The organism is Actinomycetospora chiangmaiensis DSM 45062 (assembly GCF_000379625.1).
GTDB classification, from domain to species: Bacteria; Actinomycetota; Actinomycetes; order Mycobacteriales; family Pseudonocardiaceae; genus Actinomycetospora; species Actinomycetospora chiangmaiensis.
On the sequence record NZ_KB903217.1, the window covers coordinates 214,347 to 924,042 of the forward strand.

A 709,696-nucleotide genomic window follows, 5' to 3' on the forward strand; every position below is an offset into this window, starting at 1 on the left:
GTCGCCGCCAAGTCGGCCGGCGAGGGCGGCAAGCTGTTCGGCTCGATCAGCGCCGCCGACATCGTGTCCGCCGTGAAGTCCGCCGGTGGGCCGAACCTCGACAAGCGTCTCGTCGAGATCTCGGGCCACATCAAGTCCACCGGGTCGCACTCGGTGCACGTCCGGCTCCACCCGGACGTGCGCGTCGAGCTCCCGCTGGCCGTGCAGGGCATCTGAGCCCTTCGTAGTCCCACCTCGGGCCCCGGACCGCGTCGTCGGTCCGGGGCCCGACGTGTGTCCGGGGCGTGCACGACGACGGCCCCCGGTCGCCGATCGGCGAGGGGCCTCAAGGTCGTCGTCACGCCCTGTGGATGACTCGGCCACGCTGCGCCGAGAGGTCACGTATCGGTCACCGCGCCGTCCGGCGACGGACGTCGGCCGGTCGTCGCCACGTCGCGTATCCGTGTCGCGACACGCCGGTGATCCCGCGCGACGACATGCCGATCCACTTGTTGTCCCCAGGGTGCACAGCGCGCTGAGCTGGGACGACGCCGAATCTGAGCGGGTTGCCAACAGGTTGTCCCCAGGTGCGCCCACCTGAGGAGCCTGTGCATGCCGGTCGGTCCCCAGTCCATGCACAGGGGCGTGCACACCACCGCCTCGCGGGCTCCGGCAGGGCGGCCCTAGCGTGCGCGTCGGCGGTGGGCGGCGGGTGATTGTCGGACCCTCGTGCGAACGTGCGTTCGACGGGACCTTCCGGTCCGGTCCGGACCACTCCTGGGAGGAGCGAATCGGTGGCGGTGCTCGACGAGCGGGGCGCGGGCGGACGCGACGGCGGGTTCGGGGGCCGCTCCCGGTCCGGTGACGGCGAGGGGCGCCCGGAGTTCGACCGGCAGCCCCCGCAGGACATCGCGGCCGAGCAGTCGGTCCTCGGGGCGATCCTGCTGAGCAAGGACGCCATCGCCGACGTCATCGAGCTGCTGAAGCCGGACGACTTCTACCGGCCCGCGCACCAGACCGTCTACGAGTGCGTGCTGGACCTGTACGGCCGCGGCGAGCCGGCCGACGCCGTCACGGTCTCGGCGGACCTCGAGCGCCGCGGCGAGCTGCTGCGCATCGGCGGCGCGCCGTACCTGCACACCCTCATCGCGAGCGTCCCCACGGCGGCGAACGCGTCCTACTACGCCGAGATCGTGGCCGACCGTGCCGTCCTGCGGCGCCTGGTCGAGGCGGGGACGCGCATCGTCCAGCTCGGCTACACCGGCGGCGACGGGGCCGACACCGACGACATCGTCGACCGCGCCCAGGCCGCCGTCTACGAGGTCACCGACCGGCGGGTCACCGAGGACTACGTGGCCCTCGAGGACGTCCTGCAGCCCACGATGGACGAGATCGACGCGATCGCCTCGCGCGGCGGCGTGTCCTTCGGCGTGCCGACCGGGTTCGCCGACCTCGACGACGTCACCAACGGTCTGCACGCCGGCCAGATGATCATCGTGGCGGCGAGGCCCGGTATCGGGAAGGCGCTCGCGCTCGACACCCCGCTGGCCACGCCCACGGGGTGGACCACGATGGGCGAGGTCGCGGTCGGCGACGAACTCCTCGACGCCGACGGTCGGCCCACCCGCGTCGTCGCCGCCACCGACGTCCTGGCCGACCGACCCTGCTACGAGGTGACCTTCTCCGACGGCACGGTCCTCGTCGCCGACGGGCAGCACCAGTGGCTGACCGATACGCCGGCGTCCCGCCGCTCGGAGCGGGTGCCCGCCGCCGTGCGTACCACCGAGGAGATCGCGGCGACCCTGCACGCCCCGACCGCCGACGCGCGGCCCAACCACTCCGTGGCCACCTGCCGTGCGCTGCAGCTGCCGGAGCAGGACCTGCTCGTGCCGCCCTACGCCGTCGGCATCTGGCTCGGTGACGGCACGCCCGACGGTGCGAGCTTCACGAGCGCGGACCCGGAGGTCGCGGCGCTCATCGAGGCGGACGGCCTGTGCGCACCGGCGCTGGGGACGAGGATGCGATTCGGCCTCCGGCTGCCTCCGGAGTCCGGTCCGGCCGAGCGTGCCTGCGTCGTGCGCGGCGCGAGCTTCGTGCCCGCCACGTCCCAGGAGCGCAGCTGCGGGCAGTCGTGCGGCGGGGCCCGGTCCGTCTCGGCTCCGGTCGCTGCACCGGCGTGTCCGGACTGTGGCGTGCCGACCTCCGGTCTCCTCCGCTGCCAGGCCTGCCATCACGCCCATGGCACGGTGCAGGGTCGGCTCCGCACGCTGGGCGTGCTCGGCGACAAGCACATCCCGGTCCAGTACCTGCGCGCGTCGGAGGAGCAGCGGCGGGCCCTGCTCGCGGGTCTCCTGGACTCCGATGGCACGGTGCTGCCGGACGGCATGGTCCAGGTCGCCGTCACCGATCGTCGGCTCGCCGAGGACACGGCCGAGCTGGTGTCGTCGCTGGGGCTGTGCTGCACGATCACCACGAAGCCGGTCCGCGGGCGCAGCGAGGCCTCCAGCACGTCCTCCCTGGTCACGTTCAGCACCACCGAGCAGGTCTTCCGTCTCGAGCGCAAGCGGCTCGCGCACAAGGAGCGGAGCCGCGCGACCTCCGACGCGCGGACGCGGCGCTACGTCACCGACGTCCGCCGCATCCCCTCGGTGCCGGTGCGGTGCGTCGAGGTCGACAACGCCGCGCACCTCTACGTCGCCGGACGGTCGATGGTGCCGACGCACAACTCGACCCTGGGGCTCGACTTCGCCCGCTCGGCGAGCGTCAAGCACGGCCTCACCAGCGCCGTGTTCTCGCTGGAGATGAGCCGGACCGAGATCGTGATGCGCATGCTGTCGGCCGAAGCCAAGATCCGGTTGGCCGACATGCGCGCGGGCACCATGACCGACGACGACTGGACCCGCCTCGCGCGCCGCATGAGCGAGATCTCCGAGGCGCCGCTGTTCATCGACGACTCGCCCAACATGACCATCATGGAGATCCGGGCGAAGGCACGGCGGCTCAAGCAGCGTCACGACCTGCGGCTGATCATCCTCGACTACATGCAGCTGATGACCTCGGGCAAGAAGGTCGAGAGCCGCCAGCAGGAGGTCTCGGAGTTCTCACGTCAGCTCAAGCTGCTGGCCAAGGAACTGGAGATCCCGCTCGTCGCCATGTCGCAGCTGAACCGTGGACCCGAGCAGCGCACCGACAAGAAGCCGCAGCTCTCCGACCTCCGTGAGTCGGGATCACTGGAGCAGGACGCGGACATGGTCATGCTGATCAACCGCCCCGACGCCTTCGAGCGCGACGACCCGCGCGCGGGCGAGGCCGACATCATCCTGGCCAAGCACCGCAACGGGCCCACCGCGACGATCCCGATCGCCCACCAGCTGCACTACAGCCGCTTCGCCGACCTGGCCCGGGGCTGAGCTGCCGCGTCGTCGCTCGTCGTCGACGGCGATGTCGGCGGCGACGCGGCTACGGCTCGACGCTCAGGGCAGCGTGACGACGACCTTGCCGTTGCCGGCCGCGGCGAGTTCGTGGGCCTTCACGATGTCGTCGAGCGGGAGGACGTGGGCGACCCGGGGCCGGTAGTGGCCCGCCCGCCCGAGCTCGGCGGCGACGGCGAGAACGGCGGAGTCGTTCGCGGCGTCGACGAGGTGGGTCCCGAGGCGGGCGGCGCCGTCGCGGTCGATGACCGTCACCACGCGCGTCGGGTCGCCGACGATCTCGACGAGATCGGGCAGGGCGTCCGACGCGGCAGCGTGCAGAGCGACGTCGACCCCCTGCGGGGCAAGGGCCCGGACCCGGTCGGGCAGGCCCGGTCCGTAGGGGGTCGGGAGGACGCCGGCGGCGCGCATGGACTCGTGGTTGGCCTCCCGCGCCGTGCCGATGACGGTGGCCCCGGCGTGCACGGCGGCGGCCGTGGCGGCGGTGCCGACGGCTCCGGAGGCACCGTCGACGAGCAGCGTGCGTCCCCGGAGGTCGCCGAACGGGGCCAGGGCCCGCAGCGAGGTCACGGCGCCGAGACCGGCCGCTGCCGCCTCCTCGACGCTCCAGGTCGACGGGACCGGGGCCCAGGCCGTCAGCACCGCGAACTCGGCCGTGGTGTCGGCGTGACCACCGAGTCCGAACACGAGATCGCCCGGCGCCACCCCTTCCACGTCCGGCCCGACCTCGTCGACGACGCCGGCAGCGTCACGACCCGGGATGGCGGGCAGGTCGAGGGGCAGGAACTCCGCCAGGGCGCCGGCGCGCAGCAACCAGTCGATCGGGTTCACGCTCGCCGCCCCGACACGGATGCGGATCGAGCCGGATCCCGCGTGTGGTTCGGGAGCGTCCTCGACGGTGAGGACCTCGGGGCCGCCGTAACGGTGGAAGCGCGCTGCGCGCATGGTGTGCTCCTGCTCGTCGCAATACTTGCTGCGGAAACCAAAGCTAGGAGCGGATACTTTCCGTGTCAAACATCGCTGGGTAGGCTCACGGCGGTGGGCGAGGACATGCTGGTCGGACACGAGGCACGGACGTGGTCCCTGCTGCTCGGCGTCATGATGTGGCTGCCCGCCGAGCTGGACGCCTACCTCGAGCGCGTCGCGGGCGTGAGCCACGCCGAGTACCAGGTGCTGCGCTGGCTCTCCGCGGGTGAGGACCGCGAGCTGCACATGACCCGCCTCGCGGCGACCGCCAACGTCACCCCGTCGCACCTGTCGCGGATCGTGGCCCGGCTCGAACGGCGCGGCTGGATCGAACGCGGGCCCGACCCCGACGACGCCCGTCGCACCCTGGCCCGCCTCACCCCGGTCGGGGCCGCGACGGTGGCCGACTGCGAGCCCGGTTACGCCGCCGAGGTCCGGCGCCTCGTCTTCGCCCACCTGCACCGCGACCAGGTCGATCAGCTCGCTCGCATCGCCGAGGCCGTCCTCACCCCGCTGCGCCCGGACTGCATCGCCGCCCTCCCCGGCCCTGAGCGGGCTGTCGGGCAGGCTCAAGCGGCCGGGACGCTGCCTCACGTCACGCTCGCGGAGGGCACCATCACCCCGTGACCCGACCTCGGCGCCTCCGACCCGACGAGCTGGATCCAGCCGCCCGCCGGGTCTACGACGCCATCGCGTCCGGCCCACGGGCCGGGAGCGGATTGGTGAACGACGACGGGTCGCTGCGCGGCCCCTTCGACGCGATGCTGCGCCATCCCGCCGTCGGCGAGCCGCTACAGGCCCTGGGCGCGGCGCTGCGGTACCGCGGGACGCTGTCCGACCGGTCCCGCGAGCTCGTGATCCTGCGGGTCGCCGGGGTGCGGGGCAGTGCGTTCGAGCGCGCCGCCCACGAGCCGATCGCCCGACGGGCCGGCCTGACCGACGACCAGCTCGCCGCGCTCGCCGCCGACGCCGTCGTCGGCTGGGCCGACCCCGTCGAACACACCGCCGACGTCGCCGCCCGGACACTCCTCCACCACGACCCGGTCGACGACGACATCCACCGTGCCTGGGTCGACGTCCTCGGCGAGGCGGGGCTCGTCGAGGTGACGGCGCTCGTCGGCTACTACGGCCTGCTCGCCGACCTGCTGCGCGTGTTCACGCCGGAGGCATGACGGCCCGATCGGACAGGTGACCCAGACCACGCCCGGGGTAGCCGACAGGGTCCACCACCGGAGAGGACCCGCCATGAGCACCGAGAAGCAGACCGACCCGTCGATGGTCGTCCCGCCCGCCGAGCAGCTGACCGGCGAGTCGGCCGAACCCGACCGCCCGGCGGTGTCCGACGTGTTCCCCGCCGGCGAGGCCGCGTCCGAGGAGCACCTGGAGCCGAACGAGGGGCCGTGATCGGTCGCGTCCGCCCCGACGTGAGGGGAGGAACCGAGCGCTCTACGCGCTCGAGGGTTCCCCTCACGCCGGAACACGGGGGCGCGTGGCCCGCAGCGGCACCACCACGACGACCGTCGCGGCGAGGAGCACCAGCAGGAACCCCACGGTCGCCGACCATCCCGCGACGCCGAACACGACGCCGCCCAGCGTGCCCCCGACCGACGAGCCGACGTAGTAGCTGAACAGGTACAGGCCGGACGCGACGGCACGGCCGTGCTCGGCCCGCCGTCCGACCCAGGCCGAGGCGACCGCGTGGCCGGCGAAGAAACCGACCGTCAGCAGGGCGAGCCCGGCGATGACGAGCGCGAGCACCGGGGCAAGCATGGCCGCCGCGCCGAGGGCGGCCACCCCGCAGGCCGCGAGCACGGTCGTCCGGGCGCCGAGCCGGCCCGTCAGCCGGCCGGCGACCGTCGAGGTCACCGTGCCCACCGCGTAGAGCACGAACACGAACCCGACGACCAGGTCGGGCAGCGAGAACGGCGGACCGAGCAGCCGGAAGGCCACGTAGTTGTAGGCGCAGACGAAGGTGCCCATGAGGAGCAGCCCCACCGCGAACAGCCGACGCAGCACCGGGTCCGCCAGGTGGGCCCGGACCTCGCCGAGCAGGTCGGACGCCGCGACGGGCGTCGGGGTGAAGCGGCGCGACGGCGGCAGCACCAGCCAGAAGACGAGCAGGCACGCCCCGGAGACGGCCGCGATGCCGCCGAGCGCGAGGCGCCACGAGCCGGTGAGGTCGTTCAGCGCGGACACCACGATGCGCCCGCCGAACCCGCCGACCGAGTTCCCGGCCACGTAGAGGCCCATCGCCCCGCCGAGGTGCCCGGCGTCGATCTCGTCGGCGAGGTAGGCCATCCCGACGGCGGGCAGGCCGGCCAGCGCGACGCCCTCCAGCCCGCGCAGCACCAGCAGCAGCCACAGCGACGGCGCGACCGCGGCGGCCAGGCCGAGCACCACGGCACCGGCGAGCGACCACAGCATCACCGGTCGTCGTCCCCACCGCTCGGACAGCGCCGAGGCCGGGATGATCGCGAGGGCCAGCCCGCCGGTCGTCACCGAGACCGACAGCGAGGCCGTCCCGGGCGAGACCGCGAACACGTCGACGAGTCGCGGGAGCAGGGGCTGTGTGGCGTAGAGCAGCGCGAACGTCGTGAACCCGGCGAAGAACAGCCCGACCGAGACGCGTCGGAACCCGGGGTCCCCGCGGCGCAGGGCATCGGTCCCGAGGTCGACGGACATCGTTGGTCAGGCTAACCGGACGATTCGTCCGCCAACCACGTCAGATACGTCTCGTGCCCGCCGTCGATCGGCAGGGTGATCACCTCGGGGACGTCGTAGGAGTGGTTCCCGACGATCCACTCGGTCGCCTCCGCCGCCCGCGTCGTCTTGACGACGAGCTGGTACTCCGACTCGACCTGCACCGCCCCGTCCCATCGGAACACGCTGCGGACCGGGCCGACGATCTGCACGCAGGCCGCGAGCCGCGCCTCGACGAGCCCGCGGGCGAGTCGCTGCGCCTCCGCGTCGGAGTCGGTGGTGGTCAGGACCGCGTGAGCAGTAATCCGTGCCATGACACGGATTAGTGCACACGGGCCGAAGGCACCTCGCCGAAGACGGCGCCGCGGGCCTCGGGGCCGAGCAGGAGCACGACCGCGGTGAGGACGAGGACCGGCACGATGACCGCGGCCAGCGCGAACGACCCGCCGTAGGCCGCGGCCAGGGCCGCCTGGATCGGCAGGTTGAACGAGGCGATCGCGTTGCCGAGCTGGTAGGTCACGCCCGGGTAGAAGCCGCGGACCTCGTCGGGCGAGAGCTCGGCGAGGTGCGCCGGCACCACGCCCCACCCGCCCTGCACCAGGACCTGCAGCAGGAAGGCCCCGAGCGTGACGAGCCCGAGCGCCGGCGAGTACGCGAACAGGAACACCACCGGGACCGCGAGGACCGCGCAGCCCGCGGCCGTACGCCGTCGCCCGAAGCGTTCCGAGAGCGCTCCGAAGTAGGCGCCGCCGAGGATCGCCCCGATGTTGTAGATGATCGCGACGACGGTGACGGCACCGGTGGAGGCGGAGAAGTCCTCCTTGAGGAAGGTCGGCACGAAGTCCTGCGTGCCGTGGCTCATGAAGTTGAACAGCGTCATGAGCACGATCAGGTAGAGGAAGCGGCGCAGCACCTTCGGCTGCAGGAAGACCTTGCCGGGCCCGACCTTCGTCAGCTCCACCTTCTCCTGGGTGCGCTCCCAGGCCTCCCACTCCCCCACGCGCGTGCGGATGAGGAAGGCGATCAGCGCCGGGATCGCGCCGAGGACGAACAGCCAGCGCCACCCGAGGTAGGGCGTCACCAGGAAGTTGGCGATCGTCGCGAGCAGGTAGCCCACCGGGTAGCCCTGCTGGAGCAGGCCCGACCAGAAGCCGCGCTTCTCCGGCGGGATCTTCTCCAGGGCCAGCGACGCCCCGAGGCCCCACTCGCCGCCCATCCCCAGGCCGAACAGGAAGCGCAGCACGACCAGGACGGTGAAGGTCGGCGCGAGCCCGGAGAGCACCTCCATCGCCGAGTAGAAGAGGACGTCGACCATCAGCGGGATGCGGCGGCCCTTCTTGTCCGCCCAGATCCCGAAGACCAGCGCGCCGATGGGGCGGGCGATCAGGGTCACCGTGGTGAGGAAGGCCACCTCGGTCGTCGAGCGACCGAATTCCTTGGCGATGTCGGACAGGACGAACACGACGAGGAAGAAGTCGAACGCGTCCATCGCCCAGCCCAGCCAGGCGGCCAGGAACGCGTTGCGCTGCTCGCGGGTGAGGCCCCGCGCCTGCTCGAGAAGTCCCGGACCGGCCATGGCCCAGGAACTTAGGCTCAACAACGGCGGTCCGGACACCCGTCGTCGGGAACGTCCCGGATGTCCACCCCGCGCCGGGGCCTAGGCTCGTGAGCATGGCGAACGATTCCGGCGGCGGCCGGCACCGCTGGCTCGTGCTCGGCATCTGCTGCATGAGCCTGCTCGTGGTCTCGATGGACAACACGATCGTCAACGTCGCCCTGCCGGCGATCCGCGCCGACCTCACTGCGTCGATCACCGAGCTGCAGTGGACCGTCGACGCCTACACGCTCGTGCTGGCCTGCTTCCTCATGCTGGCGGGCGCGACCGGCGACCGCCTCGGCCGCCGACGGACCTTCCAGACCGGCCTCGCCGTCTTCGGTCTCGGCTCGCTGCTCTGCAGCCTGGCGCCGTCGGTCGGCTGGCTGATCGCGGCGCGGGCCGTGCAGGGCATCGGCGGGACGATGCTGAACCCGATCGCGCTGTCCATCGTCACGAACGTCTTCGTCGACCCCCGTGAGCGAGCCCGGGCCATCGGCGTGTGGGGCTCCGTCGTCGGGATCTCGCTCGGGCTCGGGCCGGTGCTCGGCGGGCTGCTCACCGAGTCGATCGGCTGGCGGGCGATCTTCTGGGTCAACGTCCCCATCGTGCTCGCGGCCCTCGCCCTCACCGCGCGCTTCGTGCCCGAGTCGCGGGCCGACCACGCCCGCCGGCCGGACCCGGTCGGCCAGGTCCTGGTGGTGGTCCTGCTCGGGTCGGTCACGACCGCCGTGATCGAGGCGCCGCGGCTGGGCTGGACCTCGGCTGCGGTCCTCGGGCTCGCGGTGGCCGCCCTCGTCGCGCTCGTCGCGCTGCTGGTGTGGGAGCGACGGCGCCGCGAGCCGCTCCTCGAGCTCGGCTTCTTCGCGAGCGTCCCATTCTCCTCCGCGACGCTCATCGCGGTCTGTGCGTTCGCGGCCTTCGCCTCCTTCCTGTTCCTCTCGACGCTCTACCTGCAGGAGATCCGCGGGCTCTCCTCGCTCGCCGCGGGCCTCGCCCTGCTACCGGCCGCGGTCACCTCCACGGTGTGCGCACCGCTGTCGGGCCGGCTGGTCGCCACCCGCGGCTCCCGGCTCTCGCTGGTGGTCGCGGGGGTCGCGATGACAGCGGTCGCGCTCGCCCTCACGCAGGTCGGGCCGACCACCCCGGAGTGGGTCCTGCTCGCGGTCTTCGGCGTCTTCGGCGTCGGCTTCGGGCTGGTCAACCCGCCGATCACGAACACCGCGGTCAGCGGCATGCCGCGGGCGCAGGCCGGGGTCGCCGCGGCGGTCGCGTCGACCAGCCGCCAGGTCGGCTCCACCCTCGGCGTCGCGGTCAGCGGCACCTTCGTCGCCGCGGCGGTCACGCTGGGCTCCGGGCTGACGGCGGGGTGGGTGGCCGCGGCCGTCGCGACCGCCGTCGTCGGCGTGCTCGGCATCGTCGCGACGACGGCGCGGGCCCGGGCCAGCGCGGACCGGGTGGCCGAACGGTTCGCCGAGGAGGCCGCCCCGGCCCGGGTCTGACACGTCCGACGAACGCTGTGACCGCTGAGCGAACCCATCGTGGGACATCGACCACTGTGAAGCGCGCGCCAGGGCTCGTGCGGGCACCCTGGGCCCCCCGCGCGGAGATGTCGCGGGGGGAAGGAGATGCCACGTGACGACGACGCAGTCGCCGGCCGCCGCCGCCGGGACGTTCCAGCTGGGGGGCGAGTTCACCGTCCGCCGCCTCGGCTACGGCGCGATGCGGCTCACCGGGGAGGGCATCTGGGGCCCGCCGAAGGACAGCGACAACGCGCTCGCCGTGCTGCGCCGTGCCGTGGAGCTCGGGGTCGACTTCATCGACACCGCCGACTCCTACGGCCCGTACGTGAGCGAGGAACTGGTCCGCGAGGCGCTCTACCCCTACCGCGACGTCCGCGTCGCGACGAAGGCCGGCCTGTTGCGCACCGGTCCCAACCGGTGGATCCCGTGCGGACGCCCGGACTACCTGCGCCAGGAGTGCGAGATGAGCCTGCGCCGTCTCGGCGTGGAGACCATCGACCTCTTCCAGCTCCACCGCGTCGACCCGCACGTCGCCGCCGACGAGCAGTTCGGCCTGCTGGCCGACCTGCAGCGTGAGGGCAAGGTCCGCCATGTCGGGCTCTCGCAGGTGTCGGTCGAGCAGATCGAGGCCGCCGGGCGGATCGTCGACGTCGCGTCGGTGCAGAACCGGTACAACCTCGTCGACCGGTCCTCCGACGCCGAGCTGCGGCACTGCACCGAGCACGGCATCGCCTTCATCCCGTGGGCCCCGGCGGACGCCGGCAACCTCGCCCAGGAGGGCAACGCCGCCCACGACGCCGCCGTCGAGCTCGGCGCCACCCCGGCCCAGGTCGCCCTCGCGTGGCTGCTGCAGCGCAGCTCGGTGATGCTGCCGATCCCCGGCACCGCGTCGCTGGAGCACCTCGAGGAGAACTGCGCGGCCGCCACGCTGGAGCTGCCCCGCACCGCCGTCGAGCGCCTGGACGCCGCGGCCTCCTGATCCCAGCCGGCCCGCCCGGTACGAGCGGGCCGTTCGTCACCGTCATGCGTGACGAACGGCCCGTTCGTCCGTCCGGAGCGTTCCGCCGACGTCCGGGTTCCCGACGCCGGGTCGGTGCCGGTCAGGCGCCGACGCGGCTGCGGGCCTTCTCCGCGTCCCGCAGGGCCCGGTCGCGCCGACGGCGCCGGAGCGCTGCGAGCGGGCCGTACCCGTCGTCGGGAACGGCGAGGGGACCACTGCCCTCGGTGAGCTCGGCGGCGGCCACGATGCGCCGCTCCATCCCGCCGAAGACCAGGACGTGGAACGGCGCGATCACCCACCAGTAGGCGTGCCCGGCCAGGCCCTTGGGCAGGAAGATCGCGCGCTGACGGTAGACCGACCCGTCGGGCCGGGGCGCGACCCGGAGCTCCAGCCAGGCGAGGCCGGGGGCCTTCATCTCGGCGCGGAGCCGGAGCAGGTACTCCCCGTCCTCGAGGTCGGGGACCGAGCGCGGGCCGGCGTCGGAACCCTCGACGCACTCCTCCACGCGCCACCAGTCGAGCGCGTCCCCGACCTTGAGGGTGTCCTCGTCGCGCCGGCCGCGACGGAGGCCGACCCCGCCCACGAGCCGGTCGATCACGCCCCGGGCCCACCAGCCGATCGGGAACGAGTACCAGCCGCGGTTGCCACCGATCCCGATGACGACGCGCCACAGGTTGTCGGCGCTCGCCGCGGACGTCCGTTCCCGGACGTCGGTGTAGACCGTGCCGCCCGCCCACTCCGGGTCGGAGGGCAGCAGGTCCGAGGGCATCGGGTCGGACGGGGCGTAGCGCGCGTTGGCCCCCGACCACCGTGTCTCCACCTGGCCCTCGCGGATGCGGGTGAGCGCCAGGTCGACGGCGCGCCGGAAGCTGGTGAGCCCCTCGGCGGGCGGCGGGACGAGGTCGTCGATGTCGTGCTCGGAGGCGACGACCTCGTGGATGAGGGAGTCGATGAGGGGCACGGCGGTCGAGCGCGGCACGGGCGTCACGAGGTTCACCCAGTGCGAGGACAGCCGCGGCGTGAGCACCGGGACGGGCAGCATCCGCCGCGGCGGGAGGCCCGCGACCTCGGCGAAGCCCTCCATCATCTGCAGGTAGGTCAGGACGTCGGGGCCGCCGATGTCGAACGCCCGGTTGACGTCCGCGGGCAGGTCGACCGCCCCGACGAGGTAGTGCAGGACGTCGCGGATGGCGATGGGCTGGACGCGGTGGTGCACCCAGCTCGGCGTCAGCATCACCGGGAGCCGCTCGGTGAGGTAGCGCAGCATCTCGAAGCTCGCCGAGCCGGAGCCGAGGATCACCGCGGCCTGCAGCACGGCGGTCGGCACGCCGGAGCGCAGGAAGATCTCGCCGACCTCGGCCCGGGAGGCGAGGTGCTCGGAGAGCCGGACGCCCGAGGGGTGGATGCCGCCGAGGTAGACGATCCGGCGGACGCCGGCCGACCGGGCGGCCTGCGCGGTGATGAGCGCGGCGTGCCGGTCGACCTCGGCGAAACCCGACTCGGAGAGCGAGTGCACGAGGTAGAAGAGGACGTCGGCGCCCTCGCAGGCGGCGCGCATCGAGTCCTCGTCGAGCACGTCCCCCGCGACCACCTCGACGGCGTCCTGCTGCGCCCAGGGGATGTCCTTCATCTTCGCGGGGGTCCGGACCACGCAGCGGACCTCGTGGCCCTCGGCCGCGAGCCGCGGGGCGAGCCGTCCGCCGATGTAGCCGGTCGCGCCGGTCACCACGCACTTCACGGCTTCATCGTCGCGGCTCCGGGGGCGGGCCGCGACTCTGCACCGGCCACGACCTGCCTCGATCAGGGGTTCCACCACCGTGCGCATCCGCTCGATGGGGTGCACGACCGGCTGTGTGCGTCTCACGGAGGCGAGCGATCACCCGGGTGCCCGATCGAGCGGCGGGGTCTGACGCAAGGTGAGCGACGGAGCCATGAACGACACGGATGTGGTTCTGCTCCGATGGAGTGACACACGACCAGGGGGTCTTCGGGCGTGTCGCGATTCTTTCGGCGCGTCGCCCGAAAGGTGCGCCGGACCCCTGCCGTTGCCCCTCATGTCGCGGGCGAACGGAGACCACCGTTCGTCGCAGCGGCAGCAGGACCGTGTGGTTCAACGGCGGAGGTGGGGAACATGTGGGTCTGGCGCGACGAGACCGTCCGCGGCGGATGGCGTCTCGACAACACGGGCTCGTGGACGTACGACGAGCCCGCGCGCCTGGAGAGGGTGGGGGCGCCCCGGCGGGCGGAGCCCGACGCCCGGACGCGGGAGCAGTGGGCGCGCGAGCGCTTCCTGGCCGACCAGCGGGCGCGCGCCGAGCGGGAGCGGCGGCGTCCGGCGCTCGCGGCCACCCCCGGCGACCCGTTCGAGGCGGAGCCGATCTTCCGGTCGGTGGCGCACGAGGTGCGGGAGGAGCGGCACTACGAGGGGGGCCGCTACCGGCACGCCGCGCACGCCCCGGCCGAGCGCCACGGGTACATCCCGGAGCCCCACCCGGGCTCGGGGCCGTTCCCCGCGCAGGACGGCGGCCGTCGTCGGCTCGCTCCGGTGGAGGAGGTCCCGCCGCCCCCGGCCCGGGACGACTTCGGCCCGGTGACCTCGGCCGAGGAGGAACTGCGGCGGCGTGCGGAGCGTCGTCGTCGTCCCCAGGCGGAGCCGGCGGGCGGCCGGCACGTGCTGCGCCGCTGAGGAGACGCTCCGGGCCCGTCGGGGGTGTCCGGAACACCTGGACGAGCCGGCACGGCGTCGTGCCGGTCACGTGACACCGGAGGGCCTCCCGCAGACCGCGGGAGGCCCTCGGTCGTCGTGGCGGAGGTGTGCCCGCGCGCGGGGCGGGGTATCGCCCCGGCCAGCACTCGGTGCCCCAAGATCGCAGGAGGTCCTCCCCATGCTCGTCCGCCGTCTCGCCCGGCCGATGTTGGCCGCGGTGTTCATCAAGGGCGGGATCGACACCCTGCTCAACCCGGAGCCGCGCGTCGGGATGGCGGCGCCGAAGATCCAGCAGGCGGAGAACGTCGTCGGCGACAAGCTGCCGCCGCAGACCCCCACCGAGCCCGACCAGCTCGTGCGCATCGACGCCGGCGTCAAGATCGGCGCGGGCGTGCTGCTCGCCCTCGGCAAGTTCCCGCGCATCGCGTCGCTGGCCCTCGCCGCGAGCGTCATCCCGACGACGGTGGTCGGGCACGCCTTCTGGGAGGTCGACAACCCCGCGGACCGCTCCGCCCAGGAGATCCACTTCCTCAAGAACCTCGGGCTGCTCGGCGGCCTGATCCTGGCCGCGGTCGACACCGAGGGGAAGCCGTCGCTGAGCTGGCGGGCCCGTCGCGCCTCGCGCAAGCTCGCGAAGCAGACCCGGGAGCTGACCGGGTCGGCCTCCGACACCGACTTCTCCGGGATCGCCGAGTCGGCGAAGTCGGCCGCCGGCACCGCCGGGGCCACCGCCCGGGACGCCGTCGACGTCGCGATCGGCCGCTTCGTCGCCTGATCGCGTCCGACCCCCGGGGAGGGCCCGTCCGCCACGGCGGGCGGGCCTTTCCCGCGTTCGGGCCACGGCGCTGCCCCCTAGGGTGGGCCCGGTGTGGACGAACTGGTCGGGCGGGCAGCGCTGCCGGCCCGTCGCCACCGCCCGCCCGCTCGACGAGGCGGGCGTCGCGGGCGTGATCCGGCGCGCCGCCCAGCGCGGCCAGACGGTCCGGCCCGTCGGGGCCGGCCACGGTTTCTCCGACCTCGCCGTCACCGACGGCGTCCACCTCGACTGCTCGGCCTTCGCCGGGATCACCGGGGTGTCCGCGTCCGGCGGCCCCGCCGGGAAGGCCGGCCACGCCGTCGTGCGCGTCCGCGGCGGCACCACGATCGGTGAGCTCCAGGACGGACTGGCCGAACGCGGCCTCGCGCTGCCCGTCCCGCTCGACCTCGGTGCCCCCACCCTCGGCGGCGCCCTCGCCGTCGGGGCCCACGGCAGCGCGGCCTCCCGCGGGTCGCTCGCCGAGCAGGTCCTCGCGCTGCGCCTGGTCGACGGGCGGGGCCGGGTGCGCGACGTCCCCCGCGCCGACCTCGACGCCGCCCGCACCGCGCTCGGCGCCCTCGGGGTGGTCCTCGACGCCGAACTCGCCGTCGTCCCGGCCACGACGATGACGGTCACCCGCGCCCAGCGCCCCGTGGCCGAGGTCCTCGACCCGGCGTTCTGGGAGGCCCACGACCTGGCCGAGGCCGCCCTCTTCCCGTCCTCGCCGACCGCACTCGCCCGCTGGGCGGGCGTCGCCGACGGGACCGACGAGGAGGAGGCCGAGCGCGGGGTGGGCGTCACCAGCGCGGGCGCGACCGGGCGGACCGCCCTCGGCGGCGCCGTCGTCGTCGAGCGGGCCCTGCCCCGCCTCGCGCCCTCGCTCAACCGCGTCGTGTCCCGGCTCGCCCGCACCGTCTCCGCGACCGGCGCGGGCCACCGCGTCCTGTCGAACCCGCCCGCCGTGCGCTACGAGCAGACCGAGTGGGCGGTCCCCCGCGAGGTTCTGGTCGGGAGCCTGCGGACATTGCTCGCCGAACTCGCCGACGGGCTGGAGACCGGGCTGCCGGTCCGGATGCGGGTCGGCCCGGCCGAGCACGGCTGGCTGCACCCGGCCTACGGGCGCGACACCGGCTGGATCGCCGTCCGCGTCCCCCGGGGCACCGACCCAGGGCCGGTCCTCGCCCGCACCGCGACCGTGATGCGCGCCCACGGCGGGCGTCCGCACTGGGGCACGCGGCACGACTTCGACGCCGTCGACGTGGCCGCGGCCTATCCCCGGTTCGCCGACTTCACGCGGGTGCGCGACGCCTACGACCCCGACCGGGTGTTCACCAACCCCGCCCTGGCCCGGCTGCTCGGCGACTGATCGTCGTCGGGGTCGGCGGCGGCCCCGAGGTCGACGGCGAGGGCGACCACGGCCTGGTCGATGCGCCGCAGCAGGCGGGTCACCACGAGGGCGTCGTTGCGACGGCGCGGGTCCTGGGCGTACGCGGCCTGTTCCTCGGCCCGGTCCACGAGCTCCTCGGCGGAGTGCACCAGCACCTGCTCGCCGTCCGAGCGCCGCCGGCCCCGCACCACGACGTCGCGCAGCCCGTCGAGGTTCGCCCGCACGGCGGCGAGGGCGGGCTCCAGCGTGGGCCCCCAGCCCGGCGTCGGGTCCGACGCCAGGTCCGCACCGGTCCGGGCCAGCGAGCGGGCGTAGTGGTCGACGATCGTGAACACCCGCAGTGCCCGGCGGTGGCTGGACCGGCCGCGCCGCTTCGGCGTGTTCACCAGCAGCGGCTTCGTGCGGGCCCGCAGGGTCGCCAGCGACGTGTCCATGTCGCGGGCGTCCTCGAGCGCCGCCGCGCCGCCGCGACCCCGGCCCAGGATCGTGCCGACCGCCGCGTCGAGCACCGTGTCGGCGTGGTCGACGAAGTCCTCGACGGCCTCGCCGAAGGCCTCCCGGGTGCCCTTCGGCAGCACGAGGAAGGCCGCGACGACGCTCGCGAGCACGCCGACCAGCGTCTCCTCGATGCGCAGCACCAGGGTCTGCACGCTGAACTGCCCGATGAGCCCGTAGACCAGCGCGAGCACGGCCGTGATCCAGAACGCCAGCATCCCCGGCGAGACGCGCACCAGGTAGAGCGCGAGGAACGCGCACCCGAACAGCAGCACCAGGGAGAGCACCTGGTTGCCCGCCGTCAGCGCGGCCAGCCCCATCCCCGCCGCGACCCCGCCGACGGTGCCGACGACCCGGCCCCACCCGCGCGAGAGCAGGTCGCCGCGGCTGGCGGTGTTGGCGAAGACCACGAAGGACGCGATGACCGCCCAGTACCACCGCGCCGGGGCGAGCAGCTCCCCGAGCCCGATCGCGATCGTGGTCCCCACGCCCACCTGGATCGCCTGCCGGGTGGTCAGCAGCAGGCCGCGGTCCTCGGTGTCCGGCCGCGTGTCCGACCCCGACCCCGCTCCCGTTCCCGACGACGGGTCGTCGTTGCCGGAGCCCCCGGCCGTCGGCCGGCCCTCGGCGATCCCGTCCGGCGCCGCCTCGGCCGCGACGGCGACGGGCGACGCGCTCGGGGCGCGGGGCACGCCGGGCAGCACGATGCCCTCGGTCATCGCCTGCCCGGGGCGGGCCGGCAGGTCGCGCTGCGCGTACTCGACGGAGTCCGCGGTCCGGCGCACCGCGAACGCCGTGCGCTGCACCCGCTCGTGGCCCCGGCTGGTGTCGGCGACGAGGCCCGCGACCGCCCCGCGGGCGTCCGCGAGCTCGGCGAGGATCTCCCGGTGCGGCACCCGCCGGGCCGTGGCGCGGGCGAGGTGCGTGAGCCCGGTCCGCAGCGCGGTGAGCGCGAGCGCGGACGGCCGCTGGGAGTCGGTGGCCCGCACCAGCCGCCGGGTCGCGACGCCGAGCCGCTCCAGGCCCAGCTCGGTGTCGACGACCCGCAGCGCCAGCAGGTCGTTCTCCAGGCCCGGCCAGACCCGGTCCGCGACGGTGTGCTCGAGCTGGTCCTCCACCATCAACGCGGTCTCGTTGAGGCGGCGCCGGGCCCGGTAGAGCCGCTCGAGCACCGCGTCCCCGACCTGTTCGTGCTCGGCGCCCGGGAGACGTAGCGGAGCGGAGCTCGACCCTCGACCCGGCGCGCGCGTCGAGCCCTGCTGGGCCTCGGCGAGGACGTCGTCGACCCGCATCACCATCTCGTGGGCCCGCGCCCGGAAGGCGTCGACCAGCCGGCGCAGCGTCCGCTCGGGGCGCTCGGCGAACAGGAAACACCGCAGCAGCAGCGTGACCCCGAGGCCGATGACGACCGCGACGCACAGCGCCGGGATCTGAGGGGATTTGGCCTGCAGGAACTGGGTGAAGAAGAACGGCATGAACGCGCCCATGCCGAGGGCGAAGCCGCGCGGGCCGAAGCGGCGGACGTAGACCGCTCCCACCATCACGGCCACGAACACCACGTCGGCGACCAGCCGGTGGGGCGAGAGCAGCGTGCCGACGACGGTCGACGCGAGCGCCGGGAGCACCATGAGCGCGGTGGTCACGCGCTGGCGGGGCACGGTCTTCTCGTTGACCGCCAGGTTGGAGATCATCGCGAGCACGCCCGCGAAGAGCACCACCGTCACCGGCTCGTTGGTCGCGATCGTCGCCCGGCCCCACGCCACCAGCCCGGCCGCGATCGCCATCGACGCCACCGCCACCGAGGCCAGCCGCAGCCGTGCCAGGCCCGGGTCGGCGGTGACCAGCAGCGTGCGCAGCGACTCGATCGCCCTCGTCGTGCCCACGTGCCCCGTCGCTCCCCTCGTCGAGGCCGGAGTGTCCCACGCGGACGCCCGCGGCGGGATCCACTCTCGACAGGGTTACCGAGGGGTAATAGCCTGGGGTTACCGGCCGGTACGACGGCCCGAGCCCGCCGCGTCACCACCAGCGGGCCTTCTCGACGGAGCACGGAGCAGCCACGTCATGAGCCACTACAAGGCCAACGTCCGCGACATCGAGTTCACGCTGTTCGAGCTCCTGCGCGTGCAGGACCGGTTCGGACAGGGTCCGTTCGCGGAGACCGACGAGGAGACCGCCCGCGCGCTCCTGCACGAGGCCGCGGCGCTCGCCGAGGGTCCGCTCGCCGAGTCCTACGAGTCCGGCGACCGCAACCCGGTGCGGTTCGACCCGCAGACGCACACCGCGCACCTCGACGAGGGCATCAAGAAGTCCTACCGCACGATGTGGGACGCCGAGTGGTGGCGGCTCTCGGCCGACAACGCGATCGGCGGCATGGGCGTGCCCCCGTCGATCCAGTGGTCGGCCGCCGAGATGATCCTCGGCGCCAACGCGCCGGTGTTCATGTACATGACCGGCCCGAACTTCGCCTCGGTGATCTACCGCAACGGCACCGAGCAGCAGCGCCACTGGGCGCAGGTGATGGTCGACCGCGGCTGGAGCGCCTCGATGGTGCTCACCGAGCCCGACGCCGGCTCCGACGTGGGCGCCGGGCGCACCAAGGCCCGCGACAACGGCGACGGCACCTGGTCGATCGAGGGCGTCAAGCGCTTCATCACCTCGGCCGACTCCGACGACCTCGTCGAGAACGTCATGCACCTGGTGCTGGCCCGCCCCGAGGGCGCGCGCGCCGGGACGAAGGGCCTCTCCCTCTTCCTCGTGCCGAAGTTCCACTTCGACCCGCAGACCGGCGAGCCGGGCGAGCGCAACGGCGCGTTCGTGACCAACGTCGAGCACAAGATGGGCCTCAACGCCTCGGCGACCTGCGAGCTGACCTTCGGCGCCCACGGCGTGCCCGCCACCGGCTTCCTGCTCGGCGGGGTCCACGACGGCATCGCCCAGATGTTCCAGGTCATCGAGTACGCCCGGATGATGGTCGGCACCAAGGCCATCGGCACCCTCTCGACGGGCTACCTCAACGCCCTCGAGTACGCCAAGGAGCGCATCCAGGGCGCCGACCTCACGCAGCAGACCAACAAGTCCGCCCCGCGTGTCCCGATCACCAACCACCCCGACGTCCGCCGCGCGCTCATGACGCAGAAGGCGTACGCCGAGGGCCTGCGCGCGGTCTACGCGTTCACCGCGACCTACCAGGACACGGTGCGCCTGGGCGAGGCCCCCGACGCCGAGGCCGGCTCGGTCACCGCCGAGGAGGTCGCGCTCGCGGAGAAGGTCAACGACCTGCTGCTGCCGATCGTCAAGGGCGTCGGCTCCGAGCGCGCCTACGAGAAGCTCACCGAGTCGCTGCAGACCCTGGGCGGGTCCGGCTACCTGCAGGACTACCCCATCGAGCAGTACATCCGCGACGCCAAGATCGACTCGCTCTACGAGGGCACCACGGCGATCCAGTCGCAGGACTTCTTCTTCCGCAAGATCGTCAAGGACAACGGCCAGGCGCTCGTGCACGTCGCCGGGCTCGTCCAGACCTTCCTCGAGTCCGAGGCCGGTAACGGCCGGCTCAAGGAGGACCGCGCGCTGCTCGCCACCGCCCTCGGTGACGTGCAGGCCATGCTCGGCACGATGGTCGGCTACCTGACCTCCTCGCAGGAGGACGTCCGGAACCTCTACAAGGTCGGCCAGCACGCGGTCCGTTTCCTGCTCTCGGTCGGCGACATGCTCATCGGCTACCTGCTGCTCCGCGGCGCCGAGGTGGCCATCGGCGCGCTCGACCGCGGCGCCTCCGCCAAGGACACGGCGTTCTACGAGGGCAAGATCGCCGTGGCGCACTTCTTCGCGAAGAACGTGCTGCCCGAGCTGACCGCGCGCCGCGCGATCGTCGAGGGCGCGGACAACTCGATCATGGACCTGGACGTCGCCGCGTTCTGATCGGTCTCCACCCGTCCGGCAGCGAAGCGTCGTTGCTGTCACCCGGTGACAGCAACGACGCTCTACTGTCATGTGGGGCACCGGGTGATCCCCGGGTCACAGCGGCCCGGGAGATAGGTTCTGCGCTGTGTCGAAGGTCCTGACGAATCTGCCGGTCGGCGAGCGTGTCGGCATCGCCTTCTCCGGGGGTCTGGACACCTCCGTCGCGGTGGCCTGGATGCGCCACCACGGCGCCGTGCCGTGCGCCTACTCGGCCGACCTCGGGCAGTACGACGAGGACGACATGGCGACGCTGCCCGACCGCGCGAAGGAGTACGGCGCCGAGATCGCACGGCTGGTCGACTGCCGCGGACCGCTGGTCGAGGAGGGCCTCGTCGCCCTGATGTGCGGCGCCTTCCACATCCGCTCGGGCTCGCGCGTCTACTTCAACACCACGCCCCTGGGCCGCGCCGTCACCGGCACCCTGCTCGTGCGCGCGATGCAGGACGACGGCGTCGCGATCTGGGGCGACGGCTCGACCTACAAGGGCAACGACATCGAGCGGTTCTATCGCTACGGCCTGCTCGCGAACCCGCAGCTGCGCATCTACAAGCCGTGGCTGGACGCGCAGTTCGTCGACGAGCTGGGCGGGCGCGCGGAGATGAGCCAGTGGCTCACCGAGCACGACCTGCCCTACCGCGCGAGCAAGGAGAAGGCGTACTCCACCGACGCCAACATCTGGGGCGCCACCCACGAGGCGAAGACCCTCGAGCACCTCGACGAGTCCCTCGAGGTCGTCGAGCCGATCATGGGCGTGCGGTTCTGGGACCCGGCCGTGAGGATCGAGCCCGAGGACGTGACGATCACGTTCGAGCAGGGCTATCCGGTCGCGATCGACGGGGAGCGGTTCGCGAACAACGTCGACCTCGTGATGGCGGCCAACGGGATCGGTGGGCGGCACGGGCTCGGCATGTCCGACCAGATCGAGAACCGCATCATCGAGGCCAAGAGCCGCGGCATCTACGAGGCGCCCGGTATGGCCCTGCTGTTCATCGCCTACGAGCGGCTGCTCAACGCGATCCACAACGAGGACACGATCGCGAACTACCACAACGAGGGCCGCCGGCTCGGTCGCCTGCTCTACGAAGGCCGGTGGCTGGACCCGCAGTCGATCATGCTGCGTGAGTCGATCACGCGGTGGATCGGCCGCACTGTGACCGGCTCGGTGACGCTGCGCCTGCGCCGCGGCGAGGACTACACGATCGTCCGGACCGACGGCCCGGCGCTCTCCTACCACCCCGACAAGCTGTCGATGGAGCGCACCGAGGACGCCGCGTTCGGCCCGCTGGACCGGATCGGCCAGCTGACCATGCGCAACCTCGACATCGCCGACTCCCGCGCGAAGCTCGAGCAGTACGCCGCGTTCGGCCAGCTCACCGGGCAGGCGGCGTTCGTCGGTGAGCTCGAGCAGGGCCGCGCCGAGCAGATCACCGGCCGTGGTGCCGACCAGGGCACCGACGAGTCGGCCCTCGACCGCGCGGCGATGGAGTCGGGCACCGACTAGAGGTGGCCTGCGGCCTCACGGGCGCGGAGCGCACCTACACCCGCCGCGCCCGGGCCTCCGCGAACAGGTAGAGCCCGAAGGCGATGAAGCCCAGCGCCACGGCGAGCAGCAGGAACATCCCGAACGGCTGACCGGCGAGTGTCTTCAGCGCTGCGTCCAGGCCGCCCGCGCGCCGGGGATCGGCGGTGACGGCGGCGAGGGCGAAGAGCACGGCGATCACGGCGAAGGCGATGGCCCGCAGCGCGTGTCCGGCCACCCCGATCGGGACCACCGCGTCGCGCGCCCACGACGGCAGCCGGGAGCGGTCGAGCTCCTCCAGGAAGTCCCGCCGCACGCCCGTCCACGCCGTCGCACCCGCGGCGATCGCCACGACGAGCGCCACCACCCCGATCAGGATCCGGCCCCCGGGCAGCGCGAGGACGTCCGCGGTTGCCTGCTGCGAGCCGCCCGTGGACGAGCCGGACGACCCGGTCACCAGCAGTCGTACCCCGAGGACCGCCACGCCGAGGACGGCCAGGGCGCGGGCGCCGCTGCCGATGCGCTTCTGGGTGCGGTCCCAGCCGCTCGTCCACCGGTAGCCGGCGATCGCGGCCAGGCCCTGCCAGATCCCGAACGCGAGCAGGCCGAGCACGATCACCACGATGACGACGACGCCGAACGGCTCGCCGGCGATCGTGCTCAGCGCCCCCTGCTGGTCGGCCTGCCCCCCGCCGGACAACGCGATCTGCACCGCGATCGCCCCGACGAGCAGGTGGACCACCCCGTAGGCGACCAGTCCGACGCGGCCGAGGAGCTCCACGCCGCGTGCGGGTGCCTCGCCCTCGCCGCTGCGGCCGAGGCCCTCGAGCGCGCCCCGGACCTCGCGGGCGGCGCGTTCCGCCCCGCCGTGGTCGTCGTCGCGCTCCGAGGTGGTCATCCGGTGGCGCAGGTGATCTCGGGTTCCGGGTTGTAGCGGACGGTCCGCGGCTCGGTCCTCGTCTGACCGGTGCGGACGTCCGTCAGGACCCGGGTGTCGGTCACGGTGAAGCCACCGACGCCCTGCGACGGCTTGCACCTCGGGTTGGCCGAGAGGTCGCGGGTGCCGGGTGCCACCGGGTTGGTGCGCGGGCCGGTCTGCGAGGTCACGTCGTAGCGCTTCTGGCCGTAGATCTGGACCTTGATCGACGACGGGGTCCACAGGGTGCGGATGAGCACCGGGGTGTCGCCGTCATTGCGGAACTTGAGGTCGATGGCGCCCTCGAACACCGTCGCCTCGCGGCCCGCCGGGTAGCGGCTGATGTAGTAGCTGTGCTCCTTGTGCTCGACCTGCTGCAGGCCGGCGAAGTAGGTCGCGTTGTACAGCGTCGTCGCGAACTGCGAGATGCCGCCGCCGATGCCGCGCCCGGGCACGCCGTCGTCGATGATGCCCGCCTCGACGAAGCCCTGGGCGGCGTCGCGAGGTCCGGTGAAGCCGTTGAGGCTGAACGTGTCGCCCGGCTGCACTATGGCGCCGTTGACGATCTCGGCGACCCGCTTGATGTTCTGCCCGGAGTCGGCGGCGAACCCACCGGTCTGGAACTCGCCGATCACGGTGGCCGGGCCGAGGGCCTGGAGCGACTCGGTGGTGACCTTCGGCGGGGTGGTGGTGTACACCGCGTTCACGGCGCGGCCGCTCGCGGGCGGCGGCGCGGCGGGCGTCGCACCCGGCGGCACCGGAGGCGGGGTGAAGGTGGTCGGCGGGGTCGCGTCCGCCGGGCGGCCGAGCGCCGCGACGAGCCCCTGGAAGGTCTTCGGGTAGTCGACGGTCCGGCCGGTGACGGCGGGGACCACGGTGGCGGCGGCCCCGTCGAAGGCGAAGGTGGCGTCCTTCGGCTCGGCCTCGGTCGGCGCCAGGTCCTGGTCGACGATCTTCTGGGCGGCGGGCACGTCGACCCGCGGGGTGAGCCCGCCGGAGCCGTCCGGGTCGAACCTCAGGAACGACCCGATCTCGGTCGGGGACAGCGTCGCGTTCCGGGCGTCGCCGATGACGTAGGCCGGGCCGGCGACGGCGGGCGTGGCCACCTCGCGCAGGGCGCGGTCGAGGCCGTCCTGGGTGACGGTGACGGGCTGCTCGGTGACGGGCAGGCCGACGGGGGCCGCGTCGAGCCAGTGGGCGAGCACGACGTCGGGCGCGGAGCGGCTGTCGACGATCGCTCCCGGTACCGACGGGACCGGCACCGGGCGGTCGCCCTCGAAGCGGATCGTGCCCTCGGTCGAGGCCCGGTCCAGCTGCGGGCGGGCCGCGTCGACGGCCTGGCCGATCGCGACCGGGTTCCCCTTGCTGACCGGCGCGATCTCCCGGGCGGCGAAGAACGACGCCAGGCGGGTGACGGGGTTGAGCGGCTGCTCCCCCGCCTCGTCGAGGGTGGCCGGGACGTCCAGGTCCAGCCCGGCGACGCGCGGGTCGAGCGTCGTGGTGCGGGCCTCCGGCCCGGCCCCGGCGACGAGGGTGACGGGCCGGGACACGCGCGGTCCGAGCACGGTGCGCAGCGTGTCCTGCGCGGCGAGGCGGTTCATGCCCCCGATCTCGACGCCGGCCACGGTCACCCCGCGGGGCACGTTGGTCGCGGAGACGAGGAGGTCGCCGACGTAGAGGGCCGCGAGCAGGCCGACGACCGCGGCCCCCGTGAGCAGGAGCCGGCGCCGGGAGCCGCCCGACCCGGCGTCGGGACCCTCCTCCTCCTGCGACGGCGGACCCGCGACCGGGGGGATCTGCACCGTGGCCTCGGCATCGGGGTCGTACGACGGAGCCGACGGCGATCCGGCGTCGGCGGACATCGCCCGTGTCGCCTCCGCGTCCTGCTCGGTCCGGTCACCGCCGTCCGGCTCGGTGCGGGTGTTCCCGGGGGAGTCCGGCGAAGGCGTCGTCACAGGTAGAGCCCCGTCCCGCTGGTCGGCTCGATGTTCTCGCTGGCCACGGCGTGCACGTCGCGCTCGCGCATCACGACGAACGACCGGCCGTCGACCTCCACCTCGGCGTGGTCGTCCGGCCCGTAGAGGACCCGGTCGCCGACCTTGACGGTGCGCACGTGGTTCCCGGTCCCGTACACGTCCCCCCAGCTCAGCCGCTTCGACACCGACGCGGTGGCGGGGATGACGATCCCCCCGGTGCTGCGGCGCTCGCCCTCGGCGGCCGAGGGCGACACCAGCACACGGTCGTGCAGCATCTGGATTTCCAGCCGGGAGTCCGACACGTGCGAAATCGTACGGGGAGGTCGGTATCGCTCGGGTGGGTGGGAGGTGCAGCCTCCCGGAGCCGTCGGCACCCGGACATGAAGCAGCCCCGTGGCCCTGCCAGGTCGGGGGTCCGGCAGCGCCACGGGGCTCGTGACTGGTGTCGTCCGGGGGCCGTCGTTCGTTACCGACCCCGTCGTCTTCACCCGGACGGTCCAGTCACGGACCTAGTCCCGGCCGAGGAGGAACCGCCCGAAGTGCGGGACGGTGAAGGCGATCCAGCCGCGTTCGGCGGAGAAGACGAGCCCCTTGCGGAGCAGGCTGTCGCGGGCCGGGGAGAGCGAGGAGGCCCGCTTGCCGAGGTGGGCGGCGAGCTTGGCGGTCTGCACCGCCTCGTCGCGACCCTCGGCGAGCTCGGCCATGCCCTGCAGGTACTCCCGTTCGGCGGGGGTCGCGCGCTCGTAGCGGGAGCCGAAGAAGCCGACGGCGAGCTCGGCGCCGGCGTCCGGGGCGGCCACGCGGACGTCGTCGACGTCGATCGGGCTCTGCACCGCGGCGTCCCAGGCCGCCTTCCCGTAGGCCTGCACGAAGTAGGGGTAGCCGCCGGAGACCTCGTAGAGCGCCTCGAGGGCGGCCGGCGTCAGCTCGGCGTCCTCCCGCTTCGCCGGGGCGGTGAGGGCGAAGTCGGCGTCGTCCCGGTCGAGCTGTCCGATCCGCACGTAGCGGAAGAGGCGCTCGGAGTAGGACTTCGAGGCCGAGAGCACGGCCGGCAGGTGGGGCAGACCGGCCCCCACGACGACGAGCGGCGCGCCGGACTGCGAGAGCTCGTGGCAGGCGGCGCAGAGCGCCGAGACGTCGTCGAGCTGGAGGTCCTGCATCTCGTCGATGAGCAGCGCGACCCCGACCCCGACGTCGGCGGCCAGCTCGGCCACCACACCGAACAGCTCGACGAGGTCGATCTCGATGTCGCCGGAGTCCGCGCGCCCGCTGAGGACCGGCGCGTCGATCCCCGGCTGCCACCGGTCCTTCAGCTTGGCGTCCGACGGCGTCGCCTTGAGGGCGAAGGCCTTCAGGACGCCGAGCGTCTCCTCCACCCGGTCCGGGGCGCGGTGGCGGACGGCGAGGTCGCGCACCGCGCGGTGCAGGGCGGCCGAGAGCGGCCGGCGCAGATCGGCGTCCGGCCGCGCCTCGATCTTCCCGGCGCCCCACCCGGCGCGGACGGCCATCGAGCGCAGCTCGCCGAGGAGCACGGTCTTGCCGACGCCGCGGAGCCCGGTCAGCACGAGGCTGCGCTCGGGCCGCCCGCGGGACACCCGTTCGAGGACCACGTCGAAGGCGGTCAGTTCACGGTCGCGTCCGGCGAGCTCGGGCGGGCGCTGCCCGGCTCCGGGGGCGAAGGGGTTGCGCACCGGGTCCATGGCCACCTCCTGCGGATCGATCGCAGCGTATGGCGCTCTCTAGATCAGGTCCGATACATCGCGAGAAAGCGGGATCGGCGTGTCGCGGCTGTGACCGCGACAACAGGCCAGGGTTGCGGGACACCGTGTATCGGTTACCTTTGGTACGGGTAACCACAGGTAACAGTGACCGCCGGTACGGAAGGGTGCGGACATGACCACCGTCGAGCAGGGCCAGGAGACGGAGCGCAGCGGAGCCCGTCCCGTCGAGCAGGGTTCGAGCCGACGCGACGACGTCGCACAGCGGCTGCTCCGCTCGGCCGGGGAGCTCTCCTACGACCCCCTGCAGGAGGTCGACTGGGAGACCCCGCTCGACCCGGCCCACCACGGATGCAGCCCGGAGTGGAGCACGCTCTACGGCACGTCCTACTGGGACGAGATGACCGAGGCCCAGCGGGCGGCGCTGACCCGTCAGGAGGCCGCGTCGGTCGCCAGCACGGGCATCTGGTTCGAGATGATCCTGCAGCAGATGGTCATCCGGGACTTCTACGCGAAGGACCCCACCGACCCGGCGTTCCAGTGGGCGCTGACCGAGATCGCCGACGAGTGCCGGCACTCGATCATGTTCGCCCGCGGCGCGGAGAAGCTCGGGGCGCCGGCCTACCGTCCGCCGCGCCACGTCGTCGAGGGCGGCCGCGTCTTCAAGGCCGTGGCCACCGGCGAGGCGGCCTACGCCTCGATCCTCGTCGCCGAGGAGGTCCTCGACGTCATGCAGCGCGACTGGATGCGCGACGACCGCGTCGCCCCGTTCGCGCGCACGATCAACAACATCCACGTGGTCGAGGAGGCGCGGCACATGCGCTTCGCCCGCGAGGAGACCCGGGAGCGCCTCGAGGGCGTCGGCCCCGTCCGTCGTCGCGTGCAGGCGCTGCTGGTGGCGTTCGCGGCGTTCTTCATCGTCACGAGCATGTGGAGCCGGAAGGTCTACGAGAACGCCGGCCTCGACCCGGAGCGCGCCCTGCGTGAGGCGCGGGCCAACGAGCACCACCGCGCGATGCTGCGCTCGAGCTGCGCGGAGCTCATGGAGTTCCTCGGCTCGGTCGGACTGCTGACCCGTCCGGCCCGGGCGATCTACCGCGCCGCGCACATCCTCTGAGAGCCGGTCGTGTCCTTCGCCATCACGCAGTCGTGCTGCGTCGACGCCTCGTGCGTCGCCGCCTGCCCGGTCAACTGCATCCACCCGGCGCCGGGTGAGCCCGACTTCGGATCGACCGACATGCTCTTCGTGGACCCGCGGGCCTGCATCGACTGCGGGGCCTGCGCGGAGGTCTGCCCGGTCGACGCCGTGTTCCCGGTGGAGAACCTCGTCGGTCCGCTGCGGGAGTACGCGGAGGTCAACGCCGAGTACTACGCCGGGAAGGACGCCCCGGCCGCCCTCGCCGGCTCGCCGTTGTTCCACGCGTGGGACCCGGTGCGCTTCGACCGCGTCCTGCCCGCGGACTTCCCCCGCCTCGACGTCGCGGTGGTGGGGAGCGGGCCGGCCGCGATGTACGCGGTGGAGGACCTGCTCCTCCACACCACCGCCCACGTCACGATCATCGACCGGTTGACCGAGCCGGGCGGCCTGGTGCGCTTCGGCGTCGCGCCCGACCACGCGTCCACCAAGCAGATCGGCGAGCACTTCGCCCGCTACCACGACCACCACCGGGTGCGGATGCGTCTCGGTGTCGAGGTGGGGCGCGACGTCACGGCGCCGGATCTCGCCCGGCAGTACGACGCCGTGATCTACGCCGTCGGGGCCGCCGAGTCCCGCGACCTCGGCGTCCCGGGCGAGGATTTGCCGGGCAACCTCGCCTCCACCACGGTGGTCGGGTGGTACAACGGCCACCCCGACGTCCCGGCCGACACGGTGGACCTGTCCGGGCCGCGCGTGGTGGTCGTCGGCACCGGCAACGTCTCGCTCGACATCGCGCGGGTCCTCGCCGCCGCCCCGGCGAACCTCTCCGGAGTGGCTCCGGGCGCCCTCGCGGCGCTGCGGCGCAGTGCGGTCCGCGAGGTCGTGCTGCTCGGGCGTCGCGGCCCGCGCGACGCCGCCTGGACCCGCGGCGAACTGCTCGGACTCCTGCGCCGCGACGACCTCGAGGTCGTCGTCGACGACCACGACCCGCGCGTCGCGGACGAGATCGCCGCCGCCACGACCACGGAGACGGCGAGCCTGCTCCGCGACGTCCCGCTGCTCTCCGGCGCCGGGGAGCCCTCTTCCCGACGGCGGGTGGTGCTGCGCTTCCACGCCGCTCCCGCCGAGATCGTCGGCTCCGGTCACGTGGGGGGTATGCGCCTCGGGAACGGCGACGTCATCGAGGCGGGCGTGGTGATCCGGGCGATCGGCCACCGTGGCCGGGAGGTGCCCGGGCTGCCGTTCGACCCGTCGTCGGGAACGGTGCCGCACGTCGAGGGCCGGGTGCAGGACCGTCCCGGCACCTACGTCGTCGGGTGGATCAAGCGCGGTGCCTCCGGCGGGATCGGGGCGAACCGGGCCGACGCGGCCGAGACGATCGCGTCGCTCATCGCCGACGGTGCCGCGGGCGTGCTGGGTGCGGGCGCGTCGCGCAACCCCGTCACGCGGGCGCTCGGGCGGTTGGCCCGGCGCTGAGCCGGCGTGAGTGAGCGGCGCTGTCCCCGATCGCGCCGAATCCGGTTCTCTTGCTCCTTCGCTAGACAGCCGTAGACGACGTGATCGACCGGGGATCGCGGCGTATTCGGTTCTCTCGCGTCGGTGCTAGACGGACCGAGAGAGCGCGATCCGAGGGACGAGGGGTCACCATTGTCGGTCCGATCCGGCCGGTCGACGATGTGGCGAACCTGCCACTGGATGACAGCAACGACGCTTCGCTGCCATAGCGGGCGCCATCAGGGGTGTCGGAGCGCGTCCAACCCCGGCCAGACGACGGCCATCAGCATGTCGGCGAGCAGGTCGGCCGGCTCCTGGCCGTGCGTGGGGTGGTCGCCGCCGAGCCACCAGTCGGTGAGGCCCTCGGCGGCCCCGACCAGTGTGTGGGCGACCGGCTCCGCCGCCTCGGCCGACCCGCCCAGCTCGGCCGCGAGCAGCTCGGCGGCCCGGCGCACGATGGCGCGCCGCGCCGCGTCGACCGTGCCGGCGAACTCTCCGGTCGACGCCTGGCGGTAGAGCACGGTCCAGCCCTGCCGGTGGGTGGTCACGGCACCGAAGAAGGCCCGGAACGCGCGCCGGAGCCGGTCCTCGGCCCCCGGGCCGCGCGACCTGTCGTCGGGAAGGGCTGCCGCGGTGAGCGTGGCGACCAGGCGGTCGGCCTCCCGGGCGAGGCAGGCGGCGAACAGTTCGTCCTTGGTGCCGCCGTGGGCGTAGACCAGCGGCTTGGACACGCCGGCGCGCGCGGCGATCGCGTCCATCGAGGCGCCGTGCAGGCCCTCCTCGGAGAACACCGCGACGGCCGCGTCCAGCACCTGGCGGCGGCGCACCTCGGGGGCGAGGCGGCGGCGGGTCCCGGAGGTCACCCTTGCATCTTATCTACTGCTGCGTAAAGTAGCGAGGGTCAGCGGGACCGCTGGTACCTGAAACCTCACACCGGAGTGGAGACCGTGGCCGACAAGATCGACGTCAACGAGCTGGGTCGCAGCGTCGACCTCAAGAAGCTGTCCGACGAGGAGCTCGTCGGGGCGCTGCGCGACGCGCTCGCCGAGCCCGAGGGTGCGAAGACCGTCGACGCCTCGGTGTTCGCGCGGCTCGTGAAGGGCGCGAGCAAGTCCCAGCTCGAGGCGGTGATGAACTCCGACGCCCGCCGTCCCGTCATCGACGCGATCTTCGGGCGGATGAGCGAGTTCTACTCGTCGAAGGGCGCGGGCTCCAAGCGGCAGGTCGTCCACTGGCACGTGACCGGCGCCCCCGGCGGCGGCAGCGACGACTACCAGACCGCGATGCAGCACGGCACCTGCACCGTCTCCACCGGCCTCGACGAGGAGCCCCGCACCGAGCTGTTCATGAACGGCACGGAGTTCCTCAAGGTGGTCACGAACAACGCGAACCCGATCACGCTGTTCATGACCCGCAAGCTCAAGGTCTCGGGCGACGTCGGCTTCGCCACCGCCCTGCAGAAGATGTTCACGATCCCCTCGGCCTGAAGGCGCTGACCATGACTTTCTCGATGGAACTGTCCGAGGAGCACACCGACCTCAAGGACTGGGCGCACGGCTTCGCCGCCGACGTCATCCGTCCGGCGGCCGAGGAGTGGGACGAGCGCGAGGCCACCCCGTGGCCCGTCCTGCAGGAGGCCGCGAAGATCGAGCTCTACAACTTCGAGACCCTCGCGTCCTTCTGGGGCGACGAGACCGGTCTCTCGCTGCCGATCGTCAACGAGGAGCTCTTCTGGGGCGATGGCGGCATCGGCATGGCGATCTTCGGCACCACGCTCGCCGTCGCCGGCATCTTCTCCTCGGGCACGCCCGAGCAGATGGTCGAGTGGATCCCGCAGTGCTACGGCGACGCCGACGACGTCAAGGTCGCCGCGTTCTGCTCCTCCGAGCCCGAGTCGGGCTCCGACGTCGGCGCCATGCGGACCAAGGCCGTCTACGACGAGGCCAAGGACCAGTGGACGATCTCCGGCGCCAAGGCGTGGGCCACCAACGGCGGGATCGCGAACGTCCACGTCGTGCAGGCGGTCGTCGACCCGACGCTCGGCACCCGCGGCCAGGCCGGCTTCGTCATCCCGCCGAACACGCCGGGCCTCGAGTCGACCCGCAAGATCAAGAAGATGGGGCTGCGCGCCTCGCACACCGCCGACGTCTTCCTCGACGACGTCGTCGTGCCCGGCTCCTGCCTGCTCGGCGGCAAGGACAAGCTCGACGAGCGCCTCGCCAAGGCCCGGGAGGGACAGAAGTCCAAGGGCTCGGCCGCGATGCAGACCTTCGAGCTCTCCCGCCCGACGGTCGGCTCGCAGGCCATCGGCATCGCCCGGGCGGCCTACGAGTACGCGCTCGAGTACGCGAAGGGCCGTGAGACGTTCGGGCGGCCGATCATCGACAACCAGTCGATCGCGTTCACCCTCGCCGACATGAAGACCGAGATCGATGCCGCCCGCCTGCTGGTGTGGCGCGCCGCCTGGATGGGACGCAACGGCGTGACCTTCGAGGCGGGCGAGGGCTCGATGTCGAAGCTCAAGGCCGGCCGCGTCGCGGTGTGGGCCACCGAGCGCGCCATCCAGATCCTCGGCGGCGCCGGCTACTCGCGGGAGCACCCGGTCGAGCGCATGCACCGCGACTCGAAGATCTACGACATCTTCGAGGGCACCGAGCAGATCCAGCAGCTCGTCATCGCGCGGTCCATCAGCGGCCGGCACATCGCCTGACGCTCCCCGGCCGTCGGCGCCGGTCACGAGGGTCTGCTCTCGTGACCGGTGCCGTCCGTATGTCGGAGCGGACGTCGTGCTCGGGCCGTGGCCGGCTCAGCTCCAGACGGTGGCTCGATGGACGTCGAGGTTGTGGAACGTGGGCTCCCCGTCGCAGAGCTTGCCGAGGCGCTCGGCGAACTCGGCGGTGGCCGGGTGGTCGGAGTTGGCCATGGCCCCGGCGTAGTCGGGGAACGCGACGACCTGGACGTAGGCGCCGGGGTGGTCGCGGTCCGCGCCGGTGATCGCCCACCGGGCGGTGCGGTCCCGGCCGATGGCCTCGGCCCATCCGTCCTCGGTGGCCTCGAAGTCCTGGATCCGTCGCGTGCGGAACTCGATGAGCTGCACGAACGCGCCCTCGGCGACGAGGCCGTCGTCGGGCACGTCGCGCAGCGCGGCCCGCAGGCCGGCGCGCAGCTCCTCGTCATCGGCGTGGCCGTGGACGTCGACCGCGTGCGCCGCCGCGGCGCGGATCACCTCGTCGGGCTCGCCGGTGAGGGTGAGGGTGCAGCCGCTGTCACTGGGAACCTCTCGACAGTCGATCATCATGCGGGTCATGACGGCTCCTCCGGGGTGGGGGTGGGTGCGGCGGTGCCCCCGGTCACGGCCGGATGGTCACCTCTCGTGATCGCTCATCGGTCGAGGTTGACCCAATCAGGGAATCGAGAGACCGTCGTTACGCACTTTGCGCACCCGGGCGGCCGCACCGCCCGGGGGAGGAACGGTCATGGATGCCGGGTTGGACGACCTGCACCGAGCGGTCACGCTGATAGACGGCCTCGCCGAGCTCGACGACCCGGCCGGGTTCGCCGACTGCGTCCTGCCGGGTCTGGCGGCGCTCATCGGTGCCGACCTGGTGACGTACGACGAGATCGGGCCGATCCCGCAGCAGATCCGCTACGCCGACCACCCCCACGGAGCGCTCGGCACGGCCCCCCGCGCCCGGTTCGTCGCCCATGTCGACGAGCACCCCCTGGTCAACCACTACCGGGCCACCGGGGACCGCCGGGCCCTGCGCATCAGTGACCTGCTGCCCCGTCGTCAGTTCCACCGCCTCGCGCTGTACGACGAGTTCTTCCGCCACGTCCCCACCGAACACCAACTCGCCATCACCGTCGCCACCCCGGGCGCCCGGGTGGTCGGGATCGCGCTCGACCGGGCCCGCGGTGAGTTCACCGACGGCGATCGGGACCTCCTCGGCCTGTTGCGGGCTCCGCTGGCGGCCGGCCTCGTCCGCGCACGGGCCCGCCGCGACGCGCGCCTCGCACTGGACGGCGCCGGGTCCACCCGACGCGCACTTCTCACCGACCGCGAGATCGAGGTGCTCCACCTCGTCGCGCTCGGTGGCACCAACATCGCCATCGCGCGCGCCCTGGGCTGCAGCCCGCGCACGGTCGCCAAACACCTCGAACACATCTACGGCAAGCTCGGCGTCCACAACCGCGCCGCCGCCGTCGCCCGACCTCCTCGTGCGCGCGGCATCTGACGCTCGGCGTGGATCCACTAGGGTCGCAGACGGTCGCGGACCGGCGAGGAGCACCGGGGACGACGTCGGGTCCTGCCGCGGCTCAGTCGCGCCACCGCGCGAGGCCAGGACCGTCGAGCAGGTCGTACGCGGGGGCGCGGCCGCACGCGCCGACCGCGAGGGCGAGGGCCGGCCCCGAGATCGTCGGTCCGGTGCCGTGGACGAAGGTGGTGTCCTCGGCCTCGAGGCGCACCCTGTCGAGTCGCCCGCGCGGCAGGAACACGCCCACCGCCTTCGGCGTCGTGAGGAACGCCAGCGAGGGCTCCACGTGGGCAGGGTCGACGTGGTCGACCGACGCGTGCCCGGCCAGCGCCCACACGATGTCGACGGTGTGCACGAGCACGTCGGTCAGCGGGGCCTCGAGCGGGAGTCCCGGCGGGTGGAAGGTCGATCCGGCGTTCGCCTCCAGGACGTCGACCAGGTCCGCCGCGTCGCGCTCCGCGAGCGACCGCGCCCAGGCATCCATCGCCCCGGACGGGCCGCGGTGACGCACCATCGAGAGCGCCATCCGGGGCAGCGGGACCTCGAACGGCGTGACCAGGTGGGCGAGCACCTCACGGGTCCGCCAGCCCGAGCACAGGCTGGGCCGTGCCCAGTCCTCGTCGTCGAGCGCCCGGAACCGCCGGACCGCCGTGAGACGCGCGGTCCGCAGGATGTCCTTCATCCTCCGGACCGTAAGGTCCTGGATCGCTGTCCCGGAAGGCGACACGGTCGGCGACGACCGGGTTTCCGGGGAGTGACGCCGGGCACATACCTGACACGATCCGTCGTCGGGAAGGACGTGCCATGGCGATCGACACCGGAGCCACCACCGAGGCGACCGCGGGCGCCGACCCGTCGGGCGCGCCCCACCCGCTGACCGAGGCCCGCGGCACCGACTACTTCTCGGTCCGCAGCCGCTTCACCGCGCAGCAGTGGGAGACGTTCATGGCCGTGCGCCGGTTCGTCGACCACGAGGTCTCCCCCGTGGCGGCCGAGGCGTGGGACGCCGCGCAGATGTCGTGGGACGTCATCAACCGGCTGCCGGAGCTCGGCGTCGTCGGCGACGACATCGAGGGCAACGGGTGCCCGGGGCTCGACCCGCTGTCCTGCGGCCTCGTCGCGATGGAGCTGGCGCGCGGCGACGGCAGCCTCGCGACGTTCCACGCGGTGCAGTCGGGGCTCGCCATGAAGGCGATCGACATGCTCGGCTCCGACGAGCAGCGGGCCCGCTTCCTGCCGGGGATGGCCCGCCTGGAGACGATCGGGGCGTTCGGTCTCACCGAGCCCGACCACGGGTCCGACTCGGTGTCGCTGGAGACCACGGCGCGCCGCGACGGCGACTCGTGGGTCATCGACGGGGCGAAGCGCTGGATCGGCAACGGCTCGGTCGCCCACCGCACGGTGGTGTGGGCGCGGAACACGGAGTCCGGCGACGTCCACGGGTTCGTCGTCGACACCTCGACGCCGGGCTACGCCGCCAGCGTCATCCCCCGCAAGGGCTCCATGCGCTCCGTCTGGCAGGCCGACATCCGGCTCGACGGCGTCCGGGTCCCCGAGTCCGACCGATTGCCCGGTGCCCGGACCTTCCGCGACACCGGCCGCGTCCTCGCCACCACCCGCGGCACCTGTGCGTGGATCGCGCTCGGCCACGCGACCGCGGGGTACGACGCCGCGCTGCGCTACGCGCTCGAGCGCACGCAGTTCGGGCAGCCGCTGGCATCGCTGCAGATCGTCCAGCAGCGGCTGGTCAAGATGCTCGCGGAGCTGACGGGGATGCAGCTCTACTGCATGCAGATCGCGCAGCTGGCCGAGGAGGGCGACCTCTCGCCCACCATCGCGGGCCTCGCCAAGATGAACAACACCTCGAAGGCGCGCTGGATCCTCTCCGAGGCCCGTGACCTGCTCGGCGGCAACGGCATCTTGCTCGACAACCACGTCATGCGGCACATGGCCGACATCGAGTCGGTGCACACCTTCGAGGGCACCGAGACGATCCAGACCCTCATCGTCGGGCGGGAGATCACCGGGCTCTCGGCGTTCACGTGACCCTCAGCGCCACCACTTCGGGCCCTTGACCTCGACCGACCCGAAGGCGACCCGGCCGGTGACCACCACGTGGGGGCGGCCGGCGGCCCGCCCGTCGCGCCGCTTGTCCTCGATGCTGCCTGCGGTCGCGCTCACGCCGTCCAGTGAGGCGCTGGCCGTCTCCGGCAGGCGCAGCTCGACCGAGCCGAGGGTCATGTCGACGTCGATCTCGACGACGTCGTGGTCGATGACGGCCTCGGTGAGGTCCAGCTCCGCCGAGCCGAGCCAGCCGTCGATCTCCATCCGCCGCGGCACCGCCCAGGCGCCGGAGCGCTTCACCGACCCGAGGGTGGCGTGCAGCGCGACGGTGCCCGTGGTGTCCCCGCCCGCGTAGGCGTCGCGCGGGGCCGACCGCCGGTCCCGGGACTCGGCCTCGGTGCGGGCCCGCGCCCGGTCGGGGTGGTCGAGCGGCAGGTCGACGACGAGCGTGTTCAGGTCCCGGCGGGTCCGGGCGACGATCGCGAGCCCGGAGCGCCGGTCGAACTCCAGGGTGTCGATCAGGCCCCGGGTGACCGCGTCGTGCAGCAGCCCCACGACGTGCTCCCGGTCGTCGTGATCGACCGGGAGGTCCGCCGGCGAGGGCGGCAGGTCGCCGCCCTCCCGTTCCGGGCCCGGGGTCGCGGGAGGGGTGGGCGCCACGGTCTCGTCGCTGCCCGGGTCACGGTTCGGCTCGCTCATGGCGACCACCCTCCCGCTCCCGGCGGGCCCGCACCTCGGGGTCCGACCCTGAACCGCATCGGGGTGTCTCGGGTCGTCTCGGACGCGCGCTAGACGGCCGGATAGAGCGCGAGTCACACGAACCGGTGACGGTTGCGGGCAATCGACTAACGCCGTCGCGGAGGACGGCGATGACCCGGCATGACCCGTTCGGCCCAGCGATGGTGCGGGCGTCCCGCCGGGTTCCCCCCTCGTCGAGGAGACCGTCGTGACCTCTCCCGTCCCCCGCGGACCCCGTCGTGCCGTCGCCCGGGTGCCGCACCCCACGGCCGTGCCGCCGCCCCCCGTCGCCGCCGTTCCCGAGGCGCGTCAGTCCCCGGAGGACGCCGCGACCCTCACCCCGCGCGACCGCGCCGTCCTCATGGCGGTGGCCGCCGGACGCTGCACCATGAGCCCGGACCAGGGTGAGGGCCTGCTCGTGGACGGGCGGCCGTGCGCCGATCAGTTCGCCGGGCACCGCCTGCTGCGCGCGGGCCTCGCCCGGCTCATCGCCCAGCCGCCGGGCCGGCCGTGCACGGTGACGCTGTCCCCGGCCGGCGTCTCGCTGCTGGGCCTGCCGATCACGCTGTGAGCGGCCGGTCCACGACGCGCCCGGTGGTCACGGGCAGGTGCTCGTAGCCGCGCAGGATGCGGGTCAGGCGCCGCACCGGTTCCCCGGCCGACGCGAGGTCCGGGTACCGCTCGAACAGCGCCCGCAGCGCCACCTCGCCCTCCATCCGGGCGAGCGCGGCGCCGAGGCAGTAGTGCATCCCGCTGGAGAAGGCCACGTGGTCGCGCGCGTTCTCCCGCCCGACGTCGAACACGTCCGGGTCCACGAACACCTCGGGGTCGCGGTTCGCGCCGGCGATCACCGTGACCACCAGCGAGCCGGCCGGCACCTCCGCGCCGGCCACCACGGTGTCGCGCCGTGCCGACCGCGCGGTGCGGGAGACCGGTGACTCCACGCGGAGCACCTCGTCGACCGCGTTCGCCCACAGCGTGGGCTCCGCGGCGAGCCGGTCCCGCTGGTCGGGGTGGTCGAGGAGCAGCCGGGCGCCGCTCCCGATCAGGTTCACCGTCGTCTCGAACCCGGCCGCGAGGACCAGCAGCGCCGTGGCGACCAGCTCGCGCTCACTCAGGTGCGACCCGTCGTCGTCGGCGGTGGTCACCAGGCTGGAGAGCAGGTCGTCGCCCGGCTCCGCCCGCAGCCGGCGCAGGTGCCCGCTCATCCACTCGTGCAGCGCGGCCACGTTGTCCTGCACGCTCGCCCACTGGTTCCGCGGCAGGCCGAGGTCCAGCGAGGCGGCCGCCCCGTCGCCCCAGGTGAGGAACTGTTCGCGCATCGAGGTGGGGATGCCGAGCATCTCCGAGATGACCGTGACCGGGAGCAGGCTCGCGTACCGCGCGACCAGGTCGACCGGGCCCGAGCCGTCGTCGAGGGTGTCGAGCAGCTCGTCCGCGATCTGCTCGGTCCGCCCGCGCAGCGCCGCCACCCGCCTCGCGGTGAACGCGCGGGTGACCAGCCGCCGGTAGCGGGTGTGGTCCGGGGCGTCCACGGCCAGCATCGACGGGGGGTCGATGGGTCCCGGGAGCGGTGGCGGGCCGGCCAGGCGCAGGGCGAGCCGGACCGGGGCGGGCATCGAGCCGTCGCGGTTCGCCACGCCGAAGTCCTCGCTGCGGAGCACCTCGGTGCACACGTCGTGGTGGACGGTGACCCGAGAGAAGGCGCCCTGCGTGAACGGCCGGCCGGCGCGCAGACGCTCGTAGTGCGCGAAGGGGTCGCCCTGCAGCTCGGGGTCGAGGAGGAGGGCGGCGTCCGGATTGCCCCGGCGGGCCTCCCGGCGGACCGCGGCCCGCATCACGCCGTGCGTGGCCGCCCACCGGACCGTGTCGCGGATCATGCCGAGATGGTACGCGACGGTACCGATCCGCCGCGGGTGGGTGATCGCCCTCACGACGGGTACACCCGCCTCCGTGCGCACCACCGTGTCCGCCCGGGGCCCCCTGTCCGCCGACGAGGCGTGGGAGCGTTACGCCGACCTCGACGCCTGGCCGCGGTGGGCCCCGCAGATCACCGGCGTCACCGCGCCCGCCCGCCGGCTGGTGCCCGGTCTCGAGGGCGTCGTCCGCGCCGCCGGCGTGGTGCACGTGCCGTTCACCGTGCTGGCCGTGGACGAGGCGGCGCGGACGTGGTCCTGGCGCGTGCGGGTGGGGCCGGTCCGGCTCGTGCTGCAGCACGGGGTGGAGCACGACGACGGCGCCGACGGCACCGACGACGGCGACGGCGCGGGGTCCCGGACATGGCTGATCACGGAGGGGCCCGCCCTGGTCGTCGCCCCGTACACCCCGGTGGCGCTGGTGGCGCTGCACTCGCTGGTGCGGCCGTGACGGGAGACGCAGCGCAGCGGAGCTCGACCCGGGGGACCGACCTGGTCCTGGTCTCCGACACCCACGCCCGGTGGATCCCCGACGAGGTGTGGGCGGCGGTCGAGGCGGCCGACCTCGTGGTGCACGCGGGCGACTGGACCGACGTCGCCACCCACGACGCCTTCCTCGCCCGGTCCCGCCGGCTGCTCGCCTGCTGGGGCAACAACGACGGCGACGACCTGCGCGCCCGCATGCCCGAGGTCGCGCGCACCACCGTCGGGGGGCTGCGGCTCGCCGTGCTGCACGAGACCGGCGACGCCCGGGGACGGGAACGGCGCTGCGACGCGTGGTTCGGTCCGGACGCCGACGACCCGGCCGACGTCGTGGTGTTCGGCCACAGCCACATCCCCTGGGACTCGACGTCACCCGGTGGGGTGCGGCTGCTCAACCCCGGTTCACCCACGGACCGTCGACGGCAGCCGTTCTGCACCTTCATGTCGGTCTCCCTGCACGACGGGTCCCTGGCGGTCACCTGCCACGACCTGCCGCCCCGCCCCGCTCGGCCGCGCTGACGGTCACGCATCGTCACGGCGAGCGGACGCCGTGTGTGTGTCAGGTCGGCGTGTGACGGCTCCGATGCACCGATTTCCGGTCGCGGGGCAACGTCGGGCCGCCCTGGACCGTCCCCCTTCACGAGCACGGTCAGTGATGCCCGTACCGTTCACCCGACACCGGGCGTGCGGGCTGCGCACAACCGGAACGAACGCGGACGACCAGACGGGAGGACGGCGGCCGGCCGGCGGCTCCGACGCGGAACGCCACGCCGAACGCCACGACGACGAGGACTCCGGGACGCTCCCCCAAGCTCCACCCGCCGCGAGCCCCTGCCTTCGAGACGAAACGGCCGATGACGCTTCTAGCCGAGAGACCTGCCGACGAGGTCGACGAGAGCGAACTCGTCGTCGGACGTCGCATCCAGGAGTTCTCGACGCTCGCCGGACCCGTCCGGGAGCTCGACGGGGACCCCGAGGACTACCGCGTCTCCTACCGGGGCGTGGACGCCGTGCACGGCAAGGGCCGTGTCTGGCGGTCGTTGCTCGTCGCCGGGCTGAACTTCGCGTTCGAGGCCCTGTTCTTCCTCTGGCTGCTCCACCCGTCGCACCGGCCGCCGGTCGACATCAAGGCCCCCGCCTTCGCGACGTACGCGAACTGGGTGGTCATCGGCTCGATCGGGCTGATGGAGCTCCTCCGCCTGATCAACGTCTTCTCGCTGTCCCTCGCGTCGGTGATCTCGCGGGACCCCGTCCCGGTCCCGCCCGTGGCGAACCAGCGCGTCGCGTTCCTCACCACGATCGTCCCCAGCAAGGAACCGATCGACGTCGTCCGCGGCACGCTGCAGGCCGCGCTGAACATCCGCTACCAGGGCATCCTCGACGTCTGGATCCTCGACGAGGGCGACGACCCGGCGGTCCGCGCCATGTGCCGCGAGCTGGGCGTCAACCACTTCACCCGCAAGGGCATCGAGAAGTACAACCGCAAGAAGGGCGCCTTCAAGGCGAGGACCAAGCACGGCAACTACAACGCCTGGGTCGCGGAGCACGGGGACTCCTACGAGATCTTCCTGTCCGTCGACCCGGACCACGTGCCGCTGCCGAACTACGCCGAGCGCATCCTCGGCTACTTCCGCGACCCCGACGTCGCCTTCGTGGTCGGCCCGCAGTGCTACGCGAACGACGAGACGTTCGTGACCCGGGCCGCCGAGTCCCAGCAGTTCCCGTTCCACTCCCTCATCCAGCGCGCGGCGAACCGCTACAACGCCGCGATGCTGGTGGGCACGAACAACGCCATGCGCATCAGCGCCCTCAAGGGGGTCGGCGGGCTCTCCGACTCGGTCACCGAGGACATGGCGACGGGCCTGAAGTTCCACGTCAGCCGCAACCCGCTGACGAAGGCCCGCTGGAAGTCGGTCTACACGCCCGACGTGCTCGCCGTCGGCGAGGGCCCGTCGTCGTGGGGCGACTTCTTCAGCCAGCAGATGCGCTGGTCCCGGGGCACCTTCGAGGTGCTGCTGACCGAGTTCTGGCGCCGCCTGCCGATGCTCTCGCCCGGGCGCGCGATGCACTACATCCTGATCACGACGTTCTACCCGTCGATGGCGATCGGCTGGATCCTCGGCGCCGTCAACGCCGTGCTGTTCCTCGCGCTCGGCGTGCAGGGCGTCGTCGTCCCGGTCCAGCTCTGGCTCGCGCTCTACGTCGACGCCACGGCGTTCCAGCTCTGGGTCTACCTGCGCAACCGGCGCTACAACGTCAGCCCCTACGAGGCCGAGGGCTCCTCCGGCGTCAAGGGCATGCTGATGTCGATCTTCGCATCGCCGATCTTCGCGGCGTCGCTGCTCGCGACGATGCTGCGCCTGCCGGCGAAGTTCGTGGTCACGCCCAAGGGCCTCTCGTCCAGCGCGGACCACATCCTGACGTTCCGCCGCCACCTGCAGTGGGCGGTGCTGCTGCTCGGCGCCATCATCACCTCGATCTTCATGGGGTACGCGACGCCGGCCGTGCTCCTGTGGCCGTTCGTGGCCCTGTGCGCCTGCCTCGCACCGCCCGCGCTCTGGATCGTCGAGCGGGTCGTCGGCCGGCAGCCGGTGATCACCGCCGAGCCGGCCCGGACGTCGAGCGGGCACACGGGCATCACCACCGAGTCGCTCCAGCGCGCCGCGCTCGACGCGATGATCGCCGAGGGGCCGGCCTCCGCGCCGTTCCGCTCGCCGCTCGTCGGCAAGCTGCCCGAGGGCTGGATCCGCACCGGTGACCGGCGCCCCGTGCCCGCCGGCGCGGTCGCCGGTTCTTCTGCCGACGCGGCGCCCCGCACCGAGGCCGTCAACGGCGACCGCTACCGCCCGCTGCCAGCCGGCTGGGTGCGGCAGGGCGAGCCGGGTGCCGAGACCGCGGTCGGACCGGCTCCGGTCTCACCCGCCGTCGGGACGCCGTCCCCCGGGCCGCGCGTGCCTGGACCGGCCCGGAACGGCCGCCCCCGGCCGCGACCGGTCGTCGGTCCGACGGCCGGGCAGCCGGGTCAGAACGGTGGCGGTCCGAACGGGCAGCCGGGTCAGCCCGGGCAGCCGGGTCAGGCCGGGCAGCCGGGTCAGAACGGGCAGCCGGGTCAGAACGGCGTGGGCCAGGGTCCGCGCCCGGGTGGGCCGGCCAAGCGCCCGACGCCCGTCCCCCGCACCCACGGTCCGGGTCCCGCTCCGCAGCCGGGTCGTCCGGCTCCGGCCGAGCGCCCCGCCGCCGAGACGCCGCGGCCGGGTCAGCGCCCCGACCAGCCGCGTCCGGACCAGCGCCCGGAGGCACCCCGCCCGTCGCGTCCCGAGCCGCACCGCCTGCGGCCCGCCGCGGCGACCGCGACCCCCGACGCGTCCGAGGCGGCCGCGACGCCGACCGTCCACCGCAACGGCATCACGCCGCTCGAGCGCCGGTCGCGGACCTCCGCCGACGGCCGTCCCGCGCGGTCCGGCCGCACCGGCACGTCGGTCGAGGCCCCGGCCGCCGGCATCCCGGCGAAGGGGACGGGCGGTCACACGTCGGTCACACCGTCGGGCGGCAAGGATGACGGCCTGACGACGAGCGAGCGCGCACTGCACGCGTCGACCGTCGCGGTGCGGGTGGTCGCCCTGGCGGCCGTCGCGCCGCCGGCGGCGCGCCCCGAGGACGGGCGCCGTCGCGTCCGGCAGCCGGAGCAGACGGAGGCGAGCTGACCCGGTCCGGGTCGATCCGTCCCCCGCGACGGTGATCCGCTCGGGCGCGGCACACGAACACGAGGTGGTGTCCCGGGAGAGACCGGGGCGCGGACGGGTCCCGTCAGCGCGGACGGGATGCGGGGCGGCAGGACCCGATCGGTCCCGTCGTCGGACAGCGACCACGAACGACACCGGGGGTGGCTCGGCAGGATGTCGGCACGACGGAGGCACATCGCCTCGGGCGCGCTCGCGATGATCGTGGCGTTGACGGTGGCCGGATGCTCCGGCGGCGGCACGTCGGAGGACTCGGCGACGCCCGCGACGATCGTCCCGGCGGCGGCGTCGGAGTTCTGGGTGGACCCGTCCTCGACCGCGGCCAAGCAGGTCCAGGAGTGGCGCCAGCAGGGCCGCACCGCGGACGCGACGCAGCTGGAGAAGATCGCCCGGCAGCCGGTGGCCCACTGGCTCGGCAGCGACGGCAACACGTCCGACGAGGTCAAGGGCATCGTCGGGCAGGCGAAGGCGGCGGGGCGCACCCCCGTGCTCGTGGCCTACAACATCCCGAACCGCGACTGCGGGCAGTACTCCCAGGGCGGGGCCTCCGACGACGGGGCCTACCGCGACTGGGTCGGCCAGTTCGCGTCCGGCCTCGGCGGGACGAAGGCCGTCGTCATCCTCGAGCCCGACGCGCTCGCGCAGACGCTCACCAGCTGCGAGGGCCAGGGCGAGCAGGACGGCCGCGAGGCGCTGCTCTCCGACGCGGTGAGGACGCTGTCCCAGGCCGGCGGCGAGGTCTACATCGACGCCGGGAACCCGGGCTTCGTCACCGACACCGGCAAGCTCGCCGACGGGCTGCGCAAGTCCGGCGTGTCACAGGCGGCCGGCTTCGCCCTCAACGTCTCGAACTTCCAGACGACCGACGCCGTCGAGGCCTACGGCAAGAAGGTCTCGGACGCGGTCGGCGGCAAGAAGTTCGTCATCGACACCAGCCGCAACGGCAACGGGGCCTACACCAGCTCGGAGGACAAGAACTGGTGCAACCCGCCCGGTCGTGCGCTTGGCACCCCGCCGACCCGCAACACCGGTGACTCGCGCGTCGCCGCCTTCCTCTGGGTCAAGGAGCCGGGCGACTCCGACGGCGAGTGCCGCGGTGGGCCCAAGGCCGGCGCCTGGATGCCGGAGTACGCGCTCGGCCTCGCGAAGTCCGCGAAGAGTTCCTAGGTGGCCTTCGGCCCCGTGAGCACTTTCCGGCGTCATAGCGACGGAAAGTGCTCACGGGCGCGAAGCGCACCTGCTTCTCAGGTGCCGTAGCCGTACACCACGGCGGCCATGTCCTCGGCGCCGTGCCCCTGGGCGGAGGCGGCGGCCAGCCGGTCGGTCACGGCGTCGGCGAGGGTCGTCGCCGTGCCCGCCTCGGTGAGGGCCTGGCGGATGAGGTCGTAGTCCTTGACGACCCCGTCGAGTTCGAACGAGGGCGTGTAGTCGCCGGTGATCATCGCCTTGCCCTTGAGCTGCACGTAGGGCGAGTCGACGGCCTGGCCGTCGACGGCGTCGAGGAACAGCTGCGGGTCGAGGCCGAGGCCCCGGGTGAGCGCGATCGACTGCGCGGTGCCGTTGACCATCACGCCGATCCACGCGTTGACGGCGAGCTTGAGCTTGCTCGCGTCGCCGAGCGTCTCGCTCACCCACTGGGTGCGCGCCCCCATGGCGTCGAAGGCGGGGGTGACCTTCTCCCGCAGCGCCGACGGACCCGACGTCAGGAAGACGAGCTTGCCGTTCTCGGCGGGCGCCTTCGTCCCGAGGACGGGTGAGTCGAGCACGTCGATCCCGTGCTCCGCGGCGAACTCCGCGACCCGGCGCGTCCCCTCGATCCCGACGGTGCTCGCCTGCACCCACACCGCGTCGTCGCGCAACGAGCCGGCGGCGTCGGCCATGACCGAGAGCACCGGCTCGATGTCGAACAGCATCGTGACGACGACCTCCGCGCCGGCGACGGCGTCGGCGGCGGAGTCCGCCACGGTCGCACCGTCGTCGGCCAGCGGCTTCGCCTTCTCGGCGCTGCGGTTCCAGACGGTGACGTCGTGGCCCTCGCGCAGCAGGCTGCGCGTCATGCCCGCGCCCATGATCCCGGTGCCCAGGACGGCTACTGATGTCATGGGCGCCGGATACCCCTAGCGGCCCATCGTGAAGAACTCCGCATTCGGGCGCAGAGCGGTCAGGTGGGCCAGGCGGTTCGACATCGCGAACAGGGCGGTGATGGCGCCGACGTCCCAGATCTCGTCGTCGGAGAGCCCGGCCTCGCGGGCGGCGTCGACGTCGTCGTCGGTGAAGCTCGCCGAGTCGACGGCGAGGGTGAGGGCCAGGTCGACGATCGCGCGCTGCCGGCCGGTCAGTTCGGCGCCGTACGGGTTGGTCCCGACCGCGTCGGCGAGGTACGGGTCCTTGCTGCGCACCCGCAGGATCGCGCCGTGGGCGACGATGCAGTAGGTGCAGTGGTTCGCCCCGGAGGTCGCGACGACGACGAGCTCGCGCTCGGCCTTCGACAGTCCGTCGTTCGAGTCCATCAGGGCGTCGTGGTAGTCCAGGAACGCCCGCAGCTCGCGCGGCCGGCGCCCGAGCGCGCGGAAGATGTTCGGCACGAACCCGGACTTCTCGGCGATCGCGCCGACCCGCTCGCGCAGGTCGTCGGGCAGGTCGGAGAGCTCCGTGACGCCGAACCGGCTGACCTCGTCCATGCCCGAGACCCTAGGTGCCGGAGGCCTGTGAGTACTTCTCCGTGTCAGGACACGGAGGAGTACTCACGAGGGCGGAGCCCACCTGACGTGGCACCGGGCGGCGGTGACGTCCTTGATGTGCTGGACCGCCGGCTGCGACTGCTGCTCGAGCTGGGCGAGCCGGGTCCGGTCGATGCGGTTGGGGTCGCCCTGCGTGGCGGCGAGCGAGCCGAGGGCCTGGTCGGTGAGGTCGGAGACCGTCCGCCAGTCGGTCGCCAGCTCGGGCGGGGCGGTCGCGACGAGGTCGTCGACCTGTGTGCGGGCGACGGTGCTCGCGGCCACCACCCCGCCCTGCCCGGCCTGCGGCGAGGTCTGCTCGGCCTGCACGCGGACCACCGTGTCGCAGTAGGCCTTGACGGCCGGATCGACCGGGGGCGTCGACGGCGCGGCCCCGTCGTCCGCGACGCAGCCGGCCAGCAGGAGCGTGCCCGCCAGCGCGCACGCTGCCGTCGCCCGCCGTCGCCACATGGCCGCCACCCTTCCGTGTCGTGACCCGGGCGTGATGGTGTCAGTCGGCGGAACGTGCGCCCGGCGGGGGTGACGGAGGAGGAGTGGCCTCCCGTCCGGGCGGGTCGTCGTGTCACAGTGATCCCTCGGAACACGACGCCGCGACGGGAACGGGGTGAGTGCCGTGCAGGTGACCGACGAGCACCGCGCGATCGTCCGCCGGTGGTGCACCCGACGGGTGCCGGACTCCCAGCGCGACTCGATGCAGATCTCCTACTCGGAGCGGGCCGGGCGGATCACGCTGTCCTGCCGCCGTGCGCCGGTGTTCCCGGAGCTCGCCACCGAGTGGTCCACCGCCCCCATCGCACAGCTGCGCTACGACGCGGCCGACGACCGCTGGGTGCTGCTGTGGCCCGACTCCGGCGGCCGCTGGCACCGCTACCCGGACGAGACGAAGGCCTCGTCGCCGGCGCCGCTGCTCGACATCGTCGACGCGGATCCGACCGGCATCTTCTGGGGGTGACCGGGGCCAGCGCAGCGACGGGGAGCCCGGACGCGTCGACCATCGCCGCCCGGGTGCGCGCCTTCTCGCACCGTTCCCGACGCCGGGTCGACCCGGCCGCGCTCCCCGAGGTCCGGTCCCGCGACGGCTCGATGCGCCCGCCACGACGGGCGGCGGTCGCGGTGGTGGTGCTCGACGACCCGCAGCGCGGCCCGGGGGTGCTCCTCACGCGGCGCACCTCGAAGCTCCGGGACCACCCGGGGCAGTTCGCGCTGCCCGGCGGCTCGCTCGACCCCGGCGAGGACGCGGTCACCGCCGGGCTCCGTGAACTCGACGAGGAGCTGGGCCTGCGGCTCGGCCCCGCGGACGTCGTGGGGCTGCTCGACGACTACCCGACCCGCTCGGGCTTCGTCATCACCCCCGTCGTCATGACGACCGCGACGCCGCTGCGGAGCCTGGTGCCCTCGCCGGACGAGGTGGCGCGGCTCTACCACGTGACCCTCGACGAGCTCGACGTCGAGCCGTACTACCTGGAGATCCCCGAGTCCGACCGACCGGTGGTGCAGCTGCCGATCGTCGGGCACCGGGTCCACGCCCCTACCGCGGCGGTGATGCTGCAGTTCACCGAGGTCGCGCTGCGCGACCGGGCCACCCGCGTGGACGGCCTCGAGCAACCGGTCTTCGCGTGGCGCTGACGCCGCGCGCACGGCTCGGGCGTCGAGTACCCGCTCCGTCCGGATCCTCGTCCTGGACCGTTAACGACGCGTGACGAGCGCCCCGAACGCGTGCCGGCCGTGAGGCGTCGTGGTTGTCTGGATCAGGCACCCTGACGAAGGAAGCGTGAGCGCCTGTGTGCGGAATCGTTGCTGCGTACGGTGACATCGACCCGGAGAAGTGCGAGCGGATGCTCGCGAGGATCCACCACCGTGGCCCGGACGACTCCGGCCGGGTCCAGCTGGAGAGCGCGTGGCTCGGCCACCAGCGTCTCTCGATCATGGACGTGACCGGCGGGAAGCAGCCGATCGCCGACGAGACCGACTCGGCCTACGTGGTCGGCAACGGCGAGATCTACAACCACGCCGACATCCGGGACCAGCTCTCGGAGGTCCGCTTCGCCACCGACTCGGACACCGAGTCGGCCTTCCGCCTGGTCCTGCGCGACGGCTCGGCCGCGCTGCACGACCTGCGCGGCATGTTCGCGCTGGCGATGGCGCACACCGACGGTCACGGCGTCGTCGCCCGCGACCCGATCGGCATCAAGCCGCTGTACTGGGCGAAGCTCCCCGGCGTCACGCTCTTCGCCTCCGAGCTGCGGGCCTTCGACGAGGCCGACCAGCCGATGGTCGAGGCGTTCCCGCCCGGGTACGTCTGGAGCCCGGGCCTGCCCGAGTCCGGAGACGTCGCCGGCGGCACGATGGTCCGCTTCGCCGACGCCGTCCCGGTGCAGGTGCGCCCGGCGCGCTACGCCCCGGACAAGCAGTGGGACGACTCGGTGCTCGAGCACATCCGCTCGGTGCTCTCGGACTCGGTGCGCCGCCACATGATGTCCGACGTGCCGGTCGGGGTGTTCCTCTCCGGCGGGCTCGACTCGGCGATCGTGGCCGCCGTCGCCGCCCAGTTCGCCGCGGAGAAGGGCGAGAAGCTGCCCACCTTCGCCGTCGGGACCGAGTCCAGCGCCGACCTGCTCGCGGCGCGGGCCGTCGCCGAGTACCTGGGCACCGACCACCACGAGATCGTGCCGACCCCGGAGGACCTCGAGGAGGCCCTCGACGAGGCGGTGACGGTCATCGAGCACTTCGACCCCGCGCTGGTGCGCTCGGCGGTGCCGAACCTGCTGCTCGCCCGCGAGGCCGTCAAGCACGTCAAGGTGGTGCTCACCGGCGAGGGCGCCGACGAGCTGTTCGCCGGCTACTCCTACGTGCACGACGACCCGGCGTTCGCCACCCCGGACGCCCTGCAGGCCGAGCTCGTCCGCTCGATCGAGACGCTGCACGAGCTCAACCTGCAGCGCTGCGACCGGACCACCATGAACTACGGCCTCGAGGCCCGCGTGCCGTTCCTCGACGCCACGGTCATGGAGGAGATGCTCGCCATCCCCGCCGAGTGGAAGCTCAAGGGCGAGGGCCGCACCGAGAAGCAGCTGCTGCGCGAGGCGTTCCAGGACATGGTCCTCGACGACATCCTGTGGCGCGGCAAGGAGCAGTTCGGCGACGGGTCCGGCGCCGGCGACGTGCTCGCGAAGCTCGTCGAGAAGGAGAAGGAGAAGGAGGGCGCGCAGGGCGCCGAGCCCCCCGTCGTCGAGAACGGGTGGGAGCTGCGCAGCGACGAGGAGGTCGCGTACTACCGCACGTGGCACCGGTCGTTCGCCGGCGTCAAGCCGAACGCGACGCTCGGGGCGTTCGCCACAGCGTGACCCCGGGCCCGGGCCCGTCCGTTCCGACCCGGGCGGGCCTGGGTATCCACCGTCCATGACCAACGTCCCCGGCATCGAGCTGAACAGTGGCGCGACCATCCCGCAGCTCGGGTTCGGCGTGTTCCAGATCGAGCAGTCCCAGACCGCGGAGACGGTCGGGAAGGCGCTCGAGATCGGTTACCGGCACATCGACACCGCGCAGATGTACGGCAACGAGGCCGAGGTCGGCGAGGCCATCCGCGCGTCGGGGATCGGTCGGGACGAACTCTTCGTCACGACGAAGTGCAACAACTCCAACCACGGTCGGCTCGACTCGCAGAAGGCGCTCGACGAGAGCCTGTCCAAGCTCGGCCTCGACTACGTGGACCTGTACCTGATCCACTGGCCGCTGCCGGGCAAGGATCTCTACGTCGACACCTGGCGCGGTCTCGAGGAGGCCGTGAAGGACGGGAAGACGAAGTCGATCGGTGTCTCGAACTTCCAGGACCACCACCTGGAGCGGCTCTTCGCCGAGACCGAGACGGTCCCCGCCGTGAACCAGATCGAGCTGCACCCGCACATGCAGCAGATGGCCATGCGCTCCTTCGACGAGCGCCACGGCATCGCGACCGAGGCGTGGAGCCCCATCGGTCAGGGCAAGGGCGTGATCGACGAGGACACCATCGTCGAGATCGCGCAGAAGCACGACAAGACCGGGGCGCAGGTGACGCTGCGCTGGCACATCCAGCTCGGCAACATCGTCTTCCCGAAGTCGGTGACGCCGGAGCGCATCCAGGAGAACTTCGACATCTTCGACTTCGAGCTCTCCGACGACGAGATGGCCGCGATCGGCGAGCTGGAGCGCGCCGAGCGCATCGGGCCCGACCCCGACGAGTTCGACCGCTGAGACCTCTCCTCCTCGCACTCCCTCGTCGAGGAGGACGCATGAACGGCCCGGACACCGCCGTCGCCCCCACGGCGGTGTCCGGGCCGTTCGCGTCTCCGCCCCCGTCGTGGCAGCGGAGCGTCGTCGCTGTCATCCGGCGGGCGGATCGCCACGTCGTCAGACTCGCCGCGTGACCACCAGCGCCGAGCTCCGCCGTCGTCACGCCGAGGTCTGGGACGCGGCCGTCGGGCACCGGTTCGTCGACGAACTCGGGGCGGGGACCGTGCCCGACGCCGTCCTCGCGCGCTACCTGTCGCAGGACGCGCTCTTCCTCGACGCGTTCGTCGCCCTGCTCGGCGCCGCGGTGGCCGCGGCCGACCGCCCCGGCGCCCGGATGGTCCTCGCCCGCCAGCTCGGCCTGGTGGCCGGCGACGAGGACGACTACTTCACCCGCGCGCTGGCCCGGCTCGGCGTCGACGGGCCGGTCGACCCGGCCCCGCCGACGACGGGGTTCCTCGGCCTGATGGACCGGGCGGGCCGGTCCGCCGACTACCCGACGATCATGACGGTGCTGCTGGTCGCCGAGTGGCTCTACCTCGACTGGGCGCAGCGACTCGGCGCGGCGCCCGACGACTGGCTGTACGCGGAGTGGATCGAGCTGCACCGTGGGCCGGCCTTCGCGGCGTGGGTGACGTTCCTGCGCGGGGAGGTCGACCGGGTCGGCGCGGACGGGACCGTCTTCGCCGTGGCCGTCGAGCTGGAGCTGGCCTTCTTCGACGCGGCGTACGGCTGACGCGCGCCGGGCTCAGGCCGCCGACGGGCTCCGCTTCGCGAGTCGGCGTCGCTGGGCGTCGAGGTGGGGCCGCGCCCGGCGTTGACCGCCGCGCGCCTCGATGGCGGCCGCGAGCTCGTCGAGGACCCGCGTCAGCCGGTCGACGTCGGGGGTCCAGCCGCGGCGCTCGCACTCCTCGAGCCAGTCGACCACCCCGCGGTGCCCGCGCTCGCCGTTGCAGCGCCGGCAGGCCGCGACCTCGTTCTCCAACCACGACGGCCCGCCCTTGACCTTCGGGATGACGTGGTCGGTGGTGGCCGGCACGCGGCCGTCGAGGGGGCGGGCGCACCAGACGCAGCTCGCGCCGTCGCGGACGTGCGCGGCGGCGAGGCGCTGGGACCGACCGGGTTGCATCGATCTCCAGGATGCCCCGCCGCCGCGAAGATCGCCCGTGTTGCGAGTCCGTGACGGCGACGGACGGACGATTGATGATCGAGTGCGCACGTGCTCTCATCTCCTCGACCCGATGCCGGGAGGCGCTCGTGCCGACCTACGTGTTCCGCTGTCCCGCCTGCGGGGACTTCGAGGCGTTCGCGACGATGGCCGCGGTCGGCCCCAGCACGCCCTGCCCCGCCTGTGGTGCGGACGCCCCGCGCGGCGTCACCGCGCCCGGACTCAACGTCGGCGGCCCGACCCACGCGATGACCGCCGCGCACGAGCGCTCGGCGGGCGCACCCGCCGTCGTGACCGCGCCGCCGCCCGCCCCGGGGCGACGCCGGTCCGCGGACCCCCGCCAGGCCCGCCTCCCCCGCCCCTGACCGTAGGAGACCGCCCGTGCCCGACGTGATCTTCGGAGTCGACCAGTCCAAGCCGTTCCGCGAGCAGGAGCTCGTCGGGCACAACCGGTGGCACCCGGACATCCCGGCCGTCGCCACCGTGAAGCCCGGCGACAGCTTCCGGGTGGAGTCCAAGGAGTGGTTCGACGGCACGATCGTCAACACCGACGACGCGAACGACGTCCGGGACTGCGACCTCTCGATGGTCCACCAGCTCTCCGGGCCGTTCGCGGTCGAGGGCGCGGAGCCGGGGGACCTGCTCGTCGTCGACATCCTCGACGTGGGGCCGGTGCCGCAGGAGCAGGGTCCGGTCGCGGGCCAGGGGTGGGGCTACACGGGCCTCTTCGCCCGCTCCAACGGCGGCGGGTTCCTCACCGACTGGTTCCCGGACGCCTACAAGGCGGTCTGGGACTTCTCCGGGCAGAAGGCGACCAGCCGGCACGTGCCCGGCGTCGAGTTCACCGGCATCGTGCACCCGGGGCTGATGGGCACGGCGCCGAGCGCGTCGCTGCTGTCGACGTGGAATGCCCGCGAGGGGGCGCTCATCGCCACCGACCCCGACCGGGTGCCGCCGCTCGCCCTGCCGCCCGAACCGCACAACGCCGTGCTCGGCTCGTTGTCCGGGGACGCCTTCGAGCGCGCCGCCGCCGAGGCCTGCCGCACCGCGCCGCCCCGCGACAACGGCGGCAACCAGGACATCAAGAACCTGGCGAAGGGCAGCCGGATCTTCTACCCGGTCTTCGTCGACGGCGCGAAGCTCTCCCTCGGCGACCTGCACTTCTCCCAGGGCGACGGCGAGATCACCTTCTGCGGCGCGATCGAGATGGGCGGCTTCATCGACCTGCACGTCGACCTCATCAAGGGCGGCATGGAGACCTACGGCGTCTCCACCAACCCGATCTTCATGCCGGGCAACACCGAGCCGCGCTACTCGGAGTTCCTCACCTTCGTCGGCTTCTCGGTCGACCCGCGCACCGGCGAGCAGCACTACCTCGACACGACCCTCGCCTACCAGAACGCCTGCCTGAACGCGATCGAGTACTTCTCGAAGTTCGGGTGGACGAAGGAGCAGGTGTACCTGCTGCTCGGCGCCGCCCCGGTGGAGGGACGGATGTCGGGGGTGGTCGACGTGCCCAACTCCTGCGCCACGCTCTACGTGCCCACCGCGATCTTCGACATCGACGTCCGGCCGAGCGCCTCGGGGCCGACGTGGGTCGACCGCGGGCAGTGTGCGGTGAGTTCCTGATCCGCCGGCCGCCGTGAGGGTGACGGCAGGCAGCGTCGTGGGCGGTGGGACCTGCCTGACGTTCACCTCGGTGTGGAGCCGGTGTCGCCCCTGCTGACAGCGAAGCGTCGTTGCTGTCGTCCAGTGACAGCGACGACGCTCCGCTGCCACCGGGGAAACATCGGGCGCAAGCGCTTGCAGTCTCTCGGGTCCCGGCCCGTACGCTGGATCAGCGTGACGACCGATGCACTGTGGTGGCGCGATGCCGTCATCTACCAGGTCTACATCCGCAGCTTCGCGGACGCCGACGGCGACGGGATCGGGGATCTCGCCGGCCTCCGGGAGCGGCTCCCGTACCTGCGGGACCTCGGCGTCGACGCGCTGTGGATCAATCCCTGGTACGCCTCGCCGCAGGTCGACGCCGGGTACGACGTCGCCGACTACCGGGCGGTCGAGCCCGCGTACGGCACGGTCGCCGACGCCGAGAAGCTGATCGCGGAGGCGCACGAGTACGGGCTGCGGATCATCCCGGACATCGTGCCCAACCACCTGTCCGACCAGCACGCGTGGTTCGTCGAGGCGCTCGCCGCCGGTCCCGGTTCCCGCGCGCGGCAGCGCTTCGTGTTCCGGGACGGCCGCGGACCGGACGGTGCCGAGCCGCCCAACAACTGGCGGTCGCACTTCGGCGGGCCGGCGTGGACGCGGGTCGCCGACGGGCAGTGGTACCTGCACCTGTTCGCGCCGGGCCAGCCGGACGTCAACTGGGACGACCCCGAGGTGCACGCCGAGTTCGAGGCCGTGCTCCGGTTCTGGTTCGACCGGGGGGTGGACGGGTTCCGCATCGACGTGGCGCACGGGCTGGTCAAGGACCCGGCCCTGCCCGACCTCGTCGACGCGGACGACCACATCGGTTCCTCCACCGCGCCCGGTGAGCACCCGTTCGTCGACCGCGACGCCGTCCTGGACATCTACGAGGCGTGGCGTCGGATCGCCGACTCCTACGACGGGGCGCGCATGTTCGTCGCCGAGGCCTGGACGGCGAGCCCGGAGCGCCTCGCCCGCTACGTGGGCTCGGGCCGGCTGCACACCGCCTTCAACTTCGACTACCTCGTGGCGCCGTGGGACCCGGCCGCGTTGCGCGAGACGATCGACACCACGACGGCGTTCCTCGCGGGCGTCGGCGCGCCCGCGACCTGGGTGCTCGAGAACCACGACGTGGTCCGGGCGCCGAGCCGGTACGGCCGCCCCGCCGTGGAGCGCCAGGGCAACGTCACCTTCGACGAGTCCGCCCCGGTCGACGTCGAGCTCGGCGTGCGGCGCGCCCGCGCGGCGTTCCTGCTCTACTCCGCCCTGCCCGGCGGCATGTACGTCTACCAGGGCCAGGAGCTGGGGCTCCCGCAGGTCGACGACATCCCCGAGGCGGCCCTGCAGGACCCGACCTGGGAGCGCTCCGGGCACACCGAACGCGGTCGCGACGGGTGCCGGGTACCGATCCCGTGGACGGCGTCCGGGTCGAGCCTCGGCTTCGGTCCCGACGGCGGGGCGTCCCCCTGGCTGCCCCAGCCCGCCTGGTTCGCCGAGTTCGCGGCGTCGGTCGAGGAAGGGGTCGACGGCTCGTTCCTGGAACTCGCCCGCGCGGCCCTCGCGACCCGTCGTCGGCACCCGGCGCTGGGGGAGGGTGACCTGGACTGGGTGTCGGCCGCCGGCGACGCGGTCCTCGTGTTCCGGCGCTCCCCGGCCTTCCTCGCCGTCGTGAACCTGTCGGCGGAGACGGTCGACCTGCCCGACCACGACGGCGTCCTGCTCGCCAGCGGCCCGCTCGACGGCCGGCGGCTCCCGTCCGACACGGCCGTCTGGCTCGCCGCGCACTAGATGGTGTGGCCTGCGGCCCCGTGAGCACTTTCCGTGGGTATCGTGACGGAAAGTGCTCACGAGGCGCAGCCACCCTCGGCGACCAGGGCGCGGGCGGCGGAGTCGGTGGGCGCCTTCTCGGCGAGCGCCTCGAGGGCGGCGTCGGTCCCGACGTCGTGCCCGGCGGCCTCGGAGAGCAGCCAGCGCACCTCGAGCAGGTCGCACCACGCCTGCACGGCCGTCCCGACGTGGCCGACCGCGGCGTGGGCGCGACGCATCCCCGGTGTCAGGACGTCGTGGCGCCAGCTCGGCGCCGCCTCGTCCTCCGACACGGCCCGGCCCTGCTCCCGGGAGAGCGCACCCCGGTGGGCCTGGAGGTCGGCGAGCAGCTCGCGGGCCTGCCCCTCCCCGACGTCGAGCCCGGTCAGCTCCCGCAGTCGCTGCGCGTGGAACCGGCGGTCGCCGACACCGACCCGCAGGCGCACCGCGTCGCCGTCGGGCACGAGCGAGACCTCGTCGACGACGAACCCGAGCTCCTCCAGCTCGCGCACGGTCGACTCGACGCGGTAGCGGTCGGAGAAGGCGAACCGCGGTTCGGCGTGCAGGGCGTCCCACAGCGCCCGGTAGCGCTCCGGGACGCTCAGGGCCTCCTCGACGAGGCGCGGCTCGATCTCCGGGGGCCGCCCGAGGGAGGCTGCGACGTCGATCAGTCCCGAGGCCACGTTCTCGACGAGGATGTCGAGGTCCAGCTGGCGCTGCCCGTCGGAGAGCGAGGGGTGGATCTCCGCGGTCTCGGCGTCGACGAGGTGGGCCTGCAGCGCCTGGCCGTCGCGGGAGAACAGGGTGTTGGCGAGTGAGCAGTCGCCCCAGAACACGCCGTGGCGGTGCAGCTCGACGAGCAGCCCCGCCATGGCGTCGAGCAGGCGTGCACGGTGGGCGGCGCGGTCCGGGGGCAGGCGGGCGAACAGGCGCCGGTACTGCCAGGAGCCGGTGAGGTAGCGCGTCACGAGCACGGCGGAGTCCTCCGGGACCGACCGGACGACGAGGCCCGCGGCCTTCACCGTGGGCAGCCCCGACGCCTCCATCCGGCGCAGCGCCTCGTACTCCTTGCCGGCCAGCCGGACGGGCAGCTCCTTGAGCGCCCAGAGCACGCCGTCGGCGACCACGAAGCGCACGAGGTGGCGGCTGGGCCCGACGTCGAGCGTCCGCAGCGGCACGGTGGCCGGGTCCCAGGCCTCGAGCGGCACGTCCCACGGGAGGGCGAGCAGCTGCGGCGACGCCGTCCGCAGGTGCAGCTCGGGGGCGCTCACGGCGGCGGTCCCGTGGTGCTGCGCAGCACGAGGTGCGTGGGCAGGACCCGGGAGGCCACCGGCTCCGGCGGACCCGACCCGAGGAGCGCCCGCACCATGCGCCCGGCCACCACGCCCTGCTCGTGGACCGGCTGCGCGACGGTGGTGAGATCGAGCGTCTCGGCGATCGGGTGGTCGTCGATCCCGATCACCGAGACGTCCCCGCCCACCCGCAGTCCGGCGCGGCGCAGCGTGCGCATCGCGCCCGCGGCGATCTCGTCGGCGGAGGCGAACACGGCGGTCGGCGGGCGGCGCAGGCCGAGGAGCCGGCCCATGCCGTCGGCGCCGCCGGACGCACCGAACGGGACGCGGACGACCAGGTCCTCGTCGAGCTCCAGGCCCGCGTCGGCGAGGGCGTCCCGGTAGGCGGCCGACCGGAGGTCCGGGCCCCGGTCGGCGGGATCCTCCGAGGCGAGCAACGCGATCCGGCGGTGCCCGAGGTGCACCAGGTGGTCGACGGCCTGGCGCCCGGCCCGGTGGTCGTCGACGGTGACCGACGGGAAGGGCTCCCGGGGCCCGCCCGCCGAGACGATGTGCACGCCGAGGAGTTCGAGGCGTGCCCGCTCGGCCTCGTCGACCTCGAAGCCGACGACGACGGCGGCGTCCACCCTTCGGCGGGCCGGGAGGTGCTCGAAGAACGCCCGGCGCCCGGCCACGTCGCCGACCAGGAAGAGCAGCACGTCCACCCCCGCGCCGCCGGCCTCGTGCAGTCCCGCCTCCAGCCCCTCGAGCAGCCGCCCGAAGAACCATCGCGACAGGTGGGGCACGACGACCGCCACCCGGGTGCGCGAGATCCCGCCCGCCAGCCGCGACGCGTCCGGGGAGACCACGTAGTCCAGCCCGGCCGCGGCGGTGAGCACCCGTTCCCGCGTGGCCGCGGCGACCTGCGGGTGGTTGTTGAGCGCGCGGGAGGCGGTGGACGCGGACACCCCGGCCAGGCGCGCCACGTCCTCGAGGCTGGCGCCGGGGCCCGTCCGCCGCCCCTCGTCCACCACCCGGTGCCCGGCGGGGACCTCCGGATCGTGAACCACGTCACCAGCCTAGGCCACGCTGCAAGCGCTCCCGGCTCGGCTGGGCCATCCGGTGCAGGGCGTGGCTCCGTACGACCGTTCCGTCCGGGGCGTCCCCTGCTGGCCGGTCCCGTGGGTTGACATCTGAGACGTAGGTCACCACAGTCTGACCGCAAGCGCTTCCATCCGCTTCCCGTCCGCCTCGACGACGTCGACGATCAGGCCCGGAGGACCACGCCCATGCGCTCTCCCACCCGGCGGCGGCGGCCGTCCCTGACGGCCCTGGCCGTGCTGGGCGCCGCCGTGCTCGCCCTGCTCGCGGGCTGCGCGAGCGCGCCGACCGGTCCGCCGACGCTGACCTGGTACATCAACCCCGACGACGGCGGGCAGGCCGAGATCGCGAAGCGGTGCACCGACGCCGCCGGCGGGCAGTACCGCATCGCCACCTCGACGCTGCCCCGCGACTCCGGCGACCAGCGCCAGGAGCTCGTCCGGCGGCTCGCGGCGAACGACTCGTCGATCGACATCATGAGCCTCGACCCGCCCTACATCCCGGAGTTCGCCGCGGCCGGCTTCCTGGCCCCGATGCCGCCGGGGGTGGCCGCCCGGGTCAGCCAGGGCGTGGTGCCGTCGGCCATCGAGGGCGCCTCGTGGCAGGGACAGCTCGTCACGGTGCCGTTCTGGGCCAACACCCAGCTGCTCTGGTACCGCAAGTCGCAGGTCGCCTCGATGGGGCTCGACCTGACCAAGCCGGTCACCTGGGACCAGATCATCGACGCCGCGGTCGCCCGCGGGACGAAGGTCGAGGCGCAGGGCAAGCGCGCCGAGTCGCTCATGGTCTGGACCAACGCCCTCATCCGCTCCGGCGGCGGCCAGATCATCACCAACCCGACGGAGTCGAACCCGAAGCTGGTCCAGCTCGGGCTGACCGACCCGCCCGCCGTCGAGGCGGCCCGCATCATGAGCAAGCTCGCGAACTCGCCCGCCGCGCCCGCGGCCTTCTCGACCGCCGACGAGGACGCGAACTCCGCGGCGCTCCAGAGCGGGACCTCGGCCTTCATGGTCAACTGGCCGTTCGTCTGGTCCAAGGTGACCAAGGCCGCGAGCCAGGGCACCGTCCCGGCGAACACGCCGGCCGACTACGGCTGGGCCCTCTACCCGCAGGTCCGTCCCGACCTGCCCTCGGCGCCTCCCTACGGCGGGATCAACCTCGGCGTCGGCCACTCGAGCCTGCACCCGGACCTCGCCTACGCGGCGAGCGAGTGCATCACCAGCGCGCAGAACACCGCCTACTACTTCGTGTCCAACGGCAACCCGTCGGCGCGCGTCGCGAGCTATTCCGACCCCGCCGTGCTCGCGAAGTACCCCATGGCCCCGGTCATCCTCCAGTCGCTGACCCAGGCCAAGCCCCGTCCGCAGACCGCGTACTACGCCGAGGTCTCCGGGGGGCTCCAGCGCACCTTCCACCCGCCGGCGGCGATCGTCCCCGGCCCCACGAACCAGGCGGCCCAGGACCTCATCCTCGGCGTGTTGCGGAAGGAGCGGCTGCTGTGACGGCCACTGTCGAGAAACAGACCGCGACGGCGCCGTCGCCGAGACACGCGGCCAGCGACCGGAGCCGCTCCGAGGCCCGCCTCGGGTGGTTCCTCGCGGGACCGGCGTTCGCGGTGATGCTGCTGGTCACGGCGTACCCGATCCTGCAGGCGTTCTACGAGTCCCTGTTCGACTACCGGCTCACCGACCCGGCCAACCGGTCGTTCACGGGGCTGTCCAACTACGGCGTCATCCTCACCGACCCCGTGTGGTGGGACGCCTTCGGCGTCACCGTGCTGATCACGGTGGTGACCGTCGCCGTGGAACTCGTCCTCGGATTCGCCCTCGCCCTGGTGATGGTGCAGGCGCTCAGGGCACTGCGGCCGATCCTGCGCGCGGCGATCCTCATCCCCTACGCGGTGATCACGGTGGTCTCCGCGTTCGCCTGGCAGTTCGCGTTCGCGCCGGACTCGGGCTTCGTCAACTCGTGGTTCTCCTTCCTGGGGCTCGCGCCCGACACCGACTGGTTCGGCAGCCAGGGCTCGGCGATCTTCGTGATCTGCCTGGCCGAGATCTGGAAGACCACCCCGTTCATCTCATTGCTGCTGCTCGCGGGCCTCGCCCAGGTGCCCGAGGTGCTGCAGGAGGCCGCGAAGGTCGACGGGGCCACCTGGTGGCAGCGGATGCGCAAGGTGACCATCCCGAACATGCGGGCGGCGATCATGGTCGCGCTGCTCTTCCGCACCCTGGACGCGTTCCGCGTCTTCGACTCGGTCTACGTCATGACGGCGGGGGCGAACGGCACCGAGGTGCTCTCGTTCCTCGCCTACCGGCAGACCATCGCCCGCCTGGAGATCGGACTCGGCTCGGCCGTGTCCGTCCTCCTGTTCATCTCCGTGGTGTTGATCTGCGGCCTGTTCATCAAGGGCTTCAAGGTCGACCTGTCCCAGGCCCGAGGGGAGTAGGGATGTCCACCCGAGAGAAGGTCGGCTGGGGCGTCGGCGGCCTGCTGATCGTCGCCTACTGCCTGTTCCCCATCGCCTGGATCGTCTCGCTGTCGTTCAAGTCGTCCTCGGACATCTCGAACGGCTCGTTCCTGCCGACGGTCGCGACGAACGAGAACTACGCGCAGATCCTCACCGGCGACGCGGCGGAGCTGTTCCTGCCGGCGCTGCGCAACTCGTTCGGCATCTGCCTCATCGCGACCGCCATCGCCTGCCTGCTCGCGATGTTCGCCGCGTACGCGATCGCCCGGCTGGACTTCCCCGGCAAGAAGCTCATCCTCTCGACGGCGCTCGCCGTCGCGATCTTCCCGGTGATCTCGATCGTCACCCCGCTGTTCAACCTGTGGCGCGAGATCGGGCTCTACGACACCTGGCTCGGGCTGATCCTGCCGTACCTCTCGCTCACCCTGCCGATCTCGATCTGGACGTTGTCCGCGTTCTTCCGCGAGATCCCGTGGGAGATGGAGCAGGCCGCCCAGGTCGACGGGGCCACGCCGTGGCAGGCGTTCCGCAAGGTCATCGTGCCGCTGGCCGCCCCCGGGGTGTTCACCACCGCGATCATCGCGTTCTTCCTCGCGTGGAACGACTTCGTCTACGGCATCTCGCTGACCTCGACCAGCGCGTCGCGGCCGGTGCCCGCGGCGCTGGGCCTCTTCACCGGGGCCTCGCAGTTCGAGTCGCCCACCGGGCCGATCGCGGCGGCGGCGGTCCTCGTGACGATCCCCGTCGTCGTGCTCGTGCTGATCTTCCAACGGCGCATCGTCGCCGGTCTGACCAACGGCGCCGTGAAGGGATAGGACCATGGCCGCGATCGAGATGAACCACATCGTCAAGCGGTACGGCGACGGCTACCCCGCCGTGAACGACGTGTCGCTCGACATCGCCGACGGGGAGTTCATGATCCTCGTCGGACCGTCCGGGTGCGGGAAGTCGACGCTGCTGCGGATGATCGTCGGGCTGGAGGACATCACCTCCGGCGACATGGTCATCGGTGGCACGCGCGTCAACGACAAGGCGCCGCGCGAGCGCAACCTGTCGATGGTGTTCCAGAACTACGCGCTCTACCCGCACCTCACGGTCTACGAGAACATCGCGTTCCCGCTGCGCCTGGCGAAGGTCCCCGACGCCGAGGTGCGGGCGAAGGTCGAGCAGTCCGCGTCGATCCTCGAGCTGCACGAGCACCTGCAGCGCAAGCCCGCGAACCTCTCGGGCGGGCAGCGGCAGCGGGTCGCGATGGGCCGCGCCATCGTGCGCGACGCCGACGCGTTCCTGTTCGACGAGCCGCTGTCCAACCTCGACGCGAAGCTGCGCGGCCAGATGCGGGCCGAGATCGCGCGGCTGCAGCGCCGGCTCGGGATCACCACGGTCTACGTCACGCACGACCAGACCGAGGCGATGACGCTCGGCGACCGGGTCTGCGTGCTCCGGAAGGGCGTCGTCCAACAGGTCGCCTCGCCGCGCGAGCTCTACGAACAGCCCGCCAACCTCTTCGTCGCGGGCTTCATCGGCTCGCCCCCGATGAACTTCCTGCCGGCCTCGGCGGCGAACGGGAAGCTGGACACGCCGTTCGGTCCGATCACCCTGGACGAGTCCCGCGCCGCGCGGGTCGGGGACCGGGACCTCGTGCTCGTCGGCGTGCGGCCGGAGATGTTCGAGGACGCCTCGCTGGTCGACGAGGCCCTGCTCGACCGGGGCGCCCGGTTCAGCGCCCAGGTGGACGTGACCGAGTGGCTCGGCGACTCGCAGTACGCCTACCTGCCCTACGAGTCCTCGCCCGAGGCGGCGGCCAAGCTCAAGGAGCTCGCCCGGGAGCTCGACGGCGACCAGCTGCGCACGCAGGCCATCGTCTCGATCGACTCCGCCTCACGGATCCGCGAGGGGAGCGAGGCCGAGTTCTGGTTCGACACCCGCAGGATCCACGTCTTCGACCCGCAGAGCGGGGAGAACCTGACGCGGGACGAGGCCGCGGGCGCCGAGCTGACGCGGCAGGCGGGCGAGGACCGCAGGGCCCAGGTGGAGCGGGCCCGGGCGCGGGCCACGGTCTCGGCCTGACCGACCCGCAGCACGGACGGCCCTCCCGCCGCCTCAGGCGCGCGCGAGGGTCGTCCGCGCGCGGGAGCGCCGCCGGCCGATCGACGACAGGAAGAGCACCCGGGCGAGCAGGAACAGCGCGACCGAGGCCAGGTCGGCGGTGGTGATGCCGTGCGTGGCGTCGATGCCGTAGAGGATCGGACCCTCGATGTCGTGGTTGAGCGGCAGCCACGCGACGGCCGCGACGACGAGGACCACGGCGACCACCCGACGGGTGAGCAGGAATCGCGGTGCGTGGTCGGTCGGGCGGGCGGTCAGGGTCACGATGGCCTCCTCGGGGTGGTGTTCCCTCCCGGGACGGCCGGCGACGACGATGTGTGACGACGTCCGGCGATCGGCTCACCCGATCAGGTGACGGCGGTGCCGTCACATCGTGAGCAGCGGGATCACGCTCGCGGCCACCGCCGCGGCGCCGACCACGACCCCGGTCGCCGCGAGCGTGCGCCGCGGGCGCTGCCGACCGAGCCCGAGCGCGGCGGTGCCGGTGCCGAGCAGGGCGACGGCGAGCACCCCGAGCAGCGTCGTGCGGGATCCGCCCGGAGTGGCCACGGCGGCCGCGACCACGGCGGCCACGAGAGCCACGACGGACACCGTGGCGCCGAGCACGGCCGGCTCCGACCCGGTCCCCGGGCCGTCGGGCAGGGCGCCCCGACCGGGCCGCGCGACCAGATCGGTGACGGCGTCCTCGGTCTCCGGGCGGGTCTGCGGCCGCGCGCCCGGGTGAGCCGTCGGGCGGGCCTCCGGGTGCGTCTCCCGGTGCACCTCCGCGACCTCGCGCACCGGCGTGGTGACAGCGGCACCGGAGCGACCCGTCGTCGGGACGGGAGCCCCCGGACGCGGGCGGGACGCGGCCTCGCGGGCCGCCTCGACGCGGGCGAGCGAGCGCACCGGGAGGCCGCCGGTGCGCGCCGGCTCGGCGTCGTGACCCGGCTCGGGGCGGGCGCGCCGGTGCCGCGGCGCGCCGACCAGCGAGGACGCCGCGAGGACCGGCGCACCTCCCTCGGCGTCGGGACTGCGGTGCCGGCCCCGCGTCGGCGACTCCTCCGGGTCACCGCCGGCGCCACCCGGTCTCGCCACCTGGACGGACACCCGACCGGGGCCGCGACGGTCCGACGGGCGCGACATGACTACGGGATCCCTCCGGCGGTGAGACGAGGTGGTGACCTCGCCGGAAGATCGACGCCGACGGCCGGCGCGTTACCCCGTCGTGACGCGGTCGGGACCCTCCTGCAGCCGGTGCCACGCCATCGCGAGCTGCGTCGCGACGGGCCGCACGACCCGGACGTCGTTCCAGTAGAACGGGTGGACCAGCGGGGTCCAGCCGAGCCACCACGGCGCCACCGCGACGGTGCGGTCGGCGACGACGGCCTTCGCGTACGCGTCGTTCAGGGGGCGGATCGGGGCGGCGATGACGTCGTCGGGGTCCCAGTAGTTGACCCACTCGCCGCCGGCACCGGGGTGCCGGAGGTCCAGCTGCGGGTGGGGCACCGTGATCGGCGTGCCGAAGTCGGGGTGGCGCTGGGCGAACAGCGCGAGCGGCGAGCCCAGCGTGTAGAGCCAGCCGAGGGTCTCGCCGCGCTCGGCCGGCGTGTCGCCCAGCTCCGCGGCGACCTCGGGCGCCACCCCGGCCGACCCGTCGGGGTGCAGCCCGCCCGCGACCTGCAGGTCGTAGAAGAAGTTGCTCGCGACGACGGAGCCCAGGGAGTGCGCCAGCACGCACAGCGGGGCGTCCTCGCCCGCCTCGGTCGCGAGGTCGTGCAGCGACCGCGCGAGCACCCGGTGCACGCCGTCGTAGAGCGCCCGGTCGACCGCGCCGGCCTGGTAGCTGATCGCGTCGCCGAGGTAGTGCACCACCAGCCAGCGCAGCGTCGGGTAGTGGAAGTCGGGGCTGCCAGGCAGGCTGCGGACCAGCCCGGACGCGACGAGGCCCAGCAGGGCGGCCACCGAGCCCCGGTCGGTCGCGCTGCCGAGGGAGTCGAGCAGGTCGAACACGCCCTGCGCGCGGGCGCCGCCCATCCGGCGCAGCAGCGCGTCCTGCCGCCCCTCGTACACCGGCGCCCAGAACGCGGTCCGCAGCACGAGCGCCTCGTCGGCGTCGACGCCGGCGATGCGGGTGAACTCGGTCCGCAGCAGGTCCATCGAGGTGTCCGCGAAGCGGGCGTCGGCGATCTCGACCCCGTGCACCCACATCACCGCGAGACGCGTCACGCGTTCTCCTTCGTCAACTGCGAGTAGGGGGTGCGGAGCCCGTCGCGGACGAGCCCCACCAGCGCCCGGCGCTGCCGGACGAACAGCACGACCGCCAGCACGACGTAGACCGCCGAGAGGATCAGCAGCTCCGCCTCCTGCAGCGGCGCGGGCAGGAAGGCCGCGAGGAGGAACTGCGCGACGAACAGGCCCAGCAGGGCGAGCGCGCCCTTGACCGAGATCGAGAGCGTCGCGAGCAGCGCCACCGCGAACAGTGACTGCGCGGCGGTGAGCAGCAGCTCCTCGCGCTGGTCGACGTCGATCGGCAGGCCGTTCGGTGATCCCGCGGCGAGGGCGAACACCAGGGGCAGCGTCCCGACCAGCAGGGACCACTGGTTGACCTTGGAGGACACCAGCGTGGCGAGCGCGTCGGTGGTCCTGAGCCGCCACGCGTAGAGGCCGGCCACCAGCAGCTCCGGTGCCTCCGAGGCGAGCGGCGCGAGCCACTGGACGAGGAAGAACTGGCTGATGCCGAGTTCCGTGCCGGTCTGGACCAGGGAGTCCGCGAAGTGTTCGGCGCAGGCGATGATGATGGCCGCGGCGAGCACGAACAGGCCGACGTACCAGGCGCGGCGCGGGGTGGCGGACTGTTCCCCGATCCAGGCCGACGGACCGATGAGGTCGGGCTCCTCGGCGGGCGCGCGGGCCACCCGGACGCTGTAGGCCACGAAGATCCCCACCAGCACCACGAGATCGACCAGCGTGATGCTGACCCGCAGCGGCAGGGTCAGCGAGTAGACGGTGGCGAGCAGCAGGAAGACCAGTGGCACCGAGTCGGTGCGCGACAGCGTCACGCGGGTGGAGTGGCCCGCGCGGTGCGCGGTCCCGCCGTCGCCGAGCTCCCCCGAGCGGCCCGCGCGGGTACGGAGCCGGATCGCGGCGAGCAGCACCACGAGGGCCCACCCGACACCCACGAGGATCCGGTTCGCGCCGGTCATGTTGGCCAGGGCGAGGCCGCAGGGCGACTGGTCGGTGGAGCCGGGCGGCAGGCACGTCGGGCCGTACTGCGCGTAGGCGTTGCCGCCCTCGATGGTGAAGACGAAGTCGACGGCGTACTCGGGCAGCACGGCGACGAGGGCCAGCAGCGCGATCGCGAGGCCCGCCGAGATGTCCACCTGCGCCGCCTCGGCCGCCCACGAGAGCAGGAAGGCCGCACCGACGATCGCGAGCCCGAAGAGCAGCGCGTCGACCGGCGGCGAGATCGACAGTCCCCCCAGGCTCATCGCGACGCCGGGGACCGCGACGGCGACGGCGCCCGCGACGAGGAGCGGGGAGCTGGTGCGGGCGCGCATGTCCGAATCCCTACCCGAGTCGGGGATGCGCCACCCGCCGGAACCGCCGGATCACCCCCGGTGCCCGCCGCGGGAGCGTCGTCGGGCACCGAGGCCCGGGCCGGCCCCCGACCGTTCAGAGCAGCCCCATGGTCCCGTTGTCCGATCCGTCACGTTCCACCCCGTCCGTCACACGACGGGAACATCGCGGTGCGCATCATCGGAGCGTGACGCGTGCACGGGTGGGCCGCCGGGCCGACCGGTCCCGACGGCGGGGTCTGCCGCGGCCCGCGCGCACGCCCGGCTTCTCGTGGTCGCGCCGGGCGCTGCTCGGCGCCACACTGCTGGCGGTCCTCGCCGTCGCCGGACCGCTGCTGCCCGGGCTGCTCGACGCGCCGGTCCGGACCGAGCAGGTCGCCCCCGCGCCGACCCCGGTCGCGACGCCCACGCCCGTCCCGCCCCGGACCCCGGTCGTCCCGCCGGAGCCGTCCCCGGTGCAGGCGGCGGTGGCGGCGGCCGATGCCACCGTCACGCGGCGCGGCGCCGACGTCGGCATCGCCGTGCTCGATCGGACCACCGGGGCGCTCGCGCTGAACGACGAGGCCGACGACGCCATGAACTCGGCGTCGCTGTCCAAGCTGCTCACCGCGGTCGACCTGCTCGACCGGGGTGCGGACGGCCGCGTGACGGTGAGCCCCCAGGACCGCCGGCTGATCCGGGCCGCGCTCGGTCCCAGCGACGACCCCGCGATGAACGCCCTGTGGACCCGCTTCGGCGGCCGGTCCGGGATCACCCGGGTCGCCGAACGGCTCGACCTGCAGGACACCGAGGTGCCCGCGGACCCGTCGCAGTGGGGCGAGGTGCAGCTCTCCGCCCGGGACATGACCACCGTCCTGCGCCACGTCCTCGAGACGATGGCCCCCGCCGACCGCGACCTCGTGCTCGGCGCCATGGCCGCGGCGCCCGACACCGCCTCCGACGGGTTCGACCAGGCGTTCGGCCTCCTCGCCCCGGACCGGCGCGGGGTGGCCGTCAAGCAGGGCTGGCTGTGCTGCCTGCAGAGCTCGGTCGACCTCCACAGCGCCGGCGTGCTCGACCCCGAGGGCCGCTTCCTGGTGGCCGTGCTCTCCAACCAGCCGTTCGGCTACGCCGCCGCCCGGACCGTGCTCGACGACGCGGTGGGCGCGCTGCGGGACGTGCTGGTCTGAGGCCCTCCTCCCGGTGGCAGGAAAGCGTCGTTGCTGTCATCCAGTGGCAGGGAAGCCGCATCGACCCGACGTCGGGAACTAGGGTTCGCCGCCGTGGACAGCCTCGCGCGGGTGGACGACTGGCCGGTGGAGACCGTGGCGGCCGCGGTGGTGACGGCGGAGGACACCGCCACCCACGGGCCGACCGACCGCCGCTTCCGGCTGGCCTCGGTGACCAAGCCTCTCGTCGCGATCGCCGCCCTCCTCGCCGTCGAGGAGGAGGCCATCTCGCTGGACGACCCGGCGGGACCGGAGGGATCCACCGTCCGCCACCTGCTGGCGCACACGTCCGGGCTGGCGTTCAACGAGCAGAAGGCGATGGCCGAGCCGGGGACGCGGCGGCTGTACTCGTCGGCCGGCTTCGAGGTGCTCGCCGACCACATCGCGGCGTCGACCGGCATCGACTTCCCCGACTACCTCCGCGAGGCGGTGTGCGAGCCGCTCGGGATGGGGTCCACGTCGTTGGAGGGGTCGGCCGGGCACGGCGCCACCTCCACGGTCGACGACCTCGTCCTGCTGGCCCGCGAGCTCCTCACGCCGTCCCTGCTCGCCCCGGAGACCCTGGCCGAGGCCACGTCCGTGCAGTTCCCGGGCCTGACCGGCGTGCTGCCCGGCCTCGGCTACCAGAAGCCGAACGACTGGGGCCTGGGCTTCGAGCTGCGCGACCACAAGTCGCCGCACTGGACCGGCGCCGACAGCTCGCCCGCCACCTTCGGCCACTTCGGGCAGTCCGGCACGTTCCTGTGGGTCGACCCGGACGCCCGCGCCGCCTGCGTGGTGCTCACCGACCGCGACTTCGGCGACTGGGCCAAGGAGGCCTGGCCGCCCTTCACCGACGCGGTGCTCGCGGAGCTGCGTTCCTGACGGCGGGTCGACGGAGCCGGTTTTCCTGGCACTGGGTGCAAGCAGTGACGCATTGCTTGCACCGGTGCGACTAGCGCGGCACGACCAGCAGCAGCGACGTGTCGTCGGCCTGCTCCACGCGCAGCCCGGCGTCGGCCAGGACCGCGAGGACGCCGCCGGTGTCCTTCGGTCGACGGCGGGTGGAGGCGAGCAGGCGCGCGGCGCGGCCCTTGAACGACTTGTTGGCGTGGCTGACCGTGCTGCGCGACCCGTCGTCGGCCTCCGAGACCACGTCCAGCGTCGTGGCACCCGGGGCGGGGGCGAGCGCCATGTAGCCGCCGGAGCGCAGGTCGACGACGTGGTCGTCGAGGTCGGCGAGGACCGGCCCCAGCACGGGGCGCCACACCGTGCGCAGGCCGCCGTACCCGGGGAGCGTCGAGTCGGCGGAGAGCCGGTAGGCCGGGATCGGGTCGGTGCCCATGACGAGGCCGAACAGGGCCGAGCAGACCGCGATCCGGCCGCGGGCACCCGGCGTCAGTGATCCGGCGTCGAGGGCGTCGTAGAGCACGCCGGTATAGCGGCGGAGGGCGGGCGTGGTCCGGGAGGCGCGCAGCGCGGCGTTGCGCTCGATCTCGTCGTCCTGGCGTTCGCTGACCCCGAGCGCCGTGCGGGAGGCGGGCACGTCGTCGGCCAGCGCGACGACCGCGTCGACGAGCTCGGCGCGCGTGGCGGTCAGCGCCGTGAAGGACAGCGCGTCGAGGTCCAGCGGCGCGCCGCGTCCCCCGGACGCCTTGGTCTCGCTGGGTGGGAGGACGACGAGCACCCCGTCATGATCGCCGCCGCACGTGCGGACCCACGGCGTGGGGGGCGCGTCCGCCGCCGTCGGGACCGCGGTGGGGGTTCCGTACCCTCCTCCGGGTGGTTTCCCCCGCCCGCTGGCAGCCCTCGCGCGCCGGGATCCTGAACGTCTACCAGTACCAGGACGAGGTGCTGGAGTTCGGCGGCGGCCGGTTGCTGCTGCGCGGCGTCAACGGCTCGGGCAAGTCGACGGCGATGAACATGCTGCTGCCGTTCCTGCTCGAGGCCGACGTCCGCAAGATCGACGCGGCCGGCGAGCAGCGGGGGGTGCTGCGCTCCTGGATGCTCTCCGACAACGACGACACGCAGCGCACCGGCTACCTGTGGATCGAGTTCGTCCGCGACGGCGAGTACCGCACCGTCGGCTGCGGGATCCGCGCCAACCGGTCCACCGACCGCGTCACCACCTGGTGGTTCTCCACCGACCGCCGGGCCCGCCTGGACTTCCGGCTCACCGAGGCCGACGTCCCGTTCTCGGTCGACGCGCTGCGCGCCGAGCTCGGGGTGCGGGGCCAGGTGTTCACCTCCACCGCGGAGTACCGCGCCGAGATCGCGCGCCGCTTCTTCGGCGGGACCGACCCGACGGCCTACTTCCGGCTGCTCCACCAGGTGCGGAACCCGCGCGTCGGTGACCGCATCGACACCGATCTGCCCCGCACGCTGCGCGAGGCGCTGCCGCCGGTGCCCGAGGACGCGGTGAACGACGCCGCCCAGCCGCTGGAGGACCTCGAGGACCACCGGCGCAACGTCACCGACCTGGCCGCGACGGCGACGGCGCTCGACGGGGTCGTGGAGGTCTACACCGACTACGCGCGCCGGGTGCTCATGACGGCGGTGGAGGCCGCGGCGTCGGCGGTCGACGCGGCCCGCACCGCGGGGCGGCGCGTGGAGCGCGACCGGGCCGGGGCGCAGCGTGCGGGGACGGTCCGCGACGAGGCCGTGCGCGTGGTCGGCGAGCTGGCCGACGAGCACGCGCGGGCCACGTCCGAGCGGCAGGGCCTGGTGAGCCTGCCGGAGTACTCCGCGCACGCCGACCTCGTGCGGCGCCGCGACGAGCTGGCCCGCGCCGACGAGGCCGCCGGCACGCTCGACGGCGTCCGCACCCGCGCCCTGGCCCGCGTCACCACCGCCACCGCGGGCGCGACGGCGGCGAAGGGCCAGGTGGAGTCCGACCTCGCCGGGATCGCCGAGCACCTCCGAGGCGTGACGACGGCCGCCCGCACCGCCTCCGCCCCCGTCCGCCTCCCCGACCCGCCTGCGCTCGCCACCGAACCGCAGGACGACGCCGCGAGCGGCACCGCCGTGGACGTCCCGGAGGACGACCTCGACCCCGTCGACGACCTGCCGGTGGCCCTGGTCGCCGTCGGCGACGGCCTGCGGGCCCACCGCACCACCGTGCGCGAGCTGCGGGAACGCGCCGCGGCGGCGGACCGGGAGACGGCCGCCGCCGACCGCGCCGACACCGAGGCCGCCGAGGCAGGCGAACGCGCCGCCGAGGCCGCCGAGCAGGCCGACGTCGCCCGCCGCGCCGCCCGGGTGGCCGCCGACGAGCACGCGGCCGCGGTCGGTTCCTGGCACGAGCGGCTCGTCGCGCACGTCGCGGCGGTCCCCGCGGCCGAACCGGACGGTGCCGCCGGGTGGCTGGCCCTCCGGGCCGGCCCCGACGACGCCGAGGCCTCCGACGACCTGCGCGCCCGCGCCGAGAGCCTCGTCGGCGCCGTGCGGCGCGTGGCGGACGAGGCCTCCGGCGCGCTCGCCGCGGCCCGCAGCCGGGCCACGGCCCGCGTCGGCGAGGCCGACGACGAGCTCACCGCCCTGCGCGCCGAGCACGCCCGGGTCGAGGCGGCGGGCGAGCTCCCCCTGCCCCGTGAGCCGTGGCGCACCGACACCGGGGTCGGGGACGCCGCCCTGTTCGCCTCGCTGGTCGACTTCGCCGACGACCTCGACGCCGCGGGACGGGCGGGCCTGGAGGCGGCGCTGGAGGCGTCCGGGCTGCTCGCAGCACGTGTCGACGCCGACGGCCACGTGCTCGGCGCGGACGGCGAGCTGTTCCTGACGACGGGTGTCGCGGCGGCCGGGGCGGGTCCCCGACTGGTGCCGGTGGACACCGGCACGGTGCCGGTCGACGTCGTGGCCGGCGTGCTCGCCGCCCTCGGGACGACGCCGGGCGACGCCCTGTGGGTCGGTGAGGACGGCTCGTTCGGGGCGGGACCGCTGCGCGGGCGGCACACCAAGCCGGCCGCCGAGTACGTCGGAGCCGGGGCACGCGAACAGGCCCGTGCCCGTCGGCTGGCGGAGCTCGCCGCGCTGGTGGCGGACGCCGAGGCGCGCCTGGCCGCCGCGCGGGCCGTCGCGGCCGCCCTCGACGAACACGCCGACGGGTTGCGCCGCCTGGTCCGGGAGCTCCCCGGCACGCGCACCGTCGACGACGCGGTGGTGGCCGCGACCGGCGCCGCCCGGTACGCGCAGGAGGCGCAGGGACGGGCGGCGGAGCGGACCGCGGCAGCCGCCGAGACCCGTCGTCGGGCCGACGACCTCGTCGCCCGTCTGCAGCAGCAGGCGGCCGAGACCGGCCTGTCGACCGACCCCGGGCGGCTCGAGGGCCTGCTGGAGGCGGTCACGGACGCCGAGCGGGCCCTCGCCGCCGTCGACTCCGCGGTGGAGCGCACGCGGCGCAGCGTGCGGTCGTGGCGCGAGGCGATCGCGGGCTGGGACCGCGAGGTGGCCGACCTGGCCGCGGCGGTGGCCGACCATCGGGGCGCCGCCGGGCACGCCGCCGCCGTCCGCACGGAGCTGGAGACCGCCGAGTCGGCGCTGGGCGAGGAGCCGGCGAAGGTCGCCGCCCGGGTCTCGGAGCTGGACACGCACCTCCGGGAGACCGCCGCCCGGCTCGACGCGGCCCGCGAGGAGCAGACCGGGGCGACCGTCGCCGTCCGGGAGGCGGAGCTGCGCGTGGAGGCGGCCCGCGAGACGCTGGTCGAGCGGGAGAAGGCGGCCGTCGGGGGTCGGGCCCGCCTGGTCGACGCGCTCGAGGTGCCCGGTCTGTTGGCCGCGGCGGAGCGGCCGGACGACGAGGCCGCTGCGACCGGACGAACGGGCCGTTCATCACCCTCGATCGTGACCAACGGCCCTGTCGTGTCGGACAGCGAGGCGGAGGACGGCGGCACCGACTGGTCCGAGGAGCCGATCCCGGTCACCCCGGACTCCGTCGAGGGCGCGGCGGAGCTGGTCGACGTGCTGCGCGCCCGGCTCGCGGCGCCCCGCCGTCAGGTCACCGAGGACGCCCTGGAGAAGGCGCTGCGGGAGACCCGGGACCACCTGGCGTCGGGGTGGGACATCGAGTCCCGGCGCGGCGCCGACGGCACCCCGCTCGCCGTGCACGTCACCGGCCCGACCCGCGCGGTGCTGGCGCAGATGGTGCACCGCGTCGCGGTCCAACGGCGGCGCGCGACGAGCCTGCTGTCGGCCCAGCAGGACCAGGCGCTGCGCAACCTGCTGCACGGCCGGATCGCCCGGGAGGTCGCGGACGCGCTGTTCGCGGCCGGCGAGCTCGTGGACCGGATGAACCGGATCCTGCGCGGCGTCACCTCCAGCCAGGGCATCGGCGTGCGGCTGCAGTGGCGCCCGCGCGGGGACCTGGAGAGCGAGACGGCCACCGCCCTGGTGCTGCTCGGCAAGCACCCCGACCTGCGCTCGCCGGAGGAGGACGACCAGGTCCGGGAGGCGGTGAAGAGCCTCGTCGAGCAGGCGCGGACGGCCGACCCGGAGGCGTCGTACCGGTCGGTGATCGGCGACGTCCTGGACTACCGGACGTGGCACGAGATGCGGATCTACCTGCGGCGGCCGGGGCGCAACGACGAGCTCCTCACCCGGCGGACGACGCTCAGCGAGGGCGAGAAGAAGCTGGTCACCGTGCTGCCGATGGCCAGTGCGGCCGCCGCCAGCGCCGCCGCGCACGACCCGCACGGCGTCGGCGCGCCGCGGCTGGTGCTGCTCGACGACGCGTTCGCGAAGGTCTCGGAGGACAACCACGCGAAGCTGTTCGGGCTGCTCGTCGACCTCGACGTGGACTTCGTGGTCACCTCGGAGCGGCTCTGGGGGACGCACCCGAGCGTCCCCGAGCTCGCGATCACCGAGGTGCTGCGGGACCCGGAGCTGCGCGCGATCGCCCTGGTGCACTACCGCTGGAACGGGTCCGAGCTGTCGGTGGGAGACGCGGCGGAGCGGAGCTCGATCCTGGGCAGGGGCGCATGAGTTCGACGATCCGGCCGGTCGTCTTCTCCTACGTCACCGAGTCGCCGGACTACCGCTGGATCCTCGGGGTGTTCGCGGGGGACCTTCTTCGCGGAGCTGACGCCGGGGGAGGTCACCGCGCGGCTCGCGGAGACCGGGCACGAGCTGGACGAGCCCACCGTCAAGATCCGGCTCGACCAGCTGCGGGTGTGGGGCAACCTCGAGGTGTCGGCGTCGGTCGGGCAGGTCGGCACGGTCGAGGACTACTACCGTCGCCGCGACCGCTACCTGATCACCCGCGTCGGGCAGGAGGTGCACGACCTCGTCGAGGGCGTCCTCGCGCAGGTCGACGACGTGCGCGACGTGTCGCTCGGCCGGCTCGACCAGCTGCGCACCGCCCTGGAGGAGCTGGGCAGGCTCGACGCGGCGACCGCCCCGCCGGACCGGCTCGCCGCGGCCGTGCGGGCGGTGTTCGACCCGCACGTGGCGTTCTCCGCCGAGATCACCCAGTTCTTCGCCGCCATCAACCAGTGGCAGTCCCGCTTCGACCTCGACGAGGACGAGTTCGCCTTCTTCTCCGAGGTGCTGGTCGGCTACGTCGGCGAGCGGCTGGAGACCCTGCACCGCGCGGCCCGCCCGATCGCCGTCCTGCTCGGCGAGCTCGCACCCGTCGTCGGGACCCTGGTGGAGCGCGCGGCGGACGGCCTCGCGGCCCGGGTGGCCGCCGCCGGCCTGTCGACCGTCCGGGTGCGCCGCGCGCCCGGAGCGGCCGTCGCCGACTGGGAGAACCTGGCGTCGTGGTTCGTCTCGACGTCGGGCCGCCCGAGCCGCGTCCAGACGCTGGAGCGGGACGCGGTCGACGCCGTCCGGACCCTCACCCAGAACCTCACGCGGCTCTCCCGCACCGGGACGGCGGGGTCGTCGCGGCGGGTGGACTTCCTGCGGCTCGCGGGGTTCTTCGCGCACGCCCCGGCGCCGCGGGCGCACGAGCTCGCCGCGGCGGCGTTCGGGCTCTACGGCGCGCGCCACCTCGGCGGCGCCGGCGGCGACGACACCGACCCGGTGGACGCCGCCGTGTCGTGGTGGGACGCGCCGGTCGCGACGATCCCGGTGTCACTGCGCGAGCGGGGGGACACGACGAGCCGCGGTCGCACCTCGCGGGTGCAGGACCGCACGCAGGAGCGGCGGCACCTGCTCGCCCGGAAGGCGGAGGTCGAGAAGCGGGCCGCGGCGGCCCGGGCGGAGCTGCTCGAGGTGGGCGCCGCCGGGTTCACCGCCCGGCTCTCCGAGCCCGCGCTGCGGGAACTGCAGAAGGTGCTCACCCGCGCCGTCGCGGACCTCGGCCCGGCCTCGGCGTCGGGCAGGGGCGAGCGGAGCGACGGGGAGGTGGGGAGCATCGTCCTGGACGGCGTGCGCTGCGAGGTCCGCCGTGCCCCCGGTACGACGACGAGCGTGCCCACCCATGCGGGCGCGCTCCGCGTCGAGGGGCTGGCCCTGACGGTGGAGGCGGCGCCATGAGGGGCCGCATCCGTACGAACGGGCCGCTCAGCACGGTCGTCCGTGACGCCCGGCCCGTTCGTCCCGGTGGAGGCGGCGCCGTGAGCTCGTCCTCGGTGAACGAACGCAGCAGCTGTGCGCGCGGACGTGCCGCTCCTTCGGAACGGGTGGCCCCGTGAGCGCTCCCACGACCGACCCGCAGCGCGACGGCGAGCTCGTCGCGGCCACGCGGGCCCTGCTCGCCCGGCCGTGGCGCACCACGGAGACGGACCCGGACCTCGTCGCGTCGATCCGCCGTCATGCCGACGCGCTCGACGCGTGGTTCACGCAGGAGCTGAACTACCGGCTGGTGGTCACGGCGGACACCGCCCGGTTGGTGAAGACCGGGCACGTGCCCGCCGACCGGCCGCTGCGGACGGTCTCCGCGTCGCCCCGGCCGTTCACCTCCGCCGAGTACACGGCGTTGGCGCTGGTGCTGGCGGCGACGACGTCGGGTCCGGACCGCACGAGCCTGCGCGACCTGGTCAACGCGGTGCACTCCGCGGCGGCCGAGGCGGGGGTCGTGCTGGACACCGACGCGGCGTCGCGGCGGGCGCTCGTGACGGCGCTGCGCTGGCTGATCGCGCAGGGGATGCTCCGCGAGCTGGACCGCGGCGTGGCCCTGTACGAGCACGACGCGGACGCCGACGCGCTGCTCGAGGTGCGGCAGGACCGGATGGCGCTGCTGCCGACCGGCGCGGTGGTGGGCGCGGAGACACCCGACGAGCTGGTCGAGCGGGCCCGGGAACGCGGGTCGGCGGCCACGGCCGCGCGTCGACGGCTGGTGGAGGACCCGGTGGTGCTCGCGTCCGATCTCGACCCCGCGCGCTTCGCGGAACTGCGTCGCCGGGCCGGCGACGAGGGGCGGCGGATCGAGGCCCGGACCGGGCTCGTGCTCGAGGCGCGGGCCGAGGGGTTCGCGGCCCTCGACGTCGACGGCGGGTGCTCCGACGTCGCCTTCCCGACCGGCGGGACCCTGCCCCATGCGGCGTTGCTGCTGGTCAGCGAGCTGGTCTACCAGTTCCGGCCGGCGGACGACCCGGACGCGATCCCGTGGGCGTCGGTGCGCGAGGTGCTCGACGAGCTGGTCGCGGAGCACGGTCGGTACTGGTCGAAGGCGGCGCTCGCCGACCGCGACCGGTTCGCCGCCGACGTGCTCGCGCTGCTCGTCTCGATGCGCCTCGTCGCCGTGGCGGACGACGGCGCGGTGCGCGTGCTCCCCCCGGCGGCCCGGTACACCCCGGAGGTCACCGTCGTCGAGGGCGAGGACGTCGAGGAACAGCCGACGCTGCTGTAGTCCCTCCGTGGCAGCGAAGCGTCGTTGCTGTCATCCAGTGGCAGGAAAGCCACATCGTCGCCGTGGCTGTCGGGGGGTCGCCCTACCGTGCCGGACATGGACGTGATGGCACGGATCGCGGCAGCGGTCGAGCTCGGCCATGCCGGTGCCGTCGAGGAGGCCCGGCAGCAGTTGGTCGCGCTGTGGGCGGAGCCGGTGGTGCAGGCCGATCCGTTCCACCGGTGCGCGCTCGCCCACCATGCGGCCGATCTCGAGCCGGAGGTGGCCGACGAGCTCCGGTGGGACGTCCGGGCCCTGGCCGCGGCCGACGAGGTCGCGCGGGAGCGGGACACGCCGACCGACGTCGCGGCGTTCTACCCGTCGCTGCACCTCAATCTCGGCGATGCGTACCGGCGTGCCGAGGACCTCCCGGCTGCCCGCGAGCATCTCGCGCGGGCGCGGTCGTGCATCGACGTCCTTCCCGACGACGGGTACGGGCGGCTGATCCGAGGCGGGATCGACCGGCTCGCCGAGCGGCTGGGCGCGTGACGGGCGGCCGCGGTCCAGGTCGCGGGCTTTCGTGAGGGGAGGAATCGAGCGCTCTAGTGGCGCGAGGGTTCCCCTCGGGTGGCGAGCCCCGTCGGCTCGCCCCGCAGCTCCCGGGCCAGCAACGTGGCGGCGGCCGCGCCGACCGGCACCGCCACGATGCCGACCAGCGGGATCAGGCACAGCAGGTAGGTCGGCACCCCGACGGCCCAGGCGAGCAGCCGACGGGAGCGCACCAGCCGGCGTCGGGAGCCGAACCCCAGCCCCCGCCGCTCCAACGCCGGCGCGGTCAGCTCCAGCACCAGCAGCCGGCCGCCCACCAGTGCCGCGACCACCGGCACCGCCGTCTGCCCCACGACCGGCACGAACCCGGCCACGAACAGCGGGATCGCCACCAGCACCGACAGCCCCACGAGCAGCACCCCGTCGCGGACCGAGGCGAACCAGGACCGCCGCGGCCCCGCCGGGACCGACCCGACCGTGTCGTCGACGATCTCGGACAGCTTCTCGTAGAACGGCCCGCCGATCGCGAGCGTCACCGCCACGAACGTCAGCACCGCCACGAGGGCCACGGCGGCCACGAGCGCGATCCCGACGACGACCTCGGCCGCCTCGCGGGCGCCGGGCGACCAGTCGGCGGCGAACGGCGTGAGCAGCCCGACGAGATCGTCCAGGGACCACCCCAGGGCCACGAGGGCGACGAGGTAGAGCAGGGCCGTCACCGCCGCGGGCAGGGCTCCGAGGCGCAGCAGGCGCGGCGAGCGCAGCACCGTCGCCGCGCCGCGCGCGTAGAGCCGGAGACCGAGCAGCAGGTCGGACACGTCCGGATCGTCCCATCCGCCGGGCGCCCGGTGGGCCTAGCCTCGGGCCCATGCGGATCGCCTCGCTGCTGCCCGCCACCACCGAGATCGTGGCCGCCCTCGGGCGGGCCGACGACCTCGTCGCGATCACCTTCGAGTGCGACCACCCGCCCGGCCTCGCCGCACCCGTCGTCGTGCGGTCCGCGCTGGAGCCGGGGATGACCCCCGCCGCGATCGACCGGACGGTGCGCGAGCGGGCGGCGGCCGGTCTACCGATGTACGACCTCGACCGCGAGGCGCTCCGGGCGGCCGCGCCCGACGTCGTCCTCACCCAGGACCTGTGCGGGGTCTGCGCCCTGCCCGGCCACACCGTCGCGGCGGCGCTCGCCGAGATCGGTCTGCCCGACGTCGCCGTCCACTCCTTCGACCCGCTCACCCTCGACGAGGTCCTCGACGGCATCGCCGACCTCGCCGTCGCGATCGGTGCCGACGCCGAGCCCGTGCTCTCCGACCTGCGTCGACGGCTCGCCGTGCTCGACGCCGCGCTCGCCGACGTGGACCGCCCCCGCACCCTCGTCCTGGAGTGGACCGACCCGCCGTTCCTGCCCGGGCACTGGGTCCCCGAGCTCGTCCGTCGCGCGGGGGCCTGCCCGACGGCGGGTGCGGACGGCGGGCGCAGCCGCGCGGTGGCGTGGGAGGAGCTGGAGTCCCCGGACGCGGTCGTCGTCACCCCGTGCGGCTACGACCTCGACGGGGCCGTGGCGCAGGCCGGGCCGATCGTGGAGCGGCTCCCGGACGTGCCGGTCATCGCGATCGACTCGGCGGCGTACGTGGTGCGCGCCGGGCCGCGACTGGTCGACGGCATCGAGGCGCTCGCGCACGCCCTGCACCCGGATGCGGTGCCGGCGCCGGACGAGGTGCGCTGCGCGCACGTGAGCAGAAAGTGGGGCTATAGCCCCACTTAGTGCTCACATGCGGAGCACCCGTGGCCCCGGACCCGCCGCCCCCATCGTGTCGCCCGGGTTCACCAGCTGGCAGCGGTCGAGGGACAGGCAGCCGCACCCGATGCAGCCGGCGAAGTCGTCCCGGAGCTGCTCGAGCCGCCGGATGCGCTCGTCGAGCTCGGCGCGCCACGAGGCGGAGAGCCGCTCCCAGTCGGCGCGGGTCGGGGTCCGCGAGTCGGGCAGCTCGTCGAGCGCGGCCCGGACCTCGGCGAGCGGGACGCCGACGCGCTGCGCGATCCGGATGAACGCGATACGCCGCAGGACGTCGCGGCGGAACCGGCGCTGGTTGCCGGCGGTGCGGCGGCTCGAGATCAGGCCCTCGCGCTCGTAGAAGTGCAGGGCGGAGACGGCGACCCCGCTGCGCTGCGCGACCTCCCCGACGGACAGCTCGCCGTGGCCTGGCGTCATGGTCCCGACGGTGGACCTCGACGAAGGTGGCGGTCAAGGAATCCGGGCGGGGGACCGGACGCACCACACGTCCGGTCCCCCGACCCGCCCCGGCCGGGGATGGCGGACCCCCCGGTCCCGCCCCCGGCCGGATCCGCCGCGTGACGGCGGATGTCCCCCGGGTGGTGGGCAGCGGCTCGCCCTGCGCCCACCGGAGACCCAACGGGCGGGGCGCCACCGGATCACGGTCCGCGACCCGATGTCGCCGGGACGGATGAACCGGACCGTCCGACCAACGTGTCCGCGCGTCGGTCAATCGTGTGCGGCGAGCAGGCGCACCGTGGCCAGCGCGACGTCCTCGGTGGTGGCGCCCGTCGCCGCGGCCCACTCCGACGCGGGCGCCGCCGTGCCGAGGGCGCCCGCGAGACCCGGTCCCGACGACGACGGCAGGTCGGCCAGGACGGCGTCGCACGCCGCGAGGATCTCGGTCCGACGGCGGGCGAGGTGCTCGGCGAGCACGCCCCGCAGCTCGGCGAGCGCCTCCTCCCGGCCGTCGGCGAGGTCGGCCGCGGCCCGGCGGAGCAGGGCCTGCAGGGTCGCCGCGGGGAGACCGCGCCCGGTGTCGGCGCGCTCCTCCGGCGCGGTCACCCCGCGCCTGGCGTCCCGCTTGCGCTGTTTGGCTGCACGGCGCTCGCGGTTCGACAGACCCATGCGCCGATGGTGGCAGCTACTCGTGCAGCGCCTCCCGGCCCACCCGCAGGCTCGCCGCGTCGGCCGCCTCCCGGCCCGCCCGCCAGCCCGCGGCGTTGCCGACCGAGAACCGCTTCGTGGTCAACCGGGGGAAGAGCTCGGCGACGGTGCGCTCCACGACCTCCCCGCGCGCCGCGAGCACCGGCAGCAGGGCGTCCCCGCTCTCCGCGCGGGCGGCCGCCTCCGCCGCCTCGCCCGCCGCCCGCAGGCGCTCGCCGATCCGCGTGGCGTAGGAGAGCAGGAAGGCGTGCCGGAACGAGCGGGTGCGCGATCCGCTCCCCGCCCCCGCCATCGCCCGTCCGGCCTGGACCAGCAGCGAGGTGGTGAGCAGTTCGACGGTGTCGAGGTCGGTCGGGTGGCCGACGACCGTCACGAGGTCCAGCGCGTCCAGGCTGACCGCCCGGCACCGGTTCGCGCCGGCGACCTGGTGGCACAGCGAGGACTTCGCCGAGGTGTAGGGCAGGTCGAGCCAGAGCCGGCGCACACCCGCCGTCGGGACGGCCTCCGCGGCGCCGGTGACCGTCGCAGCCGCGAGGGCGTGGCGGGCCATGAGCTCCTGGGCCTTGGCCGAGAGGGCCTCGGCCTCCTCCGCGAACGTGGTCGACTCCGCCTTGGCCAGCAGGCCGCGCACCCGCGCGAGGACCTTCGGGTCGATCCCGGACGTGTCCGGTTCCACGGCCGGCGCCGCGGGCAGCGGGGGCAGGGACAGCATCGTCCCGACGAGGCGCAGGACCGCCCCGAGACCGTCGACACCGGTCCGCGCGCGCCAGCTCGTCAGCAGGGGGACGTCCCCCGGGACCGTCTCGACGCCCGTGCGCCACGTGGCGGGCCGTCGCACCGCGTCCGTGGCAACGAGCTCGGCGGCCAGCGGCGCGGTGGTGGCACCGATCCGGCGCCGGACGACCTCGACGAGGTCACGCGGGGTCCAGCCCCGGGCCCAGAGCGGGTCGACCGCGTCGAGCATCGCCCGCTCGGCCGCCGGGTCCAGCGCGGCGTCCGGGACCCGGCCGGCGAGGACGGCGCGGGCCCCCGCGAGCGCGTCGGGCGTGAGCGGCCGCCGGGCCAGCTCGGTGATCAGCGCGGCCGCCACGGCGACCTGGTCTCGGGACTCGTACGCGGCCATCGGGCTCCGATCATCGTCGTCACGGGCTCGGACTCCACGACGCACCCCACGGTTCCGGCGGATGATGAACTTGAGCCGAATCGCGGACGGCCCTGCGCCGTTGAGCCCCCGGGAGGTGGGTCGCAGTGACGGCGATGGCGGAACGGAGCCGGACGGGGGACGACGTGTCCGGACCGACGGAGGTCTCCGGGGCGGACCTGGCCGTCCCCACCACCGCGGTGCGCCCGGCGGGGCCGCCGCCCCCGCACCGCACGGTGCTCGCCCGTCTCGACGACGGCCCGCTCGTGGTCACCGGGCTCGACGCCGAGCACCGCACCACCCTCGTCGAGGGCCTGCGCGCGGACGGCCGCCGGGTCCGCGTCGTCGCCCCGACCCCCGCGCTGGCCCGCGCCTGGCGCGCCGCCCTGGGCGAGGAGCCGCTGCGCTCCCACCGGGTCGCGGCCGGGGTCGTGGGCTCGGTCGAGGAGGTCGCCCAACAGCTCGCCGCGGCCCCGCAGGACGCCTGGCTCACCGCGCTGCTCGGGCCGGACGACCCGCTCGACCCGCCCACCGCCACCGGCCCCACCCCGCCCCTCGACGCCGCCGAACTCGCCGACCTGCGCCGGCTGCTCGTCGCCGAGCACGGTGAGCCCGGTCGGTCGGAGCCGCCCACGCTCGACCCGGCCCGCCGCCACCAGGTCCTCCCGCCGCCCGCCGAGCTGCCGCCCGAGCCGCACGTCGAGCAGCTGGCCGCCGAGCTGCTCGACGTCGTCGGGCCTGCCGGCTCTCCCGCGCGCGAGTCCTCCCGCCCCCTCATCGCGGCGCTCGCCTGTCTGCCGCCGGACGCCGCCGTCGCCCTGGGGCCCGCGCTCGTGCGGATCGACGCCGCCGTGGTCGCCCTCGGCCGCGGCGGCGAGGACGCGGCGTGGGCGCGCGCCACGATCGACGCCGTCCTCGACGGTCGCGCGGCCGCGGCCTGGACCCGGGCCACCGCGGCCCTCGCCGCCGTCGACCGCGTCCCCGACCTCGACCGGGGCTGCGGCCCCGCGCAGGTCCGCGTCACCGACGACGCCGTCGCCCCGGAGGCCGCCGCGGCCACCTTCGACGCCCTCGCGGCCTTCCTGACGGCGGGTGGGTCGCTCCGCCGGATGTTCAAGTCCGAGGAGCAGCGCGCCGTGGAGGCCGTGCTCCCGTCGCTCGCGATCAACCGCGTCGACCCGATGACCGCCGAGGGCGCCGCGGCCGTCGCGGACCACCTGCGGCTGCGCCACGTGGAGGCGACCGTCGTGGCGGCCCTCGCGCCTCTCGGCCGGGTGGTGCGCCCCGCCGAGCAGCGGGCCCTCGTGGTGCACCGGCTGCTGTCGCTGCGCGAGATCGGCCGCCGCATCACCGGCGTCCTCGACGCCGTCGGCGTGCTGCGCGGCCTGCTCGTGGGGCTTCCGTCCGACGTCCGGCCCCCGACCGACTCGCTGCCCGCGGTCGGCCGGATCGTCGCGACCGGGCGCCAGCTCACCGCGCGGCCGAGCGTCGACCTCGCCCGCCGCGAGCTCGGCGACGTCGTCGCCCGCCTGCAGGACGGCCGGCTCCCCGCCGAGCAGGCCCCGGAACTGCGCGCGACGCTCGCCGCCCTGCTCCGCCTCGACGTCGACGGCTACGCCGAGGCGGCCGACGACGTGGACGCCGCCCGCGAGGAGCAGCGGGACCTCCGGCGCTCCGACCAGCTCGTGGCCCGGCTCGCCGAGTGGCCCGCGCTGCTCGAGGCGCTCGACGCCGACACCTCCGACGCCACGTGGGTGCCGCGCGAGCAGCGCTGGTCCCAGGCCTGGTCCCACCGGCGCGCGGCCGCCTGGCTCGCCCGTCAGGAGCCGGTGGACTCCGTGGTCACGGTGCCGTCGCTGCTCGGTGACGCCGCGGACGTCGACCTGCTCGTCGTGGGGCCGCTGCGCGACGAGGTGCCGCCGGGCTTCGAGCTCCCGGAACGCGTCGCGGACCTCCCCGGCTTCCCCGACGACGGGTTGCGCCTGCTGGTGCTGCCGGCCTGACCGCGACCTACGAGACCGCGGCCAGCGACCCGTCGTCGGGAAGGGCGTACTTCTCGCGGAGGAACCGCTCGGTGTAGAGGTGCTCCGCGGCCTCGAGGACGTTCCCGACCTGGCGGGCCGAGAGCCACACGCCGAGCCCGATGCCGATGGCGGGCAGCGGCCGGACCACGACGGGCGGGGCAGGGGCGAGGCCCGCGGCGAGGACGGCGAGGGCGAACTCGCGCTCGTCGGGTTCGGCGCAGTCGTAGCCGTAGTGCGCGGCGACGCGGGCGACGGCCCGGGCGCAGGTCGCCGTGGTGAGCACGGTGTCCAGGGCGAGGGCGGCGACCCCCGCGACGAGGCCGGTCGCGGCCCCGGACGCCCCGGCCGCGGCGCCGGCGGCCGCGCCGCCGAGACCGCCCCGCAGGCCCGCGGCGGCCACGTGCACCCGGCCCAGGGAGCCCCGGACGGCGCGGAGGTCGTCGACGTCGAGGTGGCGCAGGTCGGTCAGGGCGGTGACCTCGTGCCCGGCCTCGACGAGCACGGCCAGGACCCGGTCGGCCCGCCCCGCGGTCCACCAGCCGAGGGCCAGTCCGGCCTCGCGCAGGGGCTCGCCCACGACGCCGACCACCGCGGTCTCGACGAGCTGGTCGACGATCCCCGCACCGGGGACGTGCCGCAGCCCGCTCACGACCCACGAGCCGAGGCGGCCCCACCACCCCGGCCCGGCGTCGGCCCGCGACCGCCACCGCTCCACGGCGTCCCAGGCGCGCGCGTCCCCGTCGGACATGCAGCCGACCCCCGCCACGATCACGGACCGGACGGTAGGGAGGTCGGAGGGCGACGCCGTGGAGGACATGTGGCCGGCGGGTGAACCGGCGGTATCGCTCCAGGGGCGGACTATCCGACGGTGACCCAGTCGGGTGGATCCTGGGCGAACGGCACGTCGTACTTCTCGTGCAGGAAGCGCTCGCGGTAGAGGTGCTCGGCGGCGTCGACGACCCGGCCGAGCAGGCGTGCCGAGAGCGCGGCGCCGATGCCGATCCCGACGACGGGGACGAGCTGCGCGAGCTCCCGCTGCCCGATCTGGGAGAGCAGCCGCTGGTGCACCGCGGCCGCGAGCCGGCGGAGCTGACGCTGCCGGCGCTTCTTCTTGACGCCCTCGGCGGCCTGGCTGATGAGACCGGAGACCTCCTCGTAGGCCTCGGGGGCGTCGGCCTCGCTGGACAGCCCGACGGCGAGGATCGCCAGCGCGAGCACCTGCTCGGAGCGCTTGGTGACGTCGTAGCCGTAGTACGCCCCGACGTGCGCGACCGCCCGGGTGCACGTGGCCACCGTGAGCAGCGCGTCGCCGGTCAGCGAGGCCGCGATGACGGCGACCCCCGGCAGCCCGCCGATCCCGAGCAGCGACGCCCCGCCGGTGACCGCGGTGGCCCCGGAGGTGAGCAGCAGCGACGTCGTGCCGCCCTGGATCGCGGCGAAGGCCGGGTAGGCGAGGTCGAGGCGCGGCATCGCGGCCTGGACGTCGGTGACCTCGAGCCGCCGGATGTCCTTGAAGTCGGTGACGTCGTGGCCGAGGTCGCGGTAGCGGGCGAACACGCTGTCGCGGCGGACCGTCGCGGCCCCCGCCCCGGCGCCGGCGGCGGCCAGCTGGTGCAGGACGTCGTGCACCCCGTCGTCGACCTGCTGGATGCCCGGGACCCGGCGCAGGCCCGACTGCACCAGCGCGCGGATCTCCCCGACCGAGTCGCGCAGCGGGGAGAGCAGCGGACTCGCCGAGGTGACGCGTTCCTTCCACTCCTGCACCTCGCGCCACTGGTCGGCGTCGGTGTGGGGAGCGGCTTCCGTGGTCTGGGCCGTCACGTCACGGACGGTACCCATTTCCCGCCGTCGTACGTCACGACGACGTCCACGGCGGCCCGGGTGCCCTCGCTCGCCGCGAGGGCCTGCTCCTGCCGTTCGAAGGCGGCGCGGTGCGGCGCGTAGGTGGCCCAGTCCTCGCGGCCCCGCAGCCGGGCGCCCCGGTCCGCGGCCGGGGCGTCGACCCACACCGACAGCGACGCGGCGTCCCGCAGCGGGCGTGCCGCCGCGCCGACGCCCTCGAGGACCAGCAGCCCGGACACCACCCGCCGTCGGGACGGGGCGACCTCACCGCGGCGCCAGTCCCAGGGCGCGACCTCGGGGACGTCGCCCCGGCGCAGTGGCTCCAGCAGCTGGTCGGCGGCCCGGACGGGGCCGGCCGCGAGCCCGTCCCAGCCGAGGTAGAAGGGCTCGATCGACTGGACGGTCACCTGGCGATCGGCGCGGCGCAGCGCGCGCGCCAGCGTCGTCTTGCCGGCGCCGGAGAAACCGTCGATGACGACGAGGACGGTCGACCCGACCCGCCGTCGGGACGCGCGGGCACGGGCGAGCAGGCCGGCGGGAGAGGTGGGGTCGATGCCGCTCAGGCTAGTGGCGCGGCATGCTGGTCGGCGTGCCGCAGAAAGTACTGGTCGCCGACGACGACCGGGCCATCCGGGAGTCGCTGGCCCGCGCGCTCGAGCTCGAGGGTTACGACGTGGTGCCCGTGGTCGACGGCGTGGAGTCGCTCACCCGGGTGCGCCACGAGAGCTTCGACGCGCTCGTGCTCGACGTGATGATGCCGGGCGTCGACGGGCTCGCGGTGTGTCGCGTGCTGCGCGCCGACGGCGACCGCACGCCGGTGCTCATGCTCACCGCGCGCCAGGAGACCGCCGACCGGGTGGCCGGGCTCGACGCGGGCGCCGACGACTACCTGCCCAAGCCGTTCGAGCTCGACGAGCTGCTGGCCCGGCTCCGGGCGCTGTTGCGGCGGGCCTCGTTCGCGACCGCCGAGGAGGAGCGCGGCGCGCTGCGGGTCGGTGCGCTGCACGTCGATCCGGCGGCCCGGCGGGCCTGGTGGGCCGACGAGGAACTGGCGCTGTCCAAGACCGAGTTCGACCTGCTGGAGCTGCTGGTCCGCAACGAGGGCATCGTGCTCGACCACACCACCGTCTACGAGCGCATCTGGGGCTACGACTTCGGGTCGGAGTCCAAGAACCTCGCGGTCTACGTCGGCTATCTGCGTCGCAAGCTGACCGCGGCGGGCGCGCCGGCGGTGATCCACACCGTGCGCGGTGTCGGCTACACGGTGCGTCGGCCGTGAGTCTGCGGACGCGGTTCGCGTTGGCGTTCGCGCTGGTCAGCGTGGTCGTCGCGGGGCTGGTGGGGGTGTTGAGCTACCACGCGGCGGCGGAGCGGATCACCCAGGCGACCGACACCACCCTGGCCGCCGCCACCACGGCGGTGGCCGACGGGCAGACCGGCGTCCTGGCGCCGATCGCCCCGCCGGTCCCGGACGACGGGCCGCGTCCCCGCCCGCCCCGCGGGGACGACCACGGCCGGTTGCAGGAGCTCGTCGGTCGCCGCATCGCCGCGGACGGCACGGTCACGTTCCTCGGCGGCCGCGACGTCGCGCTCCCGGTCACCGGCGGCGCGCGCGCCCTCGCGGCCACGTCGGTCGCGGGGGTCACCAACACCGTCGAGACGACCGTCGGGGAGGACACCTACCGCGTGCTCACCACCTCCGAGGGCGGCGGGCAGGGCGCCTGGCAGGTGGCCATGGACGTCGACCTGAGCCACCGGGTGCTGCGCGGCATGGCGAACGAGATCGCGCTGGTGAGCCTCGGGGTGCTGGTGGTCGCGGCCGGCGCGGGCTGGCTGGTGGCGCGGCGCATCACCCGCCGGCTGGAGCGGCTGACCGGGCTCGCCGAGCAGGTGACGGCCCGGGGCGGGACGTCGGCGGACCTGCCGGTCGACGGCCGTGACGAGGTCGGGCGGCTCTCCGCCTCCTTCACCACGATGGTCGGTCGCCTCGCGGCCTCGCGGGAGGCGCAGGACCGGCTCGTGCAGGACGCCGCCCACGAGCTGCGCACCCCGCTGACCAGCCTGCGCACCAACACCAGCGTGCTCCGGCGCTTCGCGGAGCTCTCGCCCGAGGCGCGGGAGCGGCTGCTCGCCGACGTCCAGGGCGAGACCCGCGAGCTCTCCCACCTGGTCGACGAGCTGGTCGCGCTCGCGCTCTCCGGCGGCGACACCGAGGACCCCGAGGAGACTGTGGACCTCGACGCCCTGGTGCGGCGGGCGGCGGCGCGGGTCGACCGGCGCACCGGCCGGGAGGTCACCGTGACCTCCGACGGGTCCGTCGTGCGTGGCTTCCCGGCCGCGCTGGAGCGGGCGGTCGGGAACCTCCTGGAGAACGCCGCGAAGTTCGACGCCTCCTCCCGGCCGCTGGAGCTCCGGGTGCGGGCCGGCGGCGTGACGGTCCGCGACCACGGGCCGGGTATCGACGTCGGCGACGTCGAGCGGGTCTTCGACCGCTTCTACCGTGCCCCGGCGGCCCGCGGGCTGCCCGGCTCCGGTCTCGGCCTCGCGATCGTGCGCGACGTCGCCGAGCGGCACGGCGGCGAGGCGTTCGTGACCGCCCCCGCCGGTGGCGGCGCCCAGGTCGGCTTCACCGTCGCGGCCGAGCGCCTCTTACCCGACTCCGAAGCGGGCCACGTCGACGCTTCACCGCAGGACACGACCGTAGGAGGCACCTGATCGACCCGCCGTGGGTCGGTCGCGCCCGACGAGAGGTGCCCGGTGAACGCCGACGAGCAGTCCGACCGCGAGCCGGTCGATCCCCCCACCGAGGACATCGGGTCACGCGGGGGGACGGGTGCGGGGGAGGGCGCCGTGGGTCACGACGGGGGGTCGGTGCCGGTCGGGTCGTCGGGGACCGTGTCCGACGGACACGGGGCGGCTCCCGCGCCCGCCCGGCCCCGTCGTCGTCGGGTGCTCGGCGTGGTCGGCGCGATCCTGATCGCCCTGATCCTGCTCGGCGGTGGCTTCGCCGCCGGGTACGCCGTCGCCGACGGCGGGTCGGGCCACGGTGGCCCGGGGATCGGCGGCCACCGGCACGGGGACGGTGGCGGTCACGGCCGGGGTCACGGCGGCCGGCAGGACCGCGGCGGTCGGGACGGCGACCGTGCGCGCCTGCGGCCCGGGGTGCCCGGTCAGCCGGTCGTCCCCGGTCAGCCGGTCCAGCCCGGTCAGCCGGTCCAGCCCGGTCAGCCGGTCCAGCCCGGTCAGCCGGTCGTTCCCGGTCAGCCCGCGGTGCCGGTCCAGCCCGGTCAGCCGGCCGTTCCCGCCCAGCCCGGTCAGCCCGCGGCTCCCGCCCAGCCCGGCGCGGGGCAGCCCGGGGCCGCCGTCACGGGCGCATGACCGCCCTCGCCGACCGGCCGCGGCACGCGTCCCGCCCGGTCACCGCACCTGCCGTCGTGGACCGTCGCATCCGTGCCGCCGCGGAGGCGGTCCTGTGCGCTTCGCTGGTCCTGGTCGCGTTCTGGTGGGCCACCGGCGGTGGCATCACCGATCTCGCCGGCTGGGCTTCGGGGCTGACCTCGCTGGGCCGGTTGACCGGGTTGTTGGCCTCGGTGCTGCTGCTGGTGCAGGTGCTGCTGATGGCCCGGGTCCCGGTGCTGGAGCGGGCCTTCGGGCAGGACCGGCTCGCCGGGATCCACCGCATCGTCGGGTTCACCTCGTTCACCGCGATGCTCGCCCACATCGGCCTGATCACCTGGGGGTACGCGGCCGGGGACCTCATCGCCACGCCGGGCGAGCTGTGGGACCTCACCGTGTCCTACCCGGGCATGCTGCTGGCCGCGGCCGGGACGCTGTGCCTGGTGCTGGTCGTGGTCACGAGCGTGAAGGCCGCGCGGGCGGCGCTGCGCTACGAGTCGTGGCACCTGCTGCACCTCTACGCCTACCTCGGTGTCGGGCTCGCCCTGCCCCACCAGCTCTGGACCGGGCAGGACTTCACCTCCTCACCGGCCCGCACCGTGTTCTGGTGGGTGCTGTGGGGGCTCGCCGCCGCTGCGGTCCTGCTCTGGCGCGTCGCCCTGCCGTTGCGGCGCAGCCTGCGCCACCGCCTCGTGGTCACCTCCGTGGTCGACGAGGGCGACGGGTGTTCCTCGGTGTACGTGACCGGCCGGCACCTGGCCGAGCTCGGTGCCCGGGCCGGGCAGTTCCTGAACTGGCGGTTCCTGTCCGGCGCCGGATGGACCCGGGCGCACCCGTACTCGCTCTCGGCCGCCCCGGACGGGCGGAGCCTGCGGATCACGGTCAAGGACCTCGGGGACGGCAGCGCCGAGCTGCCCGGGCTGCGGCCCGGGACCCGGGTGCTCGTCGAGGGCCCCTACGGCCGGCTGACCGACCGGGCCCGCACGGCGCCCAAGGTCGCCCTCATCGGTGCCGGGATCGGCATCACCCCGATGCGCGCACTCGCCGAGGAACTCGCCGGTGACGTGGTCGTGCTGCACCGCTTCACCGGCGACCCGGTCTTCGCCCGCGAGTTCGCGGTGCTGGCGGCCGAGCGCGGCTTCGGCCTGGTCCCGCTGCCCGGTCCGCGCCGGGCGCACGACTCCTGGCTCGGTGCGGGCGTCGGCGCCGTCGACGATCTGACCGCGCTGCGCGCCCGCGTCCCCGACATCGCCGAGCGCGAGAGCTACGTCTGCGGCCCCGGGCCGTGGACCCGGCTCGTCGTCAGGACCCTCCGCGCGGCCGGCGTCCCCGCCGAACGCATCCACACCGAGACCTTCGGATGGTGAACGTGCCTCCCCTGCGCTTCGACCGTGGCGCCCGCCGCATCGCCCTGTGGGGCCTGACCACGATCAGCACGGTCGCCCTGCTGTTCTCCTACAAGACCTCCACCTCGTCCTCGACGGCGAGCGAGGCGGCCCCCTCGGCGACGGGCACCACGACGGGCACCACCACGACGACGGGCGCCACCGCGACCCCGGTCGCCCCGGCGTCGAAGGCCAACTCGAGCACCTACACCGGCACCGTGACCGGCACGTCCGCCGACACCCGCTGGGGGCCGGTCCAGGTCCGGGTGAGCGTCGCGAGCGGGAGGATCACCGCCGTCGACGTCGTGGCGGAGCCCGACGGCAACGGCCGCGACCGCGAGATCAACGCCCAGGCCGTCCCCACCCTGGTCAGCGAGACCCTGCAGGCCCAGAGCGCGCAGATCGACATGGTCAGCGGGGCGACCTACACCTCCGAGGGCTACGTGGCGTCCCTGCAGAGCGCCCTCGACCAGGCCGGCCTCGCATGACGATCCCCACGGCCCCCACGCGCCGCGTCGAGCACGTGATGGGCCTGCCGATCAGCCTGGCGCTGCGAGGGAGGAACGCCGAGGGCCCGGCCGCCGACATCGCCTGGCGGGCGGTCCTGTACTCCCTGCGCGCCGCCGACCACGTGTTCAGCACCTACCGGGCCGACTCCGTGGTCAGCCGCCTGAACCGCGGCGAGATCGCCCTCGACGACGCCCCCACCGAGGTCCACGAGGTCCTCGCGATCGCCGAACGGGCCCGACGCGCCACCGACGGTGCGTTCTCGGTGTGGCGCGACGGCACCCTCGACCCCAGCGGCGTGGTCAAGGGCTGGGCGGTGCAGCGCGCCTCGGCGGCGCTGCGCGACCTGCCCGACACCGACGTCTGCCTCGCCGCCGGCGGCGACCTCGTCGCGTGGTCGGCGCACGAGCCGTGGCGCATCGGGATCGAGGACCCCCGCGACCCCACGGGCCTGATCGCGACCGTCCCGGTGACCGACGGCGCCGTCGCCTCCTCGGGCACCGCCCACCGCGGCACCCACCTCGTCGACGCCCGCACCGGCGCCGCGCCCGCGGGCATCGCCGGGGTCACCGTGCTGGCCGCCTCGCTCACCGACGCCGACGTCGACGCCACCGCCGCCTACGCCCTCGGACCCGACGCCCTCACCTGGCTACGACGACGGGTCGGACGCACCGGCCTCGTCGTCTGGGCCGACGGCACCACCGCGACCTTCTGACCGGCTCTGGGACGATCATGTCCATGACCACCGTGACGACGGCGGGTCTGACCGCCGCCGAGGCCGCACGGCGGGCCGGCGAGGGCCGGGCCAACACCCCGGTCCGCGGCTCGAGCCGGACCACCGCGACGATCCTGCGGACCACCGTCTTCTCCCTCTACAACAACATCCTGTTCGTCATCGGCATCGGGCTGCTGGCGCTCGGCCGGTACTCCGATGCGCTCGTCAGCGTCGGTCTCGGCATCATCAACGCCGCGCTCTCGGCGGTGCAGGAGCTGCGCGCGCACCGCGCCCTGGACCGGCTGCAGCTGCTCGCCCGCGAGCCGGTGACGGTGCTGCGCGACGGGTCCGAGACCGACGTCCCGCCGACCGAGGTCGTCGAGGGCGACCTGCTGCGGGTGCGCGGCGGCGCGCAGGTGGTGGTCGACGGGCCGCTGGTCGAGGGCGCCGTGGAGGCCGACGAGTCGCTGCTGACCGGCGAGTCCGACCCGGTCCCCAAGCCGGTCGGCGCGACGCTGCTCTCCGGCAGCGCGATCGCCTCGGGCCAGGGGTGGCAGCAGGCGGAGGCGGTGGGCGCCGCGAGCCACGCCGGCCGACTGACCCTGGCCGCGCGGGCCGACACCACCGACGTGACCCCGCTGCAGTGGCGCATCGACCTCGTCGTGCGGCTGGTCATCCTCCTCGTGGTGCTGATGAGCGGCGCGATCCTCGCCCAGGCCCTGCTGGACGGCTCGACGGTGCTGCGCTTCGTGCAGACCTCGGCCGTGCTCTCCGGGCTGGTGCCCTACGGGCTGTTCTTCCTCATCGCGGTCGCCTACTCGGTCGGCGGCGCCCGGATCGCGGGGCAGGGCGCGCTGGTGCAGCAGACCAACGCGGTGGAGGCCATCAGCCGCGTCGACGTCGTCTGCACCGACAAGACCGGCACGTTGACCAGCGGGGACCTCGCGCTGGTCGAGGTGGTGGAGATCAGCGACTCCCCCGTGCGCGAGCTGCTCGGCACCCTGGCCCGCTCCGTGTGCACCACCAACGCGACGACCGCCGCCCTGGCCGACCTCCCCGGACGGCAGGTGGTCGGTGACGACGAGGTCGAGTTCCGCTCCGCCCTGCGCTGGAGCGGCCTCGTGCTGCCGTATGCCGCCGCCCCGGAGGCGTCCGCGCGCCGGACGCTCGTCCTCGGGGCGCCGTCGGTGATCGTCGGGCAGCTCGCCGACGGCGAGGTGATCGTCGACCTGGTCGAGCGGGAGTCCCGTGCCCGCGCCGAGCGCGGCTTCCGCGTGCTGGTGCTGGCCTCGTCGTCGGGACCGCTGCGCGACGCCGACGGGCGCCCCACGCTGCCACGGCTGCGCGCGGAGGCCCTCGTGGTCCTCGGCGACGAGCTGCGGGCCGGCGTGGCGGACACCCTCGCGGGCCTCGCGGTCGACGGCGTGGCGGTGAAGGTCATCTCCGGGGACGACCCGGTGACGGTCGCCGCGCTGGCGCGCCGGGCCGGACTGGTCGGGACCGCGGTGTCCGGGGCGGAGCTGGCGGCGCTCCCGCAGGACGCGTTCGACGAGATCGTCGACGCGACCACGGTGTTCGGGCGGATCGCGCCGGAGCAGAAGGAGGAGATCGTCGCCGCGCTGCGACGACGGGGCCACCACGTGGCGATGGTCGGGGACGGCGTCAACGACGCGCGGGCCCTCAAGCGGGCGCACGTCGGCGTCGCGATGCGCTCGGGCAGCTCGGTGACTCGGGACGTCGCCGACATCGTGCTGCTCGACGACTCCTTCGCCACGCTCCCGCCCGCCCGGACCGAGGGCCGCCGCATCGTGGCCGGGGTCGGCTCGTCGATGTACCTGTTCCTGGCCCGGGTGATGATCCAGATGCTGGTCATCCTCACGGTGACGCTGCTCGGGCTCGGCTTCCCGTACACCCCGACCCAGGTCGGGCTCACCCTGTTCACCGTCGGGCTGCCGACGTTCTTTCTCACCCTGTGGGCCCGCCCGGCCCCGCCCGCCGAGGACCTGCTGGTCTCGCTGGCTCGCTTCGTGCTGCCGGTCGGCATCCTGACCGCGGGGTTCGCCACCGCCGTCTATGCCTTCCTCTACGAGTTCGTCCGACGCGGCCTGACCGGCACGGGCGCGTCGCGCGTGGCGGGCGTCTTCGAGGACTACACCGGCCTGGCGCGCACCGATCCCACGTTCGTCACCGCCTCGGCCACGCTGGGCGCGCAGAGCGGGCTGTCGGTGTTCGTCTCGACCACGGCGATCGTGCTGATCCTGCTGCTGGAGCCGCCGCACCGGATCTTCAGCGCGTGGCGGCCGGTGTCCGACGACCGGCGCCCGACCTGGCTCGCCCTCGGGCTGTTCGTGGCCTTCGCCGTCGTGCTCGTGGTGCCGGCCACCCGCTCCTACTTCGGCCTGACCGCGCCCGACCCGCCCGTGCTCTACGTCAGCGGGGTCGCGCTCGTGGGGTGGTTCACGGTCCTCACCCTGGCGCTGCGCTACCGGCTGCTCGAGCGGGCCGTCGGCCTGTCACCGCGGGACGGTGAGCGCGCCGGGACGCGCACCCACCACTAGAAGACGGTGACCCCGTCGCCGGGCCGCAGGTGCTCGTAGAACGTCGCCGCGTCGGTGGCGGAGAGGTGGATGCAGCCGTTCGACGACGTCGTCAGGCTGCCCTCGTGGAACGCGATCCCGCCCGTGGCGAAGTAGACCGCGTGGTGCATCGGCTCGTCGAACTCCGAGCTGAACGCGTCGGCGTCCTTCCACAGCACGTGGAACTCACCGGTGGGGGTCGCCGAGGACGTCGGACCCGGCGGCCGGAGGAAGGTGTCCGTGCCCGGCAGCATCGGCACGGGGCCGACAGTGACCTTCCCGTCGCGCTGCAGCCACGCCTTGCGGGCCACGAGGTCGACGCACGCGCTCGTGCCGACCGGGCACCGCGCGAGCTCCGCCGGGGTCACGACGCCGGGTGAGGGCGGGGGAGCGGGCGCAGCGGGGGGCGCGGCCGTCGGTGCGGGGGGCGCGGCGGTCATCGCCGTGGCGACCGGGGCGGGGCTCCGTTGCTCGGCGAAGAGCACCAGCACCGTGCCCATGGCGAGCAGCACCGCGACCGCCGCGAGTGCGACCGGGAAGGTCCGCCACCGCGGGGCCCGCCGGGTCGCCGGAGCCCGTCGGGCCCCGGCCGACGTATGCGACCGCTGCGCCGGGACCGGGCGACCCGACGCGCCCGCCGGACGGCGTGGCGCGGGGGGCCGGCGGACACCGGCGGGCCGGGGCTCGACCGCGAGCGGCCGCGCCGGGGAGCGCAGGGTGCGTTCGCGGGTGCTCCGGGCGGAGTGGCGGGAGGCGATGGTGCGACTCCTTCCTCCACGACGACCGGGCGGGCCCACGGTAGCCACGCCCCACGGCGCCCCACGGCTCGGGTAGGAGGGCTGCCCCTCGATCGGGGGGACGAAAACCCCAGCCCGGGACGATCAGCGACGTTCGAGCAGCACGACCGGGATCGTCCGGCTGGTCTTGGCCTCGTAGTCGGCGAATCCGGGGTAGCGCTGCTTCTGCGTCTCCCACACCGGCTCGCGCTCGTCGGCGGGCAGATCGCGGGCGCGCACCGGCACGGTGTCGATCGTCTCGCCGTCCCCCACCTCGATCGAGACGTCGGGGTGGGCGAGCAGGTTGTGGTACCAGTCCGGGTTGTCCGGGGCCCCGGCCTTGGAGGCGAACACGGCGTACCCGTCGCCCACCTGCTGGTACATCATCGGGCTCAGTCGGTCCGCCCCGCTGCGGCGTCCGACGTGGTGGAGCAGGAGCAGCGGGGCGCCCTCGAACTGCCCACCGACCCGTCCGCCGTGGGAACGGAACTCCTCGATGACCTGCTGGTTCCAGTCGCTCATGGGCCCAGTGTCCCGCCGTGCCTGACGTCGCGGCAGGGTCGGTCGACCCCGTGCTGATCGAGGAGTTCGGACCGCTGGAGCTCTGGACGGCCACCGTGACCCCGGTCCGCGGCGCCCGCCGCGCGGGTCGGGAGCGACTGGGCCGGCTCTCCGGGTCCTTCCGGGCGGCCGAGCGCATCCGGGAACGGGGCGGGAGGCTGCTCGACGTCGCCTACCCGACCTTCGAGCGCCAGACCGGGCTCGACCCGACCGTGCCGCCGACCGCGCTCGAGCGCGACGCGCGCGAGGTGGTGGTGACCGGCGCGCTGATGTCCACCCACCCGGTCGACGACGTCCGGCTGGCGGTGCTCGCCGAGGTCGGGGTGCCGCTGACCGCCCTCGACGCGGCGGCGACGAGCGGGCCCTGGCGCCTCACCACGACCCACGGTGAGCCCTACCGCGACGGGACCCCGACCACGCCGGGCGATCTCGTCGTCATGGACGCCCACGGCCCCGTCGCGCCCGTGATGGGGGACCCGCCCGGACGCCTCGCGGCGGGCCCGCGCAGCCGGGCGGTGGTCCTCTACGCCGTCCGCGTGCCCGGGATGGCGAGCTGGGAGGTCAGCGAGGCGGTCTGGCGGGCGGCGAACTACCTGGCGGAGACGTAGCGCAGCGGAGCTCGACCGTCGGGCCGGAGACGTAGCGCAGCGGAGCTCGACCGTCGGGCCGGAGACGTAGCGCAGCGGAGCTCGACCATCCGGGCCGAGACCTGATCTGGCGTCCGGGCGGTCCGGCGAGCACACTCTCCGGGGTTCTCGTAGTGGCTCGTCGTGGGAGGGGAGCGCCGGTGACATCGACCGAACCGCGCCCGGATCTCGCGCTCGCGATCCTCGACGCGCCGGAGACCGTCGCCTCGCGGCGCGGGCTGCGCGACCAGGTCGCGGCGCTGCAGGAGCGGCTGCGGCTCGCCCTCGAGGCGGACTGGGCGCCGGAGGTGCTCGCCGCGGCCGCCGTCGTGCCGGTCGCCGAACGCCCGCGGCTGCTCGACCTGGGCGAGCTGGAGCGGGTCCGCGACGACCTCGTGGCCTCCCTCGACGCGGTCCGCGAGGCCGTGCTCGTCCGCCGCGAGCGCCACGCCGCGAACCGGGCGCTGCTCGAGCGGATGTTCGAGGACCCCGACGCCCACCGCGGCGTCCGGCTCACCACCGACGACCTCGGGCTGCCCGGGTGCTGCCGCTGGCAGGTCTCGCCGGTGCTCGGCGTGGTAGGGCGGCTCGCCGGCTGGTGGCGCGTGAAGGTGTCTTCCGGCTGCCCTTGACGCTTCGCGCCGTGAGCACTTTCCGTGGCTGCTGCCACGGAAAGTGCTCACGAGGCGCAGCCACCTCCGAGGCTGTCGGGGGGCGCGGCTAGCGTGCCGGGGCATGGCGCTCCACGTCCACCGCGCCGAGCGGGCGGACACCCTCGCGGAGGCGCTGGCGGCCGTCCTGGCCGCGCCGCCGGAGGACCCGTTCGCGCCGGACGTCGTGGCCGTGCCCACGCGCGGCGTCGAGCGGTGGCTCGCGCAGCGCCTCTCCCACCACCTCGGGGCCGCCGCGGGGGACGACGGGGTCTGCGCCAACGTGCGCTTTCCCCCGCCGCGCGAGCTGGTGCGTCGCGCGCGGGGCCTTCCCGACGACGGGTCGTGGCGGCCCGAGCGGCTCGTCTGGCCGCTGCTGGAGACGATCGACGCCTGTGCGGGCGAGACCTGGCTGGCGCCGCTGGACACCTATCTCGGCGTGGTGGGCGACGCGACGGGCACCCGCGCGGGCCGGCGCTTCGCCGCGGCGCGCCACCTCGCGCGCCTGTTCGACACCTACGCCGAGGACCGGCCGGCCATGGTGCGGGCGTGGGCGGAGAAGGACGACGGTGACGCCGCGGACGTCCCGGCCGACCTGCGCTGGCAGCCCGAGCTGTTCCGCCGGCTCCGCGACCGCCTGGGCGAGCCGCACCCGGCGGAGACGCTGCCCGGCGCCGCGGTGGGCGGCGGTGCCGCGGGCGGCGGTGCGGTGGGCGGCGACCTGCCCGCGCGGCTCTCGGTGTTCGGGCCCACCCGGCTGACCACCACCGAGCTCGCGGTCCTCGACGCGCTGGGAGCGGACCGCGAGGTCCACCTGTGGCTGCCCCACCCCTCGCCCGCGCTCTGGGAGGCGGTCCGTGGCGCCGGCCCGGTGGCGCGGCGCCGGGAGGACCCGACGGCGGACGTGGCCGCCCACCCGCTGCTGCGCTCCCTCGCGCGTGACGCCCGTGAGCTGCAGCTCCGGCTGCCGGCCGACGTGCACGAGGTGCACCACCCGGCGTCGGGAAGGACGCCGGCGACGCTGCTCGAGCAGCTGCAGGACGACCTCCGGCACGACCGCGCGCCCGCCGCGGTCGACCTGCCGCCCGACGAGAGCGTGGTGGTCCACTCCTGCCACGGCCCCGACCGGCAGGTCGAGGTGCTGCGGGAGGCGGTCCTCGGGCTGCTCGTCGACGACCCGACCCTCGAGCCGCGGGACATCGTCGTCATGTGTCCCGACGTCGAGACGTTCGCGCCGCTGATCACGGCCGCGTTCGGCGGCGAGGACACGGCCCGCGCGCACCCCGGCCACCGGCTGCAGGTCCGCGTGGCCGACCGCGCGCTCACCCAGGTCAACCCCGTGCTCGGCGTCCTCGGCACGGTGCTCGACCTGGCGGACGCCCGCCTCACCGCGAGCGAGCTGCTCGACCTCGCGGAGAGCGAGCCCGTCCGGCGCCGGTTCCGCTTCGACGCCGACGACCTCGAACGGCTGCGGGTCCTCGTCGCCCGCGCCGGTGTCCGCTGGGGCCTCGACCGGGCCCACCGCGCCGACTACAAGCTCGGCCGCATCGGCGAGAACACCTGGGAGGCCGGGCTGGACCGGCTGCTCGTCGGCGTCGCCATGTCCGGCGACGAGCAGGTGTGGCTCGACTCCGCGCTGCCCCTCGACGAGGTCGACTCCCGCGACGCCGACCTCGTCGGGCGCCTCGCCGAGCTGGTCGACCGGGTGGCCGAGGTGCTCGGCCGGATGCGCGGTCCCGCGGCCGACGGCGGGCAGCCGCTGGGAGCGTGGCTCGACGCACTGACGTGGGCGCTCGACGCCCTCACGGCCACGGTGCCGGCCGACGTCTGGCAGCTCACCCAGGCCCGGGCGGTCCTCGCCGACGTCCGCGACACGGCCTCGGCCGCGGCGCCGCCGGTACTGACGCTGCACGACGTCCGCGCCGTGCTGTCCGACCACCTCGCCGGCCGCCCGACCCGCGCGAACTTCCGCACCGGGACGCTCACGGTCGCCACCCTGCTGCCGATGCGGGGCGTCCCGCACCGGGTCGTGTGCCTGCTCGGCCTCGACGACCAGGTGTTCCCCCGCGAGCGCGCCACCGACGGCGACGACGTGCTCGCGCGCGACCCGCACGTCGGCGAGCGGGACGCCGCCGCGGAGGACCGGCAGCTGTTCCTCGACGCCGTCATGGCGGCCACCGAACGGCTGGTCGTCGTGCACTCCGGCGCCGACGAGCGCACCGGGGCGTCCCGGCCGCCCGCCGTGCCCGTCGGCGAGCTGCTCGACACCCTCGACGCCACCGCCAGGATCGGCGGCCGCCCGGCCCGCGAGCACGTCGTGCGCCGCCACCCGCTGCAGCCCTTCGCCCCGGGGAACTTCCGGACGGCGGGGGCGCGTCCCTTCAGCTTCGACGCGGGCGCGCTCGACGGTGCCCGGTCGCTGGTGTCCGGACGGCGGATCCGGCCGGTGTTCCTGGAGGGTCCGTTGCCCGCCCGCGCGGGGCCGGAGGTCGACCTCGCCGACCTCGTCAAGTTCGTGGAGCACCCGGTCCGGGCGTTCCTGCGCCAACGGCTCTCGCTGATCGCCCGGGGCGAGGAGGAGGAGCCCGACGAGGCGCTGCCCGTCGCGCCGGACTCCCTCGCGACGTGGGCCATCGGGGAGCGGCTGCTCGCCGACCGGTTGGCGGGGCACGACGTCACCGCCTGCATGGAGGCCGAGCGCCGTCGCGGCACCCTGCCGCCGGGGGCGCTGGGGGTGGCCCTGCTCCGGCGGGTCGGGAAGCAGGCCGAGGCCATCAAGGTCGTCGCCGACCCGGTGTGGGCCGAACCGGCGCGCGACCTCACCGTCACGGTGCCGCTCGACGACGCCACCGTGGTCGGCACCGTCCCCGGGGTCCGGGGCACCACACTCGCCGCGGTGAGCTTCTCCCGGCTCGCCCCGAAGCACCGGGCCGTCACCTGGGTGCAGCTCCTCGCCCTCGCCGCCGCGTACCCCACGGGGCGGTGGTCGGCGGTCACCATCGGCAAGGGCGGCCGGGACGAGCCGACCGCCCGGGCCGACGTCACCGGCATCACCGCGGAGCACGCCCGGGCCGTGCTCGCCGACCTGGTGGCGCTGCGGGCCGCGGGGCTGCGGGAGCCGCTGCCGCTGTTCGCGAAGGTCTCCGAACGCTATGTCGCCGACCGTCCCCGGCGGACGACGAAGCAGGCGTTCGACACGGCCCGGCGCGAGTGGTCGTCGAAGTGGGGCGAGGCGAACGACCCGGCCCACGTCATGGTGTGGGGCCGCGACCGGGCGCTCGACGACGTGGCCGGCCCGGCCGGGGCGGTCGAGTCGACCCGGTTCGGGGAGCTCGCCGTGCGGTTCTGGCGGCCGCTGCGCGAGGCCGAGCGCGGGCAGGAGGAGCACTACCGATGACCGCGCTGACCGCCCCTGCTCGTGCCTTCGACGTGCTCGGGGAGCTGCCCGCGGGCACCACGGTGCTCGAGGCGAGCGCCGGGACCGGCAAGACGTACACGATCGCGGCGCTGGCGGCCCGCTACGTCGCGGAGGGCCGCGCGGAGCTCGACCAGCTCATGCTCGTCACGTTCGGCCGCGAGGCCACCCGCGAGCTGCGCGAACGGGTCCGTGAACGGTTCGTCGCGGTGGAGCGGGCCCTCCGGTCCGACGACGTCCCCGCCGACCCGGTGACCGCCCTGATCGTCGGGGTCGACCCCGCGGAACGGGCGCGCCGGCGTCGGCGGCTGGCCCATGCGCTGGCGCACTTCGACACCGCGACGATCGCCACCACGCACCAGTTCTGCCAGGACATGCTGGCCGGCCTCGGGGTCGCCGGGGACACCGATGCGGACGCGGTGTTCGTCGAGTCGATCGACGACGTCGTCGCCGAGGTGGTCGACGACTTCTACGTCCGGGCCTATGCCCCCGAGGGCGCCGGACCACCGGCGTTCGACCACGCCACGGCGCTGGTGCTGGGCCGCGCCGCCATCGGCGACCCCACGGCGGTGCTGGCCCCCGCGCCGGGGGAGGCGAGCGGTCCCGCCGACGCCCGGGCCCGCTTCGCCGCCGCGGTGCGGGCGGAGGTCGAACGCCGCAAGCGCACCCGACGCCTGTTCACCTTCGACGACATGCTGACCCGCCTCCACGCCGCGCTCACCGACCCGGTGCTGGGCGAGGCGGCCCGGGCCCGCCTCCGCGAGCGCTACCGCGTCGTCCTGGTCGACGAGTTCCAGGACACCGACCCGATGCAGTGGGACATCCTGCGGGTCGCGTTCCACGGGCACTGCCTGCTCACCGTGATCGGCGACCCCAAGCAGGCCATCTACGCCTTCCGCGGCGCCGACGTGGTGAGCTACCTCGCCGCCGCCGACTCCGCGGACTCGCGCGCCACCCTCGCCGTCAACCACCGCAGCGACGCCGGCCTGCTCGCCGCGCTCGACCGGGTCTTCGGCGGCGCGGCACTCGGCGACGACCGGATCGTCGTCCGCCCGGTGGGCGCGGCCCACCCCGACCCTCGGCTCGCCGGCGCCCCGGTCGACACACCGTTCCGGCTCCGGGTGCTGCCGCGCGCCGGGCTGCGGGCCAACTGGCGGACCGGCCTGCCCGAGATCGGCCCGGTGCGCGAGGCCGTGGTCGCGGACCTCGTGGCCGACCTCACGGCGCTCCTGGCCGCCGACTCCACCTGGGACGGCCGCTCTCTCGGACCCGGCGACGTCGCGGTGCTCGTGCGGACCAACGTGCAGGCCGACCAGGTCCGCGACGCGCTCGCCGAGGCCGGTGTGCCCGCGGTGCTCGCGGGCGCGGCGAGCGTCTTCTCGACGGCGGCGGCGCGGGAGTGGCTCGCGCTGCTGGAGGCCCTCGAGCAGCCCGGGCGGGCCACGCGCGTGCGGGCCGCCGCCCTGACGTGCTTCGTCGGCACCCGGGCCGCCGACCTCGACACCGACGGCTGGACGGGCGCGAACGCGGCCCTGCTCGCGGAGGTCGGGGAGCACCTGCGGCGGTGGGCGGCCGTGCTGCGCGACCGCGGGGTGGCGGCGCTGCTCGAGGCGGTGTCCACCACCACCGACCTCACCCGGCGGGTGCTGGGCACCGTCGGGGGTGAGCGGCTGCTGACCGACGTGCGGCACGTCGGGCAGGTGCTGCACGCCCAGGCCTCGGCCGGGCGGCTCGGGGTCGTGGCGATCACCGAGTGGCTGCGGCTGCGCATCGTCGAGGCCGAGGGGCGGCGCGCCGACGCCCGGCCGGAGCGGACCCGGCGGCTGGAGTCCGACGCGGACGCCGTGCAGATCCTCACCGTGCACAAGTGCAAGGGCCTCGAGTTCCCCGTGGTGTACGTGCCGTTCGGGTGGGACCGGTGGGTGAAGGACACCCCCGAGGAGGTCCTGCACCACGACGCCGCGGGACGGCGGGTGCGGGCCGTCGGCGGGCCGTCCGAGGGCGCCGCCTGGCACGAGCACTGCCGGGCGCACCGCCACGAGGACGACGGCGAGGACCTGCGGCTGCTCTACGTCGCCCTGACCCGGGCGCGCAGCCAGGTGGTCGCGTGGTGGGCCCCGTCCGTGCACACCGCGGCGTCCGCGCTCAACCGCCTGCTGCGCAGCCCCGGTCGCGGCCCGGGCCGGGAGCCCGACGCGATGGTCACCCTCGCCGAGGACGTCGCGGTGCTCGACGAGCTCACGGCGCTCGCCGGCCCCGACCTCGCCGTCGAGCCGGTCGTGTCGCGGCCGCCCGTGCCCTACGTCCCGGGGGCCGAGGAGCGGGGCACGCTCGCCGTCGCCCGCTTCGACCGGGAGCTCGACCTCGCCTGGCGGCGGTCGTCGTACTCGTCGCTGACCGCCGACGCCCACGCCGCCCACGCGGCGGAGACGGCGACGTCCGAGCCGGAGGAGTCGTCGCTCGACGACGAGGGCGACCTCGAGGTGGCGGCCGCGGCGGAGGAGGGCCTGCCGTCGCCGATGGCCGACCTGCCGGTCGGGCCGGCGTTCGGCGTCCTCGTGCACACCGTGCTGGAGACCGTGGACACCGCTTCCGGCGAGTTCGGCCCGGCCCTGGTCGAGGCGGCGGCCGAGGCCCTCGCGCGGCGACCGGTGGCCGGGGTCGGGGCCGCCGAGCTCGCCGCGGCGTTGGAGCCGGTGCTCCGGACCCCGGTCGGGACCTCGTCGTCGGGGCCCTGGACCTACGGCGACGTCGTCCCGGCCGACCGCCTCGTCGAACTCGACTTCGAGCTACCGCTGGCGGGCGGCGACCACCCGGCCGCGACGACGGTGACGCTCGGCGGCGCAGCCGCCCTGCTGCGCGCCCACCTCCCCGCCGACGACCCGCTCGCCGACTACGCCGACGTGCTCGAGGGGCTCTCGGGTCAGGTCCTGCGGGGCTACCTGACCGGGAGCATCGACGCGGTCCTGCGCGACCCCGACGGACGCTTCGTCATCGTCGACCACAAGACGAACTGGCTCGGCCCCATCGCGACGACGGGGGTCCCGGACCCGTTGACCACCGCGCACTACGGCCCGGAGCAGATGCGCAGCGCGATGATCCGGGCCCACTACCCGCTGCAGGCGATGCTCTACGGGGTCGCACTGCACCGCTTCCTGCGCTGGCGGGTGCGGGGCTACGACCCCGAGCGGCACCTCGGCGGCGTCGCGTACCTGTTCCTGCGCGGCATGTGCGGCCCGGACACCCCGGTCGTCGACGGCACCACGAGCGGGGTGTTCCGGTGGTGGCCGCCCGCGTCGCTGGTGGTCGCGGTGTCGGAGCTGCTGGCGGGAGACGCAGCGCAGCGGAGCTCGACCATCGGGGCGGGAGACGCAGCGCAGCGGAGCTCGACCATCGGGGCGGGAGACGCAGCGCAGCGGAGCTCGACCATCGGGGCGGGAGACGCAGCGCAGCGGAGCTCGACCATCGGGGCGGGAGACGCAGCGCAGCGGAGCTCGACCATGACGGCGGGGAGGACGGCGCCGTGACGGTGGATCTGGCGGCCGAGGAGGGCGTGCGGTTCGCCGTGTGCGCCGTCGGCCTGCTCGCGGCCTTCACCGCGCGGGGCGTGCTCGCCCCGGCCGACGCCGCGGTCGCGCGGCGGCTCGGCCGGCTGGGCCGGGAGGACGACGAGGAGGTCCTGCTCGCCGCGGCCCTCACCGTCCGGGCGCTGCGCGGCGGGTCGGTGTGCCTCGACCTGGGCGACGTGGACCGGGTCGTCCTCACCGACGACGGCACCCTCGACGACACCTCCGACCTGCCCTGGCCCGCCGACCCGCTCGCGTGGGCGGCCCGGCTCGCCGCCAGCCCCCTGACGCGGACGAGCGGTCCGTTGCGGCTCGACGACGGGCTGCTGTGGCTCGACCGGTACCGCCGGCAGGAGGACGAGGTCCACGCGAGCCTCACCGCCCGGGCCACCGCGCCGCCGCCCGCCGTCGACCCGGGCCGGCTGCGCGCCGCGCTCGACCGGCTCTTCCCCGGTGACGATCCCGAGGACCACCAGCGGCTCGCCTGCGCGGTCGCGACCCTGCGGTGGACCGCGGTCATCGCCGGCGGACCGGGCACGGGCAAGACGACGACCGTGTCGCGCCTGCTCGCGGTGCTGCGCGACCAGGACCCGGCCTGCCGCATCGCCCTCGCCGCACCCACCGGGAAGGCGGCCGCCCGGCTCGGCGAGGCGGTCGCGGCCGAGGCGCTCCCGGCGGAGGACCGGGCGCGGGTCGGCGACGTCGAGGCCTCGACGATCCACCGGCTGCTCGGGCCGCGTCCCGACACGTCCTCGCGGTTCCGTCACGACCGGCACCGGCGCCTGCCGCACGACGTGGTGATCGTCGACGAGACCTCGATGGTCTCGCTGACGCTCATGGCGCGGCTGCTCGAGGCGGTGCGCGACGACGCCCGCGTGGTGTTCGTCGGCGACCCCGACCAGCTCGCGCCCGTGGAGGCCGGCGCCGTGCTCGGGGACCTCGTCTCGGCCCCCGAGCTCGGTGAGCACCGACCGGCCGCGGCGGAGCTCGAGGCGGTCGGGTGCGCCGCGCGGCCCGCCGCGAACGGGGTCGTGCGGCTCGATCGGAACTACCGCAACAACGCCGACATCGCCGCGCTCGCGCTCGCGATCCGGCAGGGCGACGCCGACGCGGCCCTGGAGCGCCTGCGCACGGCGGGGTCGCTGGAGTTCGTGGAGTCCGCCGACCTCACCGACCGGGAGCCGGCCGGGCTGGCGGGGCTGCGCGAGGAGGTCGTGCGGGGGGCCCGCGAGGTCGCGGTCGCCGCCCGGGCCGGGGACGCACGGGAGGCCCTCTTCACCGGGGAGGAGCACCGGCTCCTGTGCGCACACCGTCGCGGGCCGTACGGCGTCGCGCGCTGGGCCGCCCAGGTCGAGCAGTGGCTCGACGAGGACGGTGGCGTCGACGCCGACCGCGAGGCCGGGGCCGTGTGGTGGCCTGGCCGGCCGCTGCTGGTCACCGAGAACGACTACGACCTGGGCCTCTACAACGGCGACACCGGGGTGATCGTGGCGCGGGGCGACCGTACGGTCGCGGTGTTCAGCCGCGGGGACGTGCCGCTGGAGCGGGCGCCCGCCCTGCTCGGCGACGTCACGACCGTGAACGCCATGACCGTGCACCGGGCCCAGGGCAGCCAGTACACGAAGGTGACGGTGCTGCTGCCGCCCCCGGAGTCGCCGCTGCTGACGCGCGAGCTGCTCTACACCGCCGTGACGAGGGCGCGGGACCGGGTGCGGGTGGTCGGTTCGGCGGAGTCGGTGCGTGCTGCGGTCGGGCGACCGATCTCACGGGCGTCGGGCTTCGCACGTCACCGGTGACCGCAGCGGACGAGCCGGGTATAAGAGCAGCCATGGACCCCGCCCTGGCCCGCAACCCTGCCGCTGCGCCCGACTCGTCCCCCGAGAAGCAGAGCGAGCTGAAGCTCAACGTCGGGATCGGCATCATCGGCACGTTCCTGTCGCTGTTCAGTGCCGTCATCTTCTTCACGCCGGTCGACGAGCCGATCCTGTCGGCCATCTTCCTCGTCGTGGCGATCGTCGCGGCCGCCGTGACCTTCCGCTTCTACGGGCGCCTGAAGAAGGCGCGGGCCAACTCGTCGGGGTCGTCCCACTAGGGCGTCACGCGACGACGAGGCCGAGGGCGCGGCACACCGCCGCGGCCTGGGCCTCGCTGATGATCGCCCCGCGGAGGGTGCGCGGGGTGTCGTCGGCGAGCCCGCCGAGGTCGGCGCCGCGCAGGTCCGCGCCCACCAGGCGGGTGTGGCCGAGGTCCACGTCGCGCAGCACGCAGTCGGTCAGCACGGCGTCCCGGAGGTCGGCGCCGCGCAGGTCGGCCTCGGAGAGGTCCACGCCGCGCAGGTGCACGCCCCGCCACGCCACGTCCTGCAGGTTGGCGAGCCCGAGGGTGCAGCCGTCGAGGCGGTAGGACGCCGCGAGGCCGCGGATCCCCGACAGGTCGGCGCCGATCATGCGGCAGTCCGTGAAGCGGGTCTCCGTGAGCAGGGCACCGGTCAGGCGGATCCGCGAGAGGTCGACGGCCTGGAACGTCGCGTCGGTGAGGTCGGCGTCGATGAAGATCGCCCCGGCCAGCGACCCGCCGCGCACGACGACGTCGTCCAGCGTCGCCCCGCGCAGGTCGGCGCCGGGCAACCGACAGTTCTCCAGCGTGATCCCCGACAGGTCGAGTCCGTGCAGGTCGGGCTCGTCCGCCACGAGGTCGCGCAGCGTCCCGCCCTCGGCCACCAGGGCACGGACCTCCGCACCGGTCATCTCCGCCACGCGCCCATCGTCCTCCGGGGCCCCGCCCTCCCCGTCACGCCCCGCGTTCCGTCCGGAGTGCGCGCCGTGCTCTCGCGAGGGTGACGTGCGGCAGGTTCCGGCGGCCCTGAACCTGCGTGGTGTGAACCTCGCGGCACCCGACCCGTCGTCGGGAAGGGTCAGCGGTAGCCGCGGTAGCCGGCCCAGGCGAGGCGGCGGCCCCGGCGGGGATCGGCCTCGATGCGGTCGTGGGCGTCGATGATGCGCGTGAGCCGGTCCTCGGCGGTGTACCGCGGCCAGTGCGACGCCGGAGCGCCGGTGCGGGCGAACGTCGTCCAGTCGCGCTGCAGGCTCCGCGCGACGAGGCGCAGCGCGCGGCGGCCGCCGAGCATCGTCAGCACCCGGCCGGTGCGGGAGCGGGCGAGCCCGAACACGGCGTAGAGCTCCATGCCGTGCGTCGCGCGCAGGCCGAGCAGCCGGAGCAGGCGCGGGGCGAGGTCGTAGCGGTAGGCGTAGACGGGGTGGCCGGCCGCGCTGTGACCCTCCATGACCTGCACGGACGGGTACCAGAAGAGGTAGTCCCCGCCGAGGTCCTTGCGGTACGGGGTGCCGCGGTAGGCGGCGAGGACCTGGTCACGCAGCTCGGGCTGGGTCGCGGCGAACACGGCCTCGGCGCGCTCGTCGGACACGAGCAGGTCGAGCCGGAGCCCGGGCAGCTCGAAGAGCCGGCCCTCGGTGTCGTTGGTCCCGATGATCAGCGGCACCGGGTGGGCGCGGCCGGCGGCGAACACGTCGAGCGGGGCCTCGGGCAGCAGGTCGCAGTCGACGGTCGGCGCGGTGAGGAGCACGCCCGGGGTGTCGTCGGCGACGTGCCGGAAACGGCGAGCGGCGTGCAGGAGCTGGTCGGTCGAGGCCGCGTCGAGCAGTTCGACCGGGTCGCCGGAGCGGCCGAGGACGTGCTCGAGCTCGCGGAGGTAGCGCCCGCCCCAGCCGGTGGCCCGGTCGCGGGAGTAGGCGACGCCGGGCGCCGAGCTCTGCGCGATGGCCCGGTGGAAGAGGCCGCGGGCGGTCGGCACCGACATGAGGGTCGTCACCGAGATCGCCCCGGCGGACTCGCCGAAGATCGTCACGTCGTCGGGGTCGCCGCCGAAGGCCGCGATGTTGTCGCGCACCCACTCGAGCGCGGCGATCTGGTCGCGGAGGCCGAGGTTGGACTCGATCGGGCGCTGCGGCGTGCCGAACGAGGAGAAGTCGAGGTACCCGAGCGCGCCGAGCCGGTAGTTCACGCTGACGTAGACGACGTCGCCGCTCGCCACGAGCCCGTAGCCCCGGTAGGTGGGCGCGGACGCGGCGCCGACGACGAAGGCGCCGCCGTAGAACCAGACCATCACCGGGCGGGGGGAGTCCGCCGGGGTCGCGGGGGCGACGACGTTGAGCGTCAGGCAGTCCTCGTCCATCGGGGTGTGCTTCCCGGCGCCGAGGAACTCCCCGGTGCGCTCCTGCGGCGGGACGGGTCCGAACGTGGTCGCGTCGCGGACCCCGTCCCAGGGCGCGGCGGGCTCGGGTGCACGCCACCGACGGGGGCCGACCGGCGGGGCCGCGTAGGGGATCCCCCGCCACGAGACCAGCCCGTCGCGGGCGAGGCCCCGCAGCGCACCCGTCGTCGTGACCACCTCGACATCGGTACGCGTGCGTTCCACCTGGTCCACTCTGCCACTGGTGGACCGGCGCCGACGGTGTTCCCCGCTCGGCCGTACGCGATATCACGAAGAGTGACACCATCAGGTGGGAAGCGCCCGATCAGTGGGGCGTGTTGGCTTGTCAACCCCCAGAATCCGGAATGTGGAAGCGGATGTCGCGGCGGCGCTGTGGCAGGTGGAGGCCGCCTTCGTCGCGCACCCCGCCCGCGACGTGCTGGAGAGCTGCACGCCCCGGCAGGGCCCGGTGGTCCTCGCGGACGCGGACCCGCTGTCCCTCGCGCTCGGCCTCGGCACCACCATCGGCGCCCCCGACGACGTCCGGGCCCTCACCCCGTGGCTGCTGCGGGCGGTCGTCACCGACGACCGGGTGGATCTCCACTCCGTCCTCTCCCGCATCGCGGCGTTCTGGGACGACTGGACGACCGCCGAGCGGACCGCGGTGCGCGACTTCGTCGACACCCTGTGGGTCGTGCTGCTCGACCGGCACCCCGGACCGCACCCCGGGCTGCCCGTCGCCACGGCCACCTCGTTCCTCGACGACGCCTCGGGGCTCGGCGACGGCCCGGCGCGCCTCCTCGGCATCTGGGAGTACAAGGACACCGCGAGCGCCGACCACCACCTCGCCGAGCTCGTCATCGACGCGCACTACGGCGCCCGGGTCGATCCGGCGGTCGTGGCGTGGAGCCGCGCCCGCCCGCAGCGCGAGCGCCTCGAACGGGCGGCGCGACGTGACCGGGGCGAGCGGTGGGCCGGCGATCTCGGGGCGGCGCTCGATCTCCTTGCGAGCAACCCGAACTAGCGACCGGATCTTCACGGGTCGTGACTGCGAACCGTGCCCGGAAGGCCCGGTCGAGTGGCTGGAGCACCCCTCACAGCGGTGGTCGTGACCGGACGGTCCCCTCGCGCGTCGTGACCGCCGGGGGCCGTCCGGGCCCGGGTCGGGGAACTGTTGGCGCCTTATGGTGACGGACGGTCACGAGTGTCCGGCAACGGTCGTTGACTGCCCGACGCCGCCCGAGCGCCCGAGGCGGCAGTGCAGCTCCCCAGACACGACCGTTCAGGAGACCTCCCCCATGATCGCCAAGATCGGTATCGCAGGAGTCGGCGTCGCCGCCGGCCTCGTCGCACTCGCGCCCCTCGCGTCCGCCACCACGTCCCACGGCGCCCCGCACGGCGGTGCCGGCTCGTCGACCTGCTCGGTCCAGGGCGGGAACGCCACCGCCACCAACCGCGCCGGCGGCTCGGGCCTCGTCGGGGCCGTCGTCCAGGCCCCGGTCGGCGGGCTCAACGCGGGCAACATCGTCTGCAACCGCATCCTCAACGACAACCTGAGCCACAACGTGGTCGACCTGTCCGTCCTCGGCGGCGGCCTCGGCGGCGTGCTCGGCATGCTCGGCCTCTGATCCCCCGCGACCACCCTGAACGAGGAGATGACATGACCTACCGCACGCCCGCCCTGCTGACCCTGGGGGTCGCCGCCGGCCTCGTCGCCGTCGCGCCGTTCGCGTCCGCGAACCCGAGCCACCACGACACCCCCCGCCCCTCGGCCCCGAGCTCGACCTGCTCCGCTCAGGGCGGGAACGCCACGGCCGACAACCGCGGGAGCGCAACGGGCGCCGTGGGTGCCGTCGCGCAGGCCCCGGTCGGTGGCGCGAACGCCGCCAACCTGCTCTGCAACCGCATCCTCAACGACAACCTGAGCAAGAACCGGCTCACCGCGGACGTCCTGTAGTACCGCACCACCCCCGACGGCCCGACCACCCCCTGCGGTGGTCGGGCCGTCGTGCGTCCGGGCCGGGGATCCGTGACAGGCTGGCCGGGTGGACCCCGACAGCCCACTCCCGGCGACGTGGACCGGCGACCCGCTCGTCCGCGAGTTGCTCCGGCGCGGCATCGGCGGGGCCGGCCCGTGGTCGCCCGCGCGCCGCGTCGCCGACGACCAGCTCGCCGAGGCCGACGGCGACGTCGAGACCGCGGTCCGGCGCCTGACGTCGGTCCACGTCCGGCTGGCCGCGAGCTCCGGGCTGCTCACCAGCCTCGGCGGCGCCGCCACGATGCTGCTCACCGCGCCGGCCGGGGCCACGGGGCTCTACCTCGTGTGCACCCGCCTCGCGGCGTCGATCGCCCGCGCCCGCGGGCACGACCTCGACGACCCCGTCGTCCGCACCGCCGTGCTGCTGTGCGTGCTCGGCCCGGACGGGTCGGAGCTCGCCGAGCACACCGGGATCGACCTGCAGGAGGTCTCGCTGCTCACCGGCCTGCGCCGGCTCCCGCCCGAGGTCCGCGAGCAGCTCGACCGCCGGATCGGCTACCGCCTCGCGAGCCGTGCGGGTCGGCGCGGCGTGCTCAACCTGACCAAGCTGATCCCGCTCGTCTCCGGGCCCATCGGCGCGGGCGCCGACTCCATCACCGCCCGCTCGGTCGCCACCTACGCCGACGTCGCCTTCTGGACCCGCACGCCCTGAGGATCACCCACGCGGGTGGTGCGTCGCCGCATTCCTGAGGTGCATGTGGGTGACACAGTCTGCTCCGGCGCGGATCGACGGTGGAGCGGAGGACGACGGATGACGTCGCGGTGGTCGGCAACGCAGGGTTCCCGACGGCGGGTGCCACCGTCGGTGCCGCCGCGTCGTCGGCTGCGCCGGGTCCTGCTCGGGCTCGGGGCGTTCACCGCCCTCGCGGTGGCCGCGCCGGCGGCGGTCGCGGTGACCGAGCAGGCGCCGGTCACGGCGACGGCGGTGTCGTCGCTGCCGGCGGCCACGTTGCCGCCGGCGGACGCGACGGACCCGTCGATCACGCCGGTGCCGCTCGCCCCGCAGGGCCGGGACGGCACCGGGGCCCAGGTGGCGCGGTCCGCGGCGCCACTGCAGCTGGTCGCCGTCACCTGGCGGGGACCGGACCCGGACGCGATCTCGCTCCGGTCCACCGACGACAGCGGGGCGTGGGGCGCCTGGCTGCCGTTGGATGCGAACAGCGACGAGCGGGACGCCCAGGACGCGCAGCGGACGTCGACGACGCCGGGCGGGTCGCGGTCGTCGACCGCGGCCCCCGGCGGCACCGACCCGGTGTGGGTGGGCGACCGGAAGGCCGTCGAGGTGCGCGCGACCCGGAACGGCGTGCCGGTGACCGACGGTCTCGCGGTGCAGCGCATCGACCCGGGGATGTCGGCCAACGACGACGCGATCGGGGCCCGCGCGCGGGAACGGCAGACCGCCGCCCGCGACGGCGCCCCCGCCGCCCCGGCCTACGTCACGCGGGCCCAGTGGGGCGCGGACGAGCGCATGATGACGTGGCCGCCGGAGTACACGCCGACCACGAAGGCGGTGACGATCCACCACACCGCCGAGTCCAACGACTACAGCCCGGAGCAGTCGGCGGCCATCGTGCGGGGCATCTACGCCTACCACGCGAAGCAGAACGGCTGGGGCGACATCGGCTACAACGCCCTCGTCGACAAGTACGGCACGATCTACGAGGGCCGGGCCGGCGGGCTCGACCGCCCGGTCGTCGCGGCGCACGCGGGCGGGTTCAACCGCGAGACGTTCGGCATCGCGATGATGGGCAACCTCTCCGACGTCGCGCCGACGCCGGCCGAGCTCACCTCGGTGGAGAAGCTCGCGGCGTGGAAGCTCGGCGGGATGTACCGCGACGTCTCCGCCAAGGTCGCGCTGACCTCCGCCGGCGGGGGCACCTCGAAGTACGCCAAGGGGACCCAGGTGACGGTGGACGCCGTCTTCGCCCACCGCGACGTCGGGAACACCGTCTGTCCGGGCAACGCCGGCTACGCCGCGATGGACGGCATCCGCGCCGAGGTCAACAAGCTCGTCGCCGCGGCCGGGACCGACGTCCGGGCCGCCTGGGCCGACCGTCCCGAGCTCGGCGACCCCGACCGCGTCGAGCAGTCCACCGCCGACGGGCGCGGCCGGTTCACCGACTTCGCCCACGGGTCGGTGTACTGGTCGCCCGACACCGGCGCCCACGAACTCACCGGTCCGATCCTCGACGCCTGGCGGGCCCGCGGGGCGGACCGCTCGGAGCTCGGCCTGCCGACCGGCGAGGAGTTCACCACCGCCGCGGGCCGGGCACAGGCCTTCGAGCACGGTGTCCTGCGGTGGGACCGGACGAGCGGCGCGACCGAGATCACGCCCGCCTGAGCGCGCGGGGCTCCGGCGGGGGAGGATGCGCGCGTGCCCGACCACCCCGAGGAGCGGACGCCGCCGCCGGACCCCGAGGGGTCGGCCGACGCGGTGGCCCGGTTCGCGGCGCTCGTCGAGGCCGGTGACCCGCCGCTGGACCGCGCCGCCCTCGAGATCGCCCGGCTCGCCCGGCCCGATGCCGACCTCGGCGCCGCGCTCGTGGAGCTGGACCGGCTCGCGTCGGGGGTCGGCAGCGTGGACGGGCTGGTCCTGCGGCTGTTCACCGAGGAGGGCTTCGCGGGCAACCGCGAGAACTACTACGACCCGCGGAACTCCTCGCTCGTCGACGTGCTGGAGCGCCGCCTCGGCATCCCCATCACGCTCGCCGTCGTCGTGATCGAGGTGGGGCGGCGCGCGGGTCTGGTGATCGAGCCGATCGGGATGCCCGGGCACTTCCTCGTGCACCCGGCGGGCTCGGCCTGGTACATCGACCCCTTCACCGGGACGCTGCTCGACGAGGCCGACTGCCGGGCGCTGTTCGTCGCCTCGACCGGCGCGAACCCGGCGCTGCCGTTCCACCCGGACCTGCTCGTCCCCGTCACCACCGAGGCGATCCTCGTACGGATGCTGACCAACCTGCGGGTCGTGCACCGCGCGGCCGGCCGGGTCCCCGAGCTGCGCCGCGTCCTCGAGGCGCGGCTGCACCTGCCGGGCGTGACGGCGGAGGAGGTCGTCGAGCTCGCGGCGACGATGGGTCGTCGGGGGGAGTACCTCGACGCGGCCCGGCTGCTGGACTCCTGGGGCGAGCGCCTGCCCCGCCACGCCGCCGAACTCGCGCGGGCGGCGCGCGTCTGGCGGGCCCACCTCAACTAGGCGCGCAGGCCCGCTCCTGACGACGGGTCACGAGTCGAGGCCCTGCTCGATGGCGTAGCGGGTCAGCTCCACCCGGTTGGTCAGCTGCAGCTTGCGCAGCGCGTTCTGCACGTGGTTCTCGACGGTGCGGTGGGAGAGCGTCAGACGCTCGCCGATCTGCCGGGCGCTGAGCCCCTTCGCGACGAGGCGGAGCACCTCGGTCTCGCGTGGGGTCAGCACCGGCTCGCCGGAGGGCTGCGTCTCCCGGCCGGCCTGCCGCGTGCGCGCGTCGCTCGCGCGGCGCCGGAACTCGCCCAGGACGAGGCCCGCGAGCTCCGGGCCGAAGACCGCCTGGCCGTCGGCGGTCCGTCGCACGGCGTCGACCAGCTCCGTGGCCTGCGCCGACTTCAGCAGGTAGCCCGCCGCCCCCGCCCGCACCGCGCCGAGCACGTCGCCCTGCTCGGCGCTCGCCGAGAGCACGAGGATCCGCGTTCCCGGCAGCGCCGCGAGGATCGCCGCGGTGGCGCCGGCCCCGTCCAGGTGCGGCATCTGCAGGTCCATCACCACGACGTCGGGTCGCGCCGCCGGCGCGATCCGGACGGCCGCGGCCCCGTCGCCCGCCGTCGCGACGACGTCGAAGCCGCGCTCGGCGAGGTCGCGCGCCACGCCCTCCCGCCACATCGGGTGGTCGTCCACCACCATCACGCGGGTCGCCGTCGGGTCCGTCACGGTCGAGCTCCGTTCCGCGGCGCCTCCGCCGGCCGGCGGGGGAACACCAACTCCCACTCCGTGCCCTGACCGGGCCCCGTCGTCAGGGTCGCCGAGCCGCCGAGCTCCTCGGTGCGTCCGCGGATGGAGGAGGCGACGCCGAGGTGGCCCTCCGCCCGGGCCGCGTCCAACCGGCCCGCCGCGATCCCGGTGCCGTCGTCGCGGACGCTCACCGTCACCGCCTCCTCGTCGTCCTCCACCAGCACCCACAGTCCGGTCCCCGGCCCGGCGTGGGCGTCCGCGTTCGCCGCGGCCTCCCGGACGACCGCGACCACCGAGCGCGCCAGCCCACCCGGCACCGTCACCGGGTCCGGCGGCACCGCGAGCACGGCCCGCACGGGCAGGGTGGAGCCGATCGCGGCCCCCAGGTCCACCGGCTCGTCGTCGGGACCGTCGAGCCCCGGTGGCCCACGGGTGATCAGCCGCCGCAGCGACACCTCCTGCTCGGCGGCCTCGCGGACCAGCTCCGGGTCGCCCAACGACGGGCCCCGCCGGCGGACCAGGGCCAGGACCTGCAGGACGCCGTCGTGGATGTCGCGGGCCAGCCGGTCGCGCTCCGCGGCCGCGGCCTCCGTCGCGATCGCCTCCTGCAGCCGCTGCGCGGACCGCCGCATGGCCACCGACGCGAAGCCGACGGCGACGCCCGCGACCAGCAGCAACTGGGCGTCGGAGAGCAGGGCGGCGTCGAGGGCGCGGCGGGTGAGGGCCAGCGCCACTACCGAGACGGCGACCGCTCCGACGGCCGGCCGCACCCCGTACGCCACCGCCACGGCGAGCACCGCCCCCGCCGACCACACCGTGGTGATCACCGGCTGGCCCGCCGCGATGCGCGCCGGGTCGTCCACCAGCACCGTGGTCATCGTGGTGAGCACGGTGACCACGAGGTCGACGACGACGAGCCGGGCCGAGCCGCGCAGGTAGGCGACCGACGTGACGAGCGTCCACGCGGCCATGAACACCACCACCGCGACCCCGAGGACGGGCCGGGCGTACAGCTCGGCGAACCGGACGACGTTCGCGACCGCGTAGGCCAGCGCGACCGTCCGGTAGAGCACGAGGCCGCGCCACAGCGGCGCCAGCGTGGCGTGCACATCGACGGTCGCACCCCGCCGCGGCACCCGCACCGCCCCCGTCGTCACCACCGTGACCCCTCCCGTCGACCCGGCGTCGATCGGTGCCCGACGCGGCGTCATCCCTCCGGGACGGCCACGTCCCTCCTCCGGGTGCGGTGACGCTGCGCTCCATGCGCCCGGGACGTCAGCATGCCGCACGGGTGTGACATCGACCATGACCGACGTCCGATTCGTCCCTCCCCGGTGACGGCCCGGTCACCGGAGGTGGGGGGCGGACCGGCCCCCCATTACCGTGGACGGGCACCGCGGCGGGACCCGGGTCCGGCACGGCGCGTCGGGGCCCGATGCGCGGATCGTCGTGGCGAACGAGGAGGAGGACTGCGGTGAGCAGCTGGGTGATGGCGGTCGAGGTGACGCCGTCGGAGCTGGTCGCGGTCGAGGTGGACCGGGCGGCCGGCACGGCCGACGGCCCGACACCGCGGACCGCGCCCCTCGACGCCGGCGGCGACGCCGTGGACCGCCTCGCCGACGCGTTCTCCGCGCTGCTCGAGGGGACCGACCGGCCGGCGCAGCTCGTCGTCGCGACCCCGGCCGACACCGAGCGCCGCCGTTTCGAGGAGATCGCCGAGGCCACCGCGCTCGTCGGGCTCCCGGCGCCGGCCTGGCTGCCGGGGCCGGTCGCCGCGGTCGGGGACCGGCTCGCGGCCGAGATCGCCGTCGGCGGCCGCGCGGTCGTCCTCGACGCCCGGGACGGCGCGCTCACCGCGTGGCCCGTGCTGCGGACCGCGACCGGCGCCGAGGTGGGCGCCCGCGGCCCCGTCGCCACCGGGACCCGCCTCGACCAGCTGCTGCTCGGGGTGGTCCGGGCGCAGCTGATCTCGCTCGACCCGACGGCCGGTGCCGGTGCCGGTGGCGGTCCCCGTCCCGGCGCGCGCGGCGACGGGGACACGCGCGGGGAGGCGGCGCGGCTGCGACGCGAGGTCCGGCGCGCCCGAACCCGGCTCGCCGAGACCGACGCCGTCGAGGCCCGCGTGACGGCGGGCGAGCACACCGTGACCGTGGACCGTGGCGTGTTCGACCAGCTCGTGGCGCACGCGCTGCAGGAGACGGTCACGGAGATCGACCGCTCGGCCGGGCCCGACGGCGCCGCGTCCGGCGACGGCCCCGTCGTCGTCCTCGGTGACCGCCCCACCCCGTTGACCCGTCGCCTCGCCGAGCTCGTCGGCGGCGGCGAGGACGCGCTCGTGGTGCCCCGCACCGGGGCCGACGGCGTGCTCGGTCTCGCTGCGCTGCTGCAGCCGTCCCGCCCCCGCACCACGCGCGCCGCGTCCGGGGCCCAGGCGATCCGGGCCCGGCGCACCGTCGGCAGCCCGTCCGCGCCGGTCGGGGTCGGCGCGGCGGTCGGAGCGTCCGCCGGTCCGGCCCTCGACGAACCGCCCGTTCCCCGCGAGGCTCCGACCCCGCCGCGCGGGACGCCGCGGCCCGCCGTGGGCGACCACGTGGCCGACCAGGAGGGTCCGGAGGAGACGACCGCCGTCGACGCGGCTCCGGTGGTCCACGACCAGGCCGTGGCGGACGGGACCGACGACCAGGTCCCGGGGATCCCCGCCGCCCGGCTGCCGTCCACGCCGGTCCAGGCCCAGCGGGAGTCGCAGGTCTGGCCGCAGGCGTTCGGCACGGGTGTCGGCGGGCCGACCGTCGCCCCCGCCCTCGTCGGGGTCACCGACCACGGACGGTCGGGAAACGGCACCGGCGTTGCCGGACACGCGCCGCTGGCCGCCGCCCGCCCGCACGAGGCGCGGCCCACCTCCGACGCGCCGCCCGGGAGCTCCGGTCCGCTGCGCCGTCCGGAGCCCGACGCCGTCCCGACGCCGGCCACGTCCACCCCGGGCACCGGACCCGTCGTCCGGAGCGGCCGGGGCCCGGACACCGCGCCGCAGCCCCTGCCGGAGCCGGCGGGATCGGCCGGGCCGCCGCGCGCCGCGGTCCCGGTCCTCGTGGTCCTGCTCGTCGTCGCCGTGCTTGCGGCGGTGGGGATCCTGGTGCTCGGGCCCGGCGAGATCAGCGCCGCGTTCGGCGGGCTGGGCGCGGGAGCCGTCAGCTGGTGGTCGTGACCGACTCGACGTAGGCGTCGGGGTCCTTGTCCGCGAAGTCGAGGCCCTTGGCGTGGGCGTGCTCGGACTTGAACTGCTCGAACTTGGCGCCCAGCTCCTGGCGGAAGGCGAGCGTGGTGACCCGGCGGAACGGGGCCAGGTCGTCGCTCTCCTCCTCGGACATGTGGTGGTTGTTGGCCTTGTCGCACTCGTCGATCGCGGCCCACCAGGCCTCGCTGCCCGACTTCTCGTCGAAGGACTTGCGCGCGGCGGCCCGGATGTCGTCGTGGTCGCCGACCGCGTCCTCGGTCGCCGAGGCCTCCTCGTCGTCGGCGCGGCGGGCCATCGACGGGTAGAAGTGCTCCTCCTCCGCCGAGGCGTGCACCTCGAGGTGGCGGGCGAGCTCGTCCCAGACCTTCGCGGCCTCGTCCTGCTGCTCGGGGTGGTCCCGCAGCCCGGCGAGGAGCAGGAACTGCCGACGGAACCAGTCGTGGTCGTCGAGGATCATCTCGGTGATGTCCGCGGACATACGGGCACTCCTTCGCGTGGTGGTCCGCTGGAGCTACCCGGGGCCGCGCGCGGGCAACCCGCTCAGCTGAGCTGGACCTGGCCGGCGGCGTCGACGAACCAGACCTCCGCGCGGGCCTGCGACAACGTCGTCGCCGCGTCCGCGGCGAGGCTGCGGTAGCGCCGGGTGTCGGGCAGCGCGATGACCACGCGGCTGCGCGGGTGCGCCCGGCGACGCTGGACGGCGGCCGCACCCGCGGCGCGGAACCAGTCCGCGGCGAGCGTGCTCGGGTGGGTGCGGGCGCCGTCCGGCGGCCAGCCGGTGACCTCCACGTGGACGTCCTCGCCGTCCAGGGCGGCCACCAGGTCCAGCGCCGGGCCCTGCTCGGTCGCGCGGCGCACGGTGCCGCCGCGGCGGGTCAGCCAGGTGGCCACTGCGGCCGCCACGTTCTGCGTCCGCGACCAGCCCTGCAGCACGTCGCGCTGCGGGATCACGACCTCGGGGGGCCGCGTCGGCACCGCCCGCAGCGCGGCGCGCTGCGCGAGCCGCTCGCGCAGCACGACCGAGGCCGACGGCGAGACGGGCAGGAACCGCAGCGGCGTCTCGTCCGGGTCGTCGCCCGCGCGCTCGGAGCGGCGTCGCCGGGCGAGGTCGTCGCTCGGCGCCTTGGGCCGGGAACGCGGGCGGCGCGACGGCGGCTCCTCGTCCTCGACCTCGTCCCGGGTGTCCGCGGTGAACACGGTGGGGTCGGTGCGCGGTGCCGCGGGCCTCGTGGGCTCGGGCGACACCGTGAGCGTGGGGCGCTCCGTGGCCTCGGGCAGCTGCGGGGAGCCGGGCAGCTCCGGGGCCGGGCGTGTCGCCTCCTCGCGACCCGCCTCGGTGATGCGGGTGCGGATCGGCGCGTCCTTCGAGCGGGCGGAGCGCTCCACGAGGCCGGCCTTCACCAGCTTGCGGCACTGGTAGTTGAACGCCTTGGGGTCGACGTCCGGGTGGGCGGGCGCGAGGACGGCGGCGATCTCGTTGTCGGTCAGCCCCGCGGGCGCGTCGACGAGGGCGGCGAGCACGGCGGCTTGCACGGGCGGCAGACCGGAGATCGTCGGCGCGGGGGACACATCAGGCGCATCGGTCGCCGGCCCCGGCTCCTCGATGGGCCGGTCGGGTGGCGGGGACGCGTCGGGACCGTCGTCGGACCCGTCGTCGGGGACGAACCCGGGGACCAGCCGCGTCCGGACCGGCTTCGTGCCCACCCGCTCCACCGCGCCCGCGGTGACCAGCTTGCGGCACTGGTGGTTGACGGCCTTGTAGTCGATGCCGGGGTGGAGCCCGGTGAGCGCCTCGGCGAGCTCACGGTCCGAGAGGCCCTCGGGATGCTCGACGAGCGTTCGGAGGATGTCCTCCCGCGTCCCGGCGGCCGATTCGGGGACCGGGAGTGCCATGGCCGCTCTCCTCCGTGACCAGGCGCCGGGCCGGTGGACCAACCCGTGTGATGGCGCGCGCGATGACGTGCGTGATTTTTCCGTGATCCGTATGGTAACGGGGCATGCTGGCACTGACGGAGACGGCGGCCGAGGCGATCTCCAACATCCTCGAGACCAACGAGATGCCCGAGGGGTCCGGTCTGCGGATCGCCGCCACGCCGAACATGGCGGAGGAGGGCCTGGAGCTCTCCGTCGCGCCGAACCCGGCGGCGGACGACACCGTGCTCGAGGGCGGCGGCGCCGTCATCTTCCTCGAGCCGATGGCCGCGTCCGCCCTCGACGACAAGGTCCTCGACGTCGAGCGCATCCCGGAGAACGAGTCCGACGGCTCGGGCGACGAGTACCGCTTCGCCATCACCCCGCAGTCCGAGCTGCAGGGCTGAGCAGCACCGGGCCCCTCGGACGGGGCCCGGCACCGCTCTACGCCTGCACCGCCTCCACGGGCCCGCCCACGCGGGTCACCAGGTCGCCGTCCTCGGACGGCACCAGCTCGACGTCGCGCACCCGTCCGGCCGCCTGCACGTCGCCCAGCACGGCGCGCAGCGCGTCCAGCTGCTTCTCGGGGCCCGAGACCGACAGCGACTCGACCTCGGTGCGGATCGAGAGCTTCTGGTCGGACTTGCCCTTGCGGATGCCGGAGATGACGTCGGAGGCGACGTCGAGCACCGCCTCGTCGACGCCCTCGGAGGCCGGGAGCTCGTCGGTGGTCGGCCAGGTGGACCGGTGCACCGAGCCCTCCTGCCACCAGGACCACACCTCCTCGGCGACGAACGGCAGCACCGGCGCGAACAGCCGCTGCAGCACCCGCAGCGCGACGGCCAGCGCGGCGCGGGCGGAGTCCCGTCCCGCCTCGTCGAACTCGCCGTAGGCCCGGGCCTTGACCAGCTCGAGGTAGTCGTCGCAGAAGAACCAGAAGAACTGCTCGGTGACCTCGAGGGCGACCGCGTAGTCGAACCGCTCCAGCGCCTCGGTGGCCCGCTCCACGACCGTCGCGAGCCGCGCGAGCAGCGCGCGGTCGATCGGCGCCGTCACCGACCCGACGTCGGGAAGGCCCGTGCCGACCCCCACCCCGAGGATGAACTTGGAGGCGTTGAGCAGCTTCATGGCCAGCCGGCGGCCGACCTTCATCTGGCCGCGGTCGAAGGCGGTGTCGACACCGGGGCGTCCGCCGGCGGCCCAGTAGCGGACCGCGTCGGAGCCGAACTCCTCGAGCAGCCCCATCGGGGTGACGACGTTGCCCTTGGACTTCGACATCTTCTTGCGGTCCGGGTCGAGGATCCAGCCCGAGAGGGCGGCGTGCGCCCAGGGCAGCTCCCCGAACTCCAGCGAGCTGCGCACGACCGTCGAGAACAGCCAGGTCCGGATGATGTCGTGGCCCTGCGGGCGCAGGTCCATCGGGAAGACCCGCTCGAACAGGTCGTCGTCGACGGTCCACCGCCCGGCGATCTGCGGGGTCAGCGATGAGGTCGCCCACGTGTCGAGGACGTCGGGGTCGCCGGTGAACCCCCCCGGCCGGTCGCGCTGCTCGGCGGAGTAGCCGGGCGGCACGTCGGTGGTCGGGTCGATCGGCAGCACGTCGTCGGCGGGCGTGAGGACCTGCTCGGGCAGGACCTCGCCGTCGGCGTCGAGGGCGTACCAGACCGGGATCGGCACGCCGAAGAAGCGCTGGCGGCTGACCAGCCAGTCGCCGTTGAGGCCGCGCACCCAGTCCGCGTAGCGGTGGCGCATGTAGTCGGGGTGCCAGACCAGCTCGTCGCCGCGGCGCAGCATCGCCTGACGCAGCTCCGCGTCCCGCCCGCCGTTGCGGATGTACCACTGGCGCGAGGAGACGATCTCGAGCGGCTTGTCGCCCTTCTCGAAGAACTTCACCGGGCGCGTGACGGGACGGACCTCGCCCTCCAGCTCGCCGCTCTCGGCGAGCATCGTCACGATCTTCTCCTTGGCGGAGAAGACGGTGGCGCCCGCGATCTCCTCGTAGCGCGCGCGGCCCGCCTCGGAGGTGATCCACTCCGGGGTCTCGCGCAGCAGGCGGCCGTCGCGGGTGATGACGGTGCGGTTGGGCAGATCGAGCTCGCGCCACCACTGGACGTCGGTCAGGTCACCGAAGGTGCAGCACATCGCGATGCCGGCGCCACGGTCCATCTCGGCGGCGGGGTGCGCGAGCACCGGGACCTCGACGTCGAACAGCGGCGAGCGGACCGTGGTGCCGAACAGCGGCTGGTAGCGCTCGTCGTCGGGGTGTGCGATGAGCGCGACGCAGGCCGGGATCAGCTCCGGGCGGGTCGTCTCGATGTACACCGGGGCGTCCGCGCCGTGGTAGGCGATCCGGTGCCACGCACCCGTGTGCTCCCGGTCCTCCAGCTCGGCCTGGGCGACCGCGGTACGGAACGTGACGTCCCACAGTGTCGGCGCCATCGAGACGTAGGCCTCGCCGCGCGCGAGGTTCCGCAGGAACGCCCGCTGGCTGATCGCACGGGCCCGGGCGTCGATGGTCTGGTAGGTGTGCGACCAGTCGACCGACAGTCCGCCGCGGCGCCACAGCGCCTCGAAGGCCTTCTCGTCCTCGGCGGTCAGCGTCTCGCACAACTCGACGAAATTGCGCCGCGAGATCGCGATCTGCTGCTTGCCCGGCTTCTCCGGCGGGGTGAAGTCCGGGTCGTAGGGCAGGCTCGGCTCGCACCGGACGCCGTAGTAGTTCTGCACGCGGCGCTCGGTCGGCAGGCCGTTGTCGTCCCACCCCATGGGGTAGAAGACGGACTTGCCGCGCATGCGCTGGAAGCGCGCCACGACGTCGGTGTGCGTGTAGCTGAAGACGTGCCCGACGTGCAGGGACCCGGAGACCGTGGGCGGCGGCGTGTCGACGGAGAAGACGTCCGCGCGCTGGGCCGTCCGGTCGAACGCGTAGGTGCCCTGCTCCTCCCATACGGCGGCCCAGGTGTCCTCGAGACCGTCGAGCGTCGGCTTCTCGGGAACCCGGGGGGACTGCGTCATGCTCCCAGTTTACGGAGGGTGTCGTCGGCGTTTCCGGGCGCGGGTCCCCCGGTCCGGCACACCTGATGGGCCGGGCGGGTGGCAGCGGTAACGCCGCGGGTGCTCGTGGGGACAGAGTGGCGGGGACCGCGCACGTGGCGGCGCGTGTACGTCTGTTCGGGGGAGTGGTTGTCGATGCACGCGCAGGATTCGCAGCAGGCCCGTCACCGGGCCACCGGAGGGCGGGGCTACGGTCGCGAGGCCGGCGGGTCGGCGTCGTACACCCCGCCGCGCCGGGAGGGCGGCCGACACCGTGCCCCCGAGGCGCCGTCGACCGAGTTCGCCGCCGTGCCGATGCAGCAGCGCGGCTCGGTCGACTCACCCCCCTCGGGCTTCCGCCGGATTCCCCCGCCCTTCCCGACGACGGGTCCGGCCTCCGGTTCGGTCCCGACGCAGGGTGGGTCGCCGGACGTCAGCGGTGGCCCACGGCGGACACCGGGGGTCAGCAGCGCGCCACAGCCGTCGGGCCCGCTGCCGGCGGTGGGGTCGCCGGACGTCAGCGGTGGCCCACGGCGGACACCGGATGTCGGCGGTGGCCCACGGCGGACACCGGGCGTCAGCAGCGCACCACAGCCGTCGGGTCCGCTGCCTGCGGTGGGGTCCGAGGACGAGCCGGTGACCGTCCCGGTCCGTCGGGCCGCGCTGGACGCCACCCGTCGTCGGGACGGGGACCGCGAGGCGGCCGTGCCCCGGCAGCGGCGTGCGGTGGATGTGTCGGAGACGCCCACGCTGCGGCCGTTGGCGGTGCGCGAGCGCGGCACCGCCGTGCGACCCGGCGCGTTCGGTACCGGCAGCTACGGCTCGACCGGCGTCGGCCCGGCCCGGAGTCGCACGCCCGCCGCCGCCCGGCAGTCGCTGCCCTGGGAGCGTCGGGCGGAGGGACGTCTCGGTCTCGTCGGGACGGTCGTCGGGGCGGTGGGTGTCCTCCTGGGCCTCGCACCTAGGTCGGGGCTGCTGCCCCGCGTGATGCCGACCGACACGCTCGGCAGTACGCCCCTGTTCAGCCTCCTCGGCGCGCTGTGCGGGGTGGCCGCGCTCGGGCTCGGCGCCTTCGCGATGTTCCGGGCCGACGGGGTGGGTCGTCCGCTGGTCCTCGGGGTGGGGTCCGCCTGCCTCGGCGCGGCCGCCGTGGTGGTGGGTCTGACGCTCTGACCTCCGGAGGACCCGTGACCGTCGGGGTGCCACGGAGTGGTCAACCCAGCGCCGACACCCGGAACCAGTCCTCCGCGACGGCCGGGTCGCCGAACACCTCGACGCCCTCGAGTCCGCGCCGTCCGGTGACCGCGGCGAGGAGGTCGACGGCCCGCCCGCGCACGGCGACGTCGGCCTTCACGTGCTCGCGGGTGATCGTCACGCCGTCGGCGCCCCGGCGGACCAGCCACTCGCCGTCCGGGGCGTCGGTCACGTGCAGGTGGATCGAGGCGTCCCCGCGCAACCGTCGGGAGCCACTCCGGTAGGCGGCCAGCAGGTCGTACCACTCGGCGATGCCGTCGACGGCGACCTCCGGGGTCACGTCGGCGAGCGGCGCGAATCCCACCGCGAGCTCGGCGTCGAGCCGGTGCACCAGCGTCTCGTGCAGCTGGCGCCGCGCCCAGAACGCGACCGTGACCGGCCCGACGAAGCCGCCGACCTCGCGCTGCGGGTCACCGGCGTCGAGCGTCGTCGCCAGGGCGGACGCCCCCTGCAGCAGCCAGGTCGCCACCTCGTCGCGGGACGCCGGCGGCTCGCCATCGGGAATCTCGGCGTCGCGCGGCACCATGCGCTCCGCCCCGCTCCCGATCGTCATGACGACCCGCCGGTGCACCTGGCCGAGATGGCGGGCCAGGTCCCGGACGGTCCAGCCGGGGCACGTCGGTACGGGCGCGGCGAGGTCGTCGCCCGCGGCCGGCGCGCTCACCGCGTCGGCGAACGCGGCGGCCTGGAGGAGCAGCTGATCGGGCACGACCGTGAGCCTGCCCTACGGCGCGACCAGGCTCACCACGAGTTCCCCGTCGTCGTCCTCCGCGGAGTAGGCGGCGACGTCGTCCACGTCGCCGCCGGAGACGCACGAGCCGGAGGCCAGCTCGAAGCGGTGGTTGTGCAGCGGGCACATCACCACCTCGCCGTCGAGCAGCCCGTCCGCGAGCGGCCCGCCGCGGTGCGGGCAGATCGCCCGCAGCGCGTACAGGCCGCCCGACCGCGGACGGAAGACCGCCACCGGTTCGTCCCCGACGAGGAAGGCCCGGCCCTCCCCGACGGGGATCTGGTCCACCGGCCCGAGCCGGACCGAGACGGCCTCGTCCGACGCCGTCACGCCGGGGCCCCCTCGGAGGACCGCACCGGGACCTGCGGCAGCGGGATCAGGGGCAGCGCGTCGTGGAACTGGCCCGGCGTCGCCTCGTCCTGGTCGGCCGCCCACGGGTCGACGTAGGCGTCGACCGCCGCCTGCATGCGCTCGTCGAGCTCGGCGGCGATGCCCTCGGTGTCGTCGACGATCACGCCGATGAGGTAGTCCAGGCCCATGCGCGGGACGAAGTCGTACGTGCGCTCGAGCCAGTTGGCGTGCTCGCGGTAGTACTGCAGGAACCGCCCGGTGAGCTGCACGGCCGCGTCGTGGGAGTCGACCGTGGCGAGGATGTCGCCCTTGCGGATCGTCGCGCCGGCTGCGCCGCCCACGTAGATCTGCCACTGACCGCCCTCGACGGCCACGATCCCGACGTCCTTGACCATCGACTCCGCGCAGTTGCGGGGGCAGCCGGACACCGCGAGCTTCATCTTCGCGGGGCCCTCGATGCCCTTGAACCGCTCCTCGATGTCGATCCCGAGCCGGGTGGAGTCGCCGAGCCCGAACCGGCAGAAGTCGGTGCCGACGCAGGTCTTCACCGTCCGGAAGCTCTTGCCGTAGGCCCAGCCCGAGGGCATCTCGAGGTCGGCCCAGACCTCCTGCAGCTTCTCCTTCGGCACACCGAGCAGGTCGATCCGCTGGCCACCGGTGAGCTTGACCATCGGGATGTCGTGCTTGTCGGCGACGTCGGCGATGCGGCGCAGCTGGTCCGGCGAGGTCACCCCGCCCGACATCCGCGGGACCACCGAGAACGTCCCGTCGCGCTGGATGTTGGCGTGCACCCGGTCGTTGATGAACCGGCCGTCGCGTTCGTCGACGTAGTCGTCGGGCCACATCATCCGCAGCAGCGCCGTGAGCCCCATCTTGGAGGCGACGTCGTCGCGGCCCTCCGGGGCGAGCGCCGCGAACACCGCGGACACGCTCTTCAGCTCCTGCGCCCGGATCTCCTGCATCAGCGTGGGCTTGTCCAGCGGGATGCCCGGCACGTAGTACGAGTCGGCCGGGTCCTCCGCGCCCGCGCCGCCCAGCGCGGCCTCGACGACCTCACGGACGAGGCCCTTGCACGACCCGCACCCCTTGCCGGCGCGCGTCGCGTCCATGCAGGCCGAGACGGTCTCGGCGCCGTCGTGGACGCAGCCGACCAGGTCGCCCTTCGAGACGCCGTTGCAGTTGCAGATCTGGGTGTCGTCGGGCAGGTCGGCCGCGGACGCCGAGTCGTCGGCGGACCCGAGGTCGAACAGCAGCTTCACCCGCTCCTCGGGCAGCGCCGAGCGCGAGTCGAAGGCCTGGGTCAGGGCGGCGACCTTGGAGACGTCGCCGACCAGGGTCGCCCCGATCAGCGTGCCGTCGCGGATGATCACCGTCTGGTAGACGCCGCGTCCGGTCTCGGAGAACTGCACGAACTCGTCGGACTCCCGCTCCGGGGTCTTCACGCCCATCTGGGCGACGTCGACGCCGGCGACCTTGAGCTTCGTCGTGAGCCGCGAGCCGTGGTAGGCCGCGTCCGGGTCGGCCCCGGTGATGACGTCGGCGAGGACGGCGGCCTGCTCCCAGAGCGGCCCGACCACGCCGTAGACCTCACCGCGGTGCTGGGCGCACTCCCCGACGACGAAGATGTCGTCGTCGTCCACCGAGCGCATCCGGTCGTCGACCACGATCGCCCGCTGCGTCTCCAGGCCGCTGAGCACCGCCAGGCCGATGTTCGGCCGGATGCCCGCGGTGACGACCACCATGTCGCAGTCGAGGTCGGACCCGTCGGTGAAGCGCACGCCGGAGACGGCGCCGTCGGTCACGAGGATCTCCGAGGTCTTGACCCCGAGGTGCATGTGCATGCCCATGTCCTCGAGCTTCGAGCGCAGCACCTTCGACGCCGAGGCCTCGAGCTGCTGGTTCATCAGCACCTCGGTCGGGTGCACGACGTGCACGGCGAGCCCGTGCGCCTGCAGCCCCGCCGCGGCCTCCAGCCCGAGCAGGCCGCCGCCGATCACCACGGCCGTGCGGGCGTCCGCGACGTGCTCGAGCATGCCGTTGGCGTCGTCGAGCGAGCGGAAGCCGAAGACACCCGGCGTCAGGTCGGTCTTCGAGGCCCACATGCCGTCCATCGGCGGGAAGAACGAGCGGCTGCCGGTGGCGAGGACGAGGGTGTCGTACCCGGTGACCGACCCGTCGTCGCCCATGACGACCTTCGCGTGCCGGTCGATCCGCACGATGCGCACCCCGGCGTGCAGCGTGATGCCGTTGTCGGTGTACCAGTCGACGGGGTTGAGGAAGAGCTCGTCGTCGTCGAACCCGTCCGCGTCCTCGTTGTCCACCGCCTCGCCCGCGGCGTTGGCCAGCACCTCGGAGAGCAGGATGCGGTTGTAGTTGCCGTAGGGCTCGTCGCCGAAGACGGTGATGTCGAACAGCTCCGACCCGCCGCGCGCGAGGATCTCCTCGAGGGCGCGCGCCCCGGACATCCCGTTCCCGACGACGACCAGCTTCGCGCGGCTCCCGCCGTCGGTCTGCTGCTCCGGTTCCGCGAGAGCCGTCATCAGACCTCCACCAGGCCGCAGTCGACGACGAGCGTGCCGGACACCCCGGCGGGGGCCGCGAAGTGGATCTCCACGGTGCTGCCCGCGAGCAGGTCCTCGACCACCCGCAGCGAGACGTGCATGTCGCTCTTCGCGCCCACCGGCAGCCACCGCGCGGGAGCGCCGTCGAACGCCAGCACCACCGACGCGAGCTCGTCGGAGGAGTTGCCGGCCCGGACGTAGAGCACCTGGCCGGTGACCCCCTCGGGCACCGTGTAGGTCAGGGAGGGGTGCAGGAGGGCCGGTTTGTCCAGGCCCTGCCCCTCGAAGGCGAACGCGCCCTGCAGGAAGCGCGGCGTCGTCATCATGTGCCGGGGTCCTCTCCGGTGGTGGCTTCGAGGGCGACGGCGCAGACCTTGAACTCCGGCATCCGCGACGCCGGGTCGAGCGCTGGGTTGGTCAGCGCGTTGATGGTCTGCTCGTCGCCCCAGTGGAACGGGGCGAAGACGGTGTCGGTCCGGATCTCGCGGGACAACCGCACGCGCATCCGCGCGGTGCCACGCCGGGTCCGCAGGCGGACGTCGGCGCCGTCGGCGAGCCCGAGGTGGGCGGCCAGGTCGGGGTGGATCTCGACGGCGGGGCCGGGCTCGGCGTCGAGCAGGGCCTTCGTCCGCCGGGTCTGGGTGCCGGACTGGTAGTGGGAGCGGGACCGCCCGGTCGTCAGGCGGTAGGGGTACTCGTCGTCGGGGTCCTCGGCGGCGGCCCGGTGGTGGACCACGTGGAAGCGGGCCCGGCCGTCCGGGGTGGCGAACCGCTCGCGGAACAGACGCGGGGTGCCCTCGTGCTCCGGATCGGGGCACGGCCAGAAGACACCGCGCTCGGCCTCGATGCGCTCGTAGGTGATGCCGGCGTAGTCGGCCTTCCCGCCGGCCGAGGCCCGCCCCAGCTCCTCGAACACCGTCTCCGGGTCGTCGGAGAAGTGCTCGCCCCGGCCGAGACGTCCCGCGAGGTCGTTCAGGACCTCGAGATCCGAACGGACCCCGGACGGCGGCGTCACGGCACGCCGTCGCCGCAGGACCCGGCCCTCGAGGTTGGTCATCGTGCCCTCCTCCTCGGCCCACTGGACACAGGGCAGGACGACGTCGGCGAGCTCGGCGGTCTCCGAGAGGAACATGTCGGAGACCACGAGGAAGTCCAGCGACCGCAGCCGCTCGCGCACGTGTCCGGCGCGGGGGGCGCTGACGACGACGTTCGACGCCATGATCATCAGCGCGCGCACGCCGCCGTCGGTGCCGAGCCGGTCGAGCATCTCGTAGGCCGAGAGCCCGGGCTGCGGCAGCTCGTCGGGGTCGACGCCCCAGACACCCGCCACGTGGGCGCGGGCGGCCGGGTCGGCGAGCATCCGGTAGCCGGGCAACTGGTCGGCCTTCTGGCCGTGCTCCCGCCCGCCCTGCCCGTTGCCCTGCCCGGTGACCGTCGCCCAGCCCGAGTACGGCCGGCCCGGCAGGCCCAGGGCGAGGGCGAGGTTGATCCACGCGAGCGCGGTGTCCGAGCCCTTCGCGTGCTGCTCGGCGCCGCGCGCGGACAGGATCATCGTGGCCCGCGACTCCGCGAGCAGGCGCACCGTGCGCTCCATGACCCGCACCGGCACCCCGGTGATGCGCTCGACCCGGTCGGGCCAGTACTGCCGGGCGGCGCGCTTCACCGCGTCCCAGCCCGTCGTCCGGGCCGCGACGTAGGCGGTGTCGACGAGCCGCAGCTTGATCGCGAGGTGCAGCAGGCCGTTGGCCAGCGCGAGGTCGGTGCCGGGCACGGGCTGCAGGTGGACGTCGGCGGCCGCGGCGGTGGCGGTGTACCGGGGGTCGACGACGATGTGCCGGGCCCCGCGCTCCCGGCCCGCGGCGAACCAGCGCATCGCGGGCGGCATCGTGTCGGCGGGGTTGGAGCCGACGAGCAGCACCGTGTCCGCCCGGGCGACGTCGGCCAGCGGGAACGGCAGGCCGCGGTCGATGCCGAACGCCTTGTTCGACGCGGCGGCGGCGCTCGACATGCAGAACCGGCCGTTGTAGTCGATCGCGGCGCTGCGCAACGCGACCCGCACGAACTTCCCCGCCTGGTAGGCCTTCTCGTTGGTCAGCCCGCCGCCGCCGAACAGTCCGGCGGCGTCGCGGCCGTAGCGCTCCTGGGCGACGGTGAGCCCGTCCACCACCCGCGTGAGCGCCTCGTCCCACGTGGCCTCGCGGAACGGCTCGTCGCGGTGGTCGCGCACCAGCGGGGTGGTCAGCCGGTCGGGGTGGGCGAGCAGCTCGGCCGAGCTGAGCCCCTTCTCGCAGAGCCCGCCGCGGTTCGTCGGGAAGTTCGCGCCCTCGACCTCGTAGCCCCCGCCGTCGCTCTCCGGGCGTGGCGTGAGCGTCATGCCGCACTGCAGCGAGCAGTACGGGCAGTGCGTCAGCACGGGGAGGGACACAACGCTCCACGTTGCGGGCCGGGCGTTTCGCGCCCGTTACGTCGGCGCTACGCCTCCGGAAGCCGGTGTGAGGCGTCGGTGATCGGTGCGACGGTCGTCATCTCGATCGTTCAGCCTGCCTCGATGCGAGACAGGTCACATGCTGGACAACAGCGTCGGTCTAGTGTCCGCCGCACGGCCGTCGGCGCACCCGGCGGTCGGAGCAGGCCCCGGACCGGGGCCCCACGAGAAGGGGCGCGAGCGTGCGCATCGGTGTCCCCCGGGAGACCCGGGAACGCGAGACCCGGGTGGCGGCCACCCCCGCCACCGTGATCGGGCTGCAGAACCTCGGCTGGACGGTGACGGTCGAGCCGGGCGCGGGGGTGCGGGCCGACTTCCCCGACGACGCCTACGTCGCGGCCGGCGCGGAGATCGGCGACCCGTGGTCGGCCGACGTCGTCCTCGCCCTCAACACCCCGGCCCCGGCGGACCTCGCCCGCCTGCAGGAACGCGCGACGCTGATCTGCCGCGTCGCCCCCGCGCAGAACGCCGAGCTGGTCGCCGACCTCGCCGGCCGGGGCATCACGGTGCTGGCCACCGACGCGGTGCCGCGCATCTCGCGCGCCCAGTCCCTCGACGTGCTCAGCTCCATGGCGAACATCGCGGGCTACCGCGCGGTGATCGAGGCCGCCAACCACTTCGGCCGGTTCTTCACCGGTCAGGTCACCGCCGCCGGCAAGGTGCCGCCGGCGAAGGTCCTGGTCGCCGGGGCGGGCGTCGCCGGCCTCGCCGCCATCGGCGCGGCCTCCTCGCTGGGCGCCATCGTGCGCGCCACCGACCCGCGCCCGGAGGTCGCCGAGCAGGTCAGCTCCCTCGGCGGGGACTTCCTGACGGTGGACGTGGAGCAGGAGCGCTCCACCGACGGCTACGCCCGGGCCACCTCCGAGGCCTACGACCGGCGCGCCGCCGAGATCTACTCCGAGCAGGCCGCCGACGTCGACATCATCATCACGACCGCCCTCATCCCCGGGCGCGCCGCGCCGCGGCTGATCACCGCGGCCGACGTCGCCGCGATGCGGCCGGGCTCGGTCGTCGTCGACATGGCGGCCGGGATGGGCGGCAACGTCGAGGGCTCGGTGCCCGACGAGGTCGTGGTCACCCCCAACGGCGTCACGATCATCGGCGACACCGACCTCGCCGCCCGCCTCCCCGCGCAGGCCTCCCAGCTCTACGGCACCAACCTGGTCAACCTGCTCAAGCTGCTGACGCCGGAGTCCGACGGCGAGCTCGTCCTCGACCTCGACGACGTCGTCCAGCGCGGCATGACGGTGGCCCACGACGGCGCCGTCATGTGGCCGCCGCCCCCGGTGTCGGTCTCGGCCGCACCCCCGCCCGCGCCCGCCCCCGAGGTGCCCTCGCCCGCCGTCGAGCCGGCCAGGCCCCGGTCGGCGGCGTGGGGCTACGGCGCGATCGCCGTCGGGCTCGCGCTGCTGTTCGTCGCCACCGCGTTCGCCCCGGCGGAGCTCGCCACCAACCTCACCGTGTTCGTGCTGGCCGTCGTCATCGGCTACTACGTGATCGGCAAGGTGCACCACGCGCTGCACACGCCGCTGATGTCGGTCACCAACGCCATCTCGGGCGTCGTGATCGTCGGGGCGCTCGTGCAGTTCGGGGCGCACGGGACGCTCGTCTCGGTCCTCGCGTTCGTCGCGATCGTGCTCGCCAGCATCAACATCGTCGGGGGCTTCGCGGTGACCCGCCGCATGCTCGCCATGTTCACGAAGGGCCCCGCCGCATGAGCCCCGAAACGGCGGCCACCGCCGCCTACATCGTCGCCGCGCTGCTCACCGTCATGAGCCTCGCCGGCCTGTCGAAGCACGAGACCGCCCGCAACGGCGTCGTCTACGGCATCGCCGGTATGACGGTGGCCCTGGTCGCCACCGTCGTCCTCGCGGCGAACTCGCTCGAGGCCGGCGCGGTCGCGCTCATGATCGCGGGCTTCGTCATCGGCGGTGGGGTCGGCCTGTGGCGGGCCCGCGTCGTCGAGATGACCGGCATGCCCGAGCTCATCGCCCTGCTGCACAGCTTCGTCGGCCTCGCCGCCGTGCTCGTCGGCTGGAACGGCTACCTCGAGGTGGAGGCCGTCGGCGCCGCGCAGACGACGGTGCCGCCGGAGCTGCTCGGCATCCACTCGGTGGAGGTCGGCGTCGGGGTGTTCATCGGCGCCGTGACCTTCACCGGCTCGATCGTCGCCTTCGGCAAGCTGTCCGGGCGCATGAAGTCGCGGCCGCTGGCCCTGCCGGGCAAGAACGCGCTGAACCTCGGGGCGCTCGTCGCCTTCGCCGCGCTCACGGTCGCCTTCGTCCTGGCACCCTCGCTCGGCGTGATGATCGCGATCACCGCGGTCGCCCTCGGGCTCGGCTGGCACCTGGTGGCGTCGATCGGCGGCGGCGACATGCCCGTCGTCGTGTCGATGCTCAACAGCTACTCGGGCTGGGCCGCGGCGGCGTCGGGCTTCCTGCTCAACAACACGCTGCTGATCGTCACCGGCGCGCTCGTCGGCTCCTCCGGTGCGTACCTGTCCTACGTCATGTGCCAGGCGATGAACCGCTCGTTCCTGTCGGTCATCGCCGGCGGGTTCGGCGTGGAGTCCGGGACCGCCGCCGCCGACGTCGAGGGCGAGCACCGCGAGGTCCAGGCCGACGAGGTCGCGGAGATGCTGCGCGAGGCGGCGTCGGTCGTCATCACCCCCGGCTACGGCATGGCCGTGGCGCAGGCGCAGTACCCGGTGGCGGACCTGACGCGGAAGCTGCGGGACAAGGGCGTCGAGGTCCGCTTCGGCATCCACCCCGTCGCGGGCCGCCTGCCGGGGCACATGAACGTGCTCCTCGCCGAGGCCAAGGTCCCCTACGACATCGTCCTGGAGATGGACGAGATCAACGACGACCTCGCCTCCACCTCGGTCGTCCTCGTCATCGGCGCGAACGACACGGTGAACCCCGCGGCGATGGACGACCCGGGCAGCCCGATCGCCGGCATGCCCGTCCTGCGGGTGTGGGAGGCGAAGAACGTCGTCGTGTTCAAGCGCTCCATGGCCGTCGGCTACGCGGGCGTGCAGAACCCGCTGTTCTTCCGCGAGAACACGTCGATGATCTTCGGGGACGCGAAGAAGCGGGTCGAGGACATCCTCGCCGCGCTGTAGGTCCCCGGACCTGACGAACGGGTCGTTCGTGCCGATAGAGGCCACGAACGACCCGTTCGTCAGGTCGCGGAGAGCGCTCAGACGGCCGCGAGCGACACGGCGCCCAGGGCCTCGGCCACGAGGCGGACGGACTGCCGGCGCTCCGCCGGGTCGTGGATCGCCGTCGTGATCATCAGCTCGTCGGCGTCGGCCTCCCGTGCCTTGCGCGCGAGGTCCTCGGCGACCTGCTCGGGGGTGCCGACCGACACCTTCCCGGCCATCGAGCGGGCGATGTGCTCCTCGGCGGCGGACCAGTCGTGGGCCAGCGCCTCCTCCGGGCTCGGCAGCGGGCCGGGGTTGCCGGTGCGCAGCCGGGCCATCGAGAGGGCGTTCGCCCGGCCGAGGGCCCGGGCCCGCTCCGGGTCGGGGTGGGCGATCGCGGCCGCGCCGAGGATGACGTGCGGCTCCTGCGCGCCGGCGGCCGTGCTCGGGCGGAACGACGACCGGTAGATGCGGGTGGCCTCGCCGGCGTCCGCGCCGCCGAAGTGCCCCGCGTACGCGTACCCGGTGCCGAACGCCGCCGCGGCCTGGGCGCCGTAGTAGCTGGACCCGAGGATCCAGACCGGCGGCAGCGGCACGTCGTCGGGGGCGGCGACGATCCCGGCGAAGGGGTGGTCGGCCCCGAAGCCGTCCACGTAGCCGCGGAGCTCGGCGAACTGGTCGGGGAAGTCGTCGGCGGTCAGCGCCTCGTGCGAGCGGCGCAGCGCGATCGCGGTGCGGGGGTCGGTACCAGCGCCCGGCCGAGGCCGAGATCGATGCGGTCGGGGTAGAGCCCCGCGAGCGCGCGGAAGGTCTCGGCCACCTTCAGCGGGCTGTGGTTCGGCAGCATGATCCCGCCGGAGCCGACCCGGATGGTGGTGGTGGCGCTCGCGACGGCGGCGATCATCACCTCGGGCGCGGAGCTCGCGACGCTCGCGATGCCGTGGTGCTCGGCGAGCCAGTAGCGGCGGTATCCGGCGGCCTCCGCGGTGCGGGCGAGCTCGACGGTGTCGTGCAGGGCCTGCGAGGCGGGCGCACCGGAGGGGACCGGGGAGAGGTCGAGAACCGAGATCGGGATGCCCATGTGGGAGTCCAACGCCGGATCGGTGGGCCGGGATTCCCGACCGGCACCGACCCGGCGTCGGGATCGCTCAGCCCTCCGGGAGGTCCGGCATCCGCACCGCGCAGGCGTTGGTCGCCTCCGAGGTGATGCCGTCGAGGTCCGTCCGGACGGTGGCGTGGAACCGGCTCACCAGCTGATCCAGGCCCACGGTGAAGGAGATCTCCATGATCTGCTTCGTGTCGAAGTGCTCCGACAGCTTCTTGTAGATGTCATCGCTGATCGGCTGCATCCAGGTGGACGTCCGCGCGAACACGATGATCGCCTCCTCGGGGGGCGAGAACATGCCCTCCGGGAGCGGGTCGTCGAGGAGGTGGCTCATCTCCTCGTCGGTCAACCCCGATGCTCGACCGAGCACCACGTGGGTCGGCGTTCAATAGAAGCAGTTGTTCGCCATCGCGCTGGTCAGGTACGGGAGCTCCCGCATCCTCGCCGTCGGCAGCGAGTTGTCGAAGTACACGGTGGTGGCGAGGGCCATGAACTGCTCCATGGCCACCGGGTGGTTCGACAGGGCACGGTGCACGTTGAGCAGCCCGACGTCGGGCTGGGCGGCGTGCACGGCCTCGAGCAGTGCCTTCGCGTGCGGGTCGAGGCCGGGGTCGTCGGGATCGTTCAGCGGTACGCGGGCCACGGGGGCCACCTTCCGATCGGGTTCAGCTGGCCCGTCGATGCTGCGAAGGCGACGTTGCGCGCACGTTGACGGCGGATCACATCGGCGGGACCAGGAGTGTCAGCAGGTCCTCGCGGCCGAACATCCGTGCGGTGTCGACGGCGGTCGGGTGGCCGCTCAGCGGGTCCGCCCCGGCGTCGACCAGCGCCCGCACGACGTCGTCCTCGCCCTTGAACACCGCACCTGCCAGCGGGGCCTGGCCGCGGTCGTTCACGCGGTCCACGTCGGCGCCGCGGGCGGTCAGTGCGCGGACCGCGGGCGCGTGCCCGTGGTAGGCGGCGAGCATGAGCAGCGTGTCGCCGGCGTCGTTCGTGAGGTTGACCGGAACCCCGGCGTCGACGTAGGCGGCCAGCGTGTCGGCGTCGCCGTGCCGGGCCATGTCGAACACCCGGCCGGCGAGCTCGGAGACCTCCGTGGGGGGTTCGCTCACCGGACCACCCGCTCAGGTCCGCGAGAGCGGCGCCGCCGTGTCGGGGTCGGGCGTCGGATCCGGGGTCTCCTCGCCGTCGTCGTCGCGCCCCCATCCGCAGTAGGGGCACCAGGGCTCGACGCGGCGGTGCAGCACGGTCAGGGCCATCGTGCCCAGCGGCAGCAGCAGCACGAGGTCGCCCCAGCCGGGCCGGATCAGCAGCCCGGCCACCACGCCCACGGCGGCCGTGACGATGAGCATGACGATGCCGGCCGTGGTGGTGGCGGAGTGGAAGAGGCGCAGCCAGCGTCGCCGGCGCTCGACGACCTGGGCCGGGTCCGCCGGGCTCTCGGCGATGCACCGCAGGCAGAGCCGGTCGTCGTGGGCGAGCGTGAACAGCTGCACGACGATGAACACCAGCACCGCGCCGAGGGACACGAGGCTCGCGTCGCGCAGGTCGGAGAAGCCCGCCACGATCGCCACCACGATCAGCGGGCCGCCGACGAGCAGCGGGTGGTGCGCGATCGTGGCGCGGAAGCGCACGAGGGCCGAGTCGCGCCCCTCGTCGTCGTGGCTGCCCGCCACGGCGTCCCCGTCCCTGTGTCGGTCCACGCAGCGACCCCTTCCCCACCGGTGAAGGCAGCGTATGGGGCGCGGGGCCGACCCGCGACCGCCCATGCCGGATGGATACCGATCGGCGGAACGGCTCACCCCCGGGCGAGCAGGAGCGGCACGCGTTGCTCGGCGGAGGTCAGCGACCCGTGGTGCCCGACGAGCGCGGTCTCGCGGGGCTCGTTGCGGGAGCGCACCAGCGTCCAGTTCCCCCGGGCCGCGGCGACCACGTCACCGATCCGGCCGCGGGCGGTGTCGGTGACGGTCGGGCCGAACCAGCCGCCGTCGACGGCCTCCTCGCGCGAGACCACCCAGGCGGCGTCGGCGAGCTCCGTCCGCCACGCGGCGAGGACGTCGTCGGCGGCGCCGACCCGGGCGTGGACGTGCCGGACCCGGGTCTCCCCGGCCAGGCGGCGCACGCCGCTGAGCAGGGTGGGGGTGTGGTCGAGGTCGACCTGCCACCCCCGGTCGGTGGCGACCATCCCGTGGTCGGCCACGACGAGGAGCACCGCGCCCGGCCGGAGACACTCCGCGATCGCCGCGACGAGCCGGTCGATCACCTGCAGCTGCATCCGCCACGGCAGCGACCCGGGGCCGTGCTTGTGGCCGATCGTGTCCAGGTCGCCGTGGTAGGCGTAGACGAACGCGCGCTCGTCGGCCTCGACGGCGAGCCCGTGCAGGACCTCGGCGGCGAGGTCGCCCAGGGCGGACACGCCGTGGAAGCGCCCACCCCGCAGGGCGGCGCGGGTCAGGCCGGAGCGGCGCTGGACCTCCGGGGCCACCTGGGTCACGGCGACCCCGGCCCGCAGCGCCCGCTGCAGCACGGTGGGCAGCGGTTGCACCTGCTCGGGCGGGAGGTCGGCGATCAGGTCGACCGGGTCGGTCGCGCCGTGCGCGCACCAGCGCAGGGTGTTCAGGACGACGTCCGGTGCGGCGTCCGGCTCGGCCAGCGGCGGCACGGCCATCGAGTAGCCCTCGATGCCGTGGGCGCCCGGCGGGAGCCCGGTGCCGAGCGAGGTGATGCTGACGGCCGTCGTGGCCGGGAAGCAGGCGGTCAGCCCCCGGGAGGACGTGCCTCGCGCGAGGTCGTGCAGCGCCGGGGCGTCGTGCGGGTGGGCGGCGAGGAGGTCGGCGCCCAGCCCGTCCACGAGGAGCACCGCGGCGGCGCTGACGTCGTCGGGGTGGCGGGCGACGCCGAGGGTGTCGGTGAAGCCCGGCACCCCCAGCGCCGCCGCCATCGAGGGCATGACCTCGGCGAGCGTGCCGTGCCCGTACGCAGGGAGGAACGGCCGCTCGGTCATGGCGCGGAATCGTAGGGTGGCTCCGCCCCGTGAGCATTCTCCGTGGCTCCTGCCACGGAACGTGCTCACCCGGTGGAGACCACCTGCTCCGGCGCCGTGCCCTCCGGCACCCGGGTGGCGTGGTAGTCCTCGCCGCGGGTGTGGTCGGCGCCCTCGCGCGTCCCGGCGGCGCGCAGGGCCAGCGTCATTACGACGGCCACCACGAGATTGCCGATCAGCGCCACGGCCCCGACGTAGATCTGCACCTTGGAACCGTCGAACGGGGCCCAGCCGAACAGGTTCAGCTTGCCCAGCGCGAGCGCCGACCCGCCGAAGTGCTGCTTGCCGTTCGCCGGGTTGGGGATGCCGTTGAGCATGATCATCCCCCAGATCAGGCCGACGGCCCACCCGGCGAGCAGGGCCCACCGGTGGAACCAGCGGGTGTAGAGCGCGATCGCCACCGCGGGCAGCGTCTGCAGGATGATCACGCCGCCGATGAGCTGCAGGTCGACCGAGAACTGCGGGTCGACCACCACGATGAACAGCACGGCGCCCACCTTGACCACCAGCGACGCGAGCTTGGCCTGACGGGCCTCGTCGCGCGGCGTCGCGTCGCGGCGCAGGAACTCCTTGTAGATGTTGCGCGTCCACAGGTTGGCCGCGGCGATCGACATGATCGCGGCCGGGACGAGCGCGCCGACGCCGATGGCGGCGAAGGCGACGCCCGCGAACCACGCCGGGAACTGGCCCGCGAACAGCGCCGGGACGATCGTGTTCGAGTCCGGCCGGCCCGTGGAGCCGTTGACGATCGGCTTGGTGCCGGCCGCGATGGCCACGTAGCCGAGCAGGGCGAGCAGGGCCAGCAGGAACGAGTAGGCCGGCAGCGCGGTCATGTTCCGGCGGATCGTCGACCGGCTCGACGACGACAGGACGCCGGTCACCGAGTGCGGGTAGAGGAACAGCGCCAGCGCCGACCCGAGGGCCAGCGTCGCGTACTGCAGCTGGTTGTTCGCGGTCAGCAGCGTCGACCCGGCCGGCTGCCCCGTCGTCGGCGAGGGCTGGGCGAGCTTCGTCGCCCCGGCCTGGAAGATCGCGCCGAACCCGCCGAGCTTCAGCGGCAGGTAGATGATCGCGACGAGGATGACGATGTAGATCAGGACGTCCTTGACCACCGCGATCAGCGCCGGCGCCCGGAGCCCGGACTGGTAGGTGTAGGCCGCGAGCACCACGAACGCGACGAACAGCGGGGCGTGGCCCCAGAACCCGGACCCGTTGAGCCCGATCGTGCGCAGCACGGCCTCGAGCCCGGCGAGCTGCAGGGCGATGTAGGGCATCGTCGCGACGATGCCGGTGATCGCGATCGCGAGCGCCAGCAGCGGCGAGTCGTAGCGGCCGCGGACGAAGTCGGCGGGGGTGACGTAGCCGTGCACCCGGGAGACCGACCACAGCCGCAGCAGCGGCAGCATCACCAGCGGGAACGCGATGATCGTGTACGGCACCGCGTAGAAGCCCAGCGCGCCCGAGGAGAACAGCAGCGCCGGGATCGCGACGAACGTGTAGGCGGTGTAGAGGTCGCCACCGAGCAGGAACCAGGTGACCCAGGACCCGAAGCGACGCCCGCCGAGCCCCCACTCGTCGAGGTGCTCGAGGTCGTCGGCGCGCCGCCAGCGGCTCGCCATGAATCCCATGACCGCGACGGCGACGAACAGCAGCAGGAAGACGACCAGCTGGATGACCTGCGCGCTCGTCACCGGTCCCCCTCCTCGTCGTCGTGCCGGGTCACGAGGTGGACCGCGAGCGTGCAGATGATGCCGATCGGGATCACCGCGATCTGGAACCAGTAGAAGAACGGCAACCCGAGCAGGGTCGGCTCCGTCGCGTTGAACAGCGGCGTGATCAGGCTGATGAGCGGGACGAGCAGGAGCAGGTTCCAGGCCCGGAAGCGGAACGCGGGCCTCGCGGGGGCGGGCTCGGGTGTCTCCGGGTCGGCGACGGATGACGACATCGGCGGTCCTGTCGGGGGCGTACTCGTTCGGTGGACGCGCGGATGTTAGGCGCGTGTACAGGTACGCACCAGAGGTCTCCTACCGCGCGACCTCTTCCGACCCCGATGTCCGGTTCCGCTTCCGACGTCGGGACTCGCGCCAGATGAGAACCGCAGCGACGATCACGACGACGGGGACCGGGCCCCAGGCGAGGTAGCGCGCCACGGTCTGCAGGGAGAGGGCGAAGACGTAGCCGAGCAGCACGCAGCCGCCGCCCCAGAGGATCCCGCCGACGGCGTTCCACGGCAGGAACGTCCGCAGGTAGGGCATGCGGGCCATCCCGGCCATGCCGGGGACGAGCGCGCGCAGCAGGGCGGTACCGCGCCCGAGCAGCACGGCCTTGCCGCCGTGGCGGTGCAGGAAGTCCTCGGTGGCCTGCCAGCGGTGCTCGCCGACGAACCGACCCGCCCGGGAGGCCTGCAGCCGGGGCCCGACGAGCCGACCGACCTCGTAGCCCACCGAGTCGCCGGCGATCGCGCACAGGATCGCGACGACGATCATCGGGACCAGGCCGATGATCCCCTCGTGGGCGGCGAACCCGGCCACCAGCAGGGCGGTCTCGCCCGGGAGCACCACGCCCACCATGACGGCGGCCTCGGCGAACGCGAGGCCGCCCGCGATCACGTAGAGCCAGGGACCGACGCTCTCGCCGATGCCGCGCAGGTACTCGAGCACGTGATCCATCGTGCCGCAGCCGCGCGACCCGGCGTCGGGAAGACCCCCCGGACATGCGTGAGGGGAACCCTCGGGCCACACGAGCGCCCGAGGGTTCCCCTCACGTGCGTCGGATTAGGCGGACAGCCGCTGCTTGAGCGCCTCGAGCTCGTCGCGCATCGAGGTGGGCAGCGAGTCACCGATCTTGTCGAACCACTCCTCGATGAGGGGCAGCTCCTCGCGCCACTCGTCGAGGTCCACGCGCAGCGAGGCCTCGATGTCCTCGCGCGGCTCGGAGAGCCCCTCGAGGTCGAGCTGGTCGGCGGACGGGACGTGGCCGATCGCCGTCTCGGTGGCGGCGGCCTTGCCCTCGAGCCGCTCGATGATCCACTTCAGGACGCGGCTGTTCTCGCCGAATCCGGGCCACAGGAAGCGGTTGTCCTCGCCCCGGCGGAACCAGTTGACGTAGAAGATCGACGGCAGCTTGGTGACGTCGGCGCTCTTGCCCACGTTCACCCAGTGCTGGAAGTAGTCGCCGACGTTGTAGCCGAGGAACGGCAGCATGGCCATCGGGTCGCGGCGGACCTGGCCCTTGCCGCCCTTGGCCGCGGCGGTCATCTCGCTCGACATCGTGGCGCCCATGAAGGTGCCGTGCTGCCAGTCGAAGGACTCGGTGACCAGCGGGATCGTGGTCTTGCGGCGGCCGCCGAACAGGATGGCCGAGATCGGCACGCCCTGTGGGTCCTCCCACTCGTCCGCGACGACGGGGCACTGCGAGATCGGCACGGTGTAGCGCGAGTTCGGGTGCGCGGCGGGCTTCGCCGAGCCCGGCGTCCACTCGTCGCCGGTCCACGAGGTCAGGTGCTGGGGGTCGCCCTCCAGGCCCTCCCACCAGATGTCGCCGTCGTCGGTCAGCGCGACGTTGGTGAACAGCGCGTTCCCGTGCTCGATGGTCCGCATCGCGTTCGGGTTGGTGTTCCAGTTCGTGCCCGGCGCGACGCCGAAGAAGCCGTACTCGGGGTTGACCGCGTACAGCCGGCCGTCCTCGCCGAAGCGCATCCAGGCGATGTCGTCGCCGACGGTCTCGGCGCGCCAGCCCGGGACGGTGGGCTGGAGCATCGCGAGGTTCGTCTTGCCACAGGCCGACGGGAAGGCGGCGGCGACGTAGTACGCCTTGTCCTCGGGGCTGATCAGCTTGAGGATCAGCATGTGCTCGGCGAGCCAGCCCTCGTCGCGCGCCATCACCGAGGCGATGCGCAGCGCGTAGCACTTCTTGCCCAGCAGGGCGTTGCCGCCGTAGCCGGAGCCGAAGCTCCAGATCTCCCGGGTCTCCGGGAAGTGGCTGATGTACTTCGTCTCGTTGCAGGGCCACGCCACGTCGGCCTGGCCCGGCTCGAGCGGCGCGCCGAGGGAGTGCAGCGCCGGCACCCACTCCGAGCCCGGCTCCTCGAGGCGCGCCTGCACCGCGGCGCCCATGCGCGTCATGATGTGCATCGAGACGACGACGTAGGGGCTGTCGGAGATCTCGACGCCCAGCTTCGGCGACTCGGCGTTCGTCGGGCCCATGCAGAACGGGATGACGAACATCGTCCGACCACGCATGCACCCGCGGTACAGCTCGGTCAGGGTGGCCTTCATCTCGGCCGGGTCCATCCAGTTGTTCGTGACCCCGGCGTCCTTGGGGTCGACCGAACAGATGAAGGTGCGCTCCTCGACGCGCGCGACGTCATCGGGGTCGGACGCGGCGTGGAACGAGTTCGGCTTCTTCTCCGGGTCGAGCCGGGTGAAGGTGCCGGCGTCCACGAGCTCGTCGGTGAGGCGAGTCCACTCCTCCGGCGAACCGTCGCACCACACCACCCGGTCGGGCGTGGTGAGCTCGGCGACCTCGGCCACCCACTCCAGCACCTCGCGGCGCTGCAGCGGCGGGTTGTCGAGCCCAGGGATGGTCGGTGCGGCCGTCATGCGTCGTGTCACTCCTCGTTCGCCGGTCAGTGTCGAGCGACGACCAGAGGTCGTCACGCAACGGGGTCACGGCCTGGTGCACCGGCGTGCGGGCAGGGAGGCGGCCGGTACACATCGCCGTGTGGCCCCGTCGGAGTACTTCGACGTTAACGACAGATGTTGCACACGGAACCGCCGTCGGGTGTTCGAGCCACCACTTCCACGATCAAGCTGAACGATTCAGGCCCTCAGGGCCCTGACCAGCGCCGGAAGGACCTCACCGAGAGGTGACGCGAGCCGCAGCGCCGCCAGGTCGTCCGCCCGGCTCGGTCCGGCGGTGACGATCGCGACCGGGGTTCCCGACCGGGTGGCGGCCCGCGCGAACCGGAGACCGGACATCACGGCGAGTGACGACCCGAGGATCACCAGGGACCGCGCCTGGGCCACCAGGTCGAAGCACCGGTCGACCCGCGGGCGGGGCACCGACTCGCCGAAGAACACCACGTCCGGCTTCAGCGGGCCGTCCCCGCACACCGGGCAGGCGATCATGGTGAAGGCGTCCTCGAGCTCCGGCGGGAGCTCCACGTCGCCGTCCGGGTTGACCTGGGTCTCGCGGAGCCCGGAGACCGCCGCGTCGAACTCGGGGTTCCGGACGGCGAGCTCGGCCTGCACCGCGGCCCGGTCCAGCTCCGCGCGGCAGGCCAGGCAGACCACGCGGGCGAGCGCGCCGTGCAGCTCCACGACGTCGCGGGCGCCGCCGGCCTGGTGCAGCCCGTCGACGTTTTGGGTGATCACGCTCTGCACGAGCCCGCAGCGCTGGAGCGCGGCGACGGCCTCGTGGGCGGGGTTGGGGCGGGCGCGCGCGATCTGCGGCCAGCCGACGTGGCTGCGGGCCCAGTACCGGTGGCGGGCGGCCGGATCGTGGACGAACGCCTCGTAGGTCATCGGGGTGTGCCGGCGGGCGGCGCTGGACGGGCCGCGGTAGTCCGGGATGCCCGAGTCGGTCGACATCCCGGCCCCGGACAGCACGCAGACTCCGCCCGCGCCGACGAGCGCGGCGAGGTCGTTCCCGTCGCCCCGGATGGGGACCTCGGCGTCCCAGCTCTCCTGGAGCACCGAGCCCGGGTAACGCATGACGACCTTGCCCACGGGATCCATGGTGCCCCACCGGGCCGCGGGCAGTGGGTCGGGCGAGGGGCGGGCGAGGGGCGGGCGAGGGTCAGGCGAGCCCGGAGCGCGGGCGTGCGAACACGCGCAGGATCGCGACGATCACCGCGCCGATGACGAGCCACGCGATCGCCGGGATGCCGTAGGAGAGCACGAGCTGCACGGTCGCGTTGCCGACCTCGAACAGGTTGGCCAGGCCCAGGGTCAGCGAGTCCGCCGCGTTCGCCACGAACTGCGTCAGACCGTTGTCGGGGTTCGCGCCGAGGATTTCCAGCACGACGTGCACGACGAGGATCGCGGCGAACAGCCCGGTGACGAACCGGACGATGCCGGCCACGAGACCGAGCAGGCCGCGCGCCGCGCCGGTCACCGGGTTCTCGCGGCGGACGGGGCGGTCGGAGATGTCAGCCATGTCACCCGGATGCCCGTTCCGCACCCCGCACGGTCACCGGTCCGGTCACGAGTAGGTCACGGCCAGGTCCCCGTGTGCGGCACGCGGCCCAGCGGCTACTCCTCCGCGTGCCCACCCCGCCTGCACTCCCCGCCCGTCACCGGTCGGTCTGGCTCGACCGCGACCTCCCCTCCCACCCCGCCCTGCGCGGTGACCTCCGCGTCGACGTGGCCGTCGTCGGCGGCGGCATCACCGGCCTCACCACCGCGGTCGCGCTGCAGCGGGCGGGGTGTTCGGTCGCCATCTTGGAGGCCCGCCACCTCGGCGCGGTGGCCAGCGGCAACACGACGGCGAAGGTGTCGGTGCTGCAGGGCACCCGGGCCTCGACCCTCGCGCAGCGCCACCCGCAGGAGGTCGTCGACGCCTACGTCACGGCCCACCGCGCCGGCCTCGACTGGCTCGCCGCCCGGGCCGAGGGCGTCGAGTGCGGCTTCGAGCGTGCTCCCGCCGTCACCTTCTCGACGGCGGGTCGGGACTCGGCGGGCGCCCGCGCGGTCCGGGCCGAGGCGGACGCCCTGCGTGCCGCGGGCCTGCCGGCCCGGCTCGACGCCGAGCTCGACCTGCCGTTCGCGGTCTCCGAGGCCGTCGTGCTGGACGACCAGGCGCAGTTCGACCCGGTGCCCTACCTGCACGACCTCGCGCGCGAACTCGTCGAGGCCGGCGCGGCGGTGTTCGAGCGGACCCGCGTGCGCTCGGTGTCGCTGGGGGCGTCGTTCGGCGCGGCCCCGGAGCTGCGGACCGAGCAGGGACGGGTCGTCGCCGAGCGCGTGGTACTGGCGACCGGCGTCCCCGTGCTCGACCGCGGCCTCTACTTCGCCCGGGTGGAGCCGGCCCGCTCCTACGCCCAGGCGATGCGGGTGCGCGACGCGGACACGCTGCCCCGCGGCATGTACCTCTCGGCGGACTCGCCGACGGTCTCGATCCGCTCCGTCGTCGTCGACGGCGAGCGCCTGCTGCAGACCGGCGGGTTCGGGCACCGCGTCGGGACCGACACGCCGATGGCGCAGCACGAGCGCGACCTCGCGGCGTGGAGCGCGCGGCGCTGGCCCGTCGCGGAGATCACCCACCGGTGGTCCGCCCAGGACTACGAGCCGGAGGACGGGCTGCCGTTCGTGGGGCCGATGCCGCTGCAGCCGCGGGTGCTCGTCGCGACGGGTTTCGCGAAGTGGGGCATGACCGGCGGCACCGCGGCCGGCCTCGCGCTGGCCGACCACGTCGCCGGGCGCGACAACCCCTGGGCGCCGACCTTCGCCGCCGATCGCGCGCCCGAGCTGCGGTCGGTGCCGCAGCTGGCCCGCGCCAACGGGCAGGTCGCCCGCTACCTCGCGACGGGCTGGGCCAGGCCCGACCTGCCGTCGGGCAGGCCTCTCGCCGAGGGGGAGGGGCGCGTCGAGACCACCGCCCGCGGCAAGGTCGGCCGCTGTCGGGTCGGCGGGGTCGAGCACGAGGTCGGCGCGGTGTGCCCGCACCTCGGCGGCATCCTCGCGTGGAACGACGCGGCCGCGAGCTGGGACTGCCCGCTCCACGGGTCGCGCTTCGCCCCCGACGGCGCGGTGCTCGAGGGGCCGGTCACCGAGGGGCTCGGCGACCCACCCGGGCTGATCCGGGTGATCGCGCCCCGCAGCTAGCTCGCCTGCGACACCGACGACATGTTGAAGTCCGGGATCCGCAGCGGCGGCATGGCCACGCGGGTGAACCAGTCCTTCCACTCGCGGGGGAGGGTCAGCGCGGTCGCACCGGCCTCCGTCGTGCGCCGGACGAGGTCGAGGGGCGACTCGTTGAACCGGAAGTTGTTCACCTCGCCCACCACCTCCCCGTCCTCGACGAGGTACACGCCGTCCCGGGTCAGCCCGGTCAGCAGCATCGTCTCCGGGTCGACCTCGCGCATGTACCAGAGGCAGGTCAGCAGCAGGCCGCGGCGCGTGCCCGCCACGAGGTCGGACAGCGACGCGTCCGACCCGCCCGTGAGCAGCAGGTTGTCCGACGGCGGCGCGAACCGGGCGCCGTACTCCGCCGCCGCCGCCCGCGGGTAGGCCAGCTCGCCGACGGCGCCCCCGCGCAGCCACTCCACGCGCCGGGTGCTCGCGCCGTTGTCGAACACGGACACCTCGTCGCCGGAGGACGTCGTGGCGAGCACCGGTTCGTAGCGCAGCGTCGGGAAGCCCGGGGCGTCCGGGTCGCCCGCCAGCGTCAGCGGCAGGTCGGTCAGCCGCTCGCCGACCCGGGTGCCGCCGGCCCGCGACAGCGCGCTGCGGCCCTCCTGCGCGGGCCGCCCACCCATGGACCACGCCAGGTAGATCATGAAGTCGCCGACCGCCGAGGGCGGCAGGATCGTCTCGTAATGCCCGGCGTCGAGGGCGATCCGCCGACGTCCCCAGGCCAGGCGCCCACGCAGGTCGCCGAGGATCGCGGGGAGGTCGACGTCGGCGAAGTCGCGGGTCGACGTCCCGCCCCACACCGAGCTTCCCGACGACGGGTCCTTGAGGTTGACCTCGACCGCTCCCGCGGGCTCGGTCCAGCGCCGCCGCACCCCGGCGGAGGTGGCGAGCCACGTGGTGGTGACGTGGTGGTCGGCGAAGCCGGCGCTGCGGTCGGTCGCGAACGAGTCGCCGAGGGCGGCGGCGAGGTCACCGAACACCCCGATCGAGGTCTCGGCCGCCGGGTCGTCGAAGGCGTCGGCCGGACCGGTCGGCGGCGGCAGTTCCGCGGCGTCCCGGGAGGCGCCGGAGTCCTCCGCCGCCCGGACGGCGGCCCGGACCGCGTCGGCGAGCCGGGCGTCGGCCTCCGCGCCGCCCGCGAGCAGCGAGTCGGGCGCCGACACCCGGACCACGCCCGCGCCGGTGCCGCCGCCCGCGAGGGGGACGAGCAGCACGAGGCCGAGGGTGCGGTCGGTGGTCGCCCCGTTCGTCGTCATGGTGGAGTTCGCCCAGCGCAGCACGACCTCGCTGGTCTCGCGCAGGATCACCGCGACACCCGCGTCGGGACGGATGCGGCCCGCCGTCTCCAGGGCCCGCTCGACCAGGCTCACCGGGCCCCCTCGCTGGACGTGTTCAGCACGTTGACGCCCCGGAACAGCGCCGACGGACAGCCGTGGCTGACCGGCGCGACCTGCCCGGGCTGGGCCTTCCCGCAGGTGAACGCGCCGCCGAGCCGCCAGGTCGACGGGCCGCCGACGGCCTCCAGCGCGCCCCAGAAGTCGGTGGTGGTCGCCTGGTAGGCGACGTCGCGGACCTGCCCGGCCAGGGCGCCGTCCCGGATCCGGTAGAAGCGCTGGCCGGTGAACTGGAAGTTGTAGCGCTGCATGTCGATCGACCAGGACCGGTCGCCCACCACGTAGATCCCGTCGTCCACCCCGGCGATCAGGTCGGCGGTGGTGACGTCGGACGCGGCCGGTGCGATCGACACGTTGGCCATCCGCTGCAACGGGACGTGCTCGGCGGAGTCGGCGTAGGCGCAGCCGTTGGAGCGGTCGAGGCCCAGGCGGGGCGCGAAGGAGCGGTCCACCTGGTAGCCGACGAGGACGCCGTCGCGGACGAGGTCGAACTCGCCCGTCGCCACCCCGTCGTCGTCCCAGCCGACCGACGCGAGCCCGTGCGGCACCGTCCGGTCCCCGGTGACCTGCAGGACCTCGCTGCCGTAGCGCAGCGTGCCGAGCAGGTCGGGCGTGGCGAAGCTGGTCCCGGCGTAGTTGGCCTCGTAGCCGATCGCGCGGTCGTACTCCGTGGCGTGCCCGATCGACTCGTGGACCACGAGCCACAGGTTCGTCGGGTCGATGACGAGGTCGGTGGCCCCGGCCTGCACGCTCGGCGCCCGCAGCTTCTCGGCGAGCAGGCCGGGGAGCTCGGCGAGCTCGGCGTCCCAGTCCCACCCGGTGCCGGTGAGGTACTCCCACCCGCGGCCCACCGGCGGGGCCACGGTGCGCAGCGACTCGAACGCGCCGGCGTCGCGGTCGACCGCGGTGACGCTCACCCCGGGGTCGATCCGGACCCGCTGCTGGGTGGTCACCGTGCCCGCGAGGTCGGCGTAGAACGTCTGTTCCTTGACCTCGAGGCAACTGGCCTCGACGTGGTCGACACCGGGCGCGGCCAGCAGCGTGCCCGAGCGCTGGGCGAGCAGCCCGATCCGGTCGCCCTCCGGGACGTCGAACGGGTCGAGCTCGTACTCCGAGACCCACGTGACGTCGGGGTACACCGGCTCGGGGGCCAGCTCGACGGACTCCCGGGCGACCGTGGCCAGTGTGGTCGCGACCTCCAGGGCCCGGCGGGCCGTCGCGGCGGCGGTGCTCGCGGTGACGTCGACGTGGGCGGCGAACCCCCACACCCCGCGGCGCAGCACCCGCACCGCGAGGCCCACGCGGTCGCTGTCCGACGAGCTCACCACCCGGGCGTCCCGCAGCTCGACCGCGCGGCTGCGCAGGCGGTGCACCCGGACGTCGGCGTGCTCGGCGCCGCCGTCGCGGGCCACCTGCAGCGCGGCGTCGGCGATCGCACGCAGCGGGAGGGCGAGGAAGTCCGGGTCGACGGGGCGCGCGCCGGCGCGCACGAGGGGCTCGGTCGGCACGCCGCGACGGTAGCGGCCCGGTCCGACGTCAGCCGTCCGTCCCCCGTCGCTCCGCTCGCCCTACCCGCGCACCCACGCCCCGGTGCGCGGGTCGATCGACGGCGCGGGCGGGGGCGGCGCACCCCACGCCCGTTCCGCCACCTCCACCCCGCCCTCGCCGTGGCGGCCGGTGACGATCCCGGCGGGCCCCACATGGGTGACCACGTCGGCGTGGCCGTCGTGATCGAGGTCAGTGGCCAGCACCAGCCCGTCCCCCCAGCTCGCGAGCGTGGTGTCGGCGAGCCCGTCCGCGTCGGAGTCGACCGTCGGCGGGCCGAGGACCGGCGCGCCGGGCAGCAGGTCCCCGGTGGCGAGCGCGGGGACGGCCGGCGGGTGGGGGAACACCGCGGGCTCGGGGGCGGCCTCGTCCTCGGTCATGGCCCCGACGGTAGGTCGGCGCCCGCCGCCGTGGTGGTGGTTCGGGGGAACCCGTCCGCGGCGAGCGCCGCCGCGACGCGGTCGAGCACCGCCTCCGCCCGGCGTGCGGCCGCCCGGGCCCGGTCCCGGCGGCCGTGCTCGCCCGGGCCCGCCAGGGCCGCCTCGTCGTCGAGCCGGCGGCCGTGCTCGTCGAGGGCCCGGTCGAGAGCGAGGGTGATCTCACGGTCGGCGACGATCAGCGCCTCGGAGAGGACCCGCTCGAGGTCGACCCGCGCCTGCCCGAGGGCCTCGACGAGCCACGCTCGGGTGTGCGCCCGGTCAGCTGCTCGGCGGCGGACGCGGGCCAGCCAGCCGGCCGCGCCCAGCCCGATCCCCACGGACACCGGGACCAGCGCGGCCCCGACGACGGGCGCGACCGGGACCGCGAGCAGGGGCAGCAGGGCCAGCCGGGACAGGCCCAGCCCACCGGTCGCCCCCGCCACGACGAGCATGCGGTCGGTGGGCCGCGGCGCGGTCGCCGGGAGGTCCGCGCGCGGGCGCGGCGCCGGGATGCGCAGCGCGGCGAGGTCGTCCGGCGGCAGCAGGTCCGCGAGGGTCCCGACGACGAGGCCGCGCAGGCGCTCCCCGAGGGCCGCCACCACCTCGGCCGCGACCGCCTCCAGGTCGCGGGCCACGTCGGCCGCCACGCCGTCGAGCTCCCGGCGGGACGCCCGGTCGATCCGGTCCCGGTGGGTCGTGGCGAGGGCCCGCACCCGGCGCCCCAGGTCGTCGACGACCGCGACCCGCGCCGCGGCGATCTCCGCCCGCCACCGGACGTGGTGCTCCCGGCGCCGGGCCGCCTCCGGGATCGGCGGTCGACGACGGGGCCGATCGGCGGGGCCGGCAAGGAGACGCACCGCGGTCAGCGCGGCCCGCAGCGCGTTGGCCTCGTCCAGCATCCGCCGTCGCCGGGCCACGAGGCGGTACAGGGCCTGCTGGAGCGGGGCGACCCCGGCACGCCGTCGCAGCGCCTCGCCCCCGGTCCCCGTCCCGCGCGCCGCCGCGGCCAGCACCGGGGACACCGGGAACCAGGGGGCGCCGGCCAGCCGGGGCACGTGTTCGGCGACCAGCTCGCGGTCGGCGTCCAGCACGGTGCGCCAGCCGCGGTGCGCCTCGGTGCCGACCAGCGCGAACACCACGGTCTCCACCGCGCCCGCCGCGACGGCGAGCCGGTCGAGCTCGTCGCGGTCGAGCGGCGCGCCCGCCCCCGCGACCACGAGCAGGGCGGAGGCCGGGCCCGGGGACCAGGTGCCGTCCCGGGCGCGGGCGGTCAGGAGCAGGTCGAGCTCCTCGAGCAGCGGGACGGGGACGTGGTCGGCGTCCAGCCGCCCGACCCCGCGGCCGAGCGTGCCGGGCCCGAGGTCGACCAGCGCCGCCGCGAGCGCCCGCCGTCCCCGTCCCGGGGCGCCCACGAGGGCGACCGCGGGCCGGACGCCGGCGGCGGGCGGACCCGGCGTCGGGACGCCGGCGGCGGGCGGACCCGGCGTCGGGGCCCCTGCCGCGGCGAGGACCCCGGCCAGCTCGCGGCGTGCCGCCGAGACCTCCTCGGGCAGCGAGGCCCAGCTCGCGGTCACCGCGTCAGCTCGCCCCAGAGGCGCGCCCAGCCCCGGTGGACGGTCCCGGCGACCTCGGCGCGGACCGGCGGCGTGCCCCAGTTCGCGTAGCCCCGCCAGGCCGCGGCGCGACGGGCGGCGTGCCCGGCGAGCTCGCCCGGACCGCCGAGTCCGAGACGCCGGGCGAGGTCGGGCGCGGGGGCCGCGAGCAGCGCCAGGTCGGCGGCGAGGTCGTCGGGCAGGGGGAGGGCGCCACTGGCGTGCCGGGCGGCCGCCTCCACCAGCGCGACGTCGACGTGGAGGGGCCGGGCCCGCAGGTCCTCCAGCAGGTCGGTGAGACGGACGAGGTCGCGGTCGTCGCTCCCGGCCGTCCCCCGCCGGCGGTCCGCCCGCACGGCCAGGCGCTCGGCCTCGGCGAGGGCCGCGACCCGGCGTTCCGCGGCGACGCTCGCCAACAGGTCGCTCCGGCCGCGCACCTCGGCGCGCAGTCGGTCGACCACCCGGTCCAGGCCCGACGCGGCGAGCAGCGCGGCGCACACCTCGCCGACCCCGGCGTCGGGACACTCCCCCAGCAGGGCGACGGCGAGTCCGGTCCCGCGGCGGTCGAGCAGGTCGAGCAGGCGCGACCGGGTCGCGGGGTCCACCACCGACGGTGCCGAGGTGAACAGGTCCGGGTCGGCGAGCGCGGCATCGGTGCCCGGATCGGCGGCGAGCGCGCGGAGGGCGGCGACGTCGGCGGTCACCAGCGCCCCGGTCAGCGCCGTCTCGGCCAGCAGCCCGACGACGGGTGTCACCGCCCCCACCTGCGCCCCGAGCCGCCGGGACAGCGCGTCGGCCGCCGCGGCCGCCTCCGCCCCGGTGCCCACCGTGTCCGCGCGGCCCAGCACCGCCACGACGCCTGCCGGCCCGTGGCGGGCGGCGTCGGCGAGGCCCGCGACGTCTGCGGGCCGCGCGGCCGCAGGTAGCACCACGAGGGCGGCCTCGGCGGCGTCGGCCGCCCCGCGGGCCGGGCCGCGGGGCCGTCGGGCGGACCCCGCGCCGGGGGTGTCGACCACCGTCAACCCGTCGAGGGCCTCGCTGGTCAACGAGACCAGCAGGTGGTCGACATCGGCCGGGTCGACCCCGAGCCGGTCCCCGACCGCCGCGGGCACCCGGCCGCCCTCGGCCAGCGGCAGCGGGCGTCGCGTGCCGTCGGCGAGCACCACGTCGAGACGGTCGACCGGGCCGCGGACGTAGCGGGCGGTCAGCCGGGTGCACTCGCCCGCCCCGGTGGGCGCCACCCGCCGTCCGACCAGGGCGTTGACCAGCGTCGACTTCCCCGACGACACCGGCCCCGTCACCACGATCGCCGGCGTGGCGACGGCGCGTGCCGCCACCGTGTCCAGCGCGTCGGCGACGGGCAGCGCGACCCCCGGCGCCACCGCCCGGCACCGCCGTGCCGTGTCCTCCGCCCACCGCTCCACACGGCGCAGAGTAGGCAGCCCGACCGGCCCGTGGGGCCGGTTCCGACGACCTCACCAGCCACATCCGTCCCGGGATCACGCGCGCGTCGGGTTTCGCCCGATCGGGATCACGGGGATGCTGGAGCCCGACCCCGGGGGCGTCCCGGGTATCGTGACGGAAGGGCTCCGCCGTGGCCTCCAGCGCCGATACCGGCACCTACCTGCTCGTCGTCGCCGTCGGCACCGTGATGGCCGTCGTCGTCGGCCTGGTCCTGCAGCGTTCGGGGCTCGGGTTCCTGCGCGAGGTGTTCGACGACCGCGACGCGGCCCAGTCGGTGAGCCGGCTGCTCACGGTCGCGTACTACCTGGTCGCGGTCGGCTTCATCGCGCTCATGTCGACGTGGGACCCGTTCGAGGTCGCCGGGACCGTGCAGTACGTCGTCACCAAGATCGGCTCGATGCTGGTCTTCCTCGGCATCCTGCACGTGGCCACGCTCGCGATCCTCGCCCGCATCCGGAACAACAACCGGGTGCAGCAGATGGCGGCCAACCTGCGCGGTGGCGGCGGTCGCCGGCAGCCCCGGGACCCCGGCAAGACCCAGGCCCTCGAGTCCGGCGGTTCCTGACGCTCCTCGTCGCGGGGTGCTCCCGCCGCTCCGTCCGTCCGTGCCCGATGTGAGGATCGACCCCGTGCCAGCAGGAGACGTCACGGGGCTCGATCCACGCCGTGGGATCGTCAGCTTCGCCGACCGCGGCGGCCGGATCACGCCCGGGCAGCAACGGGCGTGGGACCGCGCCTGGCCGCAGTACGGGCGGGAGCTCGCCGATCTCGGCGACGTCCTCGACGCCGCCGGGCACCTCGACGCCGCGCGCTGGTTCGGGCGGTCCGCGCCGCTGCGCCTCGAGATCGGCTCCGGCATGGGGGAGACGACGGCGGCGCTCGCGGCGGCCGAGCCCGACGCGGACCACGTCGCCGTCGAGGTCTACCCGCCCGGGCTCGCCCAGCTGCTCATGCGCATCGAGGCCGCGGAGCTCACGAACCTGCGGCTCCTGCGCGGAGATGCGGTGGTCGTGCTGCGCGACCACGTCGCGCCCGACTCGCTGGACAACCTGCGCGTCTACTACCCCGACCCCTGGCCGAAGCGCCGGCACCACAAGCGCCGCCTGATCCAGCCGGCCACCGTCGCCCTCATGGCCTCCCGGCTGCGCCCCGGCGCCACCCTGCACCTCGCGACCGACGTCGCCGACTACGCCGAGTGGATGCTCGAGGTCACCGACGGCGAGCCCACGCTCGAGAACCCCCACGGCGGGTTCGCCCCGCGACCCGACTGGCGGCCACTGACGAAGTTCGAGACCCGCGCCGAGCGTGAGGGCCGACCCAGCCGTGATCTGCTGCTGGTGCGGTCGGCGGAGACGCAGCGGAGCGGAGCTCGACCGGGGCAGGCGGAGACGCAGCGGAGCGGAGCTCGACCGGGGCAGGCGGAGACGCAGCGGAGCGGAGCTCGACCGGGGCAGGGGGACCCGGCGTGATGCGGTCGCGCACCGAGCGCAGCGACGGGGGAACGCGACGGACGCGTCGGCGGCGGGCCGTTAGAGTCGACAACGTGTCCCCCTCCCCCGCGCCCTCCCCGGCCGATCTCGCGCACGCGCCGGGCCCGGTGACGCTGGCCGGTGGGAGCCACCCGGACGACGTCGAGGCCGACGTCCCCGCCCCGCCCGCCCGGACGCTGCTGGTCTGGGACGCCCCGAACATGGACATGAGCCTCGGTTCGCTGCTGGGTGCGCGCCCGACGTCGGCCTTCCGTCCCCGCTTCGACGCGGTCGGCCGCTGGCTGCTCGGGCTCGCCGGGCCGGAGGGCCTGGCCGAGGCGACGGTGTTCACCAACGTCGTCCCCGGCTCCACCGAGATCGTGCGGCCCTGGGTCGAGGCGCTGCGCAACGTCGGGTTCGCCGTCTTCGCCAAGCCGAAGACGGCCGAGGACTCGGACGTCGACGACGACATGCTCGCCCACATCGCCGCCCGCAACGCCGAGGGCGGCCTCGAGCACGTGGTGGTGGCCTCCGGCGACGGGCGGGCCTTCCGCGAGCCGCTCGAGGCCCTCGTCGAGCAGGGCATCCGCGTCACCGTGATCGGGTTCCGCGAGTACGCCGCGTTCGCGGTGGCCTCCGAGGTCGTCGGCTTCCTCGACCTCGAGGACATCGAGGGCGTGTTCCGCGAGCCCCTGCCGCGCGTCAGCCTCGACACGCTGCCCCCCGGTGGGGCATGGCTGCAGCCGCTCCGGTCGCTGCGGTCGCTGCTCGACCGGTAGCTCCCCGCCGTGGCAGCGAAGCGTCGTTGTTGTCATCCAGTGGCAGGAACGCCGCATCGTCGGCCAGGGAGGACGGTTGCGTGACCTGCCCGAGCACTGGGGGACGACGGCGGCCGAGCGCGCCCGGCGCACGCCCGCCGACGACCTCGTCGCGCACCCCACCGGCCGCTGGACCCGCGGCGCCACGAGCACGGCCGACCCGGCCACGCTGTGGCGCTGGCTGTGCCAGCTCACGGTCGCGCCGTACAGCTACGACCTGGTCGACAACCTCGGGCGCACGAGCCCCCGCACGCTGACTGCGGGCGCGGAGGACCTGCGCGTGGGGCAGCGGCTGCTCATCGTCTTCGTCGTCGACTCGTTCGTCCCCGGGCAGCACCTGACGATCCGCCGCCGGACCACGAGCGGGCCCGTCGGCGAGTTCGCCGTCACCTACGCCGTGCACGACGATCCGGCCGGCTCGCGGCTGACCGCGACCGTCGTGCTCGACGGGACCCACCCCGTCGTCGGGAAGGGGCTGGCCTGGGGCGACCTGGTGATGATGCGCCGGCAGCTGACCCTTCTGTGCACCCTCGCGGCGCGCTGATCAGACTGGTCGCATGACCGCGCGCCGTCTCTCCGCCCCGCTCGTGCTGACCTGCGAGGGGACGCCCGTCCCGCTGCGGGACGCGGTCGTCGACGTCGACGACGACGGGCGCATCACCTTCGTCGGACCGGCGGCGGACGCCCCGGCGACCGACGCGCCGACGACGCACTGCACCGGCCTGCTCATGCCGGGCCTGGTCAACACGCACGCGCACACCCCGCTCGCCCTGCTGCGGGGGATGGGCGGGGACCTGCCGCTGATGCGCTGGCTCACCGAGGTGGTCTGGCCGGCGGAGGCGCGCCTGGACGCCGCGGACGTCCGGACGGGCATGCTGGCGGGCGGCGCGGAGATGCTGCGCCACGGCGTCACCACCTCGACCGAGATGTACTTCTGGGCCGACACGGTCGTCGACGCGGTGCTCGAGCTCGGCTCCCGCGTCGTGATGACGCCGGGCATCATCACCGCGCCCGGGATGGACCGGCTCGGCACGTGGGAGCAGATGCGCGACGGCATCTCGACCTGGATCGACGCCGACGGTCTCCGCTTCGGGCCCGGCGAGCGGGTCGAGCTCGGGTACGGCGCGCACTCGGCCTACACGCTCTCGGCGGAGGCGGTCGCGACGACGGCGGCGGCGGCCCGCGAACGGGGGGCGCTGCTGCACATCCACGTCGCGGAGGCGGTCGGGGAGGACGACGAGGTCCGCGCGGTCTACGGCTCGGTGCCCGTGATGCTGGAGACGACGGGCAGCCTCGGCGGCCGGGTGCTCGCGGCGCACTCCATCCAGATGTCCGACCAGGACCTGGAGATCTTCGCCCGGCACGACGTGGCGGTGGCGCACTGCCCCGGGTCGAACGCGAAGCTCGCCGCGGGGGTGGCGCGGGTCGGGGAGATGCTGACGGCGGGTCTGCGGGTCGGGCTCGGGACCGACTCGCCCGCCTCCAACGACGACCTCGACCTGTGGGAGGAGCAGCGCCTCGCCTCGCTGTTCGCCCGGCAGCGGCACGCGGACGCGACCGCGCTGACCGCCGCAGACGTGCTCATGCTCGCGACGGCGGGTGGTGCCGACGCGCTGGGCCGCGACGACCTCGGCCGGCTGCGCCCGGGCGCGTGGGCCGACGTCGTGCACGTCGACCTCGACGACCCGGCGTTCGTCGACCCCGACGACCCGGCCCAGCTGGTCTCGAACCTCGTGTGGTCGGCCGGGTCGCGCTCGGTGCGCGACGTGTGGGTCGCGGGGGACCCGGTGCTCGCCGACCGGGTGCCGGTCCGCGTCGACCCGGCGGAGATCCTGACGGCCGCCCGCGCGGCGGGGCGTCGCATCAAGGGCTGAGCACGCCCTGTCTGACGGGTGCGCCACGTCACGTCCCGTGGCAATCTCGCGCCCATGAGTGGCGAGTACCGGCAGGCCTACGACCGCAGCATGACCGACCCCGACGGCTTCTGGCGCGAGGCCGCCTCACTCATCGACTGGTACACCGAGCCCACGACGATCATGGACGCGTCGGCGCTGCCGTTCTCGCCGTGGTTCGTCGGCGGCGAGCTGAACACGTGCCACAACGCGCTCGACCGGCACGTCGACGCCGGGCGGGGCGACCAGGTGGCGCTGATCCACGACTCGCCCGTGACCGACAGCCAGGCCCGGTTCACCTACGCCGAGCTGCGCGACCTGGTCGCGCGGTTCGCCGGGGTGCTCCGGTCGGTCGGTGTCGGCAAGGGCGACCGAGTGATCATCTACATGCCGATGGTCCCCGAGGCCGCGATCGCGATGCTGGCCTGCGCGCGGCTCGGCGCGGTGCACAGCGTGGTGTTCGGCGGGTTCGCCGCCCGCGAGCTCGCGGTGCGCATCGACGACGCGAAGCCCTCGGCCATCGTGTCCGCCTCGTGCGGCATCGAGGGCAAGCGGGTCGTCGAGTACAAGCCGCTGCTCGATCGCGCCATCGAGCTCGCCGAGCACGACCCGGGGCGCTCGATCGTGCTCCAGCGCCCGCAGTACGAGGCGCCCATGACCGACCGGGACGTCGACTGGGCCGAGGCGATGGCCGACGCCGAGCCCACCGAGTGCGTGCCGGTCGCCGCGACGGACCCGCTCTACGTCCTCTACACCTCGGGGACCACCGGCAAGCCCAAGGGCGTGCAGCGCGACAACGGCGGGCACGCGGTGGCGCTGCGGTGGTCGTTGCCGGCCATCTACGACGTCGGGCCGGGCGAGGTCATGTTCACCGCCTCCGACGTCGGGTGGGTCGTCGGCCACTCCTACATCGTCTACGCGCCGCTGCTCACCGGGGCGACGACGGTGCTCTACGAGGGCAAGCCGATCGGCACCCCCGACGCGGGGGCGTTCTGGCGCGTGATCCAGGACCACCGGGTCAAGGCGCTGTTCACCGCACCGACGGCGTTCCGCGGGATCAAGAAGGAGGACCCCGACGCCGTCCTCCTGCGCGACTACGACATCTCCTCCCTGCAGACCCTGTTCCTCGCCGGTGAGCGGCTCGACCCGGAGACCTGGACGTGGGCCTCGGAGACGCTGGGCGTCCCTGTCGTCGACCACTGGTGGCAGACCGAGACCGGCTGGCCGATCGCGGCGAACCTGCGCGGGCTCGAGCCGATGGAGCTCAAGGCCGGGTCGCCGTCGGTGCCGTGCCCGGGCTACCAGGTCGACGTGCTCGACGTCGACGGCACGGAGCTGCCGCGCGGGGAGGAGGGCGCGATCGTCCTCAAGCTGCCCATGCCCCCGGGCTGCCTGCAGACGCTCTGGCAGGACGACGAGCGCTTCCGCGAGTCGTACATGTCCCGCTACGAGGGCTACTACCTGACCGGTGACGGCGGGTACGTCGACTCCGACGGCTACGTGTTCGTCATGGGCCGCACCGACGACGTCATCAACGTCGCCGGGCACCGCCTGTCGACGGGCTCCATGGAGGAGGTCCTCGCCGGCCACCCGGACGTCGCCGAGTGCGCGGTCATCGGCGTGCACGACGCGATGAAGGGCCAGGTCCCGCGCGGGTTCGTCGTGCTTAAGGCGGGCGTGACCCGGGGCGAGGACGAGATCGCGCCGGAGCTCGTCGCCCTGGTCCGCAGCGAGGTCGGCGCCGTCGCGTCGTTCAAGAACGTCGCCGTGGTCCCGGCCCTGCCGAAGACCCGCTCCGGCAAGGTGCTGCGCAAGACGATGCGTCAGATCGCCGACGGCCAGGACGCCATGGTGCCCTCGACCATCGACGACGCGACCGTGCTCGACACCCTGCGCCCGGTCCTGCAGAAGGGTCCGCAGGCGGGCGGCTGACCGCCTGCCTCGCTCGGCGCGAGGGGAACCCTCGTGCCACAAGAGCGGCCGGATCCTCCCCTCGCGATCGTGCAGGTCCGACCGTGAGGGGAGGATCCGAGCGTTCTACCGGCGTCAGGGTTCCCCTCACGCCGGCAGGGCCGTCGGGCCTCGCTACTCGCCCTCGGGGAAGTCCGCGCCGCGGGCGACCTGCTCCCATCGGGCCGCCTCGTCGATGCGCTGCTGCCAGAGCTTCGGCGCGAGGTCGGCGGCGGCGTTGCCGAGCAGCAGGCGCAGCGGCGGCTCCTCGGAGGCGACGACCTGCCGCATGGCCTCGGCGGCGCGGCGGGGGTCGCCGGGCTGCGTGAACGCGCCGCGGCCGTCCATCGCCTCGCGACGGGCGCCGAGGGCCTCGTCGTACGCGGACATCGGCTCCGCCCGCACCATCGACCCGCCGTTCCAGTCGGTGCGGAAGGGGCCGGGCTCGATGATCGTGACGTGCACCCCGAAGCCGGCGACCTCCTGCGCCAGCGACTCGCTCAACCCCTCCAGGCCCCACTTGGTCGCGTGGTAGAGCCCGGTGTTGGGGAACGCGCCGACCCCGCCCACGGAGGAGATCGGGAGGATGTGCCCGGAGCCCTGCGCCCGCATCGTCGGCAGCACGGCCTGGATCGACCACAGCGCGCCGAAGAGGTTCACCTCGATCTGGTCGCGCGCCTCGGCCTCGGAGACCTCCTCGACGCCGCCGCCCAGGCCGTAGCCGGCGTTGGCCACCAGCACGTCGATCCGCCCGACCTGCTCGGCGGCCTCACGGACCACACGGAACGTGGCGTCCCGGTCGGTGACGTCCAGGTCCTTCGCCACGAGCCGGTCACCGTGGGCGCCGCGCAGGTCGTCCAACGAGGACGCCTTCCGGGCGGTCGCCACGACGGTGTCACCCGCCTCGAGGCACTCCTCGACCAGCGCGCGCCCGAGTCCGCGGGAAGCACCGGTCACCAGCCACACTCGTTCGCTCATGCAACCGGTCTACCCCCGTGGCCCTCGGCGACACCGCGCCGAAGCTCACGGGACTACCCCGCGCGACCCAGCCCGTCGTCGGGGAGCTTCGCCCCGCCGTAGCCGATGTAACTGCCCGAGGAGCTGCGCAGGCCGCCGCCCACCACCGCGTCGAGACCGTGGTTGGCGATCATCGTGCGCACGCCAGCGGTGATGTTGGCGACCGGGTCGTAGATGCCCTTGTCGGCCAGCGACGGCAGGACCGCGTTGCGGAAGGTCGTGTCGATGAGCTGCATGAGGCCCTTCGACGGGGTCCCGGCCGCGGCGTTCGAGTCCCAGTTGTTGATGGCGCGGGGGTTGCCCGTGGACTCCCGCATGATGATCTGCTTGACGCCCGGGGCCAGCTTCTGCGGCAGCCCCATGAGCCCGAGCGCCTTCGCGATCTGGCCGTTGAGGGTGTCGTCGTTGCCGGCGGCGTAGGGGCGGCCGAACTCCACCGGCCCGTTCTCCCGGGCCACCGTCATCGCCTTCTGCAGGTCGTTCGGGCCGGAGTCGGCGGTCTTCGCGGCGGCGTCGAGGTCGGCGATGGACATCGCCACGGTGGTGACGTCGCTGATCGCCGACGTCGCGGTGGCGGCGGGCCGGGCCGTCGGGCCCTGCTGCGTGGCCAGGGCCATCTGCGCCGCGGAGAGCTGCGCGGTGCCGGGGTCCGCGTCGGCGGTGTGCGAGGTGTCGAACGCCTGGACCGCGGGCACGACGGCGCCGGCGGCGACCGCCGCGACGAGGATCTTGCCGGAGGTCGCGCTCGAGAGGCCGCGAGCCGGGCGCGGGCGGGCGGGTGCCGGCGCGGGGTTCCAGACCGTCACGCGCGAGGCGAGTGGCCGCATCGGCGCCGGAGCGGCGAACGCGGGTGTGTAGCCGAGGCCGGGGCGGGTAGCCCGATGACCGGAGACCGGAGACCCGTGTCTCGCCACGTGTTCACCCTTCGCCGCAGGGATCGACACGACGAGGTCGCTGGGGAGCGGTGGCATCGGCGTGATGCCGTGACCTCGTCGTGATCTGGACCGCCGGAACATAGCGGTGCGGTGGCGGTGCGTGGGGAGCGGGTGGCGTCTGTGACGTCCGGGACGCCTCCCGACGGCGAACGCGTCCGACATACGTGCGCGACCGGCGGTCCCGCGCCCCGGACGGGTCGTGTCCGCGACGCCGACCGGCCGTCGCCACGCGGTCGAGCGGTCCGCACCGTCCGGCGGCGAACGGTCGGACGGCCGAGCGGACGGCGAGCGGTCCGCGGGCGACCTCCCGGCGAGTCGATCGTGCTTCTCGTCGTGGTCGGGCGCGTCCGGGTGCCTGTCCCCGGCGTCCGGCGCAGCGCCCTCAGGATCCCCTCAGCCCAGGAGCTCGAGGAGCGCGTCGAGCGCCCGGTCGCCCTCCCGGCGCGCGGCCGCGGACACGGAGGCCAGCCCGAAGTAGCCGTGCACGAGGCTCTCGCCCCGCAGCAGGCGCACCGGCACACCGGCCGCTGCCATCGCCTCGGCGTGGGCGACCCCCTCGTCGTGCAGCGGGTCGAGCTGCGCCACCGCGACCACGGCGGGCGCGAGATCGGTGAGCTCGCCGAGCCGGGCGGCCTCGCCGAGGTTGACGGAGGGGTCGGAGTGCGTGGCCGGGTCGGGCAGGTAGCGGTCGTAGAACCAGCGCATGTCGTCCGCCGTCAGGAAGGGCCCGTCGGCGTTCTCGACGACGCTGGGGGAGGACAGCGTCGGATCGATCCCGGGGTAGAGGAGCAGCTGGCCGTCGAGGCGCGGGCCCCAGTCCCGGGCGAGCAGCGCGAGCCCGGCGGCGAGGCCGGCGCCGGCGGAGTCCCCGCCGACGACGAGCCGTCCCCCGACGTGGGTGGCCGCCCACCGCAGTGCCGTGTGGGCGTCCTGCAGCGGGATGGGGTGCGGGTGCTCGGGGGCCAGCCGGTAGTCGACGGACACCACGCGGGCCCCGAGGTGCCGGCAGACCCGGCGGGCGGCCGCGTCGGCGGTGTCGAGGTCGCCGAGGACCCATCCGCCGCCGTGCAACCAGACGACGGTGACGTCGGAGGGGGTCTCCGGCGCGTACACCCGGACGACGACGTCGGTCCCGGTCACCGCGTCGGTGACGACGTCGTCGTGGACGGAGGCCACCGGCAGGTCGTCGGCGCCCCGTCGCAACAGGGCGAGCTCGCGGTAGTTCCGACGGGCCTCGTCGGGGGTCTGCCGGGTGATCGGCAGCCATCCGTCGGCCTCGAGCTTCTCGATCCCGACGGCGAGTTCCGGGTCCAGGGCGGTCACCCGCCGACCCTGGCACGGACGACGATGGCCCGCCTCCGGATGCCGGACGACGGGCCGCTGACCTGCGCAGTTCCTCGTGGAGCGAGTGACGGGAATCGAACCCGCATTCTCAGCTTGGGAAGCTGATGTTCTACCACTGAACTACACTCGCCTGCTTCGACGGTGACGATACACCGGGCCGTCGAGCGGCCGATCAGGCACCCTCCGGCCTCCCGAACGGAGCACGCGGTCTGCAACGACACGCGTGTAACTCACTCGGATCACGCTGTGGTCTCCGTGTGATCGCGGCCGAACCGGTGACCGTGCGTGTATCCGATTGCGCCCAAGCGGTATTCCTGCGGCACTCGTCTGTCGGGCTGAGACGATGTGGTGTGTGCTGTTCTCGTGGGTAGCGCGGATCAGAGCGGGGAGGTGCCCATGACTCTCGGTGAGCACCTTGACCCGGATCTCATTCCGGACAGGGCCGAACTGCTGATCATCGTCGCGTCCGAGGAGGACGCCCGGGCGCTCGCGCCGCTGGGCCGTCCGGGGGCCTCCGACGAACCGGTCCGCCCGGTCCTCGTCGCCACCGGTCCCGATCCCCTCGGTGTGGACGCCGCGCTCGACGACCTCGACGCCCCCGCCGGCCGCCTCCTCATCCTGGACGGACCCGCCGAGGGGTGGGCCGAGGAGGCCGCCCGCCTCGTCGTCCGCCTCGACGCGCTCGTCGCGGGCGAGCCGCCCGCGGGCGTCGTCGTCCGGGGCGGGTCGGAGGCGGCGCTCGCCGCCGCCCGCTGTGCGGTCGCCGTCGGCGTGCCGTTGCTCCACCTGCCCGTGCCCGCCGCCGACGGCCGCGCCGCCGCCACCGGCGCTGCGATCGCCGGGCTCGCCGCCTGGCAGAGCTCGCCGGAGGGTGGGCTGCCCTACCCGACCGAGATCGACCTGCTCGTGCACCGCCGACTCACCCCGGCCGGTGCCCGTCCGCGTCACGCGGGCGACCCGAACGTCGTGCGGATGCCGGCGGGCCGGGCCCGCTCCTCGCTCTCGGCCTGATTCTGTTCCACCTTCAACGCTGGGCTACTCGGGCGCATCTGCTGGTCCGTAAGCACGGATCCCCTCGGCCTGCGTCCGGAAAGCTGGGTCCAGTACCCGGAAACGGCTAACGTCATGCCGCCGGTGGGGGATGTCCAGCAGGGGAGCGCGCTCGTCGGCCGCTCCCGGCGTGGCGCCCGGGGGACATCGGGCCGGGAGGGTGTGCTGGTGAGACGAGCACCGAGGTTGACCACCGAGGTCCAGCGTCTCGGCGTCACGGTCTCCGTCGCCGCCCTCGTGATCGTGCTGCTGGTCGTGTTCCGCGTGCTCTACAGCGCCGCGGTGACGTCCCCGACCGAGGACCGGCTCCAGGCCGGCCTGCTCGCGGTGGAGGACTCCCACCAGGCGATGCTGTCGACGGACTCGTCGCTGCGGGGCTACCTCGCGACCGGGGACCGGTTCTTCTCCGACGAGGCCACCAAGGCGAGCCCCGACCTCGCGGCCGCCGACACGCAGATGGTCAACCTCCTCGAGGAGCCCGCGCTGCGGCAGAGCGTGCTGCAGCTCCTGCTCGCCCAGCAGCGCTGGCGGACCGAGTGGGCCGACCGCGCCCGGCAGCTGCCGCCGCCCGGCGGGGTCGAGGCCTTCCTGCTGCAGGGCAAGGCGATCTTCGACAACTACCAGGGCCGCAAGGACGACACCCGCGCCGCGACGCTCGCCGCGATCGAGGACAACCAGCGCATGTCCTCGGTGATGCAGTGGTCGGTCGGTGTGCTGCTGGTCCTCGTCGGGCTCGGCACGCTCGTGGTCGCCCTGCGTGGCCGTCGTCGGCTGGAGCGGCACGTGGTCGCACCCGTCGACGGGCTGCTGGCCTCGGTGCGCGGGATCTCCGAGGGGCGGCTCCATCCGCCGGAGCCCGTGGCGGGCTCCGCGGAACTGGTCGCCCTGCGTGACGGCCTCGCCGACATGACCGTGGCCCTGCGCCACCAGCGCGAGGAGTCGGTCGCCCAGGCCGAGCGCCTTCAGGCCCAGACCGACCGCCTCCGCACCATCCTGATCATGACCCGGGAGATCGCGGGGTCGCTGAACACCCGGTACGTCGTCGACTCCACCGTGCAGGCCGCGGTCGCGGTCACCGACGGCCGGGTGCTGCTCTGGCTGCTCGACGAGGGCGGCTCGGGGCTGGAGCTCGCCTACGACTCCGAGCGTGGCGCGATCCCGCCCCTCGAGCGGCAGTGCAGCCTCGGCGTCGGCGTGGTCGGCCGGTCGGCCCGGTACGGCCAGATCTCCCGCGGGGACCCCGACACCGACGACGAGGCCGCCGTGGCGGTGCCGCTGGTCGTCGGTGCGCGCGTGATCGGCGTCCTGGAGTGCTTCGACGGCAGCGACGGGGAGGTCGACGGCCAGGCGCTGTCGGCGGTCGAGATGCTCGCGACCCTGGCCGGCTCGGCGATCGAGGCCAGCCGCCTGCACGCCGCCACGGAGCGGCTCTCGCAGTTCGACCCGCTGACGCAGCTCGCCAACCGGCGCCGGCTCGGGACCGACCTCGACAACGCCGTCGCCAACGCGAAGCGGCACGGCCGGCCGATGTCGGTGATCATGCTCGACCTCGACCACTTCAAGGAGCTCAACGACCGCTACGGCCACCAGCAGGGGGACGTGGTCCTCCAGGAGGTCGCGAGCACCCTGCGAGCGTCGATGCGCGACGGAGAGACGGCCTACCGCTACGGCGGCGAGGAGTTCGCCATCCTCGTCACCCAGGGCGACACCGAGGACGCCGCGGCCCTCGCCGAGCGGCTCCGCGAGCGGGTCGAGGCCGACTTCAAGCGCGGCGGACGTCAGCTGGTCACGGCGTCGTTCGGGATCGCGACGCTGCCCGAGCACGCGGGTGACGGCGAGGGGCTCGTCTCCGAGGCCGACCGCGCGCTCTACTCCGCGAAGAATTCCGGCCGCAACCGCGTCCACCGGGCGGGCCAGCTCGTCGGCTGACCCCGGCGCGTCCCTCGCGCTACGACAGGCCCTTGCGGAAGTTGACGTAGGACCGCGACGGCGTCGGTCCCCGCTGGTCCTGGTAGCGCGAGCCATAGATCTTCGACCCGTACGGGTGCTCGGAGGGCGAGGAGAGGCGGAACAGACAGAGCTGCCCCACCTTCATCCCGGGCCACAGCCGGATCGGCAGGTTCGCGACGTTCGACAGCTCCAGCGTCACGTGCCCGGAGAAGCCCGGGTCGATGAAGCCGGCCGTGGAGTGGGTGAGCAGCCCGAGGCGGCCGAGACTGCTCTTGCCCTCCAGCCGCCCCGCCACGTCGTCGGGCAGCGAGATGACCTCGTAGGTCGAACCCAGGACGAACTCGCCCGGGTGGAGCACGAACGCCTCGTCCTCCGGCGGCTCGACCATCCGCGTCAGGTCGTCCTGCTGCAGCGCCGGGTCGATGTGCGTGTAGGCGTGGTTGTTGAACGTCCGGAAGTGCCGGTCCAGGCGCAGGTCCACGCTCGAGGGCTGCAGCAGCGTCTCGTCGAACGGCTCGAGCGCCACCCGTCCCGCGGCGATCTCGGCACGGATGTCGCGGTCGGAGAGCAGCACCGCCGCACTCTATCGGCGCAACGCGACACGCCGACCGACCGCACCCGCCGTCGGGAAGCTCGACGGCCACCCCGGAACGAACGGGGCCCTCCGGTCGACCAGGTCGACCGGAGGGCCCCGTCGCTCGATCAGCGAGGACCGTGGCGGGCTACTCCGCCGGGTTCTTCACGTTCGCCGAGGTGGCGGTGGTGGCCGGGTCGGACTCGCCCGGGTGGTCACCGTCGGCCGGCTGCCCGCGCTTGACCGCGGCGAGCAGCATCTGCGAGACGTCCATGACCTCGGTGCCGACCGCCTTCGCCTCGCTCTGTCGCTCGGTGAGGCCGTCGGTGAGCATCACGCGGCAGAAGGGGCAGCCGGAGGCGATCACATCGGGCTCGACGGAGATGGCCTCGTCGACGCGCTCCATGTTGATGCGCTTGCCGATGTTCTCCTCCATCCACATGCGCGCACCGCCGGCACCACAGCAGAGTGCCCGGTCGGCGTGGCGCGGCATCTCCTTGAGCACCGCGCCCGCGGCCTCCACCAGCTCACGCGGCGGGGTGTAGACCTCGTTGTGCCGGCCCAGGTAGCACGGGTCGTGGTAGGTCACCGTCTTCGGCCCGTGCCCGTTCGCCGAGCCGCCGGCGTGCCCGTTGGTCGACCCGTTCGTGGCGACGACCTCCGAGGCGGGGGCCGCCTGGTCGGTCGGGTGGCCGTTCGTGGAGTGACCGTCGGCCTTGGCCAGACCGCGCTCGGTGCCGTCGGCCTGCGGGCCCTTGTACTGCAGGTTGGTCGACGGGTTGATGTCGAGCTTGGCCTGCGGCACCGGCGAGGACTCCGTGGCGACCGGAATCAGCTTCTTCTCCCGGACCAGCTGGTTGAGCAGCTGGGTGTGGTGGACGACCTCGTAGTGGCCGTCGAGCTGCGGGTACTCGCGCCCGAGCGTGTTCATGCAGTGCGGGCAGGTGGTGACGATCTTGCGGGTGCCCGGCTCGCGGCCCTCGAAGACCGAGTCGAGCATCTCCTTGGTCTGCATCGCCATCATCTGGAAGAGGAACTCGTTGCCCGAGCGCCGCGCCGGGTCACCCGTGCAGCTCTCCTCCTTGCCGAGCACCGTGTAGTTCACGCCCGCGATGTGCAGCAGCTCCGCGGTGGCGCGGACCGTCTTCTTGGCGTTGTCGTCGAACGCGCCGGCGCAGCCGATGAAGAACAGGTACTCGGTCTCCGGGGACAGCTCGCCGTCGAACTCGGGCACCTCGAAGGGGAGGTCCTTCGCCCAGTCCATGCGGCTGGAGTTGTTCTGGCCCCAGGGGTTGCCCTTGTTCTCCAGGTTGCGGAACAGGACGCCGAGCTCGCCGGGGAACTCGGACTCGATCATCACCTGGTTGCGGCGCATGTCGACGATGTGGTCGACGTGCTCGATGTCCACCGGGCACTGCTCGACGCAGGCGCCGCAGGTGGTGCAGGACCAGAGAACCTCGGGGTCGATGACGCCGAGCTGCTGGGCGGTGCCCACCAGCGGCCGCGCGGCCTGGATGTCGTCGGTGCCGCGGTGGCGCTCGTAGCCGGACTCGGGGACCCCGTGCCCGCCGTGCTCGTTCTTGCCGAGCCCGGCGTCCCAGTCGATCCCACCCTCGTCGGGCATGTCCTTGCCGCCGACCAGGTACGGCGCCTTCGCGAGCATGTGGTCGCGCAGGTCCATGATCAGGAGCTTCGGCGACAGCGGCTTGCCGGTGTTCCACGCGGGGCACTGCGACTGGCAGCGGCCGCACTCGGTGCACGTCTCGAAGTCGAGCATGCCCTTCCACGTGAAGTCCTCGATCTTGCCGCGACCGAACGAGGCCTCCTCGGGCGGGTCCTCGAAGTCGATCGGCTTGCCGTCGTACTCGATCGGCTGCAGCGGGCCGAGGGCCTTGGGCAGGCGCTTCGCCGCGACGTTGATCGGCGCGATGAAGATGTGGAGGTGCTTGGAGTAGAGCACCTGCACGAGGAACACCAGCGCGACGCCGATGTGCAGCAGCAGGAAGACCGTCTCGAGGACGAACAGCGTCGTCGGGGAGAGCCCGGCGAACAGCTGGCCGACCGCGATCGACACGTAGGCACCCGACTGGTAGGGCAGGTTGCCGGCGGCCGACGAGACGCCGCGGAAGGCGAACAGCGTCCAGACCACGTTGAAGATCAGGAACAGCACGATCCAGGCGCCGGAGGTGTGCGACCCGTAGAAGCGGGACGACCGCTGCCTGCGCTCCGGGTCCTGCTGCACGCGCATGATCCCGAAGGTGATGATCGACAGCAGGACCATCACGGCGATGAAGTCCTGGAGGAAGCCCAGGATCGGCGAGCGTCCGATCAGCGGGATGTGGAAGTCCTCGACGAACAGCGCGCCGTAGGCCTCGATGTAGACCGTCAGCAGGATGACGAAGCCCCACATCGTGAAGAGGTGGGCGACGCCGGGGATCGACCAGCGCAGCAGCTTGCGCTGGCCCGCGACCTCCACGATCTGGGTGCGCAGCCGGGCGCCGAGGCCCTCGGAGCGCTTGGCATCGGGCTGCCCGGACCTGATGAGGGTGTAGAGCCACCACGCGCGGCGGGCGGCGATCACCCCCACGGCCAGGGTCAGGGCGAGACCCAGGATCAATCGGACGAGCACTGTTCGACCTCCCCGCGGGCGCTGCGTCTCACCGCAGGTCCCGTCACGTTCAGGCGGGCCTGGTGCGCGCTGCTGTGGTGGTCGCGCCGTCGGCCCGGATCAGGGGGACTGTAACCGCTGCCACCGACACCCGTCCCCGGGAGCGGGGTGAGTTCCTACTCACCGGTAACCGGACGGTCCCGACATCGTCCGCCGCGACACGCGCGGAACCCGTCGGGGCGATCATCCGACGCTCGGACGCGCGGACACGCCACGATGGCCTACGACGTCCGTGGGCCGCGCCGCCGCTGTCCACCACCGGGGGTACCCACCTGCTCGCCCGGCGTGTTTACTCGACCGGTCGAGACCGGCGAACCCCGACCCAGCACGACACCGTCCGGGAGGACCACCGCATGACCCTCACGACCCTGGGTGCGCACCTCCTCGACACCCAGATCACGGCGCAGGGTCTGGGCACCAACGGGCTGCAGGGCTGGATCCGCGACAACATCGTCCCGCTGCTCCTGCTGGGCATCGCGGTGATCATGCTGTGGATCGGTGGGCGCGGCGACAACGCGGGCGTGGCCCGCCGCGGTGTCGGCCTGCTCGTGGGCCTGGTCGCCCTCGGGATCGCGGTCTCCGGCAACGGCCCGGCGGTCGGGCAGTTCCTGGCCCAGCTGATCACGGGGTAACGGGTGCAGATCCGCACCGACGACGACGTGTACCGGGTCGACGCCGTCTGGCTCGGCCCCCCGCGGGCGACCTTCCCCTGGCGCGCCCGCTACTCCAGCTACGGCGTCGGACTGATCGTCATGATCGTCGTGATGTTCGTGCAGCGGCGCCTGGGCATCCAGATCGGCTTCTTCTCGGTGGCCTGGGCGCTGCTCATCACGGTCGTGGTGGTGCGCTTCGTCAGCAAACGGATCAACGAGGACCGCCCGCTGCTGGAGTGGCTCACGCTGTTCTGGCACGAGGTCCGCGGCCCCCGCCGTCGCACGCGCGGCGCGGGCAGCACGGTGAGTGCCGGGCACGTCGCCATCGGCCCCGCGCGGCCGCGGGCGGCGCTCCCGCCGGGTCGGACCGATCCGCACGCCGCGATGGCGGTCCGCGACGACGAGGCACCCCCCGCTCCCGGCCGCCCGCGCCGGCGTCCGAGGCGCTCCTGGACGACGCGGGCGGGCGCGACGCCCCGCCGCCCGGGCAGGCCCGCCGGCACCGGGGCCGCACCCGGGACCGACCCGGACGGCGTCGTCCGGGTCCCGGCGCGCCGGGCGGACCGGCCGCGCCGCGACCCGTCGTCGGGAACCCCGCGGCGTTACGGTCCCCGCGCGACGGGCAGGCAGGACGAGGAGGGCGACGGTGCGCCGGGGAGTTCCTGACGGCGGGTGGGGGCGGCGGTCGCCGTGGCCCGAGCCCCGCGACTCCTCACCGGCCGACGGTCCCGACGTCGGGTGGGGCGCGTTCCCGGCGGGCCCGGCCGAGGTCGTGCCCGTCGACCGGGACGAGTCGACCGGGGACCGAGCCATCGACCCGGACCGCGTCGAGCCGCCCGCCGAGTCCGGGCCGACCGCACTGCGGCGACCGCGACCCCGGGCGAAGCCGCGTCGCGGCCGGTCCCTGGCCGGCGCGTCGGCAGCCCCCGGCTACCGCTCCGCGATCGCGCTGCGCTCGATCGACGGCAACATCGCCCGCACCGGCTCGACGGTCACGGCCTGGTACCGGCTCGCGGCCCAGCCGTGGAGCTTCCGCTCGGACCCGCAGCGCGAGTCGCTGATCCGGCGGATCGCGACGCAGCTCGGCGAGCTGCAGGGCCGGTGGGTGCACGTGCGGGTGACCAGCCGCCCGTTCCCGGTCGCGCGCTGGGCGGAGGCGTTCGACCGCAACTCCCCGGGTCGGCTGCCCGACGTGCCGGGCGCCCTGTCGTGGGAGGAGTTCGTCACCGGCGAGCAGCACCACCTGATGGGCCTGTCGATGGCCGACAAGGAGGTGTTCCTCGGCGTCGAGGTCTCCGGGCGCTCCGTGGTCGACCGGTGGCTGGAGTCCGCGGCGCCGGTGCTGCACCGGGTGCTCCCGAGCGCGGTGAACGCCGAGCTCACCGCCCTGGAGACCGAGATCGCGCACGTCGACGCCCTCGTCGGCGGGCCGGGTCTCGACGGCGCGCCCTGCACCGCCGAGGACATGGCCTGGCTGATGCACCGCTCGTGCGCGCTCGGGCTGCCCGCGCCGCAGCACGTCGCCGCCGAGCCCGGCGCCGCCTGGGAGGCCGAGGACCTCGCGGCCTTCACCGACGGCGTCGCGATGCACCAGGAGCCCTACGCCCCGACCGTGCAGGTCGAGGGCCGGCAGGGGCTGTACCCGGTGTCGCGGCACGTCGCGGTGCTCTCGGTCGGGCTGATGGACTCGCTGCGGATCCCCGAGGCCGACGACCCGTGGATGCAGCGCAGCGACCGGCTCCCGTTCCCGGTGGAGTGGTCCGCGCGCATCTACGTCCGGCGTCCCGAGGAGGTCTCGGGGGAGCTGCAGCGCCAGATGGGGAAGGTGCGCAGCCAGATTCGGCACTACACCCACGACCACGACCTCGACCCGCCGATGTCGCTCGAGCGCCAGGCCGACCGGGTGCTCCAGATCGAGGACGAGCTCTCCGGCGGGCTGACCCAGCTCAACACCCGCGTCTACGGCTGGTGGCGGGTCGCGGTCGCGGGTCGCGACGAGGCCGAGGCCCTCACCCGCGCCCAGCAGCTGCTCGACCTCTACCGGCCGCGGGTCGCGCTGGAGCACCCGGAGGCGCAGTACGCCTACGCCCGCGAGTTCATCCCGGGCGAGCCGCTCGCGTCGACGGCCTACCGGCGGCGGGGATCGGTGACCTGGGTGGCCGCCGGCGTCCCGGCGGCCTCGGCCAGCGTCGGCGACCGGCGCGGCGTGCTGCTCGGCGAGACCTGCACCGCGACCCGTCGTCCCGTCGCGTGGGACCCGTGGATGGCGCAGGAGGTCCGGCAGGCGTCCGGCCTCACGGCCGTGGTCGGTGGCCTGGGCTCCGGGAAGTCGTTCCTGACGGGTCTGATGGTCTACAAGACGCTCCGGGCCGGGGCGCGGTGGACGGTGCTCGACCCGTCCGGTCCGCTGGCGGCGCTCACCCGGGTGCCGGAGCTCGCGCCGTTCTCCCGGCACATCCACCTGCTCGCGGCCGACCCGGGCATCCTCAACCCGTACCGGGTCGTCGCGGAGCCGCGTCGCGAGCACTTCCTCGACGAGGACGACCCGGAGAAGGCCTGGCGCCGGGAACGGTCCCTGGCGGCGGCGACCCGCCGTCGGCTGGTGCTCGACGTGCTGACCGGGCTCCTGCCCTACGACGTCGCGCGGATGCCGCACACCCGGATCGTGCTGCTGCGCGCGGTCCGGGAGGTCGGCGGCGGCCAGCACCGGGACCCGGGCCAGGTCATCGCCACGCTGCGCCGGCACGCCCGGGAGGGCGAGGAGCACGCCGACGTCGTCGCCGACTTCCTCGAGGAGCGCCGCGAGCTGCCGCAGGCCGCGCTGCTCTTCCCGGAGCGCACGCACGACCCGGAGGACCCGCGCGGCCCGAGCCATGACGCGGGCCGCGCCGACGACCCCGAGATCCTCGACGAGGACTACCGCCTCACCGTCCTGACGATGCAGGGGATGTCGCTCCCGCGTCCCGGCAGCCCGCGCGAGGAGTGGACCGACGGCGAGTCGCTCGCGGTCGAGCTCCTCAACCTGGCCTCCTGGCTGACGCAGCGGACCGTGTACACCGCCGACCGCGACCTGCGGAAGGGCGTCGCGCTCGACGAGACCCACTTCCTGTCGCAGATCCCCACCGGCAAGGTCCTCATCGACCGGCTCGCCCGCGACTCCCGCAAGTTCAACGTTCGCGCGCTGTTCGCCTCGCAGCTCGCGGGCGACCTGCTGCGCGTGCCGGGCTTCGCCTCGCTCGTCGACGCCGTGTTCGTCGGCCGCACCGACGACGCCGAGGCCCAGGCGGAGGCGCTGCGGCTGCTCCGCGTGCCAACCGACGTCGGCTACGAGGAGATGCTCGGCACGCTCTCCCCGCGCCCGACGGCGAGCCAGCAGGACGAGCGCCCCGACGACACCCCGCGCCAGTTCGTCTTCTCCGACGGGCACGGTGGCGTGGAGAAGATCCGCGTCGACCTGGAGGGCGAGCACCTCGGGCACCTCCGCGCGGCCCTCGACACGAACCCGAACGCGCAGCGCGCCCACCTCCCGCCGGCCCCGCTGCCGGCCGCCCCGCAGGCGCGGGTGCCGGTCGACGACGGACCGCGACCGGTCCCGCCCGAGCCGGACGACCCGTCGTCGGGACCCGAGGTGGAGGACGGCGTGCCCGCGGCCCGGTCGTCCGGCTGGGGTGGCGACGGGTGAGCGGTGCCGTTCTCGTCATCGGCATCGTGGCGGCGGCACTGGTGATCGGGTGGCGGCGGGCCGGCGTGCCGCGCGGCCGGGCCGTCCCGACGGCGGGTCGTCCCCGGCGCGGGCGGCTGCGCTCGGTGCTCGTCGTGGGCACGCTCGTGGCCGGGTTCGCGGTGATCGGCGGGACGGCCTCGGCCCAGGCGTTCGACTGCAAGGCGCCGCCCGACCCGGACCGGCCCGGCACCGGGCTCGTCGGCTCGCTCGACCCCGCACCGATCGGCGTCGGCGTGCCCGGGTCGGTGTACGACGAGGTCGGCTACGCGGGGCAGGTCTGGTGGACCTACGACCTGGGCTGCGGACCCGGCGGGGCCCGCGACCCCGCGGCGGCCACCGACACGTGGCTGGGCAACCAGGTCTTCGACGTCGCGAAGCTCGTCGTGGGCGGCGTGAACTGGGCGCACTACCTCATCGCCCGCGGCTCCAGCCTGCTCACCCCGCTCGACCAGGTCATCCAGACCGGCACGCGCGCGATGTACGAGGCGGTCTTCACGACGTGGGTGGGGGTCGCGCTGGCGGCGCTCGCCGCGATCCTGCTCGTGCTCGCCATGCGCGGCGAGCTGTCCCAGCAGGCACGACGGGGCTTCGTCGCGGTCATCGCCCTCGGGCTCGCGGCCGGGGCGTACGCCGCCCCGATCCAGTGGTCGCGGGCCCTCGACGGGGTGCTGCTCGACGGCGTGACGTCCATGCAGCAGGGATTCCTGCGCCAGGTGGGCGTCGGGGACCAGAACACGTTGCCGACGGTGCTCTCGGACCAGATCGTCTACTCGAACTGGCTCCGGGGTGAGTTCGGGTCGGCCGACGTGCCGCAGGCCCGCGACCTCGGCCGCCCGCTGCTGGACGCCCAGACGTTCTCCAAGGTCGAGGTGGCGACGGGCCAGGACGGCCAGGCGCAGGCGAACGCGAAGAAGCAGCAGTTCACCGACGTCGCGAACCGCGTCGGCGACCGCTACTCCTACTTCCAGGGCCGCTCCGGCTCGCGCGTCGGCGCCGGCGTCCTCGCCCTGGTGCAGGCCGCGTGCATCGGCCTGTTCCAGCTCATGAGCAAGGTCCTGATCCTCGTCTCGATGCTCATGATCCGGCTCCTCGTGATGGTGGCGCCCGCCCTCGCCGTGGTCGCCCTGCTGCGCCCCGAGGTGCTGCCCGCGATGCTGCGGGTGGGCGGGGCGGCCCTCGTGAACACGCTGCTCGTCGGCGCCCTGGCGGGCCTGCACTCCCTCCTGGTGATCTCGCTCTTCCGGCCCGGCTCCGGGGTGGACACGTGGCTCGCGCTCCTGGTCACGGGCGTGGTCACGGTGATCCTCTGGGCGGTGTCGCGACCCTTCCGGCGGCTGACCTCGATGGTGTCGCTGACCCGGGAGCAGGTGAGCGGCGCCCTGCCGGCGAGCGGCAGCGGTGTCCTCGGTCGCGCCCTCGGCCGGCTCGGGAGCCCGGACGGCCGCGAGAACTCCTGGTGGGGCGAGCGGGCCGAACGGCACTCGCACGGCATGCGGGTGCGCCCGGAGGAGACCGACCCGGTCACCGAGCGCGCCGCGCGGACCCGGACCGTGCACGTCGAGTCCGAGGTGGTGCGCCCCGAGCGGCCCGCGGCGGCCCGTCGCGAGATCGACGCCGCCCGCCCGGCGCTGCCCGCGGCCGCGCCCCGCGTCGTGGAGGTCGACGGGGCGCCGTCGCAGCGCATCTACCGGCCGTCGTCACGCGGTGGCGCGGGCGGCGGACCCGTCGTCGAGGGCCGGGTCCTGGAGAGTCGCGTGACGCCCGAACCCCGGCGCGACGGGGGGTAGCGGAACGTGCCGATCCGGACCCGGCGCGGCCGCTCGGGCGCGTACCGCGCGCTGTGGGAGTGGCCGCTGCACAGCCCCGCGCGGCTGGCGCTGGTGCTCGCCGTCGCCGCCGTCGTCGTCGTCGGGATCACGACGGTCTCGGGCTGGCTCTCGCCGCGCTCGTCGGGCACGGGGACCGCGCTGGGCCCGGTCCCCGAGGCGCCGACGGTCACCGTCGCGCCGCCCGCCGCCACCCCGCCGCCGGAGCTGACGCCGACCACGCTGCCGCTCTCCGCCGCCCCGCAGGCCGCGCTCGGCGTGGCGCAGCGATGGGCGACCGCGTGGGCGGACCACCCCGCCGGCACCACCGCGGCGCAGTGGAGCGACCGGTTGCGGCCCTACACCACCGACGAGTACCTGCCGACCCTCGCGGGGATCGACCCCGCGAACGTGCCCGGTACCCGCGTCACGGGCCCGCCCCGGGCGGTCGAGGTCCGGCCGGACTCGCTGCGCGTCCAGGTACCCACCGACGCGGTGACCCTGCAGCTGCTCCTCGTGCAGACCGGGCCGGGCGACTGGCGCGTCGCCGGCTACGACCGGGCGAGCTGACGTGGCCACGCTCCTCCGGCCACCGCAGCAGGGCGGACCTCCCCGTCGCGGTCCCCGCGGGTCGAGCCCCGCTCCGCTGCGTCTCCCGCGACTGCCGTCGCGCCTGCGGTTCCTGCGCCTGCTGATCCCGGTCGGCGTGCTCGCGGTGGTGCTCGTCGTCGTGCTGATGATGGGGCTGCTCGTCGTCGGGCAGTTCACCGGCGGCGGCGACCCCGACGCGGCCGGGGCGTGCGACGCCGGGGCGGGCCGCGCGGCCGTCGGGGTCCCGCGCACCGGGGCCGACCTGACCCAGGCGCAGCGGGACACCGCAGGGACGATCATCGGGGTCGCGAAGGGCATGGACGCCCCACCCCGGGCCTGGGTGGTGGCGCTCGCGACCGCGATGCAGGAGTCGCGGATGGGGCTCGCCGGCATCGACGTCGCCGTCGACCACGACTCGCTCGGGGTGTTCCAGCAGCGGCCCAGCCAGGGCTGGGGCAGCCCGGACCAGGTGCGCGACCCGGTGTACGCCACGCGCACCTTCCTGACGCGGCTGCTGGCGGTCCCCGGGTGGGCCGACCTGCCGGTGACGAGGGCCGCGCAGATCGTGCAGCGCTCGGCCTTCCCCGACGCCTACGCCCGGTGGGAGCCGCTGGCCACGTCGCTCGTCGGCGACCTCGCCGGGGTCCAGGGCGCGATCCGGCCCTGCGCGGAGGGCCCGACGGCGGGGGTGGCGACCAGCCTGCCGCCGGGGGTGGCCCGCACGGCCATCGAGTTCGCCGTCCGCGAGACCGGCAAGCCCTACGTGTGGGGCGGCACGGGGCCGGCGAGCTACGACTGCTCCGGGCTCATGCTGCGCGCCTTCCAGGCCGCCGGGATCGTCCTGCCGCGCGTCGCCAGCGACCAGTACCGGGCGGGCGCCCACGTCCCGGTGGCGCAGGCCCAGCCCGGTGACCTGCTGTTCTGGGCCTACGACACGTCGGACGCGGACTCGATCCACCACGTCGCCCTCTACCTCGGCGACGGGAAGATGATGGAGGCCCAGCAGACCGGGGTGCCGCTCGGCGTCCGGTCGGTGAGCTGGTCGGAGAAGGGCCTGGTTCCGCTGGCCACCCGACCGGGTACGGCGCCGGTGGCATGAGTTGAGCCGACCGGGAACAAGTCCCGTGACCGGCTCGTTGTGCCGTTCGAGAGCAAGTTGAGCGCCTCGGGCTCATCCCCGGCTCGCCGCGTGCGGCGGGGATCGGTAGACTTGAGCGCGACGGGCTCACGGACCGAGTGAACAGCTCCTGGAAGGAGTCAATAGACATGGCGCGAGCGGTCGGCATCGACCTCGGCACCACCAACTCCGTGGTCGCGGTCCTGGAGGGCGGCGAGCCCACGGTCATCGCCAACTCCGAGGGCAGCCGGACCACCCCGTCGGTGGTCGCCTTCGCCCGCAACGGCGACGTCCTCGTCGGACAGTCGGCCAAGAACCAGGCCGTGACGAACGTCGACCGCACGATCCGGTCGGTCAAGCGGCACATGGGCACCGACTGGACCACGGAGATCGACGGCAAGAAGTACACCGCGCAGGAGATCAGCGCCCGCACGCTGATGAAGCTCAAGCGCGACGCCGAGTCCTACCTCGGCGAGGAGGTCACCGACGCGGTGATCACCGTCCCCGCCTACTTCGAGGACGCGCAGCGCCAGGCCACCAAGGAGGCCGGCCAGATCGCGGGCCTCAACGTGCTCCGCATCGTCAACGAGCCGACCGCGGCCGCCCTCGCCTACGGGCTCGAGAAGGGCTCGGACGAGCAGACGATCCTGGTCTTCGACCTCGGTGGCGGCACGTTCGACGTCTCGCTGCTCGACATCGGCGACGGTGTGGTCGAGGTGCGCGCCACCAACGGCGACAACAACCTCGGCGGCGACGACTGGGACGAGCGGATCATCAGCTGGCTCGTCGACAAGTTCAAGAGCTCGCAGGGCATTGACCTGTCCAAGGACAAGATGGCGATGCAGCGGCTCCGTGAGGCGGCCGAGAAGGCGAAGATCGAGCTGTCCAGCTCGACCTCGACCAGCATCAACCTGCCCTACATCACGGTCGACGCCGACAAGAACCCGCTCTTCCTCGACGAGACGCTCTCGCGCTCGGAGTTCCAGCGGATCACCTCCGACCTGCTCGACCGGTGCCGTCAGCCGTTCAACCAGGTCGTGAAGGACGCCGGCATCTCGATCGGGCAGATCAGCCACGTCGTCATGGTCGGCGGCTCGACGCGCATGCCCGCGGTGACCGAGCTGGTCAAGGAGCTCACCGGCGGCAAGGACCCCAACAAGGGCGTCAACCCGGACGAGGTCGTCGCCGTCGGGGCCACGCTGCAGGCCGGCGTGCTGCGCGGTGACGTCAAGGACGTCCTGCTGCTCGACGTCACGCCGCTGTCCCTCGGCATCGAGACCAAGGGCGGCGTCATGACCAAGCTCATCGAGAAGAACACGACGATCCCGACCAAGAAGTCGGAGGTCTTCACCACGGCCGAGAACAACCAGCCGTCGGTGCAGATCCAGGTGTTCCAGGGTGAGCGCGAGATCGCGGCCTACAACAAGAAGCTCGGCATGTTCGAGCTCACCGGGCTGCCCCCCGCCCCGCAGGGCGTGCCGCAGATCGAGGTCACCTTCGACATCGACGCGAACGGCATCGTCAACGTCTCGGCGGTCGACAAGGGCACCGGCAAGTCGCAGGCCATGACGATCACCGGCGGCTCGGCCCTCTCCAAGGAGGAGATCGACCGCATGGTCTCCGACGCGGAGGCCCACGCCGACGAGGACCGCAAGCGCCGCGAGGCCGCGGAGACCCGCAACCAGGCGGAGTCGCTGGTCCACCAGACCGAGAAGGTCCTCTCCGAGAACGGCGACAAGGTCCCGGCGGAGACGAAGGACAAGGTCCAGGGCTCGCTCGACGACCTCAAGAAGGCGCTCGAGGGCGACGACACCGAGACCATCAAGTCCGCGGTGGAGAAGCTCGCCACCGACTCCCAGGAGCTTGGCCAGGCGATCTACGCCCAGTCGCAGTCCGACGGGGCCGCGGGTGCGGCCGGCGGAGCCGCCGGTGCCGGTGCCGCGGGCGGTGCGGCCGACGACGACGTCGTCGACGCCGAGATCGTCGACGACGACAAGAAGTAAGCCCCACCAGACAACGACGGGTGCCGCGCCCGGCCCCACGGGGGCCGGGCGCGGTGGACTCCAGGAGGAGGCCATCGTGCAGGACCCGACGGACGTCCGTGAGGACGTGTCGGTGGAGGACCACCAGGAGGAGTTCGGCGCCGGCTCGGACGCGCCCGGGGGCAACCCCGTCGTGCCGGCCGACGGAGTCGACATCCCCGACGCGGCGGTGGGGGGCACCCCCACCTCGGCCGAGGGCGAGGTCGACACGGCGGCGGGCGATCCGCAGCTCACGCGGCTGCGCACCGACCTCGAGGAGCGCACCGAGGATCTCAAGCGGCTCTCGGCGGAGTACGCCAACTACCGGCGCCGGGTCGAGCGGGACCGCGAGGCCACCGTGGCGGGCGCCAAGGCCCAGGTGGCCGGTGAGTTGCTGACGGTGCTCGACGACGTCGAGCGGGCTCGGCAGCACGGCGACCTGACGGGTGCGTTCAAGGTCGTGGCCGACCGGCTCTCCGAGACGCTGCAGCGGGCCGGGCTCGCGGGCTTCGGCGAGGTCGGCGACGCGTTCGACCCGTCGGTGCACGAGGCCGTCGCCAGCGCCTCGTCCGCCGAGGTCGACGGCCCGACCGTCACCACGGTGATGCGCCGCGGCTACCGCTTCGGGGAGAAGGTGCTGCGTCCCGCGATGGTCGAGGTCACCGACCACGACCCGGACGCGGTGACGGCGGACAGCGGGACCGGCGGTTCCGGCTCCGCCGCAGGTGCAGGAGAGTAGGGACGTCCCGGCCGACGCCGGGTTCACGGGAGGAGGGATGGACCGTTGAGCAATCGCGACTGGCTCGAGAAGGACTTCTACCGTGAGCTCGGCGTCGCGAAGGACGCACCGGCCGACGAGATCAAGAAGGCCTACCGCAAGATCGCGCGGGAGAACCACCCCGACGCGAAGCCCGGCGACACGAAGGCCGAGGCGAGGTTCAAGGCCGCGGGCGAGGCGTACGGCGTGCTGTCCGACCCGGCCAAGCGCAAGGAGTACGACGAGGCCCGCACGCTGTTCGCGGGCGGTCGCTTCGGCGGCTTCGGTGGCGGGGGGCGGTCCGCGGGCGGCCAGGGTGGCGGGTTCGAGGACCTGTTCGCCGGGGGCGGTCGGAGCGGCGGCGGCGCCGGCGGGCTGGGTGACCTGCTCGGCGGCATCTTCGGTGGCATGGGCGGGATGGGTGGCGGCACCGCCACCGACCCGACGGGCGGCATGGGCACCGGCGGGATGGGCGGTTTCGGCGGCGTCCCGCGCCAGCGTCGGGGTGCCGACGTCGAGACCGAGGTGCGTATCGACTTCGCCGAGGCGGTCAACGGCGCGACGCTGCCGCTCCGGCTCACCTCGCCGATGACCTGCGGCACCTGTGACGGGTCCGGCGCCAAGCCGGGGACCACGCCGCGCACCTGCACGCGTTGCGGCGGGGCGGGGCTCGTGTCCCGCAGCCAGGGCGCCTTCGCGTTCAGCGAGCCCTGCCCGGACTGCCGCGGCAGCGGACACCTGGTCGACGACCCGTGCCCCGAGTGCGGGGGCGACGGCGTCAGCTCCCGCCCGCGCACCATCACCATCCGGGTGCCCGCGGGCGTCGAGGACGGCCAGCGGATCCGGCTCGCCGGCAAGGGCCAGCCCGGCCCGGCGGGAGGACCGTCCGGCGACCTCTACGTCATCGTCCACGTCAGCACCGACGCCGTGTTCGGCCGGTCGGCCAAGAACCCGGACGACCTCACGCTGGCACTGCCCGTCACCTACCCCGAGCTGGTCCGCGGGGCCACGGTCACGGTGCCGACGCTCGACGGCCGCATCTCACTGAAGGTGCCGCCGGGCAGCTCGGCGGGACGCACGCTGCGCGTGCGCGGGCGTGGCGTGAAGCGCAAGGACCGCACCGGCGACCTGCTGGTCACCCTTGAGCTCGCGGTCCCCGCCCGGCTGTCGTCCGAGGCGAGCGATGCGCTCGACGCGTACGCCCGCGCCACGGCCGACCACGATCCGCGCGCCCATCTCACCGAGCGGGCCGACCGGGCCCACGCGGACAAGGAAGCGGCGTCATGACCGGCGGGGACACGGGTTCCGAGCGTGCCCGTCGTGCCCCGCGCGCCGATTCGGCGATCCCCGGACTGCCGCCGTGGGCCGACGAGGACACCCCCGTCTTCGTCATCTCGATCGCGGCCGAGTTCTCGGGCATGCACGCGCAGACGCTCCGCTCGTACGACCGCATCGGCCTGGTCAGCCCGGGGCGCGCGAGCGGTGGCGGTCGCCGCTACTCGGTGCGCGACATCGCCCTGCTCCGCGAGGTGCAGCGGCTCTCCCAGGAGGAGGGCGTCAACCTCGCGGGCATCAAGCGCATCATCGAACTCGAGCGCGAGGTCGACCAGCTCACCGACAGGCTCGCCGAGGTCACCGACGAGCTCGCCCGCAGCCAGTCCCGGCTGCAGTCGCTGGCGGAGCAGGCCGGGCGGTCGGGCGACCTGCTCCCCGTCCGGCGCACGCAGTCGGTCGTGGTGTGGCAGCCCGCGCAGCACCGGCGGCGCCGGCAGGGCCCGGAGGACCCGGGCGGAGAGTCATGACCCGTCGTCGGTGAAGGGGTCGTAGTGGATGCGGTCCAGCGGCGTGCCGTCGACCAGGAGGGCGGCCGTGGTCGCGCGGATCATGTCCGGCGACCCGGCCACCACCACGTCGTGGTCGAGCCACGGGCCGCAGCGGCTGACCGCCTCCACGACGGTGCCCGGGGCCAGGTCGGTGTCCAACGGGTCGGACTCGCACGCGCCGACCACCGCGAGCCACGGCTCCCCGGCGGCCAGGTCGGCGAAGCGGTCGAGCGAGTGCAGGTCCTCGGGGGTCCGGCCGCCGATCACCACGGTCGTGGGTCGGACGTCGACCCCGGCCGCCGCGAGGCCGACCAGCTCCTCGCACAGGGCCAGCGCCACGGCGGCTCCGGTGCCGCCGCCGACGAGCAGGAGCTCGCGCTCGGCGGCCGGGTCCACCTCCAGCTCGCCCTCGGCCGGTCCGATGCGCCAGCGCTCGCCGATCCGGCTGTGTGCCACGACCGACCGGCTCACCCACCCGCCGTCGACCGCCCGCACGTGGAACTCCAGGCGCCCGTCGGCACGCGGCGCCCCGGCGGGCGTGAGGTGACGCCACAGACGCGGCCGCTGCGGCACCTCGACGGTGACCGACTGCCCCGGCCGGTACGCGACGGGGACGTCGGGCTCGACCTCCACGACCGCCAGGTCCCAGCTCAGCCGCCGGTGCGCCACGACGGTCGCCCCGACGACGCCGGGCAGGGCCGCGACGGCCGCGCGGGCGGGCCGGGTGGCCAGCGAGAAGGCGCGCACCCAGGCCGCGTCGGCGTCGGGCGCCCACTCCGGGCCGGCGAAGCGTCGGACCGCGCCGACGAGGGCGACGCCGAGCGGCTCGTCCGTCGTGGCGTCGAGCCCGAGCGTCCGCAGCTCGCGGGCCAGCGGCGGCACCGCCGTGGCGAGCTCGGCGGGTCGGTCCACGACGGACATGGCGGCGATCATCGTGCGGAGCAGCCGGCGCGCGGCCGGGTCGGCCTGCGCGGGGAACAGCCCGCGCAGGGCCGGGGCGAGGCTGAACAGCAGCGCGCCGAACCAGTGCGCGACCTCGACCTCGGAGTCGACGACCTGGGCCCACGCGACGCGGACGGCCTCGGCGGCGCGGACGACCGTGAGGTCGGTGGCCGGCAGGACCGAGGTCCGTGCGGTGTCGGCCCGTGTGGCGTCGGCTCGTGCGGTGTCGCCTCGTGTGGTGTCGCCTCGTGTGGCGTCGGCTCGTCGGGACCGCTCGGCGGCCGACAGCGGCGCGGTGGGGGGCGGCGCGGCCGACAGCGGCGCGGTGGGGGGTGGCACGGTGACGGGCGCGACGAGCGCGGTCGTCGCGGGAGCGTCGTGCGGGGTGTCGCCGGGGCGGTCCTCGACGGCGTCGTCGTCGGGGGCGGCTGTGGCGGCCGGGGCGGCGGTCCGGGCCACGGCCGGGATGACGGTGGTGGCCACCGCAGAGGCGGGCGGCCGCGCCGCCGTCGGCACCAGGCGCAGCAGGCGGGCGGGTGGGCGGACGGGTGCCTCCGACGGGCGCGCAGCGGCCGGAGCCGCCCCGTCGTCCGGGGTGGCCCCGCGAGCCCCCGTGGGGTCGATCGGCCCGGCCGGATCCGCCGACATGCCGACTCCCTCCTCGCCCCCGGCATGGTCCCGTCCCACACCCGAGTCCCGAGCATCATGACAGAGCGTACGCAGACACGGCTCACTGTCCCCGTGTCGTCACCCTGGGCGACATCGACGGACGGGAACCCGACAACCTCGCGCAGACTTGAGTGGAATACGCTCAAGTTCGCGTAGGTTGGAACCCACGAGAGTCACCACGACCCCCTCCAGCCCGAAAGGCCAGCCCCGATGGACTTCTCGCCGACGACGCGGACCCAGCAGGCGGTGTCCGCCGCGGTCCGCGCCGCCACCGCGTCCGGACACCCCCAGGTGTCGCCGGCGCACCTGCTCGTCGCCCTGCTCGACCAGACCGACGGCATCACGCTGCCGCTGCTGCGCGCCGTGTCGGCCGATCCCGACGCCGTGCGCGCCGAGACCGAGCGGCTGATCGCGTCGATGCCCAGCGCCACGGGCTCGAACGTCGCGGCGCCGCAGTTCGACGGTGACTCCGCGCGGGTGCTCGCCCACGCGCAGCAGCTCGCCGCCGACATCGGCGACGAGTACGTCTCCACCGAGCACCTGCTCGTCGGGCTGGCGGCGGCCGGGGGGCGCACCGCGCAGATCCTCACCCGCCACGGCGCGACGCCGGAGGCGCTGCAGGAGGCGTTCAGCAAGGTCCGCGGCTCGGCCCGCATCACCTCGCCCGACCCCGAGGGCACGTTCCAGGCCCTCGAGAAGTACGGGCAGGACCTCACCGAGCGGGCCCGCTCGGGCAAGCTCGACCCCGTCGTCGGGCGGGACGCCGAGATCCGCCGGGTCGTGCAGGTGCTCTCGCGCCGCACGAAGAACAACCCGGTGCTGATCGGTGAGCCCGGCGTCGGGAAGACCGCGATCGTCGAGGGCCTGGCCCAGCGCATCGTCGCGGGCGACGTGCCCGAGTCGCTGCGCGACAAGCGCGTCGTGGCGCTCGACCTCGGCTCGATGGTCGCCGGCGCCAAGTACCGCGGCGAGTTCGAGGAGCGGCTCAAGGCCGTCCTCGGCGAGATCACCGACTCGGCCGGACAGGTCATCACCTTCATCGACGAGCTGCACACCATCGTCGGCGCCGGGGCCACCGGGGAGTCGGCCATGGACGCCGGCAACATGATCAAGCCCATGCTCGCCCGCGGTGAGCTGCGGATGGTCGGCGCCACCACACTCGACGAGTACCGCAAGCACATCGAGTCGGACCCGGCGCTGGAGCGGCGCTTCCAGCAGGTCCTCGTCGGGGAGCCCTCCGTGGAGGACACGGTCGGCATCCTGCGCGGGCTCAAGGAGCGCTACGAGGTGCACCACGGCGTGCGGATCACCGACGCCGCGCTGGTCGCCGCGGCCGCGCTGTCCGACCGGTACATCACCGCGCGGTTCCTGCCCGACAAGGCGATCGACCTCGTCGACGAGGCCGCCTCGCACCTGCGCATGGAGATCGACTCGCGGCCGGTGGAGATCGACGAGGTGGAGCGCTCCGTGCGTCGCCTCGAGATCGAGGAGATGGCGCTGGCCAAGGAGTCCGACGCCGCGTCGGCCGAGCGGCTGAGCGCGCTGCGCTCCGAGCTCGCCGAGAAGCGCGAGGAGCTGTCGGCCCTCACCGCCCGCTGGCAGGGCGAGAAGGAGTCGATCAACGCGGCGCGCGACCTCAAGGAGCAGCTCGAGGCGCTGCGCGGGGAGTCCGACCGGGCCGAGCGCGACGGCGACTACGCCAAGGTCGCCGAGCTGCGCTACGGCCGCATCCCGGCGCTCGAGAAGGACCTCGCCGCCGCCGACGAGGCGTCTGCGGCCGCCGGCCCGGTCATGCTCAAGGAGGAGGTCGGCCCGGACGACGTCGCCGACGTCGTGTCCGCGTGGACCGGTATCCCCGCCGGCCGGCTGCTGGAGGGCGAGACCCAGAAACTGCTGCGGATGGAGGACGAGCTCGGCCGGCGGGTCGTCGGCCAGACCGAGGCCGTCCGTGCCGTGTCCGACGCGGTCCGCCGCACTCGGGCCGGCATCTCCGACCCCGACCGTCCGACCGGTTCGTTCCTCTTCCTCGGCCCCACGGGCGTCGGCAAGACCGAGCTGGCCAAGGCGCTCGCGGCGTTCCTGTTCGACGACGAGCGGGCGATGATCCGCATCGACATGAGCGAGTACGGCGAGAAGCACTCGGTCGCCCGGCTCGTCGGGGCACCCCCCGGCTACGTCGGCTACGACCAGGGCGGTCAGCTCACCGAGGCCGTCCGGCGCCGGCCGTACGCCGTGGTGCTGCTCGACGAGGTCGAGAAGGCTCACCCCGACGTGTTCGACGTGCTGCTGCAGGTGCTCGACGACGGGCGCCTCACGGACGGCCAGGGCCGCACCGTGGACTTCCGCAACACGATCCTCGTGCTGACCTCGAACCTCGGGTCGGCCGCGCTGATGGACACCTCGCTCGACGACGCCGGGCGGCGGGACCGGGTCATGGACGTCGTCAAGCGGTCGTTCAAGCCGGAGTTCCTCAACCGGCTCGACGACGTCGTGGTGTTCCACGCGCTGTCGACCGAGGAGCTCACCTCGATCGTCGACATCCAGATCGACCGGCTCGCCTCCCGCCTCTCCGGACGCCGGCTCTCGCTCACCGTGTCCGACGCGGCGAAGGAGTGGCTGGCGCTGCAGGGCTTCGACCCGCTGTACGGGGCGCGGCCGCTGCGCCGGCTGGTGCAGTCCTCGATCGGCGACCAGCTCGCCCGGGAACTGCTCGGCGGTGAGGTCCGCGAGGGCGACACCGTCCGCGTCGACCTCGACAAGGACGCCGACCACGGCGCCGGCGCGTTGACGGTGTCGCGCGCCTGAGTCCTGTCCGTTCTCGAGCGAAGGGCCCCTTCGGTCGGTCCACCCGACCGGAGGGGCCCATCGCTCGTTCCGGGCGCGGTGACCGGCCGTCCGCGCGTCAGACCACCTCGCGGACCCGACCGTCCTCGACGTGCCAGCGACGGGTGGTGCGGACGGTGTCGAGCATCCGACGGTCGTGGGTGACCAGCAGGACCGTGCCGGTGAACGACTCGAGCGCCGACTCGAGCTGCTCGATCGCGGGCAGGTCGAGATGGTTGGTCGGCTCGTCGAGGACGAGGAGGTTCACCCCCCGCGCCTGCAGCAGCGCCAGGGCGGCCCGGGTGCGTTCGCCCGGCGACAGCGAGTCGGCGGGTCGGTGCACGTGCTCCGCCCCGAGGCCGAACTTGGCGAGCAGGGTGCGGACCTCCGCGGTGGGCCACCGGTCGACCTCCGGCTCCCGCGAGAACGCGTCCAGCAGCGTCCGCTCCCCGGCGAACAGGCCGCGGGCCTGGTCCACCTCCCCGACCACCACCCCGGAGCCGAGCTCCGCCGACCCGTCGTCGGGAAGGATCCGACCGAGCAGCAGGCCGAGCAGCGTGGTCTTGCCCGCGCCGTTGGCGCCGGTGACGGCGACGCGGTCGGCGTAGTCGAGCTGCAGCGAGACGGGGCCGAGGGTGAAGGCCGGTCGGTCGGGTCGAGCTCCGCTGCGCTGCGTCTCCCCGCGGCGCACCAGCGCGTCGTGCAGGGTCGCGACGACGGTGCCGGAGCGGGGCGCGGTGGCGATCGTCATCCGCAGCTCCCACTCCTTGCGGGGCTCCTCGACGACCTCGAGGCGCTCGATCCGGCGCTGCGACTGCGCGACCTTCGAGGCCTGCTTCTCGGTCGACTCGGCGCGGACCTTGCGGGCGTTCTTGTCGTTGTCGGACTTCCCGGCGCCTTTGCGGCGGGCGTTGCGGACTCCGTGCTCGAGCCAGTTGCGCTGCGTCTGCATGCGGCCCTCGAGCGCGGACCGCTTGTCCGCGTACTCCTCGTAGCTCTCCCGGGCATGACGTCGGGCGACGGCACGCTCGGCGAGGTAGGCCTCGTAGCCGCCGCCGTAGAAGGCGACCTGCTGCTGTGCGAGGTCGAGCTCCAGGACGCCGGTGACGGTGCGGGCGAGGAACTCGCGGTCGTGGCTGACGACGACGGTCGGCGCGCGCAGCTCGCGGACGAAGCGCTCGAGGCGGTCCAGGCCGGCGAGGTCGAGGTCGTTGGTGGGCTCGTCGAGCAGGAAGACGTCGAAGCGCGCGAGGAGCAGGGCGGCGAGGTTGACGCGGGCGGCCTGGCCACCGGAGAGCGCCGTCATCGCCGCGTCGAGGGGGAGACCCAGGCCCAGGTCGGCAGCCACCTCGGGGATGCGGTCGGGCAGGTCGGCGCCCCCGAGGTCGAGCCAGCGCTCGAGGGCCGTGGAGTAGCGCTCGCCGTCGTCGCCGTTCTCGAGCAGGACGGTGGCCGCGTCGAGTTCGGCCTGCGCGTCCGCGACCCCGGTGCGGCGCGCCAGGAAGCCCTCGATCGTCTCGCCCGGCCGGCGGGCCGGTTCCTGCGGGAGGTGCCCGACGGAGGCGGTGGGCGGGGCGAGCTCGACGGTGCCGGTGTCGGGCTTCTCGAGCCCCGCGAGGATGCGCAGGAACGTCGACTTGCCGGCCCCGTTGGCGCCCACCAGCCCGACGACGTCCCCCGCCCCGACGGTGAGGTCGGCGCCGGAGAAGACGGTGCGCGCTCCGTGGACGGCGGAGACGTCGCGGGCGACGAGGGTGGCCTGCACCGACCCGAGCGTAGTGCTCGATCAGAAAGGCGTGGTCACTCCGAGTGTCCTGCTCCACCGGACCGGGGTGCGGGCCTACGCTCGGTGGGTGCCTGCCTGGATCTGGTTCGTCGTGGCGCTGGTCGCCGCAGCCGGCGGTGCGCTGCTGCTCTGGTACGACCGTGCGCGTCCCGCCCGCCGGGGCAACGACCGGCGGGAGTGGGCGGCGTCGAAGGGCTGGGAGTTCACCGACGCGCTCTCCTCACCGCCCCACGCGTGGCGCTACGGCACGCTGCGCGGCGACGGCCCCCGCCAGGCCTACGACGTCGCGACCGGCGCCGTGCCCGGCCCCGGCGGTCGGCGGCTGGGCTGCATCTTCGACCAGGAGCAGGACGGCCGGACCGTCGGGACGATCGCCGCGGTGCGGGGCACCGTCGCGGTGCCGGTGGCCATCGAGCTGCGGCTCCCCGAGTCGCCCCGGCCCGACGACGACGAGCTCGACAACCTCGGGCAGGTCGGCCGGCGCTACGCGTTCGTCTCGAACGCCCTCGAGGGCCGGCGGCTGCTGACCCGGCAGGTCACCGACGCCGCCGACCGTGTCGGCGCGGACGTGCCGCTGGTGTGGGCCGAGGACACGTGGGTGCTCGCCTCGATCGAGCCCGACGCCGACCCCGATCGGGTCGAGGGCCTCATCGAGTCCCTGGTCGACGTGTCCGCGGCAATCAAGGACGCCGTGGAGAACGGGACGGACGGATCGGGCACCGGGGCCCCGGCCGACGACGACGCACCCACTTCCGTCGTCGGGAAGCGGGACCCGGACCGGGTGGTGCCCGCCGTGGGCAGCCCCGCCGACGAGTCCCGGACCGAGTCCGTCGAGCGCGAGGACGACGCCCCGACCACGGTCGTCGGCAAGGCTCCCGCCGCGGCGACGGGGCGCCCGTCGGGTGCCCGCCCGGCCGCGCGCGACGACGAGGACGACTTCGACGACGAGTTCGAGGCCTTCGCGTCCGGCGACGACGAGGCGCCGTACTCCGCCGGGCGGAAGGACGACGGGAGCGGGCGCCCGACGCACCGCGACCGGCCCGCCGACATCCCCTACGACCTCGAGAGCGACGACCCGGATCCGGACGAGCCGCGCCCGGACGGGCCGCGTTCCTCGCAGGGCAGCACGTGGCGCAGCGGGAAGTTCCGGGGCCGGTGAGCCCCACCGCGCTCGTGACCGGCGCGAGTTCCGGGCTCGGCACCGAGTTCGCCGTCCAGCTGGCCGCCGCCGGCTACGACCTGGTGCTCGTGGCCCGGGACGAGGCCCGCCTGCGGGCCCTCGCCGACCGCCTCGGGAACGCCGAGGTCCTGGTCGCCGACCTCGCGGACCCCGAGGCCCGCCGACCGGTCGAGGACCGCCTGACCGACGCCGACCGCCCGGTCGACCTCCTCGTGAACAACGCCGGTTACGGCACCGCGGGCGAGTTCGTCGAGACCGACCTCGACGTGCTGGCCGCGAACCACGAGGTCAACGTGACCACCGTGCTGCGCCTGACGCGGGCCGCGCTGCCGGGCATGATCGCGCGCGGCCGGGGCGGGGTGCTCAACGTGTCGAGCGTCGCGGGCTTCCTAACGGGGCGCGGCTCGGTGTACGGCGCCGGCAAGGCCTACGTGACGATGCTGTCGCAGAACCTCGCGGGTGCGCTCGCCGGCACCGGGGTCCACGTGATGGCGCTGTGCCCCGGGTTCGTGAAGACCGAGTTCCACCAGCGCTTCGGGCAGGCACGCAGCGGACCGTCCTTCGCGTGGATGGACGCGGACGACGTGGTGCGGACCGCGCTGGCCGACTTCGCCCGCGGCCGTCCGGTGTCGGTCCCGCACCCGCTGTACAAGGCGATCGTGCTCGGTGCGCGGCTCGCGCCACCACGGCTCGTGCACGCGCTCGCGCGGCGCAGTGCATCCGGACGCGGCTGAACCGGACGATCCGCCCGTCGGGTCACGGTCTGTCATCGAATTGTTGACCGTCGGACCCACAGCGTTCACGATTGGCCGCATGATCGCCGGACGCGAGATCTCGTGACGCCCCAGGTCTCGGTGGTGATCCCGCTGTACCAGAAGGAGCGGTACATCGGCCGGACGCTCGGGAGCGTGCTCGCGCAGACGTTCGACGACTTCGAGGTCGTCGTCCTCGACAACGCCTGCACCGACGGCTCCGCCGCGGTGGTCCGCTCGTTCGACGACCCGCGGGTGCGTCTCGAGCGGAACCCGGCGACGATCCCGGCGCCCGCCAACTTCCGCCGCGCGGTGGAGCTGGCCCGCGCCCCGCTGGTCAAGGTGCTCAGCGCGGACGACCTGATCTACCCGACCGCTCTCGCCGAGCAGGTCGTGGTGCTCGACGCCGACCCCGGCCTCCCGCTCGTCTCCTGCCGCCACGACCTCGTTGACGACGACGACCGCGTCATCTCCCACGACCGGGCCCTGCGCAGCCGCGACCTGGTCGGCCGGCAGGACACCGCCACGGTGATCCGGCGGATCGTGCGCCACCGCGGCAGCCCTCTCGGGGTGCCGGGCAACATGCTGTTCCGCCGCACCGCCTACGACGCCGCCGGCGGGTTCCCGGACAACGCCTACGCCCTGGACATCGGGCTCGCCGCCCGGCTCGTGGAGCACGGCGGGTTCTACGGGCTGCCGCGCACGCTCTCGGCCTTCCGGCTGGCTACCGGCTCGGTGACCTCGACGGCGTTCCGCCGCAACATCGGCCTGCAGCACCAGTTCCTCCGCGAGCTGCGTGCCCGGCACCGCGACGTCATCCGACGCCGGGACGTGGCCGTCGGCCTGCTGCGGGAACCGCTCACCACCACGCGGCAACGCCTCATGGCGGCGGCGTCGACCGACCCGTCGAGCCGTCGGCACCGGTGGCTGCGCGCCACGGTCGACCCGCGGGCGGGCGTCCGGGGCTGACCCGCGCCGTCGTCACAATGGGGGCATGGCCTCCTCCCACGCCCCCCTGCCCGGAGCTCCCGCGGAGCGCGCCGTCGCCGCCGTCGGCGGCGGGCCCGACGTGGACGGTCCGGCGCGTGACCGGCTGGCCGCCCTCGCCCGCGAGCTCGCCGTGGTGCACGGCCGCGTGACCCTGTCCTCCGGGCGCGAGGCGGACTACTACGTCGACATGCGGCGGATCAGCCTCCACCACGAGGCGGCGCCGCTGATCGGGCGGCTGCTGCGGGAGATGACCGCCGACTGGTCCTATGACGCCGCGGGCGGGCTCACCATGGGCGCCGACCCGGTGGGCGCGGCGATCATGCACGCCGACGGGCGGCCGATCGACGCGTTCGTGGTGCGCAAGGAGGCCAAGGGCCACGGCATGCAGCGCCGGGTGGAGGGCCCCGACGTCGCGGGTCGGCGGGTGCTCGTCGTCGAGGACACCTCGACCACCGGCGGCAGCCCGGTGACCGCTCTCGACGCGCTGCGGGTGGCCGGCGCCGAGGTGGTGGGCGTTGCGACGATCGTGGACCGCTCGACGGGGGCCGCCGAGGTCATCCGGGAGCGGGGCGTGCCCTACCGCGCGCTGCTCGGGCTCGCCGACCTGGGCCTGGGGTGACCGGGCTCCCCGACGACGGGCCGGGCCCGACCGAGTGGACGACGGGCGCCCCCGAGGTGGGCGTCGGGCCGTGGGCCGGGGCGTGGCCGGACGACCCGCGCTACGACCCGGAGCTGCTCGCGGGGGGCGACCGGCGCAACGTCGTCGATCGGTACCGCTACTGGCGCCGGGAGGCGATCGTCGCCGACCTCGACACGCGGCGGCACCCGTTCCACGTCGCCATCGAGAACCTGAACCACGACGCGAACATCGGCACGATCGTCCGCACCGCGAACGCGTTCCTCGCCGCCGGGGTGCACGTGGTGGGGCGGCGGCGGTGGAACCGGCGCGGAGCGATGGTCACCGACCGGTACCAGCACGTCGCCCACCACCCCACGGTCACCGACCTCGTGGCATGGGCCCGGGAGGCCGGCCTCGTCGTCGTCGCCGTGGACAACCGGCCGGGGGCCCGGCCGCTCGAGACGACGGTGCTGCCGCGGGCGTGCGTGCTGCTGTTCGGCCAGGAGGGATCCGGCCTGACGCCCGAGGCGACCGCGGGCGCCGATCTCGTGGTGTCGATCGCCCAGTTCGGTTCCACCCGCTCGATCAACGCGGGTGTCGCCGCGGGCATCGCGATGCACGCCTGGATCCGGACGTACGCCGCGGTCTGACCTCAGCGCTCGGGGCGGCGGCGGATCTGCTGGGTCGGGGCGTCGGCGTTCGCGCCGTCGAGCGTCTCCTCGGCGAGGTCCGAGGCGCCGAGCTTCTTCTCCCGGCGGGCCTGGATCGCCTCGATCGCGATCGGCACCAGCGAGATCACCACGACGAGGATGAGCATCAGCTCGATGTTGTTCTTCACGACGTCGAACTGACCCAGCACGGCACCGAGCAGGGTCACACCCGCGCCCCAGAGGACGGCGCCGATCGCGGAGAAGAGGAAGAACCGCTTGGCCTCCATGCGCCCCACCCCGGCCATGACCGTGATGAACGTCCGCACGATCGGGACGAAGCGGCCCAGCACGATGGCCCGGTTGCCGTACTTGTCGAAGAACTTCTGCGTGCGCTCGACGTTCTCGCGCTTGAACAACCGGGAGTTCGGCTTGTCGAAGATCGCCGGGCCGGCCTTGTAGCCGATGCCGTAGCCGGCGACGTTGCCGGCGAAGGCGGCGACCACGAGGACCACGCAGGCCAGCCACAGCGGGGTCTGGATCAGCCCGGTGGTGGCGGCGAGCCCGGTGATGAACAGCAAGGAGTCACCCGGGAGGAAGAACCCGATCAGCAGCCCGCACTCCGCGAAGAGGATCAGGGCCACGCCCAGCAGGGCCCAGGGCCCCAGGCTCTGGATGATGTACTGCGGGTCCAGCCACTGCGGGCCCAGGGCGACGACCGTGGTCGCGTCGGCGAGCATCACGCCTCGTCACGCTACTGGCCGCACGTTGGAGTTCGATGTGTGCCTCCGCAGATGCGCCCGCAGGTGTCACGGGCGGGCTCCGGGGTGACTCCGGCGCGTCAGGCCGGGAGCAGCAGCGAGAGCACGCCGATCGCCGCCCCGACGGTGCCGCCGGCCAGCAGGGACACCACGCCCCACCAGGCGATCGTGCTCACCGACCAGGTCCCGGGGCCCTCCGTGGGAGCGACCGTCCGCGGGGGGACCGGGCGACCCGCGGTGTACGGACGGTAGGCGGGGAGGGGTCCCGACGACGGGCCGAGCGGCGGCGCGCCGTACGGCGGCCGCGCGGGCGCCGGCCGGGCTCCGGGCGGGGCGGCGGCGCCGCCCGAGCGCGGGGCGGGGACGTCGGCGCGGATCGTGGACCCGCTCGCGGGGGCCGGCGGCGTCGGAGCCGTCTCGGTGCGGCGCCGGCCCAACGGCCGGAACCGCCGCGACCGGCCCGTGGGGGCCTCGGGGGACGCGGCGGTCGGCGGCTCCGGGCGCGGGGGGACCGGACGCGGGGTGGACACGCCACCCGCGGCCTGGGCCCGGAGTGCCTCGGACAGCAGCCGCTCGTCATCCATCGCCGGCGATCGTAACCACGGCGGGGTCGGCTACCCCAGGGGTCGGTGCGGCGCGGTCCCGCCGGCCGGGCGTCGCGGTGCGACGGATGGCGGGTGGCCCACTGCTCCTACGGGGTGCCGCCCACGATCTTCGAGATCGCGTCGAGGCCGCGGCTGGCGGTCGACTTCACGGTGCCGCGGCTGATGCCGGTGGCCTCGGCGATCTCGGCCTCGGACAGCCCGCCGTAGTAGCGCAGCACGAGGACCTCGCGCTGTCGGCGCGGGAGCTGGGAGAGGGCGGAGACCACGGCCTGGTGCTCCGCCGAGAGCATGGCGAGCGACTCGGCCGAGCGGGCGTCGGCGGTGTGCGGCGGGGTGTACTCCCGGGCGGTCCGCCGACGTCGCAGCACCGAGCGGGACCCGTTGACCACCGCGGTGCGCAGGTAGCCGAGGGCCGCGTTCTCGTCCCGCAGGCGCGACCAGTGGCGGTGCAGCCCCGTGAACGCCTCCTGCACCACGTCCTCCGCGGTCGCCGGGTCGTCCACGAGCAGGATCGCGAGGCGCACGAACCGCATGCGGTGCTCGCGGTAGAGGTCCTCGAGGGTGCGCGGACCGTCGGGTGAGGGCTGCGGCGGCGGCGCCGGCGTGGGCAGCGCCCCGGGCGGCGGGGGCGGTGCGGTGGGGCCCGGACGGCCGTTGGTCGGGTACGCCGGGGGGCGGCCGGGCGCGTAGCGGGGCGGCCCGCCGTTGGTACCGCGGGCCGGCGGGGCGGCCGGGTGTACGACCGAGGCCTCCGCACCGGTCATCGCGTCGAGCGCGCGCAGGCTGCCCAGCGTGCGTTCGATCGCGCTCTCGACCGGCTCGACCACGTCCCCGACGATAGACCAGGCCACCGACACCTTTTCCGCGTGGCGGGTGGTGAAACGGGAGAACACGTCCGCTTGTCCGGAGGCACCGCCGAACGGGGGAGATCGGTCACGTCCTCCGACCACCGCGGAGGGCAGCGGGCATCCGTCGGGCACGGGCATACTGCGGCCGCCGGGGACGGCAGCGCAGCCATACACGAGCAGGGAGCCACCTCATGCCGATCGCGACCCCCGAGGTCTACAACGAGATGCTCGACCGGGCGAAGGCGAACCGCTTCGCCTACCCGGCCATCAACTGCACCTCGTCGGAGACGATCAACGCCGCGCTGCGCGGGTTCGCCGACGCCGAGAGCGACGGCATCATCCAGTTCTCCACCGGTGGCTCCGAGTTCGGCTCCGGCCAGGCCGTGAAGGACATGGTGACCGGCGCGACCGCGCTGGCCGAGTTCGCGCACGTCGTCGCGGAGAAGTACTCGATCAACGTCGCGCTGCACACCGACCACTGCCCGAAGGACAAGCTGGACGGCTTCGTGCGCCCGCTGATCGCGATCTCGCAGGAGCGGGTGGACGCCGGGCAGAACCCGCTGTTCCAGTCGCACATGTGGGACGGCTCCGCGGTCGAGCTGCACGAGAACCTCGAGATCGCCCAGGAGCTCCTGGAGAAGGCCGCGAAGGCCCACATCATCCTGGAGATCGAGATCGGCGTGGTCGGCGGCGAGGAGGACGGCGTAGCCAACGACATCAACGACAAGCTCTACACCGCCGCCGGCGACTACGAGCACACCGTCGACGCCCTCGGCGCCGGCGAGAAGGGCCGCTACCTGCTCGCGGCCACCTTCGGCAACGTCCACGGCGTCTACAAGCCGGGCAACGTCAAGCTCCGCCCCTCGGTGCTCAAGGAGGGCCAGGAGGTTGCCGCGCGCAAGCTGGGCCTCCCCGAGGACTCCAAGCCGTTCGACCTCGTCTTCCACGGCGGCTCGGGCTCGCTGCTCGAGGAGATCCACGAGGCGCTCGACTACGGCGTCGTGAAGATGAACGTCGACACCGACACCCAGTACGCCTTCACCCGCCCCGTCGCCGCGCACATGTTCACCAACTACGACGGCGTGCTGAAGGTCGACGGCGAGGTCGGCGACAAGAAGGTCTACGACCCGCGCTCCTGGGGCAAGGCGGCCGAGAAGGGCATGGCCGAGCGCGTCGTCGTGGCGTGCGAGAACCTGCGCTCGACCGGCCAGTCGCTCTCGAAGTAGCTCTCCCCTCCGTGCCAGGGAAGCGTCGTCGCTGTCATCCAGTGGCAGGAACGCCGCTTCCTGACGCCGGGTCGGGACCGGCCGGGCGGGACCGGGGAGAATCGGGGTCATGACGATCCCGACCGGTCCCTCCGCCGGGCACGGCCACAACCTGCTCGGTCCGCGGCCGACCCTCCTGCCCGCCGACCCCGCGGCCACCGACCGGCTCGACGCCGGGGAGTCCCCGGCCGCGGTGGCGGCGGACCACCCGACGTCGAGCGCCGCCTGGGCGACGCTGGCCGAGCAGGCCCTCGACGCCGGCGAGACGATCGCGGCGTACGCCTACGCCCGCACCGGCTACCACCGCGGCCTCGACCAGTTGCGCCGCAACGGCTGGGCCGGCTTCGGGCCGGTGCCGTGGGAGCACGTCCCGAACCGCGGCTTCCTGCGGGCCGTCGCCGTGCTGGCCAAGGCGTCGGCCACGATCGGCGAGCTCGACGAGGCGACCCGCTGCCGGGACCTGCTCGACGACTGCGACCCCGCGGCGGCGCCTGCGCTGGGTGTGGCCTGAGCCTGCCCTGACGGAACGAGCGGGTCGTTCGTGCAGCGAGACGCCACGAAGGGACCGTTCGTTCCGGGCGGAGCACCGCGCCGAGCCGTATCGACGCGATTTTCAGCGCTCGACCACGGCTGCGGTTCGTCGTCGGTGAGTCGACGCGATTCCGGGCGTGACCGCCGTGCACGTGTGCGGGTGGCGCCGTCCTGACGTCAGACGTCAGGAACGGGCCACGCCGGACGTCAGGACGCCTTCGGCAGCGGACGGTCGGTGACCACGGCCGGGACCACGTCGACGACCAGCGGTTCCGGCACCGCCTGCAGGTGACGCTGAGCGACGGGTGCTGCCACCGGGGCCTCGAGCCGCAGCGGCGGGCGGACGGCGCGGCGACGCGTCGGGACGTCGAGCATCCGGGACTCGAAGCGTTCGAGGAGAACGGCCGCGATCAGCAGCAGGATGGGGATGAGGACCGCGACCAGCATGAACTGGAGCTACCCCCGTCGTCGCGGCCCTGAACCTCATCGTTTCCAGGTCGGTCCGAACGTCGTACGGACCGCTACGGCAGGTGTGGCAGCGCTCACGTCCGCCCTCCACCGAGGACGGCGCACGTTTCCCAGCCGTTCACCGAAGTCACGGGCGGACGAGGTGCCAGTCCTCGGTGTGCCGGTACCAGGAGCGTCGTTCCAGCGGCTTCGGGTCCTCCACGCCGTCCCGGCTCGCGGCCGCGACGGAGCCCGGCCGGATGCCCACGGTGGCCGCGCGGCCGAACGTCGTGTGCTCGCGTGCACGCCGGAACCGGCGCCGCTCGAGCAGCGTGACGGCCACGCCCCCGCCGCCCGGCCCGAGTCCGGTGCGGGTGTCGGCGGCCGGGTCGGGACGCGCGGCGAGCCCGGCGGCCTCCCCGCGCACGAGCTCGTGCTCGTCGCAGAACGAGACCCCGGTGAACGGCCCCACCCGGTGCACGCCCGCGATCACGCCGCCCCGGTCGTCGCGGATCAGCGGGGCGGGCGCCGCCGTCCCGCCGTAGGCGAGGTCGAGCGCCGCGCCCGGCTCCGTCGGCAGGCCCCACACGGCCGCGGCCTCCGACGACGACGCGCCCGGCACGAACCCCACGGCCAGGTCCAGTCGCTCCCGGCGCAGCAGCCGCACGGCCACCGCGGCGAGGGCGGCGTCGGAGCCGGCGACGACGAGCCGGGTCGCGTCGTCGAGCAGCGGGTCCACCTCGGCCCGCGTGGGCACCGCGCCGCAGGCGACCACACCCGTCGTCGGGAAGAGCGGGACGAGGGCGCCCCAGTCGGCGTCGCCGCAGGTCAGCACGACCGTCCCCGCCGGGGGTGCGTGACGAGTGGACAACGACGACTACCCTTCGGGTGCACGGGGCGGACTCGTGCGGGAGTTCAGCACGCGACCCGAGGGAGTCTCACATGCCCGCGATCGTCCTCATCGGCGCCCAGTGGGGTGACGAGGGCAAGGGCAAGGCGACGGACATCCTCGGCGGCGAGGTCGACTGGGTCGTCCGCTACCAGGGCGGCAACAACGCCGGCCACACCGTGGTGCTCCCCGACGGGCAGAAGTTCGCGCTGCACCTGATCCCGAGCGGGATCCTCACCCCGGGCGTCACCAACGTCATCGGCAACGGCGTGGTGGTGGACCCGGCCGTGCTGCTCGAGGAGCTCGCGGGCCTCGAGGCCACCGGCGTCGACACCACGAAGCTGCTGATCAGCGCGGATGCGCACCTGATCATGCCGTACCACGTCGCGATGGACAAAGTCACCGAGCGCTTCCTCGGCAAGTCCAAGATCGGGACGACGGGGCGCGGCATCGGCCCTGCCTACCAGGACAAGGTCGCCCGCGTCGGGGTGCGCGTCCAGGACCTGCTGGACGAGAAGATCCTCCGCCAGAAGGTCGAGGCGGCGCTGGACCTGAAGAACCAGGTGCTGGTGAAGGTCTACAACCGGCGCGCGCTCGACGCCGACGAGGTCGCCGACCAGGTGCTCGCCTGGTCCGAGGGCTTCGCGCACCGGATCGCCGACACGCGGCTCGCGCTCAACCAGGCGCTCGAGCGCGGCGAGACGGTGCTGCTGGAGGGCTCGCAGGGCACCCTGCTCGACGTCGACCACGGCACCTATCCCTACGTGACCTCGTCGAACCCGACGGCGGGCGGCGCGTCGGCCGGCTCGGGCATCGGGCCGACGCGCATCGACCGCGTCATCGGGATCCTGAAGGCCTACACCACGCGTGTCGGGTCGGGCCCGTTCCCGACCGAGCTCTTCGACGCCGACGGCGAGTACCTGCGCAAGCAGGGCGGCGAGTTCGGCGTGACGACGGGGCGCTCGCGCCGGTGCGGGTGGTTCGACGCCGTCATCGCCCGGTACGCGACCCGGGTCAACGGCCTCACCGACATCTTCCTGACGAAGCTGGACGTGCTCTCGAGCCTGCCCGAGGTCCCGATCTGCGTCGGGTACGAGATCGACGGCAAGCGCGTCGACGACATGCCGATGACGCAGTCCGACCTGCACCACGCGACGCCGGTCTACGAGCGGATGCCCGGCTGGTTCGAGGACATCTCGGCCTGCCGCGACTTCGCCGACCTCCCGCAGGCGGCGCGGGACTACGTCGAGCGGATCGAGGAGCTCTCGCTCGCGCCCGTGTCGGCGATCGGGGTGGGCCCCGGCCGCGACGAGACCATCACGCGACGCTCGTCGGTGGTGTGACCGCTCACGTAACCTGGTCGGGTGGGCGCGTGTGAACACCTGATCGCATCGAAGGACGTCGACGCACCGGTGCCGCCGGCCGAACGCGGAGCGCCCGGCCTGATCTGCCCGGACTGCCGCGAGGCGGGCTACGAGGTCTGGGCGCACCTGCGCATGTGCCTGACCTGCGGGCACGTCGGCTGCTGCGACTCCAGCCCGCACCGGCACGCGTCGTCGCACTTCACCGACACCGGGCACCCGGTGATGGAGTCCTTCGAGCCGGGCGAGTCGTGGCGCTGGTGCTACCTGGACCGGCGGCTCCTTCCCTAGGTGGCCTGCACCACGTCTTTCGCCCGATCGGCGCAGTCCTTGCCGAAGGACCGAGGGGTAACCCGCGCCTGCTGCGACCCGACCGTGGTCGAGCAGGGGGTGCGGCGTGAGCAGCAGCGGGCTCTACGGCAGTGAGCTGGGCGGCGGGAACACCCGGCGGGCGGCGACCGCCGAACTGATCGGCACCTTCCTGCTCGTGTTCACCGGGACGGCGGTCGCCGTCTCCGCCGCGACGGGCCGCACGATCGCGGGCCAGCCGTCGAACTCGCTCGCGGTGGCCCTCGCCTTCGGTCTCGTGCTCGTCGCCCTCGTGTCGGCCCTCGGGCACGTCAGCGGGGCGCACCTCAACCCGGCCGTGACGGTCGCGCTCGCGCTCACCCGGAAGTTCCCGTGGCGCACCGTCCCCGCCTACGTCGTCGCCCAGCTGGTCGGGGCCGTCCTCGCGTCCCTGCTCGTCTGGGCGGTGTTCGGTGACCAGGCCCGCTCGACGGCCTCCCTCGGCGCGACCACCCCGGCCAACGGAGCCGCCGCCTGGCAGGTCCTGCTCGTCGAGGTCGCGATCACCTTCCTGCTCATGTTCGTGATCATCTCGGTGGCGACCGACGACCGCGTCGCCCCGGCCGCCGTCGGACCGGCCGTCGGATTCGCGCTGGCCGCGGCGGTGCTCATCGGCGGGCCGGTCTCGGGCGGTGCGGTGAACCCCGCCCGCGCGCTCGGCCCGATGCTCGTGTCCGGCAGCCTCGACGCCTGGTGGGCCTACCTCGTCGGCCCGCTGGTGGGCGCCGCCCTGGCCGCGCTGGTCTACGACCGCTTCCTGGCCCAGGCGAGCGCGCCGGAGCCCGAGCCGGAGTCCGCCACGCCGGCGGTCGACCCGCAGTGGGGCCCGACGGAGAAGGTCACCCAGGAGTAGGTCCGCGTCGTCAGGATCAGGCCACTCCGGCAGAGCTGTCCCGACGACGGGTCGCGCCGCCACGGGACGCGGGTGAACACCGGGTGGCCCGGGCCGACCCCGTAGGGTCCAGCGTCGTGCGCGTCCTGGTCATCGGGTCCGGAGCCCGCGAACACGCCCTCCTGCTCGCCCTGGCGGCCGACCCCGCGGTGACGGCGCTCGCCGCGGCGCCCGGCAACGCCGGGACGGCGGCCGTGGCCGAGCACCCGGGTCTCGCCGACCCGTCGTCGGGAACGGCGGTGGTGGACCTCGCGCGGCGGTGGCGGGCCGACCTCGTCGTGGTGGGCCCCGAGGCACCGCTCGTAGCAGGCGTGGGCGATGCCCTGCGCGAGGCCGGCATCCCCTGTTTCGGGCCCTCGGCGCAGGCGGCGCGGATCGAGGGGTCGAAGGCGTTCGCGAAGGACGTCATGGCGGCGGCGCAGGTGCCGACGGCGCGCGCCGAGGTCGTCGACACCCCCGCCCGGCTCGACGCCGCGCTCGCCCGGTTCGAGCCGCCGTGGGTGGTCAAGGACGACGGGCTCGCGGCGGGGAAGGGCGTGCTGGTCACCGTCGACTACGACGACGCCCGCGCGCACGCCATGACCGTGCTCGAGGCGGGCCACCCGGTGCTGCTGGAGTCCTACCTGGACGGCCCCGAGGTGTCGTTGTTCTGCTGCGTCGACGGGACCGACGTGGTGCCGCTCGTCCCGGCGCAGGACTCGAAGCGGCTCGGGGACGGCGACGTCGGGCCGAACACCGGCGGGATGGGCGCCTACGCGCCGCTGCCGTGGGCACCGTCGGGGCTGGTGGACGACGTGGTCGCGACGGTCGTGCGGCCGGTCGCCGAGGAGATGGCGCGGCGCGGGACGCCGTTCTCCGGGCTGCTCTACGCGGGGCTGGCCCTGACGTCGTCGGGCCCGCAGGTCGTGGAGTTCAACTGCCGGTTCGGGGACCCGGAGACCCAGGCGGTGCTCGCGTTGCTGCGCTCGTCGCTGTCGTCGCTGCTGCTCGCGACGGCCACCGGCCGGCTCGGGGCGGAGCCCGCGCCGACGTGGGCGGACGGCTACGCGGTGACGGTCGTGATCGCGGCCGAGGGGTATCCGGGCGCGGTCCGGACCGGCGAGGTGATCACCGGCTCCGACGGCGACGGCGTCCTGCACGCCGGGACGCGCCGCCGCGACGACGGGGCCGTGGTGTCCTCGGGCGGCCGGGTGCTCTCGGTGGTGGGCACCGGCTCGACGCTGGAGGAGGCCCGCTCCGACGCCTACCGGCGCATCGACGGCATCCGGCTCCCGGGCGCGCACTGGCGGACCGACATCGGGCTCGCGGCCGCGGAGGGACGGGTCGGGCTCGCGCTCGGCTGAGTTCCTGACCGGGTTCTCCGAACGGCCACCACGTCGCGCGGCGTCGACCTAATCTGCCGCGCATGCCCGACGTCGTCTACGGCACCGCCGCCCTCGAGCAGGCGCGCGCCGAGGTGGCCGCGCACGCCCGGCGCCTCCCCGCGCTCGCCGACCGGCTGGGGCCGGTGGGGCCGTCGTCGGGGGTCGCGGGACTGGAGTCGGCGGGGCTGCTCGCCGGGGCGCTCGCCGACTGCCGGGCCGCCCTGGAGACCGAGCTGACCGCCGCGGGCGCCCGCCTCGACGAGACCGACCGGGCGCTCGACGCCACGCTGCGGGCGATGCAGTCCGCCGACGCGGACACCGCGGCATCGCTGGGCGCGCGCTCCTTCGCCGCGGGGACGCGGGGCTTCGCCTCGCTCGGGTAGGGCGCGATGGCCGGGTGGGGGTACGACGTGATCGGGGCGCTCGATGCCACGCCCGGTACCGAGGAGCTCCGCACCATCGCGGCCCGGGTCGAGCGCGTCGACACCGGGGCCCTGGCCGACCTCGCCCGGCGCTACGCCTCCCTCGCCGAGGGCCTGGACACCTCGGTGCGGGCGGTCGCGACCCGGGGCGACGGGGTCGGGCGAGCCTGGCAGGGACCCGGCGCCGACGCCTTCGCCCGCTACACCGCCGACTTCGCCCGGGCCGGCTCCGGCACCGGCGAGGCCGCCCGCCACGTCCAGGGCGAGCTCGCGGGCCTCGGCCGGACGCTCGCCGCCGTGCGCGAGGAGGTCGCCGGGCACGTCTCCGACGCCCTCGACCTCGCGCGTGCCCGCCCGGCCGAGGTCCGGGCCGCCGTCGCGACCCCCACCGCCCGCGCCCGGGCCGCCGTGGACCGGGCCGAGCAGGAGGTCGCCGAGTGCGCCCGTCGGCTCCGCGGCATCGCCGACGGGTTCACCGGCTTCTCCCGCCTGCGCTCCCCCGACGCCGGCGTCATGTCGGCGTCCTCCGGCGCGACCTCCCGCTGGACCGACCGCCGGGGCGCGGTCATCGGCGCCGACGACCCGGTCCAGGCAGCCCGCATTCTCGACGGCGGGTCGGGCGGCTCGGGCTCGGGTGGCTCGGGCTCGGACGGTGGCTTGGGCTCGGGCGGGGATGCGGGTAGTGGGACCGGTCACGACGGCGCCGGTCCTGCGGACAGTTCCGACGCGGACCGCGGGTCGTCCGACGGCGACCACTGCTCCCGGGCGGACGCGGCCGATCCCGGCAACGCGGGGCGCTACGACACGGGTTCCGACGGCACGGGCGGCGCGGAGTCGGGGGGTGGCGTGCACTCGGGCGTACAGGGGAGCGGTGGCGCCTCCGACCAGGACCGGAGTGGTGCTGACCCCGGTCAGGACGATGCCGACGAGGACGGCAAGGCCGAGGACGGCAAGGCCGACAGCAACACGGACGAGGGCAAGGCCGACGGGAAGGACGCCGGCCAGCCGACCGGCACCGCCGCGTCGTCGGGAAGGGGTGGAGTGGAGGACTGGATCCGGCAGGCGACCGCGATCCTCGCCGAGAACGGCGTCGACGCCGACACGATGAAGCCCGAGGACATCGCGACGATCATCGAGCACGAGTCCGGCGGCGACCCGGATGCGGTCAACAACTGGGACTCGAACGCCGACAAGGGCACGCCGTCGAAGGGTCTGATGCAGACGATCGGGCCGACGTTCGAGGCGAACAAGCTGCCGGGGCACGACGACATCACCGATCCGGTCGACAACATCATCGCGGCCGTCCGCTACGCCATCCGGCGGTACGGCTCGGTGAGCGAGGTCCCGGGCGTGGAGGCGGTGGCCCGGGGCGAGGACTACGTCGGGTACTGATGAGGCGTGACCACGATGCGCCGCCCCTCGACCCGGGCCCAGGTCCCGCCGTTCCACGTCATGGACGTCTGGGCGGCGGCCGCCACGAGGGCCCGCACCCACGGGGACCTGGTCAACCTCTCCGCCGGGCAGCCGTCGACGCCGGCGCCGGTCGACGTCCGGCAGGCCGCCACCGATGCGCTGGCCACGCAGGTCCTGGGGTACTCGGGCTCGCTCGGGGTGACCGAGCTGCGTGAGGCGATCGCCGACCACCACCGCCGCCGCTACGGCGACGAGGACGTCACGGCAGACGACGTCGTCGTGACCACCGGCGGTTCGGGCGGATTCCTGCTCAGCTTCATGGCGGCGTTCGACGCCGGGGACACCGTGGTGCTCGCCCGGCCCGGCTACCCCTGCTACCGGAACATCCTCGCGAGCCTCGGGTGCGACGTCGTCGAGCTCGCCTGCGGGCCCGAGACCCGGTTCCAGCCGAGCGTCGCGATGCTCGAGGCGCTGCCGGAGCCGCCGGCCGGGCTGATCGTCGCGAGCCCCGCGAACCCGACGGGCAGCGTCATCGAGCCCGAGGAGCTCGCCGCCCTGGCCAGCTGGTGCGACGAGCACGGGACCCAGCTGATCAGCGACGAGATCTACCACGGCATCGAGTACGAGACCGGCCCCGCGACGGCGTCGGCGTGGAGCACCAGCCACGAGGCCGTCGTCGTCACGAGCTTCTCGAAGTACTGGTCGATGACGGGCTGGCGGCTGGGCTGGCTGCTCGTGCCCGAGCGGCTGCGCCGTGCCGTCGACGTCATCTCGGGCAACTTCACGGTGTGCGCCCCGGTCCCTGCGCAGATGGCCGCACTGCACGCCTTCACGGACGCCGCCTACGCCGAGGCCGACGCCCACGTCGGGCGCTACGCGATCAACCGGCAGCTGCTGCTCGAGGGGCTCCCGCAGATCGGGATCACCCGGCTCGCCCCGGCCGACGGCGCGTTCTACGTCTACGCCGACATCGGCCACCTCACCGACGACACCCTCGCCTTCGGGCAGCGCATCCTCGCCGAGACCGGGGTCGCGGTCGCCCCGGGCATCGACTTCGACCCGGTCGACGGCCACACCTGGATCCGCTTCTCCTTCGCGGGCGCCACGGACGACGTCCGCGAGGCCCTCGACCGGCTCGGCCGCTGGATTCCGACGCTGTAGACGGTCGTGATCAACGGACCCTCAGCGGGCTCCCGGTGGCCCCGGGACCCCGCTGACGGTCTGTTGATCATGCTTCGCGTCGGCCACGATGTGGCGTTCCTGCCACTGAATGACAGCAACGACGCTTCGCTGCCACGGCGGATCCGGCACTCAGCGGGGCGGCCGCACCGCCGCGACCGCCAGCCCGATGACGGCGCACGCGACGAACGCGGTGACGGCCCCGAACGTCCCGGTCAGGCTCCCGACGACGGGTGCCCCCACCGCCTGCCCGAGGGCGATGACGAGGAACGCCAGGCCGACGCCGAAGGACGACCGGTCGGGGTAGAGCCGGGTGGCCCAGAGCAGCAGGAAACCGGTCACGCACACGTAGGACGCGCCGAATCCCGCCGCACCCACGACGACGGCCACGGGCGTGCCCGGCGCGAGCGCGAGCAGCAGGGTCGACCCGGCGAGCACGCCCACGACGACCGTCCAGGACCGCGCGGGGCCGAGGCGGTCGGCCAGATCGCCGCCGAGCGCGCCGAGGAAGCCGGCCGCGCCGAGCACGATCCACAGCGTGGTCGAGCCGGCCGCGGACCACCCGCCGACCGTGGTCAGCAGGTCCCGCCCGAAGGTCCACACCGCGATGCTCGCGACCCCCAGGCCGAGTGCGGCGACGACGAGGCGCACGGTCCCCCGGCGCACACCACGGGAGCCCTCGTCGGGCGGCGTCCCCTCGACCGGCACGGTCCGCGCGACCCACACCGTCACGAGCGCGGCGATCACCGCGAACAGCCCCCAGGCCAGACGCCACTGCCCGACGAGCAGCAGCGCGACCGGCCCGGACACGAGCACACCGATCCCGGTGCCGGCGTTGACCACCGTCTGCGCCCGGTCCCGCGCCGAGGACGTGACCCGGCGCGTCACGGCCGCAGCGAGCGGCGGAGAGGCGAGTCCCGTGCTCGACCCGGCGACCAGCACACCGGCGGCCAGGACGGACGTGGTCGGAGCGAGCGCCACGGTTGCCGTCCCCACCGTGGCGACGACCCCCGCCGCGACGGCCATCCGGCGCGGCCCGACGCGGTCGGTGAGAACGAGCGCCACCACGATCGCGACGCAGTACCCGACGTAGCTGCCCGCCCCGATGACGCCGGAGAGGGTCGGCCCGAACGCGAAGGTCCGCTGCAGGTCGGGCGCGAACAGGCCGTAGGCGAACCGGGCGAGCCCGTAGGAGGTCCCGATGAGGGCGGCGCCGGCCCCGACCATCGACCAGGGCACGGCGGGCGGGACGGCGGTGCGGACAGCGGTGTGGACGGCCACGGCGCGGCTCCAGGAATAGAACGATCGCTTCAGTATGCCCAGTCTTCCCCGCCGAGCGCAGACATGAAACGATCGCTCTATGCCAACCCGTGCCCGCCACCGTCTGCTCGCCGCCGCCGACGAGCTCTTCTACGCGCGGGGCATCGCGGCGACGGGCGTGGACGCCGTGATCGGGCGGGCCGGTGTCGCCCTCGGGTCGCTCTACAACAACTTCGGCGGCAAGGACGGGCTGGTCACGGCCTACCTCGACGCCCGGCAGGCCCGCTTCGAGCAGCTCTGGGACGACCTCGTCGCGGCCCGGACGGACCCCGCCGACCGGGTGCTCGCGCTGTTCGACGCCTTCGCGACCTGGGCCGAGGGCGGCAACCGCAACGGCTGCGCCGACGTCGCCGCCGTGACCCAGCTCGAGGAGACGGCGCCCGGGCACGCGGCGGCGCTGCGGCACAAGCGCGCCGTCGCGGACCGGCTCCGCCCCCTCGTCGTCGCGACCGGCGCGCCCGACCCCGACGGGCTGACCGCGGACCTCCTGCTGATCCACGAGGGCGCCCTCAGCGCGCTCGCCCTCGGGCTGGACCCCGACCCGGTCGGCCGCGCGCGCCGCCTCGCCGCGCGGCTGCTGACCTGAGACCCGTCGTCAGGAAGGCACCGGCAGCGCCGCCGTGCGCTCCAGCACGGCCTCGACGTCGTCGCGCGAGACGTCCCGGTGCGTCACGAACCGCACGCCCGGCCCGAACGGCACCGCCGCCACGCCGGCGTCCGCGAGCTTCCCGACGACGGGTCCGGGCTCGGGCGTCGTCACGAGGACGATGTTGGTGTCGGGCGTCGACACCAGCCAGCCCTGCTCGCGCAGACCGTCCGCGAGCCGGGTGGCGTTCGCGTGGTCGTCGCGCAGGGCGTCGCGCTGGTCCAGGGCGACGAGCCCGGCGGCCCCGACCACGCCGCCCTGCCGGATCCCGCCGCCGAGCATCTTGCGCAGCCGCCAGGCCGCGGACACGAACTCCGCGGACCCGCCGACCACGGATCCCATCGGCGCACCGAGCCCCTTCGAGAGGCACACGCTGACGGTGTCGACCCCCGCGACCAGCGTCGACGGGGAGACGTCGAGCGCGACGGCCGCGTGCCAGAGCCGTGCCCCGTCGAGGTGGATCCGCAGGCCCGCCGACCGTGCGGCCTCGACGAGCGCGACGTGCTCCCCGACCGGCGTCACCGCTCCGCCCGCGGCGTTGTGGGTGTTCTCCAGGCACAGCAGTCGGGACCGCAGGCCGAAGTACGGGCCCGCGACGCCCGCCGTCGTGATGACGTCCTTCGGGTCCGGTCGTCCGGGACCGGCCGACCAGGGCAGCGGGGCGGGCAGGCCGCCGGCGAGCCAGGCCGAGGTGCCGAGCTCGGCCTCGAGGACGTGCGCGCCGACGGGCGCGAGGAACCGGTCGCCGCGCTCCAGGTGCCACATCAGCGCGATCGTGTTGGCCATGCAGCCGGTCGGCGTCCACAGCGCCGCCTCGACGCCGAGCAGCTCCGCCACGCGGGACTGCAGGGCGGCGAGGGTGGGGTCGCCGTCGAGGACGTCGTCGCCGACGTCGGCGTGCGCCATCGCCTCCCGCATCGTCGGGGACGGCTTGGTCACGGTGTCGGAGCGCAGGTCGAGCACGTATCTATGGTGGTCCCGTGATCCCGAACGTGCTCGCCGCCCGGTACGCCTCGCCCGCCCTGCGCGACCTGTGGTCGCCCGAGCGCAAGGTCGTCCTCGAGCGGGAGCTGTGGCTGGCGGTGCTCACCGCCCAGCGCGACCTCGGGATCGACGTGCCCGACGGCGTGCTCGAGGACTACCGCCGGGTGCTCGACACGGTCGATCTGGACTCGATCGCCGCCCGCGAGCGGACGACCCGCCACGACGTGAAGGCCCGCATCGAGGAGTTCGACGACCTCGCCGGCCACCAGCACGTGCACAAGGGCATGACGAGCCGCGACCTCACCGAGAACGTCGAGCAGCTGCAGATCCGGGACTCGCTGCGGCTCGTGGCCGACAAGACCGTCGCGGTCCTCGCCCGGCTCGCCCGCCGCGCGACCGAGTACTCCGACCTCGTGATGGCGGGCCGCAGCCACAACGTCGCCGCGCAGGCCACGACGCTGGGCAAGCGGTTCGCCTCCGCCGCGGACGAGACGCTCGTCGCGCACCGGCGGCTAACCGAGCTGATCGACCGGTACCCGCTGCGCGGGATCAAGGGGCCGGTCGGCACCGCGCAGGACATGCTGGGGCTGCTCGACGGTTCCAGCGCCAAGCTGGCGGACCTCGAGCGGCGCGTCGCCCACCACCTGGGCTTCTCCGAGGTGCTCACGAGCGTCGGCCAGGTCTACCCCCGCTCGCTGGACCACGACGTGCTCTCCGGGCTCGTCCAGCTGGCGGCCGGCCCCTCGTCGCTCGCCACGACGATCCGCCTCATGGCCGGGCAGGAGCTGGTCACCGAGGGGTTCCAGGCCGGCCAGGTCGGGTCGAGCGCGATGCCGCACAAGATGAACACCCGCTCCTGCGAGCGCATCAACGGCTTCGCGATCGTCCTGCGCGGCAACGCCTCGATGGTCGCCGAGCTCTCCGGGCACCAGTGGAACGAGGGCGACGTCTCCGACTCGGTGGTCCGCCGCGTCGCGCTGCCCGACGCCTTCTTCGCGATCGACGGCCTGCTCGAGACCATCCTGACGGTGCTCGACGAGTTCGGCGCCTACCCGGCGGTCATCGCCCGCGAGCTCGACCGCTACCTGCCCTTCCTCGCGACGACGGCGGTACTCATGGCCGCGGTCCGCGCGGGGGTGGGCCGCGAGACGGGACACGAGATCGTCGGCGAGCACGCCCGGGCCGTCGCCCTGGACATGCGCGAGCGCGGGATCGAGGGCAACGACCTGCTCGCCCGGCTCGCGGCGGACCCGCGGCTGAGCGTGTCGGAGGCCGACCTGCGGGCCGCCGTCGCCGACCCGGCCGCCTTCGTGGGCGCCGCCGGGGCGCAGGTGGCCGCGATCGCGGAGCAGGTCGAGGGCATCGTCGCGAAGTTCCCCGAGGCGGCGGCGTACGCCCCCGGCAGCATCCTCTAGCGTCGTCGGCCGTGGTGAGCCTCGCGGACTACCCGCACCTCGCGTCCGGGAAGGTCCGTGATCTCTACGAGGTCGACGACGAGACGCTGCTCCTCGTCGCGTCCGACCGGATCTCGGCCTACGACCACGTGCTGTCGTCCCCCATCCCCGACAAGGGGCGGGTGCTCACGGCGCTGTCGGTGTTCTGGTTCGGCCTGCTCGGCGGCGCCGACGCGGCGTCGCCGCCGGTCGCCCACCACCTCCTCGCGGCCCGCGACGAGCGGATTCCCGACGAGGTGCGGGGCCGGGCGCTGCTCGTGCGTCGCCTCGAGATGGTGCCGGTCGAGTGCGTGGCGCGCGGTTACCTCGCCGGGTCGGGCACCGTCGACTACCGCGCCACCGGTGCCGTCTGCGGCGTCGAACTGCCCGACGGGCTGACCGAGGCCTCGATGCTGCCGGAGCCGATCTTCACCCCGGCGACGAAGGCCGAGATGGGCGAGCACGACGAGAACGTGTCGTTCTCCTATGTCGCGGACCTCGTCGGGGCGGAGCTGGCCGGCGCGCTGCGGGACGCGACGCTCGCCGTCTACGCCCGCGGGTCGGCCTACGCGGCGAGCCGCGGGATCATCCTCGCCGACACCAAGCTCGAGTTCGGCCGCGACGCGTCCGGCGCGCTCGTGCTCGGCGACGAGGTGCTCACCCCCGACTCGTCGCGGTTCTGGCCCGCCGACGCCTACGAGCCCGGGCACCCGCAGGCCTCGTTCGACAAGCAGTACGTCCGCGACTGGCTGACCTCCCCCGAGTCCGGCTGGGACCGGCACTCCGGTGATGCGCCGCCGCCGCTGCCGGAGAAGGTGGTCGAGGCCACCCGTGACCGGTACGTCGAGGCGTACACCCGGATCACCGGCCAGCAGTGGCCCCCGGCTCTTTGAGCCGCCTGCACACGGCGTTCACCTGCCCGGCACATTCGTGGGGCTTGATGGTGGCGTGCAGCGTCTCCTGGTGTCCGTCACCGGCCTGACCCCCGGGGCCCCGCTCGGCTCGGCCGTCGCCCTGTGCGACGCGCTCGACGAGCGCCGCGTCCCGCTGACGCTGCTCGTCGGCCCGCGCCCGCACCCCGAGGTCGCCGACTTCGCCGCCGCCCGCCGCCGCGCCGGTGACGCGGTGCTGCTCCACGGCTTCCGCTCGGTGCACGACGACGCCCGCCCCTACCGCCGCCTGCCCGTCCTCGAGGCCCGGCTGCGTCTCGCCGGCGCGTCCCGCTCCGCCGAGGCGCTCGGCCTGCCGGTCGACGGGTTCGCCGCCCCGGGCTGGACCGTCTCACCCGGCACGCGCGTCGCCCTCGCCGAGGCCGGCCTCGACCTGCTCCTCGACGACGCCGGCGTCCGCCGCCTCGGGGGCCCGACGACGGGTCTCGCGGGTCCCGTTGTCGAGCCCGGTCGTCCCGCGCCCGAGGGATGGCGGGGCCGGCTCCGCCGCACCCGTCGTCCGGAACCGGTGGCGGAGCTGCTGCACCTCACCGTCGACCCCTCGGGCCCGGCGCAGCCGCTGCTCGACGCGGTCGACGCCGCGCTCACCGCGGGCGCACTCCCGGTGGCGGCGACCGACGCCGTCGGGCGCCGGCGCACCCGCCGCTCGGCCGACGGGTCGGTGGACCCGGAGTTCTGGTCGACGACGGCGTAGGTGCTTCGCATGTGAGCACTTTCCGTGGCTCCCGCCACGGAAAGTGCTCACATGCGGCCCGCGCACCCGCTGTGGTCCACTCCACGGCGTGACGATCGAGATGGATCCCGAGGTGGCCGCGGCGATGGCCCCGATCGCGGCGGCCGCGGCGAACCAGACCCCGCCACCGGCCGGCGACTGGCAGACCCGCCGGGCCGCGGTCGACGAACTCATCGGCTCCGCCACCAGCGCGTGGGTGCCGCCGGCGGACGTCACCGTCACCGAGCTCGAGGCCCCCGCGGCGGACGGCACCGCGATCGGGATGCGGCTCTACCGGCGCGAGGGCGAGCAGCCCGGGTCGCTCGCGGTGTACGTCCACGGCGGCGGCATGTTCCTGTGCTCGATCGACACGCACGACCCGATCTGCCGCGTGTACACCCACCTCTCCGGGGTACCGCTGCTCTCGGTCGACTTCCGCTTCGCGCCGGAGCACCCGTACCCGACGTCGGTGGAGGACGTGTACACCGCGCTGCTCTGGGCGGCGGAGCACGCCGACGCGCTCGGGGTCGACCCCGAGCGCATCGCGATCATGGGCGACTCGGCGGGCGGCGGGATGGCGGCCGGCGTCGCGCTGATGGCCCGGGACCGGGGCGCACCCGCCCTGGCCGCCCAGATCCTCGTCTACCCGATGCTCGACGACCGGACCACGACGCCGGACGGCGAGATCGAGCCGTTCGCGATGTGGTCGACGGACGACAACATCACCGGGTGGGGCTGCCTGCTCGGCGCGGCCGCCGGCGGGCCGGACGTCCCGGAGTACGCCGCGCCCTCGCGGGCGACCGACCTGAGCGGCCTGCCGCCCACCTTCATCGACGTCGGGCAGCTCGACATCTTCCGCAACGAGGACGTCGACTACGCGGCCCGGCTGGCGCAGGCCGGGGTGGGTGTGGAGCTGCAGCTCTACCCCGGCGTCCCGCACGCCTTCGAGGTGTTCGCCCCGCGGGCCGCGGTGGCGCAGCGGGCGCTGGCCGCGCGGGTGCGCGCGCTGCGGGAGGTGTGAGCTCCGCTCTCAGGCGCAGTAAGTGGGGTCATCACCCCTCTGCTCACGGGGCGGTAGCCACCCCTCGAGGCAGGACCCGCACGTCGGTACCCGACGGCGAGAGCGAGTCGAACAGGCCGTAGTGCAGGTCGGGGTTCGCGAGGACCGCCTCGTGGATCGGCACCGCGACCGGCGGGGCGACCGCGCGCAGGTAGTCCACGGCCTCCGACAGCTTCAGCCACGGCGCGCCCGTCGGCAGCAGCAGCACGTCGACGCCGGCCGGCACCGGGACGTAGGCGTCGCCGGGGTGCATCACGGTGCCACCCTCGGCGCGCAGCACGTAGCCGTTGTTGGGGATCACCGGGATGTCCGGGTGGATCACGGCGTGCTCGCCGCGCTCGGCGCCGACCACCTCGATCGACGTGCCCGCGATGGTGAACGTCTCGCCCGGCTCGCGGCGGGTGTGGTCGATGCCGCGCTCGCGCAGCACGCCCGCGGTGCCGTTGTCCACGATCAGCTCGGCGTCCGGGTTCTGCTCGAGCAGCGCCGGGAGCTTGTCCACGTCGAGGTGGTCGAAGTGCTGGTGGGTGACGAGGATCGCGTCGAGCCCCTGCAGCGTCTGCCAGCCCTCGGAGAAGGCGCCGGGATCGAGCAGGACCCGGGCGGATCCGGTGTCGACGACGACGCAGGCGTGCCCGAGGTGGACGAGTTCGGTGGCGGTCACGACCCCAGCCTTCCCCGGGGGCCGTCCCGGGCAACCCGGTACCCTGGACGGCGTGGCACGAGTGATCGTCGACGTCCTGCCGAAAGCCGAGATCCTCGACCCGCAGGGCCAGGCGGTGGCCCGGGCGATGGGCCGGCTCGGCGTGTCCGGGGTCGCCGACGTCCGCCAGGGCAAGCACTTCGTGCTCGAGGTCGACGACTCGGTGGGCGACGCCGAACTGGAGCGGATCGCCGAGTCGCTGCTCGCGAACCCGGTGATGGAGGAGTGGGTCGTGCGTCGGGAGGGACAGCAGCCGTGAGTGCGCGGATCGGGGTCATCACGTTCCCCGGCACCCTCGACGACGTCGACGCCGCCCGCGCCGTGCGCTACGCCGGCGCCGAGGCGGTGTCCCTCTGGCACCGCGACACCGACCTGCAGGGCGTCGACGCGGTCGTCGTGCCCGGCGGGTTCTCCTACGGGGACTACCTGCGGGCAGGCGCGATCGCGGCCCGCTCGCCCGTGATGGGCCCGGTCGTCGACGCGGCCCGCCGCGGGATGCCGGTGCTCGGGATCTGCAACGGCTTCCAGATCCTGTGCGAGGCCGGCCTGCTCCCGGGCGCGCTCGTGCGCAACACCGGCCTGCGCTTCATCTGCCGCGAGATCCGGCTCCGGGTGGAGGCGGACACGGCCTGGACCTCCGGCTTCGAGGTCGGCACGGCGATCACCGTGCCGCTGAAGTCGGGCGAGGGGCGCTTCGTCGCGGACGGCGAGACGCTCGACCGGTTGGAGGGCGAGGGCCGGGTGGTGTTCCGCTACGCGGAGCCCGCACCGAACGGGGCGCTGCGCGACATCGCCGGCATCTCCTCCGCCGACGGCCGCGTCGTGGGCCTCATGCCCCACCCCGAGCACGCGATCGACCCGCTCACCGGGCCGGGCGCGGACGGCCTCGGGCTGTTCACCTCCGTCCTCGGCCGCCTCACGGCAGCAGCGTGACCCGCAGCTCCCACAGGTCGGCGTAGATCATCAGCATCCGGCCGCCGAGGTGCAGGACCAGTCCCCGCATCTCGTCGGGACGCTCGACGTGGGAGACCACACGGTCGACGTCCTCGAGCGCGTCGCCGACGACCTCGTCGAAGGGGGCGATCCGCCCGACCGGCAGCCCTTCCTCGTCGTCGAACGGCGCGGGCAGGACCGGGACGACGGTGTCGCCCCGCGACCCGGGCGCGATCGCGAGGACGATCGGCTCGTCGTCCGCGCCGGCGAAGACGAACTCGAGCATTCCCCGGGAGGGGTCGACGTAGCGGGCGACGGAGGCGGGGACCCGACCCTCCACGTCCATCCGGTGGCGACGGACCGCGACGAGTTCGCGGTCGAGGACCACCGCCAGGGCGGCGAGCGGGTCGGTGCGCGGGGCGTCCGCCACCTCGGTGGCGAGCACGGGCGCGGCCGGCGCGGCGATGTCGGCGGACATCGGCGCGACCCACTGCGCCCGCACGGCGGCGGCCCGCTGTGCGGAAGCACTCACGGAAGCTGCGGTCATGCGTTCACTATGAACGGGGGGTCCGACAGTCATGGTGATTGCGCGACACGCCACGCGGCAGACTCGCCGAGAAGTCGTAACCGGGCCACGAGCGGCCACCCGAACGACGGACACGGTGGGCAACCGAGTTGTGCGGTCGGTGACGTACGACGAGTGACCGGTCGAACACCGTGTCGATCTTGTTCAGTCGTTCGGGCCGTTTCGATCACCGGTCAAGTGGGCACCGACACGCTCCCGGCGCCCGGCGACGCGCGTCAGTAGGGTTTCCGGTGTGACTGTGCAGGACCAGGCCACCGGTACTCCGTCCCTCGACACGGTCGCGAACGCCGCCGCGACCCCGGAGCACGAACAGCCGTACGCCGCGCTCGGGCTCCGGGACGAGGAGTACGCGCGCATCCGGGAGATCCTCGGTCGTCGTCCCACCGACGCCGAGCTCGCCATGTACTCGGTGATGTGGTCCGAGCACTGCTCCTACAAGTCCTCGAAGGTCCACCTCCGCCGCTTCGGCGAGACCACCACCGAGGAGATGCGCCGCCACCTGCTCGCGGGCATCGGCGAGAACGCCGGGGTCGTCGACGTCGGGGACGGCTGGGCGGTCACCTTCAAGATCGAGTCGCACAACCACCCCTCCTACGTCGAGCCCCACCAGGGCGCGGCGACCGGGGTGGGCGGCATCGTCCGCGACATCATGGCCATGGGCGCCCGCCCGGTCGCCGTCATGGACGGCCTCCGGGTCGGCCCGCTCGACGCCCCCGACACCGCCCGGGTGCTGCCCGGCGTCGTGTCCGGCGTCGGCTTCTACGGCAACTGCCTGGGCCTGCCGAACCTCGGTGGCGAGGTCGTCTTCGACCCCACCTACGCCGGCAACCCGCTGGTCAACGCCCTCTGCGTCGGCGTCCTGCGCACCGAGGACCTCCACCTCGCCTTCGCCTCCGGCGTCGGCAACAAGATCGTGCTGTTCGGCGCCCGGACCGGGCTCGACGGCATCGGCGGCGTCTCCGTCCTCGCCTCCGAGACCTTCGGCGAGGGCGGTGAGGGCGCGGGCCGCAAGAAGCTCCCGAGCGTCCAGGTGGGCGACCCCTTCGCCGAGAAGGTCCTCATCGAGTGCTGCCTCGAGCTCTACCACGCGGGCCTCGTCGTCGGGATCCAGGACCTCGGCGGCGCCGGGCTCTCCTGCGCCACCAGCGAGCTGGCGAGCGCCGGCGACGGCGGCATGGAGATCGACCTCGACCAGGTCCACCTGCGCGCCGAGGGCATGACCCCGGCCGAGATCCTCTCCTCGGAGTCCCAGGAGCGGATGTGCGCCGTCGTCACCCCGGAGAACGTCGACGCCTTCATGGCCGTCTGCGAGCGCTGGGACGTCACCGCTCGGGTGATCGGTGAGGTCACCGACGGCGAGAACCTGCGCATCCACGCCGGCGGTGAGGTCGTCGTCGACGTCCCGCCGCGCACCGTCGCCCACGACGGCCCCGTCTACTCCCGCCCCTACGCCCGTCCGGCCTCGCAGGACGAGCTCCAGGCCCTCACGACGACGGGTCTGGCCCGCCCGGTCGGCCCGGCCGAGCTCGCCGAGCAGATCGTGACGCTCGCGTCCTCCCCGCAGCTCGCCTCCCGCGCCTGGGTCACCGAGCAGTACGACCGCTACGTCCGCGGCAACACCACCGCCGCGACTCCCGCCGACGCCGGCGTCCTGCGCCTCGACGAGTCGAGCGACCGGGGTATCGCCCTCGCGATCGACTGCAACGCCCGTTTCTGCCTGCTCGACCCGCGGGAGGGTGCACGGCTGGCGTTGGCCGAGGCGGTGCGCAACGTCGCGGCCTCCGGGGCCCGCCCGGTCGCGGTCTCCGACTGCCTGAACTTCGGGTCGCCCGAGGACCCGGCCGTGATGTGGCAGTTCGCCGAGGCGGTCGACGGCCTCGCGCTGGCGTGCGCCGAGCTCGGTATCCCGGTCACCGGCGGCAACGTCAGCTTCTACAACCAGACCGCGACGACGGCGATCCTGCCGACCCCCGTCGTCGGGGTCCTCGGGCTGGTCGACGACGTGCACCGCGCGGTGCGGCACGGGTTCGGCGCCCCGGGCGACGCGGTGTGGCTGCTCGGCGAGACCGCCGACGAGCTCGACGGCTCGGCCTGGGCCGGTGTGGTCCACGACCACCTCGGCGGCCGCCCGCCGCGGTGCGACCTCGCCGCCGAGGCGCGGCTCGCGGGCGTCATGGCCGAGGGTGCGGCGCGCGGCCTCTTCTCCGGCGCCCACGACCTCTCCGACGGCGGCCTCGCCCAGACCCTCGTCGAGTGCGCCGTCGACTCCCGGATCGGCGCGGCCGTGACGCTGCCGCCCGGCGAGCTCGACCCCGCCGCCGCCCTGTTCTCGGAGTCCGCCGCCCGGATGCTGGTCTCGGTGCCCGCCGCGGCCGAGGCCGACCTGGCCCGGCTCTGCGTCGAGGTCGGGCAGCCCGCCGCCCGGCTCGGCGAGGTCGGCGGCGACACGCTCGCCATCGACGGGGTCGCCCCGCTCGACGTGGCCGAGCTCGTGATCGCCCACGCCGCGACGCTGCCGTCGGTCCTCGACGCCTGACCTCACCCCCCGGGTGCAAGCAATGCGTCACTGCTTGCACCCAGTGCCAGGAACGCCGCACGGTCGCGGGCGCTGACGACGATGTGGTTCTCCTGGCGTCCAGTGCACGCAGTGACGCATTGCTTGCATGGAGGGCAGGTCAGCCCGGCAGCGCCGCCACGAACGCCGCGCCGTGGCGGGCGTAGCCGAGGCGGTTCGGGTGCGCCAGGTCGGGCCCGAACTGCCACGGCCACATCCGATGCGTGGCGGCCTCGAGGGCGACCGGGCGCAGGTGCGGGAACTCGGCGAGGACCTCGCGGGCCACGGCGGCGAGCTCGACCCCGTTGCGCCGGACGGCGCCGCGCTGCAGGTCGGGCACGTCGGCGACCAGCGAGCCCGCGGGCAGGGCGGCGCACAGCGCACGGAAGGTCTCCCGGTACTGCTCCGGGGTCACGCCCTGGGCGGCGTCGTTGGTCCCGACGCCGAGCGCCACCAGGTCCGCGGGCGGCATCACCGGCAGCTGGTCGCGCAGCACGTCCGCCGCGGTCGCGCCGACCACCCCGAGGACCACCACCCGCACCCGGACCCGGTGTCGAGCTCCGCTCCGCTGCGTCTCCTGCGTCGTGGAACGCTCCTCCCACGCCGCCGCCAACCGCCCCGCCCAGGACGACGACGGGTCGGTCGACCCGAGCCCCTGGGACAGCGAGTCGCCGAGGGCGACCAGGGTCAGGGAACCGGGGGAGCGCCGACGGCGGCGCCAGTAGGCGGCGTGGTCGGCCTCCATCGTCTGCGCCGCGGCGAGGCCCCGGCCCCACGCCAGGAGCACCGCGAGGACGAGGAGACCGAACCCGCGGCGGAGCACCGCGAGGACGAGGGCACCCGACCCGCGGCGGGTCCCCCGCTTCTGCTTCCAGGGTCGGGCTCCGCCGCGCTTCGTCTCCCGGATCACGGCGCCTACATTCACACACACCATGCCGAGCCGCCGTCCCCCCGATCCCGCCGAGGTCCGCGCCGCCCTGCTCACCGTCGCCGCGTGGGTGGACACCCCGGACGCGCCCGCACCGCCCCGACCCGACCGCGCGGCGGCGGTGCGGCTGTCGCTGGCCGCCCTCGAGCAGGTCGCGCCCGGTCGAAGTGTGGAGGTGCGTGTACCGCCATTCGGAGCAGTACACTGCATCCATGGGCCCCGTCACACCCGTGGGACACCACCCAACGTGGTGGAGACCGACCCGCGGACGTGGTGTGCCCTCGCGCTGGGCCGGCTCGACTTCACCACGGCCGTTGCCGCGGGGACCGTCACGGCGTCGGGTCATCGGGCCGGGCAGGTGGCCGACTGGCTCCCGTTGGTGGACGCGTCGTGAGGCCGCCGTCCGGGTGGACGAGCAGGACCGCGAGCGTGCCCCGGTCCGTATGCTCCTGCCGAGGGGGGATGGTGACGGCGTGACGCGACCGGCGTGGGCTCCGCAGGAGGTCGACCTCGACCGTCCCAGTGCTGCGCGCGTCTACGACTACTACCTCGGCGGCAGCCACAACTTCGCGGTCGACCGCGAGATGGCGCGGCGGGCGATCGCGGACTGGCCCGAGCTGCCGCAGATCATGCGGAGCAACCGGGCCTTCCTGCGGCGGGCCGTGCGCTGGTGCGTCGCGCAGGGGGTCGACCAGTTCCTCGACATCGGCTCCGGGATCCCGACCGTCGGCGCCGTCCACGAGGTCGCCCGCACCGACGACCCGGCCGTCCGGGTCGTCTACGTCGACGTCGACCCGGTGGCGGTCGCGCACTCGGTCGCCCTGCTCGACGGCGTCCCCGGCACCGGCGCGGTGCAGGCCGACCTGTGCGACGTCGACGGCGTGCTCGACGACCCGGTGGTCCGCGACGTCCTCGACCTCGACCGGCCCGTCGCGCTGCTCGTCGTCGCCCTGCTGCACTTCGTCGCCGACGACCGGGAGCCCGCGGCGGCCCTCGCCCGCTACCGCGAGCGGCTCGCCCCCGGCAGCCTGCTCGTGCTCAGCCACGCCTCGGCCGACGGGGCGCCGGACCGGGCGGGTGACCACATCGCGCTCTACCGCCGGACCGCGACGCCGATGTCGATGCGCCCCTACGACGCGGTGCTCCGCTTCTTCGACGGGTTCGACCTGGTCGAGCCCGGCCTCGTGCCCCTGTCGACCTGGCGCCCGGACGGGGCCGCCGACGGAGACGCGAGGGTGCCCGGCTACGCCGGCGTGGGTCGCCGTGACTGACATCCGCACCCGCGCCGACGCGATCGTGGTCGACAGCCTCGCCCGGGAGTGGGCGGTGGAGGTCGAGGGCACCAGCTACGTGCCCATGGGCTCCGACGAGCTCGTCGAGTACCTCACCGAGATCAGTGCCGACCTCGTCGCGGCGCTGCGGGCCCGCCCGGTGCGCGCGGCCGTCGGGCACGACGCCGGACGCCGTCTCGTCCAGGCCCACTTCACCGGCCCGTCCACCGTCGAGCGCACCCTGATGCTGCTGGGCCGACGCCTGCCCGAGCTGCTCGGTGACGAGCTGCGCGAGGACGTCCTCGCCCTGGTCGGGGCGCTGGCCGCCGGGTACGCCACCACGCTGCGGGACAGGACGCTCGACGAGCAGGAGGCGATCCGCCGCGCGGTGATCGTCGCCCGCCACCAGACCGAGCAGGCCCTGCACGCGAGCGAGGCCCGGTTCCGCGCGATGTTCTACGAGGCCGCGATCGGGATCGGCCTGGGCGACGTGCACGGCCGGATCGTCGAGGTGAACCCGGCGCTGACGCAGATGTTCGGCTACACCGCCCAGGAGATGCGCCGCCGTACCGTCGGCGAACTCGCCCACCCGGAGGACCTGCCGTCGGTCTGGGTGCTCTACGAGCGGCTGCTCGCGGGCGAGCTCGACAACTTCTGCATCGAGAAGCGGTTCTACCGCAAGGACGGCGAGGAGATCATCTGCAACCTGACGCTCTCGCTGGTCCGCGACGAGCGCGGGCGGCCGTCCTACCAGGTCGCCATGCTCGAGGACGTCACCGAGCGTCACGCGTTGCAGTCCCACCTGGAGTACCAGGCCTTCCACGACACGCTCACCACGCTGCCCAACCGCGCGCTGTTCACGCAGCGCCTCGAGCACATCTTCACGACGACGCCGCCGGGCTCGGCCCGGCGGGTCGGGCTCTGCTTCCTCGACCTCGACGGGTTCAAGGCGGTCAACGACTCCCTGGGCCACGACGTCGGCGACCTCATGCTGGAGGAGGTCGCGCGCCGGCTCGCCGACCAGGCCACCGACGGTGAGCTGGTGGCCCGCATGGGCGGCGACGAGTTCGTGGTGCTGGTGGAGAACTCTCGCGGGGTCGAGCAGCTGATCGCGCTGGCCGAGCGCATCCTCACCGCGCTGGCCGAGCCGTTGGAGCTGGCCGACCAGGAGCTCACCGTCTCCGCGAGCATCGGCATCGTCGAGCGCCCGGTCACCGGGGGCGACTCCTCGGAGCTGATGCGCGCCGCCGACATCACGCTGTACTCGGCGAAGGCCGACGGCCGCGGCCGCTGGGCCCTGCACGACCCCAGCCGCGACGAGGCCGAGATCACCCGCTTCGCGCTCTCGGCGGCGATGCCCGCGGCGATCGAGCGCGAGGAGTTCTTCGTGCTCTACCAGCCGCTGGTCGCGATGGGCGACCACGGCATGCGCGGCGTGGAGGCGCTCGTCCGCTGGCACCACCCGCGGCTCGGCGTGCTCGGGCCGGGCCGCTTCATCGGGCTCGCCGAGGAGACCGGCGCGATAGTCGCGCTCGGGCACTGGGTCCTCGCCAGCGCCTGCCGGGACGCCCGGCGGTGGTACGACGAGTTCGGCGACGCCGCGCCGTTCGTCTCGGTCAACGTCGCCCCGCGCCAGCTGCACGAGCCGTCCCTGCTCGCCGACGTCGAGCAGGTCCTCGCCGACACCGGGCTCCCGTCGCACCTGCTGCAGATCGAGCTCACCGAGCGCGCCCTCACCACCGACGAGGGCGCCCCGCTCAAGGCCCTCGACGGGCTGCGCGAGCTCGGGGTGCGCATCGCGATCGACGACTTCGGCACCGGCTACTCGAACCTGTCCTACCTGCGCAAGCTGCCCGTCGACGTGATCAAGCTCGACGGCTCGTTCGGCGAGCGGCTGCGCGACGAGGAGGTCACCAACACCGTCGACGAGCGCATCGTCGGGACGTTGGTCGACCTCGGGCACGCGCTCGGGATGACGGTGTGCGCCGAGGGCGTGGAGACGGGCGCGCAGGCGAGCCGGCTGCGTCGGCTCGGGTGCGACGAGGGCCAGGGCTGGCACTTCGCGGCCGCGCTGCCCCGCGAGGACATCCAGGAGGTCCTGCGCCATCCCGACGCCAGGTCCTGGCCCGGTCCCGAGGACGCGCTCGCTTCGTCCGTTTCCTGAGGTTCCGTACCGCGACCGGTCGCCAGGTGTTGCCAGCGCGACTCCGCAGGGCCTCTCGACCCACGTACCCTGGGAGCCGCGTCCCGCCCCCGTCTCGAGGAGCCCCTCGGTGGTCGAAGCCGATCCCGTTCCGTCGGCAACTACACCCCAGGACGACGTCCCCCACGAGGAGTGCGGGGTCTTCGGCGTGTGGGCTCCCGGCGAGGAGGTCGCGAAGCTCACCTACTTCGGCCTCTTCGCCCTGCAGCACCGCGGGCAGGAGGCGGCCGGCATCGCCGTGTCCGACGGCCGTCAGATCGTCGTGTTCAAGGATCTCGGGCTGGTCAGCCAGGTCTTCGACGAGCAGACGCTGTCCTCGCTGCGCGGGCACATGGCCGTCGGCCACACCCGCTACTCGACCACCGGGTCGTCGACCTGGGAGAACGCCCAGCCGACCTTCCGGACGACGAGCGCGGGCACCGGCATCGCCCTCGGGCACAACGGCAACCTGGTGAACACCGCGGAGCTCGTCGCGCGGCGGGCCGAGACCTCGCCGGCGCGCGGGCGGGTCACCGCGACGACCGACTCCGACGTCGTCACCGGCCTGCTCGCCGAGTCCGCCGCCGACCTCGGGGTCGAGGAGGCGGCGCTGCGCCTGCTGCCCGACCTCCGGGGCGCGTTCAGCCTCGCGTTCTGCGACGAGACGACGCTCTACGCGGCCCGCGACCGGCACGGCGTGCGCCCGCTGGTCCTCGGCCGGCTCGACCGTGGCTGGGTGGTGGCCTCCGAGACCGCGGCCCTGGACATCGTCGGTGCGTCGTTCGTGCGCGAGGTGGAGCCCGGTGAGCTGATCGCGATCGACGCCGACGGCCTGCGCTCGTCGCGGTTCGCGGCGCCCGAGCCCAAGGGCTGCATCTTCGAGTACGTCTACCTGGCCCGGCCCGACACCTCGATCGCCGGCCGCGGGGTGCACTCCACGCGCGTCGAGATCGGCCGCAAGCTCGCGAAGGAGCACCCGGCCGAGGCCGACCTCGTCATCCCGGTTCCGGAGTCCGGCACGCCGGCCGCCGTCGGGTACGCCGAGGCCTCCGGCATCCCCTACGGCATGGGCCTGGTGAAGAACGCCTACGTCGGGCGCACCTTCATCCAGCCCTCGCAGACGATCCGCCAGCTCGGCATCCGGCTCAAGCTCAACCCGCTGCGCGAGGTCATCCGGGGCAAGCGGCTCGTGGTCGTCGACGACTCGATCGTCCGCGGCAACACGCAGCGCTCCCTGGTCCGCATGCTGCGCGAGGCCGGCGCCGTCGAGGTGCACGTCCGCATCGCCTCGCCGCCCGTGCGCTGGCCCTGCTTCTACGGCATCGACTTCGCCTCGCGGGCGGAGCTGATCGCCAACGGCCTGGACAACGAGGGCATCCGGCGCTCCGTGGGCGCCGACAGCCTCGGCTACATCTCCTCGGAAGGCCTGATCTCGGCCACCGAGCAGCCCCGCTCGCGGCTCTGCACGGCCTGCTTCTCCGGCGAGTACCCGATCCCCCTGCCCGAGGAGGCCATGGTGGGCAAGCACCTGCTCGAGGACGTCGCGGGCACCGCCTGCGGCGACCCGGGCAACGTCGTCCACCAGAACGGCACCCGCGCCGGCGTCCCGATGCCGATCCCGGCCTCGCGCGCCACGCCCGCCTACGGCGCCGAGGACGCCCTGACGCGTCCGTGAGCGGGTCCGGGACGAGCGCGGCGACGGGGGGCGGCAACAGCTACGCCGAGGCGGGGGTCGACGTCGCCGCCGGGGAGCGGGCGGTCGACCTCATCAAGCCGCTGGCCGCCGCGACCCGCCGGTCCGAGGTGCGGGGCGGCATCGGCGGCTTCGCCGGGCTGTTCGCCCTCAAGACCGGCAAGTACACCGAGCCCCTGCTCGCGGCCTCCACCGACGGCGTGGGCACCAAGATCGCCGTCGCGCAGGCCGCCGACAAGCACGACACCGTGGGCCTGGACCTCGTCGCGATGGTCGTCGACGACCTCGTCGTGTGCGGCGCGGAGCCGCTGTTCCTCCAGGACTACCTGGCGATCGGCAAGGTCGACCCGGCGAAGGTCGCGGCCATCGTCTCGGGCATCGCCGAGGGTTGCCGGATCGCCGGCTGCGCCCTGCTCGGCGGGGAGACCGCGGAGCACCCCGGCGTCATGGAGCCGCACCACTACGACCTGTCCGCCACCGGCGTCGGCGTCGTCGAGGCCGACCACGTACTCGGCCCCGAGCGGGTGCGGGCCGGGGACCAGGTCATCGCGATGGCGTCCTCCGGGCTGCACTCCAACGGCTACTCACTGGCCCGCCGGGTCCTGCTCGACATCGGGCGGATGTCCCTCGACGGCCACGTCGAGGAGTTCGGGCACACCCTGGGTGAGGAGCTCCTCGTCCCCACCCGCATCTACGCGCGGGACTGCCTGGCGCTCGCGGCGGAGACCGACGTGCGGACCTTCGCCCACATCACGGGCGGCGGGCTGACCGCGAACCTCGCGCGCGTCATCCCCAAGGGCCTGCACGCCGACCTCGACCGCACCACCTGGAACCCCGCGCCGGTGTTCAAGCTGATCGCCGGTCGGGGCCGTGTGGAGCGCGCCGAGATGGAGGCGACGTTCAACATGGGCGTCGGGATGGTGGCGATCGTGCCGCCCGACGACGTCGACCGCGCCCTCGCCGTCCTCACCGCGAAGCACGTGCCCGCGTGGGTGCTGGGGGAAGTCGTCCGGGGCGAGATCCCGGGCGCAACGCTGTACGGCGACCACCCGCGCTTCTGAGGCGCGGGCGGTCGTCGCCGCGAGCATCAAAAAACGCAGGTCCGAAGACCTGCGTGGTGTGCCCTTCACGCAGGCACCGTCGCCGACGACGGGTCCGGGAGCGGACCCGCCGTCAGGAAAGGGGTCAGGAACCCTTGAGCTCGCTGTGGAGCTTGAGGACCTTCTGACCGTCGTCCTGCTTCAGCACGTAGGCCGGGTTGTCCTTCGTGCCGTTGCGCGTCTGCTTCTTGCCGTCGATCTGGCGCTCGACGCGCTCCGTGTGTACCTCGTCGACCTGGGCCTCACCTTCACCGTTGCCCCAGTTCCACTTGACCTGGTCACCCTTGCTGAAGGCCTTCGTCATCGCACTCTCCCGTCCGGATCGGGACACACGGCATCGCGTCCCGTCGGCGCCCCCGATGTGGGGTGCCCGACGGGGCGGGATGCCCCCGGGTCGGAGGGGTGAAGCGCGAGGCGGAAGACCCGTCCGAGGTATCAGCGCTCGTCGTAGCTGTACTCGGAGTAGCGGGAGTCCACTTGGTCGTCATCATCGACCGGGCGCCGCGAGAACGGGTCCCCGCTGGCCAACTCCCTCTGCAGGGCGTCGAAGTCGGTGCTGGGGGAGCTGTACTTGAGCTCGCGAGCGACCTTCGTCTGCTTCGCCTTGGCTCGTCCGCGTCCCATGGGCAATGACCCCCTCGAACAGGGCGGGGGGCGGCCGGTACCACCGGCGGCCCCCCTCATCTCATAGCAATGCTCGTGACACGAGCATACCGTGTGTCCGAACGCGCGTGCGACGTGACGTGGCACCATCGCGCCCGTGCCCGCCCCGTTCGTCTGCTACCTCCGCGTCTACGAGCCGTTGGGGGCGCTCCCGGGGCCGTTGGCCCAGCGTGTGCGGGCAGGACTCGCACGCGGTGCGATCCCCGTCACCCAGGCCGGAACCCGGGAACGCGACGTATGTCTCAGGGCGCAGCTCGGCGCGCCGGTGCGTCTGCTGCCCGGGGAGCGGGCCGACGGGACCGCGACGGCGGGTCCGGTCGACGTCCTGCTGGCCGACGGCGCCGACGCCCCCGTCACGGCGGAGGGCTCGCCCACGCCGGCGCGGTTCGGGCCCACCACGCTGGTCTGCCCCCTCGACACCCGGCCGCGCGCGGCGGCCGCCCTGGTGGGCTTCCTGTCCACCGAGTCGCCCGTGCTGCGCACGGCGGCGCTGCACCACGAGGAGTCCACGGTGCGCTCCCGGGCGGAGGCGGTGGTGGCCGAGCTCGGCGAGGGCGCCACGCACATCGTCTCGGCCACCTGGACGGTGCCGCTGCCGTGGTTCGTCCTCGTGGAGGCTGCCGACCGGGTCCTGGTGCTCGCGCACGACGACGCCACGACGGCGGACGGACCGGGTCTGCGCCGGCGCTGCTACTGGCGGGTGCCGATGGCCGACGCCCTGGCGCGCGCCGACTCGGCCGCCGAGCTGCTGAGCGCCACGCTGGGCGACGGCGGGCCCGCCGAGGTGCTCCGCGACACCGCGCGGTGGCTGCGGCACTTCGACGCCGGGGCGCTGGTCGAGCTCGACTACGGCGGCCTCGTCCAGCTCGTCGACGACGAGACGCTGGCCTCGGACACCTCCGCCGAGGACGTCACGGCGGCCCTCGCCGCCCTGCGCGAGGGCGACGCGGAGAAGGCGATGGAGAGCTACCGCCGGCTGCGCGACTTCTGGGCGAGCCGGGCGATCCGGGAGCGGAGCAACTAGTGGCGTGGGAGTACGTCTCCGTGTCCTGGCACGGAGGAGTACTCCCGAGCCGTCAGGCCCCTTCGCGCTCCCGGCGCAGCAGCTCGTCGATGCTCGCCGACCCGGTGCGGTAGCGGCGGCCGATCTCGTCGTTGCAGGCGTCCATGACCTGCTGCACCCGAATCCGGTGGTCGGACACCGACGCCTCCTCGGCCGCGTAGGCCTCGGCGGACTCGGTCAGCTCGGCGTCGGAGAGGGTCGCGACGTCGGAGAGCCCGGTGTCGGCGAGGAGCGCCTCGACGTGGCGCCGGTGGGACTCCGCCCGGGACGGCTGCACCGTGTGGTGGCGGCCACGGCCGGCGGCCGGGCCGATCGCGTTGTCGGCGAGGATGCGGGGCAGGGCGTCGACCACGGACGTCTCGTCCGCCGTGCCCGTGCCGGCCCGTCGGTGCTCCTCGAAGCGCACGATGTCGATCCGGGCGTGGAGCAGCCGCCGCAGGTAGGACAGGTCGGTCTCCTCCTGGGCGGCGTCGTCGCGCATCGCCCGGAGCTCGTCGAGCGAGCGGTCACCGATCGCGGCGAGGAACCCGGGGTCGAGCACGCGGTCGAGACGCCGCCGACCACCCTGCCGGAACTCGATCATGTCCTCCATGGTGACCGACCCACCCGTCCGATGTCACCCGTCGGGGCCGCGCGGGCGTCGACCGGGCATCGCGGCGCGGGCGCCGGTCGTCGTCGTGCGGGGATCAGGCCGCGAGCACACGGGCGACCCACGCGGGATCGACGTTCCGGCCACTGACGACCGCCACCGTCCGACCGCCGACGAGCGCGGGGTACGTCAGCGCCCCGGCCGTCGCCACGGCGCCGCTCGCCTCGGCGGGGACCCCGGCGCCGTGCAGCAGCCGGGCGGCCGCCTCGATCGCGTCCTCCTCGACGGTGACCACGTCGTCCACGAGGGCCGCCACGTGCCGCCACGTCAGGTTGCCCAGCCGCTGCGCCCGCAGCCCGTCGGCCGCGGTGCGGGCCACGTCGGCCGCGGGCCAGGTGACGAGCTCGCCCGCTCGTTTGGACGCCGCCGCGTCGCCCGCGAGCGCGGGCTCCACGCCCACCACCGAGATCCCGCTGCCGGCGAGGGCCGCCGCGATACCGGAGATCAGGCCGCCGCCGCCCACGGGGACGAGGACCCGGTCGACGTCGGCCCCCAGCAGCTCGAGGCCCACCGTCCCCTGCCCGGCGACGACGTGGGGGTGGTCGAACGGCGGGACCAGCGCTCCGCCGGTGTCGGCCACGATCTCGTCGGCGCGCACGACCCGCTCCGGCGGTGGCACCGGCACCAGGCGCGCGCCCAGGGCCGCCATCGCCTCGACCTTGGCGGCCACCGCGTCGTCCGGGACCACCACGGTGCACGGCACCCCCAGGCGTGCCGCGGTCCAGGCCAGGGCCCGCCCGTGGTTCCCGCTGGAGTGCGTGACGAGTCCCCGGGCCCGTACCTCGGGATCGAGCCGCGCCGCCGCGTGGAAGGCGCCGCGGAGCTTGAACGCGCCGATCGGCTGCGTGTCCTCCCGCTTCAGGCGCAGTCCCGGCACGGCGCCCAGGGGCTCGAGGGTCGTCCGGACGGCGACCCCGTCGAGGATCGCCGCGGCGGCCTCGACGTCGGCCCGGGTGACGAGATCCGTCACCCGTGCAGCCGACGCACCGCCGCCCGCCCGGGCGGCTCGCCGGTGTCCGGCGGCACGGAGTCGGCGTCCACGGTCGCGGGACCGGGGGTGCCCTCCTCGCGGTCGTCGGCGACCCACAGCTCGGCGCCGCCGGCGACGGCCGACCGCTTCACCAGGGCCAGCGCGACGGAGCCCAGTTCGTGGTGGCGCACCGCGGTGCCGACGCGTCCGACGGGCCGGCCGCCCTCGGCGGTGAGGACGGGCGTACCGGGCGGGGGCAGGGCGTCGTCACCGGACGCGAGGTGCAGCAGCACCATCTGCCGCGGCGGGCGCCCGAGGTTCGCGACGCGGGACACGGTCTCCTGGCCGCGGTAGCAGCCCTTCGACAGGTGCACCGCGGAGCCGATCCAGCCCACCTCGTGGGGGATCGTCCGCTCGTCGGTGTCGACGCCGAGCCGCGGCCGCAGGGAGGCCACGCGCAGCGCCTCGAAGGCGTCCAGGCCGGCCGGGGTGGCACCCGCGCCGCGCAGGCGCTGCCACCAGTCGGTGAGGGCGTCCCGGGGGACGATCAGGTCGACGGCGTCGGCCGGCCACTCCTTGCGGCGGACGATGCCGCCGCCGGGGAGCGGTCCGGCGTCGGACGACGGCAGCTCGACCCCACCCGCCGTCAGGACCTCCGCGGTGTCCGGTCCGACGAGCGAGAGCATCGCGTACTCGGCGGTCGCGTCCCGCACCTCGACCTTCGACCAGAAGGTCATCGACGACAGGTAGGCCGCGAGGGCCTCCGCCGTCCCGGGCTCGACGTCGAGCCAGATGGCCTCGTCCACGTGACTGATCACGGCGTGGTGCTCCACGCGGCCCTGCACGTCGAGGACGAGGCCCTCGGTGCCGGCGCCCTCGGGGAGGTCGGCGACCTGCTGGGAGACCAGCAGGTGCAGCCAGCTCAACCGGTCGGCCCCGGCGACGACGACCAGCCCGCGGTGCGAGCGGTCGACCACCACCGCGCGCCGGGTCGCGGCGCGCTGCTCGGCGAAGGGGTCGCCGAAGTGGGACGCGACACCGCCGTCGGGACGGGCGTCGTCGCCATCGGGGTGACCGATGGCGCCGGGGGTGTCGAGGAGCGGGGAACGACTCATGCGTCTGCCTCCGGATCGGCGGTGTCGGACGACTCGCACCGCGAGCAGAGCCCGGACAGCGCCACGTGCGTCGGGTCCAGGGCGAACCCGGCCCGTCTCGCGAGGACCTCGGCGAGGTCGTCGAGCAGACCCGCGTCGACCTCGTCGACGGTGCCGCAGCGGTGACACACGAGGTGGACGTGCTCGTGCTCACCGGTGGCGTAGGTCGGCGCGCCGTGGCCGAGGTGCGTGTGGCGCACGATCCCGAGCTGCTCGAGCAGGTCGAGCGTGCGGTAGACCGTGGTGATGTTCACCGCGGGGGCGATCTCCTGCACCTTCGTGCAGATGGCCTCCGGGGTGGCGTGCCCGAGCTCGGACACGGCGTCGAGCACGAGCTGGCGCTGTGGGGTCATGCGCAGGCCGCGTCGGTGCAGCGTCTGCCGCAGTTCGGTGTCCACACCGCGATGGTAGGCCGCCGCGACACGCCCGGACGGCGCCCTCGCCGCGCCCGGCGGCCGTTCGGCGTCTCGCACCGTCCGGCATCCATCCTTACGATCGGGTGGCGCCCGGTCACACACGGGATCGGGCGAGCAGACGAGGTGATGTATGACGACGGGTGAGCGGGGTCGGACTCCCCCCGACGCCGAGCACTACCTGGACCTGCCGGACGCACCGGAGGAGGCGGACGGGCCGCACTTCGACGTGGTGCTCCGTGGGTACGACCGGACCCAGGTCGACGAGCACGTGGCCGGTCTGCGCCGGATGGTGGCGCAGCTGCGGGCCCAGCTCGCGGTCCGCGAACGACGGCGGGCGCCCGAGCCGTCGCCGACCCCGCGCCGGGAGCTCGCGGCCACGCTGCAGGAGGGTTCGCCCACCGCGCCCCCGCCGGCCGCGCAGGACCCCGACCAGGTCGGCGCCTTCAACGAGCGCCTGCGGGGGATCCTGCAGGCCGCCGAGCAGGAGGCGGCCCTCGTCCGGAGCAAGGCCGCCGAGTCGCTGCTCGCCGAGCACGCCGAGTCGCGGGCCGCCCTCGCCGACCTGCGGGCCCAGCGCGACGCCGTCTTCGACGAGCTCGTCAAGGTCAAGGGGCTGCTCGACGACCTGGTGGCGAACTCGGGGCGCCCCTCGCGTCCGTGGGGTCCGCCGCGCCGTCCGTACGGCCCGCCGCCGTACCCGCCGCCCGGTCCACCGCGACCGGTGCCGCCCCAGGCGATCGAGGACACCTCGGACCTCGCCGCCGAGAACTGATCGCTCTGCGTGGCGACGCAGGTACGCTGCGTCGCCATGGGGGAGTGGTCGCAGCGGTGGACGTCCTGGATGCATGAGCCGCGGGTGTGGATGGTCGGTGCGGCGGTGCTCTTCGGCGTCGCCGTGGTCCTGCTGCTGCTCGCCGCGGTGGCGGCCCGGCGCGCCCGCCGTCGGCGCCGCCACGCGGCAGCCGTCCCCGACCGAGCGGCCGTTCCCGACCAGGCGGCCGTTCCCGACGACGGGTCGCGGCGCCTGCTCGCGGCGCTCGTCGCCGACCCCGACGGGGCGGTCGCCGCGCTGCGGCGCGGGGACGAGCCGTGCGGAACGGCCATCGAGCTGCTCCGCGCCGGGGTCCCCGCGCCCGCCGTCGCCCGGTTGACCGGCATCGACGTGGCGGAGCTGGGCGACCTCGTGGCGGCCCGGCTCGGGGTGCTCGAGCCGGGCTGAGGGGACGAACGGGCCGTTCGTCACGCCGGACCGTGACGAACGGGCCGTTCGTCCGGCCGACCTAACCGACGACGCGCTGCAGGCGGGCCGAGGTGTGCGGCTGCATCTCCTGGCCCATCATCGCCCGCTCCTCGACGTAGAAGAGGTCGCCCTCGACGATGCCGTAGAGCCGGTTGGCGGCCTGGACGTCCTTGGCGGTGGCGGTGCGCACCGTGGCGTCGGTCGACAGCTCCCAGGACGTCTGCGTGCGGGCGCTGCCGTAGAAGATCTCGACGATCCCGGTGGCGTGGGCGAGGAGCAGCTCGATCGTGCCGTCGGGCTGCGGGCGCCAGAAGCCGGTCTCGCGGGCCGCCGGGCGGACCACGGCGCCGCCCGGGCCGTCGAGCAGCCAGGCGCGGGCCTCCCAGGACGCGAAGGGCCGGCCGTCGTGGGCCAGGGTGATCTGCTGGCCGAAGTGGAACGGGCCGTCGATCGTCGGGTAGACGACCTCGCCCTCCCCGCGCCACACCCCGACGAGCGGGAGGATCGGAAGCAGCGCGTCGTTCAGGTCCGGGCCCTGGCGCAGGTTCGCCGTGTCGTCCGGGATCGGCAGATCGGTCCACTGCGGGCGGTTGGCGCCACGGGTGAGCTCGGCGCGTTCCTCGGCGGCGCGGATGGCCTCGTTGCCGGCGAGGCCCTCGGGCACGTCCTCGCTCACGACGCACCTCCGGAGAGGTCGCGGGGAGCTTCGTCGCGGAAGAGCCGCCTCGTCAGGACGAGCGCGTAGGAGAGGATCCCGGCGCTGGTCGCGGCGAGGAGGACCGTGTAGACCCAGGCCACGCGACCACCCTAACGACGAACACCCGCCCCACCCGGGAGGGGCGGGACGGGTGTCGACGACGTCGTGGGGGTCAGCCCACGGGCACCTCGGTGGTGTAGAGCCCGGGGCCCTGCACTGCCACGTCGGCCTGGCCGTTGCCCGAGCGCGAGAGCGCCCGGACGGTCCAGCTGCCCGGCGCCGCGAAGAAGCGGTAGTCGCCGGTCGCGGACGACACGACCTCGGCGGTGAACTCGCCGGTGCCGTCGAGCAGGCGCACGTAGGCGCCGCCCACCGGCGACCCGCCGTTGGTCACCTTGCCGACCAGCACCGACTCCTTGGTGAGGTCGACCCCGGCCGGGATCTCGGCCGTCTGCTCAGGAGCTCCGCACATCAGGACTTCCCATCCCCGGTCTCGACCGGCACGCCCACGAGCGAGCCGTACTCGGTCCACGACCCGTCGTAGTTCTTGACGTCCGACTCGCCCAGCAGCTCGTGCAGGGCGAACCAGGTGTGCGACGACCGCTCGCCGATGCGGCAGTAGGCGATCGTGGGACGCGACGAGTCGAGGCCCTGCTCGGCGTAGAGCGCGCGCAGCTCGTCGTCGGACTTGAAGGTGCCGTCCTCGTTCGCGGCCTTCGACCACGGCACGTTGAGCGCCGAGGGGATGTGGCCGCCGCGCTGCGCCTGCTCCTGCGGGAGGTGCGCCGGCGCGAGCAGCTTGCCGGAGAACTCGTCGGGCGAGCGGACGTCGACCAGGTTCTTCGTCCCGATGGCGTCGACGGCCTCGTCGCGGAAGGCGCGGATCGAGAGGTCCTGCTCCTGCGCGGAGTAGGTCGTCTGCGGGCGCTCGGGGACGGCGGTGTCGAGCTTCCGGCCGTCGAGCTCCCACTTCTTGCGGCCACCGTCGAGCAGCTTCACGTCGGTGTGGCCGTAGAGCTTGAAGTACCAGTAGGCGTAGGCGGCGAACCAGTTGTTGTTCCCGCCGTAGAGCACCACGGTGTCGTCGTTGGAGATGCCCTTGGCCGAGAGCAGCTTCTCGAAGCCGGCCTTGTCGACGAAGTCGCGGCGGACCTGGTCCTGCAGCTCGGTCTTCCAGTCGATCCTGACGGCACCGGGGATGTGCCCGCCGTCGTAGGCACTGGTGTCCTCGTCGACCTCGACGAACACCACACCGGGAGCGTCGAGGTTCTCCTCGGCCCAGTCGGCGGTGACCAGGGCGTCCTGGCGGCTCATGAATGACTCCTCGTGCGGGATGGGAGCGGCACCCGCACGGCGCCGCTCTCGGTTGACTCTGGTCGAGAGACGTCGCGCCGGAGCCCCGGATCGGTCCGGAGCACGGTGGAGGAGACCTCAGGCGCGACGGGCGCCCGGACACAGGCTGCTGTCGACGCGGCACAGGTCCACTGCGCGTCGCCGTGTCAGGCCCTCGTCCACGGCGGCCACGTTACCGAAACGTCCCCGCCGCGGTCACCCTCGTCCGAGGTGGCGCTCGATCGCGGTGACGAGCGCGGCGCGTCGCGGCACGCCGTCGACCCGGAGCAGCTCCCGGCCGCGGCCGTCCACGAGCAGGGTGGTGGGGGTGCGGGCGACCCCGAGCAGGCGGACCAGTTCGGGCCGGCTCGCGAGGTCGACGTCGCGGTGCACCAGGCCGGGCAGCTCGGCGGCGACGTCGCCGAGCACGCTGCGGGTGTCGCGGCAGTGGGTGCAGAAGGCGGAGGAGATCTGCAGCAGCACCAGCCCGCCGTCGCGCGCGGTCAGGTCGGCGGGGAGCCGGGGGACGGGGATGTCACCGGTGCGGGCCGCGGGCGGCTCCGGGGCCCGGCGACGCCGCAGCAGCAGGCCCACCGCGAGCACGATCGCGCTGAGCGCGAGGATCACCAGCAGGGTGACGACGGCCGCCGTCATGCGCAGCTCCCCTCTCCGACGCCCGACCGCGGACCCGCCCGTCCACGACCGGCCCCCACGGTAGGCAGTCGGCCGGACGGCCCGCGCACGCGGGCTCCACGTGACATGCAACGCGCGCTGGGGTGACGGCGCGGTGAACGGGGTTAAGGTCTCCCTCACGACTGTGGAGGGAGATACGCGTGGAGCTCCTGCTGCTCACCGCCGACCCCGAACCGACGTCAGTGCTGCCGTCGTTGACCCTGCTACCCCACGGGCTGCGCACCGCAGCCCCCGAAGTGGCCGCCCTGCTCGACGCCGGGCCGCACGACGCCGTCCTCGTCGACGCGCGGCACGATCTCGCGGCCGCGCGCAGCCTGTGCCGTCTCCTCGGGTCCACCGGGCTCGACGTCCCGGTGATCGCCGTGCTCACCGAGGGCGGCCTCGTGGCGGTGTCGCTCGAGTGGGGGGTGGACGAGGTCCTGCTCCCCGGGGCGGGCCCGGCCGAGATCGACGCCCGGCTCCGGCTGCTGCGCGCCCGCCGCTCCACCGACGCGGCCGGCGGCGACGGCGCCCTGGTCCTCGGGGAACTCGTCATCGACGAGGCGACCTACACCGCCCGCCTGCGCGGTCGGCCGCTCGACCTGACCTACAAGGAGTTCGAGCTCCTCAAGTACCTCGCCCAGCACGCCGGCCGGGTGTTCACCCGGGCCCAGCTGCTGCAGGAGGTCTGGGGCTACGACTTCTTCGGCGGCACCCGCACGGTCGACGTCCACGTGCGGCGCCTGCGCGCGAAGCTCGGCGCCGAGCACGAGCAGCTCATCGGCACCGTGCGCAACGTCGGCTACAAGTTCGTCCGGCCGGTCCGCGGTGTGCTCGGCGGGGGTGACGCCGGGCGTGGCGGGCTCGCGCTCGAGGAGTCCGGCGACGACGAGGACCCCTCCGGGGCCTCCCGGGACGACCGCGCCGACCGGGCCGACGACCGGGTGGTGCGGCCCGCGGTCTGGGCCGGTCGCGGCTGAGCGGCGCGTAGCGTCTCGTCCGTGATCACCCCGCAGTGGATCGAGCCGACGGCGGCCGATCGGGAGGAGCTGGAGCGGTTCGCCGCCGACCTGGCGCACGCCGACGGCGTGGCGGCCTTCTCGGAGCCGACGTTGCTCGACCTCGCGACCCCGACCGGCCACGGCCGCCACCTCGTCGCGCGGGGTGACGACGGGGCCGTCATCGGGTGGGCGCACATCGACGAGTCCGATCCCGACGACGTCGTCGTCGAGCTGGGGGTGGCCCCGGCCGCCCGCCGGCACGGGGTGGGTCGCGCCCTCGCCGGGGCGCTCGCGGCCGACGACGACGCGCGCCCGGGCCGCATCCGGGTGTGGGCGCACGGCGACCGGACGGGCTCGGCGGACTTCGCGGGGGACTGGGGTCTGGTCCGCGAGCGCGAGCTGTGGATGATGCGCCGACCGTCCGGCGCCGGACCGTTGCCGGAGCAGCGTCCCGTCGAGGGCGTGTCGATCGTGGCGTTCGTGCCGGGCCGGGACGAGGACGACGTCGTGGCGGTCAACGCCCGCGCCTTCGCCTGGCACCCCGAGCAGGGCGCGATGACGGCGGACGACGTGCGCCGCCGCGAGCAGGAGCCGTGGTTCGACCCGGCGGGATTCCTTCTCGCGCGGGAGGACGCGACGGGGCGCCTGCTCGGCTTCCACTGGACCAAGCGCCATCCCGAGGGCCGGTCGGGCGACGACGGCCCGATCGGCGAGGTCTACGTGGTGGGCGTGGACCCGGACGCGCAGGGCCGCGGGCTGGGCCGGGCGCTGACCCTCGCCGGGCTGCACCACCTCGCGGGCCGCGGGCTCGACGAGGTGATCCTCTACGTCGAGGCCGACAACGTCCCGGCGGTCACCACCTACCGGCACCTGGGGTTCGAGGTCGACGCGGCGGACGTGTCCTACCGACTCCCGTCCTGATCGTCGTCGTCATCTCCCGGTCACCTGTCGGACATCCGGCGTCGACGGGTGAGCGTTCAACCACGCTCCGCGCAAACCCGCACGTGCTGTGACCAGCATCAACCCGTTCCGGTGACGTTCATGGGGGCTGTTCACCTCGCGTTCACCCGCTCACTGTCGGTCGTCCATCCCGGCTGCCTAATGTCCGCGTCCGGCCTTCGCGAGTCCGTGCGAGGGCTGAAATGCCCGGATCGTCGACGTGGCGGCGGGTCTTCGAGGACGAGACAGGAGATCTCTGTGAGGTTCCAGCGGCGCGCAGCGGCGGTCGGTCTGATCGCGGCCGGGGCGCTCCTGTTCAGCGCGTGCGGCAGCGACAACAACTCCGGCGGCGGGAGTGCCCCGCAGGCGACCGGCGTCACCTGCGGCGGCAAGCAGGCGCTGAAGGCCAGCGGGTCGACCGCCCAGGCCAACGCGATCACCGGCTTCGTCAACACCTTCGAGCAGACCTGCAACGGCCAGACGGTGAACTACACCGCGAGCGGCTCCGGCGCGGGCCGCAACGACTTCACCGGTGGCCAGACCGACTTCGCCGGCTCGGACGCGGCGCTGTCCTCCTCGGACCTGCCGAAGGCGCAGGCGCGCTGCAACTCGACGCCGCTGAACCTCCCGATGGTCTTCGGCCCGATCGCCATCGCCTACAACGTGCCGGGCGTGAGCGACCTCGCCCTCGACGGGCCCACGGCCGCCAAGATCTTCAACGGCACCGTCAAGACCTGGAACGACCCGGCCATCGCCGCGCTCAACCCGGGCAAGACGCTGCCGGCGAACCCGATCGTCGTGAACTTCCGTTCCGACGACTCCGGCACCACGCAGAACTTCCAGACCTACCTGAACGCCGCGTCGAACAACGCCTACGGCAAGCCGTCGACCCAGACGTTCAACGGCGGGGTCGGCGCCGGTGCCCGCGGTTCGCAGGGCGTCACCGACGCCACGAAGAACACCCAGTACTCGATCGGCTACATCGAGGCCTCGTTCGCGCAGAAGGCGCAGCTCCCGACGGCGGGGATCATCAACGCGGGCGGCGGCTCGCCGGTGGCGCTGTCCACGGACAACGTGGGCAAGGCCATCAACGCCGTGCAGGTCACCGGCCAGGGCAACGACCTGACCCTCGACCTGAACAGCCTCTACAAGACGACCACCCCGGGCGCCTACCCGATCGCGCTGGCGACCTACGAGATCGTCTGCTCCAAGTACGCCGACCCGCAGACCGGGACGGCCGTGAAGGCGTTCCTGCAGACGGCGCTGTCGCCGCAGGCCCAGGGCACGCTGACCTCGGGTGGCTACGTGCCGATCCCCGACGCCTTCAAGCAGCGCCTGAGCACCTCGATCAACTCGATCTCCTGATCACCGAGATCGACTGACGCGTGACCCCCGACGGCGACGAGGCGGAACCGAACACCGTGAGCGAACGCACCACACAGCGGGCCCCGTCGGACGATCCTGCGACCCAGGATCGTCCGGCCGGGTCGGCCACCATGTCCTCCGTGACCGACACCCAGCCCTCGACCACCGGCTCCTCCCGGACGACCTCCGGCGGGACCGGCGAGCGTGTGTTCCGTGCACTCACGACCGGTTCCGGTCTCGTCGTCGTCGTGGCGATCGCGCTGATCGGCCTGTTCCTGATCGTGCAGGCCGTCCCCTCGCTGCTCGCCAACAACGACAACTTCTTCACGAGCCCCGAGTTCAACACCACGGACGCGTCGAACCTGCGCTTCGGCATCCGCGACCTGCTCGCGGTCACGCTGCTGTCCTCGCTGCTCGCGCTCGTGATCGCCATGCCCATCGGCATGGGGATCGCGCTGTTCCTGACGCAGTACACGCCGAGCCGGCTCGCCCAGCCCTTCTCCTACGTGATCGGCCTGCTCGCGGCGGTCCCGTCGATCGTCTTCGGCCTCTGGGGCGTCCTCGTGCTCGCCCCGGCGATCGAGCCGATCGCGGCCTTCCTGCAGACCTACCTGGGCTGGATCTTCCTGTTCGCGCCCGGCAACCTGCCGGTGCTCACCGGCACGATCTTCACCGGCGGCATCGTCCTCGCGATCATGATCCTGCCGATCGTCACGGCGACCACCCGCGAGGTCTTCTCCCAGACCCCCCGCTTCCAGATCGAGGCGGCGCAGGCCCTCGGCGCCACGCGCTGGGAGGTCATCCGCATGGCCGTGCTGCCCTACGGCCGCAGCGGGTTCATCGCCGCCTCGATGCTCGGCCTCGGCCGTGCGCTCGGCGAGACGATCGCCGTGCTCCTCGTCATCCGAGCGGCGACCAGCCCCTCGCACCTGAGCCTGTTCGACGGCGGGTACACGTTCGCCTCGCTCATCGCCTCCGCGGCCTCGGAGTTCAGCCAGCCGCTGCCCACGGGTGCCTACATCTCGGCCGGCCTGGTGCTGTTCGTCCTGACCTTCGTGGTCAACGCGATGGCCCGTGTGGTCGCGGGCGGGAAGGTGAACGGCTGATGAGCGCCGCACTCGACGCCCCGGAGCGCCCGGCGGCCTCCGAGGCCTTCCGCGCCGTGTCCACCGCGCGCAAGGTGAAGAACCAGCTCGCGACGGTGCTCGTGACGCTGGCCTTCGTCATCGCCGTGATCCCGCTGGTGTGGCTCCTGGTCAGCGTGCTGATCAAGGGTTTCCCGGCCATCGTCTCGGTCGACTGGTGGACCAAGTCGCTGTCGGGCGTCACCCCCGACCAGGCCCGCGGCGGCGTCTACCACGCGATCGTCGGCACGCTGGTCCAGGCGCTGATCGCCGGGATCATCGCGGTGCCGGTCGGCATCTTCGCCGCGGTCTACCTGGTCGAGTACGGCCGCGGTCGGCTGGCCAGGATCACGAGCTTCATGGTCGACATCCTCTCCGGGGTGCCGTCGATCGTGGCCGCGCTGTTCATCTTCGCGCTGTTCATCTCGATCGGCGGTCTGTCGCAGAGCGGCTTCCTGGTCGGGCTCGCGCTGGTGCTGCTGATGCTCCCGGTGGTCATCCGCAACACCGAGGAGATGCTCCGACTCGTCCCCGACGAGCTGCGCGAGGCCTCCTACGCGCTGGGCATCCCGAAGTGGAAGACGATCCTGCGCATCGTGCTCCCGACGGCGCTGTCGGGCACCGTCACGGGCGTCATGCTGGCGTTCGCCCGCGTCATGGGCGAGACCGCCCCGGTGCTGGTGCTCGTCGGGTACGCCCGCGCGATCAACTTCGACCCGTTCGAGGGCAACCAGGCATCGCTGCCGCTGTTGATCTACACCGAGCTGTCGACGAACCCGTCGGCGGCCGGCCAGCTCCGCATCTGGGGTGGCGCCCTGACCCTGATCCTGATCGTCATGGTCTTCCAGCTCGCGGCCAGCCTCATCTCCCGTTACTCGGCGATCTCGAAGTAAGGACCATCGTGGCCAAGCGTCTCGACCTCAAGGACGTCGACATCTACTACGGCGACTTCCACGCCGTGCAGAACGTCAACCTGTCCGTCCCGCCGCGCAGCGTCACCTCGTTCATCGGTCCGTCGGGCTGCGGGAAGTCGACGGTGCTGCGGACGCTCAACCGCATGCACGAGGAGATCCCGGGCGCGCGCGTCGAGGGCGAGATCCAGCTCGACGGCGAGGACATCTACGCCCGCGGCTCCGACGCCGTGGCCGTGCGCCGCACCATCGGCATGGTGTTCCAGCGCCCGAACCCGTTCCCGACGATGTCCATCCGCGACAACGTGGTCGCCGGCCTGAAGCTGCAGGGCGTCCGGGACAAGAAGAAGCTCGACGAGGTCTGCGAGGCCTCGCTCAAGGGCGCGAACCTCTGGAAGGAGGTCTCCGGCCGGCTCGACAAGCCCGGCGGCGGCCTCTCCGGCGGTCAGCAGCAGCGGCTCTGCATCGCCCGGGCGATCGCGGTGCAGCCCGACGTGCTGCTCATGGACGAGCCCTGCTCCGCCCTGGACCCGATCTCCACGCTGGCGATCGAGGACCTGATCGGCGATCTCAAGAAGGACTACACGATCGTCATCGTCACCCACAACATGCAGCAGGCCGCGCGGGTGAGCGACCAGACGGCGTTCTTCAACCTCGAGGCCACCGGCAAGCCCGGGCACCTCGTGGAGATCGACGACACCGAGAAGATCTTCTCGAACCCGCAGGAGCGCGAGACCGAGGACTACATCTCGGGCCGCTTCGGCTGATCGTCCGCGGGAGACGGAGCGCTCAGGCGCAGCACGACGACGGGCCCTGCCGCACCTGGTGCGGCAGGGCCCGTCGTCGTGCAGGGGCCGGACAGGCACGAACGGGCCGTTCGTCACGGTCTCGCGTGACGAAGGGCCCGTTCGTCCGGAACGAGGGGGCGGCCGATCAGGCCAGCGGCGGGTCCGGCATCTTGCCGGTGACCATGAAGACGACGCGGCGGGCGACGGCGACCGCGTGGTCGGCGAAGCGCTCGTAGAAGCGGCCGAGCAGGGTCACGTCGACCGCGGGGGCGACGCCGTGCGGCCACTCCTTGGTCATCATCACCGTGAAGAGGTGGCGGTGGAGGTCGTCCATGGCGTCGTCGTCGGACTCCATGGTGAAGGCGAGCTCGATGTCGCGCTCGAGGATCACCCGGCGGGCGTCCTGGGCGAGGTCGAGCGCGACGCGGCCCATCTCGGCGAAGTACGGCGCGACCTCCTGCGGGAGCACGAGCTCCGGGTGGCGTCGGCGGGCGGCCTTCGCGACGTGCAGCGCCAGGTCGCCCATGCGCTCGAGGTCGCCGGCGGAGTGGATGGCCGCGATGACCGACCGCAGGTCGCCCGCGACGGGCGCCTGGAGGGCCAGCAGCCCGAACGCCTGGTCCTCGGCGGAGGTGCGCAGGGCGTCGATCTCGGTGTCGGAGGAGATGACCTCCTCGGCCAGGTCGAGGTCACCGTCCAGCAGTGCGCTCGTGGCCTTCTTCATGGCCTCGCCGGCCAACAGGGACATCTGGGCGAGCTCGTCGTTCAGCGACGAGAGCTTCTCGTGGTAGGCCGCGCGCATGGGCGCAGACTAGGCGGACGCCCGGTCGGCCACCCGTCGCCCGTATGAATCAGCGGTGAACGACGGGGAATGTGAGCTGGTCAACGGCAGGTGGCGTCGGCGGCGTTGACCAGCGCGGGGAGGGGCGCGGCGGGCACCGGGGCGGTCGGGTCGACGACCTTGCCGTCGAAGTCGTCGCCGAGCTCGAGGACGAGCGAGGCGGCCCCGCCGGCGCTCGGGGCGAGGGCCGCGGACGGCACGGCCTTCCGGAGGGTCGCCGCCGCGCCGGCCTGGTCCGGGGTGAAGCGGATCGTCGTACGGGCGTCGGTCGCGGCGGCCGCGCCCGAGCCGGAGACGGTGAACCCGTAGCCGCGCAGCGACCCCGCGACGGAACTCGCCGAGGGCCCCTGCTGCGCGACCGTGCGTGTCTCGCCGCCACGGCGGAAGCCGGAGCCGCTCCCGTCGCCGGAGCCGGCGTCCCCGGAGGCGCTGAGTTCGGTGCGGGCGGTGCCCGTGCCGCCGTCGCCGGAGGAGGCATCGGAGCGCGCGTCGACGAGCCGGAGCGCGACCCGATCCGCGGGCACGGGCGGCGCCGGGGGCGGTCCGGTCGGCGCCGCACCGGGCTGCCCCGGCAACGGGGTGTCGTTGATGATCGCGTCGAACAGGGTCCGGTCCTCGGCGACCCGGAGGACCTCGTTCCCGCGGGTGTTCGCGACGCCCGTCGTCGGCACCGTCGTGAAGGTGACCGTTCGCGCGTCCAGACCGGAGAGCGACTGGCCTAGCGACAGCAGCTGCGCGGCCTCGATGTTCTCGCCGTACGTGGAGCGGCCGACCGCGTCGACCAGGGCCCGCAGCTTCCCGACGTCGAGCAGCGTCCCCGCCGACAGCGCCTTGCGGAGCAGGGCCGACAGGAAGATCTGCTGACGGCCGATGCGGCCGTAGTCGCTGGTGGGGTCGCCGATGACGTGGCGGGCGCGCACGAAGTTGAGGGCCTGGTCGCCGGTCAGCACCGAGGTGCCGGCGCGGGGGATGACCGTCCCGAGCACGGTGTCCCGCATCGGCTTCTCGATGCAGATCGGCACGCCCTCGACGGCGTCGACCATGTCCTTGAAGCCCGAGAAGTCGACGCCGAGGAAGTGGTTCACGGCGAGCCCGGAGAGCTCCTGGACGACCTTCGTGACGCAGCGCGGCCCGCCGACCTGGTAGGCCGAGTTGAGCTTGACCTGCGGGGTGCGGGGGATCGTCTCGCCCGTGTAGGCCCCGGAGACCGAGTCCCAGCGCTCGCAGCTCGGCCGGTCGATCTCGAGGTCGCGGGGGAAGGACACCACCGTCATCCGGGCCCGGTTCGCCGGGACGTGCACGATCATGACCGTGTCCGACCGTGCGCCGGGGACGTCGGTCGCGTTGCCCACGTCCTCGCTCGGGGCAGCACCCACGCGCGTGTCGGAGCCGACGACGAGGAAGTTCTGGTCCCCCTCCTGCGCGGCCGGGTCGATGATCGCGGCCGACGTCGGGTCGAGGGCGCCGATCTTCCTGACGGCGGCCTCGAACCAGGACGTCGCGCCCCACGCGACCCCGCACACCAGGACGATGACCGTCGACATGGCGGCGGCGACCAGGCGCAGCGACCGCGCCCACGTCCAAGGCCCCACGCGGGTGCGCACCTGCTGCCCGACCCCCGCGAGCACCGCCGACGTGGCCGCGAACTCGGTGGCGCCCTCCCGGGCGGCCGGGACCACGACCGCCCGGGGTGCCCGCGTGGTGTCGCGAGCGGTACGTGGTGCAGGTTCCGCCGCGGTGGCTTCGCGAGAGTGACGTGGGGCAGGTTCCGCGGCCTGCGGGGCTGCCTGGTGTGCGTCTCGCGGCGGAACGGGTCGGACCGCGGCCGCTTGGGCGGCCGCCGCCGGGGCGGCCGGTGCCGGGGCCGGCGCGGCGGGTGCTGGTGCCGGCGCGTCCGGTGCTGGTGCCGGCGCGCCCGGTGCCGGGGCCGGCGCGGTGGGTGCTGGTGCGCGAGGGTTAGGGGAGGCAGGTTCCGGGGTCTGCGGGGCTGCCTGGTGCGCTTCTCGCGCCGGGGTGGGCCGCGCCGGCGCGGCGCCCGGAGTGCGCGGCTCCTCCGCGACGGCCGCGCTCTCGCTGGCGACGGCGGCCGCGACGAGGTCGCGCATCGGCTCGGTCTCGGCGGCGGCCCCGGCGGGGCGCAGGCTGCGGCGGCCGGGGCGCTTGCGGGCGAGCGGCACCATGGTGGGGACGGCGCCACCGCGGCGATCGGTCGGACCGTGCCCGACGACGACCCGGGTCGGCACCGAGGGCGGCCCGGTCCGGACCACGCCCGCTCCGGGCGACGGGACCGCGGGGACGCCGGGACCGGCGCCGCGCTCACGGTCGTCGGTCACGGGACCCCCGGGTGCTCAGGGACGGAGTGCCCGACCGGCGGACCGTCCGGGGTCCACGGATCGTATAGAGCCGCTCACCGGATGACGCGCGCGGGCATACTCTGCAGCATCACGGGAGGCAAGCGTCGTCACCCGATCGTGACGGAGACGGCCGGATCGGCCCACGGAGGTCCGCGCTCAGTGGGCGGGGCGACCCGATCGGGCGGGTCCGGCGACCGCCCGGGCGACGGCGGCGACCCCACGGCGTCCCGCGGCCGGTCCGGCCAGCCGCACGTGACCGGCCTCGTCGCGGAAGGCCACGGCGTTGCGCCCGGTGCGCTTCGCGACGTAGAGCAGCTCGTCGACGTGGTCGAGCAGGCCGTCGCAGGTCCCGCCCTCGTCGTCGGGGGAGAGGCAGGCCAGCCCGAAGCTCGCGGTGACACGGAGTTCCGGGGCGACGGCGGCCCAGTCGTGCGACTCGATGCGCGCGCGGACGGCCTCGCACAGCTCGACCGCGTCGGCGTCGGCCGGGCCGGGCAGGACGAGCGCGAACTCCTCGCCGCCGTAGCGGGCGCAGAAACCGTCGGGGACCCGGGCGTCGATCTCGGTGCGCATGAGGCCGACGAGCGCGCGCAGCACCGCGTCGCCGATGGCGTGCCCGTAGGTGTCGTTGACGAGCTTGAAGTGGTCGACGTCGACGAGGGCGACGCAGACCGTGCCGGACCCGCCGTCACGCAGGGTGGACAGCCGCTCGTCGAGATACCGGCGGTTCCAGGTCGCCGTCAGACTGTCGCGGCGGCTCTGCTCGCGTGCCTCGGCCCGTTCGCGTCGGAGACGATCGACTTCGCGGCGTAACTGCTCGGGCACGTGCACCGGGGGCGTGTCGCCGAGGTGCACGAGCGCCATCGCGGCGCGCAGGTGCTGGTAGGCGCGGCGCCAGTCGCCGCGGTCGGCGAGGACCTCCGCAGCCGCCTCGTGGGCGCGCGCCTGAGCGGCGCGGGCGGACCCGTCGTCCTGGGCGGCGGCGTCGAGACGGAGCGCCTCGTCGATCCCGACGATGGGCGCGGTGTCGAAGGTGCTGGCAGGAGGCTGGTTCGAGCCGGTCCCGGGGATCTCGGCGACCGGGGTGACCGCTGCTGTCGCAGCCACCCCCGCCGACACCCGGCCCGGCGATCCGCCGACCGTGGAGCCCCTCACGACCACCCGCCGCTCCCTCGAGTCCTCGCGCCCGTCCTGCCTCCAGTGTGCCGTGGATCGAAAGCTGTGCAACGTCCGCACCCCGCCCGCCAACCGAATCCACCGTCCGGTCGACGTGACTCTGCGTGGAGAATTCGGGCTGCTGCTCGTTCGGCCCCAGATTCCCGCACGACCGGGTGCTCAAGTTCGGGCGCCGTGACCGCTCGTACTGTCAAGTTTCAGTCAGCACACGGAGCGTAGCTGGTCACGTGCGTGTCCCGGATCACGAAGTGCTTCGAACCGACGTCCTCGCGGACCTCCGCGGTGCCCTGGCGGACGGTCACGGCCGCGGCCGCGACGTAGACGGCGCCCTCGGGTCGGCCGGTCTGGGGCAGTGTCGCGGGCGGTCGCCAGTCCGGGTCGGGTCGCAGGGTTCGGGCCACGAGCCGCGTGTCGAGCGTGAGCTGCCCGAAGCAGCGGTCGGGCGGGAACGGCACCCCGTCGGCCTGCGTGGCGCGCAGGAAGTCCGCCTGGGCGCGGGGGCCCGCCGTGGCGGCACGGTTCGAGGCGTCCACATAGGCGTCGATGAGCGCGCGGTCGGTCGTCGGGACCGCGGCCGCCCGGGGCGTCCCGGGCACGACCGTCCCGCAGCCGGCGAGACCCGCCGTCAGGACGACCGCGAGGACCACGCCGGCGGCGCGCACGCGGCTCAGCCGCCGGAGTGCATGACGTCCGCGCCGGCGGGCACGGTGGCGTCCTCGGGGTCGTCGAGCCAGCCCTCGGGCAGGGTCACGTGGCCCGGCGAGCCCTGTCGGCCGCGCGGGCCGTCGGCGTCGGGTGGGAACGGCTGGTCGGCCTCGAGGCGCGCGAGCAGCTCGTCGAGCCGCTCGAGTCCGTCGATCATGCCGAGCTCGCGGCGCACCTCGGACCCGACCGCGAAGCCGTGGAGGTACCAGGACATGTGCTTGCGGGAGTCGCGGACGCCCTTGCGCTCGCCGTGGTGGGCGATGAGCAGCTCGACGTGGCGGCGCATGACGCCGGCGACCTGGCCCAGTGTCGGCGGGGTCGGCCGCTCCCGGCCCGCGAACGCCGCCTCCAGCTCGCCGAACAGCCAGGGGCGCCCCAGGCAGCCCCGGCCGACGACGACGCCGTCGCACCCGGTCTTCTCGACCATGGCCAGCGCGTCGTCGGCGGCGAAGATGTCGCCGTTGCCGAGCACCGGGACCTCGGCGGGCACGGCCTCGCGCAGCTCGGCGATCCGGCTCCAGTCGGCCTGGCCGGAGTAGCGCTGGGCGGCGGTGCGGGCGTGCAGGGCGACCGCGGCGGCGCCCTCGGCGGCCGCGATGCGCCCGGCGTCGAGGAACGTGACGTGGTCGTCGTCGATGCCGATGCGCATCTTGACCGTCAGCGGCAGCGGACCGGCCGCCCGCACGGCGGTGCGCACGATCGACTCGAAGAGCCGCCGTTTGTAGGGCAGCGCGGCACCACCCCCGCGTCGGGTCACCTTCGGCACGGGGCAGCCGAAGTTCAGGTCGACGTGGTCGGCGAGGTCCTCGGCGACGATCCGTTCGACGGCGCGGCCGATCGTCACCGGGTCGACTCCGTAGAGCTGCATCGAGCGTGGCGACTCGTCGTCGTCGAACGCGATCATCTCGGCGGTGCCGGGGTGGCGTTCCACGAGCGCCCGCGCGGTGATCATCTCGCACACGTAGAGCCCGGCGCCCTGCTCGCGGCACAGACGGCGGAACGGCGGGTTCGTGACGCCGGCCATCGGCGCCAGCACGACCGGGGCGGCCAGCTCGTGCGGACCGATGCGGAGGGGCTTCACAATCCCCATTGTGCGCGCCGGGTCGGCCCGTCCCGGGCGAAGGGGTCCTTCGCCCGGGGAGGCGGGCCGTGGACGCCCCCGCCTGCTCGACCGCCCGGCGGCCGAGGGCGCCCGTCGCCCATTCATCCGGGCGACGGGGCCCTTCGGTCAGTCGGAGGTGAGCTTCTCGGCGCGGATCTCGTGGCCGGCGCTGGTGAGGCAGCGGCCGGTGGCGAGGTTGAACTTCCAGTTGTGGAGCGTGCAGGTGAGCACGTCGCCGTCGACGGCACCGAACTTCGACAGGTCGGCCGAGAGGTGCGGGCAGCGGGCCTGGACCTTCCAGCCGTCGAGCTCGATGTCGCGGCCGTCGTCGTTCGCGGCGTCGTACCAGTTCTCCACGTAGTCCATCCGCTCCTCGGACAGACACTTGAAGAACGTGTAGAGGTACTCGTTGTACTGGCCGACGCGGGTCGCGGCGAAGCGCACCGAGAGGAACAGCGAGTTCGACCAGTCGACCTCGCCGGTGTCGACGTTGGTCTGGACCAGGGTGGCCGGGATGGTCCAGCGGTAGCGGGCCTGCTCGCCGTCGTAGGTCCGGATCTCGCGGCCGGCGAAGTCGAAGGCCAGCGCGAGCGTCCCCTCCTCGTCGACGCCCGGGGTGTCGGCGGGCATGCCGGTGAGGTCCATGCGGACCACGCCGCCGATGCCGTCACACATGTGGTCGGCGCGCTTCATCAGCGGCTCGATCCACTCCTTGAGTTGGCGCAGGATGTCCGGCTGGGGCGCCGACCAGGCGGCCTTCTGCGCCGCGATCGTCGGGCGGGCGCGCTCGGCGAATTCCCGGAGGTAGTTCTCCTTGTCGATGAAGATGCGCTCGACCTCGGCGTCGGCCATCGGGTGCGTCAGGTTCCGGACGACGGGTCCCTCGATCTCCGCCGTCGTCCCCGGCAGCAGCAGGTGGCCCTGCTGCTGGGATCCGGCGGAGTTGCCCAGCTCGCGCATCCGACCGAGGAACTCCCACTGGTCGGTGAAGATCGACTGGCCCTCGACGCCGTCGTAGCCCAGGCCGTTCCAGCGGAAGAGTTCGTCGTCGAGGAAGCAGGGCGGACCCGCCGTCGGGAAGATGTTCGGGGCGCCGACCTCGCGGATGTAACGCATCGCGCGGTCCTCCTGCCCGATGCGCTTGCGGCGGGCGAACTCGCGCTTGGCGGCCTCGGGCAGCTCGTAGACCATCGGCCACCAGATCGCGCCGGAGAACTGCGTGAAGTGCGCGTCGTAGGCTCCGAACCCGAGGAGTTCGGGGATGTCGAGCGGGTGCGCGTCGTTCTGGTTGACCACCCGCGCGGTGCCGTCGTCGAGCGAGAGCGCCGAGTCGCCGATCGGGCCGTCGCCCGGGCCCTTGAGCGAGGTGATCATGATGCGCAGGCCGCCGTCGAGCTCGACCGGCTCGGAGGTGCGGGTGCGCACGAAGTGGCGGAAGCCGAGGTCGCGCAGCTCGTTCTCGAGCTCGTCGGTGGGGAAGTCGGGCAGCAGCACCCGCGCGTCCTTCGAGACGTTCTCGGCGAGGTTCTCGGCGTCGAAGTGGTCGCGGTGCAGGTGGGAGACGTAGAGGTAGTCGCACTGCCCGAGCGCGGCCCAGTCGAGCGCCGTGTTGTCGGGGAACGGGACCCACGACGCGAAGAACGTCGGGTTGGTCCACGGGTCGCACAGCACGCTGCCGCCCGTCGTCTCGAAGCGCATCCCGGCGTGTCCGGTTCCGGTGACCCGCACCAGCAGACCTCCTCCAGCTCGACAGCTGCTCCCGATTGTCCGCGTCGGCGCGACACGGGGGCCTCCCGGGTGGGGTATCCAGACCCCGTGACCCGACTCCCCGTCGACGGTGACCCGATCGCCGCCCTGCGAGCCGTCGCGTTCTACTACGAGCGTGAGCGGGCCGACACCTATCGGGTGAAGGCGTACCGCACGGCGGCCGACCGGTTGGCCGAACTGTCGCCGGACGAGGTCGCGGCCCGCGCCGCCGCCGGCACGCTCACCGATCTCAAAGGAGTGGGCAGGAAGACGGCGGGCGTGGTGGCCGAGGTGGTGGCGACGGGGACGTCGTCGGCGGTGGAAGAGCTCGCCGCGAAGCACTCCGAACCCGTCGCGGGTGGGGTCGGGCTCCGGGCGGCGCTGCGCGGCGACTGCCACACGCACTCCACCTGGTCCGACGGCGGGTCGGACATCCTCGAGATGGCCCGGACGGCCCGCGACCTCGGGCACGCCTGGATGGTGCTCACCGACCACTCGCAGAACCTGACCGTCGCGAACGGGCTGACGCCCGAGCGTCGTCGTCGGCAGTTCGACGTCATCGCGGCGGTCAACGAGGAGCTGGCGCCGTTCCGGCTGCTGCGCGGCATCGAGGTCGACATCCTCGAGGACGGGTCGATCGACGCGCCGGACGACCTGCTCGACGAACTCGACCTCGTCGTCGCGAGCGTGCACTCGAAGCTCCGCTCGCCGAGCGAGGAGATGACGGCGCGGATGGTGTGCGGGGTGTCGAACCCGTACGTCGACGTGCTCGGCCACTGCACCGGGCGGCTCGTCACGGGCGGCCGGGGCACGCGGCCGCCGTCGACGTTCGACGCCGAGGCCGTGTTCGAGGCGTGCCTGGAGAACGGCGTCGCCGTGGAGATCAACTCACGTCCGGAACGGCTCGACCCGCCGCGGGATCTCCTCCGCCAGGCGCTCGAGGCGGGGTGCGAGTTCGTGGTCGACACCGACGCCCACGCGCCCGGCCAACTGGACTGGCAGCCCTACGGCTGCGAGCGGGCGGAAGAGTGCGAGGTACCGGTCGACAAGATCGTGAACACGCGGGGCGTCGACGACCTCCTCGCGTGGCGAACCCGCCTCTGACCTGCGCGGATGAAGTCGTTTGCGGATCAGCGGATCCGCGCTTAGCGTGGTGGGTACATGGGAGAGGAGGTGGTCCGACGTTGATGAACGACAGGACTCGTGAGGTGTCCGTCAGCTAGCCGACGTCAGGTCGTGGATTGACCGGCTCCCCCTCCGCGAGGGCGGACACGTCAGCTGGTGAATTCCCGACGGACACCGGACCCCCGGAGCGCTCGGAGTTGTCCATCCGAGCCCCTCGAACGCCGTTCGAGGGAAGCATGCTCCGGGGGTTTTCCATGTGCGCTTCGCGCTCGTGAGCACTTTCGGTGGCCATGGCGACTGAAAGTGCTCACGGGTGTTCACAGCGCGGCGTGGCGCGCGTGCCCACCCGTCGTCGGGAACGGTATGGCGTCGCCCTCCCGACGACGGCGGCGGCCGCCGGTGCCGGCGATGGCCGGGGTGTCCCCGGTCGGCGGGGCGTCGTAGGAGTACGGCGCCTCGGCACGCCGGCGGGGGCGCTCCGGGCGCGCCGACCCCGGCACGACCGGACCGTGCGGGCCGGTGCCCGGCAGGTTGCCCTGCCCGACCCACTGCGCCTCCTGCGCGACCCGGTAGGTCTGGCAGGGCCACGACGCGGTCCGCCCCGCCGTGTCGCGGCAGCCGCCGCAGCGTCCGGCGGCGTCGGGCACGTGCTCGGCCAGGACCCGGCGGACCAGGTCGGGCATCTCGGACATGACCAGGGCCATCGACATCGCGTGGCCTCCTAACGCGTTTACGGGAGGATCTGGACCTCGTCGTTGACCTGCAGGAAGTCGAAGAACGCCTTGGAGTCGTCGTCGCCGAGGTGCACGCACCCGGCGGAGGCACGCTGCAGGCTGCCGCCGTGGAAGGCGTCGCCCGGCGCGAAGAACACCGAGTACGGCATCGGCGCCTGGTTGTACTCGCGCGAGTGGTGGTACTGGTCCTTCCACATCACGTGGAAGACGCCGGTCGGGGTCTCGTTCCCCGGCCCACCCGTCGTCACCGGGACCGGACCGCGGACCAGCGTCCCCTTGCCGTCGCCGATCCACGCCTTCTGCTGCGAGATGCTCACGCAGGCCTTCGCGGTGACCGCGCAGGGCGGCGCTCCGGCGGCCGGGGCGGCGAGGGCGGGCACGGCCGCCGACAGCACCCCGACGCCGATGACGGCGGCGGCGAGTGCCGTCCGGACGAGACGACGGCGCTCGGAGTGCTCCTGATGACGACCCAACTCGTGTCCTTTCCCGACGGTCGTAGGGCGTTGCGGGGGCGACCATACGTCTCGGTCATGTCACCGATCGCGATCGGTACGGTCACGCAGAGTTGTGTGACGCTTTGATGCATCCGAGCGGCCGCGACCCGTCTGACCTGCGACGACAGCCGTGATTCGTGCCGTCGTGAGCCTGCTCTCCGCCGAAGGGTGCACGGGTCGTGGTGCTCAGGTGGAGGAGGCGGGGGCGACCTGCGTGCGGTGTCCGGATCCCCCTTCCCGACGTCGGGTCGGTGCCGGCGCCGAGCGGGGCGGCGAGTGCGCCCAGTGGGCGAACGGTGCCGTAGTGGACTACGGCAGACACCGGCCCGGCCGCGTCGGACGCTGAGTCCTGCGAACGAGGGGGTCGTGATGAGGCGTGTCGAGATCGGCGTGGTCGTGTTGGCGGTGCTGGGGCTGCTGGACGTCCTGAGTCCGTGGCTGACTCCGGCGCCACCCCAGGCGCCGCCCTTCGTGGACGCTCTCTCCATCGTGCTCGGCGTCCTGACGTGGTTGTTCCTCGCGGTGTGGGGGTTCCGCCGCTCCCGGGGCGCGCTGTGGGGCGCGGTCGTCGTCCGCGTGCTCTCGGCGCTGCAGGTGGTGCCCGCGTTCCTCGACGGCGTGTCCGGGGGCATCCTCGTGACCGGGGTGGTCCTCCTCGTCGCGACCCTGATCGGGATCGTGCTGGTCGCCCCGGCGTTGGGGCGCTCCCGGGCGGGGCGTGCCGCCGCGGATGCGTGAACGGCTCCTCCGACGCGTGGGGTGACACGGATCGGCCACCGACCTGTGGTCGGGACGGGTCGAGCAGCTGTGCCGACCGCACGCCGTCCCAGCTAGGCTCGCGACCAGCGGGCCTCTAGCTCAATGGGCAGAGCATCGGACTTTTAATCCGCTGGTTGTGGGTTCGAGTCCCACGGGGCCCACCGGCTGCTCACCGCGGGTGGAAGCGGTCGCGGTAGCCGTCCCAGCTCCAGCGCCGGAGGAACGTCTCGGCCGCGAGCTCGCCGCTCTCCGTCAGCTCGTCCCGCGCCCGGCGGTCGAGCCAGAAGTCGACGGCTCCGACCGATCTCGTGTCGGCCCGGAAGACGCGTTCGGCGTTGCGGGGCTCGGCGAGGTAGGTCTGGTCATTCCCGACGACGGCGGTGACGACGCTGGAGACCAGGACCCCGAGCGCTCCGCACCGGGGAACGGGCAGGCCCGGGACGAGCGTGTCGACGGCACGCGGCAGGTCCTCGATCACGCCGGCGCCGAGCGTCGGCCACCGTGGCTGCTGTCCGTCCTGCCGGTCGAACATCTGCACCGGGAAGTTGCTCATCACACCGCCGTCGACGACCTCGTACGTCTCACCACCGGCGCCGGACATCCTGACCGGTCGGAAGAACACCGGGATCGACAGCGACATGCGCACCGCGTCGGCGACGAGCTGCTCGGCGGGGTCGACCGCGAACGCCGTCCGGTAGTCCCAGGGCAGGCGCAGGCCCTGCCCGCGGGTGATGTCGGTGGCGGTGACGACGAGTCGGTAGCCACGGTCGCCGCGCAGGAACGGGTCGCCGAGATCGTCGGGCGCGAGGACGAGGTCCGCGAACGTGCGGACACCCTTCGCGGCGAGTTTCCCGGCGACCCAGTCCCGGATGTAGTCGCCCCGGTACAGGCCCGACGTCGTCACGAGTCCGGCGAGCGCGCCGAGCACGGGGACGGGAAGGACCGGGTCGGGGACGCGGTCGTAGCGCAACTCGCCCATCGCTTCCCGCAGCTCCTCGCGGGAGTAGCCGGCGGCGATCAGGGCGGCCACGATCGCGCCCGCCGACGTGCCGCCCACCCGCCGGACCTCGAAGCGCTCCAGCAGCCGGTCGACCGCGCCGACCAACGCGATCCCCTTCACCCCGCCGCCCTGGAGGACGAGGTCGATCGGGTCCTTCGCCGCACCCACGTCGGGGTCACCCACCCTTCGGCTGCCGCCACTGGTTCGCGCGGCGCCCCACGGCGGCCTCGCTGACGGTCTGATCGATCCGGCGCGTCCGCGTCGGGGCGGTCCTCGCAGCCTGGATCCACTCCAGGATCGCGCGACGGGCGGAGCGCGGGAAGCCTTCCCACTGCGAGCGCGCCGTGGGGACGGCGTCGAGCGCCGCCCGCAGGTCGTCCGGCTCGGTGAGGTTCTCGACGGCGTCGAGTGCGGTCCACGTGCCGTCGGCGCGGGCCCGCTCCACCGCCGCCAGACCGGCCGGGAGCATCAGGCCGGCGGCCGTCAGGCGCTCGACGCGTTCCTTGTTCACCCGCGACCAGTTGCTGCCCGGCCGCCGCGGGGTCAGCAGCCGGCGACTGCGACCCTCGTCGACGGTGCGCGGCTGACTGTCGACCCAGCCGACGCACAGCGCCTCGTCGACGATCTCGTCGTAGGTCAGGGCGGGGCCGTGGCCCTTCTTCCAGGTGACCAGCCAGATTCCCGAGCTCGTGGCGTGGTGCTCGGCGAGCCAGGCCCGCCACTGCTCGCGGGACTCCACCTGCACGCGGGGGAGGTCCTCGGTCATGGCAGGTCGGGGCCGCGGGCGGCGACGAGGATCGGCACGGACCGGGTGCGTGCCGTGGGGTCGACAGTCACGGGTCAGAGGATCGCGAGTCCGACCGGTCCGGTCCAGCCCCCCGCCGGCCGGCACCTGGTCACGACGACGGCAGCAGCTCCCACGCCGTCGGCCACGGCACGGACGCCTCCGGGTCGGTCACCGGCTCCTCATGACCGGCGACCCGCACGCCACCGGAGACGATCGTGGCACGCGCCCGCTCCTCCCCGATCCCCGCGCCCGTCAGCCGCTCGAGCAGCGTGGCGGGACGGGGTTCGGGGCGCGGGTACTCGATCACGTCCGCACGGTAGGTCGCGCGCGGACGCCCGGCCGGCTCCGACGGGCCGGGCGCTCCTCACACCACCGGGTCGGGTCAGAAGGTGATCAGCGGCTTGATGATCCCGTCGCGCTTGTGGGTCATCATGTCGAAGGCCTCCTCCACCTGGTCGATGCCCATCCGGTGGGTGGTCATCGGGGTCGGGTCGATCTTGCCGTTCGCCATCAGCCGCATGAGGCGCTCCATGCGCAGCCGGCCGCCGGGGCAGAGGTCCGTGACGATCTTCTTGCCCGCCATCCCGAGGCCCCACGCGTCGAGCGGCATCGTCACCGTCGGGCCCGACTCCCCGTGGTAGCCGACGTTCGACAACGTCCCGCCCGGCGCGGTGGCGTAGAGCGCGGCCTCGAACGTGACCTGGTTGCCCAGCGCCTCCACGGTGGAGTCCGCGCCGGCGCCGCCGGTGAGCTCGAGGATCTGCTCCGCCACGTTCCCCGACGACGGGTCGATCACCACGTCCGCGCCGAACCGGCGCGACATCTCCTGCCGGTTCGGGATGCCCTCGACGGTGATGACGAGCCCGGCGCCGCGCAGCTTCGCCCCGATCGTCGCGGAGAGCCCGACCGCACCCTGGGCGAAGATCGCAACGGTCCCGCCGACCGGGATGTTCGCGTTCTCGGCACCGATGATGCCGGTGGAGAGCATGTCGCAGGCGTAGACCGCGGCCTCGTCGGACAGGCCCTGCGGGATCGGCGCGAGGTTGTAGTCGGCGTCGTTGACGTGGAAGTACTCCGCCATGTTGCCGTCCTTCTGGACGGTGAACCGGTAGCCGCCGAGCGCCCCGCGGCACTGCGAGGTGTAGCCGGCCTGGCAGTTGTCGCAGGTGCCGTCGGGGGTCACTGCGTTGACCGCTACCCGGTCCCCGACCTGCACCGACGTCACCCCGGCCCCGATCTCGTGCACCACGCCGACGCTCTCGTGCCCGAGCAGGCGGCCGTCGGGCACCGGGAGCAGCCCCGCCACGGTGTGGACGTCGGAGGTGCAGATCAACGCGGCCGTGGTCTTCACGACCGCCTCACCCGGACCCGCCGTCGGGATCTCCCGCTCGATCAGTCCGACCTTGCCCTGTCCGAGGATGGCGAGAGCCTTCATGGTGTCGGCCATTCGGTGGCCTCCGATCTCGTCGCTGAAATCTGGCCCGTCGACCGTCGCATGTGTCCTAGATCACCAGGCGGCTCCGGACAGAACATCTCGGCATCGGTCTCGTCGGGAAGGCTGTCCGCATGCTGACGACCCGCTTCACCGCGCTCCTCGGCCTCGAGCACCCGATCGCGTTGGCGCCGATGGGCGGCTCAGCGGGCGGGGCGCTCGCGGCCGCGGTCTCCAACGGCGGCGGGCTCGGCCTGCTCGGGGTCGGCAGTGGGAAGGACCCGGCGTGGGTGGACCGCGAGCTCGACCTCGTCGCGACCGGCACCGATCGTCCCTGGGGTGCCGGGTTCCAGTGCTGGGCCGCGCCGGTGCGGGTCGTCGAGCAGGTCCTGGAGCGGGGCCCCTCGGCGATCATGCTGGCGTTCGGCGACCCGGCGCCGTACCTGGACGCGGTCCGCGGCAGCGACGCGCGGCTCATCGTGATGGTGACCGACCTCGCCGAGGCGCACCGCGCCGTCGAGGTCGGCGCGGACGTGATCGTCGCGCAGGGCACCGACGCCGGGGGACACGGCGGCTCGCGGGGCACGATCGGGTTCGTGCCGGTGGTCGCCGACCTCGCCGGCGACGTCCCGGTCCTGGCCGCGGGCGGGATCGGCGACGGCCGGGGGGTGGCCGCGGCGTTCGCCCTCGGTGCGGAGGGCGCCCTGCTCGGCACCCGCTTCCTCGCGACCCCGGAGGCGCTGACGAGCCCGGCGTACGAGAAGGCCGTGCTCGAGGGCGGCAGCGAGGACACCGACCGGTCGAGCGTCTTCGACATCGCCCACGAGTCCGGCTGGCCCGCGCGGTGGACCGGTCGCGCGCTGCGCACCCCGTTCTCCGACCGCTGGCGCCACGACGAGGAGACGCTGCGGACCGACCCCGAGCTGCGCCGCGAGTTCCGCGCGGCCGAGGAGCGCGGCGAGCCGGACGCGACGGTGGTCTGGGCCGGCGAGTCGCTCGACCTCGTCACCGACCTCGTGCCCGCCGCCGACCTCGTCGGCGCGATCGCCCGGGAGACCGAGGAGGTGCTGGCGCAGGTGAGCACCAAGTGGGGTCATCGCCCCACGTAGGGCTCACGGGAGCGGAGCTCACATCTCCCGCTCCAGGTGCGCTCGCACCGCCGTGCCGTCCTCGCTCATCCAGCCCTTGCTCTCGGCGTAGGAGAGCATCCCGGCGAACTCGTGGTCCCAGCCCTCGTCGACCTTCCCCGCGGCGAGACGACGGAGGGTCTCGACCGGGACCATCACGTGGTTGCCGTCGGGCAGCAGCTCCCCGCCGCCGTGCTCGGCCAGCACCTCGTGCAGCCGCGCCGGCGTGAGCCGCTGCTTGTACGAGGCGTACAGCTCGTTCACCCGGTCCGGCTGGTGCAGCGTGACGCCGTCGTCGGCGATGGCGAGGTACATGCGCCCACCCTGCCCGACGACGGGTGCCGGGGCACCCGTCGTCGGGGGGTCTAGCGGGCGGGGTCCACCGCGACCGGCTCGCGGTGGGCCTCGTGGTGGTTCGCGTTCTTCGGCGTGGCCAGGACGGACCGCGTGCGGTCGTCCAGGTCGGCCTCGGAGAGCAGCCCGCTGCCCGCGAGGACGGTCTCCAGCGCGGTCAGCCAGTGCTCGTAGTAGCTCCAGGGCTCCTGGCCCTCGTGGGCGCCGTCGGCCTCCCACTGCTTGATCGACTCGATCAGCGAGAGCTGGAACTCCGACCACTCGTACTGCCCGGAGTGGTACGCGGCGACCGCGAGCGCGAACGCCCGCAGCTCCCACGGCTCCCGGAACGGGACGTCGCCGTCCCCGCCGGGCAGCCCGTAGACGAGGTCCTGCACCCGACGGCGGGCCTCGCCGAGCTCGGACTCCTCGCGGATCGGCGTGCTCATGCGGCGGCCTGGGGGGCCTTCGGGGCGCCGACCCCGATCATCGAGTCGCGGGTGACGAGCGCCTCGAGCTGCTCGGCCGACCAGCCGTCCGTGCCCTCCGGGCGCTGCGGGAGCACCCAGTAGCGCAGCTCGGAGCTGGAGTCCCACACGCGCACCTCGACGTCGTCGGCGATGGCGTAGCCGAACTCCTCGCGCAGCACCTTGCGGGGCTCGCGGACCATGCGCGAGCGGTAGGCCGGCTGCTTGTACCAGTTCGGGGGCAGCCCGAGCACCGGCCACGGGTAGCAGGAGCACAGCGTGCAGACGATGACGTGGTGCAGGTCGTCGGTGTCCTCGACGGCGACCATGTCCTCGCCCTGCAGCCCGCCGATGCCCATCTCGGCGCACGCGGTGCTGGCGTTCTCCAGCAGCCTGGCCTTGAACACCGGGTCGGTCCACGCCCGCGCGACGACCTTTGCGCCCAGCTGCGGGCCCACCTCGTTCTCGTAGATCTCCGCGAGGCGGTCGACCGCCTCCGTCGTCATGAGGCCCTTCTCGATCATGATCGACTCGATGGCCTTGACGCGGGCGACGACCTCGGCCTGGTGGTCGGACGCGACGGGGGAGGTGGAGTGGCTGGCGCTCATGCGGCGGTCTCCTGGGCGGTGGCGGGGACGATGTAGGGCTCCCAGACGTCGAAGGTGACCGTGCCGTTCGGCTCGGCCGACTCCTCGCCCCAGAGCTCGGCGTTGGTGAACTGGACGGTGTAGACGTGCTCCGGCGCCTCACCGAGGTCGTTGCCCGCGGTGTCCGGGTAGATCATCTCGCCGTGGGCCATGATCACGGTCCCGGTGCGGCCGCGGACGTAACCGGCCCGGCGGGTGTGGCCCTTGGGGACCTCGTTGACCACGGTCACCCGGTCGCCCACGGCGAACTTCGGGGCCTTGTCACCGGGGCGGGCCGCCGTGGCGCCGGCCGGGATGACGGCCTCGATGAAGGCGACGAGCTCGCCGTCGGGGTCCTGTCCCTCGGGCAGTGGGGCGTCGGGGTTCTCCAGGTAGTACTGCGTGCGCTTCTCGATCTCCTCGGGGTCGAGGTGACCGAGCCGCACGCCGTGGTGGGTCACGGAGTGCACCCAGTGCTCGTAGTAGGTGGAGGTCAGGTACTCCACCGGCTCGATCTGCTCCATCCCGTAGCGGAAGGAGTCGACGCCGAAGAACCCCGCCCGGAAGGCGAGCGGGAACATCGCGTGCGCGTGCTTCTCCCAGTCCGCCTTCCACACCGGCTCCTCCGGGGGCGGGGCGACGGCTCCGAGGCCGTCCTTCCCGCCGAGGTCGTGCAGTCCGTTCACGCGTTCCTCCTGGGTGTGGACTCGGCTCAGGCCTGGGCGACGACGGCCGTCGGGGACGGGAAGCCGCCGACGGCCTGCTCGTAGGCGTGGGCGGCGCGCAGCACCGTGGCGTCCTCGTACTGGCGCCCCACGAGCGACAGACCGACCGGCACCCCGTCGACGAGCCCCGCGGGCACCGTGCAGACCGGGTGGCCGGTGACGTCGAACGGGGCGGTGTTGGCGAGCATCTCCAGCGCACGGCCCAGCCGTTCGACGACGGGGGCGTCGCGGCCGGGGCGCACGCTCGCGCGCATCGCCATCGTCGGCAGGACGAGCAGGTCGACCTCGGCGAGCGCGGCGTCGTAGGCGGCGGCGAGCTTGGGGGCGAGGTTGCGGGCCATCGCGTAGTGCTTGCCGTGCGTGGTGTTCAGCCCGTACTTCCCGGCGAGCAGGACGAGCTTCACCGTGTCGGGGAACCGGCTCCCGTCCTCGGTCCAGCGCCGCCCGTACTGCTCCATGAGCTCCGGGTCGTAGAGCCCCTTCCAGTTCAGGCCGTAGCCGGAGTTCTCGATCATCTGCGAGGTGGCGCCCTCGGTGGCGATGACGTCCCAGATCTTCGGGCCGTGCAGGTGCCACGGCACCGACACCTCGCGCACGTCCATGCCGGCGTCGGAGAGCGCCGTGACGGCGGAACGCACGGCGTCGTCGACCTCGGGCTCGGACTCGGGGAGCCCGAAGCCCTCGCGCAGCACCCCGACCCGCAGCCCCGTCGCGTCCCGGGTGAGGGCGCCGAGGTAGTCGTCGGCCGCCACGCCGTTGGGCTGGCGCGGGTCCTGCCCGTCGGCGCCCGCGATCACCGAGAGCATGAGGGCGGCGTCGGTGACGGTGCGGGTGATGGGGCCGAGGTGGTCGATGCTCGCCTCGATGGGGAACGCCCCGGTGTAGGGCACGAGACCCCACGTCGGCTTGTGCCCGACGAGGCCGCAGTTCGCGGCGGGCATCCGGATCGACCCGCCCTGGTCGCCGCCGGTGGCCATGTCGACCACCCCGCCCGCGACGAGGGCCGCGCTGCCGCCCGAGGAACCGCCGGCACTGCGCGCCGGGTCCCAGGGGTTCTCGACGTCGCCGGTGTTGGCGGTGATGGAGGCGCCGGCGAAGCACAGGTCCTCGCAGACGGCCTTGCCGGTGATGGTCGCGCCCGCGTCGAGCAGCCGTCGGACGATCGTCGCGTCGGTGCTCGGCACGTACCCGTCGAAGGTGTCCGAGCCGTTGGTCATCGGGACGCCCGCGACCGCGGTGTTGTCCTTGATCGCGACGGTGCGCCCGGCCAACGGACCGTCGGACGCCCCGGTGATCGAGGTCGTCACGTACCAGGCGTTGTACGGGTTGTCCGCGGGGTCGGGCCGGGTCCACGCGCGCTCGGGGGTCGCCGGGGCCTCGGCGGCGTAGAGCTCCTCCACGGCGTCCCACGACCCGAGCAGGCCCGAGACGGCCGGGGCGAACTCGTCGACCGCCGCGTCGGACAACCCGAGGCCGTAGCCCGCGGCGACGGCGGCGAGGGCGTCGTGGTCCGGTGGGGGGAGCGGCATGGGGATCTCCAGGGGTCGCGACCGGGTGTGAACGCGAGCACAGTAGGAACCTTCCGGGAGAAACGTCAACAACCGCCGACGTATCCACATGTGACGTCTGGATGACGACGTGACGATCCGCCGACGACCATCGACATGCTGAGACGACGCGGTTACGGTCCTGCCGCCGCCACCTGCCGTCGAGAAGGAGCATCCGGTTGACGACGATCGCCGCCACGCCGTCCGCCACCTGGTCGCGCGGGCACCGCCTCCGGCTCTCCGGCATCGTCGCCGTCATCGCGCTGCTGCACGTCACGGGCTGGTCGCTCTACCTCGTCCTGACGGCGGGTCCGCTCGGCGCGGGCGCCTTCGCCGGCGCCGGGGTCCTCGCCTACGTGCTGGGCATCCGGCACGCGTTCGACGCCGACCACATCGCCGCCATCGACGACACGACCCGCCTCATGGTGCAGCGGGGCCGCCGCCCGGTCGGGGTCGGCTTCTTCTTCGCGATGGGCCACTCGTCGGTGGTCGTGGCGCTCTCGCTGGTCATCGCGCTCGCCGCCGGCGCGGCCACGGTCGCGCAGGTCGACGCCTTCCGCGAGGTCGGCGGCACGATCTCGACCGTCGTCGCGATGGTGTTCCTCGCGCTGGTCGCGGTACTCAACGCGATGGTGCTGCGCGGCATCGTGAAGCTCTGGACCGACCTGCGGGCCGGGCGGCTCGACGAGCCCGAGCTCGAACGCCAGCTGCTCAACCGCGGCCTGGTCAACCGCATCCTCGGCGGCCGCGCCCGCGCCTGGATCCGGCACTCGTGGCACATGTACCCGCTGGGCTTCCTGTTCGGGCTCGGCCTGGAGACCGCCTCCGAGGTCACCCTCCTGACGCTGTCCGCGACCACGGCGTCGAGCGCGGGCGTCAGCGGCGGGGCCTCGCTGCTGGCCGCCCTGACCCTGCCGCTGCTGTTCGCGGCCGGGATGAGCGCGTTCGACACCGCCGACGGCCTGCTCATGTCGGTCGCCTACTCGTGGTCGAACCGGAACCCCGCGCGGCGGCTCTTCTACAACATCGCGACGACGGCGGCGACGGTCTCGGTCGCCGGGTTCATCGCGAGCGTCTACCTCGCAGGTGTCCTCGCCGACGACCTCGGCGTCACCGCGCTCGGGGGCTACGCCGGGCTCGCGGACGACTTCGAGCTGCTCGGCTACGTGATCGTCGGCTTCTTCGTGCTGGTCTGGGGCGGGGCGGCGCTGATCTGGCGGCTCGGGCGCTTCGAGGAGCGGCACTCCGCCGCGACCTGAGTCAGGGTGCCTCCCCGACCACCCGCAGCCGTCCGCCCACCGCCTCGGCCACGTAGAGGGTCGGGGCCACGAGGTCGCGCGTGCCGATGACGTCGGCGGCGCCGGTCCGCCGCCGCATCAGGGCCCGGCCGTGGCTCGCGGCCCCGCCGGCCGCGTCCAGGTGCCGCACCCGGGCGTAGCGGTGGATCGACTCGTAGATCGTCTCGGACAGCGCGGTGATCGCCGGTGCCCACGCGCCGTAGGCCGACCGGTACCGCCGCACCAGGTCGTCGTTGCCGGCGAGCGGGCCGTCCTGGAAGTACGCGAGCGCCGTGCGCAGGCCCTGCCCGGCGCGCTCCCCGATGTGGGCGAGCGTGGACTCCTCGAGGACCAACGAGACGGTGCGCACCGTCTCGCGCAGCCCGGCGGCCTCGGACTGCCGCTCGAAGGCCACCTCGTCCGCCCCGATGAGACTGCTCAGCACCAGCTCGGACCCCGAGGCGGTGATCCGCTCGATCACGCGGGCGAAGTCGGCGGTGCCGAGCGGGGTGAGCGACTCCCCGACGACCCGTCCGCCGGCCCGGGCGATCACGTGCCGGGCGGCCGCGTGCACCCCGTGGGACCAGACGTAGTCCTCCCCGACGAGGAACCACCGGCGGGACCCCGTCGTCGCCATCGTCGGGCCGACGAGCGCCTCGAGCTGCGCGCGCGGCCGTTCCCCGAAGCGCACGGCGGTCGGCGACACACCGCCGCCCTCGTTCAGCACCGAGTGGACCACCAGCACGTCGCGGCCGGCGAGGGCGCGGCGGACGGCCTCGAAGCTCGCCGAGGTGCTGTTGACGAACACCGCGTGGCACCCCAGCCGGGCCATGCGGACGGCCTCGGCCGCGGCCTGCCGCGCGTCGGTGCCGTCGTCGGCGGTCACGAGCCGGACGGGGCTCCCGGCGATCCCGCCGTCGGCGTTGATCTCCGCGACGGCGAGCTCGGCCATCAGCTCGGCCGAGAGCGAGTACACCGCCCCCGGTCCGGAGGCGTTGGTGATCGCCCCCAGCCGCAGCGACCCGTCGTCGGGGGGTTCCGGCAGCGGGATCCCGCGCCGGTGCAGCAGCCACTCCAGGCCCCCGGTCGGGACCTCGGCGCGCAGCCGGACCCGGGTGCGGCCGGCGCCGGCGGGCGCGAGCCGCAGGCCGATCCGTCCCCGCCACGGCTGGGTGTGCTCGATGTCGAGCGCCACCCCGGGCACCACGCGGGCCAGCCGTCCGAGGACCTCGACGTCCTGGCGACCGTCCCGGTCGAGCGGGAGCCGCAGGCTCACCGGTGCGCCGACGTGCACGTCGTCGCAGCGCGCCCCGAACAACCACCCCGCCGCCCGCCCGGCCCCGAACAGCGCGAACAGCGCCTCCGGGGCGAGCGCCACCGTCTGCTCGACGGCGACGGTGGTCGTGTCCATCGGGCCCCCTCCACGGTGTGACGTGGGAGCTCAGCCGGTCTCCTGCACGCCCCCGGACGACTCGCCGGCGGCCGCGGCGGCGTCGGTGATGCCCTGGCGCAGGATGGACTGCAGGAACACGAAAGCATCGCGGACGGCGCCGTCGGTGTCGAGGGAGTAGAAGCGGTTGCGGCCGTCCCGGCGCTCGCGCACGAGGCCCGAGGTCCGCAGGACGCGCAGGTGGCTCGACACCGTGGTCCGCCCGACGGCGTCGATCCGGCCGGCGATCTCGCCGACGCTCAGCTCCCCGTGCTCCCCGAGGGCGGCGAGGATGCGGCGACGCACGCGGTCGGAGAGAGCGTCGAACGCGAGCGTCTCGTTCTGCTCCACGCGGGTGAAGCTACCACGTGTCGATGGATGTCCACATGTGGGCACCAGGCGTGTCGGCGGGTCGCCCGTGACGGACCCGGGCGGAGGGGACACCGTGCTAATTTCCCCACGAGGCCGCCTCGGTCTCCGCCGACGAGGGTGGCCGTACCGGACCCTGCAAAGACGGCCACGGTGAGGTGACCGATGTCCGAGCAGGGCCACTCCCACAGCGACGCCTTCGCGCAGCAGGAAGGCAAGTGGGCCCAGGAGGCGGAGGCGGCGATCTCGCTGTTCCGCCACGACGAGGAGATCGAGCGCGGGCTGGCCTTCGGCCTCTCCGGCTCGCCGACCCTCGTCGACCGCACGATCCCGACGTTCTCGCGCGGGGAGCTGCCGCACTTCGCGGGCGAGCGGGGCACGTTCCTCAACGCCCCCTACCTCGAGGACGTCAACCAGGTCGACGACGCCGAGGTGGCGATCTTCGGGGCGCCGGTGGACGCCGGCACCACCTACCGGCCGGGCACCCGCTTCGGCCCGCAGGGGATCCGGCGCTCGACCAACCTCTTCGGCACCTACTGCTACGAGCTGGGCGTCGACCTGCGCGAGCAGCTGAACATGGTCGACATCGGGGACGTCTTCACCATCCCGGGCAACCTGGAGAAGTCGTTCGACCAGATCAGCCAGGCCATCTCCCACGTGTACTCCCGCGGGGTGTTCCCGGTGGTCCTCGGCGGCGACCACTCCATCGGCTACCCGACGATCCGCGGGATCGCGCCGCACGTCGACGGCAACATCGGCATCATCCACTTCGACCGCCACGTCGACACGCAGGAGACCGACCTCGACGAGCGGATGCACACCACGCCGTGGTTCCACGCGACCAACATCGCGAACGCCCCGGCGACCAACCTGGTGCAGATCGGCATCGGCGGGTGGCAGTCGCCGCGGGCCGGGGTCAAGGTCGGCCGGGAGCGCGGCACGTCGATCATGACGATCGGTGACGTCGAGCGGGTGGGCGTGGAGAAGATCGCCGAGACCGCGCTCGAGCTGGCGTGGAAGGGCGCGAAGGCCGTCTACCTGTCGTTCGACATCGACGTCCTCGACGCCGGGTTCGTGCCCGGCACGGGGTGGCCCGAGCCGGGCGGCCTGCTGCCGCGGGAGGCGCTCAACCTGATCCGCCTCATCTCCGCCGCCGGCCTGTCCGGGCTGGAGATCGTGGAGTGTTCCCCGCCCTACGACTGGGCCGAGCAGACCGCGCTCATGAGCTCCCGGATCGTGCTCGACTCCCTGGGCGTGCTCGTCCGGGAGGGACACCTCGGGAAGAAGGCCGCCGCGCGCGACCGGCACGCCTGGGGTCCGCAGGCCTGAGCCCCGCGGTCTCCTCCCGGGACGTCCGGGAGGAGACCCGGGCACGGGTCAGGCCCGGCGCGACTCCTGGCGGCGCACCACGCGGTAGGCGGCGAGACCGAGCGCGAGGATCACGACGACCGCGATCACGGCCGAGTACTGCAGCACCCAGCCGCCGGACCCGTCGGGGTCGTAGACCGCTGCCCGCGGCCACCCGACGTTCACCAGCAGGAAGATCCCGAAGACGACGGCCACGACGTTGACCGGGATGCCCCAGCGGCCGAGGGAGAAGGTGCCGGGCTCGGGGTCGTGCCGGCCCGTGCGGCGCAGGCGGTGGTAGAGCCGGGGCACGGTGACGAACAGGTACGCCAGGTAGACGATCACCACCGAGATGCTCGTGACCGAGGCGAACACGCTCGACTGCCCGAGGTTGATCAGCAGCACGCCGATCGAGAGCACGCCGATCACGATGCTCGGCAGCACGGGCGTCTTCGTGCGCGGCGAGACCTTCGCGAGTGCCGCGGAGAACGGCAGCTGCCCGTCGCGGGCCATCGAGAACATCACCCGGGCCGCCGAGGTCGAGATGGCCAGCGCCGCGGAGAGGATGGACGCGGCGACGACGGCCAGGACGATCCGCCCGAACACGTCGCCCAGCTCGCTGGTCACGACCCAGGCGATGCCCTGCGAGGCCAGGTCGGGCGAGGCGATGTCGGGGGCGGCCATGAGCGTCGCGAGGATGAGCAACAGCCCGCCGACGCCGGAGATCACCATGCAGCGGACGATCGCGCGCGGGGTGGTCCGGCGCGGGTCGCCGGTCTCCTCGGAGAGCTCGGCGGCCGAGTCGAAGCCGTACATCACGTACGCCGCCATGAGCATGGAGGCGAGGAACGGCCACACGTACGAGCCGTCGCCCTGGACGCCGTTGGTCTCGAACACGACCTGCGGTCCGCGCTGGGCGTGGGCGAACAGGGCGACGACCACGAGCAGCACCCCGAGGATCTCGAGGGTCACCCCGACACGGGTGACGATCGCGACCCGGGTGACGCCGAGCAGCTGGACCGCCACGCAGACCACGATGCAGATCGTGCCCAGCACGATGGCGTTGAGGGCCCCGGTGCTCGACGTGGGCGACGGGTCACCGCCGACGATCTGGAAGCCGTCCCACACCTCCGGGAGCACCGCCTGCAACGCGATCGCGATGGCGGCGACGGAGACGATGTAGCCGAGCTGCATCAGCCAGCCGGCCATCCACCCCCACGGGTCGGACGCGACGCGCCGGGACCACTGGTAGATCGCCCCGGCGATCGGGTAGCGCGCCGCGAGCTCGGCGAAGACCAGGCAGACGCAGAACTGCCCGAGGAAGACGATCGGCCAGGTCCAGATGTAGGCGGGTCCGCCGAAGCCGAAGCCGATGATGAAGAGCTGGAAGACCGTCGTCAGGATCGAGACGAAGGAGAAGCCCGACGCGAAGGACGCGAACGGGGTCAGCCCGCGGTGCAGTTCCTGGCGGTAGCCGAGTTCGCCCAGGTGGGCGGAGTCGTCGGGGGCCTGGGTGGGACGCTCGGCGGTGGCGCTCATCGCGGGCACCCCGGGCGGGACGGGACGTGGCGGCGGGACACGGGGAGACCTCCGGCGGGGCTCGGACGGATCTCCCGGGCTTTTGTCCCGCCGTGGAACGGGCCGTGGGCCCGCCTGGCCTCTCGGTCGCTGACCCGGCGCACGCCGGCGGAACCCTAGGCTCGCCCCACCTCTCGCTGGTGAGTCGGGAGCGAGTACACGAGGCGTCCGTGTCCGGCGTGCGCCGCGGAGGTTCCGGGGAGGTTTCCCCGTGTTACGGCTTGCGGCCGACGGCGCCCGCCAGGCACTTCTGCGCGGGCAGCAGGTCGCGCAGCCGCGGACCGTCCGGCCACCAGTCGACCAGCAGGGAGAAGCCCGGGTCCACCAGCTCGAGGCCGGGCAGCATCCCGAGGATCTCGTCCTTCGTCCGGAACACGCCGCTGCCGAGCGGGCTGTGCACGAAGATGTTCTCCATGCGCCGCGCGAGCTCGGAGTTCTCGTCCTGCGGGTCGTAGAAGTGCGAGAGCGCCACGTAGGAGCCCGACGGCAGGGCGTCGACGTAGGTCGCCATGATGTCGGCGGGCGGGCGCTCGCCGACGTAGTGGTGCAGCGTGCCGAGCTGGAGCAGGGCGAGCGGCTCGTCGAAGTCGATGAGCTCGCGGACGATCGGGTCGGCGAGCACCTCCTCCGGCTTCGTCAGGTCGGCCGGGGAGAAGCGGGTGAGCTCGTTCTCCTCGAGCAGGGCCCGGCCGTGCGCGACGACCGAGGGGTCGTTGTCGACGTAGACCACGCGGGTCTCGGGCGCGATCCGCTGGGCGGCCTGGTGGGTGTTCTCGGCGGTCGGCAGCCCGGACCCGAGGTCGAGGAACTGCCGGATGCCGGTCTGCTGCGCGATGAACCGCGTGACCCGGATGAGGAACTGCCGGTGGTCGACGGTGAACTGCTCGATCTCGGGCGCGACGGTCTTGAGCTTCTCGACGACCTCGCGGTCGACCTCGAAGTTGTCCTTGCCGCCGAGCGCGCAGTCGTAGACCCGCGCGATGCTCGCCCGGGTCCGGTCGATCGTCGCCGCGGCTCTCGGAGAGGCCGTTCGCTCGATGCTCATGCTGCTCCCGCCGACGTGGTTCGCGTCGTGGATCAGTGTGTCACTTTCAACTTCCCGTGCGGAGAGGCGTTCGCGGGCAGACTGCCCGGGTGCGGGATGCCGTCGGTGGGCTGTTGCTCCGGCTGGGTGACGCCCTGGGGGGTCGCGCCCGACGTGGCTGCACCGTCGACGAACGGTCCGTACTCGCCGCGGTCTTCGGCGCCGGGCTGGACCTCGACACGATCGTCGTCGTCCCCGACCGCGCCGGGCTGCTCGGGCTGACCGGACGTCCGGTCACGCTCGGCACGACGATCCACCTCAAGGGCCGGACCGGGGCGGGCCTGCTCGTGCACGAGGCGACGCACGTGTGGCAGTTCCACCGGCTGGGCGCCCGCTACACGCTCGACGCGGTCCGGGCCCAGTGCTCGCACCTCGGCTACGACTGGCGCGCGGCGGGCACGGACCGGTTCGCGGCGCTGAACGTCGAGGCCCAGGCGCAGTTCCTGCAGGACTGGGTGACCGATCCCGCCGTCGGGAACGCCTACCCGGCCCTGACGGCGGACGCACTCGCGAGCGTCCGCACCCCGAGCACGCCCACGACGACGTAGCCCGGCCAGAGGGCGAGGCGCTCGACCAGTCCGGACGCGCCGGGCGCGAGCCCGCCGAGGAAGAGCAGGCTCGCGACGATGCTCACGACGCCGAGGCCGGTCGCGGTCCGGCTGCGCCGCGTGGTCCCGGTGAGCAGCAGGGCGACCGGCTGGGCGAGGAACACCGGGGCGGAGACGACGAGATGGGCGACCGGCGCGGAGTTCAGCGGCGCCAGGCCGGTGGCGATCGAGGAGAGCCCGGCGATCACCCAGAGGACGGTCGTCGTCCGGCCGAGGTCGGACAGCAGCGCCCCGACGGCGAGCGTGGTCCCGAACAGCACGAACGCGCCGTTCATGACGGCGTGACCGGGGGAGACCGCCGCGACCCCGAGCTCGCTGATGGTGTCGCCGACGCGGCTGTAGGGGCCGGGCACGGTCGCGGCGATCACCAGCTCGACGACGATGTACAGCGGCTGCGCCGTGCGCAGGAGGGCACCGAGGCGGCGAGCGTCCACGGCTGCACGCTAGGGCCTGCCTAGCGGAGCGACGGCAGGTCGCCGTCGACGGTGGTGTCGACGACGAGGTGCGGCACCGGCGGCGGGACGTCCGGGCGCATGCGGGCGACGAAGGCGTCCCAGGCCGCGAGCTTGCCGGCGTCCTGGCCGCGCCCGCGCTGCTCGAGGCGCGCCCGCAACGTCGCCGGGTCGATCCGCACCCACAGCAGGCGCACCGGCTCGCCGCCCAGGTCCTCGACCCACGCCGACCACCGCGCCGGGTCCCGGATCTGCCCGGTGAACGGTGCGACGAGCACGACCGGGCAACCGTGCGCGCGGATCTCCCGGGCGGCCGCGGTGAGACCGGCGTACTCGTGGACCTTGACGTGCCCGTCGTACCAGGGCCCCTCCCGCTCCCCGTCGGGGCGACCGGCCGCGGCGAGGGTCGCGCCCACGAAGCCGCCGTAGAGCGTGTCCTTGTCGAGCAGCGCCGGATGCGGGTCGAGGCGGTCGGCCCACCGCGCGGCGACGGTGGACTTCCCCGCGCCCGGCGCACCGGCCACCACCCACACCTCGGCCCCCGCCACGGCCGGCGACGCTAGACGGCACACCGGCCGCCGTCGACGTCGAGCACGGCGCCCTGCACGAACGACGAGCCCGGCGCGGCCAGGAACGCCACCGCGGCGGCGATCTCCGCGGGCGTCGCGGGCCGACCGGCCGGCGCCTTCGCGGCCATCGCGTCGAGCGCCGGCCCGAACCGCTCCATCCCCTCGGTGCGGGTCGGGCCCGGGCTGACGGCGTTGACGCGCACGCCCGCGGGCTCGAACTCGACCGCCCACGCGCGGGTCAGCTGGGCCAGGGCGGCCTTCGACGCCCCGTACAGCCCGATGCCGGGCATCCCGTGTGCGGCCGCCATCGAGAGCACGTTGACGATCGCGCCCCCGCCCCGGGCGGCCATCCGCGGGGCGAGGGCCGCGACGAGGCGGTGCGGGGCCGCGACGTTCACGGCGAAGACGGCGGCGAGGTCGTGGTCGGTGACGTCGGGGGTGAGGCCGTCGGCGGGGAACGTCCCGGCGTCGTTCACCAGCACGTCGACGTCCGCGGCCGTCGCGGCCAGCGCCCGGCACGACGCCGGGTCGGCGAGGTCGGCGGCGACGAACTCGGCCGAGCCACCGGCGCAGCGGATCGCCGCGACCGTGTCGGCGCCGCGCGCGGCGTCCCGGCCGTGGACCAGGACGTGGTGCCCGGCCGCCCCGAGCGCGTGGGCGACGGCCCGGCCGATCCCGCTGGTGGCGCCGGTGACGAGAGCAGAAGAGGTCATGCGCCGGACGCTACGAACGATACCGGGCAGGACCCGCCCGGTATCGTCGCGGACGTGCCACGACCCACCGTCCGGGTCCTCGCGCTGCTGGAGGCCCTGCAGCACGGCGGGCTCCACACCGTCGGGTCGCTGGCCCGCCGGCTCGAGGTCGACGAGCGGACGGTGCGGCGCTACGTGGCCCACCTGCAGGACCTCGAGGTCCCGGTGGAGTCGGTGCGGGGCCGCCACGGCGGGTACCGGCTCGCGCCGGGCTTCCGCATGCCACCGCTCATGCTCACCGACGCCGAGGCGCTCGCGACCCTCGTCGGGCTCGTCGCCGGGCAGCGGGCCGGGGTGGTCCCGGACGCCGCGGGTAGCGCGGCGGCGAAGGTGCGGCGGGTCCTGCCGCGTGCCCTCGTCGACCGGCTCGACGCCCTGCTCGCGACCGTCGAGTTGACCGTGCCCGCCCGCGACGGCGTGGTCCCGGAGACCGGCGTTCTGCTGACCGTGGCCCAGGCGGCCCGGGACCGTCGGCCCGTCGAGATCAGCTACGCGGGCCGGGGGGTGCGCACGCTGCACCCGTACGGCCTGGTCGCCCACGACGGTCGCTGGTACGTGACGGGTGCCGACTCGGCGAGCGGGGAGGTGCGGACGTTCCGGCTCGACCGGGTCGGGCGCGCGACCGTGCGGCCCGGCACCTTCGAGGTCCCGGCCGACGTCGACCCCACCGACCGGCTGCTCAGCGGCCTCGCCCGGGCACCCCGACGCCACGAGGTCAGTGTGCGGGTGCAGGCGTCCGCACCCGCCGTCGGGAAGGCGCTGCCGCCCGGGCTGGCGGTGGTGGAGGAGCTCGCGGACGCCGGGTGGGTGCGGGTCCGGCTGCAGGTCGAGAGCCTCGACTGGGTGCCCGGTGTGCTCGCCGGGCTGGACGCGCCGTTCGAGGTCGAGGCCCCGGACGAGCTGCGCGCCCGGGTCCTCGCCCTCGCCGAGCGGCTCAGACGGGCCGCAGCCGCACCCGCGACGGGTCGAGGTCGTCCATCCGCTCCACGCCCATGAGCGCGAGCGTGCGCGTCATCTCGGCGCGCACGATGTCGAGCATCCGCGTCACGCCCGCCTCGCCGCCGGCCATGAGCCCGTACATGTAGGCGCGCCCCAGGACGACGGCCTGCGCGCCGAACGCCTTCGCCGCGACGACGTCGGCGCCGGTCATCACGCCGGTGTCGAGGAGGACGCTCGTCCGGTCGCCGACCGCGGCCACGACGTCCGGGAGGATCTCCAGCGGGACCGGGGCGCGGTCGAGCTGGCGGCCGCCGTGGTTCGACACCACGATCGCGTCGGCGCCGAGGTCGACCACCGCCCGCGCGTCGTCGACGTGCTGGATGCCCTTGACCACGAGGTGTCCGGGCCACTGCTCACGCAGCCACGTGACGTCCCGGGCGACGGCCGTCGGGTCGAACATGTGCGTGACGATGTCGGCGACGGTGCCGTTCCAGGAGTTCAGCGAGGCGAACCGCAGGGGCTCGCTGGTGAGCAGGTTCGCCCACCACGCCGGGTGGCGCGCCATGTCGAGGAGCGTCCGCGTGGTGAGCGACGGCGGGATCGTGAGCCCGTTGTGGTTGTCGCGCAGCCGGGCGCCCGGGACCGGGGTGTCCACGGTGAGGACGAGCGTGTCGAACCCGGCCTTGCGGGCCCGCTCGACGAGCTCGCCCGAGGCGTCGCGGTCGCGCCAGAGGTAGAGCTGGAACCAGTGCCGCGCGAGCGGGGCCTCGTCGCGGAACTCCTCGATCGAGGTGGTGCCCATCGTCGAGAGCGCGTAGGGGACGCCGGCCGACTCGGCGGCCCGCACCACCGCGCGCTCGCCCTCGTGGTGGGCCATGCGCGTGAAGCCGGTCGGACCCAGGATCACCGGCATCGACGCGGCCTCGCCGAGGATCGTCGTCGACGTGTCGATCGATCCGACGTCGCGCAGCACCCGCGGCGAGAACTCCACCCGGGAGAACGCGTCGCGGGCCCGGCGCAGCCCGATCTCCTGCTCCGCGGCGCCGTCCACGTAGTCGAACACCGCCCGCGGCGCCCGCTTCCGGGCCGCCTCCCGCAGGTCGGCCACGGTGAACGACGACTCCAGCCGTCGCCGGGTCGGGTCGAGCCGCGGCGGTCGGATCCGCACCAGCGGCTTCAGGTCGGCGTAGCGGGGGAGCTGGCGTCGCACGGGCACGCGGGACTCCTTCGTCGCGGTGGTCGATCGACCACAACACGCCGCCGCGGCCCGTGCAAGCGCCGGCCCGTCAGCGGCGCAGGGAGGACCGCTTCACACCGCCGAAGATCGCGGTCGCCACGAACAGGACGATGCCGACGATCGCGAGCCAGAACAGGCCCTTCACGACGAACCCGAGAACTGCGAGCACGAGCCAGACGACCAGGACGAGCAGGAGGATTCCGACCATGGTTCCGCACCTTTGCAGAATGGGGAGATCCGCTTCTCCCGGGTCCCGCGAGAGTGCCCAGGCGACCGGTCCGCGACGCTCCCGATCACGGTGACCCCGACGGGTCGCGCCCCGCCGATCGTTGCTCGCTGTGGTCTGGGTCACTTACCGTGGACCCCTGCGGACCGGCAGGGGGCGACCATGGACGACGCGACCCGGGCACTGCTCGCGCTCTGGGACACGACCGGGGAGACCGTCGAGGGTCTGCGCCCGGACGACTGGGCCCGGCCTCTCGCCCGCACCGAACGGGCCCGGGCCTGCGCGGCCCTCGACACCGGCGGCACCGACGTCACCGACCTCGTCACCCACCTCTGCGGGGTCCACTACGCCGGGCCCGGGCGGCTGCAGGAGGCACTCGCCGTGGCGCACGACCGCGCCGGGCGGCAGCTCACCCACGCCGCCCCGCACGGTGACGAGCTCGCCGCGCAGTGCCTCGACATGTGCCTGCACACCCACGACCTGCTCGCCGCCCTCGGCCGCGAGCTGGACCGCGACGCGGCCGAGCCGGCCGCCGCGGCGGCGTGCCGACTCGTCGTCGGGACGGTGCCGCGGCTGCTCGCCCACTCGCCGGCCCCGCGCGCGGCGCAGCTGCGGGTGGTGGTGCGGACGGCGGCCGGCGTGGTCATCGACCGGGTCGTCCCGACGACGGGCACCGGCGCCCCCGAGACCCTCGAGGCGGACGCGGTCGCCCTGCTGCTGACGCTCTCCGCCCGACGCGATCCGGCGGAACTCCCCGGCCGGGTCGCCTGCGACGGCCCGACCGCCCGGCGGGTGCTCGCCGTGGCCTGAGCGGCGCGTCAGCTCATGCGCACGCGCAGCAGGGCGACGAAGGCGATCGCCGCGAGCACGGCGACGACGACGGAGAAGATGACACCCGCCGTCACCAACCCGATGGCGGCCGACAGGACGCCCTCGCCGATGACCGGCAGCGAGATCGCCACGTACAGCACCAGGAAGAAGCTCGAGGCGACCTCGCTGCGCCGCTCCGGCGGGCTGCCCGCGTTCACCGCGCCGAGCCCGGCGCGGAACGACATGCCCTGGCCGACGCCCGCGATCGCCGCGCCGACGAGCAGGACCCACAGCGACGCCACCGCGACGGACAGGCCCACGACGAGGATCCCGACGACGAGGCCGACGCAGCCCGTGAGCAGCGCCGGGCGCAGCGAGAGCCGCGACGAGGCGATCTGGCCGAGCGTGGAGAAGCCGAGCAGCGTGAACACCACGAGGCCGCTGACGAAGTGGTTCTCGATCCGCAGCACCGAGGTGAGGAACGCCGGGGACACGGCGGTGAAGAGGCCGAGGACGGCGAACCCGGCGAAGCCCGCGATGGCCGCCCCGACGAAGACGCCCCGCACCTCCGCGGGCACCCCCAGCCGCTGCGGCGCCAGCGAGACCTTCCCGCCGGAGGCCTCGATCGGTTCCGCGACGAGGTAGGCGCCGATCGCGACGAGCAGCACCAGGACGATGTGCACGGCGTAGGGCAGGAACAGCGGGAACGGGGCGAACTCGGCGAGCGCGCCGGCGAGGACCGGACCGAGTCCGAGCCCGAGCATGTTCACGCACGCCGCCACGAGGCTGTAGCGCCCCTGGCGGCCCTCGGGGGCGAGGTCGACGAGGGTGGCGGTGGCCGTGGCGGTGAAGATGCCGGCCGAGAGGCCGGAGAGGACACGGCCGACGAACAGCGCGGTGAGGCTGTCCGGGATGAGGAAGACGGCGCTCGACACGGCCGCGAGCGCGAGACCGGGCAGCAGTACCGCCCGCCGACCCAGCTGGTCGGACAACCGCCCGAAGAAGATCAGCGCCGCCGCGACCCCGACCGCGTAGGCGGCGAAGATCAGCGTGACCACGATCTGGCCGAAGCCGATCTCGCGCTCGTAGAGCGGGTAGAGCGGGGTCGGCAGCGTGGCGCCGAGCATCGTGACGAGGAAGGCGAGGGCGACGACGACGGCGGCGGCCGGGCCCCGCAGGCCCCGCCGGCCCTGTCTCGTGCCGGACTCGGACGTCGTGCTGATGATGGACCTCCGTCGGGGTCGGTCGACGGAGAGTTGTTCCCGCTACCGATCGGGCCTACGCGCCGGCCGCGGTCTCCTGCTCGCGCACGGTGTCGACGATGGACAGCAGCACGGCCGTGCTCGCGCCCGCGTCGGGTCCCGGCGGCCGCCGGCTCGTCGTGACCCGGTGCCACCTACGTGTCGACGCCACTTACCACCCCCTGACCTCGGTGCCAGCCTCTGAACCTCCGCTGGTACCACCACTCGACGGTCCGGCCGTTGATCCTGCTGGGGGAACTCGTGACCACTGCTGCTCCCGAGGACACGACCGTCCACATCCTCTGGATGAACGCCGGCCTGTCCTGCGACGGTGACTCGGTCGCCCTCACGGCGGCCACCCAGCCCTCCATCGAGGAAATCGCGCTCGGTGCCCTCCCCGGGCTGCCGACGGTCGCGGTGCACTGGCCCCTCATCGACTTCGAGTCCGGCCCCGACAAGGGCGCGGACACCTTCATCGAGTGGTTCTTCAAGGCCGAGCGCGGCGAGCTCGACGGCCCCTTCGTGCTCGTCGTCGAGGGCTCGGTGCCGAACGAGGCCATCAAGAAGGAGGGCTACTGGTCCGGGTTCGGCAACGATCCGGCCACCGGCCAGCCCCGGACCACCAGCGAGTGGATCGACCGCCTCGCGCCCAAGGCGGCCATCGTGCTCGCCGTCGGGACCTGCGCGACCTACGGCGGCATCCACGCCATGGCGGGCAACCCCACCGGCGCGATGGGCGTCGCGGACTACCTCGGCTGGGACTGGCGCTCGACGCTCGGCATCCCGATCGTCAACGTCCCGGGCTGCCCGGTGCACCCGGACAACCTCTCCGAGACGATCCTCTACCTGCTCTACCAGGCCGTCGGCGCCGCGCCGATGATCCCGCTCGACGAGGGCCTGCGGCCCACCTGGCTCTTCGGCGCGACCGTCCACGAGGGCTGCGACCGCGGCGGCTACTACGAGCAGGGTCAGTTCGCGACGGAGTACGGCCGACCCGAGTGCATCGTCAAGCTCGGCTGCTGGGGCCCGGTCGTGAAGTGCAACGTGCCCAAGCGCGGCTGGATCAACGGCATCGGCGGCTGCCCGAACGTCGGCGGGATCTGCATCGGCTGCACCATGCCCGGCTTCCCCGACAAGTTCATGCCGTTCATGGACCCGCCGCCCGGCAGCCGGATCTCCGGGGCCGCGAGCGGCGCCTACGGCGGGGTCATCCGCACGCTGCGCAACATCACGAAGAAGACCGTCGACGCCGAACCGCGGTGGCGCCACCGGGGCACGACGCTCGACACCGGCCACCACCCCGTCGCGTTCTGAGAGGTCGAGCCCGATGACCGCCACCGCACCGAAGCACTCGACGGACCTGAGGACCGACCTCGTCGAGATGGCCTGGGACCCGATCACCCGCATCGTCGGGAGCCTCGGGATCTACACGAAGATCGACTTCGGGGCGAAGCGCGTGGCCGAATGCCACTCGACGTCGTCGATCTTCCGTGGCTACTCCATCTTCATGAAGGGCAAGGACCCGCGGGACGCGCACTTCATCACCAGCAGGATCTGCGGCATCTGCGGGGACAACCACGCGACCTGCTCGGTCTACAACCAGAACATGGCCTACGGGGTCCGACCGCCGCACCTGGGTGAGTGGATCATCAATCTCGGCGAGGCCGCCGAGTACATGTTCGACCACAACCTCTACCAGGAGAACCTGGTCGGGGTGGACTTCTGCGAGAAGATGATCTCGGAGACGAACCCCGGGGTGCTGGAGCTCGCGAACCACACCGAGGCGCGGCACGCGGCCGAGCACGGCCACCGCACCGTCGGCGACATCATGCGGGCGCTCAACCCGTTCACCGGCGAGTTCTACCGCGAGGCCCTGCAGGTCTCCCGCTACACGCGCGAGATGTTCTGCCTGATGGAGGGCCGCCACGTCCACCCCTCGACGCTCTACCCGGGCGGCGTCGGCACCACGGCCACCATCCAGCTCTTCACCGACTACCTCTCCCGGCTGATGCGCTACGTGGAGTTCATGAAGCGGGTCGTGCCGATGCACGACGACCTCTTCGACTTCATGTACGAGGCGCTGCCCGGCTACGAGGAGGTCGGCCGCCGGCGCGTGCTGCTCGGCTGCTGGGGCTCGCTCAACGACCCGGAGCACTGCGACTTCGACTACCGCACGATGACGAACTGGGGACGGAAGATGTTCGTCACCCCCGGCGTCGTCGTCGACGGGAAGCTCGTCACCACCGACCTCGTCGAGATCAACCTCGGCATCCGCATCCTGCTCGGCAGCTCCTTCTACCGGGGCTGGGAGGACCAGGAGCGCTTCGTCCAGCGCGACCCGCTCGGCAACCCGGTGTCGGCGGACCACCCCTGGAACCAGCACACGATCCCGGCGCCGCAGAAGCGCGACTTCGACGACAAGTACTCCTGGACGATGTCGCCGCGCTGGTTCGACGGGACCGAACACCTGCCGCTGGACACCGGCGGCGGTCCCATCGCGCGCCTCTGGGCGACGGCGCTCGCCGGCCTCGTCGACACCGGGAACGTCCGGTCCACCGGCCACAGCGTCGAGATCCACCTGCCGCGGACGGCCCTCAGGCCGGAGCGGAGTTTCACGTGGACCCCGCCGGTCGACAGGAGCGGGGCGCCGCTGTCCAACGCGATCGAGCGCGACCGCGCCCGCACCTACTTCCAGGCCTACGCGGCGGCGATCGCGCTGCACTTCGTCGAGAAGGCGATGGCCGAGGTGCGCGGCGGCAACACCAGGACCTGGGAGAGCTTCGTCGTCCCCGACGAGTCCGTGAGCTGCGGGTTCACCGAGGCCGTGCGCGGGGTGCTCTCCCACCACATGGTGGTGCGTGGCGGGAGGATCGCGAACTACCACCCGTACCCGCCGACACCGTGGAACGGCAGCGTCCGCGACCGGTACGGCACGCCCGGTCCCTACGAGGACGCGGTGCAGAACACCCCGATCTTCGAGGAGAACACCCCGGAGAACTTCAAGGGCATCGACATCATGCGGGCCGTCCGCAGCTTCGACCCGTGCCTGCCCTGCGGCGTACACATGTACCTGGGGAACGGCAGGGCGCTGCACCGGGAGACCTCGCCGACGCAGCTGAACCTCCCGTGATGGCGGGCCACGGAACCCCCGGGGCCCCCGACGCCGCCCAGCTCGCGCGGGCCATCGAGGAGATCCTCGGCGAGCTCGCCGCCGCCGGGGAGGAACCTGCTCGGGCGGGGGAGGAGCTCATCCGCGTCCTGCTCGCCTTCTACGGCGCCGGGCTGGAGCAGCTGGTCTCGGTGGTGCGGGTCGCGGGCGGCGAGGACCTGCTGTACCGGCTCGGTGCCGACCCCTTGGTGGCGGCGCTGCTCGCGCTGCACGACCTGCACCCCGTCGACCTCCCGACGCGGGTCGGGCACGCCCTGGACACCGCACGCAGACGGCTCGGGAGCCACGGATCCGGGGTCGCGCTGGACCACCTCGAGCTGGACACCGGGACGGCGCACGTACGCCTCGGGAGCGGCTGCGGGGGCGGGGAGACGGTGCGCGACGTCGTCCGGCGGGCGCTGGGCGAGCTCGCGCCGGAGGTCGGCGACGTCGTGTTCCTCACCGAGCCCGCGAGCCCGGCCCTGGTCCAGATCGGGATGCGGCCGCCCGAGCTCGCGGCGGGGTCGTGAGCGCGGGGGGCGTCGCCGGGCTCCGGCGGTTCCTGGTCGCCCGCCCGGCGCCGGTCGTGGTGGAGCGGTGCGACCTGTGCGCGGCGGAGCTCCCCGGGGAGCACGGCCACCTGGTCCGCCCCGGCGAGCGCGCCCTGCGCTGCGCGTGCCGGCCGTGCAGCCTGCTCTTCGACGCCGAGCGCGTGGGGACCGACGGGGCCTTCGTCACCGGCTACCGGACCGTGCCCGACCGCTACCGCCGCGACCCCGCCTTCACGCTGACCGACGCCGCCTGGGACGCCCTGCAGATTCCGGTCTCGACGGCGTTCTTCCTGCTCGACTCCACCCGCGACGGCGTCCTCGCCTGCTACCCGAGCCCGGCGGGCGCCACCGAGAGCGAGCTGGGAATGGACTCGTTCGACGACGGCGTCGGCGCGACCCGGCTCGCCACCCTGCTCCGCCCCGACGTCGAGGCCCTGCTCGTGCGGCGCCCACGCGACGGCGGGACGGGCATCGATGGTCCAGCTGCGCTCCGCTGCGTGTCCGAATGCTTCCTCGTCCCGATCGACGCCTGCTACCGCCTCGTCGGGCTCGTGCGCACCACGTGGAAGGGGTTCGACGGCGGGGCGGCGGCGTGGGCGGCGATCGACGGGTTCTTCGCCGACGTCCGGGCGCGGGCGCGCGACCTGCGCCCCGACGAGGGGGTGCCGACCCGATGACGCTGCCGTTCCCGCGCTCGGCGCCGGGACCCGCGCTGCACTTCGCGGTGGAGTCCGCCGACCACGACCCGCACGCGATGGGCCCGACGCTGCGGCTGCACGTCCGCATCGGCGACGCGACCGGGACGACGGTGCACGCGATCGCGCTGCGCACCCAGATCCGGATCGAACCCCGGCGCCGGCGCTACGACGAGGCCGAGCAGCACCGGCTCGTGGAGCTCTTCGGAGAGCCCGGCGACTGGTCCCGCTCCTGCCGGCCGATGCAGCTCGCGACCGTCGCCACCATGATCGGGACGTTCGCCGGAGCCACCACCGCCGTGGTCGAGGTGCCGCTGACCGCCGACGTCGAGGTCGCCTCGACCCGCTACTTCCGCGGCCTCGACGACGGCGAGGTCCCGCTGCTGCTGCTCTTCAGCGGGACGGTGTTCTACCGCTCCGCGCGGGAGGTCCAGGTCGGCCTCGTCCCCTGGCACGAGGAGGCCACGTTCCGGCTCCCGGTCGCGCTGTGGCGGGAGGCCATGGCCGCCCACCACGCCGGCACCGGGTGGGTCGCGCTGCCCGAGCACACGCTGGCGCGGCTCACCGCGTGGCGCGCCGAGCAGGCGCTGCCGAGCTGGGAGCAGACGATCGACGAGCTGCTGCGGCGCGCCGGGGGCACGTCGTGAGCGCGCCCGACCTCGACGACGTCGCCGGGATCGCCGACGCCGTCCTCTTCGAGGGCTACCTGCTCTACCCGTACCGGGCCTCGGCCCGGAAGAACGCGCTGCGCTGGCAGTTCGGGGTGCTCCTCCCGGCCGGGGCGGGAGCCGGCGAGCCGTCGGCCAGCCGCACCGAGTGCCTCGTCGAACCCCGTCCGGGCGCGCGGCTCTCGCTGCGGCTGCGGTTCCTGCACCGGCAGCGCCGCACCGTGCTCGACCCCGCCGGCGTCCCGTGCGAGCGGCTCGACGTCGACGGCGCGCCCCACTTCGGCTGGGACGAGGGCGTGCCCCGCCAGGTCGACGCCGAGATCGGGTTCGACGAGCTGGCCGGCGGACCGGTCACCGTCGCCGTCGCGGTCCCGGCGGCGCGGTCGGGGACGCCGATCCACGACGGCGCGGGAACGGTGCGGGGCGCCTACGTGCGCGAGACCGACCCGCTCGTCGGCCGCGTCGTCGTCGGGGTCGACGCGCCCCCGGGCCCGTACGGGGCGATGCGGCTGCGCCTCGACGTCGTGAACGACGCGTGGGTCGCCGGCGACGGCGGACGCGAGCGGGCGCTGGACCGCGCGTTCATCGCCGCCCACACCGTGCTCGCCCTCGACCGCGGCACCTTCGTCTCGTCGACGGACCCACCGGAGTGGGCCGCCCCCGCCGTCGCGGCCTGCGTCAACGAGCACAGCTGGCCGGTGCTCGCGGGCCCGCCGGGGTGCACCTCGCTGCTGCTCGCGACCCCGATCATCCTCGCCGACCACCCCCAGCTCGCCCGGGAGAGCCCGACCGACCTCTTCGACGGCACCGAGAACGACGAGATCCTCACCCTGCGCACGGCCGCCCTCACCGACGCCGAGAAGCGCGAGGCGCGCGCCACCGACCCCCGCGCCGCCGACCTGCTCGACGCGATCGAGGCGATGGGCCCGGCGATGGTCGAGCGCCTGCACGGCGTGATCCGGCGCGACGGCCGCGCGCCGGACGACATCCCGACCCTGGCCGTCCCGGACGCGCCGTGGTGGGACCCCGGCGCCGATGCGTCGGTCGACCCGGCGTCGGACGCGGTGCTCGTCGGCGACGTCGAGGTGCGCGCGGGCAGCACGGTCGTCCTGTGGCCCCGCGCCGGCGGCGACGCCCAGGACCTGTTCCTGCGCGGGCGCCGCGGCACCGTGCAGGCCGTCCTGCACGACGTCGACGGCCTGGTGCACGTCGCGGTGTCGCTCGACGACGACCCGACCGACCTGCAGACCGCGCACGGCCGGTTCCGCTACTTCGCGCCCGACGAGCTGGCGGTGGCGCCGTCATGAGGATCCTGGTGGCGGGGGTCGGCAACGTGCTGTGCTCCGACGACGGCTTCGGTCCCGAGGTCGCCGCGCGCCTGCTCGCCCGGCCCGCCGAGGTGCCCGCGGGCGTGGAGGTGGTCGACGTCGGCATCCGCGGCCTGCACCTGGCCTACCGCCTGCTCGACGGCTACGACGTGCTGCTGATCGTCGACGTGACCCGCCGCGGCGCGTCCCCGGGCGAGCTGTGCCTGCTCGAGCACGATCTCGCCGCACCGGCCGAGGCCGATCTCGATCCCCACGGCATGTCGCCCGACGCGGTCCTCGCGCTGCTCGACGGGCTCGCCCGGGACACCGCGGCGGGAGCGGGCGCCCGCGACGTCGTCGGGCGGGTACTGGTGCTCGGCTGCGAGCCGGCGGTCCTCGACCCCGGGATGGGTCTGAGCCCACCGGTGCACGCGGCCGTCGACGAGGCGGTCGCGGCGGTCGGCCGGGTGCTCGCGCGCCTGCTCGCCGGACAGGACTTCGAAGCCACGCGGAAGGAAGGGGTCGCACGATGATCAAACTGCTGGGGCTGGCGGCGCTGGTCGGGGTCGGCTGGGTCGCCTACGACTCGCGCGGCGACATCCGCCGCTACCTGCGCATCCGGGCGATGTAGGCCGTGCACGAGTTCGGCGTCGCCGCGGCGGTGCTCGACGCCGTCGAGGCGCGCGCCGCCGGCCGGGACGTGCGCGCCGTGCGCCTGCACGTCGGGGCGCTGCAGCGCCTCGACCGCGACGTCTTCGACGCCGCCTTCGCGATGGTCGCCGACGGCGGGGTCGCCGCGGGGGCGGCCCTGGACGTCGTCGAGGTCGCCGTCCGCGTGCGCTGCCGCGGGTGCGCCGCCACGACCACGGGCGACGAGCTCGTCGTCGCCTGCGGGACCTGCGGCGCCCACGACCTCGACCTCCTCGCCGGGGACGACCTCGTCCTGGAGTCGATCACCCTGACCGACACCCGCACCGAACAGGAGGTGGGCTAGATGTGCCTCGGCATCCCGGGCGAGCTGGTCGAGCTGCCCCACGACGACACGGACCTGGCGCTGGTGGCGGTCAGCGGCGTCCGGCGCAAGGTCAACGTCGGGCTGCTGGCCGGAGAGGAGGCGCTCGCCGTCGGCGACTGGATCCTCATCCACGTCGGCTTCGCCCTCGCGAGGATCGACGAGGAGGAGGCCGCGTCGGCGCTGCGTGTGCTGCGCCGGCTGGGCCCGGCCTACGACCAGGAACTGCAGGACTTCGCGACGACGGACGTGGGGTGAGCCCGATGCGCTTCGTCGACGAGTTCCGGGACCCCGAGGCCGCCCGCCACCTGGCGCGGGGCATCGCCGAGCTGTGCGAGCCCGGGCGGCGCTACGCGTTCATGGAGGTGTGCGGCGGGCACACGCACACGATCTACAAGCACGGGTTGGAGGACCACCTGCCCGACGACGTCCGGCTCGTGCACGGCCCGGGCTGCCCCGTCTGCGTGCTGCCGATGGGCCGCGTCGACGACGCCATCGCGATCGCCGAGCACGACGACGTGATCATGACGGCGTTCGGGGACATGATGCGGGTGCCCGGCGGGCACGGTTCGTTCTTCGACGCGAAGGCCGCCGGGGCCGACATCCGGATGGTGTACTCGCCGCTGGACGCGCTGAAGATCGCGCGGAACAACCCCGACCGGCGCGTCGTGTTCATGGCGATCGGTTTCGAGACGACGGCGCCGTCGACGGCGATGACGGTGCTCCGTGCGCAGGCCGAGGGGCTGGAGAACTTCGCGGTCTTCGCCAACCACGTCACGATCATCCCGGCGATCAAGGCCATCCTGGACTCGCCCGACCTGCGTCTGGACGGCTTCCTCGGCCCGGGCCACGTCTCGACGGTCATCGGGTGCCGGCCCTACGAGTTCATCGCCCGCGACCACGCGAAACCGCTGGTCACGGCCGGGTTCGAGCCGCTGGACATCCTCCAGTCCGTCCACTGGCTGATGCGTCAGCTCGCCGAGGGGCGCTGCGAGGTCGAGAACCAGTACAGCCGCGTCGTCCCGTGGGACGGGAACCGGCGCGCGCTCGAGGTGATCGGCCGCGTGATGGAGCTGCGGCCCTGGTTCGAGTGGCGGGGCCTGGGCTTCATCTCGCACTCGGCCATGCAGCTCCGTGAGGAGTTCGCGGCGTTCGACGCCGAGCGCCTCTTCGACGTCCCCGGGGTGCGGGTGGCCGACCCGAAGGCGTGCCAGTGCGGTGAGGTGCTCAAGGGCGTCCTCGAGCCGTGGGAGTGCAAGGTGTTCGGCACCGCGTGCACCCCGGAGACGCCCATCGGGACGTGCATGGTCTCGTCGGAGGGGGCGTGCGCGGCGTACTACAACTTCGGGCGCTTCAGCCGGGCCCGCGTCCGCGGGGCCACTCTGCTCGCCGACCCGGTGGTGATGCGGCGATGACCTCCACCCCCGAGAGGGCCACCTGGGCCGAGGACGCGGTCGCGGCCCACGCCGGGTCCGAGCACCTGCGGACCGAGGAGCAGGTCCTCGAGCGCATCGAGCGGGCGCGCCGGCGCCGGCCGCGGGTGCGCGAGGAGCGGATCACGCTCGCGCACGGGGCGGGTGGCAGGGCGACGAGCACGTTGATCGAGGCGGTGTTCCTCGACGCCTTCCGGAATCCCGAGCTCGAGCGGCTCGGCGACGCGGCGGCCGTCGGGATCGGGGTCGGCGACACCCGCATCGCCTTCACCACCGACTCCTACGTGGTCTCCCCGCTGTTCTTCCCCGGCGGCTCGATCGGCGACCTCGCGGTCAACGGCACCGTCAACGACCTCGCCGTCTCCGGCGCCCGCCCGCTGCACCTCTCGGCGGGCTTCGTGCTCGAGGAGGGCTTCGCGGTCGAGGACCTCCGCCGCATCGTGGACGCGATGGCCGTGGCCGCCGACGCGGCGGGGGTGCGGATCGTCACCGGTGACACGAAGGTCGTCGAGCGCGGCAAGGCCGACGGCTGCTTCATCACCACCGCCGGGGTCGGGCTGCTGGACCGGTCGGTCGTGCTCGACGCGGGCGCCGCCCGCCCCGGCGACGTCGTGATCGTCTCCGGCCCGATCGGCGACCACGGCGTCACCGTGATGCTCGCGCGCGGCGACCTCGACGTGGAGTCCGACCTCGTCTCCGACACCGCGCCGCTGCACTCGCTCTGCGCCGATCTCCTCGACGCGGGCGGCGACGGGGTCCGCGTCATGCGTGACGCGACCCGCGGCGGCGTGGCCACGATCCTCAACGAGATCGCGCGGGCGTCGGGGGCCGCGGTCGTCGTCGACGAGGCGGCCGTGCCGGTGCGCACGGAGGTCACCGGCGCGGCCGAGCTGCTCGGCATCGACCCGCTCTACATCGCGTGCGAGGGCCGCCTGGTGGCCGTGGTCGCCGAGGAGCGCGCCGAGGCCGTCCTCGCGGCGATGCGGGCCCATCCGACCGGCGCGGAGTCCGCCGTCATCGGGCGGGTCGCCGAGGACCCGCCCGGGCTCGTCCTGCTCCGCACGGCCTTCGGCGGCACGCGGATCGTCGACGTGCTCGTCGGGGATCCGTTGCCCCGGATCTGCTGAGGGCCCGTTTCGCCGGCGTCGAGACCGACCCCGTCCGGCGGGTCTGCCGCCTCCGGTCTCATACCCGGAACGTCTCGCGGACGAGCTCGGCCAGCACCTGGTAGACGCTGGTCTGTGCCTCCTGGATCCGGTGTACCGACGACGAGGGCATGACGAACAGGTGGTCGACGGTGCCGGGCTCGGCCATCCGCCCGCCGTCACCGCCCGCCAGCCCGACGGTCACCATCCCGACCCGTCGCGCGGCCGCCAACCCCGCCAGCACGTTCGACGATCCCCCGCTCGTCGAGAGCCCGAACGCGACGTCCCCCGGCCGACCCATCGCCGCCAGCGGCCGGGCGAACACCACCTCGAAGGAGACGTCGTTGGACAACGCCGTGAGGGCCGCGACGTCGGCGGTGAGGGCGACGGCGGGCAGTCCCGCGCCGAGACCGTCCGGGCGCATGAACGACGCCGCAACTGCCTGGGCGTCCGTGCTGCTCCCGCCGTTCCCGAACGCGAACAGCCGCCCGCCCGACCGGAACGAGTCCGCCACCGCACGAGCGCACGCGGCCAGGCCCTCGGCCTGCTCGCCCGCCACCCGCAGCCGCAGCGCGTCGATCTCGGCGACCTTCTCGCGGGTCGACCGGGCCACCTCCCCGAGCACGCGGTCCGCGGCCGACGCGCCCGACGCCCCCGTCGCCGCGTAGAGGAACGGGTAGAGCGACTCCAGCCCCCCGCTCACGCGACGCGCCCCGGCAGCGAGTCGGGGTTCTCGAGGAACACGTGCACCAGCTCCCAGAGCACGTGGTAGATCGTCACGTGCATCTCCCGGACCACGGCCGGGTCCGACGACCGCGCGAGCACCAGGTGGTCGACGTCGGGCGACCCGGCGAGCAGGCCGCCGTCGCCCCCGGCGAGCGCGACCGTGAGGAGACCGTGCTCGTGCGCGACCTCGAGGGCGTGCGCGACGTTCTCGCAGTGCCCATGGATCGACAGGCCCAGGGCGATGTCTTCCGACGCGGCCAGCGCACGGAGCGGGGTCGCGAACGTCTCGTGCGGCCCACCGGCCGTCAGGGCCGCCGTGAGCGTCGCAGCGTCGTTCGCCAGCGATACCGCCGGCAGGGCCCGCTTCCCGACGATGACGGGGTGCACGAACTCGACCGCGAGGTGCGCCGCGTCCGCCGCGGCCGTCCCGTTGCCGAAGGTCAGCAGCCGCCCGCCCGCGGCGAAGCGGCCCGCCATCGCCCGGCACGCGGCCGCGACCCCCTCGGCCTCGTCGGCGAGCGCGGCCGTCGCGGACCGCCGCCGGTCGAACGCCGCGACGACGGCCGCGGACTCCACATCACCCACGCCGCTCACCCCACCACTCCCCGACGCACGTCCTGCGCCGCCGCCACCGCGGCCTGCCCGAGGCTGATCCCGCCGTCGTTGCACGGCACCCGGCTCGGCACGAGGACATCCAGCCCGGCCGCCTCGAGCCCCGTCCGGACGCGCTCGAGCAGCACCTCGTTGACGAACACCCCACCGGAGAGCGCCACGGTTCCGACGCCGCGCTCCCCGGCCGCCTCGGCCACGGCCCCGACGGTCGCATCCGCGAGCCCGTGGTGGAACCGCGCGGCGATCCGCCCGACGGCGACGCCCGCGCGCAGGTCGTCGGCCGCGGCCTGCACGAGGTCGGTCCCCTCGAGCACGCCGTCACGCACCCGGACGGGGTATCCGCGCCGCTCGGAGGGGTCGACACGCTGTTCGAGCTCGATCGCCGCCTGGCCCTCGTAGGTCACGGTGTCCCGGACGTCCAGCAGCGCGGCGACGGCGTCGAAGAGCCGCCCGACGCTCGACGTCGCCGGCGACCGCACGCCGCGTCGCGCCATCGAGGCGACCGCGTCCCAGCGCTCGGCGTGGCGATCCCGAACAGCGAGCCCCCGCGCCTCCGGCAGGTGGGCGACGACCATCCGCCACGGCTCGCGCACCGCCGCCGCCCCGCCCGGCAGGGGCACACACGCCAGGTGTCCGACCCGCTCGTAGCCCGCGAGGTCGGCCAGCAGCAGCTCCCCGCCCCAGATCGTGCCGTCGTCTCCCAGCCCGGTGCCGTCGAACGCGACGCCGAGCACGGGCGGGTCGTCGGGACCCCGCCCGTGCTCGGCCAGGCAGGCCGCCACGTGCGCGTGGTGGTGCTGCACGCCGACCAGGGCCAGGTCCGGCTCCGCGTCCGCCCGCGCCAGCGCCTCGGCCGTCGAGAGGTACTCGGGGTGGCGGTCGTGGGCGAGCACGACGGGCTCGACGTCGAAGAGCCGCGCGAGGTGGCCGGTCATGTGCCGGAAGGATCGCAGCGCCTCGGGATTGGTGAGGTCGCCCAGGTGCGGGGAGAGGAACGCCCGCCGACCGCGGACGAGGCAGACCGTGCTCTTGACCTCCGCGCCGAGCCCCAGCACCGGCCGCAGGGCCCCGAACCCGAGCGCCACCGGCTCCGGGGCGTACCCCCGCGCCCGGCGGACCGGCAGCTCACGGCCCCGGTGCATCCGGACCACCGAATCCTCCGTCCGCACGTGGATCGGGCGGTCGTGGGTCAGGAAGGCGTCCACGAGCGGCGCGAGCCGGTCCGCGGCGTCCGCGTCGTCGACGGCGATGGGTTCGTCGGAGAGGTTCCCGCTGGTCAGCACGAACGGGACGCCGAGCTCGGCGGCGAGCAGGTGGTGCAGCCCGGTGTAGGGGAGCAGGACGCCGAGGTCGCGGTTCCCCGGCGCGACGGCGGCCGCCACCGCCGCCCCGGGCCGGCGCCGCAGCAGCGTGATCGGGCGGCGCCGCGAGGACAGCACGGCCGCGGCCGCATCGTCGACGACGACGAGCCCGCGGGCGGTCGCGACGTCGGCGACCATCACCGCGAACGCCTTCTCCGCACGGTGCTTGCGCGCCCGCAGCCGCGCGACGGCGGCCTCGTCGTCGGCCCGCGCGGCGAGGTGGTACCCGCCGAGGCCCTTGACCGCGAGCACGGCGCCGTCGGCGAGCAGACCGGCCGCCGCCCGCAGCGCCGCATCCCCGGAGCGGTCGCCGAGCCGCAGCGTCGGCCCGCACGCCGGGCAGCAGGTCGGCTGTGCATGGAAGCGGCGGTCGGCCGGGTCGCGGTACTCCGCGGCACACGCGGCACACATCGCGAAGCCCGCCATGGTCGTCGTGGCGCGGTCGTAGGGGACGGCGCGGACGATCGTGAACCGGGGGCCGCAGCGCGTGCAGTTGACGAAGGGGTAGCGGTGGCGCCGGTCGGCCGGGTCGGCGAGCTCGGCGAGGCAGTCGTCGCAGGTCGCGGTGTCCGCGGAGACCAGCGCGTCGCGCCGCCCGGTCACGGAGCTGACCCCGATGACGAACGTCGACTCGCCCCGCGGCGCCACCACGGCCGTCGTCACGGACTCGACGACGGCGAGGGCGGGCGGTTCCCGGCGCAGCGCGGCGAGGAACGCGTCGACCCCCTCGAGGCGGCCCTCGACCTCGGCGAGCACCCCGGTGCCGTCGTTGCCGACGAACCCGCCGAGATCGTGCGCCGTCGCGAGCGCGTGCACGTAGGGGCGGAACCCGACGCCCTGCACGATCCCCGACACCCGGACCTGCACGCGGCAGCGCTCCGCGGCGGCGGTCACCCCGCGCCCGCGGGATCGGCGGCCGCGTCGAGACGCGCGATGGCCTCCTTCGCGTGCACCAGCACGACGTCCCCGACCGCGGCGTCGACGAGCGCGACCGAGATCTCCTCGACGCCGAGACCGGTCTCGACCCGCGCGAGGGCGCCGTCGAGCACCGCCACCACCCGCACCGGGACGGCCTCGTCGGCGCAGGTCACGCAGACCTCGCCGGCGCAGGGAGACGGCCCGGTCACGGGGCCGCCTCCCGCCGGTCCCGACCGCCGCTCGGGGCCAGGGCGGCCTCCCCGCAGCGGGTCAGGAAGCGGTGCACGAGGTGGTGGGTCACCTCGAGCAGCTCGATCTGGTGGCGCAGGGTGTCGGTGCCGGCGGCCGTCAGCGAGTACGTGCGCCGAGCGGGCCCGGACCCGGAGGTCGACCACGTCGAGCGCACGAGCCCCTCGCGCTCGAAGGCGCGCAGCGTGCGGTAGACCCCACCGGCGTCGAGGTCGTCGATGAAGGTGGCGTGGAGGCGTTCGACGAGGTCGTACCCGTGCGCCGGTCGTTCCCGGAGGAGCAGCAGCAGGCACGGGCGGACGAAGTTCCGTGGTTCGCACTCGCCCATCGCGGAGCCCCCGCCCGCCTTGCCGTGTGTGTTCTGGGTCACCTATCGTGCTCCTCGATTTGTGCGTTGCCAAGGTCTGCGGTAACGCAATCGACGAGGGCGGCGGTCGAGATGGACGACGTGTCGCGGGCCCTGCTGCGGCTCTGGGACGCCACCGACGACGCCGTCGCGGGCATGGACGCCGTCGACTGGTCGCGGCCGCTGGTCCCCTCCGGTGCGCCCGACGCCGTGGCCTCGGCGGTGCTGGGGACCGGCGGGACGGACGTCGCCGGCCTCGTCACCCATCTGACCGGAGTGCACTACGCCGGACCGGACCGGCTGCGTGCCGCGCTCGCCACGGCCCACGAGCGGGCGGAGCGTGCCGTCCTCACGGCGGCGCCGTCCGAACGGACGCTGCAGGCACAGTGCCTCGACATGTGCCTGCACGCCCACGACCTGCACGAGGCGCTCGGCCTCGAGCTCGACCCGGCGGCCGCGGCCCCGGCCGCGGTGGCCGCGTGCCGGCTCGCCATCGGCTTCGTGCCCCGGCTGCTCCTGCGCACGGGCGCCCGCGCGGCCTGCCTGCACCTGCTGGTGCGCGACGGCGCGAACGGCCCGGTGGTGATCGACCGCATCGTCCGGGTGGGGGAGGGCGCCGCGGTCCCGACGGCGGAGGTGGACGCGGACGCCGGGGCGTTGCTGCTGCTGCTCGCCGGCCGCCGCGGGGCGGAGGAACTCGGCGGCGCGGGCCGGGTGGTCTGGAGCGGGCGTATCGCCGAGTCGCTGGTCGGCGTCTGACCTGAGAGGCCCGGGCTCAGACGTCCGGGCGGCGGAGCAGCCTGACGAACGCGATTGGCGCGAGAGTCGTTCGCGCGGTGGGACGCGGCTACGCGGTGGCCGCGGTCTCCTGCTCGCGCACGGTGTCGACGATCGACAGCAGCACGGCGGCACCGACGGCCTCGCGCCAGCGCGGCGCCGGCCGCTCGGCGGGCGTGGGGACGGGTGCGAGCGGACGCTGCGTGATCACGTTCGCCGAACCCATGAGCTGCTCGTCCATCACGTCCACCCCGCTTCCCGCCCGGCGCGCCCGTCGCGCCGGTCGTCGCACGTGTATCCGCAGAATGGTCGGCATCCGTTACCCCGAAACGCCGCAGGTCCCGGATCGGATGAATTGGCAGCCGGAATCCTTCGGTCGGCGTATCCGTGGCCTCGATCGGCCGTATCCCCCGGCGGGTGTCGAGGTGTCGTCCGGCGGGGGCTCCCCGGGTTCAGCCCCCGGACCGCGGCCCCGAGGTGTCACCCATCGGGCCTGCTCCGGGCTGATCCGTGACGTCTCGGCCGGCCGGAGGTGGAGGCGCCGACACGACGACGAGCCCGGGCGCAGGCCCGGGCTCGTCGTCGGAGGATCAGGTCGGTCAGCCGGGCGTGATGCTCCAGGAGCCCTCGGACGTCACCTGGACCAGCGCCGGGGCGTTCAGCGGAACCGTGCCGGTGTACGAGCCGATCTCGTTGACCGCCAGGTCGGTACCGAACAGGCTGCTGCCGGACACCGCCTGGACGATGAAGTTGCCCTCGCCCTTGTTGGTGACGGCCGCCGTGGACGAGTTGCCCGCGAGCTGGATCACGTCGTCGCCCTTGCCCGAGACCGGGCCGTTCGCCTGGGTCGCCTGGTCCAGGCCGCCGATCTTCACCGTCCACGACCCGGTCGCCTTGATCGTCAGCCGGCTCGTCGTGCTCCCCGACTGCGCGTCGAGCCACTTCTTCCCGCTGTAGGAGCCGATCGTGTTCACGAGCAGCGACTCCGCGCCGTCGCTCTGGACGATCGTGTTGCCGGAGCACTTGGGGCAGGAGAAGGCCATGACGGCCGTGCCCTCGGGCTTCTCGATGGTCACGACGTCGTCGCCCTTCCCGGAGTACGTCTTCGGGACGAAGGCCGGCGCCGCCGGGGCGGTCGTGCCCGTAGGTGCGGCGCTCCCGGCGGCCGGGGCGGAACCGGCCGCGGCGGTGGACCCGGTAGCGGCAGTGGGCGCAGCCGCAGGACCCTGACTGGCCACCGAGACGATGACCAGGAGCAGGAACGCGGCGGCGACGATCCAGGGCCACTTCCGACGACGCTTCACGGCACGCGCGGTGGCCACCGGAGCGGACGGGGTGCCGGCCCCTCGGATCTGCGCGACCGGGGCGGGTGCGACCGGAGCGGCCACGTGCTGCGCGCCCCGCTGCGTCGGTGCCCACGGGGCCACCCGCGCCTGCGGCGGGATCGCGATCGGCGCCGTCACCGCGTCGTCCTCGTACCGAACGTGAGCACTCCGTCGCGCGTCCACCGACATGTCGTCCCCCGACTGGTCCGGCTGGCTGTGTCGAGGCGTCTATCGGCAGGATTCCTTGATCGTTACAGCGGTCTTCTGCCGCTCCGGGGTCGACGCGCGAGGATGAGCGGGTGCCGGACCCCGCCTACGACGTCGCCGCCCTGCGCGCCCGGTTCCCGGCGCTGGATGCGGGGTACGCGCATTTCGACGGGCCCGGCGGGTCGCAGGTGCCGGTCGAGGTCGCGCGGGCGGTCGCCGACACGTTGACGTCGCCGATCGCCAACCGCGGCACGACCTACCCGGCAGCGCGGAACGCGGAGCTGGTCGTCCTCGCCGCGCGGCAGGCGATGGCCGACCTGCTGGCCGCCGACCCCGGCGGGATCGTCTTCGGCCGGTCCATGACCGAACTGACGATGTCGCTCGCCCGCACCCTGGCCGTGGGCTGGTGCCGCGGCGACGAGGTGGTGGTGACCCGGCTCGACCACGACGCGAACGTCCGGCCGTGGGTGATCGCGGCCGAGCGCGCCGGGGCGACGGTGCGGTGGCTGGACCTCGACCCGGCGACCGGCGAGCTCGACGACGTGGCGACGGTCCTGTCCGACCGCACCCGGCTCGTCGCGGTGACCGGCGCGTCCAACCTGATCGGCACGCGGCCCGACCTGCCCGCGATCGCCGCGGCGGTGCACGCCCGCGGGGCCCTGGTCGTGGTCGACGGCGTGCACCTCACCGCCCACGCGTCGATCGACGTCGCCGCGCTCGGCGCGGACGTCTTCCTCTGCTCGCCCTACAAGTTCCTCGGACCCCACTGCGGGGTGCTCGCCGCCGCCCCCGCGTTCCTCGAGACGCTGCACCCGGACAAGCTGCTGCCCTCGACCGACGCCGTCCCGGAGCGCTTCGAGCTGGGGACGCTGCCCTACGAGCTGCTGGCCGGTACCACCGCGGCGGTCGACGTCCTCGCCTCTCTCGGCGGGGACGACCGCACCCGCCGGCACCGGCTCGTCGTCGGGATGGCCGCGGTCGAGGCGCACGAGGACCGGCTGCGACGGCGCATCGAGGACGGCCTCGCGGCGCTGCCCGTGGAGGTGCTGAGTCGGGCGCGCCACCGCACGCCGACGCTGCTCGTGCGGCTCCCCGGCGGCGGCCGGGAGGCCTCGGCGTTCCTCGCCGACCACGGCGTGTTCGCCCCGAGCGGGTCGTTCTACGCCCTCGAGCCCGCCCGGCGGCTCGGTCTCGGCGACGAGGGCGGGCTGCGGATCGGGCTCGCGCCCTACTCGGACGACGACGACGTCGACCGCCTGCTGAACTCGTTGGGGGAGGCGTGCCGGAACGGATCCAGCTGAGGCGCGCCAAGGGCTGGCGCAAGCCCGAGGGGGCCGTCACCGTCGCGCGGCCGTCGTCGTGGGGCAACCCGTTCAAGCTCGGCGAGACGCTCGACGTCGACGGCACGACGGTCACGCTCGACCGCGACCTGATGATCGCGCTCTACCGCCGCTGGCTCGGCGAGCACCCCGAGCTGATCGAGCGGGCACGGGAGGAGCTGGCGGGTCACGACCTCGCGTGCTGGTGCCGCCCCGACGAGGCGTGCCACGCCGACGTGCTGCTGCGGGTCGCCGCCGGCGGAGATCCGTAGAGCCAGCACAGCGCGACCGGGCGTGCACCCGCCGTCATGACGGGTCCGGATCGTCCCCTTCGCACAGGTCATCGGCGTGCGGCTTGACGTGTCGGTGACATGGAGGACACATGACCTTCTGAGAGTGGACGGGCCCCCGCCCCGGCTCGAAGGAGCTCGATGACCGCCACCGCTCCACCCACAGCGCCACCCGAGGCCCGGCACGGCCGCCTCGCCGACAACGCCCTCGGCCTGCCCTCGGTCCTCTTCTGCATCGTCACCGGGGCCGCCCCGCTGACGGCGATGCTCTTCAACGTCCCCGTCGCGGTCAACGGCGGTGGCTGGGCCGCGCCCGCCGCGTTCGGGATCGCGACGATCGCGCTCACGATCTTCTCGGTCGGCTACATCGCGATGTCGAAGCGGGTGACGAGCGCGGGGGGCTTCTACACGTTCGTCAGCCGGGGGCTCGGCCGCGTGGTGGGCGTCGGCTCGGGGCTGCTCATCGCGCTCTGCTACATGATCTTCGTCGGCGCCGTCATCGGCGTCATGGGCTACTTCGCGGCCACGACCGTCGAGACGTTCACCGGGCTCGCGCTGCCGGCCTGGCTCTACATGGCCCTCGGTCTCGCGGTGATGAGTCTGCTCGCCTGGTTCCACATCGAGCTCACCGCGAAGGTGCTCGGCGTCATGCTCGTCGCCGAGGTGCTCGCCCTGATCGTCCTCTCGCTGGCCGTCTTCGTGGCCGGTGGCGCCCAGGGCTTCTCGGCCGCGCCGTTCGACCCCTCGCAGGTGTTCGGCAACGCCGGCGCGCTGCAGATCTTCGGGACGACGGCGGCCGGCATCGCCCTGTTCGCGGCCTTCTGGTCCTGGGTCGGCTTCGAGATGGCGCCGAACTACGCCGAGGAGTCCCGCGACCCGCACCGGATCGCGTCGATCGCGACCTACGGGTCGGTGATCGGGCTCGGCATCTTCTACATGTTCGTCTCGTACGCCTTCGTCACCGGCTGGGGACTCACGGGCAGCGTGCAGGCCGTGTCCGACCAGCTGAACGGCACGTACGCCTCGGCCTTCTACCCGCTCTCCGACCGCTTCGTCGGCGGCTGGCTGACCGTGATCCTCGAGATCCTGGCGGTCACCAGCTCGTTCGCGTGCGCCATGGCGTTCTACAACACCTCGGCGCGGTACCTGTTCGCGCTCGGCCGGGAGGGCGTCCTGCCGCGGGCGCTCGCGCGGACCTCGAAGCACCACGGGCCCGGCGTCGCGGCCATGACGACGACGGCGATCGTCGCGCTCTACATGCTCGGCTTCACCCTCTACGACCCCTCGACGGAGGCCGCGCTGACCAAGCTCGGCACCTGGTCGCCCCTGCTCGGGGTGCTCGGCATCCTCGCCGTGCAGGCGCTGGTCTGCGTCGCGATCATCCGCTACTTCCTGACGACCGGCCGGGACGGCTTCAACGTCCTGACGACGCTGGTCGCGCCCGTCGTGGGGTGCGCGGCCATGGTCGGCGCGTGCTACCTGCTCGTCGACAACCGCGCCGCGCTCGCCGCTGCGGAGGGCGTCCCGTTCATCACCCTGCTGCCGTACGTGCCGGTGGTGATCTTCGCCGTCGGCGTCGTCATCGCCCTGGTCCTGCGCACGAGGAGGCCCGAGGTGTACGCGGGACTCGGCCACTTCTCCCTGTCCGACCCCGAGCTCGACGCCCCGCAGGAGGTCGCCCGATGACCGCGCTGGACGAACCCCAGGTCTCCGTCACCCACCCGCTCGAGCCGCTGACCGCCGACGAGGTGGCCGCCGCGGCGGCGATCCTCAAGGAGGCGCGGGGGCTCGGCCCGATGGCCCGCTTCGTCTTCATCCACCTCCACGAGCCGTCGAAGGCGGACCTCGCGAGCGGCCGTGACCTCCCCCGGGAGGCCGAGCTGGTCGTCTACGAGCGGGCCGACAGGACGCTCTACGAGGCGGTCGTCTCGCTGACCGACCAGTCGGTCGTGGCGTGGGTCCCGCGTCCGGGGGCGCAGGCGCCGATCATGGCGGAGGAGTTCTTCGCCACCGAGGACATCGTCCGCGCCGACCCGCGCTGGCAGGAGGCCATGCGGCGGCGCGGGATCGAGCAGTTCGACCTGGCCATGATCGACCCGTGGGCGTCGTCGTGGACCGGCCCGGCGGACGACCCGACGGCCCGACGCATCGTGCGGCCGCTGACGTGGCTGCGCTCCGCGCCGGGGGAGCACGGCTACGCCCGGCCGGTCGAGGGTCTGATCGTCACCGTGGACCTCGACCTGCGGGAGGTCGTGGACATCGAGGACCACGGGATCGTCGACCTGCCGCCGCAGCCCGCCAACTACGAGCAGCCCTGGATCCACGACCCGGCCAACGTGCCGCGGGTCGAGACGATCCGCGACGACGTCAAGCCGATCGAGATCACGCAGCCCGAGGGGCCGAGCTTCACGATCGACGGCCACGCCGTGTCCTGGCAGAAGTGGCACCTGCGGATCGGGTTCACGCCGCGCGAGGGACTCGTCCTGCACGACGTGTCCTACGACGACCGCGGCACCCGCCGCCCGATCCTGCACCGCGCCTCGCTCGCCGAGATGTACGTGCCCTACGGCGACCCGGCGCCGACCCACCGGTTCAAGAACGTCTTCGACCAGGGCGAGTACGGCGTCGGCTGGCTCGCCAACCCGCTGACCCTGGGGTGCGACTGCGTCGGCCACATCCAGTACTTCGACGGCGTCGTCAACGACCAGGACGGCGGGGCCGTCGTCATCCCGAACGCGATCTGCATGCACGAGGAGGACACCGGGATCGCGTGGAAGCACACCGACTTCCGCACCGAGAAGGTCGAGGTCCGCCGCCGGCGCCGCCTCGTCATCTCCTCGATCGTCACCGTCGGGAACTACGAGTACGGCTACTTCTGGTACCTCTACAACGACGGCATGATCGAGTACGAGGTCAAGCTCTCCGGCGTGATCTCCACCGGCGCCATCCCGGTCGGTGACGTCCCCGAGCACGGCACGCTCGTCGCCCCCGGCCTCTACGGCCCGCACCACCAGCACTTCTTCTGCGTGCGGCTCGACATGACGGTCGACGGCGCGGCGAACACGGTCACCGAGATCGATTCGACGCCCTCCCCGCCCGGCCCGGCGAACCCGCACGGGAACGCGTGGGTGACCACCCGGACGCCGATCACCTCGGAGGCCGGCGGCGCCCGCGACACGGCGCCCGAGCGGGCACGGTTCTGGAAGATCGAGAGCGCCACGGAGACCGGACCGACGGGCGCGCCGACCGCCTATGCGCTGATGCCCGGCTCGACGGTGCCGCCGATGTACTCGCCGGAGGCCGTCTTCGCCCCGCGGTCCGGTTTCACCGAGCACACGCTCTGGGTCACCGCGAACGACCCGTCCCAGCGCTTCGCCGCGGGCGACTACCCGCTGCAGGCGCCGGTGGGGACGGGCCTGCCGCACTACCTCGAGGGCGACCGTCCGCTCGAGGGCTCCGACGTCGTCGTCTGGTACACCTTCGGCGCCCACCACGTGGTGCGACCGGAGGACTGGCCGGTGATGCCGGTGTCGACGATCGGCTTCATGCTCCGGCCGTCCGGGTTCTTCGACGGCAACCCGGCCCTGGACCTCCCGGCGAGCGCCGCGCACGGGGAGCCCTGCCACTAGCGGAGGTGCCCGCGGCCTGTGAGTACTTCTCCGTGCCAGGACACGGACAAGTGCTCACAGGCGCGCAGCGCACCCCGATCGGGCTACGGTGCCGCGCCATGGTGGCCGGTGCTGGGCATGCTCGCCGTGTGACGGCTGTGGCAGGTGTGGTTCTGGTGGGGGTGCTGCTGGCCGGCTGCGGCTCCGTTCCCGACGCCGGGTCGGTGCCGGTGCCGGCGCCGTCCCCGGCGTCGGCGATGTCTCCGGCTCCGGTGTCGACGCCCGCTCCGAGCAGCGCGGATGCCCTTTCCGCGGCCGTGCAGCGCGTCCTCCCGACCGCGTACGAGCGGCTCGCCGCGAACGCCGACAGCCTCGACCCCGCCCAGGGCTATCCCCGGTCCGTGACCGCCGGGAAGGGCACGTGGACCACGAAGCCGGTCGACGACTGGACCTCCGGCTTCTTCCCCGGCGAGCTCTGGCTCGCGCACACGCTGACGCGGGACCCGGCCTGGGTCGCGCGGGCGCAGCGGTGGACCGCGCCGATCGCCGGGCAGGTCACGCGCACGGACACCCACGACCTCGGCTTCGTGGTGGACGACAGCTTCGGCGCCCAGCAGGACCAGACCGGGCAGGGCGCGCAGCAGGTCGTCACCGCCGCGCGGTCGCTCGCCACCCGGTACTCGCCGACCGTGAAGGCGATCAAGAGCTGGGACACCGAGGGCGACGACGACAAGCGCGGGTCGTGGCGGTTCCCCGTCATCATCGACACGGTGATGAACCTGGCGCTGCTCGACCGCGCGGCGGCCCTGCCGGGCGGCGACCCGGCCTGGAAGGGTCTCGCGACCCAGCACGCGCTCACGGCCTCGACGACGAACATGCGCCCCGACGGGAGCATCGCGCACGTGGCCGTGTTCGACCCGTCGTCGGGACAGCTGGTGAAGCGCGACACGTGGCAGGGCGCCGCACCTGACTCGACCTGGAGCCGCGGGCAGGGCTGGGCCATCCACGGCTTCGCGGCGCAGGCCCGCGTGGCCGGCAACGCGGAGCTGCTCGCGGCCGCCCGGAAGGCCGCGGACTGGTGGCTCGCGCACACCGCGCCGGGCGCCCGTGTGCCGCCGTGGGACTTCTCGCGGCCGGGCGAGGAGCGCGACACGAGTGCGGCCGCCGTCGCCGCGTCCGGCCTGCTCGACCTCGCCGCGCAGACCGGGGACGCCCGCTACCGGCAGGCGGCGCTCGAGACGCTCGACGAGCTCGCGACCCGCGACGTCGCCCCGGACGGCCCCGCCCTGCTCGCGCACGCCGCCGGGGGGAAGCCGCAGGGCAGCGAGGTCGACGTCGGGCTGGTCTACGCCGACTACTACTTCCTCGAGGCGGTCGGCCGCGCGTCGTAGTCCGCCCGCGCCGCCTCGACGTCGGGAATGTGGACCTCGGCCCACCGCGTGAGCTGCTGCACGAGCCCGACGAGATCGCGGCCGAGGCCGGTGAGCGCGTACTCCACCCGCGGCGGCACCTCGGCGTACACCGTGCGCCGCACCAGCCCGTCGCGTTCGAGGCCGCGCAGGGTCTGCGTGAGCATCTTCGGCGTGATGCCGCCGATGCGGCCGGCGATCTCGCCGTGGCGCAGCGTGCCCGCCGCGAGGGTGCTCACGACGAGGACGCTCCAGCGGTCCCCGATCCGGTCCAGCGCCTGACGGCTCGGGCAGCTCGCGTCGAAGAGGTCGGCGTCCACCTGCTCACTATCTCCGAGGTACCTACGGCACTTCAAGGTGCTCGCTCTCCGACGGGAAGTGAGTGACGACGGGGCCAGTTGACCGGGGCAGTGACCCCGCCTGCCGAAGGAGAAGCCGTGTACGTGATCACCGGAGCCACCGGAGCCCTGGGACGCCTCGCCGTCGAGTCGCTGCTCACCCGGGTGCCCGCAACGCAGGTCCGCGCGACCGGGCGCCGTGCCGAGGCGCTCGGGGACCTCGCCGCCCGCGGCGTCGACGTCCGTCGCGCGGACTACACCGACCCGGCGTCCCTGGCGGCGGCGTTCGCGGGCGCGACCCGCGTGCTGTTCGTGTCGGGCAGCGAGAACGGCGCCCGGCTCCCGCAGCATCGCAACGTCGTCGAGGCCCTCGCGGCCGCCGACACCGTCGAGCTCGTGGCGTACACGAGCATCCTGCACGCGCAGACGTCCGACCTGGTCCTCGCCCCCGAGCACGCCGCGACCGAGCGGTTGCTCGCCGACGCCGGGCTGCCGACCGTGCGGCTGCGCAACGGCTGGTACGTCGAGAACTTCCTCGGCGCGCTCCCGACGACGCTCGAGCACGGCATGGTGGGCGCCTCCGGGGAGGGCCGCTTCGACGCCGCGAGCCGGGCCGACTTCGCCGAGGCCGCCGTCGTCGCCCTGACCGGCGGCGCGTCGGCGGGCGACGTCCTCGAGCTCGGGGCGCCCGGGTTCACCCGCGGCGAGCTGGCCGCGGAGATCGGCCGGGCCGCGGGCCGGCCGGTCACCTACACCGACCTGCCCGTCGCGGACTACACCGCGGTCCTGGTGGGGGCGGGCCTGCCCGCCGGGGTCGCCGAGATGCTCGCCGACAGCGACCGGGGCGCGGCGGCCGGCCTGCTCACCGTTCCCGGCGACGACCTCGCCCGGCTGCTGGGCCGTCCGGCGCAGCCCTGGGCGCAGGTGGTGGAGCAGGCCGTGCGGGCGGCACTCGTCACCCCCTGACCAGGGCGTTCCTCCGTCCGTGGGGGCAGGCGCGGCGGTACTGTCCGGTTCGTGTGCGCCGCGCCCGGGTCAGCCCCGGACGATCCCCCGTACCGCCAGGTCCTGCTCGTCTACAACCCGCACAGCACCGGGGGCGGCGAGGGAAAGGCGCACACGCTCGCCCGGGACCTGCGGGCCCTCGCGCCCGACCTCGACGTCGAGCTGGTCCCCACCGAGTACGCCGGTCACGCCCGCCGGATCGCCGAGAGCGCGGCCCGCACCTTCCGGCCGCTCGTGGTCTCGGTGTCCGGCGACGGCGGCTACAACGAGGTGGTGGACGGCGCGATGGCCGGCGGCGACGGACACCGCACCGGCACCGTCGTCGCGGTCACCTCGGCCGGCAACGCCAACGACCACCGCCGCGTCACCCGCCGCCGCCCGCTCGCCGAGGCGGTGGCCGAGCGGAACGTCGAGTACCTCGACGTGCTCCGGCTGGACATCGGGTCGGGCACCACCCGCTACGCCCACTCCTACATCGGCCTCGGCATCACGCCCGTCGTCGCGCTGGCGATCGAGCAGCACGGGAAGGGCACGGTCCGCGAGCTCATCACCACCGCACGGGAGTTCCTCCGCTTCCGCCCCTTCGAGATCGAGCTCGAGGCGTTCGAGGGCGAGTCGCGCGACGGCGTGGGGGTCGGCGAGTACCTGGGGCGGCGCCGCTACGACAGCCTCATCGTCGCCAACCTCTCCGAGATGGCCAAGTACGCCCGCCTCTCCGAGGGCGACCCCGCCGACGGCCGCTTCGAGATCGTCTCGATCCCGCACCGCGGGCGGTTCCGGCTGCTGCTGACCGGGCTGCGGGCCGCGTGGCAGGGGCTCGGGTGGCAGCCGAGCGCGCGCCACCTGCGCTTCCGCACCATCGAGGAGCTGCCGTTGCAGCTCGACGGCGAGGTCATCACCCTGCCCGCCGACACCTCCGTCGCGATCACCCTCGTCCCCGGCGCCCTGGCGACCGTCCGGTGAGCGCCGCCGAGGACCTCGGGCTCGCCCGCGACGAGACCCGCGCCCGGATCACCGCGCTCGAGGCGCAGGTCGCGAACATCGTCGAGACCGCGTCCTCGAGCTCCGGCGACGACGAGCACGACCCCGAGGGCCAGACCGTCGCCTACGACCGCGCCCAGGCGCAGGCCCTGCTCGCCCTCGCCCGCGCCGACCTGGCCGAGATCGACGCCGCGTTCGCCCGGCTCGATGCGGGCACGTACGGGATCTGCGAGGTGTGCGGCCGCGAGATCCCCGGCGAACGCCTCGAGGCCCGCCCGGCCGCCCGGCGGTGCGTGCGGCACGCCTGATCGGCCCTTCCTCTGTGGCAGCGAAGCGTCGTTGCTGTCATCCAGTGGCAGGTTCGCCACTTCGTCGGGCGCGGTGCCGGCAATGCGTCACTGCGGGCACTGGACGCCGGGGATCCGGCTCCGTCAGGGCCGCCGGAACACCTCCCCGGCAGGCCGGACCGGCTTGTCACCCGCCGCGGCGACGAACCGCTCCTCCGCCCGCCCCGCCGTGTCCGACGCCATCGCACTCTCCCCGAGGCGAGCCGCGACGGGCCCGAGCAGGTCCGCCGACCTGTCGTCGGGAAGGGCGGTGAGCAGCATCCGTTGGTGCATCCAGGCCGTGAGCCGCTCCTCGTCGGCCTTCGGCAGCACCACCTCCGCGGCCCAGGTCGGAGCGAGCGACAGCTCCTCGAGCAGGAGGCCGGCCAGCACGCGGCGGAGGCGGGAGACGCCCGTGCGGTAGAGGTCCTGACGGCGGATGCGGTTGCGCAGCATCCGCGCGGCGCCGACGTCGAGCAGGGTCCGGCCGTCGTGCACCGCGCCGCCGAGGCCGAGCGGCGTGGTCGTCCACCACGCGTACAGCCCGGGCGCGCCCGGGAGGTCGGCGACGGTCGCGTCGAGGTCGCCGGGGGTGGCGGCGAGCAGGGCGGCGGCCTCGTCGGGGGTCACGGCGCGAGTCTGCCGTGGCCGACGGGGTCGCGACGTCGACGGTGTGACGTCACTGCCACTGGATGACAGCAACGACGCGCTGTCACGACGAGGGTCGGCGAGGATGTGGAGATCCTGCCACTGGATGACAGCAACGACGCTTCGCTGTCATGGCGCGGCGGTCCGGGCCCGCAACGACCCCGCCAGCACCACCGCGCCCACGGCCGCCACCGGCACGAGCAGGAGCCCCGTGCCGACCGTAGACGCGTCCGCGATCCCGCCGATCAGGGGCGGGGTCACGAGGAAGCCGAGGCGGGCGAGGAACCCGACGACGGCGATGCCGTCCCCGGCGCGCACCCCCGGGACGTCGCCCGCCGCCGCGAAGGCGAGCGGGAAGAGGGTCGCGACGCCGAGCCCCGCGACCGCCCAGCCGACGACGGCCGCGACCGGGTGCGCCACGAGCAGTGCCACCGCCAGTGCGACCGCGGCCACGAGCGCCCCGAGCCGGGCGATCCGGACGGCCCCGAACCGGTCGACCACGCGGTCGCCGCCGACCCGGCCCACCGTCATGAAGACCTGGAACGCGACGAAGGGCAGGCCCGCGACGAAGGCACCGGCCCCGAGGTCGTCGCGCAGGTACACCGCGCCCCACGAGGCCGACGAGTCCTCCACCGCACCCGAGCACACCATCAGCCCGGCGATCGCGAGCAGCCCGACGACGGCGGGCCGCGACCGCAGCACCGCGCGGACGCCCACGGAGGGTTCCTCGAGGTCGTGCGGCGGGTCCGGGACCGTGAACACCCACGCCGCCGCCGACGTCACCACGAGGACGACCGTGACCGCTGCGAGGTGCCACCCGATCGGCACCCCGAGCCCGGCCGCCCCCGCCCCGAGCAGCCCGGCCCCGACCGCCGCCACGCTCCACGTCGCGTGCAGCCCGTTGATGATCGAGCGGCCGTAGCGGCCCTGGACGACGAGGCCCTGCGCGTTCATCGCCGCGTCCGTCCACGCGTCGGTGACCCCGAGGACGAACAGCACCGCCGCGAGCGCCCACCACGCCGGCGCCACCGCCACGAGCGGGAGCAGCAGGGCGCCGAGCAGCGAGATCGACGCGGCGACCCGCCCGCTGCCGAACCGCGCGATCAGGGGTCCGGCGAGCACCCCGACCAGCAGCGCCGCCGCGGGGAACGCCGCGATGGCGGTCCCGAGCTCGGCGTCGGAGAGCCCCAGGCCGTCGCGCAGTGTCGGGAAGCGGGGGACCAGCGAGTTGTAGGTCGCGCCGTTGACCGCGAACAGCGCCATGACCGCGCCCCGGGCCCTGCGGTCGACCGGGACCGTGACGACGTCAGAAGGCATACCGGACCGTCAGCCAGGGCGCGTGCACGCCGATCAGCTCGCGCATCCGCGCGACGGCCCGGCGCTTGACGTCCACCCGGTAGCGCACGTTGTCCTGGCCGTTCTGGGAGGTCTTGCGCTCCTGCGCCTCCGGGCGCCAGAGCACGTCCTCGGCCTTCGGGTGCCAGCCCAGGTTGACCTCGTGCAGCCCCTCGTTGTGGGTGAGCAGGATGACCTCGCACGCCGCCTGGGCCTTCGCCGCGGGGGAGAGCCGGTCGGTCAGCTCGTCGAGCAGCGTCGCCCACCGGCGCTGCCAGCCCTCGCGCAGGACGACGGGGGAGAAGTTGAGGTGGACCTCGTAGCCCGCCGTCAGGAAGTCGTCGACGGCGCCGATGCGCTCGTCGATCGAGGAGGTCCGCAGGTCGAGCAGCTGCGCGTCCTCCGGCGGCATGAGCGAGAAGCGGACGCGGGTGGAGCCCTGCGGGTCGAGGTCGAGCAGGGCGCGGTTGACGTACTTCGTCGCGAACGACGCCTGGGCCCCGGCGAGCCCCCGGAAGTGCGCCACGGCGTCCGCGACCGCGTCACTGACCAGCGCGTCGACCGAGCAGTCGGAGTTCTCCCCGAGGTCGTAGACCCACGCGGTGCCGCACTGGTTCGGCTCGGGCTTGGGGCCGGTCCGCGCGAGGTGGCGGGTGACGGCGCGCAGGATGGCGTCGACGTTGGTGAACACCGTGATCGGGTTCGCGTAGCCCTTGCGGCGCGGCACGTAGCAGTAGGCGCAGGCCATCGCGCAGCCGTTCGCCGACGACGGCGCGATGAAGTCCGCGGACCGTCCGTTGGGTCGCACCGCGAGCGACTTCTTCTCGCCGAGCACGAGGTTCTCGGCCTTGACCCGCACCCACCGCGACACGTTGCCGGCGTTGCCGTGCAGCTCCGGGATGGCCCAGTGGGAGTCGACCTCGCGGACCTCGGCGTCGGGGAACCGGGCGAGCACCTCCTGGCCCCGCATCGAGCACAGCGACGCGGGCTCGGCCCAGACCGTGCGGATGTCGAGAAGGTCTAGCCCGTCCATGTGTCCGAGCGGCGCGCCACCGCGTAGGTCTCCTCGATCGCGGCGGCGGTGAGCCGGTCGCCGCGGCTGCGCAGCGCCCGGGCCAGGTCGCCGGCGCGGGTCACGATCACCCCGCGGGGGCGGCTGTGGTTCACGATCGTCGCGCCGACCACCACGACGACGGGTGTGACCGCCGGCGGGTTGAGCACCTCCTCGAAGCCCGCGGCGAGCGCGATCCCCTCGGCGAGTCGGTCGGCGACCTCCTCGCCGAGCGTGCGGATCCGGGCGAGGTCGACGTGCTGCCCGTCGACCTCGAGGCCGTCGCTGGAGGCGTGGACCTTGGAGCCGGGCTGCGGTCGGTCCTCGAGCACGAACACCCCGCCGGGGCAGATGACGAGGTGGTCGAGGGTCACCGTCTCGCGGCCGACCACGAGGTCGATCCCGTGCAGCATCCGCCAGCGGGCGGCGCGCCCGAGCCGCGTCGACACCGGTGCGGCGAGCTCCCGGCTCAGCGACTGGGCCACCTCGAGGCGCGCGTCGGCCTGCCGCCGCAGGGCGACGTCGTCCTCGCGCCGTCCTTCCCGCCGGGCCTGGGCGGCCCGCCGGGCGAGGCCGTGATCGGGGGTGTACCGCGCGAAATCGACCCAGTCCAGCGCCGGGCGCTGCCCGCTCCGTCCGTGCCCGGCCGCGCGGGGCCCGCCGTCGTCGAACGCGTCGAAGCGGTAGCCGTCGGCGGAGTCCGCCGACCAGCCGCCGGCGGGCGTCGGCACGCCCGCCTCCAACGCCGCCGCCGGACGGCGGATCGGCTCCGCCTCGCGCGCGGGCGCGTCCCGGTCCGGGCCGGTGCCGCGCGGCCGCGGGAAGCTCAGGGTGTCGCGCATGCGCCGCCGTCGGCTCGGCGGCCGCAGCGGTGCCCCGTCCTCCCCGAAGCCGGGGAAGGGGTCGAGGCCGTGCGCGGCCAGCCACTCGTCGAGCTCCGCGGTGAACGTCGCGCGGAAGGCGGGCGGGACGTCGCTGACCTCGCCGGTCTCCAGGTCGTAGTCGCCGAGGCGGCTGCCGTACGGGGAGATGACGACGACCTTGTCCCCCCGTCCGAGACGGTTGCGGCGGGCCGGCATCAGGGCTCGACCCCCGACCCCGTCGCTCCGTTCGCCCCGGCCCGTCCGTCGAGCCAGCGCGTGATGTTGTCGTGCTCGATCCGCGTCAGCTGCCGCACCCCGTCGACCACCGCGCCCTCGACGAACACCCCCGCGAAGGGGATCGTCACCGAGACGGCCACGTCCACGTCGAGCACGCAGGCCGTCGGGTCGCCACCCACGCCGTCCACCGACATCGTCCCCTCCGCCCGGACCGGCGCCCGGGGCACGCTCACCTCGACCGTGCCCGCGCACCGATCGTCCGACAAGTGCCATCGCTCGGTGCGCCGCAGCACCAGTCCGCCGGTCAGCAGCCGCCCGATCGCGGGCGGCACCTGACCGGTCGGCACCGGCTGGCGCACCACCACCTCCAGGCGTGAGCCGTGCACCTCGTGGCGCTCCACCTCGCCCCCGCCGCCCGCGTCGAGCCGGGCCCGGTGGAAGTCCGGGTCGGCGAGCGCGCGGGCGAAGGCGGCGACGGGGTGGTGGTACTCCCGGCCGGCCTGGAGACGGGTCGTCACATCAGGACATTGTGCCCGGCCGGGGCACACTGGACCTCGTGTCGGACGCGCGCGTCGGGAGCGGGGGGCGATCTCCGGGTGCCGCCACGATCCTGCACGCGGACCTCGACGCGTTCTACGCCTCGGTCGAGCAGCGGGACGATCCCGGGCTGCGCGGCCGGCCCGTCCTCGTGGGCGGCGGCGTGGTGCTGGCCTGCAGCTACGAGGCGAAGCGCGCGGGGGTGCGCACGGCCATGAACGGCCGGCAGGCGCGCGCCCTGTGTCCCGACGCCGTCGTCGTGCCCGCGCGCATGGAGGCGTACTCCGCGGCGTCGAAGGACGTGTTCGCGATCTTCCGGGACACGACCCCGCTGGTGGAGGGGCTGTCGATCGACGAGGCGTTCCTCGAGGTGGGAGGCCTCGCCCGGCTCGTGGGGAGCCCGCGCGACATCGCGGCGCGGCTCCGGGGTCGGGTGCTCGCCGAGGCGGGGCTGCCCATCACGGTCGGGGTCGCGCGGACGAAGTTCCTCGCGAAGGTGGCCAGCGGGGTCGCCAAGCCCGACGGGCTGCTGGTGGTGGAGCCGGACGCCGAGCGCGAGTTCCTGCACCCGCTGCGGGTCGAGCGGCTGTGGGGCGTGGGGACGGTGACGGCCGCGAAGCTGCACGGGATGGGGATCCACACGGTCGCCGACGTGGCCGACCTCGGCGAGTCCGCGCTCGTGTCCCTGCTCGGCCCCGCGGCCGGGCACCACCTGCACGCCCTCGCGACGTTCTCCGACCCGCGCCGCGTCACGCCCGGCGTGTCCCGCCGCTCCATCGGCTCGCAGCGCGCGCTCGGCAACCGCCGCCGCAGCCCCGAGGAGCTGGACACGATCCTCGCCGGCATCGTCGACCGGCTCGCCCGCCGCCTGCGCGACGGCGGCCGTACCTGCCGCACCGTCGTGCTCCGGCTGCGGTTCGGCGACTTCACCCGCGCCACCCGGTCCCACACGTTGCGCACCGCCACCGACCGCACCGCACCGCTCGACGCCGCCGCCCGCGAGCTGCTCGATGACGCGATGACGATGATCCTGCAGAAGGGGATCACGCTGATCGGGCTGTCGCTGGCCAACCTCGACCGCGACGGGCGCGAGCAGCTCGAACTCCCCCTCGAGGAGCGTGAGGACCCGCACACGGCGCTCGCGGGCGCCGGACCCGAGCGCGACCCGGCGGCCCTCGACTCCGCCCTCGACGCCGTCCGCGCCCGCTTCGGCTCCGCGGCGGTCGGCCGCGCGACGCAGCTCGGCCGCGACCCGGGGGTCTCGGTGCCGGTCCTGCCCGAGCACGAGTGACCCCTTCCCGACGACGGGTCGGGCCGGGTCGGGTCTCCCGGAGCTGCCGCGAGCGTGACGTCGGGCAGGCCGGAACGGCCCGAAACCTGCGTGGTGCAGAACCTCGCGAGACGGCGTGGATCTCGGCCTGCGGGTGTCTCCGTCTGAGACACCAACTGCTGTCAGTACCCACTCGTCGCACCGCTCTACCGGCCTGACCAGCGACGAACGGTCATTCGGGCGGGTTCGACGGCGATGTGCAGCATCTGCACATCCAAACGGTGATGTTGACCACAGACCCTCCGGCCGCGTTCAGTGACCCAGGTCTCGCCGAGGAGCACCGCTCCGGCGAGGCCACCGGGCCCCCCACCACAGCGGGCCCGTCCGACCGGGTCGTCGTGACCCGGTAGCACCGTCGGCGGAGAGGAGACGCGATGTCGGACCAGACCCGTTCCGGCGGCCGCTCCCTCAAGACCGCCGCGGAGGCTCTCGCGGCCCTGCGCTACCTGGCGGCGGCCCGCGACGGCGTCACCGCCGAGGGCCTGGGCACCGAGATCGGCAAGAGCTCCGCCACCGCGCGGTACCTGCTGAACACCCTGTGCCAGGAGGGCTACGCCCGGCGCGACGGCCACACCGGGGTGTACCGCCTCAGCGACGCCCCGCCGTGGGGCGACCCGTGGGGCACGGCCGAGGACACCGACGCGGACACCACCGAGGACGGGGAGACCCCGAACGCCCCGGAGCCGGTGGCCGACGGCCTGCGCCCGCTGCGCCGCGAGGACGACCCGGTGAGCCGCTACGAGCTGCCCGAGAGCCTGGCCGACGCGGTCACCGAGCTGTACTGGCGCACGCGGCAGCGGTCCTACCTCGCGCGCTGGGACGGCGACGCGACCGTCATCGTCGACGCCCGGGGGCACCAGGGCCTGGCCCGCATCCCCGACCTGCGCGAGCGCATCCCGGTCGCCCAGGCCCACGCGCTCGCGGTGACGAAGGCGCTGGTCGCGACCTCCTCGGAGATCGAGGAACTGCTCCTCGCCCAGCCCGACCGCACGGCGTTCACCGCCACCACGATCACCACGACGCCCGGGCTCGAGCAGGAGTTCGCCCGGGTGCGCCGCGACGGCGTGGCCGTCGACCGGGAGGAGTTCGCCGAGGGCTTCTGCTGCGTCGGCGCACCGATCGTCGCCCCCGACGGCCGGGTCGCCGCGAGCATCGCGGTCTCCAGCCCGGCCCGGCGGTTCGCCCAGGACGGCGACGCCCTGACCACCGCGGTCCGGGAGGTGGCCGCCACCGCGATGCGCGAGTGGCGGGCCCGGGTCGCGGCCGTCCGGACCGACGACGAGGAGGTGAGGCCGGCGTAGCTCACCCGGACCGCACCGCGGTCCACCCGCACGACCCAGACGAAGAACATCAGCCCTTTCCGAGGAGGAAAGCATGAGCCGTCAGAGCTTGGCGAAGGCTCACCAGAAAATCCAGGAACTCTCCTGGGAGCCGCAGTACCACGAGCCGTACATGAAATACGGCACGGACTACACCTTCCGCAAGGCCGCCAAGAAGGACCCGCTGAAGCAGGTCCTCCGGTCCTACTTCCCCATGCAGGAGGAGAAGGACAACCGCGTCTACGGCGCGTCCGACGGCGCGATCCGCGGCAACATGTTCCGCCAGGTGCAGGAGCGCTGGCTGGAGTGGCAGAAGCTCTTCCTGTCGATCATCCCGTTGCCCGAGATCTCGGCGGCGCGGTCGATGCCGATGCTGTTCCAGGCGGTTCCGAACCCGGAGCTGCACAACGGCCAGGCGATCCAGATGATCGACGAGGTCAGGCACTCGACGATCCAGCAGAACCTCAAGCGCCTGTACATGAACAACTACATCGACCCGGCGGGGTTCAACAACACCCTCCGGAACTTCCACTCGGACTACTGCGGCACGATCGGGCGGCAGTTCGCCGAGGGCTTCATCACCGGTGACGCGATCACCGCGGCCAGCATCTACCTGACGATCGTCGCCGAGACGGCCTTCACGAACACCCTGTTCGTGGCCATGCCCGGTGAGGCGGCCGCCAACGGTGACTACCTGCTGCCGACGGTGTTCCACTCGGTCCAGTCCGACGAGTCGCGCCACATCTCGAACGGCTACGCCACGCTGCTCATGGCGCTGTCGGACGAGGACAACCGCCAGCTCCTCGAGCGCGACCTGCGGTACGCGTGGTGGAACAACCACCGCGTCGTCGACGCCGCCATCGGCACGTTCATCGAGTACGGCACCAAGGACCGCCGCAAGGACCGCGAGTCCTACGCGGAGATGTGGCGTCGCTGGATCTACGACGACTACTACCGGGCCTACCTGCTGCCGCTCGAGAAGTACGGCCTGGTGATCCCCCACGACCTCATCGAGGAGTCGTGGAACCAGATCTGGAACAAGGGCTACGTCCACGAGGTCGCGCAGTTCTTCGCCACCGGTTGGGTCGCCAACTACTGGCGCATCGACGGCATGACCGACGAGGACTTCGAGTGGTTCGAGTACAAGTACCCGGGCTGGTACGACCGGTACGGCAAGTGGTGGGAGAACTACAACCGGCTCTCGCGGCCGAACGGCCACCACGCGATCGTCGCCGAGGACGTCGACTACGTGTACCCGCACCGCTGCTGGACCTGCATGGTCCCCTGCCTGGTGCGTGAGGACATGGTCGTCGACAAGGTGGACGGCCAGTGGCGCACCTACTGCCACGAGGCCTGCCGCTGGACCGACGCCGTCGCGTTCCGGCCCACCTACGAGGGTCGCGACACGCCCAACATGGGCAAGCTCGTCGGCCACCGCGAGTGGGAGACGCTGTACCACGGCTGGAACTGGGCCGACGTCATCCAGGACATGGGCTTCGTGCGCGACGACGGCAAGACGCTCACGGCGCAGCCGCACCTGGACCTCGACCCGAAGAAGATGTGGACGCTCGACCACATGCGGCGCATGCCGCACGTGGCCAGCCCGAACGTCATCCTCAACGAGATGAGCGACTCGGAGCGCGAGGCGTTCGTGGCGGACTACAACGCTCAGGGCCCGGCCGGCCGTCCGGCCAACGCCACGTCCTGATCCGTTGTCCTAGTCCGTCGACGGACGAGCAGTAACCCGCGGGGGGCCGGTGATCCCGGTCCCCTGCGGCGTCCTCCGGGCAGGTGCGTCGATCCCGCCGCGGACCTCCCGCTTCTCCTCCCGCAGTTCCGGTCCCGGCCGTGCTCCGTCCCCGACCGGGTGGAGCCGCCAACCCCTCTCTCCAGGAGTTCATCCGATGGGTGACAAGCACCTCGTCCGGTTCGAACCGGTGGGCATCGAGATCGAGGTCGACGAGGACCAGACGATCCTGCGCGCCGCGTTCGAGCAGGGTGTCCAGCTCATGCACGGGTGCAAGGAAGGGCAGTGCGCCGCGTGCAAGTCCTTCGTCCTCGAGGGCGACATGGACGAGATCGAACTCGATCGGTACTCGACCTTCGCCCTGCCCGACATGGAGCGCGAGGAGGGGCAGACGCTCCTCTGCCGCGCCCACGCCTACGACGACCTCGTCATCGAACTCCTCAACTACGACGAGGAGGTGCTGCGCTCCGGGCTCCCGGTGCGTCGCGGCACGGTCGAGGTCATCTCCAACGAGCCCGTCACCCACGACATGCGCCACCTGGTCGTCCAGCAGGTGGCCGGGGAGGACATCAAGTTCTTCCCCGGTCAGTACATGGACTTCATCCTGCCGGACTCCGGTGAGAGCCGGTCGTTCTCGATGGCGAACACCCCGAACCGGGAGGGGCGGTTCGAGTTCGTCATCAAGATCTACCCGGACGGCCTGTTCTCGCAGTTCCTGTCGAACGAGGTGCAGGCGGGGGACAAGCTGGAGGTCGAGGCGCCGTTCGGCACCTGCACCCTCCGCGAGAACCGCACCTCGGACATCATCTTCGTCGGAGGCGGGGCCGGCATGGCGCCCCTGCTCGGTCTGCTCCGCGCGCTCGCGGAGAAGGAGACCGGCCGGAAGGCGACGCTCTACTACGGCGCGCGCACGAAGGACGACCTCTGCTTCGAGGACGAACTGCGCGAGCTCGAGACCACACTCCCGGGCTTCCGGTACATCCCCGTCCTCTCCGATCACGAGGGCGAGGGCTGGGACGGCCTGACGGGACTCGTGACCGAGGCCGTCCGGACGCAGGAATCCGATCTGAAGGGGAGGGATGCCTATGTGTGCGGGCCGCCGCCGATGGTGGACGCGGCGATCGCACTGCTGAACCAACGCGGGGTCGACGAACGCAACATCTTCTTTGACAAGTTCACCACGACCGGAGAGCCGGAGGAGTAGGGCGACACATGACCACCACCGAGAACAGCGCGAGAAGCGTTCCGAAGCCGACATTCACCGATGCGGAGGCCGGGGCGAAAGAGTTCCCCGACTCCGGACCCTCGGCGCGGCGCTACAACTACTACAAGCCCGCGAAGCGCAAGCAGACCCACTACGAGGACGTCACCGTCGAGGTCCAGCCCGACCCGCGGCACTACCTCACGCAGGGCTGGATCTACGGCTTCGCCGACGGCTCGCGCGGCTACCCGCTGAACTGGACCAAGCTCAAGGCCTGGGGCGTCGACGAGCCCGAGCCCGAGCGCGGCCCCGGGTCCGGCGGCAAGCCGGTGCAGGACTGGCCCGCCCACGGCTGGCACGACTTCCGGGATCCCAACGAAGAGTGGGAACTCACGATGTATCGCTACAACGCGAACGTCGAGCGCCAGATCGGTCAGAACGTCGAGAACGCCCGCAACGCGAAGGCGTTCGACCAGTGGACCCAGAACTGGGTGCGCTTCGTCGAGCGGCACGTCGGCGCCTGGATGCACATCGAGCACATCTTCGGGCTCTACGTCTTCGCCGCGTGCAACCGCTCCGGCCCCACGAACATGCACAACACCGCGATGGCGGTGAACAGCGAGCACAAGATCCGTTTCGCGCAGGACCTCGCGCTCTACAACCTCACCCTCACCGAGGAGGTCGAGGGCTTCGACGGCGCCGCGCACCTCGACGCGTGGAACAACGACGCCGAGTGGCAGGGCGTGCGCAAGGTCGCCGAGGCGCTCACCGCGGTCGACGACGACTGGGGCGAGATGATCTTCGGCACGAACATCGTGTTCGAGCCGCTGCTCGGTGAGCTCTTCCGCTCGAACCTCGTGCAGCAGGCGGCCCCCGGCAACGGCGACTACGTCACCCCGACCGTCATGGGCGCCGGCGAGTACGACTTCGCGCAGCGCGACCTCCGCTGGACCCAGGCCTGCATGGGCCTGCTCACCCAGGACCGGGAGTTCGCCGACCACAACAAGCAGCTGATGCAGGGCTGGCTCTCGCACTGGGTGCCGCAGTGCCTCGAGGCCGCCCGCCAGCTCCAGCCGCTGTGGTCGCAGCCCGACGCCAAGCCGCCGCGGTTCGAGGACTCCCTCGACCGTGCCAAGAACCGTTTCGCCGGGATTCTCGCGGACCTCGGCCTCGACGCACCGAAGGAGCTCTCCCAGTGACCCAGTCGACGACGCGACCCAGTTTCGGCGGCGAGAGCCCCTTCAAGGTCGACAACTCCGAGTCCGGCATGGCCGGCGTGACCCTGATGAACAACCAGATCGGCGTGGTCGTGGCCGAGGTGATGGACCGCCAGGAGAACGTGACGGTCACGCACCTGCCCGCGATGATCCGCGTCGACTGCAAGGGTCGGATGGACTTCGTCTACGACGAGATTTCCGAGGCGCTCGGCGAGGAGGAAGGCTTCTACGACGCCGCGGAATTCGAGGAGAACATGTCGACGCACTACGGGAAGATGGTCCACATGGACGATCGGACCGTGATGTTCGGCAACATGGAGGAAGCGGCCGAATTCATCGGCGACATGCTCCCGCCCGTGGTGGGGAAATCCTGATCCCGGCAGTTCCCACCCGCTAGACGTCGGACCGCCGCCCGTCGACATTCGTCGCGGGAGATCGCCGGGCGGCGGTCCCGACATCCCTCCCACTCACGCCCGACGCCGATCCCAGACGAAAGGTTTACAGGCCATGGCCAAGGAACTGCGATTCGGAGCCGACGCTCGTCAGGCCCTGCAGGCGGGAGTGGACCAGCTCGCCGAGGCCGTCAAGTCGACGCTCGGCCCCAAGGGTCGCAACGTCATCCTCGAGAAGATCACCGGCACGCCCGAGGTGACCAACGACGGCGTCACGATCGCCCGCGAGATCTTCCTGCGCGACCAGTTCGAGAACATGGGCGCCCAGGTGCTGAAGGAAGCCGCCGTCAAGACCAACGACGTGGTCGGCGACGGCACCACCACCGCCACCGTCATCGCGCAGGCCATCGTCCGCGAGGGCCTCAAGGCCATCGGCCAGGGCGGCAACCCGGTGCTGGTCAAGCGCGGCGTCGACATCGCCGTGCAGAAGATCGTGGACCACCTGGCGACGGTGGCCCACGCCGTGGACGACGTCGAGTCGCTCTCGCGCGTCGCCTCGATCTCCGCCAACGACGACGAGTCGATCGGCCGCGTCGTGGCCCAGACCCTGCACACCGTGGGCGACGACGGCGTCATCACCGTCGACGACGGCCCCGTGCACGGCCTGCAGGTCGACTTCGTCGAGGACTTCGAGTTCGACAACGGCTACGTCTCGCCCTACCTCGTCACCGACCCCGGCTCGATGCTGGCGGTCCTCGACGACCCGTACCTGCTCTTCAGCGCCGAGAAGATCTCCGACGTCCGGTCGATCATGCCGGTGCTCGAGCGCATCATGCGCGACCCGCGGCCCCTGGTGATCATCGCCGAGAAGGTGGAGGGCTCGGCCCTCCAGATGCTGGTGCACAACCACGTCAACGGGCACCTCAAGGTCACCTGCATCCAGGCGCCGGGCTTCGGCGAGAAGCGCATCCACCTGCTCGAGGACATGGCCTCGCTCTGCGGCGGCAAGGTGCACTCGAAGGCCTCGGCGTTCTCGCTGGAGCAGATGGGGGCCGAACACCTCGGCCGCGCCACGCAGGTCCGCGCGACGAGCGACCAGACCGCGATCATCGGCGGCCAGGGCGACCCGGCCGCCCGCGAGCTGCGGGTCCAGCAGCTGACCCACGAGCGCGACCGCAGCACGATCGGCACCGACGAGGACTTCTTCAACGAGCGCATCGCGCGGCTCTCGGGCAAGGCCGCGATCCTGCAGGTCGGAGCGCCGACGAACGCCGAGCTCAAGGAGATCCGGCACCGCGTCGACGACTCCCTGCAGGCCACCCGGGCCGCGATGGCCGAGGGCATCGTGGCCGGCGGCGGCGCCGCGCTGCTGCACGCCGAGAGCGTCCTCGACGGCGTCGAGGTCAACGGCGACTACCGCACGGGCCGCGACATCGTCCGCGCCGCGCTCTCCGAGCCCGCCTACCTCATCGCGACGAACGCCGGCTACGACGGCCACGACGTGGTCAAGCAGGTGCGCGACATGGGCGTCGACGAGGGCTTCGACGCCCTCGAGGGACGCTTCGGCAACATGGTCGAGCTCGGCGTCATCGACCCGCTGCGGGTCGTGCGCTCCGCGCTGCAGAACGGCGCGTCGGTCGCCGGTCTCATCCTCACCACGAACTCGCTCGTGGCCGAGGAGCAGACGCCCTGGAACAAGGCGCTCATGACCGAGTACGGCCCCCTCGACGAAGGCATCCCGCAGCCCTCCCCGGACTCCAGCACACCCCAGTCGCTGGGCCTCGGCCCCTCGGTGGGCTGAGCGGAACAGGAACCCCGACGTCGAAGGAGCAGCACCGTGAAGGCCGTCCGCGTCCACCAGTACCAGCAGGACCCGTCGATCGACGACATCGCCGAGCCCAAGCTCCAGGGCCCGCTCGACGTCATCGTCAAGATCGGCGGGGCCGGTGTCTGCCGCACCGACCTGCACATCGTCAACGGGGACTGGGAGGCGATCCAGAACCCCGACCTGCCCTACGTCATCGGCCACGAGAACGCCGGGTGGGTGCACGAGATCGGGGACGCGGTCACCAACGTCAAGGTCGGTGACACGGTGATCCTGCACCCGCAGCCGTCCTGCGGGCTGTGCCTCGCCTGCCGGGCGGGGCGGGACATGCAGTGCACCGGCGACGCGTTCTTCCCGGGCCTGTCGAACAACGACGGCGGCATGGCCGAGTACCTGCGCACCACCGCGCGGGCCTGCGTGAAGCTCAACCCGGACACGAACCCGGCCGACGTGGCCGCGCTGGCCGACGCCGGCATCACGGCCTACCACGCGGTGCGCAAGTCGGTGCCCTACCTGTTCCCCGGGACGACGGCGGTGGTCCAGGGGGTCGGCGGGCTCGGCCACATCGCGGTGCAGGCGCTCTCCGCCCTGACCGCCACGAAGATCATCGCGGTGGACCGGAACCCGGCCGCGCTGGAGCTGGCCAAGCAGATCGGCGCCGAGGAGACGGTCGTCGCCGACGGCAATCAGGTGCAGGCCGTGCAGGACCTCACCGGCGGCGGCGCCACCGTCGTCTTCGACTTCGTCGCCGAGCAGGGCGCCGAGCAGGACGCCTGGGCCATGACCGGCCCCGCCGGCTACTGCTTCGTCCTCGGCTACGGCGGCCAGTTCACCGCCCCCACCCTGGATTTCGTGGCGGGCGAGAAGAACGTCATCGGCAACATCGTCGGGACCTACAACGACCTCGCGGAACTGATGGTCCTCGCCCAGGCGGGGAAGGTCACGCTGCACACCGTGCAGTACCGCCTCGACCAGGCCCTCGACGCCCTGCACGACCTCGACGCCGGCAAGGTCCGCGGCCGCGCCATTCTCGTGCCCTAGAGAGAACGACCGCACGAATCAACCACCACAACAGCTGCGGAGGAATCCATGTACGAGAAGGACGGGGAGAAGTACTTCGTCGTCGACTCCCACATGCACTACTGGGACGCGTCCCCGGAGAACTGGGTCGAGGGCGCCGAGCAGTACGCCAAGGGCTGGATCGAGTGCTTCCACGCCTACCAGGGGCTCGGCCCGGCCGAGACGCACCAGCCGATCGAGGAGTTCCAGAAGGTCTCCGAGGAACAGCTGATGCGCGAGGAGTTCGAGGAGGGCCACGTCGACGTCGCGATCTTCCAGTCGACGTACCTGCGCGAGTGGTACAAGAACGGCTTCAACACCACCGAGCGCAACGGCTCGCTCTTCGAGAAGTACCCGGACAAGTTCCGCGTGAACACCCGCTTCGACCCGCGTGACGGCGACGCCGGGATGCGCGAGTTCGAGGAGAACACGAAGCGCTTCGGTGCGATCGGCGCGAAGCTCTACACCGCGGAGTGGAACGGTGACTCGCGCGGCTTCAAGCTGACCGACCCGGAGTGCTACCGCTTCCTCGAGCGGGCCCAGGAACTCGGCATCAAGAACATCCACGTCCACAAGGGCCCGACGATCTGGCCGCTGGACAAGGACGCCTTCGACGTCTCGGACGTCGACCACGCGGCGACGGACTTCCAGGGTCTGAACTTCGTCGTCGAGCACGTGGGCCTGCCGCGTATCGAGGACTTCTGCTTCATGGCGACGCAGGAGCCCAACGTCTACGCCGGCCTCTCGGTGGTCATCGGCGGCCTCATGCACGCCCGCCCGCGCTTCTTCGCCAAGGTCATGGGCGAGCTGCTGTTCTGGGTCGGCGAGGACAAGATGACCTTCGGCTCGGACTACAACATCTGGACGCCGAAGTGGCAGGTCGAGGGCTTCGTCGACTGGACGTTCCCCGACTCCGACGACTTCGCGGACTACCCGCGGCTCGGCACCGACGGCAAGAAGAAGATCCTCGGCCTCAACGCCGCCAAGCTCTACGGCATCGAGGTGCCCGAGGAGTGCCGCCTGCCCGCCCCCGGTGAGGGCGCTCAGCTCGTCGAGGATCGCGAGGTGGCCCAGGCATGAGCCTCTCCTTCCTCACCCGCCCGACGGCCGAGGAGGTCGTCGGGCGGGTGTGGGAGGCGTTGCGCACCGTGCGCGACCCGGAACTCGACACCGACGTCGTCTCGCTGGACTTCGTGGCCTCCGTCGAGGTCACCGACGCCGATCCCGGCCCGGTCGCGCACGTCACGCTGCGCCTGCCCACCTACTTCTGCGCCCCGAACTTCGCGTTCCTCATGGTCGCCGACGCCTGGGACGCGGTGTCCACCGTCGACGGACTGGCCGACGTCGAGGTCGTCCTCATCGACCACTTCGCCTCCGACGCCATCAACGCCGGTGTCGCCGCGCGGGCGGGCTTCGTGCACTCCATGGCCGGCACCGAGGTCGGCGAGGCCGTGGCCGAGCTGCACGAACTGCGCCGCACGTTCACCGAGCGGGCCCTCATGGCCGGTACCGACCTCGTCGTCCGCCCGCTGATGCGCGACGGTGCGACCCCCGAGCAGGTCGCCGCGATGACGCTCGGCGAGGCCCCGCCCTCGGCGGACCTCGAGCGGCTCCGCGCCCGTCGTCGGGAACTGGGGATCCCCGCCGGGGACACCGACCCGCTGGTCGTCGACCCCTCCGGGGCCACCGTCGGCGTCGAGGCGCTGCCGCTGCACCTGCGCAAGGCGCGCAGCTACCAGGTCGGCGTGGACGCCAACACCAGCATCTGCCGCGGCCAGCTCGCGGTGCGCTACGGGCTGTGACGCCGCTCCTCCACCACCACCGTCAAGGAGGGATCGCGTCGTGACCGACGTGGCACCACGCACCGTCCGTCGGATCGGGTCGCCGGCGGCCGCCGCTCTCGCCGACCTCGCCTCGATCTTCGACGACCTGCAGACCGTGCTGCTCTGCTGCGAGCGCCTCGTGGCCGAGCTGCGGCCGGGCCTGGCCAAGCAGCACGACGAGGTCGTCGTCGAGTCCCTATGGACCACCGCCCTGATCTCCTACTCCCGCTGCTTCGCGGGTGGGGAGCGGGGGATGGGGCTCACCGAGGACGACGTCGAGGGGCTCGAGCTCAAGGGCGAGAAGCTCGCCTGGCACCGCATGCTGCGGCGCCTGAAGAAGCACTACGCCGACCCGGCCGCGAACCCCCGCGAGACGTTCACGGTGGGCGTCGCGGTCGCCGACGGCGTCCCCGCGGGCGTCGCCATCACCTCGGCCCACCAGGATCCGGTCGACGAGCAGACCGTGCGGCAGACCGGGGCGCTGGCGTTCGCGCTGTCGAAGCTCGTGGACGCCCGGATCGCCCAGCACCAGGCGACCGTCCTCGAGGGCGCGCAGGCGCTGTCGGCGAAGGAGCTGGAGACGCTCGACGAGATCGAGGTGACCGGTGACGGCGCCCCGCCGCCGCGGCCGGAGGACGACGCGGAGGGACGGTCATGAGCGACGCCGGGCAGGGCACGGAGAAGTTCAACCCGTGGTCCGTGGTCCACCTCGTCTTCGACCACCTCGCGGCGCAGGGCCTGCACCCCGTGCTGGGGGAGGTGGGGGACCCCTCCGAGCCGGCCGCCGAGCTGCTGCGGGCGATGGGGATCACCCCGGGCGACCCGTCGTGGGCGCGCGGGCAGGACGCGGAGCAGATCCAGGACCAGCTGGCCGAGATCCGTGCCCTGTTCGACCCGGTGCCGGGCGAGCGCAGCGACGGGGGATCGGCTCCGGGCGGGCGGAGCGACGAGGGGTCGGCTGCGGGCGGGCGGAGCGGCGGGGTGCCGGCGCAGGGGGAGCGCTGAGCCGTGGAGGAGCTCCACCTCGTGACGATGGTGGTCCACCGGGTGACGCGGGAACCGCTCGCCGTCCTCGCCGACGCGGCCGAGGACCGCTGCCTCGTGGTGGCGGTCCGCCGCCCGCAGGCCGAGATCATGGCGGCCGGCCCGCACCCGGCGCGCGACGACGACTCGCGCCTCACCCAGGACGTGGTCGCCGACGTCGCGGCGGCGCTCGGCCGCTTCCTGACCGGCGCGGAGATCACCGACCTGGTCGACGAACGCTTCCGCGCCGCACTGCGGCTCGACGACGGGACGACGGTCCCGGTCCGGCCGAGCGACGCGCTCGCCGTGGCGATCCGTGATGCACTACCGATCACGGTCGCCGACCACGTGATGGCGGAGGCCGGTCAGTCCTGGCGCGAACTGCAGGGCGACCAACCCCATCCCCAGAGCGTGGAGGTCGACGAGATGCGGGCGTTCCTCGACCAGGTGACCCCCGACGACTTCCGCTCCGACGACGGCGGCGGCGGCGACCGGTGATGTTCCGGCGTTCGCCGGTCGCCCTCGCGGGGCCGGCGTTCATCGCCTCGGTCGCCTACGTCGACCCGGGCAACGTGGCCACGAACTCCGTGGCCGGCGCGACATCGGGCTACGCGCTGGCGTGGGTGGTCGTCGGCGCCGGGCTGATGGCGATGCCCGTCCAGTACGTCGCGGCGAAGGTCGGGATCGCCTCCGGGCGCAGCGTGCCGCGGGCCGCCAAGGAGACGATGAGCCGGCCCACCCGGATCCTCATGTGGCTGCAGGCCGAGATCGTCGCGATGGCCACCGACGTCGCGGAGTTCCTCGGGGCCGCCGTCGGGCTGCAGTTGCTCTTCGGGCTCGGTCTGCCGGCGTCGGGCCTGATCACGGCGGTGATCTCGTTCGCCGTCCTCGCGCTGCAACGGCGGGGGCACCGGCCGTTCGAGATCGGCATCATCGCCTTCCTCGCGTTCGTCGTCGCCGGCGTCGCGTTCCAGCTGGCCGCCGTCGGGATCGACCCGGGCGGGCTGGCCGCGGGGTTGGTGCCCGGCCTCGCGGACCCGGGGCAGCTCGTGCTCGCGGTCGGGATCGTGGGTGCGACCGTCATGCCGCACGCCATCTACGCGCACTCCGCGCTGACCGCGGGCCGCGTGCGCGGGGTCGGGCGGTCCGGACGGGCGCGGCTCCTCGGCTTCCAACGCACCGAGGTGGTCGCGGCCCTGTCGATCGCGAGCCTGGTCAACCTCGCGATGCTGCTCGTCGCCGCCGGGGTGTTCGGCGGGACCCCGGCCGCACCCGGCGTCGACGGTCTCGAGGCCGCCCACGCGGGGCTCGGGCAGCTCGCCGGAGGTGCCGTGGCGCTCGCGTTCGCGGTGACCCTGCTCGCGAGCGGGCTGTCGTCCGCGGCGGTCGGTACCTACTCCGGCCAGGTGGTCATGGAGGGGTTCGTCGACGTCCGCCTGCCGCTGCCGGTCCGCCGGCTCGTGACGATGCTGCCGGCGCTGGTCCTGCTCGCGGTGGGGGTCAGCCCGACGGCGGCGCTGGTCGGCAGCCAGGTGGTGCTCTGCTTCGGGATCCCGTTCGCGCTCTACGCCCTGCTGCGGGTGGCCCGTGACCGGCGGCTCCTCGGCGAGGAGGCGATCGGGGTCCCGATGCAGGCGGTGCTGGGGCTCATCAGCGCCGTGGTGGTGACGCTCGACGTCGTCCTCGTCGTGGACACGTTCACGGGGTGAATCCCAGGTGTCTCGGATCGAGACGCCAGGACCGTTCACCGTGGGCCGGATCACCTCTAGCATCGCCGGTTGCGCATCCATGGACGTCGGCCGTCACCGACGCGGTGCAGGCGCAAGGGCGAGGTGGCCGATGACCGACCAGAGCGGTGTCCACCTCGACCGCGCCCGCGAGCGGTTCCTCGGCGACGGCACCCTCGACACCGGGCTCCGCCCGGAGATCATCCGCTCCTGGGAACGGTCGCTGCGCGCCGGCGTCGACGCCGACGAACTCTCGCTGCCCTACGACCCCGACCTCGACTTCGACGGCAGCCTCGTGCACTGCGCCCGGCCCGTCCTCGACGACCTCGCGGACCGCCTCTCCGGGATGTCGGTCGCCGTCGTGCTCTCCGACGCGGACGGCCACGTGCTCGACCGCCGGGTCGGGGAGGGGGAGCTGCAGCGCCGGCTCGACGCGATCTCCCTCGCGCCGGGCTTCAGCTACGCCGAGGAGTTCGCGGGCACCAACGGCGTCGGGACCGCCCTGGAGGGCGACCGGCCCGCCATGGTCATCGGGGCGGAGCACTTCACCGACCGGCTGCGGGCCTTCGCCTGCGCGGGTGCCCCCGTCCACCGGCCCGAGGGCGGACTCGCCGGCATCCTCGACGTCACCTGCCTCGCCGCCGAGGCCAACGACCTCATGCGGTTCCTCGCCCAGCAGGCGGCGCGCGACATCGAGGAGGTCCTGCGCGAGCGCGGCGGGTCCGGCTCGCGGGCGGTGATGTCGGCGTTCCGGGCGGCCTGCGCGCGGGTGTCGGGGCCGGTGATCGCCCTGGGCGACGACTTCGTGATCGCGAACCGGGCGGCCGAGGACACCCTCTCCGTCGGGGACCGGGATCTCGTCGCCCGGTTCGCCGCCGAGTACCGCCGGCTCGGTCCCAGCGAGGAACGCGCCCTGCTCGACGACGGGCCGGTGCGCCTGCTGATCACCCCGGCGCCCGCCGACCGTCCGGCCGGGGTGGTGGTCGAGGTGGTGCGCAGCACGAGCACGCTGCGGCTGGCGCACGCCGCCGCGACGGGGCTGCCGCGGGCGGCCACGATCTCCACGCTGCCGGGCCCGGCCACGCACCGTGAGCGCCCGCTGGCCGGGCTCGCCGGGTCCACCCGCTCGTGGCGGTCCACCAGCGCCGCGCTGCGCACGGCCGCGACCGCGGTGCGCAGCACGCTCGTGCTCGGCGAGACCGGCGTCGGGAAGCTCGCCGCGGTGCGGGCGGCGCACCGGGAGATCCGGCCGGCCGCGCGCCTCGTCGTGGTGGATCCGGACGGCGCCGACGCCGCGGAGGACCTGGCGGCGGTGGCCGACGACCTCGGCGAGCCCGCCACCGTCGTCGTCCGGCGGATCCAGGGCCTGGACGAGAACGGGGCGGACGCCCTCGCCGAGCTGCTGGCCGACGTCCCGTCCGAGGTGTGGGTCGTCGGTCTCGTCACCGGCGACGCGGTCCCGTCCGGTCGGCCGGTCCACGCCGTGCTCGCCGCGTTCGAGGGCTCCGTCGTGGTCGAACCGCTGCGGCGCCGACCCGAGGACGTCGCGCCGCTGGTGGACGCGCTGCTGGCCCGGCTCGCCCCCGGGCGGCGGGTGCGGTGTACGCCGGAGGCCCTCGCGCTGCTCGGCGGCGCCCGGTGGCCGGGCAACGTCGCACAGCTCTCCGACGTGCTGCGACGTGCCCTGGCGGCACGCCCGGCGGGCGACATCGAGGCGGGCGACCTGCCGGCGGAGGTGGCCGTGCACGGCACCCGCCGGCGGCTGACGCCGCTGGAGACCGCCGAGCGGGACCTCATCGTCGCGGCGCTCATCGAGGCCCGCGGCAACCGCGTGCAGGCGGCGGCCGCGCTCGGGATGGGTCGCGCGACCCTCTACCGCCGCCTGCGGGCGTTCGGCATCACCGACGTCGGGCGCTGATCCCGCGGCCGGTCCGGCGCCGGTGCGCCCGGGACGCGCTGCGCGCCGCGGCGGCCGGACGGCCCCGGGGCGCGACCACGTCCGGGGCCTCGTCGAGCCCGCACTCGGGGCAGGAGCAGACGTCGCCCCCTTCGTGGGCGGCGCCCGACGCCCACTGCCGTGCCGCGCCGTGGGCGACCGCGACGACGTCGGCCAGCAGCTCGTCGGCGTGCGCCGCGAGCCGTCGCGACGAGCAGGACAGCCCGAGGGCCACGGTGGAGGTGCCCGACGGCGAGGTGATCGGGGCGGCGAGCGTGCCGAACCCCGGGGCGTACTCCTCCTCGTCGCGCGCCCAGCCCTGCCGGGCCACGGCGTCGAGCTCGGCGCCGAGGCGCACCGGGCAGGTGAGGGTGGCCGGGGTGAGGGCCGCGAGCGGCTCGGCGGTCACCGCGTCCCGGTAGGTCGGCGAGGCGGCGAGGAGCACCTTCGTGAACGCGAGCCCGTGGGCCCGCTCCGGCGGGACGTGGGTGTCGAGCCCGGGCAGGCGGGCGAGGCCCTGGTGGCCGCGCACGTCGCAGACGCTCGCGACGAGGGTGCCGGTGCGGCGCACGAGGTAGGCGCGCTGCCGGGTCCGGCGGTAGAGCTCGGTCACCGCCTCGGCGAGCACGGCGCCGGGGGCGGGGTCGCCGGGACCGAGGTCGCCGGGCCCGGCCGGCTCGGTGGCGGGCACCCACGCGCCCCACGGCGGCGCCGTGCCCAGCAGACACCGTCCGGAGTCGTCCCGGCGGGCGAAGCCGGCCTCGCAGAGGGTGTTGACCATGTAGCGCGCGGTGGCCGGGCTCTTCCCGAGCCGCTCCCCGATCTCGGCCGCGGACAGGCCCTCGGGATGGTCCCCGAGCAGCCGCAGCGCCCGCAGGACCATCGCCGCCGTCTTCAACGACCGTGCACCCGACGTGTCCTCGCTCACAGCGCCGAGACTAGGGACGAGCCGGTGCGGTGCCTGTCTCAGTTCGGGACACGGACGATCTCTCGGGGGCGACCCCGAGCGAACCCGGGGTCGGGCACGGAGGCGGCCCCCCGCACGTTGGACGAGCGTGGGGGACGAACCCGACACCCGATCGAGAGGAACCACCATGGCCGTCATCACCCGCCCCCGCGAGGGCGCCTGGATCGGCGGCGTGTGCGCCGGCCTCGCGGCCCGCTTCGGCGTCTCCGCGAACCTCGTCCGCCTGCTGTTCGTGCTGTCGTGCCTGCTGCCGGGCCCGCAGGTCCTCATCTACATCGCGCTGTGGGCGATCATGCCGCGGCGGTGAGCCCCCGGGCGCCGACCACCCGGGCCGCGGCGCCTGATCAACGGTCCCTCAGCGGGCCCGCAGCCCGCCGGCGAGCCCGCTCGGGGACCGTTGATCACGGGAGCTGCGACGCCCGGTCGAGCAGATAGGCCCGCTCCGGTCCCGACGACGTGCGCCGGGCCGCCTCCCGGAACGCCGCCGCGGCCTCGTCGGGCCGGTCGGCGGCCGCCAGGAGGTGCGCCCGGACCGCGCCGACCCGGTAGTGGTCGCGCAGGCCCGGGACGTCGAGAGCGTCCAGCGCGGCCTCCGGTCCCCGGACCTCGCCGAGCGCCACGACGCGCCCGAGCTGCGCCATCGGGTCCGGCCACAGGCCGACGAGGGTGTCGTAGAGGGCGAGGATCTGGGGCCAGTCCGTGTCCTGCGCCCGCCCGGCCTCCGCGTGCACGGCGGCGATCGCGGCCTGCACCGTGTACGGGCCCGGCACGCCGTCGCGCAGGACCGCGGTGACCAGCTCGGTGCCCTCGGCGATCCGTGCGCGGTCCCAGCGGGTCCGGTCCTGCTCGGCGAGCGGGACGAGGCCGCCGTCGGGACGGGTGCGGGCGGCACGCCGCGCGTCGGTGAGCAGCATCAGCGCGAGCAGCCCGGCCGCCTCGCCGTGCTCGGGCGCGCCGTCGAGGGCGGCCACCAGCAGGCGGGCGAGCCGGATCGCCTCGTCGGCGAGCTCGCCGCGGTGCAGCACCTCGCCCGCGCTCGCGGTGTGCCCCTCGGTGAACACCACCGACAGCACGGCGAGCACCGCCGGCACCCGCTCCCGGCGCTGCGCGGGGTCGGGCCCGGCGAAGGTCCGCCCGACCTCGGTGAGCCTCGCCTTCGCCCGGCTGACGCGCTGGGCGACGGTCGGTTCGGGCAGCAGCAGGCCGCGGGCGATCTCGGCGGTGGTCAGCCCGCCGACCGCCCGCAACGTCAGCGCGACCTGGCTCGGCACCCGCAGGGCGGGGTGACAGCAGAGCAGCAGCAGGGCCAGGGTGTCGTCGCTCCCGGGCGCCTCGACCCCCACGTCGCGCCGCGCGTCGGCCTCCTCCCGACGACGGCGGGCGGCGTCGCGCCGGTGGGCCTCCACCAGCCGCCGGGTCGCCGTCGTCACGAGCCAGCCCGTCGGGTTGTCCGGCAGCCCCTCGTCCGCCCAGGCCCGCGACGCCACGAGCAGCGCCTCCTGCAGCGCGTCCTCGCAGGCGTCGAAGTCCCGGTGCCGACGGACGAGGACCCCGAGCGCGACCGGCGCGGCCTCGCGAAGGGCCTCGATCACAGGTCCCAACCGGACATGTCGAGGACCGGGCGGACCTCGACGAGCCCCCACACCGCGTCGGGCACCCGCGCCGCGATCTCCTCGGCGCGCGCGGCGTCGGCGACGTCGACGAGGTAGAAGCCCGCGAGGTGTTCCTTGGTCTCCGCGAACGGCGCGTCGGCCACGACGGGCCGGCCCTCGGCCGTCGACACCCACCGGGCGAGCGTCGGGTCGGCGAGCCCCTCCGAGGCGACGAGCTCCCCGGAGTCGGCGAGCTCCCGGGTGAGCGCCAGGTGGTCGACGCCGAACCGGGAGCGCTGCTCGGGCGTCAGCGCCTCCCAGCGCTGCGCGAAGTGCGGGTTCGAGTGCAGCAGGATCATGAACTTCACGACGACGGGCCCTCCCGGTCCGGAGATTCTTCTGCCGCACTGTCGAGGCCGCGCCGTCGGTCTCGACACCGGGGCATGAGCACCTCCGAGATTCTGGCCGTCCTGTCCGAAACCCACGCCGCGATCGCCGCGGGCGACGCCGAACGGGCCCTGCGTATCTGTGCCCCCGACGAGGTCGTCTTCGACCTCGCACCGCCGTTGGTGCAGCGCACCGGGGTCGTCGAGCTGGCCGCGTGGATCGCCTCGTTCACCACTCCGCCGGTGCTGGCCCACCACGACCCGGTGGTCCACGTCGACGGCGACGTCGCGTTCGTCCACGCCCTGACGTCGATGTCGGGCGACAAGGGCGGCGCGTTCACCCTGTGGTTCCGCTCGACCATCGGGCTGCGCCGGACGGCGGGGCGGTGGCGGGTGGTCCACCGGCACGAGTCGGTGCCCTTCCACATGGACGGCTCGTTCCGCGCGGCCGTGGAGCTGGCGCCCGCTGCCGTTGTGTGACGGCCATGTGACGGGCAGAGTGGGGTGACCTGGAGGACAACGACGTCCCGGAGCCCGAGATGCATCCCGCCACGCCCGATCCCACGCCGCTCACCGGTGAGGAGCAGGCCGTCCTCGCGACGATCTCCGACCACGAGCACCGCACCGACGCGCGCTTCGCCGAGGCGCTCGCGGGGGGCGTGCCGCCCGCCCGGCGCCACCCGTGGCGCTCGACGGCCCTGGCGCTGACCGGGGTCACGGCCGTCGCGGTCGCCCCGCTCGTGCTGCCGTCCGCGTACGTGCTGGCCGTCGCGGCGGTGGCGCTGCTGGTCGTCGTGCCGACCGGGCTCGTGGTGTGGGCGATGCGGCAGGGCCGCGTCGACCCGGACGCCGACCGGTCGGCCTGACCGGCCGGGTCGGGGTCGGGGTCAGCCCAGCGCGTTCAGCGCCTTGGTGATCCGCTGCTCGGAGATCGGGCCGGCCGTGCCCACCTCCTGGGCGAACCGGCTGACCCGCAGCTCCTGCAGCATGACCGCCACCGCGTCCCACCCGTCGCGGTCGAAGGTGCGCGGCTCCTGCGCCGCGGCCCGGCGGCGGGTGCGGTAGGTCGTCTCCACGGCGTGCACCTCGGCCATGAGCTCGGCGTCGCGGCGGGGGGCCTCGGCGAGCTTGTCGAGGCGCCGGGCCGCGGCGCGGAGCCAGCGGGCGACGTCGGGCAGGCGCGTCACGCCCCAACGGGTCACGAAGCGGCCCCCGACCAGGGTCGACAGCTGGTCACGGACGTCCTCGAGTGCCGGGTCCAGCAGCCCGCTGCCGGGCCGCGAGCGCAGCCGGTCGAGCGCGCCGCGCACCACCCCGGCCTCGGCGAGAACGGTCTCGGCCCGGGTCAGCACCTCGGCCGCCCCCGCGGGCAGCCGGGCGGCGACGTCGCCACGCAGCGTCTCGAACGCCGTCGCGGTCCACACCGGGCCCCTGAGCGCCACGACGAGCCCGTCGACGGCGGCGGCCACGCAGTCGTCGGCGAGGTCGGCGACGCCCGAGTAGTCGGACTCGGCCATCGCGCTCTTCAGCCGCAGGGTCGCGCGGTTGTCCAGCGAGCGCACCAGCGACCGCGCCGGGGAGGAGACCGACCGCAGCAGCAGTCGGCGCGTCCCGGCGCGCATGGCGTCGCGGGCCTCCAGCGCGGAGTCGAACACGCCGACCCCGACCGTCGAGCCCTCGTCCACCAGGGCGAGGTGCGCGGTGACGGTGCCGCCGGCCCGGGACTGCTCGCGGGTCCGCGGGAGGTCCCCGATCTCGGCGAACGACGTCAGGCCCCGCCGCTCGAGGCCGTCCGCGACCTTCGCGACGGCGGCCTTCGTCTCCTGCGCGTAGCGGCGCCGCAGGGCCCCGAGGTCGCCGCCCGAGGCGACCTCGGACCCGTCGTCACGAACCACGGAGAACGTCAGGCGCAGGTGCGACGGCAGGCCGCCCACGTTCCACACGTCGACCGGCACGTCGACGCCCGACAGCCGCTTGACCGTCTCGGTGAGCGCGCGCAGCAGCGACTCGCCCTCGGCGGGCCGCCGGTCCGCGGTGAGGCGCGCGAGCAGCGCCCGCGCCGTGTCGGGCGCGGGGACCAGGGAGCGGCGCAGCGGCTTGGGCAGGGTGCGGATCAGCGAGGTCAGCAGCTCCTCGCGCAGCCCCGGCACCTGCCACGCGAGGTCCTCGGCGCGCACCTGGCCGAGCACCGCGAGCGGCACGGTGACCGTGACGCCGTCGGTGTCGGTGCCCGGCTCGAAGGCGTAGGAGAGCGGGAGGGTGAGCCCGCCGGCATGCCAGGAGTCGGGGAACGACCCGGCGTCGGGAGCCTCGTGGGCGAGCAGCGCCCGCGGGTCGAGGTCGAGCAGCCGCGGGTCGCGGCGCGACTCCTTCTGCCACCAGCGGTCGAAGTGCCGGGTCGAGACGACGGAGGCGGGGACGCGCTCGTCGTAGAAGCGGTAGATCGTCTCCTCGTCGACGAGCAGCTCGCGACGGGCGCGGCGCTCCATCTCCGCGACGCGCTCGAGCTCGGCGGCGTTGCGGCGGACGAACTCGTGGCGGCTCGACCACTCGCCCTGCACGAGCGCGTGGCGGATGAACAGCTCGCGGGAGAGCTCCGGGTCGATGCGGCCGAAGTCGACGCTGCGGTCCATCGCGAGCGGGACGCCGAAGAGCGTGACCCGCTCGGTCGCGACGGCGGAGCCCCGGCGCTTCGACCAGCGCGGTTCGGAGTAGGTGCGGGTGACGAGGTCGCCCGCCGCCTCCTCGGCCCACCGCGGGTCGATCCCGGCGACCGTGCGCGCCCAGAGCCGCGAGGTCTCGACGAGCTCGGCGGCCATCACGAACGTCGGGGGCCGCTTCGCCAGCGACGACCCGGGCCAGATCGCGAAGCGGGCTCCGCGGCTGCCCTCGAACTCGGTGATCGGCCGGCGCTTCGGCCGCGGCTGTCCCTGCTTGGGCTTCGGCGGCTCCAGCGCGAGCCCGAGCTGGGAGAGCAGGCCGGTGAGCAGCGCCTGGTGCACGCGGTCGGCGAGGTCCTTCGTGATCTCCTCGGCCGGCTGGTTGCGGGTGAGCCCGAGCTCGTCGGTGAGCTGGCGCAGCTGCGCCGCGAGGTCCTGCCACTCGCGGATGCGCAGGAAGTTGAGGTACTCCGCGGCGCACTGCTTGCGGAACCGGTTGCCGGTGAGCTCGCGGCGCTGGGTGCGGATGTGCTCCCACAGGTGCAGCCAGGACAGGAAGTCCGAGCGCGGGTCGGCGAAGCGGGCGTGCGCGGCGTCGGCCTCGGCGGTCTTCTCGGTCGGGCGCTCGCGCGGGTCCTGCGCGGACAGGCCGGCCGCGATGACCGTGACCTCGTGCAGGCAGCCGAGCTGGTCGGCCGCGAGGATCATCCGGGCGATCCGCGGGTCGACGGGCAGCCGCGCGAGGTTGCGCCCGACGTCGGTGAGCCGGGTGGCGTCGCCGTCGACGATCGCGCCGAGCTCGGTCAGCAGCCGGACGCCGTCACGGACCGCCGCCCGCTCCGGCGGGTCGACGAACGGGAACTCCTCGACCGGCCCGAGCTTGGCCCCCGCCATCTGCAGGATCACCGAGGCGAGGTTGGTGCGCTGGATCTCGGGGTCGGTGAACTCCGGCCGCGCGTCGAAGTCGTCCTCGGCGTAGAGCCGGATGCAGATGCCGTCCGCGACGCGGCCGCACCGGCCCGCGCGCTGAGTGGCCGACGCCTGCGAGATCTTCTCGATCGGCAGCCGCTGCACCTTGGTGCGCTGGCTGTAGCGGGAGATGCGCGCGTAGCCCGGGTCGATCACGTAGCGGATGCCGGGCACCGTCAGGGACGTCTCGGCGACGTTGGTGGCGAGGACGATGCGCCGGTTCCCGCCGCGGCTCGGCTCGAAGACCCGGTGCTGCTCGGCGGCGGAGAGCCGGGCGTAGAGCGGCAGCACGTCGAGCGGGTCGGTCGGGTTGTCCGGCAGCGCGTTCAGCGCGTCCGCGGTGTCCCGGATCTCCCGCTCCCCGGCGAGGAACACGAGCACGTCGCCCGGTCCCTCCCGGCGCAGCTCGGTGACGGCGTCGACGATGCCGTCGAGCTGGTCGCGCACCTCGGCCCCGCCCCTCCCCGTCGCTCCGCTCGCCCCGCCCGGCTCGTCGGGGTCCACCAACGGCTCGTACCGGATCTCGACCGGGAACGTGCGGCCCGAGACCTCGATGATCGGGGCGTCCCCGAAGTGGGCGGAGAAGCGCTCCGGGTCGATCGTCGCCGAGGTGATGATCACCTTGAGGTCGGGGCGGCGCGGCAGCAGCTGGGCGAGGTATCCGAGCAGGAAGTCGATGTTGAGGCTGCGCTCGTGGGCCTCGTCGATGATGAGCGTGTCGTAGCGGCGCAGCAGCCGGTCCTGCTGGATCTCGGCGAGCAGGATGCCGTCGGTCATCAGCTTGACCAGCGTGTCCTCGCTCGCGCGGCTGGTGAACCGGACCTGGTAGCCGACGACGTCGGATTCCGTCGTGCCCAGCTCCTCGGCGACCCGCTCCGCCACCGTCCGCGCGGCGATCCGCCGCGGCTGGGTGTGGCCGATCGTGCCGGTGACGCCGCGGCCGAGCTCCAGCGCGATCTTCGGCAGCTGCGTCGTCTTGCCCGAGCCGGTCTCCCCGGCGACCACCACGACCTGGTGGTGCTCCAGCGCCTCCTTGATGTCGTCGACCCGCGCCGCGATCGGCAGCTGCTCGGGGTAGGAGATCGTCGGGACCGAGGCCCGTCGTCGTGCCAGGCGCTGCTCGGCGCGCTCGACGTCGGCGGCGATCTTCCCGAGCGTCCCGGCCCGCTTCGCCTCGTCGTCGATCCGCCGCGCACCGTCGAGCCGGCGGGCGAGCCGATGGGTGTCGGCGCCGCCGAGCGCGCGCACGCGTCGCTGCAGTGCGGGGAGGTCAACGTCGGCGGTGGTCGCGGTCGTCGCTGTGGTCACTCCGGTCCCGGGGTCTGTGGATGCTGCTGGGGGCTGCCGACTCCCCATTGTCCCCCGCTGCGCCACTGCTCTCCCGACGACGGGTCAGAACGTGAGCTTGAACCCCACGTGGGTCGCGGTGAAGCCGAGCCGCTCGTAGAACCGGTGCGCGTCGACCCGCTCGACCGCGCTCGTGAGCTGCACGAGCCCGCACCCCCGGCGACGGCACTCGGCCACGGCCCACCCGATCATCCAGCCGCCGACCCCGCGGCCGCGCCGGGACGCCGCGACCTGCACCGCCTCGATCTGTCCGCGCCAGGCCCCGCGCCGCGCGAGGCCGGGCAGGAACGAGAGCTGCAGGGTCCCGACGACGGGACCGTCGTCGCCCTCGCACGCCACCACCAGCAGGTGCCGCGGGTCGGCGTCGACCGCCGCGAACGCCTGCTCGTAGTCCGTGAGGTCGCCCTCCCCCGAGTCGCCACGGGCCGCGGACACCGGATCGGCGCCGAAGAGCCCGGCGAGGGCGGGCACGTCGGACCTCGTGGCGCGACGCAGCGTCACCCGATGCTCACCGAATTCACACCGTGCCAGCGCGGTCCGGGCCATATTGTCCTTTCAACTGTTCAGTCCGGAGTTCTCCGGGTATGCGCTCTCACGCCACCGACGAGGGGACCAGATGGCACACACCACCGGCACGCTGCCCGCGCAGCGGGCCTCCGACCCGATCCTCACGACCTTCCGCGTGTTCGCGGTCCTGACCGTCGTGAACCTGCTCTGGCAGTTCGTCTCGGCAGGCGAACTGGTCAACCGTCCGGTCGACGACGCCTTCGAGGCCTCGCACTCGGCCGGGGCGATCGTGCTCCACGTGCTCTCGGGCATCGCGATGATCGCCGCCTTCGCCCTGTGGCGGCTCCGCGGTGCCGCCCTGTGGCCCGCCGTGATCGCCCTGCTCGTGTTCGTGCTGTCGTTCGTGCAGGCCTACTTCGGCGGCCGCTCGACGCTGTGGATCCACGTCCCCGGCGCCATGATCCTCACGATCGGGGCCGTCGCGGTCGCCGTGTGGACGTTCCTGCCGGCCCGGAGGTGACGTTGTCCTGTGAGTACTTTTCCGTGCCCGAGCACGGAAAAGTACTCACGGTCAGCGCCTCCGGGCGCTGATCACCCCGGTGTTGAACCCGGCGAGGTGCAGGCCGCCGTGGAAGCGGGCGTGCTCGACCTTGAGGCACCGGTCCATGACGACCGTCAGCCCGGCCTCCTCGCCGCGCCGGGCGAGGGCCTCGTCGTAGAGCCCGAACTGCAGCCAGAACGTCGTCGCGCCGACGGCGATCGTCTCGTCGAGCACGCCGCCGAGGTCCTCGGGGCGACGGAAGACGTCGACGAGGTCGGGGACCACGGGGAGTTCGGCCAGCGACGGCCACACCGGCCTGCCGAGGATCTCGCTCGCGTTCGGGTTGACGAAGTAGACGTCGAAGTCGGTGCTCGAGAGCAGGTAGGTCGCGACGAAGTTCGACGCCCGGGCCGGGTTCGCCGAGGCGCCGACCATGGCGACGCTCTTCGTGTCCCGCAGGATCTGCTGTCGGTCGAGTGCGGTGGGGCCGTCCCAGCCCATCAGGCCTCCTTGGTGGCGACGGTGAGGGCCTGGTCGAGGTCCCAGAGGATGTCGTCGACGTCCTCGATGCCGACGCTGATGCGGATCAGGTCGGGCCGCACACCGCCCTCGCGCAGCTGGTCCTCGGAGAGCTGCTGGTGGGTGGTGGACGCCGGGTGGAGCACGAGAGTGCGCGCGTCACCGATGTTCGCGAGGTGGCTGCAGAGCTGCACCGACTCGATGAACCGCCGGCCGGCCTCCCGCCCCCCGCGGACGCCGAACGCGAACACCGCGCCGGGCCCCTGCGGCAGGTAGTGGCGGGCCCGCTCGTAGTGGGGGTGGCTGGGGAGCCCGGAGTACCGGACCCAGTCGACGCGGTCGTCGGCCTCGAGCCACTCCGCGACCCGCTGGGCGTTCGCGACGTGCGCGGCCATCCGCTGCGGCAGCGTCTCCACTCCCTGTAGCAGCAGGAATGCCGAGTGTGGGGAGAGGGCTGCGCCGATGTCGCGCAGCTGCTCGGAGCGCAGCTTCGTGAGGAACCCGTACTCCTGGAAGTTGCCCCACCAGGAGAGCCCGCCGTAGGACGGGATCGACTCCGTCATCTGCGGGAAGTTGCCGTTGCCCCAGTCGAAGCGACCGGACTCGCACACGACGCCGCCGAGCGTGGTGCCGTGGCCCCCGATGAACTTCGTCGCCGAGTGGATCACGATGTCCGCGCCGTGCTCCATCGGCCGGCACAGGTAGGGCGTCGCCGTGGTGGCGTCGATGATCAGCGGGATGTTCGCCTCGTGGGCGATCGCCGCGAGGGCCTCGACGTCGGTGACCTCGCCGGAGGGGTTCGTGACCATCTCGGCGAACACGAATCGCGTCTCCGGCCGGATCGCGGCGCGGAAGGCCTCCGGGTCGTCTCCGCCGACGAAGGTGGTGTCCACCCCGAAGCGGCGCAGCGTGACGTCGAGCTGGGTGACCGTTCCGCCGTACAGGCTGGCGGCGCTCACGACGTGGTCGCCCGCGCCGGCGAGGCAGGCGAACGTGAGGAACTCCGCGGCCTGCCCGGACGCCGTCGCGACCGCCCCGAGGGCCCCCTCGAGGCTCGCGATCCGCTCCTCGAACGCCGCGACCGTCGGGTTCGCGATGCGGCTGTAGATGTTGCCGTACTTCTGCAGCGCGAACAGGTTCGCGGCGTCGGCCGTGTCCTCGAAGACGAAGCTGGTCGACTGGTAGATCGGGACCGCCCGGGCGCCGACCGACGAGTCGGGCACCGCGCCGGCGTGGACCGCGCGCGTGGCGAAGCCCCAGGGTCGTTCCGCGTTCTCCACGTCCGCCGTTCTACACGCCCGGACGGCGCCCGTCAGCGCGGATCGATCACGGTCACCGCGGGACGGCGCGGGCCGCGAAGTACTCGCTCGACGGCTTCCGGAACAGCAGGACCAGGTACCCGACCAGGAGGACGGCGGTGACCAGCTGGAGCACCGACGGCACGCCGCCGGCCGCCACGGGCACCGGGGCGACCAGGGAGGTGACGGCCCCGCCGAGCGAGAACAGGATGCCGATCCCGGCCAGGATCGCGGTGGTGATCCGGGCCCAGTTCGCGCCCGCGCGGACGCGGAGTCCGAACCAGAGGAAGACCCCCGCCAGCACCACGGTGACGACCAGACCGACGATCGAGGCGATGGTCACCGCCGAGCCGATGTTCTGCATGGCCTGCTGCTCGGCCTCCGGCGGGAGTCCGAGGCTGTCGAAGTACGCGGCGTAGTCCTGCGCCGACGGGGGGAAGAGGACGCCGAGCAGCTGAGCGATCACGTACAGGGCGAGCGCCGCGCACCAGAGCAGGAACGCCCGACGGACCGACACCGGCTCGGGCAGGGGCGTGCCGAACCCGGGCTGCGGCACGCCGTACCCCGGTGGGCCCTGCGTGGGCGCGGGCTGCTGGGGCTCACCAGGACTGAACGGAGTGTTCACATCGCGAAAGCTAGGTCACTCGACGGCTTCCTGGGTGCCTTTCTCGTCCGTCGCGGTCTGCTCGTCGAGAATCTCCTCGCGGGCCTGGGCGATCAGGCTCCGGACGGTGTCGTCCTGCGGCTCGGTCATGGGATCGGGTGTACCCCGTCCCGACGCGGATCCACCTCCGGACGCCCGATTCCCGCGTCCGGGTCCGGTCTCAGCCGTCGAGGCCCAGCCGCGCCGCGATGACCTCGTCCATGATCTCGTTCGTCCCGCCCCCGATGCCGAGGATCCGGGCGTCGCGGTAGTGCCGCTCCACCTCGACCCCGTGCAGGTACCCGGCGCCGCCGTGGAGCTGGACGGCCTGGTCGACGACCCAGTCGCACGCCTCCACGGCCTGGTTCTTGGCCATCGCCAGCTCCGTGACGAGGTCGGGGGCGAGCGCGCCGCCGGGGGAGGAGCCGGTCCCGCCCGCCTCCCAGCGCAGGAACACGTCCCGCACGTAGGTCCGCGCGACGGTGGCCCGGCGGGCCATCTGCGCGATGCGGTGCCGGACGACCTGGCGGGACGCCAGGGGCGCGCCGAACGTCTCGCGCTGCCGCGCCCAGGCGATCGTCAGCTCCACACAGCGCAGCGCGGTCGCGTAGGCCTGCACCGCGAGCGAGAGCCGCTCCGACCCGAACCGCTCCATGATCTGCCGGAACCCGCTGCCCTCCGGGCCGACGAGGTTCGCCGCCGGCACCCGCACCTCGTCGAGGGAGATGGTCGCCGTGTCCGAGCAGTGCCAGCCCATCTTGCGCAGCGCGGTGCGGTGCACCCCGGGCCGGTCGGTCTCGATCACCAGCAGCGAGACCCCGCGGTGGCCGGGGCCGCCGGTGCGCACCGCCGTCGTCACGAAGTCGGCGCGGGTGCCGGAGGTGATGAAGGTCTTCGCCCCGGTCACCACGTAGTCGTCGCCGTCGCGGACGGCGCGGGTGGTGATGGCGGCGACGTCGGAGCCGGTGCCGGGCTCGGTGATGCCGAGCGAGCCGATCAGCTCGCCGCGCAGCGTGGGCCGGACGAACCGGTCGACGAGCTCGGGCGAGCCGTGGAGGGCGATGTGCGGGGCGGCGATGCCGTGGGTGAACAGGCCCGCGACCAGTCCGCTCGACCCGCCCGCGAGGATCAGTTCCTCGGTGACGGTCGCGCTGTCGAGGTGCCCGCCCTCGCCGCCCGCCGCCTCGGGGAACCCGAGCGCGAGCAGCCCGAGCTCCCCGGCCCGACGGTGCAGCTCCCGGGGCAGCGCGCCCGCGTCCTCCCACCCCTCGAGGTGCGGGACGATCTCGCGCTCGGTGAACCGCCGGACGAGCGCGCGCAGCTCGCGGCGCTCGTCGGTGTCCCAGGGGCTGACGTGTGTCGCGACCGCCGTCATCGGGCCACCGCCGCGGCCGACCCGGCGAACTGCTCGCGCAGCACCCGCTTCAGCAGCTTCCCGGTCGCGTTGCGCGGCAGCTCGGCGACGAACTCCACCCGGCGCGGCGCCTTGAAGTGGGCGATCCGGTCCCGGGCGAACGCGATCAGCTCCTCGCCGGTCACCGGGCCGTCGGCGACCACCACCGCCACCACCGACTCGCCCCACCGCGGGTCGCCCACGCCGATGACGGCGACGTCGGCGACCGCGGGATGGCGGTGGAGCACCTGCTCCACCTCGACCGGGTACACGTTCTCCCCTCCGGTGATGATCATGTCCTTCTTCCGGTCGACGAGCGTGACGAACCCGTCGTCGTCCCGCACCCCGAGGTCGCCGGAGTGGAACCAGCCCCCGCGCATCGCCGTGGCGGTCTCCTCGGGGCGGTTCCAGTAGCCGGCGAACACGGTCGGGCCGCGCAGCACCAGTTCCCCGACCTCCCCCGGCTCGACGAGCTCGTCGTCGGGACCGACCAGCCGCGCGTCGACGTGCAGGAACGGCCGGCCCACCGACCCCGCGTGCGTCACCACGTCGGCCGCGTCGAGGAAGAGGGCGGCGGGGGAGAGCTCGGTCATCCCGAAGCCCTCGGTGAAGGTCCAGCCGAGCTCCAGGAAGCGCTCGATCACGACGACGGGGCACGGCGCCCCGCCCGAGATCGCCCAGCGCAGGGCGGGGAAGGACCGCTCGCCGAGATCGGGCACGCGGGTGAGCGCGGCCCACATCGCGGGGACGAGGAACTGCGTCGTCACGCCCTCGCGGGCCATGAGGTCGAGGAAGCCGGCCGGGTCGAAGGCCGGCACCACGACGACCGTCCCGCCCGCGTAGAGCAGCGGCAGCGCCGAGAGCCCGAGCGCGCCGATGTGGAAGAGCGGGGCGGCCGCGATCGTCACGTCGGTGGAGGCGATCCCGGGGCCCGCGACGCACATGTCGACCGCGTTCCACAGCATGTTGTCGTGCGTGAGCACCGCGCCCTTCGGACGGCCGGTGGTGCCCGAGGTGTACATGATCACGCAGGGCTCGTCGCCCCGTCCGGGTCCGGGCTCCCCTTCCCGACGACGGATCGGGCCGGGTTCCGTGGCCAGGTCCACGAGGTCGGGCGGCGCGTCGAGCTCGGCCACCGCCGCGTCGCCGAGCGGGGTGAACGCCGCCGACCGGACCAGGAGTGCGGCGCCCGAGTCGGTGAGCACGAAGGCCACCTCGGCCGGTGCGAGCCGCATGTTGACCGGCACCGCGATCGCCCCGAGCCGGGCCACGGCGAAGAGCCACTCCAGGTAGGCGCAGGAGTTCTCCCCGAGCAGGGCCACCCGGTCGCCCGGGGCGACGCCCAGCCCGGCGAGGTCGGCGGCGCGGGCGGCGACGCGGTCGTCGAGCTCGGCGTAGGTGGTGCGCCGCCCGGTGACCCCGTCGACGAGGGCGACCGCGTCCGGCGACCGCTCGGCCCGGCGTGCGACCCACGCCCCGATGCTCTCGTCCATCCGACTCCCTCGTCGCCCTGACCCCGGCACAACCTGCCCGGCCGCACGGGTGGTTGCCAAGAGCGGGCGACGAAGGAGCACCCGCGGTGGTCGGCCGACCCGGCGGACCACCGAGGGTGCTCGGTGATCAAGCTGCGGTCCTCGCTCCCCGGCGCATCGCCCAGTAGATCGCCGCCGAGACGACGAAGCCGACCTCGAAGGCGATGTCGCCGATCTGCGGCACGGCCTGCGCCACGAACCCGGTGAAGGACACCTGGTTGGAGAACAGCACGATCGAGACCACCATCCCGCTGAGCATCGCGATCGGCCCGGCGGCGTTGCGGTGCGCGGTGTCGAACAGCAGCGCCTCGCCCGACCCCCGGCGCAGGTACCAGTCGACGAACACGACGGCGAGCCACGGGCCGATCCAGTAGGCGATGATCAGCAGGAAGCCCTCGTAGGCCTCGCCCGCGTCGGACAGGCCGGTCAGGGCGACGACGAAGCCGAGGACACCGAACACCCCGACGGCGAGTGCGCGGCGCAGGGTCAGCGGCAGCCGGATCCCGAGCGCGACGAACGACATGGCGCCGGAGTAGATGTTGATGGCGTTCGCCGCGACGGCACCGACCGCGATGCACAGCAGCGTCAGCGCCGCGAGCCAGCCGGGCAGGTGCTCGGTGAACGCGGCCGTGGGCGAGGCGTTGGGGTCGCTCCCGATCGTCGCGGAGGCGGCCCCCACGATCTCGAGGATCACGCAGGGCACGAAGACGCCGAGCCCCGCGGCCACGCCGACCGCCCGCGGGCTCGAGTCCGCCGGCAGGTAGCGGGTGTAGTCGGTCGCGTACGGGTTCCAGCCCGCGGCGTAGCCGAAGGTGGCGCCGACGGTCAGGAGGAAGCCCGCGACCGTGCCGGCGGGCTGGCCGCCGGTCGGGGTGTAGGACGGGTCGACCTGCGTCAGGATCACCACGGACGTGATCGCGAAGACCACGGCCAGCACCGGGAGTACGACCTTCTCGAAGCCGTGGATGAGGTTGTGGCCGAGCAGTGCCACGCCGATCTGGACCAGGGCCACGATCAGCAACCCGAGCCAGGTCGGCATGCCCGTCAGCGTCGCGAGGGCGAGCGCGCCGGACACGCTGTTCACCGCGAACCAGCCGATGCCCCCGACGACGGCGTTGAGCCCGGCCGGCAGCGCGTTGCCGATGAAACCGAACCCGAGCCGGGACAGCACCATCATCGGCACGCCCGCGGCCGGGCCCCGCGCGGAGAGCAGGCCGTGCGTCAGCGAGCCGAGCGCGGTGCCGACCACGATCCCCACGACGGCGCCCCAGAAGCCGAGGCTGAAGGCGCTGACTGCGAGCACCCCGACGAAGATCGTGGCGAACTCGAGGTTGGGCGAGCACCACGTCCAGAACAGCTGGCGAGCCTGCCCGTGGCGCTCCGAGAGCGGGATGAACTCCGCGCCGCCGGGCTCCACGGCGACGACGCGGTCGCCGTAGACCCCGTCCCGCAGGACGACGTCGCTGGGCTCCTCGACGATGGACACTCCGGCCTCCCTCTAGGGACTGACGGTGATGGCGGCGAGCTTGTCCGCCAGGTAGTCCGCGGCCCGGACGGGCGGCGCGGCGGTGTGCCCGACGGGCGGGCCGAGGGACTCGACGACGGTGTGCGGGTCCAGCTCGTAGAAGAAGACGAGGCTCACGAGGTCCTCGTCCGGGGCGGCGGTCTGCGGGGGCAGCACCCGGTGCCGGGTCGAGCGCCACCGCTGCCCGGTCCAGCGGGACAGCAGGTCGCCGACGTTGATCGTGAAGGCGCCCTCGACGTACGGGGCGTCCACCCACGTGCCGTCCATGTCCACCTGCAGGCCGCCCGCACCGGGTTCCCGGTCGAGCACCGTGAACGTGCCGAAGTCGGTGTGCGGCCCGATGCGGAACTGGTCCTCGGCGGGTGCGCCGACCTCGGTCAACGGCGGGTACCGGTTGACGTTGAGCGTGTAGCTCGGGTGCCGGGCGTGACGCGTGAAGTGGTCGGCGGGCAGCCCGAGGCCCACGGCGCCGATCTCGAGCAGCCGCTCCGCGACCGCCCGCATCCGTGCCATGTGCGCCTCGAGCTCGCGCCGCAGCGCCGGGACCTCCGCGGGCCAGGTGTTCGGGGCGAACCACACCGCGTCGATCGCGGGGTCGCCGGTGGGCCGGTCCGCGCCGACGGTCCACGACTCCTTGAGGTCCGGCGGCCCGGCGATCCCCTCGGCGGCGGCGTTCGCCTCGGCGCCGGGCCCCAGGTAGCCGTGCCCGCCGACGGCCACGGCGTACCGGGCCTTGACCTCGGGTGGCAGGTCGAAGAACTCCCGCGCGGCCGCCCGGGCCGCGCGCGGCCCCTCGTCGGGAACGCCGTGACCCGTGACCAGCACGAAGCCCGCGGTCTGCAGCGCGGCGTCGAGGGCCTTCCCGACGGCGGGGGTGGCCCCGTCGGCGATGTCGACCAGCGGGATGCCGCTCACCGGACCCACCTGTTCGAACTCCGCTGCGCTGCGTCTCACTCCGGCCCCCCGATGTCCTCGAGCCAGGTGTCGGGCTGCTCCGCGGCGAACCGGCTCATCAGCTCGGCGCAGGCCGGGTCGTCCAGCACCGTCACCGTCACGCCGTGCTCGGCGAGCCAGGCGTGCTGCCCACCGAAGGTGCGGGCCTCCCCGACCACGAGGTGCGGGATGCGGAACTGGCGGATCAGGCCGGCGCAGAAGAAGCAGGGCGAGAGGGTGGTGACCATCGTGGTGCCCGCGTAGTCGGGGCGGCGGCCCGCGGCGCGGAAGGCGGCGGTCTCGCCGTGGGTGGCGGGATCGCCGTCCTGGACGCGCCGGTTGTGCCCGGCCCCGAGCAGCGCGCCGTCGGAGGAGAAGAGGGCCGCCCCGACAGGGACGCCGCCGGCGTCGTAACCCGCGCGCGCCTCACGCAGCGCGACGGCGAGCATCTCGGACGGGTCAGGCACGGGGTGCAGCGTCATCCGTCCGATCTTCCCAAAGGTGACACCGACGTTAAGTGTCCGTCGGACGGGGCAGTGTCACACGTTCGGATGACGACGGCGATCTCCTGCCCTCGCCGGCGGCAACCGCACCCGACATCAGGCCGCGACTGGCGCGGGCTCCGGGGACACCGCTGCGCGGGTGCGGAGCATCGCCCAGCCGGTCATGGCCGCGGCGAGGACGGTCAGCAGGGCGCCGGCGAGCAGGGCGGCGCCGTGGAACTCGGCGGACTGGGCCGGGCTCCAGGCGGTCGCCGTGATCGTGCCGGTGAAGAGGGCGGCGATGACCGTGCCGGCGAGGGCCACGCCGGTGCCGGAGGTGATCTCGGTGGCGGTGTCCGAGAGCGCGGCGCCGATGGTGGTGCGGTTCGCGGGCAGGCCCTGCAGGACGTTGACCATCGCGACCACGCCGGCGACCCGGAGGCCGGCCGCGACGAGGGCGAGGGCGAGGGCCACGCCGACGTAGGTGACGGTGCCGAGGGCGGTGTAGAGGGCGAGGCCGACGACGATCGCGCCGGCGCCGAGCCCGGCGGCGCGGTGGATGCCGAGCCGCTGGACGAGCGGGTTCACCAGCGGACCGGTCGCGAGGAGCACGGCGACCTGCGGGAGCATCCCGAGCGCCGCGGCGGCGGGCGGCCAGCCCCACGCGAACTGCAGCTGGAGGGTGACGAGGTAGCCGAGGCCGGCCGTCGCGAGTCCGGCGGCGGCCTTGTATGCGAGGCCACCGGAGACGAGCGGCCGGGTGACGAGGCCGAGGTCGAGCAGCGGGTGGGCCGCCGTGCGCTGGCGGACGACGAAGCCGACCGCGGCGAGGAGGGCCGCCACGGCCGCGACCCACGGCAGCGGGGACCGCGCGCCGGACTCGACGAACAGGGTGGGCGCGACGAGGGCGAGGACGACGGTCGCGGTGCCCAGTGCAGCACCGGGGAGGTCGAGCGGGACGCGGTGCAGGTCGGCGGGGTCGTCGGCGGCGACGCCGCGGCGCACGGCGACGATCGCGAGCGCCGCGACCGGCACGTTCACCAGGAGCAACACCTGCCACGGCGCGACGGCGAGGACGAGGCCGCCGAGCGTCGGCCCGATCGCGAGGCCGACCAGACCGACCGTCGAGATGAGGGTGATGGCCCGGACCCGCAGGCCCTCGTCGTCGAACAGCCGGAAGGCGAGGGCGCCGGCGCCGGGTGCGGTCATCGCCGCGGCCGCGCCCATCGTCGCGCGCACGGCCACCAGTTCGGGGGCGGTGGAGACGGCGGCCGTGGCGAGGCTCGCGAGGCCGAGCAGGACGAGGCCGACGGTCATCAGCCGGCGCCGGCCGAAGCGGTCCGCGGCCGCGCCGAACACGAGCATGAGGCCGCCGAAGACGACCGAGTAGGCGCCGGTCACCCACTGCAGGCCGGCCGTCGAGGCGGCGAGGTCCCGCCCGATGGTGGGCAGCGCGACCGTGAGCACGGAGTTGTCGAGCATCTCGACCAGGAAGACCGCCGAGAGACCGGTGAGGGCGAGCCACGCGCCCCGGAGCGACTGCTGTTCGTCTGACACGAACACTGTTCTACACACGAACAGTGTTCGTGTCCAGCTACAGTGGGTCCGTGAACGCGCGAGAGCGACGGGCCGCGCGCCAGGCGGCCGTCGGGGACCCGGCACCGGCCGTCCGCACGCCCATCACTCCGGACCGGATCGTCGACACCGCGCTGCGGATCGTCGCCGAGGAGGGCTACGAGGCGCTCACCATGCGGCGGGTGGCCACGACGCTCGGCACGGGGCCCGCATCGCTGTACGCCCACGTCGTCAACAAGGCCGACCTGGACGAGCTGCTCATCGGCCGGCTGTGCGCGGAGATCACCCCGCCGGAGCCCGACCCCTCACGGTGGCGCGCGCAGGCCCACGACCTCGCCGCGCAGCTGCGCGACCAGTACCTGCGCTTCCCCGGCATCTCCCGCGCGGCCCTCGCCATGGCGGCGACCGATCTCGCCGTCCTCCGGCTCCAGGAGGGCCTGCTCGGGGTCCTGCTCGCGGGCGACGTCCCCCCGCGCGCCGCGGCCTGGACCGCCGACGCGCTCGTGCTCTACGTCGCCGCCTACTGCCTCGAGCGGTCCGTGGTGGGCCGCGACGACGCCTGGGTGCGCGACCGGTCCGAACTGGTCGCGCGGTTCGAGGCCCTGCCCGCCGACCGGTTCCCCCACGTCTCCCGCTACGCGGCCGAGCTGACCGCGGGTGAGGGGCACGACCGGTTCGACTTCACCGTCGACCTCCTGCTGGACGGACTCGCCGGCCGGGCGTGAGCGGCGGGGACGGGGGTATCACGACGGGGTGCCCGAGCTGCCCGAGGTGGAGAGTGCCCGCCAGGTCCTGGAGAAGGCGCTCGACCGCACCATCAGCGACGTCGACGACACCGACGAGTACGTGTGCCGTCCCCACAAGCCCGGCGAGATCGCGAAGGCGCTCGTCGGCGGGCGGCTGACGGCGGCGAAGCGGCTCGGCAAGACGATGTGGTGCGAGACGGTCACCGCCGACGGCGAACCCGGCCCGAACCTCGGGGTGCACCTCGGGATGGGTGGGCGCATCCGCATCACCGGGCCCGACGGTGCCCGCGACTCCGAGTACGCGGGTGGGCTGCCGAAGAAGTCCACCGAGAAGAAGCAGAAGCCGGAGTGGGACCGCGTCACGTTCTTCTTCGACGACGGCGGCACCTTCAAGCTCTTCGACAAGCGCCGGCTCGGGCGGGTCCGGCTGGAGCCCGACCTCGACGCCCTCGGCCCGGACGCCTACGAGATCACGCGCGAGGACTTCCGCGAGCGGATCGGGAAGGGCACCGCCCCGATCAAGGCGCGGCTGCTCGACCAGGGCGCCATCGCCGGCGTGGGGAACCTCCTCGCCGACGAGACGCTGTGGGAGGCGAAGCTCGACCCGCACACGCCCTCGGGGGAGCTCTCGACCGACCAGCTCGACGAGCTGCGCCGCGTCCTGCGGCACGCGACGCGGGAGGCGATCAAGCACGGCGGCGTGCACACCGGCGAGGTGATCCCGCACCGCAGGAAGGACGAGACGTGTCCGCGGTGTGGCGCACCCATGGAGAAGGGCACCGTGGGAAGTCGGACGACGTGGTGGTGCAGCGCCGAACAGGCGTGAACCACCTACGCTCGGCGTCCGGACCACCGTCGCCCGCGGGGAGGACCACCGTGACCACCGGACCGTTCAGGTCGAACACCCCGCCACCCGCGGCGTTCACCTTCGCCGAGCTGACCCCCACCGCGTTCCTGGAGCGCTCCGAGCACGCGTTCGCGGAGCGGACGGCGATCGTCGACGGCGAGCAGCGGTTCACCTACGCGCAGTTCGCCGACCGTTCCCGACGGCTGGCGGGGGCGCTCGGGGCGCTCGGCGTCCGGCCCGGTGACCGCGTGGCGGCCCTGGCCACCAACAGCCACGTCATGCTCGAGGCCCACCACGGCGTGCCGTTCGCCGGCGGGGTGCTGGTGCCGCTGAACACGCGGCTGTCGGCCGACGAGCTGGTCCACATCGTCACCCACTCCGGCTCCCGGGTGCTGCTGGCCACCGTCGAGCTCGCGGACATGGCGCGCACCGTCGCCGAGCGGACGGGGGTGTCGCTGCTGCTCGAGGGCGACGACTACGAGGATCGGCTCGGGCGGGCGGCGCCCAGCGTCGTGCCGGTCGCCGACGAGCGCGGGCTGCTCGCGATCAACTACACCTCGGGCACCACCGGGCTGCCCAAGGGCGTGATGTACCACCACCGCGGCGCCTACCTGCAGGCGCTCGCGATGGCGTTCCACCTGCGGCTCACCCCGGCGTCGCGCTACCTGTGGACGCTCCCGATGTTCCACTGCGACGGCTGGTGCTTCCCGTGGGGTGTCACGGCGTCCGGTGGCACCCACGTGTGCCTGCGCGCCATCGACGCCGACGAGATCTGGCGGCTCCTGCGCGACGAGGGCGTCACGCACTTCTGCGCCGCCCCGACGGTCCTGACGATGATCGCGGGCGGGTCCACCGCGTCGCCCCTCGACCAGCGGGTCACCGTCGCGACCGGCGGCGCCCCGCCGTCGCCGACGCTGCTCTCGCGCATGACGAAGCTCGGCATGGACATCACCCACCTGTACGGGCTGACCGAGACCTACGGACCCGCCGTCGTGAACGACTGGCACCCCGAGTGGGACGACCTCGACGCCGACGAGCGGGCCCGCCTGCAGGCCCGCCAGGGCGTCGGCAACGTGGTGGCGGCCCGGCTGCGGGTGATCGCCGAGTCGGGCGCCGACGTGCCGGCCGACGGCGAGACCCTGGGCGAGCTGGTGGTCCGCGGCAACGACGTGATGCTCGGCTACTACCGCGACGTCGCCGCCACCGCCGCGGTCGACGCCGCCGGCTGGTTCCGCACCGGCGACCTCGGCGTGGTCCACGCCGACGGCTACGTCGAGATCCGCGACCGGTCCAAGGACGTGATCATCTCCGGTGGCGAGAACATCGCGTCGGTCGAGGTGGAGCGGGTGCTCGACAGCCACCCCGCGGTGATCGAGTCCGCCGTGGTCGGGGTGCCCGACGAGCGGTGGGGCGAGATCCCGGTGGCCTACGTGACCACGAGCGAGGAGGTCGACCCCGACGACCTCGTGGAGCACGTCCGCACCCACCTCGCCCGCTACAAGGCGCCGAAGCGGATCGTCTTCGGCGAGCTGCCCAAGACCTCGACCGGCAAGATCCAGAAGAACGTGCTGCGGGAGCGGGAGACGCAACCCGTGGAGTAGCCCGATCGGGGCATCCCGATGTCGCGCTGTAACCGTGGCGACGGTGCGGCCGACATCGGGGCGTGTCCCGTCGCGTGTGGCTCGCCCTGCTGCTCTCCGTGGTCGTCGCCCTCGGTGGTGCCGCGACCGCGTGGGCCGTCTCCGCCCCGGCCGGGGCGGTCGGGCACGACGTCTCCTACCCGCAGTGCGGCACGACGCTCCCGACGACGGGCCGGTTCGGCATCGTGGGCGTCAACGGCGGCAAGGTCTCGACCGCCAACCCGTGCCTCGCCACGCAGTACGCCTGGGCGTCGCGCACGGCGAACGGCGCGGACCTCTACGTCAACACCGGCAACCCCGGCGCGATCTCCACGTTCTACTGGTCGCAGAGCGGGACCCGCGACCCCGCGCTGTGCACCGACCGGAACTCGAGCGCCGACCCGGGCTGCGCCTACAACTACGGCTGGCACGGCGGCCAGGACTCGCTGCGGATCGCGAGGAACGCCGTCGGCAGCGGCGTGACCGCCCGGACCTGGTGGCTCGACGTCGAGCTCGCCAACAGCTGGAACGGCACCCCGGCTGCCAACGCGGCGTCCCTGCAGGGTGCGGTCGACGCCCTGGTGAGCGGCGGCGTCGGCACCGTCGGCATCTACTCCACGAACTACCAGTGGGGGCAGATCACCGGCGGCTACACCGCGTCGAACGCCGCCACCTACCGGAGCGGCTGGGCGTCGGCGTTCACCCCGAAGCGCCCCCTGGAGTCGGCGCCGCTCTGGATCGCCGGGCTCTCCACCCTCGACGCGGCCTCGCGGAACTGCGCCACGAGCTTCACCGGGGCGAGGACCGCGCTCGCGCAGTACTCCGACGGCAACCTCGACGGCGACCTCGTCTGCGGGGCCCCGCCGACCACGACGCCTCCGACGACGACGACCGTGGCGCCGACGACCACTGCTGCGCCGACGACCACTGCTGCGCCGACGACCACTGCTGCGCCGACGACCACTGCTGCGCCGACGACCACTGTTGCGCCGACGACGACTGTCGCGCCGACGACGACTGTCGCGCCCACCACGACCGTGGCGCCGACGACGACGGTCGCGCCCACGACCACCACGACGCCCCGTCCGACCAGTAGCGCCCCGGCCCCGACGGCGCCCGGCGCGCCGACCGGCGTGACCGCGACGACCGACCCGACCCGCGGCATCGTCCTGCGCTGGACCGCGCCCGCGCAGACCGGTGGGAGTCCGGTGAACCGCTACGTGATCCTGCGGGGCACCGCCGCCGGCCGGGAGTCGGTCCTCGGTGTCCTCACCTGCAGCACCGCGACCTGCGCGTGGCGCGACACCTCGATCCCGGCGGGCAGCACGGAGTTCTACCAGGTCGCGGCCGCCAACGACGCGAACCAGGTCGGCCCGCGGAGCCCGGAGGTCAGCGCCCGGGCACGGTGACGGTCGAGGTCCTGTTCTGCCGCGCGACGTGATCGCAGTGCGACCACGTCGCGTGGCAGAGGTGGATCTAGCGCGTGGCGTTCTGCAGGCGGCGCGCGCCCTCGTCGGCCTTCTTGGCGCCGATGCCGGTCGCCGACCCGACCAGGCGGAGCCCGACCACGGTGACGACGTTGACCAGCCGGCCGGTGATGCGGACCGGGTTGAGCGCCGCGGCGAGGTGGTCGAGCGGCGCGGCGGCCGCCTCGGTGTAGGCGTGGATCGTCTGCCCGGCGCGGTCGGCGGCGTCGGTGAGCTCCTCGTCGAGCTTCTCGCCCTGCTGGGCGGCCCGGCGGGTGGTGTTGCGGAGCTCGTCGCTCGCGTCGGCCGCGGTGGCCTCGACCGAGGCTGCCGTCCGGCGGGCGGCCGCCCGGGTCTCGCCCGCGACCTCACGGGCGGTGCCCCGGACCTCCGAGGCGGCCTCGCGACCGCTGGCGCGCGCGACGTCGGCGGCGTCGCGGGCGGCTGCCTCGACGGACTGGGCGGCGGCGGAGGCGTCGTCGGCGATCTGTCCGGCGCCCTCCGACACGGTCCGGCCCACCCGCTCGGCGGAGCCCTCGGCGTGGCCGCGCACCTTCTTGCCGGTGGTCGCGAGCTCGTGACCGACCTCGTCGGCGGTGTCGGCGGCCTCGTCACCGACGCTGCGGGCGGAGTCGGCGGCCTGGTCGGCCACCGTCCCGGCCCGCTCTGCGGCGGTGTCCGCGACGGCGCGCGGGCCGGCGGCGGACGAGGAGGAGCCGGATGACGAGGAGCCGGACGACGAGGACGCGCCGGCCTTCGAGCCCGCCTTCTTCCTCGCGGCGTCGCGCTCGGCGGCGCTGCTCTGGCCGGACGCCTCGAGGCGGGCGCGGTCGAGGTCGGCGACCTCCACCCCGGCCTGGGCGGCCTCGGCGGTCGCCCTGCGGGCGGCGTCCTCGCCGGTCTGCTTCGCCTCGGCGGCGGCCGCGGCGGCGGACAGCTCCGTGGTGATGCGGTCGGCGTCCTGGGTGTGTGCGGGGACCTCGGTGGCCTCGACGAGTTCGCCGGTGAGGTCGTGGACCATGACGGCGCCGCCGCCGTCGTTGCGCACGATCTCGACGGCGCGGGCGATGGCCTCGGCCTGTGTCGGAGCGTGGGCGCTGGGGCGGGTGGCGGCGGGCTTGACGACGATCCAGCCGTCGTCGGACGGGCGGACGTGGCGGTCGGCCATGAGATAGCTCTCCGGGATGTGCGTGACGCTGGGCTCGGGATCGATGGCCCGAGGTGCCCGACCTCGCCGATCGACTACACGCCCACCTCTATGACGGGGGCCACGAGGCTGCTCCCGGCCGGCGGCGATCGCACGGAACTCGCGAGAGGGACTTCTCCTCGGGCGGGAGGGGGAGGACGCTGGGTGTCCGAACGACGGAAGGACGGTGCGCCATGACGAGACCCGATGCGATGGTGCCCGAGCAGGTCATCGGCTCCCGGGACGAGGCCGAGCACGCGCGCCTCGAGGAGGCCCGGGCCCAGTACCGCCGGCTCAACGGCGAGTTCACGATCCTCGAGAACTTCGAGCGTCGGCTCACCCGGCAGATCCACGAGAAGCAGGAACAGGGCCGCGACGACTACGTGCGTGAGCTCGTGCAGCGCCGTATCTCCGTCCGGTCCCGGCTCGAGGAGATGCGCGTGCGACGGGCGCGCGCGGCGAGCGCCGCAGGGCTCTGAGCGGCGGCTCACCGCTGGTTGCGGGTCCGCCCGGTCTCCACGGCGCCGAGCATCGCCCGGACGACGGTGCCGATGAGGACGAGGTCGAGCACCATCTGCCCGACCACCAGGAGACGGGCGGCCGCCGTGACGGGGACGATGTCACCGAAGCCGACGGTGGCCAGCACGGTGACGGTGAAGTAGAGCGCGCCCACCCGGTCGAGCGCCTGGTCGAACGAGCCGGGCTCGGACGCGGCGAGCACCACGTAGGTGGTGGCGAAGATCAGGACGAACAGGGGCGCGATCACGGCGAACGCCTCGACCGCCCGCAGCACCGGCCACCGGGAGCGGCTGATCGCCCGCACCTGCCAGACCGCGGCGCCCGCGAACGCGAGCAGCCCGATCGTCAGCTCGGCGAGGGCGAGGGCGTCGGGTCGTGCCGTCAACGGCAGCACCGCGTAGAGCCAGCCCATCACGGCCACCGTGACGGTCGACCGGACCGCGGCGCCCACCGCCCGACGGATCGCCGCGCCGCGTTCCTCGTCCATGCGGTCCTCCCGGACCGGCACCCTGCCCGGCGGCCGTCGTCCCGCGGCAGGGCCGACCGTCCCGACTCACGCCGCGACGGCGGCCCGCACCATCGTGGCGAGCACCGGGCCCGCCACCTGCGGCGAGGTGTGCGAGGCGCTGCGGGGCGTGGAGTTCATCAGGCCGAACGCGGCGTGCGCGGCGGTCCGCACCTCGTCGGTGCTGCGCGGCGGGCCGACCCGCGCGATGACGTCCTCCCACACCTCGACGTAGGCGCGCTGCAGCGCGCGGACCCGCCGTCGGGAATCGTCGGGGAGCGAGGCGAGGTCGCGGTCCTGCACCGTGATCAGCTCCGGGCGGTGCAGGGCGAAGTCGACCTGGAAGTCGATGAGCGCCGTCAGCCGCTCGCCGGGGTCGGGGTGGGCGGTGATGATCGCGCGCGCCCCGTCGAGCAGGTACTCGCTGATCCCGACGAGCATCTCGGCGAGCAGTCCCTCCTTCGACGGGAAGTGCCGGTAGATCGCGGGGCCGCTCACCCCCGCGGCCGCGCCGATGCCGTCGATCGAGGTGCCGTGGAACCCGTGGCGGGCGAACAGGCGCGCGGCCTCGACCAGGATCTGGTCCCGACGACGGGTCGGCGCGCCTGCCATCAGCTCCATGGCGCCGACACTACGGGCCTTGCGCCGTCGTGTGAACGCTCGCTAACGTCTCGTGTTAGTCAACGTTCACATCCGAGGAGGACGCCGTGACCGCGACCGTCGGATCGGGAGACGCAGCGGAGCGGAGCTCGACCGTCGGCTCCGGCCACGCCGAGCTGGTGGACGACCTGCGCGCGAAGCTCGCCGCGGTCCGGCTGGGCGGGCCGGAGCGCAGCCGACAGCGTCACGTCGAGCGCGGGAAGCTGCTCCCGCGGGACCGGGTGGACGCGCTGCTCGACCCGTCGTCGCCGTTCCTGGAGCTCTCGCCGCTCGCGGCGCACGGGATGTACGACGACGCGGCACCGGGCGCCGGGATCATCACCGGGGTCGGGCGGATCTCCGGGCGGACGTGCGTGGTCGTGGCGAACGACGCCACCGTCAAGGGCGGCACGTACTACCCGATGACGGTCAAGAAGCACCTGCGGGCGCAGGAGGTGGCGCTGCAGAACCGGCTGCCCTGCGTCTACCTCGTCGACTCCGGGGGCGCCTTCCTGCCCGAGCAGGACAACGTGTTCCCCGACCGCGAGCACTTCGGCCGCATCTTCTACAACCAGGCCACCATGTCCGGGCTGGGCATCCCGCAGATCGCGGCCGTGCTCGGGTCGTGCACCGCCGGCGGCGCGTACGTGCCGGCGATGAGCGACGAGGCGGTGATCGTCCGGAACCAGGGGACGATCTTCCTCGGCGGCCCGCCGCTGGTGAAGGCCGCGACGGGCGAGGAGGTGACGGCCGAGGAGCTCGGCGGCGGCGACCTGCACGCCCGCACCTCCGGCGTGGTCGACCACCTCGCCGACGACGACGCCCACGCCCTCGCGATCGTCCGCGACATCGTCGACACCCTGCCCGCCGACCCGGCGCCGCCGTGGGAGCGCCGCGCCTCCGCACCCCCGGCGAAGGACCCGCGCGAGCTCTACGACGTGGTGCCGGTCGACGGGCGCAGCGCCTACGACGTGCGCGAGGTGATCTCCCGGGTCGTCGACGGCTCGAGGTTCACCGAGTTCAAGGCGGAGTACGGGACGACGCTGGTCACCGGGTTCGCCCGCATCCACGGCCACCCGGTCGGCATCGTCGCGAACAACGGCGTGCTCTTCCGCGAGTCCGCACTCAAGGGCGCGCACTTCGTCGAGCTGTGCGACCAGCGCGGCATCCCGCTGGTGTTCCTGCAGAACATCACCGGGTTCATGGTCGGCCGCGAGTACGAGGCGGGCGGCATCGCGAAGGACGGCGCGAAGATGGTCACCGCCGTGGCGACGACGCGGGTGCCGAAGCTGACCGTCGTGATCGGTGGGTCCCACGGCGCCGGCAACTACGCGATGAGCGGCCGGGCGTACTCGCCGCGGTTCCTGTTCATGTGGCCGAACGCGCGCATCTCCGTCATGGGCGCCGAGCAGGCCGCGACGGTGCTCGGCACGGTCGGGTCGTCGAGCGCCGACTCGGTCCGCGAGCAGTACGAGCGCCAGGGCCACCCGTACTACTCGACCGCCCGGCTCTGGGACGACGGCGTCATCGACCCGCTCGACACCCGCACCGTCCTCGGCCTCGCGCTGTCCGCCTGTGCCCACGCGCCGCTCGACGACCCACGGTTCGGTGTGTTCCGGATGTAGCCCGTCCCCGGATGGCAGCGGAGCGTCGTCGCTGTCATCCAGTGACAGCAACGACGCTCGGCTGCCACCACGAGAGGACCCGATGTTCGCCAGCGTGCTGATCGCCAACCGGGGCGAGATCGCCGTCCGCATCGCCGCCACCGTGCGCGCCCGCGGGCTGCGCAGCGTCGCCGTCTACACCGACGCCGACGCGTCGTCGCCGCACGTCGCAGCGGCCGACGTGGCGGTCCGCGTCGGGAACTACCTCGACGGGGAGGCGATCGTCGCGGCCGGGCGACGGGTCGGCGCGCAGGCGGTCCACCCGGGCTACGGCTTCCTCGCCGAGAACGCCGCGTTCGCCCGCCGGGTGGCCGACGCCGGCATGACGTGGATCGGGCCGCCCCCGAGCGCCATCGAGACGATGGGCGACAAGATCTCGGCGAAGGCCGCCGTCGAGCCGGCCGGGGTCCCGCTCGTGCCCGGCAGCTCCGAGAAGGGGCTCACCGACGCCGAGCTCGCCGAGGCCGCGCGCGCCACCGGCTTCCCCGTGCTGCTCAAGCCCAGCGCCGGGGGCGGCGGCAAGGGCATGCACGTCGTCGAGCGGGCCGAGGACCTCGACGATGCGCTCGCGGCCGCCCGGCGTGAGGCCCGCGGCTCCTTCGGCGACGACACGCTGCTGCTCGAGCGGTACGTGACGAACCCGCGCCACGTCGAGATCCAGGTCCTCGCCGACACCCACGGCGCCGTCGTCCACCTCGGCGAACGCGAGTGCTCGCTGCAGCGCCGCCACCAGAAGGTCGTCGAGGAGGCGCCGTCGGCGGTGCTCGACGCGACGCAGCGCGCGGCCATGGGCCGCGCCGCGGTCGACGCCGCGAAGGCCTGCGGGTACGTCGGCGCCGGGACCGTCGAGTTCGTGACGAACGCCGACGCGAGCGAGTTCTTCTTCCTCGAGATGAACACCCGGCTGCAGGTCGAGCACCCGGTCACCGAGGAGGTCGTGCGGGTCCGCGGTGGCCGGCTGGACCTCGTCGCCGAGCAGCTGCGCATCGCCGCGGGCGAACCGCTGGGTTACGACCAGGACGACGTGACGCTCGAGGGCCACGCCGTCGAGGTCCGTCTCTACGCCGAGGACCCGGCGCGCGGCTTCCTCCCCACGGGCGGGCGCATCCTGGGGCTCGACTGGCCGGCGGGGGACGCGGCGGAGCGGAGCTCGACGCAGGTGACGGGGGCGCGGGTCGACGCGGGCGTGCAGGTCGGCCAGGAGGTCGGCAGCGCCTACGACCCGATGCTCGCCAAGATCATCGCCGCGGGCGCCGACCGCGCCGAGGCCCTCGACCGGCTCGACGAGGCCCTCGCCCGCACGACGGTGCTCGGTGTGACCACCAACCTCGCCTGGCTGCGCACGCTCCTCGCCGACGACGACGTCCGCGCGGGCCGGCTCGACACCGGCCTCATCGCGCGCCTCGGCGTGCCCGAGCAGCAGGTTCCCGACGACGTCGTGGTCGCCGCCGCGCTCGCCGGCCTCCTGCGCCTGCCCGAATCCGACGACCCGTTCACCACGCTCGGCGGCTGGCGGCTCGGCGGCGAGCCCGCGCCTGCGCGCTGGACGCTGGTGCCGCTGGGGGAGAAGGACACGACGTTCGACGTCGCCCTGCGCGGCCGTCCCGACGACGCCACGGTGACCCTCGGGGACGGCCAGGCGCGACCCGTCGTCGGGACGAGCACCGGGGACGGCCTGGTGACGACGCTGGACGGGGTCACCCGGCGCTACCGGACCGCCGTGGCGGACGGGGTCCTGTGGATCTCCCGGGACGGCGGGACGTGGGCGCTGCGCGAGCAGGAGCGGCTGGCCGCGGCGCGGACCGCGCAGGCCTCCGACGGCACCGTCACGAGCCCGATGCCGGGCACCGTCACCGTCGTCGAGGTCGAACTCCACCAGCCGGTCGACGCCGGGCAGCGGCTCGTCGTCGTCGAGGCCATGAAGATGGAGCACGTGCTCACCGCGCCGGTCGCCGGCACGGTGACCGAGCTCCCCGCGAGAACCGGGGCGACCGTCGCACTCGACGCGCCCCTCGTGACCGTCACACCGCAGGAGTGATGATGCAGCTGTCGCCCGAGCACGAGGACCTCCGCCGGACCGTCGAGGACTTCGCCCAGAAGGAGGTCGCGCCGGTCATCGGGGACTACTACATCCGCGAGGAGTTCCCGTACGACCTCGTCGCGACGATGGGCGAGATGGGCCTGTTCGGCCTGCCGGTGCCCGAGGAGCACGGCGGCATGGGCGGCGACTACGTCGCGCTGTGCGTTGCGCTCGAGGAGCTCGGCCGGGTCGACCAGTCGGTCGCGATCACCCTCGAGGCGGGCGTCTCGCTGGGGATCATGCCGCTGGTGCGGTTCGGGTCCGACGAGCAGAAGCAGCGCTGGCTGCCCGACCTCGCGGCCGGTCGAACCCTCGGCGGGTTCGGGCTCACCGAGGCCGGCGGCGGCTCCGACGCCGGGGCGACGAGGACGACGGCGAAGCAGGACGACGGCGACTGGGTCATCAACGGCTCGAAGGCCTTCATCACCAACTCCGGCACCCGCATCACCTCGCACGTCACGGTCACCGCGGTCACCGGGCAGACCGCGGGCAAGCGCGAGATCTCCGCGATCCTCGTGCCGAGCGGCACCGCGGGGTTCACCGTCGCACCCAGCTACTCGAAGGTCGGCTGGAACGCCTCGGACACCCACGAGCTGGCGTTCGACGACTGCCGCGTGCCCGAGGAGAACCTCGTCGGGCAGCGGGGCAAGGGCTTCGCGCAGTTCCTGTCGATCCTCGACGAGGGGCGGGTCGCGATCGCCGCGCTCGCCACCGGGGCGGCCCAGGGCTGTGTCGACGAGTCGGTCCGCTACGCCCGCGAGCGCCAGGCGTTCGGGGCGGCCATCGGCACCTACCAGGCCATCCAGTTCAAGATCGCCGAGATGGAGGCGCGCGCCGTCACGTCCCGCCTGGCCTGGCAGCACGCGGCCGAGAAGATGGCCGCCGGCGTGCCGTTCACGAAGGAGGCGGCGATCGCCAAGCTCGTCTCCTCCAACGCCGCGATGGACAACGCTCGCGACGCGACGCAGATCTTCGGCGGCTACGGGTTCATGAACGAGTACCCGGTGGCCCGCCAGTACCGCGACTCGAAGATCCTCGAGATCGGCGAGGGCACCTCCGAGGTGCAGAAGATGCTGATCGCGAAGCGTCTGGGGCTCTAGCCGTCGCCACGAACGGCCCGTTCGTCATGGTCGATCGTGACGAACGGGCCGTTCGTGCGGTCAGGGGGCCTCGACCGGCGCGACGTCCTGGGTCCGGGTGCCGAGACGGGTGGCCGAGGTGCTCCCCGACGACAGGTCCACCGCGCGGCTCGCGGCGAGGAGACCGATCTCGGGCATCGCGCCGTAGATCGTCTCCCACTGCCCGGCGGACACGCGGTAGGTCTCGTGGAAGATGCCGACCGAGTCCGGCGACGTCCGGGCGGCCCGGTTGAACGCGCGCCACGCCGGGAGGTGCTCGGCCTCCGCGTTGCGCGCGTACGCCTCGAGGTGCTCGTAGGAGCGCCAGTACTGCACGACGGCGGGCCCGCCGAACATCCAGCCGGCGTGGGCCTGCAGCATGCCCATCCCCGGGTGCCGCGCCAGTTCGCGCAGCATGCGGGGCATCGCCCGGAACACGGGGAGCCAGGCGCGGACGTCGGTCCAGCGGTTGATGTGGGTGCCGATCAGGAAGACGACGAAGTCGCCCTCGATGTCGGCGCTGCGACGGACGTAGGCACTCATGCCGGGACCTCCGAGAGGGAACGCGAACGGTCGCGCAGGAACAGGAACAGCGGGAAGACGAAGGCGACGGCGATCGCCGCACTGCCGACGACGAGCAGGACGAGCGACCAGGTCGGCCACCCCAGGCGCCGGCCCTCGACGACCATGAACACGCAGGCCGCGAGACCGGCCACGAGGATGTCGACCGCGGCCGACGAGCTCGCGGCGTTCGCGAACCACCCGGCGAGGTAGTCCTCGCCCGCGGCCATCGAGGCGAGGTTGAACCACCAGGTCCCGACGAGTCCGACCAGCGAGAGCGCGAGGTAGACGTACCTCATGCCGCCACCGCCTCGCGGACGGACGGGCGCGGGCCGCGGGCGAGCACGGTGCCGACGGCGAGGGCGGTCGCGACGACGAGGCCTCCCACGACCGCCAGGGTCACGGCATCCGGGGCGAACAGCGGCTGCGCCCGGAGGGCCTGCCAGGTCAGCAGGAGCGTGAGCCCGGTCCAGGCCGCGGCGGCCACCATCACCAGCCGGACCCGCACCGTCTCGTCGCGCAGCGCCGGGACGCGCGACGCGAGGAGCAGCAGCCCGAGCGCCACCAACGGCACGACCTGCAGGCCGTGCAGCCCGACGAAGTGCCCGACACGCAGGTCGCCGCCGGTGGTCGACCACCCGAGCAGGGCGAGGCCCGGCCCGCCGTCGGGGACACCGACCGCGTGCGCTCCCGCCATCGGCATCCCGCGGCCGGCCTTCGCCGCGGCGATCTGGTAGCCGCTCGGGCTCGTCATGAGGAAGGCGACGGCCATGCCGAGCAGGGAGACGAGGAGCCCGAGACGGACGCCCCACGCGATCGACGGGGTGAGCGACCGCTCGCGCAGGAGCGTCACCGCGATCACGAGGTTCGCCACCCAGAGCACCGCGATCGACGAGCCCATCACCGCCCACACCGCCGTGTCGAACGGGGTGGCGACGTCGAAGTGGCTCGCCCGGCCCCGGACCACCTGGCCGACGATCGCGATCATCTCGATCGTCGAGGTCACGGCGACCACGGTGGCCGCGACGGAGGCGATCCGGTGGGCCCGCTCACCGCGGACGAGCGACACCATCCAGGCCAGCGTCGGCGCGTACAGCACGAAGCTGACCGAGAACTTGAGCGGCTTGGCCCAGATCGGTGCGCCGCCGAGCACCCGGGGGTCGAGCAGGAGCCCCGCCACGCAGACCGGCGCCAGCAGCACCATGGCGCCGGCGAAGACGAGGAGGGGTCGGTTCCAGGTTCGCACGGTCATCCCCCACACTGGATAGTTCAGCTGTCCGGTGACTATGGACAGTAGAGCTATCCGTACCGGATGTCCAGCGAGAGGAGACGGATGAGGGTCGGCGAGCTGAGCCGGCGCAGTGGCGTGAGCGTCGCGTCGATCAAGTACTACCTGCGGGAGGGGCTGCTGCCGGCCGGCGAGCGGACCAGCCCGAACCAGGCCTCGTACGACGACGGGCACCTGCGGCGGCTGCGGATGATCCGCGCGTTGATCGACGTCGGGGGCCTGTCCGTCGTCGCGACCCGCGACGTGCTCGCCGCCGTCGACGACCCCGACCTCCCGCTGTTCGAGGCGCTCGGCCGGGCCTCCGGCACCACGACGGCGGCGCCCGTCCCGCCGGAGGAGCCGGACGAGGCCTGGACCGCGGCCGCGCGGATGCTCGCCGAGCACGTCGACGAGCGGGGCTGGCAGGTCTCGGCGGAGAACCCGGCCTGGCACAGCGCGGTCGGCGTCCTCGCCACCTACCTCCGGCTCGGCGACGGCGACCTCGCCCGCCAGCTCGGGCTCTACATGCGCACGATGGAGGAGGTCGCGGAGCGCGAGGTGGCCGCCGTCGTGGAGCGGGGCGACCGGGCGCGGACGGTGGAGGGCGTCGTCGTCGGGACCGTCCTGGGCGACACCCTCATCGCCGCGGTCCGGCGGCTCGCGCAGCAGGACCGGTCGCTGCGGCTCCTCGGGGAAGCGCCGACCCATCCGCGGGGTTAGCGTCGCGATCATGCCTCAGGCACGAATCGACTTCCCGTCCCGCGTCGGCGTCTGGTGGACCAGCGACGCGTGGCGCATCTCCGACGCGACCGACGTCGCCCGCGATCTCGAGGGCATGGGCTACGGCTCCCTCTGGTACGGCGAGGCCTACGGCAAGGAGAGCCTCACGCAGGCCGGCGCGTTCCTGAACGCGACCGAGCGCCTCGTCGTCGGCACCGGGATCGCGAACATCCACGCGCGCGACCCCATCGCCGCGGAGTCCGGCGCCCGCACGCTGACCGCACTGCACCCGGGGCGCTTCGTGCTCGGGCTCGGCGTCTCGCACGCGCCGCTCGTGGAGCGCGGCCGCGGCGGGACCTACGCCAAGCCGCTCGCGACGATGCGCGACTACCTGCAGCGGATGGACGCCGTGCCCGCCGAGGTCGAGCCGGACGCCCGGCCGACCCGCGTCATCGCCGCGCTCGGGCCGAAGATGATCGAGCTGTCCGGGAGCGCCGCCGACGGGTCGCACCCCTACCTCGTGCTGCCGCAGGCGACCGCGGACCAGCGCGAGCGCCTCGGCCCGGACAAGTGGGTCATCTCGGAGCAGGCCGTGGCCCTCGGCGACGAGGAGACCGCGCTGCGCCGGGCCCACGCCCACCTGGAGATCTACTCCGGCCTGCCGAACTACCGGAACTCGTGGCTGCGCCAGGGCTTCGACGAGTCCGACCTCGTCCGCGGCGGGTCGGACCGCCTCGCGCGGGCGCTGGTCGGGACCGGCTCGGCCGAGGCGGCCGCCGCGGCGGTCACCGCCCACCTCGACGCGGGCGCCGACCACGTACTGATCCAGGCCCTCGGCGACTCGCCCTTCGACGACCCGCGCCCGGCGCTGCGGGAGCTCGCAGAGGCGCTGCGCCTGTGAGTACTTCTCCGTGCCAGGGCACGGAGAAGTACTCACGGGCGCGTCAGCGCACGTCCCGCCGGATCGGGTGGTCCGGCGGGACCTCGACGAGGACGATCGCCCGGCCGTCGGGGTCGCTGATCCAGCACTCGCGCAGACCCCACGGCTCGGTGCGGGTCTCCCGCCGGATCGCGACGCCGGCGGCGCGCAGCGCGGCCTCCTCGGCCTCGACGTCGCGGACCTGCAGCCAGATGCCGTCCGGCCCCGACCCGGCGTCGGGAACCCGTCCCGAGACCTCCAGGTAGCCGGTGCCGAGGAAGTAGACGACCCCGCCGGGGAACTCACGGGCCACCGCGAGCCCCAGGGTGCCGCCGTAGAAGGACCACGCGACCTCGGGGTCGCGGGGGCGGATCAGGATGCGGCTGGACAGCACCTCCACGTGAGGTCCCACCTTTCGGGATTCGGTCGGCCGGGCGGGGGCATCCTGACCGGCGTGAGCAATCCCGGCCAGGCAGCACCCGATCCCCGCCGCTGGCGCGCCCTCGTGGTGTGCCTGGTCGCCGGGTTCATGACGCTGCTCGACGTCAGCATCGTCAACGTCGCCCTCCCCTCCATGCAGCGCGGCCTCGGCGCGTCGTCGGCGGAGCTGTCCTGGGTGGTATCGGGCTACGCGCTGACGTTCGGGCTCGTGCTCGTCTCCTCCGGACGGCTCGGGGACGACCGCGGGCGCAAGAAGATGTTCCTCATCGCGCTCGCGCTGTTCACGATCACGAGCGCGGTGGCCGGGCTCTCGGTCGACCCGACGATGCTCGTCGTCGCCCGCCTCCTGCAGGGGGCCGCCGGCGGCATGATGAACCCGCAGATCATCGGGGTGATCCAGCAGCTGTTCTCCGGCCGGGAACGAGGGCGCGCGTTCGGGTTGTTCGGCGCGGTCATCGGCATCTCGACCGCCGTGGGCCCGCTCTCCGGGGGCCTGCTCCTGCAGTGGGCCGGCGAGGCCGAGGGCTGGCGCTGGGTCTTCTACGTCAACGTGCCGATCGGCATCGTCGCGCTCCTGCTCGGCCTGTGGTGGCTCCCCACCGACGAGGCCCGGACCGGCGAACGGCGTCCGCTCGACCTCGTCGGGGCGCTCCTGCTCGGCGGGGCGGTCGTCGCGCTGATGCTCCCGCTCGTGCTCTCCGAGCAGAACTTCTCCGGCGCCCCGTGGTGGCTCGTCGGCGTCGCCGTCCTGCTCGGGCTGCTCTTCGTCGCCTGGGAACGCCGCGCGAAGCGCACCCACGGGCACCCGCTGGTCAACTTCGGGCTGCTGCGCACCCGCAGCTACGCCATGGGCACCGCACTCGGCCTGCTCTACTTCGCGGGCTTCACCTCCATCTTCTTCGTGCTCACCCTGTTCCTGCAGCAGGGCCGGCAGTTCACCCCCCTCGAGGCGGGCCTCGCGCTGACGCCGTTCGCGGTGGGCTCCGCGGTGTCCTCCGCCATCGGCGGCCGGCTCATCTCCCGGCTCGGCAAGCCGCTCATCGTCGGCGGCCTGGTCACGGTGGTGGTGGGGCTCGTCGTCACCGACATCGTGCTGCGGCTCGACCCGTCCAGCGTCGGCTGGGCCATCGCGCTGCCCCTGCTCGTCGCGGGCGTCGGCGGCGGCCTGGTGATCGCGCCCAACCAGACCCTCGCCCTCGAGGAGGTCCCGGCCCGCGAGGGCGGGACCGCCGCGGGCGTCCTGCAGACCGGGCAGCGCATCGGGTCGGCCATCGGCATCTCGGCGGTCGGGGCGGTGTTCTTCTCCTCCCTCGCCGGCAGCCGCGGCGACTGGTCGCGCTCGATCAGCTCGGGGCTCGTCATCACCGTCGGTCTCGTCGTGCTGGCGCTGCTCGTCGGCATCGCGGACCTCATCGCGGGGCGCGTCACCCGCCGTCGTCAAGCGCCGGAGGAAGCACCCCGGACCGCCGACGAGCCCACGGCCGAGGCTCCGGGGTCTGCGCAGGAGGCCGAGCCCACTCCCGAGACCGCTCCCCGTCACGCGGCCTGGGCTCCCGACGACGGGTCGGCGCCGGACCGCGGGCCGGCCGTCGTCGGTCGGGTCGTGCGGTCCGAGGACGGCGAGCCCGTGCCGGGCTCGGTGCTCACGCTCGTGGACGAGACCGGCCACCAGGCGGCGCGGACGGAGGGCGACCCGGACGGGTCGTTCCGCCTCGTCCCGCCGGGCCCCGGGACCTACCAGCTCGTGGCCCGCGCCCAGGGGCGTGCACCCGACGTCGGGCGGGTGGCCGTCAGCGCGCACACGAGCGCCTACGACGTCGTGCTCGGCCCCGCGGCCCAGGACCACGCCGTCCGGACGATGAGCTGACCCGACGGGCGCTCACGCCCGTTTGAGCGGTGGCCGCGCGACCCCGTCGTCACCGGCGAGGGAGGCCTGCGCGGGCGAGCGCGCCAGCACCACCACGCCGCCGAGGGAGAGCAGCAGGCCGACGACGAACCACGGCGCCCAGCCCTCCCGGATGCCGTCGCCGAGCAGGAGCAGGCCGAGCAACCCGGGGGCCAGCGTCTCGGTGACCGCGAGCACGGCCACGACCGGTCCGACCGAGCCGCGGGCCAACGCGACCGTGTACAGGCCGAGCCCGAGGGCGGCGTAGCCGACGAGGGCCCACGCGATCGGGTCCGTCACCACCCGCCGCGCGATCTCGCCGAGCGGGCCGTCGAGGTCGACGAGCCGCACCGCCACCGCCGTGCCGCCGAACGCGAGGCCGGCGACGAAGGCCGTGGGGACGGCCCGCCGGCTGCGCACCGCGAGGGTGATTCCCCCGACCGCCAGCGCGACGAGCACCACGAGGATCGCGATCGTGCCGCCGACCCCGGTGTGCGGGAGCTCGCCGGTGCTCGCGCTGCCCACCAGCAGCCCCAGGCCGAGCACGTTGGCGCCCGCCGCGACGAGGTCCACGCGACGCAGCGGGGTGTCGAACACCCAGTGCGACGCGATCACGGTGATGACGACCTGGCCCGCCACGATCGCCTGCACGGCGACGATGGGCATGTACCGGAGCGCGAGGACGGTGAGGATCCAGCCGACGATGTCGAGCAGGAGACCCGCGAGGTAGACGGGGCTGGTGACGACGCCCGCGGCCCGCGTGGCCCGCCGGGTCGCCAGGGCCTCGAGCATCGCCGCCCCGGCGTTGGCCCCGGCGGCGACGAGGGCGGCGACGAGCCCGACGACCAGCACGGCCACCTCCGTCCGTCGACCCCGTCCAGCGCGAGTCTGCCCGTCCCCGGACCGCGGGACGCGCACATCGACGTGCGCGTCGCTCCTGCGGACGGGGTACCGCCCCGTCCCGACGCCGGCTCGGGGGACCCGGGCGCGACGGAGGACCACGACGGTGACGGTGGCGACGGGCCTGGCGGTGGCGGCCGGTGCTCCTGGTCGGCGCGGGACGTTCGTCACCGGAGGGCTCGCCGTCCTCGCGGCGCTGGTGCTCGCCCGCCGTGGGCGCCCCCGGCCGCGGTGTGCGTGTGGGGGCGGTGATTGTGGGATCTCTCACCATCCGGTTCTTCGAGGGCACCGTCGTACGGGCACGCCCGCCGCCGGACACGCGGCTCGCGGTGGAGACCTCGGCGTCGATGCCGTCCGGGCACGCCCTCGTGTCCGCGCTCGCCGTCGGGCTGACCGTCATCGCGGTCCCCCTGCTGCTCCGTGAGGCGGGACGCGATGGGCCGGTTGTACGCGGCGCGATCGTGCTGGTCGGGGCGGTGATCATCGGGTTGACCGGGGTCGGCCGTGCCTCCCTCGGCGTGCCCTGGACCACCGACGTGCCGGCCGGGTGGATGCTGGGCGCCGCGCTGCCGGCGGTGGCCGTCGCGCTCACCGCGATCCTCGGGAAGCACCCCGTCAAGATCTATCCCTCGAAAGGGTCAGTTGACTCGTCGGTAGCCTGACGCACGGGCGTCGCTACCTCGAACGGGTAGCCATGGCGTCACTCGAATGCGCCGAATACTGTCTCATGGGCGTACAGAAGAGCGCGGTCCGTCGCTGTGCCGATCGGAGGTCCCACCATGGAGCAGGTCCCGCTCCTGGTTCTCGGGACCGGTGTCGACGGCCTGGCGACGGCGCTCTGCCTCGCCCACCAGGGCTTCCCCGTGCAGGTGCTCGACCGGGGCCCCGACCCGGCGGTCGAGGACGACCCGGCCCTGACCGGCTCGACCCTCCTGCGTCCGCCGGCCACGCGGGTGCTCCACGGCCTCGGGCTGCTCGACCCGCTGCTGGGCCGGACGCTCGAGCTGCAGCGCCTCGTCCATCTCGACGCCGGGACCGGTCAGCCGCTGCGCAAGGTGGAGCTCGGGGAGAACGTCCGGGCGCGCTTCGGCTACCCGGTGCTGGTGGTCGCCCGGCAGGAGCTGCGGCGGGCGCTGGCGGCGGCGTGCGCCCGCGACGAGATGATCTCGGTGCGCTACGACAGCCGGCTCACCGGCGTCGAGGACATCGGTGACGCCGCGCTGGTCACGCTCGAGGGTGGCGAGGAGTGGCGCGCGGAGGCGCTCGTCGGTGCCGACGGTGCCTCCAGCCGGGTGCGGGCCCTGCTCGACGGCGGCGCCGGAGCGCTCTCGCCGACCTTCGTCGTGCGACGGGGCACGGTGGCGGCCACCGCGGGCGAGCCGGCCCAGCCCGAGCTGCAGGTGTGGTCGTCGCCCGCGCTCCAGGTGACCCGCGTGCCGTCGCCGGACGGCGGCGCGGACGTCACCTTCGTGACCCGCGCGGACCTGCCGCCCGCGGAGCGGGAGTGGATCGTCTCGCGGCTCGACCCGGAGGTCCGCCGCACGGTCTCGGGCGTCGCGACCCGCGAGCCCGACCAGGTCGTCGCCCACCAGCGGCCCCTGCCGCGCTGGACGCGGCACCGGCTGACCGTCGTCGGCGCCGCCGCCCAGCCCCTCCTGCCCCACGCGGGCGAGGACGAGGACCAGGCGCTGCTCGACGCGCACGCGCTCGGCGCCGCCTTCGACCGCTCGGACGGGCGCATCCTGCCGGGCCTGGAGGGCTACGAGGCGCTGCGTGCCGCCGCCCGGGCCGCGTGCGCGGCGAAGGTGGCGGAGTTCGCGGCGCTCGCGCACGCCGAGGGGCTCACCCGCCGGCTGCGGGACCGGCTGTGGGCCCGGGAGGCCGTCGACGAGGTCGCCGAGATCGTGGGCGAGCCGTAGGGCACAGGCGCAGGATGGCCCGGTGACCATCGCTGCGAACGCCCCCGGCCGTCCGATCTCGGTCGAGGCCGATCCCGCCGCCCTCGGCTTCGACCCCGCCCGGCTCGCCCGGGTCGACGAGCACTTCCGGCGCTACGTCGACGACGGCCGGCTCGCCGGGTGGCAGACCGTCGTGGCCCGTCGCGGGCAGGTCGTGCACGCCTCGGAGTACGGGATGCGCGACGAGGAGGCCGGGCTGCCCGTCGAGGCGGACACCCGCTGGCGCATCTACTCGATGACCAAGCCGATCACCTCGGTCGCCGCCCTGATGCTCTGGGAGCGCGGGGAGCTCGAGCTGACCGACCCGATCAGCCGCTGGCTGCCGGCCTTCGCCGAGCCGCGCGTCTACGTCAAGGGCAGCTCGACGTCGCCGCTGACGATGCCGAGCCCCGAGCCGATCCGGGTGTGGCACCTGCTCACCCACACCGCGGGCCTGACCTACGGCTTCCACCACGCCCACCCGGTCGACGAGCTCTACCGCGCGCGCGGGTTCGAGTGGGGCGTGCCCGCGGGCATGGACCTGGCGGCCTGTGTGGACGCCTGGGCCGAGATGCCTCTCGTGCACACCCCCGGCACCGAGTGGAACTACAGCCACGCCACGGACGTGCTCGGCCGGCTCGTCGAGGTGGTGTCGGGGCGGTCGCTGGACGCGTTCCTGCAGGCCGAGATCCTCGACCCGCTGGGCATGACGTCGACCGGCTTCGCCGCGGACGACCCGTCACGCACCGCAGCGCTCTACGCGCTCGGCCCCGGTCGGCGTCGGGTGCGGGCCGACGCCATGGGCGACCCCTTCCTCCGGCCGCCGACGTGGCTCTCGGGGGGCGGCGGCATGGTCTCGACCGCGGCCGACTACCACCGCTTCGTGCAGATGCTCGCCCGCGGCGGGGAGCTGGACGGGGTCCGGCTGCTCGGGTCGCGCACCGTGGCCTACATGGGCCGCAACCACCTGCCCGGGGGACAGGACCTCGAGCAGGTCGGTCGCCCGCTCTTCGCCGAGATGCCGTTCCACGGCGTCGGGTTCGGTCTGGGGGTGTCGGTGGTGCTCGACCCGGCCGCCTACCGCACGCTCGCCTCGGCCGGCGAGATGGCCTGGGGCGGCGCCGCCAGCACCGCGTTCTGGGTCGACCCCGCCGAGGAGATCACGGCGCTCTTCCTCACCCAGCTGCTGCCCTCGAGCGCGCACCCGATCCGCAGCCGGATGCGATCACTCGTCTACCAGGCACTCGTGGACTGAGGCACCTCGTCCGGCCTAGCGCCACGCTGCGTCACGAACCTGAGGAGTCCCCGGGTCACCCTGAGAGAGGGCTGCACGGGACCCGCCCGCTCTGTAGCGTCCTGCCCTGCCTCGCGTCGGACGAGGGAACGGGTGCTCAGGAGACGGATGAACGTGACGCCGGGTCCACGACGACGGCCAGCCGGACCGCATCCGGAGGCCACGGCCGCGGCCGTTCCCGCCCCGCGAGGAACGGAGTCGGGCGCCCTGGCCGGGGTGCCGGCCCAGCGGACCGCGGCCGACGTCTACCGGGTCAGCGAGGAGCAGGTGCACCGCGCCCGGATGGCCGTCGCCCGCAACTCGCTCGACTCCGAGGACTGTCGTGACCTGCTCGACATGCTCGGGCTGATCGGCGAGGCGGGCGAGCCGCCGCCGGTCCGCCGCTGAGTCGAGGGACACGGACCGTCCGGCGCGTCGGCCGCGCGGGGACGGCCCGGGCCCGTTTAGCGTGGTGTGGTCATGGTCGACATCCCCGCTCCGCCCCGCGCGACCGGGTCCGGTGAGCCCCACCGCCCGGCGCCGCGTCAGGCACGCGCCGTGGCGACCCGCGAGACCATCCTCGCCGCCGCGGCCCACGAGTTCGCCGCGGAGGGCTACCACGCCGCCTCCCTGTCGAAGATCCTCGACCGCAGCGGCGTCACCAAGGGCGCGTTGTACTTCCACTTCGCGTCCAAGGAGGCGATGGCGGACGCCGTCGTCGCCGTGATGGAGCGGCGCTTCCCCGAGATCACCGCGGCCTTCGAGAGCCTCGGGCACGACCCGATGACGACGGCGGTCGCGATCGCCATCGGGATCGCGGACGTGTTCGCCGCCGACGTCCACGTGCGCGGCGGCATGCGCGCGGTGGGCGAGGGCGTCCTCGGACCGGAGCGCTTCCGCTGGGCCTACCAGTACTGGGACGACGTGTTCCTCGACCTCCTCGGCCGGGCCCGCGACGCGGGGCTGCTCCGCGAGGGCGTCGACGCCGAGGACCTCGCGCGCACCGTCGTCGCCCTCGGCAACGGCCACCGGGTGGTCTCCACCGCGACGACGGGGCAGGCCGACCTGCGCGACCGGGCGGTGCGCTCGTGGGAACTGCTGCTCGGGTGCGTCGCCGAACCGGCCTGGTTGGCGCGGTGGGAAGCGGCCGGCGGCATGGCGTCGCTGCCCCTGGGGGACCCGTTGCCGGGGGTGCCTGAGAGCGGTCCGGACCCCGTCCCGTAAGGTTCTCCACGCACCCAACGGAGCGGACCGGTCACCACCGGAGGGGGTAAGGTTCTCGCACCGAGCCCCCATCGTTCAGTGGCCTAGGACTCCGCCCTTTCAAGGCGGCAACGCGGGTTCGAATCCCGTTGGGGGTACGCAGTAGAGTTCTGGTGAACAACAGTTTCACAAGCTAGGCCCAGTGGCGCAGTTGGTTAGCGCGTCGCCCTGTCACGGCGAAGGTCGCGGGTTCGAGTCCCGTCTGGGTCGCACAGTCGAGCTGGTTCCGTCTGAGGGCCTGGCCGACACGGCCAGGTAGCTCAGTCGGTACGAGCGATCGCCTGAAAAGCGATAGGTCGGCGGTTCGACCCCGCCCCTGGCCACCTCAGCCCACCGGACGTGCTTCCGGTGGGCTTTCGTGCGTTCAGGAGCGGTGTGCTGCGCCCTTTCTGCGAGGTCTGCGTCAGGCGGGTCAGGCGGCTCGAATTCCTGCCTCACGTCACCCTCACGGCCCCGCCGGACGGTCCAACCACCCACGACGTTGCTCGGTGTGAGCTGACGAACGCCCGTGGTTGAGGTCGTTCAATCGTGGACAACCCGACGACGAACGATGGCCGGACCCGCAGGGGTCGGGCCCACGTCGCAACGAAGGAAGGTCCACGCCGTGCCGACCACCGTCTCCGCCCTGGTCACCGAAGGCGCCTCGAAGCCGCTCGAGCGCTCGACCATCGAGCGCCGGGACCCGAAGCCGCACGACGTCGTCATCGAGATCGCGTACGCCGGCATCTGCCACTCCGACATCCACCAGGCCCGCGACGAGTGGGGTGGCGCGGAGTTCCCGATGGTGCCCGGCCACGAGATCGCGGGCACCGTCGCCGCCGTCGGTGACGAGGTCACGAAATTCTCCGTGGGCGACCGCGTGGGCGTCGGCTGCTTCGTGGACTCCTGCCGCGAGTGCGACAACTGCAAGGCCGGCGAGGAGCAGTTCTGCACGAAGGGTGAGGTGCAGACCTACAACGCCCGCGAGTACACCGGCGAGCAGACCTTCGGCGGCTACTCGCAGTCGGTCGTCGTCGACGAGAACTACGTGCTGAACATCCCCGAGGGCGTCGAGCTCGACGTCGCCGCGCCGCTGCTGTGCGCCGGGATCACGCTCTACACGCCGCTGACCCACTGGGGTGCCGGCCCCGGCAAGAAGGTCGCCATCATCGGCATGGGCGGCCTCGGCCACGTCGGGGTCAAGATCGCCCACGCGCTCGGCGCCGAGGTCACGGTCCTCTCCCAGACGCTGTCGAAGGAGGAGGACGGCAAGCGGCTCGGGGCCGACCACTATTACGCCACGTCGGACGAGAAGACGTTCGAGACCCTCGACAGCACGTTCGACCTGATCGTCAACACGGTCTCGGCCGACCTCGACCTCGAGAAGTACGTGGCGCTGCTCGCCCTCGACGGCTCGATGGTCAACGTCGGCATCCCGTCGAACCCGGGCTCGATCCACGCGTTCTCGCTGGCCAACGGCCGTCGCAGCCTCGCCGGCTCGAAGATCGGCGGCATCCGCGACACCCAGAAGATGCTCGACTTCTGCGCCGAGCACCACATCGGCGCCGAGATCGAGACGATCACGGTGGACGACGTCAACCAGGCCTACGACCGCGTCGTCGACTCGGACGTCCGGTACCGGTTCGTCATCGACATCGCGTCCTTCGAGAAGTAGTTCCCGACGGCGGGTCGTCCCCCGGCTCGTCGTGACGGTCCCGGCCCGTCGCCGCTCCCGGCGACGGGCCGTCGCCGTGACCGGGGGCGGACGTCAGAACTCGACGCCGCTGCTCTGCGCCATCGGGACGTCGGGCCTCCGCCCGGGCGACCCCACCGGGAGCCACCGCGCGTCCCCGTCGGGACGTGCGGCCCCGTCCGAGGCCGTCGCGGCCGGGCCGGAGCCCAGCGCGGGGCGGTAGCAGCGGTCGAGCCCCACGGCGTCGAGGTGGCAGAGGAACCACGACACCATGACGGCGTCGACGGCGTCGGCCTCCACCGGGAGCTCGGCGGTCCAGTGCAGGGCGTCGGCGTCGGCCCGCACCCGCCACGCGCGGCCCCAGCGGTCGAGGAGGGTCCGGCGGCCGGGGACGGCGTGGAGCCGCTGGCGCAGCCGCAGCTCGCCGAGGGGGACGTGGAGGGTCCAGTCCACGAGGTCACCGCGGCGTTCGCCCCGGGCCGTGGCGAGGATGTCGCCACCGTCCTCGACGAGGCGCAGCGCGAGGCCGTCGATCGTCCCCTGGTCGGTGCGGGCAAGGACGCTCTCCTCCAGCGAGAGGGTGCGCCCGCCCTGCACCACCACCCGCCGATCGCGTCGGAGGTGGGTCTCCGCGACGCCGCCGCCCGCCAGCCGGACGGTGCCGGCCTCCTCGGGGTCGGGCAGCACGAACTCGACGCGGACGCCGCCCGCGTAGCGGCAGAGCTCGTCGTCGTACCGGTCGTGGCGCTGGGACCAGCCGAGCCGGTAGCCGGGGACCATGCACCCGATAGCGGCCAGCCAGCAGCCGAACCAGACCATGAACGCGAGACTCTGGTCGGCGACGACGAACCCCGCGACGAGCGCCCCGGCGCCCACGACCCCGAAGCCCGCGGCGGCCCACCACCATCGGAGCCAGCCGCGCTCCCGGGACCGGGTCGTGGCGGCGCGTCCCCGGTGGCGGGGGCCGTCACCGGGGACGACGGGGGCGTCGCGGGGAGGGAGGACGTGGTCGGGACGGGTCATGTCTCCAGCGTCGTGGTGACGGTGGGTGCATGACGATCGGCCGAACGAGTGGTCAGACCAGGCCAAGGCTGTGGAACGGCCCGCCGGTGACGAGCTTCAGGTCACCGGGTGCGCCGTGCGCCCGCGCGTAGGCCAGCATCCGGGCGAGGTCACCGACACCGTTCGAGCCGGGTGCGGGCGCCAGGTTCAGCGTCGAGAGCACGCCCACCGCCGTCCCGTCGGCCGCGAGGAACCCGCTCCCGGAGTCCCCGGGCACGCCCGGGGAGACGGTGAGGACCGGGTGGCTCCACCCGTTCCCGGTGTCACCCAGCGCCGCGCCGACCTTCGGGGACAGGGCGGCCACGCCGCCGCGCAGTTCCGAGTTGCCGTAGCTCGCGACCCGCTGGCCGGCGGTGAGCCCGGCGGTGTCCAGGCCGGTCGGGCCGCCGAAGAAGGGCACGGTCGGGGACACCGCTGCGACGTCGGCCGGGTCGATCTCGATCAGCGCGAGGTCGTTGTAGGCGCACGCGTCCGGGTCCTTCTCACCGGCGTGCTGCATGGCGAGCCAGGAGTTGTACGCGAGCTTCCCCGGCTTCGAGGCGCCGCTGATCGCGACCGGCGTCCCGAGGGGGAGCGAGGCCGAGGTGCAGCCGTCGGTCTCGGTCGCCGCGCCGGTGCCGGAGCAGTGCGCGGCCTGCCCGAGGTAGGTCTTCCCGCCGCCGGCGTAGACGAAGTTGGCGGTGCACTGCGCGCCGTCGGTCCGCACCTGGACGCCGGGGTGGATCGACCCGCCGAGCGCGGTGGTCATGTCCGGGAGGGCGACCGGGGCGGGCAGGGGCACGGCGGGCCCGGGCACCGTGACGGCGCTCGGGGCGGCCGGTGGCGCCGGGGACGGGGTCGGGTCGGCCCAGGCGGCCCCGGTCGCGGCCCCGAGGAGCATGGCCGCGCCCGCGAGCACCGTGGTGATTCGTCGTCCCTGCCGCACCTGGCCACCTCACCCGTCCGGTCGATCCCTTTCTCGACACAACGGGCGGGACCCGGAAGGGTGACGGCCGCGCTCAGCGGGTCTGCAGGGCCGCCCAGGTGGTCGCCGCGGCGACCCCGCCGTCGGCGGCGAGCGTCTGCCCGTTGATCCACCGGCTCTCGTTGGACATCAGGAACGCGACGACGGCGGCGATCTCGTCGGCCTCGGCGTCCCGGCCGGCGGCGGTGCGCTGGCGCGCCAGCCGGCGCGGGTCCATCGACCGTTCGACCTCGGGCAGCTGCGGGGTGCGCACGGGACCGGGGGCGACGCCGTTCATCCGGATCCCGTCGGGCCAGGTCAGCGTGGAGGACGCCGTCGTGTAGGCGAGCACGGCCTCCTTCGACAGCTCGTAGACCGGCCGGTCGGGGCGCCGCTCGCGGCACCAGCGCAGGCCGTCCTCGAACGACGTGGTCGCGAGCAGCGGGCGGAGCTCCGCGAGGTGCGCCACCCAGTGCCGGCCCTCCGCGGAGGACACGTTGACCACCGACCCGCCGCGCTGGATGCGGGGGAGCAGCCGCTCGGTGAGGTGGCGCATGCCGAGGAAGTTCACGGCGAGCACGGTCTCGGCGGGCGAGGTGCCCGGCACGCCCGCGACGTTCGCGAGCGCGTCGACGCGGTCGTCGAGGCGGTCGACGGCCGCGTCGATCGACCGCGGGTCGGTGAGATCGCAGCGCACGTGGGCGATCTCGCGGTCGGGCGGCTCGCGCCGGTCGAGGCCGATCACGGAGACCCCGTGCCGGGACAGGAACTGCGCGAGGGCTCGACCCACCCCCGAGGAGGTCCCGGTGACGACGAAGACGGTGCTCATGGCGCCGGTCAGAGTAGACGGCCGCCGCAGGCTCTTCGCAGGGTGATCGCCCGGCGTCCTCCTGGGTGACGTCCGGCGCTTCACCGTGACGTCAGCGGCCGTCGTGGACAGTGATCGGACACGACGGGAGTCCCCATGCTGCTCTTCGGCATCGTCCTCATCGCCCTCGCCGCGGCGGCGATCGTCGCGGCCAACCGCCGGGTCGCCGTGCGCCACGCGATGATCGGTGCCTCGACCTCGGAGGTCGCCGACCTCGCGGTCGAGCAGGAGGCGCTCGTCGACCTCGGCACGGTGGGCGGGTTCTCCCGCGTCGCCGCCGTCGTCGGGTACGCCCACCCCGTCGAGGAGGGGCCGCTCCGGTCGCCCCAGACCGGGACGGAGTGCGTGTGGTGGCGGCGCGTCGTCCGCACCCCGTACGGCCACGAGGGCGGCGGCCAGACGGTGCACGAGGAGGCCTCGGACCGCCCGTTCGTGCTGGTCGAGGAGACCGGCAACATCACGGTCGACCCGCGCCGCACCGTGCCGGTGCAGCCGGAGAAGGTGGCCGAGGTGTCGTCCTTCGATCCCGCGTACGGCGGGCTCGTCCGCGAGGAGTGGGTGCTGCGCCCGGGCGCCGAGGTCTACGTGCACGGCGAGGTCCACGACCGCGAGGGGGCCCTGACGATCGGCGCCCCCGCGGCCGGGGCCTTCGTCGTCTCCACTCGCACACCGACGGCGCTGCGCGAGGACTCACTGTTGCTGCAGCGCCGCTGGGCGTGGGGTGGGGCGGTCTCCGGCGCGGCAGGTCTGGCGCTCGTCGTCGCCGCACTCGTGACCTGACCCCATTCGGCCCAACTGTGTTGCGCTGAGTGACCAATAACCGGCACGCTCGGGTCACATGGAGAGCGTGCACGACGATCTCGGCCTCGAATCGTCACCGTCCGTACCCGGTGGTGGTCCGGCGTCGCGCTGGCGGGTGCAACGGTTCCCCAGCCTCGTGTTCCGGGTCTGGCTGCTGCTCCTCGTCGTCGCCCTCGGGGTGCTCGGCGCCGTGATCCTCGCCTGGGTGCGCACCGGGATCAGCGACACCGGGATCGGGATCGTCGTCGCCCTCACCATCACGCTGCCGCTCCTGCTCGCCGGCACCGGTGTCGCCGTCGGCGCCGCGAACGACAGCCGGGTCGACGACGACCTGCGCGTCTACGGACTCGGGATCCGCTCGGTCCTGGACACCGGCGGGGCCGACCAGTCGTTCACGTTCGACACGCGGCCGTCCGGGGCGGTGTCGCGCGAGGACCGCCACGAGGGGCGGGCCGTCGTCGTCGGGGGCGAGGAGCGGTGGCTCGTGGAGCGGGGCGAGCGGGTCGAGCTCCACGACGGCCGGGAGGTCGTCGCGACGGCGTCGCCCCGGAAGCACGGGCCGTGGCGGGACTGGGAGATCGACGTCGACGGGCGGCTGCTGCGCCTGCGGACCCGGGTCGCCCGGCACCCCCCGCGCCGCACCCTGCTCGACGACCTCGGTCGGGCCTGGCGGGCGGACGTGACGCGGCGCCGGGTCACAGCCCGGCTCCCCGAGGAGCTCTCGCCGGTCGGCGCCGCCTTCGTCCTCGCCGTGCTGGCCGGCATCCGCGACACCGTCGAGGAGGTCCCCGGGGGCACCGACGGTGGGACCGACCTCACCGACCTCACCGACCTCACCGACCTCGTCGACGACGTCTGGACCTGGTCCGACTGAGCCTAGGCTGGTTCCCGTGCCCCGCCCCGTGATCCTCACCGTGGACGACGACCCGGGCGTCTCCCGTGCCGTGGCCCGCGACCTGCGCCGCGAGTACGGCGAGCACCACCGCATCGTCCGCGCGGACTCCGGGGAGACCGCCCTGGAGGCACTGCGCGAGATCGCGCTGCGCGGCGAGCAGGTCGCGGTGATCCTCGCCGACCAGCGGATGCCGCGGATGAGCGGCGTCGAGTTCCTCGAGCGGGCCATGGATCTCTTCCCGCGGGCCCGCCGGGTGCTGCTCACCGCCTACGCCGACACCGACGCCGCCATCACCGCGATCAACGTCGTCGACCTCGACCACTACCTGCTCAAGCCCTGGGACCCGCCCGAGGAGAAGCTCTACCCCGTCGTCGACCAGCTGCTCGAGGCGTGGCGGCGCGCGCCGGACCGGCCCAGCACCGACACCCGCGTCGTCGGGCACCGCTGGTCGGCGCGCTCCTACGAGCTGCGCGACCTGCTCGCCCGCAACCAGGTGCCGTTCCGCTTCCACCTCGCCGACGACCCCGAGGGGGCCCGGCTGCTGGAGGCGGCCGGGTGCGGCGCCGAGCGGCTGCCCGTCGTCGTCACCGGTGACGGCCGGGCGCTGGTGGAGCCCACCGACGCCGAGGTCGCCGAGCAGGTCGGGCTCTCCACCCACGCGACCGCGGAGCTCTACGACCTCGCGGTCGTCGGCGGCGGCCCGGGCGGCCTGGGCGCCGCGGTCTACGGCGGGTCCGAGGGCCTGCGCACCGTGCTCGTGGAGTCCCTGGCGACCGGAGGACAGGCCGGCACCTCGAGCCGGATCGAGAACTACCTCGGCTTCCCCGACGGCGTCTCGGGCTCCCAGCTCACCGACCGGGCCCGGCGGCAGGCCGTCAAGTTCGGGGTCGAGGTCCTGACGACGAGGACGGTCACCGGCCTCGGTGTCCGCGGCGGGGTCCGGGTGCTGACGTTCGACGACGGGTCGGAGATCGCCGCGCACGCGGTGGTGCTCGCCACCGGCGTCTCGTACCGCACGCTCGACGACGTGCCGGGGTTGACGGAGTTCGCCGGCGAGGGCGTGTTCTACGGCGCCGCGACCACCGAGGCGCCGTCGTGCGCCGACGAGGTGGTCTACGTCGTCGGCGGCGCCAACTCCGCCGGTCAGGCCGCCATGAACTTCTCGCGCTACGCCCGTCGCGTGGTGATGCTCGTGCGCGGGGAGTCGCTGGCCTCGTCGATGTCGCACTACCTCATCGAGCAGATCGAGGGCGTCGCGCACATCGAGGTGCGGACGTGCACCGAGGTCGTCGCCGCCGAGGGCGAGGGGCACCTCGAGAAGCTGACGCTGCGGGACCGGAGCGACGGCACCGAGGAGGTGGTCGACGCGCAGTGGCTGTTCGTCTTCATCGGCGCCCAGCCGCGCACCGACTGGCTCGACGGAACCGTCGACCGCGACGGCCGTGGCTTCGTGCTCACCGGACCGGACCTGGACCGGTCCGGAGCGGGAAGCAGCGACGTGCGCGAGCCGTTGCACCTGGAGACCTCCCTGCCCGGGGTGTTCGCCGTCGGCGACGTCCGGGGCGGGTCGGTGAAGCGCGTGGCCTCCGCCGTCGGCGAGGGCGCGATGGCGGTGAGCCTGGTGCACCGCTGGTTGGAGAACCGATGAGAACCGAACTCGAGCCCGCCTCGCTGCAACGGCTCTTCCTCTTCGAGTCCCTCGACGAGGGCCAGCTGGCCTGGATCGCGGAGCACGCCGACGTCGTCGACTCGGCGGCCGGCGAGGACGTGTGCCGCGAGGGCGACCCGGCCCGCTGCTTCTGGGTGCTCTGCGACGGCGAGATCGCCGTGATCCGCACCGTGCGCGGCGACGAGGTCGAGGTCAGCCGCAGCGCCCGGCCCGGCACCTACGGCGGCGCCACGGAGGCGTACGTCGCGGACGAGGACCTCCGCTACAAGCACACGCTGCGGGCCTGCGCGGCGTCGCGGTTCCTGGCGCTCCCGGCCCGGGAGTGGGGCGCGAAGCTCCGGGAGTGGTTCCCGCTGGCAATGCACCTGGTGGAGGGGCTCGCCGTCGGGATGCAGCGCTCGAGCACGGCGATCGGCGAGCGGGAGCGGCTGCTCGCGCTCGGCTCCCTGTCCGCCGGGCTGACCCACGAGCTGAACAACCCGGCCGCGGCCGCCATCCGCGCGACCGAGTCGCTCCGCGACCGCGTGGCCGGGATGCGGCACAAGCTCGCCATGCTCGCCTCCGGGAAGCTCGACGGCGATGTCGTCGCCCAGCTCGTGGAGCTGCAGGAGGAGGCCGTGCTCGGCGTGGCCACCGCCCCCGAGCTCACCGCGATGCAGACCTCGGACGCCGAGGACGAGCTCGGGGACTGGCTCGACGAGCACGAGGTCGGCGGGGCGTGGGACCTCGCCGCCGTGCTGGTGGCCGGCGGCCTCGACGTCGAGTGGCTCGGCAAGGTGGAGCGCACGGTGCCCGACGGCACGCTCGGTGCGGCCGTCCGCTGGATCGCGTACGCGGTCGAGACCGAGACGCTCATGGGCGAGATCACCGACGCCACCGCCCGGATCGGCACGCTGGTCAACGCCGCGCGGCAGTACTCGCAGCTCGACCGGGCGCCCTACCAGGCCTCCGACCTGCGGGTCCTGCTGAAGTCCACGCTCACGATGCTCTCGCGCAAGCTCGAGGGCATCACCCTGGTCAAGGAGTTCGACCCCGACCTGCCGCAGGTGCCCTGCTACCCGGCGGAGCTGAACCAGGTCTGGACGAACATCATCGACAACGCGTGCTCGGCGATGGACGGCAGCGGGACGCTGACGATCCGCACCCGCCGCGAGTCCGACACGGCCGTCGTCGAGATCGCCGACACCGGGCCCGGAATCCCGGCCGAGGTCCGGCCGCGCATCTTCGAGCCGTTCTTCACGACGAAGGACGTCGGCGAGGGCACCGGCCTCGGCCTCGACATCTCGTGGCGCATCGTCGTCTCCAAGCACCACGGCGACATCCGCGTGCACACCTCGTCCGCGGGCACGACCTTCGAGATCCGGCTGCCACTGTCCGGTTGACCGCCTCCCGGGCTACGTCGACCAGTCCTACCGCGACGCCGTGCCGGAGGTGCCCCACGTCGGGAGGTCTGCTGCCTGCACCTGACCCGGTTCGTGCAGATCCTGCTCGACCGCAAGGACCGCATGCCGAGGAGGGAGCGCCCCCCGACCGCCGTGGGGCAGCACGGCGGCCGAGGGACGCAGAACCCCGTGCGGCCGGGCGCGGTCGGTCGCACGGGGCGTTCGAGGGCGGTTGCGGATGACCGGTCGTCCCCATCATCACGCCGGGCGCCTGCGTCGCCGAAGCACTAACGCCGGGAGTTCCGCGGACGATGCGGCTTCTTCGGTACCCGTCCGGTCGGTTCGCACCCCGGGCCGCAGCGGTTCATCCGGTCGTGTCGGGGCACAATCGACGGGTGTGAGCAGTGTGGCGCGGGCGTCGGACCCGACGGACGAGATCCCGATCACGGACGGTGGCTCCGGGGCCGGCTTCGCCGGTCTGACCGGGCTCGCCGACGAGGAGGGCAAGCGCCGGCGGCTGGTGCGGATGAAGGTCGTGGCCACCGGCTTCCTGCTCGGCGCCGCGATCGTGTGGATCGTGTTCCTCACCTGGGAGCGCCACGGCGGCCCGGCCTTCACCGGCTACGTCCGGGCGGCCGCCGAGGCCGGCATGGTCGGCGCCTTCGCCGACTGGTTCGCCGTCACCGCGCTCTTCCGGCACCCGCTGGGCCTGAAGATCCCGCACACCGCGATCATCCCGCGCAAGAAGGACCAGCTCGGCGAGAGCCTGTCGGACTTCGTGGGCGAGAACTTCCTGTCGGTGCCCGTGGTGAGCGACAAGCTGCGCTCTGCGCGGATCGCCAACCGCGTCGGTGCGTGGCTCTCGCGGCGCGAGAACGCCGAGCGGGTCACCGCCGAGGCGGCGACGGTGGTTCGCGGTGCCGTGGCGGTGCTGCGGGACGACGAGGTCCAGGCCGTCATCGAGCAGACCGTCACCCGCCGCGTGGTCGCCCAGCAGTGGGGTCCGCCGATGGGGAAGCTCCTCGAGGGCATCCTCGACGACGGGTCGCACCGCCGGGTCGTCGACCTCATCTGCGACCGGGCCTACGACTGGGTGCGGGTCAACCACGACACCGTCATGGCGCTGGTGAGCAAGCAGGCCCCGAGCTGGTCGCCCCGCTTCGTGGACGGCCTCATCGGCGACCGGCTCTACGCCGAGGCCCTCTCGTTCGCCTGGGCGGTGAAGTCCGACCAGGACCACCCGCTGCGCAAGGCCATCGACCGCTTCCTCACGAGCTTCGCAGGCGACCTGCAGCACGAGCCCGAGACCATCGAGCGGGTCGAGTCGATCAAGGCCCAGCTGCTCGCCCACCCCGACGTCCAGGGCCTGCTCAGCCGTGCCTGGGCGACCGGCAAGGCGATGATCCTCGACGCCGCGGAGGACCCGTCGAGCGAGCTGCGGCTCCGCGTGACCGACGGCGTCACCCGTTTCGGCGAGCGCATGGTGCTCGACGAGGGCCTGCGCGAGAAGATCGACAGCTGGGTCGTCGACGCCGCGGCCTACGTGGTCACCCGCTACGCCCCGGAGATCACCGCGCTGATCTCCGACACGGTCAAGCGCTGGGACGGCCCGGAGACCTCCCGGAAGATCGAGCTGCAGGTCGGCCGCGACCTCCAGTTCATCCGCATCAACGGCACGGTGGTCGGCGCCCTGGCCGGACTGATCATCTACACGCTGGGCGAGCTGGTCGTCGGGTAGGTGCGCTGCGCGCCCGTGAGTACTTTCCCGTGCTCCGGCACGGAGAAGTACTCACGGGCCGAAGGCACCTGCCCCGATCACCAGCCCCAGCGACGCGGCGCCGAGGCCCGCGAACGTCGACATCACGACGTTGAACAGCGCGTGCGCCCGCTCCCGGGCCTCCGCGAGGCGCACCGTGTCGTAGCCGAGCGTCGACCACGTGGAGAGCCCGCCGCAGAAGCCGGTGCCCACCGCGGCGACGACGGCCGAGGGCGCGGCGCCACCGAGCACCACGCCGAGCACGAGCGAGGCCACGACGTTGACCGTGAAGGTGCCCCACGGGAACGACGTGCCGTGCGTGCGTTGCACGGCGCGGTCGACGAGGTAGCGCGCGGGCGCCCCGATCGCCGCGCCCAGTGCCACCCACAGCCCCGCCGCGGTCATCGCGCCCCTCCCGCCGCGGCGCGGGCGACGACGAGGCCGAGCCAGGCCGCGCCGACCGAGCCGAGCACCGTCGCGGCGAGGTAGCCGAGGGCCGTGCCCAGGTGCCCGGCCGCGAGCAGGGTCTGCGCGTCGACCGCGAAGGTGGAGAACGTCGTGAAGCCGCCGAGGACCCCGACGCCGAGGAACGGCCGGACGATCGGGGGTGCGGTCCGGACCTCGGCGACGAGCACGACCAGGACCCCCATCAGCAGGCAGCCGACGACGTTGATGAGCAGGGTCGTCGTCGGGAAGGCGTCGTGGGGCGTCGGGAAGGCGAGCCCGAGCCCCCACCGCGCGAGCGCGCCGAGCACCCCGCCGAGGGAGACCGCCGCGACGAGGGCGCCCTGCCGCTGCAGCAACGGGACGGGACGGGGTGGATCGGCGGACACGGGCAGCTCCCTGGGCGCGCGGAACCGGGCTCCAGGGACCGTTGGCGCCGGCGCGGCGCGGTTGTCGGAGCGAATCTCCCGTCGCTTCGCTCGCCTGGGCGGGCCCCACCGCCATCGCGTCGGAACGCTAGTGCAGCCGTTTTCGCAGCGCACGACGGTGCCTGGAAACGATCGTCGAATATGTGGCACAGGCCACGCCACCTGCGCAAACAGCGTGCTTGCATCAGCTAGCACCTGTGTTAGCGTGGAAAACAGTCACGGCGAGGAGGTGAGCACGATGTCCGGTGTGGACGGTGTCGACAAGGCACTCGGCCAGGCCGTCGAGGACATCGGTGCCTACATCCGCAGGCAGCGTGAGTCGGCCCAGGTGTCCCTGCGCCAGCTCGCGAAGGTCGCCGGGATTTCGAACCCGTACCTGAGCCAGATCGAGCGTGGACTGCGCAAGCCGTCCGCGGAGATCCTGGGTCAGATCGCGACCGGGCTGCGCATCTCGGCCGAGGCGTTGTACGTGAAGGCGGGGATTCTCGAGGAGCGAGTCGGCTCCGCGGTCCTCGATTCACTCGCCTGCGATCCGGAGCTCACCGAGCGTCAGAAGCAGGTGCTGCACGACATCTACGAGTCGTTCCGCCGCGAGAACCGCGCGGCCGGCATCTCGACTCCGGTGTCCGCCGAGCGCGATGAGGCCTCCGGCGCCTTCGCGGGGACGTCGGCACTCGCCGTCGCCCCCGCCCCCATCCGTCTCCCGTCTGAAGAGGAGTGATCGACGTGCCCGTCACCTTCCCCACCAAGTTCGACGTCCGTGAGGCCCGCGACCAGGCCAACAAGGTCGTCAGCGAGGCCGTGGACCCGTTCCGCGCCCCGGCCCTGGCCCTGCTCGGCCTCGGCGACTACGCGGTCGCGAGCGCCCAGGAGGCCTTCGCCAAGGTCCAGGCCGGCGCCACCGAGGTCCAGGCCCGCGTGGAGGACCTGCCCTCCGAGCTGCAGGAGCTCCGCGGCAAGCTGACCGCCGAGGACTTCCGCCGGCTGGCCGACAGCTACGCCGCGGCCGTCCGCAGCGTCTACGCCGACCTCGTGAAGCGCGGCGAGACCGCGTACTCGCAGATCAAGACGCAGCCGCAGGTCAAGCAGGCGCTCGACACCGTCGACTCGGTGTCCAGCGAGCTGGAGACCCGCCTCGAGGACGCCACCGAGGAGTTCCGCGTCCGCGGCGAGTCGGTGCTCGCCGAGGTCACCAAGCAGACCCGCTCGGTCGGTGAGCGCGCCGCGCGCTACACCCAGAAGGTCACCGGGCAGGCCGCCGAGGTCATCTCCGAGGTCGGCGACGAGCTCGCCGACGACGTGAAGGAGGTCGGCGAGGAGGTCGCGCACGAGACCCGCTCGGCCACCCGTAAGACGGCCGCCCGCACGGCGCCGAAGAAGCAGGGCCCGAAGAACGCGCCGAAGACGGCCGCCACCAAGGCTGCCGCGCCGAAGGCCCCGACCGGCAAGGCCTGACGCTCCCCCACCCGACGGCCCCGTCCCCGCACCCGCGGGGCGGGGCCGTCGTCGTGTCCGGCTGCGTGTCCGGCTGCGTCGTCCACGGGCGGATCGGGGTCGCCGTCACCAGCACGTATCCTCGCGGCGTGGGTCTGTCCGTGCCGTCCGTCTGGTTGAACCTCGACTACTACCTGTCGCTGCTGATCTGGGTCGTCGCGATCCCGGTCGGCCTCTACGCGTTCATCCACGCCCTCCTGCAGCGCGCGGACGCCTTCACGGCCGTCGACAAGCTGACCAAGCCGGCGTGGTGCGCGATCACCGGCGTCGGCGCGCTCCTGCTCGTGATCTCCTTCGGCGGCCCCGTCTCGAGCTTCGCCATCCTGTGGCTGATCGCCCTGTGCGCCGTGCTGGTCTACCTCGTCGACGTGCGCCCGAAGGTCACGGAGGTCCAGCAGGGCGGGCGGTGGTGAACAGCCTCCTGACCGCGGCCGGCACCCTCGAACTCGTCCCCGCCCCCGACCGGCCCGACCTCCTCGCCGCCCCCGTCGTCGCGGCGCTCGCGGCCCTGCCGGAGGACGCCGCCCGCTCCTGCGGCGTCGCCGAGATCGACCCGGGTCTCGCCGACACCGCCGCGTTCTGCGAGGCCTACTCCTCGCCGCTCGAGCTCTCGGCGAACTGCGTCGTCGTCACCGGGTCGCGCTCGGGCGAGCAGCGCTTCGTCGGCTGTGTCGTCCTCGCCACCACGCGCGCGGACGTGAACGGGGTCGTCCGCCGGCGGATCGACGTCCGGAAGGCCTCGTTCGCGGCGCAGGATCTCGCCGTCGAGCTCACCGACATGGAGTACGGCGGGATCACCCCCTTCGGCCTGCCCGCCGGGTGGCCGGTGCTGGTCGACCCGGCGGTGCTGGCCGCGCCCGCCGTCGTCGTGGGCAGCGGTCGGCGGGCCTCCAAGCTCGTGGTGCCCGGCCCGGTCCTCGGGCTCCTGCCCGGGGCGGAGCCGACGGAGGGTCTGGGGCGGTAGCACCCCGCCGTGCCAGCGGAGCGTCGTTGCTGTCATCCAGTGGCAGCGAAGCGTCGTTGCTGTCACCGGGCCGACCCCATATAGTTCAACCTTCAATGATGTGGAGGTCGTCGTGCCCGCTCTCACCGTCCCCGACCTGACCGTCCTGCCGCGTCTGCCCGAGCCGGGCGACACCGGGATCACCGAGCGCTCCGTGCGCCGTGTGACCACCGCGCCGCGCGGGTTCGAGGGCGAGGGCTTCCCGGTGCGGCGGGCGTTCCAGGGCGTCGACCTCGCCGACCTCGACCCGTTCATCCACATGGACCAGATGGGCGAGGTCGAGTACGCCCCGGGCGAGCCCAAGGGCACGTCGTGGCACCCGCACCGGGGCTTCGAGACGGTCACCTACATCATCGACGGCACCTTCGCGCACGCCGACAACCACGGCGGCGGCGGGCTCATCACCAACGGCGACACGCAGTGGATGACCGCGGGCGGCGGGGTGCTGCACATCGAGCGGCCGCCGGAGGCCCTCGTCGCCTCCGGCGGGCTGTTCCACGGGCTGCAGCTGTGGGTGAACCTGCCCCGGGCGCAGAAGTGGGTGCACCCGCGCTACCAGGACCTGCGCGCCGGGCAGGCCGCGCTCGTCACCTCGCCCGACGCCGGCGCGCTCGTCCGGGTCATCGCGGGCTCGCTCGCCGGCCACGCCGGTCCGGGGTCGACCTACACGCCCATGACGATGGCCCACGCCTCGGTCGAGCCGGGAGCCCGGCTCCACGTGCCGTGGGACCGCGAGCAGAACGCGCTGGCCTACGTCCTCGCGGGCGACGGCTTCGCGGGGAGCGAGGGTCGTCCGGTGACCACCGGGCAGCTCGTCGTGTTCGGGCCGGGCGAGTCCCTGCGGATTGCGGCGGCCCCGACGCAGGACGCGCGCCACCCGAAGCTCGAGGTGGTGCTCCTCGGCGGCCGGCCGATCCGCGAGCCGATCGCCTGGGGCGGACCGTTCGTGATGAACAGCCGCGAGGAGGTCCTGGACGCGTTCCAGGACTTCTCGAAGGGCCGTCTCGGCGCGATCCCGGCCGACCGGGTCTGACGCCGGTCTAGCGGTCGAGCCAGCGGGCGAGGAACTCGCTCTCCCAGCCGAGGAGCTGCGAGACCTCGTCGGCGACGATCCCCTCGATCTTCCCGCCGACCATCGGGACCGGCACCTTGGTGGAGGCGTTCACGGTCAGCCGGGAGCCCTCGCCGTCGGGAACGACCTCCTGGGTGCCGGTGATCGAGCCGGGCAGCCCGCGCACGTCGACGGCCACGTCGGCGCTCGTGCCGTGCCAGGTCTCGGTGCGGTCGAGGACCAGGTCGTCCCCGGTGAACCGCTTCACCACCGACGGCAGGAACTCGACCGGCACGCCCTGGCGCAGGACGACGCGGGTGCCGTCGTTGCTCACGACGGCGGCGTCCTTGCCGCCGAGCTCGGCCAGCCGTGCCTGCAGGAACGCGTCGTCGGTGAGGGCGCCGGTGACGGCCTCCACGGGGTGGGGGAACGAGGCGCTGTGGGAGAAGGAGCGGGCCACGGACGGCACGTTACCGTCGGTGGTGTGCCCACGACCGTCGCCTCGCTGGCCGAGCTGACCACGCTGCACCTCGGGGGGCCCGCCCGCCGGCTGGTGCGGGCGTCCGACCGCGACGCGATCGTCACCGCGGTCCGCGAGGCGGACGCCGCGGGCGAGCGGCTGCTCGTCGTCGGCGGCGGCTCCAACCTCGTCGTTCCCGACGACGGGTTCGACGGCACCGTCGTCCGGCTCGAGTCCCGCGGGCACACGGTGACCCACGAGGACGGCGGGGCGCTGCTCGAGGCCGAGGCGGGCGAGGACTGGGACTCGCTCGTCGCGGCGAGCGTCGACGAGGGGCTCGGCGGCCTGGAGTGCCTCTCGGGCATCCCCGGCAGCACCGGGGCCACGCCGGTGCAGAACGTCGGGGCCTACGGCGTCGAGGTCGCGGACCTCCTCGTCGACGTGACCGTGCTCGACCGCCGGACCGGCGCGGTGGCGACCGTCCCCGCCGCCGAGCTCGGCCTCGGCTACCGGACGAGCCGCCTCAAGGGCGCCGATGACGAGATCGTGCTGGCGGCGCGGTTCCGGGTCACCACGGACGGGCTGTCCGCCCCCGTCCGCTACGCCGAGCTCGCCCGGGTGCTCTACGTCGAGCCCGGGACGCGCGTCCCGGCGGCCGACGCCCGGGCCGCGGTGCTCGAGCTGCGGCGGGGCAAGGGGATGGTCCTGGACGAGGCCGACCACGACACGTGGAGCGCGGGCTCCTTCTTCACCAACCCCGTCGTCGGGAAGCCGATCGCGGACGAGGTCGCGCGGCGCGTGGCGGCGCTGGACCAGCGTCCGGTCACGGCGTGGCCGACCGACGACGGGCGGGTGAAGCTCTCCGCGGCGGCGCTGATCGAGCGGGCGGGCGTCTCCCGCGGCTACCCGGGCCCGGACGCGCCGGTGCGGGTCTCCACCCGCCACACCCTCGCCCTGACCAACCGGGGCGAGGGCACGACGGCGCAGCTGCTCGACCTCGCGCGCGACGTCCGGGACCGCGTCGAGGCGGCGTTCGGGGTGCGGCTGGTGCCGGAGCCGGTGCTCGTGGGTGGCTGCGCCCTGTGAGCACTCGTCCGTGCCAGGGCACGGAGAAGTACTCACGGGTGCTCACCTCCGGTTGAACCGCATCCCGGTCGCCTGGTCGCGCGGCTTGAGCACGATCGTGTCGATGTTGACGTGCGACGGGCGGCTCATCGCGAACGCGACCGTCGCGGCGACGTCCTCGGCGACCAGCGGCGTGATGCCCTGGTAGACCTTGTCGGCCTTCTCCTGGTCGCCGTCGAAGCGGACCAGCGCGAACTCGGTCTCCACCGCGCCGGGGGCGATCTCGGTGACTCGCACCGGCTCGCCGAGCAGCTCCCCGCGCAGGGTCCGGTGCAGCGCTCCCTCGGCGTGCTTGGCCGCGGTGTAGCCCGACCCGCCGTCGTAGACCTCGAGGGCGGCGATCGAGGTGATCGTCACGACGTGCCCGTCGCCGGACGCGATGAGGTCCGGCAGCAGCGCCTTCGTGACGCGCATCGTGCCGAGGACGTTGGACTCCCACATCCAGCGCCAGTGCTCCTCGTCGCCCTCGATGACCTTCTCGGTGCCCTTGGCGCCGCCGGCGTTGTTGACGAGCCCGCGCACCGTGCCGAGCTCGCGGACCTGCCGGGCGAAGGCATCGACCGAGTCCTGGTCGGTGACGTCGAGCGAGAGGGCGGTACCGCCGACCTCGTCGGCGATCGTCTCGATGCGGTCCTGCCGGCGGGCGCCGAGGACCGGGTGCCAGCCGTCCGCCGCGAGGGCGCGGGCGGTGGCCGCCCCGATCCCGGAGCTGGCTCCAGTCACGACGACGAGCGGCTTCTCCGTGGGAGTGGTCACGGCGAGCCACCCTAGGACGGCTTTCGGGCGGACGCCGATCTGGTCGTTGCCTAAGCTGTGGGCCGTGATTCCGGCGGCGAGGGCGGCGACGGACGGCACGGCCCACACACGGCCGAGGCCGCGGACCCTGGCATCGGTGCGGCGGTCCCCACGCCGGGTCGCGGTGATCTCGGTGCACACCTCGCCACTGGCCCAGCCCGGGACCGGCGACGCGGGCGGCATGAACGTGTACGTGGTGCAGACCGCGACGGAGATGGCTCGGCGCGGCGTCGAGGTGGAGATCTTCACCCGGCAGACCGCGTCGGACCTCCCCCCGGTGGCCGAGCTCGCGCCCGGCGTCCTGGTGCGCCACGTCGTCGCGGGGCCGTTCGGCGGCCTGGGCAAGGAGGACCTGCCGAGCCAGCTCTGCGCGTTCACCTCCGGGGTGCTGCGCGACGAGGCCCGGCAGGAGCCCGGCTGGTTCGACGTCGTCCACTCGCACTACTGGCTCTCCGGCCAGGTCGGCTGGCTGCTGCGCGACCGCTGGGGCGTGCCGCTGGTCCACACCGCGCACACGCTCGCGAAGGTCAAGAACGCCGCGCTCGCCGCGGGGGACACCCCGGAGCCGCTCGGGCGCCTGGTCGGCGAGGAGCAGGTGGTCGCCGAGGCCGACCGGCTCGTCGCCTCGACCCCGGCCGAGGCGGAGGCCCTGATCGCGGCGTACGACGCCGACCCGGAGCGCGTCCGCACCGTGGCGCCCGGCGTCGACCTCCAGACCTTCACCCCGTCCCGCGACCGGGCCGCGGCGCGCGCCGCGCTCGCCCCCGAGGCCGGGCCGATGGGCGACGACCACGTCGTGCTCGCCTTCGTCGGGCGCATCCAGCCGCTGAAGGCGCCGGACGTGCTGCTGCGGGCGGCGGCGGAGATGATCGCCCGGCGTCCGGAGCTGCGGTCGCGGCTGACCGTGCTGGTGGTCGGCGGGCCCTCGGGGTCCGGCCTCGCCCAGCCCACGGTGCTCGTCGATCTCGCCGCGGAACTGGGTATCACCGACGTCGTGAGATTCCTCCGTCCCCGGGCGGGCGCCGCCCTCGCCGAGGTCTACCGGGCCGCCGACGTCGTCGCGGTCCCGAGCCACTCGGAGTCGTTCGGGCTGGTGGCGCTGGAAGCCCAGGCCTGCGGCACGCCCGTCGTCGCGGCCGCCGTCGGGGGGCTGCCGGTGGCGGTGTCCGACGGCCGGTCGGGGCTGCTGGTCGGCGACCACTCCGCCGCCTCGTGGGCCTCGGCCCTCGAGCGCGCCGCGGTGGACCGCACCACCCGCGGCCGGCTCGCCGCCGGGGCGATCGAGCACGCGCAGGCGTTCTCCTGGGACCGCACCACCGACGCCCTGCTCGCCACCTACGCCGAGGCGGCCTCGGCCCGTCGTGCCCCGCGGGAGGTGGCGGTGTGAGTGGCGCCGTGAGCCTGCCCGACGTGCTCGCCGCCGCGCTGGACGAGCGCGAGCTGCACTACCAGCGCCGCGACGAGGACAGCTTCTTCGTCACGCTGCCCGGCACCAAGAAGCTGCAGACCAACTGCTGGCTCGTGCTCACCCCGCACGCGCTGCTGGTCGAGGCCTTCGTCTGCCGGCGGCCCGACGAGAACTTCGAGGGCGTCTACCGCTGGCTGCTGCGGCGCAACACCCGCCTCTACGGCGTGCACTACTGCCTCGACGACGTCGGCGACATCCACCTCGTCGGCCGCGTCGCCCGGCACGCGGTCACCGACGAGGAGATCGACCGGATCCTCGGCCAGGTGCTGGAGGCGGGCGACGGCGACTTCAACACCCTCATCGAGCTCGGGTTCGCGTCGTCGATCCGGCGCGAGTGGGCGTGGCGGGAGTCCCGGGGCGAGTCGTTGGCGAACCTGCGGGCGTTCCAGCACCTCGTGTCGGACGACGGAGCGCGACGGTCGAACGGAATGTCCGATTCCTGAGTGACTTCGCGTGCCCTCCGGCGTACCGCTCGGTAGGTTGGTGTGACCCAGCTGACGCAGACCGAGGAGCCGCTGCATGACCGTGCGTAGTCCCTTCCCCGACATCGAGATTCCCGACGTCGGGCTGCCGGAGTTCCTCTTCTCCGACCTGGGCGAGCACACGGACCGGATCGCGCTGATCGACGGGCCGTCGGGGCGCACCATGTCCTTCGGCGAGCTCGCGCAGGGCATCGACCGGTTCGCGGCGGCGCTGGGCGAGCGGGGCCTCGGGCGGGGCGACGTCATCGCGCTGTTCGCACCGAACACCCCGTACTACCCCGTCGTGTTCCACGGCGCCCTCGCCGCGGGCGTCGCGGTGTCGACGGTCAACGCGCTCTACACCCCCGACGAGCTGGCGTTCCAGCTCCGGGACTCCGGCGCGAAGATGCTCGTCACGGTGTCGGCCTTCCTCGACCGGGCCCGCGCGGCGCTGCGTGAGGAGGGGCTCGCCGTCACCGAGGTCGTGCTGCTCGACGCCGCGCGCGACGAGGCGTCCACGCCGCTGCCGGAGAACGCGCTGGCCGACCTGCTGACCACCACGGCCGAGCGCCCGTCGGTGCCGCTCACCGGGGTCGACGTGGCGGCGCTGCCGTACTCGTCGGGGACCACCGGCCGGGCCAAGGGCGTCGTGCTGACGCACCGCAACCTCGTCGCGAACCTCGTGCAGTTCGCGGCGATGCAGCAGACCACGACCGAGTCGAAGATCCTCGCGGTCCTGCCGTTCTTCCACATCTACGGGATGACCGTGATGATGAACAACGGCATCTACCAGCGTGCGACCGTCGTGACGATGCCGAAGTTCGACCTCGCGGAGTTCCTGCGGATCGTCTCCGAGCACCGGGTCGACCGGATCTACATCGCGCCCCCGATCGCGGTGGCCCTGGCCAAGCACCCGATGGTCGAGCAGTACGACATCGACTGCGTCGACGTCGTCTTCTCCGGCGCCGCGGCCCTCGACGCCGACCTCGGACACAAGGTCGCCAAACGACTGAACTGCAAGGTCTTCCAGGGCTACGGCATGACCGAGCTCTCGCCGGTCAGCCACGCGATGCCCGAGGACCGGCCCGACATGGACCTCTCCTCGATCGGCGTGGCGCTGCCCAACATCGAGTGCAAGATCGTCGACCCGGAGACCGGGGAGGAGAGCGAGCGCGGCGAGCTGTGGGTCAAGGGCCCCAACGTCATGCGCGAGTACCTCAACAACGCCGAGGCCACGGCCTCGACGCTGGACTCCGACGGCTACCTGCACACCGGCGACGTCGCGACCGTCACCGACGAGGGCGTCTTCTACATCGTCGACCGCGTCAAGGAGCTCATCAAGTACAAGGGCTACCAGGTGCCGCCGGCCGAGCTCGAGGCGCTGCTGCTGACCAACGACGCGATCGCCGACGCGGCCGTCATCGGGGTCAAGGACGCCGAGGGCGAGGAGATCCCCAAGGCGTTCGTCGTGCGCCAGCAGGGCGCCGAGATCTCCGAGGACGACGTCATGTCCTTCGTGGCCAGCCGCATCGCCCCGCACAAGAAGGTGCGCGTGGTCGAGTTCATCGACCAGATCCCGAAGTCGGGTTCCGGCAAGATCCTGCGCAAGGACCTCCGCGCCCGCGAGAACGCCTCCTAGGCAGGTTCCCGACGACGGGTGATGCCCCGCTGAGCGGGGGATCGTCCCGGGCCTCGCGCGGAAGCACCGGGGCTCGGGGCGGCTCGTCACGGTGTGCCACATCGCGGCTGCCCTGCGAAGTCGCGCGGATCATTCGCCCCGATGATCTCCGCGATCCGCCACGCTGCGTACATCTTGTGCGCAGGAGATGGGGGAAGTCGCGATGACCACGATCATGAATGCCACGGGCGACAAGGCCACGTGCATCAGGTCCCTGAACTTGATGGCGACCGGCAGTCTCGAGGAGATCGCCGAGGTCTACGGACCGGAGGCGACGAACCGGGAGGCGAAGGGCGAGCCGCCGACCACCCGCGGGCGGGGGCCCGAGGCCATTTACGCCACCGCCCTGTGGCTGCGTCAGGCCTACTCCGACCCGCGCTGGGAGGTCCACGACGCGGTCCAGGAGGGCGACCTCGTGGTCCTGCACGCCACCATGAGCGGTCGGCAGACCGGCCCCTTCATCGCCTACGCCGACGATGCCTCGGTGGAGATGGTCTTCCCGCCGCGAGGAGGACGGGCGTTCGCGGTCACCCAGACCCACTGGTTCCGGATGAAGGACGGCAAGATCGACGAGCACTGGGCCAATCGCGATGACCTGGGCCTGGGCCAGCAACTCGGGTGGACCCCACCGAGCCCGATCTACCTCGCCAGGATGCTGACGGCCCGGCGTCGGGCCAGGCGCCGAGCCACCGCCTGAGCACGGGTGCGGATCGCAACGGCACGCCCGCGCCGTTCGACGTCGTCGACCTGGTGATGCGGACGCGGCCCGACGGCGGGAAACGCGACGTGTCACGCTGTCGTGGACGAGCGGCTCACCTCCGAGGCCGACCCGACGTTTCCCCGACGTTCGCGTCGCGGTGATCCGGAGGCCGCCATCTGCCACGCCTGTGCAGCGCTGCACACCACCAGGTGCCCGAACGGGCCGTCCGAGCTCGACCACGCCGAGCACCTCGACGATCTCGACGTCGAGATCGACCTCGACGCCATGGTCGGCGTCTACCGCCGCGAGCACCAACCGCCGCTGCTCGACGCCGTCACCGAGCTGGTGCTCTGCGCCCAGCTCTGCCCCGACGAACTCCGGCGGACATGGGAGCGGGAGCACCGGCAGAACTGACCGCTCGCGATCCTCTTTCGATACCGGGGTGTCTCGTTCTAGGATTCCTGCCGTGGTCATCGTCGCGGGTCACCTGCAGGTCGCACCGGAGCAGCGGGACGCGTATCTCGCCGGGTGCGTGGCCGTGGTCGAGCAGGCCCGAGCGGCATCTGGGTGCCTGGACTTCGCGCTGTCCGCCGACCTGCTCGACCCGGGCCGGATCAACATCCTCGAGCGGTGGGAGTCGCAGGCCGACGTCGAGGCGTTCCGGGGCGAGGGCACGGGCGAGGAGCAGTCGGCGCAGATCCTCGGCGCGTCGGTGGCCGAGTACGACGTCGCCGACGTCCGGTCGCTCACGGGCTGACCCGGGCCGCCCCGACGGGAACGATCGGGTCGTCCGTGTCTCGACGAGCCACGAACATCCCGGTCGTTCCCGGCGACGTGCCGTACTGGATCGAGAAACGACCACGAGGTCGGTTTCGACGGCCCGTGACCGGACATTCCCGCCGCACAGGTCGGGGGTGTTCGGGGAACGCCGATGATCCTGGTTCGAGGGGCGGTCCCGCTCCGACCGCTGGGGAGCGGGTCGGGGCGGGGCCGTCGTCGTGTGAGCGGCCCGTAACGCCCACGTCCCCGCGACTACGATCGACGCCCACCGCAGCATCGCGCTCGCCCGGGTGCCCGCACCCGTCGTCGGGAAGGGGAGCTGGACGCACCGGGCAGGCTGACCGGGTGAGCGCCTACTGGATCAACACCTTCCGCGAGATCCGTGACCCGGAGAAGCTCGACGCGTACGTCGCGCTCGCCGGCCCGGCGATGAGGGCCGGCGGCGGGACGTTCCTCGCGCGCGGCACCCCGGCGGCGGCGTTCGAGCAGGGCACCCGGGAGCGCACGACGCTGATCGTGTTCGACAGCGTCGAGCAGGCCGTCGCGGCGTACGAGAGCCCGGCCTACCAGGAGGCGCTGGCGGCGCTCGGCGACGGCGCGGTCCGGGACATCCGGATCGTCGAGGGGCTGTGAGCGGAACGGCTCACGAGGGTTCGGCGCCGAAGGCCGCCGCCAGCGCGCGGACGCACTCCGGCGGCGTCGAGGGCGGCGCGACGATGCTGCCGACGAGCTCGACGGGCGGCTCCAGCGGCAGCCCGCGGACGCGGCGCGACCCGGTCCCGGCGAGCACCGCCGCCGGGAGCAGCGACCAGGCGCGGGGGTCGGCGCCGACGCCCACGACGAGGTCCTGCACCGAGCCGACCACCCGGCGCTGCGGCTGACAGACCCCGGCGTCGCCGAGGGCGCGGGCGGCCGCGTCGCGCAACGCCGGGTCCGACCCGCCGTCGAGGTCGAGCAGCGGGCCGGCGGCGACGTCCGCGAGCGTCACCGAGGTGCGGTCGGCGAGGGCGTGGTCGACCGCGACGACGGCCTGCAGCGCCTCCCGCCCCACGGGCACCACCGTCAGGCCGGCGACGGACTGCGTCCCGCGCATGAGCGCGACGTCGAGCCGCCCGTCCCGGACGGCTGCGAGGCGCTCGGCGGCCGGGAGGTCGACGAGCACGGTCTGCATCGTCGGGTCGTCGCGTCGCAGGACCTCGACGGCCCGCTCCAGCCGGTCGGTCAGGGCCGGTGCGGTGCCGATCCGCAGTGTCGCGCCCGGGTCGCCGGCCGCCACCCGCACTTGGTCGGCGGCGGCGAGCACCCCGCGCGCGGCCGCGAGGACCCGTTCGCCCGGGCCGGTGAGCCGCACGTGCCGGGAGGAACGGTCGAGGAGGGTCACCCCGAGCTCGCGTTCCAGGCGCGCGACCTGCTGGCTGACCGCGGGCTGCACGATGTGCAGCCGCTCCGCCGCGCCCGAAGTGCAGTTCCTCCGCGACGGTGACGAAATACCGCAACGCCCGCAGCTCCACGTCCCCGACCTCCGTCGATCAGTTCGGGTGATCGCTGTACAGCGTAGATCGATCTCGTTCCCGACGACGGGTGCGCGTGAGCTGGGAACCATGCGCATCGGCCGGAACATCACCCTCACCACCACCCCGGACCGGGTCGCCGACGAGGTCGCGGCCGCGGTCCGCGGCGGTCTCGACTCGGTCTGGACCAACCAGATGCCGGGCTCGTGGGACCCGCTCGCGCTCCTCGCGGCCGCCGGCCGGGTCGGGCCGGACATCGAGCTCGGCACCGCGATCGTCCCCACCTACCCGCGGCACCCGGTCGTCGCCGCCACCGAGGCCCTCACCATCGCCGCGGCGACCGGGGCGCCCGTCACGCTCGGACTCGGCCCCAGCCACGCCTGGTCGGTGACCGACCAGCTCGGGCTGCCCTACGCCTCGCCCGCGGCCCACAGCCGGGAGTACCTGGAGATCGTGGCCGGGCTGCTGCGCGGCGAGCACGTCCGGCACGAGGGCCGGTTCTTCCGGGTGGACACGGCGCTGGACGTCCCGGTCGCGCCGGTCTCGTTGCTGCTCTCCGCGCTCGGGCCGCGGATGCTCGAGGTCGCCCGCGACCTCACCGAGGGCACGATCGCGGTGTGGGTCCGCCCGGACCTCGTGGCCGATGTGCTGCGACCCGCCCTGCGCGACGACCAGCGCGTGGTGGTGCAGGTCCTCGCGGCGGTGACCGGTGACCCGGACGGGCTGCGGGAGCGGATCGCCCGCGACTTCGTGGCGGTCGGGTCGATGCCGGCGTACCGCGCGGTGCTCGACCGGGCGGGCCTGCAGGGACCGGCGGACACGCTCGTCGTCGGGACCGAGGAGGACCTGGCGCGGGAGTTCGCGCGCTTCGCCGACGCGGGCACCACCGACCTGATGATCTCGCCCCTCGAGGAGCCGGAGCGGGTGTTGGACGTGGCGCGGAGCCTGCACGTCTGAGCACCCGTCACGGCAGGATGGGCCGGTGAGCAGCACACCGACCGAGTCCGCCGTCCTCGCGCTGGTCCCGGAGGCCGAACCCGTCGTCGGGAAGGAGCGGTGGGAGCTGGACCCGACGACGGCGACCGGCGTGCCCGCGCACGTCACCGTGCTCTACCCGTTCCTCCCGCCCGCGGAGATCGACGACGCCGTCGTCGCCCGGCTGCGGCACGCCGTCGCCGGGGCGGGCGCCATCGACTGCACCTTCGCGACGACGGGGTGGTTCGGCGAGGACTTCCTCTGGCTGGCGCCGCGGCCGTCGGCGCCGTTCGCGGACCTCACGGCCTGCGTGTGGGAGGCCTTCCCGGGCTGCCCGCCCTACCGCGGGGAGCACGAGCCGCTCCCGCACCTGACGATCGGGTACGGCTCGGTGGCGTCCTTGCCGACGCTGCAGGCCGCGGAGGCACGGGTCGCGGGTCAGCTGCCGTTCGGTGCACGTATCGAGTCGCTGCACCTGCTGGTCGGCGCGCGGGAGGCGGACTCGTGGCGGGTCGTCGCGGAACTGCCGCTGACCGGGGAGCGGTGACCCCGCCAGGCCCGTTCGTGGCGTTCGTGGCGTTCGTGGCGTTCGTGGCGTTCGTGGCGTTCGTGGCGTTCGTGGCAGCGAAGCGTCGTTGCTGTCATCCAGTGGCAGGAACGCCACATCGTCGGAGGAGGTGGACGTGGAGCTGATTGCGGACTGCGGACGGTGCGCCGGGCTGTGCTGCGTCGCGCCGGCGTTCGCCCGCTCGGCCGACTTCGCGCTCTCGAAGCCGGCCCGGACGCCGTGCCCGCACCTGTCCGTCGGTGTCCCCGGTGAGCCGGCGCCGTGCACGATCCACGCCGAGCTGCCCGAGCGAGGCTTCCCCGGATGCGTGACCTTCGACTGCTTCGGTGCCGGGCAGCGCGTGACGGCATGGTCCGACTGGCGTGTGGCCCCGGACGACGCGTTCGGCGCGTTCGACGTGATGCGCGCCCTGCACGAGGTGCTCTGGTACCTCGCCGAGCCGGTCGACGCGCTCGCCGTCGAGCGGGCCTCCCTCGCCGACCGCGTCGCGGGCCTCGGTCCGGAGGCCGACGTGGTCGCGGTGCGCGCCGAGGCGGGCGAACTCCTCGGGCGCGTCAGCGAGGCGGTACGCAGGCCGGGCGGGCCGGCGCTGACCCGGGCGGACCTCGTCGGGAAGGACCTCCGACGACGCCGGATCGCCGACGCGTCGCTGCGCGGCGCCCTGCTCATGGGGGCCGACCTGCGGGGCGTCGACCTCGGGCGGACCGACCTGCTGGGGGCGGACCTGCGGGGTGCGGACCTGCGGGGTGCGTCGTTGTCCGGCGTGCTCTTCCTGACGAATCCGCAGGTCACCTCGGCGCGCGGCGACGCGTCGACGACGCTGCCCGCGCGGGTGCACCGGCCCGCGGCCTGGGGCTGACGACGAGGTAGCGGATTCGGGGCGTGGGCGTCCGGATCCGCTACCTCTGTCGGGCGCCCGCTCGACGATGTGGCGGAACTGCCACTGGACGACAGCAACGACGCTTCGCTGTCACAGGGCCGCGACCGCCCGCTCCGGGGCCTCCACGACGGGCGCCTCGGCACCGCCCCGCGCGAGCACGACACACGCCAGCGCGGCGACGGCGAGCACGAGCGGGGCGACGAGGTAGAAGGCCGAGGACACCTCGTCGCCCAGCAGCGGCCCGAGCAGCGACGGCGGGACGACCTCCGCGACCACCACGACCGCCGTCACCGTGGTGACGGTGCCGAGCCGCAGGGCGACGGTCCACCACAGGCAGCCCAGCGCCCCGGTCACCGCGGCGGCGAGGGCGGGCGCCGAGGTCAGCACGGACAGCGGGTGGGAGAGGTCGACGAGCTTGACCGCGGTGGAGCAGGCGGCGAACCCGAGCCCGGAGCACACCGCGACGAGGGCGGGGCGCCGCGCGACGGCCCCGGCCAGTCCCGCCAGCCCGACCACCGCGGCCGTCACGACGAGCCCCACCTCCAGCACCGCGGTGTCCGTCGCCGTGCCCGACTGGCCCGCCACCGACGCGAGGACGACCAGCGACGCCGACAACGCTCCGACCGCCACCACGCCGCGGACCCCGAGCCGGGAGCCGAACCACCAGCGCGCCGCCACCGCGGTCACGGCGAGGCTCCCGCTGACGGCGCACTGCGCCACCGCCATCGACACCGTCTGCAGGGCCATCACGTGCGCCAGCGCCCCGAGCCCCTCGGCCGCGGTGCCGGCGACGAACGCGGGGTGGCGCAGCATCGCCGACCAGGAGGTGCCCGAGCCGGCCAGGACCGCCGCCTGCGCCACCGATCCGACGCCGAACAGCACCGCCGCCAGCAGCACCCACGTGATCCCCATGCTCCCGAGGGTCGGGCGACGGCCTGTGTGCGGGCTGGGCGCGCGGTGGGCGGCGGGCTTGACCCTGGACGCGGCGTGCGCCGTCGTGGACCTGCTCGCCCCCGGAGACGACAAACGGGCCGCCGTCACCGGTGAGGGTGACGGACGGCCCGTTCGTGGGGGGCAGCGAGAGGGTCAGCTCTCGAGCGCGGCGTCCAGCGTGATCGTGGTGCCGGCGAGCGCCTTCGAGACCGGGCAGGTCTCCTCGGCGGTCTTGGCCAGCTCCTTGAACTTGGCCTCGTCCACGCCGTCGACCGACGCGCGCAGGGTGATCCCGATGCCGCTGATCTCGAACCCGCCGCCCTTGGCCGGCGACAGCGTCACCTCGGCGCTGACGTCGATCGACTTCGCGGTCAGGTTCTCGCCGCCGAGGACACCCGAGAGGTTCATCGCGAGGCACGACGAGTGCGCCGCGGCGATGAGCTCCTCCGGGCTGGTCTGCCCGTTCGGGTTCTCGGCGCGCGTCGGGAAGGAGACGTTGAACTGTCCCGCGTTCGACGAGTCCAGCGTCACGCTGCCCTTGCCGTCCTGCAGCCCGCCTTCCCAGTGGGTGGTCGCGTCGCGGCTCGGCATCCTGGCCTCCTGTGGCTCGTGGGTCGGTCGTACACAACCGAAGGGCCCCATGCTCCGATTCCGGGGCCGTCGGCGAACCCTCCGTTCGGAGGGGCGGCGGCGTCAGGCGCGGGCCTTGCGTCCCGTCACGCGGTTGTAGATGACGAGCAGGATGATCGCGACGACGATCGACCCGATCCATCCCGCAGGGTTGGACAGCGTGAGCCGGTGCGGCGCGAACAGCAGGGAGCCGAGCAGGCCGCCGACCACGGACCCGGCGATGCCGAGCAGGATCGTGCGCAGGATGCCGATGTTGTCCTTGCCGGGCACCAGGGCGCGGGCGATGAAGCCGACGACGAGGCCGAAGACGATCCAGACGATGATCGTCCACAGGGTGTCCATGGTGATGCCTTTCTGGGCGAGGTGACGATGCAGTCCCTACGTCGCCCCGGGCCGGGTGTCACCAAACCTCACGTACGGCTGTTTCCTACGGTCTTTGCTTCATGCTCACCGTCCCGGGGCTACCCTCGCGTCCGAACGGCCGCGCCCTACGGCCGCGAAGCGATGCGAGGTGGGAACGATGGGATCACTGAGCCCGGTGCACTGGGCGATCGTGATCGTCGTGGTGCTGCTGCTCTTCGGCTCGCGGAAGCTGCCGGACATGGCCCGTGGCCTCGGGCAGTCGATGCGGATCCTCAAGGCCGAGAGCCGGGCGATGGCCGAGGACGGGCGGCCGTCCGAGACGAACCGCACCCCGGAGTCCACCCGGGCCCCCGAGTCCAACCGGACCCTTTCCGAGTCCACGCGGACCTCGGGTGAAGACACCGTGAACAGCACCGGGTCCACGCGACCGGTCGCGGCGCAGGACGACCCGCCGAGCGCGGAGCGCCACGCCTCGTGAGCTGACGGTCGCAGTGCGTTGTTACCGTCCCGGCGGTGACCGACATCGTGCAGCGACCGGCCTCGCCGGCGACGCACGTCCCCGGCACGGCGACGGAGCGCCCGCGGACCGCGGGCGGCTCGTCCCGGCGGGTCAGCTGGGACGTCCTGCGGTGCGTGTTCGTCCTGCTGGTGATGCTCTACCACTCGACATTCATCGGCCCGCTCGTCTACCACGACATCCTGCCGAAGAACTACACGTTCCCCCACCAGGTCGGGGCCAGCCTGCTGCTGGTGCTCTCGGCCTACTTCGTCGCCGCGACCGTCCGTCGCGGGGGCGCGCGACGGGGGGCCACCGCCCGATGGTGGTGGGGCAAGCTCGCGCGGCTGCTCCCGGCGTTCTTCGTCGCGACGGTGAACGCCTGGCTGTTCCTGCGCTACCTCGCACCCGACGGCTGGTACCTGCCCGGGAAGCGTGACCTGCTCGCGAACCTCGTGATGCTCTGGCACTGGGACCCGAGCTGGGGTTTCGTCGACGGGTCGTACTGGACCATCCCGCTGCAGCTCATGGCCTTCTGCCTGGCCGCGGTGATGTGGCGGAGCCCGCTCGGGCGCGGCCTCGGTCTCCGCGCGGTGCTCTGGCTGGCGGTCCTCATGCCCGCCGCGCAGTGGTACTACCGGGCGACCCTGCCCGCCGGGAACGCGTACGGCTACGTGGTCGACGGCCTCGGCATCTTCCGCTGGCACCTGTTCGTGGCCGGCGTCGCCGTCTGGATGTACGCCACGGGGCGCCTGCGCCTGCCGCACTTCCTCGCGCTGGTGGTCGCCGCCGTCGCGGAGCACGCGCTGCAGAGCTCGATCCTCGACCCCACCACCGGCTGGGCCACGGACTGGACCGCCGTCGCCCTCATCGCCGTCGGGATCGCCGCGATGACCCTCGCCGCCGTCGGCCCCGACTGGGGCGCCCGGCTGCCCCGGCCCGTCGTCCGCGCCGTCACCTGGCTCGCCGGCATCTCCTACGGCGTCTTCCTGACGCACCAGACGGTCGGCTACGTGGTGATGCGCCGCGCCCAGGACCTCGGGGTCGGACCCACGCTGCAGACCGGCCTGATGATCGTCACCGGCGTGATCTGCGGCTGGCTCCTGACGACGCTCGTGGAGCGTCCCGTGCACCACCGCCTGATGGCCTGGTGGGACACCGGGCCCGCCCGCTACGGGCGGATCGGCGTCAGCGACAGCAGGTCGTAGGTCCGCATCGAGGCGTTGCGCCCCGCGCTGCAGGTCAGCGGCGTCGCCGAGGGGATCCACCGCTCCCGCACGGTCACGTCGAGCGGGCCGTCGGCGCCGGCGAGCCGCACGGTCACGACGGCGGGTTCGGCCGGGTCGGGCGTGACCGCGAGCGGCGCCAGCGCCCCCACCCGGTGTTCCCCGAGGGCGAGCCGCGCGTGGTGCTGCGCGCCCTGCACGGCCGGGGCGAGTCCGGCGCGGCCGCGGACGAGCGTCGGGTCGACCTCGCCGGCGTCGTAGCGCTCGGCGACGCGCACCGCCTCGGTCGCCGGCACCCGCCCGAGCACGAGGCCGTGGGGGAGGAGCACGACGTTCGCGGCGAACCGGTCCCCGCCGGTGTGCGTGGTCTCCCAGGTGCGGTCGGCGAACTCGGTGGCGAGCACCGCGGCGACCGGCCGGCCGCGCATCGCGCAGCACGCGTCGTGGCGACCGTGCGCGCACACCAGATAGACCGGCTCGTCGGACGGCGTGGTCGAGGCCTCGAGGTCCGCGAGCGCGTTCGGCAACGCCTCGGGCGAGTCCACCCGCCCCCAGCGCACCGACTCGTGGCCGATCCGCGAGTCGACCAGCGCGAAGCGGCCGCCCGCCTCGGTGGGCGCGCCGCGGACGGCGGTGCGCCGGATCAGCTGGAACCGGGCCTCGTGGGTGCGGCAGAACTCGTCGATCGCCTCGACGACCGGCGCGGAGAAGCCGGCTCCGCCGAGCGCCTGGAAGCCCCACGGTCCGGGGTGCTCCACGAGCAGCCAGCGCCGCGCGGGCGGGGCGGAGGCGAACAGCGGGTCGTCCCGGTCCCGCGCGGCGGCCGAACAGCGGAACTGCGTCGGGTCGTCGGCCGGGTCCTGCCGGGTCAGAGAATCCGCCGTCACCGCTCCGTCGTACCTCCTGCACCCCGGTGGGCGCCAGTGACCGACTCGGGCGTCACGAGCACCCCCTCCGTCAGCAGCCGCCGGGCGACCACGACCGCGTCGCCGGCCTCGTCCTCGGGGACGTCCCCGACCCGCACGGGCCCGTCGGCGAGCAGCGTCGTCAACGGCGTGGCCGCGGCGGCGGGGAGTTCCAGGGAACGGTCGGGGAGGTCGAGGGTGATCCTGCCGGACCCGCCGTCAGGAAGGATCCGGTGTCGCAGGCCGAGGCGCGGCTGGACCACGGTGTCGGCGTCGAGAGCGGTGATGGCCGCGGCCTGGCGCAGCGGGAGCAGCGACTCGGGGCGGTTGCCGTTCCAGACGCGGCCGCGCAGGCGTCGCGAGGTCCGGTCGGCGTCGAGGGGCCGCCCGAAGTACGCGGCGGCCTTCCGGGCGACGGCCTCGACGTGCGGCGCGAGCGACGTGGGGTCGGCGACGTCCACGCCGAGCGGCAGCGAGGCGCGCAGCTCGGGGTCGTCGGCCAGGCCCGCGAGCAGCGTCTCGAGCACGGCGTGGCGGGTGAGGACGTGGATGCCGACCGTCAGGTGGGCGGAGACCTCGCCCTGCGCGGTGGCCGAGTGCAGGAAGCCGCGCGGCAGGTAGAGCGCGTCGCCCGGGTGGAGGACCTCGTCGAGCAGCGGCTCACCGGCGGCCTGCTCGCGGACGGCGGCGGCGTGGTCGTTCCAGGGCTGGTGGCGCAGCGGGTCGGGGTGCACCGGGGCGTGGACGTGCCAGCGCTTGGTGCCCGCGATCTGCAGCACGAAGACGTCGTGCACGTCGTAGTGCGCGGAGAAGCCGGTCGACGACGGCGGGGTGATGTAGGCGTTGACCTGCACCGGGTGACCGAGGTCGGCGTTCAGGCCGGTCGCGAGGTGGGCGACCGGGTCCCAGGTGCGGTGCACGCCCTGCAGCACGACGGTGTGGCCGTCGGCGAACAGGCCGGCGATCCGGTCGTCGCGCACCTGGTCGGTGACCTCGGCGCCGACGCCGCCGTCGCCGGTGAAGTGCCGGGAGTCGACGACCGTGCCCTGCTTCGCGACGCGCAGGAACGGCGTGCGCAGGCCGCGACGGGCCAGCAGTTCGTCGACGGCGTCGAGGGAGAACAGGTCGCCGTGACCGACCGCGGCGTCGGGGTCGCCGTCCTTCGCGAGGTCGTCGGCCCGCGAGAGGACCGCCTGCCGGCCCCACGCCTCGGCCGCGAACGCGTCGAGGTCGCCGGCCACGCAGCGGCGCAGGAACGGTCGGTCGGTCATGTGTCCTCCGGAGTCGGACAGGTGAGCACTAACTGGGCCTATAACCCCACTTAGTGCTCACCTGCGAAGCACCTACGCGCCGCCGTCGGCCCCACCGTCGGAGCCGCCGCCGCTGGCGCCGCCGTCGGCCGGGCCGTGACCGGCTCCGCCGTCGGCGCCACCGTCGGAGCCGCCGCCGGCCGCACCGCCGTCGGCGGGACCGTGGGCGCCACCGTCGGCGCCGCCGTCGGCACCGCCGTCCGCGCCACCACCGGCCGCGCCACCGTCGGCCGGGCCGTGACCGGCACCGCCGTCGGCGCCACCGTCGGCGCCGCCGCCGGCCGCACCGCCGTCGGCGGGGCCGTGGGCGCCGCCGTCGGCGCCGCCGTCCGCACCACCGTCGGCGCCGCCACCGGAGGCGCCACCGTCGGCCGGACCGTGGCCGGGGTTCGACCCGGAGGTGGTGATGTCGTCGTCGTTCATCGCTGCTCCTTCTCGATGATGGGGGTGGGCTGTGCGCCCGACCGGCGGCGGCGAGGTGTGCCGCGGTCGGACAGTCCGCCCGGTCGCGGCACGGCTACCCCCGGCCGATGCCTCCTACGCACGCGGCCTCGCCCGTTAGGGTCCGGGCCCATGACGGTTGGGACGCTGGTGCTGCTGCGGCACGGGCAGAGCGAGTGGAACGAGAAGAACCTCTTCACCGGATGGGTCGACGTACCGCTCTCGGCGACCGGTGAACAGGAGGCCCGCCGGGGTGGCGAGCTCCTCGCCGAGGCCGGGCTGCTCCCCGACGTGCTCCACACGTCGCTGCTGCGCCGCGCCATCGCGACCGCCCAGATCGCGCTCGACGTCTGCGACCGCCACTGGATCCCGGTGCGCCGGGACTGGCGCCTCAACGAGCGGCACTACGGGGCGCTGCAGGGCAAGGACAAGAAGCAGACGATGGAGCAGTACGGCGAGGAGCAGTTCCAGATCTGGCGCCGCTCGTACGACACCCCGCCGCCCCCCATCGACCCCGACGACGAGTACGCGCAGACCGGCGACCCGCGCTATGCCGACCTCGGGGACGCGCTGCCGCGCACGGAGTGCCTCAAGGACGTCCTGGAGCGGCTCCTCCCGTACTGGACCGAGGCCGTCGTCCCGGACCTGACGGCCGGCCGCACGGTCCTCGTCGCGGCGCACGGCAACTCGCTGCGCGCGGTGGTGAAGCACCTCGACGGTGTCGACGACGAGACGATCGCCGGGCTGAACATCCCCACGGGGATCCCGCTGCGCTACGACCTCGAGGCGGACGGCGACGACCTGCGTCCCACCAACCCCGGCGGCACCTACCTCGACCCCGACGCGGCGAAGGACGCGATCGCGGCGGTGGCCAACCAGGGCCGGTGAGCCGGGACCGGTGAACACCACCTGAACGGGTCGCCAACAGTCACCCGGCCGGGGGTTGGACGGGTCACCAACGGCGGTGCGACAGGGGTGGAAATCCCGACGACGGCCCTACCATCGGCGCCGTGGCCGTCCCGGCGTACGTGACCGTGCTGGCCGTCGTCCTGGCGGCCGTCGCGGGAGTCGTCGTCGGCGCGGCCGGGGTGCGCTGGAAGGCGAAGACCAAGCGGGCGGCCGTCGTCGCGGCCGGCCCCACCGTCGCCGAGCTGCTCGCCCGGATCGTGCGCCGCTCGCACGCCGGCCTCGCGGTGATCAACCGGTTCGGGGACGTGGTGCTCTCCAACGACCGGGCCGAGGTCCTCGGCGCGGTCGTCGACGCGCGGCCCGACGGTCGGGTCGCGGCCGCGGCGGAGGAGATCGCGCGCCACGGCGGGACCGCCGAGATCGACCTGTCGCCGCCGGTGTCGGCGCGGCGGGCGCCGCAGTCGGTCATCGCCCGGCTCGGCCCGCTGGGGGACGGCTTCGTCGTGGTCGAGGCCTCCGACACCTCCGCCGCGGTGCGCCTCGAGGCGGTCCGCCGGGACTTCGTGGCCAACGTCGGCCACGAGCTCAAGACCCCGGTGGGCGCGATGGCCGTGCTCGCCGAGGCCGCGCTCGACGCGGACGACCCGGCCGAGGTCACCCGCTTCACCTCCAAGATCCTCCACGAGTCGCGCCGCCTCGGCTCGCTCGTCACCGAGCTCATCGAGCTCTCCCGGCTGCAGGGCGGCGACCCGCTCCCGGAGCTCGACCCGGTCGAGGTCGACGACGTGGTCCGCGAGGCCGTCGCCCGCGTGCGGGTCTCCGCCGAGGCGGCCGGCACCGACCTCACCCTCGACGCGCCGAAGGGCCTCGAGGTCGCCGGCAGCTCCACGCTGCTGGTGACGGCGCTGGCGAACCTGCTGGAGAACGCCATCGCCTACTCCTCCCCGGGCTCCACGGTGTCGGTCCGGCGCCGCGCGGTGGCCGACCGCGTCGAGATCTCGGTGACCGACCGCGGGATCGGCATCGCCCCGGAGCACCAGGAACGGGTCTTCGAGCGGTTCTTCCGCGTCGACCCCGCCCGGTCACGCGCCACCGGTGGCACCGGTCTCGGCCTCGCGATCGTCAAGCACGTCGCGGCCAACCACGGCGGCGAGGTCCGGCTCTGGAGCGAGCCCGGCGTCGGCTCCACCTTCACGCTGCGTCTCCCGGCCCCCGCACCCGAGCCCGAACCGCTCGACCCGACCCCCGTCGTCGGGAACGAGACCCCGCCCCACCACCGCAACGGAACCCCCGTGCTGGAACCGACGACCAGAGGTGACCGATGACCAGGGTGCTGATCGTGGAGGACGAGGAGTCCTTCGCCGACCCGCTGGCCTACCTCCTGCGCAAGGAGGGCTTCGAGGCGAGCGTCGCCGGCACCGGCGCGGCCGCCCTCGAGGACTTCGAACGGCACGGCGCGGACATCGTGCTGCTCGACCTGATGCTGCCCGGCATGAGCGGGACGGACGTCTGCAAGGCGCTGCGCCAGCGCTCCTCGGTGCCCGTGATCATGGTGACCGCGCGGGACGCCGAGATCGACAAGGTCGTGGGCCTCGAGCTCGGGGCCGACGACTACGTGACCAAGCCGTACTCCGCCCGCGAGCTGATCGCGCGCGTCCGCGCGGTCCTGCGCCGCGGTGACGGCGCCGACGGCGTTCCCGACGGCGGGTCCGCGGGCTCCGACCGCCAGGTCCTCGAGGCGGGGCCGGTACGGATGGACGTCGGCCGCCACGTCGTGACCGTGGACAGCGGCGGCCGGGCCACCGAGGTCGCGCTGCCGCTCAAGGAGTTCGACCTGCTCGAGTACCTGATGCGCAACGTCGGCCGGGTGCTCACCCGCGCCCAGCTCATCGACCGGGTGTGGGGCGCGGACTACGTCGGCGACACCAAGACGCTCGACGTCCACATCAAGCGCCTGCGCGCGAAGCTCGAGCCCGAGCCGTCGCAGCCCCGGCACCTGCTGACGGTGCGCGGGCTGGGCTACAAGCTGGACGCGTGAGGGGGCACAGCTCGACCACTGGTCGAGTGACGCCGCCCACCGTCTAGGCTGGTCGTCGTGCGTCTCGGGGTTCTCGACGTGGGGTCGAACACCGTTCACCTCCTCGTGGTCGACGCGCACCGTGGTGCGCATCCCACGCCACAGTCCTCCACGAAGACCGCGCTGCGCCTCGCCGAGCACGTGGTCGGCGGGCAGCTCGCGCGCAAGGGCGCCGACGCGCTCGTCGCGGCGGTCGCGGAGGCGCGCCGCGAGGCGAAGGCCCTCGGCTGCGACGACCTGCTCGCGTTCGCCACCTCCGCGGTGCGCGACGCCGACAACTCCGACGCGGTCCTCGCGCGGGTCCGCGACGAGACCGGGGTCGACCTGCAGGTCCTCACGGGTCCCGACGAGGCCGCGCTCACCTTCCTCGCCGTGCGCCGCTGGTTCGGGTGGTCGGCCGGGCGGCTGCTCTCCCTGGACATCGGCGGCGGCTCGCTGGAGATGGCGGTCGGGCGCGACGAGCGCCCGGACGTCGCGCTGTCGTTGCCCCTGGGCGCCGGGCGGCTCACGCGCGACTGGTTCGCGTCGGACCCGCCCGACCGCAAGGAGACCCGCGCCCTCGCCGAGTACGTCCACGACACCGTGGCACCCGCGGCGGCGGCCCTGCTCGAGGGCGGCACGCCCGACCGCGCCGTCGTCACCTCCAAGACCTTCCGCTCGCTGGCCCGCCTCACCGGGGCCGCCCCGCGCTCGGCCGGGCCCCGGGTGCCCCGCCGGCTCACCGTCGCCGGGCTGCGTCAGGTCGTCGCCTTCATCAGCCGGATGGAGTCGGCGGACCTCGCGGAGCTCGAGGGCGTCAGCGCCTCGCGGGCCCACCAGCTGGTGGCCGGCGCGATCGTCGCCCGCGGCGCGATGGACGCCCTCGGCCTCGAGGAGGTCGAGGTCTGCCCGTGGGCCCTGCGTGAAGGCGTGATCCTCGGCCGGCTCGACCAGGTGCCCCTCGAGGGCGGCCCGTTCGCCGCTGACGGGACGTACGCCACCGGTCGTCCTGCTGCGACTGGACGCCCGACCCCGGCCACGGCACGGTGGACGGGATGACGACCGACGGACCCCCGCAGCGGGGAACTCAGCGCAGCGTGGCGGAACTGCTCGCCGCCTACGGCGCCGAGTCGCGCTCGGCGTCGCCCGCGCCGCCCCCCGAAGCCCCGCCGCGACGCGCGCCCGAGCCCGAACCGCGCGACCCCTACGGCGACGCCGGCTACGCCCCGTCCGACCGCGGCGGCTCCTACGGGTCGTACGACACGGGGCCCGACTACGGGTCCTCCTCGTACGGGTCGTCCTACGGCCGGAGCCCCTCGTACGGCTCGTCCTACGGGTCCTCGTACGACGACGGCTACGGCTCGCCCGCGTCCTCGTCCGGCTACCCGTCATCGGGCGGGTACGGCTCGTCCTACCCGTCGGGTGGCTACGGGTCGTCCTACGACTCCTCCTCCCCGTACGACTCCTACGACGGCGGGTACGGCTCCTCCGGCGGCACCGGTGCCTACGGCACGTCGGGCTCCTCCGGGTACGGGTCGAGCGGCTACGGCGGCTACTCCTCCAACGGCTACTCCGGGGGCTCCTCCGCCGGCTATGCCGCCGACGGCCACACGTCGGGCCCCGCCCCGTCGGGCTACGCGTCCGAGCCCTACGCCGCGCCCGCCCCCGGCACGTCGTACGGCTCGTCGTCCTACGCCGCCGACCCCTACGGCAGCCCGTCGGCGTACGGGTACGCCCCGTCGGGTCCCGCGGCGTACGCGCCGCCGCCCTCGGCCGTGCCGCGCCAGGCCGGGCCGCCGTCCGGGTCCGGGCCGCAGCCCACGAGCCCGCCGCCGCAGTCGTGGGCCCCGTCGCCCCCGTCGGCGCCGTCGGCCGCGCCGACCACCGTGACCCCGGCCGCCCGTCCGGCGCCGTCCGAGGCCCCGACCACCGCGCAGCCGTCGCCGGTGTCCGCGGCGCCGACGCAGGTCCAGCCCACGTCGTCCGCGCCCACCACGGCCACCCCGCGCCCCGACGCCGGCGGCGGCCCGCCCACCGCCGCCTCGCCCGCGGCACGGCCCGACGCCACGCGCGCCGCTCCGGCGGGTCTCGGGCGGGAGCGCGACCTCGACCACGACGTCGACGACGAGTGGGACGACGAGTACGACGACGAGCCCGCCGAGCGGCCGTCGGCCCGGGAGTGGGCCGTGATCGCGGCGCAGCTCGTGGTCGGCGCCGTCCTCGGCGCGCTGCTCTGGATCGGGTTCTCCTTCCTCTGGCAGACGCAACCCGTCATCGCGCTGGTCCTCGCGGCCGCGGCGACCGGGGGACTGGTGTTCGGCGTCCGGGCGATGCGCCGCTCCGACGACCTGCAGACGATGGCGCTCGCGATCGTCGTCGGTCTCGTCGTCACCGTGTCCCCGGCCGCGTTCGTCCTCCTCGCTCGTTGAGTCTCCCGACCGGTCCCCAGGTCCCCGTCGCGCTCTCGACGGCCTCGGTCTACCCGGAGCCGATGTCCGCCGGGTTCGACGCGGCCGCCGAGCTCGGCTACGACGGCGTCGAGCTGATGGTGTGGAACGAGCCGGAGTCCCGCCAGCTCCGCACCGTGGCCCGCCACGCGGAGCGCACCGGGATGCCGGTCCTCGCCGTCCACGCCCCCTGCCTCGCAATCACCCAGCGGGTGTGGGGCGCCGACCCCGCCGAGCGGCTGCGCCGCAGCGTCGTCCTCGCGGCGGGCCTCGGCGCGCCGATCGTGGTGCTCCACCCGCCGTTCCGCTGGCAGCGTCGCTACGCCGCCGGCCTGGCGCGCCAGATCGACGAGCTGGAACGGGCCCACGGGGTGCGCGTGGCGATGGAGAACATGTTCCCGCTGCGCCGTGGCCGGGTGCGGGTCTCCAGCTACACCCCGGGCCACGACCCGACGGTCCCCGGCGCCCGGCACTACACCCTCGACCTCTCCCACACCGCGGTCGCCGGCGACGACGCCTTCGCGCTGCTCGAGCGCATGGGTGACCGGCTGGTCCACCTGCACCTCGCCGACGGCACCGGCGAGACCCACGACGAGCACCTCGTCCCCGGCCGCGGCACCCAGCCCTGCGCCGACGTGCTCCGCCGCCTCGCCCTCACCGGCTTCGACGGCACCGTCGTCGTCGAGATCTCCACCCGGCGGGCCCGCACCCGCAACGAGCGGCTCGACGCGCTCGCCGAGTCGCTGCTGTTCGCCCGCCTGCACCTGGGCTCGCGCTCGCCCCGCACCCGGGCCTGAGTCTCCCGGGCCGCCGGGTGTCAGCGGTGGCACACGGCTGACGTCCGACGTCAGCAGCGCGCCACGACGACGGAGCCGGCGGGCGCCGCCCGACGGGACCGGACCCGACGTCGGGAAGGTGGCGTCGGGAAGACTGCGGAGCCATGACGGAGACGCAGCGCACCGTGGTGGCGGTCCTGGGCGGGGGACGGATCGGCGAGGCCCTCCTGGGCGGACTCCTCGCGGCGGGTCACGACGCCGGGTCGCTCCTGGTCGTGGAGCGCGACGAGGCGCGGGCGGCGGACCTCACGACGCGCCTCGGGGTCGTCGCGACGGACGCCGCCGACGCGGCCGCGCGCGCCGACGTGCTCGTCGTCGCGGTCAAGCCGCAGGACGTGCAGGGCGCGCTCGGGGCCGTGACGGCCGACCGGGAGCGCCTCGTCGTCTCGCTGGCCGCGGGCATCCCGACGACGGCGCTGGAGGGCTGGCTGCCCGCGGGCACGCCGGTCGTGCGGGTCATGCCCAACACGCCGATGCTCGTCGGCCGCGCCATGTGCGTGCTCTCGCCGGGGACGCACGCCGACGGGGCCGCGCTGGACACGGCGGACACCCTGCTGCGCAGCGTCGGGCGGACCGTCCGCGTGCCGGAGGCGCAGCAGGACCTCGCGACGGCGCTCTCGGGCTCCGGTCCGGCCTACCTGTTCCTCGTGGCCGAGGCGATGATCGAGGCGGGCGTCGCGCTCGGGCTGCCGCGCCCGACCGCGACCGAGCTCGTCGCCGCGACGGTCGACGGTGCGGGCGGGCTGCTGACCGAGCCCGGCAACCACCCGTCGCTGCTGCGCGAGGCCGTGACCTCGCCGGGCGGCACGACGGCGCAGGCCCTGCGGGTCCTGGAGGCCCACGGGCTCCGGGCGGCGTTCGTGGACGCGGTCGAGGCGTGCCGGGACCGCTCGCAGGCACTCGGTGCGGCGTACGGCACCTGACCCCGCCGCTCCGTTCGGCCTCGTCGGCGACCGTTCGTCGTGGACGCGCGGTGCGCCCGGCGTGCGGCGTGTGCGCTTGACGCGCAGGGACCTACGGCCACCGCACCATCACGTCGAGCGATTCATCCGTCACATCCGTCTCGCTACTCTCCGATCGGCACGTGCGTGTCGAACCGCCGGAGGGGAAGACCGGCGGCACGACGGGTGCTCGGAAGGCGGTTCACCATGCCGCAGAACGCCGCCGCAGGGCGGAGGGAAGACGGCGATCTCTCACGGGTGCAGTTCCTGACCGTGGCCGAGGTCGCCGCGACCATGCGGGTGTCGAAGATGACGGTGTACCGACTGGTGCACAACGGCGAGCTGCCGGCGGTCCGCGTCGGCCGCAGCTTCCGTGTGCCTGAGGAGGCCGTGCACGAGTACCTCCGGGGCTCGTACATCGACGCCGGCTAGGACCCCGGGACCCGGGCGGTGCATCGCCGCCGCCCGGGTCACCGGTACGGTGGAGCCTTGCGCTCCGGGGCTCCCGCGTTCCGGGCCTCCACTCCAGGCAGTAGCGAAAGGGAACCCGTATGGGCTCGGTCATCAAGAAGCGTCGTAAGCGGATGTCGAAGAAGAAGCACCGTAAGCTGCTCCGTAAGACCCGCGTGCAGCGTCGCAAGCTCGGCAAGTGACCGGCCCCGGCCGGGGCTGAGCCGAGGGTCGCGCCCGACACCCGCCAGCCCCGCCCGGGAGAGCCATGTCCCCGTCCGTCGTCCTCGTCACCGGTGTGAGTCGCCAGCTCGGCGGCGACCTGGCGGCACGGCTCGCGGCGGACCCCTCGATCGACCGCGTGCTCGGAGTGGACACCACCCCGCCCTCGCGTGACATGCGGCGGCGGATGGGGCGTGCGGAGTTCGTCCGCGTCGACATCCGCAACCCGCTGATCGGCAAGGTCATCAGCACCGCGAAGGTCGACACCGTGGTGCACGCGTCGTTGTCCGGGCACCCGTCGGCCTCCGGCGGTCGCTCGATGATGATGGAGATGAACGTCATCGGGACGATGCAGCTCCTCGCGGCGTGCCAGAAGTCGGACACCGTGGGTCGGCTGGTCGTCCGCTCCACCACGAGCGTGTACGGCGCCAGCCCGCGCGACCCGGCGACCTTCACCGAGACCACGGAGCCGAAGGCGCTCCCGCCCGGCGGCTACGCGAAGGACGCCGTCGAGATCGAGGGCTACGTCCGCAGCTTCTCCCGCCGTCGGCCGGACATCCCGGTGACGACCCTCCGGTTCGTCAACTTCATCGGCCCGCGGGCCGACACCGCGTTCGCGCACTACTTCTCGCTCCCCGTGGTGCCGATGGTGCTCGGCTTCGACGCCCGGGTGCAGCTGCTGCACCACGAGGACGCGGTCGCGGTGCTGGAGCGTGCCACCACGCACGACCTCCCCGGCGTGTTCAACGTCGGCGCCGACGGCGTGCTGATGCTCTCGCAGGCGATCCGACGGGCCGGCCGCATCGCGCTGCCGATCCCGGAGCCGATGGTGCCGTGGGTCGGCCGCATCACCCGGCGCGCCCGGCTGGTGGACTTCTCGCCCGAACAGATGCGCCTGCTCAACTACGGTCGCGTCGTCGACATCACGAAGCTCAAGACCGAGTTCGGCTTCGAGCCGCGGTGGACGACCGTGCAGGCATTCGACGACTTCGTGGCCGGACGGGCCCTGCGGCCCGTCGTCGACACCGACCGCGTCGTGGGGATCGGCGAGTCGATCGCCCGCGGCGCCGTGCACTACCTCCCCGGTCTCCACCGCGGGGAGGGAGCGGTCCAGCTCGAGGCCGCACCGGACCAGCCCGCCCTCGCACCGGTGCACTAGGGGACACACGTGAGCAGCAGGAGGAACGACCCGATGGGCGAGGCGGACGTCATCCCGCTGCACGGTCCCGGCGGGCGCCCGCGCCCCCGGCCGACCCCCCGGCGACGCAGCCTGATGCCGCCGCCCTCCCCGACGCCGGACCCGGAGCCGGTCCCGGAGGCCGCGCTGCCCGCTCCCGTGACGCCGGCCGGGCCCTCGGAGCTGGAGCGCACGGTCACCGAGGTCGCGACGTTCCTGCGCCGCCGCCTCGCCGGCCGCTACACCGTCGACGAGTTCGGCTTCGACCCCGACCTCAACGAGAACGTCATCCTCCCCGCGCTGCGCCCGCTCTACGAGCGCTGGTTCCGCGTGGAGACGATCGGCGTCGAGAACGTGCCCGCCGAGGGCGGGGCGCTGCTGGTGGCCAACCACTCCGGGACGCTGCCGCTCGACGCGCTGATGACCGTCGTCGCCACCCACGACGACCTCCCGACCCCCCGCAACCTGCGCATGCTCGCCGCGGACCTGGTGTTCGGCCTGCCCGGCGCCGGGGCGCTCGCCCGCAAGGCCGGGCACACCCTCGCCTGCAGCCCCGACGCCGAGGCCCTGCTGGGCGACGGCGAGCTCGTCGGGGTCTGGCCCGAGGGCTTCAAGGGCATCGGGAAGGCGTACGCCGACCGGTACAAGCTGCAGCGCTTCGGCCGCGGCGGGTTCGTCTCGGCCGCCCTGCGCACCGGCGTGCCGATCATCCCGTGCTCGATCGTCGGCGCCGAGGAGATCTACCCGAAGATCGGGGACCTCGGACCCATCGCGCGCCTCCTCGGGGTGCCGTACTTCCCGATCACCCCGACCTGGCCGCTGCTCGGCCCGCTCGGCCTCGTGCCGCTCCCGTCGAAGTGGTACATCGAGTTCGGCGAGCCCATCCGCACCGACGAGTACGAGCCCGGTGCCGCCGACGACCCCATGCTCGTGTTCAACCTGACCGACCAGGTCCGCGAGAACATCCAGCAGACCCTCTACCGGCTCCTCTCGGGGCGCCGGAACGCGTTCCTGGGGTAGACGGGCCGCTCGCGCGAGCGTGACGTGAGGCAGCCCGGCGGGCCCGGAGCCGGCTACGCGCGGCGCCGGTAGGCCGCGCCGGCGGCGACCGCGCCGGCCACGGCGCCCGCCCCGAGGACGGACGGCACGCCGATGCGGGCGACCTTGCGTCCGGACCGGAAGTCGCGGATCTCCCAGCCCTTCTTGCGGGCGAGGGCGCGGAGCTCGGCGTCGGGGTTGACCGCGACGGCGGTGCCGACGACGGAGAGCATCGGGGCGTCGTTGATGGAGTCCGAGTAGGCCGAGCAGCGGCGCAGGTCGAGGCCTTCGCGGGCGGCGAGCGCCCGGACGGCGTGGGCCTTGGCGGGGCCGTGCAGGAGTTCGCCGACGAGTCGCCCGGTGTAGACGCCGTCCACGTGCTCCGCGACGGTGCCGAGCGCGCCGGTGAGGCCGAGGCGCCGCGCGATGATCCCGGCGAGCTCGAGCGGGGTGGCGGTGACGAGCCAGACCCGCTGGCCCGCGTCGAGGTGCATCTGGGCGAGGGAGCGCGTGCCCTCCCAGATGCGGTCGGCCATCAGCTCGTCGTAGATCTCCTCGCCCAGCTCGACGAGCTCGGACACCTCGCGGCCGGCGACGAACGAGAGGGCCGCCTCGCGGTGCTGGCGGATGTCCTCGGGCGTGCCCTCGCCGCCGAGGCGGAACTTCACCTGCTGCCAGACGAAGCCGCGCAGGTCGGCGCCGGAGAAGAAGTTGCGCGCGGCGAGTCCCCGGGCGAAGTGGAAGATCGACGCGCCCATCATCATCGTGTTGTCGACGTCGAAGAACGCCGCGGCGGTGAGGTCCGGCGGCACGCTCGGCGTGGCCGGGCCCTCGGTGTCGGCGGCGGCCGCCGCCGCGGCACCGGCATCGCGCGCCGAGCCGTCGTCGGGCAGGCCGGACGCGGCGAGCGAGGAGGGGTCCAGGGCCTCGAACTCGGAGTCCGGGGCCTGGCGGTCACGCCGTCGTCCCACCGCCTGCACCCTCCCGCTACCGCGCCGGTCGTTGTCCGACCAACCCTAGTGGTCGACCGGACGTGGCGACTCAGCCGAGCGAGAGACCGGGCAGACCGGGCAGCAGCGGCGGGAGCTCGACCTTGGGCAGCCCGGGCACCGGGACGGGCACCTGGACCGGCGCGCGCGTCGTGGTGGTCGGGGCCGGGGTGGAGCCCGTCGACGAGCTCGACGCGCGGGTGGAGTCCGTGCCCGAGGTCGTGGTGCTGGGCTCGGTCGAGGTCGTCGTCCGCGTGGTCGACGAGGGCGTCGAGGTCGAGCTCTGCGGCGCCGCCGTCGTGCTGGGCGCCGTGGTGCGGGCGCTCTGGCAGGTGACGGAGGGCAGCGGGCCGAGCTCGTCCGAGGAGCCGGAGCTGCAGTTCGGGTCGGACTCGAACGCCGCGGCGCGGCTCTGCAGCTGGGAGAGCAGGCGCTGCGAGGACGCGGCCTGCTCGCGGCCGGCCGGGGACAGCGACGGCGAGACCTGGTCGAAGCGCTGCTGCTGGGCGGTGGCCCACTGCGCGAGACTGCCGGCCGACGGCCCGGAGGGCTGGTTGACCAGGCCGAGCAGGAGCTTCGAGCCGGAGCGGGCCTGCTGGTCGAAGGCCCGCAGGTTGTCGGCCACGAGGGCGGCGTCCGCGTCGTCCAGGCCGGCGGCGGTCGGGCGGGAGCCCGCCGCGGTCGCCGTGTCGCGCTGGATCATCTGCTGGACCTCGTCGAGCCGGAGCGCGGCGAGGTCGAGGTGCTTCTGCCCCTTGGCCTCCTGGCCGGAGGTCAGGCCGATCTCGGCGGACTCGGAGGCCCGCTTGAGCCCGTAGAGCATGTCGCCGGGCAACGAGCCCCGGGAGAGCAGGACGGTGAGGGCGCCGAGCGCGAGGATGCAGGCGACGCCGGCGACCGTCGTCGACATCAGCCGACGCATCGCGGAGCGGGCGGGCCCGGTGGAGCCGGACGCGGACGACGGGCGACGGTCGGCCGGGCGGCTCGCGCCACGACGGTCGGCGCGGCGGCGGCCGTGCGAGGGGCGGGCCGGAGCCTCGGTGGTGGCGACGGCGTGCGTCGGGCGGTCGGCGGTCGGGACGGCGCGCGTCGGGGCGTCGCCGCTCGGCGGCGCCGCCCCGGTGATCGCGGCCATGACGGAGGCGCGCATCCGGGCGGAGGTCGCCGCGTCCGGGCCGGGCGTGGCCGCCGCGACGTCGCGCAGCAGGTCGGCGATCCGGAGATCGTCGGCGAGGTCGGTGTCCACGGCCCGGTTTCGTCCGGGGACCCCTGAATCGTTACCGCGCCGACCGAGATCGCCCAATGGCGGCGTGGTCTGCGCCGGACGGCCGGTGGCGCGTGCGCGCACCTGCTCGTCCCAGGCAGCGGCGAACCGCTCGTCTGCCCCGTCGCGACCGCTCGACATGTCGTCCGTCCTCATCGTGCGCCCGTGCCCTCCGGCACGTGCTGTACCCGTCGTCTATCGGAACGACCGGATAGGCGACCGGTTACGTCCTCCACGCCGACGGGTGGAACTACATCGGTGTCACTCACCGCAAACCCTCAGGGAGCAGTTGAGCGAGGCGGCGCACCGCACGGTGTTGGAGCGCCTTCACCGCGCCCTCGTTGCGTCCCATGATGTGCGCGGTCTCGGACACGGAGAGTCCCTGGAGGAACCGGAGGGTGATGCACTCCTGCTGGTCGTCGCCGAGCTTGGCCACGCAGCGCAGGAGCTCCTCGTGGGTGGCGCCGGCGATGACCTCGCTCTCGGGCCCGGGACGGTGCTGGTCGGGGGCGACGTCGGTGATCTCGGGCGTCGCCTGCTCGAGGCGGTAGCGGCTCGACTTCACGTGGTCGAGGACCAGGTTGCGGGCGATCGTGACGAACCACGCCCCGATGTCCCGGCCCTGGTAGCTGACCGACGAGATGCGCCGGAACGCCCGGACGAACGTCTCCTGGGTGAGGTCCTCGGCGACCCCGCGGTCGCCGAGGCGGTAGAAGACGAAGCGGAAGACCACGTCGTGGTAGCGGTCGAAGAGCGTGCCGAACGCGTCGACGTTGCCGTCCTGCGTCGCGCGGACCAGGGCCCAGCCGTCGGCGACCGACTCGTCGGCCTGGTCGAGGCCCGCCTGGTCGAGCTCGGACTGGTCGACCTCGTCCTCGGCGTCCGGCCCGTCGCCCACCGGCTCGGCGGGCGCCTGGATCGGGGTCGTCGGCGGGTGGCCCTGCGGCACCGGCACGGGTCCGGTCGGGGCGCCCGGCCCGACGCCGGGTCCGGCCCCCGGCGGTACGCCCGGCCCGGGGGGCGGGGGTGGAGGCGGCGGGTGACCGGGACCCGGGCGCGTCGGCGCGGGACCACCGGGCGGCGGCGCCTGGCGCAGCGGGCCGGGATGCCCGGTGACCCGCGGCAGGCTCGGGTGCGACGGGTGGTCCATCGGGTGCGGCCCCGGTGCGGGCCGGCCGTCGCGGCCGCGCTGCTCCGGGTAGGGCGGCGCGAACCCCTGCTCGGGCGGGCCACCGGCGAAGGCGCCCAGCGGCTCGGGCGGGGTGTCGGTGAGGGGCCCGCGGCCCCGCCGCACGACGCGGTCCGGTCGGCCGGGGTCGGGTTCGGGTGAGGTCCCGCCGGCGCGTGCCGTCATCGCTCTCCGCCGGGGACGGGGCGGAGCTCCCCGCCGCAGCAGGGGCGGAGCGGGGCTCGACCATCGCTGGCCGCGGGCGCGACGAGGGCCCGTGCGGGCCCCGTCGTCACGCCGACGCCGACCACAGCGGACAAGGCGTTCTCCCTCGCTGGACGACCACTCGCTTCCTCCGGCGCACCCCGGAGCTCCCGGTCCGTCGAGACCGAGACCAACCCGTGACCACGCTGGGAACGGAGCATACGTGCGGCGCGGAGGCCCTCGTCACCGGAGCGCCACCCACCCGGATCGGGCTCGTTGACATGCCCTTGACCTGCGGTGAGAGGTCCTGACCGCGCCGTCGGCGGTCGACGCGCGTCTGCCAGACTCCTCCGCACGCGAGCAGGAGGGATCCGGGTTGACACAGTCGGTCGGAGAGTCGCCCGACACCGTGCGGGTGACGGTGCTGGTCCGGGCGGACTGCCGGACCTGCGACCGGATGGCGCTCGTGGTCCGCGCCGTCTGCGAGGAGGTCGGCGAGGACTGGGAGACGGTGGACGTGGACACGTCGGGTGCCGATCCGGAGCTGCGCGGCGAGTTCGGCGACCGCGTCCCGGTGGTGCTCGTCGACGGCGAGGAACTCGCGTCCTGGCGCGTCGAGCCCGACGACCTCCGCCGGGCCCTCACGTGATCCCCGGGATCGCCGGGGCGGCCGGCGTGGCCGCCCAGACGACGAGCGGCGACGTGCCGGCGCTGCGGACCGCGACCGGGCTCGTCGTGCTCGCGCAGTCGACCTACCGGACCCTGCAGGCCACCCCGGCTGGCGGCGGGGCGACGGCCGTCCCGCTGGTGCGCGACCTGCTCACCGCGGCCGTCGTGGAGCTCGGCGACGCCCGGGCGGCCCTCACCGCGGCGACGACGGGGGTCGGGGGCCGCGCCCAGACCGCGCCCGACCCCACCTACGGCCCGGTGGTCGACGCGGCCCTGCCCACGGTGCGCACCCCGGCGGACGTCGTGGGGCTGGTCCTCACCCTCGAGGACGTCCTCGCGCAGACGCTGGTCGCGGACGCCGCGGCGCTGTCGACCCCCGCGCTGCGGGCGCTGGCCCTGCGGTTCGGCTCGGCGGCGGCCTCCCGCAAGGCGACCCTGCTCATCGTCAACTCGCTGCTCTCGGCCGGCCGCGCCGACCTCGTCGCCGCGCCACCGGACCTGGCCTCCCTGCCGGGGGGCATCGGCACCGTCGGCTTCCCCGACACCCGCTTCCCGACGGCGAAGGCCGCCCCGGCCGAGGAGGGCGACGGATGAACCTGTCCCGACGACGGGTGCTGCTGGGTTCCGCGGTGGGTCTCCTCGGGGCCGGGGCGCTGGCCGCGTGCTCCGACGCGCCGCCGACGGCCGCCCCCGCCCCGTCATCCGGTGCCCCCGCCCCAACGACGACCAGCGCCGGCCGGGTGCCCTACGTGGGCGACCAGCGGGCCGTCGCCCTGTGCGCGGCGACGTCGGCGCTCGCCGCGAGCCTCTACTCCGGAGCGGTGCTGGCGGCCGGGGACGGCCGCCTCGGGCAGGTGCCGGGTGTCGTGACGGCGTTCCTCGCCGGGGCGGGCGCCCAGCACACCGAGCACGCGGCGGCCTGGAACGCGCTCCTCACCGCGGCGGGCCGCCCGGCCGTCACCGGGACCCCGCTGACCGTCGAGAGCGAGCGCCGGGCCGCGCTCGGGCGGGCCGCGGCGCCGACCGACCTGCTGGCGCTCGCGGTCGACGTCGAGGCCATGACCGGGGGCACGGTGAGCGCCCGGGCCGCGGAGTTCACCGACCCGGGGGCCGCCGCGCTGGCCGCGACGCTCGCCCCGGTGACGGCCATGCACGGGGCCACCGCCGCCTTCCTCCTCGGCCGCCCGACGGGCGCCACCCCGAGTGCGGCGGGCGCCCCGCTCGGGCTCGACGCGCTGACGGTGTAGCCCGGGACGGGACGATCGGGACGGTTCCCCCGCTCGCCCGCCCGGATCCGCCGTTCGTGGGGCCGCGGGTGAACCGGCCGGCGGTGGGCAACCGAATCGCTCGTGCCCCCCCGCGTCGCGAGACTGGAGTCCTCCCCATGGCGACCCCCACCGCCGATCGACCGTCGATCCCGCGGGACGTCCGACCCGCGCCCGGGGGTGGGCGGACGGTCGTCGCCGCGGTGCTCGCGGTCGGGGCGTCGATCGGTGTGGGCGAGCTCGTGGCAGCGCTGGTCTCGCCCGCCGCCTCGCCGTTCCTGGCCGTCGGGCAGGGGGCGATCCGCCTCACGCCGGAGTGGCTCAAGGAAACCGCGATCGCGTGGTTCGGCACCAATGACAAGCTGGCGCTGCTCAGCGGGATGGTCGTCGTGATCGCGGCCATCACCGTCCTCGCCGGACTGGCCTCACGCCGCGACGTGAGGCCCGGTCTCGTGCTCGTCGTCGCGATGGGCCTGCTCGCGCTGGCGGCGACGGTCACCGCGCCGACCTTCGCGCCGTTCGACCTCGTGCCCCCCGGCGTCGCCGTGATCGTCGGCGTCCTGGTGTGGCGGTGGCTGCACGGCCTCGCCGTCGGGACCCACGGCACCGCCGCGACGCCCGCGGCGGAGCCCGGGGCACCGGCGGAGGGCGAGCGGGTCGGCGTCAGCCGCCAGCGCTTCCTGACGACGGCCGGGCTCACCGCGGTCGGCGCCGTCGCCGCCGGCGTCGTGGGACGTGTGATCAACGCCAGCGCGGCCGGGCCCGCGTCGGTGACGCTGCCGCCCGCGCCGGCCGGGGCCGCCCCGATCCCGGTGAACGCGGACTTCGTGGCCGACGGCACGCCGCCCTGGCTCACGCCGGTCGCCGACTTCTACCGCATCGACACCGCGCTCTCGGTGCCGCGGATCTCGACGAACAGCTGGTCGCTGCGGATCCACGGCATGGTCGACCGCGAGGTCACCCTGACGTTCGACCAGCTCCGGTCGATGCGGCTGATCGAGGCGCCGGTGACGCTGACCTGCGTCTCCAACGAGGTCGGCGGCACGCTCATCTCCAACGGGCGCTGGCTCGGCGTCCCGATGCGCGACGTGCTCGCGCTGGCCGGCGTGAAGCCCGGCGCGCAGCAGATCGCCTCCACCTCGTCCGACGGCTGGAACGCCAACACCCCGCTGGGCCCGCTCACCGACGGCCGCAACGCGATGCTCGCGTTCGGCCTCGACGGCGCGCCGTTGCCGGTGGAGCACGGCTTCCCGGTCCGCATGGTGGTGCCCGGCCTCTACGGCTACGTCTCTGCGACCAAGTGGATCACCGACATCGAGGTGACCACCTTCGACGGGTTCACCTCCTACTGGGAGCAGCGGGGCTGGGGGAAGTTCGGCCCTGTCAAGACCTCCTCGCGCATCGACGTGCCGCGCGACGGGGCCACGGTGCCGGCGGGCCGGACGGTGGCCGCCGGGGTCGCCTGGGCGCAGCACACGGGGATCACCGGCGTCGAGGTCTCGGTGGACGCCGGGCCGTGGCAGCCCGCGCAGCTCGCCGACGAGCCGACCGTCGACTCGTGGCGGATGTGGCGGCTGCCGCTCACCCTCGCGGCGGGGCAGCACCAGCTGCGCGTCCGCGCGACGGATCGGACCGGAGCGGTCCAGACCGGTGTCGAGGCCCTGTCGATCCCGGACGGAGCGACGGGCTGGCACACTGTCTCGGTCACCGCGGTGTGAGGACCGCGACCCCGTGACCAGCGACTTTGTGCGCGCGTTCACGAGCGGTACCCTGGGTTGACAGCAGAACGGTGCCGGCGAGCGGTGCGTGTGGTGCGGGCAGGGAGGCTCCCGGCGTGACGGTGGACGGGGGCGTGTCGCGCCCTGCTCCGGCGCGCGTCGTCGACCCCGAACGCATCCCGCAGGCCACCGTCGCCCGCCTCGCCGTCTACCTGCGCGTCCTCACGGAGATGCTCGCGCAGGGAGTGCGCACCGTCTCCTCGGACGTGCTCGCCGCGGCGGCGGGGGTGAACGCCGCGAAGCTCCGCAAGGACCTCTCGCACATCGGTTCGTCCGGGGTGCGCGGGGTCGGCTACGACGTCTCCCGGCTGACCGAGCAGGTGGAGTCCGTGCTCGGGCTCACCCGGTCGCACGCGGTGGCGCTGGTCGGGGTGGGGAACCTCGGGCACGCGCTCGCGGGCTACGGCGGATTCGCGCAGCGGGGCTTCGGGGTGGCAGCGTTGTTCGACGTCGACCCGGAGCTGGTCGGGACGACGATCGGCGGGGTGGAGGTGCTGGACGTGGCGGAGATCCCCCGCGTCTGTGCCGCCCGGGGTGTGACCATCGGGGTGATCGCGACGCCCGCGGGCGCGGCGCAGCAGGTCTGCGACGCGCTGGTGGGGGCCGGGGTGCCCAGCATCCTGAACTTCGCCCCCGCGGTGCTGTCCGTCCCGACGGGCGTCGAGGTGCGCAAGGTCGACCTGGCGGTGGAGATGCAGATCCTGGCGTTCCACGTCTCCCGCCACGACGGCAGCGCAGCGGCGAATGGTCGCGAAGCGACGGGAAAGGTGTTCCGATGAGTCTGTTGCTCGTGGGTGTGTCGCACCGCACGGCGCCGGTGTCGGTGCTGGAGCAGGTCGCGATCTCCGGCGAGGACACGGCCAAGGTCCTCGACGAGCTCATCAGCGGTGAGTACGTCTCCGAGGCCGTGGTCCTCTCGACGTGCAACCGCATCGAGATCTACGCGGTGGTCGAGACGTTCCACGGCGGGCTGACCGAGGTCTCCGGCGTCCTCGCGCGGCACGCGCAGACCGACGTGTCGGACCTCACCGACCACCTCTACGTGCACTACGCCGGCTCCGCGGTCGAGCACCTGTTCTCGGTCGCGGCGGGCCTGGACTCGATGGTCGTCGGCGAGGCGCAGATCCTCGGGCAGCTGCGCACGGCGTACTCCACGGCGCGCGAGCTCGGCACCGTCGGCACCGTGCTGCACGAGGTCGCCCAGCAGGCGCTGCGGGTCGGCAAGCGCGTGCAGAGCGAGACCGGGATCGACGCCGCCGGCGCCTCCGTCGTCACCGAGGCCCTCGACGACGCCGAGACGGCCGTCGGCAGCCTCGTCGGGCGCCGCGCGCTCGTCGTCGGCTCCGGGTCGATGGGTGGCCTGTCCGCGGCCGCGCTCCGTCGCCGCGGGATCGGCGAGGTCGTCGTCGCCAACCGCACCCCCGAGCGCGCCCAGCGCCTCGCGGAGATCACCGCGGCGGAGGGCACCCCCGCCCGTGCGGTCGGGCTCGACGCGCTCGCGCCGGCGCTCGCCACGGCCGACGTCGTCATGGTCTCGACGGGCGCCATCGGCACCGTCGTCGACCTGGAGACCGTTCGCGCCTCGCGGTCGCGCTCCGACCGCCCGCTCGTGATCTGCGACCTCGGCCTGCCGCGGGACGTGGCGCCGGAGGTCGCGGCCCTCCCGGGCGTGACGCTCGTGGACCTCGCGACCCTGGGCGACCGGCTGCGTGACGCCGCCGCCGGCCACGCCGTGGCGACGACGCGCGCGCTCGTCGAGGAGGAGGTGCGCACCTACCTCGCCGCGCAGCGCTCCGCCGAGGTGACGCCCACCGTCACCGCCCTGCGCCGCCGCGCCGCCGAGGTGGTCGACGCCGAGCTGCTCCGGCTCGACGGCCGGCTCCCCGGGCTGGAGGCCGACGTGCGCGGCGAGGTCGCGAAGACCGTGCGCCGCGTCGTGGACAAGCTCCTGCACACCCCGACCGTGCAGGTCAAGCGGCTCGCCCAGTCCCCGGGCGGCGACACCTACGCCGAGGCGCTGCGCGAGCTGTTCGAACTCGACCCGCAGGCCCCCGCCGCCGTGGCCTCGGGCCCGGTCGCGGAGGTCGTGACGGGCGAGTCCTCCCGACTCGAGGGTCTCGAGGTCGACCAGGCCCTGGCCGCCCGGACTGCCGGCGAGGCGCAGCGGTGAGCGCCCCGGACCTGGGGACGATCCGCATCGGCACCCGGGCGAGCCTGCTCGCCCGCACCCAGACCCGGACCGTGGCCGACGCGCTCACCGCCGCCGGCGCGACGGTGGAGATCGTGCACGTCGCCACCGACGGCGACCGCACGCAGGCCGCCAACATCCCCCTCGCGGGATCGGGCGTCGGGGTCTTCACCTCCGCGCTGCGCGACGCGCTGCTCGACGGGCGCATCGACGTCGCGGTGCACTCCTACAAGGACCTCCCGACGGCAGGGCTGTCGGGCGTCGTGCTCGCGGCGGTCCCGCTGCGCGCCGACCCGCGGGACGTGCTCGTGGCCCGCGACCAGATGGTGCTCGGCGAGCTGCCGCCCGGCTCGGTCATCGGCACGGGCTCGCCGCGACGGACGGCCCAGCTGCACGCGCTCGGGCTCGGGCTCGAGGTCGTCGGCATCCGCGGCAACGTCGAGACCCGCATCCGCAAGGTCACCGACGGCGAGGTCGACGGCGTGATCCTCGCGCGCGCGGGCCTCGCGCGAATCGGGCGGGCGGGGGAGGCCACCGAGGTCCTCGACCCGCTGCAGATGCTGCCCGCGCCCTCGCAGGGCGCCCTGGCCGTCGAGTGCCGCGCGGCCGACACCGGGCTCGAGACGTTCCTCCGGTCGACGCTGCACGACGAGTCGACGTTCACCGCCGTGTCGGCCGAACGGGCGGTCCTGCAGGAGCTCGGGTCACCGTGCAGCGCCCCGATCGGTGCACTCGCCGACATCGTCGAGGATCTGGACGACGACGGCCGCATCGTGGAGAGGCTGTCCCTGCGCGCGTTCGCCACCACGGCCGAGGGCGCGCCGGTGCGCAACTCGGCCACCGGAGAGACGAAGGATGCCGAGCAGATCGGGCGGTCACTGGCCGCCGAACTGCTCGCCGACGGGGCGGAGCCGCGCGGCGCGCAGGCGCCGTGATCCCCCGACGCAGTGAAGAAGACGGATAAGGACGAGACAACGACATGACCGCACCCCCCTCCACCACCGCCGGCCGGGTCGCCTTCGTCGGCAGCGGGCCCGGTGACCCCGGCCTGCTCACCGTCCGGGCCCGCGAGGCGCTGTCCTCCGCGACCTACGTCGTGGCGGACCCGGGCGTGCCGGCCGAGATCGTCGCGTCGCTCGACGAGGGCGGCTCCGAGGGCGCCGTGACCGTGCGCCGGGTCGGGGCCGACGCCGAGGTGTCGCCGCTGGGCGACGACGCCGCGGGCTCCCTCGCCGAGGGTGCCGAGATCGCCGCGCCGCTGCCGGAGGACCCGGCCGCGCTGGCCGAGCACCTCGTGACCCGCGCCCGCGAGGGCGACTCCGTGGTCCGCCTCGTCGCCGGCGACCCGCTCACCCGCGAGACGGTGATCACCGAGGTCAAGGCGGTCGCGACGGCGGGCGTGCCGTTCGACGTCGTGCCCGGGATGCCGGCGAGCACCGCGGTCCCGGCCTACGCCGGCGTCGCGCTCGGCTCCGCCCACACCGCGGCGGACGTCCGGGGCGGCCTCGACTGGACCACGCTCGCCGTCGCACCCGGGCCGCTCGTGCTCACCGCGACCGCCGCCGACCTCGCGTCGACGTCGGCGTCGCTGGTGGAGAACGGCTGGAAGCCCGAGACCCCGGCGCTGGTCACCGCGCAGGGCACCGAGTCGAAGCAGAAGACCGTCACCTCGACGGTGGACAAGCTCGCGGCCGACGGCGCCGACCTCGAGGGCCCGCTGACCCTCACGATCGGCGAGGCCGCGGGCGACCGCGCCGCCCTGTCGTGGTGGGAGTCGCGCTCGCTCTACGGCTGGCGTGTGCTGGTGCCCCGCACCAAGGACCAGGCGGGCGCGATGAGCGACCGGCTGCGCGTCCACGGCGCGGTGCCCGAGGAGGTCCCGACGATCGCGGTGGAGCCGCCGCGCTCGCCCGCGCAGATGGAGCGCGCGGTCAAGGGCCTGGTCGACGGGCGCTACCAGTGGGTGGTGTTCACCTCGCAGAACGCCGTCCGCGCGGTCTGGGAGAAGTTCCAGGAGTTCGGCCTCGACGCTCGCGCCTTCTCCGGCGTCAAGATCGCCTGCGTCGGCGAGGCCACCGCCTCGGCGATCCGCGCGTTCGGCGTGCACCCCGAGCTGGTGCCTGCCGAGCAGACCGAGCAGTCCTCCGAGGGCCTGCTCGAGATCTTCCCGCCGCACGACGACGTGCTCGACCCGGTCGACCGCGTGCTGCTGCCGCGGGCCGACATCGCGACCGAGACCCTCGCCGAGGGCCTGCAGGCGCGCGGCTGGGAGATCGACGACGTCACCGCGTACCGCACGGTGCGCGCCGCGCCGCCGCCCGCGCCGACCCGCGAGGCCATCAAGACCGGTGGCTTCGACGCGGTGTGCTTCACCTCGTCGTCCACGGTGCGCAACCTGGTCGGGATCGCGGGCAAGCCGCACGCCCGCACGATCGTCGCGTGCATCGGCCCGAAGACGGCCGAGACCGCGGTGGAGTTCGGGCTGCGCGTCGACGTGAAGCCCGACGTCGCCGAGGTCCCCGCCCTGGTGGAGGCGCTCGCCGCCCACGCCGACAAGCTGCGCGCGGAGGGCGCCCTGCCGCCCCCGCGCAAGACGAAGGCGCGCCGGCGGTGACCATGTACCCCACGGACCGACCCCGACGGCTGCGCACCACGCCGGCCCTGCGGCGGCTGGTGTCCGAGACCGACGTCCGGCCGCGCCACCTGGTGCTGCCGGTGTTCGTCGCCGAGGGCCTCGACAGCCCGAAGCCGATCGCGTCGATGCCCGGGGTCGTGCAGCACACCCGGGAGACCCTGCGGAAGGCGGCCGCCGAGGCCGCCTCCGTCGGGCTCGGCGGGATCATGCTGTTCGGCGTGCCGTCGCGGCACGACGCGACCGGCTCCGGCGCCGTCGACCCCGACGGCATCCTCAACGTCGGGCTGCGCGAGGTCCGCGAGGAGGTCGGCGACGCCCTGCCCGTCATGGCCGACACGTGCCTCGACGAGTTCACCGACCACGGACACTGCGGGGTCCTCGCCCCGGACGGGTCGGTGGACAACGACGCGACGCTCGAGGTGTACGCGGAGATGGCGGTGGCGCAGGCCGACGCCGGCGCCCACGTCGTCGCCCCCAGCGGGATGATGGACGGGCAGGTCGGCCGCATCCGGTCCGCACTCGACGCGGCCGGCCACGTCGACACCGCGATCCTCGCCTACTCCGCCAAGTACGCGAGTGCGTTCTACGGCCCGTTCCGCGAGGCCGTGGACTCGCAGCTCCAGGGCGACCGGCGCACCTACCAGCAGGACCCGGCCAACGCCCGCGAGGCGCTGCGGGAGACCACGCTGGACCTCGCCGAGGGCGCGGACATGGTGATGGTCAAGCCGGCGATGGCCTACCTCGACGTGCTGCGCTCGGTCGCCGAGCTCTCCGACGTCCCGGTCGCCGCCTACCAGGTGTCCGGCGAGTACGCGATGATCTCCGCCGCCGCCGAGCGGGGCTGGATCGACCGCGACCGCACGATCCTCGAGACCGTCACCGGCATCCGCCGCGCCGGGGCCGACATCGTCCTGACCTACTGGGCGACCGAACTGGCGACGCGGCTCGATCGTTGAACCGGACATGAGTGAGCACGTGCGTGAGGTCACCCCGCCCCGCGAGGAGCCCCACCGCCCCACGATCGTCACGGTGGCGCTGGTGCTCTGGGCCGTGCTCGGCGTGCTGCTCGTCGGCACCGCCGTGCTGTTCCTGATCGCCCTCGTCGTCGGGAACACCGACCCGAACACGAGTGTCGCGTCGCTCGTGCTCACCGCGGTGGTGCTCGCCGCGCTCGGCGCCGCGACGCTGTGGGCGACCCGGGGGCTGACGGTCCGCTCCCGGCCCGCTCGGGCGACGCTGACGGCGATCGGCGTCGTCCTCGCCGTCGCAGGCCTCGTCCAGCTGACGTTCCTCGGCGTCGGCGGGGTGTACTTCGTCGCCTTCGCCGCGGGCGCCCTGCTGCTGCACCTGCCCGCGGCGCGCGCCTGGTTCGCGTGATGGAGGCGGGAGACGGAGCGGAGCGGAGCTCGACCCGCGGAGGGGAGCCCGACGGCGGGTCGGTGCGGTTCGCCGAGGCCGGTGCGCCCTGGTGGCCGGTGCTGATCGGCCCCGTCGTCGCGCTCGGCGGTGTGGCCCTCGACCGGCTCGCCCCGGGTGGGGCGACCCCGTGGGCGTGGGTGGTGATCGGGGCGGTGCTGCTCGCGCCGATCGCGTTGATCGTGCGGGTGCGTCGTCGACTGTTGAAGGTGCGGGTCACCGACACCGAGCTGGTCCAGGGCGAGGAGACGGTGCCGCTGTCGCGCATCGTCGGCGTCCGCCCGCCCGACGGCAGCGGCCGCTTCGGCATCAAGCCGTTCGGCGACCACCCGTCGGTGCTGCGCCACCTCGGGGCCGTCGTGGTCACGCTCGACGACGGGACGAAGCGGGCGGCCTGGGCCCGCGACGCCGACGGACTGCACACGACGCTGGCGTCGGTGCTGGCGCAGCGCGAGCCGTCGTCGTGAAACGGCGGGCGGTGATCACCGCCGTCGTCGCGGTCGTGCTGCTCGTGGGCGCCGTGCTGTGCCTGGTGCAGGGGCTCGACACGGCCCCGTCGACCGGCGGTCTGCTCGTCGCCCCGGTGGAGCTCACGCGCGTGTACGGGGTGTGGGTCGTGGCCGGCGTCGTGCTGACCACCGCGGCCGTGCTGTGCCTGATCGACGTGGTGGCCCGCGTCCGGGTGTCCCGGAGGGTCTGAGGTCACCCTCCCCGGGTGGCAGCGAAGCGTCGTTGCTGTCACGGGGTGGCAGCAACGACGCTTCGCTGTCACGGCAGGTCGACCCCGGAACCGAGCGGCGCGAGGTTCAGTGGCAGCGAGGGCAGCGGAGGGACCCCCGTGCCACTGACGTTTCGGGACCGATCGACCGGCGTCAGAGCCACTGCTTGACGCCGCCGTGCCCGGAGCAGGTCCCGGACCGGTGCTTCGAGTGGCTGTCGGTGCCGTCCTTGCAGATCGCGGTCGCGCCCGAGGAGTTGCCGTCCGGGCGCTCGACCTGCTGGCCGTCGGAGTTGGTGTAGTCGCCGGAGCTCGCGCCCGACGATCCGGACGAGCTCGCCCCGGACGATCCCGATCCGGACGAGCCGGAGCCGTACAGCGACGAGCTGGAGCCGGAAGAACCCGACCCGTACGACGAGGACCCGGACGACGAGGACCCGGACGACGAGGACCCGTACGACGAGGACCCGTACGAGGAGCCGTACGAGGAGGACGTGGTGGGGGCCGCCGACGTCGTGGTGGTGGTCAGCGGGGACGTCGAGGACACCGACGACGGGACCGGGGTCCCGCATGCGGACAGCCCGGCCGCGGCGACGAGTCCGACCAGGACCATTCCGGACCGGCGGATGATCCGGCCCCTGCGCGGGCCTCGAGCGCTCACGGTGTTCCTCCTGGCATCGACGGTGACGGCAGGAAGAGCGCCGTAGGGCGTCCGGGTGTTACACCGGTCACGTGCTCGGCCCCACGGCACGCGGTCGTCACCGCCCGTCGCGGACGAACCGGACAGGAGAGCGTCGTTGCTGTCACTGAATGGCAGCAACGACGCTTTCCTGCCACCGAGGCGCCCGGGGCGGCCCGCACACGGCGAGCTGTCGGGGGCGCCTGGGAGGATGGGCCGCGTGAGCAGCGCTCCCGCGACAGCGACCGGACCGGTGACCCGTTCGGCCGAGCTCTTCGCGCGCGCCGAGGCGATCGTGCCCGGCGGCGTCAACTCCCCGGTCCGCGCGTTCCGGTCCGTCGGCGGCACACCCCGCTTCATGGCCGAGGCGTCCGGCGCCTGGCTGACCGACGCCGACGGCAACCGCTACGTCGACCTGGTCTCCTCGTGGGGGCCGATGATCCTGGGCCACGCGCACCCCGCCGTCGTCGCGGCGGTGCAGGAGGCGGCGACCCGGGGGCTGAGCTTCGGCACGCCGACCGAGGGGGAGATCGACCTCGCCGAGGAGATCGTGCGGCGGGTGGAGCCGGTGGAGCAGGTCCGCCTGGTGAACTCGGGCACCGAGGCGACGATGAGCGCGATCCGGCTGGCGCGCGGGTTCACCGGCCGCAGCGTCGTCGTGAAGTTCGCCGGCTGCTACCACGGCCACGTCGACGCGCTGCTGGCCGAGGCGGGCAGCGGCGTCGCGACGTTCGGGCTGCCGAGCACGCCCGGTGTCACCGGTGCACAGGCGACGGACACGATCGTGCTGCCCTACAACGACCTGGACTCCGTGGCCGCCGCCTTCGCCGAGCGCGGGCAGGACATCGCCTGCGTCATCACCGAGGCGGCCGCCGGCAACATGGGCGCGGTCGCTCCGGACGACGGGTTCAACGCCGGTCTCAAGCGGCTCTGCGCCGCCCACGGGGCGCTGCTGATCATGGACGAGGTGATGACCGGCTTCCGCGTGTCGGCCGCGGGCTGGTACGGCCTCGAGGGGGTCGCGGGCGACCTGTACTGCTTCGGCAAGGTCATGTCCGGCGGGCTGCCGGCCGCGGCGTTCGGTGGCCGGGCGGAGATCATGGCCCACCTCGCGCCGGCGGGGCCCGTGTACCAGGCGGGCACGCTCGCCGGGAACCCCGTGGCCGTGGCCGCCGGCCTGACGACGCTGCGCCATGCCACCGAGGACGTCTACACCGCGCTGGACGTCGGCGCCGACCGGCTGCACTCGCTCCTCGACGAGGCCCTGACGGCCGCGGGCGTGGAGCACACGATGCAGCGCGCCGGGTCGCTCGTCTCGGTGCGCTTCGGCGCCGAGCCGGGCCGGAACTACGACGACATGAAGGCCCAGGAGACCTGGCGCTTCCCGCCGTTCTTCCACGCCCTGCTCGATCGCGGCGTGTACTTCCCCCCGAGCGTGTTCGAGGCGTGCTTCATCTCGGCCGCGCTCGACGACGAGGCCTTCGGCGTCATCGCCGACGCCCTGCCCCACGCGGCGCGGGCCGCGGCGGCCGCGGAGGCCCCGTCGTCGTGAACGGAGCCTGGAACAGAGCGGAGCTGGCGCGATGACCCGGACCCAGGTGCACCTGGTGCGGCACGGCGAGGTCCACAACCCCGAGGGCATCCTCTACGGCCGGCTGCCCGGGTACGGGTTGTCCGAGACCGGACGGGAGCAGGCGCGGCGGGTGGCCGAGCACCTCGCGAACGCCGACGTGACCACGCTGCTGGTCTCCCCGATGCAGCGCGCCCAGGAGACGGCGCTGCCGATCGCGGAGAAGCTCGGCGTCGAGATCGTCACCGAGGACCGGCTGATCGAGGCGGCGAACGCGTTCGAGGGGATGCAGGTCGCGGTCGGGGACGGGGCGCTGCGCAAGCCGGAGTACTGGCCGCTGCTGCGCAACCCGTTCCGCCCGTCGTGGGGGGAGCCCTACCTCGAGATCGCGCATCGCATGCTCGGCGCCGCGCACCGCGCGCGGGCGCTCGCCGCGGGCCACGAGGCGGTGTGCGTCTCCCACCAGCTGCCGATCTGGACGCTCCGGCGCTACCTCGCGGGTGACCGGCTCTGGCACAACCCCGCCAAGCGCGAGTGCGCGCTGGGATCGGTGACGACGCTGACCTTCGAGGACGAGTCGCTGGTCGACATCGCCTACGCCGAACCGAGCGGCACCTCGACCGGGACCGGTGCATGACGAGGCCGGGACGAGCGCAGCGACGGGGGTTGGGAGCGGGCCTGACGATGCTCCTGGCGGCGCTGGCGCTGCTCGCGGGCTGCTCGTCGGGGGAGAACCGGGACGACGGCGGGTTCACCTTCGTCGCGCCCGGCGGTCAGACGCAGATCTCCTACCCGGAGAACGAGCGCCGGCCGCTGTCGCCGGTGGCGGGCGACTCGGTGCTCCGGCCCGGCACGCAGCTCTCGACCGCCCAGTTCCGCGGGCAGGTCGTGGTGCTCAACATCTGGGGCTCGTGGTGCGGTCCGTGCCGCGCCGAGGCGGACGGGTTGGAGCAGGTCGCCGAGGCGTCGAAGGCGCGCGGGGTGCAGTTCGTCGGTGTCGACGTGCGCGACGACCGGGCCGCGGCGGCCGACTTCGTGCGCGACCGCAGCGTCGGCTACGACTCGATCTACGACCCGCCCGGGCGTTCCCTGCTCGCCCTGCGCGGCTACCCGCGCAACGCGGTGCCGTCGACGATCGTGCTGGACCGCCAGCAGCGCGTGGCCGCGGTGTTCCTCACGGCGGTGCTCGCGAGCGACCTGCAGCCCGTGGTCGACCGGGTCGCGGCCGAGCCGGCGCCGGCCGCCTGAGCCCGCCCCCGGCGTGAGGGGAACCCTCGTCGCAGAGCGATCGCAACTTCCCCTCGCGGACGGCGCAGCGCCGACGACGACGGATGCGAGGGGAGAAATCGAGCGCTCGTGTGGCACGAGGGTTCCCCTCGCGCGGGAAGGGTGGGCCACGTGACCTACGACAACTGGTAGGACCGCCTCACGCCGGAGCGACGCGGACGTCCTACCCTGGGGCGCGAGATGGAGCACGCATGGACCTGACCCAGACGGTGACGTCGGGCCCCGTCCTGCTCGCGCTCGCGCTGTCGCTCGTCGCCGGGTTCGTCAGCTTCGCCTCGCCGTGCGTGGTGCCGCTCGTGCCGGGCTACCTCGCGTACCTGGCCGGTCTGGTCGGGGCGAGCGCCCCGCCGGTCACCACGGACGAGGCCCCGTCGGGCTCGGTGCAGACGCTCACCCGGCCCGCCACCACGCACCGCCTGCGCCTCGCGGGCGCGGCCGCGCTCTTCGTCGCCGGCTTCACCGTCGTGTTCGTGCTCGGTCTCGGCGCGATCGTGTGGGCCGCGGACGCCCTGGTCACCAACGAGGCGTTGCTGCAGCGACTCGGCGGGGTGGTCACCGTGGCGATGGGGCTCGTGTTCATCGGGCTGGTCCCGGCCCTGCAGCGCGACACCCGCCCGCACTGGGTGCCGCGGATGGGGCTCGCCGGTGCCCCGCTGCTCGGCGCCACCTTCGGCCTCGGCTGGACACCGTGCCTCGGGCCGACGCTGACCGGCGTCATCGCCCTGGCCTCGGGCACCGGCGGCGACGGCAGCGCGGCCCTGCGCGGCGGCGCCCTCGTGCTCGCCTACTGCCTCGGGCTCGGCGTGCCGTTCGTCCTCATCGCGCTCGGCGCCGGCCGGGCCGTGCGGGCCCAGGCGTGGCTGCGCCGCCACGTGCGGGCCATCCAGATCGCCGGCGGCGTCCTGCTGGTCGTCGTCGGCCTCAGCCTCGCCACCGGCCTGTGGGGCGAGATCGTCACCGTCCTGCGGGGCCCGATCGCAGGGTTCGCCACGCCGCTATGACCGACACGCTCGAGAAGCGCACCGATCCGCCGTCGGGAAGCTCGTCCCCCGGCCGCGACGTGCTGGCGGTCGCCCGCAACACCTGGCGCGGGCTCACCAGCATGCGGACGGCGCTCATCCTGCTGTTCCTGCTCGCGCTCGCGGCGCTGCCCGGGGCGTTCCTGCCGCAGCGCACCCCGAGCCCGCAGGCGGTGCAGAACTTCTTCACCCAGCACCCGACGCTGGCACCGCTGCTCGACCGCGTCGGGATGTTCGACATCTTCGGTACGCCGTGGTTCTCGGCGATCTACCTGCTGCTGTTCATCTCCCTCATCGGCTGCCTGGTCCCGCGGACCTGGGAGCAGGTCCGGGGTCTGCGGGCGCGGACGGTGGCCGTCCCCCGCAACCTCTCCCGCCTGCCCCACCACGCGGCGGGCGAGGACGACCGGACGCCCGACGAGGTCGTCGCGGCGGCGAGGACCCGACTCCGCGGCTGGAAGCTCGACGTCCGGGAGGAGCCCGACGGGGTCCGCACGGTCTCGGCGGAGAAGGGGGCGCTGCGCGAGGTCGGGAACGTCGTGTTCCACATGAGCCTGCTCGCGCTGCTGGCCGGGATCGCCGTCGGGAAGCTGTTCGGCTACGAGGGCAACGTCATCGTCATGGCCGACGGCTCGGAGTTCTGCAACTCCGGCATCCTCGCCTACGACACCTTCCGGCCCGGGCTGCGCGTGGACGGCACGAACCTCTCGCCGTTCTGCCTGGACGTCGACCACTTCACCGCGCAGTACCGCCCCGATGGCGCGGCCGACTCGTTCGCCGCCGACGTCCGGTACTCCGACGCGGACGCGCTCGCCGACGGCGCCCCGCCGGTCCCGACGACGATCGCGGTCAACGACCCGCTGCGCTTCGACGGCGAGCGCGTCTACCTGCTCGGCCACGGCTACGCCCCGCAGTTCACGGTCACCTTCCCCGGGGGCGCACAGCGCACCCTCGCCACCCAGTGGGAGCCCGTGGACCAGCGCACCTTCCTCTCGCAGGGCGCGACGAAGTTCGACCGCCCCGGGGTCACCGACGAGGCCGAGCGCCGCCGGACCCAGGTGGCGATCACCGGGCTGTTCGCCCCGACCTCGAGCGGCGGCTCCGTGGTCACCTCCACCTACCCGGCGCTGACGGACCCGGAGGTGGCGGCCGACGTCTACGAGGGCGACCTCGGCCTCGACTCGGGGCGCGGCCAGTCGATCTTCGCGATCGACCAGTCGATGGTCGACCAGGGCCGCCTCACGCGCGTCGTGCGCCAGAACCTCGTGCCGGGCCAGACGATCTCGCTGCCCGACGGCACGCAGGTCCGCTTCGACGCGGTCAAGGAGTGGGTGAACCTCCAGGTCTCCCACGACCCCGCCCAGGACGCGGTGCTCGTCGCCGCCGTCGCCCTGCTGGTCGGGATCACGCTCTCGCTCACCATCAAGCGCCGCCGGTTCTGGGTGCGGGTCACCCCCGCCTCGCCGTCTACGACGGATCGTCGTAGCCTCGTGCAGGTCGGCGGGCTCGCCCGGACGGACCAGGCCGGGTACGGCGAGGAGTTCGAACGGCTCCGCGACGACCTGCTGCGACCCCGACACGGAGGTTCCTGATGGGCGTCGACGCCCCCCTCGGCGACTTCGGCGACGTGCTCTTCTACTCGGCCCTCGCCGTCTACATCCTCGCGATGCTGCTGCACGCGGTGGAGCACGGCCTGCTGCGCCGGGCCGAGCCCGTGGCCGCCGAGGTGGCGGTGCCGGTGGCCGTCGGCGCCGGCTCCACCGAGAGCTCCTTCCCGACGGCAGGTGGCGAGGCCCTGCCGCGCACGTCGCGGCCGCTCTCGGAGCGGTTCGGCCGCATGGGCGTCTCGCTCACGGTGCTCGGGTTCGGCCTGCACCTGGCGATGCTGATCGTCCGCGGCGTGGCCGCCGGGCGGGCGCCGTGGGGCAACATGTACGAGTTCACCGCCGCGGTGTGCCTCGTCGGCGTGGGCGCCTGGCTGGTGGTGCTCTACCGCCGCCCCGAGCTGCGCCGCCTCGGCGTGTTCGTGCTGCTGCCGGTCATCCTGCTGATGTTCCTCGGCGGGACGGTGCTCTACACCCAGACCGCGCCCGTCGTGCCCGCGCTGCGCTCCTACTGGCTCGCCATCCACGTGACGGCCGCCGTGATCTCCTCGGGCATCCTGCTCTTCGCGGGCGTGGCGAGCGTGCTCTACCTGCTGCGCTCGGTCCACGACACGACCGGCCGGATGGCCTGGACCGCGAAGCTGCCGGGCGCGCAGGTGCTCGACCGCGTCGCCTACCGCGCCACCGCGGTCGCCTTCCCGATCTGGACCTTCGCCGTCATCACCGGCGCCATCTGGGCCGAGGCCGCCTGGGGTCGCTACTGGGGCTGGGACCCGAAGGAGACGACGGCGTTCATCGCCTGGGTCGTCTACGCCTGCTACCTCCACGCCCGGTCGACCGCCGGATGGCGTGGCCAGCGGGCCGCCGCGATCAACGTCGTCGGGTTCGCCGTGATGGTGTTCAACCTGTTCTTCGTGAACCTCGTGGTCACCGGTCTGCACTCCTACGCCGGGGTCGGCTGAGATCCTTCCCTGTTCCGGGTGTCCGGAACGTCCCGCTCCACTACGGTTCGCCCGAGGATCTCGAGGCGGACCGCGGAGGGGGCGGCGACGATGGATGCCCGGGCAGAGGACACGGCGTCGCGCGACGGGGGACCGGCCGCGGACACCACGCCGTCGTCGGAGCCGGACCCGGCGCCGTCGACCGTCGAGGAGGCGGAGCCCGCCGCGGCGACCACCCGCCAGGTGGACACGGCCGGGGCCGCCCGGGGTGACGTCCGTCGCCCGCCCGGCCCCTCCGCCGCGCTCACGCCGCTCGCACCGGGGCCCACCGATCTGTCGTCAGCCCAGCTGCTGCGCCCCACGCGGCCGACACCGCAGAGCGGCTGGCGCCGGGCCGTGTTCGTGGCGAGCGGTGGGCTGGTCAACCCGGGCGAGAGCGAGGCCGACGTCGCCCGCCGGGAGCTGGTCGACCGCGTCAACCAACCCCTCGCCGGCTGTTACAGGATCGCGATGCTGAGCCTCAAGGGCGGCGTCGGGAAGACCACGACGACGGCGGCGCTGGGCTCGACCTTCGCGTCGGCGCGGGGAGACCGGGTGGTCGCCGTCGACGCGAACCCCGACCGCGGCACGCTCGCGGAGAAGGTGCCGGTCGAGACGACGGCCACGGTGCGGCACCTGCTCCGTGACGCCGCGCTCGTGCGCCGCTACTCCGACGTCCGCGCCTACACCTCGCAGGGCCCGTCCCGGTTGGAGATCCTGGCGAGCGACCAGGACCCGGCGGTCTCCGAGGCGTTCAGCGAGCTCGACTACCGGCGCACCGTGGACCTGCTCGAGCACTTCTACACCATCGTGCTCACCGACTGCGGCACCGGACTGATGCACTCGGCGATGCGGGGCGTGCTCGACGTCGCGGACTCGCTGGTGGTCGTCTCGTCGTCCTCGATCGACGGCGCGCTGTCCGCGTCGGCGACGCTGGACTGGCTCGACGCCCACGGCTACGGCGATCTCGTGGCCCGGTCGGTCGCGGTGATCAACTACGTGCGGCGGACGTCGGGCGGGGTCGACCTCGACCGCGTCGCCGACCACTTCGCGGGCCGCTGCCGCGCCGTGGCGCGGCTCCCGTTCGACCCGCACCTCGACGAGGGCGCCCAGATCCATCTCGAGAAGCTCGCGCCGCGCACCCGGACGGCGATGCTGGAGCTCGCCGCGCTCGTCGCGGACGACTTCCCGCGCGCCGGGTCGCAGGTCCGGATCGGGCCCCGCTGAGCTCAGCGGCGCCACCACCGGCGGCTCGGCAGGGTCGCGACGAAGGCGTGGGCGTCGTCGTGGAAGCCGGTGCCGGTCCGCCGCGGGCGCCCGGTGATCCACCGGTCCAGGCGGTCGTCGAGATCGGTCGGCGCCGGTCGCCCGCCGCCGTCGAGCACGCCCGTGACGATCCGCGCCAGGACCTTCCGACGCTTGTGGTGCAGCGCCCGCGCCTCGGCCGCGACGCGCCGCGGGTCGAAGCCCACGGGCGCCGGGGCGTCGGTGACGAGCGCGGCGAGGAGCGCGGCCTGCCGCGCCGCCAGGTCCCGACGACGGGTGTCGGTCACCGCGGCACCGGGCCGCGGTCGTGGGCGGCGCGCAGCAGGGCGAGCTCGGCGGCGAGCTCGGCGTCGGAGGGGTAGCGGTCGTCGCGCTCCAGCAGCACCCCCGGGGTGACGCCGAGCGCCGCGCACCGGGCCAGGAGGTCGGCCAGCAGGTCGAGCACGGCCGGACCCAGCGGGTGGGCGTGCGTGTCGTGGTAGAGCCCGTCGTCACCGGTCGTGCCGCCGGCCGCGTGCACGTACGCCACCCGCTCGAGCGGGAGCTCGTCCAGCACCCGCGCGGGGTCCTGGGCGAGGTTCACGGCGCAGGCGTGGAGGTTGGCGACGTCGAGCACCAGCCCGACGCCCGTGCGGTCGCACAGCTCCGCGAGGAACGCCCCCTCGGTCAGCTCGGCGTCGGGCCAGGCCAGCAGGGCCGCGATGTTCTCCACCGCCAACGGCACCGGCAACCGCTCCTGCACCGCGCGGACGTTCTCGACGAGCACGGCGAGCGCGTCCCGGGTCCGGGGCACCGGCAGCAGGTGCCCGGACTCGAGGCCGCCGGCCCGGACGAAGCAGACGTGGTCGCTGACCAGTGGCGCGTCGAGGGCGGTGGCGACGGCGGCGAGGTGGTCGACCCGGTCGGTCGCCAGGTCCTCCGCGCCGCCCAGGGACAGCGACACGGCGTGGGGGAGGACCGGCACCCCGCGGGCCCGCAGCCGGGTCAGCGAGGCCGGGAGGGCGTCGGGGTGGACGTCCTCCGCCACCACCTCGACGAAGGCGGCGGCCCCGCGGTCCACCAGGCCCTCGACGGTCCGGTCGATCTCGGGGCGCCAGCCGATCCCGACGCCCTCCGGCCCGCTCATCCGCCGCACCCGCCTCCGCCGCCGCAGCCGCCCCCGCCGCCGCAGCTGCTCCCGCCGCAGGACGAGGAACCGCAGGAGGACCCGCCGCCACCTCCCAGGGCGATCGGTGGGACCAGCAGGCCCGCGAGCTCCGGGTCGGGGAAGGCCGCGAACCCGCCCACGGCGACGAGCAGGGCCGCGGCCCCGAGCCACGGGGTGACACCCCCCGCGCCAGCGCCGACGGCGGGGCGGACCTGTCGGGCGGAGACCCGCGCGGCGTCCAGGGTGGCCCGTCCCCGCGGCGTCAGCGCGTGCAGCGAGCGTGGTCTCACCGCCGAGGCGATGAGGGCGACGACCAGGAGCAGCGCGACGAGGAACCCGACCGGCGCGCCGTCGCCGAGACCGGCGGCGACGCGTGCGATCCCCAGGACCATCACGACGCCGTAGGGGATCCAGGCCCATCGGATCCGTCGCCGGATCGCGCGGGGGTCGTGGAGGAGACCCCGTGCGACGAGCTGCCCGGAGAGCTCGCCGACCTCGGCGGCCCGGCGGGCGGCCGCGACGAGCGAGTTCGCGGTGCGCGGGGTGTGCGCCTCGTGCAGGACGCGGACGTCGAGGTCGGAGAGCTGCGGGTCGTCCTCGGGGCGCAGCGGACCGACGACGGCGGCGAGGCGCCGGGAGTCGTCGATCCGCAGGCGGTCGTTCTCCAGCAGCCCGGCGACGGCGGCGGCGACCGCCCGGTCCCCGCCCCCCGCGAGCGCCCCGAGCTGGGGCGGGGTGAGCGTCGGATCAGGCTCCCGGCCGGGTGGTCGTCGCCGGGCCATGCCCTTGGCCAGGTGTGGCAGGACCAGCGCCGCGGCCACGAGCAGTGCCCAGACGACCAGGAAGACCGGGCCGGTGATTCCCCACGTCGGTGCCATCGTCATCGCCTCATCACATCGGGTGACATCCTCGGACAGATGTCACTCTGTGTGAACGATGACGGAAAGGAGGGCCCGGTGACAAGCCCTGTCGACCGTCAGGCCGAACCGGGCGGGTCCTCCCGGCTGCGCCGGACCTGCTCGTCGAGGCTGCGCAGGAAGTCCGGGTCGTCGTCCGGGGCCACCGGGCGGCTGCGCCGGGCGCGGGAGACGCCGGGCGACCGCGTGGGACCCGTGGGGGTCTCCTCGTCCGCGGCGCCGGGTCCCGTGGCGAGCGCCTGGGCGGAGACGGCCTTCCAGAGCAGGACGCCGACCGCCACCAGCACCATCACCGCGACGACGAACAGCACCACGTCTCGCACCTCCTCGGCGGGCCCCGGCTCTCCAGGCCCGATCGACCGTCGTCCCCACGCTACCTGCCGGAGGTGATGTCCGGGCGTGAAGCGGAACAGGTCCGTCGGGTGGACGACCGGTGACGACGAACGGGCTACCGGCCACCACGCGGACACGAACCGGTCACGACGCGGTGACGCCCGTTCGGGGGCTGTCGGACGGGCCCGGCCGGCCCGCGCGGGAGACGTCCGGGAACGACGAAGGCCCGGGTCCACGGGGTGTCCCGTGGACCCGGGCCCTCGCCCGGACCGCGTCCGATCAGCTGTGCGCCTCGCTGGTCAGGCCGTCGAGGAGGGTGCGGACCTCCGACTCCCGGAAGCGACGGTGCCCACCCGGCGTCCGGATGGACCCGATGCGGCCGGCCGCGGCCCAGCGCGTGACGGTCTTGGGGTCGACGCGGAACATGGTGGCGACCTCGCCGGGGGTCATCAGACGCTCGGTCGCCTCGGGTGCGAGAGACATGCTGCACCTCCTCGGGCCGCACGGGCCCGATTTCCCAGGGTTCTGTCGCCCGGTGCGGCCGGGGCGGCCGCGGGGCGGAGCAGACGAACTGGAGCGATCGTGACATCGCACCCCCCACGTACTCGAACGCTAGTGTGGAGGTAAAAGGTTCACAAAGGCAGGAACCGGACGATCCGACCGTCCTCGCGGACCTGCCCCGCACGCCTACCCTGGACCCCGTGGAGACAGAGGAACAGGGGTCGGAGACGGCCGGTCGGACGGGCTCGGTGGTCGTCGCCGTCGGCGTGTACGCGGCCGTGCGGGTGCTGCTGGTCGTCGTGATCGCGGCCGTGCTCGTCCTGGTCGGCCTGCCGGTGCTGGTCGCCCTGCTCATCGCGATCGTCCTGGCCCTGCCGCTCTCGCTCGTGCTCTTCCGGCCGCTGCGCACCCGGGCCAACGAGGCCATCGCCGCGGCCGGAGCCACCCGTCGTGAGCAGCGCGAACGCCTCCGTGCCGAGCTGCGCGGGGACGACCCGGCGGCCTAGCTCCCGGCGGCGGGCCCCGCCGCCCGGTCCGTCGGCCGGGCACGACCGGCTGCGTCCGGACCGTCGGGGCGGCTCAGGCCGCGAGCGCGAGCCCGACGGCGGTGCCGATCGCCCACACCAGCAGGGCCAGCCCGGTGTCCCGGAGCACCGGGATGAGGGCCGGGCCGCGCGACCCGCCGAGCACGCGGCGCAGGGCGGGCGCGATGACGACGAGCGAGATCAGGCCGAGCAGCGCCCAGGGGGCGCGCAGGCTCAGCACGAGGCTCATGCCCAGCGGAACCACCACGAGAGCGGCGTACATCACACGGGTGTCCCGTTCACCGAGCAGGACGGCCAAGGTCCTTTTACCCGCGACGGTGTCCGAGGGGACGTCGCGGAGGTTGTTCGCGACGAGGACGGCGCAGGACAACAGGCCCACGCCGACGGCCGTGCCGATGCCGAGCCCGCTGGCCCGGCCGGACTGGGTGTACTCCGTGCCGAGCACCGCGACCGGGCCGAAGAACAGGAAGACCGCGACCTCACCGAGCCCGCGGTAGCCGTAGGGCGACGAGCCGCCGGTGTAGAACCAGGCCCCGGCCAGGCACACGGCGCCGACGATCAGCAGCCACCAGGCACCGCTGACGGCGAGCAGCGCGAGGCCGGCGAGCGCCCCGATCCCGAGGGAGGCGAACGCGGCGCGACGCACCGCGCCCGGCGAGGCCGCCCGGGAGCCGACGAGGCGCATCGGACCGACGCGGTCGTCGTCGGTGCCGCGGATGCCGTCGGAGTAGTCGTTGGCGAAGTTGACGCCGATGACCATGCCCATCGCCACCAGGAGCGCCAGCACCGCCGGCAGGGCGTGGAACCCGCCCCCGCTCGCGGCGGCCCCGGTCCCGGCGACGACCGGGGCGATCGCGTTCGGCAGTGTCCGGGGCCGCGCACCCTCGACCCATTGCGCCACGGTGGCCATGGCGCGAGCGTAGCCAGCCGGGGCCGGGAGTCGATCTCAGCAGGCCGGGGCGGGCGTCCCCGCCGTCAGGAACGCCGCGGGGACGTAGCGGTCGGCGGCGATGCGGAGCCACTCCGAGCTCGCGCCGTGGCTGCCGGTGACGGCGTCGCCGGTGGTCCGGCACTGGACGTCCACCACCGCGCCGTGCCCGACGACGCCCTCGTCGGCCGCGCCCGCGGCGGGGGCGGAGCGCACCGTGACCGGGGCGGCCGGGCTGTCCGCCGTGGCGAGGTGGACGTCGGCGGGCGCCTCGCCCGAGCGGCCGGTCCAGAGGTAGTCGACGGTGACCCAGCCGTTGTTCTGCAGGCCCAGCGCGTGGAACACGCCGTCGGCGAGGTCGATGCCCGCCGGGTTGCGCACCTGACGGCCGAAGCCGTCCGCCCCGCCGTGGTAGTGGTCGGTGTACGCGGCCTGGGCCTGGGGCGTGCCCTGCGCCAGGTCGCCCCAGTTCTGCCGCGGCGGGTTCGCATTCCAGTAGTCGTCGTCGGTGTTCCACGGACCGACGTCCCACACCGGCACCGTCGCGCAGCGGCCCGCCTCGGTGCAGACGCGCACGGTGTAGTCGCCCTTGCCGTCGACGTCGAGCGCGCGGCGGGAGGGCAGCGCCACGAACTGGTCGTCCTCGGTGATCACGTGCCCGTTCGCGGTGGTGCCGCCGACGAGCCCCTCCCGGGTGGCGAACACGCGGTAGGAGGCCCGGGGCGCCAGGTCGCGCGAGCCGGCCGCCACGCGGTCCGCGTGCACGGTGACCGCCCGCACCGTCGGGGTCGTGCCCCCGGGCGGGGCGAGGAGGGTGAGCCGCACCGCCACGGTCCGCGTCGGGGCGTCGAGGACGGCCGGGCTGCCCGGGGCCGCGGGGGTCCACTCCGACCAGCGGCCGGCCGCGTCGCGGCCGCGCACGTCGACCTCGACGGCCGTGCCCGCGGGGAGGTCGGCCCGGACCGGCACCGCGAACCGGTCGACGGCGCGCGCGAAGGTGTGGGTGCCGAGGTCGAGGAAGCCCTGCCGGGTCGCGCCGCGCAGGCTGCCGGGGCGCGGCTCCGCCCGCGGCGTGGCGAGCCGGGCCGACCCGGCCGCGACCTGGACGCCCACCGCGTCGCCCGCGAGGCCCGGACGCCAGGTCTGGGCGTCGGCCCCGGGCGACACCACGCCGGCGGTGGGCGGCGGGGCGCCGACCGCCGCGATCGCGCCGGCGAGCAGCAGGACCCCGCTCGTCAGCAGGGCGGGGAGCAGGAGCCGCCGGCGCCGGGAGCCGGAGCGCCGCGGAGCTCGACCGTCGACCGCGGGCCGGGGGGAGCGCATGCCCGGCAGTCCACCCCGCAACCGCGCACGGCCCCGGGCAGGACGCGCCCGGCTCCACCCCGACGGGGGTCCCCCGCCCGGGGCGGGGGCGACGCTGCGAACCGGACGACACCCGTCGTCGGGAACGAGGAGGTACGGACGGGGCGCGAGTGGGTGGCGTCGCCCACCCCGGACGCTCCGCACGGCCGGGAGGGCGCCCCGTGGATACCCTCGCCCGTCGTGACCCCGTCGACGGTGCAGGCCCGCGTCGTCGTCGACGAATGCGTCCGGGGCGGCGTCCGGGAGGTCGTGGCCTGTCCGGGCTCGCGCAACGCCCCGCTGCTGCTCGCCCTGCACGCGGCGGACGCCGCCGGACGCCTGCGCCTGCACGTCCGTATCGACGAGCGCTCGGCAGGGTTCCTCGCCGTGGGCCTGGCTGCGCGCTCCCGGCGGCCCGTCCCCGTCGTCGTGACCTCCGGCACCGCCGTCGCGAACCTCCACCCCGCGGTCCTCGAGGCCTCGCACGCCGGGATCCCGCTCGTGGTGGCGAGCGCCGACCGCCCGCTGGAGCTCGTCGGGACGGGCGCCAACCAGACCGTGGACCAGGCCGGACTCTTCGGCGGCGCCGTGCGGGCCGTCGTCACCCTGCCCCTGGCCGAGGAGCGGCCGCGGGCCGCCGCGGGCTGGCGGGCCGCGGTCTGCCGGGTGCTCGACCGTGCCCGCGGCACCACCACCGGCGACCCCGGGCCGGTCCAGCTCGACCTGCCGCTGCGTGAGCCGCTGGTCGACGAGGTCCCCGACGACGCCCTGCCGGACTGGGCGTGCGGCCGTCCGGCCGGCCGGCCGTGGACCGAGGTCGCCCCGCGTGTCCCGCAGGTCGCGCCGCTGGACCTGAGCGCGCCCGTGCGCACGCTCGTCGTGGCCGGGCACGGCGCCGAGGCCCCCGACGGCCTGCCCGACGGCGTGCCGGTGGTCGCGGAGCCGACGTCGCCGCTGTGGGGGCGCTCGCTGCGTGCGGGGACGCGGCTGCTCGAGTCCGCCCTCGACGGCACCCGCCCGGAGCTGCTGCCCGCCCGGGTCGTCGTCGTCGGGCGACCGACCCTGCACCGCCCGGTGTCGCGGCTGCTCTCCGACCCGCGGGTGGAGGTCGTCGTCGTCCCGTCGGCGGGGTCCGCCGGGGCCCGCCCCGGCTGGACCGACGTCGCCTCCTCCGCGACCCGCGTCGGCGCCCTGCCGCCGCCCGCCACCTGGGGCGTCGACGTCGCCTGGGGCGAGGCGGTCCGCGCGGCCGACGAGCGGGTGGCACGGGTGGTGGTTCCCGACGACGGGTCCGCGCCCGGCCTGGCGGCCGCCGTGGTCCGCGCGCTGCCCGCGGGGGCGCTGCTCGTGGTCGGGTCGTCGAGCCCCGTCCGGGACGTCGCCCTGGCGGCTGAGCCGCGCCCCGACCTCACCCTGCTGTCCGCCCGCGGGGTCTCCGGGATCGACGGCGCGGTGTCCTTCGCCACCGGGGCGGCCCTCGCGGGGGACGGCCCGGCGTACGCGCTGCTGGGCGACCTGACCTTCCTGCACGACTCCGGTGGCCTGCTCGTCGGCCCGGACGAGCCGCGCCCGGAGCTGACGATCGTCGTCGCGAACGACGACGGGGGCAGCGTGTTCGCCACCCTCGAGCAGGGCGCGCCCGCCCACGCGGCGGCCTTCGAACGGGTCTTCGCCACCCCCCACGGCACCGACCTGCGGGCGCTGTGCCACGCGCACCGCGTGTCGCACACCGCCGTCGGCGCGGGGGACGTCGTCGGGCTGGGCGCCGCGCTCGCCCCGACCGGTCGTCCCGGGGTGCGGGTCGTGGAGGTCGCCGTCGACCGGACGACGCGCCGCACCGACGCCGCCCGGTGGCGTGACGCGGCTCGCGTCGCCGTGGGCGAACCCGACATTCCGGGTACCGCCCGGACGGCTGATCACGGGGGCTCCCCGGTCGCCGTCGGTAGGCTCGACGGCGAGGGCGGGTGACGGACGGGGACGGGACGGGGGTCGATCGGTGCTGGTCCTGCTGGCGGTGCACGCCGCGGCCGCGCTGGTCGCGCCCCTGCTCGTGCGGTCCCTCGGGCGCACCGCCTTCGTCGGACTGGCACTCGTCCCGGCCGCCGCCTCCGCCTGGATCCTGACGCAGCTGCCGGGCGTGCTCGCCGGGCGTGCGGTGGCCGAGGGGTTCACCTGGATCCCGGCGCTCGGGGTCGACGTGGCGTTCCGGCTCGACCCGCTCTCGGCGCTGTTGTCCCTGCTCGTCACCGGCGTCGGCGCGCTCGTGGTCCTCTACTGCGCGCGCTACTTCACGCCGTCGTCGGGCGGGCTGCCGCGCTTCGCCGGGGTGCTGCTCGCCTTCGCCGGGGCGATGCTCGGGCTCGTCTGGGCCGACGACGTCGTCGTGCTCTACGTCTGCTGGGAACTGACGACGATCTTCTCGTTCCTGCTCGTCGGGCAGGACGCCCACAAGCGGGCGAGCCGCGCGGCCGCCATGCAGGCGCTCACCGTCACCGCGGCGGGCGGCCTGACGATGCTCGTCGGGCTCGTGATCCTCGCCGAGGCCGCGGGCTCCTACCGGCTCTCCGCGATCGTCGCCGCGGGGCCGTCGCTGGGCGGGGCGGCGGTGACGGCGGGGGTCGTCTGCGTGCTCGTCGGCGCGCTCTCCAAGTCCGCGCTGATCCCTTTCCACTTCTGGCTGCCGTCGGCGATGGCCGCACCGACCCCGGTCAGTGCGTTCCTGCACGCCGCGGCGATGGTCAAGGCGGGCGTCTACCTCGTGCTGCGCCTCGCGCCCGGCTTCGCGGCGGACCCCGGCTGGCGGCCCGTGATCGCGATCGCGGCGGGCCTGACGATGCTGCTGGGCGGGATCGTCGCCGCCCGCCAGACCGACCTCAAGCTGCTCCTGGCGCACGGCACGGTCTCGCAGCTCGGCTTCATGATCCTGCTCGCCGGCGCGGGCACCCGCGACGCCGCGCTCGCCGCCGCGGCCCTCGTCGTCGCGCACGCTCTCTTCAAGTCCGCGCTCTTCCTCACCGTCGGCGTGATCGACCGCTGCGCCGGGACCCGTGACCTGCGGGAGCTGTCCGGGCTGGGCCGCCGCGCCCCCGTGCTGGCGGTGGTCGGGACGTTGGCCGCGGCCTCGATGGCGGGCATCCCGCCGCTGTTCGGGTTCGTGACGAAGGAGGGCGCGTTCGAGGCGTTCCTCCACCGCGCCTACGGGCCGTGGGCCGGGGTGCTGCTCGCCGTCGTCGTGCTGGGCTCGGTCCTCACCGTCGCCTACAGCGCGCGGTTCGTCCTCGGCGCCTTCACCGACGTGTTCACCACCGACGCCCGCCACACGTGGATCCGGCCCGGGGTGCTGTTCCTGGCGTCGCCGGTGGTGTTGGGCCTCGCGTCGCTCGCCGCCGGGTTCGCCCTCGGCGTCGTCACCCCGCTGCCCACCGCCTACGCCGACACGCTCGTGGCGAGCTATCCGACGTCACTGGAGCTCACGCTCTGGCCGGGACCGACCCTCGCGTTCGGGCTCTCCGTGCTCGCGATCGTGCTCGGCCTCCTGCTGGCCCTGCCCCGGGTGATCGAGCCGCTCTCCCGGTTCCGGCCGCTCCACGCGATCCGCTCCGAGGTGACGTGGCGGGCGCTCGTGCACGCCGTGGAGAAGGGGGCCCTGCGCGTCACCGTGCAGACCCAGCGCGGGTCGCTGGCGGTGGTGCTCTGCACGATCCTGGGCGTCCTGCTGCTCGGGCCGGGTGTCGTCCTGGTCGCGAGCGGCGCCCTCGGCGAGATCCGTGTCGACCGGTTCGCCGACTCCCCGGCCCAGGTCGTCGCGGCGGTCGTCGCCGTCGTCTCGACGGTCGCCGCCGCGCGGGCGAAGCGCCGGCTCGCGGCGGTGCTGCTGGTGGGCGGGCTCGGCTACGCCGTCGCCGTGATCTTCGCGCTCGCCGGTGCCCCGGACGTCGCGCTGACGCAGGCGCTCGTGGAGACGATGACCCTCGTCGTCGTGGTCCTCGTGCTGCGGCGGCTACCCGCCGACATCACCGAGCACCACACCCCGCGGCGCCGCTGGGCCCGCCTCGCGATCGCCGTCCCGATCGGCGTGCTCGTCGCCCTGCTCGGCGCCACCGCCCTCGGGTCGCGCACCGCCGAGCCGGTCTCCCGCGCGTTCCCGTCGCAGGCCTACGACTTCGGGGCCGGGCAGAACGTCGTCAACGTGACCCTCGTCGACATCCGCGCCTGGGACACCATCGGCGAGCTGTCCGTGCTCCTCGCCGCCGCCACGGGCGTCGCCAGCCTGGTCTTCCTCGACCGGCGCACCGGCACGCCCCCGGGAGCCCGACGACGACGCCGGGCGCCGGTGGGGCCCGGCCCGGTCGCCGGCTCGGGGTGGCTGCGCGGTCCGACGCTCGAGCGGCTGGCCCGCCGGCTGCGCCCCGGCCCGCGGGTCACCGAGCGGACCCTGCTCCTCGAGGTGATCACCCGTCTCGTCTTCCCGACGATCATGGTGCTGTCGATCTACTTCCTGTTCGCCGGGCACAACGCGCCCGGCGGCGGCTTCGCGGGAGGCCTGCTCGCGGGGCTGGCGCTCGTCGTGCGCTACGTCGCCGGCGGACGCTACGAGCTGGGCGAGGCCGCCCCCGTCGAGGCCGGGACCCTGCTCGGCACCGGCCTGCTCCTGGCCGGGCTCTCCGGTGCGCTCGGGCTCGTGCTCGGCGGCGAGGTGCTGCAGACCTACGTGCTCGAGGGCGACGTCCCGGTGCTCGGCCACGTCAAGTTCGTGTCGTCGCTGCTCTTCGACGTCGGCGTCTACCTCATCGTCGTGGGCCTGGTGCTCGACATCCTGCGCAGCCTCGGCGCGGAGCTCGACCGCCTCGGCGACACCCCCGGGCCCTCGAACTCGCCCACCCGCCCCTCCGGCCAGGAGGTGCGCGCGTGAGCTCCTCGGTCCTGCTCGTCGCTCTGATCGCGATCCTCTACACCGCGGGCGTCTACCTCCTGCTCGACCGCAGCCTGACCCGCGTGCTGCTCGGCGTGCTGGTACTGGGCAACGCCACGAACCTGCTGGTGATCTCGGCCGGCGGGCCCTTCGGCGCCGCCGCGCTCGTGGGCCGCGCGCCCGAGTCGACGATGAGCGACCCGCTCGTGCAGGCGCTGGTGCTCACGGCCATCGTCATCACCCTCGGCGTGGCCGCGTTCCTGCTCTCGATCATCCACCGCACCTGGACGCTGGACCAGGAGGACGACCTGACGGTCGACACCGAGGACCGGTCGGTGCGGCGCCGCCTGGAGCGCGACGAGCAGATCGACGAGGACGAGTTCGACACCACCGGGTGCGAGCAGACCTCCGACACCGACGACGACCGGACCGAGCGCTCGGGGGCCCAGGCGTGAACCCGGCCGCCACCCTGGTGGAGAGCCTGCTCCCGCTCCCCGTCCTGCTGCCGCTGCTCGGCGCCGGCGCCGCCCTCGTGCTCTCGGGCCGCCCGACGCTGCAGCGGTGGGTCTCGGTCGGGGTGCTGTCGGCCGTCGTCGCGATCGCCGCCGTCCTCGTGGCGGGAGCCGCCGAGCGCCCCCGGGTGGTCACCGTCGGGTCCTGGCCCGCACCGCTGGGCATCACGCTCGTGGCCGACCAGCTCTCGACGATCATGCTGCTGACGTCGATGACGGTGACGCTGCTGGTGCTCCTCTACGCCATCGGGCAGGGCACCTCCGACGACGACTCCCGCACCCCGGTCTCGATCTTCCACCCGACCTACCTGGTGCTGGCCGCCGGCGTCGCGAACGCCTTCCTCTCCGGGGACCTGTTCAACCTGTACGTCGGGTTCGAGGTCCTGCTGATGGCGAGCTACGTCCTGCTGACCCTCGGCGGCACCCGCTCCCGCGTGCGGGCGGGGCTGACCTACGTCGTCGTCAACGTGGTGTCATCGCTGGTCTTCCTCGTCGGGATCGCGCTGGTGTACGCGGCGGTGGGCACGCTGAACCTCGCCCAGATCGCCGAGCGGATGGCCGCCGTCGCGCCGGGCACGCAGCTGACGATCCACCTCGTCCTGCTCACCGCCTTCGGCATCAAGGCCGCGGTGTTCCCGCTCTCGGCGTGGCTGCCCGACTCCTACCCGACCGCGGCCGCGCCGGTGACCGCGGTCTTCGCCGGCCTGCTCACGAAGGTCGGCGTGTACTCGATCATCCGCACGCAGACGCTGCTGTTCCCGGGAGACCACGTGGCCCGCGACGTCCTGCTGGTCGCAGCTCTCGCGACGATGGTGATCGGTGCGCTGGGCGCGATCGCGCAGGACGACATCAAGCGCGTGCTCTCGTTCACCCTCGTCAGCCACATCGGCTACATGATCTTCGGGGTGGCGCTCGCGACCCCGGCCGGCGTGGGCGCGGCGATCTTCTACGTCGTCCACCACATCACCGTGCAGGCCACGCTGTTCTGCGTCGCCGGGCTCGTCGAACGCGTCGGCGGGTCGACCTCCACGACGCGGCTCGCCGGGCTGGCGGCTGCGAGCCCGCTGCTCGCGGTCCTGTACTTCGTCCCGGCGATCAACCTCGGCGGCATCCCACCGCTGTCGGGCTTCGTCGGGAAGCTGGGGCTCATCGAGGCGGGCGTGCAGGACGGGTCCGTGCTCGCCTGGTTCCTCGTGGGCGGCGCGGTGCTGACCAGCCTGCTGACGCTCTACGCGATGGCCAAGGTGTGGGTGCTGGCCTTCTGGCGCCCGCGCGACCAGCTGCCGGTCGAGCACCCCGAGGACGCCGAGGTCAACGACCTCGACCTCGCCGACGACCCCGACCGGCGCTACCCGGTGATGATCGGGGCCGGTCGCGGGCGGGCCGACGCCGAGTCCTACTCCGGCGCGCTCCTCGGCGCCGCGCCCGCCGCGGTGTCCGACGAGGAGCGCGAGGCGGTCGCGCTGCCGCGCGCGATGACGGCGGCCACCGGCGCGCTCGTCGCGGTGGGGCTCGCGCTAACGGTGTTCGCCGGGCCGCTCTACTCGTTGACCGACCGGGCGGCGGCCGACCTCACGGCCCGCACGCCGTACATCGACGCGGTGTTCGGGCAGACCGTCGACACGCGGGTGGCCCGGTGAGCGGCGAGCAGCGCGGCGTCTTCGGCCGCCGTCCCCGCGTGCTGCGCGTGCTCTGGCTGACCCTGGTGTGGGTGCTGCTCTGGGGCACGTTCTCGTGGGCCAACCTGCTCGGCGGGTTCGTCGTCGCCGTGCTGGTGCTCGTGCTGTTCCCGCTGCCCGCGGTGACCACCGGGGGGCAGCTGCGCCCCGTCGCCCTGCTCCGGGTGGTCCTCGACGTCGGCCGGGACCTGGCCGTCTCGAGCGTGCAGGTGGCCTGGCAGTCGGTCCGGCCGGGCCCCCCGCCGCGCAGCTCCATCGTCGCCGTCGGGATCTCCGACGACTCCGAGCTCCTCACCGCGATGCTCGTCGAGTGCCTCTCGCTCGTGCCGGGCAGCGTGGTCGTCGACGCGTCGGCCGAGGAACGGACGCTGTGGGCCCACGTGCTCGGCGCGGACGACGACGCCGCCGTCGAGCGCTTCCGCGCCCAGGTCGCCCGGCTCGAGGCCGACCTGCTGCGGGTCGGCGTGCACCGGGTGAGGGTCGAGCCCGCGAGCTCCGGTCGCGCCGAGGCCGGCACCGACCCGCGGGACGACCCCGAACCGGCCGAGCACCGGCCGCACGACAGCGTGCCCTCCAGGGAGGCCGGCCCATGAGCCTCGCCGCGATCCTGCTCACCGTGGCCCTCGGGATCCTCGGGCTGAGCCTGCTGCTCGTCCTCGGCCGCTTCGTGCTCGGGCCGTCCGCGCTCGACCGGCTCGTGGCCCTCGACGCGCTCGTCGCCGTCATCATGTGCGGGCTGATGGCCCAGGTGGCCCTGTCGCGCGACTCCGCCGTGGTCCCGACGATCGTCGCGGTCTCCCTCGTGGGCTTCCTCGGCTCGTCGACCGTGGCGCGGTTCGTCGGGCGGCGGCGGTCGGGTTCCGGGGGTGACGCGTGAGCGCGTTCCTCGACGTCCTCGGCGCCGTCCTCGTCCTGCTCGGCGCGCTGCTCGCCCTCGCCGCCGCGATCGGGCTGCTGCGCCTGCCCGACGTGCTCTCCCGGATGCACGCCGCGACCAAGCCGCAGACCGCCGGGCTCGTCCTCGTCGTCATCGGGTCCGCGCTGTCGCTCCGCACGAGCGTGGACACGTGGATGCTCGTGCTCGTCGGCGTGTTCCAGCTGATCACCGCGCCCGTCACCGCCCACCTGGTGGGCCGGCTGGCCTACCGCTCCGGCGGCGTCCGCGAGGACCTGCTGTACCGGGACGACCTGGCCGACCGCGAGGACGACCCCGCCCGCTGACACCGCTCGCGAGGTGTCCGTCAGGCAGGCACCACGGCCGGCGGGCTGCCTCAGCGGACGGCCGGCCGTGCGAGACCGGTGTGAGGTCCCGCGACCGGGGTGGCCGCTCGCCCCGTCCCGTCCCCCGGACGGCGCACCGCACCGCCTCCGGCAGGCCCCCTCGCGGATCCCCTCTCTACCGTGGACGGGGTGAACGACGTGCGCGCGACGGTGGGCGCCAGGGCCCGCTCGTTGTACGACGCCGCGCGGACGGCCTGGGAGGTCACCCGCACCGCGGTCGCGCCCGTCGTGCGGCGGGCACCGGAGATCGTCGTGGGCGTCGGGCTCGTGCTGAGCGTGCTCGCCGTGCTGGTCCTGGTGGGCGCCGCGCGCAACGACGCGGCGATCTCGGCCGACCAGGGCACGGCGGTCGCGGAGGTGCTCGACGGCGGCGACGTCGGGCACACCTTCATCCGCTTCACGGCGTCCGACGGGGCCGTCCTCACCCCCGACACCGGCGTGCTCTACCCGCGTGGCCTCGAGCCCGGCAACTACGTGATCGTGGAGTACGACCGCTCGAAGCCGGAGCTCGTGCGGGTCGCCGGCCGGTCCTGGACCGAGGGGCTGGGGCCGGTCGCGCTCGGGATCGTCGGGCTGTGGGTCGTGCTCGGCCCGACGGCGTGGGCGCTGGCCCGTCGGCGGAAGGGGCGGGCCGAGGACGGGACGACCCCGCGGCCCGACGGCGACGTGACGCCGGACCGCGAGCCGGTCGGCGCGCTGCGATGATCGCCTGATGCCCAGCCGCGCCGGTCTCGACCGTGATCCCTCCGCCGTCGCCCGCATGTTCGACGGTGTGGCGGCGCGCTACGACGTCACCAACACGGTGCTCTCCTTCGGCCGGGACCGGGCCTGGCGACGGGCCACGCGCGAGGCGCTGACGATCGGCCCGGGGGACGTCGTCCTCGACATCGCCGCCGGCACCGGCGTGTCCACCGTCGAGCTCGCGCACACCGGGGCGACGTGCCTGGCCGCGGACTTCTCGCTGGGCATGCTGCAGGCGGGCCGGGCCGAGCGCCTGGGGGACGCAGCGCAGCGGGGCTCGACCCGCGGAGATGTCGTCCCCTACCTCGCCGCCGACGCGATGGCGCTCCCGCTGCCCGACGCGTCCGTCGACGCCGTCGTCATGTCGTTCGGGCTGCGCAACGTCGTGGAACCGGACGCCGCCCTCGCGGAGTTCGCGCGGGTCACGAAGCCCGGCGGCACGCTCGCGATCTGCGAGTTCTCGACCCCGACGTGGGCACCGTTCCGCCGCGTCTACACCGACTATCTGATGCGGGCCCTGCCCCGGGTGGCGCGGGCGGTCAGCTCGAACCCCGACGCGTACGTCTACCTCGCCGAGTCGATCCGGGCGTGGCCCGACCAGCCCGCCCTCGCGCGGCGCATCACCGCCGCCGGGTGGCGTGCGGTCAGCTGGCGCGACCTCACCGGCGGGATCGTCGCGCTCCACACCGCCGTCCGGTAATCCCGTCCCGCCGTCGTCCGCACCCGGATGACCAGCACGGACGGGCCCGGATCCGGACAGCCCCGAGATCAAACCCGGATCCACCGGGCGTGTCGCACGCGACATGCCTAGACTCGTCCCCGCCGGAGCTAGTGAACGATTTCACAAGGGGTGTCCCACGGTGTCCGCTCACCACCACGAGCGCACCCGGCGTCGCGTCGGGGGTGCCGACTGCGCGGCCGACGTGCTCGTGGTCGGTGCCGGTCCGGCCGGAGCCACCGCCGCCACGCACCTCGCGCGCGCCGGGCTCGACGTGCTCGTGCTGGAGAAGGCGACGTTCCCGCGCGAGAAGGTCTGCGGCGACGGGCTGACCCCGCGGGCCGTCAAGCAGCTGATCGACCTCGGGATCGACACCCGCCCCGAGGCCGGCTGGCTGCACAACAAGGGGCTGCGGGTCTACGGCGCGGGCCTGTCGGTGGACCTCGACTGGCCCGACCTCACGAGCTTCCCGCCCTACGGCATGGTCCGACCCCGCCGCGACTTCGACCAGCTGCTCGCCGACCACGCCCGCGCCTCGGGCGCCCGCATCCAGGAGCAGACCTCCGTCACCGGCGCGCTGACCGACGAGCGGACCGGCCGGGTGATCGGGGTCGAGGCCCGGCGCGGGCCGGAACGCGAGCCGGTCACCTACCGCGCGCCGCTCGTGATCGCGTGCGACGGCGTCGGGGCGCGGACGGCGCTCTCGCGCGGCATCGCCAAGCGCGACGACCGCCCGCTCGGCGTCGCGGTCCGCCGGTACTACACCAGCCCGAAGAGCACGGACGACTACCTCGAGACCCACCTCGAGCTGACCGACGGTCGCGGCGGGCTGCTGCCCGGGTACGGCTGGGTGTTCGGCATGGGCGACGGGACGGCGAACGTCGGGCTCGGCATCCTCGACCGGACCAACGCCGGCGCCGGGGCCAACTACCGCGCCACGCTGCGCGCCTGGTGCGACACGCTGCCCGACGGGTGGGGTCTGCGTGAGGAGAACGCGGTGAACGAGATCGGCGGCGCCGCGCTGCCGATGGGCTTCAACCGCACGCCGGTGTACGCCGACGGGCTGCTGCTCGTCGGGGACGCCGGCGGCATGGTCAACTCGTTCAACGGCGAGGGCATCGCCTACGCCATGCAGTCGGCGGCGCTGGCCGCGGAGGCCGCCGTCCAGGCGCTCGCCCGGCCCGAGGGCCCGTCGCGGGAGCGGGCGCTCGCCGGCTACCCGGAGGCGGTCCGCGCGGAGCTCGCCAGCTACTACCGGCTCGGCAACCGCTTCGCGCACGCGCTGCGCCACCCCTGGCTCGTGCAGGCCACGGCCCGCCACGGCCTCCCCCGACGACGGGTCATGGCGTTCCTGCTCAAGCTGCTCGCCAACCTGCACGACGGCCGCGACGGCGACGCCTCCGACCGCCTGCTCGAGGTGCTGCTGCGGCTCACCCCGGCACTGCCGGAGGCGGCGCCCACCCGACTGCGCCGACCCACCTCACCGACCCGACCCGGCGTCGGGAAGGAGACCGCCGCATGACCAGCCCGTGAGCCCGGACTAAGGCCACCCTCACCCCGCCGACGTTCGTCCTCCCTCCGTAGGGTCGGCGTCCGTCCGCCGGGGGTGACGCCGGACACCGGATCCACGGTGTCGCAGACCACCGAGCAGTTGTCTCGAACACCACCGAGCAGGAGGTTCCCCCGATGCAGGGCAGCGCGGGACTCACCGCATACGTCCCCCTCATCGCCATGTTCGTGCTCGCGGGCGGGTTCGCCCTGTTCTCGGTGACCGCCGCCCCCTACATCGGCCCGCGGCGCTACAACCGGGCGAAGCTCGACACCTACGAGTGCGGGATCGAACCGTCGCCGCAGCCCGTGGTCGGCGGCGGCCGCGTGCCGGTCGCCTACTACCTCACGGCGATGCTGTTCATCCTCTTCGACATCGAGATGGTGTTCCTCTACCCGTTCGTGATCAACATCGATGCGCTCGGCCTGTTCGGGCTGGTCGAGATCGTGCTCTTCATCGGGACCGTCGCCTTCGCCTACGCGTACGTGTGGCGACGCGGCGGCCTGGACTGGACGTAGGGAAGCGGTAGGGAATCGCATGGGACTCGAGGAGAAGCTGCCGAACGGCATCCTGCTGGCCACCGTCGAGGGACTGGTCAACTGGACCCGTAAGGCCTCGCTCTGGCCGGCCACCTTCGGGCTGGCCTGCTGCGCGATCGAGATGATGACGTCGGGCGCGCCGCGCTACGACCTCGGCCGCTTCGGCATGGAGGTCTTCCGCCCCAGCCCCCGGCAGGCCGACCTGATGATCGTGGCGGGTCGTGTCACCAACAAGATGGCGCCGGTCCTGCGCCAGATCTACGACCAGATGGCCGAGCCCCGCTGGGTGCTCGCCATGGGCGTGTGCGCCTCGTCGGGCGGCATGTTCAACAACTACGCCGTGGTGCAGGGCGTGGACCACGTGGTGCCCGTCGACATGTACCTGCCCGGCTGCCCGCCGCGGCCGGAGATGCTCATCGACGCGATCCTCAAGCTGCACCAGAAGATCCAGGTCGAGCCGCTGGGGCCGGTCCGGGCGCAGCTGGCCGCCGAGCGCCGCGCCCAGGGCGAGACGCTCGAGCTGCTGCCCTCGTCCGTCAAGTACGGGCGGGAGTAGCCGTGGCCGACGACGAGAAGCAGCCCGGCGTCCCCCCGACCGGGACCGGTGGGGCGTCCGGCCCGACCGGCGCGACGCCCGGATCCTCCGAGCACAGCGAGCCCGGTGCGGTCGCGTTCTCCCCGGTCGAGCAGCACCGCCCCCACGCGCCGACGGTCACCGGCCGCCACCGCGAGGGCATGTTCGGCATCCACGGCTCGGGCGACACCTCGGGCTTCGGCGGCCTCCGGCTGCCCGCCTACGCCCCGGCCCCGGCCGAGCGGCCCTACGGCGGCTGGTTCGACGAGGTGGTCGACGAGACCGCGGCGGCGCTCGAGGAGGGCGGCCTCGTCGCCTTCGACGAGGCCGTGCCGCAGGTGACCGTCGACCGCGGCGAGATGACCTGGTACGTCGCCCGCGACCACCTGCCGACGCTCGCGACGCTCCTGCGCGACGACGCGGCGCTGCGCTTCGAGTTCTGCTCCGGGGTGTCCGGGGTGGACTACGGCGAGGACGTGCCGCAGCAGCTGCACGTCGTGGTGCAGCTGCTCTCCATGACCTACCGGCGGCGGCTGCGGCTCGAGGTGTGCCTCGACGTCGAGGACGCGCGCTGCCCCTCGCTCGTGCCGGTCTACCCGACGGCGGACTGGCACGAGCGCGAGACCTGGGACATGTTCGGGATCGTCTTCGACGGCCACCCGAGCCTGACCCGGATCCTCATGCCGGACGACTGGAACGGCCACCCCCAGCGCAAGAGCTACCCGCTGGGCGGCATCCCGGTCGAGTACAAGGGCGCCGAGATCCCGCCGCCCGACCAGCGGAGGGCCTACACGTGACCGACCTCGACGACTCCGTCACCGACCACACCGTCACCGACCCCTACGCCGCGTCGTCCCGCGAGACCACCGAGGGCACCGTCTACACCGTCACCGGCGGTGACTGGGACGAGCTCGTCGACGAGTCGACCGGCGACGAGCGCATCGTCATCAACATGGGGCCGCAGCACCCGTCCACGCACGGCGTGCTGCGCCTCGTGCTGGAGATCTCCGGCGAGACCGTCACCGACGTGCGGCTGGTGATCGGCTACCTGCACACCGGGATCGAGAAGAACTGCGAGTACCGCACCTGGACCCAGGGCGTCACCTTCGTGACCCGGTGCGACTACCTCGCGCCGCTGTTCACCGAGACCGCCTACTGCATGTCGGTCGAGCGCCTGCTCGGCATCGAGGTGCCGACGCGGGCGCAGGTCATCCGCGTCATGCTCATGGAGATCAACCGGATCGGCTCGCACCTCGTGGCGCTGGCCACCGGCGGGATGGAGCTCGGCGCGCTCACCGGGATGACCAACGGGTTCCGGGAGCGCGAGGAGGTGCTGCACCTGCTCGAGTTCCTCACCGGCCTGCGCATGAACCACGCGTTCATCCGCCCCGGCGGCGTCGTGCAGGACCTCCCCGACGGCGCCGAGAAGCGGATCCTCGAGTTCTGCGACGTCATGGACTCCCGGCTCCCCGGGTTCCACCAGCTGCTCACCGGCAACGCCATCTGGCAGCAGCGCCTCGTCGGGATCGGCTACCTGCCGCTCGACGGCTGCCTCTCGCTCGGCGTCACCGGCCCGATCCTGCGCTCCGCGGGCCTGGCCTGGGACCTCCGCAAGGTCGACCCCTACCTCGGCTACGAGCAGTACGACTTCGAGGTGCCGACCGACACGGCGGCCGACTCCTTCGCCCGCTACAAGCTGCGGGTCGAGGAGATGCACCAGTCGCTGCGGATCGTCCGGCAGTGCGTCGAGGCGCTCGAGCCCGGCCCGGTGATGGTCCAGGACGCGAAGATCGCGTGGCCGGCCAAGCTGTCGGTCGGCGCGGACGGCATGGGCAACTCGCTCGAGCACGTCCGGCAGATCATGGGCCAGTCGATGGAATCCCTGATCCACCACTTCAAGCTGGTCACCGAGGGCTTCAAGGTGCCGCCGGGGCAGGCGTACGTGCCGATCGAGTCGCCGCGCGGCGAGCTCGGCGCCCACCTCGTCTCCGACGGCGGGACGCGCCCGCTGCGCGTGCACCTGCGCGAGCCCAGCTTCGTCAACCTGCAGGCCGCGCCGGCGATGTGCGAGGGCGGGATGGTCTCCGACGTCATCGCCGCGCTGGCGAGCCTCGACCCCGTGATGGGGGGCTGCGACCGATGACCACGCACGTGAACCCGGCCCTCACCCCGACCGACGCCGAGCGTCCCCGGATGCGTCCCGACACCGACGTCGACCTCTCGGTGTTCGACGGCCAGCGCGAGCGGGCCGCGGCGATCGTGGCACGCTACCCGGAGCCGCGGTCGGCGCTGCTGCCGCTGCTGCACCTCGTGCAGTACGTGGAGGGCCACGTCAGCCGCGCCGGCGTCGCGTTCTGCGCCGACATCCTCGACATCACGCCCGCCGAGGTCTCGGCGGTCGCGACGTTCTACACGATGTACAAGCGCGAGCCGGTCGGCGAGCACCTGGTGAGCGTCTGCACCAACACGCTGTGCGCGGCGCTCGGCGGCGACGACATCTACGCCGCGGTGCGCGAGCGGCTCGGCGGCATCGGCCACGAGGAGACGGCGTGGCCCCCCGGCGAGGCCGGGACGTCGGGGGAGCCCGGTGCCCCGGGCAGCCTCACCATCGAGCACGCCGAGTGCCTCGCGGCCTGCGACCTCGCGCCCGTGCTCACCGTGAACTACGAGTTCTACGACCGGCAGACGGTGGACAGCGCCGTCGGGATCATCGAGGCGCTGCAGCGGGGGGAGAAGCCGCACCCGACCCGCGGCGCCCCGCTGACCGACTTCCGGCGCATCGAGCTGCTCCTCGCCGGGTTCTTCGACGACCCCGAGGTCGGCGGGGCGGCGGCCAACGCCGGCCCGAGCGCCGACGAGGCCACGCTGCGCGGCGCCACCCTCGCCGAGGAGCGGGGCTGGACCGCGCCCCCGATGCCCGACGCCTCCCCCGACCGCCCCACCGAAGCCGTCGACCTCCCTGGAGGTGCCTCGTGAGCGAGCCCAACGGAACCCCCGAGGAGTACCGCCCCGACCCCCTCACGCCGGTCCTCACCCGGCGGTGGCTGCTGCCCGAGTCGTGGACGCTGCGCCACTACGCCGAGCTCGGCGGCTACGAGGCCATGCGCCAGGCGTTCGCCATGGCGCCGGCCGACATCGTGACGCTGGTCAAGGACTCCGGCCTGCGCGGCCGCGGCGGCGCCGGCTTCCCGACGGGCATGAAGTGGAGCTTCATCCCGCAGCCGAAGCCGGGCGAGGAGCCGACCGAGGCCACCAAGGACGCCCCGCAGTTCAAGCCGAAGTACCTCGTCATCAACGCCGACGAGGGCGAGCCGGGCACCTGCAAGGACACCCCGCTGATGATGGCCGACCCGCACAGCCTCATCGAGGGCTGCATCATCACGGCCTACGCGATCCGGGCGAACTTCTGCGCGATCTACATCCGCGGCGAGATCGTCCACGCCATCCGCCGGCTGCACTTCGCGGTCCAGGAGGCCTACGCGGCGGGCCACCTCGGGAAGGACATCCACGGCAGCGGGTTCGACCTCGACATCGTGGTGCACGCCGGCGCCGGCGCGTACATCTGCGGCGAGGAGACCGCGCTGCTCGACTCGCTCGAGGGGCGCCGCGGCCAGCCGCGGCTCAAGCCGCCGTTCCCCGCGACGGCGGGGCTCTACGCGGCCCCGACGGTGGTCAACAACGTCGAGACCATCGCCACGGTGCCCTCGATCGTCGCCGGCGGCAAGGACTGGTTCCGGGCCATGGGCCGCGAGCGCTCGCCCGGCCCGAAGATCTACTCGCTGTCCGGGCACGTGGAGCGCCCCGGGCAGTACGAGGCCCCGCTCGGCACGACGCTGCGCGAGCTGCTCGAGATGGCCGGCGGCATGAAGGACGGCATCCCGCTGAAGTTCTGGACGCCGGGTGGCTCGTCCACGCCGCTGTTCACCGCCGAGCACCTCGACGTGCCGCTGGACTTCGAGGGGGCCGCCGAGGCGGGCTCCATGCTCGGCACCACCGCCGTGATGATCTTCAACGAGACGGTCAGCGTGCCGTGGGCGGTCATGAAGTGGACCGAGTTCTACGAGCACGAGTCCTGCGGCAAGTGCACGCCGTGCCGCGAGGGCAACTACTGGCTCGCCGGGATCCTGCGCCGCATGAACGACGGGCAGGGCACCGAGGAGGACATCGACACCCTCCTCGACGTGTGCTCGAACGTCCTGGGCCGCTCGTTCTGCGCCCTGGGCGACGGCGCCGTCTCGCCGATCACGAGCGGCATCAAGTACTTCCGGCAGGAGTTCCTGGACCTGTGCCAGGCGCAGCCCGCCGCCACCGAACGAGTTCTCGCCGGAGTGCACTGACATGACCCAGGCTCCCGAGCAGGAGGCCCCGCCGGTCCCCGAGGGCCACGTCCGGCTGACGATCGACGGTCGCACCGTCGACGCGCCCAAGGGCGAGATCCTCATCCGGACCTGCGAGCGCCTCGGCATCGTCGTCCCGCGGTTCTGCGACCACCCCCTCCTCGAGCCAGCCGGCGCCTGCCGCCAGTGCCTGGTCGAGGTGGAGATGGGCGGGCGGCCGATGCCGAAGCCGCAGGCCAGCTGCACCATGACCGTCGCCGACGGGATGGTGGTGAAGACGCAGGTCACGTCCGCGGTCGCCGACAAGGCGCAGCAGGGCGTGATGGAGCTGCTGCTCATCAACCACCCGCTGGACTGCCCGATCTGCGACAAGGGCGGCGAGTGCCCCCTGCAGAACCAGGCCATGACCTCGGGGCGGGCGGAGTCGCGCTTCCACGAGCACAAGCGGCACTTCGAGAAGCCGCTGCCGATCTCCGACGAGGTGCTCCTCGACCGCGAGCGGTGCGTGCTCTGCCAGCGCTGCACCCGGTTCTCCGACCAGATCGCCGGTGACCCGTTCATCGAGCTCCTCGAGCGCGGGGCGCACCAGCAGATCGGCACGGAGGAGACGGCCTGGGGCGCCGGCGAGGAGTTCCAGTCCTACTTCTCCGGCAACACCATCCAGATCTGCCCGGTCGGCGCGCTGACCAGCGCCTCCTACCGGTTCCGGTCACGGCCCTTCGACCTGGTCTCCACGCCGGGGCAGTGCGAGCACTGCGCGTCCGGCTGCTCCACCCGGCGCGACTGGCGCCGCGGCGGGGTGACCCGCGTGCTGGCCGGCGAGGACACGACGGTCAACGAGGAGTGGCTCTGCGACAAGGGCCGGTTCGCGTTCCGCTACCCGACCTCGCCGCTGCGGGTGCTGCAGCCGATGGTCCGCGAGGACGGCGTGCTGACCCCGGTCCCGTGGGTGGACGCGCTGGAGCGGGCGGCGACGCTGCTCGCCGACGCACGCGACGGCCGCGGCCCGGCCCGGACCGGTGAGGACGGCGAGGAGCTCGCGCCCAAGCGGGGCGTCGGGGTGCTGCCCGGCGGCCGGCTGGCCGTCGAGGACGCCTACGCCTACGCCAAGTTCGCGCGCGTGGCGCTGCGCACCAACGACGTCGACCAGCGGGCCCGGACGCACTCCGACGAGGAGCTCGACTTCCTCGCCGGGCACGTCGCGGGCGTCGCCCCGAGCCACGTCTCCTACGCCCACCTCGAGGCCGCCCGCACCGTGCTGTGCGTGGCGTTCGACCCCGAGGAGGAGTCGCCGATCGTCTTCCTGCGGCTGCGCAAGGCGTCGCGGCACGGCACCCGCGTGGTGCACGTCGGCAGCTGGACCACCCCCGCCGTCGTGAAGACCGGGGGGCACCTGCTCGGCGCGGTGCCGGGCGAGGAGCCCGCGGCGCTGGCCGACCTGCCCGAGGACCTCGCGGCCGCCCTGGCCGCGCCGGGCGCCGTGGTGCTCGTCGGCGAGCGCGCCGCCGAGGTGCCGGGCCTGCTCACCGCGGTGAGCGAGCTCGGCGCGCGGACCGGTGCCCGCATCGCCTGGGTGCCGCGACGGGCCGGGGAGCGCGGCGGCGTGGACGCCGGCGCGCTGCCGACCCTGCTGCCGGGCGCCCGCCGCGTCGACGACGCGGCCGCCCGCGAGGCGGTCGCCGAGATCTGGGGCGTGCCGACGCTGCCCGAGCGGCCCGGCCGCGACCTCACCGCCATGCTCACCGCCGCCCGCGACGGCGAGCTCGCCGGCCTGGTCGTCGGCGGCGTGGAGCTCGCCGACCTGCCCGACCCCGCGCTCGCCCGCGAGGCCCTCGCCGCGGCCGACGTGGTGATCTCGCTCGAGCAGGTGCACTCCGAGGTCACCGAGCACGCCGACGTCGTGCTCCCGGTGGCGCCCGCGGTCAACCGCAGCGGCACCTACCGCAACTGGGAGGGCCGCGACCGTCCCTTCACGACGACCATCGACCCGGGCCAGGGTGGGTCCGGGCGCGTCGGCGGCATCGCCGCGGTGACGCTGCCGGACTGCCGGGTGCTGGACTCGCTCGCCGTCGAGATGGACGTCGACCTGTTCACCCAGACCCCGCAGGCCGCCGCGGCGGAGCTCTCGGAGCTGGGCACGGTCGCGGTGACGCCGTCGACCCCGGCGACGCGCCCGTCGGCGCCGGCCGGCGTCAGCGGTGGCGCACGGCTGACATCCGGGGTCGGCGGTGGCGCACCGCTGACGGACGGCCCACGGGTCCGGCTCGCCACGTGGCGCCAGCTGATCGACGGCGGCGCCCTCCTGGCCGAGGAGAACGACCTGCCCGGCACCGCCCGCCCGGCCCGACTGCGGGTCGCCGCGGCCACCGCCGAGCGGCTCGGCCTCGTCGCGGGCGAACCGGCGCGCGTCGGGGAGACGCTCGACCTCGTCGTCGAGATCGCCGACCTGCCCGAGGACGTCGTCTGGGCGCCCTCGCACATCCCGGTCGCGGGCGGGGTCGTCACGCTCGCCGGGCTCGGGCTCCACCACGGCGGCGCCGTCGAGGTCCGCGGCCCCGGCGCAGGAGCACCCGTCGTCGGGAACGGAGAACCGCAGTGAACCCGCTACCGCCGCCCGGCACCCCCGGGTACACCCAGGCGCTGCTCGCGAACGACCCGCTGTGGCTGACGATCGTCAAGGTCGTCGTGGTGTTCGCGCTGCTGCTGGTCATGACGCTGTTCATGATCTGGCTCGAGCGCCGGGTCGTGGGGCGCATGCAGCAGCGGCCCGGGCCGAACTGGAACGGGCCGTTCGGCCTGCTCCAGTCGCTCGCCGACGGGCTCAAGCTGGCGTTCAAGGAGGACATCCGGCCGGTCCTCGCGGACAAGGCCGTCTTCTTCCTCGCCCCCGTCATCTCGACGATCCCGGCCTTCGTCGCGTTCGCCGTGATCCCGCTCGGCCCCGAGGTCTCGATCTTCGGGCACCACACCGCGCTGCAGGTCGCGGACCTGCCGGTCGGCATCCTCGTCGTGCTGGCCTGCTCCTCGGTCGGGGTCTACGGCATCGTGCTCTCCGGCTGGGCGTCCGGGTCGCCGTACCCGCTGCTCGGGTCGCTGCGCTCCGCCGCGCAGGTCATCTCCTACGAGCTCGCGCTCGGCCTGTCGATCATCGGCGTGGTGCTCTACGCCGGGTCGCTGTCCACCGCCGACATCGTCGCCGCCCAGCAGTCCGGCTGGTACATCTGGCTGCTGCCGGTCAGTTTCATCGTGTTCGCGATCTCGATGGTCGGCGAGACCAACCGCGCGCCGTTCGACCTCCCCGAGGCCGAGTCGGAGCTCGTCGGCGGCTTCCACACCGAGTACTCGTCGCTGAAGTTCGCGCTCTTCTTCCTCGCCGAGTACGTCAACATGGTCACCCTCTCCGCGGTGGCCACGACGCTGTTCCTCGGCGGCTGGATGGCCCCGTGGCCGCTGTCGCTGATCCCCGGCGTGAACTCGGGCTGGCTGCCGGTCGTCTGGTTCATCTCGAAGATGTTCGTGTTCCTGTTCGTCTACATCTGGCTGCGCGGCACGCTGCCCCGCCAGCGCTACGACCAGTTCATGCGGCTCGGCTGGAAGATCCTCATCCCGGTCAGCCTGGTGTGGATCGTCGCGGTGGCCACGCTGCGGGTGCTGCGCAACCAGTACGGCACCATCTCGGCGCCCGTGGTGCTGATGGTCGGCGCGGTCGTGCTCGTGGTGGCGATCGTCGTCGCGCTGATGCTGCCCGACCGGGCGGCCGAGGACGACGGGACCGTCGCCGAGCCACCCGTCGTCGGGACCTATCCCGTGCCGCCGCTGGATCTCACCGTCCCGGCGAGCCCCCCGCGGCGTCGCCGCTCCGTGGCGGGCTCGACGGCCCCGGAGACGGCCGCCGTCGGCTCCGGTCAGAAGGAGGACGCCTGATGGGCATGTTCGACGGCATCGCCGGCTTCGGCGTCACCTTCTCGACGATGTTCAAGAAGGTCGTCACCGAGGAGTACCCGCTGGTCAAGAAGGTGACCGCGCCGCGCTACCACGGCCGCCACCAGCTCAACCGGCACCCGGACGGCCTCGAGAAGTGCGTCGGCTGCGAGCTCTGCGCGTGGGCCTGCCCGGCCGACGCCATCTACGTCGAGGGCGGCGACAACACGCCCGAGGCGCGCTTCTCGCCCGGCGAGCGCTACGGCGCGATCTACCAGATCAACTACCTGCGCTGCATCGGCTGCGGGCTCTGCATCGAGGCGTGCCCGACGCGGTCGCTGACGATGACGAACGAGTACGAGCTCGCCGACGACGACCGGCAGGACCTGATCTACACGAAGGACATGCTCCTCGCCCCGCTGCTGCCGGGCATGGAGCAGCCGCCGCACCCGATGCGCCTCGGGGACGACGAGCAGGACTACTACGTGCAGGGCCCGGAGATGGCGCGGCGCGGCCGCGACCAGGCGGGCGCCGAGGATCTCGACACCGACAACCGCGCCGGCGCGAACGCGCTGCCGGGCGCGGCCCTCGTCGGGAAGGCCCCGGAGGAGAAGCGATGACCACCTCGATCGGCGAGGCCGTCGGGTTCTGGATCCTCGGCCCGGTGGCCCTGGCCGGCGGGCTCGGGATGGTGTTCTCCCGCAACGCCGTGCACTCGGCGCTGTGGCTGGTGCTGACGATGCTGTCGCTCGGGCTCATCTACATGCTGCAGACCGCGCCGTTCCTGGGCTTCACCCAGATCATCGTCTACACCGGCGCGATCATGATGCTGTTCGTCTTCGTGCTGATGATGGTCGGCCGGGACGCCTCGGACTCGGTGGTCGAGGTGCTGCGCGGCCAGCGCGTCGCGGCCGCGGTGCTGGGCATCGGGCTCGCGGGGCTCATGATCGGCGCGGTCGCGCAGTCGGTCGGCGTCCCGCTGACCACCGCGGCCCCGACCGGGTCGAACGTCGGCGGCCTCGGCCTCCTGGTCTTCCAGCGCTACCTGCTCGCGTTCGAGCTGACCTCGGCGCTCATCATCACCGGCGCGGTCGGCGCGATGGTCTACACGTTCGCGGGCCGGGCGAGGTCGAAGGCGATCACGCAGAAGGAGCGGGTCGCCGACCGGCTGCGCGGACCGCTGGAGAAGTACGGCTCGCGGTCGGGCCCCGGCGTCTTCGCGACGGCGGACTCGGTCGCCACCCCGGCGCTGCTGCCGGACGGCTCGGTGGCCCCGGAGTCGCTCTCGGCGATCATCGAGGCGACGGCCCGCGAGCGGCTCGGTCACGCGACCGGGCTCTCCCGCCCCGGCGACGAGCACGACACCGCCGCCCACTCCCACCACGCCGAGCGCGGCGAGATCCAGGGGAGCCAGACGTGAGCCCCACGAACTACCTGCTGCTCTCGGCGCTGCTCTTCTCGATCGGCACCGTCGGGGTGCTGGTGCGCCGCAACGCGATCGTCGTGTTCATGTGCGTCGAGCTCATGCTCAACGCGGTGAACCTGTCGCTGGTCACCTTCTCGCGCATCAACGGCTCGCTCGACGGCCAGGTCATGGCGTTCTTCGTCATGGTCGTCGCGGCCGCGGAGGTCGTCGTCGGCCTCTCGATCATCATGGCCATCTTCCGCACGCGCCGGACCGCCTCGGTCGACGACGCGAACCTCCTCAAGTACTGACGGGAGCTCCTCGATGCTCACCGAGTTGCCCCCCGTGGCCCCCGCGACGGGAGCCGGCACCGCTGCCTGGCTCCTCGTCGCGCTGCCGGCCCTGGGTGCCGCGGTGCTCTTCCTCGGCGGTCGGCGCACCGACCGCTGGGGCCACCTGCTCGGCACCGCCACGGTGCTGGCGTCCTTCGTCTACGGCGTCGTCCTGTTCGTCTCGACGCTCGCGCTGCCGGGCGAGGAGCGGGTGCGTGACCTGCCGCTCTACGAGTGGTTCGCCTCCGGGTCGCTCTCGGTCGAGTTCGGGCTGCGCCTGGACCCGCTGTCGCTGACGTTCGTCCTGCTCATCACCGGTGTGGGGTCGTTGATCCACATCTACTCGGTGGGCTACATGGCGCACGACGAGAACCGGCGCAAGTTCTTCGCGATGCTCAACCTGTTCGTCGCGGCGATGCTCGTGCTGGTCCTCGGCAACGGCTTCCTCACCCTCTACCTCGGGTGGGAGGGCGTCGGTCTCGCCTCCTACCTGCTGATCGGCTTCTACGTGCAGCGCCCGCTCGCGGCGTCCGCGGCGAAGAAGGCGTTCCTGATGAACCGCGTCGGCGACGTCGGGCTCGCGCTCGCGATCTTCATCCTGTTCGCGCAGCTGGGCACCACGCAGTACACCGCGGTCTTCGCGCGGATCGGCGAGCTCTCGCCCGGCGCGATCACCGCGGTCGCGCTGCTGCTCCTGCTCGGCGCGTGCGGCAAGTCCGGCCAGTTCCCGCTGCAGGCCTGGCTCCCCGACGCCATGGAGGGCCCGACCCCGGTCTCCGCCCTCATCCACGCCGCGACGATGGTGACGGCGGGGGTCTACCTCGTCGCCCGCGCGCACCCGATCTACGACCTCACGCCCACCGGGCGCCTCGTCGTGACGATCGTCGGGGCGGTCACGATGCTCATCGGCGCGATCGTCGGCTGCGCCTACGACGACATCAAGAAGGTGCTGGCCTACTCCACGGTGAGCCAGATCGGCTACATGATGCTCGCCGTCGGGCTCGGGCCGATCGGCTACGCGGCCGGCCTCGCCCACCTGCTGGCCCACGGCTTCTTCAAGGCCGGGCTCTTCCTCGGCGCCGGGTCGGTGATGCACGGGATGGCCGACGAGACCGACATGCGCCGCTTCGGCGGACTGTGGCGCCACATGCCGATCACGTTCGCCACGTTCACCCTCGGCTACCTGGCCCTCATCGGCTTCCCGTTCCTGTCGGGCTTCTACTCGAAGGACCTGATCATCGAGGCCGCCCTCGGGGGCCCGCCGGAGCGCGGCTGGCTGCTCGGCGGGGCCGCGCTGCTCGCGGCCGGACTCACCGCGTTCTACATGACGCGGCTGATGCTCATGACGTTCTTCGGGCCCGAGCGGTGGCGTTCGCTCACCCCGCGCTCCGCCCCCTGGGACCCGTCGCTGGAGAGCGAGGCCGCCCCGCAGCACCCGGAGCCGGGCCACGGAGGGACACGGAGCGCAGCGGAGCTGGACCATGGAGCCGCACCCGAGCACTACCACCCGCACGAGTCGCCCGCATCGATGACGGTGCCGATGATCGTGCTGGCGATCGGCTCGGTCGGGGCCGGCGCGTTCCTCGTGATCGGCGAGCGTCTCGGCGGCTGGCTGGAGCCGGCCATCGGCCCGGTCCGCGAGGTCGAGGACACCGTCATCCCGACGGGGCTCGTCCCCGGCATCGCGTCGGTGCTCATGCTGCTCGGCGTCGGGATCGCCTACCTGACAGTGGGCCGCCGGCCGGTGCCGGTGGAGCGGCCGCAGCGGGTGTCGCTGCCGGTGCGCGCCGCGCGAGCCGACCTCTACGCCAACGCCATCAACGAGGGGGTCATCGCGCGGCCGGGCATCTGGCTCTCCCGCGCGCTGGTCTACCTCGACAACCGCGGGGTCGACGGCGCCGTCAACGGCGCCGCCGCCCTGCTCGGCGGGACGTCGGGCCGGGTCCGCCGCGCCCAGACCGGGTTCGTGCGCTCGTACGCGCTGACGATGCTGGGAGGCTCGCTCGTGCTGGTCGCGGCGTTGCTGGCGGTGGCGCTGCCGTGAGCGCCCTCGTGATCGTCCTCGTGCTGCTGCCCCTCGTGGGGGCGGCCGTGTGCGGCGCCCTGGTCAAGAACGGCCGCGACGGGGCCGCGAGGTCCGCGGGCTTCGCCGTCTCGCTCGTCGAGCTGGTGCTCGTCGCCGTCGTGTGGGGCCTGTTCGACCCGGCCGCTCCGACGCGGTTCCAGGGCCGGTCCTCCGTGGAGTGGATCCCGGCCTTCGGCGTCTCGTTCTCGCTGGGCCTCGACGGCATCGCCCTGGCGATGATCGCCCTGCTCTCGGTCCTCGTGCCCGTCGTCATCGCCTACACGTCGTTCACGTCGGCGGCGGAGCGGTTCCCCGACGGTCCCGACGGCGAGCCCCGCGGCGCGGGCGGGTTCGTCGCGCTGATGCTGTCGCTGCAGGGCGTGCTGGTGGCCCTGTTCGCGGCGACCGACGTCTTCGTCTTCTACGTGATGTTCGAGGTCATGCTCGTCCCGATGTACTTCATCATCGGGCGCTTCGGCGGGGCCCGACGGCAGTACGCCGCGGTCAAGTTCTTCCTGTACTCGTTCCTCGGCGGCCTGATCATGCTCGGCTCGGTGATCGGCCTCTACGTCGCGAGCGGCACCCGCCTCGGCGCCGCCACCTTCGACTGGGCCGAGCTGCAGCGGCTCGCGGTGCAGCTGCCGGAGTCCACGCAGATCTTCCTGTTCCTCGGGTTCTTCGCCGCGTTCGCGATCAAGGCGCCGTTGGTCCCGCTGCACACCTGGCTGCCCGACGCCGGTGCCGCGTCCCCGATCGGCGGCGGCGTCATCCTCGTCGGCGTCCTCGACAAGGTCGGCGTCTTCGGGTTCCTGCGCTACTGCCTGCCGCTCTTCCCGCTGGCGTCGCGGACCCTCGCGCCACTGGTCCTGGTCCTGTCGGTGATCGGCGTGCTCTACGGGGCGCTGCTCGCCGCGATGCAGACCGACATGAAGCGCTTCGTCTCCTACACCTCGATCGCCCACTTCGGGTTCATCGGGCTCGGGATCTTCGCGTTCAGCCAGCAGGCCCTGGCGGGCTCCGCGCTCTACATGGTCAACCACGGCATCTCCACGGCGATGCTGTTCCTCGTCGTCGGCATGCTGGCCGCCCGGGGCGGGTCGAACCGGATCGCCGACTACGGCGGGGTCGGGCGGATCGCGCCGGTGCTCGCCGGCCTGTTCCTCCTGGCGGGCCTGACGACGCTGTCGCTGCCGGGCACGAACTCGTTCGTCTCGGAGTTCCTCGTGCTCATCGGCTCCTGGCCGCGCGAGCCGGTCTACACCGTGATCGCCACCGTCGGGATCATCTTCGCGGCCCTCTACGTGCTCTGGGTCTACCAGCGCACGATGACGGGCCCGCTGCGCGGCGAGGCCGTCGTCGGCGGTGGCCCGGGCGCCGCGAGCGCGCGGGCCCTGGCCGGCGGGCCGGGCTCCGACACCGTCGACACCGACCCGCCCGACGCCGCGCGGAAGGCGCGCTTCGGGGACCTGTCCGGCCGGGAGATCGGGGTGCTCGCCCCGCTGGTGCTGCTGATCTTCCTGCTCGGGTTCTTCCCGCAGCCGGTGCTGGACGTCATCAACCCGGCGGTCTCCGCCACCATGAGCGAGGTCGGCGTCGCCGACCCGGTCGGCCCGAACGGAGTGGCCCGCTGATGGGATCCCAGTCCTTCTCCGATGCCCTCGGCGTCGACTACGGCGCCCTCGCGCCGCTGCTGATCGTGCTCGGGGGTGCGTGCGTCTCGGTGCTGATCGAGGCCGTGCTGCCGCTGGAGCGTCGCCGGCCGGCGCAGCTGGTGTTCAGCCTCGCCGTCGTGGTGGTCGCGCTCGTGGCGGTCGTCGTCCGCGCCACCAGCGGGGCCGCCGACGTGGTGGTGCTCGCCGGCTCGCTGTCCGTGGACGCCCCGGGCCTCTTCCTCTGGGGCACCCTGCTGGCCCTCGCGATCCCGTCGGTGCTGATGCTGGCCGACCGGTCCGTCGAGCCGGGCGGCGTGTTCGTCGCCGACCCCGAGGCGCTCGCCGAGGCGCAGGAGAAGGTCCTGGCCGGGGGCTCCCGCTCCCCGTCGGGGACCGGACCCGACTCCCGCGGCGCCGTGGCGCGCCGCGGCGGTGGTGGGGGCCCGGACCCGGCGACGCCGCCGGAGATGCACACCGAGATCTTCCCGCTCGTGCTGTTCGCCCTCGGCGGGATGCTCGCCTTCAGCGCCGCGAACGACCTCCTGACGATGTTCGTCGCGCTCGAGGTGCTCAGCCTGCCGCTGTACCTGCTGTGCGGGCTCGCCCGGCGTCGTCGCCTGCTCTCGCAGGAGGCGGCCGTGAAGTACTTCCTGCTCGGCGCGTTCGCGTCGGCGTTCTTCCTCTACGGCGTGGCGCTGCTCTACGGCTACGCCGGCTCCGTGCGGCTCGGCGACATCGCGGCGTCGGCCGCCGGCCCGCTGCGCTCGGACACGCTGCTGTTCGCGGGCCTGGCGCTGCTCGTCGTCGGGCTGATGTTCAAGGCCTCGGTCGGCCCGTTCCACACCTGGACGCCCGACGTCTACCAGGGCGCCCCGACCCCCGTCACCGCGTTCATGGCCGCCTGCACCAAGGTCGCCGCGTTCGGCGCGATCCTGCGCGTGTTCACGGTCGCGTTCGGCACCACGGCGCTGGAGTGGCGCGGCGTGCTGTGGGCGGTCGCGATCGCCTCCATGGTGATCGGCACGGTGCTGGGGATCACCCAGACCGACCTCAAGCGCATGGTCGCCTACTCCTCGGTGGCCCACGCCGGCTTCATCCTCATCGGCTGCCTGGCCATCACCCCGGCCGGCCTCTCCGGGACGTTGTTCTACCTGCTGGCCTACGGCTTCACGACGATCGCCATCCTCGGCCTGGTCTCGCTGGTGCGCTCCGGCGACGGCGAGGCCGGGCACCTCTCGGGCTTCGCGGGGCTCGGGCAGCGGTCGCCGGTGGTGGCCGCGGCGCTGTCGTTCTGCCTGCTCGCGCTCGCCGGGGTGCCGCTGACGAGTGGCTTCACCGCCAAGTTCGCGGTGTTCTCCGCGGGCCTCGCGGACGGGATGGCGCCGTTGGTGATCGTCGGGCTGGTGTGCAGCGCGATCGCCGCGTTCTTCTACCTGCGTGTGATCGTGCTCATGTACTTCTCCGACCCCGCTCCCGACGGGCCGACCGTCAGCCTCCCCGGACCGATGACCACGGTGGCGATCACGCTCGGCGTCGCCGTGACCTTGCTCCTGGGAGTGCTCCCGACGGCCGCCCTGGAGTGGGCCGGGGCCGGTTCTTTCCTAGGCTGAGGGCGTGAGCACGCAGAGGCCAACGCCGGTGAGCCTGATCCAGGTCGCCGGTCTCCCCATCGGTGACGAGGCCCTGGCGGCGGAGGTGTCGTCGGGCCTGGAGCAGGTGGAGGAACTCCTGCGGCGGGAGGTGCACAGCGACTACCGCTTCGTGGCGGACACGTCGCTGCACCTCATCGAGGCCGGCGGCAAGCGGTTCCGGCCGCTGCTGACCCTCCTCGCCGCCCAGCTGGCGGGCGGCACGAGCTCCGACGTGGTCGTCGCGGCCACGTCGGTGGAGCTGGTCCACCTCGCGACGCTCTACCACGACGACGTCATGGACGAGGCCGTGATGCGCCGCGGCGCCCAGAGCGCGAACGCGCGCTGGGACAACACCGTCGCCATCCTCACCGGCGACTACCTGTTCGCCCACGCCTCCCGGCTGGTGTCCCAGCTCGGCCCGGACGCGGTGCGGATCATCGCCGAGACGTTCGCCGAGCTGGTCACCGGCCAGATGCGGGAGACCCGCGGGGCCCGCGGCGACGACCCGGTCGGGCACTACATGGCGGTCATCGCCGAGAAGACCGGCTCCCTCATCGCGACGGCGGGTCGGTTCGGCGCGATGTTCGCGGGCGCGGCGCCGGAGCACGTGGAGGCGCTGCGGCGCTTCGGCGAGATCATCGGCACGGCCTTCCAGGTCTCCGACGACATCATCGACATCGCCTCGCCGTCCGGGGACTCCGGGAAGACGCCGGGCACCGACCTGCGCGAGGGCGTGGCGACGCTCCCGGTGCTCTACGCGCTCGCCGACGACGGGCCGGACGCCGACCGGCTGCGCGCCCTCGGGGTGGGGGAGAAGGAGATCACCGACGACGCGGTGGTCGCCGAGGCCCTCGACATCCTGCGGGCCTCCGACGGGCTCGCCCGCGCCCGGACGGCACTGGACGAGCAGGCCGACGCCGCCCGGGCCGAGCTCGCCGGGCTGCCCGCCGGGCCCGCCCGCGACGCGCTCGCGGCCCTGCTCGACTACACGGTCGACCGGGTCGGCTGAGCCGGGCGGGCCCCGACGGGACCCGCGGCCCGGCGTCGGGACGCGGTCCACCCGTCGACGGCGAAGACCAGCAGCGCGAGCCACACGAGCACGAAGCCGACCCACCGCGCGGGCGGCATCGGCTCGTGGTCGACGAACACGCCCCAGACGAACTGCAGCGTCGGGTTGACGTACTGCAGCAGGCCGAGGGTCGCCAGCGGGAGACGCTTCGCGCCGAAGGCGAACAGCAGCAGCGGGAGCGCCGTGACCGGGCCGGCCGCGACCAGGAGCAGGGTGTGGGCGGTGCCCTGCCCGAACGTCCCGATCCCGACGACCTGCAGCCACACCAGGTAGCCGATCGCGATCGGGCCGAGCAGGAAGCCCTCGGCGGTCAGCCCGGCGACCGGACCCAGCGGGACGCGCTTCTTCAGCAGGCCGTAGAAGCCGAAGCTGCCGGCGAGCACGAGCGCCACCCAGGGCAGCGCGCCCGTCCCGGCCCAGAGCACCGCCACGGCCACCGTCGCGATCCCGACGGCGACCCACTGGACACGCCGCAACCGCTCGCCGAGGATCACCACGGCCAGGACCACCGAGACCAGCGGGTTCACGTAGTAGCCCAGGGCGCTCTCCACGACGCGGCCGTGCGTCACGCCCCAGATGTAGACGCCCCAGTTCACCGTGATGAGCACGCTCGCGAGCGTGATCGTCAGCCAGGTCCGCGTGGTCTGCCCCCGCAGCTGCGACCAGCCCCGCACCGCGGTGAGGACCACGAGCATGCCCACGAGGGTCCACGCGATCCGGTGGGCCAGGATCTCGACCGACCCCGCCGGCGCGAGGAGCGGCCAGAACGCCGGGAAGGTGCCCCAGAGCACGTAGGCGCCGAGCGCCGCCACGAGGCCGGAGCGGGGTGGGCGGGCGGTGGGGTCGACGGCGGCGCGCTCCTCGGACACGACCCGAGCCCATCACGGGATAGGTGCGCTACGCACCTGCTATTCGCCACAGGGTGGCAGGTTCAGCGCCGCCGGCCGTCCGCGAGCGTGACGCCGGGCCGCCCGCGGCGGCTGCCTCACGTCCCCCTCGGGCGGGAGGTCCCGACGCCGAGTGCGTCCAGCACCACCGCGTGCCCCACCTCCACGGCCTCGCGCAGGACCGTCTCGTCGGTCTCGCGCTGGTCGACGTCCGGGCTCCCCGCCGGCGGGCGCAGGGCGTGCACCGTGGCGGCGCACCGGCCGCGCAGGTCCTCCTCGTCGGCCAGCTGGCGTTCGTAACGGTCCCGCCAGGCCGCGGCGGCGCCCGGGGTGCTGCGGGCCAGCACGAGGCGCGCGAGCAGGTCCCCGGACCGCCACGGCGGGCGCACCGGGTCGTCCTCCCGACGGGTGCGCAGCAGGAGCACGTGCGTCATGCCCTGGGCCAGCGGCGTCCGGTACGGCAGCGTCTCGGCGAGCCGAGCGCCATCCCGCCCGACAACGTGGCCCGCGCGCCCCCGCCCTCGATCGCCAGCGCGACCCGGTACCCGTCGTCGCGATCGCCCCGCTCACGGCGGGCCCGCAGGATCTCGATCACCGGGTGCACGTCGTCGTGTTCGGGCGTCGGCGTCGCCCGGATCGGCGGGACGGGCGCCCGCGAGGGTGACGCGGGCAGGTTCCGCGGTGGCGGGACCTGCATGGTGTGGCCCTTGCGGAAGGCCCGGAGACGACACGAGGCCGGCCCCCTCGGGAGGAGGCCGGCCTCGTCGTCGGGGGCCTACGCCTCCTGCTCCGGGGTGGGCATGACGGCCCAGGTGTCCTTGCCGGTCAGCAGCGCCTGGAGGTTGTCCCCCCGCTGCTCGGCCTGCTCCGTCGCGGCCTTCACCTGCGCGCGGGCGCCGTCGTCGTAGGTCGGGCGGTCGACCTTGCGGAAGATGCCCGTGACGGTGTGGGTGAGGTCCTGGTCCGACAGGCGCGAGAGCGCGAACGCCTGCGTCGGGTCCTGCTCGCCGGCGCGGTGGACGACGAGGGCGTCCTCGCCGACCTCGGCGACCGGCACGACCTTCAGCCCGCCGGACTCCGAGCGCACGACGCCGTACTCGCCGTCGTTGCCGAAGCGGATCGGCTCGCCGTCGACCAGCGGGATGAGCCGCTGCGCGACGTCGTCGCCCTTGCGCAGGACGTCGAACGAGCCGTCGTTGAAGATCGGGCAGTCCTGGAAGATCTCGACCAGCGACGCGCCGCGGTGGGCGGCGGCCTGACGCAGGACCTCGGTGAGTCCCTTGCGGTCGGAGTCCAGCGCGCGGCCCACGAACGTGGCCTCTGCGCCCAGGGCGAGCGAGACCGGGTTGAACGGGGCGTCGACCGAACCCATCGGGGTCGACTTGGTGACCTTGCCGACCTCGGAGGTCGGCGAGTACTGGCCCTTGGTCAGCCCGTAGATCCGGTTGTTGAACAGCAGGATCGTGATGTTCATGTTGCGGCGCAGCGCGTGGATCAGGTGGTTGCCACCGATCGAGAGCGCGTCACCGTCACCGGTGACGACCCACACCGACAGGTCCGGGCGCGACACCGCGAGCCCGGTCGCGATCGCCGGCGCGCGGCCGTGGATCGAGTGCATCCCGTAGGTGTCGAGGTAGTACGGGAACCGGCTCGAGCAGCCGATCCCGGACACGAACACGATGTTCTCGCGCTTGAGTCCGAGCTCGGGCAGGAAGGAGCGCACCGAGGCGAGCACGGCGTAGTCGCCGCAGCCCGGGCACCAGCGCACCTCCTGGTCGGAGGTGTAGTCCTTCGCCTTCTGCGGGGCGTCGGTGGTGGGCACCAGATCGAGGCCACCCAGGCCGCCGACGGCAGGGTTGGGCAGATCGATGGCGGTCATGCGGGAAGGTCCCCCTTCACGGCGTCGGTGAGGACGCCGGCGAGCTCTTCGGCCTGGAACGGCAGGCCGGCCACCTTGGTGTACGAGCGCACGTCGACCAGGTACTTCGCGCGCAGCATCATCGCGAACTGGCCGAGGTTCATCTCGGGCACGACGACACGGCGGTAGCGCGCCAGCACCTCGCCGAGGTTGCCCGGCAGCGGGTTCATGGAGCGCACGTGCGCCTGCGCCACGTTCATCCCCGCGGCCCGGACGCGGCGGCACGCCGCACCGATCGGGCCGAACGTCGAGCCCCAGCCGAGCACCAGCACCTCGGCCTCGCCCGACGGGTCGTCCACGGTGACGTCGTCGACCTCGATGCCGTCGATCTTGGCCTGGCGCAGCCGGACCATCCGGTCGTGGTTGTCGCCGTCGTAGGAGATCGACCCGCGGCCGTCGGCCTTCTCCAGCCCGCCGATGCGGTGCTCGAGACCGGCGGTACCCGGCACCGCCCACGGACGGGCGAGGGTGTCGTCGTCGCGCAGGTAGGGCCAGAACTCACCGGAGCCGTCGGGCGCGTTCGCCTCGGTGGCGAACGAGGTGGAGATGTCCGGCAGGTCGGCGACGTCGGGCACGTTCCAGGGCTCGGAACCGTTGGCGATCGCGCCGTCGGAGAGCAGGAACACCGGCGTCCGGTACTTGATCGCGATGTGCGCGGCCTCGATCGCGGCGGCGAAGCACTCGCTCGGCGAGGCCGGCGCGATGATCGGCACCGGCGCCTCGCCGTTGCGGCCGTACATCGCCTGCAGCAGGTCGGCCTGCTCGGTCTTGGTCGGCAGCCCGGTCGACGGGCCGCCGCGCTGCACGTCGAGGATCAGCAGCGGCAGCTCGAGGGCGACCGCGAGACCGATCGTCTCCGACTTCAGCGCCACACCCGGCCCGGACGTCGACGTGACCCCGAGCGCCCCGCCGAACGACGCGCCCAGCGCCGCGCCGATGCCGGCGATCTCGTCCTCGGCCTGGAAGGTGGTCACGCCCATGCCCTTGTGCTTGGAGAGCTCGTGGAGCACGTCCGAGGCCGGGGTGATCGGGTAGGTGCCGAGGAAGACCGGGAGCTTCGCGAGCTGCCCGGCGGCGACCACGCCGTAGGCCAGGGCGAGGTTGCCGGTGATCTGGCGGTACGTGCCGGTGGGCAGCGCGGCCGGGGCGACCTCGTAGGTGACGGCGAACGACTCGGTGGTCTCGCCGTAGTTCCAGCCGGTGCGGAACGCGAGGATGTTGGCCTCGGCCAGCTCCGGCTTCTTCGCGAACTTCTCGCGCAGGAACTGCTCGGTGCCCTCGGTGCCGCGGTGGTACATCCACGACAGCAGCCCGAGCGCGAACATGTTCTTCGCGCGCTCGGCGTCCTTCTTCGACATACCCGTCGGCTCGAGCGCGTTCCGGGTGATGGTCGCCATCGCGACCTGGTGCACCTGGTACGGCGCGAGCGAGTCGTCCTCGAGCGGGTTCGACTCGTAGCCGACCTTGGCCAGGTTCCGCTTCGTGAACTCGTCGGTGTTGACGATCAGGACCTGGCCGTGCGGCAGGTCCTTCAGGTTCGCCTTCAGGGCCGCCGGGTTCATCGCGACGAGGACGTCCGGCCGGTCACCCGGGGTCAGGATGTCGTAGTCGGCGAAGTGGAGCTGGAAGCTCGACACACCCGGCAGCGTCCCGGCAGGGGCGCGGATCTCGGCGGGGAAGTTCGGCAGGGTGGCGAGGTCGTTGCCGAACGCCGCGGCCTCCGAGGTGAACCGGTCCCCGGTCAGCTGCATCCCGTCGCCGGAGTCACCGGCGAAGCGGATGACGACACGGTGGGTCTGCCTGACCTCGGTCTGCCGGATCTCGCCGTGGGCCACCAGGCGGTCCGGGCGATCGGCCCCGACCTCGGTGTCAGTGCTCATCGAGCGATCCAGTCCCTTCCTCGTCCTGCGTGGCGCGCAACATCACCACGTCAAACCTCCACGCTAACCCTGTGGTGATCGGCGCAGTGGCCGGGTTCGTCACGGGTCACAGGGCTGGACCGAACAAGGAGCGACCTCACGACCGCTTCCGCATCCGCGCGAGGCCCTCCGCGAACGCCGGCGACCGCAACGACGCCAGCTGGGGGCCGACCTCCACGGTGACGGCCTCGGCGTGGTCGGTGAGCGCGGACGTCGTGCGCACCGACGCCTTCGTCGTCACCACCAGGTCCCGCGGCGCCCGGGCGGAGACCCCCGCCATGCGCAGGGCCTCCACGACGACGGGCGTGTGCCCCTGCTCGGGGAGCTCACCGGGCACCCGGCGCAGCACGAGCCCGACCCGCTCGGCGGCGGCCGCGTCCATGGCCTCCCCGCCGAGCAGCATCGCGAGGGTGGTCTGCTGGCCGACGAGGCGCTGGGTCATCCACGTCATCCCGCCGCCCGGGTGGATGCCGAGGCGCAGGAAGCCGGGCTCGAAGTGCGCGGTGTCGCCGGCCAGCCGGATGTCGGCGGCGAGCGCCATGTTGATCCCGGCCCCGACCGCGGGCCCGTCCACGGCGGCGATCGTGGGCAGCGGGCAGGCCGCGAGCCGCAGGAACCCGGCGTAGACCGCGCGGATCGCGTCCTCGCCGTCCTGCCCCGTGGTCGCCCCGACGGCGGCCAGCTCGTCGAGGTCCCCGCCCGCGCAGAACGCCGGACCACGGTCGGCCGCGCCGGTGACGACGACCGCGTGCACCCGCTCGTCGGCCTCCACCTCGTCGAGCACCGCCAGGAGCGCGTCGGAGAGGGCCCGACTCATCGCGTTGCGCCGCTTCGGATCGCGCAGGGTCAGCAGCGCGGTGACCCCGCTGCCCTCCCGCGCGCCCTCCGGCGCGATCCGCTCGAGCAGGACGTCCGGGGTGTTGTCTGCCACGGCCGCCATCCTGCCCAAGACCGTTAGCGTGCGCTCATGGCCGCGTCCCCCAGCCTGGAACTGCCCGCCGACGCCACCGTCGCTCCTCGGAACGAGAAGGCGCCGGCCGTGGGCGAGCGCATCCCCGTGCACTCCGAGGTGTGCTTCGGCTGCGCCGACCTGCCCCACGGCCTGCGGCTGGAGTCCCGGGTGGCCGACGACGAGGCGGGTGCGGCGGCGGTCCGCAGCCGCATGGTGCTGCGCCCCGACCAGCAGGGCGCCCCCGGGCTGCTCCACGGCGGGCTGCTGACCGCCGCGTTCGACGAGGTGCTCGGCTCGGTGGTCGCGCTCGTGACCCGGCCCTGCGTCACCGCGCGGCTGGAGACGGACTTCCGTGCGCCGATGCCGATCGGGTCGACGCTGTGGCTGCGGGCCCGCGTCGAGGGCCGGGCGGGCCGCAAGCTGTACGCCGCCGGGACCGCCCACCTCGACGCCGAGGACGGACCCGTCGTCGGGACCGCGCACGCGTTGTTCCTCAAGGTCGGCATGGAGCACTTCCTGCGCAACAGCCGCCCCGAGGACCTCGAGGCGCTCGGGGTCCCGGCGGAGCGGATCCGCGCCGCCCGCGCGTGAGACGGGAACGCGCGGCCGCGCCCGGTCGTTGATCCGGGCGTACGACCTCCCGGACCGGCACGAAAGGCGACGACGGTGCGCAACGGGCTCAAGACCGCCCTGCTCCTCGGAGCGCTCAGCGCGTTCATCCTGCTCATCGGCTCGTTGTTCGGGCGCGGCGGGCTCCTCATCGCCCTGCTGATCGCGCTCGGTGTGAACGGCTACTCGTACTTCTTCTCCGACCGCCTGGCCCTGCGCGCGATGCACGCCGTGCCGGTGACCGAGGCCGAGCAGCCCCAGATGTACCGCATCGTCCGCGAGCTGGCGTCGGCCGCGCACCAGCCGATGCCCCGGCTCTACGTCAGCCCCACCGAGGCGCCCAACGCCTTCGCCACGGGTCGCAACCCGCGCAACGCGGCCGTCTGCGCCACCACCGGCATCCTGCGGCTCCTCGACGAGCGCGAACTGCGCGGTGTGCTCGGCCACGAGCTCTCCCACGTCTACAACCGCGACATCCTCATCTCCTCGGTCGCGGGCGCACTCTCCAGCGTGGTCACCTACGTCGCGCTCGGTGCGCAGCTCTTCGGCGGCAACCGGAACATCCTGACGACGGTGCTGCTGGCCCTCGTGGGGCCCGTCGCCGCCGGCATCGTGCAGATGGCGGTGAGCCGCACGCGGGAGTACCAGGCCGACGCCAGCGGCGCGCGGCTCACCGGCGACCCGCTCGCGCTCGCCTCCGCGCTGCACAAGCTGGAGTACGGCACGCAGGCCGCGCCGCTGCCGCCCGAGCCGCGGCTCGTGTCGCAGTCCCACCTCATGATCGCCAACCCGTTCCGGATGGGGGAGGGCATGTCGAAGCTGTTCTCCACGCACCCGCCGATCGCCGACCGGATCGCGCGCCTGCAGCAGATGTCCCGTCACGGCTGATCCGCGACGACGTCGACGCCCACCAGGTCGGCGACGTGGAGGAACACGTCGTCGTCGAGGCCGTGGGCGTCCGGGATCCGGTCGAGGTGCTCGGTGCGCGGTGGGGCGCCGCCGGGCCGGAGCCGGTAGCGGCGCACCGCGCGGAGACGGAACGCCCGGTCGGTCGCGGCGTGGGCCCGCAGGTCGACGTCGAGGTAGACCGAGCCCTCGACGTACACCGGACGTCCTGCCTGGAGGTCCGGCCGCGGGGTCATGCCCGCGCAGTTGAGCGGGACCGACCGCCCGCCGACCACGAGCACCTCGAGGTCGCCCACCCCGTCGCCCTCGAGGGCGGAGACGGTGGTGACGTCGAGCACGCCGGAGGCGACCACGGTGCCGTACTCGTCGAGGTCCCAGAGCCGGGCGGGTCGGCAGCGGAGCCCGTCGACCTCGCTCGCGTAGATCATGGGCGTCACGTGCACGACGTCCCCGACCGCCGCGACGGGCAGCGCCCCCTCGCGAAGGTGGTGGGGGAGCAGCTGCACGGTGGTGACCTCCCGGCGGCGGGCCTCGTCCCGCGAGCTCCAGCCGCCGCACCGGTGCGCCGCGGCGGTCACGCGTCCGCCCCGTCGCGCAGGACCGACGTCGGGAGGGTGAACGGCCGATCGGCGACGAGGTCCGCGACGTACACCGCGTCCTCGGACACCTCCGCCGCGGCGGGGAAGCGGTCGAGCGGGACGCCGCCGACCGGAACGCCCGCGGTGCGCCGGTAGCGGCGCACCGCGGCCAGCCGGAAGCGCCGGCGACAGAGGGCCACCGCCTCCCCGTGCTCGGTGCCCGGATCGAGCACGGGGTCGAGGTAGAGCGACCCCTCCAGGTGGGTCGGGCCGTCGCCCTCCGGCGGCTGCGTCGCGGCCCAGTTCACGGGCGCGAGCCAGCCGCCCGCGTCGAGCACCTCGATCCGGCACGAGCAGTCACCGTGGGGGTCGAGCGCGATGGTGGCGAGGGCGCCGCGCGCGGCGACGCAGCCGAACTCGTCCACCCACCACTGGTCGGGCGGCCGCGTCCCGTGGTGGGAGACGTCGGCGTGGATCACGCCCGCGTAGATCGCCGGCGCCACGTCCAGCCGGTCCCCGACCCGGGGCCGTCCGAGCTCCCCGCCCGCCAGCAGGTGCGGCAGCAGCTGCACGGCCGTCGCCCCCGGCATCCGCGGCCGGACGGCCCGTCCGGCCGTCGGTCCCGTCCTGCGTCGCGTGCCCATCGCGCCTCCCGCTCTCGTCCTCGGGGGCTTGGACTGCGGCCGGCGCCGATCGGTTCCACCTTTCTCCCGCGACCTTCCCGACGGCGGGTCGTCCCTCCGTGTCGGGCCGACGCTTCCCCCGCCCGCGGGACGGGAACCGGACGACCATGACCGCTCCCTACGGCCCGCACGGCTCGAGCCTCCGGGACCTGCCCCGGCTCCGCCGCACCCGTCGTCGTCGGGAGTCGAGCTGGGACCGGACCGGCGGCAACGACGACCGTGCGCACGTCCGGGCCGGGGAGTCGGTGACGCTGCTCGACGTCGACGGGGCCGGCGTGGTGACCCACCTCTGGGTCACCGTGAACGGACCGCGGCGGCGCCGCGCGGAGCTCCTGCGCCGGCTGACCATCCGCATGTGGTGGGACGGCGAGGAGTCGCCGAGCGTGGCGGCGCCGCTCGGGGACTTCTTCGGCGTCGGCCACGGCCGCACCACGAACTTCGTCTCCGCGCCCCTGCAGATGAGCCCGCAGGACGGCCGGGCGCTGAACTGCTGGTTCGCCATGCCGTTCGCGGACGGCGCCCGCATCGAGATCGAGAACGAGGCGCCCGGCGAGGTCTGGGTCTACTCCTACGTCGACCACGAGGAGCTCGACGAGGTGGGTCCGGAGATCGGCCGGTTCCACGCGCAGTTCCGCCGCGAGCGCACGGTGGGCGTCCGGCCCGGCCTCTCCAACGCCCGCTACCAGTTCGGCGGCACGAACCTGACGGGCGATGACAACTACACGATCCTGGAGGCGCGCGGGCACGGGCACTACGTCGGCTGCGTACTCACCGTGCGACCCCGTCGGCGGCGGCGCTGGAACTGGTACGGCGAGGGCGACGACATGATCTTCGTCGACCAGGAACCCGGGGACTGGCCGCCGACGCTGCACGGGACGGGCACCGAGGACTACGTCAACACCGCCTGGTGCCCGACGCAGACCTACTCGGCGCCGTACCACGGGGTGACGCTGCCGGGCGGCCGGAACTGGCGCGGACCGGTCTCGCTCTACCGGTTCCACATCGAGGACCCCGTCGTGTTCGAGCGCAGCGTCCGCGTGACGATCGAGCACGGCCACGCCAACCGGCGCAGCGACGACTGGTCGTCGGTCGCCTACTGGTACCAGGCCGAGCCGCACGTCCCGTTCGACCTCCCGCCCCTCGCGGAGCGCCTGCCGTGACCGGCCACTGGGTCTGGGTCGTCGGCCCCGACTGCTATCTCGACGACGACGGGCGCGAGCACCCGAAGCTCGCTCCGGGCGCTCCCGCGATGCGGTGGGCCTGCCACCGCGACACGCGCCCGGGCGATCTCGCCGTCCTCTACCGCTCGCAGCGCGCCAAGGATCTCGCCTACCTGTTGCGGGCCACGTCGGAGCCCGTGTACGAGCCGGGCCCGCGGCCGTGGAACTGCGCGGCGGAGGTCGTGCGGCGGCTCGAGCCGCCGATCCCGATCGCGGACCTCCGGGCCGATCCCGTCGTCGCGGGCTGGTCCGCCCTGCGCGCCTCGTTCGTGCGCACGGGCGCTCCGGTGCCGGACGACGTGTGGGAGCGCCTCATGGCGATGGTCGCGTGACCGACCGGGTGCGCCTGTCGAAGCGCATGTCCCGCGTCCTGCGTCACGACCCGGCGCGGCTCGGGCTCGCGCTCGACGACGAGGGCTGGACCCCGGTCGACGCGCTGGTCGCGGCCCTCGGCGTGACGAGGGCCGCGGTGGAGGACGTCGTCCGGAACGGGACCAAGCAGCGCTACGAGCTCGACGGCGACCGCATCCGCGCCCGGTACGGCCACTCCCTGCCCGGGCGGGTGGAGCTGCCCGCTGCGGACCCGCCGGCCGTCCTGTTCCACGGCACCTCCCCGACGACGGCGGCGGCGATCACCCGGGAGGGGCTGCGGCCGATGGGCCGGCAGTTCGTGCACCTGTCGGCCGACGAGGAGACCGCCCGTCGGGTCGGCGCCCGCCACGGCGGACGCCCGGTGGTCCTGCGCGTGGACGCCGCGGCCGCGGCCGCGAACGGGGTCGTCTTCCGGCACGGGAACGACGACACCTGGCTCGCCGACGCGATCGGGCCGGCGTTCCTCAGCCGACCCTGAGCACCGCGGGCGACACCGCCTGCGCCGGCGCGTACCGGACCGCGCCCCGGACGGCTGTCACCAGCGGCCAGACCCCCATGATCACGACCGTGACGCGTTCGGACAGCCCGTAGGCGGGGCCGCCGGTGACCAGCTGCACGGTGAACCACGCGAGCAGCAGCGCCATCACACCCACGGCCACCAGCGGAGCCCGCCGCAGCGCGGGACCCGTCGTCGGGACCCTCACCAGGGCGAGCGGCCAGGTCGCGAAGCCCACCCAGGCCAGCCCGCCCGCGACCATGTGCGGCCACGACGTGCCGTGGGCGGGCTGCGGGAAGAGCGCGGCGAGCGCGAGGAACGCCCCACCGGCGCCGAGCAGGACGCGACCGACGGGCGGCACCTCCCGCAGGCGCGCCGCGACCGCCACGTAGGTCAGTCCCACGGCCAGCACCGTCGTCGTCATGATCCAGCGGTCGGTCGCCCCGAGGCTCTCGAGGGCGCTCAGCGACATCGCGAGCGGGTCCGCGGTCGGCTGCGCGGCCTGCGCGGCGACGAGCCCGACGGGGAACACGACGAGCGGGAGCAGGGTCAGCACCACCGTCGTGCCGGCCGAGGCCCCGAGCGGCCGCGCCCCGAGGGCGACGCGGACCGGCCAGAGGGTCTGCACGAGCAGCATCGTCCGTTCCGCCGCACCGAGCCACGTGCCGTCGGTCCAGGCCTGGGCGCAGAGCCACGCGACGGTCGCGGTCATGACGCCGACCATCACGCACGAGCCGACCCGGAGGTGCGGCGCGCGGAGCAGGCCCAGCGGCCAGAGCGTGAAGGCGGCGCTGGCGATCCCCATCGCCGTCATGTGGATCGCCGAGCTCCCGTGCGCGGGCTGCGGGGCCAGGGCGACGACGACGATCGCGACCGCCCCCGTCCCGAGCACCCACCGGCCCGGCCGCGGCGCGCGCAGGGTCGCCGCGACGGCCAGGTAGAGCAGGCCGAGCAGGAGCAGGCAGGAGGTCATCACCCAGCGCTCGTCCGCGCCACGGCCCGCGAGCGTGCTCACCGTCTGCCGCACCGGCTCGTACCCGCCGGGCCGCTGCACCGCCTGGGCGAGCAGGACCCCGACCACCAGCACCACGGGCGCGGTCGCGGCGAGGAGGAGCACCAGCGGATCGCGCAGGCGGTGATCGATCACGGCGCGAGCTACCCAACCGCGCCCCGGCGGGACACGCGGGCGACCCGGACGGGGGAACGCGTCAGCCCACGCGTGGCAGGTCGATCTCCGCGACCCCCGTCCCGACGGCCCGCAGGATCTCCTCCGCCACGTGCTCGGCGGTGTCGGCCGCGGGCGGGGACCGGTGGGCGTCGGCCCCGGCCTGCAGGACCTCGTGGAACTCCGAGGCGGTGTAGGTCGGGAGCACCGTCGAGACGGCGATGCCGTCGTCGGCGAACTCGGCGCGGGCGACCGCCGACAGCATGTTGAGCGCACTCTTCGTCGCCGCGTAGGCCCCCAGCCCGGGGATCGTCCGGCGGGACGTCCCCGAGCTGATGTTGACGATGCTGCCCCCGCCCCGGGCCCGCATCGACGGCAGGACGGCCTGCATCATCGCGAGGGCGGCCCCGACGTTGAGGTCGAGCACCGCGGCGTAGTCGTCCGGGTCGACCTCCGCGAGCGGCACGTGCAGCCCGCGCCCGGCGTTGTTGACGAGCACGTCGACCCCGCCGAGGCGCTCGGTCGCGGCCGCGACGATCCGGGCCCGGTCCGCCGCGACGGTGACGTCCGCGGTCACCGCGAGGGCCCCGTCGAGCTCCGCCGCCAGGGCGGCCAGCCGCTCCTCCCGCCGGGCGGCGAGGACGACCCGCGCGCCGCGGGCGTGGGCGAGCCGGGCGGTGGCCTCCCCGATGCCCGACGAGGCTCCGGTGACGACGACGACGCGATCGGTGATGTCCATGTCCCGGGCATGCCCGACGACGGGCCGGGTCTCACGTCCCGACGTGCTCGTCCCACCAGTCGGCGACCTGCTGCCGGTGCACCAACGAGACCTCGGGCTGCGCCGTGACCCACGCCAGGAAGTCCCGCACCGCGACCGCCCGGGCGGCCTGGCCGCTCCATCGCGGGTGCAGCCCGACGCTGAGCAGGCGTGCGCCGGCGCCGTGGCGGGCCTCGTCGAGCAGGAGCTCCACCGCGCCGATGAGCGACTCGGCGAAGTGGCGGGGCGTCGCGTACGTCGGCGGCAGGAAGTACCGCGTGTCGTTGTGGACCTTGGAGTACGGCACGACGAGCCACGGCCGCCCGTCGACCTCGACGCGGTAGGGGAGCTCGTCGTTCACCGCGTCGCTGTCGTAACGCAGCTCCGGGTGCGCCGCCGCCAGCCGCCGGGTCCGCGTCGACGGGAACGACCGCACGTACCAGCCGCGGACCGGTCGGCCGACCAGCTCGGGGAGCACCCGCATCGCGTGCTCGAGGTCGGCCCGCTCCTGCTCCTCGGTCATCTGCGTGACCTCGGCCCAGCGGTAGCCGTGCCCCAGCACGTCGTGGTCGCTCGCGCGCAGCCACGCCGCGAACGGCGGGTTGCGCTCCAGCGCCCGCGCGCACACGCCGAAGGTCACGGCGGCGTCGAAGTGTTCGACGAGCCGGACGAGCCGCCAGATGCCGACGCGGGACCCGAACTCGTAGTGCCCCTCGGTCCCGAGGTCGCGCACCGCCGGGTCGATCGGCAGCCCGTACTCGCCCCAGGAGTCGTTGCCCTCGTCGTCCTCCCAGGAGGCCTCCGCGCCCTCCTCGACGTTCACGACGACGTTGACGGCGACCAGCGAGCCGTCCGGCCACCGCTCGAGCGGGGCGGTGGGCCCGTACCCGACGAAGTCCCGCACCGGCCCGGTTACGCCGCCCCGGCGCGGCGGGCGACGTCCATGACGTACTCGCCGTAGCGGGACTTGCCCTGGGCGCGGCCGAGTTCGAAGCAGGCCTCGGGGGTGATCCAGCCCTCGCGCAGGGCGAGTTCCTCGAGGCAGGCGATGCGCACACCCTGGCGGTGCTCGAGCACGGAGATGTACTGGCCGGCCTCGATGAGCGATTCGTGGGTGCCGGTGTCGAGCCAGGCGAAGCCGCGGCCGAGGTCGATCAGGCGGGCGTCGCCGCGGTGCATGTAGGCGAGGTTGAGGTCGGTGATCTCGAGCTCGCCGCGCGCGGAGGGGGTCAGGGTCCGGGCGAGGGAGACGACGTCGTTGTCGTAGAGGTAGAGCCCGGTGATGGCCCGGTTGCTCCTGGGCTTCACTGGCTTCTCCTCGATGGAGATCAGCCGGCCGTCGGTGTCGGCCTCGCCGACGCCGTAGCGCTCGGGGTCGCCGACCGGGTAGCCGAACAGGGTGGCGCCCTTGTCGGCCTCGACCTGGGCGACGGCGCGCTGCAGGATCGTCGAGAAGCCCTGGCCGTGGAAGATGTTGTCGCCCAGGACGAGGGCGGCGGTGTCGTCGCCGATGTGGTCGGCGCCGATGAGGAAGGCCTCGGCCAGGCCGTTGGGTTCGGCCTGCTCGGCGTAGGAGAAGCGCACCCCCCACTCGGAGCCGTCACCGAGCAGACGCCGGAAGGCCGGCAGGTCGACGGGGGTGGAGATGATCAGGATGTCCCGGACCCCGGCGATCATGAGCACCGAGATCGGGTAGTAGATCATCGGTTTGTCGTAGACCGGCAGGAGCTGCTTCGAGACCGCCCGGGTGACCGGGTGCAGTCGGGTGCCGCTTCCCCCGGCGAGCACGATTCCCTTCACCGGGGGGACTCTAGATGGCGCATCCGCCGTCACTCCTTCGAGTGCCCCGGGTCAACGTGCGATAACGATCCGGTCGCGGCATCCGACACCCCGGTCACGAGCGCATCGCTCACGACAACCACCCAGCGCACCTCCCGGGGGACACCTGTGTCTGCACACCGCCGCACCCGTCGTGCCCGTCCCGTCGTCGGACGGGTCGCCCTCGTCGGGGTCGCGCTCGCCGGCCTGTCCGCCGCCCCCGCGGCCACCGCGGCCGTCTCGGCGCCGCTGCCCGCCGCTCCGCTCGCGGCACCGGTCCACGACGACGACGTCCTCTGGTACGGCCTGCTCTCCGCCGCCGCGCTCGCGGGCGCGGCCGGGGCGCACCAGCTCGTCGGCCGCCCGCGCCGCGCCTGACGGCGGTTCCCCGGGCGGCGCGGTCCCGGGGAACCGCCCGTCTCACGCCGGGAAGGGCACGAGCTCCTCGCGGTGGTGGAACGGGTACGGCACCGGCCCGGCCTGTGCGGCCCGGGCCGCCAGGATCTCCGCGTACTGCGTGCGGGGGTCGACCACGCCGTACTGCGCCCGGGCCTCCGCCGGCTCCCGGACCACGGGGTTCACCGGCACCTGCCCGCGCAGCACGGGCTCGAGGACCGGCACGGTCCGCGGGCTCGCGAGCCGCAGCGCCCACAGCTCGACGTGCCTGCTGGCCGCCGCCAGCCGGACCACGGGGCGGGTCAGGGCGATCGCGACGCGGTCGGTGAGCCCGGACTGCCCGGTGGCGCCGAGCTTGCGCATCCAGCGGGGCATCGTCGCGATGACGGCGCGCCGGACGACGGCGTTGAAGACGAACCGCAGCACCGCGGGCATCTTCTCGGGCAGCACCACGGTGTTCGCGTCGAGCAGGAAGTCCATCATGTCCTGCGCGACCTCGGAGCCGACCAGCCGCGGCCGGTAGGCGGCGAAGTAGGCGCGGATGCCCTCGCGGCTGCGGGGCACGTCGGCGGGGTCGATGGTCTGGAACTCGGCGGCCCGCGCGCACTCCTCCCAGTACTGCGCCTCCTCCGTGGCGCTCAGCTTTCCGGGCCCGAACACCTCATAGGTGTAGAGGATCGAGTGCCACGCGGTGAGGTGGATCCACAGCTGGGACGCCGGGTCGTTGGCGTCGTAGGTCCCGCCGGTCACGGGGTCGTGCCCGATCGCCCGTGAGTGAATCTTCACGAGGGTGTCCGAGGCCCGCAGGACCGACTCGGCGTCGCCGAACTTCACGGTCGCGAAGTACTGCATCGTCCGGTCGTAGCGCAGCTTCGGACGTGCCTTGACCTGCCCGGACTGGTCGACGGACGCGACCAGGTGGGGGTCGAGCTCCTCGATGACGACGGCCCGGAGGAACCCGAGCACGATCGAGGTCGGGTAGCCCCAGACCTTCCACGTCACCGACTCCGGTCCGAAGAACCCGTAGTCCTGCTGCCGTCGAGCCACCGCGCCCACCTCCGTCGCTGAGTACGTGCGACGCAAGGTAATACCGAACACCGAGTAACCGCTACCCCCGGTAAGAGGTACATGCTGTTCTCCGTGACGGAATCGGGGTCGACACCCACCTGGTCGCGGCCGTGCCGACCCACCCGACGTCGGGCGGCGCGACGGCGACGCCGATCCTGCTCGGTCGGTGGGCGGACCCGGCCTACGCTCCGCGGGGAGTCCGGTGCCGATGTCGAGAACGCGCCGGCGGCTCCGTCCCCGGGGTGCGAGCGGCCGGGACGGGCCGCGGCACGACGGAGGAGAACGCCATGAAGTACCTGCTGCTCAAGCACTACCGCGGCGGTCCGGCCCCGGTGCACGGCCGGCCGGAGATGGACCGCTGGACCCCGGCCGAGGTCGACGCGCACATGCAGTACATGAACGACTTCGCGGACCGTCTCCGGGAGACCGGCGAGTTCGTGGACAGCCAGGCCCTCGCCGAGCGGGGCGCCTTCGTGCGCGCCGACGGCCCCGGACGCCCGCCGGTGACCGACGGCCCGTTCGCGGAGACCAAGGACCTCGTCGCCGGGTGGATGGTCATCGACGTCGAGTCGTGGGAGCGGGCGGTCGAGCTCGCCGGCGAGCTGTCGGCCGCCCCGGGGGCCGGGGGCGAGGCGATCGACGAGTGGCTCGAGGTCCGGCCGTTCCTCACCGGCGTCCCGGGGCAGGAGTGAACGAGTCCCTGCTGCGCGAGCTCGTCCCCGCGGTGATCGGCGTCCTCGTGCGGCGCGGCGCGGACTTCGCGTCGGCCGAGGACGCCGTGCAGGAGGCGCTGATCCGGGCGCTCGACACGTGGCCGGACGACCCGCCGCGGGACCCGCGGGCGTGGCTGGTGGCCACCGCGTGGCGCCGGTTCCTCGACGCGGTGCGGTCCGAGTCCGCGCGCCGCGACCGGGAGGACGCGGTGGAGGCCGAGCCGCCCGCCGCGCCGGTGTCGGGCGCCGACGACACGCTGCGGCTGTACTTCCTCTGCGCGCACCCGACGCTGCCGTCGGCCGCCGCCGTCGCGCTGACGCTGCGAGCGGTCGGCGGTCTGACCACGCGCCAGATCGCGGCGGCCCACCTCGTCCCCGAGGCCACGATGGCGCAGCGCATCAGCCGGGCGAAGGCGAAGCTCGCGGGCCTGCCGCTCGACCGGCCCGGGGACCTCGCGACCGTGCTGCGGGTGCTCTACCTCGTGTTCAACGAGGGGTACGGCGGCGAGGTCGACCTGGCGGCGGAGGCGATCCGGCTGACCCGCCAGCTCGCCGCGCTGACCGACGATCCCGAGGTCGCCGGGCTGCTGGCCCTCATGCTGCTCCACCACGCGCGGCGGGCGTCGCGGACGGGGCCCGGAGGACGGCTGGTGCCGCTCGCCGAGCAGGACCGGACCCGGTGGGACACCGCGCTGATCACGGAGGGGGTGGCCGTCCTGCAGGGCGCGCTCGCCCGCGACCGGCTCGGCGAGTACCAGGCCCAGGCCGCGATCGCGGCGCTGCACGCGGACGCCCCGACCGCCGCGGAGACGGACTGGCCGCAGATCGTCGGGTGGTACGACGAGCTGCTCGCGCTCACCGACACGCCCGTGGTCCGGCTCAACCGGGCCGTCGCGGTGGGTGAGGCGGACGGTGCCCACGCGGGGCTGGCGGCGCTGGCCGAGGTCCCGGACGACGTCCCCCGGCGCACCGCGGCGCTCGCCCACCTGCGGATGCGGGCCGGCGACCTCGACGAGGCCGCGGAGCTCTACGCCGCGGCCGCCCGCGCGGCGGGCAGCGTCCCCGAACGGGACCACCTCACCCGGCAGGCCGCCCGCCTGCGGGCGGCGACCCGTCGTCGGGAAGGGCTCAGCGGTAGTTCGTGAACTGCAGGGCGATCCCGAAGTCCTGGCCCTTGAGCAGCGAGATCACGGCCTGCAGGTCGTCCTTCTTCTTCCCGGTGACGCGCAGCTGGTCGTCCTGGATCTGGGCCTGGATGCCCTTCGGGCCCTCGTCGCGGATCACCTTCGTGATCTCCTTGCCCTTCTCCTTGGAGATGCCCTGCACGAGGCTGCCGGTGACCCTGTAGGTCTTGCCGGAGACGGCCGGCTCGCCCACGTCGAACGCCTTGAGCGAGATGTCGCGCCGGACGAGCTTCTCCTTGAACACGTCGATGGCCGCCGTGCAGCGCTCCTCGGTCTCCGACGCGATGGTGATGGCCTCGTCGCCGGCCCAGGCGATCGAGGTGCCCGTACCGCGGAAGTCGTAGCGCTGGGAGAGCTCCTTGGCGGCCTGGTTGAGCGCGTTGTCGACCTCCTGGCGGTCCACCTTGCTCACGACGTCGAACGACGGGTTCGCCATCCGGGGCTCCTCCTCGGGTCTGCGATGACGGCGGGTCGGGTCCGGTCTACACCCACCCCCCGGGTGCGCCCCAGGGGCGCACCGGCTTGTAGTCTTCTCGTCGCCGTCCGGCGAGGCGGTATCCCGGCGGGTTGCCCGAGCGGCCAATGGGAGCGGACTGTAAATCCGTCGCGAAAGCTTCGAAGGTTCGAATCCTTCACCCGCCACACAGAGCCCCTGATCGCGCTGCGGTCGGGGGTTTTGTCGTGTCCGGCCTCTGGCGCTCACTGTCCGTCCAGCGCACGGCCTGTCCGCCGAAAACAGTGTCGTGTAACCTCGGCCCCCGAGGCGTCGCCAGGTCGATTGGCGTAACCTCCTCTATGTCGGTCGTGCCCCCCGCGGCCGGCAACGGCCCCGGGGACACGCCCCCCTGTGTCCCCGGGGCCACCCCTCGCACCGTGCTCCTCACACCGCGTCGTGGCCGCGCTCGCCGGTGCGCACGCGCAGCACGATGTCGACCGGCCGCACCGAGAGCTGGCCGTCCGCGTCGCCGAGGTTCGCCCGGATCTGGTCGATCAGCCGCTCCACCACCTCGTCGTCCACCACGGTCTCGATGCGCAGCCGCGGCACCAGGTCGACGGCGATCCGCGCCCCCTTGTGGACCTCCACGTGCCCGGCCTCGTGGACCCGGACCTCGCTGATCGTCATCCCGAGCACCGCGAGCCGCTCGCACGCCCGGCGGACGTCGTCGAGGGCGTGCGGCCGCACGAGCGCCGTCACCAGCTTCACGTGGGCCTCCTCCGGGTGGTGGGGACCCACGCTAGGCCCTGGCCCGCTCCTGCTGCGACGCTCTGCGGCCGTGTCCGGAACCGTGCTCGTCCTCGGCGGCCGCAGCGAGATCGGGGTAGCCCTCGCGCGGCGCCTCGTCCGCGACGGCCGCGCCGCCACCGTCGTCCTCGCCGCCCGTCGGTCCGACACCCTCGGCGCGGAGGCGGCGTCGCTCGGCGCGGCCCGGGTCGGCACCGTCGAGTTCGACGCCGACGACGTCGCCGCCCACGGCGCGGTCCTCGACCGTGTCGAGCAGGAGTACGGCCCGCCCGACGTCGTGGTGGTCGCCTTCGGGGTGCTCGGCGACCAGCAGCGCGCCGAGTCCGACGCCGGGCACGCCCTCGCGGTGGTGCACACCGACTACGCCGCGCAGGTCGGCGTGCTGACGCGGGTCGCGGCCCGGATGCGGGAGCGCGGCGCCGGCGAGGTCGTCGTGTTCTCGTCGATCGCGGGCTGGCGGGTGCGCCGGGCCAACTACGTCTACGGCTCGGCCAAGGCCGGACTGGACGGCTTCGCGACGGGGCTGGCGGACGCCCTGCGCGGATCGGGCGTGCACCTGACCCTGGTCCGCCCCGGCTTCGTGATCGGCCGGATGACGGCGGACAGCGGCCTGTCGCCCGCGCCGTTGTCGTCCACCCCGGAGCAGGTGGCGGACGCCGTGGCCGACGGGCTGGCGAGGCACCGGGACGTGATCTGGGTGCCCGGCCGGCTCCGCCTGCTCGCCGCCGTCATGCGGCTGCTCCCGGCCGCGGTGTGGCGGCGGATGCCGCGCTGACCGCTCCTCGTGACAGGGAAGCGTCGTTGCTGTCACCCAGTGACAGCAACGACGCTCTCCTGTCGTCCGGGGTGGGCTCAGGAGCGGTGCGTGATCTCGGCCGACGCCCCGGGCCCGAGCTGCAGGCTCGTCACCGGCACGTCGCCGAGGGCCTCGTCGATCGCGGCCAGCGTGTCGGGCGAGAGCTCGATGCCGGCCGCCTTCGCGTTGGCGTGCACCTGCTCGGGACGGGAGGCGCCGACGATCGCGGAGGCGAGCTCCGGCCGGCGGAGCACCCACGCGAGGGCGAGCTCGGCCATCGACAGCCCGGCGCCCTCGGCGACCGGGCGCAGCCGCTGCACCGCCTCGAGGGTGCGGTCGGTGAGCTTCTGCTTGATGAAGCCGTTCATCTCGTCCGACGCGGCCCGGGAGTCGACCGGCACGTCCTCGCCCGGCAGGTACTTCCCGGTGAGGACGCCCTCGGCGAGCGGGGACCAGACGATCTGGGAGATCCCGTTCTCCTGCGAGGTCTGGAACACGCCGTCCTCCGGCGAGCGCCACAGCATCGAGTACTGCGGCTGCGAGGACACGAACGTCACGTCGTCCGGTGCGGCCTCGAGCCCGGCCCGGATCTGGTCGGGCGTCCACTCGCTGAAACCGAGATAGCGGGCCTTGCCGGACCGCACGACCTCGGCCAGGGCCTCCATCGTGTCCTCGATCGGGACGCGGGAGTCGAAGCGGTGGCACTGGTAGAGGTCGACGTGGTCGGTACGCAGCCGCTGCAGCGAGGCGTCGATCTGCTGGGCGATCTGTGCGGGCGACAGGCCGGAGTCGGAGTCCGACATCGGGAAGTAGACCTTGGTGGCGAGCACGTAGTCGTCGCGGCGGTAGTCGGCGAGGATCTCGCCCCAGGCCGTCTCCGCGGCGCCGCAGCCGTAGACGTTCGCGGTGTCGAAGAAGGTGATCCCGGCGTCGAAGGCGGCGCGGGTGCAGGCGGCGGTGGCGTCGGCCTCGACCCCGCCGGAGTAGGTCAGCCAGGAACCGAGGGAGATTTCGGACACCTGGAGGTCGCTGGAACCCAGCTTGCGGAAGCGCACGGATCCGACCCTACGGACCGGCCCCGGCCACCCGCCGTCCGAAGCCCGACGTTACCGTTGACCGGACCGGCTACGCCGTTCGTCGCGCTTGTGCGCCCGGTCGTCGCAGCACCCAGAAACACGGGTGTGAACTCTGTCCGCCGCCACTGGTCCGGGTGACACCTCTCCGACAAGATAGGGGACGTCCGCGGCGGCCGTCGTCCGTCCGCCGGCCACATCCCTCACGTAGGAGGCACCGAGGCGTGACCTTGTTGACCGCACCGCTGCGCCCGCTCGCCGACGTCCTGGACCTCACCTCGGAGGCCGTCGTCGCCCTCGGCACCCTGTCCGTCGGAGCGCTGAGCCTGCTGCTCGCCTCCGACGACGAGGACTATCCTCCACTGCACTCCGTCGAGCGTCCCCGCTCCTGAGTCGTACGCCCTCCTCGGACGCCCGTCCGGACCCCGGTCCGGGCGGGCGTCCGTGCGTCAGCGCTCCTGGAGCATTGCCCGGATCGCCCGCAGCTCGTCGCGGATCTCCACGAGCAGCCCCGGGATCTCGTGGCTGCGCTCCCAGTGCGGGGTGACGTCGATGCCGAGGTCGGCGAGATCGCGCCCGTAGAGCTCCGCGAGCAGCGTGCGGTAGGGCTCCTCGGGCACGGTGCCGTTCTCCCAGCGCGACAGCTGGGTCTTCAGGCTGGCGGCCGACGCGACGTCCACGCGGCCCGCCTCGGCGAGCGCCCGGAGCCGGGCCACCGCCGCCGTCTGCGACCAGCCCTTGTCGCGACGGGCCTCGCGCAGGGTGACCACGATCGCGAGCGTAGACGAGGAGCCGTCAGTCCCGTCCGCGGGTGCGCGTCGCCCGCTTGGGCGCCGGACGGGGCCGTCGCGTCCCGCGTGCGGGCGGCGTGGCGGCGTCGGCGGAAGTGTCCGCGGGGTCGGGTGTCTTCGGGGGCGTCGAGCGCGTCGGGGTCTCCGGGGTGCTCCTCCCGACGGCGGGAAGGGGCCGCCGGGCGGCCCGGCGCGGCCGGCGCGACGGCAGGCCGGACTCGAGGGCGGCCGGCGGGTCGTGGCGGTCGAGGAACGCGCAGAGCGTGGGCCAGAGACGGTCGCGCGAGGCCCGTCCGCACAGCACGCCGAGGTGGCCACCGGGTGCTGTCATCAACGAGGCGTCCGCCGCGGAGAGCACGGTCGAACCGGCCCGCACCGCGCGCGGGGGCACCACGGTGTCGTCCTCGCCCGCGACGAGCAGGACGGGCCGCGCGAGCCGGCCGAGGTCGACCTCGTGCCCGCCGACGTGCACCCGCCCGGACGCGAGTTCCCGGCCGTCGACCATGGCGTGGAAGGAGGCCCCCACCAGACCGGCCTGCGCCCCGACGATCGCCCGCACGTCGTCGATGGCCTCGAGCTGGGCGAGGAAGTCCCGGTCGGCGAGGTGGGAGAGGACGGTCAGCGGGGTGGTGAGGAAGGTCCCGACCGACGCGATCGTCAACGCCTCGGGGATGCCGGGCGGGGTCGGCAGGAGCCCGAGCAGGGTCTGGGCGGTGGCGAGCAGGGGTCCCCCGGCGGCGAGCGCGAGCGGCCGGACCGGCACCCGCTCGGGCACCTGGTCGAGGGCGAAGGGTGTGGCGATCGCGGTGACGGACGCGATCGGCAGGCCGGGGTCGTCGGCGGCGGCGAGCAGCGTCGCCAGCCCGCCGATCGACCAGCCGACGACGTGCACCGGGGCGCCGTCGTGGTGGGCGGAGACGGTGCGGATGACGTGCGGCAGGATGTCGTCGACCCACCGGGCGAGGTCCGCCGGGGACGCGGGGATCGGCGCGTCGTGCCCGACCACGTCCTCGTCGTCGACCTGGTGGACGTGCCGCCCCTCGCCGACGAGGTGCTCGACGAGGCTGCACCCGCGCCGGAGGTCGAACGCGACCCCGCACGCCCCGAGCGGGGACACCAGCAGCACCGGCGCGCCGCGCAGCCGGGCCGTCGGGTGCACCGCGTACCGGTAGGTGCTCACCTGGCCGGCGCGGGCCAGGCCGTGCGCCCGGCCCACGGCCCACGCGTCCGGGTCGCTCGGCCCGGTGTCGATGGCGACCCGGGGCATCCGCCGGAGATCGGCGAGCGGACCCTCGATCACCCGGTCCCGCACGTTGGTCAGGGCGCGGGCGAAGGTCCTCGGAGTGATCACGTCGCCCCCCTCGCCGTCGGTGCGGTGATCGTGCCATCCCGCCGGGCGGTCACGCCGGGCGAGCCGCGTCAGGACTGGCTGACGACCCCGGCCGCGCGCAGCTTCTCGACACGGTCGGCGTCGAGGCCCCAGTCCGTCAGGGCCTCGACCGTGTGCTGACCGGGCAGCGGCGGAGTGGTCGGGGCGGCGCTCGGCGTCCGGTCGAAGCGCGGCGCCGGGGCGGGCTGGCGCACGCCGAAGGCCTCGGTGATCGTGCCGCGGGCCGCGATGTGGGGGTGCGCGGCCGTCTCCTCCATCTCCAGCACCGCGGCGACGCAGGCCTCGGTGGGCTCGAGGTCGGCGGCCCACTCGTCGCGGGTGCGGGTCGCGAACACCTCGGCGAGCCGGGCCGTGAACTCCGGCCAGCGGGAGACGTCCCACTGGTTCGTCGCGATGTCCTCGCCGTCGAGACCGATGCCGGTCATCAGCGCGGCGTAGAACTGTGGCTCGATCGCGCCGACGGCGACGTACTTCCCGTCGGAGCACCGGTAGGTCTCGTAGAACGGGGCCCCGCCGTCGAGCAGGTTCCGGCCGCGCCCGCCGGGCCAGAGCCCCTGGGCCCGCATCCCGTAGATCATCGCCATCTGCAGGGCGCCACCGTCGACGATGGCCGCGTCGACGACCTGGCCCTGCCCGCTCGTCGCCCGCTCGACGAGGGCGCCGAGGACGCCGACGACGAGTAGCATCCCGCCGCCCCCGAAGTCGCCGACGAGGTTCAGGGGGATGCCCGGCGAACCGTCGGGGCCCTCGACGTGGCCGACGACGCCCGCCGTCGCGAGGTAGGTGAGGTCGTGCCCCGCGCGGGAGGCCTGGGGGCCGTCCTGGCCCCACCCGGTCATCCGCCCGTAGACGAGGCGCGGGTTGCGCTCGCGGCACACGTCGGGCCCGATGCCGAGGCGCTCCGCGACGCCGGGACGGAAGCCCTCGAGGAGCACGTCGGCCCCGGCGACCAGGTCGAGGAGCACCTCGACGGCCTCGGGCGACTTGAGGTCGAGCGCGACGGACCGGCGGCTGCGGTTCAGCACGTCCTTGGCCGGGTCCCCGAGTTGCAGTCCGCCGGCCTTCGTGCGGTCGATGCGCAGCACGTCGGCGCCGAGATCCGCGAGCACCATCGCCGCGAACGGGCCGGGTCCGATCCCGGCCACCTCGATCACCTTGACGCCGTCCAGGACACCCATGGCGAGCACCCTAGTTGACAGTCAGCGCTGACCGGAAGTGTCGGTCACGGATACGACGAACGGCCCGTTCGTCACGGGAGAACGTGACGAACGGGCCGTTCGTGGGTCGCGCGAGGGTCAGATCGAGTCGCGGAAGTTCTGGCCCTTCTCCGCCTTCTCGACGAGCGACGCCGGCGGGGTGAACCGGTCGCCGTAGCCCTTGGCGAGGATGCGCGCGCGCTCGACGAAGCCGGGCAGGCCGCCCGGGTAGCCGTCGATGTACTGCGCCACGCCGCCGGTCCAGGCCGGGAAGCCGATGCCCATGATCGAGCCGATGTTGGCGTCGGCGATGGTGTGCAGGACACCCTCGTCGAAGCACTTCACCGTCTCGAGGGCCTCGGCGAAGAGCATCCGCTCCTTCATGTCCTCGAACGGCAGGCCGTCCGAGTCCGTGGCGCCATGAAATTCATCGGCGAGTCCTGTCCAGAGGCGAGTGCGCTTGCCGGACTCGTCGTAGTCGTAGAACCCGGCGCCCGAGGAGCGGCCCTTGCGGCCGAGCTCGACCATCCGGTCGACGATCGGCTCCGAGGGGTGCTCGTCCCAGACACCGCCCGCGGCCTCGACGCCCTTGCGGGTCTCCTGGCGGATCTTCTGGGGCAGCGTGAGCGTCAGCTCGTCCATCAGCTGCAGCGGCGGCGCGGGGTAGCCCGCCTGCGAGCCGGCCTGCTCGATGGCCGCCGGCGACGCGCCCTCGCCCAGCATGGCGATGGCCTCGTTGAGGAACGTCCCGATGACGCGGCTGGTGAAGAACCCGCGCGAGTCGGAGACGACGATCGGGGTCTTGCGGATCTGCAGCGCGATGTCGACGGCCTTCGCCAGCGTGGCGTCGGAGGTCTTCTCGCCGGAGATGATCTCCAGCAGCGGCATCTTGTCGACCGGCGAGAAGAAGTGCAGGCCGACGAAGTCCTCGGGCCGCTCGACCCCGGTCGCGAGATCGGTGATCGGCAGCGTCGAGGTGTTCGACCCGAGCACCGCGTCGGGCGCGAGGTACGGGTAGATCTCGGCGAAGACCTTCTTCTTGAGGTCGGGGCTCTCGAAGACGGCCTCGATGACGAGGTCGGCACCCTGCGCGTCCTCGGGCTTCTCGGTCGGCGTGATCCGGGCGAGGATCGCGTCGGCCTTCTCCTGGGTCTGCTTGCCCCGGGAGACCGCCTTGTCGAGGATCTTCTTCGAGTAGTCCTTGCCCTTCTCGGCGTTCGCGAGCGAGACGTCCTTGAGGACGACCTCGATGCCCGCGACGGCGCACGAGTAGGCGATGCCCGCGCCCATCATCCCGGCGCCGAGCACGACGACCTTGGAGGCGCTGAACTTCTCGTGGCCGTCGGGGCGGGAGCCGCCCTTGGTGATCGACTGCAGGTCGAAGAAGAACGCGTTGATCATGTTCGTCGAGACCTGCCCGACGACGAGGTCGGCGAAGTAGCGCGACTCGATCCTGGCGGCGTTGTCGATGTCGACCTGCGAGCCCTCGACCGCGGCGCACATGATGTTGTACGGCGCCGGCATCGGGGCGTTCTTGAGCTGCTTGCGCAGGTTGGCCGGGAACGCGGGGAGGTTGGCCGCGAACTTCGGCACCGACGGCGTGCCGCCGGGGATCCGGTAGCCCTTGACATCCCACGGCTGCACGGCCTGCGGGTTGGCCTTCACCCACTCCTTGGCCTTGCCGAGCAGCTCCTCGGGGGTGTCGACGACCTCGTCGACGAGGCCCACCTCCTTCGCGGCCGCGGGCGAGCGCTGCTGTCCCTGGAGCAGCACCTGCAGCAGGGCGTCGGCGATGCCGAGCAGCCGCACGGTGCGCACCACGCCGCCGCCCCCGGGCAGCAGACCGAGGGTGACCTCGGGGAGGCCGATCTTCGAGCCCTTGACGTCGAGGGCGATGCGGTGGTGGGTCGCGAGGGCGATCTCGAGGCCGCCGCCGAGCGCGGCGCCGTTGATGGCCGCGACGACCGGCTTGCCGAAGGTCTCCAGACGGCGCAGCGCGGTCTTGATGGCCTGGGACTGGTCGTAGGCCTTCTGGGCCTCCGACGGTCCGTAGTTCCGCAGGTCCTCGAGGTTGCCGCCGGCGAAGAAGGTCTTCTTCGCGCTGGTCAGCACGACGCCCGCGATCGAGTCCTTCTCGGCCTCGAGGCGGCCGAGCGTGGCCTCCAGGTCGGTGCCGAACCGGGCGTTCATGGTGTTGGCCGACGCGTCCGGGTCGTCCATCGTCAGCGTGACGATGCCGTCGCCGTCCTGCTCCCACCGGAACATGTTGTCGCTCACTGCTCTTCGTGCTCCTTCGCTACGAGGTGGTGGTGGGGCGGGATCAGACGCGCTCGATGATGGTGGCGACACCCATGCCGCCGCCGATGCACAGCGTGACGAGGGCGCGGCGCAGGTCGCGGCGCTCGAGCTCGTCGACCATCGTGCCCATGATCATCGCGCCGGTGGCGCCCAGCGGGTGGCCGAGGGCAATGGCGCCGCCCATGACGTTGGTGCGCTCGTGCGGGAAGCCCAGGTCCTTCATGAGCTTCATCGGCACGGCGGCGAACGCCTCGTTGATCTCGAGCAGGTCGATGTCGTCGACCGTGAGGCCGGCCTTCGCGAGCACCTTGTGGCAGGCGGGCGTCGGGCCGGTGAGCATGATCGTCGGGTCGGCGCCGGAGACGGCGGTGGCGACGATGCGGGCGCGCGGGGTGAGGCCGTTCTTCTTGCCGGCCGCCTCGCTGCCGACCAGCACGAGGGCGGCGCCGTCGACGATGCCCGACGAGTTGCCGCCGTGGTGGACGTGGTTGATCTGCTCGACCCAGTGGTACTTCTGCAGCGCGACGGCGTCGAAGCCGCCCATCTCACCGATGCCGGCGAACGACGGCTTGAGGCCGGAGAGGCCCTCCATCGTGGTCTCGCGCATGTGCTCGTCGTGGTCGAGGACCGTCAGGCCGTTGCGGTCCTTGACGGGGACGATCGACTTGTCGAACGCGCCGTCGGCCCAGGCCTTGGCGGCGCGGGTCTGCGACTCCAGCGCGTAGGCGTCCACGTCCTCGCGCGAGAAGCCCTCGAGGGTCGCGATGAGGTCGGCGCCGATGCCCTGCGGCACGAAGCTGGTGGCGAAGTTGGTCTCCGGGTCCATGGCCCACGGCCCGCCGTCGGAGGCCATCGGGACGCGGGACATCGACTCGACGCCGCCGCCGATGATGAGGTCCTCCCAGCCGGAGGCGACGCGCTGCGCGGCCTGGTTCACGGCCTCGAGACCGGAGGCGCAGAAGCGGTTGAGCTGGACGCCGCCCGTGGTGTCGGGGTAGCCCGCGGCGATCGTCGCCGTCTTGGCGATGTCGCCGCCCTGGTCGCCGACCGGCGAGACGCAGCCGAGGACGACGTCCTCCACCTGCTCGGGCTGGAGCTCGGGGTTGCGCGCCTTGAGCTCGTCGAGCAGGCCGACGACCAGCGAGACGGGCTTGACCGAGTGCAGGGACCCGGTCGCCTTCCCCCGTCCGCGCGGGGTGCGGATGGCGTCGTAGATGAATGCCTCGGTCACGGGTGGTGTCCCTTCGTACGGCGTCGAGCACCGGGAGAGCTCCGTGCTCCTGACAGTCATGATGGACTGTTTGTGTCAGGTGTCAACGGGGTCCCGGGTGACGTTACCGGCGGGTAGGGATCGGAGGAAGAGCGCCTCCACCCGGCGCCGCCCGCCACGCCGCACTGACGGTCAACGTTGACCGTCAGGCGTACGGTCGGCGACGATTCGTCGCTGCCGGGCACCCGAGGGGAGGACCGCATGGCCGCAGGGAACGGGGCGAGCGCCGCGGCGTCGTCGTCGGGAGCCGCCGAGACCGGTGCGCGCCGCGGGGCCACGGTCCGACGCTCGCGCGAGCAGCGCACCACCGACAGCCGCCTGCGCATCCTCGACGCCGCGGTCGCGTGTCTGGTCGAGTCCGGCTACGCCGGGACCACGACGTTGACGATCCAGGCGCGGGCCGGGGTCTCCCGCGGGCGCCTGCTGCACCACTTCCCGTCGAAGGAGACGCTGCTCGTCGCGGCCGCCCAGCACCTCGCGGCCACCCGCTTCGCCTCCGACGGCCTGGCCTCGGCCGAGCTGCCCGACCGGGCCGACGACCCGGGCGCCCGCCTCGACCGCATCGTCGACGTCATGTGGGCCACCTACCAGGAGCCCTACTTCTGGGCCTCGACCGAACTCTGGACGGCGGCCCGCACCGACCCCGCGCTCGCCGCGGCGCTGCTGCCCGCCGAGCGGCGGCTCGGCGCCGCCATCCGCCAGACCCTCGACGCCGTGTTCGAGGCGTACGCGGAGCACGAGAACTACCCGATGGTCCGCGAGATGCTGCTGACCGCGATGCGCGGGGTGGCGCTCACGTACGGCTTCGACCCGCGCGAGGCGGCGACCGACCCGCACGTCGCCCAGTGGAAGCAGATGTGCCGGGTCCTCCTGCTCTGAGCTACGGCCCGTCGCGGCGGACCGCCCGCGCGTAGGCCTCCGGCGTGCGTCCGAGCGCCGCGCGGAAGTCCCGGACGAGGTGGGCCTGGTCGGCGTAACCCAGCGCCGCGGCGACCTCGGGCCAGCTGACCCGCGCCCCGTCCCGCACCGCCTCCGCGGCCTCGAGCAGGCGGTACCGCCGGATCACCCACGTCGGCGAGACCCCCGCGCACCGGGCGAACGACCGCTGCAGGCTCCGCCCGCCGATGCCCGACCTGGCCGCGAGGTCGTCCAGGCGGCGGACCTCCCGGTCGGTCTCGGCGACACGCGCGACCGCGGCGACCTCCCGGGCCTGCTCGACGCGGCCGGTGTCGGCGTCGGCCACCTCGGCCACCGCGGCCTCGACGGCCGCGGCGAGCTCGGCCACCCGCGCCGCCTCGTCGTCGGGACCGCCCACCCGCGCGACGAGCGCCGCGCCGTCCAGGCCGACCTCCTCGACGTCGACGACGCGGTCCCGCAGCGCGGCGGCGTCGTCGACGAGGGCGCCGAAGCCCCCGACCGTCGACATCATCGCGACCGTCCAGCCCTGCCCGGCGAGCGCCCGGTCGACCAGGTCGGTCGCCACCCCCGTGACCCGGGCCTCCGGTCCGCGACGACGGGTGCGGGCGTCCGGGGTGCCCACGCTCAGGTTCACGGCGGGGTGGGTGAGCACCTCCTGTCGGTGCTCGACGTCGGCGGGGAGGTTCCAGCGGACGGCCCAGAAGCGGTCGACGAGCCCGTCGAGTCCCGGCGTGGGCGGGTAGCGCGCGAACGCCACGCGCTGTCGCAGCAGCCAGGGGTCGAGGATCCCGCGGCTGTCGCGGTCCACGGGGGCCGGACCGGTCATGGGGGCAGTGTCCTCCGGGGTCCGCCGAGGTGTCGCGGAAGTTCAATCCCGACGGCGGGTCGCGGCGGCAGGCTCCCGGGCCATGACCGACACCCGCAGCCACGTGCACGCCGTCCTCACCGACCTGGCCGCCCTCCTCGACGACGTCGACGGCGACGCGTGGCACGCGCCGACGCCCTGCACCGCGTTCGACGTCGCGGCACTCGCCGACCACGTGGTCGGCTGGTCCACGACGTTCGCGGCCGGCTACGCCGACCCGCAGGGTCGGGCGCCGGCCGGGCCGACCGACGTCGAGGGCGACCGGGCCGACGCGGTCCGGGCCGCGGCGACCGTCCTCGACGAGGCGCTGGCCGGTGGCGCGGCCGGGCGCCCGCTCTCCCTCGGCGAGGCGGCCATGCCGGGGGAGATGGCGCTGTCGATGATCCTCTGGGAGTACCAGGTGCACGGCTGGGACCTGGCCGTGGCGCTGGGCCGGCCGTGGTCGCCGGACGAGCGGGGGCTCGAGGCGTCGCTGGCCTTCGCCCCGATGATGCTGACGCCCGACTACCAGGGCGAGGGCAAGCCGTTCGCGCCGCGGGTGCCGGTGCCCGACGACGCCCCGGCGCTGGATCGGCTTGTCGCGATCTCCGGCCGTGACCCGCAGTGGTCCGCCTGAGGCTCCGCCGGGACAGGAGAGCGTCGTCGCCGTCGTCCGGTGACGGCGACGACGCCCTGTCAGGGACCGGGACGGCTCAGATCAGCGACTTGAGCGTCTCCAGCTGCGAGCGCACGTTCTCGTGCCCGGGGTGGAGCGGCATGATGTTGAGCTGCGTGACCCCGGCCTCGGCGAACTGCTTGAGCTGCGTGCGGACCTCGTCCTCGGTGCCGACCAGCGACACCGCGTGCGCCAGCTCGTCGGGGACGGCCGCCGCCGCCTCCTCCTTCCTGCCCGCGAGGTAGAGGTCCTGGATCTTCTCGGCCTCGTCGACGTAGCCGTACCGCTGCATGAGCTGGTTGTAGAAGTTCTGGTCCTTCGCGCCCATGCCGCCGACGTAGAGGGCCATGGTCGGCTTGACGTACTGCAGCATCTCGCCGGCGCCCGGGCCGATCGCGAGGCCGACCGCGGTCGAGATGCCCAGCGGCCCGAGCTCGGGCGCCCGCTTCGCCTTCCCGGCCGCGAGCGGTTCGCCCCAGATCTCGTGCGCCTTGCCCGGGTGGAAGAACAGCGGCTCCCACACCTGCACGAGCTCCGCGGCCAGCTGCACGTTCTTCGGCCCGAGCGCTGCGAGCAGGATCGGGATGTCGGCGCGCACCGGGTGGTTGATGAGCTTGAGTGGCTTGCCCAGCCCGGTGCCCTTCTCCGGCGCGAGCGGCACCTCGTAGTACCTGCCGGAGTACTGGACCTTCTCCCGGCGCCACACCTGACGGCAGATGTCGACGATCTCGCGGGTGCGGCCGAGCGGGGCGTCGTAGCGGATGCCGTGGAAGCCCTCGATCACCTGCGGGCCGCTGGCCCCGATCCCGAGGGTGAAGCGGCCGTCCGAGACGTAGTCGAGGCCCGCCGCCGTCATCGCCGTGAGCGACGGGGTCCGCGTGTAGATCTGGATGATCCCGCTGGCGAGCTCGAGGTGCTCCGTGCGGGCCGCGATGTAGCCGATCTGGCTGATGGCGTCGAACGTGTACGCCTCGCGGACCGCGACCGCGTCGAGGCCGGCCTTCTCCAGCTCGACGAGCTGATCGACGGTCTCGCGGAACCCCTCACCGCTGTAGGCGAGGCTCATCCCGATCTTCACTGCTCGGTTCCCTTCGACGAACGAGTCGGCACTGACTCAGGCGAGGACGATCCGCCCGATGATCTCCTTCATGATCTCGGTGGTCCCGCCATAGATGGTCTGCACCCGGTTGTCGAGGAACGCCTTGGCCACCGGGTACTCGCGCATGTAGCCGTAGCCGCCGTGCAGCTGGAGGCACTGGTCGATGACCTCCTTGGCGGTCTCCGACGCCCAGTACTTCGCCATGGACGCCTCGGCGGGCCCGAGCGTCTTCGCGTTGAGCTCGGTGATGCAGCGGTCGACGAAGGCGCGGGTGACGGCGAGCTTCGTGGTCAGCTCGGCGACCTTGAACCGCGTGTTCTGCAGCGACGCGATGGGCCGCCCGAACGCGGTGCGCTCCTTGACGTAGGCGATCGTGTCCTCGAGGACCTTCTCGGCCCCGGCGGCCGCGGCGATCGCGATGGAGAGCCGCTCGCGGGGCAGGTTCTGCATCAGGTAGATGAAGCCCTGGCCCTCCTCGCCGAGGAGGTTCGAGGCGGGCACGCGGCAGTCGGTGAACGACAGCTCGGCGGTGTCCTGGGCCTTCATGCCGATCTTGTCGAGGTTGCGTCCCCGCTCGAAGCCCGGGGTGTCGCGCTCGACCGCGATCAGCGAGAAGCCGCGGGACCCGGCGTCGGGATCGGTCTTGGCGACGACGATCACCAGGTCGGACATGATGCCGTTGGTGATGAAGGTCTTCGCGCCGTTGATGACCCACTCGTCGCCGTCGCGGACCGCGCGGGTCTGGATGCCCTGCAGGTCGGAGCCGGTGCCCGGCTCGGTCATGGCGATGGCCGTGATCATCTCGCCCGAGCAGAAGCGCGGCAGCCAGCGCTCCTTCTGCTCCTCGGTGGTGAGCTCGGTGAGATAGGGCGTGACGACGTCGTTCGCGAGCGGGAAGCCCAGCCCGGAGAACCCGCCGCGGGCGATCTCCTCGGACAGGATCCACAGGAACGTCAGGTCGTCGGAGCCGCCGCCGCCGAAGCGCTCCGGGACGTCCAGGCCGAGCAGACCGGTCTTGCCCGCCTGCAGCCAGACCTCCCGGCTGACGTGCCCCTGGCTCTCCCACTCCTCGTGGTGGGGCGCGACCTCCTTCTCCAGGAAGTCGCGCACCATCTCCCGGAACGCCTGGTGTTCGTCGGTGAAGATCGTGCGCTCCACGGGCGTGCTCCTCTCGCGGGGTGTGGCCCCAGCGTCCCCGGACCCAACGGTAACAGTCAAGCCTGACTCTTCCGGCTCCCCGCGCGGGACGGCTACGGTGCCGCAGGCGGTGTGTCGGCGATCACCACGCACCCGTTTCGTCCGATTCCCGCTCCCGAGGAGACGTCGTGACCGCGTCCGCCCCGTTCCGCCTCACCGACGTCGTGCGCGACCACGCCCGCGAGCACGGTGACCGGGTCGCCCTCACCGCCGGCGACACCCGCCTGACCTACGCCGAGCTCGAGGACCGCTCCGCCCGGGTCGCGGGGGGCCTGCGTGCGCTGGGGCTCGGTGAGGGCGGCCGGGTGGTGTGGATCGGCAAGAACGCGACCCCGTTCTTCGAGCTGCTCTTCGGCGCGGCGGCGGTCCGGGCCGCGGTGGCGCCGCTGAACCTGCGGCTCACCCCGGCCGAGCTGATCGACCTGACCGACGACGCCGAGGCGGGCCTCGTCGTCCTGGGCCCGGAGTTCGCGGGCCTCCGCGAGAAGCTCGGTGAGCGGGAGGTCCTCGTCGTCGGGGAGGACTACGAGGCGTGGGTCGACGGCCTGACCGACCGGGTGGACCCGTCGCCGGACGCGCAGGACGACGACGCGGTGCTGCAGCTCTACACCTCCGGCACCACGGGGCGGGCCAAGGGCGTGCTGCTCGCGCACGGCAACTTCTCCGCGCTGCTCTCGGTCGGCGGGCACTGGGGCTTCGACGACGACTCGGTCGGCCTCTGCGCGATGCCGCTCTTCCACATCGGCGGCTCGGGCTTCGCGCTGGTGTGCCTGTCCTTCGGGGCCCGCGTGGTGCTCGTCGCCGACATCGTCCCCGAGCAGCTGCTCGACACCATGGAGCAGGAGCGCGTCTCGAACGCGTTCCTCGTGCCCGCCGTGCTGCAGATGCTCTGCGGCGTCCCCGGCGCGGCCGACCGCGACTGGTCCCGGCTGCGTGCGGTGGCCTACGGCGCGTCGCCGATCACCGGCACGGTGCTGAACACGGTGCTCGAGACGTTCAAGGCGCCGCTGTTCCAGGTGTACGGCGCCACCGAGACCACCGGCGCGATCACCCAGCTCGACCCCGAGGACCACGACCCGGACGGTCCGCGCGCCCACCTGATGCGCTCGGCCGGCAAGGCCTACCCGTGGGTGGAGCTCAAGATCGTGCGCGACGAGGAGGACCTCGGGCCGAACGAGATCGGGGAGGTGTACATCCGCTCCGCGCAGGTGACGGCGGGCTACTGGCGGCGCCCGGAGGAGACGGAGAAGGCGCTCACCCCCGACGGCTGGCTCCGCACGGGCGACGGCGGCTACCTCGACGAGGAGGGCTACCTGTTCCTGACCGACCGGATCAAGGACATGATCGTCACCGGCGCGGAGAACGTGTACCCGATCGAGGTGGAGAACGTCGTCGCGCAGCACCCCGCCGTCGCCGACGTGGCCGTGATCGGCGTGCCCCACGAGAAGTGGGGCGAGGAGGTCAAGGCGGTCGTCGTCGCGCACGAGGGCCGGACGATCGACCCCGACGAGCTCGTGGCGTGGACCAAGGAGCGCATCGCGGGCTTCAAGCGGCCCCGCTCGGTGGACGTCGTCGACGCGCTGCCCCGCAACGCGACGGGCAAGATCCTCAAGAAGGACCTGCGCGCGCAGTACGGCGGCGAGCCTTCCTGACGTCGGGTCGCCCCCGCTGCGCGGGCCGGTGCCGCCGGCTCCGGTGCCGGAGTGCCACCGACACCGAGATCACGCGCCGCGGGCGACTCCGATCGTCACTCGAACGTCGCCGTCCGGGTACAGGGCGGCTGATGTGACGTCGGTCGCGTCCGTACCGTAGTTCATGTTACGGTGGCTCGACGTCGTCGTTCCGAACGGAGGCACTCATGAAGATCGTCGTGGACTACGACCGGTGCAGCGGGCTGGGCATGTGCGAGTCGATCGCGCCGGACGTCTTCGAGGTCGAGGACGACGGGTCGCTGACCCTGCACCTCACCGAGGTGCCGGACGGTCGCGAGGACGAGATCCGGCAGGCCTGCGAGGCGTGCCCCACCGAGGCGCTCTCTCTGCAGGACTGACCGCCGCACCGCCCCGCCCGCGCCCCCGCCGCCCACCACCACGCTCCGCGGCGGGGGTCCGCCACCGCCGACGGACGCGAGGAGTCGACCCCACCATGACCACTGCCCCCGACCAGCTCGACCTGTCGTCGCTCGACTTCTGGTCGCGGTCGACCGCCGAGCGCGAGGAGACGTTCGCCCCGCTCCGGACGGAGGCCCCGGTCAGCTGGCACCCCGCGCCCGAGGGCGTCATGGGCAGACCCGAGGGCGAGGGCGGGTTCTGGGCCGTCGTCCGCCACGCCGACATCGCGTACGTCTCCAAGAACCCGAAGCTGTTCTGCTCGCGGCAGGGCGTCCAGTTCCAGGACGCGCCGCCGGATCTGCTGGAGGCCAGCCAGTCGTTCCTCGCGATGGACTCGCCGCGGCACACCCAACTGCGCAAGATCGTCGGCTCGGCGTTCACCCCGAAGCGGATCGCGAAGCTCGAGGACACGATCGCGGCGCGGGCCGCGACGATCGTCGACGAGATGCTGGAGCACGGGGACGGCGACTTCGTCCAGCTCGTCTGTCGACGCCTCCCGATGGCGATGATCTACGACATGATGGGACTGCCCGTCGAGCAGCAGAGCGACCTCGCCGAGGCCGCCGACCTGCTGGTGTCGGCGAACGACGCCGAGGTCCGGGCCGCCCACGGCGTCGACGACCCGCTGGAGCTCATGGGCCAGGCCATGTTCGCGCTGACCGGACCGGGCCTGCAGCTCGCCGAGGAGCGCCGCGCGCACCCGCAGGACGACCTCATGACCGCCCTCGTGCAGGCCGAGGTCGACGGGCAGCGGCTGACCGACGCGGAGATCGGCGCCTTCTTCGTGCTGCTCTCGGTCGCCGGCAACGACACGACCCGCAACACCATCGCCCACACCGCCGTCGCGCTGACCGAGTTCCGCGACGAACGCCGCCGTCTCGCCGCCGACCCCGACGCGCTGATGGGGACCGCGGTCGAGGAGATGGTCCGCTGGGCCTCCCCGGTGCTGACGTTCCGCCGCACGGCCACGGAGGACACCGAGCTCGGCGGGCAGCGGATCGCGGCGGGCGACAAGGTCGTCATGTTCTACGAGTCCGGCAACCGCGACACCGAGGTGTTCGCCGACCCGCTGCGGTTCGACGTCGGCCGTGACCCGAACCCGCACCAGGGCTTCGGTGGCGGTGGGCCGCACTTCTGCATGGGCAACCAGCTCGCCCGCACCCAGCTGCGTGAGGTCTGGCGGCGCCTGCTCGCCGTCGTGCCCGACTTCGAGGTCGGCGAGCCCGCCCGTCTGACGAGCAACTTCGTCAACGCGGTGAAGTCCCTGCCGATCCAGCTCCACCGCTGACGGCGCGGGCCCGGCGGTCGCGGCCGTCGGACCCGCCCGCCGTCAGGCCCCGACGCGCTCGTCGTAGGCCCGGCGCGCGTCAACGTCGGCGCGGGCGAGCACCTTCGCCGCCCCGAGCAGGCCGGAGAGACCGTCGCGCACCGCGCGCGGCAGGAGGGTCATCGCCACGTACAGCGGGCGGCCCGTGGACGGGACCCAGGTCTCGAAGCGCGGGCGGCGGATCACCGCCACGATCGCCTCGGCCACCTCCTCGGCGCTCACGGTGCGCTGCCCCGTGACCGTCCCCAGCCCGGAGCCGAGCTCGGTCGAGACGATCATCGGGATCACCACCGACGCGTCCACCCCGGTGCCCTCGAGTTCCGAGCGCAGGGCCTCGGTGAGCCCGACGACGGCGTACTTCGTCGCGCTGTAGGTGGCGGCGCCCGCGAGCGCGACCCGACCGACCGCGGACGACACGTTGACGATGTGACCGCGACCGCGGGCGACCATCGCGGGGGCGGCGAGCTTCACGCCGTGCAGCACGCCGTGCAGGTTCACGTCGACGATGCGGCGGGCGCGGGCGTCGGTCTCGTCCACGAGCGGGCCGAGCGGCATGATCCCGGCGTTGTTGACGAGCACGTCGACCGGCCCCAGGGCGGTGGTGACCGCCTCCAGGAAGGCCGCGAACGACGCCCGATCGGCGACGTCGAGCGGCAGGCCCACGACGCGGGTCCCGGTCGGGTCGACCCCGGTCGCCACCGCGGCGGTGTGCTCGGCGTCGAGGTCCCCGATCGCGACGAGGGCGCCGCGGGCCACCAGCGCCCGCGCGGTCGCGAGCCCGATGCCGCGGGCCCCTCCGGTGACGGCGACGACGAGTCCGGTGAGATCGGGGTGGCGCGACACGGGGGTCCTCTCGCAGATGGGGTCAGTCGGTCGACACGCGGCGCTCGAGCGCCGCGGTGGCATGGCCGCGGACGAGGACCTCGAACTGGTCGAGCTGCGCGGCGAGGTCCACGGGCGGGCCGGAGTGGTGCAGCTGCTGGTGGCCGACGAGCACGCTGAGCGCGACCTCGGCGAGCGTCGCGGTCAGCTCCTCGTCGGCGATCAGCGGGGCGAGCACCTCGCGCAGGGCGTCGCGGCGCAGGTCGTCGACGCGCTGCTGGGCCGCGGCGACGACCTCGTCGGTGCCGGCCCACCGCCGGATGGCCGTCTCGGCCTCGTGCGGGACGGTCAGGGCGAGCCGTTTCATCAGCTCCACCCGCTCGACGGGGTCGGACTCGCGGCGCACCAGCTCCACCAGCCGGTGCACCTCCTCCTGCGTCCAGTGCTCGAGCAGACCCGCGACGAAGCCGTCCCAGTTGCCGAAGTGGTGGTAGAAGCTCCCGCTGGTCACGCCCACCTCGCGGCACAGGCGACCGATCCGGAGGGCGGGCAGCCCGGGGCCCGCGAGCAGGCGCATCGCGGCGGCGAAGTAGGTCTCGGGGGACGCCGTCCGGGACATGCCGGGCTCCTTCCCACGGTCTTGATCCACGGCCGTAACGCACTATACGTTGTGGTTCCGCCCCCGGGCGTGCCGTCGAGGAGGACGTCGATGTCGGAGGACCTGGCCGAGCGGGCCCCCGCCCGCACCACCGTCGGGGACGCGGTCCGCAGTGCCCGGGCGGCGTACGACTCGGGACGCACCCGCCCGTTGCGCTGGCGCCGGACGCAGCTCGCCGCCCTCGAACGCCTGCTCGCCGAGGCCGAGGAGGAGCTCGTCGCCGCGCTCGCGGCCGACCTCGGGCGCCCGGCGGTCGACGCGTGGCTGGCGGACCTGTCGTCGACCGCGGCCGAGTCGCGCCACGCCCGCCGCCACCTCGGGTGGTGGGCCCGCACGCGGGTGACCGGCGTGCCGGTGGGCGTGGTACCCGCCGTCGGGACCTGGCGCCCGGAGCCGCTGGGCGTCGTGGCGATCATCGGGCCCTGGAACTACCCGGTGTACCTGACGCTCGCCCCGCTGGTCGCGGCCCTCGCCGCGGGGAACACCGCGGTGCTCAAGCCGAGCGAGTACGCCCCCGCGACGGCCGCCGCGCTGGAGCGGCTGGTGCCCCGGTACCTCGACCCGCAGGCCGTGACGGTGGTGCAGGGCGGCCCGGCCGAGACCCAGGAGCTGATCGGCGCCGGGGTGGACCACGTCTTCTTCACCGGGAGCCCCGAGGTGGGGGCGGAGGTCATGGCGACCGCCGCCCGCACACTGACCCCGGTCACGTTGGAGCTCGGGGGCAAGAGCCCGACGATCGTCGACGCGAGCGCCGACGTCGCGGTCGCCGCCCGCCGCGTGGCCTGGACGAAGCTCATGAACTCCGGGCAGACCTGCGTCGCGCCCGACTACGTCCTCGTGCACCGCGACGTCGTCGACGCCTTCCTCGCCGGGTTCACCGCGGCAGCCCGGGAGATGCGGGAGGGCGACCTCGCGATGCGGGTGGTCGACGACCGTCACGGCGCCCGCGTCCGCGGCCTGCTCGCCGGCCACGGGGGCCGCGTGGTCCTGGGCGGCGACACCGGGGTCACGACGGCAGGCGCGGGCGACCTGGCGGGCCCCGGCGTGGACCTCACCGTCGTCCTCGACCCGGACCCCGACTCGGCCCTCATGCGCGAGGAGATCTTCGGCCCGGTCCTGCCGGTGCTCACCGTCGACTCGATGGACGAGGCGATCGCGTTCCTCGCGGCCCGGCCCCGACCGCTCGCGACCTACGTCTTCTCCCGGACCCGCGCGACGGTCGAGGCCGTCCGGGACCGGATCGCGACCGGCGGGATCGTCACCAACCACACGATGTTCCACGTGCTCGTCCCGCAGCTGCCCTTCGGCGGCATCGGGCGCAGCGGCATGGGCGCCTACCACGGCAAGTGGGGCTTCGAGGCCCTCAGCCACCGGCGCCCCACGCTCGTCAAGCCGACCTGGCCCGACCCGTCCCTGGTCTACCCGCCGTACGCGGAGTCGACGAGGAAGCTGCTCCGGAAGATCTTCTAGGAGGCCCCGCGTGTTCCCCGGTACCTTCGCCGCCTCCGCCCCGGAGCGGCCCGCCGTCCTCGTCGCCGAGACCGGCGAGACCCTCACCTACGCCGAACTCGACCGCGAGTCGACCCGGCTGGCCCGCGCCCTGCACGACCAGGGCCTGCGCCGCGGCGACGTCGTGGCCATGCTGGCGGACAACACGCCGTGGGCCTTCGTCGTCTACTGGGCCGCCCAGCGCTCCGGGCTCTACATCACGGCCATCAACCACCACCTCGCGCCCGACGAGGCCGCCTACATCGTCGACGACTGCGGCGCCCGCGTGCTCGTGGTCGCCGGGCGGCGGCGGGCGCTGCGCGAGCTCGCCGTCGCCCTGCTCGACCGCACCCCGGGGGTCGAGCAGCGGATCTCCCTCGACGGCGCCCTCGACGGGTACGCCGACGGTGCGGCGCTGCTGGCCGCCACCTCGGCCGGGCCGCTGGCCGACCAGCCCCGCGGTGCCGACATGCTCTACTCCTCGGGGACCACCGGCCGGCCCAAGGGCATCAAGCCACCGCTGCCCGACCGACAGGTCGACGAGCCCGGCGACCTGATGCTCGCGGTGTTCGGCCGGTTGTACGGCTTCGACGAGGACACGGTCTACCTCTCCCCGGCGCCGGTGTACCACGCCGCGCCGCTGCGGTACTGCGGGATGATCCAGTCGACCGGCGGCACCGCGGTGCTGATGCAGCGCTTCGACCCCGAGGCCGCCCTGGCGGCGATCGCCCGCCACCGCGTCACCCACGGGCAGTTCGTGCCGACGATGTTCGTGCGTCTGCTGAAGCTGCCGCAGGAGACCCGGGACGCCTACGACGTGTCGAGCCTGCGGGTGGTGGTGCACGCCGCGGCCCCGTGCCCGGTCGACGTGAAGCGGGCGATGATCGACTGGTGGGGCCCGGTGCTGCAGGAGTACTACGCCTCCACCGAGGCCAACGGCGTCACGCTGATCGACTCGCCGACGTGGTTGACCCACCCCGGCTCGGTCGGGCGCGCAGCGCTCGGCGTCCTGCACATCTGCGACGACGACGGGCGCGAGGTGCCGACCGGCGACGTCGGGACGGTGTACTTCGAGCGCGAGGAGGTGCCGTTCGCCTACCACAACGACGAGGCGAAGACGCGCGCCGCGCAGCACCCGGAGCACCCCACCTGGACGACGACCGGCGACCTCGGCCGCGTCGACGACGAGGGCTTCCTGTACCTCACCGACCGCAAGAGCTTCATGATCATCTCCGGCGGGGTGAACATCTACCCGCAGGAGATCGAGGACGCCCTCGCGCTGCACCCGCGGGTGCTCGACGTGGCCGTCGTCGGGGTCCCCGACGAGGACATGGGCGAGTCGGTGCTCGCCGTCGTCACCCCGGAGGGGGAGCCGTCGGACGATCTGGCCGAGGAGCTGCTCGAGCACCTCCGCGGACGGATCGCGGGCTACAAGGTGCCGCGTCGGCTCGTGTTCGACGACGACCTGCCGCGCACGCCCACCGGCAAGCTGGTCAAGGGACAGCTGCGGGAGCGCTACGCCGCGGCCGGTGCGGTGTGAGCACCTCTCCGGCCACCTCCCCGGTCACGGACGCTCACCGTGGCGGGGCCGGCTCGCCGCTGGTCCTGCTGCACGGCGCGTCGGTCTCCTGGCGCTGCTGGGAGCCGGTGCTCGCGCCGCTCGAGCGGGAGCACCGCGTGTTCGCGCCGACGATGCCCGGGCACCGCGGCGGCCCGCACTGGGACACCGCGGCCGGCCCGTTCTCGATCGACCGGCTCGCGGACGGCGTCTGCGCCCAGCTCGACGCCGAGGGCATCGACACCGCCCACGTCGTCGGGAACTCCCTCGGCGGCTGGGTGGCGATCGAACTGGTCCGCCGCGGCCGTGCCCGTTCGGCGGTGGCGCTGTCGCCCGCCGGGGCGTGGCGCTCGGGCTGGGACCTGCGCCGCCTGCTCTGGACGTTCCGGGTGCTGCGGGTCGTCTCCCGCCCCTCGTTCGCGCCCCTGCTCGCCGGGAGCCCGGCCCTGCGCCGGGCCCTGCTGCGCAAGACCATGGAGCACGGCGAGCGGGTCGGCCCCCACCTCGTCCCGGACATGATCGCCGACGTCCGGGGGTGCGACGTCCTGCTGCCGCTGCTCGACGCGGCCGTCGCGCACGGGACCACGCGGGTGCTGCGCGACCTGCCGTGCCCGGTCCGGATCGCCTGGGCCGAGCACGACCGGATGATCCCGTGGCGCGCGTTCGGCGCCCCGATGCGCCGGGTCGTCCCCGACGCCGAGTTCGTGCGTCTCCCCGGCGTCGGCCACGTGCCGATGTGGGACGACCCCGACCTCGTCGTCGACACCGTCCTCGGGGTCACCCGGACCGCCGACCCCACGGAGAAGGCCCTCGCATGACCCTCGTCCCCCCGCAGGACGCCCTGTTCCTCCTCGGCGAGTCCCGCGAGAACCCGACCCACGTCACCGCCCTGCAGATCCTCCGGCCCCCGGCGGACGCCGGCGAGGACTGGCTCGACGAGCTGTACGCCACCCTCGTCGACCCCACCGACGTGAAGAGCGCCTTCGCCCGCAAGCCCGTCCGGTCGCTCGCGACGGCGGGGGCGTGGAGCTGGGAGCCCGACGAGGACTTCGACGTCGCGAGCCACGTCCGGCGCACCGCCCTCCCGGCGCCCGGCCGCGTGCGCGAACTCCTCGAGCACGTCTCGGCGCTGCACGCCCGGCTGCTCGACCGCAGCCGTCCGCTGTGGGAGGCCGAGCTGGTCACCGGGCTCGCCGACGGTCGCTTCGCGTTGATCACCAAGCTGCACCACTCGCTGTTCGACGGCATCACCCTGAGCCGGCACATCGTCTCCGGGCTGGCGTTCGACCCCGACACCCGCGGCTGTCGGCCGCCGTGGCGGCGCAACCCGCAGAGCCGGCCCCACCCGTCGTCGGGAAGGGAGCAGGGCGGTGGGACCGTCGGCGACCTGATCCGCGGCGCCGCCGAGATGGCCGGGGGCGTCGTCGGCGGCCTCCCGGCCCTGGCGAAGGCGCTGGCGCAGGTCGCGACGGGGGACGTCGGGGTCGCCTTCCAGGCCCCGCACACCCGGTTCAACGACCGCCTCTCCGGGCAACGCCGCTTCGCCGGCCAGAGCTGGGCGTACGCGCGCCTCGCCGACGTGGCGAAGCGCCACGAGGTGACCGTCAACGACGTCGGGCTCGCGATGTCGTCCGGGGCGCTGCGGGCCTACCTGGACGAGCTCGGGGAACTGCCGGCGAGCTCGCTCGTGGCGATGGTGCCGGTGTCGCTGCGGGGCACGGACACGCGCGCCGAGGCGACCTCGGGGAACTCCTGGGGCTCGGTCTACTGCGTGCTGGGCACGGATCTCGCGGACCCCGCCGCGCGGCTGGCCAAGGTCCACGCCTCCATGACGCAGGGCAAGGCCGCGCTGCGCTCGCTCGACCCCGTGACGTCGGTGGCGCTCAACGTGGCCACGATGGGGCTGGCGGCCCTCCCGACGCTGCGGATGCTGCCGATGCCGCCCCGGCCCGTGGTCAACCTGATCATCTCGAACGTGCCCTCGACCGACGAGAAGCAGTACTTCGACGGCGCCGAGGTGACCGACAACTACCCGGTCTCGATGGTCGCCGACGGGCAGGCCCTCAACATCACGCTCCTGCGCTACGCCGACCAGATGGCCTTCGGGCTGACGGGCTGCCCGCGCGCGGTGCCGCACCTGCAGCGCCTGCTCGGCCACCTCGACACCGCGCTGCGCGAGCTGGAGTCGATCTAGTCCCTCGCGCGTTCCCCGACGTGCTCCAGGACGAGCTCGGCCAGCTCGTCCGGGGCCTCGTCCGGAATCCAGTGCGAGATCCCGGGGAGCACGGCGAGCCGGTGGGGCGCGAGCACGAACCGCTCGTTGTTCTCGACGGCGGCGCGGGTGATGAACCCGTCGCCGTCGCTCCACACCTGCAGGGCCGGGCGCTGGACCGGGCGCCGGGTGTAGCCCGGCGCCGCGAACGGCAGCGCGCGGTACCAGTTGAGCGGACCCGTGACGTGCCCGGCGAGGGCGGCGGCGTCCCGCGCGGCGTGGTCCCGGGTGGCGCCGGTACGGCGCAGGATCGCCGCGAAACGCCGCTCGTCGCCGAGCAGCAGCTCGGGCAGGCGGGGGAGCTGGAAGGCCCCCATGTACCAGGAGTGGGGCAGCTGCGGGCCCGCGTACATCGCGCGCAGGAACGCCGCCGGGTGCGGGACCGACACGCCCGTGACCGTGCGCACGAGCTCGGGCCGGTGGGCGGCCAGGGCCCAGGCCACCACCGCGCCCCAGTCGTGCCCGACCACGTGCACCGATCCGGCGCCGGACGACTCGATCAGGGCGGCCGCGTCGTCGACCAGGTGCTCGATCCGGTAGGCCCGCCGGCCGGCGGGGCGGGCACCGGGGGAGTAGCCCCGCTGGTCCGGCGCGAGCGTGCGCAGCCCCGCGTCGTGCAGGCGGGCGGCGACCGGCGCCCAGGACGCCGACGTCTGCGGGAAGCCGTGGAGCAGCAGCACCGTCGTGTCGGCGTCCGCCGGCCCGGCGTCGACGACGTCGAAGCGCAATGCGCCGTGCGTGAACGCGGTCATCCGGGTCATGGTCGACATCGTGCCGGAGCCGACCCCGCGACACGTCCCGGGATGCACCTCCGCGCGGGCATGGTCACGTTACGGTCGGCGCGCGCCCGATCCGGGTGGCTGGTGCCGACCGGCGGAAGGACGCGATGAACCCGCGTGTGCGACTCCTGATCATCCTGGTCGTCGTCGCGATCGTGCTCTACTTCGTCATCGCCCAGCCGGACAACGCCGCCGCCCTGGTGCGCAACGTCCTGGCCGCCATCGGCCAAGCGGTCGAGCAGATCATCCGGTTCTTCCGTCAGCTCACGGCCTGATCCCGGGGCGTGAGGATCCGCCGGACCAGGTGCATGGCGAGCACCACCGAGCGCTCGCGGACGTCGCCGCGGTCACCGGGGAGAACCGGGTCGCGGACAATCTCGGTGCCGTCGGCGGTGCGCACGCAGAAGCAGACGTAGCCCACCGGCTTCGCCTCGGTGCCACCGCCCGGGCCCGCGATCCCGGAGATGGCCACGGCCACGTCCACGCCGAACCGGTCGATCGCCCCCCGGGCCATCGCCTGCACGGCCTGGGTGGAGACCGCGCCGTGCGTGTCGAGGACCTGCTGCGGGACCCCGAGCAGGTGCGCCTTCGCCTCGTTCGAGTAGGAGACGATGCCGCCCTGGACGTGCGCGGACGCGCCGGCCGGTGCGGTCAGGCGGCCCGCCAGCAGGCCGCCGGTGCAGGACTCCGCGGTGGCGATGGTGTGCCCGGAGAGCAGGTCGAAGAGGATCTCGTCGATCGTCTCGCCGGTGCGGGAGAACACCGCGGACCCGTGGCGGGCGTCGATCTCGGCGACGACCGCGTCGTGCGCGACCGCGGCGGCCTCGTCGCCCGGCGCCCGGCGCAGGTCGACCTCGAGGGTGAAGTCCCGCAGGCAGGTGGTGATCTCGAGCGGGGTGATGTCGGTGCGCTCGCCGACGGCCCGCAGGGTCGCGGCGATCTCCGACTCCGGCACCCCGAACAGTCGCAGGTGGGTCTCCGCGAACGGCTCGGTGCGTTCGAGGAGGGCCTGCATCGGCCCGGACGCGACGGCGTCGTCCCACATGCCCTGGACCTCGCGCGGCGGCCCGGGGAGCACCAGCACCGTGGGACGGAACCCGTCGCCGGGGGGCACGGCCAGGCCGGGCGCGGTGCCGACCGGGGGGATCGCGGAGGCGCCGCGGGGCACCATGGCCTGCTTGCGGTTCGCGTCCGCGAGGGCGTCCGCGTCCCAGCGCAGGCGGTCGGCGAAGCGGGCGATGATGTCGCCGACCACCTTCTCCATGTGCTCGTCGAGCTCCAGCGGGCGGCCCGTGAGATCGGCGACGACCGCCGCCGTGAGGTCGTCGGCGGTGGGCCCGAGTCCCCCGCTGGTCACCACCAGGTCGACCTCGGCGAGCGACCGGAGCGCCGCCGCCATCTCCTCCGGACGGTCGCCGACCAGGACGATCTCGGTGACGTCGATCCCGAGCCGGCCCAGCCGCTCGGCGATCCAGGGCCCGTTCGCGTCCCTCACCCGGCCCGCGAGCAACTCGCTGCCGGTGGCGACGATGCCCGCCGTGACCCGTGCTCCCGCGGCCATCCGCTCCTCCTCGTCGACGACGCTCGAGACCGTCCCGGTCATCCCACCAGGGAGGCGCCGGCTCCGCCGGACGGCGGTGACGACGCCAGGTGGTGCGCACGTTGCTCCGTACGGTGATCGAGCTGGTCGCTCGACGAACTTCTTGGCCGGGATTGGTTCCTCTGGGTGATATACGGCGCCCCAGATCCGTCAGGATTCTTGCGTAGAGTGAGCGGGTACCTGATGGGGTGACGCTGCAGCGTCATGGGCGGGCGGAGGTGAGTGCGGTGACGCCGACGAGCCGTCCGACGCTCCCCTCGGCGCGGCCGGTCACGGTCGCCGGGGTCCGGCGGTGAGCGACCCGGTCCTCGGCGGCGTCACGCTGATCGCGGTCGGTCTGCTCGTCGTGGTGGTGGTCCTGCTCCGCGCGGCCCGACGTCGACGCTCGTCCGACCTCCGGACCCTGGGCGCGGTCGGCCGGGCCCTCGCTGCCCACGCCGGACGCCGGGGGGCGGCCGACGGTCGGGTCGCCGCACGGGCCGTCGCCGAGGCCCTACGGGCGCGCTACGACGCCCGCCGCGTGGTGCTGGCGGTCGCCTCGCTCGTCGAGTACGCCGGAACGCCACTGCCCGAGGACCTGCGCGCGGTCGACCTGGTGGCGCCCGACGAGGCGTTCGGCTGGGCCCGGGGCGCGTCCCGCTGGCACCGCCGGGCCGCCCCGCCCGCGGTGCGCGGCTGGATGTCGGCCCGGGAGGCGACCGAGGTGCTCGTCGCCCCCGTCGCGGCCCCGGAGCTCCACGACGGCGCGGGCGAGCCGATGTCGTCCCCGGCGGTGCGCGCCCGGCGCGGGGTCATCGAGATCCACGATCCGGGTCGCGGCAGGACGCGTCGGCGGGGCGCGCGGCGCCGCCCGGTGCCGTCGGTGGTGCGGGGCGAACTGGCCCTGCTCGCGACCATCGCCCGCCAGGTCGGCGCCGAGGTGGAGAACACCCGCCTCGAGGCCCGGTTGCGGCGCGACGCCCATCGCGATCCCCAGACCCGGCTGCTCAACCGGTCGGGCTTCCTCCAGGCGTGCGCCCGGGAGGTCGGGAACGGCACGGGTGCGGTCGCGGTCGTGTCCTTCGGCCTCCTCGACCAGGTCAACGACACCCTCGGTCACGCCGGCGGCGAGCACTTCGTCGCGCTGGCGGCGCGTCGGCTCCAGGAGGTGTGCGAGAGCCCGCGCGCCGCGAGCGTCGCGCCGGGCGCACGCCTGGCCGCGCGGCTCGAGGGCGACACCTTCGCGGTCGTCGTCGCGGGCGTCGACCCGGCGACCGCGAGGAGCAGCGCCGAGGAGATGCGCGAGCACCTCGTCCGGCCGTTGGTGCTCGAGGGCATCCCCTTCGAGGCGCCGGTGCTGGTGGGCGTGGCGGCGGCCGGCGTCCCCGGCCTCGCGGCGGAGCGTGACCCCCACGTGATCGCCGCCCGCCTGCTCGCCCGGGCGGACGTCGCCCTGTCCGCGGCGCGCGGTGCGGGCCCGGTGCGCTGCTACGAACCGAGCATGGGGGAGCGGGCCGACCGCCGGCTCGCCGTCATCCGCGGCTTCGGGCCCGCCGTCGCCGACGGGCACCTGCGGGTGCACTACCAGCCCACCGTCTCGCTCGAGGGTCGGACGGTGCTCGGGGTGGAGGCGCTCGCGCGCTGGGAGCACCCGGAGCTGGGTCCGCTGCTCCCCGACGAGTTCGTGCCCGTCCTGGAGGCCACCGGGCAGATCGGCGGCCTCACGCAGTTCGTGCTCGACGAGGCCCTCACCGCGGCCCGGCGCTGGCTCGACCGGGGCCGGCGGCTCTCGGTCGCGGTCAACCTGTCGGTGGGGTCGCTGGACGACGACTTCCCGGAGATCGTCGCCGCGGCGCTCGCCCGCCACGGGGTGCCCCCCGAGCTGCTCACGCTCGAGGTGACCGAGAGCGGCGTCTCGGTGGAGCGCGACCACGCCCTCCCGGCCCTGCGCCGGCTGCACGCGCTCGGGTGCCGGCTCGCCGTCGACGACTTCGGGACCGGGCAGTCCTCGCTGGCCCACCTGCGCCGGCTGCCGGTCGACACCGTCAAGATCGACAAGAGCTTCGTGCTCGGGATGGGCACGGAGTCCGGTGACGTCGCCGTCGTGCGGGCCATCGTCGAGATGGGGCACACGCTGGGCCTCACCGTGGTCGCGGAGGGCGTGGAGAGCGCCACCGTTCGCACCGCCCTCGCGGAGATGGGGTGCGACGTGGCCCAGGGCTACCTGGTGTCCAAGCCGCTGCCGGCGGGGTGCCTGGAGCGGTGGTTGGACGCGCTCGTCGAGGCGGGGGGTGGTCCGCAGGGAGGCGAAGGAGGCCCTGTACGCTGGTTACCGCCCGCAGAGACGGCTCCCGGCACCACCGGGGCGGCCTGATCCGGCGGGAGGACTGGCCCCTTTAGCTCAGTCGGCAGAGCGTCTCCATGGTAAGGAGAAGGTCTACGGTTCGATTCCGTAAAGGGGCTCGGCGAGAGGAGACCGGCGGGAACGTACCCGCCGGTTTCGTCATGCCGTGGCGGTGTAGCTCAGGTGGCAGAGCAAGCGGCTCATAATCGCTGTGTCGCCGGTTCAAGTCCGGCCACCGCTACCAAGACAGACGCAGTCGTAGTTCTCGAAAGGACACTCCCATGGCCGCAACCGACGTGCGCCCGAAGATCACGCTCGCGTGCGAGGAGTGCAAGAACCGCAACTACATCACGCGGAAGAACCGGCGGAACGACCCCGACCGCCTCACGCTGAAGAAGTTCTGCCCGCACTGCGGCACGCACCGCGGGCACCGCGAGACCCGCTAGGGGCCGTGGCGCGCCGTGGCCGTTGACGCCTCCTTCGTCGGTCGCACCTGGCCGCCCCGCACCTACCGCGTGGGGGCCGAGAAGGTCCGGGAGTTCGCCCGCGCGGTCGGCGCCACCGATCCGGTGCACACCGACGTCGAGGCGGCGCGGGCGGCGGGGCACGCCGACGTCGTCGCCCCTCCGACCTTCCCGGTGGTGTTCACCTGGGAGGCCACGCGGGAGGTCGTGGACGACCCGGCCCTCGGGCTGGACTTCACGCGCGTGGTGCACCGGGACCAGTCCTTCGAGCTGCACCGGCCGGTCGTGGCGGGCGACGAGCTCACCACCGTCGTGTCGGTGGCCGAGGTCAAGCAGCTCGCAGGCAACGACGTCGTCACCTTCCGGTGCGACGTGACCGCTCCCGACGGCGGGTCGGTGCTGGTCAGCACGGCGACGCTCGTCGGGCGGGCCGGGGACGACGCGTGAGCCTGCCCGCGGTCACCGTCGGCGACGAGCTCGACGGTCGCACGGTGACGCTCACCCGTGCGGACCTCGTCCGGTACGCCGGCGCCTCGGGAGACCTCAACCCGATCCACTGGAACGAGCGCACCGCCACGGCGGTCGGCCTCCCCGGCGTCATCGCCCACGGCATGCTCACCATGGGTCTCGCCGCGCAGTTCGTCGCGGACTGGGCGGGTGACCCCGCCGCGGTCCGCTCCGTCACCACCCGCTTCACCCGCCCGGTCGTCGTCCCCGACGACGACGCCGGGGCGACCGTGACCCTCGGGGCCTCGGTGAAGGCGGTCGACGACGACGGGGCCGTCACCCTCGCCGTCACCGCGCACGGCCCGGACGGCAAGGCCGTCCTGGGCAAGGCGCTCGCGGTCGTCCGCGCCCGCTGAGCGCCCCTACTCCGGGACGTCACCGACGACGGTCGACACCACGGCCCGCGACAACGCCGCCGATCCGGCCGCGTTGGGATGGAACGGATAGGCCGGCGCGAGGGGGACGAGCCCCTCGACCCACCGCACGCCCGGGGCCTGGCAGAAGTCGTGCCCGACCGACGGACCGGCGGTGTCGACGTACACCGCGCCCCCGGCCACGGCCGACCGCTCCAGGCGGGCGTCCAGGGCCGTGAGGACACCGCGCAGGTAGGCGAGGTCGCCGGGCGCGAGCGGGACCACCGGGTAGCAGCCGTACCCGGAGGCCGGGAGCAGCGACGGGTACCCGACGACGGCCACCCGGGCCGCGGGCGCCCGCCGTCGCACCTCGCCGAGCACGGCCGCCAGCGCCGGGCCGAGCGCCTCCACGCGCTCCGCCAGCCGGTCGGTGCCCCCGCCCGTCCAGTGGTCCCGGCACGGCGTGCCGAACGGGAGCGCGGACAGACAGGTGCGCACGATTTCGGCGAAGCCGATGTCGTTGCCGCCGATGCCGACGGTGACGAGGCGGGTGTCCGGGCCGAGCGCGTCGAACTGCGCGGGGTTGGTCCCCGCGGACGTGGGCTGGGCGGCCGGGAGGGCCGCCGTCGTCGCCCCGGCGCAGCTCACGTCGGCGACCCCGAGTCGCAACGCCGCGGCGACCAGGTGCGGGTAGTCGTTCCCCGAGCGCAGACAGCCGAGCGGCGCGCCCGCGGTCGCCCCCGTCAGCGGGGCGGAGGTGTAGGAGTCACCGAGGGCGACGTAGGGCGCGGACGGCGGGCCCGTCTCCCGGGCGGCCGCCGGCCCGGCGGCCGCGAGCACGAGCCCCACGACCACGGACCCGACCAGCATCGACCGCCAGGTCCCCCACGTCCGCCGCACCCGCGCTCCGCCCGCCGACCCGCCCCGACCTGCCGTCGGGGGAGAGGATCTCAGGACATCTCGGCGAGGAGATCCGCCATCCGGCTGACCCCGGCGCGCAGGTCGTCGTCGCCGAGCGCGTAGGAGAGCCGGAAGTACCCCGGCGTCCCGAAGGCCTCGCCGGGGACCACCGCGACCTCGGCGTGCTCGAGGATCGCCGCGGCGAGGTCGACCGAGGTCTTCGGGCGGTCGCCACGGAGCTCCCTGCCGAGCAGGCCCTGCACGTCGGCGTAGACGTAGAAGGCGCCCTTCGGCGTCGGGCACTCGACCCCGTCGATCGCCGACAGCATCTCGACGATCGTGCGGCGCCGGCGGTCGAAGGCGGACCGCATGTCGGCGACCGCGTCGAGAGGTCCGGAGACGGCGGCCAGGGCGGCCCGCTGCGCCACGTTGCACACGTTCGACGTGACGTGGGACTGCATGTTGGCGGCCGCCTTGATGACGTCCGTCGGGCCGATGAGCCAGCCGACCCGCCATCCGGTCATGGCGTAGGTCTTGGCCACGCCGTTGACGACGATGCAGCGGTCGGCCATCTCCGGGACGGCCACCGGCATCGAGACGTGCTCGGCGCCGTCGTAGACGAGGTGCTCGTAGATCTCGTCGGCGATGACCCAGATGCCGTGCTCGGCGGCCCACCGGCCGACGGCCTCGACGAGCTCGCGCGGCGCGACGGCGCCGGTGGGGTTCGACGGCGAGCACCAGAGCAGCACCTTGGTGCGCGGCGTGCGGGCGGCCTCGAGCGCCTCGACGGTGGGGAGGAAGCCGGTGGAGGCGTCGGTGTCCACCTGGACCGGGTTGCCGCCCGCCATCCGGGCGGCCTCCGGGTAGGTGGTCCAGAACGGGGCGGGCAGCAGGACCTCGTCGCCCGGGTCGACGATCGTGGCGAAGGCCTCGAACACGGCCTGCTTGCCACCGTTGGTGATGAGGACCTGCGAGGCGGCGACCTCCCAGCCCGAGTCGCGCAGCGTCTTCGCGGCCACGGCCTCGCGCAGCTCGGGGAGCCCGCCGGCGGGGGTGTAGCGGTGGTTCCGCGGGTCGCTGCAGGCGGCGATCGCGGCGTCGACCACCGGCTGCGGGGTCGGGAAGTCGGGCTCGCCCGCGCCGAAGCCGATCACCGGGCGTCCGGCGGCCTTGAGCGCCTTCGCCTTCGCGTCCACGGCCAGCGTCGCCGACTCCGCGATCCCTCCGATGCGCTCGGAGATGCGCCGGTCGGTGGCAGCGGGGGCGAGGCCTCCCGAGGACGAGGACGTGACTGCGGTCATGTCACGGGATTCTCCCACGCAGGCGCACGCCGATTCCCGCGGGAGGGCGCCCCGCACGCCGCGCCGTCACGCGCCCCGCGCGGGGTCGTCGGAATCGACGGTGACGGGGTGCCGTAGGATGGTCGACGAAGGGCGATGAGTCCTCGGTTCGGCGTGCGTGCGCGTCCGGCTCCGTGGCTTCCTCGCCCCGGCGGCTCCGGACGGGCCGCCACAGGGGCGTAGCTCAATTGGCAGAGCAGCGGTCTCCAAAACCGCAGGTTGCAGGTTCAAGTCCTGTCGCCCCTGCACTGCGGCATGCAGGACTTCGAGACGGCGCCCGGCTGCCGGCCCGCCGGGCGTCCGGCGGACGGGCCGGATGAGGACGGAACAGTGAGCGAGGAGCGCAGCGGCCGCGGGGCCAACCGGCCCGACGGTGACGACGCGCGTGCCGACGCCCGTCCCACCACGGCCGCGGGCCGGCGTCGACGCGCCGCCGGTGACGCCGACCCGGGGACGGGATCGGTCGCCACCAAGGGCGCCGCCACCCCCTCCCGCGACGGCCGGTCGACCGGCTCCGAGGGGTCGGCCCTCGCCCGGCTGCGGCGCTTCCTGCGGGAGGTCGTCGCCGAACTGCGCAAGGTGCACTGGCCGACGCGCCGCCAGATCGTGGTCTACACCGCGGTGGTCCTGGTCTTCGTGGCGTTCATGGTGACCCTGGTCGGTCTCCTCGACGTCGGGTTCCAGAAGCTGACCTTCACGCTGTTCGGCTGACCGCCCGCCCACCGCAGCGGCCGGTACCCCGCGCGGTCCCCACGCCGCGCACCCGAGAGCCGCGACAGAAGAGAGAGCGAGACGAGAGTGACCTCCGCAGATGTTCCCGCCACCGGGCCCGAGGGCGGCGAGCCCGAGCTCGTGGGCGAGGCCCGCACGCGCGGCGTGATCGTGCGCGAGGGCTCCGACCTGAGCACCGAGGAGGCCCCGGCCACCCTCGACGACGCCGAGGTCGCCCGCGCGGCCGCGCAGGCCCGCGAGGACGGGGACGTCCCCGAGGGCGACGACGAGCACGACCCCGAGGCCGACCTGGCCGCGGCCCGCGAGGCCCTCGGGGGCACCCCCGAGGAGGAGCCCGAGGACCTGCCGTCCCAGGCCGCCGGCACGGGGGACGCGGCCGTCGTCGAGGCCGAGGGCGCCCCGGTCGTGGTGCCGACCGAGCCCGCCGAGCCGGAGGAGCCCGAGGACCCGGTCCAGGCGCTCAAGGACTCGATGCGGCTCGCGCCGGGTGACTGGTACGTCGTGCACTCCTACGCGGGGTACGAGAACAAGGTGAAGACCAACCTCGAGACGCGCGTGCAGACGCTCGACGTCGAGGACTTCATCTTCCAGGTCGAGGTGCCCACCGAGGAGGTCACCGAGATCAAGAACGGGCAGCGCAAGCAGGTCCAGCGCAAGGTGCTGCCCGGCTACATCCTGGTGCGGATGGACCTCAACGACGCCTCGTGGAGCGCGGTGCGCAACACGCCGGGCGTCACCGGGTTCGTCGGGGCGACGTCGCGGCCCTCGCCGCTGACCCTCGACGAGGTCGTGAAGTTCCTGCTCCCGCGCCAGGAGGCCCCGGCCAAGAAGGCCAAGGGCGACACCGCGGCGGCCGCCACGGACACCCGTGGCCCGGCGCCGGTCGAGGTCGACTTCGAGGTGGGCGAGTCGGTGACCGTCATGGACGGCCCGTTCGCGACGCTGCCGGCGAGCATCTCCGAGGTCAACGTCGACGCCCAGAAGGTCAAGGTCCTGGTGTCGATCTTCGGCCGCGAGACCCCGGTGGAGCTGGGCTTCAACCAGGTCTCGAAGATTTAGTCGTCCCCGCGGGAGTCCGGTCCCGCGGGGCGAGTCCCGATGGATATGTGAGGAAGTCCCAGGCATGCCCCCGAAGAAGAGGCGACTGTCCGCGGTCGTCAAGCTGCAGATCAAGGCGGGTGCGGCGACCCCCGCCCCGCCGGTCGGCCCCGCGCTGGGTCAGCACGGCGTGAACATCATGGAGTTCTGCAAGGCCTACAACGCCGCCACCGAGGCACAGCGTGGTCAGGTCGTGCCGGTCGAGATCTCGATCTACGAGGACCGCTCCTTCACGTTCGCGCTGAAGACGCCGCCGGCCGCCAAGCTGCTCCTCGCCGCCGCGGGGATCCAGTCCGGCAGCCCGACGCCGCACACGAAGAAGGTCGGGTCGGTCACCGACGCGCAGGTCCGCGAGATCGCGCAGACCAAGATGGCCGACCTCAACGCCAACGACCTCGACCAGGCCGCCAAGATCATCGCCGGCACCGCCCGGTCGATGGGCCTGACCGTCTCCGGCTGACCAGCCGCCGGAGTCCGTGGGAGGGCGTGCGCCGCCCGTCACCACACCTGATCCACTCTCGTACGAAGGACAGAGCATGAAGCGCAGCAAGGCCTACCGTCAGGCCGCCGAGCTGATCGACGAGGAGCACCTCTACGCGCCCCTCGAGGCGGTCGAGCTCGCGAAGAAGACGTCGACCACGAAGATGGACGCGACCGTCGAGGTCGCGATGCGTCTCGGCGTCGACCCCCGCAAGGCCGACCAGATGGTCCGCGGCACGATCAACCTGCCGCACGGCACGGGCAAGACGGCCCGCGTCATCGTCTTCGCCACCGGTGACAAGGCCGCCGAGGCCGAGGCGGCCGGTGCCGACGTGGTCGGCTCCGACGATCTCATCGAGCGCATCCAGGGCGGGTGGCTGGAGTTCGACGCCGCCGTCGCCGCGCCCGACCAGATGGCGAAGGTCGGTCGGGTCGCCCGCATCCTCGGCCCGCGCGGCCTGATGCCGAACCCGAAGACCGGCACGGTCACCCCGGACGTGTCCCGTGCGGTCTCCGACATCAAGGGCGGCAAGGTCAACTTCCGCGTGGACAAGCAGGCGAACCTGCACCTGGTCATCGGCAAGGCCAGCTTCGACGCCGAGAAGCTCGTCGAGAACTACGGGGCCGCCCTCGACGAGATCCTCCGCGCGAAGCCGTCCGCCGCCAAGGGCCGCTACGTCAAGAAGATCACCGTGACGACGACGATGGGCCCGGGCATCCCGGTCGACCCGAACCGGACGCGGAACCTCACCTCCACGGAGGCCTGAGCCCGCACGGACGTCCCGGCCCGGGGCACCCCGCTCGACGGGGTGTCCCGGGCCGTCGCGTATCCTGGTCGGGACAAGTCCGGCAGGCGTGCCTGCCGGCATCGTCACCGAGTTCCACCCGAGACCGCAGGTCTCCTGCTCCGCCCCCGGGCGGGTCAGGACGAAGGTCCGCTCCGGCGGACGTCCCGCGCAGGGGGACGAGGCAACGATGTGCCGCGGGCCCTGGCCCGTGATCTTCATCGAGCCCCGTGCGCCTGCGCACGGGGCTTCCGTCGTTTCCGGGCTCGTCGTTCTCGGGGGAGCACCGTCCGTACGCCCGAGTGAGGAGAGGAGGCGCGGATGGCTGAACGTGCACCGGCCGCCGACAAGGTGGCCGCCGTCGCCGAGATCACCGCGGAGTTCCGCGACGCCTCGGCCATGGTCGTCACCGAGTACCGGGGCCTGACGACGAAGCAGATCACGCAGCTGCGACGGTCGCTGGGCAACGACGTGAACTACACGGTCGCCAAGAACACGCTGGTCAAGCTGGCCGCCGCCGAGGCGGGGGTCGAGGGACTCGACGAGCTGCTCGTCGGCCCGACGGCGATCGCCTTCGTGTCCGGGGAGCCCGTCGACGCCGCCAAGGCGCTGCGCGACTTCCAGAAGGACAACAAGGCCCTCGTCGTCAAGGGCGGCTACATGGAGGGGCGTCCCCTCTCCGCCGCCGAGATCGACAAGCTGGCCGACCTGGAGTCCCGCGAGGTCCTGCTGGCGAAGCTCGCCGGCGCCATGAAGGGCAACCTCGCGAAGGCCGCCGGCCTGTTCAACGCCCCGGCCTCGCAGATCGCCCGCCTGGCCCAGGCCCTGCAGGACAAGCGTGCCGCCGAGGGCAGCGGGAGCACCGAGGAGGCCGTCGCCGCGGTCGAGTCGGCCGACGCCGCCGCTGCCGAGTCCTGATCCCCGTCACCACCCCCCTGAACGAAGAAAGAGGGACCGCCACCATGGCGAAGCTTTCCACCGACGAGCTGCTCGACGCCTTCAAGGACATGACGCTGCTCGAGCTCTCGGAGTTCGTGAAGAAGTTCGAGGACACCTTCGAGGTCACCGCCGCCGCCCCGGTCGCGGCCGCCGCGCCCGCCGCCGGCGGTGCCGCCGCTCCGGTCGAGGAGGAGAAGGACGAGTTCAACGTCGTCCTCGAGGCCGCCGGCGACAAGAAGATCCAGGTCATCAAGGTCGTCCGCGAGGTCGTCTCGGGCCTGGGCCTCAAGGAGGCCAAGGAGCTCGTCGAGAGCGCGCCGAAGCCCATCATCGAGGGTGTCGCCAAGGAGGCCGCCGAGGCCGCCAAGGCGAAGCTCGAGGAGGCCGGCGCCAAGGTCAGCCTGACCTGATTCCCGGTTCAGCCGGCGTCGTTCCCCCGCTCGGGGGAGGCGCCGTCACCGCCACGACGGGGCGGGGTCCGACTCGGACCCCGCCCCGTCGTCGTCCCTGGACCGTTCGGACCAGTAGATCGGGTGCGGCGTTGAGCCGGATGCCTCGCACCGAGCACGTCCGTACGCAGGGGTATCCCTGACGGGTGACCCGGGTTACCCGTCCAGTAACCTCCCGCAGCGCAGGTCGTTGTCGCTGTGATGCCCGACTCCTCGGGCCGTCGCGCCGTAGTCGGGCGCACACCTCGGATGGACCGTGGGGAAACACGGTCGGTCCGTGACACGGCGAGGTCGGACACCAGGGCCGGGAGGAACGCAATGGGTGGCGTCGAGGTCGGGATCAAGAACCTCTCGAAGTCCTTCGGTAGCTCGAACATCTGGTCCGACGTGACGCTCACGCTCCCGGCCGGCGAGGTCAGCGTCCTGCTGGGCCCGTCGGGTACCGGTAAGTCGGTCCTGCTGAAGTCGATCATCGGTCTGTTGAAGCCCGAGAAGGGCTCGATCTTCATCCACGACACCGACCTCGTGCGGTGCTCGGAGTCGCGGCTCTACGAGATCCGCAAGCTGTTCGGGGTGCTGTTCCAGGACGGCGCGCTGTTCGGGTCGATGAACCTGTACGACAACGTGGCCTTCCCGCTGCGCGAGCACACCCGCAAGGGCGAGTCCGAGATCAAGGACATCGTCATGGAGAAGCTCGACCTGGTCGGGCTCGGCGGCGCCGAGGACAAGCTGCCCGGCGAGATCTCCGGCGGGATGAAGAAGCGCGCCGGCCTGGCCCGCGCGCTGGTGCTCGACCCCGAGATCATCCTGGTCGACGAGCCGGACTCCGGGCTGGACCCGGTGCGCACCGCCTACCTCAACCAGCTCATCGTCGACCTGAACACCCAGCTCGACGCGACGATCCTCATCGTCACCCACCACCTGGGCACCGCGCGGTCGCTGCCGGACAACATCGGCATGCTGTTCCGGCGCAACCTCGTGATGTTCGGCCCGCGCGAGGTCCTGCTGACCTCCGAGGAGCCCGTGGTCCAGCAGTTCCTGCAGGGTCGCCGCATCGGCCCCATCGGCATGTCCGAGGAGAAGGACACCGCTCAGATGGAGGCGGAGATGGCCGAGCTGAAGAAGCAGGGCGGCTCCGCGGAGTCCGAGGAGTCGTTCATCGACCCGCAGCTGCTGCCCACCGAGGGCCTCGGCGAGCGCAAGGCGGTGCAGCGCCGCAAGGACCGCGTCATGCAGATCCTCCACACCCTCCCGGAGAAGGCGCAGACCGCCATCCTCGAGTCGCTCACCGACGAGGACATGGAGCGCTACGGGATCTCCAAGGACCAGGACCGCACGGAACTGATCGAGATCACGCGCGACAACCCGCCCGAGGACGCCGACCCGTTCGGCTACCAGGCGATGGAGGAGAACCAGACCGAGTCGATGGTCGAGGGTTCCCCCGAGGGCAAGGGTGGCGAGGCCGGTTCCGGCGACCCCGACGGCGACCCGGAGGCCCGCAAGGCCGCGCCGGAGCCGCCGGAGTCCGACGAGCCGCTGGTCGGGGTCCCGGTCGACGACTACGCCGGCGGCACGGTGGTGCTCCCGCAGGCCGGTGAGCACACCAAGTCCGAGGAGGAGAAGGCCGAGGAGAGCGGCGCCGCTCCCGAGGACGGGTCCGACTCCGACACGGAGATGACCGAGACGGCCGCGGACGAGACCGCGACCGATCCGGGCAAGGACTCGAAGGACTCGAAGGACCCGGGCGCGGCGGACGACGACGACCAGCGCACCGAGCAGATCCCGGTGGCGCAGCAGCAGGACGAGGGCCGCCAGGAGCAGTCGTCCCGCGGCGACGAGCGTGGCGGCTGGGCCGCCGCGTCGACCGAGCAGGGCTCGGGTCCGGACGCCGCGCAGGGCGGAGCGGCCGCGCCGTCTCGGTCCGGCCAGCGCTCCGAGGGTGGCCTGCGCCGACTCTTCCGCCGGAGCGACTCGTGACCTCCCGCATCTCCGCCGGGCGCTTCCCCGGCGCCGGGGCCCTCTCGGCCACCGGCAAGCTCTTCGCCCTCGGGCTGGACATCTTCGTCGGCATCTTCCAGCGGCCGTTCCAGACGAAGGAGTTCATCGAGCAGTGCTGGTTCATCTCGCGGGTCTGCATCCTCCCCGCGGCACTGGTCTCGATCTCCTTCGGTTCGGTCATCTCGCTGCAGCTGGGGTCCCTGATCCGGCAGTTCGGCGCCCAGTCCTTCTCGGGCGCCGCCAGCACCCTGGCCGTCATCCAGCAGGCCGCTCCGGTCATCTGCGCCCTCCTGGTGGCGGGCGCCGGCGGCTCGGCGGTCTGCGCGGACCTCGGCGCCCGCACCATCCGTGAGGAGATCGACGCGATGGAGGTGCTGGGCATCAACCCCATCCAGCGCCTCGTCGTCCCCCGCGTCCTCGCCGCGATGCTGGTCTCCGCGCTGCTGTTCGGTCTCGTCTCCATCGTCGGCGTCGCCGGCGGCTACTACTTCAACGTGGTCCTGCAGGGCGTCACCCCGGGCGCCTACATCCAGGGCTTCTCGGCTCTCTCGAAGCCGAGCGACCTGCTCGTCGGCTTCATCAAGGCGGTCCTGTTCGGCCTCGCGGCCGGGGTCGTCGCGGCCTACCGGGGGTTGAACCCCTCCGGCGGTCCCAAGGGCGTGGGGGACGCGGTCAACCAGGCCGTGGTCATCACGTTCATCCTGCTGTTCGCGATCAACGTGATCGTGACCGCCGTGTACCTGAACCTCGTCCCACCGAACAAGTTCTAGGCACGGACCACCTCATGCGGCTCGCTCCCCACACGGCCGGAGACACATCACGATGGCAGTGATCACGCGTCGCGCCCGCGCGATCGTCGACGCCCCCCTGGGCGTCCTCGACACGATGGGGGACCAGGCGGCGTTCTTCGCGAAGACGATCGGCTGGATCCCCCGCACCCTGCGCCGCTACAAGCGCGAGGTGCTGCGCCTCCTCACCGAGGTCGCGTTCGGCTCGGGCGCCCTGGCCCTCATCGGCGGCACCGTCGTCATCGTCGCGACGCTGACGTTCTTCACCGGCTCGGTCGTCGGTCTGCAGAGCTACTCGGCCCTGAACCAGATCGGCACCTCGGCCTTCTCCGGCTTCGTGACGGCCTACTTCAACACCCGTGAGGTGGCGCCGCTGGTCGGCGCCCTCGCGCTGTCCGCGACCGTCGGCGCCGGCTTCACCGCGCAGCTCGGGGCGCAGCGGGTGTCCGAGGAGATCGACGCGCTCGAGGTCATGGCGGTGCCCTCGCTGCCGTTCCTCGTGACCTCGCGCGTCATCGCGGGCTTCATCGCCGTCATCCCGCTCTACGTGATCGGCCTCGTCGCCTCGTACCTGGCGTCCCGGCTGCTGGTGACGAACTTCTACACGCAGTCCTCCGGCACGTACGACCACTACTTCAACCTGTTCCTGCCGCCCGAGGACGTCGTCTACTCGTTCGCCAAGGTCCTGGTCTTCGCCTTCGCGATCATCCTGATCCACTGCTACTACGGCTACAACGCCGGTGGCGGGCCCGCCGGGGTGGGCGTGGCGGTCGGTAACGCGGTGCGGAACTCGATCGTCGTCTTCACGGTCCTGGACAACCTGCTGACCCTCGCCATCTGGGGCACCACGACCTCCATCCGGATCGCCGGATGACCGCCCCGACGAAGGACCTCCGGCCGCCGCTGTCCTCGACCCGCCGCCGGCTCTACGGCCTCGTGCTGCTGTTGATCATGGCGCTCGTCGTGTCGCTGTGCATCCTGCAGTTCAACAAGTTCTTCAAGCCCGTCGAGATGGTCACGCTGCAGACCGACACCGTCGGCAACCAGCTGTCCAAGCAGGGCGACGTCAAGGTCCGCGGCGTCATCGTCGGCGAGATCAAGTCCGTCTCCTCGGACGGCCAGAAGGCCACGGTCGAGATGGCCATGGACCCCGACGCGCTGACGGCCATCCCCAGTAACGTGACCGCGCGCCTCATCCCGAAGACCCTCTTCGGCGAGCGTTACGTGTCGCTGGAGATCCCGCCGAACCCGACGCCACGCCGCCTGCAGGGCGGCGACCTCATCGGCCAGGACCGCTCGCAGAACGCGGTCGAGACCGAGCAGGTGCTCGACAACCTGCTCCCGGTGATCCAGGCCGTCGAGCCGCAGAAGCTCTCGGACACCCTCGGCGCGATCTCGGAGGCGCTGTCCGGCCGCGGTCAGCAGACCGGTCAGACCCTGGTGCAGCTCAACCAGTTCCTCACCGGCATCAACCCGGCGCTGCCCGACCTCATCAACGACCTGCGCCTCCTGGCCCCGACCGCGGACATCTACAACGCCGCGCTGCCGGACCTGCTCTCCGCGTTAGACAACCTGGTGACGACGAGCCGGACGCTGGTCGAGGAGCGCGCCGCGTTCGAGTCGACGTTCCGGTCGGTCACCTCGGCCTCGGACGTCACCACGACGTTCCTCGCGGCGAACCGGCCGAACATCATCGAGCTGTCGGCCCGGTCCTACCCGGTGCTCGACCTCCTCCGGCGCTACAGCCCGGAGTTCCCCTGCCTGTTCCAGCAGCTGACGGCCGTCACGCCCAAGATCAACGCGGTCCTGAAGCCGACGACGGGCATCCAGATCGCCGCCGAGATCGTCGTCGACCGCGGCAAGTACGTGCCGAGCGACTCGCCGGCCTACCGGGACAAGCGCGGTCCGCGCTGCTACTTCGTCAACGGCAAGGCACCGCAGTACCCGCCGGGCGGCCCGTTCGCGGACGGCTCGTACGCTCCGCCGGCGGCGAGCAACGCCAACATGGCGGCCACCGGTGGTGACAACGGCGGCGTGCAGACCGCGGCGGTGGCTCCGCAGAGCGCCGGGAGCACCACGCCCGGCACCGCGACGACGCCCGGCACCGCCACCGCGCCGGCGCCCACCGCGGGTCAGGGCGCGCCGGGGATCGACGCGGCGAACATCGGCCTGCCGAACACGCCCAACTCGCCTGAGGAGCGGAGCCTGGTGACCGAGCTGACGGGGATGCAGATGGGTATCGACCCGTCGCAGGTGCCCGCGTTCGCCCCGTACCTGACCGCCGCCACCATGCGCGGCACGACGGTGGAGCTCCGATGAGGGGCGTCGTCGCCCCGCTGGTGAAGCTGGGCATCTTCGCGCTGGTCACGGTGCTCTCGGTGATCCTGCTGCTGGGCACCATCCAGAACAACTTCTTCTCCTCGACCCAGGAGTACAAGGCGCGGTTCGTCGACGCGTCCGGCCTCATCGGGGGCAGCGACGTCCGCATCGCCGGCGTCCGGGTCGGACGGGTCACCGACGTCCAGGTGGTCGACCGGTCGGTCGCCGAGGTGTCCTTCACCGTCGAGGACACCCGGAAGCTGCCGATCGGCGCTCGGTACGCGATCAAGTACCAGAACCTGGTCGGCCAGCGGTACCTCGACATCCAGCGCGGCAACGGGCCCATGAACCAGTTCCTGGAGCCCGGCGGCACGGTCCCGGTGACCCAGACGCAGCCGCCGCTGAACCTCACCGTGGTCTTCAACGGGTTCAAGCCGCTGTTCCAGGCGCTGAGCCCGGACGACGTCAACAAGCTGTCGTTCGAGATCATCCAGGTGCTGCAGGGCGAGAGCGGCAACATCAACCAGCTGCTCGCGAGCACCGCGTCGCTGACGTCGACGATCGCCGACCGCGACGCCGTCATCGGACGGGTCATCGACAACCTGAACCTGACCCTCGACACCGTGAACGCCCGCGACGACAAGCTCTCGAGCCTCATCGTCTCGTTGCAGCAGCTGGTCAGCGGCCTCGCCCAGGACCGGGTGGCCATCGGCTCCACGCTGCAGCCCATCGCCGACCTGACCCAGGTCACGGCCGGCTTCCTCGCCGACGCCCGTCCCCCGCTGCGGGACGACATCGTCAAGCTCGGCCAGGAGTCCGACATCCTCAACCGCAACCGAGGCCTCGTGGAGAACGCCTTGCGGAACATCCCGCAGAAGGCCAACAACTTCGGTCGGGCCGGCAGCTACGGGTCGTGGTTCAACTTCTACCTCTGCCAGGCGGGCGTCACCGTCAACCTGGCACCGCTGCTGCCGCTGCCGCCGGTCTCGGGTTCCATCCCGGTGGGGGACACGGGGTACCGATGCGCCGGATGAAGCCGTTCCGGAAACGGAACCCGATCATCATCGGCGCGGTGAGCCTGCTCGTCCTCGTGCTGCTCATCCTCGCCTCGCTCAACATCCGTGACCTGCCGCTCATCGGGCAGGGCGCCACCTACACCGCCCGCTTCGGCGAGGCGGCCGGCGTCCAGCCCGACGACGACGTCCGGGTCGCCGGCATCCGCGTCGGCACGGTCACCGACGTCTCGCTCGACGGGAACGACGTCGTCATCTCGTTCAAGGCCCCCGACGCCTGGATAGGGGACCAGACGCGCGCCTCGATCGAGATCAAGACCCTGCTGGGGCAGAAGTACATCGCCCTCGACCCCGAGGGCTCCCAGCCGCTGGACCCGGACGTGGCGATCCCGCGGAGCCGCACCACGGCGCCGTTCGACGTCATCCAGGCCTTCTCCGACCTCACCACCACCGTGGAGGGGCTGAACACCGACCAGCTCGGCGAGAGCCTCAACACGCTCTCGCAGACGCTGGACGGGTCCTCCGGGCCGATCCGACCGGCCCTCGACGGCCTCTCGCGGCTCTCGCGGACCATCTCCTCGCGCGACCAGCAGCTCGCGAAGCTGCTCGCCAACACGCGGGCGACGACGCAGGTGCTGGCCGACCGCAACCGCGACGTCGAGGTGCTGATCCAGAACGGCAACCTGCTGCTCGGTGAGCTGCGCAGCCGCAAGGCGGCGATCGACGACCTGCTCAACGGGACGATCGCGCTGTCGAACCAGCTCCGCGGCCTCGTCGCGGACAACCGGGCGACCCTCGGCCCGACGCTCGCCAGCCTCAACGGCGTGCTCACGACGCTGCAGCAGAACTCGGCGAACCTCGAGAACGGCATCCGCCTGCTGGCGCCCTTCGTGCGGGTGTTCGCCAACGTGGTCGGCAACGGCCGGTGGTTCGACGCCTACGTCTGCAACCTGGACCCGCCGGGAGACACGGCCTGCAACCCGAACGACTCGGGCAACGGGGCCGGTCTGGCCGGGTCGCTGCTCGGCAACCTGTCGCCGAACGCGGGCACCATCACCAACGCGGTGAACGGGCTCGGCCAGCCCCTGCTCCAGGCGGGTCAGGCGGCCGGCATCAACTTGAACACCCTGTTCCCGGGCGGCGTGCCGCTCATCAACCCGGCGGCCATCGGCCAGGCCCCCGCGGCCCAGGCCCCGGCCCAGCCCCAGCAGCCGACCCAGGGAGGGGGCTGACCCGTGACGACGCGCATCACGACGCTGTTCGACAGCTTCGCCCGCACCCTGGCGATCGTCCTGATCGTCGCGCTCGTGGCGACCGGCGGACTCTGGTACGCGCTGCAGCGCGGGAGCTCCCGGACGATCACCGCGTACTTCACGAGCGTGGTCGGCCTCTACACGAAGAACACCGTGGACGTGAACGGCGTGCCGGTCGGCACCGTCGAGGACATCACGCCGCAGGGCAACGTCGTCCGGGTCGAGCTCAAGGTCGACAACCGGGTGCCGATCGCGGCCGACGCGAAGGCCGTCATCGTCGCCCCGACCCTGGTCTCGGACCGGTACGTCCAGCTCGGCCCGAACTACACCGGCGGGCCGATGATGAACGACGGCGCCGTCATCCCCGTGCAGCGCACCGCGGTGCCGGTCGAGCTCGACCGCGTCTACCAGAGCCTCAACCAGCTCGCGACGTCGCTCGGGCCGAACGGCGCCAACAAGAACGGCGCGCTCAACGACCTGATCCGCTCCTCGGCGAACACCCTCGGCGGCAACGGCGAGGCGATCAAGCAGACGATCACCGAGCTCGCCGGCGCGGTGGGGACGCTGTCGGACAACCGCGGCAACCTCTTCGCCACGGTGGACAACCTGGGCGTCTTCACCAACATGCTGGCCCGTAACGACGGGCAGGTGCGGCTGCTGAACAACCAGCTGGCCGACATCTCCGGCTTCCTCGCGGCCGAGCGCGGCAACCTCTCGCAGGTCCTGCAGGTGCTGCCGCCGGCCCTCGAGGACGTGGCGTCGTTCGTCCGGGACAACCGGGACGGCCTGCGGACCGACGTCGGCCAGCTCGCGAGCATCACCGACATCCTGGTGCGCCAGAGCCGGGCGCTCGCCGAGTTCACCGACGTCGCCCCGCTGGCGCTGAACAACCTCACGAACTCGTTCAACGCGAGCTCGGACACCCTCGACGTCCGGCCGGTGATCTCGCCGGGGCTGAACCTCCCGCCGATCAGCCGGGCACAGATCATCTGCGCCCTGCTCAACGGCGGGCTGCTCCCGCAGCTGCCGGCGGGCACGGCGCCGCCGCTGCTGCTCGCGGGCCAGGTGCAGTGCGCCACCCAGACCCAGGCCGGCGTCACGGCCCTGAACCAGGCCCTCGCGCCCTACCAGCAGCTGGCGGCCCTGCTGAACCAGAACCGGACGGTCGCGCCGCTGGCGGCCGGTGTCCTGGCCAACGCGACCGCGGGCGTCACGCCGCGGACCGCCCAGCAGGACACCACCCCGCTCACGGCGCCGGGCACGAACCTCATCAACGGGCTGGGAGTCGGACGGTGACCACCACACCTCGCATCCGCCGGGCGTGGCGGCTCGCGGTCGTCGCGGTCGTCGCGGCGGTGGGCCTGTCGGGCTGCGGGCTGCAGTCCATCCAGGAGGTGCCGCTCCCGGGCGGGGCCTCCCTGGGGGACCACCCCTACACCGTGACGGCGCTGCTCTCGAACGTCGTCGACCTCGTCCCCAACGCGAGCGTACGGACGAACGACGTCCCCGTGGGGGTCGTGCGCGAGGTCCGGCTGGCCCCGGACGGGTGGACCGCCGAGGTGACGATGGCGGTCAACGGGGACACGATGCTCCCCGCCAACGCCATCGCCCGGCTGCGCCAGACGAGCCTCCTCGGCGAGAAGTTCGTGGAGCTCGCGAACCCCGCGATCGGGGCACCGCAGGGCCGCCTGCAGGACGGTGCGGTCATCCCGCTCGACCGCACGGACGTCGGCGCCCAGGTCGAGGAGGTCCTCGGCGCCCTGTCGCTGCTGCTCAACGGCGGCGGGGTGGAGAAGATCCAGACGATCTCCCGGGAGCTCAACGCCGCACTGTCGGGCAACGAGGGCCAGATCCGGGCCCTGCTCGACAACCTCAACGTCTTCGTCGGGACGCTCGACCAGCAACGCGCCGACATCGTGCGGGCGCTCGACTCGGTCGACCGGCTCTCGCGGACGCTGGTCGACCAGCGGGCGAAGATCGCGAACGTCATCGACAACCTGCAGCCGGGCCTCGACGTGCTCAACCAGCAGCGCGGCCTGCTGGTGGGCACGCTGCAGGCGCTCCAGCGGCTCTCGGTGGTCGGCACCGACGTCATCAACCGGGCGGGCCAGAACACCATCGCGGACCTGACGGCCCTGCAGCCGATCCTGGGCAACCTGGTCGCCTCCGGCGACGCGCTGCCCGGTTCGCTGCAGATCCTCCTCACGATCCCCTTCGCCGACAACGCCCTGAACGTCATCAAGGGCGACTACGCGAACATCGACGTCTCCCTCGAGATCTCCCTGCAGGGACTGTTGCAGAACCTGCTCGGGGTCAACCCGTCGGCGACGAACCTCAACCAGATCTTCGCGCTGCTCCAGAACCAGCAGGTGGCGCGGGCGACCGGGAACCCGCTGATCGCGCTCCCCGGCGTCACGGGCGCCGGGAACACCGCGGCCCCGCCCGCCGGGACCACGACGACCGGCGGCACCGGGACGACCACCACGACCGGTGGGACCGGAACGACCACGACGGGTGGGACGGGTCCGGCCACCACCGGCACGGGGACCACCGGGACCCAGGGCGGCGGGAACTGACATGACGAAGCAGATCCGGAACCTGCTGATCCTCTTCGTCGTCCTCTCGCTCGTCGGGATCGGCTACATCGCCTTCCGGTACGTCGGGGCCGACTCGCTCATCGGTCTGGGCCCGTACACGGTCAAGGTCGAGATGAAGGACTCCGGCGGGATCTTCCCGAAGGCGTCGGTGAGCTACCGCGGCGTCGAGATCGGCAAGGTCGGCGACATGCGGATCACGCCCGACGGTCTCGAGGTCGACCTCCAGATCGAGAAGGACAGCCCCGACGTCCCGGCGTCGGCGCTGGCCGTGATCGCCAACCGTTCGGCGGTCGGCGAGCAGTACGTCGACCTGGAGCCGCCGCGCGACGGCGGGCCGTACCTCGAGGACGGGTCCGTCATCCCGGTCGACCGGGTCCGCACCCCGACGCCGGTCGACGGCCTGCTCGCCAACCTGAACACGCTGGCGACCTCCGTGCCGATCCCCGAGCTCCGCACCACTGTCGACGAGCTCTACACGGCGTTCGACCGCACCGGACCGGACCTGCAGCGGCTGCTCGACAGCTCGAACGCGCTGGTGTCCACCGCGATCCAGCAGCTCCCGCCGACCACCCAGCTGATCCGGGACGGCCGCGTCGTGCTCGGCACGCAGGCGAGCCTCGGCCCGCAGATCATCTCGTTCAGCCGCGACCTGAACCTGTTCACGGCGCAGCTCAAGGCGGACGACCCGAACCTCCGACGGCTCGTCACGGCGGCCCCGCCCGCCGCGCAGCAGCTCGAGGGCCTGATCCGGGACACCGGGCCGGACCTCTCGCGGGTGCTGGCGAACCTGCTGACGACCGTGCGCATCATCCAGCCCCGCCTCGCCGGCGTGGAGCAGCTGCTGGTGACCTACCCCGGTCTGTCCGCGGTGGCCCCCGCCGTGGTGCCCGGCGACGGGCGGGTGCACTTCGGCCTGGTCCTCAACATCGCGGACCCGCCGTACTGCCGCGACGGCTACCTGCAGCCGAACGCCGGCTGGCGGCCCGCGACGGACCAGACCTTCATCCCGATGGACACCCGCGTCTTCTGTGCCCAGGACCAGCCGGTCAACCCGCGCGGTGCCCAGCACACCCCGAACGACGACGGCAGCAAGCGCGGCGGCGTGCGGGACCCCAACCAGTACTACTACTCGCCCGGCTACGCCCCGCCCGGGACGTACCCGAACATCACGCCCGTGCCCGCGACGCCCTACACGCCCGGTCAGCGACCGGCTCCGGCCCCCGGCCAGAACCAGAACGGGAACCCCGGGTCATCGGCGTCACAGGCCTCGTCGCAGAATGCAGACCAGACCACCGCGTTCTCCGCAGCGTCGTCGTCCCCAGCCGACGTCCTCGCGAACTCCGGGCGCGGTGCCCCGCCGATCGTCATCCCGGGTCTGGGCTGACGAACGACCGGCGGGCCTCCTACCCCGAGGAGCTGAGGACCCTGCCCACCACCGACACGCTCGACAAGCCCGAGAAGGCACCGTCGACGCGACGGGGCGTACGCGCCCCGTCGCAGCGCACGACCATCCGCGTCCTGGCCGTCCTGACGGTGCTCGCCTTCGCGGCGGCCGTCGCCGCCGGCGTCTACTGGTGGATCGGGTCGCACGGCCCGGCCGCGAACCAGGCGCACGACCGTGACGTGGCGGTCGACGCCGCCGAGCAGATCGTCGTCAACATCAACACCGTGCGTCCGCAGACGGTCGACGCCGACCTGCAGGCCGCGCAGACGTCGCTGACCGACCCGATGCTCTCCGAGTACCAGAAGGTCCGCCAGCAGTTCGCCGACAGCCTGAAGAAGGCCCAGGCGTCCGTCGTCGCGACCCCGGCCGGGGCCTCGCTGACGGCCTTCGACGACGACCGGGGCACGGCCTCCGCCCTCGTCGCGATCAACGTGACGGCGTCCAGCGCCAACCAGCAGCCCAGCCAGAAGCAGCAGCTGTTCCAGGTCGACATGCAGCGGACGCCGGACGGCTGGAAGGCCTCCAAGGCCTCCCCGACCGCGGGCCAGAGCTAGAGGAGGGAGCGTCGATGCCGCCCCGTACGCGCAGCACCACGACGACCGCCCCCGCCGGTCGGCGCCCGAAGGTCGCGGGACTCCGCGCCCCCGGCCGCCGCGGCGTGACCGGAGGTTCCCCGACCCCCGCCGACGCGGAGGTCCGTGAGGACCAGGACACCGCGGACGCCCCCGAGGTCACGGAGGCTCCTGCCGCCCCCGCAGCAGCGGCTCCCGAGGCCTCCCGCACGTCCGACGCCCCGACCGGTGCGGCCGAGGACGACGGCGCCGCCACGGACTCCCCGGAACCCCCGGACTCCGCCGACGGCGACGCGCCCGTCGAGGGACCCGCCGGGACGGCGGACGCGACGGAGGCGCCGGCCGCCCGGCCCACCCCGAAGGCCCGCCGCACCGGCCGTACGATGACGCCCTCGGCACCGGCCCCGGAGCCGGTGACGCGCCGCGGCGGCACCGCCCTGCTCGAGCGGCCCGCACCGGCCCGGGCGACCCGCGACCGGTCGGAGCCGGCCCGGGAGTCGCGCGTCGCGCGGATCGCGGCCGCCGTCACCCGCCCGGTGGCGAAGCTCGGGGCGAACCCGCGGCGCCTCATCACGGTGCTCGTGGTCGTGCTCGTCCTGAGCCTGGGGCTCGGCACGTGGGCTTTCCTCGCCGCGCGGTCCGACCGGGCCGACGGCACGTCCTACGGCAACGAGGCCGTGGTGAACGTCGGCGGCACGGCCGAGGTCGTGGGCCAGACCCGGCAGGCGATGGAGCAGATCCTCTCCTACGACTTCACCAAGCTCGACGACTCGGTGAACGCGGCGAAGTCGCAGGCGACCGGTTCGTTCGCCTCGGAGTACCTGTCGGTCTTCGAGCAGACGATCCGACAGCCGGCGACGGACCAGAAGCTGCGCCAGACGGCGACCGTGCTCAACATCGGCGTGCAGCAGCTCTCGTCGGACCACGCCACGCTCATGGCGCTGGTGCAGTTCACCGCCGAGCGCACGACGAACGGTCAGACCACCAACGCCCCCGGCCTGCTCACCGTGCAGGTGGTCAAGGAGGACGGGCGCTGGAAGATCAGTGAGCTGAAGCCGGTCTGACCCCACCCCCGGAGCGTCACGGGCCCGGGAGGCGAACCCCACGATGGGGGAGCCTCCCGGGCCCTTCGTCGTACGGGGTGGCTCTGACCTGCGACGGGAGACCCGGGACGCGGCCGTTTCGGGTGCGCGTCGGACTTGACGCGAGCGTGGTCACCGGTCACTCTGTTCCCAGCGCGAGACCCTCGACGTCCGACCCCGCGGTCGGGCCCTGGCCCCCGGTCAGGCCCCCGCAGGCGTGTCACGGTAGGGGGGTGTTCGACACGTACGCCCACCCGTGGCTAGACTGTCGGATCGCGCTGCCTTGTCGTGTCTCCACGTCACCCGTGGGCACCCCACAGGCCGCGCTGAATCGGCCGCCCGGGGCATAGCGCTGCGTCTCAGGCGGACGAGCTACTGACAGCGTCAGACAGCGTTGTTCCGGAAGGACGCATCTTGGCAGTTACCCGCGCCACCAGGTCCTCGAACCACCACGCGTCGTTCCCCGGAGCTCCCCTCCGGGTCTCTTTCGCCAAGCTCGACCAGCCGCTGGAGGTCCCCGACCTCCTCGACCTGCAGACCAAGTCCTTCGAGTGGCTGGTCGGCAGCGAGGAGTGGTTCGAGCGCCGCGTGGAAGCGGGCGAGGACACCCCGGTCGGTGGTCTGGAGGAGGTCCTCGCGGAGATCTCTCCGATCGAGGACTTCTCCGGTTCGATGTCGCTGTCCTTCTCCGACCCGCGCTTCGACGAGGTCAAGGCCTCCGTCGAGGAGTGCAAGGACAAGGACATGACCTACTCGGCCCCGCTCTTCGTGACGGCCGAGTTCACGAACAACACGACCGGTGAGATCAAGTCCCAGACGGTCTTCATGGGTGACTTCCCCGTGATGACCGACAAGGGGACGTTCATCATCAACGGCACCGAGCGCGTGGTCGTCTCGCAGCTCGTGCGCTCGCCCGGCGTCTACTTCGACCGCACGGTCGACAAGACGACGGACAAGGACGTCTTCAGCGTCAAGATCATCCCGAGCCGCGGGGCGTGGCTCGAGTTCGACGTCGACAAGCGCGACACGGTCGGTGTGCGCATCGACCGCAAGCGCCGCCAGCCGGTCACCGTGCTGCTGAAGGCCCTCGGCTGGACCACCGAGCAGATCCAGGAGAAGTTCTCCTTCTCCGAGACCCTGCTCGCCACCCTCGAGAAGGACGCCACGGCCGGCCAGGACGAGGCCCTGCTCGACATCTACCGCAAGCTGCGCCCGGGCGAGCCGCCCACGCGCGAGTCGGCGCAGACGCTCCTGGAGAACCTGTTCTTCAAGGACAAGCGCTACGACCTCGCGAAGGTCGGCCGCTACAAGGTCAACAAGAAGCTGGGGCTCGACGTCGAGCCGTCGACCGGCACGCTGACCGAGGACGACATCATCCAGACGATCTCCTACCTCGTGCGTCTGCACGCGGGGGAGACCGAGGTGGCGGCCGAGAACGGCGACACGATCCCGGTCGAGACCGACGACATCGACCACTTCGGCAACCGGCGTCTGCGCACCGTCGGCGAGCTCATCCAGAACCAGATCCGGGTGGGTCTCTCCCGCATGGAGCGCGTCGTGCGCGAGCGCATGACGACGCAGGACGTCGAGGCGATCACGCCGCAGACCCTGATCAACATTCGTCCCGTCGTGGCGGCGATCAAGGAGTTCTTCGGCACCTCGCAGCTCTCGCAGTTCATGGACCAGACCAACCCGCTCGCGGGCCTGACGCACAAGCGCCGGCTCTCCGCGCTCGGCCCGGGTGGTCTGTCGCGTGAGCGCGCCGGCATGGAGGTCCGCGACGTCCACCCGTCGCACTACGGCCGCATGTGCCCGATCGAGACCCCGGAGGGCCCGAACATCGGCCTGATCGGGTCGCTGTCGAGCTTCGCGCGGGTCAACCCGTTCGGCTTCATCGAGACGCCGTACCGCAAGGTCGTCGACGGCGTCGTCATCGACCAGATCGACTACCTCACGGCCGACGAGGAGGACCGCTTCGTCGTCGCGCAGGCCAACGCGCCGCTCGACGAGGACGGCCGCTTCCTCGACGACCGCGTGCTGGTCCGGCGCAAGGGCGGCGACGTCGACCTCATCGCGCCGACCCGGGTCGACTACATGGACGTCTCGCCGCGCCAGATGGTGTCGGTCGCGACGGCGATGATCCCGTTCCTCGAGCACGACGACGCCAACCGCGCCCTCATGGGCGCGAACATGCAGCGTCAGTCGGTGCCGCTGCTGCGTTCCGAGTCGCCGCTGGTCGGCACCGGGATGGAGCTGCGCGCCGCCGTGGACGCGGGCGACGTCATCGCCGCGGACCGTCCGGGTGTGGTCGAGGAGCTGTGCGCCGACTACATCACGATCATGGACGACGACGGCCAGCGGACGACGCACCGGCTGCACAAGTTCACGCGCTCGAACCAGGGCACGTGCATCAACCAGAAGCCGATCGTCTCCGAGGGCGACCGCGTCGAGGCCCGCCAGGTCCTCGCCGACGGGCCGTGCACCGAGGACGGTGAGATGGCCCTGGGCAAGAACCTGCTCGTGGCGATCATGCCGTGGGAGGGGCACAACTACGAGGACGCGATCATCCTGTCGCAGCGTCTTGTGCAGGACGACGTCCTGACCTCGATCCACATCGAGGAGCACGAGATCGACGCCCGCGACACGAAGCTCGGCGCCGAGGAGATCACCCGGGACATCCCGAACGTCTCCGAGGAGGTCCTCGCCGACCTCGACGAGCGCGGCATCATCCGCATCGGTGCCGAGGTGGCCGACGGCGACATCCTGGTCGGGAAGGTCACGCCCAAGGGCGAGACCGAGCTGACCCCGGAGGAGCGCCTGCTCCGCGCGATCTTCGGCGAGAAGGCGCGTGAGGTCCGCGACACCTCGCTCAAGGTCCCGCACGGCGAGACCGGCAAGGTCATCGGCATCCGCGTGTTCTCGCGCGACGACGACGACGAGCTCCCGCCCGGCGTCAACGAGCTGGTCCGCGTCTACGTGGCCCAGAAGCGCAAGATCTCCGAGGGCGACAAGCTCGCCGGCCGCCACGGGAACAAGGGCGTCATCGGCAAGATCCTGCCGGTCGAGGACATGCCGTTCCTCGCCGACGGGACGCCGGTCGACATCGTCCTGAACACCCACGGTGTGCCGCGACGCATGAACATCGGCCAGGTGCTCGAGACCCACCTCGGGTGGATCGCGAAGAGCGGCTGGGAGGTCGACGCGGACAACACCTCCGAGTGGGCCGTGAACCTCCCCGACGACATGCGCTACGTCGCGCCCGACACGAACACCGCCACCCCGGTGTTCGACGGTGCCCGCCAGACCGAGATCTCGGGTCTGCTCGGCTCCACGCTGCCGAACCGCGACGGTGTGCGGCTGGTCGGCCAGGACGGCAAGGCGCAGATCTTCGACGGACGTACCGGCGAGCCGTACCCGCACCAGATCGCGGTCGGCTACATGTACATCCTCAAGCTGCTGCACCTGGTGGACGACAAGATCCACGCCCGGTCGACCGGCCCGTACTCGATGATCACCCAGCAGCCGCTGGGTGGTAAGGCGCAGTTCGGTGGTCAGCGCTTCGGTGAGATGGAGTGCTGGGCGATGCAGGCCTACGGCGCGGCGTACACGCTGCAGGAGCTGCTGACGATCAAGTCCGACGACGTGCTCGGTCGCGTCAAGGTCTACGAGGCGATCGTCAAGGGCGAGAACATCCCCGAGCCCGGTATCCCCGAGTCCTTCAAGGTGCTCCTCAAGGAGCTCCAGTCGCTCTGCCTCAACGTGGAGGTGCTGTCCTCGGACGGTGCCGCCATCGAGATGCGCGACGGCGACGACGAGGACCTGGAGCGCGCCGCGGCGAACCTCGGGATCAACCTCTCGCGCAACGAGTCGCCCTCCGTGGACGACGTCGTCAACTGACGCCTCGCGCCCGGGCCGGTGCCACCGCGCCGGCCCGGGACCGCGGACCCTCTAGAGAATCAGCTCACCCATCCAGGGGAGAACCTTTGCTCGACGTCAACTTCTTCGACGAGCTCCGGATCGGTCTGGCCACCGCCGACGACATCCGGCAGTGGTCCTTCGGCGAGGTCAAGAAGCCCGAGACCATCAACTACCGCACGCTCAAGCCCGAGAAGGACGGACTCTTCTGCGAGAAGATCTTCGGTCCGACGCGGGACTGGGAGTGCTACTGCGGCAAGTACAAGCGCGTCCGCTTCAAGGGCATCATCTGTGAGCGCTGCGGCGTCGAGGTGACCCGCGCCAAGGTGCGTCGTGAGCGGATGGGCCACATCGAGCTGGCCGCGCCCGTCACGCACATCTGGTACTTCAAGGGCGTCCCGTCGCGGTTGGGCTACCTGCTCGACCTCGCACCGAAGGACCTCGAGAAGATCATCTACTTCGCGGCCTACGTCATCACCGACGTGAACGCGGAGCAGCGCCACAACGACCTCTCGACGCTCGAGAACGAGATCGCCGGGGAGCGCAAGCGCCTCGAGTCGCAGCGCGACAACGACCTCGAGGCCCGCGCGCAGAAGCTCGAGACCGACATCGCCGAGCTCGAGGCCGAGGGCGCCAAGTCCGACGTGCGCCGCAAGGTCAAGGAGGGCGGCGAGCGCGAGATGCGTCAGCTGCGCGACCGTGCGCAGCGCGAGCTCGACCGCCTGCAGGAGGTGTGGGACACCTTCGCCAAGCTCGACCGCGGGCAGCTCATCCAGGACGAGTCGCTCTACCGCGAGCTCTACGACCGCTACGCGGACTACTTCACCGGTGCCATGGGTGCCGAGGCGATCCAGAAGCTGCTGGACACCTTCGACATCGACGCCGAGGCGGAGAACCTCCGCGAGACGATCCGTTCGGGCAAGGGCCAGCGCAAGCTGCGCGCGCTCAAGCGGCTCAAGGTCGTCGCCGCGTTCCAGGCCACGGGCAACCGTCCCGGGGGCATGGTGCTCGACTGCGTCCCGGTCATCCCGCCGGACCTGCGCCCGATGGTGCAGCTCGACGGTGGCCGCTTCGCGACCTCGGACCTCAACGACCTGTACCGCCGGGTCATCAACCGCAACAACCGCCTCAAGCGACTGATCGACCTCGGCGCGCCCGAGATCATCGTCAACAACGAGAAGCGGATGCTGCAGGAGGCCGTCGACGCGCTGTTCGACAACGGCCGCCGCGGCCGGCCGGTGACCGGGCCGGGCAACCGCCCGCTCAAGTCGCTGTCCGACCTGCTCAAGGGCAAGCAGGGCCGGTTCCGCCAGAACCTGCTCGGCAAGCGCGTCGACTACTCGGGCCGGTCGGTCATCGTGGTCGGCCCGCAGCTGAAGCTGCACCAGTGCGGCCTGCCCAAGCAGATGGCGCTCGAGCTGTTCAAGCCGTTCGTCATGAAGCGCCTGGTCGACCTCAACCACGCCCAGAACATCAAGTCCGCCAAGCGGATGGTCGAGCGTCAGCGCGGCCAGGTGTGGGACGTGCTCGAGGAGGTCATCAACGAGCACCCGGTCATGCTGAACCGGGCGCCCACGCTGCACCGCCTCGGCATCCAGGCCTTCGAGCCGCAGCTGGTCGAGGGCAAGGCCATCCAGCTCCACCCGCTGGTGTGCGAGGCCTTCAACGCCGACTTCGACGGTGACCAGATGGCGGTCCACCTGCCGCTGTCCGCCGAGGCGCAGGCCGAGGCCCGCATCCTCATGCTGTCGGCCAACAACATCCTGTCGCCGGCGTCGGGCAAGCCGCTCGCCATGCCGCGGCTGGACATGGTCACGGGGCTCTACTACCTCACGACCAAGCGCCCGGGCGCCGAGGGCGAGGGGCTGGCGTTCTCGTCCCCGGCCGAGGCGATCATGGCCTACGACCTGGGGACGCTCCACCTGCAGGCGCCCTGCCGCATCCGCTTGACCGGGGACGTCGTCCCAGGCCCGGGGATGGTCGGCGAGGACCACGAGCCGGGCACGCCCTGGCTCGCGGACACCACGCTGGGCCGGGTGCTCTTCAACGAGCTCCTGCCGGAGGACTACCCCTTCGTCGACGACCTGCTGCCCAAGAAGCGGCAGGCGGCGATCATCAACGACCTCGCCGAGCGGTACTCGATGACCGAGGTCGCCATGACGCTGGACCGGCTGAAGGACGCCGGCTTCCACTGGGCCACGCGCTCGGGCGTCACGGTCGCCATGGACGACGTCGTCGTGCCCGCGAACAAGGCCCAGATCCTCGAGGGTTACGAGGAGCGGGCCGAGCAGGTCAACAAGCGCTACCAGCGCGGTGCGCTCTCCTACCAGGAGCGCAACGACGAGATGGTGCGCATCTGGGGCCAGGCCACCGAGGAGGTGGCGAAGGCGATGGAGGACCAGTTCCCCGAGGACAACTCCATCCGTCGCATCGTCGAGTCGGGCGCGGCCGGCAACATGACCCAGATCCGCCAGCTGGCGGGCATCAAGGGTCTGGTCGCCAACCCGAAGGGCGAGTTCATCCCGCGCCCGATCAAGGCGAACTACCGCGAGGGCCTGACGGTCGTCGAGTACTTCATCTCGACCCACGGCACGCGCAAGGGTCTGGCCGACACCGCGCTCCGCACGGCGGACTCGGGCTACCTGACCCGTCGTCTGGTCGACGTCTCGCAGGACGTCATCGTCCGCGAGGTCGACTGCGGGACCGAGCGCGGCGTGCCGATGCCGATCGCGGAGCGCGTCGGGGACGTCCTGCAGCGCGACGTCCACGTCGACACCAGCGTCTACACCCGCACCGCGGCGTCCGACGTCACGGACGCGAACGGTGAGGTCGTCCTCGCCAAGGGCGGCGACATCGGGCAGCAGGCGATCGACTCGCTCATCGCCCACGGCGTCGACAAGGTCCGCGTCCGCAGCGTCCTGACCTGCGACTCGGCCCAGGGGGTCTGCGCGATGTGCTACGGGCGGTCGCTCGCGACCGGCCAGCTCGTCGACGTCGGCGAGGCGGTCGGCATCGTCGCCGCACAGTCGATCGGTGAGCCCGGCACGCAGCTGACCATGCGCACGTTCAAGCAGGGTGGTGTGGCCGGCGAGGACATCACCACCGGTCTGCCGCGTGTGCAGGAGGTCTTCGAGGCCCGCGTCCCGAAGGGCAAGGCGCCCATCGCGGACGTCGACGGCCGGGTGCAGCTCGAGGACGGCGAGAAGTTCTGGAAGATCACCCTCATCCCGGACGACGGGTCCGAGGAGGTCGTCTACGACAAGCTGTCCAAGCGTCAGCGTCTCGCCACGCTGACCGTCGACGGCACCGAGCGCCCGCTGCAGGACGGCGACCACGTCGACGTCGGGCAGCAGCTGCTCGAGGGCACCGCCGACCCGCACGAGATCCTGCGCGTCATGGGCCCCCGCGAGGTGCAGCTGCACCTCGTCGACGAGGTCCAGAAGGTCTACCGCTCGCAGGGTGTGTCGATCCACGACAAGCACATCGAGGTCATCGTCCGGCAGATGCTGCGCCGGGTGACGATCATCGACTCGGGCGCGACGGAGTTCCTGCCCGGCGGTGTCGTGGACCGCGCCGAGTTCGAGGGCCAGAACCGCAAGGTCGTCGCCGAGGGCGGCGACCCGGCGGCCGGGCGTCCGGTGCTCATGGGCATCACGAAGGCCTCGCTGGCCACCGAGTCGTGGCTCTCGGCCGCGTCGTTCCAGGAGACCACCCGGATCCTGACCAACGCCGCGATCGAGGGGAAGTCCGACAGCCTCGTGGGGCTGAAGGAGAACGTCATCATCGGCAAGCTGATCCCGGCCGGCACCGGCATCAACCGGTACCGGAACATCCAGGTCCAGCCCACCGAGGAGGCGCGCGCCGCGGCGTACGCGCTGCCGAGCTACGACGACGGGTACTACTCGCCCGACGTCTTCGGCAGCGGCAGCGGCGTAGCCGTCCCGCTCGACGACTACGACTTCGGCCAGTACCGCTGACGTCGTCCGCACGCTCGACGCCCCCGTCCGGTCCCACCGGGCGGGGGCGTCGTCGTCTCCGGGGGAATGCCCGCCGGCTGCGGCACGTTGTCCCCCACGTGACGCCGTTGGTGTAGTCTGCGGCGAGCCCGTTCGACGACGGTCGTGCCGTCGCCGATATGGAGATCCTGGCCGGTCTTCGAGGGCGCGTGGTTACTTCGGTAGCACAGGGTCCGTCGAGGGCGTCGTCGCGATGCGGCTCCGGACCCACCTGCGACCCCGCGCGTGAGCGCCGGGTATCGTCGTACCCGGTGCCCGACGCGATCGGGTCGTTGCGCTGCGCCCTCGCGGGCCAGCCGACGGCGACCGGGTGCGCCGGCGGTGTCGAGTGTGAGGGCGTGGACGCTCTTGCCGACACGCCCGATCCCGCGAGCGGGGTCCGACACCGACGAGACGACGTAGTTCGCAGGACACGAGCCAGAGGAACGAATGCCCACCATTCAGCAGTTGGTCCGCCGGGGCCGCGAGGACAAGGTCGAGAAGACCAAGACCGCGGCCCTCAAGGGCAGCCCGCAGCGACGCGGTGTCTGCACCCGCGTCTACACGACCACCCCGAAGAAGCCGAACTCCGCGCTCCGCAAGGTCGCGCGCGTGCGCCTCTCGAACCAGATCGAGGTCACCGCGTACATCCCGGGCGAGGGCCACAACCTGCAGGAGCACTCGATCGTGCTCGTGCGTGGCGGTCGTGTGAAGGACCTGCCGGGCGTTCGTTACAAGATCATCCGCGGCGCGCTGGACACGCAGGCGGTCAAGAACCGCAAGCAGGCCCGCAGCCGCTACGGGACGAAGAAGGACAAGGGCTGACATGCCGCGCAAGGGACCCGCTCCGAAGCGTCCGCTGGTGTCCGACCCGGTGTACGGGGCGCCGCTGGTGACGCAGCTGGTGAACAAGGTGCTCGTCGACGGCAAGCGGTCGCTGGCCGAGCGCATCGTCTACGGCGCCCTCGAGGGCTGCCGCGAGCGCAACGGCGCCGACCCGGTCGTCACGCTGAAGCGCGCGCTGGACAACGTGAAGCCGGCCCTCGAGGTCCGCAGCCGCCGCGTCGGTGGCGCGACCTACCAGGTGCCGATCGAGGTGCGCGCCGGTCGCTCGACCACGCTCGGGCTGCGCTGGCTCATCACCTACGCCCGTGCCCGTCGTGAGAAGACGATGATCGAGCGGCTCACCAACGAGCTGCTCGACGCCTCGAACGGTCTCGGTGCCGCCGTCAAGCGACGCGAGGACACGCACAAGATGGCCGAGTCGAACAAGGCCTTCGCGCACTACCGCTGGTGACGCGGGCCGGCCCCCGGTGAGAACCGCCGGGGGTCGCCCGATGTCGCGCAGGTCCGCCGCGCCAGACCCGCGGCGACGATCCGAGAAGGAAGAGGAATTCCGTGGCACGCGACGTGCTGACCGACCTGGGCAAGGTCCGCAACATCGGGATCATGGCCCACATCGACGCGGGCAAGACCACCACGACCGAGCGCATCCTGTACTACACCGGTATCAACTACAAGATCGGTGAGGTCCACGACGGCGCGGCCACGATGGACTGGATGGAGGAGGAGCAGAAGCGCGGCATCACGATCACGTCCGCCGCGACGACGACCTTCTGGAAAGACCACCAGATCAACATCATCGACACCCCCGGCCACGTGGACTTCACGATCGAGGTCGAGCGCAACCTGCGCGTCCTCGACGGTGCGGTCGCCGTGTTCGACGGCAAGGAGGGTGTCGAGCCCCAGTCGGAGACGGTGTGGCGGCAGGCCGACACCTACGACGTCCCGCGCATCTGCTTCGTCAACAAGATGGACAAGCTCGGCGCGGACTTCTACTTCACCGTGCAGACGATCAAGGACCGGCTGCACGCGAAGCCGCTCGTCCTGCAGCTGCCGATGGGCATCGAGTCGGACTTCTACGGCGTGATCGACCTGGTCCGCATGCGCGCCCTCACGTGGCGCGGTGAGGTCTCCAAGGGCGAGGACTACGCCATCGAGGAGATCCCGGCCGAGTACGCCGAGAAGGCGGCCGAGTACCGCGAGGCCCTCATGGAGGCCATCGCCGAGAACGACGAGGCGCTCATGGAGCGCTACTTCGCCGGCGAGGAGATCTCCGTCGAGGACATCGAGCACGGCATCCGCGCCGTGACGGTGACCAGCGAGTACAACCCGGTGCTCTGCGGCACGGCGTACAAGAACAAGGGCGTGCAGCCCATGCTCGACGCCGTCATCGCCTACCTGCCGGCGCCGGTCGACGTGAAGCCGGTCGAGGGGACGCTGCTCGACGGCGAGACCCCGGTCGTGCGGCACGCGACCACGGAGGAGCCCTTCTCGGCCCTCGCCTTCAAGATCATGAGCCACCCCTTCTACGGGAAGCTCACCTACATCCGCGTCTACTCGGGCAAGATCGCCTCGGGCGCGCAGATGATCAACTCGACGAAGGACCGCAAGGAGCGCATCGGGAAGGTCTTCCAGATGCACTCCAACAAGGAGAACCCGGTCGACGAGGCCATGGCCGGGCACATCTACGCGGTCGTCGGGCTCAAGGACACCACGACGGGTGACACGCTCTGCGACCCGCAGAACCCGGTCATCCTCGAGTCGATGGTGTTCCCGACCCCCGTCATCGAGGTCGCGATCGAGCCGAAGTCGAAGGCCGACCAGGAGAAGCTCTCCACGGCCATCCAGCGTCTCACCGACGAGGACCCGACCTTCCAGGTCGCCCGCGACGAGGAGACCGGCCAGACCATCATCAAGGGGATGGGCGAGCTCCACCTCGAGGTCCTGGTCAACCGGATGAAGTCCGACTTCAAGGTCGAGGCGAACATCGGCAAGCCGCAGGTGGCCTACCGCGAGACCATCCGCCGCAAGGTGGACAAGTACGAGTACACGCACAAGAAGCAGACCGGCGGCTCCGGCCAGTTCGCGCGCGTCATCATCGCGCTCGAGCCGATGGAGAAGTCCGAGGACGGCGCGCTCTACGAGTTCGTCAACAAGGTCACCGGTGGTCGCGTCCCGCGCGAGTACATCCCGTCGGTCGACGCGGGTGCCCAGGACGCCATGCAGTACGGCGTGCTGGCCGGCTACCCGATGACGGGCCTGCGCCTGACGCTGCTCGACGGTCAGTACCACGAGGTCGACTCGTCGGAGATGGCGTTCAAGGTCGCCGGCTCGATGGCGCTCAAGGAGGCGGCCCGCAAGGCGGACCCGGCCATCCTCGAGCCCCTGATGGCCGTCGAGGTGTCGACGCCCGAGGAGTACATGGGCGACGTCATCGGCGACCTGAACTCCCGCCGTGGCCAGATCCAGGCCATGGAGGAGCGCAGCGGCAACCGGATCGTCAAGGCCGTGGTGCCGCTCTCGGAGATGTTCGGCTACGTCGGTGACCTGCGGTCGAAGACCCAGGGCCGGGCGAACTACTCCATGCAGTTCGACTCGTACGGCGAGGTCCCGGCCAGCGTGGCCAAGGAGATCATCGCCAAGGCGACCGGCGAGTGACCCCGTCCGCGCCCCGTCGTCCCGGCCACCGGGACGACGGGGCGCGGTGAGGCCGGGGATCCGTCCCCGTTAGCCTCGTGGAGTCACCTCGGGTCCTCCGCCCGGCGTCAGCCCACCCAGAGGACCGCACGACCGACGTACCTACGCCGACCCGGCGACGACAGACCCAGAAAGTCCAGGAGGACGAGAGCAGTGGCGAAGGCCAAGTTCGAGCGGACCAAGCCGCACGTCAACATCGGAACCATCGGTCACATCGACCACGGCAAGACGACGCTGACGGCAGCCATCACCAAGGTCCTGCACGACAAGTACCCGGACCTCAACCAGGCGTCCGCGTTCGACCAGATCGACAAGGCGCCGGAAGAGCGCCAGCGCGGCATCACGATCTCGATCGCGCACGTCGAGTACCAGACCGAGAACCGGCACTACGCGCACGTCGACTGCCCCGGGCACGCCGACTACGTGAAGAACATGATCACCGGCGCCGCGCAGATGGACGGCGCGATCCTCGTGGTCGCCGCCACCGACGGCCCCATGCCGCAGACCCGTGAGCACGTGCTGCTCGCGCGTCAGGTCGGCGTGCCCTACATCGTCGTCGCGCTGAACAAGGCCGACATGGTCGACGACGAGGAGATCATGGAGCTCGTCGAGATGGAGGTCCGCGAGCTGCTGTCCTCGCAGGACTTCCCCGGCGACGACCTCCCCGTCGTCCGCGTCTCGGCGCTCAAGGCGCTCGAGGGCGACGCCGAGTGGGCCGACGCCATCGTCAACCTGATGAACGCCGTCGACGAGGCCATCCCCTCGCCGGAGCGCGACACCGAGAAGCCGTTCCTCATGCCCGTCGAGGACGTCTTCACGATCACCGGCCGCGGCACCGTCGTCACCGGTCGCGTCGAGCGCGGCATCGTCAAGGTGAACGAGGAGGTGGAGATCGTCGGTATCCGGACCAAGTCCTTCAAGACGACCACCACCGGCATCGAGATGTTCCGCAAGCTCCTCGACGAGGGGCGCGCCGGTGACAACGTCGGTCTGCTCCTGCGCGGCATCAAGCGCGAGGACGTCGAGCGCGGCATGGTCATCTGCAAGCCGGGCTCGATCACCCCGCACACCGAGTTCGAGGGCCAGGTCTACATCCTGGGCAAGGACGAGGGTGGCCGGCACACGCCGTTCTTCAACAACTACCGCCCGCAGTTCTACTTCCGGACCACGGACGTCACCGGTGTCGTGACGCTGCCGGAGGGCACCGAGATGGTCATGCCCGGTGACAACACCGAGATGTCCGTCCAGCTGATCCAGCCCATCGCCATGGAGGAGGGCCTCCAGTTCGCCATCCGTGAGGGTGGCCGGACCGTGGGCGCGGGCCAGGTCACGAAGATCAACAAGTAGGACCCTCACCCCGGTGTCGGGGCGCCCTCGGGCGCGTGCGACACTGGTGAGGTTGCTTGCCCGGGCGGTCGGCTCAATCGGTATCGAGCCGACCGCCCCGGCGTGAGCGGGGTCCGACCCGGACCCGGGCACGATCCGGACGTCACCCCAGGGCGACGTCCACCGTGCCGCCGATCCTCCCCGGAGGAGACGCGGGACGGACACACCATGAACAGCGAGGGTCTGAAGCGCACAGCGAGGGCCTGAGGCCGCGGAGCGACGAGCGTCCGGGGCGCGCCAGCCAGCGGCGTCGACACGCCCGACCGCGTGGACCGGAGAGGTCCGGCGGTCGCCGTGCGGGACGGCCGCCGAGGGCCGGCGCGGCATCGTTCGAGGACGAGAGAAGGAACGGCAAGCCACCATGGCGGGACAGAAGATCCGCATCAGGCTCAAGGCCTACGACCACGAGGCCATCGATGCGTCGGCGCGCAAGATCGTCGAGACCGTGACGCGCACCGGTGCCTCCGTCGTCGGCCCGGTGCCGCTGCCCACGGAGAAGAACGTCTACTGCGTCATCCGCTCGCCGCACAAGTACAAGGACTCGCGCGAGCACTTCGAGATGCGCACCCACAAGCGACTGATCGACATCGTCGACCCGACGCCCAAGACGGTGGACGCGCTCATGCGCATCGACCTGCCGGCCAGCGTCGACGTCAACATCCAGTGAGGCCCGGCATGTCTGCAGATCCTCTCCGCAGCAACGAGCGGCGGCTGAGCGGCGTCCTCGGCACCAAGGTCGGCATGACCCAGGTGTTCGACGAGGCGAACCGCGTCGTCCCCGTCACCGTGGTGAAGGCGGGCCCCTGCGTCGTCACGCAGGTGCGGACCCCTTCGGTGGACGGCTACAACGCGGTCCAGATCGCCTTCGGCGCGATCGACCCCCGCAAGGTGAACAAGCCGGAGGCCGGCCACTTCGCGAAGGCGGGCGTCACCCCGCGCCGCCACCTCGTCGAGCTGCGCACCTCCGACGCCGCGTCCTACGAGGTCGGCCAGGAGGTCACCGCCGAGGTGTTCTCCGCCGGCGCGGTCGTCGACGTCTCGGCGAACAGCAAGGGCAAGGGCACCGCGGGTGTCATGAAGCGCCACGGCTTCCACGGCCTCGGCGCCAGCCACGGCACGCAGCGCAAGCACCGCTCGCCGGGCTCCATCGGCGGTTGCGCCACGCCGGCCCGTGTCTTCAAGGGCACGCGCATGGCCGGCCGCATGGGCAACGTCAAGACCACGACGCAGAACCTGACCGTCCACGGCGTGGACGCCGACGCGGGTCTGCTGCTGATCCGCGGCGCCGTCCCCGGCCCGCGCGGCGGCCTGGTCCTCGTCACCTCTGCTGCCAAGAAGGGCGGTGACCAGCAGTGACGACGCCTGACGGCCACACCCCGGGCGTGACCGACACCGAGGGCCCCGACGCGGGCGAGTCGGTGGACGCCGGTACCTCGTCGGCGACCGAGGCCGCGACCTCGACGCTGGCGGTCGCCCGTCGGCGCGGGTTCTCGGCCGGCGACGCCCGGCGCTCCGCGCGTCGCGACGCGCAGACCGCCGCCGCGACCGGTGAGACCCGCACGGTCACCGTGCACACGCCGACCGGCGGCACCGACGGCACCGTCGAGCTCCCCGGTGAGCTCTTCGACGCGCCGGCGAACACCTCGCTGATGCACCAGGTGGTCACCGCGCAGCTCGCCGCGGCCCGCCAGGGCACGCACGACACGAAGACGCGCGGCGAGGTCCGCGGCGGCGGCAAGAAGCCGTACCGCCAGAAGGGCACCGGCCGCGCGCGGCAGGGCTCGACCCGCGCGCCGCAGTTCGTCGGCGGTGGCACGGTCCACGGCCCCACGCCGCGGGACTACGCGCAGCGGACCCCCAAGAAGATGAAGGCCGCGGCCCTGCGTGGGGCGCTGTCCGACCGGGCCCGCCACGAGCGGATCCACGTCTTCACCGCGCTGGTGGACGGCACCGCGCCGTCGACCAAGGGCGCCCGCACGGCGCTCGAGGGCGTCATCACGCCGGACCGGGAGCACCGCAAGGTGCTCGCCGTCGTCGCCCGCGGCGACGAGGCCGGCCGCCGCAGCGTCGCGAACCTGCCGACGGTGCACCTGCTGACGCCGGACCAGCTGAACACCTACGACGTGCTCCACGCGGACGACGTGGTCTTCACGTCGGCGGCGCTGGACGCGTTCGTGAGCGCCCGCACCGCGCGCGCCGAGGAGGTCGACCAGTGATCGCGGACCCGCGCGACGTCATCATCGCGCCGGTGATCTCGGAGAAGAGCTACGGCCTTCTCGAGGAGCGCCAGTACACGTTCCTGGTGCGCCCGGACGCGAACAAGACCCAGATCAAGATCGCCGTGCAGCAGATCTTCGACGTGACGGTGGCGAGCGTGAACACGCTCAACCGGGAGGGGAAGCGCAAGCGTTCCCGCACCGGCTACGGCAAGCGCAAGGACACCAAGCGCGCCGTGGTCACCGTGACGCCCGAGAGCCGGACGATCGACGTCTTCGGCGGGCCCGGGGCCTGAGGGAGTTAGCGAACCACCATGGGAATCCGCAGGTACAAGCCGACGACCGCCGGGCGGCGTGGCGCGAGCGTCTCGGACTTCGCCGAGATCACACGTGACCACCCGGAGAAGTCGCTCATCCGCCCGCTGCACAACAAGGGCGGCCGCAACGCCACGGGCCGGATCACGACCCGGCACCAGGGCGGTGGGCACAAGCGGGCCTACCGACTGATCGACTTCCGGCGCAACGACAAGGACGGCGTGCCGGCCAAGGTCGCTCACATCGAGTACGACCCCAACCGCAGCGCGCGCATCGCCCTGCTCCACTACGCGGACGGCGAGAAGCGCTACATCGTCGCCCCCGAGCGGCTGCACCAGGGCGACGCGGTGGAGAGCGGCGCCCGCGCCGACATCAAGCCGGGCAACAACCTGCCGCTGCGCAACATCCCCACCGGCACCGTGATCCACGCGATCGAGCTCCGCCCCGGTGGCGGCGCGAAGATCGCGCGGTCGGCCGGCGCGCGGGTGCAGCTGGTGGCGAAGGACGGGCCCTACGCCCAGCTCCGGATGCCGTCCGGCGAGATCCGCAACGTCGACGTCCGCTGCCGCGCGACGATCGGCGAGGTCGGGAACTCCGACCACTCGAACATCAACTGGGGCAAGGCGGGCCGCAACCGCTGGCGCGGCAAGCGCCCGACGGTGCGCGGTGTGGCCATGAACCCGGTGGACCACCCGCACGGTGGTGGTGAGGGCAAGACGTCCGGTGGCCGCCACCCGGTGAACCCGGCGGGTACCCCGGAGGGCCGCACCCGCGGCCGCAAGGAGAGCGACCGCATGATCGTGCGCCGCCGGCGTACCGGCAAGAACAAGAAGCGATAGAGCAGGAGGGAGACAGCGATGCCACGCAGTGTCAAGAAGGGGCCGTTCGTCGACGACCACCTGCTCAAGAAGATCGACGCGCTGAACGACTCGAACCGCAAGTCGGTCATCAAGACCTGGTCGCGCCGCTCGACGATCATCCCGGACATGCTCGGCCACACGCTGGCCGTGCACGACGGGCGCAAGCACGTCCCGGTCTTCGTCTCGGAGGCCATGGTCGGGCACAAGCTCGGCGAGTTCGCCCCGACCCGCACGTTCCGCGGGCACGTCAAGGAGGACCGTCGGTCGCGTCGCCGCTAGGCGCACGCATCCGCCGGTCACGACCCGCGAAACCAGGAAGGTAGACGAACGATGTCTGCACCAGCCGACACCGACGCGGCGCCCCAGGGCGCCGTGGCTCGGGTGCGCTACCTGCGCATGTCGCCGATGAAGGTCCGCCGTGTCGTGGACCTGGTCCGCGGCATGCCGGTGGGCCAGGCCGCGTCGGTGCTGCAGTTCGCCGAGCAGGCCGCCGCGAAGCCGGTGGCCAAGCTCGTGGCGAGCGCCGTGGCCAACGCCGAGAACAACTTCGCGCTGGACCCCGCCACGCTCGTGATCTCGACGATCACCGTGGACGAGGGCCCGACCATGAAGCGGTTCCAGCCCCGGGCGCAGGGGCGTGCGTACCGCATCCGCAAGCGCACCAGCCACGTCACCGTCGAGGTCACCGCCGTGACCGACGCGGACCGGGCCGGACGCAAGCGCTCGAAGGGAAGGACCCGCTGATGGGTCAGAAGATCAACCCGCACGGGTTCCGTCTGGGCATCACCACCGACTGGAAGTCCCGGTGGTACGCCGACAAGCAGTACGCCGACTACGTGGCCGAGGACGTCAAGATTCGCCGCATGCTCTCCAAGGGCATGGAGCGGGCCGGCATCTCCAAGGTCGAGATCGAGCGGACCCGTGACCGGGTGCGCGTCGACATCCACACCGCCCGCCCGGGCATCGTCATCGGCCGCCGCGGCGCCGAGGCCGACCGGCTGCGCGGCAACCTCGAGAAGCTGACCGGCAAGCAGGTCCAGCTGAACATCCTCGAGGTCAAGGGCGCGGAGGCGGACGCGCAGCTCGTGGCGCAGGGCGTCGCCGAGCAGCTGTCCAACCGCGTCTCGTTCCGTCGCGCGATGCGCAAGGCCATGCAGTCGGCCATGCGTTCGCCCGGCGTCAAGGGCATCCGGGTGCAGTGCTCGGGCCGTCTCGGCGGTGCCGAGATGTCGCGGTCGGAGTTCTACCGCGAGGGCCGGGTGCCGCTGCACACGCTGCGCGCCGAGATCGACTACGGCCTGTTCGAGGCCCGGACCAACTTCGGCCGCATCGGCGTGAAGGTCTGGATCTACAAGGGTGACGTCGTCGGCGGCAAGCGCGAGGCCGAGCGCCAGGCGGCGCTCGACGCCGCGACCCGCGAGCCGCGTCGCGGTGGCCGCGGTGGCGGCAACGACCGTCCCCGGGGCCGTCGCTCCGGCGCCTCCGGCACGACCGGCTCGGGCACCGAGGCCGGGCGCGCCGCCGCCGAGCAGGCCGCGAACGCCGGCGCGCCGGCGACGACCGGATCGGAGGCCTGACCATGTTGATGCCCCGCAGGGTCAAGTTCCGTAAGCAGCACCGGCCGGACCGGTCCGGTGCCGCCAAGGGCGGGACGCAGATGTCGTTCGGCGACTACGGCATCCAGGCGCTCGAGCACGGCTACGTGACGAACCGCCAGATCGAGTCGGCCCGTATCGCCATCACCCGCCACATCCGTCGTGGCGGCAAGGTCTGGATCAACATCTTCCCGGACCGCCCGCTCACCAAGAAGCCCGCCGAGACCCGCATGGGTTCCGGTAAGGGCTCGCCGGAGAAGTGGGTCGCGAACGTGAAGCCGGGCCGGGTCATGTTCGAGATGAGCTACCCCAACGAGGCCACCGCCCGTGAGGCACTGCGTCGCGCGCAGCACAAGCTGCCGATGCGCTGCCGCATCGTCACCCGTGAGGAGGCGTTCTGATGGCAGCGGGAACCCCCGCCAGCGAGCTGCGTGAGCTGTCCAGCGAGGACCTCGTCGCGCGTGCCCGCGAGGCGAAGGCCGAGCTGTTCAACCTCCGGTTCCAGATGGCGACCGGACAGCTCGACAACAACCGCCGGCTGCGGACCGTCCGCCACGACATCGCGCGCATCTACACGGTGATGCGCGAGCGTGAGCTCGGACTGTCCGCGGCCCCTGACGAGGAGGGTGCGGCATGAGCCAGGCCGCTGACGACGCGGCGGCCACGCCGGTCACCCAGCAGAAGCCGGGGGAGCGCAACGACGAGCGCGGCCTCCGCAAGACCCGCGAGGGTCTGGTCGTCTCCGACAAGATGGCCAAGACGATCGTCGTGAGCCTCGAGGACCGGGTGAAGCACCCGCGCTACTCGAAGGTCATCCGCCGGACCAAGAAGGTCAAGGCGCACGACGAGCACAACACCGCCGGCCCGGGCGACCGCGTGCTCCTCATGGAGACCCGGCCGCTCTCGGCGACGAAGCGCTGGCGCCTCGTCGAGATCCTCGAGAAGGCCAAGTAGTTCCCCCTGCACGGGGCCACGTCGAAACCATCCGGCGCTCGTCGCCGGGAAGGTCAGGAGAGAAGCAGTGATCCAGCAGGAGTCGCGACTCCGGGTCGCCGACAACACGGGTGCCAGGGAAATCCTGTGCATCCGTGTGCTCGGTGGCTCGTCCCGCCGTTACGCGGGCATCGGCGACGTCATCGTGGCCACCGTCAAGGAGGCCATCCCGGCGTCCGGCGTGAAGCGCGGCGACGTCGTGAAAGCCGTCGTCGTGCGCACCGTCAAGGAGAAGCGCCGCCCGGACGGCTCGTACATCAAGTTCGACGAGAACGCCGCGGTGATCATCAAGAACGACCGCGAGCCGCGCGGGACCCGCATCTTCGGCCCGGTCGGCCGGGAGCTCCGCGACAAGCGGTTCATGCGGATCATCTCGCTCGCGCCGGAGGTGCTGTAGCCAGATGAAGGTCAAGAAGGGCGACACGGTCCTCGTCATCGCCGGTAAGGACAAGGGCGCGAAGGGCAAGGTCATCCAGGCCTACCCCGACCGCGACAAGGTCCTCGTCGAGGGCGTCGGCCGCGTCAAGAAGCACACGGCCCAGTCCGCCAACCAGCGCGGCGCGCAGTCGGGCGGCATCGTCACGCAGGAGGCGGCCATCCACGTCTCGAACGTGATGGTCGTCGACTCGGACGGCAAGCCGACCCGCGTGGGTTACCGCGACGGCGGCGAGGGCGAGCAGAAGCGCGTGCGCGTCTCGCGCCGCAACGGGAAGGACATCTGATGACGAGCACCGAGTCTCGTCCCCGTCTGCAGCAGCGGTACCGGGACGCGATCCGTGCGGAGCTGACGGACCAGTTCCACTACGAGAACCCGATGCTCGTCCCCGGCGTCGTCAAGGTCGTCGTGAACATGGGCGTCGGCGAGGCCGCGCGCGACTCGAAGCTGATGGAGGGCGCGGTCCGCGACCTCACCCTCATCGCCGGCCAGAAGCCGGAGATCCGCCGGGCCCGCAAGTCCATCGCGCAGTTCAAGCTGCGCGAGGGCATGCCGATCGGCGCGCGCACCACGCTGCGCGGGGCGCGGATGTGGGAGTTCCTCGACCGCCTGGTCTCGATCAGCCTGCCGCGCATCCGCGACTTCCGTGGGCTCTCGCCGAAGCAGTTCGACGGCGCGGGCAACTACACGTTCGGTCTGTCCGACCAGACGATGTTCCACGAGATCGACCAGGACTCGATCGACCGGCCGCGGGGGATGGACATCACCGTGGTCACCTCCGCGACCACCGACGAGGAAGGCCGGGCCCTGCTGCGCGCCCTCGGCTTCCCGTTCAGGGAGAACTGAGCATGGCGAAGAAGGCACTGGTCAACAAGGCCGCCGCGACCCCGAAGTTCAAGGTCCGCGGTTACACCCGCTGCAACCGCTGCGGGCGCGCGCGTGCGGTGCTCCGCAAGTTCGGGCTCTGCCGCGTCTGCCTGCGCGAGATGGCGCACCGGGGCGAGCTCCCGGGCGTCAGCAAGTCCTCGTGGTGAGCGGCGTGCACGACGACACGACCGTCGTCCCCGTCGAGGAGGAGGAGCTGCCGGGTCGTCCGATCGACCCGCAGCTGCTCGAGCTCATCCAGCGCGTCGCCCACCGCGAGCACCTGCTCGGCCAGGGCGACGAGCACCCCCGTACGAACAACTTGACCCGCCCCGGACGCCGCAGGCCCGCCACGAGGTCGTCCGCCCGCCGGACGACCCGGGGTACCACGGCGAGGAAGGTGACCTGGTCGCGATGACGATGACCGACCCCATCGCGGACATGCTCACGCGCATCCGCAACGCCAACTCGGCGTTCCACGAGAGCGTGACCATGCCGCACAGCAAGCTGAAGGCCCACGTGGCCCAGGTCCTGCTCGAGCAGGGCTACATCGCGGGATACCGCGACGAGCCGGCGACCGTCGGCAAGTCCCTGGTCATCGACCTGAAGTACGGGCCGAACCGCGAGCGCAGCATCGCCGGCCTCAAGCGGGTCTCGAAGCCGGGCCTGCGGATCTACGCGAAGTCGACCGAGCTGCCGCGCGTGCTCGGCGGCCTCGGCGTCGCGATCATCTCGACGTCGTCGGGTCTGCTGACCGACCGTCAGGCCCACCAGCGACGGATGGGCGGGGAAGTCCTCGCCTTCGTCTGGTAGCGGAGAGGGGAACCGAACCATGTCTCGCATCGGTAGGGCCCCGATCACCGTGCCGTCCGGCGTGGACGTCGCGGTCGAGGGCCAGAACGTCACGGTGAAGGGGCCCAAGGGCACCCTGACCCACACGGTGGACCGTCCGATCTCGGTCGCGCTCGAGGACGGCGTGCTGTCGGTCTCGCGCCCCAACGACGAGCGGGAGAACCGGGCGCTGCACGGTCTCTCGCGCTCGCTGCTGAACAACCTGGTCCTGGGCGTGACCCAGGGCTACGAGCGCAAGCTCGAGATCCACGGCGTCGGTTACCGCGTGCAGCTCAAGGGCTCCACCCTCGAGTTCGCGCTCGGCTACAGCCACCCCGTCCGGATCGAGGCGCCCGAGGGCATCACGTTCGCGGTGGAGAACCCGACCCGCTTCTCGGTGCAGGGCATCGACAAGCAGGTCGTCGGCCAGGTCGCCGCGAACATCCGGCGGCTGCGCAAGCCCGACCCCTACAAGGGCAAGGGCGTCCGGTACGCCGGCGAGCAGATCCGCCGCAAGGTCGGGAAGACGGGTAAGTGATGGCTGAGACCACCGAGAAGAAGCGCACCACGGTCGGCAGGAGCGTCTCGCAGACGCGCCGCACCGGTGTGGTCCGTCGGCACGCCCGCCTCCGCAAGAAGGTCGAGGGCACGCCGGAGCGTCCGCGCCTGGTCGTCACCCGGTCCTCGCGACACATCACCGCGCAGGTCATCGACGACCTCGCCGGCCACACGCTGGCGCACGCCTCCAGCATGGAGGCCGACGTGCGTGGGCTCGAGGGTGACAAGAAGGCGCAGGCCGCCAAGGTCGGCGAGCTCGTCGCCTCCCGCTCCAAGTCCGCCGGCATCGACGCGGTCGTCTTCGACCGCGGCGGTCGCCGGTACCACGGCCGCATCGCGCAGCTCGCCGACGCGGCCCGCGAGGGGGGCCTGACGTTCTGATGAAGAACGAGCCCACCCCGATCACGGCAGTGCTTGACCGGAAATACGTGCAAGGGAAGGACGCCTGATGCCGGGCACTCAGCGCCGCGAGGGCGGCGGCCAGGGCGGGCGCGACCGCGACCGTCAGGGCGGCGGCCGCGGCGGCGCCCAGGACAGGACGCCGCACCTCGAGCGCGTCGTCGCCATCAACCGCGTGGCCAAGGTCGTCAAGGGCGGCCGTCGCTTCAGCTTCACCGCGCTCGTCATCGTCGGCAACGGCGACGGCGAGGTCGGGGTGGGCTACGGCAAGGCCAAGGAGGTGCCGGCCGCGATCGCCAAGGGCGTGGAGGAGGCGAAGAAGAACTTCTTCCGCGTCCCCCGGATCGGCGGCACCATCACGCACCCGGTGCAGGGTGAGGACGCCGCCGGCGTCGTGCTCCTGCGCCCCGCGAGCCCCGGTACCGGCGTCATCGCCGGTGGCCCGGTGCGCGCGGTCCTGGAGTGCGCGGGGATCCAGGACATCCTGTCCAAGTCCCTGGGCAGCCAGAACGCCATCAACATCGTGCACGCCACGGTGGCGGCCCTGAAGGCGCTGCAGGTCCCCGAGGCCGTCGCGGCCCGTCGTGGGCTGCCGCTGGACGAGGTCGCGCCGGCCCGGATGCTGCGCCAGCGCGCGGGTCAGGGGGTCTGATCATGGCCGAGCTGAAGGTCACGCAGGTCAAGTCGGTGATCGGGGGCAAGCGCAACCAGCGCGAGACCCTCCGGACGCTGGGCCTGCGTCGCATCGGCGCCACGGTCACGCGGCCGGACGACGCGCAGAACCGCGGGCTCGTCCACACCGTGCGGCACCTCGTCACCGTCGAGGAGGTCTGACATGGCCAGCGACAGTTCCGCACCGCTGAAGCTCCACCACCTCCGTCCGGCTCCCGGGAGCAAGACGGAGAAGACCCGCGTGGGTCGCGGTGAGGGCTCGAAGGGCAAGACCGCCGGTCGCGGTACGAAGGGCACGGGCGCCCGCAAGAACGTGCCCGCGCGCTTCGAGGGCGGCCAGATGCCGCTGCAGATGCGCCTGCCGAAGCTCAAGGGCTTCCGCAACCGCAACAAGGTGGTCGCGCAGGTCGTCAACATCGGCGACCTCGCCCGCCTGTTCCCGGACGGCGGTGAGGTCGGCCCGGCCGAGCTCGTCGCCGCCGGCGCCGTCCGCGCGGGGCACCCGGTGAAGGTGCTCGGCGAGGGCGACCTGGGCTCGGTGACGCTGCAGGTGAGCGCGCACGCGTTCTCCGGCGCCGCCAGCGAGAAGATCGGTGCCGCGGGCGGGACGACCACCGTCCTGTAGTCCGCGCACCACCCGCGCCACGGGCCCGGAGGAGCTCACCCCGAGCACCTCCGGGCCCGTTCGCGTCCCCGGACCTGCCCGGACCTCCCCGGTGCCGGGTTCGGCCACGGGTCCCGGTCCCCGTCGCTCCGTGGGCCGAAACCGGCTGCTGTTACCCTCGCCGGAGGCCGCTCCGCGTCTCGTCGGACCGCCCCGGGTCCCGGGGTGTCGGCCGCTCCGGCCGGGGTCACCCGGCCGTGCGGCGGGCCTGCAATCGACGACCAGCTGGAGGTCCGAGTGCTCGGCCCCGTGCGGTCCGCGCTGGCGACGCCGGACCTGCGCAAGAAGATCCTGTTCACGCTCGGCATCGTCGCGGTGTACCGGCTGGGTGCCACCCTGCCGGCGCCGGGTGTCTCGTACACCAACGTGCAGGCCTGTCTGCGTCAGGTCGAGGGCGGCGACTCCCAGAGCGTCTACGCCCTGATCAACCTGTTCTCCGGCGGCGCGCTGCTGCAGCTGTCGATCTTCGCGCTGGGCATCATGCCCTACATCACCGCGAGCATCATCGTGCAGCTGCTCACCGTGGTCATCCCGCGGTTCGAGCAGCTGAAGAAGGAGGGGCAGTCCGGGCAGGGCACCCTCACGCAGTACACGCGGTACCTGACGATCGCGCTGGCGATCCTGCAGTCCACCGGCATCGTGGCGCTGGCCGACCGCGGGCAGCTCTTCCAGAACTGCGACGCGACCCAGTTCCCCATCCTGCCGAACGCGGGCATCTTCGACCTCGCGGTCATCGTGCTGGTGATGACGGCCGGCACCGCGATCATCATGTGGTTCGGCGAGCTGGTCACCGAGCGCGGCGTCGGCAACGGCATGTCGCTGCTCATCTTCTGCTCGATCGCCGCGCGCATCCCGGCCGAGGGCCAGCAGATCCTCTCCAGCTCCGGTGGGCTCGTCTTCGCCGTCGTCTGCGTGTTCGGTCTGGCCATCATCGCGAGCGTCGTGTTCGTCGAGCAGGGCCAGCGCCGGATCCCCGTGCAGTACGCCAAGCGCATGGTCGGCCGGCGGATGTACGGCGGGACGTCGACCTACCTGCCGCTGAAGGTCAACCAGGCCGGTGTCATCCCGGTCATCTTCGGGTCGTCGCTGCTCTACCTGCCCGACCTGCTCTCCAGGCTGGTGGGCAACTCGACGTCCGGCTTCGCGGTCTTCGTCCAGAACTACCTGGCGAACCAGTCGAACCCCGTGCACATCGTCCTGTACTTCGCGCTGATCATCTTCTTCACGTACTTCTACGTCGCGATCACCTTCAACCCCGAGGAACGCGCCGACGAGATGAAGAAGTTCGGCGGCTTCATCCCGGGCATCCGGCCGGGCCGACCGACGGCGGAGTACCTGCAGTACGTGCTGTCCCGGATCACCTTGCCGGGATCGATCTACCTGGGCATCATCGCTGTCCTCCCGAACTTCTTCCTGGGCATCACGGGCCAGGGTCAGAACCAGAACTTCCCCTTCGGCGGGACCGCGGTGCTGATCATGGTCGGTGTCGGCCTGGACACCGTGAAGCAGATCGAGAGCCAGCTGATGCAGCGCAACTACGAGGGTTTCCTGCGCTGACGACCGGATCGGTCCCGCCCCCTCGACGGGGAGCGCCGAAGGCGCCCGCCGGGCAGGATGGACGGGCGTCCGACGAGGGTCGCCGCAGGAGGAGGAGTGGACATGAGGATCGTTCTGGTGGGGCCGCCCGGAGCCGGCAAGGGCACGCAGGCGGCACGGCTGTCGGAGCGTCTCGGCGCCCCGCACATCTCCACCGGCGATCTCTTCCGCGACAACATGAAGAACGGCACGGACCTCGGCAAGGAGGCCCAGCGCTACGTCGACGCGGGTGACCTGGTGCCGGACGAGGTCACCGTGGCGATGGTCAAGGACCGCCTCGCACAGCCCGACGCGGCCGAGGGCTTCCTGCTCGACGGGTTCCCCCGCAACACCTCGCAGGCCGACGAGCTGGACAAGGTCCTCTCCGACCTCGACCAGCGCCTGGACGCCGTCCTCGTGTTCGAGGTCGACGACGAGGAGCTCATCCAGCGGCTCACCGCGCGCGGGCGCTCCGACGACACCGAGGACGTCATCCGCAACCGGCAGGAGGTCTACCGCCGGGAGACCGCCCCGCTGATCGAGTACTACCGCGACCTGGTCGTGAAGGTCGACGCCATGGGCTCCATGGACGAGGTCACCGACCGGGCGACCGACGCGCTGGCCGACGAGCCGGAGGACTGAGCCGACGTGGGCGCCGGTGGTCTCTCCGGAGGACGTCTCGCGGAGGTGACCGCCGGGCTCGGCCGCGTCGCCGGCCGGCTCTCCGGCGGCCGGATCGGCTCGGAGATCCAGCTGAAGAGCCGCGGCGAGATCGACGCGATGCGCGCGGCGGGCCTCGTCGTCGCCGACGCGCTCGCCCGGGTCTCCGCGGCCGCGGCGGCCGGGGTGTCGACGAAGGACCTCGACGACCTTGCGGAGACCACCATCCGCGAGGCCGGCGCGGTGCCCTCCTTCCTCGGCTACCACGGGTTCCCGGGCAGCATCTGCGCCTCGGTGAACGCGGAGGTCGTCCACGGCATCCCCGCCGCGACGACCGTGCTCGCCGACGGGGACCTGCTCTCGGTCGACTGCGGCGCGATCCTCGACGGCTGGCACGGCGACGCGGCGGTCACGCTGCACGTCGGCACCGTGCGGCCCGAGGACGCCGCGCTGTCCGCGGCCTGCCGCGCGGCCATGTGGGCGGGGATCGCGGAGGTGCGCCCGGGGAACCGGCTCGGCGACGTCTCGCACGCCGTCGAGGACGAGGTCGCCCGCCACCGCCGTCCCGACGGCGGCCCGTTCGGCATCGTCGCCGACTACGGCGGCCACGGGATCGGTACCGAGATGCACATGGAGCCGTTCCTGCCGAACGTCGGGCGCGCCGGCACCGGGCTCCGTCTGCGTGAGGGCATGGTGCTCGCCGTCGAACCGATGCTCACCGCCGGCGACCCCGAGACCGACGAGCTCGACGACGAGTGGACCGTGGTCACGATCGACGGCGGACGGGCTGCGCACTGGGAGCACACCGTCGCCGTCACCGACCAGGGACCGTGGGTCCTGACCGCTCCCGCGGAGACGGACCGGGTCGGACTCGACCCGAACGCGCAGACGGATAGCTGAACTCTCCGCTATCCGGGTACTCTCTCCCCAGGACGACGAGCCGGGGAGGCCGTGATGTCGGATCAGGGTGCGGTACGGGTGTCGGACGCCGAGCGGGAGCAGGTCGCCACGCGGCTGGTCACCGCCCACGGCGAGGGACGACTGACGCTCGCGGAGTACGACGAGCGGGTGCGGGCCGCCCATGCGGCCGTGGTTCGCGACGACCTCGTACCCCTGCTCGCGGACCTGCCCGGGGATCCGGCGCCGGCCGGGTCCACGTCGACCGCGCAGCCCTCGCGGTCCACGCAGCCCGCTCGGCCCGCACCGACCCGGCGTCGGGACGGGTGGTCGCCGGTGCCGGCGTTCGCGGGCCCGTGCGGGGGCGGTCGCGGGTCCGTCGCGGCGTGGGCGGTGGCGAGCCTGGTCAACGTCGTGATCTGGCTGGCGGTGTCGGTCGGGACGGCGACGGTCGTGTACCCGTGGTGGATCTGGGTCGCCGGGCCGTGGGGGCTGGTCCTGGCCCTCGGGGGCCTCGGCCGCGCGGCGGTCCGCCCCCGCGGCTAGGGGCGGACCGCGGGGCGGACTACTTCGGCGCCATCCGGATCGCGCCGTCGAGGCGGATCGTCTCCCCGTTGAGCATCGGGTTCGCCACGATGTGGGCGGCGAGGGCGGCGTACTCGCCCGGCTCGCCGAGCCGCGACGGGTGCGGGACCTGGGCGCCGAGGGAGTCGATGTGCTCCTGGGGCAGCGTCGCGAACAGCGGCGTGTGGAACAGGCCCGGGGCGATCGTGCAGACCCGGATGCCGAGCGAGGCGAGGTCCCGGGCGATCGGGAGGGTCATCCCCACGATGCCGCCCTTCGAGGCCGAGTAGGCCGCCTGCCCGATCTGCCCGTCGAAGGCCGCCACCGAGGCGGTGTTGACGATGACGCCGCGGTCCCCGGTGTCGACGCCGGGGTCGGTGAGGGCGGGATGCTCGCTCATCGCCTGCGCGGCCAGCCGGATGACGTTGAACGTGCCGACCAGGTTGACGTTCAGCACCCGGGTGAAGTCCTCGAGCGGGAACGGGCCTTTGCGCCCCGCGGTGCGGTGGGCGCTCCCGATCCCCGCGCAGTTGATCGCCACGCGCAGCGTCCCCAGGCCCGCGGCGGCGTCGATCGCCTGCGAGACCTGCTCGGGGTCGGTGACGTCCGCCGGGGCGAACACCGCCCGCTCGCCGAGGCCCGCGGCGACGTCGGCGCCGGCCGACGACGGCAGGTCCACGATCACCACCGACGCGCCCTGCGCGTGCAGCTTCTCCACGGTCGCCCGGCCCAGGCCCGACGCGCCTCCGGTCACCAGTGCGACGACACCGTCGACGTCCACGTACTCCTCCTATGCTGGGGGTCGCCGCTCATCGTGTCGTCCCCGCGCAGAAACGGTCAATGCTGACTCCTCGACCGGCGGGGACACCCGGCGACCGGGGCCCCGACACGCCCCGCGTACACTGAGGAGCTGGTGCGCGTGTCGTGCCGTTCCTCACGAGCCTGATCCGGGCCGGTGCGGTCCGGCACCTCGTCACGCACCCGATCCGCCGCGCACCCGCGTGGCGGTGGCACGGCGGGACGACGAAGCCGCCGCGGTGAGTGCGGGCCCCGGACCGGACCGGGGACGCGGGATCCACGGCGGCGCGAGAGTGCGGAGGACATGGCGAAGAAGGACGGCGCCATCGAGGTCGAGGGCAGGGTCGTCGAGCCCCTCCCCAACGCGATGTTCAGGGTCGAGCTCGAGAACGGGCACAAGGTCCTGGCGCACATCAGCGGCAAGATGCGGCAGCACTACATCCGAATCCTCCCCGAGGACAAGGTCGTGGTCGAGCTCTCGCCGTACGACCTGTCGCGCGGTCGCATCGTCTACCGCTACAAGTAACCAGGCAGCGAGGACGAGATCGTGAAGGTCCAGCCGAGCGTCAAGCGAATCTGCGCGAAGTGCCAGGTGGTCCGCCGTCACGGGCGGGTCATGGTCATCTGCGACAACCTGCGTCACAAGCAGCGCCAGGGCTGACGCCCACACACCCGGGTCCGCCCGGGTGGGAGAACACCCCCGTACCTACGCCGGCACAGTCCCGGCGGAACCACCCCCGGCGGGAGGCCGGGGCCCGGCGACACCGTCGTCGGGACGGACGGGGTCCGATACCTCCCGACGACACGAGGAGTACGTCGCCACATGGCACGCATTTCCGGCGTCGACCTCCCCCGCGAGAAGCGGATGGAGATCGCGCTGACCTACATCTTCGGGATCGGCCGCAGCCGTTCCAAGGAGATCCTCCGCGAGACGGGCATCGACCCGGACCTGCGGAGCAAGGACCTGAGCGACTCGGACGCCGCCGCGATCCGTGCGTTCATCGAGCAGAACCTCCGGGTCGAGGGTGACCTGCGCCGCGAGGTCCAGGCGGACATCCGGCGCAAGGTCGAGATCGGCAGCTACCAGGGCCTGCGCCACCGGCGCAACCTCCCGGTCCACGGCCAGCGGACGAAGACCAACGCCCGCTCGCGCAAGGGCCCGAAGAAGACCGTCGCCGGCAAGAAGAAGGCCACCCGCAAGTAGGCGGGGCCCGATCACCTCAGGAGTTTTTGCATGCCACCCAGGACCCGCGCCGGCGCCGCCGGCGCCAAGAAGGTGCGCCGCCGGGAGAAGAAGAACATCTCCCAGGGCCAGGCCCACATCAAGAGCACGTTCAACAACACCATCGTCTCGATCACCGACCCGACCGGTGCGGTGATCGCGTGGGCCTCCGCCGGCCACGTCGGCTTCAAGGGTTCGCGCAAGTCGACGCCGTTCGCCGCCCAGATGGCCGCCGAGAACGCGGCCCGCAAGGCAGCCGAGCACGGCATGAAGAAGGTCGACGTCTTCGTCAAGGGCCCGGGGTCCGGTCGTGAGACCGCGATCCGTTCGCTGCAGGCCGCGGGCCTCGAGGTCGGGACCATCTCCGACGTCACGCCCCAGCCGCACAACGGCTGCCGCCCGCCCAAGCGGCGCCGGGTCTAGGGCGAGAGGAGAGAAGAGAGATGGCTCGCTACACCGGTCCCGTCACCCGCAAGTCCCGTCGCCTCAAGGTCGACCTGGTCGGCGGCGACAAGTCCTTCGAGCGTCGTCCGTACCCCCCGGGGCAGCACGGTCGGATCCGCATCAAGGAATCCGAGTACCTCATGCAGATCCAGGAGAAGCAGAAGGTCCGCTTCACCTACGGGGTCCTCGAGAAGCAGATGCGCAAGTACTACGAGGAGGCGAACCGTCGCGAGGGCAAGACCGGCGACGAGTTCCTGCGCCTGCTCGAGTCGCGCCTCGACTCGGTCGTCTACCGCGCCGGCCTGGCCCGCACCCGCCGTGCGGCCCGCCAGCTCGTCGGACACGGCCACTTCCTGGTCAACGGCCAGAAGGTGGACGTCCCCAGCTTCCGGGTGACGCAGTTCGACATCATCGACGTCCGCGACAAGTCGCGGAACATGCTGCCCTTCGTGGACGCGAAGGAGTCCTTCGGTGACCGCCCGGTCCCCGGCTGGCTCCAGGTCGTCCCGGAGACGCTGCGCATCTTCGTCCACCAGCTGCCCGAGCGGTCGCAGATCGACACGCCCGTCTCCGAGCAGCTGATCGTCGAGTTCTACTCCAAGTAGCTCGACCGGCCCGACCCGGCGATCCTGCCGGGTCGGGCTCCCCGTTCGGCATCAAATAGCGGATGCCCGAGCACCGGAAGGAACACCAGACGTGCTGATCTCCCAGCGCCCGGCCCTCTCGGAGGAGCCGGTCGACGAGACCCGGTCGCGGTTCGTCATCGAGCCGCTCGAGCCGGGCTTCGGCTACACCCTCGGCAACTCGCTGCGGCGGACCCTGCTGTCGTCCATCCCGGGCGCGGCCGTGACCTCGATCCGGGTCGACGGGGTCCTCCACGAGTTCACCACCGTCCCGGGGGTGAAGGAGGACGTCACCGACATCATCCTGAACCTCAAGGAGCTCGTCGTGAGCTCCGAGGAGGACGAGCCGGCGACGATGTACCTGCGCAAGCAGGGCCCGGGCACGGTGACCGCGGGGGACATCGTCCCGCCCGCTGGCGTGACCGTGCACAACCCGGACCTCCACATCGCGACCCTGAACGACCAGGGCCGCCTCGAGGTCGAGCTGGTGGTGGAGCGTGGCCGCGGCTACGTCCCCGCCGCCCAGAACAAGGCGTCCGGCGCCGAGATCGGCCGCATCCCAGTCGACTCGATCTACTCGCCGGTGCTGAAGGTCAGCTACAAGGTCGAGGCGACCCGCGTCGAGCAGCGCACCGACTTCGACAAGCTGATCCTCGACGTCGAGACCAAGCCCTCGATCACCCCCCGCGACGCCATCGCGTCCGCCGGCCGCACGCTCGTCGAGCTGTTCGGTCTGGCCCGCGAGCTCAACGTCGACGCGGAGGGCATCGAGATCGGGCCCTCGCCCGCCGAGGCCGACTCGATCGCGGCGTTCGCGATGCCCATCGAGGACCTCGACCTCACGGTCCGGTCCTACAACTGCCTCAAGCGGGAGGGCATCCACACGGTCGGCGAGCTCGTCGGCCGCTCGGAGGCCGACCTGCTGGACATCCGCAACTTCGGTGCGAAGTCCATCGACGAGGTCAAGATGAAGCTGGCCGGCCTCGGGCTGGCCCTGAAGGACAGCCCGCCCGGGTTCGACCCGAGCGCGGCCGCGTCCGACTATCCGTCGGAGGGCTACGAGTCCTACGGCGAGGGCGGCGGGTACGGGTCGTTCGGCAACGACGACGGCCAGGACTACGCCGAGACCGAGCAGCTCTAGGACGCCCGAGAGCTCTGACGTACTGCCCCCTCCCCGGGCCCTCGCGAGGGCCCGGGGAGGAAAGGCGCCTGAGACAGGAGCACGAGAATGCCCCAGCCCACCAAGGGCCCCCGCCTCGGCGGATCCCCCGCGCACCAGAAGCTGCTGCTGGCCAACCTGGCCACGTCGCTCTTCACGCACGGCCGGATCCACACCACGCGCGCCAAGGCCGAGCGCCTGCGCCCGTACGCCGAGCGCCTCATCACGAAGGCGAAGAAGGGCGACCTGCACAACCGTCGCGAGATCTCCACGGTGATCCGCGACAAGGACGTCGTGCACCGCCTGATCGCCGAGATCGGCCCGTTCTTCGCGGACCGTCCCGGCGGCTACACGCGCATCATCAAGACGCTGCCCCGCAAGGGCGACAACGCGCCGATGGCGATCATCGAGCTGGTGAACGAGAAGCTGGCCTCCACCGAGGCGTCGGCAGCCACCCGCTCGGCGTCGCGGCAGACCGAGGTCGGCGGTGCGGCCACCGGTGCGGCGGCCACCGCGGCGACGATCGCGGCCGCGGAGTCCGGCGACACCACGGCCGACGGTGCGGCGGCCGAGGAGGCCGTGGGTACCGACGCCGACACCCCGGTGCTGGCCGAGGAGGCCACGACCGCCGAGGCGGACGCCGGGTCCTCGGCCACGACGACCGAGGTCGGCGGCGGCTCCGGGGCGAGCACGGAAGCCACGGAGTCCACTGACACCGACGCCGAGGCCCACGAGGTCCCGGAGCCGATGGCGGAGAACGCTGCGGAGGCGGCCGGTCTCGCGACCGACGACACGAAGGACGAGTCCTGACCGGACCCGCTCCCGAGCACGACCACCCCGGGCCCGCCGTCGACCTCGACGGCGGGCCCGGGGTGTCTCCGGCCCCGGTGCGGCTGCGGCTCGACCTGGCCTACGACGGCACCGACTTCGCCGGGTGGGCCCGGCAGCCGGAGCTGCGCACCGTGCAGGGCGTGCTCGAGGAGACCCTGACGATCCTCGCGCGGGAGCCGGTCGCGCTCACCGTGGCCGGCCGGACCGACGCGGGCGTTCACGCCGACGCGCAGGTGGCCCACACCGACGTGACCCCCGGCAGCACCCTGCTGGCCGCCGACGGGACGGTGCCCGACGGGCTGGTCCGCCGCCTCGCGCGGATGCTGCCGCCCGACGTGCGGGTGCACCGCCTCGCGCCCGCGCCCGCCGGGTTCGACGCCCGGTTCTCGGCCGTCCGGCGGCACTACGCGTACCGCGTCTGCACCGCGCCGTCCGGGCCCGAACCGCTGCGGGCCCGCGACACCCTGCGCTGGCCGCGGCCGGTGGACGTCGCGGCGATGGACGCGGCGGGCCGGGCCCTGCTCGGGGAGCACGACTTCGCCGCGTTCTGCCGCCCCCGGGCCGGGGCGACCACCATCCGCGAGCTGCAGCGCCTCACGTGGCACCCCTGCGCCGGCGAGCGCGACGTCGTCGAGGCCCGGCTCTCGGCCGACGCCTTCTGCCACTCCATGGTGCGGTCGCTGGTCGGTGCCCTGCTCGCCGTCGGGGAGGGACGCCGGCCGGTCGACTGGCCGGCCTCGCTGCTCACCGCGGCGCGACGGTCGTCGGAAATCCACGTCGTGGCGGCCCACGGGCTGCGGCTGGTGGGCGTGGACTACCCGGACGACGCCGGGCTGGCGGCCCGCGCGGTGACCACCCGGGCCGTGCGCACGCTCGATCGCTGAGCCGCGCCGTCAGGCCCGACGCACCGGTCCGAGGATCGCGGTCTCCCGGTCCGCGGTGACGAGGTCGAGCCGACGCCACAGGTTGCGTCCGAGTGCGACGACGCCGTGATCGGGCAGCGTCCGGAGCGTCTCGGCCATCGGCTCGGAGAGCCGCCACAGGCGCGTCGCGAGGTCGGCCTCCTGGGGCGGCATCCGCCCGAGCAGCACCACGTCCGCGTCGTCGGCGGCGTCGGCCACCGCCGGGGTGAGCGCGGGCAGCACCAGCAGCGTCGTGCGCCAGGGACCGAGGGGTACGCCGGGGCCGGACGCGGCAGCGCCCCGGTCCCGCACGGTGAGAACCGCATCGGTGTCCCCGGGGCCGTGGGCGCCGGGAGGCCACTCGGGGAGCGCCGCGACGACCTGCACGCGGGAGGGGTCCGCCGCGGCCCGGGCGATCGGCTCCCAGGCCGCGGCCCGTCCGGTGGCGACGTCGAGCCGGGCTCCCTGCGCGACGGTCCGCAGGGCGATCTGCCGGGCGAGGTGCAGGGCCCCGAGCACGACGATGCGGGTCCCGGCCGGGCGGAGCACCGCGAGCGTGACCGGGGACCCCGCCGGGTCGGCGCCGAGGACGACACCCGCGGGCGTGAGCGGCGCGGACAGGCCGTCGAGGGCGGCGACCGGCAGCCGCACCGCCGGGGCCCGCCGGGCCGGAGCGCGGCGGGTCACCGGGACCCGCCCACGGGCAGGGTCGCGCGCAGGCCGGCCGCCTGCCGGCCGTGCAGCGGATCGAGGTGCACACCCCGGGCACGCGCCGCGGCGACGAGGTCCCGTCCGGCGGTGACGACGTCGGTCGGCCCCAGCCCGGTGACCCGGACGTGGAGGTCGAGCCCCACCTCGTCGGGGTCGTCGGCGGCGACGAGGGAGAGCGCCACCGTCGAGACCGCGCCCGGGGCGGCGAGGGCGTCGAGGTCGAGGGCGGCACCGAACGTGGTCGCCGACCAGGTCGCATGGCCCACCTCCCCGAGCACCACGGCGTCCCAGCGCTCCTGCACCCCGCCGGGCGTGCGGTCGAGATCGGTCCCGGCGGCGACGGCCACCGCCTCCCGGACGTCGGCCCGGTCGAGCGGCCGGACCGGGACGTCGTGGTCGGCGAGGACCCGGCCGATCCGGGCCAGGGACCCGACGAGGGCCCGGCGCGCCCCGAGGACCCCGCCGCCCCGGTCGGCCACCGCGTCGGGGCAGCGCTGCGGGTCGAGCCGGACGACCAGCCACAGGCTCCGGTGCGCGGCGTCGGACAGCGGACCGAGCACCTCGCGGTGCGCCTCGTGGGCCGGACCGTCGCCGACACCCGGCCGCACGTGCCGCACCACCGTCACCGCGTCCACCACGACGCCGCGGTCGGACAGCGTGCCCGCCAGCGCCGCCAGCGGCAGCCCGACGGGTCCGCCGCCGACCGCGCCCGCGCCGTCGTCGGTCCCGCGGTGGCCGGCCCCGTCCTCACCGGGGCCGCCGTCGGGTGGGTCGAGCACGAGCGGCAGCTCCTCGGGATCGGGGGCCAGCACGGCGCTCCACGCACCGTCCTCGCCGCCCAGCAGCGCCACCGGACGGCCGTCGTGGTCGACGGTCTCGACGACGTCGAGCGGGCCGAGCGCGGCGTCGACGGCGGGCACCCCCACCCCGTCGTCGGGACCGGTCGCGGCACGTTCCCGGGGGCGGGTCCGGTGGCGCAGCGCGAGCAGCGCCCACCTGCCCAGCAGCTCGCCGCGGACGCGGACGAGACCCGCCACGAGGGCGAGCGAGAGGACGACGCCGGCGACGGGGAGCCCGGCGCCGAGGGCGAGCAGCCCCAGCGCCAGTGCGAGCCCGATCTCGGCGAGCAGGACCCCGGTGAGCGGCAGCGGACCGAGGGCCGGCTCCCCGGGGCGGGGGCCTGCGCTCACGAGCGCCGCCGACGGCGGAGCAGGGCCATCGAGAGCGCGGCCGCGAGGACCGCCGCCCCGGCGACGAGGGCCCAGCCCGACCCGCCGTTCCCGCCGGGCGGGGGCGACCCGGCCGGTGCGGGTGGCACCGACGCGGGCCGGGTCCCCGCCAGGGCCGCGGCGACGTCGAGGGCGCCGGCGCCGACGACGACGGGCGTCGCTCCCGGGACCGGGGCCGCGGTGTCCCGCAGCCGCGCGACGACCGCGGCCGCGGACAGCGTGGGGAACCGGGCCCGGAGCAGCGCCGCCGCCCCCGCGACCCGGGCCGCCGCGAAACTGGTGCCCGCGACGGGTTCGGGTGCGGAGCCGGGCAGCGTGAGGTCGGTGGTGAGGCCGGCCGACCGGGCGTCCAGCGCGGCCGGGACCCGGCCCGGCGCCGCGATCCCGACCCACGGTCCGGCGAGCGACACACGGTCCGGAGCGCCGTCGTCGTCGAGGGCGCCGACCGTGAGCACCTCGGTGGGGTCGAGCCCGAACCATGCGGGCACCGGGACCGTCGTCACCCGCTGGTCGGCAGGCGCCGGGTCGTTCGCCGGGCACGCGGACCCGGCGTTGCCGGCCGCCGCGACCACGACGACGTCGCGCGCCACGGCCTCGCGGACCGCGGCCCGCAGGGCCCCCGTCGCGGTGTCGGCCCCGCCGATCAGCGCCGCGGCGGGACGACAGGCGGCGAGGGCCAGGGTCAGCACCCGCACCTCGGGGACGGCGACGGCGGCGCGGACCGCACGGGCGAGCACGGCCTCGTCCCCGGCACCCCCGGTGGCGGTGCGGGACCAGGCGGTGTCGGCGCGGACGGCCAGGACGCGGGCCCCGGGGGCGACGCCGACGACCCCGTCGTCGGGGGCGGGCGCGGCGGCCACCACCCCGGCGACCGCCGTCCCGTGCCCGTCGCAGTCCGCCCGGGCCGACCGGCCCGCCACGAAGTCGCCGCCGTCGATCACCCCGCCGGTGAGCCGCGGGTGGGCGGCCACGCCGGAGTCGACGACGGCGACCAGCACCCCGTCCCCGCCGGCGCCGGGCACGGCGTCCGGTTCCGGTGTGAGGGCCTCGAGCGCGCCGGGGGGCACGCCGACGGGGCAGGCGCCCAGCGGGGTGAGGCCGGGCAGGGCGTCCGGCGCGCGGGGCAGGGCGGCCAGGGCCCCCGGGTCGGGGGCGGGCGCGGGCGGGGGCGCGACGGGGATCGCGGTCCCGACGTCGGGTCCCGCCGCGGCCGGGAGGCCGGGGGCGAGCAGGCCCGCCGTCAGGAGGGCACCGAGCACCGCGCGGCGCAGGCCCGTCGGGGTCACGACAGCCGCACCACCGCGAACAGGTCGGCGACCGCGCACGCCAGCGGCAGGACCGCCGCGATCGCGACGCCCTCGAGCACGTCCACGGTCCGCCGGACGCCGGGGGCGGCGCGCCGCCGCGGCCCCACCGCGCCGAGGACCACCAGGGCCGCGCCGACGACGGCGGCCGCGAGGCCGATCCCGAGCCGGGCCGCGCCGGGCGGAGCGGCGGCGACGGCGCCGACCGCGAGGCCCGCCGCACCCGCGAGCGCCCCGAGCAGCAGGACCGCCGCCGGCACGGCGTTGGCGTAGCTGCGCGAGCGCAGGGCGACGAGCACGACGAGCAGGACCGCCAGGACGGCGCCGACGGTGCCGCGCCAGCCGGACGGCGGGGCCAGGCCGAGCACCGCCACCGCCACGACCAGCACGGCGACCGTGCCCCCGGCGAGCCCGGTCAGCACCGCGTGCGCGCGGTCGGCCCGACGGTCGAGGACCGCCGCGTCCCCGGGCCCGGGATCGGCGGCGTCGTCGGCCGCGGACAGCGGCACCTCGGGCAGGGGGAGCCGGGCGAACAGGACGGCCAACCGTGGCAGCACGGACAGGGTGACCAGGGCCAGTGCCCCGGCACCCGCCGCGGCCGCCGCGGGTTCGAGCGGACCGGCCCCTCGCGCGCCCGCGACCGCGCCCGCGACGGTGGCGACCGCGCCCGTGGCGGTACCCAGGACCGCGGCCGTCGCGAGCCCGGTCCCGACGGCGAGCGCGACCCGGTCGGTCCGGGGCGCGGCGAGCAGCGCGGTGCCGGCCGCGACGAGTGCGAGCGCGGCCGCGACGAGCAGATGCGGGCCCCCGAGTCCGACCGTCAGCGGGGCGGCGTCGGGGCCGGGGACGACGGCGAGGCCGCACACGGCGGCGGCCCCCGTCGCGACGGCGACGAGGACGGCCGCCGGGCCGGGGCGGTGGGCGAGGCGTGGCGTCAGCGCGGCGAGGACCGTGCCGGCGAGCGCGAGGACGGCGGCGGCGCCGGCGGTGACCGCGCCGCCCGCGGTGCCCGGCCCGCGTCCGGCGGCGAGCAGCGCCCCGAGCGTCGCCGCCCCCGCGACGAGGCCTCCGAGCAGGCCGAAGCGGTGCGCCCAGCCCGCGTCCCAGGGCCGGAACGCGGCGGGCCGGGACTCCGCGAGCGCGTCGACGACGTCGTCGTAGAGCGGGGCCGGGGCGGCGTCCTCCCGCCGACGCAGCACGAGCTGGTCGCCGTCGAGGACCTCGAGCTCGTCGAGGGTGTGCCGCGGATCGACCGGGGCCCGCCCGAGCGCGGCCAGCGTCCAGCCCGTCGCCCCCGCGCGGTCCGCGCTGCGCACCGGCGCGTGGCTCCAGGCGGCGGGGGCCGGGGCGGCGGCGTCGGCGCCGGTCAGCTCGACGAGGACCGGGAGCAGCTCGCCCACCGGGACGTCGCCGGGCAGCGCCAGGTCCACCCGCGTGGTCGGTGCGAGCACCGAGACGCGGGTGACGGCGGCGGCCTCGGGCAGGGGCACGGGCGGGACCGCCGCGAGGGCGCTCGCCGACGGCTCCTCCCGCCGCACGGGCGCCGTCGTCCGGCCGTTGCCGCTGCCCACCCGGGCCCACCTCCGTCGCGTCCGTTCTGCGTCGTTCCCGCCCCGATCGGGTGATCGGCTCCCTAGTATGGCCAGCGCACCGACCCGCGTGGCGTTAACACGGAGATCCGCGCGGCGCCGGCGGGGGAGGGAGGGGTGTGGGCACGCAGGTCGTCCGGCGCGGGCCGCGCGAGGCCGCCCCGGTGATGCCCGGCGGCGAGCTCGCGCTCGAGGCCCCGCCCGAGGAACCGCGCGTCGCGCCCACCGGGCTGCTGCCGCGCCTGCTCCCGATGGTCATGGTGCTCGCCTCGGTGGGCTTCGTCGTGGTGCTCGGGATCGACAACCCGACGTCGTGGCTGTTCGGGGGCATGATCGCGCTGTCGACGCTCGGGATGGTCGCGGGCGGCTTCTCCCGGGGCGGTGCGCAGCGCCGGGCCGAGGCCGACGCCGAGCGTGCCGACTACCTGCGCTACCTCGCCCAGGTGCGGCGCCGCACCCGCGCGGTGGCCGCCGAGCAGCGCGCGAGCCTGGCGTGGACCCACCCCGACCCCGACGCGCTGGTGTCCCTGGCCCGAGGCCCCCGCACCTGGGAGCGGCGCCCCGGGGACCCCGACTTCGCCCACGTCCGCGTCGGGCGGGGCGCCCAGCGCCTCGCGACGGCACTCGTGCCGCCGCAGACCGGGCCGGTCACGGACCTGGAACCGGTGACGACGGCGGCCCTGCGCCGGTTCGTGCGCGCCCACTCGGTGGTCGAGGCGCTCCCGACGGCGGTCTCGCTGCGCGCCTTCGCCGCGGTCGCGATCACCGGCCCCGACGCGAGCCCGGCCGGGTGGGAACGCCGCCGGGCGCTGGCGCGGGCCGTCGTCGCCCAGCTGGTCACGCTGCACTCCCCGGACGACCTGCTGCTCGCCGTCGTCTGCGGGGAGCGCTCGCGCGCGGACTGGGAGTGGGTGAAGTGGCTGCCGCACGTCGCGCACCCGCGGCTGCACGACGGGGCGGGCCCGGTGCGCATGATCGCGTCCTCGTTCGCGACCGTCCGGACCTGGCTGGCGCCCGAGCTCGCGGACCGCGCACGGTTCAGCCGCGGTGCCACCCCGGCCGCCCCGCACGTGGTGGTGGTCTGCGACGGCGGGGACGTCGCCGACCCCGCCGCGCCGGGGGACGACCCGGCCGAGGAGGGCCTCGTCGGGCTCACCCTGATCGACCTCGCCGCCCGGCTCGACCCCCTGGTCGCCCGTCGGGGCCTGCGGCTGGTCGTCGCCCCCGACCCGGAGCGGCCCGACGTCGACCGCCTCGGGGCGGCCACGGACGTCGGCGTCGAGTGGTTCGGGCGCCCCGACGCGCTGCGCGGGGCCGAGGCCGAGGCCCTCGCGCGCCGCCTCGCGCCGTGCCGCACACCGGCCGCCGCGCCGGAGGGCCCGGGTCCCGCGGCGCCGGGGCTGCTCGACCTGCTCGGGGTCCCCGGCAGCCCGGAGACCTTCGACGTCGCCGCGGCCTGGCGTGCCCGCGCCCCGCGGGACCGGCTGCGGGTGCCCTTCGGGCTGGGCGAGGACGGCGAGCCGGTCGAGCTCGACCTCAAGGAGGCCGCCCAGGAGGGCATGGGCCCGCACGGGCTGTGCGTGGGCGCGACCGGCTCCGGCAAGTCCGAGCTGCTCCGGACCCTCGTGCTCGGGCTCATCACCACCCACTCGTCGGCCGCGCTCAACCTCGTCCTGGTGGACTTCAAGGGCGGCGCGACGTTCGCGGGTCTGGCCGACGCGCCCCACGTCGCGGCCGTCATCACGAACCTCGCCGACGACCTGGCGCTGGTCGACCGCATGCAGGACGCCCTCGCGGGCGAGATGACCCGCCGTCAGGAACTGCTGCGGGGCGCCGGGAACCTCGCGAGCGTCGCCGACTACGAGCGCGCCCGCGAGCGCGGCGCCGACCTGACCCCGCTGCCGGCGCTGTTCGTCGTGGTCGACGAGTTCTCCGAGCTGCTGCACCGGAAGCCGGACCTGGCCGACCTCTTCACCGCGATCGGCCGCCTCGGGCGCTCGCTGCAGATCCACCTGCTGCTCGCGTCGCAGCGCGTCGACGAGGGGCGGTTGCGCGGCCTCGAGTCCCACCTCTCCTACCGCATCGGGCTGCGGACGTTCTCCGCCGCGGACTCGCGCGCCGTGCTCGGGGTCCCCGACGCCGCGTCGCTGCCCGCGGTCCCGGGCACCGGGTACCTGCGCTCGGACACCTCGACGATGGTGCGGTTCACCGCGGGCTACGTGTCCGGCCCGACGCGGCGGCCCGGCGGCCGCCGTCGACCGACGACCACCGCGGGGTCCCGACGACGGGCCGTCCCCCGGCCCTTCCACGGCGGCTGGGTCGATCCGCCGGACGGGCCCGTCGTCGGCCCCGCGGCGCCCGACCACGAGCCCGACGACGCCGCACCGAGCGTGCTCGACACCGTGGTCGACCGGCTGCGCGACGCGGGACCGCCGGCGCACGAGGTGTGGTTGCCGCCGCTGGCCGGCCCGGTCGACCTGGCCACGCTGCTCCCGCCGCTGCAGGACACCGACCGCGGCCGACGGGCGCCCGGATTTCCCGCCAACGGCACGCTACGGCTGCCGCTCGGGCTCGTCGACCGGCCCTACGAGCAGCGCCGCGAGGTGCTGTGGGCGGACCTGTCCGGGGCCGCGGGCCACGTCGGGGTGGCCGGTGGACCGCGGGCCGGGACCTCGACGCTGCTGCGGACCCTGGTGTGCGCCGCGGCGCTCACGCACACCCCCGACGAACTGGGCTTCCACGTCGTCGACCTCGGCGGCGGCACCCTCGCCGGGCTCGCTGACCTCCCGCACGTCGGCACGGTGGCCGGCCGCGGCGACACCGACCTGGTGCGCCGCGTCGTCGGGGAGGTCGCCGCCGTGGCCGTCGCCCGCGAGCGCTGGTTCCGCGAGCACGGCATCGACTCGGTGGCCGACCTGCGCGACCGGCGCCGCCGGGGCGAGGACCTGCCCGACCCCGGGCGCGACCTCGTGCTCGTGATCGACGGGTGGCACGCCTTCCGCACCGACCACGAGGCGCTGGAGTCGACCGTCATCACCCTGGCGACCACCGGCCTGTCCTACGGCGTGCACGTGGCGATCGGGGTCGGCCGGTGGGCGGACCTCCGGCCGGCCCTGAAGGACCTGCTCGGGACGCGGATCGAGCTGCGGCTCGGCGACCCGGGCGAGTCCGAGGTCGACCGTCGGGTGGCGGCCGCCGTGCCGGTCGGCCGGCCCGGGCACGGCCTCGCGCCCGACCGCAGCCACGTCCTCGTCGCGGTCCCCGGGCCCGACGTCGTCCCCGCCGTCGCCGCCGCGTGGCCGGGCCCCGGGGTGGCGCCGGTCGAGCTGCTCCCGGACCGGGTCGACGTCGCGACCCTGCCGGGCCCCGACGCGGGCGAGCGGCACCTCTGGCCGATCGGCGTGGACGAGGACCGGCTCGCCCCGGTGCTGCTCGACGTCGCCGCCGACCCGCACCTGCTCCTCTACGCCGACGGCGAGTCCGGCAAGACGTCGTTCCTGCGGTTGCTCGCCCACCACGTCGTCACCCGCTACCCGCCCGAGCGGGCCCGGCTGATGATCGTCGACTACCGCCGGGGGCTGCTCGGCGCCGTCGACTCCGAACACCTCATCAGCTACACCTCGACCGCGGACGCGCTCACCGGGGCCATGACCGACCTCGTCGCCTCGCTGCGCCGCCGGCTCCCGGGGCCCGACGTCACGCCCGAGCAGCTGCGGGCCCGCTCCTGGTGGACCGGTCCCGAGGTCTTCCTCCTCGTCGACGACCACGACCTCGTGGCGACCGCGACGGGCAACCCGCTGACCGTCCTGCTCGACCTGCTCCCGCAGGCCAAGGACATCGGGCTGCACGTGGTGGTCGCGCGCCGCGTCGGCGGCGCCTCCCGCGCGATGTTCGAGCCGGTGCTCGCGCGGCTGCGCGAACTCGGCACGCCCGGCCTCGTCGGGCACGGCGGGCGCGACGAGGGCCCGCTCGTCGGGGCGGCCCGTCCCGGTCCCCGGCCGCCGGGCCGGGCGGTGCTCGTGACGCGGCGGCACGGCGAGCGGCTCGTGCAGCTCGCGTGGCGCGACCCCGACGAGCCGATCCGTCCCGCGTCCCGCGGAGGTGAGGGGCCGTGAGCCGCCGGGTCGCGGTCGACCTCGGCGACACGGCCGTCGCGACCGCGGTCGACCCCGGCGACGGCGCCGAGGTGGTCGAGCTCGACATCCACCTCGCGGCGGTGTTCGCCCCGGACGACGCGGCGCTGCTCACCGGGGCCGCCGCGCGGGCCCGGGCGGCGGCCGACCCGTCCCGCCTCGAGGCCCGTCCGCGCCGCCACGTCGACGCGGACACGCTCCTGCTCGGCACCCGCACCGTCGGGATCGTCGAGGCCCTCGGCGCGGTGCTCGCGGCCGCCGTCGACCGGGCGGGGCCGGTGCTGCGCGGGCAACGCCCGGACGTCCTCGTGCTCACGCACCCGGCGGACTGGGGGACCCGCCGTCGGGACGTGCTGCGGCGGGCCGGTGCCGGGCTCGCGGCCGACCTGGAGCTGCTGGCCGAACCCGTGGCCGCGGCGGCGCACGCCCGGTGGATGCGCCCGACCGGCCGGGGCGGACCGACGGCCGTGCTCGACGTGGGCGCCCGGGGAGCGACCGCCGCGGTCGTCGACGCGGACGGGACGGTGCTGGCCCACCGCGGCTCCGGGCGTTTCGGCGGGGACGACGCCGACGAGCTGGTGCTGGCGCACGTGGTCGCAGGCCTGTCCGACGCCGCCCCCGACCTCGACCGGGTCCGCGCGGTGGTCGAGGGGGCCGCCCTGCCGGAGCGCCGGGTCCGCCAGGTGCTCGTCGAGGACGTGCGCGACGCCCGGGAACGGCTCTCCGAGTCCGCGCAGGCCGACGTCCCGCTGCCGGGTGCCGCGGGGACGGCGTGGTGCTCGCGCGGCGAGCTCGAGGACCTCCTCCGGGAGCCCTGCGAGGGCCTGGTCGCCCTGCTCGTCCGAGTCCTGGACGAGGCGGGCGTCGCGGCGTCGCGGCTCGCGGACGTCCGTCTCGTCGGCGGGATGGCCCGGACCCCGCTGCTCGCCACGCTCGTGCACCGCGAGCTCGGCGTGCCGCCGGTGGTCCCCGCCGACCCGCGCACGGTCGTCGCCCGCGGCGCCCTGCTCGTCGCCGCGCCGGCCACCCGGGCGCCGGCCCCGGCGACTCCCGCCCGCCCCGTGCTGCTGCCGGACTGGCCGGTCCCGGCGGCGCCCGCGGCGGCCGCGGCGCGGCCGGCCCCGGCCGCCGCCCCCACGACCCCGGCGCGGGCCCCGGTCACCGTCGCCGCCCCGTCGTCGGGACCCGGACCCCGCGTCGACCCGGACGGTCCGACCGTGCGCATCGCCCACGAGCTCGTCCCGGCGGGCCGGCCGCCGGCGCGGACGGAGACCCCGGCGGGTGGCGCGAGCACCTGGAGCGCCCGACGACGGGCGGGGCTCGTCGCGGCGGCCACGGTCGCGGTCGTCGTCGTGGTCCTCGCGGTGGCCGGGCTGCGCGGCGGCGACGGGGCCACCGCCGGGGCGACGCCGCCGACGGTCGTCTCGGTGTTCGCGCACGCCTACGAGCTCCCGGCCGGCTGGACCGTCGACGGTTCCGACGCCGAGTACCGCCGCAGCCGCCTCCGCCCGGCGGGACAACCGACCGGCCCGAACCTCATCGCCGTCCAGGAGAGCGCGCTCGCCTCGCCGGACGTGACCGCCGCGCGCGGCCAGCTGCTCGCGGGCTTCGAGGCCGCGCGCTCCGCCGGCGGCGGGGTGTCCGACCTGGCGCCGGAGACGACGTTCGCGGGACGCGAGGCCGCGACCTACCGGCAGGTCCCGGTGCCCGGCACGACGGTGGACTGGGTCGTGCTCTTCCTCGGCACCACCCAGCTCTCGGTCGGGTGCCGTCACGACGAGGCCTCCCGCGAGGCCGTGCTCGCCGCGTGCGAGCGCGTGGTGGGGACTTTGCGCAGCCCGGCATGAGCGAGGTCGGCACGAGTTCTGCGAAACGGCCCCCGCGGCCGCAGGCGGGATGACACCGTCGTCGGCAGGCAGCACGCCGGTGGGAGGAGTTCGGATGGCGGGGCAGTTCGGGACCGAGACGCAGTTGATGCAGGGGGCGGGGCAGCAGGTCGTGGAGGTGCGCGACCAGATCACCGCCCAGCTCGCGCAGCTGCGCGGGCAGCTGGTGCCGCTGGAGGCCACGTGGCGGGGCGACGCGTCCGTCGCGTTCACGCAGCTGATGGCCCGGTGGAACGACGACGCGCACCGCATCAACGCCGCCCTGGGGGCGATCGCGGAGTCCGTGCAGGCCTCCGCGGTCACCTACCGGGCCGCGGAGGACGAGGTCGCGGCGTCGACCTCGCGCATCGGCCGGGCGCTGGACTGAGGGGACGACCATGGACGAGATCCGCGTGACCTTCGGCGAGCTCTCCGCCGCGCAGCAGAACGTGACGGCCACGGCGACCCGGATCCGGGGCCAGCTCGACGACCTCGAGCGCCGGCTCGCGCCGCTCGTGGCGGGCTGGACCGGGGCGGCGGCCGAGCAGTACCGCGCCCGGCAGCGGGAGATCGACACCGCGTGGGCCGACCTCGCGCAGGTGCTCGGCCTCATCGGGGGACGGCTCGGGCAGGCCGAGCAGACCTACCGGGCGGTCGAGCAGCGCAACGCCGCCCGCTACTGACCGGGGGTGGGTGCCGGGCCGTCGCGAGCAGCCGCGTACTCTGGAGAGCCGTTGCGCGGTGAACGTCTGCCGCGAGGAGACACAGCGTGCGGACCCCGTCGCGGGGCCGACCGCCGCGAGTGTCACCAACTACGTACCGACCCAGTATGACCGTGACGAGGTAGCTTCCGTGCGCACGTTCAGTCCGAAGCCCGGCGACATCGACCGCGCCTGGCACGTCATCGACGCCTCCGACGTCGTGCTCGGCCGGCTGGCCAGCCAGACCGCCCAGCTGCTGCGGGGCAAGCACAAGCCGACCTACGCCCCGCACGTCGACACCGGTGACTTCGTGGTGATCGTGAACGCGGAGAAGGTGGCGCTGACCGGTAGCAAGCGGGACGACCGCTTCGTCTACCACCACAGCGGCTACCCGGGCGGCCTCAAGAAGCGCACCGTGGGCGAGGAGCTCGAGCGCTTCCCGGACCGTCTGGTCGAGAAGGCCGTCAAGGGCATGCTGCCCAAGAACCGTCTGGGCCGGGCCATGGCGTCCAAGCTCAAGGTCTACGCGGGCCCCGAGCACCCGCACGCCGCCCAGCAGCCCGTGCCGTACGAGATCCGACAGGTGAGCCAGTGACCACCCCCGACGACGCCAACGTCGAGAACGAGACCGCCTACGAGGTGACGTCCGAGGCCCCCGAGGGCGGGCAGTCGCTCGCCGAGGCCGCGGACCTGAACTCCGGCGACTTCGCCGAGGGCGAGACCGACGAGCTGGGTGCCGAGGTCTTCGGCGACGCCCCCGCCCCGGTGTTCGCCTCGCTCGACCGCCCCATCCAGACCGTCGGCCGCCGCAAGGAGGCCGTGGTCCGCATCCGTCTGGTGCCGGGCAACGGCAAGTTGACGATGAACGGCAAGGCGTTCGAGGAGTACTTCCCGAACAAGGTGCACCAGCAGCTCATCCGTGAGCCGCTGGTCAACACCGAGCGCACCGAGCAGTTCGACATCTACGCCAACCTCCACGGTGGCGGGACGTCGGGTCAGGCCGGCGCGCTGCGCCTGGCGATCGCCCGCGCGCTGACGATCGTCGACCCCGAGGACCGTCCCGGTCTGAAGAAGGCCGGCTTCCTCACCCGGGACGCCCGGGCGAAGGAGCGCAAGAAGTACGGCCTCAAGAAGGCCCGGAAGGCCCCTCAGTACTCGAAGCGCTGATGGGTCGCCTGTTCGGGACCGATGGTGTCCGCGGCCTCGCGAACGCGGACCTCACCCCCGAGCTGGCGCTCTCCGTCGCGTCCGCCGCCGCCCGCGTGCTCGCCGAGCACGCGGGCGGTGTCGTGCGCGGGGCGAGCGCAGCGGCGGGGGACGGATCGGGCGACGGCGCGGCACGGCCGGTGGCGGTGGTGGGCCGCGACCCGCGGGCCAGTGGCGAGATGCTCGAGGCCGCGGTGTGTGCCGGCCTGTCGGCGGCGGGTGCGGACGTGCGGCGGCTCGGCGTCCTGCCGACCCCGGCGGTGGCCCACCTGACCGCGACGCTCGGGGCCGACCTCGGCGTCATGATCTCCGCCTCGCACAACCCGATGCCCGACAACGGCATCAAGTTGTTCGCGGCGGGCGGGCACAAGCTGCCCGACGCCGTCGAGGACGAGATCGAGGCGCACCTGGACCACGTCGCGCAGGCCGACCGACGGCCGACCGGCCGGGGCATCGGTCGCGTCACCGACGTGCCCGACGCGCTCGACCGCTACCTCGACCACCTCCTCGTCGCGACCCCGCACGCGCTCGACGGGCTCCACGTCGTCGTCGACTGCGCGCACGGCGCCGCGTCGCTCGCCGCGCCCCGCGCCTACGAGCGCGCGGGTGCCCGGGTGACGACGGTGGCGGCCGAGCCGGACGGCTGGAACATCAACGACGGTGTCGGCTCCACGCACCTCGACGGCCTGGCGAAGGCCGTCGTCGAGCACGGGGCGGACCTCGGGATCGCCCACGACGGTGACGCCGACCGCTGCCTCGCGGTGGCCGCCGACGGGTCGCTCGTCGACGGCGACCAGATCCTCGCGGTCCTCGCGCTGGCGCTCCACGCGGACGGCGAGCTCGCGGGCGACACCCTGGTCGCGACCGTGATGAGCAACCTCGGCCTGCACCTGGCGATGCAGGAGGCGGGCATCACGGTCCGGACGACGGCGGTCGGCGACCGCTACGTCCTCGAGGAGCTGCGGGCCGGCTCGTTCTCCCTCGGCGGGGAGCAGTCCGGCCACGTCGTGTTGCCCTCGCACGCCACGACCGGCGACGGTCTGCTCACCGCACTGCGGCTGATGGCGCGCATGACGACCACGGGACGCTCGCTGGCGGACCTGGCCGGCGTGGTCGAGCGCCTGCCGCAGGTGCTGGTGAACGTGCCGGTCGCCGACAAGGCCGCCGTGGGCACGTCCGCCCGGGTGGCCGACGCCGTCGCCGCCGAGGAGGCGGCCCTCGCCGGCCGCGGCCGGGTCCTGCTGCGGCCGTCGGGGACCGAGCAGGTGGTCCGGGTGATGGTCGAGGCGCCCACCGAGGACACCGCGCGCGACGTCGCGGGACGCCTCGCGGGTCTCGTCGCCGACGTCCGGGCGTAGTCCCGCCGGCATCCCGCGGCGGTCCCGCTGTGGTCCGCCGCCGTCGGGGCCGGTGTGGGACGGCCCGGAGCGGTGGGGGACCCTGAGACCCGTGACACGGCGTGACGGCGGACGCGGGGGAGGGCCGCTGTCCGCGGTCCCGTCCCCGCGCCGGCTCGCGCAGCTGGGCGCCGACACCTCGGACGCCCTGCTCGCGGCGGGCGACGGTGCCATCGAGCGGATCGCGGCGGCCCTGCCCGCCCGGATCGCCATGGGGGAGACCACGGGCCTCGGTGCGCCGCCGGTCGACGCCGAGGGCCTGCGCGCCCGGCACACCGCTCAGCGCGGAATCCGGTTCGCCGCGATCGCCGCGGGCGCCGAGGACCTCCGTCGCGCCGCCGACCGCATCCGGGCCCGGCACCGGGCGCTCGCCGAGGAGGCGGGCACGCTCTGGGAGCGCTGGTCGGGACCGTCGGCCGAGGAGGTCGCGGACCGCGTGGTCGCCCTCGGGCGGGCCGCGCAGGAGATCGTGACGATGCTGGCGGAGACCGCCGAGACGGTGGAGGCCGCGGGCCTCGCCGTCGCCGACGACGTCACCGACCGCGCCGCGGCCGCCCGGGCGCTCGGGGCGGGCGACCCGGGACCACCGCCCGGCCGGGGCGCCGTTCCCGCCGCCGCCCGGGCGTGGGCCGCCACGCTCGACTCCCGGCTGCAGCGCTACCTCGTGGTGGCCGACCGGACGGACGCGACGATCGCCGGGACCTGGCGGGAGCTCGCCGATCGGCTCGGGGTGCTGCGCCGCCTCTCCGGGACGGCGCCCGAGGTGGGCGGACCCGACGCCGGCGGGCTGCCGGCCGACCTGCTCGCGCTGCCCGAGATCCTCGCCGCGCTGGGCGGCCTCGGGGCTCCGGGCGAGCCGGACGCCGACGGGCCTCAGACCGTCGACGACTCCCGGTAGACGCGCACGTCGGTGCCCTTGACGGCACCGTCGACGACGTCGGCGTACGCCTTCTCGCCGTTCAGGTGGTGGAGCAGGAACGCGGTCAGCAGGCCCTTCACCGTGGTGAGCACTCCGAGGTCGGCCTTGCCGTCGAGCACCAGGTCGCTCCAGTGCTTCCCCTCCACGATGCCGAGGTGGCTGGCCTTCTTGACGGTGCGCATCACCGACGGGCCGGCCCACGCCGCGGCGACCGGCTCGGTGCCCGCCGCCGGGGGCGCGACGAGGTCCTTGCCGAACGCGACGTGCAGCCCCGGCTTGTGCACCGCACGGGCCGCGTCCTGGGCCGACGGGCGGGACTCCGACAGCGCGATCGTGGCGACGGCCTCGACGTGCCCGCGGGTCCCGGCGATGTCGGAGCCGGTCTCCCAGTAGGGCTCGTTCGCGGCCTGGACGCGCGCGGCGGGCGGCGGGACCGCGGCGGCAAGCACGGCCGCGGAGGCGCCCATGCCGTGACCGGCGAGGCCGAGCTTGCGGGGGTCCACGCTGACCGCGGCGCCGCGGGCCGTCCCGCCGAGCCGGACGGTGGAGACCACGTCGAGCGCGGTGCGCAGGTCGTGCGCGAGCTTGCGGTGGGAGGCGAACGGCCCGCGCTCGGTGTCCGGCGCGGCCACGACGATCCCCCAGGACGCGAGGTGGCGCAGCAGGCCCAGGTACCGGGTCGCCGGGTTCAGCCAGTCGTGGCCGAAGGCGACCGCCGGGAGCAGCTCACCCGCCGTCGGGGTGAACACCACCCCGGGCAGGCCGACCAGCGCGAGGTCCCCGCGCAGCACCTGGTGCGGGCCCGGGCGCCCGAGCTCGGCGACGATCTGCTTCGCACTGGCCATGGCGCGGCACGGTAGTGCATCCCCACCCACGCTGGCCTGCTGGAACACGGGTCGGATGCACGGTGGGGGGCCGGGTCACACAGGCCACCGGTCAAGGTCCACATCGCCCCACCTACGCTCGGAGCCCGTGTGCGGCATCGTGGGATACGTGGGCTGGCGCCCGGCACGCGACGTCCTCCTGGGCGGTCTGCGACGGCTGGAGTACCGGGGGTACGACTCGGCGGGCATCGCGACCGTGACGCCGGACTCGACGACGGTGGAGGTCCACCGGGCGGCCGGGGCGCTGGACAACCTGGTGCGGGTGACCGACGCGAACCCCGAGGACGCCGAGTACCCGGCGCGGACCGGCATGGGCCACACCCGGTGGGCGACGCACGGTGCGCCGACCGACCGGAACGCCCACCCGCACCGCGACGCGACCGGCCGGGTCGCGGTGATCCACAACGGGATCATCGAGAACTTCGTCGCGCTGCGCGCCGAGCTCGAGGACGCGGGCGTGGAGCTCGCGAGCGACACCGACTCCGAGGTCGCGGCCCACCTGGTCGCGCGGGCCCTCGACGCCGAGCCGGAGGCCGGGCTGACCGCCGCCGTCCGGCGCGTCGTGAACCGGCTCGAGGGCGCGTTCACCCTCGTGTTCACCCACGCCGAGCGACCCGACGAGGTCGTCGCCGCGCGGCGGTCCTCCCCGCTCGTCGTCGGGATCGGCGACGGCGAGACGTTCGTGGCCTCCGACGTCGCCGCCTTCATCGACCACACCCGTGACGCCGTCGAGCTCGGCCAGGACCAGATCGTCACGCTGACCCGCGAGGGCGCGGTGGTCACCGACTTCCACGGCGACCTCGCCCCGACCCGCCCCTTCCACGTCGACTGGGACATCGCCGCCGCCGAGAAGGGCGGCCACGACTTCTTCATGGCGAAGGAGATCGAGGAGCAGCCGGCCGCGCTCGCGGACACGCTGCGCGGCCACCTCGTCGACGGCCGGATCGTCCTCGACGAGCAGCGCCTGTCCGACCAGGAACTGCGCGACATCGACAAGGTGTTCGTCGTCGCCTGCGGCACCGCCTACCACGCCGGGCTGCTCGCGAAGTACGCGATCGAGCACTGGTGCCGCATCCCGGTCGAGGTCGAGGTCGCCAGCGAGTTCCGCTACCGCGACCCGGTGCTCGACCGGTCCACCCTCGTCGTCGCGATCTCGCAGTCCGGGGAGACCGCCGACACCCTCGAGGCGGTCCGCCACGCGCGCGAGCAGAAGGCGCGCGTCCTCGCGATCTGCAACACCAACGGTGCGCAGATCCCCCGTGAGTCCGACGCGGTGCTCTACACCCACGCCGGCCCGGAGGTCGGCGTCGCGGCGACCAAGACCTTCACCAGCCAGGTCGTCGCCTGCTACCTCGTCGGGCTGGCGCTCGCGCAGAACCGCGGCACGAAGTACGCCGACGAGGTGGAGCGCGAGTACCACCAGCTCGTCGCCTCGGCGGACGCGGTGAAGAAGGTGCTTGCCTCGGCCGTCGAACCGACCCGGGCGCTGGCCCGCGAGCTCGCCGACTCCAAGGCCGTCCTCTTCCTCGGGCGTCACGTGGGCTACCCGGTGGCCCTGGAGGGTGCGCTGAAGCTCAAGGAGCTCGCGTACATGCACGCCGAGGGGTTCGCGGCGGGCGAGCTCAAGCACGGGCCGATCGCGCTGATCGAGCAGGACCTCCCCGTCGTCGTGGTGATGCCCTCGCCCCGCGGCCGGGCGACCCTGCACGCGAAGCTGCTCTCCAACATCCGCGAAATCCAGGCCCGTGGGGCCCGCACGATCGTCATCGCGGAGCGCGGCGACGAGACGGTGCGCCCGTTCGCGAGCACGCTGATCGAGGTCCCGGTGGTGCCGACCCTCATCCAGCCGCTGGTCGCCACCGTGCCGCTGCAGGTGTTCTCCGCCGAGGTGGCCCGGGCCCGGGGTTACGACGTCGACAAACCGCGCAACCTGGCGAAGTCCGTGACGGTCGAATAGGTGGCTTCGCCTCGTGAGCACTTTCCGGTGCCATAGCCCCGGAAAGTGCTCACGTGCCGACGAAGGAGGCACATCGTGTACGGCGTCTGGACGCCCGAGCAGGTGCAGGCCGCGGAGGAACCGGTGCTGGCCCGCACCGCGGAGGGCGCGCTCATGCGCCGCGCGGCGTACGGCGCGGCCCAGGTCGCGCTGCGGCTGCTGACCGGGCGCACGGGTGGAACCACCGGACGCCGGGTCGTCGTGCTCGTCGGAGCCGGCAACAACGGGGGCGACGGTCTCTGGGCCGGGGTGGACCTGCGTCGGCGCGGCGTCGCGGTCATGGCGGTGCTGCTGAGCCCCGAGCGCGCCCACCCGGCGGGGCTCGAGGCGCTGCGTGCGGCCCACGGTCGCGTGCTGACCGAGGTGGAGGCCGCCGTCGGCGCGATCGGCCGGGCGGACCTGGTCCTCGACGCGATCGTCGGCACCTCGGCCCGCGGCGGTCTCCGCGACCCCGCCCCGGTGCTCGTCGGGGCGGCCGCGGCCGCCGGGGTGCCGGTCCTCGCGATCGACACCCCGTCGGGGGTGGACCCGCTCACGGGCGTCGTCCACGACGAGGCCGTCACGGCGACGGCCACGGTGACCTTCGGGGCGCGCAAGCCGGTGCACGTGCTGAACCGCGCCCGGTGCGGGGACGTGACGCTGGTCGACATCGGGCTCGGCCCGGAGCTGCCCGAGCCCGTGCTGCGGGTGCTCGGGGCGGCCGACGTCGGCGCGCGCTGGCCCGTCCCGGGGCCGGCCGACGACAAGTACACGCAGGGCGTCGTCGGGATCGCCGCGGGCAGCGCCACCTACCCGGGCGCCGCGGTGCTCGCGAGCGGCGCCGCGGCCCTCGCCACGAGTGGCATGGTCCGCTACGCCGGGTCCGCCGCCGACGAGGTCCGCGCGGCGTGGCCGGAGGTCGTCGCCACCGACCACGTCGAGGACGCCGGCCGGGTGCAGGCGTGGGCGGTCGGGCCGGGGCTGGGCACCGACGACGCCGGGGCCGCCGCGTTGCGCCACGTGCTGGACGCCGGGGTGCCGGTCCTCGCCGACGCGGACGCCGTCACGCTGCTCGGGGCGGACGCCGACCTGCGCGCCCGGGCGGCCGCGACGACGACGCTCGTGACCCCGCACGCCGGCGAGTTCGCCCGGCTCGTCGCCTCGTTCGACGACCCGCCGGACCCGGCCGTCGACCGGGTGGACGCCGCCCGCCGGGCCGCCGCCGAGCTCCGCGTCACGGTGCTGCTCAAGGGCAACGCCACCGTGATCGCCGCGCCCGACGGCCGGGTGCTGGTCCATCCGGCCGGCTCCTCGTGGCTGGCGACGGCGGGCTCGGGGGACGTCCTGTCCGGCGTCGCGGGCGCCCTGCTCGCGGCCGGCCTGGATCCGCTCGACGCCGGGGGCTGCGCCGCGTTCGTCCACGCCCGGGCCGCCGAGCTCGGTGCGCTCGGGGCCCCGGTCCCGGCCTCCCACGTCCAGGCCGCCCTGCCCGACGCCATCCGCTCGGTGCGGGAGGCGGTGTGACCGGGCCGGGGCGGGCGGAGGTCCGGATCGACCTCGACGCCATCCGCCACAACGTCCGCCACCTGGCCGGGCTCGCGGCCGGCGCCGCCACGATGGCCGTGGTGAAGGCCGACGGCTACGGCCACGGCGCCGTCGACGTGGCCCGCACCGCGCTCGACGCCGGGGCCGGGTGGCTGGGGGTGTGCACCCTCGAGGAGGCCGCCGAGCTGCGGGCCGCCGGGATCACCGCGCCGGTGCTGTCCTGGCTGCACGTGCCCGACGAGGACTTCGCGCCCGCCGTCGCGACCGGGGTGGACCTCGGCGTCGCCTCCCGCCGCGACCTGGCCGCCGTCGCCGCGGGTGCCCGCGCCGCGGGCCGGCCCGCCCGCATCCACCTCAAGATCGACACGGGGCTCTCCCGCAACGGGTGTCCGCCGCAGGACTGGGGCGACCTCCTCGAGGCCGTCGCCGACCACGCGGCGGCGGGCGAGGTCGATCCGGTCGCGGTGTGGACCCACCTCGCGCACGCTGACGCGCCCGCCCACCCGACGATCGGGATGCAGGCCGACCGGTTCGACGCGGCGCACGCTGCGGCGTCGACGCGGCTGGGCCGGTCGCTGCTCGCCCACCTCGCGAACTCCGCCGCCACGCTCACCCGCCCCGACCTGCACCGCGACCTCGTCCGCCCCGGGATCGCCGTCTACGGCCTCGACCCGGTCGCCGCGGCCGGCGAGCCGACGGCGCTGCGCCCCGCGATGTCGCTGCGCAGCCGGGTCGCGCTGGTCAAGACGGTCGCGGCCGGCGAGGGCGTCTCCTACGGCCACATCTGGACCACGCCCACCGAGCGCACCCTCGCTCTGGTCCCCGTCGGCTACGCGGACGGGCTCCCGCGGCTGCTCGGTTCGACGGGCAAGCTGACGGTGGGGATCGGCGGCGTCCGCCGACCCGTCGTCGGGCGGGTGTGCATGGACCAGGTGGTCGTGGACCTCGGGCCCGGGGGCGCCGACCACGGCGTCGCCGAGGGCGACGAGGTGCTGCTCTTCGGCGACGGGTCCGACGGCGGGCCGAGCGCGGCCGAGTGGGCGGAGCTGCTCGGCACCATCCACTACGAGATCGTCACCGGCGTCGGCAGCCGGCCGCGGCTGCGGCGCACGGTGGTGGGCTGAGTGACTTCCCGGATGGATCGGTCCCCGACGTGGTAGAAGGCCTGTCATGACGACTGCGGCGGCGGCGACCCGGTCGGGCGGCGGACGATGAGCGACGACCGGCGCCACACCGGCGGCATCATCGGGGCGATCGCCGGCACGGTGCTGGGCGGTGCGGCCGCTGCCGGGGCGGTGGGCGCGGGCCGTGCCCGCTCCCGGGTCGTGCGCACGCGGGCGGAGCTCGAGGAGTCCGAGTCCGCACACCCGTCCGAACTCGGCCTGCGGCCGCGGGGCCGCGAGTCCTCGGTGGCGGCCGACGACGGGACCCGGCTCGCCGTCGAGGAGATCGAGCCGGTCACGCCCGGCGCGAAGCCCGAGCTGACCGTCGTGCTGGTGCACGGCTTCGCGCTCGACCGTCGCTGCTGGCACTACCAGCGGCGCATGCTCGCGAACCTCACCGACCCCGCCGTCCGGGTCGTGCTGTACGACCAGCGCCGGCACGGCCGCTCCGGCCAGTGCTCGGCCCGTGCGTGCACCATCGCCCAGCTCGGCGCCGACCTCGATGCGGTGATCCGCACGGTCGCGCCCGAGGGCGACCTCGTGCTGGTCGGCCACTCCATGGGCGGCATGACGATCATGGCGCTGGCCGAGCGGCACCCGGCGCTGTTCCGCGACCGGGTGCTCGGCGTCGCCCTCGTGTCCACCTCCGCCGGCGACGTCGGCACCGTCGGCCTGCAGCGCGCCGTGCTCTCCCACCGCAACCCGACGGTCAACGTCCTCGGCCGGCTCGCGCACTGGCGCCCGGAGACCGTCGACCGCATCCGGCGCCTCGGCGGCAACGTCATGTGGGCGGCGGTCCAGCGGTTCTCGTTCGGCGACCCCGACGTCGACCCGGCCATCGTCGACCTCGTCGACTCCACGATCGCCGCCACGCCGCTGGCCGTGCTGACCTCGTTCGCGAACACGCTCTCCACCCACGACCGCAAGGCCGCGCTGCGGGGGTTGTCGGAGTGCGAGGTGCTGGTCGCCGGGGGGACCCGCGACGTGATGATCCCGTACTCGCACTCCGAGGTGATCGCCGCCGAGCTCCCGCGCGCCGAGCTGCTGCCGCTCGAGGGCGCGGGGCACATGGCCATGCTCGAACAGCCCGGCGAGTTCGACGCGGCGCTGCTCGAGCTGCTGCGCCGGTGCACCCACCGCAGCCAGGTGCTGCGCCGGCTCCGCCCGCAGGAGACCGGCTCGTCGTCCCGTCGCTCGCGGCTGCGCCGATCCCGACGACGGGCGTGAGCGGGCCCGGGGACGCCGGTGCCGGTCCCACCCCTGACGGCAGGGAAGCGTCGTTGCTGTCACCGGGTGACAGCGACGACGCTGCGCTGCCACCGGGGGAGGTCGTCCTCGACGCCCTGACGCCGGCCGACGCCCCGGCGTGCGCCCGGCTGGAGGCCCTGCTGTTCCCCGGGGACGACCCGTGGAGCGCGGCCGCCTTCCGCTCCGAGCTGCACGTCGGGCACCCCTACGTCGCGGCACGGGTCGACGGTCGGTTGGTCGGCTACGCCGGGGTCGCGCTGCTGCCCGCCCCGGCGTTCTCGCGGGAGCCCGCCGAGGCCGAGGTGCACACGATCGGGGTGGACCCGGCGGTGCAGGGGCACGGGGTGGGCCGGCGGCTGCTCCGCGCGCTGCTCGAGCGCGCCGACGCCATCGGGGCGGTCACCTACCTCGAGGTGCGCACCGACAACGTGCCCGCGCTCGCGCTCTACCGGTCCGAGGGGTTCGAGGTGGTGGGCACCCGGCGGCGCTACTACGCGAGCGGCGCGGACGCGCACACCATGCGCCGGGGCGAGCGGAGCGACGGGTGAGGGCGCCGGGGCGAGCGGAGCGACGGGTGAGGGCGCCGGGGCGAGCGGAGCGACGGGTGAGGATCTCGACCCGCCGCCACGCGCCCGGACGACCCTCGTTGATGGATTGGCACTCGCGGCGGTAGAGTGCCAATCGAACGGCACCGGAGCCGGCTCGGCACCCGCGACGACGGGTCGGCCTCCCGGGCGCCGTCGCCCACCCATCCAGAACAGCTGGACCCCTGATCGTGGAGGTCATCCCGTGGCGAGCGTGAACATCAAGCCGCTCGAGGACAAGCTCGTGGTGCAGGCTTCCGAGGCCGAGACCACGACCGCGTCCGGCATCGTCATCCCCGATACCGCCAAGGAGAAGCCGCAGGAGGGCAAGGTCCTCGCGGTGGGCCCGGGGCGGGTCGACGACAACGGCAACCGCATCCCGCTCGACGTCGCGGTCGGCGACGTCGTCATCTTCTCGAAGTACGGCGGCACCGAGGTCAAGTACAACGGCGAGGACTACCTGATCCTGTCGTCGCGCGACGTCCTGGCGGTCGTCAACTAAGCACCGCAGGCCTGCGCCACCGCCCCGGTGATCCCGAGAGTCCGGGGTCCCGGGGCGGTGGTGTGTCCGGTGCACGAAAGGACGGATAGTGCCCAAGCAGATCACGTTCGACGAGACCGCCCGTCGCGCTCTCGAGCGCGGCGTGGACCAGCTGGCGGCGGCGGTGAAGGTGACCCTCGGACCCCGGGGACGCCACGTCGTGCTGGACAAGAAGTTCGGTGGACCGACGATCACCAACGACGGTGTCACCATCGCCCGTGAGATCGAGCTCGACGACCCGTTCGAGAACCTCGGCGTGCAGCTGGCGAAGACCGCGGCCACCAAGACCAACGACGTCGCCGGTGACGGCACGACGACGGCCACGGTGCTGGCCCAGGCGCTCGTCGCCGAGGGCCTGCGCAACCTCGCGGCCGGGGCCAGCCCCACCGGGATCGGCGCCGGCATGGCCGCCGCCGCCGAGAAGGTCACCGAGGTGCTGCGCTCGCGTGCCACCCCGGTCGACGGCAAGCGCGGTATCGCCGCCGTCGGCGCGGTCGCCTCGCGCGACCAGGAGATCGGCGACCTCATCGGCGAGGCCATGGAGAAGGTCGGCGAGGACGGCGTCATCACGATCGAGGAGTCCTCGACGCTGGCGACCGAGCTCGAGGTGACCGAGGGCCTGCAGTTCGACAAGGGCTACCTCTCGCCGTACTTCGTCACCGACGGCGAGTCGATGGAGGCCGTGCTGGAGGACGCCCACGTCCTGCTGCACCGCGAGAAGATCTCCTCGATCCAGGAGCTGCTGCCGCTGCTGGAGAAGGTCGTCGAGTCCGGCAAGCCGCTGCTGATCGTGGCCGAGGACCTCGAGGGCGAGGCGCTCTCGACCATCGTCGTCAACGCCATCCGCAAGACGCTGCGCATCGCCGCGGTCAAGGCGCCGTTCTTCGGGGACCGCCGCAAGGCGTTCCTCGACGACCTCGCGGCCGCGACCGGCGCCACGGTGATCAACCCCGAGATCGGCCTCAAGCTCTCCGAGGCCGGCCTCGACGCGCTGGGCACCGTCCGGCGCGCGGTGGTCACCAAGGACGCGACGACCCTCGTCGAGGGCGGCGGCGACAAGGCCGCCGTGGCGGCCCGGGTCACGCAGATCCGGCGGGAGATCGAGGAGACCGACTCCGACTGGGACCGCGAGAAGCTGCAGGAGCGGCTGGCGAAGCTCGCCGGCGGCGTCGCGGTGATCAAGGTCGGTGCGGCCACCGAGACCGAGCTCAAGGAACGCAAGCACCGCATCGAGGACGCGGTGGCGGCGACCCGGGCCGCGGTCGAGGAGGGCATCGTGCCCGGCGGCGGGGCGGCCCTGCTCCACGCGTCGGCCGAGCTCGAGGGCGGCCTCGGTCGCACCGGTGACGAGGCCACGGGTGTGGCGCTCGTCCGTCGGGCGCTCTCCGCACCGCTCAAGGCCATCGCGGCCAACGCGGGGCTCGAGGGCGCCGTGGTGGCAGCGAAGGTCGCCGACGGCGGCTGGGAGACCGGCTACGACGCCGCGAGCGAGACCTACGGCGACCTCATGGCCGCCGGCATCATCGACCCGGTGAAGGTCACGCGCTCCGCCCTGGAGAACGCGGTGTCGATCGCGCGCATGGTCCTGACGACCGAGTCCGCGATCGTCGACAAGCCCGAGGAGGAGGCGCCCGCCGCCGCCGGTGGCCACGGCCACGGGCACGGTCACGGGCACTGAGTCCCCCACGAGGACGGGCCCGGACGCCTCGGCGTCCGGGCCCGTCCACGTCGGAAGGGCTCCTCGGTGACGGCAGGAACGACGAACGGCCCGCCGGTCACCTCCACGGAGGTGACCGGCGGGCCGTTCGTCGTTCGTGGTGCTCCGGGGTCCGGAGCCGATCTCAGCGGATCACGATGTCCTGCGTCCGGCCCCGCGAGCGGGAGCCGGTGCGCTCGGACTCCGAGAGCCCGCCCCAGATGCCGTAGGGCTCGCCCGCCGCGAGCGCGTGCCGACGGCACGGCTCGATGACGGGACAGCCCTCGCACACGGCCTTGGCGCGGCGCTCACGGCTGGCGCGCGCGGGACCACGCTCGCCGTCGGGGTGGAAGAAGAACGCACTGTCCATGCCGCGGCACGCGGCGTGCAGCTGCCAGTCCCAGAGATCGGCGTTGGGGCCGGGGAGTCGACGGACGTCGGCCATCTCGACCACCTCCTCGTCCTGACGCGGGTGGGTGGCGGCGTCGGGTCCTGATGTCTTCAAGCCCCGACGTCACCCCCACCACGAAGGGTGGGCCCGGTCGATTCGTCACCGTCCGTGCCTGCGGCCGCGCGCAGGGCGACCGTGGTCCGACCCTATGACCGGCGGACGGGCCCCGACAAGACATCCGGTTGTGAGCCGTCACCCCCTCCACAATCGACCGCCGGTCGTCCAGATGCGCGACACACCGCGTGGGTGACACCGGTCGGCGAATCCGGTGCGTGACAAGACTTGCCGAAACGACCACCATCCGTGATCATTCCCCCAGCACTCCGTGTCCGGTGCTCCGTGTGGGTGGCGGACATGGCGGGGGAGCGGGAGGGTCGGCCGTGACGGGTCACCCTCGGCGCCGTTACAGGGGAGGGGTTCCGGTGGCAGCCAGGTCGTACGGCGCGGTACGACGTCCGGTCGCCGCGGGATCGCCGGATGAGGAGCAGGCATGGCACCGGTCGTCGATCGTGCGCGGGAAAACCGCGGATCGGACTCAAGCCGGGGCGGCGGCGCGCCGATGACCGGTAGTGCCCGCCAAGCGACTGCAGGAACGCTGCAGGGAGGAACTTCCGTGACGACGGTCCTGATCTGCGACGACCGCCGCAGCGTGCGTGAGGGCCTGACCCGCGTCATGTCGGCCGTGCCGGGTGTCCACCGCATCGACTGCGTCGCCCACGGCGACGAGCTGCTCACCCGCTTCTCCCGGCAGAGCGTCGACGTCGTCCTCGTGGGGACCCAGCGCGCCGTGCCCACCGGGGTCGAGGCCACCCGCCGGCTCGTGGCCGCCCACCCGCAGGCGAACGTCATCGTCTTCGGTGCCCCGGACGACTCCGGCAGCATCGCCGCGGCGATCGCCGGTGGGGCCCGCGGCTACCTGCGGTGGGACGCCTCGCGCCCCGAACTGGTCGCCGCCCTCGCCCACACCCTCGCCAGCACCTCGGTGCCCGCCCCGCGCACCCCGTCCGACACGGGGGTCCAGCTCACCGAGCGGGAGCTCCAGGTGCTGCGCGGCATGGCCCAGGGCAAGAGCAACGGCCAGATCGGCCGCGAGCTCTACCTGTCCGAGGACACCGTGAAGACCCACGCCCGCCGGCTCTTCCGCAAGCTCGGTGTTCGTGACCGTGCGCAGGCCGTGGCGCACGGCTTCCGTCGGGGTCTGGTCTCCTGACCGCGCGGCCCCGTCCCGTCCACCCCGTCCGGCCCGGCGCCGGGCAGGGGTCCGGGGCGTACCCCACGTACCCGCCCGCGCAGCCGCCCCTCGGGCCGCCGCCGAGCCCGCCCGTGGGGTCGCCGATGCCACCCGTCGGGGGCCACGGCCCGGTGGTCGACGACGTGCCCACTCCGCCGATCGGCACTCCGCGTGCATCCCACCGCGCCGCGGATCGGTGGCGGGTGCCGGATTGGGGGAACCCGTCCGCAGGACATGGCGCCGCCCATCCGGGGGGACGGTACGGTGACCCCTCCGGGTCGCCTCACGCGTCGGTTCCGACCGTCCACGACGCGGCCCGTCGGACCGAGGTGGACCTGCGGGTCACACCGCCGCGCGTAACGCCGGGGCCACGGGGAGCGATGACCGAGTCAGGGAACGACCTCGAGAGGTTGGTGGCCGCCGCCAACGACGGCGACCGCTCGGCTCTCAATCGTGTCCTCGCGATCATCCGACCGCTCGTCGTGCGCTACTGCCGCGCGAGGATCGGCCGGCAGGAACGGTCGTCGGTCTCGGCCGACGACGTGGCCCAGGAGGTGTGCCTCGCCGTGCTGACCGCACTGCCCGGCTACCGGGACCAGGGTCGCCCGTTCCTGGCGTTCGTCTACGGGATCGCGGCGCACAAGGTGGTCGACGCCCATCGCTCGGTGGCGCGGAACCGATCCGAACCCGTCTCCGAGCTGCCCGAGGAACTGGACCCGTACGACGGTCCGGAGCAGCGAGCCATGAACGGCGCGCTGTCGGTCCAGATGGGTCAACTGCTCGACACGCTGCCTCCCAAACAACGGGAAATCCTCGTGCTGCGTGTCGTCGTTGGTCTCTCGGCGGAGGAGACCGCGGAAGCGGTCGAATCCACGCCCGGAGCGGTCCGGGTGGCACAGCACCGCGCACTGTCGAAGCTACGGACCGCAGTGTCTGCGATCTCGGAAGAGGTGAGTTAGGTGGGTGGTCACCGCGCGTTCGGTGCGGGTGACGATCTGGTCGACGGACCGGTGGACCTCGCCGCTGTCCGCGCCGACGACGCCCTGCTCGACGCGATCGCCGGTGGGGCGATCAGCGGAGGTGTGGGCGCTGGGGACGTCTTCGGACGCCCCGGGCAGGACGACGACCATCTGGCCGCCGTCCTCGCCGCATGGAAGGCCGACATCGAGGCCGAGCCCATGCCGGAGCTGGTGTCCCTCGACGAGGCCGCCGAGGCCGTCGAGGCGGGACACGCCGCACGGGACCGACGCGCCAGTCGCGCCCGCCGTCGGATGCCCTTCGCCGTGGCGGCCGCCGCGATCGCGGTCGCGCTGTCCGGCTTCACCGTCGCGATCCACTCGGCGCAGCCGGGCGACGCGATGTTCGGGCTGACGAAGGTCTTCTTCTCCCAGCACGCCGACAACGTGGTGAAGGCCGAGAAGGCCCGGAGCACCATCGTCGAGGCGAACAACGCCATCGCCCGCGGCGACAAGGCGACCGCCGCGTCCCTGCTGCAGACCGTGCAGGGGCAGATCCAGGCCGTCCCGCCCGAGGACCAGCCGCCGCTCGTGCAGCAGCGTCAGGACGCGCTCAACTCGCTCGACCCGACGGCGCCGACCGCGCCGACCGCGAGCAACGGGTCGGCCCCGGCGACGCCGGAGGCGACGAAGCCGACGAAGCCGGCGTCGGCCACGACCGCGACCAAGACCACGACGGTCGCTCCTGCGCCGGACGGCACGACGACGTCCGGCACGACGGCGGAACAGGGGCGTAACGGGGTGGCACCACCGCCCCCGGCGACGACCACGACCACTCCCGTCGCCGGTAAGTAGCACCACACACGAACGGGCCCGGTTCCCCGAGGGGGGACCGGGCCCGTTTCGTCGTGCGGGGGGAGGGCCGACGGCGGGAGGTCCCGCCGTCGGGAAGGACTACTGCTCGGCGAGCGTGGCGTCCGCGAAGCCCCGGCAGTACTCCCACGTGACGTAGGCGGCCGGGTCCGGGTCGAACGGGGGCTCGTGGGGGCGCATGTGGCCCTCCTCGAGGAGCTGCTGGAGGCTCGCGCGCAGCAGGTCCCAGTCGTGGAAGTGCTGCTCCTCGCAGTCGTCGCAGTCGACGACCACGCCGCGGATACCGCGGGGGGCGAGCAGGGCCTGGAACACCGCCAGGTCCCCGAGGTCGGCGACGACCTCCTCGCGCTCCTCCTCGTCGAGGGGGAGGTCCTCCGGCGCGGTCACGTCGTGGAGCGCGTCGAGCATGCGGGAGGGGTCCGACGACGGGTCGCCCGCGAACGGGTCGGGCGGCAGGGCTTCGTACGGCACGATGTCGAACCTACCGGTCCCGAGATGTCGATCGAGGACCTCCCTACCCGCTCGTCGGGGTGGGGTGAGGGTGGTTCCCACCTGCGGAGACGAGGGTCACTCGTCGGTGGCGACTAGCATCGGGGTCATGGTGCTGACGGACCCCGACGTGCCGGAGAAGTTCGGGCTGCTCGGCCTGACGTTCGACGACGTCCTCCTGCTTCCGGCCGAGTCCGACGTGGTGCCGTCCGAGGCCGACACCTCGGCGCAACTCTCGCGGAACATCCGGCTCCGGATTCCGCTGGTCAGCTCGGCGATGGACACCGTCACCGAGGCGCGGATGGCGATCGCGATGGCCCGCCACGGCGGCATGGGCGTGCTGCACCGGAACCTGCCGGCCGACCAGCAGGCCGCGCAGGTCGAGGTGGTCAAGCGCTCCGAGGCGGGCATGGTGACCGACCCGGTGACCTGCTCGCCGGAGGACACCCTCGCCGACGTCGACGCGCTGTGCGCCCGCTTCCGCATCTCCGGGCTCCCGGTCACCGACGAGGCCGGGAAGCTCGTGGGCATCATCACGAACCGCGACATGCGGTTCGAGGTGGACCACACCCGCAAGGTGCGCGAGGTGATGACCTCGTCGGACCTCGTCACCGCGCAGGTCGGCGTCACCGCCGAGGCCGCGCTCGGGCAGCTGCGCCGCCGCAAGATCGAGAAGCTGCCGCTGGTCGACGGGGCGGGCTTCCTGCAGGGCCTCATCACCGTCAAGGACTTCGTCAAGACCGAGCAGTACCCGATGGCCACGAAGGACCCGGACGGCCGGCTGCTGTGCGGCGCCGCGGTCGGCGTCGGCGACGACGCGTGGACCCGCGCGATGGGCCTCGTCGACGCCGGGGTGGACGTGCTCGTCGTCGACACCGCCCACGGGCACTCCCGCGCGGTCACGGCGATGGTCGCCAAGCTCAAGCAGGAGCTCGGGGACCGGGTGGACGTCGTCGGCGGCAACGTCGCGACGCGCGCCGGCGCCCAGGCCCTCGTCGAGGCCGGAGCGGACGGCATCAAGGTCGGCGTCGGTCCCGGCTCGATCTGCACCACCCGCATCATCGCCGGCGTCGGTGTGCCGCAGATCACGGCGATCGCCGAGGCGGACTCGGCGGCCCGGCCGGCGGGCGTCCCGGTCATCGGCGACGGCGGCCTGCAGTCCTCCGGGGACATCGCGAAGGCCATCGCGGCCGGCGCGTCGTCGGTCATGCTCGGCTCGCTGCTCGCGGGCACGGCGGAGACGCCCGGCGAGCTCGTCCTGGTCGACGGCAAGCAGTACAAGGCCTACCGCGGCATGGGATCGCTCGGCGCGATGCAGACCCGCGGCCAGCAGGGCTCGTACTCGAAGGACCGCTACTTCCAGGACGACGTGCTCTCCGACGACAAGCTGGTCCCCGAGGGCGTGGAGGGACGCGTACCCTTCCGGGGCCCGCTCGCGCAGGTCACCCACCAGCTGGTCGGCGGCCTCCGGGCGGCGATGGGGTACACGGGTTCCCGGACCACCGAGGAGCTGCAGTCCGCGCACATGGTGCGGATCACGGCGGCCGGGCTGGCCGAGTCCCACCCGCACCACGTGACGATGACGGCGGTGGCGCCCAACTACGGCGGGCGCTGACGATTCGAGAGAGAGCTCATGCGCGAGCAGGTCGAGATCGGCCGGGGCCGCAGCGCCCACCGCAGTTACACCTTCGACGACCTCGACATCGTGCCCTCGCGGCGCACACGGTCGTCGTCGGCGGTGTCCACCGCGTGGCAGCTCGACGCGTACCGGTTCGACCTCCCGCTGATCACGCACCCGACGGACGCCGTGGTCTCGCCGACCACGGCGGTCCGGGTCGGTGAGCTCGGCGGGCTCGGCGTGCTCAACGCCGAGGGGCTCTGGGCCCGGCACGCGGAGGCCGACAAGGCGCTCGCCGAGATCGTCGCGCGGGCCGCCGACGACCCGGCGGCGGCGCTCGTCGAGCTCCAGCGCCTGCACGCCGCCCCGATCCAGCCCGACCTGCTCACCGAGGCGCTGAACCAGATCCGGGGCGCGGGCGTCACGCTCGCCGCGCGGGTGAGCCCGCAGCACGCCCGGGAGCTGACCCCGACCCTGCTCGCCGCGGGCGTCGAGGTCCTCGTGGTGCAGGGGACGATCATCTCGGCCGAGCACGTCGCGTCGGACTCCGAGGACGGTGAGTCCCCGCTGGACCTCGAGGACTTCATCGACTCGCTCGACATCCCCGTCGTCGCCGGGGGCGTGGGCGACTACCGGACCGCGATGCACCTGATGCGCACCGGCGCGGCCGGCGTGATCGTGGGCTACGGGCAGTCGGTGGCCACGTCCACCGGCGACGTCCTCGGCATCGGCGTCCCCATGGCGACCGCGCTGGTCGACGCGGCCGCCGCGCGCCGGGACTACCTGGACGAGACCGGCGGTCGCTACGTCCACGTCATCGCCGACGGCGCGATGGCGACGTCGGGTGACATGGCGAAGGCCATCGCCTGCGGGGCCGACGCCGTGATGCTCGGCGAGCAGCTCGCCGCGGCCGACGAGGCCCCGGGCGACGGCTGGTACTGGACCTCCGCCGCGGCCCACCCGAACCTGCCCCGCTCGTCGGTGGTCGGGGTCGCGCAGCGCGGCTGCGACCTCGCCGCCGTCCTGCGCGGCCCGGCCCCCCAGGCCGATGGCACCGTCAACCTGTTCGGGGCGCTGCGCCGGGCGATGGCGAAGACGGGTTACTCGGACCTCAAGGAGTTCCAGCGGGTCGGGTTGTCGGTCCGCCGCTGACGTTCCGCCGTCCCCGCACCGCGTGAGGGGAACCCTCGGGCCAGTAGAGCGCTCGAAGGTTCCCCTCATGCGTCGACGGCAGCGCCCGCTCACGACCGAAGGGCCCCTCCGCTCGATCTACCCGAGCGGAGGGGCCCTTCGGTCGTTCGTGGGGGTGGGGGGGTCAGGCGTCGAGGTCCGTGGCCAGGAGCTCGGCGAGGGCGTCGACGGAGGCCTGGGCCCCGGTGACGTCCGGGTCGGCGGACAGGGTGACCTCCTGGCCGCCCCGCACCCCGAGCCCGAGGACGGCCAGCATGCTGCGGGCGTCCGCGGCGTCGCCCTCGGCGGTGGCCAGGGTGACCCGGGCGGGCTGGGCCGCGGCGGCCTTGCAGAACACCGCGGCGGGGCGGGCGTGCAGGCCGATCTGGGTCGCGACGACGACGGTGCGCTCGATCATGGTCGACTCCGGGGTGCTCACGCCGACACCGTCTCTCGCTCGGTGACGGTCTCGGTGGTGGTCGTCCCGGCCTGGGCGGGGCGACGGCGGGCGAAGGTCTTGAGGGCGACGACCAGGGCGCAGGCGACCAGGGTGCCGACCACGACCGCCACGAGGAAGCCGAGCGGGTTCCCCATCAGCGGCACCACGAAGACGCCGCCGTGCGGGGCGCGGAGCGTGGCGCCGAGGGTCATGGACAGGGCGCCGGTGACCGCGCCGCCGACCATGATCGAGGGGATGACCCGGAAGGGGTCGGCCGCGGCGAACGGGATCGCGCCCTCGGAGATGAACGAGGCGCCCAGCAGCCAGGCGGCCCGGCCGTTCTCCCGCTCGACCTCGCTGAACAGCGACTTGCGGACCACGGTGGCGAGCGCCATCGCCAGCGGCGGGACCATGCCCGCGGCCATCACGGCGGCCATGATCGTCAGGGCGCCGCCGGAGCCGGTGGACAGGCCGGCGACGGCGAAGGTGTAGGCGGCCTTGTTGACCGGGCCACCCATGTCAAAGCACATCATGAGGCCGAGCAGGACGCCGAGCAGCAGGGCGTTGGCACCGGACAGGCCGTTCAGCCAGCTCGTGAGGCCCTCGGTGATCAGGGCGATCGGGCGGCCGATGACGACGAACATGAGCAGGCCGACGACGGCGGTCGAGAGCAGCGGGATGACGAGCACCGGCATGATCCCGGCCAGCGCTCGCGGCACCCGCCAGGTCTTGATCCACATCACGAGGCCACCGGCGATGAAGCCGGAGATCAGGCCGCCGAGGAAGCCGGCGTGGGTGGTCACCGCGATCGCGCCGCCGACGAAGCCGGGCACGAGGGCGGGCCGGTCGGCCATCGCGTAGGCGATGTAGCCGGAGAGCACCGGCACCAGGAAGCTGAAGGCCGCGGAGCCGACGCCGAAGGCGAGGGCGCCCCAGGCGGTGACCGACCCGATGTCGAAGCTGCCGGAGAGGATCTGCTTGTAGAGCGGGGAGTCGTCCGGGAGGTTGATCTGGTACCCCGCGAGGGCGAAGCCCAGGGCGATCAGCAGGCCACCGGCCGCGACGAACGGGATGACGTGGCTGACGCCGGTCATCAGCCAGGCGCGGACCTTGGAGGCGGCGCCGGGGCCGGTCGGGGCCTTGGCGCCCGCCGGGGTGGCGGCCGGGGCGCCGGCGGCGGCCGGGACGTGGTTCTTTGCGGCCTCCTCGGCCTGCGCGATGAGGAGGTCACCGCCGGAGATGGCCTTCTTGACGCCGACCGAGACCTGCGGCAGGTGCGCGAAGCGCTCCTTGTCGCGCACCTCGACGTCCGCCGCGAAGATCGCGGCGTCGGCCTCGGCGAGCTGCTCGGCGGTCAGCGGGGTGGAGCCGGCCGAGCCCTGGGTCTCGACGACGATCTCGTGCCCGGCCTCCTCGGCCGCGGCCTCGAGGGCCTCGGCGGCCATGTAGGTGTGGGCGATACCCGTGGGGCACGCGGTCACGGCGACGATCTTCATGCCGAGACCTCCTTCGCGATGAAGCCGGCCGCGGCGGCCGGGTCGGTGACGGAACGGAGCTCGCCGGTGAAGGACTTGCGGACCAGGCGGCGGGCGAGCGCGGCCAGCACGGTCATGTGGTCGGAGCCGCCGCCCTCGGGCGCGGCGATGAGGAACACGAGGTCGGCGGGGGTGCCGTCCTCGGCGCCGAAGTCGACGCCGGCCGCGCTGCGGCCGAAGCCCAGCGTCGGCTCGGTGACGGCCGCGGACCGGCAGTGCGGGATGCCGATCCCGCCGTCGAGACCCGTCGGCATCTGGGCCTCGCGGGCCTCGATGTCGGCGAGGAACTGGTCCAGGTCGGTCACCCGCCCGGCCTTCACGAGGCGCTCGGCCAGCGAGCGCACGACCTCCCGGCGGTCGCCCGTGGGCAGGTCCAGGTCGACGAGGTCGGCCGTGATCAGGTCGCTCATGCTGCCTCTCCGGTGAGGTCGAGGGACGAGTCCGGGGCGGACGCCGCGCGGACGAGGGTGGGATCGACGTCGGTGGGTCCGGGCACCGCGGTGCCGGGGAGACCGACCGCGGCGGCCCCGCAGGCCACCGCGTGGTGCAGGGCGTCCGGGCTCTTCGCGCCGGACGTGATGGCCATGAGGTAGCCCGCGAGGGTGGAGTCGCCGGCCCCGACGGTGCTGCGCACCGCGACGGCGGGGCTCGCGACGTGCCAGGCGTCGTGCGCGTCGACGGCGATCGCGCCGCTCGCGCCCATGCTGACGAGGACGGTGCCGATCCCGCCGGTCACGAGCTCGCGGGCGGCGGCGAGCACGTCGGACAGGGCGGGCAGCGGGTGCGCGACCAGCTCCGCGAGCTCGGCGACGTTCGGCTTGACGAGGTCCGGGGTCTGCGCCACCGCGTGGGCGAGGGCGACGCCGGAGGTGTCGACGGCGACCCGGGCGCCCGCCGAGCGCGCGGCCCGGACGATGCGGCCGTGCAGGTCGTCGGTGGCCCCCGAGGGGACCGAGCCCGCCGTCACGACCCAGTCGGCCGGGGCGGCGTGCGCGCGAACGGTGTCGACGAGCGCGTCGACCTGGTCCGCGGTGAGCGCGACGCCGGGCTCGTTGACCTTGGTGGTGGTGCCGTCCGGCTCGACGAGGGCGGTGTTCACGCGGGTGGCACCGTCCGCCGGGGTGCAGACGGGCTGGACGCCGGCCCGGCGCAGCAGCGAGGCCAGCTCGCCCTCGCCGCCGGGCATGACGGCGAGCGTCGGGCGGCCGAAGCGGGCGAGGACGCGGGAGACGTTGACGCCCTTGCCGCCGGGGTCGACGCGGTGGGCGGTCGCGCGGAGCACCGCACCCGTCGTCAGGGCCGGGATCTCGACGGTGCGGTCGATCGACGGGTTCGGCGTGACGGTCACGATCATGGGTTCTCCCGGCGCTGCGTTTGCCCTCGTCACGCGATCACCAGATCCGGTCCGGCCGCCCGGATCGCGTCCGCCGCCTCGGGGTGGGTCTCCAGCAGGTCGCCGTCGGTGACGATCGTGTCGACGTCGGCGAGGGTCGCGAAGCGGGAGAAGGAGTCGGCGCCGTACTTCGAGGAGTCGGCGACGACGATGCTGCGGGCCGCGGCCTTGACGATGGCGCCCTTCACCGCGGACTCGGCCACGTCCGGCGTCGTGAGCCCGCGGTCGATGGAGAAGCCGTTGGTGCCGAGGACCGCGACGTCGCAGTTGACGCTCTCGAGGGTCTTGAGGGCCCACCGGTCCACCGCGGAGAGCGTGGTGCCGCGGACCCGGCCGCCGATGAGGTGGACGGTGATGCGGCTCCGGCCGGCGAGCGCGGTGGCGATCGGCAGCGCGTTGGTGACGACGGTGAGCTCGACGTCGTCGGGCAGCAGCGCCGCGACCCGCGCGGTGGTGGTGCCGGCGTCGAGCAGGATCGTCGAGGCGGCGCCGAGCTCGGCGACCGCGGCCTTCGCGATGCGGTCCTTCTCGTCGGGGTGGGTGACCTCGCGGACGCCGACGGCGGGCTCGATCTCGAGGCGGTCGGTGGCGATGGCGCCGCCGTGCACACGGTGCAGCAGGCCCTGGCGCTCGAGGGCCGTGAGGTCGCGCCGGATGGTCTCGGTGGTGACGCCGAGCTCGGCCGCGACCTGGGTGACCTCGAGGCGGCCCAGCTCGCGAGCCCGGCGGACCAGGAGCTGGTGGCGCTCTGCGGCGTACATGCCCGATCACCTCCGTTCTTCGGCGAACCCGTGTGGTTCTGGTTGGAAGTTTGTTGGTTTGCCTGTGGACTGTCAAGGGGTTGTCGTCGTACGTTCTCCTCAGCGACACCAAGGGACCCGACGAAGGGGAGCGCCATGACCAGCACCGACGGTGCGAAGCTGCCGGGAACGCCGGCGAGCGCGGGAGCGGCGGTCGGTCCCGTCGTGCGCGTGCCCGAACCGTTGGGGGAGCCGCCGGCGGGCCCCGTCGTCGTGGCGGACCGGCGCGAGGTCGAGGCGGCCCGCATCGCCCCCGCGGGCGCCGCGGTGTCGACCCGCATGATGGACACCGCCGGGACCCCGGGCCTCGCGAAGGAGGTCTCCGACGTCCTCTACGCGACCGCGATGATGGCCGAGGACCCGACGCTGCTGGAGTCCGCCGAGGCGCTCGTCCGCGACCAGGGCACGCCTGCGCCGCGGGCGGTGTACGAGGCCGCCGCGCGGTTCGTGTCCGCCCTGCAGGCCGCCGGCGGCTACATGGCCGAGCGGGCGGGCGACGTCGCGGACATCCGCGACCGCATCGTCGCCGAGCTGCTCGGGGTCCCCGCGCCGGGCGTGCCGGTCCTCGACGGCCCGTCGGTGCTGGTCGCGAAGGACCTCGCCCCCGCCGACACCGCCACGCTGGACCCGGCGACGGCGCTCGCCCTCGTCACCGTCGAGGGCGGCCCGACCAGCCACACCGCGATCCTCGCCCGCTCGCTCGGCATCCCCGCCGTCGTCGGCTGCCCCGGGGCCGCCGGCCTCGTCGAGGGCACGCTCGTGCGGGTCGACGGGACGGCCGGCGAGGTCGTCGCGGTGCCCGCGGGGACCGCCGTCGGCGCGGACCTGGCCGCGGCCGGCCCGACCTCCGTCGCCGGCCCCGTCACCACCACCGACGGGCACCGGATCGCGGTCGTCGCCAACATCGCGGACACGAAGGACGCGGCGCGGGCGGCCGAGGTGGGCGCCGAGGGCGTCGGCCTGCTCCGCACCGAGCTCACCTTCCTCTCCGCGTCGACCGAGCCGACGCCCGAGGAGCAGCGGGCCGGGTACGCGGCGACGATGGCCCCGCTCGCCGGCACGCCGATCACGCTGCGCACGCTGGACGCCGGCGCCGACAAGCCGGTGCCGTTCCTGGACATGACGCCCGAGGTCAACCCGGCCCTCGGCGTGCGGGGCCAGCGCCTCTTCGACGACGGCGCCGAGCGTGCCGACGTCCTCGACCGCCAGCTGGTCGCCGCCGTCGGAGGGGCCGCCGACGCCGGGGTCACGCTCAAGGTGATGGCCCCGATGATCTCCACCGCCGACGAGGCCGCCCGCTTCGTCGCCCGCGCGCGGAAGGCCGGGGTGGAGCAGGTCGGCGTGATGATCGAGGTCCCGGCGGCCGTGCTCAACGCCCCCGAGCTGCTCGCCGAGGTCGACTTCGTGTCCGTCGGCACCAACGACCTGACGCAGTACGTCTTCGCCGCCGACCGCCAGTCCGGCCCCCTCGCCGGGTTCAACGACCCCTGGCAGCCCGCCGTCCTGCGCCTGCTCGACCAGCTGTGCCGGGCCGCCGAGGTGACGGGGACCCCGGTCGGGGTCTGCGGCGAGGCCGCGGCCGACCCGGCGCTCGCCGTCGTCCTCGTGGGGCTCGGCGTGACGTCGCTGTCCGCGGCCGCCTCGGCGCTGCCCGCCGTCGCGGCGCGCGTCTCGTCGGTGGACCTCGCGACCGCCCGGCGCGCGGCCCGGGTCGCCGTGGCCGCCCGCGACGTCGCGTCGGCCCGGGCGGCGGTGCGTGACGTCCTCGGCTGATCAGGGGCCGTACCGGCTGCGCTGCGAGTGGGGTCCCGACGGCGGGGCGCTGGTCGCGGCGGGTGCCGACGTCGCGGTCGTCGTCGACGTCTGCTCCTTCACGACGACGACCTCGGTCGCCCTCGACCGCGGGATCGCCGTCATCCCGTCGGCGGTCCGGGCCGGGCCACCCGGCGTCGTGGTGGCGGGGCGTCGGGCGGAGGGCGGGCTGTCGCTCTCCCCGGTCTCCGTGCGGTCGGCGGCGGTGGTCCCCGACGTCATGGTCCTGCCCTCGCCCAACGGGTCGACGATCAGCGCGGCGCTCGCGGACCGGGTGCCCACCGTGCTGGCGGCCTGTCTGCGCAACGCGTCGGCCGTGGCGGCCTGGTTGGCGGCCCGGCCGGAGCTGGTCGTGGCCGTGGTGCCGGCGGGCGAGCGGTGGCCCGACGGTGGCCTGCGCGTCGCCGTCGAGGACCTGTGGGGGGCGGGCGCGGTGCTGTCGACGCTGGTCGGGGACAGTGCTGCGCCCGAGGCTCGGGTGGCGGCCGCGGCGTTCGACGCCGTCCGACCGCGCCTGACGGCCGAGCTGCGGGCGTGTGCGAGCGGGCGGGAGCTGACCGAGCTCGGGTTCGCCGCCGACGTCGAGGTGGCGTCCGAGCTGGACACGAGCACCGTCGTGCCGCTGCTCGTCGACGGGGTGTTCCGCGCGGCGTGAGCGCGGGCCGGCCCGCACCTCGTGCGGCACCGGGTGCGCCGGGGTCGACCCGGCACCATACGGATCGAGCCGCTGATCGACGTCGGGCCGTCGCGGATGTCGGTGGCACCGGGCGCCCCGGGGGGAGCTTCGTGCCGCTGTCCGGCGGGCTCAGCAGCGGGAGCGGAGCACCTCGACGCCCGGACCGGTGAGGTCGTCACAGAACACGGCACGGCCGGCCATCGCCATCACCAGCGCGAGCGTCGGGCCGGAGACGCGCGGCCCGTCGTCGGGACCAGCGGTGAAGGGGCCGTCGGAGGCCGCGAGCCGGAGACCCGTGCTGACGGTGCGGCTGCGGACCGTCGAGTTCTGCCGCGCGAAGAACGTGGCGAGCGGGGTGAGGGTGGTGACCGGGGCGTCGCGGACGAGACCGAGCGGACGCCGGACGTCCGCACCGTGCACCACGATCTCGCCGAGCCACATCTCGACCGGACCGGGCGGGCACGTCCGGCTCCCGATCACCGCCCGGAACCGCTCGAGCGTCCCGGCGGACGTCGGGGCGCGGTGCTCGGCGAGCCGGCGGGCGTTGTGGCGCTCGACGTTCCCGCGCGCGGCGAGGACGCTGCGGAACCACCGGAGCGGCCCGGTCGAGGCGCCGGCCACGAGGTGGGCGACGGTGTCCTCGACGGTCCACGCGGCACAGAGCGAGCGCACCTGCCACTGCTCGTCGGTGAGCGTGCCGAGGTCGGACGCGAGCGCTGCACGCTCGGCGTGGATGAGGGGCCAGAGGTCGGGGGTCACGGAGGTGGGACCGGTCGGTCGTCGCGGACTCATCCCTCACACCAGCTCGGAGTCGCGGACCTTCTGCATGCCGAGCGCCATCCGCCGTTTCGCGGCGGGGATGCGGTCGACCAGGCGCAGGGAGGTGCGCTGCGCGAACACCGAGAGCGGCCCGATCACCGGGCGGCGGGCGAGGCCGTTGTCGTTCATGAACTCCAGCGACTCGCGGACGGCGAGGGCCGAGTAGCGGCGCATGAGGTCCTCGTAGTCGCCGACCGCCGCGAGCAGCGTCGACTCCCCGTCGCGGACCCGGACGAGGCGGTCCCGGAGCTCCCGCGCGTCGCGCAGCGCGGTGTTCGCGCCCGCGCCGCGACCCGGCGTCATGGTGTGGGCGGCGTCGCCGAGCAGCGTCACGGTGCTCGGCTCCCACGGCGGGATCGGGTCGGCGGTGCGGATGGACAGCGCGACGTTCGCGCCGTGGTCGGCCCCGGCGAGCAGGGCCTGCCAGCAGGGGGACCAGTCGGCCGTGAGTTCGGCGGCCAGCGCGGTGAGGTCGGCGCCCTCGCGCTCGAGGAGGTCGGCGGGGGCGATCGACCGGGAGGTCGTCACGCCCCAGGAGACGTGGTCGGTCGTGTTGTCGAAGCGTAGTCCGGGCCACCGCTCGAGGAGCTCCCGGTCGCTGGAGCCGATGCCCGCGACGGGCGCGCCGCCGTCGGTCCAGGGCATCCGCACGACGTGGGTGATCCCGAACTGCCCGCGGCGGTCGAAGATCATGGCGAGGCCCTGGCGGACCGACGCGGGCAGCAGCGCCTCGGTCTGCGGCGACCAGGGCGTCTTGCCGCCGATCGCGACGAGCCCGGTCTCGGTGTGCGTCGCGTGGGGCAGGTACTGCCGGCGGACCGGGGAGCCCGCCCCGTCGGCCCCGACGAGGAGGTCGCCCTCGTCGGTGGACCCGTCCTCGAAGTGGGCGACGACGCGGTCGGCGTGCTGCTCGTAGTGGGTGAAGCGCCGGTCGAAGGTGACGACGTCCTCCATCCCCGTGAAGAGCACCTGGCGCAACGTCATCCGGCTGACGTTGTACTCCCGGTCCTCCGCCCCCTGGCCGGACGGCGGGAACTCGCCGAACCCGACGGTGATCAGCTCCCGCCACTGCTCGGTGTACATGCCGAACCGCTCGTAGGGCGCGGCGGTGGTGGCCACGAAGGTCTCGAAGAGCTCCGGCGCGAGGCAGGCGTGCAGGGCCCGGGCCCCGTTGGGGGAGATCCCGACGCGGTAGCCGTGCAGGCCGCTCGTCCGCGTGCGGTCGCGCTCGTGGACGGCGACGTCGATGCCGGCGCGACGGAGGCCGTGCGCCAGGCACATGCCTCCGGTCCCACCGCCGATGACGAGGACGCGGAGCGGGCGGGTGGTCATGACGGGCCTCCGACAGGGGTGGTGATCCAGGGCAGGGCGGCGGTGCGCAGGTCCTCGAGCAGGCCCTCGAGGAACCGGACGTCGGTCTCGAGGTGGGCGACGGCGTACTCGTCCTCCACCAGCACGAGCCGGGGCAGGAGGGGGCGGACCCGCTCGAGTTCGCCGCGCAGCCGGTCGCGCTCGGTCCGACGGTCGGCGAGGCGCAGCTCGAGGGCGTCGCGGGCGAGGTCCGCGGAGATCAGCGGGAGGTAGGCGAGGGCCGCGGTGAACTCCCCGAACTCGTGGCGGGGTGCCGTGAGCATGTCGAGGGTCCAGGTGATCGCCGTCTCGTGCCCCGCGTCGGTGGGGGCGTAGACGGTGCGCTCGGGCCGGGTGGCGGGCCGTTCGGTGCCGGCGGCGACGAGCAGACCGTCGCGGACGAGGCGGTCGATCGTCTTGTAGAGCTGCGAGCGCTGCCCGACGTTGACGACCTTGTCCTTGCCGCGCTCCCGGATGAGCTGCTGCATCCGGTAGGGGTGCATCGGTTCCTCCACAGCGAGGGCGAGGACGGCGAGGGCGAGGCCGGAGCGCTGGGTCATGGTGTCGCTGACATTAGTGTCGTAGACACTAAAGAAGCAAGGGGCGGGGTGGCCGCACCCGTCCGTCACAATGGGGACGTGAGCAGCAGTGGTGAGCACCCCGTCCTCGTCGTCGACTACGGCGCCCAGTACGCGCAGCTCATCGCCCGGCGCGTGCGCGAGGCGCAGGTGTACTCCGAGGTCGTGCCGCACACGACCTCGGTCGACGACATGCTGGCGAAGGACCCGGCGGCGATCGTGCTCTCCGGTGGGCCGGCGAGCGTCTACGCCGAGGGGGCGCCGAGCGTCGACCCGGCCCTGTTCGAGACCGGCGTCCCGGTGTTCGGCATCTGCTACGGGTTCCAGCTGATGGCCTCGGCGCTGGGCGGCACGGTGGCCCACACCGGCGACCGGGAGTACGGCCGCACCGAGCTGCACATCACCGACCCGGGCCGGCTGCACGGCGACATCCCCGAGGCCCACCCGGTGTGGATGAGCCACGGCGACGGCGTCACCGCGGCCCCGGAGGGCTTCACGACGACGGCCTCCTCGCCCGGGGCGCCGGTCGCGGCCTTCGAGGACGTCGACCGGCGACTGGCGGGGGTGCAGTACCACCCGGAGGTCGGGCACTCCCCGCACGGCCAGCTGGTGCTCGAGCGCTTCCTGCGCGACGTCGCCGGCATCCGCCCCGACTGGACCGCGGCCAACATCGTCGAGGAGACGGTCGAGGCGATCCGGGCCCAGGTCGGGCCGGGCGGCCGGGCGATCTGCGGGCTGTCGGGCGGCGTCGACTCCGCGGTCGCCGCGGCGCTGGTGCAACGCGCGATCGGGGACCGGCTGACGTGCGTGTTCGTCGACCACGGCCTCCTGCGCGAGGGCGAGCGCGGCCAGGTCGAGCGGGACTTCGTCGCGGCGACCGGGGTGGACCTCGTGACGGTGGACGCCGAGGAGGTGTTCCTGCGCGAGCTCGCCGACGTGGTCGACCCCGAGGAGAAGCGCAAGATCATCGGCCGGGAGTTCATCCGCTCCTTCGAGGGCGCGGCGCGCGACCTCGCCGAGGGCGAGGGCGTCGACTTCCTCGTGCAGGGAACGCTCTACCCGGACGTCGTCGAGTCCGGCGGCGGGACCGGAGCGGCGAACATCAAGTCCCACCACAACGTCGGGGGCCTCCCCGACGACCTGCAGTTCTCGCTGGTCGAGCCGCTGCGGGCGCTGTTCAAGGACGAGGTCCGCGCCGTCGGCGCCGAGCTCGGGCTGCCCGAGTCGATCGTCCAGCGCCAGCCCTTCCCGGGCCCGGGACTCGCGATCCGCATCATCGGATCCGTCGACGCCGAGCGGCTCGCCACGCTGCGCCGGGCCGACGCGATCGCCCGCGAGGAGCTCACCGCCGCCGGGCTCGACCGCACCATCTGGCAGTGCCCGGTGGTGCTGCTCGCCGACGTCCGCTCGGTGGGGGTGCAGGGCGACGGCCGCACCTACGGCCACCCCGTCGTGCTGCGCCCGGTGTCGAGCGAGGACGCCATGACCGCCGACTGGACGCGCGTGCCCTACGAGACGCTGGAACGCATCTCGACCCGGATCACGAACGAGTGCGCGGAGATCAACCGCGTCGTCCTCGACGTGACGAGCAAGCCCCCGGGCACCATCGAGTGGGAGTGACCGGCCACTGGTCCCCCCGGACACAGTTCGCGTCGACCCTGGACACGGCGCGCACGGGGGGTGTGCGCTCCAGGGGTGTTCACCCGAGCAGCACGCCCCTTCGTCGGCCGCCGCCAGGAGCTGCGCGAGATCGACGAGGTGGTCGCGGCGGCCCGCCGGGGCTCGCCCGGCATCGTCCGGGTCCGCGGCGCCGCCGGGATGGGCAAGACGTCGCTGATCGCGCGGGCGGTCGACGCCGCGACGCACGTGGACCTGCTCACCGCCGCCGGTGACCCGGCCGAGGCGGCGCTGCCCTACGGCGTCGTCGACCAGCTCACGGCGGGGTTGCCCGCCGCCGTCCTCGACCGGTACCCCTTCGCGGCGCTCGGCCGGTCGGCCGGGACGGACCCGACCGTGGTGGGCGCCGACCTGCTCGCCGCGCTCGGCGCCCTGCCCGGGGAGGACCCGGTGCTCCTGGTCGTCGACGACCTCCAGTGGGCCGACGACCTGTCGGTCCGCGCCCTCGTCTTCGTCCTGCGTCGGCTGCGCCACGACCGGGTCGCGGTGGTGCTCGGTGCCCGGAGCCCGGAGCCGGGCGTGCCGGACGACCCGCGCTGGGACCGCGTGCTCACCGGCCTGCAGGGGGCCCGGGACCTGACGCTCACGGGCCTCGCCCCCGCGGAGCTCTCCGACCTCGCCGTCGCCCTGGGTCGTCCCTTCGGCGCCACCGGCACGGCCGTACGGCTCCACGACCGCACGCACGGCCACCCGCTCTACGCGCGCACCCTCATCGAGGACCTCCCGGCCGACGCCCTCGCGGCCACCACGGTCGACGTGCTCCCCGCACCGCACTCGCTCGCCGCCGTGGTGCTCGTCCGGCTCTCGCGGGCCGCCGCACCGGCGCGCGACCTCGTCGTCGCCGCGTCGGTGCTCGGCGACGTGTGCGCCCTCGCGGACGCCGCGGCGCTGGCCGACCTGGTCGAGCCGGGGGTCGTCCCCGCGGCGGGACCGGGGCTCGCGGACGCACTCGACGACGCCCTGGCCACCGGTCTGGTCGAGGACCGCGGCCCGGGCCGCCTCGGCTTCGTCCACCCGGTGCTGCGGGCGGCCGTGTACGGCGACCAGCCGCCCGCCCGGCGACGGGCCCTGCACCAGGCGGCGGCGCGCCGGACCGTGGGGCGGGCCGCGCTCACCCATCGGATCGCCGCGGCGGCCGGCCCCGACCCGGAACTGGCCGCCGACCTCGAGCGGTTCGCCGACGCCGTCCCGGCCGGCACCCCCGCGGTGGACGTCGCCGACCTGCTGCGCGTCGCCGCGTCCCTCTCGCTCGAGCCCGACGAGGCGGAACGCCGGCTCTTCCGGGCGGTCACGGTGCTGCTCGCCGACGGCGAGATCGGCCGGGCGACGACGCTCGGGCCCGAGCTCGCCGCCACGCGGCCGGGTGCGGTGCGGGACGGGCTGCTGGGGCGACTCGCGTTGCTGCGCGGACACGTCGCCACGGCCGGGTCGCTGCTCGCGTCGGCCGTCGCCGACGGCGACCCCGCGACCCGGGCGGTCGCCGCGGCCGACCTCGCCCTGCTCGCCGTCCTGGCCGGGCGTCCCGCCGAGGCCGTCGACCGGGCGGGGGCCTGCTTCGCCGACCCCGCGGCGGGCTCGCTCGCCCGCGCCCCCGCGGGGCTCGCGCTCGTCCTCGGACTCGTCGCGCTCGGCCGCACCCCGGACGCGCACGCGGCGCTCGACCACGCCTCGGGTCCGCCCGGGGCGAGGACGCCCCTGCACGGTGACGTCCTGGTCCTGCGCGGCATCCTCGCCGCGGTCGCCGAACGGGACGCGGAGGCCGTGGCCGCGCTGTCCGAGGGCCTCGGGCTGGCCCGCGCCGGCGCGCCGCTGCGCACGTGGACGGCGGCCGCGGGCTACCTCGCCGTCGTGCGGGACCGGACGGGCGAGACCGACGGCCTCGACGCGGTGGAGCTCGCCGTCGCCTCGGCCCGCGACGGCGGACAGGTCTTCGCCGAGCACCTGCTGCGCGGGCAGGCGGCCGCGATGCACGCCGTGCGGGGACACGTCGACGCTGCTCGGGAGCACCTCGCGGTGAGGAGCGAGACGTCGTCGTGGTGGGGGGCGCGGCTCGCGGACAGCACCGCGGCGGCCCTGCTCGGCCTCGTCGACGAGGACGCCGCCGCGATGCTGCGCGCGCTCGACCCGGTGCTGGACCCGCCGGTCCGCGACCTGGCCGACGCCGTCGGTGCCCTCGCTCCCCGGGTGCTGCAGGTCGAGGCGTTCCTGCTGCTGGGGGCCCAGGAGGACGCCCGCCGCGCCCTCGACGAGCTCGACGTGCTCCTCGCCGACCGTCCCCCGGGGCACGCGACCGTCGACGCCGCCCGGCTGCGGGCGCAGCTCGCCGAGGCCGTCGGGGACCGCGCGGCGGCCCGGCGCACGCTCGAGGACGCGCTGCGGGCGGCGCCGACGACGACCCCGCTGGCCACCGCGCGCCTCGAGACCGCCCTGGGGCGCCGGCTCGTGGCCGACGGCGAGCGCCGCGCCGGGGTCGACCTGCTGCGCACGGCCCGCGACCGGCTCCGGGCGCTCGGGGCCGCACCGTTCCTGGCGGTGTGCGAGGACCTGCTGCACGCCGCCGGGCTCACCCCCGCCGACGAGGAGAGCCTCGGGCTCACCGCGCACGAGGAGGCCGTCGTCGCGCAGGTGGTGCGGGGGCTGACCAACCGCGAGGCGGCCCGCGAGCTGTTCGTCTCGCCGCGCACCGTCGCCTACCACCTCAGTAACGTGTACGCGAAGCTCGGCGTCACCACCCGCTCCGAGCTGCGGGAACGCATCGGCCGGTAGTCGCCCCGGCACGGTGCGTCCGCTGGCAACCGGACTGGAAGGCCCGACCGGGGCCGACCCGTCGTCGGGACCGCGACGCTCGTCGTCATGCGGGTCACACTCGAGCTCGTCCGCGACGCGGACGGGCGACTGGAGGGCTCGGCCACCGCCGAGACCGGGACGGAACGTCGGTTCTCCGGCACCCTCGAGCTGCTCCGGGTCCTCGAGGACCTCGACACCACCGAGGACCCCGAGACCGGGAGCGTGCGGTGAGGTCGGAGGCGCGCATCGCCGCGGCCTCGGGGGTCGTGTTCTGCCTGCTGTTCGTCGTCGCGATGGTGCTGCTCGACCGGGCGCCCCACCTCGACGACCCCGACAGCACCTACGCCGCGTTCTACGCGCACGGCGGCGACGGCCTGTTCGTCGCGATCGGTCTCTACCTCGTGCCGCTCGCCGGCATCGCCTTCCTGTGGCACATGACCGCGATCCGCGCGGCCCTCGACGCGCTCACCCCGCGGCCGTCCGGGATGGCGCACGGGCTGAACCTGCTCGCCGGCGTGGTCTTCGTGACGATGCTGTTCGCCGGGACCGCCGCCGTCGGCGCCGCGGCGTTCGCCTCGTCCCGCGGGAGCACGGTGCCGGTGGACCCGGCGACGGCGCGCGCCCTCACCGCCGTCGGCTACGGCCTGGTGTTCGTCTTCGCAGTCCGCGGCGCCGGGATGTTCGCACTCACCACGACGACGCTGCTGCACGCCGGCGGGGTGCTCTCCCGGGTCTGGGCCGCCGTCGGCTGGCTCCTCGGGGCGTTCCTGCTGCTCGCCGCGACGAACGACCCCGCCGCGCTGCTCGTCCTGCCCGCCTGGGTGCTGTTGGTCGCCGTCGCCCTGCTGCGCCACCGCACCCCCGCCGCCACCCCCGCCGCCACCCCGGCAGCCACCACCGCCGACGCCCCCGCGCCCGTCGTGGACCCGGCATCACCCGTCGTCGAGCACTGAAGGAGCCCACCCGTGGCCTCATCGATCCCCGACCGTCCCGAGGGCGCCCGGCCGATCCCCGGCCCGAAGCCCCTGCCGCTGATCGGCAACATGCGCGACATGCCGTCGGGGCAGACGATGCAGCGACTGCTCGAGCTCACGAAGCAGTACGGGCCGATGTTCGTCCTGCACGCCGGCGACGGGCCCCGCTACATCGCCTCCGGCCTCGACATGGTCGACGACCTCTGCGACGACACCCGGTTCGTCAAGTACGTCGGCGCGGGGCAGCGCGAGCTGCGCAAGAGCCAGGAGTCGGCCGGTCTGTTCACCGCCGACTCCGACGACCCGTTGTGGAAGAGCGCCCACGACATCCTGCTGCCCGCCTTCTCGCAGCGGGCGATCCGCGCCTACGTCCCGATGATGGTCGACATCGCCGACCAGCTCCTGCTCAAGTGGGAACGGCTGAACCCGGGCGAGGCGATCGACGTCACCGGCGACATGACGCGGCTGACCCTCGACACGATCGCGCTCTGCGGGTTCGGCTACCGGTTCAACTCGTTCTACCGCGACACCCAGCACCCGTTCGTCGACGCCATGCTGAGCGCGCTGAACGAGAGCCAGGCCCGGCAGCGGATCCCCCCGGCGATCGCGAAGCTGCGCCGCGGCGCCGAGCGCAAGCTCCTCGCCGACATGCGGTACATGCAGGACACCGTGCAGACCATCCTCGACGAGCGGCGCGCCTCGGGGGACCCGGGCGAGGACCTGCTGGGCCACATGCTGACCGGGACCGACAAGGCGGGGCGCCCGCTGCCCGACCACAACATCGTCTCGCAGTGCATCACGTTCCTCATCGCCGGCCACGAGACCACCAGCGGGCTGCTCTCGTTCGCGATCTCCTACCTGCTCAAGGCCCCCGAGGTGGTGGCGCGGGCGCAGGCCGAGGTCGACGAGGTGCTGGGGACCGACCTCTCGGCCGTCCCCACGGCGGCGCAGATCGGGAAGCTCGCCTACATCACGCAGATCCTGGAGGAGACGCTGCGGCTGTGGCCGACGGCGCCCGCGTTCACCCGGCAGCCACTGGAGGACACGACGGTCGGCGGCTACGAGTTCCGGGCGGGCACCCCGATCATCGCGGTGTCGATCGCGCTCCACCGCAACACCGACGTCTGGGGCGACGACGCCTGGGAGTTCAACCCCGACCACTTCGCCCCGGAGCGACGCGAGGGCCGCCCGCCCAGCGCCTACAAGCCGTTCGGCTCGGGGGTGCGGGCCTGCATCGGGCGCCAGTTCGCGCTGCAGGAGGCGATCCTCGTGCTCGCCATGGTGCTGCAGCGCTTCGAGCTGGTCGACCACGCGGATTACCGGCTGAAGATCAAGGAGAGCCTGACGCTGAAGCCGGACGGGCTGACGATCCAGGTGCGGCCGCGGCCGGGGCGGACGCGCAGCGGGTCGATCGGTGCCCCGCCGGCGGCCGTCGCCGCGGCCGAGCCGGCCGCCGCGGCCGCCCCCGCCGCCGTCGTCGGGGACCGGCACGGCACTTCGCTGCTCGTGCTCTTCGGCTCCAACCTCGGTGCGGCCGAGGACATCGCGACCCGCATCGCCCGTGACGGCACCGATCGCGGCTGGGCCACGACGGTGGCCCCGCTCGACGACCGCGTCGGCGCGGTGCGGATGGGCGAGGCGTCCCCGTCCGCGGCGGACCTGCCGACCGAGGGTGCGGTCGTCGTCGTGACCGCGTCCTACAACGGGATGCCGCCGGACAACGCGGCCGCCTTCTGCGACTGGGTGCGCGGGCCGCGGGCGTCGGCGTCCGGGGTGCGCTACACCGTCTTCGGGTGCGGCAACCGGGACTGGGCGTCGACCTACCAGGCGATCCCGACCCTGGTCGACGAGCGCCTCGAGGCGGCCGGTGCCACCCGCGTGTACCCGCGCGGCGAGGGCGACGCGCGCGGCGACTTCGACGGCCAGTTCCACGACTGGTACGCCGGACTGTGGGACGCCCTCGGCACGGCGTGCGGGGTGGCGGCCGAGGACGCGGCGGTGACCGTCGGCGGGCCGCGGCTCCGCGTCTCGGTGGAGAACCGGCGGAGCGCCTCGCCGGTCGTGCGGTCCTTCGCCGCGGTCCCGGCCACCGTCGTCGCGAACCGGGAGCTGACGGCGCGGGCCGGCGAGCCCGGCGGGCGCTCGGTGCGTCACGTCGAGATCGCGCTGCCCGCGGGCACGACCTACCGGACCGGGGACCACCTCGGGGTGCTGCCGCGCAACGACGTCGGGCTGCTCAACCGGGTGATCGCGCGGTTCGGCCTCGACGCCGGGCAGTACGTGACGATCGAGGCGGCCGGGGGTGCCCCGACGCACCTGCCCACGGGCGAGCCGTACCCGCTGCTGGGGATCCTCGCCGGGTGCGTCGAGCTGCAGGACGTCGCGACGCGCCCGCAGCTCACGGCGCTGGCGGCGTCGCTGCCGCCCGGCGAGGCCCGCGACGACCTCGAGGCGCTCGCGTCGGACGGCGAGCGCTACCGGGCCGAGATCGCCCGGCCGCGCGTCACGCTGCTCGAGCTGTGCGAACGCAACCCGTCGTCGGGCATGGAGTTCGCGGAGTTCCTCGACCTGCTGCCGGCGCTGCGGCCGCGGTACTACTCGATCTCCTCGGCGCCGGCGGTGACCGACGACGCGGCCCTCACCGTGGGGGTCCTCGACGAGCCGGCGCGCTCCGGGGAGGGCCGCTACCGGGGGACCTGCTCGACCCACCTGGCCGCGGTGCCCGAGGGCGGCACGGTGTTCTGCCTGGTGCGCGAGCCCTCCATCGCCTTCCGGCCGCCGGAGAACCCGCACCGACCGATGATCATGGTGGGGGCGGGGACCGGGATGGCGCCGTTCCGCGGGTTCCTCCAGGAGCGGGGCGCCCTCGCCGCGCAGGGCGTGCCGATCGCGGAGTCGCTGCTGGTCCTCGGGTGCCGCGACGCCGACGACGACCTGCTCTACGCCGACGAGCTCGCCCGCTTCGACAAGGACGGGGTGGCCCGGCTGGTCACCGCGTGCTCGCGGACGGAGGGGAAGCCCCGCCGCTACGTCCAGCAGGCCCTGCTCGACGAGGCCGACGCGGTGTGGTCGCTGCTCTCCGAGGACGCGGTGGTCTACGTCTGCGGGAACGCCGCGACGATGGCGCCGGGCGTGCGGGCCGCCGTCGCCGAGGTGTTCCGGACGCACACCGGGGCGAGCGAGGCCGACGCGCAGGCGTGGTTCGACGGGCTGCGGGCGCAGGGGCGGTACCTGGAGGACATCTGGGGGGAGACGGCGATCGTGTAGGGGCGCTGCGCGCTCGTGAGCACTTTCTGGTGCTATAGCCCGGGAAAGTGCTCACGGGGCGACGAAGGAGCCACATGGCGACGATCTTCTCCGAGATGTCCGCGCTCGCCGTGCAGTACGACGCGATCAACCTCGGACAGGGGTTCCCCGACACCCCCGGACCGCGGGAGGTCGTCGACGCCGCCGTCGCCGCGATGCACCGGGGGCTGAACCAGTACCCGCCCGCGGTCGGCGTCCCCGCGCTGCGGGAGGCGATCTGCGCCCACCAGGAGCGGTTCTACGGGCTGGAGCTCGACCCGGCCTCGCAGGTCGTGGTGTGCGCGGGGGCGTCGGAGGCGCTGTCGTCGGCGCTGGTGGCCCTCGTCGGCGCCGGCGACGAGGTGATCGCCCTCGAGCCGTTCTACGACCTCTACCAGGCGGCGTCGGTGCTGGTCGGGGCGTCGCTGGTGCCGGTGCGGATCAGCGCGCCGGACTACCGGCTGGACCCCGACCTGCTCCGCGCCGCCGTCACGGAGCGGACGAAGGTCATCCTGCTCAACTCGCCCCACAACCCGACGGGGGCCGTGCTCTCCCGCGCCGAGCTCGAGGCGGTGGCGGCGGTCGCGATCGAGCACGACCTGCTCGTGATCACCGACGAGGTCTACGAGCACCTGCTCTTCGACGACGAGGTCCACATCCCGATCTCGACGCTGCCCGGGATGGCGGAGCGGACGATCACGGTGTCGTCGGCGGGCAAGACGTTCTCGGTGACCGGCTGGAAGATCGGGTGGGCGACGGGGCCCGCGGAGCTGATCGAGAAGGTGCTCGGCGTCAAGCAGTGGTTCTCGTTCGCCTCCGGGACGCCGCTGCAGCACGCGGTCGCGGTCGGGCTGGAGCTGCCCGACGAGCGGTTCGCGACGATGGGCCGCGAGCTCCAGCGCAAGCGCGACCTGCTCACCGACGGCCTCCGCGAGCTGGGCCTGGAGGTCTACCACTCGAAGGCGACCTACTTCGTCACCGCCGACATCGCGCCGCTGGGGGAGACGGACTCGCTGGAGTTCTGCCGGGCGCTGCCGGCTCGGGTCGGCGTCGCGGCCGTGCCAAACCAGGTCTTCCACGCCTCGCCCGTCGGGGTGGAGACGCAGGTCCGCTTCGCGTGCTGCAAGCGCGACGAGGTGCTGTCCGACGCGTTGCTGCGGCTGCGGAAGTTGTGAGCCCCGGGTGGCAGCGAAGCGTCGTCGCTGTCACTGGGTGACAGCAACGACGCTTCGCTGCCATCGAGTTTTATCTTGGCCGCCAAGAGATATCCTGGCGGCATGGGAACGCGCGTGGTGGTCGTGGGAGGTGGACCGGGCGGGGTACTGCTGACGTACCTCCTGGCCCGGGGCGGCGTGACGGTGACGCTGCTGGAGGCGCGGCACGACTTCGCGCGGCGCTTCCGCGGCGACACCCTCGCCCCCGGGGTGCTGGAGTACCTCGACGACCTGGGCCTGGCGCGCGACCTGCTCGCCGAGGTCCCGCACACCCGCTCGGACGCCTTCCACTGGCACACGCCCGAGCGCACCTACCGGCTCGTCGACTACCGGGGCGCGTCGAAGCGCTTCCCCTTCTACGCGCTGATCCCCCAGGCTCGGTTCCTCCCGTGGCTCGCCGCGCGCGCCGAGGGCTTCGGGGCGACGGTCCGCCTGGGAGCGCGGTTCTCCGACCTCGTCCGTGACGGCGACCGCGTCACCGGGGTCCGGTTCACCGTCGACGGCGAGGCCCACGAGCTCGCGGCCGATCTCGTCGTCGGCGCCGACGGCCGCTCGTCGAAGGTCCGCGCCGCGGCCGGCATCAGTGCCACCGAGCTGGGGGCGAGCCTCGACCTGCTCTGGGCCGCGGTCGACCAGCACGACGACGATCCCCCGTCGTCGGGACTCGACCTCTTCGCCCGCCCCGGCGGCACGATCGCCCTGCTCGACCAGGGCACCGGGCAGTGGCAGCTCGGTTGGTCGATCCCCGCCGGCACGTTCGGCGAGGTGCGCGAGGCGGGCGTCGAGCCGCTGATCGACGCGCTCGGCACGGTGCTGCCGTGGCTCGTCGACCGTGTCCGCGCGACGGTCGTGTCGGTCAACGACCTGACGCTGCTGCCCGTGCGGATCACGACCGTCGACACGTGGTCGACGCCCGGTCTGGTGCTGCTCGGGGACGCCGCACACGTCGTGAGCCCCGTCGGCGGCAACGGGATCAACCTCGCGCTCGCCGACGCCGCCGAGCTGGCGAACCTCGTCGTCAGCGGGGAGGACCCGGCCGAGCTGGAGCGCCGGCGCCGACCCGCCGTCGAGAAGGAGCAGCGGGGGCAGGTGCGGATCGAGCGGGCGGCGGCGAAGCGCAACGCCGCCGGGGTGACCGGCCCGCCCACGGCATTGCGGGTGCTGTCGAACGTCCCGGGCTTCTCCCGGCTCGCCGCGCGGCGGTCCCGGGTGCCGATGGCACCTCCCGTCCCGGCGATCGCGGGTTCCTGACGACGGGTCGCGGAGCTGCGACGACGTGGCGTTCCTGCCACTGGATGACAGCAACGACGCTTCGCTGTCAGAGGAGGCGGGGAGTGCGTCCACTCCCCGCCGACCATCGTGGCCACGACCTCGACGCCGCCGATGCGGTCCGGGTCGACCGCGGTGACGTCGTCGCCGAGCACGACGAGGTCGGCGTGGAAACCCGGCGCGAGGACGCCGCGCGAGGCCTCGTCGCCTGCGATCCAGGCGGTGTCGACGGTGAGCGAGCGCAGCGCGGTGACGGGGTCGACGCGCTCCTCGGGGCCGAGCAGCCGACCGGACGAGGTCCGTCGCTGCACCATCGCCTGCATCGTGCGCAGCGGGTGGCCGTCGCCGACGCAGGGACGGTCCGAGGAGGCGGGGACCCGGACGCCGGCGCGCAGGAACGCGGCGTGCCGGTAGAGGAGGTCGGCCCGCGCGTCGCCCACCGCGGCGACCATGGAGTCGCCGATCTCGACCAGGAACCGGGCCTGGGGCACCGGCGTGATCCCGAGGGCGGCGAAGCGTTCGATCCCCTCGTCGGTCACGACGCCGGCGTGCTCGATCCGGTGCCGGACGGTCGGGCGTGGCAGCCGGGACTGCGCGTCGGCGAAGGCGTCGAGGGCGGCGGCGACCGCCCGGTCGCCGATCGCGTGGGCGGCCACCGTCCAGCCGGCGAGGTGCGCGCCGACGACCATGCCGTGCATGTGCTCGGGGTCGTCCTGGTAGTAGCCGGCGTGGTCGCGGTCGCGGAACGGCTCGCTCATCGCGGCGGTGCGCGAGCTCAGGGCACCGTCGAAGAAGATCTTCATGGGGCCGAGCCGGAGACGGTCGTCGCCGAAGCCGGTGCGCATCCCGAGGTCGAGCCCGACCCCGTCCCCGCCCGGGACCTCGTGCAGCGCGGCGTCGACCGGCATCACCTGGACGCGCTGTGCGAGCAGGCCCTCGTCCCGGGCGAGCTGGTAGGCGGCGAGCTCGCGGGGCGTGCGACCCATGAAGCCGCCGGCGATCCCGCACTCGGTGACGTGGGTGAGGCCCTGCTCGGCGTAGACCCGGGAGGCCCGCGCGAGGGCGGCGGCGACGTCGTCGACCGCGTAGGGCCGCATGAGGTCGGCGATCAGCGGCTGGGCGGCCTCCTCGACGACCCCCGTGGGCTCGCCCGCGTCGTCGAGGACGACCTTCCCGCCCTCGGGGACCACTGCCGTGCCCCCGAGGATGCCTGCGCGACGCAGCGCCGCGGTCGAGGCCGCACAGACGTGCCCGGACCGGTGCTGCAGCCGGACGGGGCGGCCGCCCGCGGCCCGGTCCAGCGCGGCGTGGTGCGGGGACCCGCCCAGCCGGACGTCGTCGTACCCGGACCCGACGACGAACTCGTCGGGGCCCGCCGTCGCAGCCCGTTCCGCCACCGCGGCGTAGACCTCGTCGAGCGTCCGGGCCCCCGACAGGTCGATCTCGGCGAGGGTCTGCCCGAACCACGCCATGTGGTTGTGGGCGTCGCCGAAGCCGGGCACCACGGTCGCGCCGTCGCAGCTCACCGCCGTCGCGGCCGACCAGCCGGCCGGCAGCGCCCCGTCGTCGAGCACCGCCAGCACCCGCCCGCCGTGGATCGCGAGCCCGCGGGCGGGACGACCGGGGCCGTCACCGTCGAGGGTCAGGACGACGGCGTCGTGCAGGTGCAGGTCGATCCGCATGTGCCCTCCGGGCTCGTGAGCAGAAAGTGGGGCTGTAGGCCCACTTTCTGCTCACCTGCGCGCAGCGCACAACAGCGCCCCACCGCCCACGACGACGGCCGCTCCCGCCAGCACCCAGCGCGGGTCCACCGCGACCAGGGTCGCCGGGCTGATCATCGCGAGCGCTGCGACCGCGAGGCACACGAGCCCGACCAGCAGCGCGATCGGGTCGCGCCGGCGCCGGGCCCTCGTCGTCGTGGTGCCGGGCGCGGCGGCGTCGGGGTGGATGGTGGGCGAGTCGGTCGGGGTCGCCCAGGCGCGCGGGTCGTACCCGGACTCAGCCACGACGCACCGCCACGTCCCCCGCGCCGGTGCGGACGGTGAGGTCGACGACCTGCCCGCCCGGACCGTCCGGTCCGGGGTCGACGACCCGTACCGTGTCGCCGGTCCGCCCCAGGCAGTCGACGGTGCCGACGCCGTCGGAGCACGTCACGGTGACGTCGGCGGTCGCGGGCACGGTCACGGTCACGTCCCCCGCGCCGGCCTCCACGGTGGTGCGGACCGGCCCGCCCGGCGCCAGGTGCGAGAGGTCGAGCGTCACGTCGCCGAACCCGGTCCGGTACCCGGGCAGGACCTGGGCGGTCGAGAGGGGTGTCGCAATCACGTCGCCCATGCCGCGCTGGTCGCCGACGAACCCGTCCCCGGTGTCGATGGGCCGGGTCGCGGCGTAGGCGCCGAACACGGTCGCGACGACGAGCGGGATCGCGACGAACACGAGCCCGCGGCGCGGCCGGCCCGAGAGCCCGGCGCCGACGAGGCCGATCCCGACGACGGCGAGCGCGGCCGCCGGGATCCAGACGCCGGTCATGCCGGGGAGACCGAGCAGCAGCCCGACCGCGGCGAGACCCGCGGCGAGCAGGGCCAGTGCGAGGACGACCGGCGTCAGCGCGCTGCGGGGGCGTCGCTCCCGCACGGGACGTTCCGGACGAGGGGCCGGGCCGGGGAAGGCCCAGGCCTTCGGGTCCGCGCCGAGCGCGTCCCAGGCGACGGGCTCGCCGAGATCGGCCACGGCGGCGGCGACGGGCGGAACGCCCGGTGTGCCCGGGACGCCGAGGTCGGCGCGCGAGGAGTGCAGCAGGTAGAGGGTGACGGCCGCGAGCACGAGGGCGACCAGGGTGACGACCCGCCCGCCGGTGATGCTCCCGAAGGTCGCGATCCCGACGACGATCGTCGCGACGATGACGAGCACCGGTGCGCCCCGATCACGGCGGACACCGCGGTCGTGGCGCGGCGGGTCGGCGGGGTCCGCCGGCAGCACGAGCCAGCCCACCAGGTACATCAGCAGCCCGCCGCCGACGATCGCCCAGACCACGAACGCGACCCGCACCAGCGTCGGGTCCAGGTCGTAGCGCCGGGCGATCGCGCCGGCGACCCCGGCGATCTTCGTGTCCTCGTGACGGCGGGCGGGCCTGCTCTCCCACGCCCCCCGCGCGACGGCGGCGAGGTCCGTCCCGTCCTTCGTCCTACCGGCCCCGCTCATGGGCTCATCCTCTCGCTCCCGGTGGTGATGGTCCCCGAGCCTGCCGCCGGCAGCGAGGCCGATCGTCCGGGACGACCCCGGTCGGGGCCCCGGAGCGACCCCGGGATTTCTCGGGGTCACGCGGGGGGTGAACCCGAGGTCCGGGCGCCCGCCGACGTGTGACGATGGCTCCCGTGACCCGGACCGAGGAGCCGCCGACGACGGCACCCGCCGTCGAGCGGCGCGTGCGCCGGCACCGGCGCGGTGCGGTGGTGGCCGGCGTGGCCGGCGGGGTCGCCGACCACCTCGGCGTGCCGGTGCTGCGCGTCCGCGTGGTGTTCACGCTGCTGTGCGCCGTCGGTGGCGCCGGGGTGCTCGCCTACGGCGCGCTGTGGGTCTGCTGCCCGATGGAGCCGCCCGGCACCGAGCGCGAGGTCCACGACCGCGACCGGGTCCGGGGCTACGGCCTGGTCGCCCTCGGGCTGGCCCTCGCGCTCGTGCTCTCCGCGGTCGGGGATCAGCTCTCCGGCTGGATCCTCGGACCGCTCGGGATCGCGCTCGTCGGCGCCGCCGTGGTGTGGCGCGAGGCCGACGGCGACAACGGCACCCGGCGGACGGGTCGGCTTCGCATCGTCGCGGGGCGCGGCGGGATCCTGCGCGCCGTCCTCGGTGCCCTGCTCGTGGCCGGCGGGATCAGCGCCTTCCTCGTCACGAGCACCGACGTCGGGGCCGTGCAGTTCGGGCTGCTCGCCGCCACCGCGACGCTGGTCGGGGTGGTCGTGCTGACCGTCCCGTGGTGGATGCGGCTGGCCCGCGAGCTCACCGAGGAGCGCCGCGAGCGCATCCGCAGCGAGGAGCGCGCCGAGATCGCCGCGCACCTGCACGACTCGGTGCTGCAGACGCTGGCGCTGATCCAGCGGCACACCGAGGTCGCCGGGGACGAGACCGCGCGGGAGGTCCGGCGCCTGGCCCGTCGTCAGGAACGGGAGCTGCGGGACTGGCTCTACCGCGAGACCGCGGACGACGACGAGGCCGCGCAGGCCACCTGCTTCGGAGCGGCGCTGCGCGCGGCGGCCGGCGAGGTCGAGGACGCGTTCGCGGTGTCGGTGGCGCCGGTGATCGTCGGGGAGGCGGCGTTCGACGTCCGCACCGCGGCGCTCGTCGCGGCCGCCCGCGAGGCGATGACGAACGCGGCCAAGCACGCCGGGGTGGACGAGGTGAGCGTGTACGCCGAGTGCGAGGACGGGACCGTGAGCGTCTTCGTCCGCGACCGCGGCACGGGCTTCGAGCCCGACGCCGTCCCCGACGACCGGCACGGGCTCGCCGACTCCATCCGTGCCCGGGTCGAGCGGCACGGCGGGACGGTCCGGCTGCGGACCGCGCCGGGCGAGGGCACCGAGGTGGGGCTGACCATGCCCCGGACCGAACGAGCGGGTGAGGCGGCATGAGCTCTGCGGACGAGCCGGCGCGGGTGTTCGTCGTCGACGACCACGCCCTGTTCCGGCGCGGCGTGCGCGCCGAGCTGGAGGGGCCGGGCGCCCACGGCGTCACGGTGGTCGGTGAGGCCGGCTCGGTGGGCGAGGCGGTCGCCGGCATCGGGCACTACCGCCCCGACGTCGTGCTGCTCGACGTCCACATGCCCGACGGCGGGGGTGCGGCGGTCCTCGCGCGGACGCGCACCGAGTACCCCGACGTCGTGTTCCTCGCGCTGTCGGTCTCCGACGCGGCCGAGGACGTCATCTCGGTGATCCGGGCGGGGGCGCGGGGCTACGTCACGAAGACGATCTCGGGTCGCGACCTCGCGGACGCCGTGCTGCGGGTGAAGGCGGGGGACCCCGTGTTCTCGCCCCGCCTCGCCGGCTTCGTGCTCGATGCCTTCGCCGACCGCCCCGGCGCCGCACCACCGGTGGACCCGGAGGTCGACCAGCTCACCCGCCGCGAGCGCGACGTGCTGCGCCTGCTCGCCCGGGGCTACGCCTACAAGGAGATCGCGGCCGAACTGGTCATCTCGGTGAAGACCGTCGAGACCCACGTGTCGAGCGTGCTCCGCAAGACGCAGTCCTCGAACCGCCACGAGCTCTCGCGCTGGGCGAGCGACCGGCGGCTCGTCTAGCCGCTGCCGGCTTCGTCGGCCGTGGCCCGGTGCTGCCCGCCGACGTCAGGAGGACGCCTCCCCACCGGTGCGAGCGGGGGTGCAACAGGCTGGGCGGCCGTCGTCGTCCGCGTCGGGGTCGGTGGTCCGAGCGAGGACGCTGTCACCGAACACCGGGGAGTCCGCCGTGACGGTGTAGACCTCCCAGGGCTCCTGGCCGGGGCCGTGGACCCAGACCTTGTCCTGACGGGCGTAGCAGCAGACGGTGTCGTCCTCGACCTGGGTGAACAGTCCGAGTTCGTCGAGGCGGGCGGTGGCGTCGTGGACCTCGGTGGTGGTCGCGACCTCGACGCCGAGGTGGTCCATGACGGTGGGGCGGTCGGGCTCGCCCTCGAGCAGCACGAGCTTGAGTGGGGGCTCGGTGACGGCGAAGTTGGCGTAGCCGGGGCGGCGCTTGGCCGGCTCGGTGCCGAAGAGCTGGGTGTAGAAGCGGATCGAGGCGTCGAGGTCGGAGACTCGCAGAGCGAGCTGCACGCGCGACATGGTGGTCCTCCCGGAGCTCCGCCGACGCCTGTTTCGACGTCGGTCGAGACAGCACCTTGCGCGGTTGAATAGACGGCTGTCAAGGTAGACGCATGTCGAAGCAGGAGACCGAGGAGCGGGTGCTCGCCCAGCTCGCCGAGGTCGTCGGGTGCTGTTCGCCCCTGGCGCGCGAGCCGTTGTCGGCCGAGCAGTCGGGCGAGCTGGCGCGGGTGTTCAAGGCGATGGGTGACCCGGTACGGCTGCGCCTGCTCTCGCTGATCGCCTCCCATGCCGGCGGCGAGGCCTGCGTGTGCGACCTGACCGACGTGTTCGACCTGTCCGGGCCGACGATCTCCCATCACCTCAAGGTGCTGCGCGAGGCCGGGCTGATCACCGGGGAGCGCCGCGGCACGTGGGTGTACTACCGGGTGCGCCCCGAACTCCTCGCCCGGGTCGCCACCGTCCTCGTCCCCGCCGACCCCGCCGACGGGGTCGTGCCGGCCGGCCGTGAGGTGCTGCCGGTGGTGGAGGCGTGAGCGCTCCGGCGCGGGAGGACGCCGTCGTCGTCGGGAAGCTCTCGACCCTCGACCGGTTCCTGCCGGTGTGGATCCTCGCCGCGATGGCGGTCGGGCTGCTGGCCGGCCGCCTGGTCCCCGGCCTCGGTCAGGCGCTCGGGGCCGTCGCGGTCGACGGGGTCTCGCTGCCGATCGCCCTCGGGCTGCTGATCATGATGTATCCGGTGCTGGCGAAGGTCCGGTACGACCGGCTCGACACCGTGACCGGCGACGGCCGCCTGCTGATCTCGTCGCTGGTGTCGAACTGGCTGCTCGGCCCGGCGTTGATGTTCGCGCTGGCGTGGCTGCTGCTGCCCGATCTGCCCGAGTACCGCACCGGGTTGATCGTGGTCGGACTCGCCCGCTGCATCGCCATGGTCGTGATCTGGAACGACCTGGCCTGCGGGGACCGTGAGGCGGCCGCCGTGCTCGTCGCCCTCAACAGCGTCTTCCAGGTGATCGCGTTCGGGGTGCTGGGCTGGTTCTACCTCGCCGTGCTGCCCGGCTGGCTCGGCTTCCCGACGACGGGTCTGGACGTCTCGCCGAGGGCGATCGTCGGTTCGGTGCTGGTCTTCCTCGGCGTTCCGCTGCTGGCGGGCTTCCTCACGCGGCGGTGGGGGGAGCGCGCGAAGGGCCGCGACTGGTACGAGACGTCGTTGCTGCCGCGACTCGGGCCGTTCGCGCTCTACGGCCTGCTGTTCACCATCGTCGTCCTGTTCGCGCTGCAGGGCGATGCCATCACCTCGCAGCCCCTCGACGTCGTCCGGATCGCGCTGCCGCTGCTGGTGTACTTCGCGGTGATGTGGGCCGGGTCCTACGCCCTGGGGCGGGCGGTCGGGCTCGGCTACGAGCGGACGACGACGCTGGCCTTCACCGCCGCGGGCAACAACTTCGAGCTGGCCATCGCGGTCGCGATCGCCACCTGGGGCGCCACCAGCGGTCAGGCCCTGGCCGGGGTCGTGGGCCCGTTGATCGAGGTCCCCGTGCTGGTCGCGCTGGTCTACGTCTCGTTGTGGCTGCGCGGGCGCCTGTTCCCCGTCGACGACCGGCAGGAGTCCGCTCGTGCCTGACCCGCCCGAGGTGCTGTTCGTCTGCGTGCACAATGCGGGGCGCTCCCAGATGGCCGCCGCGCTCCTGGCCCACCGTGCCGCCGACCGGGTCCGGGTGCGCTCCGCCGGGTCCGCTCCTGCGGACTCGATCAATCCCGCCGTCGTCGAGGTGATGGCCGAGCTCGGCATCGACCTGTCCCGCGAGGTCCCCGGCAAACTCAGCACCGACGACGTCCACGCCGCCGACGTCGTGGTCACCATGGGCTGCGGTGACGCCTGCCCGGTGTTCCCCGGCAAGCGGTACCTCGACTGGCAGCTCGACGATCCCGCCGGCCTGCCGGCAGAGCAGGTCCGGCCGATCCGCGACGACATCGATCGCCGGGTGCGCGAGCTGATCAGTGAGATCGCCCCGCCGGAGCGTGGGTGAGGAGCTTCGTCGTGACCCCGAGCGCGCCCTCCGTCGAGCTCTTCAGCCACGAAGGCTGCCCCGTGGTCGAGCAGACCCGCGGGCTCCTGCGCCAGTGCCTCGACCTCGTGGGGCTCGACGACGTCCCCATCCACGAGCACGTGGGCGCCTACCCCTCGCCGACCGTCGTTCTCGACGGTCGCGACGTCACGGGGGGACCCCCGCCTGCCGCCGGAGTCCCTCGGTGCCGGCTCGACACCCCGACCCGCGAGCAGCTGCTCTCCGCGCTCAGGCGCGCGGCTCCGCGGCGCTGACGACGACTCGGGGGCCGCACGGATGATCAGAAGACCCGCGCGGGCACTGCGTCCGGTGCCGGGCAGCCGGTCTGCCGTGCGGACGAGCGAGCACCTGCGGCGGTCGGGCTGGCTCGATGACTCGCCGAGGGTGCTCGGTGATCCTGGTCGGTCCGATGTCAGTGGCACAGGGGGCTGCTCAGGGGGCCCTGTGCCACTGAAGTTGAGCGAATTGAGCGGGAGCGGAGCACGTTCTCGCGGGGAGATCGAACTGAGCCCGAGGGCCGTGGTTGCGACGGCGCTGCGGGAATCCTGACCGCAGCGGCCGCGACACGCCGAGGAAGCCGAATTTGCCGTCCTCGAAGATCCGGCGGCTCACGCTGGTCCGGTGATCTCTCCGTCGCGTCGGGCACGTACGTCGTCGATCTGCCTGGGCCTGCTGGTGGTCGCGGCGATGGCCACGGGGTGTGGCAGCTCCGGGTCCTCGTCGACGGCGTCCGCCGGCGTCGTCACGCACGCGTCGCCGTCGCTGGCGGCCGGGAGCGGCTCCACGGTCGGCGGTGCGAGCGGGGCGCCCGGAGGGGTCGTGACGGTGCCCGCGTCGGGGCACGTCAGCGGTGTCTACCCGGCGCGCTGCCGGGCCGTCGACGGCGGGCAGCGGCCCGACCCGACGTGCACCCCGGGCGCCGTCCAGGACGCGGTCACCCAGGCGACCATCGGTTCCACGATCTGCCGCCACGGGTGGACGGCCACGGTCCGCGCGCCCGAGTCCGAGACCACCAAGGTCAAGAAGGCCGCGATGATCGCCTACGGGGAGCCCGCCTCGACGTCGTCGACGACGGAGCTCGACCACTTCGTCCCCCTCGAGCTCGGCGGTTCCAACGACGTGCGCAACCTGTGGCCCGAGCCGTCCGACGAGCCCGGTCGTGGCGTGGGGAACTCCAAGGACGAGGTCGAGAACCACCTCAACGCCGCGGTCTGCCGCGGACAGGTCGGCCTCGTCGCCGCCCAGCAGGCCATCGCCGCCGACTGGACCACCGCCGAGCAGACGCTCGGTGTGGCGCGGTAGCGGCGGGACCCGGGGCCGGCTCGACCCGGGGTGGGCCGGGTGAACGGGGTGCGCGCGTGGTCACGAGGTGGAGCCGTGCGGTCCGCGTCCCGCACGATCTCCGGCCGATCCGAGCGAGGCCCGGACGACGGCCCCGGCCGCCTGCCGGGCTTCGGACACAGCGTCGGGATCCTGACCGGCGGAGAGGACGACGAACGCGCCCTCGTGCAGGAGCAGCAGGGTGGCCGCGACGGCGTCGGCGTCCGCCACGCCGCCCTCCGTGAGGACGTCGGCGAAGCGCTCCCGCAGCCACTGCTTCTCCTCGCGGATGAGGGCGCGGGCCGGATGGGCCGGGTCGGGGAGCTCGGCGGCGGCGTTGACGAAGGAGCACCCGCGTCCGTTCGCCGCGGTCCACGTCGCCAGCACCTCGAAGACCGCGTCCACGCGTGAGGACGGGTCGGGCGCGGCGGCCTCCAGCGCGTCGACGACCAGCTCGCGCCACCGTCGGTCGCGTTCGGCGAGGTACGCGACGACCAGGCCGTCCTTCGAGCCGAACCGGTCGTAGAGCGTCCGCTTCGTGACGCCCGACTCCGCGGCGATGGTGTCGACGCCGACCGCGTGGATCCCGCGCTCGTAGAACAGCGACGAGGCCACCTCGAGGATGCGTCGGGCCCCCGGGGTCAGCGTCGTCGCGGTCGAGGGCGTCACGGGCGTTCCTTCCTTCACAGGTCTGTGTAGTCTACCGGGCACCAAGGTTCACAGACCTGTGTAGGAGGGTGTCGTGCGAGCAGCGGTCCTCACCGCCTTCGGGGGTCCGGAGGTGCTGGTGGTGCGCGACGTCGAGGAGCCACGGCCGGGACGCGGCGAGGTGCTCGTCGAGGTCCGGGCGGCTGCGGTGAACAACACCGACCTCTGGACCCGGCAGGGCGCCTACGGGCTGCCCGGCCGGCCCGACGCGCTCGCCGGGTGGCGCGGTCCCGTCTCGTTCCCCCGGGTCCAGGGCGGTGACATCGCAGGCGTCGTCCGGGAGGTCGGGCACGGGGTCGACCCGGCGTGGCACGGTCGCCGGGTCCTCGTCGACCCGGCGCTCTACGACGGTCCGGGCGACGACGCCCGCCCCGTCGGCCTGCTCGGCAGCGAGGCCGACGGCGGGTTCGCCGAGGCCGTCGTCGTGGGCGCGGACCGGGTGCACGACATGACCGGCTCCCCGCTGGGGGACGAGGCGCTCGCCTGCCTGCCGGTCGCCTACGGCACCGCGACGGGCATGCTCGAGCGCGGCGCGATCGACGCCGGGGAGACCGTGCTCGTCACCGGCGCGTCGGGCGGCGTCGGCCTCGCGGCGGTCCAGCTCGCCGCCGCACGCGGCGCCCACGTGGTCGCGCTGACCACGCCGGACAAGGCCGACGCGGTCCGGGACGCCGGGGCCACGACGACGCTGGACCGGCGTCGGGACGCCGGGGACCTGGCGGACGCGCTCGGCGAGGTCGCCCCCGACGGGCTCGACGCCGTCGTCGACGTCGTGGGTGGTCCGGTCCTGGCGGCCGTGCTCCCGCGGCTCCGCGACGGCGGCCGCTGGGTGATCGCCGGCGCGATGGCGGGCCCGGTCGTCGAGTTCGACCTGCGCCGTCTCTACCTGCACAACGGGGCACTCGTCGGGTCCTCGATGCACACCCCGGCCCACTTCGCCCGGCTCGCGGCCGATGCCGTGGCCGGACGCGTCGAGCCCCGGATCGCCGCCCGCCACGCACTCGCCGACATCCACGCGGCCCAGGAGGAGTTCGCGCGTTCCGCCCACGTCGGGAAGATCGTCCTGGTACCGGGACGCTGACGCCGTCAGGCGCAGACGGCGATGAAGACGAGCCCCTCGCGCCCGGCCCGCAGGTGCCGCGACGACTCCTGCGTCACGGCGACGAACGCGCCCGGTTCGACGGCGATCTCCTCCCCGTCCACCACCAGCCATCCGCTCCCGCGCAGGATCGCGTAGGCGTCCTCGGCCCGGTCGTCCCGATGGTCGTGCGGCACGGTCTCCTCGCCCGCCGGCAGCTCGATCTGGTAGAGCCCGAACGCGGTCACCCCGATCGCCTCGCCGACCCGCTTCTCGAACGGGCTCGCCGCGGGGTGGGGGCCGCGCCCGACGGCGAGCTCGGATGGATCGACGATCTGGTAGGCCATGGCCGGAACGTACGCCGACCGGCCGGTCAAAGCGTCCGCTCGGAGTTGATCAGCCAGGCGCCGCCGGTGCCGCGGGTCATCCCGAGCTCGTGGACCTCGCGGCTCGTCGCCCCGTCGCGGCGGGTGAAGAGCAGCGTGGCGCGGACGGTGCTGTCGTCGATCGCCGCGGCGTCGAGGACCTGCACGGACGCGATCGTCGACCAGAAGCTCTGGTAGCCGCCGAAGCCGCCCGCGGTGTCCTGCATCGTGGCGCCGAGGCGGGCCCACCCGGCGCCGGGGTTGGCGGTGACGATCGAGTAGTAGTCGCGGACCGCGGCGACCATCAGGGTGCGCTCGTCGGTCGGGCCCGGTGCCTCGCTGGACGCGGGCGCGCCCAGGGAGGCGCCCTCCGTCCCGCTCGACCCGCTCGACCCGCGCGTCAGGGCGACGGCGAGCAGCACCCCGGCGAGCACCGCGGCCAGCAGCACGGCGATCACGATGGCCGTGGTGGGCCGGCGTCCGGTGCCCGTGGCCGACCGGGACGGCGGTGGCGCGGCGACGGCTCGCGGGCCGGAGCCGTTCGACCGCGGCGACGGCGGGCCGGCCCCGTCGACGGGCGTCGGGCCCGGGTCCTCCGACCCGGCGTCGGGAAAGGGGCTCCCGCGCCACGTGGGGCTGGGGGCGCCGCCGGAGCGGCCGCGGCTGCCGGTGGCGACCGGGTCGGACTCGGTGGAGCGGCGGGAGTCGGGGACGCGGGCCTCGTCGAGGTCGGCGCGCGCCCAGCCCGCGGTCGAGGCGGAGCCGGCGGCATGGGCGATGCGCCCGAGCTCGCGGCGGGCCTGGGCGGCGGTCGGGCGCTCGGTGGGTTCGGAGCGCAGCAGCCGCATGAGCAGTGCGGTCAGCGGTCCGGCCTGGACCGGCGGGTTGACCGCGCCCGCGGCGACGTTGTGCAGCAGGGCGAGGGCGTTGTCGTCGGAGCCGAACGGCGGGATGCCCTCGACCGCGGCGTAGAGGGTGGCGCCGAGGGAGAACACGTCCGAGGCGAACGTCGAGTCGTCGCCGCGCGCGACCTCCGGGGCCAGGTAGGCGGGGGTGCCCGCGAGCATGCCGGTGCGGGTCAGCGTCAGGTCGCCGGTGGCGCGGGAGATGCCGAAGTCGGTGATCTTGACGGTGCCGTCGCTGCCGATGAGGACGTTCCCCGGCTTGACGTCGCGGTGCACGATGCCGGCCTGGTGGGCGGCGTCGAGGGCGTCGGCCACCTGACGGCCGATGCGGGCGACGAGCCGCGGGTCGAGCGGGCCCTGCTCGGCGAGCATCGCGGAGAGGCTGCGCGACGGCAGGTACTCCATGACCAGCCAGGGCTCGTCACCCTCGATCGAGGCGTCGAACACCGAGATCGCGTGCGGGTGCTGCAGGCGGGCCGCGATCCGTCCCTCGCGCAGGGTGCGCTGGCGGACCTCGTCGGCCTCGGCCTCGTCGAGACCCTGGTTGAGGAACACCTGCTTGATCGCGACGACCCGGCCGAGGCGCTCGTCGGTCCCGCGCCAGACGACGCCCATCGCGCCCGACCCGATGCGCTCCTCGAGGCGATACCGCCCGGCGACGACGCGACGAGGTGTCACCGGCCTCCCTCCGCCCGCGTTCCACGGACCCCACGGCCCCCGTGGGGCATCAGGGTAGAGGGCGGGACGGGTGCGGTCCCACGGTCGGGTGACGTGTCACGACGGCGATGTGCGCCTCCGCCTCACTCGCCGCCGACGCCGGACACCGTGGACACGAGGACGCCGACCGGCGACGAGCCGCTGCCGGAGCCCTCGGAGGAGCTCTTCCCCGACGAGGTGCCGCCCGAGGACCCCGACGAGGAGCCCGAGGACTGCTTCGACGAGGCCCCCTCCGACGAGGAACCCGACGAGGCCGCCTTCGACGAGGAGGCCGACGACTCGGAGGACTTCGCCCCGGTGAGCAGCGTCCCCACGGTGTCGGAGACCGTCGCCGCCGCCTTCTCGACCGTCGGCCCGGCGGCGGGGACGTCCTTCGTCGCGGTCCCGACGGAGTCGACCGTGCTCGTGACGGGGGCGGTCGTGGTCGTCGCGGTGCGCTGCACGAACTCGGCGGCGGTGCTGGTGGTGGTGGCCACCGTGCCGGCGAGCGGCGGGGCGACCGTCCCCACCGTCGAGCCGGCGTCGGTGAGCACCGTGCCGGTCGCGCCGGCGACGCCCGGGCCGGAGGGGGTGGAGCCGCCGCCGGTGACGATCGTCGTGACGTCGGAGGCGGTGTTCGTCAGGCCCTGGGTCGCGCCGCCGACGACGGGCAGCGGGGCCGCGGCGGCGCCCACCGTGTCGACGACCCCGCCGACGACCTGGCCACCGGGGGCGACGACGTCGTGCTGCACGGTGTCGGTCACGCCGCCGACCGCGCCGGCCACCGGGTCGAGCACCGGCTTCAGCGGGGGCAGCACCTCGCCGACGGTGCCCCCGGTGTCACCGACCGCGCCGCCCACGATCGGGACGACCGGGGTGGTACCGCCCGAGCCACCACCGGGCGTCCCGCCCGGCCCGCCGCCGGAGCCGCCGGGCAGGCCCGGGAGACCGGGCAGTCCGGGGAGACCCGGCAGCCCACCGCCGCCCCCGGCCCCGCCACCGCCTCCGATGCCGCCGATGCCTCCGACACCGGTCCCGCCGCCCGGTGTCGCCGGACCCCCCGTCCCCGGCGTGGTGCCGGGGACGGGGGCGGCGGTCGCGCCGGGGAGCGACGACGTGCCCGCGAGCGGGCCCCCGACGAGGGGGCCGCCGGCGGTGAGGCCGAGGCTCTCGGCCGAGGTGGTGAAGGCGGCGAACGCCACGGAGCCGGGCGCGGCGGCCACGGCTGACCCGGGAACGCCCGGGACGGGCGTGACGCCGTCGGGGCCGGTGGGGGTGCGGACCGGGGAGTCGTCGACCGGAGGGAGGAAGGCCGGCCCCGCGACCGCACCGATGACGCCGATCGCGGTGCCGGTGACCAGGACGGCTGCCGTGGTGACCCGGGTGGCCGCCGAGCTGCGCCGGAGGGAGAGCGGGGCCGCGTGACGGTGCATCCGCCCGCTCGCGGTGATGATCGCCCCCGTCGTCGGGAGCTCGCCGGTGTCGTCGCGGAGCACGAGGTCGGTCACCGGGACGCCCGCGGTGTGCCGGCCGCGGTCCCGGCCGGTGCGGCGCGGGGCGTCGGGCAGCGGGGGAAGCGCCGGGTCCTGGGAACCCGCGGTGCCGGAGAGGCCGTACCAGCCGCGGTGCCGGTCACCCCGGCCCGCCGAGGCGGACACAGTCACGTCGTCACTCCCGAAAGGTCAGCCCCCGCCACCATTCATGTGAGGAGACTGTCTACTCGGACAGGTGATGCGCGCCCAGCGCTCGGAAAGGCCCGACCGCCGATCGACCGCTCTCCGTCGCCGTGCGGGCGTGTTGCGGGCACGGACGAGGGAGATCAGGCCTCACTCATCCGAACGACGACGGGCGGATGCGGTGACGGTCGTTCGGCGCGCCGGGGACGCCGCTCGGCGACGACGAGGAGCAGGTCGGTCACTGGTGGTGTCCGCCCCGCAGCTCCGCCCGGGCAGCACCCCGGGGATGTCACGGAGCCGAACGGGTGGTCTCAGAACGACGGCGGGTTCGCCAGGCGCTTGCGGGCGCCCTGCAGCTGGCCGACCGACGCGAGACCGATCCCGCCGCCGAGGAGCAGACCGATCACGTCCGGCGTGATGCCGCCGTTGGTGAGCAGCAGCGCGACGAGGGCGCCCAGGACGAGACCGCCCGCCGCGGGCAGCCGCCTGCGGGCGTCGTCGGCGAGGTGCGAGGCGCCGGGACGCTTCGTCGCCACCGACCGCAGCATGAGGAGATAGCCGCCGTAGCCCACGGCGGCGAGCAGACCCAGGATCGCGACGATCGTCGCGATCAGGTCGATGACCATTCCCATGGACCCAGGATGCCAGCGCGGGGGTGTGGTCCGTGCCGGATTCCGGCCGGGATCTACCGTCCGCCGCCGAGCCGGCCGCGGCCGAGCCGGAGCAGCAGCATGCCCAGCTCGCGGCCCTCGCTGCCGAGGTCACGGAAGCGGGCCAGCACCTGCATCTCGCGGTTGTAGACGATGCGCGGGCCGCCGGCGGCCATCCGGGCGAGCCCGATGCGCTGCGAGATCTCCGAGCGGCGCTTGATGAGGCGGAGCAGCTCGGCGTCGATGGCGTCGATCTCGACCCGCAGGTCGGGGATCTCCTCGGCCGAGGCGGGAGCGAGTGCGCCGGTCGCGTCGCTGCTGGTCGGCGTGTCGGTCACGATCGTGGTCCTCACGGGTGTGTCGGAGCCGTCGGCCCCGGCACGAGAAAGCCCCGGGGTCACGAGGACTCCGGGGCGGGTGGGGGTGGCAGCGGATCAGCGCTCGTCCACGGGAACCGGGGTCCGGGTCCCGTAGCGAAATCGCCGCGCCTCGTGCACGTCGATCAGCCTAGTCCGGCTCCGCGCGCGTGTCAGCAGCACGGGTCGTCCGAGGAGGCCCCGGGCCGTCGGGGGTGCCGGGTAGCGTGGCGAGGCGATGAGTAGCACTGACACCGGGTCGTCCCGGACGTCCCGTCCGAGCGCCGCGGCCGGTCTCGCCGCACGGCTGGCCGGGGCCGCGGGCACCACGGCGCTGCGCCGGACCGGTGAGGGGCGCGGGGCCGACGACCAGCCGGGCCACCCGCCGTCGGGACGGCCGTCGTCGGACCGGGCGGAGCGGCGGGACGACCGCGGGCAGCAGCTGCTCGAGGGGATGAACCCGCAGCAGCGCGAGGCCGTGACGCACAGCGGGTCGCCGCTGCTCATCGTCGCCGGCGCGGGCTCCGGCAAGACGCGCGTGCTCACCCACCGGATCGCCTACCAGCTCGCCCACGGCGCGCACCCCGGCCAGATCCTCGCGATCACGTTCACCAACAAGGCCGCCGCCGAGATGCGCGAGCGGGTCGCGGCCCTCGTCGGGCGCCGGGCCAACGCGATGTGGGTGTCGACCTTCCACTCGATGTGCGTGCGCATCCTGCGCCGCGAGTACAAGCACCTCGACCTGTCGAGCACCTTCTCGATCTACGACGCGGACGATTCGCGGCGGCTCGTCGCCACGATCACCAAACAGCTCGACCTCGACCCGAAGCGCTTCCCGCCGCGGGGCCTGCTCGGGCAGATCAGCGCGTGGAAGAACGAGCTGACCGACCCGGTGACGGCGGCCGAGGCCGCGGGGAACGACTACGAGCGGCGCTGCGCCGAGGTGTTCGCGGCCTACCAGCAGCGGCTCCAGGAGTCGAACTCGCTGGACTTCGACGACCTGATCGCGCGCACGGTCGACCTGCTGCAGCGGTTCCCCGACGTCGCGGAGCACTACCGCCGGCGGTTCCGGCACGTGCTCGTCGACGAGTACCAGGACACCAACCACGCGCAGTACGCGCTGGTGCGGGCCCTGGCGAGTGGGTCCCCCGACGGCTCGGTGCCGCCCGCGGAGCTGTGCGTGGTGGGCGACGCCGACCAGTCGATCTACGCCTTCCGCGGCGCCACGATCCGCAACATCATCGAGTTCGAGCGGGACTACCCCGAGGCGCGCACCATCCTGCTGGAGCAGAACTACCGCTCCACGCAGATGATCCTCACGGCGGCCAACGGGGTCATCGCCCGCAACCCCGACCGCCGGGACAAGCGGCTGTGGACCGACCAGGGCGACGGCGAGAAGATCGTCGGCTACGTCGCGGACAACGAGCACGACGAGGCCGCCTTCGTCGCGGCGGAGATCGACCGGCTCGTCGACGGCGGCGAGGTGCGCTTCGGCGAGGTCGCGGTCTTCTACCGGACCAACGCGCAGTCCCGCGTGTTCGAGGACGTGTTCGTCCGCCTCGGCATGCCGTACAAGATCGTCGGCGGCGTGCGGTTCTACGAGCGCCGCGAGGTCCGTGACGCGCTCGCCTACCTCAAGGTGCTCTCCAACCCGGAGGACACCGTCTCGCTGCGCCGGATCCTCAACGTCCCGAAGCGCGGGATCGGCGACCGCGCGGAGGCCGTCGTGGCCGACCACGCCGAGCGCGAGCACGTCACCTTCGCGGCCGCGCTGCGGCGGGCGGCGGCCGGTGAGGTGCACGGGCTGGCCACGCGGTCGCAGCGCAACATCGCCGACTTCGTCGAGATGATGGACGCGCTGGCCGCCGGGGTGGCCGGGGGTCAGGAGGTCGCCGACACCCTCGACGCGGTCCTCGACATGTCGCGCTACCGCGCCGAGCTGGAGAACTCCGAGGACCCGCAGGAGCAGTCGCGGCTGGAGAACCTCACCGAGCTCGTCAGCGTCGCCCGCGAGTTCGTGGGTGACGCGCGGGCCAACGCCGCGGTGGCCGAGGCCGCCCAGGCCGACGGGGCGGCGGAGGTCCCGGCCGGGGTGGTGGTGGCCGCCGACGACGCCACCGACCCCGGCTCGCTGGAGGCCTTCCTCGAGCGGGTCTCCCTCGTGGCGGACGCCGACTCGATCCCCGACGGCGGGGACGGCGTGGTCACGCTGATGACGCTCCACACCGCGAAGGGCCTGGAGTTCCCCGTCGTGTTCTGCACGGGATGGGAGGACGGCGTCTTCCCCCACCAGCGCGCCCTGGCCGACCCCGCGGAGCTCTCCGAGGAGCGCCGCCTCGCCTACGTCGGCATCACCCGCGCCCAGCAGCGGCTCTACCTCTCCCGCGCGCTCATGCGCTCCGCGTTCGGGCAGCCCCAGGCCAACCCGCCGTCGCGGTTCCTCGACGAGGTGCCCGCCGAGGTCGTCGACTGGCGGCGCTCCGCGCCCGAGCGGTCCGCGCCGTCCGCGTCGACCGGGTTCGGGTCCGGGCGCACGTGGGGGCGTGACCTCACCGGCTCCCGGTCGCGCCCGTCGCCGATGCGGTCGGCCTCGAGCGCTCCGGCGCTCTCGCTCGAGGTGGGCGACCGGGTCAGCCACGACAAGTACGGGCTCGGCCTGGTCACCGTGGTCGACGGGGTGGGCAGCAAGCAGACCGCGACGATCGACTTCGGCTCGTCGGGCACCGTGCGCCTGATGCTCATAGGCGGCGTGCCGATGCAGAAGCTGTAGGAGCGGCGCTCGCGCACGTGGCTGCCGTGCCGCGCGTGCGGTTGCCGGTCGCCCGACCGGCGGGTAGGTCTGGAGGGACGCGGTCCGATTTCGCGCCGCCGTTCGACGATCCCCCGGGAGCGCAGTGGACCACCACGACGACGAGGGACTCTTCGGGCCCGGGTCGGTGACCTGGCGGGTGCACGTCGAACCGGTGCTGTGGATCGCCGGTATGCGGGCGCTGCTGCTGCAGTCGCTGCACCCCCGCGTGATGCGCGGGACCTACCAGAACTCGGCGCTGTTCGACCCGAAGAAGGCCTGGCCGCGGTTCCAGCGCACGGTCGAGTTCGTGGGCACCCGCACCTTCGGCAGCACCGCCGAGATCGAGGCCGTCGCGGGGCGGGTGCGCCGGCTGCACACCACCCTCCGCGGGCACGACCCCGACGGGACCCCGTTCCGGCTCGACGATCCCGAGCACCTGCTCTGGGTGCACGTCTGCGAGATCGACTCCTACGTCGACGTGGCCCGGCGGGCGGGGGTGCTCGACGACGCGGACGCCGACACCTACGTGGCCGAGAACGTGCGCGCGGCCGAGGTGGTCGGGCTCGACCCGGCGATCGTGCCGGCCACGCGCGCGGAGACGGCGGCCTACTTCCGGCGGATGCGGCCCGGACTGCGGATGACCGACGAGGCGCGGCTCGGCGTCGGCGGGCTGCTGCGCCCGCAGCCGGACGCGCCGGCCGGAATCGCCGTCGCGCTGTCGACGATCGCCGGGCTGGCGCTCGGCACGTTGCCCCGGTGGGCCCGCCGGATGTACGGGCTGCCCGGCCTGCCCACCACGGACGCGGCCACCACGGTCGCGCTGCGCCTCACCCGCGGCGCGACGACCCTGCTGCCCGACCCCCCGATGCCGCCCCGGGCCGCCCGGGCGCGGGAACTGGTCCGCAGCGCCTGAGCCGGACGCGGACGAGCGGGCCGTTGGTCACGGTAGATCGTGACGAACGGCCCGTTCGTAGCGAACGGGGTGGGTCTAGTCGGCCGCCGCGCCGAGGGAGATCCCGCGCTCCGCGAGCCAGGGCAGCGGGTTGATCTTCGCGCCGTCCGGGGTCCACACCTCGAAGTGCAGGTGCGGGCCGGTGGACTGGCCGCGGTTGCCGATCTCGGCGATCTCCTCGCCGGCCTTCACCTGCTGCCCCTCGGTCACGAACGAGCGGTTGACGTGGCCGTAGACGTTGATGGTGCCGTCCTCGAGCTGCACCCGGACCCACATGCCGAAGCCGCTGGCCGGTCCGGACTCGACCACGGTGCCGTTCGCGACCGACACGATCGGCGTGCCGATGGCGTTCGCGATGTCGATGCCGCGGTGCGAGGTGCCCCAGCGGGCGCCGAAGCCGGAGGTGAAGCGGCCCTCGGCGGGCTTGACGAACTGCGGGGCGCGGGCCGCCGCCTCCCGGGCCGTCGCCGCGTCCGCGGCCTGGCGGGCCTTCGACAGCGACGACACCTGGCTCGGCGCGGTGGGTGCCGGGGCGACCGCCATGACGCCGGTGGTGGCGGCGTCCAGCGCGCTCGACGCGGCGGCCGGGGAGGCGGCGGCCGCGCCGGGGACGGCGGCGGTCGAGCTCCCGGCGGAGAGGGCGAGGTCGGCCTGCGTCTCCCCGGTCGGCGCGTCCAGGCCGTGCGAGACGACGCTGTGGCCGGCCGTGGCCAGCGCGCCGGCCGCGACCGCGGCGACGGCGAGGCGCCCCGTCAGCGGGGTGGTCGCGCGCCGGTGGCCGTGGGAGGGACCGGGAGCCCCGGCCGGGGACGGACGGAGGCCGCCGGGCGCCCGGGCGGGCAGGGCCGGGGCGCGTCCACCGGAGACGGAGCGCAGCGGAGCCCGACCGTCGGCCGAGCCGCCGACGAAGGCCGCGGAGCGGCCGACGTCGACCGGGCGGGGTGCCGGGCGGGCGGGGACGAACCGGGGACCGGCGCCGAGGAGGCCGGGGCCTCCCGCGCCCGCGAGTGCGGGCACGCCGAACCCGGCGAGTCCGCCGGTCAGGGGAGCGAAGGGGGAGCGGAGCGACGGGGAGTCGGCCTGGCCGCGGGGGGAGCTGTGACGCGCCACAACCAACCTTTCCGCAGGTCGGGGCCGGACGCGGACGGCGGTGGCGTGGGGGCGCCGGACGGATCGTCGGGGTCGATCCGTGAGCCGTTCGTGACCGCACCGTGATGCTGGACGACCGGACGGTGTCACGGAACCCCAAGCGCGGGCAAACGGCTACCCGTGAAACACCCAGCTGGCACGCCGTGTGCGCGGTCGTGCGCGCCGAGCGGTCCTCACGCGGACGGGTGACGCGGTCGGCCGGGTTGTCAGCCCGCGACGGCGGCGACCGACGCGACCCGCTCGCGGGGCGAGCGCGTGCGGCCGAGCCGGCAGGCCACGAGGTGGACGACCTGGGGGTCGATCGTCATCGCCATGTGCCCGACGTGGTCGAGCCGGACGTTCTCCACCTGCAGGTCCGGGTGCTCGAGCCGCGCGTTGCGCTGCGGGATGATCAGCTGGTCCATGCGGCTCCACACCGCGAGGAAGCGGGTGGCGCACCCGGGGGCCGGCTCCTCGAGCTCGCGCAGCAGCTCCGAGCCCGGCTGGAGCTGGCGCGGGACGAGCGTGGGCGGCAGCAGGTGCGCGATGGCCGACCCGCGGTGCGGGCTGCCGAGGGTCACGAGGGTGTCCACGCGGGCGTCGCCGCCGAGCCGCTGCACGTAGTAGCGCGAGATCAGGCCGCCGAGCGAGTGCCCGACGATGTGCACGCGGTCGGCGCCGGAGACCGCACACAGCCGCTCGACGTGGTCGCCGAGGTCGCGGGCCGCGGTGCGGATGTCGCCGGTGAGGGCGACGAGCGGGCTGTAGTTGACGGCCTGGACGGTGCCGTGGCCGCGGCGGCGCAGGGTGCGCGCGAGGTAGTGGAAGATCGAGCGGTTGTCGACGATGCCGTGCACGAGGATCACCGGCGTGCTCGACCCGTCGAGGTCGGACACCAGCAGCGACCGCTCGGTGGGGGTGAGCGTGTCGGTGCGGTGGTGGGCGTGCACCCCGCCCGGGCGCAGGGCCTCGTCGAGCAGGCCCCACGGGTAGACCGATAGGTGCACCGCCGTGTAGGCGAGCTCGACCGCGAGGCCCCGGACGCCGGCGGGGACGCCGACGGTGCGCGCGGCGTAGGACAGCGCGCCCCACGCCTGGTGCGCCATCGCGGCCAGGGAGCCGGTGGGGCCCGTCGCCGGCGCTGGCGACGTAACCGCGGTCACGTCCATGAGAGGGACGTTAGGCGACGTTCACCGGCGTGTCGCCCCGAACGCCACAACAGATCGATCCAGAGTCGATCTCGTCGCACCGGCGGGTGTGCGCGGGTCCCGATCGGGTACCAGCATAGTCTGCGCTCGATGACGGCGTCACGAGCCGAGCCGCGGCCGAGCCCGCCCGGGCCCGCCGCGCAGGCGGCCACCCGACGGGTCGACGGGGCGTGGTGGACGGCTGCGTCCTGCGTGACCGTGGCCGCCGTCCTGCGCGTCCTCGTCGCCGTGCTCGCGCCGGGCGCCATCGGCGCGCCGACCCGGGCGGCCGGGATCCTGGCCCCCGTCGTGGCCGTCGTCGCGGCGCTCGCGCCGGGCCTCGCGACCCGGCGGGCCGGGCGCACCCCCGGTGCGGCCTCGCTCGCGGCCCCGGCGGCACTCGGCGTCCTCGGCCTGGGCGGCCTGCTCGTCGACCTCACCCTGCTCGTCGACCCCGTCGCGGCCGCCCGGCCCGACCTGCTGCCCTCCGGCATCTCCGTCCTGCCCGCGCCGCTCGCCACCCTGCTGGTCGTGGCCGACGTCGTCCTCCTGGTCGCCGCGGTCGTCGCCGGCCGGGGCCTGGTCGCGTTGGGCCGCGAGGGCGGCGCGGCCGTCCTCGGCGGCCACCCGCCCGGCGCCCTGGTCCGCCCGGTGGCGGGCGCGGTGCTGGCCGCGGCGGGGATCGCGGCCGCCCCGTTCAGTGTCGACGGGTCGCTCAGCGGGTTCGCGCCGCACGCGGTCCTCGACACCGCCCCACCCGCGGGGATCGGGGTGGCGCTGCTCGCGGTCGCGGTGGTCGCGGCCGCCGTGCTGCCCGGCCTGCGTCCCACCGACCCCGCCGCCGACCCGGAGACCGGGATGCGGGTCCGGCGGGCGGTCCACACCGCGCTCGGGGCGGGGGTGGTCGCCGCGGTGGCCCCCGTCGTCGCGGCGTCGATCTCCCGCGCCGGCCTCGACCTCTCACCCGGCGCCGTCCTCGCGGTGGCCGGCGCCCTGCTGCTCATCGGGGTGCCGGCCCGCACCGCGGTGCTGCGGTCCCGCGCGGCCGGGGTCGCGGCGCTGCTCACCGCCGGGGCGGCGCTCTTCGGCGCGCTGCTGCCCACCACGACCCTCGCGGGCAGCGAACCCGTCACCACCGGCACGGGCCTGCTGCTCCTCCCCGCCGCCGCGGTGCTCGCCCTGCCGGCCGCGCTCGTCGTCGTCGGGACCCCGCGCCTCGTCGTCCGGGCGCGTCCGACGCTCTCGGTCGCCTGGCTGACCGTGCCCTTCGCCGCCGGACCGGCCCTGGACGTCGTCCTCGGCGCCGTCGACAGCGCCGGGACGCCCGTCGTCGACCCCTCCGGGGCGTCGATCCCGGTGCCGACGACGGGGGTGGGGGTCGGCGCGGGGGGCTGGGCCGTCGTGGCCGCCCTCGTCCTCGCGGTGCTGACCGCCGTGCTCGCCGTCGGCGCCGGGTTCGCCGAGCGGCGCGACGTGGCGGGGGCCCGGGTCCCGCTGGGCGCGCGCCCGGCCGACGGGACCGACACCGTCGAGCCCGACCCGACGATGCTGCCGATGTGCGCGCTCGCGGCCGTGCTCGCCGTCCCGGGGTTCGGCGGCCCGCTCGCCCGCGACGCGCTCGCCGCGAACGCCGCGGGCGGCACCTGGCAGAACCCGGGTGCCGCGGCTTGGGGCTCCCTCGCGGGTGTGGTCGGCGTCGCGATCGCGGTGCTGCTCGCCCCGCGGGCCCGTCCCGCGCGGGCGCTGGCCCTGCTCGCGGCGGCCGGGGCGCTGCTCGTCGTCCGGCTCTCGGCGCTGGTGCTGACTCCGCCCCGGCCGGGTGAGAGCGTCGGGATCGGGACCTGGGCGGCGATCGTCTGCCTGGTGGTCAGCCTCGGCGCGGCCGTGGTGTCGGTGATGCAGATCCGCGATCGCGACACCGAGGACGACGGGCCCTGACGCGGGCGGCGTGGGCCCAGTGTGGCGGGGGTCGCCCCCGGTGCCCGGTCCCACGCGGCGACACGCCGCTAGGGTCGCCCTCGCCGCCCCTGAAGTCGCCGTCGAGCAGATCACCGCCGTCCGTGCGACCCGCGGGGGCCACCGCCGGAGTCCACCGACGGATGCTGCCGGTCAGTGATGGAGGAGTTCACGAGTGGACCTGTACGAGTATCAGGCGAAGGACCTCTTCGCCGCCCACGGGGTCCCGGTGCTGCCGGGCCGCACCGTCGACACGGCGTCGGACGCCGAGGCCGCCGCGGGTGAGATCGGCGGCGCCGTCGTCGTCAAGGCCCAGGTGAAGACCGGCGGCCGCGGCAAGGCGGGTGGCGTCAAGCTGGCCAAGGACCCGGCGGAGGCCAGGGAGAAGGCCGAGGCCATCCTCGGGCTGGACATCAAGGGCCACGTCGTCCACCGCGTGCTGGTGACCGAGGCGAGCGACATCGCGGAGGAGTACTACTTCTCCTTCCTGCTCGACCGTTCCAACCGCACCTTCCTCGCGATGTGCTCCGCCGAGGGCGGCATGGAGATCGAGGAGCTCGCCGTCGAGCGCCCCGAGGCCCTCGCCCGGGTGCCGATCGACGCGATCACCGGCGTCGACAAGGCCAAGGCGCAGGAGATCGTCTCGCAGGGCAACCTCCCCGACGCGGTGGCCGACGAGGCCGCCGACGTCATCGTCAAGCTGTGGGACACCTTCGTCGGCGAGGACGCCACGCTGGTCGAGGTGAACCCGCTGGTGCGCGACCCGCAGGACCGGGTCATCGCCCTCGACGGCAAGGTCACCCTCGACGAGAACGCGGACTTCCGCCACGAGGCGCACGCCGCGCTCGTCGACGAGAGGACCGAGAACCCGCTCGAGGCGAAGGCCAAGGCCAAGGGCCTCAACTACGTCAAGCTCGACGACGGCCAGGTCGGCATCATCGGCAACGGCGCGGGTCTGGTCATGTCGACCCTCGACGTCGTCGCCTACGCCGGCGAGGCGCACGGCGGCATGAAGCCCGCGAACTTCCTCGACATCGGCGGCGGTGCGTCGGCCGAGGTCATGGCGGCCGGGCTCGACGTCATCCTCGGTGACGACGACGTCCGCAGCGTCTTCGTCAACGTCTTCGGCGGCATCACCGCGTGCGACGCGGTGGCCAACGGCATCGTCGAGGCGCTGAAGATCCTGGGCGACGACGCCACGAAGCCGCTGGTCGTGCGCCTCGACGGCAACAACGTCGAGGAGGGCCGGCGGATCCTCGCCGAGGCGAACCACCCGCTCGTCACCGTGGTGGGCACGATGGACGACGCGGCCGCGAAGGCCGCCGAGCTTGCCGCGAAGGCTGGTGCGTGAGATGTCGATCTTCCTGAACGAGAACAGCAAGGTCATCGTCCAGGGGCTCACCGGCTCCGAGGGCATGAAACACGGCCGCAAGATGCTCGCCGCGGGCACGCAGCTCGTCGGTGGCGTCAACGCCCGCAAGGCCGGCACCCAGGTCGACGTCGACGGCACCTCGGTGAACGTCTACGGCGGCGTCGAGGAGGCCATGAAGGAGACCGGTGCGGACGTCTCGGTCATCTTCGTGCCGCCGAAGTTCGCGAAGGACGCGGTCGTCGAGGCCGTCGACGCGGGCATCGGGCTGGCCGTCGTCATCACCGAGGGCATCCCGGTGCACGACTCGGCGTGGTTCTGGGCGCACGCCTGCGCCAACGGCAACCGCACCCGGATCATCGGGCCGAACTGCCCCGGGATCATCTCGCCCGGGAAGTCGCTCGCCGGCATCATCCCGGCGAACATCTCGGGCCCGGGCAAGATGGGTCTCGTGTCGAAGTCGGGCACGCTGACCTACCAGATGATGTACGAGCTGCGCGACATCGGCTTCTCCACCGGCATCGGCATCGGTGGCGACCCGATCATCGGCACCACGCACATCGACGCGCTCGAGGCGTTCCAGAACGACCCCGAGACCGAGGCCATCGTCATGATCGGCGAGATCGGCGGCGACGCCGAGGAGCGGGCCGCCGACTACATCAAGGCGAACGTGACGAAGCCGGTCGTCGGCTACGTCGCGGGCTTCACCGCGCCCGAAGGCAAGACCATGGGCCACGCCGGTGCGATCGTGTCCGGCTCCGCCGGCACCGCGCAGGCGAAGAAGGAGGCCCTCGAGGCGGCCGGCGTGAAGGTCGGCAAGACGCCGACCGAGACCGCCGACCTCGCGCGTTCGCTGGTCTCCTAGCCTCGGTCTGAGGCAGGCTGGGCCGACCGCGGGGACGATCTCCGCGGTCGGCTCGACGGCGTCGTCACCGCAGGAGGGCTCGTCCATGAGCGCAGGACCGGGTGCAGGATCCGGCAACTCGGGGGGACAGCCCGGCTGGAGCGGGCAGCCGTACGCGGCTCCGGCTCCGGGCCAGTCGCGGCAGGCGCAGTCGTCGCAACCCCAACCCGCCGTCGGCACCCCCAGCCAGCCCTTCGGCGGGGTCTCGCCCTACGGCGGCTCCTCGTGGGCCGGTGCCGGTGCGCCCGGCTCGGGGCCGGTTCCCGGCGGGCCTGGTGGCCCCGGTCCGGGCCCCGGTGGCCCCGGTGCTCCCGGCGCCGGGCAGGGCCCGTGGGGTCGGCCCGCGGCGCCGACCCCCGGGCGCGGCGTCCCGGCCTCCCAGCCGTACTCGGCGGTGACGGTGCCGGCGGCGCCCACGCCGCCACCGGCCGCGCCACCCGCGGCCCCATCGTCCTCCGCCGCGCCGTCGTCGTCCTCCGTCCCCGGCGGCGTGCCGACGGGGACCGCACGGCTCGCGGCCCTCGGCGCCGCCGGACTGGGCCTGCTCGCCTTCATCGCCACGTTCTTCACGAGCTTCGACCCGGCGGGCCTCCTGCCCGCGCTCGTCGTCGGGGGCGGACTGACCGTGGGTGCCGCGGTGCTCCCCGGCGCCCCCCGCACGGTGGTGCCGGGTGCCGTCGTCGCGGTGACCGCGGCGCTCGTGAGCCTGCAGACGCTGTCGGTCACCGACGGGTTCGACGTGGTCGTCGTGGTGCTCGCCGTCCTCACCGCCGCGGCCGCGGTGTTCGCGGCGCTGTCCGCCACCGGTCTGCTCGGCGGCGCCACGCGTTCCCCGGCGGCGGCCGCCCCGACCGGCGGGTCCGAGCCGCAGGGCCGGTCGCCGTTCGCGGGCCAGCCGTCGGGACCGTTCGGGGTGCCGCCCGAGCAGGCCACCCAGCGGGTCCCCTCCCCGGCGGGGCCGCAGCAGCGGCCCGGGCTGCCGGGCATGCAGGGCGTGGGACAGCAGGGTCAGCAGGGTCAGCAGTCCGCGGCCGTCACGCAGGCCGCGGCGTACACCGGGCCGTCCACGGGCGGCCACGGCCAGCCCTCGATCGAGGACGCGGCCGCCCGGACGCAGGTCGTGCCGCGCACGCCGGGGCCGTCGTCGGACCCGACGTCCGCCGAGTCGGCGCCGACCCGGACGGCGTCCGAGTCGTCCGGTAGCTCGCCCTCCGGTGCCTCGCCTGCCTCGCCCTCCGGTGCCTCGCCTGCGGGTGCCACGTCGGGTGCCTCGTCGGTCGACGCCGGTCCGGCTGCGGCCTCCGCCGTCACCGACGGTCGCGCCGGTGCGTCGTCGGAACCGGCCGGTCGCACGCCGGGGAGCGAGCCCGCCGCGTCGCGCCCGTCGTCGACCCCCGGCGCGCCGGCCGGCGGCGGCGACGTGCCGGCGACCGCGATGATGGAGGGCACGGCCCCGACCCCGCCGTCGGCGCACACCCCGCAGCACGGCGCCGAGTCCGAGGACACCCCGCCGTCGGGTTTCCCCCGGCCGACCGGGTGGGGCGTGCCGGAACGCGGCGACGCTGCGGGGCAGCAGGGTGCCGACCGTCCCGGGGCGCACGAGTCCCGCTGACGCGGGCGTTCCCACCGGCCCGAGTGGCGCCATCCTGACGTCAGGTGTCAGGAACGTGCCGGGGCGCGGACGGCGTGGCACCCCCACGTCGTCGCCCGGCCCTGGAATCGTCGCTGCGCGTGAGTGCTCCGGCGAAGGACGAGGCGGCGGACGCGACGCCGACCGGCGCGACCCCGGTCCCCGACGGGACGCGGCCGCGCCTCGCGGTGCTGGCGGAGGTCGCGCTCGTCCCGGTGGTGGCCGGCTACCTCGCCGTCGTCGTCCTCGCGGCGCTGATCACGGCCGCCGCGTCGGGCACGACCCCCGGCGGCGACCCGGGCCTCGGGCAGGCGCTCGGCACGGGCGTCGCGCTGTGGCTGGCGGTGCACCTCGTCCCCCTGACGGTCTCCGGCGCGCCCCTGGGGGTGCTGCCGCTCGGGGCGGCGATCGGCGTCGGGACCCTGATCGCCCTGGTGGCCCGCCGGGGCGTGACCCGGCTGCTCACCCCGACCACCGAGGCGCACCGCTGGACGTCCTGCGCGGTCCCGGTCGTCGCGGCCACCGCCGCCGTGCACGCCGCGGGCGGGGTCCTCGCCGCCGCCCTGCTCACCCCGGACTCCGCCGCCGTCCCGGCCGACGCGTCGCCCGCGACGGCGGGTGTCGTCGCCGGGCTGCTCGCGGCGGTCGCGGCCGGGGCGGGGGTGGTCGGCCCCTGCGGACTCGCCGCACGGGTCGCGGCCCTGCCGGGCTGGCTGCGGCGTGGGCTGCGCACTGGGCTCGCCGCGACGGTGGCCCTCGTCGCCACCGGGGCGGCCCTGCTGCTGATCGTCCTGCTCGCCCACGCCGAGGCGGTCGCGGCCGTGTTCACCGCGGTCGCCCCCGAGGCGGGCAGCGGCGCCGGGCTGTGGCTGCTCGACGTCGCCTACCTGCCCAACGCCGTCGTCGCGGCCGTCTCCTGGGTGCTCGGCCCCGGGTACGCGGTCGGCACGGTGAGCGCGGCCCCGACGGGGGCGACCGTGGGCCTCGTGCCGCCGTTCCCGCTGGCCGCGCTGCTCCCGGCCGACGCCCCCGCGAGCTGGACGGGCCTGGTGTTCGCGCTGCCGCTCGCCGTCGGGAGCCTCGTCGGCTGGACCCTCGCGCCCTCGGACCCGGACACCGCGACCCGGCTGCGCTCGGTCGGCGTCGCCGCCGGGACCGCCGGGCTGCTGCTCGCGGTCGCGGCCCTGCTCGCGGGGGGCCGGCTGGGGACCGGCCCGTTCGACCCCGTCGTCGTGCCCGCGGCGTGGGTCCTGCTCGCCGGGGTCGCGTGGGTCGGGCTGCCCGGCGCCGTGATCGCGGTCCTCGCCGCGCCGGTCCCGGCCCGGGCGACGTCGTCGGCCGCGCCCGCACCCGTCGTCGGGGACGAGGACGAGGACGCGGCCGACGAGGAGCGTGTCGAGCCCGACACGCCGGAGGAACCCGAGCAGGGCTAGGCTGGTCGCGAGGATCGTCGAGACGCCGGAGCCCAGGTCTGTGCACGGCGGCAGGGAGTCCCCGCTGAGCACGCACCACCGCCCCGAGCGTCCCGGGCCCGCCCGCGTCGTGGTGCTCGCGTCCGGCTCCGGCAGCCTGTTGCAGGCGCTGCTCGACGAGTCCGCGGCCTGCGGCATCGAGGTCGTCGCGGTGGTCTGCGACCGCACCGGCATCGCCGCCCTGGACCGGGCGCGGGCCGCGGGGAGCGAGGCCGTCGTCGTGAAGGTCTCGGACCATCCCGACCGCGCCGCCTGGGACGCCGCCCTGGCCGACACCGTGGCCGGGTTCGCCCCGGACCTCGTGGTCTCGGCCGGGTTCATGAAGGTCCTCGGCCCGGCCTTCCTCGCCCGCTTCGGCGGACGCACGATCAACACCCACCCCGCGCTGCTGCCCGCCTTCCCCGGCGCGCACGGCGTCCGCGACGCGCTCGCGTACGGGGTGAAGGTGACCGGTGCCACGGTCCACCTCGTCGACGACGGCGTGGACACCGGCCCGGTACTGGCCCAGGAGGCCGTCGTCGTCGACCCGGACGACACCGAGGAGACGCTGCACGAGCGGATCAAGGTCGTGGAGCGCCGCATGCTCGTCGAGACCGTCGCGGTGCTGGTGCGCCACGGCGCCACCACCACCGGACGGACAGTGAGGATCCCGTGAGCGACACCGAAGGCCGTCGTCAGATCCGGCGCGCGCTGGTCAGCGTGTTCGACAAGGCCGGACTGCTCGACCTCGCCACCGGCCTGCACGCCGCCGGCGTCGAGGTCGTCTCCACCGGCTCCACCGCCTCGCGCATCGCCGACGCCGGGGTGCCGGTCACGCGGGTCGAGGAGCTCACCGGCTTCCCGGAGTGCCTCGACGGGCGGGTGAAGACGCTGCACCCGCGCGTGCACGCGGGCCTGCTGGCCGACTCGCGGCTGCCCGATCACGTCCGCCAGCTCTCCGAGCTCGGCATCGCGCCGTTCGACCTGCTGGTGGTCAACCTCTACCCGTTCACCCGGACCGTGGCGTCCGGCGCCTCGCCCGACGACTGCGTCGAGCAGATCGACATCGGCGGTCCCGCGATGATCCGGGCGGCCGCGAAGAACCACGAGACGATGACGGTGGTCACCGACCCGTCGCGCTACTCCTGGGTGCTCGAGCAGGCCAAGAACGGCGGCGTCACGCTCACCGATCGGCGCGCGCTCGCGGCCGAGGCGTTCCGGCACACCGCGTCCTACGACGTCGCGGTCGCCACGTGGATGGGGTCGGTCCTGGCGCCCTCCGACGGCTTCGGGGACTGGATCGGCTCGACCGGGCGGCTGCGCCAGACGCTGCGCTACGGCGAGAACCCGCACCAGGCCGCCGCGCTCTACGGCGAGCCGGGCGACGCCTCGGGCCTCGCCGGCGCGACGCAGCTGCACGGCAAGGAGATGTCCTACAACAACTACGTCGACGCCGACGCGGCGTGGCGGGCCGCGCACGACCACGGCGACGACCAGGTCTGCGTGGCCATCATCAAGCACGCCAACCCGTGCGGGATCGCCGTGGGGACCGACGTCGCGGGCGTGCACGCACGCGCCCACGCGTGCGACCCGACGTCGGCGTTCGGCGGCGTGATCGCGGTGAACGCCGAGGTCACGGTCGCGGCGGCGGAGCAGATCGCGGAGATCTTCACCGAGGTCGTCGTGGCGCCGTCCTACGCCGAGGGCGCGGTCGACGTCCTCGCCCGCAAGAAGAACATCCGGGTCCTGACGGCGGAGTGGTCCCCGGCGACCGTCGAGCAGCGGCCGATCTCCGGCGGCGTGCTCGTGCAGCAGCGCGACGCGGTCGACGCGCCGGGGGACGACCCGTCGTCGTGGACCCTCGCGACCGGCACCGCGGTGTCGGACGCCGTGCTCGCGGACCTCACGTTCGCGTGGCGGGCCTGCCGCGCGGTGAAGTCGAACGCGATCCTGCTGGCCCACGACGGCGCGACCGTCGGGGTCGGGATGGGTCAGGTCAACCGGGTCGACTCGGCGCGGCTCGCCGTCGCGCGGGCCGGGGACCGGGTGCGCGGGTCCGTCGCGGCCTCGGACGCGTTCTTCCCGTTCCCGGACGGCTTCGAGGTGCTCGCCGAGGCCGGCGTCGCCGCGGTGGTGCAGCCGGGCGGGTCGGTGCGCGACGCGCAGACGATCGAGGCGGCGGAGAAGGCCGGCGTCGCGATGTACCTGACGGGGACGCGGCACTTCGCGCACTAGGAGGTGGGCCTCCGGCCCCGTGAGTACTTCTCCGTGTCCTGACACGGAGGAGTACTCACGGGCAGCCTGTGCGCCTGCTGAAGGTTCCCGACGGCGGGTGGTGCCGGTCGCGGGTCCGGCGCGAGTCTCCGGGTGCGGCACGTCGACGTCCGACGTGCCGGCCCACGACCCGGAGGAGACCGTGACCGAGCCGTACGACCCCGAGGAGACCCCGACCCCCACCTCGTCCTCGGGGAGCGGGGAGTGGTCGACCTCGCCCGCGGACCCGCCGACCGAGCCGGGGTGGGCGCGGTCGGAGGCCCCGCCGACCCCGTCGGACGAGCCGTCCGCGGGGCCGTCGTCGGCGTCGTCCGCGGAGCCGGTCGGGCCGCCGCGGCGGTCCTGGTGGCGCTCGCCGCGGGTGCGGGCCGGGGCGGTGGGGACGCTCGCCGCGCTCGTGCTGCTCGGCGGCGGGTTCGGGGCGGGTTACGCCGTGGCCGACGCCTCGGCGCCCGCCACCACACCCGCCGCCACGCACGCCGCGGCGACGGCGAAGGGCCACCCGAGGAAGGGTGCCGCGGGCGCGCGGAAGCGGCAGCAGCAGGCACAGCAGGGGCAGCAGGGGGCGGGCCCCACGATCTGAGTGACGTCGTCCGTGTCGTCCCGCGTCGTGGCGGACTGTCGGGGGGCTGGGTTACCGTTCTCCTCGTTCGAACAGGTGTTCGATGATCAGGAGGGTCCATGTCGCTCGCGCACGATGCGCTCGCCGGCCGGGTCGCGGAGCTGGGGCTCGTCCGGGCCTCGGAGCTGCCCGCGCGGGGTGCCCGGGCGGCAGCCTCGCACACCCGGCCGACACGGGTCCCGACGCCGGGTCCGGCGTCACCCGGACCGGAGCCCTCGCCCCCGGAGCCCGCGCACGATCCCGAGCAGGCGCTGCTGCCGGTGCCGGGGCCGCTCGCGGGTCTCCTCCCGTGGGGTGGATTGCGGCGCGGGTCGACGGTGTCGGTGCACGGATCGACCGCCCTGCTGCTCGCGCTCGTGGCGCAGGCCTCGCGGGCGGGGTCCTGGTGTGCGCTGGTCGGGTTGCCGGGGGTCGGGATGGCCGCCGCGCACGAGGCGGGGCTCGACCTCGCCCGCACGGCCCTCGTCCCGCGGCCCGGCCCGCGTCCGGCGACGGTGGTGGCGGCGCTGGTCGACGGGGTGGACGTCGTCGTGCTCGGCGGCGCGTCGGCGTGGCGGGCGGGAGATCGGCAGCGGCTCGCCGCGCGGGTCCGGCAGAAGGGTGCCGTGCTCGTCCCGGTCGGGGCGTGGCCGGGCGCGGACGTCGAGCTGCACGCCGGCGGCGGCACCTGGTCGGGGCTGCTGGGCGACGGCGCCGGCCGGTTGCGGTCCCGGCGGGTGCACCTGCGCTGTGCCGCCCGCGGGCGGGCGCGCGACGTGCTCTCCGACGTGCTCCTCCCGGGTCCCGACGGCGGGTGTGCCCCGGTCGCCGACGACGGGAGCGGTTCGGTCGAGGTGGATCCCGCGCCGGCGAGGACGGGGTGAGCGCGGGGGACGGGGCCGGGACACCGTTGCGGGTCGTCGCGTTGTGGTGCCCGGACTGGCCGGTGGTGGCGGCGTGCGCGGAGTCGGGCATCCCGGCCGACCGCCCGGCGGCCGTGCTGGTCGGTCACCGGGTGGTGGCCTGCTCGGCGACGGCCCGGGCCCAGGGAATCCGACGCGGGCTGCGTCGCCGCGAGGCGCAGGCCCGCTGCCCCGACCTGGCGGTGCTCGGGCGGGACGCCGACCGTGACGCGCGGGCGTTCGAGACGGTCGCCGCGGCGGTGGAGGAGCTCACCCCCGGCGTCGAGGTGATCCGGCCGGGGCTGGTGGTCCTCGCCGCGCGGGGCCCGGCCCGGTACTTCGGGGGCGAGGAGGTGGTGGCCGAGCGCCTGGTCGACCACGTCGCCGCGCGGGCGCGGGTGGAGTGCCAGGTCGGGGTGGCCGACGGCGTGTTCGCCGCCTCCCTCGCCGCCCGCCGCAGCGTGATCGTGCCGCCCGGGGGGTCGCGGGCGTTCCTCGCGCCGCGCCCGGTCGTCGAGCTGGAGCTGGAGCCGGGGGTGGAGCCGGACACCGCGGGGGCCGACGTCCCGGCGACCACCGCGCGCACCGAGCTGATCGGCCTGCTGCGCCGCCTCGGGCTGACCACGCTGGGGGCCTTCGCCGAGCTCCCGGCCGTCGACGTCGCCTCCCGGTTCGACGCCGCCGCGGTGCGCGCGCACCGGTTGGCCCGCGGGCTGGACGAACGCCCGCCGACCCGTCGCCGGGTGCCCGACGAGCTGACCGTCGAGGTCCCGCTCGACCCGCCGGTCGACCGGGTGGACGCCGCCGCGTTCGCCTCGCGCGCCCTCGCCGAGCGGCTGCACCACGTGCTCGGCGAGGCCGGACTGGCCTGCACCCGGCTCGGGGTGCAGGCCCGCACCGTCGGCGGGGACGAGCTGGCCCGCACCTGGCGCTGCGCCGAGCCGCTCACCCCGACGGCCACCGCGGACCGGGTGCGCTGGCAGCTCGAGGGGTGGCTGTCACGGCGGGCGGGGTCGGGTCGCAGCGGGGACGGGCTCGCGGTGCTGCGACTGGTGCCGGAGGAGGTCGTCGACGCCGGGCGGCTCCAGCTCGGGCTCTGGGGCGAGACCGGGGCGGCCGACGAGCGCGCCGGCCGGGCCCTGGTGCGCGTGCAGGGGTTGCTCGGGCCGGAGGAGGTGCTCACCGGCGTGCCCGGCGGGGGACGGGGCCCCGGCGAGCGCATCCGCGCCGTGCCGTGGGGCGACGAGCGCATCCCCGCGCTCGACCCCGAGGCGCCCTGGCCGGGGACGCTCCCGGCCCCCTCGCCGTCGACGGTGCCGCCCGAGCCCGCGCCGGCCCGGGTGCTCGACGCGGCCGGTCGCCCGGTGCGGGCCGCCCCGCGCGGCCGGCTGACCGGGCCGCCGGCGTTCATCGGGATCGGCGACGGCGAGTGCGCCCCGGTGCGGGCCTGGGGCGGGCCGTGGCCCGAGGAGGGGCGGTGGTGGGACCCGGCGGCCCCCGCCGGGTGCCTGCGGATCCAGGTCGTGTGCGTGCAGGACGACTCCGACCCCGATCCGGCGGCCGACCTCGCGCCCGATCCCGTCGCCTCCTCGGCCGACGCCGCCGGGCTGGCACTGCTGCTCGTGCTGCGCGGCGACCGGTGGGCCGTCGAGGGGATCTACGACTGACCGGCGCGCCCGGATCCGGTGAAGGCCCGGCACGCTGTCGGACCCTCCCGCTACAGTCGAAGCATCGAACAGGTGTTCGATCGGAGAGGTGGGAGGCCGGGGAATGGGCTGGGGCAATCCGGCGGTGAGCTGGTCGGAGATGGAGCGGATCCTCGCGGGGAAGCCGGTCCGGTCGGCGGGGTCGGGGCACACCGGGGCCGAGGTCGACGGCCCGGGGACGATCCATCCCGCGGACGTCAGCGCGGCCCCTGTCCGTCGTCGTCCCTCGCGGGACGAGACGCACCCCGGTGACGGCGGCGACTCGCCGGCCTGGAGCCGCACCCGGGCGCCCTACCGCCCGCCGCGCTCGCCCCGGCCGGAGAGCACGGCCACGGTGCCCTACGCCGAGCTGCACACCCACTCCACCTACAGCTTCCTCGACGGGGCGAGCCAGCCCGAGGAGCTCGTGGAGGAGGCCCACCGGCTGGGGCTGGAGGCGATCGCGCTCACCGACCACGACGGGATGTACGGCGTCGTCCGCTTCGCCGAGGCCGCCCACGAGCTGGACATCCGCACCGTCTTCGGGGCCGAGCTGTCGTTGGGGCTGTCCGCCCCGCAGAACGGGGTGGCCGATCCGGAGGGCGAGCACCTGCTCGTCCTGGCGCGCGACCCCGACGGCTACCGCGCGATCTCCCGGGCGATCACCGAGGCGGCGATGGACCCGCGGGCGGAGAAGGGCCACCCGGTGTACGACCTCGAGCGCGCCGCGGCGACGCTGCGCGACCGGGTGGTCGTGCTCACCGGGTGCCGCAAGGGCCACGTCCGCCGGGCGCTCGCGGCGGGCGGACCCGAGGCGGCGGCCGGGGCGCTCGACCGGTTGGTGGCGCTGTTCGGGGCGGAGTCGGTGGCAGTGGAGCTGACCGACCACGGGCTGCCGGTCGACGTCGAGCGCAACGACCTGCTCGCCGGGCTGGCGGCCCGGGCGGGCCTGCCGACCGTCGCGAGCACGGCGGCGCACTACGCGACGCCCGACCGGGCGCGCATCGCGGCGGCGCTGGGCGCGGTGCGGGCACGGCGCAGCCTCGACGAGGCCGAGGGCTGGCTGCCGCCGGGCACCGCCCACCTGCGCTCGGGGGCGGAGATGGCCACGCGGTTCGCGCGGCACCCCGAGGCGGTGACGCACGCCGCGGTGCTCGGGCGGGAGTGCGCGTTCGAGCTGGCGCTGCTCGCCCCCGAGCTGCCGCCGTTCACGGTGCCGGCAGGGGAGACCGAGGCGAGCTGGCTGCGCCACCTCGTCGACCACGGCGGGCGCGGGCGCTACGGCAGCCGGACGGACAACCCCGAGGCCTGGGAGGTGATCGACCACGAGATGACGATCATCGAGGGGCAGGGGTTCCCCGGGTACTTCCTCATCGTCGCCGACATCGTGCGGTTCTGCCGCGAGGCGGACATCTACTGCCAGGGCCGCGGCTCCGCGGCGAACTCGGCGGTCTGCTTCGCGCTCGGCATCACCCACGTCGACGCCGTGCAGATGGACCTGCTCTTCGAACGCTTCCTCTCCCCGGAGCGTGACGGCTACCCCGACATCGACCTCGACATCGAGTCGGACCGCCGCGAGGAGGTCATCCAGTACGTCTACCGCCGGTACGGGCGGGACCGGGCGGCGCAGGTCGCGAACGTCATCACCTACCGGCCGCGCTCGGCGGTCCGGGACGCCGCCCGCGCGCTGGGCCACTCCCAGGGCCAGCAGGACGCCTGGAGCAAGCACATCGACCGGTGGGGTCCGGGGGCCGACCTGGAGGACCAGGTGCCCGGGATGCCGCGGGCGGTGGCCACCCTGGCCGAGGAGATCGCGGGCTTCCCCCGCCACCTCGGCATCCACTCCGGCGGCATGGTGATCTGCGACCGGCCGGTGGACCAGGTGGTGCCGGTGGAGTGGGCGCGGATGGAGGACCGCAGCGTCATCCAGTGGGACAAGGACGACGCCGCCGCGGTCGGCCTGGTCAAGTTCGACCTGCTGGGGCTCGGCATGCTCTCGGTGCTGCACTACGCCAGCGACTACGTGGCCGCCCACCACGGCCGCCGCATCGAGCTCCACGAGCTGCAGCCCACCGACCCCGACGTCTTCGCGATGCTCGCGCGGGGCGACTCGGTGGGGGTGTTCCAGGTGGAGTCGCGCGCCCAGATGGCGACGCTGCCGCGGCTGAGGCCCCGGGTGTTCTACGACCTGGTGGTCGAGGTCGCGCTGATCCGCCCCGGCCCGATCCAGGGCGGGTCGGTGCACCCCTACATCCGGCGCCGCAACGGCGACGAGCGCGTGATCTACGACCACCCGCTGTGCGAGCCGGCGCTGCGCAAGACGCTCGGGGTGCCGCTGTTCCAGGAGCAGCTCATGCAGCTGGCCACCGACGTCGCCGGGTTCTCCGCTGCCGAGGCCGACGAGCTGCGCCGGGCGCTCTCGGCGAAGCGCTCGGCCGAACGCCTCGAACGCATGCGGGAGCGCTTCTACGCCGGGATGGCCCGCAACCAGATCACCGGGGAGCTCGCCGACCGGATCTTCGCCAAGACCAAGGCGTTCGCGAACTTCGGCTTCCCGGAGAGCCACTCCATCAGCTTCGCGTCCCTGGTCTACGTGTCGGCCTGGTACAAGTTCCACCACCCGGCGGCCTTCTGCGCCGCCCTGCTGCGGGCCCAGCCGATGGGCTTCTACTCCCCGCAGAGCCTCGTGGCCGACGCCCGGCGGCACGGGGTCGTGGTGCACGGGCCCGACGTCACCCGCAGCCGCGCCGACCCCGACCTGGAGCCGCACCCCGACAGCACGGGCGGCGTGGCCGTGCGGCTGGGGCTCGCCTCCGTGCGTGGGCTGGGCGACGAGGTCGCGGAACGCATCGTCGCGGCACGCGGGGCCGCCCCGTTCGACGGGCCGGCCGACCTCGCCCGGCGCGCCGACCTCACCACCGCGCACCTGGAGGCGCTCGCCACCGGTGGGGCCCTGGCGTGCTTCGGCCTCGAGCGGCGGGAGGCACTGTGGGCGGCGGGCGCGGCGGCCGCGGGGACGGCGGTGGTCCGCGACGGCGCGCGGCAGGACCGGCTGCCCGGTACCGCCGTGGGCCTCGACGCCCCGGCGCTGCCCGGCATGTCCGCGGTGGAGCTGACGATCGCCGACGTGTGGGCGACGGGGCTGTCGCCCGACGGGCACCCGGTGACCCACCTGCGCGCCGAACTGGACCGGCGCGGCGCGTACAGCGTCGCGGGGGTGGCGACGGTGCCCGAGGGGGAGCGGATCGAGGTGGGCGGGGTCGTCACCCACCGGCAGCGCCCGGCGACGGCGGGCGGGACGACGTTCCTCAACCTCGAGGACGAGACGGGGATGCTGAACGTGGTGTGCTCGGAGGGACTCTGGGCCCGCCACCGGGTGGTCGCCCGCACGAGCGCGGCGCTCGTGATCCGGGGCCGGGTCGAGCGGGCCCACGACGCGCCGAGCGTGGTCAACCTCGTCGCCGACCGGGTGGAACGCCTGGACCTGGTGGTCCCGTCCCGGTCACGCGACTTCCGCTGACGCTCCCGCCGTCCGAGGCCGGTCCCGTTCCGGGGGCCGGCCTCGCGGTGTGTCGATCTGATGCACCCACCGGGGCCGACGATCAGGGCCCGGCACACTGACGGGGGTGTCCCCGGCCGGTCCGAACGGCCGGGGACACCCCCGTCAGCGGGTGAGGCGGCTCAGCCGCCGATGATCGGCTTGCCCATCGGCAGCGACGAGCCACCGTTCGCGACGCTCATCGCGTCGAAGAACAGGTACACGCCGACCAGGGAGAACGCGAAGACCGCGATCCCACCGCCGAACAGCAGGCCCGTGGACCCGCCGGCGGTGCCGAGCAGGACGAGCAGCAGGGCGAGGTCGACCAGGACGAACAGCAGCGTGAACACACTCGGCAGCCGCAGCGAGGCCAGCGTGAGCACCACGACGCCGATCAGCCAGGTCAGCAGGAACGTCTCCTGGGCGGCCACCGCCGCGTTCCCGGAGGCGTCGCCGAACCAGTTGTGGCCCAGGCCGAGCACGAGCGTCGAGAAGCTCAGCCAGAAGCCCGCGAAGATCCCGAAGATCGCCGCGACCGGGCCGGCCCCGAGGCGGATCGCCCAGACGCAGGCGATCAGCTGACCGATGCCGTTGCACATGATGAGGATCGGCACCATGCCGATCGCCGCGTTCGCCGAGGACCCGGTGAAGCCGATCAGGTAGAGCCCGAGGGCGACCGAGCCGATCACGAACGTCGGGACACCGACCAGGGCCGGGTTGGCCGCATTGGCGGCTGCCTCGGCGGCTGCTGCGTCAGCCGCCCGGGTGTCGGCGGCGTGCGCCCCCGTACTCTCGTCGACTGTGGTCATCGCCACTCCTTCGTGCCGCTGATGACGGGCAGGCGTGACAGACCCGCTGGTCCGGGGGTTGCACGATTGCCCGCTGACCGATCGAGTGTGATCTCACGCACCGCACACGCGGAACCGACCGTCCGTAGGGGTAAGCGCCTGCCGTGACGGTTCGTGTACCGGTTCAGGCATGCTCACGGGCATGAGGCGCATGCCCGTATCCAGCCGGTCGGACAGTGTTGCGGGAGGGGGAGTCACCCGCCGTCTGCTGACCGGTGTGGTCGCCGGTGCCGCCGGGACCGCCGCGATGACCGCCACCGGGCAGCTCTACCGCCAGGTCTACGCCCGGCGCCGCGGCAAGGCGCCGTCGGAGATCACGGAGATCCTCGACTACGACGACAGCGACCACGTGGTCGTGGCGGCCTCGACGCTGCTGCGCGCGGTGTCGGGGCGGGCGCCGCAGTCCCCGGCCGCGCGGCGGGCCCTCTTCTGGCTCGTGCACTGGGGCTACGGCTCGGCCGTCGGCGTCGCGCACGCCGAGCTGCGCCACCGCACCGGCGAGCCCGCCGCCGGGGTCGCCTTCTTCGTCGGCTGCCAGACGATGGCGCTGTCGCTCTTCCCGGTCCTCGGCGACACCCCCGTGCCGTGGCGGTGGACGCCGCGGCTGATGACCGTCAGCGTGCTCCAGCACCTCGTCTACGCGGCGGCCGTGGCCGGCGCCGACGCGGCCCTCGACCGTGCCGGGCGCTGAGGGGCCCGACCCCGCCCTGGCGCACCGCCGGGGCCACGTGATCGTCTGCGGTCTCGGCGGGCTGGGTGGTCGGATCGTCGAACAGCTGCACCTGCGGGGCGAACCCGTCGTCGTGGTCGACGACTCGCCTGCGGCCGCACGGTCGGCCGCCGCCCTCGCGGCGTGGGGCGTCCCGCTGGTGACGGCGGACCCGCTGCTCCCGGGCACCCTGGAGGCGGTCGGGGTGGCCGGCGCCCGCGCGGTGGTGTGCGTCGAGGGCGGGGACGCGGGGGAGCTGCGCAACCTGCACCTGGCCCTGCAGGTACGCGACCGGCGACCCGACGTCCGGGTGGTCACGTCCCTGGGCAACGCGGCGATCGGGCGCGCCGTGGCCGCCGACCGGAGTCCGGGCGCGGTGCTCGACGTCGCCCTGCTGGTCACCCCGGCGCTCGTCGAGGCGTGCCTGCGGAGCCCGGTGCACGCCCTCGACATCGCCGGGAACCGCTTCGTCGCCGTCGCCACCCGGGCCCGCGAGGCCGCCACCCTGCGGGCGTTGTACGGGGACCTGGCACCGCTCGCCGTCACCGGTGGAGCCCCGCCGGTCACCCACATCTGCCCGAGCCGGGACGACCGGGTCGATGCGGGGGACCTCGTCACCGTGCTCGGCGACGACGCCGAGATCGCCACCGCGGGGGTGGCGGTGGAAGGGCCCGCGCCCCGCCGCCGGTCGCCCACGACGCGCCGCGGCGGCGGGTACGACCCGGACGCCGCCCGGGGCCGCGCCGGCCTGCTCGCCCGGGCGGGCGCCACGGTCCTCGCGGTTGCCCGCGAGTCCGACCGCGGCCTGCGCTGGGCCGTCGCCGCCCTGGTGGGTCTGCTCGCGATCTCGACCGCCGTGATCGCCCTCGGCTACCGGTACCCGGACGGCGCGCGGATGTCGCTGCTCGACGCGCTGTACTTCTCCGTCGAGGCGGTGGCGACGGTCGGCTTCGGCGACTTCAGCTTCGCCGGCCAGGCCGTCTGGCTGCGGGTGTGGGCGATCTTCCTCATGCTGGCCGGCGTCGCGGCGACCGCGATCCCCATCGCGTTCTTCACCGACATGCTCGTCAGCCGCCGGCTCTCGGCGACCGCCGGGCGCCGGGCGGCCTCGGCGTCGGTCGGGCACGTCGTGATCGTCGGCCTCGGCGCGATCGGGGTGTCGGTCATGGAGGCCCTGACCGAGCGCGGCCACGACGTCGTCGTGGTGGAGGCCGACCCGGGGAACCGGCACCTGCCCCGCGCCCGCACGCTCGGCGTCCCGGTGGTGTTCGGCGACGGCACCACCCCGACGACGCTGCGCGACGCCCGCGTCCGGCGCGCGGCGGCGGTGGCCGTCCTGACCAGCGACGACATGGCGAACATCGAGACCGGCCTCGCCGTGCGCGACCTGCTCGGCGGGGCGGCGTCCACGCCCGTGGTGCTGCGGCTCTTCGATCGGGACCTCGCCCGCGTCGTCGCCGCGCGGTTCGGGTTCGACACCGTGCGCTCGATCGCCGAGCTCGCCGCTCCGTGGTTCGTCGGCGCGGCGCTCGGTCTCGACGTCCTGGGCACGTTCCCCGTCCACGGGCAGGCCTTCCTGCTCGGCCGGTTGCGGGTGGAGCCGGGCAGCGAGCTCGACGGGCTGGCGATGCGGGACCTCTCGGCCCGGACCCGCGTCGTGGCCCTGCGCCGCGTCACCGACCCCCACGGCCGCGCGCCCCTCGAGCACCCGCCCCGGCGTGACACCCGGTTCACCGCCGGCGACGAGGCGTTCCTCGTCGGCCCGGACTCCGAGCTCCTGGGCGTGCTCGGGCGCTCCCGCGCCCCGCGGGGCCCCGACGGGGACGAGCGGGCCCCTGCCGCCGCCGCGCCCGGCACGGGATGATGGGGGGCGTGACCGCGACGATCCTGGACGGCAAGGCCACCCTGGCGACGATCATCTCCGAGCTCGGCGAGCGGGTCGCGAAGCTCGCCGCGGCGGGTCGGCCGCCCGGGCTCGGCACGGTGCTGGTCGGCGACGACCCCGGGTCGCAGTCCTACGTGCGGGCCAAGCACCGCGACTGCGCGAAGGTCGGGATCGAGTCGATCCGCCGGGACCTCCCCGCCGACGCGACCCAGGCCGACGTCGAGCGCGCCGTGGACGAGCTGAACGCCGACCCGGCCTGCACCGGCTACATCGTCCAGCTCCCGCTGCCGAAGGGGCTCGACGCCAACGCCGTCCTGGAGCGGATCGACCCGGACAAGGACGCCGACGGCCTGCACCCGACGAACCTCGGCCGGCTGGTGCTGAACGAGCCCGCGCCCCTGCCCTGCACCCCGCGCGGCATCGTCGAGCTGCTGCGCCGCTACGACGTGCCGCTCGACGGGGCCAAGGTGACCGTCCTCGGGCGCGGCATCACCGTCGGCCGCCCGCTCGGTCTGCTGCTCACCCGCCGCAGCGAGAACGCCACGGTGACCCTCTGCCACACCGGCACCCGCGACCTCGCCGCCGAGGTGCGGGCCGCGGACGTCGTCGTGGCGGCCGCCGGCGTGCCGGGCATCGTCACCGCCGACATGGTCGAGCCCGGGGCGGCGGTGCTCGACGTCGGGGTCTCCCGCGGCCCCGACGGCATCCTCGGCGACGTCGCCGCGGACGTCCGCGAGGTCGCGGGCTTCGTCGCGCCGAACCCCGGCGGGGTCGGGCCGATGACCCGCGCCATGCTGCTCACCAACGTGGTCGAGCGCGCCGAGAGGGCCTGAGGGTCATGACGACGGGCGGGGGCACCCGGGGCAGCGGCGCCGGCAGCGGCACCGGCACCGACCCGGCGTCGGGAACCGGCACCGACCCGGCGTCGGGAACCGGCACCGACCCGGCGTCGGGAACCGGCACCGACGATGTGGATTCCCTGCCACTGGGTGACAGCAACGACGCTTCGCTGCCACCAGGGGGGACCGACGGGCCCCGGCACCTGAGGCCGCCCCGCACGCCCGCCGACTACGGCCGCGCCCTGCTGCACCGGCTGCGCGCGCAGGCCCCGCTCGCGGCGGTGCTCGCCGTGGCCCTCGCCGCGTTCGTGTGGATCGGGCTGCAGCACTGGCGCGGGGGCACGACGATCCTCGGGGTCGCGCTGCTGCTCGCCGCGGTCCTGCGGGTCGCGCTGCCCGACCGGACGGCGGGGCTGCTCGCGGTCCGGCCTCGGCGCACCGACGTGATCACGTACGCCGCGTTCGGGCTCGTGGTCATCCTGCTGTCGCTGTCCATCACCGGCGGTCCGCTCGCGACCCGCTAGACGGGTGAGGAGCGCGACCCGCCACACCCCGTCGCCGTCCGTGTCGCGTTGATAGCGTTCAGCCCAGAGGCAACGCCTGGGCCTCCCCGTTCTGGCCGGGCCCGGCGCGCGCCCCCGAGATCCGTGCGGCGCCGAAGCCAGGCGCGAGAGGAGAGCCCGAGTGGCGAAGATCAAGGTGGAGGGCACCGTCGTCGAGCTGGACGGCGACGAGATGACCCGGATCATCTGGCAGTTCATCAAGGACAAGCTGATCCACCCGTATCTCGACATCGACCTCGAGTACTACGACCTCGGGATCGAGCACCGCGACGAGACCGACGACCAGGTCACGGTCGACGCGGCGAACGCGATCAAGAAGCACGGCGTCGGCGTCAAGTGCGCGACGATCACCCCGGACGAGGCGCGGGTCGAGGAGTTCGGCCTCAAGCGCATGTACCGCTCGCCCAACGGGACGATCCGCAACATCCTCGGCGGCACGATCTTCCGCGAGCCGATCGTCTGTTCCAACATCCCGCGCTACGTCCCGCACTGGACGAAGCCGATCGTCGTCGGCCGCCACGCCCACGGCGACCAGTACCTGGCGCAGGACTTCAAGGTCCCCGGCCCGGGCACCGTCACCATCACCTACACCCCCGACGGTGACGGCGAGCCGATGGAGTTCCAGGTCGCGAAGTTCCCGGAGGACGGGGGCGTCGCGCTGGGCATGTACAACTTCAAGAACTCGATCGTCGACTTCGCCCGCGCCTCGCTGCGCTACGGCCTGGACCGGAACTTCCCGGTCTACATGTCGACCAAGAACACCATCCTCAAGGCCTACGACGGCATGTTCCGCGACACCTTCAAGGAGATCTTCGAGTCGGAGTTCAAGGCCGACTTCGAGGAGGCCGGGCTCACCTACGAGCACCGCCTCATCGACGACATGGTCGCCGCCGCCATCAAGTGGGAGGGCGGCTACGTCTGGGCCTGCAAGAACTACGACGGCGACGTCGAGTCCGACATCGTCGCGCAGGGCTTCGGCTCCCTCGGCCTGATGACCTCGGTGCTCATGACGCCGGACGGCACCGTCGAGGCCGAGGCCGCCCACGGCACCGTGACGCGGCACTTCCGCCAGCACCAGCAGGGCAAGGAGACCTCGACCAACCCGATCGCGTCGATCTTCGCGTGGTCGCGGGGTCTGGCCCAGCGCGGGCGGCTGGACAAGAACGACGAGCTCGTCGACTTCGCCGAGAAGATCGAGCAGGTCTGCATCCAGACCGTCGAGGACGGCAAGATGACGAAGGACCTGGCGCTGCTGATCGGCAAGGACGCGCCGTACCTGAACACCCAGGACTTCCTCGACGCGATCGACGAGGGCCTGCAGAAGGCGATGGCCTGACGACCGGCCCGACCCCGGCCTGAACCACGACGGCACCCTCCGTGCGCGGAGGGTGCCGTTCGTGCGTTCGGTCGGGTTCCGCCTGCCGGACTCCCCGGCGTGATCGGCCGTCGTCGCCGAGGTCCTCCGCTACCTCGGCCAGCAGGTCGCGCGCCGCACCGGGGAGGCGCTCGCGACGACGAGGCGGGTCCCGAGGAGCAGCCGGTTCCTCCGGTTCCCGAGCCCGCGGCGGCCGAACGCGCGGCGGACCGAGCGGCTCGACGATCACGGGGTGGCGGACGGCCGGATTCGGGTACGCCGCGTCAGCCCGGGGGATCCTTCCCCGGCCCTCGGGTCGGAGAGGACATCCCGTGACGCAGGAGATCCCGCTGCCCCTCGGCACGCCCCGCGCCGGCGCGCGACGCAGCCGTGGCCAGCTCATCGGTGACGGCCTGGCGTGGACCTCGCGCTGGAGCCTGCGGCTGGTGCTGACGGCGCTCGGCGCGGTCCTGCTCGGCCTGATCATCGGCGAGCTGTGGTCGGTGGTGCTGCCGGTGCTGCTCGGGCTGATCATCGCGACGGTGCTGGAGCCGCCGGCCACCTGGATGCGCCACCACGGGGTCCCGTCGCTGCTGGCCGCTCTCATCGTGGTGCTCGGCGCCCTCGCGATCGTCGGCGGCGTCATCGCGGCCATCGCCCCGTCGGTGGCCGCCCAGATTCCCGCCCTCGTCGGCAGCGCCACCGGCGGCCTCGACGACGTGCAGCGCACGCTCTCGGGCACCTTCGGGCTCGGGCAGTCGCAGATCGGGCAGGCCGTCCAGGCCGGGCTCGACCAGCTGCAGAACTCCGCGACGATGATCGCGGGCACCGTGTTCACCGGCCTCACGGTGATCGCGAACGGGCTGGTCGACCTCGTCCTCGCGCTCGTCCTCGCCTTCCTGTTCGTCAAGGACGGCTACCGGTTCCTCCCGTGGCTGCGCCAGCAGGTGGGGACCTCGGCGGGCGTGCACTTCGCGTCGGTCGGCTCGCGCGCGTGGGACCGGCTCGGCGGCTTCATCCGCTCGCAGGCGATCATCGGCTTCGTCGACGCCGCGTGCATCGGTGTCGGGCTGGTGATCCTCGGGGTGCCGCTCGCCCTCCCGCTCGCGGTGCTCACCTTCTTCGGGGCGTTCATCCCCATCGTCGGCTCGCTCACGGCCGGTGCCCTGTCGGTGCTCATCGCGCTCGTCAGCAACGGGCTGACCAACGCCCTCATCGTGCTCGCGCTCATCCTCGCGGTGCAGCAGATCGAGGGGAACCTGCTCCAGCCGCTGGTGCAGGGGCGCGGCCTGGGGCTGCACGCGGCCGTGGTGATCCTCGCCGTGACCGGCGGCAGCAGCGTCGCCGGCATCGTCGGTGCGTTCCTCGCCGTGCCCGCGGTCGCGGTCGCCGCGGAGATCCTCCGCTACACCAACGAGCAGATCGACCTGCGCGCCCGTTCGGACGACGAGCACCCCACGCAGGCGCCCCGTCCCACCGACGCCGAGCTCCTGGCGGCTGCACCACCGCGCCGGGCCGGGCCGCTGGCCCGGTGGATCCGACGTCGTCGGGGGACCGCCGAGCCCGACGACGCCGTGGCGGCGCAGGACGTGACGAACCCGGCGCGCGGCTAGGGCCCGGACCGGCGCCACTGCGACGAACGAGTGACTCGCGCCCGCCGTCACCCCGGGGCAACATGCGTGCCCTTCACTGTCGCCTCGACCCGTCGTCGCGAAAGGGGTGCCGTGCCGGGACCGATCGAGCGTCTGTCCACCCACGTGCTGGACGTCGCGGCGGGCCGCCCCGCCGAGGGCGTCGGAGTCACGCTCGTCCGCGACGGCGACGCCGTGGAACTGGGTCGGGGCACCACCGACGCCGACGGGCGGGTCGCGCAGCTCAACGACGAGCCCCTCGATCCGGGGGACGTGACGCTGTCCTACGACGTCGCCGCGTACATGACCCGGACCCACGGCACCGTGTTCCACCCGCGGATCACGGTGCACGTCCGCCTCGACGGGGCACGGTCGCACTACCACCTGCCCGTGCTGGCCGGACCGTTCTCCCACACGACCTACCTGGGGAGCTGATCGCGCAGTGGGCTTCGTCCTGGGCACCAACCAGTACGGCAAGGCCGAGGTGCGGCTCGTGCACGTGGACCGCTCCACGCCGAAGCACGTCATCACCGACGTCACCGTCACCAGCCAGCTGATCGGCGACTTCGCCGACACCTTCCACACCGGCTCGAACGCCTCGGTGATCGCGACGGACACGCAGAAGAACACCGTGTACGCGCTCGCCCGCACCGGGGGCGTCGGCGCGATCGAGGAGTTCGCGCTGCGGATGGCCCGGCACTTCGTGGCGCCGGAGCACCCCCAGGTGACCGGCGCCCGCCAGGAGATCGAGCAGTACTCCTGGGACCGGATCGACACCGCCGACGGCCCGCACGACCACGCCTTCGTCCGGGGCGGCACCGAGACCCGCACCGTGGTCGTCACGAAGCACGGCGAGACCGAGACCGTCATCTCCGGTCTCACCGACCTCGTCGTGCTCAAGAGCACCGGCAGCGAGTTCCACGGGTTCCCGCAGGTCGCCTACACCTCGCTGGTGGAGACGACCGACCGCATCCTCGCCACCTCGGTGTCCTCGCGATGGCGCTACGTCGGCACGGACGTCGACTGGGACAAGTCGTTCGCGAGCGTGCGGGCGACGATGCTCGACCGCTTCGCGTCCACCCACAGCCTCTCGCTGCAGCAGACGCTCTACACGATGGGCACCGCCGTGCTGGAGGCTCACCCGGAGATCGCCGAGATCCGGTTCTCGATGCCCAACAAGCACCACTTCCTGGTCGACCTGTCCCCGTGGGGTCTCGAGAACCCGAACGAGGTCTGGTACGCCGCCGACCGGCCGTACGGGTTGATCGAGGCGGCGGTCGGCCGGGACGACGTGCCCGCCGACGAGGCGGCCTGGGCGGGGATCACGGGCTTCTGCTGAGCCGACCCCTCTAGGGTCGGGCGCCGATGCCCCACGATCTCGTCGTGCGTGCCCGCCGGGTGGTCCTGCCCGGCGGGACCGCCCCTGCCGTCGTCACCGTCTCCGCGGGACGGATCACCGCCGTCGCCGACCACGACACCCCCGTCGAGGGACCCGTCGTCGACCTCGCCGACGACGAGGTGCTGCTGCCCGGCCTCGTCGACTCGCACGTCCACGTCGACGAACCGGGCCGCACGCACTGGGAGGGGTTCGCGACCGCCACCGCCGCGGCGGCGGCCGGCGGGATCACCACCCTCGTCGACATGCCGCTCAACTCGATCCCGCCGACGATCGACCCCGAGGCCCTCGCCACCAAGCGCGACGCGGCGCGCGGGCAGGTCGCCGTCGACGTCGCCTTCTGGGGCGGGGCGGTGCCGCTCGTCGACGGCGTCCCGGACCCGTCGGGCCGCGTCGACCCCAGCCGGATGAGGGCCCTGGCGGCGGCCGGGGTGCGCGGCTTCAAGTGCTTCCTCACCGACTCGGGCGTGCCCGAGTTCCCCGCGGTCTCCCACGACGACCTCGAGCTCGCCGCCGCGACCTGCGCCGAGCTCGACCTGCCGCTCGTGGTGCACGCCGAGGACGACGGCGTGCTCTCCGAGTCGCCGCCCGCCGGGGCCGACTACCGCTCGTTCCTCGCCTCCCGCCCGCCCGGGGCGGAGACCACCGCGGTGCTGCGGCTCGCCGCCGTCGCGGCGCGGACAGGGGCCCACCTGCACGTCCTGCACGTCTCCGCCTTCGAGGCCGCGGAGGAGATCGGGGCCGCGCGCGACGCGGGCGTGCGGCTGACCGCGGAGACCTGCCCGCACTACCTCGCGCTCGCCGCCGAGACGATCCCCGGCACCGCGGGCAAGTGCTGCCCGCCGGTGCGCTCGGAGGCCAACCGGGAGCTCCTGTGGGGCGCCCTCGGGGCCGGTCGCCTCGACGCCGTCGTCTCGGACCACTCGCCCTGCCCGCCCGAGCTCAAGGCCGGCGGCTTCGACCGGGCGTGGGGCGGCGTCTCGTCCCTCGAGGTGGCGCTGCGCGTGGTGTGGTCCGGCGCCGGGGCCCGGGGGCACTCCCTCGACGACGTGGTGCGCTGGATGGCCGACGCCCCGGCCCGCCTCGCCGGCCTCGACACGAAGGGGCGCATCGCGGTCGGCCACGACGCCGACCTGCTCGTGTTCGCCCCGGACGAGATCGCCGAGGTCGACCCGGCCGCCCTGCACCACCGCCACCCCGTCACGCCCTACGCGGGGATGGCCCTGCGCGGTGCCGTGCGGCGGGTCTGGTTGCGCGGCGCCACCCCGGGCGCCGGGCGTCTGCTGCCGGAGGAGGACTCATGATCGACCTGGCGTCGCGTGCCGTCGGTGGAGGCGTGGTGGCCGCGAGCGACGAGACGTTCGCCGAGAAGGAGAACCTCGTCGCGGCGGCCGACCCCACCCACGCCGCGCACACGTTCGGGCACAAGGGCCAGCTCTACGACGGGTGGGAGACCCGGCGTCGGCGCGGGGACCTCGACGGCGAGGACTGGGCCGTCGTCCGGCTCGGGCTGCCGGGCGTCGTGCACCGCGTCGTCGTCGACACCGCCTTCTTCGACGGCAACCACCCGGTCTCCGCCGAGGTCGACACGTGCTGGTTCGAGGGCCGGCCCACGCCCGAGCAGGTCGTGGCCGCGCCGTGGGAGCCGCTGTGCGGCACCGACCTCAAGGGCAACACGGCGCACCCGGTCGACGCCGACGTCCCGCGCGCCGCGACGCACGTGCGGCTGCGCATCCGGCCCGACGGCGGGGTCGCGCGGCTCCGGGTGCTCGGGGAGGTCCTCCCCGACGTGCGCCGCTGGCGGGGGATCGGGGTGGACCTCGCCTCCCTCGCGGCGGGCGGGCGCGTGCTCGACGCCTCCAACCGGCACTACTCGCCGCCGGAGAACCTGCTGCTGCCCGGCACGGCCGCGCACATGGGCGAGGGCTGGGAGACCCGCCGTCGTCGGGACGGCGGCTTCGACTGGGTCGACGTCGCGCTCGGCGCCGCCGGCCACGTGCACCAGGCGGTCGTGGACACCACCTACTTCGTCGGGAACGCGCCGGGCACCGTGCGCCTGGTGGGGATCGGCGCCGAGGAGGTCGAGCTCCTGCCCGAGACCCCGGTCCAGCCCGACACCGAGCACTGGTTCGGCGCCGCCGACGGCCTCGACACCGGCCTCGTCGTCGACCGGGTGCGGGTGGAGGTCCGTCCCGACGGCGGGTTCGCGCGGCTGCGGCTGCTCGGCCGGCCGACGCCGGCGGCGGTCGCGGCGGCCGGGGTGCGCCGGTTCGACGGGCTCCCCGCGGCGGTGGCCGAGGAGGTGCTGCTCGGGTGCTGTGCAGCGCCCGGCTGGGCGGCTGCGGTCGCGGCGGGACGGCCGTACGGCTCGCTCGACGCGCTCGTCGCGGCGGCCACGGAGCACGTGCTCGCCCTCGACGACGCCGAGCTCGCGGCCGCCCTCGCCGGGCACGCCCGGATCGGGGCCCCGCGCGACCCCGTCGGCTCCCGGGAGCAGGCGGGGCTCGGCGACGTCGACCGGACCGCGCTCGCCGAGGGCAACCGCGCCTACGAGGAGCGCTTCGGGCACGTCTACCTGGTGCGCGCCGCGGGTCGGTCCGGCCCGGAGATGCTGGCCCTGCTGCGTGAGCGGTTGCGCAACGACGCCGCGACCGAGGGCGGGGTGGTGCGCGCCCAGCTCGCCGAGATCACCGTGCTGCGCCTCGAGGCGCTGTGGACCCCGTGAGCCCCTCCGGTGCAAGCAATGCGTCACCGCTTGCACCCAGTGGCAGGAAAACCACACCGTCGCCGAGTATGTCGACGACGTTTTTCGACGCGCTCGACGACCGGCTCGCCGCCACCGACGCGGCGCTCGACGCCGACGAGGCCGGGCGGGCCCGTCTCGCCGCGCGCGGTCCCGAGCCGGTGCACGTCTGCTACGTGCCCGCCGACCGGGTCACCGCCGACACCGCCCGCACCTGGGGCGACGAGGCGACCGCGCTGCTGGCGCGGTACGCCGACGACCCCGCGCTGCCCGACGTCCTCGGCGTCACCGCCGCCGAGCTGCACGAGGCCCTGCCCCGGGTCGCCCGCACGCTCGCGGAGCGGCCCGTGGCCGACCTGCGCGCCGACCTCGAGGACGGCTTCGGCCATCGCCCCGACGCCGAGGAGGACGCCGCCGCGACCGCGGCGGGCCGTGCCCTCGCCGCGGTCCTGGCGGGGGACCGCGCCCCGCTGCGGGGCGGCCCGCGCGTGAAGTCGGTGGAGCGCGCCACCCGCCGTCGGGGGCTGCGGTCCTGGGCCCTGGTCACCGACGCGTTCCTGACGGCGGGTGGCGACCCGTCGCGGCTGCGCGTCACCCTGCCCAAGGTGTCGGCGCCCGAGCAGGTCACCGCGTTCGTCGCCGCGTGCGCCGCGATCGAGGCGCACCACGGCATCGGGCCGGTGGCGCTCGAGCTGCAGATCGAGACCCCCCGCGGTGCCCAGCGCGTCGACGAGCTGGTCGCCGCCGCCGGGGAACGCGCGGCCGGCCTGCACTACGGCACCTACGACTACTCCGCAGCGCTCGGCATCGCGCCGGACCAGCAGCGGGCCGACCACCCCGCCGCCGAGCACGCCAAGTTCGCCATGCAGCAGGCCGGGGCGGCGGCCGGGGTCCCGGTGTGCGACGGGTCCTGCGCGGTGCTGCCCGTCGGCGACCGCGACGCGGTGCTCGCCGCGTGGCGCATCCAGGCCCGGATCGTGCGCCGCGCCCTGGAACTCGGGATCGGGCAGGGCTGGGACATGCACCCCGGGATGGTGGCGGCGCGGCTCGTCGTCGTGACCGCCTTCCACCGGGCCGGCCTCGACGCGGCGCGCGGGCGACTGCGCGCCTACCGGGCGGGCGCGGCGTCGGGCACCCTCGACGAGCCCGCCACGGAGCGGGCGCTCGTCGGCTTCCTGCGCCGCGGCGTGGCCTGCGGAGCCGTCGACGCCGACGAGGTGGACGACTCCTGAACGTCACACGCGTGGGCGACGGAGCGCCTAGAGTGACCCGTCACGGCACCGTGGCCGGCACCGGTAGGCAGCGATCCACGGGAGGTCCGATGTTCGTCGTGCCCACGGTCGATCTCTCCCCGTACCTCGACGGCGACCCCGGCGCCCGTCCGCGCACCGCCATCGCGCTCGACCACGCCTGCCGCTCCGTCGGCTTCGTGCAGGTCGTCGGGCACGGGGTGCGGCCGCGGGCCGTGGCGGGGCTCGAGGCGGCCCTCGACGCGCTGTTCGCGCTGCCGATGGAGCAGAAGCGGGACCTCGTGGTCACCGACGGCACGAACCGGGGCTACAGCCCGCCGCGCAGCGAGTCGGTGAGTCGCAGCCTCGGCGTGGAGCAGGCGGGCAACATGAACGACTATTTCGAGGCGTTCAACGTCGGGACGGCCGCCGACGGGCCGGACTCCGGCGGCGACGGGAACGTGTGGCCGGACCTGCCCGGGTTCCGCGAGGCGGTCGAGACGTGGACCCGCGAGGCCCGTCGGGTGGTGCGGGCGCTGGCGAGCGCCCTGGGCGACGCCCTCGGCGACCGGGAGGTGCTGCACCGGCTGGCGGACGACCCGGTGCAGGTGCTGCGCCTCAACCACTACGCCCTCGAGGAGCAGGACCTGCCCGACGGGGCCGACCTCTCGGGCATGGGGGAGCACACCGACTACGGCCTGGTCACCGTGCTGTGGGCCGACCGCGTGGCGGGCCTGCAGGTGCTCCACGACGGCACGTGGCACGACGTGCTGCCCGCCGAGGGGGCGCTGCTGGTCAACCTCGGCGACCTCACCGCCCGGCTGACCGGGGACCGCTGGCGCTCGACGCTGCACCGGGTGCGGCCGCCGGTCGAGAACGGCCGCGTCCGGCGGCGACGCTCGGCGGCCTTCTTCCACGACGGGGACCCGGACGCCGTCGTCGAGACCCTGCCCCTCGCCGGCGCCCGGCCCTATCCTGCGACGACGGTGCGGGAGCACCTCGCGCGCAAGCTCGCGGGCAGCCGCGCGGGGACGCTCAACACGACGGCGGGCCGCGAGGCCGCCCGGGTCCGGGAGGCCGCCCAGTGAGCGACGACGAGGGGTTCCTGCGCGAGGCGCTCGCCCTCGCCGAGCAGAACGTCGCCGAGGGCGGCGGTCCGTTCGGGGCCGTCATCGTGGCCGACGGCGTCGTCATCGCCCGCGGCCAGAACCGCGTCACCCGCGACATGGACCCGACCGCGCACGCCGAGGTCACCGCGATCCGCATCGCGTGCCGCGACCGCGGCGACTTCTCGTTGGCCGGGGCCACGCTCTACACCAGCTGCGAACCCTGCCCGCTGTGCGTCGCCGCGTGCCTGTGGGCGCGGCTGGACCGCGTGGTCTTCGCCGCCGACCGGCACGACGCGGCCCGCGGCGGCTTCGACGACCGCGCGTTCTACGAGCTGTTCGCGGCCGACCCCGGCACCTGGCCGACCCGGGTGGAGGCGATGGGCTCGACCCTGGAGCTCGACGCGCAGGCGCCGTTCGAGGCCTGGCTCGCCAAGGGCGACCGGGTGCGCTACTAGGCGGCGCGATGGACCTGCTCACGGTCGAGACCTTCACCCGACCCGCCGACGACGACGGGCTCCGCGCGCTCCTGCCGACCCTCGGCCCCGACCGGACGCCGCTCGGCGGCGGGTCGTGGCTGTTCTCGGTGCCGCAGCCCCACCTCGTCGGTCTCGTCGACCTCACCGCGCTCGGCTGGGAACCCGTCGTCGCGGACGCCGGGGGGCTCACGCTCGCGGCCACCGCCACCCTCGCGACCCTCGCCGACCTCGACCCGTCGTCGTACCCGGAGTGGCCCGCCGTGGCGCTCTTCGCCGGCTGCTGCGAGGCCCTCGTGGGCTCGCGCAAGATCTGGCACACCGCCACGGTCGGCGGCAACGTGTGCCTCGCGCTGCCTGCGGCGCCGATGGTCACCCTCGCCGCGGTGCTCGACGGGGAGGCGACGATCTGGACGCCCGGCGGCGGGTCGCGGCGCGCGCCGGTCGTCGACCTCGTCGTCGGCGCGCAGCGCACGTCGCTCGCACCCGGCGAGGTGCTGCGCGCGATCGCCCTCCCCGCGGCCGCGCTGCGCGCCCGCACCGCGCTGCGCCGGGCGTCGCTGTCCCCGCTCGGCCGCTCGGCGTCCCTGCTGGCGGGGCGCCGCGGTCCCGACGGCGGGTTCGTCCTGGCCGTGACCGCGGCGCTGCCCCGGCCCGCCGTCCTGCGCTACGACGACGTGCCGCCCGCCGGCACGCTGGCGGCCGACGTCGAGGCGCTCGGGGACGCCCACGGCTGGTACGACGACCCGCACGGGACGCCCGCGTGGCGGCGGGCGATGACGCTGCGCGGCGCCGAGGAGATCCGCCGGGAGCTGGGGGAGGGGCGATGACCACCGTCGACGGGACGCCGGTCCCGGCCCCGCCGCGGGCGGGGCAGTGCCTGCGCACCTACCTGCGCGACCACGGCCACCACGCCGTCAAGAAGGGCTGCGACGCGGGGGACTGCGGCGCCTGCACCGTGCTGGTCGACGGCACCCCCGTGCACTCCTGCCTCTACCCCGCCGTGCGCGCGGCGGACGCCGCGGTGACCACGGCGGCCGGGCTGCCCGAGGGACCCGACGACCCGCGCCCGCGGTTCGCGGCGGCGGCCGGGTTCCAGTGCGGCTTCTGCACGCCGGGGATGGTCGTCACGGCGGTGGGCCTGGCCGAGCGCGTGGCCGACCCCGAGCGGCGGGCCCGCGCGCTGCAGGGCAACCTGTGCCGCTGCACCGGCTACCGCGCGATCGCCGACGCGCTCGACGGGCGGAGCGCGGTGGACGCCGGACCGGTGGGTGCCCCCGCGCCGGCCCCGGCCACCGAGCGGGTCGTGCGCGGCACCGAGCGCTACACCCTCGACGGCGAGCCGCCCGCCGGGACCGCGCACCTCGTCGTCGTCCGGAGCCCCCACGCGCACGCGCGGATCACGCGCCTCGACACGTCCGCGGCGCGGGCGCTGCCCGGCGTCCTCGCCGTGCTCACCCACGAGAACACGCCCGCCACGCTCTTCTCCACCGCCCGCCACGAGAGCCGCCTCGACGACCCGGACGACACCCGCGTGCTCGACGACGTCGTCCGGTTCCACGGCCAGCGCGTCGCCGCCGTCGTGGGCACCGACCTGGCCGCGGCGGAGGCCGGGGCGCGCGCCGTCCTCGTCGAGTACGCCCCCCTGCCTCCGGTGCTCGACCCCGAGACCGCCCGCGACGCGCCGCCGATCCACCCGGAGAAGGCCGGGAGCCGGATCGCGGACCCGGCGCGCAACGTCGTCGCCGCGCTGCACGAGGGCGTCGGCGACCTCGCGACCGGGATCGAGGAGGCCCGGGCGGCGGGCGGCGCCGTCGTCATGGGGACGTGGCGGACCGGGCGCGTCTCGCCCGCCTCGCTGGAGACCCACGCCAGCCGGGCGTGGACCGACGCCGACGGCCGGCTCGTGGTGCTCACCTCGACCCAGGTGCCGTTCCTCGTCCGCGACGAGCTCGCCCGCCTGCTCGAGCGGCCCGCCGGCTCGGTCCGGGTGCGCACCGCCCGCGTCGGCGGCGGGTTCGGCTCCAAGCAGGAGATGCTGACCGAGGACCTCACCGCGCTCGCGACGCTGGCCGTCGGGCGCCCGGTGCAGTGGGAGCTGACGCGCACCGAGTCGCTCACCGCCACCCCCACCCGCCACCCGATGCGCGTGGCGGTGACGGCGGCGGCCCGGCCCGACGGGACGCTCACGGCCCTCGGTATCGACGTCCTCTCCGACGCCGGGGCGTACGGCAACCACTCGCCGGGCGTGATGTTCCACGGCTGCCATGAGTCGATGGCCCTCTACCGCGCGCCGCACAAGCGGGTCGACGCGGAGGCCGTCTACACCACCACCCCGCCCTCCGGCGCGTTCCGCGGGTACGGCCTCGGGCAGGTGCAGTTCGCGATCGAGTCGGCCCTCGACGACCTCGCCCGCGAGCTGGGCCTCGACCCCTTCGAGCTGCGACGACACGCCGCCGTGCGGCCCGGCGACCCGTTCGTCGCCTCCGCCGACCCGGCCGAGCACCCCGACGACCTGGCGTTCGGTTCCTACGGCCTGCCCGAGTGCCTCGACCTCGCCCGGGAGGCGCTCGCCCGCGACGGGGACCCCGCGCCGACCGGCTCGACGTGGCGCGTGGGCGAGGGGATGGCGGCGGCGATGATCGCCACCATCCCGCCGCGCGGTCACCGGGCGCGGGCCGTCGTGGCCCTCGACGCCGGGCGCTACCGGGTGCGGGTCGGCACCGCCGAGTTCGGCAACGGCACCGCCACCGTGCACTCCCAGATCGCCGTCACCGCGCTCGGCGCCCGGCCCGACCAGGTGGAGCTCCACGGCGGCGACACCGACGCCGTCGACGTCGACACCGGCGCGTTCGGCTCCACCGGCACGGTGGTCGCCGGGACGGCGGTGGCCCGCGCGGCGGCGGCCCTCGCCGGCGAGCTGCGCGACAAGGCCGCGGCCCGGCTCGGGGTCGCGCCCGCCGACTGCACGCTCGGCCCGGACGGCGTCACCGCCGCGGACGGCCGCCGGGTCGACCTGGCCGACCTCTCCGGGGCCCGCGGCGAGGGCGCGCACGGCGGCTCCCCGCGGTCGGTCGCCTTCAACGTCCACGCGGTGCGGGTCGCCGTCGACACCGCCACCGGGGAGGTCCGCGTCCTGCGCTCGGTGCACGCGGCCGACGCGGGCGTCGTCGTCAACCCGCAGCAGTGCCGCGGCCAGGTCGAGGGCGGGGTCGCCCAGGGGATCGGGACCGCGCTGTACGAGGAGATCCGGCTCGACGACGACGGCCGCGTCACCACCCGCGTGCTGCGCGACTACCACCTGCCCCAGTTCGCCGACGTGCCGCGCACCGAGGTGCTCTTCGCCGACACCGTCGACGCCCTCGGTCCGTTCGGGGCGAAGTCGATGAGCGAGTCGCCCTACAACCCGGTGGCCCCGGCGATCGCCAACGCGATCCGGGACGCGACCGGCGTCCGGCCGCGCCGGCTGCCGATGACCCGCGACCGGGTGTGGGAGCTCTGCCGGGAGGCCGACCTCCCCGGGTAGGTCGGACATGGGCGCCGGTTCGTCCGGCCGGCGTAGCGCTCCAGGTGACGAGTCCGTTCCGCCCGGTGACGTCACGTCTGCGAACGGTGCACGAAACGCGCATGTCACGCGGCCTTCCTAGGTTCCCTGCCGCGCCGCCCGAGCCCGGGTCCGGCCGCCCCCCACCCTGGAGGTCACGTGCCCCCGACCGCCGGTCCACTCCTCGGCCGCCGATCCTTCCTCCGCTGGTCCGGGATGGCCGCCGGTGCCCTCGGCGGCGGCGCCCTGCTCGCCGCGTGCGGTGGCGGCTCGGACTCCGGGGCCGCTCCCGCCGCGCCGGGCTCGAACCAGTACGGCCGGGTGGCCCTGCAGCTGTCGTGGATCAAGAACACCGAGTTCAACGGCGAGTACATGGCCGACTCGAAGGGCTACTACCGGGAGGCGGGCTTCGAGGGGGTGGACCTCCTCGCCGGCGGCTCGGCCTCCACGGGCGTCGAGACCAACCTCGTCTCCGGCAAGTGCTGGGCGGGCCTGTCCGCGCCCGTGATCACCGCGCCCGCCATCCTGCAGGGCGCCCCGCTGAAGATCGTCGGCGCGACGTACCAGAAGAACCCGTTCTGCATCGTCTCGGCGGCCACCAAGCCGATCGCCACCCCGCAGGACATGGTCGGGAAGAAGATCGGCGTCCAGGACTCCAACGACCAGGTGTGGAACGGCCTGCTCAAGGCGAACAGCATCGACCCGGCGTCGATCAACCGGGTGCCGGTGCAGTTCGACCCCTCGGTGCTGACCACCGGCGAGGTCGACGGCTACCTCGGCTACATCACCAACGAGCCGAACACGCTCAAGGTCAAGGGCTTCGCCACGCAGTCGTTCCTGTTCGCCGACCACGGCCTGCCGCTGGTGGCGGAGACGGTCACGGTGCTGCAGGAGACGATCGACAACGAGCGGGAGAAGCTCAAGGCGTTCCTGCGCGCGGAGATCCGCGGCTGGAAGGACGCCGTGGCGGATCCGGGCGCCGCCACCCGGCTCGCCGTCGGGAACTACGGCAAGGACCAGAACCTCGACTACGCGGAGCAGCTGCTCGAGGCGACCGACCAGAACGGCCTCGTCGTGTCCGACGAGACGCGGACCAACGGGTTGTTCACGATCTCCGACCGGCCTGTCGAGGAGAACCTGCAGGCGCTGCGCCTCGCCGGGAGCGCGGTGTCGAAGGAGCAGCTGTTCGACCTGTCGCTGATCTCCGAGGTCTACGCCGCCGACCCGAGCCTGAAGAGCTGATGACGACGAGCGAGACCGCACGGCCGGCGCCCGCCCACCCCCGACCGCCGGGCACGGGCCTGGACCTGACGGGGCTGACGAAGACCTTCGGCACCGGGCGGAAGGCCACCCGCGCGCTGGACGAGATCGACCTGCGCACGGCCGAGGGCTCGTTCCTGTCGCTGCTCGGTCCGTCCGGCTGCGGGAAGTCGACGGTGCTGCGGATCCTCGCGGGGCTGGAGGAGCCCACGTCCGGGCAGGCGCTCGTCACCGGCCGCACCCCCTCCGAGCTGCGGCGGTCCGGCGGCCTCGGAGTGGCGTTCCAGGACGCCGCGCTGCTGCCCTGGCGCTCGGTCGTCGCGAACATCCGGCTCCCGCTGCAGGTCTCGGGGGTGCGGCCGTCGAAGGACCCGGATGAGCTGGTGGCCGACCTCGTCGCGCTGGTCGGGCTGGAGGGCTTCGAGTCCGCCCGGCCCGCCCAGCTCTCCGGCGGCATGCGGCAACGCGTCTCCATCGCCCGCGCGCTGGTGCTCGAGCCGGAGGTCCTCCTGCTCGACGAGCCCTTCGGCGCGCTCGACGACATGACCCGCCAGCGGCTCAACCTGGAGCTGCAGCGCATCTGGAGCACGCAGGCCGCGACCACGTTGATGGTGACCCACGGGATCGCCGAGGCGGTGTTCCTGTCCGACCAGGTCGCCGTGATGAGCCCGCGGCCCGGTCGGGTCGTCGAGGTGGTCGACATCGACCTGCCGCGGCCGCGGACCCCGGAGATGATGCGGACGCCGGAGTTCCACGCCCTCCACGACCGGCTCTCCGAGCTGCTGTTCGGCCGCTCCGGGGAGCCCGCGTGACCCGCCCGTGGCTCGGCGGCGCGATCGGCACGCTCGCGATCGTCGCCGTCTGGTGGCTGCTGGCCGCCACCCTGTTCGCGTCGAACGGCGCCGTGCCGACCCCGCCCGCCGTCGTCGCGAGCGTGGTCGACGACGGGTGGGGCTTCTACTCGGTGCACCTCGCGGCGACGGTGTCGGAGGCGGCGCAGGGGTTCCTGTGGGGCAACGGGCTCGCGATCGGCCTGGCCCTGGTCGTGGTCCTGCTGCCGTGGCTGGAGTCGGTCGTCGTGAACATCGCGGTGATCAGCTACTGCCTGCCGATCCTCGCCATCGGCCCGATCGTCACGGTCGTGTTCGGCGGGCGGACCCCGATGATCGTGCTCGCCGCGATCTTCTGCTTCTTCACCACGGTGATCGGGACGCTGCTCGGGCTGAACTCCGCCGACCGCACCTCGCTCGACGTCGTCACCGTGTACGGCGGGGGGCGCTGGTCGCGGCTGCGGCACGTCCAGCTCATCTCGGCCGTCCCCGCCGTGCTGGCCGCCCTGCGGATCGCCGCCCCGTCGGCGCTGCTGGGCGCGATCATCGGGGAGTACCTCGGCGGCGTCGACACCGGCCTCGGCGTGGCGATGACGATCTCGCAACAGCAGTACCTCGTGTCGCGGACGTGGGGGCTCGCCCTGGTGTCCGGGCTCGTCGCGGGCCTCGCCTACGTGGCGATCGGCCTGCTCTCGCGGGTCGCGGCGCCGTGGGCCCGCGGCGGCGCGACCGACGTGGCGCTGGCCTAGGAGGATCGATGACGCTCGTGGAGTCGCCGGCGGCGACGGGACCGGCCGCTCCACCGGCCGTCGGGCCGGCACCGGGCCGGGGCGGGGGTGCGCTGCGCCTGCTCGGGCGCCGGCTCCTGCCCGTCGGGGCCTCGATCGTCGCGGTCCTCGTCCTGTGGACCGCGTTCCTGCAGGTCTTCGGCATCCGGCGGGTGATCGGGAAGACGCCGCTCGACGTGTGGGGCTGGCTCGTCACCGCCCCCCAGGCCGTTGCCAACCGCGGCGTCGTGTTCGGCAACCTGGGCATCACCCTGCGCGACGCCGGGATCGGCTACGTCGCCGGTCTGGTCGCCGCGCTCGCCGTCGCCATGGTGTTCGTGCTGTCCCGCTCGGTCGAGCAGGCGCTGATGCCGGTGGCCACGCTGCTGCGCTCGGTGCCGCTCGTGGCGATGACCCCGATCATCGTGCTGGCGTTCGGGCGGACCCTCGGCGCGGTCGCGGTGATCGGCGCGATCGTGGTCTTCTTCCCGGCGCTGGTGACCCTCGTGTACGGGCTGCGGTCCGCGTCGGTCCAGGCCCAGGAACTGGTTGCCGTGTACGGCGGGACCCGGTGGACCCGGCTGCGCCTGGTCATGCTGCCCTCGGCCGCGCCGGCGTTCTTCGCGGCGGCCCGGCTCGGGGTCCCGGGGGCGCTCGTCGGCTCGCTCATGGCGGAGTGGCTCGCGACGGGCGAGGGCATCGGCGCCGCGCTGCTCAAGGCGATGGGCGGGTTCCGCTACCTCGAGATGTGGTCGTCGGTCGCCGTCGTGACGGCGGTGTCGATCCTCGCCTACGCCCTCGTCGGGGTCGTCGAGTCGGTGGTGCTGGCGCGGATGGGCCTGGACTAGAGCTGCAGGGCCGCGAGGCCCGCGACGAGGGCAAGGCCTCCGAGCGCCACGTACCCGGCCGGGAACCCGCCGACCAGCTCGGCCACGAGGACCCCGCCGGCCGGAGCGAGCGCGATCGCCACCGTGGTGGGCGCCGTGAAGACGCCGTTGACGCGCCCGAAGGAGATCGTGCCCCACCGGTCGGCGACCACCGAGGCCTGCAGCAACGTGTGCATCCCGCGGCAGGCCCCGGCCAGGACCGCCACGGCGATCACCAGCCACACCGGGCCGGGCAGCACCCCGACGAGCACCACCAGCGCGCCGCCGACGGCGAGGACCGCCGCGACCCGCGCGGCCGGGCCGGTGCGCCGGGCCAGCGGCCCGTAGAGCAGCCGCCCGGCCACCTGTCCGGCCCCGATGAGGCCCAGGCCGATCGCGGCGAGGTCGAGCGAGGCGCCGCGCGCCTCGAGCAGGCCGACCAGGTTGATCGTCGCCGAGTACAGCCCGAACCCCGCGAGCGCCATCACCGCGGCGAGCCCGAGGAAGCGCGGCGAGCGGAGGACGGAGCGCGCCGTGTCCTCCGCGGTGCCGGGCGCGGCGACGGCGGCCGTCCAGGGGACGCGCAGGAACACCGCGTGCAGCGGGACGGTGACGACGGCCAGGACCAGGGCGAGGACCAGGTAGGCGTCCCGCCACGACAGGGCCCCGACCAGGGCGGCGGTGAGCGGGGCGAACACCGTGGAGGCGAACCCCGCCACGAGGGTCACGGTGGTCAGCGGGCGCAGCCGGTCCGGGCCGTACCAGCCGGTGATCGCGGCGAAGGCCGGCGGGTAGAACGTCGCGGCCTGGCCCACACCGACGAGCGCCCAGGCGAGGTAGAACACGGCGAGGCCGGGCGCGAGGGCCACCGCCACCAGGCCGAGAGCCCCGACCACCGAGCCCGTCGTCATGACCCGGCGGGGCCCGAACCGGTCGAGCAGCCGCCCCACGACCACCCCGACGAGGGCGGAGACGATCGCGCCCAGCGAGAAGGCCCCCACGGCCGCCGTCGACGACCACCCGGTGTCGGCGGTGATCGGACCGAGCAGGACGGGGAAGGCGTAGTACAGGGTGCCCCAACTCGTGATCTCGGTGGCGCAGAGCGCCACCAGGCCCCGTCCGCGAGCGTCCATCGCCCGCGGACGGTGCCACAGTGCGGGTCGGATCAGGAGGCCTCGACCTTCGGCATGATGTCGTTCTTGATCCGCTTGAGGTCGTCGAGCGTCTTCGAGGTGGGCACGTCGGTGAACGGCGGCCAGATCAGCGGCATCGTCATGCCCGCCTCCTTGTAGGCCTTGAGGCGGTCGGTGAGCTGCGCCTCGGTGCCCACGAGCAGGTTCGACGGGACGCCGACGTCCGACTGGTCGGTCTCGGTGTCGGTGATGACCGTCCAGATCATCGAGCAGATCTCGAGGTCCTTCGAGCGCTTCTCCGAGCCGATGGCCTCGAACTGCTCGTCGATCGCCTGGATCCACTTGCCGAGGGTGGCCGGCGAGTCCTGGATGCCGATCCAGCCGTCGAGGTCGTACTTGGTGATCCGCTTCGCCGAGCGCAGCGGGTCCTTGAGGCCGGACATGAAGATCGGCGGCCGCGGCTGCTGGACCGGCTTCGCGCCGAACCCGGCGGGCTCGAAGTCGGCGAACTCGCCGTGGTATTCGAAGTGCTCGTTCGCCCAGACGCCCTGCATGATCTCGATCGACTCGCGCACGTGCTTGTGGCGCTTCGGGAAGATGTGCGCGGCGCTCGCAGCGGCGAACTCCTCGGGCATCCACCCGGATCCGACGCCGACGTTGAGCCGCCCGTTCGACAGGTGGTCGATGGTGGCGAGCTCTGCGGCCAGCACGCCGGGCGCGCGGAACGGCGTGTCGATGATGCTCATCCCGATGCGGACCTTCGACGTCTTCGCCGCGAGCCAGGGGATGAGCGGGAAGCCCTGCAGCCAGTTGCCGGTGGACTCGACGGGCAGGGCGTTCGGCAGCCCGTCCATCATCCCGAACGAGTACTGGAGCTGCCCCCGGTCGGAGGCCTCGGGGACGATGATCCGGTCCAGCGTCCAGACCGAGTCGAAGTCGAGGTCCTCGGCGAGCTGGGTGAGATCCTCGAGCTCCTTCACCGTGATCTGCGTGCGGAAGTTCGGCAGGTAGAGGGCGAGTTTCATGTCGTGGGTCCTCCTGGCGGTCGGTCCGTTCGGGATGACGTGGGGCGCGGGGCGCGGCGACCGCGAGCCGGTCGCGACACTGCCTCGGCACCGTCCACCATGGGTGACCCGCCTCACAACAGGCACAACGCTTTCTCAACGTCAGCACAACTGACCGGCGCGCGACCGGTCGGCCCTTGTCCGGCGGCGGTGCCGCCCGGCACGATCGACGATCAGTCAGCGGAGGGGGTCGCCGTGGACCCGAACGTCGCCCCGCGGGTGCTCGTCGTCGACGACGACGAGGCCGTGCGGACGGTCGCGTCGTGGCAGTTGGAGTCCGACGGGTTCGCCGTCGACCAGGCCGGGGACGGTGCCGCCGCCCTGGCCGCGATCGACGGCACCCCGCCGGACCTGGTGGTGCTCGACCTGACGATGCCCGGCGTCGGCGGGCTCGACGTGCTGCGCCGGGTCCGCGCGGCGCCGGCCACCGAGGCGCTGCCGATCATCGTGCTGTCCGGGCGCAGCGGGGAGACCGACCGCATCGTCGGGCTGGACCTCGGCGCCGACGACTACCTGGTCAAGCCGTTCTCGCCCGGCGAGCTCGCCGCCCGGGTCCGGTCGGTGCTGCGCCGCTCCCGGCCCGCCGCCCCGGTCGTCGCGGGGGACCTGACGCTCGACGTCGCGGCCCGCGAGGTCCGGCTCGACGGCGAGGCCGTGGAGCTGACCGCGCGGGAGTTCGACCTGCTCGCGTTCCTCGTCGCCCACCCGCGCCAGGTGTTCTCGCGGGCCCAGCTGCTCTCGCAGGTCTGGCGCAGCGAGGGATGGCAGGGGGAGGCCACCGTCACCGAGCACGTGCACCGGCTGCGGCAGAAGCTGCGCCCCGACCCGGCGGCCCGCCCGCGCATCCGCACGGTGCGCGGCGTCGGCTACCAGCTCGACCCGTGAGCGACACCGACGTCCTGCTCGGCCACCAGCACCGGATCCTCGAGCTGCTCGCGGGCGGGGCCGAGCGCGGCGAGGTGCTCGAGGCCGTCACGCGCTCGCTCGAGGAGCTGATCCCGGGCAGCCGCTGCTCGATCCTGGTGCTCGACCCGCTCGCGGGCACGCTGCACCACGGGGCGGCGCCCTCGTTGCCGCCGGCCTACTCGGCGGCGATCGACGGGATGGCGATCGGGGACGACGCCGGGTCCTGCGGCACCGCCGCGCACACCGGGGAGGCCGTGGTCGCCGAGGACGTGGCCGTCGACCACCGCTGGCGGCGCTACCGCGAGCTGGCGCTGCCGCACGGGCTCGGTTCGTGCTGGTCGAGCCCGATACGGCTCGGTCGCGCGGACCGGGAGGACGCAGTCCTCGGCACGTTCGCGGTCTACCACCAGGCGGGCCACCGGCCCGACGAGCGCGAGCGGCGCCTCGTCGCCCGCTTCACCGACCTGGCGGCGCTCGCCCTGGAGCACGACCGGCTCTACGGCGCGCTCGCCCAGAGCGAGGAGCGGTTCCGGCGGGCGTTCGAGGACAACGCCGTCGGGATGGCCCTCACCGACCTCGACGGCCGGTTCCTCAAGGTCAACCCGGCCCTCGCCCGGATGCTCGGGCGTGACGCGGGCGACCTGCTCGTCGCGGACCTGTCCGCGGTGGTGCGCCGGGAGGACCGGGCCGGGGCCCGGCTCCTGCTGCGCTCGCTGGCCGGGCGCGGTGGTCCGGCGGTCTTCGGGACCCCCGGCCCCGGGCCGCTCGAGGTCACCCTCGTCCGCGCCGACGGCACCACCCTGATCGCCGCGCTCTCGGCCTCCGTCGTCGGGTCCGGCGCGCGCCGGCACCTCAGCCTCAACGTCGTCGACGTCACCGCGCGCCGCGCCGCGCAGCGCGACCGCATCGCGCGCCGCGAGGCCGAGCTCGCCGCGCGCGTCGCCGAGGACGCGAGCCGGGCCAAGTCCGAGCTGCTCTCCACGCTCTCGCACGAGCTGCGCACGCCGCTGCAGGCGATCATCGGGTTCGCCGAGCTGCTCGGGACCCTCGACCTGCCCCCGGAGCGGCGCGGGGCCGCGCTCGGCCACATCGACTCCGCCGCGCGCCACGTCCTCGACCTCGTCGGCGACGTCCTCGACCTCGCCCGCCTCGAGGCGCGGGCGCTGCCGCTCTCGCCCGCCCCCGTCGACGTGGGGGCGGTGATCGCCGAGGTGACGGCGCTGCTGGCGCCGCTCGCCGCGGACCGGGGGATCACGGTCCGCCTTCCCGACGCCGGGTGCGCCGGCGCCTACTGCGACCGCCGCCGGCTGCGACAGGTGCTGATCAACCTCGTGACCAACGGCATCCGCCACAACCACCTCCGCGGCTGGGTCGAGGTCACCGCCCACGAGGACGACGAGGACGTGGTCCTCGCCGTCCGGGACGGCGGGCCGGGGATCGCGCCGGCGCTCATGGACCGGCTCTTCGTGCCGTTCGACCAGCTGGGCGTCGACGCCGGCGGCTCCGGGCTGGGGCTCGCCCTCGTCCGTGGGCTGGTCGAGGCCATGTCGGGCACGGTGGGCGTCTCCAGCACCCCGGGGGAGGGGACCACGGTCACCGTGCGGCTCCCCGCCGCCGTCGATGCGGTCGCCGGTGTGGCGGGCGTACGTTCGGGTGGTGGGTGATCACATGCAGACGCAGCCGGGGGCGAGCGCCGCGACGGGGGTCGAGGAGGTCGTTCCGCTCCTCGCCGCCCGCGGCGAGGAGCTGGAGGCGCTGCTCGGCCGCGCGGCCCGCCGTCGGGACGAGCACCTGGCGTACGAGGGCCGCGCGGGCCTGGTCACGTACAGCCCCAAGGTGTTCGTGCCGCTGACCCGGCTGTGCCGCGACCGCTGCCACTACTGCACGTTCGCCACCGTCCCGGGCCGGCTGCCCGCGGCGTACCTGGAGCTCGACGAGGTCCTCGACATCGCGCGGGCGGGCGCCGAGCAGGGGTGCACCGAGGTGCTGTTCACCCTCGGGGACCGCCCCGAGGCGCGGTGGCGCGCGGCCGGCGACTGGCTCGCCGCGCGGGGCCACCGCTCGACGATCGACTACGTCCGGGCGGCCGCACAGGCCGTGCTCGACGAGACCGGGCTGCTCCCGCACCTCAACCCCGGCGTGATGACCCCCGACGAGCTGGCCGTGCTGCGGTCCGTCGCGCCGTCGATGGGGATGATGCTGGAGTCCACGTCGACGCTGCTGATCGAGCCGGGTGGCGCCCACTTCGGGTCGCCCGACAAGGACCCCGCGGTGCGCCTGGCCGCCATCGCCGACGCCGGGCGGGCCCGCGTGCCGTTCACCACCGGCATCCTCGTCGGGATCGGGGAGACGCTGCGCGACCGCGCCGAGTCGCTGCTCGCCCTGGCCCGGCTCGCCGACGAGTACGGGCACGTCCAGGAGGTCATCGTCCAGAACTTCCGCGCGAAGCCGGACACCGCGATGCGCGGCGAGCCGGACGCGGAGTTCGACGAGTTCGTCGCGGCGGTCGCCGTCGCCCGGCTGCTCATGCCGCTCGGCGTCACCGTGCAGGCGCCGCCGAACCTGGCCGGTGAGCTGGGGGACTCCGACGACGCCGCCGCGGACCAGGCGCTGCTGCTGCGCGCCGGGATCGACGACTGGGGCGGCGTCTCGCCCGTCACCCCCGACCACGTGAACCCCGAGCGCCCCTGGCCGGGCCTCGACGCGCTGGCGGCCGTCACCGCCCGGGCCGGCTTCGAGCTGCGCCCGCGCCTCACCGTCTACCCGCGCTACCAGCGCGAGGCCGGGTGGATCGACCCGGCCGTCGCACCCGTCGTCGGGAAGCTGGCGGACGCGGACGGGCTGGCGGAGACGCAGCGCAGCGCCGCTCGACCCGTCGAGTTGGCGCCGCGGTGAGGTCCTGGCTGCGGGTGGCCCGGGACGATCCCGCCGGCCTTCCCGACGACGGGTACGAGGCGCTGCTGGGTGCCGACGGCGACGAGCTCGACGAACTGTGCGCCCTCGCCGACGCCGTCCGGCACCGGACGGTCGGTGACGACCTCACCGTGGTCGTCAACCGCAACCTCGACCCGGCCCTCGTCGTGAAGCCCGAGCACCTCGACGCGCTCGTCGACGAGGCGTGGTCGCTGGGCGCCACCGAGGTGTGCCTGCAGGGGCCGCTGCCCGACGAGGCCGGCGCGGACGCGGCGGTCGAGCTGGTCGGGCGGATCACCGACCGGGCGCCGCTGCACGTCCACGCCTTCCGGCCCGCCGAGGTCGAGGCGGCCGCCGCCCGCCGCGGGTCGACCCCGGAGGCGTTCCTGACGGCGGCCCGCGCGGCCGGCCTGGGCTCGGTGCCCGGCACCGCCGCGCGCATCCTCGACGACGGGATCCGCGCGACCCTCACCGGCGGCACGGACATCCCCGCCGCCCGCTGGACCGAGCTCATCCGCACCGCCCACCGGGTCGGGCTGCGCTCCACCGCCACGATCGTCTACGGCCACGTCGAGACGCCCGCGCAGCAGGTCGCGCACCTGCGGGCGCTGGCGGCGATCCAGGACGGGACCGGCGGGTTCACCGAGCTCATCGCGATGCCGCTGGTCGACGTGCCGCCCGGCGTCGACGCCCGGGGCGCGACCCCGCGGGAGACGCGGGCCCTGCACGCGGTCGCCCGGCTGCTGCTGCACGGGCGGATCGACCACGTGCAGGCGGCGTGGCCGAAGCTCGACCGCGACACGGTGCTCGCCGTGCTGCGCGGTGGCGCGGACGACCTCGGCGGGCTCCTGCTCGACGGCGACCTCGACCCGGGCGCGGGACCGGAGTCCGGCCGGACGCTCACCGCCGCGGACGTGCACGACATCGCGGGGGCCCTGGGCCGTCCCGTGCGGCAGCGCACGACGCTCTACGGCGAGGTGGGGCCGGAGCGGGTGACGCTGCGATGACCGACGACTCCGTCGAGGTCGCGATCGTCGGGGCGGGCTTCGCGGGGCTCGGACTGGCGATCCGGATGCGGCGGCAGGGCCGGCACGACTTCGTGCTGCTCGAACGCGCCGACGACGTCGGTGGCACCTGGCGCGACAACCGCTACCCGGGCGTGGCCTGCGACGTCCCCTCGCACCTGTACTCGTTCTCGTTCCGTCCGGCGCCGGACTGGTCGCGCGTGTACGCGCCGGGCGCGGAGATCCAGCAGTACCTGCGCACCGCCGCGGCCGAGGAGGGCGTCGCCGGCCACGTCCGGTTCGGCGCCGAGATGCGGCGGGCGCGCTGGACGGGGGACCGGTGGGAGATCCGGACCGCGTCCGGCGTCGTCCGGGCCCGGGTGCTCGTGCTCGCGGCCGGCCGCCTCACCGAGCCGCGGCTGCCGGACATCCCCGGCCTCGACACGTTCGACGGGCCCGTGGTGCACACCGCCCGCTGGGATCCGGCCACTCCGGTGGACGGTCGGCGCGTGGGCGTCGTGGGCACCGGGGCCTCGGCGGCCCAGGTGATCCCGCAGCTCGCCGACCGGGCCGCGGAGCTCGTCGTCCTGCAGCGCACCCCGACGTGGGTGGTGCCGCGGGGTGACCGCGCCTACACCGCCGAGGAGCGCGCCCGCTTCACCGCCGACCCCGGCGCCGCCCGCCGGCTCCGCGAGGACATCTTCGACGAGGCCGAGCGGGGGATCGCGGCGCGCCGTCGGGTGCGCCCCGCGATCGACGAGCTGCGGGCGCGCGCCCGGACCCACCTGGAGGCCCAGGTCACCGACCCCGACCTGCGTCGACGGCTCGCACCCGGCTACGAGATCGGCTGCAAGCGGGTCGTCCTGTCCGACGAGCTCTACCCCGCCCTCGACCGCCCGCACGTGACGCTGGAGGACTCGGCGCTGGTCGCGGTGGACGGGTCGACGGCGGTCGCCGCGTCGGGCCGCCGTCACGAGCTCGACGTCCTCGTGCTCGCCACCGGCTTCCACAGCACCCGCCAGCCCTACGCGGACCGCGTGCACGGCCGCGGCGGGACGCTGGCGCAGCACTGGTCGGACGGGATGAGCGCGTTCGCCTCGACCGCGGTGCACGGTTTCCCGAACATGTTCGTGCTCGACGGCCCGAACGCGAGCCTGGGGCACAACTCCGCCGTCTACATGATCGAGACCCAGATCGACTACGTGCTCGGCGCGCTCGCCCATCTCGACGGGGCCGGTGGTCTGCTCGAGGTGTCGGCGGCGGCGGAGCGCGAGTACGTGCGCGACGTCGACCGCGCCGCCCGCGACACGGTGTGGCTGCGTGGCGGGTGCCGCAGCTGGTACGTCGACGAGGCCAGCGGGCGCCTCACGCTGCTGTGGCCGGGATCGGCCCGCTCGTTCCGCGAGCGCAACGCCCGGTTCGACCCCCGCCCCTATCTCGGTACCACCGGGGCCGCGACGGCGTGATCGTCCCGTGCGCGGGGTAGGTGACTCCCCGACGTGCAGTCGGGGAGATGAGGGCGGATGTCGGCGACCATCTACGGGACGGCGGAGCCGGCCCCGAAGACGAAGTTCGAGGAGATCCGCGAGCGCCATCCGTGGCTCGACCACCTGGTCCGGGCCGGGACGCGGTACACCGAGAAGCACGGCGACCACTACGCGGCGGCGATCACGTTCTTCTCGATCCTCGCGCTGGTGCCGCTGCTCATGGTGGCGTTCGCGGCCCTGGCGTTCGTGCTCGTGAACAACCAGGCACTGCTCGATCGGTTCTCGACGGGCATCACCCAGGCCGCCCCGCCCGGGCTGGGGGACCTGCTCAACGGCGTCATCAAGCAGGCGATCGAGCAGCGCAAGGCGGTCGGGATCGTCGGTCTGCTCGGTGCGCTCTTCTCCGGGCTCGGCTGGATGAGCAACCTGCGCGAGGCGCTGTCGGAGCAGTGGGACCAGCGCGGTGAGCCGCCGACGGTCGTCAAGCGCTACCTCGGCGACCTGTTCGCCATGATCGGGCTCGGGCTGGCGCTCGCCGTGTCCTTCGCGGTCACCGCGATCGCCACCGGCGCGTCCAACGCGGTCGCGGAGTTCCTCGGGCTCGCCGACCAGACCTGGGTGAAGGTCGTGCTGTTCCTCGCCGGGGTCGTCGTGACCCTCGTGGCGAACTGGTTGGTGTTCCTCTGGGTCATCGCCCGCCTGCCCCGCGAACCCGTGACCCTGAGCTCGGCCGGCCGCGCCGCGATCCTCGCCTCCGTCGGGTTCGTGGTCCTCCAGCAGGTCATGGCCGTCTACATCGCGAGCGTCACCAGTTCGCCCGCCGGCGCCGCGTTCGGGCCGATCATCGGTCTGCTCGTGTTCGTCAACTTCGTCTCGCGCTTCATCCTCTTCGTCACCGCCTGGGCCGCGACGCTCACGGAGAACGAGCGCGAGGACATCCGGGAGCCCGCGCCCGTGATCGTGCGGCCGGCGGTGACCGTCGCGCGCGGCCCGGGGGCCCGCACGACGGCGGGTCTGGTCGGCGCGGGCGCGGTGCTCGGCGCCGTGCTCGGCATCAATGGGATGCGCCGCCGCCGCTGAGCGGTGGGCCGCTCCTTCCCGTGCGAACGGGCTGTTCGTCACGGTCGATCGTGATGAACGGCCCGTTCGTGCACGGGGCTCGGGCCGCAGGGCCTACGTCCGGTGGCGGAACCGGGCCGCGAGGACGATCAGCCCGAGCACCACGACGCCGCCGATCGCCAACCACGTACCCCAGCTCGTGCTGCCCGTCGTCGGGGAGCCCGGGGCGTCGAGCGTGGCGGCCGGCGCGGCGGTGGTGACGGTGGACCCCTCCGGCGGGGCGGCGGGATTGTGCTCGGTGAGCCGGCCGACGGACGCGTCGCGGGGCAGGGCGTAGCCGTAGTCCAGCAGGGCGAGCCCCTGCTCGACCATCGGCACCGGCTGCTGCTCGCCGTGCATGAGGACGACGACGAGCCGTCGGCCGTCGCGGTCCTGGGCGCCGATGTAGGTGTGGCGGGCGTCGTCGGTGAAGCCGGTCTTGCCGCCGAGCGCGCCCGGGTAGCGGAAGATCTTGTTGTCGTTGTCGACCGCGAAGGGCGGGGTCGGCCCGAACCCGGGGAACTGGATCTGCCGGGTACCGACCGCCTCGGCGAAGGCCGGCACCTGCATGCCGAGCCGGAAGATGCTCGCGAGGTCGTAGGCGCTCGAGCTCTGGCCGGGTCCGTCGAGCCCGGACGGGGTGGCGGCGCGGGTGTCGAGCGCGCCGATGTCGGCCGCCGTGCGGTTCATGAGGTCCACGGTCGCGGGCACCGAGCCGGTGAGGCGGACGGCGAGGGCGTGGGCGGCGTCGTTGCCGGAGGCCATGAGCATGGCGTCGAACAGCTGGCGCACCGTGTACTGCCCGCCCGGTCCCATGCCGACCCGCGTGCCCTCCTGGTTCGCGTCGTCGTCCGTGCCGGTGAGGACCTGGTCCATCGGCACCTGCTCGGCCACGAGCAGACCGGTGAGCGTCTTGAGCAGCGAGGCCGGGCGCAGGCGGGCGTGCGGGACCCGGGCGGCGAGCACCGCGCCGGTGTCGAGGTCGGCCAGGACGTAGGACTGCACCCCGACCTCCGGCGGCGCCGGGGCGCCCGCGGGGACGACGGTGCCGCAGGTGCCCATGGCCTCCCCGCCGACCGGCTGCGCGGGCACGGGCAGCGGTGCGGGCGCAGTCCCGCCGGGTTGCGGCGCCTCCGACGTGTCGACCGCGGGGCCGGGCTGGTTCACCTGCGGACACGCCGCCTGCGCGGGGGCGGCGCTCGCAGCGGGAGCAGCTCCGAGCAGCACGAGCAGGGCGACCAGGAGGGCGGTCGCGAGGCGATGGGGCATCGGGGGACCAGGCTAGCTCCCGGCCGTCGTCGCCGAACGCAGAAGGGCACCTCCCGGAGCGGGAGGTGCCCTTCGACGGGAGCGGGGCGGTCAGCCCTCGTCGTCCTCGGGGGCGTGGTCCCCGTTGAGGCTGATCTCGCGGCCCGGGGTGAGCGCGGGCTTGCGCGCGGAGCGCCGGGCGGCGGGCCGCGGCGCCGGGCCCTGCTGGCCGCCGGAGCCGAGGATGATCTCGGCGAAGGTCGAGAGCGCCTCGTCGAGCTGCCCCGCCTGGCGGAGCTCGGACTCCTCGTTGGAGCGGTTGACCAGCGCGACCACGGCCTCGTGGTCGGGCCGGTTGACCAGCGTGCCGTCGAGCTTGTCCAGCGACGCCTCGAGCGAGGAGGCGAGCGAGGACACCCGGTCGCGCAGGGTGGCCTCGACGCCGTCGACGCGGGCACCGAGCCCGCTGAGGGACGACTCGAGGCCCTGCGTGGTGCTGCTGAGCGTGCCCTCGACGCCGTCGAGGCGCGCCCCGACGGACTGCTCGACGCTCTCCACGCGGCCGACGAGCGCGTGCTCGACGCCCTCGACGCGGCCGTTGAGGCCGTCGAGGCGGCCGGCGAGCTCCTCGAGGCGGCCGGTGAGCTCGCCGGCCGTGGAGCCGGCCTCGGAGCGGGAGGTCTCGGCGTCGGTGCGGGCGGCGTCGCGGGTCGCGGCGAGCTCCTCGGTGAGCGCCCGGGACGTCTCGGCCAGCGCCCGGGAGGTCTCCTCGACCTGGCCCCGCAGCGACGACTCGACGCCCTCGAGGCGCTCGCGCACCGGGCCCGTCACCGCGGCGGGCAGGCCGTCGAGGCGCATCTCGTGACGGTCGAGGCGGTTGTCGAGGTCGTCGAGGCGCTTGTGCAGCCCGCCGATGCGGTCCTCGAGCCCGTCCATCCGGCCGGCGACGCCCTCGAATCGGCCGGTGACGCCGTCGAGCCGGCCGTCGAGCTGGGCGAACGGCGCGGCGAGCTTGTCGACGACCCGGTCGACGACCCCCTCGACGAGGCGGGCCAGCGACGAGATCGCCGACTCCTGCGCGTCGAGCTTCGCGACGGTCTCGTCGAGGCGCTCGGCGAGCACGCTCATCTCGGTGCGGTCGGGCACCTCGGCGAGCCGCTTGCGGATGGCGCCCAGCGCGTCGAGGGCCGCGAGCCGACCATGGATCTCGTCGAGCGAGTCGAAGATCTGCTGCTGCTCGGAGTCCCTGACCTCGGCGGCCCGCACGAGCATGCTGCGCATCCGGTCGAAGGACATGGTCTGGTTGGTGTCGATCACAGGGCCCACTCCTCCGGGGACGGCCAACTCTGCCGACGACGCACGGTCGATCTCGACATCGGTCATCGGCACGGAGGCTAACCAGGCCATCTGACCCGTTCGGACGCGCCCCTACCACCGGCCGGGACGCGGCGCCCCGTACGCCACTCGCATCACGGGTGACGCAGGCGTCCCAGCAGTCGGTCCTCGAGCTCCCGCCAGCGGGCGGCCTCGCGGGCGAACGGCGGTGACGGCGTGAGCCGGTTCGGGTCGGGGCGCAGGACGAAGGACACCAGCCACCCGAGCGCCTCGGACGTGGCGAGCGCCTCCCGGGTCACCTCGTCGCCGGCCCAGTCGGCGGCGTCGAGGAGCAGTTCGACGGCGAGCTCGAGCTGCGTCGGGTCGACGGCCTCCGGCCCCTCGAGGAGGTCCTCGGCCAGGCCGACGAGGACGTAGCGGTTCTCCGGGGCCACCTCCACCTCGAGGTCGCCGCCGACGGCCGCCGTCACGACGTCGGCCCAGGTGGAGACCTCCGCGAGGTCGTGGCCCTCGGCGCCCTCGCCGGCGATCCACGTCCGCAGGGCCCGGCTCGACCCGAACACCTCGATGCGGCCGTTGCGGCCGAGGAAGACGGGCTCGTCGTCGAGGAAGCACCGCAGGGTGATCACCTCGCCCTCGGCGGACAGGATCGAGATCGGGTCGATGCCGATCTCCTCCCAGAAGCCCGGCTCGGGCTCCTCGGCGGCGTCGACGAGGTCGCTGCGCACCGACTCGCCCGCGGTGTCGGTGCGGAGCTCCTCGGGAGCGTCGGCGAGCGGGCCGTCGACGGCGGAGTCCTGCGGGTCGGCCACGACGGCCTCGGGGTCGGCCGGGTGGTTCTCGGCGTCCTCCTCGCTGCCCGAGGACACGGGCCCGTCGTCGGCGTCCTCGTCGTCGAGCGTCGGGGTCGGTGCCGGGGTCGCGGTGGCCCGCAGCTTGGCGGCGAGCTCGACGTCGACCTCGGGGACCGTCACCAACGCGTCCAGGGCGTCGACGACCTCGTCCCACCGCTCCGCGACGACGTCGGCGAGCTCGGCCCACAGCGCCTCGCCCTCGCGGCCGGTGAACGTGGCGACGCCGGAGTGCAGCGCGGCGAACGCAGGCGTCGAGTCGAGGATCGCGCTGACGTTCTCGAGGTCGCACACGTCGGCCAGCGAGCGGGTCATCGTCGTGATCTCGGCGAGGTCGTCGACCGACCAGGTGTCGGGCTCCTCGGCGACGAGCTCCGGTACCCCGACGACGTCGTAGCGCTGGATCTCCTCGGGCGTCAGCTCGTCGACCGAGAGGCCGCCGACCACGGGCCACGCCGGGTGGTCGGCGAGGTCGTGGTCGAGCCCGTCGGCGTCGCTGGTGCGGATCCAGGCGGCGAGGTCGGCGGCGTCGGCGAAGGCGAAGACGTGGTCGTCGTCGCCGAGGAACGCCTCCCACTCCTCGCCGTCCTCCCGCCAGCGCGGCGCCCAGAGGGTCACGAGATCCCCGTCGGTCAGCGCGAGGGTGATGGGGACGATGTCCTGGGCCACGGTCGGCCTCCGGCTCTCCTGCGGGGTGATCACGTGCGGCGGCCACCCTAGGGGCCCGGGCGTGACCAGGCCGTTCGGGGCCGTCGGCTTCCGTGTCGGGAGACCGTCTGCCACGCTCCGGGCGGTGGAGCTGCTGCGGACGCCGGACGACCGTTTCACCGCCCTGTCGGGCTTCGCCCACGAGCCCCGCTACGTCGAGGTCACCGATCCCGACGAAGCGTCGGGGCCGGTCCGTGTCGCCACCTACCGGGTCGGGCCCGAGGGTCCCGGGCCCACGGTGCTCCTGCTGCACGGCGAGCCGACCTGGTCCTACCTGTACCGCTCGATCCTGGACACGCTGGCCGGGGCCGGTATCCCCGCGGTCGCCGTCGACCTCGTCGGGTTCGGCCGCTCGGACAAGCCCGCGGCCGTCGGCGACCACACCTACGCCCGCCACGTGGCGTGGGTGCGGGAGGCGGTGTTCGACGCGCTCGGTCTCGACGACCTGGTGCTGGTGGGGCAGGACTGGGGCGGACTCATCGGGTTGCGGCTCGTGGCCGACGCCCCGAAGCGTTTCCGGGCCGTGGTCGCGGCGAACACCGGCCTGCCAACCGGTGACGTCGACATGCCCGAACCGTGGTGGCGCTTCCGGCGCGCGGTGGAGGGGGCGGCGACGCTCGACGTCGGGCGCTTCGTGGCGTCGGGATGCACCCGGGGCCTCGGGTCGGCGGCGCGGGCGGCCTACGACGCACCGTTCCCCGACGACGCGTTCACCGCCGGACCGCGCGCGATGCCGCTCCTGGTGCCCACCCGCCCGGACGACCCGGAGTCGGCGGCCAACCGCGCGGCCTGGGACGCGTTGGGCCGCTTCACCCGGCCGTTCCTCGTCGCCTTCTCCGACGGCGACCCGATCACCGGCCCGATGGCACCCACCCTGCGGGCGCACGTGCCGGGGGCCGCCGACCTCGACCATCCCGTGCTGCACGGAGCGGGGCACTTCCTCCAGGAGGACGCCGGCGCCGAACTGGGGTCGATCGTGGTCGGGCTGGTCCGACGGGTCGCTCGTTAGTGCGATTGGTGTAGTGCTTGAGCCCGGAGGGCGAGGAACGCTCGAACGAATGAAGTAACCCCGCGGACCGTGACCCCCGCGCCGACCCTGCCGTTGGTCGACTTGTGATGGCGCGGACCCGCGACCAGCGGGCCGTTGGACACCTCAGATTCCATGGGGGAATGAACGTGTCGATGTTCCGCAAGACCGTGCTGACGACGGCGATCATCGGTGCCGGCCTCGGTTCGATGACGGGTGCGGCGTTCGCCGGGGACGACCCGGGCGACGGCGGGCACCACGGTAGCCACGACAAGCACTCGTCCTCCTCGGCCGGCTGCAGCAACACCGTGCGTGCCGAGTCGAAGAACGGGTCGGGTGACTCGCTGGGCGACACCACCGGTGGGCCGCAGCGCCTGGACGCCTCGAACCTCTGCCACATCCTGACGGGCAACGAGATCCTGTCGAACAACAACTTCTCGACCGCGGGCTCGAGCATCATCAACGGCGACACGCTGACGAAGACGCTGACCCGCACCGACACGGACAACTCGTCGACCACGACGACGGTCCCCGGCGCCTGACGACGCCCCGACTGCGGGCAGGCAGTCACCGGCCCTCGCGGCCACCGCTCGACCCGCACGACCCACGGGCCGGCACCTGACGGGAGTTCTCCTCCCGTCCGGGTGCCGGCCCGTGGTCGTTGCTGCTGGTGCTGATGTGGCGCCGCTGCTCCGAGAGGGTGAACATCTCCGAGGGATTCCCTGGTCAGGACTCGATCGTGGACGTCGTCGTCACTCCTGTCGTCATCAGGCCGTGACCTTCACTCGATCGAGGCGTTGGAGTCACCAGGTCGTGACGCGTGATCGCGTCGCGACGCACGGTGTGCGTCCCGTCCGGTCGCGCACGTGTCAGACGACCAGGGGAGAGACCAGCGTGTCCACGTTCCGTAAGACCGTCCTGACCACCGCCATCATCGGCGCGGGCCTCGCGTCCACCTCGGGTGCGGCCTTCGCGACCGAGTGCCCCAGCCACGACAGCCACGAGGGGCACAAGAGCCACTCGACGACCGTCAACAACACGACGAACAACACCTGCGTCAACAGCGCCAAGGGCAAGGTCGACAACGGCGGCGCGAAGCAGCTCGGCCTCATCAACGGCAGCCAGGGCGCGATCGGCGCGAACGTCATCTGCGACGTGCTGAACAACAGCGTGAACGGCAACCTCTCGAACAACACCGTCAACATCGGCGGCCTGGGCGGCCTCCCCACCCTCCCGTAGGTCGCAGCCCGGACCGCGCAGTTCCGACGGCCCCCGATCGTCGTGAGCGCGCTGCGTCCGAGCCCGGTCTGACCGACCGACGTTCGACCTGCGGGCCGGAACCGACCACGGTTCCGGCCCGCGGTCGTGCCGGCGACGGACACCACTCGCACTCAGGAGTTCTCCGCATGTCCATGTTCCGCAAGACCGCCCTGACGTCCGCGATCATCGGCGCCGGCCTCGTCTCGACCGCCGGTGCAGCCTTCGCCGGCGACGCCCCGACCGAGGCGCACCACGGCAGCCACCACCACCACACCTCCACACACACCACCTCGAACACGTGCGTGAACGGGTCCGACGGTGCGGTGGACAACGGCGGCGCCACGCAGTTCGGCGGCATCAACGGCAGCCAGGCGGCCCTCGGCCTCAACCTGGTGTGCGACGTGCTGAACAACAGCCTCAACGGCAACGGCAGCAACAACACCTACAGCGTCGGCGCACCGGAGTCGGAGCCCGTCGAGACCGCGACCCCCGCGGCCTCGCCCCAGCAGGTCCAGCAGGCCGCGCCGGCTCAGTCCGCCGCGCCCGCCGCGTCGCCCTCGTCCGTGCCCGCCGGCACGACGACGACGCCCATCAAGGGCTGAGTCACTCCCGCACGACGACGGCCGGTCCGGGGCTCCCGCTCCGGGCCGGCCGTTTCGTCTTTTCTCGGGCATACGAGATGCACACCAGGCATCCCGCGGGCCCGTGAACCTGCCCCACGGACCTCTCGCGTCACAGCAGCACGGTCGCGGACCGGTTCACCTGAAGATCCCGGAAGGGTGACGCAGTGTCATCGCCGCCACGACGAGGTGCGGCGGCACGACGGCCATCTCCCGGTTATCGCTGCAGGTCAGCGACTCGTTGCCTCACGAACGGGCGAACGTCGTGACTGTGCCGTGACCTCGCTTCGTCCGCCCGCGTTGAGCTGACTGTGATCGACCGGCGCGGGGCACGAGCTCCCGTCGGACACGAAGTCCGAGATTCGGGGGAATCTGAGATGCAGATGTTCCGCAAGGCCGCCGTCGCCACCGTCATCCTGGGCGCGGGCCTCGCCTCCACCGCCGGTGTCGCCATGGCGCACGAGCACCACGACGCCGGCAAGGGCTGCTCCAACACGCTCGGCGCCAAGAACTCGAACGGTGCGGACCGCACCCTGGGTGACACGACCGGTGGGGCCCAGGACCTTTCGGCCTCGAACACCTGCGACATCCTCAACGGCAACAAGATCCTGAACGACAACAACTCCGCCACCGGTGGCTCGACGGTCCGCAACGGCAACGACACCACGGTGACCGACAACCGCGCCTCGACCTCGACCAGCAACGTCCTCACCCAGCTGCTCGGCGCCTGATCTCTCACCACACGGTGACAGGCCGGATCCTCGCGCGCTCCCCGGGTTCTCCCGGGGCCCTGCTCCCCAGCAGCGCGAGGGTCCGGCCTTGTGTCGTCACACGATCGGCTCACGATTCCGGAATGGCGTGACGCCGACGTTTCCCGGAGCGACATCCTCCGTGAGACCGGGACGCGCACCGCGACCCGGAATGACCGGGGGAACCATCGTGAAGAACATCGTCAGCCGCGCCGCCGTCACCGTCGCCGTGATCGGCACCGGAATCGCCGCGACCGCCGGAATGGCGAATGCAGCGCCGTCGAACTCGTGCTCGAACAGCGTCTCGGCGGTCTCGAAGACGTCGGTCGGGCGCACCCTCGGGGACGTGCGGGGTGGGAACCAGACCATCTCCGCGTCGAACTCCTGCCACAACGGCAACGGCAACGTCTACGGCAGCGGCAACAACAGCGCCTCGGGCGGCAGCACCATCCGCAACGGTGACCAGACCACCATCACGCGGACCGTGACCCGTACCACCAGCATCGACTCGTTCTTCGGCCCGGGCTTCCCGTTCGCCTGATCCACGCGCAGCACACCACGACCCACACCACGGCCGGCCCCGCAGACGCGGGGGCCGGCCGTCGTCGTTCCCGGCGCGAGGAGCCCACCGGGAGCCACGCGGAAAGCACGCCCGACGGTGCTCCACCCGAGGCCGGGACCAGGTTTCGAATCACGAACGGGGGAACGTCGTGATTGTCCCGTGACCCGGCAATGGGCCGTCCGTTGAGTGCGATGTGGCTGTTCCCGGAAGCAGGGACCAGCGAACTCGACCGACGACTATTCGGGGGAATACGACATGTCGATGCTGCGCAAGACCGTTCTCGCCACCGCCATCATCGGTGCCGGCCTGGGCTCGATGTCCGGTGCCGCTCTCGCGTGGGACAACCACGGCGGCCACGACGCCGCCAAGGGCTGCTCCAACGACCTCTCGGGCAAGAGCGAGAACGGTGCGGGCCGCACGCTGGGTGACACCACCGGCGGCGACCAGACCTTCGACGCGAGCAACACCTGCGACATCCTCAACGGCAACAAGGTCCTGAGCGACAACAACGCCGCGACCGGCGGGAGCACGATCCGCAACGGCAACGACCGCACCGAGACCCGGACGACCAACACCGCGTCCCAGTCGACCTCGAACACCACGATCCCGGTGCTCGGCGGGCTCCTCCCCTGATCGTCCCGACCGTTCCCGCCGTCCGCTCCGCTCCGCTCCCCAGGAGAACAGCCATGCTGCGCAAGACCCTCGTCACGACCGCGATCATCGGTGCCGGTATCGGCTCGCTGACCGGCCTCGCGTCCGCCCACGAGTCCGGCCACGCCGCCAAGGGCTGCTCGAACACCGCCGAGGCGGCCGCGAAGAACTCCTCGGGAGACTCGCTGGGCAACACGACCGGCGGCGGCCAGACGATCGACGCCAGCAACGTCTGCGACATCCTCAACGGCAACCACGCCGGCAACGGCAACAACCTGTCGACCGCGGGTAGCTCGATCATCAACGGCGACACCACGAACATCATGCGCACGACGACCGACAGCACGACGAACAACCAGTCGACGACCGTCCCGGGTCTCGGCTAGTCGGTCGGTCTCTCGGACGGGTCGTGCCCGTCCGGAGCCGGAGGGTGGGTCGGCCGATCGGCCGATCCACCCCGCTCCCCCTCCGTCACCACCGTCCGGACCCCGAATTCGGACGGCCCGCTCCGGCCACTCACGGCCATCCATCCTCCAGGGAGACCCTCATGTCCATGCTCCGCAAGGTCGTCGTCTCGACCGCCATCGTCGGTGCCGGCCTCGGCTCGCTCGCCGGGATCGCCTCGGCCCACGAGTCCGGCCCCGCCAAGGGCTGCTCGAACGCCATCTCGGCCGCCGCCGAGAACGGCGCCGGCCGCACCGCGGGCGACACGACCGGTGGGAGCCAGGACCTCTCGGCCTCGAACCTCTGCGACATCGCCAACGGCAACACGATCCTCTCGGGGAACAACGTGTCCACCCTCGGCAGCAGCATCATCAACGGCGACACCACGACGAAGACGGTGAACTCGTCGTCCGCGACCTCGATCGTCAGCACCCTCACCGGGCTGCTCCCCTGATCCGAGCGCACACCGGGCAGCCGGTGTCCCCTCCTCACACCCGGGGAGGGGGCACCGGCTGTTCGTCGTCCCGGGGCCCGTGCACGGGGAGCACGTCGACCCACGGGTCGCACGGTCCCTCCCAGTCCCAGCGTCGCATCTGCGCGCGGCTGCGCCGGCTCGAGAGCCCGCGGTAGAGCTCGTACAGATCGACCCGCAGCACGCTGCGGACCGCGCCCTCGGCGTGGTCGTCGGGGCTGCGCCACTCGGTGCCGCCCGCCTGCACCACGAGCGTCTCCCGGCCCCGGATGCCCTTGACGACCTGCCGCACGAGGACCGACGCGCTCGAGGCCCACCCGTCCCACGGCGGCTGCGGGGCCCCGAGCGCCTCGACGAGGTCGCCCTCGTGCACCAGCAGGTCCCCGACGACGGCCCCGGGCACCCGCCGCTCCTCGACCGCGGCCACCGTCGCCGCCAATTGCGCGTCCCACTCGGCCAGCAGTCCCGCCACGTCGACGTCCCGGCGGTCGTCGACGTGGGCCGCGGTCCACTCCGGGCCGGCGCCGACGGTCCGCCGGGTGGCCACGTCGGCGGCGGTGCCGACGAGGTGGGCGAGGAGATCGCGCACGGTCCAGCCGGGGCACGCGGGCACCGCCCGCGCCGACCCGTCGTCAGGAAGGGCCGAGACGAGCTCGACGACGCGGGCGTGACCGGAACGATAGACGTCGGCGACCACGGCTCCAGGTTCCCAGACGGCGGGTCCGGCTAGGTTCCCGGCCATGCTGCTCGTCGTGGACCATCCGCTCGCGCGCGTCCGCCTGACCGCCGTGCGCGACGCCCGTACCGACCGCGCCGCGTTCCGCGCCGCGGTGCGTGACCTCACGACGATGCTCGTGTACGAGGCGCTGCGCGACGCGCCGGTGACCGACACCCGCGTGACCACCCCGGTCGCCGACACCGTGGGCGCCGCGCTCGCCGCTCCGCCGGTGCTCGTCCCCGTGCTGCGCGCCGGGCTGGGCATGGCCGAGGCGGCGCACGCGCAGGTGCCGGGGGCGCTCATGGGGTTCGTCGGGGTGGCCCGCGACGAGGAGACGCTGCAGCCGACGCCGTACATGGAGTCGCTGCCCGAGGACCTCGCCGGCCGCCCGGTCTTCGTGCTCGACCCGATGCTGGCGACCGGGGGCTCGATGGCCCACACCATCGAGCTGCTCGCCGCCCGGGGGGCGGACGTCGTCACCGCCGTGTGCGTCGTCGCCGCGCCGGAGGGGGTCGAGCGACTCCGCGCGGAGCACCCCACCGTGCGGGTGGTCACGGCCACCGTCGACGAGCGGCTCAACGAGCACGGCTACATCGTCCCGGGCCTCGGGGACGCGGGGGACCGTCAGTTCGGCGCGATGTGAGCGCCATGTAGCCCGCGCGGGGACCCGGTGGCGCGCACCGGGAGAATGGACACATGAGCGAGTCCGTGCTGACCGCCGTCGCGTGGCCCTACGCGAACGGCCCCCGGCACATCGGCCACGTGTCCGGCTTCGGTGTGCCCTCCGACGTGTTCTCCCGCTACCAGCGGATGGTCGGCAACCGGGTGCTCATGGTGTCGGGCACCGACGAGCACGGGACCCCGATCCAGGTGCAGGCCGACGCCGAGGGGACCTCCCCGCGCGAGCTGGTCGACCGCTACTCGCGCGTGATCCAGGACGACCTGGTGGGCCTCGGGCTCTCCTACGACCTGTTCACCCGCACCTCGACCGACAACCACCACCGCGTCGTGCAGGACATGTTCCGCGCGCTGTGGCACAACGGGTACGTCTTCGGCGAGAAGACCCTCGGCGCGATCAGCCCGTCGACCGGGCGCACGCTGCCCGACCGCTACATCGAGGGCACCTGCCCGATCTGCGGCTACCCGAGCGCGCGCGGCGACCAGTGCGACAACTGCGGCAACCAGCTCGACCCGGCCGACCTGAAGAACCCACGCAGCCGCATCAACGGCGAGGTGCCCGAGTTCCGCGAGACCGAGCACCTCATGCTCGACCTGCCCGCGTTCTCCCAGTCGCTCGCGAGCTGGCTCGACACGCGGCGCAACTGGCGGCCGAACGTCCTCAACTTCAGCCGCAACCTGCTCGACGACCTGCGGCCGCGCGCGATCACCCGGGACCTCGACTGGGGCGTCAAGGTCCCGCTCGACGGCTGGCACGACGCGCCCATGAAGCGGTTCTACGTCTGGTTCGACGCGGTGATCGGTTACCTCTCGGCGTCGGTGGAGTGGGCGCAGCGCTCCGGCGACCCGGACGCCTGGAAGCAGTGGTGGTGCGACCCGGAGGCCAGCGCCTACTACTTCATGGGCAAGGACAACATCGTCTTCCACTCGCTCATCTGGCCCGCGCTGCTGCTCGGGCAGAACGGCGCGGGGGACAAGGGCGGTGAGCCGGGCGCCTTCGGCACGCTCAACCTCCCGACGGAGGTCGTCTCCAGCGAGTTCCTGACGATGTCCGGGTCCAAGTTCTCGACGAGCCGCGGTACCGTCATCTACGTCGGGGACTTCCTGCGCGAGTTCGGGCCGGACGCGCTGCGCTACTTCATCGCCGTCGCGGGCCCGGAGAACCAGGACACCGACTTCACCTGGGACGAGTTCGTCCGCCGCACCAACTTCGAGCTCGCCAACGAGTGGGGCAACCTCGTCAACCGCTCGGTGTCGATGGCGGCGAAGAACGTCGGCGCGATCCCGGAGCCGACGCGCCCGGAGGCGGCCGACGCCGAACTCCTCGCGCAGTCGCGGGCCGCGTTCACCACGGTCGGCGCGCACCTGCAGCGCTCCCGGTTCAAGGCCGCCTCGGGCGAGGCGATGCGGCTGGTGGGCGCCGCCAACGCCTACCTGTCGCACCAGGAGCCGTGGAAGCGCAAGGACGACCCGGAACGGCGCGACACGATCCTGCACACGGCGCTGCAGGTGGTGCAGGACGCGAACACCCTCCTGACGCCGTTCCTCCCGCACGCCGCGCAGAAGGTGCACGAGGCCCTCGGCGGCACCGGGGTGTGGGCGGCGCAGCCCGAGCGCGTCGAGGGCGAGACGACCGAGCTGGGCACCACCCACTCCGTGCTCACCGGCGACTACGCCCACGAGCAGGCGCGCTGGGAGTCGACGCCGATCCCGGTCGGGCGCCCGCTCTCCCGGCCCACGCCGCTGTTCGCGAAGCTCGACCCCTCGCTGGGGGAGACCGGCCCGTCCTGGGCGCCCATCCGTGCCCAAGGGTGACCGCAACGTCCCACCGCCCGTCCCGGAGCCGATCCGGGGCGGCGTGGTGGACGCCCACACCCACCTCGACGCGTGCGGGGCCACCGACCCGGAGACGCTCCGCGGAGTGCTCGACCGCGCCACCGCGGCGGGTGTCACGGCGATGGTGACGACGGCGGACGACCTCGCGTCCGCGCAGTGGGCCGCGTGGGCGGCCGGCACGGATGCGCGGGTCTTCGCGGCCGTCGGGCTGCACCCGACGCGGTCGAACGACCTCACCGATGCCGCCCGCGCAGAGCTGGAACGCCTCACGACGCTGCCCCGGGTGGTCGCGGTGGGGGAGTCCGGCCTCGACGACTACTGGACCACCCGCCGGGAGGACTGCGCGCCGCTGGACGTGCAGCGCGAGGCCTTCGCGTGGCACGTCGACCTGGCCAAGCGGTCCGGCCTCCCCCTCGTGGTCCACGACCGCGAGGCGCACGACGGCATCGTCGACGTGCTCCGCGCCGAGGGCGCCCCGGGGACCGTGGTGTTCCACTGCTTCTCCGGCGGCCCCGAGCTGGCCCGGATCTGCGCCGAGCGCGGCTGGCTCATGTCGTTCTCGGGCACCGCGACGTTCCGCAACGCGAACGCCGTCGACCTCCGCGAGGCGGCCGCCCACGCCCCCGCGGACCTCGTGCTGATCGAGACCGACGCCCCGTTCCTCACCCCGCACCCGTTCCGCGGTAGGCCGAACGAGCCGTACGTCGTCCCCCACACGGTCCGGGACCTCGCAGAGCTGCGTGACGAGCCGGTCGAGGAGCTCGCCGCTGCGTCCACCCGGAACGCCCAGCGGACTTTCCGACTGGCCGAACAGCCTCAACCGTGACCCTCCGTCGATCGAAGGTGCACGCGGTGACCGCGTTCGTCGTCGGCCACCTGCCGTTCGGCGCACCACGTTCGTGTCGGCTTGATGGTTTCGACACCCGGGTCGTTACCGTGCTGTGACTCGCCGGGATGGAACCAACCCCCGGCATCCGGGATGACCCGGAACCTTCCCCAGGGTTCCGGATCGGGGCACGGCCCGGATGCGGTTCCTGCCCGGAAGCACGGATGAAGCGGATTCTTCTGTGGCCGTACTGCGCTCCCCTCTCGCGCTGACCGCTGCTCACCCGGCGGCGGTCGCCCGATGAGCACCAACTCGACGCGCACCGCGCTCGCCGACTCCAGCACCGCCGACACCGGTTGGTTCGACGCTCTCGAGGAGAGCTGGACCGACGGCTGGGACGGGCTGAACGCGGGCACCGCCGAGTGGCAGGCCGGCCGTGGCGCCCCGCACGCCCCCCGTACTGGTCCGCTCCCCACCTGGGCCGATGACATCACCGGCCCGCTGCCGATCGCGGGGCCGGGCTGGGCAGGTCCCGGCTCCGCGACCGGCCGCACCACCGGGACGCTCGCCGTCCCGGACCTCGACGAGTGGAGCGACCTCGAGTCGCGCACCGGGCTGACCGGGTCCGGCACCACCGTCACCGCCGAGCCGACCCCGGCCGCCGCGCCGGCCGGGCTCGACCCCCGCACCTACCGCGAGCGCGACCTCACCGACACCGGCCGCTACTCGCTGGCCGTCAAGGGAGCGGTGGCCACGGCGCTGATCGCCGTCGCCGCCGGCGGCAGCACCGCGGTCGCGCTGGACAAGGAGGTCACGGTCACGGTCGACGGCGTCGACCAGGTCGTGCACACCTTCTCCGGCACCGTCGAGGGCGCCCTCGCCTCCGGGGACATCCAGGTCGGGCCCGCCGACCAGATGTCGCCCTCGCCGACCGCGAAGATCGCCGACGGCGACCACCTCGTCGTCAACCACTCGCGCCAGGTCAACCTCGTCGTCGACGGCAAGCCGATGTCGATCACGACGACGGCGACCACCGTCGCCGAGGCCCTCGGTCAGCTCGGGATGCCGACCCAGGCGCTCGCCGCGTCGGCGCCGCTCGGCACGCTGATCCCGACCGACGGCATGAACCTCGCCGTGCAGCTGCCGAAGAACGTCACCTTCACCGACGGTGGCGGCGCGCCCCAGCAGCTCTCGACGACCGCCTCCTCGGTCCAGGAGTTCCTGGCCCAGCGCGGCCTGCAGATGGGTCCGCTCGACACCGTCAACGCCGGCGGCCTCGTCAACGGCTCGACGATCACCATCGTCCGCAACGCCGTCACCCAGGTCACCGAGACCCAGCCGATCGCGCCGCCGATGCAGACGATCGACGACCCGACCATGAACGCCGGGACCACGGCGGTCGACCAGCCCGGTCAGGCCGGCGAGCAGGTCCAGACCTTCACGGTCAACACCACCAACGGCAAGGAGACCGGCCGGACCGCCATGGGCGCCCCGACCGTCACCAAGCAGGCCGTCGGCGGCGTCATGCGGCGCGGCACCAAGTCGACCGAGCCGGCCATCGGCAGCACGGCGAAGTGGGACCAGATCGCCCGCTGCGAGTCGGGCGGCGACTGGTCGATCAACACCGGCAACGGCTACTACGGCGGCATCCAGTTCGACCTCCAGACCTGGCGGGCCTACGGCGGCGGGCAGTACGCCGCGCGCCCCGACCTGGCCTCGAAGAACGAGCAGATCGCCGTCGCGGAGAAGGTGCGCGACGCGCGCGGCGGCTACGGCGCCTGGCCGGTCTGCGGCTCGAAGTAGCCCCGCGGGGTGCAAGCAATGCGTCACTGCTGGCACTGAGCGCCAGGGAAGCCACATCGACGGACGGGCCCCGGGATCTCCTGATCCCGGGGCCCGTCCGCGTTCCACCGGGTCCTGACGACGGGTGCCCGCGGCCCCTGGGATCATGGTCGGCGTGACCCCGGGGCCCGAACAGGGCGAGCGCAGCGACGGGGGAGTCGTCCGTCTGCTGGGCGCGGGCGAGATCCGGGCGCTGGCCACGGAGCTCGGCGTGCGACCCACGAAGAAGCTCGGCCAGAACTTCGTGCACGACGCCAACACGGTCCGGCGCATCGTCCGGCTGGCGGAACTCACCGCCGACGACGTCGTCCTCGAGGTCGGCCCCGGCCTTGGCTCCCTGACGCTCGCGCTGCTCGACGAGGCCGCCGCCGTGGTCGCCGTCGAGATCGACCCGGTGCTGGCCGACCGGCTCCCCGCCACGGCGACCGACCACGCCCCCGACCGCACCCTGCACGTCGTCGAGGCGGACGCGCTGCGCATCACCGTCGCGGACCTCCCCGCGGTGCCCACGGCCCTCGTCGCGAACCTGCCCTACAACGTCGCCGTGCCCGTGGTGCTGCACCTGCTCGCGGAACTGCCCTCGCTGCGCCGGGGCCTCGTGATGGTGCAGTCGGAGGTCGCCGACCGCCTCGCGGCCCGACCCGGCGAGGCCGCCTACGGGGCGCCCAGCGCGAAGCTCGCGTGGTACGCCGACGCGCGGCGCGCCGGCCCCGTCCCGCGCGGGGTGTTCTGGCCGGTCCCGGGCGTCGACTCGGCGCTCGTGGCCTTCGAGCGCCGCCCGGAGCCCGACGGGGACCGACGCGCCACCTTCGCCGTCGTCGACGCCGCCTTCGCGCAGCGCCGCAAGGGGCTGCGCGCCGCGCTGTCCGGGTGGGCCGGGTCGCCGGCCGAGGCCGAGCGGCGCCTGCGCGCGGCCGGGATCGACCCGACCACGCGGGGCGAGCAGCTCGACGTCACGCGCTTCGCCGCGCTCGCCGCGACCCCGTCCTGACGACGGGTCCGGCCGGACCCGTCGTCAGGACCGTGCGAGTGGCGCCGTCCTGACCTCGGGTGTCAGGACTGCGCCGCTGCTGATCACGCCGGCGCGGGCAGCAGCCGCCCGACGAGGTCGGAGAGCGTCAGCAGGCCGATCGAGCGCCCGTCGGACTCCACCAGCGCGAGGTGGGCCCGCTGCTCGCGCATCGTGATGACCGCGGCGTGCAGCAGGGTGTCCGCGTCGAGGTGCAGCACCGGACGCATCACCTCCCGCGCCGTGGTGGCCGACGGGCGGGTCAGTGTGTCGCGGACGTGCACGTAGCCCACCGGGCGCTCGCCGTCGGACACGACGAGCCGCAGGTGGCCGCTGTCGCGGGCGAGTGCCCGGACGGCGGCGACGTCGTCGTCGGCCGACACCCCGACGGGTTCCCGTGCGAGGTCGCGGAGCGGTGTGCGCTCGAGCTCCAGCGCGGCGAGCAGCTGGTCGCGGCGCTTCGCGTCGAGCGCGCCGGTCTCGGCGGAGTGGTCGACGAGCTCGCGCAGGTCGTCGGCGCTCCGCCCGCCCGCCATCTCGTCGACCGGCTCGACGCCGAGCGCCCGCAGGCAGCGGTTCGCGGCGCCGTTGAGCACCACGAGCAGCGGCCGGGTGATCACCATGAAGGCCCGCATCGGCAGCGCCAGCAGCATCGCCGAGCGCTCCGGGTGGGCGATGGCCCACGACTTCGGGGCCATCTCGCCGACCACGAGGTGCAGGAACGTCACGACGACGAGCGAGATCACGAAGGACGCGACCCCGGCCACGCCGGCGGGGACGCCCAAGCCGGTCAGCAGCGGGTCCAGGGCCTCGTCGACGGCGGGCTTGGTCACCGCGCCGAGACCGAGGACGCACAGCGTGATCCCGAGCTGCGACCCGGCGAGCAGCAGGGACAGGTCCCGGGCGCTGCGCAGGGCCGCGCGGGCGGACGCGCTGCGCGCCGCCTCCTCCTCGAGCCGGTAGGTCCGCGCTGCGACGAGCGCGAACTCGACGGCCACGAAGAACGCGGACGCGACGATCAGCAGGACCGACACGGCGATCGCCGTGGCGCTCATCGGGAGACCTCCGGAGCGGTGGAACCGGTGGGACCGGTGGAGCCGGCGGCCGGGACCCACTGCAGGTGGACCTCGGCGGGGACGCGCCGGTCGACGGTGCGCACGGTGGCGCGCAGCGTGCGGTCGGGCTCGTCGGGGTCGTCGTCGGAGAGGGTGACGACGACGGCGTCGCCCGGCTCGGGCAGCCGGGCCAGCTCCGCGACGACGAGGCCCGCGATGGTCTGGTACCCGCCCTCGGGGAGCTCCGCGTCGATGAGGCGGGACACCTCGTCGACGTGCTGGTCCCCGGGGACGACCCAGCCGTCCCCGGCGGTCCGCGCCCGGTCGGTGTCCGCGGCGTCGTGCTCGTCGGTGATCTCGCCGACGAGCTCCTCGGCGACGTCCTCCACGGTGATCACGCCCGCGAGGTCGCCGTACTCGTCGAGGACACAGGCAAGCTCGGCGTCCTCACCGCGCAGCTGCTCGAGCACCTGCGGCAGCGGCAGCGTCGAGGGCACGAGGACCGGGGCGCGCATGAGGTCGGCGACGGGCGCGTCGGGCGAGCCGGTCCAGGCGAGCACGTCGCGCAGGCAGACCACGCCGACGAGGTCGGGGGCCGAGCCGGCCCCGCCGTCGGAGACCTCGGGCGGCGTGCCGAGCACCGGGTAGCGGGAGTGGCCGCCGGACATGAGCCGCGTCAGGTGGGCGACCGTGTCGTCGGCGCGGACCCAGGACACACGCGGGCGGGGGATCATCGCGGCGCGGGCGGTGCGCTCGGAGAAGTCCACCGACCGGTCGAGCAGCGCGGCGAGCTCGGGGCGCAGGTCCCCGGAGTCGCGCGAGTCGTCGATGATGGCCTCGAGGTCGCGGGGCGTGGCCGAGTGCTCGACGTCGTGCACGGGCTCGACGCGCAACGCCGTGAGCAGCAGGTTCGAGGCGGCGTCGAAGAGGCGGATCAGCCACCCGAACAGGCCGAGGTAGACCGTCGTCGAGACGGCGAGCGCGCGGGCCACCGGCTCGGGGCGGGCGATCGCGAGGTTCTTCGGGAACAGCTCGCCGAACACCATCTGCACCACGGTGGAGAGCAGCAGCGCGAACACGGTGCCGATGACCACGCCCACCGCGGTGGGTACGCCGGCGCCGCCGAGCAGCGCGCCGACGCCGTCGCCGATGAGGGGCTCGGCCACGTAGCCGACCAGCAGGCCGGTGACGGTGATGCCGAGCTGGGCGCCGGAGAGCATGAAGGACGTGCGGCGGGTGATGTCGAGCGCGCGCACGGCGCCGGCGTCCCCCTCGGCGGCGCGGGCCCGCAGCCGGGCGCGGTCGACGGCCATGTAGCCGAACTCCTGCGCCACGAAGTACCCGGTGGCGGCGGTGATGAGGACGACCACCACCACGCCGAGCAGGATGCCGAGGATCGTCGTGATCATCGGGGGGCCACCACCTGGTCGGCTCGACCGGTGGTGTCAGGACTGTGACTGGGGTCCATGGCTCCTCGCCTCGGGGACTGCCTGGGGATCTCGCGGCCTCGAACCCACCAACGTGTGTCCGGTTCGAGAGGTTCCCGGGGTGGGCCGGTCGTGGACGACCGGTCGAGGGCCCTTCCGTACCCTGGACGGGTGCTCTCCGCCGTCGGGCCCCCGGTGACCGTCCGTGTCCCGGCCAAGATCAACCTCCACCTCGCGGTGGGCGACCTGCGCGCCGACGGCTACCACGACCTCGTCACCGTCTTCCAGGCGTTGAACCTCTTCGACGAGATCTCGGTGGTCTCGACGCACGCCGGGCGCGCGGTGGACCGGATCGGCACCGGGGCTCCCGGGGTGGAGCTGCTGGGCGACGTCACCGACGCCGAGCGCGACGCCGTCCCGCTCGACCCGTCGAACCTCGCCTGGAGGGCGGCGGTGGCGCTGGCCGAGGTCGCGGACCGGGAGCCCGACGTCCGGATCGGCATCCGCAAGTCGATCCCGGTGGCGGGCGGGATGGCCGGCGGCAGCGCCGACGCCGCCGGGACACTGCTCGCCCTCTCCACCCTCTGGCGGCTGGACCTCGGCCGCGAGGCGCTGATGGAGGTCGCGGCCGGCGTCGGCAGCGACGTCGCCTTCGCGCTGCACGGCGGCACCGCCCTCGGGACCGGGCGCGGCGAGAACCTCGTGCCCGTCCTCTCCCGCCACACGTTCCACTGGGTGGTCGCGCTCTCCGACCACGGGCTGTCGACGCCGACGGTGTTCGGCGAGCTCGACCGGCTCCGCGCCGCCGCCACCCCCGAGAGCCCGGTCCGTCGGGTCGGTGACGTCGAGCCGGTCCTCGAGGCCGTCGCGTCGGGCGAGGCGCGCTCGCTCGCGCTGCTGCTCGGCAACGACCTGCAGGCGGCGGCGGTCAGCCTCGACCCGGGGCTCCGGCGGACGCTGCGCGCCGGCGTGGCGGCCGGTGCCCTCGCCGGGGTGGTGTCCGGCTCCGGGCCGACCTGCGTGTTCCTGTGCGCCGACGGTCCCGACGCCGTCCGGGTCGCCGCCGAGCTCGCCGGGGCCGGGGTGTGCCGCACGGTGCGCGTCGCCCACGGACCGGTGCCCGGGGCCCGCGTCACCGACGGCGACCCGGCCCGCCCACCCCGCGGCCCCGGCGGCCCGCCCGCGTCCGATCCCGGCCCGAACATGTACGCCTGAAAGGCTGCTGTGCCCAACCTCGTCAACCTCGAGAACGTCGCCATCTCGTTCGGCGGCCCGAAGCCCGTGCTCGACGGCGTGTCCCTCGGCGTCGAGACCGGCGACCGCGTCGGCGTCGTCGGCCGCAACGGCGGGGGCAAGTCGACGCTGATCTCGATCCTCGCCGGGCGCCTCCTTCCCGACGACGGGCGCGTCAGCCCGGTGCGCGGGCTGCGGATGGCGTCGGTGACCCAGCAGTCGCAGCCGAGCGGCGCGACCATCCGCGCGTCGGTGCTCGGCGGCGAGGTGCCCGACCACGAGTGGGCCGCCGACGCGCGCTCCCGCACCGTCATCGAGGGTCTGCGGCCCGGGGGCGATCGCGGGCTCGACGCCTCGGTGGAGGGCCTGTCCGGTGGCGAGCGGCAGCGGATCGCGCTCGCCGCGGCGCTCGTGCAGGACCTCGACCTGCTCGTCCTCGACGAGCCGACCAACCACCTCGACGTCGAGGGCGTGCGGTGGCTCGCCGAGCACCTGCTCGCCCGCCGCACCGCGCTCGTCGTCGTGACGCACGACCGCTGGTTCCTCGACACCGTCGCCTCGCGGACCTGGGAGGTCGTCGACGGGCACGTCGAGCAGTACGAGGGCGGCTACAACGACTGGATCTACGCCCGCGCCGAGCGGTCCCGGCTCGCCGACGCCGCCGAGCAGCGTCGTCGCAACCTCGCCCGCAAGGAACTGGCCTGGCTGCGGCGCGGCCCGCCCGCCCGGACGTCCAAGCCGAAGTACCGCATCGAGGCCGCCGAGGCGCTGATCGCCGACGTGCCCGAGCCGCGGAACTCGGTCGAGCTGGTGACGATGGCCCGCCACCGGCTCGGGCGCACCGTCATCGAGCTCGAGGACGTCTCCCTCACCGTCCCGTCGGATCCGCCGCGCACGATCGTCGACCGGCAGACCTGGCGGATCGGCCCGGGCGACCGGGTCGGCATCGTCGGGATCAACGGCTCGGGCAAGACGACGCTGCTCAAGACCCTGGCCGGGGAGCGGGTTCCCGACGCCGGGTCGCGCGTCCAGGGCACGACGGTGCGCCTCGCGCATCTGTCGCAGGACCTGTCGGACCTGCCGCTGCACCGCCGCGTGCTGCAGGCGGTGGAGGACGTCGCGGAGCGCGTGTACATCGGGGGCCGGGAGCACACGGCGTCGGCGCTGGCCGAGCGCTTCGGGTTCACGGCCGCGCAGCAGTGGACGCCGGTCGGTGACCTCTCCGGTGGCGAGCGGCGCCGGCTGCAGCTGGTGCGCCTGCTCATGACCGAGCCGAACGTGCTCATGCTCGACGAGCCCACCAACGACCTCGACGTGGACACCCTGCAGCAGCTCGAGGACATCCTCGACGGCTGGGCGGGCACGCTCGTCGTCGTCAGCCACGACCGCTACCTCACCGAGCGGGTGTGCGACCGGGTGGTCGCGCTGTTCGGCGACGGCCGGATCACCGACCTCCCGGGCGGCATCGAGGAGTACCTCCGTCGTCGGGACCAGCAGCTCGCCGTGGCACCCGCCGCGCGGCCGGTGGCGTCGTCGTCCTCCTCGTCGGGAGCGGCCGGTGCCGGCGGCTCGGAGGCCGACAAGCGGGCCGCCCGGAAGGAGATCCAGCGCCTCGAGCGCCGGATCGAGAAGCTGGACACCCGCGAGAAGCAGCTGCACACGCTGCTCGCGGACGCCGCGAACGACCCGACGCGGCTGCTCGACCTCGACACCGAGCTCCGGGCCCTCATCGCCGAGCGCGAGCAGCTCGAGGAGGCCTGGCTCGAGGCCAGCGTCGACTGACCCGTTCCCGACGTGGAAGGACGATGATCGACCCATGGACGCAGACGTCATCGTCGTCGGGGCCGGCCTGGCCGGGCTCGTGGCCACCGCGGAGCTCGCCGACGCGGGCCGCCGGGTGATCCTGCTCGACCAGGAGCCCGAGGCCTCGTTGGGCGGGCAGGCGTTCTGGTCGTTCGGCGGGCTGTTCCTGGTCGACTCGCCCGAGCAGCGCCGCCTCGGGGTGAAGGACTCGGTCGACCTGGCGTGGCAGGACTGGCTCGGCTCGGCGGAGTTCGACCGTGACGAGGGCGCGCACGGCGAGGACCACTGGGGCCGGCGGTGGGCGCGGGCCTACGTCGAGTTCGCCGCGGGGGAGAAGCGGTCCTGGCTGCACCAGCAGGGGATGCGCTGGTTTCCCGTCGTCGGGTGGGCCGAGCGCGGCGGCTACGGTGCGACCGGGCACGGCAACTCGGTGCCCCGCTTCCACGTCACGTGGGGCACCGGCCCCGGGGTCGTCGAGCCGTTCGAGCGCCGGGTCCGCGCGGCGGTCGAGCGGGGCCGGGTCGAGCTGCGGTTCCGGCACCGGGTCGACCGGCTCACCGTGACCGGCGGCGCCGTCGACGGCGTGGTCGGTCGCGTCCTCGAACCCAGCGCCGTACTGCGCGGGCAGTCCAGCTCCCGCGCCGAGGTCGGCGACTTCGAGCTGCACGCCCCGGCGGTCCTCGTCACGTCGGGTGGGATCGGCGGCAACCACGACCTCGTCCGTAAGTTCTGGCCGGAGCGACTCGGTGGTGCGCCGCGGTCGATGATCTCGGGCGTCCCTGCGCACGTCGACGGGCGCATGCTCGACATCGCCGGCGACGCCGGGGCCCGCCTGGTCAACCGCGACCGGATGTGGCACTACACCGAGGGCCTCGTGGACTGGGACCCGATCTGGCCGATGCACGGCATCCGCATCCTGCCGGGGCCGTCGTCGCTGTGGCTCGACGCGACCGGTCACCGCCTGCCCGTGCCGCTCTACCCGGGCTTCGACACGCTCGGCACGCTCGCCCACCTGCGCACCACCGGGCACGACCACTCCTGGTTCGTCCTCACCCAGAAGATCATCGAGCGGGAGTTCGCGCTCTCGGGGTCCGAGCAGAACCCCGACCTCACCGGCAAGGACCTGCGCATGACGCTGAGCCGGGTCCTGCCCGGCGCTCCCGCCCCGGTGGAGGCGTTCAAGCAGAAGGGCGAGGACTTCGTCGTCGCCGAGAACCTGCGCGACCTCGTCGACGGGATGAACAAGCTGACCGACACGCCGCTGCTGGACTACCAGCAGGTCGAGCGGGAGGTCGTCGCCCGCGACCGCGAGATGGCGAACTCGTTCACCAAGGACGCGCAGATCAACGCCATCCACGGGGCGCGGCGCTACCTCGGGGACCGGCTCGCCCGCGTCGCCACGCCGCACCGGCTGCTCGACCCGAAGGCCGGCCCGCTCATCGCCACCCGGCTCAGCATCCTCACCCGCAAGAGCCTCGGCGGGCTGCAGACCGACCTGTCGGGCCAGGTGCAGCAGCCCGACGGCTCCCCGCTGCGCGGCCTTTACGCCGCCGGCGAGGCGGCCGGATTCGGTGGCGGCGGCGTCCACGGGTACCGGTCCCTCGAGGGCACCTTCCTCGGCGGCTGCATCTTCTCCGGACGCCAGGCCGGACGGGCTCTCGCGGCGATCACCGCCTGAGGCTGAACGCGGTCGCGGGCCAACCGTGCACAACCGCCGTATCTGCCCGGTTGACGCGGCGCGCCTCTTCGACGGCGTCGTTCGCGGCTGAGAGGCTGCTCCGATGACCGCGGCGGAGCTCTCTCAGGATGCTTCCGGGGAGCTCGTCGAGCATCGCGACGAGCTCACCGCGCGGGCGGAGTCCTACGCGCGCGGCGCTCGGGCGGCGAACACCTGGTCGGCCTACGAGCGGCAGTGGCGCCGCTTTGAGATGTGGTGCGCATCGGTGGGTGATCGGGCGCTGCCGGCGGATCCGCTGACCGTCGCGCGGTTCCTGGCCGATCTGGCCCCGGTCTGGCGCCCGGCCACCCCGGCGGATCCTTCGAGCGCCGTGGTGGCGGGGCAGGTGTGTCAGCGGGAGGGCCTGCGACCGGGCACGTTGTCGGGGTATCTGGCGGCGATCTCGGTGGTGCACCAGACCGCGCAGCTCGACAACCCCGTTCAGGCCGAAGCGGTCCGCCGGACCATCACCGGTATCCGCCGCCACCCCGGCGTCGCCCCGACCCGCCGTCGCGCCGCCGCGCGGCGTGAACCGCTGGTCGAAGTGCTGCGGCTGCTGCGCCCCGAGGAGGTGTTGGCGGACGCCCGCGACCACGCCCTGCTGCTGGTCGGGTGGAAGGCGGCGTTGCGCACCGATGACCTCGCCCGGCTGCAGATGGCCGATCTGCATCCCTCCGAGCAGGGCCTCTCGGTGTACCTGGCCCGCTCCAAGACCGACCAGCACGGCGCCGGCGTCACCGTCGGCATCGCCGCACCGTCCTCCGAGGCCGCGGTGGGGGAGGGGAGCGGTGAATCGACGCTGCTCGACGCCGGCGCTGCCTGGACTCGCTGGCGGGATCTGCTCGGCTCCCACGGCATCCTCGAAGGCCCCGCCTGGCGTGGCGTCGACCGCTACGGCCGCCGCCCCCGCGCCAGCGGCCTACACCGCAACTCCATCGCCGAGATCATCAAACGCCGCGCCAATGCCGCCGGGCTCGAGGACGCCGACCTGTGGGGCGGGCACAGCCTGCGACGCGGGTTCGCCACCGAAGCCATCGCCGCCGGCGTCCCCGAACGCGACGTCCAACGCCACGGCCGCTGGCGCTCCCGCGCCTCCATGGACCCCTACATCGACGCCGCCCGCACCTTCGACCCCACCAACCCCACCCACTGGCTCACTTGATGGGCCGACTTCGCGAGCACGGACCCGCGGCTCCTACCTTTCGCCCGGGTGGAGCAATAATCGCGCTTATCGCCCATTTGCCACCGGAGAGCGCCGTCGAGGGGGCTAACGCCCCGTTCGTGTGGTTCGACGTCACCGACTGAGATCTTCGGCGACCGGTCGGGATGTCGTGGCCTGGGGGGCGTTCATGGGAATCAGTGATCGGGTGGCGGAGCTGACCGCGAAGCTGGCGTCGCAGCGCGGGGCGATCGAGACCGAGGAGGCGACGAAGAACGCCTTCGTGATGCCGTTCATCGGCCAGGTCCTGGGCTACGACGTGTTCAACCCGTCCGAGGTCATCCCGGAGTTCACCGCCGACGTCGGCACGAAGAAGGGCGAGAAGATCGACTACGCCCTCGTGCACGGCGGCGCGGTGCAGATGCTGATCGAGGCCAAGAAGGTCACCGAGCCGCTGCGCCTCGAGCACGCCTCCCAGCTCTACCGGTACTTCGCTGTCACCAACGCCCGCGTCGCGATCCTGACCAACGGACAGGTGTGGGAGTTCTACACCGACCTCGACGAGCCGAACCGGATGGACACCAAGCCGTTCCTGGTGCTCGACCTGGCCGCGGTCGACCGGACCCTGCTCCCCGAGCTCGCGAAGCTCACCCGCGAATCGTTCGACCTCGACTCTGTCATCAGCGCCGCCGGCGAGCTCAAGTACATCGGGGCCATCAAGCGCGAGCTGGCCGCCGAGTTCCGCGAGCCCTCCGAGGACTGGGTGCGCTTCCTCGGGGTCCGCGTCTTCAGCGGCAAGAACTTCACCCGCCAGGTCCGCGAGCAGTTCGCGCCGCTGGTCGAGAAGGCCGCCAACCAGTTCCTCAACGAGAAGGTCAACGAGCGGCTCAAGACCGCACTCGGCCCGGAAGCCGTGCTCGACACGAACCCCGTTGCCGAGCCGCGCCAGCCTGCGCCTACCGCAGCCCCTGAGGCGGCCTCAGGGGCGATCGCGCCCGACAACGATCCGGCGGGCGAGATCGTGACGACCGAGGAGGAGCTCGAGGGCTTCCGGATCGTGCGAGCAATCGTCTGTAGCGAGGTCGCTGCCGCTCGGGTCGTGTCCCGTGACGCCAAAACCTACTTCGGGGTGCTGCTCGACGACAACAACCGCAAGCCCATCGCCCGGCTCTGGTTTAACCGCTCCCAGCGCTATCTCGGCGTGTTCGACGAGAACAAGGCCGAGACCCGCCTCCCGATCACTGACGTCACCGACATCTACCAGCACGCCGACCAGCTACGGAAGACCGTGGCGTCCTACCTGGCGCGCACCGGGACCTCCGCGTAGCCGACTTCCGATCACGCGACGTCTTCCTCGCCGACTTCACCGCGTCCAGCACGGCAAGACGACCATCCGCAAAGCGGCTTCGAGGAGGCGAGCAGATGTCACAGCCCAGGGATGACCGCGGTAGGTACTCACGTAAGTGGGGGCCATTCCTCGTCGCCGGAACCATTGGCCTTTCGGCCGCCGTCGGTGTCGGAGCCGAGGGCACTGGGGCGAGCACAGGAAGTGCCTCCGCCGCCGACGCGGCGCTGACCGAGCAGGCCTCCGTCAGCGTCCGGTCAGCGAGGACCACGAAGCAGAAGTCGAGCAGGACCCGCGCCCGACTGGCGCTCCGAAACCCAACCGCGAAGGTGACAGCACAAGCGGAGACTTCCGACTGCGCCGAGCTCGCGACCGGCGCCGTGAAGCAGTACCTCGAGACCCACCGCTGCCAGGGCCTTCAGCGGGCAACGTTCAGCGTGTCCTACGACCGCGACGGCGCCGTCGTGGCGGTCGCCTGGATCGAGATGCGTTCGGCGAAAGACGCGCAACAGCTCAAGGAGATCCTGGACTCACCTGGCACTGGCAGCATCCGCCCGCTCGAAACTCGCATCACCCTCACCGGGCAGCACTACGACTCCGACATCAACGGCACTTTGGTGACCACTGCCGAAGCTGAACCTCTCGCTGGATCAGTCGCTGCGCGTTTGCTCAAGGAGGCCGCTGCACAGGCTGCGGGTTGACGAATTTGACACCTCTGCATATTTCGACTTCATCGACAACCCTCAAGAAGGCGCCTCGAGTGAAACGCCTGCTTTGGTGCGCCTGGAACCGTAGAGTGCACACCGACGCCAGCAGTGGCATGGCGGAGCTCGGTCGCGCTCCCCGGCTGACATAACGGGCGGCCTCGGAATGACAGCGGTCGTAGATCCCGATTCCCTAAGGGAATCAGGCGGTCCCGCCTGAAATCCTGGGGGGGGGGGGACGTTGTCGACCGTTCAGCTCCCAGTGCCGAGGAGAACGCCGATACCGACCGCGAGGACGTTGTTCATCGCGTGGGCGGTGACGCCGGGCCAGATCGAGCGGCTGCGGCGCAGCAGTTCGGCGTTGATCAGGCCCACGATCAGAGCGGTGGCCGCGGCGAGATTGGCTCCGTGGACGGCGGCGAAGATGACGGCGCTGCCCACCACCGCGCCGCCGCGTCCGTAGCGCAGCAGCGCGGTGGTGACCACCCCACGGAACAGCAACTCCTCCCTGAGCGGGGTCAGGACGGCGAGGAAGACCAGCGAGAGCACCAGGGGGACCGGTCCGGCGCGGCCGGTGTCGGTGTAGACCGCCTGCACGTCGTCCGGGGTCCCGATCACGACGATGTAGAGCGCGGTGAGCAGGCGCGCGAGCACGAAGGCGAGCAGGCCGCCGGCGACCCCCATCGCGATCCATCGCCACGACGCGCCACGCACATGGAAGGCGGCGGAACGTCGCACCCGGATCAAGCGGGCGACCAGGAAGCCGACCATGCCCGCGACGCCCGACCACGCGGCGACGACGAGGCCGTCGAGCACGGGAGCGAGCCCGAGCCGCCCGACCAGCGGGAGCCTGACGTAGGCGAGCAGCAGGAAGACCGCAACACCGCCGACGACTTCGAGCCAACCGGGACCAGGCGGGTCGTCGGCGCTGGGATCGGTCGTGGTGGGGCTGCCCGTGTGGCCAGGCCGGTCAGGGACGGAAGCGGTCATCGGGAGACTCCATTGAGCGGTGTAACATGCCGTGGCTTCAGGAAGAGCAGACACCGTGCCGCAGCGGCACACGCAAGGTGCCCGTGGGGCCGATCACCAGGGCGACGTCATCAAGACCATGCGCGCCGCTGGGCGAGAGGCAGCCCAACGGAGGCGTCAACAGCAGCGGGGCGGGCATCGGTGAGCCACCCCGACACCGACCAGGCGAAGACCAGCGGCTGCTCGAATACGAGGTCCCGAGCGAGCTGCACACCTACAACGGCCGCGGCCACACCTTCGACGTCGCACCCGCTCTGTGCCGACTCTGCGCCGCGGTCACGGAGTCCTTCCTCGTCCGCAACGTCGTCGACCCCGCCGCGGACGCCGCCGACGCCGCGCAGTACGCCTTCCCACCCCGCCGACGTGGCCGGCACGCCGGCGAGAGCTGACATGACCTGAGGACCAGGACCTCCCGACAGAGATCAGCAGGTCCCCGTCGCGGATCCCGGCAGTCGGGCGCCACGAAACGAGACCGCTATCGTCGGGCCGCTGCCGATCCGTGCTTGTCGCGGGCCGCGCGGCGGATCGGCCCGGACCTCGGCCGATTTGATGTGACCCGTCCATCCGACATCGGGGGTCCCTGTGCCGAAGGCCTACTGGGTCAGCGTCTATCGCTCCATCTCCGACCCTGACAAGTTGAGTGCGTACAACCAGCTGGCCGCCCCGGCCGTGAAGGCCGCGGGTGGTCGGACCTTCGTTCGCGGGGGCAGGGTCGAGGCGTACGACGCCGGCATCGCGGAGCGGACCATTCTGGTCGAGTTCGACAGCTTCGAGCAGGCGGTCGCGGCCCGCGAGAGCGAGGCCTACCGGGAGGCGCTGACTGCGCTGTCGGACGGAGTGGAGCGCGACTTCCGCATCGTGGAGGGCATCGACTGACGAGGCCGCACCGCGACCACGGGGTACGACGCCACGTCTCGTCGGCTTCCCCGTGGGCCCGCGGCGGGGGCCCACACTTTTCGGTGGCCGTGTGCGCCGTGGGGGTGTGTTGCCGGCGCTCCAGCTCCGTCCCGCCCGACGCCAAGGTCGCGCTGAACCTCTTCTCGGCGAATCGGGACCACTCCCGGTTCGAGCGCGCCGACGAGTTCGATTCCGCTCGGGAACGCAATCCGCACCTGACCTTCGGGCACGGCCCCCAAGTCAGGCCCCTCGCCGTCGCCGCTGCAACACCGCCCCGGCGCAGATCCGCGTCGGGGCGGTGAGCAGGGTCTGAGCGAGCAGGCAGGCCCCCTGGGAGAAGCCGAGGACGACGATCCGGTCGGCTGGCCATCCCTCGCGGGCGTCGCCCGGGCGCGGAACCGGATGCCGGCCCGGGGACACTCCTGGTGGCAGGACGGTTCTCGTGGGGAAGGCCGGGGGGCTCATGGCAGGGCAAGCCGAGCGGGGTGCCGGCGGTTCTGTGGGGCCGCACCTGGTGCGCTGGTCGTGGATCGCCGCCTCGGCGCTCGGCGCCGCCACCCTGGCCGTGTTGTTCTACGACGCCACTGAAGCGCCCCGGCTGTGGTGGAGGCTCTGATCCCACGGGAAGGTGGGGGTCGTGCCGGCGCCGAGGAAGTTCACTGAGGAGATGCGGGAGCGGGCGAAGCGGATGGTCCGCGAGGCCCGCCAGCAGGAGCCGGGGTTGTCGGTCAACGCGGCGTGCAAGCGGATCGGGCCGCAGCTCGGTATCACCCCGGACACCCTGCGGGGCTGGTTCCGCCAAGCCCAGGTCGACGACGGCGAGGCCCCG

The 709,696-nt window shown here is 73.9% G+C and carries 691 protein-coding genes, 9 tRNA genes and 4 pseudogenes (1 of these 704 running past the window's edge); 454 read left to right on the plus strand and 250 right to left on the minus strand.

Annotation, left to right across the window (positions count from 1 at the left end; genetic code table 11):
* Positions 1-216: the 3' end of a 50S ribosomal protein L9 gene (gene rplI / locus A3CO_RS0101130; RefSeq protein WP_018330394.1), read on the plus strand. It extends 237 nt beyond the left edge of the window; 216 of the gene's 453 nt are visible here — the last part of the coding sequence; its start codon lies beyond the left edge, outside the window; it ends in the stop codon at positions 214-216.
* 557 nt (positions 217-773) lie between these two features.
* Positions 774-3,389 carry a replicative DNA helicase gene (gene dnaB / locus A3CO_RS0101135; protein ID WP_018330395.1) on the plus strand — a complete coding sequence of 872 codons (2,616 nt, stop codon included), beginning with the start codon at positions 774-776 and terminating at the stop codon, positions 3,387-3,389.
* Positions 3,390-3,452: 63 nt separating this feature from the next.
* Here dnaB and A3CO_RS0101140 read toward each other — a convergent pair whose 3' ends face one another.
* The gene (locus A3CO_RS0101140) at positions 3,453-4,355 is read right to left on the minus strand and encodes an NADP-dependent oxidoreductase (RefSeq protein ID WP_018330396.1); all 903 of its coding nucleotides are present in this window, start codon (positions 4,353-4,355) and stop codon (positions 3,453-3,455) included.
* Between the two features lie 93 nt (positions 4,356-4,448).
* On the opposite strand from A3CO_RS0101140, the gene A3CO_RS29450 reads away from it, so the two are divergent.
* From A3CO_RS29450 to A3CO_RS37800, 3 genes are all read left to right on the plus strand, one after another.
* A complete protein-coding gene (locus A3CO_RS29450) occupies positions 4,449-5,003 on the plus strand; it encodes a MarR family winged helix-turn-helix transcriptional regulator (RefSeq protein WP_245561401.1) in 555 nt (184 codons plus the stop codon).
* On the plus strand, positions 5,000-5,548 hold the full coding sequence (locus A3CO_RS39910; protein WP_018330398.1) for a carboxymuconolactone decarboxylase family protein: 549 nt from the start codon (positions 5,000-5,002) through the stop codon (positions 5,546-5,548). Before A3CO_RS29450 ends, A3CO_RS39910 begins: the two co-directional genes overlap by 4 nt.
* 73 nt (positions 5,549-5,621) lie before the next feature.
* Positions 5,622-5,780 (plus strand): hypothetical protein, encoded by a 159-nt coding sequence (locus A3CO_RS37800; RefSeq protein ID WP_018330399.1) that lies wholly within the window; start codon positions 5,622-5,624, stop codon positions 5,778-5,780.
* 63 nt (positions 5,781-5,843) lie between these two features.
* Here A3CO_RS37800 and A3CO_RS0101160 read toward each other — a convergent pair whose 3' ends face one another.
* From A3CO_RS0101160 to A3CO_RS0101170, 3 genes are read right to left on the minus strand one after another with little or no spacing between them, the layout of a single operon-like run.
* On the minus strand, positions 5,844-7,058 hold the full coding sequence (locus tag A3CO_RS0101160; protein WP_018330400.1) for an MFS transporter: 1,215 nt from the start codon (positions 7,056-7,058) through the stop codon (positions 5,844-5,846).
* An 11-nt stretch (positions 7,059-7,069) separates the two neighbouring features.
* Positions 7,070-7,390, minus strand: a complete 321-nt coding sequence (gene cutA, locus A3CO_RS0101165; RefSeq protein ID WP_018330401.1) for a divalent-cation tolerance protein CutA — start codon at positions 7,388-7,390, stop codon at positions 7,070-7,072.
* A gap of 8 nt (positions 7,391-7,398) precedes the next feature.
* Positions 7,399-8,652, minus strand: a complete 1,254-nt coding sequence (locus A3CO_RS0101170) for an MFS transporter (protein WP_018330402.1) — start codon at positions 8,650-8,652, stop codon at positions 7,399-7,401.
* 95 nt (positions 8,653-8,747) lie between these two features.
* On the opposite strand from A3CO_RS0101170, the gene A3CO_RS0101175 reads away from it, so the two are divergent.
* Together A3CO_RS0101175 and A3CO_RS0101180 are read left to right on the plus strand one after the other, a co-directional pair.
* Positions 8,748-10,172 carry an MFS transporter gene (locus A3CO_RS0101175; RefSeq protein ID WP_033413242.1) on the plus strand — a complete coding sequence of 475 codons (1,425 nt, stop codon included), beginning with the start codon at positions 8,748-8,750 and terminating at the stop codon, positions 10,170-10,172.
* A 133-nt stretch (positions 10,173-10,305) separates the two neighbouring features.
* Entirely contained in the window at positions 10,306-11,172 is an 867-nt protein-coding gene (locus A3CO_RS0101180) for an aldo/keto reductase (protein WP_018330404.1), read from the plus strand.
* A 121-nt stretch (positions 11,173-11,293) separates the two neighbouring features.
* Here the strand turns inward: A3CO_RS0101180 and A3CO_RS0101185 are convergent, their stop codons facing one another.
* Positions 11,294-12,931: an SDR family oxidoreductase gene (locus tag A3CO_RS0101185; RefSeq protein ID WP_018330405.1), complete on the minus strand. Its 1,638-nt coding sequence runs from the start codon at positions 12,929-12,931 to the stop codon at positions 11,294-11,296.
* A 393-nt stretch (positions 12,932-13,324) separates the two neighbouring features.
* On the opposite strand from A3CO_RS0101185, the gene A3CO_RS0101190 reads away from it, so the two are divergent.
* From A3CO_RS0101190 to A3CO_RS0101200, 3 genes are all read left to right on the plus strand, one after another.
* Complete coding sequence (locus A3CO_RS0101190) at positions 13,325-13,879, plus strand: hypothetical protein (RefSeq protein WP_026204166.1); 555 nt, start codon at positions 13,325-13,327, stop codon at positions 13,877-13,879.
* A gap of 199 nt (positions 13,880-14,078) precedes the next feature.
* Entirely contained in the window at positions 14,079-14,675 is a 597-nt protein-coding gene (locus A3CO_RS29455; protein WP_018330407.1) for a DoxX family protein, read from the plus strand.
* 91 nt (positions 14,676-14,766) lie between these two features.
* Entirely contained in the window at positions 14,767-16,062 is a 1,296-nt protein-coding gene (locus A3CO_RS0101200) for a D-arabinono-1,4-lactone oxidase (RefSeq protein WP_018330408.1), read from the plus strand.
* Here the strand turns inward: A3CO_RS0101200 and A3CO_RS0101205 are convergent.
* Positions 16,005-18,461, minus strand: coding sequence for an FUSC family protein (locus A3CO_RS0101205; RefSeq protein WP_018330409.1), 2,457 nt, complete (start codon positions 18,459-18,461; stop codon positions 16,005-16,007). The two genes, A3CO_RS0101200 and A3CO_RS0101205, sit on opposite strands and share 58 nt — an antisense overlap.
* A gap of 178 nt (positions 18,462-18,639) precedes the next feature.
* On the opposite strand from A3CO_RS0101205, the gene A3CO_RS0101210 reads away from it, so the two are divergent.
* The gene (locus tag A3CO_RS0101210; RefSeq protein ID WP_018330410.1) at positions 18,640-20,499 is read left to right on the plus strand and encodes an acyl-CoA dehydrogenase; all 1,860 of its coding nucleotides are present in this window, start codon (positions 18,640-18,642) and stop codon (positions 20,497-20,499) included.
* Positions 20,500-20,626: 127 nt separating this feature from the next.
* Positions 20,627-22,042, plus strand: coding sequence for an argininosuccinate synthase (gene argG / locus A3CO_RS0101215; RefSeq protein ID WP_018330411.1), 1,416 nt, complete (start codon positions 20,627-20,629; stop codon positions 22,040-22,042).
* Between the two features lie 34 nt (positions 22,043-22,076).
* Here argG and A3CO_RS29460 read toward each other — a convergent pair whose 3' ends face one another.
* From A3CO_RS29460 to A3CO_RS0101235, 4 genes are all read right to left on the minus strand, one after another.
* Positions 22,077-22,958: a DUF1206 domain-containing protein gene (locus A3CO_RS29460; protein WP_018330412.1), complete on the minus strand. Its 882-nt coding sequence runs from the start codon at positions 22,956-22,958 to the stop codon at positions 22,077-22,079.
* Entirely contained in the window at positions 22,955-24,931 is a 1,977-nt protein-coding gene (locus A3CO_RS0101225) for a VanW family protein (RefSeq protein ID WP_018330413.1), read from the minus strand. Before A3CO_RS0101225 ends, A3CO_RS29460 begins: the two co-directional genes overlap by 4 nt.
* Positions 24,928-25,227, minus strand: a complete 300-nt coding sequence (locus tag A3CO_RS0101230) for a GroES family chaperonin (RefSeq protein WP_018330414.1) — start codon at positions 25,225-25,227, stop codon at positions 24,928-24,930. Before A3CO_RS0101230 ends, A3CO_RS0101225 begins: the two co-directional genes overlap by 4 nt.
* Positions 25,228-25,461: 234 nt before the next feature.
* A complete protein-coding gene (locus A3CO_RS0101235) occupies positions 25,462-26,652 on the minus strand; it encodes an ATP-binding protein (protein WP_018330415.1) in 1,191 nt (396 codons plus the stop codon).
* 193 nt (positions 26,653-26,845) lie between these two features.
* Here A3CO_RS0101235 and A3CO_RS0101240 point away from each other — a divergent pair, with 193 nt between their 5' ends.
* Positions 26,846-27,787: an AurF N-oxygenase family protein gene (locus A3CO_RS0101240; RefSeq protein ID WP_018330416.1), complete on the plus strand. Its 942-nt coding sequence runs from the start codon at positions 26,846-26,848 to the stop codon at positions 27,785-27,787.
* A 9-nt stretch (positions 27,788-27,796) separates the two neighbouring features.
* On the plus strand, positions 27,797-29,284 hold the full coding sequence (locus A3CO_RS0101245) for an FAD-dependent oxidoreductase (RefSeq protein WP_018330417.1): 1,488 nt from the start codon (positions 27,797-27,799) through the stop codon (positions 29,282-29,284).
* Positions 29,285-29,541: 257 nt separating this feature from the next.
* Here A3CO_RS0101245 and A3CO_RS0101250 read toward each other — a convergent pair whose 3' ends face one another.
* Positions 29,542-30,165, minus strand: coding sequence for a TetR/AcrR family transcriptional regulator (locus A3CO_RS0101250; protein WP_018330418.1), 624 nt, complete (start codon positions 30,163-30,165; stop codon positions 29,542-29,544).
* An 84-nt stretch (positions 30,166-30,249) separates the two neighbouring features.
* Here A3CO_RS0101250 and A3CO_RS0101255 point away from each other — a divergent pair, with 84 nt between their 5' ends.
* Together A3CO_RS0101255 and A3CO_RS0101260 are read left to right on the plus strand one after the other, a co-directional pair.
* Complete coding sequence (locus A3CO_RS0101255) at positions 30,250-30,789, plus strand: SCP2 sterol-binding domain-containing protein (RefSeq protein ID WP_157646910.1); 540 nt, start codon at positions 30,250-30,252, stop codon at positions 30,787-30,789.
* Positions 30,790-30,812: 23 nt separating this feature from the next.
* A complete protein-coding gene (locus A3CO_RS0101260) occupies positions 30,813-32,012 on the plus strand; it encodes an acyl-CoA dehydrogenase family protein (RefSeq protein ID WP_018330420.1) in 1,200 nt (399 codons plus the stop codon).
* Positions 32,013-32,108: 96 nt separating this feature from the next.
* Here the strand turns inward: A3CO_RS0101260 and A3CO_RS0101265 are convergent, their stop codons facing one another.
* Positions 32,109-32,609, minus strand: coding sequence for a DUF1059 domain-containing protein (locus A3CO_RS0101265; RefSeq protein WP_018330421.1), 501 nt, complete (start codon positions 32,607-32,609; stop codon positions 32,109-32,111).
* 169 nt (positions 32,610-32,778) lie between these two features.
* Between A3CO_RS0101265 and A3CO_RS35185 the strand changes: the two genes are divergently transcribed.
* A complete protein-coding gene (locus tag A3CO_RS35185) occupies positions 32,779-33,537 on the plus strand; it encodes a helix-turn-helix transcriptional regulator (RefSeq protein ID WP_051085793.1) in 759 nt (252 codons plus the stop codon).
* Between the two features lie 82 nt (positions 33,538-33,619).
* Here A3CO_RS35185 and A3CO_RS29470 read toward each other — a convergent pair whose 3' ends face one another.
* Entirely contained in the window at positions 33,620-34,240 is a 621-nt protein-coding gene (locus A3CO_RS29470; RefSeq protein ID WP_018330423.1) for a maleylpyruvate isomerase family mycothiol-dependent enzyme, read from the minus strand.
* A 122-nt stretch (positions 34,241-34,362) separates the two neighbouring features.
* Between A3CO_RS29470 and A3CO_RS0101280 the strand changes: the two genes are divergently transcribed.
* On the plus strand, positions 34,363-35,604 hold the full coding sequence (locus A3CO_RS0101280; RefSeq protein ID WP_018330424.1) for an acyl-CoA dehydrogenase family protein: 1,242 nt from the start codon (positions 34,363-34,365) through the stop codon (positions 35,602-35,604).
* A gap of 3 nt (positions 35,605-35,607) precedes the next feature.
* On the opposite strand, the gene A3CO_RS0101285 is transcribed toward A3CO_RS0101280, so the two are convergent.
* The gene (locus tag A3CO_RS0101285; protein ID WP_157646911.1) at positions 35,608-36,321 is read right to left on the minus strand and encodes a DUF1707 SHOCT-like domain-containing protein; all 714 of its coding nucleotides are present in this window, start codon (positions 36,319-36,321) and stop codon (positions 35,608-35,610) included.
* Positions 36,322-36,568: 247 nt separating this feature from the next.
* Here A3CO_RS0101285 and A3CO_RS39280 point away from each other — a divergent pair, with 247 nt between their 5' ends.
* Positions 36,569-36,931, plus strand: coding sequence for a hypothetical protein (locus tag A3CO_RS39280; RefSeq protein ID WP_245561402.1), 363 nt, complete (start codon positions 36,569-36,571; stop codon positions 36,929-36,931).
* Here the strand turns inward: A3CO_RS39280 and A3CO_RS0101300 are convergent.
* Positions 36,921-38,240 carry a cytochrome P450 gene (locus tag A3CO_RS0101300; RefSeq protein WP_051085823.1) on the minus strand — a complete coding sequence of 440 codons (1,320 nt, stop codon included), beginning with the start codon at positions 38,238-38,240 and terminating at the stop codon, positions 36,921-36,923. The genes A3CO_RS39280 and A3CO_RS0101300 overlap by 11 nt on opposite strands.
* Before the next feature lie 73 nt (positions 38,241-38,313).
* Between A3CO_RS0101300 and A3CO_RS0101305 the strand changes: the two genes are divergently transcribed.
* From A3CO_RS0101305 to A3CO_RS0101320, 4 genes are all read left to right on the plus strand, one after another.
* Positions 38,314-38,727, plus strand: a complete 414-nt coding sequence (locus A3CO_RS0101305) for an SRPBCC family protein (RefSeq protein WP_018330428.1) — start codon at positions 38,314-38,316, stop codon at positions 38,725-38,727.
* Positions 38,724-39,278, plus strand: a complete 555-nt coding sequence (locus A3CO_RS0101310; protein ID WP_018330429.1) for a metallophosphoesterase family protein — start codon at positions 38,724-38,726, stop codon at positions 39,276-39,278. Before A3CO_RS0101305 ends, A3CO_RS0101310 begins: the two co-directional genes overlap by 4 nt.
* A gap of 335 nt (positions 39,279-39,613) precedes the next feature.
* The gene (locus A3CO_RS38875; protein ID WP_018330430.1) at positions 39,614-42,463 is read left to right on the plus strand and encodes a glycosyltransferase family 2 protein; all 2,850 of its coding nucleotides are present in this window, start codon (positions 39,614-39,616) and stop codon (positions 42,461-42,463) included.
* Between the two features lie 192 nt (positions 42,464-42,655).
* Complete coding sequence (locus A3CO_RS0101320) at positions 42,656-43,666, plus strand: glycoside hydrolase family 6 protein (protein ID WP_018330431.1); 1,011 nt, start codon at positions 42,656-42,658, stop codon at positions 43,664-43,666.
* Positions 43,667-43,743: 77 nt separating this feature from the next.
* Here the strand turns inward: A3CO_RS0101320 and A3CO_RS0101325 are convergent, their stop codons facing one another.
* The 3 genes from A3CO_RS0101325 to A3CO_RS0101335 all read right to left on the minus strand — a co-directional run bounded on the left by A3CO_RS0101325 (position 43,744) and on the right by A3CO_RS0101335 (position 45,687).
* Entirely contained in the window at positions 43,744-44,601 is an 858-nt protein-coding gene (locus A3CO_RS0101325; RefSeq protein ID WP_026204172.1) for an NAD(P)-dependent oxidoreductase, read from the minus strand.
* Positions 44,602-44,616: 15 nt separating this feature from the next.
* Complete coding sequence (locus tag A3CO_RS0101330; protein ID WP_018330433.1) at positions 44,617-45,180, minus strand: peroxidase-related enzyme; 564 nt, start codon at positions 45,178-45,180, stop codon at positions 44,617-44,619.
* Between the two features lie 63 nt (positions 45,181-45,243).
* Positions 45,244-45,687, minus strand: coding sequence for a hypothetical protein (locus A3CO_RS0101335; protein WP_157646912.1), 444 nt, complete (start codon positions 45,685-45,687; stop codon positions 45,244-45,246).
* 163 nt (positions 45,688-45,850) lie between these two features.
* Between A3CO_RS0101335 and A3CO_RS0101340 the strand changes: the two genes are divergently transcribed.
* The 5 genes from A3CO_RS0101340 (at position 45,851) to A3CO_RS0101365 (ending at position 50,239) form a co-directional block, all read left to right on the plus strand.
* Complete coding sequence (locus A3CO_RS0101340) at positions 45,851-46,189, plus strand: DUF3024 domain-containing protein (RefSeq protein WP_018330435.1); 339 nt, start codon at positions 45,851-45,853, stop codon at positions 46,187-46,189.
* Positions 46,186-46,863 (plus strand): NUDIX hydrolase, encoded by a 678-nt coding sequence (locus tag A3CO_RS0101345; RefSeq protein ID WP_018330436.1) that lies wholly within the window; start codon positions 46,186-46,188, stop codon positions 46,861-46,863. Before A3CO_RS0101340 ends, A3CO_RS0101345 begins: the two co-directional genes overlap by 4 nt.
* 155 nt (positions 46,864-47,018) lie before the next feature.
* Positions 47,019-48,581, plus strand: a complete 1,563-nt coding sequence (gene asnB, locus A3CO_RS0101350) for an asparagine synthase (glutamine-hydrolyzing) (RefSeq protein ID WP_026204173.1) — start codon at positions 47,019-47,021, stop codon at positions 48,579-48,581.
* Between the two features lie 55 nt (positions 48,582-48,636).
* A complete protein-coding gene (locus tag A3CO_RS0101355; protein WP_018330438.1) occupies positions 48,637-49,467 on the plus strand; it encodes an aldo/keto reductase in 831 nt (276 codons plus the stop codon).
* 169 nt (positions 49,468-49,636) lie between these two features.
* On the plus strand, positions 49,637-50,239 hold the full coding sequence (locus A3CO_RS0101365; protein WP_018330440.1) for a TenA family protein: 603 nt from the start codon (positions 49,637-49,639) through the stop codon (positions 50,237-50,239).
* Between the two features lie 12 nt (positions 50,240-50,251).
* On the opposite strand, the gene A3CO_RS39285 is transcribed toward A3CO_RS0101365, so the two are convergent.
* The gene (locus A3CO_RS39285; RefSeq protein WP_018330441.1) at positions 50,252-50,632 is read right to left on the minus strand and encodes an HNH endonuclease; all 381 of its coding nucleotides are present in this window, start codon (positions 50,630-50,632) and stop codon (positions 50,252-50,254) included.
* A 128-nt stretch (positions 50,633-50,760) separates the two neighbouring features.
* On the opposite strand from A3CO_RS39285, the gene A3CO_RS29485 reads away from it, so the two are divergent.
* The 3 genes from A3CO_RS29485 to A3CO_RS0101385 all read left to right on the plus strand — a co-directional run bounded on the left by A3CO_RS29485 (position 50,761) and on the right by A3CO_RS0101385 (position 54,151).
* On the plus strand, positions 50,761-51,036 hold the full coding sequence (locus A3CO_RS29485; RefSeq protein ID WP_033413433.1) for an FmdB family zinc ribbon protein: 276 nt from the start codon (positions 50,761-50,763) through the stop codon (positions 51,034-51,036).
* Between the two features lie 16 nt (positions 51,037-51,052).
* Positions 51,053-52,300 (plus strand): formamidase, encoded by a 1,248-nt coding sequence (gene fmdA / locus A3CO_RS0101380; RefSeq protein ID WP_018330443.1) that lies wholly within the window; start codon positions 51,053-51,055, stop codon positions 52,298-52,300.
* A gap of 213 nt (positions 52,301-52,513) precedes the next feature.
* The gene (locus A3CO_RS0101385) at positions 52,514-54,151 is read left to right on the plus strand and encodes a glycoside hydrolase family 13 protein (protein ID WP_018330444.1); all 1,638 of its coding nucleotides are present in this window, start codon (positions 52,514-52,516) and stop codon (positions 54,149-54,151) included.
* Between the two features lie 56 nt (positions 54,152-54,207).
* Here A3CO_RS0101385 and A3CO_RS0101390 read toward each other — a convergent pair whose 3' ends face one another.
* Together A3CO_RS0101390 and A3CO_RS0101395 are read right to left on the minus strand one after the other, a co-directional pair.
* Positions 54,208-55,440, minus strand: coding sequence for a DUF4032 domain-containing protein (locus tag A3CO_RS0101390; RefSeq protein ID WP_018330445.1), 1,233 nt, complete (start codon positions 55,438-55,440; stop codon positions 54,208-54,210).
* A complete protein-coding gene (locus A3CO_RS0101395) occupies positions 55,437-56,510 on the minus strand; it encodes a LacI family DNA-binding transcriptional regulator (protein WP_245561403.1) in 1,074 nt (357 codons plus the stop codon). The genes A3CO_RS0101390 and A3CO_RS0101395 overlap by 4 nt, the downstream gene beginning before the upstream one ends.
* A 219-nt stretch (positions 56,511-56,729) precedes the next feature.
* Between A3CO_RS0101395 and A3CO_RS0101400 the strand changes: the two genes are divergently transcribed.
* The 4 genes from A3CO_RS0101400 to A3CO_RS0101415 are packed head-to-tail and all read left to right on the plus strand — an operon-like array spanning position 56,730 to position 61,078.
* Positions 56,730-58,043, plus strand: a complete 1,314-nt coding sequence (locus A3CO_RS0101400) for an extracellular solute-binding protein (RefSeq protein ID WP_018330447.1) — start codon at positions 56,730-56,732, stop codon at positions 58,041-58,043.
* Positions 58,040-58,987 (plus strand): carbohydrate ABC transporter permease, encoded by a 948-nt coding sequence (locus A3CO_RS0101405; protein WP_018330448.1) that lies wholly within the window; start codon positions 58,040-58,042, stop codon positions 58,985-58,987. The genes A3CO_RS0101400 and A3CO_RS0101405 overlap by 4 nt, the downstream gene beginning before the upstream one ends.
* 2 nt (positions 58,988-58,989) lie before the next feature.
* Positions 58,990-59,823 (plus strand): carbohydrate ABC transporter permease, encoded by an 834-nt coding sequence (locus A3CO_RS0101410; RefSeq protein ID WP_018330449.1) that lies wholly within the window; start codon positions 58,990-58,992, stop codon positions 59,821-59,823.
* Positions 59,824-59,827: 4 nt separating this feature from the next.
* Positions 59,828-61,078 (plus strand): ABC transporter ATP-binding protein, encoded by a 1,251-nt coding sequence (locus A3CO_RS0101415; RefSeq protein WP_018330450.1) that lies wholly within the window; start codon positions 59,828-59,830, stop codon positions 61,076-61,078.
* Between the two features lie 33 nt (positions 61,079-61,111).
* Here the strand turns inward: A3CO_RS0101415 and A3CO_RS29490 are convergent, their stop codons facing one another.
* The 4 genes from A3CO_RS29490 to A3CO_RS0101435 all read right to left on the minus strand — a co-directional run bounded on the left by A3CO_RS29490 (position 61,112) and on the right by A3CO_RS0101435 (position 64,656).
* A complete protein-coding gene (locus tag A3CO_RS29490) occupies positions 61,112-61,381 on the minus strand; it encodes a hypothetical protein (RefSeq protein ID WP_018330451.1) in 270 nt (89 codons plus the stop codon).
* A 102-nt stretch (positions 61,382-61,483) separates the two neighbouring features.
* Entirely contained in the window at positions 61,484-62,194 is a 711-nt protein-coding gene (locus A3CO_RS0101425) for a hypothetical protein (RefSeq protein ID WP_157646913.1), read from the minus strand.
* 120 nt (positions 62,195-62,314) lie between these two features.
* Entirely contained in the window at positions 62,315-63,325 is a 1,011-nt protein-coding gene (locus A3CO_RS0101430) for a hypothetical protein (RefSeq protein WP_018330452.1), read from the minus strand.
* Positions 63,322-64,656 (minus strand): sodium/calcium exchanger protein, encoded by a 1,335-nt coding sequence (locus A3CO_RS0101435; RefSeq protein WP_018330453.1) that lies wholly within the window; start codon positions 64,654-64,656, stop codon positions 63,322-63,324. The genes A3CO_RS0101430 and A3CO_RS0101435 overlap by 4 nt, the downstream gene beginning before the upstream one ends.
* Positions 64,657-64,862: 206 nt before the next feature.
* On the opposite strand from A3CO_RS0101435, the gene A3CO_RS29495 reads away from it, so the two are divergent.
* Together A3CO_RS29495 and A3CO_RS0101445 are read left to right on the plus strand one after the other, a co-directional pair.
* Positions 64,863-65,843, plus strand: coding sequence for a serine hydrolase (locus A3CO_RS29495; RefSeq protein ID WP_018330454.1), 981 nt, complete (start codon positions 64,863-64,865; stop codon positions 65,841-65,843).
* 93 nt (positions 65,844-65,936) lie between these two features.
* Positions 65,937-66,746, plus strand: a complete 810-nt coding sequence (locus tag A3CO_RS0101445) for a serine hydrolase domain-containing protein (RefSeq protein ID WP_018330455.1) — start codon at positions 65,937-65,939, stop codon at positions 66,744-66,746.
* A 70-nt stretch (positions 66,747-66,816) separates the two neighbouring features.
* On the opposite strand, the gene A3CO_RS0101450 is transcribed toward A3CO_RS0101445, so the two are convergent.
* Positions 66,817-67,548: a YaaA family protein gene (locus tag A3CO_RS0101450; RefSeq protein WP_018330456.1), complete on the minus strand. Its 732-nt coding sequence runs from the start codon at positions 67,546-67,548 to the stop codon at positions 66,817-66,819.
* A gap of 95 nt (positions 67,549-67,643) precedes the next feature.
* Here A3CO_RS0101450 and A3CO_RS0101455 point away from each other — a divergent pair, with 95 nt between their 5' ends.
* From A3CO_RS0101455 to A3CO_RS0101470, 4 genes are all read left to right on the plus strand, one after another.
* Positions 67,644-71,837, plus strand: a complete 4,194-nt coding sequence (locus A3CO_RS0101455; RefSeq protein ID WP_018330457.1) for an SbcC/MukB-like Walker B domain-containing protein — start codon at positions 67,644-67,646, stop codon at positions 71,835-71,837.
* Between the two features lie 96 nt (positions 71,838-71,933).
* Positions 71,934-73,334 carry a TIGR02677 family protein gene (locus A3CO_RS0101460; RefSeq protein WP_084681469.1) on the plus strand — a complete coding sequence of 467 codons (1,401 nt, stop codon included), beginning with the start codon at positions 71,934-71,936 and terminating at the stop codon, positions 73,332-73,334.
* Between the two features lie 154 nt (positions 73,335-73,488).
* The gene (locus A3CO_RS0101465) at positions 73,489-74,649 is read left to right on the plus strand and encodes a TIGR02678 family protein (protein WP_018330459.1); all 1,161 of its coding nucleotides are present in this window, start codon (positions 73,489-73,491) and stop codon (positions 74,647-74,649) included.
* A 96-nt stretch (positions 74,650-74,745) separates the two neighbouring features.
* Positions 74,746-75,177: a hypothetical protein gene (locus A3CO_RS0101470; RefSeq protein WP_018330460.1), complete on the plus strand. Its 432-nt coding sequence runs from the start codon at positions 74,746-74,748 to the stop codon at positions 75,175-75,177.
* Positions 75,178-75,230: 53 nt separating this feature from the next.
* Here A3CO_RS0101470 and A3CO_RS0101475 read toward each other — a convergent pair whose 3' ends face one another.
* Positions 75,231-75,995 (minus strand): EI24 domain-containing protein, encoded by a 765-nt coding sequence (locus A3CO_RS0101475; protein ID WP_018330461.1) that lies wholly within the window; start codon positions 75,993-75,995, stop codon positions 75,231-75,233.
* Between the two features lie 50 nt (positions 75,996-76,045).
* Here A3CO_RS0101475 and A3CO_RS29500 point away from each other — a divergent pair, with 50 nt between their 5' ends.
* Positions 76,046-76,939 (plus strand): TroA family protein, encoded by an 894-nt coding sequence (locus A3CO_RS29500; protein WP_033413250.1) that lies wholly within the window; start codon positions 76,046-76,048, stop codon positions 76,937-76,939.
* A gap of 3 nt (positions 76,940-76,942) precedes the next feature.
* Here A3CO_RS29500 and soxR read toward each other — a convergent pair whose 3' ends face one another.
* From soxR to A3CO_RS39290, 3 genes are all read right to left on the minus strand, one after another.
* On the minus strand, positions 76,943-77,386 hold the full coding sequence (soxR, locus tag A3CO_RS0101485) for a redox-sensitive transcriptional activator SoxR (protein WP_018330462.1): 444 nt from the start codon (positions 77,384-77,386) through the stop codon (positions 76,943-76,945).
* A 291-nt stretch (positions 77,387-77,677) separates the two neighbouring features.
* Positions 77,678-78,076, minus strand: a complete 399-nt coding sequence (locus tag A3CO_RS0101490; protein ID WP_157646914.1) for a hypothetical protein — start codon at positions 78,074-78,076, stop codon at positions 77,678-77,680.
* A gap of 16 nt (positions 78,077-78,092) precedes the next feature.
* A complete protein-coding gene (locus tag A3CO_RS39290; protein ID WP_018330464.1) occupies positions 78,093-79,238 on the minus strand; it encodes a DUF2786 domain-containing protein in 1,146 nt (381 codons plus the stop codon).
* Between the two features lie 164 nt (positions 79,239-79,402).
* Between A3CO_RS39290 and A3CO_RS0101500 the strand changes: the two genes are divergently transcribed.
* On the plus strand, positions 79,403-81,259 hold the full coding sequence (locus A3CO_RS0101500; RefSeq protein ID WP_157646915.1) for a hypothetical protein: 1,857 nt from the start codon (positions 79,403-79,405) through the stop codon (positions 81,257-81,259).
* A 7-nt stretch (positions 81,260-81,266) separates the two neighbouring features.
* Here the strand turns inward: A3CO_RS0101500 and A3CO_RS0101505 are convergent, their stop codons facing one another.
* The 3 genes from A3CO_RS0101505 to A3CO_RS29510 all read right to left on the minus strand — a co-directional run bounded on the left by A3CO_RS0101505 (position 81,267) and on the right by A3CO_RS29510 (position 83,529).
* The gene (locus A3CO_RS0101505) at positions 81,267-82,052 is read right to left on the minus strand and encodes an EcsC family protein (protein WP_018330466.1); all 786 of its coding nucleotides are present in this window, start codon (positions 82,050-82,052) and stop codon (positions 81,267-81,269) included.
* 86 nt (positions 82,053-82,138) lie between these two features.
* Entirely contained in the window at positions 82,139-83,101 is a 963-nt protein-coding gene (locus tag A3CO_RS0101510; protein ID WP_018330467.1) for an EcsC family protein, read from the minus strand.
* On the minus strand, positions 83,098-83,529 hold the full coding sequence (locus tag A3CO_RS29510) for a nucleoside/nucleotide kinase family protein (protein ID WP_018330468.1): 432 nt from the start codon (positions 83,527-83,529) through the stop codon (positions 83,098-83,100). Before A3CO_RS29510 ends, A3CO_RS0101510 begins: the two co-directional genes overlap by 4 nt.
* A 170-nt stretch (positions 83,530-83,699) precedes the next feature.
* Between A3CO_RS29510 and A3CO_RS0101520 the strand changes: the two genes are divergently transcribed.
* The 7 genes from A3CO_RS0101520 to A3CO_RS29520 are packed head-to-tail and all read left to right on the plus strand — an operon-like array spanning position 83,700 to position 91,683.
* Positions 83,700-84,401, plus strand: a complete 702-nt coding sequence (locus A3CO_RS0101520) for a response regulator transcription factor (RefSeq protein ID WP_018330469.1) — start codon at positions 83,700-83,702, stop codon at positions 84,399-84,401.
* Positions 84,398-85,837 (plus strand): sensor histidine kinase, encoded by a 1,440-nt coding sequence (locus tag A3CO_RS29515; protein WP_018330470.1) that lies wholly within the window; start codon positions 84,398-84,400, stop codon positions 85,835-85,837. The genes A3CO_RS0101520 and A3CO_RS29515 overlap by 4 nt, the downstream gene beginning before the upstream one ends.
* A 42-nt stretch (positions 85,838-85,879) precedes the next feature.
* Positions 85,880-86,500 (plus strand): hypothetical protein, encoded by a 621-nt coding sequence (locus tag A3CO_RS0101530; protein ID WP_018330471.1) that lies wholly within the window; start codon positions 85,880-85,882, stop codon positions 86,498-86,500.
* Complete coding sequence (locus A3CO_RS0101535; protein ID WP_018330472.1) at positions 86,497-87,885, plus strand: ferredoxin reductase family protein; 1,389 nt, start codon at positions 86,497-86,499, stop codon at positions 87,883-87,885. The genes A3CO_RS0101530 and A3CO_RS0101535 overlap by 4 nt, the downstream gene beginning before the upstream one ends.
* Positions 87,879-88,391 carry an FMN-binding protein gene (locus A3CO_RS0101540; protein WP_018330473.1) on the plus strand — a complete coding sequence of 171 codons (513 nt, stop codon included), beginning with the start codon at positions 87,879-87,881 and terminating at the stop codon, positions 88,389-88,391. Before A3CO_RS0101535 ends, A3CO_RS0101540 begins: the two co-directional genes overlap by 7 nt.
* A complete protein-coding gene (locus A3CO_RS0101545; protein ID WP_018330474.1) occupies positions 88,388-89,125 on the plus strand; it encodes an FAD:protein FMN transferase in 738 nt (245 codons plus the stop codon). The genes A3CO_RS0101540 and A3CO_RS0101545 overlap by 4 nt, the downstream gene beginning before the upstream one ends.
* 23 nt (positions 89,126-89,148) lie before the next feature.
* Positions 89,149-91,683 (plus strand): HAD-IC family P-type ATPase, encoded by a 2,535-nt coding sequence (locus A3CO_RS29520; RefSeq protein WP_018330475.1) that lies wholly within the window; start codon positions 89,149-89,151, stop codon positions 91,681-91,683.
* On the opposite strand, the gene A3CO_RS0101555 is transcribed toward A3CO_RS29520, so the two are convergent.
* Together A3CO_RS0101555 and A3CO_RS0101560 are read right to left on the minus strand one after the other, a co-directional pair.
* Positions 91,680-92,201: a L,D-transpeptidase gene (locus tag A3CO_RS0101555; protein WP_051085824.1), complete on the minus strand. Its 522-nt coding sequence runs from the start codon at positions 92,199-92,201 to the stop codon at positions 91,680-91,682. The genes A3CO_RS29520 and A3CO_RS0101555 overlap by 4 nt on opposite strands.
* A 381-nt stretch (positions 92,202-92,582) precedes the next feature.
* The gene (locus A3CO_RS0101560) at positions 92,583-92,999 is read right to left on the minus strand and encodes a nitroreductase family deazaflavin-dependent oxidoreductase (protein ID WP_018330477.1); all 417 of its coding nucleotides are present in this window, start codon (positions 92,997-92,999) and stop codon (positions 92,583-92,585) included.
* Between the two features lie 17 nt (positions 93,000-93,016).
* Here A3CO_RS0101560 and A3CO_RS0101565 point away from each other — a divergent pair, with 17 nt between their 5' ends.
* The 6 genes from A3CO_RS0101565 (at position 93,017) to A3CO_RS0101590 (ending at position 103,387) form a co-directional block, all read left to right on the plus strand.
* A complete protein-coding gene (locus tag A3CO_RS0101565) occupies positions 93,017-93,646 on the plus strand; it encodes a hypothetical protein (RefSeq protein ID WP_157646918.1) in 630 nt (209 codons plus the stop codon).
* A gap of 179 nt (positions 93,647-93,825) precedes the next feature.
* Positions 93,826-94,296, plus strand: coding sequence for a hypothetical protein (locus tag A3CO_RS0101570; RefSeq protein WP_018330479.1), 471 nt, complete (start codon positions 93,826-93,828; stop codon positions 94,294-94,296).
* A 103-nt stretch (positions 94,297-94,399) separates the two neighbouring features.
* A complete protein-coding gene (gene recC, locus A3CO_RS0101575; RefSeq protein WP_018330480.1) occupies positions 94,400-97,711 on the plus strand; it encodes an exodeoxyribonuclease V subunit gamma in 3,312 nt (1,103 codons plus the stop codon).
* A complete protein-coding gene (locus A3CO_RS29525; protein WP_018330481.1) occupies positions 97,708-101,256 on the plus strand; it encodes a UvrD-helicase domain-containing protein in 3,549 nt (1,182 codons plus the stop codon). Before recC ends, A3CO_RS29525 begins: the two co-directional genes overlap by 4 nt.
* The gene (gene recD, locus A3CO_RS0101585) at positions 101,253-103,091 is read left to right on the plus strand and encodes an exodeoxyribonuclease V subunit alpha (RefSeq protein WP_018330482.1); all 1,839 of its coding nucleotides are present in this window, start codon (positions 101,253-101,255) and stop codon (positions 103,089-103,091) included. Before A3CO_RS29525 ends, recD begins: the two co-directional genes overlap by 4 nt.
* Before the next feature lie 32 nt (positions 103,092-103,123).
* Complete coding sequence (locus A3CO_RS0101590) at positions 103,124-103,387, plus strand: hypothetical protein (RefSeq protein WP_018330483.1); 264 nt, start codon at positions 103,124-103,126, stop codon at positions 103,385-103,387.
* 4 nt (positions 103,388-103,391) lie between these two features.
* Here the strand turns inward: A3CO_RS0101590 and A3CO_RS0101595 are convergent, their stop codons facing one another.
* Both A3CO_RS0101595 and A3CO_RS0101600 read right to left on the minus strand, forming a co-directional pair.
* Positions 103,392-104,042, minus strand: coding sequence for a pentapeptide repeat-containing protein (locus tag A3CO_RS0101595; protein WP_245561423.1), 651 nt, complete (start codon positions 104,040-104,042; stop codon positions 103,392-103,394).
* Between the two features lie 167 nt (positions 104,043-104,209).
* Positions 104,210-105,730, minus strand: a complete 1,521-nt coding sequence (locus A3CO_RS0101600) for a carboxylesterase/lipase family protein (protein WP_157646919.1) — start codon at positions 105,728-105,730, stop codon at positions 104,210-104,212.
* A 142-nt stretch (positions 105,731-105,872) separates the two neighbouring features.
* Here A3CO_RS0101600 and A3CO_RS0101605 point away from each other — a divergent pair, with 142 nt between their 5' ends.
* From A3CO_RS0101605 to A3CO_RS29540, 6 genes are all read left to right on the plus strand, one after another.
* Complete coding sequence (locus A3CO_RS0101605; protein ID WP_157646920.1) at positions 105,873-106,529, plus strand: hypothetical protein; 657 nt, start codon at positions 105,873-105,875, stop codon at positions 106,527-106,529.
* A 274-nt stretch (positions 106,530-106,803) separates the two neighbouring features.
* Complete coding sequence (locus A3CO_RS0101610) at positions 106,804-107,133, plus strand: hypothetical protein (RefSeq protein ID WP_018330487.1); 330 nt, start codon at positions 106,804-106,806, stop codon at positions 107,131-107,133.
* Positions 107,134-107,165: 32 nt separating this feature from the next.
* Entirely contained in the window at positions 107,166-107,462 is a 297-nt protein-coding gene (locus A3CO_RS0101615; protein WP_018330488.1) for a hypothetical protein, read from the plus strand.
* A gap of 88 nt (positions 107,463-107,550) precedes the next feature.
* On the plus strand, positions 107,551-108,195 hold the full coding sequence (locus tag A3CO_RS29530) for a hypothetical protein (protein ID WP_018330489.1): 645 nt from the start codon (positions 107,551-107,553) through the stop codon (positions 108,193-108,195).
* 99 nt (positions 108,196-108,294) lie between these two features.
* A complete protein-coding gene (locus tag A3CO_RS29535) occupies positions 108,295-109,884 on the plus strand; it encodes an N-acetylmuramoyl-L-alanine amidase (RefSeq protein ID WP_157646921.1) in 1,590 nt (529 codons plus the stop codon).
* 33 nt (positions 109,885-109,917) lie between these two features.
* On the plus strand, positions 109,918-110,739 hold the full coding sequence (locus A3CO_RS29540) for a SirB1 family protein (RefSeq protein ID WP_018330491.1): 822 nt from the start codon (positions 109,918-109,920) through the stop codon (positions 110,737-110,739).
* Between the two features lie 27 nt (positions 110,740-110,766).
* Here A3CO_RS29540 and A3CO_RS0101635 read toward each other — a convergent pair whose 3' ends face one another.
* Complete coding sequence (locus A3CO_RS0101635) at positions 110,767-111,447, minus strand: response regulator (protein WP_018330492.1); 681 nt, start codon at positions 111,445-111,447, stop codon at positions 110,767-110,769.
* Positions 111,444-112,628 (minus strand): MacS family sensor histidine kinase, encoded by a 1,185-nt coding sequence (gene macS / locus A3CO_RS0101640; RefSeq protein ID WP_169510909.1) that lies wholly within the window; start codon positions 112,626-112,628, stop codon positions 111,444-111,446. Before macS ends, A3CO_RS0101635 begins: the two co-directional genes overlap by 4 nt.
* Positions 112,629-112,942: 314 nt before the next feature.
* On the opposite strand from macS, the gene A3CO_RS0101645 reads away from it, so the two are divergent.
* Positions 112,943-114,673 carry a hypothetical protein gene (locus A3CO_RS0101645; RefSeq protein WP_157646923.1) on the plus strand — a complete coding sequence of 577 codons (1,731 nt, stop codon included), beginning with the start codon at positions 112,943-112,945 and terminating at the stop codon, positions 114,671-114,673.
* On the opposite strand, the gene A3CO_RS29545 is transcribed toward A3CO_RS0101645, so the two are convergent.
* Complete coding sequence (locus A3CO_RS29545; RefSeq protein ID WP_018330494.1) at positions 114,657-115,181, minus strand: hemerythrin domain-containing protein; 525 nt, start codon at positions 115,179-115,181, stop codon at positions 114,657-114,659. The two genes, A3CO_RS0101645 and A3CO_RS29545, sit on opposite strands and share 17 nt — an antisense overlap.
* Positions 115,182-115,243: 62 nt before the next feature.
* Positions 115,244-116,596 carry a winged helix-turn-helix domain-containing protein gene (locus tag A3CO_RS35190; RefSeq protein WP_020508836.1) on the minus strand — a complete coding sequence of 451 codons (1,353 nt, stop codon included), beginning with the start codon at positions 116,594-116,596 and terminating at the stop codon, positions 115,244-115,246.
* Positions 116,597-116,700: 104 nt separating this feature from the next.
* Between A3CO_RS35190 and A3CO_RS0101660 the strand changes: the two genes are divergently transcribed.
* Positions 116,701-117,021, plus strand: coding sequence for a hypothetical protein (locus A3CO_RS0101660; RefSeq protein ID WP_018330495.1), 321 nt, complete (start codon positions 116,701-116,703; stop codon positions 117,019-117,021).
* A 37-nt stretch (positions 117,022-117,058) separates the two neighbouring features.
* Here the strand turns inward: A3CO_RS0101660 and valS are convergent, their stop codons facing one another.
* Positions 117,059-119,629: a valine--tRNA ligase gene (gene valS / locus A3CO_RS0101665; RefSeq protein WP_018330496.1), complete on the minus strand. Its 2,571-nt coding sequence runs from the start codon at positions 119,627-119,629 to the stop codon at positions 117,059-117,061.
* A gap of 654 nt (positions 119,630-120,283) precedes the next feature.
* Between valS and A3CO_RS0101670 the strand changes: the two genes are divergently transcribed.
* A complete protein-coding gene (locus tag A3CO_RS0101670) occupies positions 120,284-120,820 on the plus strand; it encodes a hypothetical protein (protein WP_157646924.1) in 537 nt (178 codons plus the stop codon).
* A 40-nt stretch (positions 120,821-120,860) separates the two neighbouring features.
* On the opposite strand, the gene A3CO_RS0101675 is transcribed toward A3CO_RS0101670, so the two are convergent.
* Genes A3CO_RS0101675 through A3CO_RS0101695 form a run of 5 tightly spaced genes read right to left on the minus strand, consistent with a single transcriptional unit; the run spans position 120,861 to position 126,968 of the window.
* Positions 120,861-121,610: a maleylpyruvate isomerase family mycothiol-dependent enzyme gene (locus tag A3CO_RS0101675; RefSeq protein WP_018330498.1), complete on the minus strand. Its 750-nt coding sequence runs from the start codon at positions 121,608-121,610 to the stop codon at positions 120,861-120,863.
* 15 nt (positions 121,611-121,625) lie between these two features.
* A complete protein-coding gene (locus A3CO_RS0101680) occupies positions 121,626-121,961 on the minus strand; it encodes a Rieske (2Fe-2S) protein (protein ID WP_018330499.1) in 336 nt (111 codons plus the stop codon).
* Positions 121,958-124,522 (minus strand): nitrite reductase large subunit NirB, encoded by a 2,565-nt coding sequence (nirB, locus tag A3CO_RS0101685; RefSeq protein ID WP_018330500.1) that lies wholly within the window; start codon positions 124,520-124,522, stop codon positions 121,958-121,960. The genes A3CO_RS0101680 and nirB overlap by 4 nt, the downstream gene beginning before the upstream one ends.
* A complete protein-coding gene (locus A3CO_RS38890; protein WP_026204186.1) occupies positions 124,522-124,869 on the minus strand; it encodes a hypothetical protein in 348 nt (115 codons plus the stop codon). Before A3CO_RS38890 ends, nirB begins: the two co-directional genes overlap by 1 nt.
* Positions 124,866-126,968, minus strand: a complete 2,103-nt coding sequence (locus A3CO_RS0101695) for a molybdopterin oxidoreductase family protein (protein ID WP_026204187.1) — start codon at positions 126,966-126,968, stop codon at positions 124,866-124,868. Before A3CO_RS0101695 ends, A3CO_RS38890 begins: the two co-directional genes overlap by 4 nt.
* Positions 126,969-127,210: 242 nt before the next feature.
* On the opposite strand from A3CO_RS0101695, the gene A3CO_RS0101700 reads away from it, so the two are divergent.
* Complete coding sequence (locus A3CO_RS0101700) at positions 127,211-128,746, plus strand: Re/Si-specific NAD(P)(+) transhydrogenase subunit alpha (protein ID WP_018330501.1); 1,536 nt, start codon at positions 127,211-127,213, stop codon at positions 128,744-128,746.
* Positions 128,743-130,149 (plus strand): Re/Si-specific NAD(P)(+) transhydrogenase subunit beta, encoded by a 1,407-nt coding sequence (pntB, locus tag A3CO_RS0101705; protein WP_018330502.1) that lies wholly within the window; start codon positions 128,743-128,745, stop codon positions 130,147-130,149. Before A3CO_RS0101700 ends, pntB begins: the two co-directional genes overlap by 4 nt.
* A 77-nt stretch (positions 130,150-130,226) precedes the next feature.
* Here the strand turns inward: pntB and A3CO_RS39295 are convergent.
* From A3CO_RS39295 to A3CO_RS29560, 12 genes and pseudogenes are all read right to left on the minus strand, one after another.
* A pseudogene (locus A3CO_RS39295) lies at positions 130,227-131,251 on the minus strand (LLM class flavin-dependent oxidoreductase).
* A gap of 67 nt (positions 131,252-131,318) precedes the next feature.
* On the minus strand, positions 131,319-131,624 hold the full coding sequence (locus A3CO_RS0101715; RefSeq protein ID WP_018330504.1) for a carboxymuconolactone decarboxylase family protein: 306 nt from the start codon (positions 131,622-131,624) through the stop codon (positions 131,319-131,321).
* A 36-nt stretch (positions 131,625-131,660) separates the two neighbouring features.
* Entirely contained in the window at positions 131,661-131,918 is a 258-nt protein-coding gene (locus tag A3CO_RS0101720) for a carboxymuconolactone decarboxylase family protein (RefSeq protein ID WP_157646926.1), read from the minus strand.
* A gap of 76 nt (positions 131,919-131,994) precedes the next feature.
* Positions 131,995-132,387, minus strand: coding sequence for an ankyrin repeat domain-containing protein (locus tag A3CO_RS0101725; RefSeq protein ID WP_018330506.1), 393 nt, complete (start codon positions 132,385-132,387; stop codon positions 131,995-131,997).
* A gap of 12 nt (positions 132,388-132,399) precedes the next feature.
* Positions 132,400-132,978 (minus strand): hypothetical protein, encoded by a 579-nt coding sequence (locus A3CO_RS0101730; RefSeq protein WP_157646927.1) that lies wholly within the window; start codon positions 132,976-132,978, stop codon positions 132,400-132,402.
* Positions 132,979-133,073: 95 nt separating this feature from the next.
* A complete protein-coding gene (locus tag A3CO_RS0101735; protein WP_018330508.1) occupies positions 133,074-134,279 on the minus strand; it encodes an alkaline phosphatase family protein in 1,206 nt (401 codons plus the stop codon).
* Between the two features lie 65 nt (positions 134,280-134,344).
* On the minus strand, positions 134,345-136,009 hold the full coding sequence (gene mctP / locus A3CO_RS0101740; RefSeq protein WP_018330509.1) for a monocarboxylate uptake permease MctP: 1,665 nt from the start codon (positions 136,007-136,009) through the stop codon (positions 134,345-134,347).
* Positions 136,006-136,263, minus strand: a complete 258-nt coding sequence (locus A3CO_RS0101745) for a DUF3311 domain-containing protein (RefSeq protein ID WP_018330510.1) — start codon at positions 136,261-136,263, stop codon at positions 136,006-136,008. Before A3CO_RS0101745 ends, mctP begins: the two co-directional genes overlap by 4 nt.
* A gap of 79 nt (positions 136,264-136,342) precedes the next feature.
* Entirely contained in the window at positions 136,343-136,978 is a 636-nt protein-coding gene (locus A3CO_RS0101750) for a DedA family protein (protein ID WP_018330511.1), read from the minus strand.
* A 114-nt stretch (positions 136,979-137,092) separates the two neighbouring features.
* Positions 137,093-138,919 carry a phosphoenolpyruvate carboxykinase (GTP) gene (locus A3CO_RS0101755; protein WP_018330512.1) on the minus strand — a complete coding sequence of 609 codons (1,827 nt, stop codon included), beginning with the start codon at positions 138,917-138,919 and terminating at the stop codon, positions 137,093-137,095.
* Positions 138,920-139,138: 219 nt separating this feature from the next.
* Positions 139,139-140,032: an NAD-dependent protein deacetylase gene (locus tag A3CO_RS0101760; protein WP_084681545.1), complete on the minus strand. Its 894-nt coding sequence runs from the start codon at positions 140,030-140,032 to the stop codon at positions 139,139-139,141.
* Between the two features lie 85 nt (positions 140,033-140,117).
* A complete protein-coding gene (locus A3CO_RS29560) occupies positions 140,118-140,477 on the minus strand; it encodes a hypothetical protein (RefSeq protein ID WP_018330514.1) in 360 nt (119 codons plus the stop codon).
* Positions 140,478-140,584: 107 nt separating this feature from the next.
* On the opposite strand from A3CO_RS29560, the gene A3CO_RS29565 reads away from it, so the two are divergent.
* On the plus strand, positions 140,585-142,144 hold the full coding sequence (locus A3CO_RS29565; protein ID WP_211214367.1) for an FAD-dependent oxidoreductase: 1,560 nt from the start codon (positions 140,585-140,587) through the stop codon (positions 142,142-142,144).
* Here the strand turns inward: A3CO_RS29565 and A3CO_RS0101775 are convergent.
* The 5 genes from A3CO_RS0101775 to A3CO_RS29580 are packed head-to-tail and all read right to left on the minus strand — an operon-like array spanning position 142,141 to position 148,548.
* Complete coding sequence (locus tag A3CO_RS0101775; protein WP_018330516.1) at positions 142,141-143,544, minus strand: metallopeptidase TldD-related protein; 1,404 nt, start codon at positions 143,542-143,544, stop codon at positions 142,141-142,143. The two genes, A3CO_RS29565 and A3CO_RS0101775, sit on opposite strands and share 4 nt — an antisense overlap.
* Positions 143,541-145,076 (minus strand): TldD/PmbA family protein, encoded by a 1,536-nt coding sequence (locus A3CO_RS0101780; RefSeq protein ID WP_018330517.1) that lies wholly within the window; start codon positions 145,074-145,076, stop codon positions 143,541-143,543. The genes A3CO_RS0101775 and A3CO_RS0101780 overlap by 4 nt, the downstream gene beginning before the upstream one ends.
* Positions 145,077-145,136: 60 nt before the next feature.
* The gene (locus A3CO_RS29570) at positions 145,137-145,493 is read right to left on the minus strand and encodes a DUF6802 family protein (protein WP_018330518.1); all 357 of its coding nucleotides are present in this window, start codon (positions 145,491-145,493) and stop codon (positions 145,137-145,139) included.
* Complete coding sequence (locus A3CO_RS29575; RefSeq protein WP_018330519.1) at positions 145,490-147,106, minus strand: hypothetical protein; 1,617 nt, start codon at positions 147,104-147,106, stop codon at positions 145,490-145,492. Before A3CO_RS29575 ends, A3CO_RS29570 begins: the two co-directional genes overlap by 4 nt.
* Positions 147,103-148,548, minus strand: a complete 1,446-nt coding sequence (locus A3CO_RS29580) for a dynamin family protein (protein ID WP_051085795.1) — start codon at positions 148,546-148,548, stop codon at positions 147,103-147,105. Before A3CO_RS29580 ends, A3CO_RS29575 begins: the two co-directional genes overlap by 4 nt.
* Before the next feature lie 170 nt (positions 148,549-148,718).
* On the opposite strand from A3CO_RS29580, the gene A3CO_RS0101800 reads away from it, so the two are divergent.
* From A3CO_RS0101800 to A3CO_RS0101825, 6 genes are all read left to right on the plus strand, one after another.
* Entirely contained in the window at positions 148,719-149,153 is a 435-nt protein-coding gene (locus A3CO_RS0101800; RefSeq protein ID WP_018330521.1) for a hypothetical protein, read from the plus strand.
* A 64-nt stretch (positions 149,154-149,217) separates the two neighbouring features.
* On the plus strand, positions 149,218-150,057 hold the full coding sequence (gene trmB, locus A3CO_RS29585; protein WP_157646928.1) for a tRNA (guanosine(46)-N7)-methyltransferase TrmB: 840 nt from the start codon (positions 149,218-149,220) through the stop codon (positions 150,055-150,057).
* A 74-nt stretch (positions 150,058-150,131) separates the two neighbouring features.
* Positions 150,132-150,836, plus strand: coding sequence for an NYN domain-containing protein (locus A3CO_RS0101810; RefSeq protein ID WP_018330523.1), 705 nt, complete (start codon positions 150,132-150,134; stop codon positions 150,834-150,836).
* Positions 150,837-150,912: 76 nt separating this feature from the next.
* On the plus strand, positions 150,913-151,419 hold the full coding sequence (locus tag A3CO_RS0101815) for a hypothetical protein (RefSeq protein ID WP_018330524.1): 507 nt from the start codon (positions 150,913-150,915) through the stop codon (positions 151,417-151,419).
* Between the two features lie 13 nt (positions 151,420-151,432).
* On the plus strand, positions 151,433-152,749 hold the full coding sequence (locus A3CO_RS0101820; protein WP_018330525.1) for an amidohydrolase family protein: 1,317 nt from the start codon (positions 151,433-151,435) through the stop codon (positions 152,747-152,749).
* Between the two features lie 54 nt (positions 152,750-152,803).
* On the plus strand, positions 152,804-154,699 hold the full coding sequence (locus tag A3CO_RS0101825) for a propionyl-CoA synthetase (protein WP_018330526.1): 1,896 nt from the start codon (positions 152,804-152,806) through the stop codon (positions 154,697-154,699).
* Positions 154,700-154,852: 153 nt separating this feature from the next.
* On the opposite strand, the gene A3CO_RS0101830 is transcribed toward A3CO_RS0101825, so the two are convergent.
* From A3CO_RS0101830 to A3CO_RS0101845, 4 genes are all read right to left on the minus strand, one after another.
* Complete coding sequence (locus tag A3CO_RS0101830) at positions 154,853-155,695, minus strand: oxidoreductase (protein WP_026204191.1); 843 nt, start codon at positions 155,693-155,695, stop codon at positions 154,853-154,855.
* 53 nt (positions 155,696-155,748) lie between these two features.
* Positions 155,749-156,540: a transglycosylase SLT domain-containing protein gene (locus A3CO_RS35195; RefSeq protein ID WP_018330528.1), complete on the minus strand. Its 792-nt coding sequence runs from the start codon at positions 156,538-156,540 to the stop codon at positions 155,749-155,751.
* 522 nt (positions 156,541-157,062) lie between these two features.
* On the minus strand, positions 157,063-157,992 hold the full coding sequence (locus A3CO_RS0101840) for an alpha/beta hydrolase (RefSeq protein ID WP_018330529.1): 930 nt from the start codon (positions 157,990-157,992) through the stop codon (positions 157,063-157,065).
* 77 nt (positions 157,993-158,069) lie between these two features.
* A tRNA-Gly gene (locus A3CO_RS0101845) sits at positions 158,070-158,143 on the minus strand.
* A gap of 266 nt (positions 158,144-158,409) precedes the next feature.
* Here A3CO_RS0101845 and A3CO_RS0101850 point away from each other — a divergent pair.
* Together A3CO_RS0101850 and A3CO_RS35200 are read left to right on the plus strand one after the other, a co-directional pair.
* Positions 158,410-159,024 (plus strand): hypothetical protein, encoded by a 615-nt coding sequence (locus A3CO_RS0101850; RefSeq protein WP_018330530.1) that lies wholly within the window; start codon positions 158,410-158,412, stop codon positions 159,022-159,024.
* A 225-nt stretch (positions 159,025-159,249) separates the two neighbouring features.
* Positions 159,250-160,992, plus strand: coding sequence for a GGDEF domain-containing protein (locus tag A3CO_RS35200; RefSeq protein ID WP_026204192.1), 1,743 nt, complete (start codon positions 159,250-159,252; stop codon positions 160,990-160,992).
* 19 nt (positions 160,993-161,011) lie between these two features.
* Here A3CO_RS35200 and dcd read toward each other — a convergent pair whose 3' ends face one another.
* Together dcd and A3CO_RS0101865 are read right to left on the minus strand one after the other, a co-directional pair.
* Positions 161,012-161,587, minus strand: coding sequence for a dCTP deaminase (gene dcd / locus A3CO_RS0101860; RefSeq protein WP_018330531.1), 576 nt, complete (start codon positions 161,585-161,587; stop codon positions 161,012-161,014).
* Between the two features lie 148 nt (positions 161,588-161,735).
* Entirely contained in the window at positions 161,736-164,216 is a 2,481-nt protein-coding gene (locus A3CO_RS0101865; protein ID WP_018330532.1) for a heterodisulfide reductase-related iron-sulfur binding cluster, read from the minus strand.
* Positions 164,217-164,608: 392 nt separating this feature from the next.
* Here A3CO_RS0101865 and A3CO_RS0101870 point away from each other — a divergent pair, with 392 nt between their 5' ends.
* The 10 genes from A3CO_RS0101870 to A3CO_RS0101915 all read left to right on the plus strand — a co-directional run bounded on the left by A3CO_RS0101870 (position 164,609) and on the right by A3CO_RS0101915 (position 176,725).
* Positions 164,609-164,887 (plus strand): hypothetical protein, encoded by a 279-nt coding sequence (locus tag A3CO_RS0101870; RefSeq protein ID WP_018330533.1) that lies wholly within the window; start codon positions 164,609-164,611, stop codon positions 164,885-164,887.
* A 3-nt stretch (positions 164,888-164,890) separates the two neighbouring features.
* The gene (locus A3CO_RS37375) at positions 164,891-165,574 is read left to right on the plus strand and encodes a hypothetical protein (RefSeq protein WP_018330534.1); all 684 of its coding nucleotides are present in this window, start codon (positions 164,891-164,893) and stop codon (positions 165,572-165,574) included.
* A complete protein-coding gene (locus tag A3CO_RS0101880; RefSeq protein ID WP_018330535.1) occupies positions 165,555-168,590 on the plus strand; it encodes an ATP-binding protein in 3,036 nt (1,011 codons plus the stop codon). The genes A3CO_RS37375 and A3CO_RS0101880 overlap by 20 nt, the downstream gene beginning before the upstream one ends.
* On the plus strand, positions 168,587-170,419 hold the full coding sequence (locus A3CO_RS29605; protein ID WP_084681476.1) for a hypothetical protein: 1,833 nt from the start codon (positions 168,587-168,589) through the stop codon (positions 170,417-170,419). The genes A3CO_RS0101880 and A3CO_RS29605 overlap by 4 nt, the downstream gene beginning before the upstream one ends.
* 6 nt (positions 170,420-170,425) lie before the next feature.
* Positions 170,426-171,007, plus strand: coding sequence for a hypothetical protein (locus A3CO_RS0101890; protein WP_018330536.1), 582 nt, complete (start codon positions 170,426-170,428; stop codon positions 171,005-171,007).
* A gap of 112 nt (positions 171,008-171,119) precedes the next feature.
* On the plus strand, positions 171,120-172,127 hold the full coding sequence (locus A3CO_RS0101895; RefSeq protein WP_033413489.1) for a C40 family peptidase: 1,008 nt from the start codon (positions 171,120-171,122) through the stop codon (positions 172,125-172,127).
* A gap of 167 nt (positions 172,128-172,294) precedes the next feature.
* Positions 172,295-174,148 (plus strand): molecular chaperone DnaK, encoded by a 1,854-nt coding sequence (gene dnaK, locus A3CO_RS0101900; RefSeq protein ID WP_018330538.1) that lies wholly within the window; start codon positions 172,295-172,297, stop codon positions 174,146-174,148.
* A gap of 76 nt (positions 174,149-174,224) precedes the next feature.
* Entirely contained in the window at positions 174,225-174,905 is a 681-nt protein-coding gene (grpE, locus tag A3CO_RS0101905; RefSeq protein ID WP_018330539.1) for a nucleotide exchange factor GrpE, read from the plus strand.
* A gap of 45 nt (positions 174,906-174,950) precedes the next feature.
* The gene (locus tag A3CO_RS0101910) at positions 174,951-176,210 is read left to right on the plus strand and encodes a molecular chaperone DnaJ (protein ID WP_018330540.1); all 1,260 of its coding nucleotides are present in this window, start codon (positions 174,951-174,953) and stop codon (positions 176,208-176,210) included.
* Entirely contained in the window at positions 176,207-176,725 is a 519-nt protein-coding gene (locus tag A3CO_RS0101915) for a heat shock protein transcriptional repressor HspR (RefSeq protein ID WP_018330541.1), read from the plus strand. Before A3CO_RS0101910 ends, A3CO_RS0101915 begins: the two co-directional genes overlap by 4 nt.
* Here the strand turns inward: A3CO_RS0101915 and A3CO_RS0101920 are convergent.
* Entirely contained in the window at positions 176,720-178,336 is a 1,617-nt protein-coding gene (locus A3CO_RS0101920; protein ID WP_018330542.1) for an FAD-binding oxidoreductase, read from the minus strand. The two genes, A3CO_RS0101915 and A3CO_RS0101920, sit on opposite strands and share 6 nt — an antisense overlap.
* Positions 178,337-178,567: 231 nt before the next feature.
* On the opposite strand from A3CO_RS0101920, the gene clpB reads away from it, so the two are divergent.
* Positions 178,568-181,162 carry an ATP-dependent chaperone ClpB gene (clpB, locus tag A3CO_RS0101925; protein ID WP_018330543.1) on the plus strand — a complete coding sequence of 865 codons (2,595 nt, stop codon included), beginning with the start codon at positions 178,568-178,570 and terminating at the stop codon, positions 181,160-181,162.
* A gap of 97 nt (positions 181,163-181,259) precedes the next feature.
* Here the strand turns inward: clpB and A3CO_RS0101930 are convergent, their stop codons facing one another.
* Complete coding sequence (locus A3CO_RS0101930) at positions 181,260-182,945, minus strand: ABC-F family ATP-binding cassette domain-containing protein (protein ID WP_018330544.1); 1,686 nt, start codon at positions 182,943-182,945, stop codon at positions 181,260-181,262.
* Positions 182,946-183,033: 88 nt separating this feature from the next.
* Between A3CO_RS0101930 and A3CO_RS35205 the strand changes: the two genes are divergently transcribed.
* The 5 genes from A3CO_RS35205 (at position 183,034) to A3CO_RS0101955 (ending at position 187,157) form a co-directional block, all read left to right on the plus strand.
* On the plus strand, positions 183,034-184,125 hold the full coding sequence (locus A3CO_RS35205; RefSeq protein WP_157646929.1) for a type III secretion system chaperone family protein: 1,092 nt from the start codon (positions 183,034-183,036) through the stop codon (positions 184,123-184,125).
* On the plus strand, positions 184,122-184,880 hold the full coding sequence (locus tag A3CO_RS0101940) for an SDR family NAD(P)-dependent oxidoreductase (protein ID WP_018330546.1): 759 nt from the start codon (positions 184,122-184,124) through the stop codon (positions 184,878-184,880). The genes A3CO_RS35205 and A3CO_RS0101940 overlap by 4 nt, the downstream gene beginning before the upstream one ends.
* A 102-nt stretch (positions 184,881-184,982) precedes the next feature.
* On the plus strand, positions 184,983-185,867 hold the full coding sequence (locus tag A3CO_RS29615; RefSeq protein WP_018330547.1) for a glycosyltransferase family 2 protein: 885 nt from the start codon (positions 184,983-184,985) through the stop codon (positions 185,865-185,867).
* 25 nt (positions 185,868-185,892) lie between these two features.
* Positions 185,893-186,507: an orotate phosphoribosyltransferase gene (gene pyrE, locus A3CO_RS0101950; RefSeq protein ID WP_018330548.1), complete on the plus strand. Its 615-nt coding sequence runs from the start codon at positions 185,893-185,895 to the stop codon at positions 186,505-186,507.
* The gene (locus A3CO_RS0101955) at positions 186,504-187,157 is read left to right on the plus strand and encodes a TrmH family RNA methyltransferase (protein WP_018330549.1); all 654 of its coding nucleotides are present in this window, start codon (positions 186,504-186,506) and stop codon (positions 187,155-187,157) included. Before pyrE ends, A3CO_RS0101955 begins: the two co-directional genes overlap by 4 nt.
* A gap of 2 nt (positions 187,158-187,159) precedes the next feature.
* On the opposite strand, the gene A3CO_RS0101960 is transcribed toward A3CO_RS0101955, so the two are convergent.
* The 3 genes from A3CO_RS0101960 to A3CO_RS29620 all read right to left on the minus strand — a co-directional run bounded on the left by A3CO_RS0101960 (position 187,160) and on the right by A3CO_RS29620 (position 189,131).
* A complete protein-coding gene (locus A3CO_RS0101960) occupies positions 187,160-187,894 on the minus strand; it encodes a DedA family protein (protein ID WP_018330550.1) in 735 nt (244 codons plus the stop codon).
* A gap of 101 nt (positions 187,895-187,995) precedes the next feature.
* Positions 187,996-188,499: a hypothetical protein gene (locus A3CO_RS0101965; RefSeq protein ID WP_026204195.1), complete on the minus strand. Its 504-nt coding sequence runs from the start codon at positions 188,497-188,499 to the stop codon at positions 187,996-187,998.
* A gap of 107 nt (positions 188,500-188,606) precedes the next feature.
* Positions 188,607-189,131 carry a SigE family RNA polymerase sigma factor gene (locus A3CO_RS29620; protein WP_051085830.1) on the minus strand — a complete coding sequence of 175 codons (525 nt, stop codon included), beginning with the start codon at positions 189,129-189,131 and terminating at the stop codon, positions 188,607-188,609.
* A gap of 428 nt (positions 189,132-189,559) precedes the next feature.
* Here A3CO_RS29620 and fbaA point away from each other — a divergent pair, with 428 nt between their 5' ends.
* Together fbaA and A3CO_RS0101980 are read left to right on the plus strand one after the other, a co-directional pair.
* A complete protein-coding gene (gene fbaA / locus A3CO_RS0101975) occupies positions 189,560-190,594 on the plus strand; it encodes a class II fructose-bisphosphate aldolase (RefSeq protein WP_018330552.1) in 1,035 nt (344 codons plus the stop codon).
* A gap of 109 nt (positions 190,595-190,703) precedes the next feature.
* Positions 190,704-191,144 (plus strand): DUF3151 domain-containing protein, encoded by a 441-nt coding sequence (locus A3CO_RS0101980; RefSeq protein WP_018330553.1) that lies wholly within the window; start codon positions 190,704-190,706, stop codon positions 191,142-191,144.
* Between the two features lie 227 nt (positions 191,145-191,371).
* Here the strand turns inward: A3CO_RS0101980 and A3CO_RS0101985 are convergent, their stop codons facing one another.
* Positions 191,372-191,611, minus strand: a complete 240-nt coding sequence (locus A3CO_RS0101985; protein ID WP_018330554.1) for a hypothetical protein — start codon at positions 191,609-191,611, stop codon at positions 191,372-191,374.
* 148 nt (positions 191,612-191,759) lie between these two features.
* Positions 191,760-192,446, minus strand: a complete 687-nt coding sequence (locus A3CO_RS0101990) for a hypothetical protein (protein WP_018330555.1) — start codon at positions 192,444-192,446, stop codon at positions 191,760-191,762.
* 107 nt (positions 192,447-192,553) lie between these two features.
* Here A3CO_RS0101990 and A3CO_RS0101995 point away from each other — a divergent pair, with 107 nt between their 5' ends.
* The 7 genes from A3CO_RS0101995 (at position 192,554) to A3CO_RS0102025 (ending at position 199,461) form a co-directional block, all read left to right on the plus strand.
* Positions 192,554-193,843: an adenylosuccinate synthase gene (locus A3CO_RS0101995; RefSeq protein WP_018330556.1), complete on the plus strand. Its 1,290-nt coding sequence runs from the start codon at positions 192,554-192,556 to the stop codon at positions 193,841-193,843.
* A 21-nt stretch (positions 193,844-193,864) separates the two neighbouring features.
* On the plus strand, positions 193,865-194,152 hold the full coding sequence (locus tag A3CO_RS0102000) for a UBP-type zinc finger domain-containing protein (protein WP_018330557.1): 288 nt from the start codon (positions 193,865-193,867) through the stop codon (positions 194,150-194,152).
* Positions 194,153-194,258: 106 nt separating this feature from the next.
* Positions 194,259-195,062, plus strand: a complete 804-nt coding sequence (locus tag A3CO_RS29625) for an MIP/aquaporin family protein (RefSeq protein WP_018330558.1) — start codon at positions 194,259-194,261, stop codon at positions 195,060-195,062.
* 116 nt (positions 195,063-195,178) lie between these two features.
* Positions 195,179-196,444, plus strand: coding sequence for a phosphoribosylamine--glycine ligase (gene purD, locus A3CO_RS0102010; protein WP_018330559.1), 1,266 nt, complete (start codon positions 195,179-195,181; stop codon positions 196,442-196,444).
* A 62-nt stretch (positions 196,445-196,506) separates the two neighbouring features.
* Entirely contained in the window at positions 196,507-196,848 is a 342-nt protein-coding gene (locus A3CO_RS0102015; RefSeq protein ID WP_018330560.1) for a hypothetical protein, read from the plus strand.
* A 6-nt stretch (positions 196,849-196,854) separates the two neighbouring features.
* Positions 196,855-198,279 (plus strand): transglycosylase SLT domain-containing protein, encoded by a 1,425-nt coding sequence (locus A3CO_RS38895; RefSeq protein WP_018330561.1) that lies wholly within the window; start codon positions 196,855-196,857, stop codon positions 198,277-198,279.
* Between the two features lie 15 nt (positions 198,280-198,294).
* Positions 198,295-199,461, plus strand: coding sequence for a pyridoxal phosphate-dependent aminotransferase (locus A3CO_RS0102025; RefSeq protein WP_033413505.1), 1,167 nt, complete (start codon positions 198,295-198,297; stop codon positions 199,459-199,461).
* A 150-nt stretch (positions 199,462-199,611) separates the two neighbouring features.
* Here the strand turns inward: A3CO_RS0102025 and A3CO_RS0102030 are convergent, their stop codons facing one another.
* The gene (locus A3CO_RS0102030; RefSeq protein WP_018330563.1) at positions 199,612-200,760 is read right to left on the minus strand and encodes an MFS transporter; all 1,149 of its coding nucleotides are present in this window, start codon (positions 200,758-200,760) and stop codon (positions 199,612-199,614) included.
* A gap of 79 nt (positions 200,761-200,839) precedes the next feature.
* Between A3CO_RS0102030 and A3CO_RS0102035 the strand changes: the two genes are divergently transcribed.
* Positions 200,840-201,385, plus strand: a complete 546-nt coding sequence (locus tag A3CO_RS0102035) for a TetR/AcrR family transcriptional regulator (protein WP_018330564.1) — start codon at positions 200,840-200,842, stop codon at positions 201,383-201,385.
* Positions 201,386-201,394: 9 nt separating this feature from the next.
* Here A3CO_RS0102035 and A3CO_RS0102040 read toward each other — a convergent pair whose 3' ends face one another.
* Entirely contained in the window at positions 201,395-202,363 is a 969-nt protein-coding gene (locus A3CO_RS0102040; protein ID WP_157647005.1) for a threonine aldolase family protein, read from the minus strand.
* Positions 202,364-202,425: 62 nt separating this feature from the next.
* Between A3CO_RS0102040 and purB the strand changes: the two genes are divergently transcribed.
* From purB to A3CO_RS0102060, 4 genes are all read left to right on the plus strand, one after another.
* On the plus strand, positions 202,426-203,844 hold the full coding sequence (purB, locus tag A3CO_RS0102045) for an adenylosuccinate lyase (RefSeq protein ID WP_018330566.1): 1,419 nt from the start codon (positions 202,426-202,428) through the stop codon (positions 203,842-203,844).
* Positions 203,845-203,855: 11 nt separating this feature from the next.
* Entirely contained in the window at positions 203,856-204,755 is a 900-nt protein-coding gene (locus tag A3CO_RS0102050) for a phosphoribosylaminoimidazolesuccinocarboxamide synthase (protein ID WP_018330567.1), read from the plus strand.
* 55 nt (positions 204,756-204,810) lie between these two features.
* Positions 204,811-205,506, plus strand: coding sequence for a DUF2334 domain-containing protein (locus A3CO_RS35215; protein ID WP_018330568.1), 696 nt, complete (start codon positions 204,811-204,813; stop codon positions 205,504-205,506).
* A gap of 88 nt (positions 205,507-205,594) precedes the next feature.
* Positions 205,595-206,545, plus strand: coding sequence for an alpha/beta hydrolase (locus A3CO_RS0102060; protein WP_018330569.1), 951 nt, complete (start codon positions 205,595-205,597; stop codon positions 206,543-206,545).
* A 43-nt stretch (positions 206,546-206,588) separates the two neighbouring features.
* On the opposite strand, the gene A3CO_RS0102065 is transcribed toward A3CO_RS0102060, so the two are convergent.
* Complete coding sequence (locus tag A3CO_RS0102065; RefSeq protein ID WP_018330570.1) at positions 206,589-207,248, minus strand: MBL fold metallo-hydrolase; 660 nt, start codon at positions 207,246-207,248, stop codon at positions 206,589-206,591.
* Positions 207,249-207,300: 52 nt separating this feature from the next.
* Here A3CO_RS0102065 and purS point away from each other — a divergent pair, with 52 nt between their 5' ends.
* Both purS and purQ read left to right on the plus strand, forming a co-directional pair.
* The gene (gene purS / locus A3CO_RS0102070) at positions 207,301-207,546 is read left to right on the plus strand and encodes a phosphoribosylformylglycinamidine synthase subunit PurS (protein WP_026204199.1); all 246 of its coding nucleotides are present in this window, start codon (positions 207,301-207,303) and stop codon (positions 207,544-207,546) included.
* Positions 207,543-208,220 (plus strand): phosphoribosylformylglycinamidine synthase subunit PurQ, encoded by a 678-nt coding sequence (gene purQ / locus A3CO_RS0102075; RefSeq protein ID WP_018330572.1) that lies wholly within the window; start codon positions 207,543-207,545, stop codon positions 208,218-208,220. Before purS ends, purQ begins: the two co-directional genes overlap by 4 nt.
* On the opposite strand, the gene A3CO_RS0102080 is transcribed toward purQ, so the two are convergent.
* The gene (locus A3CO_RS0102080; protein ID WP_157646931.1) at positions 208,204-208,767 is read right to left on the minus strand and encodes a hypothetical protein; all 564 of its coding nucleotides are present in this window, start codon (positions 208,765-208,767) and stop codon (positions 208,204-208,206) included. The two genes, purQ and A3CO_RS0102080, sit on opposite strands and share 17 nt — an antisense overlap.
* 277 nt (positions 208,768-209,044) lie before the next feature.
* On the opposite strand from A3CO_RS0102080, the gene purL reads away from it, so the two are divergent.
* A complete protein-coding gene (gene purL / locus A3CO_RS0102085; protein WP_018330574.1) occupies positions 209,045-211,342 on the plus strand; it encodes a phosphoribosylformylglycinamidine synthase subunit PurL in 2,298 nt (765 codons plus the stop codon).
* 139 nt (positions 211,343-211,481) lie between these two features.
* Here purL and A3CO_RS0102090 read toward each other — a convergent pair whose 3' ends face one another.
* Positions 211,482-212,270 carry an SGNH/GDSL hydrolase family protein gene (locus tag A3CO_RS0102090; protein ID WP_018330575.1) on the minus strand — a complete coding sequence of 263 codons (789 nt, stop codon included), beginning with the start codon at positions 212,268-212,270 and terminating at the stop codon, positions 211,482-211,484.
* Between the two features lie 22 nt (positions 212,271-212,292).
* Between A3CO_RS0102090 and A3CO_RS0102095 the strand changes: the two genes are divergently transcribed.
* The 5 genes from A3CO_RS0102095 (at position 212,293) to purM (ending at position 218,495) form a co-directional block, all read left to right on the plus strand.
* Entirely contained in the window at positions 212,293-212,682 is a 390-nt protein-coding gene (locus A3CO_RS0102095; RefSeq protein ID WP_033413262.1) for a sterol carrier family protein, read from the plus strand.
* Between the two features lie 79 nt (positions 212,683-212,761).
* Entirely contained in the window at positions 212,762-213,559 is a 798-nt protein-coding gene (locus A3CO_RS0102100; protein WP_026204201.1) for an SAM-dependent methyltransferase, read from the plus strand.
* Positions 213,552-215,723, plus strand: coding sequence for a putative bifunctional diguanylate cyclase/phosphodiesterase (locus A3CO_RS29640; protein WP_018330578.1), 2,172 nt, complete (start codon positions 213,552-213,554; stop codon positions 215,721-215,723). The genes A3CO_RS0102100 and A3CO_RS29640 overlap by 8 nt, the downstream gene beginning before the upstream one ends.
* Before the next feature lie 109 nt (positions 215,724-215,832).
* Positions 215,833-217,416 carry an amidophosphoribosyltransferase gene (gene purF / locus A3CO_RS0102110; RefSeq protein ID WP_026204202.1) on the plus strand — a complete coding sequence of 528 codons (1,584 nt, stop codon included), beginning with the start codon at positions 215,833-215,835 and terminating at the stop codon, positions 217,414-217,416.
* Complete coding sequence (gene purM, locus A3CO_RS0102115) at positions 217,413-218,495, plus strand: phosphoribosylformylglycinamidine cyclo-ligase (RefSeq protein ID WP_018330580.1); 1,083 nt, start codon at positions 217,413-217,415, stop codon at positions 218,493-218,495. Before purF ends, purM begins: the two co-directional genes overlap by 4 nt.
* A gap of 124 nt (positions 218,496-218,619) precedes the next feature.
* On the opposite strand, the gene A3CO_RS0102120 is transcribed toward purM, so the two are convergent.
* Entirely contained in the window at positions 218,620-218,838 is a 219-nt protein-coding gene (locus tag A3CO_RS0102120) for a hypervirulence associated TUDOR domain-containing protein (RefSeq protein ID WP_018330581.1), read from the minus strand.
* 131 nt (positions 218,839-218,969) lie between these two features.
* On the minus strand, positions 218,970-219,158 hold the full coding sequence (locus A3CO_RS0102125; protein WP_018330582.1) for a DUF3073 domain-containing protein: 189 nt from the start codon (positions 219,156-219,158) through the stop codon (positions 218,970-218,972).
* A gap of 136 nt (positions 219,159-219,294) precedes the next feature.
* Here A3CO_RS0102125 and A3CO_RS0102130 point away from each other — a divergent pair, with 136 nt between their 5' ends.
* A complete protein-coding gene (locus tag A3CO_RS0102130) occupies positions 219,295-220,221 on the plus strand; it encodes a DUF8083 family protein (protein WP_026204203.1) in 927 nt (308 codons plus the stop codon).
* Between the two features lie 52 nt (positions 220,222-220,273).
* On the opposite strand, the gene A3CO_RS0102135 is transcribed toward A3CO_RS0102130, so the two are convergent.
* From A3CO_RS0102135 to A3CO_RS0102150, 4 genes are all read right to left on the minus strand, one after another.
* The gene (locus A3CO_RS0102135; RefSeq protein WP_026204204.1) at positions 220,274-220,843 is read right to left on the minus strand and encodes an RsiG family protein; all 570 of its coding nucleotides are present in this window, start codon (positions 220,841-220,843) and stop codon (positions 220,274-220,276) included.
* Positions 220,844-220,946: 103 nt separating this feature from the next.
* Entirely contained in the window at positions 220,947-221,879 is a 933-nt protein-coding gene (locus tag A3CO_RS0102140; RefSeq protein WP_018330585.1) for a threonine ammonia-lyase, read from the minus strand.
* Positions 221,876-222,994 carry a CAF17-like 4Fe-4S cluster assembly/insertion protein YgfZ gene (gene ygfZ / locus A3CO_RS0102145; protein ID WP_018330586.1) on the minus strand — a complete coding sequence of 373 codons (1,119 nt, stop codon included), beginning with the start codon at positions 222,992-222,994 and terminating at the stop codon, positions 221,876-221,878. The genes A3CO_RS0102140 and ygfZ overlap by 4 nt, the downstream gene beginning before the upstream one ends.
* The gene (locus A3CO_RS0102150; RefSeq protein WP_018330587.1) at positions 222,991-223,431 is read right to left on the minus strand and encodes a Fur family transcriptional regulator; all 441 of its coding nucleotides are present in this window, start codon (positions 223,429-223,431) and stop codon (positions 222,991-222,993) included. Before A3CO_RS0102150 ends, ygfZ begins: the two co-directional genes overlap by 4 nt.
* 148 nt (positions 223,432-223,579) lie before the next feature.
* On the opposite strand from A3CO_RS0102150, the gene A3CO_RS0102155 reads away from it, so the two are divergent.
* Positions 223,580-224,221, plus strand: coding sequence for a hypothetical protein (locus tag A3CO_RS0102155; protein ID WP_026204205.1), 642 nt, complete (start codon positions 223,580-223,582; stop codon positions 224,219-224,221).
* A 69-nt stretch (positions 224,222-224,290) separates the two neighbouring features.
* A complete protein-coding gene (locus A3CO_RS0102160) occupies positions 224,291-224,668 on the plus strand; it encodes a hypothetical protein (protein ID WP_157646932.1) in 378 nt (125 codons plus the stop codon).
* Between the two features lie 61 nt (positions 224,669-224,729).
* On the opposite strand, the gene A3CO_RS0102165 is transcribed toward A3CO_RS0102160, so the two are convergent.
* From A3CO_RS0102165 to A3CO_RS0102185, 6 genes are all read right to left on the minus strand, one after another.
* Positions 224,730-225,365, minus strand: coding sequence for a heme-binding beta-barrel domain-containing protein (locus tag A3CO_RS0102165; protein WP_018330589.1), 636 nt, complete (start codon positions 225,363-225,365; stop codon positions 224,730-224,732).
* A complete protein-coding gene (locus A3CO_RS39915; RefSeq protein WP_018330590.1) occupies positions 225,362-225,487 on the minus strand; it encodes a hypothetical protein in 126 nt (41 codons plus the stop codon). The genes A3CO_RS0102165 and A3CO_RS39915 overlap by 4 nt, the downstream gene beginning before the upstream one ends.
* A 71-nt stretch (positions 225,488-225,558) precedes the next feature.
* A complete protein-coding gene (locus A3CO_RS0102175; RefSeq protein WP_018330591.1) occupies positions 225,559-225,858 on the minus strand; it encodes a DUF1416 domain-containing protein in 300 nt (99 codons plus the stop codon).
* The gene (locus tag A3CO_RS0102180) at positions 225,858-226,700 is read right to left on the minus strand and encodes a sulfurtransferase (RefSeq protein WP_018330592.1); all 843 of its coding nucleotides are present in this window, start codon (positions 226,698-226,700) and stop codon (positions 225,858-225,860) included. Before A3CO_RS0102180 ends, A3CO_RS0102175 begins: the two co-directional genes overlap by 1 nt.
* Before the next feature lie 117 nt (positions 226,701-226,817).
* Positions 226,818-226,910 carry a putative leader peptide gene (locus A3CO_RS40295; RefSeq protein ID WP_425393399.1) on the minus strand — a complete coding sequence of 31 codons (93 nt, stop codon included), beginning with the start codon at positions 226,908-226,910 and terminating at the stop codon, positions 226,818-226,820.
* 24 nt (positions 226,911-226,934) lie between these two features.
* A complete protein-coding gene (locus A3CO_RS0102185; protein WP_018330593.1) occupies positions 226,935-227,372 on the minus strand; it encodes a TlpA family protein disulfide reductase in 438 nt (145 codons plus the stop codon).
* Positions 227,373-227,545: 173 nt separating this feature from the next.
* On the opposite strand from A3CO_RS0102185, the gene A3CO_RS29645 reads away from it, so the two are divergent.
* From A3CO_RS29645 to pstB, 6 genes are all read left to right on the plus strand, one after another.
* Positions 227,546-228,370, plus strand: a complete 825-nt coding sequence (locus A3CO_RS29645; RefSeq protein ID WP_211214383.1) for a winged helix-turn-helix transcriptional regulator — start codon at positions 227,546-227,548, stop codon at positions 228,368-228,370.
* A 39-nt stretch (positions 228,371-228,409) separates the two neighbouring features.
* On the plus strand, positions 228,410-229,312 hold the full coding sequence (gene mshD / locus A3CO_RS0102195; RefSeq protein ID WP_084681549.1) for a mycothiol synthase: 903 nt from the start codon (positions 228,410-228,412) through the stop codon (positions 229,310-229,312).
* A gap of 276 nt (positions 229,313-229,588) precedes the next feature.
* A complete protein-coding gene (gene pstS / locus A3CO_RS0102200) occupies positions 229,589-230,695 on the plus strand; it encodes a phosphate ABC transporter substrate-binding protein PstS (protein ID WP_018330596.1) in 1,107 nt (368 codons plus the stop codon).
* A 20-nt stretch (positions 230,696-230,715) separates the two neighbouring features.
* A complete protein-coding gene (gene pstC, locus A3CO_RS0102205) occupies positions 230,716-231,801 on the plus strand; it encodes a phosphate ABC transporter permease subunit PstC (protein ID WP_018330597.1) in 1,086 nt (361 codons plus the stop codon).
* Complete coding sequence (gene pstA / locus A3CO_RS0102210; RefSeq protein WP_018330598.1) at positions 231,801-232,712, plus strand: phosphate ABC transporter permease PstA; 912 nt, start codon at positions 231,801-231,803, stop codon at positions 232,710-232,712. The genes pstC and pstA overlap by 1 nt, the downstream gene beginning before the upstream one ends.
* 8 nt (positions 232,713-232,720) lie before the next feature.
* Positions 232,721-233,497: a phosphate ABC transporter ATP-binding protein PstB gene (gene pstB, locus A3CO_RS0102215; RefSeq protein WP_018330599.1), complete on the plus strand. Its 777-nt coding sequence runs from the start codon at positions 232,721-232,723 to the stop codon at positions 233,495-233,497.
* Between the two features lie 166 nt (positions 233,498-233,663).
* On the opposite strand, the gene phoU is transcribed toward pstB, so the two are convergent.
* From phoU to A3CO_RS0102250, 6 genes are all read right to left on the minus strand, one after another.
* Positions 233,664-234,320, minus strand: coding sequence for a phosphate signaling complex protein PhoU (gene phoU / locus A3CO_RS0102220; RefSeq protein ID WP_018330600.1), 657 nt, complete (start codon positions 234,318-234,320; stop codon positions 233,664-233,666).
* A gap of 80 nt (positions 234,321-234,400) precedes the next feature.
* On the minus strand, positions 234,401-236,038 hold the full coding sequence (locus A3CO_RS29650) for an LCP family protein (protein ID WP_018330601.1): 1,638 nt from the start codon (positions 236,036-236,038) through the stop codon (positions 234,401-234,403).
* 831 nt (positions 236,039-236,869) lie between these two features.
* Positions 236,870-237,820: a GGDEF domain-containing protein gene (locus tag A3CO_RS29655; protein ID WP_245561408.1), complete on the minus strand. Its 951-nt coding sequence runs from the start codon at positions 237,818-237,820 to the stop codon at positions 236,870-236,872.
* A gap of 266 nt (positions 237,821-238,086) precedes the next feature.
* Positions 238,087-238,551: a hypothetical protein gene (locus A3CO_RS29660; protein WP_018330604.1), complete on the minus strand. Its 465-nt coding sequence runs from the start codon at positions 238,549-238,551 to the stop codon at positions 238,087-238,089.
* A gap of 5 nt (positions 238,552-238,556) precedes the next feature.
* Entirely contained in the window at positions 238,557-239,684 is a 1,128-nt protein-coding gene (dusB, locus tag A3CO_RS0102245; protein ID WP_026204208.1) for a tRNA dihydrouridine synthase DusB, read from the minus strand.
* A 138-nt stretch (positions 239,685-239,822) separates the two neighbouring features.
* Positions 239,823-241,424, minus strand: a complete 1,602-nt coding sequence (locus tag A3CO_RS0102250) for a Rieske 2Fe-2S domain-containing protein (protein ID WP_018330606.1) — start codon at positions 241,422-241,424, stop codon at positions 239,823-239,825.
* Between the two features lie 87 nt (positions 241,425-241,511).
* Between A3CO_RS0102250 and A3CO_RS0102255 the strand changes: the two genes are divergently transcribed.
* The gene (locus A3CO_RS0102255; RefSeq protein ID WP_018330607.1) at positions 241,512-242,546 is read left to right on the plus strand and encodes a PHP domain-containing protein; all 1,035 of its coding nucleotides are present in this window, start codon (positions 241,512-241,514) and stop codon (positions 242,544-242,546) included.
* Between the two features lie 338 nt (positions 242,547-242,884).
* Here the strand turns inward: A3CO_RS0102255 and A3CO_RS35220 are convergent, their stop codons facing one another.
* Both A3CO_RS35220 and A3CO_RS0102265 read right to left on the minus strand, forming a co-directional pair.
* Complete coding sequence (locus A3CO_RS35220; RefSeq protein ID WP_018330608.1) at positions 242,885-243,277, minus strand: hypothetical protein; 393 nt, start codon at positions 243,275-243,277, stop codon at positions 242,885-242,887.
* A gap of 20 nt (positions 243,278-243,297) precedes the next feature.
* Positions 243,298-243,774: a L,D-transpeptidase gene (locus tag A3CO_RS0102265; protein WP_018330609.1), complete on the minus strand. Its 477-nt coding sequence runs from the start codon at positions 243,772-243,774 to the stop codon at positions 243,298-243,300.
* A gap of 390 nt (positions 243,775-244,164) precedes the next feature.
* Between A3CO_RS0102265 and A3CO_RS29670 the strand changes: the two genes are divergently transcribed.
* Both A3CO_RS29670 and A3CO_RS0102275 read left to right on the plus strand, forming a co-directional pair.
* Entirely contained in the window at positions 244,165-244,533 is a 369-nt protein-coding gene (locus A3CO_RS29670) for a hypothetical protein (protein ID WP_051085797.1), read from the plus strand.
* Between the two features lie 109 nt (positions 244,534-244,642).
* Positions 244,643-244,715: transfer RNA gene (locus A3CO_RS0102275), tRNA-Lys, on the plus strand.
* Between the two features lie 8 nt (positions 244,716-244,723).
* Here the strand turns inward: A3CO_RS0102275 and A3CO_RS0102280 are convergent.
* The 4 genes from A3CO_RS0102280 to A3CO_RS0102295 form a co-directional block, all read right to left on the minus strand.
* Positions 244,724-245,737 carry a patatin-like phospholipase family protein gene (locus tag A3CO_RS0102280; RefSeq protein ID WP_018330611.1) on the minus strand — a complete coding sequence of 338 codons (1,014 nt, stop codon included), beginning with the start codon at positions 245,735-245,737 and terminating at the stop codon, positions 244,724-244,726.
* Entirely contained in the window at positions 245,730-246,320 is a 591-nt protein-coding gene (locus A3CO_RS0102285; protein ID WP_018330612.1) for a YdeI/OmpD-associated family protein, read from the minus strand. The genes A3CO_RS0102280 and A3CO_RS0102285 overlap by 8 nt, the downstream gene beginning before the upstream one ends.
* A gap of 130 nt (positions 246,321-246,450) precedes the next feature.
* The gene (locus A3CO_RS0102290) at positions 246,451-246,648 is read right to left on the minus strand and encodes a hypothetical protein (protein ID WP_018330613.1); all 198 of its coding nucleotides are present in this window, start codon (positions 246,646-246,648) and stop codon (positions 246,451-246,453) included.
* 75 nt (positions 246,649-246,723) lie between these two features.
* On the minus strand, positions 246,724-247,788 hold the full coding sequence (locus A3CO_RS0102295) for an alcohol dehydrogenase catalytic domain-containing protein (RefSeq protein WP_018330614.1): 1,065 nt from the start codon (positions 247,786-247,788) through the stop codon (positions 246,724-246,726).
* Between the two features lie 119 nt (positions 247,789-247,907).
* Here A3CO_RS0102295 and A3CO_RS0102300 point away from each other — a divergent pair, with 119 nt between their 5' ends.
* Positions 247,908-248,882 carry an NAD(P)H-dependent flavin oxidoreductase gene (locus A3CO_RS0102300; RefSeq protein WP_018330615.1) on the plus strand — a complete coding sequence of 325 codons (975 nt, stop codon included), beginning with the start codon at positions 247,908-247,910 and terminating at the stop codon, positions 248,880-248,882.
* Between the two features lie 18 nt (positions 248,883-248,900).
* Here the strand turns inward: A3CO_RS0102300 and A3CO_RS35225 are convergent, their stop codons facing one another.
* The 5 genes from A3CO_RS35225 to A3CO_RS0102325 are packed head-to-tail and all read right to left on the minus strand — an operon-like array spanning position 248,901 to position 252,580.
* Positions 248,901-249,215: a hypothetical protein gene (locus A3CO_RS35225; protein WP_018330616.1), complete on the minus strand. Its 315-nt coding sequence runs from the start codon at positions 249,213-249,215 to the stop codon at positions 248,901-248,903.
* Between the two features lie 50 nt (positions 249,216-249,265).
* Complete coding sequence (locus A3CO_RS0102310) at positions 249,266-249,682, minus strand: nitrile hydratase accessory protein (RefSeq protein ID WP_018330617.1); 417 nt, start codon at positions 249,680-249,682, stop codon at positions 249,266-249,268.
* A complete protein-coding gene (nthA, locus tag A3CO_RS0102315; protein WP_018330618.1) occupies positions 249,679-250,308 on the minus strand; it encodes a nitrile hydratase subunit alpha in 630 nt (209 codons plus the stop codon). The genes A3CO_RS0102310 and nthA overlap by 4 nt, the downstream gene beginning before the upstream one ends.
* Complete coding sequence (gene nthB / locus A3CO_RS0102320) at positions 250,305-251,012, minus strand: nitrile hydratase subunit beta (RefSeq protein ID WP_018330619.1); 708 nt, start codon at positions 251,010-251,012, stop codon at positions 250,305-250,307. Before nthB ends, nthA begins: the two co-directional genes overlap by 4 nt.
* Before the next feature lie 26 nt (positions 251,013-251,038).
* The gene (locus tag A3CO_RS0102325) at positions 251,039-252,580 is read right to left on the minus strand and encodes an amidase (RefSeq protein ID WP_018330620.1); all 1,542 of its coding nucleotides are present in this window, start codon (positions 252,578-252,580) and stop codon (positions 251,039-251,041) included.
* Positions 252,581-252,777: 197 nt separating this feature from the next.
* Here A3CO_RS0102325 and A3CO_RS0102330 point away from each other — a divergent pair, with 197 nt between their 5' ends.
* A complete protein-coding gene (locus A3CO_RS0102330) occupies positions 252,778-253,857 on the plus strand; it encodes a HoxN/HupN/NixA family nickel/cobalt transporter (protein ID WP_018330621.1) in 1,080 nt (359 codons plus the stop codon).
* A 1-nt stretch (position 253,858) separates the two neighbouring features.
* Here the strand turns inward: A3CO_RS0102330 and A3CO_RS0102335 are convergent, their stop codons facing one another.
* Together A3CO_RS0102335 and A3CO_RS0102340 are read right to left on the minus strand one after the other, a co-directional pair.
* A complete protein-coding gene (locus tag A3CO_RS0102335) occupies positions 253,859-255,286 on the minus strand; it encodes an ABC transporter substrate-binding protein (protein ID WP_018330622.1) in 1,428 nt (475 codons plus the stop codon).
* A 30-nt stretch (positions 255,287-255,316) separates the two neighbouring features.
* Positions 255,317-255,655 (minus strand): ArsR/SmtB family transcription factor, encoded by a 339-nt coding sequence (locus tag A3CO_RS0102340; RefSeq protein WP_018330623.1) that lies wholly within the window; start codon positions 255,653-255,655, stop codon positions 255,317-255,319.
* A gap of 183 nt (positions 255,656-255,838) precedes the next feature.
* On the opposite strand from A3CO_RS0102340, the gene A3CO_RS0102345 reads away from it, so the two are divergent.
* On the plus strand, positions 255,839-257,002 hold the full coding sequence (locus A3CO_RS0102345) for an agmatinase family protein (protein WP_018330624.1): 1,164 nt from the start codon (positions 255,839-255,841) through the stop codon (positions 257,000-257,002).
* Between the two features lie 48 nt (positions 257,003-257,050).
* On the opposite strand, the gene A3CO_RS0102350 is transcribed toward A3CO_RS0102345, so the two are convergent.
* Positions 257,051-258,559, minus strand: a complete 1,509-nt coding sequence (locus A3CO_RS0102350) for an amino acid permease (RefSeq protein ID WP_026204211.1) — start codon at positions 258,557-258,559, stop codon at positions 257,051-257,053.
* A 253-nt stretch (positions 258,560-258,812) separates the two neighbouring features.
* A complete protein-coding gene (locus tag A3CO_RS0102355) occupies positions 258,813-259,643 on the minus strand; it encodes an SAM-dependent methyltransferase (protein ID WP_018330626.1) in 831 nt (276 codons plus the stop codon).
* Between the two features lie 89 nt (positions 259,644-259,732).
* Here A3CO_RS0102355 and A3CO_RS29680 point away from each other — a divergent pair, with 89 nt between their 5' ends.
* The gene (locus A3CO_RS29680; RefSeq protein WP_018330627.1) at positions 259,733-260,230 is read left to right on the plus strand and encodes a hypothetical protein; all 498 of its coding nucleotides are present in this window, start codon (positions 259,733-259,735) and stop codon (positions 260,228-260,230) included.
* Here the strand turns inward: A3CO_RS29680 and A3CO_RS0102365 are convergent.
* Genes A3CO_RS0102365 through A3CO_RS0102375 form a run of 3 tightly spaced genes read right to left on the minus strand, consistent with a single transcriptional unit; the run spans position 260,164 to position 262,024 of the window.
* A complete protein-coding gene (locus A3CO_RS0102365) occupies positions 260,164-260,724 on the minus strand; it encodes a DUF998 domain-containing protein (protein WP_018330628.1) in 561 nt (186 codons plus the stop codon). The two genes, A3CO_RS29680 and A3CO_RS0102365, sit on opposite strands and share 67 nt — an antisense overlap.
* Positions 260,725-260,744: 20 nt before the next feature.
* Entirely contained in the window at positions 260,745-261,290 is a 546-nt protein-coding gene (locus tag A3CO_RS0102370) for a P-loop nucleotide/nucleoside kinase family protein (protein ID WP_018330629.1), read from the minus strand.
* Between the two features lie 11 nt (positions 261,291-261,301).
* Positions 261,302-262,024, minus strand: coding sequence for an SDR family NAD(P)-dependent oxidoreductase (locus A3CO_RS0102375; protein ID WP_018330630.1), 723 nt, complete (start codon positions 262,022-262,024; stop codon positions 261,302-261,304).
* A 54-nt stretch (positions 262,025-262,078) separates the two neighbouring features.
* Here A3CO_RS0102375 and A3CO_RS0102380 point away from each other — a divergent pair, with 54 nt between their 5' ends.
* Positions 262,079-263,059 (plus strand): helix-turn-helix transcriptional regulator, encoded by a 981-nt coding sequence (locus tag A3CO_RS0102380; protein ID WP_018330631.1) that lies wholly within the window; start codon positions 262,079-262,081, stop codon positions 263,057-263,059.
* Here the strand turns inward: A3CO_RS0102380 and A3CO_RS0102385 are convergent.
* Together A3CO_RS0102385 and A3CO_RS38580 are read right to left on the minus strand one after the other, a co-directional pair.
* Entirely contained in the window at positions 262,998-264,218 is a 1,221-nt protein-coding gene (locus A3CO_RS0102385; protein WP_018330632.1) for an alpha-hydroxy acid oxidase, read from the minus strand. The two genes, A3CO_RS0102380 and A3CO_RS0102385, sit on opposite strands and share 62 nt — an antisense overlap.
* 70 nt (positions 264,219-264,288) lie before the next feature.
* Positions 264,289-264,447 carry a hypothetical protein gene (locus A3CO_RS38580; RefSeq protein WP_018330633.1) on the minus strand — a complete coding sequence of 53 codons (159 nt, stop codon included), beginning with the start codon at positions 264,445-264,447 and terminating at the stop codon, positions 264,289-264,291.
* A gap of 180 nt (positions 264,448-264,627) precedes the next feature.
* On the opposite strand from A3CO_RS38580, the gene A3CO_RS29695 reads away from it, so the two are divergent.
* Entirely contained in the window at positions 264,628-265,275 is a 648-nt protein-coding gene (locus A3CO_RS29695) for a hypothetical protein (RefSeq protein WP_018330634.1), read from the plus strand.
* 8 nt (positions 265,276-265,283) lie between these two features.
* Here A3CO_RS29695 and A3CO_RS34880 read toward each other — a convergent pair whose 3' ends face one another.
* Positions 265,284-266,501, minus strand: a complete 1,218-nt coding sequence (locus tag A3CO_RS34880) for an MFS transporter (RefSeq protein WP_342663145.1) — start codon at positions 266,499-266,501, stop codon at positions 265,284-265,286.
* Positions 266,502-266,822: 321 nt separating this feature from the next.
* On the opposite strand from A3CO_RS34880, the gene A3CO_RS0102410 reads away from it, so the two are divergent.
* From A3CO_RS0102410 to hypE, 12 genes are all read left to right on the plus strand, one after another.
* Positions 266,823-267,830, plus strand: a complete 1,008-nt coding sequence (locus tag A3CO_RS0102410) for an NADH-quinone oxidoreductase subunit B family protein (protein ID WP_051085832.1) — start codon at positions 266,823-266,825, stop codon at positions 267,828-267,830.
* Positions 267,831-267,843: 13 nt separating this feature from the next.
* The gene (locus A3CO_RS0102415) at positions 267,844-269,646 is read left to right on the plus strand and encodes a nickel-dependent hydrogenase large subunit (protein WP_018330638.1); all 1,803 of its coding nucleotides are present in this window, start codon (positions 267,844-267,846) and stop codon (positions 269,644-269,646) included.
* On the plus strand, positions 269,646-270,194 hold the full coding sequence (locus tag A3CO_RS29705; RefSeq protein WP_018330639.1) for a NifU family protein: 549 nt from the start codon (positions 269,646-269,648) through the stop codon (positions 270,192-270,194). The genes A3CO_RS0102415 and A3CO_RS29705 overlap by 1 nt, the downstream gene beginning before the upstream one ends.
* Positions 270,191-270,892, plus strand: a complete 702-nt coding sequence (locus tag A3CO_RS0102425; RefSeq protein WP_018330640.1) for a DUF5947 family protein — start codon at positions 270,191-270,193, stop codon at positions 270,890-270,892. Before A3CO_RS29705 ends, A3CO_RS0102425 begins: the two co-directional genes overlap by 4 nt.
* Positions 270,889-271,557 (plus strand): DUF6084 family protein, encoded by a 669-nt coding sequence (locus A3CO_RS0102430; protein ID WP_018330641.1) that lies wholly within the window; start codon positions 270,889-270,891, stop codon positions 271,555-271,557. The genes A3CO_RS0102425 and A3CO_RS0102430 overlap by 4 nt, the downstream gene beginning before the upstream one ends.
* Positions 271,554-272,885, plus strand: a complete 1,332-nt coding sequence (locus A3CO_RS0102435) for a hypothetical protein (RefSeq protein WP_018330642.1) — start codon at positions 271,554-271,556, stop codon at positions 272,883-272,885. Before A3CO_RS0102430 ends, A3CO_RS0102435 begins: the two co-directional genes overlap by 4 nt.
* The gene (locus A3CO_RS29710; RefSeq protein WP_018330643.1) at positions 272,882-273,418 is read left to right on the plus strand and encodes a hydrogenase maturation protease; all 537 of its coding nucleotides are present in this window, start codon (positions 272,882-272,884) and stop codon (positions 273,416-273,418) included. The genes A3CO_RS0102435 and A3CO_RS29710 overlap by 4 nt, the downstream gene beginning before the upstream one ends.
* On the plus strand, positions 273,415-273,516 hold the full coding sequence (locus tag A3CO_RS40300) for a DUF6893 family small protein (protein WP_018330644.1): 102 nt from the start codon (positions 273,415-273,417) through the stop codon (positions 273,514-273,516). Before A3CO_RS29710 ends, A3CO_RS40300 begins: the two co-directional genes overlap by 4 nt.
* 3 nt (positions 273,517-273,519) lie before the next feature.
* Positions 273,520-273,879 (plus strand): hydrogenase maturation nickel metallochaperone HypA, encoded by a 360-nt coding sequence (locus A3CO_RS0102450; protein ID WP_018330645.1) that lies wholly within the window; start codon positions 273,520-273,522, stop codon positions 273,877-273,879.
* The gene (locus A3CO_RS0102455) at positions 273,880-274,155 is read left to right on the plus strand and encodes a HypC/HybG/HupF family hydrogenase formation chaperone (RefSeq protein ID WP_018330646.1); all 276 of its coding nucleotides are present in this window, start codon (positions 273,880-273,882) and stop codon (positions 274,153-274,155) included.
* Between the two features lie 5 nt (positions 274,156-274,160).
* On the plus strand, positions 274,161-275,312 hold the full coding sequence (gene hypD / locus A3CO_RS0102460; RefSeq protein ID WP_026204214.1) for a hydrogenase formation protein HypD: 1,152 nt from the start codon (positions 274,161-274,163) through the stop codon (positions 275,310-275,312).
* Positions 275,313-275,377: 65 nt separating this feature from the next.
* A complete protein-coding gene (gene hypE, locus A3CO_RS0102465; RefSeq protein ID WP_026204215.1) occupies positions 275,378-276,457 on the plus strand; it encodes a hydrogenase expression/formation protein HypE in 1,080 nt (359 codons plus the stop codon).
* A 58-nt stretch (positions 276,458-276,515) separates the two neighbouring features.
* Here the strand turns inward: hypE and A3CO_RS0102470 are convergent, their stop codons facing one another.
* The 5 genes from A3CO_RS0102470 to A3CO_RS35230 are packed head-to-tail and all read right to left on the minus strand — an operon-like array spanning position 276,516 to position 280,711.
* Complete coding sequence (locus tag A3CO_RS0102470; RefSeq protein ID WP_018330649.1) at positions 276,516-277,178, minus strand: D-sedoheptulose-7-phosphate isomerase; 663 nt, start codon at positions 277,176-277,178, stop codon at positions 276,516-276,518.
* Positions 277,175-277,777, minus strand: coding sequence for an SIS domain-containing protein (locus A3CO_RS0102475; protein ID WP_018330650.1), 603 nt, complete (start codon positions 277,775-277,777; stop codon positions 277,175-277,177). Before A3CO_RS0102475 ends, A3CO_RS0102470 begins: the two co-directional genes overlap by 4 nt.
* 14 nt (positions 277,778-277,791) lie before the next feature.
* Positions 277,792-280,068: a carbamoyltransferase HypF gene (gene hypF / locus A3CO_RS0102480; protein WP_018330651.1), complete on the minus strand. Its 2,277-nt coding sequence runs from the start codon at positions 280,066-280,068 to the stop codon at positions 277,792-277,794.
* Positions 280,065-280,301: a HypC/HybG/HupF family hydrogenase formation chaperone gene (locus A3CO_RS0102485; RefSeq protein WP_026204216.1), complete on the minus strand. Its 237-nt coding sequence runs from the start codon at positions 280,299-280,301 to the stop codon at positions 280,065-280,067. The genes hypF and A3CO_RS0102485 overlap by 4 nt, the downstream gene beginning before the upstream one ends.
* Positions 280,298-280,711: a helix-turn-helix transcriptional regulator gene (locus A3CO_RS35230; RefSeq protein ID WP_018330653.1), complete on the minus strand. Its 414-nt coding sequence runs from the start codon at positions 280,709-280,711 to the stop codon at positions 280,298-280,300. Before A3CO_RS35230 ends, A3CO_RS0102485 begins: the two co-directional genes overlap by 4 nt.
* A 69-nt stretch (positions 280,712-280,780) precedes the next feature.
* Here A3CO_RS35230 and A3CO_RS0102495 point away from each other — a divergent pair, with 69 nt between their 5' ends.
* Positions 280,781-281,446: a hypothetical protein gene (locus tag A3CO_RS0102495; protein ID WP_018330654.1), complete on the plus strand. Its 666-nt coding sequence runs from the start codon at positions 280,781-280,783 to the stop codon at positions 281,444-281,446.
* A gap of 88 nt (positions 281,447-281,534) precedes the next feature.
* Here the strand turns inward: A3CO_RS0102495 and A3CO_RS0102500 are convergent, their stop codons facing one another.
* Together A3CO_RS0102500 and A3CO_RS0102505 are read right to left on the minus strand one after the other, a co-directional pair.
* Entirely contained in the window at positions 281,535-281,705 is a 171-nt protein-coding gene (locus A3CO_RS0102500) for a hypothetical protein (protein ID WP_157646934.1), read from the minus strand.
* A 358-nt stretch (positions 281,706-282,063) separates the two neighbouring features.
* Complete coding sequence (locus tag A3CO_RS0102505; RefSeq protein ID WP_018330656.1) at positions 282,064-282,927, minus strand: hypothetical protein; 864 nt, start codon at positions 282,925-282,927, stop codon at positions 282,064-282,066.
* A gap of 161 nt (positions 282,928-283,088) precedes the next feature.
* Here A3CO_RS0102505 and A3CO_RS0102510 point away from each other — a divergent pair, with 161 nt between their 5' ends.
* The 5 genes from A3CO_RS0102510 to A3CO_RS29725 all read left to right on the plus strand — a co-directional run bounded on the left by A3CO_RS0102510 (position 283,089) and on the right by A3CO_RS29725 (position 289,604).
* Positions 283,089-284,297, plus strand: a complete 1,209-nt coding sequence (locus tag A3CO_RS0102510; RefSeq protein ID WP_018330657.1) for a cysteine desulfurase-like protein — start codon at positions 283,089-283,091, stop codon at positions 284,295-284,297.
* On the plus strand, positions 284,276-284,587 hold the full coding sequence (locus tag A3CO_RS0102515) for a DUF4326 domain-containing protein (RefSeq protein ID WP_018330658.1): 312 nt from the start codon (positions 284,276-284,278) through the stop codon (positions 284,585-284,587). The genes A3CO_RS0102510 and A3CO_RS0102515 overlap by 22 nt, the downstream gene beginning before the upstream one ends.
* A 159-nt stretch (positions 284,588-284,746) precedes the next feature.
* The gene (locus A3CO_RS29720; RefSeq protein ID WP_018330659.1) at positions 284,747-286,291 is read left to right on the plus strand and encodes an APC family permease; all 1,545 of its coding nucleotides are present in this window, start codon (positions 284,747-284,749) and stop codon (positions 286,289-286,291) included.
* Complete coding sequence (locus tag A3CO_RS0102525) at positions 286,288-288,234, plus strand: primary-amine oxidase (protein ID WP_018330660.1); 1,947 nt, start codon at positions 286,288-286,290, stop codon at positions 288,232-288,234. The genes A3CO_RS29720 and A3CO_RS0102525 overlap by 4 nt, the downstream gene beginning before the upstream one ends.
* Before the next feature lie 128 nt (positions 288,235-288,362).
* Positions 288,363-289,604 carry a glycoside hydrolase family 88 protein gene (locus tag A3CO_RS29725; RefSeq protein ID WP_157646935.1) on the plus strand — a complete coding sequence of 414 codons (1,242 nt, stop codon included), beginning with the start codon at positions 288,363-288,365 and terminating at the stop codon, positions 289,602-289,604.
* Here A3CO_RS29725 and A3CO_RS0102535 read toward each other — a convergent pair.
* Positions 289,571-289,942, minus strand: coding sequence for a winged helix-turn-helix transcriptional regulator (locus tag A3CO_RS0102535; protein ID WP_018330662.1), 372 nt, complete (start codon positions 289,940-289,942; stop codon positions 289,571-289,573). The genes A3CO_RS29725 and A3CO_RS0102535 overlap by 34 nt on opposite strands.
* Positions 289,943-290,059: 117 nt before the next feature.
* Between A3CO_RS0102535 and A3CO_RS0102540 the strand changes: the two genes are divergently transcribed.
* The 3 genes from A3CO_RS0102540 to A3CO_RS0102550 are packed head-to-tail and all read left to right on the plus strand — an operon-like array spanning position 290,060 to position 292,254.
* Positions 290,060-290,926 carry an NAD(P)H-binding protein gene (locus tag A3CO_RS0102540; RefSeq protein WP_018330663.1) on the plus strand — a complete coding sequence of 289 codons (867 nt, stop codon included), beginning with the start codon at positions 290,060-290,062 and terminating at the stop codon, positions 290,924-290,926.
* Between the two features lie 51 nt (positions 290,927-290,977).
* Positions 290,978-291,928: a diacylglycerol/lipid kinase family protein gene (locus A3CO_RS0102545; RefSeq protein WP_018330664.1), complete on the plus strand. Its 951-nt coding sequence runs from the start codon at positions 290,978-290,980 to the stop codon at positions 291,926-291,928.
* Positions 291,925-292,254, plus strand: a complete 330-nt coding sequence (locus A3CO_RS0102550; RefSeq protein ID WP_018330665.1) for a TraR/DksA family transcriptional regulator — start codon at positions 291,925-291,927, stop codon at positions 292,252-292,254. Before A3CO_RS0102545 ends, A3CO_RS0102550 begins: the two co-directional genes overlap by 4 nt.
* A 123-nt stretch (positions 292,255-292,377) precedes the next feature.
* Here A3CO_RS0102550 and A3CO_RS29730 read toward each other — a convergent pair whose 3' ends face one another.
* The 5 genes from A3CO_RS29730 to A3CO_RS0102575 form a co-directional block, all read right to left on the minus strand.
* Positions 292,378-292,902, minus strand: a complete 525-nt coding sequence (locus A3CO_RS29730) for a GIY-YIG nuclease family protein (protein ID WP_018330666.1) — start codon at positions 292,900-292,902, stop codon at positions 292,378-292,380.
* A gap of 147 nt (positions 292,903-293,049) precedes the next feature.
* Positions 293,050-294,237, minus strand: coding sequence for an MFS transporter (locus tag A3CO_RS0102560; protein WP_026204217.1), 1,188 nt, complete (start codon positions 294,235-294,237; stop codon positions 293,050-293,052).
* Positions 294,227-295,288: a spore photoproduct lyase family protein gene (locus A3CO_RS0102565; RefSeq protein WP_018330668.1), complete on the minus strand. Its 1,062-nt coding sequence runs from the start codon at positions 295,286-295,288 to the stop codon at positions 294,227-294,229. Before A3CO_RS0102565 ends, A3CO_RS0102560 begins: the two co-directional genes overlap by 11 nt.
* Positions 295,276-296,385: a nuclease-related domain-containing protein gene (locus A3CO_RS0102570; RefSeq protein WP_026204218.1), complete on the minus strand. Its 1,110-nt coding sequence runs from the start codon at positions 296,383-296,385 to the stop codon at positions 295,276-295,278. Before A3CO_RS0102570 ends, A3CO_RS0102565 begins: the two co-directional genes overlap by 13 nt.
* Positions 296,385-296,924: a DUF2505 domain-containing protein gene (locus tag A3CO_RS0102575; protein ID WP_018330669.1), complete on the minus strand. Its 540-nt coding sequence runs from the start codon at positions 296,922-296,924 to the stop codon at positions 296,385-296,387. Before A3CO_RS0102575 ends, A3CO_RS0102570 begins: the two co-directional genes overlap by 1 nt.
* 38 nt (positions 296,925-296,962) lie before the next feature.
* Here A3CO_RS0102575 and dinB point away from each other — a divergent pair, with 38 nt between their 5' ends.
* The 15 genes from dinB to A3CO_RS0102655 all read left to right on the plus strand — a co-directional run bounded on the left by dinB (position 296,963) and on the right by A3CO_RS0102655 (position 313,524).
* The gene (dinB, locus tag A3CO_RS0102580; protein WP_051085834.1) at positions 296,963-298,234 is read left to right on the plus strand and encodes a DNA polymerase IV; all 1,272 of its coding nucleotides are present in this window, start codon (positions 296,963-296,965) and stop codon (positions 298,232-298,234) included.
* 413 nt (positions 298,235-298,647) lie between these two features.
* Entirely contained in the window at positions 298,648-299,574 is a 927-nt protein-coding gene (locus tag A3CO_RS0102590; RefSeq protein ID WP_018330672.1) for an IclR family transcriptional regulator, read from the plus strand.
* A 73-nt stretch (positions 299,575-299,647) separates the two neighbouring features.
* Complete coding sequence (locus A3CO_RS0102595; protein ID WP_085942306.1) at positions 299,648-301,300, plus strand: ferritin family protein; 1,653 nt, start codon at positions 299,648-299,650, stop codon at positions 301,298-301,300.
* A 196-nt stretch (positions 301,301-301,496) separates the two neighbouring features.
* Entirely contained in the window at positions 301,497-302,543 is a 1,047-nt protein-coding gene (locus tag A3CO_RS0102600) for an NADH:ubiquinone reductase (Na(+)-transporting) subunit F (protein WP_018330674.1), read from the plus strand.
* A gap of 8 nt (positions 302,544-302,551) precedes the next feature.
* Entirely contained in the window at positions 302,552-303,739 is a 1,188-nt protein-coding gene (locus tag A3CO_RS0102605) for a ferritin family protein (protein ID WP_018330675.1), read from the plus strand.
* Positions 303,740-303,807: 68 nt separating this feature from the next.
* Positions 303,808-304,131 carry an MmoB/DmpM family protein gene (locus tag A3CO_RS0102610; protein WP_051085835.1) on the plus strand — a complete coding sequence of 108 codons (324 nt, stop codon included), beginning with the start codon at positions 303,808-303,810 and terminating at the stop codon, positions 304,129-304,131.
* 133 nt (positions 304,132-304,264) lie between these two features.
* Positions 304,265-305,950 carry a chaperonin GroEL gene (gene groL / locus A3CO_RS0102615; protein WP_026204221.1) on the plus strand — a complete coding sequence of 562 codons (1,686 nt, stop codon included), beginning with the start codon at positions 304,265-304,267 and terminating at the stop codon, positions 305,948-305,950.
* 36 nt (positions 305,951-305,986) lie between these two features.
* On the plus strand, positions 305,987-307,015 hold the full coding sequence (locus A3CO_RS0102620) for an NAD(P)-dependent alcohol dehydrogenase (RefSeq protein ID WP_018330678.1): 1,029 nt from the start codon (positions 305,987-305,989) through the stop codon (positions 307,013-307,015).
* Positions 307,016-307,063: 48 nt separating this feature from the next.
* The gene (locus A3CO_RS0102625; RefSeq protein ID WP_018330679.1) at positions 307,064-308,113 is read left to right on the plus strand and encodes an amidohydrolase family protein; all 1,050 of its coding nucleotides are present in this window, start codon (positions 307,064-307,066) and stop codon (positions 308,111-308,113) included.
* On the plus strand, positions 308,110-308,835 hold the full coding sequence (locus A3CO_RS0102630; protein ID WP_018330680.1) for an iron-sulfur cluster assembly protein: 726 nt from the start codon (positions 308,110-308,112) through the stop codon (positions 308,833-308,835). The genes A3CO_RS0102625 and A3CO_RS0102630 overlap by 4 nt, the downstream gene beginning before the upstream one ends.
* 40 nt (positions 308,836-308,875) lie before the next feature.
* Complete coding sequence (locus tag A3CO_RS0102635; protein ID WP_018330681.1) at positions 308,876-309,514, plus strand: hypothetical protein; 639 nt, start codon at positions 308,876-308,878, stop codon at positions 309,512-309,514.
* Positions 309,511-309,861 carry a hypothetical protein gene (locus A3CO_RS29735; RefSeq protein WP_018330682.1) on the plus strand — a complete coding sequence of 117 codons (351 nt, stop codon included), beginning with the start codon at positions 309,511-309,513 and terminating at the stop codon, positions 309,859-309,861. Before A3CO_RS0102635 ends, A3CO_RS29735 begins: the two co-directional genes overlap by 4 nt.
* A gap of 3 nt (positions 309,862-309,864) precedes the next feature.
* Positions 309,865-310,377 carry a bifunctional nuclease family protein gene (locus tag A3CO_RS0102645; RefSeq protein ID WP_018330683.1) on the plus strand — a complete coding sequence of 171 codons (513 nt, stop codon included), beginning with the start codon at positions 309,865-309,867 and terminating at the stop codon, positions 310,375-310,377.
* Positions 310,377-311,588 carry an Nramp family divalent metal transporter gene (locus tag A3CO_RS29740; RefSeq protein WP_033413547.1) on the plus strand — a complete coding sequence of 404 codons (1,212 nt, stop codon included), beginning with the start codon at positions 310,377-310,379 and terminating at the stop codon, positions 311,586-311,588. The genes A3CO_RS0102645 and A3CO_RS29740 overlap by 1 nt, the downstream gene beginning before the upstream one ends.
* Positions 311,589-311,718: 130 nt before the next feature.
* Entirely contained in the window at positions 311,719-313,524 is a 1,806-nt protein-coding gene (locus tag A3CO_RS0102655) for a sigma-54-dependent Fis family transcriptional regulator (RefSeq protein ID WP_018330685.1), read from the plus strand.
* Here the strand turns inward: A3CO_RS0102655 and A3CO_RS0102660 are convergent.
* Positions 313,505-314,470, minus strand: a complete 966-nt coding sequence (locus tag A3CO_RS0102660; RefSeq protein ID WP_169510910.1) for an IclR family transcriptional regulator — start codon at positions 314,468-314,470, stop codon at positions 313,505-313,507. The genes A3CO_RS0102655 and A3CO_RS0102660 overlap by 20 nt on opposite strands.
* A gap of 166 nt (positions 314,471-314,636) precedes the next feature.
* Between A3CO_RS0102660 and A3CO_RS0102665 the strand changes: the two genes are divergently transcribed.
* On the plus strand, positions 314,637-314,816 hold the full coding sequence (locus tag A3CO_RS0102665) for a PspC domain-containing protein (protein WP_018330686.1): 180 nt from the start codon (positions 314,637-314,639) through the stop codon (positions 314,814-314,816).
* Between the two features lie 94 nt (positions 314,817-314,910).
* Here A3CO_RS0102665 and A3CO_RS0102670 read toward each other — a convergent pair whose 3' ends face one another.
* Both A3CO_RS0102670 and A3CO_RS0102675 read right to left on the minus strand, forming a co-directional pair.
* The gene (locus A3CO_RS0102670; protein ID WP_018330687.1) at positions 314,911-316,101 is read right to left on the minus strand and encodes an RNA polymerase sigma factor; all 1,191 of its coding nucleotides are present in this window, start codon (positions 316,099-316,101) and stop codon (positions 314,911-314,913) included.
* On the minus strand, positions 316,098-316,460 hold the full coding sequence (locus A3CO_RS0102675; protein ID WP_245561428.1) for a YciI family protein: 363 nt from the start codon (positions 316,458-316,460) through the stop codon (positions 316,098-316,100). Before A3CO_RS0102675 ends, A3CO_RS0102670 begins: the two co-directional genes overlap by 4 nt.
* A gap of 84 nt (positions 316,461-316,544) precedes the next feature.
* Between A3CO_RS0102675 and A3CO_RS0102680 the strand changes: the two genes are divergently transcribed.
* Positions 316,545-316,967 (plus strand): YybH family protein, encoded by a 423-nt coding sequence (locus A3CO_RS0102680; protein WP_018330689.1) that lies wholly within the window; start codon positions 316,545-316,547, stop codon positions 316,965-316,967.
* A gap of 59 nt (positions 316,968-317,026) precedes the next feature.
* Complete coding sequence (locus A3CO_RS0102685) at positions 317,027-317,353, plus strand: DUF3040 domain-containing protein (protein WP_018330690.1); 327 nt, start codon at positions 317,027-317,029, stop codon at positions 317,351-317,353.
* A 21-nt stretch (positions 317,354-317,374) separates the two neighbouring features.
* On the opposite strand, the gene hrpA is transcribed toward A3CO_RS0102685, so the two are convergent.
* Both hrpA and A3CO_RS0102695 read right to left on the minus strand, forming a co-directional pair.
* Positions 317,375-321,424, minus strand: a complete 4,050-nt coding sequence (gene hrpA / locus A3CO_RS0102690) for an ATP-dependent RNA helicase HrpA (RefSeq protein WP_018330691.1) — start codon at positions 321,422-321,424, stop codon at positions 317,375-317,377.
* Positions 321,425-321,508: 84 nt separating this feature from the next.
* A complete protein-coding gene (locus A3CO_RS0102695; RefSeq protein ID WP_026204223.1) occupies positions 321,509-321,964 on the minus strand; it encodes a GNAT family N-acetyltransferase in 456 nt (151 codons plus the stop codon).
* A gap of 115 nt (positions 321,965-322,079) precedes the next feature.
* Here A3CO_RS0102695 and A3CO_RS0102700 point away from each other — a divergent pair, with 115 nt between their 5' ends.
* On the plus strand, positions 322,080-322,490 hold the full coding sequence (locus tag A3CO_RS0102700; protein WP_018330693.1) for a hypothetical protein: 411 nt from the start codon (positions 322,080-322,082) through the stop codon (positions 322,488-322,490).
* 51 nt (positions 322,491-322,541) lie between these two features.
* On the opposite strand, the gene A3CO_RS0102705 is transcribed toward A3CO_RS0102700, so the two are convergent.
* From A3CO_RS0102705 to A3CO_RS0102750, 9 genes are all read right to left on the minus strand, one after another.
* Entirely contained in the window at positions 322,542-323,012 is a 471-nt protein-coding gene (locus A3CO_RS0102705; protein WP_018330694.1) for a CoA-binding protein, read from the minus strand.
* Positions 323,012-324,310, minus strand: coding sequence for an O-acetylhomoserine aminocarboxypropyltransferase/cysteine synthase family protein (locus tag A3CO_RS0102710; RefSeq protein WP_018330695.1), 1,299 nt, complete (start codon positions 324,308-324,310; stop codon positions 323,012-323,014). The genes A3CO_RS0102705 and A3CO_RS0102710 overlap by 1 nt, the downstream gene beginning before the upstream one ends.
* A gap of 52 nt (positions 324,311-324,362) precedes the next feature.
* Positions 324,363-324,953: a hypothetical protein gene (locus A3CO_RS0102715; protein WP_157646936.1), complete on the minus strand. Its 591-nt coding sequence runs from the start codon at positions 324,951-324,953 to the stop codon at positions 324,363-324,365.
* 199 nt (positions 324,954-325,152) lie between these two features.
* Entirely contained in the window at positions 325,153-326,346 is a 1,194-nt protein-coding gene (locus A3CO_RS0102725) for an acyl-CoA dehydrogenase family protein (protein ID WP_018330698.1), read from the minus strand.
* Positions 326,343-327,857 (minus strand): acyl-CoA synthetase, encoded by a 1,515-nt coding sequence (locus A3CO_RS0102730; protein ID WP_018330699.1) that lies wholly within the window; start codon positions 327,855-327,857, stop codon positions 326,343-326,345. The genes A3CO_RS0102725 and A3CO_RS0102730 overlap by 4 nt, the downstream gene beginning before the upstream one ends.
* 127 nt (positions 327,858-327,984) lie before the next feature.
* Positions 327,985-329,382, minus strand: a complete 1,398-nt coding sequence (locus A3CO_RS0102735; RefSeq protein ID WP_018330700.1) for a purine-cytosine permease family protein — start codon at positions 329,380-329,382, stop codon at positions 327,985-327,987.
* 12 nt (positions 329,383-329,394) lie between these two features.
* Positions 329,395-330,336 carry an isopenicillin N synthase family dioxygenase gene (locus A3CO_RS0102740; RefSeq protein ID WP_018330701.1) on the minus strand — a complete coding sequence of 314 codons (942 nt, stop codon included), beginning with the start codon at positions 330,334-330,336 and terminating at the stop codon, positions 329,395-329,397.
* Positions 330,337-330,371: 35 nt separating this feature from the next.
* Positions 330,372-330,836, minus strand: coding sequence for a nucleoside deaminase (locus tag A3CO_RS0102745; RefSeq protein WP_018330702.1), 465 nt, complete (start codon positions 330,834-330,836; stop codon positions 330,372-330,374).
* 117 nt (positions 330,837-330,953) lie between these two features.
* A complete protein-coding gene (locus A3CO_RS0102750; protein ID WP_157646937.1) occupies positions 330,954-332,393 on the minus strand; it encodes an MFS transporter in 1,440 nt (479 codons plus the stop codon).
* Positions 332,394-332,443: 50 nt separating this feature from the next.
* Between A3CO_RS0102750 and A3CO_RS0102755 the strand changes: the two genes are divergently transcribed.
* The 4 genes from A3CO_RS0102755 to A3CO_RS38900 all read left to right on the plus strand — a co-directional run bounded on the left by A3CO_RS0102755 (position 332,444) and on the right by A3CO_RS38900 (position 337,032).
* Positions 332,444-333,136 (plus strand): TetR/AcrR family transcriptional regulator, encoded by a 693-nt coding sequence (locus A3CO_RS0102755; protein WP_033413279.1) that lies wholly within the window; start codon positions 332,444-332,446, stop codon positions 333,134-333,136.
* A gap of 28 nt (positions 333,137-333,164) precedes the next feature.
* Positions 333,165-333,983 carry an Fpg/Nei family DNA glycosylase gene (locus A3CO_RS0102760; RefSeq protein ID WP_018330705.1) on the plus strand — a complete coding sequence of 273 codons (819 nt, stop codon included), beginning with the start codon at positions 333,165-333,167 and terminating at the stop codon, positions 333,981-333,983.
* Positions 333,984-334,033: 50 nt separating this feature from the next.
* On the plus strand, positions 334,034-335,605 hold the full coding sequence (locus A3CO_RS0102765; RefSeq protein ID WP_018330706.1) for an acyl--CoA ligase family protein: 1,572 nt from the start codon (positions 334,034-334,036) through the stop codon (positions 335,603-335,605).
* A gap of 62 nt (positions 335,606-335,667) precedes the next feature.
* Positions 335,668-337,032 carry a glycoside hydrolase family 25 domain-containing protein gene (locus tag A3CO_RS38900; protein WP_211214370.1) on the plus strand — a complete coding sequence of 455 codons (1,365 nt, stop codon included), beginning with the start codon at positions 335,668-335,670 and terminating at the stop codon, positions 337,030-337,032.
* A 67-nt stretch (positions 337,033-337,099) separates the two neighbouring features.
* On the opposite strand, the gene A3CO_RS0102775 is transcribed toward A3CO_RS38900, so the two are convergent.
* The gene (locus A3CO_RS0102775; RefSeq protein WP_020508837.1) at positions 337,100-338,257 is read right to left on the minus strand and encodes a DUF2188 domain-containing protein; all 1,158 of its coding nucleotides are present in this window, start codon (positions 338,255-338,257) and stop codon (positions 337,100-337,102) included.
* Positions 338,258-338,469: 212 nt separating this feature from the next.
* On the opposite strand from A3CO_RS0102775, the gene A3CO_RS0102780 reads away from it, so the two are divergent.
* Positions 338,470-338,754 (plus strand): hypothetical protein, encoded by a 285-nt coding sequence (locus tag A3CO_RS0102780; protein ID WP_157646938.1) that lies wholly within the window; start codon positions 338,470-338,472, stop codon positions 338,752-338,754.
* 8 nt (positions 338,755-338,762) lie between these two features.
* Here the strand turns inward: A3CO_RS0102780 and A3CO_RS0102785 are convergent, their stop codons facing one another.
* Both A3CO_RS0102785 and A3CO_RS0102790 read right to left on the minus strand, forming a co-directional pair.
* Entirely contained in the window at positions 338,763-339,281 is a 519-nt protein-coding gene (locus A3CO_RS0102785) for a potassium channel family protein (protein WP_157646939.1), read from the minus strand.
* 66 nt (positions 339,282-339,347) lie between these two features.
* Entirely contained in the window at positions 339,348-339,920 is a 573-nt protein-coding gene (locus tag A3CO_RS0102790) for a TetR/AcrR family transcriptional regulator (RefSeq protein WP_018330710.1), read from the minus strand.
* Between the two features lie 143 nt (positions 339,921-340,063).
* Between A3CO_RS0102790 and A3CO_RS0102795 the strand changes: the two are divergent.
* From A3CO_RS0102795 to A3CO_RS0102805, 3 genes and pseudogenes are all read left to right on the plus strand, one after another.
* A pseudogene (locus tag A3CO_RS0102795) lies at positions 340,064-341,563 on the plus strand (carboxyl transferase domain-containing protein); the annotation flags it as partial.
* Positions 341,564-341,645: 82 nt separating this feature from the next.
* Positions 341,646-343,640 carry an acetyl/propionyl/methylcrotonyl-CoA carboxylase subunit alpha gene (locus A3CO_RS0102800; RefSeq protein ID WP_018330712.1) on the plus strand — a complete coding sequence of 665 codons (1,995 nt, stop codon included), beginning with the start codon at positions 341,646-341,648 and terminating at the stop codon, positions 343,638-343,640.
* Positions 343,640-344,782, plus strand: a complete 1,143-nt coding sequence (locus tag A3CO_RS0102805; protein WP_018330713.1) for an acyl-CoA dehydrogenase family protein — start codon at positions 343,640-343,642, stop codon at positions 344,780-344,782. The genes A3CO_RS0102800 and A3CO_RS0102805 overlap by 1 nt, the downstream gene beginning before the upstream one ends.
* A 60-nt stretch (positions 344,783-344,842) precedes the next feature.
* On the opposite strand, the gene A3CO_RS0102810 is transcribed toward A3CO_RS0102805, so the two are convergent.
* Genes A3CO_RS0102810 through A3CO_RS0102820 form a run of 3 tightly spaced genes read right to left on the minus strand, consistent with a single transcriptional unit; the run spans position 344,843 to position 346,613 of the window.
* The gene (locus A3CO_RS0102810) at positions 344,843-345,343 is read right to left on the minus strand and encodes a DUF4188 domain-containing protein (protein ID WP_018330714.1); all 501 of its coding nucleotides are present in this window, start codon (positions 345,341-345,343) and stop codon (positions 344,843-344,845) included.
* A complete protein-coding gene (locus A3CO_RS29750; protein WP_018330715.1) occupies positions 345,340-345,660 on the minus strand; it encodes a DUF2834 domain-containing protein in 321 nt (106 codons plus the stop codon). Before A3CO_RS29750 ends, A3CO_RS0102810 begins: the two co-directional genes overlap by 4 nt.
* On the minus strand, positions 345,657-346,613 hold the full coding sequence (locus A3CO_RS0102820; protein WP_018330716.1) for a hypothetical protein: 957 nt from the start codon (positions 346,611-346,613) through the stop codon (positions 345,657-345,659). The genes A3CO_RS29750 and A3CO_RS0102820 overlap by 4 nt, the downstream gene beginning before the upstream one ends.
* Before the next feature lie 81 nt (positions 346,614-346,694).
* Between A3CO_RS0102820 and A3CO_RS29755 the strand changes: the two genes are divergently transcribed.
* Both A3CO_RS29755 and A3CO_RS0102830 read left to right on the plus strand, forming a co-directional pair.
* Entirely contained in the window at positions 346,695-347,348 is a 654-nt protein-coding gene (locus tag A3CO_RS29755; RefSeq protein ID WP_018330717.1) for a MerR family transcriptional regulator, read from the plus strand.
* 10 nt (positions 347,349-347,358) lie between these two features.
* Positions 347,359-348,249: a TIGR03620 family F420-dependent LLM class oxidoreductase gene (locus A3CO_RS0102830; RefSeq protein ID WP_018330718.1), complete on the plus strand. Its 891-nt coding sequence runs from the start codon at positions 347,359-347,361 to the stop codon at positions 348,247-348,249.
* 43 nt (positions 348,250-348,292) lie between these two features.
* Here A3CO_RS0102830 and A3CO_RS0102835 read toward each other — a convergent pair whose 3' ends face one another.
* Positions 348,293-348,667, minus strand: coding sequence for a VOC family protein (locus tag A3CO_RS0102835; RefSeq protein WP_018330719.1), 375 nt, complete (start codon positions 348,665-348,667; stop codon positions 348,293-348,295).
* A 54-nt stretch (positions 348,668-348,721) separates the two neighbouring features.
* Between A3CO_RS0102835 and A3CO_RS29760 the strand changes: the two genes are divergently transcribed.
* Positions 348,722-350,575 (plus strand): MFS transporter, encoded by a 1,854-nt coding sequence (locus A3CO_RS29760; protein ID WP_211214371.1) that lies wholly within the window; start codon positions 348,722-348,724, stop codon positions 350,573-350,575.
* A 12-nt stretch (positions 350,576-350,587) separates the two neighbouring features.
* On the opposite strand, the gene A3CO_RS35240 is transcribed toward A3CO_RS29760, so the two are convergent.
* Positions 350,588-351,445 carry a hypothetical protein gene (locus A3CO_RS35240; RefSeq protein WP_157646940.1) on the minus strand — a complete coding sequence of 286 codons (858 nt, stop codon included), beginning with the start codon at positions 351,443-351,445 and terminating at the stop codon, positions 350,588-350,590.
* A gap of 188 nt (positions 351,446-351,633) precedes the next feature.
* Between A3CO_RS35240 and A3CO_RS29770 the strand changes: the two genes are divergently transcribed.
* From A3CO_RS29770 to A3CO_RS0102890, 9 genes are all read left to right on the plus strand, one after another.
* Positions 351,634-352,155: a phosphatase PAP2 family protein gene (locus A3CO_RS29770; protein ID WP_084681491.1), complete on the plus strand. Its 522-nt coding sequence runs from the start codon at positions 351,634-351,636 to the stop codon at positions 352,153-352,155.
* A 117-nt stretch (positions 352,156-352,272) separates the two neighbouring features.
* Positions 352,273-353,412 carry an FAD-dependent monooxygenase gene (locus A3CO_RS0102855; protein WP_018330723.1) on the plus strand — a complete coding sequence of 380 codons (1,140 nt, stop codon included), beginning with the start codon at positions 352,273-352,275 and terminating at the stop codon, positions 353,410-353,412.
* Between the two features lie 22 nt (positions 353,413-353,434).
* Positions 353,435-354,685 carry a serine hydrolase domain-containing protein gene (locus A3CO_RS0102860; RefSeq protein WP_018330724.1) on the plus strand — a complete coding sequence of 417 codons (1,251 nt, stop codon included), beginning with the start codon at positions 353,435-353,437 and terminating at the stop codon, positions 354,683-354,685.
* A 147-nt stretch (positions 354,686-354,832) separates the two neighbouring features.
* Positions 354,833-355,111, plus strand: coding sequence for a hypothetical protein (locus A3CO_RS40185; RefSeq protein WP_342663140.1), 279 nt, complete (start codon positions 354,833-354,835; stop codon positions 355,109-355,111).
* A 72-nt stretch (positions 355,112-355,183) separates the two neighbouring features.
* Entirely contained in the window at positions 355,184-355,927 is a 744-nt protein-coding gene (locus A3CO_RS38905; protein WP_018330726.1) for a ScbR family autoregulator-binding transcription factor, read from the plus strand.
* A gap of 64 nt (positions 355,928-355,991) precedes the next feature.
* A tRNA-Glu gene (locus A3CO_RS0102875) sits at positions 355,992-356,064 on the plus strand.
* A 38-nt stretch (positions 356,065-356,102) separates the two neighbouring features.
* Positions 356,103-356,176 (plus strand) — tRNA-Asp (locus tag A3CO_RS0102880).
* Between the two features lie 39 nt (positions 356,177-356,215).
* Positions 356,216-356,289, plus strand: a tRNA-Phe gene (locus A3CO_RS0102885).
* 281 nt (positions 356,290-356,570) lie between these two features.
* Positions 356,571-357,620, plus strand: a complete 1,050-nt coding sequence (locus tag A3CO_RS0102890) for an NAD(P)-dependent alcohol dehydrogenase (protein WP_018330727.1) — start codon at positions 356,571-356,573, stop codon at positions 357,618-357,620.
* 93 nt (positions 357,621-357,713) lie between these two features.
* On the opposite strand, the gene A3CO_RS0102895 is transcribed toward A3CO_RS0102890, so the two are convergent.
* From A3CO_RS0102895 to A3CO_RS0102905, 3 genes are all read right to left on the minus strand, one after another.
* Positions 357,714-358,661 (minus strand): hypothetical protein, encoded by a 948-nt coding sequence (locus tag A3CO_RS0102895; protein ID WP_018330728.1) that lies wholly within the window; start codon positions 358,659-358,661, stop codon positions 357,714-357,716.
* Between the two features lie 52 nt (positions 358,662-358,713).
* The gene (locus A3CO_RS0102900) at positions 358,714-359,625 is read right to left on the minus strand and encodes a serine protease (RefSeq protein ID WP_245561410.1); all 912 of its coding nucleotides are present in this window, start codon (positions 359,623-359,625) and stop codon (positions 358,714-358,716) included.
* Between the two features lie 73 nt (positions 359,626-359,698).
* On the minus strand, positions 359,699-360,472 hold the full coding sequence (locus A3CO_RS0102905) for a coniferyl-alcohol dehydrogenase (RefSeq protein ID WP_018330730.1): 774 nt from the start codon (positions 360,470-360,472) through the stop codon (positions 359,699-359,701).
* 135 nt (positions 360,473-360,607) lie between these two features.
* On the opposite strand from A3CO_RS0102905, the gene A3CO_RS29780 reads away from it, so the two are divergent.
* The 5 genes from A3CO_RS29780 to A3CO_RS0102930 all read left to right on the plus strand — a co-directional run bounded on the left by A3CO_RS29780 (position 360,608) and on the right by A3CO_RS0102930 (position 366,996).
* A complete protein-coding gene (locus tag A3CO_RS29780; RefSeq protein WP_018330731.1) occupies positions 360,608-361,291 on the plus strand; it encodes a GIDE domain-containing protein in 684 nt (227 codons plus the stop codon).
* 58 nt (positions 361,292-361,349) lie between these two features.
* Positions 361,350-362,186 carry a hypothetical protein gene (locus A3CO_RS0102915; protein ID WP_026204229.1) on the plus strand — a complete coding sequence of 279 codons (837 nt, stop codon included), beginning with the start codon at positions 361,350-361,352 and terminating at the stop codon, positions 362,184-362,186.
* A gap of 16 nt (positions 362,187-362,202) precedes the next feature.
* On the plus strand, positions 362,203-363,855 hold the full coding sequence (locus tag A3CO_RS0102920) for an NAD(P)/FAD-dependent oxidoreductase (protein WP_018330733.1): 1,653 nt from the start codon (positions 362,203-362,205) through the stop codon (positions 363,853-363,855).
* Positions 363,852-365,258: an ATP-binding protein gene (locus A3CO_RS0102925; protein WP_018330734.1), complete on the plus strand. Its 1,407-nt coding sequence runs from the start codon at positions 363,852-363,854 to the stop codon at positions 365,256-365,258. The genes A3CO_RS0102920 and A3CO_RS0102925 overlap by 4 nt, the downstream gene beginning before the upstream one ends.
* A 526-nt stretch (positions 365,259-365,784) precedes the next feature.
* Complete coding sequence (locus A3CO_RS0102930) at positions 365,785-366,996, plus strand: DUF445 domain-containing protein (protein ID WP_026204230.1); 1,212 nt, start codon at positions 365,785-365,787, stop codon at positions 366,994-366,996.
* 51 nt (positions 366,997-367,047) lie between these two features.
* On the opposite strand, the gene A3CO_RS0102935 is transcribed toward A3CO_RS0102930, so the two are convergent.
* Together A3CO_RS0102935 and crcB are read right to left on the minus strand one after the other, a co-directional pair.
* Positions 367,048-367,419, minus strand: a complete 372-nt coding sequence (locus A3CO_RS0102935) for a fluoride efflux transporter FluC (RefSeq protein WP_018330736.1) — start codon at positions 367,417-367,419, stop codon at positions 367,048-367,050.
* Positions 367,416-367,847 carry a fluoride efflux transporter CrcB gene (crcB, locus tag A3CO_RS0102940; RefSeq protein ID WP_018330737.1) on the minus strand — a complete coding sequence of 144 codons (432 nt, stop codon included), beginning with the start codon at positions 367,845-367,847 and terminating at the stop codon, positions 367,416-367,418. Before crcB ends, A3CO_RS0102935 begins: the two co-directional genes overlap by 4 nt.
* 277 nt (positions 367,848-368,124) lie before the next feature.
* On the opposite strand from crcB, the gene A3CO_RS29785 reads away from it, so the two are divergent.
* The 5 genes from A3CO_RS29785 to A3CO_RS0102965 all read left to right on the plus strand — a co-directional run bounded on the left by A3CO_RS29785 (position 368,125) and on the right by A3CO_RS0102965 (position 371,416).
* Positions 368,125-368,607 carry a helix-turn-helix domain-containing protein gene (locus A3CO_RS29785; RefSeq protein ID WP_051085837.1) on the plus strand — a complete coding sequence of 161 codons (483 nt, stop codon included), beginning with the start codon at positions 368,125-368,127 and terminating at the stop codon, positions 368,605-368,607.
* A gap of 5 nt (positions 368,608-368,612) precedes the next feature.
* On the plus strand, positions 368,613-369,341 hold the full coding sequence (locus A3CO_RS29790; RefSeq protein ID WP_157646941.1) for a hypothetical protein: 729 nt from the start codon (positions 368,613-368,615) through the stop codon (positions 369,339-369,341).
* Between the two features lie 128 nt (positions 369,342-369,469).
* Complete coding sequence (locus tag A3CO_RS0102955) at positions 369,470-369,793, plus strand: DUF2516 family protein (protein ID WP_425393401.1); 324 nt, start codon at positions 369,470-369,472, stop codon at positions 369,791-369,793.
* Entirely contained in the window at positions 369,787-370,344 is a 558-nt protein-coding gene (locus A3CO_RS0102960; protein WP_018330741.1) for a YbaK/EbsC family protein, read from the plus strand. The genes A3CO_RS0102955 and A3CO_RS0102960 overlap by 7 nt, the downstream gene beginning before the upstream one ends.
* 112 nt (positions 370,345-370,456) lie before the next feature.
* On the plus strand, positions 370,457-371,416 hold the full coding sequence (locus tag A3CO_RS0102965; RefSeq protein WP_026204232.1) for a pirin family protein: 960 nt from the start codon (positions 370,457-370,459) through the stop codon (positions 371,414-371,416).
* Positions 371,417-371,423: 7 nt separating this feature from the next.
* Here the strand turns inward: A3CO_RS0102965 and A3CO_RS0102970 are convergent, their stop codons facing one another.
* Positions 371,424-371,894, minus strand: a complete 471-nt coding sequence (locus A3CO_RS0102970; RefSeq protein ID WP_033413576.1) for a DUF2505 domain-containing protein — start codon at positions 371,892-371,894, stop codon at positions 371,424-371,426.
* Between the two features lie 24 nt (positions 371,895-371,918).
* On the opposite strand from A3CO_RS0102970, the gene A3CO_RS0102975 reads away from it, so the two are divergent.
* The gene (locus A3CO_RS0102975; RefSeq protein WP_018330744.1) at positions 371,919-372,980 is read left to right on the plus strand and encodes a UDP-N-acetylmuramate dehydrogenase; all 1,062 of its coding nucleotides are present in this window, start codon (positions 371,919-371,921) and stop codon (positions 372,978-372,980) included.
* 42 nt (positions 372,981-373,022) lie between these two features.
* On the opposite strand, the gene A3CO_RS0102980 is transcribed toward A3CO_RS0102975, so the two are convergent.
* The gene (locus A3CO_RS0102980) at positions 373,023-373,775 is read right to left on the minus strand and encodes an SDR family NAD(P)-dependent oxidoreductase (RefSeq protein WP_026204233.1); all 753 of its coding nucleotides are present in this window, start codon (positions 373,773-373,775) and stop codon (positions 373,023-373,025) included.
* 136 nt (positions 373,776-373,911) lie between these two features.
* Here A3CO_RS0102980 and mshA point away from each other — a divergent pair, with 136 nt between their 5' ends.
* The 7 genes from mshA to A3CO_RS0103015 all read left to right on the plus strand — a co-directional run bounded on the left by mshA (position 373,912) and on the right by A3CO_RS0103015 (position 379,534).
* Positions 373,912-375,201 (plus strand): D-inositol-3-phosphate glycosyltransferase, encoded by a 1,290-nt coding sequence (gene mshA / locus A3CO_RS0102985; protein WP_245561411.1) that lies wholly within the window; start codon positions 373,912-373,914, stop codon positions 375,199-375,201.
* Positions 375,202-375,209: 8 nt separating this feature from the next.
* Positions 375,210-375,725, plus strand: coding sequence for a type III secretion system chaperone family protein (locus A3CO_RS0102990; RefSeq protein WP_026204235.1), 516 nt, complete (start codon positions 375,210-375,212; stop codon positions 375,723-375,725).
* 76 nt (positions 375,726-375,801) lie between these two features.
* Entirely contained in the window at positions 375,802-377,382 is a 1,581-nt protein-coding gene (locus tag A3CO_RS0102995) for an AMP-binding protein (RefSeq protein ID WP_018330748.1), read from the plus strand.
* A 262-nt stretch (positions 377,383-377,644) separates the two neighbouring features.
* Positions 377,645-378,118: an ester cyclase gene (locus tag A3CO_RS0103000; protein WP_245561412.1), complete on the plus strand. Its 474-nt coding sequence runs from the start codon at positions 377,645-377,647 to the stop codon at positions 378,116-378,118.
* A gap of 102 nt (positions 378,119-378,220) precedes the next feature.
* A complete protein-coding gene (locus tag A3CO_RS0103005) occupies positions 378,221-378,535 on the plus strand; it encodes a hypothetical protein (protein WP_018330750.1) in 315 nt (104 codons plus the stop codon).
* A gap of 52 nt (positions 378,536-378,587) precedes the next feature.
* The gene (locus A3CO_RS0103010) at positions 378,588-378,878 is read left to right on the plus strand and encodes a putative quinol monooxygenase (RefSeq protein ID WP_018330751.1); all 291 of its coding nucleotides are present in this window, start codon (positions 378,588-378,590) and stop codon (positions 378,876-378,878) included.
* 368 nt (positions 378,879-379,246) lie between these two features.
* Positions 379,247-379,534 carry a DUF1330 domain-containing protein gene (locus A3CO_RS0103015; protein WP_018330752.1) on the plus strand — a complete coding sequence of 96 codons (288 nt, stop codon included), beginning with the start codon at positions 379,247-379,249 and terminating at the stop codon, positions 379,532-379,534.
* Between the two features lie 10 nt (positions 379,535-379,544).
* On the opposite strand, the gene A3CO_RS34885 is transcribed toward A3CO_RS0103015, so the two are convergent.
* Positions 379,545-380,333: a LysR family transcriptional regulator gene (locus A3CO_RS34885; protein WP_018330753.1), complete on the minus strand. Its 789-nt coding sequence runs from the start codon at positions 380,331-380,333 to the stop codon at positions 379,545-379,547.
* 169 nt (positions 380,334-380,502) lie between these two features.
* Here A3CO_RS34885 and A3CO_RS0103025 point away from each other — a divergent pair, with 169 nt between their 5' ends.
* The 3 genes from A3CO_RS0103025 to A3CO_RS0103035 all read left to right on the plus strand — a co-directional run bounded on the left by A3CO_RS0103025 (position 380,503) and on the right by A3CO_RS0103035 (position 382,814).
* On the plus strand, positions 380,503-381,369 hold the full coding sequence (locus tag A3CO_RS0103025; protein ID WP_018330754.1) for an LLM class flavin-dependent oxidoreductase: 867 nt from the start codon (positions 380,503-380,505) through the stop codon (positions 381,367-381,369).
* Between the two features lie 25 nt (positions 381,370-381,394).
* Positions 381,395-381,934: a 2'-5' RNA ligase family protein gene (locus tag A3CO_RS0103030; RefSeq protein WP_018330755.1), complete on the plus strand. Its 540-nt coding sequence runs from the start codon at positions 381,395-381,397 to the stop codon at positions 381,932-381,934.
* 136 nt (positions 381,935-382,070) lie between these two features.
* Positions 382,071-382,814 (plus strand): pentapeptide repeat-containing protein, encoded by a 744-nt coding sequence (locus A3CO_RS0103035; RefSeq protein WP_245561413.1) that lies wholly within the window; start codon positions 382,071-382,073, stop codon positions 382,812-382,814.
* Positions 382,815-382,925: 111 nt separating this feature from the next.
* Here the strand turns inward: A3CO_RS0103035 and A3CO_RS0103040 are convergent, their stop codons facing one another.
* The 3 genes from A3CO_RS0103040 to A3CO_RS0103050 all read right to left on the minus strand — a co-directional run bounded on the left by A3CO_RS0103040 (position 382,926) and on the right by A3CO_RS0103050 (position 384,740).
* Positions 382,926-383,747: a hypothetical protein gene (locus A3CO_RS0103040; protein WP_018330757.1), complete on the minus strand. Its 822-nt coding sequence runs from the start codon at positions 383,745-383,747 to the stop codon at positions 382,926-382,928.
* Between the two features lie 174 nt (positions 383,748-383,921).
* Entirely contained in the window at positions 383,922-384,359 is a 438-nt protein-coding gene (locus tag A3CO_RS0103045) for an OsmC family peroxiredoxin (protein ID WP_018330758.1), read from the minus strand.
* A 102-nt stretch (positions 384,360-384,461) separates the two neighbouring features.
* Positions 384,462-384,740, minus strand: a complete 279-nt coding sequence (locus A3CO_RS0103050) for a GlsB/YeaQ/YmgE family stress response membrane protein (protein ID WP_018330759.1) — start codon at positions 384,738-384,740, stop codon at positions 384,462-384,464.
* Between the two features lie 178 nt (positions 384,741-384,918).
* On the opposite strand from A3CO_RS0103050, the gene tatA reads away from it, so the two are divergent.
* Both tatA and A3CO_RS29805 read left to right on the plus strand, forming a co-directional pair.
* Entirely contained in the window at positions 384,919-385,239 is a 321-nt protein-coding gene (gene tatA, locus A3CO_RS29800) for a Sec-independent protein translocase subunit TatA (protein ID WP_084681493.1), read from the plus strand.
* Positions 385,240-385,274: 35 nt separating this feature from the next.
* Positions 385,275-386,465 carry an acyltransferase family protein gene (locus tag A3CO_RS29805; protein ID WP_018330761.1) on the plus strand — a complete coding sequence of 397 codons (1,191 nt, stop codon included), beginning with the start codon at positions 385,275-385,277 and terminating at the stop codon, positions 386,463-386,465.
* Here the strand turns inward: A3CO_RS29805 and A3CO_RS0103065 are convergent.
* From A3CO_RS0103065 to A3CO_RS0103075, 3 genes are all read right to left on the minus strand, one after another.
* A complete protein-coding gene (locus A3CO_RS0103065; protein WP_018330762.1) occupies positions 386,429-387,370 on the minus strand; it encodes a ferredoxin family protein in 942 nt (313 codons plus the stop codon). The genes A3CO_RS29805 and A3CO_RS0103065 overlap by 37 nt on opposite strands.
* On the minus strand, positions 387,367-388,659 hold the full coding sequence (locus A3CO_RS0103070; protein ID WP_018330763.1) for a cupin domain-containing protein: 1,293 nt from the start codon (positions 388,657-388,659) through the stop codon (positions 387,367-387,369). The genes A3CO_RS0103065 and A3CO_RS0103070 overlap by 4 nt, the downstream gene beginning before the upstream one ends.
* A gap of 72 nt (positions 388,660-388,731) precedes the next feature.
* Positions 388,732-389,121, minus strand: coding sequence for a hypothetical protein (locus tag A3CO_RS0103075; protein WP_018330764.1), 390 nt, complete (start codon positions 389,119-389,121; stop codon positions 388,732-388,734).
* 150 nt (positions 389,122-389,271) lie between these two features.
* Here A3CO_RS0103075 and A3CO_RS0103080 point away from each other — a divergent pair, with 150 nt between their 5' ends.
* The 11 genes from A3CO_RS0103080 (at position 389,272) to A3CO_RS0103125 (ending at position 399,197) form a co-directional block, all read left to right on the plus strand.
* Positions 389,272-390,027 (plus strand): phosphoglyceromutase, encoded by a 756-nt coding sequence (locus A3CO_RS0103080; RefSeq protein WP_033413287.1) that lies wholly within the window; start codon positions 389,272-389,274, stop codon positions 390,025-390,027.
* A 122-nt stretch (positions 390,028-390,149) separates the two neighbouring features.
* Positions 390,150-391,373, plus strand: coding sequence for a sensor histidine kinase (locus tag A3CO_RS0103085; RefSeq protein WP_018330766.1), 1,224 nt, complete (start codon positions 390,150-390,152; stop codon positions 391,371-391,373).
* The gene (locus tag A3CO_RS0103090) at positions 391,370-392,086 is read left to right on the plus strand and encodes a response regulator transcription factor (RefSeq protein ID WP_018330767.1); all 717 of its coding nucleotides are present in this window, start codon (positions 391,370-391,372) and stop codon (positions 392,084-392,086) included. The genes A3CO_RS0103085 and A3CO_RS0103090 overlap by 4 nt, the downstream gene beginning before the upstream one ends.
* Before the next feature lie 57 nt (positions 392,087-392,143).
* Entirely contained in the window at positions 392,144-393,163 is a 1,020-nt protein-coding gene (locus A3CO_RS29810) for a Ppx/GppA family phosphatase (RefSeq protein ID WP_018330768.1), read from the plus strand.
* Positions 393,160-394,533, plus strand: coding sequence for a hypothetical protein (locus A3CO_RS35250; protein ID WP_157646943.1), 1,374 nt, complete (start codon positions 393,160-393,162; stop codon positions 394,531-394,533). Before A3CO_RS29810 ends, A3CO_RS35250 begins: the two co-directional genes overlap by 4 nt.
* Positions 394,530-395,348, plus strand: coding sequence for a sugar phosphate isomerase/epimerase family protein (locus A3CO_RS0103105; protein WP_018330769.1), 819 nt, complete (start codon positions 394,530-394,532; stop codon positions 395,346-395,348). The genes A3CO_RS35250 and A3CO_RS0103105 overlap by 4 nt, the downstream gene beginning before the upstream one ends.
* A 143-nt stretch (positions 395,349-395,491) precedes the next feature.
* Complete coding sequence (gene proC, locus A3CO_RS0103110) at positions 395,492-396,310, plus strand: pyrroline-5-carboxylate reductase (protein ID WP_018330770.1); 819 nt, start codon at positions 395,492-395,494, stop codon at positions 396,308-396,310.
* A 225-nt stretch (positions 396,311-396,535) separates the two neighbouring features.
* Positions 396,536-396,760 carry a helix-turn-helix domain-containing protein gene (locus A3CO_RS0103115; RefSeq protein WP_026204239.1) on the plus strand — a complete coding sequence of 75 codons (225 nt, stop codon included), beginning with the start codon at positions 396,536-396,538 and terminating at the stop codon, positions 396,758-396,760.
* Positions 396,761-396,879: 119 nt separating this feature from the next.
* Positions 396,880-396,981 carry a 30S ribosomal protein bS22 gene (locus A3CO_RS36505; protein WP_010241351.1) on the plus strand — a complete coding sequence of 34 codons (102 nt, stop codon included), beginning with the start codon at positions 396,880-396,882 and terminating at the stop codon, positions 396,979-396,981.
* 65 nt (positions 396,982-397,046) lie between these two features.
* Positions 397,047-398,159, plus strand: a complete 1,113-nt coding sequence (locus A3CO_RS29820; RefSeq protein ID WP_018330772.1) for an NAD-dependent epimerase/dehydratase family protein — start codon at positions 397,047-397,049, stop codon at positions 398,157-398,159.
* Positions 398,160-398,192: 33 nt separating this feature from the next.
* Complete coding sequence (locus A3CO_RS0103125; protein WP_018330773.1) at positions 398,193-399,197, plus strand: lysophospholipid acyltransferase family protein; 1,005 nt, start codon at positions 398,193-398,195, stop codon at positions 399,195-399,197.
* A 53-nt stretch (positions 399,198-399,250) separates the two neighbouring features.
* Here the strand turns inward: A3CO_RS0103125 and A3CO_RS0103130 are convergent, their stop codons facing one another.
* The 3 genes from A3CO_RS0103130 to A3CO_RS0103140 all read right to left on the minus strand — a co-directional run bounded on the left by A3CO_RS0103130 (position 399,251) and on the right by A3CO_RS0103140 (position 402,387).
* A complete protein-coding gene (locus tag A3CO_RS0103130) occupies positions 399,251-400,195 on the minus strand; it encodes an HAD family hydrolase (protein ID WP_018330774.1) in 945 nt (314 codons plus the stop codon).
* Positions 400,196-400,256: 61 nt separating this feature from the next.
* Complete coding sequence (locus A3CO_RS0103135) at positions 400,257-401,450, minus strand: DUF5667 domain-containing protein (protein WP_018330775.1); 1,194 nt, start codon at positions 401,448-401,450, stop codon at positions 400,257-400,259.
* A 283-nt stretch (positions 401,451-401,733) separates the two neighbouring features.
* Positions 401,734-402,387: a sigma-70 family RNA polymerase sigma factor gene (locus A3CO_RS0103140; RefSeq protein ID WP_085942318.1), complete on the minus strand. Its 654-nt coding sequence runs from the start codon at positions 402,385-402,387 to the stop codon at positions 401,734-401,736.
* Between the two features lie 868 nt (positions 402,388-403,255).
* Here A3CO_RS0103140 and A3CO_RS0103145 point away from each other — a divergent pair.
* The 12 genes from A3CO_RS0103145 to A3CO_RS0103205 all read left to right on the plus strand — a co-directional run bounded on the left by A3CO_RS0103145 (position 403,256) and on the right by A3CO_RS0103205 (position 413,491).
* Positions 403,256-403,489, plus strand: a complete 234-nt coding sequence (locus A3CO_RS0103145; protein WP_018330777.1) for a glutaredoxin family protein — start codon at positions 403,256-403,258, stop codon at positions 403,487-403,489.
* Complete coding sequence (locus A3CO_RS29825) at positions 403,486-404,103, plus strand: hypothetical protein (protein WP_018330778.1); 618 nt, start codon at positions 403,486-403,488, stop codon at positions 404,101-404,103. The genes A3CO_RS0103145 and A3CO_RS29825 overlap by 4 nt, the downstream gene beginning before the upstream one ends.
* The gene (locus tag A3CO_RS29830) at positions 404,100-404,756 is read left to right on the plus strand and encodes a ferritin-like domain-containing protein (protein ID WP_157646945.1); all 657 of its coding nucleotides are present in this window, start codon (positions 404,100-404,102) and stop codon (positions 404,754-404,756) included. The genes A3CO_RS29825 and A3CO_RS29830 overlap by 4 nt, the downstream gene beginning before the upstream one ends.
* 137 nt (positions 404,757-404,893) lie before the next feature.
* Positions 404,894-406,492, plus strand: a complete 1,599-nt coding sequence (locus A3CO_RS0103165) for a molybdopterin-dependent oxidoreductase (RefSeq protein ID WP_018330780.1) — start codon at positions 404,894-404,896, stop codon at positions 406,490-406,492.
* Between the two features lie 116 nt (positions 406,493-406,608).
* The gene (locus A3CO_RS0103170; protein WP_018330781.1) at positions 406,609-407,331 is read left to right on the plus strand and encodes a redox-sensing transcriptional repressor Rex; all 723 of its coding nucleotides are present in this window, start codon (positions 406,609-406,611) and stop codon (positions 407,329-407,331) included.
* A complete protein-coding gene (locus A3CO_RS0103175) occupies positions 407,328-408,722 on the plus strand; it encodes a glutamyl-tRNA reductase (RefSeq protein WP_026204242.1) in 1,395 nt (464 codons plus the stop codon). The genes A3CO_RS0103170 and A3CO_RS0103175 overlap by 4 nt, the downstream gene beginning before the upstream one ends.
* On the plus strand, positions 408,719-409,675 hold the full coding sequence (gene hemC / locus A3CO_RS0103180; RefSeq protein WP_018330783.1) for a hydroxymethylbilane synthase: 957 nt from the start codon (positions 408,719-408,721) through the stop codon (positions 409,673-409,675). Before A3CO_RS0103175 ends, hemC begins: the two co-directional genes overlap by 4 nt.
* A gap of 44 nt (positions 409,676-409,719) precedes the next feature.
* Entirely contained in the window at positions 409,720-411,354 is a 1,635-nt protein-coding gene (locus tag A3CO_RS0103185; RefSeq protein ID WP_018330784.1) for a bifunctional uroporphyrinogen-III C-methyltransferase/uroporphyrinogen-III synthase, read from the plus strand.
* Between the two features lie 2 nt (positions 411,355-411,356).
* Positions 411,357-412,331 (plus strand): porphobilinogen synthase, encoded by a 975-nt coding sequence (hemB, locus tag A3CO_RS0103190; RefSeq protein ID WP_026204244.1) that lies wholly within the window; start codon positions 411,357-411,359, stop codon positions 412,329-412,331.
* Between the two features lie 7 nt (positions 412,332-412,338).
* Complete coding sequence (locus tag A3CO_RS0103195; RefSeq protein ID WP_018330786.1) at positions 412,339-412,752, plus strand: DUF7937 domain-containing protein; 414 nt, start codon at positions 412,339-412,341, stop codon at positions 412,750-412,752.
* Positions 412,752-413,258 carry a hypothetical protein gene (locus tag A3CO_RS29835; RefSeq protein WP_018330787.1) on the plus strand — a complete coding sequence of 169 codons (507 nt, stop codon included), beginning with the start codon at positions 412,752-412,754 and terminating at the stop codon, positions 413,256-413,258. Before A3CO_RS0103195 ends, A3CO_RS29835 begins: the two co-directional genes overlap by 1 nt.
* Positions 413,255-413,491, plus strand: a complete 237-nt coding sequence (locus A3CO_RS0103205) for a hypothetical protein (RefSeq protein ID WP_169510911.1) — start codon at positions 413,255-413,257, stop codon at positions 413,489-413,491. The genes A3CO_RS29835 and A3CO_RS0103205 overlap by 4 nt, the downstream gene beginning before the upstream one ends.
* Before the next feature lie 172 nt (positions 413,492-413,663).
* On the opposite strand, the gene A3CO_RS35255 is transcribed toward A3CO_RS0103205, so the two are convergent.
* Entirely contained in the window at positions 413,664-414,170 is a 507-nt protein-coding gene (locus A3CO_RS35255) for a DUF3761 domain-containing protein (RefSeq protein WP_245561414.1), read from the minus strand.
* A 238-nt stretch (positions 414,171-414,408) separates the two neighbouring features.
* Between A3CO_RS35255 and hemL the strand changes: the two genes are divergently transcribed.
* The 7 genes from hemL (at position 414,409) to A3CO_RS29845 (ending at position 421,875) form a co-directional block, all read left to right on the plus strand.
* The gene (gene hemL, locus A3CO_RS0103215; RefSeq protein ID WP_245561415.1) at positions 414,409-415,740 is read left to right on the plus strand and encodes a glutamate-1-semialdehyde 2,1-aminomutase; all 1,332 of its coding nucleotides are present in this window, start codon (positions 414,409-414,411) and stop codon (positions 415,738-415,740) included.
* A gap of 31 nt (positions 415,741-415,771) precedes the next feature.
* The gene (locus A3CO_RS0103220; RefSeq protein WP_018330791.1) at positions 415,772-416,395 is read left to right on the plus strand and encodes a histidine phosphatase family protein; all 624 of its coding nucleotides are present in this window, start codon (positions 415,772-415,774) and stop codon (positions 416,393-416,395) included.
* Complete coding sequence (locus tag A3CO_RS0103225; protein WP_157646949.1) at positions 416,392-417,006, plus strand: TlpA family protein disulfide reductase; 615 nt, start codon at positions 416,392-416,394, stop codon at positions 417,004-417,006. Before A3CO_RS0103220 ends, A3CO_RS0103225 begins: the two co-directional genes overlap by 4 nt.
* Before the next feature lie 230 nt (positions 417,007-417,236).
* Positions 417,237-418,046, plus strand: a complete 810-nt coding sequence (locus A3CO_RS0103230; protein ID WP_018330793.1) for a cytochrome c biogenesis CcdA family protein — start codon at positions 417,237-417,239, stop codon at positions 418,044-418,046.
* Positions 418,043-419,656 (plus strand): cytochrome c biogenesis protein ResB, encoded by a 1,614-nt coding sequence (gene resB, locus A3CO_RS0103235; RefSeq protein ID WP_018330794.1) that lies wholly within the window; start codon positions 418,043-418,045, stop codon positions 419,654-419,656. Before A3CO_RS0103230 ends, resB begins: the two co-directional genes overlap by 4 nt.
* Positions 419,656-420,630 carry a c-type cytochrome biogenesis protein CcsB gene (gene ccsB / locus A3CO_RS0103240; protein WP_018330795.1) on the plus strand — a complete coding sequence of 325 codons (975 nt, stop codon included), beginning with the start codon at positions 419,656-419,658 and terminating at the stop codon, positions 420,628-420,630. The genes resB and ccsB overlap by 1 nt, the downstream gene beginning before the upstream one ends.
* A gap of 90 nt (positions 420,631-420,720) precedes the next feature.
* On the plus strand, positions 420,721-421,875 hold the full coding sequence (locus A3CO_RS29845) for a MinD/ParA family ATP-binding protein (protein ID WP_084681494.1): 1,155 nt from the start codon (positions 420,721-420,723) through the stop codon (positions 421,873-421,875).
* Between the two features lie 2 nt (positions 421,876-421,877).
* On the opposite strand, the gene A3CO_RS29850 is transcribed toward A3CO_RS29845, so the two are convergent.
* The 5 genes from A3CO_RS29850 to A3CO_RS0103270 form a co-directional block, all read right to left on the minus strand.
* A complete protein-coding gene (locus A3CO_RS29850) occupies positions 421,878-422,201 on the minus strand; it encodes an SCO6045 C-terminal-like domain-containing protein (protein WP_018330796.1) in 324 nt (107 codons plus the stop codon).
* Complete coding sequence (locus A3CO_RS0103255) at positions 422,198-423,040, minus strand: MbnB/TglH/ChrH family RiPP precursor modification enzyme (RefSeq protein ID WP_033413602.1); 843 nt, start codon at positions 423,038-423,040, stop codon at positions 422,198-422,200. The genes A3CO_RS29850 and A3CO_RS0103255 overlap by 4 nt, the downstream gene beginning before the upstream one ends.
* Entirely contained in the window at positions 423,037-423,945 is a 909-nt protein-coding gene (locus A3CO_RS35260) for a TIGR04222 domain-containing membrane protein (RefSeq protein WP_018330798.1), read from the minus strand. Before A3CO_RS35260 ends, A3CO_RS0103255 begins: the two co-directional genes overlap by 4 nt.
* A 92-nt stretch (positions 423,946-424,037) precedes the next feature.
* Positions 424,038-424,292, minus strand: a complete 255-nt coding sequence (locus tag A3CO_RS0103265) for a hypothetical protein (RefSeq protein ID WP_018330799.1) — start codon at positions 424,290-424,292, stop codon at positions 424,038-424,040.
* A gap of 298 nt (positions 424,293-424,590) precedes the next feature.
* Positions 424,591-424,794, minus strand: coding sequence for a BldC family transcriptional regulator (locus A3CO_RS0103270; protein WP_018330800.1), 204 nt, complete (start codon positions 424,792-424,794; stop codon positions 424,591-424,593).
* Between the two features lie 218 nt (positions 424,795-425,012).
* On the opposite strand from A3CO_RS0103270, the gene A3CO_RS0103275 reads away from it, so the two are divergent.
* On the plus strand, positions 425,013-425,318 hold the full coding sequence (locus A3CO_RS0103275; RefSeq protein ID WP_018330801.1) for a DUF4229 domain-containing protein: 306 nt from the start codon (positions 425,013-425,015) through the stop codon (positions 425,316-425,318).
* 73 nt (positions 425,319-425,391) lie between these two features.
* On the opposite strand, the gene A3CO_RS0103280 is transcribed toward A3CO_RS0103275, so the two are convergent.
* Positions 425,392-426,267: a 1,4-dihydroxy-2-naphthoate polyprenyltransferase gene (locus A3CO_RS0103280; RefSeq protein ID WP_018330802.1), complete on the minus strand. Its 876-nt coding sequence runs from the start codon at positions 426,265-426,267 to the stop codon at positions 425,392-425,394.
* A 36-nt stretch (positions 426,268-426,303) separates the two neighbouring features.
* A complete protein-coding gene (locus A3CO_RS29860; RefSeq protein WP_018330803.1) occupies positions 426,304-427,608 on the minus strand; it encodes a hypothetical protein in 1,305 nt (434 codons plus the stop codon).
* A gap of 219 nt (positions 427,609-427,827) precedes the next feature.
* Here A3CO_RS29860 and menD point away from each other — a divergent pair, with 219 nt between their 5' ends.
* The 25 genes from menD (at position 427,828) to A3CO_RS0103410 (ending at position 456,483) form a co-directional block, all read left to right on the plus strand.
* Positions 427,828-429,594, plus strand: a complete 1,767-nt coding sequence (gene menD, locus A3CO_RS29865) for a 2-succinyl-5-enolpyruvyl-6-hydroxy-3-cyclohexene-1-carboxylic-acid synthase (protein ID WP_018330804.1) — start codon at positions 427,828-427,830, stop codon at positions 429,592-429,594.
* 28 nt (positions 429,595-429,622) lie between these two features.
* Positions 429,623-432,538 carry a Na+/H+ antiporter subunit A gene (locus A3CO_RS0103295; protein ID WP_018330805.1) on the plus strand — a complete coding sequence of 972 codons (2,916 nt, stop codon included), beginning with the start codon at positions 429,623-429,625 and terminating at the stop codon, positions 432,536-432,538.
* On the plus strand, positions 432,535-432,993 hold the full coding sequence (locus A3CO_RS0103300; RefSeq protein WP_018330806.1) for a Na(+)/H(+) antiporter subunit C: 459 nt from the start codon (positions 432,535-432,537) through the stop codon (positions 432,991-432,993). Before A3CO_RS0103295 ends, A3CO_RS0103300 begins: the two co-directional genes overlap by 4 nt.
* Entirely contained in the window at positions 432,990-434,690 is a 1,701-nt protein-coding gene (locus A3CO_RS0103305; protein WP_018330807.1) for a Na+/H+ antiporter subunit D, read from the plus strand. Before A3CO_RS0103300 ends, A3CO_RS0103305 begins: the two co-directional genes overlap by 4 nt.
* Positions 434,687-435,322 carry a Na+/H+ antiporter subunit E gene (locus A3CO_RS29870; protein WP_018330808.1) on the plus strand — a complete coding sequence of 212 codons (636 nt, stop codon included), beginning with the start codon at positions 434,687-434,689 and terminating at the stop codon, positions 435,320-435,322. The genes A3CO_RS0103305 and A3CO_RS29870 overlap by 4 nt, the downstream gene beginning before the upstream one ends.
* Positions 435,319-435,606 carry a monovalent cation/H+ antiporter complex subunit F gene (locus A3CO_RS0103315; protein ID WP_018330809.1) on the plus strand — a complete coding sequence of 96 codons (288 nt, stop codon included), beginning with the start codon at positions 435,319-435,321 and terminating at the stop codon, positions 435,604-435,606. Before A3CO_RS29870 ends, A3CO_RS0103315 begins: the two co-directional genes overlap by 4 nt.
* Positions 435,603-435,950, plus strand: a complete 348-nt coding sequence (gene mnhG / locus A3CO_RS0103320) for a monovalent cation/H(+) antiporter subunit G (protein WP_018330810.1) — start codon at positions 435,603-435,605, stop codon at positions 435,948-435,950. The genes A3CO_RS0103315 and mnhG overlap by 4 nt, the downstream gene beginning before the upstream one ends.
* Before the next feature lie 189 nt (positions 435,951-436,139).
* Entirely contained in the window at positions 436,140-436,715 is a 576-nt protein-coding gene (locus A3CO_RS29875) for a DUF3592 domain-containing protein (RefSeq protein WP_018330811.1), read from the plus strand.
* Positions 436,716-436,722: 7 nt separating this feature from the next.
* The gene (locus A3CO_RS0103330) at positions 436,723-437,451 is read left to right on the plus strand and encodes a demethylmenaquinone methyltransferase (protein ID WP_018330812.1); all 729 of its coding nucleotides are present in this window, start codon (positions 436,723-436,725) and stop codon (positions 437,449-437,451) included.
* Positions 437,452-437,611: 160 nt separating this feature from the next.
* Positions 437,612-438,991, plus strand: a complete 1,380-nt coding sequence (locus A3CO_RS0103335) for a geranylgeranyl reductase family protein (protein WP_018330813.1) — start codon at positions 437,612-437,614, stop codon at positions 438,989-438,991.
* A 164-nt stretch (positions 438,992-439,155) separates the two neighbouring features.
* Positions 439,156-439,536, plus strand: a complete 381-nt coding sequence (locus tag A3CO_RS0103340) for an NADH-quinone oxidoreductase subunit A (RefSeq protein WP_018330814.1) — start codon at positions 439,156-439,158, stop codon at positions 439,534-439,536.
* 19 nt (positions 439,537-439,555) lie between these two features.
* Positions 439,556-440,113, plus strand: coding sequence for a NuoB/complex I 20 kDa subunit family protein (locus A3CO_RS0103345; RefSeq protein ID WP_018330815.1), 558 nt, complete (start codon positions 439,556-439,558; stop codon positions 440,111-440,113).
* Positions 440,114-440,115: 2 nt separating this feature from the next.
* Positions 440,116-440,928 (plus strand): NADH-quinone oxidoreductase subunit C, encoded by an 813-nt coding sequence (locus A3CO_RS0103350; RefSeq protein WP_018330816.1) that lies wholly within the window; start codon positions 440,116-440,118, stop codon positions 440,926-440,928.
* On the plus strand, positions 440,925-442,274 hold the full coding sequence (locus A3CO_RS0103355; protein ID WP_018330817.1) for an NADH-quinone oxidoreductase subunit D: 1,350 nt from the start codon (positions 440,925-440,927) through the stop codon (positions 442,272-442,274). Before A3CO_RS0103350 ends, A3CO_RS0103355 begins: the two co-directional genes overlap by 4 nt.
* A complete protein-coding gene (nuoE, locus tag A3CO_RS0103360) occupies positions 442,271-443,107 on the plus strand; it encodes an NADH-quinone oxidoreductase subunit NuoE (RefSeq protein ID WP_018330818.1) in 837 nt (278 codons plus the stop codon). The genes A3CO_RS0103355 and nuoE overlap by 4 nt, the downstream gene beginning before the upstream one ends.
* On the plus strand, positions 443,104-444,468 hold the full coding sequence (nuoF, locus tag A3CO_RS0103365) for an NADH-quinone oxidoreductase subunit NuoF (RefSeq protein WP_018330819.1): 1,365 nt from the start codon (positions 443,104-443,106) through the stop codon (positions 444,466-444,468). The genes nuoE and nuoF overlap by 4 nt, the downstream gene beginning before the upstream one ends.
* A gap of 1 nt (position 444,469) precedes the next feature.
* On the plus strand, positions 444,470-447,067 hold the full coding sequence (locus A3CO_RS0103370; protein ID WP_018330820.1) for an NADH-quinone oxidoreductase subunit G: 2,598 nt from the start codon (positions 444,470-444,472) through the stop codon (positions 447,065-447,067).
* Positions 447,064-448,392, plus strand: coding sequence for an NADH-quinone oxidoreductase subunit NuoH (gene nuoH, locus A3CO_RS0103375; RefSeq protein ID WP_018330821.1), 1,329 nt, complete (start codon positions 447,064-447,066; stop codon positions 448,390-448,392). Before A3CO_RS0103370 ends, nuoH begins: the two co-directional genes overlap by 4 nt.
* Positions 448,392-449,009: an NADH-quinone oxidoreductase subunit NuoI gene (nuoI, locus tag A3CO_RS0103380; protein ID WP_018330822.1), complete on the plus strand. Its 618-nt coding sequence runs from the start codon at positions 448,392-448,394 to the stop codon at positions 449,007-449,009. Before nuoH ends, nuoI begins: the two co-directional genes overlap by 1 nt.
* A complete protein-coding gene (locus tag A3CO_RS29880; protein WP_018330823.1) occupies positions 449,006-449,809 on the plus strand; it encodes an NADH-quinone oxidoreductase subunit J in 804 nt (267 codons plus the stop codon). The genes nuoI and A3CO_RS29880 overlap by 4 nt, the downstream gene beginning before the upstream one ends.
* Complete coding sequence (nuoK, locus tag A3CO_RS0103390; protein WP_018330824.1) at positions 449,806-450,105, plus strand: NADH-quinone oxidoreductase subunit NuoK; 300 nt, start codon at positions 449,806-449,808, stop codon at positions 450,103-450,105. The genes A3CO_RS29880 and nuoK overlap by 4 nt, the downstream gene beginning before the upstream one ends.
* Positions 450,106-450,118: 13 nt before the next feature.
* On the plus strand, positions 450,119-452,170 hold the full coding sequence (nuoL, locus tag A3CO_RS0103395; protein ID WP_018330825.1) for an NADH-quinone oxidoreductase subunit L: 2,052 nt from the start codon (positions 450,119-450,121) through the stop codon (positions 452,168-452,170).
* Positions 452,167-453,822 (plus strand): NADH-quinone oxidoreductase subunit M, encoded by a 1,656-nt coding sequence (locus A3CO_RS0103400; RefSeq protein WP_018330826.1) that lies wholly within the window; start codon positions 452,167-452,169, stop codon positions 453,820-453,822. Before nuoL ends, A3CO_RS0103400 begins: the two co-directional genes overlap by 4 nt.
* The gene (gene nuoN, locus A3CO_RS0103405; protein WP_018330827.1) at positions 453,822-455,453 is read left to right on the plus strand and encodes an NADH-quinone oxidoreductase subunit NuoN; all 1,632 of its coding nucleotides are present in this window, start codon (positions 453,822-453,824) and stop codon (positions 455,451-455,453) included. Before A3CO_RS0103400 ends, nuoN begins: the two co-directional genes overlap by 1 nt.
* A 4-nt stretch (positions 455,454-455,457) precedes the next feature.
* A complete protein-coding gene (locus A3CO_RS0103410) occupies positions 455,458-456,483 on the plus strand; it encodes a polyprenyl synthetase family protein (protein ID WP_051085804.1) in 1,026 nt (341 codons plus the stop codon).
* On the opposite strand, the gene rarD is transcribed toward A3CO_RS0103410, so the two are convergent.
* From rarD to A3CO_RS0103440, 6 genes are all read right to left on the minus strand, one after another.
* Positions 456,459-457,412, minus strand: a complete 954-nt coding sequence (gene rarD / locus A3CO_RS0103415) for an EamA family transporter RarD (RefSeq protein ID WP_018330829.1) — start codon at positions 457,410-457,412, stop codon at positions 456,459-456,461. The two genes, A3CO_RS0103410 and rarD, sit on opposite strands and share 25 nt — an antisense overlap.
* Positions 457,413-457,528: 116 nt before the next feature.
* A complete protein-coding gene (locus A3CO_RS0103420; protein WP_018330830.1) occupies positions 457,529-457,864 on the minus strand; it encodes a hypothetical protein in 336 nt (111 codons plus the stop codon).
* Entirely contained in the window at positions 457,861-458,127 is a 267-nt protein-coding gene (locus A3CO_RS0103425) for a hypothetical protein (protein ID WP_018330831.1), read from the minus strand. Before A3CO_RS0103425 ends, A3CO_RS0103420 begins: the two co-directional genes overlap by 4 nt.
* Before the next feature lie 78 nt (positions 458,128-458,205).
* A complete protein-coding gene (locus A3CO_RS0103430) occupies positions 458,206-459,309 on the minus strand; it encodes a 2-oxoacid:ferredoxin oxidoreductase subunit beta (protein WP_018330832.1) in 1,104 nt (367 codons plus the stop codon).
* On the minus strand, positions 459,306-461,228 hold the full coding sequence (locus A3CO_RS0103435; protein WP_018330833.1) for a 2-oxoacid:acceptor oxidoreductase subunit alpha: 1,923 nt from the start codon (positions 461,226-461,228) through the stop codon (positions 459,306-459,308). Before A3CO_RS0103435 ends, A3CO_RS0103430 begins: the two co-directional genes overlap by 4 nt.
* A 136-nt stretch (positions 461,229-461,364) precedes the next feature.
* A complete protein-coding gene (locus tag A3CO_RS0103440; protein ID WP_018330834.1) occupies positions 461,365-462,207 on the minus strand; it encodes an enoyl-CoA hydratase-related protein in 843 nt (280 codons plus the stop codon).
* Between the two features lie 27 nt (positions 462,208-462,234).
* Between A3CO_RS0103440 and A3CO_RS0103445 the strand changes: the two genes are divergently transcribed.
* Both A3CO_RS0103445 and htpX read left to right on the plus strand, forming a co-directional pair.
* On the plus strand, positions 462,235-462,810 hold the full coding sequence (locus A3CO_RS0103445; RefSeq protein ID WP_018330835.1) for a PaaI family thioesterase: 576 nt from the start codon (positions 462,235-462,237) through the stop codon (positions 462,808-462,810).
* 75 nt (positions 462,811-462,885) lie between these two features.
* On the plus strand, positions 462,886-463,716 hold the full coding sequence (gene htpX, locus A3CO_RS0103450) for a zinc metalloprotease HtpX (protein ID WP_018330836.1): 831 nt from the start codon (positions 462,886-462,888) through the stop codon (positions 463,714-463,716).
* Here htpX and A3CO_RS0103455 read toward each other — a convergent pair.
* Entirely contained in the window at positions 463,707-464,312 is a 606-nt protein-coding gene (locus A3CO_RS0103455) for a hypothetical protein (RefSeq protein ID WP_018330837.1), read from the minus strand. The genes htpX and A3CO_RS0103455 overlap by 10 nt on opposite strands.
* The gene (locus A3CO_RS0103460; protein WP_026204250.1) at positions 464,309-464,956 is read right to left on the minus strand and encodes a hypothetical protein; all 648 of its coding nucleotides are present in this window, start codon (positions 464,954-464,956) and stop codon (positions 464,309-464,311) included. Before A3CO_RS0103460 ends, A3CO_RS0103455 begins: the two co-directional genes overlap by 4 nt.
* A gap of 146 nt (positions 464,957-465,102) precedes the next feature.
* Between A3CO_RS0103460 and A3CO_RS0103465 the strand changes: the two genes are divergently transcribed.
* From A3CO_RS0103465 to A3CO_RS0103475, 3 genes are read left to right on the plus strand one after another with little or no spacing between them, the layout of a single operon-like run.
* Complete coding sequence (locus A3CO_RS0103465) at positions 465,103-466,155, plus strand: glycoside hydrolase family 172 protein (protein WP_018330839.1); 1,053 nt, start codon at positions 465,103-465,105, stop codon at positions 466,153-466,155.
* Positions 466,152-466,547, plus strand: a complete 396-nt coding sequence (locus A3CO_RS0103470; RefSeq protein WP_018330840.1) for an EVE domain-containing protein — start codon at positions 466,152-466,154, stop codon at positions 466,545-466,547. Before A3CO_RS0103465 ends, A3CO_RS0103470 begins: the two co-directional genes overlap by 4 nt.
* Positions 466,544-467,065: an RNA 2'-phosphotransferase gene (locus A3CO_RS0103475; RefSeq protein WP_018330841.1), complete on the plus strand. Its 522-nt coding sequence runs from the start codon at positions 466,544-466,546 to the stop codon at positions 467,063-467,065. The genes A3CO_RS0103470 and A3CO_RS0103475 overlap by 4 nt, the downstream gene beginning before the upstream one ends.
* Here the strand turns inward: A3CO_RS0103475 and A3CO_RS35265 are convergent.
* From A3CO_RS35265 to rfbA, 4 genes are all read right to left on the minus strand, one after another.
* Entirely contained in the window at positions 467,052-468,230 is a 1,179-nt protein-coding gene (locus A3CO_RS35265) for a DUF998 domain-containing protein (protein ID WP_018330842.1), read from the minus strand. The two genes, A3CO_RS0103475 and A3CO_RS35265, sit on opposite strands and share 14 nt — an antisense overlap.
* A gap of 61 nt (positions 468,231-468,291) precedes the next feature.
* The gene (locus tag A3CO_RS0103485; RefSeq protein WP_018330843.1) at positions 468,292-468,987 is read right to left on the minus strand and encodes an SDR family NAD(P)-dependent oxidoreductase; all 696 of its coding nucleotides are present in this window, start codon (positions 468,985-468,987) and stop codon (positions 468,292-468,294) included.
* Between the two features lie 31 nt (positions 468,988-469,018).
* Positions 469,019-469,909, minus strand: a complete 891-nt coding sequence (locus tag A3CO_RS0103490; RefSeq protein WP_018330844.1) for a polysaccharide deacetylase family protein — start codon at positions 469,907-469,909, stop codon at positions 469,019-469,021.
* Between the two features lie 8 nt (positions 469,910-469,917).
* Entirely contained in the window at positions 469,918-470,805 is an 888-nt protein-coding gene (gene rfbA / locus A3CO_RS0103495; protein ID WP_018330845.1) for a glucose-1-phosphate thymidylyltransferase RfbA, read from the minus strand.
* A gap of 147 nt (positions 470,806-470,952) precedes the next feature.
* Between rfbA and A3CO_RS0103500 the strand changes: the two genes are divergently transcribed.
* Positions 470,953-471,201, plus strand: coding sequence for a hypothetical protein (locus A3CO_RS0103500; RefSeq protein ID WP_018330846.1), 249 nt, complete (start codon positions 470,953-470,955; stop codon positions 471,199-471,201).
* Positions 471,202-471,243: 42 nt separating this feature from the next.
* Here the strand turns inward: A3CO_RS0103500 and A3CO_RS0103505 are convergent, their stop codons facing one another.
* Positions 471,244-472,266, minus strand: coding sequence for an oxygenase MpaB family protein (locus A3CO_RS0103505; RefSeq protein WP_157646951.1), 1,023 nt, complete (start codon positions 472,264-472,266; stop codon positions 471,244-471,246).
* Between the two features lie 308 nt (positions 472,267-472,574).
* Here A3CO_RS0103505 and A3CO_RS0103510 point away from each other — a divergent pair, with 308 nt between their 5' ends.
* Positions 472,575-472,979, plus strand: coding sequence for a YciI family protein (locus A3CO_RS0103510; RefSeq protein ID WP_026204251.1), 405 nt, complete (start codon positions 472,575-472,577; stop codon positions 472,977-472,979).
* Complete coding sequence (locus A3CO_RS0103515) at positions 472,976-474,145, plus strand: RNA polymerase sigma factor (RefSeq protein ID WP_018330849.1); 1,170 nt, start codon at positions 472,976-472,978, stop codon at positions 474,143-474,145. Before A3CO_RS0103510 ends, A3CO_RS0103515 begins: the two co-directional genes overlap by 4 nt.
* Here A3CO_RS0103515 and A3CO_RS0103520 read toward each other — a convergent pair.
* Entirely contained in the window at positions 474,129-474,620 is a 492-nt protein-coding gene (locus A3CO_RS0103520) for a YajQ family cyclic di-GMP-binding protein (RefSeq protein ID WP_018330850.1), read from the minus strand. The genes A3CO_RS0103515 and A3CO_RS0103520 overlap by 17 nt on opposite strands.
* A 125-nt stretch (positions 474,621-474,745) precedes the next feature.
* Between A3CO_RS0103520 and A3CO_RS0103525 the strand changes: the two genes are divergently transcribed.
* Positions 474,746-474,826: transfer RNA gene (locus A3CO_RS0103525), tRNA-Tyr, on the plus strand.
* Between the two features lie 238 nt (positions 474,827-475,064).
* Here A3CO_RS0103525 and A3CO_RS0103530 read toward each other — a convergent pair.
* The gene (locus A3CO_RS0103530; RefSeq protein ID WP_026204252.1) at positions 475,065-475,388 is read right to left on the minus strand and encodes a P-II family nitrogen regulator; all 324 of its coding nucleotides are present in this window, start codon (positions 475,386-475,388) and stop codon (positions 475,065-475,067) included.
* A gap of 70 nt (positions 475,389-475,458) precedes the next feature.
* Between A3CO_RS0103530 and dprE2 the strand changes: the two genes are divergently transcribed.
* Positions 475,459-476,202 (plus strand): decaprenylphospho-beta-D-erythro-pentofuranosid-2-ulose 2-reductase, encoded by a 744-nt coding sequence (dprE2, locus tag A3CO_RS0103535; RefSeq protein WP_026204253.1) that lies wholly within the window; start codon positions 475,459-475,461, stop codon positions 476,200-476,202.
* 77 nt (positions 476,203-476,279) lie between these two features.
* Here the strand turns inward: dprE2 and A3CO_RS0103540 are convergent, their stop codons facing one another.
* The gene (locus tag A3CO_RS0103540; protein ID WP_018330853.1) at positions 476,280-477,278 is read right to left on the minus strand and encodes an aldo/keto reductase family protein; all 999 of its coding nucleotides are present in this window, start codon (positions 477,276-477,278) and stop codon (positions 476,280-476,282) included.
* Between the two features lie 242 nt (positions 477,279-477,520).
* Between A3CO_RS0103540 and A3CO_RS37810 the strand changes: the two genes are divergently transcribed.
* Positions 477,521-477,688, plus strand: coding sequence for a hypothetical protein (locus tag A3CO_RS37810; RefSeq protein WP_018330854.1), 168 nt, complete (start codon positions 477,521-477,523; stop codon positions 477,686-477,688).
* Positions 477,689-477,745: 57 nt separating this feature from the next.
* Here A3CO_RS37810 and A3CO_RS35270 read toward each other — a convergent pair whose 3' ends face one another.
* From A3CO_RS35270 to A3CO_RS0103570, 5 genes are all read right to left on the minus strand, one after another.
* The gene (locus tag A3CO_RS35270) at positions 477,746-478,066 is read right to left on the minus strand and encodes a transcriptional regulator (protein ID WP_018330855.1); all 321 of its coding nucleotides are present in this window, start codon (positions 478,064-478,066) and stop codon (positions 477,746-477,748) included.
* A 25-nt stretch (positions 478,067-478,091) separates the two neighbouring features.
* Positions 478,092-479,438, minus strand: coding sequence for an alpha/beta hydrolase (locus tag A3CO_RS29895; RefSeq protein ID WP_018330856.1), 1,347 nt, complete (start codon positions 479,436-479,438; stop codon positions 478,092-478,094).
* Between the two features lie 68 nt (positions 479,439-479,506).
* Positions 479,507-480,655 carry a CaiB/BaiF CoA transferase family protein gene (locus A3CO_RS0103560; protein ID WP_033413635.1) on the minus strand — a complete coding sequence of 383 codons (1,149 nt, stop codon included), beginning with the start codon at positions 480,653-480,655 and terminating at the stop codon, positions 479,507-479,509.
* A 117-nt stretch (positions 480,656-480,772) separates the two neighbouring features.
* Positions 480,773-482,938, minus strand: coding sequence for a 3-hydroxyacyl-CoA dehydrogenase NAD-binding domain-containing protein (locus A3CO_RS0103565; RefSeq protein ID WP_033413637.1), 2,166 nt, complete (start codon positions 482,936-482,938; stop codon positions 480,773-480,775).
* A gap of 55 nt (positions 482,939-482,993) precedes the next feature.
* Entirely contained in the window at positions 482,994-484,202 is a 1,209-nt protein-coding gene (locus A3CO_RS0103570) for an acetyl-CoA C-acetyltransferase (protein ID WP_018330859.1), read from the minus strand.
* A 240-nt stretch (positions 484,203-484,442) separates the two neighbouring features.
* On the opposite strand from A3CO_RS0103570, the gene A3CO_RS0103575 reads away from it, so the two are divergent.
* On the plus strand, positions 484,443-485,120 hold the full coding sequence (locus tag A3CO_RS0103575; protein WP_018330860.1) for a TetR/AcrR family transcriptional regulator: 678 nt from the start codon (positions 484,443-484,445) through the stop codon (positions 485,118-485,120).
* A gap of 1 nt (position 485,121) precedes the next feature.
* Here A3CO_RS0103575 and A3CO_RS0103580 read toward each other — a convergent pair whose 3' ends face one another.
* Positions 485,122-485,985: a helix-turn-helix domain-containing protein gene (locus A3CO_RS0103580; protein ID WP_018330861.1), complete on the minus strand. Its 864-nt coding sequence runs from the start codon at positions 485,983-485,985 to the stop codon at positions 485,122-485,124.
* Between the two features lie 82 nt (positions 485,986-486,067).
* Between A3CO_RS0103580 and A3CO_RS0103585 the strand changes: the two genes are divergently transcribed.
* Positions 486,068-486,640, plus strand: coding sequence for a TIGR03086 family metal-binding protein (locus A3CO_RS0103585; RefSeq protein ID WP_018330862.1), 573 nt, complete (start codon positions 486,068-486,070; stop codon positions 486,638-486,640).
* 76 nt (positions 486,641-486,716) lie between these two features.
* Here A3CO_RS0103585 and A3CO_RS0103590 read toward each other — a convergent pair whose 3' ends face one another.
* A complete protein-coding gene (locus A3CO_RS0103590; protein ID WP_018330863.1) occupies positions 486,717-487,757 on the minus strand; it encodes an LLM class F420-dependent oxidoreductase in 1,041 nt (346 codons plus the stop codon).
* 36 nt (positions 487,758-487,793) lie between these two features.
* A complete protein-coding gene (locus A3CO_RS0103595) occupies positions 487,794-488,936 on the minus strand; it encodes an acyl-CoA dehydrogenase family protein (RefSeq protein WP_018330864.1) in 1,143 nt (380 codons plus the stop codon).
* Between the two features lie 167 nt (positions 488,937-489,103).
* On the opposite strand from A3CO_RS0103595, the gene A3CO_RS0103600 reads away from it, so the two are divergent.
* The 3 genes from A3CO_RS0103600 to A3CO_RS0103610 all read left to right on the plus strand — a co-directional run bounded on the left by A3CO_RS0103600 (position 489,104) and on the right by A3CO_RS0103610 (position 492,374).
* On the plus strand, positions 489,104-490,627 hold the full coding sequence (locus A3CO_RS0103600; protein WP_018330865.1) for a long-chain-fatty-acid--CoA ligase: 1,524 nt from the start codon (positions 489,104-489,106) through the stop codon (positions 490,625-490,627).
* 206 nt (positions 490,628-490,833) lie between these two features.
* Positions 490,834-491,025 (plus strand): ferredoxin, encoded by a 192-nt coding sequence (locus A3CO_RS0103605; RefSeq protein WP_018330866.1) that lies wholly within the window; start codon positions 490,834-490,836, stop codon positions 491,023-491,025.
* Positions 491,026-491,120: 95 nt separating this feature from the next.
* Positions 491,121-492,374 (plus strand): cytochrome P450, encoded by a 1,254-nt coding sequence (locus tag A3CO_RS0103610; RefSeq protein WP_018330867.1) that lies wholly within the window; start codon positions 491,121-491,123, stop codon positions 492,372-492,374.
* Between the two features lie 42 nt (positions 492,375-492,416).
* On the opposite strand, the gene A3CO_RS0103615 is transcribed toward A3CO_RS0103610, so the two are convergent.
* Positions 492,417-493,256 (minus strand): SDR family oxidoreductase, encoded by an 840-nt coding sequence (locus A3CO_RS0103615; RefSeq protein WP_018330868.1) that lies wholly within the window; start codon positions 493,254-493,256, stop codon positions 492,417-492,419.
* A 22-nt stretch (positions 493,257-493,278) separates the two neighbouring features.
* Positions 493,279-493,854, minus strand: coding sequence for a TetR/AcrR family transcriptional regulator (locus A3CO_RS0103620; protein WP_018330869.1), 576 nt, complete (start codon positions 493,852-493,854; stop codon positions 493,279-493,281).
* Between the two features lie 90 nt (positions 493,855-493,944).
* Here A3CO_RS0103620 and A3CO_RS0103625 point away from each other — a divergent pair, with 90 nt between their 5' ends.
* From A3CO_RS0103625 to A3CO_RS0103640, 4 genes are read left to right on the plus strand one after another with little or no spacing between them, the layout of a single operon-like run.
* Positions 493,945-495,363 carry an aldehyde dehydrogenase family protein gene (locus tag A3CO_RS0103625; protein ID WP_018330870.1) on the plus strand — a complete coding sequence of 473 codons (1,419 nt, stop codon included), beginning with the start codon at positions 493,945-493,947 and terminating at the stop codon, positions 495,361-495,363.
* Between the two features lie 10 nt (positions 495,364-495,373).
* Complete coding sequence (locus A3CO_RS0103630) at positions 495,374-496,921, plus strand: acyl-CoA synthetase (RefSeq protein ID WP_018330871.1); 1,548 nt, start codon at positions 495,374-495,376, stop codon at positions 496,919-496,921.
* Positions 496,918-497,757, plus strand: a complete 840-nt coding sequence (locus A3CO_RS29900; protein WP_018330872.1) for an alpha/beta fold hydrolase — start codon at positions 496,918-496,920, stop codon at positions 497,755-497,757. The genes A3CO_RS0103630 and A3CO_RS29900 overlap by 4 nt, the downstream gene beginning before the upstream one ends.
* Entirely contained in the window at positions 497,754-499,133 is a 1,380-nt protein-coding gene (locus A3CO_RS0103640) for a WS/DGAT/MGAT family O-acyltransferase (RefSeq protein WP_018330873.1), read from the plus strand. The genes A3CO_RS29900 and A3CO_RS0103640 overlap by 4 nt, the downstream gene beginning before the upstream one ends.
* Here A3CO_RS0103640 and A3CO_RS0103645 read toward each other — a convergent pair.
* A complete protein-coding gene (locus A3CO_RS0103645; RefSeq protein WP_245561416.1) occupies positions 499,130-499,972 on the minus strand; it encodes an alpha/beta fold hydrolase in 843 nt (280 codons plus the stop codon). The two genes, A3CO_RS0103640 and A3CO_RS0103645, sit on opposite strands and share 4 nt — an antisense overlap.
* Positions 499,973-500,097: 125 nt before the next feature.
* On the opposite strand from A3CO_RS0103645, the gene A3CO_RS38590 reads away from it, so the two are divergent.
* The gene (locus A3CO_RS38590; protein WP_169510912.1) at positions 500,098-500,265 is read left to right on the plus strand and encodes a hypothetical protein; all 168 of its coding nucleotides are present in this window, start codon (positions 500,098-500,100) and stop codon (positions 500,263-500,265) included.
* Here the strand turns inward: A3CO_RS38590 and A3CO_RS0103655 are convergent.
* Positions 500,250-501,593: a competence/damage-inducible protein A gene (locus tag A3CO_RS0103655; protein ID WP_018330876.1), complete on the minus strand. Its 1,344-nt coding sequence runs from the start codon at positions 501,591-501,593 to the stop codon at positions 500,250-500,252. The genes A3CO_RS38590 and A3CO_RS0103655 overlap by 16 nt on opposite strands.
* Before the next feature lie 289 nt (positions 501,594-501,882).
* Between A3CO_RS0103655 and A3CO_RS29910 the strand changes: the two genes are divergently transcribed.
* The 6 genes from A3CO_RS29910 to A3CO_RS0103685 all read left to right on the plus strand — a co-directional run bounded on the left by A3CO_RS29910 (position 501,883) and on the right by A3CO_RS0103685 (position 505,240).
* Positions 501,883-503,943 carry a putative bifunctional diguanylate cyclase/phosphodiesterase gene (locus tag A3CO_RS29910; RefSeq protein WP_018330877.1) on the plus strand — a complete coding sequence of 687 codons (2,061 nt, stop codon included), beginning with the start codon at positions 501,883-501,885 and terminating at the stop codon, positions 503,941-503,943.
* Between the two features lie 16 nt (positions 503,944-503,959).
* Positions 503,960-504,032, plus strand: a tRNA-Thr gene (locus A3CO_RS0103665).
* Positions 504,033-504,081: 49 nt separating this feature from the next.
* A tRNA-Met gene (locus tag A3CO_RS0103670) sits at positions 504,082-504,157 on the plus strand.
* Between the two features lie 37 nt (positions 504,158-504,194).
* Positions 504,195-504,359 carry a 50S ribosomal protein L33 gene (gene rpmG / locus A3CO_RS0103675; protein ID WP_018330878.1) on the plus strand — a complete coding sequence of 55 codons (165 nt, stop codon included), beginning with the start codon at positions 504,195-504,197 and terminating at the stop codon, positions 504,357-504,359.
* A gap of 15 nt (positions 504,360-504,374) precedes the next feature.
* The gene (locus tag A3CO_RS0103680) at positions 504,375-504,824 is read left to right on the plus strand and encodes a MaoC family dehydratase N-terminal domain-containing protein (protein ID WP_018330879.1); all 450 of its coding nucleotides are present in this window, start codon (positions 504,375-504,377) and stop codon (positions 504,822-504,824) included.
* Positions 504,821-505,240: a MaoC/PaaZ C-terminal domain-containing protein gene (locus A3CO_RS0103685; RefSeq protein ID WP_018330880.1), complete on the plus strand. Its 420-nt coding sequence runs from the start codon at positions 504,821-504,823 to the stop codon at positions 505,238-505,240. Before A3CO_RS0103680 ends, A3CO_RS0103685 begins: the two co-directional genes overlap by 4 nt.
* A gap of 6 nt (positions 505,241-505,246) precedes the next feature.
* On the opposite strand, the gene A3CO_RS0103690 is transcribed toward A3CO_RS0103685, so the two are convergent.
* Together A3CO_RS0103690 and A3CO_RS0103695 are read right to left on the minus strand one after the other, a co-directional pair.
* On the minus strand, positions 505,247-506,107 hold the full coding sequence (locus tag A3CO_RS0103690; RefSeq protein WP_033413641.1) for an SGNH/GDSL hydrolase family protein: 861 nt from the start codon (positions 506,105-506,107) through the stop codon (positions 505,247-505,249).
* A gap of 80 nt (positions 506,108-506,187) precedes the next feature.
* On the minus strand, positions 506,188-507,438 hold the full coding sequence (locus tag A3CO_RS0103695; RefSeq protein WP_018330882.1) for a pyridoxal phosphate-dependent aminotransferase: 1,251 nt from the start codon (positions 507,436-507,438) through the stop codon (positions 506,188-506,190).
* A gap of 212 nt (positions 507,439-507,650) precedes the next feature.
* Between A3CO_RS0103695 and A3CO_RS0103700 the strand changes: the two genes are divergently transcribed.
* The 50 genes and pseudogenes from A3CO_RS0103700 to A3CO_RS29940 all read left to right on the plus strand — a co-directional run bounded on the left by A3CO_RS0103700 (position 507,651) and on the right by A3CO_RS29940 (position 551,943).
* Positions 507,651-507,723: transfer RNA gene (locus A3CO_RS0103700), tRNA-Trp, on the plus strand.
* An 84-nt stretch (positions 507,724-507,807) separates the two neighbouring features.
* Complete coding sequence (secE, locus tag A3CO_RS0103705; RefSeq protein ID WP_018330883.1) at positions 507,808-508,188, plus strand: preprotein translocase subunit SecE; 381 nt, start codon at positions 507,808-507,810, stop codon at positions 508,186-508,188.
* Between the two features lie 141 nt (positions 508,189-508,329).
* A complete protein-coding gene (gene nusG, locus A3CO_RS0103710; RefSeq protein ID WP_018330884.1) occupies positions 508,330-509,268 on the plus strand; it encodes a transcription termination/antitermination protein NusG in 939 nt (312 codons plus the stop codon).
* Positions 509,269-509,332: 64 nt separating this feature from the next.
* Positions 509,333-509,767, plus strand: coding sequence for a 50S ribosomal protein L11 (gene rplK, locus A3CO_RS0103715; protein WP_018330885.1), 435 nt, complete (start codon positions 509,333-509,335; stop codon positions 509,765-509,767).
* Between the two features lie 76 nt (positions 509,768-509,843).
* A complete protein-coding gene (gene rplA / locus A3CO_RS0103720; protein WP_018330886.1) occupies positions 509,844-510,554 on the plus strand; it encodes a 50S ribosomal protein L1 in 711 nt (236 codons plus the stop codon).
* A gap of 339 nt (positions 510,555-510,893) precedes the next feature.
* Positions 510,894-511,490, plus strand: coding sequence for a 50S ribosomal protein L10 (rplJ, locus tag A3CO_RS0103725; RefSeq protein WP_018330887.1), 597 nt, complete (start codon positions 510,894-510,896; stop codon positions 511,488-511,490).
* 44 nt (positions 511,491-511,534) lie between these two features.
* On the plus strand, positions 511,535-511,921 hold the full coding sequence (rplL, locus tag A3CO_RS0103730; RefSeq protein WP_018330888.1) for a 50S ribosomal protein L7/L12: 387 nt from the start codon (positions 511,535-511,537) through the stop codon (positions 511,919-511,921).
* 357 nt (positions 511,922-512,278) lie between these two features.
* A pseudogene (locus tag A3CO_RS39310) lies at positions 512,279-513,277 on the plus strand (ABC transporter ATP-binding protein); the annotation flags it as partial.
* A gap of 656 nt (positions 513,278-513,933) precedes the next feature.
* Positions 513,934-514,728 carry an MlaE family ABC transporter permease gene (locus tag A3CO_RS0103740; protein ID WP_018330890.1) on the plus strand — a complete coding sequence of 265 codons (795 nt, stop codon included), beginning with the start codon at positions 513,934-513,936 and terminating at the stop codon, positions 514,726-514,728.
* 52 nt (positions 514,729-514,780) lie between these two features.
* Positions 514,781-515,620, plus strand: coding sequence for an MlaE family ABC transporter permease (locus A3CO_RS0103745; RefSeq protein WP_026204258.1), 840 nt, complete (start codon positions 514,781-514,783; stop codon positions 515,618-515,620).
* A complete protein-coding gene (locus A3CO_RS29920; RefSeq protein ID WP_018330892.1) occupies positions 515,617-517,065 on the plus strand; it encodes an MCE family protein in 1,449 nt (482 codons plus the stop codon). Before A3CO_RS0103745 ends, A3CO_RS29920 begins: the two co-directional genes overlap by 4 nt.
* The gene (locus A3CO_RS0103755) at positions 517,062-518,099 is read left to right on the plus strand and encodes an MCE family protein (RefSeq protein WP_018330893.1); all 1,038 of its coding nucleotides are present in this window, start codon (positions 517,062-517,064) and stop codon (positions 518,097-518,099) included. Before A3CO_RS29920 ends, A3CO_RS0103755 begins: the two co-directional genes overlap by 4 nt.
* Positions 518,100-518,137: 38 nt before the next feature.
* Positions 518,138-519,310, plus strand: coding sequence for an MCE family protein (locus A3CO_RS29925; protein ID WP_342663142.1), 1,173 nt, complete (start codon positions 518,138-518,140; stop codon positions 519,308-519,310).
* 3 nt (positions 519,311-519,313) lie between these two features.
* Positions 519,314-520,627 (plus strand): MCE family protein, encoded by a 1,314-nt coding sequence (locus tag A3CO_RS29930; RefSeq protein ID WP_018330895.1) that lies wholly within the window; start codon positions 519,314-519,316, stop codon positions 520,625-520,627.
* Positions 520,624-521,907 (plus strand): MCE family protein, encoded by a 1,284-nt coding sequence (locus A3CO_RS0103770; protein ID WP_018330896.1) that lies wholly within the window; start codon positions 520,624-520,626, stop codon positions 521,905-521,907. Before A3CO_RS29930 ends, A3CO_RS0103770 begins: the two co-directional genes overlap by 4 nt.
* Before the next feature lies 1 nt (position 521,908).
* Positions 521,909-523,312, plus strand: a complete 1,404-nt coding sequence (locus tag A3CO_RS29935) for an MCE family protein (RefSeq protein ID WP_018330897.1) — start codon at positions 521,909-521,911, stop codon at positions 523,310-523,312.
* Positions 523,313-523,461: 149 nt separating this feature from the next.
* Entirely contained in the window at positions 523,462-523,926 is a 465-nt protein-coding gene (locus A3CO_RS0103780; RefSeq protein ID WP_018330898.1) for a hypothetical protein, read from the plus strand.
* 14 nt (positions 523,927-523,940) lie between these two features.
* Complete coding sequence (locus tag A3CO_RS0103785; RefSeq protein ID WP_018330899.1) at positions 523,941-525,008, plus strand: hypothetical protein; 1,068 nt, start codon at positions 523,941-523,943, stop codon at positions 525,006-525,008.
* A 432-nt stretch (positions 525,009-525,440) separates the two neighbouring features.
* A complete protein-coding gene (gene rpoB / locus A3CO_RS0103790) occupies positions 525,441-528,923 on the plus strand; it encodes a DNA-directed RNA polymerase subunit beta (RefSeq protein ID WP_018330900.1) in 3,483 nt (1,160 codons plus the stop codon).
* An 86-nt stretch (positions 528,924-529,009) separates the two neighbouring features.
* Positions 529,010-532,918 carry a DNA-directed RNA polymerase subunit beta' gene (locus A3CO_RS0103795; RefSeq protein ID WP_018330901.1) on the plus strand — a complete coding sequence of 1,303 codons (3,909 nt, stop codon included), beginning with the start codon at positions 529,010-529,012 and terminating at the stop codon, positions 532,916-532,918.
* 468 nt (positions 532,919-533,386) lie between these two features.
* Positions 533,387-533,761 carry a 30S ribosomal protein S12 gene (gene rpsL / locus A3CO_RS0103800; protein ID WP_018330902.1) on the plus strand — a complete coding sequence of 125 codons (375 nt, stop codon included), beginning with the start codon at positions 533,387-533,389 and terminating at the stop codon, positions 533,759-533,761.
* A 1-nt stretch (position 533,762) separates the two neighbouring features.
* On the plus strand, positions 533,763-534,233 hold the full coding sequence (gene rpsG, locus A3CO_RS0103805) for a 30S ribosomal protein S7 (protein ID WP_018330903.1): 471 nt from the start codon (positions 533,763-533,765) through the stop codon (positions 534,231-534,233).
* Between the two features lie 101 nt (positions 534,234-534,334).
* Positions 534,335-536,437, plus strand: a complete 2,103-nt coding sequence (fusA, locus tag A3CO_RS0103810; protein ID WP_018330904.1) for an elongation factor G — start codon at positions 534,335-534,337, stop codon at positions 536,435-536,437.
* Between the two features lie 192 nt (positions 536,438-536,629).
* Positions 536,630-537,823: an elongation factor Tu gene (tuf, locus tag A3CO_RS0103815; RefSeq protein WP_018330905.1), complete on the plus strand. Its 1,194-nt coding sequence runs from the start codon at positions 536,630-536,632 to the stop codon at positions 537,821-537,823.
* Between the two features lie 400 nt (positions 537,824-538,223).
* Complete coding sequence (gene rpsJ / locus A3CO_RS0103820; RefSeq protein WP_018177839.1) at positions 538,224-538,529, plus strand: 30S ribosomal protein S10; 306 nt, start codon at positions 538,224-538,226, stop codon at positions 538,527-538,529.
* Between the two features lie 8 nt (positions 538,530-538,537).
* Positions 538,538-539,218: a 50S ribosomal protein L3 gene (gene rplC / locus A3CO_RS0103825; protein WP_033413295.1), complete on the plus strand. Its 681-nt coding sequence runs from the start codon at positions 538,538-538,540 to the stop codon at positions 539,216-539,218.
* A gap of 212 nt (positions 539,219-539,430) precedes the next feature.
* Complete coding sequence (gene rplD, locus A3CO_RS0103830) at positions 539,431-540,078, plus strand: 50S ribosomal protein L4 (RefSeq protein WP_026204260.1); 648 nt, start codon at positions 539,431-539,433, stop codon at positions 540,076-540,078.
* Positions 540,075-540,374 carry a 50S ribosomal protein L23 gene (gene rplW / locus A3CO_RS0103835; protein WP_018330908.1) on the plus strand — a complete coding sequence of 100 codons (300 nt, stop codon included), beginning with the start codon at positions 540,075-540,077 and terminating at the stop codon, positions 540,372-540,374. The genes rplD and rplW overlap by 4 nt, the downstream gene beginning before the upstream one ends.
* 18 nt (positions 540,375-540,392) lie before the next feature.
* Positions 540,393-541,232: a 50S ribosomal protein L2 gene (gene rplB, locus A3CO_RS0103840; RefSeq protein ID WP_018330909.1), complete on the plus strand. Its 840-nt coding sequence runs from the start codon at positions 540,393-540,395 to the stop codon at positions 541,230-541,232.
* Positions 541,233-541,250: 18 nt separating this feature from the next.
* The gene (rpsS, locus tag A3CO_RS0103845) at positions 541,251-541,532 is read left to right on the plus strand and encodes a 30S ribosomal protein S19 (RefSeq protein ID WP_018330910.1); all 282 of its coding nucleotides are present in this window, start codon (positions 541,251-541,253) and stop codon (positions 541,530-541,532) included.
* A 51-nt stretch (positions 541,533-541,583) separates the two neighbouring features.
* Positions 541,584-541,997: a 50S ribosomal protein L22 gene (gene rplV / locus A3CO_RS0103850; RefSeq protein WP_026204261.1), complete on the plus strand. Its 414-nt coding sequence runs from the start codon at positions 541,584-541,586 to the stop codon at positions 541,995-541,997.
* Complete coding sequence (rpsC, locus tag A3CO_RS0103855) at positions 541,997-542,830, plus strand: 30S ribosomal protein S3 (RefSeq protein ID WP_018330912.1); 834 nt, start codon at positions 541,997-541,999, stop codon at positions 542,828-542,830. The genes rplV and rpsC overlap by 1 nt, the downstream gene beginning before the upstream one ends.
* Positions 542,831-542,832: 2 nt before the next feature.
* On the plus strand, positions 542,833-543,249 hold the full coding sequence (rplP, locus tag A3CO_RS0103860) for a 50S ribosomal protein L16 (protein ID WP_018330913.1): 417 nt from the start codon (positions 542,833-542,835) through the stop codon (positions 543,247-543,249).
* Positions 543,249-543,485, plus strand: a complete 237-nt coding sequence (gene rpmC / locus A3CO_RS0103865) for a 50S ribosomal protein L29 (RefSeq protein ID WP_018330914.1) — start codon at positions 543,249-543,251, stop codon at positions 543,483-543,485. The genes rplP and rpmC overlap by 1 nt, the downstream gene beginning before the upstream one ends.
* The gene (gene rpsQ, locus A3CO_RS0103870) at positions 543,482-543,802 is read left to right on the plus strand and encodes a 30S ribosomal protein S17 (protein WP_018330915.1); all 321 of its coding nucleotides are present in this window, start codon (positions 543,482-543,484) and stop codon (positions 543,800-543,802) included. The genes rpmC and rpsQ overlap by 4 nt, the downstream gene beginning before the upstream one ends.
* Before the next feature lie 67 nt (positions 543,803-543,869).
* A complete protein-coding gene (gene rplN, locus A3CO_RS0103875) occupies positions 543,870-544,238 on the plus strand; it encodes a 50S ribosomal protein L14 (protein ID WP_018330916.1) in 369 nt (122 codons plus the stop codon).
* Positions 544,239-544,242: 4 nt separating this feature from the next.
* Positions 544,243-544,563: a 50S ribosomal protein L24 gene (gene rplX / locus A3CO_RS0103880; RefSeq protein ID WP_018330917.1), complete on the plus strand. Its 321-nt coding sequence runs from the start codon at positions 544,243-544,245 to the stop codon at positions 544,561-544,563.
* Entirely contained in the window at positions 544,563-545,123 is a 561-nt protein-coding gene (gene rplE, locus A3CO_RS0103885) for a 50S ribosomal protein L5 (protein ID WP_018330918.1), read from the plus strand. Before rplX ends, rplE begins: the two co-directional genes overlap by 1 nt.
* A gap of 2 nt (positions 545,124-545,125) precedes the next feature.
* On the plus strand, positions 545,126-545,311 hold the full coding sequence (locus A3CO_RS0103890; protein ID WP_018330919.1) for a type Z 30S ribosomal protein S14: 186 nt from the start codon (positions 545,126-545,128) through the stop codon (positions 545,309-545,311).
* Positions 545,312-545,316: 5 nt separating this feature from the next.
* The gene (locus A3CO_RS0103895) at positions 545,317-545,559 is read left to right on the plus strand and encodes a hypothetical protein (RefSeq protein ID WP_157646957.1); all 243 of its coding nucleotides are present in this window, start codon (positions 545,317-545,319) and stop codon (positions 545,557-545,559) included.
* Positions 545,556-545,954, plus strand: coding sequence for a 30S ribosomal protein S8 (gene rpsH / locus A3CO_RS0103900; RefSeq protein WP_018330921.1), 399 nt, complete (start codon positions 545,556-545,558; stop codon positions 545,952-545,954). The genes A3CO_RS0103895 and rpsH overlap by 4 nt, the downstream gene beginning before the upstream one ends.
* A 19-nt stretch (positions 545,955-545,973) precedes the next feature.
* On the plus strand, positions 545,974-546,510 hold the full coding sequence (gene rplF / locus A3CO_RS0103905; protein WP_026204262.1) for a 50S ribosomal protein L6: 537 nt from the start codon (positions 545,974-545,976) through the stop codon (positions 546,508-546,510).
* Entirely contained in the window at positions 546,510-546,911 is a 402-nt protein-coding gene (rplR, locus tag A3CO_RS0103910) for a 50S ribosomal protein L18 (RefSeq protein ID WP_018330923.1), read from the plus strand. Before rplF ends, rplR begins: the two co-directional genes overlap by 1 nt.
* Before the next feature lie 67 nt (positions 546,912-546,978).
* The gene (gene rpsE, locus A3CO_RS0103915) at positions 546,979-547,581 is read left to right on the plus strand and encodes a 30S ribosomal protein S5 (RefSeq protein WP_018330924.1); all 603 of its coding nucleotides are present in this window, start codon (positions 546,979-546,981) and stop codon (positions 547,579-547,581) included.
* A gap of 2 nt (positions 547,582-547,583) precedes the next feature.
* Positions 547,584-547,763: a 50S ribosomal protein L30 gene (gene rpmD, locus A3CO_RS0103920; RefSeq protein WP_018330925.1), complete on the plus strand. Its 180-nt coding sequence runs from the start codon at positions 547,584-547,586 to the stop codon at positions 547,761-547,763.
* A 1-nt stretch (position 547,764) separates the two neighbouring features.
* The gene (gene rplO, locus A3CO_RS0103925) at positions 547,765-548,226 is read left to right on the plus strand and encodes a 50S ribosomal protein L15 (RefSeq protein WP_018330926.1); all 462 of its coding nucleotides are present in this window, start codon (positions 547,765-547,767) and stop codon (positions 548,224-548,226) included.
* A gap of 276 nt (positions 548,227-548,502) precedes the next feature.
* Positions 548,503-549,822, plus strand: a complete 1,320-nt coding sequence (secY, locus tag A3CO_RS0103930) for a preprotein translocase subunit SecY (RefSeq protein ID WP_018330927.1) — start codon at positions 548,503-548,505, stop codon at positions 549,820-549,822.
* 102 nt (positions 549,823-549,924) lie between these two features.
* Positions 549,925-550,482 carry an adenylate kinase gene (locus tag A3CO_RS0103935; RefSeq protein ID WP_026204263.1) on the plus strand — a complete coding sequence of 186 codons (558 nt, stop codon included), beginning with the start codon at positions 549,925-549,927 and terminating at the stop codon, positions 550,480-550,482.
* 45 nt (positions 550,483-550,527) lie between these two features.
* Positions 550,528-551,400 (plus strand): type I methionyl aminopeptidase, encoded by an 873-nt coding sequence (gene map, locus A3CO_RS0103940; RefSeq protein ID WP_018330929.1) that lies wholly within the window; start codon positions 550,528-550,530, stop codon positions 551,398-551,400.
* Between the two features lie 54 nt (positions 551,401-551,454).
* Positions 551,455-551,943: a DUF1707 SHOCT-like domain-containing protein gene (locus tag A3CO_RS29940; protein ID WP_018330930.1), complete on the plus strand. Its 489-nt coding sequence runs from the start codon at positions 551,455-551,457 to the stop codon at positions 551,941-551,943.
* 19 nt (positions 551,944-551,962) lie between these two features.
* Here the strand turns inward: A3CO_RS29940 and A3CO_RS0103950 are convergent, their stop codons facing one another.
* Entirely contained in the window at positions 551,963-552,742 is a 780-nt protein-coding gene (locus A3CO_RS0103950) for a 3-hydroxyacyl-CoA dehydrogenase (protein ID WP_018330931.1), read from the minus strand.
* 321 nt (positions 552,743-553,063) lie between these two features.
* On the opposite strand from A3CO_RS0103950, the gene infA reads away from it, so the two are divergent.
* The 8 genes from infA to truA all read left to right on the plus strand — a co-directional run bounded on the left by infA (position 553,064) and on the right by truA (position 557,922).
* Positions 553,064-553,285 (plus strand): translation initiation factor IF-1, encoded by a 222-nt coding sequence (infA, locus tag A3CO_RS0103960; RefSeq protein ID WP_018330933.1) that lies wholly within the window; start codon positions 553,064-553,066, stop codon positions 553,283-553,285.
* 21 nt (positions 553,286-553,306) lie between these two features.
* A complete protein-coding gene (gene rpmJ, locus A3CO_RS0103965) occupies positions 553,307-553,420 on the plus strand; it encodes a 50S ribosomal protein L36 (RefSeq protein WP_018330934.1) in 114 nt (37 codons plus the stop codon).
* A 162-nt stretch (positions 553,421-553,582) separates the two neighbouring features.
* Positions 553,583-553,963, plus strand: coding sequence for a 30S ribosomal protein S13 (gene rpsM, locus A3CO_RS0103970; protein ID WP_018330935.1), 381 nt, complete (start codon positions 553,583-553,585; stop codon positions 553,961-553,963).
* A 30-nt stretch (positions 553,964-553,993) separates the two neighbouring features.
* Positions 553,994-554,404: a 30S ribosomal protein S11 gene (gene rpsK, locus A3CO_RS0103975; protein ID WP_018330936.1), complete on the plus strand. Its 411-nt coding sequence runs from the start codon at positions 553,994-553,996 to the stop codon at positions 554,402-554,404.
* Positions 554,405-554,424: 20 nt separating this feature from the next.
* Positions 554,425-555,030 carry a 30S ribosomal protein S4 gene (gene rpsD, locus A3CO_RS0103980; protein ID WP_018330937.1) on the plus strand — a complete coding sequence of 202 codons (606 nt, stop codon included), beginning with the start codon at positions 554,425-554,427 and terminating at the stop codon, positions 555,028-555,030.
* Positions 555,031-555,121: 91 nt separating this feature from the next.
* Complete coding sequence (locus tag A3CO_RS0103985) at positions 555,122-556,189, plus strand: DNA-directed RNA polymerase subunit alpha (RefSeq protein WP_018330938.1); 1,068 nt, start codon at positions 555,122-555,124, stop codon at positions 556,187-556,189.
* A gap of 87 nt (positions 556,190-556,276) precedes the next feature.
* Complete coding sequence (gene rplQ / locus A3CO_RS40305) at positions 556,277-557,017, plus strand: 50S ribosomal protein L17 (protein WP_018330939.1); 741 nt, start codon at positions 556,277-556,279, stop codon at positions 557,015-557,017.
* Between the two features lie 77 nt (positions 557,018-557,094).
* Entirely contained in the window at positions 557,095-557,922 is an 828-nt protein-coding gene (gene truA, locus A3CO_RS0103995) for a tRNA pseudouridine(38-40) synthase TruA (RefSeq protein WP_018330940.1), read from the plus strand.
* Positions 557,923-557,931: 9 nt separating this feature from the next.
* On the opposite strand, the gene A3CO_RS29950 is transcribed toward truA, so the two are convergent.
* From A3CO_RS29950 to eccD, 4 genes are read right to left on the minus strand one after another with little or no spacing between them, the layout of a single operon-like run.
* Positions 557,932-558,627 (minus strand): hypothetical protein, encoded by a 696-nt coding sequence (locus A3CO_RS29950; RefSeq protein ID WP_018330941.1) that lies wholly within the window; start codon positions 558,625-558,627, stop codon positions 557,932-557,934.
* Positions 558,624-559,841, minus strand: a complete 1,218-nt coding sequence (locus tag A3CO_RS0104005; RefSeq protein ID WP_018330942.1) for a type VII secretion protein EccE — start codon at positions 559,839-559,841, stop codon at positions 558,624-558,626. The genes A3CO_RS29950 and A3CO_RS0104005 overlap by 4 nt, the downstream gene beginning before the upstream one ends.
* On the minus strand, positions 559,838-561,166 hold the full coding sequence (locus A3CO_RS29955; RefSeq protein WP_018330943.1) for a S8 family serine peptidase: 1,329 nt from the start codon (positions 561,164-561,166) through the stop codon (positions 559,838-559,840). Before A3CO_RS29955 ends, A3CO_RS0104005 begins: the two co-directional genes overlap by 4 nt.
* Positions 561,163-562,755: a type VII secretion integral membrane protein EccD gene (eccD, locus tag A3CO_RS0104015; protein ID WP_018330944.1), complete on the minus strand. Its 1,593-nt coding sequence runs from the start codon at positions 562,753-562,755 to the stop codon at positions 561,163-561,165. The genes A3CO_RS29955 and eccD overlap by 4 nt, the downstream gene beginning before the upstream one ends.
* Before the next feature lie 137 nt (positions 562,756-562,892).
* Here eccD and A3CO_RS0104020 point away from each other — a divergent pair, with 137 nt between their 5' ends.
* From A3CO_RS0104020 to A3CO_RS0104055, 8 genes are all read left to right on the plus strand, one after another.
* Positions 562,893-566,888 (plus strand): type VII secretion protein EccC, encoded by a 3,996-nt coding sequence (locus tag A3CO_RS0104020; protein WP_018330945.1) that lies wholly within the window; start codon positions 562,893-562,895, stop codon positions 566,886-566,888.
* Positions 566,885-568,753, plus strand: coding sequence for a type VII secretion-associated protein (locus A3CO_RS0104025; RefSeq protein ID WP_018330946.1), 1,869 nt, complete (start codon positions 566,885-566,887; stop codon positions 568,751-568,753). The genes A3CO_RS0104020 and A3CO_RS0104025 overlap by 4 nt, the downstream gene beginning before the upstream one ends.
* 94 nt (positions 568,754-568,847) lie before the next feature.
* Positions 568,848-569,159 carry a WXG100 family type VII secretion target gene (locus tag A3CO_RS0104030; RefSeq protein WP_018330947.1) on the plus strand — a complete coding sequence of 104 codons (312 nt, stop codon included), beginning with the start codon at positions 568,848-568,850 and terminating at the stop codon, positions 569,157-569,159.
* A 10-nt stretch (positions 569,160-569,169) separates the two neighbouring features.
* Positions 569,170-569,454: a WXG100 family type VII secretion target gene (locus tag A3CO_RS0104035; protein WP_018330948.1), complete on the plus strand. Its 285-nt coding sequence runs from the start codon at positions 569,170-569,172 to the stop codon at positions 569,452-569,454.
* Positions 569,455-569,623: 169 nt separating this feature from the next.
* Entirely contained in the window at positions 569,624-570,067 is a 444-nt protein-coding gene (gene rplM, locus A3CO_RS0104040) for a 50S ribosomal protein L13 (protein ID WP_018330949.1), read from the plus strand.
* Entirely contained in the window at positions 570,064-570,639 is a 576-nt protein-coding gene (gene rpsI, locus A3CO_RS0104045) for a 30S ribosomal protein S9 (protein ID WP_018330950.1), read from the plus strand. The genes rplM and rpsI overlap by 4 nt, the downstream gene beginning before the upstream one ends.
* On the plus strand, positions 570,639-572,036 hold the full coding sequence (gene glmM, locus A3CO_RS0104050; RefSeq protein ID WP_018330951.1) for a phosphoglucosamine mutase: 1,398 nt from the start codon (positions 570,639-570,641) through the stop codon (positions 572,034-572,036). Before rpsI ends, glmM begins: the two co-directional genes overlap by 1 nt.
* A gap of 91 nt (positions 572,037-572,127) precedes the next feature.
* Positions 572,128-572,973, plus strand: coding sequence for a WXG100 family type VII secretion target (locus A3CO_RS0104055; protein ID WP_018330952.1), 846 nt, complete (start codon positions 572,128-572,130; stop codon positions 572,971-572,973).
* On the opposite strand, the gene A3CO_RS0104060 is transcribed toward A3CO_RS0104055, so the two are convergent.
* Positions 572,949-573,839: an alpha/beta hydrolase family protein gene (locus A3CO_RS0104060; RefSeq protein WP_018330953.1), complete on the minus strand. Its 891-nt coding sequence runs from the start codon at positions 573,837-573,839 to the stop codon at positions 572,949-572,951. The genes A3CO_RS0104055 and A3CO_RS0104060 overlap by 25 nt on opposite strands.
* Before the next feature lie 127 nt (positions 573,840-573,966).
* Between A3CO_RS0104060 and glmS the strand changes: the two genes are divergently transcribed.
* The 7 genes from glmS to groL (A3CO_RS0104095) all read left to right on the plus strand — a co-directional run bounded on the left by glmS (position 573,967) and on the right by groL (A3CO_RS0104095) (position 582,612).
* Positions 573,967-575,835 (plus strand): glutamine--fructose-6-phosphate transaminase (isomerizing), encoded by a 1,869-nt coding sequence (glmS, locus tag A3CO_RS0104065; protein WP_018330954.1) that lies wholly within the window; start codon positions 573,967-573,969, stop codon positions 575,833-575,835.
* 75 nt (positions 575,836-575,910) lie between these two features.
* Entirely contained in the window at positions 575,911-577,377 is a 1,467-nt protein-coding gene (locus A3CO_RS0104070; RefSeq protein WP_018330955.1) for a bifunctional ADP-dependent NAD(P)H-hydrate dehydratase/NAD(P)H-hydrate epimerase, read from the plus strand.
* Positions 577,374-578,522: an alanine racemase gene (gene alr, locus A3CO_RS0104075; RefSeq protein ID WP_018330956.1), complete on the plus strand. Its 1,149-nt coding sequence runs from the start codon at positions 577,374-577,376 to the stop codon at positions 578,520-578,522. Before A3CO_RS0104070 ends, alr begins: the two co-directional genes overlap by 4 nt.
* Positions 578,523-578,609: 87 nt before the next feature.
* A complete protein-coding gene (locus A3CO_RS0104080; RefSeq protein ID WP_018330957.1) occupies positions 578,610-579,788 on the plus strand; it encodes an alpha/beta fold hydrolase in 1,179 nt (392 codons plus the stop codon).
* Between the two features lie 56 nt (positions 579,789-579,844).
* A complete protein-coding gene (gene rimI, locus A3CO_RS0104085) occupies positions 579,845-580,357 on the plus strand; it encodes a ribosomal protein S18-alanine N-acetyltransferase (RefSeq protein ID WP_425393403.1) in 513 nt (170 codons plus the stop codon).
* 241 nt (positions 580,358-580,598) lie between these two features.
* Positions 580,599-580,895, plus strand: coding sequence for a co-chaperone GroES (groES, locus tag A3CO_RS0104090; RefSeq protein WP_018330959.1), 297 nt, complete (start codon positions 580,599-580,601; stop codon positions 580,893-580,895).
* 88 nt (positions 580,896-580,983) lie between these two features.
* Positions 580,984-582,612, plus strand: coding sequence for a chaperonin GroEL (groL, locus tag A3CO_RS0104095; RefSeq protein ID WP_018330960.1), 1,629 nt, complete (start codon positions 580,984-580,986; stop codon positions 582,610-582,612).
* Between the two features lie 163 nt (positions 582,613-582,775).
* Here groL (A3CO_RS0104095) and A3CO_RS0104100 read toward each other — a convergent pair whose 3' ends face one another.
* Entirely contained in the window at positions 582,776-583,075 is a 300-nt protein-coding gene (locus tag A3CO_RS0104100) for a WhiB family transcriptional regulator (RefSeq protein ID WP_033413662.1), read from the minus strand.
* 619 nt (positions 583,076-583,694) lie between these two features.
* Here A3CO_RS0104100 and A3CO_RS0104105 point away from each other — a divergent pair.
* The 3 genes from A3CO_RS0104105 (at position 583,695) to A3CO_RS35275 (ending at position 586,123) form a co-directional block, all read left to right on the plus strand.
* Positions 583,695-584,291 carry a response regulator transcription factor gene (locus A3CO_RS0104105; protein WP_018330962.1) on the plus strand — a complete coding sequence of 199 codons (597 nt, stop codon included), beginning with the start codon at positions 583,695-583,697 and terminating at the stop codon, positions 584,289-584,291.
* A gap of 401 nt (positions 584,292-584,692) precedes the next feature.
* Positions 584,693-585,271, plus strand: coding sequence for a sigma-70 family RNA polymerase sigma factor (locus tag A3CO_RS0104110; RefSeq protein ID WP_018330963.1), 579 nt, complete (start codon positions 584,693-584,695; stop codon positions 585,269-585,271).
* The gene (locus A3CO_RS35275) at positions 585,272-586,123 is read left to right on the plus strand and encodes an anti-sigma-D factor RsdA (protein ID WP_018330964.1); all 852 of its coding nucleotides are present in this window, start codon (positions 585,272-585,274) and stop codon (positions 586,121-586,123) included. It abuts the gene before it with no gap.
* Between the two features lie 99 nt (positions 586,124-586,222).
* Here the strand turns inward: A3CO_RS35275 and A3CO_RS0104120 are convergent, their stop codons facing one another.
* Entirely contained in the window at positions 586,223-586,612 is a 390-nt protein-coding gene (locus A3CO_RS0104120) for a DUF5319 domain-containing protein (RefSeq protein WP_018330965.1), read from the minus strand.
* A 127-nt stretch (positions 586,613-586,739) separates the two neighbouring features.
* Here A3CO_RS0104120 and guaB point away from each other — a divergent pair, with 127 nt between their 5' ends.
* The gene (gene guaB / locus A3CO_RS0104125) at positions 586,740-588,245 is read left to right on the plus strand and encodes an IMP dehydrogenase (protein WP_018330966.1); all 1,506 of its coding nucleotides are present in this window, start codon (positions 586,740-586,742) and stop codon (positions 588,243-588,245) included.
* 18 nt (positions 588,246-588,263) lie between these two features.
* A complete protein-coding gene (locus A3CO_RS0104130; protein WP_018330967.1) occupies positions 588,264-589,400 on the plus strand; it encodes a GuaB3 family IMP dehydrogenase-related protein in 1,137 nt (378 codons plus the stop codon).
* A gap of 163 nt (positions 589,401-589,563) precedes the next feature.
* Here the strand turns inward: A3CO_RS0104130 and A3CO_RS0104135 are convergent, their stop codons facing one another.
* Genes A3CO_RS0104135 through A3CO_RS0104155 form a run of 5 tightly spaced genes read right to left on the minus strand, consistent with a single transcriptional unit; the run spans position 589,564 to position 593,546 of the window.
* Positions 589,564-589,836 (minus strand): HPr family phosphocarrier protein, encoded by a 273-nt coding sequence (locus A3CO_RS0104135; protein ID WP_026204267.1) that lies wholly within the window; start codon positions 589,834-589,836, stop codon positions 589,564-589,566.
* Positions 589,837-589,853: 17 nt separating this feature from the next.
* On the minus strand, positions 589,854-591,353 hold the full coding sequence (locus tag A3CO_RS0104140; protein WP_018330969.1) for a PTS fructose transporter subunit IIC: 1,500 nt from the start codon (positions 591,351-591,353) through the stop codon (positions 589,854-589,856).
* Complete coding sequence (locus A3CO_RS0104145; protein WP_018330970.1) at positions 591,350-591,802, minus strand: PTS sugar transporter subunit IIA; 453 nt, start codon at positions 591,800-591,802, stop codon at positions 591,350-591,352. The genes A3CO_RS0104140 and A3CO_RS0104145 overlap by 4 nt, the downstream gene beginning before the upstream one ends.
* Positions 591,799-592,746 (minus strand): 1-phosphofructokinase, encoded by a 948-nt coding sequence (gene pfkB, locus A3CO_RS0104150; protein ID WP_018330971.1) that lies wholly within the window; start codon positions 592,744-592,746, stop codon positions 591,799-591,801. The genes A3CO_RS0104145 and pfkB overlap by 4 nt, the downstream gene beginning before the upstream one ends.
* Before the next feature lie 29 nt (positions 592,747-592,775).
* Entirely contained in the window at positions 592,776-593,546 is a 771-nt protein-coding gene (locus A3CO_RS0104155) for a DeoR/GlpR family DNA-binding transcription regulator (RefSeq protein WP_018330972.1), read from the minus strand.
* A gap of 135 nt (positions 593,547-593,681) precedes the next feature.
* Here A3CO_RS0104155 and A3CO_RS0104160 point away from each other — a divergent pair, with 135 nt between their 5' ends.
* Positions 593,682-595,358, plus strand: coding sequence for a phosphoenolpyruvate--protein phosphotransferase (locus A3CO_RS0104160; protein WP_018330973.1), 1,677 nt, complete (start codon positions 593,682-593,684; stop codon positions 595,356-595,358).
* Positions 595,342-596,052: a 2-phosphosulfolactate phosphatase gene (locus A3CO_RS0104165; protein WP_018330974.1), complete on the plus strand. Its 711-nt coding sequence runs from the start codon at positions 595,342-595,344 to the stop codon at positions 596,050-596,052. Before A3CO_RS0104160 ends, A3CO_RS0104165 begins: the two co-directional genes overlap by 17 nt.
* A 150-nt stretch (positions 596,053-596,202) precedes the next feature.
* Here A3CO_RS0104165 and A3CO_RS0104170 read toward each other — a convergent pair whose 3' ends face one another.
* Genes A3CO_RS0104170 through A3CO_RS0104180 form a run of 3 tightly spaced genes read right to left on the minus strand, consistent with a single transcriptional unit; the run spans position 596,203 to position 598,802 of the window.
* Positions 596,203-596,832 carry a maleylpyruvate isomerase family mycothiol-dependent enzyme gene (locus tag A3CO_RS0104170; protein ID WP_018330975.1) on the minus strand — a complete coding sequence of 210 codons (630 nt, stop codon included), beginning with the start codon at positions 596,830-596,832 and terminating at the stop codon, positions 596,203-596,205.
* Between the two features lie 36 nt (positions 596,833-596,868).
* On the minus strand, positions 596,869-598,224 hold the full coding sequence (locus tag A3CO_RS0104175) for an FAD-dependent oxidoreductase (RefSeq protein ID WP_018330976.1): 1,356 nt from the start codon (positions 598,222-598,224) through the stop codon (positions 596,869-596,871).
* A complete protein-coding gene (locus tag A3CO_RS0104180; protein ID WP_018330977.1) occupies positions 598,221-598,802 on the minus strand; it encodes a PadR family transcriptional regulator in 582 nt (193 codons plus the stop codon). The genes A3CO_RS0104175 and A3CO_RS0104180 overlap by 4 nt, the downstream gene beginning before the upstream one ends.
* Before the next feature lie 78 nt (positions 598,803-598,880).
* On the opposite strand from A3CO_RS0104180, the gene guaA reads away from it, so the two are divergent.
* The 7 genes from guaA to A3CO_RS40310 all read left to right on the plus strand — a co-directional run bounded on the left by guaA (position 598,881) and on the right by A3CO_RS40310 (position 610,008).
* Positions 598,881-600,440 (plus strand): glutamine-hydrolyzing GMP synthase, encoded by a 1,560-nt coding sequence (guaA, locus tag A3CO_RS0104185; protein WP_018330978.1) that lies wholly within the window; start codon positions 598,881-598,883, stop codon positions 600,438-600,440.
* A 75-nt stretch (positions 600,441-600,515) separates the two neighbouring features.
* Positions 600,516-603,263: an ATP-binding protein gene (locus A3CO_RS0104190; RefSeq protein ID WP_018330979.1), complete on the plus strand. Its 2,748-nt coding sequence runs from the start codon at positions 600,516-600,518 to the stop codon at positions 603,261-603,263.
* Positions 603,264-603,350: 87 nt separating this feature from the next.
* Positions 603,351-603,515 (plus strand): hypothetical protein, encoded by a 165-nt coding sequence (locus A3CO_RS37815; protein ID WP_018330980.1) that lies wholly within the window; start codon positions 603,351-603,353, stop codon positions 603,513-603,515.
* A complete protein-coding gene (locus A3CO_RS0104200; protein WP_018330981.1) occupies positions 603,512-604,237 on the plus strand; it encodes a hypothetical protein in 726 nt (241 codons plus the stop codon). The genes A3CO_RS37815 and A3CO_RS0104200 overlap by 4 nt, the downstream gene beginning before the upstream one ends.
* Before the next feature lie 12 nt (positions 604,238-604,249).
* On the plus strand, positions 604,250-607,525 hold the full coding sequence (locus tag A3CO_RS0104205) for a bifunctional cytochrome P450/NADPH--P450 reductase (protein ID WP_018330982.1): 3,276 nt from the start codon (positions 604,250-604,252) through the stop codon (positions 607,523-607,525).
* 74 nt (positions 607,526-607,599) lie between these two features.
* A complete protein-coding gene (locus tag A3CO_RS0104210) occupies positions 607,600-608,718 on the plus strand; it encodes an aminotransferase class I/II-fold pyridoxal phosphate-dependent enzyme (RefSeq protein WP_018330983.1) in 1,119 nt (372 codons plus the stop codon).
* Between the two features lie 102 nt (positions 608,719-608,820).
* Positions 608,821-610,008, plus strand: a complete 1,188-nt coding sequence (locus A3CO_RS40310; protein ID WP_084681559.1) for an FAD-dependent monooxygenase — start codon at positions 608,821-608,823, stop codon at positions 610,006-610,008.
* Positions 610,009-610,109: 101 nt separating this feature from the next.
* On the opposite strand, the pseudogene A3CO_RS40315 reads toward A3CO_RS40310, so the two are convergent.
* The 3 genes and pseudogenes from A3CO_RS40315 to A3CO_RS0104230 form a co-directional block, all read right to left on the minus strand.
* Positions 610,110-611,708: pseudogene (locus A3CO_RS40315) on the minus strand (amidohydrolase); the annotation flags it as partial.
* Between the two features lie 51 nt (positions 611,709-611,759).
* The gene (locus A3CO_RS29970) at positions 611,760-612,032 is read right to left on the minus strand and encodes a hypothetical protein (RefSeq protein WP_018330986.1); all 273 of its coding nucleotides are present in this window, start codon (positions 612,030-612,032) and stop codon (positions 611,760-611,762) included.
* Entirely contained in the window at positions 612,025-613,227 is a 1,203-nt protein-coding gene (locus tag A3CO_RS0104230; RefSeq protein ID WP_018330987.1) for a PspC domain-containing protein, read from the minus strand. Before A3CO_RS0104230 ends, A3CO_RS29970 begins: the two co-directional genes overlap by 8 nt.
* A 164-nt stretch (positions 613,228-613,391) precedes the next feature.
* Here A3CO_RS0104230 and A3CO_RS0104235 point away from each other — a divergent pair, with 164 nt between their 5' ends.
* Complete coding sequence (locus A3CO_RS0104235; RefSeq protein WP_026204271.1) at positions 613,392-614,654, plus strand: ATP-binding protein; 1,263 nt, start codon at positions 613,392-613,394, stop codon at positions 614,652-614,654.
* Positions 614,651-615,319 carry a response regulator gene (locus A3CO_RS0104240; protein WP_026204272.1) on the plus strand — a complete coding sequence of 223 codons (669 nt, stop codon included), beginning with the start codon at positions 614,651-614,653 and terminating at the stop codon, positions 615,317-615,319. The genes A3CO_RS0104235 and A3CO_RS0104240 overlap by 4 nt, the downstream gene beginning before the upstream one ends.
* Positions 615,320-615,364: 45 nt before the next feature.
* On the opposite strand, the gene A3CO_RS29975 is transcribed toward A3CO_RS0104240, so the two are convergent.
* Positions 615,365-615,841 carry an ArsI/CadI family heavy metal resistance metalloenzyme gene (locus A3CO_RS29975; protein WP_018330990.1) on the minus strand — a complete coding sequence of 159 codons (477 nt, stop codon included), beginning with the start codon at positions 615,839-615,841 and terminating at the stop codon, positions 615,365-615,367.
* A gap of 92 nt (positions 615,842-615,933) precedes the next feature.
* Between A3CO_RS29975 and A3CO_RS0104250 the strand changes: the two genes are divergently transcribed.
* The 5 genes from A3CO_RS0104250 (at position 615,934) to A3CO_RS0104270 (ending at position 619,191) form a co-directional block, all read left to right on the plus strand.
* Positions 615,934-616,356, plus strand: a complete 423-nt coding sequence (locus tag A3CO_RS0104250) for an ArsR/SmtB family transcription factor (protein ID WP_018330991.1) — start codon at positions 615,934-615,936, stop codon at positions 616,354-616,356.
* Entirely contained in the window at positions 616,353-617,444 is a 1,092-nt protein-coding gene (arsB, locus tag A3CO_RS0104255) for an ACR3 family arsenite efflux transporter (RefSeq protein WP_018330992.1), read from the plus strand. The genes A3CO_RS0104250 and arsB overlap by 4 nt, the downstream gene beginning before the upstream one ends.
* Before the next feature lie 49 nt (positions 617,445-617,493).
* A complete protein-coding gene (locus A3CO_RS0104260) occupies positions 617,494-617,850 on the plus strand; it encodes an arsenate reductase/protein-tyrosine-phosphatase family protein (protein WP_051085846.1) in 357 nt (118 codons plus the stop codon).
* An 11-nt stretch (positions 617,851-617,861) separates the two neighbouring features.
* The gene (locus A3CO_RS0104265) at positions 617,862-618,143 is read left to right on the plus strand and encodes a hypothetical protein (protein WP_018330994.1); all 282 of its coding nucleotides are present in this window, start codon (positions 617,862-617,864) and stop codon (positions 618,141-618,143) included.
* Positions 618,144-618,510: 367 nt separating this feature from the next.
* A complete protein-coding gene (locus A3CO_RS0104270) occupies positions 618,511-619,191 on the plus strand; it encodes a hypothetical protein (RefSeq protein WP_026204273.1) in 681 nt (226 codons plus the stop codon).
* A 60-nt stretch (positions 619,192-619,251) separates the two neighbouring features.
* Here A3CO_RS0104270 and A3CO_RS0104275 read toward each other — a convergent pair whose 3' ends face one another.
* Positions 619,252-619,878: a TetR/AcrR family transcriptional regulator gene (locus A3CO_RS0104275; RefSeq protein WP_018330996.1), complete on the minus strand. Its 627-nt coding sequence runs from the start codon at positions 619,876-619,878 to the stop codon at positions 619,252-619,254.
* A gap of 73 nt (positions 619,879-619,951) precedes the next feature.
* Here A3CO_RS0104275 and A3CO_RS0104280 point away from each other — a divergent pair, with 73 nt between their 5' ends.
* Entirely contained in the window at positions 619,952-620,998 is a 1,047-nt protein-coding gene (locus A3CO_RS0104280) for a zinc-binding dehydrogenase (RefSeq protein WP_018330997.1), read from the plus strand.
* A 5-nt stretch (positions 620,999-621,003) separates the two neighbouring features.
* Here the strand turns inward: A3CO_RS0104280 and A3CO_RS0104285 are convergent, their stop codons facing one another.
* The 5 genes from A3CO_RS0104285 to A3CO_RS0104305 form a co-directional block, all read right to left on the minus strand.
* Positions 621,004-621,342, minus strand: a complete 339-nt coding sequence (locus A3CO_RS0104285) for a cupin domain-containing protein (RefSeq protein WP_018330998.1) — start codon at positions 621,340-621,342, stop codon at positions 621,004-621,006.
* A 26-nt stretch (positions 621,343-621,368) separates the two neighbouring features.
* Positions 621,369-622,943 carry a serine/threonine-protein kinase gene (locus tag A3CO_RS0104290; RefSeq protein WP_026204274.1) on the minus strand — a complete coding sequence of 525 codons (1,575 nt, stop codon included), beginning with the start codon at positions 622,941-622,943 and terminating at the stop codon, positions 621,369-621,371.
* A 122-nt stretch (positions 622,944-623,065) separates the two neighbouring features.
* Positions 623,066-624,625, minus strand: coding sequence for a hypothetical protein (locus A3CO_RS0104295; protein ID WP_157646959.1), 1,560 nt, complete (start codon positions 624,623-624,625; stop codon positions 623,066-623,068).
* A gap of 323 nt (positions 624,626-624,948) precedes the next feature.
* Entirely contained in the window at positions 624,949-625,269 is a 321-nt protein-coding gene (locus tag A3CO_RS0104300) for a hypothetical protein (RefSeq protein WP_026204275.1), read from the minus strand.
* Between the two features lie 53 nt (positions 625,270-625,322).
* Positions 625,323-625,625 (minus strand): chorismate mutase, encoded by a 303-nt coding sequence (locus A3CO_RS0104305; protein ID WP_018331001.1) that lies wholly within the window; start codon positions 625,623-625,625, stop codon positions 625,323-625,325.
* A 256-nt stretch (positions 625,626-625,881) separates the two neighbouring features.
* Between A3CO_RS0104305 and pcrA the strand changes: the two genes are divergently transcribed.
* Positions 625,882-628,413, plus strand: a complete 2,532-nt coding sequence (pcrA, locus tag A3CO_RS0104310) for a DNA helicase PcrA (RefSeq protein WP_018331002.1) — start codon at positions 625,882-625,884, stop codon at positions 628,411-628,413.
* Positions 628,414-628,537: 124 nt separating this feature from the next.
* Complete coding sequence (locus A3CO_RS0104315) at positions 628,538-629,347, plus strand: oxygenase MpaB family protein (protein ID WP_018331003.1); 810 nt, start codon at positions 628,538-628,540, stop codon at positions 629,345-629,347.
* A gap of 75 nt (positions 629,348-629,422) precedes the next feature.
* Here A3CO_RS0104315 and A3CO_RS39920 read toward each other — a convergent pair whose 3' ends face one another.
* On the minus strand, positions 629,423-630,496 hold the full coding sequence (locus A3CO_RS39920) for a M23 family metallopeptidase (protein ID WP_018331004.1): 1,074 nt from the start codon (positions 630,494-630,496) through the stop codon (positions 629,423-629,425).
* A 245-nt stretch (positions 630,497-630,741) separates the two neighbouring features.
* Positions 630,742-631,683, minus strand: a complete 942-nt coding sequence (locus tag A3CO_RS0104325; RefSeq protein ID WP_018331005.1) for an esterase/lipase family protein — start codon at positions 631,681-631,683, stop codon at positions 630,742-630,744.
* Between the two features lie 129 nt (positions 631,684-631,812).
* Between A3CO_RS0104325 and A3CO_RS0104330 the strand changes: the two genes are divergently transcribed.
* From A3CO_RS0104330 to A3CO_RS0104380, 11 genes are all read left to right on the plus strand, one after another.
* The gene (locus A3CO_RS0104330) at positions 631,813-633,639 is read left to right on the plus strand and encodes a hypothetical protein (protein WP_157646961.1); all 1,827 of its coding nucleotides are present in this window, start codon (positions 631,813-631,815) and stop codon (positions 633,637-633,639) included.
* A gap of 193 nt (positions 633,640-633,832) precedes the next feature.
* Positions 633,833-635,008, plus strand: a complete 1,176-nt coding sequence (gene sucC, locus A3CO_RS0104335) for an ADP-forming succinate--CoA ligase subunit beta (protein WP_018331007.1) — start codon at positions 633,833-633,835, stop codon at positions 635,006-635,008.
* A gap of 1 nt (position 635,009) precedes the next feature.
* On the plus strand, positions 635,010-635,891 hold the full coding sequence (gene sucD / locus A3CO_RS0104340; RefSeq protein WP_026204276.1) for a succinate--CoA ligase subunit alpha: 882 nt from the start codon (positions 635,010-635,012) through the stop codon (positions 635,889-635,891).
* Positions 635,892-635,976: 85 nt separating this feature from the next.
* A complete protein-coding gene (locus tag A3CO_RS0104345; protein ID WP_157646963.1) occupies positions 635,977-637,542 on the plus strand; it encodes a DUF5336 domain-containing protein in 1,566 nt (521 codons plus the stop codon).
* A gap of 119 nt (positions 637,543-637,661) precedes the next feature.
* Entirely contained in the window at positions 637,662-638,993 is a 1,332-nt protein-coding gene (locus tag A3CO_RS37390) for a cell division protein PerM (protein ID WP_051085807.1), read from the plus strand.
* Positions 638,994-639,033: 40 nt separating this feature from the next.
* Positions 639,034-639,687 (plus strand): phosphoribosylglycinamide formyltransferase, encoded by a 654-nt coding sequence (gene purN, locus A3CO_RS0104355; protein ID WP_018331009.1) that lies wholly within the window; start codon positions 639,034-639,036, stop codon positions 639,685-639,687.
* Positions 639,684-641,246 carry a bifunctional phosphoribosylaminoimidazolecarboxamide formyltransferase/IMP cyclohydrolase gene (gene purH, locus A3CO_RS0104360; RefSeq protein ID WP_018331010.1) on the plus strand — a complete coding sequence of 521 codons (1,563 nt, stop codon included), beginning with the start codon at positions 639,684-639,686 and terminating at the stop codon, positions 641,244-641,246. The genes purN and purH overlap by 4 nt, the downstream gene beginning before the upstream one ends.
* A 181-nt stretch (positions 641,247-641,427) precedes the next feature.
* The gene (locus tag A3CO_RS35280) at positions 641,428-641,868 is read left to right on the plus strand and encodes a hypothetical protein (RefSeq protein ID WP_157646965.1); all 441 of its coding nucleotides are present in this window, start codon (positions 641,428-641,430) and stop codon (positions 641,866-641,868) included.
* 98 nt (positions 641,869-641,966) lie between these two features.
* Positions 641,967-642,770 (plus strand): hypothetical protein, encoded by an 804-nt coding sequence (locus A3CO_RS39320; RefSeq protein ID WP_018331012.1) that lies wholly within the window; start codon positions 641,967-641,969, stop codon positions 642,768-642,770.
* The gene (locus A3CO_RS0104375; protein WP_018331013.1) at positions 642,767-644,455 is read left to right on the plus strand and encodes a DNA polymerase Y family protein; all 1,689 of its coding nucleotides are present in this window, start codon (positions 642,767-642,769) and stop codon (positions 644,453-644,455) included. The genes A3CO_RS39320 and A3CO_RS0104375 overlap by 4 nt, the downstream gene beginning before the upstream one ends.
* A gap of 103 nt (positions 644,456-644,558) precedes the next feature.
* Complete coding sequence (locus tag A3CO_RS0104380; protein ID WP_018331014.1) at positions 644,559-647,993, plus strand: error-prone DNA polymerase; 3,435 nt, start codon at positions 644,559-644,561, stop codon at positions 647,991-647,993.
* 161 nt (positions 647,994-648,154) lie between these two features.
* Here the strand turns inward: A3CO_RS0104380 and A3CO_RS0104385 are convergent, their stop codons facing one another.
* Positions 648,155-648,820, minus strand: coding sequence for a GPR1/FUN34/YaaH family transporter (locus A3CO_RS0104385; protein WP_018331015.1), 666 nt, complete (start codon positions 648,818-648,820; stop codon positions 648,155-648,157).
* A 256-nt stretch (positions 648,821-649,076) separates the two neighbouring features.
* Between A3CO_RS0104385 and A3CO_RS0104390 the strand changes: the two genes are divergently transcribed.
* From A3CO_RS0104390 to A3CO_RS0104480, 19 genes are all read left to right on the plus strand, one after another.
* Positions 649,077-649,550, plus strand: coding sequence for a hypothetical protein (locus A3CO_RS0104390; RefSeq protein WP_018331016.1), 474 nt, complete (start codon positions 649,077-649,079; stop codon positions 649,548-649,550).
* On the plus strand, positions 649,537-651,432 hold the full coding sequence (locus tag A3CO_RS0104395; protein WP_018331017.1) for an NAD-binding protein: 1,896 nt from the start codon (positions 649,537-649,539) through the stop codon (positions 651,430-651,432). Before A3CO_RS0104390 ends, A3CO_RS0104395 begins: the two co-directional genes overlap by 14 nt.
* An 8-nt stretch (positions 651,433-651,440) precedes the next feature.
* Positions 651,441-652,286, plus strand: coding sequence for a bifunctional methylenetetrahydrofolate dehydrogenase/methenyltetrahydrofolate cyclohydrolase (locus A3CO_RS0104400; RefSeq protein ID WP_026204280.1), 846 nt, complete (start codon positions 651,441-651,443; stop codon positions 652,284-652,286).
* 5 nt (positions 652,287-652,291) lie between these two features.
* On the plus strand, positions 652,292-652,816 hold the full coding sequence (locus tag A3CO_RS38915; RefSeq protein ID WP_018331019.1) for a DUF3017 domain-containing protein: 525 nt from the start codon (positions 652,292-652,294) through the stop codon (positions 652,814-652,816).
* A 160-nt stretch (positions 652,817-652,976) separates the two neighbouring features.
* Positions 652,977-654,191: an NADP-dependent isocitrate dehydrogenase gene (locus A3CO_RS0104410; protein WP_018331020.1), complete on the plus strand. Its 1,215-nt coding sequence runs from the start codon at positions 652,977-652,979 to the stop codon at positions 654,189-654,191.
* Positions 654,192-654,541: 350 nt separating this feature from the next.
* Positions 654,542-655,822: an AI-2E family transporter gene (locus A3CO_RS0104415; protein WP_018331021.1), complete on the plus strand. Its 1,281-nt coding sequence runs from the start codon at positions 654,542-654,544 to the stop codon at positions 655,820-655,822.
* Positions 655,823-655,933: 111 nt separating this feature from the next.
* A complete protein-coding gene (gene uraH / locus A3CO_RS0104420) occupies positions 655,934-656,275 on the plus strand; it encodes a hydroxyisourate hydrolase (protein ID WP_018331022.1) in 342 nt (113 codons plus the stop codon).
* A 7-nt stretch (positions 656,276-656,282) separates the two neighbouring features.
* Positions 656,283-657,179, plus strand: a complete 897-nt coding sequence (pucL, locus tag A3CO_RS0104425) for a factor-independent urate hydroxylase (RefSeq protein ID WP_018331023.1) — start codon at positions 656,283-656,285, stop codon at positions 657,177-657,179.
* Positions 657,180-657,205: 26 nt separating this feature from the next.
* Positions 657,206-658,540, plus strand: coding sequence for an allantoinase AllB (allB, locus tag A3CO_RS0104430; protein ID WP_018331024.1), 1,335 nt, complete (start codon positions 657,206-657,208; stop codon positions 658,538-658,540).
* The gene (alc, locus tag A3CO_RS0104435) at positions 658,537-659,961 is read left to right on the plus strand and encodes an allantoicase (protein WP_018331025.1); all 1,425 of its coding nucleotides are present in this window, start codon (positions 658,537-658,539) and stop codon (positions 659,959-659,961) included. The genes allB and alc overlap by 4 nt, the downstream gene beginning before the upstream one ends.
* Before the next feature lie 68 nt (positions 659,962-660,029).
* On the plus strand, positions 660,030-661,211 hold the full coding sequence (locus A3CO_RS30000; protein WP_018331026.1) for a DUF6986 family protein: 1,182 nt from the start codon (positions 660,030-660,032) through the stop codon (positions 661,209-661,211).
* A gap of 89 nt (positions 661,212-661,300) precedes the next feature.
* Complete coding sequence (locus tag A3CO_RS0104445) at positions 661,301-662,296, plus strand: isopenicillin N synthase family dioxygenase (protein WP_018331027.1); 996 nt, start codon at positions 661,301-661,303, stop codon at positions 662,294-662,296.
* On the plus strand, positions 662,293-662,772 hold the full coding sequence (locus A3CO_RS0104450; protein WP_018331028.1) for a nucleoside deaminase: 480 nt from the start codon (positions 662,293-662,295) through the stop codon (positions 662,770-662,772). Before A3CO_RS0104445 ends, A3CO_RS0104450 begins: the two co-directional genes overlap by 4 nt.
* A gap of 8 nt (positions 662,773-662,780) precedes the next feature.
* Positions 662,781-663,620: an FAD binding domain-containing protein gene (locus tag A3CO_RS0104455; protein ID WP_018331029.1), complete on the plus strand. Its 840-nt coding sequence runs from the start codon at positions 662,781-662,783 to the stop codon at positions 663,618-663,620.
* Complete coding sequence (locus A3CO_RS0104460) at positions 663,617-666,316, plus strand: molybdopterin-dependent oxidoreductase (protein WP_018331030.1); 2,700 nt, start codon at positions 663,617-663,619, stop codon at positions 666,314-666,316. Before A3CO_RS0104455 ends, A3CO_RS0104460 begins: the two co-directional genes overlap by 4 nt.
* A 234-nt stretch (positions 666,317-666,550) precedes the next feature.
* Entirely contained in the window at positions 666,551-667,576 is a 1,026-nt protein-coding gene (locus tag A3CO_RS0104465; protein ID WP_084681561.1) for an ABC transporter substrate-binding protein, read from the plus strand.
* Positions 667,576-668,406, plus strand: a complete 831-nt coding sequence (locus A3CO_RS0104470) for an ABC transporter ATP-binding protein (RefSeq protein WP_018331032.1) — start codon at positions 667,576-667,578, stop codon at positions 668,404-668,406. Before A3CO_RS0104465 ends, A3CO_RS0104470 begins: the two co-directional genes overlap by 1 nt.
* Entirely contained in the window at positions 668,403-669,173 is a 771-nt protein-coding gene (locus A3CO_RS30005) for an ABC transporter permease (protein WP_018331033.1), read from the plus strand. The genes A3CO_RS0104470 and A3CO_RS30005 overlap by 4 nt, the downstream gene beginning before the upstream one ends.
* Before the next feature lie 8 nt (positions 669,174-669,181).
* Positions 669,182-670,039, plus strand: a complete 858-nt coding sequence (locus A3CO_RS0104480) for an ABC transporter permease (RefSeq protein ID WP_018331034.1) — start codon at positions 669,182-669,184, stop codon at positions 670,037-670,039.
* On the opposite strand, the gene A3CO_RS0104485 is transcribed toward A3CO_RS0104480, so the two are convergent.
* Positions 670,036-671,190 (minus strand): MFS transporter, encoded by a 1,155-nt coding sequence (locus tag A3CO_RS0104485; RefSeq protein WP_033413298.1) that lies wholly within the window; start codon positions 671,188-671,190, stop codon positions 670,036-670,038. The genes A3CO_RS0104480 and A3CO_RS0104485 overlap by 4 nt on opposite strands.
* A 32-nt stretch (positions 671,191-671,222) precedes the next feature.
* A complete protein-coding gene (locus tag A3CO_RS0104490; RefSeq protein ID WP_018331036.1) occupies positions 671,223-672,215 on the minus strand; it encodes an LLM class flavin-dependent oxidoreductase in 993 nt (330 codons plus the stop codon).
* Positions 672,216-672,449: 234 nt separating this feature from the next.
* On the opposite strand from A3CO_RS0104490, the gene A3CO_RS0104495 reads away from it, so the two are divergent.
* From A3CO_RS0104495 to yhjD, 6 genes are read left to right on the plus strand one after another with little or no spacing between them, the layout of a single operon-like run.
* Positions 672,450-673,139, plus strand: coding sequence for a response regulator (locus tag A3CO_RS0104495; RefSeq protein WP_026204283.1), 690 nt, complete (start codon positions 672,450-672,452; stop codon positions 673,137-673,139).
* The gene (locus tag A3CO_RS30010) at positions 673,136-674,824 is read left to right on the plus strand and encodes a sensor histidine kinase (protein WP_018331038.1); all 1,689 of its coding nucleotides are present in this window, start codon (positions 673,136-673,138) and stop codon (positions 674,822-674,824) included. The genes A3CO_RS0104495 and A3CO_RS30010 overlap by 4 nt, the downstream gene beginning before the upstream one ends.
* 4 nt (positions 674,825-674,828) lie before the next feature.
* Positions 674,829-676,055 (plus strand): 7,8-didemethyl-8-hydroxy-5-deazariboflavin synthase CofG, encoded by a 1,227-nt coding sequence (gene cofG / locus A3CO_RS38925; protein WP_211214373.1) that lies wholly within the window; start codon positions 674,829-674,831, stop codon positions 676,053-676,055.
* Positions 676,052-677,080 (plus strand): FO synthase, encoded by a 1,029-nt coding sequence (locus tag A3CO_RS38930; RefSeq protein WP_051085808.1) that lies wholly within the window; start codon positions 676,052-676,054, stop codon positions 677,078-677,080. Before cofG ends, A3CO_RS38930 begins: the two co-directional genes overlap by 4 nt.
* Positions 677,077-678,543: a flavin-containing monooxygenase gene (locus A3CO_RS30020; RefSeq protein ID WP_018331041.1), complete on the plus strand. Its 1,467-nt coding sequence runs from the start codon at positions 677,077-677,079 to the stop codon at positions 678,541-678,543. Before A3CO_RS38930 ends, A3CO_RS30020 begins: the two co-directional genes overlap by 4 nt.
* Positions 678,544-678,600: 57 nt before the next feature.
* Complete coding sequence (gene yhjD / locus A3CO_RS0104520) at positions 678,601-679,644, plus strand: inner membrane protein YhjD (protein WP_018331042.1); 1,044 nt, start codon at positions 678,601-678,603, stop codon at positions 679,642-679,644.
* A gap of 93 nt (positions 679,645-679,737) precedes the next feature.
* On the opposite strand, the gene A3CO_RS0104525 is transcribed toward yhjD, so the two are convergent.
* From A3CO_RS0104525 to A3CO_RS0104535, 3 genes are all read right to left on the minus strand, one after another.
* On the minus strand, positions 679,738-680,931 hold the full coding sequence (locus A3CO_RS0104525) for a D-alanyl-D-alanine carboxypeptidase family protein (protein WP_018331043.1): 1,194 nt from the start codon (positions 680,929-680,931) through the stop codon (positions 679,738-679,740).
* Positions 680,932-681,021: 90 nt separating this feature from the next.
* Positions 681,022-682,227, minus strand: coding sequence for a hypothetical protein (locus A3CO_RS0104530; protein WP_018331044.1), 1,206 nt, complete (start codon positions 682,225-682,227; stop codon positions 681,022-681,024).
* Between the two features lie 152 nt (positions 682,228-682,379).
* The gene (locus A3CO_RS0104535; protein ID WP_018331045.1) at positions 682,380-683,765 is read right to left on the minus strand and encodes a hypothetical protein; all 1,386 of its coding nucleotides are present in this window, start codon (positions 683,763-683,765) and stop codon (positions 682,380-682,382) included.
* 124 nt (positions 683,766-683,889) lie between these two features.
* On the opposite strand from A3CO_RS0104535, the gene A3CO_RS0104540 reads away from it, so the two are divergent.
* The 5 genes from A3CO_RS0104540 to A3CO_RS0104565 all read left to right on the plus strand — a co-directional run bounded on the left by A3CO_RS0104540 (position 683,890) and on the right by A3CO_RS0104565 (position 687,442).
* Positions 683,890-684,813, plus strand: a complete 924-nt coding sequence (locus A3CO_RS0104540; RefSeq protein WP_018331046.1) for a haloalkane dehalogenase — start codon at positions 683,890-683,892, stop codon at positions 684,811-684,813.
* Between the two features lie 161 nt (positions 684,814-684,974).
* Positions 684,975-685,373, plus strand: a complete 399-nt coding sequence (locus A3CO_RS0104545; RefSeq protein ID WP_018331047.1) for a hypothetical protein — start codon at positions 684,975-684,977, stop codon at positions 685,371-685,373.
* 352 nt (positions 685,374-685,725) lie between these two features.
* Positions 685,726-686,070 carry a hypothetical protein gene (locus A3CO_RS0104555; RefSeq protein ID WP_018331049.1) on the plus strand — a complete coding sequence of 115 codons (345 nt, stop codon included), beginning with the start codon at positions 685,726-685,728 and terminating at the stop codon, positions 686,068-686,070.
* Between the two features lie 167 nt (positions 686,071-686,237).
* Positions 686,238-686,693 (plus strand): hypothetical protein, encoded by a 456-nt coding sequence (locus A3CO_RS0104560; protein WP_018331050.1) that lies wholly within the window; start codon positions 686,238-686,240, stop codon positions 686,691-686,693.
* A 395-nt stretch (positions 686,694-687,088) separates the two neighbouring features.
* Positions 687,089-687,442, plus strand: a complete 354-nt coding sequence (locus tag A3CO_RS0104565) for a hypothetical protein (RefSeq protein ID WP_018331051.1) — start codon at positions 687,089-687,091, stop codon at positions 687,440-687,442.
* Positions 687,443-687,538: 96 nt separating this feature from the next.
* On the opposite strand, the gene A3CO_RS37825 is transcribed toward A3CO_RS0104565, so the two are convergent.
* Positions 687,539-687,796 (minus strand): hypothetical protein, encoded by a 258-nt coding sequence (locus tag A3CO_RS37825; RefSeq protein ID WP_157646969.1) that lies wholly within the window; start codon positions 687,794-687,796, stop codon positions 687,539-687,541.
* Between the two features lie 10 nt (positions 687,797-687,806).
* On the opposite strand from A3CO_RS37825, the gene A3CO_RS37830 reads away from it, so the two are divergent.
* The 4 genes from A3CO_RS37830 to A3CO_RS0104585 all read left to right on the plus strand — a co-directional run bounded on the left by A3CO_RS37830 (position 687,807) and on the right by A3CO_RS0104585 (position 689,571).
* The gene (locus tag A3CO_RS37830) at positions 687,807-688,001 is read left to right on the plus strand and encodes a hypothetical protein (protein ID WP_157646971.1); all 195 of its coding nucleotides are present in this window, start codon (positions 687,807-687,809) and stop codon (positions 687,999-688,001) included.
* 282 nt (positions 688,002-688,283) lie between these two features.
* On the plus strand, positions 688,284-688,655 hold the full coding sequence (locus A3CO_RS0104575; RefSeq protein ID WP_245561418.1) for a hypothetical protein: 372 nt from the start codon (positions 688,284-688,286) through the stop codon (positions 688,653-688,655).
* Positions 688,656-688,708: 53 nt separating this feature from the next.
* Positions 688,709-689,059, plus strand: a complete 351-nt coding sequence (locus tag A3CO_RS0104580; RefSeq protein ID WP_018331054.1) for a hypothetical protein — start codon at positions 688,709-688,711, stop codon at positions 689,057-689,059.
* A 161-nt stretch (positions 689,060-689,220) separates the two neighbouring features.
* A complete protein-coding gene (locus A3CO_RS0104585) occupies positions 689,221-689,571 on the plus strand; it encodes a hypothetical protein (RefSeq protein WP_018331055.1) in 351 nt (116 codons plus the stop codon).
* A gap of 34 nt (positions 689,572-689,605) precedes the next feature.
* Here A3CO_RS0104585 and A3CO_RS30025 read toward each other — a convergent pair whose 3' ends face one another.
* Complete coding sequence (locus A3CO_RS30025) at positions 689,606-690,286, minus strand: maleylpyruvate isomerase family mycothiol-dependent enzyme (protein WP_018331056.1); 681 nt, start codon at positions 690,284-690,286, stop codon at positions 689,606-689,608.
* A 43-nt stretch (positions 690,287-690,329) separates the two neighbouring features.
* Here A3CO_RS30025 and upp point away from each other — a divergent pair, with 43 nt between their 5' ends.
* The 5 genes from upp to rsmA all read left to right on the plus strand — a co-directional run bounded on the left by upp (position 690,330) and on the right by rsmA (position 696,480).
* The gene (gene upp, locus A3CO_RS0104595) at positions 690,330-690,950 is read left to right on the plus strand and encodes a uracil phosphoribosyltransferase (RefSeq protein ID WP_018331057.1); all 621 of its coding nucleotides are present in this window, start codon (positions 690,330-690,332) and stop codon (positions 690,948-690,950) included.
* Positions 690,951-691,003: 53 nt separating this feature from the next.
* On the plus strand, positions 691,004-692,800 hold the full coding sequence (metG, locus tag A3CO_RS0104600; protein ID WP_018331058.1) for a methionine--tRNA ligase: 1,797 nt from the start codon (positions 691,004-691,006) through the stop codon (positions 692,798-692,800).
* The gene (locus A3CO_RS0104605) at positions 692,787-693,647 is read left to right on the plus strand and encodes a TatD family hydrolase (protein WP_018331059.1); all 861 of its coding nucleotides are present in this window, start codon (positions 692,787-692,789) and stop codon (positions 693,645-693,647) included. The genes metG and A3CO_RS0104605 overlap by 14 nt, the downstream gene beginning before the upstream one ends.
* Positions 693,648-693,947: 300 nt before the next feature.
* On the plus strand, positions 693,948-695,450 hold the full coding sequence (locus tag A3CO_RS39925; protein WP_018331060.1) for a resuscitation-promoting factor: 1,503 nt from the start codon (positions 693,948-693,950) through the stop codon (positions 695,448-695,450).
* 145 nt (positions 695,451-695,595) lie between these two features.
* Positions 695,596-696,480, plus strand: coding sequence for a 16S rRNA (adenine(1518)-N(6)/adenine(1519)-N(6))-dimethyltransferase RsmA (gene rsmA, locus A3CO_RS0104615; protein WP_018331061.1), 885 nt, complete (start codon positions 695,596-695,598; stop codon positions 696,478-696,480).
* 83 nt (positions 696,481-696,563) lie between these two features.
* Here rsmA and A3CO_RS0104620 read toward each other — a convergent pair whose 3' ends face one another.
* Positions 696,564-697,553, minus strand: coding sequence for a CNNM domain-containing protein (locus A3CO_RS0104620; protein ID WP_026204285.1), 990 nt, complete (start codon positions 697,551-697,553; stop codon positions 696,564-696,566).
* Complete coding sequence (locus A3CO_RS0104625; RefSeq protein ID WP_018331063.1) at positions 697,550-698,962, minus strand: hemolysin family protein; 1,413 nt, start codon at positions 698,960-698,962, stop codon at positions 697,550-697,552. Before A3CO_RS0104625 ends, A3CO_RS0104620 begins: the two co-directional genes overlap by 4 nt.
* 189 nt (positions 698,963-699,151) lie before the next feature.
* Between A3CO_RS0104625 and A3CO_RS0104630 the strand changes: the two genes are divergently transcribed.
* From A3CO_RS0104630 to A3CO_RS37835, 6 genes are all read left to right on the plus strand, one after another.
* Entirely contained in the window at positions 699,152-700,195 is a 1,044-nt protein-coding gene (locus A3CO_RS0104630; RefSeq protein WP_018331064.1) for a 4-(cytidine 5'-diphospho)-2-C-methyl-D-erythritol kinase, read from the plus strand.
* A gap of 9 nt (positions 700,196-700,204) precedes the next feature.
* Positions 700,205-701,995 carry an ABC-F family ATP-binding cassette domain-containing protein gene (locus tag A3CO_RS0104635; protein ID WP_018331065.1) on the plus strand — a complete coding sequence of 597 codons (1,791 nt, stop codon included), beginning with the start codon at positions 700,205-700,207 and terminating at the stop codon, positions 701,993-701,995.
* Between the two features lie 34 nt (positions 701,996-702,029).
* The gene (locus A3CO_RS0104640) at positions 702,030-703,694 is read left to right on the plus strand and encodes an FAD-binding dehydrogenase (RefSeq protein WP_018331066.1); all 1,665 of its coding nucleotides are present in this window, start codon (positions 702,030-702,032) and stop codon (positions 703,692-703,694) included.
* A 103-nt stretch (positions 703,695-703,797) separates the two neighbouring features.
* Entirely contained in the window at positions 703,798-704,895 is a 1,098-nt protein-coding gene (locus A3CO_RS30035) for a tyrosine-type recombinase/integrase (protein WP_018331067.1), read from the plus strand.
* A gap of 187 nt (positions 704,896-705,082) precedes the next feature.
* Positions 705,083-706,219 (plus strand): type I restriction endonuclease, encoded by a 1,137-nt coding sequence (locus tag A3CO_RS0104650; RefSeq protein WP_026204286.1) that lies wholly within the window; start codon positions 705,083-705,085, stop codon positions 706,217-706,219.
* Between the two features lie 398 nt (positions 706,220-706,617).
* Positions 706,618-706,938: a hypothetical protein gene (locus tag A3CO_RS37835; RefSeq protein WP_157646973.1), complete on the plus strand. Its 321-nt coding sequence runs from the start codon at positions 706,618-706,620 to the stop codon at positions 706,936-706,938.
* Positions 706,939-707,193: 255 nt separating this feature from the next.
* Here A3CO_RS37835 and A3CO_RS0104660 read toward each other — a convergent pair whose 3' ends face one another.
* Positions 707,194-707,931: a CPBP family intramembrane glutamic endopeptidase gene (locus tag A3CO_RS0104660; protein ID WP_018331070.1), complete on the minus strand. Its 738-nt coding sequence runs from the start codon at positions 707,929-707,931 to the stop codon at positions 707,194-707,196.
* A gap of 83 nt (positions 707,932-708,014) precedes the next feature.
* Between A3CO_RS0104660 and A3CO_RS37840 the strand changes: the two genes are divergently transcribed.
* The 3 genes from A3CO_RS37840 to A3CO_RS0104680 all read left to right on the plus strand — a co-directional run.
* The gene (locus A3CO_RS37840) at positions 708,015-708,359 is read left to right on the plus strand and encodes a hypothetical protein (RefSeq protein ID WP_157646975.1); all 345 of its coding nucleotides are present in this window, start codon (positions 708,015-708,017) and stop codon (positions 708,357-708,359) included.
* A 193-nt stretch (positions 708,360-708,552) separates the two neighbouring features.
* Entirely contained in the window at positions 708,553-708,846 is a 294-nt protein-coding gene (locus A3CO_RS0104670) for a DUF1330 domain-containing protein (protein WP_018331072.1), read from the plus strand.
* Between the two features lie 658 nt (positions 708,847-709,504).
* On the plus strand, positions 709,505-709,696 hold a 192-nt coding region (locus tag A3CO_RS0104680), incomplete at its 3' end, for a transposase (RefSeq protein ID WP_026204287.1).

Excerpts from the sequence above, each read along its gene's own strand:
- pcrA (WP_018331002.1), top strand. The coding sequence starts at position 625,882 with ATGAGTAGCACTGACACCGGGTCGTCCCGGACGTCCCGTCCGAGCGCC.
- rplK (WP_018330885.1), top strand. The coding sequence starts at position 509,333 with ATGCCCCCGAAGAAGAGGCGACTGTCCGCGGTCGTCAAGCTGCAGATC.
- A3CO_RS0103485 (WP_018330843.1), bottom strand. The coding sequence starts at position 468,987 with ATGGACATCACCGATCGCGTCGTCGTCGTCACCGGAGCCTCGTCGGGC.
- A3CO_RS0103255 (WP_033413602.1), bottom strand. The coding sequence starts at position 423,040 with ATGAGCGGGCCGGAGGGCGTCGGGATCGGCTGGCGCCCCGAGATCGAC.
- A3CO_RS35225 (WP_018330616.1), bottom strand. The coding sequence starts at position 249,215 with ATGTACCTCGCCATCGCCGACGACGGCGTCACGCTGCACCAGCCGGAC.
- A3CO_RS0104560 (WP_018331050.1), top strand. The coding sequence starts at position 686,238 with ATGTCCATGTTCCGCAAGACCGCCCTGACGTCCGCGATCATCGGCGCC.
- rplO (WP_018330926.1), top strand. The coding sequence starts at position 547,765 with ATGGCCAGCGACAGTTCCGCACCGCTGAAGCTCCACCACCTCCGTCCG.
- A3CO_RS0104060 (WP_018330953.1), bottom strand. The coding sequence starts at position 573,839 with ATGGCCAGTGCGAAGCAGATCGTCGCCGAGCTCGGGCGCCCGGGCCCG.
- A3CO_RS40185 (WP_342663140.1), top strand. The coding sequence starts at position 354,833 with ATGAACGTGACGCCGGGTCCACGACGACGGCCAGCCGGACCGCATCCG.
- A3CO_RS0103280 (WP_018330802.1), bottom strand. The coding sequence starts at position 426,267 with ATGGCCACCGTGGCGCAATGGGTCGAGGGTGCGCGGCCCCGGACACTG.
- A3CO_RS0101490 (WP_157646914.1), bottom strand. The coding sequence starts at position 78,076 with ATGGGTCTGTCGAACCGCGAGCGCCGTGCAGCCAAACAGCGCAAGCGG.
- rpsS (WP_018330910.1), top strand. The coding sequence starts at position 541,251 with ATGCCACGCAGTGTCAAGAAGGGGCCGTTCGTCGACGACCACCTGCTC.
- pyrE (WP_018330548.1), top strand. The coding sequence starts at position 185,893 with ATGGCCTCCTCCCACGCCCCCCTGCCCGGAGCTCCCGCGGAGCGCGCC.
- A3CO_RS0103580 (WP_018330861.1), bottom strand. The coding sequence starts at position 485,985 with ATGACCGGTCCGGCCCCCGTGGACCGCGACAGCCGCGGGATCCTCGAC.
- A3CO_RS0102560 (WP_026204217.1), bottom strand. The coding sequence starts at position 294,237 with ATGCCTTCTGACGTCGTCACGGTCCCGGTCGACCGCAGGGCCCGGGGC.
- ygfZ (WP_018330586.1), bottom strand. The coding sequence starts at position 222,994 with ATGAGTCGTTCCCCGCTCCTCGACACCCCCGGCGCCATCGGTCACCCC.
- A3CO_RS0103695 (WP_018330882.1), bottom strand. The coding sequence starts at position 507,438 with ATGACCGCAGTCACGTCCTCGTCCTCGGGAGGCCTCGCCCCCGCTGCC.
- rplL (WP_018330888.1), top strand. The coding sequence starts at position 511,535 with ATGGCGAAGCTTTCCACCGACGAGCTGCTCGACGCCTTCAAGGACATG.
- A3CO_RS0101470 (WP_018330460.1), top strand. The coding sequence starts at position 74,746 with ATGGACGTGATGGCACGGATCGCGGCAGCGGTCGAGCTCGGCCATGCC.
- A3CO_RS38905 (WP_018330726.1), top strand. The coding sequence starts at position 355,184 with ATGGTCGACATCCCCGCTCCGCCCCGCGCGACCGGGTCCGGTGAGCCC.
- A3CO_RS0103045 (WP_018330758.1), bottom strand. The coding sequence starts at position 384,359 with ATGCCGAGCCGCGACGCGACCACCCACTGGGAAGGCGGGCTGCAGGAC.
- A3CO_RS0103510 (WP_026204251.1), top strand. The coding sequence starts at position 472,575 with ATGAAGTACCTGCTGCTCAAGCACTACCGCGGCGGTCCGGCCCCGGTG.
- A3CO_RS0102930 (WP_026204230.1), top strand. The coding sequence starts at position 365,785 with ATGAAGGTCGTGGCCACCGGCTTCCTGCTCGGCGCCGCGATCGTGTGG.
- A3CO_RS0103370 (WP_018330820.1), top strand. The coding sequence starts at position 444,470 with ATGACCCAGGCTCCCGAGCAGGAGGCCCCGCCGGTCCCCGAGGGCCAC.
- A3CO_RS0102700 (WP_018330693.1), top strand. The coding sequence starts at position 322,080 with ATGGCACACACCACCGGCACGCTGCCCGCGCAGCGGGCCTCCGACCCG.
- A3CO_RS0104130 (WP_018330967.1), top strand. The coding sequence starts at position 588,264 with ATGCGCGAGCAGGTCGAGATCGGCCGGGGCCGCAGCGCCCACCGCAGT.
- A3CO_RS29670 (WP_051085797.1), top strand. The coding sequence starts at position 244,165 with ATGAGGCGTGTCGAGATCGGCGTGGTCGTGTTGGCGGTGCTGGGGCTG.
- A3CO_RS0101615 (WP_018330488.1), top strand. The coding sequence starts at position 107,166 with ATGACCTACCGCACGCCCGCCCTGCTGACCCTGGGGGTCGCCGCCGGC.
- yhjD (WP_018331042.1), top strand. The coding sequence starts at position 678,601 with ATGTCGGCGACCATCTACGGGACGGCGGAGCCGGCCCCGAAGACGAAG.
- groL (WP_026204221.1), top strand. The coding sequence starts at position 304,265 with ATGGCCAAGGAACTGCGATTCGGAGCCGACGCTCGTCAGGCCCTGCAG.
- A3CO_RS0103755 (WP_018330893.1), top strand. The coding sequence starts at position 517,062 with ATGAGGGGCGTCGTCGCCCCGCTGGTGAAGCTGGGCATCTTCGCGCTG.
- rplQ (WP_018330939.1), top strand. The coding sequence starts at position 556,277 with ATGCCCCAGCCCACCAAGGGCCCCCGCCTCGGCGGATCCCCCGCGCAC.
- A3CO_RS0102775 (WP_020508837.1), bottom strand. The coding sequence starts at position 338,257 with ATGGCCGACCGCCACGTCCGCCCGTCCGACGACGGCTGGATCGTCGTC.
- A3CO_RS0101240 (WP_018330416.1), top strand. The coding sequence starts at position 26,846 with ATGACCACCGTCGAGCAGGGCCAGGAGACGGAGCGCAGCGGAGCCCGT.
- A3CO_RS0102035 (WP_018330564.1), top strand. The coding sequence starts at position 200,840 with ATGCCAACCCGTGCCCGCCACCGTCTGCTCGCCGCCGCCGACGAGCTC.
- A3CO_RS29735 (WP_018330682.1), top strand. The coding sequence starts at position 309,511 with ATGAGCGACGCCGGGCAGGGCACGGAGAAGTTCAACCCGTGGTCCGTG.
- A3CO_RS0101300 (WP_051085823.1), bottom strand. The coding sequence starts at position 38,240 with ATGATCCGCGACACGGTCCGGTGGGCGGCCACGCACGGCGTGATGCGG.
- infA (WP_018330933.1), top strand. The coding sequence starts at position 553,064 with ATGGCGAAGAAGGACGGCGCCATCGAGGTCGAGGGCAGGGTCGTCGAG.
- A3CO_RS0101170 (WP_018330402.1), bottom strand. The coding sequence starts at position 8,652 with ATGGCCGGTCCGGGACTTCTCGAGCAGGCGCGGGGCCTCACCCGCGAG.
- ccsB (WP_018330795.1), top strand. The coding sequence starts at position 419,656 with ATGGGCGTCGACGCCCCCCTCGGCGACTTCGGCGACGTGCTCTTCTAC.
- A3CO_RS0102175 (WP_018330591.1), bottom strand. The coding sequence starts at position 225,858 with ATGTGCGGAGCTCCTGAGCAGACGGCCGAGATCCCGGCCGGGGTCGAC.
- A3CO_RS0104260 (WP_051085846.1), top strand. The coding sequence starts at position 617,494 with ATGGCCGCCGCGCTCCTGGCCCACCGTGCCGCCGACCGGGTCCGGGTG.
- A3CO_RS0103230 (WP_018330793.1), top strand. The coding sequence starts at position 417,237 with ATGGACCTGACCCAGACGGTGACGTCGGGCCCCGTCCTGCTCGCGCTC.
- A3CO_RS29935 (WP_018330897.1), top strand. The coding sequence starts at position 521,909 with ATGACGAAGCAGATCCGGAACCTGCTGATCCTCTTCGTCGTCCTCTCG.
- rplX (WP_018330917.1), top strand. The coding sequence starts at position 544,243 with ATGAAGGTCAAGAAGGGCGACACGGTCCTCGTCATCGCCGGTAAGGAC.
- A3CO_RS30020 (WP_018331041.1), top strand. The coding sequence starts at position 677,077 with ATGACCGACGACTCCGTCGAGGTCGCGATCGTCGGGGCGGGCTTCGCG.
- rpsD (WP_018330937.1), top strand. The coding sequence starts at position 554,425 with ATGGCTCGCTACACCGGTCCCGTCACCCGCAAGTCCCGTCGCCTCAAG.
- A3CO_RS0102610 (WP_051085835.1), top strand. The coding sequence starts at position 303,808 with ATGGCCGGCGTGACCCTGATGAACAACCAGATCGGCGTGGTCGTGGCC.
- A3CO_RS0101280 (WP_018330424.1), top strand. The coding sequence starts at position 34,363 with ATGGCGATCGACACCGGAGCCACCACCGAGGCGACCGCGGGCGCCGAC.
- rpsG (WP_018330903.1), top strand. The coding sequence starts at position 533,763 with ATGCCGCGCAAGGGACCCGCTCCGAAGCGTCCGCTGGTGTCCGACCCG.
- A3CO_RS0102185 (WP_018330593.1), bottom strand. The coding sequence starts at position 227,372 with ATGACGGCGGCCGTCGTCACCCTGCTGGTGATCCTCGCGCTCAGCGCG.
- A3CO_RS0102935 (WP_018330736.1), bottom strand. The coding sequence starts at position 367,419 with ATGACCGCGGCGGGGCTGTGGGTGGCACTGGGCGCGGCGATCGGGGCG.
- A3CO_RS0103425 (WP_018330831.1), bottom strand. The coding sequence starts at position 458,127 with ATGCAGGTCCCGCCACCGCGGAACCTGCCCGCGTCACCCTCGCGGGCG.
- rplR (WP_018330923.1), top strand. The coding sequence starts at position 546,510 with ATGGCTGAGACCACCGAGAAGAAGCGCACCACGGTCGGCAGGAGCGTC.
- A3CO_RS0104525 (WP_018331043.1), bottom strand. The coding sequence starts at position 680,931 with ATGCCCCATCGCCTCGCGACCGCCCTCCTGGTCGCCCTGCTCGTGCTG.
- dusB (WP_026204208.1), bottom strand. The coding sequence starts at position 239,684 with ATGGGGATTGTGAAGCCCCTCCGCATCGGTCCGCACGAGCTGGCCGCC.
- A3CO_RS29780 (WP_018330731.1), top strand. The coding sequence starts at position 360,608 with ATGCTGCTCTTCGGCATCGTCCTCATCGCCCTCGCCGCGGCGGCGATC.
- A3CO_RS0101235 (WP_018330415.1), bottom strand. The coding sequence starts at position 26,652 with ATGGACCCGGTGCGCAACCCCTTCGCCCCCGGAGCCGGGCAGCGCCCG.
- A3CO_RS0104460 (WP_018331030.1), top strand. The coding sequence starts at position 663,617 with ATGACCACCGTCGACGGGACGCCGGTCCCGGCCCCGCCGCGGGCGGGG.
- A3CO_RS0104470 (WP_018331032.1), top strand. The coding sequence starts at position 667,576 with ATGACGACGAGCGAGACCGCACGGCCGGCGCCCGCCCACCCCCGACCG.
- A3CO_RS29880 (WP_018330823.1), top strand. The coding sequence starts at position 449,006 with ATGACCACCTCGATCGGCGAGGCCGTCGGGTTCTGGATCCTCGGCCCG.
- A3CO_RS0102095 (WP_033413262.1), top strand. The coding sequence starts at position 212,293 with ATGCCGAGCCGCCGTCCCCCCGATCCCGCCGAGGTCCGCGCCGCCCTG.
- rpsJ (WP_018177839.1), top strand. The coding sequence starts at position 538,224 with ATGGCGGGACAGAAGATCCGCATCAGGCTCAAGGCCTACGACCACGAG.
- A3CO_RS0102160 (WP_157646932.1), top strand. The coding sequence starts at position 224,291 with ATGCATGAGCCGCGGGTGTGGATGGTCGGTGCGGCGGTGCTCTTCGGC.
- A3CO_RS0103070 (WP_018330763.1), bottom strand. The coding sequence starts at position 388,659 with ATGACCGACCGACCGTTCCTGCGCCGCTGCGTGGCCGGCGACCTCGAC.
- A3CO_RS0102570 (WP_026204218.1), bottom strand. The coding sequence starts at position 296,385 with ATGCCGGCCCGCCGCAACCGTCTCGGACGGGGGGACAAGGTCGTCGTC.
- recC (WP_018330480.1), top strand. The coding sequence starts at position 94,400 with ATGGCGCTCCACGTCCACCGCGCCGAGCGGGCGGACACCCTCGCGGAG.
- A3CO_RS0103220 (WP_018330791.1), top strand. The coding sequence starts at position 415,772 with ATGACCCGGACCCAGGTGCACCTGGTGCGGCACGGCGAGGTCCACAAC.
- A3CO_RS0102345 (WP_018330624.1), top strand. The coding sequence starts at position 255,839 with ATGTCCGAGCAGGGCCACTCCCACAGCGACGCCTTCGCGCAGCAGGAA.
- A3CO_RS0101985 (WP_018330554.1), bottom strand. The coding sequence starts at position 191,611 with ATGCTGGTCGCGGTCCTCATCCCCATCCTGCTGCTGATCGCGGCCGTT.
- A3CO_RS35185 (WP_051085793.1), top strand. The coding sequence starts at position 32,779 with ATGGATGCCGGGTTGGACGACCTGCACCGAGCGGTCACGCTGATAGAC.
- A3CO_RS0104175 (WP_018330976.1), bottom strand. The coding sequence starts at position 598,224 with ATGACCACCCGCCCGCTCCGCGTCCTCGTCATCGGCGGTGGGACCGGA.
- A3CO_RS0102595 (WP_085942306.1), top strand. The coding sequence starts at position 299,648 with ATGAGCCGTCAGAGCTTGGCGAAGGCTCACCAGAAAATCCAGGAACTC.
- A3CO_RS0103460 (WP_026204250.1), bottom strand. The coding sequence starts at position 464,956 with ATGGGCACGCGACGCAGGACGGGACCGACGGCCGGACGGGCCGTCCGG.
- rplJ (WP_018330887.1), top strand. The coding sequence starts at position 510,894 with ATGGCTGAACGTGCACCGGCCGCCGACAAGGTGGCCGCCGTCGCCGAG.
- A3CO_RS0102925 (WP_018330734.1), top strand. The coding sequence starts at position 363,852 with ATGAGAACCGAACTCGAGCCCGCCTCGCTGCAACGGCTCTTCCTCTTC.
- A3CO_RS0101820 (WP_018330525.1), top strand. The coding sequence starts at position 151,433 with ATGACCGCGCGCCGTCTCTCCGCCCCGCTCGTGCTGACCTGCGAGGGG.
- A3CO_RS0103465 (WP_018330839.1), top strand. The coding sequence starts at position 465,103 with ATGACCGCTCCCTACGGCCCGCACGGCTCGAGCCTCCGGGACCTGCCC.
- A3CO_RS0101140 (WP_018330396.1), bottom strand. The coding sequence starts at position 4,355 with ATGCGCGCAGCGCGCTTCCACCGTTACGGCGGCCCCGAGGTCCTCACC.
- A3CO_RS0102995 (WP_018330748.1), top strand. The coding sequence starts at position 375,802 with ATGACCGTGCGTAGTCCCTTCCCCGACATCGAGATTCCCGACGTCGGG.
- A3CO_RS0104380 (WP_018331014.1), top strand. The coding sequence starts at position 644,559 with ATGGGCTGGGGCAATCCGGCGGTGAGCTGGTCGGAGATGGAGCGGATC.
- A3CO_RS0102810 (WP_018330714.1), bottom strand. The coding sequence starts at position 345,343 with ATGAGTGCCTACGTCCGTCGCAGCGCCGACATCGAGGGCGACTTCGTC.
- A3CO_RS0101535 (WP_018330472.1), top strand. The coding sequence starts at position 86,497 with ATGACCGCCCTCGCCGACCGGCCGCGGCACGCGTCCCGCCCGGTCACC.
- A3CO_RS0102605 (WP_018330675.1), top strand. The coding sequence starts at position 302,552 with ATGACCACCACCGAGAACAGCGCGAGAAGCGTTCCGAAGCCGACATTC.
- valS (WP_018330496.1), bottom strand. The coding sequence starts at position 119,629 with ATGACGCAGTCCCCCCGGGTTCCCGAGAAGCCGACGCTCGACGGTCTC.
- glmM (WP_018330951.1), top strand. The coding sequence starts at position 570,639 with ATGGGTCGCCTGTTCGGGACCGATGGTGTCCGCGGCCTCGCGAACGCG.
- soxR (WP_018330462.1), bottom strand. The coding sequence starts at position 77,386 with ATGACGCCAGGCCACGGCGAGCTGTCCGTCGGGGAGGTCGCGCAGCGC.
- A3CO_RS0101230 (WP_018330414.1), bottom strand. The coding sequence starts at position 25,227 with ATGCTGCACGACCGTGTGCTGGTGTCGCCCTCGGCCGCCGAGGGCGAG.
- A3CO_RS29740 (WP_033413547.1), top strand. The coding sequence starts at position 310,377 with ATGTTCCGGCGTTCGCCGGTCGCCCTCGCGGGGCCGGCGTTCATCGCC.
- A3CO_RS0102080 (WP_157646931.1), bottom strand. The coding sequence starts at position 208,767 with ATGACCGCAGCTTCCGTGAGTGCTTCCGCACAGCGGGCCGCCGCCGTG.
- A3CO_RS0101660 (WP_018330495.1), top strand. The coding sequence starts at position 116,701 with ATGCTGGCACTGACGGAGACGGCGGCCGAGGCGATCTCCAACATCCTC.
- A3CO_RS0101965 (WP_026204195.1), bottom strand. The coding sequence starts at position 188,499 with ATGGATGACGAGCGGCTGCTGTCCGAGGCACTCCGGGCCCAGGCCGCG.
- A3CO_RS29520 (WP_018330475.1), top strand. The coding sequence starts at position 89,149 with ATGACCACCGTGACGACGGCGGGTCTGACCGCCGCCGAGGCCGCACGG.
- hypD (WP_026204214.1), top strand. The coding sequence starts at position 274,161 with ATGCGCTTCGTCGACGAGTTCCGGGACCCCGAGGCCGCCCGCCACCTG.
- A3CO_RS0102665 (WP_018330686.1), top strand. The coding sequence starts at position 314,637 with ATGGCCGTCATCACCCGCCCCCGCGAGGGCGCCTGGATCGGCGGCGTG.
- A3CO_RS0103185 (WP_018330784.1), top strand. The coding sequence starts at position 409,720 with ATGACCGCACCCCCCTCCACCACCGCCGGCCGGGTCGCCTTCGTCGGC.
- A3CO_RS0101980 (WP_018330553.1), top strand. The coding sequence starts at position 190,704 with ATGACGATCCCGACCGGTCCCTCCGCCGGGCACGGCCACAACCTGCTC.
- allB (WP_018331024.1), top strand. The coding sequence starts at position 657,206 with ATGCCCCACGATCTCGTCGTGCGTGCCCGCCGGGTGGTCCTGCCCGGC.
- A3CO_RS29940 (WP_018330930.1), top strand. The coding sequence starts at position 551,455 with ATGTCGGATCAGGGTGCGGTACGGGTGTCGGACGCCGAGCGGGAGCAG.
- A3CO_RS0101520 (WP_018330469.1), top strand. The coding sequence starts at position 83,700 with ATGCTGGTCGGCGTGCCGCAGAAAGTACTGGTCGCCGACGACGACCGG.
- A3CO_RS0101260 (WP_018330420.1), top strand. The coding sequence starts at position 30,813 with ATGGAACTGTCCGAGGAGCACACCGACCTCAAGGACTGGGCGCACGGC.
- rplE (WP_018330918.1), top strand. The coding sequence starts at position 544,563 with ATGACGAGCACCGAGTCTCGTCCCCGTCTGCAGCAGCGGTACCGGGAC.
- A3CO_RS37800 (WP_018330399.1), top strand. The coding sequence starts at position 5,622 with ATGAGCACCGAGAAGCAGACCGACCCGTCGATGGTCGTCCCGCCCGCC.
- A3CO_RS0101415 (WP_018330450.1), top strand. The coding sequence starts at position 59,828 with ATGGCCGCGATCGAGATGAACCACATCGTCAAGCGGTACGGCGACGGC.
- A3CO_RS0104160 (WP_018330973.1), top strand. The coding sequence starts at position 593,682 with ATGACCAGCACCGACGGTGCGAAGCTGCCGGGAACGCCGGCGAGCGCG.
- A3CO_RS0103040 (WP_018330757.1), bottom strand. The coding sequence starts at position 383,747 with ATGGGGATCACGTGGGTGCTGCTGGCGGCGGTGCTGTTCGGCGTCGGA.
- A3CO_RS38875 (WP_018330430.1), top strand. The coding sequence starts at position 39,614 with ATGACGCTTCTAGCCGAGAGACCTGCCGACGAGGTCGACGAGAGCGAA.
- A3CO_RS0102430 (WP_018330641.1), top strand. The coding sequence starts at position 270,889 with ATGACGCTGCCGTTCCCGCGCTCGGCGCCGGGACCCGCGCTGCACTTC.
- A3CO_RS0102590 (WP_018330672.1), top strand. The coding sequence starts at position 298,648 with ATGTCGGACCAGACCCGTTCCGGCGGCCGCTCCCTCAAGACCGCCGCG.
- A3CO_RS0103430 (WP_018330832.1), bottom strand. The coding sequence starts at position 459,309 with ATGACCGCCATCGATCTGCCCAACCCTGCCGTCGGCGGCCTGGGTGGC.
- A3CO_RS29460 (WP_018330412.1), bottom strand. The coding sequence starts at position 22,958 with ATGACCACCTCGGAGCGCGACGACGACCACGGCGGGGCGGAACGCGCC.
- A3CO_RS0103340 (WP_018330814.1), top strand. The coding sequence starts at position 439,156 with ATGCAGGGCAGCGCGGGACTCACCGCATACGTCCCCCTCATCGCCATG.
- A3CO_RS0101555 (WP_051085824.1), bottom strand. The coding sequence starts at position 92,201 with ATGGGCACGGTGCTGGTGCTCTTCGCCGAGCAACGGAGCCCCGCCCCG.
- A3CO_RS0101960 (WP_018330550.1), bottom strand. The coding sequence starts at position 187,894 with ATGCTCGCCGACGCGACCACGGTCGTCGCCCTGGGCCCGCAGTGGCTG.
- A3CO_RS0103225 (WP_157646949.1), top strand. The coding sequence starts at position 416,392 with ATGACGAGGCCGGGACGAGCGCAGCGACGGGGGTTGGGAGCGGGCCTG.
- A3CO_RS0101285 (WP_157646911.1), bottom strand. The coding sequence starts at position 36,321 with ATGAGCGAGCCGAACCGTGACCCGGGCAGCGACGAGACCGTGGCGCCC.
- rpmD (WP_018330925.1), top strand. The coding sequence starts at position 547,584 with ATGGCCGAGCTGAAGGTCACGCAGGTCAAGTCGGTGATCGGGGGCAAG.
- A3CO_RS0102565 (WP_018330668.1), bottom strand. The coding sequence starts at position 295,288 with ATGGACGGGCTAGACCTTCTCGACATCCGCACGGTCTGGGCCGAGCCC.
- A3CO_RS39320 (WP_018331012.1), top strand. The coding sequence starts at position 641,967 with ATGTCGCTCGCGCACGATGCGCTCGCCGGCCGGGTCGCGGAGCTGGGG.
- rsmA (WP_018331061.1), top strand. The coding sequence starts at position 695,596 with ATGGTCGGCGTGACCCCGGGGCCCGAACAGGGCGAGCGCAGCGACGGG.
- A3CO_RS37815 (WP_018330980.1), top strand. The coding sequence starts at position 603,351 with ATGCGGGTCACACTCGAGCTCGTCCGCGACGCGGACGGGCGACTGGAG.
- A3CO_RS35260 (WP_018330798.1), bottom strand. The coding sequence starts at position 423,945 with ATGACGATGGCACCGACGTGGGGAATCACCGGCCCGGTCTTCCTGGTC.
- A3CO_RS0104140 (WP_018330969.1), bottom strand. The coding sequence starts at position 591,353 with ATGAAGATCGTCGCCGTGACCGCGTGCCCCACGGGTATCGCCCACACC.
- A3CO_RS0102855 (WP_018330723.1), top strand. The coding sequence starts at position 352,273 with ATGGAGCAGGTCCCGCTCCTGGTTCTCGGGACCGGTGTCGACGGCCTG.
- A3CO_RS29500 (WP_033413250.1), top strand. The coding sequence starts at position 76,046 with ATGCGGATCGCCTCGCTGCTGCCCGCCACCACCGAGATCGTGGCCGCC.
- A3CO_RS0101335 (WP_157646912.1), bottom strand. The coding sequence starts at position 45,687 with ATGTGGCGACGGCGGGCGACGGCAGCGTGCGCGCTGGCGGGCACGCTC.
- A3CO_RS0103000 (WP_245561412.1), top strand. The coding sequence starts at position 377,645 with ATGGCGACCGGCAGTCTCGAGGAGATCGCCGAGGTCTACGGACCGGAG.
- A3CO_RS29720 (WP_018330659.1), top strand. The coding sequence starts at position 284,747 with ATGACCGCCACCGCTCCACCCACAGCGCCACCCGAGGCCCGGCACGGC.
- A3CO_RS0102915 (WP_026204229.1), top strand. The coding sequence starts at position 361,350 with ATGGAGAGCGTGCACGACGATCTCGGCCTCGAATCGTCACCGTCCGTA.
- A3CO_RS29785 (WP_051085837.1), top strand. The coding sequence starts at position 368,125 with ATGTCCGGTGTGGACGGTGTCGACAAGGCACTCGGCCAGGCCGTCGAG.
- A3CO_RS0103420 (WP_018330830.1), bottom strand. The coding sequence starts at position 457,864 with ATGACGCACGTGCTCCTGCTGCGCACCCGTCGGGAGGACGACCCGGTG.
- A3CO_RS0102410 (WP_051085832.1), top strand. The coding sequence starts at position 266,823 with ATGAACGCCGGCCTGTCCTGCGACGGTGACTCGGTCGCCCTCACGGCG.
- A3CO_RS0102350 (WP_026204211.1), bottom strand. The coding sequence starts at position 258,559 with ATGAGCGCCACCGCCGAGCGTCCCACCCAGGCCCCCGACGACTCCGCC.
- dnaK (WP_018330538.1), top strand. The coding sequence starts at position 172,295 with ATGGCGCGAGCGGTCGGCATCGACCTCGGCACCACCAACTCCGTGGTC.
- A3CO_RS0103645 (WP_245561416.1), bottom strand. The coding sequence starts at position 499,972 with ATGACCCGGATGACCGCGTTCACGCACGGCGCATTGCGCTTCGACGTC.
- A3CO_RS0104135 (WP_026204267.1), bottom strand. The coding sequence starts at position 589,836 with ATGATCGAGCGCACCGTCGTCGTCGCGACCCAGATCGGCCTGCACGCC.
- rplA (WP_018330886.1), top strand. The coding sequence starts at position 509,844 with ATGAAGCGCAGCAAGGCCTACCGTCAGGCCGCCGAGCTGATCGACGAG.
- A3CO_RS0104385 (WP_018331015.1), bottom strand. The coding sequence starts at position 648,820 with ATGACCACAGTCGACGAGAGTACGGGGGCGCACGCCGCCGACACCCGG.
- A3CO_RS0104235 (WP_026204271.1), top strand. The coding sequence starts at position 613,392 with ATGGCTCCCGTGACCCGGACCGAGGAGCCGCCGACGACGGCACCCGCC.
- nuoN (WP_018330827.1), top strand. The coding sequence starts at position 453,822 with ATGGGATCCCAGTCCTTCTCCGATGCCCTCGGCGTCGACTACGGCGCC.
- A3CO_RS29975 (WP_018330990.1), bottom strand. The coding sequence starts at position 615,841 with ATGTCGCGCGTGCAGCTCGCTCTGCGAGTCTCCGACCTCGACGCCTCG.
- A3CO_RS0104155 (WP_018330972.1), bottom strand. The coding sequence starts at position 593,546 with ATGTACGCCGCAGAGCGCCACCAGCTCCTGGTCCGCCGGGCTCGCGAG.
- A3CO_RS0102495 (WP_018330654.1), top strand. The coding sequence starts at position 280,781 with ATGGACGACGTGTCGCGGGCCCTGCTGCGGCTCTGGGACGCCACCGAC.
- A3CO_RS29705 (WP_018330639.1), top strand. The coding sequence starts at position 269,646 with ATGGCGGGCCACGGAACCCCCGGGGCCCCCGACGCCGCCCAGCTCGCG.
- A3CO_RS0103585 (WP_018330862.1), top strand. The coding sequence starts at position 486,068 with ATGACCGACACCCGCAGCCACGTGCACGCCGTCCTCACCGACCTGGCC.
- A3CO_RS0102895 (WP_018330728.1), bottom strand. The coding sequence starts at position 358,661 with ATGACCCGTCCCGACCACGTCCTCCCTCCCCGCGACGCCCCCGTCGTC.
- A3CO_RS0104250 (WP_018330991.1), top strand. The coding sequence starts at position 615,934 with ATGTCGAAGCAGGAGACCGAGGAGCGGGTGCTCGCCCAGCTCGCCGAG.
- A3CO_RS0103090 (WP_018330767.1), top strand. The coding sequence starts at position 391,370 with ATGACCAGGGTGCTGATCGTGGAGGACGAGGAGTCCTTCGCCGACCCG.
- tatA (WP_084681493.1), top strand. The coding sequence starts at position 384,919 with ATGGGATCACTGAGCCCGGTGCACTGGGCGATCGTGATCGTCGTGGTG.
- A3CO_RS29710 (WP_018330643.1), top strand. The coding sequence starts at position 272,882 with ATGAGGATCCTGGTGGCGGGGGTCGGCAACGTGCTGTGCTCCGACGAC.
- A3CO_RS0103345 (WP_018330815.1), top strand. The coding sequence starts at position 439,556 with ATGGGACTCGAGGAGAAGCTGCCGAACGGCATCCTGCTGGCCACCGTC.
- A3CO_RS0104300 (WP_026204275.1), bottom strand. The coding sequence starts at position 625,269 with ATGGGAATGGTCATCGACCTGATCGCGACGATCGTCGCGATCCTGGGT.
- A3CO_RS0101870 (WP_018330533.1), top strand. The coding sequence starts at position 164,609 with ATGACCCTCACGACCCTGGGTGCGCACCTCCTCGACACCCAGATCACG.
- A3CO_RS0103625 (WP_018330870.1), top strand. The coding sequence starts at position 493,945 with ATGTCGGAGGACCTGGCCGAGCGGGCCCCCGCCCGCACCACCGTCGGG.
- A3CO_RS29470 (WP_018330423.1), bottom strand. The coding sequence starts at position 34,240 with ATGAAGGACATCCTGCGGACCGCGCGTCTCACGGCGGTCCGGCGGTTC.
- A3CO_RS0101560 (WP_018330477.1), bottom strand. The coding sequence starts at position 92,999 with ATGAGCGACTGGAACCAGCAGGTCATCGAGGAGTTCCGTTCCCACGGC.
- A3CO_RS0102180 (WP_018330592.1), bottom strand. The coding sequence starts at position 226,700 with ATGAGCCGCCAGGACGCCCTGGTCACCGCCGACTGGGCCGAGGAGAAC.
- A3CO_RS0102125 (WP_018330582.1), bottom strand. The coding sequence starts at position 219,158 with ATGGGACGCGGACGAGCCAAGGCGAAGCAGACGAAGGTCGCTCGCGAG.
- A3CO_RS0102785 (WP_157646939.1), bottom strand. The coding sequence starts at position 339,281 with ATGGACGAGGAACGCGGCGCGGCGATCCGTCGGGCGGTGGGCGCCGCG.
- A3CO_RS0103050 (WP_018330759.1), bottom strand. The coding sequence starts at position 384,740 with ATGGACACCCTGTGGACGATCATCGTCTGGATCGTCTTCGGCCTCGTC.
- metG (WP_018331058.1), top strand. The coding sequence starts at position 691,004 with ATGAGCGAGTCCGTGCTGACCGCCGTCGCGTGGCCCTACGCGAACGGC.
- A3CO_RS0102730 (WP_018330699.1), bottom strand. The coding sequence starts at position 327,857 with ATGGACGAGAGCATCGGGGCGTGGGTCGCACGCCGGGCCGAGCGGTCG.
- A3CO_RS0103560 (WP_033413635.1), bottom strand. The coding sequence starts at position 480,655 with ATGGGTGTCCTGGACGGCGTCAAGGTGATCGAGGTGGCCGGGATCGGA.
- pntB (WP_018330502.1), top strand. The coding sequence starts at position 128,743 with ATGAGCCCCGAAACGGCGGCCACCGCCGCCTACATCGTCGCCGCGCTG.
- A3CO_RS0103445 (WP_018330835.1), top strand. The coding sequence starts at position 462,235 with ATGGCCGCGTCCCCCAGCCTGGAACTGCCCGCCGACGCCACCGTCGCT.
- rplC (WP_033413295.1), top strand. The coding sequence starts at position 538,538 with ATGTCTGCAGATCCTCTCCGCAGCAACGAGCGGCGGCTGAGCGGCGTC.
- A3CO_RS0102905 (WP_018330730.1), bottom strand. The coding sequence starts at position 360,472 with ATGAGCACCGTCTTCGTCGTCACCGGGACCTCCTCGGGGGTGGGTCGA.
- rpsM (WP_018330935.1), top strand. The coding sequence starts at position 553,583 with ATGGCACGCATTTCCGGCGTCGACCTCCCCCGCGAGAAGCGGATGGAG.
- A3CO_RS0102745 (WP_018330702.1), bottom strand. The coding sequence starts at position 330,836 with ATGACGCTGCACCCCGTGCCTGACCCGTCCGAGATGCTCGCCGTCGCG.
- rplP (WP_018330913.1), top strand. The coding sequence starts at position 542,833 with ATGTTGATGCCCCGCAGGGTCAAGTTCCGTAAGCAGCACCGGCCGGAC.
- A3CO_RS0102680 (WP_018330689.1), top strand. The coding sequence starts at position 316,545 with ATGAGCACCTCCGAGATTCTGGCCGTCCTGTCCGAAACCCACGCCGCG.
- A3CO_RS0102600 (WP_018330674.1), top strand. The coding sequence starts at position 301,497 with ATGGGTGACAAGCACCTCGTCCGGTTCGAACCGGTGGGCATCGAGATC.
- A3CO_RS0104575 (WP_245561418.1), top strand. The coding sequence starts at position 688,284 with ATGCTGCGCAAGACCGTTCTCGCCACCGCCATCATCGGTGCCGGCCTG.
- A3CO_RS0103690 (WP_033413641.1), bottom strand. The coding sequence starts at position 506,107 with ATGCTGGTCGGGTCCGTGGTCGTGGGGCTCGTGCTCGCGGCCGCCGGG.
- nthA (WP_018330618.1), bottom strand. The coding sequence starts at position 250,308 with ATGAGCGCCAGCCACTCCACCTCCCCCGTCGCGTCCGACCACCAGGCC.
- A3CO_RS0101190 (WP_026204166.1), top strand. The coding sequence starts at position 13,325 with ATGTGGGTCTGGCGCGACGAGACCGTCCGCGGCGGATGGCGTCTCGAC.
- A3CO_RS0104660 (WP_018331070.1), bottom strand. The coding sequence starts at position 707,931 with ATGACCGCTTCCGTCCCTGACCGGCCTGGCCACACGGGCAGCCCCACC.
- A3CO_RS35250 (WP_157646943.1), top strand. The coding sequence starts at position 393,160 with ATGACGACCGACGGACCCCCGCAGCGGGGAACTCAGCGCAGCGTGGCG.
- A3CO_RS0104345 (WP_157646963.1), top strand. The coding sequence starts at position 635,977 with ATGAGCGCAGGACCGGGTGCAGGATCCGGCAACTCGGGGGGACAGCCC.
- A3CO_RS38580 (WP_018330633.1), bottom strand. The coding sequence starts at position 264,447 with ATGGTCGGAATCCTCCTGCTCGTCCTGGTCGTCTGGCTCGTGCTCGCA.
- A3CO_RS0104100 (WP_033413662.1), bottom strand. The coding sequence starts at position 583,075 with ATGGCCGACGTCCGTCGACTCCCCGGCCCCAACGCCGATCTCTGGGAC.
- rplF (WP_026204262.1), top strand. The coding sequence starts at position 545,974 with ATGTCTCGCATCGGTAGGGCCCCGATCACCGTGCCGTCCGGCGTGGAC.
- hemB (WP_026204244.1), top strand. The coding sequence starts at position 411,357 with ATGTACCCCACGGACCGACCCCGACGGCTGCGCACCACGCCGGCCCTG.
- A3CO_RS0101755 (WP_018330512.1), bottom strand. The coding sequence starts at position 138,919 with ATGACGGCCGCACCGACCATCCCTGGGCTCGACAACCCGCCGCTGCAG.
- A3CO_RS0101540 (WP_018330473.1), top strand. The coding sequence starts at position 87,879 with ATGGTGAACGTGCCTCCCCTGCGCTTCGACCGTGGCGCCCGCCGCATC.
- A3CO_RS36505 (WP_010241351.1), top strand. The coding sequence starts at position 396,880 with ATGGGCTCGGTCATCAAGAAGCGTCGTAAGCGGATGTCGAAGAAGAAG.
- A3CO_RS0103330 (WP_018330812.1), top strand. The coding sequence starts at position 436,723 with ATGCCCAGCCGCGCCGGTCTCGACCGTGATCCCTCCGCCGTCGCCCGC.
- A3CO_RS0102630 (WP_018330680.1), top strand. The coding sequence starts at position 308,110 with ATGAGCCTCTCCTTCCTCACCCGCCCGACGGCCGAGGAGGTCGTCGGG.
- A3CO_RS38915 (WP_018331019.1), top strand. The coding sequence starts at position 652,292 with ATGACGACGGGCGGGGGCACCCGGGGCAGCGGCGCCGGCAGCGGCACC.
- A3CO_RS0104650 (WP_026204286.1), top strand. The coding sequence starts at position 705,083 with ATGGGAATCAGTGATCGGGTGGCGGAGCTGACCGCGAAGCTGGCGTCG.
- A3CO_RS0101825 (WP_018330526.1), top strand. The coding sequence starts at position 152,804 with ATGAGTGGCGAGTACCGGCAGGCCTACGACCGCAGCATGACCGACCCC.
- A3CO_RS0102325 (WP_018330620.1), bottom strand. The coding sequence starts at position 252,580 with ATGCCGCTCCCCCCACCGGACCACGACGCCCTCGCCGCCGTCGCCGCG.
- A3CO_RS0104620 (WP_026204285.1), bottom strand. The coding sequence starts at position 697,553 with ATGAGCGCCACGGCGATCGCCGTGTCGGTCCTGCTGATCGTCGCGTCC.
- A3CO_RS38890 (WP_026204186.1), bottom strand. The coding sequence starts at position 124,869 with ATGATGACGACGCCGCGCTTCCTGCAGGGCGCGTTCGCCTTCGAGGGG.
- A3CO_RS0101160 (WP_018330400.1), bottom strand. The coding sequence starts at position 7,058 with ATGTCCGTCGACCTCGGGACCGATGCCCTGCGCCGCGGGGACCCCGGG.
- A3CO_RS0101760 (WP_084681545.1), bottom strand. The coding sequence starts at position 140,032 with ATGCGTTACCCGGGCTCGGTGCTCCAGGAGAGCTGGGACGCCGAGGTC.
- A3CO_RS29820 (WP_018330772.1), top strand. The coding sequence starts at position 397,047 with ATGTCCCCGTCCGTCGTCCTCGTCACCGGTGTGAGTCGCCAGCTCGGC.
- A3CO_RS0101175 (WP_033413242.1), top strand. The coding sequence starts at position 8,748 with ATGGCGAACGATTCCGGCGGCGGCCGGCACCGCTGGCTCGTGCTCGGC.
- A3CO_RS0102805 (WP_018330713.1), top strand. The coding sequence starts at position 343,640 with ATGATGCAGCTGTCGCCCGAGCACGAGGACCTCCGCCGGACCGTCGAG.
- A3CO_RS0104240 (WP_026204272.1), top strand. The coding sequence starts at position 614,651 with ATGAGCTCTGCGGACGAGCCGGCGCGGGTGTTCGTCGTCGACGACCAC.
- A3CO_RS35220 (WP_018330608.1), bottom strand. The coding sequence starts at position 243,277 with ATGTCGATGGCCCTGGTCATGTCCGAGATGCCCGACCTGGTCCGCCGG.
- A3CO_RS0101745 (WP_018330510.1), bottom strand. The coding sequence starts at position 136,263 with ATGTCGTCATCCGTCGCCGACCCGGAGACACCCGAGCCCGCCCCCGCG.
- A3CO_RS0103785 (WP_018330899.1), top strand. The coding sequence starts at position 523,941 with ATGCCGCCCCGTACGCGCAGCACCACGACGACCGCCCCCGCCGGTCGG.
- A3CO_RS38895 (WP_018330561.1), top strand. The coding sequence starts at position 196,855 with ATGGCCGGGTGGGGGTACGACGTGATCGGGGCGCTCGATGCCACGCCC.
- A3CO_RS0103080 (WP_033413287.1), top strand. The coding sequence starts at position 389,272 with ATGACGGTTGGGACGCTGGTGCTGCTGCGGCACGGGCAGAGCGAGTGG.
- A3CO_RS0103435 (WP_018330833.1), bottom strand. The coding sequence starts at position 461,228 with ATGAGCACTGACACCGAGGTCGGGGCCGATCGCCCGGACCGCCTGGTG.
- rpmG (WP_018330878.1), top strand. The coding sequence starts at position 504,195 with ATGGCCGCAACCGACGTGCGCCCGAAGATCACGCTCGCGTGCGAGGAG.
- A3CO_RS0102015 (WP_018330560.1), top strand. The coding sequence starts at position 196,507 with ATGCCCGACGTCGTCTACGGCACCGCCGCCCTCGAGCAGGCGCGCGCC.
- A3CO_RS0104325 (WP_018331005.1), bottom strand. The coding sequence starts at position 631,683 with ATGGACGTGACCGCGGTTACGTCGCCAGCGCCGGCGACGGGCCCCACC.
- A3CO_RS0101735 (WP_018330508.1), bottom strand. The coding sequence starts at position 134,279 with ATGACCGAGCGGCCGTTCCTCCCTGCGTACGGGCACGGCACGCTCGCC.
- A3CO_RS29455 (WP_018330407.1), top strand. The coding sequence starts at position 14,079 with ATGCTCGTCCGCCGTCTCGCCCGGCCGATGTTGGCCGCGGTGTTCATC.
- A3CO_RS0102295 (WP_018330614.1), bottom strand. The coding sequence starts at position 247,788 with ATGGCCGACACCATGAAGGCTCTCGCCATCCTCGGACAGGGCAAGGTC.
- phoU (WP_018330600.1), bottom strand. The coding sequence starts at position 234,320 with ATGCGCGCGGCCTACCACGAGAAGCTCTCGTCGCTGAACGACGAGCTC.
- A3CO_RS0103440 (WP_018330834.1), bottom strand. The coding sequence starts at position 462,207 with ATGGCGGCCGTGGCAGACAACACCCCGGACGTCCTGCTCGAGCGGATC.
- A3CO_RS0104585 (WP_018331055.1), top strand. The coding sequence starts at position 689,221 with ATGTCCATGCTCCGCAAGGTCGTCGTCTCGACCGCCATCGTCGGTGCC.
- A3CO_RS0102120 (WP_018330581.1), bottom strand. The coding sequence starts at position 218,838 with ATGACGAAGGCCTTCAGCAAGGGTGACCAGGTCAAGTGGAACTGGGGC.
- A3CO_RS38590 (WP_169510912.1), top strand. The coding sequence starts at position 500,098 with ATGAACCCGCGTGTGCGACTCCTGATCATCCTGGTCGTCGTCGCGATC.
- A3CO_RS0103075 (WP_018330764.1), bottom strand. The coding sequence starts at position 389,121 with ATGAACGACGACGACATCACCACCTCCGGGTCGAACCCCGGCCACGGT.
- A3CO_RS29860 (WP_018330803.1), bottom strand. The coding sequence starts at position 427,608 with ATGCGCTCCCCCCGGCCCGCGGTCGACGGTCGAGCTCCGCGGCGCTCC.
- A3CO_RS0104285 (WP_018330998.1), bottom strand. The coding sequence starts at position 621,342 with ATGGCCTACCAGATCGTCGATCCATCCGAGCTCGCCGTCGGGCGCGGC.
- rpsK (WP_018330936.1), top strand. The coding sequence starts at position 553,994 with ATGCCACCCAGGACCCGCGCCGGCGCCGCCGGCGCCAAGAAGGTGCGC.
- rpsC (WP_018330912.1), top strand. The coding sequence starts at position 541,997 with ATGGGTCAGAAGATCAACCCGCACGGGTTCCGTCTGGGCATCACCACC.
- A3CO_RS0102830 (WP_018330718.1), top strand. The coding sequence starts at position 347,359 with ATGCCTCAGGCACGAATCGACTTCCCGTCCCGCGTCGGCGTCTGGTGG.
- fbaA (WP_018330552.1), top strand. The coding sequence starts at position 189,560 with ATGCCGATCGCGACCCCCGAGGTCTACAACGAGATGCTCGACCGGGCG.
- proC (WP_018330770.1), top strand. The coding sequence starts at position 395,492 with ATGACGGAGACGCAGCGCACCGTGGTGGCGGTCCTGGGCGGGGGACGG.
- A3CO_RS0102790 (WP_018330710.1), bottom strand. The coding sequence starts at position 339,920 with ATGGAGCTGATGGCAGGCGCGCCGACCCGTCGTCGGGACCAGATCCTG.
- A3CO_RS30035 (WP_018331067.1), top strand. The coding sequence starts at position 703,798 with ATGACCGCGGCGGAGCTCTCTCAGGATGCTTCCGGGGAGCTCGTCGAG.
- A3CO_RS29535 (WP_157646921.1), top strand. The coding sequence starts at position 108,295 with ATGACGTCGCGGTGGTCGGCAACGCAGGGTTCCCGACGGCGGGTGCCA.
- A3CO_RS30000 (WP_018331026.1), top strand. The coding sequence starts at position 660,030 with ATGTCGACGACGTTTTTCGACGCGCTCGACGACCGGCTCGCCGCCACC.
- A3CO_RS39925 (WP_018331060.1), top strand. The coding sequence starts at position 693,948 with ATGAGCACCAACTCGACGCGCACCGCGCTCGCCGACTCCAGCACCGCC.
- A3CO_RS0102820 (WP_018330716.1), bottom strand. The coding sequence starts at position 346,613 with ATGACCGTGCGAACCTGGAACCGACCCCTCCTCGTCTTCGCCGGCGCC.
- A3CO_RS29845 (WP_084681494.1), top strand. The coding sequence starts at position 420,721 with ATGGATGCCCGGGCAGAGGACACGGCGTCGCGCGACGGGGGACCGGCC.
- A3CO_RS29570 (WP_018330518.1), bottom strand. The coding sequence starts at position 145,493 with ATGACCGAGGACGAGGCCGCCCCCGAGCCCGCGGTGTTCCCCCACCCG.
- A3CO_RS0101320 (WP_018330431.1), top strand. The coding sequence starts at position 42,656 with ATGTCGGCACGACGGAGGCACATCGCCTCGGGCGCGCTCGCGATGATC.
- pstA (WP_018330598.1), top strand. The coding sequence starts at position 231,801 with ATGAGCGCCGCACTCGACGCCCCGGAGCGCCCGGCGGCCTCCGAGGCC.
- A3CO_RS0104330 (WP_157646961.1), top strand. The coding sequence starts at position 631,813 with ATGACGGCGTCACGAGCCGAGCCGCGGCCGAGCCCGCCCGGGCCCGCC.
- pfkB (WP_018330971.1), bottom strand. The coding sequence starts at position 592,746 with ATGATCGTGACCGTCACGCCGAACCCGTCGATCGACCGCACCGTCGAG.
- A3CO_RS0101325 (WP_026204172.1), bottom strand. The coding sequence starts at position 44,601 with ATGACATCAGTAGCCGTCCTGGGCACCGGGATCATGGGCGCGGGCATG.
- A3CO_RS0102355 (WP_018330626.1), bottom strand. The coding sequence starts at position 259,643 with ATGAGCATCGAGCGAACGGCCTCTCCGAGAGCCGCGGCGACGATCGAC.
- A3CO_RS0101610 (WP_018330487.1), top strand. The coding sequence starts at position 106,804 with ATGATCGCCAAGATCGGTATCGCAGGAGTCGGCGTCGCCGCCGGCCTC.
- nuoL (WP_018330825.1), top strand. The coding sequence starts at position 450,119 with ATGCTCACCGAGTTGCCCCCCGTGGCCCCCGCGACGGGAGCCGGCACC.
- A3CO_RS0102300 (WP_018330615.1), top strand. The coding sequence starts at position 247,908 with ATGCTGACGACCCGCTTCACCGCGCTCCTCGGCCTCGAGCACCCGATC.
- A3CO_RS0104110 (WP_018330963.1), top strand. The coding sequence starts at position 584,693 with ATGACCGAGTCAGGGAACGACCTCGAGAGGTTGGTGGCCGCCGCCAAC.
- A3CO_RS0103610 (WP_018330867.1), top strand. The coding sequence starts at position 491,121 with ATGACCACTGCCCCCGACCAGCTCGACCTGTCGTCGCTCGACTTCTGG.
- A3CO_RS0104490 (WP_018331036.1), bottom strand. The coding sequence starts at position 672,215 with ATGAAACTCGCCCTCTACCTGCCGAACTTCCGCACGCAGATCACGGTG.
- nirB (WP_018330500.1), bottom strand. The coding sequence starts at position 124,522 with ATGACGGCTCTCGCGGAACCGGAGCAGCAGACCGACGGCGGGAGCCGC.
- A3CO_RS0103315 (WP_018330809.1), top strand. The coding sequence starts at position 435,319 with ATGAGCCTCGCCGCGATCCTGCTCACCGTGGCCCTCGGGATCCTCGGG.
- A3CO_RS0103575 (WP_018330860.1), top strand. The coding sequence starts at position 484,443 with ATGGCCGCAGGGAACGGGGCGAGCGCCGCGGCGTCGTCGTCGGGAGCC.
- A3CO_RS0102525 (WP_018330660.1), top strand. The coding sequence starts at position 286,288 with ATGACCGCGCTGGACGAACCCCAGGTCTCCGTCACCCACCCGCTCGAG.
- A3CO_RS0102675 (WP_245561428.1), bottom strand. The coding sequence starts at position 316,460 with ATGATCCTGCTGCACTCGAACCCGCACTTCGCGCAGCGCTGGGAGGCG.
- A3CO_RS29830 (WP_157646945.1), top strand. The coding sequence starts at position 404,100 with ATGAACCTGTCCCGACGACGGGTGCTGCTGGGTTCCGCGGTGGGTCTC.
- A3CO_RS39290 (WP_018330464.1), bottom strand. The coding sequence starts at position 79,238 with ATGGCCGCGTACGAGTCCCGAGACCAGGTCGCCGTGGCGGCCGCGCTG.
- A3CO_RS0101265 (WP_018330421.1), bottom strand. The coding sequence starts at position 32,609 with ATGACCCGCATGATGATCGACTGTCGAGAGGTTCCCAGTGACAGCGGC.
- A3CO_RS35190 (WP_020508836.1), bottom strand. The coding sequence starts at position 116,596 with ATGGCACTCCCGGTCCCCGAATCGGCCGCCGGGACGCGGGAGGACATC.
- A3CO_RS29920 (WP_018330892.1), top strand. The coding sequence starts at position 515,617 with ATGACCGCCCCGACGAAGGACCTCCGGCCGCCGCTGTCCTCGACCCGC.
- A3CO_RS0102375 (WP_018330630.1), bottom strand. The coding sequence starts at position 262,024 with ATGACCTCTTCTGCTCTCGTCACCGGCGCCACCAGCGGGATCGGCCGG.
- A3CO_RS0103620 (WP_018330869.1), bottom strand. The coding sequence starts at position 493,854 with ATGTCCCGGACGGCGTCCCCCGAGACCTACTTCGCCGCCGCGATGCGC.
- A3CO_RS0102135 (WP_026204204.1), bottom strand. The coding sequence starts at position 220,843 with ATGATCGAGTTCCGGCAGGGTGGTCGGCGGCGTCTCGACCGCGTGCTC.
- A3CO_RS0103640 (WP_018330873.1), top strand. The coding sequence starts at position 497,754 with ATGACCCTCGTCCCCCCGCAGGACGCCCTGTTCCTCCTCGGCGAGTCC.
- rplV (WP_026204261.1), top strand. The coding sequence starts at position 541,584 with ATGTCTGCACCAGCCGACACCGACGCGGCGCCCCAGGGCGCCGTGGCT.
- A3CO_RS0103745 (WP_026204258.1), top strand. The coding sequence starts at position 514,781 with ATGGCAGTGATCACGCGTCGCGCCCGCGCGATCGTCGACGCCCCCCTG.
- A3CO_RS0102500 (WP_157646934.1), bottom strand. The coding sequence starts at position 281,705 with ATGGACGAGCAGCTCATGGGTTCGGCGAACGTGATCACGCAGCGTCCG.
- A3CO_RS0104480 (WP_018331034.1), top strand. The coding sequence starts at position 669,182 with ATGACGCTCGTGGAGTCGCCGGCGGCGACGGGACCGGCCGCTCCACCG.
- A3CO_RS0101995 (WP_018330556.1), top strand. The coding sequence starts at position 192,554 with ATGCCCGCGATCGTCCTCATCGGCGCCCAGTGGGGTGACGAGGGCAAG.
- A3CO_RS0103270 (WP_018330800.1), bottom strand. The coding sequence starts at position 424,794 with ATGTCTCTCGCACCCGAGGCGACCGAGCGTCTGATGACCCCCGGCGAG.
- rpmC (WP_018330914.1), top strand. The coding sequence starts at position 543,249 with ATGGCAGCGGGAACCCCCGCCAGCGAGCTGCGTGAGCTGTCCAGCGAG.
- A3CO_RS0104230 (WP_018330987.1), bottom strand. The coding sequence starts at position 613,227 with ATGAGCGGGGCCGGTAGGACGAAGGACGGGACGGACCTCGCCGCCGTC.
- A3CO_RS0103605 (WP_018330866.1), top strand. The coding sequence starts at position 490,834 with ATGAAGATCGTCGTGGACTACGACCGGTGCAGCGGGCTGGGCATGTGC.
- A3CO_RS0104485 (WP_033413298.1), bottom strand. The coding sequence starts at position 671,190 with ATGGACGCTCGCGGACGGGGCCTGGTGGCGCTCTGCGCCACCGAGATC.
- A3CO_RS0103175 (WP_026204242.1), top strand. The coding sequence starts at position 407,328 with ATGAGTCTGTTGCTCGTGGGTGTGTCGCACCGCACGGCGCCGGTGTCG.
- A3CO_RS0104035 (WP_018330948.1), top strand. The coding sequence starts at position 569,170 with ATGGACGAGATCCGCGTGACCTTCGGCGAGCTCTCCGCCGCGCAGCAG.
- rpsE (WP_018330924.1), top strand. The coding sequence starts at position 546,979 with ATGCCGGGCACTCAGCGCCGCGAGGGCGGCGGCCAGGGCGGGCGCGAC.
- A3CO_RS0103520 (WP_018330850.1), bottom strand. The coding sequence starts at position 474,620 with ATGGCGAACCCGTCGTTCGACGTCGTGAGCAAGGTGGACCGCCAGGAG.
- A3CO_RS0101355 (WP_018330438.1), top strand. The coding sequence starts at position 48,637 with ATGACCAACGTCCCCGGCATCGAGCTGAACAGTGGCGCGACCATCCCG.
- rpsQ (WP_018330915.1), top strand. The coding sequence starts at position 543,482 with ATGAGCCAGGCCGCTGACGACGCGGCGGCCACGCCGGTCACCCAGCAG.
- A3CO_RS0104580 (WP_018331054.1), top strand. The coding sequence starts at position 688,709 with ATGCTGCGCAAGACCCTCGTCACGACCGCGATCATCGGTGCCGGTATC.
- A3CO_RS0102705 (WP_018330694.1), bottom strand. The coding sequence starts at position 323,012 with ATGGGCTGGGACGGCCCCACCGCACTCGACCGACAGCAGATCCTGCGG.
- A3CO_RS0101210 (WP_018330410.1), top strand. The coding sequence starts at position 18,640 with ATGAGCCACTACAAGGCCAACGTCCGCGACATCGAGTTCACGCTGTTC.
- A3CO_RS0104030 (WP_018330947.1), top strand. The coding sequence starts at position 568,848 with ATGGCGGGGCAGTTCGGGACCGAGACGCAGTTGATGCAGGGGGCGGGG.
- A3CO_RS0104445 (WP_018331027.1), top strand. The coding sequence starts at position 661,301 with ATGTTCGTCGTGCCCACGGTCGATCTCTCCCCGTACCTCGACGGCGAC.
- A3CO_RS0103125 (WP_018330773.1), top strand. The coding sequence starts at position 398,193 with ATGGGCGAGGCGGACGTCATCCCGCTGCACGGTCCCGGCGGGCGCCCG.
- A3CO_RS0104210 (WP_018330983.1), top strand. The coding sequence starts at position 607,600 with ATGGCGACGATCTTCTCCGAGATGTCCGCGCTCGCCGTGCAGTACGAC.
- A3CO_RS0102725 (WP_018330698.1), bottom strand. The coding sequence starts at position 326,346 with ATGACGGCGGTCGCGACACACGTCAGCCCCTGGGACACCGACGAGCGC.
- A3CO_RS0101915 (WP_018330541.1), top strand. The coding sequence starts at position 176,207 with ATGACCGGCGGGGACACGGGTTCCGAGCGTGCCCGTCGTGCCCCGCGC.
- A3CO_RS29545 (WP_018330494.1), bottom strand. The coding sequence starts at position 115,181 with ATGTCCGCGGACATCACCGAGATGATCCTCGACGACCACGACTGGTTC.
- clpB (WP_018330543.1), top strand. The coding sequence starts at position 178,568 with ATGGACTTCTCGCCGACGACGCGGACCCAGCAGGCGGTGTCCGCCGCG.
- A3CO_RS0104080 (WP_018330957.1), top strand. The coding sequence starts at position 578,610 with ATGAGCGACGACCGGCGCCACACCGGCGGCATCATCGGGGCGATCGCC.
- A3CO_RS0101545 (WP_018330474.1), top strand. The coding sequence starts at position 88,388 with ATGACGATCCCCACGGCCCCCACGCGCCGCGTCGAGCACGTGATGGGC.
- A3CO_RS0103935 (WP_026204263.1), top strand. The coding sequence starts at position 549,925 with ATGAGGATCGTTCTGGTGGGGCCGCCCGGAGCCGGCAAGGGCACGCAG.
- A3CO_RS0102685 (WP_018330690.1), top strand. The coding sequence starts at position 317,027 with ATGCATCCCGCCACGCCCGATCCCACGCCGCTCACCGGTGAGGAGCAG.
- A3CO_RS0102655 (WP_018330685.1), top strand. The coding sequence starts at position 311,719 with ATGACCGACCAGAGCGGTGTCCACCTCGACCGCGCCCGCGAGCGGTTC.
- rpsL (WP_018330902.1), top strand. The coding sequence starts at position 533,387 with ATGCCCACCATTCAGCAGTTGGTCCGCCGGGGCCGCGAGGACAAGGTC.
- A3CO_RS29835 (WP_018330787.1), top strand. The coding sequence starts at position 412,752 with ATGGAGGCGGGAGACGGAGCGGAGCGGAGCTCGACCCGCGGAGGGGAG.
- cutA (WP_018330401.1), bottom strand. The coding sequence starts at position 7,390 with ATGGCACGGATTACTGCTCACGCGGTCCTGACCACCACCGACTCCGAC.
- A3CO_RS0101850 (WP_018330530.1), top strand. The coding sequence starts at position 158,410 with ATGACTCTCGGTGAGCACCTTGACCCGGATCTCATTCCGGACAGGGCC.
- A3CO_RS0104545 (WP_018331047.1), top strand. The coding sequence starts at position 684,975 with ATGAACGTGTCGATGTTCCGCAAGACCGTGCTGACGACGGCGATCATC.
- A3CO_RS0103655 (WP_018330876.1), bottom strand. The coding sequence starts at position 501,593 with ATGACCGGGACGGTCTCGAGCGTCGTCGACGAGGAGGAGCGGATGGCC.
- rplB (WP_018330909.1), top strand. The coding sequence starts at position 540,393 with ATGGGAATCCGCAGGTACAAGCCGACGACCGCCGGGCGGCGTGGCGCG.
- A3CO_RS39285 (WP_018330441.1), bottom strand. The coding sequence starts at position 50,632 with ATGCAACCCGGTCGGTCCCAGCGCCTCGCCGCCGCGCACGTCCGCGAC.
- A3CO_RS40310 (WP_084681559.1), top strand. The coding sequence starts at position 608,821 with ATGGGAACGCGCGTGGTGGTCGTGGGAGGTGGACCGGGCGGGGTACTG.
- A3CO_RS0104145 (WP_018330970.1), bottom strand. The coding sequence starts at position 591,802 with ATGAGCGACCTGATCACGGCCGACCTCGTCGACCTGGACCTGCCCACG.
- A3CO_RS0103195 (WP_018330786.1), top strand. The coding sequence starts at position 412,339 with ATGAGTGAGCACGTGCGTGAGGTCACCCCGCCCCGCGAGGAGCCCCAC.
- A3CO_RS0101330 (WP_018330433.1), bottom strand. The coding sequence starts at position 45,180 with ATGGACGAGGTCAGCCGGTTCGGCGTCACGGAGCTCTCCGACCTGCCC.
- cofG (WP_211214373.1), top strand. The coding sequence starts at position 674,829 with ATGCAGACGCAGCCGGGGGCGAGCGCCGCGACGGGGGTCGAGGAGGTC.
- upp (WP_018331057.1), top strand. The coding sequence starts at position 690,330 with ATGCTGCTCGTCGTGGACCATCCGCTCGCGCGCGTCCGCCTGACCGCC.
- A3CO_RS29755 (WP_018330717.1), top strand. The coding sequence starts at position 346,695 with ATGAGGGTCGGCGAGCTGAGCCGGCGCAGTGGCGTGAGCGTCGCGTCG.
- sucD (WP_026204276.1), top strand. The coding sequence starts at position 635,010 with ATGTCGATCTTCCTGAACGAGAACAGCAAGGTCATCGTCCAGGGGCTC.
- A3CO_RS0102285 (WP_018330612.1), bottom strand. The coding sequence starts at position 246,320 with ATGACCGAGGACCTCCCCCGCGTGCAGGTGGAGTCCCGCGAGCAGTGG.
- A3CO_RS0101590 (WP_018330483.1), top strand. The coding sequence starts at position 103,124 with ATGGACCCCGCCCTGGCCCGCAACCCTGCCGCTGCGCCCGACTCGTCC.
- nuoE (WP_018330818.1), top strand. The coding sequence starts at position 442,271 with ATGACCACGCACGTGAACCCGGCCCTCACCCCGACCGACGCCGAGCGT.
- A3CO_RS29695 (WP_018330634.1), top strand. The coding sequence starts at position 264,628 with ATGGACGACGCGACCCGGGCACTGCTCGCGCTCTGGGACACGACCGGG.
- A3CO_RS0101435 (WP_018330453.1), bottom strand. The coding sequence starts at position 64,656 with ATGCGCGCCCGCACCAGCTCCCCGCTCCTCGTCGCGGGCGCCGTCGCC.
- A3CO_RS0103025 (WP_018330754.1), top strand. The coding sequence starts at position 380,503 with ATGCGCATCGGCCGGAACATCACCCTCACCACCACCCCGGACCGGGTC.
- A3CO_RS0101595 (WP_245561423.1), bottom strand. The coding sequence starts at position 104,042 with ATGACCGGTGCGGAGGTCCGTGCCCTGGTGGCCGAGGGCGGGACGCTG.
- A3CO_RS29525 (WP_018330481.1), top strand. The coding sequence starts at position 97,708 with ATGACCGCGCTGACCGCCCCTGCTCGTGCCTTCGACGTGCTCGGGGAG.
- A3CO_RS0102335 (WP_018330622.1), bottom strand. The coding sequence starts at position 255,286 with ATGGACACGACCACCGTCGCCGTCGAGCAGACGGTGGCGCTCGCCCCG.
- A3CO_RS0101400 (WP_018330447.1), top strand. The coding sequence starts at position 56,730 with ATGCGCTCTCCCACCCGGCGGCGGCGGCCGTCCCTGACGGCCCTGGCC.
- A3CO_RS0101830 (WP_026204191.1), bottom strand. The coding sequence starts at position 155,695 with ATGAGCGAACGAGTGTGGCTGGTGACCGGTGCTTCCCGCGGACTCGGG.
- A3CO_RS0101410 (WP_018330449.1), top strand. The coding sequence starts at position 58,990 with ATGTCCACCCGAGAGAAGGTCGGCTGGGGCGTCGGCGGCCTGCTGATC.
- A3CO_RS0104455 (WP_018331029.1), top strand. The coding sequence starts at position 662,781 with ATGGACCTGCTCACGGTCGAGACCTTCACCCGACCCGCCGACGACGAC.
- resB (WP_018330794.1), top strand. The coding sequence starts at position 418,043 with ATGACCGACACGCTCGAGAAGCGCACCGATCCGCCGTCGGGAAGCTCG.
- A3CO_RS0101920 (WP_018330542.1), bottom strand. The coding sequence starts at position 178,336 with ATGTCGGCGGATCCGGCCGGGCCGATCGACCCCACGGGGGCTCGCGGG.
- nuoI (WP_018330822.1), top strand. The coding sequence starts at position 448,392 with ATGGGCATGTTCGACGGCATCGCCGGCTTCGGCGTCACCTTCTCGACG.
- A3CO_RS29560 (WP_018330514.1), bottom strand. The coding sequence starts at position 140,477 with ATGGCTGACATCTCCGACCGCCCCGTCCGCCGCGAGAACCCGGTGACC.
- A3CO_RS0103165 (WP_018330780.1), top strand. The coding sequence starts at position 404,894 with ATGGCGACCCCCACCGCCGATCGACCGTCGATCCCGCGGGACGTCCGA.
- rpsH (WP_018330921.1), top strand. The coding sequence starts at position 545,556 with ATGACGATGACCGACCCCATCGCGGACATGCTCACGCGCATCCGCAAC.
- A3CO_RS0102780 (WP_157646938.1), top strand. The coding sequence starts at position 338,470 with ATGACGAGACCCGATGCGATGGTGCCCGAGCAGGTCATCGGCTCCCGG.
- A3CO_RS0103565 (WP_033413637.1), bottom strand. The coding sequence starts at position 482,938 with ATGTTCCGGTGGGAGCAGGACGGCGACGGCATCGTCACGCTGACGATG.
- A3CO_RS0104625 (WP_018331063.1), bottom strand. The coding sequence starts at position 698,962 with ATGATCACGACGATCCTCGGCATCCTGCTCGGCGTGGTGGTGGTCGTC.
- guaB (WP_018330966.1), top strand. The coding sequence starts at position 586,740 with ATGGTGCTGACGGACCCCGACGTGCCGGAGAAGTTCGGGCTGCTCGGC.
- A3CO_RS0102025 (WP_033413505.1), top strand. The coding sequence starts at position 198,295 with ATGCGCCGCCCCTCGACCCGGGCCCAGGTCCCGCCGTTCCACGTCATG.
- A3CO_RS0102800 (WP_018330712.1), top strand. The coding sequence starts at position 341,646 with ATGTTCGCCAGCGTGCTGATCGCCAACCGGGGCGAGATCGCCGTCCGC.
- alc (WP_018331025.1), top strand. The coding sequence starts at position 658,537 with ATGATCGACCTGGCGTCGCGTGCCGTCGGTGGAGGCGTGGTGGCCGCG.
- A3CO_RS0102625 (WP_018330679.1), top strand. The coding sequence starts at position 307,064 with ATGTACGAGAAGGACGGGGAGAAGTACTTCGTCGTCGACTCCCACATG.
- A3CO_RS0102455 (WP_018330646.1), top strand. The coding sequence starts at position 273,880 with ATGTGCCTCGGCATCCCGGGCGAGCTGGTCGAGCTGCCCCACGACGAC.
- A3CO_RS0102415 (WP_018330638.1), top strand. The coding sequence starts at position 267,844 with ATGACCGCCACCGCACCGAAGCACTCGACGGACCTGAGGACCGACCTC.
- A3CO_RS0102155 (WP_026204205.1), top strand. The coding sequence starts at position 223,580 with ATGACGACGGGTGAGCGGGGTCGGACTCCCCCCGACGCCGAGCACTAC.
- A3CO_RS0102040 (WP_157647005.1), bottom strand. The coding sequence starts at position 202,363 with ATGCGGGAGGCGATGGCGCACGCCGACGTCGGCGACGACGTCCTCGAC.
- A3CO_RS29750 (WP_018330715.1), bottom strand. The coding sequence starts at position 345,660 with ATGAGGTACGTCTACCTCGCGCTCTCGCTGGTCGGACTCGTCGGGACC.
- A3CO_RS0104180 (WP_018330977.1), bottom strand. The coding sequence starts at position 598,802 with ATGACCCAGCGCTCCGGCCTCGCCCTCGCCGTCCTCGCCCTCGCTGTG.
- A3CO_RS0103890 (WP_018330919.1), top strand. The coding sequence starts at position 545,126 with ATGGCGAAGAAGGCACTGGTCAACAAGGCCGCCGCGACCCCGAAGTTC.
- A3CO_RS40300 (WP_018330644.1), top strand. The coding sequence starts at position 273,415 with ATGATCAAACTGCTGGGGCTGGCGGCGCTGGTCGGGGTCGGCTGGGTC.
- A3CO_RS0102310 (WP_018330617.1), bottom strand. The coding sequence starts at position 249,682 with ATGAGCACGCCGATCCGCGAGGAGTCCGAGCTCGGCGAGGCCCGCCGT.
- A3CO_RS0103115 (WP_026204239.1), top strand. The coding sequence starts at position 396,536 with ATGCCGCAGAACGCCGCCGCAGGGCGGAGGGAAGACGGCGATCTCTCA.
- A3CO_RS0104640 (WP_018331066.1), top strand. The coding sequence starts at position 702,030 with ATGGACGCAGACGTCATCGTCGTCGGGGCCGGCCTGGCCGGGCTCGTG.
- A3CO_RS0104465 (WP_084681561.1), top strand. The coding sequence starts at position 666,551 with ATGGCCGCCGGTGCCCTCGGCGGCGGCGCCCTGCTCGCCGCGTGCGGT.
- A3CO_RS0104565 (WP_018331051.1), top strand. The coding sequence starts at position 687,089 with ATGCAGATGTTCCGCAAGGCCGCCGTCGCCACCGTCATCCTGGGCGCG.